Here is a 675,000-nt window from a genome sequence, read left to right on the forward strand (position 1 = left end):
GGTATTAAGTGGGAATGCCATCGCTCAACGGATAAAAGCTACCCTGGGGATAACAGGCTTATCACTCCCAAGAGTTCACATCGACGGAGTGGTTTGGCACCTCGATGTCGGCTCATCGCATCCTGGGGCTGTAGTAGGTCCCAAGGGTTGGGCTGTTCGCCCATTAAAGCGGTACGCGAGCTGGGTTCAGAACGTCGTGAGACAGTTCGGTCCCTATCCGGCGTGGGCGTAGGATATCTGAGAGGAGCTGTCCTTAGTACGAGAGGACCGGGATGGACGGGCCGCTGGTGCATCGGTTAGACTGCCAAGTCTACGGCCGAGTAGCCAAGCCCGGAAGGGATAAACGCTGAAGGCATCTAAGCGTGAAGCCCCCCTTAAGATGAGATATCCCATTCGAAAGAAGTAAACCCCCTTGAAGACGACGAGGTAGATAGGGCAGAGGTGGAAGTGCAGTAATGCATGGAGCTGACTGTTACTAATCGGGTGAGGGCTTGACCAAGAATCGCAGGAAGTAATGAATCTCAAGGAAATGTCAACATGTATGTAGTTTTGAGAGTATATAAAATATACTTGTAGGGGATTGGTCAAATGGTATGATAGGGGTCTCCAAAACCTTTGGTGGGAGTTCGATTCTCTCATCCCCTGTTTTAAGACGCTCGAAAGCCTTGGATTTGTTGGGTTTCGAGCGTTTTCGTTTTTGGGAAACCAAAACCGCTGATTTTAGCTGATGACTTCTACGATTGATTAATGAGCACTATTTAATTGATCGCAGAAATTATCAGTTTTTTGTGCGGAAAATATCTTCCTGATCCAAGCATTCTCTCTATCTCAGCTGATCTGAGAAAAATGGCACTGCTCATCATTCTGTTAAAGGCAGGTTTATCGCTGAATATGGATGATCTGAAGAAAGTAGGAAGACCTGCGGTCATGATGGTCTTTGTACCGTCATCATTTGAGATTATCGGTTATTTACTATTTTTTTTAGCATGGCGCAGGGCGGCAGTGCAGACATCAAAACATTTGCCAACATCCCGGTTTCAATCATTCTGGGAATCATTCTTGGTGCAATCGTAGGCTGCCTGCTGTGTTTATTTTTTGAGACAGCTTATGCGAAGAAACATTATGTAAGAACAGGCATCCTCACAGGCATGACCAGGACGACTAAACGTAAAGAAATCGTAAGAACTGCTCTCGCTTGCATTGCTTACCAGATTACAGACGTAATCAAAGCAATGAGCACCGAATCCGGTATTGATATCTCCGAACTCCGCGTAGACGGCGGCCCAACTAAGAACAAATATCTCATGCAGTTTCAGAGTGATATTGTCCATGTCACTGTTCAGGTTCCTTCCTCCGAGGAACTTTCCGGAATTGGAGTTGCTTATGCAGCAGGAATCGCAGCCGGCATTTATAATAAGAAAGAAGTCCTCAACAAAATGACCCGCACCCGCTTTACTCCACAGATGCAGTCGGACGAATGTGTCCAGAAATATGCAGGCTGGAAAAATGCGGTAGAACAGGTATTGAATAAATAAGAATAACAGTGTTATAATTCATAACAGAATATTGCACGAAGGAGAGCAGATATTACATCTTATATCAGGTGTAGTAGCTGCTCTTTTTGTGTTAATAAAGGGACACTCAGAAATATTTGTATTTTCCGGGCGTCCCCCTTTAATACTTAATTAACCATACACAAATATATTTTTTCAAAAGAAAATAAAAAAGGGATTGACAAACCAAAATAAAGATTGTATAGTATTCCTATCAAATAGATATGAAAACAGGAAAACCAAAAACCTAAACTAAAAAATAAGTTAAGAAGGTGACAAGACATGAAACAAATCCTATGTTTCGGTGATTCCAATACATACGGTTTAATCCCGGGAACTACTAATCAGAGATACGGATGGGGTACCCGCTGGACCAGCATCCTGGATGAAAAAGTAAGAACAAAAGGCTACAGAGTAATCGAAGAAGGTCTCTGCGGAAGGACCACCGTGTTCGACGATCCATTCCGTACAGAAAGAAGAGGAACGGAAATGCTTCCGGCAATCCTTGAAAGTCACAGACCGGTAGACATTATTGTTCTTATGCTTGGCACTAATGACTGTAAAAGCGTATACAGCGCAACCCCGGAAGTGATCGGACAGGGAATTGAACAGCTTCTTGATCAGATCAAGGCTGTAAACCCGGATGCTAAAATATTACTGGTGTCTCCTATCTACCTTGGAGAGAAAATCTGGGAAGAGGATTTTGATCCGGAATTCGATAAGAATTCTATCGAAGTATCATGGAATTTGCCTCGGGTGTATGAGAAAATCGCCAGAAGGAGAAATATTTCGTACCTTCCAGCTTCGGAATTTGCCCGGCCTGGTGAAGCAGATCAGGAGCATCTGGATGCGTTGGGACATAGCAGACTTGCAGATGCAATTTATGAAAAGCTTGCAGGATGACGCCTGAAATGTTATGATAGTTCACAGATGCGCAGATGTAACGCTTTACCTAGGTCAAGCAATAAGCGGCACCGGCGCCCCAACCGTTCATTATAACGGTAAATCATAATAATAGAAGGAGAATAAAGTAACCATGGATTTTGAGTTTATCCGCGAGCAGACACCCCTTTATATTGAGGCAGCGAAGCTTACACTTCACATGGCAGTGATTGGTGTGCTGCTTGCCATTGTGGTTGGGCTTGTCTGCAGCATGATTAAGTATTTCAGGATTCCTGTACTTCGTCAGATCGTGGAATGTTACATTGAACTGTCCAGAAATACACCATTGTTGATCCAGTTGTTCTTCCTGTATTTCGGTCTTCCGAAGATAGGAATCGTACTCAGCTCCGAACAATGTGCGATCTCAGGTCTGGCATTTCTGGGAGGCAGTTACATGGCAGAAGCTTTCCGAAGTGGTCTGGACAATGTTCCACCGATTCAGGTAGAATCCGCATTAAGTCTCGGAATGAGTAATCGTCAGGTATTTACAAACATCATCCTGCCGCAGGCGGTATCCAATTCCATTCCTGCATTCTGCGCCAATGCGATCTTTCTTATTAAAGAGACATCCGTATTCAGCGCAGTAGCACTTGCAGACTTGATGTTTGTGACAAAAGACCTGATCGGAATTTATTACAAAACAGATGAAGCCCTGATGATGCTTGTAATCGCATATCTGATCATACTTTTACCGATCTCGCTGATCTGTTCATTTGTAGAAAGGAGAGTCCGCTATGCAGAATATGGGGATTGAGGTTCTTTTCAAAGGAATCAACTCATTAAGACTCTGGCAGGGCTTGTGGGTAACAATAAGAATTGCACTGATTTCCATGGTATTTTCCATTATCCTTGGATTTCTTCTTGGAATGGTAATGAACATTCCGAATAAAATAATCAAATTTATCTGTCGTATTTACCTTGAGATCGTAAGGATCATGCCGCAGCTGGTACTTTTGTTCCTGGTATATTTCGGAGCAGCCAAGCATCTGGGAATGAACCTTACCGGTGAGACAGCAGCAGTTATCGTATTTACTTTCTGGGGAACAGCAGAGATGGGGGACCTGGTGCGAAGTGCACTGATCTCTATCCCGAAACACCAGTATGACAGTGGATACGGTCTTGGATTAAGCAAATGGCAGGTGTACTTTTATATCATCCTGCCGCAGACCATCCGAAGACTTCTTCCATCCGCAGTTAACCTCCTTACACGAATGATCAAGACTACTTCACTGGTAGCCCTGATCGGTGTCGTAGAGGTATTAAAAGTAGGAAAACAGATCATTGATGCATCCCGATATACAAACCCGACAGCAGCCCTCTGGGTATACGGTGCAGTATTCTGTATGTATTTCATCATATGTTTTCCTTTCTCCAGACTCTCCAGAGTCCTGGAAAAGAAGTTCGCAGACTAATAGAAATGAGGATAAATGAATGGGACAGCCGATTTTAGAAGTAGAGCATTTAAAGAAATCATATGTAAACAATGTTCCTATTCTGGATGATGTTTCCTTCTCCATGCAAAAAGGAGAAGTAGTAGTTATCGTAGGACCTTCCGGATGTGGAAAAAGTACTTTCCTGCGATGTATCAACCGCCTGGAGGGAATTGACAGCGGAGTGCTGAAAATTGATGGCGTAAATTACGAAAATGAAAAAAAGAATATCAGTAAAGTCAGAGAGAAGATTGGAATGGTTTTCCAGAGCTACGATCTTTTTCCGAACATGACAATTTTAAATAATCTTCTTCTGGCACCACTGAAAGTACAGAAGAGAAACAAAGAAGAAGTGAAGAAAGAAGCCGAGCAGCTTCTGGACCGAGTTGGACTTCTGGATAAGAAAGACAACTATCCAAGACAGCTCTCCGGTGGTCAGAAACAGCGGGTTGCCATTGTACGTGCCATGCTGATGCATCCGGAGATCATGCTTCTGGATGAGATCACAGCAGCCCTTGACCCGGAGATGGTAAGAGAAGTACTTCAGGTAGTTCTGGAACTTGCAAAAACAGGAATGACCATGCTGATCGTCACTCACGAAATGGAATTTGCCAGATCTGTAGCAGACCGAGTGATCTTCATGGATAAAGGAAATATCGTAGAAGAGAACACCCCGGAACAGTTCTTCAACAATCCGCAGACTGACAGAGCCAAACAGTTCCTGAACAGTTTCCATTATGAAACAGTTAAAAAGTAATAAAGCTAGTTATATAAAAATTATCATAAAATCAAATTTTTTAAAACATGGAGGAAAAGGACATGAAGAAAAAATTATTAGCAGTTTTATTAGCAACAGGCGTAGCAGCAACAACACTTTTGGGTGGAAGTATTCTTGTAAGTGCAGCAGATGACGGCGGAAACACTGCACAGGCCCGTACTCTTGACGAGATCAAAGAAGACGGAAAGATCAAAATCGGTGTATTCAGCGATAAGAACCCATTCGGATATGTAGATGAAAACGGTGATGTTCAGGGATACGATGTATACTTCGGGAAGAGACTTGCCAAAGACCTCCTTGGAAGTGAAGATGATGTAGAATTTACATATGTAGAAGCAGCAAGCCGTGTAGAATATCTGCAGTCTGCAAAAGTAGACGTAATCCTTGCAAACTTCACAGTAACAGATGACAGAGCAGAGAAAGTAGATTTCGCACTTCCATACATGAAAGTAGCTCTCGGCGTTGTTTCTCCTGACAATGCAGTGATCACAGATGTAAAAGATCTGGAAGGCAAGAAACTGATCGTTGTAAAAGGAACAACAGCAGAAACCTATTTCACAGACAACTATCCGGACATCGAACTTGTAAAATATGATGAATACCAGGAAGCATACGATGCACTTCTTGACGGAAGAGGAGATGCATTCTCCACAGATAACACAGAAGTACTTGCATGGGCACAACAGAATGAAGGATTCTCTGTAGGAATCGAATCCCTCGGTGACATTGACACAATTGCACCAGCAGTACAGAAAGGCAACACAGACCTTCTGAATGCGATTAACGATGAGATTAAATCTCTGGCAGACGAACAGTTCTTCCACAAAGACTTCGAAGAAACTCTGAAACCAGTTTACGGTGATGACATCAATCCGGAAGACCTTGTTGTTGAAGGCGGCGTTGTAGACAGCGAAGATACAGCAACAGAAGATGCAGATGAAGCAGAAACAACAGATGCAGACGCAGCATCCGATGATACAAAAGACGCAGAAACAACAGAAGAACCTGAAGAAACAGAGGCAGCAGACGCTGAATAATACAGGCAATATAATTGATATCTTCTTAAGTATTGATTTATAAACAAAATGAGATGCACTCCACGGGATTTATTCTCTGCGGGGTGCATCTCATTTTTGGCGGTCAGGATGCAGAAACTAATTCATTTAAAGAATGAAACGAATACCCCATCTCTTCCCATTTGCTTAATAGTTCATCCAGAATTTGCGCATTAGTAGAAGAGGTACTATGCAGCAGTACAATAGCCCCCGGATGAATCCGCTTCGTCAGCTTCGCGATAGCTTCCTGCGGATCCGGCTGGTTATCCTGATACCAGTCTACATAAGCAAGACTCCAGAAGAACGTATGATACCCCATTTCCTTAGCCATAGACAGATTCAGAGTACTGTAGATCCCCTGTGGCGGCCGGTAAAATTTCGTCATTTCTTTTCCGGTGATCTCTTTATAAATATCTTCCACACCAGCTAATTCTTTCTGAAAGGATTCCTGCGTAGAAATCTTCGACATATCCGGATGGGTCATCGTATGATTTCCAACAGTATGCCCCTCAGCTTCCATTCGTTTGATCAAATCCTGATTCTCCGAAATAAAATTTCCCACAACGAAAAAAGTAGCCGGAGCCTGATGATTCTTCAATGCATCCAGAATCGCAGATGTATTTCCGTTTTCATATCCGGCATCGAAGGTAAGATAGATTTTCTTTTCCACCGTATTTTCTGCAAAGAAAGCATCATACTGAGACAGTTCTTCAATCGTGGCATTCCCCACGGGACGTTTTCCTTCTTCCTGAAAACTAAGCCCCCAGCTGGAACTCTGGGAAGATGAAGGAACAGAAGCCGGGTTCTGTGTATAGTGTGAAATAATTTTCCCGGCAGCAGCGCCTGCAAAAAAGGCAGCACAGAATAAAAGGGGAAATTTCAGATATCGCAGATATCGTTTCAGAGATATGTAGTTGAGATTCATGGAAACCTCTCGGAAGAGATGATATTGCTATAATATATGAACAGGAAAATAAAAAAATGCAAAATATAAGAGCCATCAGTTTTTCTACTGTGGCTCTTTTAAAATTCTGTATCCAATGGATGATACCTCACTTTCTGTTAAATTATGGATTAAAATTTATTGTCCCATTGGTCTGTACCTTCCTTATGTAATTTCTGAAATAGGGTAAATCGTTAAGTTCTCATCGGACTGTACCTTCTTTGTGTGAATGAAGTGTTACATTTAAAAATAGGGTAAATCGTTAATGTTTCATCGGACTGTACCTTCCTTGTATTAATGGATGTTACATTTAAAAATAAGGTAAATCGTTATATTTTCATTGGACTGTACCTTCCTTTAGATTAGTAGGAACATATAAAACTTAGTTGGATTTAAAACTTTAACTTCTTGGTGGTCCGTACCTGCCTTTCATAAATTATGAATCATGAATGAAAAAACTAATTATTCTGGTGGTCTGTACCTCGCTTCCTTAGATTATAAATAAGAAATTATGTTTTCGGTGGTCTCACTCCTTTTCTTTTTGATTTTCCGTAATCCCTTTTGTTTTATGAACTTACTATAACAGATAATAATCGAATTGTCAAGAATAAAAATAGAAAATTTATAAAAATAATTAAAAGAATAAATAAAATAGATTTAAAATAATAAAATATTCTGAAAATATTAATAAATACAGGAACAGTATATTTCTGAATAGGTGTGGAAAAGCTATTGCTATAAAGCCTGGTACAGGGAAAAAAGAACATTGATCAGGCTATAGCGCGGTATACCACGCGAATTTATGTGTTTAGCATAAATTCTGTGCATCGCGGAGCGTGTTACTGGGCACAGAGTGAACAGTAATAAATTAAAATTAACAGGAGGTTCAAAAATGTTACGTTATCTACCTGTAAGAAGGGTTCACGCAAGACAAGTACTGGATTCCAGAGGAAACCCTACTGTAGAAGTTGAAGTTACAGTGGGCGAAGGTGTGATTGGGATCAATGGATATACAGGAAGGGCAATTGTCCCTTCAGGAGCTTCAACCGGTAAATTTGAAGCAGTGGAATTACGGGATGGAGAAAAAGACTGCTATGTGGGATTAAGTGTTCAGAAGGCAGTAGAAAATGTAAACACAAAACTGGCAGAGGCAATCCTTGGGGAAAACGCCCTGAACCAGACTTTTATCGATAAAAAAATCATAGATACAGATGGTACGGACAATAAAAGCAATGTCGGAGCAAATGCATCGCTGGGAGTATCCATGGCAGTAGCAAGAGCGGCAGCAGCAGCGCTTCGAATCCCTTTATACCAGTATCTGGGCGGATGCCATACCAGACAGATGCCGGTCCCGATGATGAATATTATCAACGGGGGACGTCACGCAGACAACACCGTAGATCTGCAGGAATTCATGATCATGCCGGTAGGTGCAAAGAATATGGAACATGCTATCCGCATGTGCGCAGAAGTATATCAGTTCCTCAAGATTATTCTGAAGCATAGAAATCTGTCAACTGCAGTAGGTGACGAAGGCGGCTTTGCACCAGATCTTTCTGATTCAGAAAGTGTTCTGGAACTGATCATAGAAGCGATAAAAAAAGCAGGCTATGAACCGGAGAAAGACATCTGCATCGCCATTGATGCCGCGGCCAGTGAGCTGTATGATAAAGAAAGAGGCGTATATGTTTTCCCTGGTGAGGGAAAGATGAAGGGGGAAGAAGTTCTCAGAGATGCAGGAGAGATGATCGACTATTACGAGAAACTGATCGAAAAATTCCCGATCGTTTCCATCGAAGACGGTCTTGAAGAAGACGACTGGGAGGGATGGAAGCAGATGACAGAGCGCCTTGGAAAAAGAATCCAGCTTGTAGGCGACGATCTGTTTGTAACGAACATTAAGCGTCTCGCCTGCGGAATCAGGCTGCGGGCAGCCAATGCAATCCTGGTAAAAGTAAACCAGATCGGGACTCTCTCAGAAGCACTGGATGCAGTAGAAATGGCCCAGAAATCCGGATACAGAGCCGTAATCTCCCACAGATCAGGTGAATCCGAAGACTCCTTTATCGCAGACCTCGCAGTAGCCACAGGCGCCGGCCAGATCAAAACCGGAGCCCCCTGCCGCTCAGACCGAAACGCCAAATACAACCAGCTTCTGCGCATTCATGAAGCACTGGGAGAACTGGAAGTGTATGAGAATCCCTTTAAAGATACAGAAAAAACCTGTTAAAAACTCCGAAATGTAGTTGAAATCCACCTCCGGCTATGTTACAATGAAACACAGTTGATTAGGAGGTGTAACGAAGTGAACGTTGTTAAGATCATTCTGGGTATTATTTTCTTAATAGATTGTATTGCGCTTACTGTTGTCGTTCTGATGCAGGAAGGTAAGCAGCAGGGTCTCGGCGCTATTGCAGGTGCGGCAGAGACATACTGGGGCAAGAACAAAGGGCGTTCTATGGAGGGCGGACTTGTGAAAGCTACTACTATTATGGGAGTTTTATTTTTCGTAATTTCTGTAGTATTAAATATGCTGGGTTAAATTAGAATGAAACTGGAAACACTCTTGTCACGTACAAGGGTGTTTTTTATGTCACAGACAAAAAATTTTACCGTACACTTCCAATTATGGCAGATATTGAGTTATGAAAAAGGAGCAACATGAAGAAAAAAGATATAGAACGAAGAAAAAAGTTTATCCTGGAACTGCTGGGAGATCCCATTTATAAACCAATGAGACTCCGCGAAATCGCCACACTTCTGAGACTTTCCAAAGAAGAGAAGCGAGACCTCTACGATGTGCTGGACGAACTTTGTTATGAAGGAAAAGTATCTGTAGACAACAAAGGCAGATACGAAAAGGTCAAAGGAAAATGGAAGAAGAAAAAAGACGACCGTTACTACGATGACCGAAAAGAAGAATACGCAGACCATGGCAAAAAGAAAAAAGACAAATTAAAAGATAAGAACAAAGACAAGACGAAAGAGAAAAGCCGCGGAAGAAACCGCGACAAAGATTTCCGGGATGCGGACAATTATAAGGAAGATTACCTCGAGGGCACTCAGGCAGAGGGTATATTTATCGGACATCCGAAAGGTTTCGGTTTTGTAGAAATCGAAGGACAGGATGAGGACATCTTTATCCCGGAATCTGATACAGGCACAGCTATGCATCAGGACAAAGTACGCATCATTATCCGTGACGGTCAGAAAGAAGGCAAGCGAAAAGAAGGGGTCGTTGTCAAAGTTCTGGAGCGTGGCATGCCGGAGATCGTAGGCACTTACCAGTTAAACCGTGATTTTGGTTTCGTGATCAGTGACAACCCGAAATTTTCCAAAGACATTTTTATCCCGCGCAAAGAAGCAGCAGGAATTAAAAATGGTGACAAAGTAATCGCAGTGATCACAGACTACGGTTCCAAGAATAAGAACCCTGAGGGAAAAATCAAGGAAAACCTTGGAAATATCCGAACTCCGGGCACAGACATTCTGGCAATCGTCAAGAGCTTCGGAATCCCAAACGAATTCCCGGAGAAAGTAATGAAGCAGGCACAGCGTGTTCCGGATCATGTGCTGGATGCAGACAGAGATGGAAGACTGGATCTGAGATATCTGCAGACAGTCACTATCGACGGCGAAGATGCCAAAGACCTGGACGATGCGATTTCCCTGACAAAAGAGGGAGATATTTATCATCTTGGCGTTCATATCGCAGATGTAAGCAACTATGTACAGTACAACAGTGCTCTGGATAAAGAAGCACTGAAACGTGGAACTAGTGTTTATCTGGCAGATCGCGTTGTGCCAATGCTGCCGGAGCGTCTTTCCAATGGAATCTGTTCTCTGAATCAGGGCGAAGACAGACTGGCATTAAGCTGTCTGATGGACATCAATGAAAAAGGTAAAGTAGTTTCCCACCAGATTGCGGAAACAGTGATTAACGTAGATGAACGTATGTGTTATACTGATGTGAAGAACATTCTTGAAGACACAGATGAAGAAGCAAAGAAACGATATGAAGCGCTGATCCCGATGTTCTTTATGATGAAAGAACTGTCCGGAATCTTAAGAAACAGCCGTCACCACAGAGGCTCCATTGACTTTGATTTCCCGGAGAGCAAGATCATCCTCAATGCAGCAGGAAAAGCAATCGATGTAAAGCCGTATGAAGCGAATGTGGCAACCAGAATTATCGAGGATTTCATGCTGATGGCAAATGAAACTGTAGCACAGGAATACTGTACAGAAGAGATTCCATTTGTATATAGAACCCATGATAATCCGGACCCTGAGAAAGTGGAAAGTCTTCTGACACTGCTTCACAACCAGGGGGTAAAAATTCAGAAAGCAAAAGAAGAGATCACACCAAAGGAAATCCAGCAGATCATTGAAAGTATCGAAGGACTTCCAAATGAAGCAATGATCAGCCGTCTGGTACTGCGTTCCATGAAGCAGGCGAAATATACCACAGAATGCAGCGGCCATTTCGGACTGGCAGCGAAATACTACTGCCATTTCACATCCCCGATCAGGCGTTACCCTGACCTGCAGATCCACAGGATCATTAAGGATAACTTACGAGGCAGACTGATGCGTGAGGGCAGAACTGAGCATTATGCGGAAATCCTGGATGAAGTTGCAAGACAGTCCAGTGTATGTGAACGCCGTGCAGATGAGGCAGAGCGTGAATCAGACAAGCTGAAGAAAGCAGAATACATGTCCTATCATCTGGGAGAAGAGTTTGAGGGAATTATCTCCGGTGTTACCGGATGGGGACTCTATGTGGAACTTCCAAATACAGTAGAGGGCTTGGTGCATGTCAACACTTTGCGCGATGACTACTACGTCTTCGACCAGGAAACCTATGAACTCCGCGGTGAGATGACGAAGAAAGTTTACAAACTTGGAGATAAAGTCCGTATCCGCGTGGCGGATGCAGATAAGATGCTCAAGACAGTAGATTTTGAGCTGGTTTCCAATGTCTGGGATGACGAACAGTAAATAACAAGAATGAAATAATAATGGCTTGGAGGATATCATGGCAAAGAAAAAAGGAATGAAGCTGATTGCCAATAATAAAAAGGCATTTCATGACTATTTTATAGAAGATACTTATGAAGCCGGCATTGCCCTTGCAGGAACAGAAGTGAAGTCCCTGCGCATGGGCAAATGCAGCATCAAGGAATCCTTTATCCGTGTAGAGAACGGAGAGGTTTATATCTACGGAATGCATATCAGTCCTTATGAAAAAGGCAATATTTTCAACAAAGACCCGCTGAGGATCCGTAAGCTTCTGCTTCACAGATACGAGATCAACAAAATTGAAGCAAAGCTCAAAGAAAAAGGTTTAACTTTAGTACCTCTGAAAGTATACTTCAAAGACAGTCTGGTAAAAGTAGAGATCGGCATGGCCCGAGGTAAGAAACTCTATGACAAGAGACAGGATATCGCGAAGAAAGATCAGAGAAGAGAGGCAGAGCGCGACTTCAAAGTTAAGAACCTGTACTAACAATATTACCAAATCCTTTCACTTAAAATTGTGAAATGTTATGAAAATTTCGATAGATATTGCAAAAATATTCGAAAATTCCTATAATCATAATTGATAGATAAAAAAATAACAATTCATTTTCAGGCAGATGAGCTGAAAGGAGTGGTGCCCTATGAAAACAATCACGATCAGCAGACAGTATGGAAGCGGTGGAAGACACATTGCAGCTTTGCTTTCAGAAAAAATGGGAGTCCCCTTTTATGACAGCAGGCTTTTACTGAAAGCAGCAGAGAGATACGGAATCAGCCAGGAGATCATTGATGAATTTAAAGGCAAGACCAGTCTTCTCTATGCAATCGGAGTAATGATGTCAGAAGAATCACAGGATAAAGAACATCTGGCGATTCCGGAGAAAATGTTTCATGCGCAGAAAGAAGCAATAAAACGTCTGGCACAGGAAGGCCCATGTGTTTTTGTTGGAAGATGTGCAGATCAGATTCTGAAAGATGATAACCAGCTGCTTCGGGTGTATATTTATGCATCTGATATGAAAGACCGTATTAAACGGATCAAGAAAAATAAGAATCTTTCTCAGAGAGAGGCGCTTGAGAGAATTGCATATAAAGACCGCCAGAGAAGAGGCTATTATAATTTTTATACAGGATGTGAATGGGGAAAAATGGAAAATTACGATATCTGCCTGAATACGTCAGTTATATCAGAGGAAGAGTGTGTAGAACTTCTGATGAAACTTGCGGAATAAAATAAATATGACCAAGAAGAGATGACATTGGACTGCCAGAGTAGCATGGCAGTCCTTTCTGTCTATATAAGAAAAGGTTTTACAAATTATGGGGGAAATTATGAAGAGAGGAAAGAACACATCCGTCAAATGGAAAATGGTAAGCATGATCCTGTTATACTGGGCGCTTCCGTTTGCGCTGATGCTGGCACTTGTGGGGCATATTATGGCAGACCGGCAGGAGAAGACAGGTCTGGAACGTATGGCAGCGCAGCTTGAAATGGATAATCAGAACAGCATCGAACGGATCGACAGTGCCATCAGTGATTCGCGCCAGGCTACATATGACAAAATATTGTACAGTTACTACGATGAATTCCGCAAAGGCAGCGTAAACTTTGATACCGTATACAACAAAGGTCAGTACTACATGGCAAAGCAGTACGGCAAACGAAAAGAAATTTCCAGCAGTGTATTCATGCTGCTGCGTGCGCCAAAAGTGTACAAGATGACAAGCTATAACACACCAGCAGGAGACAGCTACAACCAGCTTAAAACATTCTGGGAAAAAGACTGCGACGATGTTCTGGAATTCGCAAAGGATCTGGACACATCCATCGGCACTTACCAGGCAGATGGCAGGCTTTATCTGGTGAGAAATCTTGTAGATTCTGCTACATACCGTCCATGGGGGGTGCTTGTACACAGAATGAATCTGAATTACTGCTTTGAATCACTTCTGCACTTTTATGATAACGCAAATGTAAAAATTGTGCTGGACGGAAAGAATATCGTTACCCAGGGAAATGCAGAAATCTGGAAAGATGCACCGGAAGCAGAGAAAAAAGGTTCTGCCGTATACACAGTAAAAGATAAGAAAGCATATATCTGCCATAAAGAGGGAACCAACTACGGACTGATGGCATCTACGGTTTCACTGGTAGTTATTCCGGTCATTATCGTATATATTTTCTTACAGAAATATATCATCAAGGGAATGACAGCCGGAGCTGTTAAAGGGTGATAAAAAACAGAAAGCTGAAAAATAAAATATAAGGTATTGCATAAAAAGGAGCATCCGCTGATTACAGGGGGTGTTCCCTTTTGTGTAATAATAAGAAATGGGAAAAACGGGGGATTTTTTATGTATAAAGTGGTTATTATTGATGATGAACCGATCATCGTGGAAGGACTGTCAAGACTTCTGCCATGGGAGCAGTATCACTGCAGAATCGCAGCAACTGTCCATGATCGCAGCGTTGAAAGTAGAATTTTCGGACATGGAGATTAGCATTCTGACAGGTTACCGTGAATTTGACTATTGCCAGAAAGCTATCCGTCTGGGGGTATCCAGATTTCTGCTGAAACCATCCAATATGACGGAGCTGGAAGAAGCATTAAAGGCGATGACCGGGTGCCTGAGAAAAAAAGAAATAACCGGAGAAGAAGCAGCACAGGAAAGTGCTTTGGTTGCCGGCAGTTTCGTTGTGAAGAATGCGCTTCAGTACATAGAAGAACATTACAATGAGAAGATCACGCTGACTCAGGTTGCGGAGAAAACGTATGTAAGTCAGTGGCATCTGAGCAAGCTTCTGAATAAAGAAGAAGGAAAAAATTTTTCAGAGATCCTTAACTGCATCCGTATCCGTCATGCGAAGGAACTTATGAAGGAACCGGCTTACAGACTGGCAGACATTGCAGAGCTGGTAGGTTTTACAGATGTGACACATTTTTCCAGAGTTTTAAAAAAAATGAAGGGATTTCTGCAAATGAATACAGAAATACAAAACTTTGAAAGTCTAAAATTTGTATGAAATCAGAGAGTGTCCGGTTGACAAGTTTTCCAGACTCTGTAATAATAGGAAACTGATATAAGAATAAAAAATAGTTACGGACTGCCGGGCTGCTGGCAGCTTTGGCAGTTCTGAAACATGTGAAATACAGGAATGTAAATAAATGAAACAGATATTCCAGATACAGGAGGGAATATATTATGAAAAAACGTTATTTGATACTTACAGGAATGCTTGTTATGGCTGTAGCAGCTGCGGGCTGCGGAAAGAAACAGGATACGCAGACAGAGACTGTACAGACAAGTCCGACACCTACACCTGAGGCAACGAAGGCACCCGAAGTAGTAAATATGCAGACATCCACAGAGGATGATATTACCAATATTATGGGAGAGAAAACAGACACCGCATCCAAGGTGGTCTTTGTAAACAGCACAGGAGATGACATTGCTGCAATCTATGTCCGTCCTCATGTTTCAGACGATACAGATGATTCCGATGATACCTGGGGAAGTGATCTGGTAAATGGTAAGTTTACACTGAAGGACAAGGACAAAGCACTGTATTATTATAATAAAGATCAGAAGGACAGTGACGGAAAAACAGTTACTTCGTATGACATCCGTGTTACTTATACAGATGAAGAGAAGAATGAATGCTTCTTCAGGGATATTCCGCTGCCTACAGTTTCACAGATCACATTATGTATGGATACATCAGGAGATGATTCCATTCCGTATGCGAAATATCTTCTGGGAAGTACGAAGAAAGAAGTATCAACTCTTAATGATGTGAAGAAGCGTCTGGGTCTGACGGATGACAGCAGTGATTCTTCTGATGACAGCAGCTCGGACAGTGAGACATATGGGACACCGACGCCGGTTCCGGACGACAGCAGTGATGATCAGAATGAAGAACAGGATGATCAGAACGGAGGCGACAACAATGAGGATCCGTCCCCGACAGAGGCACCTGAGGATCCGGATACGCCAAGTGATCCTTCAGATTCTGATGACATGATCTCTACAGCAGAACAGTATATCGGTCAGTCTCTGTCAGCACTGCAGAGTGCATGCGGCGATCCTGAAGGCAGCGATTACGAAGACGATCCTGAAACAGGAAAGATGGGACTGCATTATTACAGCAATTTCACAGTTTCTACAACAGTTGATGAAAATGGCAATGAAATTGTTTCCGGAATATGGTAGAATAGAGTTACAATAACAATAAAATAACTTTAGGAGAAAGCAATATGAAACGAGTATTATTAAAATTAAGCGGTGAAGCTCTCGCCGGAGCAAAAAAGACCGGATTTGACGAGGCAACAGTCATTGAAGTAGCGAAACAGATCCGTACGCTGTCTGAGGAAGGTCTGGAGATCGGTATCGTGATCGGTGGTGGTAACTTCTGGAGAGGACGTACCAGTGAGACCATCGACAGAAATAAAGCAGACCAGATCGGAATGCTTGCTACTGTTATGAACTGTATCTATGTATCTGATATCTGCAGATATCTGGGATTGAAGACTCAGATCCTGACACCGTTCGTATGCGGTGCTTTTACAGGATTGTATTCCAAGGATGCAGCTGAAGAATGCTTCGCACAGGGCAAGATCGTATTCTTCGCAGGCGGAACAGGCCATCCATACTTCTCTACAGATACAGCTACTGTACTTCGTGCAGTGGAGATCGAGGCAGAAGCAATCCTTCTGGCGAAAGCTGTAGACGGAATCTATGACAGTGACCCGAAGGTAAATCCGAATGCTGTAAGATATGACGAGATTTCCATCGAAGAAGTAGTTGCAAAGAAACTGGCTGCCATGGATCTGACAGCATCTATTATGTGCATGGAGCAGAAAATGCCGATGCTGGTATTTGCCCTGGATGAGAAGGACAGCATTGTAAATGCGGCACATGGTAAATTTACAGGCACGAAGGTAACTGTGTAAGCACAGATTATCTGGAAATGATATAAACGGTTATTGCCGGTATACCAACAAGCTGATTTGCTGAATGATCAGTCGGCCGGTACACTGGTAAATGTAAAATAAACGGGAGAGGGAGATTAACCTTATGGATGAAAGAATTCAGAAATATGAAGACAAAATGAAAAAGACACTGGCAAGCCTGGAGAGCGAGCTTGCTACAATCCGTGCAGGACGTGCGAATCCGCATATTCTTGACAAACTTACCGTAGACTATTACGGAGCACCGACACCTCTGCAGCAGGTTGCCAATATTACAGTTCCTGAAGCACGTATGATCCAGATCCAGCCATGGGAATCCAGCCTGATCAAGGGAATCGAGAAAGCAATCCTTGTTTCTGATCTCGGTCTGAATCCAAGCAATGACGGTAAAGTGATCCGTCTTGTTTTTCCGGAACTGACAGAAGAGCGTCGTAAAGAACTGGTAAAAGACGTTAAGAAAAAAGGCGAAGCCGCCAAAGTTGCAGTCCGCAATATCCGTCGTGATGCAAATGATGCATACAAGAAGCTTGCAAAACAGGACGTATCTGAGGATGAGATCAAAGAGCTTGAAGACAAGATCCAGAAGAGCACAGATAAATATATCAAAGAAGTTGATGCGGCAGTAGATGTAAAGAGCAAGGAAATCATGACCGTATAAGGAAACGTAGAAGAGAGCTCCATTATGCGGGCTCTCTTTTAAGCTTGTTTAACCGGACTGTGAAACAGCCATCCGGTTATGAGCAGGCAGTGAAGCGGCAGAAAGAACAAAAAGTGAGGAGAAACCATGAACGTACCGAATCATATTGCGATCATCCTGGATGGCAACGGACGCTGGGCGAAAGCCAAGGGAATGCCCAGAAGCTACGGTCATATGAAGGGCTGCGCCAATCTGGAGACAGTCTGTGACTATATGAAAGAACTTGGAGTGAAATATGTAACTGTGTATGCTTTTTCCACAGAGAACTGGAAACGTTCCAAAGAAGAAGTAGACGGTCTGATGAAACTGTTCCGCAGTTATCTGAAAAAATGTATCAAGCTTGCAGACAAAAATAAAATGCGTGTCCGTGTGATCGGGGAAATCTCTGCATTTGACCAGGATATTCAGGACAGCATTGTGAAACTGGAAGAGTATTCATACAAATACGATGAGATCTATTTTCAGATTGCCTTAAATTACGGAAGCAGGGATGAGATCCTCAGAGGAATCCGGAAGCTGACACAGGATGCTGTGGACGGTAAAGTGAAGCCTGAGGAAATCGATGAGCATACATTTGACAGTTATCTGGATACAGCAGGGATCCCGGATCCGGATCTGATGATCCGTACAAGCGGAGAACTGCGTCTATCCAATTTCCTGTTATGGCAGATGGCATATACAGAATTTTATTTCACAGAAGTGGCGTGGCCTGATTTCAATAAAGCAGAGCTGATCAAGGCCATCGAGAAATATAATCAGAGAGACCGGAGATACGGCGGGGTAAAGGAGGAATAAAAGATGTTTAAGACAAGACTCTTAAGCGGAATCCTGCTGGTGATCATCGCTCTGGCAACGATCATAAGCGGCGGATATGTTTTGTTTTTTACGCTTCTGGCGGTTTCACTGATCGGAATGCGTGAGCTGTATAAGGCTATGAAGGTGCAGGACGAGAAGGCAAATCTTCTGGTATATGCCGGATATGCAGGTGCAGCGATTTATTATGTGGCAGTTCTGCTTGACTTCGGGAGATATGGAACTCTGGCCATCATCTTCGGCCTGGTGCTGATCATGTTTGTCTATGTGTTTACTTATCCTGAATTTGAAGCGAAGCAGGTAATGCCGGCGATGTTCGGAATCGTTTATGTGGCAGTGATGCTGTCCTTTATTTGCCTGACAAGAGCACTTCCGGGAGGAAAATTCCATGTATGGCTGATCTTCTTATGTTCCTGGGGTTGCGATACCTGTGCATACTGCGTGGGAATGCTCATCGGCAAACATAAGATGGCTCCTGTACTCAGTCCGAAGAAATCTGTAGAGGGAGCCGTTGGCGGTGTAGCGGGCGCTGCACTTCTGGGTGTGATCTATGCAGCTGCAACCCAGGGACCGATTCTGAAATATGCAGTGATCTGCGCTGTGGGAGCACTGATCTCCATGGTAGGAGACCTAGCTGCTTCTGCCATCAAGAGAAATCAGGGGATCAAGGATTACGGGAAACTGATACCAGGACATGGAGGAATCCTGGACCGGTTTGACAGTGTGATCTTTACTGCACCGGTGATCTATTTCCTGTCTGTGATAATGATAGAGGTATAAAAGATGAAAAAAATTGCAATTTTGGGATCAACTGGATCCATCGGAACTCAGACACTGGATGTGGTTCGTGCCAATGAGGATCTGGAAGTAGTGGGACTTTCCGCAGGAAGCAATGTGGAGAAGCTGGAAGAGCAGATCAGGGAATTTCGCCCGAAACTGGTGGCAGTCTGGAAGGACGAAGCTGCCAGAGATCTGGCTGTAAGAGTGAAGGATCTGAATGTAAAGATCGTAAGCGGGATGGGAGGACTGATCGAGCTTGCCCGGATGAAAGAGTCTGATATTCTGGTAACTGCCATTGTGGGAATGATCGGTATCCGCCCGACCATGGAAGGAATCCTGGCAGGAAAGGACATTGCCCTCGCAAACAAAGAAACACTGGTAACAGCCGGACATCTTATTATGCCGCTGGCAAAAGAGTGCAGAGTAAACATCCTTCCTGTGGACAGTGAACACAGTGCCATTTTCCAGGCACTTCACGGAGAGAAAAGAGCGGAAGTCCATAAACTGCTTATCACGGCATCCGGCGGTCCTTTCAGAGGAAAGAAAACCAGAGATCTGGAGAAAGTTACCCTGGAGGATACGTTAAAGCATCCGAACTGGGTAATGGGCCAGAAGATCACTGTGGATTCTGCGACTCTGGTAAATAAAGGTCTGGAAGTTATGGAAGCCAGATGGCTCTTCGATGTGGATCTGGATCATATCCAGGTGGTTGTACAGCCTCAGAGCATCATTCATTCTATGGTGGAATTTAAGGACGGTGCAGTGATGGCGCAGCTTGGAACTCCGGATATGCGCCTGCCGATCCAGTATGCACTGTGTTATCCTGAACGTAGATATCTGGCGGGAGACAGACTGGATTTCCATATGTTAAAGCAGATCACTTTCGAGGAACCGGACAGAGAAACATTTAAGGGACTGCCTATGGCAATCGAAGCATCTGCCAGAGGCGGCAGTATGCCGACGGTCTTTAATGCTGCCAATGAGCTGGCTGTACGGAAATTCCTGCAGCGCAAGATTGGATTTCTGGATATTTATGAGATTATCGGGCAGTCTATGAGCAGACATACAGTAACAGAGAATCCGGATCTGGATCAGATCCTGGAGATTGAGAAAGAAACTTATCAATGGATCGAAAGCAGGTGGTAGATTGAAGATCATTATTGCAATTATCATATTCAGTGCAATTATCCTGTTTCATGAACTGGGTCATTTTCTTCTGGCAAAGAAAAACAAGATCGTAGTTACAGAATTTTCCCTGGGAATGGGACCAAGGCTCCTGAGTACAGAGAGAAACGGAACCAGATATTCCCTGAAACTTCTGCCTATCGGCGGTTCCTGTGCAATGCTGGGGGAAGATACGGACGAAGAAGACGAACCGGGGACTTTTAACAGTGCTCCGGTAGGGGGCAGGATCGCAGTGGTGGCTGCAGGACCTGTATTTAATTTCATCATGGCGTTTGTGCTGTCCGTGATCATTGTAGGCATGGTGGGATATGAACCATCTACGGTACTTTCTGTGAAGGAAGGATCAGCAGCGGAAGCGGCAGGCCTGAAAGAGGGAGATGTGATCACCAGTTATCAGGGATATCATGTTGATCTGGGAAAAGACATCTATGTGTATTCCTACATGAATGAACTGAAAGAAGGAGATACTGTCAGGCTTACCGTGAAACGTGACGGAGAGAAGAAGGAGATCTCTTATCAGTCAGATACAAATGTCAGATACCTTCTGGGATGTAATTTCAAAGGAGACGACACTACGGCCATGACAGTGGAATCCGTGATGGAGGGCATGCCTCTGGATGATGCTGGTGTGAAGGAAGGAGATGTGATCACTTCCATCAATGGTGTGAAGATCGGGAATGCCCAGGATTATCAGGATTACATCAAGGAGAACCCTCTGACCGGAGATCCGGTAGAACTGACATACACCAGGGACGGCCTGGAATATCATGCATCCATCACTCCGAAGGAGTACAGGACTGCAGATTCCGGATTTACCTATAATATATACTGCCAGAAGGCCAAAGGACTGGACGTGATCCGCTATGGCGCAGTGGAAGTGAAGTATATGATCCGCACTACGGTTCTCAGCCTGAAAGAACTGTGTACAGGAAAGCTTGGAGTAAAGGATCTGAGCGGTCCGGTAGGTGTGGTGGATGCAATTGGCACCACTTATGAGCAGAGCAAAAGTGAAGGCACAGTCATGCTGTGGATGAACATGCTGAATATGGCAGTTCTGCTGTCTGCGAATCTGGGTGTAATGAACCTTCTGCCATTTCCAGCACTGGATGGAGGAAGACTGGTGTTCCTTGTTGTGGAAGCGGTAAGACGTAAACCGATCAACCGCCAGATTGAAGGTATGGTTCATTTTGCGGGACTGATGCTTTTGATGGTGCTGATGGTAGTGGTCATGTATAATGATATCGTAAGGATTTTTTAAATAAGCATAGTATTATATAGAAAAACACGGTACATTTTGCGAAGAAAGCAAAATGTACCGTGTTTTTTGAATTTTCGTCACAGGGAACCACTGGAATTTTTTGAATTTTTTCTGTATAATGTGAATAAGCGAAATATGGAGGAACTTCATAAGATGAAAAAGAAAAATAATCATATGACAGGGAATTATATTACTGCTATTTTTGTGTTTATCTGTGCCGTAGCAGCCAGCCTGGGTGTTTTCCTTGTCGAAGTGCAGCGTTCTATTGACCAGAATTCCCAGGTGACCATGGCCAATAATGTTTCCAGACAGAGTGACCATATTCTGTCGATCCTGGATATTCATTATGGATTTTTGAATGGCATTGCAGATAAGATGGGAAAATCCGAAGATCTTTTGTCCGATGAGAATATGGACATGCTGGTTTCCATATGTGATAATACGGATTTTGAGCGTACAGCTCTCATCGAGGCTGACGGAACTTCCCATTATGACAACGGTGCGGTGAAAAATGTTGCCGAAAGGCTTTATTTCAAAGAAGCTATAAGAGGAAAGGAAACACTCAGTGATCCGTTGGAGAGCAGTGTGGATCAGGAAACCAGAGTGATTTTGAGTGTTCCGGTCTACCAGAATGGAAAGGTGGTAGCAGTACTAGGTGGTTCTTACAATGTAACTGCATTAAGCCGTATGCTGTTTGATGATATTTTTGACGGTGCAGGTTACAGTCTGATCGTTACAATGGAAGGGGAGATTATCGCCTATGACGGGGAACCGGCTTATCATAAGATTACCTATGGAGATAATTTCTTTGAATTCTATGACAGCAAAACACTTCTGGGAGTAAATGAACTCCAGGACGTGAAAGCGGATTTCGCAGTGGGAAGAGACGGGCTGATCAAAATGAGAAACGGTACAGATACAAGTTCTGACCAGTATCTGTCATATACCAGGCTGGGAATGAATGACTGGATGATCTGCTATGTGATCCCTGTTTCTGCTGCACAGAAGTCCTTTGATTTTATCAAAAGGGACGAAAGCGTATTTATGGGAGTTTTCTGTGTGCTGGTACTGGTTCTGATATTCTATATTATCTACAGGAACCGGAAACAGAACGAGGCATTGCTTAAAAGCGCACAGACAGACGGCCTGACCGGAATTTATAATAAACGGAGTACAGAAGAGAGGATCAATGAGATCCGGGATGAAAATCCAGCAGAAAAGGGGACTTTTGTGATCCTGGATGTGGACAAGTTTAAAGAAGTTAATGACAGATATGGACATATGGCAGGAGATAAGGTGCTGAGTGAATTTGGCAGGATCCTGAAAGCACATTTCAGGGAAGAAGATGTGGTAGGAAGGATTGGCGGAGATGAATTCGTAGTTTACATACGCAGGACAGAGAACAGAGAGATTGCTGATATCCGTATACGGGAACTGATTTCGAAAGTACGGCAGTTCCATTTCCCTGAACTGAAAGGTGGAAATGTGACTATCAGCGTAGGTGTCTGCTTCGCGCCGGAACATGGAACCTGTTATATGGATCTGTACAAAAATGCAGATATTGCTCTGTATGAGACGAAACAGGCAGGAAGAGATGGATACCGCATGTATCAGAAAGAATAATAAGAATGGAATCCTGCAAGCAGGATTCTTTTTTGTATTTGACAGAAATGAAAAAAGGTAACAACCGGGAAGAACGGCGCATATGCTGATGTGAAAGAAGTATTTCGGAGAGCTTGTATGGCTTTTTATAAAGAGATGAGGATGCAGCAGGAAAATGTGGATACAGGCCGTTATCAGGTGACTGTTTTAAACAGGGCGGATAACCGGCCGGTGGAAAATGCCAGAGTCCGGATCTCCTACACAGGGGCGCCGGACAGTGTTCTGGAAGAGGTGGTTACGGATTCTTCGGGAAGAACGCCGGTGATCGAACTGAAGACACCGCCCCTGGAATACAGTATGGAACCGGTGGAGGAGCAGCCTTATGCAGAATATACGGTGCAGATCCAGGCAGAAGGGTTTGAGCCAAAGGAAGTGGCAGGCAGTGAAGTACTTCCGGATGTATTGTCCAGGCAGCCTGCCACTCTGGAAGCAAGTGAACCGGGGGAGAGCTATGAGCGTGTGGTGATCCCACCGCATACATTGTTTTATGAATATCCGCCGAAGATCGAGGAAGCAGAGATCAAGCCTGTAAATGAAACTGGGGAGATCGTTCTGAGCAAGGTAGTGGTACCTGAGTATATCGTAGTACATGACGGCCCTGTCAGGGATTCTTCAGCAGAAAATTATTATGTCCCTTACAGGGATTATATCAAAAATGTGGCAAGCAGCGAAATCTATGCCACCTGGCCTGATGACACAATAAGGGCAAATGTTCTGGCAATCATGTCCTTTACCATGAATCGTGTATATACGGAATGGTACCGGAACAAAGGATATGATTTTACCATCACTTCCTCTACGGCCTATGACCATAAATGGATCTACGGCAGAAATATTTTTGACAGTATTGACCGGATCGTGGATGAATTGTTTGAAAATTATCTTTCCAGACCGGATGTGCGGCAGCCGATCCTGACTCAGTATTGTGACGGGAAACAGGTGCAGTGCAGAAGCCGTGGATGGATGACCCAGTGGGGAAGTAAGACGCTGGGAGATCAGGGATATTCGGCTATTGAGATCCTGAGGGCTTTCTACGGAAATGATATGTATATTAATGTTGCGGAAGCTGTGTCCGGGATTCCGGCTTCCTGGCCGGGATATGACTTAGATACAGGTGCTTCAGGGAGCAAAGTCCTGCAGATCCAGGAACAGCTTAATACCATAGCCGGGGCATATCCTGCAGTTCCTGTTGTGACCGCAGACGGAATCTATGGAGAACAGACGAAAAATTCAGTCCGGGTATTTCAGGGGATTTTCGGACTGGAACAGACCGGGATCGTGGATTATCCTACCTGGTATAAGATTCAGGAAATTTATGTGGCAGTGAGCCGGATCGCAGAATTAAATTAAAGTGTCCTATACAGATGCAGATACAGGGGAACTGACAGGAATTCATAGATGATCAGGATCTGGCCATGACGGGAATACCTTTCACGCAGACTGAGACCTGTATGATGTACCAGAAACAGACGGATAAGAATCTTATATCTGTAATGAATAAAAGCATCGGGTCTGTCAGTGAAGAGGAACAAAATGAAGTGATCCGCCATTATTCGGCTTCTTCGCTGAATATGCTGAAAGAAGCACCTATTGATGAGATTAAACTGGATATGCGTTTCTTAAGTAAGGATGATCCTTACGGAAGAGCGGAGGATATCCTTCATATGATCATTGCCATGGGAAACAGTATGCGTCTTTCTGTATTGGCAGAAGGGGTTGAGACAGAGAAACAGAAGGAAATGCTTCAGAATTTCTGTTGTAATAAAGCACAGGGATATTATTATGCCAAACCAATGAAGGCACAGGATTCTATGCTACAGAGTCCCCCTCTGACCGGAGGGCCTGTAGCAGACGGAATTCGAAATAAAAGCAAAAAAATAAGGCACCATGAATTCACATAGCTCCTCATTTTTCAATGCGGAAGATGGGACTTGAACCCACACGAGCGCAATGCTCACAAGATCCTTAGTCTTGCTCGTCTGCCAGTTCCGACACTTCCGCATATCGCATTTCACGGGATTCTTTATCTTCTCCCTCGCGACAAATGATACTATACCAAAAGTGAAACTTAATGTCAACACCTTTTCGTAAAAAAATAAAAAAAATTTATTTTTTTTTTGAAAAAAAGAGGAATTTGAAATTTTGTGTAGAATATAATTAATAAGAGGTATTTTGTGGTTAACATTTTTGTCAGCCTGTGGAGGTATCGCTTATGAACATCAGGGAAAGCATGGAACAGAGAGAACTGGAGCTATTAAGCCCCTATGCAGCACACAGCCTTCATTCCCGGGGACGGGAGAGGCAGGAAGAGGAATGCGATGTACGTACTGTATATCAGAGGGACAGAGACAGGATCCTTCACAGTAAGGCTTTTCGCAGGATGAAGGATAAGACACAGGTTTTCCTGGCACCCCAGGGGGACCATTACAGGACCCGGCTGACACATACTCTGGAAGTATCGCAGATCGCCAGGACGATTGCGAAGGCACTGCGGCTGAATGAGGACCTTGTGGAGGCGATCGCACTTGGCCATGACCTGGGACATACTCCTTTCGGACATGCCGGTGAGCGAGCACTCAATGAAGTGGATCCGGATGGTTTTGCCCACTATAAACAGAGCGTCCGGGTTGCACAGGTGCTGGAGAAGAACGGGGAAGGCCTGAATCTTACCTGGGAGGTAAGGGACGGGATACTGAATCACCGCACCAGCGGAAATCCTTCCACACTGGAGGGAAAGGTGGTGCGTCTTTCCGATAAGATCGCTTACATCCATCATGATATGGATGATGCCCAGAGAGCCGGGATCATTACAGAGGATGATATTCCCATTACTCTTCGGATGCTTCTGGGATATACTACCAGGGAACGATTAAATACCTTTGTCCATAATATCATAGAGAACAGCTATGAGCAGGACACCATAAAGATGTCAGATGAGATCTTCGAAGCCATGATGACCCTCCGGGCGATCATGTTCGAGCAGGTGTATGAGAATCCTGTCGCCAAGAAGGAAGAGGATAAGGCAGTGAAGATGCTGACAGAATTATACGAATATTATGTGGAACATCCGGAAAGCATGTCTGCGGAGTACAGGGAGATGATCCGAAGGGGAGAGAAGAAAACACGGACTGTGTGCGATTATCTCTCCGGCATGACAGATCAGTATTCCATGGAGAAATTCCGGGAGATATACATACCTAAAGCATGGGAAGTCTATTAGCAGATACCAGAAGAAGGAGGACGAAACATGCGCTATTCAGACGATATCATTGAAGAAGTCAGAATGAAGAATGATATTGTAGACGTTGTATCCCAGTATGTGAAGCTGACGAGAAGAGGAAGCACCTATTTCGGACTGTGTCCTTTCCATAATGAGAAGACGCCGTCCTTTTCGGTGACACCCTCGAAGCAGATGTATTACTGTTTCGGCTGCGGAGCAGGGGGAAATGTTTTTAACTTTGTAATGGAATATGAGAATTATACTTTCGGGGAGGCATTACAGCATCTGGCAGACAGAGCAGGAGTGCAGCTGCCGAAGATCGAGTATTCCAGGGAAGCCAGACAGAAGGCAGAAGAGAGAGCTGCTCTTCTGGAGATCAACAAGCTGGCTGCCAGATACTTTTATTACCAGCTGCGCAGGGAGAGCGGAAAAACAGCTTACGCGTACCTTACAGGCAGAGGGTTAAGTGAGGAGACCATTAAGAAATTCGGTCTGGGCTATTCCGACAAGTTCAGCGATGACCTGTACAAATTCCTGAAATCAAAGAATTACAGCGATATGCTGCTGAGGGATTCCGGACTTTTTAATGTAGATGAACGTCATGGAATGTACGATAAGTTCTGGAACCGTGTGATCTTTCCCATCATGGATGTGAATAACCGTGTGATCGGGTTCGGAGGAAGAGTAATGGGCGACGGGAAACCGAAATACCTGAATTCTCCGGAAACGAAGATCTTCGACAAGAGCCGGAACCTGTACGGACTGAATGTGGCGAGAACAACCAGGAAAAATTATCTGATCCTGTGCGAGGGATACATGGATGTGATCTCCATGCACCAGGCAGGATTTACCAATGCAGTAGCATCATTGGGAACAGCGCTGACATCCGGGCATGCAAGCCTGCTGAAGCGCTATACTCAGGAGGTTCTGCTTCTCTACGACAGCGATGATGCAGGAGTGCGTGCAGCACTTCGTGCTATTCCTATTCTGAGAGAGGCGGGAGTGACATCCAGGGTGGTGAATTTAAGACCTCATAAAGACCCGGATGAATTTATCAAGGCACTGGGTGGTGAGGAATTCGAGAAGCGTCTGGAACAGGCCATGGACAGCTTTATGTTCCGGGTGCATATGGCACAGAGGGAATTTTCCATGAAAGAACCCCAGGGACAGAACCGGTTCTTCGAACGATGTGCGCAGATGCTTCTGGAGCTGAGCGATGAGCTGGAGAGAAATCTTTATATAGAGGCTATTGTAAAAGATTACAGAAACTATGGGATCAGTGTGGAGGATCTGAGAAAAAGGGTGAACACGCTGGCACTGAAAGGAACGCCTGCAGAGCAGAGGGTGCAGCCGAAACAGACCGGCACCCAGCAGAAAAAAAAGGAGAACGCAGGGGAGAAAGCACAGAAACTGATGCTTACCTGGCTGGTAACCTATCCGGGAATCTTTGAAACTGTGGAGAAATATATCCAGCCTGCAGACTTTATCGTGCCCCTGTACAGACAGGTGGCAGAAATGTTGTATGAACAGCATGTGCAGGGAGATGTAAACCCTGCAAGACTTTTGAATTCCTTTATAGACAGTGACGAACAGAGAGAAGTTTCGTCCCTGTTTAATGCAACGATCCACCTGGAAAATGCCCAGGAACAGGATCGTGCATTTGCGGATACGGTACTCAGGATCAAAGAGGAGAGCCTGAAGGATAAAAATAAAAACTGGGATCCCACAGATATGCAGGGGCTTCAGGAGATCGTAAAAGCAAAAAAGGAACTGGAAGATCTCGGAAGAAAGCGGCAGCAGCTGCATATTTCTTTCGAATAAGGATAAAATATAAACACTATATGGAGGTATAGAGCACATATGGAAATGAATATGGGTAAATTCAGTGAGAAACTGGTAGAACTTCTGGAACTTGCCAAGAAGAAAAAGAATGTACTGGAGTATCAGGAGATCAACGATTTCTTTAAGGATCAGCCGCTGGGAGTGGAGCAGATGGAGAAAGTCTTCGACTTCCTGGAAGCCAGCGGAGTAGATGTGCTTAGGATCACAGACAATAATGCAGATGATATGCTTCTGGACGATGGAGATGATATTGACAAGATCGGCGAGGAAGAGGAGATCGAACTTGACAAGATCGACCTTTCCGTACCTGAGGGCGTCAGCATCGAAGATCCGGTCCGTATGTATCTGAAAGAGATCGGTAAAGTTCCGCTTCTTTCTGCAGAAGAAGAAATTGAACTTGCCAAAAGAATGGAGAACGGTGATGAGGCAGCGAAGAAACGTCTGGCAGAAGCCAACCTTCGTCTGGTTGTCAGCATTGCGAAAAGATATGTAGGCCGTGGAATGCTTTTCCTTGACCTGATCCAGGAAGGAAACCTTGGTCTGATCAAAGCTGTAGAGAAATTTGACTACCGCAAGGGATATAAGTTCAGTACCTATGCAACCTGGTGGATCCGTCAGGCTATTACCAGAGCCATCGCAGACCAGGCAAGAACCATCCGTATCCCGGTTCATATGGTTGAGACGATCAACAAGCTGATCCGCGTTTCCCGTCAGTTACTGCAGGAGCTTGGACGTGAACCTACGCCGGAAGAGATTGCAGCAGAGATGGATATGTCTGTGGAACGTGTCCGTGAGATCCTGAAGATTTCCCAAGAACCGGTTTCCCTGGAAACTCCTATCGGTGAAGAGGAAGACAGCCATCTGGGAGATTTCATCCAGGATGACAATGTTCCGGTACCTGCAGATGCAGCAGCATTTACACTTCTTAAGGAACAGCTGGTGGAAGTCCTCAGTACTCTTACAGACAGAGAGCAGAAAGTTCTCAGACTGCGTTTCGGTCTGGATGACGGACGTGCCAGAACACTGGAAGAAGTAGGAAAAGAATTTAATGTAACAAGAGAACGTATCCGTCAGATCGAGGCCAAAGCTCTTCGTAAATTACGTCATCCGAGCCGCAGCCGTAAGCTGAAGGATTACCTGGATTAAGGAGCCTGTTATGCAGCTTTCACTACGTTTGTCTGCAGTGGCAGGCCTGGTAACCAGGGGAAACAGACTGGCAGATGTAGGATGCGATCATGGTTATCTGCCGGTATATCTGTATCAGAAAGGGATCATTCCTCATGGGATCGCCATGGATGTCCGCCCGGGTCCTTTGTCCAGGGCGCAGGAACATATTGCACAGTATGGACTGGAACAGTACATAGAAACCCGGCTCTCCGATGGACTGGAGAAGCTGGAAGCAGGGGAGGCAGATACGCTTGTGATCGCAGGAATGGGCGGCCCTCTTATGGAAAGGATCCTCACAGACGGTGAGGCAGTCCGGGAAAGTTTCCGGGAGATGATCCTGCAGCCGCAGTCTGATATTCCACATTTCCGCAGATTTATAAAGGAGATCGGGTGGAAGATCGTGGAGGAGGAGATGATCCTGGAAGATGGGAAATTCTATCCCATGATGAAGGTCATTCCCGGAGAAAAGGAGCATATTTGTGCAGATACGCCTTATACTTTAAGTGAGTGGTTCGGCAGTATGCTTCTGGAGCGGAAACACCCTGTTCTGAAGGAGTATCTGGAAAGAGAGCTCCGCATCCGCAATGAGATCCTTGATAAATTAAAGAAAGCGCCTGATGCCAAGAAACGGACAGGTGAGATAGAGGAGGAGAAGCAGGCGATCATCGCTGCTTTAAAGGAATATGAAAGCATATGAACTGACCTCCTGGCTGGAGAAGAAGTATCCTGCAGATGCAGCAGAAGACTGGGATAATGTAGGACTTCTCACAGGAGATGATACCAATGAGATCAGCCATGTATTTCTGGCTTTGGATCTGACAGAGGAAACACTGGCTGAAGCCATAGAGGATGGAGCGGATATGATCATTACCCACCATCCCATGATCTTTTCCGGGATCAAGAAGATCAATAATCATAATTTTACAGGGAGAAAGATCATAAAACTGATCCAGAAGGGAATTGTCTATTATGCCATGCATACCAATTATGATGTGCTGGGCATGGCAGATTTAAGTGCAGATTATACGAAGATGCACAATACGACAGTTCTTTCTGTAACTGAAGAGAGAAACGGTGAGGTGCAGGGATTCGGCAGGGTCGGAGACCTTCCGGAAGAGATGACTCTGAGGGCGTATGCGCAGCTGATCAAGAAATCCCTGAAATTAAATGATGTGAAGGTCTATGGTGACCTGGATGCCAAAGTAAAGCGTGCAGCCGTCTGTACAGGATCAGGTAAGAGCATGATCAAAGATGCCATTAAGGCAGGTGCAGATGTGTACGTGACCGGTGATATCGATCATCATACCGGAATCGATACCGTTGCCCAGGGACTGGCACTGATCGACGCCGGACACTATGGAACAGAATATGTTTTTATGGATGCGATGAAGAAAGAACTGGAACAGGCTTTTCCCAAGCTGAAGATTTCCAGTGCAGAAGTAAAGAGCCCGTACACAATTTTGTGATACGGGTTCTTACCATATTGTCGGCATAACAGAAATGGAGGCAGGATTTATGGAACAGAAAATGTATCATGTTACAATAAAGGGAGAGACGAAGGAATATCCGGAAGGAATCCCTTACAGTGAGATTGTGAAAGAATACGAAGGTGCCGGTGATGCGCCGGTGATCCTGGTGCTGGTGGATGGAAGGCTGAGAGAACTGCATAAACGGCTGAAAGGTGACTGTACCATTGAATGCGTGACAACCAGTGATCCGATCGGACATCAGACTTATAAGAGAAGCGCCTGCCTGATCCTTCTGAAGGCCATCTATGATGTGGCAGGGCAGGAGAACATAGATAAGGTAGTGATTCACTATTCAGTGGGAAGCGGGTATTATTTTACAATGAAGGGCGGTACTGAGCTGACACAGGAATTTATTGATCAGGTAAAGAGCCGGATGCATGAGATCGTAGATGCCCGTCTGCCGATTCAGAAGAGAAGCGTCAGCACAGATGATGCCATTGCCATGTTCCATAAATATCATATGTACGATAAGGAACGGCTGTTTTATTACAGAAGAGTATCCAGGGTAAATCTCTACAGTATAGAGAATTTCGAAGATTATTTCTATGGATTTATGGCAAATCATACAGGGTATATTCAGTATTTTGACCTGTTTTTATATGAAGGAGGATTTATCCTTCAGCTGCCGAACCAGGCCGAACCGGATAAAATCCCGGAATTCAGACCCCAGGAAAAGATCTTTCATGTACAGAGGGAATCTCAGGAGTGGGGAGACCGTCTGGATATCTCCACAGTGGGAGAAATGAATGACAAAGTGACCCATGGAGGGATCCAGGATATTCTGCTGATCCAGGAAGCCATGCAGGAGGGCAGGATTTCGGAAATTGCAGCCCAGATCGCAGCTGCCGGAAATAAGAAGTTCGTAATGATCGCAGGTCCGTCTTCTTCTGGAAAGACCACATTTTCCCACAGATTGTCTATCCAGCTGGCTGCACACGGGATGAAACCTCATCCCATCGCAGTAGATAATTATTTCGTGAACAGGGAATTTACCCCTGTGGATGAATTTGGAGAGAAGAATTTCGAATGCCTGGAAGCCATTGATGTGAAACAGTTCAACCAGGATATGTTAGACCTGCTGGATGGAAAGCGCGTGGAGCTTCCTGTCTTTAATTTCAAGACAGGACATAGGGAATATAAGGGCGACTTCCTTCAGCTTGGAAAAGAGGATGTTCTGGTCATCGAGGGAATTCATGGATTGAATGACAAATTAAGCTATGCACTGCCCCAAGAGAGCAAGTTTAAAATCTATATCAGTGCATTGACTCAACTGAATATTGATGAGCATAACCGGATTCCCACTACTGACGGCAGGCTGATCCGCAGGATTGTAAGAGATGCACGTACCAGAGGAACTTCCGCGAAGGAGACCATCGCCAGGTGGCCCTCTGTGCGCAGGGGAGAGGAACAGAATATCTTTCCGTTCCAGGAAGAAGCAGATGTGATGTTTAATTCTGCGCTGATCTATGAACTTGCGTGCCTGAAGGTTTATGCAGAACCGTTGCTGTTCGGAATTGATAAAAATGAGCCGGAATATGCAGAAGCGAAAAGGCTTCTGAAATTCTTTGATTATTTTCTGCCTGTTCCAAGTGAGGCAGTGCCCCATAATTCCATTCTGAGAGAATTTATCGGGGGAAGCTGTTTCAATGTATAAAAGGAATGGCAAAATAGCTTTACAAGTAAAAAAAATCGTGTTAGAATAGCACTTGCGCAACCAGGCCAGGTAATCGCGGCTGAACAGACGAAAGGGTTCAGACGAGGAAAGTCCGGGCTTCGCAGGGCAGGATGCCGGATAACGTCCGGTGGAGGTGACTCCCAGACCAGTGCAACAGAAATAAACCGCCTCACCTGTTGAGGTAAGGGTGGAAAGGTAGTGTAAGAGACTACCGCCGTCCTGGTAACAGGCCGGGCACATGTAAACTCCATTCGAAGCAAGACCGAATAGAAAGCGATACGGCTGCCCGTCGTGCTTTCAGGTGGGTCGCTTGAGCCCTATGGCAACGTAGGGCCTAGACAGATGATTACCCAATGACATAACCCGGCTTATCGGTCTGATTGCGTATAAGAATAAGAAATTGAGATCTCACTGCTGATGTGGAAAATTTGTCTGCGTCAGTCGGTGAGATTTTTTTGCATAGAAAATTATTCTTAACTGCATTACAACTGGGAAATCTGATACAGGCGGATGTTTCAGCAAATAAGATTCCTGTATACGAAAAAATGATAGAATAAAAATAACCGGGAACAACGATGGCTCCCGGTTATGTAAAGATTCATATGAGGTACTGCTGATTATTTATTGCGTTTGCCAGTATATTTCTCTTCACAGTATTTGCATCTGTAAACTTCGTTCTCTTCATCTGCAAGAACAAATACCTGATCAAGACCCTGCTCAATAGAAGTGATGCAGCGGGGATTCTTGCATTTGATCACATTTACAACCTGTTTTGGAAGTTTCAGGTCTTTCTTTGCAACAATTTTCTCATCTTTGATGATGTTTACAGTAATGTTATGGTCAATGAAACCAAGGATATCCAGATCAAGATTCTCAATCGGGCATTCGACCTTGATGATATCTTTCTTTCCCATTTTGTTGCTGCGTGCGTTCTTGATGATCGCAACAGTACAGTCAAGTTTATCAAGCTTCAGATCATGATAGATAGTCATGGCCTTGCCGGCTTTGATATGGTCTAATACATAACCTTCACGAAGTGCGCCAACATTTAACATGGTAATTTTACCTCCAGTAATGTGAGAATCAGGGCCATACGTACATATACACCGTACTGCACCTGTTTGAAATAAGCTGCTCTCGGGTCAGAATCTACTTCTGTTGCGATTTCGTTTACACGTGGAAGTGGATGAAGGATATACATATCATCCTTTGCAAGCTCCAGTTTCTGTTTATCCAGAATATAGAAATCTTTCATGCGGACATAATCTTCCTCATTGAAGAAACGTTCTTTCTGTACACGTGTCATGTACAGGATATCAAGTTCAGGTAAAGCGTCTTCAAGTCTCTCGACTTCCTGGAACTCAACATTGTTCTTCTTCAGGACATCTTCGCGGATGTAACTTGGGATACGAAGTTCTTCCGGTGAGATCAGTATAAACTTCACATTGTTGTAACGTACAAGTGCCTCGATCAGGGAGTGAACGGTACGTCCGAATTTCAGGTCACCGCACAGACCGATAGTAATGTTGTCTAAACGTCCCTTAAGAGAACGAATGGTAAGTAAATCAGTTAATGTCTGGGTAGGATGTTGATGACCACCGTCACCGGCGTTGATAACAGGAATAGAAGAAGCCATAGAAGCTACTAACGGAGCGCCCTCTTTCGGGTGACGCATAGCACAGATATCTGCATAACAGGAAACGACACGAATCGTATCAGCAACACTTTCGCCTTTGGAAGCGGAACTGGAATCAGCTGATGAAAAACCAAGGACTTTACCGCCGAGATTCATCATAGCAGCTTCAAAGCTGAGGCGGGTACGGGTACTTGGTTCGTAGAATAAGGTGGCAAGTCTCTTATCATCGCAGACATGTGCGTATTTATCAGGGTGTTTCTCAATATCACTGGCCAGGTCGAGAAGAGTGTTAAGCTCGTCTACAGACAGGTCAAGTGGACTCATTAAGTGTCTCATTTCATACCTCCATATTTTGTTGGTGCAGGAATTTTCGTAATCCTTCTTAACATCATATAATAATCAGGTATATTTTTCAAGATAGTTTTCCAAGTATTTTTTCAAAAAAAAGTCCGGTTCCGAACCACAGAGGCGCATAGTCAAAACGGATCACGCCCATGAAGTTGAAAGGGGAACTGCTGTAGTCCCAGGGACACATGTGAAAACGGCGCAAAAGGGTTCCACTTAAGAATTCTACGAAAAAAATCCCCACTGTGTAGATACAGCCGCGGATAAATGTGGACACTTTGGAAAGTCTGGCTGAAACAGGACGGATAATTGTGGCACAGCCATAGATGGGAAACATTAAAAGAGAGGTCCGGGCAGTCATGGTAAGTTCACCGGCCAGTATGGAATGGAGCCCTGTCCAGAGGATTTCCAGGCACCATCCTATAAAGCCGCAGATCAGAAAGTTTTTTTTCAAATCAGGATTCCTCCTTTACATAAATTTAACCTGTTTGTAGTATTGCCTGCCTTGAAAAAAACATACGTCTGGGCTATAATGAGCGAAAGCAGAATGTTACTGTAAATGGTAACAAATGAATTACATAAGAAAATATAAGGAGCCAAAAACATGAATTATCAGGAAAGCCGGGAATACATAGACAGAGTTACACGGGAAATTCCCAGTGTACTTGGACTGGATCATATGCGGGAGATGATGAAACGTCTTGGAAATCCCCAGGATGATCTGAAGTATGTCCATGTAGCCGGCACGAATGGCAAAGGATCTGTCATCGCATTTCTCTATTCTGTATTATCAGAAGCAGGATACCGGGTAGGCAGATATGTATCCCCAACTCTTTATTCCTACAGAGGAAGAATGGAGATTTCAGGAAAGAGGATCAGCCGGGACAGCTTTGCCGCATATATGACACAGGTAGCAGATGTGATCGCTGCCATGACAGAGGACGGATATCCTCATCCCACAGCATTTGAGATCGAGACGGCTGTGGCATTTCTGTTTTTCAGAAACGAGAACTGTGATCTCGTACTTCTTGAAGTCGGAATGGGCGGAAATCTGGACGCCACCAACATTATCAAAAACACCATGCTGTCCGTGCTGGTATCCATAAGCATGGATCACATGTCTTTTCTTGGAAATACCCTGGGGGAAATCGCTGAGAAAAAAGCAGGAATCATAAAAGAGAACAGCCACGTTGTCACCTCTCTTCAGAAAAAAGAGGCCATGGACGTAATATGCAGTCAGTGTGAGAAATGCCATGCAGAATGTGTTGTGGCAGACCCGGGTAAGGCACAGGTACTGGCAGAAAGCTGTCTGGGTCAGACGCTTCTGTATGAGGGAGAAAAGTATGAGATCCCCCTGGCAGGTGTCTATCAGAAAGAGAACGCAGTGGTTGCTTTGAATGCCCTGAAAGTGCTGGATACCCTTGGCTTTGCTTCCACACCGGAACAGAAGAAAGCGGGAATGAAGCATACAGTCTGGAATGGAAGATTCACAGTTCTTTGTACAGAGCCCCTTTTCGTAGTGGACGGAGCACATAATCCGGCAGCAGCAGACATGATGGCTGCATCTATTGAACATTATTTCAAAGGGAAACGTCTGATCTATATCATGGGCGTTTTCGGAGATAAGGATTACAGGAGTGTAGTGGCGAAAACAGTACCTTACGCAGACAAGATACTGACCATCCAGACACCGAACAATGAGCGTGCCCTTCCTGCTGCGAAGCTGGCTGAGACAGTGAAGGAATTCCATAAAGATGTCCAGGCCCGGGAATCCATAGAGCAGGCGGTGGAGACTGCCTTCAGACTGGCACATAAGGAGGATGTGATCCTCGCTTTCGGTTCTCTGTCGTTTATCGGAGAGATGACAGACCTGGTGGAGAAAGAGAAGAAACGAGAGGGAAAACAGAAATGATCGATTTACAGGAATGCAGAGATGAGATCGATGTGATCGACAGCGAGATCATACGTCTTTTTGAAAAAAGAATGAAAGTCTGCGAGGATGTTGCAGAATATAAGATCCGTACAGGCAAAAAAGTCCTGGATCCGGAACGTGAGAGGAAGAAACTGGAAGTATTAAGGGAAAAGGCCCACGGCGAGTTCAACCGGCTGGGAGCACAGGAACTGTTTCAGCAGATCATGGCTATCAGCCGTAAGAGACAGTATCAGCTTCTCAATGAGCATGGAGTGGAAGATGATGAGAAACTGGAGATGGTAGATCATCTGCCGCTGGAAAATGTGACCGTGGTGTTCCAGGGAGTAGAGGGAGCGTACAGCTATGCTGCCATGCGGGAATATTTTTCTGATGAGATCAGAAGCTTCCATGTGAAGACCTGGAGAGATGCCATGGAAGAAGTGGCAGAGGGACGTGCAGATTATGCAGTGCTTCCTATCGAGAATTCCACAGCAGGGATCGTGGCAGGAATCTATGATCTGCTGGCAGAGTATGATCTGAGCATTGTAGGAGAGCAGATCATACGTCCGGAGCATGTGCTTCTGGGCATGCCGGATGCTTCCCTGGAAGATATTACCTGCGTATGCTCTCATCCTCAGGCACTGGCACAGTGCGGCAAATATCTGGAAGCCCATCCGGGCTGGAAGACCAGAGAGATGGAAAATACGGCAGGTTCTGCCAAACAGGTCAAAGAAGACGGGGATAAAACCCAGGCAGCCATTGCCAGCAGACAGGCGGGAGAACTTTATGGACTGAGGATCCTGGCAGAGAATATCTGCTACAATGGACAGAATGCCACCCGGTTTATCATTGTAAGCAAGAAGCCGATCTATGTGAAAGATGCCCATAAGATCAGCATTTTCTTCGAACTGCCTCACGAAAGCGGAACCCTTTATAACATGCTTTCCCATATTATTTATAACGGACTGAACATGACGAAGATCGAGTCACGCCCTATTGCGGGACGTACCTGGGAGTACCGGTTCTTCGTGGATTTCGAAGGAAACTTAAAGGACAGTGCTGTGAAGAATGCACTGAGAGGGATCGAGGCGGAAGCGAACAGAATGAGGATCCTGGGAAATTATTAATACGACGGAAAAACCAAATAGAGTAAATTTAGAGGAAGAAATAATAATGGCAAGATTAAATGAATGTATACTTTATCGTAACTTTGAACACGGAGAGATCCTGGAGAAAATGGCAGGCCTGATGAATGCCTGGGAGAAGAAAGATCCGAAGCTTCAGGAAATGGAAGGCGTATTTTTCGAATGTGCCAATGGACTGGTGGAAAATGCAGGGATGTATGGATTTTCTGGAAACCTCTGGCACTGCTACCTTACATTTCTGCTGGTAAACAATGAGAATGCGTTCAGTACAGCCAGTGAGATCAGAGGTGCGGTAGAGGGAAGCATTAACGAACTTGCGTTAAATGATTTCGGTGTATTCAAGGAACTGTATGATTTCGACTTGAGTGTACTGGATGAGGCTTTCGGCATTTCCTGCTGCAGAGTTCTCTGTGATTACACAAACACAGGAAGCAACAGTAAGATGTTTAATTCCCGCATCAGAGACCGTATCTGCGAGATGAGCAAAACTCTGGCAGAAGCCCGGACAGCAGAAGAATTTATGGCAGATATGGTACAGTTCTATAAAGACTTCGGTGTAGGCAAGCTGGGACTTCACAAAGCATTCCGTGTAGGTCATGATGAGAATGATAACGTCGTGATCCAGCCTATCACCAGGATCGCACATGTGAAACTGGAAGACCTGGTAGGATATGAGATCCCGAAACAGAAACTCATCGAGAACACAGAAGCCTTTGTCAGAGGCAAAAAAGCCAACAACTGTCTGTTGTTCGGTGATGCAGGTACAGGTAAATCCTCCAGTATCAAAGGAATCCTGAACAGATATTATGATGAGGGACTTCGTATCATTGAGGTGTACAAGCATCAGTTCCAGGATCTGAATGATGTGATCGCACAGATCAAGAACAGAAACTATAAATTTATTATTTATATGGATGATCTTTCCTTTGAGGAATTTGAAATCGAATATAAGTATCTGAAAGCAGTGATCGAAGGCGGTCTGGAGAAGAAACCGGATAACATTCTGATCTATGCTACAAGTAACCGCAGACATCTGGTAAGAGAGAAATCCAGTGACAAGCTGGAGATCATGGATGATGATGATCTGCATTCCTCTGATACCGTACAGGAGAAACTTTCCTTGGTATACAGATTCGGTGTCCGTATCTATTACGGCGCACCAAGCAAAAAGGAATTCCAGACCATCGTTAAAGAACTGGCACAGAGAAACAAGATTACCATGCCTGAGGAGGAGCTTTTGCTGGAGGCCAATAAATGGGAACTTTCCCACGGCGGCCTGACAGGAAGAACTGCACAGCAGTTCATTGACCATCTTCTGGGAACTGTGGAAAAGTAGCACCTTTTCTCAGAAGAAATAATCCAATCGGAAGGAGAAAACAATATGGCAGTCATGACTTTTGCAGCGATTGACATTGGTTCCTATGAAGTGAGCATGAAGATTTTCGAGCTGTCAAAAAGAATCGGATTTCGGGAGCTGAATGATGTAAGATATAGTCTGGAACTGGGAAAAGGCGCCTATGCCAATAGCAGAATCGACACGGAAATGCTGGATGTTCTCTGTGAGATCCTTAATGATTTCAAGAGACTGATGAAGGATTTCGGTGTAACGGAATACCGTGCCTGCGGTACCAGTGCATTCAGGGAGCTTGCCAATCCGCTGATCACAGTGGAACAGATCCTGCGTAGAACAGGGCTGAAGATCGAGGTTTTAAGCAGTGCAGAGCAGCATTTCCTGGGCTATAAATCGATTGCAGCCATTGAAAAAGGATTCAAGAAAATGATCCAGAAGGGAACTGCCATACTGGATGTAGGCGGCGGAAGCCTACAGGTTTCTCTTTTTGACAAGGATGCCCTGGTGACCACCCAGGGACTGAAAATGGGAAGCCTGCGTATCCGCCAGAGACTTCAGGAGCTGGAGAAATCCACCATCCATTATGATCAGCTTGTGGAGGAATTTATCCGCAATGACCTGACCAATTTCCAGCGTCTGTACCTGAAAGACAGGGATATTAAAAACGTGATCCTTATGGGAGATTTTATTACAGATATGATCTTCCAGGAGGAAATGGAAGATAAGATCATAACCAGGGATGAGTTCATGAAGCGTTATGAAGATACGGTAGGCAAATCTGATCATGTGTTGGCACAGGAGATGGAGATCGATCCGGAATATGCATCTCTGGTTGTGCCTACCATGGTTGTATGCAAAAATTTTATTGATATTTTCAATGCGGAATCCCTCTGGGCACCAGGGGTCTCTCTTCTTGACGGAATTGCCTATGATTATGCGGAGAAAAAGAAATTTATAAAGAGTGTACATAATTTCGAGAATGATATTCTGGTAACTTCCAGAAATATTGCGAAACGTTATTTCAGCAGCAAGAGTCATATTCAGGGTACCATGAACCTGTGTCTGGATATTTTTGACAGCATGAAGAAAGTTCACGGTATGGGATCCAGGGAACGTCTGCTCCTGCAGATCTCGGCATTGCTTCATGACTGCGGCAAATATATCAGTATGGGAAATGTGGCAGAGTGCTCTTACCAGATCATTATGTCCACGGATATTATCGGATTGTCTTCTCTTGAACGCAAGATGATCGCCTCTGCAGTGCGGTATAATACTTCCTCTTTCGGAGACTACGAGGAGCTTCAGATGATGGGGGCAGGCATTGACAGAGAGAGTTATATAAAGATCGCCAAGATGACAGCAATCCTCAGGCTGGCCAATGCCATGGACAGAAGCCATTGCCAGAAGGTAAAGGGGATCAAAACCGTGCTGAAAGACAGGGAACTGCAGATGGTGATGGATTCCACCCAGGATATTTCCCTGGAACTGGGACTTCTGAAGGATAAGGTTGCATTTTTTGAAGAAGTGTTTGGAATCCGTCTTGTACTCAGACGTAAAGGAAGGGCATAGAGGAGGTAGATTATGGAACTGGGAAAATTTGAGAAAAGCGAAAATTTTGTAAACCGTGAACTGAGCTGGCTGAAATTTGATGAGCGTGTACTCAGCGAGGCCAGGGACAAAAATCTGCCTCTTTTTGACAGACTGAAATTCTTAAGCATTACAGCTTCCAACCTGGATGAATTCTTTATGGTGCGTGTGGCTTCCCTGAAAGATCAGGTACACGCAGGATATCATAAGACAGATATCGCGGGAATGACTGCCAAAGAGCAGCTGAAAGAGATCAGTGCCAGAACTCATGAGCTGGTTCATGTTCAGTATAATACCCTGAACCGTTCCCTGCTCCCTGCGCTTGATAAAGTGGGACTTCATCTGGTGGCAGAGCATGAGAATCTGAGTGATGCCCAGAAGACTTTTGTAGACAGATATTTCGAAGATAATGTGTATCCTGTGCTTACACCTATGGCCATGGATTCTTCCAGACCGTTTCCGCTGATCAGAAACAAGACATTGAATATCGGTGCCCTGATCTCCAAGAAAGATAAAAAGGGCAAAGAAGAGCTGATGTTTGCCACTGTACAGGTTCCGTCTGTTCTTCCGAGGGTAGTGCAGATCCCTTCAAAAAAAGCAGAAGACACCACGGTGATCCTTCTGGAGGAGATCATAGAGAGAAATATTGATAAACTGTTTCTCAGTTATGATGTGGTATGTGCCCATCCTTACAGGATCATGCGTAATGCGGATCTGACTATTGACGAGGATGAGGCAGAGGACCTGCTGGTGGAGATCCAGAAGCAGCTGAAGAAACGCCAGTGGGGCGAGGTGATCCGTCTGGAAGTGGAAGATAAGATGGATAAACGTCTGCTGGATATTCTGAAGATGGAATTTGATATCAAAGACGCAGATATTTTTGCCATCAATGGACCTCTGGATCTGACCATGCTGATGAAGGTTTACGGAGCAGAAGGTTTTGATCAGTATAAAACACCACGTTATCAGCCGGCTCCTGTACCTGAATTTCAGAATGATAAAGATATTTTCCAGGTGATCCGTGAGGGAGATGTATTCCTACATCATCCATATATGAGTTTTGACCCTGTGGTAAATTTCGTGCGTCAGGCAGCGAAGGATCCGGAAGTTCTGGCCATCAAGCAGACCCTTTACCGTGTCAGCGGAAATTCTCCCATCATTGCGGCACTGGCACAGGCAGCAGAGAACGGCAAACAGGTTTCCGTACTGGTTGAGCTGAAGGCCCGTTTCGATGAAGAGAATAATATTGTGTGGGCGAAGAAACTGGAAAAAGCAGGCTGTCATGTTATTTACGGTCTGGTAGGTTTAAAGACACACAGTAAGATTACGCTGGTAGTAAGAAAAGAAGAAACAGGAATCCGCCGTTATGTACATCTGGCAACCGGTAACTATAATGATTCCACAGCCAAGCTTTATACAGACTGCGGTATTTTTACCTGCGATGAACGGTTCGGGGAAGATGCGACAGCAGTATTCAATATGCTGTCCGGTTATTCAGAACCGAAATGCTGGAATAAACTGATCGTGGCACCCATCTGGATGAAAAACAGATTTCTGGATATGATCGAAAGAGAAGCAGAGAATGCAAAGAAAGGACTTCCGGCAGGGATCAGGGCGAAGATGAATTCCCTCTGTGATCCGAAAATTATGGCAGCTCTTTATTATGCTTCTTCCTGCGGGGTGCAGGTGGAGCTGCTGGTGCGAGGCATCTGCTGTCTGAAAGCAGGGGTAGCCGGGCTCAGTGAAAATATCCATGTTCGTTCCATAGTAGGAGAATTTCTGGAGCACAGTCGTATTTTCTATTTCGAGAATGGTGGAAATCCGGAAATCTATATGGGAAGTGCTGACTGGATGCCGCGTAACCTGGATCGTCGTGTGGAGATCGTTTTCCCTGTAGAGGATGAAGAAATTAAGAAAGAACTTATCCATATCCTTGATCTGGAATTCAGGGACAATGTCAAGGCACATATCCTGCAGCCGGACGGAACCTATGAGAAACCGGACAGAAGAGGAAAAGCACAGATCAATTCCCAGATGGAATTCTGCATGGAGGCCACAGAGAAGGCTGTCTTTCATAAACATAAAACCCAGGCAGAGAAATCCAGAGTGTTTGTCCCGGCAGAACCGGCAGAGGATATTGAGGAATGATAAAAGGATATGCTCCAGCGCCTTTATAAGGCGCTGTGGGCGGCAGGTTCTGCAGATGAAAAACTGTCAGAATTGCATATAAAGTAGAAAAAATAAAATTTTTTAAAAAAAGTACTTGCATTTTAGAAAAAGATGGTGTATATTAAACAAGTCGACAGCGAAGAGCGAACGACAGAGAAACAGATGGCCAGTTGGTCAAGGGGTTAAGACGTCGCCCTCTCACGGCGAAAACACGGGTTCGATTCCCGTACTGGCTGCTATTAAATAGTGAGAACGAATGAAAAGTGATCAGAACGATGTTCTGGTCATTTTTTTTCGGATAAAACTCACCGGGACATTTTTTGTGAAAATGTGTACTTGAAATAAATTCATATTTCGTATATAATACGGAACAAACGTTCGAAATATAAACTTCGAATTCAGAGGTAAATAACAGTACACAGATTAATTATTATAGAAAGAAAGGAAATGTAACAGACATGGCAAAGAAAAACACCTATGATGCAGGGAGTATCTCTGTCCTGGAAGGCCTGGAGGCAGTTCGTAAGCGTCCCGGAATGTACATCGGAAGTGTTTCACGAAAGGGGCTTAATCATCTGATCTATGAGATCGTAGACAATGCTGTAGATGAACATCTGGCAGGCTACTGCAGTCTGATCCATGTGGTTTTGGAGAAAGACGGTTCCTGTACAGTCACAGATAACGGACGTGGAATTCCGGTAGATATGCATGAGAAAGGAGTATCAGCAGAGCGTCTGGTATTTACCACTCTTCATGCAGGCGGCAAATTCGATAATTCCGCTTATAAGACAAGTGGAGGACTTCATGGAGTAGGTTCTTCTGTTGTAAATGCCCTGTCTACATATCTTGACATTAAGATCAGCCGTGACGGATATGTTCACCATGATCATTATGAACGGGGAATTCCTACCATTGAACTGGAAGAGGGACTTCTGCCGAAATTAAGTAAGACCAGACAGACAGGAACCAGTATTAACTTTCTGCCTGATCCGGAGATCTTTGAGAAGACCAGATTTTCAGCAACAGAGGTAAAGAGCAGGCTTCATGAGACTGCATACCTGAATCCGGAACTGACCATTCACTTCGAGGATAAAAGAGGACAGGAGATTGAAGATATTACCTATCATGAACCGGATGGCATCATCGGATTTATCAAGGATCTGAACCACAGTGCGGAAGTTCTCCATGAGCCGGTTTATCTGAAGGGGGAAGCGGACGGCATTCAGGTGGAAGTGGCATTTCAGTTTACCAATGAGTTCCGTGAGAATGTGCTGGGCTTCTGTAATAACATTTATAATGCAGAGGGCGGTACTCATCTGACCGGATTTAAGACTACATTTACCACAGTGATGAATACTTATGCCAGAGAGATCGGTGTTCTGAAGGATAAAGATCCGAATTTCACAGGTGCAGATATCCGTAACGGAATGACAGCGGTCGTTTCCATTAAGCATCCGGAACCACGATTCGAGGGTCAGACCAAAACGAAGCTGGACAACCAGGATGCATCCCGTGCAACCGGTAAGGTTGTGGGAGAGCAGATGGTACTCTATTTCGACCGAAATCTGGAAACTCTTAAGACAATCCTCTCCTGTGCAGAGAAAGCTGCCAAGATTCGCAAGACAGAAGAGAGAGCCAAGATCAATCTTCTGACCAAACAAAAATATTCCTTTGATTCCAATGGAAAGCTGGCGAACTGCGAGAAGAAAGATCCTTCCCAGTGTGAGATCTTCATCGTAGAGGGAGATTCTGCCGGTGGTTCTGCCAAGACTGCCCGTAACCGTAATTATCAGGCAATCCTGCCGATCAGAGGTAAGATCCTGAACGTAGAGAAAGCAACCATTGATAAAGTACTTGCCAATGCGGAAATCAAGACCATGATCAATGCATTCGGCTGCGGATTCTCTGAAGGGTATGGAAATGACTTTGACATCACGAAACTTCGCTATGATAAGATCGTGATCATGGCAGATGCCGATGTGGATGGAGCACATATTTCCACACTGCTTCTTACATTATTCTACCGTTTCATGCCGGATCTGATCACAGAAGGACATGTGTACATCGCCATGCCGCCGCTGTATAAGGTTATGCCGAAGAAAGGGCAGGAAGAATATCTGTACGATGATAAGGCCCTGGAGAAATACAGACGCTCCCATAAAACAGGAAGTTTTACCCTTCAGAGATATAAAGGTCTGGGTGAAATGGATGCAGAACAGCTCTGGGAGACCACTCTGAATCCGGAAACCAGAATGATGAAGCGTGTGGAGATCGAGGATGCGAGACTTGCATCCAACGTGACAGAAGTTCTGATGGGAAGCGATGTCCCGCCGAGAAAGAAATTTATCTATGAGCATGCACAGGATGCAGAACTGGACATCTGATGTGTAACTGAATGGAGGAATGAAAGAAATGGAAACAAAACAGGAGAATGTAATCCCTACCGACTATGCGGAGGTCATGCAGAAATCCTATATCGATTATGCCATGAGCGTTATTATCTCCAGAGCCCTGCCGGATGTGCGTGACGGATTGAAGCCTGTACAGCGGAGAACCCTGTATGATATGTATGAACTGGGTATCCGCTATGACAGACCATACAGGAAATGTGCCCGTATCGTAGGGGATACCATGGGTAAATATCACCCTCACGGTGACAGTTCGATCTATGAAGCACTTGTAGTAATGGCGCAGGATTTCAAGAAAGGCAGAACACTGGTGGACGGACATGGAAACTTCGGTTCCATCGAGGGTGACGGTGCAGCTGCTATGCGATATACAGAGGCCAGACTGGAGAAACTGACACAGGATGTCTTTCTCGAAGACCTGGATAAGAATGTCGTAGACTTTATGCCGAACTTCGACGAGACAGAGAAGGAACCTGTGGTACTTCCTGTCAGAATCCCCAATCTGCTGGTAAATGGAGCAGATGGTATCGCAGTCGGTATGGCAACCAGCATTCCGCCTCACAATCTGGGTGAAGTGGTAGATGCGGTAAAAGCATATATGAAGAATAACGACATCAGTGTTAAAGGTCTGATGCGCTATCTGAAAGGACCGGACTTCCCCACAGGCGGCCTGGTAGTAAATAAAGATGATCTGCTCAAGATTTATGAGACAGGAACCGGTAAACTCCGTGTCAGAGGTAAAGTGGAGACCGTGAAGCTCAAAGGCGGCAGACAGCAGCTTGTGATTACGGAAATCCCATATACCATGATCGGTGCCAATATTGGAAAATTCCTGAATGATATTGCATCTCTTGTGGAAAACAAGAAGACAACAGATATCGTAGATATTTCCAACCAGTCTTCCAAAGAGGGAATCCGGATTGTTCTGGATCTGAAACGTGATGCAGATGTAGAGAACCTTACAAACATGCTCTATAAGAAGACCAAACTGGAAGATACCTTCGGTGTAAATATGCTGGCAGTTGCAGACGGCAGACCGGAAACTCTCAGTCTGAAACAGGTGATCGAACATCATGTAGATTTCGTATTTGATATTACCACCAGAAAATATACCACACTTCTGAACAAAGAGCAGGAGAAGAAAGAAATCCAGGAAGGTCTTATCAAGGCATGCGATGTGATCGACCTGATCATTGAGATCCTGCGCGGAAGCAAGAGCAGAGAACAGGTAAAAAAATGCCTGGTTGACGGTGCAACAGAAGGAATCAGGTTCAAGAGCAAATCCAGCGAGAAAGCTGCACAGAAACTGCGTTTCTCAGAGAAACAAGCAGCAGCAATCCTGGATATGCGTCTGTATAAGCTGATCGGTCTGGAGATCGAAGCGCTGCAGGCAGATTATGCAGAGACGATGAAGAACATTGCGCGATATGAAGATATCCTGAATAATTATGACTCCATGGCAGAAGTGATCATGAAAGATCTGGACCAGATCAAGAAAGAATATGGAACCAGACGCCGTACAGTGATCGAGAATGCAGAGGAAGTTGTATACGAAGAGAAGAAGATGGAAGAGATGGAAGTTACCTTCCTGATGGACCGCTTCGGATATATGAGGATCATTGACAAGTCTGCATACGAGAGAAACAAAGAAGCTGCCAATGCAGAGAATAAGTATGTATTTAACTGTATGAATACAGATAAGATCTGTATTTTTACAGATAACGGCAAGATGCACAGCATCAAAGTGGCAGATATCCCGCTGGTACGTTTCAGGGACAAGGGAACTCCGGCAGATAATCTGAGCAATTATGACAGCGCCCGGGAGCGGATGTTGTATGTGGCTCCTCTTGCTGCTGTGAAAGAATCTACGTTATTATTTGTAACAGCATCGTCTATGTGCAAACTGGTAGCAGGAGAGGAATTCGATGTGGCGAAGAGGACCATCGCATCCACCAAGCTGACAGAGGGGGATGAACTGATCTTCGTAGGCGCATCTGATGAAATGGAGCAGATCGTCCTTCAGAGTGAAGGAGGATATTTCCTCAGATTCCAGAAACAGGATGTTTCCACTGTGAAAAAGACTTCCATCGGTGTAAGGGGAATGAAACTTGCAGAAGGGGACAGACTTGCCCATGCATATCTTCTGGAATCCAGACAGGAGTACACCATCACACATCATGACAAGCCATATACTCTGAACAAGATAAAACTGGCCAAACGAGACAGTAAGGGAACGAAACCACGCATATAAAATCAGGCCGGAAAAGCTTTCAGGGTGAACAAATCCGGCAAAAACAAGGTTTTTACAGGAAAAGCCTTGCAATTGTAAAGAATTGGTGTTACAATACGGATAAATCAGAACTTGTAAACATGGGAGTGGGCGTAAGCCCACTCTTATTTGTTGCATAGAAAGGTAGGTGGGAAAATGAGCAGACGGGAAGAATATGAAAAGCGCGCAGAAGAACTTCTGGCACCGATCGTAGAGCAGAACGGATTTGAACTGGTAGATGTAGAATATGTCAAAGAGGCAGGAACCTGGTATCTGAGAGGATACATTGATAAAGAGGGCGGGATCACAGTGAATGACTGTGAGACAGTCAGCAGAGCTTTCAGCGACAGACTGGATGAGAATGATTTTATTGAAGACAGTTATATTATGGAGATCAGTTCGCCGGGACTGGACAGACCGCTGAAGAAAGAGAAAGATTTCAAAAGAAACATGGGGAAACCGGTGGAGGTCCGCACCTATCGGCCGATCGAGAAGCAAAAAGAGTTCTGTGGTGTTTTAACCGCATATGATAGTAACAGTGTGACAATCGATGAGGACGGAAACGAGCGCGTTTTTGATAAAAAGGACATTGCCCTGATACGTCCGGCAATAGAGTTTTAGATAAATTCAGGAGGATAAGAAAAAAATGAACAAAGAGTTAATGGAGGCGCTGGATATTCTGGAAAAAGAAAAAAATATCAGCAAAGACACCCTGCTTGAGGCAATTGAACAGTCTTTGATCCAGGCTTGCAAGAACCATTTCGGCAAAGCTGACAATGTACATGTGACCATTAATCCGGAAACATGTGATTTCGCAGTATATGCTGACAGAACCGTTGTAGAATATGTAGAAGATCCTGCAATGGAGATTTCACTGACAGATGCACAGAAGATCACTTCCAGAGCTGAGATCGGTGGAATGGTTCAGGTTCCGGTCCAGTCAAAGGAATTCGGACGTATCGCAACACAGAATGCCAAGAACGTGATCCTGCAGAAGATCCGTGAAGAAGAGCGCAAGGTACTCTTCGATGAATATTACGGCAAAGAGAAAGAAGTAGTGACCGGTATTGTACAGCGTATCATGGGCAAGAATGTAAGCATTAACCTGGGCAAGGCAGATGCTGTCCTCAGCGAAAATGAGCAGGCGAAAGGGGAAACCTTCCAGCCTACTGAGAGGATCAAAGTGTATATCCTGGAAGTTAAGGATACACCGAAAGGTCCGCGTATCCTGGTATCCAGAACCCATCCTGGTCTTGTAAAACGTCTCTTTGAGTCTGAAGTAGCAGAAGTCAAAGACGGAACTGTTGAGATCAAGAGCATTGCCCGTGAGGCTGGTTCCCGTACAAAGATCGCTGTATGGAGCAATGATCCGGACGTAGATCCGGTAGGTGCCTGTGTAGGTATGAACGGAGCGCGTGTCAACGCGGTAGTGGATGAACTCCGCGGAGAGAAGATCGATATCATCAACTGGGATGAGAACCCGGCAATCCTCATTGAGAACGCATTAAGCCCGGCGAAAGTTATCGCAGTTATGGCAGATCCGGATGAGAAGACTGCACTGGTTGTAGTTCCGGATTATCAGCTTTCCCTTGCCATCGGTAAGGAAGGACAGAATGCACGTCTGGCAGCCAGACTGACAGGATTCAAGATCGACATCAAGAGTGAGACCCAGGCAAGAGAGTCCGGTGACTTCTATGACTATGATGAGGAAGAAACTGAAGAAGAAACAGCAGAGGATGCAGCAGAAGAAACTGTAACTGAAGAAGATGCAGCAGCAGAGGAGATTCCGGCTGAGGAAGATCCGACAGAAGTTCAGGAAGCAGAAGAGAATGAAGACGAAGACTAAGATTCCCATGCGCCAGTGTACAGGTTGCAGGGAAATGAAAAGCAAGAAAGAAATGATCAGAGTTTTAAAGACCACAGAAGATGAGATCGTACTTGATACTACCGGTAAGAAGAATGGCAGAGGCGCGTATCTCTGCTTTTCCAGAGACTGCTTGGAAAAAGCGATCAGGAATCATGGTCTTGAGCGCTCACTGAAAACTGCGGTTCCCGATGAAGTATATGAACGACTGAAAAAGGAGCTGGAAGATATTGAAAAATAACAAAGTACTGTCGCTGATAGGGCTGGCTACCAAGGCTGGCAAGACCGTAAGCGGGGAATTTTCCACAGAGAAATCTGTTAAGACCGGAAAAGGACTGCTTGTGATCGTAGCTGAGGATGCCTCCGAGAATACAAAGAAGAAATTTCGGAACATGTGCAGCTTTTATGAAGTTCCGATCTACTTCCTCTCAGATAAAGAGAGTTTAGGCAGAGCAATGGGAAAGGAGTACCGTGCCTGTCTGGCTGTCCAGGATGAGAACTTTGCGAAAGCAATCATGAAGGAGGTATAGCAATTGTCTAAATTGCGGGTACATGAGCTGGCAAAAGAGCTTGGACGACAGAACAAAGAAGTAATCGAGTTTCTGAAATCCAGAGGTGTTGAAGTCAGGAGCCATATGAGTATGGTGGATGAGCCTCTGATTTCGGTGGTAAAGAATAGATTTTCAAATAATAACAGGGGAAAGGAGCATATTGCGAAATTGGATACTCCCAAGACAGAAGAAAAGGTTGTAACAGCAAAATCTGAAGGAGATAAAGCTGAAACACCTAAAAAGAAAAAAAATATTATCCGCGTTTACCATGCACAGAATGCAAGTGACGGAGGAAAAACAACAAGAAAGAAACCGGCAAAAGCCGAAGGCGAGAGAACAGGTGCGCCAAGAAATACAGAAGGAAAATCTTCTGATAACAGAACAGATGGTGAAAGACCAAGAAGAAATAATGGAGACCGTTCCAATGCCGGTAACAGAAGACCGCAGGGAGACGGAAACCGTCAGGGAAGATCCCAGGGCGAAGGCAGAGCTCAGGGCGATGGAAATCGTCAGGGCGGACGCTTCGGCGGTCAGGGAAGATCCCAGGGTGACGGACAGGGACGCCAGGGCGGAAGACCACAGGGCGATGGAAATCGTCAGGGTGGACGTTTCGGTGGCCAGGGAAGATCCCAGGGTGATGGACAGGGACGCCAGGGCGGAAGACCACAGGGCGATGGAAATCGTCAGGGTGGACGTTTCGGCGGCCAGGGAAGATCTCAGGGCGATAACCGTCAGGGAGGCAGACCACAGGGTAATGGTCAGGGTCGTCCGGATGGAAACAGAAGTGAGGGACGCGACGGACGCTTCGGCGGTGGTCAGGGACGTCAGGGACAGCGCCAGAATACCAGAAAGAATGATGATATGGTATTTGCACCGGAACTGACTAAGACTTCCAAAGACAGCAAGAGAGAGCGCGACAGAGAAAACAAGAATAAGAAGAAAGATTTCGATAAGAGCCAGGGCGGCGGACGCAGACCAAATCAGGGTGGATTCAACAAGAATTCCAGAATCCCGAAAGCTCTGCAGAAACCAACTCCACAGCCAAAACAGGAAGAAAAGAAACCTGAGGTTAAAGAAATCACACTTCCGGAGAAGATGACAATCCGTGAACTGGCAGAAGCAATGAAGATGCAGCCGTCAGTGATCGTTAAGAAACTCTTCATGGAAGGTATGATGGTTACTGTAAACCATGAGATCGACTTTGAGAAAGCTCAGGAGATCGCTCTGGATTACGATATCATCGCAGAAAAAGAAGAGAAAGTGGACGTCATCGAAGAACTCCTCAAAGAGGACGAAGAAGACGAGAAAGATATGGTTCCGAGACCACCTGTAGTTTGTGTTATGGGTCATGTCGATCATGGTAAAACATCTCTTCTGGATGCAATCCGTAAGACAAACGTAACACGCGGCGAGGCCGGCGGTATCACACAGCATATCGGTGCTTCTGTAGTAGAGGTTAACGGTCAGAAGATCACATTCCTGGATACACCTGGACATGAAGCTTTTACAGCCATGCGTATGCGTGGTGCAAACTCCACAGATATCGCAGTTTTGGTCGTAGCAGCAGACGATGGTGTAATGCCTCAGACTGTAGAGGCTATCAGCCATGCAAAAGCAGCAGGTGTTGAGATCATCGTTGCCATCAACAAGATTGATAAACCAAGTGCAAATATCGAACGTGTAAAACAGGAACTTTCCGAGTATGAACTCATTCCGGAAGACTGGGGCGGAAGTACAATCTTCGTTCCTGTATCTGCACACACAGGAGAAGGAATCGATACTCTTCTTGAGATGATCCTTCTTACAGCAGAAGTCTGCGAACTCAAAGCAAACCCGAATCGTGAAGCAAGAGGTCTAGTGATCGAGGCGCAGCTTGATAAAGGTAAAGGTCCGGTTGCTACTATCCTTGTTCAGAAAGGTACTCTCCATGTAGGAGACTTCATTGCAGCAGGAGCATGCAGCGGTAAGGTTCGTGCCATGATGGACGACAAGGGACGCAGGATCAAAGAAGCAGGTCCGTCTACTCCTGTAGAGATCCTCGGACTTGGTGATGTTCCGAATGCAGGTGAGATTCTTCTTGCATTTGAGAGCGATAAAGAAGCGAAGAATTTCGCAGGTGCATTTGTATCTGAGAACAAGAACCGTCTTCTTGAGGAAACGAAGGGCAAACTGTCTCTGGATAATCTCTTTGACCAGATTCAGGCAAGTGATCTGAAAGAGCTGCCGATCATCGTCAAAGCAGACGTACAGGGATCCGTAGAAGCCGTAAAACAGAGCTTAACAAAGCTTTCCAACGAAGAAGTAGTTGTAAAAGTAATCCATGGCGGTGTTGGTGCTGTCAATGAATCTGACGTAAGTCTTGCAGCTACATCTAATGCGATTATCATCGGATTTAACGTTCGTCCTGATGCAACAGCAAAACAGCTTGCTGAGCAGGAAGGCGTAGATCTTCGTCTGTACAGAGTCATTTATCAGGCAATCGAAGACGTAGAATCTGCTATGAAGGGTATGCTGGATCCTGTATACGAGGAGAAAGTCATAGGTCATGCAGAAGTACGTCAGCTGTTCAAGGCATCCGGCGTTGGAACGATCGCAGGAAGCTATATCCTGGATGGTGTCTTCCAGAGAAACTGCAAGGTTCGTATTTCCAGAGAAGGCGAGCAGATCTTCGAAGGTGAACTTGCATCCCTGAAGAGATTCAAGGACGATGTTAAGGAAGTTAAGGCAGGATACGAGTGTGGTCTTGTATTTGACGGATTTAACGATGTCAAGGAAGAAGATAAAGTAGAAGCTTATATCATGGTAGAGGTGCCAAGGTAGTCAATGTAAATAAGGGGTGCGCGATTCATGGTGTTACGGACAGCGTGACGCGCACCTTTTTATAAGAGATATAACAACGAAGGTATCATGGTTATATCTGAAATAATAGGAGATTAAAATGAGAAAAAACAGTATTAAGAATACACGGATCAATGGAGAAGTTCAGAAAGAACTCAGTGCCATTATCCGCAATGAGATCAAGGACCCGCGTATTCATCCAATGACATCTGTCATGGCTGTAGAAGTGGCTCCTGATCTGAAAACCTGCAAAGCATACATCAGTGTGCTGGGAGAGAAAGAAGCAAAAGAGGCAACCATCAAAGGTCTCAAGAGTGCAGAAGGCTACATCAGACGCCAGCTTGCGCGCAACTTAAATCTGAGAAACACACCGGAGATCCGTTTCATTCTGGACGAATCTATTGAATACGGCGTAAATATGTCCAAACTGATTGATGACGTTACAAAGAAAGACAACTCCCACAGACAGGCTGAGGAGCAGGAAGAGATTTGAGAGGGTGAATGCATGAAGAATATTGCGGAGATACTGGAAGGAGTAAAAACAATGGGAATCGGCGGACACATCCGTCCGGATGGTGACTGCGTTGGTTCCTGTATGGCATTGTATTTATATGTAAAAACCTATTATCCGGAAATTCAGGTAGATGTTTATCTGGATAATCCGAAACCTGTTTTCGGACATATTGACTGTATGGACGAGATCAAAACAGAACTGGACGGCGACAAAGAGTATGATCTTTTTGTTACCTGTGATGTAAGTGCCAGAGACCGACTTGCTCTTGCAGGTCCGTATTTTGACACTGCAAAGAAAACCGCCTGCATTGATCATCACATCAGCAATCCGGGATTTGCACAGGTCAATCACATCAGAGGCGAAGTAAGCTCTGCATGTGAAGTACTCTATGGATTATTTGATCCTGAGAAAGTGGTCCGTACGATCGCGGTACCGATCTATACAGGAATGGTTCATGATACAGGAGTATTTCAGTATTCCTCAACGTCACCAGAGACTATGCGCATTGCCGGTGAACTGATGAAGACAGGATTCAATTTCAGCAAGATCATTGATGAGTCCTTTTATCAGAAAACTTACGTTCAGAATCAGGTTATGGGACGTGTTCTCGCAGAGAGCATTATTCTTCTGGATGGCAAATGCATTATCGGATATCTCAAGAAAAAAGACATGGACTTCTATGGAGTAGAGGGCAAGGATCTGGATGGCATCGTCAGCCAGCTGCGCCTTACAGAGGGCGTGGAAGTTGCCATGTTCCTGTATGAACTGGAAACACAGTCCTTTAAAGTTTCTCTTCGCTCTAACGGCAAAGTTGATGTGAGCAAGATTGCAGTATACTTTGGCGGCGGTGGTCATATGAGAGCAGCCGGATGTGATCTGCAGGGATCAGTATATGATGTCATCAACAATGTGACAGAACAGATCTGCAAAGAATTTCAGGAGTGCGGTGTCTGATGGACGGCGTAATTGTAATCCGTAAGGAAAAAGATTTTACTTCCCATGATGTGGTTGCGAAGCTGCGCGGGATTCTTCATATGAAGAAGATCGGACATACAGGAACTCTGGATCCGGACGCGGAAGGCGTACTACCGGTGGCTTTGGGAAAAGCAACCCGCCTGGTGGATATGATCACAGATAAAGAGAAAACATACGAAGCAGTGATGCGCCTGGGTGTTGTCACAGATACACAGGATATGAGTGGAACTGTACTTTCACAGGCATCAGAACTTCATGTCACAGAAGAGGAACTGAGAGCAGCGATAGAGTCTTTCGCAGGAGATTATATGCAAGTACCTCCCATGTATTCGGCACTGAAAGTCAACGGAAAGAAGCTCTATGAACTTGCCAGAGAGGGCAAGACCGTGGAGCGCAAACCAAGGCCAGTACATTTCTATGAAATAGAGATCCTTGAGATTAATCTTCCACTGGTACGTTTCTGCGTAACCTGCAGCAAAGGAACCTATATCCGTACTTTATGTCATGATATCGGTGAGAAGCTGGGATGCGGAGCTGCCATGGAGACTCTTCTGCGTACAAAAGTAGGCAGATTTACCCTGGACGATGCCATTACTCTGGCACAGACAGAGGAAGCAGTGAAGAACGGCAAGATAGAAAGCAAGGTTCTTGGCATTGAAGAAATCCTTGCAGAGTATCCGCGTGTATGCTGCACAAAAGAAGGCGACAGGCTTCTGGCAAATGGAAATCCTCTTGTACAGGCGCTGGTTGATGCAGAGGAGAAAGACGGCTGGATTCGTATGTGTAACAGCGAAGGGAGCTTCGTCGGAGTTTACCAGTGGGATGAAAAAAGAGACAGGTATTTTCCTGTAAAGATGTTTTAGGAGACACGATGGAATATTTAAGGATTGAACAAGATTTTCCCAGAATTTCACACAGTGCGGTAACACTTGGGAAGTTTGACGGCATACACCGCGGACATCAGAAACTGGTTGAGAAAATTATTGAGCAGAAACAGGAAGGTGCACAGGCGGTTGTACTTGCACTGGGAACTGCCTCAAGAACAATCCTCACAAAGGAAGAGAGATGCCGTGTTCTGGAAGAAATGGGAGTGGACGTGCTGTTAGAATGCCCGCTCACAGAGAAAATACGGCACATGAAAGCAGAGAATTTTATAAAAGAAATATTGATAGGGGACCTGCAGGCCTCCTATGTGGCAGTTGGAGAGGATTTCCGTTTTGGCTATGAGCGGAAGGGAACTCCTGCCATGCTGAAAGAGTTCGGAAAGAAATATGGATTTCATACGGAAGTCCTACCAAAAGAAATGGACGGACGCCGCAAGATCAGTAGCACATTTGTCAGGGAAGAACTGAACAGAGGGAATATGGAGAAGTTTCATTATCTTATGGGAACAGACTTCTCAGTAGAGGGAATCGTCGAACACGGACGTGGAATGGGACACAAGTATCTGCTCCCGACCACAAACCTGATTCCTCCAGTAGAGAAACTGATGCCGCCAAACGGCGTTTACATCACAGTTTCCCATTTCAAAGACAAAGCCTACCAGGGAATCACCAATGTGGGGCATAAGCCTACAGTGGGCGGTGAGAAATTTATCGGTGTGGAAACATACCTCTTTGACTGCAATGAGGATCTGTATGGAGAATACTGCAAAGTAGATTTCAAAAAATTCCTCAGACCAGAACAGAAGTTCTCTTCGCTGGAAGCATTAAAGGCACAGTTAGAGAGAGATGCCGGTAAGGGAAAAGAATATTTTCGGCAGATTAAATAGTTTCCTGTATTTAATTTTGTTGGAAGTTTGTAAAAAAAGAGGTTTACACGCCAAGGTCAATGTGCTATACTAACCAAGGTGAATTTAGCCCATGTTCAGGGACTGGACACTCCGACCATCTCTTAATATGTGGCGGTCAATCAATAATAATTATAAGAATACAGGAGGAAATCACAATGATTTCAAAAGAAAAGAAAGCAGCAATCATGAAAGAATATGCAAGAACTGAAGGAGATACAGGATCACCGGAAGTACAGGTAGCAGTTCTTACAGCAAGAATTCAGGAACTTACAGAGCATTTACAGAACAACCATAAAGATCATCACTCCAGACGTGGTCTTCTGAAAATGGTAGGTCAGAGACGTGGACTGTTAGCTTACCTGAAGAAAACAGACATCGAAAGATACCGTGCACTGATTGAAAAATTAGGCTTAAGAAAATAATAGCCTTTTAGTATGCGGAAGGGGGCGGATTTCCATCCGTCTCCCTTTTTATGTTATGTGACAGGAGTTATTTCCGAGACTACTGAAAAGATTATTTTAACCGATAAACTTAAAGTAGTTTTTTCAGTTGTTTCGGACTCCTGTTTTATAAGTAATGATTTCATGAAAAGCCCCGAACTATGCAGTTATGCGGGCAGTTTTGCAAAGTAATATAATAACCCCAATATGAAAAAAGGAGAATGAACGTATGTATAAAAGTTATTCCATGGAATTAGCTGGAAGAACCTTAACAGTAGATATCAACCGTGTTGCAAAACAGGCAAACGGTGCTGCATTAATGCATTATGGCGATACTACAGTTTTATCTACAGCAACAGCATCTAAAGAGCCAAGAGAAGGAATCGATTTCTTCCCGTTAAGCGTTGAATATGAAGAGAAAATGTATGCAGTAGGCAAAATCCCTGGAGGATTCAATAAGAGAGAGGGAAAAGCAAGCGAGCATGCAATCCTTACCTCCCGTGTAATCGACAGACCGATGCGTCCTCTGTTCCCGAAGGACTACAGAAATGACGTAACATTAGTAAACATGGTTATGTCTGTTGATCCAGAGTGTAATCCGGAGATCCCGGCTATGCTTGGTTCCTCTATCGCAACCTGCATTTCCGATATCCCGTTTGACGGGCCATGTGCAACTACACAGGTTGGTCTGATTGATGGCGAGTTCATCATTAACCCGACACTGGCACAGAAAGAAGTTTCCGAACTTCAGCTTACAGTAGCTTCCACAAGAGAGAAAGTAATCATGATCGAAGCCGGTGCAAAAGAAGTTCCGGAAGACAAGATGATCGAAGCAATCTACAAAGCTCACGAAGTAAACCAGGAAATCATTAAATTTATCAATAAGATCGTAGAAGAATGCGGAAAACCAAAACACAGCTATGAATCATGCGCTGTTCCGGAAGAACTCTTCGCAGCAATGAAAGAGATCGTACCTCCGGAAGAAATGGAAGTTGCAGTATTCTCTGATGACAAACAGACAAGAGAAGAGAACATTCGCCAGGTAACAGAGAAGCTGAAAGAAGCTTTCGCTGACAATGAAGAATGGCTTGCTGTTCTGGGTGAAGCTGTATATCAGTACCAGAAGAAGACTGTACGTAAGATGATCTTAAAAGACCACAAACGTCCAGACGGTCGTGCCATCACCCAGATCCGTCCTCTGGCAGCAGAGACAGACATCATCCCGAGAGTACATGGTTCTGCTATGTTCACACGTGGACAGACACAGATCTGTACAATTACAACTCTTGCTCCTCTTGCAGAAGCACAGAGACTTGACGGACTTGATGAGTTCGAAACTACAAAGAGATATATGCATCACTATAATTTCCCGTCCTACTCTGTAGGTGAGACAAAACCATCCAGAGGACCGGGACGTCGTGAGATCGGTCATGGCGCACTTGCTGAGAGAGCACTGGTTCCTGTGCTTCCAAGCGAAGAGGAATTCCCATATGCGATCCGTACAGTATCTGAGACATTTGAATCCAATGGTTCTACATCTCAGGCAAGTATCTGCGCATCTACCATGTCTCTGATGGCAGCAGGCGTACCGATCAAGAAACCGGTAGCTGGTATTTCCTGCGGTCTGGTAACAGGCGAGACAGATGATGACTATATCGTTCTGACAGATATCCAGGGACTTGAGGACTTCTTCGGAGATATGGACTTCAAGGTAGCCGGAACACATGACGGTATCACAGCAATCCAGATGGATATCAAGATCCACGGACTGACAAGACCAATCGTAGAAGAAGCAATCAGACGTACAAAAGAAGCAAGAGAATACATCTTGACAGAAGTTATGGAGAAATGCATCGCAGCTCCGCGTAAATCTGTAGGCGAATATGCTCCGAAAATCATCCAGATCCAGATCGACCCGCAGAAGATCGGTGATGTTGTAGGCCAGAGAGGAAAAACCATCAACACGATCATCGAGCGTACCGGCGTTAAGATCGACATCACAGATGAAGGTTCTGTATCTATCTGCGGCATAGACCAGAAGAGCATGGATGAGGCAGCTGACATGGTTAAGATCATTGCAACTGATTTCGAAGCAGGACAGATCTTCACAGGTAAAGTTGTCAGCATCAAAGAGTTTGGTGCATTCATTGAATTTGCACCGGGCAAAGAGGGAATGGTACACATTTCCAAGATCTGTAAAGAAAGAATCAACCGTGTTGAAGATGTTCTCACACTTGGCGACAAAGTTAAGGTTATCTGCCTTGGCAAAGACAAGATGGGAAGAATCAGCTTCAGCATGAAGGATGTACCGGAAGAAGCGTAAGTTATATGAGATATCACAATATTACCAAGGACGATATGCTTAACGGAGACGGGCTCCGTGTAGTACTCTGGGTGGCAGGGTGTAACCACTGTTGCGCAGAGTGCCAGAATCCCGTGACCTGGGATCCCAATGGCGGGCTGCCTTTCAAGGAGGCAGAACGGAAAGAGATTTTTGTGGAACTGGATAAGGACTATGTAAGCGGAATCACTTTTTCAGGTGGAGATCCGCTGCATCCGGCGAATATCACTGAGGTAACAGCCCTTGCGAAAGAGATCAGACAGAAGTATCCGAATAAGACCATCTGGCTTTATACTGGCTTTGAATGGGAAGAGATCTGCCATGAGGAAATCGTGAATTATCTGGATGTATGCGTAGACGGTGAATTTGAGGTGGACAAGAAAGAAATTTCCCTGAAATGGAAAGGTTCCAGCAATCAGAGAGTGATCGATGTTCCCAAAACTCTTCATGAAGGAAAAATTGTATTGCATCAATAAGAAATATACAGGCAATTCAAGTATACTGAGTCAGGTGTACCTGAACTGCCTGTTTTGCTATAAGCAGATCAGGTACAGTTATCTATACTGTAGAAAACAGATAAACTTATACACTATTTTGATATATGAAAAGAAAGGAATAACAGATGAAACGAATCGCGAAATTCCATAAAGTGAGCAAAGAACGCTTCACAGCAGACTGGGTCGATACTTTTGCGCAGTCTAAGGAAGAAGCAGAGAGAGTATATGAAGCTATCCGCTTGCCAAAGAGAGCAACAGCGGGAAGTGCAGGATATGACTTCTTTGCACCGGCAGAATTTACCCTGAAACCAGGTGAGACCGTAAAGATTCCGACTGGAATCCGTGTGGAAATGGATCAGGAGTGGGTGCTGAAATGTTATCCGAGAAGCGGACTTGGATTCAAGTACCGCCTCCAGCTCAACAACACGGTTGGTATCATTGACAGTGATTATTTCTACTCAGACAATGAAGGACACATCTTTGCAAAAATCACAAATGATTCCAACGAAGACAAAACCCTCACAATCCCGGCAGATACAGGATTTATGCAGGGAATTTTTGTAGAGTATGGAATCACGGTAGATGATGATGCTACAGAAATCCGTAATGGTGGATTTGGTAGCACTACTGCGAAATAGTAAGAAAGAGAATGTTCTGACAGAGGCGAATAACTGATAGACTGATAGCTGAGATATAGAAACAGATTTAAGAGCATATTTCACAAAGTTAATTATCGAAACCAGAATCAGAATGTTTAAAAAGTAGAACATAGAGAAGAAACTGAGATTTTCACTTTACGTTCTACTTTTTCTTTGCTATAATATTTTGAGACTCAAAATATTTGTAATTCGTAGAATTTATAAAGATATATTTATCAAAGACAGAAGCAGCTTTAATATAAAATATCAAGTAAAAATAAATTTAGGGAGAAAAAGTCATGATCATCGAACCAAAAGTAAGAGAATATATCTGCACAACCGCACATCCACAGGGATGCGCAGAAAGTGTACGCAATCAGGCATCCTACGCCTGTAAGCAGGGAACCGTAAACGGAACAAAGAAAGCACTGATCATCGGATGTTCCACAGGTTACGGTCTTGCATCCCGCATCTGCGCTCTGGAAAACTGCGGTGCAGACACACTGGGAATCATGTTCGAACGCCAGGCAAACGGAAGAAGAACAGCAACCCCGGGATGGTACAATACAGCAGAATTTCATCGTCTGGCAGCAGAAAAAGGTGCTTATGCCAAGACTATCAATGGAGATGCGTTTTCAAAAGAAATCAAAGTGAAAGCCGTTGAACTGATCAAAAAAGACCTGGGAAAAGTAGATTTAGTAGTTTACAGTCTGGCAGCACCGAGACGTACAGATGCTGACGGTAAGACATGGTCATCCTGTCTGAAAACGACAGACGAAGCTTTCACAGAGAAGAGCCTTGATCTGCGAAATAATGAGATTACAAAAAAGACAGTAGGTCCGGCTACGGAAGAAGAGGTTTTAAGTACAGTGAAAGTTATGGGAGGCGAAGACTGGGCAGACTGGATTGATGCGCTGAAAGCAGCAGATGTACTGACTGAGAACGCAGTCACTGTAGCATATTCCTATATCGGACCGGAGCTTACTTATCCGATCTACTACCACGGAACCATCGGAACTGCCAAACAGCACTTACAGAAAACAATGTCCGAAATCAACCAGGCACACCCGGATGTTCGTGCAGTAATATCAGTAAATAAAGGTCTTGTGACCCAGGCAAGCGCAGCAATCCCGGTTGTACCGCTGTATTTCGCAATCCTCTATAAAGTAATGAAAAAAGCCGGAACCCATGAAAACTGCATCCAACAGATTGCCAGACTCTTTACTAAGAAACTCTACACACCAACAGGATTCCAGACAGATGAGAATGGCTTCATTCGTATGGACGACTATGAACTGACACCGGAGGTTCAGGAAGAAGTAAAGAAATGCTGGAAGGCTGTTACGACAGATACTGTAAATGAATACTGCGACATAGACGGCTACTGGGAAGATTTTTACCATATGTTTGGATTCCACTATGAAGATATCAACTATACGCAGGATGTGGATGCTGACGTAGAAATTGATGGTATAGTAATGTAATAAAAAATTCTCTCTTAACAAACAAGTACGGTTAACACCCGTGCATAAAAGTTAAGAGAGAATTTTTATTTACGATTTATTTAGCCTTATGTACCGGATCTGCCGGATACCCGCTGCGAAGCTTCTGCATTCCACGCTGCAGAGCATCTTTGGAATTCTTCCAGTCGGCATCCTTATTTCTGTAGTCAAACTTATCCGACAGCCATACAAGATCTTCTTCCATACGCTGGAAGTTCTCATCCATCAGTTTAAACATAGCCGGATAAAATTCAGCCTTTTCTTTATCATTCAGATACTTATCCGCACCATCGCACAGAATTCCGAAGTGATGCAGACAGAAGCCTTTACTGCGCAGAATTTTATTCTTAAATTCATTATCCTGCCGATACAGCCAGAAAAAAGTTTCCACATATCGTGCAAAAGTATCCGAAATATTCTGGCAGATAAAACAACTGCAATCTTTAGAAACAACCCAGGCAGCAAGCGTATTTTTGTCTGTGCCTGCATCTGAACGGCGAAAACGCCCTAAAATCGATGACTTTCCGGGTGTGAAAGAATCGAATTGCTTTTTCATTTCTTCGCGAAGCTTATGGTAATGTGTCTGAAGAATCAATGTATTGCCAAGCGTATTTCCGTAATCAAACATTTTCTTCATATGTATTTTGCAGAATCCGGCTTTATCAGTCTGGTCACGAATGTCACTTTCCATATAAGAAGAACTGTTACCAAGCACGAAATTCAGCGAATTCTGTTCCAGTTCACGCTCAATGAAACAAAAGGGGCATTCATCATTGGCATTCACTGCGTCATTAAGTGGGATGGTGTATAATTTTTCTTTCATCTTAATAGAACTCCAATCGTAGCTTTTTCTTCTTATTGTGCACAGAAAATTAGTTAGTGTCAAGAAAAACTATAATATCAGGAAAGCAAGAAGCTCTCAAGGGAAGCATAAGTGGCGAAAGTCCAGCATAATCCAAAGTTTCCCTGATCTTTTACCGGGGATACACGGTTATATTGACGTAAATCATAGAAAGCAGGAAATATTTCGGCAGATGCAAAAGGGGTATCGCCTGTAGTTATAGAGGAAATGATACCGGATGAATCATCTGTATAAGTCGGGTTGAGGATAAATCCATGTTCTTTGAGTTCGCTTGAGGAATAGACTTCACAGGAGATATCCTCTCCGTCTGCGCCGGCAGCAGGAATACTTTCTGCGATATCACCATTGCTAAATGCTTTTATACAGACATTAGTGCCAGGCTGATAGACATTAAAATCTGTCCAGATATTTCCATGATGGCTAATGTAACTTTCGCCATCAGAGGCTGTGGCGAGGGAACTGCTGTCGCCAAGCGGAGCCTCAAAATATGTTTTTGCACCGGCTGTACTCCATAATTTTATAACAACTGCGAAACGTGTTCCACTTTTTAAGGTTATCGGTTTCTTGAGGTTTACTGTGTGATATCCCGCATATTTGCAGATGCCTGATGCAGAAGGAGTGGGAAGTTTTAGCAGTGAATCTTTGCCTTTGAAGGAGGATACGATATAAACTTCATAATTGTAATTGCTATCATAAGTATAAAAGGAGACGGAACCGAGCTGCTCTTTTTTCTTTAATTTCTGATTATTTTCCGGAAAAACATTAGCACAGTACAATTCATCGTTATATCCGAAAGCAGAGGTAGCGCCTAACGGGTCGTACTGGTAAATGCGCTTGTAGGTCTTATCACTGGAAACTTTTCCAAATGCCATGGAAAATTCCTGGATACCGAGAAATCCATCATAATAGGAAATATAGAAATATCCATTGTCTGCAAATTCTGTTCCCCAGCTGTTTTTACAGAGAAATGCACCATTCCCAGCGGGTTCTGTCACAAAATTTTCTTTTGAGTAGTTATCATCCCAACCGATAATGGCGATAGCGTGATTTGTTGCTATGACGGGAGAAGAACCAACTGGCGCTCTGCCTGCGTTATAATCAGCAGGGAGATAATAGGAAAGATCATCGCTGGAATAATATTCTTCAACAGAAACATAAGATGCGGATACTGCCCCATAATTGATGACGGTCTGTTTGATCGCCTGATTATCCAGAGCACTTTTTCGTTCAGGGATAAAAATAATTTCATCTATTTTAAGAGCTGGTGAAAAGGAAACATCAGCTGCTGAACGGAGATTCTTATAGGGTGCCTGCCATTCGTATACAGGACCAGTTCCACGTGTAAGATAGGCGGCAGCCATAGAAAAACTGCCACCTTCATCGTAATTACGGTCAAAACCTGTGGATGAGGAACGATTACTTGTCTGGTAACCCATATGAAATTCTGAAAAATCACTGGCATTTGGGTTATCAGAATATGGATTCAGAGCAACGGATTTGGAATATGGACCATAGTAGTGTTTTCCGTTTATAAGGAGATATGCACGGACTTTATATAATGGACTGCCGGAGTCAAATGTCGCAGATTCGTAATATTCAACGTATTTGCCACTTTCAGGATCGTTTAGTATATCTTCGATTTTATAGTATTTGCTGTTTGAATCATCAGCTCGATAAATGAAATATCCGGTAACATAAGGTAAATATTTCCATTTGACTGTGATACCGATATTCTGTTCGGTGACAGATGTCAGACTGACTTTTGGAATGGATAATTGGCATATGTATCCGGTAGAGCCGTAGTCTCCAAGAGAAATTTTGCTGCCAGTTTTCCGATAGGGACGAACGGCATAATCATAAATTGTTTTTGGAATTGCCATTTCATCTGTATAAGATGTTTCGAAATAATCGAGATCTGCCAGTTTAGTCCATTTGGATGTTCCTTTCTTTCTGCGATAGATCCGATAGCCGTCAGCACCTGTGATATCGTTCCATTTAAGAAGCATAAGTGTATTTTTTTCAGGCTTTTTTACGGTGGGACGTTTGAACTTTGCAGTGCCGCTCAAACCTTTGGTATTATACTTACTGTAGGCTCTTTTACCATTTTGAAATGTGTAAGACTGAACGGTATACAGGTAAGCTTTTTTAATCAGTCCGGTATTATCTGTGTAAGAAGTCTGTGAAGGAGAAACAGTTGCAATAGCCTGCCATGAAGCACCCTGTTTATCTTTTTCTTTTCGTAGAATCCGGTAACCACTGACATTCTTCACTTTTTTCCAGGAGATGGTGACTTTATGTGAGGATTTGATCTTCTTTAACGTTGGCTTGACAGGAGCGATTGGGGTTCCTGATTCAATAGTAACTGTCATATGACAGGTTCCGAGAGTGAATCCGGTATCGCAATTTACAATAGAAAAAGAGGCTTCTGTCATAGTTCCAACAGGATTTAGAAGAGTGAAGAAATTGTCTCCGGATGCATACATCAGCTCGGTGCCAGGTACGAGTATTTCAGAAGGTGACAAGCTCTCATGGAAATTTCCGATTTCGGAAAAAGGAATTTTTCCTGAGGAATCTGCCTTGACTAAACATACACTCTGAGGAAAAAACAGAGAACTTTTCAGGGAAGTACAGCCGTTGGTTTCAATAGTATCCAGAGAATTAAAACGGCAGTCAAGGAATGAAAGATTCGTGAGTCCGGTTACATTTAGGGAAGATAGTTTGTTACCACTTAACTGAATATATTCCAGTCTGGAGTTTGCTGTAAGGTTTAGTGAACGGATTCCTGTGCCTGTACAGGTCAGTTCAATCAATTCAGAATTTTTACTGAGGTCAAGATCGGTAAGCTGCTCAAGATCTGTGCAAGTCAGACTCTTTAATCCTGTAAAGTAAAATAGATCTGTCTGGTACAAAGGAAAGTTTTCGCTGAAGGTAAGAGAAGAAACTTTTTTAAGATATTCACGCGATAACATATGGTCGTCCGTCAGAGGATATAGTTGTTGCATCTGCTGAAACAGGTCGTGTGACTGGAAGTCTTTTTCCTGAAGATATCCAATGTAAATGAGCTGTGTATCATAGTGTTCAATACCTGCGCTGACAAATTTTCGCCGGATTTTTGCGGGAGATGTTTTATTAACAGCTGTCAGCCGGTAAGAGGAATCAATCATGCCGTTTTCCACAACTGTGATGGTTTCCGGATCTGCAAATTGAGAGAGGTCATAGAATTCTTCGGGAGTATGTGCCGTGTTTCCGCCGCAGTTTAATTCTTCGAGAGGACAGTCGTCAAAATTCAGATCAGACAGTTTATTATCAGAACAGTTTAATCTTTTCAGAGATGAAAAACCGGAAAGGTTCAATTCTGTGAGAAGATTGTTCTGGCAATAAATAGTGTCCAGTGATCTGGTGGAAGGCAGCTTTAAGGTCTGTATACTGCTGGAAGAGCAGTCCAGATACTTTAAGTTAGAAAGTCGGCTCATGTTCAGGATATCCAGAGAATTTTTGGAACAGATAAGCTTTTCCAGTGCTGGCATGGAAGACAGGTTTAAGGATGAAAGATTACAGTCGCTGCAATTTAACTCTTTCAGTCCGGAAAAACGTGAAAAATTAAATTCGTTAAGAAAATTGGAAGCGATATTTAATTTTTTAAGAGAAGAAGTTTTTGAAAAACTTATCTCGGTGGAATTTCCAAAAAAATTAGAAGAAGCATCCAGCTCTTTCAATTTTTTACAGGAAGAGAGATTCAATCGAGTCAGATTATTGTAGGAACAGTTCAGGGATTTCAGGGCAGTGTTGGATTTCAGGTCAAGAAAGAGCAGTTGATTATGGGAACAGTCCAGAGTTTTCAGATTGTAAAAATATTCAATACCTTTTAACGAATCGACAGACATAGAAGATATATTGATTTTGGTACATGCTTCGATTTCCTTGACAGAAAGAAGTCCATTATGGTCCGCGTCAACGTTTTCAGAAATCCACTCTCTGAAGACAGGGTCTTCAAATCCGCTGTCGTCGGTGAGTGAAATGGACGAAGCTTTATTTGCGTTTGGAAGAAATTCTGGTTCTGAATCATCTGAAATATCTGAAATATCTGAAATATCTGATATGTTATCAGGATCAGTATCGTTACAGATATCATCAGAGATACTTGCATCGGAGAAGATTTCGTCAGAAACAGTATTATCAGAAACAGTATTATCAGAAACAGTTCCATCAGAAAAATCTTCGCCGGAAATAGCCCATGAAATCTGGGCATCAGAGAAAATCATAAGAAAACTTAAGACGAAGGGTAGAAAGTTTTTCTTTTTAATCATATAGAGACCTCCTTCTCTTGGGACGGTGTAATACCATCCGCTGATAGTAAATGTTACATGATATTAGGGGTTACTTATAGTATATAGATGAAAGAAATGGGAATCTATTAACTATTGGTTAGTAGGTTGTTGAATTTCAGATGAAGTTAAAAGTATATGACTTTAAAAAAATTAGTTTTCTGGCAAGGTTTGATATGGTATGATGTGTACAATAAAAAAATAAATGGTAACTGTTCAGTACCTTCACAGTTACGAGTCAAAATCCATTAAAAATCGCCTTCGGCGATGGGATTTTGACTTGTATGTCTCGGGATAGTAGACTGCTGAATAGTTACAATAAATGTAACTATTTTGGAGTGAGTTGAGACTTGTTTATCAAAATAATTTAAGGGGGATAAAGTAAATGGTAGAATTACAGCTTAATGAGAACTGGCAATTATGCGATATTAAGAAACAGGATTGGGTTCCTGCGCAGGTGCCTGGGGATATCTATTCAGTGCTTCTTAAAGCGGGAAAGATGTCTGATCCATTCTTTGGAGACAACGAATATCAGGCGAAAGCATTGATGGAGGAGAATTACGAATATCGAACTGTATTTACATATGATGAGAAACAGTTTGAGAATTGTCAGGAAGTACTTCTTAGATTTGACGGAATCGATACGATCGCAGATATTTATCTGAATGAATGTTATCTGGGAAAAGCAGATAATATGCACAGAGTCTGGGAATTTCCGGTTGGAGAACTGTTACAGAAAGGCGAGAATACACTTCGGGTTATCATCAGATCACCTTTGAAATTCATGGCAGAGGCTTTTAAAAAGTACAAAAACATCGGAAATGAAGATACAGTAGAGGGATTTATGCATCTTCGTAAAGCGCATTACATGTCTGGATGGGACTGGGGTGCCTGTCTGCCGGATGGCGGTATTTTCCGTCCTGTAACTCTTCTGGGAATCAAGTCAGCCAGACTGGACAGCATATATATCCGTCAGGTACATGAGGATGGAAAAGTACTGCTGATTCCGGAAGTGGATGTAGAGACAGTAGACGAAGAGGAAATTGATACAGACGGAAAAAACAGCGTGGAGATTCCTGATCAGGGCGTGGAAAGTGAAGCGGATGAGGATTTACTGGAATATGAAGTTACAGTAACTGCGCCAGATGGAACGAAAATTGTAAGTAACGGATCTCCGGATGAAATCGTAATCGAGAATCCACAGTTCTGGTGGCCAAACGGTCTGGGAGAGCAGCCATTATATCAGGTTCAGGTAGATCTGAAAGCAGGAGATAAAACCGTCGATACCTGGTGTAAGAAAATCGGACTTCGGACACTGACCATGCACATTGAGAAAGATGAGTGGGGAGAAAGCTTTGCTCACGAAGTGAATGGCCATCAGATTTTTGCAATGGGTGCAGATTATATTCCAGAGGATAATCTGCTGCAGAGAACCTCAAAGGAACGTACCAGAGAATTGCTTCTTCAGTGTAAGAGAGCAAACTTTAACACGATTCGTGTCTGGGGCGGCGGCTATTATCCGGAGGACTGGTTCTTTGATCTTTGTGATGAACTTGGCCTGATGGTATGGCAGGACTTTATGTTTGCCTGCTCGGTCTATGAACTGACACCGGAATTTGAGGCAAATATCCGTCAGGAATTTATTGATAATATCAAAAGAATCCGTCATCATGCGTCACTTGCACTGTGGTGTGGCAATAATGAGATGGAAATGTTTGTAAAGCAGGGTAATTGGGTAACGAAACCTACAGAGGTGAGAGACTATCTGCTGATGTATGAGCGCATTATTCCGGAAGTACTCAGAGAATATGATCCTGATACATTTTACTGGCCGGCAAGCCCGTCATCAGGCGGATCTTTTGATGAGCCGAATGATCCGAATCGTGGAGATGTGCATTACTGGGAGGTATGGCATGGAAATAAGCCATTTGCGGAATATCGCAAATATTTCTTCCGCTATGCTTCTGAATTTGGTTTCCAGTCATTCCCGTCTGTTAAGACACTGGAGACGGTAACTGATGATCCGAGAGAACTGAATCCGTTTTCTTATGTGATGGAGAAACATCAGAGAAACTATGGCGGAAATGGAAAGATTGCCAAGTATATGCAGGCTGCCTATCGTTATCCGGAGAACTTCAGTGCTTTTGTATATGCCTCTCAGCTTCTTCAGGCAGATGGAATCCGCTATGGAGTGGAACATTACCGCAGAAACCGCGGTCGTTGCATGGGTGCAATCTACTGGCAGTTAAATGACTGCTGGCCGGTAATTTCCTGGAGTTCTATTGATTATTACGGACGCTGGAAAGCGCTTCATTATTATGCCAAGAGATTCTTCGCACCGGTGATGATCTCCTGTGAGGAGCAGAGCTGGATGACAGCAGAGGCAGATATGAACCGCCAGCATTTCCAGTTCGAGAAATCCATCCGTCTGAATGTGACCAATGAAACACTGGATGCACATAAGGTACTGGTGAAGTATGCAGTGCGTAGCGCAGATGCGAAGATCCTTCGCCAGGAAGAACAGTGGGTGGAAGTACCGGCACTTTCCAGCAGCTGGCTGGAGAAAGTGGAACTTCCGGAGATTGACTGTTTCAATGAGTATGTGAGCTATGAAGCCTGGGAAAATGACCAGATCATCTCTCAGGGAACGGTGATCTTCTCCTATCCGAAATATTTCCATTATCTGGATCCGAAGCTGGCTGTGAGAGTGGAAGGTGACGAGATCGTGGTTGCGGCAGATGCCTATGCCAAGAGTGTGGAAATCCGAAATGAAACAGAAAATCTGGTGCTGGAAGATAATTACTTTGATATGAACGCCGGAGAACGCAGGGTAAAGATCCTTGACGGAAAACCGGAAGGACTGCAGGTACGCAGTGTGTATGATATCTGATTTTATATCATTTAGTACGAGAAAACAGGCAGAGCCGTATGGAAAAAAAAGGTCCATACGGCTTTTTTGCTGCATATCTGCATCTGTTTATGGGTGATTTCGGCTGTATTTTGAAGATTTTTACCATTTCCTGATAAAAATATGTGGTGTAATTGAGAAAATGATGATAGAATGATTATAAATGATATAACATTTAGGCATACATGGAAGCGGCAGAAGAAAAAGAAGATTCAAAAAAGAACAACGTAAAGCAGACAAAGAGAAAAACAGATAAAAGAAAGGATAAAAGTATGGCTTCAGGCAAGGCGTTTATGTATGAGACAATCTATAATGATCTGCTGGAGGGAATCCGAAATGGAACATATCCGGCAGGCAGCAGGCTTCCGTCTGAGAAAGAACTTGCGGGACAGTACGGAGTGAGCCGGATCACCAGCAAGAAAGCACTGGAACTTCTTGCAGAAAGAGGAATGATCTCCAGAATGCCGGGACGGGGATCTTTCGTTCTGGAAACAGCAGTAAAGCAGACTGCCAGGTACAGCACACCACAGATACCGGAAACAAACGGGCAGACGCAGGAGATTCGCCAGACAGGGAGGACCATTGGCGTGATCCTGGACAGTTTTGACAGTGATTATGTCGCAAACTATCTGCGCAGCATGGAGCGGGAGTGCAGCAGAAGAGGGATCAACATGCTTCTGAAATGTACATACGGAAGCATTGAGGCAGAAAACCAGGCAATCAAAAGCTGCATAGAGATCGGGGCACAGGGACTGATCATTATGTGTGCACAGAATGAAACCTACAATACCACCATCGTTAAGCTGGCATTGGACAAATTCCCGGTAGTCCTCATCGACAGAAAGATGCAGGGGCTTTCTATTCCCTGTATTGCCACGGATAACCACAGGGCATCGAGGGAACTGACAGAGATGCTGATAGAGCGGGGACATAAGCAGCTGGTATTTGTGACCCATGCATCTATGGGAACTTCTTCTATCAAAGACCGATATGAGGGATTTGTAGAAGGAATCATGGAAGATGCCGGAATCAACGGATGCGTTCTGGAAATTCCCGATTATAATCCTACCCCCGGAAATTCCCCTATAGGGGAAGCATCCTATGATGAAGAAGGATTTAAAAAGCTGCTTCTGGAACACAAGGAATATACAGGATATCTGTGTATCGAAGCGAAACTGTGCTATCTGCTGAGAAAGGCAATGAAAGAAACCGGTGTTACCGGGGAAATCGTATCTTTCGATGGAACAGGAGATATGGAGCATGAGAAGGTTATCGCGTATGTAAGGCAGGATGAGCGGGCTATGGGCGTTATGGCTGTGGATATTCTGGAGAAAATTGTTCGTGGAGAGAGCATAAGCGAGGATATCTGCGTCCCTTACAGGGTTATAAAACTAAATGATATATAAATGATATGTGCATTGCTTACAAAAAACAGGGATGATTTATGTCGAAAATATTGAAATGCACATGGAATCCGTATTTTGTGTTGACAAGTTATGGGTTAAATGCTATATTCTATATATCAACAAACGACATACATTGCAATATGACATAAATGATATAACATATTGCAGACATGTATTAAGGAGGAAAAATATGAAACGTAAAATCGCAGCAGTAGCACTTTGCGCAGTTATGGTAAGCTCTATGGTAGCTCCGACAGTTTCCGTAAAAGCAGCAGACAAGGAAAAACTTATTGTAGCATACAAAGACAGCGATAGCACTGGAGCCAAATACATGGAACAGTGGATCAACAGTACTTATGAAAACTGGGCAGATAAAGATAAGGTAGATCTGGAACTTCAGCCAATCGTAGCGAACGACAGCGATTATGCTACTAAAATTCAGGTAGAAATGCAGGATAAAGATACATGCCCTGACATTTTCTTTGAGGATACCTTCCAGCTGAATACAGATGTTGCAGCAGGATATGTAGCAGACATTACAGATAAAGTTAATGCCTGGGATGAATGGGACAGCAGTTTTATCGAAGCATTAAAAGAAGGTACCAAAGGCAGTGATGGACAGACATATGCAGTGCCTGTAAGTACAGATGTTCGTGGATTATGGTACAATAAAGATGTTATGGAAGAAGCTGGTCTTGGAAGAGACTGGCAGCCGGAATCCTGGCAGGATATTCTGGATGCATGCGCAGCAATCAAAGAAAAATGCGGTGATGATGTGGTTCCGATCTGGTTTGCATGCAGTAACACAGAAGCAGAAGCTACAAGCATGAATACATTTGAAATGCTTCTTTATGGAACAGGAGAAACACTGGTAGATGAGTCAACAGGTGTATGGAATGTTTCCGGACAGGGAATCAAAGATGCTCTGGAATTCATCAAAACATGCAAAGACGAAGGATATATTGGAACACTTTCCGAAGTATTTGATGCAAGTGATTGGGAATATGCAAACCAGTATATGTCTACTGCCAAACTTGGTATGTACTTAAACGGAAGCTGGGGATATGCAGATTATCTGGAAGACAGAAGCTATCCGATGCAGGGTTACTCTGATGACACTCTGACGGACGCTCTTGGATTCGCAGAAATGCCGAAACAGAACGGTGACGGATATGTAACAATGTCAGGTGGATGGAGCTGGGCAATCGCAAATAATTCTGACAAACAGGACGAAGCGTTCAGTTTTATCACAGAAATGATGAAATCTGACAACTACATTACATATCTGACAGGAAGCGGAAACCTTGCTACCAAATCAGGTATGGATGCTTACGATGAATATAAATCCAAACTGTATGTAGATGAAGCAACAGCAATGTCTGAAAATGCATTCTTCAGACCACACAATGAAAACTACTCCAAAGTTTCTTCTTACATCTATGAAATGGTAGACACAATCGTAAGGAACGATACAGATATTGAAAGTGCAATGTCTGACTTCAAGAACAGCGTTTGCTCAGTTGTAGGAGAAGACCACGTGGAATAAGACGGAAGAGAGATTTTTGCAAAGAGCTGCGAGATATCAAAATAACTAAAAGGCGGCCGTCAGTGCCGCCTTTTTTAGCAAGGGGAAATTAAAATGGCAAAAGGAAATAAGAAATATTTGTATCTGCTTCCTGCACTGTTGGTAATGGTATTCTTTTTTGTATGGCCGATTATCCTTACAGTGTACTATTCATTCACCAACCTGACATTGACAGGAAGCGCTGCTGCAAATCAGGCATTCGTAGGATTCAGCAACTATAAGAGAATGTTTACAGATTCTGCGGTAGGAAAGAGTATTGTATCCACGATCTTCTTCGTTATCTTTTCTGTAGTAGGACAGACTGTTCTGGGATTTATCATTGCTCTTCTTATGAAAGAGAAGAACAAAACTTTTCGTAAATTAGTGGGTTCCATTGTACTGGCAGGATGGGTTATGCCGGAAATGGTAGCTGCACTCTGTGCTTACACTTTCTATACAGATAAGGGTACTTTAAATGCACTTCTGGGAATAATCGGAATCAACAAGATCTCTTGGCTGTTCTCTTATCCGCTTCTTACGGTTGTACTGGCCAATATCTGGCACGGAACGGCATTTTCCATGATGGTATATCAGTCAGCACTGGATAACGTTTCTGGAGATGTAGAAGAATCTGCGAAGATTGATGGAGCAGGCAGACTTCAGAACCTGTTTTACATTACAATCCCAATCATTAAGGATACTATCCTTACTAATACAATGCTGATTACATTGTCTACACTGGGAACTTTCGGTATGGTTTACTCCATGACGGGAACAACCGTACAGACACTTCCGATCTTTATGTACATCCGTGCATTTAAGAACTATGAGCTTGGATATGGTACAGCGATTTCTATGCTGATTCTTCTGATCGGTATTATTTTCAGTTTGTTCTATATCAGATTACAGAAGAAACAGATGGGAGATTAAATTATGAGAGAAAAACGGGAAAAGGCAGTTGCATATATTATTCTTGTAATACTTGCCATTGTTTTTGCGCTGCCTCTTGCATGGATAATATTTGCATCTTTGGATAAGAATGCATCACTGGCAGCAAGCCTGCCGAATATGACACTTGGAAATTATCGTTCTATTCTGATGAAATCCACAAACCTTCGTTCTTTTGCCAACGGTCTTCTGATCGCACTGGGAACTTCTATCCTGGTAGTTGTTTTTTCCGGACTGGCATCTTATGCACTGTCCAGATATGAGATGAAACATAAAAAGCTGTTCATGCTGACCATTCTTTTTATGAACTCTCTGCCTGTAACTACTATCATGGTACCTGTATTTAAAATTTTTGTAACCGTAGGTCTTTATAACAAGCTGTTCGGTATTGTACTTTTTATGACAGCATCTTCCATGCCGTATGCGATCTGGATGATGAAGAACTTCATGGATTCTGTTCCGGTTTCACTGGAAGAAGCTGCATGGATCGACGGATGCTCCAGATTCCAGGGTATTTTCAAAGTAATCCTGCCTCTGATGCTTCCGGGTGTATGTACAGTTGGTATCTACACATTCTCCGGATGCTGGGGCAACTTCTTTGTTCCGTTCATCCTGCTGTCAGCAAGTGAGAAATATCCGGCTTCTGTAATGCTGTATCAGTTCTTCAGCCAGCATTCTGTAGCTTACGGTGAACTTGCTGCATATTCAGTTATTTATACATTACCATCCATTATCCTTTATGTGATCACTCAGAAATGGATGTCCAAAGGCTTCAGTCTGTCAGGTGCAGATAAAGGCTGATAAAATAAATTAAGAATGGAAGACTAGACATGACAAGCGGATATAAAACAATAGATGCAATGATCGAGACAGTGAAAGAGAAATTCGGAAAAGAACACAAGATTTCCGTAATGTTCGAAAACTGTATTTCCAATACACTGTCCACTACAATTAAGACACTTGACGATGGTTCTGTATTCGTGATCACAGGAGATATTCCGGCTATGTGGCTGAGAGATTCCAGCTGCCAGCTCCGTCCGTTCCTTCTTTTTGCAAAGGAGGAACCGGAAATCCTGAAAATGGTCACAGGACTGATCCGGAAACAGGCAGAGTGTATTCTTACAGATGCCTATGCCAACGCTTTTAATGAAAGTGCCAACGGCAATGGTTTCCAGGATGACCGTACAGAAATGAAACCGGAACTCTGGGAGAGAAAGTATGAGATCGACTCTCTCTGCTATCCACTGCAGCTTTCCTATCTTCTGTGGAAGAATACAGGAAGTACAGAACATTTCACACAAACCTGGCTGAAAGCTGCCAGACGCGTGATCGAAGTATTTAAGACAGAACAGAATCATGAAGAAAATTCTCCATATTATTTCGAACGCAGCAACTGCATTTACACAGACACTCTTTCCAGAGAAGGAAAGGGCGCTCTGGTAAAGAAAAACATCGGCCTTACCTGGTCTGGATTCCGCCCAAGTGATGATGCCTGCATCTACGGCTATTTGATCCCTTCCAATATGCTGGCATCTGTAGTGATGGATAATCTCAGAGAGATTGCCCAGGAGGTATATAAAGATCAGGAACTTGCAAAAGAAGCAAGAGATCTTTCCAAAGAGATCCGCGAGGCAGTGGAAAAATATGCCATTGTAGCCGGAGAAGTGAAAGACTTCTATGCATATGAGGTAGACGGATTCGGACAGTACAATGTAATGGACGATGCCAACCTGCCAAGCCTTCTGTCCATGCCGTACATCGGATACTGTGACAAAGAGAACGAACGTTATCAGAACACAAGGGAAATGGTATTAAGTGAAAGAAATCCATATTATTTCCCGGGCAAGGTACTTACAGGAATCGGAAGCCCGCATACAGATACCCGTTATGTATGGAGTATGTCTTTATGTATGCAGGGAATCACTTCTGATGATAAAGAAGAAAAAGAAGCAATCTTTAAAATGCTGGAGAACAGCGACGGCGGTACCAATCTCATGCATGAATCCATTTTCGCAGATGATGATACCAAATATACAAGACCATGGTTTTCATGGGCCAATTCTGTATTCTGCGAATTTGTAATGGATTATCTGGGATACTCCGTGAAATTACATTAAGTGTCAGCTGGGAGGATAAGACATATGTTTTTAATGAAGGAACGCGTATTTAAACTGATCGATTCCATCAAAGATATGATTTACAGCCAGAAATATCCGGTGAATGAATATCTGATGATCCATTCCGAAAAAGAATCCATTGATATTCCGGAGATTTCCGATGATATGTGGAAAAAGATCGAGTCCAGAGATATCTGGGGTGGAAACGGGGAATATTTTTATTTCAAAACAACTCTGACTATGCCACAGGAATGTGCAGGCAAAAAAGTGACTTATGAGCTGCGCACAGGACGTGAGGGCGAATGGGATGCAGTAAATCCTCAGTTTATGGTGTACATAAACGGGGAGAGAAGAATGGGAATGGATGTGAACCATCGTGAGGTGGTACTGACAGAAAATGCAGTACCGGGTGAGACATTTGAGATTCTTTTGTCCGCATACACAGGTGATAATAACTTCTCCCTTCATCTGGATTCTGAGTTTAAGGTTCTGGAGCCTTCTGTGGAGAAATATTATTATGACCTTCTGGTTCCTTATGAAGTTGCCAGACTTCTCCGGGAAGACAGCCGTGACCGCAGAGTAATCCTTCAGAGTCTGAATGATTCTCTGAATCTGGTAGATTTAAGACAGATTTATTCTCCTGAATTTTTCGAAAGCGTAGAAAAGGCAGATGAATATCTGCAGACAGAATTTTATGAGAAATACTGCGGAAACAGCGACAGTACGGTTTACTGTGTGGGCCATACCCACATTGATGTGGCATGGCTGTGGACACTGCGCACCACTCAGGATAAGGCGGTACGAAGCTTTTCCACAGTGATCGAGCTGATGAAACAGTATCCGGAATACAAGTTTATGTCCAGTCAGCCTCAGCTGTATCTGTATGTAAAAGAGAATGCGCCGGATCTTTATGAAGAGATCAAAAAGAGAGTAGCAGAAGGACGCTGGGAAACAGAGGGCGGAATGTACGTAGAGGCTGACTGTAACTTAAGCTCTGGGGAAGCACTGGTAAGACAGTTCCTTTATGGAATGCGTTTTTTCGAGAAAGAATTCGGGGTAAGAAACAAGATCCTCTGGCTGCCTGATGTATTCGGATATTCTGCTGCACTGCCACAGATTATGGATAAGTGCGGAATCAAATATTTCATGACTACGAAGATCAGCTGGAACGAAGTGAACAAAATGCCGTACGATACTTTCATGTGGGAAGGTATTGACGGAACAGAGATCCTGACACACTTTATTCCAACCAGAGATTACGGTGTAGCTGCGAAGGAAGGCAGTACAGAAACAGAACATTTCACTACGTACAATGGAATCTTGAATGCATCCCAGGTTATGGGTGGATGGCAACGTTACAGCCAGAAAGACTTAAACGACGAAGTGCTGATGTCCTACGGACATGGAGACGGAGGTGGCGGGGTCACCAAGGAAATGCTGGAAATGCAGCGCAGACTTGCCAAAGGAATCCCGGGCAGCCCGAAAACCGTACCGTCCACTTCCCTGGAATTCTTCCAGACTCTGGAGAAAAATGTACAGGGACGCAAAGAACTTCCAAAGTGGGTGGGAGAACTTTATCTGGAATACCACAGAGGAACCTACACCTCTATGGCAAGAAATAAGAAATGGAACCGTCAGGCAGAATTTGCATGCGAGAATACAGAGCTGTTCAATGTAATGGCAAGTCTGGAAACAGGAACTTCCTATCCGGGAAACAGACTATATGAAGTATGGAAAGTTCTCATGAGAAACCAGTTCCATGATATCCTGCCAGGAAGCAGTATCAAACAGGTTTACGAGGATTCCAAAGAAGAATACAGACATATTTTCCAGGAAACAAAAGAGATGTCCGGTGCTGCTTTAAAGGCAATGACAGATGCTGTAGATACAGCCAGAGGAACACTGGTAGTTTACAACCCTACAAGTGAACAGGCTCCTGCACCGGTTTATCTGCCGAAAAACAGTCAATGGGGGGCATTGGAACGTGACGGCAGAGTGATCCAGGTTCAGCATACAGAAGAGGGAGACCTGGCAATTCTGGATGATATCCCGCCCAAGGGTTACTGCACTTATGCAGGTGTAGTAGATGCACCGAAGACAGAAAGCACTATGACGGTTACGGAGCATGGTGCAGAGACGAAATACTTTATTGTAGAATTAAATGAAAAAGGACAGTTCAGCCGTATCTATGACAAGATCCAGAAGAGAGAGATCCTTCCTGAGGGCAAATGCGCCAACGTGATCATGAGCTATGAAGACCGTCCGCATAACTTCGATGCATGGGATATCAACAATTATTATACAGAGAAATCCTGGCCTGTAGATGATGTACAGAGCATCACAGTAACAGAGAACGGGCCTGTACGCGGCTGTATCCGTGTAGAACGTAAATATCTGGATTCCACCATTGTACAGTATCTGTATTTCTATCCGGAACTGTACAGGATCGATATCCGCAATGAGATCGACTGGAAAGAAAAACAGATTCTTCTGCGTGATTATATCCCGGTTGATATCCATGCTGCAGAAGCAACTTATGAGATCCAGTACGGCAATGTAACACGTCCGACCCATTACAATACATCCTGGGATTTCGCAAGATTCGAGGTATGTGCACATAAATGGATCGATATCAGTGAGAACGGCTACGGTATCAGTGTACTCAACAACTGTAAATATGGATGCGATATCCACAACGGAGAGATCGGACTTACCATGCTGAAATCCGCAGTATATCCGAACCCTGATGCAGATAAAGAGCACCACAGCTTCACCTGGTCCATTGCACCTCACGAAGGTGGATGGAGAGAAGGGAATACAGTTGCCAAGGCATATGTACTGAATAATCCATATCAGACAGCAGTGAAAGAAAACGAAGGCGGAAACCTTCCTGCAAGCTATTCCTTCGTTCAGGCAGATAAAGAGAATGTTGTGATCGAGGCTGTTAAGAAAGCAGAAGACAGCGATGCAGTGATCGTTCGTCTGTATGAATGCTACAACAGACGCGGTCAGACTACACTGACCTTCCCACGTCCTGTAAAACGTGCAGTGATCTGCAATATGCTGGAAGAAGAGATAGGAGAAGTTCTGAACGTAAATGGCAGTCAGGTAGAGCTTGAACTGAAACCATATGAAATTGAAACTGTCAAAGTAGAATTCTGAAAAAAGTGTCAGAATCGACACGCAGGGATAAGAAGTAGAAACTATAGAAATGTATAAAAAAAGCCATGTGGATAAAAAAGTCCACATGGCTTTTTTATACCGGCAGAAACGAACCTGCCGGAAGAAGTTCGATATACAAAGGATCAGTCGATGTTCTGCACGGAATCCTTCGCATTCTGCAGTACCGTATCAAATGCGATAGCTGCCTGGTTGTATTCTTCGTCACTTTCGATATTGGCAAGAACCGGATCTCCGGATTCTGTACGTTCGAAAGTATAGAGATAAACTTCTCCATTCTGATTCTGGCCGTTCTCGTCCAGAGGAAGAAGGGCGATATATTCCTTGATTCCTACCGGGAAAATAGTAAGGATGGCGCATTCAACTTCTGTATCATCCTCCATGGTCAGTGTGATGGTACGGTGCTGGTCATCTACCTTGCATCCTCCCCCATTGCTTCCGCATCCGCCGCCGCAGGAAGCACAGTCGCTCGGGTCGCAGCCGCCGTTTGTAAATGGATCACTCATTTTATGTTCCTCATTCTTTCTGATTTTCAGTTTCTGCCCCTGCGTAAGAGCAGGGACCTTTAACAACAATATTGTATCAAAAAGCAGCAGTGAATGCAATTGCCTGGGAAAAAATGTTTATCCCGGTACGAAAACGTGTTATAATAAAAAATATCTATAAAAAAGAAAAATAACAGGAGATCAGTTTTATATGAAGTTAATCTCATGGAATGTAAATGGAATTCGTGCCTGCATCGGCAAGGGCTTTGAAGAAAGTTTCCACGCGCTGGATGCAGATATTTTCTGTCTGCAGGAGACCAAGTGCCAGGGGGGACAGGTGAATCTGGCTCTTCCGGGCTATCACCAGTACTGGAATTATGCCAACAGAAGAGGCTATTCCGGAACAGCAGTATTTACGAAAGAAGAACCGATGTCTGTAACATACGGACTTGGAATAGAAGAACATGACAAAGAAGGCAGGGTCATTACCCTGGAATATGATAAATTTTATCTGGTTACCGTGTATACACCCAATTCCCAGAGTGAGCTGCGCAGGCTGGAATACCGGATGCAGTGGGAGGCAGATTTTCTGGCATATCTTCTGAAACTCCAGGAAAACAAACCTGTGATCTGCTGCGGAGATTTCAATGTGGCACATCAGGAGATCGACCTGAAGAATCCCAAGACCAACCGTAAGAATGCAGGATTTACCGATGAAGAAAGGACCTGCTTTACCAGAATGCTAGAGAGCGGATTTATCGACACATTCCGGTACTTTTATCCGAATCAGGAAGGAATTTACTCCTGGTGGTCCTACCGCTTTAAGGCAAGGGAGAAGAATGCAGGATGGAGGATTGACTATTTTATCACCTCTCCCCAGCTGAAAGACAGACTGAAGGATGCAGCTATCCACACGGACATTATGGGATCAGACCATTGTCCTGTAGAACTGCAGATTGACTTATAAAAATACGGACAAATAATAAGGAGGGAAAAGAGAGATGGCTGACCTCAGGAAAATAAAAAAAAGAGAAGGGATCAGTGCTGGTACCCGGTGCAAACAGGCTGCGAAGAGGAGTGAATTTCGCAGTGGAGGTTCCACAGGGAGTACAGGCGTCTCTGGTTCTCTACAAAAAGAATGCAAGAAAGCCGTCTGTGGAGATCCCTTTTACAGAAAAGGACAGGACTGGGGATATCTGTGCAGTTACCCTGCCGGATTTAAAAACAGAGGACTATCAGTATAATTTTCTTCTGGACGGAAAAGTGTATACAGATCCCTGGGCATACCGCATTTACGGCAGAGAACGATTCGGCGCGGATATGGATACAGATCCCCATAAGATCCGCTGCGGATTTCTGAATGAAGAGGAATATGACTGGGAAGGGGATGAGAACCCGGTGATTCCTTATCATGAGATGCTCCTTTATAAACTCCATGTAAGAGGCTATACAAAAGCGAACCGGAATATTACATCCGGAAAAGGGAATTTTCAGGCGCTGACAGAGATGATCCCATACTGGAAAGAACTGGGAATCAATACCATTGAACTGATGCCTGCCTATGAATTTATGGAAACACAGCCGGCTGTATCAGCTGAAGGAGGGATGGTTTCCGAGAAACGAAGAGAGGGCAGGGTAAATTTCTGGGGATATATGCAGGGGTATTATTTTGCACCGAAGCGGTCTTACTGTGCTACCAGTGAACCGGAGAGGGAATTCAGGGATATGATCAAGGCATTGCATAAGGCGGGGATTGCCTGTGTGATGGAGATGTATTTTCCGGGTGGGACGAATCCGGTGCTGGGGTTGAGGGCACTGCAGTTTTGGAGATTGTATTATCATGTGGATGGGTTTCATGTTATGGGGGACGGTGTTCCCTGGCTTCTTTTGGTACAGGATGCGGTGCTGGCGGATACCAAGCTGATGTTTCAGGGCTTCGATGAAAAAGAAATCAGGAGGAAAAAGCTCCCGGCAGAGAAATGTATAGCGGAATATAACCCGGGATTTCTTCAGGATATGAGACGTTTCCTGAAAAGTGATGAAGATATGGTGGCAGGAGCGTCCTGGAGGATGAGAAGAAATCCGGATAAGTATGCTGTGATCAATTATATGGCATGTCAGGACGGCTTTACCCTGAATGATGCAGTGACTTACAATTATCGTCATAATGAGGCGAATCATGAGAACAATCAGGATGGCAGCAGTTATAACTATTCCTGGAACTGTGGTGTGGAAGGGCCAAGCCGTAAGCAGAATATCCGGCAGATGAGGGACAGGCAGATCCGCAATGCGTTTCTGATGATGCTGTTAAGCCAGGGCGTCCCCATGATCTACGGCGGAGATGAGATCGGCAATTCCCAGGGCGGCAATAACAATGCCTACTGCCAGGACAATGCCACAGGCTGGATCGACTGGAAAGGTTTAAAAAAGAATGAAAAACTTCTGGAATTCGTAAAAGAAGCCATTGCTTTCCGTAAAGACCATCCTGTTCTTCACACTGCGGGAGAAATGCGGGGAGTGGATTATCAGACCAAAGGCCTTCCGGATGTTTCTGTACACGGGGAGCGTGCATGGTACCTTAATGCGGAGAATACATCCAGACTTCTGGGAATTATGTACTGTGGCGCCTATGCACACAGACCAGACGGCAGTGAGGATGATTCTGTTTATATTGCCTGCAATTTCCATTGGGAAACCCGCACTCTGGCACTTCCGGATCTTCCGGGAGGCCGCAGATGGAAAAAAGTCATTGACACCAGTGCTGTGAAAGAAAACGGATTTTTGCATGAAGACAGTGAGACTTATAAAAAGAAACTGGAAATCGCACCACGAACCATCGTAGTGCTTCTGGCAGAACAGGAGGAGAATAAAGATGCAAAAGAAGACAGGAAGGATGCATCCGTGGCTGCACTTAAAAACCATCACCAGACATAAACTTCTGGTGATGCATTACTGTTTTCGCATAGGACTGTATAAACAGGGACTGCTTCATGATCTGTCCAAATATTCACCTGTGGAATTTCTGGTAGGCTGTAAGTACTATCAGGGGGACAGAAGCCCAAATAATGCAGAGAGAGAAGAAACAGGTCTTTCCCTTTCCTGGCTTCACCATAAGGGACGCAACAGGCATCATTACGAATACTGGATCGATTATGTACCGGGAGATGACAGGATCATCAATGGCGTGCCCATGCCCCGGAAATATATTGCGGAGATGGTCATGGACCGGATCAGCGCATCCCGGAATTATCTGGGGGACAAATATGATCAGACCCAGCCGCTGCAGTATTTCCTGAAAGGAAAGGAGAAACTGTGGTTTATCCATCCGGAGACAAGCAGGGAACTGGAGGGACTGCTCCGGATCCTCAATGATCACGGGGAAGAAGTTCTGATCTCCTATATAAAAAATGTCTATCTGAAAGGCAGAAAATACAATAAAAAGAGAAATGTGGAAAAATCTACCTGTACAACATACAGGTAATGTGGTAAAGTATTAAAATATATTTGTAAATCGTGGGAGCAGCGAAGCAGCGGCGCGATCGCAGATATAATATTATTATGAAAAAACAAACAGGAGGAGAAAATTTTGAGTGGAACTACAATGATCATATTGTCTGCATTTGTAGTCTATCTGGTCTTTATGATAGTCATCGGTGTAGTTTATATGAAAAAGACAAACAGCTCAGAGGATTACTTCCTCGGGGGCAGAGGACTGAATGCCTGGGTGGCCGCATTATCAGCACAGGCATCTGATATGAGTGGATGGCTTCTGATGGGACTGCCCGGAGCAATCTATTCCCTGGGAACCGGTCAGATCTGGATCGCAGTAGGACTTTTTATCGGAACAGTACTGAACTGGGTGTGTATCTCACACAGACTTCGTAAATATACCATAGCAGCGAATAACTCTCTGACAATTCCTGCATATTTTGAGAACAGATTTCAGGATAAAAAAAGGATCCTGCTTCTGATCTCATCGATTGTGATCGTCGTCTTCTTTCTGGTGTACACAGCGTCAGCTCTGGCAGCAGGAGGCAAGCTTTTTAACACGGTATTTGGTATTGACTACCATATAGCTCTGGCTATCGGGGCAGCCGTTATTCTGTGTTATACATTCATGGGTGGATTTATGGCAGTCTGTGTAACAGACTTTGTACAGGGAACCCTGATGCTGGTGGGACTGCTCATTGTTCCGCTGGTAGCATATTTCATGTTAAATGGAAATCTTGGAAATCTTCTCACGCAGAGCGGTGCGCCGGGCGGGGCAGCTTTCCTGAATCCCCTGGAGAATGGTGAGAGACCTTATACATTTGTTGAAATCTTTTCCCAGCTTGCATGGGGACTTGGATACTGCGGAATGCCTCATATCCTTACCCGTTTCATGGCTGTAAAGAGCGAAAAAGAATTAAAGAAATCCAGTGTGATCGCCATTGTATGGGATATCCTTTCTCTGACAGCTGCATGCTTTATCGGTATCATCGGACGTGCTTATCTGTACCCGACAGTTCTGGGAACAGAAGGGGCATCTTCAGCAGAGAGTGTATTTATTGAGATGATCAATAAGCTGTTCTCTTCAGACCTGGCGCTTCCGTTCATCGGAGGAATCTTCCTCTGCGGAATCCTGGCAGCTATCATGTCCACGGCTGATTCTCAGCTTCTGGTAACAGCATCTGCTGCATCTGAAGATTTATATCATCAGTTTGTCAAGAAGGATGCAGATTCTAAAGAGATCCTTACAGTTGCCAGAATTACAGTTATTGCAGTTTCCGTAATCGCATTTGTGATCGCATGGAATCCGGACAGCAGTATTATGGGACTGGTATCCAATGCATGGGCAGGTCTTGGCTCTGCATTCGGACCGATCGTGGTAATGTCCCTGTTCTGGAGAAGAACCAACCTGGCAGGTGCAGTTGCAGGAATCGCTTCCGGCGGCCTGACTGTTATTATCTGGGATTACATACCTCTTGTATCCGGACAGACACTTGGAAGCTATACAGGACTCTATTCTCTGGCAGTAGGTTTCGCAGTTAGCCTGGTGATGATCATCATCTTCAGCCTTGCTACCAAAGAACCGTCCAAAGAGATCACAGATGTCTTTGACCAGGTAGCGTCCATGAAATAAGGACTATCCATTTCCGGATGAATTTGTTATAATAGCAGTAGCGCAAAAAAATGCGCTGCTGCTTTTTTTGACGGGTCATACAGGAGGATCTTCCGGACCGGTCATACAGGCAGACAGCGGGGCGGAGGGGGAAATCCGCAGAACTATTACGAAAAGAAGGTGTCTTACATGAAGAAATATGATTATCTGATAGTGGGAGCAGGACTTTTTGGTGCAGTATTTGCACACGAAGCAGCGCAGAAAGGCAAAACATGCCTGGTGATCGACAAGAGAGATCACATTGGCGGAAATATCTACACAGAGGAAATAGAAGGAATTCAGGTTCATCGTTACGGCGCACATATTTTCCACACATCCAGGAAAGAAGTTTGGGATTACGTGAACCAGTTTGCGGAGTTTAATCATTTCGTAAATTCACCCATCGCAGTCTATAAAGATGAACTTTATAACCTGCCTTTTAACATGAATACGTTCCATCAGCTCTGGGGCGTACGCACTCCGGCAGAAGCCAAGGCGAAGATCCAGGGACAGATCGCCAGAATGCATATCACCCATCCGAAGAACCTGGAGGAGCAGGCTCTGGCACTGGTGGGACAGGACGTGTATGAGAAACTTGTAGAAGGATATACCAGGAAACAGTGGGGAAGAGAGTGCAAGGATCTTCCGGCTTTTATCATCAAGAGACTTCCTCTTCGCTATACCTATGATAATAACTATTTCAAAGATCCATGGCAGGGAATCCCGAAAGGCGGTTACACCCGTATTATCAAGAAGCTTCTGGAGGGTGTACAGGTATGCCTGAACACAGACTTTTTTGCCAACAGGGAAGAGCTGACTGCACAGGCAGATAAAGTCCTTTTCACGGGTATGATCGACCAGTTCTATGATTACTGCTACGGTGAACTGGAATACCGTTCCCTGAGATTTGAGACAGAGGTTCTGGAGATGGGCAACTATCAGGGAAATGCAGTAGTGAACTACACAGATTATGAGGTTCCTTACACAAGGATCATCGAACATAAACACTTCGAGTTCGGAACACAGCCGAAGACCGTCATCACCAGAGAATATCCGGCAGCATGGGAGAAGGGCAAAGAACCGTATTACCCGGTAAATGATCCGAAGAACAGCGAACTCTTTGACAAATATGAACGTCGTGCACTGGAGGAAAAGAACGTTCTCTTCGGCGGAAGACTTGGTATGTACCGTTATATGGATATGGATCAGGTGATCGAAGAAGCCCTTGCAATGGCAGAGACAGAGCTTGCATACGAGGAAGCATAAATTCAGAGAAGAAAGGACCCGAAACATTATGGATACACCGATTATCACTCTCTATTACAGAGAGTCTGACCCAATGAAAAGAAAAATGTTTCTCGACCAGTCCATTGCGGCAGGAGAAGAGGAAGAAGCAAATGCCATCCGAAAGGAATTATGGGAGATCCGTTACGGCGGTAAATCCGAAGTACCGGATACCCCGGCAGACGGTTATCTGGCACTGTGGATGGCATTGGAATTTAACAAAAATGCATCCAGCAGACTGTTCGGTGCTAAAAGCGCCCGCAGGGAAATTGTGAAAAATCTTCAGAAAATGAAGATCACAGAGTACCAGGGTAAAAGTGCCCTGCATCAGGAACTTCTTTTCAGGGAATGCTGTCATATGGTAAGAACATACATGGAACTGTGCGAAAAGGATAAAACTTATAATACCACGCTGTGCGGTATTGTTCCTATCAGTGAAAAAAGTGCAAAGAACAAGCTTCACCGTGATATCTATGAGACAGCAATACAGGTTCCTGCAGATGTCAACATGCAGGAGGAACTGGGAATCATCACAAGGGCGGCGAAGACAGCCTACGAGGATTATTTCCCTGGAGAAGGCGGATTATAAAAAGAAATTCCGTAGAAACTAACTGGAGGCAGAAATGAACAAAGACAATTTAACAGCTTATGAGGTTGTAAAGGAGGAGGATCTGACAGATATCCACTCCAAAGGATGGCTTCTGCGTCACAAGAAGACAGGTGCCAGAGTTATGCTGATCGAGAATGACGATGAGAATAAAGTATTTAATATTGCATTCCGTACACCGCCTAAGGACAGTACAGGAGTTGCACATATCCTGGAGCACAGTGTACTGTGTGGCTCCAGGGAATTTCCGCTAAAGGATCCTTTCGTGGAACTGGTAAAGGGATCTCTGAATACGTTTCTGAATGCAATGACCTATCCGGATAAAACCTGCTATCCTGTAGCCAGCTGTAATGACCAGGATTTCCAGAATCTGATGCATGTTTATCTGGATGCAGTCTTCTATCCGAACATTTACAAGAGAGAAGAGATCTTCCGTCAGGAAGGATGGAACTATCATCTGGAGAGTAAAGAAGGTCCTCTGAAATATAATGGTGTAGTATACAATGAGATGAAAGGAGCATTCTCATCACCGGATGAGGTCCTGGAAAGAGAGATCATGAACCATCTTTTCCCGGATACTCCTTATGGATGTGAATCAGGTGGTGATCCGAAGAACATCCCGGATCTTAGCTATGAGAATTTCCTGAATTTCCACAGAACCTTTTATCATCCGTCCAACAGCTATATTTACCTGTATGGAAATATGGATATGGAAGAGAAACTGGCATTTCTGGATGAACATTACCTGTCTGGATTCGATGCGCTGGATGTGGATTCACAGATCAGGGAGCAGGGTGCGTTTGCAGCATGCCAGGATGTAACACTGGAATATCCGGTGGCTGAGAATGAAGGAGAGGAAGACAATACCTATCTTTCCTATAATATGGTAACGGGAAATACCCTGGACAGCCAGAGAAATATGGCTTTCGAAGTACTGGATTATGCACTTTTAAGCGCACCTGGTGCACCTCTGAAACAGGCACTTCTGGATGCAGGCATCGGCAAAGATATCTACGGCGCATACGAAGACGGAATCCTGCAGCCTTATTTCTCAGTGGTAGCCAAAGGCTCCAACCCGGACAAAAAAGAAGAATTTGTTTCCATTATCCGTAAAGTCCTGACAGACATTGCAGAGAATGGGATTGATAAGAAAGCTATCGAAGCAGGAATCAATTATTTCGAATTCCGTTACCGTGAGGCAGATTTCTCCTCCTATCCCAAGGGACTGATGTACAGTCTGGATATTCTGGGAGACTGGCTTTATGAAGAAGATCATCCGTTCTCACAGGTCCAGCAGCTTGAAGTATTTGAACAGCTGAAAAAGGCAGTGAACGAGGGATACTTCGAAAATCTGATCCGCACATATCTGTTGGAGAATCCTCATGGCTGTGTGCTCACACTGGTTCCGAAGAAGGGACTGGCTGCACAGAGGGAGAAAGAACTGGAAGAGAAACTGGAAGCATACAGAAGCAGTCTCTCTGATGCAGAACTGGAAGCTATGGTGCAGAAGACACAGGCACTGGAAGCATATCAGGAAGCAGGAGAAGAACCTGGCGCCCTGGAATGCATCCCTATGCTGAAGAGAAGTGATATCAAAAAAGAAGCAGGTACGCTGAAAAACGAAGAATTATCTGTGGATGACAGCCTGTTTCTGTATCATGATGTATGCACCAACGGAATCGGATATGTGGATATGATGTTCAAAACAGACAGCATCGCACCGGAACAGATCCCTTATCTGGGACTTCTAAAATCTGTTCTGGGTTATGTGGATACGCAGGCGCATACTTACGGGGAACTGTTCAATGAGATCAATGCCAGCACCGGCGGTATCAGCTGCGGCGTGGAGGTCTTTGACCGGGCAGATTCCACGGAAGAGTTTCAGGCACTGTTTTCCATAAGAGGAAAGGCACTGTATCCGAAGCTGGGCTTCCTGTTTAAGATGGCAGAAGAGATCCTGGGAACTTCCAAAGTAGAAGATACCAAGCGTCTCTATGAGATCATTGCAGCTGTGAAATCCCGTGCACAGGCCAGCCTGACAGGTGCAGGACACTCCACTGCAGTATTGAGGGCAACCTCTTATTCCTCACCTATGGCAGCATTCCAGGATGAGATGGCAGGTATCGGATATTACCAGTTCATCGAGAAACTGGAAAAAGATTTTGACCAGCAGAAAGATCTGATTGTTCAGGAACTCCGGAAACTGATGAAGATGATCCTGCGTCCTGAGAACTTTATGATCAGCTATACAGGAGAGAGAGAATCGCTGGAAGAAGTGAAGAAACTGGCTGCGCATATCAGACAGGGACTTAACACAGAACCTGTGGAGAAATCTGAGAAGAAACTGATCTGCACCAGGAAAAACGAAGGATTCAAGACTTCCGGACAGGTTCAGTTCGTGGCACAGACCGGAAACTTTAAGAAAAAAGGCCTGGAATACACAGGTGCACTGGATATCCTGAAAGTAATTTTAAGCTATGATTACCTGTGGATGAATCTTCGCGTAAAAGGCGGCGCATACGGCTGTATGAGCGGCTTTAAGAGAAACGGGGAGAGCTATCTGGTATCTTACAGGGACCCTCATCTGAAACGTACTCTGGAGGTATATCAGGGAGTGGTGGATTATATCCGCAATTTTCAGGCTGATGAGCGTGACATGACCAAATATATCATCGGAACCATCAGCGGCAAAGATGTACCGAAAACACCTCAGATGAAAGGTTCTGTTTCCAAGACTGCATATTTCTGCGGTGTGACAGAGGAGATGCTCCAGAAAGAAAGAAATCAGATCCTCAATGCATCAGTAGAAGATATCCGTGCTCTGGCAGATATTGTAAAAGCTGTGCTTGATGCCGAACAGATCTGTGTAGTAGGCAGTGAGAGCAAGGTAGAGGGAGCTTCTGATATCCTCATGGAAGTGAAATCCCTGATCAACTGTTAAATTGTTACTGTGCACGGAGTGAACAGTAACGTTAAATTTCAACGGGTAAAGCGGATCACAGAAATCCGCTTTACATAAATAAAGCTGCACGGCAGCTGTGAGAATTTTAAAAGGAACAAAATTATGAACGAAAATTTCAAATCCGGATTTGTAGCGATCATTGGAAGACCAAATGTGGGAAAATCCACACTGATGAATCACCTCATTGGACAGAAGATCGCCATCACATCCAAGAAACCTCAGACAACCAGAAACAGGATCCAGACCGTCTATACCTGTGATGAGGGACAGATCGTATTTCTGGACACACCGGGTATCCACAAGGCAAAGAACAAGCTGGGTGAATATATGGTCCAGGTGGCAGAGCGTACCCTGAAAGAGGTAGATGCCATTATGTGGCTGGTAGAACCAAGCACCTTTATCGGTGCAGGAGAGCGACATATTGCAGAGCAGCTTCAGAATATTGGTGTGCCTGTGATCCTGATCATCAATAAGATTGATACTGTTTCCAAAGAGGAGATCCTTCCGGCTATTGATACGTACCGTAAAGTATGTGATTTCGCAGAGATCATTCCATGCTCTGCCCTTCGTGGACAAAACACCCAGGATATCATCGGATGCATCCTGAAATACCTGCCATATGGCCCGATGTTCTATGATGAGGATACAGTAACAGATCAGCCACAGCGTCAGATCGTGGCTGAGATCATCAGGGAAAAAGCACTCCATGCACTGGATGCGGAGATTCCCCATGGTATCGCTGTAGCTATTGACCGTATGAAGACCCGTCCGGGCAAGAACCCTATTGTGGATATTGATGCAACCATCATCTGCGAAAGAGAATCCCATAAAGGGATCATCATCGGCAAACAGGGTGCCATGCTGAAAAAGATCGGCAGCAATGCCAGATACGAGATCGAACGTATGCTGGAGTCCAAGGTAAATCTCAAACTCTGGGTCAAAGTAAAGAAAGACTGGAGAGACAGTGATTTCCTGATCAAAAACTTCGGATACGATAAAAAAGAAATATAATGAGTGATCTGATCACAGTGCAGGGAGTGGTTCTCTCTGCCATGCCTGTTGGTGAGTATGATAAGCGGATTGTGCTGCTTACCAGGGAACGGGGTAAGATCTCAGCCTTCGCCAAAGGGGCCAGACGGCCCAACAGTCCTTTCCTGGCAGCAGCCAATCCCTTTGTATTCGGGACCTTTACTCTGTATGAGGGAAGATCCAGTTATAATCTGAATCAGGTATCCATCACCCATCATTTCGTAGAGCTGGCAGGGAAACAGCCGGGTATCTATTATGGGTATTATTTTCTGGAACTGGCAGATTACTTCGGACAGGAAGGCACAGACGAGAAGGATTCCATGAATCTTTTATATGTAACTGTGAAGGCACTGCTGAATCCCCATATAGATGACAGGCTGGTACGATGTATCTTTGAACTTCGGATGATGGCTGTGCAGGGGCTCTGCCCGTCGCTTTTTAACTGTGTCTGCTGCGGCAGACAGGTACAGGAGGGAGAAGAAGTATTCTTTTCCCAGAGCGCCAATGGTATTCTGGATAAAGAATGCCTGGGACAGGTCAGGGATGCCAGAAGAGTTTCCACTGCTGCCTTATATGCCATGCGGTATATGGTCACTGCAGAACTTGGCAGGCTTTATACCTTCGCTGTGAAGGCGGATGTGCTCTTTGAACTGGAACGTCATATCCACACTTATATCAGCACAAATACAGAAAAAAGGTTCAAAAGCCTGGAAATTCTGGAAATAATGAGCTGAGATGCCTTGCAAAAGAAAAAAGATAACGTTATAATAGCAGTATTCACTGGCAGTAAGTACTGTCGGAAATTGCATAAAAAACGAGGAGAACAGTAATGGAAAAAACAATGGACAAAATTATTGCCCTGGCGAAAGCAAGAGGCTTTGTTTACCCGGGCTCTGAAATCTATGGCGGTCTTGCAAATACATGGGACTACGGTAACCTGGGCGTTGAACTGAAAAATAACGTAAAACGTGCATGGTGGCAGAAATTTATCCAGGAGTCTCCATATAACGTAGGTGTTGACTGTGCGATTCTGATGAACCCGCAGACATGGGTAGCATCCGGACATCTGGGAAGCTTTTCCGATCCGCTGATGGACTGTAAGGAATGTCACGAGCGTTTCCGTGCAGATAAGATCATTGAGGACTTCAGCCAGGAGAACGGCATTGAACTGGAGAGTTCTGTAGACGGATGGTCACAGGAAGAGATGATGAATTTCATCAAAGATCATAATGTACCATGCCCGACCTGCGGCAAACATAACTTCACAGATATCCGTCAGTTCAACCTGATGTTCAAAACATTTCAGGGTGTAACAGAGGATGCCAAGAATACCGTATACTTAAGACCTGAAACAGCACAGGGTATTTTCGTAAACTTCAAGAATGTGCAGAGAACATCCCGTAAGAAAATCCCGTTTGGTATCGGCCAGATCGGTAAATCTTTCCGTAACGAGATCACACCGGGTAACTTTACATTCCGTACCCGTGAGTTCGAGCAGATGGAACTTGAATTCTTCTGCGAGCCGGATACAGACCTTGAGTGGTTTGCATACTGGAAGAGCTTCTGCCTGAACTGGTTACATTCCCTTGGCCTGAAGGACGAAGAAGTTCGTTACCGTGACCATGATGCAGAAGAGCTAAGCTTCTACAGCAAGGCTACTACAGATGTAGAGTTCCTGTTCCCATTCGGATGGGGCGAACTGTGGGGAATCGCTGATAGAACCGATTATGACCTGACACAGCATCAGAACGTATCCGGACAGGATCTGACATACTTCGATGATGAGAAGAAACAGAAATATATTCCATATGTAATCGAGCCGTCACTGGGAGCTGACCGTGTGGTACTTGCATTCCTGTGCAGCGCATATGATGAGGAAGTTCTGGATGCAGAGAAGAATGACGTTCGTACAGTTCTTCATTTCCATCCGGCACTTGCACCTGTGAAAATCGGTGTGCTTCCGCTTTCCAAGAAGCTCAATGAAGGTGCAGAGAAGATCTATCAGCAGTTAAGCAAGAAATACAACTGCGAATATGATGACCGTGGAAACATCGGTAAACGTTACAGAAGACAGGATGAGATCGGTACTCCGTTCTGCGTAACATACGATTTCGAATCTGAGAACGATGGAGCAGTTACTATCCGTGACCGTGACACCATGGAACAGGTTCGTGTGAAGATTGATGAACTGGATGCATATTTCGCAGACAAATTCACATTCTAAATTGATAAAATACAGCAAGGGAGCTGTTCATGGCAATAACCAGGACAGCTCCCTTTTCCTATAATTTCCACTTTATCCATATGAATTTGACAGAATTTTAACTTTTTACTTGTTTAATACTTTAAAATTTTGTATAATGAAAGACAATACAGTTACTGTGCACGGAGTGAACAGTAAGACAACACATGTAACTGTTCGGCATTTTCGCAGCAGACGGCCGGGCAGTTTCAATAAATTTAAAAATTAAATAAAAGGGGGAAATGAGAAATGACAGAAAAGAAAAAGAACGGCGGAGCACTGCTCGGCGCAGCTTTCCTTATGGCTACCTCAGCAATCGGACCTGGATTCCTGACTCAGACATCCACATTCACAGGACAGTATCAGGCGAGTTTTGGTTTTGTAATCCTTGTTTCTGTAATCCTTGCAGCAGTGGCACAGCTGAATATCTGGCGTGTGCTTTGTGTAACAGGGCTTCATGGACAGGAAGTGGCCAACAAACTTCTTCCGGGACTTGGATATCTGGTGTCTGTACTGATTGTATTCGGCGGTCTGGTATTTAACATCGGAAATGTTGGTGGAGGAGCTCTTGGGTTCAATACTTTACTTGGAATTCCAACTAAAGTTGGTTACATACTTGCCGGAGCACTTGCAATTGCAGTATTCCTGTTCAAGAATGCAAAGAATGCCATGGATACCATTACCAAAGTTCTTGGTGCAGCGATGATCATCGTAATTTTTATTGTGATCATTATCGTAAAACCACCGGTAGGAAGTGCCATCAAGAACACATTTGTACCGTCTGAGGGTGTTACAAATCTGATTCCTGCCATCCTGACACTGCTTGGTGGAACAGTTGGCGGATATATCACATTCTCAGGAGCACACCGTCTGATCGATGCAGGTATCACAGGAGAGAAGAACTTAAAAGAAATCAACAAGAGTTCTGTTATGGGTATGCTCATTGCAGCAGTTGTTCGAATCTTCCTTTTCCTTGCAGTTCTCGGCGTTGTTGTAAAAGGTGTGACACTTGATGCTTCCAACCCTGCAGCAGATGCATTCAGACAGGGCGCAGGAGAGATCGGCTACCGTTTCGCCGGACTGGTTCTTCTGTGTGCAGCCATCACATCCATTATCGGAGCTGCCTACACTTCTGTTTCATTCCTGAAAACCTTCAATAAGAAGATTGAAGAGAATGAGAACAAAGTGATCATTGTATTTATTGTAATCTCTACAGCAATTATGTTTATTCTGGGAAATCCGGCAGTTCTGCTGGTACTTGCAGGCGCTGTAAATGGTCTGATCCTTCCGATCACCCTTGCAATCTGCCTCATCGCATCTCAGAAGAAATCTATTATGGGAGAGAACTATCATCATCCAAAGATTCTGCTGATCCTTGGAATCGTAGTAGTTATCCTTACTGCTTACCTTGGCGTAAATACTTTTATTTCCCAGCTTGGTAAGTTACTGTAAGCAAGTAATTAAGAAAAGGCTGCTGTCACCTGACAGCGGCTGGCTTTCAGAAAAGGTGTGATCTTCCAGGTTACACCTTTTTGCGTATTAAAAAAGATAAGGAGTAAAAATATGCCGGAAATCAGAATACTGACAGAAGGAGATTCTTCTGTTCTGGTTGAATTTGGCAAAGAGATCAATCCGGAGATCAACCGGAAGATCACTGCCACTGTACAGCTTATGAGAGAACAGCATATCGAAGGTGTGGTTGATGTCATACCAGCGTTCTGCTCACTGCTGATCAATTATGATCCCCGTGTAATTTCTTTTGATGACCTGAAGACCAGACTGGAAATTCTGGTCAAAATGGATGTCAAAGCAGGGGAAGAAAAAAAGAAAGTTTATGAAATCCCAGTGTGCTATGGTGGAGAATATGGCCCTGACCTTGAGAACATTGCAGAGCATGCAGGATTGTCTGTAGAAGAAGTGATCAAGATCCATTCTTCCAGGGATTATCTGATCTACATGCTTGGATTCCTTCCGGGCTTCTGTTATCTGGGAGGTCTGGACGAGCGGATCCATACACCGAGACTTGCAAATCCAAGGATTAAGATCAGTGCGGGAAGCGTGGGAATCGGTGGTTCCCAGACCGGTATTTATCCTCTGGATTCTCCGGGAGGATGGCAGTTAATGGGTATGACACCTGTTAAGACCTATGATCCTGAGAGAGAAGTACCGATCCTGGTAGAAGCAGGAGATTATATCCGTTTTGTACCAATCGATGAAGAAGAATACAAACGGATCAAAGAATTAGTAGAACGTGGGGAATACCAGTGCATCGTTCACGAAGGAGAGGTGTAAGATGGGAATTCGTATATTAAAGGGCGGCATGATGACAACTGTACAGGATCTGGGAAGAACCGGCTATCAGAGCCAGGGATTCAGCGTGGCTGGTGTTATGGATGTCCGTTCATTTAAAATCGCCAACCTTCTTCTGGATAATCCGGAGAATGAGGCAGTTCTTGAGATTACCCTGATCGGTCCTACTCTTGAATTTACATCAGCTACCATTATTGCTATTACAGGCGGTGATTTCCAGCCGACCATCAACGGGGAGCCTGCACCGATGTACACAGCACTTTATATGAACAAAGGCGATGTGCTGAAGTTCGGAAGTGCCAGAACAGGAAGCAGAGCATATATCGCATTTTCCAGTTATCTGGACATCCCGGTAGTGATGGGAAGCCGCTGTACCAACTTAAAGAGCAAGCTGGGCGGATTCAAGGGCAGAAAACTGCAGGCAGGAGATTATATCGGATTTCGTATTAAGAGACGTTACCTGCCGTTTTTCCTTTCCAGAAAGCTGGATATTGATGAATATGACCAGACAGAAGCAACCTTACGTGTGGTTATGGGACCTCAGAATTCCATGTTCAGCAAGCAGGGAATCGATACATTCCTTCACAGTGAATATACAGTGACCAGCGATTTTGACCGTATGGGATGCAGACTGGAAGGTCCGTTTATTGCGCCAAAGGAAACTTCAGATATTATTTCTGATGGTATTGCATTCGGAGCAATTCAGGTACCGTCACACGGCAAGCCGATCATCCTGCTGGCAGACCGCCAGACAACAGGAGGATATGCGAAGATTGCTACAGTGGCAAGTGTGGATATCCCGAAACTGGTACAGAGAAAGACAGACCACAAGATCCATTTCAAACCGATCACTGTACAGGAAGCACAGAGATTATATCTGGAAGAGATGAAAGAACTGGACGGACTGAGAAAGATCATCCACCAGCCGTGTAAAGAGGTTCTGGACTGCCGTCTGGTTGCCAAGAGACTGCGCAAGCTGTTTGAAGAATAAAGAATCTGCCGGGAAAACAGTAAGCTCCGGAGAACCCAAAATCGTATAAATGAAACAAAAATGGCAAATAAATTTACATGAGTTAGAAGAGAAAGGAGTACTTCATGGATTTAGAGAAGATTGAAGGATTAGTAAAAATTATTGAGGAGTCCTCCCTCAATGAATTCACATACAAGGACAAAGATGTAAAGATCACAATGAGTAAACTGGATCACCCGCCTGTAGTGGCAGCAGGAGTACCGGTAGCAGCACCTGCATCGGCAGCGGTAAACACATCTGTGGAAGCAGCAGAGGAAGAGGATGATACCTTATTTATCACTTCCCCGATCGTAGGAACTTTTTATTCCGCAGCAGCACCGGATGTACCTGCATTTGTAAAAGTAGGAGATCAGGTAAAAGCAGGTCAGACAGTCTGCATCCTGGAAGCCATGAAACTGATGAACGAGATCCAGAGTGATTATGACTGTGAAATCGAGGCAGTATTAGTAAGCAATGAACAGAAAGTAGAATACGGACAGCCGCTGTTTCGTGTAAAGAAACTGTAGGAGACAAAGGAGGCAGTACGATTTGTTTAATAAAATTCTGATTGCCAATCGTGGTGAAATCGCAGTGCGTATCATCCGCGCCTGCAGAAATATGGGAATCCGCAGTGTGGCAGTGTATTCCAAAGAAGATGCAAAGAGCCTTCATGTACAGCTGGCAGACCAGCGTATCTGCATCGGTGAAGGTCCTGCGCGAAACAGTTATCTGAATATGGACCGGATCATCGCGGCAGCCGAGAATATGGGGGCAGATGCCATTCATCCGGGATTCGGATTCCTGTCCGAGAACAGTGACTTCGTCCGCAAGTGTCAGGAAAACGGTATTACGTTTATCGGGCCGGATGCAGATGTGATTGATAAGATGGGAAACAAATCCCATGCAAGAAAGACAATGATGGATGCCGGTGTTCCGGTAGTACCGGGAACCAAAGAGCCTGTCTATGATGCAGAAACAGGTAAGAAACTGGCAGAGGAGATCGGCTATCCGGTTATGATCAAGGCTTCTTCCGGTGGTGGCGGTAAAGGTATGCGTGTAGCTGCCAATGAGGATGAATTTGAGTTTCAGTTTAACATGGCGCAGAGAGAATCTGCCAATGCATTCGGTGATGATACCATGTACATCGAGCGTTTCGTAGAGAATCCCCGTCATGTAGAGATCCAGATCATGGCAGACAGTCATGGAAATGTAGTAGCTCTTGGAGAACGTGACTGTTCTGTACAGAGAAACCATCAGAAACTAATCGAGGAATCCCCGTCCCCGGCTATTGATGATGCAACACGTAAAAAAATGAATGAATATGCAGTTCTTGCTGCGAAAACAGTAGGTTATACCAATGCGGGAACCATTGAGTTTATCGTAGACCCGAAAGGCAATTTCTATTTCATGGAAATGAACACCAGAATTCAGGTAGAGCATGGTGTTACAGAGATGGTAACAGGCACAGACCTGATCATTGAGCAGATCCGTGTGGCAATGGGCGAGGAATTAAGCTTTAAGCAGGAGGATGTCCAGATCAAAGGACATGCCATTGAGTGCCGTATTAATGCAGAGATCCCGGAGAAGAACTTTATGCCAAGTCCTGGCGTGGTACAGCATATGCACCTTCCGGCAGGTAATGGAGTGCGTGTAGATACCGGACTTTATACAGGATATAAGATTCCCTCCGAATACGATTCCATGATCGCGAAAGTTATCGTTCATGCACCGGACAGAGAGGCAGCGCTTCAGAAGATGCGTTCTGCACTGGATGAGATGGTGATCATGGGAGTGGAGACAAACCTGGATTTTCAGTATCAGATCATGAAGAATCCGGTATTCTGTGAGGGAAAAGCAGATACAGGATTTATTGAGAATGTGCTGAAGATTAAGTAAGGAGGTAAGGCAAATGTACACAGTAGACTTAAACAGTGACCTTGGCGAAAGTTTCGGCCGCTATACCATTGGAAATGACGATAAGATCATTCCTCTGATCTCATCTGCAAATGTAGCCTGCGGTTATCACGCAGCTGATCCTGTAGTAATGGGAAAAACCATTGCAATGGCAAAGGAAGCAGATATCCGGGTTGGTGCACATCCTGGATTCCCGGATCTGATGGGATTCGGAAGAAGAAACATGAACGTAACACCTGCAGAGGCCAAAGCATACGTACTCTATCAGTTAGGCGCACTGGATGCATTCTGTAGAGTAAATGGCGTGAAGATGCAGCATGTGAAACCTCACGGCGCACTTTACAACATGGCAGCGAAAGACTATGCACTGTCCACAGCAATCTGTGAAGCAATCAAAGAGTTCGACAGTAATCTCATCGTTCTCGCATTATCCGGTGGACAGCTTGCGAAAGCAGCCCAGGATATGGGACTTCGCACAGCGATGGAAGTATTTGCAGACCGTGGCTATGAAGAGGACGGAACTCTGGTAGACAGACGGAAAGAAGGAGCCATGATCACAGACGAGAACGAAGCGATCGCCCGTGTGATCCGTATGGTAAAAGAGAAGAAAGTTACTGCGGTAACAGGCAAAGACATTCCGATCCAGGCAGATTCCATCTGCGTACACGGAGACGGAGCGAAAGCACTGGCATTCGTAGAGAAGATCAGAGAAGCTTTCGGAAAAGAAGGAATCCAGATCAGCCCACTGGATGAATTTGTAAAATAAGAAACACTGAAATAAAAGCGAAAGCGCCCGGCAGCATGGAGAAATTATAGAAAAAATTATCTTCATGCTGCCGGGCGCTTTTTTTGCTTGATCAGGTAAGAAATTAACTCTGTTGTGAAACAAGAGAATTATAAAAATCCTGGATATCATCTGCATACCCTTCCAACTGCTGTCTGTCAGGAAGGGAGGTCATAACTCCCTGCTGGGTAGTGCTGATCCCTGCTGCGTAAGTAGCGAAGCAGATAGAATAAAGGAGAGGATGATTCTGGCTTAAAGCCACTGCCAGCGCAGAGATGAAACAGTTGGCTGCACCATTGCTGTCAACGGTATTGAATTTGACCGCCGGGATATGGATGGAATAATCCTTGTTTCGCAGATAAGAACCTTTACTTCCCAGGGTTACGATAACATTGGAACAGCCTTTGTGATATAAATATTCTGCCTTTTCCTCATAGGAGTCCTCACCGGGAACCAGATTGTCCAGTTCCCGGGAGTTTGGAATCATGAAGGAAATCTTGGGCAGCAGTTCTTCGGAAAGCCGGAAGATCGGCTTAACGAAAGTCTTCACATTATTTCTGTAACATTCTTTGATGATATAATCAATCAGTTCTTCACTTAATTCCGTAGAAGCTTGTGAGAACGAAACAGCGAGGATACGCCATTGATGATATGGAACACGAATTCGGGATCAAGTGTATTGCAATGCCTGTATTCGACAGAACGAAGAATGTATACGCTGCGATCAGCATCAGCGGACTGGCACAGCATTTTACGGATGAGAACATCGCAGAATGGGCGATACTTCTGAAAAAGTATATTCGTAAAATAGAAAGCAGGCTGTAGAGCCTGAGACAGAGCATAAAAAATCCGTCAGAGTATTGTTTAAATACTCTGACGGATTTTTTGCATGGATTTCAGATCATCAGAAATCCAGTTCTTTCAGATAACGTCCCAGTGCATCCTGCCAGGTTGGAAGAGGAGTGAAGCCATTGGCTGTCAGTTTGCTCTTATCCAGACGGCTGTTGAACGGACGTGCTGCTTTGGAAACACCGTATTCAGCAGTTGTGACAGAGTTAACTGTCATGTTTTCCGGAAGATATTCCGGATGTCCCATGGCAGCTGCCTGACGGAAGATCTCTTTGGTGAAATCATACCAGCTGATGTAACCGCCCTCGTTGGTTGCATGATAGTAACCGTATTTCTCTGTCTCGATCATATCTACCAGCAGTCTTGCCAGGTCATAGGTATAAGTTGGAGTACCGATCTGGTCATTGACTACGGAGAGTGTGTCGTGTGTTTTTCCAAGATTGATCATGGTCTTGATGAAGTTCTTGCCGTTTTTGCCAAATACCCATGCAATACGGACGATAAAGAACTTATCCACTGTGCCGGATACAGCCAGTTCGCCGTCCAGTTTGGTCTGTCCATAGACATTTAACGGCTTGTAATCCTTGCAGTCAGGCTCCCATGGAGTGGTTCCCTGACCGTCGAATACATAGTCAGTGGAGAGATACAGCATCTTGATGTCAAGCCCTTTGCACACATCAGCGATATTCTGGGTTCCGGTAACGTTTACCAGACGAACCTTCGGCTGATTTTCCTCATCTTCTGCAGCATCTACAGCTGTCCATGCTGCACAGTGGATCACTGCGTCCACCTTTGCATCTTTGATGACTTTCTCTACAGAAGCTTTATCTGTGATATCCATCTGTACATAAGGCATTGTGGTAACAGCAGTGCCGTCTGCGATTCCGCTGTAGGAAGGAGCAATGTCACTTCCTACACCTTCATAACCGCGTTTCGCAAGTTCGTTCATAACATCATGTCCAAGCTGACCGCCTACACCTGTTACAAAAACTCTCATAATTTATGCCTCCCCGCGGTGTGCGTACATTTTCTCATAGTAGTTCTGGTATTCACCGGAGATGATAGTTTCCCACCATTCCTTGTTATCCAGATACCATTTGATGGTCTTCTTGATACCATCAGCAAATTTGGTTTCCGGTAACCAGCCAAGTTCATTGTGGATCTTGGTCGGGTCGATGGCATAACGCATATCATGGCCTTTACGGTCTGCTACGTATGTGATCAGGCTTTCCGGTTTGCCAAGTTCCTTGCAGATGATCTTAACGATATCGATATTTGTCATTTCGTTATGTCCGCCTACATTGTAAACTTCGCCGACACGTCCTTTGTGGATGATCAGGTCGATAGCGCGGCAGTGATCTTCTACATAGAGCCAGTCACGGACGTTTTCACCCTTTCCATATACAGGAAGTGGTTTGTCATTTAATGCATTGGCGATCATTAACGGGATCAGTTTCTCCGGGAAATGATATGGGCCGTAGTTGTTGGAGCAGCGGCTGATGGTTACAGGCAGTCCGTAAGTTCTGTGGTAAGCAAGTACCAGAAGGTCTGCAGAAGCCTTGGAAGAGCTGTAAGGGCTGCTTGTGTGGATCGGAGTTTCCTCTGTGAAGAACAGGTCAGGTCTGTCTAATGGCAGATCTCCGTAAACTTCATCAGTGGATACCTGATGGTAACGTTTGATTCCGTATTTACGGCATGCATCCATAAGGACAGCAGTACCGATGATGTTTGTTGTAAGGAATACTTCCGGGTTCTCGATGGAACGGTCTACGTGGCTTTCTGCTGCGAAGTTTACAACCATGTCGGGATGTTCTTCTTCGAAGAGTTTGTAAACTGCCTCACGGTCTGTGATGCTTTCTTTCACGAAACGGAAATTCGGGTTGTCCATAACAGGAGCAAGAGTGGAAAGGTTTCCTGCGTATGTCAGGCAGTCCAGACAGATGATACGATAATCCGGGTATTTTTTTAACATATGAAAAATAAAGTTGCTTCCGATAAATCCGGCACCGCCGGTTACGATAATATTCATGATAGTATAGTTCTCCTTTTGATTTATTGCTGCGTGATTGAAACGATATATGAATGGCGGAATCAGTGGAGCACGTCCAGATATTTGCCGTCCAGTACATCTTTCAGATACTGGCCGTACTGATTCTTCTTTAGTACTTCATAAACTTTCAGTACATCGTCTTTGGTGATCCAGCCGTTGAGATATGCGATCTCTTCCAGGCATCCGATCTTGCGGTGCTGGTGGCTTTCCATGGTTTTTACGAAGTTGGTAGCTTCCACAAGGCTTTCATGTGTACCGGTATCCAGCCATGTGAATCCCTGGCCAAGAAGTTCTACGTTTAACTCGCCTTTTTCCAGATAAATACGGTTCAGATCTGTGATTTCAAGTTCGCCTCTGGCGCTTGGCTTCAGATTTTTGGCATATTCTACCACACGGTTGTCATAGAAATATAAACCTGTTACACAGTAGTTGCTCTTCGGATGTTCCGGTTTCTCTTCGATAGAGATGGCTTTACCGTCGTGGTCGAATTCTACGATACCGAATCTCTCCGGATCATCTACATAGTATCCGAATACAGTAGCGCCTTCGCCGGATTCTGCATTCTGTACAGCAGCCTGAAGTCTCTTCTTCAGTCCATGTCCTGCGAAAATGTTATCACCCAGCACCATGGCAACTGTGTCATTGCCGATGAATTCCTCTCCGATGATAAATGCCTGCGCAAGTCCGTCCGGGCTTGGCTGTACGGCATAGGTAAGATGAACGCCGAATTGATGTCCGTCACCCAGAAGTTCCTCGAAACGAGGGGTATCCTGTGGTGTGGAGATGATTAGGATATCGCGGATGCCTGCATTCATCAGTACAGACATTGGATAGTAGATCATAGGTTTGTCGTAGATCGGCAGAAGCTGTTTGGAAGTTACCATTGTCAGCGGATAAAGGCGTGTGCCGGAACCACCTGCTAAAATAATACCTTTCATGTGTATTCTCCTTTTTCATTTGAATCATTTGTTTTACAGCAATTCATAAGATACTGTCCTGACTGCATTATTTTATGGAACTGCTGCAGGTTTTCATGTATCACTGCGGATGTCTTTTTAATGTGATTGTATTATAAAAGGTGACCTTAGGTCACCTTCAAGCGTTTTTTACAAAAAAATTAAATTTTGGTTATTTTTCACAAAAAAAGATTCCGGCATCCTTGGTAATGTAGAAGCCTCCTCTGGTTTTGCGCGATACGAAAGAGCGGAAATCTTTGTAACGATCCAGGATATACTGGTTCTGATTTCCATGGCAGGAAAGAATATAGGAGATCAGCGGTTCTGCATCCGGTACCAGAAGGGAGTCTTCATAGGATTTCCAGGAAATCTGCCGGAAATAAGGAGAAAGGATCTCATTACCGTTCTCTCTGCCGAACCGTTCATAAAGCCGGTCTGCAGACAGAACGATCCTTTCATCGAAGTCCTGAACCAGCCGGCTGACCTCCTGCATATGCCGGCTGCCATAGGTACTGCAGATAAAATGACCTCCAGGTTTCAGCACACGGCGGATTTCCCTGCATACACCGGGAATGTCCTCGCAGTAAAAAAGCACATGGTTGGCAATGACCAGGTCAAAGGATTCATTCTCATAAGGAATCCGCCCGCAGTCAAACACCCGGAAAGTGAAACGCCGGTCCTCCGGGCCGATGGCACGTCTGGCATCACGAAGCATCCCGGAAGAAAGATCCGAAAGTGTAACAGAGATTTCCGCAGGCAGGAGGGACATATTTTGAGTCCACAAAGCACCGTCCCCACAGCCCAGTTCCAGGATTTTCATGTTTGGGTGGATGTGGCATTGGGTGTATACCCAGGGAAACCAGCCTTGGCGGTTGCTGGAGTAAAGGCTGTGGAGGTTGATCCTGGAGGAAATATTGGACGCGTTCTGATACTGGTTTTTCATGCTCTTTTCCATGCCTGTCAGGTGGATCAGGTTCAGCATCTGATTCCAGTCAATGGCGTGGCGGGAACGGATAGCATCGGTGGTATCCTGGATGGCTTTTTCCACCAGCTGCATCTGTTCGATGCGGTCACGGACCAGTTTCAGCTGGATGTTCAGGGAATTCTCCATAAAGTGATAGTCGGAGTCGTCAATGGTCATTTCCCGGATATCATCCAGGGAAAAGCCCAGGTACTTCAGAAGCAGGATCTGGGAAAGCCTTGCGAAATCTGCATCTGTGTAGAATCGGGCACCGGATTCTGTCACATAGGAGGGGTTGAGGATATTCTGTTTGTCATAATATCGGATGGTCCGCAGGGTCACATGAGCCATCCGCGCGAATTCTCCGGAAGAGTAGTAGCCGTCTTTTTTCATAGGGAAACCTTCTTGTTTGTTTTCGATTCTGCTGCAACGCAGAAACTGTTTCTGAGAAACATTATAGCAGACTGGAGAGTGTTTGAAAAATGCTTTCTGCAAATTGGGGCGTCCGGATTGTTGGAATGGCGTGACACTCCAGGAGGGATTTAGGATTCCTGCTTGTTATTTGCCGGCGGTTGTGTTATGGTAGATACATGCCTGAATGCGCACAGGCATTCACACAAATCACTATCCGGCAGTTCTGCCGTCATTTTTCCCAAATACAATAGTATAGAAGACGATCAAAATGCAGGAACAGGAGGAACCTGATGAAAAAGCTGTTTGATTTTACCTACTGCGGCGATTACAACCGGCAGATCCGCCATCTGGCAAGGATCGTACCGGAGAGGTGGAGCTATTCTGACACAGAAGATTACGGGATCCTGAAAGGATACCTGGAAAATACATTCAAGCGCCTGTACGAAGAGGGGAAAGTCTGGGAAAAGGAAACCTACGCAATCTTTAATACAGGACTCTTTAATCACTATTATCAGCCAATCTATGCATATTTTATTCCCAATCTGGTGCCGGACAGGCAGCCCTGGTTCCTGGACGGATTTTACACCGAATATTACTTATTGAAACAGGGAATTACCGTTCTTCCGGAGAAAGCTTCCTATGTGGATGACCCTTCAGATCTGGTCTTTGACACCAAGATCCCGGTGGTTCCCCAGTATGAGCATATCTTCGGAGATGAGGAAAACGCAGCCAGACTGCCCCGGGAAGTCAGGGACAGCAGCATGCGTCTTCAGCTCTTCGACGGTGCATTGAAGCAGACCAAGAGGATGCTGGAGGCAGATTATAAGACTGCCATTCCTCAGTACTACAATCATTCTATTCAGCTTCTCATCCCGCTGTGCCTGCGAAGCCCGGGAGTCCCGGATCTGGCACTTGCCTGTATGAAGACCCCGGATGGAAGTAAATATCTGGGAAGAACCTGCCTGACCCTTCGGATGGCATACCACAATGCCAGACTTCTGGCAAGGGTGGATAACAGCTGGCTGACCGGATCCTGAGATTTCTTGACAGGGAAAAATGCCTTTGATATACTGTCAGGCAGTAAAGGCAGGGTTGAATATTATGAGAAATAAATCTTTGGATGCAGGGAAGGCAATGGCTGCATTTGGTGTGGTGTTTATCCATGTTTCCTTTCCGGGACAGACCGGGCAGATCATAAAGGCGCTTGCCAGATCAGCAGTTCCGTTTTTCTTCATGGTGTCCGGATATTTCTGCTATTATAATAGAAGAAACACCGACAGAGGAAAACGGATCACAGATAAAATACCGGCGAAAGTGCAGCATATCCTGACACTTCTGGCTTTCGCGGTACTCTTTTATTTCCTGTGGGAAAGTGCGATGCATCTGGTGGAAAAAGAAGCTATAGGACCGTGGCTGCAGGAGATGGTGAAGAAGGAACATCTGAAGGAACTGTTTCGGTATAACAGCACTTCACAGCTTAAACCACACCTGTGGTTTTTGCCGGCACTGATATATTGTTATATTCTGGATTATTTCATCGAGAAACTACATCTGGGAAAACTTGCTTATCTGTCTGTCCCTGTGCTTCTGGGATACTTTTTATGGCGGGCGTACTTTGGCAGGTTCCAGGGTGTTTTTTATCATACTATGGAATACAGGAATTATTTCTTTATGGGAATGCCCTTTTTCCTGACAGGACAGATGATCCATGAGTATGAGAAATTGCTGGACAGGAAGCTGTCCTGGCAGGTGCTGGCAGTGGGTGGGCTTCTGGGAAGCGGGGGCATCATATGGGAATATTTTCAGGCCGGTGCCAGGGAAGTGTATCCGGGAAATGTGCTGCTGGCAGTGTGCCTGTTTCTTCTGTGTATCCTGTATGATACGAAGAGCAGAAGACTTGAGTATCTGGCTGTGCTTGGCAGAGAATTTGCATTTCCGATCTATCTGTTACATCCGTCAGTAGCAGAACTGATGAAAAAGTTGGCAGACTTTCTGGGTATCAGCCGAAACCCGGCATATCTGTGGCTGCGTCCCATTCTGGTCTGTGGCTGCACTATTTTTCTGGTCCGGGCTGTAAGCAGACTCTGGTCATCACAACAGAAATGTGGTATAGTATTCAGGAGACACAATTAACATAAGAAGCAAAGGAGAAAGAATGTCGGATAGGAATCAGGACAAAGAGAAGAGGGAGAAACAGGGAGATCCAGAGCATGATGAGAGCGTGCTGAATCCGGAGAGAAAGGATGAGCTGGATCTGTCGAAGAAGGAACGGCGCCTGATTGAAAAAGAAAAGTTAAAAGGCATGGGAATCGGGAAGAAGCTGGAGTATATCTGGATGTACTATAAGCCGGTAATCTTCGGCGTGATCGCAGCCATAGCTCTTGTTTTCGGAGTAAGAGATTATTACGAAGGCCTGAAAGTCAAGACAGTTCTATCTGTGGCAGTAGTAGACTCCCGGATCGAGGATACAGACAGTACAGCTGAGGAGATCAAGGAACAGCTGGGATATGAAGGAGATAAATACAGCAGAGTTGAGATCAATGTGAACATGACCAGCAATGAAGACGGAGACGGACTGGAATATTATGCACAGATGACTTATGTGACACAGATAGCGGCAGGTACCATGGATATCATGATTATGCCGGAGAAAGTTTACGACACTCTGTATGAAAACAACGACCAGTCTTTCCTGAACCTGAAAGAACTGCTGGGAGAAGAGAGTTTCCAGGCATTCGGAAACCAGACAGATGAGACACATATTTCTGTGACTGACAGTGAACTTGCCACGAAGTTCGGTCTGAGCTATGAACCGATATGTATTGTAGTTCCGGCATCCACGTCAGAAGCCGACAATGCAGCCAAATGGCTGAGTGTCCTTGCAGAGAGGGAGAAATGAACGATAATTTTATGAAAGAGAAACCGGCAGGGCCACTTCTGGCATCTATGGCCCTGCCGATGGTGCTGTCCATGCTTGTGAATTCACTGTACAATATTGTGGACAGCTTTTTTGTGGCCAGAATCAGTGAACAGGCCATGACAGCCCTGTCACTGGTTTATCCGGTACAGAATCTGATCAATGCCATTGCTATTGGATTCGGTGTCGGCATCAATTCCCAGATATCTTTCTATCTGGGTGCAAAGAATATGGCGAATGCAAACAGGGCGACTACCCACGGCATGCTCTTCGGGATCATACATGGTGTGATCATAACGATCCTGAGTATCCCGTTTATGCCTGCATTTCTGGGGATGTTTACAGCAGACCGGACTGTAGTTTCTCTGGGAACCCAGTATTCCACCATCGCCTTTTCATTCTCGGTGGTGATCATGATCAGTCTGTCATTCGAGAAAATTTTCCAGGCAGTGGGAAGAATGAAGATTACCATGATCAGTCTTTTGGTGGGATGTATTTCCAATATTATCCTGGATCCCCTGCTGATCTTCGGAATAGGCTTTTTCCCGAAAATGGGAATCCGGGGTGCAGCACTTGCCACAGGGCTGGGACAGGTATTTACCGTACTGGTTTATCTGGTTGCATACAGGAAATGTCCCATCCCGGTGAAATTCAGCTGGAAATACTGTAAGCTGGAGAAGAATCTGGATCGTAAATTATATATGGTAGGAATTCCGGCAACTTTAAATATTGCCCTGCCATCTGTACTGATCTCATTTCTGAATCAGCTGCTGTCAACCATTTCCGACAGCTATGTGGTAGTGCTTGGAATCTATTATAAGCTTCAGACTTTCCTGTATCTGCCTGCAAGCGGTATCGTACAGGGAATGCGTCCTCTGGTGGGATATAACTACGGCGCAGGGGAGCGAAAGAGAGTACGGAAGATCTTCGGTCTTTCCCTGGGAGTCAATGCGCTGATCATGCTAGTGGGAACTGTGATCTGTTTCGCAGCAGCCACCCCATTGATGGCAATGTTTACCTCCAATCCGGAGACTGTAAGACTTGGATCATCTGCACTGAAGATCATCAGCATCGGCTTTATCCCTTCCGCGCTGTCTGTCACAGCCAGCGGAGCCCTGGAAGGCCTGGGCAAAGGAACCCAGTCACTGGCGATCTCCATGCTGAGATACATCATAGTGATCATTCCGGCTGCCTACATCCTCTGTTTCTTCGCAGGGGCAGGAGCTGTATGGAATGCATTCTGGATCGGGGAGGCAGCTACCGCTGTGTTCGTATTTTTCTATTCCCTTCCGAAAGTGCTGGGAGCGGAATAATTCAGTCTGTTTCCGTACTGTCTTCTTCACCCTGTTCCGTATCGGAACTTCCACCACTTAAGATACTGGTGATCACTTCATCCGGAACACCTGCATCGGAGAGATTACTCAGGATTTCCGTGAAATCCATAGTAGCTGCGTAAGCGGTCATAGCGTCTTCGTCATAAGCACTGTAGGATTCGGTGATGGAAGAAAGATCCGGGATATCCACGGTTTCTCCTGCACCGGAAGTAATGCTGAGAGTTCCCAGGGTACTTCCTCCGCTTGTAACAGAAAGGCTGATGGAACCGGTATCTTTCGTAGAAGCGATATCCATGATCAGTGCGAAATTCTGAAGAGCAGCAGCATCTTCGTTCGCTATATCCTCTGCAAAAGTAATAGTATAGGTTCCATTCAGATTGCCTTCTTTCTCAGAGGCAACATCATAATCTTTCACTTCAATATTTACAACAGGTGAGGAATCCTGGCTGAAAGTATAGGTTCCGTTCAGCTTATCATTCTCAATCTTTCCGCTTCCGGAAAGTTCGAAAGAACTGTCGTCTGCAGTTACAGACAGAAGATAACCGAAATCAGAATCAGTCTTCGGCATCTTCCAGGTCAGGATCGGGGTATCTGTATCACCCTCATGAATTCCCAGTTCACGTCCTGCGATGTCGCCATTTCCGTCAACCCAGATCCTGGTAGAGAGATAAGAATCTGTATCAGAAGTATCCACATCTTTCAGAGAATCCAGCCCTGTATCAATGGCCTTTATGAACTGGTCGTAGAGATCCTCACTGTCAGGAAGGATCTGTGCCCAGTTTGACAGGATTCCCTCCAGTTCCTTGTCTGATTTCGCTTCGGACAGGATGGCATTGGCCATTTTCACACCGTTTTCCAGAGTAATCTGGCCTTCATAGACTGTACAGTCAGCACTTACATCACCGGCAGTGAGAGTATCCTGGCTGCTTTCCCCTTCTGTCACATTGTCGAAGATCAGAGTACCATATTTGTTCAGAAGTTCTTCCAGTACAGAACCCTCCGGCATGGATGCAGAGAGATCGGAAAAAAGTGAAACAGAAGCGTTCAGTCCTGCAGAATAACCTTCCATGAAATCAGAAGAAGCAGTAACTGCACTGTCCAGGTCATCACTCAGATCAGAAGCAGCCTCTTCCAGTGATTTCGCCTGGATCTCAGCGGCTTCTTTCAGGTTTACTTTTATATATTTATCTGAGAGTTCAGGAATCTTCATGAAAATATCCTGTGTTTCAGGATCGAGGTAATATTCGATAGTACAGATCTGGGTGTCGTTTAACAGAACTTTCATCAGGATGCCCTCTTTACCATCCACAAAAGAACTGGTAGTAGAAAGAACCAGGCTATCTGCCCAGGAAATATCATCAGGAACCAGGAATCCCAGCAGAGAACGTCCGGAATCCTCCAGTTTCAGGGAAATATCCGCCTGCGCTCCGGACATCAGGGTTTCACTTGACTTCATGGATTCAGCATAAGCAGAAGTGAATTCAGCCACAGATTTCGCCCAGGCTTCCTTTTCGGCAGCTGAGTAGGAATCGGCACCAAAGGCAGCAGAAGGAACAGCGGCAGCACCAAGAACAGCAGCAGCACACAGGGCAGTTGTTTTACGTAACCATTTTTTTCCTTTCATAAGAACCTCCTTATTATGTTCTGGCATAATTACCATAAATTGAAAGATAGACGGTAAACCAATCTATGTATATTTTATCAGAAAAAAATAAAATATACCAGATATATTTAAGAAAATACTGAAAATTCCGAAGAATCCGGTTACTGTAGATTCTGTACAGTGTGAGAACTGTATGGATGAAATCGTGAAAGAACATAATCACAGATTATAGATGAACTATAGGATATAAATCAAAACTATAAGGATCTATACGAATTCCATATAAGGCTTTTCGTTGACAAGTATTCCCTGACTCGTTATACTAGTATTCATATTGAAACACTATGAAATATAAAGACTGATATACGCTGCCTGGGACAGAGTATTCAGCCACTAAGATAAAAGGGGAATGCCAATATGAAATTTCAGACCAGATTATTACACGGAAAAGCAGTAGATACTTATGCCAATGGAGCCACAGTACCGCCGGTGAGTTTCGCCAATGCATTTGCCTATGAAACCTCTGAACAGCTGGAAAAAGTTTTCCAGAACCGTGCACCGGGATTTGCCTACAGCAGGATTGCCAATCCCACAGTAGATGCTTTTGAGCGAAGAGTGAATGAGCTGGAAGGCGGGATCGGAGGTGTAGCCTGTTCATCCGGAATGTCAGCAGTTACTCTGTCACTGTTAAATATTCTTCAGGCAGGAGATGAGATCATTGCAGGAAGTGCCCTTTTCGGCGGAACCCTGGATCTGCTCCACGATCTGGAAGCCTTCGGGATCAAAGTACATTTCATCCCGAAAGTGGAGAAAGAACTGATAGAGCCTCATCTCACAGAGAATACCAAAGCCGTATTCGGAGAACTTATCGGAAATCCGGCCCTGAACGTAATGGATATCCGGGAAACCGCAGATTTTCTCCATGAAAAAGGAATCCCTCTTATCGTAGACAGCACCACAGCCACTCCTTATCTGGTAAATCCCATCCAGTACGGTGCTGATGTGGTAGTACACTCCACGTCCAAATATATCAACGGAAGCGGCGATGCCATCAGCGGTATCATCATCGACAGCGGAAACTTCAGCTGGAACCCACAACGTTACCCGGGAATGGCAGATTATAAGAAATACGGCAAATTCGCCTATCTGGTGAAACTGCGCAATGGAATCTGGCGAAACATGGGCGGATGCCTGGCCCCTATGAATGCCTACTTAAACATTATCGGAATGGAAACTCTGGGACTTCGCATGGAGCGTGTCTGTAACAACGCATATCAGCTCGCCCAGGCACTGGAGAAACTGGACGGAGTCACCGTCAATTACCCCCTTCTGGAATCTAGCCCATATCATGACCTGGCCCAGACCCAGTTAAACGGCAAAGGCGGCGCTATCCTCACCATCCGCACCGGCTCCAAAGAACGCGCCTATCAGCTCATCAACAAACTGAAATACGTAAAGATAGCCACCAACATCGGCGACGTCCGCACCCTGGTCATCCACCCCGCCTCCACCATCTACATCCACAGCACCCCGGAAGCAATGGCCGAAGCAGGCGTATACGAAGACAGCATACGCATCAGCGTAGGAATCGAAGACATCGAAGACCTGATTGCAGATTTTACGGAAGCGGTGGAAGGGCTGGAATAGAAGAATAACAGTATAATCCAAAGGATAATGCATTATAATAGAATAAAAAATGCCTTGAAAATATAAGAGGTGGATGCTAAGATAAAAGTAAAGCATATTTCTCTTAATTTTCAAGGCATTTTTGCCGTCTGATATTCTTAAATTCATTTCAGAAATTCATGCTTTTATTTCAATTATAATAACAAAGCAGGAGTTCTGAATAGAGTTAAATATAGTACGACATGTTCTTGAACTCCTGCAAAACAGGAGGTATTGCTTATGGCAAAAAGAAAGAACAGACAAGTTACAGTAAAGAGAAAACAGACTGATTCTGGAAAGATTGCAGCTAATCGTAACTATAAAGATACGGTTTTCAGAAAACTCTTTTCGGAGAGGAAAAATCTATTGTCACTGTATAATGCAATTAATAGAACGGCATATACAGATGAAAATGCACTTGAGATTGTTACACTGGAGAGTGCCATCTATATGGGGATGAAAAATGATTTAGCTTTTATGTGAACTTCCAGTAATTTTTCCGCCTAAAGAAAAAAGAACAAAAATAAAATCATAAAAAATCCCGGTTTTCTGCGCTTTTCCATTGCAGACAGCCGGGAAATATAGTACAATTATTTTAGGCGGATAACCGCCTAGAAGGAGGGCGCTATGTATCTGGATTTTTTAGTGAAAGTACCAACTGTAAAAGGCAAGATCACACGAAGAAAAAAGTCAAATGTTGTATATATAGAGTATGAGTATGACCGGGTTTATGATCCATCCCGGAAGTATACTTTTCCCAAAAGAGTAACAATCGGAAAACTGTCAGATACGGATCCGGAACTCATGAAACCGAATCAAAATTTCCTGAAATATTTCCCCGATGCAGAGCTTCCGGAAAGCAAAAACAGGACTTCCAGAAGCAGCTGTCTCAGGGTAGGAACATATTTTGTACTGCGTAAGATCATAGAAGAATGCAGCTTGAACGATATCCTTGGAAAGTATTTTGGATCGCGTGATATGGGGCTGTTTTTAGATCTGGCTGTTTATTCGATCATAGCAGAAAACAATGCAGCGCAGTACTATCCGGATTATACATACAACCATCCACTTTTTACGGAAAAGATGAAACAATACAGCGATTCAACCGTATCAGATTTCCTGAATTCAGTAACAGATGATCAGAGTACAGGATTTCTGAATACATGGAATGAGTCACGGAATTACCGTGAAAAGATTTATATTTCTTATGATTCAACGAATAAAAACTGTCAGGCCGGGGATATAAAAATGGTGGAATTTGGGCATCCGAAAGTAGATATGGGAGAGCCGGTATTTAATTATGCAGTTGCGTATGATACTCATAATCAGGAACCATTATTTTATGAAAAATATCCAGGAAGTCTGAATGATATCTCCCAGCTTCAGTTCATGCTGGATAAAGCATCCGGATATGGTTATAAGAAGATCGGATTCATTCTGGACAGGGGATATTTCAGCTGCGAGAATATACAATATATGGATAAATGTGGGTATAGTTTTGTTATCATGGTGAAAGGGATGTCTGCCCTTGTGAATGAACTGATCCTGGAAAATAAAGGGACATTTGAAAATAAGCGGGTAAACAATATCTATGAATATGGAGTTTACGGAAAGACAATACGGCACAAACTGTATGCAAGTGATAAAAAAGAGCGTTATTTTCATCTGTATCATAGTATTTCCAAAGAAAGCGCAGAACGGATAGAGATTGAAAATCGGATCAACCAGATGACACAGTATCTGAAAAAGTACCAGAATAAGGTAAAGGAATTCGGTCCTGGATTTGAGAAGTATTTTAACCTTCATTATGATGAAAAGAGCCAGGCTTTTATACTACCGGAAGAACGGTGCAGTGTGGTAGAAAGAGAACTGGATCTGGCAGGATATTTTTGTATCGTTACATCGGAAAAGATGAGTGCGAAAGAAGCAATCGAACTGTATAAGAGCAGGGATGTATCGGAGAAACTATTCCGCGGAGACAAATCATATCTGGGAAATAAGAGCATCCGGGTGTATTCAGAAGAATCAGCAGGAGCGAAGATATTTGTTGAATTTGTAGCCATGATAGTGCGCTGCAAGATGTATATAAAACTAAAAGGAGAAATGAAAAAACTGGATAAGAAACTGAACTATATGACTGTACCGGCGGCAATAAAAGAGCTGGAAAAAATAGAAATGGTACGTCAGTTAGACAATATATATCGTCTGGATCATGCAGTAACAGCGAACCAGAAAGTAATATTGAAAGCCTTTGGACTGGATGCGAATAGTATAAAATACTTTGCATCAGAGCTGAGTAAGGAACTGAAAGAAGCAGAATAAGGAAGGAAAATAAAGATGGCAAGAACAAGAAAAACAAGTAAGGAAGCATTGGAAGAAAAAATTAAAAAAGCAGAGGCTGATGTGATCGCAGCGAAGAAAAAGTATGACCAGGCAACAGCAAATCTGAAAGAACTGTTAGATAAGCGGGATGCCATAAGAAAAGAAGAGATCCTGTCAGCAGTTGTAAAAAGTGGGCGGTCATATGAGGAGATCATGAACTTTTTAAATGCAGGATCAGATGGAGAAAAGACGGAAAAATAGAATTATTTTGAAGCACAGATATAGGGACTCTCGATTCAGTCGGAAAAAGACTGGAAGTTCACATGTTGAGTTTTATAAGACATTAGAGTAGTATATTATACTAGGGGTTGATACTTTGAGTAAATATTATTCTATACATGAATTTTCAAAAATTATAGGCGTATCTGCCCAGACATTACGAAATTGGGATGCCAATGGAAAACTTCATCCGCATCATACTACAGTAAGTGGCTATAGATATTATTCTGATGAGCAACTCAACCAGGTAATAAATGTAAAGCCTAAAAACCGCATTACAATTGGATATTGTCGTGTTTCCAGTCATAAACAAAAAGATGATCTGGAACGACAGATTGATAATGTTAAAACATATCTTCTGGCAAAAGGACAGCCGTTTGAGATAATAAGTGATATCGGTTCCGGAATTAATTATAAGAAAAAAGGGCTCCAGAAATTGATCAGGCGAATATCTCAAAATCAGGTTGAAAAGGTTGTTGTTTTGTATAAAGATCGGTTACTGCGATTTGGTTTTGAGTTGATAGAATATATTGCTTCACTTTATAATTGTGAGATTGAGATTATTGATAATACTGAAAAGTCCGAACAGCAGGAACTTGTTGAAGATCTGGTTCAGATAATTACTGTATTCAGTTGCAAATTACAAGGAAAACGGGCAAACAAAGCTAAGAAACTTATCCGAGAATTGATACAGGAGGAAACAGATGGTAAAAGCCATAAAAGTAATGCTGATACCAAATAACGTGCAGAAAACTAAGTTGTTTCAGTACGCCGGTGCTTCAAGATTTGCCTATAACTGGGCTTTGGCAAGGGAAATAGAAAACTATGAAAAAGGCGGAAAATTCATTTCAGATGCAGAATTCAGAAAAGAATTTACAAAGCTTAGACATTCTGATGAATATGCATGGTTATTGAATATTTCAAATAATGTAACAAAACAGGCGATCAAAGATGCCTGTACTGCTTATAAGAACTTTTTCAGGGGTTTGCAGAAATTCCCAAGATTCAAGTCAAAAAAGAGGTCAATGCCGAAGTTCTATCAGGACAACGTTAAGATACGATTTAGTAATACCCACGTTAAATTTGAAGGCTTTTCCTCCAGCAGGAAAGCCAATAAACAAAAAATGAATTGGGTAAGATTTGCAGAACATGGACGAATTCCGACAAATGCTAAATATATGAATCCGCGAATATCCTTTGACGGATTGAACTGGTGGATCAGTGTATGTGTAGAATTTCCTGACTGTAGGGAAATACTTAATGATGACGGAGCCGGTATAGACTTGGGAATCAAAGAACTGGCTGTCTGCTCTGATGGAACTAAGTATAAGAACATCAATAAGAGTCAGAAAATAAAGAAATCAGAAAAACAGAAACGCAGATTACAGCGTAGTATCTCTCGTTCTTACGAGAAAAATAAGAAAGGGGAAAGTTACTGTAAAACAAATAATGTGATCAAAAAGGAAAAACTTTTATTAAAACGAAATCACAGATTAACAAACATCCGTAAAAATTATTTAAATCAGACCATATCGGAGATCGTAGATCGAAAACCAAGATTTATATGTATTGAAGATCTGAATGTCAGCGGAATGATGAAAAACAGACATTTATCCAAAGCAGTTCAGGCACAGGGATTTTTTGGGTTTAGAAAACAGCTTGAATATAAGTGCAGCGATAAAGGAATCCAGCTTATTGTGGCTGATCGGTTTTATCCATCATCAAAGCTTTGTAGCTGTTGTGGAAACATCAAAAAAGATCTGAAGTTATCTGACAGAGTTTATAGATGTGCGTGTGGGAATATGATTGACAGAGATTTCCAGGCATCTATAAATCTCAAGACTTATGGAGAAAAATTTGCAGGCTGACATTGAAACGTTAATGCAAATATGTACGGATACGTTAGTCCGGAATTTACGCCTATGGAGAGTACAAGAACTTGTGAGTAGATTGATATTTATATCATCAAAAGCATACTCGTTGAAGTAGAAATGGAACATAGAAGTTTATAACTTTTTATAAGTTTTCAGTAACGGTGGGAGAAATCTGATGAATGTAATGCCGATACAGGAAGTGATTGACAGAGTAACGGAAATTTGTAAAAAGAACGGTGTGAAGAGATTAGATTTATTTGGTTCTTTTGCTACAGGAACAGCTACGCCTGGATGTAGTGACATTTTCAAACTTGAGGATGAACTTGCGGATATACCGACTCTTCGGAAAATCGATATTTTTGAATTTGAGACAATACATAATGAATTTTTGCTGGAGGATATAAAGAAGTATGGAAAGCAAATATATTAACAGATATAATACTTTCTGCAGAAGTGTGAAAAGCTGGAGTAATACTATAAAGAATAAATTATAAATTAGATATTGCATTTTCACTAAATTTCTATTAAACTGTCTGTATCATCACAAACTACACAACAGATGGACTGGAAATAGGACGTTGTGTAAAAAAGAAATAAAGAAATGAGGAAACGTGTGGAAATGAAAACATCATTAGTTATTATGGCAGCTGGTATTGGATCACGCTTCGGGGGCGGAATCAAGCAGCTGGCTCCTGTAGGCAGAAACGGAGAGATCATCATGGATTATTCCATTCATGATGCCATTGAAGCAGGATTTAATAAGATCATCTTCATCATCCGTAAGGACATTGAGGATGCATTTAAGGAAGCTATCGGTGATCGTATTGAGAAGATTTGTGATAGTCTTGGTGTGGAGATCGCATATGCATATCAGGAACTGGGTAATCTTCCGGAGGGTGTAGAGCTTCCGGCAGACCGTACGAAACCGTGGGGAACCGGTCAGGCTGTTCTGGCATGCAAGGATGTACTTCATGAGCCATTTGCAGTTATCAATGCAGACGACTACTATGGAAAAGAAGCTTTCGTGAAGCTTCATGATTTCCTGGAAGGATACACACCTGAGAAGGCTGATGAATATTGCATGGCAGGTTTCATCCTGAAGAATACCTTAAGTGAGAACGGTGCAGTTACCAGAGGAGTCTGCGAGACCAATGCAGAAGAGTATCTGACTGCAGTTCATGAAACTTCCAATATCGTAAAGACTGCTGATGGTGCAGCAGTAGACAACGATGGCGAGAAGACTGCTATCGATCCAGAGTCTTATGTATCCATGAACATGTGGGGACTGACTCCGGAATTCGTACAGATCCTGGATGATGGTTTCAAAGAGTTCTTTGAAACTATGGGAGACAAGGATGTTTTAAAGGCAGAATATCTGCTTCCAATCTATATTGATGAGCTTCTTCAGGCTGGTAAAGTCAGCGTGAAAGTTCTGGATTCCCATGACAAATGGTTCGGTGTCACTTATAAAGAGGACAAGGACTATGTGGTAGAATCCTTCGGAAAGCTGATTGATGCAGGTGTTTATGCAGAAGATCTTTTTTCAGATCTGAAGAAATAATAAGAGAAAAAGAAAACAGCAGGCTGTCAGACCGGGTAAGAGATACGTGGTCTGGCAGCCTGTTCTGATGTAGGAGATGCTGAGTGATAAAAGAGAAGTTAACGGAAGGGGTAAAAGATCTGATATCTTATCTGGCAGAAAGCGGGATGGATGCAGAGAGTGAGAAAGTCAGAAACCTGATTAAACGGAAGCAGATGCAAACAAATCTGCAGGAATATATTGAGAAACACGAAAAGTGGAATGAGGTCAGCAGCCTGGCTGAGGAAATTGATTTTGAAAAACTGCAGGATTATATGAAAAAGGAATTTCCGGAGAAGATCGACAAGGGATTTTTTGCATTGAAAGAATCCGAAAGAACTTTATGGCGAGAATCGTTGATAGAACAGATCTGTTCCTATATGGAAGTGGAGACAAAAGAAGCCAGGGAGCGGATAAAAAGAATTATTTGTGATTCGTTGGATATTGTTCATGATTTTTACAAAAGAGATATAGAAGAGAAAGATTATATTTTGATGCAGGAGCTTCTGGATGCTTTTGCAGAAAAAACACAAGGAACAGAGAAGGAGGAGAATGTACAGAAGGGTTCCTGTATAAATATAAAATTTCTTACAAATTCAATTCAATGCAGCAGTAATTGTGTTGGACGTGAGAAAGATATTGAGGAACTGGAAAATCTTCTTGAGACAAATGACAGAATACTGTTGTCAGGAATGGGCGGTTCCGGAAAATCGACTCTGGCAGAGAAGCTGTTTGAAAGGGTACGTGATAAATATGAGCATATAGGCTGGATGAATTATACTGGAACAATGAGGGAAAGTATTTTGAAATCATTTCTGCTGTATAAAGAGAAGTGTTCTGAGGAAAGGATAGAGTTGATCGTAGACTGGCTGTGTCAGTATGGAAATAATACGATTCTGTTTATTGACAATGTAAATGCAGATTTTGAAAAGGATGAATGTGTGCAGTTATTAAACGGAAAAGTGAAAATGTTTGTTACTTCAAGAACTATTTCTCTGGAAGGATTTCAAACAGTACAGATTCGCAGTGAGTCATTGACAGAGTGCACAGAAATTTTTAACAGTTATTATAAGGAAAAAAGAACAGAAGAGGAATTAAAAGAATTTCTTTCTTATCTGGATTATAATATTCTGTTGATTGAATTATCAGCGAAGGCTGCAAAGTATGCGGAAATGAGCCTGAATCAGTACATAGCACAGGTATGCGAAAGCGGTATAGACAGTGTACATGACGAAATTTATACGAATTATGATAAAAAAGAGGACAGGATCATAGATCGTATTTTACGTTTGTATAATATGCAGGGACTTCCGGAAGAACAGGTGCGAATTTTACAGAATTTCGCGATTACTCCGGACATTCAGCTTCCATTTTTATACAGAGAGTGGGCAAATCTGAAGAAAAAGGATGTGATCAGGCTGGTCAGACTTGGATGGATCAAGAAGACAGATACCTATTATGAGATGCATCCATTGATTAAGGAGAGTATTCGGAAACAGAGAAAAATTTCTTCGCAGTGTTGTGAAGATATGCTGAAAACTTTTTATGAAGAATCTTTTAGAAATATGTCAGATGAGTTTGAAATTAATTATACCAAAAAATTGATCATGAGAAGTTTCATTGATTATTTTTGGAATGATTATGAAATACGTCTGGAAGATGTTATTCATATGTACGGTATGATGTGTATAGGATTTTCGGAATATGATGAAGCTGTTAAAATTTTAAAGGATTATCAGGAATTACTGATGAAAAATTATCCGGAAGAGAAAGAGATTATCGGAGAGTTTGATCTTTCATTGAGTTTTGTCTATTTTCATGCATACAATTATAAAGAAGCAGAGAAATATTTAAATAAAGTGGACGAGATGGAAGAAAAAGAACACTGGCTGATTTCTGAAGCGAATAAATTTGAATATTACAACTGTCATCTTATGCTGGCGTGTAAAAACAGAGATTTGGATACAGCAGAAGAATGTTTCAAAAGGATATGTGAAAATAAGACAGAAGGATATAAATTTGTAACGGCTGTTGTAAATATGACAAGTGGAATGATCGAAAGCGGATATTGTCAAAAAGCACTATCTTATATGCTGAAGTATCAGGACGAGATAGAGAAGAGACTGAAAAAAAGACCCTCGGAATTGGCTGTCTTCTATAGTAATCTTGCGATTTCATATGTAGGTATTAGGAGATTGGCTGAAGCAAAAAAATATGACAGTAAAGCATTGGAAATACGAAAAAGAGTATTGGGATTTTATAATAGAGATACTGCGATTTCGTATGAGGCAATGGCAGAAAATTATCTGGAAGAGGGAGAATTAGAAAAAGCGTGGGAAAGTGTCAGAAATGCAAAGCAGATATGTGAAAAAATAGGAATTTCAGATGAATGCGAATTGTATCAGAATATTTTGCATACGGAAAATATAATTGGAAAAAAGATGTCATATTATCTTATATAAAGATGGTTTAAATTATTGTACTGAAAATTCGTGGAAGCAGCAAAAGGATATATTTAGTTAAAGTCAGATTTTATTATGAATCTACAGCACTGTGTATGAGATTTGAAAATCTCATACACAGGCCAGGAGCTTCTGCACGATCTCCTGTGCATCGTCGCTTTCCACAGAAGAGTAGTTCATGACATACACATTGGCAGGAGCAGTTTCAGGATCGTGGTAGTGGGCGGAGAGTGGGGACAGGTTAATGCCCTGGGCGCGGGCGGTTTCTATGAGAAGGGTTTCCGGTTTCGTGGTGTGCAGCTTCATGAGAAAATGTACGCCGGCTTCTTCACCGGAGACAGTAACATATTGTGACAGGCGGCTGTCCTTTATAGCGGACAGAAGGGCATCACGTTTGGTGTGATAATAATTTCTCAGCCTGTTGATATGTTTCTCGAAGTATCCTTCCCGGATAAAACCGGCCAGTGTATACTGTTCGAAATTGGACACTGTGCAGGAATAAAAGGAGAGTTTTTTATAAAATTTCTCCAGAAGCTGTCCGGGAAGTACCATGTAGCTGATGCGGACGGTGGAGGAGAGGGTTTTGGTAAAGGTGTTCATATAGATCACTTTATCGGATACATCGATGCTCTGCAGAGTAGGGATAGGCTGCCCGCTTAAACGGAGTTCGCTGTCGTAGTCATCTTCAATAATATAACGGTTTTCGTCTTTGGTTGCCCAGCCCAGGAGTTCATAGCGGCGGCTGACAGGCATGACGATGCCGGTAGGATAATGATGAGAGGGGGAGATATGGAGAATATCTGCTCTCTTTTTTTCCAGTTCAGAGACTTTCACTCCATCACTGTCCATATTTATGTATTCACAGGGAACCTGCCAGCTTTTGTAGATCCGGGGGATTTTGCGGTAGCCCGGGTTTTCTACTGCGTAGGTTTTATCTTTACCGAAAAGCTGGATCAGAAGTCCGTAGAGATATTCCGTTCCGGCACCGATGACGATCTGCTCCGGCAGGACAGTCATACCGCGGAATTCTTTCAGATAGGTGGCGATGGCTTCCCTGAGTGGCAGGATCCCACCGCAGGGAGGATTGGTCATCAGCTGCATCTGGTTGGAATTCAGAACTTCCCGGACAATCTTTGTCCAGATGGTAAAGGGAAATAATTCGGACTGGGTCTGGTTGCTGGCGAAATCGGCCAGATATCCGCTGGTGCCTTCTGTAAGAGGAAGCATTTCCCGGGTAAATTTTTTCTTTTCAATCTCCATGGAGGTTCGGAAATCGGTGACATAGAAGCCTCGTTTGGGGATAGAATAGATATATCCTTCTGCAATTAACTGTTCGTAAGCGTTCTCTACTGTGATCACGCTTATACCCAGATTTTTCGCAAAGGAACGTTTGGAGGGTAGCTTTTCCCCCGGGCGGATATTGGCCTGTAATATGTCGTTTTTTATACATTTATAGAGATATTCATACAGAGGATCTGACCCTGTATTTGTGAAATTATAAGTAATCATTTCTGGTATTTTCTCCAATCTGACCTTACTGAATATATCTGAATTGATGATTTTAACAGGTTCACATTTGCATTATACTCTGTCCATACTGATTCGTACAGAAAAATGTAAATGCAGGAGGAATTTTATTATGGAAAACAGATATGAATTAAACAAACAGCTTGCACAGATGTTAAAAGGTGGTGTTATCATGGATGTTACCACACCGGAACAGGCAAAGATCGCAGAAGCAGCAGGTGCGTGTGCAGTTATGGCGCTGGAACGTATTCCGGCAGATATCCGTGCAGCAGGCGGCGTTTCCAGAATGAGTGATCCGAAGATGATCCAGGGAATCCAGAATGCAGTTTCCATTCCGGTTATGGCGAAATGCAGGATCGGTCATTTCGTAGAGGCACAGGTGCTGGAAGCAATCGAGATCGACTATATCGACGAAAGTGAAGTATTATCTCCTGCAGATGATGTTTACCATATCAATAAAAGAAACTTCAAAGTTCCGTTTGTATGCGGTGCAAAAGACCTTGGAGAGGCGCTGAGAAGAATCAATGAGGGTGCTTCCATGATTCGTACCAAAGGGGAACCTGGAACCGGAGATATCGTACAGGCAGTACGTCATATGCGTAAAATGAACAGCGCGATCGCACAGCTTACAAGCATGAGAGAAGACGAACTCTTTGAAGCTGCAAAACAGTTCCAGGTACCATATGAATTGGTAGAATATGTACATAAAAATGGCAAACTTCCGGTAGTAAACTTCGCAGCAGGCGGTGTTGCAACGCCAGCAGATGCAGCTCTGATGATGCAGCTTGGAGCAGAAGGAGTATTCGTTGGTTCCGGTATCTTTAAATCCGGCAATCCTGCAAAGAGAGCCAATGCCATCGTAAAAGCAGTTACAAACTATACAGACGCGAAGATGATCGCAGAATTATCTGAAGATCTTGGAGAGGCCATGGTTGGTATCAATGAAAGCGAGATCCAGCTTCTGATGGCAGAAAGAGGCAAATAATGACGATCGCAGTTTTAGCAGTGCAGGGCGCCTTTGTCGAACATGAGAAGAAGCTTGAGAAACTGGGGGCATCCTGTATTGAACTCAGAAAAGCAGAAGATCTGGCACAGCATTATGATGGTCTGGTACTTCCGGGAGGAGAAAGTACAGTACAGGGAAAACTCCTGAAAGAACTTGGAATGTACGACACCATCAAATCCCAGATAGAATCAGGAATGCCGGTTCTGGCAACCTGCGCAGGACTGATCCTGCTGGCAGACAATCTCGAAGGCGGAGAAACCGGCCACTTACAGACTATGCCAGTGACCGTGAAGCGCAATGCCTACGGAAGACAGCTCGGCAGCTTCCATATAGAAGCCAGTCTGCAAGGAATCGGAAAAGTCCCGATGACCTTCATCCGTGCCCCGTATGTAGCAGAAGCAGGAGACGGCGGCGTACAGGTACTCGCAACAGTAGAAGACAGAATCGTAGCCGTAAAATATAAAAACCAGCTCGCCCTCGCATTCCACCCGGAACTGGATGAGAATGATGAGATACATAAGGCGTTTCTGGCGATGTGTGAAAATAGGAAACCGTTATAAACGCTCTAGCTGCCAGATGATAAAATTAATAATACATGAGGCAGTCAGAGACAAAAGAAAACCCGGAAATTCAGAAGTTTCCAGTCAAATGGAACTCCATGATTTTCCGGGATTATTTTTTCTGAGAAAAAATTTTCCAGATCTTGAATCCATTTCCGAAATCGTTTCGTTATAAAAGATAGCGGTTAAAAAAATAACAACTATCTCCGGGCGCGTTTTTCGATAAGTCCGAGGATTCCGTACAGGATAATGGCGATGATGCACAGAATGATAATAGACATCAACACCCAGGTAAGCTTAAAGGTCTGGCTGGAATAGATGATCAGATAGCCAAGCCCTTTTCTGGCACCGATAAATTCTCCTATGATAACACCGACCAGACACAGACCAATATTTACTTTCATAACGCTGAGCAGCAGTGGCACAGAAGACGGAAGAATGATCTTCATAAGCTTCTCTTTCTTCCCGCCACCCAGCGTTTCAATAAGCTTCAGTTTCTCCGGGTCTGCTTCGCAAAATCCTGTATACAGATTTAGAATCGAGCCAAAGATAGCAACCGACATACCGCAGACAATGATTGTTCGTTCATTGGCACCAAGCCATACGATAAGCAAAGGTGCCAGCGCAGATTTCGGCAGACTGTTCAGCACCACGAGATAAGGCTCCGTGATTTTCGCAAGCCTGGGACAGGTCCACAGCAGAACTGCCATCCCTGCACCCAGAACCACAACGAACAGGAAACTGATCAGTGTTTCCGTGATCGTCACAGAAAGATGGGGAAAAATAGAACCATCTCTGCACATACTGCAGAAACTTCGCCAGATCATTCCCGGACTGCTGAAAATAAAAGAATCGATCAGCCCGGTTCTGGCAGAGATTTCCCACAGAGCCAGAAAGAGAAGAAGAACAAAGATCCGTAAAAAACTGACGAACTTTTTTTCTCTTTTCTGACGACGGATATACTGTTGTTGATAATATGAAGCTTCAGGCATCATGATTGAGCTCCCTCCAGATAAGATTAAAATAAGATTTAAAGTCAGGGGCATTTCTGGAAGCCATCGGAGTACGGTTTTCCAGATCAAAATGGATGGGCACGATCTTACGAATAATGGCAGGCCGGGGTGAAAGAATGATAACCCGGTCTGCCATGCTGATTGCTTCCGAAATATCATGAGTGACAAGGATTGCAGTCTTTTTCTCCTGACGCAGGATCCTGCCGATGTCATCACTGACACTGAGCCGGGTCTGGTAGTCAAGAGCAGAGAAAGGTTCGTCAAGCAGAAGAAGCTCCGGCTTTAATGCCAGAGTACGGATCAGGGCAGCTCTCTGGCGCATTCCACCGGACAATTCAGACGGATGAGCCTGACGGAATTTGTCCAAACCGTAATCCGAGAGAAGCTGATCTACATAAGCAAGTTTTTCGGCAGTGAGTTCCCTGCGGATCTCCAGACCCAGAAGAACATTTTTATAAATTGTCCGCCACTCCAGCAGATGATCCTTTTGTAACATATATCCGATACGGCAGTCACCGGAAGTCACCGGCGTACCGTCCAGAAGAATCTGTCCCTGTTCCGACCGGATCAGACCGCAGATCAGGTTCAGAAGCGTGGACTTTCCACAGCCTGACGGTCCGACAATAGCGAGAAATTCACCGGGCATCAGCTGAAAGGATATATGAGAAAGGGCAGGGGTTTCCCCTGATAAACTATGATAGGAGAGACTGACATCTGTAATATCCAGCAGTGGTTTCATACAGATACCTCCATATATCAGCAATATTTTCATAATTTATGATATGCAGAAATGTCGGGGTATGATATAATGGATAAACTATAGTATTTTTGTCAGGGCACCCGGACGTACAGGAATCAGGTATAGAAATCGGACAAATGCTGTAAAAACTGTATTTAAGAAAGCGTAAGAAATGAGAACAAAGAAAAAAGCGATATTTAACACTGCCTTTCTGATCCTCGTATTTTCTCTCACTGTATATATGGTCTTTAAGGGAGAGGATCTGGGAGAGATTATTCATACAGTGCGCCAGGCAAACCCGGTCTACCTGCTGAACAGCATCGTCTGCGTAGTGCTGTTCATACTTGGTGAGTCCGTGATCATCTTCTATATGATGGGGACTCTTGGAGCAAAAGTAAAAATGGGACATTGTGCCCTGTATTCCTTTGTAGGGTTCTTTTTTAGCTGTATCACCCCGTCTGCATCCGGCGGACAGCCTATGCAGATTTATTTTATGAAAAAGGACAAACTTCCGATCCCAGTCACTACGCTGGTCCTGATGATCGTTACCATTACTTACAAAGCGGTTCTGGTGGTGATCGGAATTGTGATCTGGCTTTTTGGCAGAGGGTTTCTGGAGGGATACCTGGGCCAGTACATGTGGGTATTTTACCTGGGTGTAGGCCTGAATATTTTCTGCGTCACCTTTATGATGATCCTTGTATTTGCACCGGGCCTGGCGAAATGGATCATGGTAAAAGGTCTGAAGCTTATTGAGCATTTCCGCTTTCTTAAGCCAAAGAAGACCAGACTTGAGAAACTGGAAGCGTCCATGGATCAGTACCATAAGACGGCAGCTTTCTGGGCAAGCCATAAGCTGGTGATCTTGAAAGTATTTCTGATCACTATGGTGCAGAGGATTTTGTTATTTACAGTTACATACTGGGTATACCGTTCGCTGGGATTTCATGGACAATCCATCATAACCCTTACGATCCTGCAGTCTGTCATATCTGTCTCTGTTGATATGCTGCCTTTACCCGGAGGAATGGGAATCAGTGAATCTCTTTATCTGGTGATGTTTGCGCCGATTTTCGGAGAATCATTACTTCCTGCAATGTTACTCAGCAGAGGAATTTCCTATTATGCACAGATGCTCATCAGTGCAGTGATGACCTGTGTGGCATATCTTACAATAGGAAGAAACCAACAAGAAGATTAGGGGAGAGATTATGTTTTTAGGAATTTATGATTATACGGTAGTGTTGACTTATATAAGCCTTGGAATCTCCGTATTTGGAATCACCAGAGCACTGGAAGGGGATTTTCGGATCGCAATTCTCTGTCTGGCACTTTCCGGTTTATGCGACATGTTTGATGGAAAAATTGCCAGAACAAAGAAGAACCGCACAGATGATGAGAAGAGTTTCGGAATTCAGATTGATTCTCTTTGTGATGTGGTTTGTTTCGGAATTTTTCCGGCAATGATCTGTTACTGCCTGGGAGTAAAGTCTCCGGCAGGAGTTGCGGCACTGATCTTTTACAGCATAGCATCTGTTATCCGCCTTGCTTATTTTAATGTCACAGAAGCAAAGAGACAGAATGAGACTTCTGAGAACAGACAGTATTATCAGGGACTGCCGATCACGTCTATGGCGATCATCCTGCCGTTTCTTTATCTGATGAGAAGATATTGCGGACTGCATTTCCTGATCGTGATACATATTGCGGTGATTATTGTGGGACTGCTCTTTATCCTCGATATTAAGGTAAAGAAACCGCAGAATCCGGTACGTGTCCTGCTTGTAGCAGTGGTGGCACTTGCACTTGCGAAGATGTTCCGTTTGATATAAAATATACATAACTGTTTACTGGCCGCTGCGGTTCCTGACAGGAAAAGCAGCGGCCTTTTGCATAACAGGAAAATCTGTGGGAATTAGAATTAAGTTGGATGTTTAGTTCAGGGATAAATTGGGGGATATGCAGATGAAATATATTGACAGAAAAGGAAATGTAACAGTAGAAGAGAATGAACAGGATAAATTCCTGCGTCATCTTTACAATGACCGGGGAGGAAGACTCTGTCTGAGAGTTCTGGTACAGCCCTTTGTGTCAAAGATGGCAGGAGTGTTTTTGAATACAGGTCTTTCTGCCAGGTTTGTGCCGGGATTTGTGGAGAAGAACCGGATCGATCTTGGCGTGTATGAGAAGCAGAAATTTTCTTCCTGGAATGATTTCTTTACCAGAAGGATCAGAGAGGGAGAACGTCCGATAGATGAAAGGAAGAATATTCTGGTCAGTCCATGTGACGGGAAGCTTTCTGTATACAGGATTGGCGAGGGTTCCAGATTTTTTATCAAGGATACGGAATATACAGTGGAGCATCTGCTGAGAAATAAGAAACTGGCAGACAGGTACCTGGGCGGTTATGCCATGGTCTTTCGCCTGACAGTGGACGATTATCATCATTACTGCTATGTGGCAGATGGAGAGAAATCCGTGAATGTGACACTGCCGGGAGTATATCATACAGTGAATCCTGCAGCAAATGAGGTATTTCCCATCTACAGGGAGAATGCCAGAGAATATACTCTTCTGAAAACAAAAGAGTTCGGAACCATTCTTATGATGGAAGTAGGAGCCATGATGGTGGGAAAGATCACCAATCTTTGGCGTGGAAACTGTGGGGTAAAGAAGGGACAGGAGAAAGGCAGATTTGAATTTGGAGGATCTACCATCATTCTGCTTCTCCAGCATGGCAAAGTTCGTCTGGATCATGATCTGCTGGAGAATACAGAAGAAGGGTATGAGACCATCGTGAAGATGGGAGAGCGCATTGGAGAAACTAGGAAACGACAGCATGGAGCCGTTTCTGCAGATGTTTCTCAATGATCAGAAGAAACGTGATGGTAGATATCACAGAACTGATACCGTCACAGACAGGTTCTGCGAAAAAAGCACTCCGGGCACTGAAAAACTGGGGGAGAATCACGGCACTGAGCACAAACAGGCTTTTACGAAATACCGATAATGCAAGTCCTGTCTTCGGACGCTCCAGAGCAGTAAGTCCGTCTACGAAAACATACTGAAAACTTAAAGGAATGATCATCAAAGTATAGGTACGGATGGTCCATACAGAGAAGTTCATATAAGTCTGGTCTGTAGTGAACAGCCGGACAAAGTACTGCGGGACGATCCTGGAGAGAAAGAACATAAGGGTGGTAAAAATCAGCATTACTCCCAGGATATTTTTCTCTGCAGATTTTACCCGCCGGATATCTTTGGCACCATAATTATAGCTTAAAATGGCCTGGGTGCCTCCGCTGATCCCGATCATGGGAGAGGTGATCAGAAGCAGATAGCTCTGTGCAATGGTTGCGCAGGTAATGAACATATCTCCCTGCTCTGCGCCGCCGTATTTCTGAAGGACAGCATTCATGATGATCAGGATCAGGCTGTCAGTGGCAAGGATCAGAAAAGGGGAGAATCCCAGTGCGATGATCCGTTTCATCACCCGGGAACTGTACTGACTAAAGGTGATCCGAACAGGAACCTTTTTCCCTGGATTCTTTCCGAAGAGAAAGAGCATGGCAAATGCACAGGAGAGAAACTGTGAGATCACAGTGGCAATAGCAGCTCCGGCAATGCCCATATGCAGTGCGAAAATAAACACCGGATCCAGAATAATATTGGCAATGGCACCGATAAAAACGGTGGTCATTCCCACCAGAGGGAATCCCTGGCAGTTGATAAAGTAATTAAGCCCTGTAGCCATCAGTGCAAAAAAAGTTCCTGCTGTGTAGATGGTCAGGTAAGTATTGGCATAAGAAAAAGTTGCATCACTTGCCCCGAACAGCATCAGAAGCTGATCTTTCAGAAGAAGGAAACTTACAGTGAGAAGCAGGGAGAAGATGCATAACATGAGAAAAGAGTTCGCCAGAACCTGGCGGGCTTTCTTTTCGCTTTTTTCACCAAGGCGGATTCCCATGGTGATGGAACCTCCGATTCCAACCAGGGTTCCAAAGGAAGTCAGCAGTGTTACCACGGGACCGCAGACACCTGCGCCTGCCAGTGCCAGTGCGCCGTCGCCGAAAATATGTCCGATGTACATACGGTCGATAATGCTGTAGAGAACGTTTACAAACTGAGCGGCCATGGAGGGCAGCGCAAGCTGTAAAACCAGACGTTTCATGGGCGTTGTTCCAAGATCTGTAGTTGTATTCATTTTTTATCCTCGTTCATTATAAAACCTGATGCACGGGACACCAGGTTTTTCTTCTGTTTTATATATAGCAGTAATGGAGGGGGATGTCAAGAGATATAGCGTGTGGACTTGCACTTGGCTGCCGGCTGGGATAGAATAAAGAAAACAAAAAAGGAGAGAAAAATATTGAATGCCCGAAATTACCAGAAAGAACTGGAGAAACTGATAGATCAGATACAAAAAGAAAATAAGGTTCCCCGTCTGTTCCTGCACAGCTGCTGCGCGCCTTGCAGCAGTTATGTGCTGGAATATCTGTCGAAATATTTTAACATTACAGTTTTTTATTATAATCCCAATATTTTTCCGGAAGAAGAATATCGGAAACGGGTACATGAGATCACCCGTCTGGTGGATACCATGGAATTTGTTCATCCTGTGAAACTGATAGAGGGACGCTATGATCCTCAGGAATTTTTCCAGATGGCGAAAGGTCTGGAAGAGGTACCGGAGGGCGGGGAACGCTGCTTTAAATGTTATCGTCTGCGTATGGAAGAAGCAGCCAGACTGGCTGTAGAAGGCGGATATGATTATTTTACCACCACTCTTACTATCAGCCCGCTGAAAAATGCGGCGAAACTTAATGAGATAGGAGAAGAACTGGCAGGAATTTACCACGTTCCTCATCTTCCTTCTGATTTTAAGAAGAAAAACGGGTACAAGCGTTCTATAGAACTGTCGCGGGAATACGACCTGTACCGCCAGAATTACTGTGGATGCGTATATTCCAGAAGAGAAGCGGAAAATCGAAATAAATCTCAGTAAAACTACCTACTTTGCAATCGGACAAAAATATGTTACACTAACACGTAAAAGTAATTATAAAAATAAGAAGAAACGAGGAATAACACTATGGCACAGCTTTGGGGCGGACGTTTCACAAAAGAAACAGACAAACTTGTATATAACTTCAACGCATCCATCTCCTTTGACCAGAAATTCTATGAGCAGGATATCAGAGGCAGTAAAGCACATGTAGCAATGCTTGCCAAACAGAGAATCCTGACACCAGAAGAAAAAGAGCAGATCGAAGCAGGACTCGATGGAATCCTTGCAGACGTGAAATCCGGCAAACTTAAGATCACATCTGAATACGAAGATATCCACAGCTTCGTAGAAGCAAACCTCATCGACAGGATCGGTGATGCAGGTAAGAAGCTTCACACAGGAAGAAGCCGTAACGACCAGGTTGCTCTGGATATGAAACTCTACGTAAGAGATGAGATTGACGAAACAGACGAACTGGTAAAGAAACTTCTGGAAGCCATCCAGAAGATCATGGAAGAGAATGTTCACACATACATGCCGGGATTCACACATCTCCAGAAAGCACAGCCGGTTACTCTGGCTCATCATGTGGGTGCATATTTCGAAATGTTCGTACGTGACAGAAGCAGACTTGCAGATATCCGTAAGAGAATGAACACCTGTCCTCTGGGTGCAGGCGCCCTGGCAGGAACAACTTATCCGCTTGACAGAGAATACACAGCGAAACTTCTCGGTTTCGACGGTCCTACCAGAAACAGCATGGATTCCGTATCAGACAGAGACTACGTGATCGAACTTCTGTCTGCATTTTCCACAATTATGATGCATATGAGCCGTTTCTGTGAAGAGATCATCATGTGGAACTCCAACGAATACCGTTTCGTGGAGATCGACGATGCCTACAGTACAGGCAGCAGTATCATGCCGCAGAAAAAGAACCCGGATATCGCAGAGCTTGTAAGAGGTAAAACAGGCCGTGTATACGGAGCTTTAACCTCTATCCTTACAACCATGAAAGGAATCCCGCTTGCATACAATAAAGACATGCAGGAGGATAAAGAACTTACATTTGACGCCATTGATACTGTAAAAGGCTGTCTGGCTCTCTTTACAGGTATGATCTCTACCATGCAGTTCAACAAACAGAATATGGAAGCAAGCGCAAAGAACGGATTTACCAATGCAACAGATGCTGCAGATTATCTGGTAAATCACGGTGTACCTTTCCGTGATGCACATGGTATCGTAGGACGTCTGGTGCTTACCTGTATTGATAAGGGAATTTCTCTGGATGAACTTCCACTGGAAGAGTACAAAGAGATCAGTCCAGTATTTGAACAGGATATCTACGAAGCCATCAGCATGAAGACCTGTGTGGAGAAACGTATGACCATCGGTGCTCCGGGTCCGGATGTGATGGAGAAAGTGATCGCAGAGAACAGAAAATATCTGGAAGAGAACTAAAAAATGTAAAAAAAGCTTGCATTTTGCTTTAATATGGTATAGTATGTACAAGAACGACAGATGTACGCGAAATAAGGACATTGGATTTGCCCATGTACGCCATCTGCGAATGGAAATAAGCGAGGAGATTTAATTATGAGTGAAAAGCTTAAAGTTGGTATTTTAGGTGCTACAGGTATGGTAGGACAGAGATTTATCTCACTTCTTGAAAATCATCCATGGTTCGAGGTTGTTACTCTGGCCGCAAGCCCAAGAAGCGCAGGAAAGACTTATGAAGAAGCAGTAGGCGGAAGATGGAAAATGGACGCTCCGATGCCGGAATCTGTTAAGAAGATCGTCGTTATGAACGTTAATGAAGTAGAGAAAGTTGCTTCCACAGTTGACTTCGTATTCTCTGCTGTAGATATGTCAAAAGAAGAGATCAAGAAGATCGAAGAAGAATATGCGAAGACAGAAACACCGGTTGTTTCCAACAACAGTGCCCACAGATGGACACCGGACGTACCGATGGTAGTGCCGGAAATCAACCCGGAACACTTCGAGGTAATCGAATCTCAGAAGAAACGTCTTGGAACAACACGCGGATTTATCGCTGTTAAACCGAACTGCTCTATCCAGAGCTACGCTCCTGTATTAACTGCGTGGAAAGAGTTCGAGCCATATGAAGTAGTTGCTACCACATATCAGGCAATCTCCGGAGCAGGTAAAACATTCAAAGACTGGCCGGAAATGGTTGGAAACATCATTCCATACATCGGTGGAGAGGAAGAGAAGAGTGAGAAAGAGCCGTTAAGGATCTGGGGTAAAGTAGAAGATGGTGTGATCAAACCGGCTACAGAACCAGTGATCACATGCCAGTGTATCCGTGTGCCGGTACTGAACGGACATACAGCAGCCGTATTCGTTAAATTCCGTAAAAAACCAACCAAGGAACAGCTGATCAAAGCATTGGTAGAGTTCAAAGGACTTCCACAGGAATTAGAGCTTCCAAGCGCTCCGAAGCAGTTCATCCAGTACCTGGAAGAGGACAACCGTCCACAGGTAACAGAGGATGTAAACTTCGAACACGGCATGGGCGTATCTGTAGGACGTCTTCGTGAAGACACTGTATATGACTGGAAATTCGTAGGACTTTCCCACAACACAGTCAGAGGTGCAGCAGGCGGAGCAGTTCTCTGTGCTGAAACCTTAAAAGCCAAAGGATATATTCAGGCGAAATAATTTATAAAAAATAATGAAAGAGGCGTCGATGTCGGCGTCTCTTTTTGTTGCCATGCATCAGTAGGAAGCTGCCAGTGGCAGGTCTTGTAGGTGCGGCGCAAAACCATAGGGTTATGAAATCCATCTGGCAAAGGATAAGGTTTGCAAAAATATTCCAGGTAGGTTAAAATAGGAACACATCTGATAGAGAGGAAAATGATCATGAAAGAAAAAGTTCTGACAACAGTAGTAACTTTTGGAACTACCACTCAGGCAATCGCCATGGAGCGGGAATGCAAGAAAACCGAGTTTGCAGGCAGACTGATCCCCGTACCAAGAGAAATATCCGCATCCTGCGGTCTTGCATGGAAATGCGGGGAACAGGGGGAAGAAGAAACTACTTCTTATATAAAAGAACAGGATCTGGAATATGAGAAGATTTATCGGATTCTTATATAAAATCTCCGGACTTATCGTATTATCCAATAGGTAACAGAAACCCGGTGTTTTGACGGATAGATGAAACCATGGTACAATTGATTTTGAACATTGAAATTAATCAGGGTGAATAAACTTATGGGAAACGAAACAGATAAAAACAAAGTACGTCTCACACAGTTGGCCAGCGCAGCCGGATGCGGTGCAAAGATCGGTCCGAAAGTTCTGGCACAGGTAGTGGGCAAACTTCCGAAATTTACAGATCCGATGCTTCTGGTAGGCCCGGAGACATCAGACGATGCAGCAGTATACAAGATCAATGATGAACTGGCGATGATCCACACCGTAGACTTCTTCCCGCCGGTAGTAGATGACCCGTACATGTACGGCCAGATCGCAGCAGCCAATGCACTGAGCGATGTCTACGCAATGGGTGGCGTTCCGAAACTGGCATTAAATGTGGTAGCATTTCCGAACTGCCTTGGTCCGGAAGTGCTGGAACAGATCCTGCGTGGCGGAGCAGACAAAGTCATGGAAGCCGGAGCAGTCCTTGCAGGGGGACATACCATCAATGACAAAGAACCGAAATACGGTCTCTGCGTAACAGGTTACGTACATCCGGATAAAATGTGGAAGAACTACGGTGCCGAAGCAGGTGATACTCTTATCCTCACCAAACCGTTGGGATGCGGAATTCTCAACACTGCCATCAAGGCAGAGATGGCAACTCAGGAAGAAATCGGGAGAGTTCAGAAGATCATGGCGAAGCTGAACAAATATGCAGCAGAGATCGCATCCAGATATACGATCCACAGCTGCACAGATGTAACCGGCTTCAGCCTTGCAGGACACAGTCTGGAAATGGCAAGAGGCAGCCATAAGACTCTGGTGATTCAGTCTGAGAAACTTCCGATCATTGAGGGAGTAAAAGAATACGCACAGATGGGCCTGATTCCAGAGGGTGCATACAGAAACCGTGATTTTGCAGGCAGTGAAGTGCGAAGCGGGATCAAAGAACTCTGGATGGAGGATCTGGTATTTGACCCGCAGACATCTGGCGGACTTTTGCTCGCAGTTCCGGCGGAAGAAGCAGATGCTCTCGCCGAAGAGCTTTCTGGCATGGATATCTTTGGCGGCATTATTGGATATGTGACAGAGCCACAGGATAAGGCAGTTGTTTTTGAGTAGTTCAGAATTGAGCAGATAACTACAAAGCTAAAGAAACTAAACTAAAAAATCTTCGGATATAATTGTGCATAATTACAAATCTGTATAAAAAATTCTGGAATTGTTTGACGATTTCAGTTGTTAAACAGTTATCAAAATGATATAATGTTCTCAATAAAATACATTGCGGAGGTGTAGTTATGAATTACGAAGATGTACAGAAAGTGTCAAACGCGGCGAAAGCCAAGAGTAACCTGGTAAACACTAACTTTTTCAAGTACTTTATCCGTGCGGTCATGGCAGGCTTTTTCATTGATATGGCCATGATCTACAGTAATGTAGTTGGAAACGTTTTCTCCAAGACCATGCCTGAATGGGGAAAATTCCTGGGAGCTTTAGTGTTCTCCATCGCAGTTCTTCTGATCAGCTTCGTAGGCGGCGAACTTTTTACCGGAAACAATATGGTAATGGCGTTCGGAGCCTTTGACAAGCAGGTAAGCTGGAAAGAAGCAGGCAAGGTATGGGGCGTAAGCTACCTTGGGAACTTTGTCGGATGTTTCATCATGGCATTGCTTTTTGCATGGGCAGGAGCATCCGGAACTGCGGATTATTTTGCAGGATTTATCGGAAACAAGCTGAGTATTCCACTTGGACAGATGTTTTTCAGAGCAGTGCTCTGTAATTTCTTTGTCTGCCTCGGTGTACTCTGCGGAATGAAATTAAAGAGTGATGCAGGAAGATTTCTGATGATCACCATGTGTATCTCAGGATTCGTTGTAAGTGGATTTGAGCACTGCATCGCAAACATGGGAATCTTTGTTACCGCATATTGCCTGGTACCTGGATTATCCATCGGAGCCATGATCAAAAGCATGGTAGTAGTAACATTAGGAAATATGGTGGGCGGTGCCCTGTTGCTGGCATGGCCGCTCAGAAAGATGAGTGCAGATAAATAATATGTCAAAAGCTTTATACATAGCCGAAAAGCCCAGTGTGGCACAGGAATTCGCGAAAGCTTTGAAGATCAACGGACAAAGACGGGATGGCTACCTGGAATCTCAGGACAGCGTGGTGACCTGGTGTGTAGGACATCTGGTCACCATGAGCTACCCGGAAAAATATGATATCAAATATAAAAGGTGGAGTTTAGATACCCTGCCTTTTTTGCCGCGCGAATTTAAATATGAAGTGATACCCGGCGTTCAGAAGCAGTTCGAGATTGTAAAAGGACTGCTCAATCGAGAGGATGTGGACACGATTTATGTGTGTACCGACTCCGGACGCGAGGGAGAATATATTTACCGCCTGGTCGCACAGATGGCAGGCGTTCATGGAAAAAAAGAAAAGAGAGTCTGGATCGACTCCCAAACAGAAGAAGAAATCATGCGAGGAATCAGAGAGGCAAAGGATCTGTCATCTTATGATAATCTTTCTGCTTCAGCCTATCTTCGGGCGAAAGAAGACTATCTCATGGGAATCAATTTTTCCCGTGTACTGACCCTGCGTTATGGAAACAGTGTGTCGAATTATTTAAATACGAAGTATCAGGCTATTTCCGTAGGACGAGTCATGACCTGTGTACTTGGAATGGTAGTGCGAAGAGAACGCGAGATCCGTGCCTTTGTGAAAACTCCGTTTTACCGTGTGCTCAGCAGCATTGCCCTTGAGGGAGAAAACTTTGAGGGGGAATGGAGAGCTGTGGAAGGCAGCAGATATTTCCAGACTCCTTATCTGTATAAAGAGAACGGATTTAAAGAGAAAGCATATGCAGAGAAACTGATCCAGGAATTATCTGTAAATCAGCCTCTGCAATGTACCGTAGATAAAGTAGAGCGAAAGAAAGAAAATAAGAATCCGCCATTACTGTTTAACCTGGCAGAACTTCAGAATGTCTGTTCCAAGCTGTTCAAGATCAGCCCGGATGAGACATTAAAGATCGTACAGGAACTGTATGAGAAGAAACTGGTCACTTATCCGAGAACAGATGCCCGTGTGTTATCAACTGCGGCAGCAAAGGAGATTTATAAAAATATCTCTGGACTGCGTAATTATGAGCATACAGCAGAGATTGCACAGCACATTATCGAACAGGGCAATTACAAAAATCTGGCGAAGACCCGATATGTCAACGATAAGCAGATCACCGACCACTATGCCATCGTACCAACCGGTCAGGGATTAAATGCATTAAAGAGTGTCTCTCTTACCGCACAGCGCGTATATGAGACCATCGTCAGAAGATTTATATGTATTTTCTATCCGCCTGCCGTATATCAGAAGGTCAGCCTTGTGACAAAGATCCAGAATGAGAGTTTCTTTTCCTCATTTAAAGTACTGCTGGAGGAAGGCTATCTGAAAGTTGCCACAAACTCTTTTGCAAAGCGAAAGGCAGCAGATGCCATGAGTGGTGGAAACAGAACCGGCACAGCAGGAAATACCGGAAACGAAGAAGATGATCCAGACAATGGAAAGAACCGCTCAGACAATTCCTCAGAAGATATGGCATGCGATACCAGACTTCTGGCTGCATTGCAGAACCTGAAAAAAGGTGATATACTTTCTGTGGACAGCCTGAGTATCAAAGAAGGCGAGACATCACCGCCGAAACGCTATAATTCCGGTTCCATGATCCTGGCAATGGAGAATGCCGGACAGCTGATCGAGGACGAAGAACTCCGTGCTCAGATCAAGAGCTGCGGAATCGGCACCAGCGCTACCAGGGCAGAGATCCTTAAGAAGCTGTTTAACATCAAATATCTGGCATTGAACAAGAAAACACAGGTGATCACCCCGACCCTTCTGGGAGAGATGATCTTTGATGTGGTAAACTGTTCCATCAGACAGCTTCTGAACCCGGAACTGACCGCAAGCTGGGAAAAAGGACTCAATTATGTGGCAGAGGGCAGTATTACAGAACAGGAATATATGGACAAGCTGGAGCATTTTGTACGGCTTCGTACCAAACAGGTAGAGGATAGTAACATCCAGCCATACCTGAGACAGTTCTTTGATGCAGCAGCAGTCAACTATAAAGATGCAGCTGCGAAATCCGGAACGAAAACATCAGGCAGAACAACGTCCGGAACAGGCCGGTCACGTACCTACAAGAAACCGATCGCCCAAAAGTAGTATGCATTTATGGAAGAAAAATGTCATCATGGCGAGAGAAGAGAGGAAAATATTATGTTAAAAGATTTTACAATTGCAAATCTTCTGGATCTGAACGAAACAATCGCAAAAGATTTATTCGAAGGAAAAACTTATCCATGGGAAGTGTTACCGGAAATCGGTGATTTCATCCTGAAACTCGGTCAGACCTTAAGTGAAGAAGAATATGATCACCCGTCAGAAGATGTATGGATTGCAAAGAGCGCCAAAGTAGCACCAACAGCCTGCATCAACGGCCCGGTTATTATCGGCAAAGAAGCAGAAGTACGCCACTGCGCATTTATCCGCGGTAAAGCAATCGTAGGAGAGGGTGCAGTAGTAGGAAATTCCACAGAACTGAAAAACGCCGTACTCTTTAACAAAGTGCAGGTTCCACATTACAACTATGTAGGTGATGCAGTCCTTGGCTACAAATCCCACATGGGCGCAGGCTCCATCTGCTCCAACGTAAAATCCGACAAAAAACTGGTAGTGGTAAAAGACGGTGACGAAAAGATCGAAACAGGTCTGAAGAAATTCGGCGCAATGCTGGGCGATAACGTAGAAGTAGGATGCGGTTCCGTATTAAATCCGGGAACTGTTATCGGACGCTGCTGCAACGTTTACCCACTTTCCTCAGTAAGAGGCTGTGTACCGGCAAATCACATCTACAAATCAAGAACAGAAGTTGTAGAGAAACAGTAAATCAGCTGAAAATAGAATTGAAAATAACAGAATAGAAAATGGATATGCCGTCAGTGTTTTGCTGGCGGCTTTTTTCGTATTTTCAAATTTAAATAACTGGTTAAAATATACAAATCATATTGAAAAAAACAAATTCTGTTTATATAATTTGTTTATGAAAAAGAACCGAGCTGGAAATGCTCAGAAAGGAAAAAGAAAAAGTATGAGGAAGAAGAAACTGGCTAAAAAGGTCACGGCAGTTATACTTGCTGCAATCATGAGTCTGCAGAGTACGGCGGCTTATGCAGCAGAATTCGGTGAAATATTTTCATCCGGTGAGGAGAGCAAAGAAGAGGAATCTTTTGACAGCGGAAGTGTGTCAGAAGATACATCTCAGGAGACTGAGGTGGATGAGTTTTCTTCAGGAGAAGAAACGGAGTGGACGGATGGCACGACGGACGACAGTGCCGAAGAGAACACGGAGGGAGATACTGTACAGAAAGCAGCAGTATCAGCAGGAGATTTTACATATGAAGAACTAAATGGAAGTTATATAGGAATCACATCTTATAAAGGAGAAGAAACGGAAGTAGTGATCCCCTCTGAAATAGACGGTTTCACAGTTCAGAAAATTTCAGACCGGGCATTTGCAGGTTCCTCTGTAAAAAAGGTTCAGATCCCGGATACAGTGACTGTGATCGGGAATAGTGCGTTTCGCAATTCTTCGATTGAGTCCATAACTATTCCCAACAGGGTAACTTCTATAGAAAATGCTGCATTCATGGAATGCACTTCTATGACAACTGTGACATTTGGAAATAGTTTAAAAAGCTTAGGAGAATATGTGTTTTATGGATGTACTGGCCTGACAGAACTGCAGCTGCCTGACAGTCTGAAAAGCTATGGGTACCGAACATTTGCGAACTGCAGCAATCTGGAGAAGATTAATTATCCGGTATCTCTCGTCAGTGGAGCAGACAATGCGTTCCAGGATGATACGAAACTGACAGAGATTACAGTGCCGGAAGGGGTAAGTATACTGGCATCGGGAGCGTTCCAGAATGCATCCTGTCTGAAAAAGATTACACTTCCGGCAGGACTTATAAAGATTGGAAATGCTGCGTTTCAGGGTTGCAGCGGTCTGACGGAAATCAGTATTCCGGACAGTGTGACAGAGATTGGAGAATATGCTTTTCATGGCTGTACCGGGATAAAAGAACTGAAACTTCCAGACAACCTGAACAGTTATGGCTATTGTGCATTTGCGGACTGCAGCAATCTGGAGAAGATCAATTATCCGATATCTCTCATCAGCGGAGCAACTGATGCGTTTCGGGATGATGTGAAACTGACAGAGATCGCAGTGCCTGAGGGTGTGGAAACGCTGGCACCGGGAGCATTTCAGAATGCAGGATATCTGAGAAAGATCACTCTTCCGGAAGGGCTTATAAAGGTTGGTAATGCAGCATTTCAAAATTGCAGAAATCTGCGGGAAATCAGTATTCCGGACAGTGTAACAGAGATTGGAGATTACGCATTCTCCGGATGTAATGCTTTGAGAGAGGCAGTATTTCCGCAGACATTGACTACGATTGGACAAAGGGCATTTGCAGACTGTACAGCCCTGGCAAAAATCAGTTATCCTGCAGGAGTTGTTAATGCAGGTTCTGAAATTTTTTCCAATTGCAGCAGCCTGGTACGTGTGGAAATCCCGGAAGGTGTAACAGCTGTTCCTGACCGGATGTTTGAAAATGCGGGATATCTGGAAGAAATTATGCTGCCTTCCACATTACAGACGATTGGAAGTTTTTCATTTGGGGGCTGTCGTTCCCTGGACCGCATTACATTGCCTTCATCTGTGACCAGTGTTGGATACAGGGCATTTCAGAACTGTGAGAATCTGAAGAAGATATGGATCGGGTCAAAGATGACCAGCATGAATGAAAGTTTTTACAATTGTGATAAAAATAGTCTGGTGATCTATGGAGAAAAATCTTCTTATGCAGAAGAATGGGCAAAGAACAATGGATTTTCTTTTATGGCAGGTGCCATAGACCAGGATGATGCAGAACTTCAGGGCTGCGTAAAAGATGAAAAAGGCCGGGGCATCGATAATGTTCTTGTGATGATCTATGATAAAGCAGGACAGAGAACAGAAGGAAAGATTTATACAGATGCGGACGGCAGATGGAAATATGCGAAAGCAGTTCCAGGAAAAAAATACAGGATTTATTTCCAGCATGAATTATATAGGTTTGAGAATTCCTATGTGGAATGTACAGTGGGAAATTCATCACAGACTGTAGATATGACAGGAACCAGAATCTATGAGAATGAAGAAGCAGATGGAGCTGAAAACTTTACATATGATGTGATCGACGGGAATGATATACGGATCACGGCCTATAAGGGAAACGGAAATAAAGTTGTGATCCCGGAAGAGATTGATGGATATATTGTTAAGGAACTTGGAAATTCTGTTTTTGAAAATAATCAGAGCCTGAAAGAAATTGTGCTGCCTTCTGGCATGGAAAAATTAGGAACAGCAGTGTTTAGAAATTGTAAAATGCTTACCACTGTAAGATTCAATGCAGCGCTAAAAGAAATTGGAAATGCGTCTTTCCAGGGATGTACTGCAATGAGCAGAATAGATTTTCCGATACAGTTAAACAGGATTGGAGAATATGCATTTTATGGATGTACCGGTCTGACAGAACTGCAGCTGCCTGACAGTCTGGCCAGTTATGAATACAGGGCATTTGCAGATTGCAGTAATCTGGAGAAGATCAATTATCCTATTTCACTTACCAGCGGGGCATTCGGAGCATTTCAGAATGATACGAAACTGACAGAGATCACAGTACCGGAAGGTGTGAAGACACTGGCGCCGGGAGCGTTCCAGAATGCATCCTGTCTGAAAAAGATCACTCTTCCGGCAGGACTGACGAAGATAGGAAATGCGGCATTTCAGGGTTGCACCGGTCTGACAGAAATAGATATTCCGGACAGTGTGACGGAAATCGGAGAATATGCTTTTCAGGATTGCAGAAAGGTGAAGAAACTGATACTGCCGGATGGCTTGAAACGTTATGGCTATCGTGCATTTTCCGATTGTGAACTTCTGGAAAGTATCAATTACCCGCTGAAACTGGAAGAGGGAGGAGCAAATGCATTCCAGAATGATAAAACACTGTCAGAGATCATAATACCGGATGGTACAGAAATAATTGCAGCTCACGCATTTGATGGAGCGTCCTATCTGCAGAATGTGCAGCTGCCTGGCAGCCTGAAAGAAATAAAAAATGCAGCATTTCAGAACTGTACTGCTCTGCGGCAAATCCATATTCCTGATGGGGTAGTTTCTCTGGGAGAATATGTATTTAATGGCTGTAGTGCGCTAAAAGAAGTGCAGCTGCCAGACAGTGTGACATCTATGGGATATCGTACATTTTCCAATTGTACAGCACTTAAAAAGATTCATTATCCGGCAGGGCTCATTCAGTCCGGATCCAGATGTTTTGAAAACTGTACCAGCCTCAAAAGTATGGAAGTACCCGAAGGGGTAATGGTTCTTCCTGATCGTATATTTGACAGTGCCGCTTATCTTACAGATATCAGTCTTCCTTCTACGTTGACTACTATAGGGCAATTTGCATTTACAGGCTGCAGTGCACTGGAAAGGCTCATCCTGCCGGATTCCGTTACTTCTGTTAAATATCGTGCATTTGAGAACTGCACCAGCCTGACGAAGATATGGATTGGCAGAAATGTAAAAGAAATTTCAGATGGATTCAGAAACTGTGATAAAAACAAGCTGACTATTTACGGAGAAGCAAACACTTATGCTCAGCAGTGGGCAGAGGAAAACGGCTTCAATTTCGTGGCACAGAGGCTGGATTCTGAGGATGCTCTGATCTATGGAAAAGTAACAGATCAGACAGGAAAAGGAGTCGAAAAGGTCTTTATATCTATATATAACAAAGATGAGAGAAAAACAGAAACTCAGATATATACAGACAGTGATGGAAAATGGAACTATAACAAAGCTGTAAAAGGCAGAAATTACAGAATCTATTTCTGGCATGAGGAATACCAGTTCCAGGTTGCCTATATAGACAGTACTGCAGATGGATCTGCTATTAATATTACAGGAACTCCAAATTACGAAAAGGGACAGGAAAATCCGCAGGAAGATTTTGAGTACAGCAAAATAAACGGAAATGATATCCGGATTACGAAATTTAAGGGAACCGGAAGTAAAGTAGTGATTCCTGCACAGATAGAAGGATACACAGTAAAAGAACTTGGAAACTCTGTGTTTGCGAACAATCAGGAGCTGAAAGAGATCATTCTGCCGTCAGAACTGACCACAATAGGTGCGGCAGCTTTTAAAAACTGTACAATTCTTACTACTGTAAGGCTGGGTGCGAATACAGAATATATTGGGAATGAAGCATTCAGAGGATGTACGTCCATGAAAGAAATACAATTACCGATTCAACTGAAAGGAATCGGAGAGTATGCTTTTTATGAATGTACCGGTCTGACAGAGCTACATTTGCCTGACACCCTGAATTACTATAATTATCGTGCATTTGCGAAATGCGCAAATCTGAAGAAAATCAATTATCCGTTATCTCTGAACAGTGGAGCTGATAATGCATTTGAAGAAGACAGAAATCTGACAGAAATAACTGTTCCGGAAGGTGTGGAAACTCTGGCATCTCATGCATTCCACGGTGCATCTTACCTGCAGAAAGTTGCACTTCCGAACAGTCTGCTGGTAATCGGAAATGCAGCATTTGATGGGTGTAGTGGAATTAGTCAGATACAGATTCCGGAGCATGTAACATCTATTGGAGAATATGCCTTCTATGGATGTACCAGCATAAAAGAACTGGCACTTCCGGATGGACTGGAAAGTTATGGATACCGGGCATTTGCTGGATGCGCTGCACTGGAAAAGATCAATTATCCGAAATCCCTGACTTCCGGAGCTGATAATGCATTTCAGGGAGATAAAAATCTGACAGAAATAATTGTTCCAGAAGGAGTGGAAACTCTGGCACCTCATGTATTTCACAGTGCGTCCTGTCTTCAGAATATAAAACTTCCGGACAGTCTGAAAACTATTGGAAATGCAGCATTTGAAGGCTGCAGTGGAATTACACAGATTAATATCCCGGATCAGGTGGCTTCTGTGGGAGAGTATGCATTTGCAGGGTGCACAGGTCTGAAGGAGATGATTCTTCCGGACAGTGTGGAAAATATCGGTTATCGTGCGTTCGCAGACTGTACAGAGCTGACCTCATGCAGTTATCCTATGAATCTTAAAATGGCAGGTAGCGATATTTGGAGCAATAACAGAAAATTGAAAAAGATTGTGATTCCGGAAGGGGTAACGAAGATTCCGGACAGAACTTTCCAGAATGCGTCATACTTAAGATATGTGATTTTGCCGGCTACATTAAAGACTATTGGAACTGCGGCATTTGAAGGATGCAAAGGTCTTCCGGAAATTGAACTGAACAGTGGCCTGACCCAGATCGGAGAATATTCCTTTGCAGACTGTGACGGACTGATCACTGTGAAGATACCGGAAACAGTTACGCAGATCGGCTACCGTGCATTCGCACAATGCAGAAACCTGGTATATGTGTCTGCTCTGGGAAACGGTCTGACAGAGCTGAAAAATCAGGCTTTTGACAGTGACGCTTCTTTGAACCGGATCGATATTCCGGAAAGTACAGTTACAATTGAAGATCATGTATTCGATGGATGCAGCAATGTGGTGATCTATTGTAAAAGCACAGCCTATGCAGCAGAATATGCAATAAAACACAACATTCCTGTATATATTACAGATGGGGACAATAAAGATGGAAAAGTACTGAATACAGAGAAATCCTATTACACTACCAATACCATGGGAAGCAGCGGGTATGTAGATCTGATCGCGTCCTATGAACTGAAAGAAGAGGTAAAAGAAAAGGTATCGAAAATGCAGTTGCAGTTCGTAATACCGTCTGATATGACTCTTCTGGAACAGACTATTATGGTCGGAGGAAAGAGGTGTACAGATTATACTTTCGGAAACAGTATTCTGTCTGTTCCTGTAAAAGAAGCAGCGCAGACAGTAAGATTTTCTTTAAATCCAAGCAAGTCCAGAAATCTGTTTACTCTGGCGAAACTTTCTTATACTTACGAAGGTCAGAAGGGGACGGATTTCATTGACTGTATTGACTCTGATCTGCCGGTAATGACTTTGGAAGCACCATCTGAAATTAATAAAGCAGAATTTGAAGTATCCGGAACCGCACCGGGAAGCAGTAAGGTGAATTTCTACATTGATGGAAAAGCCTGTGGTACTGCATCCAGCTCAAAAGCAGGAAAATACAGCAAAAACCTGAAATTGAGCAATCCGAAGGATGATACTGCCTATAAAATTAAAGTAACTACAGAAACAGAAAGCGGAATCATTGAACAAACAGCGTCTGTTGTATATTCCGAACAAAGTCCTGTTCTGGAAGAACTGAAGCTTTATTACTGGGGACATGATTCCAGTATGAATTATTACAACAGGGTGTTTGATCTGACAGATAAGACACAGCTTCAGAATACCATTACATTTAACCCGAATTACGAATATACATTTACTGTAAAGATGAGTAACAGGGAAAAAATTAATAATCTGTATGTGACAAGTACAAGAAATGGAACTGTTAAATATCTGAAGGCAGAATGGAATAACACAAAAGGCTGTTATGTCACCAGCGGCAAATTTGATGGCAGCAACAGCAGTTATGTACCGGGAACCATTGGTGTGAAATATAATCTGACATATGATGAGATCAAAAATATGAAGGATGAAGATGCCGGACATAAGATTATAAATGATTACAAAAAGCAGCATGATTTTTCAGACGAAAAATTGAAGATCCTGAGTTCTGATGAAAATTCATTAAGCTGTGTGGCAACACTGAAGGATGGAAATCAGATTACCTATGAATATAATGATTTTTCTGCCCGGGAGTTATATGAATATCTGTTGAAGAATGGGTATGTTCAGAATCAGGGCAGAAGTTCTGAAACTGAGGAATTCTCTGCCGGCGGGGACGGAGAAAACTTTTCAGCAGGTGCCGCATTTGACATATCAGATCTTCTGAAAGACATTGCGAAAGAATATACTGTCAATGGTGTCAAATATTATGTCCTCCATACAGAAGATAATCGTACTGACTATCTCACCATTCAGTATGATGGTATCACAGATACTTTCAAGACCTGGGTATTCAAGTCCTCTATCAAAACTATGGCAGAAGACGACCTGGCTTACTATCTGTTCTCTGAATTTGGGGATATGACACCTACAGAATCTGCATCTTCGGTCATTGATTTTGCTTACGATGCAGGTAAAGCAACTTATAAATATATGGGCAAAATGTGGGAACTGGATATGCAGATCCGTCCGGGAATGTCGGAAGCTCAAAAGCAGGCAGTTCAGGATGCAAGAAATCTGGCAACTACAGTCCTTCTGATGCGATATTTTGGAGCATTTTTTGATATGGCGGCAGGTGCGGAAATGTCAACCGGCAATGTTGGTGCCTGGGCCGCATGCTGGGCATTATCCAAATCACTGGGGTATGTGGCAGATCTTCTGGAAGAAAAGGGCTGGGCAGGTGCGAGAGACAGTCTAATTGAAACTTTTATCACTACTCCTTTAACCTGGATCATTGACCCAAGCGGATATGTATATGAGGCAGTGACAGATAACCGCCTGAGCGATGTAACAGCCACGGTCTATTATAAAGATAAGAATGGAAAATCGGTTCTGTGGAATGCACAGGAATATGACCAGAATAATCCTGTCATGACAGATATGGATGGAACTTATTCCTGGGATGTGCCGGAAGGAACCTGGCAGGTTAAATATGAGAAGGAAGGGTATGAAACAGCATACAGTGACTGGATGGAGGTACCGCCGCCACAGACAGAAGTTCATATCAGCATGAGATCAACACAGAAACCGGAAGTTCTCTGGACGGAAACAAAGAAAGATTATGTAACGATCAGATTTACGAAATATATGACACCGGATACGGTAAATACTGTAGTACTGAAAGATGCGCAGGACAAAAATATTTCTTATACATTGGAATATGATACATCACAGACCAGTCTGGATGGAACCGTATATGCGGATGCTTATACTTTCCGGTTTAAAGATAAAACATTGAAAACAGGAGAAGCCTGCAGCATCAATATTCCGGGGACTGTAACAAGCTACAGCCAGATTGCTGTGAAACCTGTGAAATACCAGACACGAAACACCGGAGATATGACATTATCCGTACCGGAAAATATTCAGACCGCGTGTGGTGGAATTACACAATTTGACCTGAAATTGAATGGAGAAGCAGGAAGTGAAGTGGATAACCTGACGCCGGAAATCATGTCTTCTTTTGAAGAATTTCTGCAGATCGTCAGGGTACAGAAGACGGGAACAGGAACCTGGAAGATCGCTGTAAAGGGAATCATGCAGGGCGAAGCAGCTGTGATCGTGAAGATTCCGGGAACTTCACTGCGAAAAGATATTAAAGTGACAATTCAGGATACAGGAGAAGTACATCAGCACTCCTATGGCGGATATAAAACAACCAGACGGCCAACAGTCTTCAAGGCAGGGGAAAAAGTGAAAACCTGCTCTGTATGCGGATATGAAAAAAAGGTTTCCATTGCGAAGCTGAAACCAGTGTTAAAAGTAAATGTATCCTCCATTACATTGAAGACCAGACAGCAGACTTCAGGACTGAAAATTACTATGGCTAAAGGGGATAAAGTAACATCCTGGAAATCTGCCGATACAAAGATAGTAAAAGTTTCCGGCAACGGTAAACTGACTGCCCAGAAGAAAACGGGAACAACAACTGTAACTGTAAAGCTGAAAAGCGGACTGAGCAAAAAGATCAAAGTCAAAGTCCAGAGCAGTACAGTAAAAACCACAAAAATATCCGGCCTGCCGAAGAACATTATCCTGAAAAAGGGAAAGACAACAACGTTAAAACCGGTTCTTACACCATTTACAGCAGGAGAAAAGATTACTTATGTAAGCTCTGATAAAAAGAGAGTATCTGTAAGCAGCAAAGGTGTGGTAAAAGGATTGAGAGCAGGAAAAGCTAAAATTACGGTGAAATCAGGCAAACAGAAAATTACTATAACAGTAACGGTAAAATAGGACGTTTCGCATTGACTTTCACACAATAGTTTAGTAATATGTAATTATATTGATGGAATCTGCAGGCTGTTTTTTGTCAATATGTCTAAATATGAAAAAGAAAGAAGGATGGAATATGAAGAAAACGTTTAAAAAGTTAACCTGCATCATTCTGACTGCGATTATGGTATGCACCACGATGGCATTTACTGTAAGTGCTGCGTCAGGACCGAGTTATTCAAAGAGGCAGACTGTGTATATGACCAGCAAAAACAGTAACAGTAGTTATACCAGCATTTATGTAGGAAACCTTACTTCCTCACAGAAAATATCCAAGAGTTCTGTGAAGTCCAGTAAGAGTGCTGTATTAGCGCCGTATTCTCTGTATAGAAACACATACAGTTATGAAAATCAGTATTTTGAAAGCGGTATGAAAGGAAATAAGGGATCAGGTTACAGCTATTCTATAGAACTCAGGGCAAAGAAAGCTGGCAGCGCCAATATTTCTTTCAAAATTGGAAGTAAAAAATATACTTCTAAAGTTACAGTAAAGGCGTATACGAATCCGATATCAAGTTTGACTGTTACAGGTGTTAAAAATGGAAGCAGCAGCAATCTTGCAGGCAAATTTAAAAATGAAAGTTATTCAGATTTAAAACTGTCCAAAAATGTAAAAAATGCGACCGTTACCTGTAAGGCAGCATCTGGATGGAAAATTAGAAGAATTGGAACTTATGATGCAAATAATAAACTTCAGAGAGGTATTTCTACCAGTGCTCAGGGAGGTGTTTCTGCTCTGTCACTTCATGCAGGAAATCTGACAAAGAATCAGAGAAATGAAATTACTGTTGATCTGGTTAACACAAAGACAGGCGGTTCATTATCCTGTACAATGTACTTATCCTGACAAAAATAAAACGGCCTGTGTAAACATGTGATTTCATCGGGGGACGTCGGCTTGGCCGGTGTCCCCTGTTTCAGTGAAAAAGATAACAACTTTTAGAAGAAGGAAAAAGATATGGAGAATATGAAGAAAAAGCTGACAGCATTCCTGGCAGTAATCTGTTGTATCCTGGCGTGTCTGGCTTTGCCCGGCACAGTAAAGGCTGCCACTTCTGTGAAGCCTGGTACTGTAAAGATGGTAAGTGTGGAAGCAGATGAATGCAGCAATACTATCCGGATAATCTGGAATAAGACAACCAACGCCACAAGCTATGTAGTATATCTCAGGGAAGCCAGCGGCGGCAAATGGCAGAAAGCGGGCTCTATGAAAAGCTCCGAAAGAGGCTGCCAGATCACCTATCAGCCGGGAGTGAATTTCCAGGTTGGAAAAGAATACGCCTGCACAGTCAAAGCATATAACAAAAACTCAAAGAAATACGGAAACTATGATAAAAAAGGAGTCAAATTTACCATCCTTCCGGAAACTGTAAAGATTTCCGGCATATCCATGGACAAAGAGAAAACAGGAGTAAAAATCGCATGGAAAAAGAGCGATAGAAGTGAGATCACCCGTGGAAACTACTGCCATATTTACAGAAAACAGAATGGAAAATGGAAAAAGATCGGCAGTGTGAAAAGTTCTGTTACAACTTATACAGATACAGAATTCGAACCTGGAAAGGTGAATACTTATACAGTCAGAACTTATAACAGCAAGACCAAAACAAGGGGAAATTATGACAAAAACGGAATTTCCATAGACCTGCAGAAAAAGACTCCTGCCATTGTGTATAATAATCCATCCAGGCTTGTTCTGCTGAAAGGAAAAACAACCACTTACTATAAGTCAAACAGCAGTGTAAAATGGTATTCCGGCAATAAGAAAGTGGTACAGGTTACTGCTTCCGGCAAAAATGCTTATAAGCTGAAAGCAGTAAAAGAAGGAACTGCTGTGATCACAATGAAAGTGGGAAATCAGGTACAGACATTTACAGTAATTGTCGCATCCGGCAATGATTATATTAATAAATGGGTGCAGAACATGGCAAGAGATATAAGAATGACCACCAGCAACAAAGAAACACAGCTTCTGCTGGTATCGAGATACTTTGTAGGCGATTTCTCATATGCCAACGTATATGATATGAAAACAGTAATTGCTTCACAGAAAGGAAACTGTTATTCCGCCGGTCAGGTGATGGTGAAAGTTTACCAGGCACTGGGATTTAAAGCAAAACTGCGTTCTGCGATCCACGATAATCCTAAACGCTATCCTCAGAATATGATCATGGGATCTGACCATTATAATGTAGAAGTAGTGGTGAACGGATCAACCTATTATCTGGACGCATCCCCGGAAGCCCATCTGGTATATCTTTCCTCGAAGACTGAGGTGCTGGAAGCCTATACAGATCTCATGGGAAATGGATGGACACGGATACAGTAAATAATTAAGAGTGAGTATTATTATGAAAAGAAAAAGAAAAATTTTATTAAAGAAAAGAAACCTGCTGATAATTCTGTTGTCTGCGCTGCTTTTTTCCTTTGCATTCAGTGCTGCTACCGTCTATGCATTTACACTGGGAACTGCCCGGAAAGCGGCACCCGGGAAATTTGTAGTGGATGGTGATTACTGGACATATCGGTACAAAAAAGACAATACCATTGCCAGAAATGTATATTTAAAGATTGATAACAAATGCTATTATTTCAACAGCAAAGGACACCGCTGGTGCAGCTGGCATACGATTAATGGGAAAAAGTGCTATTTCGGTACCAGATCTCAGGGCTATCTGATCCGCAATTCCGTAATCCGCTATAAAGGTGATATACTTTCTGTGGACAGCCTGAGCATCAAAGAGGGTGAGACATTACCACCGAAGCGTTACAACTCCGGTTCCATGATTCTTGCAATGGAGAATGCAGGACAGCTTATCGAGGACGAGGAACTCCGTGCTCAGATTAAAAGCTGCGGAATCGGAACCAGTGCCACCAGAGCAGAGATTCTTAAGAAACTGTTCAATATCAAATATCTGTCACTGAACAAGAAAACCCAGGTGATCACACCGACTCTTCTGGGAGAGATGATCTTCGATGTGGTAAACTGTTCCATCAGACAGCTTTCTGAACCCGGAACTGACTGCAAGCTGGGAAAAAGGACTGAATTATGTGGCAGAGGGCAGTATTACAGAACAGGAATATATGGACAAGCTGGAGCATTTTGTACGGCTTCGTACCAAACAGGTAGAGGATAGTAACATCCAGCCATACCTGAGACAGTTCTTTGATGCAGCAGCAGTCAACTATAAAGATGCAGCTGCGAAATCCGGAACGAAAACATCAGGCAGAACAACGTCCGGAACAGGCCGGTCACGTACCTACAGAAAGCCGTCTGCTTCAAAGTAGTGTGTATTTGTGACAGATAAAAGAAAACATGTCATCATAGCGAGAGAAAAGAGGAAAATATTATGTTAAAAGATTTTACAATTGCAAACCTTCTGGATCTGAACGAAACAATCGCAAAGGATTTATTTGAAGGAAAAACATATCCATGGGAAGTATTACCGGAGATCGGAGATTTCATTCTGAAACTGGGACAGACCTTAAGTGAAGAAGAATACGACCACCCGTCAGAAGATGTATGGATCGCCAAGAGTGCCAAAGTGGCACCTACAGCCTGCATCAACGGTCCGGTCATCATAGGTAAAGAAGCAGAAGTACGCCACTGTGCATTTATACGCGGAAAAGCAATTATAGGTGAGGGTGCAGTAGTAGGTAATTCTACGGAATTAAAGAATGCGGTACTTTTCAACAAGGTACAGGTTCCGCACTACAATTATGTAGGCGATGCAGTTCTCGGCTACAAATCCCATATGGGTGCAGGTTCCATCTGTTCCAATGTAAAATCTGACAAGAAACTGGTAGTTGTAAAAGACGGTGACGAGAAGATTGAAACAGGCCTGAAGAAATTCGGCGCAATGCTTGGAGATAACGTAGAAGTGGGATGTGGTTCCGTATTAAATCCCGGAACTGTGATCGGACGCTGTTGCAACATTTATCCACTTTCCTCAGTAAGAGGCTGCGTACCTGCAAATCACATTTATAAGTCAAAAACAGAAGTTGTGGAGAAACAGTGAGAATGAAAAAACCGGTAAAGATTATTTTTTCTGTAGTGTTATCTGTTGCAATGGTGCTGTCGCTGGCTCTGACTGCATACGGTGCCTCTTCACTTACTTTTGATTTTACTGTGACAGTGAAAAAGGGAAAGGTATTTGATGAGAATGGCGACTTATATACCGGATGGTATATAAAAAACAGGCACAAATATTATGCAGAGAGCGGCCGGCGTGTCCGAGGTTGGAAAAAAATCGGAAAACAGTATTACTATTTTGCAGCTGACTATGCTATGGCGAAAAACAAAATTGTGGGTTCTAAATCTAAAGGATATTATTATGTAGATAAATCCGGCACCAGAGTTACGTCAAATGAAATAAAGATGGCAGTAGATTTTGTGATGAAGAATTCAAATCCTGCTTCCAGGCAGAGAAATCGTCTGAAGCAATGTTTTAATGCGTTGAGAAAATATCCGTATGTGGGTAAGGGCGATACACCGCCCGGAGCTTCGCAATTGCCGTCCTATGCCCGGTATATGTTTACCAGACAATGTGGAGACTGCTATTATTATGGGATAACTATGGCGTATATTGCCAGAGTACTGGGATATGACAGCAGAGCTGCCATGGGAGCTGTGACCGCCTGGGGCCCGGCTCATCCTCTGTCTCCCCATGGATGGTGTGAAGTGCGTGTTGATTCCGGGTGGAAAATGATAGACTGCAGTATGCAGAACGGGCATCCCGATGCGAACCTGTTTTTTGTGGGAAGAAACAGATATCCATACAGATTAAGATGTGATAAGACATATGCCTTGAATATAAATAATGGAAAAGTCAGTTGGAGATAACAAAAAAGATGCAGTTTTTCTGCATCTTTTTTGCGTTAGAGCATGTTTGGAAAATCATTCCTGCAATCTGCACGCCCCACTTTGCGGTATATTGTCCGAATTCGGTTACCGCAGCCTGCTACAATTGAGGGGAGAGAAGCTTTTGCTGAAGAAGGATTACATATGAAATAAAAGTTTTCTCAGGATTACCAGAATGGTAATGTGCACCGGATAAAACCAGTAAAAAATATATTTCAGAAATTTTCCTTTTACAAATCCACGTTTGCCATTGTACATGTTAATAGACAGAAAGGCAAAACATGCCTTCCATTCATAATAAAGCCAGCAGCTTCCGATGATCGCCTGGGCGGTTTTATCGTTGCGGAACCAGTACATGATCAGCAGGAATACAAATCCCCGCCATCCGTAATCTGCCTTTAGAAACACAGAGACAGTCAGCAGTGCCAGCGCGCAGACAAGCTGCATTTTCTGATTATCCCAAAAGTATTCCAGGGCACAGAATGCCAGGTATCCCAGAAACAGGGTGAAAAATACATTCTGTTTTTCATATCTCCAGGTGTTGGTAAACATGAAGTTCCATGGAATCTCAGAGATACATGCAAATAGAAACAGATTCAGGCCATATTTCTTACGGTTATGTGTATGCAGAAATCCTTCCACTAACAGAAAACAGAAAATTGGAAAAGCGGCCCTGCCGATATCCCGGAAAATCCGATACCAGCTGTAATCCACGCCGCCGAAACTGAAAAGGGTTGCAGTTGTGGCAGGATAATTATACAGGATCATTAAGCCGGTATGGTCAATCAGCATCAGGGTGATAGCAATTAATTTTAAAGCGCTTCCGCTCAGAACCTGAAATTTTGCAGGGAGAAAGGAAGCAGGTAACTTTGTTGTCATAATAGAAATCCTTTCATTAATAGAAATTAGAACTATTTTACCACAAAAAAATCAAAGATAGTTAAAAATTTTACAAATTATGACTGGACGAATCAACACTTTTGTGAGAAAATAACACTAGGTTGTTAGGCATACTCTTCTGAAGTAATTCAGCAGACTTCAGAGATTTACACTATATGGTTCTTTCAGCAGTTCCATATAGTGATGAGTATAACAACATGAAGTTAATCTATACTTGAAAGGAGTTTTACAATGATTTATTCACGCGAAGTAGAAGAAATGTGCCCAGTTGCACAGGGCGTTCATCATGGCGCCGCTCCAATCCCAGAAGAAGCTAAATGGGTACAGGCAAAAGAAGTCAAAGACATTTCCGGTCTTACACACGGTGTTGGCTGGTGTGCACCACAGCAGGGTGCCTGCAAGCTTACATTAAATGTTAAAGAAGGTATCATCCAGGAAGCGCTGGTTGAGACAATCGGATGTTCAGGTATGACTCATTCTGCAGCTATGGCTTCCGAGATTCTTCCGGGACTTACAGTTATGGAGGCACTGAACACTGACTTAGTTTGTGATGCGATTAATACAGCTATGAGAGAACTCTTCCTTCAGATCGTTTATGGACGTACACAGTCTGCATTCTCAGAAGAAGGACTTCCAGTAGGTGCTGGACTTGAAGACCTTGGTAAAGGACTTCGTTCTCAGGTTGGTACAATGTATGGAACTCTGAAAAAAGGACCTCGTTACCTTGAAATGGCAGAAGGTTATGTAACAGGTATTGCTCTTGATGCAGATGATGAGATCATCGGATATCAGTTCGTAAGCCTTGGAAAAATGACTGATTTCATCAAAAAAGGCGATGACCCGAATACTGCATGGGAAAAAGCAAAAGGTCAGTATGGCCGTGTTGCAGACGCTGTTAAAATTATCGACCCAAGAAAAGAATAATTTAGGAGGTAACAGGAAATGGCTTTATTTGAATCATATGAGAGACGAATTGACAAGATCAATTCTGTTTTAAACAGCTATGGCATTGCTTCTATCGAAGAAGCTGAGAAAATCACAAAAGACGCAGGTCTTAATGTATACGATCAGATCAAAGGCATTCAGCCAATCTGTTTCGAGAACGCTTGCTGGGCATACACAGTAGGAGCTGCAATCGCAATCAAAAAAGGATGCAAGAAAGCAGCAGATGCAGCAGCAGCTATCGGTGAAGGACTTCAGGCATTCTGTATTCCTGGATCCGTTGCTGATACACGCAAAGTAGGTCTTGGACATGGTAACCTTGGCAAAATGCTTCTTGAAGAAGAAACAGAGTGCTTCTGCTTCCTGGCTGGACATGAGTCCTTCGCAGCAGCTGAAGGTGCTATCGGTATCGCTGAGAAAGCTAACAAAGTTCGTCAGAAACCATTACGTGTTATCCTGAACGGTCTTGGAAAAGATGCTGCTCAGATCATCTCCCGTATCAACGGCTTTACATATGTAGAGACAGAATACGATCCATATAAGAACGAAGTTAAAGAAGTATTCAGAAAAGCATACTCCGAAGGACTTCGTGCAAAAGTTAACTGCTACGGCGCTAACAGCGTTCCGGAAGGTGTTGCTATCATGTGGAAAGAAGACGTTGACGTTTCTATCACAGGTAACTCCACAAACCCGACACGTTTCCAGCATCCGGTTGCAGGTACATACAAGAAAGAACGTCTTGAAGCAGGTAAGAAATACTTCTCAGTTGCTTCCGGTGGTGGTACAGGACGTACACTTCACCCGGACAACATGGCAGCAGGTCCAGCTTCCTACGGTATGACAGATACATTAGGACGTATGCACTCTGATGCACAGTTCGCCGGTTCTTCTTCTGTACCAGCTCACGTAGAGATGATGGGTCTCATCGGCGCTGGTAACAACCCGATGGTTGGTATGACAGTTGCAGTAGCTGTTTCCATCGAGGAAGCTGCTAAAGCTGGTAAATTCTAATATCAGAATATAGATTTTGATCTTAATAAAGTAAGATTTGTGTCCAGACAGGTTTAATAGCAGACACATTATCAGCTGAAAAAGCTGGTGGTGTGTCTGTTTTTTTGTATTTGGAAATAAAAAAGTCGATTTTCAGATCATCACAGGAGAAGTAAACTCCTGTGGATGATAACTGAAAATCGACTTTTATGTTTGTGATGTGTCTGTTGTGAGTAAAAAGAATGAAATCATTATCCCATGTAAACAGTCACATGATATTCTTTCTTTCCTTCTTCAAATGGAATCAGGCAGCCTTCATATTCTTTGCCGTCTACAACCACTTTCTTAACACCCTTTTGAACGTTATCCGGGTTCTTTACTTCGATGTGGTAAACGGCATCGCGGAATGTTCTGGTAAGTGTGAAATCACCAAATCCTTCCGGGATACATGGATTGATGCAAAGTCCATCGTAGGATGGCTGTACACCCAGGATAGCCTGAGACAGATTCCAGAAAGTCCATGCTGCAGTACCGGTCAGCCAGCTGTTTTTTGCCTGACCATGGAAAACTGCGTCAGCGCCTGCTACCATCTGTGAATATACATATGGCTCCGTACAGTGGATTTCGCTGATATCTTCGATGTAGGACGGGCAGGTCTTCTTGTAAATCTCAAAAGCTCTGTTGCCACGTCCGATCACTGTCTCTGCGATAGAAACCCATGGATTATTGTGACAGAAGATACCTGCGTTCTCTTTATATCCCGGTGGATAGGAGGAGATTTCTCCAAGGTTCAGATAATACTGGGTATAGGCTGGTTGAAGGATCATGATGCCATATTTGGTGTCCAGGCGTTCTTTAACAGAATCAAGAGCTCTTTGGGCAAGACCTTCTTTCACACCGATTCCTGCCATTACACAGAAGCCCTGTGGCTCGATAAAAATCTGACCTTCCTTGCATTCTCTGGAACCAACTTTCTTTGATTCTGCATCATATGCACGTACAAACCATTCTCCGTCCCAGCCGGCATCCAGAACTGCCTGATACATGGCGTTGACTTCTTTTTCGGCTCTGTCTGCAGCTGTGGTGTCACCCATATGACGGCTGATCTCTGCGAATTCTCTGCCATATTTTACAAACATGCCTGCAATAAATACAGACTCTGCAACAGGTCCTTCGGAAGGTCCTGTAGTCTGGAAGGATTCTCCTGGTTCTGTGGAGAAGCAGTTAAGGTTCAGGCAGTCGTTCCAGTCTGCACGTCCGATCAGCGGAAGTTTGTGCGGTCCGAGATGAGTGGCTGTATATTCGAAAGAACGACGCAGATGCTCATACAGAGGTGCAGCTTTTTCTTTCTGGTTATCAAAGTCAACCATCTCATTTAAGATGGAGAAGTCACCTGTCTCTTTCAGGTAAGCGGAAACGGCTGCGATCAGCCATAACGGGTCATCGTTAAATCCGCTTCCGATGTCCAGATTACCCTTCTTGGTAAGCGGCTGATACTGATGATAAGCGCTTCCATCTTCGAACTGAGTAGCTGCGATGTCCAGGATACGTTCTCTTGCGCGTTCCGGGATCAGGTGTACGAAACCAAGAAGATCCTGACAGGAATCACGGAATCCCATTCCACGGCCTGTGCCGGATTCGTAGTAAGAAGCAGAACGTGACATGTTGAAAGTGACCATGCACTGATACTGATTCCAGATGTTGGCCATACGGTTTACGTGTTCGTCATTACTTTCTACATGGTAGCGGGAGAGCAGTTTATTCCAGTAAGCATTCAGTTCTGCGAATGCCGCATCAACCTGCTCGGTTGTCTGGAACTGTTTGAGGATTTTATGTGCGCCGTCTTTGCGAATTACGTTCGGAGCAACAAACTTCTGATCCTGTGGGTTCTCACTGTAACCAAGAACGAAAATAAAGTCCCTGGATTCTCCGGCAGAAAGTGTTATATTAATCTGGTGGCTTGCGATTGGATACCAGCCGCTTGCTATAGAATTTCTTGCTTTATTTTCTTTTACGGCAGCAGGGAAAGCATTTCCGTTATTCATGCCAAGGAAAACATCTCTGCTTGTATCAAAACCATCAACAGGGCTGTTTACGCTGAAGAAACTGTAATGTCTGCGGCGTTCGCGATATTCGGTTTTGTGGTAAATAGTGCTGCCTTCGAGTTCGACTTCTCCGATGCTTAAATTTCTCTGGAAGTTTGTGCTGTCATCAACTGCATTCCAGAGACAGAACTCTACATAAGAGAAAAGAGAAAAGGTTTTCGGAGCATCAGTTGTATTTGTGAGAGTCAGTTTGTTGATCTCGCAGGTTGAGTTAACAGGAACAAAAGCAAGAAGATCAGCTTTTAATCCGTTTTTGGAAGAAAGAAAACGGCTGTAGCCGATTCCGTGATGGCATTCATAAGAATCCAGAGGCGTTTTGGAAGGCATGGAACCTGGATTCCAGATTTCCTCGCCGTCATGGATATAGTAATATTTTCCGTTTGAATCTACCGGGATATTATTGTAGCGGTAACGAGTGATACGAAGAAGTTTGGCATCTTTGTAGAAACTGTATCCGCCACAGGTATTGGAAATCAGTGAGAAGAAATCCTGAGAACCCAGATAGTTGATCCATGGGAGTGGAGTGTCTGGTGTAGTGATGACGTATTCTTTGGCGCTGTCATCGAAATAACCGAATTTCATAAGAAGTCCTCCTGTTTTATAAATAATTTGTAGCAATTATTCTGAATATACAGAAAATAAAGGCACGAAAACGAATAAGTTTAGAATAAAACGTACGGTTATCGTGGCATTACTGCTATTTTTCTTTAGTATAACGGAAGATATTGATAAAATCAACTGCTTTGCAGAAAAATAAATGCCAAAAAATAAGAGTGAAATTTCGTTAAAATGATGAAAAGGATTTGTGATAAAAGGAAAATATGAAGGATAAAAATTGTGCAATCATACAAAAAGTAGCAAAGATGCACAAAAAACGAGGATGAAAGCTTGAAAAATTGTGCGAGTAGTTATATAATAAAAATACGAAAACGTTTACGAAAACTTAAGGAAAGATTGAGGCATACCTATGGTTTCGATGAAAGAAATTGCGAAAAAGTGTAATGTCTCTGTGGCCAGTGTCAGCAAAGCATTGAACGGTTATTCCGATATCAGTGAGGAAACGCGGAAAATGATTCTGAAAACAGCTTCAGAAATGGGATACTTGCCTAATTCTTCGGCAAGAACGCTGAAGACTAAAAGAAGCTATAATATCGGAGTAATGTTTGTTGATGAAGCTGCCAGCGGGCTTACACATGATTATTTTAATCATGTGCTGGAGACCTTTAAGAGGACCGCAGAGGAAAGAGGATACGATATTACATTTACAAGCGGAAAGATTTCCGGACAGAAACTCAGTTATTATGAGCATTGCCGTTACAGAGGAGTGGACGGGGTTGTGATCGCCTGTGTGGATTTCTATGCCGATGAAGTGCAGGAATTGATCCGTTCGGAGATTCCGGTGGTAACCATTGATCATGTGTTTGATGGAAACATTGCGGTTGTTTCCAATAACGGTCAGGGAATGGAAGATCTGGTTACTTATATTTATAATCAGGGACACAGGCGTATTGCGTATATCCACGGGGATAATACATCTGTAACCAGGATACGTCTTACCAGCTTTTACCGGACGCTGCAGAGGATGGGAGTGGAAACTCCTGATGATTATATTAAGGAAAGTCCGTACAGAGATGCGGACAGCGCTGCGAAAGCAACCAGAGAGTTGCTGGATCTGCCGAATCCGCCGACCTGTATCCTTTATCCGGATGATTATGCGGCTATTGGAGGAATCAATGAGATCAGGGAGAGAGGGCTTCGGATTCCGGAGGATATTTCTATTGCTGGATATGATGGAATTACCATTGCGAAAATCCTGGAACCAAAGCTGACAACGCTCTGTCAGGATACAGTTGCAATCGGCAGGATTGCGGCTGAGAAGCTGATTGATCTGATCGAGAATCCGAAGACGACTATGATCGACAAATTTACTGTGGATGGTACGTTATTTAAAGGTGCATCTGTAAAACAGTTATTGCCAGATAGGTAGATGCTGCGCTATACTGACATCAGAGTCAAAAGGGGAATACAAGAAAAATAAGAGCAGGAGTTAAAAACTAAATATGGATTATCAGTCAATAGCGACATTTATTATGGAGATGGCAGGAACCGTGGCGTTTGCAGCTTCCGGAGCAATGGTGGGAGTGGAGCGCAATATGGATATTTTTGGCATCAGTGTTCTGGGAGTAGCAACGGCAGTAGGAGGAGGAATGATCAGAGACATTGTACTGGGAGTTATTCCACCGGCTGTATTCAGAAATCCCGTGTATGCACTGGTATCAGTGCTTACTTCCTGCGTTGTATTTTTTGTCTTTTATTTTAAAAGAGAATTTCTGGAAGGGCACAGAAGAGAGGCTTATGATAAGTTCATGCTGGTAATGGACTCAGTGGGACTTGGGATTTTTACTGTAGTAGGAGTCAATACAGGAATTCGCCAGGGATATATGGACAATGCATTTTTGCTTGTATTTCTGGGAACGATCACAGGAGTAGGAGGTGGTCTCCTGAGAGATATGATGGCCAGTGTGCCGCCGTATATATTTGTAAAGCATATCTATGCCTGTGCATCCATCATCGGGGCGGTTGTGTGCGTATATATGAATCGGTTTGTTGGAAATGTGGAAGCTATGATCGTATCTTCAATCGTGGTAGTGCTGATCCGTTATCTGGCAGCACATTACCACTGGAATCTGCCGAGGCTGTCACCACATGAACGAAAATAAAAAAGAGAATTCCGGAGTCATATTTCTCCGGAATTCTCTTTTTCTGTATATTTTGCCAGAACTTTTTCAGTTTTTATTTTCGATAAGCTGAATCCTTTTTCTGTTGTAGACCAGATGAAGATACATGGCATCCTGTGCGCGGAGAGGATCGTGGGCTGCGATGACATCTGCAATCTCACGATGAGTTTCGATTGTCTCCTTATGCAGTGCCGCTTGCCCAGGCGCTTGTAGAAGGAGGACTTCCATGTGCAGAAGTAACTTTCCGTACAGCGGCAGCAGAAGAGTCTATCCGTCTGATGACTGAAAAATTTCCAGAAATGCTGGTTGGAGCCGGAACTGTACTTACCACAGAACAGGTGGATGCAGCTGTAAAAGCAGGTGCATTTGACAAAATTAAAGAGCTGACAGCAGAAGCCAGAAATCTGGTTGAATCTATCCGAAAATAATCGGTGCCGTTACACATATTCATTTCAAACACACTCTGACAGAAGTGCTTTAATATTTTCCAGATCATCAGCAAAATAAATTCCCTGCTGACGATTTTCTGAGGACAGCCCCATTTTGATCATATGGTCAAGAAGCTGCTTCAGGCTGTCATAATATCCATTCAGATTATACAGAATACAGGGGGCATTAAGGTGTTTTAAGGAAACCATGGACATAACTTCTGTGATTTCCTCCAGAGTACCGGTGCCTCCCGGAAATGCAATAAATGCATCACCAAGTTCAATCATTTTTGCTTTTCTTTCAGCCATATCTTTTGTGACGATCAGTTCTGTGATCTCATCATACTGCAGTTCAGAATCTATAAAAAACTGTGGTTCCACGCCTGTTACTTTTCCTCCGGCATTCAGCACACTTTCTGCTATCTGTCCCATAAGACCGGACTTCGATCCGCCATATATCAGAGAATTTCCACTTTCTCCAATCCATGTACCAAGTTCCCGGACAGTATCTCCAAGTGCCGGATCATTCCCCTCCAAAGCTCCAAGATAAACGGTAATATTCATTGTAATTTCCTTTCTTTTTTTATGTACAGGTAATGGTTTTATATAACTGCCTCAAATAACATTACCATCAGCGGCATTGTAATAATTGAGAACAGTGTAGTCATGACATTGATGGCACTGGCATAGTGTGAATCATTTCCGTATACCTGGCACATCTGGGTTATTGTGGAAGCAGACGGTGTGATGATCGCCAGAAAGACAATAAGCATGATTTTATTTCCGTCTGCAGAGAACATAGCCAGATGGCTGATCTTAATCATTACAAGTGCAAGCAAAGGCACTGCAATCAGACGAAGAAATGATACAAAATATACTCTTTTGTCAGCAAAAATCTGTTTCAGATTCATTCCTGCAAACAGCATACCGGTTACGATCATACTGGCCGGTCCTATCATGCTGCTCACTGAGCCAAGAGTATTATTGATGATCTCCGGCAAATGGAATTTTGCGAAAAAAAGTACAACACCGATAAAAATAGAAATCATGTTAATATTTAACACAATCTTTTTCCAGTCGTAGGAAGATTCCCGGCTGATAATCTTTTTGCAGTGTGTCCACAGAAAGATAAGCTGCACACTCATAAAAACACATCCATATAAAACCCAGTCCTGTCCAAGAATAAAGGTCACAATGGGTACGATCAAATTTCCTGAATTAGAATAATAAACAGAAGCAATTTCCACTTCATTCAGATGCAAAAGCTTTCCGGCTATGGAGATAATGATCAGGAGAAGAACCTGGGTCATGACAGATGCAGCCAGGGCAAGCAGCAATCCCTTTACAGTATCCATCGTGTAATCTACCTGAAAAGCATTGATGATTACACAGGGAATGATCAGATAGAGAATGATTTTGGATAAAACCTTGCTGTCTTCATCTTTTACAAGCCCAACTTTCACAATCAAATATCCCATGAAGATCATAAGAAACAATTGAATGATCTGTTCCATGAGCAGTATGCTGATATTCATAAATATCCACCTCGTATTCTTAAAAATGTCCGTCATCGGGAATATTGTATTTCCCCGATTTCTGATGTCGGAACTCATTATAGAACTTTCCAGGTTACGGTTCAATAGTAATGTGCGAACAGAAACAGCTGCTGACGATATTTTACACACATTTTACAGGAAGCAAACCACAGATTTGATTTTGATGTTTTACAATGTATCAGAAAAGTGAATCTACGGAGGATGAGAGATAATGAAACCGTAAGTTTTTTCATGAACTATGAAACTGTACACAGGAGAGAGAAGTAAAGATGAATGAGAATGTAAAAGTTGTATTTGGCCTGATCGGTGGTCTGGCGTTATTCTTGTTTGGAATGAACAGTATGAGTGATGCCCTGCAGAAAGCTGCCGGAGAAAAAATGAAAAAGATTCTTGGATTTCTGACCAGAAATCCGATTATGGGCGCACTTGCAGGTGCACTTGTAACAGCAGTGCTGCAGAGCAGTTCTGCAACTACAGTTATGGTAATTGGGTTTGTCAGTGCAGGACTTATGAGTCTTCCCCAGGCAATTTCCGTTATTTTTGGTGCAAATATAGGTACCACAATGACTGCACAGTTAATGGCATTTAAGATAAGCAATTATATCTATCCCATTATTTTTATTGGATTTATGCTGAATTTTGTGGGAAAAAAAGAAAAAGTAAAAAATATAGGTATGGTAATTTTTTCCTTTGGCCTTTTATTCGAGGGAATCGAGATTATGGGTGAGGTAATGAAGCCTCTTGCCGGCAGTCCGGTGTTTGTAGATCTGATGGGAAAAGTATCCTCCGTTCCGGTACTTGGAGTTGTACTTGGCGCAGTAATGACCCTAGTCGTACAGAGCAGTTCTGCTACAATCGCAGTTTTGCAGAACTTTGCATCACAGGCAGGACCTGACGGAGTAAGCAGTGTGATCGGACTTACCGGTGCGATTCCTATCCTTCTGGGTGACAATATCGGAACAACCATCACAGCACTTCTTGCATCTATCGGACAGTCAAAGAATGCAAAACGTACCGCAATTGCACACAGTATTTTTAATATCAGCGGAAGCTGTGTGTTTATTTTTCTGATCCCCTGGTTCGCAAAATTTGTCCAGTTTATTTCTCCAAAAGGAAATGAGGTGGATGTAATATCCAGACAGATCGCAAATGCACATACAACCTTTAATATTGTCTGTACATTGGTCTGGTTGCCTCTGATCCCGCTGATGGTAAAGATTGTTACAACAATTATCCGCGGGGACGATAAGGTACAGAAAACTGCTTTTGAACCGAAATATCTGGATATGAAAGTAGTTGAACAGCCTGCAGCAGCTATGGTTCTGGTATCTAAAGAGCTGAACCGTCTGTCTGAGCTTGCAGAATCTCTGTTAACAGGTTTAAAAGTATCCTTAACAGCAGATAAGACTTCGGAAACTTATCTCCATTTTAAAGAAAATCTGGAGATCGTACAGCATTTGCAGGAAAGTGTTTCAGATTATATTACCAGACTGTTTTCCAGCGGAAATCTCACAGAGCAGCAGTCAGAGTATACGGCAGGCTTATTGTTTATCAATAACTGCATCCAGAGAATTGCGGAAAGATGCGTGGATGTTGATAAGATATGCATGGAGATCAGTGACAGTGGAAAAGTCCTGACAAAGGAAGCTTCTGCTGAGATGGAAAATTGTATTGGTGTTACCAGCCAGCTTCTGGATAAGGCAATGGAAGCTGTCCGGCATGGAGACAGTTCTGCTGCAGAGTCTGTGTTCAAAAATAAAAAGAAGATGCAGAAGGCTGAGAAGAAATTCAATAAAGCCCATTTAAACCGTGTGAAAAATAATCTCTGTGATGCATCCATGACAGGATACTTTTCCGGTATTATTTATAATATTGACCGTATGGCAGACAACTGTGTGGGAATCGCAGAAGAGGCCTGCGATAATGTGACATTTATCAGTCTGGATGAAGAAGCAAATAAGACAGTCGCAGAAGGTGGTGCAGTATGAAAAAGAAAAACGGATTCCGGAGATGGCCGCTGATTCTTGCAGTGGTGACTCTGACAGTAGGGATGACAGCCTGCGGCAGTGAAAAGAGTACACTGCCGGATCTTTCATCCATGGGAGAGACAGCAGCTATATTACGAGAGGAAGGTTCAGGAACAAGGGCAGAGTTTGAAACACTTCTGAAATTGCCGGATTCTGACTGGGGAACAGTTGCAGATTCCACAGAAGCAGTTCTGGCAAAAGTGCAGGAAGACAAAAATGCAATAGGATACGTTGCATATAGTTCCGTATCAGATGATATAGAAGAAAAAATACTTCAGGTTGACGGTGTTTTGCCTTCTGAGGAAAGTATAAGTAAAGACAGCTATCCTCTTTGCAGAGATTATTATCTGGCATATGACGGAGAACTGACAGAAGTTGAACGTGATTTCATTACTTATGTAATGACGAAAGGACAGGACATTGTCAAAGATTATTGCGTGCCTGTCAAGAATACGGTGACATTCCTGTCTGATAAATCAAAAGGAACGATCCGGATCGAAGGCTCCACTTCAATGGAAGCAATGATAAATTCTCTGGCTGAGGATTATGAGAAGGAAAATCCAAATGCTGAGATTGAAGTGAAGGCAACGGACTCCTCCAGAGGTCTTACCGCATCTATAAGCGGAAGCTGTGATCTGGCAATGTCTTCCAGGGAATTAAAGGACTACGAGGCAGAGCTCCTGGAAACAAAGTCCATCGGAAGAGATGCAATCGCCATAGTGGTTAATAAAGAAAATCCTGTGGATAATCTTACAGCAAAGCAGATTGCGAAGATTTACAGTGGAGAATGTAAGAAGTGGGCAGATCTTAACTGAGATATATTGAGTGGAGCAGGGGTGTTGCGCTAAGTGATAAGCGCGGTACCCCTGCTTTGTTATTGTTATAAAGTAGCGGCTATGATTTCCTAAAACTGTCAGATGATGTCGGGGATTGACAAATTTCAGAATCTGCATATAATTATCAATGGTAATTAACAAAGATAATTATATAGGAGCGTACAATATGACAACTGAAAAAATCAAGCGAATGCTGGATGCATGCTATCAGGCGAAGCGGATACGGGAATTGCTTCCGCCGCTGCCACAGGGAGTTACCCCGTCTTACATTCAGTATCTGGATAACATTCATGCATTGGAAAAACAGGGAATCCAGGTAAAGATATCGGATATCAGTGATGTAATGAATCTTCCACGTCCCGGTGTTACCAGAACTGTAAAGGAAATGGAAACAAAGGGATATCTCCGGAAAATTTCTTCCCCGGATGACGGACGTGTCACTTATATATCCATTACAGAAGAAGGAAGAAAACTGTCACAGAAATATAATGAGTATTATTTTGGGGAACTGGTTCCCTATCTCAGTGAGATATCCGAAGAGGAAGCTGACTGCATGATCCGGACAATTGAGAAATTTTACCAGATCATGTGTGAGAGGAGGAATCACTATGACAAATGATAGATCTGATTTCACACAGGGAAATATTCTGAAAAAGCTGGTTTCTTTTATGATGCCCATTCTCGGGGCACTGATCCTGCAGGCAGCATATGGTGCAGTTGACCTTCTTGTTGTGGGAAGGTTTGGCTCTACTGCCGGACTTTCTGCAGTTTCTACAGGCAGCCAGGTTTTAAACCTGGTTACTTTTGTGGTTGTACAGTTTGCAATGGGTATTACAGTTCTGATCGCCCGCTATCTGGGAGAAAGAAGACAGGAAAAGATAGGAGCTGTTATCGGCGGCGGTGCAATTGTGTTTACAATGATTTCGGCTGTGCTGTTTGTTATAATGGTAGCTTTTGCACATCCGATTTCTGTGCTGATGCAGGCGCCGGAATCAGCCGTCAGTCTTACATCCAGTTATGTACGTATCTGTGGCGGCGGTATTTTCTTTATTGTAGCTTACAATCTGCTGTCTGCAATTTTTCGTGGACTGGGTGACAGTAAATCGCCGCTTCTGTTTGTGCTGGTGGCATGTATTGTAAATGTGATCGGAGATCTGGTGCTGGTAGCGGGACTTCATATGGATGCAGCCGGAGCTGCTATTGCAACAGTTGCTGCTCAGGCACTTAGCGTGGTATTCGCACTTATCCTGCTTGTTAAAATGAAACTTCCGTTTACGATCACAAAAAAAGACTTCAGGCTGAATGTACAGTGCAAAAGATTTTTTCAGATCGGACTTCCTCTTGCATTGCAGGAATGTCTGACACAGATTTCCTTCCTTGCGCTCTGTGCATTCGTAAATCGTCTGGGACTGGAGGCTTCGTCCGGCTACGGGGTTGCCTGCAAAATCGTTAACTTCGCCATGCTGGTACCAAGTTCGCTGATGCAGTCTATGGCATCCTTTGTATCCCAGAACATAGGAGCGGGCAAGAAAAAACGAGCAAAACAGTCCATGTTTACAGGAATCGGAGTAGGGCTTGCTGTGGGATGTGTGGTATTTATACTGGTTATGTTCAAAGGTGATATGCTGGCTGGTATTTTCTCCACAGATGCAGAAGTTATCAGTAATGCATTTGACTATCTGAAAGGCTTTGCACCAGAAACCATAGTGACAGCAATCCTGTTCAGTATGATTGGCTATTTCAATGGAAATAACAAGACAGTCTGGGTAATGATCCAGGGACTGATCCAGACACTTCTGGTACGTTTGCCACTGGCATATTTTATGAGTATACAGCCAGATGCAAATCTTACCAAGATCGGACTGGCTGCCCCTGTGGCAACAGTAACGGGAATTATCCTGAATGTGGGATTTTATATATACCTGAACCGCACAGAAAATACACCGGGCTGATTCTTTCTGGACATTCTGATAGTGTTATGTCATACTTGAATAAATATTAAAAATGAACAGGAGACATCAGCACAATGTTAGATGAGAGAATATATCAGAATTACATAGGCATTCTGAAAGAAGAAATGATTCCTGCAATGGGATGTACAGAGCCGATCGCACTGGCATATGGAGCAGCCAGAGCACGAGAAGTTCTGGGAAAAGAACCGGAACATATCACTGCAAAATGCAGTGGAAACATTATAAAAAATGTCCGTTGCGTTATCATTCCAAACTCCGGCGGATTGACTGGAATTGAAGCAGGTGTAGTCCTCGGTGCAGTAGCCGGAGACCCATCCCTGAACATGGAAGTTCTTTCGAAGGTAAATGAATCTGGAAGAAAGAGATGTTGTGAACTTCTGGATAAAAAGATATGCAAAGTAGAACTTCTGGACTCCCCGGTAGTCCTGCACTTTATCATAGAAATGCAGGCTGGAGATGACACAGTAAGTCTGGAAATTAAATACGATCATATAAATGTAACCAAAATTGTAAAGAACCAGGAAGTCCTGCTGGATTCAGATCATAAATCCGGTGAAACTCCGGCTGCAGCAGACAGAACTCTGCTCAATCTGGAAGATATTAAAACATTTGCAGATACTGTAGAACTTGATGATGTCAAAGAAATTATAGAAAATCAGATCCGCAGCAATATGGCAATCGCCCATGAAGGAATGACTGGTAAATACGGTCTTGGAATCGGCCGGATCATCCGTGAAACCTACTCCAATGATATGCTCACAAAAATGCGCAGCCTCACAGCCGCAGCTTCCGAAGCCAGAATGGGCGGATGCGATATGCCGGTAGTCATCAACTCAGGCAGCGGAAACCAGGGGATTGCCTGTTCTGTACCACTGATCGTATATGCCAGAGAAATGGAACTTCCGGACTATGTACTTTACCGTGCACTGGTATTTTCTAACCTCTTAACTGTATACCAGAAACAGTACATCGGTAAACTTTCCGCATTTTGTGGTGCGGTATCTGCATCCTGTGCAGCCGGTGCTGGGATTACGTACATGGGCGGTGGCGAACTTTCTGTGATCAAGAAGACCATAGAGAATACGCTTGCCAATATTCCGGGAATCATCTGTGATGGAGCGAAAATATCCTGTGCAGCGAAAATCGCCGCCAGTCTTGACGCTGCATTCCTGGCACATCACCTTGCTATGAATGGTCAGTCCTATGCGCCATACACCGGAATCCTCAAGGAAGAAGCCGGCGAAACCATCAGCTGCGTAGGACAGATTGGCAAAGAAGGAATGAAAGAAACAGATAAAGAAATTCTGCGGATTATGTTGGAAAGTGTATAATTTGCTGGAACAGGTAAAATAATTAATGAGCGGAGGAAATATGTGGCTGTTATTTGCGTTTGGTTCTGCTTTGTTTGCTGGCTTGACTGCCATATTGGCAAAATGTGGAATCAGAAATACAGATTCTAATGTTGCGACAGCATTAAGAACCGGCGTAGTGTTAATCTTTTCATGGCTTATGGTATTTGTGGTCGGGGCGCAAAGCGGAATCAGAGATATTTCAGCAAAAGTTCTGATCCTTCTGATTTTGTCTGGACTGTCAACGGGTATATCCTGGCTATGCTATTTCAAAGCACTGCAGATGGGAGATATCAATAAAGTAACGCCAATTGATAAATCGAGTACAGTGATAACGATGCTGCTGGCATTCATTTTTCTCAGGGAAGAAATAACGTGGCTGAAATTTGTTTCAATGATTCTTATCGGCATTGGTACTTATATGATGATACAGAAAAAGGAAACACAGGAGAAAGCAGAAGATAAGAAATGGCTGCTTTATGCAGTTGGTTCCGCTGTTTTTGCCAGTCTCACATCTATTTTGGGGAAGATTGGAATTCAGGATGTCAATTCAAATCTTGGAACTGCAATCCGAACAGCTGTTGTATTAGTGATGGCGTGGATCGTAGTATTTGTGACCGGAAAGCAGGATACAGTTAAGAATATTGACAGAAAAAGCTGGCTATTCCTTATTCTTTCCGGATTTGCAACAGGCGGTTCCTGGTTATGCTATTACAGAGCACTTCAGACAGGACCGGCCAGTGTGGTAGTTCCCATTGATAAACTGAGTATCCTTGTGACTATTGCATTCTCGTATATTGTATTCCATGAAAAGCTGTCATTGAAATCAGGAGCAGGACTGCTGCTGATTGTTGTTGGAACGCTGGCTTTGTTGATATAAGTAACGCATTGCAACAAGTCAAAATTCTATTGTATTTTCTAATGATTGAAGGCAAGTGGTTTCCCATACAATTTTACACAGATTTTACAGTATCCGAGCCGTAGATTTGATTTAGGGATCGTATAATACACAGGAGAATTGAATTTACGGAGGATACAAAGTAATGGAACAGGAAATCTATATGAATCGGGAACTGTCCTGGCTGAAATTTAATGAAAGAGTGTTGGAAGAGGCAGAAAATGAACATGTTCCTCTTGCAGAACGTTTATCATTTGAGGCAATTTATCAAAGCAATCTTGATGAATTTTTTATGGTAAGAGTGGGATCTCTGCTGGATCAGATGATCTTGTCCGGAGATATAAGAGAAAATAAAACCAATATGACACCTAAGGAACAGATTAATCAGATCCTGAAGGTTGTGCGTAAATTAAATAAGCGTAAAGATGCAGTATATGAGGCGCTGATGGATAAAATAGAGGAAATTGGTGTTACAATGGTAAATTTCCAGCGTCTGAGTATAGAAGAAAGCGCATATCTGGAAGTGTATTTTGATTCAGAGATACTGCCTCTTCTTTCTCCAACGATTGTAGGTAAACGGCAGCCGTTCCCATTCCTTAAAAACCGTGATATTTATGCGGTTTGTGTTCTGCAGACAAAGAGCGGAAAAGAAAAGCTTGGAATTGTTCCGTGCAGCAGAAATGTGTTCCCGGAACTGGTAGAGCTTATGACGAAAAACCGTTTTATGCTTACGGAGGAGCTGATCCTTCATTTTCTGCCAAAGGTTTTTGCAGGATATAAAATATTATCAAAATCACTGATGCGTATTACAAGAAATGCAGATATTGATGCGGATGCACTTTATGATGAAGATTTGGATTACCGTGAGTTTATGGTAGAATTGATCAAGAAGAGAAAGAAGCTTGCCCCTCTTCGTCTGGAGCTTTCAAGAGATATGGATGATACCATAGTAAAGACGCTCTGCAATTATCTTGAACTGGATATGAAACAGGTATTTCGTAGCTTTGCACCGCTGGATCTTTCCTTTGTATATCAGCTTCAGGATCGTCTGCGTACCAGACCTGAGCTGTTTTTTGAAAAAAGAATCCCACAGCCTTCACCGGAATTTGATCTGGAACAGCCAATTCTGCCACAGATCAGAAAAAAAGACAAGCTGTTGTCCTATCCCTTTGAAAGTATGAAACCATTTCTTCGTATGCTTCATGAGGCAGCCAATGACAAATCTGTGATCGGGATTAAAATGACGTTGTACCGTCTGTCCCGCCAGAGCAAGGTAATCGAGGCACTGATCGAGGCTGCTGAAAATGGAAAAGAGGTTCTGGTTGTAATTGAGCTGAAAGCACGTTTTGATGAAGAAAACAATATTGAATGGTCACGAAGACTGGAAGAAGCAGGATGTCGTGTGATTTATGGTCTGGATGGATATAAAGTGCATTCAAAATTATGTTTGATCACACGGAAAACAGAGGATGGAATTGAATATTATACACAGATCGGAACAGGCAATTACAATGAAAAAACAAGCAGACTTTATACGGATTTATCCTATTTAACTGCAAGAGTAGAAATCGGACTTGAGGCAGCAGATGTGTTCCAGACACTGGACAAGGGCGAAACTGTGAAGGAGACAAAGCATCTTCTTGTGGCACCTAATTGTCTGCAGAATAAAGTTCTTGCAATGATCGATGAGGAAATCCATCATGCAAAAGCAGGAGAAGAAGCTTATATCGGGCTGAAGATGAATTCACTTACAGATAAGAAAATCATAGATAAATTGATCTATGCATCAGAATCCGGAGTGAAGATCGATATGGTAATTCGTGGTATTAACTGTCTGATCCCTCAGGTAAAGGGAAAAACAGACAATATCCGCGTGATCAGCATTGTGGGACGTTTCCTTGAGCATTCCAGAATTTATATTTTCGGCTGCGGAGAGCGGAAGAAAATATATATTGCATCTGCTGATTTTATGACCAGAAATACAGTGCGGAGAGTTGAAGTTGCTACACCAATTTATGATCCTGAAATTGCACAGAGACTGGAAGAAATGTATATTACAATGTTAAGCGATAACCAGAAAGCCAGAGTAGAAGATGGAGAGGGTAACTATCATCTGGTGGATGCCCGTGAAGATGCACCATTGAATTCCCAGGAATTTTTCTATGAGACTGCATACAGGAGAGAAAAGTAATCGTTTATTATTGACAGTTTTGGGGTTACATGTTATGATTAAGCAGATTTTGAAAGACGAAGATGCAGAGTAACAGACAGAGTCTTTTCAAAGCAATTGTTTTGGACCACCCGGGAGGGTTAAGGCCATACGGACAGCCGGGTCCACTGCCGATTATGGTAACTTTGGTTACCTTATTGATTGAGTTAGAAGCTCAAATTTTATAAGTAGGTTCCTTTGATAACCGTGATGCGCCGGACGCGCAGACTTGTGAAACGGTCAATAAGAGTAGTAAAAGTATAATTGCTATATAGACTCTGACACGCATGATCCAGAAGTTTTATTTATGATGCTGAAAGAAAGTATTATCGGCTTTTTTATGCTTGTTGATAAAACATATAGATACAGATCAAAACGCAGGTTTGTGGCTGAGTGCCCTACCTGCGTTTTTTTGTTTTGTTCAGTCTGTGGAATTGCTGATTGGGGGTTGAAGCAAAGGAAACTGGAAATGGAGGAATGATGAAAGGAAGTCGTTTTAAATTAAACCAGAATCATGCACCCATACATGAAGCTCTGGAGACTTTCCGACGAATGAGAGTGGTGCCATTTGATGTGCCGGGTCATAAACGCGGAAGAGGTAATCCGGAATTGACAGAATTCCTGGGACAAAAATGTGTAGGTGTGGATGTTAACAGCATGAAACCACTGGACAATCTCTGTCATCCTGTATCTGTAATACGGGAAGCGGAAGAGCTGGCAGCAGATGCTTTTGGGGCAGCACATGCATTTCTGATGGTAGGAGGCACAACAAGTTCTGTTCAGACAATGGTATTGACTGCCTGTAAACGGGGAGATGAGATCATACTGCCCCGTAATGTTCACAGGAGCGTTTTAAATGCCCTTGTTTTGTGCGGTGCGATCCCTGTTTATGTAAATCCGGAAGTGGATCAGAGACTTGGAATCTCTCTTGGAATGCGCAGGGAACAGGTTGAGAAGGCCATAAAAGAGCATCCCAAAGCAGTTGCAGTACTGGTAAATAATCCAACCTATTATGGAATATGCAGTGATTTACGTGCGATTGTTAAGATGGCACATGATGCAGGAATGCTGTGTCTGGCAGATGAAGCCCATGGAACTCATTTTTATTTTGGTGGTGGTCTTCCGGTTTCTGCTATGGCAGCAGGTGCAGACATGGCATCTGTATCCATGCACAAGAGCGGTGGAAGCCTTACACAGTCAAGCCTTCTCCTTACAGGACCGGCTGTACACGCAGGATATGTTCGCCAGATCATTAATCTGACGCAGACAACATCAGGAAGCTATCTTCTGATGTCCAGCCTTGATATTTCAAGAAGAAATCTTGCACAGAGAGGCCGCCAGATTTTTCATCAGGTAGCAGATATGGCAGAATATGCCAGAGAGGAAATTAATGCCATTGGCGGTTATTATGCATTTGGAAAAGAACTGGTCAATGGAAATTCAGTTTTTGATTTTGACATTACGAAATTAAGTGTACATACGCTGGACATCGGACTTGCAGGGATCGAGGTTTATGATATTTTGCGGGATGAATATGATATCCAGATAGAATTCGGTGATATTGGAAACATTCTGGCCTATCTTTCCATTGGTGACCGTGCCCAGGAGGTGGAACGGCTTGTAAGTGCACTTGCTGAAATTCGCAGACGTTTTCAGACAGATGGCTCCGGGCTTTTGAGCCAGGAATATATTGATCCTCAGGTGGTGACCAGTCCACAGGAAGCTTTTTATGCAGATAAATGCAGCCTGCCTCTCCGGGAGACTGAAGGGAAGGTCTGTAGTGAATTTGTAATGTGTTATCCGCCTGGGATCCCCATCCTTGCACCTGGAGAGAGGATTACAGCAGAAATCTTGGATTATATTGAATATGCCAAAGCAAAGGGCTGCAATATGACAGGACCTGAGGATCCGGATATTTTGAAACTGAATGTTCTGGCAGGGAGGTAAAGACAATGGAAATGTGGTTTTCAGAATTTCACACACCGGATGTGAAGCACAGTATCCGGGTAAACCGTCAGCTTTATTCTAAGCAGAGTGATTATCAGAGAATTGATATTTTTGAAACACCTGAATTTGGACGTGTGCTGACTCTGGATGGAAATGTAATGCTCACAGAGAGAGATGAATTTATTTATGATGAGATGATCACCCATGTGCCTATGGCAGTCCACAAAGAAGCAAGGGATATTCTTGTGATCGGTGCAGGAGATGGCGGCGTTGTCCGTGAACTGACCAGATATGACAGAGTCAGACATATCGATCTGGTAGAAATGGATCCTCTGGTTGTGGAAGCCTGTCGCGCATATCTTCCGGAAAATGCATGCAGACTGGATGACAGAAGGGTACATCTTCATTACGAAAATGCGCTGAAATTTATTAGGCGATGTGAGGGAAAATATGATCTTATTATTGTGGATTCTTCGGATCCCTTTGGCCCTTCTGAGGGACTGTTTACCCGTGAATTTTACGGAAACTGTTATAATGCATTAAAAGATGATGGAATTATGGTTAATCAGCAGGGAAGCCCCTTCTATACAGAAGACGCACATGCAATGCAGCGCAGTCATAAGAAAATTGCCAGTACATTCCAGATCAGTCGTGTTTATCAGGCACATATCCCTACATTTGCCGCAGGTTACTGGTTATTTGGATTCGCAAGTAAAAAATATCATCCTGTTGATGATCTGGACCCGGAAGCATGGAATGCATTAAACCTTCGCACACGTTACTATACAACAAGACTCCATAAAGGAGCATTCTATCTTCCGGCATTCCTGGAAGATATGCTGAAGGAAGTGGAGGGATAACTTATGATTCAGTCTAATGTAGAAAACTTTATCGGCTGTGAAAGCAGTTTTGAGGAAGCATCTGTTGTTCTTTATGGTGCTCCCTTTGATTCCACAACAAGCTTTCGTCCAGGTGCCAGGTTTGGCCCATCTGCCATGCGTCATGAGAGCTTCGGACTGGAGACCTACAGTCCGTACCAGGACAGAGACCTTATGGATATCAGAGTATTTGACAGCGGTGATCTGGAGCTTTGTTTCGGAAGCAGTGAAATGGCTCTTTCAGACATTGAAAAGCGGGCAGAGGAAATTTTGAAAGCAGAAAAAATCCCGGTGCTTCTGGGAGGGGAACATCTGGTAACATTAGCAGCGGTACGTGCTGTATTTCATAAATATCCGGATCTTCATATCATTCATTTTGATGCACATGCAGATTTAAGAGACGATTATCTGGGAGCCAGATTAAGTCATGCCTGTGTGCTGCGAAGATGCCATGAGCTTCTGGGAGATAACCGTATCCACCAGTTCTGCATCAGAAGCGGGGAGAGAGCAGAATTTCAGTTTGCTGCGAAGCATACAGATTTTCATCCATTTACTTTTGATGGACTGAAAGAGACAGTCAGAGAACTGAAAGAAAAAAAGGTTCCGGTATATTTTACAATTGATCTGGACTGTCTGGATCCGTCAGCATTTCCGGGAACAGGAACTCCGGAAGCAGGAGGTGTGACCTTCCTGGAACTTCTGGAAGCAATACAGACAGTTTCTCAGACCAATGTGGTAGGTGCAGATGTGAATGAACTGGCACCTATGCTGGATGCAAGTGGTGTTTCCACTGCAACAGCATGTAAGGTACTGCGGGAACTGCTTCTGGCAATTACAAAATAAATCTGAAGGATACAGATAATATAAGCATTATAAAAAACTGTTGAAGAAACGGCTATATATAAGAAAAAAGGAGAAAAAGTTATGAGCAGAGTACTTGTGATCGGCTGCGGAGGAGTAGCCAGTGTAGCAATCCAGAAATGTTGTCAGGCAGATGAGGTATTTACAGAACTGTGCATTGCAAGCCGTACAAAGGAAAAATGTGATGCCCTTGCAGAAAAATTAAGGGGAAAGACAAAGACAGTTCTTACTACAGCCAAGGTTGATGCGGATGATGTGGATCAGCTGATCAAACTGATCAATGATTATAAGCCGGATCTGGTAATGAACATTGCACTTCCCTATCAGGATCTGACGATCATGGATGCATGTCTGGCCTGTGGTGTAAACTATATGGATACCGCAAACTATGAACCGGAAGATACGGATGATCCACAGTGGCGCGCTATTTATGAGAAACGTTGTAAAGAAGAGGGATTTTCCGCTTACTTTGATTATTCCTGGCAGTGGGCATATCGCAAAAAATTTGAGGATGCAGGTCTTACAGCTTTACTTGGCTGTGGGTTTGATCCGGGTGTTACACAGGCATATTGTGCCCATGCATTAAAGCATGAATTTGACCAGATTGATACCATTGATATTCTGGACTGCAATGGCGGAGACCATGGATATGCATTTGCCACAAACTTTAATCCGGAAATCAACCTCCGTGAAGTAAGTGCACCGGGAAGCTACTGGGAAAACGGACACTGGGTGGAAATCCCGCCGATGGCCATTAAGAGAGAATATAAGTTTGACCAGGTGGGAGATAAGGATATGTATCTGCTTCACCATGAGGAAATCGAGTCTCTGGCAAAAACAATTCCGGGTGTAAAACGGATTCGTTTCTTTATGACTTTTGGACAGAGCTATCTGGATCATATGCGTTGTCTGGAGGATGTGGGAATGCTTTCTACAACACCGATCCAGTATAATGGACAGGAAATTGTCCCGATTCAGTTTCTGAAAGCACTGCTTCCGGATCCTGCAAGTCTTGGACCACGTACAAAAGGTAAAACAAATATTGGCTGTATTTTTACAGGCGTAAAGGATGGAAAAGAAAAAACATACTATATTTATAATGTATGTGATCATCAGGAATGCTATCATGAGGTTGGAAGTCAGGCAATCAGTTATACAACAGGTGTTCCGGCAATGTGCGGTGCACTTATGATGCTGACTGGAAAATGGATCAGACCAGGTGTATATACAGTGGAAGAATTTGATCCGGATCCGTTCCTGGAAGCACTTGATAAGTATGGTCTGCCACGCAGTGAAAGCCACGATCCAAAGCTGGTAGACTGATGGAAGGATTGGATAAAAGAGCACCATTTACAGCCACCGGCGGAATTATTCCGCCGGAATTTAGGAATATAAAAACTCCCTGCTATATCCTGGATGAAAAAGCTCTTGTAAAAAACGCAGAACTTCTTGGTAAAGTGGCAAAACGAACAGGATGTAAGATGCTTCTGGCGCAGAAGGCATTCAGTAACTATGACTGTTATGGCTTTTTTGAGCCATATATTGCAGGTACTGAGGCCAGTGGACTGTTTGAGGCAAGGCTGGGCGCAGAAGAAATGCCTGGAAAAGAAGTCCATGTATTCTGTGCCGGTTATCGGGCAGATGAATTTGAAGAACTGCTTCAATATGCAGATCATATTGTGTTTAATTCTCCGTCTCAGCTCCTTCGGTTTGGACTGAGAGCAAAGGAAGCTGGAAAGAGTGTGGGACTTCGGATCAATCCGGAATGTTCTACCCAGGAAGGCCATGAGATTTATGATCCCTGTGCACCGGGAAGCCGTATGGGCACAACAAGAAAGCAGTGGGACGAAGCAATTGGGAAAAATCCGGAGCTTCTGGATCTGCTGGATGGTCTTCATTTTCATACTCTCTGTGAACAGGATTCTGATGATCTGGAGACAACACTTGTTTCTGTAAAGAAGCATTTTGGTGACCTGGCTTCTCAGGTAAAGTGGATCAATTTTGGCGGTGGCCATCATATTACAAAACCAGGATATGATATTGAACGACTGGAACGATGTATTCAGGCGGCAAAGAATGACTGGAATGTGGAAGTTTATCTTGAACCAGGAGAAGCGTGGGCATTAAATGCAGGCTTTCTTCTGACCAGTGTACTGGATGTTCTGAAAAATGGAGAGACACAGATTGTAATTGTAGATGCCAGTGCAGCCTGTCATATGCCGGACGTACTGGAAATGCCTTATCGCCCGCCATTACTTGGTACAGATGAACTGGAAGAAGAGGGAATTACGGTTCGGCTTGGTGGCCCTACCTGTCTGTCAGGAGATGTGATCGGAGATTATAAGTTTAGACAGGTTCCTCAATATGGAGATCTTCTTATGTTTGGAGATATGGCCATTTATACTACCTGTAAGAATAATACATTTAATGGAATGCCGCTGCCGGATATCTGGCTCAGACGTGCTGATAACACCATGTTACGGCTTACAGATTTTGGCTACGCGGACTTTAAGGGAAGACTTGGAAGATAACAATATTATCCTGGAGATTTTTGAACATTAGCAATGAAAAGATCATTTACTGTAAAAATGTAGATGGTCTTTTTTTATATCCTGGGAGAAAAAATGGATTTACTCAAAAAGAAAGTGTCAAAAACACTAACAGTTATTCAGAAATCTATGATACAATGAAACAAGCGAAATGCAGAAATACAAATGAAATTATATTTGATATGTTTCAGAATGCAGATATATTGGAAAAGGAAGAGGCTATGAAAATAGAAAAGAAATTATGGATCACCCTGTTCGTGTTTGGGCTGTTTGCCATCTGTTTTTCAGGTTGGATTTTCAGCCAGAGTACCACCAGGGAAAAAATATTCTGGGATAATACGATCCAGTGCGAAACAAAAGAACTGTCAGAAGGAGAAATCAAATCAGAGAATATTGCGCTGCCTGAAGATTTCGATATCCCCAGATCCATCTTATTTAAAACCACTCACACCATTGCAGAAGTTTGGCTGGATGGAGAAAAAATATATGAATACGGAAATGAACCGGATGCGCCGGGCTTTATGAAGACCCCTGGAAGCTGCTGGCATATTGTGGATATTCCGGGAGACAGCGCAGGCAAAAGTCTGGAGGTCAGAATTATTCCGGTATATGAGGGATATTATGGAAATGAAGTCAGCCTTGTATACGGAACACAAGGCGATTGTATTCTGAAAATTTTAACGGACAGTCTTGGAACTCTGGTGATCAGCTGTGGAATCCTGTTTGCCGCTGTTATCTGCCTGCTTCTTTATTGTGGCGCAGCGCGAAGAAAAAGAAGAGACAAGATAGAAGCAAAAATTGAGATTTTTTTAAACCTTGGATTTTTCTCATTTCTGGTCGCAATATGGACACTGATACAATGTGGTTTTCTGCAGTTTTTGATCCCGGATGGAAGAACCTTATATTTTGTGGAGTATTTTTCACTCTTTCTTTTTCCGGTGCCATTTAATTTTCTGTTATATGATATCTGTAAAAGCAGGTACCACAAAGGTGCATTAATTTTTTCCAGCCTTTATCTTGCAAATATGGCAGTCGATGTTTTACTTCAGTGTACAGGAATGATTGATATGTCCCGGTTACTTTCTGTAACTCATGTTATTATGGTTGCCAATGTGGTTTACACAGTTGCGATCATTCTTTACGAAGCCAGAAAAAAAGGAAATGATGTAGCCAAAAAATTCCAGTATTCTATGTATGTGGCCATGGGATTTGGAATGGCAGAAATGTTTCTTTATTATTTAAGAAGATTTGAACAGACATCCATTCTGCTTTCCACAGGAACCATGCTGTTTATTATTATGCTGATCTGGATTCAGGTTTCTCAATATTACGATCAATATATCCAGAAACAAAAGGTGATCTATCTGCAGAAAATAGCCAATATGGATATGCTCACAGAAGCCATGAACCGAAATGCTTACGAGAATATGGTGAAGTATCTGGATGAAGGTGAAATAAAACTGCGCACTACAGGCGTAGTACTTTTTGATCTGGATAACCTGAAAGTGATCAACGATAATTTTGGGCATGAAAAAGGAGACGAGGCACTGAAACTGTGTTATCAGTGTATCAGTCAGGCATTTCAAAATGTAAAGAACTGTTTTCGAATCGGAGGCGATGAGTTTGCGTATGTATATCACAGTGATGAGAAGGATAGGATTCCGGAACGACTGAAGGCTCTGGAATTGATTTTGAAAAAAGCAGCGGAAACACACAAGCTGGAGTATCCACTTAGCATATCAGCAGGATATGCCTATTATCAGCCTGATGTAGATTTTGACTTTAAAGATATTGTAAGACGAAGCGATACCATGCTGTACCGTCAGAAGCGCAGGAAGAAAATAGCTCGGTCAACTGATCTGGAACATCTGCTTTCCCGTATGGAAAAGCATTCCACAGAGGAGATTACAGATGAGGTAATCCTGCAGGAGAAAAAATATCAGGGAATGCCATTGGATGAGCTTTGCAGCATGATCGATCTTCTGAGTCCGACTACAGATAATTACCCGTATGTGGTTGATTTTCGGACAGATTTTTATTACATAGCAAACCAGGCCCTTGACCGTTTCTGCATTCCGAAAAATGGTTTTCATAATGTAATTTCAAATCATAAAGAATTTGTATATGAATCTGATTATGAAAAACTGAAAGAGGAATTTGATGATCTTCTTAAAACAGACCGCTGTACCCATAGCATGGAGTATCGATGGCTGGATCTGAAAAAAATGCCGGTCTGGATTCATTGCAAAGGTTATTTGGTCCGGGATGATAACATGAAACCTCTTTATATGATCGGCTGTATCAACGAGATCGGAGAGAGACAGAAGGCCGATAATATAAGCGGATTATTGGGAGAAACAGGATTCCGGCAGTATATGGATCAACAGGATACACCTTTGGAAACAGGATATCTGCTTCGTATAGGAATCGATCATTTTAAGGAAATCAATGATAACTTCGGACAGGAGTACGGTGACTTTGTACTTAGAAAAACAGCAGATTGTATTTCCGGCTGCATATCAGAAGCACAGAAAGTGTACAAGCTTGTGGCAGATGAATTTTTGATCATGGATGTTTCTTCTGACGAGGTAAGGGATGCAGAGAAACTTTATAATAAAATGAGAGAGGAAATTGGCAGATTCATTGAAGCTAATGAGTTTAAGGTTATGTATACGGTTTCAGGAGGTATTGTACCATTTGGGACATTAGGAGGAGACCAGTATTCAGAAGCCCTGAAGCTGACGGATTTTGCTTTGAATGAGGCCAAGAAGCTGGGAAGAAACCGCTGTTATATATATAATGAGGAAACTTACAGACGATTTCTCAGGAAGAGGGAGATCACCCAGGAATTGAGAGATGCTGTGAACAATGGATTCCAGGGCTTTACGGCTTTTTATCAGCCTGTATTTGCGGAAGATAAAAAGGTGCCTTATGGAGCAGAAGCTTTAATGCGTTTTACTTCTGAAAAATTCGGAATGGTTTCACCGGCAGAGTTTATTCCGATTCTGGAAGAAACAGGACTTATTATTCCTGCCGGCCGCTGGATGATGAGAGAAGCTATGGGAAAATGCAGTGAGATCAGGAAAGTACTTCCAGAATTCCGGTTGAGTATTAATATTTCCCAGGTGCAGGCATCCAAGTCTGATGTGATCCAGGATATCAGTGCGGAGATGAAAAGAACAGGGCTGCCACTGGGAGCCTTGATCGTGGAATTGACAGAAAGTGATCTTCTGGAACAAAATATTAATGAGAAGCATTTTTTATCAGAACTGCGGCGGATGGGAATCAGTCTTGCACTGGATGATTTTGGAACCGGATATTCGAACTTCCATTATCTCAGCGAGCTGAAACCGGAGATCATTAAGATTGATCGCTCTTTCACTGCCAAAGCAGTAGCAGATGAACAGGAATATTATCTGCTGAATCAGTTCTGTACCATGATCCATAATCTGGATATGAAGATTTGTATTGAAGGCGTGGAAAATGCTCAGGAATGGCTCAAAATCCGAAAGCTGCGCCCGGAATTTACCCAGGGATATTTCTGGGGGAAACCTTGTGGGTATGAAGAGTTTATGAGAAAATTTATAGAAAGAAAATGAGATGAAGAAAAAAATTTGTAAGTTGTCAGCAGTAGTGTTGCTTTTTTTCTCAGGGACTATGGAGATTGGCTGGCGCTTTTTTAACATGGTGGTCTGCTGCAAAAGAGAGGGAAGAAAAAAGGAAAGAAAGAAATGGTTTGAATTATCCCATATCCGGGATAATCACCCCAGAAACGGATATGCAAAGGAATATGAGGAGAGCAGGGCATGGTGCGAGGCACAGAAGATGCAGGACTGCTATATCCGGAGCGTGGATGGATTAAAACTTCATGGATTCTATCTGCCTGCAGAGAATGCAAAGCGGTTTGTTATCTTAAGCCATGGCTACCGGGGCAGCAGATTTGGTTCCCTGTCATTTATGGCAAAATATCTCCACGAGCACCAGTGCAATCTTTTATTTATGGAACAGCGTTGCTGCGGAGAAAGTGAAGGAAAATATATCACCTTTGGAGCAAAAGAGAAATGGGATGTGCAGCGTTGGGCAATTTATGTGTCTGAGCGAAATAAGGAAAAGCTGCCAATCTATCTGTATGGACAGTCTATGGGGGCATCCGCTGTACTGATGGCATCAGGATACTGGCTCCCGTCAGAGGTGAAGGGACTAATCGCTGACTGTGGTTTCCAGTCTATGGAAAGACAGATGCAGGATATGGCTGATAACTGGTTCCATTTGCATTATATCCCTTTGCTTTTAAAGGAAATGGACTGTCTGTGTCATTTTGTGGCAGGATTTCGTATGAAAGATGCAGATACCACAGAAGCAATGAAAAGGAATACAAGACCTGTTCTTTTCATTCATGGAGAGAAGGACACCTATGTATATCCGAACAATTCATTCCAGAACTATATGCTGTGCAAAGCACCAAAGGAGTTGGTCATTGTACCGGGAGCAAGGCATTTGTGCAGTGCCTATGCAGATCCGGAACTGTATCAGCGTACAGTGATGGGATTTTTTGAGAAATATGATGGTAGTAATTCTGAAAAATGATGTGACTGTTTTTCATCGCCAAAGGCGATTACGAATGACAACAATCCCTGACCGGGACTTATCAGATGCGTTTTGTTAAATGCACGATAAGTCCCGGTCAATTTTATGTAAAGTGTTCATTAAGTCCTGAGGGTACTGGTATTTGGGAAAAATCTGTGCTATTTTTTGTCGCGTAATAAAAAAGGAATGATGAACAAGTATGTAATGTTTTTGTACCCGGGAAAAGAGAAAAAACGGGTGATGGAGGTTAAATAAAGTATGACAAACTACTATCCTTTAACAGCAGCACAGAAAATGCACCACAACTGGATCATGGATTACGGTACACAGCAGGTATCCGGTGTCAGTGTTGTGGCATCTGTACAGGCTGAACTGGATTTTGGATTATTAAAAAAATGCATTCAAATGGAGACAGAACGTTCCGGATGCACCAGAATCCGTTTTACGAAGCCTGATAAAGACGGAAATGTACAGCAGTACCTTGTACAGCAGGATCCAAGAGATATCGGATTCAAGGATTTGTCAGGAATGGGAAGCCTTGCAAAAGCAGATGAGCTGATGCAGCAGTGGGCATACGAAACCTTTGATGGTGATGACATTCCCATGTGCGAGTTTACTATGCTGAAACTGCCGGAAGGATATAATGGTTTCTTTGTACATATGGATCACAGACTGATCGATTCCTGTGGTCTGGTAGTAATGATCGGTGATCTGTTTCAGTTATATACCTATTATAAATATGGAACAGCCTATCCGCAGGAACTGGCAGATTTTGAGACAGTCCTGAAAAAAGACCTGGCAAAAGCAGGCAACGAAAAACGTTTTGCAAAAGATAAGAAATTCTGGGATGACCAGCTGGATACGCTGGGCGAGCCTTTGTATTCTGATATTCAGGGACCGTCCGTACTGGAGGAGGCGAGAAAACGTCATGGAAATCCCAAACTTCGTTCTTCTGATATTGAGATGAAGGATCTGTTTGTGGCAGTTAAGGATTATTATCTGGAGCCGGAACCAACTAAAAATCTGATGGATTTCTGTATGAATCATCAGCTCTCCATGACTAATCTTCTTCTGCTTGGCATCCGTACCTATCTGTCAAAGGTAAATAATGGACAGGAAGATATTACTATTCAGAACTTTATATCCAGACGTTCTACTCATGATGAGTGGACTTCCGGGGGAAGCAGAACCATCATGTTCCCATGCAGAACAGTGATCGCACCGGAGACAGATTTCCTTTCTGCTGCTTATGAGATCCAGAATATGCAGAATCGTATCTACATGCACAGCAACTATGATCCGGCACTTATTATGGATGAGATGAGAAAGAGATACAATACACCGGAGCATACAGGATATGAGAGCTGTTATCTGACTTATCAGCCAATGACTGTGAAGGTGGAGAATGAAATGCTTGGAACCATCCGTCAGCATGCAAAATGGTTTGCAAACGGTGCGGCCACCAAGAAGATGTATCTGACCGTATCCCATACAGAAGATGGAGGTATGAACTTCTCCTATCATTACCAGACTGCTCATCTGGAGGAACATGACATGGAACTGCTCTATTATTATATGATGCGTATTCTGTTTAAGGGAATCGCAGAGCCGGATATGAGCATCGGCGAAATTATGGAACTGGTTTAACTAAATCAATATCAGGAGGAAATGCAATGAATCAGGAAATGGAATTTAAAAATATCGTAGCACAGTACAGCAAGGTAGCACCGGAAGAAATGAACAATGAGATGAGATTTCGCGAGGATCTGGGTTTCAGTTCTCTGGATTTTATGTCCTTTTTAGGTGAGCTTGAGGATACCTTTGATCTTGAACTTGATGAGAGCGAAGTGCTGAAGATCACAACTCTCGGTGAAGCCTTAAATCTGCTGGAAGAACTTCAGTAATCTTTTTTGGAACAATTGAACAGTTCAGAAAATAATGGGGGGACAGATATGCTGATCAGAAATATATTAGAAGAAAGTGCACGTAAATTTGATGAAGTAAAAGCAGTAAAATGGCTCAACAAAAAGGAAATCATGGAAAGAAGCTATGGCGAACTGATGGAAAATGTAGGTTTCACCAGAAAAGGTCTTCTTGCAGAAGGCTTTGAGGGCAAACACATTGCACTGATCGGAACCAGTTCAGTAGAGTGGATGGAAAGCTATCTGGGAATCATTACAGGATGTACCACAGCAGTACCGCTGGATGCCGCACTTCCCTGTGAGGATCTGATCGACCTGCTTAACCGTTCTGATTCTGTAGCTCTTTTCTTAAGTCCGAAGCTTAGGCCATATCTGGATGCATTTCTTGGAAACTGCCCGAAACTTCAGAAAGTGTGGATGCTTCAGGAAGAGGTAGAAGATGCACCGGCAAAAGTATATGGTATTGGTGAACTTCGAAATGCGGGAAAGAGCGCATCAGCAGATTCTGTCTGCCCGGATGCAGAGGATATTGCGACCATCATTTTCACTTCCGGAACAACAGGAAAGAGCAAGGGTGTTATGTTGACACAGAACAATCTGGCTTCCAATGTTGAGGCAGTAAAGATCACAGCAGAACCGGGAACTGCCATACTCAGTGTGCTTCCAATCCATCACGCATTCTGCCTGGTTATGGACTGGCTGAAGGGATTCTCTCTGGGTGTAACTCTTTGCATCAATGATTCCCTGCTCCATATGGTAAGGAATATGAGTATTTTCAAACCGGATATTATGCTTATGGTTCCAATGATGATCGAAACTATTTATAAGAGACTGGCTGCTGCTGATCCGTCAATCCCGAAGGCAGTTCTGGCAGAAAAGGTATTCGGCGGAAAACTGCGCATTATCTTTACAGGCGGTGCACATCTGGATCCGTATTATATTGACCGTTTTGCAGAATATGGCGTTGAAGTACTGGAAGGCTATGGAATGTCAGAGTGTTCCCCTGTTATCAGCAATAATACACCGGAAAATCACAAAAAGGGTTCTATTGGAAAACCCCTTGAAAATGCAGAAATCAGATTTGAAAACGGTGAAATCCTGGTAAAGGGAAGCAGCGTTATGAAGGGATATTATCAGATGCCTGATGAGACAGCAGAGACTTTAAAGGATGGATGGCTGCATACAGGTGACAAGGGATATATGGATGAAGACGGTTATCTGTTTATCAATGGACGTGTGAAGAACCTGATCATCCTGTCCAACGGTGAAAATGTATCTCCGGAGGAGATTGAGAATAAGCTGGCGCTGAATCCGCTGGTAGGCGAAGTTATTGTGACAGGTGAGGATAATGGCCTGACTGCCCGTATTTATCCGGAGCAGGCAGTTGTAGAAGCGAAATCATTGGATGCAGAGGCAATTCAAACACAGCTTCAGGCATTTCTGGATGAATATAACAAAAATCAGCCCACTTATCGCCGTATTACAGGACTGGTTGTCCGCAAAAATCCTTTTATCCGCAACACAACAAAGAAAATCAGGAGACAGGATGTCCTGATTGATGAGCCTCTGGAATAAAACAGAGGCTTATATTTTGCGGAAAACACTAGGATAAAAGCGGAAGCATACCGGATAAAAAAATCTCAGACAGAATATCAGCGATCACTTCCGGTGCCAGATTAAAATTATCCCGGCTCCATTTGTGGAGAACGCCGATAGTACTGCCGATGGCGCAGGTGATCACATAGGAAACTTCTTCCTTTGTATGCTTGGCAGGTCTGGAATTAGATGTAGTTTCTGTAACATAATGATGGAGCATAGTTAGCATTTTTTCAAACAGATCATTTCCATGAGGTGTGCTCAAAAGACCGGACAGAAAAGGATTTTCCATAGTGTACCGGCACAGGGTCAGAAAATAGGAACTGCAGATATCCCGGTCATTTTTTGGCTGGAAATTTTCCATCATGGAAAAAACATCATGAATGGTTTTATCCTCAACTGCAGAGATCAGTGAAGGGATGTCCTGATAGTGATTATAAAAAGTACTTCTGGCAATACCAGCTGTTTTAGTGATGTCGGATACAGTAATCCTGTCAGGCTTCTTTTCTTTTACTAATTTGAAAAAAGCACCTAAAATGGCTTCGTCAGCCACAGAATATCTTTCATCGGGAATTATATTTTGCATAGCCGTCTCCTCCCGGGAGTCTGTAAGTAATACGTAAAGTATACCACAAATCTGACCATAAAAAAATATATTTTCATTCTCAGTCAATTCTTTTACTTTCTGCATAATCCCATATCCACAATTATTGCATGGCAATGTATTTGTCAAGCTGGAAGGTATGTGCTATGATTAAATTGACTATGGAATAATGTGTTATCCGGAGAAAAAAATGAAAATATCAGAGGTACGATGGGAGGATTTTTTATGCGCAGAAGAGACAGAGAAGTAACAGATTTTAATGAGATCATACATATACTTGATTCTGGTAAGGTCTTGCACCTTGGGCTGGTGGATCAGGGAAAGCCATACATAGTTCCTATGAACTACGGTTATGTTATGGAAAATGATAAACTTGTATTTTATGTGCACGGTGCTTTGGAAGGCCGTAAGCTTGACATTATCAGAAACAATTCAGACTGCTGTGTTCAGATTGAGTGTGATGTTCAACCATTTTCAGGTAAAGTAGCCTGCCAATATGGGTGTAGTTATTATTCTTTTGATGGATTTGGAACTGCGGAGATTGTGGAATCACCGCAAGAAAAAATTAAGGCCATGAGTGCCTTAATGAAAATACAAACAGGTAAGGATTTTGAGTTTAATGAGCGGCTGGTTTCAATTGTCAGTGTCATCCGGATTGAGTGTGATTATTATACTGCAAAGTACAGACCATTACCGGCAAAGCCAGTAGTATAAATTGGGAATAATTTGTTACTTGGAGGACAAAAAATGACTATTAGAAAAGCAGAAGAAAAAGACATTCTAAGAATAATTGAATTGTTGGGACAGGTATTGCAGATCCATGCAGATATAAGACCTGATATTTTTATTCCCGGTACCACAAAATATACTGTAAGCCAATTGACAGAGCTATTAGAAAAAGAAGAAAAACCCATATATGTAGCAGTGAACGAGGAAGATGTTTGTGTAGGATATGCATTTTGCCAATTACAGGAACAGCCTTTTTCAACTAATATGGTACCGTTTAAGACTCTTTTTATAGATGATCTATGTGTTGATCAGCAGGCACGAGGACAGCATATCGGCGAGAGTTTGTTTGAATATGTAAAAAATGAAGCAAAGCGAATGGGCTGTTATGAAGTGACACTGAACGTATGGGCAGGAAATACTTCAGCGGAAAAATTCTATGAAAAGATGGGTATGAAAACAAAAGAAAGACAGATGGAATATATTTTGGAAAATTGATAGAGTTGCATTGTATATTTGAGAAGTCCATCTTATTAAAACAATGTAAATCAGGCACAAGTTTTGTTTCGGAAACTTGTGCCTGATTTTTACAGTGTTATTTGGAAATTACAGGTGCTTTTGTCCGATATTTTTAGCATTGATATAATTTATGATCATGTTTGCTGCATCGGAAATATCAAGTTTGCCTGTATCAATAGACAGCTGATACTGGCTGGCGTCTTCCCATTCTTTGCCTGTGCAGAATTTGTGGAAAGATGCTCTTTTCTCATCCACTTCCTTTATCAGTTTTGCAGCTTTTTTCTCATTAATACCGTCCCGTTCCATTACACGTTTGATACGGCAGTCTTTATCTGCGTGAAGAAAAACAGTAGTTGCCTCAGGATCATTTGCATAGATCGCTCCTGAACAGCGTCCGATGATTACGGCAGATTTTTGCTGCGTAAGTTCACGTATAAGTTCAAAAGATTTTTCCATCGGATTGCTTTCTCCGTAGCTTACAGCAATGCTGTAGAGCAGGCTGTTTACTGCCTTTTCCTGGAAAAATTCTTTGTTTTCGTCAAGCTTTCCAAGTTTTTTGGCCTCTTCTTCCAGCTTCTTTCTGTCATAGAGTTCCAGTCCAAGTCTGGAAGCCAGTTCTTTTCCTATTTCATGTCCGCCGCTTCCGCACTGTCTTGCTATTGTAATAATCATATCCCATGCCTCCTGTGCAATGATGTCGCATTTTATTTACTGTCAAAGTACTTTTTCGGTTACTGTTCACTGGTAAAATCCCGCGAGGTGTTTTTTGTGAGCGAAGGTCACAGAAAACCCGAGACATACCGCGCGAATTTATGCGATTAGCATAAATTCTGTGCATCGCGAAGCGTGTTGCTGGGAACGGAGTGAACAGTGACCTTTTTCGGAATTATTATACTCAAAAAAAATTGAAATGTATATGCCAAAATCTACTATAAATTGCCTTCACGAATCCTGATATTCTGGTACTTATGGCAAATTGGTCTGACAAATATCTGCTTAATATAAACATTCGACAAATACCTCATATTGAGATATGATGAGAATTGTGGGAGCTGCTTTGCAGCGGAGCAATTCGTAGATATCAAGTGCTTTTACAATATCTGAAAAAGAATATTCTCCTGTCATATAATGTTTTGTAAATCATTTTGCATGGATGTTCGCTGATAATAGGTATTTATGATATCCTGTAAAGTAATCGTATTCATTTTTTCTTCAGCAGTTTTTTGGATTTCATTATAGAATCCCTGCAAAGACAACTGAATATTAATGCCAACGCCGCAATCAGGGTTGGTATGAGTATCTAAATGAAGCAGCGGCTTCTCACCTTCAACTGCTTTATAAATATCCAGCAATGTAATCTGGTCTGCTGGTTTTGAAAGAGAAGGACGGGCATGTCCGGCTACACTGGTCATAAGTCCGGCTTTTTTTAGTTTTAACATAAGCTGGCGTACAAAGCCGGGATTTGTATGGACACTTTCTGCAATTGAGGCGCTGGAGAGAGATTTTTCCTGGTTGATAGCAATCAGAACCATCACATGAACAGTATCACTTAATTTCGTTGAATATTTCATGATAAGAAACTCCTTGTAGTATGATATAATGATTTTGCTTTCACATTTTTGAGACAAAAATATTTCTGGATTGTTAAAAACATCTCAAGTTCTCAACAGTTCTTTCCAATATGTTGAGAAACTGTGCATATTTATTATTTTGATTATTGTAAATAATATAATTACAACTATAATGAAATTTAAAGGAAAAGTCAACACGGGAATGAAACTTACGGAGGATTGTATAATATGCTGATTGTAGACAAATTTATGAAACCACCAAAATCCTTGCATAAACATTGATTATTACATGATGCGATAAAATATTCACAAAGGAGAGCTTATGGAATACAAAAATCAAACAGAAAACCGTGCATTTCAGGAAATGTTGCAGGCAGCAGTAAAACGGCTGCAAAATCGTTCCGGAGAGGATCTTGCTGCAAAAAGTGGAGCTGTTTTTCATAGCAGCCGAAATGTGCTTGAAGTACTGAGTTTTTATGAAACGATTGAAATTCAACTCCCTGAGTTTCGTATTAACTCAAATATGGATGAATGGCATTATCTGATATTGCTGCATTATCTGGATATGGCCGATGGAACAGAAGGCTCACAGAAGCTCATTACTTTTGGTAACCTGAAAGATGGATTGATTCGAGGAACCAAGTTTGACCGGACTGCAGAGCAGAAACTGGAAAAGCTTTTGCAGGATAAAGATCCTGAGAAAATTCAGAAAGCATGTAAAAACCTGGGTGCAGAATTCACAGAGACAAAGGCGGATCTGTGTGCTGTTTTTCCAGTTCTGCCAAGATATCCGGTAACTTTAAAGATATGGTTTGCAGATGAAGAATTTCCTGCATCTGGCAAAATATTTCTTCAGGATCATGCCGATCATTATCTGAGTGTAGAAGATGCGGTAACAGTTGGAGAAATTTTGCTGCAAAAATTATCGGAAGCCTTTTCTTCTCTCTGATCATGAATCAGAAAACTTTCCAGCCCGGATTTGATAAATTTGTCGATTACTGTCTGAATCTGTTTCCAGTCATTACAGTGATTGCGGAGCATCAGTCTGTTGATGGAAAGGCAGCCATTCATTTGAAAATAAAAAACCGATTCTGCCTGTTCAAAGGTCAGGAGGCTGTGTGACATAAGCCAGGTCACATAGCCTTCTTTTGTATTTTCTGCTATTTTTTCCAGAAGAATAGGGGCAATTGCATCATCCAGAAACAGTGCCCTGTATTGTGATTCCATCTGTATTTTCTGACAGAACGGATAGGAACAGCTTTTTTGATTTAGACAGAATAAATGATCTACAGTTGTTAACATATCCTGAGTCATATCATTAAAAATATCTGATAATACATCATAGATATCGTAGTAATGAAGATAAAAAGTGCCACGGTTGATTTCAGCATTTTTGCAGACCTCTGTAACTGTAATTTTCGTAAAACTTTTCTGCTTTAACAATTCTAAGAACGTATCTTTTATGGTTTGTCTGGTATAGCGGGTACGGCGATCTTGTTTTCTCGTTTTTTCTGACATGATATACTCCTGTATTAGTTAGTATCATATGATTTCTCAACAATTTTTCTGATGTGTTGAGTAACCATACAAATCTCACAGACTGATTATTGTAATTTATATAGTAACAACTATAATGAGGTTTAAAGAAAAAGTCAACAGATTGTTCAGAATTTTAGGAGGAAAAACATGGGACATGTAATTGCAGTATCAGGAAAAGGTGGCGTAGGAAAAACAACTCTTTGTGGACTGTTGATCCAGTATTTATGTGAAAGCGGAAAACGTCCGGTCCTGGCGGTGGATGCAGATGCAAATGCAAATTTGAACGAAGTGCTCGGTGTTGAGCCGGAGGTCACACTTGGGGAGCTGAGAGAAGAAATTGAGCGGGCAGGCATAGACCCACGATATCAGATTCCCTCCGGTATGACAAAACAGGCATATCTGGAAATGCGTCTTTCTGATGCGATTGCAGAAGAAGACGATTATGATTTGATGGTAATGGGACGAACCCAGGGACAGGGCTGCTATTGTTTTGTAAATGGCCTTGTGCAGACCCAGGTTCAGAAACTGCAAAGTCATTATCCATATATTGTGGTTGATAACGAAGCAGGTATGGAACATATCAGCAGAGGAATCCTGCCAATGATGGAAGTTGCCATTCTTGTAAGTGACTGTTCCAGAAGAGGTGTTCAGGCAGCCGGACGTATTGCAAAGCTGATGAAGGAGTTAAACTTTAAACCACAGAAAACTGGATTAATCGTGAATCGTGTTCCGGATGGAAAACTGGATGCCGGAACTCTGGAAGAAATCCGAAATCAGGGACTGGAACTGTTAGGGGTTGTACCACATGATGACCAGGTATATCAGTATGACTGTAATGGAAAGCCGATCATACAGCTTCCGAAAGATTCTCCTGTAAGAAGTGCACTGGGAGAAATTATAAAGAAGTTAGGATTGTGAGTTGGGGGATTGAAAGTTTGAAGATTGAGTAAACAGAAATATTATCTGATTTGATATAACTAATTGCAAAGAAAGGAAAATCTTCATGAGAAATCATTGGACAGAAATAGAAAAATATTTAGAAGACCGGAATACGACATTTCTTTTCATGTAAATACAGACAGTGCCGATCTGATTGGAACGGATACCTTTATAAATAATGAGGTTCGCCTTCGGAAAGGCCCCATCTACCAATGCGCGGAATTTGGAGGATTTGGAATCCTGGACGAAATCAATATGGCAAAAAATGATGCGGTTTCTGTACTGCATGCCACACTGGATCATCGGCGCAGAATCGATATTCCAGGATATAACAGGATTTTACTTCATCCGGCAACACGATTTATCGGCACGATGAATTATGGTTACGCAGGCACCAGAGAGTTAAATGAAGCATTGGTTTCAAGGTTTATGGTAATTGATATGCCTGAAATGGATGAGGATAGTGTCCTTTTTGTATTAAGACAACATTTTCCAGATGGGGAAAAAAGTGCACTGAAAGCTTTTGCAGGACTATTTGTAATTCTTGTCAAATTGCAAGGAAATCGCAAGACTTTGGTCATGTGAATTTCCTTGCTTTTCAGTTATAATTATAGATAACAGAAACCTATAGCAGAGCAAAGATATGCAGGGTGTAGATCGGAAGTTAAAATTACTATAGGTAAATACATAGTAATAATGCCCAAAAACAGAAGATACATTTTTAGTAAAAAACGCTTTTGAAATCAAAGTAAAATGGCTTTATAATAAAAATAAGGGCGAGTAGCGTAATGAGTCGGAAAACAACAGTTATGCTGCTTGTTTTTATAAAATGAATTTCAGGAGGAACTGCATATGCATGAGTATGAAATTTTTATTGAGGATATAAATCCGTGTGGAGGAGAACAGTACAGTAAAAAAACTTTGATCGAGGCAGAAGCAGCCAGCCCGGAAGCTTATGTAAAAGAAAATGGAAGATTTCCGATTCTGGAATCCATACGCAACGAGAGTGGAGATGTTGTAATAGTAACAGGAGACAATCAGGGTTCTTTTGTACGTTATACTTTTACGGAATAAGAATGCCGGTCAGCAAGGAGTGGATTTTGTGAAATATGAAATTGGAGACTTTGTCAGCAAACCAGTTATAGGTATCTGTAAAATAGAAAATATTTTATATTTGAATCCGCAGGATGAAAAAAACGATAAGTTATATTATCTGATGAAACCAGTAGAAGATGAAAAGGACAAAATATATGTTCCTGTTTCAAGCTCAGATTCAAGACTGAGATTATGTCTGACAAAAGAAGAAGCCTGGAATCTGATCAAACGAATTCCGGATATCCCGACAGCATGGACAAACAATGAAAAAATGAGGGAACAAAATTATAAAGAAGCAGTAAGAGCAAATAACCCTGAGGCATTAGTTGCCATTATAAAAATGATTTATCAGCGGAAGCAGAAAAGACTTGCACAAGGGAAAAAATGTACTGCTACAGATGCAAGGTATTTCCAGATAGCAGAAAATCTGTTATATATGGAACTGGGAGTTGCACTTGAAAAGCCAAAGCAGGAAATCTGTAAAACGATTATTGATTACATCAATCAAAATAAAATAGATTGATGTGCATTATAAAAAATATTTTGTTTGACTTTAAAAAAAATAGGAAATATAATGATAACGAACGAGTAGCAGATGAGCGTAAATCCAGTTTCATGCTACTCGTTTTTCTTTTGTTAAAATAGAATATTTGCCATGAAAAAGTGTGTAGCCTGTCAGCGTAAGTCCAGCTTATGTGACAGGGTGCGCACTTTTTTGCGCAGAAAAGAGAGGAGTTAAAGTAAAATGGCAGAAAGTAACAAGATGAAGGATATGCCGGTGAATAAGCTGATGATCCAGATGGGAATCCCTATGATCTTATCCATGGCATTGCAGGCGGTCTATAACATTGTAGACAGTGCGTTTGTAGGAAATATGAGAGCGGGCAGTGAAGCTGCATTAAATGCCCTCACTCTGGTATTTCCGGTTCAGATGCTTATGGTAGCGGTAGGAATCGGAACAGGTGTAGGAACCAATGCACTTCTTGCAAGGACACTTGGACAGGGAAACAGGGAAAAGGCTGCAAAGGTAGCAGGAAACAGTCTGTTCCTGGGTGTAATCATTTATGTGGTCTGCTTACTGTTTGGTATCTTTGGGGTGAAAGCATATATTTCATCACAGACAGTTGATGCAGAAGTACTTGAAATGGGAGTCAGCTATCTGCGGATATGCTGTGTGATTTCTTTTGGTATTATTTTCTTTTCTTTATTTGAAAAGCTATTACAGGCAACAGGTCGTTCTCTTTATTCTACAATCGGACAGGTGGTTGGGGCTGTTGTAAATATTATTCTCGATCCGATCATGATCTATGGTATTGGACCTTGTCCTGAAATGGGAGTGAAAGGTGCAGCTTACGCAACTGTAATTGGTCAGGTTGCTTCTGCTGTATTGCTGCTTATTTTTCATATGAAACTGAACAGGGAATTCGGGCATGGACCGAAATACATGAAACCGAATGCTGGTGTTATAAAAGAAATCTATGCAATCGGACTTCCGGCAATTATTGCGCAGGCTCTGATGTCTATTATGGTTTATGTGATGAATCTGATCCTGAAGTTCAATCCATCAGCACAGACAGCCTATGGATTGTTCTATAAAGTCCAGCAGTTTGTTCTCTTCCTTGCTTTTGGTCTGCGAGATGCGATCACTCCGATCATTGCATTTGCTTATGGAATGAGAAGTAAAAAGAGAATTCAGGATGGTATCAAATATGGACTTATTTATACCATTGCATTAATGATTCTGGGAATTGCAATTACGGAGATTTTCCCCGGAGCGTTTGCAATGCTGTTTAATGCAGGACAGTCAAGAGAATATTTTATTGCCGCGATGAGAGTGATTTCAGTGAGTTTCTTGTTTGCCGGAATTAATGTTGCTTATCAGGGAATTTACCAGGCATTGGATGGCGGCCTGGAATCACTGGTGATTTCACTTTTGAGACAGCTGATTATTATCCTGCCACTGGCGGGAATCTTTTCTCTGTTTGTCAGAAATGGTCAGATGGGAGTTTCGTTGATCTGGTGGGCATTTCCAATTACTGAAATAATTTCATGTTTTGTGGGATATGTATTTTTAAAGAAAATCAGAAAAAATAGGGTTGATGTTTTAAACTAGGAGGAATCAGAGATGGCAAAAAGAATTATTACGATCAGCAGGGAATTTGGAAGCGGTGGACGTTTTATCGGAGAAGAAGTGGCAAAGAAACTCGGAATTGCCTATTATGATAAAAATATCATTGGTCAGATTGCAGAAAAGTCCGGCTTATCACCGGAATATATTCAGGAAAATGCGGAATTATCTCCGAAAAAAGGTTTGTTCGCATATGCATTTTCCGGTCGTGATATCACAGGAAAATCTGTGGAGGACATGGTGTATGAGGTACAGAGAAATATTATTTTAGAATTGGCGGAGAAGGAGCCTTGTGTGATCATTGGAAGAAATGCAGACTATATCCTGAAAGACCGGGATGATGTGCTGAATGTATTTATTCATGGGGATATGCCGGAAAAAATAAAGCGTATCACTGGTTTACACAATGTAGAAGAGAAGGAAGCTGTGAAAATGATGGCAGACACAGATAAAAGGCGAAGAACAAATTATAACTTTTACACAGATCAGAACTGGGGAAAAGCCAGCAATTACACACTGTGCCTGAACAGCTCACAGCTTGGATATGACAGATGTGAGATGATAATTATGGAATGCGTGAAATAAAAACAGATTATGTTTTTTATTCAAATTGACTGAGTGGAAGATCCCTTTTTCTATGTAGTGTATCTGTAAAATAAAAGAGGCAGATATAATAAAAAGGAATAAACCAGCTTGTATCATTCAGGTAAGAGTTAAGTGATGGAAGCATTTCAGATAATAATAGTTACTTTGCGCATTTTGTGTTATAATTGAGATTAACAGGAAATGATAAATATCTGCAAAATGAATGTTTATCAGGAACTTACCGGAGGACATTTTAGTTAAGACGTAATAGATTTCGGACTTTGTAAAATGCAAAAGGGAGATCAATGATATGAGAAAAAAAACAGTTCAAAAAAGCAGTACCAAAGGCAATGCAAAAAGTAACACAAAGAGCAATGCAAAAAACAGCGTAAAAAGCAATGTAAGAAACAGTGTAAAAAACAGCCCTCAAAAAGCTGTTAAGACTGTTGCTCCAACAGTAGAGAATGTTTCTGTTAAGCAAGCCGTAATTATTCAGGAGCCATCTGTTGAACAGAATGAACAGAACATTCCAACGAGACAGCCTGATCTGGGACCGCGAAGAAGTGTAGCCTTCATTGGATCAGAATGTTATCCATTTGTTAAGACAGGCGGATTGGGAGATGTAATGTCTGCCCTGCCAAAGAGTCTGGCAAAATTAAACATTGATGTTAAGGTCATTATTCCAAGATACAAATGTATTCCTCAGAAATTTCAGGAAAAGATGGAATACAGGGGTTCCTTTGATATGAATCTCTGCTCTGATGGAAAGCAGTATTATGTGGGAATTATGGAATATCAGGAGGATGGGGTTGTCTATGATTTTATAGATAATGATGAGTTCTTCTCCTGGGGAAATCCATATACGAATCTCATAGATGACATTCCGAAATTCTGTTATTTTGCCAAAGCTGCCCTTGCTGCCCTTAATTATCTGAACTGGACTCCTGATGTAGTACATTGTCATGACTGGCAGGCAGCTTTAGTACCACTTTATCTGAGAACTTGTTTTCAGGATACAGATGTAGGACGTGCAATTTCAGTACTCACAATACATAATCTGAAGTTCCAGGGTATTTATGACAGAAAAAAGATTCAATACTGGTCAGGACTTCCTGATTATGTATTTAATAAGGACTGCATGATCCAGAACTGGCTGGATGCCAATATGTTAAAGGGTGGCATCGCTTACAGCAATAAAGTTACAACTGTAAGTAACACCTATGCCTGGGAGATTCAGACAGAGGAATATGGAGAGGGACTTGCAGAGCATTTAAGATATCACAACAATAAGATTCTGGGAATTGTGAATGGTATTGATACGGATATCTGGAATCCTGCAACTGATAAGCTGTTAGCAGCTGATTACGATGAGAAGTCAGCAATAAAGAATAAAAAGATTAATAAAAAAGCTCTCCAGGAATCTCTGGGGCTGGATGTAGATGAGCATAAGATGGTAATCGGACTTATTTCACGTCTCACCAACCAGAAAGGTCTTGATCTTGTAAATGACGTAATCCCGGGAATTATGGATGAACATACGCAGGTGGTTGTTCTTGGTACTGGTGATTCTCAGTATGAGAATACATTCCGTTATTATGAAAACAAATATAAAGGCAATTTCTGTGCATATATTGCTTACAATGAAAATGTGGCTCACAATATTTATGCAGGATGTGATGCGCTTCTGGTTCCATCAAGATTTGAACCATGTGGACTTACACAGCTTATAGCCATGAGATATGGTGCAGTTCCGATTGTAAGAGAGACCGGAGGACTCAAAGATACGGTTCAGCCTTATAATATGTTTGAAAATACAGGAAACGGTTTTACATTTGACAGATATGAAAGCGGGCTGCTTTATGACGCGATCAACAGAGCAAAGACGCTCTATTTCGAGAACAGGAAATCCTGGGATGATATGGTGATCCGCGATATGAATAAAGATGTCTCCTGGGAAAAGAGTGCAAAACAGTACAAAGATATGTATGTAGGTTTAACGCCAAGAAATTAGAGTAGAGAATTTAGATTCTTTTTAAAAGCGTATATCACATAGCATCAGCATATAATAAAGTTATAATTGTATTTTTGGAATGGATTCTGTAGAATGGAACCAGAAAAGCTGTATGAGAGGGAATAGAGGAATTTTTGAATATATTGTTTTTGAATTACAATCCGATAAAAGGTTGTAACAATACTTAGAGTAATGTATGCTGGACGGGATATAGATAATCAGTTAAATCTCCACACAAAGCAATAAAGGTTGATTCAGTTAAAAATAAAAGACATCAGCATAAATTCGCTGATGTCTTTTATAAATAGTAGTTTATTGTTTATAAATAATTTACTTTGTGTCCTGCAGTGCAAGATAACCTTCTTCGCCTGTACGGATTTTAACAACATTTTCAATATCATATACAAATACTTTACCGTCACCGATCTGGCCTGTATGAAGAACTGCTTTGGCAGTTTCAATAACTTTCTGTACAGGTACGAGACTGACAACAATCTCAATCTTGATCTTAGGAAGAAGATTCATTTCCATCTCAACACCACGATAGTAGGATGGAGCCCCTTTCTGTACACCGCATCCGAGAACGTTCGTGATAGTGATACCTGTAACACCAATCTCGTTCATTGCCTGCATAAATTCATCAAGTTTATTCTGACGAGTGATGATAACAACTTTTGTAAGCTTATGAACGCCTTCTTTCGGAAGTTCAGGAACTGATTCAGCAGGAGCAGAAGGTCTGGCTGTGACAACAGGAGCTTTTATGGAAGTTCCCATAGGAGTCGGAACACCAGCCATTGCGAAACCGTCATAAGCACTTGCAAGACCATGTTCTTTGGAGTCAAGACCTGCAATCTCTTCTTCAGCTGAAACACGAAGTCCGATTGTGTGTTTGATTACCTGGAAGATAATTGTCATAGTAACAACAACCCATGCGATTGTAATGATCATACCTGTGAACTGAACGCCGAATCCGTGGAAGCCGCCTCCTGTAAGGAGTCCTTTCCAGTCTGTGCCTGAACCGTCGGAGAAAAGACCAACTGCAAGGGTACCGAATGCACCGTTTAAACCATGAACACCGACAGCACCGACAGGGTCATCAATTTTCAGAACCTTATCAATAAATTCAATACCAAATACTACGATAAAACCGGAAGCAATACCGATGATTGCTGCGGATGTAGGAGAAACTGTGTCGCATCCTGCTGTAATTGCTACAAGTCCTGCAAGAGAACCATTCAGGGACATGGAAACATCCGGTTTTTTGTAACGTACCCATGTGATGATCATAACAGTTACAGTTGCAACAGCTGCTGTAAGGTTAGTAGTAACGAAGATTTTACCTGCACTTACGATTGCATCGCCTTCCATACTTACTGTGGAAGCACCGTTAAATCCGAACCAACAGAACCAGAGGATAAATACACCTAAAGCACCAACTGTAAGGTTGTGTCCCGGGATAGCTTTTGATTTGCCGTCTTTTGAATACTTGCCGATACGAGGTCCAAGGATGATGGCACCGATCAGAGCTGCCACACCACCTACCATATGTACTGCACAGGAACCAGCGAAATCATGGAAGCCCATCTGGCTGATAAATCCGCCGCCCCAGATCCAGTGTCCAGATACCGGATATACAACAAGACTGATCATAAGGCTGTAAATGCAATAGGAAAGGAACTTGGTACGTTCTGCCATTGCACCGGAAACAATTGTTGCGGATGTTGCACAGAATACTGTCTGGAAGATTAAGAATGCCCAGAAAGGAACTCCGTCAGGAAGCATTCCTGAACCATAGTGTGCTTCTGTGGCAATACCACCGATCTTTCCGATAAATCCATTACCTGCACCAAACATCAGACCGAAGCCGACCAGCCAGAAGACCGGAGTTCCGATACAGAAGTCCATCAGGTTTTTCATAATAATGTTACCTGCGTTTTTGGCTCGTGTGAAGCCTGTTTCTACCATTGCGAATCCGGCCTGCATAAAGAAGACCAGCGCGGCGCCGACCAGCACCCATATTGTGTTTACTGCGGAAAATTCCATAATAATATTCCTCCCTCATAAAAATTTCCTCATATTTTATAAAATGCAAAAAGCGCAATGCCTGGAAATGTAGCCAGTTCATCGCGCTTTTGCGAATATAAAATCCATATTTATAGTGTATTGCATAACTGATGTAATAGAAAAGACATTTCGTATGACTGTATGCAATGCAGTTTAAAATCAAAATTATATGTAAAACAGGGGAACATCAAAATATCGTGTGATTAATGGATGAGGAAATCGATAATGAATTATGAAGTAGAGTTCATAAAGATATTCCCCTGTTATTACCTGTTAATTAAACGGAAAACAGAAGCTTGTCATATGTAGGATATGGAAGCAGTGCATCCGGAATCAGAGTTTCTGCTGCATCTACAGACTTTCTGAGTTCATCCATGTCAGAAAGAACAACTGTCTGGTATGCTTTTGCATTAGCCAGAGGATCTTCTGTAGCAAGTGCTTTGGCAGTATCTGCTTTTAAGGTCTCAAGACCTGTGGAAATCTCATCAGCAAGCTGTGACAGCTCTTTGATCAGTTTTCCTTCAGAAGCTGTGCTGACATCTGAAACAACTGATTTTTTAGCAACAGCAGTAGCTGCAACTTTGTCGATATATGCGAATACAGATGGAAGGAAATCCTTCTGTACCATTTCAACCATAGTATTGGACTCAATGTTAAGAATCTTGGAATAGGATTCCAGCCAGATCTCATAACGGGATTCAATTTCTTCTTTTGTGAAGATATGATATTTGGTAAAGAGTTCAATATTCTTGTCTGCGATCCACTGAGGAAGAGCATCCGGTGTAGATTTCAGGTTGAAGAGACCACGTTTTTCAGCTTCTTCGATCCATTCGTCTGTATAACCGTTTCCATTAAAGATAACACGTTTATGATCAATAATTGTCTTCTTGATCAGTTCGTGGATTGCATCCTCCATCTTGTCTTCCGGTACATCCTTTAACCGCTCTGCAAACTGGTGAACACACTCAGCAACAGCAGTGTTTAAGATAATGTTCGGGTTTGCAACAGAAGCTTCGGAACCAAGCATACGGAATTCGAATTTGTTCCCTGTAAATGCGAATGGTGAAGTACGGTTTCTGTCTGTATTGTCTTTTACGAAATGTGGAAGTACTTTTGCACCGATATCCATCTGGACTGCACGGCTTCCTGCAAAATATTCGTCATTTTCGATAGATTTTAATACTTCTGTCAGTTCATCACCGAGGAATACGGATACAACAGCAGGCGGAGCCTCGTTTGCACCGAGACGGTGATCATTTCCTGCACTTGCTACAGAAATGCGAAGTACATCTGCGTATTCATCAACTGCTTTGATAACAGCTGTCAGGAAAATCAGGAACTGTGTATTTTCAGCAGGTGTTTTTCCCGGATCAAGGATATTTACACCGGTATCTGTAATCATAGACCAGTTGTTGTGTTTACCACTTCCGTTGATTCCCTCAAATGGTTTCTCGTGAAGAAGGCATACAAGTCCGTGCTTGTCGGCAACTTTCTTCATTACTTCCATTGTTAACTGGTTGTGGTCAACCGCAACGTTTGTTGTATCGAATACAGGAGCCAGCTCGTGCTGTGCAGGAGCAACTTCGTTATGTTTTGTTTTGGCAGGAATACCAAGTTTCCAGAGCTCTACATCCAGGTCATGCATATAAGCTGCAACACGAGGTTTCAGAGCACCGAAGTAATGATCTTCCATTTCCTGGCCCTTAGGAGCAGGAGCGCCGATCAGTGTACGTCCGCAGAATACAAGGTCTTTTCTCTGTTTGTATAATTCCTTGTCTACCAGGAAGTATTCCTGTTCAGGACCTACAGTTGTATTTACGTGTTTGATATCTTTATTTCCTATTATATGGAGAAGGTTTGTAGCTTCTTTATCAAGTGTCTGCATGGAACGAAGGAGAGGAGTCTTTTTATCAAGAGCTTCTCCGCTGTAGGAGCAGAATGCTGTAGGAATGTAAAGAGTTCCGTCTTTGATGAATGCCGGTGATGTCGGATCCCATGCTGTATATCCTCTTGCCTCGAATGTGGCACGAAGACCGCCTGACGGGAAACTGGAAGCATCCGGCTCACCTTTTACAAGTTCTTTACCTGAGAAATCCATGATCACCTGACCATCTCCTGTAGGAGAAATGAAGCTGTCATGTTTCTCTGCAGTTACGTTTGTCATTGGCTGGAACCAGTGAGTATAATGAGTGGCGCCGTTCTCGGTAGCCCATTCTTTCATTGCAACAGCAACGGAGTTGGCAACATCAAGTTCAAGGTGTGTACCGTTCTCGATTGTTTTCTTTAATGCTTTGTACATGTCTTTTGGCAGTTTACTTCTCATTACTTTGTCGTTGAAGACCAGGCTGCCATACAGTTCAGGGATATTCTGTGCCATATAGGTATTCTCCTTTCGGTTTGTGATTCCTTTTCAGATGATGAATATGTGTAATGTCGCTGCAGAATAGCTTTGTGACTGCCTGCAGGTTTCGTCTCATAGAAAATTCCTCATCGAAAATTTTCTATAAAACGAAAGTTTTTATAAAACGAAAAAAGCGCTTCGGATACGATCTCTGTGGATCTTTCCAAAGCGCCTTTGCTTTATGTGCTGTACTATAAACGAAATAAAAACAGATGTCAAGCTTTTTTTGAAAAAAATTCAGGAAAAATTTTTGAGATATGAAAAAAAAAGGATAGGTTGACAAATTTATTTCTATTATTATAATTTTAAGGGAATGCATATGAATAAGTCATAAAAATAAGGCAAAAAATACGAAAATCGGAGGAAATCAGATGGCTGGAATAAAAGAAGAGTGCGGCGTATTTGGTATTTATGATCTGGATGGCGGCAATGTGGTTCCGTCCATATATTATGGACTGACTTCTTTGCAGCACAGAGGACAGGAATCCTGCGGACTTGCAGTTTCTGATACCAGGGGAGAACGTGGAAATGTACAGTTTCATAAAGATCTTGGACTTGTAAGTGAGGTACTGAGACAGGATGTTGTACGTAAATATCAGGGAGATATCGGTATTGGCCATGTGCGCTATTCTACAACAGGAGCTTCTGTAGCGGAGAATGCACAGCCCCTTGTTTTATCCTATGTAAAGGGAACACTGGCACTTGCACATAACGGAAATCTGGTAAACACACCTGAACTGAAATGGGAACTGATCCAGAATGGTGCGATCTTTCATACCACTACAGATTCAGAAGTAATCGCGTTCCATATAGCCAGAGAACGTGTACATTCGAAAACTGTAGAAGAAGCAGTGTTAAAAACTGCAAAGAAGATCAAAGGTGCCTATGGTCTGGTAGTCATGAGTCCGAGAAAGCTCATCGCAGTTCGTGATCCTTATGGATTAAAACCGCTGTGTCTGGGAAAAAGGGATAATGCCTATGTGATTGCATCAGAGAGCTGCGCGCTGACTTCTGTAGGCGCTGATTTTGTCCGTGATATCAAGCCGGGTGAGATCCTCACGATTACGAAAGATGGACTGAAATCCAATATGGAACTTGCAACTACGAAGAAAGCTCACTGCGTATTTGAATATATTTATTTTGCACGTCTGGACAGTACCATTGATGGTGTGAAAGTTTATGATGCCAGGATTCGGGGCGGTAAATCCCTGGCCAAATCCTATCCGGTAGATGCAGATCTTGTTACCGGGGTTCCGGAGTCCGGTCTTCCTGCAGCGAAAGGGTATTCAGAAGAGTCAGGGATTCCTTTTGCTTTTGCCTTTTATAAAAACAGTTATATAGGAAGAACCTTTATCAAGCCCACGCAGGAAGAACGAGAGTCAAGTGTACATCTGAAACTGAGTGTTTTGGATTCTGTAGTAAAGGGAAAAAGGATCGTGCTGGTAGATGATTCTATTGTGCGAGGCACAACAATTGCGAATCTGATACATATGCTGAAAGAGGCCGGTGCGAAAGAAGTACATGTACGCATCAGCTCACCGCCATTCCTTCATCCGTGTTACTTCGGAACAGATGTGCCGTCCAATGACCAGCTGATCGCAGCGACTCACAGTGAGGAAGAAATCTGTAAGATGATCGGGGCAGATTCTCTGGGATATATGCAGACAGATTATCTGGAGGGCATGGCAGGAGGACTTCCGCTCTGTAAAGCCTGTTTTGATGGCAATTATCCGATGGAGATTCCTGATTATTCAGAGGCAGAGTTTATGGATATCCTGAAATGTTGACACTTTTCATGAAAAAATGATCAGAATGTCCGCAGATATGGAATCAATCTCAGTGAATGGTAAAACCAATTCAAAACAAATATATATAATATATACAAAATACATCAAAGAAATTACATCAAAAGTATACATTTTTACCTGAAAAGAATCCGAAAAAGCGAAAGATAAGATGAAAAAAATCTTGACAAAACGACAAATGTGGAACATAATGTGAGCATCCGAACAACAATATTGAAGTGGCAGCACAGATGAAGAGACATCATTACTGGTACATTGTTTCGAGAATGATGTACAGGAAACGAAATAAAGAAATGTATTCGTATTTCCAGAAAGGGTGATCATGATGACACAGAGTAAAATTAAATTAAATGCAACAGAAGAGGTTCAGGAATTTGTAAATGCAGCAACGAAATGTGATTTTGATATTGATATATATTATAACAGATTTCTCATTGATGCGAAATCTATCCTCGGTATCCTCAGCATGGATCTGACGAAGGTACTGACTGTAGAATGTCATGGTGAGAGTAAAGAATTTGACCGTACACTGAAGAAATTTGCAGTTGCGTAAATTTTACAGCCGAATAATTATTGCAGAAAAGACGGGCCTGGCAGAGGAAGTTCTACAGACCTGTCTTTTCTTGTATAACAGGAAATTCTGACGGATTTCCTATGGGAATAATGTGATTTGATGAAAAACGGAGAATTTCATTATTGACAAATGAAAAAAAATGTTTTATAGTATAGCATATTTTTAAAAGAAAACACATATTGTTTAGGATATGATGATCTGACAAAGGCGTCGGATGCAGAATATCAGATGGGTCAAGTGCCCTCTGAATTCCGCATCTGGCGCCTTTTTTGTTGTAAACCAAGGATGGTGGAGGAGGAAATCAAAATGGCAGTGAAATATGTATTTGTCACAGGAGGAGTTGTTTCCGGTTTAGGAAAAGGTATCACAGCAGCATCTCTGGGACGTCTTCTTAAAGCAAGAGGCTATCAGGTAACTATGCAGAAGTTTGATCCTTACATTAATATTGATCCGGGAACTATGAACCCGATTCAGCACGGAGAAGTTTTTGTAACAGATGACGGTACAGAGACAGACCTGGATCTGGGACATTATGAGAGATTCATTGATGAGAGTCTTGATAAAAATTCCAACGTGACAACCGGTAAGGTTTACTGGTCTGTTCTTCAGAAAGAACGTCACGGGGATTTCGGCGGGGGTACCGTACAGGTAATTCCTCATATTACAAACGAGATCAAGAGCCGTTTCTACCGCGCCAAATCACCGGAGGAGAACAAGATTGCCATTATCGAAGTGGGAGGAACTGTTGGTGATATTGAAAGCCAGCCGTTTCTGGAAGCAATCCGTCAGTTCCAGCTCAATGTGGGACATGACAATGCAATCCTGATCCATGTAACATTAATTCCTTATTTAAAAGCATCTGAAGAACTGAAAACCAAACCAACTCAGGCAAGCGTAAAGGAACTTCAGGGAATGGGAATCCAGCCGGATGTATTGGTATGCAGAAGTGAACATGAACTGACAGAGGACATTAAAGAAAAAATCGCTTTATTTTGCAACGTACCTGTATCACATGTGCTTCAGAATCTGGATGTGGAATATTTATATGAAGCCCCTCTTGCAATGGAAAGAGAGAAGCTTGCAGATGTAGTTCTTTCCAGCCTGAGATTGGAAAACAGAAAACCGGATTTAAGTGACTGGGAGGAAATGGTAGAAAGTCTGAGAAATCCGAATAAAACAGTAAAAATCGCAATTGTAGGAAAATATACACAGCTTCATGATGCATATCTCAGTGTAGTAGAGGCACTGAAACATGGCGGAATTTCCTGCAGAGCCAAAGTAGAGCTTGAGTGGATCGATTCCGAAGAACTGACAGAGAAGAATCTGGATCAGCAGCTTCACAATGTAGATGGTATCCTGGTTCCGGGTGGTTTCGGAAACAGAGGTACAGAAGGAATGATCCTGGCAGCACAGTATGCAAGAGTACATAAGATTCCATATCTTGGAATCTGTCTGGGAATGCAGATGGCAATTGTAGAATTCGCCCGTCATGTACTTGGATACGAAGATGCAAACAGTATTGAACTGAATCCGGAAACCAAACACCCGGTAATTGCATTAATGCCGGATCAGGAAGATATCGAAGATATTGGAGGTACCTTAAGACTTGGAAGTTATCCATGTATCCTTGCAGAAGGTTCCAAATCTTATGAACTCTTTGGTAAGAAGGAGATTCATGAGCGTCACAGACATCGTTATGAAGTAAACAACGCATTCCGTAAAGAACTTCAGGAGAAGGGAATGAATATCGTAGGAACTTCCCCTGATAACCATATCGTAGAGATGATCGAGATCGCAGGGCATCCGTTCTATGTAGGAACCCAGGCCCATCCGGAATTCAAATCCCGCCCGAATCATGCACATCCTTTATTCAGAGGATTTATTCAGGCGGCTGTGAACTTTAGGCAGAGCGATACGAATGAAGAATAACAGAAAGGATGAGGAGATTATGAAAGAAGTGAGAGAACAGCAGCAAGGTATGTACAGGCCTGAATTTGAGCATGACAACTGTGGTATCGGAGCAGTTGTCAATATCAAAGGCAAGAAAACCCACGATACTGTTGCAAATGCATTAAAGATCGTAGAACATCTGGAACACCGCGCAGGTAAGGATGCAGAAGGCAAAACCGGTGACGGTGTAGGTATTCTTCTCCAGATTTCCCATAAATTTTTCAAGAAAGCCTGTAAGAAAGAGGGATTTGAGATTGGCGATGAGAGAGAATATGGCATCGCACAGTTTTTCTTCCCGCAGCACGAGATCAAACGCGCACAGGCAAAGAAGATGTTTGAGATCATTCTTGAGAAAGAAGGCCTGGAACTTCTTGGATGGCGTCAGGTCCCGGTATTCCCGGAAGTGCTTGGACACAAGGCAAGAGAATGTATGCCATGTATTATGCAGGCATTTATCAAAAAGCCGGAAGATGTGGAAAAAGGTCTTCCATTTGACCGTATGCTCTACATTGCAAGACGTGAGTTTGAACAGAGTAATGATAATACTTATGTAGTTTCCATGAGCAGCCGTACCATCGTTTACAAAGGTATGTTCCTGGTTGGACAGCTTCGTACTTTCTTCGAAGACCTCCAGAGCCCGGATTATGAATCTGCTATCGCTATGGTACACTCCCGTTTCAGTACCAACACAAACCCAAGCTGGGAGAGAGCACATCCGAACCGTTTCATGGTACATAACGGTGAGATCAACACCATCCGCGGCAACGCAGATAAGATGCTTGCAAGAGAAGAGAACATGGAATCTCCATACCTGGAGGGACAGCTTCATAAAGTGCTCCCTGTTGTAAACAGAAATGGTTCCGACTCTGCAATGCTTGATAATACACTGGAATTCCTGGTAATGAGTGGCATGGAGCTGCCTCTTGCAGTGATGATCACAATCCCTGAACCATGGGCAAACAATGATACCATTTCACAGGCAAAGCGTGATTTCTACCAGTACTATGCAACCATGATGGAGCCATGGGACGGACCTGCATCTATCCTCTTCTCAGACGGTGATGTGATGGGAGCTGTCCTTGACAGAAACGGTCTCCGTCCATCCAGATATTATATTACCTCCGATGGTTACATGATCCTTTCCTCAGAAGTAGGTGTTCTGCCAATCCCGGAAGAGAAGATCGTATTAAAAGAGCGTCTTCATCCTGGAAAAATGCTCCTGGTAGATACTGTAAAGGGAAAAGTTATCGATGACAATGAGCTGAAAGAGGGCTACGCAAAAATGCAGCCATACGGTGAATGGCTTGACAGTCATCTGGTACAGTTAAAGGATATCAAGATCCCGAATGAGAGACCGGAAGAGTACACACCAGAGCAGAGAGCGCGTCTGCAGAAAGCATTCGGTTATACTTATGAGCAGTATCGTACTTCCATCAGAAACATGGCATTAAACGGAGCAGAGAGCATCGGAGCCATGGGTGTGGATACCCCACTTGCAGTATTTTCCAAACAGAACAGACCATTATTTGACTATTTCAAACAGCTCTTCGCACAGGTTACTAACCCTCCAATCGATGCGATCCGTGAGGAAATCGTTACCAGCACAAGCGTTTATGTTGGCAAGGACGGAAACTTGCTGGAGCAGAAACCGGAAAACTGTCAGGTATTAAAAATCAACAATCCGATCCTGACAAATACAGATATGATGAAGATCAAGAGCTTCAAACATGAGGGCTTCAAGACAGCTGTTGTTTCTACCTTATATTACAAGAGCACCAAGCTTGAGAGAGCTATTGACCGTCTTTTCGTAGAAGTAGATAAAGCATTTCGTGAGGGTGCAAATATCCTTGTTCTTTCAGACAGAGGAGTAGATGAAAACCATATGCCGATCCCGTCACTTCTGGCAGTATCCGCAGTTCATCAGCACCTTGTAAAAACAAAGAAGAGTACCTCTCTTGCCATCATTCTGGAATCCGGAGAACCGAGAGAAGTACATCATTTCGCAACTTTACTTGGTTATGGTGCAAGCGCTATCAACCCATACCTTGCCCTTGAGACAATCCATGAGCTGATCGACAGCCATATGTTGGACAAAGATTACTATGCAGCAGTAGATGATTACAACCATGCAGTTATCAGCGGAATTGTAAAGATTGCTTCCAAGATGGGTATTTCCACCATTCAGTCCTATCAGGGATCTCAGATTTTTGAGGCAATTGGTATCTCTTCTGATGTGATCGAGAAATACTTTACAGGTACAGTCAGCCGTGTGGGCGGTATCACACTGGAAGACATCGAAGAGAATGTAGAGAAACTTCACTCAGAAGCATTTGACCCGTTAGGACTTCCGACAGACCTAACACTGGACAGCGTTGGTGCACATAAGATGAGAAGCCAGGGAGAGGAACATCGTTACAATCCTCAGACCATCCATCTTCTGCAGCAGTCCACATGGACAGGAAGCTATGATCTGTTCAAACAGTACACAGATCTGGTAGATAAAGAAAACCACGGAAACTTAAGAGGACTTCTGGACTTTAAGTTTGCCGAGACACCGGTTCCGCTTGAAGAAGTAGAAAGTGTAGATGATATCGTAAAACGATTTAAGACAGGTGCCATGTCCTATGGTTCCATTTCACAGGAAGCACATGAGACACTGGCAATCGCCATGAACCACCTCCATGGAAAATCCAATACAGGTGAGGGCGGTGAAAGTGACGAGAGACTGGATTCTGCAGGAAGCAGCGATGACAGATGCTCCGCAATCAAACAGGTTGCCAGCGGACGTTTCGGTGTAACCAGCCGTTATCTTGTATCTGCAAGAGAAATCCAGATCAAGATGGCACAGGGTGCAAAACCTGGTGAAGGCGGACATCTTCCTGCAAAGAAGGTATATCCATGGATTGCCAAAACCCGTCATTCTACACCGGGTGTCAGCCTGATTTCCCCGCCACCGCACCACGATATCTATTCTATCGAGGACCTGGCACAGTTAATCTATGATCTTAAGAATGCAAATAAATATGCAGATATTTCTGTTAAACTGGTATCTGAAGCAGGCGTGGGCACAGTTGCAGCAGGTGTTGCCAAAGCAGGCGCACAGACGATCCTGATCTCCGGTTATGACGGAGGTACAGGTGCAGCTCCAAGAAGTTCTATCCACAATGCAGGACTTCCATGGGAACTGGGACTTGCAGAAACACATCAGACACTGCTTAAAAACGGTCTGAGAAATCGTGTCCGCATTGAGACTGACGGTAAGCTTATGAGTGGCCGTGACGTTGCAATCGCAGCATTGATGGGTGCAGAGGAATTCGGTTTCGCAACAGCTCCTCTTGTAACCATGGGCTGTGTAATGATGCGTGTATGTAACCTGGATACCTGCCCGGTAGGTGTGGCAACACAGAATCCGGAACTCCGCAAGAGATTTAAAGGAAAACCGGAATATGTAGAGAATTTCATGCGCTTTATCGCACAGGAATTAAGAGAGTATATGTCTAAACTGGGATTCCGTACAGTCAGCGAAATGGTTGGACGTACAGATCTTCTGGTTCAGACAGACAATGTACCAGAACCACATCAGGGTAAAGTAGATTTAAGTGCAATCCTGAACAATCCATTTGCAGGCAAAGATCAGAAAGTTACCTTTGACCCGAAGGCTGTATATAATTTCGAACTGGAAAAAACCATGGATGAAAAAGTTCTGGTTAAAAAATGCGCAAATGCAATCAATAAAGGTCAGAAAACAGAGCTTTCTGTAAATCTGACAAACATTGACCGTACATTCGGAACCATCCTTGGTGCAGAGATTACCAGAAAGAATAAAAACGGACTTGCAGATGACACCATCACTGTACACTGCAACGGTGCCGGCGGACAGAGCTTCGGTGCATTTATCCCCAAAGGACTTACACTGGAACTGACCGGTGACAGTAATGACTACTTCGGAAAAGGACTTTCCGGTGGTAAACTGATCCTGAAGGTTCCGGAAAAAGCTGCATACAAAGCAGAAGAGAATATTATTGTAGGTAATGTTGCCCTCTACGGTGCAACCAGTGGTACTGCATTTATCAATGGTGTTGCAGGTGAGCGTTTCGCAGTCCGTAACTCCGGTGCATCCGCAGTTGTAGAAGGTGTAGGAGAGCACGGCTGTGAATATATGACAGGTGGCCGCGTAGTCGTACTTGGTAAGACTGGCAAGAACTTTGCAGCAGGTATGAGCGGCGGTATCGCATATGTACTGGATGTGGATAATGTTCTTTACAAGAATCTGAACAAAGCCATGATTTCCATCGAAAAAGTGGAAAACAAATATGACAAAAAAGAACTTCGCGACCTGATTGAAGCTCATGTAGAAGCAACAGGTTCCAAACTCGGTGCGAAAGTTCTGGCTGACTTTGATTATTATCTGCCGCACTTTAAGAAACTCATTCCGAATGAGTACAAGAAGATGATCACTTTAAGTGCAAAACTGGAAGAAAAAGGTCTGAACAGTCAGCAGGCACAGATGGAAGCGTTCTACGAAAGTATTGGCGCCAAGCATTGAGAGAGGAGAGGAAATCATGGGAAAACCTACGGGATTTTTAGAGTATAAAAGAGAGACGGCAAAGGTTCTGCCGCCAAAGGTCCGCATTGCAAATTTCAAAGAATTCAGGACACCTTTAAATAAAGAAAAACAGAAACTTCAGGGCGCACGCTGCATGGCATGCGGTGTCCCATTCTGCCAGTCAGGTATGATGATTGGCGGTATGGCATCCGGCTGCCCTCTGCATAACCTTGTACCTGAGACAAACGATCTGGTTTATACAGGCAACTGGAAACAGGCATTCTTAAGACTGAGCAAGACACACAGTTTCCCGGAATTTACTTCACGTGTCTGCCCTGCACTCTGCGAAGCAGCCTGCACCTGTAATATAAACGGAGAACCGGTATCCACCAAAGAAAACGAACGTGCGATCATCGAGACAGCCTATGAGAACGGATGGGTAACCCCACAGATCCCGGAAGTACGCACAGGCAAATCTATTGCAGTCATCGGAAGTGGTCCCTCCGGACTGGCAGCAGCTCAGCAGTTAAACAGACGAGGCCACAGCGTAACTGTATTTGAAAGAAAAGACCGTGTAGGCGGACTTCTCCGTTACGGTATTCCTAACATGAAGCTGGACAAAGCTGTTGTTGACAGAAGAATCCATCTTATGGAAGAAGAGGGAGTTAAATTCGTTACAAATGTAAACGTAGGAAAGGACATCAAAGCAGAAGAACTTCTGAAACAGTTCGACCGCGTCATCCTTGCCTGCGGAGCATCCAATCCACGAGACATTAAAGTTCCGGGACGGGATGCAAAAGGAATTTATTTCGCAGTAGATTTCCTGGGACAGGTAACAAAAGCGCTGTTGGACTCTGATTTTGCCAAAGTTCCATATGAACTTGCCAAAGGAAAAAATGTTCTGGTCATCGGTGGTGGTGATACAGGAAATGACTGTGTGGGAACTTCTATCCGTCTGGGTGCCAAATCTGTGATCCAGTTAGAGATGATGCCGAAGCCACCAGTGGAAAGAACACCATCCAATCCATGGCCGCAGTGGCCGAGAGTTCTCAAAACAGACTATGGTCAGGAAGAAGCCATTGCTGTATTCGGACATGATCCACGAGTATACCAGACTACGGTTACCGAGTTTATCAAAGACAAAAACGGAAACGTCTGCCAGGCAAAACTCACGAAATTAAAGAGCGAAAAAGATCCAAAGACAGGACGTATGATGATGGTACCTGTAGAAGGAACAGAAGAAGTCATCCCTGTAGACGTAGTTCTTATCGCAGCCGGTTTCCTTGGCAGTGAGAAATATGTAACAGACGCATTTAAGGTAGCCATCAATGGAAGAACCAATGTAGATACAAAACCAGAGCAGTATCAGACCTCAGTAGACAAAGTCTTCACTGCTGGAGACATGCACAGAGGCCAGTCCCTGGTAGTATGGGCGATCCGTGAAGGCAGAGAAGCTGCGAAAGCGGTAGATGAATCGCTGATGGGATATTCCTATCTGTAAAAATAAGATAAAATATGAGAAAGGTGCTATTGTCTGACGGAAAAGGACGTCAGGAAGTGGCACCTTTGTTTTTTTTGAAGTGATTTTCGGGTGTTTCGGGTATTACAATAATTGTAGTTTAGTTTAAATAAACAAAAATACTTAGTAAACCCAGCGTAGTCCTATCAGCGATTACACGGCGAAGATGTGATTACCACACCGAAAACAAAGAAAAGTAATCGTATGATCAAAATGCTGAAGTTCCTCTGTGAAGAAATGCAGGAATATTTGCAGATGCTTTACGGATTGAAGAAGAAAGACCGAATCTTTACGGTCACAAAGAATATCGTAGAGGTGTATATCTGAATCTGCTTACAAGTGGAAGGTTGAATGATTATTTGGCTGATATAGAAGAACAGGCACAGAAACGCTTTGAAAGGATTGTAGAGCAGATGGCAGAGAGTGAAGGTATTACCGAACAACTTAAAGCAAATGATCAGGTGGCTTGGGTAGGAGAAATGAATAATATTTGGAGTAGAGCAAGAGCGGTTGTGAATGCTGAATTGATTTATAACTAAAAAAGAAGAGATTTTGGATAAATGCTGGACTGTAAACTTTGTTTATAGCTTATTCTTAAGATAAAATAGAGTTGCTTGAAAGGAGTGCATAACATGAAAATAAAAGACGTAGAAGAACGAACAGGTTTATCCCGTTCTAATGTTCGTTTTTATGAAAAGGAAAAACTCATTGAGCCTTCAAGAAACGAAAGTAATGGTTATAGAGATTATTCAGAAAATGATGTGGAAAATATAAAGAAGATTGCATATCTGCGTACATTAGGAATTTCTATTGAGGATATACGAAGCATTATATCTGGAAAAGTAACATTGCAGGAAACGCTTGAGAGGCAGAATGAAATATTAAATAGTCAGATTACTGATTTGAATAAGGCAAAACTCATGTGCGAAAAAATGTTGGGTGAAGAAAGTATTAGTTATGAAAAATTACAGGTAGAACAATATGTAACAGAGTTGCAGGATTATTGGAAAGATAATCAAACTGTTTTCAAACTAGATTCAGTCAGCTTTTTGTATATATGGGGAAGTATGCTTACTTGGATAACGATTACCGTACTATGCTTGATTATTGGGGCGTTGTCTTATTCTAAGCTGCCGACAGAAATTCCGGTACAATGGAGTAAAGGTGTGGCAACATCTTTGGTGAATAAAAATTGGATTTTTATTTGTCCGGTTATCTGCATTATAATCCGTTATTTATTAAAACCTTTTATCTATGCCAAATTACAGATGAACAATTATTATGGAAAAATTATAACAGAGTATTTGACAAATTATATGTGTTTTATTGTATTGTCAGTAGAAATTTTCTCAATACTTTTTACTTTCGGAGTGGTAAAAAGTGTTGTTGTACTTTTATTTGTGAATACGGCAGTCTTTATGGGATTGTTAGTAGTCGGATTGACAAAAATGGATTTGAGAGGAAAAGAAATTTTATGATTCAGATTTCAAATTTAATTAAAAAATATGGTGAAACAGTCGTTTTTTCGAACTTAAACTATACATTTGAAAATACTTGTATTTATGGACTTGTTGGAAGAAATGGAGCTGGAAAGACTACCCTTTTGAATATACTTTCGAATTATGATAAAAATTATACGGGAGTAATTTCTATCGATGGAGAAAAAATGAACAAGGTTGATTATCTTGATATGCCAGTTGCCTATGCAATGGATCAACCCATTTTTTTTAACAACCGTAGCAAGAATTCCCTCACTATAGGTGATGGGATGAATTGCACATTCGAGCATGTCTGCTCAAATTCATAAAAAACCGCAAAAACACTTGTTCTGATACAATAAATATATTATAATAGAAAAAAGAACAATATGCTCTTGAAATTTGGACGGTTGAAATAAGCAATAAGTGAGTGCACATAATGAGTTTAGATAATAATTCTCATTCAGTGTTTTTGTTTGATCATGGTTATGAAATATGGCAGAAAGATGCTGGACGATAAGATGTCAGAGAGAACAAAAGAAATCTTTGAAATATAGCACCTGTTGAAACAATCCATCAGTATATAGAGAGTCAGGGTGAGAAAGATAAACCGAGCAGTAAAAATAAGGATCTATCCAAATAAAGAACAGATAACCCAGATAGAGAAGACGATCGGCTGCAGTCGTTTTCTTTATAACCGGATGCTTGCGGATAAGATCCGTTATTATCAGGAAGAAAAAAAGATGCTGAAAAATACGCCGACCGGATATAAAAAAGAATATCCATGGCTGAAAGAGGTGGATTCTCTTGCGCTGGCGAATGTACAGTTAAATCTGGAAGGGGCTTTCCGGAAATTTTTCCAGGAACCGGGAGTGGGCTTTCCGCATTATAAATCAAAAAAGCACTCGCGGAAATCTTATACAACAAATATGGTAAATGGGAATATCTGTCTGCAGGACAGGTTCCTGAAACTGCCAAAGATGCAGCCGGTAAAAATAAAACTCCACTGTATGATCCCGGAGGAATGGAAGCTGAAATCAGTGACTGTGAGCAGGGAACCATCCGGAAAATATTTTGCCAGCCTGCTGTTCGACTGTGAAAACCAAACAGCGGAGAAAAGACAGGCGGAAAAATTTCTGGGGATTGATTTTGCCATGCATGGAATGTGTGTATTTTCCACCGGTGAAAGGGCCGGATATCCCATGTTTTACCGGAATGCAGAGAAAAAACTTGCCCGGGAACAGAGAAAACTTTCCAGATGTGAAAAGGGCAGCCGTAACTATCAGAAACAGAAGAAAAAGGTTGCTTTATATCACGAAAAGATAAAGAACCAGAGGAAGGATTTCCAGCATAAGCTCAGCCACAGCCTTGCAGAAGACTATGACGCAGTATGTGTGGAGGATCTGAACCTGAGGGGGATAGCCGGAGGCCTGCATTTCGGAAAAGGGATACAGGATAACGGATACGGTCAGTTCCTTTCCATGCTTGGATATAAGCTGGAAGAACGTGGAAAATATCTGATAAAAGTAGACAGATATTTTGCATCCAGTAAGATATGCAGCGTATGCGGACATAAGAAGAAAGAGCTGGCATTATCAGAACGGATATACCTATGCGAATGTGGAAACCGGATGGACCGGGATGTGAATGCAGCGGTCAATATTCTGAAAGAAGGAAAAAGAATATATAAAAAATGTGCATAATAGCACAGAAAAGATCCGTAACCGGATAAAAAAGAACCGCGGGACACGCGGGGATAGCCTGTTTTAGCTTTGCCCTGAAGGGCAATTGAGCAGGAAGCTCCCACTTCAAAATCTGTAAGATTTAAGTGGCGAGAGCATGTCACGTTCTATGTTATGTATGGTAATGGCGATATATACAGGTCATAAAATAATTACTGGTAATAGAAAAGAAAAGGCAAAAAAAGAGAAAGTTACAGATAGGGAGGGATAAATAATGTTGGAAGTAGGAATTAAGGCACCTGATTTTGAGTTGCCCGATCAAAATGGGAAAATACATAGATTATCGGATTATACAGGAAAAAAAGTGATTTTATATTTCTATCCCAAGGATAATACAGCGGGATGCATGAAACAGGCATGTGGTTTTTCCGAGAGATACCCTCAGTTTACCGAAAAAGGTGCAGTTATTCTTGGAATCAGTAAGGATTCTGTATCCTCTCATAAGAGATTTGAGGAAAAATATGGATTGGCATTTACACTTTTAGCAGATTCAGAGCGGAAAGTTATTGAAGCTTATGATGTATGGAAAGAAAAGAAAAATTATGGAAAAGTCTCTATGGGAGTAGTAAGAACCACATATCTTATTGATGAACAGGGGATTATTATAAAGGCAAATGATAAAGTCAAGGCTGCAGATGATCCTGAAAATATGCTTAAGGAATTAGATTAATGAAGATAATATTATCCCCTGCTAAAAAGATGATTACAGATATTGACAGCATAGCACCGGATGCATTGCCTGAATTTATTGAAAAGACGACTGAGATACAGAGTTGGTTGAAAAGTAAGTCAAAAGAAGAATTGAAGACCATCTGGAAATGTAATGACAAAATTACAGAACAGAACTTCAATAGATTTGAAAACATGGATCTTTATCATTTACTTACTCCAGCTGTGTTATCATATGAAGGAATTGCTTTTCAATATATGGCTCCATCCGTGTTTGAGGACAGTCAGTTCGAGTATGTACAAAATCATTTGAGAATAATATCTGCATTTTATGGTGTGTTAAAACCAAGAGATGGTGTGACGCCTTATCGTTTGGAAATGCAGGCGAAGGTTGGAATAGGGGAAACAAAAAATCTGTATGAGTACTGGGGAGATTTATTGTACCGCTCAGTGATTGATAACAGCAGGGTTATAATCAATCTAGCATCAAAAGAATACTCTAAATGTATAGAAAAATATCTGACACAACAGGACAGATATATTACGATTACATTTTGTGAGTTATCAGGAGATAAACTGGTGACAAAAGGTACATATGCTAAGATGGCTCGTGGTGAAATGGTTAGGTTCATGGCTGAAAACAGTATTGAAAATCCCGAGGATATTAAGAAATTTGATAGACTAGGTTATTCATTCCGTTCTGATTTATCATCAGATGTAGAATATGTTTTTGAACGAAAAAAGGATGATTAAATGATTAAAACAAAAAGTAGTCAGTAATGTTAATTTATTATAACAATAAGAATTGTTACTACTATTGATTGATAATAAATTAATATTGATATATAATTATAATTAATAATGAATCCTAATAAGCATGGAATGGATTACACTAAATACAAATCAAGGTATTTATAGAAAACAGTTAATTCCGTGATAGGAACCTATTGCGGATTTCTGCCTCTGTGGTGGAGAATATGTAGAAGAAGTATACGCATACTGCAATCGTCATGGGTTTTGGAAATGCTAAAAACACTTGACATTCGTGCTAAGATTACAAAATAATTCAGATACAACAGTAATATATTTATAAGGAGGAACAAACTAATGAAATATGTATGTGACGTTTGCGGATGGGAATATGATGAAGAGGAAGGTTATCCTGAAGGTGGTATTGCACCAGGAACAAAGTGGGAGGATGTTCCGGAAGATTTTGAATGTCCATTATGTAATGTTGGAAAAGATCAGTTTTCAGAAGTTGAATAGAAGCCTAATCTTGTGTTAAATACGGATGGATAAATAAAAAGGGCGTGTGAAAAAACGAGAGTTTTTTCATGCGTCCTTTTGCTTATGGATGTAATAGTAGTTATATTACATAAAAAAGGATATAGTTCCCCTTACCCCATAAGAATGCTATTATGAAATCCTATGCGGCAGTTGCACCTTTTTTCTGTTTGTTGTGATATTTATAAAGATTGTGTCCGATAGAAACAAGAAATACTTCGAGCAGTACAGATTTTATTCCTCTTCGGACAATTCTTTTGTACCACCGATCGTTTTTCATGATACCAAAAGTACCTTCTGCCTGGATGGATCTGTTCATCCTCAGAAGTGCTCCCTGGATACTTTCGAGATTTTCTATCACTTCCTGATGCATCGCTGTAAGTTCGCGGTTGATCCGAACAGTACGGTTTTTATTTGTCTTTTTACATTGTTCTGCGTATGGACAGCTGGAGCAATCTTCACACTGATACACTTCTTCCTGACGCCCATACTTGTTTCCCTTTACGTTTTTTTGATACTGAAGGTAAAATCTTTTCCCGTTTGGGCAACGCATAATCCCGTCTTTCCCGATTGGAAAATTTACTGCACGAAATGGATCTTCATGATACTTCTTGTCAGTAGTCTCTTTCTTGAACATAGGGAACTTCATATATTTTTTCATTCCATGCTGCTCACAGAAGATGTAATTATTGTAAGAACCATATCCGGCATCTGCCACTGGATATTTCGGATAAAAGCCATATGTCGTATAAAACTTGTTCATCAATGGAATAAAACAATCCATATCTGAGCGATACTGATTTACATCGACAACAGCAATGTACTCATCTGCAACACCGACCTGTATATTATAGGCTGGAAGCAACTGGTCATTTCCCATGTAGTCTTTCTTGATTCGCATAAAAGTGGCCGAATGGTCTGTTTTTGAGTAGCTGTTGCGCTCTTCTCCGCAGATCTTTATTTTTTCTACATATTCTTCCAACTTGGTTGTATACTCCCTGAGTTTTTCATAATGACGCTGCTGCGTAGTTTTACGATGTCCTCTACCATGAACAAATATCGTTTCATCAATCTGCCAGGCTTCAGCATACTGCTCGGCAGCTTCTTTTAAATACTCTGGTGCATACTCACTATTGATACAAAGCTTTATCCCTGTACATGACAGCTCTTCATTGATTTCCTTAAAGAGTTCAGTAATCTTATCAAAGAGCCGGTATCTGGATTTTTCTGTGGCTTTTTTCCACACCCAGGAATATTTATTTGCATTTGCTTCAAACTTGGAACCATCGATGTATAGATGTTGGAGATCCACATGTTCTGTCTCGAAGATTTTTTTGTTTATGTCTCGAAATATTTCTTCAATGGAATCAGCAAGCACCTCATTAATGAAGTAGCCGAAGGTACGATAAGAAGGGGTTTGATGGTCCATAAGATACGTAAAGCGGAGATTGACTTTACACTGATCCTCCAGCTCACGTAACGATATATAGCCATTCGCCATAAATCCAAACAAAACTGTCTTCAGCATACTGACCGGGGCATATCTAAATCTTCCTGTATAATGTTGCGGAATATTTTTCAGATATTTCTCCAGTTCGATTTCTCCCATAAATCTGTCAAAAGTCAGCACTGGATCACAGATGTCCAGATAATCTTGAATTAGCATTGGCAAAACTGCCTGTTTTGGGTTAGAATAAATTATGTTATTAATTTTTTTCACAAGTTAATTATAACAGAAAGAAAGACCTTGAGTTCATTATAAACTCTTGGTCTTTCTTTTTTCAGGACTATTCTTTTTTCACAGCCCCTTTCATTGATTAAGAATTAACGATATCATCAATCTTCTTAAGTTCTTCATCTGAAAAATCAGTATGTCCGATTATCTTGATATTATCAAGAATCTGCTCAGGTTTTGAAGCTCCAATCAGGACACTTGTTACTTTATCATCTTTTAGAATCCAGCTAAGAGCCATCTCGGCAAGCGTCTGTCCTCTTTCCATAGCAATTTCGTTAAGTGCCTGAATCTGGGAAAGCTTTTCTGATGTAAGTGCAGTCTCATTAAGAAATCGTCCGTCAGTGGCAATTCTGCTATCAGCAGGGATACCATTGAGGTAGCGCTTCGTAAGAAGTTCCTGTGCGAGAGGAGAGAAAGCTATGATACCTTTTCCAAGCTCATAGGCAGTGTCCTTAAGCCCGTTATTCTCAATTGTTCTGTCAAAAATAGAATAACGGTTCTGGTTGATTACGAAAGGACATTTCAAATAGGTTAGGATTTCTGTAGCCTTTTTAAGTGTGGGACCATCATAATTTGAAAGACCTACATAAAGGGCTTTTCCACTTCGAACGATAGAGTCAAGAGCACCCATAGTCTCCTCAAGTGGTGTCTCAGGATCCATTCTGTGATGATAGAAGATATCGACATAATCAAGTCCAAGTCGCTTAAGACTCTGGTCCAGGCTTGCAATAAGGTACTTGCGGCTTCCCCAATTGCCATAAGGTCCTTCCCACATATCAAATCCGGCCTTTGTGCTGATGAGCATTTCATCTCGGTATGGATGAAGTTCTTCCCTGAAAAGCTTGCCGAAATTGCGTTCTGCACTGCCATAAGCAGGCCCATAATTATTGGCAAGGTCAAAATGAGTGATTCCATTGTCAAAAGCGGTAAAGCACATCTGCTTCATATTTTCGTAGACACTTGTATCACCAAAATTGTGCCAGAGTCCAAGTGAAACAACAGGCAGCTTCAAGTCACTTTTACCGCAGCGGTTGTAAACTATTGTGTCGTATCTTTTTTGTCTGCAATGTACATGTGTATATACCTCCATGATTATATCTTTCTGCTACACTTAGGATATCATATTTTTTCTTCAATTGCATCCAGCTCTTCATTTCATCCTCTGTTTTCGCTGTATGCGTTACTGTTCACACGATGTGCGACCAGCAACGCATCTCGCCATTTTAAATCGCCTTTGGCGATGGGGCGAGATGCATTCAAGCCAAAACATGCATTCTCCGTGTCAATCAGCGAAGTGATTGACACGGGAGTGAACAGTAACCTGTATGCTACTGCAATTTCTCCAACAATTCCAGATGAAGTTTCTGCACCTTAATCTTTTGTTTTTGTATATTCACTCTTTGAGTGGACTTTCCTCCTTCGATTTTCTTTAAAGCTTTATGCTTCATAAACTCTTCTTTTATATAGTTTTTTCAAAACAACTATAGTAATATAGAGTTATCACAATCTTAGCTTCCTACTATTCAACGGTTCCTTTTCGCCATATCCAGTGGGGTGGGTAAAGATGACCCAATAAGTGAATGTAATTGAAGAAATTAAAAAAAGGACTATTTTTTATGAACAATATAAAAGAAAGAATAAAAATATTTTCAGGGGCGCAGCTTAAATACATTGCTTTTCTATCTATGCTTATCGATCACACAAACAAAGCGTTAATCTATCCGAATTTGGATGGAGGAGCATTGAATCGGTTGAGTGACTTTTTTGATATTTTAGGAAGAATCGCATTTCCAATATTCATCTTCCTTCTCGTGGAAGGCTATTTCCACACAAAAAATAAATGGAAGTATTTAATTACACTTCTTGTATTTGGAGTAATATCAGAAATTCCTTTTGATATGTGTACAACAGCTACATTTTTTGAAGCCAACTGGAACAATATTATGTTTACGTTAGCCTTGGTGCTTGCCATGATCTGGCTGATTGATGTACTCAAGGAAAAGATGGCAGCATTGCCGAAAGCTTTATGGTATTTCGTATCATTTCTCATTGTGACAGTATTGTGCTTTGCTGCAATGAATCTGGGATTAGATTATGAACACCATGCGGTGCTGATTGGATATTTCTATTATATTTTTCATGACCGACAGGCACTTGCGATTCCATTTTCCTATCTTTCCATGTTCAAAGAACCATGGGCTTTGCTTGGATTTGGCCTGACACTTACTTATAATGGAGAACGTGGAAAACAGAATAAGTGGTTTAATTATCTTTTTTATCCAGTACATTTGCTGATTTTAGGAATTATAAGAATGTGTCTTAAGATTTGAATATGAAATTTAAAAAAGGACTTTTCTTTTAAAATGAACGAAAAGTCCTCTTTTTGCGTAGATGACTGTTATTTCACAGCCCCTTTTTATTGCGATATTTTGTGATGATATCACAGAAAATAATCTACCTTTTGTTTATAATGTAGCTAGAAACTAAGGGAGGATTATAAAATGACTGCAATTAATATCAATAAAAATAATTTCCAGAGTGAAGTGATGAATTCTGATAAACCTGTCCTTTTGGATTTTTGGGCGCCTTGGTGTGCTCCTTGTCGTATGGTGGTTCCTATCATAGAGGAGATTGCAGGTGAACGCCCTGATATCAGAGTTGGTAAAATCAATGTGGATGAGCAGCCTGAACTGGCAAGTGAATTTAGTATTATGAGTATCCCAACTTTGGTGGTTATGAAGAATGGGAAGATCGTACAACAGGTTTCAGGTGCGAGACCTAAGAATGCAATTTTAGAAATGCTTTAAGGAGGAGGTGCACTAATGGGATTTTTTGATTTCCTTAAACAGGCGAATATTAATCAAGGGATAGAGGAATATAAAAGGACTGCTGGTGCAGTTCTGCTGGATGTACGTACTCCGCAGGAATATCAGGAAGGGCATATACCAGAAAGTAAAAATGTACCGTTACAACAACTTAACAATGTTGTTTCAGTAGTGAAGAATACAGAAATTCCACTGTTTGTATACTGTTATTCCGGAGTCCGAAGTCGTCAAGCAACAGGGTTGTTGCAACGAATGGGATATTCTAAAGTAAATAATATCGGTGGCATTGCTGCTTATTCAGGAAAGGTGGAAAAATAAGATGAAGGTAATAATCGTAGGAGGTGTAGCCGGAGGAGCTACAGCTGCTGCAAGAATACGAAGACTGGATGAACATGCAGAAATTACTGTGTTTGAAAGATCCGGATACATATCCTATGCGAATTGTGGGCTTCCATATTATATTGGAGACGTGATCACAGATCCGGAAGAACTTACATTACAGACACCAGAGAGTTTTTTTAAACGTTTCCATATCAATATGAAAATTTATCATGAAGTTATCTCCATACATCCGGATCGTAAAACAGTTTCAGTGAAAAATTTGGAGAATGGTGAGATATTTGAAGAAAACTATGATAAGCTGATCCTTTCTCCAGGTGCAAAGCCAACACAGCCGAGACTTCCTGGAGTAGGTATTGATAAGCTTTTTACACTTCGTACAGTAGAAGATACTTTTCTGATAAAGGAATATATTAATAAGAATCATCCAAAATCTGCTGTGTTGGCTGGTGGCGGTTTTATTGGTTTAGAGCTGGCAGAAAATTTGAGGGAGCTTGGCATGGATGTTACGATTGTCCAACGACCTAAGCAGCTGATGAATCCTTTTGATCCGGATATGGCATCCATGATCCATAATGAAATGAGAAAGCATGGAGTAAAACTGGTATTGGGCTATACAGTAGAAGGATTTAAAGAAAAAGACAATGAAGTGGAGGTTCTATTGAAAGATAATCCATCTCTTCAGGCTGATATGGTGGTGCTGGCAATCGGCGTCACACCAGACACAGCACTAGCAAAAAAAGCCGGTCTGGAACTTGGCATCAAGGAAAGTATTGTAGTGAATGACAGAATGGAAACTTCTGTACCGGATATTTATGCTGCAGGTGATGCAGTTCAGGTAAAACATTATGTTACTGGCAATGATGCGTTAATCTCTTTAGCGGGACCTGCCAATAAACAGGGAAGGATCATTGCTGATAATATTTGTGGCGGTGATAATCGTTACTTGGGCAGTCAGGGAAGCTCCGTTATCAAAGTGTTTGATATGACAGCAGCCACTACAGGTATCAATGAAACCAATGCCAAAAAGTCAGGATTAGAGGTAGATACAGTAATTCTTTCTCCTATGAGTCATGCCGGTTACTATCCTGGAGGAAAAGTGATGACCATGAAGGTGGTTTTTGAAAAAAAGACGTATCGTTTGCTTGGTGCTCAGATTATTGGATATGAAGGAGTTGATAAACGTATTGATGTGCTGGCAACAGCAATCCATGCAGGGCTGAAGGCAACCCAGCTGAAAGATTTGGATCTCGCATATGCACCACCTTATTCCTCTGCCAAGGATCCTGTAAATATGGCCGGATTCATGATAGACAATATAGCAAAAGGGACCTTAAAACAATGGCATTTGGAAGATATGGATAAGATTTCTAAAGATAAAAGTGCTGTGTTGCTGGATGTGAGAACGGTAGATGAATTTAGCAGGGGACATATGGATGGATTCAAAAATATTCCTGTAGATGAACTGAGGGAACGGATCAATGAAATTGAGAAAGGAAAGCCTGTGTATCTGATATGCCAGAGTGGTCTGCGCAGTTACATTGCCAGCCGTATTCTGGAAGGAAATGGATATGAAACATACAACTTCTCCGGCGGATTCCGTTTCTATGATGCAGTGGTTAATGACCGTGCGCTGATCGAAAGGACATATGCATGCGGTATGGATTATTAGAAATAAACAAAATATTTTTATAATTTTCTCGTAGCATAAAAAGATCCCCCATTTATTAGAATGACTTCCATAATTCTGATAAATGGAGGATTCTTTAGATGTTATAGAAAAACATTTTTATGATCTTTGTAGTGTTTCCAGTCTTTTCGAATCAAGGATTGTGATTTTTCCGCGGGAGAGTCTGACGAGTCCTTCTCCTTGAAAGTATCGGAGCATTCGAGTGATAACTTCCCTGTGGGAACCAAGATGATTAGCAATCGTCTCATGAGTGATTTTCAGCTCGTTTGTTCCTTCGATAGAGGTCTCTTCTAAAAGAAATGAAGCAACACGCTTATCCAAACTCTTCCACATGATTTGTTCAATCAGCCACATGACATCAGAAAAACGGGTGGCCATTAACTCATTGGTATAGTTTGCGACGGGAGCAGATTCCTTCATAATGTCCTTATAGATTTCAGCAGGGATGATCCAAAGATCAGTATCTTTTTCTGCTTCAATGGTTACTTCAAATTGAATGGAGCGTATGATACATGAGGCGGATAAAAGACACATATCCATATCGAACAGACGGTAAAGTGTAATCTCCCGTCCTTCATCTGAAAGTATGTAGGTTCGAAGCTGCCCGGATTTAACCAGTAATAATCCAGTACAGTCCAGGTTTCCATTGTGAATGATCGTTCCTTTTTTTACAACCTGTGTGATTAAATTGTCTGAAATTAGTTTTTTCTGTGCTGTATTTAAGTCACTCCATAGTGGAAAATAATTTTCAAAGTTCATAACAGTTATCTCCTTTACGAACATAGTATACTTGCTTTTTTAAGATGCGTCAATTCTATAATTGACATATGCCATAAATAAAAATATACTGATTATAGTACATGATTGATGTAAATATGAGGGAGGGAAAAATAATGCAGGGAGATGTCAGTTTTACATTACTGGACCGAATTGAAGAAGTAGAACTGAATATTGTAGATAGACGATGGCAGTCTGCACTGGCATTGGCATTGACTTTGCCAGATATTTGCGGAGAACGCTGTTGGCAGCTCCGGTGTGAATATCTTCATCAAAACAAAGGATTTTTAAACGATGAAAATAATATACACTTTCATCTTGGATTAAACTGTGGAATGTCAGTTTGTCAGCTGGACAGTATCTGAAGAAGAAAGCAAATCTATAACAATGAAAGAAAAACAAAAAATAATTATTAGAACAATTGAGGAGATTCTAAACATCATATATAAATATAAAGGTGATGTATAATAAAAATATGTCTTTTTAGTTATTAGCGGTCAAGGTAAATTCTTATGTAATAATATCACAGAAGAATTTACCTTTTTCAGGTACAATAGAGATAACAAATTTGAAAGGGGAACAAAGCATTGGCAAAAAGAGTGGCAAGTGTCGATAAAAAAAGATGTGTTGCCTGCGGAGTATGCGAAAATACTTGTCCGTTGGCAGCGGTTAAAGTCCATCGTGGGTGCTATGCGGTAGTAGAAGAAACATTGTGTGTAGGATGCGGAAAATGTGCAAAGTCCTGTCCAGTAGGCTGTATTGAAATGAAAGAGAGGGTAACAGTGTGAAGAAAAAGAAGCATTGGTATGATTATTTATGGATATGGGCGATCATTTATTTTGCTCTCGGTTTTTTTAATATTTTGTTCGCTTGGTTTGGGATGATTGATTTCTTGGTGCCGTTAGGAATAGCAATATTCGGTGGAAATAAATTTTTCTGTAATCATTTGTGTGGACGAGGCCAGCTTTTTAGTAAGTTTGGAGGAGATTTAAAATGCTCAAGAAATAAACCAACCCCGCGATGGATGAGTTCAAAATGGTTCCGATATGGCTTTTTGATATTTTTCCTTACAATGTTTGGGAATATGGTATTTCAGACATATTTAGTTGGTGCCGGAGCATCTTCCTTGCGTGAAGCCATCAAACTATTCTGGACATTCCGTGTTCCATGGGGATGGACATACACTGCAGGAACAGTAGCTGATTGGGTGGCACAGTTTAGTTTTGGATTTTATAGTTTGATGCTTACATCGCTGCTGTTAGGGTTGATTGTAATGGTGTTATATAAGCCACGAACCTGGTGTACATTTTGTCCAATGGGAACAATGACGCAAGGCATCTATAAATTAAAAAATAATGAAAATAAGTAATACTATTAGGTGATCTATAAAAGGCATATGTCAAAAACATTATTGACATATGCCTTTTATAGGACTATTATATAAGAAAAGTGAGAAAGGAGCAGTTTATGCCGAGACCAGTAAAGTGCAGAAAAATCTGTCATTTTCCCAATACTTTAGAATTTTTCCCGGCAGATAATACTGAGAAAAAAACACCCATTGTTCTGACGGTAGATGAGTATGAGACAATTCGTCTTTTGGACAAGAAAGGTTATAGTCAGGAGCAGTGTGCAGCATCTATGCAAGTCGCAAGAACAACTGTTCAACGAATTTACGAGATTGCCCGGAAGAAAATAGCAGATGCACTCATTGATGGACATCCGCTTAGAATCGAGGGTGGGGATATAAGAATCTGTGACGGTCAGAACAGCAACTGTAGCTTTGGAGGATGTTACAAACAGGAAATTTACCAAAAATATGCAGCAGAAAAAGGAGAAGGTATCATGAGAATAGCAGTAACATATGAAAATGGACAGATTTTCCAGCACTTTGGACACACAGAGACATTTAAGATTTACGATGTAGAGGAAGGAAAAGTAGTACATTCAGAAGTAGTAGATACGAATGGAAGCGGACATGGTGCATTGGCGGGAGTTCTTAATGCATTGAATGCAGATGTACTGATCTGTGGTGGAATCGGAGGCGGTGCACAGACAGCATTAGCGGCAGCCGGTATTAAGCTTTTCGGAGGAGTTTCCGGAGATGCGGATGAAGCAGTAGAAGCCTTTATTAATGAAACACTGGATTACAATCCGGATGTGAAGTGCTCTCACCATGAGCACAGCCACGGGGAAGGACATACCTGTGGTGAGCACGGATGTGGAAGCCATAGCTGTCATTAAGAAGAATAGTGAAAAATAATAATACGAAAGGATGTGCCAAGGTAATGGAGAAGTTACCGTAGCGCATCCTTTTTTGTTATTTTCATATTGATTATTTCTTACTTGCCGAAAGTAATGAATTGAACGTATAATACTCCCAGCTTTTTGTAACTGTCAAAGACGGGAGTATACTTAATTTATTGAGATGTGTCAATTATATAACTGGCATATGCCGTAAATAGAAATAAAAAGAAGCGTAATAAAGTAAATTGTCTTTTCTGTGATATCATCACGGAAGCAAGATCTTTTATGCGGTATATTAAGTTCAAACAGGAGAAGGGGTTAAAAAATATGACATCAATAAATATAAATAAAGAAAAGTTTGGACAATTAATTAATAAGGAAAAACTGGTTTTGGTTGATTTCTGGGCACCTTGGTGTGGTTATTGCCGTAGAATTGGAGCAGCTTATGAAAAAATAAGTGAAGAATACAGCGATATTCTTATTGCAGGAAAAGTAAATATTGATGAAGAACCACATATTGCAGAAGCTGAAAAGATTGAGATAATTCCTACGCTGGTTTTATATCGAGATGGAAAGGCAATAGATTCTATTGTTGCACCCGAATCAAAAAAAATGATAGAAAACTTTATTAATGAAGCTTTGGAAAAATAAAATAGGAGGACTGTTGTATGAATGAAAATCATGTTTACGATATGATTATCGTGGGAGGAGGACCTGGTGGGTATACATCAGCATTATACGCAGCCAGAGCAGGACTTGAAACAATTGTTTTAGAAAAATTATCTGCAGGTGGCCAGATGTCACTGACATGGCAGATTGATAACTATCCTGGTTTTGAAAATGGAATTGACGGATTTTCATTGGCAGAGAAAATGCAAAAACAGGCGGAAAAATATGGTGCTAAAAGTGAATATGCAGAAGTTTTTAATATGGATTTAGCAGGAAAGCTTAAGAGAGTAGAAACTAGTTCGGGAATTTATATTGGGAAAACAGTAGTGATAGCTACAGGAGCAAATCCAAGAGAACTTGGTCTTGATAAAGAAAAAGAATTGATAGGTCATGGAGTTGCTTATTGTGCCGCCTGTGATGGTATGTTTTATAAAGATAAGATTGTGGTTGTTGTTGGTGGTGGAAATTCTGCTGTATCAGATGCTACTCTTTTAAGTCGAATTGCTAAGAAAGTTATCATTGTTCATCGAAGAGATACATTACGTGCAACAAAAATTTACAATGACCAGCTGATGAAAACTGAAAATATAGAGTTTCGATGGAATAGTACAGTAAAAGAACTGCTTTATGGAGAACGATTGACTGGTGTGCGGTTGAAAGATACAGTTACAGGAGAAGAAAACATTATAGAATGTGACGGCTTGTTTGTGAGCATAGGAAGAAAACCGACAATAGATTTTTTAGATAATCAGATAGAACTGGATAATAAAGGATATATTGTGGCAGGTGAACATACTGAAACAAGTATTCCAGGTGTTTATGCTGTAGGAGATGTCAGAACAAAGTTACTTCGTCAGATAGTAACAGCTGTTGCAGATGGTGCTATGGCAGTACATATGGCAGAAAAATATATAGGGGAAATGTAAAGTGAATTCCGCCTTTATGCATAGGAATTGTTTGGTTAAGTTAAATAATGAAACAGAAAATAGTCATTTTGATAGACCATATTTACTATAAATAATCAGAATTTGAATACTGAACTTTTTATACTGAAATATGTACGATTTCAATAATGACATGAACTTAAGGGAACGTATTGCGGATACTTTGTGAACTTTATCCTGATACAATGATTATGCTGATGAAAGAAGGCATGTATTATTGTTTTCTATATTGATATTAGGACAGAATGTTGTCAGCTATAATGTGCAAAATGAATTACGTTTAGTTAAAAAAGGATTTCCGCTCAGATATTCTTTAAAAGAAAAATTACAATGCAAGTCAGTTATTGGAATGTTCTTGTTGTTACTCCCGATGCTTTGTTATTGGATAGCGTATAAAATTGAATTATTTAGTATTCTCCTTTGGATATGGATGCCGATTCAGAGTATTATAATATATACAGCAAAGAACCGGCTGCAAAGGTTACTATATATACTTCCATTTTATATTTTGTCATTGTTATCTATGAGAGTATGGCAGATGTTTTTTTAACAATAAGATCATTGATTTTCTAAGCAAAACCGCTTATAATTTGAATCGGAACATATTGCTATTATCCACAGTTACGAAGTGCGTGTTATCAATGCCGATAATAAAATGATAACATTAGCCCGTATAGGTAGGATAATATGGATAAATCAAATAATCAAAAGAACTACAAACACGACAGCGAATAATCTCTAAACAAAATTGATTAGTAATTGTCGACGGCAAATAATACTTTTGTTACATTAAATTTGCATATCTAAAATAATTTTTGAACCATTCGGCTCATCCATTTCCCTTTATGATTAAGTACAAAAGACAGTATTTTTGAATTTATATTTTGCGTATTTCTCTTTCGGAGAATACGGGAACCTTTTCAAATTTTGCAGAGAAAAATTGATTGACACCATATACGATACCACATATAATGTAAATAGGAGATATAAGAATGTCAAAATGGGATAAACTGATAACACGTATATGTAATTTATCAAAAGATCTTCGGTTTGATGAATTGCGAAAAGTATTGGAAAGTTATGGATATGATATGCATGTTCCGAGAAGTGGGAGCAGTCATTATACATTTAGAAAATCTGGGTGCATGCCTATTACAATACCAAAACATGAGCCGATAAAGAAAGTATATGTAGAAATGGTAAGGGAAATAGTAGAAAGTGAGGCGAAGAATCATGAAGACGTTGAATGATTATATGTCAATGTCCTATCGTATGGAAGTTGTGGAAGATAAAACCGAAGGAGGATTTGTAGTTTCGTATCCAGATCTCCCTGGTTGCATTACCAGCGGAGAAACAGTGGAAAGTGCAATTTCAAATGCTCTGGATGCAAAAAAAGCATGGCTTGAAGCTGCATTAGAAGAAGGGGTAGAAATCCATGAACCGGATAGCCTTGAAGATTATTCCGGACAGTTTAAGCTGAGAATTCCAAGAAGCCTGCATAGACTACTGGCAGAACATTCTCAGAGAGAGGGAATCAGTATGAATCAGTATTGCGTATATCTTCTTTCGAGGAATGATGCGGTATTCTCAAAATAGCAATTATATGTAAGCAGCAAAGCATGTTATTGAGAGCGGAATGTACAGTAACATGGAAAGAGCTGATGAAAAAATATGCAGTTGACAAAGAACAGGTACATTGTTATAATTGCCTACATGAACAAAGGCGTTCTTTCTATAGAAAAGTAACTGTAGAAAGTGCGCCATTTTTTATATCATTATAAAAAGAATCTATAAAACTTCCAGACAGGACAAAACTGTATCGAAGAATCATTAAGAAAGCAAAAACAGCAGAAACTATGCTGACAAGGAGTGAATGAAAATGGGGAATTATACCAGAGAAGAAATATTACAGATGGCTGAGGAGGAAGACGTGGAATTTATCCGTCTCCAGTTCACAGATATGTTCGGAACGCTGAAAAACATTGCCATAACTGCCCGGGAACTTCCCCGTGCGCTGGATAACCGATGTATTGTAGATGGTTCCTTTATTGCAGGGATCGCAGGAGAATCTGAACCGGATATGTACTTAAGACCGGATCTTGACACTTTTGCAATTCTCCCATGGAGACCACAGCAGGGAAAAGTTGCCAGACTGTTATGCGACATCTATTGTCCGGACGGAACCCCCCATGAGAGAAGTCCGAGATATATCCTGAAGAAAACCGCCCGGGAGGCAAAGAAGGAGGGATACACCTGTCTGGTAGATCCGGAATGTGAATTTTTCCTTTTTCATACAGATGATAACGGAGTTCCGACTACTGTAACACATGAAAAGGCCGGATATCTGGATGTCAGTCCTGTGGATCTGGGTGAAAACGCAAGACGTGATATTGTGTTAAATCTGGAAGACATGGGGATTGAGGTAGAATCTTCTCACCATGAAACTGCTCCTGCACAGCACGAAGTTGATTTCAAATACGGTGAAGTCCGTACGATTGCAGACCGGATCATGTCATTTAAGATGACGGTCCGTACCATTGCCAAACGCCATGGACTTCATGCGACATTTATGCCGAAACCAAGGGCAGAAGTAAACGGCTCCGGAATGCACATTCATTTCTCCTTATTTAAAGATGGAAGAAATGTATTCGTTAATCCGGGAAATCCACAGGAATTAAGCGAAGAAGCTTATTACTTCGTAGGAGGTCTTCTGGCTCACAGCAAAGAGATGGCACTGATCACCAATCCTATCGTAAATTCCTACAAACGTCTGGTTCCGGGCTATGAAGCACCGACAGAACTGACATGGACAAAGAACAACCAGAATTCACTGGTAAGAATTCCGGGATCCAGAGGTATGGAGACAAGGATCGAACTGAGAAGTCCGGATGCAGCAGCAAATCCGTATCTGGTATTTGCAGTATGTCTGGCAGCAGGACTGGATGGAATCAATAAGAAGATTTATCCGACTAAGTCCTCCAGCAGAGAGTTATCCGAAACAGACCAGAAAACAATGAAGATTGAAAATCTTCCGGGAAATTTGAACGAAGCAATTGATTACTTCGAACAGAGTGACTGGATCAAAGAAGTACTTGGAACAGAATTTTGTAAAGAATACGCAGCAGCCAAGAAAAAAGAATGGCTGCGCTATACAAGAGAAATTTCAGCCTGGGAAATCGAGGAATACTTATACAGAATTTAACCGAATCAAACAAGTCTCCTGTAGAAATTGTAAAAAGCAATAAGCAGTGGGTGGGGACTTGTTTGTATCAGGAGGAGCGAAGCTCCTTCTGATAAACTGCGAAGCAGTTATTCGGTTATGAGCAAGTAGCGAAGCGGATTGCGAACATCCGCTTGATCAAAATCAAACAAGTCCCCTGCGGAGGTTGTAAAAAGCAATAAGCAGTGGACGGGAACCCAGGCTGTAACAGAAATAGGAGTGGCAGAGTTATGAGCAGCAGCATTGTGATTGCGTTACCGAAAATTGAAGACGCAAAGAAAATCCGCACAATACTTAACAGACATGGGCTCACAGTAGCTTCTGTCTGCAGCTCTGTCTCTAATGCGCTGGCCAGTATCTCAGAGCTTGACAGTGGTGTCCTGATATGTGGGTATAAGTTGACAGATGCCTATTATAAAGACGCTCTCGATAACCTGCCACAGTATTTTGAAATGTTGCTTCTGGCCTCTCAGCGTATTATAGATGAAGCACCGAATTCCGTCAGCACTGTACAGATGCCGATGAAAGCAAGCGTACTGATAGATACGGTCAATGACATGCTCTATCATCTGGAACGCCGGATCAAAAAAGAAAAGAAGAAACCAAAGCCCAGATCAGAAAAAGAACAGAATTATATCTCGAATGCCAAACGCCTTCTGATGGAAAAAAACCAGATGACAGAAGAGGAAGCATACAGACATATCCAGAAATGCAGTATGGATTCCGGTACTAATATGGTAGAAACTGCACAGATGTTACTCATGCTGATGTATGATGAAATCTGATTTTTCAAACACGTTCTAAATAAAATATCCGAAAATAATAAGGAAAATTTTGTAAAAAATGACGATATTATTTTGACAGAATATGTGGTAATATACAGAATATATTTTTGTTCATATCAAGTTAGAGGCAAAATATATTTTGACCCTAACATCATATTATATATAGAAAGAATACAAACAAACATAAAATAGATAATAACAGGAAGAATGATTACAAAGGCGTAATCAGAGAGTCCAGGGGATAAGTGTCTCCGGATTTTCTGATTACGCCTTTTTGATATTCCAGGGTTTTAAGCCAAAAAGTCGTTGTGCTTGCACGAAAAGCCTTTTGAACTTGAAACCAGTGAAGATATCACAAAGGTTTTCAGAAATGAAGAAATGGAGGATGAGGAAATGGAATTTATGGATGGAACATGGAAAAAAGAAATTAACACCTGGGAGGAGCTCGTAGGTAATAATCTCCTGAACCAGGAAGCCGTAATCGAAGGCGCTGTTCACAGCATCCGTAATATGGGTGATGTGGCATTTATCATTCTTAGAAGAAGGGAAGGCTTATTCCAGACAGTCTATGAAAATGAAATGGCAAATGTTTCCATTCATGAATTGAAGGAAGCAATGACGATCAGGGTGAAAGGAATCCTGCATGAAGAGGAGAGAGCACCGCACGGAAGAGAGCTTCGTATTCGTCATATTGATATTTTATCAACACCGGCAGAGCCACTTCCAATGGCAATCGACAAATGGAAACTGAACACTTCCCTGGAAGCAAAATTAAACTACAGACCGATTTCCCTGAGAAATATTCAGGAGCGTTCCAAATTTAAGATTCAGGAGGCACTGACAAAAGCATTCCGCGATTATCTCTACGGACAGGGATTCACAGAAATCCACACTCCAAAGATCGGAGCAAGAGGAGCAGAGGGTGGAGCAAACCTTTTCAAGTTCAGCTACTTCCACAAACCTGCAGTACTTGCGCAGAGCCCACAGTTCTACAAACAGATGATGGTTGGCGTATTTGACAGAGTATTTGAGACAGGCCCTGTATTCCGAGCTGAGAAACATAATACCAAACGTCACTTAAATGAATACACCAGTCTGGACTTCGAGATGGGATATATTGACAGCTTCGAAGAAATTATGGCAATGGAAACAGGATTCCTCCAGTATGCCATGAACCTTCTGAAAACAGAATATGCAAAAGAAGTACAGATTTTGAAGCTTGAGATCCCGGATGTATCCAAAATCCTGGCAGTCCGTTTCGATGTAGCCAAGGAACTGGTATCACAGAAATATAACCGTAAGATCAGAAATCCATTTGACCTGGAGCCGGAAGAAGAAGCACTGATCGGACAGTATTTCAAAGAAGAATATGGCTCAGATTTCGTATTTGTCACACATTATCCGTCAAAGAAACGTCCATTCTATGCAATGGATGATCCGGAAGACGCAAGATTTACCTTAAGCTTTGACCTGTTATTCAAAGGCCTTGAGATCACAACAGGCGGACAGCGTATCCATGATTACAACATGCTGGTACAGAAAATTGAAGACAGAGGTATGACGCAGGAAGGCATGGAACAGTATCTGGATACCTTCAAACATGGTATGCCGCCTCACGGTGGACTGGGAATCGGTCTGGAACGTCTGACCATGCAGCTTATCGGTGAAGAGAATGTTCGTGAAACCTGTCTCTTCCCGCGAGATATGAACCGTCTGGAACCGTAAATAAGTCGGAAATAAAAGCAATATAGAATGTTACAGGCAGTATATATAAGGAGAAAATCATGGCAAAGATCATAGATGATGAAACAATGGAAAATGTGTGCATCCTGGCCAAGCTTTCCCTCTCAGAAGAAGAAAAGGAAAAAGCAAAAGCTGAAATGCAGAAAATGCTTGATTATGTAGAGAAACTGGATGAACTGGATACATCTGAAGTAGAGCCGATGTCCCATATCTTCCAGGACGAGAACGTATTTCGTGAGGATGTTGTCACAAACGGAGACAACAAAGAAGCAATGCTGGCAAATGCACCGAAAGCAAAAGAAGGACAGTATCAGGTTCCGAAAACCATAGGATAGGAGACAGGACAATGGAGTTGGAAAAATTAACAGCCCTGCAGCTTGGGGAAAAAATAAAACAGCGTCAGGTCAGCGTCCTGGATGGAGTAAAAACTGTTTTTGAACAGATTGAGAAACAGGATTCAGAAGTACACGCTTATCTTGACACATATAAAGAAGAAGCATACAAACGTGCAGAAGAAGTACAAAAAGGCATCGAGGACGGTACTTATACCAGTCCTCTTGCAGGCGTACCGATCGCGATCAAAGATAATATCTGTATTAATGGAAAGAAAACTACCTGTGCATCAAAGATTCTTGAGAATTTTGTGCCTCAGTATAATGCAGAAGTCATTGACCGTCTGGAAAAAGCCGGACTGGTCATTATCGGAAAAACAAACATGGATGAATTTGCCATGGGAAGTACCACAGAGACTTCCGCTTACGGCATCACCAGAAACCCATGGAATCTGGAACACGTACCAGGCGGTTCTTCAGGTGGTTCCTGTGTAGCAGTAGCAGCAGGAGAAACTTATCTGGCACTTGGTTCAGATACAGGCGGATCTATCCGTCAGCCAAGTTCCTACTGTGGTGTAACCGGAATTAAACCAACCTATGGAACAGTATCCCGTTATGGCCTTGTAGCTTATGCATCTTCCCTGGATCAGATCGGACCTGTAGGAAAAGACGTATCTGACTGTGCAGCTCTTCTGGAGATCATCGCAGGACATGATACAAAAGACAGCACATCCATGAAAAGAGAAGACCTTCAGTTCTCCAAAGAACTGACAGGAGATATCAAGGGGATGAAATTCGGAGTTCCTGAAGAATATCTGGCAGAGGGACTTGATCCGGAAGTAAAGGCATCCTTTATGAGCGTTCTCGATACACTGAAAGAACTGGGAGCAGAAGTAGAATTTTTCTCCATCAAGACCATGGAATACATGATTCCGGCTTATTACATTATTGCCAGTGCAGAAGCAAGCTCCAACCTGGAACGTTTCGATGGTGTTAAATACGGTTTCCGTGCAGCAGAATATGATGGTCTTCATGACATGTACAAAAAGACCAGAACAGCAGGTTTCGGTGAGGAAGTAAAACGCCGTATCATGCTTGGTTCCTTCGTGTTAAGCTCCGGTTATTATGATGCATACTATCTGAAGGCACTCCGCACAAAAGCCCTGATCAAGAAAGAATTTGACCAGGCATTTGGCAAATATGATGTGCTCCTTGCACCTGCATCTCCATTTACAGCACCGAAGATCGGTGAAAGCTTAAAAGATCCCCTTGCCATGTATCTTGGAGATATCTACACAGTAGCAGTCAATCTCTGCGGTCTTCCGGGAATTACAGTTCCATGCGGAAAAGACAGCAAAGGTCTCCCAATCGGTATCCAGATGATCGGGGACTGCTTCATGGAAAAGAAAATCCTGCGTGCAGCACACGCCTATGAAACCAGCCGCGGCTCCTTTGCCGTGCCAGGAGAAGGAGGCACCAGATAATGAAACAGTACGAAACAGTCATAGGACTTGAAGTCCATGTAGAACTTGCAACAAAAACAAAAATTTTCTGCGGATGCTCCACTGAATTCGGAGGAGCACCCAATACACATACATGCCCGGTCTGCACAGGTATGCCGGGTTCCCTGCCTGTATTAAATAAGAAAGTAGTAGAGTTTGCCCTGAAAGCAGGTCTTGCAGCAAACTGCCAGATCCATCAGTACTGCAAATTTGACCGTAAGAACTATTTCTATCCGGACAACCCACAGAACTATCAGATTTCTCAGTTATATCTGCCAATCTGTCATGACGGATGGGTAGAGATTGAAACCTCTGCAGGCAAAAAGAAAATCCGCATCCATGAAATGCATATGGAAGAGGATGCAGGTAAACTGATTCATGATGAATGGGAAGACTGCTCCCTGGTAGACTATAACCGAAGCGGTGTTCCACTGATCGAGATCGTATCCGAACCGGATATGAGAAGCTCCGAGGAAGTTATCGCTTATCTGGAAAAGCTCCGTTGTATGATGCAGTATCTGGGTGTATCAGACTGTAAGCTTCAGGAAGGCTCCATGCGTGCAGACGTTAACCTTTCTGTCCGTGAAGTGGGAGCAGAAGAATTCGGTACCAGAACAGAGATGAAGAACCTGAACTCTTTCAAAGCCATTGCCAGAGCAATCGAAGGCGAAAGAGAACGTCAGATCGAACTGATCGAAGAAGGCAAGGCAGTTACACAGGAGACACGCCGCTGGGATGACAACAAAGAATATTCTTACGCCATGCGTTCCAAGGAAGATGCCAAAGACTACAGATATTTCCCTGATCCAGATCTGCCTCCAATCCATATCTCTGATGCATGGATTGAAAAGATCAAAGCAGAACAGCCGGAGCTTCGCGAAGTGAAACAGGCCCGTTATCAGGAAGAGTACGGACTTCCGGCATACGATGCGGGAATCCTTACAGAATCCCGCCATCTTGCAGGTCTTTTTGAAGAAACAGCAGCAATCTACGGAAATGCAAAGAAGACAGCAAACTGGTTTATGGGTGAGGTACTCCGTCTGACGAAAGATAAAGCTATGGATCCGGAACAGGTATCTTTCTCACCGAAGCATCTTGCAGATCTTCTGGTAATGGTAGAAAAATCCGAAGTCAGCCCTCAGAATGCAAAAAAAGTCTTTGAGAAAGTCTTTGAGGAAGACATTGATCCTGTAGCCTACATTGAGGAACATGGTCTGAAGATTGTAGAAGACACAGGACTTCTGGAAGAAACCATCAACAGGATCCTGGATGCTAACCCAGGACCACTTTCAGAACTTCTGGGAGGTAAAGATAAAGTCATGGGCTTCTTTGTAGGTCAGATCATGAAAGAGATGAAAGGCAAGGCAAATCCTGCAAGCGTCCGCGAGACACTAATGAAAGAAGTAGAGAAGCGCAAATAAAATAAATCACCCCGGACATTATGCCCGGGGTAAAAAATGTTACTGTTCACTCTGTTCACAGCAACACGCTTCGCGATGCAAAAAATATGAACCTCCTTGTACAAAGCACAAGGAGTATCGTTTGCTTCGCAAACTTAATTTATGCTAATCGCATAAATTCGCACAGTATGTCTCGGGTTTTCTGTGACCTTCGCTCACAAAAAACACCTCGCGGGATATTACCAGTGAACAGTAATGTTAATATTAAAAATTATGCTCAGAAAACACTTTGAGACTTTACATTATTAAATAATTAAGTATAATAAAACTCGAACAAAATATATTTGCAAAGAAGACACAAATAGAAATGGAAAGGCAAAGCAGCAGCCTGTTGTAGACAGGTATATAAAAACTGCGAAACATGCCAGGGAGGAAATCAAACATGGTAACAGTAAACCACAACTATCTGAAATTACCGGGAAGCTATCTGTTTTCCACAATTGGAAAAAAAGTAAAAGCATATAAAGAAGCCAACCCACAGGCAAACGTGATCTCACTGGGAATCGGTGATGTAACCCAGCCTTTGGCTCCGGCGATCATTGAGGCACTTCATAAATCTGTAGATGAAATGGGTGATGCAGCTACATTTCATGGTTATGCACCTGATCTTGGTTATGAATTCTTAAGATCTGCCATTGCAAAGAATGACTACAAAGACAGAGGCTGTGATATTGAAGCAGACGAAATCTTTGTATCTGACGGTGCAAAGAGCGATTCCGGAAATATCCAGGAAATATTCGGACTGGATAACAAGATTGCAGTGTGCGATCCTGTATACCCAGTATATGTAGATACAAACGTAATGGCAGGCCGTACAGGAGAATACAACAAAGAACGTGGCAACTTTGATAACGTAATCTATATGCCATGTACAGAAGCCAACGGCTTCCTTCCGGAATTCCCTGAAGAAGTACCGGATCTTATCTACCTTTGCTTCCCGAATAACCCAACCGGTGGTGCGATCACCAAACCGCAGCTTCAGGAATGGGTAGACTATGCAAATAAAAACGGTTCTGTAATTATCTATGATGCAGCATACGAAGCATACATCTCCGAAGAAAATGTACCGCACAGCATCTATGAGTGCGAAGGAGCAAGAACCTGCGCCATCGAACTGCGCAGCTTCTCCAAAAATGCAGGTTTCACAGGTGTCCGTCTCGGCTTTACAGTTGTACCAAAGGATCTGGTTCGTGACGGTGTAGATCTCCATAGTCTCTGGGCAAGACGTCATGGCACAAAATTTAATGGTGCGCCATATATCGTACAGCGTGCAGGAGAGGCTGTATACTCTCCAGAAGGAAAAGCACAGCTGAAAGAACAGGTAGGCTACTATATGAGCAACGCCAAAGCCATCTACGAAGGTCTGGCATCAGCAGGCTATTCCGTATCCGGTGGCGTAAACGCTCCGTATATCTGGCTGAAAACACCTGATAAGATGACTTCCTGGGAGTTCTTTGACTATCTCCTTGAAAAAGCCAACATTGTAGGAACTCCGGGCTCAGGATTCGGTGCTCATGGTGAGGGATTCTTCCGCCTCACTGCGTTTGGAACACATGAGAATACACTGGAAGCAATTGAACGAATTAAGAATCTGTAAGCAGCTTCCTGATAGGGACGAGTGGGATTATAATTTCGCAAAATTTAACCGAATCAAGTAAGTCCCCTGCGGAGCAGTTATTTGGTGTAGAGCTGTGTAGCGAAGCGGATGATTTTATCCACTTGACTATGAAAATGAAAAACGGCAGGACGAAAATCCTTGAAAATCAAGGGTTTCGGACCTGTCGTTTCTATTTTATAAAAATATATATGGAATTTGATTACTATTTAACAACCGTAGCAAGAATTCCCTCACCTCTATAGGTGATGGGATGAATTGCACATTCGAGCATGTCTGCTCAAATTCATAAAAAATCGCAAAAACACTTGTTCTGATACAATAAATATATTATAATAGAAAAAAGAACAATATGCTCTTGAAATTTGGACGGTCGAAATAAGCAATAAGTGAGTGTACATAATGAGTTTAGATAATAATTCTCATTCAGTGTTTTTGTTTGATTCTGGTTATGAAATATGGCAGAAAGATGCTGGACGATAAGATGTCAGAGAGAACAAAAGAAATCTTTGAAATATAGCACCTGTTGAAACAATCCATCAGTATATAGAGAGTCAGGGTGAGAAAGATAAACCGGGCAGTAAAAATAAGAATCTATCCAAATAAAGAACAGATAACCCAGATAGAGAAGACAATCGGCTGCAGTCGTTTTCTTTATAACCGGATGCTTGCGGATAAGATCCGTCGTTATCAGGAAGAAAAAAAGATGCTGAAAAATACGCCGGCCGGATATAAAAAAGAATATCCATGGCTGAAAGAGGTAGATTCTCTTGCGCTGGCGAATGTACAGTTAAATCTGGAAGGGGCTTTCCGGAAATTTTTCCGGGAACCGGGAGTGGGATTTCCGCATTATAAATCAAAAAAACATTCGCGGAAATCCTATACAACGAATATGGTAAATGGGAATATCTGTCTGCAGGACCGGTTCCTGAAACTGCCAAAGATGCAGCCGGTAAAAATAAAACTCCACCGTATGATCCCGGAGGGATGGAAGCTGAAATCAGTGACTGTGAGTAGGGAACCGTCCGGAAAATATTTTGCCAGCCTGCTGTTCGACTGTGAAAACCAAACAGCGGAGAAAAGACAGGCGGAAAAATTCCTGGGGATGGATTTTGCCATGCATGGGATGTGTGTATTTTCTACGGGTGAAAGAGCCGGATATCCCATGTTCTACCGGAATGCAGAGAAAAAACTTGCCCGGGAACAGAGAAAACTTTCCAGATGTGAAAAGGGCAGCCGTAACTATCAGAAACAGAAGAAAAAGGTTGCTTTATATCATGAAAAGATAAAGAACCAGAGGAAGGATTTCCAGCATAAGCTCAGCCACAGCCTTGCAGAAGACTATGACGCAGTATGTGTGGAGGATCTGAACCTGAAGGGGATAGCCGGAGGCCTGCATTTCGGAAAAGGGATACAGGATAACGGATACGGTCAGTTCCTTTCCCTGCTTGGATATAAGCTGGAAGAACGTGGAAAATATCTGATAAAAGTAGACAGATATTTTGCATCCAGTAAGATATGCAGCGTATGCGGACATAAGAAGAAAGAGCTGGCATTATCAGAACGGATATACCTATGCGAATGTGGAAACCGGATGGACCGGGATGTGAATGCGGCGATCAATATTCTGAAAGAAGGAAAAAGAATATATAAAAAATGTGCATAATAGCACAGAAAAGATCCGTAACCGGATAAAAAAAGAACCGCGGGACACGCGGGGATAGCCTGTTTTAGCTTTGCCCTGAAGGGCAATTGAGCAGGAAGCTCCCACTTCAAAATCTGTAAGATTTAAGTGGCGAGAGCATGTCACACAAAGGCTGTTTTCATGGTTTGACAGCTATGATATCTATGATGAAGCAGGCAACACTGTTTATGTAGTAAAGGGCCAGTTGTCCTGGGGACATAAACTTGCAATTTATGATGCTTATGGAAATGAAGTAGGAATGGTTGTTCAGAAAGTTCTTACCTTCCTTCCTAAATTTGAAATTTATAAAAACGGCAGTTATATCGGATGCCTAAGCAAAGAATTCTCATTCCTGACACCACATTATAATATTGATTATAATGGATGGCATATTGATGGAACCATTATGGAATGGGATTATAGCATTCTTGATAGAAGCGGTTATTCAATTGCACGGGTTAGTAAAGAATTGTTTCATATGACTGATACATATGTTATTGATGTGCCGGATACAGGAAATGCGTTGGATGCTCTGATGTTTGTACTTGCGATTGATGCAGAAAAATGTTCCAGGAATTAAATAGTTGATTTTGTTGTCAAAGATATTCGGAGATGGGGAGGTAGAATGGGATTATTCAAAAAGAAAATCGTGAAAAAAACATATGACCGAGAACATATGAAACCTGTTATTCGTGCAAGCATTTGTACCGGAGAAGAAGTAGCAGGATTCAAAGATATACGGACTGGAAAAATAGAAGAAATCATGCTGATTAGATCGCCGGAGGACTTAGAAAAATTCAAAGAAATATATGAGATAACAGAGAAAATTGCAAAAGAATATTAGACATTGGATAAGGAGAGGTGTTGTCATGAGAACTATAGGTAATATCCTTTGGTTTATATTTGGAGGATTACTGGGCGGCCTGGCTTGGATTTTGGCAGGATGCATATGGTGTATTACAATTATTGGAATTCCGGTAGGTCTGCAATGTTTTAAATTTGCGACCCTGGCATTCTGGCCGTTTGGAAAAGAAATCGTGTATGGAAATGGCATGTTTTCGTTTTTAGTAAATCTTATATGGATTATATTTTTTGGATGGGAAATGGCACTTGGAAACCTGATAGTTGGTTGTATTTGGTGCATTACGATAGTTGGAATTCCATTTGGAAAACAGTTTTTCAAGATGGCAAGACTCTCTTTCATGCCATTTGGTGCGAGTGTGATAGGGTAGAATTTAAAATTTAAGGAGTCATTTGAGAGAATGATTCAAATATTATTGGAAATCATAAGTTAAAAATCTGTATATTAATTCTTTTGGAGGAATGAAAGTGTTAAATGAAAAAATGTGGGAAGCATTCTCAACAATTGAGAGTACTTTAATACACGTGCTGCCAACAGAATATCAGATGTTCATGTTTGGAGGGAAGATTAAACTTCGCGATATTATCGTACAGATATTTCTTGATTGTTGCGAGTATGCATATCATCAAAAATCGAAAAAGACATCCTTAAGGCGCCATAGGAAGCAGTCTGATGAGGAGATTTTAGGTGGAGATGCAATGAAAGGACGACTTCAAAGAGCGGCAGCTGATATGAATGCGAAGAATGTAACTCTAAGCCATTATGTGAAGGAACATTATGGTTTTGATATAAAGACTCCTGCCTATGAACAGAATCAAAGTGTTAATCGTAATAAAAAACCATACATCATAGATAATGCTGAACTATTAGAACTATTACAGTTAGACGAAATCAGCCTGTTGAAGGTTATTCTAAATCGAAAGTTTCTTTCCCCGAAATTCTATAATGATGATTTTAGGGTATGTGCTGATGAATATGACAGAGCAGTCCAGAAGTTATTAGTTGGAAGGGAAGAAAATAATGAAAAGATGGTTTTGAACACATTTACCGTGTTTACTTTAGAATGGCAGTATTATATTGATTTTATGTATAAGATTACGAGTGCCATGGAAAAGAACAGTATTAGAGAGATACCTGATTTATGGAATCGGCTAACAGCATTTTGTTATCAACCGACAATTAATCCGGCTTTAAATCATTATAGAGAATGGGCATTTCTAAAGGAAATTACAGTCACAAGCCGAGCAGTTCTTATTAGAAATAAGTTTGTGGATGATGTGGCAACTATGGAGCCCGGACAAGAATACGAAATTATTCAGGCATCTTATTTAGAGGCGCTATATCTCATAGTATATTTCCGTGCTGCGCTTATATATAAGGACAAGTCACTCCAAGAATGGTTTTGTAAAGAAACGGACTTAGAGGATTGGGCATCTGTTTGTGCTTTTTATGACATTTCTCAAGAGTATGTACCAGACAAGATTTGGTCCAATAAAAAGATTCGTTATGCGAAAACTGCATATAAAGATATGACCTTCGATTACAAACTGCATAACGGCAAAATATAAAAACAGCTGTTTTTGTTCTGAACAATGAGAATCGATACTCCTAAAATAAAGGTATCATTATTGAAAGGAGATTTTCTCATGAAAGAGCAGAACAAATTATTAGCGTGGGTTAAGGTCCACAAGAAGAAACTGATTATCACTGGGGTAAGTATCACAGCGATAATAGCAATCATTTTTGGATACAGAAACAAAAAATATCTGACGACGTTATGGGTTACATTGCAGGCTACTATAGCAAAAATACCAGAGAGTGAGCCCGTTGTAGCAGAGGAGATAATCGAAGCATCTGAAACTATTGTTGATGTAATTGAGCCTATGAAGCTTATGGTAGTTGATTCTAGCAATATCAATCAGATATCTTTTGAGGTCAGTAAGCACATTCGTAAACTTCAAAAAGGGTGGAAACCTTCCAGTGTAAAGGTTGAGACAGCTGCTGAGAATGGAATACATCTTCTGCAAAACCAGACATGGGTTACTGATTATATGAAAGGCGGTGCAGTGGCATGAGAAGATCAAACGAAGAGAAGAGACTGTTAACCAAACTAGAAAGCGGTATTTTGGATGGGATGGTAGGTGACGAGAAGGTATACCATGGATATAAAGATGTATATTGTGGAAAATACATCAAAAATGGAGAGCCGGTGTCTTATCGTGAAGGTGAGGCTACCCGTTTCTTTAATGGCAAAGAAAATGAAAGAATACCAGGAAAGAGAAATGAAGAACGTTATGATACAGATGATCGAAAACTTGAATTTCTTCAGAGATATGGTTGGCTGATTGATGATCCAGAGGTTAGAGCATATAGTGCTAAATTCAAGTCCAAGAAAAAGTAAAGTCACAAATGAGGATGTTAATTTTGCTGTTAGTAATGTGAACTATCAAGATTTAACTAAGCACATATTAAATGAAAAGGAAAGAACAGTATGAACAGACAGGAAATCAACGAATTTATTGAAAAAATGGAAGAAGTAGGTGATGTTTGGACGGAAGCGCAAGTAAATGATGTGTATGGTGACAGTAGCTTTGAGGATGCATTAGCTGATAGACAATCCAGTCTTGGTCATATGTCCGACATTATAAGTAAAGTTATTAATAAATAATAATAAGAGAAAAATCAATAGTATTTGTAAGGCGTCAGTGGTGGAGTATTTCCAGATAATCGAAGTTCTTGAGGGTTTGGTTTGAGGGGTTATTAGCAGTTGAATATAAATTATAAAAATATATAAGCACATGTTGAGTTTTATAAGATATTAGGGTAGAATATCATTGAAAGGAGTTGATACTTTGAGTAAATATTATTCTATACATGAATTTTCAAAAATTATAGGCGTATCTGCCCAGACATTACGAAATTGGGATGCCAATGGAAAACTTCATCCGCATCATACTACAGTAAGTGGCTATAGATATTATTCTGATGAGCAACTCAACCAGGTAATAAATGTAAAGCCTAAAAAACGCATTACAATTGGATATTGTCGCGTTTCCAGCCATAAACAGAAAGATGATCTGGAACGACAGATTGATAATGTTAAGACATATCTTCTGGCAAAAGGACACCCATTTGAGATAATAAGTGATATCGGTTCCGGGATTAATTATAAGAAAAAAGGACTTCAGGAATTGATCAGGCGAATATCTCAAAATCAGGTTGAAAAGGTTGTTGTTTTATATAAAGACCGGCTATTACGATTTGGTTTTGAGCTGATAGAATATATCGCTTCACTTTATAATTGTGAGATTGAGATTATTGATAATACTGAAAAATCCGAACAGCAGGAACTTGTTGAAGATCTGGTTCAGATAATCACAGTATTCAGTTGTAAATTACAGGGAAAACGAGCGGATAAAGCTAAGAAACTTATCCGTGAACTGCTACAGGAGGAAACAGATGGTAAAAGCCATAAAAGTAATGTTGATACCAAACAATGTACAGAAAACTAAGATGTTTCAGTACGCTGGTGCTTCAAGATTTGCTTATAACTGGGCTTTGGCCAGGGAAATAGAGAACTATGAAAAAGGCGGCGGATTCATTTCAGATGCAGGACTCAGAAAAGAATTTACGAAGCTTAGACATTCTGATGAATATGCATGGTTACTGAATATCTCAAATAATGTAACCAAACAGGCAGTTAAAGATGCCTGTACTGCTTATAAGAACTTTTTCAGGGGTTTGCAAAAGTTCCTAAGATTCAAGTCAAAAAAGAGATCAATGCCGAAGTTCTATCAGGACAACGTTAAGATACGCTTCAGCAATACACACGTTAAATTTGAAGGCTTTTCTTCCAGCAGGAAAGCAAATAAACAAAAAATGAATTGGGTAAGACTTGCAGAACATGGACGTATTCCGACAAATGCTAAATATATGAACCCGAGAATATCCTTTGACGGATTGAACTGGTGGATCAGCGTATGTGTAGAATTTCCTGACTGCAGGGAAACACTTAATGATGACGGAGTCGGCATAGACCTGGGAATCAAAGATCTGGCTGTCTGCTCTGATGGGGCTAAGTATAAGAACATCAATAAGAGTCAGAAAGTAAAGAAATCAGAAAAACAGAAACGCAGATTACAGCGTAGTAGCTCTCGTTCTTACGAGAAAAATAAGAAAGGGGAAAGTTACTGTAAAACAAATAATGTGATCAAAAAGGAAAAACTTTTATTAAAACGAAATCACAGATTAACAAACATCCGTAAAAATTATTTAAATCAGACCATATCGGAGATCGTAGATCGAAAACCAAGATTTATATGTATTGAAGATCTGAATGTCAGCGGAATGATGAAAAACAGACATTTATCCAAAGCAGTTCAGGCACAGGGATTTTTTGGGTTTAGAAAACAGCTTGAATATAAGTGCAGCGATAAAGGAATCCAGCTTATTGTGGCTGATCGGTTTTATCCATCATCAAAGCTTTGTAGCTGTTGTGGAAACATCAAAAAAGATCTGAAGTTATCTGACAGAGTTTATAGATGTGCGTGTGGGAATATGATTGACAGAGATTTCCAGGCATCTATAAATCTCAAGATTTATGGAGAAAAATTTGCAGGCTGACATTGAAACGTTAATGCAAATATGTACGGATACGTTAGTCCGGAATTTACGCCTATGGAGAGTACAAGAACTTGTGAGTAGATTGATATTTATATCATCAAAAGCATACTCGTTGAAGTAGGAATGGAACATAGAAGTTTATAACTTTTTATAAGTTTTCAGTAACGGAATAGCTATGATATACACAGTAAAACGAATTGAGGAAGACCTGGACTTCGGTTGTGAAGAGCGACCGAAAGGCGTGCCAGTCATGGCAAGAGTGACGCTTATGAATTCTTCAGGAGAAGAAATAAGGATAAAAGCAGAGGATGCCATGCTCTATGAATGTAACATCAATGAAGGGGACAAGGTTTGCCTTGATGCAAATAACAAGTTGGAAAAAGTAAAATAAAAATTGTAGAAGAACCAGAGAATATATTTGGATAAAGAAAACCAATGGCTTTGACTGTTATCAGTCTGCATCATTGTTTTTTTTAGTTCTGTTAATTCCTGAACAGTAATGGTTGTTGGAATTTTTGTACAGCCATTTGGTGTAAACTGATAACATTAGAAAAAGAAATCAAAAGCGAGAGATAAAATGGGGAAAGAATACTATATAACTCTTATTTAATAAATATACATTGACAAGTATCTATGCGTATGATAAATTGACACATAGACAAATGTCTATGCGAGGTGGCGAAAATGGAAACAAGAGATATGATACTGATATGTAAAGCATTATCGGATACAAATAGGCTGGAGATTGTTCAGATGCTGTCAGACGGAGAAAAATGCGGATGTAAGATTTTGGATAAATTCAATATCACGCAGCCTACTTTATCACATCATATGAAAATATTGGTCGACTGTGAGCTTGTAAATGATCGTAAGGAAGGTAAGTGGCATCATTATTCTCTGAATAAAAAAGTAATAAGAGAGGCAAGTTCATTTATTGAAGCTTTGGGAAGGTAGGAAATGGAAATGAAAGAAGAATGTATTATATGTAAAGCACCACTTATATATCTTGAAAAAGATGAAATGATGGAGTGCGTGTTATGCCATAAAAAGGAAGTAAGCAAAACCCGATGTGAGCAGGGCCATTATGTATGTAATGAATGCCATACAAAAGGAATGGATGTAATTATAGACATATGTCTTAGTGAAATATCTAAGAATCCGATAGAAATTATAAGAAAAATGATGGAACAGCCATTCTGTCATATGCATGGACCAGAGCATCATGTTATGGTTGGTTCAGCGCTCCTTGCTGCATATAAAAATGCAGGTGGTGAGATTGATTTGCCGGAAGCGCTACTTGAAATGATGAATCGAGGAAAAGCTGTTCCGGGTGGCGTATGTGGATTCTGGGGTGCTTGTGGTGCTGGAATTAGTACAGGAATGTTTATATCAATAATCTCAGGAGCGACTCCACTTAAAAATGAACCTTGGGGGCTTGCTAATAAAATGACTTCCAAGGCACTTGACGCAATCGGGAGCATTGGTGGACCAAGATGTTGTAAAAGAGATTCCTATATAGCCATAATTTCAGCGATAGACTATGTAGCGGAAAATTTCAATGTACAAATGGAAAAGTCAGTTATAAAGTGTATTCATTTTGATAAGAACAACCAATGTATTAAGGAGAGGTGTCCATTTCATGAATAAGAAAAAAGTCGCATTTATCTGTGTTCATAACTCATGCCGTAGTCAGATAGCAGAGGCATTGGGAAAACATCTGGCATCAGATATATTTGAAAGCTATTCGGCCGGAACAGAGACAAAGCCTCAGATTAATCAGGATGCCGTTCGTGTCATGAAAGAGATTTATGGAATAGACATGGAAGCAAATGGTCAGTATAGTAAGCTGATTACTGATATCCCAGATGTTGATATCGCAATATCAATGGGCTGTAATGTGGGATGTCCTTTTATTGGAAGGGCATTTGATGATAACTGGGGAATTGATGATCCAACGGGGAAATCAGACGATGATTTTAAGGCTGTGATACAGCGGATTGAGGAGAATATCTTTGAGTTAAAGAAAAGATTGAGCGAGAACAAATAGAATACCTGCAGAACAAAATGGCAGCTTATCAGCTTTATGACACAGGGTTTACTGTGACAAAGGAAGATAAGCTGCTTTCGTTATCTATCTGCAAGTATTCCAGTAGGATTCCTGTTTTGAGACAAATGTCCGGAAGGTGGGTAACTACTTCCTGTCCTTGCTATTCTCTATCTTTAGCTGTTGAATACAAAAATGATTTAGGAAGTTTAGCCTTTTGGTTGTCGGGATTTTTGCACAGCCATTTGGTGTAAACTGATAATATTAGAAAAAGAAATCAAGGGGGAACTGGCAGATGAAAGGTTATAACACAAGCAACGGATACATGGGATACGTAGAAGGCAAATACATTTTATTTGCCAGTGAACAGGAATATTTCGAGTTTATGCACTACAGGGGTTATATCTATGTTATACTTGAGTTGGTATTAAAGGATTTAGTGAGGACTTGATTGATGCTGTAAAATTAATCTTGAGCCGATGAGAAAGATTTCCGGTCAGGATAAATAAGAATTAGAAATTAAATACAGGAGAAAATAAATGGTAAAGCAAATCGTAAGAGACATTTTCTTTTTAGGCCAGCCATCCAAGCCAGCCACAAAAGCAGATATCCAGATTGGGAAGGATCTGCAGGACACACTGCAGGCGAACCGGGAACGGTGCGTTGGTATGGCTGCAAATATGATTGGTGTAAGGAAGAATATTATCATTGTGAACATGGGATTTATAGATGTTGTTATGTTTAACCCTGTGATTGTTTCAAAGCATGACATGTATGAGACGGAAGAAGGCTGTCTGTCTCTGGATGGTGTTCGTAAGACGACCAGATATCAGGAAATTGAAGTAGAATATTATGACTTCAACTGAAAAAAACAGCGGCAGAAGCTGTCCGGATGGACGGCACAGATCTGTCAACATGAAATTGATCATTTGTCTGGGAAGATCATATAATCGAATGCGGATTGCGACGTGGCCGGTATGTTAAAGAATGTACTGATTGTGGTGGATGATATAGAAAAATCCATAGAGTTTTATAGGGACTTATTTGGACTGCAAGTGATTCTTAAGAATGAAGGTAATGTGATCTTATCGGAGGGACTTGTTTTGCAGGATGCCGACATATGGGGGAAAACATTGAATGAAACTTCTACGCCGTTCAATAACATGATGGAATTGTATTTCGAGGATTTTGATATAGATGGATTGCTTGCGAAATATGAATCTGGTAAGTATTTCGTCCGATATGCTACCGAACTGACAGAACTTGCAGGTGGGCAGAAGCTTGTAAGACTGTATGATCCCAGTGGCAATCTTATTGAGGTTCGCACTCCGTTCAGGTGCAATTAAAGTAGGAGAAAATATGCAGATTTTTGTTGATGCAGATGCCTGTCCGGTAGTTGGTATTGTTGAAAAAGTAGCAAAAGAGCACAGTATTCCGGTAACGTTATTGTGTGATACAAATCATGTGTTGTCTTCTGATTACAGTGAAGTGATCGTAGTTGGAGCCGGAGCAGATGCAGTGGATTATAAACTGATCAGTATTTGTCATAAAGGAGATATTGTTGTATCACAGGATTATGGAGTGGCTGCAATGGCACTTGGAAAGAGCGCATATGCGATTCATCAATCAGGGAAATGGTATACCAATGAGAATATTGATCAGATGCTTATGGAGCGGCATCTGAATAAGAAAGCACGAAGGGCATCCGGAAAGAATCATTTAAAAGGACCAAGAAAACGAATAGCAGAAGATGATGAGCGTTTCAGAGAATCTTTTGAAAAAATGATACATATGGCGATGGATAAGGAGAAATAATTACAAACGAAACACAGGAGAAGGAGGCGTAGAATGATGAAAAAGAAAAGAACCTATATTGCAATCGATCTTAAGTCATTCTATGCATCTGTGGAATGTAAAGAGCGAAATAGAGATCCTTTGACGACTAATCTTGTGGTTGCGGATAAAAGCAGAACAGAAAAAACTATCTGTCTTGCGGTATCTCCAGCATTAAAGTGTTATGGGATACCCGGAAGGGCTCGTTTATTTGAGGTTGTTCAAAAGTAAAAGAAGCCAACAGTGCCCGCAGGTGGAAAGCACCGAACAGAACATTTATTGGTTCTTCTGATGACAGTACAGAATTAAATATCAAAGATCTGCTATATAAACTGTTTGGCGTTAATGCAGAGCTGCTGATCGATCATGCCTGGGGATATGAACCCTGTACCATGAAAATGGTCAAGGCTTACAAACCGGAAGCGAACAGTGTTTGTTCCGGGCAAGTACTTCATTGTCCTTATGACTTTGAAAAAGCAAAATTAGTCGTCAAAGAGATGACGGACCAGATGGTTTTGGATTTGGTGGATAAGAAGCTTGTAACAGACCAGATTGTGTTGACGGTTGGTTATGATATTGAAAATCTGAATAATTCCAATCGAACAGATAAGTGATATTAAATGTGAAGAGTGGTAAATGTAAAAACAGATACTGAAATGCTTTCCAGATATGTAACCGGCCGAAGACAGAGAATGAAACAGTGTATTATAACGTAGATTATATTCACACAGCTATTTATGAAAATAAACAGATTAAATTTCATTATGCGGAATGGACAGTTAAGAAGAAGCTGAAATTGAAAAAGAATGGTGCCTTCTACGTTATCAGTCTTTGGGCGTTGACATGGGATGATGAAAATTACTATTTGGTAGCCTATGATGCATCGGCCGGAATCATCAAGCATTATCGTGTAGATAAAATGCGGGATACTGAGATTCTGGAGTCTGATCGTAAGGGGGAAGAGTCCTTCAAAAAGCTTGTATCGGTAAGCTCACAGTTTTTTGGCTGGCTTACCGGTGTCGGATCCGGGATGAGGATTGTCGGACCGGGATTTTTTGGCGGAACGAAACCATGTTATAAGAAGAATTGTATTTTGAGAGGAGGCTTTTATAAATGTTGAACATTATTTATGGAGATGTGAAAAACAGTATTTATAATACAAATGTTTATTTTAAAAACAGTTATGAACCAGAATGGCTTGATGCAGAACTGGCGAAAAAGATGATTAAAGATATTGATGATTCAGAAGTATTGAGTGGTGAATGCATTAACAGTCCGGTGTTGGGACAGATTCCTCCTGAAAGACTGTCAGGAGGAGTGAAAACATTGTTGCTGATTTTAAATGAACCGGATCGGATTTTTAATGCCTCGACCTGTGGCGATAACTGTGCAAAATGGATATTGGAAATTGGCAGGATTAAAGATGTTACCATTAATCTCAGACATATGATGAGTTTTGGAAAAGACACAAAATTTGAGATAAAAGTCCAAAATGGAGGAGAAACGGTCCATTCAATGAAGGAACTTGTTCCTATAGCAAATAAGTATTTAAATGAAATGAAACAGGAGTAGTGATTATGAAAGGTTCACATAGAATCATTGTAGAATCCAGAAAAGTGAAATATGATTTTGTAATTCATAGGAATATTACAATCATTACTGGTGACAGTGGATCAGGTAAGACTGTTTTAATTGATCTTATACATGATTATGGAAGATATGGTGCGGACAGCGGTGTATTTCTTTCCTGCGACTGCCCCTGTAAAGTGATTGATAGTGAGGATTGGGAAAGAAAGATAGAAGAAACAACAGGAAGCATTATTTTTATTGATGAAGGAAATCGCTTCCTGGTTTCAAAGAAGTTTGCACAGCTTGTGCAGGGATCTGATAATTACTTTGTACTGGCTACAAGAGAAAAGCTTCCGGCATTGCCATATAGTGTAAGTGAAATATATGGATTTCGCAAATCTGGAAAATTTCATGATGCGAAACAGAAATATAATGAGATTTATCATTTGTACGGTGAAATATCAGAGGAAAAGAATATCAATCCGAAACTTGTAATAACAGAGGATTCCAATTCTGGATTTGAATTTTTTAAAGAAATGTCCAGACAGAAGGGTGTGAATTGTTTTTCTGCTGGTGGGAAGTCAAATATCATCAGACAGTTGGAACAGAGACCGAATGAAGAGGGTACAATTTTGGTCATCGTAGATGGAGCTGCATTTGGTTCAGAGATGAAAGATATCAGTGAATGCATTAAAACACAGGGAAACATTGTACTCTATGCACCAGAATCTTTTGAGTGGTTGTTACTTTCAACAAAGGAAATACCGGAAGTAAATGTAGAAACAATACTTCAGAATCCGGAAGAATATATAGACAGTAAAGAGTATGTCAGTTGGGAACGATATTTTACAGATTTATTGATAGAAAGTACCAGTAAGAATTTTATATGGGCATATTCAAAGAAAAGGCTTACAAAGGCGTATTTTGCTCCAAGAATAGTGAATGCGGTAAAAACAATCATGAAATTGGTAGACTGGGAAAAATTATTCTGAAAAGTCAGCAAAAAGCTTTTTATTATCGTATTACGTGACATAAAAATGCCGAAATGAATGATATGCAAAATCCTGCTGATAAGGAGTAATAGATGACAATGGATGTTTCACTTGTAATTGGTGGTTTAAAAGGAATTTTAGAAAATTTATGTGATAATTATTCGGATAGTATTATTGGGAAAGCGGCAAGTACATCACGTGATTATTTGAAAAATAGAAATGTTGACTCTAAAATTAATGAGGTTGCTTCTTGTTTAACAGGATTGAAATGTAAAGATAACACATTATTTTTGAACGATTTGCAAGCGGCATTTTCTAAAGACAATCTGCAGAAGATTTTAAAAGAAATCCGAAAAGATGATGCTTTTGATATGGAAGAAGCATTGAGACAAAAATTAAATGATTTATGTGAGGCATATTATGTTGATAATGCTGATAAGATAATTGATTCATTGGTGCAAATGTTTTTTGAACTTACAGCAATGAATAATCCTGAATTGGAAGGAAGATTATTTTTTAATAGGCTTTCACGTAAGCAAGAAGAATTAAAGACTCTACTAACTACTGGACTATCGGAAATTAAAAATGAATTGAGTTCTATATCTGGAGTTTCTTATGGGTTAAGAAAATCAGATTATGAACGTGTTCATATAGAAAATGGAACAGTGATTGGTGATGACAAGGATTTGTTCACTTGGAACTTAAAATTTTATCAGACGGATGGATTGTTTGGTAGCAATGAAAAACGGAAAGCCGAAGTTATAGGATTAACAAAACATTGGAAGGAAGAACGTGAGTTATATCCGGGATGGTATATTGCCCCAGTAACTAAAAGAGAAATATTAGCGTCATATACCAGAGATGAATCATTATTGTGGAAGACAGCTGACCTGTCTATGCAAGAAAAAATAGATTTTGCATTTGAATTAGTATGGAGACATGAAACAGGATTTATTGTGTTTTCACAAATACTGCAGAACCATATTTTTGAACTGTGGAAAGAGTATAAAGATAAAGGCGACTGGTCAGCTCAGGATAAGAACGAAAAATGGTTTTACATTGGTCAATCACTATTGCGTGAATATAGAGAAGACATGAATTGGAATTCGTGGCAAAAAGTATTCGATGTGATGAAAAAAAGTGCTGCAATAATGGAAACCGGAAATGAAGAACTTGAAATGGAATTCATAGTTCATCTCTTTTATAAAATGCAAATATCTGATGTTCGAGATAAAATACAACAGTTTTCCTGTGAAGATAATAGATATGCATTGCGTTTGAATAAGGTTGGTTTAATGGCAGAATGTGGTCTGCTTGAAAGTGCATATTTAGAATTGAAAACACTCATTGCTGAATTAGAAGAATCCATTGATAGCATGCCAAAAGAAAAAAATAAGGATTTTGTACAATGCGGATCTATTTTATCTGGTGCATACGAACTTTTAGCATTTGTAATTCAAGGACTTCATCCATTTGATAAAAATGAGGAGCTTCATGTAGCATGGAATGGAATAGAAGATTATTCTCGATTTTTTGATTTCGAGAAGGAAAAAAAACAATGGAATAATTATTTGTATAATTACTACTGTAAGCACAAGGAAGAACCTTTTGAGATAAATCGAGAAATAAGAACAATCACATGGGGGAGCAATGGATTTGGAGAAATCTATAGTTTCTATAGAGTATTGGCAAGGATTGCAATGCCGCTGCATCTTGGTATGACAAGACTTCTTCCACATCAGGAAATAGAATTTATTAACGCACTATTTATCAATACTCCGTCATTGGGATTTTTCATGTGTATGAGATCAGGAAATGACAAAGTAGTTAAATCTATTATTTCACGTAAAAATTGTATCAGTGCCGGTTTTGATATTTGTAGAAAATTATTTGATTATGCATTTAAATGTATCGAACAAAATATCGAAAGTATTAGCGTAAATACTGCAAGAGGTAATGCGTATACTCATTTGCTGAATAATGGATTGGAAATACTTAGAAGATTAGTTTCGGTAGCTTCTTTAGTTCAGCAAAAAAAATTATTGACACTGATGTGCAAGTTAATTGATACAGATATTGTGCGTGAATACCGTGTAATGGATAAATGGATTTATCAGATTCTTTGTATCATAGATGAAAATATTAAATCACAGTATTTAAACGAAATATTATTATCTTCAACAAAAAACAGAACACATATAGGTGAGGATAGATCAACCGATCCTTTTGATGTGATTTCTGCCAGTACCCTTGCAAAAAAATACTATGAAAAAGCAAATATAGATTCGACCATTATAGATGATTTGATAAAATGTGCTAGTGAATCGGAAGAAGATTATTGGGCGATTATTCCGCGTTTAAACAAATTAAGAGAATGGTCTCTATTATCAGCTGAACAATTGGCGGATTTACGAGAATTAATTTGGAAAAATGTAAATGAAGACACAGGACTTCCGAATTTTAAGGAATACTACGCCGCCGCCTTTTTGAAGTGGCCAAGTCCAGAAGGAAGAGATGTTAAGACTCTTGTACGAAACTATATTATGGATAATAAGTTTTATGATAATCTGAAATCCAGAGGACTTGAATCAGTTACGATGGGCGAGGCAAGAATATTTGCAGAACTTCAGTGTATGAATTATTTGTGCCCTGATTTATTGGAAATTGCGGATATCGAAATCATCCTTAACAGATTTATTGAGTACTGGGAAATCGGTAGGAGCGGATTTGATAATAATGAGCATAGGGATTTTTATTATGATGAGTTTTATGATAGGTATCAAGCACTGGAGCGTGTAATCGGTAGCTTTTCATTTGAAATAGATCGGATGGATTCTGATTTAGTAGTGAAGTTGCTGAAAATACTTGATGAAATGAGCGAATATGGGATAAATACTTTAGAATCAAGAGCTCTTTTATTTAGCAAAGAAAGAATAGAAGCTGAATTAGGAGAAAACATTATTGATCAATTCTATAGTGATGATAAGAATAAAATAGCAGATGCGACGAATGCTGCTGAACATATTATTTTGAAGTGGCCGGAATTAGATACAGCAAAAGAATTGTTGATCGAGCAAATAAGACTTATAAGATATGGGAAACAGCCTGGATTACAGATGTTTTATATTTCTATACATAATTTGGCATATATGGGGGTGCTTGATTTATCAGATGAAATTCTTATGCCATTAGATAAGGCTTTATTAGAGTGTGCAGAGCATACGGCTTATGAAAAAATAAAGGAATGTACAGAAAAAGAGATAAAATCTACAATAAATCTTCGTTCCGCATGTGCAAGAACTGCTTTTCAAATAGATAAGTGTATTTCGGAAAAACCAGATGCACCGGTATTGAAAGGCATTGAAAAATGGAAGGAAATATGTATTGGAAGATTGTCAAACAATGAATTTGTAGAGGTTAAGAGACAGTGGCTTTTATAGATTAAAGGATTATATGCTAATAGACAAGATTGCTTTATTGTATCTCCGAGACGGAAAGATTCTGAGTTTCAGAAGTAGAGGAAAAGACATATATTACAATCCCGAAGGAAAAGAGAAGACACAGAAACAGATATGCAGATACTGGCGCGATATAGCGATATTGGAAGATACAGTAAAGTTGAAGCACAGGCACATTATCATCAGGAAGGAATCACTATGTGGATAATCTGGTATATGGCTAAGTTTGCTCGTGAGTCTAGATACCAGGAAATAGAAGTGGAGTATTATGATTTTAACTGGAAAAAACAGCGCCAGAAATTGTCAGGATGGACGGTACAGATCTGTTAGCTGAAATTAATCATTTGTCCGGAAAGATTATATAACATGGAAATAGATGTGTTACGGAATTATGTACGATTCTGGACCGAGAATATGGTATCAGTACGGACCGGAAGATGTAAAGCAACATTATAAAGAATATCTGCAAAGTGTGCTTCGAAACTATTAGTTCTGGCAGCAGGAAAAAAATTATTCTGAAAGGTCAGAAAAAACCTTTTCTATTATCGTATTACATGGTATACTGAATACCGAAATGAATGATATGCAAAATAGGATTTTATGCGTCAAGTGTTCGGTGAATGGGGAGTTGTCACTGAAACGAAAAGTGCGTCTTACGGTATATTATCCGCACCCGTTGCAAACAATATAAGAGGATATCTCATATTGTGTTAGGGAATGTTTTCGACATACATTCTATCACAATTGGAGATATCCTTTTTAATTTGGTCAAAAGGATAATCTCCATTTCAAAAATACAAAGGAGGTTATTTTTTAATGGTTGACAAAGTGAAAATTGAGCAGGCAGTCCGTCTGCTTCTGGAAGGTATCGGTGAAGATATCACACGGGAAGGTCTGATCGATACTCCTGACAGGATTGCCCGCATGTGTGAAGAAATTTACGGAGGTCTTGGCCATGAAGCGGACCAGCACCTGTTAAAGCAGTTTCCGGTAGAAAATAATGAAATCGTGCTGGAAAAAGACATCACCTTTTACTCCATGTGTGAGCATCATCTGATGCCTTTTTATGGAAAAGCTCATCTTGCATACATCCCCAACGGCAAAGTTACCGGTTTAAGCAAACTGGCACGTACAGTAGAGGTTTATTCCAGAAGACCACAGATCCAGGAACGGCTTACTGTTCAGATTGCAGATGCTTTGGAGCGTACTCTGGATCCAAAAGGAATTATGGTAATGCTGGAAGCGGAACATACCTGTATGACCATGCGCGGAATAAAAAAACCAGGCAGCAAAACAATCACTACTGTAACCCGTGGTGCGTTTACAGAAGATAAGGAACTGCAGAAAATGTTCCTTTCTATGGTAAAAGGATGAATAACAATTTTTCAGATATGGATCGTGTCAATCAGATCTGGAGACACCCGGTTTATCAGGAACATTATAAAAAAATACAGGAACTTGAAAGTGAACGGATCTTCTGCCGTCATACTCCTGAACATTTTCTGGATGTTGCACGGCTGATGTACATTTATGCACTGGAGGAACATCTGGAGCTGCCTAAAGAGCTTATCTATGCAGCAGCACTTCTTCATGATATCGGACGTGCACAGCAATATCAGTACAACATTCCCCATGATATTGCAGGAGTAGAAATCGCACGGGAAATCCTGACAGATCTGCACTTTACAGAACAGGAAAAAGAACTGATTCTGTCTTCCATTGGACATCACCGAAAAGGAGATTCCTGCAGTACGCTGGCAGCACTTCTTTATAAAGCGGATAAGCAGTCCAGAAATTGTTTTTTATGTTTTGCTGCCTCTGAATGCTATTGGTCTGATGATAAAAAAAATATGAAAATTGAATACTGATCTTCTTCATAAGCACAAAAGAAAGGATGGGCTCTGCTCATGAAAATTGGAAACCGTTTTTTTGATACTAAGAATCATACTTACATAATGGGAATTCTAAATGTTACCCCTGATTCCTTTTCTGACGGCGGCAAATGGAATCATATGGATGAAGCTTTGAAACATACAGAGGCAATGATTGCTGATGGTGCAGATATTATTGATATCGGAGGCGAATCTACACGTCCCGGTCATACTCCTGTCAGTGCTGATAAGGAAGCACAGAGAGTTCTTCCTGTTATTGAAGCGGTCAAAAACCATTTTGACATTCCTGTTTCTGTAGATACTTTTAAGAGCAGTGTTGCTGAAAGCTCTATCCAGGCAGGAGCTGACCTGGTTAACGATATCTGGGGATTAAAATATGATCCGAAAATGGCAGCTGTGATCGCAAAATATGATGTGGCCTGTTGTCTGATGCACAACAAATCTAATACAGAATATCAAAACTTTCTCATTGATATGCTCGCCGAAACACAGGAATGTGTCAATCTTGCAAGACAGGCTGGCATTAAAGATGAAAAAATTATGCTTGATCCGGGAATTGGTTTTGGAAAAACATTTGAAATGAATCTGGAAGCAATGAATCACCTGGAGCTTTTTCAGAATCTGGGATTTCCGGTTCTCCTTGGTACATCCCGCAAATCCATGATTGGACTGGCACTGGATCTTCCTGTAGATCAGCGCATGGAGGGGACTTTGGCTACCAGTGTAATTGGCGTAATGAAGGGATGCTCTTTTGTCCGTGTCCACGATGTTAAAGAAAATAAGCGTGTGATCCAGATGACAGAAGCAATCCTGGGACGCAGATAAATTACTGGCACAAAACAGATGGTAAATATAAATAACATACAGAAAGGATTTGCTGTTATGGATGAGACCAGATTAGACAAAATAGAAATTAAAGAGTTGGAGGTTTTTGCAAACCATGGTGTATATCCCGAGGAAAATGTTCTGGGACAGAAATTTGTTATTTCTGCCACTCTTTTTACCAGAACACGTCTGGCGGGATTAACCGATGAGTTGTCTGCCTCCATAAACTATGGCGAAGTCAGCCATATGATCACTGATTTTACCAGAAAACATACTTATAAACTTCTGGAATCTCTTGCAGAGAATCTTGCAGAAATGCTTCTTTGCTCTCTTTCCGGACTTGAAAAAATCACTCTGAAGATCGAAAAGCCCTGGGCACCGGTTGGTCTTCCTCTGAAAACCGTATCTGTGGAAATTACACGGAAATGGCATACTGCTTACATTGCTTTTGGCTCTAATATGGGTGATAAAAAGATGTATATAGATAATGGGATCCGTGGTCTGGCAGAGACAAAAGGATGCCGTATAGAGGCAATTTCCGATTATCTTATTACAGAACCTTACGGAGTTACTGATCAGGATGAATTTTTAAATGGAGTTCTGAAAATGCGGACACTTCTTACTCCTGGAGAATTGCTTGTGCGACTGCATCAGTTAGAACAGGCGGCAAACAGGGAACGTATCATCCACTGGGGACCAAGGACACTGGATCTGGATATCCTGTTTTATGATCAGGAAATTATTGATATGCCAGATCTTCATATTCCTCATATTGATCTGCACAACCGCGATTTTGTTCTTGTACCAATGAATCAGATTGCTCCGTATCTGCGACATCCTGTGTTAAATCAGACCATTTCGCAGCTTCTGGACAGCCTTCTGAACAAATCTGAAAATACTGCAAAATAAAGTGAACAGTAACCAGTAACGATATTTTGTTGAATGTTCCATTGATATTTACTTTGCCATTTTTTACAAACAGTGCTATGATATATTCAATGGAAATTCTATAAAAGAGAAAACACCTACAGGAGGGCAAAAAATTATGAAAATCAGACGCGAAGAACACATGGCAGGTGGAAATGGTCACGTAATCATCAAAGAAATCCTTGATGCAGAACAGTTGAATGGTAAATGTGGACTGTATGCACAGGTAACCCTGGAGCCGGGATGTTCACTGGGATATCATGAACATCATGGAGAAAGTGAAACCTACTATATTTTACAGGGACAGGGTGAATACAATGACAACGGTACCTATCGTCCGGTAAAAGCCGGAGATATTACATTCACACCGGATAATCATGGACATGCACTTGCAAATACAGGAAATACAGATCTGGTTTTTATGGCTCTGATCATTAAAGACTGATATAAAAGCAGCAGCACATATTTCTTATGGAAATAATGACTGCTGTTTTTATTATCAGGATAGAATGATTATAATAAGAAACAGTATAAATCAGGTATCATTTTCACAATCATTCAAATGGAGAATCAAACTATGTACAGAAAAACAGCAAAGAAGTTACTGAAATTCATAGAGAAAAGCCCCACTGCATTTCAGGCAGTGACGGAGATGACCAAAAGGCTTGACAAAGAAGGCTTTGAAGAATTGAAAGAGGAGGATCACTGGAAGCTTAAAAAAGGCGGAAATTATTATGTGACCAGAAATCATTCTGCGATCATAGCTTTTTCCATTCCGCAGAAGCTTGTGTGGAAGTTTCATATTATGGCAAGCCACAGTGATTCCCCTTCCCTTAAGATTAAGGAGAATCCTGAGATAGAGGTGGAGAATGCTTATATCAAACTGAATGTGGAGCGTTACGGTGGAATGATTCTGTCTCCGTGGTTTGACAGACCTCTGTCAGTGGCAGGAAGGCTGATCGTCCGTCAGGATGGAAAAATCAGAGAGAAGATGGTGACTGTGGACAGAGATCTGCTGGTTATTCCTAATCTTGCCATTCATATGAACAGGGAAGTAAATGACGGATATAAATATAATGTGCAGAAGGATATGCTGCCTCTTTTCAGCGATAAGGAAGGAAAGGGCAGATTTATGGAAACTGTGGCTGAGGCCGCAGATGTAAAGACGGAAGATATTCTGGGACATGATCTGTTTCTTTATGACAGAACTCCGGGTACTCTGTGGGGAGTAAATGAGGAATTTGTCTCTGCACCCAGACTGGATGATCTGCAGTGTGCATTCTCTTCTATGGAGGGATTCCTGCAGGGAAATCGTGAAGAAAGCATTTCTGTACATTGTGTGCTGGATAATGAAGAAGTGGGAAGCAGTACAAGACAGGGGGCTGCCTCCACATTCCTTAAGGATACTCTGATGCGGATCAATATGGGACTGGGACGCACTCAGGAGGAATATTATATGGCACTTGCAGACAGTTTTATGATTTCTGCAGATAATGCCCATGCTCTCCATCCAAACTATACGGATAAGACAGATCCGGTAAACCGTCCGGTGCTGAACGGGGGAATCGTGATCAAGTACAATGCAAACCAGAAATATTGTACAGACGGAGTGTCCGCTGCAATTTTCAAGGATATCTGTGACAGAGCAAAGGTGCCGTACCAGACCTTTGTAAACCGTTCAGATATGGCAGGTGGCTCAACGCTGGGAAATATTTCTAATAATCAGGTTCCTGTGAAAACAGTGGATATTGGTCTGGCACAGCTTGCCATGCATTCTGTATATGAAACAACAGGTGCGAAAGATACAGAGAGCCTGGTTAAGGCAGCGACAGTATTTTTTGCATAGCTTGTCGGCACACTGGAAGATAAACGTAAATATAAAAATCAGGAGATAAGAAAGTGAACAGAAAAGCAGTGTTTTTTGATGCAGACGGAACACTCTGCGATATGGAAAAGGGTGTACCCCAGAGCACAAAGGAGGCATTGAAGAAATTAAGAGAAAACGGTCATGACGCATGGCTTTGCACAGGCAGGAGCAGGGCCTTTGTTTCCTGGTATCTGGAAGAGCTTCCGTTTACCGGTATGATCAGTGCCTGCGGGGCTACCATTGAAAAGGATGGAGAACGTCTTTTTAATAAAGAGATGCCCCCGGAAGTTGCAAAAAAGTCAGTGGAAATCCTGCGCAGATATGGTCTGGTCCCGGTTATGGAAGGTGCAGATTTCATGTATTATGATAAGGATGAATATAATACAGATGTGAACTGGTATACGGATCTGATTACAGAATCTTTAGGACCTAAATGGCGTCCCATCAGGGGAAATGAAGACTGTATGCGCATTAATAAGATTAGTGCAAAGATGATAAAAGGCTGTGATGCAGAAGCTGCCTGCAGGGAACTGAGTGAGTATTATGACATTATCCGTCATGAGAGTGGTTCAGGGATTGCGGGAACCACCATTGAACTTGTCCCAAAGGGCTTTAACAAGGCAGTGGGGATCTCGGCAGTGTGCAGACTCTTTGATATTCCATGGGAGGATACGATCGTGTTTGGAGACAGCAATAATGATCTCGCCATGTTTGAATATGCGGCGGTGAAGGTTGCCATGGGAAATGGTTCGGAGAAAATAAAAGCTCTGGCTGATCATATTACACAGGATATGTTCCATTATGGAATCAGAAACGGACTGGAATATCTGAAGCTGATATAAACATAAAAAGCCTGGGCTCAGATCAGTCCCAGGCTTTTGCATATATAGAGCCAGATTGTCATGGTAAAGGAGCTTAACAGAGTGGTAGTCATAACCACACCGGAAGTAAAATCGCCGTCATACTTCATGTTTTTGGCCATGATATAACAGCTTACAGTAGTGGCAGAACCAAGCATGATAATGATCGCAACCAGCATATCATGGGAAAATCCCAGAAGCACAGCCAGTGGAAGAAATACAGCTTCATATCCCACAAGCTTCAGAAAGGTACATGCGATCAGTGGCTTCGGCCTTGCGAATGCCTTGTCGAATTTCAGTGCACCGCCCATAGCCATCAGGCCAAGAGGAGTAGCGGTTTTTCCAAGATTGTTTACTGCGGTATCCAATATCGTCGGCATGGGCAGATGAAGCAGTGACCATATGGTGCCGGTGAGAATACCCAGGATGATAGGATTGGTCGCAATACCTTTCAGAGTTTTGATCAGTTTTGCGGTATCGAGTTTGCCGTCTCCTGGTGCGAACAGAGACAGAGTTGTAACTGCCATCACATTATAAAGAGGCACACTTCCGATGATCATAAGCGGCGCCATTCCTGCGTTTCCATAAAGATTCTGGATGATCGCAATGCCAAGGATCGCGGCACTGCTGCGGTAGGATGCCTGGATAAATTCACCCTGGATATTGCGTGGTTTCAGTAAATAGGATAAACCTGTGGAAATACCGATACTGATCAATGTTACGAAGAAACAGAATAATACGAATTTTGTGTTCCAGACGCTGGAAAAGTCAGATTTGGCAATATCAAGAAATAGAAGAGCAGGAAGTGCAGCATTAAATACAAATTTATTCAGCCTGCTGACAAACTCATCATCAAAAAGCCCGATCTTCCGGAAAAACAGTCCAAGAAGAAGGGTGAGAAAAATGGGAATAGTGGCATTCAGACAGAAAACCAGATTTTCCATAATAAAAAAATCCTCCTTTAATTAATATAAAGTAGCACAATAATTATAATCCTTTGCCTGTAATTGTCAAACAGGGATTTCTGTGATATTCTAAAATATATTAAATTTTTTGCTGCTGTACCGCAAAGAGGCTGGCAGCAGGTTTCCGGAGGATGTCATGAAATATGGGAAAATACGAATAGAAGACGGATATCTTGTTTTTACCAGACATATGATGCTCAACAGTCTTCCCTGTAAGGATATCGTGTGGGCATATCTGCGAAGAGAAGGAGCGGAGGACAGCGATATCAAACAGGTGAGTGTGAACTATCTGGTGATCATTACAAGAAGAAAGAAAAGATACAAATTTGACATGACAGAACGGGAGGTTCATGAGTGCATAAAACTTCTGCGGGCACTTAATCCTGATATGGCTACAGGATTTCCAAAAGGAAGCAGGATCGTTCTGCAGAGTCTTCCTAATACCAGGGATCTGGGAGCGATTATTACCAGGGACGGACGGCATATCCTTCCAAGGCGTCTGCTGCGAAGCGGAGAACTCTATCATATCTCCAGATTCGATAAAGAGGTACTGGAGGAATCTTATAATCTGAAAAAAGTAATCGATCTGAGGTCAGATCTGGAACGCAGGAAAAAACCGGATATGATCATGGCAGGGGTGGAATATTATCACATCTCTGTTATGGACGAAGCAGTTCCGGGTTTTGCACTGCCGGAGGATATTAAGAGTCTTCTGAAAAGACTGCCGGATGATCCTGAGAAATACATAAAGAAGAAATATGAAGAGGCGTGCAAAGATCAATTCGTGGTCAAACAGTATGCCAGATTCATAGATGTGATCTATCGCAATGAGGCTGGAGCTGTTTTATGGCACTGCGGATCAGGAAAAGACCGTACAGGCCTGGGGACTGCCCTCCTTCTCCTGCTGCTGGGAGCAGAAGAGGAAACAATCATGCAGGATTATATGCGTACTAACGAATATCTGGCAGGAGAACTTCAATATATGCAGCGTCTGGCACAGACCTGGGAAGATATCCCCAGAGGAGCTGACAGAAAACTGGCTGCCCTGTATCAGGTGAAAGAAGAATATCTGGAAACAGCGTTTATGACCATAAAAAAAGAATATGGAACCCAGGAGCGTTTTTTCCGCAATGGACTGTACCTGAAGCCAAAGATGATTAGCGAACTGAAAGATAAATATCTGATCTGAAAAAATGTATAAATATTCATTGAAAAACATAATTGGTTTGACCAAAAATAACATTGACAAAATCGGGATTATTGATATAATGGTAACCATACGAGCTATTTATTATATTAACGTGTTGAAAGAAAGCACGTTGGAAGCAGGTGGATTATGCAGAAGAGAGTATTATCCCTGTTGGTAGATAACACTGCAGGCGTGACCACACGTGTGTCTGGATTGTTCAGCCGTCGTGGTTATAACATCGACAGCATTACCGGAGGTGTGACAGCAGATGAACGCTTTTCCAGAATTACCGTTGTGTGCAGCGGGGATGAACTGATTCTGGAGCAGATCACTCATCAGCTTGCCAAGCTTGTAGATGTAAGGGATATTAAGATTCTTGAACCGGACAACAGTGTCTGCCATGAGCTGCTGATGATCAAGGTCGCAGCCAGACCGGAGCAGAGACAGGGAATCATTTCCATAGCAGATGTATTCCATGCGAAGGTGGCAGATGTGAGCAAGGGTTCACTGATCCTGGAGATGACAGGAAATCACAATAAGCTGGAGGCATTTATTGATCTTATGAGAGGCTATGAGATCCTGGAGATGGCCAGAACAGGTGTGACCGGACTTTCCAGAGGATCCGATGATGTAACGTTCTTATAAGAATGTTACAGCAGGGAAGAATTATTACATATTTATATTATACAGTTTGCTAGGGGGCATCCCTTAACGATAAATTTTTTTACGATTAGTAGGAGGAAAATAAAATGGCTAACAAGATTTTTTATCAGGAAGATTGCAATTTAAGCTTACTGGATGGCAAGAAAATTGCAATTATTGGATACGGAAGCCAGGGACATGCGCATGCTCTGAACTTAAAGGATTCCGGATGTGATGTCATTATCGGTCTGTACGAAGGCAGCAAATCCTGGAAGAGAGCTGAAGAACAGGGCTTTAAGGTATATACAGCAGCAGAAGCAGCTAAACAGGCTGATATCATCATGATTCTTATCAACGATGAATTACAGGCTAAACTTTATAAAGAATCCATCGAACCAAACCTTGAAGAAGGCAACATGTTAATGTTCGCTCATGGTTTCAATATTCACTTCGGATGCATCAAACCACCAAAGAATGTTGACGTTACAATGATCGCTCCTAAAGCACCTGGTCACACAGTAAGAAGTGAATATCAGGCGGGAAAAGGAACACCTTGCCTGATCGCTGTAGAGCAGGATTACACAGGAAAAGCTCAGGATCTTGCACTTGCATATGGTCTTGGAATCGGCGGAGCAAGAGCTGGTCTTCTTGAAACTACATTCCGTGTAGAAACAGAGACAGACCTCTTCGGTGAGCAGGCTGTACTTTGCGGTGGTGTTTGTGCTCTTATGCAGGCTGGTTTCGAAACACTTGTTGAAGCTGGTTATGACCCAAGAAACGCATACTTCGAGTGCATCCATGAAATGAAACTGATCGTAGACCTGATCTATCAGTCAGGATTTGCCGGAATGAGATATTCTATCTCCAACACAGCTGAATACGGCGATTACATCACAGGACCTAAGATCATCACAGAAGATACAAAGAAAGCTATGAAGAAGATCCTTTCTGATATCCAGGATGGTACATTTGCGAAAGACTTCTTACTTGATATGTCTGATGCAGGTGCACAGGTTCACTTCAAAGCTATGAGAAAGAAAGCTGCTGAACATCAGTCTGAAAAAGTTGGCGAAGAAATCCGTAAACTTTACAGCTGGAATGGCGAAGACAAACTTATCAACAACTAATCTGAACAGGATTAAATTAAAATCCCCCGCTGATGGCGGGGGATTTTTTTTGAAGATTCCGTCCTGAAAGAAACTGGAAAACAAAAAAGACGATCAGTTATAATTCGATAAGCTGTCCTTTTTCCACATCGTATTTACAGTGTTTGCCATTTTCTGAAATAAACGGCTGATAGGTATCGGTTCTGTTATCTTTCAGATAAACGATACCGGTAGCGATCATCTCAACTAATGAGAAACGCTCACTGAGACTGGAGATCCATTTGTAGGTTTTGTTTCCGGAGGAATCTGTCATGATCATGTTATAGGCTTTTCCATCTTCAGTTGCTTCCAGGGAGAAGTACACTTTCTCCGCTTTCTCAGGTGCATCGAAAACCTGGCTGGTGATATAGGAAGAGAAGTTGGTCTCTACGAATTCGCGGAAAGATTTCATATTGTAAGTGATCTTGGAAACCTCATCCGTGATCTTATCTCCACGTTCCAGACGTGTTTTGATGATCGTCAGTACTTCTACAGTCCAGTTGATAAAAGAAATACTTTCATAGTTCATGCTCTCCATCAGCTCTGAAATCAGATTCTTAGACAGAACATTAGAGCGCACCGCTTCGTCATAAAGTTCTTTGTTCATAATGTTTTCCCTCTTTTTCTTATTTTGTGATTCCGCACGATTGTGATGTCAGTAATCACCTGGCATCTTTGTAAACATAATTATAAAACTCTATATTGCAAAATGCAATAAAAAGTGGGAATATAGATAATATATTTGTGAAAAACAGATAAAATTTTGATAACCGAAAACAGAAAGGAAGGATAAAATGGAAATAAGAGAAGAATTTATCTCTGGATTTTGCAGAACCTGCAACGGAGGACAGACCGTCTGCTGTGAATATGAGAAAAATGAAGCAGGGGAGTGGAAACTGACATTTATGGACTGTGCACATGAAAGATGTGTAAATACAGTCAGCTGTGAGATATTCAGGGAAGCCAATGAAAAACAGGACTAACAGGCGGGATTAATAAACAGCCCGGAAGTGACTGCACAGGAGAGAGTATAACCGTGCAGAAATCATTTACGGACTGCGTATAAGAGATATTATTTGTTGACATCAATATAGCTGTAAAGCGTATATTTGGAAATTCCGAAGTAGTTTGCCACCTTATCTCCGGATTTGGTAATAAGAAAAGCACCTGCGTCATTGAGAAACTGGATCGCAGTTACTTTATCCTCTTTATTCATAAGGGGAACTGGTTTGCCCACCAAAGCTACAGATTCCTCGATCAGGTGATCCAGAAGGTCATTGACACTGTGTGTGATCTCTTTCGGTTTTTCTTCTTTGTTTTCCGGAGTGATGAGGGCATGCAGGGCAGAATCGATCATGGTAAGTTTCGTGATATCGTAGTTGATTCCGAATACATAGTGCAGAGAACCATCGTCATCTCTTATGTAAGAGGTACTGCATTTGAGAATTTTGCCATCTGAGGTTTTCATCAGGTATCCGGTGTGGTCCTGTGGACCATCCACTTTCTGGTTACGGATGGCATCGAAAACGGCGTTGGAAGGGCCATCTCCTATATCACGGCTTGTAACATGGCCATTAATAATATATACAATAGAATGTTCCGGTTCTGCAGTTTTCAGGTCATGGATCACTACTTCACAGTCTGGCCCGAACTGGGAAGCAATATCAGCAGCAATCTGCTTTAAGACAGTAAGACGTCCCATAAAATTCCTCCTCTCATAATATACGTCTTAAAATAGAACTTTTTTTTATCTTAACATAAAAAGAAAAAAATAGAAAGACGGGAAAACAAAAATTAATATGATAACCTAAAAAATTATGGTTTCTGTGTGAAATAATTGAATGGCAGCAGGAAAGGTGGTATATTTTTTACATACATAAGATGCCAAAAGAAAGGAGTGTCGGGCTGTGAGATATTTATTAAAAAATGGCACAGTTGTATCGGCAGAACAGTCTGTACAGGCAGATGTTCTGATCGAGGGAGAGAAGATCATAGGTGTAGGAAAGGGTCTTGATGAAAATGGTGCGGAAGTGATCGATGTCAGCGGCAAACTTCTTTTCCCGGGATTTATAGACGGTCATACACATTTTGACCTGGAAGTGGCAGGAACTGTTACTGCGGATGATTTCGAAACAGGAACCAGGGCTGCTATTGCGGGAGGAACCACACTGGTGATCGATTATGCGTCTCAGGACAAAGGCGGACATACATTGAAGGAAGGTCTGGAGAAATGGCACAGAAAGGCAGATGGCAAATGCTCCTGTGATTATTCTTTTCATATGTCTGTAGTAGAATGGAATGAAGAAACAGAAAAAGAAATCGAAGATATGATCCGTGAAGGAATCACCAGTTTTAAACTGTATATGACTTATCCGGCCATGATCGTAAATGATTCTGATCTGTATAAGATCATAAAAAAGCTTAACGAATGTGGGTGCTTTGCAGGAGTGCACTGTGAGAATGCAGGAGTGATCGATGCGCTGATCGCGGAAGCGAAGAAGGAAGGAAGAACCGGCCCGGAAAATCATCCGCTGGTAAGACCGGATACCATGGAAGCGGAAGCTGTACACAGACTTCTGGCAATTGCAGGGGAAGCGAAAGCACCGGTTATGATCGTTCATCTGACAAACAGAAAAGCGTTTGAAGAAGTAATGAGAGCGCGGATGAACGGACAGAAGGTATATGCGGAAACCTGTCCTCAGTATCTGCTTCTGGATGACAGTGTTTACTCCAGACCGGATTTCGAAGGGGCGAAATATGTCTGTGCACCTCCGATCCGTAAGAAAGAAGACCAGGATTGCCTGTGGAAGGCTTTGGCAAACGGAGAGATCCAGACGGTTGCCACAGACCAGTGCAGTTTTACCATGGAGCAGAAGAGACTGGGAAAGGATGATTTCACCAAGATTCCGGGAGGTCTGCCGGGAGTTCAGACAAGAGGTACCCTGCTTTATACTTACGGTGTTCGAACAGGAAAGATCACGAAAGAGCAGATGTGCGGACTTCTGAGTGAAAATGCAGCCAGACTCTATGGAGTATATCCCAGAAAAGGTGTGATCCGTCAGGGTAGCGATGCAGATATTGTAGTCTTTGACCCGGAGAAAGAGAGTGTGATCTCTGCGAAAACCCATCTGTACAACACAGACAATAATCCGTATGAGGGATTTGCACTTCATGGAGATATAGAACAGGTATTTCTCCGTGGACAGCAGGTAGTGCAGGATGGCAAAGTAATCCGGGAAAAAACAGGAACCTATATCAAACGCGGAAAAAATCAGTTATACTAGAAAACAGTAAAATAATAAATTTATAAAAGAGAGGAATAACTATGAAACATGAGGTAAATGCATTGGGCAAGCAATGCCCGATCCCGGTCGTAATGACAAAGAAAGTAATTGACGGTGCAGCTATCGGTGACGAGATTACAGTGCTTGTAGATAATGAAACTGCTGTTAAGAATCTCAGCAGACTGGCGAATAAAACGGGCTGTTCCTTTGTATCAGAGAAACTGGAAGAAAAGAAATATCAGGTAAAACTGGAAGTACAGACCCAACAGAAGGGAGAACCTGTAGAAGAAGAGGAATTCGTATGTGACACTCATAAGAAAGTTACAGTTGCAGTGATCTCTTCCAATGTCATGGGAAACGGAGATGACGAGCTGGGGGGCATTCTTATTAAAGGATTCCTGTATGCTCTTTCCCAGATGGAGACTCATCCAGATACCATCCTCTTTTATAATGGAGGGGCGAAACTTACTACAGAAGGATCAGCCAGCTTAGAAGATCTGAAGAAGATGGAAGAAGAAGGAGTGGAAATCCTTACCTGCGGAACCTGTCTGAAACATTATGGACTTATGGATAAGCTCCAGGTGGGAAAAGTTACGGATATGTATACCATTGCAGAACGGATGATGGGGGCAGACAAGATTATCCGCCCGTAGTAAATCTGATACCAGTGTGGAATGATGAGAGGGCAAAAAGAGGGACCTGATAACAAGGTCCCTACAATTTTACAGGTCAATACTGATATTTTGTTCTTTGATATTGTGTTTCTTTGCATAGCCGGTCAGGATCATGGTCAGGGCACCATCTCCTGTTACGTTGCAGGCTGTGCCGAAGCTGTCCTGAAGTGCGAAGATTGTCAGCATAAGGGCAGTACCGGAATCTCCGAATTTCAGGATTCCTGTGATAATACCCAGGGAAGCCATGACGGTTCCTCCTGGAACACCGGGAGCACCGATGGCAAAAACACCAAGAAGAACACAGAATAAAACCATAGTTCCAGGTGCAGGGACAGCTCCGTAAAGAATCTTGGAGATCGTCATGCAGAAGAAAACTTCTGTCAGAACAGAACCACACAGATGAATATTGGCGAACAATGGGATTCCGAACTGTACCATATCCTTACGAAGCGGTTTGGCTTTGCCTGCACACTGCAGTGCAACTGCCAGGGTAGCAGCTGAAGACATGGTTCCTACAGCTGTCAGATAGGCAGGTCCGTAATGTCTGATGACTTCCATAGGATTCACACCGGAATAAACGCCTGCGATCACATACAGAAGGGTCATCCAGATAAAATGTCCTGCCAGTACGATCAGGATAACCTTCAAAAAGACAGGAAGCTGTCTGGTAATGGTTCCTTCATAGGCCAGGGAGCAGAAGGTCAGTCCGATAAACAGTGGAAGGATCGGAATGATCGCTCTTGATACAATGGAAAGCACGATCTTCTGGAATTCTTCCAGAAGGGATGCAGTGAGTTTGGCGCTGGTCCAGGCAGCAGCAAGACCCAGCATGACAGAAAGCACCAGGGCACTCATAACAGGCATGATCTGCGGAATGGAAAGTTCGAAAACCACATCCGGCAAAGTTTTCAGCTTGTCAGCAGTGGAGCTGATGGACAGATGCGGGATCAGCACATATCCGGACAGTGCAGAGAATAAAGCAGCTCCTAGTGAGGAAGCATAGGCAATACAGACTGCCACGCCAAGCATGCGGGAAGCATGGCTTCCAAGTTTGGTGATGGATGGTGCAATAAAGCCAATGATGATCAGCGGCACACAGAAATTGATCAGCTGTCCGAGAATATATTTCAAAGTGACAACAATATTCAAAGCGGCTGTGGTAATGGCAGTCTCGTTTGAGAGATTCAGAAGGAGACCGAATCCGATACCAAGCGCAACGCCTACCAGAAGCTTAAATGGCAGACTGTGGAAAAATTTGTTTTTTTTCATAATAATTCCCCCTTTTATGACGATTATAATATAAATCAGAGAAAACCTCAATGAAATATTGCTGATAGACAAGGAGTTTGGCAAATGTACGAAAAGATTTATCACTTATTAGAAAAAACAGGACGTGTGAAAACTGCTATGGTCATAAGTGGCACACATAAAGGCAGAAAATGTCTGATCGGACAGGATGGCTGCCGCTCTTTTGATGGAACAGAGTCGGAGGATTTCTGGACAGAATATGAGGCAGAGCTTATGAACTGTCAGGACACAATGGTTCTGCATGGCAAAGAAGACATATTTGTAGAAATCTATGCCAAAAATCCTCGGCTGATCATCCTGGGAGGAGGCCATGTTTCCCAGCCTGTAGCCCAGATCTGTAAAATGCTTGGATTTCATATTACAGTTATGGATGACAGAGAGGAATTTGCAACGAGGGAGAGATTTCCGGAGGCAGACTGTCTCATCACAGGCAGTTTCGAAGAATTATCAGAGAGGATCCCGGAATATGAAAATGCGTATTATGTGATCGTGACCAGAGGACACCTGGGAGACAGTACCTGTGCCAGACAGATCTTAAAACGTCCGTATTCTTATCTGGGGATGATCGGCAGCAAAAATAAAGTCAAACTTACCCGTGACAAGCTGCTGAAAGAAGGATACACAGAAAACCAGCTGAATACGGTCCATGCACCTATAGGAATCCCTCTGGGAGGCCAGATGCCTGCTGAGATCGCAGTAAGCATTGCAGCAGAGATCGTCAGGGAAAAAAATAAATATAAGATCTCTTATGTAGATGAAACTGTGGAGCAGGCTGTCAGGGAGAAAAAACAGGGCGTGATGATGACTATTATTTCCAAATCAGGTTCTTCACCGAGAGGAACCGGAAGTAAGATGTTTCTGGATCAGGAAGGCAGGTCATACGGAAGCGTTGGCGGCGGAAATGTGGAATTTCAGGCATTAAAGCACGCACCTGAGGCTGCCAGCACAGAGGTGGTCAGATATAATCTTTCCAATCAGGGAGGAGCAAATCTGGGAATGATCTGCGGAGGTCAGGTAGAAATCTTATTTGAGTGTGTGTAATTTGTGTGCTGTAAGATAAAACTTGCATATTGAGGTAGAATCGTGTATATTAAAGGTTAAGCGAATGTAAAAGCAGAATGGAAAACAGAATAAAATTCCTTCTGTTCTGAAAAAGGAGGATTCTTACTTATGAAAAAATCACTTTGGATGTTTCTGGTGCTGGGTCTTGCATTTGCAGTTCAGGGATGTGGATTTGACCCGACCATAGATTCCAGCGTTATGATCGTAAAAGTTACCCCAACACCGGAGGCAACTCCAACGCCGGAGGTTACCCCAACACCGGAAGCAACTCCAACACCGGAGGTTACCACAGAACAGACAGCCAGTGGAGTCAATGTAGAAGTAAAAGAGGGAACTTACTATGCAGCATCCGAGCTGAATCTTCGTTCTGATGCAAGTGCAGATGCAGATCTGGTTGCAAGTGTGGCATCCGGAACTGAATTAAAGAGTACAGGTGTATGTGACAATGGATGGATCCGTGTGGATTATAACGGACAGACCTGCTATGCAAGCGGTGACTATGTGACAACATCCGCTCCGGCAGGAGATGCTTCAGCAGAAGCAGATACCTCTGCAGAGGAAACAGCTGAATAATTGTAAAGAAAAAGGAAACCCCGTCTGGCAAGCTGGAAAACAGCTGCAGATGGGGTTTTGTGATACAGGTATATTGACAGGACAGGGATTACTGAGGATATACCAGTCTGTCCGGTTTGATATCGTAGAGAACTTCCTTCAGGTATTTATCGGCCAGATATTTGGCCATGTTCAGGTTCATATCCAGATAATTTCCGCAGTCTTTCGCAGAAGCCCCCGGAACCTCTCCTTCGAAATCACGGATAAATTCAAAGGTCTCGATCATAAGAGAAACGATGTCTTTAGATTCATAATCTCCATTTAAAAGAAGATAGTTTCCGGTCCGGCATCCCATAGGTCCCCAGTAAATCATTTTCGGGCCGAATTCTTTATGGTTTCTCAGAAAAGTAGCTGCCAGATGTTCAATGGTGTGAAGTTCTGCTGTATTCATCACAGGTTCTTCATTAGGGGAGGTCATGCGGATATCAAAAGTTGTGATCACGCTGTCTCCGGCTTTGTCCTTACGGGATACATAAACCCCTGGCTGTAATTTGATGTGGTCTATGGTAAAACTTGTAATTTTTTCCAATTGGGATTCCTCACTTTCTTAAGTATCTGCCTGTTATTTTAACAGGTATTTGACTTTATTTCAATAGAATGGTAGATTTGAGGATAACTCTGAACATTCTGTGAAAAGGATTGTTTTTTTATGATTACAGTTTATAATTAAAAGAAGCTGGTACATCGTTTTCGAAATAACTATGTACCAGTAAAAATGTGGAGGTAAGATTTAATGAAAAGAAAAGTTCTGGCAGCACTTTGCGTAACTGCTGTTTCAGCAAGTCTGCTCGCAGGCTGTGGAAGCAATGAAAAGGCAGAGGATACAACTAAGACAGAAGATGTGACTGAGGATAAAGATACCGCAGATCAGGAAAGTGGAAGTACAGAGGATACAGACACATCATCAGATAATGTAGCTACTGAAGAAGAAGCAAAAGAAGCCGGTTTCTCTGACGGTGAGGACAGTACAGAGGATACAGATGCGAAGACTACAGAGGATGAGAAAGAGAATACTTCCAGTGTTCTCCTTGACACATCCAGGGAACTGACAGGCACTCATCATGCAGAAATCGAAGTGAGGGATTATGGAACCATTGATGTGGAACTGGATGCAGATGAAGCCCCGGTTACAGTGACCAACTTCGTGAAGCTTGCACAGGAAGGATTTTATGACGGACTGACTTTCCACCGCATTATTGATGGATTTATGATCCAGGGTGGAGATCCTAACGGTGATGGAACAGGCGGATCCGATGAGAACATCAAGGGAGAATTCAGCAGCAATGGTGTAGAGAATAATATTTCCCATACAAGAGGAACCATCTCCATGGCAAGGGCAACGGATCCTGACAGCGGAAGTTCACAGTTCTTTATCGTTCAGGCAGACAGTACATATCTGGACGGAGATTATGCAGGATTCGGACATGTAACAGACGGTATGGATGTGGTAGATAAGATCAGCCAGGATGCCAAACCTACAGATAATAACGGATCTATTGCAAAAGATCAGCAGCCTGTGATCGAATCCATTAAGATCATTGACTGACAGGGGCATACAATACAGGAACATTTGGGAATAAATAAGAAGTCTGTACTGAAAATCAAGGAGAAGGTTTTCAGTACAGACTTTTTTTGTGCAGCAAAAAAACTGTTGCAGACTCAGTGAAGCCGGATGACCAGAACCGGGATGGGCGGATTGTTGGGACGGTTGTAGTAGTCGCTGCGGATCACCAGATAGTTGTGGGAATCCAGTTTTTTCAGCCAGGTCAAAAGAGCATCCCGTTCTTCAAATCCGGAGTCTCCGCCACTGTAAATACACAGAGAAAGAAGACCTCCCTTTTTCAGAAGAGTGAGAGACTGTTCCAGTGCCTGGATGCTGGTTTCAGAACGGGTAGCCAGGGAATGATCCCCGCCTGGAAGATACCCGAAGTTAAAAACAATACAGCTTACACTGTCAGGCTTTACGTGATCAGCCATATGGGTGTGGGATTCCAGAAACAGGGTGTAATTGGCAGGGGCATTTTCACGGAGAAGCTTCTGACGGGCAGCCTGCAATGCCTGTTCCTGAATATCGAAGGCCAATACCTGACCGTCCGGGCCTGCCAGGCGGGAGAGAAGCAGGGTATCATTGCCATTTCCCATCGTGGCATCGATACAGATGTCTCCTTCTTTTACCTGTTCTTCTATAAATCTGGAACACCATTGTGTGATCTGATAATTTTTCATGATAAATTCTCCTGGATAAAAATATTGGATATGACATCTATAGTTTAATGCTTTTGGACGCAACACTCAACTATAAATATGTTTGTAAATAAAAACAAATCCCATCTTGCAATTATAATGCATGGCAGGTTATAATAAAGCGATATGAATTTTCTGGAAAAGAGGAGAGAAAGATGCTGGAAGGAAAGACAGTATTACTGGGAGTAACAGGCAGTATTGCCGCATATAAGATTGCATATCTGGCAAGTGCACTGAAGAAACGTCATGCAGATGTTCATGTACTGATGACCAGAAATGCCACCAATTTTATTAATCCCATTACATTTGAGAGTCTGACCGGAAACAAGTGTTTGGTGGATACCTTTGACCGGAATTTTCAGTTTCAGGTGGAGCATGTATCTATTGCGAAGAAAGCAGACGTGGTGATGATCGCCCCTGCCAGTGCAAATGTGATCGGCAAGCTGGCGCATGGCATTGCTGATGATATGCTCACTACCACCATCATGGCATGTAAATGTAAGAAATTCATTTCTCCAGCCATGAATACCAATATGTTTGAAAACCCTGTTGTACAGGATAATCTGAAGATCCTGGAGCATTACGGATATGAAGTGATCGCTCCTGCCAGCGGATATCTGGCATGCGGAGATACAGGAGCCGGTAAGATGCCGGAACCGGAAACTCTGCTTGCTTATATTGAGAGAGAGATCGCCTGGGAGAAGGATCTGGCAGGCAAAAAGATCCTGGTTACAGCAGGACCTACACAGGAAGCAATTGATCCTGTGCGTTATATCACCAACCATTCTTCGGGAAAAATGGGCTATGCCATTGCGAAGGTGGCCATGCTTCGTGGAGCAGATGTTACGCTGGTCAGCGGACGTACTGCTATCGAACCGCCTCTTTTCGTAAAAACAGTACCCGTAGTGACTGCCAGGGATATGTATGAGGCAGTTACTTCTGTCAGTGATGAACAGGACGTTATCATCAAGGCAGCAGCAGTAGCTGATTACAGACCTGCCTGCGTAAGCTCTGAGAAAGTAAAAAAGAGCGATGGTCAGATGTCCATGGAACTGGAGAGAACCGATGATATCCTGAAATACCTGGGAGAACATAAAAGACCTGGACAGTTTTTGTGCGGATTTTCCATGGAGACCCAGAATATGCTCAGTAATTCCAGAGCCAAGCTTACAAAGAAGAACCTGGATATGGTGGCAGCTAATAATGTAAAGACAAAAGGTGCCGGATTCCAGGGAGATACCAATGTGCTGACTCTGATTACACAGGACGAGGAAGTGTCACTCCCGCTTATGAGCAAGGAGGATGCAGCCGCGAAGATCCTGGATAAAATTTTTATGTTATACCCCAAATAACCAACACCGTATTGTATCCGAAGAAGGGATGGGGTCCCTCATACGGAACAGTAACAAGGAGGAAAAAATGAAAACAAAAAAATTTACAACCACACAACTTACCATGCTTGGATTAATGGCAGCAATCCTGATGCTTATGGCCTACACACCACTGGGCTATCTGAACATCGGACCTCTGGCAATCTCTTTTAATGTGATCCCTGTTGCGATCAGTGCAGTAGTTCTCGGACCTGTAGGAGGAGCAGTGGCAGGCGCGATCTTCGGACTGACCAGTTTCGGACAGTGTATCGGAATCGGCGGAACCAGTGCAATGGGTGCCATGCTCTTTAGCATCAATCCGGTTCTTGCCTTTCTTCAGAGATTTGTGCCTCGTCTTCTTGATGGTATCTGCCTTGGACTTATTTATAAGGCTATACGTAAGAAGACAAATATGTATGTATCCTGTGCAGTGACCGGATTCTTTTCCGCGTTTCTGAATACATTATTCTTTATGGCAGCCCTGGTAGGACTGTTCGGAAATACAGAATATGTACAGGGACTGATGGGTGGAAGAAATGTGATCATCGGCTGCTGCATGATGGTAGGAATCAATGCTGTATGCGAGATGATCTCTTCTACAGTGATCACTGGTGCAGTGGGAGCGGCACTTTCCAAAGCGCATCTGATTCCAGCAGCACAGAAAACAGACAGCAGTAAAGCAGTAAAAGCGGTTTAAATAGATGGCCGTACACAAAAAGCCAGTGGTCTTTTGTGTACGGCTGTTTCTAAAATTTTCAGACGGATTTGGAGATAAAAGGAATGATATTAGCAATCGACATTGGAAATACCAACATTGTAGTTGGATGTATTGATGATGAGAAAACATATTTTATAGAGCGTCTTTCCACAGTGCGCACGAAAACAGAACTGGAATATGCGGTGGATCTTAAAACAGTACTGGATATTTACCATATTAAGAAAACGGATATTGAAGGGTGTATTATCTCTTCTGTTGTTCCCCAGATTACAGATATTGCCAGACTTGCTGCTGAAAAGATCCTGAAGAAGGAGGTTATGGTGCTGGGTCCGGGAGTGAAAACAGGACTGAACATCATGATGGATAATCCGGGTCAGCTTGGTGCAGATATGGTAGCTGATGCGGTTGCAGGTCTTGCCAGTTACCCGGTTCCTTTTATCGTGATCGATATGGGAACTGCCACTACAGTATCTGTGGTAAATGATAAGAAACAGTATATAGGGGGAATGATCCTTCCAGGTGTGGGAGTGTCTCTGGATGCGCTTACTTCCAGAGCATCACAGCTCAGCGGGATCAGCATTGATGCACCGAAACATATTATCGGCAAGAATACCATCGAATGTATGAAGAGCGGTGTACTCTACAGCAATGCAGCAGCCCTGGATGGAATCGTGGAACGGATTGAAGAGGAACTGGGGCAGAGAACGACTGTCATAGCTACCGGCGGTCTGGCTAAGAAGATCGTATCCCACTGTAAGCGGGAGATCATTCTGGATGAGGATCTTCTTCTGAAAGGCCTGAGGGTCATTTACGAAAAGAACAAATAATAAAAGCAGGAGGTACTGATATGTTTGGACACAAAAAAGAAAAAGATGCCAGTGAACCTGTGATCCTTATGAATGTGGCCGGCAATTATGAGCTGGGACTTGTAAAAAGCATTCTGGAGGAACACCAGATCCCGTGCTTTATGCAGGATCATGCCACAGGGGGATATATGAGACTTTATGCGGCAAGCTCCCTCTATGGTACAGACATTTATGTGTCTCCAGCAGACCTGGACAGGGCCAGAGAACTTACTTCCGTGCTGGATCTGGAGCATCCGGTGGAAATATCTGAGGAGGAGCTTGCACAGGAAGCCCTTGCTGCGGGAAAAGAAGAGGAAGAAGTCTGAACTAGTACATCGTTTCGTAAATAACTATACCAATCGCGTAGGATGCGGATTCGAGTGTGCAGGTCTAAAAACGCAGGCGTAGCGGGCTACGCTGAGGCTTTTAGACCTGTGCAATCGGATTCGCAGACAAGTGAGTGGTATAGTTATTTCGAAAACGATGTACTAGAAAGCAAAGCGAAAATCATCAGGAACCGGTGCTGTGAAAAGCATCGGTTTTTTTGTGACCGGATGGATGAATTCCAGCTGAAAAGAGTGCAGGGGCTGTCTCTGGATCCGGCTGTAATCCTGGTTATACAGATAGTCCCCGGGAAGGGGATGGCCGATATACTTCATGTGAACACGAATCTGGTGGGTACGCCCTGTTTCTAGATGAAGTTCCATAAGTGAATAGCGGGTACCTGTGGCAAGCCGCTCGTAATGAGTGATAGCAGTTTCTCCTGTCAGGTAATTCACTTCCCTGGTGATCACAGAACCTTCCATTCGCGCAATGGGAGCATCTATGGTTCCGGATACGTCAGGAACACCGTCTACAAGTGCAAGATATGTTCTGCGGATCTGTCGCTTTTTCATCTGCACAGAGAGAATGGCAGCACTGAGAGGGTTTTTCGCAAGGATCAATGCTCCGGTGGTATCCCGGTCCAGCCGGTTGATACAGCGGTACACGAAATCTTCTCCTTTTTCTGCGAAATACCAGGCAATCCCATTGGCAAGGGTATTTTCATAATTTCCGGCGGAAGGGTGGACCGGCATTCCGGCAGGCTTATTGATCACAAGGATATCTTCATCTTCATAGAGGATGGACAGCTCCATTTCTGTGCGGATGATATTTTTCCCTGATTCTGTTTCGGGAACTGTGACCATCAGATGATCCCCGGGTTTAAGAACAGAACGTCCGAAGCCGCGGACTCCATTAAGAATGATGGTATTGGGAACATTTTTCATGGAACTTAGTATATGACGGGAAAATCCCTCTCGTTTCAGAAAATCCAGGATTGTAACAGCACCTGTATTTTCGGAAATAAAATATTCAATAATTCTCTGCATGTTGATCTATACACTTTCTTTGTTTTTCTGCAGATTAATGTAGCAGATTTCCCGGAATATCACAAGAAAAAATACAGATTATTCACTTGCATCTCATGAAATTAGGCGTATAATCAAAAAAAGAAATAAAATACTGGTGAGGGAAAATGAAAGAACAGCAACATATTTTTACAAACAAAATGCTCCGGAATCTGCTGGTTCCCGTGATCTTTGAACAGGTATTGAATTCTTTGATGGGAACAGTTGATACCATGATGGTCAGCAATGTAGGATCTGCGGCAATTTCTGCCGTATCTCTGGTGGATTCTATCAATGTGCTGGTGATCCAGGCGTTTTCGGCACTGGCAGCAGGAGGCGCCATCATCTGTTCACAGTACATAGGACAGAAGAACCACGAAATGGCAAATAAATCAGCCAGACAGGTACTGTTTATCATTACTGCCATATCTGTTGCAGTAACTGCGTTATGCCTGGCTTTCCGTATGCCCCTTCTGCAGTTTGTTTTCGGAAAAGTAGAAGCTGATGTTATGAATGCATCCAGGATTTACTTTTTCTATACAGCATTGTCTTTTCCGTTTATTGCTCTTTATGATGCAGGGGCATCTATATTCCGGTCCCAGGGGAATACCAGAGGACCGATGGTAGTTTCGGTGATATCCAATGTACTCAATATCAGCGGAAACGCTGTCCTGATCTGGGTATTTCATATGGGAGTGGCAGGAGCTGCCATTGCGACTCTGGCATCCAGGATCTTCTGTGCAGTGGTTGTACTGTGGCAGCTGAGAATGGACAGACAGCCGATCGTGGTAAGAGATTATTATCAGATACGTCCGGATGGAAAAATGATCACCAGGATCCTTTCTCTGGGAATCCCATCAGGAGTAGAGAACAGCATGTTTCAGCTGGGAAAACTTGCCATCCAGTCTTCTGTATCTACCCTGGGAACGGTGGCGATCGCAGCCCAGGCCATGACCAATATCCTGGAGAACCTTAATGGTGTGGCTGCTATTGGCGTGGGGATCGGACTGATGACTGTGGTAGGCCAGTGCCTTGGAGCAGGCAGGAAGGATGAGGCTGTTTATTATATCAAGAAACTCAGTGTTCTTGCAGAGATCGTTATTATTGCAAGCTGCCTTCTTGTATTTGCCTTGGCCATTCCAATAACAAAACTGGGTGGAATGGAACCGGAAAGTGCCCAAATGTGCTTCCATATGGTGACCTGGATCACAATTGTCAAGCCAATCGTATGGGTAATGGGATTTGTTCCGGCATATGGTTTGAGAGCTGCCGGAGATGTAAAGTTTTCCATGATCACATCCTGTATCACTATGTGGGCGTTCAGATTTTGCCTTTGTGTATATCTTATCCGTTTCCAGGGGTTCGGTCCAATGGCAGTCTGGATCGGAATGTTTACTGACTGGGCCATAAGAGGGATTATTTTTGGAATCCGCTTCCACAGCAGGAAATGGCTTGACCATAAAGTAGTCTGACGGGATCTAAATACATTGACTTTTCTACATCAAGATTATATAATAATTCTCGGAAAATAACCCCAGAAAAGCATTGTATGAACTTTCAGGAGGGATTTTGTTGTACACAGAATCCCTCCTTTTGTGTAATGACATTTTATGTTATAACAAGTGATAAAGGAGCTACCATGAAGAACGGACTGGAAGATTACTATGTGATCCGTGGAAACAAAAAAATGCGATTCGGCTATACAACAGGTTCCTGCGCAGCAGCTGCATGCAGGGGCGCAGCAGAAATACTCTTAAGCGGAAAACGCCGGGAAACTGTACAGCTGATGACCCCGAAAGGGATCCTGCTCACGCTGGAACTGAAAGATATTCAGATAGAACCGGATAAAGTAACTTGTGCCATTCAGAAAGATGCCGGAGATGACCCGGATACGACCAATGGAATCTTGGTTTATGCATCTGTACATAAGAAAAAAGAGCCAGGTATTATCCTTGACAGAGGTATCGGCGTGGGAAGAGTCACCAAAGCGGGACTTTCCCAGAAGATCGGAGAGGCAGCCATCAACCCTGTGCCCAAGGCGATGATCCTGCGGGAAGCTTCGGAGACAGCTGAGAAATATGATTATGAGGGCGGTCTGGAGATTATCATTTCTGTTCCTGAAGGTGTAGAGATTGGAAAGAAAACATTTAACCCCCGTCTGGGAATCGTAGGGGGGATTTCAATCCTGGGAACATCCGGAATCGTGGAACCGATGAGTGAGGCGGCTCTTGTCCAGAGCATTCATGTGGAAATGAAGCAGCATTTTTTGCAGGGAGAGGAATATATTCTGGTCACACCTGGAAACTATGGTGCGGATTACCTGAGAGAACACATGGATCTTCCTTATGAGAAGAACATTAAATGCAGCAACTATGTAGGGGAAACCATAGATATGGCCGTCGATATGGGAATTAAGGGAATTCTTTTTATCGCCCATATCGGGAAATTTGTAAAGGTAGCTGCCGGAATTATGAATACCCATTCACACAGTGCCGACGGCAGGATGGAAATTCTGGCATCCAATGCCATCCGCGCAGGCGCTCCCCTGGAGTGTGCAAAGGAAATTCTGGATGCATCTACCACAGATGAAGCACTGGATATTCTGGAGAGATACCAGATGCGGCAGGGGACAATGAAAGAAATCCTTGACAGGATTCAGTTTTATTTAAACCATAGATCTTATGAGCAGATTCTTCTGGGCGCAGTGATCTTTAACAATACTTGCGGATATCTTGGACAGACTGCAGATGCCGCAGAACTGATAGAGAAGATCGGCGCACAGAATGAAAAAATATCAGGCAGACAACAAATATAATTCACAGGAAATCAACTCACCAAAGGAGGAAAAGAGTATGGTACATTTTGTAGGAGCAGGTCCGGGAGCACCGGATCTTATCACAGTAAGAGGTAAAAAATATCTGGAAGAAGCCGATGTGGTCATTTACGCCGGATCTCTGGTAAATCCCAAACTTCTTGAATATACAAAGGATATCTGCACCATTCATAACAGTGCCAAGATGACCTTGGAAGAAGTGATCCATGTAATTGAGAAAGCAGAAGCAGAGGGGAAAACGACAGTTCGTCTCCACACTGGAGATCCATGTATCTATGGTGCGATCCGTGAGCAGATGGACATTCTGGATGAGAAGAACATTGCCTATGATTACTGTCCGGGAGTCAGTGCATTCTGCGGTGCTGCAAGTGCCCTGAACCTGGAATATACGCTGCCGGATATTTCCCAGAGTGTGATCATCACCCGTATGGAAGGCAGAACTCCGGTTCCTTCCAAAGAGAGCATCCAGTCCTTTGCTGCACATCAGGCAACCATGGTGGTATTCTTAAGTACAGGAATGCTGGAAGAACTGAGCAGACGACTGATCGAGGGCGGTTACACAGAGAATACACCTGCAGCCATCGTATATAAAGCAACCTGGCCGGAGCAGAAGACTTTTGTCTGCACAGTAGGAACCCTTGCAAAGACAGCAGCAGAGAACAATATTACAAAGACAGCCCTGATGATCATTGGAGATACCGTGGCAGCCGGACATTACGACCGCTCAAAACTGTATGATCCGGAATTTACAACAGAATTCCGTGAGGCAACAAAGTCCAAAACTCATCATTCATAAATCAGTCTGGACAGAATTTTGCTGTGGAGAGAGAAAATGAAAATCGCACTTATTTGTTTCAGCCTTACCGGACAGGAAACCGGAGAGAAATTATGTTGTGGCCTGGAGAAAGCAGGTATAACGGCTGTACTTGCTAAAAAAAGTAAATATCTGCCGGATTCTATAAAGGTCAGCACTTCTGCCTGGGCAGGGAAAAAATTTCTTGATTCTGATGCACTGATCTTCATCGGTGCCACCGGGATCGCAGTCCGCAGTATTGCACCGTATGTGGCGTCGAAGAAATCAGATCCTGCGGTACTGGTGATCGATGAGTGCGGACGATTCGTGATCTCGCTTTTATCCGGACATCTGGGAGGTGCCAATGAACTGGCCCTGAAAGCGGCAGAGATCCTGCATGCAGTTCCAGTAGTAACAACAGCTACAGATCTGCATCAACGCTTTGCAGTAGATGTTTTTGCAAAAAAGAATTACTGCAGTATTTTTAATATGAAAGCTGCAAAAGAAGTCTCAGCAGCACTTCTGGCAGGGAAGAATGTAGGATTTTACAGCGAATTTCCTGTAGAGGGAAAGTTACCGGAAGGTCTGGTTTTATGTGATGAATATGGAAAACCTGTCAGGCATGCGCAGGACGATATTCTGAAGGATGAAGAGAGCTTTGGAGGCTGTGGCGATTTATGCAGAAATACAGGCAGCATCATGGCAGATGAAGCAAAGACAGACTGCGGGGTAGCAGTTACTGTGCATACGTCATGCAGACCTTTTCCATCTACCACCCAGGTAGTTCCCAAATGTCTGACACTGGGCATGGGATGCCGCAAGGGCAAGGACGCAGAGGGAATTGCAGAAGCTGCACAGAAAGTTTTGGACAGATCCGGATTATATAAAGAAGCATTTGAACAGATCGCCAGCATTGATCTGAAGAAGGATGAACAGGGGATTTTGTCATTATCAGAAAACTGGCAGATCCCGTTTGTCACATATACAGAAAATGAACTGAAACAGGTGCCGGGAGAATTTACCCCTTCACCTTTTGTAAAGAAGATCACAGGTGTGGACAATGTCTGTGAGAGAAGCGCAGTCCTTGCCAGCGGCAATGGCAGTCTGCTTCAGAAGAAACATGGAGAAAATGGTGTGACTACAGCAGTAGCAGCCAGAGAATGGAGGATACATTTTGAGTAAAATATATGTAATCGGAATCGGCCCGGGAGCTTATGACCAGATGACAGGCAAAGCGATCCGTGCAATGAACGAAAGTGATGCGATCATCGGATATACCGTATATGTTGACCTGGTAAAAGAATACTTCCCGGGAAAAGAATTTATGACTACACCGATGAAGAAAGAAGTAGACCGCTGTGTCCTTGCTTTCGAGGAAGCAAAGAAAGGCAAAACAGTTTCCATGATCTGCAGTGGTGATGCCGGAGTTTACGGTATGGCAGGCCTGATGTATGAGGTGGGGGTCAATTATCCGGAAACAGAACTTGAGATCATCCCGGGTGTAACTGCAGCGACAGGTGGAGCAGCAGTTCTTGGGGCACCGTTGATCCATGATTTCTGCCTGATCAGTTTAAGCGATCTTCTTACCCCTTGGGAAAAGATCGAGACAAGACTTCTGGCGGCAGCACAGGCGGATTTCGTAGTATGTCTGTATAACCCGTCAAGCAAGAAACGTCATGACTATCTGCAGAAAGCCTGTGATCTGATGATGAAATACAAATCACCGGATACCATCTGCGGTACAGTTTCCAATATCGCAAGAGAAGGTGAGGAAGCTCATGTAATGACTTTAAAAGAGCTGAGAGATACACAGGTAGACATGTTTACCACCGTATTTATCGGAAATTCTCAGACAAAAGAACTGAACCACAAGATGGTAACACCGAGAGGATATAAGAATGTATAAAGTTCTTGTTTTTGCAGGAACCACAGAAGGGTATGAAATCTGCCGGTTCCTGGCAGATCATCAGGTACAGACCATGGGATTTGCTGCTACAGAATACGGTGGTAAGTCCCTTACAGAAAATGAATATCTCACCGTACAGACCGGAAGACTGGACGAAGCAGCCATGGAGCAGGTTTTCGCTCAGGAGAAGCCGGAGATGGTGCTGGATGCCACTCACCCTTATGCAGCGGAAGTAACAGGAAATATCCGCACAGCCTGCGAGAAAACACAGACACCTTACAGAAGAGTGCTGCGTGAATCCGGCAGCCATGAGGAGAAAGCTGTTTATGTGGAGAGTGTTCAGGCGGCAGCTCAATATCTGGATCAGACACAGGGAAATGTGCTGCTTACAACAGGAAGTAAGGAACTGGCAGGTTTTACTGGGATGAAAGATTATCAGGAACGCCTCTATGCCAGAGTCCTTTCTTTGCCGAATGTAATGCAGGCCTGCGCAGAGCTTGGATTTGAGGGAAAACATCTCATCGGAATGCAGGGACCTTTTTCCAGAGAATTAAATGCGGCAATGCTGAGGCAGTATCACTGTAAATATCTGGTGACAAAGGATACAGGAAAGGCAGGCGGTTTTCAGGATAAGATTGATGCTGCTCTGGAATGTGATGCAGTTCCTGTGATCATCGGACGTCCTCTGAAAGAAGAGGGGATGTCAGTGAAAGAATGTAAGAGATTTCTGACAGAACAGTTCTTACTGATCCATCAGCCACATATCACACTTCTGGGAATCGGAATGGGAAGCCCTGAAATGCTCACTGTACAGGGAAAGAACAGCCTGGATCAGGCAGATCTTCTGATCGGGGCCAGAAGAATGGTAGATTCTGTGAGGCGTCCTGGGCAGGATGCATTTATAGAATACAGAAGCCAGGAGATCAAAGATTATATTGATTCGCACCCGGAATATAACAATATCGTGATCGTATTGTCCGGAGATGTAGGTTTCTATAGTGGAGCTAAGAAACTTCTGGATGTATTGCAGCAGAACAGATTGGCACAGGGTACAACGCAACCGGAAATTCAGGTTCAGTGCGGGATTTCTTCTGTAGTGTATTTCATGTCAAGGATCGGACTCTCCTGGGATGATGCAAAGATTGTCAGTGCCCATGGCAGGGGATGTAATCTTATTTCGTATATTCGTAATGAGAAGAAAGTATTTGCCATTCTCGGGACTTCAGACGGCGTGGCTGTTCTGGCGAAGAAACTGGTGGAATATGGTATGGGTAATGTGCTTCTCTATGTAGGAGAGAATCTGTCCTATGACAATGAGAAGATTTTTGTAAAGAAAGCAGATGAACTGACAGAATACACCGGAGATCCGTTGTCTGTCATCTGTGCGGTCAATGAAACTTGCGAAAAACGTCTGGAAACTCATGGGATCAGGGACGAAGAATTTATCAGAGGCAAAGCACCGATGACAAAGGAAGAGGTGCGTACCGTGTCTCTTTTCAAACTTCGCCTGACAGAAGATTCCATCTGCTATGATGTAGGAGCAGGAACCGGTTCTCTTTCCATAGAAATGGCACTCCGTGCGCATCAGGGTAAAGTCTGGGCCATTGAGAAGAAAGAGGATGCAGTAGAACTGATCCGCCAGAACAAGGTGAAATTTGCAGCCGACAATCTGGAAATTATCGAGGGACTTGCACCGGAAGCACTCACAGACCTCCCGGCACCAACCCATGCATTTATCGGCGGTTCTTCCGGAAATCTGAAAGAAATCGTAAGACTTCTGATCGAAAAGAATCCGCAGATCCGTATTGTGATCAATTGTATTACACTGGAAACCGTATCCGAAGCACTGGAAACAGCGAAAGAGTTCGGATTTGAAGAAAACGAGATCGTTCAGTTAAGTGCAGCACGTTCAAAGGCAATTGGACGTTATCATATGATGATGGGCGAGAATCCGATCTATATTATTACATTGCAGAATCCTCAGAAATAACTTAAGGAGAATCAGAATGAAGATTCCAAGAATATTGCTTGCAGCAGGAGCCAGCGGCAGCGGGAAGACATTGATTACCTGCGGCCTTCTGCAGGCGCTGGTCAACAGAAAAATGAAAGTGGCTTCTTTTAAATGTGGCCCGGACTACATAGATCCGATGTTTCACTCCAGAGTGATCGGAACGAAATCACGAAATCTGGACACTTTTTTTACAGATGGGGATACAACCAGATATCTTCTGGGTCGAAACGCAGCAGACTGTGATACTGCAGTGATGGAAGGCGTCATGGGCTTCTACGATGGTGTGGGTGGAATCTCCACCAGAGCAAGCGCTTATGATCTGGCAGACACTACGGACACGCCAGTGATCCTGATCGTAAACAGCAGAGGCATGAGCATTTCTCTGGCAGCTTATATCAAAGGCTTTCTGGAGTACAAAAAGAACAGCCATATCAAGGGTGTGATCTTTAACCAGATGTCTCCAATGCTTTATCCACGAATGAAGAAACTGGTGGAAGAGCAGCTTGGCGTCGAAGTCCTGGGATATGTGCCGAAAGTAGAGGACTGTGTGATTGAGAGCCGTCATCTGGGGCTTGTGCTTCCGGAGGAGATTGTGGATCTGAAAGAACGGCTGCAGAAACTGGCCGGAGTGCTGGAAGATACACTGGAGATCGACAGAATTCTCGCACTTGCGGAGAATGCACCGGATCTGAATGTACCGGGATCTCTGTCACAGAAGAATCCTGCATTTGATTTTTGCCTGCCGCAGAAATTACGGATCGGAATGGCGAAGGATGAGGCATTTTGTTTCTATTATGAAGATAATTTTCGCTTACTTCAGGAGATGGGGGCAGAACTGGTAGAATTCTCACCTGTTCATGATGCGCATCTTCCAAAAGATCTGGACGGAATACTGCTCTACGGAGGATATCCGGAATTAAACGGAGAAGCACTGGAACGAAATGAATCCATGAAAACAGAAATTGCACAGGCGATAAACAGTGGTATGCCATGTATGGCAGAGTGTGGCGGCTTCATGTACCTCCATGAACAGATGGAAGACATGGACGGAATCAGCCGCAAGACCTGCGGAGTAATTCCCGGAAAGTGTTTCCGAACTCCGAAACTGACAAGATTTGGATATATAACTCTGACAGCCGGACAGTCGGTATTTGGACAGAAAGCAGAAGAAATCGGAGAGATTCCGGCACATGAATTTCACTATTTTGATTCAGAAAACTGTGGTAATGATTTCCATGCAGCGAAACCCCTCAGTAAACGGGGCTGGGACTGCATTCACAGTACCGACAGTCTTCTGGCAGGATATCCGCATTTATATTATTATGGAAATCCTGGGATTCCGAGAGCATTTCTGCTTAAATGTATGGAATATCATAAAACCGGCAGAATATAAAAAATTTGTTATTGTTCATTCTGTGCAGGCAGCAGAGAGTGAACAGTGACAAAGATTTTATAACAGCATGTATGAAAAGTACATGAGAAGAGGGAGTTTTGTTTAAGTATGATTTATTACAGTATGGCCGCCCTTGGGGCAGGCTTTATCCTTGATCTCATCATAGGAGATCCCAGGTGGCTCTATCATCCGGTCTGCCTGATCGGAAATCTGATAGCATTTCTGGAGAAAATACTTCGGAAGATTTTTCCGAAAACCAATAAAGGCGAACTGGCAGCAGGTATTGTAGAAGTAATCCTTGTCTGCCTGTTCAGCGGCGGGATTCCATATCTGATCCTGCATTTTCTGTACGGAGTTTCTGTATGGGCGGGACTTGTGCTGGAAACTTTCTGGTGCTATCAGCTTCTGGCAACCAAATCTCTGAAAACAGAGAGTATGAAAGTTTATGACAGACTGAAGAACGGTACTCTGGATGAGGCACGTTATGCAGTATCCATGATCGTTGGCCGTGACACACAGTCACTGACAGAAGAGGGAGTGACTAAAGCTGCAGTAGAGACAGTAGCGGAGAATTCCTCTGATGGGATCATAGCGCCGATGTTCTATATGGCTATCGGTGGCGTATGGCTGATGTTCCTTTACAAAGGGATCAATACCATGGATTCCATGTTGGGTTACAAGAATGATAAATATCTCTATTTCGGACGCTGTGCTGCGAAGCTGGATGATGTGGCGAATTTTATTCCTGCCAGAATTTCCGGATGGCTGATGGTTGCGGCAACGGTATTTGTAAAAATGGATACAAAGAATGCTGCTAAGATCTACCTTAGAGACAGAAGAAACCATGCAAGCCCAAATTCTGCACAGACAGAGGCGGCGATGGCAGGCGCGCTGGATGTACAGCTTGCCGGGAATGCTTATTATTTCGGAAAGCTTTATGAGAAGCCGACCATCGGGGATGCGATCCGCCCGGTAGAGGTGGAAGATATCAGACGTTCCAACCGTCTGCTCTATGCAACAGCAATTCTTGGCGTTGTAGTATTTCTGTTGATTGGTATAGGTGTACGTTTTCTTGTTTTATAGGAAATGGAATTATTTCGCAGACGGGCAGTATTTTTTGGCTTTTAAGACAGGGAGATAACAATGACGAAGCATATACATGGCGGCGATGTTTACAAATATAATCATTGCCTGGATTTCTCGGCGAACTGTAATCCGCTGGGAACGCCGCAGAGTGTGAAACAGGCGATCATAGACTGCGTGGATGATCTCGGTGATTATCCACGTGTAGGATGCGGCCCGCTACGGGAGGCGATCGCATCCTATGAACATACTAGGAAGGAATATCTGATCTGCGGAAACGGAGCAGCAGACCTTATTTTTTCCCTTTGCAGAGCGCAGAACCCGAAGAAAGCACTTTTACTGGCGCCGACCTTTGCGGAATATGAACAGGCACTGGTCAGTATGGGATGTGAGATCGCCAGATATTATCTGGAGGAACCGGTGGACTTCTGCGTGAAAGAAAATTATCTGCAGGTTCTGCAAAAGGAAAAACCGGATATTATTTTCCTGTGCAATCCCAATAATCCAACGGGAATTACCATGCACCGGGAACTTCTGGAAGGAATCCTGAGAAGCTGTGCAGAATCCGGGATCTTTATGGTGGTAGATGAATGTTTTCTGGATTTTGTGAAAGAACCGGAGAAACATACACTTAAAGGAAAGCTGGCAGAATATCCCAATCTTTTTCTGCTGAAGGCCTTTACCAAACGTTACGCGATCCCGGGTGTGCGTCTGGGATATGGTTTCTGCTCGGACAGTAAGGTGCTGGAACGGATGGAGGCTGTGACCCAGCCGTGGAATGTGTCTACAGTGGCACAGCAGGCAGGACTTGCAGCACTTAAGGAAACAGAATATGTGGAAAAAGGCAGGCTGCTTATTTTCCGGGAGTCTGTATGGATGAAAGAGAAGATGGCACAGCTTGGACTGAAGGTATATCCGTCGGAGACCAATTACATCTTTTTTCATGGTCCGGCAGATCTGTTTGAAAGATGTGTGCCAAAGGGAATCCTGATCCGGGACTGCAGTAATTATCCGGGACTGGAAAAGGGATATTTCCGTGTTGCAGTGAAACTGCATGAGCAGAATGAGAAACTGATACAGGTACTGAATGAAGTGCTTGGTTAAGCGTACAGTAACCTGTGATACAGGAAAAGAGAGGAAACAAAGAGATGGCAAAAGCGATTATGGTGCAGGGCACAATGTCCAATGCAGGAAAAAGCCTTCTGGCAGCCGGCCTGTGCAGGATTTTTAAACAGGATGGCTACAGAGTGGCACCTTTTAAGTCACAGAACATGGCGCTGAACTCTTTTATCACAGAGGAAGGCCTGGAGATGGGCAGGGCGCAGGTCATGCAGGCAGAAGCGGCAGGAATCAAGCCGTCTGTACTGATGAACCCGATCCTTTTGAAACCTACTAATGATGTGGGTTCTCAGGTGATCGTAAATGGAGAAGTTCTTGGAACCATGAGTGCCAGAGACTATTTTAAGTATAAAAAGAAACTGGTGCCGGACATTATGAAAGCATATAATGCACTGGCAGCAGAGAATGACATTATCGTTATTGAAGGCGCGGGAAGCCCTGCAGAGATCAACCTGAAGACAGAAGATATTGTAAACATGGGAATGGCAAAGATGGCGAAAGCTCCGGTACTTTTGGTGGGAGATATTGACAGAGGCGGCGTCTTCGCACAGCTCATCGGTACGGTGGAGCTTCTGGAGGAAGATGAACGTCAGATGGTGAAAGGACTGATCATCAACAAATTCCGCGGGGATAAGACAATCCTTGATCCAGGTGTGGAGATGCTGGAGGAGAGAGGCCATATTCCGGTAGTGGGAGTAGCTCCTTATCTGGATATCCAGGTGGAAGATGAGGACAGCCTAACTGAACGTTTTGACAGGAAACAGGAAGTGGATCTGATCGATATCGCGGTGATCCGTGTGCCAAGGATTTCCAATTTCACAGATTTTAACCCGTTTGAAAGCATTCCAGGTGTATCTTTACGCTATGTACAGCATGTCAGTGAATTGAAAAATCCGGATATGATCATTCTGCCCGGAACGAAGAATACGATGGAAGATCTTCTCTGGATGAGGGTCAATGGCCTGGAAGCGACAGTACTTAAGGAAGCAGCAAGAGGAAAGATCATCTTCGGAATCTGCGGAGGTTATCAGATGCTGGGAGAAACTTTAAGCGATCCCCACCATGTAGAAGCAGGCGGAACCATCAAAGGAATGGGATTGCTGCCTATGGATACAGTCTTTGCAGAGAATAAGACAAGGACCAGAGTATCCGGGAAATTCCTGGATCTGGATGGAGAACTGGCAGCACTTTCCGGTGCAGAGCTGGAAGGATATGAAATCCATATGGGAGAGACGGTACTGAAAGAGAATGCAGGTCATTGTGTATCCATTGAAGACCATGTGTCAGGAGCTGTGAAAGAGGATGGTGCATATTGTAAAAATGTCTGCGGAACTTATGTGCATGGAGTTTTTGACAGAGAGGATGTGGCAGAAGCCATTGTCCGCGCGCTGGGAGAGAAGAAAGGTCTTGATGTGTCTGAGATGACGGGAGTTGATTTCGCGGCATTTAAAGAAACGCAGTATGATATTCTGGCAGCGGAACTTCGAAAACATCTGGATATGAAGAAAATTTATGACATATTAGAACAGGGGATCTGATACGACAGGATAGACAAATGCACATAATTGTTGTGTGACCATACGAGAAATCAGGGAGTTTGGGAGAGAAAAAATGAAAGTAGAACTTGAAAATGTAAAACCAATGGATATAGAGAAACGCAGTTTTGAGATCATCACCGAAGAGCTTGGTGATACGAAGCTGATTCCGGGAACAGAGCTGATCGTGAAGAGATGCATTCACACCAGTGCAGACTTTGATTATGCGAAGAACCTCTGTTTTTCCGAAGATGCGGTACAGAAAGCCATAGCAGCCATCAAAAATGGTGCCTGCATTGTGACAGATACCCATATGGCAGAATCCGGGATCAACAAGAGAGTACTTTCACGCTATGGTGGAGAAGTATTCTGCTTTATTTCTGACGAAGATGTAGCAGCTACAGCCAAAGCAAATGGAACGACAAGAGCTACTGCCAGCATGGACAAGGCGGCAGCCATGGGAAAGAAGCTGATCTTTGCCATCGGAAATGCTCCTACAGCTCTGGTACGTCTCTATGAACTTATTGAAGATAAAAAACTGGATCCGGAACTGATCATCGGTGTGCCGGTAGGGTTCGTAAATGTAGTGCAGTCCAAGGAACTGATCATGAGTGCGGATGTGCCCTATATTGTAGCCAGAGGAAGAAAAGGCGGCAGCAACATTGCAGCATGTATCTGCAATGCACTGCTTTATATGATCGATAATAACAGAGGTTATTAAAAAGAACGAAATGTGTAATTCAGGTCCCGGAACTGTCTGTGATCTCTTTCAGAAGACTACAGGCAGGTGGGAAATCCTGAACCGGCATGGAAGAACAGGAGAGGATCAGAGTGACTTTTCCAGGTGATTCCTGCAGAAGCTGAAGGCGCAGACCACGAGTCTGTGCTTTTTTTTCTAATTCTTTCCAGGTGAGGGAGGTGGAGAGGGTCAGGGCCAGACTGGTACCGGCGGCTCCGATCTGAAGAGGAACATCCTGTCCGAAAACTTTCTGAACTTCCTGTTTCAGGGATTTCAGTTTTAATGCGTAAAGTCTTTTCAGTCTGCGGGTCTGAGCTGCCAGATGTCCGTCGCGGATAAACTGGCACAGAGCGATCTGCTCGGCTTTGGAAGCGGTCTGGTTATAACGGGAAGCTTTCTGCCTGTAGAGCTTTGCCAGATCAGTGGGCAGTACCATAAAACTGATGCGGATAGAAGGAAGAAGAAGCCTGGAAAATGTTCCCAGATATACCACATTCTGCCCGCCTGCCAGACCGAAAAGGGAAGGAGTAGGTTTCTGAAGATATACGAATTCATTTTCGAAATCATCTTCAATGATCAGGCTGCCATGGGAAGAGGCGTAGTGAACCAGTTCCAGACGCCGGGATACGGGCATGATCTCACCCCATCTGGTCATATGTGCCGGTGAGACATAGATCACATGACAGTTTTTGTCACGGTAGTGGATCTGGAATCCATAGTCATCGAAAACAGAACTTCCCTGGATGAAAGAGGAATTGGGAAAGGAAACAGTCCGACAGCTTTTTAGAAGGGGGCAGAGGATGTGGAGAAGACTCTGGATTCCTGCTCCGATGACAATATCGTCAGCACTGCACAGAACATTTCTCCGTTCCCTGACATAGTCGGCCAGAACCTGACGCAGATCCTCTTCCCCCTGCGGCTCGCCATAAGAAAGAAGACGGTCATCCTGGCGCAGTGCACTTTTTATATAACGCCTCCACAGATCGAACCGAAAGCTTTCCCGGTCCACACCAGAGGATGCGAAGTCATAGCGATAGGAAAAGTCTTGGCGGGGGGTGTCAGAAACAGGGGGATGCTGTCTGGAAGCAATGTCTGTTACATAATAGCCGCTTTGAGCTCTGGAGATGATGTAGCCGTCTGCTGCAAGCTGAAGATAGGCGCTTTCGATGGTAGTGCGGCTGAGTTTCAGTTCCTGGGAACATTTGCGCAGAGAAGGCATTTTGCTTCCGGCAGGCAGCTTCTGAGCGGTGATCAGTTCCCGGTAATAATGATAAACTTCCAGATATAAATGTTCTTTTTTATGTTCTTTATTTAACAGAAGTTCCATAAGATGCCTCCTTGTATTATCATGAGTTTCAGGCTTTACCAGAGCAGTATACTAAAACTGTCCTCTGAAAAAATATAAAAACTGGATATATTCATATACACACTCTGGTGATATATTATTACACGATAAAAAAGAAAGCAAGAGGTAACATTGATTTGAAAAAGATCGCAGTCATTCATGACCTGTCCGGGCTGGGAAAATGTTCTCTGACAGCAGCGATTCCTGTAATTTCCGCCATGGGCGTACAGGCCTGTCCGCTGCCTACTGCAGTGCTGAGTAATCAGACAGGATACGGCTCTTTTTTCTGGGATGATTATACAGACCGCATGGAACAGATCATGAAAGAATGGAAAAAAATGGATTTTCGGCCTGATGGGCTTTATACAGGATTTCTGGCCGGGGATGAACAGGTGGAAGTGATCCTGAAATTTACAGAACTTTTCTGTACAGAGGAAACGCAGATCCTGATCGATCCGGTTATGGGAGACCAGGGAGCAGTTTATAAAACTTACTCATCAGCCTTATGTGAAAAAATGCGTACTCTTGTGAGAAAAGCAGATGTGATCACTCCCAATCTGACAGAAGCTCTTCTTCTTTTATACGGAGAAGAGGAGATGAAAAAAAGAATGAAAAGCTATGCCGGAATGAAGCGGGAACAGATGCTTGAAGAAATCCGGCAGATTGGTAAAACACTGGCAGGAGAATTTGATCTGAATTCCCTTGTGATCACAGGTGTGGATGTGGAAGAGGAAGACGGTATCCTGAAAATGGGAAATCTTGTGGTGGAAAACGGGGAAACCCGGTGGTTCTTTTCCATTAAAGAAGGAGGTAGTTATTCCGGAACAGGAGATTTGTTCGCATCTGTCCTGAGTGCGGGAATGGTAAAGGGAATTTCCATGAAGGTATGTGTGGAGAAAGCTATTGCATTTCTTTCCGGCGGGATCCACGATGCGGTGGTGGAAGGAACAGACCGCAATGATGGGATCTGCTTTGAGAAATATCTTGGTATGCTAACCGATCTGTAAGATTGGGAAATAAAAAGAGGAGGGATTTATTATGTCCGAAATAACATCAGCAAAAGAAAATGCGCAGAGCACAAGTACTGTAAAGAAGATCACGGCCACAGCAGTTATGGCTGCCCTGACTACTTTGATGACAGCCTATATTTTCCATATTCCGGTGGGAGTAAATGGCGGCTATGTTCATCTGGGCGATACCATGATCTATCTTGCAGCAGCATTTCTGCCTCTGCCTTATGCCTGTGCGGCGGGAGCCATCGGAGGAGGACTGGCTGACCTTCTGACAGCACCGGTATGGGCTCCGGCAACTATTATTATCAAAATGCTGATCTGTCTTCCGTTTTCTTCCAAAGGAAAGAAACTGGTGACTAAGAGAAATGTGATCGCATTGTTTCTTGCATTTATGATCTCAGCAACAGGATATTATGTAGCAGAGGGAATCATGTTTGGATTTACTGCTTCTTTCTTTACATCTGTCAGCGGAAGTATCGTACAGTCAGGTGGAAGTGCCATTATGTTTGTGATCATCGGTACTGCACTGGACAAGATCGGATTTAAGACCAATATTGCGAAATAAAAGAGGAACAGAAAATGACAACAGATATCATATACAGATATAAAAATCAGGTATATTTTAATATTACCAACAAATGTCCATGCAGATGCACGTTCTGCATCAGGAATACAGAGGATGCCATCGGTGAGGCGTCCAATCTCTGGTTTGATCATGAACCGAAACTGGAAGAAATTTATAAAGCCATTGATGAGTTTGATTTCACAGATTGTAATGAAGTGGTTTTCTGTGGATACGGAGAGCCGACGATGGCCCTTGAGAACCTGATCGCAGTAAGCAAATATGTCAGGGAAAGATATCCTTTCAGGATCAGACTGAACACAAACGGTCTTTCTGACCTGATCCATAATCGTTCCACAGCAGAAGAGATCTGTAAGGCAGTGGACAGCATTTCCATCAGCCTGAATATGCCGGATGCTGCATCTTACAACGAAATAGTACGTCCTACATATGGGGAAAAATCTTTCGAAGCCATGCTGAAATTTGCCAGGGACTGCAGAAAATATATCTCCGATGTGCGGTTCACAGTGGTAGATGTGATCGGAGAAGAGAAAGTGGAACAGAGTAAAGTTCTGGCTGAGAAAAACGGGATTCCGCTGAGAGTGAGAAAGTATTCACCGTGATCTTCGCATAATCCGGGACTGACAAAAGAATGGGTGAACCACCGACAGGATAAGATTCTGTCGGTGGTTCGTTTTTTTTGGTATGTATCTGTGGCAAGGTTTTTCATTGACATCTGAAGCGGAAATGTTTATGATTAGTTAAGGAAAATTCGTGTATATACACAGGAGATACGAAGGAGAAACGGATTATGGGTATTTCCATGATTGGAATCGATCATAACATGGCGCCTGTAGACATACGCGCTCTTTTTGCGTTTACAAAGAAAAGTGCAGGGGAAGCCATGGAAAAAATAAAAAGTTACAAAGGAATCTACGGATGTGTGATCCTGTCTACATGCAACCGTCTGGAAGTATGGGCCAGTGTGGACGAGGAAGAGGATGTGTGTCTTTATGACTGCGTCTGTCAGCTGAAAGGAATCAGTGATGATTCTTATCGTAATTATTTTGTGGAGAGGAAAGATGAGGAGGCGGTAGAGCATCTGTTCTATCTTACAAGTGGTCTGAAATCTCAGATCATAGGAGAAGATCAGATTCTCACACAGGTAAAAGATGCTCTGAATCTGGCACGGGAGAATTTCGCGGTGGACGGAGTTCTGGAGGTGCTGTTCCGTATGGCGGTCACAGCAGGAAAGAAGATCAAGACAGAGGTGCCTTTTTCCCATGGAAATCCTTCTGTGATCCACCAGGCAATCCAGTTTCTGGGACAGAAGGGATATTCCATGCAGGATAAGACCTGTATGGTCATCGGAAATGGTGAGATGGGGAAAGTGGCTGCCCAGGCACTGCGGGAAGCAGGTGCAGATGTGACAGTGACCATCCGCCAGTACAGAAGCGGAATTGTAAGCATTCCGGCAGGCTGCAAGAGAATCAATTACGGAGAACGAATGGAATATATTCCGGAATGTGATCTGGTAGTAAGTGCTACGGCAAGCCCGAATTTCACATTACGAAGAGAACTGTTTGAGGAGCTGGAGCTTTCAGGAGAACTGATCCTGATCGATCTGGCAGTGCCCAGGGATATTGAACCGTCCATAGGAAGCCTGGAGGGAATTACCCTTTATGATATGGACAGTTTTCGTATTGAGGAGATTCCGGCAGAGCTTCAGGAGAATCTGGAAGCAGCAGGAGCCATTGTCAGAGAGCAGATGGATGAATTTTTTCAGTGGCTGGATGGCAGGGATCTGATCCCGAGGATCCAGGAGATTAAAGAAGAGGCAGTGAATGACCTGAATCTCAGAATTGCGAAAATACTGAAAAAAACCCAAATGGATGAAGAGGACAGAGTAAATCTGGTACAGGCTGTGGATACAGCGGCGGGTAAGGTGGTAAATAAACTGATCTTTGGCCTGCGTGACAGCCTGAATCAGGAAGCGTTCCTTGAATGCGTGGCAGGACTGGAGAAAATATATGAAGAATAAGCCTTTTTTTCCCATGTTTATAGACTTATCAGATAAAAATATTGTTGTGGTAGGAGGCGGAAGCATTGCCACACGCAGAGTAAAAACATTGCTGGCATTTACCAGAAATATTAAGGTGGTGGCACCGAAGGTTACCACGGAAATGATGGAAATGGCGAAAGCGGGTTATGTGAAACTTACCGCCCGCCCTGTGAAACGGTCAGATTTTGCCATGGCATATATGGTGATCGCGGCTACCAATGATAGGAAATTAAATGATGAGATCCACAGGATCTGCAAGCAGGAAGGGATTTACGTAAACGTAGCTAGCGACAGGGATCAGTGTGATTTCTATTTTCCGGGCATTTATATGCAGGATGAGCTGGTAGTGGGGATCACAGCCAGCGGACTGAACCATAAGAAAGCCAGAAGGATCAGGGAAGAGATCCAGAAAGCCCTGGAAAAAGTGGCACAGGAGGATGACGAGGAAGATGACGACTAAAGCAATCATTGGCAGCAGGGAGAGCCAGCTTGCTGTTTTACAGAGTGAGATGGTAAAAGCCTACATAGAACAGCAGAATCCGGGAATGGAAATAGAGATTCTGACCATGAAGACTACCGGGGATATCATTCTGGACCGTACTCTGGACAAGGTAGGGGGCAAGGGCCTTTTTGTAAAAGAATTGGACAGGGCTTTGATGGATGGAAGAAGCAATCTTTCTGTACACAGTCTGAAAGACATGCCGATGGAAGTGCCGGAAGAACTTCCGCTGCTGGCTTTTTCGAAGAGAGAGGATCCGAGAGATGTTCTGGTATTTCCTGAAGGGATGACTGAACTGGATCCGGCGAAACCGCTGGGATGTTCCAGCTTAAGAAGAATCCTGCAGTTAAAGAAATTATATCCTGATATGGAAGTAAAGAGTATTCGCGGAAATCTGCAGACAAGACTGCGTAAGCTGGATGACGGAGAATATTCCGGACTGATCCTGGCTGCAGCAGGGCTGAAACGTCTGGGACTTGAGAAGAGGATCAACCGGTATTTTACACCGGATGAGATGATCCCGGCAGCAGGGCAGGGAATCCTGGCAGTGCAGGGACGTAAGAATCAGGATTACTCTTATCTGGATGGATACTGTGACAGGGATGCATGGATCGCAGGAAGTGCAGAGCGTTCTTATGTGAAATATCTGGATGGAGGATGTTCCTCTCCTGTAGCGGCATTTGCTGAGGTGAACGGGGATGAGATCTTTATCCGCGGGTTATATTACAGTGAAGCAACAGGTAAATGGATCACAGGACAGATAAAAGGCGCTGCTGATAATGGGGCAGAACTTGGTGTCACGCTTGCGAAGCAGCTCAAAGATGACTGTGAGAGGGGAGAATAAAAATGGCAGCAGGTAAAGTTTGGCTGGTTGGTGCAGGACCGGGAGATATCGGGCTCTTTACATTAAAGGGCGAGGCAGTTTTGCAGCAGGCAGATGTAGTGGTATATGACAGCCTGGTGGGTGAGGGAGTACTTGCAAGGATTCCGGAGCATGCCAGACTGATTAATGTAGGAAAGAGAGCAAGTCATCATACCATGGTGCAGGAGGATATCAATAAAGTCCTTCTGGAGGAAGCGCAGAAAGGAAACAAAGTCGTGAGACTTAAAGGCGGTGATCCGTTCCTCTTTGGCAGAGGCGGCGAGGAACTGGAACTTCTTTCCGAGAATGGGATTTCGTATGAGATCGTACCAGGAGTCACATCTCCGATCTCTGTTCCTGCTTATAATGGAATTCCGGTGACACACAGAGATTTCTGTTCTTCCCTGCATATTATTACAGGACATAAACGTGCAGGACAAACATATGACATTGATTTCAGGGCACTGACCCAGACAAAAGGAACGTTGGTGTTTCTGATGGGAATCGCTGCGCTGGAAGATATCTGTAAGGGACTTCTCAATGGAGGCATGGATCCGGAGATGCCGGCAGCAGTGCTTCAGAAAGGAACGACTGCAGGACAGAAGCGTGTGGTTGCAACGGTAAGTACTCTGAATGCAGAAGTGGACAGACAGGGAATTGAGACACCTGCGATTATTGTTGTGGGAAAGGTGTGCTCACTGGCAGATAGATTTGCCTGGTATGAGAAACTTCCGCTGGCAGGCTGGAAAGTACTGGTGACAAGACCAAGACAGCATATTTCCAAGACAGCAGATCTGCTCCGCAAAAAAGGCGCAGAGGTGCTGGAACTGCCGTCTATCTGCACTGTGCCTGTAGAGGATAACAGCAGACTGTATGAGGCATTTGAGAAGCTGGCTGCCTATCAGTGGATCATTTTTACCAGCCCGGTAGGTGTGGAGATCTTTTTTGACGAGATGGACAGAAAAGAGATGGATGTGCGCAGTCTGGGACAGGCAAAGATCGCAGTGATCGGCGAGGGTACGAAGAAGAAACTGAAAGAACATCATCTTCTGGCAGATTTTATGCCGAGTGTGTATGACGGAGAGACTCTGGGAACAGAACTTGCAAAAGAACTGCAGGGAGATGAGAAGATCCTGATTCCCAGGGCAGAAGCCGGAAATAAGAAGCTGACAGAACTGCTGGAACAGACAGGAGCCAAAGTAGATGATATTGCTACTTACACAACCTGCTATGAAAAGAGCAGACTGATCGATGAGAAGAAAGAATTCGAGACAGGCAGTGTGGACTGCGTGGTATTTACCAGTGCTTCTACTGTAAGGGGTTTTGTGGAGGGAACTCCGGGGCTTGATTATACATCTGTAAAGGCGGCATGTATCGGAAAGCAGACGAAAGCTGCTGCAGATGCATACGGAATGCAGACCCGGATGGCGAAAAAAGCAACTATTGAGAGTCTGATCGAATTAGTAGAAGAAATGAAACAGGAAAATTGTTGATAAAATATATTTTATATTTATTGCCTGAAATGAGATTTTGTCTGGCGTTTTGAAGCGATATTTATAAATACAAACAGAATTTATGGAATCGGGCAATAGCAGTAAAAGGAGCGAAAGAAACATGGACTTAATTCAGAGACCAAGAAGATTAAGAGGCAGCGAAAAGTTAAGAAAAATGGTAAGAGAGACAAGAATGGACAAGTCTTCCCTTATCTATCCGTTATTTGTAAAAGAGGGAACAGGGATCGAAGAAGAAATCCCGTCCATGGAAGGGCAGTACCGCTACAGTGTAGACCGCCTTCCATTTGAACTGGAACGTCTGCAGAATGCAGGTGTAAATAACATTATGCTGTTCGGTATCCCGGATCATAAGGATGAAGTAGGAAGTGGAGCATACGATCCCAACGGAATCGTGCAGAAAGCTTTAAGAGAAGCAAAGAAGCAGTTCCCGGATATGTACTATATTACTGATGTATGCATGTGCGAATACACTTCTCATGGTCACTGCGGAGTTCTCTGCGGTCATGATGTAAATAACGATGCCACACTGGAATTACTGGCCAAGACAGCTGTTTCCCATGTAGAGGCAGGTGCGGATATGGTTGCTCCGTCTGATATGATGGACGGACGTGTACGTGCGATCCGTGAAGCACTGGATGCAAACGGACATTATGAAGCGCCAATCATGTCTTATGCTGTAAAATATGCGTCGGCATTCTATGGCCCATTCCGTGATGCTGCAGGTTCTGCGCCGTCTTTTGGCGACAGAAAGAGCTATCAGATGGATTTCCACAACAGAAGAGAGGGCATGAAAGAGGCTCTCACAGATGTGGAAGAAGGAGCGGATATCATCATGGTAAAACCTGCCATGTCTTATCTGGATATGGTTTCCGAAGTTTCCAAGGCTGTAAATGTACCGGTTGCCACCTACAGTGTAAGCGGTGAGTATGCAATGGTAAAAGCTGCTGCAAAGATGGGCTGGATCGAGGAAGAACGTATCATGTGTGAGATGGCAGTCAGCGCTTACCGTGCAGGTGCACAGATTTATCTGACCTATTATGCGAAAGAACTTGCGAAATGTATGGATGAAGGGAGAATCGGCTGATGGGATTATCAGAGGAATTATTTGACAGAGCAGTGAAAGTGATCCCGGGCGGTGTAAACAGCCCGGTACGTGCCTATGGCCCGATCGGTATGGCACCGAGATTTATTGACCACGCAGATGGATGTTATATTTATGATGTTGAAGGAAATGAATATGTAGATTATATTGATTCCTGGGGACCGATGATCCTGGGACATAATTTCCCGGAAGTAAAGAAAAGCGTACTGAAGGCATGTGAAAAGGGTCTGAGTTTTGGCTGTGCTACTGCGATTGAAGTGGAGATGGCTGAGTTTATCTGCGACCATATTCCCCATGTGGACATGGTGCGTATGGTAAATTCCGGTACAGAGGCTGTTATGAGTGCAGTTCGTGTTGCCAGAGGATTTACAGGAAAGAATAAGATCATTAAATTTGCAGGATGTTATCATGGACACAGTGATGCTATGCTGGTAAGTGCAGGTTCCGGTGTAATGACAAGTGGTGTGCCTGACAGTGCAGGTGTGCCGAGAGGATGCACAGAGGATACTATGACAGCTGTTTATAATGATCTGGACAGTGTGCGTGCATTGCTGGAGCAGGCAGATGGCCAGACTGCAGCAGTGATCGTTGAGGCTGTGGGCGCGAATATGGGTGTGGTACCACCGAAGAAGGGATTCCTTGAAGGGCTGAGAAAGCTTTGCGATGAGTATGGGGCGCTTCTAATCTTTGATGAAGTTATCACCGGTTTTCGTCTGGCTTTCGGTGGTGCTGCTGAATATTTCGGAGTGACACCGGATCTGGTTACTTACGGCAAGATCATTGGTGCAGGTATGCCGGTTGGTGCTTATGGTGGAAGAAGAGAGATCATGGAGCTGGTTTCACCGGTTGGCAAGGTTTACCAGGCTGGTACTTTAAGTGGTAATCCGATTGCGATGGCTGCAGGATTTACTCAGTTGAAGTATCTGTATGAGCATCAGGAGATTTATAAAGATCTGGAGAAGAAAGGGGAGAGACTTTACGGCGGTATGGAGAAGATCATGGTCGAGAAAGGTCTTCCTTATCATGTGAACCATGCGGCTTCTCTGGGAAGTCTGTTCTTTACGGAGCAGGAGGTTGTGGATTATACTTCTGCGAAGAGTGCGGATATTAAGGCGTTTTCTGAGTACTTTAAGGGGATGCTGGCACAGGGAATCCATCTGGCGCCGTCTCAGTTTGAGGCGATGTTCCTTTCTGCTGCACATACGGATGAGGTGATTGACAGGACGCTTGAGGCTGTTGGGAATTGTTTCAAATAAGAGTGAGAGAAAGCTGCTGTTTCAGAGATGGAACGGCAGCTTTTTTGGTAAAAGGGACGCCTGAAACAACCTGTTTTTCTTCCAGGCCGGGTTTCGTGAGCTGGAAGTCAGAGAAGTGGGACGTATTTGGGGGAGTGAAAAAAGATGGGGTGTTAGAAATAGGTAACTTTGGTTTTGGAAAAATACATAAAAGTGGTATGTGTTGTATTGTGAGGATTGGCAAAATGTGCTATAATATCGACATCATATGGCAGTGCCGGCCAGATTAAACGGGCAGTAAGACGCAAAGGACAGCAGGAGGCAAGAAGCATTATGAGTAAGAAAAAATATGTAGCCTATGTGGGTTGTTATACACATGGCTCTTCCAGACAGGGTATTCATGTTTATGATGTTGATGTGGAGAAGGGCGTTCTTACAGAACGCAGCAGTGTTGAAGTAAGCAATGCATCCCACATGGCTGTTTCAAAGAATGGTAAGTATCTTTATTCTATCGAGGATGAAGGTGTTGCAGTGTTTGAGCGTGATAAGAATGGTGATCTGTCACGTATCAACAGTGTGAATATTGATGGAATGAGAGGCTGTTTCCTTTCTACAGATGTTGATGGTAAGTATCTTTATGTTGCCGGATACCATGACGGTAAGGTGACCGTTGTACATACTCATAAGGACGGCAGACTTGGAAGTTTGATGGATGGCGTGTTCCATACAGGACTGGGAAGTGTTGCAGAGCGTAACTTCCGTCCACATGTAAACTGTGTCCGTCCCACACCGGATAACAAGTATCTCTGTGCAGTAGATAACGGGATTGACCAGGTGAAGATTTACCGTATTAATAAGCAGCGTGATAAGCTGGAACTTGTGGATATTCTGAGATGTCCGAGAGAAAGTGGTCCGCGTATTATCCGTTTCAGCGATGACGGTAAGTTTGCTTATATTCTTTTTGAACTCAGCAATGAGATCAAGTCATATAAGTATGATGGAACCGGTAAGACTCCGGAGTTTGAACTGATCCAGACCATTGAGACAACTGCGAAGAAGGATGTACATGATACACATAACGCTGCATCCGGACTTTCTCTTGCAAATGACGGCAAACATCTTTTCTGTACAACAGCAGGTGAGGATACAGTTTCTATGTTTGAGCGTGATGAAGAGACTGGTATGCTGACAAGAAAGTTCACACTTCCGATCAGTGGTGAATATCCGAAGGATCTGGTACTTTTACCGGACGATAAGCATCTTGTACTGGCCAATCATGCAAGTAATACACTTACTACATTTACAGTGGATTATGAGAAAAACATTATTGTCATGAATGACAGACCGATCAAGATCACAGAACCGAACAGCATCAGGATCTGGGAAGTTCCGGAAGAATAATAAGCGCAGAATAAAAACCTCCGTCAGGACAAAAAGAAAGTCCTGATGGAGGTTTTTGCGTACAGGCATATGCACCTGTGTATTTTTTGAAGCGGGAATCTGCCTGGCGGTGTTTATTTGTCAGAGAGATAAAAGTCCCGTACTCTGTCCATCCGTGCACTCATGTTGGAGAAGAGGGCATCTGTCAGTGTGATGGCTGCCATGGATTCTACCACAACAACTGCTCTTGGGACAATGACCGGATCGTGGCGGCCGTGGATCTCCAGCGAGATAGATTCTCTGTCTTTGGTTATGGTCTGCTGTGGCTGACTGATGGATGGGGTAGGCTTAATGTGGGCACGGAGAATGATCTCACTGCCATCACTGATGCCGCCCATGATTCCCCCGGCATGGTTGGAGGTTTTGGCTACTGCACCGTCTTTTGCTGTGAATCCATCGTTGTCCTGTGAACCTCTGGAGGATGAAACTGCGATTCCGTCGCCGATTTCTACAGCCTTCACAGCACCTATGGACATTAGAGCCTGTGAAAGCATAGCGTCCAGCTTTCCGAAAACAGGATCTCCCAGACCCGCCGGGACACCGGTGATACGGCATTCTACCACACCGCCTGCGCTGTCCTGTTCTTTCATACATTTCTCCAGATATTCGCCTGCACGGGCTGCTGCATCTGCATCCGGCATATAAAAGGCATTCCGGCTGATCTGTTCCTGGTCAAAAGAAGAGATCTCCACAGGTCCGATAGACCTGGTATAGGTGCAGAAAGAAATATTTAGTTCCTTCAGGATCCGGGCAGCAATGGCACCGGCAGCTACACGGCCGATGGTTTCGCGCCCGGAAGATCTGCCACCTCCACGGTAATCGCGGAATCCGTATTTCTGGTCAAAAGTATAATCTGCATGCCCCGGGCGGTAGGAATATGCGATATTTCCATAATCCCTGGAACGCTGGTCTGTATTTTTTACCATCAGGGAGATGGGAGTGCCGGTAGTTTTCCCCTCGAAGACTCCGGAAAGGATTTCTACGAGATCACCCTCTTTACGGGCCGTGGTATAACGGCTCTGGCCGGGTTTTCTTCTGTCAAGAAAAATCTGGATATCTTCCTCGCAGAGAGGAAGGCCTGCAGGACATCCGTCCACAACAGCTCCAAGTGCCTTGCCGTGGGATTCCCCCCAGGTGGTGACTGTAAATTTATTTCCAAATGATGACTGATTCATAGGTTCTGGTCTGTTCCTTTCTTTCACTTTGTCATAGTATAGCTTTATTATATCTAAGTGTAAAAGTTTTGTAAACCGGAACCATTGGAATTGACAAAAATTCATGTACAAATTATAATGAATGTTGTGTCTTTGGGCATCTTTACAGAAGAATGCCCGATGAGGGGAAATCAGGAGTAGAAGGGAAGTGTGGATCGTGGTAAGGATTTTTAAGACAATTGACAGCTCTATCCATGAGATACAGGAACCACAGGAGGGCTGCTGGATCGCATTGACCAATCCTACAGCAACAGAGATTTTTGAAATTTCAGAGCAGTTCGGGATAGAGGTAGACGATTTACGCGCACCTTTGGATGAAGAAGAACGTTCCCGTATAGAAGTGGAAGATAATTATACGTTGATCCTTGCAGATGTACCTGCGATAGAAGAACGAAATGAAAAGGACTGGTATGTGACCATTCCTCTTGGTATCATTGTCACCCAGAAGATGATCTTTACCGTTTGTCTGGAAGATACTCAGGTTCTGACCAGGTTCATGGAAGGCAGGGTAAGGAACTTCTTTACTTATATGAAAACACGTTTTATCCTGCAGATCCTGTACAGGAATGCCAGTATGTATCTGCGGTATCTGCGTATCATAGATAAGAAAAGTGAACAGATAGAGGAGAAACTTCATTTATCCACCAGGAATCAGGAGCTGATGGAGCTGCTGGAACTGGAGAAGTCACTGGTTTACTTTACAACCTCTCTTCGGTCCAATGAAATGGTTCTGGAGAAGCTGATGAAGGTTGAGAGTATCAAGAAATATCCAGAGGATACAGAACTTCTGGAGGATGTAATCATCGAGAACAAGCAGGCTATCGAGATGGCGAATATTTACAGTGGAATCTTAAGCAGCATGATGGGAACCTTTGCTTCGGTTATTTCCAATAACTTGAATATCGTTATGAAGGTCCTGGCTGTCATCACCATTGTAATGAGTATCCCGACGATCGTATTCAGTGCCTATGGAATGAACGTAAGTGCTGCGGGAATGCCGTTTTCCGGGACGCCCTGGGGATTTCTGATCATTATCATCCTGTCCATTGTGGTAAGTATCATTGCAGCGATATTTCTTTCCAAGAAGAAATTTTTCTAATCTGTTTATGGCAAAGGAGAATTATGAAATTTATTGACAAACTGGAACGAAAATTTGGAAAATATGGAATTGAAAACCTGACGATCTATATCATAGTCAGTTATGTACTGGGATATGCGTTGATGATCCTGAATCCCAGTGTGCTGTCCATGCTCAGCCTGAATGTAACGAAGATCCTGCACGGACAGATCTGGAGACTGATCACCTGGGTTATTTATCCACCGAGCACGTCATCTACTATCTGGTTTGTGATCGCGATCCTGTTTTTTTATTATCCTATCAGTGCATCACTGGAGCGGACATGGGGCTCATTCCGATTTACACTGTATATTTTATCGGGAATCGTATTTACAGTGATTTCCGCATTTATTTTATATTTTCTCACAGGTGGAGTGCTGGATGCCTATTTAAATGGTGCACAGTTCTCTACCTATTATATCAGTCTTTCCATTTTCCTTGCATATGCCCTGACCTATCCGGATATGCAGGTAATGCTTTATTTCGTGATCCCGATCAGGATGAAATGGATGGCTGTTGTGTATGTATTGATTGTAGCTTATGAGATTGTCAGATATTTTATGAATGGTGCATGGTTTATGGCACTTCCGGTGATCGCATCACTGTTGAACTTTATTATCTTTTTCTTTGGAACCCGAAATATGAACCGGTATAATCCGAAAGAGATCCACAGAAGAAATAAGTTTAAGAAAGCGGTAAATCCGGGAAGCAAGACGGTTCCGTTCCGTAATGGCAGTGAGGGTATCACCAAGCATAAATGTGCTGTCTGCGGACGTACGGAGAAGGATGATCCGAACCTGGAATTTCGTTTCTGTTCCAAATGCAACGGAAACTACGAGTACTGCCAGGATCATTTATATACACATATACACAAGAAATAAGAGGAGAATACTTTATCAGGAGGAGAACACGTTATTATGAAGAAAGTACCATTTGTCACACTGGAAAAGCTTCAGGAAATTACTGCACAGTTTCCTACACCTTTTCATCTTTATGATGAAAAAGGAATCCGCGAAAATGCAAAGGCAGTAAAGGAAGCATTCGCATGGAATAAAGGATTTAAGGAATTTTTTGCAGTAAAGGCAACTCCCAATCCATATCTGATCCAGATCCTTCAGGAGTATGGCTGCGGCTGCGACTGTTCATCCATGACAGAGCTGATGATGTCAAAGGCTATCGGTTGCAAAGAGGGAGATATCATGTTTTCCTCCAATGATACACCGGAAGAAGAATTTAAATATGCCAATGAGATCGGCGGTATCATCAATCTGGATGATATTACTCATATTAAAAGTCTGGAGAAGGCTGTAGGATATATTCCGAAAGTGATCAGCTGCCGTTACAATCCGGGCGGGGTATTCAAAATCAGCAATGATATCATGGATAATCCGGGAGATGCCAAATATGGTATGACAACAGAACAGATTTTTGAAGCATTTAAGACTCTTAAAGCAAAAGGTGCTGAAGAATTTGGTATCCATTCTTTTCTTGCAAGTAATACAGTGACAAATGATTATTATCCGATGCTCGCAAAAGAACTGTTTGAACTGGCCGTGAAACTTCAGAAAGAAACAGGTGCTCATGTGAAATTTATCAATCTTTCCGGTGGTGTGGGAATTCCTTACAGACCGGAGCAGACACCGAATGATATCCGTGAGATTGGCGAAGGTGTGCGTAAGGTTTATGAAGAAGTTCTTGTTCCGGCAGGAATGGGAGATGTGGCAATCTACACAGAGATGGGCCGTTTTATGATGGGACCGTATGGCTGTCTGGTTACAAAGGCGATTCATGAGAAACATACACATAAAGAATATATCGGAGTAGATGCCTGCGCAGTAAATCTTATGCGCCCGGCAATGTATGGAGCTTATCATCATATTACAGTTATGGGAAAAGAAGATCAGCCATGTGATCATATGTATGATGTAACAGGTTCTCTCTGTGAGAATAATGATAAATTTGCCATTGACCGTTATTTACCAAAAGTAGATATGGGAGATCTTCTTGTAATCCATGATACAGGTGCACATGGATTTGCAATGGGATACAATTACAATGGAAAGCTGAAATCAGCAGAAATTCTTCTTCATGAAGATGGAAGTTTCGAGATGATTCGAAGAGCAGAGACTCCGAAGGATTATTTTGCGACATTTGACTGTTTTCCTGTTTATGAAAAATTGCTGGAAGATATGAAATAAATAAGTTGCAGGAAAATGCTGGTCTGGCAAATGACAGACCGGCATTTTTTCAGGAGAGGAAGAAACAATGGTAAAATATGAGTATGAACCTGGATTATGTAAACAGCTTCATTACAATGGTCTGTGGAGTGTTCAGTATGAAGGGGTTCCGGGACATCTGAAAAAAGTGAAAATGGTCTGTCCATGTATCAAGGATGGATGTGATGCAGACTGTGAGGTGTTTAAAAATCTCCCGGAAGTGAAGCCAGCAGATCAGGAATGGCATATGAGGGATGAACGATAAGAACGGAGTGCTTATGAAGAAAATTATTAGTTTACAGGATATCAGAAATGCACATAAAAAAGGTATAGCTGTAACTGGCTGGTTGTTTAAAGATGCTAATATAGATAATTTGTATAAACGCTGGGGCCTGGATTTTATTATTTTTGAAAATTATCTTGTGAAAAAGTAGGATATCTGATATTTTTATGATAAAATAAATGAAAGGAGAGCCGGATTTTTCCTGCTCTCCTTTTTAGAAAATTGACTGCCGGCAGCGGGACTTGAACCCGCACGTAGTTGCCCACAACAGATTTTGAGTCTGCCTCGTCTGCCAATTCCGACATGCCGGCACGAAACATATATTATGATAGCATGGATTACAGAAAATGGCAAGAGTTTTTTTATTTTTGAAAAAGGAGAAAAAAAGATATGAAAAGAAAAAGAATTTTTCAGAGGATTTGTGTAGTGTTGTGTTGTCTGCTGTGTATGGCGCAGGTAAATGTGACCTCAGCAGCATCTACACCATTGCAGAGGAATGGGCGTCTTAGTGTAAGGGGGACTAGGCTGGTGAATTCCAATGGAAAAACAGTGATCCTGAAAGGTGTCAGTACGCATGGAATCAACTGGTTTTCACAGTATGTAAATAAATCAGCGTTTAAGTCATTAAGAGATGACTGGGGTGTAAACTGCATCCGGCTTGCTATGTATACTGAGGAATATAATGGTTACTGTTCGGGCGGAAATCAGGCGGAACTGAAAAAGCTGATCGATAAAGGCGTTCGCTATGCCACAGAACTGGGAATGTATGTGATCATAGACTGGCACGTTTTAAATGACCGGACCCCGAAGAAACATCAGAAAGAAGCTATCTCATTTTTTAAATATATGGCAAAAAAATATAAAAATCAGAAAAATATTTTTTATGAGATCTGCAATGAACCTAATGGCGGAACTTCCTGGTCCACAGTAAAAAGTTATGCTGCTGCGGTGATCAAAACAATCAGAACCTATGATAAAAAGAATATTATTCTTGTAGGAACGCCGACATGGTCTCAGGATGTGGACACTGCAGCCAAAAGTCCTGTTAAAGGTTATTCTAATATTATGTATACTTTCCATTTTTATGCCGCAACCCATGGTTCAGAGTATAGAAAAAAGGTACAGGCTGCAATTGACAGGGGACTTCCCGTCTTCGTAAGCGAATTTGGTGTTTCTGAAAGTTCAGGTAATGGACATATCGATAAAACAGAAGCTGATAAATGGATCTCGTTTCTAAGAAAAAATAAGATAAGCTATGTCTGCTGGAGCCTGAGTAATAAAGCGGAAAGCTGTTCGCTGTTAAAAAGCAGCAGTACGCGTACCGGTAATTTTAAGACATCTGATCTGTCTACTGCAGGAAAATGGTACAAAACTGTGAAATAATTGTGATATATAGATTACAGATAAAAGAGAGAGGCCTGTTATTATGCCTTTAATCAAAAAGAGAATGTGGTTACATAGGAGGAAAACACATGTGTGGGTTTGCTGGATTTTACGGGCAGGAAAAGGAAAAAGAAGAAATTTTGCAGAATATGCTCAGAACAATTGTGCATCGGGGGCCTGATAGTGAGGGAAAGTATCTGGACGAGGATATTGCGCTGGGATTTCGAAGACTGAGTATTGTGGATTTGAGTGAACATGGAAATCAGCCTATGTTTAATGAGAACAGAAGCCTGGTACTGGTATACAATGGTGAAATTTATAATTATAGGGAACTGATGCCGGAACTGATTGCAGCAGGACACAGGTTTAAATCTCACACAGATTCGGAAGTGCTTCTTCATGGTTATGAAGAATGGGGAGAGAAACTGCCGGAGAAATTAAGAGGTATGTTTGCATTTATAATCTGGGACAGAAAAAAGAAACAGCTTTTTGGTGCAAGGGATATGTTTGGAATCAAACCTTTTTATTACAGTAAAATGGGGGACACTGTTCTTTTTGCATCTGAAATAAAAGCTATGCTGGAACACCCTGCGTTTCATAAGGAATTAAATGAAGAAGTTTTACGCCTATATCTTACTTTTCAGTTTGTGCCTACAGATGAAACTTTTTTTAAGAATGTATATTGTCTCCCACCTGCACATTATTTTATCTTTGATGGGGAAAATGTCAGAAAAGTCTGCTATCATCCGTTTGATTTCTGCCCGGATGGGTCCGGAAGCCATCAGCATATGCTGGATAAAATGGAAAAAATACTGGAGGAATCTGTGCAGGCGCATCAGACAGGTGATGTGGAGATAGGTTCTTATTTATCCAGCGGTGTAGATTCCAGCTATCTGGCGGTAGAAGGTAAGGTAAAACATACCTATACTGTGGGATTTGAAGGAGAAGGAAGCTCAGAACTGGACGAAGCACACAGCTTTGCAGAAGAAGCAGAAATTCAGAACAGAGGAAAAAAGATTTCAGCAGAAGAATACTGGGGAGCATTGTCTGATATACAGTATTATATGGATGAACCGGTAGCAGATCCGTCAGTTGCAGGACTGTATTTTCTGAGCAGAGAAGCTGCCAGAGATGTAAAAGTTGTGTTTTCAGGAGAGGGCAGTGACGAGTTGTTCGGTGGGTATAATATTTACTGTGAGCCATTACAGTATACTGGATTTGATAAGATTCCTCTGGTGCTGCGCCGCAGACTTGGACAGATTGCAGAAAACTTTCTTCCTCAGGGACTGCCGGGGAGAGGTTTTCTGATTCGCCATGGTAAAACTCTGGAAGAGAGATACCATTGCAATGCGACAAACGTGTTTTCCGAGCGTCAGGCAGATAAACTGTTGAAACGGAAAAACGGACTTCGGATCAGGGATGTTACAGCTCCTTTGTATGCACAGGTAAAAAGTCAGGATCCTGTGACAAAAATGCAGTATACGGATCTCCATTTATGGCTTGTTCATGATATTCTCATGAAAGGGGATAAAATGGGAATGGCTCATTCCGTAGAAGTCAGAGTTCCGTTTCTGGATAAAAATGTATGGGATTTTGCTTCGACACTGCCCTTAAATGAGAAAGTTTCTCCTCCAAAGACAAAAGTGCTTTTCCGTGAAGCTGCACAGAAAAAAGTACGAAAAGACACAGCACAGAAGAAAAAACTGGGATTTCCTGTTCCAATCCGTACATGGATCCGTCAGGAGCCTTATTACAGTATCATAAAGGAACAGTTTTGTTCTGAAAATGCAGACCGTTTTTTCCATACAGAGAAACTTCTGAAAATGCTGGAAAATTATAAAAAGAGAGAATCTTTTAATCCGAAAACAGATGACAGCCGCAGGATATGGACAGTATTTACATTTCTGCTCTGGTATGACCGTTTTTTTGCCGAATCATGAAAACCTAAAAAAATTCCGATAATTCTTAAATGTTTGTGAAATTTGCAAGCCTATTCTTGAAAAACAGACAGATTAGTGTTATGGTACATTCTAACAACAACGAATGGAGGAATTGCTGATGAATCTTGATAATAAAAAGCCGGGCAGAAAACCACTTTATGTATATTATATCATCGTAGCAATGATCATCATCCTTCTGAATGTACTCCTTCTTCCTGCACTTGAAGGAAGAAAGGTCCAGACAACGGACTACAGTACATTTCTGACAGGGGTGGAGAAAGATTATGTAAAAACAGTAGAGATCCAGGAGGATTATATCTATTATGTAGCAGAGAGTGATGGAAAAGAACTCTACTGCAGAACTGTAAAGATGGATGATCCGGATCTGGTAGACCGTCTCCATGATGCAGGAGTGAAATTCGGTGCAGCAGCGCCACAGCAGACATCTATCTGGGTAAGTCTTCTGGCAGGATATGTGTTCCCAATCGTGATCTTCGTCCTTCTTGGCCGCTGGCTGAGTAAGAAGATGATGAGTTCCATGGGCGGCGGCCCTGGCGGAGCAATGTCCTTTGGCAAGAGCAATGCGAAAGTATATGTAAAATCATCTACGGGAATTAAATTTGCAGATGTGGCAGGTGAAGACGAAGCGAAGGATCTTCTGAAAGAGATCGTGGATTATCTTCATAATCCCCAGAAGTACAGAGAAATCGGTGCTTCCATGCCGAAAGGTGCCCTTCTTGTAGGCCCTCCAGGTACAGGTAAAACTCTTCTGGCGAAAGCAGTAGCAGGTGAAGCAGAAGTGCCATTCTTCTCCATCTCAGGTTCAGAATTTGTGGAAATGTTTGTTGGTATGGGTGCTGCCAAGGTAAGAGATTTGTTTAAACAGGCCAATGAGAAAGCACCGTGTATCGTATTTATCGATGAGATCGATACGATCGGTAAGAAACGTGATGGTGCCGGATTCTCCGGTGGTAATGATGAACGTGAGCAGACACTGAATCAGCTGCTTACAGAAATGGACGGTTTCGATGGTTCCAAGGGTGTTGTGATCCTGGCAGCTACAAACAGACCGGATTCTCTGGATCCTGCTCTTTTGCGACCGGGTCGTTTTGACAGAAGAATTCCTGTTGAACTCCCGGATATGAAGGGACGAGAAGAAATCCTGAAGGTTCATGCAAAGAAGATTAAGATCGCAGATTCTGTAAGATTTGATGATATTGCAAAGGCAGCAGCAGGAGCTTCCGGTGCGGAACTTGCCAATATCGTAAATGAAGCTGCTCTTCGTGCAGTACGTGACGGCAGAAAATTTGCCACACAGGCAGACTTTGAAGAGAGCATCGAAGTAGTAATCGCAGGATATCAGAAGAAGAACCGTGTTCTTTCTAACAAGGAGAAACTGATCGTAGCTTATCATGAGATCGGACATGCACTGGTTGCTGCCAAGCAGACAGAGTCAGCACCTGTCCATAAGATCACGATTATCCCACGTACTTCCGGTGCACTGGGATACACTATGCAGGTAGATGACGGGGATCATTACCTGATGACAAAAGATGAGCTTCAGAATAAGATTGCTACTTTTACAGGCGGACGTGCAGCAGAGGAACTGATCTTTCACTCTATAACTACAGGTGCATCCAATGATATCGAGCAGGCTACCAAGCTTGCCAGAGCTATGATCACCAGATATGGTATGAGTGAAGATTTTGATATGGTTGCCATGGAGAATGTGACGAATCAGTACCTGGGTGGAGATTCCAGCTTAAGCTGCTCTTTCGAAACACAGACACTTCTGGATAAGAAGGTTGTGGAACTGGTAAAGAGTGAGCACCAGAAGGCATTACAGATCCTTCAGGACAACATCGGAAAACTTCATGAACTTGCCAAGTTCCTCTATGAACATGAAACAATTACAGGTGAGGAATTCATGAAGATCCTGGAAGCACCTCTTCCGGGTGCAGAGGTACAGGAAACGGTAACTGCAGAAGAATAAATTTCATAGAGATTCATTATTTACGAAAGATAAGCAGCAGGGGAAAATGACCTCTGCTGCTTTTGTCTGTTGTAAAAAAACTCTTCTTCGGTTATAATGGGAACATTGAAGGGTACCGGGTTACTGGAAACGAAAAGAGAACAGTACCCTGTAAGTTTGTGGGAATATGAGAGATATTGGGAAAGAAGGGATGATATGAATTGCCGTACTGCAGAGGGAATGGTGAACAGATATATCAGTCACGATCTTCCGGTAGATGAGATGGAAGAGTTTCTGGATCACATCCAGAACTGTTCTTCCTGCTATGATGAACTGGAAACCTATTTTATTGTACATGAAGCAATGCAGCAGCTCAACGAGGACAGCGGAGAGTCCGTTTTGGATTTCAAAGATCTTCTGAAGCAGGATATCAGGAAATCCAGACGTTATATCTGTAAGAAAAAGCTGTACAGATTCTGTATCGGTGCGATGATATGTCTTCTGATCGTGGCACTGGCCGCTTTCCTGGTTTATGTAATGATGCAGACGGTGCATGTTCTGTGAGATAAGCAATCAGCAGGCAGAAATATAGAAAGATACTGGAGGATATTATGAGCGAAAAATTATTACTGATCGATGGACACAGCATACTGAACAGGGCGTTTTATGGCTTACCGGATCTGACTAATTCCGAAGGAAAGCATACAGGAGCTGTTTATGGATTTCTGAACATTCTTTTCAGGATTCTGGAGGAAGAGAAGCCACAGTATCTGACAGTAGCATTTGACCTTCATGCACCTACATTCAGACATAAGATTTACGATGCATATAAGGGAACACGTAAACCCATGCCGGAGGAACTGCGAGAGCAGGTGCCGCTGATAAAAGAAATGCTTGGTGCCATGAATGTAAATATTGTTACGCTGGAAGGGTATGAGGCGGATGATATTCTGGGAACCCTGGCCAGAAGAAGTGAAGAGAAAGGAATGGATGTCACGATTCTTTCGGGAGACAGGGATTTGCTGCAGCTTGCCACAGATAAAGTCATGATACGTCTTCCGAGAACGGTAAGAGGAAAGACAACCATTGAAGATTTTCACACAGAACAGGTCATTGAGAAATACCAGATGACTCCGCCTCAGATCATAGATCTGAAAGCACTGATGGGAGATAGTTCAGATAATATTCCGGGAATCCCTGGCGTAGGAGAGAAAACTGCCACGAAGATCATCGGACAGTTCGGAACCATCGAGAATGCCCATGATCATCTGGAGGAGATCAAACCTAACAGAGCGAAAGAATCTCTCCGCGATCACTATGATATGGCGCAGCTGAGTAAAACACTGGCAACCATTAACACGGACAGTCCGGTAGAATTTTCTTATGAGCAGGCTGAACTTAAAGATTTTTACACAAAGGAAGCACTTGCTCTGTGCAGACAGCTGGAATTTAAAAATCTTCTGTCACGGTTTGATACAGAAGCAGTACAGGAGGAACAGGAGATCCGGGAATTCTTTGCCTGTGGGGATTTGGCCGGCTGTGAAGCCTTATTTCAGAAAGCAGAAACACAGGAGAGTGCAGGATTTTCTCTGATCACAGAGAACGGACAGGTTTTTGGAGCAGGTCTGGCATTGAACACGGAAGAAATTTATTATATTCCGGTGGAGGGACTGATCACCCAGGCATATCTTTGCACAAAGGCAGGAGAACTTTTTAAGAAAACCAGAGTCTGTGCTTTGGATATCAAGGCAATTCTTAAGTATGTGAAGGTTGAGGACTCAGCCGATATTTTTGATGCAGGAGTAGCAGCTTATCTTTTAAATCCGCTGAAATCTTCCTATACTTATGAGGATATGGCCAAAGAATATCTAAACGGCAGGCTTCTTCCGGCCAGAGAAGAGCTTCTGGGGAAAATGACCTGGGAGAAAGCATGGCAGGAAGGTGCCGAAGGATTGTCAGCAGCTGCATGTTATATGGCATACACGGCTCTGGCATGTTGTGAACCAATGTGTGAGGCACTGAAAAATGCGGATATGTGGAAGGTATATACCCAGATCGAACTCCCCCTTATCTTCACGCTGGATTCCATGGAAAAATGGGGAATCTGTGTAAAAGGTGAGGAACTGAAGAGTTATGGAGAGAAGCTCAATGTCCGTATCGCAGAATTGGAGAAGCTGATCTGGCAGCAGGCTGGAGAAGAATTTAATATTAATTCTCCCAAGCAGATGGGAGTGATCCTTTTTGAAAAAATGGGGATCAAAGGCGGAAAGAAGACCAAGACAGGATATTCCACAGCAGCGGATATTCTGGAGAAACTGGCACCGGAGTATCCTATCATCCGGGATATTCTGGAGTACAGACAGCTTGCCAAACTGAAATCCACTTATGCAGATGGTCTGGCAAATGTGATTGCAGAAGACGGAAGGATCCATTCCACCTTCAACCAGACGATCACAGCCACAGGAAGAATCAGCAGTACAGACCCCAATCTTCAGAACATTCCCGTAAGAATGGAACTTGGACGCCTGATCCGTAAAGTATTTGTACCGGAAGAGGGGTACGTTTTCCTGGATGCGGATTATTCCCAGATTGAACTTCGCGTGCTGGCACATATGTCAGGAGATGAGAAACTGATCCAGGCATACAGGGAAGCACAGGATATTCACAGACTGACTGCATCTCAGGTATTCCATGTTCCATTTGATGAAGTGACAGCGCTGCAGAGAAGAAATGCCAAGGCAGTGAACTTCGGGATCGTATACGGGATCAGCTCTTTCGGACTGAGCCAGGATTTAAGCATTACCCGAAAAGAAGCAGCTGATTATATTGAGAAATATTTTGAAACCTATCCGAAGATCAAGGGATTTCTGGATGGACTGGTAGAACAGGCCAAAGAACACGGGTATGTTTCCACCATGGCTGGCAGACGCAGACCTGTACCGGAACTGAAATCCAGTAATTTTATGCAGCGCTCTTTCGGAGAAAGAGTGGCCATGAATTCGCCCATCCAGGGAACCGCAGCGGATATCATCAAGATTGCCATGAACCGGGTATACAGAAGGCTGAAAGAGGAAGGACTGAAATCCCGTCTGGTACTTCAGGTTCACGATGAACTTCTCATTGAAACATACAAAGAAGAAACAGAAGAAGTTTCCCGTATCTTGGAAGAAGAGATGAAAGGTGCAGCGCATCTTTCCGTAGAACTGGAAGTAGATATGCATCAGGGAAATAACTGGTATGAGGCGAAATAAATGATTACAATAGGAATTACCGGTGGAGTAGGTGCCGGAAAAAGTACAGTGCTTGATTTCCTTGCAGAAAAATATCAGGCATATGTGATGAAAGCGGATGAGATCGGTCATCTGGTAATGGAACCGGGGCAGGAGTGTTATGAACCGGTTATCGCGTTATTTGGAAAACAGATCATAAAAGATGATAAAACTATTGACCGCAGGCAGGTTTCGGATGTAGTATTTTCACATCCGGATATGCTGGAAAGACTAAATGAGATCATACATCCTGCTGTAAAAAGGTATATCCGCAGGCAGCTGGAATTAAAAAGACAGCAGGGACAGAAGATCTGTGTAGTGGAGGCTGCACTTCTTCTGGAAGATCATTATCAGGAATTCTGCGATACCATATGGTATATCCACACAGATCAGGAGATCAGGATCAGAAGACTGATGGAGAACCGGGGATATACCAGGGAGAAATCCATAAGTATCATTGCCAGTCAGGCACCGGAAGAATTTTTCCGGGCAAATGCAGATTATGTGGTGGTAAATAATACCGATCTGAAAGAAACCTGGCAGCAGATAGAGGAAGGAATCAGAAAATATGAGACTTTGTAGCATTGCCAGCGGCAGCAGTGGAAACTGTATTTACGTAGGTTCTGATGACACCCATCTTCTGGTAGATGTGGGCATCAGCGGGAAACGTATGGAACAGGGGCTGAATGAACTGGAACTGACAGGAAAGGATATTGACGGAATTCTGATCACCCACGAGCATTCGGATCATATCAAGGGTCTGGGGGTAGTGGCACGGAAATATCAGATTCCCATTTATACAACAGGTGGAACCGTAGATGCGTTATCCCGGATGAACCTGGGAAAAATGCCGGAAGGGGTCTTTCATGAGATACGGGAAGATGAACCATTTGAGATCAAGGATCTGACGATCAATCCTTTTACTATTTCCCATGATGCGGCACAGCCGGTAGGGTATCGTGTGGAATGCGGAGAACAGTCTGTAGGGATTGCAACAGACCTTGGCAAATATAATGAGTACATAATCAGCAATCTGCAGAATCTGGATGCACTGCTTCTGGAAGCAAATCATGATATCCGTATGCTTCAGGTAGGCAAATATCCCTATTATCTGAAACAGAGGATTCTGGGAGACAGAGGGCATCTTTCCAATGAAAATGCAGGCAGGCTTTTGTGCAGGCTTCTGCATGATAATATGAAAGCTATTTTCCTGGGGCATTTAAGCCGGGAGAATAACTACGAGGAGCTGGCTTATGAAACGGTCTGCTCAGAAGTAACCTTAGGTGACAACCCTTACAAGTCCCGGGACTTTAAGATCCAGGTGGCTAAAAGGGATTGCATATCAGAAGTAATTACAGTGTAGAAAGGACAAAGAACTTATGAAAAAGACAATCATCACAGTAGTAGGAAACGACACCGTAGGTATTATTGCAAAGGTTTGTACTTATCTTGCAGACAACAATGTAAACATTCTTGATATCTCTCAGACCATCGTACAGGGATACTTTAACATGATGATGATCACAGATGCCACCAAATGTGAGAAAGACAATGGAGTTCTTGCAAAAGAGCTGGAAGCCCTTGGTGATGAGATCGGCGTAGTGATTCGATGCCAGCATGAAGACATCTTCAATGTAATGCATAGAATCTGACAGAATGAAGTAAGCCGCAAAACGGATTGCGGATTTCAATTGTTTCGTAAGGCTGAGAAAACATACAAGGGAGAAATTTAAAATGATCAATATTTTTGAGGTAAATGAGACAAATAAAATGATCGAGCACGAGAACCTGGACGTGCGTACTATTACAATGGGAATCAGTCTTCTGGACTGCATCGACAGTGACCTTGAGACATTAAATAAAAAAGTTTATGATAAGATCACAACCTGTGCCAAAGATCTGGTATCTACAGGTGAAGCGATTTCCGCTGAGTATGGGATTCCAATCGTAAATAAGAGAATTTCAGTCACTCCGATCGCACTGATCGGCGGTGCTGCATGTAAGACTACGGAAGATTTTGTAACAATCGCTGAGACACTGGACAGAGCTGCCAAGACTGTCGGTGTGAACTTTATCGGAGGTTATTCTGCACTGGTAAGTAAGGGTATGACCCCGGCAGAGAAACTTCTGATCGAATCGATTCCACAGGCTATGGCGAAGACAGAACGTGTCTGCAGTTCTGTAAATGTTGGTTCTACACGTACTGGCATCAACATGGATGCGGTGAAGCTCATGGGCGAGATCGTTCTGGAAACAGCCGAAGCGACCAAGGATCAGGATTCCCTTGGCTGCGCGAAGCTGGTTGTATTCTGTAATGCACCGGACGATAACCCGTTTATGGCAGGTGCGTTCCATGGTGTGACAGAAGCGGATACCATCATTAACGTAGGTGTCAGCGGACCGGGTGTTGTTAAGACTGCTCTGGAACAGGTAAGAGGAAAAGATTTTGAGACTCTCTGCGAGATGATCAAGCGCACTGCTTTCAAGGTTACACGTGTTGGTCAGCTGGTTGCCCAGGAGGCTTCCAGACGTCTTGGGGTTAAGTTTGGTATCGTGGATCTGTCTCTTGCACCTACACCTGCGATCGGTGATAGTGTTGCAGAGATCCTTGAGGAAATTGGTCTGGAACATGCAGGTGCACCGGGAACAACAGCAGCCCTTGCTCTGTTAAATGACCAGGTTAAGAAGGGTGGAGTTATGGCTTCTGCTGCAGTTGGCGGTTTAAGCGGCGCATTTATTCCGGTCAGTGAGGATCAGGGTATGATCGATGCGGTGAATGCAGGGGCGCTTACCATTGAGAAACTAGAAGCGATGACCTGTGTATGCTCTGTAGGTCTTGATATGATCGCCATTCCTGGAGATACAAAGGCTTCTACAATTGCCGGTATTATTGCAGATGAATCTGCCATTGGTATGGTGAACCAGAAGACTACAGCGGTTCGTCTGATCCCGGTAATTGGTAAGGGTGTTGGTGAAGTGGTTGAGTTTGGTGGACTTTTAGGTTATGCACCGATCATGCCGGTGAATCAGTTCTCCTGTGATGCGTTTGTCCAGCGTGGAGGCAGAATTCCGGCGCCGATCCATAGCTTTAAGAATTAAAAGAAGAGCCAGAAACTTCGGAAATTTGGAGTTTCTGGCTTTTGTTTTGTTCAGGAGGGACGCGGAGCGGAAAATATTTTCCGCTCCGCTGGGATTCGCAGCAAGGCGGGGGAATTTAACCGAATCAAGTAAGTCCCCTGCTTCAATTGCGAAAAGCAATAAGCAGTGGGTGGGGACTTGCTTGTATCAGGAGGAGAGCAAACTCCTTCTGATAAACTGCGGAGCAGTTATTCGGTTATGAGCAAGTAGCGAAGCGGATTGCGAATATCCGCTTGATTTATAAAGATGACAGTATGTTCAGAAGCCTGGTGTTGTCCTCCAGGTTCATGATGCAGAAGCGGATGTATTCTCCGTCGAGGCATTCAAAGGAGGAACAGTCACGGATCATGAGCCCCTGTCGGATGCAGGCGTCGAAGACGTCGTAGGAGGTGAGAACTGGCTTCTGGATCTTCAGGAGAATAAAGTTGGCGTAGGCCGGATAGGTTTTGTAGGTTGGAATTTCCACTAATGCCTGGAGCAGTCGGGTGCGTTCGGAGAGGATGAGTTCTCTGGTGCGGTGGATGTAGTCTTTGTCCTGGAGCATGAGTTCGCCGGCGAGGGCTCCGAGGCTGTTTAAGGACCATGGGACCTGTTTTTCTTTCATTTTTTTGAGAAAGTCGAGGTTTCCTGTGATTCCGTAGCCGAGGCGCATGCCTGGAGCAGCGTAGAATTTGGATACACCACGGAGAACCATAAGGTTGGTAAATTCTTTGGTGAGGGTTACGGCGGTGATCTCGCTGATGTCAGGGGCGAATTCTACATAAGTTTCGTCGATCATTACGAAGATGTTCTTTTCTGCACAGAATGTGAGGAGTTTTTGCAGGTCTTCTCTGGTGATGGCGGAAGAAGTCGGATTGTTTGGGTTGCAGATGATCAGGAAGTCATAGTTTCCTTCCAGAGTCTGGCAGAGATCGTCTACATTGAGAACGAAATTATCTTCTTCTCGGAGATGATAGTATTCCTGGGTGCTGCCGGAGAAGGAGAGTTCTCGGGAGTATTCGGAATAGGTTGGTCCGAGGATCAGGGTGTGTTTCGGGTTTCGTTCCTGGATCAGGAGTGCAATCAGTTCGCTGGAGCCATTTCCCGGGAGAATAAATTCTGCAGGGACATTACAGTACTCTGAGATCGTATTGCGGAGTGTTGTATAATCTCTGTCAGGATAGGAGGACAGGATGTCCAGACGGCTGGCAAGCTGTTGTTTTACATTTTCAGAAAGTCCCAGTGGATTTACGTTGGCACCGAATTTTATGATGTTTTTGGGATCCAGATGATAGACTTCGCATATTTTTTCAATATCGCTTCCGTGAAAGACCATTTTGGTAGTTGGCATATGACATTCCTCGTTTCTGTATAATATTTCTGCTGTTTATTAGCAGTAAGTATTTTCTATCTGGTATTTTAACACAACATAGGATTAATAACCAGCAAGGGAAAGAAAAGATACTTAAGATTCGTTACTGTTCAAGGGTTAGCTGGACTTGAGAAAACCGATGGTGTAGACTGATAACAGTCAAAGCCATCGGTTTTCTTTATCCAAATATTCTGGACACTCTGTCATATATATTTGCCGGATCTTCAAGGCGCATCAAAACAAGCATGCTCATGCATTGGCAGAGATAATCGATGCTTTCGAAACTTCTGAATGTCACGGCCTGCGCCTGTTTCCGCTTATAATTCCTTAGAAGCCTTTCGGCTTCATTATTCGTGGCAGGTACCCGGATATCATGCAGGAACAACAGATGGTTGTGCATGTATTTCTCCATTCTCAGGAATAAATTGTACCCGTCTTTATAATAATCATTTGCCGGAATGTCTTCATATTCTTTCCGGGCAGTTTCCAGTATCTCACGGTATCGTTTTTCGAATCCGGAGACTATTTCCGGATCTGGCCCGTGTGGCTGCCGGCATCCATTTCGGAAGTGGACCATTTCCTGCACCAGTGCATGCATTTTTTTATTCCAGGTACGGTCTGGTTCATTCTCCATGCTGGCTTTCAGATACCGCAGTACATGGGCAAGGCATTCCTGATGATCTGCTCCATAATTATAAAAGGTAATATCATGGTCATGGACAAGGATCCCCTGATAGTCTTCTGTAACCGTACCCTTTACTCCTTCGTGTCCCTTTTTCTCGCGGGCAAAGTACAGGGCTTTTCCGTCCGGGGTTGCACAGACATATACCTGGCAGCTCTTTCCGTTTTCCCTGGCATTTGTACAATCCGTATGCATAACAGGGGAAAGCAGCATATCTGCATAGGCAGACCTGCGTTCAGGCTCAGTTTTTAAAGCAAACTCCCGGTTTAGTCTGCTTATCATGCCTTTGGAAATATTCAGTTTTCCACCCGTCAGGTCGGACAGAAAAGCTCTGCTCTTATCAATGGATGTACAGCAGTCATTGTTCAGAAGGAACAGAAAAGCCCGTATGCTGCCATCATAATTCACATCATCGATAACTCCATCTGGAAATGCTGCATGTGCACGTTCTCCCGTATGACTGTTATAATAAACATCTGCATGATATTCCATTACATTCAGGACCATACGGATACTTACCATCTGCTTTATGATGGTCCTGGCAGTCTTTTTAAAAGCACAGTCTTCGAGCACTTCTTCAGGTGGAGGAAGGAGGATAACTGGCTGCGTAGGCTCCTGCCTTTTCCGGCAGTGCCCTTTGTGGCCAGGCTGCCCGCCTGGTTTTCTGCCTGTTTTTTCCCTGTTGTTTGTGATCTTTTTACGTCGTACTGCTTTTGAAGAAGGAATAGAAGAGTTTTCATAATCGCGGTTGATCTGTGCCCGTAGTTTCAGATTCTTTCCCTGTTCTTCTTCCAGTCTGGATGCCGCTTCATAAAACTGATGTCTGAAAACGGCTGCTTTATCCAGTGCATCATCTCTTTGCTTTTCTGCATTCAGTGCACGGATCTCCATTTTTCGGAGTTCCTGCGCGGACCTTTTTTGTGCCTTTTCAAACTCTCGGAGCATATCCTCCAGTACCTGAAGCCAGTAATTGCGCACACGGATCGTTTCTTTGTGCGCATCTGCAAGTTCTTTTTTCAGCTTCTCAATCTTATGTTCATAAACGTTGTACTCTTTCTGATGAAGTTCTTCTAACTGGATATATCTTTCGCCAGATTCCAGTTCTTTGTTTCTGCGTTGTGCAGCTTTCAGCCGACACATGAGAGTGATATGATCATAAGTATCAGGCATACGTTTTCCTCCGGTACAGTCCTGCTAAACACTGCTGACGATATCTGTGATCTTTGAGATATGATCCTCGAGATATTCGATCAGCTCTTTCTGTTTCTGGATGAATTCCTCCTGGATCTCGATCTGCCTGAGATAGCCGTCAAGAAGTTCATCACGTTTTTTTAGTTCCTGTATAAAATCAATCTCCATAAAAACAACCTCTCTTTCTTGAAAAAAGTATAGCAGAAATGCAGAAAAAAGCGAATTCCCGGAAATGACCCATTGGGCAATCTGACTGTGGATAAATCTCCATTATAAGATTAAAAATGAGCAGATATAAGGCCTCTGTCTGAAAGAATGGATAAGATTCGGTGTATAACTTTTGTGAAAAAGAACAGCAGAAAAAACTATAAACACAGTTTTTTCTGCTGAAGATAATTATCCACAAAATAGAAAAAATAATTTCGTCACTTTTTACAATGACTTATACACACCTTTGAACAGTAACTAAGATTCTAAAAAAGTCTGAAAAAGAAAAATAAATGTCTTGACATATGCACGTTACCGTGATAAAGTAAACACATCGAAACCGAAGAGAAAGAAGAGTAAGCAGTTAAGGATCATTCCAGAGAGCGGCAGCTGGTGGGAAGCCGTATGAAACTGATTGTTGAATGGCCTTTCGAGGGCGGTCCGAAATCTTAATAACCGTGAGAGTAGGCACCGACGGGAACCGAACCCGTTATAAATCAGGAGTGTATGTTTGTACATGAGAAAGTGGACGATTCGTCAATTTGAGTGGTACCGCGATAATAAGATTCTTATTACCGTCTCAAGCAGCAGATAGCTTGTGGCGGATTTTTTATATATAAAGAGAATCTGTTATATAAAAACTGCAAAGCAGAAAAATCTGCTGATCGCAGGAGTGTATCGCAGGAGTTGGCACATCCGGGAAAAAGAGGAATCCGGGGAGTTCTTTCTCACAGACAGTAACAAGGGATTGGCAAACATCCCTGAGACTATAGCAGTTAAAAAATCATGAACTGCTAAATAAGATGTAGAGAGAGGAATAAAGACTATGAAAAAAAGAATGTTAACAATCGCAGCAACAGCAATGGCAACTATGATGATGGCATCACCGGTAATGGCACAGGATTTCAAGATCGGAATCTGCAACTATGTAGATGACGCTTCCCTGAACCAGATCGTAGACAATATCCAGTCCCGTCTGAAAGAGATCGGTGAAGAGAAGGATGTAAATTTCGACGTATCCTATGATAACTGTAATGCAGATGCCAACGTTATGGAACAGATCATTTCTGATTTTCAGGCTGATAATGTAGATTTAATGGTAGGTGTTGCAACACCTGTAGCAATGCGTATGCAGTCCGCAACAGAGGGAACCGATACACCGGTTGTATTCTCCGCAGTATCTGACCCTGTAGGAAGCGGTCTTGTAGAGGACTTAGAGGCACCTGGAGCAAATATCACAGGTACAAGTGATTATCTGGATACTTCTTCTATCATGAAACTGATTCAGGCAGTAAACCCGGACGTAAAGAAGATCGGACTTTTATATGACATCGGACAGGATTCTTCCACAACAGCGATCCAGGAAGCGAAAGATTATCTGGATAAAGAAGGAATCGAATATGTAGAGCGTACCGGTACCACAACAGATGAGGTACAGCTTGCAGCAGATGCACTGGTAGCAGATGGCGTAGATGCGGTATTCACACCAACTGACAACACAATCATGACAGCAGAGCTTTCCATCTATGAGAAATTTATTGATGCAGGTATCCCGCAGTACACAGGAGCTGACTCCTTTGCATTAAACGGTGCATTCGTTGGATACGGTGTTGATTATGCAAACCTTGGACAGAAGACGGCAGACATGATCGCAGACATCCTTATGAATGATGCAGATCCTGCAACAACACCTGTTGAAACTTTTGACAACGGTACTGCAACCGTAAACACAGAAACCTGCGAAGGACTTGGACTTGACTTCGAAACTGTTAAGAAAGACTTCGAACCATTATGCACACAGGTAAATGAGATCGTTACAGCAGAGAGCTTTGACGAGGTAGAAAAATAATATTGTTCAGATTCAACTCCCTTTCCGTCTTGGTTGTAAAAAGCAATGAATATCGGACAGGGACTGAATAAAATATTTTATGAGTATAACGAACAGCAGCAGATATTTTCTGTTGCTGTTCATTGAATGTAATAAAATAAATACAAACTGGAGGAAATTATCGTGACTATTGCGACTATACTCTCTCTTGGAGAGACCGCACTGAAGCTTGGCCTGATCTGTTCGCTGACAGTTCTTGCCCTGTTTCTCAGTTATTCCATGCTGAATGTCTGTGACCTTTCCACTGATGGCTGTTTCACACTGGGAGCGGCAGTGGGAGCGGCAGTGGCAGTCAGCGGACATCCTTTTTTATCAATTTTTGCAGCTATGGCTGCGGGTGTATGCTCGGGCTTTGTGACAGCTATACTTCAGACGAAGCTTGGTGTTGACAGTCTTCTTGCCGGAATTATCGTGAATACCGGTCTTTATTCCGTGAACATTGCAGTAATGGGAGGATCTTCCCTGATCAACATGAACAGAACAGAGACTGTATTTTCCATGATGAAAGAAACATTGAAAAATACACCGCTGAAAGGAAGAGGAGACATTGTCGTTGCCTTTATCGCAGTGGCCATTGTAATTGCTTTTCTCGTATTTTTCTTAAGGACCAGACTTGGTCTGGCAATCAGAGCAACCGGAAATAATGCAGATATGGTAAAATCTTCATCTATTAACCCGGTATTTACTACGATCGTAGGTCTCTGCGTGGCAAACTCCTTTACAGCACTTTCCGGATGTCTGTTATCCCAGTCACAGAAATCTGTAGATATTAATATCGGACAGGGAATGGTTACTATCGCACTTGCTTCCCTGCTGATCGGAGGTACGATTCTTGGCAGAGGCGGAATTTTCGTAAGAGCAGTAGGTATGGTACTTGGATCTTTTATTTTCCGTCTGGTATATACCGTTGCGCTGAGATTTAACATGCCGGCATTTATGCTGAAATTGGTATCTTCTGTGATCGTTGTACTGGCTATTTCAGGTCCGTACCTGAAGAAACAGTGGCCGCAGATTAAGAGAAGAATGACTCACAGGAAGGGAGTACATTGATTTATGCTGAAGATTGAACATATTTCCAAGACTTTTAATCCGGGTACGGTAAACGAGAAGCAGGCGATCAAGGACTTATCCCTGAATCTGGAGAAGGGTGATTTTGCAACGATCATCGGTTCTAACGGTGCAGGTAAATCTACTCTGTTCAATGCAATCTGCGGAGATTTTCTTACAGATTCCGGTGTGATCATGCTGGATGGACAGGACATTACATTTATGCCACAGCATGTACGTGCAAAAACCATCGGCCGTCTGTATCAGGATCCTATGAGAGGAACTGCACCTGGAATGACCATTGAAGAGAACCTGGCACTTGCAGCAGGAAAGGGAGGATGGCTCTCCCATGTGTCCAGACAGGAGAAAGAGCATTTTTATGAAGAACTGAAGCTTCTGGATATCGGACTTGAGAAACGTATGAGTCATCCGGTGGGACTTCTTTCCGGCGGACAGAGACAAGCGCTGACACTTTTGATGGCAACAATGAACCCGCCGAAGCTTTTGCTTCTGGATGAGCATACAGCAGCCCTTGACCCGGGAACAGCAGAGAAAGTGCTGAACCTTACGAAACGGATTGTGGAAGAACATCAGCTTACCTGCCTGATGATCACTCACAATATGCAGTCAGCGCTGGATCTGGGAAACCGTATTCTGATGATGGATTCCGGAAACATTGTGCTGGATATCCATGAAGAAGAGAAAAAAGGCCTGACAGTAGAGGGACTTCTTGACAAGTTCAAAACAGGTGCAGGCAAGATGCTTGACAATGACCGTATTCTTCTTTCGGGAGAGAAAAAATAAAAAGAAAAAGAACCATATGTGAAGAAAACAGCAGAAGCTGGGAACGGATACATATGGTTCTTTTTTTGAATCAGGCAGCTATTCGATCGCATGCAGTGAAATGTCGACTACTGTGGCCGTTACTGTGCCTTCTTAGATGATGACAATTTGTTTCTCATATTCATGAATAAATTTTCTGCCGCTTTTCTGCGCAATAAGGGATCCATACAGATTGGAGGCAAAAGTCGTTTCTTTCAGCAGCTCCTGAGCCTGGCAGTCGAGCAGAGACGGAGCATTAGCAAGTTTGGTGATAACGGGAATGCAGCTGTTTGTTTTGATTTCTTTTAACAGGGAACTGCTTTCTCTGCGAAATCCCAGGACACGGGCATAGGGAACATTATCAGGTACCTGGTGGATGCCGAGGATAATATGAAGCAGTGCGCGCTGGATCCGGGTCTGGGTAAGTTCTTTTGTTTTAAGTACAGATGCAGATTGCAAAAATCCCTGCAGGAGATTCTTTTGATTTACAATTCTCTGTGCAAGATTTTCTGAGACATCCAGAAAAGAGGCAAGTTCAGAAACATTTTTCTGCAGCAGACAATAAGAAAGGATAGAGTTCAGGGCATCTTCTGTAAGAAATTCTCCGGAACTCAGAACTTTTTTGAAAATATCAAAAGCGTCAGAAGGAATCTGGGATGCAAGAATGTCATAACCAGTATGGTCAGAGTATTTGCCGCCGTTTTTATCTGTACCGCAGATAAGTTTGCGGATTGCACAGGCAGATGGGAAATCAGAATCTGGGTCTGTATCAGAAGCTGGATCAAATCTCAGATCTGACAGATTATTAGATGCCAGAGTATCATGATAGCCCATTCCCTCTCGGCGGACAGTGACTGGCCGGATGCTACTGCCCAGACGCAGCAGAGCCTTACAGTACTCAATGCCAAGAATATTATTAGGGGTATTCAGAATCCGGGTAACTTCATTAAAAAGAGGTGTCAGGACTCCGTCAAAATCGTCTCCGCTGAAATTGCGGGGATTTTTGAAATATTCCGTAAGTGCCTGACTTCTGGCAGCAGGAAAGGAGAGTCCCTGGGATAAAAAATTTCTCAGCAGAGTTTTATATTTTTCAGGTTCTTCCACAAGAATTTCTGCTAGTTCTTTCAAGGCGCTGATCTCCCCGGATTCACTTCCGAAGCAGAGCAGATCCACAACCCCAAGTCCATCCAGCAGGGAAACCCCACCCATGGCAAAAGCTTCTGCGCTTGCCGTACATACAGAAACAGGCAGTTCCAGCACAAGGTCTGCCCCACAGCGAAGTGCCATGTCTGCCCGGGCATGTTTGGCGAGAAGTGCAGGGGTACCTCTCTGCACGTAATCCCCGCTCATAGCAATAATGACATAGTCTGCCCCAAGTTTTTCTTTCGTATATTGGATCTGATATTCGTGTCCTCTGTGAAATGGATTATATTCTGCGATAATTCCGGCTGTTCTCATATATTCTGACGGATACTCCTTTCTGAAATCTCATATGACTGTCTTATTTTTACTATATTGCATCTCAAAAAAAACTTTTTTATGTCATATTCTACCATTCAGATGCTTGAAATACAAGGCTTCACGAGTTATAATAAACACAGTGCAGAAAGCTGATGCAGTCGTGAATACTGTGTCAGAGCTGTTATATGAAAGGAGCCATTTTAATCATGGGATTTATTGACACACTCAAAGAAAGAGCAAAAGCAAACGTAAAAACAATCGTACTTCCGGAGACAGAAGATAAAAGAACTCTGGCAGCTACAGAGAAAATCTTAAAAGAAGGAATTGCAAAGGTTATCCTTGTTGGTAACGAAGAAGCTGTTAAAAAGAGTGCAGCTGAAGACGGATATGATATTTCCGGCGCACAGATCGTAGATCCTGCTACATCAGAGAAAACTCAGGGATACATTGACAAGTTAGTAGAATTAAGACAGAAAAAAGGCATGACACCAGAGCAGGCTAAAGATATTCTTCTTAACCAGTATCTGTACTATGGTGTAATGATGGTAAAAATGGGCGATGCAGACGGTATGGTATCCGGTGCATGTCATTCCACAGCTGATACATTAAGACCATGCCTTCAGATTCTGAAGACCAAACCAGGTACTAAACTTGTATCTGCATTCTTCTTAATGGTAGTTCCGAACTGCGAATATGGTGCAAACGGAGCATTTGTATTTGCTGATTCCGGTCTGAACCAGAACCCGAATCCGGAAGAACTTGCAGCAATCGCAGCATCTTCTGCAGAATCTTTCGAGCTTCTCGTTCAGGAGAAACCAGTTGTAGCTATGCTTTCACACTCCACGAAAGGCAGCGCAAAACATGCTGACGTAGATAAAGTCGTAGAAGCTACAAAGATCGCGAAAGAGCAGAATCCAGATCTTGCACTTGACGGAGAATTCCAGCTTGATGCAGCTATCGTTCCAAGCGTAGGCGCATCCAAAGCTCCGGGAAGCGAAGTAGCTGGTAAAGCTAACGTACTTGTATTCCCAGACCTTGATGCAGGTAACATCGGATACAAACTTGTACAGCGTCTTGCAAAAGCAGAAGCTTACGGACCTGTAACTCAGGGTATTGCGAAACCTGTAAACGACCTGTCCCGTGGATGCTCTGCAGACGATATCGTTGGTGTAGTAGCTATCACAGCAGTACAGTGCCAGGCCAGCGACAAATAAGATTTTGTCACATAGTGAATCCGAATCGGATTAAAGATATTTGATTGATTACATAATTAAGGGCATCGGAGGAGAGGTTTCTGATTCTGATGCCTTTGATATCATTACTCATATTTCATGAGAAATAATGAGAAAATATTAATATTATAATATGAAAGGAAAAGCTGACAGAAATTTTTGAAGATTTGTGCCGGAATTGTGGACGATATTCGAAATTTATTGTCGGCAGAATATGAAAATGAACGTATTAGTAATCAACTGTGGAAGTTCATCCCTGAAATATCAGCTGATCAACTCTGATTCAGAAGCAGTTCTTGCAAAAGGTCTCTGCGAGAGAATCGGTATTGACGGAAGATTAGTATACCAGAAAGCTGGCTGCGACAAAGAAATCACAGAAGCAGCTATGCCTACACATAAAGAAGCAATCCAGATGGTACTGGATGCCCTCACAAATGATAAAACAGGCGCAATCGGAAGCCTGAAAGAAGTAAACGCTGTTGGACATCGTGTTGTACATGGTGGTGAGAAATTTGCAAAATCTGTAGTGATCACAGATGAAGTGATCGCAGCAGTAGAAGAGTGCAATGACCTTGCACCACTTCACAACCCTGCAAACCTGATCGGTATCCGTGTATGCTCCGAACTTATGCCAGGTGTACCTCAGGTAGCAGTATTCGATACAGCTTTCCATCAGACAATGCCTGCAAAAGCATATCTCTATGGCCTTCCGATCGAATATTACAAGAACTACAAAGTAAGAAGATATGGTTTCCACGGAACATCCCACAGCTTCGTTTCCAAACGCGCTGTTGAATTTCTTGGCCTTGACAAAGATAACTCCAAAGTTATCGTCTGCCACCTTGGAAACGGTTCTTCCATCAGTGCTGTTGTAAACGGCAAATGTGTAGATACAACAATGGGTCTTACTCCACTTGAAGGTGTTGTTATGGGAACACGTTCCGGTAACATTGACCCGGCTATCATGGAGTTCATCGCTAAGAAAGAGAACCTTGACATCGCTGGTATGATGAATGTTCTCAACAAGAAATCCGGTCTTCTTGGATTATCCGGCGGATTATCCAGTGACTTCCGTGACCTGAACGATGCAGCTCAGAGCGGAAACGAAGATGCAGCTAATGCGATCGATGTTCTCTGCTATGGTATCGCTAAATTCGTTGGCGGATATGTTGCAGCTATGAACGGTGTAGATGCCATCGTATTTACAGCAGGTATCGGTGAGAACGCTATTCCTGTACGTGAGAAAGTTGTAAGCTATCTTGGCTATCTTGGAGTTACACTTGACAAAGAAGCGAACGGAGTTCGTGGAGAAGAAATCGTAATCTCTACACCGGATTCCAAAGTGAAAGTTGCTGTAATTCCTACAAACGAAGAACTTGCAATCTGCAGAGAGACTGTAGCTCTGGTTTAATCTGAAAAAACCAAGATAGTCTGTAGTATTACTGAAATTGAATGAAACAGTAATTGCTGTAATTCGTATAGGTTTTAGAGGTAATTGAAATCAGCAGACAACAGAGTGTCTGTATTATGTCCGAACGAGAGAAATATAGTTGGATAAAACTATATTTATAATAAGAAGAGAAGGGTGCATCTGTCAGGAGCACCCTTCTTTGCGCCCATAGGGCACATTGAAATTACGCAGTAATATTGCTGTCAGATGAGAAAATATCCCGTAAAGGAATATTACTTGACAAAATGTGAAATTTTTCTAATTTATCGTTGACAAAAGCAGAAGCGGTATGTATAATAAAACAAGTGTGGATAGGAGAAAAGTATGCAGATACATTTATCAGATATTTCATCCAGTGAAGGGATGCGTATTCAGAAAACTGTAGAGTTTGGAATGGATGCAATCACCTTTCAGTCAGGAACTTTTCCGGTAATTGCGAAGGAGCCGATAGAGCTTACTATTGTAAATACAGGTGACAGAAATCTTGAGGTTACAGGAACAGGTAAAATTACCGTTGGTATTCCCTGCGACAGATGCCTGGAAGAGGTTTCCGTTGAGATTCCTTTAGAAATCGAGCGAAAACTTGATATGAAGCTTACGGATGAAGACCGTGTGAATGATCTGGATGAGAGTTCTTATCTCACAGGTATGGACCTGGATGTGGACCAGCTGGTCTATCTTGAGGTACTGATGAGCTGGCCCTTGAAGGTTTTATGTAGAGAAGACTGCAAAGGAATCTGTAGCCAGTGTGGGAAAAACCTCAATGACGGTCCTTGTGGATGCGTCGAGGAACCTAAGGATCCCCGTATGGCAGCTATCAGTGATATATTTAGTAAATTTAAGGAGGTGTAACATAATGTCCATCTGTCCGAAGAATAAATCTTCCAAAGCAAGACGCGATAAGAGAAGAGCAAACTGGAAAATGAGCGCTCCGAACCTTGTAAAATGCAGCAAATGTGGAGCTCTTATGATGCCGCACAGAGTATGCAAAGCTTGCGGAAGCTACAACAAAAAGGAAATCATTAAAGTTGAAGACTAATTCTTAATGGTTGCAAAGCATAGCAGGTTGTCCCATTAGCGTGGGGAGCCTGCTTTTTGTATGTCTGAAATGTGTGGCAGATCAGACAGCAGATATCTGAGTAAAAACAAGTGTGAAACGGACGAATATGTCCGTCTGAATATAAAATGGATGAGGAATAGAGAAAATGAGGAAAAAGGAGAAGATCAACCAGATCACAGAAGGTGTGATCTGGAAACAGTTGCTGTTATTTTTCTTTCCGATCGTATTCGGAACGTTTTTTCAGCAGATCTATAACACAGCAGATACCATCGTTGTAGGCCGTTTCGTAGGAAAACAGGCACTTGCAGCAGTTGGAGGTTCTGCCAGTCAGATCGCCAATCTGATCGTTGGCTTTTTTGTAGGGCTTTCCTCAGGGGCGGCAGTTGTGATCTCGCAGTTTTATGGGGCAAAAGATAAGAAGAATCTGAGTAAGGCACTGCATACAGCATTTGCATTCTCCATTGCAGCGGGAATTGTTCTTACTGTAGTGGGGATTTTTCTGACCAGACCTGCATTGCTGCTTATGAAGACACCTGCAGATGTAGTAGAGGACTCTGCAGTGTATCTTCATATTTATTTTGGCGGAATGGTTTTTAATCTGGTTTATAATATGGGAGCAGCCATCCTGCGTGCAGTAGGAGACTCCAAAAGACCACTGTATGTTCTGATCATTACCTGTGTGCTGAACATTATTCTTGATCTGCTGTTTGTGGTTGCGTTTGGCATGGGTGTGACAGGAGTAGCTGTTGCTACAGTTACTTCTCAGGTGATCAGTGCGCTGATCGTAACAGTAATGCTTCTGAAAACCAGAGAGATATATGTGCTGAAGATCAATCAGATCCGTTTTGACAGAAGAATGCTGTTTTCAGTTCTGAGAATCGGTATTCCGGCAGGTCTGGAATCTGTAATGTATAATATTTCCAATATTGTGATACAGGTATTTGTAAATAATCTGGGAACTGACACAGTGGCGGCATGGGGAACTCTTGGGAAAATCGATGCTCTTTTCTGGATGGTGATCAATGCGTTTGCAATTTCCATTACTACCTTTGTGGGACAGAATTTCGGAGCCGGCAAATATCACCGTATGCGAAAGAGTGTGAGTGTCTGCATGGTCATGAGTATGGTCAGTTCTGCGGTGATGATCATTTTGATGTATTCATTTGCTCCCTGGATTTATCGTCTGTTTACCACAGATAGCGCAGTGATCGTCCATGGTGTTCATATGAGTCGTTTTTTGCTGCCGTCCTATTTCATTTATGTAATCATAGGAATTTTGTCCGGGGCACTGAGGGGTACCGGAAAGGTTCTGGTGCCTATGCTCCTTACCTGTGGCGGTGTGTGTTCTTTGAGAATCCTGTGGCTTTTTACAGCCGGACAGATGTATCCGGGAATCAATACGATCATGCTCAGTTATCCGGTTTCATGGAGTATTACGGCGGTGCTGTTTGTTGTATACTATTTCATGAAATTCCCTGGAAAGGAAAAGGCAGAGCACTTCCGGAGACAGAAACAGTAACGCCATTTTTCATGAAAAAATGCAGTTTATCCTATGTCTGTTGATGGAATCAGGAAAATAAGGTAAGCTAAAGACAGATGTCAGACAGGTGACAGACAGGTGACGATTCCTGGTGTCATAGTGATGGAGAATACTATGAGAAAAGAAAAGCGTATATTTTTGATCTTGATGATAGGTATCTGTCTGTCCGGGATGCTTATCATAAAAAAAACGACGGTCATCAGCGGGCAGGAAAATACGGTCAGCCACGTGACTGCGCCCAAAGATATTCCTGCTGTGGCAGTGGAGATAAATAAAAGTAGTGAAGTCATTTGTGATAAGCTGTCAGAGATAACCTATACTGTTTATACAGATTCAGATACCCTGCATATTCCGGTTCTGTGGGATGTTTCTGCTGTCAATATGGAGCTTCCGGGTGTTTATACTGTAAAGGGAACATTGAAACTGCTCCGGGGATATGATCTCGGGGAAATCAATAGTCCGCAGGTGCAGACTACAGTTTCGATTCAGTATCCGGGAAGGCCGGAGATCAATACTTATTACAGGCTGACAGCAGCCGGACTCTATATTTTTCCATGGCTGGAAAGAGAAGATGCAGATTCTATGGAAGCTTATCTGAAAAAGGATAACGGGCAGTGGATGAATCTTACAGAGGAAGGGTTTGCCCTTTGCAGCGAGGATGGTCTGTATGTCTCCAATCAGAGCATGGTTGTGGGAAATACGTATTCGTTGATGGTAGTTTATGGCGATGGACAGAGACAGACCGGTACTCTGCGCTTTCGGTATCAAAAGGATGGCAGTCTTAAAGTATACAGTTACCAGTACAGTCAACTTGGAAATACGGGAAGCCCTGCAAAACGTATTCGTTCTTATAATGCAAAAGATGAGAAATATCTGAGCAGATGTGCTGCCTATGCAGTAGAAACCGGCAGCAGTCTGGAAAAAATAGAAGAAGATCTGAAAGAAAGTGTCAGACTTCGCGTCAGCACTGCTGAGAAATTCGAGAATACAGCAGAAAACCCTGAGATTATTCTGGAGTCTTCCTGGGATATGAGTCAGGCTGATCTTACGAAACAGGGCGTTTGTAAACTCATCGGTACATTTGTGGTGCCGAAAGGATATCAGTTAGCTGAGAATCTGGCACTGCCAAAGGCATATGCCTATCTTTCCGTACAGAAAAGGGGAAATCCGCAGATTGATACTTACAGTATGCCTGTAGTGGATCTGGTAGAGTTTCCGATGCTTATGGCAGATTTTTCAGCAGAAGAACTTCAGAATGTGCAGGTTTATATACGTGAGAATAAAGGGAGTTATCAGAAGCTGGACAGAGAACTGGCGGAAGTAACATCCGGAGGGATACAGCTTTACTGCCGGGAAGTACTGAAAAAAGGAAATAATTACGATATCTGTGCGGTTTATGAAACAGGGAGTACAGGGATTTATTCTTTTCTGTATAATGATGATTTTATTGTGAACGAATACTGGCATGAGAGAAACTTTTCAGACAGAGATGAGAAAAATCTTCCGGCTATTGTGCAGAAGGCCCCGGGGCAGACGGTTACGTCGGTGCCTTCCGTAGAAGGAATGGAATCTCCGGATACTAAAGAGAATTATTATGAAGAAAGTTCCGACGAAACTTCGGATAATAGCAGAAGCTCCGGGCAGAAAACTTCAGCAGGAGAGATAAAAGCAACCGATTCCGGAACAACATCGGATTTTGATGCTGCAGATAGTACGGTAACTGAGCTGAGTACAGATACTATCACGGCAATCAGCGGTCAGAGACTGCTTCTGATGTTACAGCAAAATGGAATCGTCAGATTTGAAAAGCAGGGAATTTCTGTGACGATTCTGCCTGAGACGATAAATACCTGGAAAGTGGCAGCGAATGATGAAATCCAGATGAGAATAGAGAAAACTGCAGAATCTGCTTTTTCCCTGAGAATTTTTGTAAGAGGAGAGGAAGTAACGGAAATTCCGGGAAGTACAGCGGAATTTCAGACTTCTGTATTTGGAGAAATTTCATCTCCGGAGACTGTGACAGTTGCGGATGCACAGGGAAATTTGTGTGCGGTAACCTGGCAGGAAAAACAGAAGATTCTGCGGGTTGAGATAGAGAAGACAGGAGATTATTTCATCTCAGAAGCTTCTGTCAGTGGGCAGGCAGATAAAACAGAGACAGATTTGACAGAAGCTTCAGTATCAGACGCAGATACCGTTGAAAGCGCAGAAGTGATTTCTGATGGGGAAGCGGACAGCACTATGGCAAAAGAGGTAAATGCAGAAGGATTATCAGAAAAACAGAAAATAGAAACCGGAAAAATCTGTGGATTGTTGAGCGTTGTAGCAGTCGGACTGATTTTGCTCCTGATTCTGAGAAAAAAGCGAAATAACATAAGAAACAGATAGAATAAGAATACACCTGTGGACAAAAAGGAGGTGGCAGCAATGAAGAAAAACCGGAAATATTCATTGATACTTGTAGCAGCTGTGTTTGCCTTGTCCATGGGTGTGTTCTTTTTGCTTTACTGCTTTGACAATAAGTATACGGCAAAAGGTGACCGTGCAATACAGGGGATTCTTTATATACAGGAGGATTCTGTACATTATCTGACAGGAGAATGGGAATATTATCCTGATCTGCTGCTGACACCCCGGGAGCTTGAGGAACATAAAGAAGAGTACTACAGCCGTTATATTTCCATAGGAGAATATGGTGGCATGGATCTTGGAGATGAGGATAAATCTCCTTTTGGAAGCGGAACATATCGGCTGACACTGGTGCTTCCTGAGAAGGAAAAACGATATGCAATAGGTCTTGTTGAAGTATTTTCTTCTTATAATCTGTATGTAAACGGAAATCTGATCGGACAGGTGGGAAATCCGGATCCGGAGAATTATAAGGAACAGATACAGAACAGAGTTTTTACATTTGAGGGAAAAGGAACTGTGGAGATGATGATCTCTGTGACAGACTGGCATTCAGTATCCTCCGGCATTCAGTTTGTACCGGTATTTGGCTCTCCTTTGCAGGTGAATCTGATCAGAGGTCTGTCGATTGTGGGTGATGCAGTATATCTGGCGCTTACATTTTTTGTTTTTCTTTTTGCAGTTTATATGTTTGTGCGTACAAAAAAGACGGAGCTTTGCTTTTTTGCCCTGCTTTGCGTCTGTGTTATAGGATATAGTTTCTATCCTGTCCTTCACGCATTTGTCCCTGTAAAAGTGCAGCCCAGTTATGGACTGGAAACTTTATTTTATTATCTGATGTTTGCATGTGTTGTGGCTGTGCAGCAGAAAATCCTTTGTGATGAAGGACGTTTTCCGGAAATTCTGGCAGTTATCCTTGCGGCGGCAGGTGTTTTGATTTTTACGGCAGAATTGTTCTGTTCCGGGATTCAGTCTGCAGGCGGTCTTTATCTGATTTCAGGGATTACGGAAATTATGAAATGGTTTTCGGCAGCTTATCTGATGTTCAGAAGTGTGAAGGATATACAGCAGAAATACAACAGTGTTCTTCTGGTGGGAATTACTGCCTATGCTTCATCTCTGGCAGCAGACAGAATATGGAAAGCCTATGAGCCGATCGTAGGAGGATGGTTTACGGAATTTGGATCTGCAGTGCTTGTTTTCTGTGTGGGTCTGACTTTGTGGATAGAGCTTGCCAATGCCTACAGATTCCAGTTAACCTATGGGGAATACAGCCGTCAGATGGAGCAGAAGATTCTGATGCAGAAACAGCATTACGAAGAGCTTACACAGAAGATGGATGAGATCAGCAAAATGCGCCATGATATGCGTCATCATCTCCGCACAGTCATGGCTTATGCACAGCAGGAAAAATATGAAGAACTGATGAAGTATCTGCAGGAGTATGCTTCTGTTATGACAAAAGAGGAAAAAACAGTCTGTTATTGCAGAAATATGGCAGTAGATGCGGTCATCCATTTCTATGCCGGTGAACTGAAGCAGAGAGGGATTTTGCTTGAACATGATATGATGCTTCCGAAAAATATCAGCATTTCAGATACTGATTTATGCAAGATTTACGGGAATCTTCTGGAGAATGCTGTGGATGCAGTGGCAGAACAGTCGCGGGAAAAGAATCCTTATGTAAAGATCCTTACAAAGATTAAGAATAAAAAACTGCTGATAGAAATTTCCAATACGTACACAAATAAAATACAGAGAAAAGAAGACAGATTTTATTCGACAAAACATGAAGGCTTTGGGATTGGGACTGCATCTGTGTCAGAGGTGGTACAGAAAGCAGGGGGTTATGTGACCTTCTGTACAGAAGATGGTGTATTTAAAGTTAATATTTTCCTGCCTGTAAAAACAGCAGCAGAAGTATAAGGGGTATATCAGGAATACTTATTGTAAGATGATTATTTATCGGAATCTGATGAAAATAAGTATTCCAGATATGCTTTTTTTATGGCATTGGAGCCGCGTTTGCGTACAGTGACAAGTTCCCGGCTGTCCATGAGAAATCCTTCCTCGGTGACCTCCTCGATATGATCCATATTTACGATACAGCCCCTGTAGCAGGAAAGAAAGCATTTCATACCGTCAAGAATCTCCTCAAATTTCTGGAAAGTCATGTAAGAGCGTATGATACCGGCATCTGTTGTATGTACCTGAATGGCATTGCGGTAAGTATCTACATAGAGAATGCTGCGTACAGGAATCTTTACAGGAGTTCGGTCAGAAATCAGTTCGATGTATCTGGAATTCTGTGACTGTCTGAGCTGGATTGTGGAAAGGATACGGCACAATTTTTCCGGATTAAAGGGTTTCAGCAGATAGTAGGATGCCTGGACATCGTAGCTTTCCACAGCATAGGCATCACTGCTTGTAATGAAGATCAGAGCGGCAGTGTCTTTTGCATCGCGCAATTTTCTGGCTGCATCCATACCGGTCATGGTGTCCATGTAAATGTCCATAATGATCAGGTCATAAAAGCCTGGAGAATATTTTGCGAAAAAGGACTCTGCACTGGAATACAGACAGATGTCTGCGGATGTGTTCCGGGATTCATAGTAAGAAGAGACAACAGATTTTATCTGCCGCAGATCTTCTTTTGAATCATCAAGGATTGCAATATTCAAAAAGAGTACCTCCTGATAAACTGCGAAGCAGTTATTTGGTGTAGAGCTGAGTGACAAAGCGGATTGCGAATGTCCGCCTTGCAATATAGTTTGTATTTTAGACTATTTGGAAAGATTATTCAAGGATTACTGTAACCATATTTCATGGAAAATGTCATTTAATCCCATGTATATTGAAAATGATGTCAGAATTTCATATAGTAAGATCATGGAAATTCAGTAAAAAAGACTTACATTTTAAAGAAGGGATGGTAACAACTATGAAGAACTGGAAAAAATTAATGGCAGGTTTCTGTGTGGCGGCTATGTTAGGTTCTGTGGTTGCTCCGGTATGGGCAGCAGATGACGCAGCAGAAGAAGAGGCAGACGGAGATGTTGCGGATGTATCAGAAGCAATGTTGGGTCTGTGGAAGGACAGTGCGGGAGATATTTACGGATTCTATAAAGATAATTCGTTTTTTGGCCAGTGGAAGGATGAAGAACAGGATGTTCTTGGTGTATATGCTCTGAGTTCAGACGGAGAATATACAGCTCTGGTAATGCAGTTCGCAAATGACGACGGCACGTATGATGATGAAAATATGGTAACTTATCTGGTGCAGGCAAATGAGGAAGAGAATCTTCTGGAACTTTATGATCCGGACAGCCTGGACCTGACTGCAACCTTGGAGCCTTATGAGGCAGACGGTGATGAGTCGGATTACAATCAGACTTATCAGGATATGGGTGATATCCTGACAGAGTGTTATTCCGGCGAAACAGAAGCGGGTGAGACTTTTATTTATGCAGCTAATGAGGATGGAACTTTCTGCTCAGTACTTGTGATCGATCAGGATGATAACTATGTAAGCTTTGTTGGTGAAGGTACTTTTGATGAAGAGAATGGTACTGTGACGATTACTGATGAAGTTTCTGAGATGGCACTTACTTTTGGCGTGGCAGTGAATGATGATGATACACTGACACTGGATATGGGTGATCTTGGAAGCGCTACTGTAGAGGAAGCTACGCTGGCGGTTGCTGTGCAGGGACTGAAGTATGCAGTTGAGAATGGAACTGAGATGAACTGATGAATCCTTTTTTATAAAAACAGGGATGAGAATGCTCCTTTCCGGGTGATGCCCGGGGAGGAGTTTTTTCGTGCTTCCGGGAATGGGGATAAGTAATAATTAAAAAGCAGATGGGGGTTTTAGAATACCTGATGAGATGGTATAATGGGAGCGAAAATTACGAGAGAGGTTTAAGTTTATGAATATTCTGAATATAGAGCATGTTTCCAAGGTGTTTGGTGAAAAGGTGGTTCTGGATGATGTTTCCTATGGGGTGCATCAGGGGGATAAGATTGGGATTATCGGGATTAACGGAACCGGGAAGTCTACAATTCTGAAGATCATCGGTGGTCTGGAGGATCCGGATGAAGGGCAGGTAATCACACAGAATGGTCTCAGGATTACGTATCTGCCGCAGATGCCGGAGTTTCCGCAGGGGGCTTCTATCCTGGATTATGTGGCTGAGGGTAAGTGGCAGAAGGACTGGAGCACAGAGAGTGAGGCCAGGAATGTACTGAATAAGCTTGGAATTATGGATCACGAGGAGAAGATTGATCATTTGTCCGGAGGGCAGAAGAAGAGGGTGGCACTGGCCAGGACATTGGTGAATCCCTGTGATGTGCTGCTTCTGGACGAGCCTACCAACCATCTGGACAATGAGATGGTGACCTGGCTGGAGGATTTTCTGAGAAGTTTTAAAGGTGTTGTGATCATGGTTACCCATGACAGATATTTCCTTGACAGGGTTACCAATAAGATTCTGGAGATCTCCCATGGCAGTCTTTATGCTTATGAGGCCAATTACTCGAAGTTTCTGGAGCTGAAGGCAGAGCGTGAGGAGATGGAGCTTGCCAGTGAGAGGAAGCGGCAAAGTGTGCTTCGTATGGAACTGGAATGGGCAAAGCGTGGATGCAGGGCAAGAAGTACCAAGCAACGGGCACGTCTGGAACGTCTGGAGGAGCTGAAGAATGGAAAGGCTCCGGTACGGGATGTGAATGTGGAACTGGATTCTGTTGAGACACGTATGGGAAAGAAGACAATTGAACTTCATCATATCAGCAAGAACTTTGGAGATAAGGTAATCCTGGATGACTTTAATTATATTGTGCTGAGAAATCAGAGACTTGGGATCATTGGCCCGAATGGATGCGGAAAGTCAACTCTGATCAGGATCATCGATGGAATGGTGCAGCCGGATGCCGGTGAGGTAGAAATCGGTGAGACGATCCGCATTGGATATTTTGCACAGGAAGTGCCGGATATGGATACGAATCAGCGTGTGATCGACTATATCCGTGATGTGGCGGAGTATATTCCTACCAGGGATGGAAAGATTTCTGCCAGCATGATGTTGGAACGTTTTTTGTTTGACTCTGCTATGCAGTATGCACCCATTGCCAAGTTATCTGGTGGAGAAAAGAGGCGTCTGTATCTGTTGAAGGTTCTGATGGAGGCACCGAATGTGCTGCTTTTGGATGAGCCAAGTAATGATCTGGATATTCCTACACTGACCATTCTGGAGGATTATCTGGATTCTTTTGCGGGAATTGTGATTGCAGTGTCTCATGACAGGTATTTTCTGGATAATATTGTGGACCGGATTTTTGCTTTTGAAGGGAATGGACATCTGACTCAGTATGAAGGCGGATATACGGATTATACAGAGGCGCTGGCGAGAAAAGGCGGGGCAGTATCGGAAGGACAGACTACTGTTACCGGTGGAGAAAAGAAGAAGTCGGCCCAGGCAGACTGGAAACAGAACCGTCCCCAGAAGCTAAAATTTACCTATAAAGAGCAGAGGGAATTTGAAACTATCGATGATGATATTGCAGCGCTGGAGGAACTGCTGGAGAAGCTGGATAAGGATATGGAGACCAATGCCACCAATTCTGTGAAGCTTCGTGAGATCATGGAGCAGAAGGAGAAGGCACGGGCAGATCTGGATGAGAAGATGGACAGGTGGGTTTATCTGAATGATCTGGCAGAGAGAATTGAGGCACAAAAAAGTGAAAAGTGATTTTTTTCAGATGCTATTGACTTTGCAGATGGTTCTTTAGTATGATACAGATTATGGAAGATTGCAGGAGCTGCTTTGCAGCAGGGCAATTTGCGGATGCCGGGTCAGTGATAGAAAATATCTTTTGATTCTGACATCTGTGAGTGAACAGTAAGTGAACAGGAGATATGAAGATATGGCAGAACAGGTCAGAGTTGTAGTGGACGCAATGGGCGGGGATAATGCCCCGGCAGAACCTGTCAAGGCTGCAGTGGAAGCTGTAACAGAGAGACAGGACATAAAAGTAATTCTTACAGGAAAACAGGAAGTGATAGATAAGGAACTGGCGAAATACTCCGGATATCCGAAGAACCAGATCCAGGTTGTCAATGCATCCCAGGTGATCGAGACAGCAGAACCCCCTGTTTTTGCGATCCGTAAGAAAAAAGATTCATCAATCGTAGTAGGTTTGAATATGGTTAAGAAACAGGAGGCAGATGCCTTTGTTTCATCAGGAAGTACAGGAGCTGTTCTTGTTGGCGGACAGGTACTGGTAGGCAGAAGTAAAGGTGTGGAGAGGCCGCCTCTTGCACCGTTGATCCCTACCACGAAGGGTGTTTCCCTTCTGATCGACTGTGGTGCCAATGTGGATGCACGTCCATCACATCTGGTACAGTTTGCGAAGATGGGTTCTATTTATATGGAGAATGTAGTCGGCATTAAGAATCCAAGAGTTGCCATTGTAAATAACGGGGCGGAAGAGGAGAAGGGAAATGCACTTGTAAAAGAAACTTTCCCCCTTCTGAAAGAATGCAAAAGCATTAATTTCATCGGAAGTATAGAAGCCAGAGATATCCCGGCAGGATATGCGGATGTGGTCGTATGCGAAGCATTTGTGGGAAATGTGATTCTTAAATTATATGAGGGAGTTGGTTCTGCCCTGGTTCAGAAGATCAAAGAAGGAATGATGACCAGCACAAGAAGTAAGATCGGTGCACTTCTGGTAAAGCCTGCACTGAAAGAAACTCTGAAATCCTTTGATGCAACGGAATATGGCGGAGCACCGCTTCTGGGGCTTAAAGGACTTGTGGTAAAGACGCATGGAAGTGCCAAAGCCATTGAAATCAAACATGGTATTTTCCAGTGTGTACAGTTTAAACAGGAGAAGATCAACGAGAAGATCGCAGAGCGTATCCTGGAGGATCAGGAAGTACTGAAGTCCGGAGCAGAATAGAGCAGGACAGGAACAGAAACAGGAAGGAGGGTTGAAGATGGAACTGGAGAAAATAAGAGCTATCATAGCAGAGGTTCTGAATATTGATGCAGATTCGATCACAGAAGACACTACATTTGTAGATGATCTTGGTGCAGACTCTCTTGATATTTTTCAGATTATTATGGGGATTGAAGAGGAGTATGACATTGAGCTGGATAATGAATCTGTCGAACAGATTCAGACAGTCGGTGATGCTGTTGAAGCAATTCGGACAATTAAATAAAAATGTAGCTGTCCGGCAGTCTGAAATTTGACAGGAGCATAATACAGGCGCACTGAGCAGTTGCAAAAAATGATGTCGCAGGGTTGTCAGATGACAGCCCTGCGCATATGGAGAGGGTTAGAGGAATGAATAGAAAGACAGAAGAATTAGAAGAAATCATAGGATATCATTTTAAAAATAAACATTATCTTACACAGGCACTGACACACAGTTCCTATGCAAATGAGAAAAAGCTGGGCAAACTTGGAAGCAACGAGAGACTGGAGTTTCTGGGAGATGCAGTGCTGGAGCTGATCAGCAGCGATTTTCTGTACGCGAGGTTTTCACAGGTGCCGGAAGGAGAACTGACGAAAAAGAGAGCCAGCCTGGTATGCGAGCCAAGCCTTGCTTACTGTGCCAGAGAATTCGGGCTTCCGCAGTTTCTGCTCCTTGGCAGAGGGGAAGATATGACAGGCGGAAGAAACAGGGATTCTATTGTTTCAGATGCAACAGAGGCATTGCTTGGAGCCATTTATCTGGATGGTGGTTTTGCTAGTGCAAAGGAGTTTGTGCTGAATTTTATCCTGAATGATATGGAGCACAAACAGCTCTTTTATGATAGCAAGACCATCTTGCAGGAGATTGTGCAGGAAAATGGTACACAGCCTGTAGAGTATGTTCTGATCGGAGAAGAAGGACCGGATCATAACAAGAACTTTACAGTAGAGGCAAGAGTTAACGGAAAGATCATGGGTCAGGGAAGCGGCCATACCAAGAAAGCCGCGGAACAGGCGGCAGCATATCAGGCCATCCGTACTATCAAAAAATAGACAGGTGAATTATGTATTTAAAGAACATTGAGGTACAGGGCTTTAAATCTTTTGCCCAGAAGATCAATTTCGAATTTCATAATGGAATTACCGGGATTGTAGGCCCTAACGGAAGTGGAAAGAGTAATGTAGGCGATGCAGTACGCTGGGTTCTGGGAGAGCAGAGTGCCAAATCCCTTCGAGGGGGAAATATGCAGGATGTTATTTTTTCCGGGACAGAACTGCGTAAGCCGTTAAGTTTCGCATCCGTAGCCATTACCCTGGATAATTCCGACCATAAGTTGCCGGTAGATTTCAATGAAGTTACAGTAACCAGAAGACTGTACCGTTCCGGTGAAAGTGAATATCTGATCAATGGAAGTGCCTGCAGGTTAAAGGACATCAATGAGATGTTTTATGATACAGGTATTGGTAAAGAGGGATATTCCATTATCGGACAGGGACAGATCGACAGGATCTTAAGCGGCAAGCCGGAGGAGAGAAGAGAGCTTTTCGATGAGGCAGCAGGGATTGTCAAGTTTAAACGAAGAAAGAATGCTACCATAAAGAAACTGGAAGATGAACGCCAGAACCTGGTGCGTGTGACAGACATCCTCTCCGAGCTTACCAGACAGCTGGGACCTTTGGAGAAACAGTCAGAGACTGCAAAGATCTATCTGGCGAAAAGAGAGACTCTCAAGGAACTGGATGTAAACATGTTCCTTCTGGAATATGCAGAAACTGCCAGAAATCTGACAGAGCTGGAAGGCAAGCATAAACTGGCACAGGATCAGCTGGAGGACACCCGGAAATCCTATGATCAGACCAGGGTGGAATATGACCGTCTGGAAAAGGAACTGGAGGAACTTGGCAGCAGGATCGATCACCTGCGGATCGAGAGTCAGGAAAAAGCTCTGCGCAAGCAGCAGCTGGAAGGCCAGATCAGTGTCCTGAATGAACAGATCCTTGCAGGTGTGCAGAATGAGGAACATTATAAAGGCCGTCTGCAGACCATAGAGGAAGAACTTGCAGGACGTAAAGAATCCAGGGAGAAACTGGAAGAAGAAAAGGCTGATCTGAGAAGCCGTTTAAAAGATGTAAAGGACAGACTGCAGTCAGAGGAGAAACATCTGGAAGAGCTCCAGGAAAATATCCAGACCTGCACGCTGGCAGTGGAAGATGGCAAGAATGAGATCATTGAGATCCTGAACAGCCGTGCCAATACCAAGGGAAGAGCGCAGAGATTCGATGCTATGATGGAGCAGACTGAGATTCGTAAGGCGGAGATCAGCCAGAGAATCCTCAGATTAAAGAGTGAGGAAGAAGAGCAGCAGACTGTGCTGAAGAAAGCGCAGGAGCAGTTCGATGCCATCACGGAGATCATCCGTACATCCAATGAAGAGTGTAATCGCCTGAGTCAGGAAACTGACAGGATCCAGAAGAAACTCAAGGAGCAGAACACTCAGCTGGAAGCATACCAGACTGCTTATCACAGAGAAGCTTCCAGGCTGGAATCCCTGCGTAATATTACAGAGCGTTATGACGGCTACGGTAACAGTATCCGCCGGGTAATGGAACAGAAAGAACGGGTTCCGGGAATCCAGGGTGTTGTGGCAGATCTGATCCAGGTAAATAAGGATTATGAAGTAGCCATTGAAACGGCACTTGGAGGCAGCATTCAGAATATTGTAACGGACAATGATCAGACTGCGAAGACACTGATTGAATTTCTGAAGAAAAACCGGTACGGCCGTGCTACTTTTCTGCCTATGAGCAGCATCAGCCCGAGAGGAGATTTTTCCCCGAGGGAGGCGCTGAAGGAGCCGGGAGTGATCGGTGTGGCCAGTGAACTGGTGACCACTGCACCTCAGTATCAGCAGATTGCGAAATTTCTGCTGGGACGTGTGCTGGTAGTAGATCATATTGATCATGCCATTGCCATTGGAAGAAAGTACAGGCACAGCCTGCGAATGGTTACCATAGAGGGGGAATCTTTGAGCCCGGGTGGTTCTATGACAGGTGGTGCATTTAAGAACAGCAGTAACCTTCTGGGAAGAAGAAGAGAGATCGAAGAACTGGAAACCCGTGTCGGGGAACAGAAATCCAGGCTGGAGACCATGCAGAAATCCATGGAAGAGAGCAGGAAGCGCAGGAATATGATCCGTGAAACCATTGCAGAATTCCAGGAAAAGCTCCGCCAGCATTACATAGATCAGAACACTGCGAAGATGAACATTGCCCAGCAGGAGAAAAAGGCAGAAGAGATCCGCAGCGGCTATGACCAGATCAACAGAGACCAGGCTGAAATCAAGCGGCAGGTTCAGGAGATCCGTCTGGATCATGACCGTATTGCACAGGAACTGGAGAGTTCCAAACAGGATGAGCAGGAACTGGAAAGTTTTATCCAGGAGAAACAAAGCGAGCTGGATGAATGGAAGGAAGAGGAAAGCCAGGTAACCAAGGCGTTGGAGGAAATCCGTCTTCAGGCTTCTTCTCTGGAACAGAAAGATCGTTTCGATCAGGAGAACTTAAGCCGACTTCTTTCTGAGACCAGAACTCTGGAATCAGAGAAAGAAGACATATATGAATCCCTGATTCAGAGCAGTCAGGAAATGGAGAAAAAGAAACAGTCTATTGAGGATCTGAGAAAAGAAGCAGAAACCTGCGGTAGTCAGGAAGAGACTGACCATGTACAGCTGGAAAATCTCCAGAAAGAAAGGGAGAAACGAAATTCTTCACATAAAGAGTTTTTTGAAAAAAGGGATCAGCTCTCCGGCCAGATCGGACTTCTGGACAAAGAATGCTTCCGTCTGAAGAGCCAGATGGAGAAACTGGAAGAGAGCAGGGAAGAACGTATTTCCTATATGTGGGAGGAATACGAGATCACTCCGAACAATGCTCTTTCCTACAGAAAAGAAGAACTTACAGATCTGCCGCAGATGAAGAAGCAGGTAGCGCAGATCAAAGACGAGATCCGTAAATTAGGTTCTGTCAATGTAAATGCCATCGAGGATTACAAAGAGCTTCTGGAGCGTCATGAATTCCTGTCCGGCCAGTATAACGACCTGGTTACAGCGGAGAAGACCCTGGAGCAGATCATACAGGAGCTTGACGAGGGAATGAGGCGGCAGTTTACAGAGAAGTTTACAGAGATCCAGAGGGAATTTGACAAGGCTTTCAAAGAACTTTTCGGAGGGGGTAAAGGAACTCTGGAACTTGACGAGGAAGCAGATATCCTGGAAGCAGGGATCAAGATCATTTCTCAGCCTCCGGGCAAAAAGCTCCAGAATATGATGCAGCTTTCCGGTGGTGAGAAAGCACTGACAGCTATTGCACTTCTTTTCGCGATCCAGAACCTGAAACCGTCACCATTCTGTCTATTAGACGAGATCGAGGCAGCGCTGGATGACTCCAATGTTGGACGTTTCGCCGGATATTTACAGAAGTTGACGAAAAACACACAATTTATTATAATAACTCATAGACGTGGAACTATGAACGCCGCAGACCGGCTTTATGGTATTACCATGCAGGAAAAAGGGGTATCTACACTGGTTTCTGTTGACTTAGTAGAGAACCAGCTTACCCAGTAACAGGAGGAGTTTCACATGGCAGAAGAAAAGAAAGGTTTTTTTAAGCGATTAGTCAGTGGACTGACAAAGACCAGAGATAATATCGTAGCCGGATTTGACAGTATTTTCAGTGGATTTTCCAGCATTGATGAAGACTTTTATGAAGAGCTGGAAGAGATTCTGATCATGGGTGATATCGGGATCAATGCAACCACTTCTATTATTGAGAATTTAAAGAAAGAAGTTTCCGAGCGCCATATCAAGCAGCCGATGGAATGTAAGCAGCTTCTGATCGAAGAGATCAAGGATCAGATGCGTGTGGACAGCACAGAGTACGAGTTTGAGAACCGTAAATCCGTAGTTCTTGTGATCGGTGTCAATGGCGTTGGAAAGACTACTTCAGTAGGAAAGCTTGCAGGCAAGTTAAAGGATCAGGGTAAGAAAGTGGTCCTTGCGGCAGCGGATACATTCCGTGCGGCAGCCGGCGAACAGCTGACTGAATGGGCACACCGTGCAGGTGTTGAGATCATCGGCGGACAGGCAGGAGCTGATCCTGCGTCAGTGATTTATGATGCAGTGGCAGCAGCCAAAGCGAGAAATGCGGACGTACTTCTCTGCGATACAGCAGGACGTCTTCATAATAAAAAGAACCTTATGGAAGAACTTCGCAAGATCTACAGAATCCTGGAGCGGGAGTATCCGGATGCATATCTGGAGACACTGGTTGTTCTGGACGGAACTACCGGACAAAATGCCCTCGCACAGGCGAGACAGTTTGCGGAGGTCGCAAATGTCAACGGTATTATCCTTACGAAATTAGACGGAACTGCAAAGGGCGGTATCGCCGTTGCGATCCAGTCTGAACTGGATATACCGGTGAAGTACATTGGCGTAGGAGAGAGTATTGACGATCTTCAGAAATTCGATGCAGATGCTTTTGTAAATGCGTTGTTTGATGTAGACCATAAAGAAAACCCGGACGCTTAAGATTAGACAAAAATGGAGGAAGAACAATGCTTACATTAGAGAGTTTTGAACAGGCATCAGAGATCGTAAAGCAGGTCACACAGGAAACAAAGCTGATCAAGAGCAGCTATTTCAGCGATCTTACAGGAAACAAGGTTTATTTAAAACCTGAGAATATGCAGCGTACAGGTGCATACAAGGTTCGTGGAGCTTATTATAAGATCAGCACTCTTTCCGATGAGGAGAGAAACAAAGGTCTGATCACAGCATCCGCAGGAAATCATGCACAGGGTGTTGCATATGCGGCACATAAATACGGAGTGAAGGCAGTGATCGTTATGCCGACTACTACTCCGTTGATCAAAGTTGAGAGAACCAAGAGCTATGGCGCAGAAGTTATCCTGCACGGTGATGTATATGATGAGGCATGTGCATATGCACTGGAGCTGGCAGAGAAAGAAGGATATACTTTTATCCATCCGTTTGATGATCTTGCAGTTGCTACAGGACAGGGTACCATCGCAATGGAGATCGTTCAGGAACTTCCGCTTGTTGATTATATCCTGGTCCCCATCGGTGGAGGTGGACTTGCAACAGGTGTTTCCACACTTGCGAAACTGCTGAATCCACATATTAAAGTAATCGGTGTGGAACCGGCAGGAGCAGCTTGTATGAAAGCTTCTCTGAAGAAAGGTGAGGTTGTGACTCTTCCTCATGTAAATACAATTGCAGACGGTACTGCTGTACAGACACCTGGTAAGAAGATCTTCCCATATATCCAGAAGAATCTGGACGATATCATTACAATCGAGGATGATGAGCTGATCGTTGCTTTCCTTGATATGGTTGAGAATCACAAGATGATCGTAGAGAACTCAGGTCTTCTGACAGTGGCAGCCCTTCGTCATCTGGATGTAAAAGGTAAGAAAGTTGTTTCTATCTTAAGTGGTGGAAATATGGACGTGATCACCATGTCTTCTGTTGTTCAGCACGGCCTGATCCAGAGAGACAGAATCTTCACAGTATCCGTCCTCATCCCGGACAAGCCGGGTGAACTGGTACGTGTGGCAAGCGTGATCGCGAAGGCTCAGGGTAATGTTATCAAACTGGATCATAACCAGTTTGTAAGTACCAACAGAAATGCGGCAGTGGAACTTAAGATCACACTGGAGGCATTTGGCACAGATCACAAGAATGAGATCGTCAAAGCCCTCGAAGATGCAGGATGCAGACCGAAAGTTATTCGTCCTAGTCTGTAAAATCTGATTGGTTATTATATAGGTAAAAATGGAAAGCTCTGGTGTCCAGTGATTGGATGTCAGGGCTTTTTTGTTTGGGTTTTTAAATCTGGTAATTAAATTTACTTTGTCAAGAGAAAATGCTTGACACCCCGCCCGAAATAGGTTAAGATAGTCAAGGTGATTACAGATGGAGAAGTTTGTAGAACAAGGTTATTTATATGATTTTTATGGAGAACTTCTGACCGAGCGGCAGCAGCAGGTTTATGAGAGCGTGGTGCTGGAGGATTATTCACTGAGCGAGGTTGCAGAGGATCTGGGCATCAGCCGGCAGGGTGTGCATGATATGGTGAAGAGATGCAATAAGACACTGGAGGAGTATGAACAGAAGCTCCATCTTGTAGAGAAATTCCTGAACATACGGGCTCAGGTGCAGCGGATCGGTGTACTTGCCCGGGAATATCATTCCGAGGAAATTGCAAATATTTCCAGTGAGATTTTAGAGGAGTTATGACATATGGCATTTGAGAGCTTGACAGATAAACTGCAGAATGTATTCAAGAAGTTACGTAGTAAGGGACGCCTCACAGAAGAAGATGTAAAGCTTGCCCTGAAAGAAGTAAAGATGGCTCTTCTGGAAGCCGATGTTAACTTCAAGGTCGTAAAGCAGTTTACCAAATCCGTACAGGAGCAGGCAATCGGACAGGACGTGATGAACGGACTGAATCCGGGCCAGATGGTGATCAAAATCGTAAATGACGAACTTGTGAACCTGATGGGAAGCGAGACAACAGAGCTGCCCATGCATCCTGGAAATGAGATCACAGTATATATGATGGCCGGTCTGCAGGGGGCAGGTAAGACCACCACAGTTGCCAAGCTTGCAGGCAAGCTGAAATCCAAAGGAAAGAAACCACTTCTGGTGGCCTGTGACGTTTACCGTCCGGCAGCTATCACACAGCTGCAGGTCAACGGCGAGAAACAGGGCGTAGAAGTCTTTTCCATGGGTGACAAACAGAAGCCGGTAGACATTGCGAAAGCAGCGATCGAGCATGCAAAAGCCAACCAGCAGAATGTAGTCCTGATCGATACAGCAGGACGTCTTCATGTAGATGAGGACATGATGCAGGAACTTGCAGATATAAAAGCAAACATTCAGGTAGATGCCACAGTCCTTGTGGTAGATGCCATGACAGGACAGGATGCTGTAAATGTTGCGAAGACATTTGCAGATAAAGTAGGAATCGACGGTGTGATCCTGACCAAGATGGATGGTGACACCCGAGGCGGTGCAGCCCTTTCCATTAAGGCAGTAACCGGCAAGCCGATTCTTTACGTAGGTATGGGAGAGAAGCTCTCCGATCTGGAACAGTTCTATCCGGATCGTATGGCATCCAGAATCCTGGGAATGGGCGACGTCATGAGTCTGATCGAGAAAGTGGAAGCATCCATTGATAAAGAACAGGCACAGGACATGCAGAAGAAGTTAAAGAAAATGGACTTTGACTTCAACGATTATCTTACCAGCATGGAACAAATGAACAAGATGGGCGGTATCGGAAGTGTCCTGAACATGCTCCCGGGTATGGGCAGCAAGATGAAGGACATCGAAGGTATGATCGATGAGAAAGCACTGGACAGAACGAAATCCATCATTCTTTCCATGACACCTCAGGAGAGATCCAATCCGTCAGTCTTAAACATTTCCAGAAAGAACCGAATTGCCAGAGGCGCAGGAGTAGATATCTCCGAAGTCAACCGTCTGGTGAAACAGTTTGAACAGAGTAAGAAAATGATGAAACAGATGCCGGGTCTTATGGGCGGCAAGACAGGCAAACGGGGTGGAGGATTCAAACTTCCTTTCGGACTGTAGGCCAGAAGAAACTACGAGGTAGCGAAGCGAAACACGCTTTGACATAATAATAACTTAAGAAAATAATATCATTTAAATGGAGGAAAAGAAACAATGGCAGTTAAAATCAGATTAAGAAGAATGGGACAGAAGAAAGCACCTTTTTATAGAATCGTAGTTGCAGATTCCCGCAGCAAACGTGATGGAAGATGTATCGAAGAAATCGGAACATATGATCCAAACCTTGAGCCAAGCGCTGTAACAGTAGATGAAGAAGCTGCTAAGAAATGGCTTGCAGCAGGCGCTCAGCCAACAGACGTTGTTGCTAAAATCCTTAAAAATGCCGGAATCGAAAAATAATCAGATCTACCAGTAAGGTATTTCTGCAGCGTCCAGATGGGACGGGTCAGGGAGGTATGTAATGAAAGAATTAGTGGAAGTAATTGCAAAATCTCTTGTTGAAAATCCGGATGAAGTAGTCGTAACAGAAACAGAAAAGGAAGACGCCATTATTGTAGAACTGAAAGTCGGACCTGCTGACATGGGTAAGGTCATCGGACGCCAGGGACGAATAGCCAAGGCAATCCGCACTGTAGTAAAAGCGGCATCTTCAAAAAGCAGCAAAAAAGTGATTGTAGATATTCTGCAATGAAAATAGGGTCAGGAGCTGTGGTTATCCCCATGGCTCCTGATTTGGGTTTTACATTGATTTTTAGGAATTAAAGATAAAAGGAGTCGGCAGATGGAGGATGTATTAAAAGTTGGCGTGATCACCACCACGCACGGTGTACGGGGAGAAGTAAAGGTTTATCCTACAACAGATGCAGACCGTTTTCTGGATCTGGAATACGTTCTGCTGGACACTGGCAGAGAAAAAAGAAAACTGGAGATCCAGAATGTGAAATATTTCAAGAACCTGGTAATCCTGAAATTCAAGGGTATTGATAATATCAATGATATTGAAATGTACAAACAGAGAGAACTTTGGGTTCCAAGAGAAGAGGCACAGGAGCTTGATGAGGACGAGTATTATATTGCAGATCTGATCGGAATGGATGTGGTACTAGAAGATGGCAGTCATTTCGGAACGCTGAAAGACGTGATGGAAACAGGTGCAAACGATGTATATGTAGTAGAGGATGAAAATGGCAAAGAAGTACTGCTTCCTGCGATCAAAGAATGCATTCTGGACGTGGATGTTGAGAAAAACAGTATGACCATACATCTGATGAAAGGATTAATCTAAATGAATTTTCATGTATTGACTCTGTTTCCGGAAATGATCGAAAATGGCATGAACACCAGCATCACAGGAAGAGCCATTGCCAAAGGACTTCTTACCCTGGAAGCTGTGAACATCCGTGATTTCGCTTTCAATAAACACCAGAAGGTAGACGATTACACCTATGGCGGCGGTGCCGGCATGCTGATGCAGGCAGAACCTGTATATCTTGCATATGAATCCATTGCCAGCCGTACGGCAAAGAAGCCCAGAGTAGTCTATCTTACTCCCCAGGGGCAGGTGTTCAATCAGTCTATGGCAAGAGATATGGCTCAAGAGGAAGATTTGGTATTTCTCTGCGGCCACTACGAAGGAATTGATGAACGTGTTCTGGAGGAAATTGTCACAGATTATGTGTCCATCGGAGATTATGTACTGACAGGCGGTGAACTTCCCGCCATGGTCATGATGGATTCCATTTCCAGAATGGTGCCGGGAGTGCTGAATAATCAGGAATCAGGAGAAACAGAATCCTTTGCCGGGAACCTGTTGGAATATCCCCAGTACAGCAGACCGGAAGAATGGCACAATAAGAAGGTACCGGAAGTATTGATGTCCGGTCACCATGCAAATATAGAGAAATGGCGCAGAGAACAGTCCATTTACCGTACAGCGAAAAGACGCCCGGATCTGCTGAAAAAGGCAGACCTTACCAACAAGGAATGGAACTATGTACGCCAGTTAAAGAAACAATGGAAAGAAGAAGAGGAGCAGACAAAATGAAAACAGCAGATTTTTATTATGATCTTCCCCAGGAGCTCATCGCCCAGGATCCTCTTGAGGACAGAAGTTCATCCAGATTAATGCACCTGTCACTGACAGACGGAAGCATTGAACATCGTCATTTTACAGATATCCTGGACTATCTGGAAGAAGGGGATTGCCTGGTTATCAATGATACGAAGGTAATTCCTGCCCGTTTATACGGACATAAAGAAGAAACAGGAGCATTGATCGAGATCCTGCTTCTGAAGCGAAGAGAGAACGATATCTGGGAATGTCTGGTGAAACCTGGCAAAAAGGCCCGTCCAGGTGCGAAGATCACATTTGGAAACGGTATTCTGAAAGGTGAGATCATAGATGTGGTAGACGAAGGAAACCGCCTGATTCAGTTCCATTATGAAGGAATCTTCGAAGAAATCCTGGATCAGCTGGGCGAGATGCCATTGCCTCCGTATATCACTCATAAACTGAAAGATAAAAACAGATACCAGACTGTTTATGCGAAAAACGAAGGTTCCGCAGCAGCACCTACTGCAGGACTTCATTTCACAAAGGAACTTCTGGAGAAAGTCAAAGAAAAAGGTGTCAATATCGCCCATGTGACACTTCATGTAGGTCTTGGAACTTTCCGGCCTGTCAAGGTGGACGACGTGGAAAGCCACCATATGCATTCTGAATTCTATATCGTAGAAGAGGACCAGGCGAAGCTGATCAATGATACAAAGAAAGCTGGAAAACGTGTGATCTCTGTAGGAACCACAAGCTGCAGGACACTGGAATCTGCCACAGGAGAAGATGGAATCCTTCGCGCAGGAAGCGGATGGACAGAGATCTTTATTTATCCGGGATATCATTTCAAAATGATCGATGGACTGATCACTAATTTCCATCTGCCGGAATCTACACTTCTTATGCTGGTGTCCGCACTGGCTGGCAAAGAAAACATCATGCATGCCTATGAGACTGCTGTACAGGAGAAGTACAGATTTTTCTCTTTCGGCGATGCCATGATCATTATCTGATGAAATAAAAATACCCGGATAAGCTGCTGGAACATTTTGCAAATGTTTCAGGTTTATCCGGGATTTTTTATGTCGTTGAAGGCTTCTTTATTCTTCTGAATCATCTCCGGTGTCAATATTGGAACTGTCATCCGAAGTTTCGCTTCCGGTATCAATATCTGCAGTATCTGCGGAACTACTGTCTGAAGAACTGGTAGCATTATTATAAACTGCTGTAAAAGTAGTTCCCTCTGCAGTCTGAATATCCGCACTTCTTTCATTGATCTTCGCCAGGATTCGGGCTGCTTCGTCTCCCTCAGCCGGAGTTGGCTGATAATTATTATATCCTTCGTAAGCAGCCGAAGAAATGGAACAGGGGATCACATTGGTCACATTATCTGCCTGTACTCCCTCTGAAGTAATGGTAAACGTCTGCTGGTAGATCATAGTGTCCATATCACTTGGAGAACTGTTTCCGCCGAAACAGAAATTTCCCAGACTGTAGATGATATTTTTGCCTTTGTAGGTCTCGATTCCCTGCAGAACATGAGGATGATGTCCACATACCAGATCTGCACCTTCATCGATTGCCAGACGTCCCAGAGTAGTCTGATTACTGTCCGGAACGGTCTCTGTTTCATTTCCCCAGTGGAAGATCACCACGATCAGCTGGGCACCATCGGCTTTTACTTTCGCGATATTATCCTTTAACTGCTGTTCTCGCTCCAGATGATCTTTCAGCTCGTAAATGCCGACCATCCCTACTTTAATCCCTTTCACATCCATAACAGCGGTCTTATCATAACCGAAATGTACGATCCCTGCCGCATCCAGCGCGGTCATGGTATCTTCGTAGCTCTGATCTCCGTAATCATGACTGTGGTTATTGGCTGTATTTACCGCTTCCACAGAACCATCTGTAAGGATGGAGGTAAAAGAAGCAGGTCCCTTAAATGCAAAAGTTTTATCCTCCCTTGCGTCGGATTCGGTCAAAGTTCCCTCGAAATTGGCAATGGTCAGATCATCCTGTGAAAAAATGCTTTTTACATTCTGAAGGAAATAAGCGGAGCCGTAGTTTTCATAATAAGCATTCAGGCTGGTATCATAGTCAAAAGTCTCATCTGTACCCAGAGTACAGTCTCCTACCACACTTAAAGTTAGAGAAACCGGATCCGTGACAACAGCATCTGCAGATTCGGAAGAAGTTTCGCTGTTTACATTCATAGATACCGCGTCCTGAGCAGCGGCCTTTTCGGCTGCTTTGGAATTTCTGTAATTACTGCATCCGCGGATACCCGCCAGGATCAGAATAAACACCAGGATAAAGGCGCCGATCCCGCCTGCAATATACAGCTTCTGCCGTGATTCCTGGTAATACCGTGATTTCTTATACAATTCCCGCTTACGCGTTGCTGCAGAACGGTTGCGGGGATCTTTCTTATGTATTGCCATAAAGTACTCACTTTCTTTATAGTATGAAATGTTCATTCTCTGCAGAAATCCCGGATGATCTTTCCGATTTGCGGATCAATGCAGAAAATATTGTACACACACTAACAAGTATAAAGAGAATTCACAGAATCGTCAACAAATAACTCTTTTCATAAAATAAGATTTTTGTTATAATAATATTTCAAAAGGTTACATAAATATTACAAATAGAGGAAAAGAATATGTTATATATAGGGAATCATACAAGTTCATCCAAGGGTTATGCAGCCATGGGGTGGCAGATGCTGAAAAACGGCGGAAATACCTTTGCTTTTTTTACCCGGAATCCCAGAGGTGGGAAAGCGAAAGAGATTGATCCATCTGATGTAGAGAAGTTTCTGGAGCTTGCCAGGGAGAATGAGTTTGGAAAACTGGTAGCACATGCACCGTATACCATGAATTGCTGTGCAGCCAAAGAGAATCTGAGAGATTTTGCCAGGGAGACCATGTCAGATGATCTGAAACGCATGGAATATACACCGGGAAACTATTACAATTTTCATCCCGGCAGTCATGTAGGTCAGGGAGCAGAAACCGGCATTAAGAAGATCTCAGAGATCCTGAACGAAGTTCTGACGAGAGAACAGAGCACAACGGTACTGCTGGAAACCATGTCAGGAAAGGGCTCTGAGGTAGGACGGAATTTCCAGGAACTGAGGCAGATCATTGACCGGGTAGAATGTAAGGAGAAGCTGGGAATCTGTCTGGATACCTGTCATGTGTGGGATGGCGGCTATGATATTGTGAATGATCTGGATGGCGTGCTGAAAGAATTTGACCAGGTGATCGGCCTGGAACGGTTAAAGGCTATCCATCTAAATGATAGTATGAACGGTCTTGGCAGTCATAAAGACCGTCATGCGCGGATCGGAGAGGGAGAGATTGGTCTGGAAGCCCTGCTTCGCGTGATCAATCATCCGGCAGTCAGGGGAATCCCGTTTATTCTGGAAACGCCCAATGACGATGAGGGATGGGCGAGAGAAATCGCTCTTCTCAGAAATGGTTATAAGGAGAACTAAAAAAGGAGAATCAGAATATGAAAAAATTCAGAATTTTACTGCTTACAGGCATGATTCTGGGAGCTACAGCCTTCGCAGGATGCGGCAAGATGGCAGAAGATGATATTAATAACAAAGAAGTATTTTCCGATGATCTGGAGCCTCTCACAGAGGAAGAACTGGATGCTATGGATGCAGACACTTCAGATGATGATATGGAAGCCATTGACGAACCGTCAGAAGATGATGCACAGGAAGATACACAGGATAGTGCGCAGGATAATAAGAAGAACACAGATAAAAATACTGAAGGTAAAAATACTACAAATAAAAATGTAAATAAGAGCACAACGAAAAACAGCAGCAAATAACGTATATAGAGAAAGAACAGCATAATAAAAACGGAAGACACGGCACATACTGATGCACCGTGGTCTTCCGTTTGCTTATTTAACCAGACTGCGAGTAGTTCTCTGTTTATGAGTAAGCAGCGAAACAGATGATTTTATCCGTTTAAAAATTATGAAAGTACTTCATTTACCAGTTGCTCGCCGTTCATGAATGCTTTCGCATTCTCCATGGTAGTCTCTGCGATATTTGTGAGAGCCTCTCTGGTGAAGAATCCCTGGTGGGAAGTCATGACAACATTCGGGAAAGACAGAAGACGCTGGGTAATGGAGCTTTGCAGGATACGTTCAGACATATCCTCGAATACGAAGTCAGTTTCCTCTTCATAAACATCCAGGCCAACTGCGAAGAATTTGTGGTCACGGATACCGGAGATCAGATCATCTGTCTTGATCAGGCCGCCGCGGGAAGTATTTACAAGGATTACTCCATCTTTCATTTTGGCGATAGTTTCTTCATTGATGATGTGCTGGGTTTCCTCTGTCAGCGGGCAGTGAAGACTGATGAGATCACTGGTTGCCAGAAGCTCATCCAGGGAAACATATTCCAGATAATCCAGGCTTTTATTTGGGAAAAGGTCATAGGCGATCACTCTCATACCGAAGCCTTTGCAGATCTTTGCCATAGCCTGGCCAATCTTACCGGTTCCGATGATACCTGCAGTTTTCTGGTAGAAGTTTACGCCCATCAGACCGCTTAATGCGAAGTTATTCTCGCGGCATTTGATATAAGCTTTATGAGTATGGCGGTTGGCTGTAAGTGCAAGAGCCATTGCATGTTCCGCAACTGCTTCCGGAGAATATCCCGGAACACGGAGAACCTTCATGCCGTATTTGTGAGCTGTTTTCAGGTCTACATTGTTATAACCTGCGCAGCGCATAAGGATCAGTTTGACACCCTGTTCATTCAGCTCTTTGATTACCTGAGTACCCAGATCTGCATTAACGAACGCACAGATTGCCTCATAGCCTCTGGCAAGGGAAGCGGTCTCTTCGTGAATGTTGGCTTCTGTAAATTTGATCTCTATACCCGGATAAGAGGGAAGAAGCTTTTCGAAAAATTCCTCGTCGTAGTTTTTTGTGCCGTAAAATAAAATTTTCATAAAATAATAGCTCCTCTCTGGTAAATTGCATATCAGTATGATATACTCACCGTGAAAATTACAGTTATAAATTATATACTATTTGAGATAAGATGAAAAGAGGATAGTGGATAAAAATTCTCAAGTATCTCAAAAAAAACAAACTGCATGAATCATAAGTATATTGTGTGCGAAGGAGGAGAAAAATATGCAGGAAGTATATGTGAACGGTGAAGAATTTGATAAAGCAGAGGATGTCTGGGAGTATCTGAAGGAAGAACTTGGACTGGAAGCAGGAGATGTCGGTGGCCTTTATGATGCGCTTACAGAATTAAGTGATGATACGAAGATCACCATAGATATGTCACAGGTGGCAGATGATGATCTTCTGGATGCTATGGAACATATGGTTGAGGTGATGGAAGAGGCAGCAGGAGAGAGCGATTATCTGGAAGTTGTCTGTATAGAATAATAGAAACAACAGAAATCCCCCGTAAGATAGTATAGAATATAACTGTCTTATGGGGGATTTTATGCTACAGGAGAGAATCATCCTGCAGCATTTCTGGTCGGTAATGTTTTATTTATCAAGAGAATACAGGTCTTCATAAAATTCAGGATAGGAGATCTTTACGCAGTCTCCGTCTTTGATAGTAAGTGTTCCGTCACAGATGGTTCCTGCCACAGCGAAAGACATGGCGATACGATGATCCAGATAAGAATTGATCTCTGCACCATGAAGGGGTCTGCCGCCATGGATGATCATTCCGTCATCTGTTGGCTGGATATCGGCACCCATACGTTTCAGCCCTTCTGTTACCACAGCGATACGGTCGGATTCTTTTACCTTCAGTTCCTGCGCGTCTTTGATCACAGTAGTTCCTTCTGCGAAAGCCGCCATCACTGCAATCATCGGGATCTCATCGATCAGTGTGGGGATAATCTCGCCCTCAACAGTAGTTCCGTGGAGGCTGCTTGTGCGGATCAGCAGATCTGCAGTAGGCTCCCCTTCTGCGCTGGCGTTAAGTAAAGTGATATCAGCTCCCATAGCCCTGCATACACGAAGCATTCCATCCCTGGTAGGGTTGATGCCTACATTCTTAAGAAGGATCTCACTTCCGGGTGTAAGAAGTCCCGCTGCAATAAAATAAGCAGCAGAAGAAATATCTCCCGGAACTTTGATCTCCCGGCCGTTCAGTACAGGCTCCGGTTCGATGGAAGCGGTTGTACCCTGAGAAGTTACATTTGCACCGAAATAATTCAGCATGATCTCCGTATGATTTCTGGAAAGCACCGGCTCTGTGACTTTGGTGACACCATCTGCATACATACCTGCCAGAAGTACACAGGATTTTACCTGTGCAGAAGCCACCGGTGACTGATAATGTGTGGCATGTAAAGGTTTCCCTGTAATACGTAAAGGTGCACAGCTGTTGTCTTTCAGACTTACGATATCAGCACCCATAGAGAGAAGAGGAGTCATGATTCTCTTCATAGGACGGGACTGGATAGAAGCATCACCGTTTAATTCACTGGTAAAAGACTGCCCGGCCAGGATTCCGGAGATCAGTCTTGTGGTAGTTCCACTGTTTCCCACATCCAGAACTCCGGACGGAGTGCTCAGTCCGTGAAGTCCCTTGCCATGAACCAGAATTTCTGAAGCATTTCTTTCAATATCAATTCCCATTTTCCGGAAACAGGAGATGGTAGAGAGACAGTCTGCTCCCTCCAGAAAATGTGTGATCCTGGTAGTACCCTGTGCAAGAGAGCCAAACATAACTGCACGGTGGGAAATGGACTTGTCCCCCGGTACAGTCAGCTCTCCTGACAGATGTGTCTGCTTTTTTATTTCCATGTTTGATTCCTGCCTGTTCTTAAAGTTATTTAACGCTCGTAAACGATATAATTTCTCTTTCTGAGAAGTGCGGCACCCTTTTCCATAGAGGTGCCATCATAGAATTCAATCTTCAGAACACCTTCCTCGAATTCACGGTTGTGAATGATACCGATATTCTTGATACTGATCTTCTCCATGGCCAGGATCGTTGCGATAGTAGCGATACCACCGGCCTCATCGGCAATGTCCAGATACAGGACATAAGCTTTCTTCAGAAGTCCGTTGTCTACTACATCGATAGAATCACGGTAATCCCTGGAACTTGCAAACATCTGATACAGGCTCTTGGAATCCTTGTTATCCACGAAGCAGCGGATCTGGATCAGGAGGCGGATATAATCGTCCAGTACATTGGAAATATTCTGATTATTTTCCACACAGATCTGCTCCCACATAACAGGAGAAGAAGAGGCAATACGCGTAATATCGCGGAAACCTCCCGCTGCAATAGTTTTCATATATTCCTGGTCACTGTCTAACATGTTGACCAGATTTACCAGCGCAGAAGCGATGATATGAGGCAGATGACTGACTCCGGCAGTGATGAAGTCGTGTTCTTCGCTGGTAAGAACCATAGGGATAGCACCCAGGGAAGAAATCATCTCTGTGAAATCTGTCAGCTTCTCCAGAGGCACCTCGCCGCCGGGAGTGATGATATAGTAGGCATTCTCGATCAGACGGTCACTGGAAGATTCGAAACCGGTCTTCTCAGAACCTGCCATGGGATGACCGCCGATGAAACATGACTCCATTCCCAGACGCTCCACTTCTTTATGGATAATGCCCTTCACACTGCCGACATCTGTGATGATGGTGTCAGGACCGATATTCTCCTTGAAATATTCCAGATATTTCACATTAAATTCAACCGGTGCGCACAGGAAAATATAATCACATTTCTTAAACCGTTCATCCTGTTCTTCACACACTGCGTCGATCATATTGCTGCTGACTGCTGTGGCAAGTGTTTCCCTGTCCCTGTCATAGGCAAGGATATGGTAATCTTCGTGGTATTTCCGGATGGCCCTGGCAATTGATCCGCCAATCAGTCCGAGACCGATAAAACCGATAGTTTTCATAGTGGTTTTTGCATCCTTTCAGTTACTGTAATTTCATAATTTACTATTTTAAAGGATATGATATGAAAAGTCAATTCATAGGAATACTTTTGTACATAAATAATTTAAAGCGGAAAAGCGAAATCCCACTGAAAGGATTTTTTGTAAAATAAGATAAAATACATAGTTAAAAACAAAGGAAAATACTGAAAATATATAAAATGCTCATGAAATTACAAGAAGTTCACAAAAAAAGATGTTAAAATTTCATAAAATACTTGAAAAATATAAAAAAATTTAGTAATATATAACCATATCGTTGCTGCGGACGTTACAGGCAGCATAATAAGTTACTGTGAACGAAGTGAACAGTAGCAATTAACAGACAAACAGGGAGGTACGCAACATGGATGTATTTAGAACTGACCGAATCAGAAATGTAGTCCTTTTAGGTCATGGGGGCGCTGGCAAGACTACACTGGCAGAGGCAATGGCTTACTTATCAGGAATGACTAACCGTCTCGGAAGAGTAGAGGACGGAAATACAGTCAGCGATTATGACAAAGAAGAGATTAAGAGACATTTTTCCATTTCTACCACATTGATCCCGGTACCATGGGATAAGATGAAGATCAATGTGCTGGATACTCCCGGATATTTCGATTTCGTAGGCGAAGTAGAAGAAGCAGTAAGCGCAGCAGATGCAGCGATCATTGTAGTTTCCGGTAAAGCAGGCGTTCAGGTTGGAACACAGAAAGCATGGAATTTATGTGAGAAATATAAACTTCCGAGAATGATCTTCGTTACAGATATGGACGTAGATGATGTCAGCTACCGTAAAGTTGTAGAACAGCTCACAGAACTCTATGGCAAGAGGATCGCACCGCTTCACTTCCCGATCCGTGAAGACGGTAAATTTGTAGGATATGTAAACGTTGTAAAACAGGCTGGACGTAAATACATAGATAAAGGTAAGAAAGAGGAATGCGAGATTCCTGAATACCTGGATGAATATCTGGAGAAATATCATGATATCCTGATGGAATCTGTAGCAGAGACCAGCGAGGAATTCATGGACCGTTATTTCGAGGGAGATACTTTCTCCGTAACAGAGGTTTCCGCAGCACTTGCCATGAACGTACAGGAAGCATCTATCGTACCTGTATGCATGGGTTCACCGATCAATCTTCGCGGTGTATCCAATTTACTGGATGATATCTGCGGATATTTTCCAAGCCCGGACAAACGTGCATGTAACGGAATCGCTCAGAAGACCAACGAGATCTTCGAAGCAAACTATGACTTCACGAAAGTAAAATCCGCATATGTATGGAAAACCATCGCAGACCCGTTCCTGGGCAAATATTCTCTCATTAAAGTATGCTCCGGTGTTATCAAATCCGACGATGCTTTATTAAATGTAGAGAAAGGCGAAGAAGAACGTCTGAATAAATTATATGTACTGGAAGGCTCCAAACCAATCGAAGTTCCTGAACTTCATGCCGGTGATATCGGTGCCATTGCGAAATTAAACAGTGTACAGACAGGTGACAGCCTTGCAACAAAGGCAAACCCGATCGTTTATGCGAAATCTGTAATTTCCACACCTTATACCTGCAAGAGATTCAAAGCAGTAAAGAAAGGTGATGAAGATAAGATTTCCCAGGCACTGGCCAAGATGATGAGTGAAGATAAGACACTCCGCGTAGTAAATGACAGTGCCAACCGTCAGAGCCTTATCTATGGTATCGGCGACCAGCATCTGGATATTGTCGTGAATAAATTAAAAGAACGCTATAAAGTAGACGTAGAACTGAGCAAGCCGAAGGTTCCGTTCCGTGAGACCATCCGTAAGAACTCAGATGTGGAAGGTAAACATAAGAAACAGTCCGGTGGACATGGACAGTACGGACATGTTAAGATGCGCTTCGAGCCATCCGGTGATCTGGAGACACCTTATGTATTCGAGCAGGTTGTAGTAGGCGGTGCAGTTCCGAAGAACTACTTCCCGGCAGTTGAGAAAGGTCTGCAGGAATGCGTATTAAAAGGACCTCTGGCTGCATATCCTGTAGTCGGCGTGAAAGCAACTCTGTATGATGGATCCTATCATCCGGTAGACTCCTCAGAAATGGCATTTAAGATGGCAACCATCCTTGCATTTAAGAAAGGTTTCATGGATGCATCCCCTGTACTCTTAGAGCCGATCGTATCCATGAAAGTAACAGTCCCGGATAAATACACCGGTGATGTTATGGGTGACCTGAACAAGCGTCGTGGTCGTGTTCTTGGCATGACTCCGGATCATCAGGGCAATACCATTATCGAAGCAGATGTACCTCAGCTTGAGATTTACGGATATTCCACAGACCTGCGCTCCATGACAGGCGGAAGCGGAGATTTCTCCTATGAATTCGCACGCTATGAGCAGGCTCCGAACGACATCCAGGCGAAAGAGATCGAAGCAAGAGCAAGCAAGGTGGATAATGTGGAAGAATAATTACAGAAAATTACTGATAGAGCAGTAATTTATGTCAGCGCTATGAATTAAGAAATAATATATCATGAAGCAGGAAGGACAGGACATTTTGCAGAAATGTGGAATGTCCTGTCTCTTTGTCCTGTCATGCAGGAGAGTGCCCAAAAGCAGGGATTTTCCTGGAAAATCCGAAAAAAGTGCCCTTTTTACCGCAAAAACAGCCAATACTGCGAAAGGTTACATTGACAAACCACGGCCATTGAATTAAAATGAATCCTTAGATACAACAAATGTTGGAGGAAGCATAGAAATGAAATACTTGTTTAAAAAGATCGAGCCTAAGTGGCAGGCGAAATGGGAAGAAAGTAAAATCTTCGAAGCCAAAGACAACAGTGATAAACCTAAATTCTATGGCCTTGTAGAGTTTCCATATCCAAGCGGTGCAGGAATGCACGTAGGACATATCAAAGCATATTCCAGTTTGGAAGTTATTTCCAGAAAACGTCGTATGGAGGGATACAATGTACTTTTCCCAATCGGATTTGATGCATTCGGCCTTCCTACAGAGAACTACGCAGTAAAGACAGGAACACATCCACGTATCATCACAGATGAGAATATTAAGAAATTCTCCAACCAGCTGAAGAAAGTAGGATTCTCTTTTGACTGGAATCGTGTGATCGATACAACAGACGAAGACTATTACAAATGGACCCAGTGGATCTTCCTGAAAATGTTTGAGAAAGGTCTCGTATTCAGGGACAGAACTCTGGTAAACTACTGCCCGCACTGTAAAGTAGTCCTTTCCAATGAGGACAGCCAGGGCGGCAAATGTGATATCTGCCACAGCGAAGTTGTTCAGAAGTCCAAAGATGTATGGTACTTAAGAATCACTCAGTATGCAGATAAACTTCTGGAAGGCCTGAAGGATGTAGACTATCCGGAGAACGTAAAACAGCAGCAGATCCACTGGATCGGTAAATCCAAAGGTGCTTTCGTAAACTTCGACGTTGACGGAATCGACGAGAAGCTTGAAATCTATACAACCAGACCGGATACCCTCTTTGGTGTAACTTTCATGGTAATCGCACCGGAGCATCCGATCATTGACAAATATGCAGATAAAGTTACAAACATGGACGAGATCGTCGCATACCGTAACGAATGTGCGAAGAAAACAGAGTTCGAGAGAACACAGCTTGTGAAAGATAAAACAGGTGTGAAGATCCAGGGACTTGAGGGAATCAACCCGGTTAACGGTAAGAAGATCCCGATCTATATTGCTGACTATGTAATGATGGGCTATGGTACAGGTGCCATCATGGCAGTGCCTGCACATGACCAGCGTGACTATGATTTCGCTAAGAAATTCGGCATTGATATCATCGAAGTTATCAAAGGCGGAGACATTTCCAAAGAAGCCTATACAGGTGACGGTGAGATGGTAAACTCTGATTTCCTGAACGGATATACAAAGAAAGCAGACTCTATCGAGCGTATGCTGGAAGAACTGGAGAAGAAAGGTATCGGTAAAGCGGGTGTTCAGTATAAGATGAAAGACTGGGCATTCAACCGTCAGAGATACTGGGGCGAGCCGATCCCGCTGATCCACTGCCCGAATTGCGGTGTTGTAGCAGTTCCGGAGAACGAGCTTCCACTGCGTCTGCCGGATGTGAAAGATTTCGAACCAGGTGAAGACGGACAGTCCCCGCTTGCGAAGATTGATTCCTTCGTAAACTGCACATGCCCGAAATGTGGTGCTGCAGCGAAACGTGAGACAGATACCATGCCTCAGTGGGCAGGATCTTCCTGGTATTTCCTGAGATATACAGATCCGCACAATGCAAACGCACTGGCAGATATGGATAAACTGAAATACTGGATGCCTGTTGACTGGTATAACGGTGGTATGGAGCATGTTACCAGACATATGATTTACTCCAGATTCTGGCATCATTTCCTGTATGACCTGGGTGTAGTAAACACACCGGAACCATATGCGAAACGTTCTATCCAGGGCCTGATCCTTGGACCGGACGGAGATAAGATGAGTAAATCCAAAGGCAACGTAGTAGATCCTCTGGATATCGTAGAAGAATACGGTGCAGATACCCTCCGTACCTATGTACTGTTCATGGGTGACTACGGTGCAGCTACTCCATGGAGCGACAGCTCTGTAAAAGGCTGCAAGAAATTCCTTGACCGTGTTGCAGGTCTCACAGATCTTCTGTCTGAAGAATCTGTTTCCGATGAACTGGAAATGAAACTTCACCGTACTATCAAGAAAGTTTCTTCTGATATCGAAAACCTGAAATTCAACACAGCCATCGCCAGCCTGATGGCACTGCTCAACGAGATCACAGCAGAAGGACACTTAAGCAAAGATGACCTGACAATTTTTATCAAACTGCTCAGCCCGTTCGCACCTCATATCTGTGAGGAAATCTGGGAGTTCATCGGTGGAGAAGGCTTCCTGGCAGTATCCCCATGGCCGGAATACGACGAAGGCAAAACAGTAGCCAAGACTGTAGAGATCGGTGTACAGGTAAACGGTAAAGTAAGAGGAACCATCGTCATCCCGACAGACTGCGAGAAAGAAAAAGCATTCGAGATCGCCAAAGCAGACGAAAGAGTTGCATCCTTCCTGGAAGGAAAGAATCTCGTAAAAGAGATCTATGTACCGAATAAGATTGTGAACTTTGTTGCGAAATAAATATTATTAAATAAATAAGAAGGAACCATATTCCCGGGGGAAGATCAGAAAGTGATCTGGGGGAGGATGGTTCCTTTTTTTGCCAGAGAGGGGGGAAATATACAGGGAAGAAAAATTGCATAAAAATTGCAAAAAAATATCGCAGAGTATGTTACTCTACGAAAATTAAAGCCTCAAAATTTATGAGAATTATACCTCAAACGCCAAAATTATTCAAGTACTACGCCCAAAAACTGTGAAAATTTTATGATTTTCTGGCATTATGCTTAAAAAGGAGCCATATGTGCTTCTTTTTTTATGCCTTATTATTTGCTTATGACGTGAAAATCGACACAAATCGAATTTAATCGCCGTCAAAATTCTAGTCAAATATAAGGAGGAGCACACTCATGCCAAGAACAGGAGAAAATATTTACAAACGTAAGGACGGCCGCTGGGAGGGCCGCTATATTAAAACACATCTGCCATCCGGAAAAACAGTATATGGATATTTATATGCCCGTACTTACCGGGATCTGAAAGAAAAAATGCTCTGTCAGGAGCGGCTTAAAAACAAACCACATCTGTCATCCTCTCCAACATTTCAGACCGTAGCTGAAGAATGGATCACATCCAGACAGCCACATCTAAAAGAATCTTCCATTGTAAAATACCGAAACCTTTTAAATACTTATATCTTCCCGGAAATGGGAAATGAGAAAATACTGTTGCTAAATTATGAGCAGATGGATACCTTCTGCCATCGAATGCTTACATCCGGAGGCAAAAATAATTCCGGGTTATCCCCAAAGACCGTTTCCGATATCTTGTCTCTGATCCGCTGTATCCTGCAGTATGCCAGCGAAAAAGGAAATCCTGCAGGATATAACGGAAAATCCCTTTCAATCCGCCAGGAACCCAAGGATCTGCGGATTCTTTCTCCGACAGAACAAAAAAAACTCTATACTTTTCTATATTCTTCCGAAGACCGCAGAGATGTAGGAATATTGATCAGTATGTTTACAGGACTGCGTATCGGAGAAATTTGCGCCCTGAAATGGCAGGACATCTCTTTCTCAGAAAAGACTCTGTTTGTGCATCAGACCATGCAGCGACTTCAGACAGACGAAAATGAAGAAAAGAAAACAAAAATCCTGATCTCCACTCCAAAGAGTCAATGCTCTATCCGCATCATTCCACTGCCACAGGAATTATGTGAATATTTGCTGCTTCAGCAAAAGCCGGCAGATGCATATTTATTGACAGGAACTGCTTTTCAATACATAGAACCCCGGAATATGCAGAACCGTTTCCGAAAAGTAACAGAACTCTGCGAAATAAAAAATGTAAATTTCCACTGTCTGCGTCATACCTTCGCCACCCGCTGCATAGAGGCAGGATTTGATATTAAAAGTCTCAGTGAGATCCTGGGACATGCAAATGTAAACATTACCATGAACCGCTATGTTCATCCGTCCCTGGAATTAAAACGTGAAAACATGAACCGTTTAACAAATCTATTCGCCGTCAGATAAGCCGTCAAAGCTGTTAGAAACTGTAATAAAAAACAGTATTTAACAGCTTTTTTTCGTAGAGTAACATACTCTACGAAAAAATATGAAACGAAAGAGGGGATTTTCATGTGGCTGCTGTGTGACTGCCAGGGACAGAATACCACAGAACTATTGAATTTCTGCAGAGATAACCTCCCGGAAGACATCCGGACAGGAATCTGCATGCCCACATACGACAGCATGAAGAAATATCAGGGCTCCTGGCATATTGAGGAAAAGACCGTATTTCCGGAATACTTCCTTATAAAAGAAAGCCAGAAAGAAACCCTGCGGAATGCATTTGCCCAATGGCCGTATACAGAAGCCTTTTGCAGCAGCATTGCCGAGACGTCTACTCAGCTGTTACCTGAACAGGAGAAACTCCTGCAGAGCTTTCTGGGAAAAGAAAACCATATGAAAATGTCCGCCGGATACATCAAAGACGGCACCGCATTTATTACACAGGGTCCCCTTCAGGGAAAAGAAAAAATGATCCGAAAGATCGACCGGCACAAACGTCTGGCCAGACTGGAAATCCCCATAGGAGATAAATTCCGGGAAATCCGCGCCGGACTGGAAATTACATCAAAAAGTTAAAAGCCCCGTTTCAATCGGGGGGAGGGGTAAAAAGGAAGAAGGAGAATCACGTATGTACAGAAAGAAAACGAAAGGCTGGTATAAGCACAAAGATTTCATTTTTCTGGATCTTTGCTGTATTGCCCTGGCTTTCCTGCTGGCTGACTGGATCCGCTGCGGAACTATCAGCAACATCTATGAAAATAAAGTCTATCGGAACACCGCAATTTTCATCCTGCTCATGGATCTGGGTGTGTCCGTTCTGTTTGAACTCTATAAGGGAGTACTGAGGAGAGGATATTATCAGGAGTTTCTGGTATGTCTGAAGCATATGTTCATCATTGAACTGGCAGCAGGTCTGTACCTGTTTTCTGTAGATGGCGGGCATAACTTCTCCAGAATTGTACTTTATCTGATGGGAATCCTTTATATGGGTTTTACCTATTTAATGACAATCCTCTGGAAAAAACATCTGATCAAAAAAATGGCAGAGGGTGGAGAACATTCCCTGTACATTATCACTACCAAAGATATAGCGGCAGATGTGATCGGAAATGTAAGAAAAAACAATTACAACCGTTACAACATCAATGGTCTGGTGATCATCGACGAAAATATGACCGGACAGAGCATCAGTGGCATTCCTGTAGTAGCAGACATGCCAAATGCATCCAACTATATCTGTCAGCAGTGGGTAGATGAGGTTCTTATCAATATTGATGAGGAATATCCATATCCCCAGAAACTCATGGACGAACTTCTGGAAATGGGAATGGTCGTTCATCTGAATCTGGCGAAAGTGAAGAGCACACCAGGACAGAAACAGTTGGTGGAAACAGTAGGCGGATACACGGTGCTGACTACTACCATGAACTACGCCACAGACAGTCAGGCTTTAGCAAAAAGAGCCCTGGATATCCTGGGCGGTCTGGTAGGCTGCATCCTGACCGGGATCATCTGCATTTTCGTAGGCCCGGTCATCTACATAAGTTCCCCAGGCCCGATCTTCTTCTCCCAGATAAGAATCGGCCAGAACGGCAAACCATTCAAAATGTACAAATTCCGAAGCATGTACATGGACGCCGAAGAACGCAAAGCCGAACTCATGGCCCAGAACAAAATGAGCGACAGCCGAATGTTCAAACTCGACTTCGACCCCCGCGTCATCGGAAACAAGATCCTGCCCGACGGCCGACACAAAACCGGCGTAGGGGAATTCATCCGAAAAACCTCCCTGGATGAATTCCCCCAGTTCTGGAACGTCCTGAAAGGTGACATGAGCCTGGTAGGAACCAGACCAATTCTCCAGGATGAACTGGAACAGTATGAACTTCATCATAGAGCACGAATTGCTATCAAACCGGGAATCACCGGGATGTGGCAGGTTAGTGGACGGAGTGACATTACGGATTTCGAGGAAGTAGTTAGATTGGATACGGAATATATATCCAATTGGAATTTCGGGTTGGATATAAAGATACTTCTGCAGACGGTGAAGACGGTGCTGAAGAAGGAAGGATCTGTGTGATAAATAGAAAGCTTCGAAAGATTGAAAGAATGGAATAAAGAGTACGAGGAAATTTTTTAGATGAAAAAGCAATTAAAGATTGCCATGATGGGACAGAAACGTGTACCAAGTCGAGAAGGTGGCATAGAGATTGTAATAGAAGAACTGTGTACCAGAATGGTACAGAAAGGAAACCAAGTTACCTGTTATAACAGATCAGGACATCATGTGAGTGGATCACAATATGATGTTGGAAAACAAAATAACTATAGGGGAATACGGCTTAAACAAGTTCCTACTATTGAAAAAAAAGGATTAGCTGCAGTCAGTTCATCTTTTTTTGCTGCGTTATGCTGTGCATTTGGAAAGTATGATGTGGTACATATTCATGCGGAAGGTCCGGCTTTTTTTTCCTGGATTCCGAAAATATGTGGAAAAAAAGTTGTTGTTACTGTCCATGGACTTGATTGGCAGCGTGAAAAATGGAAGTCTGGATTTGGAGCGAAATTTATTCATCAGGGTGAACGTAATGCTGTGAAATATGCAGATGAAATTATTGTATTAAGCAAAGGTGTTAAAGAATATTTTCAAGAAACTTATGGCAGAAATACACGTTTTATCCCTAATGGAGTAAATAAACCGGAAATTAGAGAAGCAGAACTAATTACAGAAAAATATGGGCTTACAAAGGATTCCTACATTTTATTTTTAGGAAGGCTTGTTCCTGAAAAAGGCATCAGATATTTAATAGAAGCTTTCCAAAATGTTGACACGGATAAAAAACTGGTGATTGCAGGAGGATCCAGTGATACAGATGAGTTTTCACAAGAACTGAAAAAATTGGCAGAAGATGATCCGAGAATTATTTTTACAGGATTTGTTCAGGGTCGTATGTTAGAAGAATTATACAGCAATGCATACATATATACGTTGCCGTCAGATTTAGAGGGAATGCCTTTGAGTCTGCTGGAAGCAATGAGTTATGGAAATTGTTGTTTAACATCAGATATAGCAGAATGTACAGAAGTTGTAGAAGATAAGGCTCTGGCCTTCAAAAAATCAGATGTAAAGGACTTGAAAGAAAAACTTCAGAATGCATGTGTTAACAAAGACATTGTTCAGAATATGAAAAATCAGGCAAGAGAATTTATCTGTCAGAAATATGACTGGGACGGAGTTGTGGATAAAACGATGCAGCTTTATTGGAGAAATACATAGTAATTCTTTCAATATATTATATGAGTTGGAATACAGTAAGAATAATGGTGTACAAGGAAAAATCACATGAGAACGTTAATTATCAATAAATTTCTGTACCGAAACGGTGGATCAGAAACGTACATATTTAAGCTGGGCGAAGCATTGCAGCAGCATGGACACGAGGTTCAGTACTTCGGAATGGAACATGAGGGTCGTTGCGTTGGAAACCGGGTCAATGCTTACACAAGTGACATGGACTTCCACGGCGGCAGCAAACTGAGCAAGCTGACCTACCCGATCAAGACCATCTACAGCAAGGAAGCAAGAGTACAGCTGAGAAAAGTTCTGGACGACTTCAAGCCGGATGTCTGTCACCTGAACAATTTTAACTACCAGCTGACACCTTCCATCATTCTGGAAATCGTGAAGTGGCGTAAGGAGATCGGAAGAGATTGTAAAATTATCTTCACGGCACATGACTACCAGCTGGTCTGCCCGAACCATATGCTGAACAATCCGAATACTCACCAGAACTGTGAGAAGTGCCTCGGTGTTCATTTCGTGAACTGCATGAAAGGCAAGTGCATCCACGGTTCCACGGCAAAATCTGCCATCGGCATGATGGAGGCTGAGTTCTGGAAGTGGAAGGGTACCTACGAGTACATTGACACCATGATCTGCTGCTCGGAGTTCATGAAGAGCAAGATGGACAGCAATCCTCTGTTTGCGACGAAGACCGTGGCAATGCACAACTTCATCGATAAGGTGGAGTGGAAAGAGACTCCGAAGAAGGATTACGTCCTCTACTTCGGCCGCTTCTCGGAGGAGAAGGGTATCGGCACGCTCATCAAGGTCTGTAAAGAACTGCCGGATGTGCAGTTCATCTTCGCCGGTACTGGCCCGCTGGAAGAGACAGTAAATGGTATTAAGAACATCAAAAACGTTGGCTTCCAGAAAGGCGAGGCACTGGAGAAGCTGATCCGTGAGGCACGGTTTTCCATTTACCCTTCTGAGTGGTATGAAAACTGCCCGTTCTCCGTAATGGAATCCCAGATGTACGGTACGCCGGTGCTGGGAGCGAATATTGGTGGCATCCCGGAACTGATTCAGGTTGGCAAGACCGGTGAGTTGTTCGAGAGTGGCAATGCCGAAGATCTGAAGAGAAAGATTGAGAAGCTCTGGGGTGATAAGAAGCTGTGTGAAGCATATAGCAAGAACTGCAAGAACATCAGCTTCGATACCATTGATGAGTATTACGAGAAAATTATGAAGGTTTATAGATAAAAAGAGAGATAGAGGTATTAGAAAAATGGCTAACAATAACGAAAAGAAACTGAATGGTACGGTTATCGTCACTTACCGCTGCAATGCTCGTTGCTCCATGTGCAACCGTTATAAGGCACCTTCCAAGCCGGAAGAAGAAATCAGCATTGAAACCATCAAGAAGCTGCCGAAGATGTACTTTACCAACATCACCGGTGGTGAGCCGTTCATCCGTACCGACCTGAAGGATATCGTGCGTGAACTGTACAAGAAGTCTGACCGTATCGTTATTTCCACGAACGGTTTCTTCACAGATCGTATCGTTGATTTGTGTAAGGAGTTCCCGCAGATCGGTATTCGTATCTCTATCGAGGGTCTGGAGCAGACCAACAATGAGATTCGTGGCCTGCAGAACGGCTACCAGCGTGGTTACGGCACACTGAAGAAGTTGCGTGAAATGGGCATGAAGGATGTTGGTTTTGGTATGACCGTTCAGGATAAGAATGCTCCTGACCTGGTTCCGCTGTACAAGATTTCCAACGAGATGGGCATGGAGTTTGCAACCGCTTCCCTGCACAACAGCTTCTATTTCGTTGAGGCCAAGAACATCATCCACGACCGTCCGATGGTCGCAAAGAACTTTGAAAATCTGGTCAACGAACTGCTCCGTAGCAACAGCCCGAAGAAGTGGTTCCGTGCATACTTTAATCACGGTCTGATCAACTACATCTACGGCCAGAAGCGTCTGCTGCCTTGCGACATGAGTTTCGATACCTTCTTCATCGATCCGTATGGCGATGTTATGCCTTGCAATGGCACCAAGGACAAAGAGGTCATGGGCAACCTGAACAACCAGACTTGGGACGAGCTGTGGAATAGCCCGGAAGCAGAGAAAGTTCGTGCAAAGGTTCGTTGCTGCGACCGTGACTGCTGGATGATCGGCAGCGTAAGTCCTGCGATGCACAAGTATATCTGGAAGCCGGCTACCTGGGTTCTGGTTCACAAGTTTAAGGCTCTGTTCACTAAGCATCCGTACAGCATGTACGAGCTGAAAATCTGCCGCGATTATCGTGATGGCAAAGTTACCAAAGAGGATCTGGATAAGTGCAGCACCTGCGACATGAACTGCGTGATCAACAACGGTCTGAGTGAAGCATCCAAGGAACAGCTGAAGCATAAGACTGGCGAGGAAATCGTGGATGCCGATATCGCACAGCAGATGGAGACGAAGTAATGAGTGAAAAGACAGCGGTAAGAACAAGAGAAAAATGGGTTGATGATGTGAAAGTCATTGCCTGTATATTGGTTGTGCTAGGCCATTTCTTTCAGAGTATGACGAAGGCGAGTATTCTGCCTGCAAGTGATCTGTACAAGTGGTTCAACACAACTATTTACTACTTTCATGTGCCGCTGTTCTTTATTTGTAGCGGATACCTGTATCAGAAGTACAGCAAGGTGAACAGTGTTGGTAGCTGGTGCAAGAATGTGACGAAAAAAGCTTTAGCACTCGGCGTACCCTATGCCACTTTTACGACTGCTACATGGGTGCTGAAAAAGGTATTTTCGAGCAGCGTTAACAATCAAATTGGTGGATTGGGAGACACCCTGATATTTCATCCTGCTTCGCCATACTGGTATCTGTACGCATTGTTCTTTATTTTCCTTCTCACACCAACTTTTAAGAGTGTAAAGATGGCTGTAGGAGGCTTAGTTGTAGCAATAGCTATGAAAACCATTGCATTGAGTGTGGGGGGGGGTACGGCGTTTACGCAGTATCAACAGTTCTCTCAAACGAAATCTGGTTTGTGCTCGGTATGAGTATTTGTGCATTTAATGTGCGGTTAAAGGGCAGAAAAGTACATGGAACGATATGCGGATTGTTGTTTATGATTTTGAGTGTGGCGGCGTATAAGGCGGAAATTAGTGGAGGTGTGATTTCTTTTGCAATGGGATTGCTGGCTTGTGTAGCCGTTATCCTGATGGCAGCGGGGTTTGAAGGAGGACTTGGCAGAGGCGTGGATTTTCTTGCAAAATATACGATGCCGATTTTCCTGATGCATACCTTATTTGCAGCACCGCTGAGATCTATCCTGATGAAGATCGGCATTGAAAATGCTGTGATTCATGTAGTACTGGGATTGGGCATCAGTTTTGCAGGCCCCATTATCGCGGCTTGGATTATGAAGAAAACGAAGTGGTTAGAGTTCTTCCTGTATCCAAATAAAATACTTATGAAGGCTAGATCATTATGAATATATAAATCCATATAAAATAATTGATGCAGATTACGACACATGAAAACTGGAGATGGCAGCCGGATAGGAATACATGTGAAATTTAGGCGATTCAAATTATAGGAAAAATTGTGTCAAAAAGCAAATTCGGCAATTGTAAAGGATGTGCTGGATTTTTGTGAAAGTGTGGATTTTAGAAAAGGTGTTAAAGAAGCTCAATTAGATATTATATGTGGAGACCAGCTATGAAAAAGATACTATTTGTTATGCCAGCACTGTACGGTGGTGGAGCGGAAAAAAGTCTTGTGAATTTATTAAATCTTATTGATTATAAAAAGTATGCTGTTGATCTGTTGTTATTTAAACAAGAAGGTCTGTTTTTGACTCAAATTCCCAAGGAGGTACGATTGTTACCGCTTACGGCCTCACTACGGTATGCCTATAAAATTGATATGGGCATGTTTGGTTCTCTTTCGGGGTTTAAAACAGGAATGCTTAGGCTGATGGGTACAGTGGTATGTAAAGTGCTTTATAAGGAAAAGGCAGGACAGCAAAGATGGGTGAAATGTTATAAACACTGCTTACCAAATCTGGAAGGAAATTATGATATTGCTGTTGGATTCTTGGAGGGAGAAGCATCATATTATGTTATAGATAAGGTTAATGCAAAGAAAAAAATACTTTGGATTCATAACGATTTCAATGAAATAAAAAAGAATGAAGATGCAAAGATTTATGAGAATTATTTTCAAAAGGCAGACAGTGTTGTAAGTATTTCTGATAAATGCGTGCAGATATTAAAACAGAATTATCCGGAGTTGACAAATAAATTTTATTGTTTGCCTAATTTAACATCGGGTTCTTTGTTGAAAAAATTGTCGGAAGAATTTGAAGTGCCGGAATATGAAAAAAATAAATTTAATATCTTGTCAATAGGTCGTTTAACAAGACAAAAGGGTTATGATTTTGCAATTGATGCAATGAAAATTCTGAAAAAAAAATATTCAGATATTCATTGGTGGATTATTGGCGCAGGAGAGCTTGAAGAACAACTCAAAAAACAAGTAAAAGATAATGAATTAGAAGAATACATTACATTTTTAGGCTTAAAAGCTAATCCATATCCGTATATCAGGAGTTGCGATTTGTTAGTACAGCCTTCCAGATGGGAAGGAAAATCAGTTGTTTTGGATGAAGCAAAAATATTGGCAAAACCAATACTTGCAACTAATTATTCTACAATTAAGGATCAGTTGAAGGATAAGAAAGAGGGACTGATTACTGACATAAGTCCTAACGCAATAGCAGAAGGAATAGCTAAACTTAGAGAGAATTATCAATTGTATAATTCCATTCAGAGTTATCTTGATAAGCATGAGTATGGAAATGAGAGAGAAGTTGCACAGTATTATAAATTGTTAGGAGAATAAATTTCGCATAGATTTTTAGCGTTGAATTATGAGGGAAAGAAAATGATTTTATATATAACTAAACTTGAGAAAGGAAATATTGGAGCTGATATGCATTACAAAGCACTCTGTGATATTTTTGGGCGAGAAAATATTTTCTTTATCAATTTGAGTCCCACAGAAAAAGAATGCAGGTTGCAGAACTATATTTCATATGGAAAATACAAATCGGTTCTTGATAGAGTGCATCGATGGATGCAGGGAAACATGATGTTTATCAGCAATGATATAATCAGTGAGATTTGTGAACTAATAAATAGCAATGCAATTAAAACTGTTTTTATTGAGGATTCTGTATTTGGAAACTTAGTAAAGAAAATCAAAAAAAGCTGTAAAGAGTGTAAGGTGTTTTCTTTTTACCATGACGTAAAGGCTGATTTATATAAACAATGGATGGACAATGAGCGGACGTTAAAAAGCAAAATAGAATATACGATAGGGATTAAACAAGAGAATATAAATCAAAAATATGCGGATATAAATATTGTTTTTAACGAGAGAGATGCAAAAAAATTCCAGGCATACTATGGAAAACGTCCAGATGTAATTATCCCTCTACCTGCACCGGTTCCAGCTATTTCGGACAATATCATGGATTCTATCGCTGCGAAAGATGATAAGAAACACATTCTGTTTGTTGGAAAGAAATATTATCCGAATTTGGTTGGATTTAAATGGTTTGTCGATAATGTCCTTCCGAGTCTTACTGATAATATTCAGGTAGATGTTGTGGGCAGAGGTTTGGAGGAACTTAGGAACGAGTATTCAGATTCACGTATTAATGTAATTGGTGGAGTAGAAAGTCTTAATCCATATTATGAAAATGCAGATATCGTGATTGCACCACTATTTGATGGCGGTGGAATGAAGTCTAAAACAGTAGAAGCTCTTTCGTTTGGAAAAATATTTGTTGGAACTGAAGAAAGCTTGTTTGGATTCTGGGAAGAAATGAATAGTGATATTAGAGGAAAAACTTGCTATCAGTGTAACACGCCAGAAGAATGGATTCAGACCATTAACAATCTGGCAAATGATGACATTCACAAATTTAATGAAGATGTCTTTGAACTTTTCAAGGCAAAGTTCTCTTATGATGTCGTTAGAGATAAGATGAAAGCTATAATGGAGGAATAATTATTATGAAAGTATTAGTTACGGGTGCAGGTGGAATGGTTGGCTCTCACATGGTAGAGCTGTTGCATGATCAGGGTCATGAAGTATTGGGTACGTACTACAAACCGACAACTGATATTACAGAGCTTGACCCGGATATTCGCATGGAAGAATGCGATGTGCGCTATTATCAGGCAGTTCAGCGTGTGATTTCAGAATTTCAACCGGATCAAATTTACCATCTTGCAGCGCAAAGTTATCCAACAGTTTCTTGGACTCATCCGCAGGCAACAATGGAAACGAACGTAAATGGTACGATTAACGTTTATGAAGCAGTCAAGTTTGTCCGTCAAACTAGGCCTGATTATGATCCAATGGTTGTTGTTGCATGTTCTAGTGCAGAGTATGGCCAGACCTTAAATGAGCTTGAAGATCCGTATGTGAAAGAAACGGCGGAATTAAAGCCTCTGCATCCTTACGGTGTGAGCAAGGTTGGCCAGGATTTGTTGTCTTTTCAGTATTTTATGAACGACCATATTCGTTGTATTCGTGTTAGAATTTTCAATTCTACCGGAACGAGAAAAGTGAATGATGTTACATCTGATTTTACCAAGCGCGCTATTTTGGCAGAACGTTCTGGCGTTTATGAACTGCGTGTAGGTAATCTGGAAACAAGACGTGCCATTATGGATCAGAGAGATCTTGTAAATGGTTTGATGCTTCTTGCAGAAAAAGGTATTCCAGGAGAAGTTTATAATCTGTCTTCGGAACATTGCTACCAGATGAAGGATATTGTAGCAATGATTGAAAAGCAGATTGGACATAAATTTGAGATTAAGGTCGATCCGAAATTGCTTCGTCCTACTGATGAAAGAATTATCATTGGTAATGTTGAAAAACTGAAACGTGATACCGGATGGAGCCAGAAAATTAGCATGGAACAGACAATTGCAGATATGCTGGAATATTGGCGCAAAACCCTGTAAGGAGACAGTAGATGATTATTACAAAAACACCGTTCCGTATGTCTTTTTTTGGCGGCGGAACAGATATGGAAAGTTTTTTTAAAGAGTATGGTGGCGCAGTCATCTCTACAACCTTTGATAAATACTGTTATGTAAATGTGCGTCATTTGCCACGCTTTTTCGATTACAGTACTGAACTTACATACTCAAAATCAGAGCGAGTATCGAATATAGATGATATTCAGCATCCTGCAATTCGTAATGCAATGAAAATGTTGGATATGCATGAGATTCGTCTCACCTATGAGGCGGATCTTCCGGCACGCTCTGGTTTAGGTACTTCAAGTTCCTTTGCAGTTGGAATGTTAAATGCCTTTTATGCTTTGAAAGGTAAGTATGCTGACAAGAAGAAACTGGCGGATGAAGCAATTTATCTGGAACGAAATCTTTGCCAAGAAGCTGGTGGATGGCAAGACCAAATCGCTGCTTCTTTTGGTGGATTCAACCGTATCAATTTTAATGCAGATGGATATGAAGTCCTGCCGGTTATTATTTCGCCGGAGCGAAAGAAGCAGCTCAATCGGAATTTAATGATGTTTTTTACAGGATTTACTCGATTCTCTTCTGATGTGCAGAAAGCAAATGATACAGGAAAACGAGATAAGATTGCTCAGCTGAAGGAAATGCTGGCTCTAGTTGATGATGCAGAGCGTGTTCTGACAGACAAGCATGCAGATCTGGATGATTTTGGTAGAATGCTGGATCACACTTGGAAACTTAAACGCCAAACTGGCTCAGCAGTGTCCACGAATAGTATTGATGAACTCTATGATAAGGGCATGGCTGCTGGCGCACTGGGCGGAAAATTGCTGGGTGCCGGTGGCGGAGGATTCCTTGTATTTTATGTTCAGCCAGAGCGACAGGATGCAGTGCGATGGGCGATGCGCGATTTGATGCATATTCCGTTTGCGTTTGAAGATGGCGGTACGAGGGTGATTCATTATACACCGGAAACCTATGAACCAAAGAACTAATTTTGAGTGAGGAATAAAGAGATGAAAGTAGTAATAATGGCAGGAGGTAAGGGAACGCGTATTTCTTCAGTTGCCAGTGATATCCCGAAGCCTATGATTAAAATTGAAGGGAAACCAGTACTGGAACATGAACTGGAGTGTCTGCGTGACCAGGGGTTTACTGACATTATTATTACGGTGAGTCATCTTGGCAATATTATTATGGACTACTTTGGGGATGGATCTGGTACATCCCCTGTGACGGGAAAACCGTTTGGCGTACATATTGAGTATTATTTTGAAAAAGAACCGCTAGGCAACGCAGGTGCCTTGTTCAAAATTAAAGATAAACTGACATCTGATTTTCTACTTTTAAATGCGGATGCTGTATTTGATGTTGATTTTAATCGCTTTGTTGGGTTCCATCAGAAACATGGCGGAATGGTTACACTTTTTACCCATCCGAATAGTCATCCATATGATAGTGGTTTAATTATTGCGGATAAAAATGGAGCGGTAGAAAAATGGCTTGCAAAAGAAGATGAGCGGCCGCAGTATTACAGAAACCGAGTGAACGCAGGATTGCATGTTATCAGCCCGAAAGTGTTGGAACTGGTTGATATTGATGCAGATTCAATAGGTAAGATCGGTGCAAACGGTAAACCGGTAAAAGTTGATTTGGATCGCCAGTTATTAAAACCATTAGCCGGAACAGGAAAGATGTTCTGTTATGACAGCCCAGAATATGTAAAGGATATGGGCACTCCGGAACGATATTATTCCGTATGCGCGGATTATAAAGAAGGAAGAGTATCCGGGAAAAATCTAAAAAATAAGCAAAAAGCAGTATTTCTTGATAGAGATGGAACTATTAATAAATATGTTGGCTTTCTTCGAAATATAGATGATTTTGAGCTGATTGGTGGCGTAGCTGAGGCAGTTCGTAAAATCAATGAATCTGGCTATCTTGCAATTGTAGTAACGAATCAGCCAGTAATTGCTCGAGGTGAAGTGTCTTTTGAAGAGCTGGAAGAAATTCACAATAAGATGGAGACACTTCTTGGAAAAGAAGGAGCATATTTGGATGCCATTTACTATTGCCCTCATCATCCTCATAAGGGATACGAAGGGGAGAGACCAGAGCTAAAGATTGATTGTACTTGTCGCAAACCGAAGCCTGGTATGCTGTTGAAGGCGGCAGAAGATTTCAATATCGATTTTTCACAGTCGTGGATGGTTGGTGATGGAGAAAACGATATCAAAGCCGGCTACAATGCAGGATGCAGAACAGCTTTGATTGGTCGTGAATCTTATGGTCAGACAGTGACAATATCGACATTAAAAGAGTTTGTAGAACAGTGTCTGAAATAAAAGAAAGGGTATCGAAATGAGTGAGTTGGAAAAAAGATTGATGAAGCATATTGATTTATTAGTGGAACGTTACCCTTCACTTGAATCAGAAAAGAACAGTATTATATCTGCATATCTGCTTTTGGAAGAGTGCTATGTAAATGGTGGAAAGCTGCTTGTGGCAGGTAATGGAGGTTCGGCAGCAGATGCAGAGCATATTGTCGGTGAACTAATGAAAGGCTTTAAAATGCCGAGAAAGCCCAGAGCTGATTTTGCGGAAAAGCTTATGGCAGAAAATCAGGAATTAGGAACTGTCCTGGCAGAGAATTTGCAAGGAGCACTTCCGGCAATTGCTTTGGATGGACACCCGGCATTATCTACGGCATATATGAACGACTGCGAGCCGTTGCTTTGTTTTGCACAGCAGGTTAATGGTTACGGTAAAGCGGGGGATGTGTTTCTTGGCATTTCTACAAGTGGAAACAGTAAAAATGTTTTGTATGCGGCAACGACTGCCCATGCCAAAGGTATGAAGGTCCTTGGTTTGACTGGTGCAAAGAGCAGCAAATTGGAACTGATGAGTGACGTTTGTATCAAAGTACCGCAGACAGAAACTTATATGATTCAGGAACTTCATCTTCCAGTGTATCACTGCTTGTGCTTGATGCTGGAAGATAAGTTTTTCGGTGAGTGCTGATGAAGGAACGGATTGGAGATAAGCAGCCAAGTGTTGCAATTATCATTGTTAATTATAACGGGACTGAGGATACGATAGAGTGTGTAAAGAGCCTGAATAATATAAATTATAATAATTATAGAATATTTGTAGTAGAAAATGGTTCTAGCAAAAAGCCTACGAAAGATCAGTTGGATTATTTGAAAGGACATGCTGCATATATTGAGTCAGATGAAAACTTAGGATTTTCGGGTGGAAATAATATTGGAATCAAAAAGGCAATAGAAAATGAGTTCGACTATGTGCTGTTGCTGAACAATGACACAACAGTTGAACCTGATTTCTTGAGTATTCTTATTGATGTGGCTACTAAAAAGGATAATGCTGGCATTGTGAGTGGAAAAATAGCTTTTTATAGCAAGCCAAGCCATTTGTGGTACGGCGGTGGACATATGGATGAAAAGCTTGGTGGCGGCGCGCATGAAAGATGGAATGACCTGAATCCAGAAGATACAGGTGAAATTCGAGAGGTGACATTTATTACTGGATGTCTGATGCTGATTCCAACCGAGGTAGTGAAAAAAGTCGGATTGCTTTCAGAAGAGTATTTTCTTTATGCAGAAGATACGGATTTTTGCTATAAAGTGCTTGAAGCAGGATATAAACTCTGGTTTTGCGAAAATACCTTGATCTATCATAAAGTAAGTGCATCTACCGGAGCAACCAGTGCAATGACTCAATATTATATGGTGAGAAATATATTGTATTTAACAAAAAAATATAGAACAGATTATCATAAGGTTAATGCAAGATTTACTTATCAAACCATAAAAGATGTTATTCGAGGAAGAAAACAGTTTGCTCCAGTCAGATGTGCATATCGAGATTATCTGAAAGGGACTATGGGAAAATGGGAGATGTAAGAGAAAGTACCAGAAAATTTGCTCTAAAAGTATTAACTAAACTATTTAGAAAACCGTACAATGAATATACAGAAGAGTTTGTCGAACTGAGAGATCAACAGGCAAATGATTATGTAAGAGAGCGCATTCATCAAGCGAAAAGTGGTTTGATGGTTTCTAAATGGGGAACAATAGAACTTGGAAATGTTTGCTCATTACTATCAAATGAACTGCACATTCCTTTAAAGGATATTTGCGAAGGAAAGGTGAACTACGATAGAGAGGGTAGCCTAATGTGGCTTACCAACAATGCCGGCTTTTTTCCAAACTCACTTCCAGAGGGTAAAAGATTTGCACATCTGGCACTTGAGGATGCAAGTGAAATAGATATCCTTGGTTCTTATGTACAGCATGAATATTACGTTCAGAGCTATACAGAAAAAGCAAAAAAAATCAATTTGAATGGTTATTATGCACCGTTTCTTTGGAAGAATCCATGGACAAAAGAGCTTGAAGGAAAAAAGGTATTGGTGATTCACCCCTTTGCTGAGACAATAAAAAAACAGTACGAGAAAAGAGAACTCTTGTTTGAAAATCCAGATATCTTGCCTGAATTTAAAAAATTGACAGTGATTAAAGCAGTTCAAAGTATTGCTGGAAATAGTAGTGAAACAGGGTTCAAGAATTGGTTTGAAGCTCTTGATTTTATGAAAAATCAGATGGATCAGTCAGATTATGAAATTGCATTGATTGGCTGCGGTGCATATGGAATGTCATTAGCTGCACATGCAAAGAGACAGGGAAAAATTGCAGTTCATATGGCTGGTTGGACACAGATGCTTTTTGGTATTTATGGAAATCGTTGGATTGAAGATCAACCAGAATTTAAAAAGTATATTAATGAGTATTGGACTCGTCCTGGTATCGATGAACGGCCTAAAAATGCTGAAAAAGTTGAGGGAGGATGTTACTGGTAGAAATGAATCGAAATAAAGCGTTAGCATTGAATAGTGTGGCTTCTCTGCTTCAGCAGATAGTTGCTCTTATTTGCGGTCTGATTGTACCGCGTTTAATATTATCTACCTTTGGCTCTGCTGCAAATGGAACGGTGGCGTCGATTAGTCAGTTTATCAGCATTACATCCTTGATTCAGGGTGGTGTAACTGGCGCAACAAGAGTTGCTTTCTATGGACCGATAGCAACGGGTGATATGAAAAAGGCCAGTGTAGTATATAAAACGAGTCAATCGTTTTATACAAAGTTTGCATTAGCGCTCACTGGCTATGTTGCAGTTTTGGCTGTGGTATATCCGAAGTTCGTGGAAACGCCGTTCGGTTACATAGACGCTCTTTTGCTAGTTTTAGTTTTGGGAATGAATGCAATCTTTGAAAGCATGTTTGGAATTCCCAGTCAGTTGTTAATGTTTGCAGATCAAAAGGCATATTTCAATACATTCCTTCAGATTTTTTGTACCATTGGAAATGCTTTTGTCAGTGTCATTTTAATCAAACTAGGCTGTTCATTGCTTGTTGTCAAATTTGTAGCAGCATTGATTTTTATCCTAAGACCAATCATCTTGAATGTGTATGTGCGCAGACATTATGCAATTGATACAAGTGTAGAAAAAGATAAGAGTGTCCTTTCACAAAGTAACGCTGCGCTTGCGAAGAGTATTGCGTTTTACGTTCATAGTAGCACTGATAACCTTGTGATCACAGCTTGCCTGAACGTAATGTGGGTGTCAGTGTATTCGGTACATCGGTATGTTGTCAGCAGCATATCGAATCTTGTTGCAGCTATTCTAGGCAATACGGAAGCTCTTTTTGGTCAGATGATTGCAAGAGATGAGCAGGATGCAATTAAGCGTGACGTTCCCATGTATGACCTCATGTCAAAGATGCTGTCTACGGTATTCTTCTTCACATGTATCATCTTAATTACGCCATTTGTAAGTCTTTATACAGGTGGAATTAGTGATATAGATTACTACCAGCCTCTTTTTGCAACACTACTTTGCTTTGCAGAATATGTTTATTGTACTAGTTTGACCTATAATAATATGATTATGGCTGCTGGGCACATCAAACAGACCCAGTGGATCTCTGTAACAGAGGCGATTATCAATATTGTCCTTTCTTTAGTACTCGTGAAATGGATTGGTATTATTGGTGTGGCACTGGGAACATTGATTGCATTTACATTTAACACAGTGGCCAATATTATTTATATGAAAAAATATATTTTTGATATGTCACTCGGTTGGATTATTAAGGTATATTTGGCAAATCTGGTGGCTGGTGTTCTAGCTACATGTTTGTTTGGAAACATTGTAAATGCACATATAACTGGTTTTATATCCTTTTTTATTTGGGCAGCGGTTGTTTTTGCGGGGGTTTGCTTGATAGATGTTGTACTCAATTACTTTTTCTTCAAAAATGAGACAAAATCTGTACTGCTTAAAATAAGTAAAAAATTTGCGAGGTAATAAGAGCCGATAGTGGGAGGACAAACAATGAAAATTCGCAAAAATATAATATGGTGTGTGACGTGGATTGTCCTGCTGCTTCAGTTGGATATTCTTGGAGGAATTATTCCATTTTTTAGCGATTCATTTGCATGGAAGATAGAGATGCTGCTGGTTTTGTTTGACAGCATACTTGCAGTGCTTTCTTTAAGTAAAAATGGAACATTGTCGAGATATAGATTGCTAAATATATATATTATAATATATATATGTTGTTTGATCGGCATCAGTTACTTTACGGTGCGTGAGGGAGTAGCAAGCGTCAACAATACTATTATGTATGCTCAATATTATTTTTCGGCATTTTTAGTATACCCTTTTCTGTATCTTGAGAAAAGGTATGGATCTGAAAAATCTTTTATGGAAAGCTGGCTACCGATTGCTGCATTATCATCGTGTTTTCGAATGCTAAATTGTATAGTTTATGATGCGGCCGGAGTTGCATTTTTTCCGACTCTTATCGCAGCACAGGTGAGAGGCGGACATAGTACAAGTAATTGTGGTGCAATTGATAATGTATTCTTGATTTACTCTTTTTATTTGCTATTAAAATGTGGGAAGGGCTTAACAAAAACAAAAATTAAATATCTGATTTATGTGATTATCGGATTAGTGTATTCAATCCGATTTGTTGGTTCAAGAATTATGATAGTGTCGTTAATTGCTTCTATGGCCATTTTATGGTATGGGAAGCAAGAGCGAGGCGCAAGAAAAATGATTGCTTTTTCAATTGGTGTGATGGCAATTGTGATATTTATGCAGACACCATTTTATGATGATTTGTTACAGACAATACAAGGGGCTTCGTCATCTGCTAATGATATATATGACGGAAATTCTATGTCTGTTAGACTTTATTCGCTTGCATCTCTTGAAAAAAATTGGAATGGAAAACCAATGGGATTTGCTTTTTTTGGTACTGCTGCATTTAAAAGATTCTTTCTTGTTGGTTCGAATGATGACCTTGGATATCTTGGAAATTGGTACACAATGGGGTGGTATTGTGTTCCAATGATTGTACTACTGATTGCTGGCTATCTGTATACGTCCATTCGAAATTTCGCAAAAAACAATATAGAGATGCTATATGCAATACTTATTTATTTACTGACTACGGGTATAAGTCTTAGTTGTTTTGATTTGGCTAGAATTGATGTTATTCCGTTCTTACTGCTAATCCTTCAAACTTGGAGAGAGAATAGAGATGAGCTGGAGGTATTAGAGTATGATGGTTGATACAGAAAAACAGCGAAATCATTATTTTGATTTGTTGAAATATCTGTTATTTATATTGGTGGTTTTAATACATAATCCGCTACCTGGAAATATAGGTGGGGCATTGACGGCGATTGCCCGCAGTGCTGTTCCCGCATATATCGCCATATCCGGCTATTTCAGCAAAAGAGTGGGGAAAAAGTATTTAAAAAAAGGTTTAAATTTTTTGAGAATATTTTTTGTAATGAATCTGATATGGTTTGTAATTTACACATTGATTTCCTATAGCCCATATAGAGAGCTCGCGATGTGGGCAAAACTCGCAGTAAATCCTAAGAATGTATTGGAATGTTTATTGTTTGGAAGTGCTTTTGGAAACGAGTATCTGTGGTATCTTCACGCTATTGGAATGATTTATATCACTGTATATTTTGTGGACAAATTTCAATTGAATAAAGTAATTTATCGGTGCTTTCCATTTCTGATATTGCTTAATTGGATTATGAGTGAGGGAACATTACTTATACTTGGAAAAAGTGTTCAACCATTTTTGTATCGAAATTGGATGATTGAGGGAATTGGATTTTATTATATGGGAAAATGGATGATTGGGCAGGAGTGCAATCGAAGGTTTTCTTATGTGATGTTGGTAGTTGGAAGCGTCATGACGATTGTTGAATACAGTATCTGCGGAAGGGCGGAGTTTTATTTTGGTAACTTACTTATGGTGTATGGGATGCTTGCATTAGGAAAATCTATTTATCTTAAAGATAACATTCTCTCGATGATTGGAAACAAACATAGTTTACATTTATATCTGTATTCTCCGTTTGTTGCATGTGTATTTTCGTTTCTTCAGATGATTCTTTTTCAGACAACCAGACATCAAGAAATTATTACAGTATTAGTTATTGTCGGAACGACTTGGCTTGTTATGCAGGGATGGTTCATAAAGGCAATAGACAAATTTAAAATAGCATAAGAGAGCGAGAACAGAAATGATAAAAAACAAAAGTGACCTGATAGAATATTTGAATGAAGATAAACGGATTCTGAACACCACTCGTAAAAAACCTTCCTTGCATCAGGTGTGTTGGAGATACTTGATTTTACTGCGTAAGGCGGAATACTATACAAATACGGGGGGGGGTACTGAAAAAATGGTATCAGTTTCGGCTTAATGCGTTGAGTATTAAAACGGGAATCTTTATACCAATAAACACGTTTGGCAAAGGTCTTGCATTGCCACATTATGGAACTATTATTGTTAATGGAAGTGCAAGATTTGGAGATTATTGTGTGATTCAAGCGGGCGTTAATGTGTCGGCTAATGTCCACGGAGGCAATTATGTATATTTGGCACCGGGAGCAAAAATCAACGAAAATCTAACAATTGCTGATCATGTGATTGTTGGAAGTAATTGTGTGGTAACACATTCAGTTGAACATGAAGGATGCACATTAGCAGGAGTTCCGGCAAAAAAGATTTCTGATAAAGGATTCTATAGATAAAAGATAACATGAAGGGCGGAGATAGGATGGGTAGGAAAAAGTCAATAAAAGGTATTCAACAGCTTGAAGAGATGTGATTTATAGCGCAATGCCAATAAGTTGAGTGTCTTATTTTCTAGCCAGAATATCAGGAGAAGATGGCTGATTTATACTTAAGTGTTTTTGAGTACTAATTTTGATTTGAATAGTATATGTACTGTAAATTAAAGAGTTGTTTTGTTGTGGAAGAGGAGGGGTAATGGTATGCAAAAAATGAAATGTATTCAAGGCATTCGTGGGGTGGCAATCTCCTTGATTGTCCTGTGGCATTTAAATTCAGTTTTTCCAAACTGCTTGCCTGCATTTGGTGACAGGGGGGTAGAATTCTTTTTTCTTCTTTCTGGCTTATTAATAGGAATGAAATATTATGATCTGGATAGGATGAAGAATATAGGACAAACATTAAAATATGCTGTTGAAAAAGGAAGAAAAACTTACCCACTATATTGTTTGACAATTATACCCATGCTACTTTTCCTTTTGAAAAATTGGAAAGCACATGAAATTGGAACTGCCAAATTTGCGTCAATTATAGGAACAAATTTATTATATCTACAAAGTTGGATTCCATCGGAAGATTATTATTGGGCTTTAAATGGTGTCACATGGTTCTTGTCAGATTTGTTGTTTTGTTATCTGACGATATTTATTTTCTTTTGGATTATAAGAAGAATGGGGTCTAAGTCGACACTTGTAATGCTGTTTTTAATTGAATTCGCATGGGAATTCTTGGTACTGAACTGCTTTCAAAATCAGACTGCATTTTTAACATATATTTTTCCCATATATCGAGCTCTAGATTTTGGAATCGGTGTTAGCCTTGGAGTTTTAAGTAAGTGTAAAGAAAAGAAGAATTTTGACGGGATGTTGGTCTTGTTATTGGCTGTCTACGTGATAATGATGATTGTGTTTAATAAGAAAGTTACGTATTCGATTTATCACATTATAGAAGCATTGCTAGTTTGGACTATTGTAATGGGCAGTGGAAGTATTTCAAAGTATATATTTGAGAATCCACTGTTGGTGAAGTTGGGAAATACTAGCGAGGTGATTTTTTTGACACATCTCCCTGTTATTACATATATGCGAATTGTTTGGGATAAAGTATTCGGTGATCAATATAGAATTGTTGAGTGGCTAGTGATTTTGCTTTGTATTTTCATTACAGCATATGGTGTGAGTTACATTCAGAAAATGATACAAGTAAAAAAACAGTGCAAGTCGTCTATATAGAAGCATGAAACAATTAATGTATTATAAGTGTGTGAACGAGTGCATACAAGATTATGCCGAACTGGATAAGAGAAACATAGGAAGGAGAAAACGTGAAGACTACATTACTTATCATGGCAGCCGGTATCGGTAGCCGTTTCGGAACGGGAATTAAACAGCTGGAGCCGGTGGATGCTTCTAACCATATCATCATGGATTACTCGATTCATGATGCAATCGAAGTCGGATTCAATCATATAGTATTTATCATCCGCAAGGATATCGAGAAAGAGTTCAAAGAGGTTATCGGTGACCGAATCGCCTCCATTTGCTCTTCTAATGACGTAACTGTAGACTATGCTTTCCAGGATATCAATGATATTCCGGGAGAACTTCCGGCAGGCCGTACAAAGCCGTGGGGAACGGGACAGGCCGTGCTTGCAGCTAAAAATGTGATTAATACTCCGTTCATCGTCATCAATGCGGATGATTACTATGGCAAAGAAGGTTTCAAAGCAGTCCATGAGTATCTAGTGAATGGCGGCAAGTCTTGTATGGCTGGCTTTGTGCTGAAGAACACGCTGTCCGATAACGGTGGTGTGACTCGTGGTATTTGCAAGATGGACGAGCAGAACAATCTGACTGAGGTTGTGGAAACAAAGAATATCGTGAAGACTGCAACTGGAGCAGAGGCTGACGGCGTGGCTGTCGATGTTAATTCTCTGGTTTCCATGAATATGTGGGGATTGACTCCTGATTTTCTCACTACGCTGGAAGAGGGCTTCAAAGAGTTCTTTGAGAAAGAAGTACCTAGCAATCCTCTGAAAGCAGAGTATCTGATTCCGATCTTCATCGGTGAACTACTGGAGCAGGGCAAGATGTCTGTGAAGGTCCTGAAAACCAACGACATCTGGTACGGCATGACCTACCATGAGGATGTCGCAGCAGTAAAGGATAGCTTTAAAAAGATGCTGGAGAGCGGTGTGTACAAGGATAATCTGTTTAGTGATCTGTAAACGACGATGAAAGAAACGATTGATTTACTAGGGAAAATCCTCACAAACATCCTGACAGCTCTCTATGAGCCGTTTGGATTCTCGCTCCTGCTTTCCTTTTTGGCTATGTTTTTCTATCTGTATGCGTATGAGCCTACCGCAGCCGGCAAAGGCTGGAAGAACGCCATAGTGACCTGGTATCAGAAATTCAAAGAGAGCGTGTTTTTTCGGAAATTGTTCTTGTTGGCTTTTGTGATTTCCATGATCTTGTTCAGAACGTTACTGAATCGGAATCTGTGGCTGAATCCTTTATCTGATGTCATGGGTGGCTGGGGCATCTGGGAGACCGTGAACGGCGAACAGAAGCTGACAACCGAATGTATTGAGAATGTGATCATGATGGTGCCGTTCTCAGCAGTAGTGATGTGGACATTCGGAGAGAAGATAGGAATCGGCTTGAAGAAGACCCTGTGGTATAGCGGAAAGATAGAATTTATCTTTTCGATAAGCATAGAGATGCTACAATTATTGCTTCGCTTGGGAACATTCCAGCTATCAGACATCTTCTACAACATAGTCGGAGGAGTGCTAGGCGGTTTGATGTACTACGTGGCGATGAATGTGAGAAAGCATCAGTAGTCTGTAAAAGAATCGAATTATGTGGAATATAGGGAGCGGAAGCTCCCGACGCTGCTCTAATAATCACACACCTCTTCGTGGTGAGCAGCAGGCAACGATCTGTGATCGGCAGAGATGTGATAAGGAATAAACGTAGAAAAATAAATAGGTGCTATCATTATGGACGATATTTTGAAACTTGCAAAGGATTATTCGAAAAAACGTCATTTAGACCTTCTGCCGCGTTGTAATAATAATATTTTGGAAAAGCTTGATTATATATATGATGAAAACTGGGAAAATCAAGGCGTACCTTATCCATACGAAATATTAACGTATCTGTTTGATAGCTATTATGTTTTACCTGAGAGACCGGATTTGGCAGCGTTGTTTTGTTGGCAGGCAATTAATCATTCGTATTACGTTCAGCAATTAAGCGATAACAATGTTGGTTTTTGTCAGGACACAAAGGGTATTGAACTTATTTGTGATGCGATTTTAGGTGACTGGAATAATAAATATAAAGCAATTTTAGAGCCTTTCTTGAAAAGAATGCCAGATAAAACATTTCACTATGTAGCATCGTATATGCTTAAAGGGTATGCAATGGAAAAGAAAGGTATAGTAGAAAAATATAGGGCTAGTTCTTATAAAACGTTAAAACGAAAAATTCCATCGCTATTAGATATTTTAGATAACGCGTATGGAAAGTCATACTGTCAGATTTCCAATCCGACACTTGTTAATAATGAAGTAGATCTCGGAATTACTAATGCAAACAAAGGAAAGAGTCGAGCCATAACACATAGTTTTGGAATAAAATTAAAAGCACTCATGCTAGGAGAAGAAGTTGAGATTACATTCTGTGATGTGCAGGGAACAAAGAAAAAATATAAATTCACGGATGAAGAAAGGCTGTCGTTTGTCTTTTTTGGAATTCTCTATGCTTCTCGCTGCAACAATTTCCATGGTAATGTTGCAGCTCGAATGAACAGCATCAATGCAAATAAAGATACATTTAAAATGTATACAGATATGTTTTTGACAGAGTATATTATTCTGGCAATCCATCTGAATAGCCAAGGTGCTCTATCGGATGTGGTATTGAATAAGGTTAAGGAAAATGCTGATTTGATGATATGATAGATATTGCTTGGAGACTTGCTGAGTGATATACTTTAGTTATAATAAATAGAAAGAGGTTTGTGTCCTATGCCCAGAACTAAAGGTAGCAAGAATAAGCCCAAAACTGTGACTGCATATTTTGCAGCGCAGATTGCAGAAAAGCAGTCCGCGAAGGAAGCACTCACAGCCGAGATCGCATCCATCCAGAAATCAATTGAAGAGCAGAAGAACACATTGAAAGAGAAGAAGACTGCTCTGAAGAAAGCCGAAAAAGAAGTAGCATCCATGGAAGCGAAAAAGGCAAAGGCGGATGCTAAGGCCGCTGAAGAAGCTAAGAAGACTGAAGCCGAAGCAGTGCTGAAGAAGCTGCTGGCAAGCGGTGTGAGCGCGGATGAGATTCTCGAAAAACTGAAATAAAACCATAAAAATATAAAACACACATGACCGTGTGGGAAAGGAAATCCATTATGGAAGAAATCGTAAAGTTCTTAAAAGAAGCTGAAACATATTACTTGGCAACGGTCGAAGGCAACCAGCCGAGAGTGCGTCCGTTTGGCACGGCACATATTTTTGAAGGCAAGCTGTACATCCAGACTGGCAAGAAGAAGGATGTTTCCAAGCAGTTGCATGCCAATCCGAAAGTAGAGTTGTGTGCATTCAAAGACGGTGAGTGGATTCGCGTTGCCGGTGAACTGGTAGAGGATGACCGCATTGAGGCGAGAGAATCTATGCTGGATGCTTATCCGGCACTGAAGAAGATGTATGCCGCAGATGATGGAAACACTGAGGTGTTCTACTTCAAGAATGGTGTGGCTACCATTAGTTCTTTCACTCATGAGCCGAAAGTGATCAAGTTTTGATGATATGCCGTGTGGACAAACTGAACTCCAGGAGTTCGCACGGTATATTTTGAAAACTTCCATATAGTTTGTAACGAAAATAAAAGAAGAACAAAATTAAAAGAAATGGAGTGTGAGAAAAAATGAATTTATCAAAAATACATCATATTGCAATCATCGTGTCTGATTACGAAGCCGCAAAGAATTTTTATGTGAACAAGCTGGGATTCTCTGTTATCAGGGAAAACTATCGCCCGGAGCGTAAGGACTGGAAACTGGATCTGCGTGTCAATGAATACACAGAGCTGGAGATTTTTGCAGAGGAAAACCCGCCGAAGCGTGTGAACCGCCCGGAGGCCTGTGGCCTGCGTCACCTTGCATTCTGCGTTGATAGCGTGGAACAGACAGTGAATGAGCTGGCGGAGGTAGGCATTGAATGTGAGCCGATTCGGGTTGACGATTATACCGGAAAGAAGATGACTTTCTTCCATGACCCGGATGGACTGCCGTTGGAGCTACACGAATAAAGGATGGATAAAATGATATTCCGTAAGGCAGAAAAAGAGGATTTTTACAAAATAAGATCTCTGTACTGGACTTTGATTGATCAGGAGCAGGACGACCCGTCATTTCCGCATTGGAAGAAAGGTATCCACCCATCTGATGAGATGATACGGAACAGCATTGAGAGGAAAGAGCTATATGTGCTGGTAGATGGTGGTGAAATCGCAGCGTGTGTCATAGCAGACAATGAAAAGGTCGATGGCTATTCAGATGCGCCGTGGCAGGTTGATTCGGAGGAGGTAATTGTTCTTCATGTTTTGGCAGTTCATCCGGATCATCGTGGAAAAGGACTGGCGCGAAAATTAATAGAGAATGTAATTGAACAGGAAAGAAAGGCTGGCAAGAAGGCGTTGAGGCTTGATGTAATCGAAAATAACACAACTGCCGAAAAGCTGTATCAGAAACTGGGCTTTCGATATATCCAGACCAAGACACTTTATTATGATGTGGTCGGGGAGATGACGTTCAAATTGTATGAACTGGTGCTGTGAGCTATGGGAGAGAAAAGAGCATATAAAGCCAGAAAGCCCGGTGGAGGTCGGAAGAAGCTGAAGCCGGAGTACGATGCCGGGAAGAATCTGCAAGAGCAGATGGAAAGTGCTGTGGCGCTTTATGATTCTGAGATGTCTTTGCAGGCCATCGCCGATGCTCTGAATCTGAATCCTATCAAAGTGAGAAAGCTGCTCATCACAGCCGGTGTGTATGAATCAGAAGTGGCGGAGAAAGTGCAGGACACTTTTGAAGATTACCGAGAAACACAGAACTATAAAGAAGCAATCCTTTCAACCGCAAATATCCTGAATCTTTCCAAAGCCTCCGTTACCTCGTACCTGCCATATAAAAAGGGGGTGTACTTCCCAGGTACAGAAAAGGAGAAAATCAGTGTTGGTGCAGAGAGGCAGCGAAGATACAGAGCCATGAAGCGGTGGAGGACTGATCCGACAGAAGAAAACTTCTGGGGTGTGGTTGTGGCTTATGCCGGTGTGAAATTCAAAACCTACTCTGGGTTGCCATTCTCTTACGAAATTAAAAAAGGTAGGAACGGCGAGTACACGAAAGAGCTGTGGATTGACAGACAGGAGAAGAGTAAAAGTCTGGCGTGGAGTTCGGTGTTGCTGGCACTTGGAAATATTAAAGGAGAAGTAGTAGATCGGCCAAAGGCACTGGGTGATATCCGGGGCATGACTTACATCTACGGAATGTTCTATCGGTTCGGACTGATCGATGTGCCGGATGAGGTAAAGGAGAAGATGGGCCATCCGAAGAACCATAAGAAAAAAAGAAATCTTATTGATGGATCAGAACATATATTATACGACAGATTGAAAAAAGATGAAAAATAGCAAGTTTGCCTGATGGAAAATATTTATCCATCAGGCAAACGTATGTAAACATTTCTATAGTTCTGATTATTCTGCGGATTCTTCAGAAACAGAATCTTTCTTTTTTCTGGATTTGCCAGAAATCATTTTATGACCAGAGTAGATAGCCATAATCATGCAGAGAAGAGAACTGCAAGCAAAATATTTGTGAGCTGATTTCATATTTTTATAGCCGGTATAAAAGGTTCCAATCATGGTTGCCAATGCACCAAGTGACCAATATTTATGTGCTTTCATTTGAATACCTCCTGTGTTTTTCTATAATAATACCTCTTTTTGGAAAGTATGAAAACAGGGAAATTTATAAATTCTGTTCTTTCAGAAGAGTATCAATTAACTTTTTCAAAAGAAATACCAGAAGAATATTGAATAGTATCATTGAAATGAAGGTTAGGTGATGTTAAGATGATAATAAAGAGAGAAGGTGTTACCGATGAATGAAAGAAGTAGTCTTGATTTTGAACAGAAACATGAGGAAGACCTTCAGAGATTACGTGGTTTTCGTCTTTTAGATGATGATTTTATGAGCAAAGTATTTGAAGATCAGAAATGTACGGAGTTTTTGTTACAAATCATATTGAACCGTAATGATCTTAAAGTTATAGCCAATATGCAATAAAGAATTTACAGGGACGTTCTGTACGTTTGGATATTTTGGCTGTAGATAAGCAGGAACAGGTATATAACATCGAAATTCAAAGGGATGATAAGGGAGTAGGGGTAAAAAGAGCCAGATATAATAGCAGTCTGATTGATGCGAATGTAACAGAGCCAGGAGACCAGTATCAGAAATTAAATGAAACGTATGTGTTTTTTATTACAGAAAATGATGTGTTAGGAGTAAATATAAATGGATGGAGAAAAAGCTGAATCGATTTTGAAGAAATATAATCTGGAAGAAAAAGCTGAGAGAGAATTTGCGAAAAAAACCAGAGGTGAGAGGGGAAGAATAAATCTGGTGTTACGATTCCGTATATATTCGGAGTTTTTAACAAAAAAACAAAAGGAATTATATGAACAGCGAGATAAAATTGTAAAGGAAAATCCCAATGAATGTCCCAATTTTCAAACTGAATTGAAAAGAAATTCATATGCGCATCCGGAATGTTCTTTTATAAATGATAGAGTTCCCAAAGATTTTTGCCTGGCTTGTAGTTACTACAAAGAAAATATAAAGGGGATTGATGAAAATATAAAAGAAGTGTCTGATGCTATAAAGACTTATGAAGAAAAAGCTGTAATTGATGACATTATGCGCTAACTCAATAAGTTCTGTTATGTTATATTGTGAATTTCATTCTCATTATTGTCGCTTATTTCAATGGCATTACTTGAGTTGGGTGTTATTACAGAATATGAAGATTCTGATATAGTTAAATATGATGCCATGTAAAATGGCAGAAGTCCTGCCATTTTACAACATCAATATCTGAGATACTTACAGTTTGTTATGGTTGAAATAATCCATCAGTATATAGAGAGTCAGGGTGAGAAAGATAAACCGGGCAGTAAAAATAAGGATCTATCCAAATAAAGAACAGATAACCCAGATAGAGAAGACAATCGGCTGCAGTCGTTTCCTCTATAACAGGATGCTTGCGGATAAGATCCGCTATTATCAGGAAGAAAAAAAGATGCTGAAAAATACGCCGGCCTGATATAAAAAAGAATATCCATGGCTGAAAGAGGTAGATTCTCTTGCGCTGGCGAATGTACAGTTAAATCTGGAAGGGGCTTTCCGGAAATTTTTCCGGGAACCGGGAGTGGGATTTCCGCATTATAAATCGAAAAAACATTGGCGGAAATCCTATACAACGAATATGGTAAATGGGAATATCTGTCTGCAGGACAGGTTCCTGAAACTGCCAAAGATGCAGCCGATAAAAATAAAACTCCACCGTATGATCCCGGAGGGATGGAAGCTGAAATCAGTGACTGTGAGCAGGAAACCGTCCGGAAAATATTTTGTCAGCCTGCTGTTCGACTGTGAAAACCAAAACAGCGGAGAAAAGGCAGGCGGAAAAATTCCTGGGGATTGATTTTGCCATGCATGGGATGTGTGTATTTTCTACCGGTGAAAGAGCAGGATATCCCATGTTTTACCGGAATGCAGAGAAAAAATAGGCGTATCTGCCCAGACATTACGAAATTGGGATGCCAATGGAAAACTTCATCCGCATCATACTACAGTAAGTGGCTATAGATATTATTCTGATGAGCAACTCAACCAGGTAATAAATGTAAAGCCTAAAAAAACGCATTACAATTTTATCCAGGAACTGATACAGGAGGAAACAGATGGTAAAAGCCATAAAAGTAATGCTGATACCAAACAATGTACAGAAAACTAAGATGTTTCAGTACGCAGGTGCTTCAAGATTTGCTTATAACTGGGCTTTGGCCAGGGAAATAGAGAACTATGAAAAAGGCGGCGGATTCATTTCAGATGCAGAACTCAGAAAAGAATTTACGAAGCTTAGACATTCTGATGAATATGTATGGTTACTGAATATCTCAAATAATGTGACCAAACAGGCAGTTAAAGATGCCTGTACTGCTTATAAGAACTTTTTCAGGGGGTTGCAAAAGTTCCCAAGATTCAAGTCAAAAAAGAGATCTATGCCGAAGTTCTATCAGGACAACGTTAAGATACGCTTCAGTAATACACACGTTAAATTTGAAGGATTTTCTCCCAGCAGGAAAGCAAATAAACAAAAAATGAATTGGGTAAGACTTGCAGAACCTGGACGTATTCCGACAAATGTTAAATATATGAACCCGAGAATATCCTTTGACGGATTGAACTGGTGGATCAGCGTATGTGTAGAATTTCCTGACTGCAGGGAAACACTTAATGATGACGGAGTCGGCATAGACCTGGGAATCAAAGATCTGGCTGTCTGCTCTGATGGGACTAAGTATAAGAACATCAATAAGAGTCAGAAAGTAAAGAAATTAGAAAAACAGAAACGCAGATTACAGCGTAGTATCTCTCGTTCTTACGAGAAAAATAAGAAAGGGGAAAGTTACTGTAAAACAAATAATGTAATCAAAAAGGAAAAACTTTTATTAAAACGAGATCACAGATTAACAAATATCCGTAAAAATTATTTGAATCAGACTATATCTGAGATCATAAATCGAAAACCAAGATTTATATGTATTGAAGATCTGAATGTCAGCGGAATGATGAAAAACAGACATTTATCCAAAGCAGTTCAGGCACAGGGATTTTTTTGGTTTAGAAAACAGCTTGAATATAAGTGTAGCGATAAAGGGATCCAGCTTATTGTAGCTGATCGATTTTATCCATCATCAAAGCTTTGCAGCTGTTGTGGAAACATCAAAAAAGATTTGAAATTATCTGACAGAGTTTATAGATGTGCGTGTGGGAATATGATTGACAGAGATTTCCAGGCATCTATAAATCTCAAGACTTATGGAGAAAAATTTGCAAGCTGACACTGAAATGTTAATACAAATATGTACGGATACGTTAGTCCGAAATTTACGCCTATGGAGAGTACAAGAACTTGTGAGTAGATTGATATTTATATCATCAAAAGCATACTTGTTGAAGTAGGAATGGAACATAGAAGTTTATAACTTTTTATAAGTTTTCAGTAACGGAAGCGCAGACACGAAGCGTATAATATTCCAATGAACCGTAAGACATATATTGACTATATGAGGGCATTTGCCATACTGCTTGTCATTGCCGGACATGCAAATGCTTTTAATGATCCGGTGAAAACCTGGATCTATTCATTTCATATGCCGTTGTTTTTCATGATATCAGGTTTGACATTGTCGGAAAAAAAACTGTCATTAAAATTAGTAGAAAAGAAAGTCCGGGTATTGCTGGTTCCATATATAGTCTGGGGATTACTGTATTCATCGTTGACACCCGGAAATGTTGTGAAGATTTGCTATGGAAGTTATCGCTCCATTGCCAGTGCAGGATCATTAACATCATTGTGGTTTTTGCCGACAATGTTTATTGCTTATTTTATTTCACAGATTTTGATAAAAATCAGAAAGAGTGTTTTACGTCTTCTATTTGTTATAGGCGTGTTCTTAGTGGGGTGTTATCTGCCGGAAATAAAAGAGGGGTATCCATGGTGTATCAATATTGGTTTTATAGCGGCCACCTTTATTTTTGCAGGTTATCTGATAAAAGAACTGACAGATAAAAGGTGGAGTTTGGGCATCATGATTGCAGGTACAATGATAGGGGCCGCAGGTACATGGATGTATCATTTGAATTCTGTTAATGTGAAATCCTATATTCTGATGGCTTCAGGGAGAATTGGAAATTCGGCATGGTTTGTTATAAGTTCATTGTGTGGATTTATATTTATTTACTTTTTTTCAAAGATTGTGGAATATTATCTGCCGGGGAACGAAATAATTTCTCACCTTGGACAAAATACAATGACTGTTTTTCTGATCAATAAACCTATATTGCAGATTCTTGAGGATGTATTGAATAGAGTGGCTGTTAAAAATGAGATCAGATTGATTTTGGCTGTGTGTATTACAGCAATTGTGGCTTGTCTGATCAGTAAAGTCATTAATGTTTTCCTTCCTGCTGCAGTTGGAAAAAAAGTGTAGGACATACAAAAAAAGGAACCATCAGGGTTCCTTTTTATATGGCATATTATCTAAAACACTTTTTGCAGGGTTCATATCCTCTGCGTCTGGCTTCGCTGAGAGATGGGATCAATGATAAAATCGAAATACTCTGATAGAGCACAAAACGAAAAATAATATAAGACAGAACGAGATGAGGCATGCATATGGAATTATCTAAATATCTTCTGACAGACATGAAACAGCCGATTTCCTATATACCACAGGGAATTCTGACCGGGGTGGTGGCGGTTATGGTGATGTATTTGGTCTGGAAGAGAAGAAAAGCGGAAAGTGATACGAAGAAACTGGCAGTTTTTTTCATGCTGTTTCTTTATGGGACGGTGCTGGCGGTGCAGACCTTTTTTTCCAGAACTCCAGGGACCAGAAGGTCTGTAGAACTGGGGCTGTTGGGAACCTGGGGAACTACCTGGCAGGCCCATGCATACGTGATCGAGAATGTGATCCTGTTTCTGCCGTTGGGAATCCTGCTTCCTCTGGCGGACAGGAGGTTGGCGCAGTGGAAGAGAATTTTTCTGATCAGTGCAGGTTGTTCAGTAATGATAGAAGTGCTGCAGTATATCACTGCCAGAGGATACAGTCAGTTGGATGATGTAGTGACGAATACGCTGGGAGGATGTCTGGGATATATCATTTATAAAACTCTGATAAGGCTGAAGAGAAAGAAGTGAGCTTATTGCTTACACGCCACTATCCGGGACATACAGCGCGAAGCGTGTTACTGAGAATGTAGGGAACAGTAACGAAGTGAGATTATACGACACCAGCCACTTGCATGGAGCAGTGTGCGTCTTGCATTCCGCCATGCGTTGGAGATACAAGAAGAAATCCCCCGGCCGAAGGCACTGGGGGATTTCTTATATTTATCCTATTTTCTGGGAGTTTAGTCTGATAAAAGTTCCGGATGCAGTGGCCAGGAAAATGAAGGGCAGCTGTTGAGAATTCAGGTGTTCTCAGGCAGCCGTCTGCTGATATGATGGAAAGTTAAGGTAAATATGATTCCTTTTACAACAGAAGAAACAGTAAGCGCCCACCAGATCCCATTCAATCCCATGCCTGCCCAGGTAAGGAGCATTGCAAGAGGGATTCTTGCACCTGTGAGGATAACGCTGATGAGACTGCATAGTCTGGTGCGCCCCAGCCCTGACAGAGCGCCGATGGTCATCAGTTCCACAGACATAAAGGTTTCACTGAATCCGATAATGATCAGATAGTTTACAGCGATAGCCAGAGCCTCTTTTTCATGAAAAAATAATCCGGCAATAGGTCCTGGCAGAAATACAAAAGCTGAGGTGACCAGAAGTCCCCATATAACGAGAATACGGAAGGAAAGACTGTAACCTTTACGGATACGGTCTTTTTTTCGTGCACCGTAATTCTGAGCTACAAATGCATTCAGGGCAGAGGCAAAGCCGTCTGCTGTGTTCCAGGATACAGATTCGATCTGTCCGCCTACGCGCTGAACGGCAATAGCAGCAGCTCCATAGGAAGAGACCATGCGTGTCAGTATCATGGAGATCATACAGTAAATACTGCTCTGTATGGCAGTGGGAAAACCGATTCTGAAAATAGGTTCATAGTATTCTTTCGAAAAACGTGACAGCAGATGCAAATGTTGCAGAATATTGGATTCCAGCCTGGAACAACGGATCCGCAGAACCAGGATCAGGAACACAAGAATCTGCGAGCTTACCGTTGCAATGGCGGCACCTGTAACTTCAAGCCGGGGAAAAGGTCCGATGCCCAGAATCAGCAGTGGATCCAGAAGCATATTTCCGGCAAGGCCGACGAAGTTGGCCAGCAGAGGAGTTCGTGAATCACCCTGAGCTGTGGAAAGACCGGTCAGGGTCAGATTCAAAAAGGGAAAAAGGATCAATCCGCAGGTGATCAGGGTATAGGATCTGGCAGCAGAGTAAGTTTCTGCGTCTGTCAGATGAAAGAAGCCCAGCAGAGGACGGATAAAAAGGATACAGACAGCAGCAAATAAAAGCCCGAACAGAACCGTGATCTGCAGAGAGCAGGCAGCATAGGAGCGAGCCTGTTCATAGTTTTTTCGTCCACAGGACTGGGCCACATTCACCTGTCCGCCCATGCGGGGCAGGGCTGCGATTCCCTGGGAAAGCCAGACATACATGCCGCCTACTCCTACACCTGCCACAGCCTTGGCGCCAAGCAGTCCGATCCATGCCATATCCGTAATGTTATAGGCGGTTCCCAGCATGGAAGAGATCATAATAGGCAGAGCAAGCTCTGCCAGATTTTTCAGGATCGGCCCGGAGGTCAGATCCACATTTTTTGATTTGTTCATTTGTACTTTACCTGTGATTATAGTTATAATACCTTAGTAGTCCACTTGCTGCAGTCCCATACCTGGGACACTACATCCTGGTAGAATTCCGGTTCGTGGCAGATCAGCAGGATACTTCCTTTATATTCGATCAGTGCCTGCTTTAATGCTTCTTTAGCGTCCACATCCAGATGGTTGGTGGGCTCGTCCAGGAGCAGGATGTTTGTTTCTTTATTTACCAGTTTGCACAGGCGGACCTTCGCCTGTTCACCACCACTTAAAACACGGACCTGGCTTTCGATATGTTTGGTAGTCAGTCCACATTTGGCCAGGGCTGAACGTACTTCATACTGGGTGTAAGAAGGGAATTCTGCCCAGATCTCCTCAATACAGGTGGTTTTATTGTCACCTTTTACTTCCTGCTCGAAGTATCCGATCTGCAGATTGTCTCCCAGTTCACGGGAACCTTTCAGGGCAGGTGTCAGTCCCAGGATACTTTTTAAAAGAGTGGTCTTTCCGATTCCATTGGCACCTACCAGTGCAATCTTGTTTCCGCGTTCCATGGTAAGAGAAAGTGGTTTGGAAAGAGGTTCGGTATATCCGATGACCAGATCCTTTGTCTCGAAGATCAGCTTGCCTGGGGTTCTGCCGTATTTGAAATGAAACTCCGGCTTTGGTTTATCGGCGGCAAGTTCGATCACATCCATCTTATCCAGTTTCTTCTGTCTGGACATTGCCATATTTCTGGTGGAAACTCTTGCTTTATTTCTGGCTACGAAATCTTTTAGCTCACTGATTTCCTGCTGCTGGCGGCGGTAAGCAGCTTCCAGCTGAGCTTTTTTTACCTCATAGACTTCCTGGAAGTGGTCATAATCGCCTACATAACGGTTCAGCTCCTGATTTTCCATATGATAGATCAGATTGATGACAGAATTCAGGAACGGAATATCATGGGAGATGAGGATAAATGCATTTTCATAGTCCTGAAGATAGCGCTTCAGCCATTCAATATGTTCTTCGTCCAGATAGTTGGTCGGCTCGTCCAGAAGGAGGATATCAGGCTTTTCCAGAAGCAGTTTGCCAAGTAACACTTTGGTTCTTTGCCCACCGCTTAATTCTGTGACATCCCGTTCCAGCCCGATATCCAGCAGTCCCAGAGCTCTGGCAACTTCCTCCACTTTCGCGTCGATCACGTAGAAATCATGCATGGTAAGGGTATCCTGAATGGTTCCCAGTTCTTCCATCAGAGCATCCATTTCCTCAGGTGAAGCAGTTCCCAGGGAATCGCAGATGGAATTCATTCGTTCTTCCATTTCGAACAGCCAGGAAAAAGCGGATTTCAGTACATCCCGGATGGTCATGCCCTGGGAGAGGACAGAATGCTGGTCCAGGTAACCGATGCGGATATTTTTGGCCCATTCGATCTTGCCTTCATCCGGCATCAGTTTGCCTGTGACAATATTGAAAAATGTGGACTTGCCTTCGCCGTTGGCACCTACCAGTCCGATATGTTCGCCCTTTAAAAGGCGGAAAGATACATCATTAAAAATGGCACGGTCGCCAAATCCATGTGTCAGGTGTTCTACATTTAAAATGCTCATAAATAGTCTCCTCAGATCATTGATTTTATACTTCTGTGACGTTTTTGATGGAGGGTTCTGCCATCAGAGAATAGTTGGTGTAATAGACTACGAATCCGGGCTTGGAACCTGCAGGTTTCTTTACATGTTTTTTCTGGATATAATCGATCTCCACTTTAGGGGCAGTACGGCCTTTGGAATAATAAGCCGCAAGTCCGCCTGCAATCTCGAAGATATGGTCAGGGAGCTCCCCGTCTTTGGATTTCACAACTACATGGGAACCTGCCATTTTTTTTGCGTGGAACCACCAGTCATTGCCAGTGGCGAATTTGAAGGTCAGCTCATCATTCTGGAAGTTATTTTTGCCCACATAGATGTCGTAACCGTCATCAGTGACGTAATGGAAAGGCTTGGATTTCGCCTGCATCTTCTGGCCTTTTTTGCGGTCGTAATGTTTCTTGATGTATCCATACTCCATAAGTTCTTCTTTGATCTGCGCCAGATCACTTTCAGCCAGGGCGATATCCAGGGCATTTGACACAGATTCCAGATGCTCGATCTCACTGCGTGTATCTGCAATCTGTTCCGTGAGCGCTTCCTCCGTACGTTTCAGTTTGCCGTATTTGTCAAAATATTTCTTGGAATTCTCTGCCGGGGTCATGGTCGGATCCAGAGGAATGGTGATTTCCTCATTGGTATAATAATTCAGGGCTTTAAAAGATGTGCAGCCTTCCTCCAGACCATATCCGTAGGTGTTGATCAGCTCGCCGTAAACCTTGTATTTGTCTTTTTTGGCAGTATCTTTCATCTGCTTTTCCTGGAGATTGAGCTTTTTGCGGTTTCGTTCCAGGGCAGTCTGCACGATCCTTCTTAAGTCGGAAGATTTCTGATGGATACGTGTCAGAGTATTTTTCGTTGCATAATAGGTCTCAAGCATTGCGGAAACGCTGTCAAATTTCACAGAGTGATATTCAGGTCCGTACTGCTGGAAAGGAAGGACTCCGTATTCCACAGGTTCTTCCCCGCGGTAAATAATATTGGGTGTGAAATCCCGTTCTTTCACCTGATCCATCAGACGGCAGAACGTATGATAGAGATGGATCTGCGCTGTTTCATCCAGAGACTGGGCTGCATCACTGCCGTCGATGGAAGCGCGGAAACAAACTTCCTCAGCTACAACAGGACTGATACCGGTGAGAGAGGAGTACAGGGCTTTGGAAATATTGCAGGGTTTCCTGCATACGGTATTGATAAAATCCTCATCACTGACAGTCAGAGGATCCAGTTTGTCCTGGGTCTGCGGAATGAAATATTCCCTTCCGGGCAGAACTTCACGGACTGAACTCATATGGGAAGAAACATGCTTGATACTGTCCAGGATCATTCCCTTGTCATCGCAGAAAATAATATTGCTGTGTTTTCCCATCAGTTCCATGATCAGAACTTTCTTGCAGGGATCTCCAAGCTCATTGAGATGTTCCAGCTCGAACTCCACAACTCTTTCAAGTCCTGGCTGTCGGATATCTGCGATCCGGGCACTGCCGATATGTTTACGCAGCAGCATACAAAAATTCGGAGCAGTCAGAGGACTTACTTTATTTTTCTCTGTAAAATAGATCAAAGGCAAAGAAGCGCTGGCACTAAGTAAAAGCCGGCACTGCCCCAGGGCTCCCTTCCCGGTAATCAGAAGTTCATCTGCCTCAGGCTGGGCAATCTTATTAAACCGTCCGCCATCCAAAAATTTATGCAGCTCATCTACCATAGCTGCGATCGTAACACCATCAAAAGCCATAACACACACTCCTAACTTAATCTATCTATAAAAAACATTCTGTTTGCGTCTGCTTCTCATGAATGTGAGTATACCATACAATTCCCTTCCATATCAATGAAAAAATATTTGACGTCCTTTCAATAATGAACTATAATAAATCCGTATGTAAATTTCAAAGTAAAAACGAATCAAACGTGTAATCAAAAATTCAAAGACCCACAAAGAGAGAAGACAATATGATAAAAAGCATGACTGGTTTCGGCCGTGCAGAGGTCGTCACCGACGAAAGAAAGATCACGATCGAACTGAAATCTGTCAACCACAGATATTTAGATCTCAGCATCAAAATGCCCAAGAAACTCAGCTTCCTGGAAGGTGCCATCCGAAACCTGATGAAAACCTATATCCAGCGAGGTAAAGTAGATGTATACATTACCTGCGAAGACTACACCATGAATAATGGGGCACTCAAATATAATAAAGAGCTTGCAGGAGAATACCTCACATATCTCAGACAGATCCAGCAGGATTTCGGTCTGGACTTCGATATTAAAGTAAGCACCCTGTCCAGATATCCGGAAGTTTTTGTGATGGAAGAACAGTCTGTAGATGAAGAAGCTCTCTGGAATTATCTGGAGCCGCCTCTTCGGGAAGCATGTGAGAAATTCGTACAGACCCGTATACAGGAAGGCAGAAATCTGGAGAAAGATCTGGCAGAGAAGCTGGATGGTCTGGAAGAGAAAGTTCTGAAAGTAGAAGAACGGGCTCCGGAAGTAGTAAGTGCATACAGGGCCAAGCTGGAAGCCAAGGTAGCAGAACTTCTGGAAGACACTCAGATTGATGAGAACAGGATCGCATCCGAAGTGATCCTTTATTCCGATAAGATCTGCAATGATGAAGAAACCGTCCGTCTCCACAGCCATATCAAAAATATGAAGAAAATGATCACTACAGAGAAAGACGGCGTAGGACGAAAGCTTGACTTCATGGCGCAGGAAATGAACCGTGAAGCAAACACCATCCTGTCTAAGTCCAATGATCTGGAGACCTCTGATATAGCCATTGATTTAAAGACAGAGATCGAGAAGATCAGGGAACAGATCCAGAACGTAGAATAGAGGAATAAGAAGTGGCGAAGCTCATCAATATTGGTTTTGGAAATGTAGTAAATTCACAGAAGATCGTGGCTGTGGTCAGTCCCGACGCAGCACCTGTCAAACGTATGGTGCAGAGCGTGAAGGGAACCAGGTCATTGATCGACGCAACACAGGGAAGGAAAACGAAGGCTGTTATTGTTACATCGGATGATTATCTGGTGCTCAGTGCACTGCAGCCGGAAACCATTGCCCGCAGGTTTGCGGAAATATATGATTATGAGGATAGGGGAGAGATCCATGAGTAAAGGAATTTTAGTTGTGGTTTCCGGATTTTCAGGAGCAGGGAAAGGCACAGTGATGAAACGCCTTCTGGAAAAGTATGACGATTATGCATTGTCCATTTCCGTAACAACAAGGAATCCACGTCCGGGAGAAGAAGACGGCAGAGAATATTTTTTCCGTAAAAGGGAAGAATTCGAGAAGCTGATCCAGGAAGATGCACTGATCGAATATGCTCAGTACGTAGAGAACTATTACGGTACTCCGCGTTCCTATGTGGAGGAACAGCTTCAGGCAGGCAGAAATGTGATCCTGGAGATTGAGATCCAGGGTGCAATGAAAGTTAAAAAGAAGATTCCGGAAGCTCTGCTGGTATTTGTCACACCGCCTACTGTGGAAGAACTGGAAAGAAGACTGAGAGACAGAGGAACTGAGACAGCACAGGTGATCGCAGACAGACTTGCCAGGGCAGGTGAAGAAGCGAAGGGAATGGATCAGTACGATTACATTCTGGTCAATGACACTGTGGAAGAATGTGTAGATCATCTTCACCAGATCATTGTAAGTGAGCATTCCAGAGCATCACGCAACACAGAATTCATTGCGGACATCCAGCAACAGACCAGAGCATTTCAGAAATAAACAATAGCATTTCAGAAGAACAAATAAAGAAAATATTACCGCAGGAATTACCCATGCGGGCTGAAAGGAGAACATATATGATACATCCGTCTTATACAGAATTAATCGAAGCAATCAACACAAACAATGAGGACGACGATACTACGATGTCCGTAAACAGCCGTTACTCACTGGTACTTGCAACAAGCAAGCGTGCACGTCAGCTCATTGCAGGTGCGAAACCGCTGGTAGAAGGTGCAGCAGGAAAGAAACCTCTTTCCATCGCGATTGATGAACTTTATAAAGGTAAAGTAAAGATCCTTGCACCGGAAGAAGAGATCGAGGAGAAAGCTGCAGCAGTTGAAACTGCAGAAGCTCCTGCAGAGGTGACAGCAGAGGAAACTGTGGAGACAGCAGAAGACACAGCGACAGAAGAAGCATAAAAAGAAAAGCCCGGGATGTGTCTGAAAATTGCACAGATAAATTTTCAGGCACATTCTTTTGTATACAAAATATAGTCCGGGCGGATGGGAATATCCGTCTGAGCATAGGAGAATTTATGAAATTATTGTTCGTATCATTAGGCTGTGATAAGAATCTGGTAGACTCGGAAGAGATGTTGGGCCTTCTCACAGCGAACGGTTTCGAAATCGTAGATGACGAGACCCGGGCAGAGGTGATCGTGGTAAACACCTGCTGCTTCATCAATGATGCCAAAGAGGAAAGTGTCAACACGATCCTTGAGATGGCAGAATATAAAAAAGAGGGAACCTGTAAGGTTCTGATCGTCACAGGTTGCATGGCACAGCGCTATAAGAATGAGATCATCGAAGAAGTGCCGGAAGTAGATGCAGTTCTGGGAACCACTTCTTACGGAGATATCCTGAAAGCCATAAACGAGGCAATGGATGGCAAACATTTCCAGGAATTCAAAGATATTGATTATCTTCCTGAGAAACTGGGTAAACGTGTGCTGACCACCGGCGGACACTTCGGATATCTGAAGATCGCAGAAGGATGTGACAAGCACTGTACCTACTGTATCATTCCCAAACTAAGAGGAAAATTCCGCAGTGTTCCCATGGAACGTCTGGTAGCCCAGGCACAGGAGATGGCAGAAGAGGGTGTAAAGGAGCTGATCCTGGTAGCCCAGGAAACAACAGTTTACGGTACAGATATTTATGGAAAAAAGTCCCTGCATATCCTGTTAAAAGAGTTATGTAAGATCAAAGGGATCCGTTGGATCCGCGTGCTCTACTGCTATCCGGAGGAAATTTATGATGAACTGATCCAGACGATGAAAGAAGAGAAAAAGATCTGTCATTATCTGGATCTCCCAATCCAGCATGCAAGCGACAGGATCCTGAAACGTATGGGAAGAAGAACTACCCAGGCAGAATTGGTTGCCATTGTAAATAAACTCCGTCAGGAGATACCGGATATTGTACTTCGAACTACCCTGATCACAGGTTTCCCAGGAGAAACTCAGGAAGACCACGAAGAGCTGATGGGATTCGTGGATGAGATGGAATTTGACAGACTGGGAGTCTTTACCTATTCACCGGAAGAGGACACTCCGGCAGCAGATATGCCGGATCAGATTCCTGAGGAAGTGAAAGAAGAACGCAGAGATGAGATCATGGAGCTTCAGCAGGAGATTTCCTATGACAAAGGTACAGACCGTATTGGCCAGGAACTGATGGTAATGATCGAGGGCAAGGTCGCTGACGAGAGCGCTTATATTGGAAGAACCTACGGAGATGCACCGAAAGTAGACGGATACATCTTCGTTCAGACAGGAGAACTTCTGATGACAGGAGATTTCGCGAAAGTACGTGTGACCGGTGCACTGGAATATGATTTGATAGGAGAGTTGGCAGATGAATACACCGAATAAACTGACAGTTGCCAGGATGATCCTGGTACCTTTTCTGGTATTATTTATGCTTACAGGATGGGGAGGAGAAGCGAATAAATATATCTCCCTTGCCATCTTTGTAGTAGCCAGCGTCACAGACTGGTTTGACGGTAAGCTTGCCAGGAAATACAATCTTGTAACGAATTTTGGTAAATTTATGGACCCGCTGGCAGACAAACTTCTGGTCTGCTCTGCAATGATCTGTTTCATTGAGCTGGATAAACTTCCGGCATGGATCGTGATCATTATTATCGGCAGAGAATTTATCATCAGCGGATTCCGTCTGATCGCAGCGGAGAACGGCGTTGTAATCGCAGCGAATTACTGGGGTAAATTTAAAACAGCATCTCAGATGGTCATGATCATTCTTCTTCTGGCTGATCTGGGCGGCATTTTTGATACTCTTGCACAGATTTTCATCTGGATCTCACTGGCACTGACTGTGATTTCTCTGATCACCTATATCTGGCAGAACAAGAGTGTACTTTCTATGCAGGACTAAAGAATCTGATCGAAAGAACTTTACTGAAAGGAAGTAAAAAATATGATTACAGAGCTGATATCTGTGGGAACTGAGATTTTACTTGGAAATATTGTAAATACAAACAGTGCATATCTGTCTGAGAAATGTGCACAGCTGGGGCTGGGACTTTATTATCAGACTGTAGTGGGAGATAATCCGGAGAGAATGAAACAGGTCATCCGCACAGCTCTGGATCGTTCTGATGTGATCATCCTTACCGGTGGTCTGGGACCTACAGAAGATGATCTTACGAAAGAAATCACTGCTGAGGTCATGGGATTTGAGCTGGTAGAAGATCTTCATTCCAGAGAGCTGATGGAAGAATACCTGAAACAGTATGAGAAAAATAATCCGCAGCGCCGTATCACAAAGAACAATTACAAACAGGCAATGGTTCCCAAAGGATGCATCGTGCTGGATAACCATAATGGAACAGCTCCTGGGCTGATCATGGAGAAAAAAGGCAAAACCGCCATTCTCCTTCCGGGACCTCCAAATGAAATGAAACCGATGTTTGAAGAGGCGGTTTTTCCGTATCTTCGTAAGAAACAGCCGGAGATCATTTATTCCCAAATGGTGAAGATCAGTGGAATCGGAGAGAGCCAGGTGGCAGAGGAGATCCAGGATCTCATTGAAAAGCAGACCAATCCTACGATCGCACCTTATGCCAAGACCGGTGAGGTACATCTGCGTGTTACTGCGAAAGCGGAGGATGAGAAGAAATGCCGTAAGCTGATCAAGCCTGTAGTAAAGGAACTGAAGAAACGCTTCGGAAGAAATGTATTTGCCACAGAAGAGAGCAAGACCCTGGAAGAAGCGGTGGTAGATCTGCTGAAAGAAAATGAGATGACTCTTTCTCTGGCAGAATCCTGTACAGGTGGTGCGGTAGCTTCCCGTATTGTGGGAGTTTCCGGGGCATCTGAGGTTCTGATGTGCGGTTTCGTCACCTATACGAACCGTGCGAAAAGGAAATGCCTTGGGGTAAAGAAGAGCACCCTGCATACAGAAGGTGCTGTTTCTGTCAAATGTGCCAGAGAGATGGCTAAAGGCGGCTGTAAGGCTGCGAAGACAGATGTATGTCTATCTGTTACTGGTCTGGCAGGCCCAGGCGGTGGAACGGAAGAAATACCGGTAGGCACTGTGTTTATGGGATGCTGCTGTAATGGAAAGACTGTTGTGAAAGAGTTTCATTTCACAGGAAACCGTAGCAGGATCCGTGAGCAGGCTGCAGCTCAGGCGCTGACTCTGATCCGTGACTGTGTGCTGGATCAGACAGAGGAGAATAACAGATAACAATCGGAATATAAAAAGCCGGAAAACATTCAAGACAAAAGTTCCTGTCCGAATGTTTTCCGGCTTTTATGCTGCATGAAATGGTTGGTGTGAATAAAACAGGATCAGCGTATCATTTTCATCAGATTTACTACCCGATCCAGACGTTGTGCCTCTTCCGGGGATTTGCCTGCTTTCAGAACTTCAATGATGGTGGAAATCTCGCTGGGATTGAAATTCAGGCCGCTTTTCCTGCCCTGGGCAGCTGCACCCATAAGAAAAGGCAGCATATCATTGATCCCTTTTGAGCTTCCCTGTGTGGCAAGGTTCTGGAGCATATCAAGTTTGGTTTTGTCCATGCCTGCCAGCTGGGGATTGTTTCTCCAGTCTTCACTCATACGCATCCTCCTTTCTGTCTTCCGGCTGATTCATAAGCTGCAGCATCTGGATCATAGCCATCATATTTACGATCTGGTCCAGCTGTTTTTTGCTGGAACCGTAGCAGAAACTGCGGATATCATTTAACATTTCCATGGGTTCCCGGGAAGGAATACTCATGGCACTGAGCTCCGGAGCACTGGTGCTGCTTCCGAAAAGAGAAATGGTGTTTTTCAGTTCCATTGCTTTTTCATATACGGATAAGATCTGACGGCCGGATGCAGGGAGGTAGGGAATGGCGGCCTTCAGCATCTGCCCGCAGTCAGAACTGACCATTCGATCCAGAGGTGTCTGGGAGATGAAATTTTGTTCCATGGATCTATCCTCTAAAATCTATGTTTTTTATTATCAGAATATGACGGAACAGCAGGGTGTGACATATAATAAATTATAGAATTTTTATGAATGACCAGGAGTAAAAAAATGAAAGAGAATAACGAAAAGCTTGTGATCGAGGGGAATGCTTTTTATGAGATAGATATGGAATGTGTGAGAGAAAAGGAGCAGAAAAAAAGACGGATGCAAAAGCCGGGCAGACAGCAGGAAACTATTTCCGAAAGGCAGAGGAGTTAACCTCTGCCCCGGAAAATGCAGGAACAGGTCAGGATCAGCATCCACATCCGCAGCCGTTATTGCCGCACAGAAGAAGCAGAACGATGATGATCCAGCAGCTGTCACCGCCGCCACAGCCATTGTTGCATCCCCATCCGTTATTGCCGCACAGGCAGAGCAGGATGATGATCCAAAGGATGTTGCAGCAGGAATTGTTTCCCAAGGAAAGGCCGCAGCCGTTATTACCACAGCCACATCCATTGTCACATCCGCAGCTATTGTTGTTACATCCGCATCCATTGTCACATCCACAGTTAGTAGCAGCTAAATCACTCATGTTAAAATCCTCCAGATTTTCTTTACACTCTATCATATGATATGGAGAAAAATGTGTGACAGATCAGGATGGAAAAAACTCTCAGATGAATGAAAGGGTTCGTGGCTGGAATAAGAGTTGACACTAATATGTGCTTCCTGTATAATATATGTAACATTTTTGTAATAAATAAAAGGAAATGGAGAATATTATGAAGAAACAGAGAAAATTTTTGTGGACAGCATTGCTTCTTTTCATGGTTTCCATTTTTGCAATGGGCTGTGTTACCGTATCTGCAGCGACGAAGACAGGATTCGTCACGATAGGGGGCAAGACTTATTACATAAAAGAAGATGGAACCAAGCAGAAAGGCTGGCTGCAGCTCAATGGAAAGAAATACTATTTCAACAAGAGTACGGGCGTACAAGTCAAAGGCTGGGTAAAGGATTCCTCTGGGAAAACCATCCGTTATTTCACAAAAGGCACTGGCTGTATGGTCACCGGATTTGTCTCAGACAGTAAAGGAAATACCCGTTACTTTGACAAGAAGACAGGCCTTCTCACCAGAGGCTGGATGGAGAATGCGAAGGGAGAGAAGTATTATTTCTACAGCGGTTCCGGTATTATGGCCAAAGGCTGGGTGGAAAATAAAAAAGGTCAGAAGCGCTATTTCAGCCAGGCGACAGGTAAGATGTGTGTAAGCTGGGTAAAGAATTCCAAAGGATATTACCGGTATTTTAAACCCTCTACAGGAATTATGTATACAGGTCTTCAGAAAGTGGGAAAGTACTATTACTATTTCTCAAAGACCACAGGTATCCGCTATCAGAAGGGATTCGGTACCGTAGGAAAGAATAAATATTACTTTGATCCGGATACAGGCAGAATGAAGACGGGCTGGCTGACTTATACAGGAAATAAATATTATTTCAAGAGTAATGGTGTCATGATGGTAAGTACTGTCACAGCGATTAACGGAACTTCTTATAAGTTCGATTCCAACGGTGTGGCATCCAAGTTAGATTACAGCTACAAGATTGAAGGAAACTATGTCAAAGTCTATGACTCTAGGAATGCGAAATACTATTATATGGAAAAAGAGTTCCTGGAACATCCGGGAGTAGCAGAAGGCAAGGTATCCGATCTGGAACTGCTGGCTGCTGTATGTGATGCAGAGGCAGGAAATCAGGGACTTGTGGGAATGGAGGCTGTTGCGCTGTGCATATTGAACAGTACCATTGATAAATATAAAGATTTTCCGTCGCAGATCCGCTATGTGATCTATCAGGGCAAACCTACCCAGTATGCAGTAGTTACCAACGGTGCCCTGCTGAAACGACTGAAAGGTACAGGATGGGAAAGCAAGACAGTTGCCCATCAGGCAGCAGAGAAAGCCATGAAGATCTTTGATGATTATGTGAATACAGGCAAGAAGAGAGTCTTAAGAGGATTTACCACAAAGGATTTCAAATATAAATACTTTATGACTCCTGCTGCGTTCTGGTCACAGAATCTGAACTTCAGCAAACTTAATTACGAGATCTACAAAGGACATGTATTCTTTGAAGACTGGATTTCAGGTTGATATTATGAATCCATATATTACGACTATTTTATGCGCTGCAGGTTTTATCCTGATCCTTGCAATTCTGATCCTGCGAAATGAACACCAGAGAAAGAAATATTTCTTAAGGATGATCCGCCGGATTTATGGACAGGTTCCTGACCGCGAGTATGAAGCTGGTGATCTGGAACGAATCTCTCATTATTACCAGAAAATCAAGGGTGATGGTTTTGTTATTGATGACATTACCTGGAATGACCTTGATATGGACAGAATTTATATGCTGCTGAACCAGACTGTCTCTTCGCCAGGAGAAGATGTACTTTATGCAATGCTGAGGAAACCGCTGTTTTCTCAGGAAGAAGTGGAGAAAAGAGAGAAGCTGATCGATTTTTTCAGCACAGATGTACAGAAAAGAGAAAAAATCCAGATGCTTTTATCCACAGTAGGTAAAACCAGGCTGGGCTCTCTGGCAGATACGATCTTCGCCATCAATGATGCACCGAAAGCATCTCTGGGGATCCATCTTGGAATGCTGGCTGCCATGGCTGCCAGTCTGGCGGTCCTGCCCCTTCTTCCGGTGTATGGATTTTTGCTTTTCATTGCACTGGGAATCATAAATATGGTTATTTATCAGGCTGGAAAAGATCATAAGATCATGGAAATTTATCTGGATTCTTTTGGAAGCCTTCTGCGAATGCTTACGGCGGCAGATGAGATGGAAACAGTTTCCTGGCCGGAAGTAAGCGGTCAGATGGAAGCGATACGAAGAGGGAAAAAAGCCTTCACCGGTTTGAGAAAGAGAGCATTTTTTCTTACAGGTGCAAACAGCGGCACAGATGATTTCTTTCAGGCAATTCTGGATTATGTGCGTATGGTATTTCACATAGATATCCTGTTGTATAATTCTGTGCTGAAAGAGGTGCAGGGAAAAACAGATGTGATCATTGAGATGCTTGATGCTATGGGAGAACTGGATGCATGCATCAGCGTTGCGTCATTTCGGGAAATCCTGCCTCTTAGCTGCAGACCGGAGTTCATTTCCGGACAGAAAGGACAGGCTGCAGACAAGGCAGAACTGCAGGTGGAGGATCTTTATCATCCGCTGATTGCGGAACCTGTGGCAAACAGCATGAGAGCTTCAGGAGGAATTCTGGTCACAGGATCCAATGCTTCAGGAAAGTCTACATTTCTGAAAAATATTGCCATCAACACGATTCTGGCGCAGACGGTATGTACCTGTACCTGCAGTAAGTACAGGGCTCCTTTTATGAAAGTCATGACATCTATGGCATTAAGAGATGATCTTTCCGGAGGGGAAAGCTATTTCATGGTAGAGATCCGATCACTGAAAAGAATTCTGGATGAAAGTAAGAAACCCGAGCCTTTGCTGTGCATTATTGATGAAGTGCTCCGCGGTACGAATACCATAGAGCGTATTGCAGCGTCTTCAAGGATTCTTTATAATCTGGCAAAACCTCATGTCCTGCCTTTTGCGGCAACTCATGATATAGAACTTTCCTACATTCTGGAAGGAAGTTACAGTAATTATCATTTCTCTGAAGAAATTACAGACCATGAAGTGGTGTTTAATTACCTGTTGAAAAAAGGCAGGGCAACTACTCGAAATGCAATCCGGCTTCTGGATATGTTGGGGTATGACCCGGAACTTGTGAGGGCTGCAAAAGCAGCAGCAACAGAATTTGAACAGACCGGAATATGGGAACATATCTGTCCGAATGGCTGATATGGTAACTGATACGTTAATACTTTAAGTTGCTAAAAACAGATGGAATGTACCGGAAATTTCTTGACAAATAAAATCTGTGTTTGTATACTTGCAAGTATATGATATGAAAAAGCACAGATGGGAAAGAGTAACATAAGGAAAGCAGACAGAGAGCAGCCGGCAGGTGAGAGGCGCGTGGGGAACTTATGTGAATACCTCCCGGAGCTCTGTACCGAACACTTCTGCACAGGAAGCTAAGTAGGCTGCAGCGGAGCGGCATCCGTTAACATGCTTAAGTAACAGAAGCTGTTTTACGTTACAGTACAGGCAGAATTGTTACTTATAGAGGCGGAGAATGCGAGTTCTCTGTAAATTTAGGTGGTAACGCGGGACCCGGTTCTCGTCCTAAACGGACAGGAACCGGGTTTAGTTATATTACGAGGAGGAAACAAACAATGACAGTTTGGGACGAGCTGAAAGCCCGTGGTCTGATTGCCCAGGTAACAGACGAAGAAGAGATCAAAGAAATGGTAAATAATGGAAAAGCCACATTTTACATTGGCTTTGACCCTACCGCAGACAGCCTTCATGTTGGACATTTCATGGCACTGTGCCTGATGAAACGTCTGCAGATGGCAGGAAACAGACCAATCGCATTATTAGGCGGCGGTACCGGTATGATCGGTGACCCGTCCGGAAGATCTGATATGCGTAAGATGATGACAGTAGAGACTATCCAGCATAACATCGACTGTTTCAAGAAGCAGATGGAGCGTTTTATCGATTTTTCAGACGGTAAGGCGTTAATGGTAAACAATGCAGACTGGCTGATGAACTTAAATTATGTTGAGGTACTCCGTGATGTTGGACCACATTTCTCTGTAAACCGTATGCTCTCCCATGAGTGCTACAAACAGCGTATGGAACGTGGACTGACATTCCTGGAATTCAACTATATGATCATGCAGAGTTATGATTTCTACATGCTGTATCAGAAATATGGCTGTACCATGCAGTTTGGTGGAGATGATCAGTGGGCAAACATGCTGGGCGGTACAGAGCTGATCCGTCGTAAACTTGGTAAAGATGCATACGCAATGACCATTACACTTCTTCTGAACTCCGAAGGCAAGAAGATGGGTAAAACACAGTCAGGTGCTGTATGGCTTGATCCGAACAAGACTTCCCCATTTGATTTCTACCAGTACTGGAGAAATGTAGATGATGCAGATGTTATCAAATGTATGCGTCTCCTCACATTCCTTCCATTAGAAGAAATCGACGAGATGGCGAAATGGGAAGGAAGCCAGTTAAATAAAGCGAAAGAAATCCTTGCATATGAGCTGACAAACCTGGTTCACGGCGAAGAGGAAGCAAAGAAAGCACAGGAAGGTGCCAGAGCACTTTTTGCAGGCGGCGCTGACACTGCACATATGCCGACTACTGAACTTACAGATGAAGACTTTTCAGAAGAAGGAACAATCGACCTGATCTCCATGCTTGTAAAAGCAGGAATGGTTCCGACACGTTCCGAGGGACGCCGTGCAATTGAGCAGGGCGGTGTTTCCATCGACGGTGAGAAGATCACAGATGTGAAATATACAGTTGCCAAAGATGCACTGACAGGTGACGGTGTAGTGCTTAAGAAAGGTAAGAAAAAATTTAACAAAGTTCTTGCCAAATAAGATATAATATAAGAAATGCATGGAATGATCCGGCCGCAGAAAACTGTATGGCGTGTAAACCGGACAGAATATGTATAGAATATATGAAATATAAATATCAGGATATACAGGATATTTTCTGAAGGATCAATGATACAGTCTGTCGGAATAATATCTGTATATCTGATTTCAGGAGGAAAAGGTTATGAAGAAATACGGAGTAAATGAACTTCGTCAGATGTTCCTCGATTTTATGGAAAGCAAAGGACATCTGGTAATGAAAAGCTTTTCCCTGGTACCACAGGGAGATAAGAGTCTTCTGCTGATCAACGCAGGTATGGCTCCGCTGAAACCATATTTTACAGGTGCTGAAATCCCACCGAGAACAAGAGTAAGTACCTGCCAGAAATGTATCCGTACAGGCGATATCGAGAATGTAGGTAAGACTGCACGCCACGGTACATTCTTCGAAATGCTCGGTAACTTCTCATTCGGTGATTACTTCAAAACAGAAGCAATCCACTGGTCATGGGAATTCCTGACAGAAGTAGTAGGACTGGACGCAAACCGTCTTTATCCGTCTGTATATCTGGAAGATGATGAAGCATTCGATATCTGGAATAAAGAGATTGGAATCCCGGCTGAGAGAATCTTCCGTTTCGGAAAAGAAGACAATTTCTGGGAGTACGGCGCTGGCCCATGTGGTCCATGTTCAGAAATCTACTATGATCGTGGAGAGAAATACGGCTGCGGTAAACCTGGCTGTACAGTAGGCTGTGACTGCGACCGTTACATGGAAGTATGGAACAACGTATTTACCCAGTTTGAGAATGACGGTAACGGAAATTATACAACACTGAAACAGAAGAACATTGATACAGGTATGGGTCTGGAACGTCTGGCAGTTGTTGTCCAGGACGTAGACTCTATCTTTGACGTAGACACTATCTGCGCACTGCGTAACTTGGTATGCAAGATTTCCGGAAAAGAATATGAGAAAAACTACAACGATGATGTATCTATCCGACTGATCACAGACCATATCCGCTCTGCAACATTTATGATCTCTGACGGTATCATGCCTACAAACGAAGGCCGTGGATATGTACTTCGCCGTCTGATCCGCCGTGCGGCACGTCACGGACGTCTTCTTGGCATCGAAGGCACTTTCCTTGCTAAATTAAGTGAAGAAGTGATCAACGGTTCCAAAGCAGGATATCCGGAACTGGAAGAGAAGAAAGAATTCATCTTCAAAGTTTTGACAAACGAAGAGAACCAGTTTAACAAGACTATCGACCAGGGTCTTCGTATCCTTGGTGAAATGGAAGATGCAATGACAGCAGCAGGAGAGAAAACACTTTCCGGCGAAAATGCATTCAAATTATATGATACTTACGGATTCCCGATGGATCTTACAAAAGAGATCCTTGAGGAAAAAGGCTATGATATCGATGAAGAAGGCTTCCAGAAATGCATGGAAGAGCAGAGAAACAAAGCTCGTTCTGCACGTGAAGTAACAAACTATATGGGTGCTGACGCAACTGTATATGATGATATCGATGTAAACGTTACAACAGAATTCGTAGGATATGATCATCTTACCTTTGATTCCAAAGTAACTGTTCTTACAACAGAGACAGAGATTGTAAACTCCCTGATGGAAGGACAGAAAGGTACAATTTTCGTGGAGAAGACTCCATTCTATGCAACCATGGGTGGACAGGTCGGTGACACTGGTGTGATCGAAACTGCAAACGGTAAGTTCGTAGTAGAAGATACTATCAAACTCCGTGGCGGTAAATTCGGTCATGTAGGTCATATGGAATCCGGTATGATCTCCACAGGTGAAACTGTTTCCCTGAAAGTAAATGAAGCTGCAAGAAGAGACACTGAGAAGAACCACAGTGCAACACATCTTCTTCAGAAAGCACTAAAGACAGTACTTGGAAGCCATGTAGAACAGAAAGGTTCTCTGGTGACACCGGACAGACTTCGTTTCGACTTTGCTCATTTCCAGGCTATGACAGCAGATGAGATCGCACAGGTAGAAGCACTTGTAAACAAAGAAATCCAGGCCGGCCTTGAAGTCCGTACAGATGTTATGGATGTGGAAGAGGCTAAGAAATCCGGAGCAATGGCTCTGTTCGGAGAGAAATATGATCAGAAGGTACGTGTGGTATCCATGGGTGACTTCTCCAAGGAACTCTGCGGTGGTACTCATGTGGCAAATACAAGCAATATCATGCTGTTCAAGATCGTTTCTGAATCCGGTATCGCAGCAGGTGTGCGCCGTATCGAGGCTCTGACAGGCAACGGAGTTCTGGAATACTATAAGAAACAGGAAGAACTGCTTCACGCAGCAGCAAAAGCTCTGAAAGCAAATCCTGCAGAGATCGTAGAGAAGATCGGACATCTTCAGGGAGAAGTGAAAGCACTCTCTAGCGAGAACGAATCCTTAAAGAGCAAACTGGCTCAGGGCGCTCTGGGAGATGTTATGGATAAAGTGGTAGAAGTCAAAGGTGTGAAACTCCTCGCTGCAAAAGTAGACGGAGTTGACATGAACGGACTTCGTGACCTTGGCGATCAGCTGAAGGGTAAACTTGGTGAAGGTGTTGTCCTCCTGGCAGCAGTAAACGGCGAGAAAGTAAACCTTCTTGCCATGGCTACAGACACAGCACAGAAAGCAGGCGCACACGCAGGTAACCTGATCAAAGCAGTGGCAGCCATCGTAGGCGGTGGCGGCGGCGGACGTCCGAACATGGCTCAGGCCGGCGGAAAGAACCCGGCCAAAGCTCAGGAAGCTGTAGATGCAGCAGCAGGAATCCTTGAAGGTCAGATAAAGTAAAAATTTCTGCAAAATTTAACCAAAAAGATGTTGACGAACCTACCGGCAATGATATATAATATCACTTGTGCAAGAAAAATACCCAGACAGTTGTATTTTAGCACAATCTACAACTGGAGGGAGGTTAGGTGTGAGTCTATGTCAAACGTAATCGTAAAAGAGAACGAGACTTTAGATAGCGCTCTTCGCAGATTCAAGAGAAGCTGCGCAAAGGCAGGAATTCAGCAGGAAATCCGCAAAAGAGAGCATTACGAGAAACCAAGCGTTCGTCGTAAAAAGAAATCTGAAGCCGCAAGAAAACGTAAATATAATTAATTGTGCGCAAAAATCCCTGGCAGTCTGTCAGGGATTTTTATCATAATAAAGCAAAATCAGGGGAAGGAAGTAATCTTGAAAGCAGAAAACAACAAAAGACTGAAAGAAAAGAAAAACTGGATCCTGTTACTGTTAAAGAAAGTGGCCAAGCTTCTCTTTAACCGAATTTTTTATGTGGCAGTAGCCATTTTGGTCCAGTTTGGATGGATTATGATGATGGTAATGCGTCTGGCAACTTATTCCAGATATGTAGATATCCTACTTAAACTGGTTGGAGTTGTGATCGTATTATGGATCCTGAACAAGGAGATTAATCCGTCGTATAAACTGGCGTGGACCATACTGATCCTGGTTCTGCCAATCCTTGGGGTCGTTCTGTATCTGCTGTTTGGACGCTCCAGGATCGCTACGATCATGCAACAGCATTTTGAACAGAGGATTGAGGAGAGCAGGGATTATCTGCAGGATCGGCACGAGACAAGAGAAAGACTGGAAGAGATGGATCTGTCAGCTGCAATCCAGTCCAGATATATATCAGACATTTCCAGATTTCCGGTTCATGAGAATACCACTGCAGAGTATTTCCAGGTAGGAGATGATATGTTTCCGGTCCTTGTCCGTGAGTTGAAACAGGCGAAGAAGTATATTTTTATCGAATATTTCATCATCAACGATGGTGTGATGTGGCAGACAATCCTTCATATATTGGAAAAGAAAGCTGCAGAAGGAGTAGATGTCCGTCTGATTTATGACGGATTTGGATGCCTTACCACACTTCCTCACAAATATTATGAAGAACTCCGTGCCAAAGGAATCTCCTGTCAGGTATTTAACCCGTTCCGTCCACTTCTGAATATCATTCAGAATAACCGTGATCACAGGAAACTTTGTATCATGGATGGCTGGGTAGGATTTACCGGAGGTATCAATCTGGCAGATGAATACATTAATCAGAAAGAGCGTTTCGGACACTGGAAAGATACTGCTGTTATGCTGAAGGGTGAAGCTGTCTGGAATATGACTGCCATGTTCCTTCACATGTGGGCGGTAGTGAGCAGATCCAATGAGAGTATTGATTATGAAGCTTATTTTCCACATAAATATCATGAGGAAGAGTTTGAGAGTGATGGATTTATTCAGCCATTCTGCGATACTCCTCTGGATGAGGAGATTGTAGGTGAGAATGTATATCTGAATATCATTAATAAAGCGAAGAATTATGTATATATCTGCACTCCATATCTGATCATTGATAACGAGATGATGACTGCTCTTTGTCTGGCTGCGAAAAGCGGTGTGGATGTCCGTATTATGACTCCGGGGATTCCAGACAAGAAACTGGTATTTCTTCTGACTCAGTCCTACTACAAACAATTGTTGGAATCAGGAGTGAAAATTTATGAATACCAGCCAGGATTTCTCCATGCGAAATCCTTTGTATGTGATGATGAGATTGGAGTAGTGGGAACCATTAATCTGGATTACCGAAGTCTGTATCTCCATTTCGAAGATGGTGTATGGATTTATAAAAACAGAGTCATACAGGATATTAAAGAAGATTTTGTCCAGACCATGGAATATTGCCGCCCGGTAGAGCTGCAGTTCTGTCTGAACAGAAATATAGGGGTGCGGATGATGCAGAATATTTTCCGCGTATTTGCACCAATGCTGTAAAGATCGCCGCTGTGCGGTCTTTTTTAGATGTCTGACAGGTATATTTTCGTAAAGATACTTTTATAATAGAATAGAATATATCTGCCGGAGTGAAAATATGGCAAAAAAGTGGATTTCATTCATATGTGTATGGATCATGGCATTAACCGTGCTTCTGACACCGTTAACAGTCAGGGCACAGAATGATTCGACAGATGAAACGGGAAATACAGATCTGATCCAGGCGCCGTCTGGTGTACTGATGGAACCGGAGACAGGAACGATTATCTATGAAAAAGATAAAGACACCCGCAGAAGCCCGGCCAGCATCACGAAGATCATGACACTGATCCTGATCTTCGATGCTCTGGAAAAAGGTACCCTGAAACTGGAAGACACAGTTACCACCAGTGCCTATGCCAAATCTATGGGCGGCTCTCAGGTCTTTCTGGAGGAAGGGGAAACTCAGACAGTAGAAACCATGATCAAATGTATTGTGATAGCATCAGGCAATGATGCCAGTGTGGCAATGGCAGAACACATCTGCGGAAGTGAGCAGGAGTTTGTGCGCCATATGAATGAAAGAGCAGCAGGGCTTGGAATGACCAATACGCATTTCGAGGACTGCTGTGGACTGACAGATTCTGCCAATCATTATACAACTGCAGAGGATATTGCCATTATGAGCAGAGAATTGATCACGAAATATCCTAAGATCCTGGAATATTCTTCCATCTGGATGGAAAATATCACCCACGTGACCAGACAGGGATTCAAAGAATTCTGTCTGACCAATACCAATAAACTTCTGCGAAGCTATGAAGGCTGTGTGGGACTGAAAACAGGAAGCACCAGTCTTGCCAAATACTGTCTCAGTGCTGTGGCGAAAAGAAATGGAGTCACCCTCATCGCAGTAGTAATGGCTGCTCCGGACTATAAGGTACGATTTAAAGATGCTGCTACCATGCTTAACTATGGATTTGGAAGATGCAGTATTTACATAGATGAAAAAATGCAGGCACTGCCACAGGTTCCGGTGAAAAAAGGAAAAGAGAAGTCCGTCCCTCTTCTTTATGCGGAACAGTTCAAATATCTCAGCACAGATGGTAATGCCATTTCCAATGTAAAAAGAAAGCTGCGGATCCACCGCGATGTAGATGCACCGGTGAAAAAAGGAGAGCAGGCGGGAGAGATGATTTATTCTGCCAATGGAAAGGAACTTGGAAGAGTAAAGATTCTGTATGGAAAAACAGTATCAAAAGCCACCTACGGCGACTGTCTGAAAGAAATACTGCAGAATCTCTGAATGAACCCAAAAAATTCTGAACCCCGGACACTGATTTATGCCTGAGATATAAATTAGGTTTGCGAAGCAAATGATATTCTCCGAAACCTGCATAAAGAAATTCGGGTATATATTTTTTGACAAAAGTAGCAGATGGGATGTATAATAAATTCTGTATGAATATTTATGGATATTTACATTATCATAAAGTGAAGAGGTACGGGTGTTATGAGGGAAATAAGAACAGAAGATGCGGTAGGACATATTTTATGTCACGATATTACGCAGATCATTAAAGATGTAAAAAAGGGTGTATTGTTTAAAAAGGGACATATTATCAGGGAAGAAGACATTCCGTTACTGCTTTCTGTAGGAAAAGAACATCTGTATGTATGGGAGAAAAAAGAAGGGATCCTCCACGAAAATGAGGGAGCACAGATCCTTTATGAGATTTGTGCAGGAGATTCTGAAATAATCCATGGGTCTGATATCAAAGAAGGCAAGATTGAACTTATTGCAGATATTGACGGTGTTCTGAAGATTCGCAGAGATGCCCTGAACGCTGTGAATTCCCAGGGAGAGATGATGATCGCATCCCGCCACGGGGATTTCCCGGTAAAGAAAGGTGATAAACTTGCAGGAACCAGGATCATTCCTCTGGTGATCGAGAAAGAGAAGATGGATCATGCCCGTGAGGCAGCAGGAAAAGATCCGATTTTCTCTATCCTGCCATATAAAAAGAAAAAAATAGGAATTGTAACCACTGGAAGCGAAGTACAGAAAGGGCTGGTCAAAGATACGTTCACACCTGTACTGAAGGATAAATTTGCACGTTTTCCCTCTGAAGTCATAGGGCAGACCACACCTGGGGACGATAAAGAACAGATCACAGCAGACATTCTGAAATTCATCGAGGACGGTGCAGATGTGGTAGTCTGCAGCGGCGGCATGAGTGTGGATCCTGACGATCGTACCCCGGGAGCCATCAAGGATACCGGAGCACGCATTGTAACTTACGGTGCGCCGGTACTGCCAGGAGCCATGATGCTTGTTTCCTATTATGAAAAAGAAGGCAGAAAGGTGCCGGTACTGGGACTTCCGGGATGTGTCATGTATGCGAAAAATACTATCTTTGATCTGTTTCTCCCGAGGATCATGGCAGATGATGAGATACTGGCTTCCGAAATTACAGTACTGGGAGAGGGCGGCCTGTGTCTGAACTGCGATGTCTGTACCTTCCCGAATTGCGGATTTGGAAAATAGGAGATATATGAAGAAATTCAGAACTGTACATTATACGGTCCATATGGAAAAAATACAGGAGAAAAAAGGACCAAGGTTTGCAGTGCTTGCAGACCTGCACGGCATGGAGTTTGGCCAGGACAATCAGATACTTCTGGATGCCATCGACAGACATCACCCGGATGGAATACTGATAGCAGGAGACATGATCGTCAGATGCAGTGAAGAGACATTTCCTGTGGCACTGCAGCTGCTGAAGAACCTGGCAAAGAAGTATCCGGTGTATTATGGACTGGGGAATCATGAATATAGCCTGTATGCCTCTGACCCGGAGGAAAATCCTCTGACAGAGAAATATCTGGAGTATGAAATCCAGGTAAAAGAAGCAGGTGTGCATATTCTGCATAATGAGCAGAAGAGCTTCCGGATGGGAGAAACATTATACAGGATTTATGGTCTGGAAATTCCCCGGCTTTATTATAAAAAGCCGTTTGCGCCCATGATGAGATCCGATGAAGTGGAACAGCTGATAGGGGACAGGGACGAACAGGCTGTGAGCATACTGCTTGCCCACAACCCCAGATATGGGGACGCATATTTCGGATGGGGTGCAGATCTGATCCTGAGCGGCCATTACCACGGTGGGGTGCTGCGTTTTACCAGGTGCAGAGGAGCGATCTCGCCTCAGTTTGAATTGTTTCCGCGGTACTGCTGTGGAGATTTTCACAAAAAAGGGCAACACATGCTGGTAAGCGGCGGGATCGGGGAGCATACGATTCCAGTAAGGGTCCATAATCCCAGAGAACTGCTCATTGTAGATCTGAAACCGGGATCCGGCAAAAAATCCAGGAAAGAGGAACATACATGGGAATTCCGGTAAAGCTGGAGGTGTTTGAAGGTCCGCTGGATCTGCTCCTTCACCTGATCGAGAAAAATAAAATAGACATTTACGATATCCCTATCGTGGAGATCACAGATCAGTATATGGATTATATCCATGCAATGGAAAGAGAAGATCTGGGGATCATGAGTGAGTTCATGGTCATGGCAGCCACTCTTCTGGATATCAAATGCAGGATGCTTCTTCCAAGAGAAGTAAATGAAGAGGGCGAAGAAGAGGATCCTCGAGCAGAACTGGTGCAGAAACTTCTGGAATATAAAATGTACAAGTTTATGTCCTATGAACTGAAGGATAAAATGGACGAAGCAGCCAATGTGTTCTATAAAAATCCTACTATTCCGAAGGAAGTAGCTCAGTACAGAGAGCCGGTAGATCCTGCACAGCTTCTTGCAGGCCTGACACTGGAGAAACTGAATGCCATCTATAAATCCATTATACGCAGACAGGAAGACAAGCTGGATCCTATCCGAAGTAAATTCGGAACCATTGAGAAAGAAGAGGTCAGTCTTTCTGATAAGATGATCGAGATGAGGGAATTTGCCAGAACGCACAGAAAGTTCAGTTTCCGAGACCTGTTAGAGAGCCAGTGCTCGAAAGTGCAGGTGATCGTTACATTTCTTTCCATACTGGAACTGATGAAAATGGGACACATCCATGTAGAGCAGGATGGACTGTTTGACGATATTTCAATTCAGGTGATCACAGATCCGGATACCTGGAAAAATCTTACGGAATTTGCAGAGGAAGATTAGAGAATGAGGGAAATTTGGTGAAAATAAAGGAAGTAGAAGGAGCGATCGAAGCCATCCTTTTTACAATGGGAGAATCAGTAGAGCTGTCTCGGATCGCCAAGGCAGTAGAGGTGGATCCGAAGACTACAGAGAAAATAATCCACAATATGATGGATCGCTATCAGGAAGAGGGAAGAGGGATTCAGATCATAGAACTGGAGAATTCTTTCCAGATGTGCACGAAAAAGGAATATTATGATTATCTGATCAGGATCGCCATGCACCCACAGAAACCGGCACTTTCAGATGTCATGCTGGAAACACTTTCCATTATTGCGTACAAGCAGCCGGTGACTAAGGCGGAGATCGAGAAGATCCGCGGCGTAAAGTGTGATCATGCCATCAATAAGCTGGTAGAGTATAATCTGGTCCGTGAGCTTGGAAGGCTGGATGCACCGGGACGTCCGATCCTTTTCGGAACTACGGAAGAATTCTTAAGAAGCTTCGGAGTGCAGGATCTGGATGAGCTTCCGGTACCGGATCCGGTACAGATCGAAGACTTTAAGGCAGAGGCAGAAGAGGAAGTCCAGCTGAAGCTGGATGTTTAAAGACAGGAAGGGGAAATGAAAAATGCCAACCACATATGCACATGATTTGTTTGGGAAAGAAGTATATAGAAGACTGCCTGCGGATATGAGGTATGTGATCCGCAGACACGGAGATCTTTACAGGATCGGACTTCATGGACCGGATATTCTGTTTTACTATATGGTGTCCAAGAATCCGGTAACTCAGTTCGGAGTCCGGATGCACCAGGAGAAAGCGAGAACTTTTTTCCAGGAGGGCATGCGTCAGGTCAGAAGGACGAAGGATGAGGCTTTGCTTGCCTATCTGCTTGGTTTTGGCTGTCACTATATGCTGGATTCCGCCTGCCATCCCTATGTAAATAAGATGGCTGATGAGGGAGTGGTTCCTCATATTGTGCTGGAGAAAGAGTTTGACCGTGTGCTTATGGAAGAAACAGGGAAGGATCCGGATCATTACTATCCGGCCTGCGGCATCATCCCGAAGATGTGTTATGCAAAGGTGATCCACAGAGCAATCCCACTGGTACGTACAGTAAATATTTTTATTTCCCTGAAAATGATGAAATTTCTTACCAATCTGATGGTGTGTGATGATCATGGCAAAAAGTGCCGGGTGTTCGGCAGGATCCTGCGTCTGGGAGGCAGATCCATCGGCTCTGTGATCGAACATTTCATGACAGAAAAACCGGTGCCCCAGGCACAGGCGCCTATGCCTGAGCTTGAAAGACTTTATCAGGAAGCGATTCCTGAAACTGTGGAGTATCTGAAAGAACTTTATACACTCAGGGAAGGGAATTTCCGGCTGAGTGCCAGATGGAACAGAACGTATAATGGCTGAATACAGACTTGCATATGAGAAAATCATCCTGCGTCAATATAGCAGATACTTAATTTTCGATGTACTGGTCTGGTGGTATATTCCGGACAGGCGTGCATAGAATTATCTTAAAGGATAACCGGTGTGAAAAGTACCGGGCACGTGAGGTGGAGTATGAAGATCAGACGGTATATTGCCGCTGTCAGTATCCTGACGGCGGTATTTTTGTTTACGCAGACCACCTGTGTTCATGCACAGGAAGAAATACCTCAGATCGTGGATATGGTTCCTGTGTCAAAGGAGCCCGGGCAGCTTTATGCCATGTCTGCTGTGCTGATGGACGGAGATTCCGGTAGGGTGCTCTATGAAAAGGATGGAACGAAGGCCAGGGCAAATGCCAGCACAACGAAAGTACTGACTTGTATTGTGGCACTGGAAAGTGCTCCGGGGGATGATTATGTACAGGTGTCAGAGAAAGCAGCGTCCCAGCCTGAAGTGAAGCTTGGCCTGAAAAAAGGCGAACAGTATCATCTGGAGGATCTTTTATATTCCCTTATGCTGAAAAGCCATAATGATGCAGCGGTTGCCATAGCAGAACACTGTGGCGGCTCTGTGGAAGGTTTTGCCCGGATGCTGGACCGGAAGGCAGAACAGATCGGTTGTAAGGATACGCATTTTATCACACCCAACGGACTGGATGCAGAAGATGAAAATGGAACACACCATACCACTGCCGAGGATCTGGCTTTGATCATGCGCTATGCAATAAAGAATAAAACGTTTCTGCATATTGCCCAGACCAGGGATTATAATTTCTCGGATATTACAGGAAAACGGAACTTCTTCTTGCATAATGCTAATGCACTGCTGGATATGATGGACGGCGTCCTGGCAGGAAAAACAGGATTTACTTCCCAGGCAGGCTACTGCTATGTATGTGCCTGGGAAAAAGACGGAAGGACTTTTATCGTCAGCCTGTTAGGATGCGGCTGGCCCAATCACAAAACCTATAAATGGAGTGATACGAAGGAACTTCTGAAGTACGGGGATGACAATTATTATTATGTAACATACTGGCAGGAACCCCAGACGAATCAGATTCTGGTAGAAGAGGGCGTGGAAAAAGGGCAGGATATAGGAACCAGAATCTATCTGAGAGGAAAATGTACTGTTACCCCGGAAGATAAAGAGAAAAAGATTCTGCTGAAATCCGGTGAAAGTGTGGAGTGCAGGGTGGAAATTCCGGATACAGTACAGGCACCTGTGAGAAAAGGCGATAAACTGGGGAGAATCGCCTATTATCTTAATGGAAAGATGCTATCTGCCTGTCCGGTCTATGCGGAGAAATCTGTGGAAAAGGTCAGCTTTAAATGGTATACGGAAAAGGTTTTCCATGATTTCTTTCATTGACAGGACTGTTTGGGAAAGAAACTCAAGATATGAAAACACCGGGATATTATAAAAGATCCTATGCAATCCATAGAAGTATTCTATTGATTGGGAACTCTGATTTAATGATTTAAAGGGTTGATATACTAAAGAGGGGTTGTTATAATAGAAAGAACAACGTAGCTGTGAAAGGTTGCAGCAGTTACGAAACAGTTTAGAGTCTGTTTGAAAAATCATTCCCGCTTGCAGAAAGCCTTTTTCAAACACGCTCTAGGAAAGACAGAGGAAAAACGATATGAATCAGTTAGAAATACTCAGAGAAAGTCTTGGCCAGTGCGACGAGATCATTCTGGATGCCCTTATCATGAGAAACAGGATTGTAGAGGACATTATGGCATATAAAGAAGCCAACGGACTTCAGATCTTACAGCCGGAGCAGGAAGCCAAACAGAAAGAATGGCTTGAAAACAGAATGGAAGGCAGACGCCATAAAGATGAGGTAACCGATGTATTTGAATGTATCCGTACCAACAGTAAACGTATCCAGGCAAGAAAACTCTTCAACTATAACATTGTACTGATCGGATTTATGGGCGCAGGAAAATCCACAATTTCCGATTTCCTTAAGAATGTATTTGCCATGGATGTGGTAGAGATGGATCAGATCATTGCCCAGAGACAGGGAATGAGTATTTCCGATATCTTCGAGACATACGGTGAGCAGTATTTCCGTGATCTTGAGACAAATCTGCTTATCGAAATGCAGTCACGCAGCAATGTTGTGATCTCCTGCGGCGGTGGTACTCCAATGAGAGAGTGCAATGTAGTAGAGATGAAGAAGAATGGCCGTGTTGTTCTCCTCACAGCAAAACCGGAGACAATCCTTGACCGCGTCAAAAATAACCATGACCGTCCGCTGATCGAGAACAATAAGACTGTTCCATTTATCGCAGATCTGATGGAGAAACGCCGCGCTAAATACGAGGCAGCAGCAGACATTATTATCGAAACAGACGGTAAAAACGAACTGGAGATCTGCGAAGAGCTTGTACACAGACTCCGCACCATGGATGAGAAATAATAATTAAGAAATACAATAACGGGGATTGCTTTACATAGCCTGATGACCGGCTACGGAGAGCAGTCCCTTTTGTTTTGATCGCGGATATCCACTTGCCTGGAGGATATTATATAAGTGAAAATTTTGTGAAATTCCGTACTCTATGGTTGACGACAATAAAAAACTACTATATAATTCCTATCGAAATAATATGATAATAAATAAACTGTAATAATAGAAACATAAAATCTATTGTTACAGTTTTCTTTATGTCATAAGAAAGGACAAACCATGAAACAGGCAAGAATATATATTGATGGAATGACCTGCATAAACTGCCAGATAAGGATAGAAAATGAACTAAAAAAAGAGCCGGCTCTGACAGATATATCTGTAAGCTATGAGGCAGGTGAAGCGTCTTTTTCCTATAATCCGGATCGGATATCTCTGAAGCAGATCACGGATATGATAAATAAAATGGGATATTCTGCATCCTCTGAAAAGCTGTCCTGCAAAAAGAAAATACTACAGTCAATCGCAGAGATTCTGCTGATCGTGGTACTGTTTGGAATATTACAGGATTTCGGGATTCTGAACTATCTTGCACCTGCCTCGCTTGCGGATTCGGGAATGAGTTATGGAATGCTGTTTGTGATCGGACTGCTCACTTCCGTACATTGTATCGCCATGTGTGGAGGCATTAATCTGTCCCAGACATTGCAGAAGGATATATCTGAGGAAATCTCAAGATCCATGTTCAGAAATTCTATTCTTTACAATACAGGACGGGTGGTTTCCTATACTACGGTTGGCGCCATTCTGGGGGCAGTCGGTGGACTGGCTGGATTTGGCACAGATCTGCAGACCTCATCACTGCTCCAGGGAATCCTGAAACTGGCAGCAGGAGCTGTTATGATTGTTATGGGAATTAATATGCTGGGAATTTTCCCGTGGCTTCGAAAGTTCAGAATCCGAGTTTCTCTTTTCAATAATAAAGCGGGAAATAAGAGAAGGACTCCCTTTATTATAGGGCTGTGCAATGGACTTATGCCATGCGGTCCATTACAGTCTGTACAGATCATAGCTCTGGCATCTGGAAATCCTTTGGCAGGTGCATTCTCCATGTTTTGTTTCAGCATTGGCACAGTTCCTCTGATGCTGGGATTTGGCTCTGCGGTAGCTTTTCTTGGAAAACGCTTTACAGGTCTGGTGCTGAAGACGGGTTCAATTTTAATTGTGGTCATGGGGCTTTCAATGATGACACAGGGAACTGCGCTGACAGGTCTGAACTCTCTGCAGGTATCCCGGACAGCAGACGCAGGTTCACAAGAAACAGGAGATACAGCAGTTGAAAAGAACGGAATACAATATGTTTATAGTCAGCTTCAGTCCGGCAAATATCCGGATATCATTGTTAAAGCAGGCGAGCCGGTAGAGTGGGAGATTGAAGCATCAGAAGACAACATCAACGGATGCAATTACAAGATATTCCTGCAGGATTTTGGTCTGGAGCATACTTTTACAGAGGGAAAAAACATAATAAAATTCACACCTGAACAGGCAGGAACTTATACTTATACCTGCTGGATGGGAATGATCACAGGGAAAATTCATGTGGAAAATAATTAATATGAGGAGACAGAAGAATGAAAAAAATAATTGCAGCAGTCATGATAACAGCGATACTGCTCACAGCATTTGCGGGATGCGGAAAAGAAAAAACAGCACAAACTTCTGAAAATACGACAAATGAGGTAACAAAAGTAACTTCTGGCAATGCACTGAGCATTCCGACAGATGAACTGTCTGAAAATGCAGAATTTTACCCGGTAGATGTAGACGGCACAGAAATGGAAGTGATTGCAGTAAAAGATTCCACAGGAACCATACGCACAGCATTCAACACCTGCCAGATATGCTATGATTCCGGCAAAGGATACTATAAACAGGAAGGCGATAAGCTGGTCTGCCAGAACTGTGGAAATTCCTTTACCATGGATCAGGTAGGAGAAATCTCCAGAGGATGCGATCCATGGCCGATCCTGGATGAGAATAAAACAGTGACAGATGAAGAAATAGAAATTTCCTATGATTTTCTGAAAGCCTCCGCTGATATTTTCGCAAACTGGAAAAAGGCATAATCCAGCGAGGGTAATAACATAAACAAAGACCGTTTTCTATATACATGTGCCCATAAAGATACAACGCTGTATATAAAAACGGTCTTGTTGTATTTAGCTTGTCTTATAATCCCATTCCTTCTGTGCCTGTTCGATTACATAATTCTTAAAAGCCTCCACAACAGGCGGATGATAAACATTCTTTAACATTGCCATATAGAAGTTTCTCTGCCAGCTTGGAGATACAAGAGGCAGAATCTTTACATTCAGTGATTGCAGGATAGGAATATTGGGAGCCACACAGATACCAAATCCATTGGAGACAAAGCCTGCAGCAACCTGATCTTCATCAATCTCATAGGCAACATCCGGTTTCTGACCGATGCGCTCAAACAATCCGTCAATAATATGTCTCAGACCACTTCTTTTCTTAAATATGATCTGTTTATAAGGAATAGTATCCTCCAGACAAACCTCCTCTTTTGCTGCCAGCGGATGGTCAGAAGGTACGATCACCACCAGTTCCTGTCTGGCAACAGGTATAAATTCAATCAGTGGTTCATTATCAATCATAGAGCAGAAACCCAGATCATATTTTTTCTCTTTTAAACCATTTAAAATATCAGCTGTTAAAACTTTGTCACAATACAGATTAAAATCAATCTTTTTCGTTGGATTTACCGCGAGAAATCCTCTCATGATCTTCGGGAGAAAGTCAATTCCCAGAGTGCGCAGGAATGCAACATCAATACAGCCCTCTCCCTTACCGGCCAGCTTCAGGCTGTTCACAGAAGAGTCCAGACGGTTCAGCACTTCTTCAACGTCTTTGAGAAAAACCTTTCCATATTTGGTAAGTGTAACATTTCTTCCGTTTTTTTCAAACAGTTTTACGCCCAGTTCTTCCTCGAGAGTGGAGATCGCATAACTCAGCGAAGGCTGGGTGATCGCCAGAATATCAGCGGCTTTTGTGTAATGCTCAATATGAGCCAGCGTAGAAAAGTACCGCAGATGATACAGGTTCATAGAAAAACTCCTTTCTCTGATAAGTATTTTATAAGTGACCATATTTTATGTGCAGGCTTTCTCAGTCCTTTAATGCTTCGGAAAACTATAATTATAGTCACTCTTGCACAAATAATCCGCGCTGTATTTGTCATATACGTAGATTATATCATGATGTATTGAAAAAATCTATGAATTTAAAGGATAGAACTAATTTGTTTTATATTTAACAAAGATATATAATGCTTATATCAAAAAGATACAAAATATTATCAAAATAAATAAAAAAATTATGCGATTTTATGAGGAGGACATAAGATGTCAAAAGAATTTCCAATTACTATCAGTTCCTGGACACTGGGAGATCAGTGCAAATTTGAAGACAGAGTGATCGCTGCAAAGAACGCAGGATACGAAGGAATCGGCCTTCGTGCAGAAACTTATGTAGATGCGTTGAATGAGGGACTTTTTGACAAAGACATTCTTGCTATTCTGGACAAACATGGTATGAAAGTAACAGAGGTTGAGTACATCGTACAGTGGGCAGAAGAGCACAGATCTTACGAACAGAAATACAAAGAACAGCTCTGCTTCCATATGTGTGAATTATTTGACGTAAAACAGATCAACTGCGGTCTGATGGAAAACTATTCTGTAGAATATACTGCTCAGAAATTAAGAGAATTATGCCAGAGAGCAGGAAAATACATCATCGGTGTTGAACCAATGCCATACAGCGGAATCCCGGATATGAAAAAAGGCTGGGCAGTTGTAAAGGCAGCTGACTGCGAGAATGCAAAACTGATCATGGATACCTGGCACTGGGTAAGAGCAAATCAGCCGGTTGACCTTTCTGTGATCGAAGACATCCCTGCAGACAAGATCGTATCCATCCAGATCAACGATGTATGGGAAAGACCATATGCAACAACGATCTTAAGAGACGAATCCATGCATGACCGTCTTGCTCCCGGAACAGGAATCGGATGTACAGCAGCATTCGTTAAGATGGTAAAAGAAAAAGGAATCAAACCAAACGCAATCGGCGTAGAAGTCATCAGCGATGCAATCCTTGCAAAAGGACTTGAATATGCTGCAAACCATACATATGAGAACACAAAGAAAGTGCTTGAAGAAGCATGGCCGGAGGTTCTTCAGTAAAAAGAAAAGGAGAAGGTCACATGAAATTTAATGCAATGTTTCAGCCGATCAATATCGGACCAATGACAGTAAAGAACCGCTTCGTAGTTCCACCAATGGGAAACAACTTTGCAAACACAGACGGAAGCATGAGCGAACAGTCCGCTGCTTATTATAGTGAAAGAGCAAAAGGCGGCTTTGGTTTGATCACAATCGAAGCAACAGTAGTACATAAAGGCGCAAAGGGCGGTCCTCGCAAACCATGTCTTTATGATGACTCCACAATCGAAAGCTTCCGTAAGGTAGTAGATGCCTGTCATGCAGAGGGAGCAAAGGTTTCCGTACAGCTTCAGAATGCAGGTCCTGAAGGAAATGCAAAGAATGCAGGTGCACCGATCGAGGCAGCTACAAGCATTCCGTCAGACTGCGGAAGAGATACACCGAAGGAAGTTACAACTGAAGAAGTTTATGAACTGGTAAAAGGCTATGGCCTCGCAGCAAAGAGAGCCATGGAAGCAGGTGTAGATGCAGTTGAGATCCATATGGCACATGGCTATCTGGTAAGTACCTTCCTTTCCCCAAGAACAAATAAGAGACTGGACGAATTTGGTGGTTCCTTTGAGAACAGAATGCGTTTCTCCCGTCTGATCATTGAAGAAGTAAAGAAGATGACAGAAGGAAAAATCGCAGTTCTTGCAAGAATCAACAGCTGTGATGAAGTACCGGGTGGTCTTGATGTGCATGACAGTGCTGCGATCGCTGCATATCTGGAAGGATGCGGGCTGGATGCAATCCATGTATCCCGTGCCGTTCATATCCGTGATGAATTTATGTGGGCACCGACAGTCACACACGGCGGTTTCTCCGCTTCTCAGGTAGAAGAGATCAAACGTGCCGTATCTATCCCGGTGATCACAGTAGGACGTTATACAGAACCGCAGTTTGCGGAATTAATGGTAAAAGAAGGACGCTGCGATCTGGTTGCATTCGGACGTCAGAGTCTTGCAGATCCTTATATGCCATTAAAAGCACAGGAAGAAAGACTGGAGGATATGATCCCATGTATCGCATGTCTTCAGGGCTGCGTGGCAAACATGTATGCAGGAAAACCTGTATGCTGTCTTGTAAACCCATTCCTTGGACATGAAGCTGAGGGCATCGCTCCTGCAGAAAAAGCTAAGAAGGTAATGGTAATCGGCGGCGGTGTTGCAGGTCTTTGCGCTGCATTTATCGCACAGGAAAAAGGTCATCAGGTAACACTTTATGAAGCAAGTGATAAACTTGGCGGAAACATGCGGCTTGCTGCTTATCCTCCGGGAAAAGGCGACATCACAAACATGATCCGCAGCTATATCGTTCGCTGCCAGAAAGCAGGCGTAACAATCAAGATGAATCAGGAAGTAACTCTGGATCTTATCAAGGAAGAGAAGCCAGACAGCGTAATTGTTGCTTCCGGTTCCAGAACACTGATCCTTCCAATTGAAGGAATCAACAATCCTGCAATCATTCACGGCTCTGATCTCCTTGATGGCAAGAGAGCAGCAGGTAAGAAAGTCCTGGTTGTAGGTGGTGGAATGGTTGGATGCGAAACAGCAGCATTCCTCGGAGAGCAGAACCATGACGTAACAGTGATCGAGTTCAGAGATACTGTAGGTGCAGACGTGATCCACGAACATAGAGTTTACCTGATGAAAGATTTCGAAGATTACGGAATCAAAGAGATCACAGGCGCAAAAGTATGCAAGTTCTATGAAGACGGCGTAGAGTACGAGACAGCAGATGGACAGAGACATGAGTCAAGAGGATATGATTCAGTTATTCTTTCCATGGGATTCAGAAACTACAATCCATTTGGCGAAGAGATCAAAGCAATCGTACCGGATACCTATGTGATTGGCGATGCGATCCGCGCAAGAAGAGCACTTGATGCTACGAAAGAAGCGTATGAAGTAGCTTCTGTATTATAATTGAGAATAACTTTACAAATGAAAAAATATCCAGGTACACACAAAAAGAACGTACCTGGATGCTGACAAAAATATTTCAGGAGGCAAAAAGGAAATGGAACAGAGAATCAAAGGAACAACAGGATTAATGGCACTCATCGGAAGCCCGGTAGGACATTCAGGATCACCGGCAATGTACAACTTCAGCTTCCGTTATCACAACCTTGACTATGCTTACATGGCATTCGACATCAAGGAAGACCAGGTTCCGGCTGCTCTGGATGCAATGCGTCTTTTCAAAATGAGAGGTGCAAACGTAACTATGCCATGCAAGAACGAAGTTGCAAAACATATGGACGAGCTTTCACCAGCTGCAAGAATTATCGGTGCAGTTAACACGATCGTAAACGAAGATGGCAAGCTCATCGGTCACATCACAGATGGTATCGGATTTGTCCGCAACTTAAAAGAGCACGGCGTTGATGTGAAAGGTAAAAAAATGGTAGTTCTCGGTGCCGGCGGAGCTGCAACAGCAATCCAGGTACAGTGCGCATTAGACGGTGCAGAATCCATTTCCATTTTCAATCCGAAGGACTCATTCTTTACACGTGCAGAATCTACAGCAGAGAAGCTGAAAAAAGAAGCACCGGAATGCAAAGTTCAGGTATTTGATCTGGCAGATGAGGCAAAACTGAAAGAAGAAGTAGCAAAAGCAGATATCCTTGTAAATGCAACACTTGCAGGAATGAAGCCTCATGAAGATGTAACTCTGATCAAAGACAAATCCATGTTCCGCCCTGACCTTGTAGTAGCAGATGTTGTTTACAATCCTGCTGAAACGAGAATGGTAAAAGAAGCAAAAGAAGCAGGCTGCAAGCTTGCGATCGGCGGAAAAGGAATGCTGTTATGGCAGGGCGCTGAGTCCTATAAACTTTACACAGGATTGGAAATGCCAACTGATGAATACCAGAAATTCCAGGCAGAAAACGAAAACAAATAATTATCAGAAAGGATTCATGAATCAGGTTTCATGGATCAAGATAAAACATCTTAAATTGTAGGAGATTAAAATGAAACAGAAAACAAACAAAATGCTCATTTTCACCTCTCTTGCAGCATATTTTACCTATTTCATCCATGGAATCGGTGCTTCTATCCTTGGGCAGTACAAACCGGAGTTTGCTGCTGCCTGGGGTGCCAAGACTCTGGCAGATGGTACTCTGGATGTAAGTATGGTAGTATCTGTAATTGCGGCACTTGGACTGGGACGTCTGATTTCCCTTCCTTTCTCCGGTCCTCTGTCTGACAAATATGGACGAAGATTGAGCGGAATTATAGGTGTGCTTTGTTATGTGGCATACTTCTTTGGGATGGCCAATTCCACATCCATGGCAATGGGATATGCATTTGCAGTGATCGGTGGAATCGCAAACTCTTTCCTTGATACTTGTGTAAGCCCGACATGTATGGAAATCTATGTAAACAATCCGTCAGTAGCGAACCTGTTTACAAAGTTCTCCATCTGTCTGAGTCAGTTCCTGCTTCCGTTCCTGATCGGTATCGTAGCATCTGCAAATATGTCATACAAGACAATCTTTATTGTTGCAGGTATTGCGATCTTCATCGACGGAATCCTGATCATGATCCTTCCTTTTCCTAAGAGAGAGAAACCTGCACAAGCAAAAACTGAGAAAAAGAAATCCGGACACAGGATTTCTCCTGCAGCGATCGCAGCAATCCTGATCGGATTTACAAGTTCTTCCACATTCATGCTGTGGCTCAATTGCAACCAGGAGCTTGCACGTTCCTATGGAATGTCAGATCCATCCAAAATCCAGTCTCTGTATGCACTGGGAACCGCAGCTGCAATCCTTGCAACTGCTGCCTTCATTAAGAAAGGCTTAAAAGAGATCAATGTACTGATCATTTATCCGCTGATCTCTACCATTATGCTTGCGCTCTGCTACTTTATCCAAGCTCCGTTTATCTGTCTGGTAGGCGGTTTTGTTATCGGTTATGCAGGCGCCGGTGGTGTACTTCAGCTGGCAGTTTCCACTACAGCAGAGTTCTTCCCTGAGAACAAGGGAACAGCAACCTCTCTGGTAATGATCGCATCCAGTATCGCAAACTACACAATTTTAAGTCTTGCCGGATACATTACCAAAGTAGGCGGAAGCGGCGCACCGAGAATGATCCTGCTTCTGAACATGGCGGTGACTATCTGCGGTATTTTACTTGCACTGTTTGTAAAGAAGAACAGAAATAAGTAAGTTACAGAAACAAATAAGATACAGAAATCCCATGATGTTGAAATCCAATCCAACCGAAGATACGTTTGGACGTTACAAGCTTCAAATTCATTTTCCGGTCGGATTGGATTTCTTTTTCAATCAGATTGTTTAATAATTAACAAAAAAGATAGAAAACACATCAAAAAATATAGAAATAATCTAACAATTCACTGAAAAGGAGAATGTGTATGGCGCATACAAGAACACAAAGAAGAGAAAATGAACTGCCCTACATCCCCTTTGGACCATTTCAGATAAGACTTCCGTTTATTCACTACAAGATAGAATCTGTTGAGTTCATTCAGGGTCTGATCCTGGGCGTAACAGCACTGGCTGCCGTTCCTTATCTGGAACAGTATCTGGGGCTTCCTTATGAACTGGCATGGAGCTGTGTAATTATTGAGACATTTCTTTATCTGCTCCACAGTTTTCTGGGTGATCCGGTCGTACCGGGATGGATCACACCGACACTGCCGTTGACCATTGTATTCCTGGAAGGTTTCCCTATGGGAAAAGAACGAATACAGGCAATGATCGCATTGCAGATGCTGGTAGGTTTTGTATTCATATTTATGGGTATCACAAAGCTCGCTGATAAGTTTGTTCATGCAGTTCCGGATTCTGTCAAGGGCGGTATCCTTCTGGCAGCTCCTGTTACAGTTATGGCCGGACAGCTTGGGGAAGGCGGAAACATGCACAAATATCCGTTGGCGATTGTAGCAGGTGTTGGTCTACTGATCCTGATCAGTTTCTCTGATAAATATCAGGAGAAGAGAAAGACAAACAAATTCCTTGACTTTGTGGCAAGATACGGCAACCTTTTCCCATATCTGATCGCTATGGTAGTGGGACTTCTGGTGGGAGAACTGGATGCTCCGGGACTGGAGATCAGAACTTTTATCAAGATTCCGCAGTTTAAAGAGATCATTGATCAGGTAAGTATCTTCGGTGTGGGAATCCCGCCATTATCCATGTATATTAAAGCATTACCGCTTGCTTTGGTATGCTATGTAATTGCGTTTGGTGATTTTGTTACAACAGAGACTCTGGTAACAGAGGCAAGACAGGCACGTGATGATGAGTATATTGATTTCAATTCCAGCCGTTCCAATCTGGTCAGCGGTCTGAGAAACCTGATCCTTTCTGTCATTGCACCATTCCCGCCACTTTCAGGTCCGTTATGGGTTGGAATGACAGTATCTGTATCCATGCGTTACAAAGAAGGAAAGAAAGCGATGAAATCCCTTCTTGGAGGAATGTCCTCTTTCCGCCTGGCTACCTTCTTAAGTGTTCTGATCATTCCGGTAGTAAGTTTCTTCCGCCCGATCTTCGGTGTTGGATCATCCATTACTCTGATGTTCCAGGCATTTGTATGTGCAAGGATTGGTATGGATTACTGTAAGAGTGACCGGGACAAGATGATCGGAGGTGTAATGGCAGCAGTCCTTGCCACACAGGGAACTGCATGGGCATCTGCATGGGCTTTGGCAGTCGGCTTCGGACTGAACATTTTCCTGTCAAACTGGAGCCCATTTGAGAAGAAAGCGCTAAAATAGTCAAAGAGTTCAAAAGAGAATCTCGTAACCGGAGTTCTTTTTTTGAACTCTTTTCAGAAAATGAAAAGACCAGGAAGAGCGGTACTTCCTGGCCTTTAAACGGAGTAGGTTTTGTCAAAATTTTAAGGAGTATTTGACTAAAATAATATATAATTTGACCGGATCACGGTCAGATTACCTGAAATTATAAGCTGCTGTGAATAATATCCAGCACCTGTTTTAATTCATTCACACCGATCTGTCCAGGAGCGGAAGCCTTGGAAGCAGCGCCGAAAGTGAGAGCTGAGACGAATGTCTCACCTGTCAGACGGCTGACAACGCCTGTTCCTGCCATGGACATAGTAATGATCGGGCGGTCTGCATATTTTTCAGACATTTCCAGAGTAGCAGAAAGCAGTGTAAGAACGTCCTGTTTGCAGGTAGGCATAACTGCAATTTTCGGAATATCTGCGCCGAAATCCTGCATCATGCGGAGGCGTCTGATGATTTCATCCTTCTCCGGAGTCTTAAAGAAATCATGATTGGAAGCAATTACTTTTACACCTGCTTCATGAGCAGCATCGATGATCGTCTTAACGACATCGTCACCTGTAAATGCTTCTACATCGATTAAATCTACATAACCGCTCTGAGCAGCTGCGATATTTAAAGCAGCATAATCGCTTACAGAGATTTCTTTCTCGCCGCCTTCTTTGGAAGTACGGAAAGTAAGAAGAACCGGAATGTCTTTTAAAACATCTCGAAGTGCTTTGGCTGTTTCTAATACCTTTTTTGTAGTAAAGACATCATCGAACCAGTCTACACGCCATTCAACCACATCAACTGGAAGAGTAGTGATCTTTTTTGCTTCTTCAAGAATGTCTGTTGTTTTTTTTCCTACGATCGGAACGCAGATCTTCGGTCTGCCTTCACCGATCACAATATTTCTTACCTGAACTGTGTTCATTTTCTCATCCTCATATTTCTTATATTAAGAATAGCCGAATTGAATTAATATCTGCAGCTAAAACAGACAGCAGGACATGTACACTTTGCGCGGAGTTATATATGGCACATCCCCAGCAGTCTGTAAAAGCGGCCTATATCAAATCCCGGTATCAGAAGACTAAGCCTGATACTGGAATGAGATACCTTTAAAATCAGTCATCATAGGAGATGTGAAGGATCTCTTTCATATGCTCGATCGGCATTGGTTCGCCTGTCCATAATTCGAATGCAGCAGAACCCTGGAATAACATCATTCCAAGACCGTTCATTGTCTTGCAGCCTACTTCTTTCGCCATGGAACGCATCTTTGTTTCCAGTGGAGAGTAAGGCACATCGATAACGATCAGTTCAGGACGGAAATAGGATTTGTCAGGAACAACAGACTGTCCTTCTAATGGTTTCATTCCAACGCCAGTAGCGTTAACGAAAATGAAACTGTCATCCATTTCAGCTTTCAGTTTATCAAGGTCTGCCAGATCATAAAGAACTGCATGGCAGGATGTCTTTGCGTTGATCTTCTCTACTGTGGATACTGCACGATCCCAGAATTCATCCTTGCGGTTGAAGATTGTGATCTCAGCAACACCGTCTAATGCAGCCTGGATCTCGATAGCAGTAGCAGCGCCGCCTGCACCGACGATTGTCATTTTCTTTCCGATCACATCAATATCGTTGTCTTTCAGAGCAGACATAAATCCGATACCATCTGTGATGTGGCCTGTAAGATGACCATTGTCGTTTACGATCGTGTTGACGGCACCGCATAATTCTGCTGCAGGAGAGAGCTCATCCAGATATTTTCCAACCAGAGTTTTGTTCGGCATGGAAACATTGGAACCTCTCATTTTCAGCGTACGGATCGCTTTTACTGCGTCTTCGATTTCATCTGCACCAACCTCGAATGCAAGGTAAGCGTAGTCATACCCAAGTTTTGCAAAAGCCTCATTCTGCATTGCAGGAGAGCTGGAGTGACGGATCGGGTAAGCCATCAGACCGATTAATTCAGTATGTCCGGTAATTCTTTCAGCCATTATAATAGCTCCTTTCGTAATTTGTTGTAAAGTATTTTACTGAAGATATCCCATCAGAGAAAGTGTGTTGAGGATATTTCTTCCTTCCATAGTTCCGTCGATGATTCTTCTTGCACGTTTGCTGTCACCGATATTCAGAATTTCTATATCTTCGGAAGCGAATGCATTTGCCAGTTCTGTATAAAGCTGTCCCTGAGCTCTCATACCAAGACATACAAAGCCATAGTCAAATGGAAGTTCGCGCTCGCCCTGTGCATCTTTTACAAGGAAAGAGCTGTCTTTTACTTCCTGAAGGGCTGTTTTTGTAAGCTGAGCTACATGGTGTTTCTTCATCTGATCTTTCATATCATTCTTTGTAACAGGGTCAAGGTCACGTCCGATCTGATCCATCATCTCTACAATAGAGATTTCAGCATTTCTTGCTGCGAAGAATTCTACAACGTCAAGACCAACAGCACCGCCGCCGACAACAACAACTTTCTTGCCTGTCATATCTTCCGGATAGTCGTTGATATGGTTGATCATTCCAAGGATAGAAGCAACTTTGCCGCCTTCTTTATCGATACGGTCATGAAGACCTTTGATCGGAGGAAGCAGTGGTGCGGAACCAGTGGAGGTTACGATCAGGTTTGGATGGAACTTGCGGATATTTTCCGGTGTTCCTTCTGTATTCTTGAAGATGTAAAGGTTGTCAAGCTGCTCTGCTCTGTGGATCTGGTAGTTCGGGAAGTCAGCCAGACGTTTCTTTGCAGGAATCTTGGAGATGATAGAGGCAAGACCGCCAAGAGTTTCGCCTTTTTCCAAAAGGAAAGTGTTACAGCCTACTTCAGCGGCTGTACAGGCAGCTTCCAGTCCGGCAGTACCACCGCCGATAACTACAACGTTACAGTTTTTATTTACATGCTGTTTCTTATAAACATCGCCTTCAAGTACGGATGGGTTTACAGTACAGCGGATCGGGCGGTTGAAGCCGATTCTGTTTCCGGCACATCCGATATTACAGGAGATACATTTACGAAGATCACATTCTTTGCCTGCAGCAACTTTGTTTACCCATGCAGGTTCTGCGATCAGGCCACGTCCCATACCGATCAGGTCTGCATCGCCGTCTGCAAGAATCTGTTCAGCAACCTTCGGGTCACGGATGTTACCCATGGAGATACATGGCTTGCCGAATTTTTCCTTGACAGCTTTTGGCATGTAGGAACGCCATCCGTCTTTCATGTAGTTTGCATCGATCTGATACTGGATAGAACCATTTAAACCGCAGGAAACGTCGAAGATATCAACTTCGTCCTGTACATATTCAAGGTATTCCAGAGTATCTTCCAGAGTGTTTCCGCCTTCCATCAGTTCGTCTGCACTGAGACGGAGCAGGATCGGGAAGAATGGTCCAACCTGTTTTCTTACTTCTTCGATGACCATACGGCAAAAACGTGTTCTGTTTTCTACAGATCCGCCAAATTCATCAGTACGTTTGTTTGTCAGAGGGGAGAGAAACTGGCTGATCAGATAGGAATGCCCTGCGTGGATTTCTACTGCATCAAAACCTGCTGCCTGAGCTCTCTTGGCTGCTTCTCCGTATTTCTTTACAATATGATGGATCTCTTCTACAGTTAACGGACGCGGGATTTCACCGCCGTCTTTGGAAGGTACATCAGATGCGGAAACCGGCTGCATATTTGTACGGGAAGAAACTGCGGAAGCACCTGCATGGTTGATCTGAATTGCAACACAGGTACCGTATTTGTGAATTTCTTCTGTAAATTTGTACAGACGTGGTAGATAGTTGTCATGGTCAATACGAAGCTGAGTAGTTCCGTTGGAACCCTGCGGAGAATCTACACTTGCGTTCTCTACGATGATCAGACCGGTGCCGCCTTTTGCGCGTTCTTTGTAATAATTGATATGAAGAAAACTCATTTCTCCATTCTGTTCTCCGTAGTTAGTTCCCATAGGCATCATAACAATACGGTTTTTGATAGTCATATTTTTTATTGTAAGTGGTGTGAAAATATGCTGATAATTGCTTTTCATTATGCGTTTCCTCCTGGATTTTTTACTGGATTTCTTTGATATGTTAATTATATAACAAAGCATTCCGTAAATCTAATTGATAATACCTGCTATATAATAAAATTAATCTATTGTTTTTCGAAAAAATCTGGTATGCTTGATATGCTGTTCAGGTCAGAAAATAGAAATATGTTTTATTAAGTGAAAGATGCCGGATAAAACAGGCTTTTTTAACTTTCTGCCATTTTTTTAACAAAAAAGTCAAAAAATTATTGAAATATCCTTCCAAAAAAGGTAGAATTATAATCGGCTAAATTTTTGGGTTAACTTTTAAAAATTCTCATAAAGATGGAGGGCAAACAAGAATGAGTAATGCAACACAAAGCTTAGCAGGCACAAGAATTACTTCTTTGCTTGACGCAAACAGTTTTGTCGAAATCGGTCAGAGCGTAACAGCCAGATCTACAGATTTCAACATCACTGAAAACAAAGCACCATCTGACGGTGTTATCACCGGATATGGCGTAATCGATGACAAACTGGTTTACGTATACAGCCAGGATGCATCTGTATTAAACGGTACTGTTGGTGAAATGCATGCGAAGAAAATTACCAGACTTTATGATCTGGCAATGAAAACAGGTGCACCGGTTATCGGACTGGTTGACTGCGCAGGTATCCGTCTTCAGGAAGCTACAGATGCTCTGGAAGCTTTTGGCGAGATTTATCTGAAACAGACACTGGCTTCCGGCGTTGTTCCGCAGATCACAGCTGTATTCGGAACCTGTGGCGGTGGTATGGCAGTTATTCCTGCTCTTACAGATTTCACATTTGTAGAAGAGAAAAAAGGAAAAATGTTCATCAATACACCAAACGCACTGGAAGGAAATAACAAAGACAAATGCGACACAGCAGCTGCAGCATTCCAGAGTGCTGAAACAGGTGTGATCGATGGTGTTGGTACAGAAGAAGAAATCATTGGCCAGATTCGTTCTTTAGTATCACTTCTTCCTTCTAATAACGAAGATACAGATAACTACACAGAATGCACAGATGATCTGAACCGTGTATGTGCAGATCTTGCGAACTGTGCAGGTGACACAGCAATCGCTCTGTCACAGATTGCTGACAACGGCGTATTTTTTGAGACAAAAGCTGATTTCGCGAAAGACATGGTTACAGGATTTGTCCGCTTAAACGGAGCTACTGTAGGTGCTGTTGCGAACAGAAGTGAAGTATACGATGCTGAAGGCAATAAGACAGAAGAATTTGACGGAACCATCTCTGCAAGAGGTGCAAGAAAAGCAGCTGATTTCGTGAAATTCTGTGATGCTTTTGATATTCCGGTACTGACTCTTACCAATGCAACAGGCTTCAAAGCCACTGTATGCAGTGAGAAGATGATGGCGAAATCTGTCGGAGAACTGGTTGCTGCATTTGCAGACGCTACAGTTCCGAAGGTAAACGTAGTGATCGGTAAGGCTTACGGTACAGCATACGTTGCAATGAACAGCAAATCCATCGGTGCAGATCTTGTATATGCATGGGATAACGCAGAAATCGGTATGATGGATGCTTCCCTCGCTGCAAAGATCATGTATGCAGATGCTGACGCTGCTACATTAAACGAGAAAGCTGCTCAGTACAGAGAACTTCAGAATGGTGTCGCTTCTGCAGCTGAAAGAGGCTATGTTGATACTGTGATCAGCCCGGCTGACACAAGAAAATATGTAATCGGTGCATTTGAAATGCTGTTCACAAAAAGGGAAGATCGTCCGTCTAAGAAACACGGAACGGTCTAAGCGAGGTGAAGCATATGAAGACATTCAAAAAAATAACTTCTGTCTGCATGGCACTTCTCGTAATGGCTGCACTGATCATCGGCAGTACTTCCATGGTATTTGCTGCTGATAAGGTTGATGACTCTGTAAAAAACACACTGGTAAACACCGCTGAGGGTCTTACAGATACCATCATCGGACTGGCAGATGCAGATATTGAGAATTACCTGAATTCAGGAGACGACTTTACTACAAGTGCCATGCAGTCCTGGCAGTCTTCCAAAGATGAACTTGGATCAAAGAAGGACAAAAATGGCGAAACTTCTGTAACTTTAAAGGATGACCAGTACACAGTTACAGTTCCTGTGAAATTCGAGAAAGCAGATGCAAACTTTGTTTATGTATTCGATTCTACAGGAACACCTGTTTCCCTGTCTGTAGACGTACAGTACGGCATGGGAAAAACTCTCCAGAGAGCAGGACTTAACACTCTGATGGGTATTGGAACTGTATTCGTAATGCTGATTTTATTAAGTCTTCTGATCTCTCTGTTCAGATTCATCCCGAATCCTGAAGCAAAGAAAGCAGCAGAAGCCAAAGCAGCTAAGGAAGTAAAAGAAGCAGAAGCAGCTGCAGCAGCTCCAGCAGTACAGGCAGCAGAAGAAAACCTTGCAGATGACGGAGAACTGGTAGCTGTTATCGCAGCAGCAATTGCAGCAGCAGAAGGAACTACAACAGACGGATTCGTAGTTCGTTCCATCCGCAAAGTAAAAAGAAATAGAAGATAATTGAAAGAATCGTTTAGGAGGATTTTAAAATGAAAAGCTATACAATTACAGTAAACGGTACAGCATATGAAGTAACTGTTGAAGAAACAGGAAGCGTATCCGCTCCGGCAGCAGCTCCAGCTGCAGCACCTAAGGCAGCTCCGAAAGCAGCACCAAAAGCAGCAGCTCCTGCAGCAGGCGCAGGTTCAGTGAAAGTAACTGCTTCCGTACCAGGAAAAGTTGTCAAAGTAGCAGCAAGCGTTGGACAGGCAGTAAAGGCCGGAGACAGCGTAGTTATTCTTGAATCCATGAAAATGGAAATCCCTGTAGTAGCTCCTCAGGACGGTACCATTGCAAGCATTGATGTTGCAGAAGGTGCCTCTGTAGAAAACGGAGATACTTTAGCAACAATGAACTAAGACGGGAGGTAGTCAAATGTCTTATGTAACAGAAACATTGTCCAACCTGATTCATCAGACAGCATTCTTTAATCTGACATGGGGCAATTACCTGATGATCGCAGTAGCCTGCGTATTCCTTTACCTTGCTATCAAGAAAGGATTCGAGCCGCTTCTGCTTGTTCCTATCGCATTCGGTATGCTGCTTGTAAATATCTATCCGGACATTATGGCAAATCCGGAAGATATGTCCAATGGTGTAGGTGGACTTCTTCATTATTTCTACATCCTTGATGAGTGGAGTATCTTACCATCCCTGATCTTCATGGGTGTAGGTGCCATGACAGACTTCGGTCCGCTGATCGCCAACCCGATCAGCTTCCTGATGGGTGCAGCAGCACAGCTTGGTATCTATGCAGCTTACTTCCTTGCAATTTTCCTTGGATTCAACGGAAAAGCAGCAGCAGCAATCTCCATCATCGGTGGTGCTGATGGCCCGACTTCCATTTTCCTTGCAGGTAAACTGGGACAGTCTGCACTGATGGGACCGATCGCAGTGGCAGCATATTCCTATATGTCACTGGTTCCGATCATCCAGCCGCCTATCATGAAACTCTGCACAACAGAGAAAGAACGTAAGATCAAAATGGATCAGCTTCGTCCGGTTTCCAAACTGGAGAAGATCCTGTTCCCGATCGTTATCACAATCGTTGTTTGTCTGATCTTGCCTACAACAGCTCCTCTGGTTGGTATGCTCATGCTTGGTAACCTGTTCAGAGAGTGCGGCGTTGTAAAACAGCTGACAGAAACAGCTTCCAATGCCCTGATGTATATCGTAGTTATCCTTCTGGGTACATCTGTAGGTGCTTCCACAAGTGCAGAAGCATTCTTAAATGCAGATACTCTGAAGATCGTAGTTTTAGGTCTTGTTGCATTCGCAATCGGTACATTCGGTGGATGTATGCTTGGTAAACTGCTTTGCAAACTGACTCACGGACGTATCAACCCGCTGATCGGTTCCGCAGGTGTATCCGCAGTACCTATGGCAGCCCGTGTATCCCAGAAAGTGGGTGCAGAGGCAGATCCTACAAACTTCCTTCTGATGCACGCAATGGGTCCGAACGTTGCCGGTGTTATCGGTACAGCCGTAGCAGCCGGAACATTCATGGCTATTTTTGGTGTATAATTGAATCAATCATTTTTCTGCCTTTACCGCAGTATGCGGTAAAAGCGGGAGAATTTCAGGATTTTTACAGAACTATATAAGGAGATATAATAATGGCAGAATTAGAGAAAAAACCTGTTAAAATTGTGGAAACCATTCTCCGTGATGCTCATCAGTCTCAGATCGCAACACGTATGACCACAGAACAGATGCTTCCGATCGTAGATAAACTTGATAAAGTCGGCTATCACGCAGTAGAGTGCTGGGGTGGTGCAACATTCGATGCATCCCTTCGTTTCCTTCACGAAGATCCATGGGAAAGACTTCGTAAATTACGTGATGGCTTCAAGAACACAAAACTTCAGATGCTTTTCCGTGGACAGAACATCCTTGGATACCGTCCATATGCAGACGATGTTGTAGAATATTTCGTACAGAAATCTGCTGCAAACGGAATTGATATCATCCGTATTTTTGACTGCCTCAATGACCTTCGTAACCTTCAGACAGCTGTAAGCGCTGCAAACAAAGAGAAGGCTCATGCACAGGTAGCTCTTTCCTACACATTAGGAGATGCTTACACACTGGAATACTGGACAGACATTGCAAAACGTATCGAAGATATGGGCGCTGATTCCATCTGTATCAAAGATATGGCAGGTCTTCTCCTTCCAAACAAAGCTACAGAGCTTGTTACAGCATTAAAAGAAACAGTTAAGATCCCGATCGATCTTCATACACATTACACATCAGGTGTAGCTTCCATGACTTACTTAAAAGCAGTAGAAGCTGGTGTAGATATCATCGATACAGCAATGTCCCCATTCGCACTGGGTACTTCCCAGCCTGCAACTGAAGTTATGGTTGAGACATTCAAGGGAACACCATATGACACAGGATTCGACCAGAAACTTCTTTCTGAGATCGCTGACTACTTCCGTCCGATCCGTGACGAAGCTCTTGACAGCGGACTGCTCAATCCGAAGAATCTTGGTGTTAACATCAAGACTTTACTGTACCAGGTACCGGGCGGTATGCTCTCCAACCTGACTTCTCAGCTGAAAGAACAGCACGCAGAAGACAAATTCTACGATGTTCTCGAGGAAGTTCCGCGTGTACGTAAAGACCTTGGTGAACCGCCACTTGTTACTCCGTCTTCCCAGATCGTTGGTACACAGGCTGTATTCAACGTACTTATGGGCGAGAGATACAAAATGGTTACAAAAGAAACAAAGGATATCCTGTTAGGAAAATACGGCGCAACTGTAAAACCGTTCAATCCGGAAGTGCAGAAGAAGTGCATCGGCGATGAGAAACCGATCACCTGCCGTCCTGCAGATCTTCTTGACAACGAACTTGAGAAACTTGAGAGCGAAATGGCTCAGTACAAGGAACAGGATGAGGACGTATTAACATACGCACTGTTCCCACAGGTAGCTATGGACTTCTTCAAATACCGTCAGGCTCAGAAAACAAAAGTTGATGAGACAGCAGCAGACAAGAAGAACGGAGCATATCCAGTTTAACCGAATCAAGTAAGTCCCCTGCTTCAATTGCGAAAAGCAATAAGCAGTGGGTGGGGACTTGCTTGTATCAGAAGGAGTGCAAGCTCCTTCTGATAAACTGCGGAGCAGTTATTCGGTTATGAGCAAGTAGCGAAGCGGATTGCGAATATCCGCTTGACTAATTAAATATGTCAAAACGAAAAAAGGAGCTTGCGCATGCAGGCTCCTTTGCGTTATGATAGAGGAATGTAATACTAGGAGGACATTCCATGAGTAAAGTTTTGATCATCGGCGGCGGAGCGGCCGGAATGATGGCGGGAGTTTTCGCAGCCCGGAACCATCATGAAGTTCATATATTAGAGAAAAATGAGAAACTGGGAAAGAAAGTTTTTATTACAGGAAAAGGCAGATGTAACGTAGCCAACGCCTGTGATACAGAAGAACTCTTCCCGGCAGTAATGAGTAATCCAAAGTTTCTCTACAGCGGATTCTATTCATTCGGTCCACAGGACGTTATGGACTTCTTTGAAGAAGCAGGTGTTCCTTTGAAGGTGGAAAGAGGAAACCGCGTCTTCCCACAGTCTGATCATTCCTCAGACATTATCCGTGCCCTGGAGCGCGAACTGAAGAAAGCAGGAGCCAGGGTTCATCTTCATACAGCTGTAAAAAAAGTAGTAAAAGAACGGATCTCTGATCCGGAGACTGGCATAGAGAAAGAAAAAATTACAGGTGTAATTCTGGCAGATGGTACCTTTATGGAAGGCGATGCAGTTATCGTAGCTACCGGCGGTTTTTCTTATCAGAGTACAGGCTCTACAGGAGACGGTTATCGCTTCGCGGAAGAACTGGGGCTGAAAGTTACAGACATCAGCCCATCTCTGGTTCCACTGAAGACGAAAGAAGACTATATTCCGAAACTGCAGGGGCTTTCCCTGAAGAATACGGGACTTACCATAAAGAACGGAAAGAAAGTACTGTACGAAGATTTCGGTGAAATGATGTTCACCCATTTCGGAGTCACAGGCCCTATGGTCCTGTCTGCCAGCGCCCATATCGGCAGCAAGCTGGCGAAAGCTCCCAATGGTGAACTGACCGCATATCTGGATCTGAAACCTGCCCTTACAAGAGAACAGCTGGATGCAAGGATTTTGAGAGAGTTTGAGTCAGGCCAGAATAAACAGTTTAAAAATGTGATAGGAGTACTTTTTCCCTCATCCCTGACCCCGGTAATGTTGGAACTGGGCGGGATCCCTGCAGATAAGAAGATCCATGATATCTCAAGGGAAGAGAGACAGCATTTTATAGATCTGATAAAGGCATTTCCATTTACCATTACAGGAATGGGAGAATTCAAGGAAGCTATTATCACCAAAGGTGGTGTTTCCGTAAAAGAGATCAATCCCGGAACTATGGAATCAAAAAAAATTTCAGGTCTGTATTTCGCAGGGGAAGTGCTGGATCTGGATGCGGTAACAGGCGGCTATAATCTACAGATCGCATGGTCTACCGCTTATCTGGCAGCACAGGCAATCGCCTGAAAACCCGGGACATGGGGAGTTAAGAATCAATAAAAAGCGGAGTGATCCGTAAAATATAATTAAAGATCAGGAGGAACTTCAAATGGGCTGTAATATCGCCATTGACGGACCTGCAGGAGCAGGTAAAAGCACAATTGCAAAGAAAGTAGCGAAAGAATTATCTTTTATCTATGTGGATACAGGAGCCATGTACAGAGCCATGGCGTACTATCTGCTGAGCCAGGGCATCAAAGGAGATGAGCAGGAAGCCATCGCAGAGAAATGTCAGGGAGCAGATATTTCTATTGAATATAAAGACGGTGAGCAGATCGTGATCCTGAACGGAGAGAACGTAAATGGGGTGATCCGTACAGAAGAAGTAGGAAATATGGCTTCTGTAAGTTCTGCAAACCCGAAAGTCAGAGAACATCTTCTGAAACTCCAGAGAACTTTGGCAGCCAGCAATGATGTAGTGATGGACGGAAGAGATATCGGCACAACCATCCTGCCGGATGCAGAAGTAAAGATTTACCTTACAGCAAGTCCTGAAACCAGAGCGAAAAGAAGAGCTCTGGAGTACGAACAGAAAGGGATTGCCTGTGATATAAACCAGATCTGCCAGGATATCGTAGCCCGTGACCTGCGTGATATGAACAGAGAGATCTCTCCTCTTAAACAGGCAGAAGACGCAGTGCTTGTGGATTCTTCAGAAATGGGGATCGATGAAGTGGTAAATGCGATCCTTCATGTTTACAGACAGAAAGTGCAGGCATAAACATGAAGGTGAAGGTAGCAGAGACAGCAGGTTTCTGTTTCGGAGTGCAGAGGGCGATAGACAAAGTATATGAGCTTATCGGAAAGTCGGAGAAACCAATTTTTACACTTGGTCCTATCATTCATAATGAAGAAGTAGTGGAAGACCTGGCGTCAAAGGGTGTACAGGTGATCAGCGAAAAGGATATCGATGCTCCGTCTGAAAAGCTGCGCAGTGGAATTGTGGTGATCCGTTCCCATGGTGTAGGAAAACCAATCTACGATAAACTGAAAGAAAAAGGTATTTCCTATGTAGATGTCACCTGTCCGTTCGTTCTGAAGATACACCGTATCGTAGAGAAAGAAAGCCTCGCCGGAAACCATGTGATCATCATCGGTGATAAAGACCATCCTGAGGTTCAGGGTATCTGCGGGTGGTGCCAGGGTCCCTGTACAGTGATCAGAAATGAGGAAGAAGCAGAGGCCTTTGTACCTCCTGCAGACCAAAAAATTTGTATTGTGTCGCAAACAACATTTAATTACAACAAATTTAAAGATTTAGTTGAAATTCTCCGCAAAAAGAGGTATGATAATAATGTTTTAAATATTCTTAATATTTTAAACACTATTTGTAATGCTACCGAAGAACGGCAGAAAGAAGCAAAAAACATAGCCGGAGAGGTAGACACTATGTTGGTCGTAGGTGGCCGGCACAGTTCCAATACTCAAAAGCTGTTTGAAATATGTAAAAAGGAATGTGGAAATACTTACTATATACAAACACCTGTAGACTTGGATTCTGAAATGTTCCAATGCAGTAGTTATGTAGGTATTACAGCAGGGGCTTCCACCCCAAAGAAAATTATTGAGGAGGTTCAAGAACATGTCAGAATTAAGTTTTGAACAGATGCTGGAAGATTCCGTAAAAACTATCAGAAATGGAGAGATTGTACAGGGTACTGTCATCGATGTAAAAGAAGATGAGATTATTCTGAATATCGGTTATAAAGCAGACGGTATTATCACAAAGAACGAATACTCTAACGATTCAAGCCTTGTACTTACAGATGCTGTTCACGTTGGCGACACAATGGAAGCAAAAGTTCTCAAAGTAAACGATGGTGAAGGTCAGGTTACTCTTACTTATAAGAGACTGGCAGCAGAGAAAGGCAATAAACGTCTTGAAGAAGCATTTGAGAATCAGGAAGTATTAAAAGCTCCTGTAACTCAGGTACTTGACGGCGGACTTTGTGTAAACGTAGACGAAGCAAGAGTATTCATTCCTGCAAGCCTCGTTTCCGACACATATGAGAAAGACCTTTCCAAGTATGCAGATCAGGAAATCGAATTCGTGATCACAGAATTCAACCCAAGAAGACGCCGTATCATCGGTAACCGTAAACAGCTTCTTCTTGCAGAGAAAGCAGAGAAACAGAAAGAATTAATGGAGAAAATCCATGTTGGCGATACAGTTGAAGGAACTGTTAAGAACGTTACAGATTTCGGTGCATTCATCGATTTGGGCGGAGCAGACGGACTTCTTCACATCTCTGAAATGTCCTGGGGCAGAGTAGAGAACCCGAAGAAAGTATTCAACGTTGGTGATAAAGTTAAAGTTCTCATTAAAGAGATCAACGGAGACAAAATCGCACTTTCCCTTAAATTCCCGGAAGAGAATCCATGGCTCACAGCAGCTGAGGATTTCGCTGTAGGAAACGTAGTAAAAGGTAAAGTTGCACGTATGACAGACTTTGGCGCATTCGTAGAACTTGCACCTGGCGTAGATGCACTTCTTCACGTATCCCAGATTTCCAGAGAGCACGTTGCGAAACCAGCAGACGTACTTTCTATCGGACAGGAAATCGAAGCTAAAGTTGTAGACTTCAACGGCGAAGACAAGAAGATCAGCCTGAGCATGAAAGCTCTTGAGGCACCGGCTGCTGAGGAAAGCACTGAAGAATAATTTCTATATATAGTATAGAATCGCGGTGAAATTAAACAACACCATCTTTGTATAATTTAATTTATACAGAGGTGGTGTTTTTTGTTGTTTTTATGAAAAATATTCATATATACCTTTCGAGCAAACTCTATCTATAAAAAGAGAGTAGTTTACGATAAAATAGATTCATGTTATCATATGTCTTAAGATTAAAAAGTTGTTTCCTATTCAACAAGAAAGAGAGAATCACACTATGAGTAATAAAGTAACCGTCTACATAGGAAAAGGCGGGCAGAGAGAAATGGCGGAGGCTTTTGCCAGAAGGACGGGGGCGCCTGTGCTGGAGAGACCGGGGGAGGAGCTGACGGTTGTATTTGATTCGAAAGGGGTGTCCTTGACTGGATATGGGCTGACATATCAGGGGGATTTCGAGAATATGCTTCATAGAGTCACCAATGGAAGGCTTCAGCATGAAATGCTGGTCCGGGCGGCGAAAGCAGAGGGAGAAAATCTGAAAGCCATTGATGCCACTGCCGGTATGGGAGAAGATGCATTTCTTCTGGCAGCATATGGATATGAGGTGACTTTGTATGAACAGAATCCCGTGATTGCTGCTCTGTTAAAGGATGCACTTCGTCGTGCGAAGAAACATATGGTACTGAAAGAGATTGCAGGCAGGATGCAGCTGGTGGAGGGAGACAGTGTAGAATGTCTGTCCAGACTGATGGATCCGGTGGATCTGATTTATCTGGATCCCATGTTTCCTGCCAGGCAAAAATCAGGATTGATCAATAAGAAACTTCAGCTGATCCAGAAACTGGAACCGCCGTGTTCTGCGGAAACGGATCTTTTTGATGCAGCTATAAAAGTGAATCCATCGAAGATCATTGTGAAGCGTCCACTTAAGAGCGTGCATCTGGCAGGGAGAGAGCCTTCTTATATATTGAAGGGGAAGGCGATAAGATATGACTGCTATGTTATATAAGCTAATGATATAGTCAATCCGTCTGATTGTAATAAAATGTGGAAACCCTCTGTACAATTTACAACATGTACAGGGGGTCCATTTGGAAATTTTTAATCCGCTTTCAGGGAAAAATTTATTTTAATGTTTTCAACAAATAAGGAAGTGCATGTTCCAGATATTGTTTCTGTTTCAACGGATCGCTCAGGAAAATATCGGAGCATGCAAACCAGGTGTAGCAGGTATCTTTGGTTGCTGCCTTCCGGTGTTTCTTATCGATTCCGGATCCCAGGACTTTTGGAATGACAGTGTCTTCTTCAGGGAGATAGTAGTAATCTTTGGGATTGGAGTAATATTGCTTCAGTCTGCCGTCGGTTGTTTTGATAATAAATTTTATTTTTTCTTCTTCGCCTGTAAGATAGAACTGTTCATTTCCATTGGAAAATTTCTGTGGAAGTCTGCGTGGGAGGGTTAATTCCAGAATCAGATTTTCATCGTCAAATTCTGCATATGTAACTTCGTATTTCGAATCATAAATGCACAGATATCCCAGCATTTCAAAAATTCTTCCAAGTCCCAGCACGTCTTCCAGGTTGTGTCCGAGAATTTCTTCTGCCATAACGGCATCTCGCTTTTTCAGAAAATCTTTATAAAGCTGAATACATTCTTTTCCATTGTCATAAATTCTGTTTTTGATTCCAAGAAACTCTTCCAGGCATGGCTGTTTCATAGCGGGCAGTTTCAGAAGTGTCTTCAAAGGTTTCAATGTCAGAAACAGATCCAGCGAAATTTTTCCGCTGAAGGGGGAGGGCAGCCCATATTTCTCATATCTGGCCTCCAGATAAGGCTGATCAAACCGTTCTCCGTTGTAAGAAATTAATAAATCGTACTGTTTCAGAAATTGTGAAAAAATTCTCAGAATTGTTTCTTCTTCTTTGTCACTTTCGGCCATCCACTGGTGAAAATACCAAGTTTTATCTTCAATTCCAACTGCTCCGATAAGGTACAATAATGTGGATTTTCGGGACAATCCGGTGGTTTCTATGTCATAAAAAACGGGTGAAAAATTGTATTTTTGGAAGGATTTACCAGTGAAAAATTTAACAGTCTCAAAGTCTGGAAACCCTTGTAAAATGGGCATTTTTTTAACAATCATGTTAAGATTTTTTCCTTTCTTAAATTGTATTTAATTATACACAAGAAATTAAAATTTGGGTAGTGCTTTTTTTCAGAAAATGTTTTATAGTATAACTGTAATTGAAAAAATTATGCAAAAAAGGAAGAAAAGGAATGTGGGATTTATCTGTTTTGGGAATTGATTTTTATCATCTCATTAATTGGTTCATCATATACAGTTTCTTCGGCTGGGTATGGGAGACCTGTTACGTGTCTGTAAAGAGTGGGAAATATGTAAACCGTGGCTTTATCAACGGACCGTTCTGCACCATATACGGATGCGGGGCAGTATCTGTCTACGCAATCCTGAGACCTGTCAGTGGAAATCTGTTGTGGCTGTATGTTGGCGGTGTTGTTGTGGCGACTGCACTGGAATATGTAACTGCAGTATTGATGGAGTCGATTTTTCATACGTCCTGGTGGGATTACAGTGATAATAAGTTTAACTTCCAGGGCCGTATCTGTCTGGGAGCTTCCCTTGGATGGGGCTTCTTTACAGTTCTTCTGTTTAAGGTGCTTCACCCGATTGTAGAGTATATCGTTGCATTATATCCGGTTTTCATCGGGGAGATCGGGGTATGTGTGATAGGAATCGGCTATGTTGTGGACTTTAGTTTCTCAGTAGCAGCAGCTTTCCATATTCACGAGAAACTGCCGATCATCGAGGCAGCTATGGAGCAGGCAAAGGACGAAATGCTTGTCAGGATGCACGAGAAAGTTGCCAGTGTTGGATTTGCCAGGGAAGCTACTCTTGAGAGTGTAAAGGAACGCCTGGAGGATGTAGAAGTTCTTAAGGAAATGGAGCAGAAGCGTGCAGCGATCGCAGCAGAATTCAGTGCAGAACTTCAGAAGAAGAAGGAAGCCATGGCAGCGAAGGTCGGATACAATATGCAGCGTTTCGTAAAAGCATATCCAAACCTGAACCGCGGATATAAATTACATAATCTGAAGAAACTCAGAAACAGAAAAGAAAAATAAGATATCAGAGATCTGTACTTAATATAAGACAAAGGATCTGGATATAGAATGATTTATGAAAAGGCCAATCAAAAAGAGATGGAAAACAAAAATATGTTACTGAGCGCACAAAAGAACAGTAACAATAAAAATACTCTTGAGATGCTTAATATAAAAAGGAGGGAACGAAATGGGAATTTTAACCTTTAAGGGTGGTGTTCATCCTTATGACGGAAAAGAATTATCCAAAAACAGTCCGGTAGTGAAATATCTGCCTAAGGGAGATATGGTATATCCTCTTTCGCAGCACATCGGTGCACCGGCTGCACCGGTAGTTCAGAAAGGAGATCATGTGCTTGCAGGCCAGAAAATCGCAGATGCTGCAGGCTTTGTTTCATCACCGATCCACGCGTCTGTTTCCGGTACGGTAAAGGGAATCGAGCCGCGTCTGACAGCAACAGGATCTATGGTCAATTCCATTATCATTGAAAATGACCAGAAATATGAGAACGTAGAGTACACTCCGGCAAGACTGGAGGATCTTTCAAAAGAAGACATTCTGGCAAGAATTAAAGAAGGTGGAGTTGTGGGAATGGGCGGTGCCGGATTCCCGACACAGATAAAACTTGCTCCGAAGGAACCTGACAAGATCGATCATATTCTTGTAAACGGTGCTGAGTGTGAACCATATCTTACCAGCGACTACAGAAGAATGCTGGATGACTCTGAGAAACTTATCGAGGGCTTACGTGTTATGCTGAAGCTTTTTGACAATGCAAAGGGATATATCTGTATTGAGGATAACAAGCCTGACTGTATTGCAAAGCTGAAAGAAATGGTGAAAGATATTCCGCGTATTGAAGTTGCAGAGCTGATGACCAAGTACCCACAGGGTGGTGAGCGTTTCCTGATCAAGGCTGTTACAGACAGAGAGATCAACTCAACCATGCTTCCGGCAGATGCAGGATGTGTTGTTGATAACGTAGATACTGTAATTGCTGTTTATGAAGCCGTTATCCTTGGAAAACCTGTTATGGATCGTATTGTAACAGTAACAGGACAGGGAATTAAGAATCCGCAGAACTTTGATGTTCTTTCAGGAACAGATATGGCAGAGCTGATCGAAGCTGCCGGCGGACTGACAGACAATGTATCAAAAGTAATTTCCGGTGGTCCTATGATGGGATTCGCTATGTACGATACTCATGTACCATGTATCAAGACAAGTTCCGCCTGTCTCTGTCTGGAGAAGGATGACGTGGCAGACGCAGAGCAGACCGCATGCATTAACTGCGGCAGATGCGTAGGAGTCTGTCCCGGTCATATCATTCCTGCAAGACTTGCAACATTTGCAGAGCATGGTGATATGGAAAGCTTCCAGAAGTTTGACGGTATGGAATGCTGTGAATGCGGCTGCTGCAGTTATATCTGCCCGGCGAAGCGTCCGCTGACCCAGATGATCAAATCTATGCGTAAGATGGTTCTGGCAAGCCGTAAGAAAAAGTAAAAGGGGGACATCATAATGGATCAGATGTTACATGTATCATCCAATCCCCATGTCCGGGATAAGATGACAACAAGCAAAATCATGCAGCTTGTGGCACTGGCGTTGTTGCCGACCACACTGTTTGGAATTTATAATTTTGGCATTCGTGCTTTACTGGTAGTAGTAGTTACTGTTGCTTCCAGTGTATTCTTTGAGTGGATCTATGACAAGCTGATGCACAAGAAGAACACTATTACAGACTTCAGTGCAGTTGTTACAGGTTTATTACTTGCATTAAATATGCCTGCATCAATTCCTCTCTGGATGCCTGTACTTGGCAGTGCATTTGCGATCATCGTTGTAAAACAGCTTTTCGGTGGTCTGGGACAGAACTTTATGAACCCTGCACTTGCAGGAAGATGTTTCCTGATGATCTCTTTCGCAGGAAAGATGACAGATTTCGCAGTAAGTGACAGCTTCAGAGGCGTAGTAGATACTGTTTCCGGTGCAACTCCTCTGGCAGCGCTGAAACAGAATGGATTTACAGACAGTTCTGTATCCGTATTACATATGTTTATCGGTGATATCCAGGGTACAATCGGTGAGACTTCAGCGATCGCAATCCTCATCGGTGCGGCAATCCTTCTGGTTTACAAAGTAATCGACCTTAAGATTCCGCTTACTTATATCGGATCTTTTGCAGTATTTGTAATTCTGTATATGCTTGGAACAGGCAGGGGATTTGATGTGAACTATCTGTTCAGCCACATCTTCGGTGGTGGTCTTATGCTTGGTGCATGGTTCATGGCAACAGACTATGTCACAACACCGATCACACCCAGAGGACAGTATGTATATGGTGTCTGTCTTGGTGTACTGACTGCAATCTTCCGTCTTTTCGGCGGCTCCGCAGAGGGTGTATCCTATGCGATTATTTTCTGCAACCTGTTAGTTCCAATGATCGAACGTGTGACTCGTCACCCGGCATTTGGGAAAGGGGGCAAAAAAGCATGAGTAACAGAATTATCAAAGATACCATCGCCATTACAGTGATCACACTGGTGGCAGGACTTGCCCTTGGTGTAGTCCAGGATATTACAGCTGATCCGATTGCAAAACAGGAAGCACAGGCGAAACAGGACGCTTACAAAGCTGTATTTGCAGATGCTGACAGCTTTGATGTGGTAGATGTAGACGCAGACGCACTGCAGTCTTATCTGGATGAAAACGGATATGCAGCACAGTCTATCGATGAGACCATGCTTGCAAAAGATGCTTCCGGCAATGAACTGGGATATGCATTTACAGTAACCACTTCTGAAGGTTACGGCGGAGATATCCAGTTTGCAATGGGTATCCAGGATGACGGTACTTTAAATGGAATTTCTATTCTTTCCATCGGTGAGACCGCAGGTCTTGGTATGAGAGCAAACACAGATGCATTTAAGGATCAGTTCAAAGATAAGAAAGTAGACAAATTTGAATATACAAAAACAGGTGCCACAGCAGATAATCAGATCGATGCTTTAAGTGGTGCCACAATCACAACGAATGCCATGACAAACGGTGTCAACGCCGGTTTATGTGCATTCCAGTATGAGAAAGGAGGAAACTAGTGATGAAACCAAACACACCTGCAGAACGTTTGTATAACGGAATCATCAAAGAAAATCCTACCTTTGTACTGATGCTTGGTATGTGTCCGACACTGGCCATCACTACATCCGCAACGAATGGTATCGGAATGGGACTTACTACAACCGTAATCCTTGCAGCATCCAACTTAATGATCTCTCTTCTGAGAAACTTTATTCCGGACAGAGTTCGTATGCCGGCATTTATCGTAGTTGTTGCTTCATTCGTAACAGTTGTACAGCTTCTTTTACAGGGATTTATCCCGAGTCTGTATGATGCACTTGGAATTTATATTCCTCTGATCGTAGTTAACTGTATCATCCTTGGCCGTGCGGAGGCTTATGCATCCAAGAATAAACCGATCGCATCCCTGTTCGATGGACTTGGTATGGGCCTTGGATTTACCTTAAGTATTACCTGTATCGGTGCAGTACGTGAGCTGATCGGTGCTGGATCTATTTTCGGACATCAGATCCTTCCTCTGGCAGATGCTGCAGCAGGTAAAGCTGGCTATGAACCGATCACAATCTTTATCCTCGCACCTGGAGCATTCTTTGTTCTGGCAGCGCTTTCTGCATTACAGAATAAATTTAAACTTGGTGCAGCCAAACGTGGTATTGACCCGAGCAATCCCGACTGCGGCGGAAGCTGTGCAGCCTGCGGTAATACCATGTGCAAGGGAAAAAGGGGGTAATGGATTATGAAAGAACTTTTGATCATACTTGTAAGCTCAGCAATCGTAAATAACGTAGTCCTCAGCCAGTTCCTTGGTCTTTGTCCTTTCCTTGGTGTTTCCAAGAGTGTAGAGACAGCAGCCGGCATGGGCGGTGCGATCATCTTCGTTATCACACTGTCATCTTTTGTGACAGGTATTATTTACAACGCTATTTTAGTACCTACAAACCTGACTTATCTGCAGACTATCGTATTCATCCTGCTGATCGCGGCGCTGGTACAGTTTGTAGAGATGTTCCTTAAGAAAACAATGCCTTCTCTGTATCAGGCACTTGGTGTGTATCTTCCTCTGATCACAACAAACTGTGCAGTTCTCGGTGTTGCCCTTACAAACGTACAGAAAGGTTATAACGTACTTCAGGGAACGATCAACGGATTTGCAACAGCAGTCGGCTTTACCATTTCTATCGTGCTGATGGCTGGTATCCGTGAGAAAATCGCATACAATGACATTCCAAAATCCTTCCAGGGATTCCCTACAGTTCTGCTGACAGCTGGACTGATGGCAATTGCCTTCTTCGGATTTTCAGGACTGATTTAAGGAGGGAAATGTTATGAATATAGGAGCAATTATCGCGGCAACTGTACTGGTTGCGGCAGTCGGTCTTTTTATTGGTATTTTCCTCGGAGTAGCTGGTAATAAATTTGCAGTAGAAGTAGATGAGAAGGAAGTTGCTGTTCGTGAAGCACTTCCGGGAAATAACTGCGGTGGCTGTGGTTATCCTGGCTGTGATGGTCTGGCAGCAGCAATCGCTAAAGGTGAGGCACCTGTAAACGGATGTCCTGTAGGCGGTGAGCCTGTAGGAAAAGTGATCGCAGCGATCATGGGACAGGAAGTTGTTGAGACAGCCCGTCAGGTTGCATATGTAAAATGTGCAGGTACCTGCGAGAAAACAAAGGACAACTATGAATATACAGGCGTGGAAGACTGTGAAATGATGGCATTTATTCCTGGCGGCGGAGCGAAAGCCTGTGGATTTGGATGTCTTGGATTCGGAAGCTGCGTAAAGGCCTGTCCATTCGGTGCGATCGAGGTAGTGAATGGTGTAGCTGTGGTTGACAAAGAGGCATGTAAGGCGTGTGGTAAATGCGTTGCGAAATGTCCGAAGCATCTGATCGAACTTGTTCCGTATGAACAGACTACATTCGTACAGTGTAGCTCACATGCGAAAGGTAAAGCCGTTACATCTGCCTGTGAGGTTGGATGTATCGGATGTAAGAAATGCGAGAAGACATGCCCGAATGGGGCGATTACAGTTGATAATTTCTGTGCTCATGTAGATTACAGTAAGTGTACGAACTGCGGGGCTTGTAGAGAAGCTTGTCCTAGACATATTATTCAGTAATTTTGAAGAACTGCTGTGTGGGGTAAAACCTGCATGGCAGTTTTTTGAATGCTGCTGCGCACTGATTTTTTGAAAAAACTCTAGGAAAACGGATGAAACAGGGTGGATTTATTTTGGAGAATTCGAATATATGTTTGCGTTCTGGGGCGGGATGTGTTATGATGATTCAGAAGTAGTGAAGAAAAACCGGAGGTAGTATCATGATCGCATTTGTTCATGGAACGGCAGTAGATATGACCGAGAACTCTGTTATTGTTGAGGCAGGGGGGATCGGATATGATATATATATGACAGGTACGGATCTTTCCAATATTCATATGGGAGAGGAAGTGAAGATCCATACTTATTTTAATGTAAGAGAAGATGCCATGAAATTATATGGCTTCAGATCGAAGGATGATCTGCAAATGTTTAAGCTGCTTCTGGGTGTGAACGGTGTTGGTCCGAAGGCAGCAGTGGGAGTTCTGGCGGGAATTACGGCGGATGAGCTGAGATTTGCAATTCTTTCAGATGATGTGAAGACGTTATCCAAGGCTCCGGGAATCGGAAAGAAGACGGCACAGAAGCTGATTCTTGAACTGAAGGATAAGATGAAGCTGGAGGATGCATTTGAATTAAAACTGGCACATGAGCAGGAGAATGCGGCTGCAGGAATGGGCGATATCTCAGATGGCAGACAGGAAGCAGTGGAAGCACTGGTTGCACTGGGATACAGCAGTACAGATGCACTTCGTGCAGTGCGTAAGGTTACAGATGTGGCGCCAGATGATGTGGAAGGATTACTGAAAGCAGCGTTGAAGAATTTTTGATCAGAGGAATTAGTGTTAAATGGAGAAACGTATTATAACCACAGATGTCACAGAGGAGGATTTTTCCCTGGAAGGAAATCTTCGTCCGCAGACTCTGGATGATTACATTGGTCAGGAGAAGACCAAGAGTACCTTAAAAGTATATATAGAAGCCGCTAAACAGCGTCATGACGCACTGGATCATGTCTTATTTTACGGCCCTCCGGGACTTGGAAAGACCACCCTCTCAGGAATTATTGCCAATGAGATGGGAGTTCATATGAAAGTAACTTCCGGACCTGCTATCGAGAAGCCGGGAGAGATGGCGGCAATCCTGAATAATCTGCAGGAAGGTGACATCCTGTTTGTGGATGAGATCCATCGTCTGAACAGACAGGTGGAAGAGGTTCTTTATCCTGCAATGGAGGATTATGCCATAGATATCATGATCGGTAAGGGCGCATCTGCACGTTCTATTCGCCTGGATCTTCCGAAATTTACGCTTGTGGGAGCCACCACAAGGGCAGGACTTTTATCAGCTCCGCTGAGAGACCGTTTCGGAGTGATGCATCATCTGGAATTTTATAATCAGAAAGAACTTCAGACCATCATCATCCGTTCTGCCCAGGTGCTGGGAGTGGAGATCGATGAGAAAGGGGCAGCAGAGATTGCCAAGAGATCCAGAGGAACTCCGCGACTGGCCAATCGTCTGCTGAAAAGGGTACGTGATTTCGCCCAGGTGAAGTATGATGGCAGAATTACCTATGATGTAGCCTGTTTTGCCCTGAACCTGCTGGAAGTGGATCAGTATGGCCTTGACAAGATCGACAGAAGAATCCTGCAGACACTGATCGTGAATTTCCAGGGAGGACCGGTGGGACTGGAAACCCTTGCAGCGGCCATAGGAGAAGATTCCGGGACACTGGAAGACGTCTATGAGCCTTATCTGCTTCAGAATGGATTTTTGAATCGTACACCAAGGGGAAGAATGGCATCAGCCCTTGCATATGAACACCTTGGATATCCGCAGCCTGAAAAAATGTAAAACTTTTTTAAAAATTCCTATACATTTGAGATACTTTCGAGTATAATAGGGGTAGTGCCCAATGTAAAAACGGCAGAAAGATGAAAATGAATGAGAATTTTTGTTACTGAGAACGATGTGAACAGTGACGGATTTTTACGTAAGAAGTAAGTAAAATACAGGAGGCTCGTACGGATGGCGGTCAAGAATACAGCAAAGGTAATCATCGGAGGAAAGATTATTACGCTGGGAGGTTATGAATCTGAGGAATATTTCCAGAAAGTAGCATCCTATATAAATAAAAAGATAGAAGAATTAAGTGCTATGCCGGGTTACAGCAGACAGCCCATGGAAACCAAGCACACACTGATCAGTTTGAATATTACAGACGATTACTTTAAGGCGCGGAAACAGGCAGAGATTTTTGAACAGGATCTTCAGCAGAAGGATCAGGAGATGTATGATCTGAAACATGAACTGATCTCTCTTCGCATGCAGATTGAGGAGGCCCAGAAGCGCGAGCAGCAGGCAGTGGAACAGAAAAATGTTCTGGAAGGAAAGAACAGAGAACTTGAGAAGCAGATCGATGAGCTTCTGAAATAGAAAAGAGGGGGGATTACTTCGGTGATTTCCCCTTTGCAATTTTACAGGAGGTATGTAGTTGAGAAAGGAAGACATTGAACTTCTGGCACCGGCGGGCTCCTACGAGGGGTTTGAGGCAGCTCTGGGAGCAGGAGCAGATGCGGTGTATGTGGGAGGATCGGCATTCGGCGCCAGGGCCTATGCGAAGAATTTTGAGGAAGAGGAACTGCTTCGCGCGATTGATACTGCCCATGTTTATGGGAAGAAACTTTATCTTACAGTAAACACACTGTTTAAGAACAGAGAACTGACGGAACAGCTGTATGAGTACCTGCTTCCGTATTACAGAGAGGGACTGGATGCGGTGATCGTGCAGGATATGGGAGCTTTCGCAGCGATCCGTGAAATGTTTCCCGGTCTTCACCTTCATGCCAGTACACAGATGACGGTAACAGGACCGGAGGGAATGAAGTTTCTGGAAGAGCAGGGAGCAGCCAGGGTTGTGACTGCCAGGGAACTTTCTCTGGAGGAGATACAGAGAATGCATGAAGCCAGTCCTATTGAAATAGAATCTTTTATACATGGAGCTTTATGTTACAGTTATTCCGGACAGTGTCTGATGAGCAGTATTCTGGGTGGAAGAAGCGGAAACAGAGGCAGATGTGCACAGCCTTGCAGACTTCCGTATGAAACTGCATTGTGTGGGAAACGATATGATGGAAAAAAGGATCTGTGTCCTTTGAGCCTGAAAGATATTTCTACCATTGAGATCCTGCCCCAGATCCTGGATGCGGGAGTGACTTCTCTGAAGATTGAAGGAAGAATGAAACAGCCGGGATATACAGCGGGAGTGACTTCAGTTTATCGTAAATATCTGGATCGTCTATTTGAGAAAGGTGCAGATCATTACAGAGTGGAGGAAAAGGATAAGAAATATCTGTTGGATCTTTTTAACAGGGGCGGTTCCTGCAGAGGTTATTATGAACAGCAGAATGGTCCATCCATGATGGCTTTCACCAATGAAAAGAAAACCGGCGATGTTACAGTCTCTTTAAAAAAGAAAAAAGAGAAAATACAGGGGAATCTGATCCTGTTTCCGGGAAGTCCGGCTATTCTGGATCTGTCCTGCCGGGGAATTCATGCTTCAGGGGTAGCCGGGGAAGTTCAGTATGCACAGAACCAGCCGTTGACTGAGGAACGGGTACGTGTACAGATGGAGAAGCTTGGAAACACTCCTTTTGAGTGGGATCGGCTGGACATTCAGATGGATGAAAATATTTTTATTCCCATGAAGACGCTGAATGAAACCAGACGTCAGGCTCTGGAAGCTCTGGAACAGGAGCTGACAAAGCCGTTTAAACGGGCGGAAGCCCCCCATGTTTCTTTAAAAACAGGTCAGAAAAATAAAAAGAGAACAGAAAATCTGCCAATCTATGTTTCCTGTGAAGACCTGGACACAGCTCGCTCGTTATATAAAAGAGAAGGGATACGTGGAATGTATCTTCCATTTTCAGTCATGGAGAAATGCCTGGAGCAGGGTCTGGAACAGGACCTGGAGATGTACCTGGCTACACCTCATATCATGAGAGGAGAACTTCCCCAGGGATTTCTGGAAACAGCCGGAAAATGGCTGAAACAGGGCATGACAGGATTTCTGGTAAGAAGCCTGGAAGCTTTTGCAGCATTAAAAAGCGCGGGGCTGGCAGACAAATGTGTGCTGGATCACAGCATGTATACCTGGAATGACAGGGCATCTGCATTCTGGGAGGAGCAGAAAGTGATGAGAAATACAGTACCGGTTGAGCTTAATGAGGGTGAGATCCGGCACAGGGATAACAGGCACAGTGAGATGCTGATCTACGGTTATCTGCCACTGATGATATCTGCGCAGTGCGTACACAAAAATCTTTACGGCTGCAATCACAAAGAGGAGTGGGTATCTTTAAAAGACAGGTATGAGAAGGAATTTCCGGCAGTGTGTTACTGCAATCCGTGGAAAATGGAAAATACAGGGAATACGGTTCCCTGCTATAATATCATCTACAACAGTATCCCGTATGGTCTTCTGAAGGAGAAAGAACAGGTAGAAAGGCTTGGACTTCATTCACTGAGGATTTCCTTTACTACAGAGAAAGCGGAGCAGGCAGTGAAGATTTTCGAAGAGTTTAAAGGCGTTTATCTGGATGGAGCGGATCTGCCGAAGAGAGACTATACCAAGGGACATTTTAAAAGAGGAGCCGAGTAAGGCATATGATTAATGTAATTGTAGAATTATCGAAATATGTGATCCTTACCCTGATGGTGATTTATACGTTTCACTGTTTCTATATGGTGAAACAGCAGAGTGAGGAAGAAAGGAATGAATCTCTCAGGCAGCAATTGATGCTGATCTTCTTTATGGATTTTACAGCATTTCTGGTTATTTATCTGAAAACGGACAAGTTCCAGGTGGTGATTTTCTATATAGAGATGATGGCATTTTTCGCAGTGCTTCAGATCGTGTACAGGCTGATGTATAAGAAAGCATCGATCCTGCTGCTGAATAATATGTGCATGCTGCTGAGTGTTGGTTTTATTATGCTGTGCAGACTGGATCCTGCCACAGCTACCAGACAGCTGGTGATCGTAGCAGGGGTGAATGCAGTGGCACTGATTGTGCCGGTTCTGATACGGAAGATGAAATTTCTGAAGGATCTGACATGGATCTATGCAGGAATCGGTATTGTACTGCTGGCAGCAGTACTTGTACTGGCCAGAACAAGTTACGGTGCGAAGCTTTCCCTTATGGGAATTCAGCCGTCTGAAGCGATTAAGATCACGTTCGTATTCTTTATGGCGGCGCTGCTTCGGAGGGGAGCTGATTTCAGAAAGGTGGTACAGGCCACCATTGTAGCGGGACTTCATGTGGGGATTCTGGTGCTTTCCAGGGACCTGGGAAGTGCAGTGATCTTTTTCGTGGCATATCTTGTGATGGTTTATGTAGCATCGAAGAATGTGGGATATCTGGCACTTGGACTGGGCGCCGGAGGCGCTGGATCTGTAGTTGCCTATCATCTGTTTAATCACGTGAGGCAGAGGGTGTCTGCGTGGAAAGACCCCATGGCAGTTTATCAGAATGAAGGATATCAGATCGTTCAGTCACTGTTTGCCATAGGAACCGGCGGATGGTTTGGCATGGGACTCTGCCAGGGATCTCCGGAGAAGATCCCGGTTGTAAAGAATGACTTTATTTTCAGTGCGATCTGTGAGGAACTGGGAGGAATATTTGCGATCTGCCTGATCCTGGTGTGTATGAATTTCTTTTTGATGATCGTGAATATATCCCTGAAGATCAAGAAACCGTTTTATAAACTGATCGCGCTTGGGCTTGGTACAGAATATGCATTTCAGGTATTTCTGACTGTCGGTGGAGCTACGAAGTTTATACCTATGACAGGGGTAACACTCCCACTGGTAAGCTATGGAGGAAGTTCTGTTGCAAGTACTGTACTGATGCTGGCGATCATTCAGGGTCTGTATATTTTGAGAGAAGATGAGGACGAAGAAATTGAGAGACAACGAAGAAAGGAAGCGGCGCAAAGAGCTCAAGAAGCTGCAGAAGCGCAAAACCCGGGATATTACTAAAAAGAAAAGGTCCCGCAACAGGGAATATACGATCGTATCCTGCTTTTTTGTACTGATTTTTGTCAGCATGATAGGGTATCTGATCTATTTTGACCAGGTAAAGAGTGAAGATTTCATTAACAGCCCATATAATACAAGGCAGGACAGTTTTTCGGATCGTGTGGTAAGAGGCAAGATCGTATCATCGGACGGACAGGTGCTTGCACAGACCAATGTGTATGACGATGGAACAGAAGAGAGAACCTATCCGTATTCCAATATATTTGCCCATGTGGTGGGATATGATACCAATGGAAAAAGCGGCCTGGAATCAGAGGCGAACTTCCAGCTTCTGACTTCCCATGAATTTTTCCTGAATCAGCTGAAGAATGAATTTAAAAATCAGAAAAATACAGGAGATACCGTAATAACAACCTTAAATGCGGATCTTCAGACTACAGCGTATAATGCGTTGGGTGACAGAAGAGGAGCTGTGGTTGCGATTGAGCCTTCTACAGGGAAAATGCTGGTGGAGCTGAGTAAACCGGATTTTGATCCGAACACCATTGCAGACAACTGGGATACACTGGTGAACGATGAAAGCAACAGCAGTCTTTTGAATCGTGCAACGAATGGCGCATATCCTCCGGGATCTACTTTTAAAGTTGTGACGGCACTGGATTATTTCCGTACCAAGGGAACACTGGAGGGATTTTCCTATCTATGTGAAGGAAGTATTACGAAGGAAGATCATACGATCCGGTGTTATGGAGGAACGGTGCATGGACAGGAAGATTTCTACAGTGCATTTGCAAATTCCTGCAACAGTGCGTTTGCGGAGATCGGTGATATGCTGGGCGGCAGTTCGCTGAAAGAGACGGCGGAAGATCTGCTGTTTAATAAGAGCCTGCCCCTTACTTCTTATAAGAAGAGTACCTTTACCCTTACCGGAAAGTCTTCTGTAGCCGAGGTAATGCAGACTGCCATCGGACAGGGAAATACCCTTGTTTCTCCGATGCATATGGCATTGATCACAAGTGCTATTGCCAATGGCGGGGAACTGATGAAACCGTATCTGATAGATTCGGTATCCAGCAGTGACGGAGAAACAGTACAAACAACGGAACCTGAGAAATATAAACGCCTTATGACAGTAAATGAGGCGAACCTGCTTGGCAAGCTGATGAAAGGTGTTGTTGAAAACGGAACAGCGTCTGCTCTGAATGGAAGAGGCTATACAGTGGCCGGAAAAACAGGATCTGCAGAATTTGACGAGAATGGTTCCAGCCATTCCTGGTTTATTGGTTATTCCAATGTAGATGATCCGGATCTGGTAGTAGCAGTGATCGTGGAGAATGGCGGTACAGGAAGTGAAGCGGCAGTTCCTATTGCAGGACAGATCTTTGACGCATATTATTACGATAATTAAAACCAGATGGAAATCCTTCGGTGCAGGAGTGAAGCTGCATCGGAGGATTTTATGTTTTTTCGGGTTGCGGGTTTGAAAAAAAAGAGGTATACTATACTCAGTTTATAATACCACGCAAAACAGGAGGGATTGCATTATGATAGAAGCAACGAGCTGTGGCGGTGTGGTAATTCATCGGGGTAAGATTCTTACATTGTATAAATCTTACAGGAACCGTTATGAGGGCTGGGTATTGCCGAAAGGAACAGTGGAAGCAGGCGAGACACATGAGCAGACTGCATTGCGTGAAGTGATGGAAGAAGCAGGTGTAAGGGCGACTATTGTGAAATATATCGGAAAGAGTCAGTACAATTTTACAGTTCCGGAGGACGTGGTTACGAAAGAGGTACACTGGTATCTGATGACTGCGGATAATTATCATAGTAAGCCCCAAAGAGAGGAGTTCTTTGTAGACTCAGGATACTATAAATATCACGAAATCTATCATCTGTTACGTTTCTCCAACGAAAAGCAGATCGTGGAGAAAGCTTATCAGGAGTATCTGGAAATGAGAAGTAGCGGACTCTGGGGAAAACAGCATAAGTATTATTAACGAAAACTGGGCTGTGTTTTTTACGCAGCCCTGTTTAAATTTCTGAAAAACAGGGAATCACTATATCATATACCGGATATAAAGAGAGGACGGATGGGAAATGCTCACATGGCAGGACGGTTACCGCATAGGGGAAGGCGTGAAAAAAGCAGAGAAAGTAAAGAGCCGGCTTGATGCAGGTAAATTTGTTCAGGGTATTTATCTTCTGACACTTTCGGAAAATCCGGCAAATATTATGGATGTGATCCCTGCTGCTATGCTGTTGCAGAAGAGCTTTTACAGGATCTGTCCTCCTATTATCGGAATGGCAGGGGACAAGGAGGAAGCGCTGGAAATGGTGAGATGTCTGGTTGATGAGGTGTACAGGCAGACTGGAACTTTTCAGATCGCAGAATATATAGAATCACAGAAAATATAGAAAACAGGTGAATATATGTTACATATTTTATGGCTGATCATAAAATTCATACTGATCCTGCTGGGAATTGGACTGGGACTGATCCTGCTGGCAGTACTGTTGATTCTGTTCTGCCCGGTGAGATACAGTGCCTGTGGAACGAAGGAACAGGATGACTGGAAACAGATTACAGGGCAGGTGCGTGTCAGCTGGCTGTTTCATGCAGTATCGTTGAGGGCCACATGGAAAGAGGGAAGTCTGGAGAAGGTTTTCTGTCTGTTCGGGATTCCGGTGAGTGAACTGCTGAAGAAGCGAAGACAGAAAAAGGCACATACGTCAGAAAAGAAAAAAGAAACATCCGGCACAGGGAAGACAGAAAAAAAGCGGGACACAGAAAAGAAGCGAAAGGCAGGGAATGTGACAGTTGAATCTGTGCATAAAGAAAAAATAGCAGAACTTCCGAAAGCAGAAGAACATTTAAAACCAAAACCGGAAATCCAGAAACCGATCGCCCAGGAACCTTCGGCGGAAAAAACGGTATCTCAGGAAAAAAAGCAGCGCAGAAATCCTTTTTCATCACTGATTTCACGGATTAAGAAGCTTTTTCATGGAATCCTGGCGAAATTGCGTAATATTCGTTCGACTGTCAGAAAGATTACCGGGAATATCAGCTGGTGGAGAGATTTTCTGGAACATCCCAGAGTAAAAGCTGCGATTTCCCTGGTGTGGAAGAATGCGAAATTTCTGATCAGACATGTTCTGCCGACAAGGGCAAGCGGCGAAATAGCTTTCTCCTGTGAAGACCCTGCGGTAACAGGCAGTATTCTGGCAATACTGGGAATGACGATTCCGTTTCATAAGAACTGTGTGCAGATCACACCTTTATTTCAGGGAGAAAATTATTTCAGGGGAAATATAAGTGTCAGAGGCAGGATCTACGGATTCGTATTTATAAAAGCAGCAATTGTGATCTATTTTAATAAAAATATCAAATATGTTATAAAAAGATGGAAAACCAGGAGGGCATAAGAATGGCAAATGAAAACAATTTCAAAGAAACAGTAAATTCATTATTTAAAGGAATGGACAGCTTTATCTCAGCCAAGACAGTGGTGGGGGATGCCATTCATGTGGGAGACACTATTATTCTTCCGCTGGTAGATGTTTCTTTCGGCGTAGGTGCAGGAGCCTTTTCAGGTGAGAAGAAAGATAACGGCGGCGGTGGTATGGCCGGTAAGATGACACCGTGTGCAGTACTGGTGATTCAGAATGGAAGTACCAAACTTGTCAATGTTAAGAATCAGGATGGACTTACAAAGATTCTGGATATGGTTCCGGATTTTGTAGACCGCTTTACAGCAGGTAAGGGTACAGAAGAGGAAATCTGAAAATATAAGGCATGAAAGGGTATTTCTTCAGGAAGCTTCTGCATAGACTATAGCAAACCAATGAAAAGGCGGAAGCAGATTGGAAAAGCTCATCGGCTTTATGTTATTTTTTATAGGACTTGGGATGGTGATAGGACTTCTGATAGCAGAAAACGTGATCCTGGTTGTGGCAGCCGGGGTTTTTCTGCTGCTGGGCTATCACCTTTTCTGCCATTAATTAAATGTAAAAACGGCAAAAAAATACCCCTGTATCTACAGGGGTATATGTGTTATTATGCTCTTTCTACTTTACCGGATCTTAAGCAAGAAGTACATACGTATGTCTTTCTAGCTCCACCTTCAGCAGTTTTGATTTTAACGGATTTTACGTTAGATTTCCACATTTTATTGGATCTTCTATGTGAATGACTTACATTATTTCCGAAATGAGCAGCTTTTTCACAGATTGCACATTTAGCCATGACAGCACCTCCTTGACGCTTTTTTGTTACTATTTTCTTTTTGAACAGTAACCTTGTATTCAACAGATAACATTGTAACAGATGAATTGTGCTTTTGCAAGCAAAAAAAGGAAAAATGTGAAAAATAATATTTCTTTTTCTGTAAAAAGAGGTTATAATACATTTACAAACAATATAATCAGCATTGGAGGTAACCATATGAATGGACGTATAGATTCCGGATTAGGTCAGATCATAATTGACACAGATGTAATCGCAACCTATGCAGGAAGCGTTGCAGTAGAATGCTTTGGTATCATAGGAATGGCAGCAGTCAGCATGAAGGACGGGTTGGTGAAGCTTCTGGGAAGAAACAGCCTGAAGCATGGAATCAGTGTCAGCATTACAGAGGACAATAAAATCCGCCTGAATTTCCACGTGATCGTGGCATATGGCGTGAATATAAGTACAATTGCGGACAACCTTGTCAGCAATGTAAAATATAAAGTAGAAGCTTTCACAGGAATGGAGATTGATAAGATCGATATTTTTGTAGAGGGCGTAAGAGCAATTGATTAGGATAGAGGAGGAACTTGTGGTGAATAATAAAACCATAGATGCCAGAATACTTTCCAGAATGTTTCTTGCAGGTGCCAAGAATCTGGAAGCGAAGAAAGAATGGATCAACGAACTGAACGTATTTCCGGTACCGGATGGGGATACAGGAACCAACATGACCATGACGATCATGGCTGCAGCGGCAGAAGTAGGATCACTGGGAGAGTCGGATATGGAGACTCTGGCGAAAGCGATTTCTTCCGGTTCTCTGCGCGGTGCAAGAGGAAATTCAGGTGTAATCCTTTCCCAGCTTCTCCGCGGCTTCACCAAGAGTGTGAAAACAAGCAAGGAACTGGATGCAAAAGCAATCGCAGCGGCTATGGAGAAGGGTGTGGAGACTGCCTATAAAGCGGTTATGAAACCGAAAGAAGGAACGATCCTTACGGTAGCCAGAGAAGCAGCAGCGAAGGCTGTGGAACTTGCTGAAACAGCAGAGGATCTGGATACATTCTTCCAGGCAGTGATCACTCATGCAGAGGAAACTCTGGCGAAGACTCCGGAAATGCTTCCTGTTCTGAAAGAAGCAGGAGTCGTGGACTCCGGCGGACAGGGACTTCTGGAAGTGTATCACGGAGCATATGACGGATTCCTTGGAAAAGAGATTGATTATGATCAGTTTGACAAGGCGAAAGGTCCTTTAGTGACGAAGATCGATGCACAGACAGAAGCAGAGATCAAGTTTGGCTATTGTACAGAATTTATCATTCTGCTGGATCATCCAATGTCTGAGGAGACAGAACATGAATTCAAGAAATTCCTGATGTCACTGGGTGACTCTATCGTTCTTGTTGCAGATGAAGAGATCGTAAAAGTACATGTTCATACCAACCACCCTGGACAGGCAATTGAGAAAGCGCTGACATTCGGCGCACTTTCCCGTATGAAGATTGATAATATGCGTGAGGAACACCAGGAGAAACTGATCAAAGATGCTGAGAAACTTGCGAAAGAGCAGGAAGAGAAGGAAGTGGCAGCCCAGCCTCAGAAAGAAGTAGGATTTATCTCTGTTTCTGTAGGAAAAGGACTGACAGAGATCTTTAAGGAACTTGGTGTAGACTATCTTATTGAAGGCGGACAGACTATGAATCCAAGTACGGAAGATATGCTGAATGCCATTGCCAAGGTAAATGCAAAGACTATTTACATTTTCCCGAATAATAAGAATATTATTCTTGCTGCAAATCAGGCAAGAGATCTCACTGAGGATAAGGAGATCGTAGTTGTTCCAACCAAGACGATCCCTCAGGGAATTACAGCCATGATCAGCTATGTACCTGAGAAAAACGGCCAGGAGAATACAGAAGCTATGATCCAGGCGATCGAGAGAGTAAAAACAGGTCAGGTTACTTATGCTGTCCGTGATACCAGAATCGATGATAAAGAGATCCATGAAGGAGACATCATGGGTATTGGAGATAAAGGTATTCTTGCAGTGGGTAAAGACCGCATTGATGTAACGAAAGAGACTATCGCAGAGATGGTAGATGACGAATCTGAGGTGATCAGCATCTATTATGGCGCTGACACAGAAGAGTCAGAGGCAGAAGAACTGGCAGCTGCTATTGAGGAAGCTTATCCTGACTGTGATGTAGAGCTGAATGCAGGTGGACAGCCAATCTACTATTATGTGATTTCTGTAGAATAACATTCAGAAAATCCTGTAAGATCATATGTAAACATAAATGGATAAACGGATATATCCCTGAACGGATGTATCCGTTTATCTTGTATATTCTTAATAAAAAGGAAAATTTATATGTCTGAATCACTTCGCACCCTGAAAGGTGTAGGCGAAAAAACTGAAAAATTATTTGCGAAGATCGGTGTTACAGATGTAGAAGATCTTATTCATTATTACCCCAGAACCTACGATGCCTATGAGGAACCGGTGGAGATCCAGACTCTGGAAGAGGGAACGGTGGCAGCTGTTTCTGTGACGATCATCACAGGGGTTTATGTAAACCATGTAAGAAATCTGCAGGTGATCACAATCACAGCAGCAGATCTTACCGGAAAGCTTCCGGTTACCTGGTTTAATATGCCTTATCTGAAATCTGTATTGAAAAAAGGCAGCACCTTTGTGCTCAGAGGAAGGGTCACACGGAAACAGGGCAGACTTCAGATGGAGCATCCGGAAATTTTTACTCATGGGGCTTATGAGGAAATCCTTCACAGTCTTCAGCCCATCTATGCCCTCACAGCCGGTCTTTCCAATAAGACCATCGTAAAACTTCTGCACCAGGTTCTGGAAGAAAAGAAACTCCGGCCGGAATATCTGGCAGATGAATATAAAGAAAGATACCACCTGGCAGACGGTAATTTCGCCCTGTCTGCCATACATTTTCCGAAAAATATGCAGGAGCTGCTTGCTGCAAGACGACGACTGGTGTTTGATGAGTTTCTGTTGTTTATCCTGGCTGTCCAGATGCTGAAAGAGAAGACAGAAGAAGCGCCGAATGCTTTTCCCATGCGCCCTGTATGGACTACGGAACAGATCATTGAAAATCTGCCCTACGATCTGACGAAAGCACAGATGAATGTCTGGCACGAAATTGAACGGGATTTGAGCGGACGGGCGCTGATGTCCAGGCTGGTGCAGGGAGATGTGGGAAGTGGAAAAACGATCCTGGCTTTCCTGGCAATGATCATGACTGCAGAAAATGGTTATCAGGCAGTCCTGATGGCTCCAACAGAAGTGCTGGCCAGACAGCATTTTCAGGCAATGGAAAAGCTTCTTCAGGAACAGGAGATCAGTTCCTGCCATCCGATCCTTCTTACAGGTTCGGATACAGCGAAGGAGAAACGGGAAAAATATGCGCGGATCGCTTCGAAAGAAGCCAGCATTGTCATAGGAACCCATGCTCTGATCCAGGAGAAAGTTCAGTATAATCAGCTGGGGCTGGTGATCACAGATGAACAGCACAGATTTGGAGTAAAACAGAGAGAAGCCCTTACAACCATGGGAAATCCACCCAATGTTCTGGTCATGAGTGCCACACCGATTCCCAGGACTCTGGCCATCATTTTGTACGGAGATCTGGATATCTCCATTATCGATGAACTTCCGGCCAGACGTCTCCCCATCAAAAACTGTGTAGTGGGAACTTCCTATCGCCCGAAAGCGTATTCTTTCATGGAGAAACAGATCAGACAGGGAAGACAGGTATATGTGATCTGTCCTATGGTAGAAGAAAGTGAAGGAATGGATGGAGAAAATGTCCTGGATTATACCAGAAAACTGCAGGATATTTTTCCATCAGATATTAAGATCTCATTTCTTCATGGGAAGATGAAGCCGAAAGAAAAGAACGCCATCATGGAAGCCTTTGCAGAGGGGGAAATACAGATCCTGGTATCTACCACAGTGGTAGAAGTAGGTGTGAATGTTCCCAATGCCACAGTCATGATGGTGGAAAATGCGGAACGTTTCGGACTGGCACAGCTTCATCAGCTTCGGGGCAGGGTAGGCCGTGGAGAACATCAGTCTTACTGTATTTTCATGCAGGGAAGTGATGCAAAGGAAACTTCCAAGCGTCTGGAAATCCTGAATAAATCCAATGATGGATTTTACATAGCAGGAGAAGATCTGAAACTGCGTGGGCCGGGTGACCTCTTCGGCATACGCCAGAGCGGTCTGCTGGAATTTAAACTGGGCGATATTTATCAGGATGCAGATATTCTAAAAGCAGCCAGTGAAACAGCTGCCCGTATTCTGGAACTGGACAGAGATCTGAGTCTGGAACAGAATGAAATCCTCAGAAAAAAACTGACAGAATATATGAAAGAAGATCTGCAGAATCTGGGACTGTAGAAAGTATAAAGATCAAAAAACAGCACCTGATACAGGCTTCAGAATGAAGAACAATCCGTTTGAATGGGGGAATTTTTTCAGATACACAGGTGAAATATTATTGCAAAATAAAGGAAATCGTAGTATTCTATTTCGGTAACCAAAATATTTTACCTTGTAAGGAGGCTATTATATGGCAACAAAAACAACGGCAAAAAAAGCAGAACCTACTACATCCACTGCGAAGACAACCAAAGTTAAAGAGGCTCCTGCAAAGACTGTAGCTGCGTCAACAGACGAAACTGCAAAGAAGGAGACAGCAGTAAAGGAAGCCGCTGAAACAGTAAAACCGGCAGAAAAGAAAGCCACAGAAACTGAGAAACCGGCTGAGAAGAAAACCGCTGTCAGAAAAACAAGGACAACAAAGAAAACAGCTGAAAAGAAAACTGCCACAACCAGAAGAACAACAAAGAAGGAAGCATCTGCTGAAATCTATGTACAGTTCCTGGGAAGGGAAATATATGCAAAAGATGTACTGGAGAACGTAAAGAAGATCTGGACAGACGAAATGGGTAAAAAAGCAGGTGATCTTAAAGACGTAAAAATATACATCAAACCGGAAGAAAATAAAGCATATTATGTGATCAACGGTGACGTAACAGGTGCTGTTGCATTATAAAAATCTGCTGTATGAAGCTCAGAAGGCCTTCGAAAGGTCATCTGGGCTTTTTTTCTTTTGGGTAAGATCCTGTGAAGATACCGTAACATTTTACCAGTTAATCGGTAGATTTTACCTTGACAGGAAATGGCAGGGATAGTACGATTAAAAAAAGGATCAGAATAGAGAATACTGAAAAAAGCTGCAGACGAAGGCGTTGAGCTTTTTTGCAGATTGAAAGCGAGGAAATGTAAATGGCAAATGATCATGGAGAACAGATCAGAATCGTACAGGAGACAGTGGCAGGCAAAGAAATCACCTTTGCCCATGTAATGGGTGGACCGGCTCCTGTCATATATCAGAAACTTGGACTGAACCCGCAGCTGGATTACAGTTCCTCTGCGATCGGGATCATGAATATGACACCTCCGGAATCCGCAGTGATCGCATCTGATATTGCGGTGAAGAGTGGAAATGTATATCTTGGTTTCGCAGATCGTTTCACCGGAACTCTGATCATCACCGGAGAGATTTCAGATGTAATGTCTGCTATGACTGAGGTGGTAGATTATTTCAGAGATACTCTGGGATATGTAGTATGTAAGATCACTAAGAGATAGGAAGTGTGCAGATGTCCGGAATAACAACGAAGGAGCTTCTCGAGATGGTTTTCCATGAGGACTATGAGAAGCTGAAAGGGAAAAAACTGCGTATGACACGGGTACGGGTCCCTGGAAAAGAAGTCTGCCTGGCACATGTACTTAACCCGTCTCAGGCGTGCATTTATCAGAATCTTGGACTTCATATCGGTGTGCACGAAGGGGAGGATCATACAGGGGATGCGGTAGGCATGATACGGTTTACACCATGGGAGGCAGTAGTTGTAGCTGCTGATGTGGCGATGAAAAGTGCAGATGTGCAGATCGGATTTATGGATCGATTCTGCGGGTCACTGATCCTCACAGGAGGATTGACAGAAGTACAGACAGCAGTGGAAGAAGTTGTAAGATTTTTCAGCGAGGTGCTTGGATTTAAGACCTGCGCTATCCACAGAAGCTGAATGAATAGACAGGTGATGGCAGTATGAAAAAAATTTTTCTCATGGGCAGGAGCGAGTCCGGAAAGACTTCCCTGACCCAGGCACTTAAAGGTGAGAAACTTCATTACGTGAAGACACAGTATACAAATACCGATGATGATACCATCGATTCACCGGGAGAATATGCGGAGTCCAAACATTTCAGTGTAGGACTGGCGTGCTTTTCCTTTGAAGCAGATGTGGTAGCCATCGTTCAGGCGGCAGATGAACCGTTTAATCTTTTCGGCGCAAACTGCCACTCTTTTATTATGCGGCCGCTGATCGGTATTATCACGAAAATCGACTCTCCTTATGCAAATATACCCATGGTGCGCCAGTGGCTGATCAATGCAGGCTGCGAGCGGATTTTTATGATAAATAATGTGACCAGAGAGGGGATTGATGAGCTGCTGGAGTATCTGAGCGATGATCTCGAACCTATGACTCTGGAACAGGCGCAGTTTAAACAGAGTATTGGGCTGAACGAATGGGATCCGCTGCCGGAAGGGGTGGAGTATCCGAAGGAAATTGCTTCTTTTGACAGGTAAAATAAAAAAGTGTCATTTTTTCGTTGCGCACTTCATAAATATCCTGTATAATCTTTTTATCAAGTGCAACATAAGAACAGAAAGTACAAAGACGTACAAATGCAGAAAATCCTGCAGATGTGCGTCTTTTTTGTATATCTGGAAGTTTTACAGTAACTTTCTGGTATAAGATTCCGGTATATGAAAAGCACTTAAAAGAATATCTGAAAGAAGAGGAAAAGGAGGAGGTCTATGTTAAATGCAATTGGAAATGTGATCAATCAGATCGATGGTCTGGTCTGGGGATGGTGGATGATCATTTTGCTGCTGGGAACACATATTTTTATGACAGTACGTACAGGGGTGATCCAGAGGAAAATTGGTACAGCGATCCGTCTGTCTGTAAAGAAGGACGCAGATGCAGAAGGTGAAGTCAGTCAGTTTGGGGCTTTGACCACAGCTCTGGCATCCACTATCGGAACCGGAAATATCATAGGAGTTGGTACTGCTATTGCGTTGGGAGGCCCGGGTGCGGTTCTGTGGTGCTGGCTTACCGGCGTTTTTGGAATCGCTACGAAATACAGCGAATCTTTGATCGCTGTGAAATATCGTGTAAAAACAAAGGACGGACGTATGCAGGGCGGCGCCATGTATGCACTGGAACGAGGCCTGAATATGAGATGGCTGGGACTGATCTTTGCATTTTTTGGCGGATTTGCTTCTTTCGGAATTGGCTGTGCAACCCAGGTGAATGCCATTGCCACTGTCTGTAATGAAAATCTGAACATTCCCCCTGCAGTGATTGGTGTTGCAGTTGCTGTTCTCACTGCTCTGGTAATTTTCGGAGGAATCCGCTCCATTGCAAATGTATGTGAGAAACTGGTTCCTTTTATGGCTGTATTTTATGTGCTGGGCTGTCTGATCATTCTGGGACTTAACTACGACTTTATTATCCCGGCAGTAAAAACGATCTGCAGGCTGGCATTTACTCCAGGGGCAGCAGTCGGGGGACTGACAGGAAGGGGCATTATGATGGCAATGCAGTATGGAATTGCCAGAGGACTTTTTTCCAATGAATCTGGTATGGGTTCCGCACCTATCGCAGCAGCTGCTGCACAGACAAGAAATCCAGTGCGACAGGCTCTGGTTTCCAGCACAGGAACCTTCTGGGATACAGTAGTTGTCTGTCTGATCACAGGACTGGTGCTTGTAACCAGTATTATGAAAAATCCGGCCATTGATATGGGAAATATTACAGACGGCGGCCTGCTTACCACTCTTGCTTTCCAGCAGATCCCAGTGCTTGGACCTGTGATCCTTGTGGTAGGAATTATCTCTTTTGCCTATTCTACAGTACTTGGCTGGGCTTATTACGGAGAACGCTGCGTAGAATATTTCTGCGGAAAAAAAGGCCTGATTCCTTATCGGGTTCTGTACATCGTGGTAGCTGCCATTGCACCGGTTATTTCCCTGAATCTGGTATGGACAGTGGCAGATATCCTGAATGCACTGATGGCGGTTCCCAACCTGATCGCAGTCCTGCTGCTGTCAGACGTGATCGTAAAAGAAACGAAAAAGTACATAAATAATCTGGACGCCAGAGATGAGACGCCTATAGAGGTGGTCGATAAATAAAGATTTGCGACAGGATTCAGGAATGATTGTAAACTTAACAATGAGCATAGGTTGACAGTTGCTTATTTCTGTGTTATAAAAAGAACAGTCATTTTTATATTGATGATAATCTTTTTGGGAAAAGGAGTATAGGATCATGAGTCAGTCTTATGCAAAAAGTCCTGCAGCAGAGCGCAGGTTTACAACGAAAGAAATGGTACTGGTAGGTATGTTCGCGGCAGTTCTTGCTGTTATTTCACAGATATCCCTGCCTATGCCAACAGGAGTGCCTATCACCATTCAGGTATTTGGCGTGGCACTTGTAGGTGCATCCCTTGGATCCAGGCTTGGAACTACTGCAACCTTGGTATATGTTCTTCTGGGAGCTATCGGACTTCCGATCTTTGCCAATTTTTCAGGCGGGGTCAGCAGTATTGTAGGCGTTACAGGAGGATATATCTGGGCATGGCCGATCATGGCCTGGTTGTGCGGAATTCGCCCGAAAACAGAGAATAAAACGAAGAACCTGGTGATTTCTATTATATTTGCATTGATCGGACTGCTGATCGTTGAGACTATCGGTGGCCTGCAGTGGCATTTTGTAGGCGGTTCTATGAGTATTCCTGCAATTGCGGTATATTCCCTGACAGCTTTTATTCCGAAAGATATCATTATCACAGTACTGGCAGTACTGATCGCTGTTCCGATCAGAAAAGGAATCAACAATGCGGGAAATCGTTAAGATCCATGGCATCGGACTGGATAAAGCAGGACGCTGCACCCATTATCATACAGAACTGGATGTGGCAGCACTTCTCTGCGGGAAATGCAGAAAGTATTATGCCTGCTATGAATGCCATGATGAGATGGAAGATCATTCATTTGAAGCAACATCAGAAGCAGAACCCTGGCCGGTTCTGTGCGGATGCTGCCGTAATAAACTGAGCCGGGAAGAATATAAAACAGGCAGCTGCCCTTACTGCCATGCACAGTTTAATCCCGGATGCAGTTTGCATGAGAACATTTATTTTTGCAAATAGAAAAACAGTGCCGCTTTATCACCTGCCACAGGCAGTTTGGCGATAAAGCAACACTGTTTTTATTTGCTTTTTTCAGTCAGAAGACTGTTTCAGATGCAGATTAGTACTGCTGTCCTCCCTGGGAACCACTGGACATCTGTTTTTCCTGGGCTTCGATCATTTTCTTGACCATATATCCACCCACAGAACCATTCTGTTTGGAAGTCAGGTTACCGTTATATCCATCTGTAAGCGGTACGCCCAGCTCATTTGCAACCTCGAATTTGAAACGGTCTAAAGCACCCTTTGCTTCCGGTACAGCTGCCTGGTTAGAAGATTTTGTGTTTGACATATCAATTTCCTCCTTGGTTGTTGTTTTCACTTTTATAATTGTTTCGGTGTTACAATGCTAGTATATGAAAACACAGAAATAATACACTGGAAGTTTACGTATTCAGAGGAATTCTCTGGAAAATATTAATAAATTATGAATTTTGTATATGATTCAACTTTTAATTGCACTCTATTTGTTAATTTGTTATAATGTATTTCAGAATTATGAAAAGTGTGAGAATTTCATAAAATAAGATGTGAGAATCGGAGAGGAGACATTATGAACTTAGGTATTATCGCACATAACAGCAAAAAAGTACTGATTGAAGATTTCTGCATTGCATATAAGAACATACTTGCTAAACATGAGGTCTACGCCACAGGTACGACAGGACGAAGAATTGAGGAAGCGACAAGCCTTCACGTGCATAAATTTCTGGCCGGAAGCATCGGCGGAGACAAGCAGTTCATGGAGATGGTAGAGCGTCAGGATCTGGATATGGTCATTCTGTTCTACAATCCTGTTATGATCGATCCGAAAGAACCGGACATCATGAGCATTGTAAAAAGATGCGATCAGTATAATATTCCTGTAGCTACCAATATTGCTACAGCAGAACTTCTTATTTTAGGACTTGCCAGAGGAGACCTGGATTGGAGACTGAATCTGAAATGAGAGTAATAGCAGGAAAAGCAAGAAGACTGAATTTAAAAACGATTCCGGGCCTGGAAACAAGGCCTACTACGGATCGTATTAAAGAAACTCTGTTTAATATTTTACAGCCTGAACTTCTGGAATGCAGGTTTCTGGATCTCTTTGCAGGAAGCGGCGGGATCGGTATTGAGGCACTGAGCCGAGGGGCTGATCTGGCAGTATTTGTGGAGAAGAATCCGAAAGCTGCCGCCTGCATTAAAGAAAATCTTGCATTTACAAAACTGGCGGAAGGTGGTAAACTGCTGAACATGGACGTGCTGCAGGCACTTCGTTCTCTGGAGGGCAAGGGTGCATTTGATATCATCTTTATGGATCCGCCGTATAATAAAGAACTGGAACGTCAGGTACTGGAATATCTTCAGGACAGTACAGTGGCAGATGAGAATACGCTGATCATAGTAGAAGCAGACCTTGAAACAGACTTCAGTTATGCAGAAGGTCTGGGATATAAGCAGCTCCGTTCAAAAGAATATAAAACAAATAAGCATGTATTTCTGATGCGTGCGTAATTACTATGCACTTGTGCGGAGAAAGTGAGAGAAAAACACATGAAAATAGCAGTTTATCCAGGAAGCTTTGACCCTGCCACTTACGGGCACCTTGATGTGATCAGGAGGGCAGCAGTTTCTTTTGACAAAGTCATCGTGGGCGTTTTGCACAATTCTTCAAAAAGTCCGTTGTTTTCTGTGGAGGAACGTGTTAATATATTAGAAAAGGCGACGAAAGACATCCCGAATGTAGAAGTAAAGGCATTTGAGGGTCTTTCTGTGAATTTTGCCAGAGAAAATAAGGCTCAGGTGATCATCCGCGGGCTGCGTGCTGTTACAGATTTCGAATATGAGCTGCAGATGGCTCAGACGAATCGTGTACTCGCGCCTGATGTGGATACGGTATTTCTGACTACAAGCCTGGAATATGCGTATCTGAGTTCCACTATTATGAAAGAAGTTGCGAACTTCGACGGAGATCTGAGTAAATTTGCACCGAAGGAAATAACTGATGCAGTTATCGAGAAGCTTCATGCGGATAAACAGAGAAAATAAGGAGAGTGTACTATGAGCAGCAGAATTGAACAGATTATCGGTGAAATCGAGGAATATGTAGAGAGCTGTAAATTCCAGCCGTTATCTACTACCAAGATTGTCGTTAATAAAGAAGAGATCGAGGAGCTCTTAAGAGAACTTCGTCTGAAAACTCCTGATGAGATCAAACGTTATCAGAAGATCATCAATAATAAAGATGCCATCCTCGAGGATGCACAGTCCAAGGCAGACGCCCTGATCGCAGATGCACAGGCGAAGGCGCAGGAACTTGTAACACAGCACGAGATCATGCAGAAAGCATATGCACAGGCTAATGACACCATCAATGCAGCGAACAAGCAGGCACAGGAGATCCTTGATTCTGCAACACAGGACGCTAACAGTATCCGTCTCAGCGCTATCACCTATACAGATGATATGATGGCGAACATTGGCAATGTGCTGAACACAACATTAGATGATGCAGGTGTGAAATATAAATCCTTTATTGATGCTCTGCAGAGCTGTGTGGACGTTGTAAATCACAACCGTCAGGAACTTGCTCCGCAGACAGCACAGGCAGCAGCCATCACAGGATCTTATCATGATGATGAAGATAAGAATGTAGAGGATGACCTGTTAGATGATCTTGGAGAGAACTAATTTGTTTTCAACGAAGTAAGAGACAGGCGATCATACCTGTCAGTACAGCGTTGAGGCATTTGGACGTCAGGCAGGGCAGAAGACGCAGGTCTTTGTGCAGGATACTTCTTGTCTGTGCAAGGATGCAGGCACCGCCGGATCCTACAGCAGCTGCAGAAAGGATACAGCAGAATCTGAAGGGAAGGCCGGAGTCAGCGATGAGAGACAGTCCTGTAGTGATTTCCGTGAATCCCAGCAGAACATACCGGGATACAGGAGAGAATGGCCAGTACAGGCTGATGCAGCCTGCAAGTATGGAAAACAGGAGAATATATCCCCCAAGCCGGGTGATAGTTTCGAATCCGTTCATAATAGAGACATCCAGAGCGTTGCCCGATAAGGGAGCGGAAGATGTCTCTTTTTTTTCATCATGTCTGTCTGTATGAGGAACAGAACCTGGCAGGTGGTTTCTGTAAATCAGAAGGCGGAAAATCATCATACAGATGAAATCAGACAGAAACAGGCAGAGGAATAATCTGGAAGCAGGAACTTTGTTCAGCAGACAGATCTGCCCCAGGTATGTAATAATAAAAGAAGGACTGGCATTGTTGCAGAAAGTTGTGAGATATTCCGCTTCCCTGCGGGAAATCTTATGGGATTCATACATGTCAGATGCCAGCTTGGCACCCATGGGATATCCACAGAGCATGCCAAGGAGAAACACATATCCACCGTAAACACTTACGCCCAGCAGGAATTCAAACAGGGGCCTGAAAGGAAGCAGGATTTTTTCGATGCTTCCGGTATGGATCAGGACGCCGGTAAGAATAATAAATGGCAGAAGTGCAGGTATCAGGCTGTTCAGCCACAGTGTCATGCCTGTGCGGGCAGCAGCCAGACCTTCCTGAGGGTGGAGCAGAAGAAATACAAGGAGCAGGAGAGTTCCTGCCGTTAATAAAATCCGTTTCATATACGCCTGAGATTTTTTATTTAATCTTATGGTGTTTATTGAAAATAAATTCATTGCTGTTTACACATAATAATATCCTGTGTCAGGAAAGCGAACAGGGAAAAGGACAGCAGCAACAGGTAATAAAATGCATTTTGGAGGTAATAATATGGCAGTATTAGAGAACTGTGAACCGAAAAGAGTATTTCATTATTTCGAGGAGATCTGCAAGATTCCACACGGTTCAGGAAATACAAAACAGATCAGTGACTATCTGGTACAGTTTGCGAAAGACCACGGACTGAAATACGTTCAGGATGAAATGAACAATGTAGTAATCTATAAGCCGGGAACAAAGGGCTATGAGAATGCACCTACTGTAATCCTGCAGGGACATATGGACATGGTATGTGAGAAGCGTCCGGATGTAGAACATGATTTCACGAAGGATGGCCTGAATCTTTCTGTAGAAGGAGATTATGTATCTGCGAACGGAACCACACTGGGCGGCGATGACGGAATTGCTGTGGCATACGGACTTGCTGTTCTGGAAAGTGATACCATTGCACATCCTCCTCTGGAAGTATTTATCACAGTAGATGAGGAAATCGGTCTTCTGGGTGCTGTAGGATTTGACTGCAGTGTGCTGAAGGGAAGAAGATTCATCAACCTTGATTCCGAAGCAGAAGGAAGTCTCTGGATCAGCTGCGCAGGAGGACTCAGCGGAGTCAGCCACCTTCCTGTAGCCAGAGTGGAAGCCAAAGGACAGAAACTGAATGTAAAGATCGCAGGTCTTATGGGCGGACATTCCGGAGCTGAAATTGATAAAAACCGTGCAAATGCCAACGCTCTTCTGGGAACTTTCCTGTATGGACTGAAGAAAAAAGCAGACTATGAGCTGATCAGCGTGCAGGGTGGACAGAAGGACAATGCGATCACCAGAGAGTCTGTGGCAGAACTTCTGACAGATGCTGAGAATGCAGAAACTGTAAAAGCATATGCTGTTCAGATGCAGGAAGCATGGAGAGAAGAATACGCAGGAACAGATGAAGGGATCACAGTACAGGTGACTGACGAAGGTGAGAAAGAAGTCAGGGTTCTTCATCCAACCAGCAAAGAAAAAGTGGTATTCTACCTGATGAATGTACCTTACGGTATCCGTAAGATGAGTGGAACCATTTCCGGACTGGTAGAGACATCTTCCAATATCGGAATCCTGACTACGTCTGAAGATGAAGTTATGGCAAGCTCCAGCATTCGAAGCTCTGTGGAGACAGCACGTGATGCGCTGTCTGATAAGATCGAATACCTGACAGAATTCCTTGGCGGAGAATATGAGAGACAGGGTGTTTATCCTGCATGGGAATACCGCAAGGAATCACCTCTTCGTGATAAGATGGTAGAGATCTATGAAGAAATGTACGGAGAGAAGCCAAACGTAGTAGCCATTCATGCAGGACTGGAATGCGGTCTGTTCTATAAGAAGATGGACAATCTGGACTGTGTTTCCCTGGGACCGGATATGAAGGATATTCATACATCAGAAGAAGTTCTCAGTATTTCTTCCACAGAACGTGTATGGAAGTATCTGGTAAAAGTTCTCGAAGCATTAAAAGACTGATCCGCAACATAAAAACAAAATTATAAGCAAAATTATAAGCAGGTCTCCTGTTTCTGAAAGAACAGGAAGGCCTGCTTCTTTTTTTGAAACCAATTCTGAAACCGGTTCTAAAACCATTTCACCTCGCATATAGTATTATCAGAATGCCGGGGAGTTTTGGGCTATGCGTAAAAATATTCTGATCCTGTGTGTGATGATTCCCATACTGGTGATAATGACAGATATCCTGATGAAAAGAAGCCAGGTATCCTGCCTGTCCGAAAATACCTGTGAAACAGCAGAATTCAGGGAACAGCATCTGTCGGGGAGGCTTTATGAGGAACTGTCAGGTTCCGGGAATTTCGCAGATGATCTTACAGTGACCATGCTCCACGGGAAATTCTCTCCCGATGAAATATGGACAGATTCTGTCCTGTACAGAAAATACAAACCAACGGAATACTTCCGGCTGAGAAAAGCTTATCAGGCAGTGTGGCTTGATCTGAAATACTTTCCCATAGCGGATAACGGACATTCCGGAGATAAAATAAGTTTCGAAAATACTTACGGAGCGCCCAGGACTTACGGCGGGCGGCGGATTCATGAAGGCTGTGACCTTTTCGGTGAGAAGAAGCAGTCCGGCTATTATCCTGTCCTTTCCATGACAGACGGAACTGTGGAAAAGATCGGATGGCTTCCATTAGGAGGTTACAGGATCGGTATTCGCGCTTCTTACGGCGGGTACTTTTATTATGCACATCTGTCCGGCTATGAGAAGGAATTTAAAGAAGGCGATCCGGTAGAAGCAGGGGAGATCCTGGGATATATGGGGAATACTGGATACGGAGAAGAAGGAACTGCTGCCATGTTTCCGGTACATCTTCACCTGGGAATTTATATTGAAACACCAAACCATAAAGAATTGAGCGTGAACCCATACTGGGTCCTGAAAGCTATTTCTAAAAAAATCAGAAACTGTTCATATTAGCGAGATATTTTTTTAAATCTATGCTATAATAACAAAATGTATGAAATGCAAGGAGCGAGTGAAAATGGAAATACAGTTATGGAGAAGCATTTTATGCCCGTATGAACTGGCTGTGAGAGAGCTGGAAGTGAAATTTAATCATATTATTGAGGAATGTAAAGAAAATGATATATACTGCCCCATCGAACAGGTAGAAGGCAGAGTGAAAAGTGTAAGCAGCATTCTGGAGAAAATGCAGCGCAAACATATCCCCATGGAGCGCATGGAAGAAGAGGTGGAGGATATTGCAGGCGTGCGTATTATCTGCCAGTTTGAAGAAGATATTGAGACAGTTGCTTCTCTGATCCAGAAAAGAAGCGACATGATCATAAAAAGTGAGAAAAATTATCTGAAACATATCAAACAGAGCGGATACAGAAGTTACCATCTGATCATTTATTACACGGTAGATACAGTAAAAGGCCCCAAGAAACTTCAGGCGGAAATCCAGATCCGTACCATGGCCATGAATTTCTGGGCTACCATCGAGCATTCCCTTCAGTACAAATATAAAGGGGATATGCCGGAACATGTAGCAGAGCGTTTGAGTAAAGCCGCAGATGCGATCAATGCCCTTGACAGAGAGATGTCTTCTGTAAGAAATGAGATCATGGATGCACAGAATTCCTCCCAGATGCAGTCCAATCTGGTGAAAGATATCCTGATCAATATCGAGAATCTTTACAAGCTGGCTAACAAGAGGGAGATCATGAAGATCCAGGACGAATTCCTGCGAGTGTTCAGAACCAAAGATCTCCAGCAGCTGGAGCGCTTCCACAGACAGCTTGACATTATCTCAGAGGGTTACCGTGCGCAGGCTGTATATCACCATGTATGACATGCCTTTCATAAGTAATTACATACGAGGAAATATAAATGCAGGATTTTTTACCGGTAAATAAAAAAGAAATGAAAGAGAGGGGATGGGAACAGGCAGACTTTGTCTACGTGATAGGGGATGCCTATGTGGACCATCCTTCCTTTGGTGCGGCCATTATCAGCAGACTGTTGGAAAGCCGCGGATATAAAGTGGGGATCATCAGTCAGCCGGACTGGAGAAAGAAAGAGAGTATACAGGTATTCGGCGAACCCAGGCTGGGATTTCTGGTTACAGCCGGAAATATGGATTCCATGGTCAATCATTACACTGTGTCGAAGAAGCACAGACAGAAGGATTCCTATTCCCCGGGAGGGCAGATGGGACTTCGTCCGGACAGGGCTGCTATTGTATACAGCAACCTGATCCGTCAGACCTATAAACATACTCCCATCATTCTGGGCGGTATTGAGGCAAGCCTCAGACGTATGGCACATTATGACTACTGGGAGAATAAAGTCAAACACAGTATACTGATCGATTCCGGAGCAGACCTGATCTCCTACGGAATGGGAGAACATTCCATTATAGAGATAGCAGAATCCCTGGAGAGCGGGATTCCGGTGGAAGAGATCACCTATATCGCAGGAACTGTTTTCAAGTGTAAAGATCTGGACCGTGTGTACGAGCCCATTGTTCTTCCTTCTTATGAAGAAGTAAAAGAGGACAAAAAGACCTACGCGGACAGCTTTGCCATACAATACCAGAATACGGACCCGTTCAGCGCCAGACCAATGGCGGAATTTTACGGAAGCAGGGGATATGTGGTACAGAATCCTCCGGCACTGCCGCTGTCGCAGGAGGAAATGGATGATGTCTATGCACTTCCCTATACAGAAAGAGTTCATCCCATGTATGAGAAACAGGGCGGGATCCCGGCACTGGAAGAGATTAAATTCAGCCTGACGAGCAACAGAGGATGCTTCGGAGGTTGTAATTTCTGTGCCCTGACATTTCATCAGGGAAGGATCCTGCAGACCAGAAGCCATGAATCCCTGATCGAAGAGGCTGAGCGTATGACAAGGGATCCTGAATTTAAAGGATACATTCACGATGTAGGCGGGCCTACTGCTGATTTCCGTCAGCCATCCTGTCAGAAACAGCTGACCAAGGGAGTATGTAAGAACAGACAGTGCCTTTTCCCGGAACCATGTAAGAACCTGAAGGTGGATCATTCAGACTATGTGACACTGCTTCGCAAACTGCGCCAGATCCCGGGAGTTAAGAAAGTATTTATCCGCTCCGGTGTCCGCTTTGACTATGTGGTGGCAGACAGGGACAAAACATTTCTGAATGAACTTGTGGAACATCATGTCAGCGGCCAGCTCCGTGTGGCACCGGAACATGTATCTGATCAGGTACTGAAATATATGGGGAAACCCTGCCACAGTGTTTATGAAGAGTTTCTGCGGGAGTATGATAAGGCAAATAAAAGGACAGGCAGACAGCAGTATGCAGTGCCCTACTTTATGTCTTCCCATCCGGGCTGTACCATGAAAGAGGCTGTGAAGCTGGCGGAATATGTAAGAGATCTGGGATTTACCCCGGAACAGGTGCAGGATTTTTACCCTACACCATCCACTCTTTCTACCTGTATGTATTATACAGGGATCCATCCCCTCACAGGCGAAAAGGTATATGTGCCCAGAAATCCCCATGAAAAAGCCATCCAGCGTGCACTGATGCAGTACAAGAATCCTGAAAACAGAGAACTGGTCCTGGAAGGGCTGAAGCTTGCAGGGCGTATGGATCTGGTAGGTTACGGGCCGAAATGTCTGATCCGTCCCATCCGTGAGAAACAGGAGAAAAAGAACGGAAATGATCGAAGAAATCAGAACAGGAAAACCATTCGAAATGTACACAAGAAGAACCCTAAAGGAGGGCGCAGATGACAAAAAAGAAGAGAATTCCCAAGGGAGAATGGGGATATTTTAAAAGTGAGAAGAAAAGACGCATGATCATCACGGCAGTATTGTTTGCAGTACCGCTGTTTATCTTTTTTACTTCCTGGATCTATTTTAAGACCAGAATGACCATCTGGACAGTTGTGGCAGTGGTAGGATGTCTTCCGGCATGCAAATCCGCAGTGAGCCTGATCATGATCCTGAAATGCAGACCACTGGATGAGACATTATATAAGAAAATCCGGGAACATCAGGACAGACTTGACATGGCATATGAGATGTATATGACCTTTTATGAAAAAAGTGCTTACATTGATGCAGTGGCAGTCTGCGGAAACACAGTAGCAGCCTACAGCAGCGATCCGAAGATCAATGCAGCCTTTATGGAGGAAAATGCCCAGAAGATCATCCGCAAAAACGGTTATAAAGCAACTGTAAAAATCTTTACAGACCTCCGTCCGTTTCTGGAGCGTCTGGATTCCATGAATGCCCATAAGGAATCTCTGGAAGAAGGAATTAAATTCACTCCGGATGAAAAATACCCGGATCTTTCCAGAAATGAACTGATCCGCCAGACCATACTGGCTATCTGTTTATAAGATCATGACAGAGTCATCGCATAACAGACAGGAGTCACAGTGACGAATGAAAGAATTTATTATAGAAGAAAATGAAGCCGGACAGCGCTTCGACAAATACCTGGCAAAGCTTCTTCGTGAAGCACCCAAGAGCTTTTTCTACAAAATGCTCCGCAAAAAGAACATTACCCTGAACGGAAAAAAAGCTACAGGAAATGAGAAACTTCAAAAGGGGGATGCCGTTAAGCTGTTCCTGAGTGATGAAACCTTCGGGAAGTTTGCAGGAAATACCCAGGTGGAAAGGGCTTACTGTCAGCTGGATATTATTTATGAGGATAAGGATATAGTGGTGATCAACAAACCGGCAGGAATGCTTTCCCAGCCTGCGGACGATGGAACGCCATCTCTGGTAGAATATCTCATTGGATATCTGCTGCAGAAAGGTGATCTGACAGAAGAACAGCTGCAGACATTCCGTCCATCTGTGTGCAACCGTCTGGACCGCAATACCAGCGGCATGGTATGCGCGGGCAAAAGTCTGGCAGGCCTGCAGTTTCTGTCAGAAATTTTTCACGACCGCACCCTTCATAAATATTATCTGTGCCTGGTAAAAGGCAAAATAGAAAAGAAATCCCATATCAAAGGCTGGCTGCACAAGGATCAGAAAACCAACAAAGTGACAGTAAGCCGGGAGAAAATACCGGATTCCCTTGCTATAGAAACAGGCTACCGGCCTCTTGGAAATAACGGCAGGGTCACTTTGCTTGAAGTGGAGCTGCTCACAGGAAGAACCCACCAGATCCGTGCCCATTTAAGCAGTATCGAACATCCCCTGCTGGGAGACGGGAAATACGGAGACAGGGAATTTAACAGGCAGTATACAGGTGAAGGTGTGAAATATCAGCTTCTTCATGCATATAAACTTGTCATTCCCCAGACAGGGCAGACATTCACGGCACCTGTCCCGGAGCTGTTTTATCATATTATCACAGAAGAACATCTGGAGGAGGCATATCATGAAAATCTGGAGAGAAATATGGGATTACGCCAGGATGATCATACTGGTGGTGATCGTTGTGACACTCATTAACAATATTGTGCTGATCAATGCAAAGATTCCCTCAGAGTCTATGGAAAATACCATTATGACCGGCGACCGCATCTTCGGTTACAGGCTTGCTTATGGCCTGAATATAGATCTTTTCGGACATGAGATCAATAAAAAGTTCAAAGATCCTCAGAGATTTGATATCATTATCTTTAAGTATCCGGATGATGAAAGCCAGCTGTTTATCAAACGTATCATCGGGCTTCCCGGGGAAAAAGTTCAGATCACAAACGGTAAAGTCTATATCAATGATTCCGAAACTCCCCTGGATGACAGTTTCGTGGCTGAAGTTCCCAGAGGAAACTTCGGACCCTATGAGGTGCCGGAAGACAGCTATTTCGTAATGGGTGACAACCGCAATCATTCCAGGGATTCCCGCTACTGGAAAACAAGTAATTTCGTAACCTATGACGAGATCGTGGGAAAGGCTGTTGTGCGGTATTATCCATCCATAAAACTGTTAAACAACTATAAAGAGAAAGAACAGTAAAAAACGGGCAAAGGAGGAAACATTTTGGCAACCTGGAATAGCAGAGGCCTGAGAGGTTCAACTCTGGAGGAACTGGTAAACCGGACCAATGAACAATACAGGGAAAAAGGACTGGCACTGATCCAGAAAATTCCCACACCTATCACACCGGTCCGTATGGATAAAAATAACCGTCACATCACACTGGCATATTTTGAACAGAAGAGTACGGTGGATTATATCGGAGCAGTACAGGGGATCCCTGTATGCTTCGATGCAAAAGAATGCTGCACGGATACCTTTCCTCTGGCCAATATTCATTCCCATCAGGTGGAATTTATGGAAGCCTTTGAGAAGCAGGGCGGTGTGGCATTTTTTCTTATTTTTTTCAGCCATGAGAATCTGTTTTATTATCTTACCCTGAGAGAACTGATAACTTTCTGGAAACGAATGGAACAGGGCGGCAGGAAAAGCTTCCGGAGAGAAGAACTTACAGCTGAGTACTATCTTGGCAGGAAAGGCGGCTTTTTAGTTCCGTATCTGGAAGGAATCCAGAAAGATTTAAGCCACAGGGATTGACAATTGTGGAAATACACTTTATAATTTTATCTAGTTTTCCGTATCAGTATGATAATATGGTAGCACGTTAATGGAATAAAGCACGCAACAGAAGATCATATATCCGGAAAGACTGCCGCTGGCAGTTCGTATCACAGATGAGGAGGATTATACAATGCAGCGTATTTTTCATACACCTGAAGGTGTAAGGGACATTTACAATGGCGAATGCAGCCAGAAACGGAAGGTACAGGAGAAGATCCATCGTGTTTTCCATCAGTATGGCTATGAAGATATAGAGACACCGACCTTTGAATATTTTGAGGTTTTCAGCCGTGAGGTAGGAACCATTCCTTCCAGGGAGCTGTATAAATTTTTTGACAGAGAGGGAAATACGCTGGTGTTAAGACCTGACTTTACCCCGTCTGTTTCCAGGGCCTGCGCCACTTATTTTAACCCGGACGAAGAGCCGGTGAGCCTGTGCTATACAGGAAATACCTTTATCAATAACTCTAGTTACAGAGGACGTCTGAAAGAAACCACTCAGATGGGCGTAGAACATATCGGAGATGAATCCGCAGATGCAGATGCAGAACTTCTGGCCATGACTGTGGAGTGTCTTCTGGCAGCAGGACTGACAGAGTTCCAGGTCAGTGTAGGACAGGTGGATTATTTCAAATCCCTGTTAAAAGAAGCTGAACTTGATACAGAAGCAGAAGAGAGACTCCGTACCCTGATCTCCCAGAAGAATTCCTTCGGTGTAGAGGAATTTGTGGAAGAGCAGAAATTAAAAGAAGGAATTGCCAGGGCTTTCGTGGAGATCCCGCAGATGTTTGGATCCGCAGATGTATTAAAGAAGGCCAGAAGCCTTACCAACAATGCACGTGCACTGGAAGCAGTTGCCAGACTGGAAGAGATTTATGAGATCCTGAAGATCTATGGATATGAGAAATATGTTTCTTTTGATTTCGGCATGCTGAGTAAATATCAGTATTACACAGGAATCATTTTCCAGGCATATACTTATGGTACAGGCGAGCCTATGATCAAAGGCGGACGCTATAATGGCCTGATGAAACACTTCGGGAAACCGGCGGCTTCCATCGGTTTTGCCATTGAAGTGGATAACCTTCTTCTTGCGCTGTCCAGCCAGAAACTGCTCTCTGAGAAAGATGAGAAACCGGAAGTGATCCTTTATGAAGCTCAGGAACGTGCAGAGGCTATTGAGAAGGCAAGAAAACTCCGTGCCCAGGGACACAGTGTTTCATTACGTTTGAAGAAGGAGGTCAGATAAGCCATGAGATACCTGACATTTGCACTGACAAAAGGCAGACTTGCAAACAAGACAATGGAGATGTTCGAGAGAGCCGGAATCACCTGCGAAGAGATGAAAGACAAGGATTCCCGTAAGCTCATTTTCGTAAATGAAGAATTAAAGATGAAATTTTTCCTTTCAAAAGGTCCGGATGTTCCTACTTATGTAGAATACGGAGCAGCTGATATCGGAATCGTTGGAAAAGATACCATTCTGGAAGAAGGCCGTAAGCTTTATGAGGTAATGGACCTGGGTTTCGGCAAATGTAAGATGTGCGTCTGCGGACCGGAAAGTGCCAGAGAAGTTCTGGAGAATAACCAGCTTATCCGTGTAGCTACGAAATACCCGAATATTGCGAAGGATTATTTCTACAACAGAAAGCATCAGACTGTAGATATTATTAAATTAAACGGATCTATCGAACTGGCACCTATCGTAGGGCTGTCCGAAGTGATCGTGGATATTGTGGAGACAGGCAGCACACTTCGTGAAAACGGCCTGAGTGTCCTGGAAGAGGTTTGCCCGCTGTCCGCACGTATGGTAGTAAATCAGGTAAGCATGAAGATGGAGAACGAGAGGATCCGCAAGCTTATCGATGACTTAAGAAAAGTTCTGCAGGAGGGAATTTAAAATGCGTAAGGTAACATTAACAAAAGAGTCAACAAAAGATATTCTGGAGAGCCTTCTGAAAAGAAGCCCTAATAATTATGGTAAATTCGAATCCACAGTAGCAGAGATCCTGGCAAAGGTGAAAAGCGAGGGAGATGCAGCCCTCTTTGCATACACAAAGGAATTTGACAAAGCAGAGGTAAACAAAGAGAACATCCGTGTTACAGAAGTTGAGATCCAGGAAGCCTATGACAAGATTGATCCGGCACTTCTGGAAGTGATCCGCAAGGCACTGGTAAACATCCGTAAATACCACGAGAAACAGATCCAGAACAGCTGGTTCACCAGTGAGACAAACGGAACCATGCTTGGACAGAAAGTGACACCATTAAACCGTGTAGGTGTTTATGTACCAGGGGGAAAGGCTGTGTATCCATCCTCTGTATTAATGAATATCGTACCTGCAAAAGTAGCAGGAGTACCGAACATCGTAATGACCACACCTCCTGGAAAGGACGGCAAGATCTGCGCATCCACACTGGTAGCTGCGAAGGAAGCAGGAGCAGATGAGATCTATAAAGTGGGCGGAGCACAGGCTATTGGAGCGCTTGCCTTCGGAACAGAAAGCATCCCGAAAGTAGATAAGATCGTAGGACCGGGAAATATTTTCGTGGCACTTGCCAAGAAAGCAGTTTACGGATATGTAAGCATCGATTCTATTGCAGGCCCAAGTGAGATCCTGGTGCTGGCAGATGAGACAGCTAATCCACATTTCGTAGCTGCAGACCTTCTTTCCCAGGCAGAACATGATGAACTTGCCTGTGCGATCCTGATCACTACCAGCAGAGAATTCGCAGATAAAGTAGACGAAGAAGTGAAGGGTTTTGTGGAAGTACTTTCCAGAAAAGAGATCATCCAGAAATCACTGGATAATTTCGGCTACATCCTGATTGCAGAAGATATGGAGGAAGCCATCGAAGCTGCCAATGAGATTGCTCCGGAACATATGGAGATCGTAACAGCCAATCCGTTCGAGGACATGATGAAAGTGAAGAACGCAGGAGCCATCTTTATCGGAGAATACAGCTCTGAACCGCTGGGCGATTATTTCGCAGGTCCGAACCACGTACTTCCTACCAATGGAACAGCCAAATTCTTCTCTGCTCTTTCTGTAGATGACTTTATTAAGAAATCAAGTATTGTTTATTATTCCAGGGCGGCACTCCGTGATATTCACAAAGATATCATTCAGTTTGCCACATCCGAGCAGCTGACTGCACATGCCAATTCCATTGCAGTACGTTTCGAGGACGAAGATAAAGAGGAGAAATAAGAACCATGGCCAGAGAAGCATCAGTGGAAAGAAATACAAAAGAAACAGAGATCAAATTAAAGATCAATCTGGATGGAACCGGATATTCAGATATCGAGACGGGTGTGGGATTTTTTAACCACATGCTGGATGGATTTACCAGACATGGACTCTTCGACCTCAGTGTGAGAGTACACGGGGATCTGAAGGTGGATGATCATCACACTATCGAAGATACGGGAATTGTTCTGGGAACAGCCCTGAAAGAAGCCATCGGAGATAAAAAAGGTATCAAAAGATACGGAAGCTGCATTCTTCCTATGGATGAATGCCTGGTGTTATGTGCCATTGACCTGTCAGGAAGACCATATTTTGTCTGGGATGCAGAATTTACCACAGACAGGATCGGAGATATGTCCGCAGAGATGGTGAAAGAATTTTTCTATGCAGTTTCCTATTCCTGCGGAATGAATCTTCATATAAAAGTGTTAAGCGGCGGTAACAATCATCATATGGCAGAAGCTATGTTCAAAAGCTTCGCCAAGGCGCTGGATGCAGCCACATCTTTTGACCCGAGGATCACGGATGTGCTTTCCACCAAGGGAAGTCTGGCATGAGTCTGCATCAGATACAACAGATATCTGATATATAAAGAAGGAGAAACATACCTATGAAAAAATTAATGATTCCCTGTCTGTATCTTCAGTCTGAAAAAGCAGTGACAGGATTCGGACAGAGAAATCTCTTTGGCGACGGTGATGTGGAGAAGCTGGCACGTTTTTACAGTGATAACGGGGCAGATGAACTTCTGGTATTTGACTTTTCTGTGGGAGACCGGGAGCATGATGCTGCGATTGGCAGGATCAGGGATATCTGTTATGCCTCCGAGATCCCGGTGATCGGAGCCGGTAATATCAAACGGGCAGAAGATGTAAAGAAACTGATCTATGCAGGCTGTGGGAAAGTTGTGCTGAACTTCTCCAAACAGAGCAATATTGATCTGCTGGAAGAAGTTTCCCTGCGCTTCGGAAAAGAGAAAATGATGGTCAGCATTTCAGCAGCAGAAGAATTTGCAGCACATAAAGAACTGATCGAAACTTGTGCCCAGGGCGTTCTGGCACTGGACACAGTACAGGATTCCATTGCACAGCTGTCTTCCATACCCATCGTTCTTCACACAGATGAGAGCAAGGAGGCAGAACTCGTAAAACTGTTGCAGACAGGTGCTGTAGGCGGTTTAAGCGGCGCATATGTCAGCAATCCGGATACTGCGCTGGTGGAATTTAAGGCACTTCTGAGAGAACAGGGAATACCGGTACAGACCTTCGAGAGCAGTATTGCCTGGTCTGATTTCAAACTGAACAGCGACGGAATGGTTCCGGTGATCGTACAGGATTATAAGACGGATGAAGTTCTGATGCTGGCATATATGAATGAAGAAGCATTTGAAACTACTTTAAAAAGCGGCAAGATGACCTACTGGAGCAGAAGCCGCAATGAACTGTGGACCAAAGGACTTACCTCCGGTCATCTGCAGTATGTGAAATCCCTGACCCTGGACTGCGACAATGACACGATTCTGGCCAGGGTATCCCAGATCGGTGCAGCCTGCCATACAGGAAACCGCACCTGTTTCTTCAAGACTCTGGTAAAAAAAGAATATGATGATACCAATCCTCTGCGTGTATTCCAGGATGTCTACGATGTGATCATGGACAGAAAAGAGAATCCGAAAGAGGGTTCTTATACCAATTACCTTTTCGACAAAGGACTGGACAAGATCCTGAAGAAAGTAGGAGAAGAATGTACGGAGATCGTCATTGCAGCGAAAAATCCGGACAAAGAAGAAGTGAAATATGAGATTTCAGATTTCCTTTATCATATGATGGTACTGATGGCTGAAAAAGGTGTCACCTGGGATGAAATTGTAAAAGAACTTGCAAGAAGGTAAAAAAGGTAACTGCATACAGACTTGACATATGACCATTTTTGTGATAAAAAGATAATATCCGAATTGAATATGTGCAATGGTTATAACGTTAAGGTCGCATTGTAATATTGATGCACAAAAGAGAATCCGGTGTGAATCCGGAACGATACCGTCACTGTGTATGGGAGCTATATTCAGAAACCACTGGGAAACCGGGAAGGGAATGTAGCGATGAACGAAGTCAGGAGAACTGCCTTAATGTGGAATTTCAGGTCTGCGGTTTACAGTACCTATATTCTCATACCGATACATAGCTCTTTTAAAATCACATTCAGGTGATACCGTGTATTATATGGGAAAATAGCAGTCGCAGAAGATGTGGCTGCTTTTTTGCATACATTAGTCCGGAAATATAGATTAAAAGAGGAAAAAGAAATGAAAAGAAAATCCATGTTAGCTTTATTACTGGCAGTGTCCATGACCTGTTCCATGACAGCAGCAACAGGTGCAGTAGCTTACGCTTCTGATGATACAGCTACAGAGGAATCAGCAGACGATGCTGATACAACCGATGATGCAGCTGCAGAAGATACAGATGCAGAAGATACAGCAGATGACGCTGACGCAGCAGACACAGAAGAAGCTTCTGATGATGACCAGAAAGCAGCAGACGAAGTAGCAGCCCTGATCGACAAGATCTATGTTCAGGAAAGAAATGATACAACTGACGAGGACTGCAAGGCTGCAAAAGAAGCATGGGATAAACTGACAGATGCTCAGAAGGAACTGGTTGAAGGTGAAGAAGCAAGCCCTGAATATTTTGGACGTGATACAGGTGATGCTTCCAAAGATGATCCACGTAATCAGGATGAGATCGGTGAGAACGAACTTCTTGTAGTAAGCTTCGGTACATCCTTCAATGACAGCCGTGCAGAGGATATCAAAGGAATCGAAGACAAACTTGCAGAAGCATTTCCGGATTGGTCTGTAAGACGTGCATTTACAGCACAGATCATCATTAATCATGTAGAAGCAAGAGATGATGAAGTAATCGATAATATGCAGCAGGCACTTGACCGTGCAGTAGATAACGGTGTCAAGAACCTGGTTGTACAGCCTACACATCTGATGCATGGTGCTGAATATGATGAGATGGTAGATGCTGTTAACGGATACAAAGATAAATTTGAATCTATAGCAATCGCAGAGCCGATGCTTGGTGAAGTTGGCGATGACGCTACTGTTATCAACGATGACAAGAAAGCAGTTGCACAGGCAATTACAGATACTGCATGCAAGGAAGCTGGATTCGATGATATGAAAGCAGCAGCAGATGCTGGTACAGCATTTGTATTCATGGGACATGGTACATCTCATACAGCTAACGTAACATATGATCAGATGCAGACACAGATGGAAGACCTTGGACTTACAAACGCTTTCATTGGTACTGTAGAAGGTAAGCCGGAAGATACAGCCTGCGAAGAGGTTATCGCGAAAGTAAAAGATGCAGGATTCAAGAATGTAATCCTTCGTCCTCTGATGGTTGTTGCCGGTGACCACGCTAACAACGATATGGCAGGCGATGATGATGATTCCTGGAAGAGCCAGTTCGAAGCATCTGGAGCATTTGACAGTGTTGAATGCCAGATCGAAGGACTTGGAAGAATCGAAGCAGTAGAAGATCTCTATGTAGAACATACACAGGCAGCTATCGATTCCATTGGAACATCTGATGAAGAGACAACAGACGATGCAGAGGCAGAATCTACAGATGATGCTGCAGCTGATGATACTGCAACAGATGATGCTGCAGAAGAAACAACAGACGCTGAATAATTTTTCAGTTAATCAGAATTTCAGACTGCCCGGATACTTTTATAAGTCTCCGGGCAGATATATTTTCAGAAAAAAGGAGAATCTATTATGAAAAAACGTTCCGTTGCCATGATGATGTCAATGCTTGCACTGTCTGCAGCGCTTGTAAGTACAACTCCTGTTATGGCGAAAACAGATGACACAGAGGAAACAACGACAGAGGAGACCACAGAAGAAGCTGAGGATGGAGAAGCAAAATCAGAAGATGCAGCGAAATCCCAGACTCTCGAAGATGGCGTCTATACAGCTGAGTTTGATACAGACAGCAGTATGTTCCATGTAAACGAAGCTATGGATGGTAAAGGAACCCTGACTGTAAAGGATGGAAAAATGACAATCCATGTATCACTGGCATCCAAAAAAATTGTAAATCTTTTTGCAGGAACTGCTGAAGATGCACAGAAAGAGGGCGCAGAATTATTGGAACCAACTTCTGACAAAGTGACATACAGCGATGGGATGTCTGAAGAGGTATATGGCTTTGATATTCCGGTACCTGCCATTGATGAGGAATTTCAGGTAGCACTGATCGGAACAAAGGGCAAATGGTATGATCATAAAGTAAGCGTTAAGAATCCTGTGAAGGAAGAAGACACAGAGGTTTCCGATGATGCAGAGAAAGATACAGAAAAAACAGAAGGCAAAAAAATCGCAGATCTTGGGGTAGAGGACGGAAGTTATACTGCAGAAGTAACACTTACAGGTGGAACAGGCAGAGCAACTGTAGACTCTCCGGCAGCTATTGAGATCAAAGGAGATGAAGCTACTGCAACCATCGTATGGAGCAGCCCATATTATGACTATATGCTGGTCAATGATGAGAAGTATTTACCTGTAAATAAAGACGGCAATTCCACATTTGAAATTCCGATTGCAGAGTTCGATACAGAGATGGAAGTAACAGCAGATACTACAGCTATGAGTCAGCCTCATGCAATTGACTATACCTTAAACTTTGATTCTTCCACTCTGAAGGAAGCAGAGAAGAAAGATGCGAAATAATAAAGCAGTATAATAAAAACAACCTGCCGGTTTTCCGGCAGGTTGTTTTAGGTTATACTGCTTATTTTACTTTGATGGTAATGGTTGCAGTTTTCTTGGAACCGTCAGTAGCTTTGGCTGTGATTTTTACAGTGCCTTTTTTACCTTTGACAGCTGTTACTTTACCCTTGGAATTAACAGTGGCAATCTTTGTATTGCTGGATGTCCAGGTAAGTTTGGTGTTTGCTTTTCCGTTCTGAGTGGAAACTTTAGCTTTTAATGTTGTGCTCTTGCCGGCTTTGATGGTAGTAGTTCCGGAAAGTTTGATGCTCTTTACAGAACCCTTCATGCAGGTAAGAGTTACTTTTCCGTACTTCTTGCTTCCGTCTTTGGCAGTAGCAGTGATAGTTACAGTTTTGCCTCCTGCGTTCTTTTTGAAGGTTACAAGACCCTTGGAGTCAACAGTAGCATATTTGGTATTGCTGGACTTCCATGTTACAGCCTTGTTGGTAGCCTTGGAAGGAGTTACAGTGGCTTTCAGCTGTACTTTCTTGCCTGCTGCTACATTGCGGGAAGGAGTAGCTGAAACAGCAACTTTTGTTACTTTTACAACTGCTTTCTTAACAGTAACGGTACATGTGGCTTCTACATTGCCAGCCTTTGCAGTGATTACTGCTGTACCTTCTTTAACAGCTGTTACAGTACCATTTTCGGATACTTTGGCAACTTTTGCGTTGCTGGAAGACCATTCTACAGCATCAGTGGTATCTGATGGTGCAACGGTTGCTTTCAGTGTAAAGGATTTACCTGGTTTAAGATTTTTCTTAACTGTATTCAGAGTGATCTCTGTAGCAGGAACCTTAACAGTAACAGTACATTCGGCTTTCACATTGCCGGCAGTAGCAGTGATCACAGCTGTACCTTCTTTGATACCTGTTACAGTACCATCTTCGGATACTGTAGCTACAGTTTCGTCACTGGAAGACCATGTTACGGCATCAGTGGTATCAGCAGGAGTAACAGTAGCTGTCAATTTAAATGTTGTGCCTGCATCCAGTGTCTGGCTGTCTGTGTCCAGAGTGATCTCTGTAGCAGGAACCGATACTGGTGTGACGGTAAGAGTGCTGTTTGTTTTACTGATATTGAAGATACGTTCATACCAGGAGTCATTTCTTACAGAGTGGAAAGAAATGACAACATCTTTTTCAAGGTTATCAGATTTGAATCCATCACCGTCCCCGGAGCCTTCTCTTACTACAAGATCTGCCTTGGTATCAGTGATAGGGGTTGTAGTATCAGCCTTTGCTGCATCTTCAGCGGAACCGATGAAAACTTTATCAAAGCTGGTACTGCCCATGGTCAGATGAAGCACTTCTTCATATCCGTTGGAGTTTGGTCCACCAATGGTTTCCAGGGTAGCAGCATTCAGCCTAAACATTTTAACACTGTTTGATACTGTCAGCTCTCTGGTATAATCATAATCGCCGGTAACCAGAGTCTTGGCTTCTGTATCAATGACTGCCTGACGAGGATAGAAAGCTCTTTCCAGAGTTGATTCACCGTTCTCAAATTTGGTGAGATATTTATTGGAAATAGCTACCAGAGGAAGGTAGGTTTCACCATCTGAAACAGGAATGGTAAATGTCCATACACCATTAACTTCTTCACCTTTGATCCAGTTCTCCTGATTGTTTCCGTTGGCAACGGCTTCTTCATAAGTTCCCTTGTACAGATAATGGTAACCCTTTCCGCTTAAAGTGATGGTCAGAGTTGTACCTGTTTCATCTTTTCTGTAAAGTGCAGAAGTAACTTTGAACATTCCTGTGTTGTTGGTAGGTGTCAGCTGGGCTTTAATAACAGTGGCCGGAACTACATGAATATCAGAAGCTACAGCGTCGGGTTCTGTGGTATCTGCCATAGAAGTGGTATCAAACTGAAGTGCATAGATCTTTCTGTCCCATTGTTTCGGTGGCTTTTTCCACGGGTCAGTCAGATTCTTCTCACTGCTGTATGCCACATAGAGTGTATCAGTAAGAGATTTCACTGGAACTGTATACCAGAGTTCTTTGGTGCCGTCGTCCTTGGTGATGGTTGTAGCCTGATACCAGTCGACTTCATGATTATATACTGCCTCGCGGCTGGTCTCCTCATTGTCATCTGCGAAAGCGATGTAATCTCTTACATCCGAAGTGCTCTGCATACGAACCAGATAAGTTCCATCATCCTGCTGGGTAACAACTACGTTTTTAAAAGCATAGATACCAGTGGTTTTGCCACCTACGGTAACATTGATGGAATGAGTGCGGGATTCTGCATCAGCCTGGTCAGAAACATTTTCTTCAGCGGTGTATTCTACCTCACCTGCGCTGAATACGTCTGTATCCGTAGTGGCTGAATCAAAATCTTCTGAAGCAGAAGCCTCTGTTTCGGCAGAAGTTTCCTCTTCCGGTGTATCTGTAAATTCTGCGCTTGCTGTAAAGTCCGGATTCTCCGCAAAAGCCGGAACTGCAGAAGCAATTGGTGTAGCTGCGACTGATGCGCTGAGCAGCAGTGCAAGCAGGATTTTTCTTCTTTGCTTCATATATATTCTCCTTGCCTATTGATATATTCAGACACGTTTCCGCATGTGTCTGTGGATGGGACTGTTCCGCAGAAATTCATACAATCCAATTCTCATGATAGCACTAAAATTGTTAAAAAACAACAAAATATAAGAAAATAATAGTATATATGCTGTATACTGGTAACTGTTCACACACCACTATCCCGCGAGGCGTTTTGGCATGAATATGCCAAATATATGTGGATCATGAAAACCATTCTGCACTATGTTTATTGTGAAGAGATTATAGTGGAATGCTTGCACAGTACAGTGATATTTGCTATAATGTAAAGAAATATAGGAACTTCAGTGCCAGTATTTCTGGGCAAAAGGGAATCAGGTGTAAGTCCTGAACGATCCGGTCACTGTAAGCATAAGAGATGACCATAACAGCCATTGCATAAGATGTGAGAAGGCATGGTCAGGCAGTTAATTTGTAAGTCAGGAAACCTGCTGAAGGATCAGTGAATCGCTTCCGATGAAAGCAGAAATTCACAAAAACGAAACATCCGGCCGTCAGGAAAGAGATGTTTTATTTGTGCGAATAAAGTCTACTCATCTAAAAGGGAGTAGGCTTTTTTGTGAGAAAGTATACTTTTGAGAAAGTACAGTCCTATATTGTAATCTTAATTATAAAAAAGGAGAGAAAAAGTATGCAGGCGAAAAAATTTCTTGCCACTCTGCTCGCAGTGACAATGACCGCAGCGCCCACAGTTCCGTATCCAGTATCCGCGGCAGAAACCGAGGTGCACGGAGAAAATGACAGACAGGTACAGGAAGAAGAACAAAGTACAGAGGAAACTACACAGACAGAAAGCACAGAAGATACAGAACAGGAGATACAGCTGAATGAAGAATTCCTGCAGATCCTGTCAAAAACGGCAGTCTGGGATGGAGATTCTATTCTGATCGATGTTGTATCAGCAAACACAGAATACAATAAACTTTATATCGGCAGCCGTACAGATGAGGAAAAGGATCCGGTGATCGAAGGCGTGCAGGATGAAGAAGGAAATTATCATTACCGTTTCTACATTGATCCTGCAGATCTGGGAAAAAAGGCAGCCTATGTTCCATGCAGCACAGACACCGGCGAATGGTATGATGCAGAAGATCTTTATCTGCAGCTTCCTGAAGAGGCAGAGCAGGAAACAGGGGATGATGTAGGCGATGATATAGAGAATACAGCGGACAACGACGCGCAGGATGCAGAGGACACAGCAGACACAGAAGATACTTCCTCAGATGATGAAGCAGACAGCAGTACCGTAGATGATGAAAACGGAACACTTTCCCCATCACACGGTGATTCCCAGGAGGATTCCATGTGGAAGATCGATGGTCTGGAAGAAGACAGTGATGAGGCAGATGAAGATTTTTACAGGATTGACGGCCTGGAGGAAGACTCTGAAGATGCAGAAGAAACTCAGAATACAGAAGAATCTGAAGATCCAGCAGGACCTCTGGTATCAGCAGCTTTCCAGGCGATGACAGATGGAACCTATCAGGCAGATGATTTCTCCTTTACAGGAGGAACAGGAAAGACGAAGATCACCTGCGAGAATATTATCGTACGGGATGGAATGCTTTATGCAACCATTAAATTCAGCAGCACCAAATTTATCCGTCTGATCGTAGGCGGTGTAGAATATCAGTCGACCAGCAATGAAGGCGGATCTTACTTCGAGATTCCTGTGAAGGTAAATACGGATATGGATATCACTGGCACCACTATTGCCATGGAAGAACCCCATGATATCACTTATACCATACATATTACCAAGGAAGGTTTTGTAAATCCTTCCATTACACCGATGCCGGGTCCAACAGCTACCCCGGTACCTGTAAAAACGCCAACTCCAACGCCCAAGCCAACAGCGACTCCTACCCCGAAGCCTACTCAGACGCCGTCCACTACTGTACCGAAAGACGGAACTTATACAGGATCTGTAGAGCATATATCCGGTACGGCCACTATGTTTAAGATCATTGACTGTAAGATCAAAGTCAAAAAGGGAAAGATCACAGCTACGATCACATTAAGCGGCACAGGCTATGACAAGCTGTTTTTGGGAACAAAGAAAGCAGCCCTGAAAGCAAGTGACAGTAAACTGATCCCATATAAAGTGAATAAAAATGGCCAGTATACCTATGAAGTACCGCTGTCAGGTTTGAATAAAGACATTAAATTGGCAGCACGTTCCCACCGTTATTATGAAGCCGGTGAGAAAGATAAGATGTGGTATGATCATACTCTGAAATTTACGGCAGATACCGGAAATTCAGGAAGTGCAACCCCTACCCCGACTCCAACCCGGACTCCAGCTAAGACACCGACGCCAAGTCCGACTCCAACTCCGTCTTCAGGCGGTGAAAGCGGAACAGGTGGTGGAAGCAATTCCGGAGGCGGAGGCAGCACTGGCGGTAATACCTCAGGTGGAAACAATAATTATTCCTCGAAGACAGACGGCCAGACCAGCCAGGTAGATTCTTCAGCAGGAGGATTAAAGGACGGCGAATACGGTTCCGGAGATTTCTCTTTCTCATGGGAAGGTGGAACAGGAACTCATGGTCTGAATATTACCTGTGACAAGATCAGTGTAGAAAGCGGACAGGCATGGGCATATGTTACATTCAGCAGCAGTAAATGGATTTATCTGAAGGCAAGCGGAAATCAGTATGATCCGGTAGAACAGGGAAGTGATTACACAACCTTCAAGATCCCTGTACAGTTAAATGCCAACAATAAAGTAGTAGGCTGCACCACAGCCATGTCCAAACCATATGAGATCGAATATACTCTCTATTTCGGTATGGATATTCCGGACAGCAGCTCAGGCAGCGGCAGTACTTCTTCTGTCAGTGCAAAATCAGCAGCTGGCACAGACAGTTCCAAGAAAGTAGAAAAAGGGGAAGAAGCCGAAACAGATGCAGGTACTGTATACATGGATGAGAATGCACCGAAGATCACAGGTCTGGAATACCAGAGTTCTCTGAAACTGGAGCATTCTAAATTGTTTAAACTTCATTATTATAATAATGATATGACGGTCCTGGAAATTACTGTGAAAGAGAATGCAGACAAGAAAGCAGGTACAGACAGCACAGCGGATACTGCAGCAGAGACAGAAACTCAGACAGAGACAGCAGCGGACACTGTGAAAACTTCCAGTGGTTCCGGTTCTGAAGAGGGAGAGGAAGGAAGCTCTGCCACAGAACAGGATTATGCGAAACTGTATAAGAATGATACAATCCAGTATCTCCTGGTACCAGAGGACAAAAAGGATCAGATCCCTGCAGGAATCGACAAGTCCATTATCGTAGTCCAGCTTCCGGTGGATAAATCCTATATAGCATCCGACATAGCACTGGAAATGATCGATAAGATCAGTGCAGATAAAAATGTAGCAGCTGTTTCTGCGGCCAAAGATGACTGCAAAGTAGATAATATCAAGAAATCACTGGAAAAGGGAGAAATCATTTCTGCCGGAACTTATGATAAAGTGGATCTGAAGTCTCTGCTGAAAGCAAAGTGCAATCTGGCAGTGATCCCGTCCGATATTTTAAAGGAGGAGAAAACTGATCAGACTTCAGCAGATTCTGATGAGACAGCTATGACAGAGCTGGCAGGTAAATTTGCGATCCTTAAGATCCCGGTGATCATTGACCGCTCAAAAGATGAAGAAGACACCCTTGCGAAATATGAATGGAGCAAAGTATACGGCGCACTTTTCGGATGCGAAAAAGAAGCAGCCAAGCTCTATGAATCCGCAGTAAAAGCACATGACAAAGAATAATACAAGGAGAAAATCATGAGAGAAAAAAAATTACATATGCTGTTTATCCCTCTTCTGGCAGCTTGTATGTTTCTGGCAGCAATTTTCGGCTATACATACAGTGTAAAAGCAGAAGATGAATCCTCTGCTCCGAAGATCGAGGGACTGGAATTTCAGTCAGAAATGGAAAATCAGTTTGCAGAATGTTTCCATATTTATTATTACAATGATGATTATACATTGATCGATGTACCGGGCAGCGGACAGTTCCTTCTGGTTCCGGAAGGAAAGACTGCTCCGGAGGGATTGGATGAAAACATTGTAGTCCTGCAGAAACCGCTGGACAAGATTTACCTGGCAGCTACTTCCTCCATGGCGCTGTTTTCCGCTCTGGATGCCCTGGATCACATTAAATTTTCCTCTCTTCAGGAATCCGGCTGGTATGTAGACACAGCCAAACAGGCGATGGAAAACGGAGATATCGTATTCGCAGGAAAGTACAGTGAACCGGATTATGAACTTCTGGTAAATTCTGAATGTAACCTGGCGATTGAATCAACCATGATCCTCCACACTCCAAAGGTGCAGGATATGATCGAACAGATGGGAATCCCTGTATTTACAGACCGTTCCAGTTATGAAACACATCCTCTCGGAAGAACGGAATGGATCAAGGTTTATGCAGAGATGGTAGATAAGAGAGAGGAAGCGCAGAAGTTCTTTGACGAACAGGCGAAGATCATTACACAGCTGAAGGATTTCAAGAATACAGAGAAAACAGTTGCCTTTTTCTATATGAGTTCTGACGGTTCTGTAGTAGTGAGAAAACCAGATGATTATGTACCGAAGATGATCGAGATCGCAGGTGGACGTTATGTTCCGACCAAGGTAAGTTCGGATGAAGAACTGAAACGTTCCTCCATTCCTATGACAATGGAAGAATTCTACACCCAGGCTATTGATGCAGATTATCTGGTGTATAACGGAACTATCGATGACCCTATCAACAGTGTAGATGAGCTGCTGCAGAAGAGCGAACTTTTCGCAGACTTCAAGGCTGTCAAAGAAGGAAATGTATGGTGTGCGGGCAAATATCTCTATCAGGCTACAGATATTGTAGGAAATATGATCACAGACCTGCATCTTATGCTGACTGGCGGAGATGAAAGCCAGATGACCTTTATGACAAAAATCGACTAAGTACAGGAGAAATTATGACGAAACAACAAACAGGTGGAAGCACCGGAACCTTCCATATGGAGAATTTCCGGAGGCGTTCACGTTATGCAGCAGTTTTTGCGGCACTGGCAGCAGCACTTTTTGCCATCCTGGTGCTGAACATTAATACAGGTACTACGAATATTCCGGTTTCACGTATTCTGAGGATTATTTTCCTGCGGGATGGTGCACAGACAGAATATAATATTATCTGGAAGATCCGAATGCCACGTCTGCTCATGGCAGCGATCCTGGGAGGGGCACTTTCCCTCTCAGGATTTCTGTTGCAGACATTTTTCGAAAATCCTATTGCAGGTCCTTATCTGCTGGGTATTTCATCTGGTGCGAAGATGGTAGTAGCCCTGGCGATGATCTACTTCCTGGAGAAATTTAACAAAGTTTCTTCCTATACACTGGTAATCGCTGCTTTTATCGGATCCCTTATCGCTACAGGATTTATTCTCCTGGTATCCAGACGGATCAAACATATGGCCACTCTGCTGATCGCAGGTACGATGATCGGATATATCTGTTCTGCGATCACGGATTTTGTGATCACTTTCGCGGAGGATTCAGATATTATCAATCTTCACGGATGGTCACAGGGAAGTTTCTCCGGTATGAGCTGGAGCAATGTAAGAGTTGCATCCGTGATCATCGCTGTAGCAGTGATTTTGACCTTTTTGCTTTCCAAACCTATCGGAGCATATCAGCTGGGAGAAGCCTATGCACAGAGCATGGGTGTAAATATCAAAGTATTCCGTGTGACACTGATCCTGCTGTCCAGTATTCTTTCTGCGACTGTCACAGCATTTGCAGGACCGATCTCCTTCGTGGGAATCGCAGTGCCTCACCTGGTAAAGCAGGCGCTGAACACTTCCAGGCCGCTGGTAGTCATACCTGGAACTTTCCTTGGGGGAGCAGTATTCTGTATGCTCAGTGACCTGATCGCACGTACCGCTTTCGCACCGCTGGAACTGAATATCAGTACAGTGACTTCCATCTTCGGTGCACCGGTGGTGATCGCGATGATGCTGAAACGTCAGAAAGGAAAACAGTGATATGGCAGAACAATATATAAATATGGACAATCTGGCGGTAGGCTATAATGGCAAAGCACTGATCCATGATATCTGCATCGGCATTGAAAAAGGAGAGATCGTAACCCTGATCGGCCCAAACGGCGCAGGGAAATCCACCATCCTGAAAAGTATCACCCGCCAGTTAAAGATCATTTCCGGAAATGTGACTATTGCAGAAGAAAACCTGACCAAACTGTCTTTCCGTGATCTTTCTACGAAAATGGCGGTGGTTCTTACCGAACGTATGAAACCGGAGCTTATGACCTGCCATGATATTGTAGCTACCGGACGTTATCCCTATACCGGAAAGCTGGGAATCTTAAGCAGGGAAGACGAGCAGAAAGTAGATGAAGCCATGGAAGCTGTCCATGCCCAGGAATTGGGAGACAGGGATTTCAATGCCATCAGTGACGGACAGCGACAGAGAGTTCTTCTGGCCCGTGCCATCTGCCAGGAACCGGAGATCATTATTCTGGATGAGCCGACCTCATTCCTGGATGTACGTTATAAACTGGAACTGCTTTCCATACTCAGGGATATGGCGAAGAGAAAAGGCATCACTGTGATCATGTCCCTTCATGAGATCGATCTGGCAGAGAAAGTGGCAGACAAGATTATTTGCGTGAAGGGAGATCGCATTGCACATTATGGAAAGCCGGAGACCATTTTCAAAGAAGACGTCATCCGTGATCTCTACGGGATCGACAACGGATATTTCGACCCTGTATTCGGAAGCCTGGAACTTCCCAGACCGGAAGGCAAGCCACGGGTTCTGGTGATATCCTCTGGTGGAACAGGAATTCCGGTCTACAGGGAACTTCAGAAAAAGAACATTCCCTTCGCAGCAGGGATCCTTTATACCAATGACATCGACTATCAGCTTGCACGGCTTCTGGCAGTACGCACGGTAACAGAGAAACCTTTCGAACCGGTGAGCAGCCAGGCTTTGGCAGAGGTGATGGAGCTGGCAGATTCCTGTGAAAAGGTCATTAACGCCGGAGTGACCATCGGAACAGGCAATAAAAAGCTGGAAGAACTTCTGGCAAAGGCATCCAGTCTGGGAAAACTGGAAGCGTACAGAACGGATCCAGATGAAAAATAATACAAAAAAATTGTATTTCCCTCATCAATCTTATATAATTTTGATGAATTATTTCAAATCTATTGCAAATTTCTGTCGGATTATATATACTGTAACAGAATAGACAGGAAATCTAAGTAAGTAAATCTATTGTCTTTAAATCGTCGCTTTGCCGCGTTTAAGGGTATGGATGGACATATTCTAAAACTATAAATTCGCATGAAACATGGCGAAATGGCGAAGCATACCATAAATGGAGGTAAAAAGATCCTATGTGGTATGTTATGCAGGTGCGGACAGGCACCGAGGAAAATATCCGCTGTCAGTGTCAGCGGATCATCAGCAGTGACGTTCTGGAGCGCTGCTTTATCCCTTACTACCAACAAAAGAAACGATTTCGAGGCGAATGGCATATTCAGGAGAGAATCCTCTTTCCTGGGTATGTCTTTTTAATTGCCCGAAATCTGGAAATACTGATCGACAATCTGAAGCAGGTGATCGGCCTGACCAGACTCATAGGCACAGGAGACGAGATTGTCCCTTTGTCCCAGGAGGAAATCGACCTTCTGCTGAGAATGGGAAGTGACAGCCAGCTTGTGGAAATGTCTTCCGGAATCATCGAAAATGACAGAGTACAGGTTCTCTCAGGCCCCCTGAAAGGCATGGAGGGCAGTATCTGCAAGATCGACCGGCATAAGAGAATGGCATATTTGGAAGTAGAGATGTTCGGCCGGACGGTGGAGATGAAAGTCGGTCTGGAGATTGTCTCGAAGAAGGGATAACTCTTACATAAATTCCATAACCTCATAACTGAAAATAAAATATTGAAAAATAACCTGAGATAAGGAAGATCTCTGTTTTCTGCTGTAGTGCCTGAAACAGGGGACTTCCTTTTTATGGTTCCAAAATATATCAAAAAAGAAGGAGAAGGAAAAAGAATATGTATCGAAAAGGCTCACAAGGCTGGATCAAGCATTACGATTTCGTTCTGTTTGATCTGTTTGCATTGCAGTTTGCCTACCTGATCGCATATTTCATCCGCAATGGTGCAGGAAACCCGTATGGAATTCCTCTGTACAGAAACATGGCGGTGGCGATCGAACTGGCTGACATTGCAGTGCTTTTTTTCTTTGAAACATTAAAGAATGTATTGAAAAGAGGATATTACCGGGAGCTGGCAGTCACAGTGAAGCATGTGGTGCTGGTAGAACTGATCGCAGTTTTGTACCTGTTTACCATACAGGCAGGGCAGCAGTTCTCCAGATCTGTGTTATATCTCACAGGAGTTTTCTACGGAATCATCACTTATCTGGTGCGCATTTTATGGAAAACATTTCTGCAGAAAAAGATGCTGGCAGGAGGCAGCAGATCCCTGCTGATCGTAACGACGAAAGACATTGCCTCTACAGTGATCAGGAACATTAAGGAACATAATTTCGAGATGTTCAGCATAGCCGGCCTAGTCATCATAGATGAAGATATGACAGGGGAAAATATCTGCGGCATCCCGGTAGTAGCAGGGGAAAAGACAGCAGCCAACTATGTATGCAGGGAATGGATCGACGAAGTATTTGTCAATGTAAGTCCGGAATATCCCTATCCCCAGAAACTCATAGATCAGTTCATGGAAACCGGTGTCACCGTTCACTTAAACCTTGCCCGGATCTCAGAATCTCTGGGCAGCAAACAGCTGGTGGAGAAAGTGGGAAACTACACAGTTCTCACCACAAGCATGAATTATGCCACTACCAAACAGGTATTTATGAAACGTGTCCTGGATATCTGCGGCGGTCTGGTGGGATGCATTTTTACAGGAATTATTGTTCTGTTCGTAGGACCTGCCATTTACATCAGCTCCCCTGGCCCGATCTTTTTCTCTCAGGAGCGAGTAGGCAAAAACGGTAAGAAATTCAAAATGTACAAATTCCGAAGCATGTACATGGATGCCGAAGAACGAAAAAAAGAACTGATGAAAGAAAACCGCGTCAGCGACGGCATGATGTTCAAGATGGACTTCGATCCCCGTGTCATCGGCAACAAGATCCTGCCCAACGGCGAAAAGAAAACCGGAATCGGCGACTTCATCCGCAAAACCAGCCTGGATGAATTCCCCCAGTTCTTCAATGTCCTGAAAGGCGACATGTCCCTGGTAGGCACCCGCCCGCCCACACTCGACGAATGGGAAAAATACGAACTGCACCACCGCGCCCGTCTCGCCATCAAACCCGGAATCACCGGCATGTGGCAGGTAAGCGGCCGAAGCGAGATTACAGATTTCGAGGAAGTGGTGAAGCTGGATACGGAGTATATTGCGAATTGGGATGTGGGGTTGGATTTTAAGATTTTGTTTAAGACGGTTATGAGTGTTTTGAAAAAGGAAGGGTCGATGTAAGGATTCCATATAAGTAAGATGAATTTCAGGAGGATATAGAATTATGAAAAAGAACTACAAGATTGCTGTTGCTGGAACTGGTTATGTTGGTTTGTCGATTGCCACATTGCTTTCCCAGCACCATCAGGTGACTGCTGTGGATATTATCCCGGAGAAGGTGGACATGATCAACAACCGTAAGTCCCCAATTCAGGATGACTATATCGAAAAATATCTCGCAGAAAAAGAACTGAACCTGACCGCAACTCTGGATGCAAAGGTTGCATACTCTGATGCGGACTTTGTTGTTATAGCGGCTCCTACGAATGTCTACCTCAAACTTTCAGTGGCGGCATGATGGTCTACGGTGGCGTATAAAACTCATGCAAAATCCCCCTACTGCGAGCCTGTTTTATTGCAGAGCAAGGTAGTGACATGACACCTTCATTTTTCTGAAGAATTAGAGGTGGATGTTGAAAGTGTTGAAAAGCCCAAAATCTATTTTTCTGGAAAAGTTTATTGCAGACGAGAGATGGACATGATAACTGCATTTTTCTGGAGAATTAGAGGCAGTGAGGGGTAGATGATTGTTCATGTTGCAACAAGAGGAAGATATGAACTTGTACAGTTTTAACAAAGTGAGTTGGTGTACGGGTTATGACAATAAAGGTCAGCACTTTGAAAAAGGGAGAAGTTCGACTGCGGGTTATGACAATAAGACCTAACACTTTGTTGGTGAGCTGGTATGAAGGTGTCTACCATAAAGTTTCAGTTGAAGCGAAATAAGTGAGTAGCCCATGACAGGTCTACATAAAAGATTCAGTGATGGTCGGAAAAGTGGACTGCAATATGACTGCGGAAGATGACCACTGTGAGAAAAATGATAACTACAGTGCGATAGCTCATCCGGCATGGATGATAAACACACTGTTCTAAATAGATAAAGCCCGCCGGTGTTCTGCATCGGCGGTTAGATATAAAAACTTGTGAGAGGAATATAGCGGAATGTCAAATAAGAAAAAACTTCTGATTTATGCTCATTACTATATTCCAGATACTGCGTCAACGGGGCAGATCCTCCGTGAATTGGCGGAGGGTATGCTGGATAAGTTCGACATAACAGTCATCTGCGTGGTACCGAGTTACTTAGGAACTATCGAAGATAAATATAAGACGCAGAAACATTACGAAGAAGATATTAACGGCGTAAAAGTTTTAAGGATAAGAGTACCGGAGTTTAGCAAGACCAATAAGAAAAGCCGTGTGAAGAACATTGTCTCCTATTTCTTTGGAGCGATGGGTGCGACTTTCAAAGTCGGCAAGATGGACTATGTGTTTTCCATCTCCCAGCCTCCGATTCTCGGCGGTTTGCTGGGCGTCTGGGGGAAATGGATGAAACACGCCAAGTACATTTACAACATTCAAGACTTTAACCCGGAGCAGGTGTTGGCTGTTGGCTATACCAAGAGCAAGATTATCACTGATGCCATGATGTGGTTCGACAAGTTCAGCTGCAAGCGCAGTGACCTTGTAATTACAGTCGGTCGCGATTTGGTGGAAACGGTAGAAAATCGCTTCAAGGGTAAGAAAGTCCCGAAAACCGTTATGATCAACAACTGGATTGATGAAAACGAAATCTATCCGTTGGATGAGAATAACGAGAAGGTTCAGGCTTTTAAGAAGAAATACGGTCTCGATGGCAAGTTTGTCATTATGTACTCTGGCAATATCGGTCTTTACTATGACCTTGAGAATCTGATCAAGGTTGTGGAGAGAATCAAACCGGGAATTAAGACTGCCGATGGCCGAGAGGTCGTATTCGCATTTGTTGGTGCAGGCTCCGTGCTAGACAAGCTGAAGAACTATGTAAAAGAGCATCACATGGACAATGTGACTTTCATTCCGTACCAGGATAAGGCTGACCTGATTTATAGCCTAAATGCCGGGGATGTTCACTGGTGTGTGAACGCAAAAGGCATCAAAGGCGTGAGCTGTCCATCGAAGGCATACGGAATAATGGCCGCTTCGAAGCCCATTTTAGGGGTCTTGGAGTCAGGCTCTGAAGTTCGCTGCTTGATTGAAGATACACATGGCGGTCTTTGCTGTGAGCCGGGTGAGTATGACAAGGTTGAGAAAAACATCCGCTGGTTCATTGATAACGCTGGAAATAGCGAGTTGAAGGCAATGGGAGCCAGAGGTCGCGAGAATCTGGAAAAGAACCTGACCAGAAATGTGTCGGTGAGAAAGTACGCAGAAGAAATTCTGAAGCTGTGAGGTAAAAATGGGAAAGATAGTAAAGTTAATAAAATCATTTCTTCAACGCCGTGGAACGAGAATTAGTCCATTTGCGGTACTACATGATGTTACTTATAACACCACAACAGCAATTAAACCTCTTGCGAAACTAGAACGTTCAAATATAGGAAAATGTACTTATATTGGAACAATGGCCGCTGTATATGACAGTGAGATTGGAAGTTTTTGTTCTATTGCCCGTGAAGCTTATGTGGGGGGGGGGCAAAGCATCCGATTGATTGGGTAACAACGTCGCCGTGTTTTCACCTTAAGGATAATGCTACAGGTGTTTGTTATGCAGAAAATCCATTTGAATGGAAAACAAAAACTTGTGTTGGTAATGATGTCTGGATTGGAGAACGAGCTACGATATTATCTGGTTTAACAATCGGTGATGGAGCTGTGATTGGCGGAGGAAGCGTTGTTACTAAAAATGTTGGTCCGTATGAAATCTGGGCAGGAAATCCAGCTAGATTTATTAAGAAAACGTTTTGCGGATGAAACAATTGAAAAACTGGAGAAGATTCAGTGGTGGAATTTTAACGATTCTGAATTGGAGCAATTAGGCCATCTGGTGATGAATGTAGATAAGTTCTTGGAAAAAGCAGAACGATAAGAAAGGAATTTAATAGAAATGGCTGCAGATATTACAGCGATAATACTTACAAAAAATGAAGAAGTTAATATAGAGGAGTGCATTAAATCTATTATTGCGACAGTTAAAAGAATTGTAGTAATAGATAGTTTCAGCACGGATAAAACAGTTGAAATAGCAAAGAGAATGGGAGCAGAAGTTTACCAGCATCCATTTGAAAACTATGCCAAACAGTATATATATGGTGTGGAAGTTGCTAAGGCTGAAACTGTGTGGACATTAAGAATTGATGCAGACGAACGGTTAACCCCGGATTCAGCAAATGAGTTGGCACAGCTTTGTGATAGTAACATGAAAACCGATGTTACTGGAATTGTTTTGAGGTTTAAAAAGAATTTTTTAGGGAAAGATTTGTATCACGGTGGTGTTTATCCCTGGAAGAAAATGAACTGCTATAAAACAAAGTTCGGCGAAATAGAAGATCGAAATATGGATGAGCACATCGTATTAAGTTCTGGAAAAGTAATCGAAATGAAAAATGATTGCCTGCATTTTGATTTCAAAAATCTTGAATACTTCGTCAATAAGCATAATTGGTATTCGTCTCGTGAGACAGTAGATTATTTTGAAAATCTGGAAAATGCAAAAGCCAAGAGTGAACTAGATGCAAAGTCTTGGTTCAAAATGAATGTGTATTATAAATTGCCGATAGGTTTTAGATCGCATTTATATTATCTATATCGATACTATATAAAACTAGGCTTTTTGGATGGCAAGGAAGGAAAAATATATGCATTCCTTCAGGCATACTGGTACCGGTATTTAGTAGATGCGAAAATTTATGAGTGTAAAAAGATGGGGACTAGATATCAGGGCAAGGGTGCCTTGAAATAAAAGCAAGGAGATAATAGCGTGGCGATAAAAGTAATACACGTTGAAGGCGGACTGGGAAATCAGATGGCATGCTATGCAGTGTATGTGGCAGTCAAGGAAAGCAATCCAAATGATGAGTTTTATATTGATACATATTTATATGATGTCAAAGAAGCACATGCCACAATATCTATGTGGAACGGCTATGAACTTGAGAAAGTTTTTGGAGTGAAAATTCCGGACATTAGAAGTCTCTTCTCAGAGGAGCAGGTGGCAGAGCAAATAGAATATTTGAGAAAAAGTGAGTTCTGGAAGCACAATTGGAATTATACAGAAGCATTTATTGAGATGATGAAAAAATATAATCTCGACTTAAAAAATGCCTTTGGTGAAATAGGTGAATCGTCTTCTGGAATTAAATCTAAAATAAAGAATTTTGTAAAAAGTATTATTACAGAATCAACAGACTCGGCTTTCATATACAAAGGAAAAAGAGTTGCATACGCTTTGTATAAAAAAGTGAGCAAAGATTGTGGCGAGCATTTATATGAAAGAAAAGAAGGAAACTATTTTTATAATATCACATTGGATTTTATGAAAAGTAAGTTTCTTCAAGATAAAGTCGGGGATAAAGTGAGAGCTGGATTACAGTTCAATACCCCAAAGGACGAAGACAATTTGAAATATTTGCAGCTAGTCCAGACAACAGAATCGGTATCGATACACATTCGTAGGTCGGATTATCTGCAATTTAATGAGGATTGCTACAAATTTGGATATTTTCCGAAGTGCATTTCTTATATCAAGACAAAGGTTGTAGCTCCTGTGTTTTTTATTTTCTCTGATGATTTGAAATGGTGTGAAAACAATATTTCAGAAATTGGACTTTCAAGGAACGATAAAGTTTATTTTGTAGGTATCAATAGTGGCGATAGTAGCTTTAGAGATATGCAGATTATGGCAAATTGTAAACATAATATTGCAACTAAAAGTTCCTTTGGATGGTGGGGCAGTTTTTTAAATCCTAATCCAAATAAAATTACGATTACACAGGTTAGTGATTACGTTTCAACCAAACAATTTTAAATAGGAAATATAGAATGGATATTAAAAGAAAAGTATATAATATTTTAATCTTAGGAAAAGAAATACTAGGAGTATTAAGAAATTATATTCCTTTCAAATTTTGGAGAATACAATATCAATCATTCCCTAAGATTCGAGGAAAAGTATTTATCAATAGTTATGGAAACGTAAGATTGGGGAGAGACGTTATGATTAATTCGAACATAGATTCAAGCCAGTTAGGGTTCTTTCCAAAAACAATTTTGCACACAAGTAAAAGTGGAACGATAATTATTGAAGATAATGTAGGAATTTCAAATGCTACATTAAATGCAAGGGATAAGATTCATATAAAAAAGGGTGCAAGATTAGGAGCAGGCGTAAAAATTTATGACAACGATTTTCATGATTTATATCGTGAAAATCGAGAAGATGTGCCTGAAGTTGTACCAGCCAAGGAAGTAATTGTAGGAGAAAATGCCTTTGTAGGAGCGGGATCGATTGTTTTAAAGGGAGTTCATATTGGAAAAAACGCAATTATAGGGGCAGGTTCTGTTGTAACCAAGGATGTACCAGATAATGAAGTGTGGGCCGGAAATCCGGCTAAATATCTTAAAAATAGATAGAGTTTGGTGGGAGGAGGATTAATATGAAAATCGTGCATTGTGAATGCGGCTTGGGTAACCAGATGTGTTACTATGCGCAATATCTTGCTTTACAAAAAAAATATCCACAAGAAAAAGTGTGCCTTGAAACTTTTCTATTTGATGTACCTGGAATAGAAAAGCATATGAAAATGTGGAATGGCTATGAACTTGAAAAAGTGTTTGGAATAAAAGTAAATGATGTGAAAGATGAATTAGAGGAAGAGTACAGTAGCGTAATTAATAAAATTTTGGCTTCGAAATTCTGGGAAATAGGATGGGCTGCTTCTCAAAACGTTATATCTGAAATATTATACAATAACAATTTAATAGGTTTAGATAATGTTAGAAATGTCACATGTAGAAGATCAAAACTAAAAGAGTTTTATGTTGAACATAGGAATACGGTATGGGGATATTTGTTAAGAAATATAGCATGGAATATTTCTGGGAAAAATAACATGAATTCATACACTACATGTGAAGCATTTTCAGATGAAAAACAAGAATTCTTTTTCGATCTTTTTGAAATAATTAGACCAAACTCTGGAATTCAATCAATTAGAAAGGAATTATTGGAAGCTTTTTCATTCCCAAAGTTATGTGGTGAAAAGAATATATCTGTAGCATCTGAGATACAAAACAGTGATTCAGTAAGTATTCATGTTAGGAAATCTGATTGTTATAAATATAATGCAGATTGTTTTAAATTTGGATACTTTAAAAGAAGTGTTGGATATGTAAAACAAAATGTTGCAAATGCACATTTCTACATATTTTCTGATGATCCAGAATGGGTGTTACATAATTTGAAAACACTAGGATTAGATAAAAAAGATGAAATAACTTTTGTTAATTGGAATAGTGGAAAAGATAGCTACATAGATATGCAATTGATGTCAATGTGTAAGCATAACATTTCTACTAATAGTACCTTTGGATTTTGGGCATCTTTTTTAAACAAAAATCCAAATAAAATTACATGTGCACCGAAGGGTAGCTTTGATGTCACAAATTGGTTTTAAGGGGGAACAGTAATATGAAGGTTATGTGGCTGATAAATTTTGCCCTTCCTACAATTGCAAAAGGAACTGCTGTAAATGTAAATGAGGGATGGATATCAGGGATGTTAAATGCACTTGTAGAATTTAATAGCATTCATTTAGCAATATGTTATCCACAGAAAAGAACAAAAGAAGTTCAATATGATACGAATACAAATGTAGAATATATTGGTTATCCACAGAAAGAAAACTCGATAAAATATGATCCTGATCTAAAAAAAGTATTTGGCGACATAATTGATAATGTTGCTCCAGATATCATCCATTTAATGGGGACAGAATTTCCGCATTGCTATTCTATGGTTGAAGCGTGTATGGATAAGAAAATCAGACAAAAATTAGTTGTTTCCATACAAGGATTGGTATCCATATATTCGCAGCACTACCTTAATTCACTTCCAGTGGAAGTTGTGTATGGAAGAACAATTAGAGATTGGTTAAAAAATGAAAACCAAAGTAAAGCTGCGAAGAAGCTAAAATCCAGAGGGGAATATGAAGAAAAGGCTTTATCGTTAATTCCAAATGTAATAGGAAGAACAGATTGGGACAGGGCATGTACGATGCAGATGGCACCAAATGCTCAATACTATCACAACAATGAAGTTTTGCGTAAATCATTTTATGATGGAAAATGGAGTTTTGATAATTGTGAGAAACATAGCATTTTTATTAGTCAAGCAACAACTCCTATAAAAGGACTTCATATTATGCTGAGGGCAATGCCGCTGATTAAGAAAAAGTATCCAGATGTAAAGCTGTATGTTGCGGGTGCTAATATCAGTGCATTTCCCATATATAAAATAAGCTCATACGGAAAATATTTAAAGAAACTTATACAAAATCAAGGTTTATGCGAGAATGTGGTTTTCACTGGTCCGCTCGTTGAAAAGGAGATGAAGAGTAGATTTTTAGCATCTAATGTTTTTGTCAGTTCGTCTGTAATTGAAAATTCGCCAAATTCTGTTGGTGAGGCAATGATATTAGGTGTTCCTTGCATAACCTCTGATGTTGGGGGAGTAAAGAATATGATAAAACATGAAGAAGAGGGATTTATTTATCAGACAGATGCTCCTTATATGATTGCTTATTATGTGGATAAAATCTTTTCAATGAAGGCTGATGCGACGTTAATTGGAGCGAAAGCGAGAGAACATGCGCTACAAACTCACGACCCAATAATTAATGGAAGAGAATTAATTGAAATATATAGGAAAATAAAAAATGAGAATACCGAAGATGATGCGTAGAATAATTGTAGATTATTATGCGAAGAAAAAGAAACAAGAAATTGGTTGCATAAACATACCGATTGACATTCTGAAGAAAAAAATAGGTGTAGGTGTGATGTTAGGTGAAAATGTCACATTTATAGATAGAGATGTAGAAATTAAAGACTACACGTATATAAATAGTGGTTATCTTTATCCTGGAGTAAGAATTGGGAAATACTGCTCAATGGGACACAATGTTTGTATTGGACCTGGGGAACATTACATAAATAGATTATCGACATATCCTATTTGCACACGCGTATTAAAGGAAAAATTGCAGAATGAGTTTCCAAAAGTTAAGCCAACAATATTAAACAATGACATTTGGATTGGTCATGGTGCTGTTATTATGCAAGGAGTCAAAGTGGGAAATGGTGCAATTGTTGCAGCTGGGGCAGTAGTTACTAAAGACGTTCCGGCCTATTCTATAGTTGCAGGAGTCCCCGCCAAAATAATAAAGTATAGATTCAGGGAAGAGTTGATTCAAAAGCTTGATAAGTTTCAATGGTGGGATAAAAATGAAGAATGGATAGCACAACATAAGGAATTGTTTACTAAAAACATTTATGATGACAATTTATTCGAGGAGATAAAATGATTTCAGGGGATATGTTGAGAAAACTGCAGATGACTGAATTGGAAATACTTTTGAAAGTCGACGATATCTGTAGAAAAAATAATATTAAATATTTTTTAGTCGGTGGAACCTTACTTGGAGCAGTAAGGCATCAAGGATTTATACCTTGGGATGATGATCTTGATATAGCGATGCCGAGAGCTGATTATCAAAAATTTGTAGAAATATCCAGTAAGGCATTGGGAAGTCAATATCATTTTCAATGTGTAGAGAATGATGCTGATTATTGGTTATTATTTGGAAAAGTGAGAAAAAATGGGACGGTCTTTGCTGAAAGCAGGTTAAAGAATATACAAACAAATAAAGGTATATTTATAGATGTATTTCCACTAGATGATGGAAATAAGCCGAATGATTTCTTGCAGAAAGTCAGAATTAAGACCGCACGAAAAATCCAGTATGTTATGTATTGCCGAAGAGGGGTAATAGCTGGGGATGTGCCTTTGCAAATTAAAATTTTGACAAAATTATCTAGGGTAATGAGCATTAATAAATGGATGCGTTTAGGGCAGAAAATTGTATCGCACAAAAATAGAAATGCAAAATATTATTTTAATGTGGGGTCAAATTACAACTATAAAAAGCAGACAATATTAAAAGAAAAATATTATCCGTTAAAAGAATTGGAGTTTGAGGGACATAGATTTTTTGTCCCAAATGATTATGATTTTGTTCTGAAACAAATTTTTGGAACGAATTATATGGAATTGCCAGAAAAAGAGAAAAGGGTTAACCATGCACCGGAGTATATATCGTTTTGAATCATACAGAATGGAGGATGCTAAGAAATGAAAATAAGAAAGTCCTCTATAATGATAGTAATTTTATTGTTGATGCTATTTGAAATTTTCCTGTTTCCGGTAAAATTTTACAATTATGCGTCATATATTTTGGCCTTAGTATTATTTATATATGTTATCAAAATTGGCGGCCAGTTTCGCTCTATGTGGTATGTGTTTATGTTTCCGATAGCTATTCTTTTTTCAACATATATCAACTATGGATATGGTAGTAGGATTCTCTTTTTTACAATGATATATGGGTTAATGATTGTAGATGCATTCTACATAATTGCTGACTATATAAAAAAAGAATCATACAGTAGGCTTTTAGATATTTTAAGATCATTCTTTTTAAGCATAATGATTTTGAATGATATGCTTTGCATCTTAGGAATCAAATTTTATGGAACGTATTATTTAATTGGAAGTAAATTTAGAGTTGTATATCTGCACTGTTTGGTGATAGTGCTGTTGTATTCAAAAATTAGAAGACTAAAAAAAGTTAAACTTTCAGGATTGGCTATATATTCAATTATTATTTCTCAAATAGTAGATTGCTCGACTGGAGTTGTTGCAGTTTTAGTGGTTTGGGGAATGTTGATGATAAAAGATATCTTGATAGAGCGAATTAGTGGTGTAAAGTTTATTGCTATTTTATGGGGCGGAATTACATTAATATATGTTTCACTAAATACGGTCTTGCAGATTCCTTCTATTCAATATTTTATAACAAAAATATTGGGTGAGGATAGTTCTTTGACTGGAAGAACGAGAATATATGCCTATTTAACTGAAATAATTTTGAAAAATCCAATTTGGGGATATGGACATCAAAACACTATTGTTGAGAAAATTGTCGGTTTTGGTAATGCTCAGAATGGAACGATTAAGTTTCTTATTGATTATGGAGCAATTGGCTTGTGCGCATTTATTGCGTTAGTAGTTATAACCTTTTATAGACTGGGGAAGACATCTCGAAGTGTTAAAGAAAAAGCATATTCATTTGTTGTGCTAATTACAACACTGTTTATTTGCTCAATTGTTGAAGTGTCGTTTAATGCATATATGTATTTGGCCTTAGCGGTTATTGCAGGACTGTCTATTGCAACTAAGGAGGTTGGCGATGGATAAACATTCAAGAACAGGAAATGCAATGATAAATGCATTGACTGGTTCAGCTATGCAGATTGTAAATGTGGTATTGGGCTTTATAAGCAGAACCATTTTTATTTATTTGCTCAATTCAGATTATTTGGGCGTTAATAGCCTATATACAAATATTTTGACGGTTTTATCTTTTGCCGAACTTGGAATAGGTAGCGCAATTGTTTTTAGCCTTTATAAACCGATTGCCGATAAGGATAAAACAAAAATACAAGCCTTAATGAAATTATATAAAAGAGCTTATTGTTTTATAGGAATTTCTGTGCTGGTAATGGGACTGTGTGTTATTCCTTTTTTACCGTATATCATTAGAGAAAAGCCAGATGTTAAAGAAAATTTGACTTTAGTATATGTACTTTTTTTGATAAATACTTCAGCTTCGTATTTTTGCAGCTACAAAAAAACTCTTATTACAGCTAACCAGAAGGATTATATTGTACAGATATACACAAGAATTTTCCAGTTTGTTCAGATTGTTTTGCAGAGTGTTTTTCTCTTTTTCACGCATCAGTATCTTACATATTTGATAATTTATATAGTGTGCACATTGGGACAAAATATTGCATTATCAATTAAGGCGGATAAAATGTATCCGTTTATAACGGAAAAAAATGATGCTGAACTTAGCGAGAATGAAACAAAGCAAATATTTGCAAATGTAAAAGCATTGTTTGTGTATAAGATTGGATCTGTCGTCCTTAATGGAACAGACAATATTATAATATCTGCAATTATTAATGTTGGAACAGTTGGAATAGCATCAAATTATACGATGCTTATGAATAATGTAACCAATGTTGTGGGGAGTGCAATTACATCTTTAACAGCAAGTGTTGGGAACCTTTCGGTTAAAGGCAGCAAGACACAAATGAGAGATGTCATGCACCAACTTTTATTATTGTGTGTATGGTTATATGGGTTTATAGCTATTGGCTTTTTTGTACTGGCCAATGATTTTGTTGAGTTATGGATTGGCAAAAATTATTTGTTAGAACAATCAGTAGTGTTTGCTATTCTATTCAGTCTATATATCAATGGCGTGCAATATGCTGCTTATACATTTAGAACAACACAGGGGTTATTTGTTCAAAGTCGATGGGTGCCATTAATATCGGCTATAATAAATATTATTTTATCAATATGGTGGGGAAAACTCATTGGATTGACGGGAATATTTATTGCGACAGGCATATCAAGACTATGTACAACTACAATAGTTGATCCGTGGCTTGTCTATAAAAATAATTTTGGAAAGGCACCAGTTGAATATTATATAAAGTATATAATGGAATCCTTGGGCGTAGTAATTAATGGACTTTTTCAAATATGGTTAATAAATAAGATTAGTATAAACGGCTGGTTGGGATTTTTTGTAAAAGGAATTGCTATCTGTATTACAGCTAATTTGATTTTCTTGATTGAATTTGGTTGGACTAAAGATTTTAAAGCATTAGTCCGAAGAGTAATTCCACAGATGAGAAAGAAAAAAGGATGAGAATAATGAAAAAGTATAAAATAGGGTATACGACAGGTGTGTATGATATGTTTCATATTGGACATTTAAACATATTAAAAAGGGCAAAGGAGCAATGCGAATATTTAATAGTAGGAGTAACAACAGATGAGCTTTGTTATGCTAGAAAAAAGAAACTTCCTATTATATGTGAAACCGAACGAATGGCAATCGTTAGGGAATTAAAGTGTGTGGATGAAGTAGTTCCACAAAATGATATGGACAAAGTTGCTGCTGTAAAAAAATACCATGCAGATGCTGTGTTTGTTGGCTCTGATTGGAAAGGAACAGAATCGTGGAACAAATATGAAAAGGAACTGTCTGAAATTGGATGTACGGTAGTATATTTGGATCATACAGATGGAATTTCATCTACAATTCTTAGAGATAGACTTAATAGTGGAGAAAAAGCATTATAAGACATGATGTACGTTCAAGGAAGTACTACAAAACGAAAGCAGAATTCAGAAAATACATAGAAAAGCTGAAATCTTCAAACTAAGAGTATTTTCGGGTTTTGTGAGAAAGGAGCAGCTTATGGATCAAGAACTATTCAATCCACAGTCTTCTTCCGTAAGTTCCTCCCGAATCATTTACACCCCATCAACCTTTGCAAGAACATCCTTGCTCCATCTGCAGGAGGTTGGCTCTTTGCAGGCTGTTCACCCACATGTATCCCAGAGAGAGGATTTGGTGTCGTTTCTTTGCTTTATTGTTTTGTCTGGCGAGGGAGAACTTTCCTACGAGGAGCAGACTTATCAGCTAGGCAAGGGAGACTGCGTGTTCATTGATTGTCGGAAAGCATATAGCCATTCGACTTCTGACAATCTCTGGTCTCTCCAATGGTGCCATTTCTATGCACCGTCCCTTCCGGCTGTATATGAGAAGTACAAAGAGCGAGGCGGTCGGCCTGTGTTCCATCCGGATGACATAGCTTCGTTTACCAGTCTGCTCAGTGACCTCTACAATCTGGCATCATCTTCCGATTATATCCGGGATATGCGAATTAATGAGAAACTGGGGACTTTACTCACTTTACTGATGGAACAGTCCTGGCATCCAGAGAGCGTGACGGTGAGCCGGAAGAGAATGGAACTGGCAGCCGTGAAGGAGTATCTGGACGAACATTATACGGAGAAAATTATGCTGGAAGAGTTGGCAGAAAAGTTCTTTATTAACAAGTTTTATCTGTCCAAAATCTTCAAAGAGACTTACGGAACAACAGTCAATAACTATCTGATCTCAAAGCGGATCACCAGAGCCAAGCAGCTGCTTCGCTTCACAGATATGACTGTGGATGAAGTTGGTGTTGCGGTCGGTATGGGAGATGCAAACTATTTTAGTCGGATGTTCCGAAAAGTAGAGGGAATCAGTCCAAGAGAATATCGGAAACAGTGGTGACATTGAGGCACAGCGAGAAATCGCTGTGCTTTTTTTGAAGTATGCCGGTTAGAACGAAACTATCTGCATCCGTTTTTTCTCCGGGGCGACGTATGCAAAAAATATGACAGAAAAAGCTAAAAGGGGAGGTATCTGGCTATGAAGGACTTATTTTTACATGATTCTCTGGACACCTCCCCTGTTGTTTTTTCAGACCGCATTCTTTACACTCCGACATCTTTTGCAAAGACTGCCCTTTTATACCTGCAGGAGATCGGAAGCCTGCAGGCAAAGAAGCCGCATACTTCCTCCCGCACCCGCCTGTCGTCATACCTGTTTTTCTGTGTTGATTCTGGTTCCGGTGAACTGGAATATCGGGGGAAACGTCATAAGCTGGGGAAGGGGGACTGCGTGTTCATTGACTGTCAGTTGCCGTACTCGCACAGTACGGATACAGACCTATGGTCTCTGTCGTGGATCCATTTTTCCGGTGTGACCATGCAGACTGTTTATCAGAAATATCAGGAGCGCGGAGGACGGCCGGTATTCAAACCGGATAACTTTGCCGGCTTCCAGTCACTTCACCAGTCACTGTTTGATCTTGCAGCTTCAGATGACTATATCCGGGATATGCGGATCAACAGCGGCTTGAATGAACTGCTGGTATTTCTCATGAACGAGTCGTGGCATCCGGCAGAGCATCCGGACCGGGCACGGAAAAAGCAGAACCTGTTGCCGGTCCGGAACTACCTGGAAGTGCACTATACGGAGAAGATCGTGCTGGATGAGCTGGCAGACCGTTTTTTTATCAGCAAGTTCCATCTTTCCCGTGTATTCAAGGAGCAGTTCGGGGTCAGTATCCATGCCTATGTCCGGAACCTCCGTATCACAAAGGCCAAGCAGATGCTGCGCTTTACGGATAAGAAGCTGGAAGATATCGGCTACCGGTGCGGTCTTGGCGCACCGCATTATTTCAGCCGCATCTTCAGGCAGGTCGAGGGCATCACACCGTCGGAGTTCCGTGAGAAGTGGGGCGAGGCAGGGCGCTGAGACAGGAGAAAGAAAAGGGAAAGACACAGAAACCGGCAGGATGGCTGGAAATTCTGAAAAAAGAGGAGAGAAGAAAATATGAAGAGCTTATATTCAATGTTTTTATCCCAGGCATATCAGGACTGCTGGGATGATTATAACCGTTCCGTGAAACTGAAAAATTTCCCCAGATGGGATTATGTGATCCTGACGGCATCCAATGACCAGCAGGCAGAAGGATTCCGCAGGCAGATCGAAGAGCGGAAGGAGTATCTTCCGGCAGGGACAAGGTTTGCAGCGATTCCGGACCGGGATGGCGAGCGTGTGGGTTCCGGCGGTGCGACGCTGGAGGTGTTAAAGTATCTCCATGAGCAGGAGGGAGACTTCCGGAAGCTGCGCGTTCTGGTCATCCATTCCGGTGGTGACAGCAAACGTGTGCCGCAGTATTCCGCACTGGGAAAACTGTTCTCGCCGGTGCCACACCAGCTGCCAGATGGACGCAGCTCTACGCTTTTCGATGAATTCATGATCTGCATGAGTTCGGTCCCGTCCCGGATTCGTGAGGGGATGGTGCTGCTGTCCGGGGATGTGCTGCTTCTGTTTAATCCGCTGCAGATCGACTATAATAATGTCGGTGCGGCGGCAGTCTCCTTTAAGGAGCGTGTGGAAGTCGGAAAGAACCATGGTGTGTATGTGAACGGGGAAGGCGGCAACGTGAAATGCTGCCTTCAGAAGAAGTCAGAGGAGGAACTGCGAAAGGCCGGTGCGGTGAATGAGGCAGGCTGTGTGGACATTGACACCGGTGCGCTGATCTTCAGCACCGCCATGATGGATTCGCTGTATTCCCTGATCGGGACAGAGGAAGGATATGACCGGTATGTCAACGGGACGGTGCGTCTGTCCCTGTATGCGGATTTTCTCTATCCGTTAGCGGAAGATTCTACGCTGGAGCAGTTTTATCTGGAAAAGCCGGAAGGGGAATTCTGTGAGGAGCTGACAGAAGCGAGGGAACAGGTATGGAAGGTGCTTCGTCCTTACCGGATGAAGCTGCTGCGTCTGGCCCCGGCGAAGTTTATCCACTTTGGCACGACAAGGGAGATTCTTGCACTGATGTGCGGCGGCGTGGAGGAGTATGCCAGCCTTGGCTGGAGCAGCCGTGTGGCAAGCAGCATCAGCGGCAGCACAGCCGGGTATAACAGCGTGCTGAGCAGCCGTGCCTCCATTGGGAAGGACTGCTATCTGGAGGTATCCTATGTCCACAGCTGTGCAAAGGTGGGAAACAACTGTGTCCTTTCCTTTGTGGATATCCACGATGAGGTGATCCCGGACGGTGTGGTCCTGCATGGGCTGAAGCAGCGTGACGGGAAATTCGTCGTGCGGATCTTTGGCGTGCAGGATAATCCGAAGGAAAACCGGCTGTTTGGCAGGGATCTGAATGAGGTGGCAGAAAAGCTCGGTACGGATCTCTGGGATGGCGGAAACCATACCCTCTGGACGGCAGAGCTTTATCCGGAGAAGGACACCGTGAGGGAAGCGGTAGCGGCGGCATTGAACCTGTATGCGCTTGTGACCGGGGAAGGCAGGCTGGAGGACTGGAAAGAGAGTCCGCGCAAGTCGCTGTGTTCCGGTTTTAATGCGGCTGACCCGGATGCCATCATCGCATGGAACCGCCGTATGGCAGACCTTGTGCGGATGGATGAACTGGCAAAAGCAATCCGCGGACGGGTACCGGCACAGACGCTTCCGAAGCGTAAGGCACTGACGAAGATCCAGAGACACTGGCTGGAAAAACGCCTTGCAAGGGCAGATTTCAGTGAGAAGCTCCGCCTGCATTATTACCTTGGTGTGGTGCTGGAGGATGAGAACGAGGTGCAGAAGTGCTTTGGAACCATCCAGTCTGAAGTGCTGGAGGCTACGGTGCGCAGTCTCAGCTACAATGAAACGGCACACATCGTGAAGGATACCCATACCGTGGAACTGCCGCTGCGTGTGAACTGGGGCGGCGGATGGAGCGATACCCCTCCGTACTGCAATGAGCATGGCGGTACGGTGCTGAATGCGGCGATCCTGTTGAACAGTGAGAAGCCGGTGGTGGTGAAGCTGGAACGCATCGATGAGCCGAAGGTGGTCTTTGACAGCCGAGATATGGATGTACACGGGGAGTTTGATGAGATCGGTGAGCTGCAGCGCACCGGGGATCCGTTTGATCCCTTTGCCCTGCAGAAGGCATGTCTGCTTGCCTGCGGCATCATCCCGATGGAAGGGCACAGCCTGAAAGAGATACTGGAGCGCCTGGGCGGCGGCTTTGTCATGCATTCAGAAGTGACAAACGTGCCGAAGGGTTCCGGCCTTGGAACCTCATCGATCCTTTCCGCTGCCTGTGTGAAGGCGGTGTTTGAATTCATGGGGATCGGATATACAGAGGAAGATCTGTATTCCCATGTACTGGCCATGGAGCAGATCATGTCTACCGGAGGCGGCTGGCAGGATCAGGTGGGCGGCGTTACACCGGGACTGAAGTACATCACTTCCATGCCGGGGATCGACCAGAAGCTGAAGGTGGTACATGTGGAGATTCCGGAGGAAGCAAAAAAGGAACTGGACGAGCGTTTCTGTCTGATCTACACCGGTCAGCGCAGGCTGGCAAGAAACCTGCTCCGTGACGTGATTGGACGGTATGCCGGCAATGAGCCGGACAGTGTGTTTGCACTGGAGGAGATCCAGAAGGTGGCGACGCTGATGCGTTTTGAACTGGAGCGCGGCAACGTGGATGGCTTTGCGAAGCTGCTGGATTACCACTGGGAGCTGAGTAAGAAGGTGGATGCCGGAAGCAGCAACACGTTGATCGAGCAGATCTTCAGCAGCATCGAGGAGCTGATCGATGGCCGGCTGGTCTGCGGTGCAGGCGGAGGTGGCTTTTTGCAGGTCGTGCTGAAGAAAGGCGTGACGAAGAAGCAGGTGGCAGAGCGTCTGCATGAGGTGTTTATGGACAGCCTTGTGGATGTGGCGGACTGTAAGCTGTTGTGGGAATAGAAGATAACTTGCGTGTTCGAGACAGGTCATGGGACAGGTTGAGATTTTTACAAAAATAGCATGGACACAGTTTTTCAAGTCTGGGTGTCTTGTGACAACACAGGGGGAAACCTTGTGTTGTCTTATAATACATATAGTTTGAAATGAAAATAAAAGGAGACTTATAAAATGAACACAAAGCCAATAATACTCAAAGTCCCGGCATTTGAGGATTTCCGGGGGTATCTGGCTGTGCCATACGACCAATCTATAAATTTCAATGTTCGACAGATCAACCAGGGATACAGCAAAAAAGCGTTCACACTGCGTGGTCTGCATTTTCAGGAAGGGGAACACGCCCAGGCAAAGCTGGTATCCTGTCTGCATGGTTCGATTTTCAATGTAGCAGTTGACCTCCGACCGGGAGAAACCTTCGGTCACGCATACAGTGCGGTGTTGTCGTTTGAAAACCGGAAGCAGATGTATATACCACGAGGTTTTGCGCATGGATACCTGACATTGGAAGATGATACCTTGATGCAGTGGTGCGTGGACAACGATTTCTGCGCAGAAGCCGCAAGAGCCGTGCGGTACGATTCAGACTTTATCTGGGAAAGCGAGAGCTGGCCTGCCGGGGAGTACATTGTTTCGGAGAAAGACAGGAATGCAGAGAAATTTCCATTCTCTATTGCCAAAGATAAGTAATGGTGGTTTAATAAAAATATAGGATGCCATCAAGGTGGCTAGCAACAAGGACGATATTTTGAACAAGGAAGGAGTTTGCTATGAAAATATCAGAACGCTATGCACTGGAGATAGGACAAATTGAAAGTGATATCGAATTGTTAAAGAACCGTCAGATTCGTGAAATACAAGGAGCCGGTCCGTATTCTTCAGTAGATAACCTTGGATTAAGGCTAGAAGATGAATTCAAAAAGCTGATAGCAAAAATTGATGCAGATACAATTAGCGATTTAGAAATCGTGGCAAGGACAGTTAATAATCAAAGATAATTTTTTGAACGGAGAGTTGTTATATGCCCAGAACCAAAGGAAGCAAAAACCGCACAAAAATCGACTTTGATGCCCAGATTGTAAAGCTGCAGAAGGACAAAGCTCTCTTAGAAGAGGGCGTAGCCAAGACCGTCGCTCAGATTGAGGAATTAAAGACGGACATCAAGTCTATGCGTGAATCGCTGAAGCCGCAGAGAGCGGAGATTAAGCAGGTCGAAAAGGAAATCGCCAAACTCGAAGCAAAGAAAGCAAAAGCCGAGCAGAAAGCAGCGGAAGAAGCAAAAAAGGCGGAAGCCGAGGCTGTGGTTAAGAAACTATTGGCCGGTGGCATGAGTGCTGACGAGATCCTTGAAAAGTTGAAGTAATATAGGTGCCGTGTGGACAAACTGAACTCCAGAAGTTCACACGGTTATTTTTAGATGTACTGGTTAGCTGAAACTAATTGCAAAAACAAGTTGCTATGTGCAAAACCTGATGCTAATATCCATCCTAACCGGGGAGCAGAATGTAATTGCTTACGGTTGGAAAGGATGGTAGCGTCATAGAAAAACTGAAAGAAATACTGGAAAAATACTTGGAGGGAGCATCGCCAAAGTACTATCCACCGGTCGAGAATCTGCTGGATTTGATCTACGAGCATTACACGGAGAATAATTCCATAGCACCGCAGACCACCGAGGCCGGCAAGGAGGCCAAGCAAAAAGAGAAAAATCTGGAAACTTGGCTCAGAGGTATAGCTGGAATGGATGTCTTGGTGGATGACTACGGCGGAGATATCCCGCTGTGGGAGAAAATTATGGACAGGCAGGGAAGCGTGTGCTGTGCCTGGGAAAAGACTGCCTTTGAGGAAGGCATGAAAGTCGGGATGCGGCTGATGCTGGAGGCCCTTGACGTATAGTTTGTAACGAAAAATGCCTCACTGTGAAATATGTACACAGTGGGGCAGTCAATCAGTCTTTGTCCTCTGCTCGTATCCGGAGCAGCTCAGTTATTTCGTTCTCCGTTGCCAGACGTACAGCTGGCTTTTCATCGTGTTCCACTGCACCGCAGTCCGGGCAGCGGTCAGGAAGTGACTTGCTTTCAAAGCAGTAATGACAGGCATCGCAGTAGTAGAAGTTCAATCCATCGTCACCTCATTTCCATTGCAATTCTTCAAGGAGTCTTTCAGGAAATCATTGTGGAGTTCAGGAAGAAACGGAAGCTGGTATCCTTTGTCTGCGAGGATGTTTAGCTTGAAATCCACAAAGTGTTTCTCAATAGAGTTCATCCGGGCAATCTCGTCCAGTGTGATCAGCCCGGAGTGTGCGTACTGGAATTCCTGCAAAAGCTCCTGATATTTCATGGCGCGGTAAGCAGAGGCACAGCGGGAAGGCAGATTTGCCTCCAGCTGTTTTAGATCGGCAGTGTATTCATAGTAGCCAATCGGTTCCAGAACAGCATCGTCTGCCAGCAGCAGTTCGGCGGCGAAGGTGTTGGCTCGCCGTTCTGCCTTTGAATTATCCAGACTATAAAAATAGGTGTCCTGGAATGCCTGACCGGAACTGGCGTGTTTCCGGTCAAAGAGGGCGTGTCCCAGCTCATGGGCCATTGCGGATACACGCTGGGCATTCGTACAATTTGTGTTGATGCCGATGTACTCACAGTTCAGAATGACTGTGTAGTAACCGAGCAGGTCGTGGCAATACCGGATGTCTTTGAGCTTTATGGCTCTCCGGGAAATGATTTCTTCCGGATCGCGGGTCTTGTAGCGGCGAACTACAGCATCGGCCATATCAATAGCGCGTGTGTTCAAGGTAGACTCCTTTCCTCTGGAGTAATATCAGTTCTTACCGCAGATATTTTTTGGGAGTAAATTTCTTCGCATCGGCCTTCGCATCGAGGAAAAGTGCTTCCATTTCTTTAATAAAAGCAGCCTGATCTTCTTCGGACAGCTCACCGCCGGCAAACAGGGCAGTGGTCTGTTCTTTTATTTTTTTTGCCTGTGCAACGCCGCGGGAACCATACTTTTTGCGGACATCTGCATAGAAGAGGTCATCGTTCAGCTCTTGCTGGAAGGTTGCCTCATCCATAAAATAATCCGTAGTGACTCCAAGAGCAGCCGCAATCTTCTGGATTGCTTCTACGCTTGGTTCTCGCTGGTTGGATTCAATATAGCGGATCGCACGATCCGACATCGAAGCCCGACGTGCCAGTTCAGCCATACTCATGTGCTGAGCGGTGCGGAGGGCTTTTATTTTATCTCCGTTAGTTGCATCAGGAGCAAGAGTCGCAGCGGCCGTTGCTTTAACATCCTGCGTGTTGAGTAAATCGGTTTCAAAGTTCTTTTCGTCTTTCATGTCATGCCTCCATGTGGGATAATCTGCTGCCTGCTGGAGGGAAAGTTACCAGTTCGACAACAAAAATTTGTAAAGCTACTTGACAAGGAACAACTGTTCCGTTATACTGAGAACAAAGGTTCGGGAACTTCTGTTCCTATAATACAATGAAAAGTTGTAGAAGTCAAGGGGTGATTTGGAAATAATACAGGACAATGAATTTCTTAAACCTGAAATTAAGAAAAATAATTTTCTGAACAAGAAAAAATAGTTGCAAAACACTTGCGATTGTGATAGTATTTAAGACGGAGGTGAGAAAAATGTTTTTCTTTGAACCGGATAACAGTCGGGATGTACATAAAAGAGTAACGGAATCATTGATTTCAGACAGCTTTGTATATACATCTAATATGGAAAATACAAGAGTCCTGCTGGGGAAAGAAACTGAAAAACAGGGTTTGCGTGGAGCGGATCTAGCCGAACTGACAGGGTGGTCTCCATCAAAAACAAGTAAACTTACAGCAGGAAAACAGAAACTTACAGCAGAAGACACTCGAATTTGGGCAAGAGCCCTTGGGTATACACCAGATCCGTTTATAAATGAAGATGCTGACATCAGATTTTATAAATTAGACGCTTATATTCGTAAACCGAGTGATGTTTTGGAAGCATATTTTGATGCCTCTGATGACTCACCGGAGCATACGGCAATTGTTAATTACGAGTTGCCACTGTCGATATTATCTATGCTTGGTGTTAAGCTTTCGGATTATGCCATTAGAGCGAATGCTTCCTATTTTGGCATTGATCCTTATTCTAAGAAAGGATTTGGAAACACAGCAACGAGTATCAGATTTTGGCAGCGTACTACTTCAAGCGGAGAGAATATGACTCCAGAATTCGGACTCTGGATATCTCCAGACAATGACTTCTTTTTATCAGCAGTCTATCTGAATAGGCGAGACGGTGAAGGTGGAATGTCTGCATTGCGGGCAACCTATAAAGACGCTTTGCAGATAGAAGAGAGCGATGCGGAAGCATTTGATAGCTTCGCCAAAGAAAACAAGGACTGGTTTCCACAGTTTTTGAAAAAAGGTGAGATTGTCGCAGTAGGTGCAAGTACAAATAATTTGCCGGGGCCGGGTGACTTGGAAAACGTATTGATTCGGTTGTTTAAACAGTATTGTGCTTTAGTATGGGAAGTAAAAGGCATTGATCTTTTGCCTGAAAAATACAAGCAAAGGGAAGAACTATCGGTCTTTCAACAATATGATATTTTAACTGGAGCGGCAGATTTTCCTGTAGATGTGAAGGAAGAAATTTTGCAGAGAGAAAACTATAAATGTGAAAATGATCCGACACACAAGACGTTTATTGATGCTAATGGAAAACCATATATGGAAACTGCTCCCATTGTTCCATTTTCTGTAGGAGCACAATTTGGCCAAACAATTTTTCAGGCGGAGAATGGGGCTTGCCTGTGTCCAATATGTAGAGCTAAGATGCGATATGGAACGCTTAGTGATCGAGAGGATATGATCTTAAAACTTTTCAGAAAACATCAGAAAGCGCTGCAAGAAAAAGGCATTGAAGTAACTTTAACGCAGGTTTTTACTGCCAATGGGCTGGGACAGTGAGATATTATCCGCTAACCGTGTAAGGAAAGGAGCGTACTGGTAAATGAATACTACGAATAACAATGCTCGCCATGAACATTCACATAGCGATTATGTCAGAACACAGGGGAACTTTGCAAACACAACAAATGACGATGTGATCATTATGAAAAGCATCAGGGAGATTACCAGCCGGGGCAATAATGCCGAGGTAAAACGGCGCAGCGATGGAAGGCTGGCTGTTTATGAAGTGAAAAAGAGTATAACCATCGGATAATTGGATTCGATGAAGGGCTAATAGGAGCCGAGGATTGTGGTTGAAGAACCATGGTCTTCGGCTCCTTTTGTCGTTTCAGGGGGGAAAACATATCGGCATTTTGCACAAATTAACGACTTGCTTCTGAATCTTTTGACAAAATTTGCTAAAAACCATTTACGATTGATACGATATCTGCTATGATAAAAGATACCACAAAGAATAGTGGTGCCATAAATAAGTTGAATAGAAGCAAATTTTATTGTCATAGGAGGTGTACGGAAGGATAATTTGATTTCAGCCTGATTCGCATGGTAGGAGGCATAGCGAATCGGCGAGCGGTGTGAAGAGCACCTTACATAGAGTTGATTTAGATTATTTAATTTCATGATGATAGAACCACAGTTATAAGGTTGGTTCTTATTTCAAAGTCAATGATATGTAGGTCGCAGTGCGCTCGTTTGTGGGTTGAAAGACAGTTATTGTTCTGATACACACGGCTTTTTAAGAACATACAATCTTAAAGGACCGAAAACACATCAGAGAAGCAAGTGTAGCGTTTGGTAAGTGCCAGCGACCTGTTCTCATGTGTTTCGGTCCTTTTTTATTACCTACAAAAGAGGAAGGAGGTGTCTGGCGTGATCGATGTACATAGCGAGGAGTATATCCTTGGGCAGAACATAAAAAAGTATCGAGCGTTGAAAAAATGGACGCAGAGCAAACTAAGCGAAGCTGTAGACATTGATCGCGCCGAGATTTCCAAATATGAGAGTGGCCAAAACGGGGAGATGGGATTTAAGATGCTGAAGCGGTTTGCAAAGGCATTGGATGTTTCAACTGAGCAGCTACTCGATGAGGAGGATGAACCTCCTGAGAAAAATGAGCAGCATATAGAAAAATATGAAAGACTAAATTCAGAAAATCAAAAAATGATAGATAAAATGATGGATGCCTTATTCCTACAACAATCAATGGCATCGTGATCCGTACAGTGAAGATGACTGTGCGGATTTTTTTTGCCATTTTTCAGGCTGTGATGAAATGTGGGAAATTTCCCACATAAGTGTGGGAAGCACACCATCGGAAAAGTTCAGCCATCCTGTTATCATATAATCAGTCCAAGGGACAAGCCCACAGAGTCAAATGAAAGCATCTGTCGGCAAGCCCCGGACAAATAAAAAAATATTGTAAGCCCGATTCTAGAGCAGGCGAAGGATACCATAGCAGAAATTCACAGAACAGCGATTTGTTTGCTGGCTGTGGAGGTGTGCGGTTGGGATTATTCCTGCTGTCTCTGGAATCGGTTTTTTTTGTTTTATACTCCTGCCAGTTAGATCAGTGCCTCATCAGCATCCTGCTTCGGTATCTTTCCCTTTCAGAGTCCGGGGGAAAGGACAAAACAATGATGATGAACATGATGACCGGAGCAGTTGCAATCAATGGTGGCGTTGGTGTGATGGAGATTCGCCAGCCGCAGATGGTGGAGAAAGCGGTACAGGACGCAGGATATATCGCCGCAGATATCGCAGAGAATGCGCATATCACCTTACATGAGTTAAAGGAAAAGATTGACGCAGTGGTGGAAAAGAAGCTGCCGAGTTTCAAGGCACTGATGGAGATGAAACCGATGGCTGTTGCACAGACAACCGTGGATGATGCTTCCCTGACCGTTTACCAGAACGGTTATGCAGTCTACGAGATGGATGACGCACACACGATCATTGCAGTGGACCGCTGTGGTGATTACCGTTATGACTTTACAGATGGTACATATCAGGTAGTGCCGGCTGAGACTTTTGAGGAGACCGAGTGGAGCGTCCGTCTGCTCATGGAAGGGGAACGCCGGATGGAGCACAATCGGAATAACCGTACTGCTGAGACTGAAAATGTGTCCCTGGAATGTGATGGTTCCGACTGGTCGGCAGCCGTCATGGTGGATTTTTTGGATGAGGACAATGCCGAGATGTTGGCAGACCGGGAACTTTGCCGTTTGTATGCAGCCATGAGTAAGCTGACTGAGCGCCAGTCGGAGATCCTTCAGCTTTACTTTTATAAAGGTATGAACCAATACGAGATTGCAGAAGAACTTGGCATCTGCCAGCAGTCGGTTAACCGGATCATGAATCAGGCGGTAAAAAGGCTGAGAAAAAATTTCTAAAAAAGTTTTTAGAAAAGTGTCTGTTAAAAGGCTCAAAAAGATGTTCATAGTGAGAGGGTTACTTCTCAAGTACATGAACAGGAGGTCAGAACTTATGAGTGCAGTAAGTATGAATGAAGCTGCAAAGAAAACTGCCCAGTTAGAAAATGCGAAGGAGGCCCGTCCACCCGGCGGTGCACCGCAGGAAGGACACCTGCCAAGAAAAATCTTCGTCTGCTCACCATACCGCCCTACTTCACAGGACGAGAAGTGCAGAAAAGATGAACTGGAAGCAAACATCCGCAGAGCAAAGATGGCCTGTCGGATTCTTTCCACACTGGGCTTTCTGCCACTGGCACCGCACCTGTATTTCACCCAGTTCTTAAAGGATGAAGAAAAGCAGGAACGAAATACCGGCATTCAGCTTGGAATGCAATGGCTGGAGGAGGCAGATGAACTCTGGGTGTTTGGGAGTACCGTGTCGGAAGGCATGGCTGCTGAAATCAAGAGAGCCCATGAGTTGCAGAAAAAGGTCCGGAATCTCCCGGAGCCGGGGCGTGTGGTTGAACTGCTTTTGAAAAACATTTCAGAACAGTACCATGTGCCGTTGGATGATAAGAAAACAGAAGGGCAGCAGGAAGCTGCAGAAAGTGAGGAAGACAATGGAGAATAAGAACGAGAAGAGCATGACTCTGGAGGAAATGATCGGCGAGATGCTGAAGGACGCCAAGGTGGTAAAGGTTCCGCTTCCTGTCAAGGCAGAGGAAGAAAAGAAAACTCAGAAGCAGGACAAGCCGATGCCGGCACGCCCGCTTGGTGCTCCACTCCTTTCCATTAACATCGAGAACCTGCATCTCCACATGGATGAGCGCATGACCTCTTACAACTACGGCTTCGGTCAGGAGCCGGATGCTGAGGCAGACGACTCGGCAGAGGACATCGACTTCGATGAGATGCTGGATCGCATCCATAAGGAAACCGGTCTGTGTGAGAAGGTCATTCTGGCAGTTCTGAAGGCACAGGCCGATTATCTGGATGACCTGTGGGGGGATGAGGAAGAAAACGGAGAGGAGAAAAACGCATGATGGACGAACTGAATGCCTTGAATGCTCCGAAGAAAGTTGTGGATGGTCTGGTCGAGGTCTTTGACGGTCTGGCACAGATGTTTGCCGGCGTATCCGAGCAGCTGGATATGCTGGCAGAAAATGCAAAGACGGAAGATGAACTGGAGCTTCCGGTGGCAGAACAGCCAGTATTGCCCGTAACAGAAAAGAAAGGCCCGGCAGTTGTGCATCCCCGTAAGAAGCCGGTCAAGAAAACCAAAAAGGTGGAAGAGACGGCTCCTTCGGCCATCGAGGAAGCTGCAGAGGTGCCTGTGGTAGAAGATTCTGGCGAGGCAGAGGAAGCAGTGAACTCCGAGAGTTCAGAAACTGCAGAGGATGAGCATCCGGTGGATGATGCGGATGCGCTGCCGTGGGAAGAAGATACCGGCCAGAAAGAAGCACCGTCCGACAAAACCGCTGGCAAGGATACACCTGCTGCCAAAGATGAAACACAGTCTGCAGTGACGATCACCAAGGACGAGATCACGGCGGTTATTGTCGCCAAGATCAAGAAGAAGCGTGATAACAACGAGAAGATCGGCCAGCTTCTGAAGATTTATGGTGTGACCCAGCTGTCTGACCTGCCTGCAGAGAAGTACGAAGCATTTCTGGCAGATGTCTCCCAGATTTAAGGGAGGTCATCATGCCGGAAGTACATGCAATCCTTTCTGCTTCCAGCTCGAAGAGGTGGCTGAACTGTACGCCATCTGCAAGGCTGGAGCAGAACTTTCCAAATGAATCCTCGGTGTATGCCGAGGAGGGTACTGCCGCCCATGCATTGGGCGAGTACAAGCTGCGGAAATATCTGCATGAACGGGTGAAGCGTCCAACCTCCGAGTATGAGGATGAAGAGATGGAAGCGAACACCGATATCTATGCGGAGTTCATCATTTCCACAGTGGAGCGTATCAAGGAGACCTGTCCGCATCCGCTAGTCATGGTGGAGGAACGGCTGGATTACAGCTACCTCGTTCCGCAGGGATTTGGTACGGGTGACTGCGTGATCATCGCAGACGGGACACTGTATGTCATGGACTACAAGAACGGCAAGGGCGTGTTCGTAAACTGTGACCACAATCCGCAGATGATGCTGTATGCCCTGGGTGCTTACCACGCCTACGGATATCTGTACAGCATCAAAAAGGTATCCATGACCATTATCCAGCCGAGACTGGAAAATATCTCAACGTTTGAATGCAGTGTGGAGGAACTGCTGGACTGGGCGGAAACCTATGTCAGACCGAGGGCAAAGCTGGCCTTTGAAGGAAAAGGCGAGCAGGTTCCCGGAGACTGGTGCCGGTTCTGCCGTGCCAGAACTTCCTGCAAAGCCTGTGCCGATGAAGCAATGGCTCTGGTGAAAGAAGAGTTTCTGGATCTGGATGCCGGTGTGCTGGAGGATGAAACCGAGGAAACGGATGCGACAGCATCCTTTGATCCGGATACCTCCGTGCCGACCTTTAAATCCCCAGCACTGCTTTCCAAGACAGATATTGAGAAGATGCTGCCGACTCTGAACCGTATCGAGTCCTGGATCGAAGCTATCTTTGCCTATGTCAGTTCCGAGGCCATCAATCATGGTGTCAGCTGGGATGGGTATAAGGTGGTCGAGGGCAGGAGCAAGAGACAGTTCCTTGATACGAAATCAGTGGTGGCCGCGGCAGAGAAGGCCGGATACACCGATATTTATAAGACGGAGCTGATTTCCCTGACAGCCTTTGAAAAGCTCATGGGTAAGAAAAAGTTCCAGGAGATTCTGGGAGAGTATGTGGTCAAGCCACCCGGTAAGCTGGCACTTGTCCCGGATTCGGACCCCAGAGAAGCAGTCGATCTGCAGACTGCGGAAGATGAATTTGCTGTCCTCGACTGAGGGCAGCGGCAATACACAAAAACAGATTGATGGAGGATTTTTATTATGGCTAACAAGATTTCCAGTGCAACTAAGGTCGTTATTCCCTGCCGTATCTCTTTTGCAAACATCTTTGAACCGAAGAGCATCAACGGCGGCGAGGCTAAGTATTCCGTTTCCTGCCTGATCCCGAAGGAGGACAAGAAGACCCTGCTGGCGATCCACAAGGCAGTGGAGGCCGCCAAGGAGGATGGCAAGACCCGCAAGTGGGGTGGAAAGATCCCGCCGACCCTGAAACTGCCTCTGCGTGACGGCGACATCGACCGCCCGGACGATGAGAATTACCAGGAGCATTTTTTTGTGAATGCTTCCAGCAAGGATGCTCCGCAGGTCGTAGACCGTCATGTCCAGCCTGTGACAGACCCGATGATGGTCTACTCCGGCTGCTACTGCAACGTCAGCGTGAACTTCTACGCTTTTAACGCCAACGGCAACCGCGGTGTGGCCGCTGGTTTGGGAAACGTACAGTTCGTCAAGGATGGTGATCGTCTGTCCGGCAAGGCATCGGCAGAGTTTGATTTTGACGCGCTGGACGATGAGGATGTTCTGGGTGGCGATGCCGGTGAGGAACTGCCGGATTACCTTCGCTAAGAGAAACACAGATAAGTAACCGTGCCGGGGGATGTCAGGGTGTCCTCCGGCTTTTTACATCGAATAGAGGTGAGATATTTGAAAGAAACGCTGATCGATATTGAGACCTACAGCGAGGTGGACATCGGAAAATGCGGCCTGTACCGCTATGCCACAGATCCCAGCTTTGAGATCCTGCTGGTAGCCTGGGCAACTGATGAAGGGGATGGTTTTGGCAAGACCAGATGTGCAGACCTTGCATCGGGAGAACCGCTCCCGGAAGAGCTACTGGAGGATTTCAAGTCTGGAAATGTGCGCCTGATCGCCCACAATGCTTCCTTTGAGCGGGTCTGTTTTTCCGTGCATCTGCAAAGACATCTGCCGGGACAGTATCTGAAACCCGGAGAGTTCCTGTCGCCAGACAGCTGGATCTGCACGATGGTTATGGCGGCATCACTGACTCTGCCAATGGCTCTGAAGGATGTTGGCACCGTGCTGAAGACCAGCCAGCAGAAAGACAAAGAAGGTGAGCGGCTGATCAGGATGTTTTCCATGCCCTGTAGGCCAACGAAAAGCAATGGGATGCGTACCCGGAATCTTCCGGAGCATTACCCAGCTGACTGGGAGAAGTTTAAGTATTACTGCATTCAGGATGTCAACACCGAGGTGGACATTTACAAGAGGTTGAAGAAATTCCCGATGCCGGAGCAGGAATGGAAGCATTACCGGGTCAATGAGCGCATCAATGACCGGGGCGTAAAGATCGACACGGAGCTGGTGCAGCAGGCCATTGCCTGTGATTTGATGCTCTCGGACGCCATGAGTAAGAAAGCCTACGAACTGACCGGGCTTGAGAACCCCAACTCTGTGTCACAGCTGAAGTCATGGCTGGATGAGCGTGGCATTCCGATGGATACACTTGGCAAAAAGGATGTAGCCCAGATGATCGAGGAACTGGACAAGAACGGAGTGGATGCCGAGGCAATGGATATGCTGAAGCTCCGGCTTCAGATGGCGAAAAGTTCTGTGAAGAAATACCAGGCGGCAGAACGCTGTGTCTGCTCAGATGGCAGAGCCAGAGGACTGTTCCAGTTCTATGGGGCCAGCCGCACGGGTCGGTATTCCGGTCGGAATATCCAGTTACAGAATCTGCCACAGAACCATATTTCCGCGCTGGATGAGGCGAGGGAACTTGTGAAGCTGGGGTGCTTTGATATGGTCGAGACCATCTACGGCAACACCCCGGATGTGCTTTCACAGCTGATCCGAACCATGCTGATCCCCAAAGAGGGCTGTGAGTTTATTGTGGCCGACTTCTCCGCCATCGAAGCCCGTGTGCTTGCATGGGAGGCTGGAGAGGACTGGAGACTGGAAGCCTTTCTGGAAGGAAAGGACATCTACTGTGCCTCTGCCAGCCAGATGTTTCATGTGCCGGTGGTGAAGCACGGCATTAACGGGGAACTTCGGCAGAAAGGAAAGGTGGCAGAGCTGGCCTGCGGTTATGGTGGTTCTTCCGGCGCACTCATCAGCATGGGTGCTCTGCAGATGGGTCTGAAAGAAGAGGAACTGCCGGAGATCATCGATTCCTGGCGGGAAGCCAATCCGAAGATCGTCCAGTATTGGTGGGATGTGGAAAAGGCGGCAACACAGGCGTTCAAGACCGGAAAGAGACAGGAGATCGGCAAGCTGGCATTTGAGTTTTATTCCGGTACGCTCTGGATGCTGCTGCCTTCTGGCAGAAAGCTGGCGTATCTGAAGCCGAGACTGCAGCCGAACCGTTTCGGACGGATGAGTCTGACCTATGAAGGAGTGGGGCAGAACCACAAATGGGCCAGACAGGAAACCTACTCCGGCCGGCTGGTGGAGAATGCGACACAGGCGATTGCCCGTGACATTCTGGCAGAAGCAATGGCTCGGATGGAAGGCTATGGCCTGAATATCGTAGGTCATGTTCACGATGAAGTCATCATCGAAGCACCCAAGGATCGGTACACGGTGGATGAGGTCTGCAAGCTGATGTCCGTTAACCCGGAGTGGTGCAAAGACCTTCCTCTGAATGCTGCCGGATATAAGGGCAGCTACTACTTTAAGGATTAAAGGGGGGAGCGAGATGCCTCACGTTCTAAAAATGAAAGACGGAAAACTCCTGACACCCTTTGGCATCCGGGATCTGCTGGATGCGGTGCAGGACTATGCCGGCGAGGAACTCCGCTGGGAGATCGAAAGCTATATCGATACCAATGTGGGAGACATTGATGACTATGAAAAGGAGTATGACCGCATGGAGCAGGACAATGAACGCCTTGCCGACCATCAGCGGTCAGTCCTCTGCAATATCCGGGACGAAGTGGAGGCTCTGGACACACTCCTGCAGGACACCCGGCTGAACCGCCGACGTATGCAGGGAACTGTCCGAATAATCCAGCAGATGATCAACCGGGAACTGTAAACACGGTGCTCTTGTTACAAGGACACGGACGCATAAATAGGCGTATAAATATACGCCGCAGAAATGAAAGGGAAAACACTATGAAAACAGGAAGAAATTTGCAGGAAGTCCTGGTTGAGCTGAACCGTCAGAATCAGGCAAAGCAGGACTTTATCAGTCCGGCGCAGGGAATGCGCCTCCGGGAGGATGGACAGACTTTTGAGATCAACCATCTTACAACCAGCCAGCAGGAAGTGTTTGGTACGACCTCACTGTTCCACCGCCAGGTTGCATCGGCACTTGGTATCCCGGCAAAATACTATGACCTGATGCAGACACAGAAGCCGGAACTGCTGGCTGAGAATGTGAACAGCTGGTTTGTGGACAAGCCCAGTTCTTACATGGTTCGCTCGATGGATTACGGTGCCGGACAGGTGGCCCGTGCGCTGCTGTCGGAACGCTATCGCCGTATCGACAACATGGAGATCGCCACAGCAGTGTTGCCACTGTTTGCAGGTAACGACCAGTACGAGGTCATGTCCTGTGAGGTGACGGAGAATCGTCTATACCTCAAGGTGGTCAATCACCGTCTGGAGATGGAAGTCCGCAAGGGTGACATTGTCCAGGCTGGTGTGATGATCTCCAACTCTGAGGTCGGTCTGGGAGCTGTGTCCATTCAGCCGCTGGTGTACCGTCTGGTCTGCACCAACGGTATGGTAGTCAATGACATGGGTGAGCGCAGACACCATGTCGGCCGGCAGGCAAAAGCGGTGGAGGACAGCTTCGCACTGTATTCGGATGAGACGATGGAAGCGGAAGATAAGGCGTTTCTTTTGAAGCTGCGTGACACTACGATGGCTGCCATCGATGAGGCTCGCTTTTCTCAGGTGGTCGGCCGTTTGCAGGAATCTATGGAAGTGCCGATCACCGGCAAGGTACAGGATGTGGTGCAGCTGACTGCCCAGAGCTATGGCATCAATGCCGAGGAACAGGAAGGTATCCTCAAGTACCTCATTGAAGGCGGCGACCTTTCTCTGTACGGTCTGTCCAATGCGGTGACCCGCGCATCGCAGGATGTTGTCTCCTATGACCGTGCTACCACATTGGAGGGCATCGGCTGGCAGGTCGCCACGATGGAGCCGCAGCAGTGGAAGCAGATCAATCAGTGAGGTGATGGTATGGAAGATGTCATTCACTGGATTACAGAACACAAAGAGGAACGCTCCCCGAACAGGAAAGTCAGTCACAGCCACCCGGACCCGACTGCCAATGAAGCCATCGGCAATGTGATCAGGGAAGAGCGCAGGAAGAAGCACCAGAAAAGGAAACACCCTAAAAGGGAACACCAGGAAAAGAAGCATCCACGCATCGGTGTCTGGCGGGCTGAGGAGGCGAAGGCAGATGAGGGAGAATGAAGTCGAAAAGCGGTTTGTAGCTGCGGTGAGGGCCGTCGGAGGACAGGCCCTTAAATTTACCAGTCAGAGCATGAACGGTGTGCCGGATCGGTTGGTTCTATTGATCGGTGGCAAGTGTGCGTTTGTGGAGCTGAAAGCTCCGGGCAAGCAGATGCGAATCCTTCAGCGGAAGCGCAGACAGCAGCTGGAGGCACTGGGCTTTCCGGTGTTCTGTGTTGACCGTTTGGAGCAGATCCAGCCTGCGGTGGACGCACTCCTGCACTGGACGCCGGGTGAACCTATCCCACAGGGGATCGGAGTAAAGATCCCGGAGATGCCGGAAGTTACGCTGCCGCAGGGAGATACACAAAGCAAGGAGCCGGAAACACAGGCACAGGATGCCGGGGAGGAGGTGATGCCGCTATGAAGTTCATTCCACACGATTATCAGAGTTACTGCACCGAGTATATTAAAACGCACCCGATTGCAGCCCTTTTTCTGGATATGGGCTTGGGTTAAGGAAAGACCGTTATTACACTCTCTGCTATCAAAGACCTCATGCTGGAGACCTTCGAGGTCAATAAGGTTCTCATCATTGCACCGCTGCGTGTCGCCCGTGACACATGGCCGGCAGAGATCGAAAAGTGGGATCACTTAAAAGGGCTGGACATTTCCGTCATCGTTGGAGATGTTAAGACCCGGATCGCGGCAGTCCACCACCCGGCGATGATCTACATCGTCAACCGGGAGAACATCAAGTGGCTGGTGGAGTATTACGAGAAAAATGGAATGCGCTGGGATTTTGGCATGGTTGTGATCGATGAGCTGTCATCGTTCAAGAACTATCAGTCCCAGCGTTTCAAGTTTCTGCGAAAAGTGCGGCCATTTGTGAAGCGGTGGGTCGGACTGACCGGCACACCATCCTCTAATGGTCTCATGGATCTGTGGGCAGAGATTGGGATTCTGGATGGCGGGGAGCGCCTTGGAAAATTTATCGGCCGCTACCGGGAAGCCTACTTTAAGGCTGGGTCGATGAATCCGGAGACAGGCATCGTGTTCCAGTATGTACCCAGACAGGGAGCAGAGGAGATGATCTACCAGCGGATCTCTGACATCACGATTTCCATGAAGGCTCTGGACTATCTCAATATGCCGGATTGTGTACCTACAAGGTGCGAAGTCGAGATGAATACGCAGGAAAGGGAACTCTACGATATGCTTCGGAAGGATCTTTTGATCCCGCTGAAAGACGGTGACATAGACGCTGCTAATGCTGCATCCCTGACAGGGAAGCTGTTGCAGATGAGCAATGGCGCGGTCTATGACGAGAACGGCAAGGCACGAGTCATCCATGACCACAAGCTGGAAGCTCTCGAAGACCTGATCGAGGCGGCCAACGGACAGCCGGTGCTGGTAGCTTACTGGTTCAAGCATGACCGGGAGCGTATCATCAACCATCTGTCGAAGCTGAAGATCAAAGTCCGGGACATCAAGAGTAGTACCGATATCAAGGATTGGAACGCCGGGAACATCCCGGTCGCACTGATCCACCCTGCATCGGCCGGACATGGTCTGAACATCCAGCAGGGCGGACACATCCTGATCTGGTTCGGGCTGACCTGGTCTTTGGAATTGTATCAGCAGACCAATGCCCGTCTTTGGCGGCAGGGACAGACCCATGTGGTGACCATTCACCACATTATTACGAAGAATACCGTGGACGAGGATGTCATGGCCGCGTTGGAACAGAAAGATATGACACAGGAAAAACTGATCTCAGCAGTCAAGGCGCAGCTGGGGAGATAGGAGAAGATTATGGAAAAGAATACGACCAATTACAAGTTTCTGAATGCAAAGGATCGTGCCACTGAGAGAAAGAACTCTCACAGCGTTCTGGATACCGACCGATATCACTACATGACTGCACCGCATGTGCAGACCAGCAAGCGGAAGCGCGACAGAGATGGATTTTTCACACCGTATGAGATGTTCCATCCGTATAGTGGCACCGGGCTGTTGTGTGCAATCTTCGGGGAAACACCTGCCCGTAAGACCTCCGACTTGCGGGGCACACAGGATATGCTGGCGAAGGAAGCCTATGAGCATGAGATCGAACTGTTCATGTGTCAGGCAAAATCCTACGAGCTTCAGTTCTACAAGCGTTTCTGTGCGGAAGACCGTGCGGAGGAATGCTATGCGAAAGCAGTGGCAGCAGGAAAACACCCGGATGCACCGAAGCTGACAGCGGAGGATACCAGACAGACGATTTTGGATGCGGTTACCTGGCGTTTCGATTGGATTCAGCAGAACAAGAGAAAATGCTATCGCTTTGCTGAGATCCTGATTGACGCGAAGGAACACCGTCTGGTGACAGACAGGGAAGAAGAAGAAAACTTTGTTGACCTGTTTGTGCGGAATGCAGCTCTGATGCCGGAGCCGAACCGCAAACTGATCGACTGCATGTACGAGGCGGCATGGTATTCCATCTATATGTTCAAGTATGGATTGGATAGACAGAAGGTGCCGGCACCATGGTACGACACGAAAGAGCATGATTCAGGAAAGGGCAGGGTGAACGACTGATGGGAATGGCAGCAGACAATTTGGAATGCTACGAGAATCTGGCGAATGCAATCATCCTGCAGGCTGTCAAGGATTACAAAACCGTACTGTTCCGTCTGGAGAACCATCCGAACAACCGGGATGCGCAGTTTGAGAAAAAGAGGCTGGAAGGTTTCTTTCACTCCAACTGGTATAACACGCTGACGGATCTGGATGCCGGCACACTTATTTCGGGTGTGCAGGCAAGAGTGAAGGTCGAAGCTGTGGAGCGTAGAAAGAGGAGGGCAGAAAACCTGCGCCGGAAAGCGGAGTGCGAGATGAAGAAGCTCGTGAAGCTGCTCACGGAAGCCGGTGCCGCTCTGACTCCGGAGAACATCCGGGCGTTAGGTGACATTGCGTGATAAAAATAAACAGACTAGAACAGGAGGTGCAGTATGGCAGACGAGATGGATTATATGGCACAGGCAAAGGAACTGGCTGATTCCTACAGGCTGCTGGTACGCAGGCGGGATATGCTCCGGCAGCAGTACGAGGATTCCCGGTCCTGGTTTTACACTAAGGATGAGATCATCTATAAGCTGTCGCAGGGCGCACATGAGGAATCCGAGCACGTACAGACCAGTGGTACATCGAATCCGGTGGAGCGCACCGTGCTGAACTGTGACAAGGTGCTGGCATCCATGAACCGGGAAGTACAGACCCAGCGCACCGAGCAGTTTCTGGAACCTTACTATGAAGTCTGTGAACAGATTGAACTCTTTGAGATAGGACTTCGCAGTTTGCGCGGACAGACCCGGCTTGTGGCAGAGCAGCTGTTTGTAGATGGGAAGAAGCAGTCGGAGATCACAGGGGCAGAGGGAAAACTGCTAACCCGTCGAAACGTAGTCCGGGAAAAAGAAAATGCTTTGCAGGGAATTGCGGCTGTGATTCGCTGGAGAAGGGAGGGAGCATAATATGCAGGCAGAAGAAATTATGGAGAAGAAAATTGCTTCAGCAATGGAGGTCTGTAAAAAGTACAATCGTATCAAGGCCGATGGAAAAAAGGCAGAGGCGGTATGGAAGTATAATCTGGATATGGCTGCGGATGCCAAATATCCAAAAGAAACCGAAATGTATGAGGAATATGCAGACAAAGCTCTGGCTGGATTCAAGGCTTCGATTAAATGGCTGAAAATAGTAGACAGAGCTATGAGAATGGTTTTGCCTTACGAAGCCGAGCAGGTTTTGATACAGCATTTTGTTGAGGGAAAGCCGCTCAAATCTATTCGTGGAGGACGGAACCAGTATATGTCCAGAACCACAGCAACAAAGTATAAGAAAATCGGAATCCAAAAACTGGCTGATAATATTTCTTCTGTTGAGGCCGACTTGAAGAAGCTGGAGGAGACTCTGGAAAATTCTTTGTGATTTGGACATGATGCGGTCTTAAATGAACGCAGATGAACATTTTTCCAGTTTACCGTACACTGGCTTTTTGCTATACTTTAAACTAGGAAAATAGGAGAAACGAAGGCGTGGAAAGTCCGGGAGCAGAAGATGCTGTCCGGTATTTTTTATGCCTTTTTACATTTTGTGCCGCCTAAAAGTGTGAACTTGGGCGGCCTTTTGCTATCAACATGGAGGTGATATCCTGATGGGACGAAAGAAAAGTAATGCCCGGCCGGTAGAGCGCGGCCGCAAGATCCATGTCAATAAATACATCAACCAGCGTGGAAAAACGAAGCCGCACCGCAGATCAGAGGCGTCCTGCAAGCTGACATCGAAAGAACCTCAGTTTCACGAGATGACAGCTGACCAGTGGCCGGCAACAAAGACACCGAAGCAGTATGAAATCTGGTTTGCAGAATTGGGGAACCATTATGGCACTTCGGTGCAGAGCGGAAACCGTCCGGTGCTGGTCATCAGCAACGATATGGCAAACCGCAATTCTCCGATCATCACGGTGATCCCGATGAGTTCTAAGCTGAAGAAGCTGGAACTGCCGGTACACATTCCAGTCACCTGGAGAGACTGCGAAATGCTCCGGGATGAAGAACTGGAAGAATCAATTCTGCTGGTGGAGCAGATCACGACCATTGACAAGATGGTTCTGTGCAGCCGGCTCTGCCGTGTGACCTCGGCCAAGAAAAAGCAGGAGATCGAAGTTGCTGTTAAAAAGCAGTTTGCGATGCAGGCTTGTACGGGAAGGGAGGCGCAGGCATGATGGACATCAAGAACATTCCGGGCAAGCTGAAAATGACCTGCAGCTTCTGTGTCTGGAAATTTGAAAAGCGCAATGGACAGAAAACGAAGATGCCGTACAACCCGGCAACGGGAGAACGGGCAAAGATCAATGACCTGCGTACATTTTCAGATTTCAAGAATACCCTCGTCACCTATGCGATGGGCGGTTATGACGGTATCGGTATTGCAGTTGGCAACGGAATCGGTGCTTTTGATATCGACCACTGTATCCGGGAGGATGGCACGCTGAACGATACAGCGGATACTGTTCTTTCCATCTTTCCTACGGCTTACGTGGAAAAATCTCCGTCCGGGAAAGGACTGAGAGGTTTCTTCTGTGTGCCGGAAGACTACGTCTATGACAAGACGGTCTACTACATCAACAACCGCAGCAAAGGTCTGGAAGTGTATATGCCCGGTGCGACGAACCGCTTCGTCACCGTAACGGGAGATGTTTACCGCACAGGTGAGATCCCAAACGATGAAACGGCAATGACAACACTGCTGGACACGCTGATGAAGCGAAACAAGCAGGTGCAGCAGACCCATTTCCAGCACCATTCGTATCTGGATGATGAGGCAGTTATCGCACACGCCAATGAAGCCAGCAACAGTGATAAATTCAAAAAACTCTTTGCCGGTGACTGGGAAGATCTCTATGGCAGCCAGTCGGATGCAGATATGGCGTTACTGTCCATTTTGGCATTCTGGTGTGGCTGCGATGAGGAGCAGATGGATCGCATCTTCCGTACATCGGGCTTGATGCGTGATAAGTGGGATCGCAAGCAGGCTGGTTCGACCTACGGTGCGATTTCCATCCGCAATACCGTCAATACCTGTTCGGCTGTCTATATGCCGGTCAATGTGCAGGACATTGTCGATGAGGAATTTTCCAAGCTGGATGAGGATGATTATATCGAGTTTCAGCCGGATCTCACCAAGATCACAGTTACTCTGGAAGAAATGGCTCCGCATACAAATGCCCGGTATGGAAGAAATGAGATCGGTATGGGCAATATGTTTGCGGATTATTTCAAGCAGATCGCCCGGTACAACAGTGAGCGTAAAGGCTGGTATGTCTATGACGGCTCTGTCTGGCGGCCGGACAAAGGAAATCTCAAGGTGTCGGAACTGGCAAAGCTGCTGGCTGATAAGCTGTATGTGTTTGCCCTGACGATCACCGAAGAGGATGCCAGGAAGCGGTTCATCGACCGTGTCCGAAAGCTGCAGCTGCGTAAGAACCGGGAAACGATGATGAAAGATGCCATGTCCGTGTATCCGATCTCCATGCAGGCGTTCGACAGGAACAAGTATTTCTTTAATTGCAAAAATGGAACGCTGGATATGCGGACACTGGAATTCAGGGAGCATCGGCCGGAGGATTATCTCACAATGGAATCCGGTATTACCTATGACCCGGATGCAGACTGCCAACGCTGGCACTCGTTTATCAAGGAAGTCATGTGCGGTGATGCAGATCTGGCAGACTTCCTTCAGCGTTCTTTGGGATACGCCCTGACAGGAGACACCTCGCAGGAGTGTATGTTTATCCTTTACGGTGCCACTTCCCGAAACGGAAAAGGTACTGCAATGGAAACATTCCTGAAGATCATGGGCGACTACGGAAAGACATCAAATCCGGATATGCTGGCAGCTAAATTCCGTGGTGGGAACACAGGCGGACCTTCGGAAGAAGTGGCTCGTCTGGTCGGTTCCAGATTCGTAAATATCTCTGAGCCGGAGAAGAAGATCACATTCAATGCAGCTCTCGTAAAAAGAATGACCGGCAACGATACCATCAACGCCCGATTCCTGAATGAGAACAGCTTTGATTTTGTGCCAGTGTTCAAGATTTTTATCAATACGAACTACCTGCCCAATGTTAATGATATGACCCTGTTCCAATCCGGCCGACTGAAAATCATACCGTTCAACCGTCACTTTGAAGAGGGAGAACAGGACCAGGGGCTGAAGGGGCAGTTTGCGAAGCCGGAGAACCTGTCAGGTATTTTCAACTGGTGCTTGGAAGGGTACAAGAAATATTGCCAGCGAGGTCTGGAACTTCCGCAGGCTGTCACAAAAGCTACGGAAGATTACAAGGATGATTCTGATCGAATCGGACAGTTTATCGAAGCGTGGCTGGAAAAAGATAATGAGGCTGAACTTCGGACCGCTGCAGCATACCAGTTGTACACAAAGTGGTGTGAGGAGAATGGTTATTCTTCGGAAAACCAGAAGAACTTCAAAAATGCCATCGGCGTGCATTTTACAGTGGCTCGAAAACGGCCCAAAGGCGGTGGCGGCCAAACGACGCTGATTCTCGGCTGTAAATTCAAGGAAGTGGAAGAAGGGGCAGAGGATCAGACTGTGCAGGATGCTTACAAGCCCAAAGACAGCCTTCTGTAAACTTTTTTCGTGGATTTCGGGCTGCGTTGTAGCGAGTAGCAGGTTTGTAGCCGAGATTTCATACCCCTTTTTATTATTACTTTCTTTTATAGCTTTCTTATATAAAATTCAGCTACATAGTTGCTACGTGCTACATGAGTTGAAAAGAAGAAAAGCAAATAAGAGAATTTGAGGTCTGCTTTTCATCTGGGTGGCCCGGCTTTTTGAACAGCCTCATTTTGTGAGAGACAGAACGTGGTTCTTTTAACCGAAATATTTAACCGAGACAGAGCAGGCAGTCTTTGTGGGAGCCTATTTGTGGGCATGGGCAAAGGCGGCCTGCTTTGTGATACATGAAAGAGAGGACAGAACATGAGTAAGATTATTACCTGTGAACAGGTCAGCAATGGTCATCCCGATAAGATCTGTGACCAGATCGCAGATGCCATCGTGACCGACATTCTCCAGCATGACAGGAACGCCCGTGTGGCAATCGAGTGTCTGCTGAAAAAGAGCCAGCTTTTTATTGCCGGCGAAGTCACTACCGATTATCGGCCAAACTACAACCAGATCGTTCACGATGTGTTCAACCGCATCGGTGCTGAAAAGCTGGGTTGGAACCTGACCGAGCTTCTCCGCATCGGCATTCTGGTGGACAAGCAGTCGCCGGATATTGCACTGGGTGTGGACAAGGGCGGAGCCGGTGACCAGGGCATCATGTATGGCTACGCCACCAACGAGACGGCAGAGCAGATGCCGATTCCCTACATGGTCGCCACCAAGTTCCTGCAGCTTCTCAAGGCACATCCGTCTAAGATGTTCCGTGCAGATGCCAAGGCGCAGGTCAGCTACGATTACGACACCGGACGCATCACCACATTCCTCTGCTCTGTGCAGCACAGCCCAGATGTGGAGGTCAGCGACTTCCGGCACATCATCGAATCCATGATGGTGCTTGCCGCCTGCGAGTATGGTCTGGACGGTGACTTCACGAAGCTGGTCAATCCGACCGGCCGTTTCGTTCTGGGCGGCAGCTACGCCGACTGTGGTGTGACTGGTCGGAAGCTGGCGTGCGATACCTACGGCGGCATTGGTCGCATGGGTGGCGGTGCTCTGAGCGGTAAAGACCCCACCAAGGTGGATCGCTCCGCAGCATACATGGCGAGGAAGATTGCCAAGGACATCGTGCAGGCGGGCTACGCTGACAAGTGCGAAGTCCAGCTGGCCTACGCCATCGGTGTGGTACAGCCGGTAGGTGTGGCTGTGGAGTGCTTCGGTACTGAGCACCAGTCCCTTGACTTCATCGAAGCCTATGTCCATGACAGCTATGACCTGACCCCACAGGGTATCATCAAGCGGCTGGGACTGCTGGATGTAGATTACAACAAAGTCAGTGCTTACGGTCATTTCGGTAAGGCTGGTCTTCCGTGGGAGGACTGACCTATGCCGTACAGACCAAAGACACCGTGCCATCACCCCGGCTGCCCGGAGCTGGTGGAAGCCGGCCAGCTCTACTGTGAGAAGCACCTGCCTCTCCATCCAGAGGTGACCCGCCCGGCAGCGAAGCGTGGATACAACAGGCGGTGGCAGAAAGCCAGAAAGTCGTATCTGGAAGCTCATCCACTCTGTGTGCAGTGTGCCAAGCAGGGCAAGTACGTCCGGGCAACGGTTGTGGACCATATCATTCCACACCGTGGTGACCAGAAACTTTTCTGGGACCAGAATAACTGGCAGTCGCTCTGCAAAAGCTGCCACGATAAAAAGACGCTGACCGAAGACATCAACCCGCCCTACTCCTACTGACACCCCCGCCGGGGGCCGGGGTCACTTCTCTACGGTGAAGTCACACGGAGACCGGTGCGCCCTTTTCCGTGAAAAACCGCAAAATTCATAGGCCGGGGGTCAGAGGAATAACGGCGCAAAATGAAACAGGAAAATGTACAGGCATCGGAGCTTCGGTTCCGGTGCCATTCTTTTTCCCCGAAATGAACCAAAGTGTGTGAAACCTCTCGTAAACAGGGAGCTTTCGCACATTTTAGCTTGTTCCGGGAGGAGCAGGGGCGAGCGAGAATCGGCCGCCGCAACAACAATCCAACCTGGCGGGGCGGTGCCGATTTCCACTTCGCCGCTTTTCGTATGAATTATGAGATTTTTCTAAGAAACCGCCGAAGAAACGGCGAAAAATGAGAGTGAGGTGAGGGCAGATGGAAGACTACACGGCTGAGATGATCAAGGACATGGCGTTTTCGTTCTGTCCTCAGTGCGGCACGGCAATCATACCAAACCACAAAGGCAGACCACGGAAGTTCTGCTCTCCGGAATGCCGGTCACGGTGGAACAACACCCATCCGAAGCCGGAGAACTGGAAGACCGTGCGGTCGAAGATCTGCCCGGTGTGCGGCAGGGAGTTTTCCTATCGGCATCAGTACGGGTTGGAACGGAAATATTGCAGCCGGGCTTGTGCCAACCGGGGCAGAGGAAAGGAGGCAAAAGATGCAGCCGTTGAGTATTGAACGGGATGTCAGAAGAAATGGCATCCGTATGGATTGTGTTTTTGAAGGAACGGCGTTTGATACTGCCAGGGAGCAGGTGAGGACGCTGCGGCTTTCTGGAACGAAACTTTCTCAGATCGCAGAGCAGACGGGAATGCCTGTGGAACAGGTGATGGATTACTGCCGGGAACTGGGATTGCCGGAAATAGGAAGCTGCCATCTGGTGCCGCCGGGCCGAGTGAAAGAACGCAGATGTCCAGTCTGTGGAAGAATCATCGGGCAGAGTGGAAGAGGTGCGCCGAGAAAATATTGTTCGGATGAGTGCTATGCCGAATATGAACGAAGGAATTATAAACGGGAAAAGGCTGGCAGGGTAGCATTCTGTCAGAACTGTGGCCGTCCGTTTACGGCAATCTGCGAAAGCAGGAGTCAGCGGATGTTCTGCAGCAGAAATTGTTATTTTGAATTTCGATATGGAATGAAGGAGGCGAAGGAGCATGAGTGAAAAGGTGATCGGTGTGTACCCATTGTTCAACACCGGGGGTATTTGTGTACATGCAATCGACTATGCGGAAGATAAGGTCCTGGCATCTGTGAACGGGGAAAACCCGGAATGGTGCGAGATGGCAGAGAAACCGCAGCCAGAAGAAGATGGCAGTGAAATGGAGTCGGGCTTTTTGTTCGGCTCCTTTTTCGTGCCGTTCTCCGGGGTCATACGCATGTGAATCTAAAACGGGAGGGCTTACATGAAAGCGACTGCTGAACTAAAGATGCTGCCGGTGTCCGTACTCAAGCCGGCTGCATACAATCCCCGGAAAAAGTTGAAGCCGGGGGATAAAGAGTACGAGAAAATCAAGAACTCCATCACGGAGTTCGGCTTCGCAGATCCTTTGGTGGTCAATGCAGACATGACGATCATCGGCGGCCATCAGAGACTGACTGTTGCAATGGAACTGGGATACACAGAAGTGCCTTGTGCGGTGGTGGACATCGACAAGACCAGAGAAAAAGCTCTGAACATCGCACTCAACAAGATTACGGGTGCATGGGATGATTCTCTGCTGGCGGATCTTTTGAAGGACATCGAGGATTCCGATTTCGATCTCGGAAAGACGGGTTTTGACCCGCCTGAGATTGAGACTCTGTTCAACAAGGTCCACAGCAAAGAGGTCAAGGAAGATGACTTCGATGTGGAATCCGAGTTGAAGCAGCCATGCTTCTCCAAAGAGGGTGACCTCTGGCATCTGGGAAAGCATATCGTTCTGTGCGGTGATTCTACCAAAGCAGAATGCTACAACACCCTGATGGACGGAACCAAGGCAAATCTGGTCCTTTCCGATCCCCCTTATAACGTGGATGTGGAAGAGACTGCCGGTAAGATCATGAATGACAACATGGGCGATTCGGAATTCTACCAGTTCCTTCTGGCAGCGTTCCAGCAGATGCACGACCATCTTGCAGACGACGGTTCCATCTACATCTTCCATGCAGATACGGAAGGGCTGAACTTTAGAAAGGCATTCAAGGATGCCGGGTTCTACCTGTCCGGGTGCTGTATCTGGAAGAAGAATGCGCTGGTGCTGGGCCGTAGTCCTTACCAGTGGCAGCACGAACCGTGTCTCTACGGCTGGAAGCAGAAGGGGAAGCACCAGTGGTATTCCGACCGGAAGCAGACGACCATATGGGAGTATGACCGGCCGAAGTCCAACAAGGATCATCCGACCATGAAGCCCATCGGCCTGATGAGCTATCCAATCCGCAATTCCACTATGACCAACGGCATCGTCCTCGATCCGTTCCTCGGCAGCGGCTCGACCCTGATCGCCTGTGAGGAGACCGGCCGTGTGTGCCGGGGCATCGAGCTGGACCCGAAGTTCGTGGATGTGATCGTGAAGCGGTACATCGAACACAGCGAAGGTCATTACGATGATGTGTATGTCATCCGGGATGGGCAGAAGCTGAAGTTCGAGGAGGTGGCGACCTTCGAGCCGGAAAGCGAGGATGCCGATGCCTGATGTGAAATGTGTTCTCATTCACGACAACTTCCAGAACTTCAAGTCTTATAACATCCCCAAGGCACAGCTGGTGATCGCAGATATTCCGTACAACATCGGTACAGATTTCTACGCCAGCCGGCCGGACTGGTATGTGGATGGCGATAACAAAAACGGGGAGAGCAGCAAGGCGAGGAAGGCGGCGTTCAATACCGACTTCACCTTCAACATTGCAGAGTATTTCCACTTCTGCAACCGCCTGCTGAAGAAAGAACCCGGCACGGGCGAGAAGGATGCGCCGTGCATGATCGTGTTCTGTGCGTTCCAGCAGATCCCGAAGGTGATCACCGAAGCAGAGAAATACGGCTTCAAGAATTATATCCCTCTGGTGTTCTGCAAGAACTACAGTCCGCAGGTGCTCAAAGCCAACATGAAGATTGTGGGTGCAACAGAGTATGCGCTGGTGCTGTATCGGGGAAAGCTCCCGAAGTTCCGTAATCTCGGTGAGGACGGAAAGCCCCACATGATCTTCAACTGGTTTGACTGGAAGAGGGATGGCAAGGAATATCCGAAGATCCATCCTTCCCAGAAACCGATCTCTGTGCTGAAACGACTGATCGAGACCTTTACAGATGAGGGCGATGTGGTCATTGACCCCTGCGCCGGCAGCGGTTCCACGCTGAGAGCAGCAAGAGAACTGGGGCGCAACAGCTACGGATTTGAAGTGTCCAGAGATTTTTACCGGAAAGCAAATGAGCAGATGCTCGGAGAGGAGGCTTCCGCATGAGCACAGAACAGAATAAGACTTTGACCCTCGGCAGCCTCTTTGATGGCTCCGGGGGGTTTCCGTTAGGCGGTCTTCTGACTGGGCAGATCACTCCGCTGTGGAGCAGCGAGATCGAGCCCTTTGCCATCCGGGTCACGACCAAACGTCTACCACAGGTGAAGCACTACGGAGATGTATCCGTCATCAGCGGCGCAGACCTGCCGCCTGTGGACATCATCACCTTTGGCAGTCCCTGTCAGGATATGTCCATCGCGGGTAAGCGGGACGGTCTGGATGGTTCACGGTCCAGTCTGTTTTACGAAGCAATCCGAATCGTGAAGGAAATGAGGTGTAAGACCAATGGAGAAAAACCAAGATTTATCGTGTGGGAGAATGTGCCAGGGGCCTTCTCCTCAAACAAAGGACAGGACTTCAAAGCAGTCCTCGAAGCCGTCATCGGTGTTAAAGAACCGGCCGCCTCGGTGCCTGCGCCTGAGAAGAAAGGATGGCCCGACGCTGACTACTACGTGGGAGACGGATGGAGCGTCGCATATCGAGTTCTTGATGCACAATGGTGGGGCGTTCCCCAAAGACGAAAACGTATCTACCTTGTCGCAGATTTTGCAGGTCAGAGTGCCCCAGAAATATTATTTAACTCCGAGGGCTTGTCTCGGTATTCTGCGGAGGGCTTCCGTGCGTGGCAAAGAGCTGCCGCCGGTGTTGAAAGCGGCACTGGAGAGGCAGGCTGCAACGGAGCAGGAGGACGGATCTGTCTGAACGACCAGGGCGGAGAGCGGATGGATGTGACAGAGGAAGTGACAGCCACCCTCCGTGCGGAGGCACATCATCCCCCGTGTGTTATGGAAGCAGCTGGTTTCTGTACCGAGCATTCCGCAAATGCCAGAAGCATCGGATATGAAGAGGAGCGGTCACCGACTCTCCGAGCTGGTGTCGTACCGGCCGCCATCGCACTGGAAAATCATCCTGCTGACAGCCGGGTGAAGATTTCCGAGGATGGTAAGGTGCAGACACTGACAAGCCGGTGTGGTACGGGTGGCGGTAATGTCCCGATGGTTATGGATGCTGTTGAAAATTCAGTGGAAAGCCAGGTGAAAGATGTTGAAAACTCCCCGGCGGTCACGTTAAAGATCCGTTCCGGATGTGAAGGTGGCGGAAAGGGAGCCATCTGGCAGGAAGAAAAGTCTGCCACTCTTGGCTGCAACAACGACCAGACACTGTTCGTTCCGAAATGCTATGGTGTCTGCTCAAAAGCCAGCCACTCCATGATGTCCGACAATCCGCACAGCGGTTTTTATGAAGCGGAGACCTCCCGGACACTGGATCGCAGCGGTGGAGACCCGACTTGCAATCAGGGCGGCATCTGTGTGGTAGAGCCGGTCGCCTTTACTCAGAATCAGAGGGATGAAGTCCGGGATCTGGGAGATAAGTCGGCGGCACTGGCAGCAGAGCCGGGGATGAAGCAGCAGACATTCGTGGCACAGCCGGAAGATGTGACAGCTTTCCATGTGAACCAGCGCAATGAGCTGATTGACCTGCATGGCAAGTCCGGGGCTTTGATGGCGACCCGGAGTGATCAGATGCAGACCTTTGTCCTGCAGGGCAACATGATCGGTCGCAAAGATGAGAATGGCCCACAGGGGGATGGTGTCAATGAGGATGTCTGCTTTACACTGGATGCCACTGACCGCCATGCAGTCTGCGCACCGGAGGATGTGTATGCCATGACCACCGGCTCCTATATGCAGGTGGCAAAAGAAGTCGCACCGACTCTGATGGCACGGGATTACAAAGACCCGACCACCATCGCACCGGCACCACATCTGAACGAGGGTGTGGCTGGTACTGTGGCGACCGGGGCACATCCCAGCGGCTTCAATGGGCAGGATGCTTTCAATGACCGTCTGGTCATCGACAACCCGGAGGCACAGTCCACCCCTGTGACCTACACCGTCCGCCGCCTTACACCGACCGAGTGTGCCAGACTGCAGGGCTTCCCGGACTGGTGGTGCAGAGACCTTGGAACGGAGAATCCGACCGAGGAAGAGCTGGCGTTCTGGACAGATGTGTTTGAAACGCACCGCAAGATCGTGACCCATGCCAAGAAGCCGAAGACGGAGAAGCAGATCCGGAAATGGCTGGCTGACCCGTATACGGATTCGGCAGAGTACCGTATCTGGGGTAACGGCATTTGTTTGGCCAACGCATTTTTTGTTCTGGCCGGCATCGCATGGTGTGCAGGTCTGGAAGAATAAAATGGCCCGCTATATTACTAGGTAGAAAGTGACCCGGTGATATGGTGGGCTTACATATCGGGACTATTTACACAAATGAGTTAGCATCTCATTGTGTAAAGGGTCGAACATAAAGATTATTCGGAAATGGACTTGCTATTTGCCCGGTTCAGAGTGATATATGTGCTACCGAAAAAACATCGGGATGCACAAAAACAAAATAACGAAAAAGGAGCGATGAATTATGTTGAAGTTTGAACTAAATGTAGAGGAGCGCAAAACACTGGCAAAGCGGATGGAGGAGCTGACAGGCATCCATCCTTACTATACCAAGGCGCCTCGGTATGCGTATGACATCGGAAATTACACCATTGACCGGGATGGCAACCTGCTGGTGGAGGCGGAAAATGCAGATCTGGAATTGCTGACCACGCTGATGAACGAAGGTCTGATCCGCGGCGGCGAGGATGTGGATGCAGAGACTTTGCAGGGAACTGCAGACGAACAGCCTGCGGTAGACCTTGCCGAGGGTGTCCAGATGATTCCTGCAGTACATCCAAATGAGCAGGAGACCTGTGAAGGGGATTCAGAAGAAGCCGAGGAAGATGGGGAATCCGAAATGGAGAGTGCAGAGCAAATCCCATCGGAAGAAGGTGGGGAGCAGCCTGTGGCAGAGGAAGCAATCCCTCTGGATGCGGATTTTTCTTTCCCGATTAGTCAGCATAACGGCGTATCGCTTCGCAACCTGGTCAATCTGATCTACAGCAGAGGGGAACTCATCAGCAAGGCAACGGACGGCATTTTCCTTGCCGATAAGGGGTTGGTGGATGCCTTGAAGGATGACAGCTGCACTTATGCGGTAGCAAATTTCATTCATGCGCTCAAAGAGTATGAAGAACAGCATGGTGCTTCCTTGGAAGGCTTGACGATCACAGATGAGAAAGTTACCTTTACAGGTTTCCCGACGGCACCGGATTATGACCACCTGACTGCATTCGGACACCTTGCGATTCTGATGAACCAGCAGGCTATCAGCCAGAAGCGGATTCAGGCAAAAGAGGTGAACGATTCCAATGAGAAATACGCTTTGCGAACTTGGCTTCTGCGCCTTGGCATGAATGGCCCGGACTTCAAGCAGACCAGAAAGATCTTGATGGAGAACCTTTCCGGCCATGCGGCTTTCCGCACGGATGAGGAAGCACAGAAGTTCCTTGCAAGGGAAAAGGCAAAACGGGATGCCCTGAAAGCCGCGAAACAGGTGGCACAGGAGGGCAGTGCCTCCGCTGGGGAAACGATTGCATCAGCAGATGCCGAGCCGACACAGCTCGGCTGTGGGGCAGACACGGCGCAGATGCTGGAGGCGGGAGCGTAAGCTCTCAAGCCCCCAGTGGGGGCCGGAAAATATGCGAGACCCTCTTCCATTGTACTGATATTAGCTCTGAAAATGTACATTATCAAGCGGATAAACTGCAGAAATGTACACGATCATTCCTCTCAATATTTGTCGAATATATGTTCTTTTATATTCTTGCTATTATCCGCACCTGACGGTAATATGCACATACCGAAAGGGAAAACAAGGAAAAAACAAAGGAGAACATACCATGAACGATAAAACAAGAGAGCAGATTGAAGCCATGAAGAACCAGACCATCGGAGTTGAGATCGAGATGAACAACATCACCAGAGAAAAGGCGGCAAGAAAGGTCGCTGAGTACTTCGGAACCAGAGCATGGAACGCAGCCGGCGAGTACGGATATTACAGCTGGGCTTGCAAAGACCAGCAGGGCAGGGTTTGGAAATTCCAGAGGGATGTGAGTATCTACGGACCGGACGCAGAAAAATGCGAACTGGTCACCCCGATTCTCACCTACGACGACATCGAACCCCTGCAGGATATCATTCGGTTGCTCCGCAAGGCGGGAGCAAAGAGTGGTCCAAGCCGCGGATGCGGAGTACACATTCACATTGGCAAAGGCGACCACACTGCAAAGACTATCCGAAACTTGGTCAATATCATGGCGGCGCATGAACAACAGATTGGCAGAGCCATCCGCATCGATGCAGCTCGAACCGGACAGTATTGCCAGCTGATCAACCACCGATTTCTTGAACGACTGAACCGTGAGAAGCCGACTACCATGCGCCAGCTGGAAGACATCTGGTACGAAGGCAATGGCTCCAGCTGGGAAAACCGGAATGCCCACTACAATTCAAGCCGTTACCACATGCTGAATTTACATGCCACCTTCACAAAAGGAACCATTGAATTCCGACTTTTCCAATTTGCAGACCCTGCGGATGGCAAGCGCAACGGACTGCACGCCGGCGAAATGAAAGCCTACATTCAGCTTTGCCTTGCGATGAGCCAGCTTGCCAAGATGGTCAGAACGGCAAGCCCAAGACCCCAGCAAACAGATAACGACAAATACGCAATGCGGTGTTGGATGCTCCGGCTGGGATTCATCGGCGAGGAATTTGCAACGGCAAGGGAAATCCTTCTGCGGAATATGGAGGGCAACGCATCCTGGCGGAACAAATAAGCCGGAATGCACGGGCACCTTTCGGGCGGGAAACCGCCCTTGAGGTGGTAGAAGGAGGTGCGATTTTATGAAGAAAAGCACGGTAAAAAATGAAAATGCGCAGATGGGCAGGGCATTCAAGGTGACCATCACTGAAACCTACCAGAGAACCATCACAGTTTACGAATCCGAAATGAAAGAGCCGACCGTCGAGGAAGCCCAGCGTGTGGCAGAGGACTGGTGGCAGGACAGCCAGATTGAGCTGGGAACAGAAGATTTCCAAGGCGTGGAATTTACGGGCAGGGAGGACGGTGGTTTGGATGAATGAACGGTTTGAACTTATCAGCCGGACACCATCGAAGTTCTACCTTGCCTACGGAAGTAACCTCGACATGGAACGGATGGGGCGGAGATGCCCCTACGCAGTGCCAGTCGGTGTGACCGAGATTTACGGCTATCGGCTTTTGTTCAAGAAGAGCAAGACCGGAAGCTACGCAACCATCGAGCAGGATGCCAACGAAAGTGTACCGGCCGTGGTTTGGAAACTCTCAGAATATGATGAACTTTTGCTGGACCGGTACGAGGGCTTCCCACGGTACTACTACAAAAAGCAGTTCCAGCTTCCCATCTGGAACATGAACGGCAACCGCATGAAGAAGCCGAAGACCTGCATGGCCTATGTGATGCACGAGGACAGACAGCTTGGCTGCCCGGACATCGAGTATTTCGACCTGCTGCGTGGCGGTTACAGCGATTGGGAGTTTCCGCTGGACACACTGAAGCGTGGCCTGGCGGCCAGCATTGGAAGAACAGACGCAATTCGGTATCTGAAAAAACTACGTATAGTGTAAAAGTACACGATCACAGGCAGAAAACATTGTGCAGTATATGATGCTCATCGGCCTTGATAAATCAAGGCAAAAGAGTGATATATACCATACCGCCAGACAAGAGCGGAGAAAACCGAAGGGAGAGATTCAAATGAAGAACAAGAAATATTACATCGCCTACGGCAGCAACCTGTCGGTGGAGCAGATGGCATACCGGTGTCCGGATGCAAAAATAGCAGGACAGGCGGTGCTGGCAGGCTGGGAGCTTTTGTTCCGAGGCTGCGCTACCATCGCACCGAACCCGAAGAAGAACACGCCGGTTCTGGTGTGGGAGATCTCGGAAAGGGACGAAGAGAACCTCGACCTCTATGAGGGCTACCCGAACTACTACCGCAAGGAAGACCTGAACATCGAACTGCTCCGGGAAGGGGCAGAGCCGGAGATGGTGACCGCAATGGTCTACATCATGGAGAACGACTTCGGACATCGCGCACCGAGCCGGTATTACTACAAAGTTTTGCATGACGGCTACAAGGCATTCCACTTCCCGATGCACATCCTCGAAGGTGCACTGAAGGAGTGCATGGATAAGGATGCCGCCCAGAAGATGATCGAGGAGGTGCAGGCATGAATTTCGCAGATCAGAAAACAGTCGAACGCCTTCGGGCAGAATTCCCGGTCGGATGCCGGATCGTCCTCGATGAGATGGATGACAGGCAGGCAACGCCCATCGGAACGCAGGGAACCTGCAACGGGGTCGATGATGCCGGAAACATCTTAGTGAGCTGGGATACCGGAAGCCATCTGAACGTTGCTTACGGTGCGGACAGTTGCCACCGTGTGGCTTCGGAAACCGAGGTCAAGGTGTCGCTCGACCGCCTTGGTAAAACGCGACAGACCGGCCCACGTTGCCCCAGGTGCGGAGCAAAGCCCGACTGCTACGACCATCAGCAGCAGGCACTCAGCCGAAGGGCGGACATCCAAATCTGCAACCGCTGCGGAACGGAGGAAGCGTTAGAGGACATTGCATGGGGTGGACAGCAGAAGATGCAGCTTGCAGACTGGGCAATCGTGAAAGGGGGCTGGGTCGAATGAAAGTCCTTCTGATCAAACCGATGGAGCATCCGCATGTGGTGGACATTGAAAACTCCCTGAAAGAGTTCTACCGCATCCTCGACTGCGACTGCATCACAGCCACGTACCCGTGGGAAGCGGATGCCGTGGCACTGGTAACGGACGACAATGGGATGTTCACTGAGAAGCCGTTCAGCCGGTACATTCCGGAGCTGGAGCAGCCCATCAAGGGAAACTTCTTCATCTGCGGATTGGGAGAGGAAGATTTTGCAGAGCTGTCGGAAGACTTCATCCGCAAGTACACGGAACGCTTCTGGGTGCCGGAGGCATTTGTCAGCATGTTCGGACAGATGGCGGTCATCCAGATGGATGACGGAACGAAGCCGGAATAAGATACAACAATCAGAAAAATACCCTCTCGGCCAGAAAAGACCGGGAGGGCTTGGTTTAACAGGAGGAGCCTATGGGACACAGAAAGATGCCTGCGTATGGCGAGAGGGAACACGGCGGCAGATACATTCTGGATGAATACGAATGGTCGAGAAATCACTGCAAGGCGGTGACCATCCGCAGATGGAAAAGGGATCTGAAAAAGAAAGCCAGAGCGCATAACCGCAGGGTGATGCATCAGGCAATGCAGGGCGAAGCCGATTAGACGGAAAATGGGGGCCTCAAAAGAATGAGAACCCCCTTTCAGTTTACTGTATTTTACCTCTATAAAGCAACGATAGCAAGGAGAACCGCCGCCATAATGTACACAAACATCTGGCAGCGGTTTTGTGTATCATACCAAACCAAAACGGGGGATACGAGGCAGAACCCCAGCCTCTGCTGGGGAGCCTCTGGGGATTCCTTAGAAGAAATCCCTCATGCTCATGCCGACCTCGTTCAGCCGTTCCTCCATGCTGTGGTAGTGTCAATCCTCTTCCTCTTCTTCGGCTTCTTCCTCAAGCTCCTCTGGGAAAGGGTCGTGCCGCCATCCGGCTTTCTGGTATTCTTCTTCTCGGATGTCGTTGCGGTCGTAAATGTCCAGCTCGTATTCTTCTTCAAGCTCTGCGATGCGGTTTTCGATTGCGGTTTCAACTTCTGTAATGGTCTTTTTCATGGTTTTTGTCCTCCGTTTTTTGTTTGGTTTTCTTTGCTTTCGTTGTGTGTATAATGCCGCAGAAACACATATATAGCAAGTCAATCAGGGGTCATATATGTACCAAACATGAAGGGGGAAGATCGTTGATAATATGACGTTTTATGGACTTGCTATCACAGGGCAGTGACGGTAATATACAGCTACAAAAAGCAAAGGAGGACAGCAGAATGGCTGATTGGAGAACATGGAAAAAAGGGAGAAAGACAACATGGCACTGGAACGAATTTGATGGAAGCGGAAGCCGGGAAGGAATCATCACCGAGGTTCATGAAGACCATGCGATCATGGAAGCAGACGGCATGCACCTTTGGATCGATGACGACACAGCAGAGATGTTCAGCTAAGAAAACGGGGAGTAAAACCTCCCCGGATAAACACATAAATCCACCAGATCAGGGTGCAGATGATCGTGTACTTTAGCCGCTTGATAGTATCCGGCAGTGACGGTAATATACAGCTACCAAAACGAAAGGGGAACAAAAAACATGACCTACACAAAAATCAACCTTTACCTTGCGAACGGAATCCCGGAGGCACTCAGCAACCTTTGGTACGGAAGCGACAGCACGGTGGTCGAGATCAGGGATGCCGTTGAGGATGCGAAGAACGGCAAGGACCTTCTGAACCGCATTCAGAAGATGAAGCTCCTGCGGAAATTTACCATCGACAGGGAGAACGAAAAGCGCATCTGCTTCAAGGGAACGGACTGCTGGGGCAACGTAAGCTACCTCGAAATCATCCGCTAAAGGCAAGACCGACAGGCGCAAGGGGCTGGAAATGACCAGCCTTTTGCTCGTGTCTGTCTTCCGAAAGCTGGTATGAAAAGCACATAAATATGACAATTACAGGGTTAAAAGATCGTGTGGTTTAGCCGCTTGATAGTGTTCCAAGGTGACGGTAATATACAGTCACCGAAAGGGGAACAGCCCCAAGGGAAACAACAAAAACGGAGGATACGACAATGACGAAGAACGAAGACCGCATCAATAAACTTTTCAAGGAACTGGTACCGGAGACGGGCAAGGCAGACAGCCTCGCAGGGGAGCTGGTAAGGGCGATGAGCCGCATCGCCTACCGCTTTTACAACGATGGTGACATGGTGAACATTGCCTACGGCAAGGAGACCTGCAACCCGGCAGCCCGATTCCTGATTGCAAAGGGAAACGCAGAGGTCAGCAGCCTGACCGCAGGGCTTTGGGAGATCTTCAGCGAGGACGCCTACGAAAAGGTCATGGACATCCTTTGCGGAGCGGTAGCCGACTATGTCGAGCAGAATCCAGACCTTAGAAACCAGCCGACTGAAGATATGTGGGACTTCAAAGATGAGGAAGAAGACCAGGATGACAGCTGGGATGAGGAGGAAGATGACTGGGACGAAGAGGACTACGACGAGGAAGAAGACTACTAAGCCAGAAACACACACGGGGCTTGCCGGAAACGGCAGCCCTTTTCTTCTGCCGTAATACGCACAGTTCCAAGGGAACATATTTGTGTAGTATAGCCGCTTGATAGTGTGTGACATAGACGGTAATATGCACATACCGAAACGGAAAACCAAGAAAAACGGAGGAAACCACCATGAAGAAGAACATCACCAAGGAAGAAGAAAAAGCCCTGCTGGAGATCGCCAAGCGCCTGATGGCATCGGTAGACAGCCGGGGCGACCTCGAAGCCCGCGACAATGACAGCGAGGATTTCATTGAGGTTCCGGTCTGGGGCATCCAGAAAGCAATGGAAGAAGCCTACCTGCTGGGACGGATGAGCAGATAAAGCGACAGCCCCCGACACAGCCCCACACAGGGGCTTGTGCCACGGGTGGCAAAACAATCCGAATAAATCGACAACGCCCCAGACAGGGGCAGATGTGACGGCGTGGACGCACCAGGAGGAGAAGCACATGGAAGAACGGATGATGGATGTCATCGTGGAAATCTACAACCACATGGATGACAGCGATAAGGATGCCTTCACGCTGGAGGATGCCGAGGATATGGTGGAAGACCAGATCAGGATGGATAAGGAAGCCGGACGGGAACCGCTGGCATATGACCCGCAGTTCTTCTACGATACCATTGTGGAACTCATGGAGCAGGACGAAGAGTGATGTACATTCTGCTTGGTATTCCGGGCAGAAGATTGTGTGGTTTAGCCGCTTGCTATCCTTTGCACCTGACGGTAATATGCACATACCGAAAGGGGAAAGCCCCAAGGGAATAACGAAAACACGGAGGAATTCACCATGAAAAAGCATTTGATCGACTTCCCAGAAAACAACATCAGCATCGAGGGCTTCTACGACAGACTCAGACCTTGCTACGACAGCATCATGCAGTTCGGTGACCGGGTTTTGGTTGCCCAGATGAACTGGAATGGCATGCTGGAGGGAGCGGTATACGGCTTTGTGGAAGACCCAGAGGAAGGCTGGTCACCGATTGAGTGCCGGCTGGAGCTTCTGAAGATTTCCGAAGAAACTTACACGGATGCCGGACACGCAATCGAGTGGTGCATCAGGAACGCACACTGAAAAAAGGGCAGAGTTCCTTCGGGAGCTTTTGCTCGTAGTAGTGGATTCTTCCGGTGTGAAAATACACATAAATATGACAAAAAGGTGTGTGTATGATTGTGTAGCATAGCCGCTTGCTATATCCGGACGGTGACGGTAATATACAGTCACAACGAAGGGGAAAGCCCTACGGAAAACAAACACACGGAGGATACAGACCATGACGAACAAAGCAAAAACCTACCTTAAGAACATTCAGGAAGCCGACACCGAGAAGAAGCTGATTGGCATCGAGATCGCCTTCAAGCAGGACATGACCCTCAGCTGCAGCGACCTCGGAAGCCTTTGCAGGGCAGCAGAGGACAAGCGGTACAGCCTGCGGAACAATGAGGAAACGCTGAAGCTGAAGCAGATCCTTTTCTTCCGAACGAAAGCGGAGATGGATGCCTACCACGACATGAGCCGCAAGCCGGAAGACTGGAGGGCAGAGGAAATCGAGCAGCAAAGAAGCCGCTTCTGCAGCGTCTGGCAGGTTATCGAGGAAGCGGAGCTGGTCGATGAGTACGAGGCTTGGAAGGAAGCCAACCCCAACGCCTAACAGCACCCAAAAGGTACACGCCCCGAAAAGGGGCTGTGCCTCGTATCCGATGTGTTTTATATAGATTACAAGGACTTCTTCGGAGGTCCTTTTTCTTTACCCATTTTTGCAGAAGGGAGGAGATGCCAATGGCTACCAGAGGCAGAAAACCAAAGCCCACCGCCATGAAGGAACTGGAAGGCAATCCGGGCAAGCATCCGCTGAATACCAGCGAACCGAAGCCCAACAAGAAAGCACCGGCCTGTCCGAAGTGGCTGGAGCCGGAAGCGAAGAAAGAATGGCGCAGACTTGCCAAACAGATGGAAGCCATCGGCATCCTGACCGAGGTGGATATGGCTGCCTTTGCCGGTTACTGTCAGGCGTATGCCCGATGGAAAGAGGCAGAGGAGTTCATCACCCAGCACGGCACCATCGTCAAGACCCCGTCTGGGTACTGGCAGCAAGTGCCGCAGGTATCTATCGCCCAGACCTATTTGAAGATCATGAATAAGTTCGCAGAGCAGTTCGGTCTGACCCCGTCCTCCCGAAGCCGGATCATTGCTTCGGACGGCGGTCCCGCGGACGCAGCCGATGAGATGGAGAATCTGCTGGGAGGAGGTGGTAGCTGATGGCAGAGTGCAGACCGAAAAACTATCCGAAACTGAAGGACTACAAACCCAGCCGGTTCATGCTTCCGACTTGCCACTACGATGCGGCAAAAGCAGACCGGGCAGTGACCTTTATTGAGAACCTGCGCCATACCAAAGGCAAGTGGGCGGGTAAACGGTTCTGGCTGCTTCCTTGGCAGGAGCAGATCATCCGGGATGTGTTCGGCATCGTGGACGAAAAAGGGAACCGTCAGTTCCGCACGGCTTATGTCGAAATCGGCAAGAAGAACGGCAAATCTGAGCTTGCCGCTGCGGTGGCCTTGTATCTGCTTTTTGCCGATAACGAGCCGTCTGCCGAAGTCTATGGCGCTGCAGCTGACCGCCAGCAGGCATCCATCGTTTTTGATGTTGCCCATCAGATGGTGCAGATGACCCCGGCACTTTTGAAACGGTGCAAGATCATGGCAGCCACCAAGCGAATCGTGAACTACGGGAACGTAGGATTTTATCAAGTCCTGTCTGCCGAAGTAGGCACGAAGCACGGCCTGAACGTGTCAGGTCTTGTTCTGGATGAGGTTCATGCCCAGCCAAACCGAAAACTCTACGATGTCCTTACCAAAGGTTCCGGTGATGCCCGTGAACAGCCTCTGTTCTTTTTAATCACCACGGCCGGCACGGACAAGGAGAGCATCTGTTACGAACTCCACATGAAGGCACTTGACCTGTTGGCCGGACGTAAGATCGACCACACCTTTTACCCCGTGGTCTATGGTCTGACAGATGAAGATGACTGGCACGATGAAGCCAACTGGTATAAAGCCAATCCCTCTCTCGGACAGACCATCCAGATCCAGCGTGTCCGGGATGCGTATCAGGAAGCATTGGATAACCCGGCAGAGGAGAATGTATTCAAGCAGCTTCGTCTGAATATGTGGGTGTCCTCGCTGACGAGATTTATCCCGGAACACATCTACAACCTCGGAAACCAGCCAATCGATATGGAAGCCCTCAAGGGCCGTGACTGCTATGGCGGACTGGACTTGTCCAGTACCGGAGACATCACGGCTTTTGTGCTGATGTTCCCGCCCAGAGTTCCAGAGGAGAAATACATCATGCTTCCGTTCTTCTGGATACCGGAGGACACGATCCCCCAGCGTGTGCGCAGGGCATCCGTTCCGTATGATGTCTGGTATCAGCAGGGCTACCTGATGGCGACCGAGGGAAATGTCATCCACTACGGCTTTATCGAAAAAGTCATCGAGGAGCTGGGCAAGACTTATCACATTCTGGAGATTGCCTTTGACCGATGGGGAGCCGTGCAGATGACCCAGAACCTTGAAGGGATGGGCTTCACGGTAGTTCCTTTCGGACAGGGCTTCAAAGATATGAGCCCGCCTACCAAGGAGTTCTACAAGCTCCTGATGGAAGGCAGGATCATCCACGGCGGCAATCCGGTCATGGCATGGATGGCGGGGAATGTGGTCGTGGATACCGACCCGGCGGGCAACATCAAGCCGACCAAGGCGAAGTCGCCGGAGAAGATCGATGGTATCGTCGCTGCGATCATGGCACTGGACCGTTGCATCCGAAACGAAGGACAGCAGCAGGGAAGCGTCTACGATGAGCGTGACATGATCGTTTTTTGATATGAAGAATATGGAGGAAAACACAATGAAGTATCTGATGAGTGCAGAATGGTGGAAGGCAGCCGGCATCCGTGCTGCAAAGACGATGTTCCAGACCGGCGCGGCTCTGGTTGTGACACAGATGCCCGGCGGCACGGTGGACTGGATGGCGGTCGGTAGTGCAGTGATCGTGGCAGGTGTTGCGTCCCTCGGTACCAGCCTTGCCGGTCTGCCGGAACTGGAAAAGGGGGATAAGGCTTAATGGGATTCTGGGAATGGATGGGGTTTGAGAATCCAAGGGATTCTCCCAAAACAGAACAGCCAAAAGAAGGTCTGCCGAAGGTCACGGATAACGTCCGCGATTCCGGGCAGACCTTTGTGTTTGGCCGCTCCAATGCCGGGGAGCAGGTGGATGAGAAAGCAGCCATGCAGATCCCGACTGTGTATGCCTGTGTCCGTTTGCTGGCAGAGTCCATTGCGGCACTGCCGCTGCATCTCTACCGTGTGACAGACGACAACGGCAACAAGGAAAAGGCACGGGATCATCCACTGTACAAGATCCTGTATCGCCAGCCCAACCCGGAGATGACATCCTTTGTCTTCTGGGAAACACTGATGACCCACCTGCTCCTCTGGGGCAACGCTTACGCACAGATCGTCCGGGATGGCAAGAACACGGTGCTGGGGCTGTATCCGCTTTTGCCGGAAAATGTCGAAGTCGACCGAGATGAGAGTGGCGAGCTCTACTATATCTACCACGCCTACACGGATGAAGTTCCGGGAGAGCAGAACAAAGATCTCTACTTTCGCCGGGACGAGATCTTCCATGTGCCGGGGCTTGGGTTTAATGGTCTGATCGGTTTCTCACCGATCGCCATGATGAAGAACAGCCTCGGTACTTCCATTGCGGTGGATAAGTACGGTTCTTCTTTCTTCAAGAACGGCGCACAGCCCAGTGGTGTGCTGGAACATCCCGGCGTTGTGAAAGACCCGAACCGTATCCGGGATAGCTGGGAAGCGGCTTATGGTGGCGCAGCGAACGCCCATCGTGTGGCAGTGCTGGAAGAGGGCATGGCCTACAAACCGATTTCCCTGCCGCCGGAAGACAGCCAGTTTTTGGAAACGAAGCAGTTTTCCGTGACGGAGATCTGCCGCATCTTCCGTGTGCCTCCGCATCTGGTAGCCGATCTGTCCAGAGCCACATTCTCCAACATTGAATACCAGTCGCTGAACTTCGTGATGCACTCCCTGACTCCGTGGCTTGTCCGCATCGAGCAGGGCATCATCAAAGATCTGCTGTTGGAGGAGGAGCAGGATACCTACTTCCCGAAATTCAATGTGGATGGTTTGCTCCGTGGCGATTACCAGAGCCGGATGAACGGTTATGCGACCGGCATCAGCAACGGCTTCCTTTCTCCGAATGATGTGCATCGTCTGGAGAACATGGACCTCATCCCGGCAGAAGAGGGCGGTGACGACTACTACCTGAACGGCGGCTATGTGAAGCTGAAAGATGCAGGGGTGGCGCAGCAGAATAAAGCTGCCGCAGTCCAGCAGAATCAGCCGAAAGAAACACAGCCCGACCCGGAAGAAGAACCTGACAGCGATAACCGGCTGAGTGAGAGTAAGCCACGGAAAAATGGAAGGAGAACCCGATGAAGAAATTCTGGAACTGGATCAAAAACAGTGATGATACCAGAATCCTCCGGCTGGAAGGTCCCATCGATGAGGAATCATTCTGGGGTGATGAGATCACGCCGCAGATGTTCCGGGATGAGCTGGAATCCGGTGAGGGGGATGTGACCGTCTGGATCAACTCTCCGGGCGGCAATGTGTTCGCCGCTGCCGAGATCTATACCATGCTTAAGGACTACAAGGGCAGCATCACGGTCAAGATCGATGCGATTGCGGCATCTGCTGCATCCGTTGTGGCAATGGCTGGTGATACTGTCCAGATGAGTCCTGTTGCCATGCTGATGATCCATGACCCCAGCACCGTTGCGATGGGCAACACCAAGGACATGGAAAAGGTCATTGAGGTGCTGACCGAGGTCAAGGAGAGCATCATCAATGCCTATGCTGCAAAGAGCGGACTCAGCCACGCCCGCATCGCCAATCTCATGAGCAATGAGACCTGGATGAATGCGAAGAAGGCGGTGGAGCTGGGCTTTGCAGACGAGATCCTCTTTGCAAAGAAAGAGGAGGAGCCGGACAGTGACCCGGCAGACCCGGAGAAACCGGAAGAAGACCCTGACAGTGAACCGGGCGAGGGCGAAGAAAAGAAGCCGTTCCAGAAGGATATGGCAGGGCACCTTTTCTCCAGCCGTCAGATGGATCTAATCGTCCTGAACCGTCTGGGTGTGAAGTCGGAAGATGTGGGCCAGAAACACACTGAGCCGAAGAAACCGCCGGCTGACCCGAAACCGTCCGCAGAGCCGACCCCTCCGGCAGAACCACCTGCTAATTCCGGCCCTGTCCTTGACATGGACGGCAAGACCGAGGATGGCAGTATCCCCTACAATATCCTGATGAAGCAGCTTGAGTGTATGAAGTGATGTGCATTCAGGCTGTTTTTCATATCACCACAAATCAATCTATGGAGGAAAAACACTATGAGTAAGATTCTGGAACTGCGCACCAAGCGCAACACTCTCTGGGAGCAGACCAAGGACTTTCTGGAGAAGAACCGCGGCGAGAACGGTCTGGTAAAGGCTGAGGCCGTGGAGCAGTACAACAAGATGGCACAGGAGGTCAAGGACCTGGGTGCAGAGATCGAGCGTCTGGAGCAGCAGGCACAGATCGAGGCACAGCTGTCCGCACCGACTTCCAGTCCTGTCCACGCTGACCCGAAGAACGGTGCCAAGAAGGATGTCAAGCCGACCGCCACTGCCGAGTATGCCGAGAACTTCTGGAACATGATCCGCAACCGCGGCCATTATGGCGAGGTCCGCAATGCCCTGTCTGTGGGTGAGGACACCGAGGGCGGCTTTACCGTTCCCGATGAGTTCGAGAAGAAGCTGGTGGAAGCACTGGAAGAGAACAACATCTTCCGTGGTATGGCAACGGTCATCCGCACCAGCTCCGGCACCCGCAAGATACCTATCGCAGAGGATACCGGTGAGGCAAGCTGGATCGATGAGGGCGAGGAAATCCCGGAGAGCGATACCACTTTCGGTCAGACCATGCTGTCAGCGTACAAGCTGGGCACTATGATCAAGATCTCTAACGAGCTGCTCAATGATTCTGCTTTCGACCTCGCCACCTATATTGCCCGCCGTTTCGGTGTGCGTATGGGCAACGCAGAGGAGCGCGCCTTTATCACCGGTGACGGTGTGGGCAAGCCTCTGGGTCTGCTGGCGGAAACTGGCGGTGCTAAGGTCGGTGTGACCGCTGGTAAGAAGGATGCCGTTACCTTCGATGAGATCTTCAAGCTCTACTATGCACTGAAGGCTCCGTATCGCAAGAAGGCACAGTTCCTCTGCAACGAAGCCCTGGTGCTGCAGCTGATGACCATCAAGGACAACAACGGCAACTATATCTGGAAGCCGGGTCTGGAGATCGGCAAGCCTGATACCCTGCTGAACCGTCCGCTGAAGACTTCTGCTTTCATGCCGGAGATCAAGGGTGGCAGCAAGGTCATGGCTTTTGGCGATTACAGCTACTACTGGGTGGCTGACCGCCAGAACCGCACCTTCCGCCGTCTGAACGAGCTGTATGCCCGTACTGATCAGGTCGGTTTCCTGACCACCCAGCGTGTGGATGGCAAGCTGATCCTGCCGGAAGCCGTACAGCTTCTGCAGATGGCACCGCAGGGCTAAGAAAGCCAGGAAAGGAGGAGCCGGTTATGGCACTGATCCCACTTTACGAAGCGAAGACCTATCTCCGCGTGGACAGCAGCGATGAGGATGCCCTGATCGGCATCCTTTTATCTTCTGCGGAGCAGATGTGCAAGGACGTGGGCCGTTTATCGGAAGACCAGTGGGAGGCAGTCAACGCCGCTGACTGGGATGCCGAGAACGGGGTACAGCCTACAAGGGAACTGGAAGCCCTGCGCAGCACTTGCCGTGTGGCGATTCTGTATGCACTGGGGTATCTCTATGAGCACCGGGACGAAGCTGACCATAAGCAGCTGATGCTGACGCTTCGCTCTATTCTGTTCGCTGTGAGGGAGGGGGTGTTCTGATGATCGAGAAACTGAATGAGCGGATCACGATCGAGAAAAGCACGGTCGTGACCGATAAGGTCGGAAACCATCGGAACACATGGGAGAAATATTTCACCTGCTTTGCCTACGCTTCGACCTATCAGGCGCAGGAAGAAGAGGGTGAGGTCACAGCCGAACAGAAGAGCGTGGTGTTTACGGTTCGCTGGTGCAGTGAGACCAGAGGATTGACTTCCACTGGTTTCCGCATCCGCTTCCGAGAGCAGCTCTACAATATCGAATCCGTTGACCCGATGAACTATCAGAAGAATATCCTGAAGATTCATTGCAGACTGGAGAGGAGGCAGCTGGATGAGCAGAACCGTCAGCATCGATGAAATGGCAGATGCCATCAATGAGGGCTTGAAAGAATATGCGACCCTTGCCTCCACCGAGGTCAAGAAAGCTGTCCGTAAATCTGCCAAGACCGTCAAGGAGCAGATTCAGTCCGGCGCACCGTCCAGAACCGGGCGGTACAAGGAAAGCTGGGTAGCGACCAAACAGTCGGAATCCAGCCAGAGCCTTCAGATGGTGGTGCATTCCAAGAACCGCTACCAGCTGGCACATCTGCTGGAAAAGGGTCATGCCAAGCGCGGCGGCGGTCGTGTGGCAGGAAGACCCCATATTGCTCCGGCAGAACAGGCCGGTATCGAGCAGCTCCAGTCCCTTATCGAAAAGGCACTGAAGTGAGGAGAAACCAATGACCCACGAAGAAGTAAAAGCTCTGGTGGAGGAAATGGGGCTTCCTTATGCGTATGACCATTTCGCAGAAGGGGAGAGTCCTGATCCACCGTTTATCTGCTTCCTGTATCCGAAAGCCGAGAATTTCGGCGCAGATAACCTTGTGTACCACCATTTCAACCGGCTGGACATCGAGGTGTACACCGATTACAAAGACCCGGATATGGAAGCAAATATTGAAGAAGTCCTGACCGCACACGAACTCTACTATGAGAAAAGTGAGGTCTGGATCGAAACCGAGAAGATGTATGAAGTCCTGTATGAGCTGACTGTGTGATGCTTGTGCAGGATATTTTTATGGGAGGAACACTATGTCGAAGCAAAGCAATAAGGTCAAATTTGGCCTGAAAAACTGCCATTATGCAAAGACAACCTTTGACGAAGATGGCAGTGTCACTTACGCAAAGCCGGTCCGCATCCCCGGTGCAGTCAGTCTTTCTATGGATGCTAATGGCGAGATCGAGCCGTTCTATGCGGACAATATCGCCTACTATGTCGTGAATAACAACTCCGGCTACGAGGGTGATCTGGAGATCGCGCTGATCCCGGAGAGCTTCCTCACGGACATCATGCACGAGGAACTGGATGGCAACGGTGTGCTTGCGGAGAACGCCAATGTGGAACTGGAGCATTTCGCCTTCCTGTTCGAGTTCGATGGCGATCAGCGTCACATCCGTCATGTGCTGTACAACTGTGTGGCAAGCCGTCCGTCCATTGAGGGTGAGACCAATGAGGACAGCAAGGAAGTCAAGACGGACACCCTGAACCTGCAGGCAACCCCTCTGGCAAACGGTTATGTCAAGGCAAAGACCGGTACCAACACCACCGATGATGTCTATAACAAGTGGTACGATGCGGTCTATGAGCCGCAGGCGGAAGCTGTGGACACCGAAGACACCAGTCACACCGAGGAGCCGCAGGGTTAAGTGACCGACACACACCGCAGGGCTTCGGCTCTGCTTACATTACTATAAAGAGGTATACGATTATGAAGAAGATTTTTCCTTTGTTCGCAGTGATCATCGTTCTGGTGCTGGCTGTCTGCTCGTTCCACATCATCCCCACCGGTTACACGGGCGTGAAGACCAGCTTCGGTCAGATCCAGAAAACCACCATTCAGAGCGGCAAGCTTAACTTCTGCATTCCCTTTGTGCAGAGCATCCATAAGGTCAACAACAAGCAGCAGGATAAGCACATCGAAGCACAGGTCTGGGGCGAAGCCTCCGACAAGACCCCTGTGTATGCTGCTGATGTCATCGTGACCTATCAGGTGCTTCCTGAGAAGAGTGCATGGCTCTATGCGAATGTGTCCGATATTAAGAATCTGGTCGGTGATGAGTTGGTGGCATCGGCAATCAAGTCTGCGATGGCTGAACTTGGTCCCAATGAGGTGACCAACCGCACCAAGATCGAGCCTCTGGCACAGCAGAAGCTGGCAGAGTCTCTTGTGCAGAAATACGGCGACGATGTTGTGTTTGTGAACAAGGTCGTCATTAACGACATGAATTTTGAGGATGCCTATAACGAAGCCATCCAACAGAAGTCCATTGCACAGCAGAACGCAGATAAACAGAAGATTGAGAATGAAGCCGCCATTGCCAAGGCAGAAGCGGATAAGCAGGTGGCAATCACAAATGCAGAGGCGGAAGCCCAGAAGACTTCCATTGCCGCAGATGCACAGGCAGAGGCAAACCGCAAACTGGCAGAAAGCCTGTCCGATACGCTGATCGATTACCAGAAGGTTCAGAAGTGGGATGGAAAGCTGCCCACTGTGAGCGGCGGTAATGCACTGGTCAGCATTGACCCGGCAGAGTAAGAAACACGATATACGGCAGGGCTTCGGCTCTGCCAATTTTACATGAAATTTTGGAGGATTACGATTATGGCAGTTACAAAGAAAATTGAGATCGATGGCAAGGAAGTCACCTTTAAGGCAAGTGCCGCTGTGCCTCGCCTGTACCGCATCAAGTTCGGCCGTGACATCTACAAGGATCTGCGCCAGCTGGAAAAGAGCGTGGGAGAGAATGATGAGGATAATTCCAACCTCGACCTGTTCAGTCTGGAAATGTTCGAGGACCTGGCATGGCTGATGGCCCGTCATGCTGACCCCGCGAATGTGCCGGACAGCCCGGAGGAGTTCCTGGACCAGTTCAACACCTTCTCCATCTACCAGATCCTGCCTCAGCTGATCGAACTGTGGGGTCTGAATGTGCAGACCGAGGTAGAATCCAGAAAAAACCTCGCAAAAGTGAGCGGGAAATGACCACCCCGCTCTTTCTGCTGCGCTGTGTACAGCTCGGTATCAGCATCGCCGACCTCGACCTGCTGACCATCGGGTTGGTCAATGATATGTTCACAGAACGGCAGAATGACGACTATCCCTACAAAGAGCTGGCCTCGCAGGAGGATTTCGACCGGTTCTAAAGCAAAAACCAGACGGCCGTGCTTATATTGTGAATGAAATAAGCACAATCGTCTGGCGGTAAGGTATAAAAAATCCCCCAGCCGTGCACAACTGGGGGAGAAAGAAGGTGGCCTAAAGGTCATCTTCCCGGCCTCGGACCTCGCAAGGTTACCGAAACCTGATTGCTGCTGAAAGTATAGCCGATTTAGTAGTGCTAGTCAGGTAGAAAGAAAACTTAGGCAGTCTTTTTAGAATTGCAATAGTCATAGAGATTCAGAAGATAGTCGGGGCTTTCTCTCCAAATTCCGGTATCATAGTCGAAAAGTGTTTCATATACTTTTGAATTTGTGAAGCGTAACAGTGCATCTTCATAGGAAATAGTATCACGCAAAGCGAGTTCTTTGACCGTATCGCGCATGAGACTGACAGCACAGCTTTCTTTCTGCGTATCTGTGAAGTTATAGTTTGACATCTCCATAGCGGTCACTCCTTATATATTCAAGATGATTAACGGCGTCCTGCGTGCGAAAACAGAATTGGTCTTTTAGGCGATTGGGAAGAAGTTTTTCAATAGCTATTTTGTCTGCTTTCGGTGTGCCGGGGATACCAAAGTCAACGCCACCGATATACTGCTGTAAGGTGTGGGCTGTTTGGTCATCTGCAATTTTTCCACCGATGATGTCGATGGTGCCGTATTTTTTCAAAAGTTGTGGGAACAAATCCTTTTTTCGGTTTGCTGCTACAAAATGAAGCCATTCAACAGAGGCCCCTTGGAAACAGTAAGCTAATATGTTGGGATCGTAGTGGAATTTGTAAACAGATATCTGTCCGTCTTCCGGGTTGAAATCTTTTGGAACTGTACCAATACGCATCGCTTTCCTAACCGAAAGTTGAACGTAATTGTACGCTTGCTCGTAGGAAGATGTAAGATAAAAACCTCGGCCAAAATCGAGTCCACCAAAGCAGCGATTCAGGTCAATCGCCGGGATACCAATGTAGCTACCGTGGTACAGAAGCATCCCATCCTGCAATTCGATCATACGGATACACCTCGATTCTTTAACAAGGTTTCAACATCGTGAAGAACACAGGCGTAACCGTTTAGATGAAGGATGTCATAGCATTCAGAAATAAATCCAAGAATGTCGTATTTCTTAAACAGTTCAGCACAGTCGCTGGGAGACATTTTCCACTTGGACTGAGCCATGCGGAAAACCCAGCACTGCATATCGGCAATGTCAATATTATATTCACTCATAGAGCGTACCTCCTTTGAGTACAATTTCTCAATTTAAGTATAGCTCTTTTTCTGCCGCTTAGCAACGACAGAATTGTAAATTTCAGATTATTTTCCGCCTGTCTGCCCTGTGCAGATGGGCTTTTCTTATGCCTGCGAGGAGGTGGTTACACAAATGGCATCCAGAATCCAGGGCATCACCGTTGAGATCGGCGGCGATACCACAAAGCTCTCCAAAGCACTGGAAAGTGTAAACAAGTCAATCAAGGGGACGCAGTCCGGACTGAAGGATGTCAATAAACTCCTGAAACTGGACCCCTCTAATACAGAGCTGGTCGTCCAGAAGCAGAAGATGCTCAAGGATGCCATTGAAGCCACCAAGGAAAAGCTGGCAACTCTGAAAACTGCCGCACAGCAGGCCAATGAGCAGCTTGCCAACGGTGAGATCACCCAGCAGCAGTACGATGCCCTCCAGCGTGAGATCGTGGAGACCGAACAGAATCTGCGATCCTTACAGGATCAGGCGGCGACCACGAATGCGACCCTTGCCAAGATCGATGAAGCCGGAGAAAAGCTCCAGAACATCGGGTCTTCTGTGGAGAATGTCGGTAAGAAGTTCCTGCCGGTGACTGCCGCTGTAACGGGTCTTGGCACTGCCGCAGTGAAGACCGCAGCCGACTTCGATTCCGAGATGAGCAAGGTTTCTGCCATTTCCGGTGCAACAGGGAATGACTTTGACCAGCTTCGTGCGAAAGCCCGTGAGATGGGTGCGAAGACCAAGTTCTCCGCATCTGAGGCAGCTTCGGCAATGGAATATATGGCCATGGCCGGATGGAAAACGGGGGATATGCTAGGCGGTATCGAGGGTATCATGAACCTCGCAGCGGCGTCCGGTGAAGACCTCGCCACGACTTCGGATATCGTCACGGATGCCCTCACAGCTTTTGGTTTGTCTGCTGCGGATTCCGGGCATTTTGCAGATATCCTTGCAGCCGCTTCCTCCAATGCGAATACCAACGTCAGCTTGATGGGCGAGACGTTCAAGTACTGTGCGCCTATCGCCGGTGCGCTTGGGTTCTCGGCAGAGGATACCGCAGAAGCCATCGGTCTGATGGCAAATAGTGGTATCAAGGCTTCGCAGGCTGGTACGTCCCTTCGTACCATCATGAATAACCTTTCCGGTGAAGTGACCTTTGTGGGTAAAAACATCGGAGAGGTCACGATTGCGACCAGCAATGCAGATGGCAGCATGAGAAGCTTGAATGACATCCTTGCGGACTGCCGTGTGGCGTTCTCAGGGCTTTCGGAATCTGAGAAGGCCGCCAACGCAGAGGCACTGGTTGGCAAGAATGCCATGTCCGGCTTCCTTGCCCTGATGAATTCCAGCGAGACGGACATCAACAAACTGCGTGGTGCCATTGAAAACTGCGATGGCGCATCCGAGAGCATGGCAGAGACCATGCAGGACAATTTAAATGGTCAGCTCACCATCCTGAAATCTCAGCTGGAGGAGCTGGCTATTTCTTTTGGCGATATCCTGATGCCCACCATCCGCAAGATCGTATCTGCCGTGCAACAGTTCGTGGACAAGCTCAACAGTATGGATGAAAGTACCAGGGAAACGATCATCAAGATCGGGCTTCTGGCGGCATCCATTGGTCCGCTGCTTATTGTACTGGGTAAGACCATATCGACCGTTGGCACAGCGATGCGGGGATTCAGTTCTCTTGCAAAGGGTGTCCGGCTTCTCATCACCCATGTGGGCAGTGCCAGCGGTGTGTTCAGCAAGCTGGGTGTGGTTCTGGGTGGTCTGTCCGGCCCGGTCGTAGCAGTAGTGGCGGTCATCGGTACGCTGGTGGCGGTTTTTATGAACCTCTGGAACACCAACGAGGAGTTCCGTACTGCCATTACCGGCATCTGGAACGACATTGTTTCCAAGGTGAAAGGCTTCTGTGACCAGCTGACACAGCGGATCAACGGGCTGGGCTTTGATTTTAAGGATGTCACTGAGGTACTGAAAACAGTCTGGGATGGCTTCTGTCAGGTGCTTGCACCGCTGTTTGAGGGCGCATTCCAGAATATTTCTACCATCCTCGGTATCGTTCTGGATACCTTACTGGGTCTGTTTGATGTCTTTTCCAATGTGTTCTCCGGCAACTGGAGCGGTGCATGGGAAGCGGTGAAAGGTATCTTCTCCAGCATCTGGGAAGGTGTGAAGTCTGTATTTTCCACAACGCTCACCGCATTAAAGAGCGCACTGGATGTGTTCCTTGGTCTGTTCGGTACGGACTGGCAGACGGTCTGGGGCAGTATCAAGAGCTTCTTCGAGACCGTGTGGAGTGGAATCAGCAGCTTCTTTTCAAACACAGTTTCTGCTATCCAGAGTGTGGCAACGACTGTGTTCACTGCAGTTTCGAGCTTCTTTACGACTGTCCTTACGAGTATCCAGACGACTTTCAGCACCATCTGGACTGCCATTTCTACAGCAGTTTCTTCCGTGCTGAATACGATCCATACCACAGTGATAACTGTGTGGACGGCAATCTCGACCGCAATCTCTACGGTCATGAACACCATCAGCACCACCATCACTTCGGTGTGGAATGGCATCTACAGCACCATGAAACCTCTGCTGGATGCGTTCAAATATCTGTTTGAGACCATCTGGCAGGCGATCCAGATCCTGATCGGCGCAGTACTGACCGCGATCCAGACGAAGATCACTTCCATCTGGAACGCCATCGTCGCTTTTGTGACTCAGATATTGACTGGATTGCAGACGACTTTCTCTACAGTTTGGTCAGCGATTCAGACAGCTATCTCTACGGTGCTGACAGCAATCCAGACTGCAGTGACGACGGTATGGAATGCCATTGTATCGTTCCTGTCTCCGCTGCTGACTGGCATTCAGACCCGGATGAGCACGGCATGGAATGCGATCAAGACGGTCATTTCGACTGTCCTTTCTGCGATTCGGTCCACGGTTTCTTCTATCTGGACTGCCATCAGCAGCAAGATCTCCGGTGTGGTAAATGGCATCAAATCGGTGGTTTCTTCCGGCTGGAATGCCATGAAATCCACAGTATCGTCCCTCAGTAACAGCATCAAAAGTGCGGCGACCACAGCTTTTAACTCCATGAAATCCGGGATTTCCTCTACGATCTCCGGTATCAAGACCACCATCATGAACGGCTTTAACAGTGCAGTTTCCTTTATCAAGGGTCTGGCTGGACAGGCATTCTCGTGGGGCTCTGACATGATCGGCAACATTGTGTCGGGTATCCAGTCGAGGATTCAGGATGTGGCAAGTGCCGTATCGGGAGTGGCAGACCGTATCCGTTCCTTCCTGCACTTTTCTGTGCCGGACGAAGGGCCGTTGGCAGATATGGAAAGCTGGATGCCGGACTTCATGCAGGGTCTGGCAAACGGCATCACGACCAACACCGGTCTTGTAACTGCGGCGGCAGAAAACCTGTCCACCACGCTGTCTACCTCCATCACCAACTCCATGAGGGGAGTGGAGCAGGCATACAGTAAGAGCTGGGCAACCATCAGCCAGACGGTGAAAACCGGAACGGCAGGTGTAAGTGCCGCGATGAGATCCGCATGGAGTTCCATTACGACCAGTACCGCCAGCACATGGAATACCATCAAGTTCAGTATCCAGAACAGCTTCTCGGCGGTGAAATCCAATGTGATCTCTGCGACAGCAGCAGTGAAAACGTCCATGACCAGTGCATGGAATGCCGTGAAGTCACTGACAACGACTAGCTGGAACGGTATTAAAACGGTCATTACCACAGCGTGGAACGGGATTAAATCCCTTACCACCTCGGCGACCGCTTCTGTAAAATCCTCCATGACCAGCGCATGGAACGCAGTGAAAACTCTGACGAACACCAGCTGGAATGGTATCAAGACGGTCATTACGACGGCGTGGAACAGTATCAAGTCTCTTACGACTTCTTCTGTCACGGCTGTCCGCAGTACGGTCACAAGCGGCTGGAACACACTGAAATCCACCACGACCTCTGCCTTCAACAGCATCAAGTCCACGGTGTCTTCGGCAATGTCCAGCCTGCGCAGCACGGTTTCCTCCGGTGTTGCAAATATCAGGAGCAGTTTTAACTCGCTTGGTTCGATTGCTTCTTCGGCATACCGCTGGGGCGCAGATATCTGTTCCCAGATGGCGGCAGGTGTCCGGGCAGCAGCCAGTTCCGTGATTGCGGCGGCAGAAAATGTCGCAAGCAGGGTCAGAAGTCTGCTGCATTTCTCTGTACCAGATGAAGGACCTCTGTCCGATGCAGATACCTATATGCCCGACTTCATGAAGCTGTTGGCAACTGGTATTAAGAAAAATGTCAAGTCGGTGGTGAAAGCCGTACAGGGGCTTGCCGGGTCTATGAGCAGCAACCTCACAACCCCGGTGGATTCTCTGGGCGACTGGATGGATTCTGTGGTCGGCAGTTTTGCTACCACGATCAAGAGAAGCCAGAGCGGTATCGGAAGTGCGGCAAGGGATGTGGGCAGTGGTATCCAGTCCCAGCTGATGTCCGGGCTTTCCGGGCTGAAGACACAGTTCCAGCAGCTCTGGACAGACTTGCAGGGCATCACCAAAACCGCAGTCGGCGGTATAAGCGATGAAGTGAAGCAGAGTTTTGCGGATATGAAGGATTCCATTGGAGAGCTGAGTTCTCAGACCAGTTCCCTTGGGAATGCGATCCGCAGCCTTGGCGATACCTTCAACTCGGATTTCCTAAAGAGCCTGGGCAACGGCATCAGCAAGGTTGGTGACACAGTCAATACGGTCACGGGTCTTGTGGACAAGCTCGGCTCCATGAAGAACACCATCGGAAATCTCGGAAATACGATGCAGAACCTCGGCAATGTCCTCGGTACAGAGAACGGTGGTGGTCTGCTGTCCAACATCGGAAATTTCCTGTCGAAGATCGGCAGTGCAGATGGCGGACAGATCGTGTCAAAGTTTGGCAATCTGATTTCCGGGCTGACCTCCAAAATGGGTGGTCTGGGAGAGGGAATCTCCGGCATCATCTCGAAGCTGGGAAGCCTTGGTTCCAGCGGTGGGGGAATCCTGTCGAATCTGGGCGGGCTGCTTTCCGGTGTAGTGTCGAAGATCGGCGGCTTAGGCGGCAGTCTTTCCGGTATCGTATCGTCTATCGGTTCTTCGCTGGGTGGTATTGCCGGTACAGTCGGGACAACACTTTCTGGTTTGCTCGGTTCTGTCGGTACGACCGTATCTGGTTTGGCGGCAGGTGCGGGTACTGCTCTTGCAGGCGTAGCAAGCTCCGCAGGTGGTTTCCTCGCATCCGCAGGCACAGCACTTGCTGGTCTGGCGGGCCCTGCAGGTATCGCAGTGGCGGCCGTTGGCGGCATCGGTCTTGGACTGACCGCTCTCTGGAAAAACTGCGATGGATTCCGGGAAGGAGTCACGAATATCTGGAACAAGGTCACTTCGGTATTCTCGAATGGAGTAAACGCCATTAAGAACGGTATTTCCAATGCAGCTTCTGCCATTGGTAACGTGGCATCGTCCATCTGGGGCGGTATCAAGAATGTAGCTTCCTCGGCAGTCAGCTGGGGCAAGGATATCGTTGGCGGTATTGCAGGAGGCATCAAGAAGGGTGTGAGCTGGGTCGGCAATGCGGTCAAGAGTGTGGCAAAGGGCATCCGCTCGTTCCTGCACTTTTCGGTGCCGGACGAGGGTCCGTTGTCTGATGCAGACACCTATATGCCAGACTTCATGAAGCTGCTGACTGGCGGCATCAAGAAAGGCGAGGGTGGACTGATCAGCCAGATCAGGTCGATGGCAGAAAAAGTACAGCAGGGTATGGAGGGCATCAGCTCCTTCAGCCTGCCGGAACTGACCCTGCCGCATTTCGATGGCTCTGGCTGGAACTTCCCGCAGGCGGCTTTAGCCGGAGGCGGTACGACCCGGACGACGAACCTAGGCGGTGTGTATATCACAGTTAACGGTTATAATGCCCGGAACGATGATGAACTGGCACAGACCGTTGCCGATAAGATCAACGGCATGATCCACGAAGATGATTCGGTCTTCAAATAAAGGAGGTAGATGTGTATGGGCTATAACACCCCAAAGCAGACAGTATCACAGTTTCAGCTCAAAGGCAGATACGCCAGACAGTATCTGTCCTTTGCCGGGAAGTCCAGCAAAGACTTCCTTTTATATTTGTCTGGTCCCGGTGTGTATGATTCCCCGGCTGCGGATGTGGAGAGCACCTCCGTACCCGGCAGGAACGGGGACATCATCACCGAGAATGCGAGGACAGGCAGACGCAGATATCAGAACGTGGATATCAAGTATAAGGCATTTTTCTTCAACGGTCTGCCAGCCAAGACAGCAGCGGTCAAGGCGTGGCTGTTATCTCCGATTGGATATCAGAAGTTGCAGGACACCTATGATCCAGATTTCTTCCGGATGGCAGTCTGCAAGGATGCCCTTGCCTTTGATGTCACTGCCCAGAAAGCCGCCGAGATGGGGCTGACATTCAACTGTAAGCCCCAGCGGTGGAGCGTGGATGGGCAGAGGAGCATCCGGCTGGAGAGTAGAGCAACGCTCAAAAATCCTTTTGCTTTCCCAGCACAGCCCATCTTCAAGGTCTACGGAGATTCGGGTGGCGAGCTGTATGTGGGTGAGGAGAAAATCACCATCTACAGCATCAAGGACTACGTGCTGCTCAACTGTGAGACGCACAACGCTTACAACGCTTCCGGCTTCTGCAATGAAACCATCCTTTCGGATGACTTCCCGGAACTGCCGGAGGGAAAGACACAGATCACATGGACAGGCGGTATCACGGCGGTGGAGGTGACTCCTCGCTGGTGGACGCTGTAAGAGGGAGGTGCAGCCAGTGATCCCATGTTTATATGATTCCAGAGAAATGAAATTTGACCATAACGGCATCGGAAAACTGGCAGATGCACAGTCCTGTACCGTGACGGAAAAGAAAAACGGAAGCTATGAGCTGAAGCTCATCTGCCCGGCGGACGGTATCCATGCAGAGATGCTGGAGGAGGGGAATATCATCCTTGCCAAGCCATCTGATACCATGCAGTCTCAGCCGTTCCGCATCTATAAGATCACGACCCCAATCGATGGGAAGTTGGAAGTGCAGGCGCGGCACATTTCCTACCAGCTCAACTTTATCACGGTATCACCATTTTCAGTGACCGGATGTGTCGGGGCAATGCAGGGACTGAAAAGCCATGCGGCTTCGGATTGTCCATTTGAGGTCTGGACAGATGTGGAATCCAGTGCAACCTTTACGCTGGGAGTTCCATCCTCCTTCCGAAACTGCCTTGGAGGTATGGCCGGGTCAGTTCTGGATGTTTTTGGCGGTGAATTCGAGTGGGACCGGTACACGGTCAGGTTCCATAAGGCAAGAGGTGCCGACCATAACGTCCACATCATCTACGGCAAGAATCTGACGGATTTCAGGATGGAAAAATCCATCGAGAACACGATCACTGGTGTGCATCCGTACTGGGTAGACAACGAAACCCAGGCGGTCATGGAGCTGCCGGAGAAGGTGGTGCTGCAAAGCAAACGGTCGATCCCCTACCAGAAGATCACCGTGCTGGACTGTACCAGCAATTTTCAGGAAAAGCCGAGCGAATCGGCACTTCGGGAATACGCACAGAACTATATCGACACCACGGACTTAACGGAGCCGGAAATCGACATCAAGATCGACTTTTTACAGCTCTGGAATACGCCGGGGTATGAGGACATCGTGGAAGCAGAGCGTGTCTCCCTTTGCGATACGGTCCATGTGTATATCTCAAAGCTTGGTATCGAAGTCAGCTCCAAAGTAACCGAAACCGAGTATGACGCGCTGCTGGAACGCTATAACAGCATCACGCTTTCAAACTCCACGGTCAGCAGCCGGAATTCCTCCCTGACAGGTTCGCTCAACAGTATCCGAAATACAGCTGTTATTGCTTACGACACTGCCGTTCGTGCGGAGACTGCAGTTGGGGAACAGGTCGGTGGGATCACCGCCTCTATCATTTATGACGGTGCGCTTTTGGCTGCACTATTTGGCCTTCATTATAAGAATGAGACGGACAGCAAAGGCAATACAATCCGGTATGCTTTTAATGCTGTATCCCTGAAACAGTCAACAGTTGCGTGGAAGAACAGCCCTGCTGGATTATTTGTATCCACAGACGGCGGTAAGACGTGGGGCTACGGATGGGAATCCGATGACACAGCAGTAAAAACAGCAATCCTGTTGGAACAGACCCTTAAGGAGTTAGATGACCGCTATAAGAAAGCTACGGAGCTTTCCGAGGAACTGCTGAAAGAACTGGATGATCGGTATAAGACGGCAACAGCGCTTTCTTCCGAACTCCAAGAGCAGCTGGATCAGCGGTATGAAACTGCAAAGAAGTTATCCAAAGAACTGTCTGAGGAATTGGACAGACGGTATGGAAATGTCACGACACTCTCGGAAGCACTGCAAAAGGAATTGGATGAGAGATACAGCGTGGCAAAGAAGCTGTCGGAAGACGTCGAAAAAGAGCTGGATAAAAAGTATCAGCCGAGTATCCCAGTATCGGAAACCGCACCAGAGGAGCCGGGGAACGATGCATTGTGGGTCGATAAGAAGAATCTGCGGCTGAAGCTGTGGGATGGAGAAAACTGGCGGATTGTTGGATATGAGCCAGAAGACCCAAAAGAACCAGAGAAACCAGTAGAGCCAGAAGAACCGGACAACACCAGGCAGGGAGGAGGCGAAAGCGATGGTAGTAAGGAGGAAACAGATAGTGGAAACACAGACACAGGAAGCACAGGAGATGGCAGCGACAACAGCGAAACCAGTCAGGATCTTTCAGGAGATTGAACTGTCCTTCACGGAAAATCTGATTCCGGTGCAGATTCCGGTCAAACAGTTTGACAATCAGGCACGAAAAGTCAGATGCCGACTATATCAGAATTCGGTGGAATATGTTGTGCAGGAAGGTACCATCGTCAGCTATTCGGGTACAAGGCCAGATGGAGCGGTGTTCCAGTATTCCAGCGAATCCAGACCGGAGCTTGTGTTTGTGGATTCCGGTACGATCATTCTGACCGTCACTTCTTTTATGACGGAAGTGTATGGCCGTTTTCCAATTGACATTTACCTTCTTTCTGATGATGGGGATGTACTGGGAATGTTCAACCTGACCCTGAACGTGGCACGGGCAGCAATCACGAACCGGAAGATTGCAACGCTGACCTATAAGCAGTGCGTGGATGCAACGGTGGCGGGCATTCAGGGATTCTATATTTCCGAGGGTGGATATCTCGTCATGGAGTCGGACGATGAACTGGGTCTGATGAAGGGCTCTTATTCCAGTACGATGGAAAAGGTGGCAGCAGATGTGTATGACAAGATGGTCAACAGCTCCATTGACGGAAACGGCTATCTGAATTTTCAGTCCTGGGATGATCTGGGGCTGGTGTTTTCTTTGGATGAAGAATCACAGCTGGTCGTCCAGTATGGAGAAGAAAAAGAACAATGATGCCGGAAATCCGGTAGGAAGGAGATACAATGGGAGAATTTCTTGGAAAGAGAGTCATTCCCCGGCATGAGGGAGACTGGGACAAGGCGAGAAGTTATGAACCGCTGATGATCGTCCTTGACCCGGAAACGGGGGATGGTTATATCAGCCGGTATGATGTTCCCGCCGGTACGCTGCTCACAAACGAGCATTACTGGGCAAGGTGCAGCCATTTCAATGCTCAGATGCATCGCCTGGAAACAGATGTGGCAGAAGATGTGGAAGGAATGCACACAGACCTTGCTAATACGAAGTCTGCGATGAGTGAGGAACTTTCGCAGACCCATCAGAAAATGGCAGAGGAACTCTCAGAAACAGAGAACCGGATGGGTGAAAAGGTAACTGCTGCAACGTCTGCCATGAAAGACACACAGAGTAGCATGGATGCGGCAGTTGCCCAGATGAATAAACGTCTGGATGCAAATGTGACGGCATCCACGGACAGCAAGGCGGACTATGCCGCAGAACTGGTGGATACCAGAGTGGACAGCGAAGGAACTACCTATCCGAATGCCGGGGAAGCCATCCGCAGCATTACGGCAGGTTTGGCAAGAAAAATTGTTCCGGCAGAAATGGGAACTGCATACCGGAATGAGAATACTGTTCAGAATAGTATGGAAGGTGCAGCTGTTCACTGTCTGGTTCATCATGTTTCTGGCTACACGGGAACCTTTCTTGGCTTCTTCGGTTCCTATGAAGAGTGCAAAGAAAAGTCGTTCCGGGTCGTTATTCTAAGCAACAAGGTGCCGTATGAAGGACAGGCTATCATTACAAATTCTCCGAATGCATGGGGCAGCGACAATGGAAAGGTTGGCTGTGTAGCTCTCGGTGCTGTAAAGCTGAATGAGGAAAATGGCTATCTGGCAGCGTTTGATCTGGATTTTTCCGAAAGCCGCTGGGAAGAATTTGTGACGAAGTACACGGCATCCAGAAAATTCTATTTCTGTATCCGCAGGGAAAAAGCTACTGCACAGGACAGTGAGTTTTATGTGTATGCGTATGAAACAACAGATGTCAAGGATTTTGGCTGGAAATATGTTTCTGAGCATGACTGTCTGCGGATTCTGGAGCAGGAAATCATCAATGCCAGAGCCGGAGAGGCATCCCTACCACAGCTTTTGCGGGCGCACGAGGCAATCCTGAAAGAGGTGACGGACTGTCATACAGATTCTGCAGGTGTGGAATACGACAGCCTAGCTGAGCGTTTGAAACTGATCGATGCAATGGCAGCACCAAGGCTTCCGGTATCCTATTATTTTGGACCGAAGGACAATACGAATGGCGCATTGTCAAAAGGTGTGACAGGAGCAGAGGTGGATGGTCAGAATGTGGTATTCAAGTTTGACCATGCTGCCTATGTGACACAGTATGAAAAGCTCCAATGGTCATCTCTGCATTTTGCTTACTGCATTTCCTATGAGCAGATGATGAAGCTGAAACGGCTGGACCGGCTGTATTTGGAACTGACTCTGGAGGGCATCGGACCGGAAGGAAACAAGGAGCTTGAAGGGGCAGAAGTGAAAGTTCGCTTTTATGTCAACAGTATTGGAAGCTGGGCATCCACGGTCACCCCGATCATTACCACATCCGTTACGGTCGGCTCCCGGATATTTTACCCTCTGGAACAGGAGATAGTGGAAAAAGTCATTGCACTGGGGAAACCGCTGTATATCGTTTTCGCAGGCAGTTTTCTGAATGACAAAATTGTAGAAAATCTGGGACAGATCCAGTTGACAACCTCTATTGTAAACCAGCAGTCCTTCATTGCCCGGTCACGGTTTATAAGCCGTGCAGACCATGCAGAAACAGCGACATTTGCTAACGAAGCCGGAAGTGCTACCCATGCAAAGGAGGCTGAGAGTGCAGAGGAAGCCGGGTATGCCGGAAGCGCCGGGAGTGCAGTCGTTGCAGATAATTTCTTTATGGTGTCGGCAGACGAACTTTTGAATCAAGAGAAGGTACGTTACTCTCTAGGAATGGATACGCTGCAATACCCGGAGAAGTATCCATATGCCTACCGTTTTGGATTCCAGAGTACCGGCAACCGGGCAAGTGCAAAGATCAGTGGTACAGGTTTTGACCAGGTGGTCGAGTTCAGCATCGGTATGAGCAAAGAATCCGATCAGCCGCATAACCAGGGATATGCCAAGCAGCTGAGCGGCATGATGTCCTTTGACGAGATGCTCCGGAAGTTTGAAGAAGGCTACCAGTATTGTTATCTCTGTGAGATCGAGGAATTCGAGAACTGTCCGGAAGGTGTTCAGGGTGGTGCGTATGATAACCGGCTGTTGATTGCCTATTATCTGGATAGCAAGTTCACGAATCCAATCAATGTTTCACCAGTGCTGAAGCGTACCATTTACGGAAACCGAAAGATGTATGTCTGGAAGTTTGCTTTTACGCAGGAAATACTGGAAGCAATCCAAGTACAGAAAGAAGCAGGAACATTCAGTGCCAGCTGGTTTGGCATCTGGAACACCCGGAAGTATTCCGGAGAGGAGCCTGTTGTATGGACTCCGAAATGGTATTGGCAGGATTATGCTTTTGTGGATGACAGTTTTTCCGATGAAGATATGGCAACCTTCTTCCAGAGTAAATACACCTACTGGTGTTCCTATGTGAACCACGGAAAGCTGAAAGAACGCTTTGCAGAGGTGGATGCTTCGTTGGAACAGCTGAAATCCGGCGAGGAGAAGGCAGAAGAAAGACTGAATGGGCAGGAAGCACGAATAAAAAATCTGGAGAAGCCGACGGTGCTGACAGGTATTGTCTGTTGGGGCGATTCTCTTACCGCAGGAGGTGGATGGACGTCCACTCTTCAGAAGCTGTCCGGGATTCCGGTCTACAACGGCGGTACCGGTGGCGAGAATGCCAGAACGATTGCTGCCCGTCAGGGAGCCGATGTGATGCTGGTCAATAATATCACGATCCCGGCCACCTGTGAGCCGGTAACTATCGCTGTGCGAAAAACAGATTCTGGTATTCTGACCGAGGAAGGCTACAAGGTGACACCACTTTTGCAGGGAGGAGCCCATGTCAATCCGGTCAAGATTGGCGAGGTAGAAGGTACACTCCGCTGGACTGGCACGAACTATGCAGATACCAACGGCATCTGGACGTTTACACGTTCTGCCGCTGGCGAAGCAGTCACAATCAAGCGTCCGACTGCGGTCCGTACTGCATTTGACCGGCTGCACAATCAGCCTTCTGAAGTGATGATTCTTTTCATTGGTCAGAATGGTGGCTATGCAGACCTTACAGATCTGATTCGGATGCACCAGCAGATGATCAGCCACTTCAAAGGAAAGGAATATCTGGTGCTGGGCCTTTCGTCTGGAACGGAAAGCCAGCGTGCAGAATATGAAAAGCAGATGAAGCAGGCGTTTGGCAGACGTTTCGTCAGCCTCAGAGAGTATCTGGCGCATCCGGTGTATGACACGGATGGCAAGACGGTCATCAGCTGCTATGGTCTGGACGATGCAGGCCTTGATCCCACGGATGCGGACATCGAGCGTATCAAACAGGGACAGGTTCCGCAGACACTGCTGGCGGATTCCGTTCATTACACAGCTGCAACCAAGACGGTCATCGGAACTATGCTGTATAAAAAGATGATCGAACTTGGAATTTTGGAACAGTAAGAGAAAGGACACTAAAATGAAGAAAAAACGGTATATCGAAAAAATGTTCGGGGGGGGGTAAAACCTGACCGCCATAAGAAAAGAACTCCTCCCTGACCGGGTGACTATCCGAAACTGTTATGAGGACAGCCGGATAAACACCGGCAGGAAGGAGATTTTTTATGGGAACTTTTAAGGGTAAGCGGATCATTCCGAAACACGATGGCGTATGGAATCAGAAAAAGGAATATGAGGAACTGACAATCGTTCTGGACGCGGAAAGTGGGGATGGTTATATTTCCAGAAAGCCAGTCCCGGCAGGTACAGTGCTGTCCGATACGGATTATTGGAGCCTGTGCAGTCATTTCAACGCCCAGATGTACAGACTGGAAACGGATGTTGCAGAAGATGTGGAAGAAATGCACAGGAGTCTTTCAGAAACAGAATCTGCCATGCACAAAGAAATATCCGAAGCAGAGAGCAGGGTGAACACAAAAGTATCTGATGCACAGTCTGCCATGCAGAAAACAGAAGATGCCATGAACACAGCTGTGGAACAGATGAATAAGCGGCTGGATGCAAACGTGACAGCTTCTACAGACGCTAAGGCTGATTATGCGGCAGAACTGGTCGATGTCCGGGTTGGACAGGACGGAACGGTGTATCCCTCCGCAGGAGAGGCAATCCGTGGACAATACAGTCAGGCTGTGGAGAATGGGATCACCGGAGCAAAGCTGGCACTTGCCGGTTCCAATGGTAATCTGGGTGAGGTGTTCCCAAAGGCTGCGATGCCGGCTCTGCTGGGAGCTAAATGTGAAGCAGGAGAATTTCTGGATTACCGGATCACGGGGACTACGGATTACGGTCAGTTCTACCATCGTTTTACCAATATGCTGATGGGCAAATTCCGAAAATATTTGTTCATCTCCAAGATTCGGGAGATTTCCGGCTCCTGCGCCGGTGTGAGCTGCTACCAGTACGATTCCAAAGGTGTAAATCTGAATACTCATGTGACGAAGGCGATAAGAGTTGCCCACGGAAGTGAAATCTATGTAGTATTCTTCGGAGAGATTCTGGAGAATGCATATCGGCTGGACATTTCGCCGTGCGTTGCAAGGAAGGAGGCCGTGGTAGAGTGCGACAGCCGATGCGTTCTGTTGGATGTGACCGGGCAGAGCGATGATGAATTGCAGAAAGTTCTGTCTCTGATCAGCAGCAGTCCGGTTGAAGACAGCATCCTTCAGTATTATGACACATGGGGCATTGCCGGAAAAGTCATGAGCGTTCCGTATGCAGACAGAACCGGCATTTCAGATCAGACACGGGAAATGCTGGGGAATGTAGCATATGGATGCCCTGTCTTTTCTGAAATGATTCCTTTTTCTAGTAAGTTTCAGGAAAAGGATACAACGTATGCGTGGGCAAAGACTGCTGTGACCCGCAGCGAAGACTGGGGCGTGTTCGGCGGAGTACGGCTGAGTGGTCTGGCTGCTGGGAAGTATCTTGTCTTTGGCAGGGTGGAATCCGTAGAAACGGATGACGCACAGCTGGGAGAAGTTTCCATTGGCATCATCGAACCGGGCATTCCAAACTGGGCAAAGCGTGTACCGTGTGGAACACTGAATAAAGCAACGCTTCCGTTTCAAATGAATCTGGTTTACGAATATGCCGGTGGAAAGGATAATCTGAATTTTGCGGTGCAGCTGACGGGTTCCAATTACACTTCCTTTGTTGTGACCATGTGGGTGCTGAACGTGACTGGGCTTTCCGTTGAGGAGATTGAGGCGCTCAGTCACAGCAGTATAACGGAACGAGAGGCATCTGTGCGGAATGCAACGCGCGCTATTCTGGCAGAAAAATCAGAAGTGGCAGTAAAAGCGGATCATGCTGAAAAAGCGGAGACAGCGAAAAAGGCAGATCATGCAGTGGCATCTGATACCGCAGAGAAAGCTGTTGCTGCCGGATATGCGGAACTGTCCGGTAGCTGGAAAGGGAAGAAGGCTCTGGTCATTGGTGACAGCATTACGGCGGCTGGAAAATGGCAGAAGAAGCTGGAAGAATTGCTCGGTATGAATGTTGCTACCCATGCAAAGGGCGGCATCGGAATCCTTCGGATGACGGACGGTGACAACGGTCTGGATGGAACGTACAATGCAGAAACGGATAAGAATGGTGTCCTGCGACCGCTGATGGCCGCTGACGTCGAAGGTGTCAGCCTGATCGTGGTGCTTCCGGCCTATAACGAAAGAGCAACAGCTCTTGGCTCGGTCGGAGACTGTCATCCAGAACAGGAAACCATCTGCGGGCGAATCCAGTATCTTTTGAACCGCATCTATGAAGAACTGGAGGATGCCGGGAATCTGCTCTGTCATGTGCTGGTGGCAACGCCGCATTGTGCGGGCAAATATCCGTATGTGGATGCAGACGGATACGAAGAATATCCGACCGGAACTGGCCAGACAATGGAAAAACTGTCAGATACGATCAAGGCTGTGGCGCAGGCAAATAATGTGGCGGTCTGTGATCTCTGGCATGAGAGCGGGATCAACCGCAGGACATGGAGTGTCTTTGGCGCACAGAAGAATGCTGTGAACGAGCAGTATGCCAAGTATCAGATGGATGCATCCGGCAGGGTGGTTGGAAGTGCACCGCAGCGGTATGTGAACGGACAGTCCTATTACCAAAAGCGGAATGGCAGCATTATTCTGGAAAAATATACGGGATCTTCGCCGTATCCGTTTAATGGCGACCAGCTCCATTGCAGTACGGAGGGCTACGCCAGAATCGGAGAATGTGTGGTAGGATCTGTGATCCGGGCATTCGGAAAATAAATTTCCACTGATTTTCACGCAAAGTGTCTGTTATTTGCTGTGAAACGGTGTTCATTATAGAAGGAGTATTTTTTTCGTAAAGGCGGCAGAGAAACCGCCTGTTTTTTATGCCCCAAAGGGGCTGGAAAGGACAAGATTATGCAGAATGTGATCGATAAGATTGAGTGGATGTTCGCAGGTCTGGGTGGTTTCCTGGGCTGGTTCTTCGGCGGATTTGATGGCTTCCTCTATGCACTGGTGGTGTTTGTGGTCTGCGACTACTTCACCGGAGTGCTGGCAGCAGCCATCAAGCATGAACTTTCTTCTGAAGTTGGCTTTAAGGGGATTGCCAAGAAGGTGTGCATCTTCGTACTGGTTGGCATTGCCAACATCATTGATACGCAGATTCTTCAGAATGGTGCAGCCATCAGAACTGCTGTTGTGTTTTTCTATTTGGCAAATGAAGGTCTGAGCTGCCTCGAAAATGCAGCTGTCATTGGCCTTCCGGTGCCGGATAAGCTGAAGGAGATGCTGGCACAGCTGAAGGAAGAAAAGAGCGACAAGCAGAACAAAGAGTAAGGAAAACGGGGAGAGGTGATGAGCCTCTCCTTCATTAGTAGGAGGAAAGCAATATGAGTAAGAAAGAGTATCCCGCAAAGCTGACAAACGGCTATTATCGTGTGCGTGAAGTCTGGGAAGATGAGGCATCCCAGTTGGGAGCGTATCGTCTGCTGGCGAATGCAAAAGCCAAGTGTGATGAGAACCCTGGCAGCCGTGTGTTCGACAATGACGGCAACGTGATCTATCCGGAAGAGGCTGTACCAGATACTGGTGCAGATGAGAGTGAAGAGAAAGCAGTCGTGGACGATATCCCGGAAGAAAAGCCGGAAACCACAGCCCCTGTGGAAGATACCCCAGCGGAGAAAGAAGCAGAGGCTGAAGTGGATGAGAACGAGTTCCCGACTGCAGAGGAGCTTCCGGCAACCATTGCCTACGGCAAACTCAAGACCCTCATGAATATCCGGGAGATGCCGGACACTGGCGCAGAAGTCGTGACCGTTTACAAAAGGAACACACTGATTGAAATCGTGGAATTCTGTGCGGGCTGGCTGAAAATAAAGTGCCCGGAAGCGGTGAGTGGTCTGGCCTACGTTCTTAACAGTGCGGATACCTATGCCTTCACAGCCAGCAAGATCTATACTGTGGTTCCCGGTGATAATCTCTGGAAGATCGCAGAAAGGGAACTGGGGAGCGGCGGCCGCTGTGCGGATATCCGTGTGCTGAATGGGCTGACTTCCAACGCTATCCGGGTCGGCATGAAACTGCTGATCCCTTAAACGGCGCAATTCGACACATTTTTAGGACTTCAATTTCCTGATGCCGAAAGGTATACTTGGGAAAAGGAGAGTGTTGGAAATGAATGAAAAGCTCATGGCAGAAGATGTGTTAAGACCGTATGGCATTACGCTGTACTATAAGGGATGTGAGTATCTGAGGGATGCAATCGTCCTGCATTGGCATCGGCCGGATCTGAAACCAGGTCAGCTCTTACAGTATGTTGCAGACAGGAAAGGTGTTAAGAAGAGCGGTGTCCTCAGTGCCATTTCCACAATTTCCAGTGTAGCATGGAAAGTGAATGGGATAGGCGGTGAAAAGCCGATGTCAATCATGAAGTTTGTCTGTAGGATATTGGAAGAAGCAGACAGGAATAGAGAATAACCAATAGACCTAAAGGGGACTCGGAGTGATCCGGGTCTCTTTTCTTTTATGGAGGAAATCATTATGGGATATACCAATAGTCCACTCGTTGTTTACACCAAACTCTCCCCGAACCATTCCGGGCAGCGTACCCACAGCATCGACCGTATCACTCCGCATTGCGTGGTTGGTCAGCTTTCTGCAGAAAGCATCTGCGGCTGCTTTATCAGTTCATCTCGGCAGGCAAGCTGCAACTACGGCATCGGTACGGACGGTCGTGTGTCGCTTTGTGTCGAGGAAAAGAACCGCAGCTGGTGTTCGTCCAGCAGGGAAAATGACCAGAGAGCAGTCACCATCGAATGTGCCAGTGACATGAATGAGCCGTATGCCATGAACAGTGCTGTATATGATTCTCTCGTCAAGCTCTGTATCGATATCTGCAAGCGTAACGGGAAGAAGAAGCTCCTGTGGCTGGGTGATAAAAATAAGACACTCAACTATGCTCCGGCGGCAGATGAAATGGTGCTGACCGTTCACCGCTGGTTTGCCAACAAAAGCTGCCCTGGAAACTGGCTGTATGCCCGCATGGGTGATCTGGCCGCAAAGGTGACTGCAGCACTGGGCGGTTCATCCTCATCTGGCATGCAGGCTTCTTCGCTGAAAAATCTCTCGGAAGCAGAAGCTGTGGCAAAGATCGGTCCGCTGTTTACTGCGAACCAGAAAACCACTGGCATTCTTGCTTGCGTGTCAATGGCTCAGTTCATTCTTGAGTCCGGCTACGGTAAATCTGAGCTGGCACAGAATGCTAATAACTGCTTTGGCATGAAGACTTCGCTTTCCGGGAACAGCTGGAGCGGCAGCAGTTGGGATGGCAAGTCTGTCTATACCAAGAAAACACAGGAGCAGAATGACGATGGCTCGATGGTCACGATCACAGCCGACTTCCGAAAGTACAGTTGTGTGGAGGATTCCATTACCGACCATGCCGCATATCTGCTCGGTGCGATGAACGGCAGTAAGAAACGCTATGAAGGTCTGGCCGGCTGCACGGATTACAAGAAAGCGGTACAGCTGATCAAAGATGGTGGTTATGCGACCAGCCACACTTATGTACAGAACCTTTGCAGTATCATCGAGCGTTGGAACCTTACGCAGTATGATGTGGCAAAGGCTTCTGAGGGTACGGTTATCTCCGGCTGGTACCGTGTCCGCAAAAGCTGGCAGAATGCGGCTTCTCAGAAGGGTGCTTTCCATGACCTGACTTACGCAAAGCAGTGTGCGGATGTCAATCCGGGCTATTTCGTTTATGACCCGGCGGGTAAGGCAGTCTACCCGGAAGTTAAGGCAAACTGCCCGTATGCGGTACGCGTTTCAATCAGTGACCTTAATATCCGTAAGGGACCTGGTACGAACTATGCTAAGACCGGGCAGTACACTGGAAAAGGTGTATTTACAATTGTAGAGGAAGCAGACGGTGAGGGAGCAACCCGTTGGGGTCTGCTGAAGGCCTATGCCGGTAAGCGTAATGGCTGGATCAGCCTTGATTTTGCCAAGAAACTGTAAGAGATACGGCTCTGTCTTTTCAGGCAGGGCCTTTACATATTGGATGGTGCAGATAGGACAATAATCGGGTGGATTATTCTCCGTCTTTCTGCACCGAATTTACTTGATAATATCACGCAGTAGAGGGAATATGTGACTGCCCGAAGAGAAAAGCAGATGGGCGGAAAGGAGAGAACAAGATGAGTACAGCAAATGATTTTTTGCAGAAACTGCAGAGCGCAACGGTCAAAAGTACCGTACAGCAGAAACAGAAAAGCCGCCCGAATGCTTCAGCAGCCGAGCTTTCAAAGATGTTGATGGCAGCGACCGGACAGGGCGAATCTGTTCTGCCGGAAACCACATCTGTGACTCAGATGCCTGTGCAGGAAAAGAAATCCCATGAAGCGGTGAAGGAAAAAAGTGGTGCAGCTGACCTATCTGATAAGAAGGCGGCGGCATCTTCTTTTTTGCAGGAAAGCGTTGTGCGCCAAGAGATGTCTACCCAACAAAAAGAGAAAAAGACAAAGTTGCCGTTATCCAAATCCAAGGAAAACGGAGATGCCGGAATTGCTTCCCTGATCCAGAAGGCGCTGGCTGCAAAGGAGAAAATGCAGCAGGCAGTTCCTGTTATGGAACGGGTCGGTGGGCTGAGAAGTGAGTTCGAGGCGGGCTTCCAGCCACAGGCAGAAGCAATGAAAGAAGAAAATGGATTTATTTCCACAGCTTCTTTTCGCAGGACAAAGGAAAAGGAAGGGCATCTGAATGTAGCCGCTTACATTCGAGTTTCCACTGATTCCAGTGACCAGGAAAACTCCTACGAAACGCAGGAACGGTATTTTCATCAGCTGATCGAAAACAATCCAGACTGGAATCCAATCGGGGTTTACTCCGATTATGGAATTTCAGGAACGGTCAAGGATAAGCGTGTTGGATTCAAAAGACTTCTGCGGCACTGCAGGGAAGGGAAAATAGACCGTATTGTATGCAAGTCGATTTCCCGTTTCTCCAGAAATACGGCGGATTTTATGACCGCCCTTAATACTTTGCATGACAACAATGTAACGATCCTTTTTGAGAAAGAAAATCTGGACACAGCTGATCCGACCAGTGATTTTATTCTAACGACACTTGCGGCGATTGCCCAGGAAGAAAGCCGGAGTATTTCCAGAAACATCAATCTTGGAAATAAGATGCGCTATCCGAGAGGTGAGGTAAAGAACATGGTCATATATGGATATCGCTACAATGGAAAGATGGTCACGACAGAAAGTGGATATCAGTATAGGGATATCGAAATTGTGGAAGAAGAAGCAAAAATCGTGCGCCGGATTTTTCAGGAGGTGGCAGAGGGTACTGCCTATACAGATGTTGCCAGAGGTTTGAATTATGACCGGATTCCAGCTCCTGAGACCGTGGCGGTCAAAGCCAGAAAAAAGAACTCAAAGAAAGGACAGCTGAACAGTGATCTGGAAGAAGGATGGACTGGAAGGATTATTTCTCAGATGATACAAAGGGAACGATATACAGGAGCTGTCCTGATCCAGAAAAAATACACCGTGGACTTTCTGAACCATAACATCCAGCGGAATAATGGAGAACTTCCGCAGTATTTGGTGAAGAACCACCATCCGGCGATCATTGACGAAGAACTGTTTGAAACTGTTCAGGAAATCCGCAGAGCCAATGCTGCCAAAAAAGAGAAGGGAGTAAAGAAAGGATCAAAGCCATTCTCAGGAAGGATTTTGTGTGGGGAATGCGGCAGGTTTTTCCGTGTGAGAAATTCAAAAAACTATCCTATCTGGTACTGCCCAACAGCTGAGATTGATAATGGAAAGAGAATCTGCCACTGCGAGAAAATCTATGAAGAGCAGATTGTGAGGGCTTTCCGTAAAGCAATCATTGAACGATTCCGGCTGAGCACACAGCCAATTCATGACAATGTGGGAGTGGCAGATATCATGAGCGGCCGTTACGGAGAGCAGTTTGAAGGTTTTACAAAGGAAGCTGATGACTTTGTTCCACAGATGATCAAAAGACTGGAGAATATCCAGCACACTGATTTTATGGAACGGGACCGTGCTTTTTACAAACGGCAGATTGCCACCCTTCAGATTGGAATGGAAAACAGTGGGAAAAAACTGCGTCTTCTGGAAAGCCAGAACGATGTGATGCAGACCAGACGCGAACTGCTGGGAGATGAGAGCATCGACGAGGCAGTCATTCAGAGCAATGCTGAGAAAATCAGAAGGTTGAAAGAAAAACTTGACCGGGATATGGATGAGAAAAAGCATCTGGAAGAACGGTTGGAGTATCTGGAAGGGTACTGGGAGGATTTGGAGAATGACCACGAGAGAAGAGAACGGGCAATTGAATGGATGAAGGAACTTCCGAAAGGAAGGGATGGCGTGGTGCAGTTTTTGAATGGAGTGACCTCAGATTACTGCAAGGCATTTGTCCTTTCTATTACGGTCCATTCCCCGTTGAACTATACGGTTCACTGGTATGATGATACAAGGACAGAGGTTGTCATGTACAGTAATATAGAAGATTACCGGTATACGGCGTCTTATTTTGACGGACAGGCCATGCGGGATAACTGCTACCGGAAAAAATATGTAAAGAAAGGGTGAGGAAAAATGTCAGAGGTTTTACGATTGATAAAGGAAGCGACGGCTCAAAAGGCTGCCCAGGAAAAGCCGAAGGGGTTAAGGGTGGCAGCTTACTGCAGAGTGTCCACAGATTCAGATGAACAGAAAACGTCCTACCGGACCCAGAAGGCATTCTACACGGATATGATACAGCGGCATCCGGGCTGGACATTCGCAGGAATTTATGCAGATGAGGGAATCACCGGAACAAGCCGCCTGCATAGGGATGAGTTCAACCAGATGCTGGAGGATGCGAGAAATGGGAAAATCGATTTAATAGTCACAAAATCCATATCGAGATTCGCAAGGAATACCGTGGACACCCTCGACTGCGCAAGACAGCTGAAACAGCTGACACCTCCTGTGGGCATCTTTTTTGAAAAGGAAAACATCAACACTCTGGATTCCACCAGTGAGGTGATCCTGACCATTTACTCCGCACTTGCCCAGGAAGAAAGCCATTCCATTTCGGATAACATCCACTGGTCTTATCAGAAGCGGTTCCAGGAAGGGAAGCCGATGGTCCATCTAAGCCGGATGATCGGATATGACAAAGGGGAAAACGGAGAATGGATCATCAATGAAGAGCAGGCGGAACCGGTGCGTTACCTTTTCCGGAGATATGCCTGCGGAGCCGGCCGTGCAACTATCATTAAAGAGATGAACGAGCGAGGCTGGAAAACGGTATCTGGCACGGACTGGAACCCCAGCAGCTTCTCGAATGTGATCCTAAATGAGAAGTATGTGGGCGATTTGGAAATGCAGAAATATGTGACCAGCAATTTTCTTTCCCATAAGGCGGTTCCGAACAGAGGACAGCTTCCAAAGTATTACATCAGGGACCACCACGCACCGATCGTCGACCGGGCAACCTGGTTGATCGTGCAAAGTGAAATGAAACGGAGGCCGCCGCTACTAAGCCGTGATCCTCTCAATATCTGCTATATAAACCTTTCGTGTCCAGCGTGTGGAAAGACACTGATCCACAAGAGGAGAAAGATTGCTGCATACTGGGTGGATGCAGAGTCCATTGAAGATACCAAGGAACGACAGGGACTTGCGATTTATGGCGTTGGGAAGATGCGTTGTTCGGATAAAGACTGCACAGAGGAACTTTATGAGGTTGCTATTGAACAAGGTTTTATGGAAATGCTCTATCGCCTGAAACGGGATTATGAGAAAAACAAAGAGCACTCAGAGCTTGCGGTCAAATACCGTGAATGCCAGAGGGAGCCGGAAGACCATTCGGGACGGATTTTGGAACTCAGGGAACTGCTTCAGAAACTGGAGCAGGAATGTAAACGCCTTATGAAAAAGCAGATGGAAGCACAGAAGCAGATGGCCGAGAGAGAAAGGGTTTACCTGCAGGAGAGCTTACAGGAATCCATTCGGGATGGGAGCATCCAGATGGATAATATCATGGAAGAGATGGATCAACAGCGTGTGGATAGTGTTTACACACCTGTGGCCGGAAGTGCCGAGGCAATGTACAATGAACTGCTGAAGGATATTCTGAAGCGGAAAGAAGAACTGGAAAACGAACTACACATTTTGGAAGAAAGCAGTGAAGGCGGCATCATCCTGAAAAAGAGGTACGAATATTTTCTGGAGGAACTGCTGGCCCTGCCGGAGCAAAACCGCTATGGACAGAAGCTGGCGGTGCATGGTCTGGATGATAAAGAACCGCATTGGACGGAATCGGGTGTGTTCTTGAGTACACCAGATATGCTAACCTTCAGCCGGGAAATGTATGCCGTAAATATTGAATCTGGCAGAGTGGACGGAGATGTGATCCATTACCGGACCATTTACGGAATGGAATTTACTGCTTTCGGAGCCAGAAGGACTATAAAGGACTTCAAGGATTATCGGGTATACGGCAAAGATGGAAAACCAAAGTTTGCGGAAAATGAAGCAGAGATCCTTGGAGAACCGGTTCAGGTAGAGTATAGAAAGCGTCGGAACGGAAAAAAGATATGAAGGAAACGGAGGAGAGCATATGACACAGAAAAAAGTAGAAGTGATACCGGCTACAAAGCGGTCGGTGCATAATGGTGGTCAGCTGAAGGTGCAGAGCAATGTCCGTGTGGCGGCATACTGCCGAGTCTCCACAGGGGATGAAAGCCAGCAGACTTCCTATACCACGCAGAAAGCATTCTACACAAATCTGATCACGAACAAACCCGGATGGAGATTTGCAGGCATTTATGCAGATGAGGCAAAATCAGGAACCAGCAGGGAACACCGTGAGGATTTCAACCGCATGATGGCAGACGCCCTGGATGGAAAGCTGGATTATATCGTGACCAAGTCGATTTCACGATTTGCCAGAAACACGGTGGACACCCTGAATTGTGTCCGCCAGCTTCGGCAGCAGAATCCGCCGGTTGGTGTTTACTTTGAAAAAGAGAATATCGACACGCTGGATGCGACCGGTGAATTGATCTTGACTATTCTTTCCGCACTGGCGCAGGATGAGAGCCGGTCCATTTCGGACAATATCCGCTGGTCGATCCAGAAAAATTTCCAGGCTGGAAAGCCCAAGGTGGATCTGAACCGGATGCTGGGATATGACAAAGGCGCCAACGGCGAGTGGGTGATCAATCCGGAGCAGGCAAAAACGGTTCGTTATATTTTTGAACGGTATGTATGTGGACAGACGGCAAACCGTATTGCAAAGGAGCTGAATGAACTTGGCAGAAAGACGGTGAACAAAAAGAACTGGTCGGCAAGTTCTGTGCTCACAGTTCTTCGAAATGAAAAATATGTGGGTGACATTGAGATGCAGAAGACCATCACAAAGGATTTCCTGACCCACCGGTCCACGATCAACAAAGGTGAAGCACCTCGTTATTATGTAGAAAACCATCATGTTGGTATCATTGACCGCAGCACATGGGACAAGGCTCAGACGATGCTTTATGAAAAGCCCAGCAAGGTTGGAGATTCGGTACCGGCTCAAAAGAAGAAGAGAGGATACACTGGCTCGCCATTTGGAAATCTGGTCTGCGGTGCGGTTCTTGAACATGGAGAAAGAGCCGGAAAAGAATGCGGTGAGGGATTCTTCCGTGTGACCTATACAGGTGTGGCAACTGGGTACACGGATGACCGAAGCCTTGCAGCAACTGGTGGCGATACGGATATCTACCTTGAAAAATACGCATATGCTTATCCCGTGTGGCGGTGCAAACAGAAGATGGGAAAGCGTGAGGGCGAAAAGCCCAGACAGAATGGTACACCGGACCAGAAGCTGTACTGCAGGGAAAAACACGGGAGATTGTCGGATGCCGAGAGAAAAGCAGCCAATGAAAGATGCCCTTCGGAAAGCATCCATGAATGTGCCTTGGAACAGAGCTTTATGGAAATGCTGTACCGTCTGAAACGGGATTATGAAAAAAACCATGAGGCTTCGGAAATAAGCACTCTTTTTCAAAAAGCCTGTGAACAGATGTATCAGCAGATGAAAGGAAACAGCGTATCGGTGGAAAGACTGGAAACGCTGGATGCTCAGATCAAGGAACTGGGAGAAAAACTGCAGGAGACGATCGGCCGTCAGGTTACGGCCATGCGGGATGCGGTGCTGGAGCAGAATTTGGAACTGAATGAATCACTGGCGGAGGGCAACATCACATTGGACGAGATTGACAGTGATATCCGAAATGGGCTGACGGGAAATGATATTGGTACGAGCTTCTACCATGCTGACTATGAAGAAGGGTCTGAAATCGAAGCCTATGCAAGTCTGGCAAAGGATATCCGGCAGCGAATTGAGAGTTTCCGAAAGGAAAAAGAAACGCTGAGCCAGGAACAGGGAGCCCTTACGGTTATGAAGAAGAATTTTGACCTTTTCATTGCCTGCCTGAAAGAACTGCCGGAACAGAATGCCGCCGGTATGCCGCTGAAGGTGAACGGGCTGGATGTGCAGGGCAGCCTGTTTCGGGATGTGGATGGAAAGCCGGTTGATGGTGCGATCGCCAGTTTGAACAGAGGACGATTGAAGATGACGCCGGAGAGGATCGCGGAAGCACCGGACCTGCTCCATTTTGAAAAAGGTATCTACTGCGCTTTTATGAAAAAGGGAACGGTGAAAGGCGACATCGTACTTTATGAAACGAATTTTGGTGTAACGCTGCCCACCTGTGGAAATCAGAGGACACTGACCAGTTTTCTGGGATTTAAGAAATGCAGTCTTGACGGGCTGGTGACTCTGGTTGATGCCCCGTACCGGGTATATGACAACACAGTTCAGTACCGAAGATATCTGAGAAGTAAAGCAAAACGAGAGCAGGCTGTATAAAGGAAAGAATGCCCTGTCGGATGTGTGGAAATGCATACCGGCAGGGCCCTTTTTTGCTTTGTACGGATTTTTTATCGTACATATTGCTATGTGCAGAGTTTTGGTATATGGTGAGGATACAGAAATACACATAGCAGGAGTGATTGACATGAAAAAGTTAACTTGGCTGTCCGTTGAGGATTATGGAACAACAGTGATGGAAATCATTGTGGCAAGTGCAATGAAAGGCTATCTGAGGCGGATGTCAGAGGAAGAAGCTTTGAAAAAGGTGGAGAGTATCATTGAACCAAAGATAATCCAGTTGTTCGGTGAAAGTGGCGCACCGATGCCAGTGCAAAGCCATGTTGATGGGGCAAAGTTCGCTGCGTTCATCGATGAGGCCTTAGCGGATTCGATACGAGAACTGAAAGTGAGGGAAGATGATATGTCCGGAGTCAGTATTGCTGTTTTGCAGAATGTAGAGGGAAAGAGTATGGTGGAGACAATGAGTCCGGAATTCGTGAATTTTATTGGAGATGCATATCGAAGCCTGAAATATACAAATCATTTAGAAAAGCCTTGAAATAAAACTGGAATCGAGTATCCTTAAAATTAGAAAAAATGATATTTAGGGCTTGACGGGGACAAAGTCCCTATGTGCTATACTCGGTTTCAGAAAGGAGGTCGAATGTTATGAGACCAAAAGAAATACAAGAAAAATTAGGCATTGATGCAGAGCGCATAAAACTCTTTAAGCGTGAGAGTATCTTCAAACCAGAACATCCGCCGGTGGGAAACAAGGCAACGGATTATACAGAAGCAGATTTCAAAAATCTGCAGAGGATTGTTGTCCTTACAAAATCTGGCTTAACCTGTGGAGATATAAAAAAACTTCAAGCAGGAGAAATTGATCTTGAACAGGCAATCCGTGAACGGAAGCAGTATATCAATGATGAACTTGAACGAAAGAGGAATGCCTTAGAAATGCTGGATAACCTTCTGGATGACAGCGCAGAATTTGAAACTTTCCAGACGCAGCATTATTGGGACATCATCAGCGAAAAAGAAGCGGCAGGCGAGGAATTTATCGATATCGAGGATATGTATGGGTATCGACCGGTTTCTCTGGAAAGAGCAGTCAAATGTCCTCATTGCGGTCATGAAGAAAATGTTGACCTTGAGGACTTCATGTATGATGAAAGCTCTTACGAAAAAGAAAATGGTATGGGACCGGATCTTGTGTACAGCTTTAATTCTGAAGATTGCTATGAATGTCCAGAATGTGGCCACACATTAAAAATCGAAGGTTGGATTCGGGAATACCCAATGGGAGCGTATGATTCGGAAGATATAAAAGTAGAGGATTGTGGGGGTGATGAAGATGACGAGTGAGGAAAGAGAACTGCTGAAAAGAATGGATGCCGGAGAACTGGACGGCATGGTTGGGGATATGTTTCAGACAGATGGTGGTTCAACTGTCTGGACGATAATTAAAAATGGGATTCCTGTCAGATTTAAGCAGGGACCCGGAGGTAAGTTTTTTAACGGAAAAGAAAATGAACGATACGAGGGAGTTCTTCATACACTTGCAAAATGGATGACTAATGAAGAGCGATTGGACTTTTTGAGAAAATTTGGATGGCTTATCCACGATGCAGCAGTAAATGCTTATAGCGCAAAGTTTAAGCCGAAAAAGTAAGTAAATGACTGCCCGCTGGCGCACTGTGTAGAATCCTACATGGAACGCTGGCGGGCTTCTTTTTTACCCCTGCCCGCATGAACCACAGACAGCACCCCGGAGTGAGCCGAAGTGCAGCTGTGGCTTATGCGGGCCTTTTGTTATGTGGTCAATGAGTTACAAAATCAGATTCCTAAACCATACAAAATCGCTTTCAGTTCCTTTACGGTGCGGGTAAGAATTTCCTGTTCCGTTGTATTGCAGTCCAAAAGCAGACGGTGAATCTCAGAATCTGCAGTAGATGCCGAGTGCGTCAGACTGTCTACGAGAAGGTCATCTGCAGATACATTCAGTGCATTTGCGATATCAACCAGGGTATCCAGGCTGGGACGGTTGATAGCAGTTTCGATAACACTGATGTGTTTACGGGTCATGTTAAGTTGTTCACCGAGCGCCTCCTGTGTGATACCAATTTGTTTGCGGGCATTTGAAATACGCTTGCCCAAGGCTTCATAGTCAATAGCCATGTGTTCCTCCTTATGTTTTCCCGCATAAGGCTGGTACGATTATCCCGCAGAGAAAAATACATAGCAACTGAATATGAGAGATTTTTAAGACCGCAAAATGCCACACCCCTATCTGCTGTGTGGTCTAAGGTCATTTTGCTACCTACTATGTAGCAAAACATGGAACGTGCTACATGATAGGTAGCAGTCAAAATGTCATGCAGCTCTTATAATATAAATGTAGGAAAAGACTGCAAATGAAAGGTAAAGGGAATGACAGGCAAAGAGGAAACAGGAATTATCACATTATATAGTGATGTAGAAGCAACAGCTGTTCGCTGGCTGTGGTATCCGTTCATTGCAGTCGGGAAGATCACATTGCTGCAAGGCGACCCCGGCGACGGAAAGTCTACCATGATGATGAATTTGATTGCAGAATTATCAAAGGGTGGAACTATGCCGGATGGAAAGTCTATTGGAATGCCCCAGAAAGTTATTTACCAGTGTTCGGAAGATGATGCTTCAGACACCATCAAGCCGAGATTGGAAACGTGTGGAGCAGATTGCAGGAATGTGGCTTTTATAAATGAAGAAATGAATAGTGGCTTGACGCTGGATGATGAACGTATCAGAAAGGCGATTATACAATTTCGTCCAAAGTTGGTGGTCATTGACCCGATACAGGCATATCTGGGAAGTGATTCTGACCTTCAGATTGCAGGCAGGGCGAGAAAGCTGATGCAGCGTCTTGGAATGTGGGCATCTGCATATGACTGTGCAGTTGTATTGATTGGTCACCTCAACAAGAAAGAGGGGACAAAAGATCTGTACCGGAGCATTGGTAGTGTGGACGTTGTGGCAGCAGCCAGAAGTGTTCTGCAGATGGAGCATGATCCGGAAAACAAAAATATTCGCATTGTACGACAGATTAAAAACAATCTGGCTCCATCTGATGGAGAGATTCGTTTCTCAATAACGGCCGAGGAGGGTTTTCGATGGCTGGAGTGCAAGATCCCAACTGACCCGGAAGCAGAGTCAGAGCCTCCGAAGTTTGAATCAAAGTCTGAGAAAGCAGCATACCTGATAAAAAAGCTGCTTTCCGAAGGCGATATGAGAGCAAGAGAAATCTATATGCGGATGAGTGACGAAGGCATCAGTCGCAGGACAGCAGAAAATACGAAAAAAGAACTCGGCATCCGAAGTTATCGGAAGATGCGCCAGTGGTTTTGGAGCATAAAGCCGGAAGAATGAGAGGAAGTACATGGGAAACAGTGGAACAGAGTCGGTAGACCGCAAGCAGAAAATCAGAGACAGGTATAAGGGCGTGGATGCTTCTGAATTGGAGGTCATCCCGGCAAAGGCAGTGGAGGGGCTTGGAGAAAGTACCTCTATTCGGCGTGTTGCGGCTTATGTCCGTGTTTCCACTGACAATGACGAGCAGACTTCATCCTATGAACTTCAGAAAAATTACTATACTGAGTACATAAAGGCACAGCCGGGATGGGAGTTCGTTGGAATTTACGATGATGAGGGCATCAGCGGAACTTCGCTGGAACACCGCAAAGGAATGCAGCAGTTGATTGAAGACTGTAAGGCAGGAAAGATAGACTTGGTTCTTACAAAGTCCATCGCCCGTTTTGCCCGAAACATTGTGGACTGCCTTTCGGTTATTGAAACGCTGAAAAATCTTGACCCGCCCGTGGGTGTGAAATTTGAGGCCGACAATATTTATACACTGGACAGCAATGGCCGTATGATCCTGACCATTCTGGCATCTGTGGCTGAAGAGGAATCTCATTCCAAGTCGATTATTATGAACTGGTCTATTGACCGGCGGTTCAGTCGAGGTCTGTTTTTGACGCCGGCATTGTTGGGATATGATCAGGACGAGGATGGAAATCTTGTGGTAAATGAAAGTGAGGCACAGACGGTTAGGGTCATTTATTACCTGTATCTGAATGGCTTTTCCTTTACCGAGATTGCAGAGCTTCTGACCGAGTATGGACGTAAAACCAAGCTGGGAAATACCGAATGGAATCCGGGTACGATAGCTGGCGTCATTGCAAATGAACGTCACTGTGGGGATGTGCTGGCAAGAAAGACTTTCACGCCGAACTTTCTTACACATAAGTCAAAGAAAAATAACAATGACCGGACGCAGTATCGACAGAGGAATCACCATGAGGCGATTGTGTCCAGAAAGGTTTATAATGCAGCTAATCATCTGAGGGCATCTCGCAACTATACAAGAAAAAATAGGCCGTTGCCGGTTCTGAGTGTGGTGGATGATGGTATTCTTCGAGGATATGTACCTTTTGATAAGGACTGGACTGGTTTCTCGGCAGAGGAATACCGGGAGGCTTCTGAAAGTGTAATGCAGGAAGAGCAAGAGAATACCGCAGAGGTCATGAACCGACTGAATCTATCGGGATATGAGGTAGTACGGGCTCAGTATTTTTCTACACTACAGAACCCGGCGATGACAATCTCCAATGGTAAGCTGCGGTTCAATACTTCCTGTTTGAAAAAGTTTGAAGATGTGGAGTATGTGGAACTGCTTCTGAACTCGGTTGACCGCTGTGTTGCGATTCGGCCATGCGAAAAGGGCAATCCGAATGCTATTCACTGGGGAAGGCTGAAAGAGGGCCGCTGGTGTGCAAGCACACTTGGCTGCCGTGGCCTGTCTAAGACACTTTTCGACATTATGGAATGGGAAGAGGGTTTGAAGTATCGTTTCCGGGGGCAGTTTGTGGAACAAGGGGACAATAAGCTGATGCTTTTTGAACTGGATGAGCCGGAGATGATCAAAATAGAGGAAGTCGTTCTGCCACCGAAAGAAGAGGAAGCCGAGGAAAAAACGGTCAAACAGACGATTTACATTTTCCCACCAGAATGGGCGGGAACTTTTGGACAGCCAATCACAAGTATTGCACAGGTTGGCATTTTGCAGCAGGAGCATTATGCAGGAAACTGGGATGTACTCCGGCCGGCAGCAGAAATTAAAGAAATGAATACATTTACCGCAGATGGTCTGAATGCATTGCTCCATGAGGCGGAAGAAATAATGGAAGGATGGACCGACACGAATGAATGAGGAACACACAAGCATTGCCCCATCAGCGGAGCAGGCAGAAAATGAAAGAGATGCACGAGCGGAGGAATTACAGAGTACCTTTTCGTATGATGGATATCAAGTTGTGCGAAAGGAGTTGTTTGCACATCTTCGTGATCCTGCAATCGTAATCCGTAAGGATAGTATCACATTCAACACAGCCTGCATCACAGGTCTGGAGGATGTGGTTTATGTACACGTCATGTTCAATAACGATTTGAAGCGTATTGTTGTGCGTGGGTGCGATGAAAATGACAAGGATGCTCTGCGCTGGTGCATTGCAAAGCCGGATAAGCGTAAGAGCAGGAAGATGAGCTGCAAGCCCTTTGCGGAACTGGTCTATAAAGAAATGGATTGGGATAGTGAATGCAGATATAAGGTGCTGGGGTACAGGATTACCTTTGAGGGGGAAACTCTGTATGTTTTTGACCTGCTTGTGCCAGAGATTTTTCATGATGGGCAGAAGCGAAAGAAAGGAACAGTGGCAGAACAGCCAGCTGATCAGGAGACTAAATCTGTGAATACTCGGAAGGGATTTTACCCGGATGATATTGCAGGTACTTTTGGCGTGCCTGTAGAAGAACATCTAAGAGAATCCGAAGTCCGGCAGATGGATGGCTATGTATCAATGGGAGTTTTGACAGGAAGGACAGTCCCCGATACCGGGCTTGATTAAAAATGATTTTACAATACCAAGGGGGAAGTGCGCCCTTTTTTGGAGGTGAGAAGATTGCAGGAAAAAGAACAGAAATGGTACTCCGGGATGCTGGGAGTGACATTCAATGCGGAGGAAGGACGAATCACCATCTTCCGCAGCACACTGGAGGTACTTGGATGGCCGACACATTACCGATTTCTGTACAACAGGAAGATGGGACAGATTGCAGTACAGGCATGTAAGGCAGAGGATGCCGGGGCGCATCGGGTGACAAGGCTGAATGAAACAAACAGCTGCGAGATTAAATGTGTGGCTTTTTCCAGAATGATTTATCGAGATGCACATTGGAGCATGAAAAGGTCATACAGGCTGGTTGGAAGATTATTCTCCGAACAGAACCTTGTGAGTTTTCCTGTTTCAGATGCGATTCCGATAGAAAACGGAAAAATGCTGGACGAGGCTGTAAGCCCCACAGTTGCCCCACGTCGGGCAGAAGCCAGCCCGTCGCAAAACAATCCCAGTTCGGCAGTAAAAGCCGACAGAGGGGCTGTCTGAGGGGCGTGTGGGCAAGGCGGCAGAGAGACGGGAATTAAGCTGCCAACTTGGTTAGAATCCAGCCTGCTAAGGAAACGCAGCCAGCAGGATAGGAAACGCCGGGGCAGGGAAATAAGTGATTTTTCTCACTTATCTCAATAAAAAAGTGATTATAATCACTTGTATAGAAATGGTAAATAAGTGAGTTTTTCTGTCACCCCATGATAATTACATAAAACGAAATAAGTGAACATAATCACTTATGAACCCAGAAAAGTGAATAAAATCACTTATAAGCGAAAAAGTGAGCTTTTTGAAAATTAAATAGAAAAATGAATCTCTTGGAGCTACTGATCTGATGGTCGGTAGCTCTTTTCTTTTTGCCTAAAAATGAGTGGAAAAACCGAAAATGTACCTACATAAGACGAAAAATGGACATTATACTCCACCATGTTGCTATTTTTCCGGCGAATTAGAGGTGATGAAACTACGACAGCCACACGCAGCACTTCGACCGTTCTAGGCTTCGGTCAGGAGCCGGATGTTGAGGCAGATGATCCGGCGGAGGACATCGACTTCGATGAGATGCTGGAGCGCATCCACAAGGGTCTGTGCGAGAAGGTCATTCTGGCAGTTCTGAAGGCACAGGCAGGTTAAGGCTGGATTCCGTGGGAGGAGTAAGGCAAAAGAAAAAGCCGCCAGTGAAGGCGGCAAAAAATCACTTGTTGATTTGTTCGATGAGATAGTCTAAGTCTGTTGAGTATAGAGGTTTAACACCTTGACTGTACAAATTGAGGTAATGTTGGCATTCATCAACGATTTGTTTGCTGTTTTTCTCGATAATGTCGTGAATCAGTGTTGCGAAGCTGTTCCCCTCCGTGCGGTAACGAACAAGATACTGCTTTGTAACGGGAAACATTTTTATGTAATGTAGTCCGTGACGATTTTTTGGTCTTGTCTGCGGACGAGGAGGCAGAGCAAAGTACTGATCTTTGGGTGCCGATGCGGGAATGTTTGAACGAATGGGAACAGCAAAGTCATAGCAGGCCTCCTTGTATTTTAAACGGACAACTAACACATAAGGTCTGGTTGATTTCTGTAGTACCTCTGAATCGCCGGTGTATTTGAGCAACAGCGCATTATTTATTGTAACGAGTTTCATGACTGGTTTTCCTTCCTAAAAAAGAAGAGCCTGCCTTTCGGCAAGCCCTTCCTACACGTAAGCGATATTCTACGCTTTGCAGCACCCCGTCGCTTGCGGAAGCTAAACATACACGTTCATCATATTCTAGCCGTGATGACCGACAAGCCATTGGCTCACTTATAGTATACTCAATAATTGCCGAAAATGCAACGGGTTCAAAAAATAATTTTTAGGAGTTGATATTATGCCGTACAGACCAAAGACGCCGTGCCATCATCCCGGCTGCCCGGATATGGTGGAACCCGGCCGGCTCTACTGTGAGAAGCACCTGCCTCTCCAGCCAGAAACTACCCGGCCGGCAGCAAAGCGTGGATATAACAGACGTTGGCAGAAAGCACGGAAGTCGTATCTCGAAGCACATCCGCTCTGTGTGCAGTGTGCCAAGCAAGGCAAGTATGTCCGGGCAACAGTGGTGGATCACATCATTCCGCACCGTGGTGACCAGAAACTTTTCTGGGACCAGAACAACTGGCAGTCGCTCTGCAAAAGCTGCCACGATAAAAAGACGCTGACCGAAGACATCAACCCGACCTACACCTACTGAAAAAGCAATGTTCAAAGCTTGGCTGCATGCCAATATTGACGTATACTGAAAGCGGAGGACAATACTATGGTTGATATCAAAGAGTGGAGACAAGAGTACGGTATCACGCAGCAGGCTTTGGCTAAGGCTTCCGGATTGGATGTGCGATGGATTCAAAAGGTGGAAGCTGGAGACATTGACATCAAGAATGTAACAGTGAAGAGATTTACCCTTTTGATGAAAGAAATCAGCAATTTATCGGAGCAGTCGAACGTCCCATGCAAGATGCAGAATCAAGTGGAAACGATAAACGGAACCTATAAAATGGTTTCAAAGCTTTTGAAGGAGGAATTGGCATGAGTGGAGTGGCAACTCTTAGCAATGAGAAAAACTATACCTTTTCTTCCGGACGAAAGCGGAGATGGATGCCTACCACGACATGAGCCGCAATCCGGAGGGATTGGACGGCAGCGGAGATCGAGTAGCAGAGAAGCCGCTTCTGCAGCGTCTGGCAGGTCATCGAGGAAGCGGAGCTGGTCGATGAATACGAGGTCTGGAACAAAGGCAAAGTCGCCGGAGAAGATCGATGGTATCGTCGCTGCGATCATGGCACTGGACCGTTGCATCCGAAATGAAGGGCAGCAGAGAAGCGTCTATGACGAACGTGACATGATCGTTTTCTAATCGACAAAATATTTGTTTTTGCACCTCTTGACTTTTCTTTCTTTCTCTCTTACAATGAGAAAGAAAGAAGAAAGAAACGAGAAAGAAAGGAGCAGAAGATGTTAGCATTCGAGAACCAGAATATCGAATTTAAGCAAGAGTATGTCCCTGACATCCGAAAAGAGGTGATGGGATTTGCAAATGCAGAGGGCGGCACGGTTTATGTTGGTGTCAGAAAAGATGGATCAGTTTTAGGTATCGGCGATCCTGATGGGGTAATGCTCCAAATCGTAAATTCTTTGAAAGACTCCCTGGCACCAGACATAATGCCGTTTGTTAGAGTCAACACAGTTGAAATAGAAGAGAAGCAAGTTATCGAAATTGATGTGACAACCGGAACGAATCGACCGTACTATCTCCGTGAAAAAGGTTTGAAACCTGGCGGTGTGTATGTAAGAAAAGGAAGTTCTACACAGCCAATGACTGAGGAAGGAATCCGGGAGATGATTCTCCAAAACAGCGGCAGGTCTTTTGAACTGTGTAGAAGTATGAAGCAGGAATTGACGTTCTATACTCTCCAAACAGAGATGCAGAGAAGGTCGATTGAAATCGGGCCATCGCAAATGCGAACTCTCAAACTGATCGGTGAAGATGGCCTGTATACAAATCTTGCGCTGTTGCTATCGGATCAGTGTGAGACAACAACGAAAGTTGCTCTCTTTCAAGGAACGGACAAAGAACTATTCCGAGATAGAAAGGAGTTCACAGGATCTATTTTGAAGCAGCTTGAAGATGTATATCAGTTTATTGATTTAGTCAACAAAACGAAAGCAACATTTTCGGGGCTGGATCGAACTGATTGGAGAGATTATCCGGAGGAAGCTGTAAGAGAGGCTTTGTTGAACAGCATCGTTCATCGCGATTACTTTTTTAGTGGAAGCAATCTGGTCAATGTCTATGAGGACAGAATTGAATTTGTTTCTCTTGGAGGTCTTGTATCTGGTTTGGAGCTGAAATCCATTTTTCTTGGCGTTTCACAATCGAGAAATCCAAATCTTGCGGCTGTTTTCTACCGCATGAGATTGATTGAGAGCTACGGCACAGGAATCGGAAAAATCGAACGTGCGTATAAAACTTGTCCATTTCAACCGGAGTTTGAAACGGCAAAAGGAGTTTTCCGTGTGACACTTCCGAATAGGAATGAGGAACAAAACAATGAAGTGCAAGTGTCGGATAATGCGGATGAGGATATTTCGCTGAATGAGCAGAAGCAACTTATTGTTCAATATGCACAGGAAAATGGCAGCATCACAAGAAAAGAAGTAGAGGATTTGATTGGCGCAGGAACAACGAAGGCATTCCGACTGCTTAAAGAACTTTGCGAAGCAGGAAAACTTGAGCAAAAAGGAAACGGAAGGCTGAGTACCTACGTTACCAAATATGATATGGACGTCTTCTGATGGAAAATTGTAAAATTTAGCACCAAATAAGATGTTGAATTTGGCACAGCTAAGCGGTATAATAAAGACAGAAACCAAGAAAGGGGGCTTTATTATGCCGAACATCAAACCGATTTCTGATTTGAGAAATTATGCGACTGTTCTCGAAACCGTTCAGGTTGGAAAGCCTTTATATCTGACTAAAAATGGGCGTGGCTGTTATACAGTCATGAACATTGATGAGCAGGAAGAGCAGAGAGAAAAGGCGGAAAAGTATGATCGGATGCAGGCACAGCTTCGCCTGATGTGTGAGCTGGCTGAGGGCAGAAGATCAGGAGAGGAAGAAGGCTGGATTTCTTCAGAAGATGTAAGAAACCATTTCAGAGCCCGTGCGAATGCAAAGTAAAATCGGCTATTCTCCGAGAGCATTAAAGGACCTTGATGAGATATGGGATTATATCGAGTTTGAACTCTGTAATCCAAGTGCTGCTCAGAATACCGTAGATGGCATCATGGATAAGGTAGATGGAATTGCATCTTTTCCTGAGTCTGGTGCAAAGCTGGTATTTGAAAACGGACTTGATAGTGGGTACCGCTATGTTGTGTTCAAGAATTATCTTGCCTTTTACCGCTTAAGATCAAACAATGTAGTTTATGTTGACCGTGTGATTTACGGCGGCAGAGATTACATGAGAATCCTTTTCCCAGGACTATAATTTAACAGTGAACCCCGTTGGAGAAATCTGACGGGGTATTTTTATTCTGTGGTCGGCAGTTTTGCCACCACGATCAAGGGAAGCCAGAGAGGTATCGGTAGTGCTGTAAAAAAGAATTGGAATATATAAGATGGGAAAGTATAGATCTCTTTTGCGCTTACGAAGCATCGTTTTCATAAATTTGTGTCATTGGATTTATGAATGATGTTTTGCATCCGCATGGCATCCAATACAGAGGCACTTGTGGACAAAAAACGCGAAAAGAGTAGAAATATGTCGATACATAATGAATGAATTTTCAGATACATAGTAGTACAATAGAAAAAGAAGTGAAATATAAATAGTAAAACTAAGGATGAAGATAATATGTCAAAGTATGGCGTTGAACATGAAGGGAAACAGTATGAGGTTGATATAGTTCGCACGGACAGAAAGAATAAGTGGAGTGTTGTTACGGATTTCATATCTGGCAGAGGGAAAAATGTAAAGAGAGAATCATTGCAGAGAGAACTGCAAGAAACAGTAAAAAATTTTGAAGATGTGTATGCAGAGAACATATCTTATTTGATTCAATCCAGGGAAGGAATGTATATTGTTTATCTGGATATAGAAGATGATCTGGACTGGTCGATTACTGATGAGGGAGAAAAAATCCTTGATGGAGAGAAGTTCTGGAAGTTGATGGCGATTGTGAATTCCATGCAGAATAGACCATGTGTGATTCAGCTTGATAAAAAGAAGAAACGACAGTATAACTGCCTTTTGGGAACTGCACTTATTTTAGCAATTGAGAGGCGTGAGGAAGAGTTTGAGAAATGCATTAAAGAAGCAGAAAAATATATAGAGGAACGGGAATATGAAATTACACGAAAATGGAATGCGGAAATCTGCTGTGTGACATTTATTGTCATTTTACTTTTATATAGTTTGGGTCGTGGAATACTGAATAATGACAGTCAGATAAATTGCCTGAATTTTTTGTGGTATGGAGCGATAGGGGTTTTGTTTTCGGTATTGCAACATAATGCTTATATAAATGCGTCATGTACAGCTGGAAAGACACTGCTTATATGTGAAGTTATTTCTAAATATATAGTGGGAATGATTTCATCATTTATTGTTATATATGCTTTTAAAACAGGGATATTTATGACGGGATTTGTAGCTGAAAAACATGAAAAGGAATTTATGCTGCTTTTGGGAATTGTGGCTGGATTCAGTGAACGACTGGCACCGTCTTTAATTGGAAAAATAGAAGGAAAGGAAGGAACAACAGATGAGAAAGAAAATACTGATAATCTCTAATCCAGGAGCAAAGGAAGAGGGTAATTATTGTGCAGGTGTACATAAGGATGTAGAAAACTATAAAAAGTTTTTTATGTCTCCTGATGGTGGGAGCTGGTATCCGAATGAGATAGAATGTATGGAACAACCGTTTAAACCAATGGTGAAGATGAAATTGCGTGAGATGGAAAATCTGGATTTTTCAATTATAATTTTTACAGGACATGGATATTCAGAAGGTGAGGATACATATATCGAACTAAGGCCATCCAATAACTTATCTAATAATATGCGTGTGGATGAGTTAAGACAGCCGGATCAAAAGCGAATTATAATCGTAGACTGCTGTAGAGAAAGGCTGAAACCAACCTCTGAAATAAACGAAGCATATCTGGAACATATTGAGAAGTCATTTTCAATGCGCAGGGATACGAGAACGATTTATGAGAAGCTTATCAGAAGACTGGATGTTATGAATATAGTTATGTATGCCTGTGACTGGGATGAGACTTCAGGGGATGATAGTAGAAAAGGTGGATATTATACATCATCTTTATTAAAAGTATGTTCTGAGTTTATTGAGAGATGTAAGGGGGAGCCCAAATCCTGGTATTTACCTGCGCCAAAGGCACACGAAATGTCTAAACCGTATGTAAAGAGACTGAAGTCAGATCAGAATCCGCAAATTGAGAAACCGCGGAGTGGAGAATATTTGCCGTTGGCGATTTTTAGGGGAAGCGAAGATTTGTAATAATTGGTTTGAAAATTTATAATTTTACGGGAGATGATTTCCAAATTATGCAAAAGAGATACCAGATTTTTATAAGCTCGGCGTATAAGGATTTGAGTGAATAGCGTCAAAAAGTTATGTAAGATTGAGAATCTGCTGACATATTGTGATTGTATTTGCAGAAAAGATAAGATAAAATATTACTGAAGAGGCGTTGAAGTGTTGAAGCGTATATGCGTTTGAAGAAAAATCTGGCTACTTCAGTCAAATAATAGTGCTCATGTAATTCTGCATGAGCATTATTTTTAATAATATATAATATAATAAAAACATAATGAATAAACATTAATTTTTGACGATAAAATAAACATGCAATTATAATCAAACAGTAGTACAATATATAACAAAGACTATATCTGGGAGAAAATATAGAAAATGCTGAATCTGAAAAATTTTATAAAACAGGAAATAAAAAATCCATATACAGTAAACTGGAAATTATATATAAGTATTTTAGTTGTATCGGGAGCAGGGATATTATTCAGCTGTTTGTATGAAGGATGCATGGATGATAAGATCATGAGTGTGATCAGTAATCTTGCATTGGGATGTTTCGCATCAGCTGCGGTTGCTTTATGGATTGAAATTGCGAATGTGAGGGAAAAGAATAAAAAGGCGGGGATTGTATATCAATCTATATATTCTGATCTTATGTATCATATAGGAGATTATGTGTCTTGTTGGGCGAGACTATGTGTGGTAGCTTACAAGGATATTGATTACCATAAAGAAAAGCATACATGGAGAGAGTGGTATGAACTGACCAGAAAGCGATTTTATGAATGTGATGAACAAAGGCAGAAGCAGCTTATGGACTTTTTTGTAGATCAATTAGCATACTCTGTAAAAGAGACAAAGAAGTCCGTAGAGAAAATATTGGAACAGAGATATATTCTGGAAATAAATGATGTGTTTAACCACAAAATGCAAACAATTCTGGAAGATTACAGATTCGAATTCTGGGCGGCAGAACTGGATTTAGACAGACAGAAGGAAAAAAAGGATATTGAAGATTTCTGGAGGGATTTTGATGCGATATCCGGAGACATCCAGAATTATATCCGTAATTGGGCAGATATTCGTTATTATAATTATTATAGATTTATGCCGAATAAATTTGGAAATGATACAAGTGAAATTCTGGATGCGATTAAGCGAAGTAATGTAGATTAATGAAGTAAATCCCCCAAATCCCACCTTGCCATATCCAATAATTCTGCTATAATAAAAAAGATAATAAACAGCACATACACTACAAAAGTGGAAGCCTTAAATCGTCGCTTTGTCGCGTTTGGGGAGAGAAGCGGACATACAGGAGAGGGTCATTTCGCCTGAAACATGGCGAAATGGGCTTTTGTACGCTTTTTCGGGAAAATGACAGATAAGTAGAGAACATCAGATAAGAAAAGCATCGAGCTGAATGGAAGATTCAGCCCGGTGTTTTTTTGTTGCAGAAAATTGCGATAAATGCCAATCATACCAGGCGTGCCTGTTTATAAGAACAATGTCCATAAAAGGAAGGAGCATTTATGAATAATTTAACATCACTTTTTTTGTCCCAGTCTTATAAAGATACCTGGGATGATTATAATCGTTCACTGACATCGGAGACATTTCCGCAGTGGGATTATATTATTCTGACTGCTTCTGATGAGAATCAGGCAGCAGGGTACAGAAGTCAGATTGAATCAAGAAAGGATTTTCTGCCGTCCGGAACACATTTCGCAGTGATACCGGATGAGGGAAATGTCCGGGTAGGATCAGGCGGAGCTACCTTGTCCGTGCTGAGATACATTCAGAAAAGAGAGACAGAACGCAGGAGAGTGCAGGAGGGATCACAGGCAGAGGATGAAGTTTTTGATGGACTGAGGATCCTGGTGATCCATTCCGGAGGGGACAGCAAGCGTGTGCCTGCCTATTCTGCGCTGGGCAAGCTGTTCAGTCCTGTACCGCACAAACTGCCAAATGGCAGATCGTCTACTCTGTTTGATGAGTTTCTTATCGCTATGTCTTCCGTTCCCTCCAGGATCCGTGAAGGTATGCTTTTACTTTCAGGGGATGTGCTGCTGCTGTTTAATCCGCTGCAGATTGATTTTTCCGGCAGAGGGGCAGCAGCGATTTCTTTTAAAGAAAACGTGGAAACCGGTAAGAACCACGGCGTATTTTTAAACAGTGAAGATGGAAATGTAAAGAAGTTTCTTCATAAGCAGACGGTAGAAACTCTCCGACAGGCCGGAGCAGTGAATGTCAATGACTGTGTGGATATTGATACAGGTGCGGTAATTTTTTCCGCAGAAGTTCTGAAGGCGCTGTATTTGCTGATTTCTACAGAAGAGAAATATTTCAGGTATGTAAATGACAGGGTGCGTTTGTCTTTATATGGGGATTTTCTTTATCCTCTGGCAGAGGATTCTACCCTGGAGACGTTTTTCCAGGAGAAACCGGAAGGAGAATTCTGCCCGGAACTGACCGAAGCGAGAAAGGCTGTCTGGGAAGCTCTGCGCCCATACCGTATGAAGTTACTTCGTCTGGCACCTGCGAAATTTATTCATTTCGGAACCACCAGGGAGATCCTGAAGCTGATGAACGGCGGTGTGGAGGATTATAAAGAACTGGAATGGAGCAGGAAGGTCAACAGCAGTATTACAGGACAGACAGCAGGATATAACAGTGTACTCTCGGACAGAGCCGTGGTGGGAGAGGGCTGCTATCTGGAAGATTCCTTTGTACATAGCAGGGCTGTTGTGGGAAATGGAGTAATTCTTTCGTATCTGGACATTCATGATGAAGTGATCCCGGATCATGTAGTGCTCCATGGACTGAAGCAGAAGAACGGCAAGTTCGTATGCAGGATTTACGGAGTACAGGACAATCCCAAGGAATCTGTGCTGTTTGGCATGGATCTGGAAAAAAGAGCCGGGGAACTTGGAATCAGCGAGGATGAGCTCTGGGGAAAGAGAGAGCATACCTTATGGCAGGCAGAACTGTATCCGGAATGTGACGGAATTCAGGCAGCAGTGAAGGCGTCCCTGAATCTGTATGAGATTTTCCATAATGGCGGTGATCTGGCGAGCTGGAGAAAGGAAAACAGAAAGTCTCTTTGTTCCGGTTTTCATGATGCAGATGCATCTGCCATCATTGCGTGGAATAAAAGAATGCAGGAACTGGTGCAGATGGATGAGATAGCTAAAGATATCCGTCAGGGAAAACCTGTCCGGGAGGTTACAGACCTGGAGCCTTTGACTAAGATACAGAGAGAATGGATGGAGAAACGTTTGAACAGAGCTGATTTCTCTGAGGCAGTCCGGCTGAATTATTATGTGGGAAGTGCCCTGGGAAGCAGAGAGGGAGATAAATATATCGAAGACAGCTTCCGTACGATCTCTGAACAGATCCTGGCATCAGCCATGAAAAATCTCCAGTATAATGAGAATTGCAGGATCGTCTGTGAAGAACATACCGTGAAACTTCCTCTGCGAGTAAACTGGGGCGGAGGCTGGAGTGATACGCCGCCTATCTGCTGCGAGACAGGTGGTACAGTGCTGAATGCGGCCATCAGCCTGAACGGGGAACTTCCGGTAGAGGTGACACTGGTAAAGATCCCTGAGAAGAAAATCGTTTTCGACAGCAGGGATATGGATGTACATGGAGAATTTGATACCATTGAACCGTTACAGAGAACCGGCGATCCTTATGATTCTTTTGCCCTGCAGAAAGCGTGTCTTCTGGCATGCGGGATCCTTCCGGCGCAGGGAGGAGATCTGTCAGAGATTCTGGAACGTCTGGGAGGCGGCTTCGAGATGCATTCAGAGGTGACCAATGTGCCGAAGGGAAGCGGACTTGGTACATCGTCAATCCTTTCCGCAGCCTGCGTAAAAGCAGTATTTGAGTTTATGGGAATCTCTTATTCTGAGGCAGATCTTTATGCCCATGTGCTGGTGATGGAGCAGATCATGTCTACCGGCGGCGGATGGCAGGATCAGGTAGGCGGTGTGACAAACGGGATCAAATATATCACCAGCACACCGGGACTGAATCAGCAGATCAAGGTGCAGCATATTGAGCTTAAGCCGGAGACCAGACAGGAACTTAATGAACGTTTCTGCCTGATCTACACAGGACAGCGGCGTCTGGCGCGAAACCTGCTCCGTGATGTAGTTGGACGGTATGTGGGAAATGAGCCGGACAGCTTGTTTGCGTTAAATGAGATCCAGAAGGTGGCTGCCCTGATGCGTTTTGAGCTGGAGAGAGGAAATATTGATGAATTCGCCCGGCTTCTGAATTATCACTGGGAACTGAGCCAGAAGGTAGATGCAGGAAGCACTAATACGCTGATCGACCAGATCTTTTTGTCCATAGAGGATCTGATCGATGCGAAAATGGTCTGCGGCGCAGGCGGCGGAGGATTTCTGCAGGTGATACTGAAGAAAGGTATGTCCAGAAATCAGGTGCACAGCAGATTAAAAGAAGTATTTCAGGATAATCCGGTAGACGTCTGGGAGTGTGAGATCATATAGAAATGCAGAATCATACAGAAGAATTATTTGCCGGCAGTGCTCCGGCAGTAGTTACCTCTGAACGTGTGCTGTATACTCCTTCTGGGTTCGCTCGTACTTCCCTGGGATATCTGCAGGAGATCGGGACTCTGAAAGTGCATAGGCCCCATACAGCGGGAAGAAAAAATCTTACTTCTTTTCTGTTTTTCACTGTGACAGAAGGCTGCGGGGAACTGACTTATGAGGGAAAAACCTATGTTTTGAAAAAGGGCGACTGCATTTTTATTGACTGTAGGAAGGAATACATCCAAAGCACCGGCAGGCAGCTGTGGAGTCTGGCCTGGATCCATTTTTATGGACCCAATATGACAGCAATATATGATAAATATCTGGAACGGGGTGGAAGAGTTGTCTTTCATCCCGTTTACATTTCTGAATATCTTGCCCTGCATCAGAGGATTTTTGCCCTGGCGAAATCCGACGATCATATCAGGGATATGAAGATCAACAGTGAACTTGACCAGCTTCTGGTACTGTTGATGAGTGAATCCTGGAACCCGAAAAAGGTAAAGGGTACGAATCTGAAGAAACAGAATGTTCTGCCTATCAAGGAATATCTGGATGTGCATTATCAGGAAAAAATTTCCCTTGATTTCCTGGCAGAACATTTTTTTATCAGTAAATATTATTTGACCCGGGTGTTTAAGGAGCAGTTTGGCACCAGTATTAACAGTTACCTGATGAACAGAAGAGTGACAAGGGCAAAGTTTATGCTGCGCTTTTCCGGGGAAAAGATCGAAGCCATCGGCTACACCTGCGGGCTGGGGGCACCTCATTATTTCAGCCGTATTTTCAAACAGATGGAAGGGATCAGTCCTTCGGAGTACAGGGAGAGATGGCGGCAGGAGAGCAATAATGTGTAAGCAGACTGCAAGATTCTGAATTCAAAGGGAGGAGCAGTTTCTTTAAAATAAACCCAGAAAAATCAACAAAAGAAATTTTATAAAGAAAGATGAGGTTTATTTATATGTCGAAAACTGCTCTTATCACAGGTATCACTGGACAGGATGGTTCTTATCTGGCAGAGCTTCTTCTGGATAAAGGATATGAGGTACACGGGATTGTGCGCCGTTCTTCAGCACCGAATACATCAAGGATCGATCATCTGCTGGATCGTATTACTCTTCATGATGGAGATCTGTCGGATTCTTCTTCCCTGATCCGTATTATCGGTCTGGTACAGCCGGATGAGATCTATAATCTGGCAGCTCAGTCACATGTACAGGTTTCCTTTGATGTACCGGAGTACTCCGGGGACGTGGATGCACTGGGTGTCCTTCGTATTCTGGAAGCCTGCCGTATTCTGGGACTGACGAAGAAGACCAGGATCTATCAGGCATCTACTTCTGAGTTATATGGAAAAGTAGAAGAAGTTCCACAGCGGGAAACTACCCCGTTTCATCCTTACAGTCCTTATGCTATTGCCAAGCAGTATGGTTTCTGGATGGTGAAGGAATACAGGGAAGCGTATGGGATGTTTGCTGTAAATGGTATTTTATTTAACCATGAGTCTGAACGAAGAGGAGAGAATTTCGTTACCCGTAAGATCACACGTGCTGCAGGAAGGATCGCAGAGGGACTTCAGGATCACCTGGAGCTTGGAAATATGGATTCTCTTCGTGACTGGGGTTATGCGAAAGACTATGTAGAGTGTATGTGGATGATCCTTCAGCATGAAACTCCGGAAGATTTTGTAATTGCCACAGGTGAGCAGCATACAGTACGGGATTTCACAGAGAAGGCTTTCGCAGCCAACGGCATCACACTTCGCTGGGAAGGAACAGGCCTGGAGGAAAAGGGATATGATGCACAGACTGGCAAAATGCTGGTGTGCGTAAATCCTGCATGGTTTCGTCCGACAGATGTGGACAATCTCTGGGGTGACCCGACCAAGGCGAAAACAGTGCTGGGATGGAATCCACAGAAAACTACATATGAGGAACTGGTAGAGATCATGGCAAAGCATGACCGGGAACTGGCGAAAAGAGAAAAAGCTGTGAAAGGAGTGCATTGATCATGATGGAAAAGAACGCGAAAATTTATGTGGCAGGACACCGTGGAATGGTAGGTTCTGCAATCGTAAGGGAACTGGAAAGACAGGGATATACAAACATTGTAACATGTACCCATAAAGAACTGGACCTCTGCCGGCAGGATGCTGTGGAAGCATTTTTTGAAGAAGAGAAGCCGGAATATGTTTTCCTGGCAGCTGCGAAGGTGGGCGGCATTGTGGCCAACCAGAATGCACTGGCTGATTTTATGTATGACAATATGATCCTTGAAATGAATGTGATCCATTCTGCATGGAAAAACGGCTGCAAAAAGCTGGAATTCCTGGGGTCTTCCTGCATTTATCCACGCATGGCACCCCAGCCCATGAAAGAGAGCTGTCTTTTGACTTCTGAGCTGGAAAAGACAAATGAAGCCTATGCATTGGCAAAAATTTCAGGATTGAAGTACTGTGAGTTTCTGAACAGACAGTATGGTACAGATTATATTTCTGTGATGCCAACTAATCTGTATGGCCCGAATGATAATTATCATCCTACACACAGTCATGTATTGCCGGCACTGATCAGACGTTTCCATGAAGCGAAGGTAAATGGTCTGTCTGAGGTTACCTGCTGGGGAGATGGCTCACCTCTTCGTGAATTTCTGTATGTAGATGATCTGGCAAATCTTTGCGTATTTCTGATGAATCATTATTCCGGAAATGAAACAGTCAATGCAGGTACAGGTAAGGAACTGACGATCAAAGAGCTGACAGAGCTGGTTGCGAAGGTGATCGGATATGAGGGAGAGATCAAATGGGATCCTTCCAAACCCAATGGTACGCCGAGAAAGCTTCTGGATGTTTCCAAGGCAGAGCAGCTTGGATGGAAATATAAGACGGAACTGGAAGAGGGAATCCGCCTGTCCTATGAAGATTTCCTGAACAATCCAATGCGTGCGGAACGGTAGGCGCCTATGAACATTGTATTATTGTCCGGAGGTTCAGGCCAGCGTCTGTGGCCACTTTCCAATGAGATCCGTTCGAAACAGTTTATCAAGATCTTTCACAGGCAGGATGGAATGCTGGAGTCCATGGTACAGAGAGTTTACCGGCAGATCCGTACAGTAGATCCGGGCGCTGAGATTACAGTGGCAACTTCCAGATCTCAGGTGTCTGCGCTGCACAATCAGCTGGGAGAGAATATCGGGATCAGCGTGGAACCCTGCAGGCGTGATACATTTCCGGCTATTGCCCTGGCGGCGTCTTATCTGCATGATATAAGAGGAGTAAGCCGTAAGGAAGCTATTGTGGTATGTCCGGTGGATCCTTATGTGGAGGTGGATTATTTCAGGGCGCTGGAAGAACTGGGAAATTATGCAGCGCAAAGCGAGGCCAATCTGGTGCTTATGGGAATCGAACCTACCTATCCCAGTGAGAAATATGGTTACATTATCCCTGAGGAAGCGGACCAGGTGAGCAAAGTTTCTGTGTTTAAAGAGAAGCCGGATCAGAGAACAGCAGAAAAATATATTTCACAGGGTGCACTCTGGAATGGAGGAGTGTTTGCTTTTAAACTGGATTATGTATTGAAGCGTGCCCATGAACTGATTGATTTTACAGATTATGAGGATCTGTACAGGAAATATGATTCCCTGAAGAAGATCAGCTTCGATTATGCAGTGGTAGAACATGAACCTTATATAGAAGTGATGCGTTTCAGTGGTATGTGGAAGGATCTGGGAACCTGGAATACTTTGACAGAAGCCATGGACAGTCAGATCGTGGGAGAAGCATTATATAATGAAACCTGCGAAAATCTTCATGTGATCAATGAACTGAATGTTCCGGTTCTCTGTATGGGGCTGAAGAATATCGTAGTTTCTGCCAGTCCGGAGGGGATTTTAGTTTCTGACAAACAGCAGTCCAGCTATATCAAACCGTTTGTAAATACGCTGGATAATAAAGTCATGTTTGCAGAGAAATCCTGGGGAAGCTTCCGGGTGCTGGATGTGGGAGATGACAGCTTGACCATAAAGGTAACCCTGAATCCCGGCCACAGCATGAACTATCACAGTCATGAGCACAGAGATGAGATCTGGAATGTGATCTCCGGGCATGGGAGGACAGTTGTGGATGAACGGGAACAGTCTGTGAAGGCCGGAGATGTGATCTGCATGAAGGCAGGATGCCGGCATACAGTGATCGCAGATACAGAACTTCAGATGATCGAAGTGCAGCTGGGACAGGATATCACAGTGCATGATAAGAAGAAATATGAACTGGAAATAAAATGATAAGAAGAGAAATGACAGCGCAGTATTCGGGAAATTATAGGGATTTCCGGGTACTGCGCTGTCTTACTGTAATAGATATTTTTCAGAAAGATCCGGCAGTTGAATTCCACACCAGATTTTGTATGAAAGAGAAATATAACAGAATTGAAAGTATTTTCAAATAAACAGAGAATACTGGATCAGGTGATTTCCTTGCTATAAAATGCATACCATGGTACAATGGGACACGATAAAAAATAAGGGAGGATTTGACAATGTGTGGAATTGTTGGATATACCGGTAATCATCAGGCAGCGCCTGTTCTTTTATATGGACTTTCGAAACTGGAATACAGAGGGTATGATTCAGCGGGACTGGCAGTCCGTGACGGTGACGGAGAAACAGATATTATTAAGGCGAAGGGCAGACTGAAAGTTCTTGCAGATAAGACCAATGATGGAGAATCTGTTCCTGGAACCTGTGGAATCGGTCATACCAGATGGGCGACTCATGGAGAACCGTCCGAACTGAATGCACATCCTCATATGAGTGATGATGGGAATGTGGTTGCTGTTCATAACGGCATTATTGAAAACTACCAGGAACTGAAGGAGAAGCTGATCCGTAAGGGATATACATTTTATTCATCTACAGATACAGAGGTGGCAGTGAAACTGGTGGACTATTATTATAAGAAGTATCTGGGCACTCCGGTAGATGCCATCAACCATGCCATAGTACGTATTCGCGGTTCCTATGCACTGGCGATCATGTTTAAGGATTATCCGGGAGAAATCTATGTGGCACGTAAAGACAGCCCGATGATCCTGGGAGTAGAGGATGGAGAATCCTATATTGCATCGGATGTTCCGGCAATCCTGAAATATACCAGAAATGTTTATTATATCGGAAACCTGGAAATGGCCCGTGTGAGAAAGGGAGAGATCACTTTCTATAACCTGGATGGAGATGAAATCCAGAAAGAAGCCAAGACGATCGAATGGGATGCAGAGGCTGCTGAGAAAGCAGGATTTGAGCATTTTATGATCAAAGAGATCCATGAACAGCCGAAAGCTGTAAAGGATACGCTGAATTCCGTGATCAGAGAAGGTGCGATTGACCTGTCAGATGTTGGGCTTACAGATGAAGACATCAGGGATATCAGCCAGATTTATATTGTTGCCTGTGGTTCTGCGTATCATGTAGGCATGGCAGCACAGTATGTATTTGAAGATCTGGCAAGAATTCCGGTGCGTGTAGAGCTGGCATCAGAATTCCGTTACAGAAATCCGATCCTGGATCCTAAAGGACTGGTGATCATTGTAAGTCAGTCCGGCGAGACCGCGGACAGTCTGGCTGCATTAAGAGAGTCTAAGGAAAAGGGACTTCGCACACTGGGAATTGTTAATGTGGTAGGTTCCTCTATTGCAAGAGAGGCAGACAATGTATTCTATACTCTGGCAGGTCCGGAAATCTCCGTAGCTACCACGAAGGCATACAGTACCCAGCTGGTAGCTACCTATGTGCTGGCAATACAGTTTGCCAAAGTAAAAGGAACAATCTCCGAAGAAAAATATGAGGAGCTGATCAGAGAACTGCAGATCCTTCCGGACAAGATCAGAAAGATCATAGAGGATGATAAAGAAAGGATTCAGTGGTTTGCAGCGAAACAGGCCAATGCCAGAGATGCGTTCTTCATAGGAAGGGGAATTGACTATGCCATCAGTATGGAAGGCAGCCTGAAGATGAAGGAAGTCAGCTATGTGCATACAGAAGCATATGCTGCCGGAGAACTGAAACATGGAACCATTTCCCTGATTGAGGATGGAACTCTGGTGATCGGTGTGCTGACCCAGGATCATCTGTATGAGAAAACCGTCTCTAATCTGGTAGAATGCAAGAGCCGTGGGGCATATCTTATGGGACTGACCACATTTGGACACTATAATATAGAAGATACAGCTGATTTCACAGTCTATATTCCGAAGACAGATCCTCATTTCACCACTTCGCTGGCAGTGGTCCCGCTGCAGCTGCTGGGATACTATGTCAGTGTAGCCAAGGGCCTGGATGTAGATAAACCGCGAAATCTGGCGAAAAGTGTTACAGTTGAATAACAGTGAAAAAACAGGCAGGTATGGAAAACCTGCCTGTTTTTGTTTATAACTGAATACCAGGATAAAAAAGCTTTAGAGCGTGTTTGGCAAGTAAGTAATCTTGTAGAATTATCGGGAAAATTGCCATAAATTGAAGGGGAATATCTTGACAATTGTATATAAAAATGTTTTAATCTTAAAGATGGTATGTTAACATAGCTGTCTGAACGAGAAATTCAGCTATGTATAAAGCATAACAAAGGAGGAGTGATAGAATATGTCCAGAGAAGGTATTTATGACATACATTGTCACATAGTACCAGGAGTGGATGATGGTTCAGCTAATTATGAAGAAACAAAGAAGCTGTTGCGTATGGAATATGATCAGGGAGTTCGGAATATCATTGCAACTCCTCATTTCCGGTTTCGAATGTTCGAGACACCTTTGAGTAAGGTCAGAGAACAGTTTAAACTTGTACAGCAGGCGGCAGCAGAAATCGGTGATGATTTTAATATTTATCTTGGATGTGAATTTCATGCCAATATGGAGATGGTTCGGATGCTGCGGGAAGGAGAGATTACTTCGATGGCAGGTTCCAGATACGTTCTGGCAGAATTTGGAGGAAGCTCAGAGGCGTCTTACATAAAGGAACGTCTGTACAGTCTGCTGGCCAGCGGTTATAAACCAATAGCTGCACATATTGAGAGATATGAGGCAACCCGCTCTGATATTGACTTCGTAGAAGAACTGGTAGATATGGGTGCTTATATGCAGATCAACGCAGACAGTATCATAGGTAAAGAAGGATTCGGAACCAAAAGATACTGTAAAAAGCTAATGAAATATGACCTGGTGCATTTTGTAGGGTCAGACTGTCACAATCTGACAAGCCGTGTATCCAGAATCGGTGAAGCTTACAATTACGTATCAAAAAAAATGGATGAAGCATATGCTGACCATTTATTTATAGAAAATCCCCGGAAGATTCTGGCGGATGCGAAAAAAAGGAAGGAAAGATAGAGCAAAATGGAACAACAGAATTTGCAAAACAATGACGAAATTGAAATCGATGTACTGGAGTTATTCCACGTTCTGCTGGACAAGATCTGGGTGATCATTCTTGCCGGTGCAGTGGCTGCTCTTGCGGTTGTTGCAGCAACGATTTTATTCATCACCCCACAGTATCAGTCAACAACCAAAATGTATGTGCTGAGCAAACAGGACAGTAATACTCTGACCAGCCAGGATATGCAGACCAGTTTGTCACTGACGAAAGACTATGCAGAACTGATCAAAAGCCGTACAGTTACAGAAGGAGTTATCACCCAGCTGAATCTTGATATGACACATGAGCAGCTTTTAAGCAAAATGACAGTAGATTCTGCAACAGATACCCGAATCCTTTCAATTTCCGTACGTGATGCAGATCCATATGTGGCATGTGAGATTGCCAATGCGATCCGTGATGTGGCAGCAAACCATATTAAGAATGTAATGGATATTGATGCTGTAAATGTGGTAGAAACTGCCAATATTCCGGAAAACAAGATCAGCCCAAGTGTTAAAAAGAATGGTATGGTAGGAGGCATTGCCGGAGTTGCCATTGCAATAGCGATCATTCTGATCACTTATCTGTCTAATGATACGATCAAGACTCAGGAAGATGTAGAACGATATCTTGGATTAAGTACACTGGGAACGATCCCTATGTCTGAAGCAGATCGCAAAAATAAGAACAAGAAGAAACATAAGAAGCAAAAAAGGAGTAAAGGAAGAAGGTAAATCATGAAAGAAGTCAATATATATCGTCCGGAACTGGATTACAGTGCCAATGAATCTTATAAATCTTTGCGTACGAATCTCCTTTTCTGCGGAGAAGAGAAAAAGGTAATTGCAGTCACGAGTTGTACCCCTAATGAGGGAAAGAGTACAGTTTCTCTGAATCTTGCCCTGTCTCTGGCTGATTCCGGGAAAAAGGTACTGATGATCGATGCGGACCTTCGTAAATCCGTGCTCGTGGGAAGAACAGAAGTAGATGGTGAGGTAAAGGGATTGTCACATCTGCTGTCTCATCAGGAAACCATTGAAAATGTTATTTATTCCACGAATATTCCGAGATTTCATATTATTTATGCCGGAAAGATACCGCCGAACCCTGCCGAACTTCTTGGAGGGGAATACTTTAAACGCGTCCTGACAGCTGTTAAGAAAGTATACGACTATGTGATCGTAGATACTCCGCCGCTGGGAAGTGTAATTGACAGTGCCGTTATTGCCGATGAATGTGATGGTTCTATTATGGTTATGGAGTCAGGAGCAATCAGCTACCGGTTTGCACAGGAAGTAAAGGAACAGCTGTCGAAATGCAACTGCCCGATCCTGGGAGTGATCCTGAATAAAGTAGACATGAGTAAACAGGGACATTATGGACATTATTATGGTAAATACGGTAAATATTACGGTAAATACGGTAAATACGGAAAAGAGAATGAAAAAACTCAGTAAGGAGCAGCTGTTATGGCAAAGAAATGGATTGTAATTATGCTTGTAGCCTGTATTGGACTGGGAGGAGGTCTGGTGTATATCAGACAGGAGTCAGACAGTCAGGCACCGGAGATCAAGTGTACTGATCAGGCAGAAAATGAATATGATCCGTCCATGAGCGATACGGATCTTCTGAAAGGTATGATGGCAACAGATGATAAAGATGGTGATGTTACCTCATCTCTTACTGTAGAATCTGTTTATGAAGTTGATGATTCCAATGTTGTTGTAACATATGTAGCTAAGGACAGCGCTAACAATATTGCGAAGTTTAAACGTGATATGCAGGTGAATCCTGATGAAATGAAAAAGAATACCAATTCACAGAAAACTTCTGACAATGAAGATGGAACTGCTCAGGCAGAGCCAACATCTGTGCCGGTCGAAGATGTGGAGACAGGAGAAGCGCCTTCAGATGCTCAGACTCAGACAGAAGAAGAGAATCTGACACCGACACCTGAACTGACACCAGCTGCATCTGATGAGGCGGCAGCAGCTGCTAAGCAGCAGGAAAGTGCAGCAGATGCCATGCCTGCACAGAATCCAAAGGTATATCTTACAGATTATTATGTGAAAGTACCGGTAGGTACTTCTCTGAATCTGCTTTCTTATGTAAAAGAAATTAAAGATGACAAAGATGATACTTATGAACTGTGGCGCAGGGTACAGATTAATGGTGAGGTGAATACGGCAGCAGCAGGTACATACACATGTACGTTCTGCGTAGTTGATACAGATGGAAATGCATCTAATAATGCAGAACTTACAGTAGTAGTTGAATAAAGATTCATGGATAAGATCCTGAAAGGGTAAAAGATGAGAGTAAAATCAAAGAAACAGGACAGACTGCCAGGAATTATTATTTCTGTGATCATGTTTGTTCTTGAACTTGCATTTATGGTGCTGCTTTTTTATACGAAACTTATTTCAGTAAAGTATATTGGCATTATTGCAGTAGTGCTGCTGATCATGCTGTTGCTCATATATGTGCTGGTAAGAAAAATAAGAAAGAACGTGCGGTTTGCTATTGGTGTTGTACTTGCTATAATAGTTGCGTCGGTTCTTGGAATAGGCAGCTTTTATATTTATAAGACTGTTTCAGCACTGGGGAATATTACCGGTGTGAATAAAGAAACAACTGAAGTAAATGTATATGTAAAACAGGATGATGCAGCACAGAGTCTGTCAGATGCGTCTTCCTATACATTTGGTATTATGGGAGAACTGGACAGGGATAATACAGACAGTGCGCTGGATCAGATTTACAACCAAATCGGAAATGATATACAGATCAATGAGTACGATGGTCTGACCTCACTGGCAGACAGTCTGAATAATGGCACCTGCGGAGCAATTGTGTTGAACAGGGCATATCTGGATGTGCTGGATGAGATGGACAATTACAGTTCATTTTCTTCTCAGATACGTCAGATCGCATCGCTCCAGGTAGAATCTCTGGTACAGAGAAAAGATGCGTCTGCTCAGAACAGCACAGAAACATCAGACAGCAGTGCACAGTCATCAGACCAGAAAACTGCAAATGAAGATGGAGTAACCGATGAGGTTTATACTGTTTACGTAAGCGGAATTGATACAAGAGGGGCAATGACTTCTTCAAGCCGCAGTGACGTTAACATTATTCTTACGATCAATGCCAGAACCAAGCAGATCCTGATGATATCCACACCAAGAGATTATTTTGTACCGTTATCTATTTCCAATGGTGTGCCGGATAAATTAACTCATGCAGGTATTTATGGAGTTAATGTCAGCATGGATACTCTGGATATGCTGTATGACATCAATATTAATTATTATTTCCGTCTGAATTTCGGCGGATTTATCAAGATTATTGATGCTCTGGGCGGTATTACCCTAAATTCTGATTACGATTTTGATTCACAAAATGAAACAGGATATCATTTTAACAAAGGCGAGAATCACGTAAACGGAGAACAGGCACTGGTGTTCAGCCGTGAACGTTATGCGTTTAAAGAAGGGGACCGTCAGAGAGGACGTAACCAGATGGCAGTAATTCAGGGAGTTGTAGATAAAGTAACACAGCCGTCTTTCCTGAAAAATTATCTGTCAGTTATGGACAGCCTGGACGGATGCTTCGAAACCAATATTCCATATGATCTGATCGCTTCTCTGGTTCGTAAGCAGCTGGATGAAGGTGGCAGCTGGCAGGTATTATCCTACAGTGTAAATGGAACAGGAGATACTCAGAAGCCATATTCCATGAGTGCGAAAGCTTATGTCATGGTTCCGGACCAGACAACTGTGGATAAAGCAAAAGTATTAATGAAGAAAGTCAGAGAAGGATTCCAGTTATCTGACGCAGACGTTGCCCGTTAGGGCAGCGTCTTTTTTCTTTAGAGACAAAAGCTCCTGAGGTTGCCGATGCATTTAAGCAGGTCAATGAAGGAAAAATGGACAATTATTGATCCGATCAGTATTGATAAAGAAAACAAAATTATCAAAGTTGCGTTAGAAGATCACTGCTACTTCTCAATTATTTCTGATGAAGTAAAAACAGCTGAATAAGAGTAAATGAAAAAGGCGATGCATTCACACAGAATGCCCACCTTTTTTCTTTGCATTCTTCTCTTTCCACGCCTGTATGAATTCCAGCTGTTCCTGGTCGGAGATCTCCTGTGAGGCGGCGTCGTTGCCGGCGGCTGCACAGCAGAGCAGGATGAAACCCTGCAGTAAAAAGAAGATAAGGATCATCAATGCGATCATATAGGTTTACCTCCCTGTTGAAACGATAGTTCCAGTATGTACAGATCAGAAACACTTTATACAGTTTATGTGAAAAAATACCGGGAGATAACAAAAGATGAAGAACCCGAATAAATTAGAGTAAGAACTTGCTGCTTTTTATCCGGAGGTTTTATGGGAAATTTGTCTGATGCAGAATATACAGGGAAGGGGATCGGTGTCTGTGTTATGGATACAGGCCTGTTTCCTCATATAGACTTTGCAGGGCGGATCTGGGTATTCCGGGATTTCGTGAGAGGGCAGAAACAGCCTTATGATGACAATTCCCACGGTACCCATGTGTGCGGCATTATAGGAGGAGACGGAACAGCATCGAGGGGACGGATCAGGGGAATTGCACCGGGATGCGGATTTATTGCCCTGAAAGTGCTGGATGGGCTTGGAAACGGCAGAAAAGAGGATGTACTGCAGGCTATTGAATGGATATTGAAAAACAGAAAAAAATACGGGATCCGGATTGTTAACATTTCGGTGGGAACAACCTGCAGGACGAAAATGGACCACAAAATCCTGATAGACGGGGTAGAAAAATTATGGGATCAGGGACTGGTGGTAGTAGCAGCAGCGGGAAATCAGGGTCCCAGGCCGGGAAGTGTTACGGCACCGGGAAGCAGCCGTAAGATCATTACCGTAGGATCCAGTGATCTGCTCACAGGCAGATCGGCTATTTCCGGAAGGGGTCCTACGTTTGAATGTGTATGTAAACCTGACCTGGTGGCACCGGGCAGCAAAATACGTGCCTGCGCCCCTGGAGTGGACTTTCCTTATGGGGTCAAAAGCGGCACATCTATGTCTACACCGCTGGTTTCCGGTGCAGCAGCACTGATGCTGGAAAAAAATCCAGCCCTTACAAATCTGGAAATAAAGATGAAGCTGAAAGAAAGCGCCAGGGATATGGGACTGCCCAAGAATCTTCAGGGCTGGGGGGAACTGGATCTGGAGCGTTTTATGAAACTGTGAAAAAATTATCACTTTAATGTGCAAAAGCATTGACGAACCAGAGGATTTCAGATACAATAATATTCAAATGAGCCAATAGCCAAAGAGGAGGACATATATGAAAAAAATTCAGATGCAGACACCACTTGTGGAAATGGACGGAGATGAGATGACCAGAATCCTCTGGAAGATCATTAAAGAGGAACTTCTTCTTCCATATATTGATTTGAACACAGAGTATTATGACCTTGGCCTGGAATACAGAAATGAGACCGATGACCAGGTAACTGTTGATGCAGCAGAGGCTACAAAGAAATACGGGGTAGCTGTTAAATGTGCCACTATTACACCGAATAAGGCAAGAATGGAAGAGTATACCCTAAAGAAAATGTACAAGAGCCCGAATGGTACGATCCGTGCGATCCTGGACGGTACTGTATTCCGTGCTCCTATCGTGGTAAAAGGAATCGAACCATGTGTCAAAAACTGGAAAAAGCCTATCACCATTGCCCGTCATGCATACGGCGATGTGTATAAGAATACAGAGATGTATATCGACGGACCAGGGGATGCCTATCTCTTATTTAAGGGCGAGAACGGAGAAGAAAAGAAAGAACTGATCCATCATTATGACAGTGCCGGGGTTCTTCAGGGAATGCATAATCTGGATGATTCTATTTCCAGTTTCGCAAGATGCTGCTTTAATTATGCACTGGATACGAAGCAGAGCATTTGGTTTGGCGGTAAAGATACTATTTCCAAGATTTATGACGGACGCTTTAAAGAAATTTTTGCAACAATCTATGAAAATGAATTCAAAGAAAAATTTGAAGCAGCAGGAATTGAGTATTTCTACAGCCTGATCGACGATATTGTGGCCCGTGTGATGAAAGCAGAAGGGGGATTTATCTGGGCATGTAAGAATTATGACGGAGATGTTATGAGTGATATGGTTTCCTCTGCATTTGGTTCTCTGGCTATGATGACTTCTGTGCTGGTATCACCCCAGGGTTATTATGAATATGAGGCAGCTCATGGAACGGTACAGAGACATTACTATCGTCATCTGAAAGGTGAGGAGACATCCACAAACTCTGTTGCGACGATCTTCGCATGGACAGGTGCTCTCAGAAAACGTGGAGAACTGGACGGAAACAGGGAACTGATGGAATTCGCAGATAAGCTTGAGAAAGCAACATTAAGTACCATTGAAGAGGGAAAGATGACCAAGGATCTGGCACTGATCACCACTTTGAAGGATGTAACCGTGTTAAACAGTGAGCAGTTTATCCTGGCTATCAGAGAGAAACTGGATACACTGCTGTAAGTTGTTTGGACAGACATTTCACTAATAAAATAAAAAAGTAAAAAGAAAAAATGGGAAGAACCTGCATATTATGCAAGTTCTTCCCATTTTTCATACAAAGTTTCCAGTTCTTCTATAACAGCAGCTTTTTCTTTGCTGAGTTTGGCACATTCAGCAACATTGGTGCAGATATCAGGAAGAACCATGGTCTCATCAATTTCTTTGTCCCTGGTTTCCAGTTCTTCGATGCGGGCTTCGATTTTTTTTAATTCATTTTCCCGTTTACGCTGACGGGCCTGTTCCTCTTTCTGCTGCTGCCAGGACAGCTTATTATCAGATGCCTGCTTTGCCTCTGCCACAGCCTGGGCTGCTGCCGGAGCATATTTCTCTGTAAGTTCTTCTTTCTTCTCCAGGTAATAATCATAGTCACCTATGTAATTTACAATGGCCTGGTTGGTCAGATCCAGAATACGGGTTGCGGTCTGATTGATGAAGTAACGGTCATGGGAAACATACAATACAGTGCCTGTATAGCTGTTCAGGGCTTCTTCCAGGATTTCTTTGGAAGCGATATCCAGGTGGTTGGTAGGCTCATCCAGAATCAGGAAGTTGGCTTCCGAAAGCATCAGCTTCGCCAGTGATACGCGGCCTCGTTCACCACCGGACAATGCAGAGATCAGTTTGAAGACGTCGTCGCCTGTAAACAGGAAAGCTGCCAGCATGTTTCGGATTTCAGTTTCTGTAAGAGTAGGATAGGTATCGGCAATTTCCTGGAAAATGGTCTTTTCCATGTGCAGGACGTGATGTTCCTGGTCATAATAACCGATCTGTACTTTGGAACCAAGGGAAAATCTGCCGGAGTCTGCATTTATCAGACCATTGATGATCTTCAGCATAGTGGTTTTTCCGGTACCGTTATTTCCAATCAGCGCTACCCGTTCACCACGTTTGATCTCGAAAGAAATATTGGAGAAAAGGGTCTGTCCCGGGAAAGATTTGGAAAGTTCTTCTACATTAAGAACATCATTTCCGCTGACGTATCTGGGCTCTAAGGAGATACGCATCTGATTCTGGATCTCCTGGGGCTTCTCAATACGCTGGATCTTATCCAGCATTTTTTCACGGCTCTCAGCACGTTTGATGGATTTCTCACGGTTAAAGGATTTCAGCTTGGTAATTACGGCTTCCTGATGTTTGATCTCCCGCTGCTGATTCAGGTAAGCCTTGTACTGGGCATCACGAAGCTGGGCTTTTTTCAAGGCATAGGCAGAATAATTGCCGCTGTACATGCGCATGGTACCGGTCTCGATCTCCACGACTTTTGTTACAACTTTGTCCAGAAAATAACGATCGTGGGAAACGATAAATACAGCTCCCGGGTAGTTGAGCAGATAGGTTTCAAGCCAGGAAATACTCTCCATGTCCAGATGGTTGGTAGGCTCATCCAGGAGAAGGATATCCGGGCTGGAAAGCAAAAGTTTGCCCAGCGCTACACGGGTTTTCTGGCCGCCGGAAAGAGTTTCGATCTGGCGTGGAAAATCTTCTTCTGTGAAGCCGAGGCCTTTTAATACTCCCATAATCTCACTTTTATAAGCATATCCGTTTTCCAGTTCAAACTGATGGCTGAGTCTGGTGTAGGTATTCATCAGGCTGTCCAGAGCCTCGCCTGTGGCTGATTTCATTTCCTGTTCCATGCTGCGCAGACGATTCTCCATGTCGATGATGTGCTGCTTGGTGGAGATCAGCTCCTCGTAGATAGTATGGTGGCCGTGGATATCCTGATACTGGGCAAGATACCCGATATTTTTATCTTTGGCGAGTACCACATTGCCGGAATCAGGGGAAAGCTCGTGCATGATAATACGGAGCAGGGTAGTTTTACCGGCTCCGTTATTGCCGATGAGTGCGGCTTTTTCTCTGTCTTCTATATGGAAACTGGCATCCTGAAGGATCACCTTTTCGCCAAAGGATTTGCAGATGTTCTGACATGATAAGATCATACAAATTCCTCCGATATAGTAATTATTTTTCTTGAAATATTGCGAACCGCATACCATTATAACGGAATCCGGAGGCTTTTAAAAGCATAAATCGAAAATTCATAAAAAATATATGCAGGAATTGTTTAAAAGGTACAAAATCAATTTGACAATAAAATAACATTTCGGTATAATTGACATAGATAAATAAGGAGGGAAAATTTGTGGAAGCTAAGGAGATTTCAAAAGCGGTCATCAAACGTCTGCCTCGCTATTACCGTTATCTTGGTGAATTGATGGAAGAGAATGTAGAGAGAATTTCTTCCAATGATCTCAGTAAGAAAATGCATGTGACAGCTTCCCAGATTCGTCAGGATTTAAATAATTTCGGCGGTTTTGGTCAGCAGGGTTATGGTTATAATGTACGTTATTTATATACGGAAATCGGTAAGATACTGGGTCTGGACACAGTGCATCCTATGATTATCCTGGGTGCGGGTAATTTGGGACAGGCACTGGCGAATTATGTAGATTTTGAGAAACGGGGATTTAAACTGGTTGGTATTTTTGATGTAAATCCTGTACTGGAAGGAATTGCAGTACGCGGGATTGAGGTTCAGATGCTCAGTGACCTGCCTTTGTTTCTGAAGGAGAATGAGGTAGAAATTGCGGTGCTCACTCTTCCGAAGAACAAAGCAAAGGAAATGGCGAAGATCCTCATTGAAAACGGTATTAAAGCAATCTGGAATTTCGCACATATTGATTTGGATGCACCAGAGGACGTTATGGTAGAGAATGTACATCTGTCTGAGAGCCTTATGACCTTGTCCTACAATCTCAGCGAGTATCGAAAAGAGCATGAAGCTATGGAATAATTGGTGCTGAGAACGAAGTGAACAGTAACACAATGACAGCGAAGAAGCTGTGATCTTATCCGATCACAGCTTTTCTTTTGGTGAAAAAGGGTGTATACTTACATATAAATTGGGGTTTATGCAATGAGAGGTGAGAAAATGAGGGAGATCGTAACTGCCTGTGAAATGAAAGCACTGGATCGAAATACCATCGAAACAGCAGGAATCCCGTCACTGGTGCTGATGGAAAGAGCTGCATTAAAGACTGCAGAAGAGCTCAGAAAGCGGCTGAAAAATGGAAGCAGGGAAAGAATCCTGGTAGTTTGCGGAAGCGGAAATAATGGTGGAGACGGGCTGGCAATTGCCAGGCTTCTGCATCTGGCCGGGATAGAAACCTGTTTTTATCTGGCGGGAAAAGAAGAGCGGATGACAGAAGAAACGAAATGTCAGTTAAAGGCAGCCAGATACTATGGTGTTTTACAGGAGCATAACTTAAGAACTGATGAATATACTACTATAGTAGATGCCATCTTCGGGGTTGGGTTGGCCCGTCCTGTGGAAGGCAGCTATGCCCGGCTGATCCGGGAACTGAACGAGGCAGATGCATTTAAAGTGGCTGTAGATATTCCCTCCGGTGTCAATGCAGATACCGGATTTGAGATGGGAACTGCATTTCGGGCAGATCTTACGGTAACCTTTGCATTCCGGAAAAGAGGTTTATGTTTTTATCCGGGACGTATGCTGGGAGGAGAGATCATTACTGCAGATATCGGAATCTATCCGGAGCCGAAACAGAAACTGCAGGTACATTATCTGGGAAAAGAGGATCTGTCTTTGATGCCGCCCAGACTGCCTTATGGAAATAAGGGGACTTTTGGCAAGGTCCTTCTGGTAGTGGGATCACCGGAGATGTGCGGCGCTGCTTATTTAAGTGCTGCAGCGGCATTTAAATGTTCGGCGGGAATGGTGAAGATCCAGACTGTGGAGGAGAATCGAATCTCTCTGCAGACTTTGCTCCCGGAGGCGATGGTATCCTGCGAGTTTAATGAAGAGCAGAACAGACAGATGCTGAACTGGTGTGATGTTCTGGTGATCGGTCCCGGACTTGGAGTATCCGGCCGGAGCAGAGAACGCGCACAGTGGTTTTTATCCCATGCAGCAGAATGCGGCAGACCGGTGATCCTGGATGCAGACGGCCTGAATCTTCTCTCAGTCCATGATGAATGGAAGAAATATCTGGGTGAGAATGTGATCCTGACTCCTCATATCGGGGAAATGAGCCGCCTGAATAAAACAATGATCAGTGATATCCAGGATGCATTGATGGAAACCGCATATGAATATGCAAAAGAAACAGGTACTGTCTGTGTTCTGAAGGATGCCTGTACAGTAACTGCCGGGCCTTCAGGGGAAACCTATCTGAACCTGTCCGGGAATGCCGGGCTTGCCACTGCAGGAAGCGGCGATGTGTTAAGCGGTGTGCTGGCGGGAGTGCTTTGCATGTATCTCTCAGCAGAGAAAAAGATTCCTCCGGTACAGCTTGCAGCGCTGGGAGTTTTTGTTCACGGACTTGCAGGAGACAGGGCAGCAGAAGTATGTGGAAAAAGAGGAATGACCGCAAGGGACATTATCCGGTTTTTACCGGAAATACTGAGAATAAAGGACGACATGGATGATGGAAAAATGTAACAGAGTGAAAGCAGTGATTTCCTTGGATGCAGTGGAACATAATTTCCACGAGATGAGAAAGAACATTGCGCAGGATACAAAAATGATCGCGGTAGTCAAAGCGAATGCCTATGGACATGGGGCTGTTCAGATCGCTCATCTGATCCAGAATTATGATTATATATGGGGATTTGCCACAGCTACTGCAGAAGAGGCACTTGCTCTTCGAAAAGCAGGTGTGATGAAACCGATCCTGATCCTGGGAATTGTGTTTGATGAATATTATCCGGAGCTTGTGAGAAATCATATACGTCCTGCAGTCTGCGAATATGAGGAAGCCAGAAAGCTTTCCGCAGAGGCTGTCAGTCAGGGAGAAACAGTACATATTCACATCGCACTGGATACGGGAATGACCAGGATTGGTTTTGCGGATATACCGGAGAGCGTGGAAGAGATCAGAAAGATCGCTGCACTTCCGAATCTGGAGATTGAGGGAATGTTTACTCATTTTGCAAGGGCTGATGAATACGACAGAAGTCCTGCCATGGTGCAGCTGGAACGATATCAGGAATTTTCCGGACGTGTGGCAGAAGCGGGAGTGGAGATCCCTTTACATCACTGTTCCAACAGTGCAGGGATCATTCGTGTGCCTGAAGCGAATCTGAGCATTGTCCGGGCGGGAATTACCATCTATGGTATTTATCCGTCTGCCCAGGTTGAGACAGATATCGTAAGGCTGGATCCGGTAATGGAGCTGAAGAGCCATGTAACTTATGTGAAAGACGTGGAACCTGGAACTGCCATCAGCTACGGCGGTACTTTCGCAGCAGACAGGAAACTTCGTGTTGCAACTGTTCCGGTAGGATATGCAGATGGTTATCCGAGACAGCTTTCCAATAAGGGATGGGTACTGATCCATGGACAGAAAGCACCGATCCTGGGAAGAATCTGTATGGACCAGTTTATGGTGGATGTGACAGATATTCCGGATGTGTGCAAGGGAGATGAGGTTACCCTGATCGGAAGAGACGGGGATGAGTTTATCAGTATGGATGAGATGGGAGAACTTTCCGGGCGTTTCTCTTATGAGTTTGCCTGTGATATCAGCACCAGGGTTCCGCGGATCTATATAAAAGACGGCAGAGAAACCGAAGAGTACAGCTAAAAACAGCAATATTTTAACCACGCATGTATACACAAGAAAAAGATGGAAATACTTATCTTAAAACAAGGCGGATACAGCCTGAAAAGAATCGGAGTGTGAATTGTGTGGTAATTAAAAGAGGGGATATATTTTATGCAGATCTCCGTCCTGTGGTAGGGAGTGAACAGGGCGGGATCCGCCCGGTACTGATCATACAGAATAATGTGGGCAACAGACACAGCCCCACTGTGATCTGTGCAGCGATTACTTCAAAGATGAATAAGGCGAAGCTGCCGACACATATTGAGATCGATGCGGGAATCTATGGCATTGAGAAAGATTCTGTGATCCTGTTAGAACAGCTTCGTACCATTGATAAAAGAAGGCTGAAAGATAAAGTATGTCACCTGGATGATGTAATGCTGGATAAGGTCAACCATGCCCTTGAGATCAGCCTGGAGCTGACTTTTTGACCTTGACGGATAATGGATAAAGTGATATATTTTACCAGTAACTACGCGTTTTCATTACAAAGGAGACTGATTGATACAAATGGAAGATGGCAGTAGTATGCCCCTCTGGGGCCTGTTGATTTTACTGTTATTGTTGTGGCTCAATGGAATTTTTTATGGATTTTCCGCGGCAGTAAGGAATATAAGCGAGAGTGATACACAGAAACGGGCGGATGAAGGAGATGAGAATGCGAAGAAGCTTCTTGCCCTGATCGATAAGCCGGCGCAGTTTGTCAATGCGATCCCGCTGATCGTCATGGCGTCCGGAATCTGTTTTGGTACTTTTCTGGTACCATGGGTGGTGGATGCTTTTCATCCATACATAAAACATACGCCTGCACTGGTTCTGGTTCTTGCGGTGGGTGTGATCCTTCTTGCAGGTCTTGGAATCCTTACTTTCCGCAGGGTAGGTACCTATCATCCGGAAAAATACGCTTACAGATATCTGAAACTGGTGAATTTCTGGGTAATGGTGCTCAATCCGGTTACCGTGTTTATTACATGGATCGCCAGGCTTGCAGCGGTTCCTTTCGGGGTGGAGATCGACCGTAAGGAAACGGCAGTGACGGAAGAGGAGATCATTTCTATTGTAGATGAGGCTCATGAACAGGGCGTTATCGAGGAAAATGAGGCTGAGATGATCCAGAATATCATTTCCTTTAATGAGACAGAGGCTCATGATATCATGACACACAGGAAGAATGTGGTGGCTTTTGATGAAGAGGTTCTGCTAAAAAATATGATCGATACCATGCTGGAGGAGGGAAATTCCCGCTATCCGGTATACGAGGAAAATATTGACAATATAAAGGGAATCGTGCATTATAAGGATGCACTGAAATTCATGACGCAGAATCCATGGGCGAAATTCAAGCCTCTGAAAGAGCTTCCCGGGATCATCCGAGAGGCTGCGCTGATCCCTGAAACAAGAGGAATCGGGGATCTTTTCCATACTATGCAGGCGAAGAAGATCCACATGGCTGTGGTGGTAGATGAATATGGACAGACAGCAGGGATCGTTACAATGGAAGATATTCTGGAAGAGATCGTAGGAGATATCCTTGATGAATATGATGAGGATGAGATCACGATCCGTGCCCAGAAGGATAACAGCCTGATCATTGACGGACTGGCTTATCTGGAAGACGTAGCAGAGAAACTGGATGTGGATTTCGGCGATGTGGAGTTTGAAACTCTGAACGGATATCTGACCAGTATTCTGGGACATATTCCGACGAAAAAGGACATTGATACTACAATTAAAGCAAACGGATACTGCTTCACCATTCTTTCTATTGGCAACAAGACCATCGGAAAGGTGAGAGCAGAGAAGGATAAAAATAATAAGTAATTATAAACAAAAGGAGAAAGAAAGATGTCAGGACATTCAAAATTTGCGAACATTAAGCATAAGAAAGAGAAAAACGATGCTAAAAAGGGTAAGATCTTTACAGTGATCGGACGTGAGCTGGTTATGGCTGTTAAAGCCGGCGGTCCGGACCCGAACAATAACAGCAAACTTCGTGATGTAATTGCAAAAGCAAAAGCAAACAACATGCCGAATGATACTATTGAGCGTGGTATCAAGAAAGCGGCAGGTGCTGATTCTGCTGATAACTATGAAAAGGCTGTATACGAAGGATACGGACCAAACGGTGTTGCCATCATCGTTGAAACTCTGACAGATAACAAAAACCGTACTGCTGGTAATGTACGTAATGCATTTACAAAGGGTAACGGAAGCATCGGAACACAGGGATGTGTATCCTACATGTTCGATCAGAAAGGCCAGATCATCATTGATAAAGAAGAATGTGAGATGGATGCAGACGAGCTGATGATGCTTGCCCTGGATGCAGGAGCAGAGGACTTCAATGAAGAAGAGGACAGCTATGAAGTACTTACAGCACCGGATGATTTCAGTGCAGTACGTGAGGAAATTGAGAAATCCGGCGCACCGATCGCAGAAGCACAGGTTGCCATGATCCCTCAGACATATGTAGACCTTACAGACGAGCAGGCTCTTAAGGATCTTCAGAGAACACTGGATCTCCTCGATGAGGACGACGACGTGACTGACGTCTGGACGAACTGGAACGAATGATCTTCAGGGAAAGAGTGCTGATATAGAAATCATAGGGACAAGGACTGTTTTGCCCGGAGCGGACGGTTCCTGTCCTTTTTTGCTTTTTGTTGTTTTTTGTGTATTTTATGGCGAAAATGCATTGACAGAAATTACATTTTTGTGATGTAATAAAATGAATATAATGTATTGAAGTGATAGATCTATCACAAAGGAGGACACAAACATGAAAATTTCAGTTGTAGGCAGTATCAATATGGATCAGACTGTGACAGCAGACAGAATTCCTCTTAAAGGAGAAACTCTTCACGGAGATTCTCTGAGCTATATCCCGGGAGGAAAAGGTGCGAACCAGGCAGTGGCAATGGCGAGATTGGGAGCAGATGTGGAAATGTTCGGATGCGTGGGGGATGACGCACATGGACAGGAGCTGATCGATAATCTTGCGAAGAACGGGGTCAAAACAGGAAATATCCGTAAACTTTCAGGAGTACCTACAGGACTGGCGATCATCACAGTAGGTGAGAATGATAATACGATCATTGTAGTTGCAGGTGCCAATGGCAAGGTTGACTGTGAGTATGTTGATAGCATTAAAGAAGAACTGCTGAAATCAGATTATGTGGTTCTGCAGCATGAGATTCCGGCAGAAACTGTAGAATACGTAGTAAATATCTGCCATGAAAATGGAATTAAAGTTGTATTAAATCCAGCTCCTGCAAGAGAAGTAAAGAAAGAAGTTTTGGAGAAGATCACCTGGCTGACACCAAATGAACATGAAGCTAAGATCTTATTCGGTGCAGATACAAACACAGAGGACTTACTGAAAACATATCCTGAGAAACTTGTGATCACACTGGGATCTGATGGTGTGGCAGCAGCAAAGAAAGATGGAACAATCGTTCATGTACCGGTTCGTCCTGCAAAAGTTGCAGATACAACAGGAGCCGGAGATACATTAAACGGTGCATTTTGTACCATGCTTGCAGAGAATGCTGATCTGGAGAGTGCGCTTCGTTTCGCAAATACAGCAGCAAGTCTTTCCACAGAGAAGTTTGGAGCACAGACAGGAATGCCGACACGTGAAGAAGTGGAAGCAGAATTAAAGAAATAATATGCATATATTTTTATAAACGAAACATAATACCTCCAGGAGCAAAATCTTGGAGGTGTTTTTTATGGGTGAGACAGAAAAAGAACAGAAATTAAAACAGGAAGATACACAGAATGAACAGATCAAAGAAATGGGACAGGTGGTTCTGGACAGTAATTCCAGAAAGCATAAAGTGGAACTTCTGACAATTATCGGAGAAGTGGAAGGGCATGAATCTGCACCGTCTCATTCCAAGACAACGAAATATGAACATGTTCTGCCGAAACTTGCGATCATTGAGGATGATGAAGAAATTGAAGGTCTGTTGATCCTGCTGAATACAGTTGGGGGAGATGTGGAAGCGGGACTCGCTATTGCAGAGATGATCGCATCATTGAGTATTCCAACTGTCTCATTGGTTCTGGGGGGCGGACATTCTATCGGCGTTCCTATGGCGGTTTCGGCAGATTATTCTTTCGTAGTGCCCAGTGCGACTATGGTGATCCATCCGGTACGATCCAGCGGAATGTTTATCGGAGTTGCCCAGACATACAGGAATATGGAAAAGATCCAGGATCGGATCACCACATTTATCTCAGAACATTCCAGGGCATCCCAGCAGCGTCTGGAAGAACTGATGCTGGATACCACACAACTTGTGAAAGACGTGGGGACTATGCTTGAGGGAAAAGATGCGGTAAAAGAAGGCCTGATTGATGAAGTTGGCGGAATTAAAGAAGCACTGGCAAAGTTGTACGAACTGATAGAAAAAAATGAGAATGGAAGGAACAGTAAAAAACAGATCAGCTGATAAAAATAATCAATGAAAGTGATTATCTGACTAAGACATCTGTCCGTAAAGCGGATACAGAATATTGTAATAAATTGGAAAAGTTGGTTCAGGTAAACGCAAAAAACTTGTACATGTTTAAAAACAACCCTTGCCATATGTCATATTTTGGCGTATTATTATTAGAGGTTTATTATTTGCGAGGAGGAAAACCATGTATAAGATTTTAAAAGCTGAGACACTGGCAGCTAAGATCCATCTTATGGTTGTACACGCACCGCGTGTTGCAAGCCATTGCCAGCCAGGACAATTTATCATTGTAAAGATGGACGAGAAGGGCGAGAGAATCCCGCTTACTATCTGTGACTATAATCGTGAAGAGGGAACAATTACCATTGTATTCCAGGAAGTTGGTGCATCTACTATTAAGATGTCTGAATTAAAAGCTGGAGATTCTTTCCGCGATTTCGTAGGACCTCTTGGATGTCCATCCGAATTCGTTCATGAAGATATCGAAGAATTAAAGAAGAAGAAACTGGTATTCGTTGCCGGCGGTGTTGGTACAGCACCTGTTTATCCACAGGTTAAATGGCTGCACGAGCACGGAATCACAGCAGACGTAATCCTTGGTTCCAAGACAAAGGATATGGTAATCCTTGAGAAAGAACTTGCTTCCGTTTCCAATCTGTATGTAACAACAGATGACGGGTCTTACGGACGTTCCGGTATGGTTACCAAGACTCTTGAAGATCTTGTAACAAACGAAGGCAAACATTATGATGTCTGTGTAGCGATCGGACCGATGATCATGATGAAATTCGTCTGTCTTCTGACTAAGAAACTTGGCATTCATACAATTGTCAGCATGAACCCGATCATGGTTGACGGAACCGGTATGTGCGGAGCATGCCGTCTTCAGGTTGGCGATGAGATCAAATTTGCCTGCGTAGACGGACCGGAATTCGACGGACATCTCGTTGATTTCGATCAGGCTATGAAGAGAAGCCAGATGTACAAGACCGAAGAAGGCCGTGCATTACTGAAGCTTCAGGAAGGCGATACCCACCACGGTGGATGCGGACAGTGCGGAGGTGACAAGTAATGGCAGATGCAAAGATGTTAAAGAAAGTTCCTGTAAGAGAACAGGACCCGAAGGTACGTGCAACAAATTTTGAAGAAGTTTGTCTTGGATACAATCAGGATGAAGCAATGGAAGAAGCACAGAGATGCTTAGGCTGCAAGAAACCGAAATGTGTAGAAGGCTGCCCGGTATCCATCAATATTCCTGGATTTATTGAACAGATTAAAGAAGGCAAGATTGAAGAAGCATACAAAGTGATCGGATTATCTTCCGCACTTCCGGCTATCTGCGGACGTGTATGTCCTCAGGAGTCCCAGTGTGAAGGTAAATGTGTTCGCGGAATCAAAGGGGAAGCCGTTTCTATCGGTAAACTGGAGAGATTTGTTGCTGACTATGCTCTGGAACATGATATCAAACCTGCAGGAGCAGAAGTTAAGAACGGACATAAAGTTGCAGTGATCGGTTCAGGCCCATCCGGACTTACCTGCGCAGGTGACCTTGCGAAAGCAGGATATGATGTAACTGTATTCGAAGCTCTTCATGAACTCGGCGGTGTTCTTGTTTATGGTATTCCGGAATTCCGTCTTCCGAAACAGAAAGTTGTTAAGAAAGAGATCGAAAAGGTTAAAGAATTAGGTGTTAAATTCGAGACTAACGTAGTTATCGGTAAATCCACAACTATCGATCAGCTGATCGAAGACGAAGGATTTGAGGCTGTATTTATTGGATCCGGTGCTGGACTTCCAATGTTCATGGGTATCCCGGGTGAGAATGCAAGCGGCGTATTCTCTGCTAACGAATACCTTACAAGAAGCAATCTGATGAAAGCTTTCGATGATTCTTACGATACACCGATCGCAGCTGGCAAGAAAGTTGCAGTTGTAGGTGGCGGTAACGTTGCTATGGACGCAGCAAGAACAGCTTTAAGACTTGGTGCTGAAGTACATATCGTATACAGAAGAAGTGAAGCAGAGCTTCCTGCAAGAGCAGAAGAAGTTCATCATGCGAAAGAAGAAGGAATCATCTTTGATCTTCTTACAAACCCGAAGGAAATCCTTGTTGATGAGAACGGTCATGTAAAAGGTATGAAGGTTATCAAGATGGAACTTGGCGAGCCGGATGCTTCCGGAAGACGTCGCCCGGTTGAGATTCAAGGATCCGAGTATGACATGGATGTAGATACAGTTATCATGTCTCTTGGTACTTCTCCGAACCCGCTGATCTCTTCTACAACAAAAGGTCTTGAGATCAATAGGAGAAGATGCATCGTTGCTGAAGAAGAAACAGGTAAGACATCCAAAGACGGCGTATATGCCGGCGGTGATGCTGTTACAGGTGCAGCTACTGTTATCCTTGCTATGGGTGCAGGTAAAGCTGGTGCCAGAGGTATCGATGAATATCTGAAAAATAAATAAAACTGATAAAAAGTTATATCCCTCCCGTTTATAGAAATGGGAGGGATTTTTTTGCCTTTGCCTGTCTGACAGATCTGGTTTCGCGGTTGTAAACCAGATTTAATTGTGCTATAATAACCCAGATAGTATACAGGAAAAGGAATCTGACTTATGATAGTATTATATTTGATCTTGCTGGCTGTGTTCCAGGCAGTTACAGAGTTTATCCCGGTAAGCAGTTTCGGACACTTATGTGTGGCGGAACAGCTTTTCGGAATCGGACATGACACAGGACTTCTGATAGAGGCAATGCTTCATCTGGGAACTGCGGCAGCCATTATATTTCTGTTTAAAAAAGATCTGAAACAGATCGGTATTGAACTGCTCCAGATGTTTCTGGATGTGATCGGAAATATAAATCTTTTTATTCACAATAAGAAAACAGGAAAACATTTGAATTATGCCAGGATTGTTACGGGTACCTACCGTAAATTTGCGGCCCTGCTTGTAATTTCTATGATCCCTACTGTATGTCTGGGACTTGTATCCTCCAGACTGGCAGTGCTGGCTGCTGATTCTTCCTTTTTTCCGGGAATTGGTTTTCTGATCACAGGGGTACTTCTTCTGGTCACTGACCTGAACAGATCAGGAGGAACGAAAGGACCGAGAGAGGCTTCTTACGATACTGCGATGTGGATCGGAATCTGTCAGGGACTTGCAGTATTTCCTGGAATTTCCAGGATGGCCTTTACTATATGTGCAGCGCTTTTGTGCGGATACAGCCGTAAATTTGCAGTGCGATTTTCTGTATTTATGAGTCTTCCTGCGATCGTAGGGGCTTTTTTTACTGAGGTGAAATATTTCGGAGCTTCGGAGATGACTATAGGCCTGGGATTCGCTTCTGTATTTGCAATGGTCATTGCAGGGTTTGTGGGATGCTTCGTGATCCGGTCTATGCTGCAGATGACACAGAAGACGAAACTGCGTAATTTCGCATATTATTCTTTTGTAGCCGGTGCAGTGACTCTGGCTGTGAATTTTGTATTGTAAGGGGATGCATGCCTGGGAAATGACAGGGTGCATGAAAACAGGAGGGGAGACTTAAAATGGCAGCATCGAAAAGCAGAAATACCAAAAGTGCGAAGAGGAAAAGAAAAACCAGGGATGCGCAGGATTGGAGTATTCAGCAGGAAACAGGGAGATTTCAGACAGAAATCATTATCTTTGTGCTTCTGGCAGCCTGTATTATTTTATTTGCAAGCAATCTGGGACTGGGTGGATTCGTAGGAAGTGCGATCAGCAATTTCGGATTTGGGCTGTTTGGGCTGATGGCGTATATTTTTCCGATTCTTTTTTTTATGGGATCAGCATTTCTACTTATCAATAAGACCAACAGATTGGCATATAAGAAGATAGCGGCAGTAATAGTGATGTTTATTTTCATGTGTGGGGCTGCACAGCTTCTTACAGATGGCTATATATCCAGTACAACACTGGGGGATTATTTTGCCCTGAGTGCAGATTATAAAAGTGGCGGTGGACTGATCGGAGGCGCGATCTGCATTTCAATCACATCTGCGTTTGGAACAGTAGGGGGATATGTGATCATTATCCTTGCTTTTGTAGTATGCATGATCATAATCACACAGCGTTCCCTGCTGGATTTCGTCACAATGATCGTAATAAAGATCATTGATCTGGTTAAAAATGGCCGTGCCCGTTATCAGGAGGGACAGCCGGAGCGCAGACTTAGAAAAGAAGCCAGAGCACAGCAGAGACAGCAGTTAAGAGAGGAACGCAGAGAAGAACGGATCCGCAAGCTGGAAGCAGAACTTGCCGAGGATGAGAAGGAACTTTTGGCAGGGGATGATGATTTTCTGCTGGATCCGCAGGAAGCCAGAAAGATGAAAGGTGGATTTCTGGAAGGAACCAAGCTCACCGGCTACGGAGAGAAAGAAGCACCGAAGAAAAGAAAGAAAACAGAGAAGAAACAGCGAAGAGCTGAAAAAGAAACAGCAGATACACAGGTAACAGAGGAACAGGAGACAGCAGCTTCCCAGCCGCCTGCCATGGATTTTGAGATCCATCGGGCTGAGCAGATCCAGCCGGAGGCAGAAGTGGAACCTGAGATTCAGGAAGAGACAGATATTCCGGAGGAAGTGCCCCCTTTTCAGCAGGAGAAGGCACCGCGGCAGCCTTCGAAGAATCCGAAATCTTCTGAAGCAGAGATCAAAAACGGAATTGTAAATATCCAGCACGAGATCAGCCAGCAGGAGATAGCCGTAAAAAAAGAATATAAATTTCCTACGTTAAATCTTCTGAAAAAAGGAAGTGGGAAGTCCCAGGGAGATTCTGATGCGCATCTGAGAAAGACGGCACAGAAACTGCAGGAGGTTTTACATAATTTCGGAGTAAATGTAACAGTTACCAATGTAAGCTGCGGCCCTACGGTTACCCGTTATGAGCTTCAGCCGGAAATGGGAGTGAAGGTCAGCAAGATCGTAGGCCTGGCTGATGATATCAAACTGAATCTGGCTACTCCGGATATCAGGATCGAGGCACCGATCCCGGGCAAGGCTGCTGTGGGAATCGAAGTTCCGAATAAGGAAAACAGTACAGTTATGCTTCGGGATCTGCTCCAGTCTGAAGAATTCCAGAAGGCGAAATCGAAGCTTTCTTTTGCTGTGGGAAAAGATATTGCAGGTAAAACAGTGGTGGCAGATATTGCGAAAATGCCTCACCTTTTGATCGCAGGAGCCACGGGTTCCGGTAAATCCGTATGTATCAATACACTGATCATCAGTATTCTGTATAAGGCGAAACCGGAAGAAGTAAAACTGATCATGATCGATCCGAAGGTGGTAGAACTCAGTGTCTATAATGGAATTCCTCATCTGTTCATTCCTGTAGTTACAGAACCAAAGAAGGCAGCTGGTGCTCTGAACTGGGCAGTTACGGAGATGACAAACCGTTATAATACATTTGCAGAATACGGTGTGCGTAATCTGGGAGAGTATAATAAAAAGATCGAAACCATGCATGTGGCAGAGGGAGAGGAGCCACCTCAGAAACTGCCGCAGATCGTGATCATTGTAGATGAGCTTGCAGATCTGATGATGGTTGCACCTGGAGAAGTGGAGGATGCGATCTGCCGTCTGGCACAGCTTGCCCGGGCAGCAGGCATTCATTTGATCATTGCCACACAGCGTCCGTCTGTAAATGTTATCACAGGCCTGATCAAGGCCAATATGCCGTCCAGGATTGCTTTTTCCGTATCTTCGGGAGTGGATTCCCGTACCATCCTGGATATGAACGGTGCAGAAAAGCTTCTGGGAAAAGGAGACATGCTTTTCTATCCACAGGGTTATCAGAAACCTGCCAGACTGCAGGGAGCTTTTGTTTCAGATGAGGAAGTCAGCGATGTTGTGGAATTTCTGGCAGATAAAAATCCAGGGGTTCAGTATAATGCACAGATTGAACAGCAGGTAAATACTCCGTTGTCAGCAGCCGGTGGATCAGGAGAAGACAGGGATGTACATTTCGAAGAAGCAGGTAAATTTATCATAGAGAAAGAAAAAGCATCTATCGGAATGCTTCAGAGAATGTTCAAGATCGGATTTAACAGAGCTGCCAGGATCATGGATCAGCTCTGTGATGCAGGGGTTGTAGGACCGGAAGAAGGTACGAAACCAAGGAAAGTTCTTATGTCCATGGAGGAATTCCAGAATTATCTGGAAAACAATTAAGTAACAAAGCGGAGTCTGAAATCTGCTTGATTCTGAAAAGATATCAGAGAGGGCGGTTTATGAAATGTCCTAAATGTCACAAAGAAGTAGAAAAAGGTTCTTTGTATTGCCCCCATTGTCTTGCGGAGATCCCGTGGGTCAGGGAGTTCGATTCTGTAGAAACACAGATGAAGAAACAGCAGCAGAGAAAGCCCGTAAAAGAGAAAAAGAAAACAGGATTCAGGCTGAGAAAACCTGGAAAAAAACAGATCATCCTGCTGCTTATAGCAGCAGCGGTCATTCTGGGTGCATTCTGTTACAGACAGCTTCATACATTTTCGGCATTGTACTCTTATGCCCAGAGACAGTTTGAACAGGAGAATTATGCCTCTGCCATAGAAGCTGTGAATGATGCACTGGAACAGAAACCGGACAATGAAGCAGCGAATATCCTGTTGTCGCAGATCATGGAGAAACAGGAAGATCTGGAGTCTGCCATTCTCATTTTAAAGCCTCTTCTGGGTAATGAAGAGACAGGACCGGATGTATACAGGGCTCTGGTCCGAATGATGATAGAGAATGGTCAGATCCGGGAGGCAGAAGATCTTCTGAAGGACTGCAGCAGGGAGATCCGTCGGGCATGTGGAGAATATATCTGTGAACCGCCGACAGTGAAACTTTCCCCGGGAACCTATACGTCTGTCCAGAGTCTGGAGATGGAGTCAGATGACGGGGAGATCTATTACACGATGGATGGGACGATTCCCACAGAGAAAAGCCAGAAATATACAGAACCGATCACTCTTCAGGAGGGAACTGTAGAAGTTAAGGCTGTGTGCATCAATGAATATGGTGTCATGAGTAAGGTGGCAGGGGGAACCTATGTGATCAATCTTCAGATTCCCAAGGCACCGAAAGTATCTCCGAAATCGGGAGATTATGAAAAGAAGACCAAGATTAAAGTAACAATACCGGATGGCTGTACTGCGTACTATGCTTTTGATTCCATGCCGGATGTGAACAGCACTGTCTATGAAAGGCCGATTTCCATGCCGGAGGGATACCATGTTCTTAATGTAATCCTTGTGACGGACAGCGGGAAGGTCAGCAAGGCTACAACCAGAGAGTATTATCTGCAGTATTAGGTACGGTCATGGAAACTGTGCCGAAAATACAAAAAAGGCCAGTGCATGCAGCTGACAGAAAATGTAAAAAACAGAAACGAAAAGGTATAAAGTATATGGAAATTCGTATTCTTACAGTTGGAAAGATCAAAGAAAAATATTTAAGTGACGGAATCGCGGAATATGCCAAGCGCCTTGGCAGATACTGTAAACTGAGTTTTTTTCAGGTTCCGGATGAGAAAACACCGGACAAGGCATCTGATGCTTTGAACATACAGATTAAAGATACAGAAGGCGATCGTCTTATGAAATATATCCGTGATCAGGATTATGTGATCGCACTTGCAATCGATGGAAAAATGCTGGATTCAGTAGAACTTTCCGAGAAGATTGAGAAATTGGGCGTGTCAGGAATCAGCTCTGTTGCATTTGTGATAGGAGGGTCTCTTGGACTGAGTGAGAAAGTACTGCAGAGAGCGGATTATAAACTCAGTTTTTCGAAGATGACATTTCCTCATCAGCTGATGCAGATGATCCTGCTGGAGCAGATATACAGAAGCTACCGGATCATGAATCATGAGCCATACCATAAGTAGAGGATGACCGGACAGAGGAGAAAACAATATGAATATAGAGAAATTTGAAGAATTTATATCCCAGTATCCAATTTATGAATATCGTCTGCTGGATACAAAAGGGATAGGAATCGAACAGCGTGTCCGGACGATCTGTCGGGAGGAATGCCAGAGATATGATTCCACCTGGGCCTGTCCTCCGGCAGTAGGAACATTGGAAGAATGTGAAAAAAAGATCAGATCCTATCCTCAGGCTATATTTTTTTCCAGTGTTGCAGAAGTCTCGGATATTATGAATATGGAAGAAATGCTGTCCACCAGACATGCACATGAGGAGCTTACCACAAAGGTAGGGCAGTATCTGCAATCTGAAGGCTATGAAATCTATATCCTCTCTACAGAGTCCTGTGATATCTGTGAGAAATGTGCTTACAAGGAAGGCAAGCCATGCAGATTTCCGGACAGAATGCATCCCTGTCTGGAAAGCCATGGAGTAGTAGTAAATGAGATCGTAGAACGGGAATCCATGGAATACAATCTGGGAGGCAACACGATCCTGTGGTTTTCCATGGTTCTGTTCCGTTCCTGAGACATACATAAGAATCCCCCGGCATAAACTGTTAGAAAAGCCGGAGGGATTTTTTTATGAAAAAAAACAGACCATGGAAGGAACAGATGGTATCTGCACTGGAACTTCCGGCAGATCTGGCATACAGTGAACCCATTGTGACCCTTACAGGGACAACAGAGGCACTGATCGAGAATTATAAATGTATTCTGGTATATACAGAATCAGAGATCGTGATTTTGACTCTTCGGGGAAAGGTAAGTATTTGCGGGAAAAATCTGGAGATCCTGTGGTATACCCCACAGGAAATGAAGATAACAGGAACGATTTCTTCTGTTTTTCCGCAGAAACTGTCGGGATAGAAATATGGGAAAAATCTTTCGCTGTTTATCCGGAAGTGTTACCATTCTGGTGAGGGGAAATCAGCTGGAACGTTTTTTAAATCTGTGCAGAAGCAGAAATATTTCCATGGAGCATATTAGACGGAAGGAAGGGCAGATCACTGCCAGAATAAAGATCCGGGATTTTTTCCGCCTGCGGCCGGTCAGGAATAAAACAGGCGTACATATACAGGTCACTGAGAAACAGGGAATGCCCTTCTTTTTTTTACGAAGCAAAAAAAGGAAGGCTTTTTTTGCAGGCTTTTCACTTGGACTTGTATTGCTGTTTTTCCTGTCAGGGAGGATCTGGAACATTCATATTCAGGGAAATGTTCAGAACAGTAAACCGGAGATCCTGGAATTTCTGGAAAAGCAGGGAGTCAGTCATGGAATGGCGAAAGCATCTGTAAGCTGTAGTGAGATCGCAGCAGCAGTACGAAAACAGTTTCCGGAAATCACCTGGGTTTCTGCCAGAATAGAAGGAACCAGGCTGATTCTGGAGATTCAGGAAGGGATTTCAGAGAAACGGGAAGTTCAGGAAGAAACTCCCTGCGATCTGATCGCCAATCAGGACGGAACGATCGTGAAGATGATCGTCCGTTCAGGAGTTCCGGTAAAAAAACCGGGAGATACCTGTAAAAAAGGAGAAGTGCTGGTATCGGGGGAAGTCCATATCATGAATGATGAGCAGGAGATCCAGCGGTATGAATATGTTCATTCAGATGCAGATATTTATATTTCCAGGAAGATTTCATATTATAAAGAAATTCCGCTGAAAAACAAAACTCTGAAAAAGACCGGAGAGGAGAGCAGTGGCTGGTATGTAAAAGTGGGAAAGTGGTATCTGGAAATCTTTGGACATAAAGGTGATGACTGGCGGAAGTATTCTGAGGAACTCCCTCTTTATCTTACAGAAAATTTCAGGCTGCCTTTGGCACTGGGAAAAGTGAAACAGATAAAATACCGACAGACAGCAGGAGTTTATACAGAAAGAGAAGCAGAGGATCTTGCTGTTTCACAGCTTCAGGATTATGAGAGAGAACTGATGGAAAAAGAAAAACAGATCCTGGAAAATCATGTCCGCATTTCTGTATCAAAAACCGCCTGTACTGCCCGCGGAACCCTTCTGGTCGCAGAAAAAACAGGGAAGGAAGCATCAACTTCAAACTTTTTGTTTAAAAACTGATAAAGAGGTGTTACAATATAAAAATCTGATAGAATTATAAACGGAAAGGACATACAGGATGGCAGGCAGTATAATTGAATTGCACACAGAGGTTCCTGCTGACCAGGAGGCAAATGTATTCGGTCAGTTTGATGAACATCTGAAGCTGATAGAGAGAACTTTGAATGTCACTGTGATATCACGGGATGGCATTTTGAAAATAATGGGAAATGAGCAGAGCGCGGTTTCTGCGAAAAAACTTATCGAAGAACTGGTAGTTCTGGCGAAACGGGGCAATATCATCACGAAGCAGAATGTAAATTATGCTCTTTCCCTTGCAATGGAACAACAAAATGAAGTACTGACAGAGATTGATAAAGACTTTATCTGTAATACCATACAGGGAAGACCTATCAAGCCCAAGACACTGGGTCAGAAAGAGTATGTAGAGCAGATCCGTAAGAAAATGATCGTATTTGGTGTGGGACCGGCAGGTACAGGTAAAACATATCTGGCAATGGCGATGGCAGTTACTGCATTCAGAAATGAAGAAGTAAGCAGGATCATTCTTACACGTCCGGCCATTGAAGCAGGGGAGAAACTGGGCTTCCTTCCAGGTGATCTTCAGAGCAAGGTAGATCCCTACCTTCGCCCTCTTTATGATGCGCTTTACCAGATCATGGGTGCTGACAGTTTCGCAAAAAATATGGAACGCGGCCTGATTGAGGTGGCACCTCTTGCCTATATGCGCGGGCGTACTCTGGATAATGCATTTATTATTCTGGATGAAGCCCAGAATACCACACCTGCACAGATGAAAATGTTTCTGACGCGTATCGGATTCGGTTCAAAGGTGATCATTACCGGAGATGCTTCCCAGAAGGATCTTCCCCGTGATGCGGTATCCGGTCTGGATGTAGCCATGAAGGTACTGAAGAAGATCGATGATATTGGTTTCTGTCAGCTTACCAGCAAGGACGTTGTCCGCCACCCGCTGGTTCAGCAGATTGTTCAGGCATATGATGCATATGAGAAAAAACAGAAACCGGAAAGACCTGCCAGAAGGAGAAACGGAGGGAACGACAGATGACCATACAGATAGATTATGAAACGGAGAGAGAGCTGGGGATCGACTATGAAGCTCTTGTAAAGAAAGTGGCAGAGCATGTGCTGGATATGGAAGAATGTCCCTATGAAGCACAGGTAAATCTGGTTCTGACAGATAATGAAGAGATCAAAAGAGTGAACACGGAATTCAGAAATATAGAAAGAGCTACAGATGTTCTTTCATTTCCCATGATTCCTTTTGAGAGTCCTGCAGATTACGGGATCGTGGAAGAGGACGAGTCTTATTTTGACCTGGATACAGGGGAACTGCTGCTGGGAGATATTATGATTTCAGTGGATAAGGTATTTGCCCAGGCTGAAGAATACGGACACAGCATAACCAGAGAATTCTGTTTCCTGGTTGCACACAGCATGCTTCACCTGCTGGGATACGATCATATGACACCTGAGGAAGCGGCAGTGATGGAGGCAAAACAGGCCAGGGCACTGGATGAGCTTGGAATCACACGGTGATTGTGGCAGGAATTTTGCAGAAAAAAATATATATGGAGTACCAGAAAAATGAATTACCGGGAAAGACTTAAGAATAAAAAACGAATTGTGATCAAGATCGGTTCTTCTTCCCTGACTCATCCGGAGACAGGAAGACTGAACCTGCGTAAACTGGAAGTGTTAGCAAGAGAACTCTGTGACCTGCGCAACCAGGGAAAGGATGTTGTGCTGGTTTCTTCAGGTGCTATCGCGACGGGAGTTGCGGCACTTGGAATGAAGGAAAAGCCTACAGAACTTAAAGGGAAACAGGCATGTGCGGCAGTGGGACAGGCCAGACTGATGATGATCTATCAGAAACTTTTTTCTGAATACAATCAGCCGTCTGCGCAGATACTGATGACCAAGAATACAATGGTAAATAACATTAACCGCAAGAATGCGCAGAATACATTTAATGAACTGCTGAGCCTGGGAGTTATCCCTATTGTAAATGAGAATGACTCTATTTCCACCTATGAGCTTCAGAACCTGGAGAAATTCGGAGATAATGATACCTTGTCTGCAGTAGTAGCTGCCCTTGTACAGGCAGATCTGCTGATCCTTTTATCAGATATTGACGGACTTTTCACAGACGATCCAAACACAAATCCGTCTGCGAAATTCATTGATGTGGTTGAGAGCCTGGATGATGAGCTGCTGAACATGGGAAAAGGCACTTCCGGAAGCAAAGTCGGAACAGGCGGAATGGCCACGAAGCTGACCGCGGCACAGATCTCATCTGCTGCAGGTGTAGATATGGTGATCGCAAACGGAGCAGATTTCCATGTGATCCATAAGATCACAGAGGGACGTAATTACGGAACGCTGTTTGTGAGCCAGTCCAAAGAGGAAGTATATCTGATTGATATTATTGATAAATTATTATAAAAATTACAGGAGGGAATACCATGGAAGCCGAAAAGATCGATCGTATTAATGTACTTGCACATAAAGCGAAGAGTGTAGGACTTACAGAAGAAGAGAAGAAAGAGCGGGAACTGCTTCGTAAGGAATATCTTGCATCTGTACGCATGAACCTGCGTTCTCAGCTGGATAACATTGATGTGAAAATGGACGATGGAACGATCGTTAATCTGGGAGAAAAATATGGACTCAAAAAAAGACATTAGAAAAAAGATTTTCGCGGAAAGAAAACTTCGCACTGATGAGCAGATAAGGTCGATGAGCCTTACCATCACAGAGAGAGTAATTGCCCTTCCTGCATTTAAGAATGCCAGCCGCATTCTAGTATATGCAGATTACAACCATGAGGTTGTGACAGAGTATCTTATTAAGGAAGCATGGAAAGCCGGCAAAGAAGTAGCAGTTCCGAAAGTCGCGGGAAAAGATATGGTGTTCTATAAGCTGACAGATTTTTCCCAGCTGGAACCGGGTTACTTTGGAATTCCCGAGCCGGCATCGGGAGAGATCGTTGACTGGCCGCAGGCACTGATGATCATGCCAGGGGTGGCTTTTGACAGAAACAATCACAGAGTCGGATATGGTGGTGGATTTTATGATCGCTATCTGGAGAAACATCCACAGATGGAGAGAGTTGCCATCGCGTTTTCTTTTCAGATGTTACCGGAGGTTCCCACAGAGCCTACAGATATCTGCCCGCAGATCATCGTAACAGAAAAGGAAACATGCTATCTTGCATAACTGACGGAAAGGAGACCGGGACATGAATGAAATGCTGAACCACCTTGGCGTGAATGCGAAGGCGGCTGAAACAGAAATGAGAAATCTTTCCACTGATAAGAAGAATGAGGTACTTCTTGCAGTGGCTGACAGACTGGTGAAGGATACACAGACACTGATCCGTGCCAATGCAGTGGATGTGGAAGAGGGGAAACGTAACCAGATGCCGGAAGGACTGATCGATCGGCTTCTCCTGACAGAGAGCAGAATCGAGGGAATGGCAGAAGGATTACGGCAGGTTGCTGCTCTGGATGATCCCATCGGGGAAGTTACCGGAATGAAAAAACGTCCTAACGGATTGCTGATCGGACAGAAGCGGGTACCGTTGGGCGTGATCGGGATCATTTACGAAGCAAGGCCAAATGTAACAGCAGATGCATTTGCGTTATGCTTTAAAACCGGCAATGTTGTGATCTTAAAGGGCGGCAGTGATGCCATTCATTCCAATGAGGCCATTGTAAACAGCATCCGTGCAACTCTGAAAGAACAGAGGGTGACAGAGGATGCCATCCAGCTTATTTCTGATACTTCCAGAGAGACTGCTGCTGAGTTTATGAAGATGAACCAGTATGTGGATGTGCTGATACCCCGGGGAGGCAGAGGACTGATCAAGGCAGTAGTAGAGCAGAGCACCATTCCTGTTATTGAGACAGGTACAGGAAACTGTCATACATATGTGGATGAAACAGCAGACCTGCAGATGGCGGCAGATATTATCATCAATGCCAAGACCCAGCGGGTAGGCGTGTGTAATGCCTGCGAATCGGTTCTGGTCCATGAGAAAGTAAAAGATGCGTTTCTGCCGGTTCTGGCTAAGAGACTTCAGGAGAAACATGTGGAGATCCGTGCAGACCAGGCAGCTTATGAACTTATTCCCGGTGCTGTACACGCCACTGAGGAGGACTGGGGAAAGGAATATCTGGATTATATACTCTCTGTAAAAGTGGTATCTTCTGTGGAGGAGGCTATTGCACATATCAATAAATATAATACCAGACATTCTGAAGCAATCATCACCAATAATTATACCAATGCCCAGAAGTTCCTGGATGAGGTAGATGCAGCGGCGGTTTATGTGAATGCTTCTACCAGATTTACAGACGGATTTGAATTCGGATTCGGGGCAGAGATCGGGATCAGCACCCAGAAGCTCCATGCCAGAGGACCTATGGGACTTCTGGCCCTGACAACGACAAAATATATCATTTACGGAAACGGGCAAATTCGTCCGTAAATTTGATTTTTTTGAAAAGGTATGTTATACTTTCTTCAGTTTTAGTTTTTAGAATATAACTCATTCACGGGAGGAAATAAAATAATGAGAAGAAAACAGCTTTTTGCATTAATGATGGCTGGTGCTTTATCCGTGGGCATGGCACCGACAGCCTCATTTGCAGCAGAGAATGAAGTGGCTGCAGCCAGTGAAGAGACAGGCGGAGAGTTTGATGCATCTGAGACAGCAGACGAGACACCGTCTGATGAGACACCTGCGGATACAACAGATGAAACCCCGGCAGATGAAATTCCTGCAGATACAGACGAACCAGCAGCAGACCCTACGGAAACCCCGGCAGATGAAACTCCTGCAGATACAGACGAACCGGCAGCAGATCCTACAGAAACTCCTGCAGAGCCAACTGAGACTCCGGAAGAAGAGCCTGCAGCAGCTCAGAGTGAGGGGGAGGGAACCATCGCTATCGGAGAGACTGCATATACTTCTTTAAAAGAAGCATTTGCAAATGCTCCGGACAGCACAGCTGACCAGAATCCGGTTTATATTAAAATAGCCGGTACGATCGAAATTGATGAAACGATCGATGTACCTGCAAATAAAAACATCATGGTTGTAGCAGCGGCAGAAAATACAATTATTAAGCGTGCAGATGGATTTAAAGCCAACATATTTACAGTATCCGGCGGTACCTTACAGATTGCAGGGGGAACAGTGACAGATACAGATGGAACAGCGATTGCCACAGGAACTCTTACAGTTGATGGTGCAGGAGAGGATGTGGAAGGTTCTCTTATTGAAGTGAACAGCGGCGTGTTTGGATTATCTGACGGCGTAACACTTACCAACAATGAAACTTCTGCTGACGGCGGCGCGATCAGAAACATGGCAGATGGTGAAGTTTATCTGATGGGAGGCACGATCACCGGCAATACTGCAGCTTCCGGTGCAGGTGTGTACAGTGAAGGAACTGTTTATTTAAAAGGAACTGTAAAAGTCTCCGAAAACATGGTAAAAGATTCCTTTAATGTAGCAAGTAATGTTCTGCTGGCAGAATCCGGCGTGATCAAAGTAAACGGTGTGGTTTCCGATTCATCCGTAGGAGTAAGTGTGAAAACTCCGAAAGCTGATGTCAAGGTAGTTGAACTTCTGGACGGCGTAGAAGATGTGAAGTTGGCTGATGTTCTGCCACAGTTTACATATGAAGGTGATGAGAAGTTCAAGCTGAGTGAGACAGGTACACTGATCAGTGCAGCTGAACCGACAGAAAAACCAGACCCAACCGAGAAACCGGAACCCACTGAGAAACCAACGAAAGCGAAGGTTACCGGTGTGGAGATGAAATGGACTGGACACAATAAAGTAAGAATTAAATTCCGTTCCAATATCAAAGGTATTTATTCAGTTGACTGGGTAAAAAGAGGAGCGAAGGCCCCTGAGATCACAATATCCGGTACAGCTATTGATGCAGATACTGTTACAACTGTAACGGTTGAAGATCTTCCGGAATATGATGTTGACATTTATGTTACAGTGATCAGTGAGAAGGATAATAACAATTATCATTCCTGCAAGTTCCAGCCGATAGCATCTGATCGTCCACCTGCATCTAATACTCCAACCCCGACTGTAACGCCAACTTCAGCACCGCATAATGTTGCCAAGGTAGAGGACAGTACGATCCAGGGATTTGAGAAAGCACTGGTATTCTATCCGAATACTTTCTATGAATTCAGTGCAAAGGGTGCTGGTACAGATAATACCAATCCTGTAGAGGGAGATGTAAGATGGGTTCCTGTATACTGGAGCATGTCTTCCAATCCTGACAGCGGTGACCGACACACTGTATGGAAAATTGGTGCCCAGAAGGGTATTTATACAGAGAAAGAGAAGACATATCCAATCTATGTATTCTTCCAGAAACAGGTTTACAGCGGAAGCGAGTGGGTATCTCAGGACGGTGTGATTGAATCCAAACAGTTTTCCTTCAAGGCAGCACCTCTTACCAATGTAAGCGGAACACCGGTTCCGGGTGGTTCAGATGGCACAGACGGTACAGGCGGAGATGCAAATGGTACAAGTGTAGACGACAGTTATCTTACACCTACCACCTATGCAGGTGAAGCAAACGGAACAGCCAGAAGTGCCGTATCTACAGGTGACGAATCACCAATCGGTACAATGATGGCTCTGGCGGCAGCATCAATCCTTGCCGGTGGATATGTTCTTGTCAGAAGACGTAAAAAAGAAATGTAAGAGTTTTTAACAATAGAATCATAATGGATTACGAAAGAGACAGACCGAAAGTGGTCTGTCTTTTTTTGGGCAGGAGGGGAAGAGCATGACAGTGAAAGAAACCTGTACATATGAGAAAGTATATCTGGCATTGTGGGAGACAGGACAGAGATATGGGAAATTTGCGCAGTTTCGGGTGATCGGCAGGAGTCATGATGACAGGATGATTCCCATGCTGGAGATTGGAAAAGGGGATATCTGCATTTTCTGTGTCAGCGGTATCGGAGGGAAAGACGGTATAATGCCGGAATATCTACTTCATATGGCAGCAGAATACTGTCAGGCCTACGAATGTGGATGGGTGATGGATGAGAATTACGAAGTGAGAAAGCTTCTGGACAGAGTCAGGATCTGTCTGATCCCTGTTCTGAATCCGGATGGATATGAGATCGCAGCCTGTGGCTACAATGTGATCAGGAATCCTATTTACAGACAGATGCTGAAAATGCAGAACCGGCCTGTGGAGGAATTTAACTGTAATGCACGAGGGGTAGAACTGGGAAGAAATTTTCCTACCAATTATTATCAAAGAAGAAGGATCAATCAGGAACCTGCCAGTGAAAATGAAACGAAAGCGCTGATCAGTATTTTTCAGGAATATAAAAGTGCAGGGCTTCTGACATTTGGGTTTTCCAGGGGAAGAATCATTTACTGCAGACAGGAGAAAGGCTTTGCCTATAATCAGAGGAATTACAGACTGGCTAGATATCTGCAGAAATGCAGCGGATATCGTCTGGAACGGGGAGCTTTTCATGAGGTGCAGAAAAAACGGGAGGATCCTGATATGGGGGCCCTGGAGCAGTTTTATGCAGAAGTGATCCGGCAGCCGTCTCTGGCCATCGAGATACCGGACCTTCCTGCAGGAAATGAAAAGGAAATCCGGCTTCTTCCACTGGAATATATTTATTCCCTGAATTAATGTGAGATCAGAGTTTTCTTTTGTTTGACATCCGGCTGTAAATTCTGTATGATAGAAAGAGCGCTGTTACTGTACACAGAACAGATAGTAACAAAGAAGATCAATAGAATGAAAAGAAGCAGAAATAACAGAATGTAAGTGAGAAAGACGAGGAAATAAAGAGTGAGCAATACACAGGAGAGTAAAGTACAGTTAGAATATATCAGTAAATGTACAGATCTGGTTAAGGAGAAATATGACAGACAGCCTTGCTTCTTTATCCAGAATGCAGGATGTCAGATGAATTCTCTGCAGACAGATACAGTAGCCGGAATCGTGAAACGAATGGGCTATAAAGAAGTGGAGAAAGAAGAAAACGCAGATGTGGTAATCTATAATACATGTACAGTCAGAGAGAATGCCAATCTGAAGATTTACGGACACCTTGGACATTTAAAGAGCATTAAGAGACATAAACCAGATATGAAGATCGTACTTTTCGGCTGCATGATGCAGGAACCGGAAGTGATCGAGAAGATCCATAAGGATTATTCTTTCGTGGATCTGGTATTCGGAACTCATAATTTCCATAAGTTCCCGGAACTTTTTTACAGAAGCTTAAATACAGAAGGACAGATCATTGACGTATGGAAAGAATCCGACGAGATCGTAGAGGGAATGCCTTCTGACCGTAAATATTCCTTTAAAACAGGTGTAAATATTATGTTTGGCTGCAATAATTTCTGCAGTTATTGTATCGTACCTTATGTAAGAGGAAGGGAAAAGAGCCGCGAACCGGAAGATATTATTGAAGAGATTAAAGGACTGGTTGCAGATGGCGTAACAGAAATTATGCTTCTGGGACAGAATGTAAATTCTTACGGTAAGACATTGGAACACCCAGTTACCTTTGCCCGGCTGTTACAGAGAGTAGAAGAGATTGAAGGGCTGAAGAGAATCCGCTTTATGACTTCCCATCCGAAGGATCTGTCTGATGAGCTTATTGAGACCATGGCGAAAAGTAAGAAAGTCTGCCACCATCTGCACCTGCCAATGCAGTCCGGAAGCAGCCGTATTTTAAAAATCATGAACCGCCGTTATGATAAGGAAAAATATCTGGAACTTGTGGAGAAAATCCGTAAAGCAGTACCGGATATTTCTCTGACAACAGATATTATCGTAGGATTTCCCGGTGAAACAGAAGAGGATTTCCAGGATACTCTGGATGTGGTAGAGAAGAGCTGCTTTGACACAGCGTTTACCTTTATCTATTCCAAGAGAAGCGGAACACCTGCAGCGAAAATGGAAAATCAGGTTCCGGAGGATGTGGTAAAGGATCGTTTTGACCGTCTTCTTTCCCTGGTTCAGGAGAAAGGACGGGAAGCTTCTTCACGCTTTGAGGGAACTGTACAGGAGATTCTGGTGGAAGAAGAGAGCAAGGAAAAGGGTATTTTTACAGGAAGAACGCAGTACAACCTTCTGGTGCATTTCCCGGGATGCCAGGATATGCTGGGCAAATACGTAAAAGTAAAGCTAGATACCTGTAAGGGATTCTATTATATGGGAACTCTGGCAGAAGAATAAATAAGATCAAGAGCGGGCCTGTGTTGCGGTTGAACCGGAATACAGGCTTTTTGACCAAAATACGAAAGGATGAGGATTTTGAAACAGAATAAATATGAGATAGATATGTGTAATGGAAGTATTATGGATAAGCTGATCTCCTTTTCCTTACCATTGATGCTGTCTGGTATTTTGCAGCTGATGTTCAATGCGGTAGATATTATTGTTGTAGGGCGGTTCAGCGGAAGTGTGGCGCTTGCTGCGGTAGGTTCCACGACTGCACTGATCAACGTGTTTACCAATCTGTTTATCGGGATTTCTCTTGGGGCGAATGTTCTTGCAGCACGATTCTTTGCAGCAGGTAAGGAAAAAGAGATGTCAGAAACTGTTCATACAGCGATCACTCTTGCACTGATCAGTGGCGTGATCATGGCATTTGTGGGACTGATTTTTTCCAGGGGAGCACTGGAACTGATGGATACCCCTGAGGATGTGATCGGGCAGTCTACACTGTATATGAAGATATATTTCCTGGGGATGCCGTTCTTTATGCTGTACAATTATGGAGCTGCGATCCTGAGAGCTGTGGGAGATACCAAGCGTCCGTTGATCTTCCTGATCATTTCGGGTGTTGTGAATGCAGGGCTGAATATGATCCTTGTGATCGTATTTCATCTGGATGTAGAAGGTGTTGCCATTGCAACTGTAATCTCACAGCTGATTTCCTGCGTCCTTGTACTGCGGTGTCTGTATAGGTCACAGACCAGCTATCAGCTTCGTTTCTCGAAACTGAAGATCAATACAGCTTATCTGAAACAGATTTTTCAGGTGGGCATTCCGGCGGGTATCCAGAGTACGGTGATCAATTTCTCAAATGCGCTGCTGCAGTCTTCGGTCAATTCTTTTGGTTCTATTGCAATGGCCGGATATACGGCAGCCAACAATATTTTTGGATTCCTGTATATGTCTGTGAACTCTGTGACACAGGCGTGTATGAGCTTTACCAGCCAGAATTACGGTGTGCGCAAGTATAAGCGTATGGATAAGGTTTTGATCGACTGTATTATCATCTCTGTGGTTACGGCGCTGACCCTTGGATGCAGCGCATACTTCTTTGGATCTGAGATCCTTAAGATTTATACGAAGGATTCTGAGGTAATCCAGTGCGGAATGGAGATTATGGCGTATACCACGGTACCGTATTTCTTATGCGGAATCATGGATCTGTTTCCGGGAGCGCTGCGTGGAATGGGGCATTCCGCTGTGCCTATGATCTTATCTGTAATAGGCACGGTAGGAACCAGAATTGTATGGATCTTCGGAATTTTCCCAAATCACAGATCTCTGTCTGTGCTGTTTATTTCCTATCCTGGATCCTGGATCCTGACCATTGTCATGCAGGTGATTTGTTTCTATTTTGTCAGACGAAAAGTACATAAAAGTGCATAAAGCATAGTTTTCGGAGCTTTTGCAGAAAATAATGTTGTCAAAACATAGTGAGACAACGGACTTTTCTGCAGGGGCTCTTTTTTGCAAAACTTTTTATATATGGTATTGACAAATACCCCATAAGGGTATATAGTGCCTATTGTAAGGATACCCCATTAGGGTATTGTGACAGGAGGTATTTATATGGCTGATACACAGGAAAAGAAAGCCTGTCCCTGTTGTGGGAAACATACAGACCGTTCCGAAAAGGAACGCAGGAAACTGATCAACCGTCTCAAACGTGTGGAGGGACAGATCCGTGGAATTATTGGTATGCTTGAGAACGATGCGTACTGTAATGATATCCTGATCCAGTCGGCAGCAGTCAATGCGGCAGTGAATGCATTTAATAAGGAACTGCTTGCAAATCACATCCGCACCTGCGTAGCCCGAGATATCCGTGAGGGTAAGGACGAGACGATCGATGAGCTGGTTACAACTTTACAGAAACTTATGAAGTAAAGTGGTCGAAAGAGAAAGAAAGTACATCATCTCGCAAGTATCAACATTAATTGTATGCAGAGTGCGGATTCAGATGTACGAATTTTGAGGAGGAATGAGAATGGAACAATACAACGTAACCGGAATGAGCTGTGCAGCCTGCAGTGCCAGAGTTGAGAAGGCTGTATCCAAGGTTCCGGGTGTGACATCCTGTTCCGTCAGTCTGTTGACGAACTCTATGGGAGTAGAGGGAACTGCAAGCTCCGACGAGATCATCAGGGCAGTACAGGATGCCGGATACGGAGCATCCTTAAAAGGTGCTTCAGGGCAGCAGATGTCTGCTTCTGTGGCAGAGGAAGCACTGGAGGATCACGAAACACCTGTATTAAAGAGAAGACTGATCGCATCCATCGGCTTTCTGCTGGTGCTGATGTATTTCTCCATGGGTCATATGATGTGGGGATGGCCGCTGCCTGCATGGTTCGATGGCAACCATGTTGCTATGGGACTGGTACAGCTCCTGCTTGCAGGAATTATAATGGTCATCAACCAGAAATTCTTTATCAGCGGATTTAAGAGCCTGTGGCATCGTGCACCAAACATGGATACACTGGTAGCACTTGGCTCTATGGCATCCTTTGTATGGAGTGTCTATGCGCTCTTTGCCATGACAAGAGCACAGGTGGACGGCGATTCAGCGGCAGTAATGAACTATATGATGGAGTTCTACTTTGAGTCCGCAGCCATGATCCTGACCCTGATCACAGTAGGAAAAATGTTGGAAGCACGTTCCAAAGGAAAGACTACAGACGCGCTGAAAGGTCTTATGAAACTGGCCTCGAAAACTGCGGTTGTTGTCCGTGACGGCCAGGAAGCCACAGTGCCGATTGAACAGGTACGAAAAGGAGATATTTTCGTAGTTCGCCCTGGTGAGAATATTCCGGTGGATGGCGTGATTCTTGAGGGAAACAGTGCAGTCAATGAGTCAGCACTTACAGGAGAGAGTATTCCGGTAGATAAGAATCCGGGAGATGCAGTCTCCGCTGCAACAGTAAACCAGTCCGGATTTATCAGATGCGAGGCAACCCGTGTAGGAGAAGATACCACGCTTTCACAGATCATTAAGATGGTCAGTGATGCAGCAGCTACCAAAGCACCGATCGCAAAAATCGCAGACCGTGTTTCCGGAGTTTTTGTTCCGGCAGTTATCAGCATCGCCATTGTAACAACCGTCATCTGGCTACTTGTGGGCAGACCATTCGGTTTCGCACTGGCAAGAGGTATTTCTGTTTTGGTTATCAGCTGCCCGTGTGCACTTGGACTTGCCACACCGGTTGCGATCATGGTCGGAAACGGAATGGGAGCCAAGAATGGAATCTTGTTTAAGACAGCTGTTTCTTTGGAAGAAGCAGGGAAGATCCAGATTGTTGCACTTGATAAGACTGGAACGATCACAAAGGGTGAGCCGCAGGTAACAGACCTGGTTCCGGCAGAGGGAATTTCAGAGAAAGAACTCCTGACCTATGCATATGCACTTGAGAAGAAAAGTGAACACCCTCTGGCAAAAGCAATCCTTGCAAGAGCAGAGGAGCAGCAGATCACAATACAGGAGGTTTCTGATTTCCAGGCACTCCCGGGAAATGGTCTTCGTGCAGTTTTAAATAATGAAGTCCTGACAGGTGGAAGTATGAAGTTTATCAGCAATCAGGTATCTATAACACCGGAACTGATCTTAGAGGCTGAGAAGCTTGCAGGAGAGGGAAAAACACCGCTTCTTTTTACAAAGAACGGAAAGTTGATCGGTATGATCGCAGTAGCAGATGTTATGAAAGAGGACAGCCCGAGAGCAGTAAAAGAACTGCAGAATATGGGAATCCGTGTGGTTATGCTGACCGGTGATAATGAGCGTACTGCAAAAGCAATCGGTGCGCAGGCAGGCGTGGATGAAGTCATTGCAGGCGTACTTCCGGACGGCAAGGAAAGCGTGATCCGTTCTCTGAAAGAAAAAGGAAAAGTTGCCATGGTAGGTGACGGCATCAATGATGCACCGGCACTGACAAGAGCAGACATCGGAATCGCCATTGGTGCAGGAACAGACGTTGCCATTGATGCGGCAGATGTGGTACTGATGAAAAGCCAGTTAAGCGATGTTCCGGCAGCAATCCGTCTCAGCCGTGCAACACTGAGGAATATCCATGAGAACCTTTTCTGGGCGTTCTTTTACAATGTGATCGGTATTCCGCTTGCAGCTGGTGTATGGATCCCGATTTTCGGATGGACATTGAATCCGATGTTTGGTGCAGCGGCAATGAGCCTTTCCAGTTTCTGCGTAGTAACCAATGCACTGAGACTGAACCTGTTCAAAGTACATGATGCATCTAAAGACAAAAAAATCAAACAGAATACGGCAGAACTTCATGTGACAGCAGATACAGAAAACAAAAACATGACAAATGAGGATGCAGACTGCTGCAGTACAGAAATTCATGATCGCAAAGATCAGGAAAATATAAAAGTAAACAAGGAGAACAACGGTATGACAACAATCACAGTAAATGTAACCGGAATGATGTGCGGACACTGCGAAGCACATGTAAACAAAGCAATTAAAGAAGCATTTGGAGTAGAAGATGTAGTTTCTTCCCATGAAAAAGGAACCACTGTGATCCAGGCACCACAGAAACTGGATGAGGATAAGATCCGCGAAGTGATCAAAGAAGCCGGATATGAAGTAACAGGCATCACACAGGAATAATAGTATCAGCAAAATAGTTAAAACTGCTCAGATCTGAGCAACATAAAACACCTGAAAATTACTGAAATGTATCTTTTGAAAAACAGTAAATTTTCGGGTGTTTATAAGCCGGCAGCGAAGCAGATGTTTTTATCTGGCTGACTTAAGTATTTCTTTAGTTATCTGTGGATGTAGGCTTCATCTACATGTTCGATTCTCAGTACACCGATTTTTATCCATTAGCCTCCTATTGAGAATATGTTTCATAAATGTTACTATTTTGGTTGTTAACCCATAATAGCATCAACAAAAAAACAGCTCTGAACTTTTTGATGAAGTTTCAGAGCTGTTTTTGGCTGCTTTAATTTATTGAAATCTATTGAACTGTAGTTTTCAAATATGATACAATCAGAATAATTGTTAAGAAAACAGATATGAAAGGAAACAGTTATGGAAAATCAGTATCAGACACCGCACAAAAGACGTGTCCGTTATAAAGGAAAATATCCAAAGAAATTTGAAGAGAAATACAAGGAACTTCAGCCTGAGAAATATAAAGACACGATTGAACATGTAATCCAGAAAGGTAATACCCCTGCAGGAATGCACATTTCCATTATGGTAAAAGAAATTATCGATTTTCTCAACATTCAGCCAGGCGAGATAGGATTTGATGCTACATTGGGTTATGGTGGACATACAAAAGCAATGCTGCAGTGTCTGAACGGCAAAGGTCATATCTATGCCACAGACGTAGATCCTGAGGAATCTGATAAGACTAAGAAACGTCTGGCAGAGCAGGGATTTGGTGAAGATATGCTGACAGTGAAACTTCAGAATTTCTGCACCATCGATGAAATTGCGAAAGAAGTAGGAGGATTCGATTTTATCCTTGCAGACCTTGGAGTTTCTTCCATGCAGATTGACAACCCCAAGAGAGGATTTTCATTCAAAGTAGACGGCCCTCTGGATCTCCGCCTGAATCAGGAAGCAGGAATCAGTGCGGCAGAGAGACTGGATACCATATCAAGAGATGAACTTGCGGGAATGCTCTACGAGAATTCTGATGAGCCGTACTGTGAAGAACTTGCCAAAGCGATCACTGACGAAATTCGCAGAGGAAATCGTATTGATACAACAACAAAACTGCGCCAGGTCATCGAGAAAACATTGGATTTCCTGCCGGAAAAAGAAAAGAAAGATACCATCAAGAAAACCTGCCAGAGAACATTCCAGGCACTTCGCATTGATGTAAACCGTGAGTTTGAAGTATTATATGAATTTATGGAAAAACTTCCAGATGCCCTGCGCCCGGGTGGACGTGTAGCAATTCTTACGTTCCATTCCGGTGAGGACAAACTTGTAAAGAAAGCTCTCAAAGAGGGATACAAAGCAGGAATCTATTCTGATTACGCCAAAGATGTGATCCGCCCATCTGCACAGGAGTGTGCACAGAACGGAAGAGCCCGTTCTACGAAGATGCGCTGGGCAGTAAAAGCAGACTGATATGGAACGCTTGATCTTTCATATAGATGTAAACAGCGCTTTCCTTTCCTGGGAAGCGGTGCGGAGAGTGAGACAGGGTCTGCCTGATCTGAGAGAGATTCCGGCCTGTATCGGCGGAGATCCGAAGAAGCGTACAGGCATTGTAGTTGCGAAATCAATTCCTGCAAAGAAATACGGGATACAAACTGGCGAACCCATGGCAATGGCTCTCAGAAAGTGTCCGAATCTGACGGTTATTCCCGGTGATTTTGCACTTTTTGACCGATGTTCCAAAGCATTTAAGAAAATCTGTGCTTCTTATGCGCCGGTGATGGAGTCTTTTTCCATAGATGAAGTTTTTCTGGATATGACGGGTACATCCCTGATTTATCCGGATCCTGTTGCAACGGCACATGAAATCAAAGATAAGATATACGGAGATCTTGGTTTTACTGTAAATGTTGGAATCTCTACCAATAAGCTACTGGCGAAGATGGCCTCGGATTTCGAGAAGCCCAATAAAGTACATACCTTATTTCCAGACGAAATTCCGGTAAAAATGTGGCCGCTTCCAGTAAGAGAACTCTTGTTTCTCGGAAAAGTATCAGAAAAAA

Annotated in this window: 633 protein-coding genes, 4 tRNA genes, 1 rRNA gene, 1 other RNA gene, 12 pseudogenes, 3 riboswitches and 2 other annotated features (2 of these 656 cut by a window edge); of the genes and pseudogenes, 571 read left to right on the plus strand and 80 right to left on the minus strand. The window is 43.9% G+C overall.

Translation table 11 applies throughout. The features are described 5' to 3' along the window. The 9 genes and pseudogenes from R8695_RS04715 to R8695_RS04755 form a co-directional block, all read left to right on the plus strand. Positions 1-499 (plus strand): 23S ribosomal RNA (locus R8695_RS04715) (it extends 2,385 nt beyond the left edge of the window). Between the two features lie 75 nt (positions 500-574). Continuing rightward, positions 575-645: transfer RNA gene (locus R8695_RS04720), tRNA-Trp, on the plus strand. A 156-nt stretch (positions 646-801) separates the two neighbouring features. Further along, positions 802-975, plus strand: a pseudogene (locus tag R8695_RS17855) (cation:proton antiporter); the annotation flags it as partial. Between the two features lie 11 nt (positions 976-986). Further along, positions 987-1,535, plus strand: a complete 549-nt coding sequence (locus tag R8695_RS04730; RefSeq protein ID WP_154779673.1) for an FGGY-family carbohydrate kinase — start codon at positions 987-989, stop codon at positions 1,533-1,535. A gap of 300 nt (positions 1,536-1,835) precedes the next feature. Then, positions 1,836-2,456: a GDSL-type esterase/lipase family protein gene (locus R8695_RS04735; RefSeq protein WP_154779674.1), complete on the plus strand. Its 621-nt coding sequence runs from the start codon at positions 1,836-1,838 to the stop codon at positions 2,454-2,456. Positions 2,457-2,589: 133 nt separating this feature from the next. Beyond that, positions 2,590-3,249, plus strand: coding sequence for an amino acid ABC transporter permease (locus tag R8695_RS04740; RefSeq protein WP_118508518.1), 660 nt, complete (start codon positions 2,590-2,592; stop codon positions 3,247-3,249). Continuing rightward, positions 3,230-3,907, plus strand: a complete 678-nt coding sequence (locus R8695_RS04745) for an amino acid ABC transporter permease (protein ID WP_118508519.1) — start codon at positions 3,230-3,232, stop codon at positions 3,905-3,907. Before R8695_RS04740 ends, R8695_RS04745 begins: the two co-directional genes overlap by 20 nt. Positions 3,908-3,926: 19 nt before the next feature. Further along, entirely contained in the window at positions 3,927-4,682 is a 756-nt protein-coding gene (locus R8695_RS04750; RefSeq protein ID WP_118508520.1) for an amino acid ABC transporter ATP-binding protein, read from the plus strand. A 62-nt stretch (positions 4,683-4,744) separates the two neighbouring features. Continuing rightward, entirely contained in the window at positions 4,745-5,740 is a 996-nt protein-coding gene (locus R8695_RS04755; RefSeq protein WP_118508521.1) for a cysteine ABC transporter substrate-binding protein, read from the plus strand. Positions 5,741-5,843: 103 nt separating this feature from the next. Here R8695_RS04755 and R8695_RS04760 read toward each other — a convergent pair whose 3' ends face one another. Then, complete coding sequence (locus R8695_RS04760; protein ID WP_118508522.1) at positions 5,844-6,683, minus strand: polysaccharide deacetylase family protein; 840 nt, start codon at positions 6,681-6,683, stop codon at positions 5,844-5,846. A gap of 910 nt (positions 6,684-7,593) precedes the next feature. Between R8695_RS04760 and eno the strand changes: the two genes are divergently transcribed. The 18 genes from eno to R8695_RS04850 all read left to right on the plus strand — a co-directional run bounded on the left by eno (position 7,594) and on the right by R8695_RS04850 (position 24,989). Beyond that, positions 7,594-8,931: a phosphopyruvate hydratase gene (gene eno, locus R8695_RS04765; RefSeq protein ID WP_118508523.1), complete on the plus strand. Its 1,338-nt coding sequence runs from the start codon at positions 7,594-7,596 to the stop codon at positions 8,929-8,931. A gap of 75 nt (positions 8,932-9,006) precedes the next feature. Next, positions 9,007-9,243: a preprotein translocase subunit SecG gene (gene secG / locus R8695_RS04770; protein WP_118508524.1), complete on the plus strand. Its 237-nt coding sequence runs from the start codon at positions 9,007-9,009 to the stop codon at positions 9,241-9,243. Between the two features lie 119 nt (positions 9,244-9,362). Next, positions 9,363-11,702 carry a ribonuclease R gene (gene rnr / locus R8695_RS04775; RefSeq protein ID WP_118508525.1) on the plus strand — a complete coding sequence of 780 codons (2,340 nt, stop codon included), beginning with the start codon at positions 9,363-9,365 and terminating at the stop codon, positions 11,700-11,702. A gap of 37 nt (positions 11,703-11,739) precedes the next feature. Continuing rightward, a complete protein-coding gene (gene smpB / locus R8695_RS04780) occupies positions 11,740-12,210 on the plus strand; it encodes an SsrA-binding protein SmpB (protein ID WP_025580321.1) in 471 nt (156 codons plus the stop codon). A gap of 154 nt (positions 12,211-12,364) precedes the next feature. After that, a complete protein-coding gene (locus R8695_RS04785) occupies positions 12,365-12,955 on the plus strand; it encodes a cytidylate kinase-like family protein (protein ID WP_118508526.1) in 591 nt (196 codons plus the stop codon). Positions 12,956-13,055: 100 nt separating this feature from the next. Then, on the plus strand, positions 13,056-13,958 hold the full coding sequence (locus R8695_RS04790; RefSeq protein ID WP_243139455.1) for a hypothetical protein: 903 nt from the start codon (positions 13,056-13,058) through the stop codon (positions 13,956-13,958). A 120-nt stretch (positions 13,959-14,078) separates the two neighbouring features. After that, a complete protein-coding gene (locus R8695_RS04795) occupies positions 14,079-14,225 on the plus strand; it encodes a response regulator (protein ID WP_308418803.1) in 147 nt (48 codons plus the stop codon). After that, entirely contained in the window at positions 14,215-14,748 is a 534-nt protein-coding gene (locus tag R8695_RS04800; protein ID WP_317676230.1) for a response regulator transcription factor, read from the plus strand. Before R8695_RS04795 ends, R8695_RS04800 begins: the two co-directional genes overlap by 11 nt. A gap of 179 nt (positions 14,749-14,927) precedes the next feature. After that, positions 14,928-15,935, plus strand: coding sequence for a hypothetical protein (locus R8695_RS04805; protein WP_154779676.1), 1,008 nt, complete (start codon positions 14,928-14,930; stop codon positions 15,933-15,935). A gap of 44 nt (positions 15,936-15,979) precedes the next feature. Continuing rightward, on the plus strand, positions 15,980-16,675 hold the full coding sequence (pyrH, locus tag R8695_RS04810; protein ID WP_118508529.1) for a UMP kinase: 696 nt from the start codon (positions 15,980-15,982) through the stop codon (positions 16,673-16,675). 124 nt (positions 16,676-16,799) lie between these two features. Beyond that, positions 16,800-17,351 carry a ribosome recycling factor gene (gene frr / locus R8695_RS04815; RefSeq protein WP_118508530.1) on the plus strand — a complete coding sequence of 184 codons (552 nt, stop codon included), beginning with the start codon at positions 16,800-16,802 and terminating at the stop codon, positions 17,349-17,351. A 126-nt stretch (positions 17,352-17,477) separates the two neighbouring features. Further along, positions 17,478-18,185: an isoprenyl transferase gene (locus tag R8695_RS04820; protein WP_154779677.1), complete on the plus strand. Its 708-nt coding sequence runs from the start codon at positions 17,478-17,480 to the stop codon at positions 18,183-18,185. 3 nt (positions 18,186-18,188) lie between these two features. Continuing rightward, positions 18,189-18,983, plus strand: a complete 795-nt coding sequence (locus R8695_RS04825; protein ID WP_154779678.1) for a phosphatidate cytidylyltransferase — start codon at positions 18,189-18,191, stop codon at positions 18,981-18,983. 3 nt (positions 18,984-18,986) lie between these two features. Then, on the plus strand, positions 18,987-20,129 hold the full coding sequence (dxr, locus tag R8695_RS04830; RefSeq protein ID WP_154779679.1) for a 1-deoxy-D-xylulose-5-phosphate reductoisomerase: 1,143 nt from the start codon (positions 18,987-18,989) through the stop codon (positions 20,127-20,129). Position 20,130: 1 nt separating this feature from the next. After that, positions 20,131-21,426 carry an RIP metalloprotease RseP gene (gene rseP, locus R8695_RS04835; RefSeq protein WP_154779680.1) on the plus strand — a complete coding sequence of 432 codons (1,296 nt, stop codon included), beginning with the start codon at positions 20,131-20,133 and terminating at the stop codon, positions 21,424-21,426. A gap of 153 nt (positions 21,427-21,579) precedes the next feature. Then, on the plus strand, positions 21,580-23,049 hold the full coding sequence (locus R8695_RS04840; RefSeq protein WP_154779681.1) for a sensor domain-containing diguanylate cyclase: 1,470 nt from the start codon (positions 21,580-21,582) through the stop codon (positions 23,047-23,049). Positions 23,050-23,166: 117 nt separating this feature from the next. Next, the gene (locus tag R8695_RS04845) at positions 23,167-24,438 is read left to right on the plus strand and encodes a peptidoglycan-binding protein (RefSeq protein WP_154779682.1); all 1,272 of its coding nucleotides are present in this window, start codon (positions 23,167-23,169) and stop codon (positions 24,436-24,438) included. 101 nt (positions 24,439-24,539) lie between these two features. Continuing rightward, positions 24,540-24,989 (plus strand): EAL domain-containing protein, encoded by a 450-nt coding sequence (locus R8695_RS04850; protein WP_317676231.1) that lies wholly within the window; start codon positions 24,540-24,542, stop codon positions 24,987-24,989. 15 nt (positions 24,990-25,004) lie between these two features. On the opposite strand, the gene R8695_RS04855 is transcribed toward R8695_RS04850, so the two are convergent. After that, a tRNA-Leu gene (locus tag R8695_RS04855) sits at positions 25,005-25,089 on the minus strand. A 211-nt stretch (positions 25,090-25,300) separates the two neighbouring features. Here R8695_RS04855 and R8695_RS04860 point away from each other — a divergent pair. From R8695_RS04860 to rnpB, 7 genes are all read left to right on the plus strand, one after another. Further along, positions 25,301-26,308: a deoxyguanosinetriphosphate triphosphohydrolase gene (locus R8695_RS04860; protein WP_118508538.1), complete on the plus strand. Its 1,008-nt coding sequence runs from the start codon at positions 25,301-25,303 to the stop codon at positions 26,306-26,308. 27 nt (positions 26,309-26,335) lie between these two features. Then, the gene (gene dnaG / locus R8695_RS04865; protein ID WP_118508539.1) at positions 26,336-28,129 is read left to right on the plus strand and encodes a DNA primase; all 1,794 of its coding nucleotides are present in this window, start codon (positions 26,336-26,338) and stop codon (positions 28,127-28,129) included. A 39-nt stretch (positions 28,130-28,168) separates the two neighbouring features. After that, entirely contained in the window at positions 28,169-29,296 is a 1,128-nt protein-coding gene (rpoD, locus tag R8695_RS04870; RefSeq protein WP_118508540.1) for an RNA polymerase sigma factor RpoD, read from the plus strand. 10 nt (positions 29,297-29,306) lie between these two features. Next, positions 29,307-30,014, plus strand: a complete 708-nt coding sequence (locus R8695_RS04875; RefSeq protein WP_154779684.1) for a tRNA (adenine(22)-N(1))-methyltransferase — start codon at positions 29,307-29,309, stop codon at positions 30,012-30,014. Continuing rightward, entirely contained in the window at positions 30,001-30,783 is a 783-nt protein-coding gene (locus R8695_RS04880) for a Nif3-like dinuclear metal center hexameric protein (RefSeq protein WP_154779685.1), read from the plus strand. The genes R8695_RS04875 and R8695_RS04880 overlap by 14 nt, the downstream gene beginning before the upstream one ends. 49 nt (positions 30,784-30,832) lie before the next feature. Continuing rightward, entirely contained in the window at positions 30,833-32,500 is a 1,668-nt protein-coding gene (locus R8695_RS04885) for a nucleoside kinase (protein WP_154779686.1), read from the plus strand. 57 nt (positions 32,501-32,557) lie between these two features. Beyond that, an RNA gene (gene rnpB, locus R8695_RS04890) (RNase P RNA component class A) lies at positions 32,558-32,908 on the plus strand. Positions 32,909-33,138: 230 nt separating this feature from the next. On the opposite strand, the gene R8695_RS04895 is transcribed toward rnpB, so the two are convergent. From R8695_RS04895 to R8695_RS04905, 3 genes are all read right to left on the minus strand, one after another. After that, entirely contained in the window at positions 33,139-33,576 is a 438-nt protein-coding gene (locus tag R8695_RS04895) for an aspartate carbamoyltransferase regulatory subunit (protein ID WP_118508544.1), read from the minus strand. Continuing rightward, positions 33,570-34,493: an aspartate carbamoyltransferase gene (pyrB, locus tag R8695_RS04900; RefSeq protein ID WP_118508545.1), complete on the minus strand. Its 924-nt coding sequence runs from the start codon at positions 34,491-34,493 to the stop codon at positions 33,570-33,572. Before pyrB ends, R8695_RS04895 begins: the two co-directional genes overlap by 7 nt. Positions 34,494-34,569: 76 nt before the next feature. Further along, entirely contained in the window at positions 34,570-34,956 is a 387-nt protein-coding gene (locus R8695_RS04905; protein ID WP_154779687.1) for a putative ABC transporter permease, read from the minus strand. A gap of 150 nt (positions 34,957-35,106) precedes the next feature. Here R8695_RS04905 and R8695_RS04910 point away from each other — a divergent pair, with 150 nt between their 5' ends. The 22 genes from R8695_RS04910 (at position 35,107) to fabV (ending at position 61,277) form a co-directional block, all read left to right on the plus strand. After that, positions 35,107-36,414 (plus strand): bifunctional folylpolyglutamate synthase/dihydrofolate synthase, encoded by a 1,308-nt coding sequence (locus tag R8695_RS04910; RefSeq protein WP_154779688.1) that lies wholly within the window; start codon positions 35,107-35,109, stop codon positions 36,412-36,414. Further along, positions 36,411-37,541, plus strand: a complete 1,131-nt coding sequence (pheA, locus tag R8695_RS04915) for a prephenate dehydratase (RefSeq protein ID WP_154779689.1) — start codon at positions 36,411-36,413, stop codon at positions 37,539-37,541. Before R8695_RS04910 ends, pheA begins: the two co-directional genes overlap by 4 nt. Before the next feature lie 46 nt (positions 37,542-37,587). Continuing rightward, positions 37,588-38,895 (plus strand): ATP-binding protein, encoded by a 1,308-nt coding sequence (locus R8695_RS04920; RefSeq protein ID WP_118508549.1) that lies wholly within the window; start codon positions 37,588-37,590, stop codon positions 38,893-38,895. Positions 38,896-38,940: 45 nt separating this feature from the next. Beyond that, positions 38,941-40,479 (plus strand): Ppx/GppA phosphatase family protein, encoded by a 1,539-nt coding sequence (locus R8695_RS04925; protein WP_154779690.1) that lies wholly within the window; start codon positions 38,941-38,943, stop codon positions 40,477-40,479. Between the two features lie 12 nt (positions 40,480-40,491). After that, positions 40,492-42,645 carry an RNA degradosome polyphosphate kinase gene (locus tag R8695_RS04930; protein WP_154779691.1) on the plus strand — a complete coding sequence of 718 codons (2,154 nt, stop codon included), beginning with the start codon at positions 40,492-40,494 and terminating at the stop codon, positions 42,643-42,645. A gap of 185 nt (positions 42,646-42,830) precedes the next feature. Beyond that, a tRNA-Glu gene (locus R8695_RS04935) sits at positions 42,831-42,902 on the plus strand. Positions 42,903-43,124: 222 nt separating this feature from the next. Then, on the plus strand, positions 43,125-45,050 hold the full coding sequence (locus tag R8695_RS04940; protein ID WP_154779692.1) for a DNA gyrase/topoisomerase IV subunit B: 1,926 nt from the start codon (positions 43,125-43,127) through the stop codon (positions 45,048-45,050). A gap of 28 nt (positions 45,051-45,078) precedes the next feature. Then, the gene (locus R8695_RS04945) at positions 45,079-47,325 is read left to right on the plus strand and encodes a DNA gyrase/topoisomerase IV subunit A (protein ID WP_118508553.1); all 2,247 of its coding nucleotides are present in this window, start codon (positions 45,079-45,081) and stop codon (positions 47,323-47,325) included. Positions 47,326-47,499: 174 nt separating this feature from the next. After that, positions 47,500-47,964 (plus strand): ribosome maturation factor RimP, encoded by a 465-nt coding sequence (locus R8695_RS04950; protein ID WP_118508554.1) that lies wholly within the window; start codon positions 47,500-47,502, stop codon positions 47,962-47,964. Between the two features lie 25 nt (positions 47,965-47,989). After that, positions 47,990-49,189 (plus strand): transcription termination factor NusA, encoded by a 1,200-nt coding sequence (gene nusA, locus R8695_RS04955; protein WP_154779693.1) that lies wholly within the window; start codon positions 47,990-47,992, stop codon positions 49,187-49,189. Further along, a complete protein-coding gene (gene rnpM, locus R8695_RS04960) occupies positions 49,173-49,448 on the plus strand; it encodes an RNase P modulator RnpM (RefSeq protein WP_154779694.1) in 276 nt (91 codons plus the stop codon). The genes nusA and rnpM overlap by 17 nt, the downstream gene beginning before the upstream one ends. Further along, positions 49,438-49,737, plus strand: coding sequence for a L7Ae/L30e/S12e/Gadd45 family ribosomal protein (locus R8695_RS04965; RefSeq protein ID WP_118508557.1), 300 nt, complete (start codon positions 49,438-49,440; stop codon positions 49,735-49,737). The genes rnpM and R8695_RS04965 overlap by 11 nt, the downstream gene beginning before the upstream one ends. Positions 49,738-49,740: 3 nt before the next feature. Continuing rightward, positions 49,741-52,578 carry a translation initiation factor IF-2 gene (infB, locus tag R8695_RS04970; RefSeq protein WP_154779695.1) on the plus strand — a complete coding sequence of 946 codons (2,838 nt, stop codon included), beginning with the start codon at positions 49,741-49,743 and terminating at the stop codon, positions 52,576-52,578. 118 nt (positions 52,579-52,696) lie between these two features. Continuing rightward, complete coding sequence (gene rbfA / locus R8695_RS04975; RefSeq protein ID WP_154779696.1) at positions 52,697-53,089, plus strand: 30S ribosome-binding factor RbfA; 393 nt, start codon at positions 52,697-52,699, stop codon at positions 53,087-53,089. Between the two features lie 12 nt (positions 53,090-53,101). Next, complete coding sequence (locus R8695_RS04980) at positions 53,102-54,064, plus strand: DHH family phosphoesterase (RefSeq protein WP_118508560.1); 963 nt, start codon at positions 53,102-53,104, stop codon at positions 54,062-54,064. Further along, positions 54,061-54,948, plus strand: coding sequence for a tRNA pseudouridine(55) synthase TruB (gene truB / locus R8695_RS04985; RefSeq protein ID WP_334296259.1), 888 nt, complete (start codon positions 54,061-54,063; stop codon positions 54,946-54,948). Before R8695_RS04980 ends, truB begins: the two co-directional genes overlap by 4 nt. 8 nt (positions 54,949-54,956) lie before the next feature. Next, a complete protein-coding gene (locus R8695_RS04990) occupies positions 54,957-55,856 on the plus strand; it encodes a bifunctional riboflavin kinase/FAD synthetase (protein WP_118508562.1) in 900 nt (299 codons plus the stop codon). A gap of 176 nt (positions 55,857-56,032) precedes the next feature. Next, positions 56,033-56,299, plus strand: coding sequence for a 30S ribosomal protein S15 (gene rpsO, locus R8695_RS04995; protein WP_154779698.1), 267 nt, complete (start codon positions 56,033-56,035; stop codon positions 56,297-56,299). 247 nt (positions 56,300-56,546) lie between these two features. Next, positions 56,547-58,640 (plus strand): polyribonucleotide nucleotidyltransferase, encoded by a 2,094-nt coding sequence (locus tag R8695_RS05000; RefSeq protein ID WP_118508563.1) that lies wholly within the window; start codon positions 56,547-56,549, stop codon positions 58,638-58,640. A 5-nt stretch (positions 58,641-58,645) separates the two neighbouring features. Continuing rightward, positions 58,646-59,134, plus strand: a complete 489-nt coding sequence (gene nrdG / locus R8695_RS05005; RefSeq protein WP_118508564.1) for an anaerobic ribonucleoside-triphosphate reductase activating protein — start codon at positions 58,646-58,648, stop codon at positions 59,132-59,134. A 146-nt stretch (positions 59,135-59,280) separates the two neighbouring features. Then, a complete protein-coding gene (locus R8695_RS05010) occupies positions 59,281-59,793 on the plus strand; it encodes a dCTP deaminase/dUTPase family protein (protein ID WP_118508565.1) in 513 nt (170 codons plus the stop codon). 299 nt (positions 59,794-60,092) lie between these two features. After that, entirely contained in the window at positions 60,093-61,277 is a 1,185-nt protein-coding gene (gene fabV / locus R8695_RS05015) for an enoyl-ACP reductase FabV (protein WP_154779699.1), read from the plus strand. 76 nt (positions 61,278-61,353) lie between these two features. On the opposite strand, the gene R8695_RS05020 is transcribed toward fabV, so the two are convergent. Then, positions 61,354-62,118 carry a DUF6062 family protein gene (locus R8695_RS05020; protein WP_154779700.1) on the minus strand — a complete coding sequence of 255 codons (765 nt, stop codon included), beginning with the start codon at positions 62,116-62,118 and terminating at the stop codon, positions 61,354-61,356. Positions 62,119-62,195: 77 nt separating this feature from the next. Further along, positions 62,196-66,464 (minus strand): lectin like domain-containing protein, encoded by a 4,269-nt coding sequence (locus R8695_RS05025; RefSeq protein ID WP_154779701.1) that lies wholly within the window; start codon positions 66,462-66,464, stop codon positions 62,196-62,198. 403 nt (positions 66,465-66,867) lie between these two features. Between R8695_RS05025 and R8695_RS05030 the strand changes: the two genes are divergently transcribed. From R8695_RS05030 to R8695_RS05060, 7 genes are all read left to right on the plus strand, one after another. Next, the gene (locus R8695_RS05030; RefSeq protein WP_154779702.1) at positions 66,868-69,372 is read left to right on the plus strand and encodes a beta-mannosidase; all 2,505 of its coding nucleotides are present in this window, start codon (positions 66,868-66,870) and stop codon (positions 69,370-69,372) included. Positions 69,373-69,662: 290 nt separating this feature from the next. After that, positions 69,663-70,796 carry a GntR family transcriptional regulator gene (locus R8695_RS05035; RefSeq protein ID WP_167515441.1) on the plus strand — a complete coding sequence of 378 codons (1,134 nt, stop codon included), beginning with the start codon at positions 69,663-69,665 and terminating at the stop codon, positions 70,794-70,796. A 190-nt stretch (positions 70,797-70,986) separates the two neighbouring features. Continuing rightward, on the plus strand, positions 70,987-72,342 hold the full coding sequence (locus tag R8695_RS05040) for an extracellular solute-binding protein (protein WP_167515442.1): 1,356 nt from the start codon (positions 70,987-70,989) through the stop codon (positions 72,340-72,342). A gap of 93 nt (positions 72,343-72,435) precedes the next feature. Further along, positions 72,436-73,290, plus strand: a complete 855-nt coding sequence (locus R8695_RS05045; protein ID WP_154779704.1) for a carbohydrate ABC transporter permease — start codon at positions 72,436-72,438, stop codon at positions 73,288-73,290. A 3-nt stretch (positions 73,291-73,293) separates the two neighbouring features. Further along, a complete protein-coding gene (locus tag R8695_RS05050; RefSeq protein WP_118508572.1) occupies positions 73,294-74,109 on the plus strand; it encodes a carbohydrate ABC transporter permease in 816 nt (271 codons plus the stop codon). A gap of 29 nt (positions 74,110-74,138) precedes the next feature. Next, positions 74,139-75,425, plus strand: a complete 1,287-nt coding sequence (locus tag R8695_RS05055; RefSeq protein WP_154779705.1) for a glycoside hydrolase family 125 protein — start codon at positions 74,139-74,141, stop codon at positions 75,423-75,425. Positions 75,426-75,449: 24 nt separating this feature from the next. Further along, positions 75,450-78,587 (plus strand): alpha-mannosidase, encoded by a 3,138-nt coding sequence (locus R8695_RS05060; RefSeq protein ID WP_154779706.1) that lies wholly within the window; start codon positions 75,450-75,452, stop codon positions 78,585-78,587. Positions 78,588-78,730: 143 nt separating this feature from the next. Here R8695_RS05060 and R8695_RS05065 read toward each other — a convergent pair whose 3' ends face one another. Then, on the minus strand, positions 78,731-79,111 hold the full coding sequence (locus R8695_RS05065) for a DUF1292 domain-containing protein (protein WP_118508575.1): 381 nt from the start codon (positions 79,109-79,111) through the stop codon (positions 78,731-78,733). Between the two features lie 190 nt (positions 79,112-79,301). Here R8695_RS05065 and R8695_RS05070 point away from each other — a divergent pair, with 190 nt between their 5' ends. From R8695_RS05070 to R8695_RS05145, 16 genes are all read left to right on the plus strand, one after another. After that, positions 79,302-80,057, plus strand: a complete 756-nt coding sequence (locus tag R8695_RS05070) for an exodeoxyribonuclease III (protein ID WP_154779707.1) — start codon at positions 79,302-79,304, stop codon at positions 80,055-80,057. A 74-nt stretch (positions 80,058-80,131) separates the two neighbouring features. Beyond that, positions 80,132-82,024: an alpha amylase C-terminal domain-containing protein gene (locus R8695_RS05075; RefSeq protein ID WP_167829740.1), complete on the plus strand. Its 1,893-nt coding sequence runs from the start codon at positions 80,132-80,134 to the stop codon at positions 82,022-82,024. Then, positions 81,984-82,571, plus strand: a complete 588-nt coding sequence (locus R8695_RS05080) for a DUF5662 family protein (RefSeq protein ID WP_118508690.1) — start codon at positions 81,984-81,986, stop codon at positions 82,569-82,571. The genes R8695_RS05075 and R8695_RS05080 overlap by 41 nt, the downstream gene beginning before the upstream one ends. A 105-nt stretch (positions 82,572-82,676) precedes the next feature. After that, positions 82,677-84,212, plus strand: coding sequence for a sodium/proline symporter PutP (putP, locus tag R8695_RS05085; protein WP_243139456.1), 1,536 nt, complete (start codon positions 82,677-82,679; stop codon positions 84,210-84,212). A 168-nt stretch (positions 84,213-84,380) separates the two neighbouring features. After that, a complete protein-coding gene (gene glf, locus R8695_RS05090) occupies positions 84,381-85,496 on the plus strand; it encodes a UDP-galactopyranose mutase (protein WP_118508578.1) in 1,116 nt (371 codons plus the stop codon). 28 nt (positions 85,497-85,524) lie between these two features. Continuing rightward, positions 85,525-86,103 carry a DUF6553 family protein gene (locus tag R8695_RS05095; protein ID WP_154779708.1) on the plus strand — a complete coding sequence of 193 codons (579 nt, stop codon included), beginning with the start codon at positions 85,525-85,527 and terminating at the stop codon, positions 86,101-86,103. 34 nt (positions 86,104-86,137) lie between these two features. After that, positions 86,138-89,062: an insulinase family protein gene (locus R8695_RS05100; protein WP_154779709.1), complete on the plus strand. Its 2,925-nt coding sequence runs from the start codon at positions 86,138-86,140 to the stop codon at positions 89,060-89,062. A gap of 123 nt (positions 89,063-89,185) precedes the next feature. Beyond that, on the plus strand, positions 89,186-90,094 hold the full coding sequence (era, locus tag R8695_RS05105; protein ID WP_118508580.1) for a GTPase Era: 909 nt from the start codon (positions 89,186-89,188) through the stop codon (positions 90,092-90,094). Further along, positions 90,094-90,846: a DNA repair protein RecO gene (recO, locus tag R8695_RS05110; protein ID WP_154779710.1), complete on the plus strand. Its 753-nt coding sequence runs from the start codon at positions 90,094-90,096 to the stop codon at positions 90,844-90,846. The genes era and recO overlap by 1 nt, the downstream gene beginning before the upstream one ends. A gap of 95 nt (positions 90,847-90,941) precedes the next feature. Further along, positions 90,942-92,336 (plus strand): glycine--tRNA ligase, encoded by a 1,395-nt coding sequence (locus tag R8695_RS05115; protein ID WP_118508582.1) that lies wholly within the window; start codon positions 90,942-90,944, stop codon positions 92,334-92,336. Positions 92,337-92,603: 267 nt separating this feature from the next. Beyond that, positions 92,604-93,806, plus strand: coding sequence for an NRAMP family divalent metal transporter (locus tag R8695_RS05120; RefSeq protein WP_154779711.1), 1,203 nt, complete (start codon positions 92,604-92,606; stop codon positions 93,804-93,806). A 111-nt stretch (positions 93,807-93,917) separates the two neighbouring features. Continuing rightward, a complete protein-coding gene (pxpB, locus tag R8695_RS05125; RefSeq protein ID WP_118508584.1) occupies positions 93,918-94,646 on the plus strand; it encodes a 5-oxoprolinase subunit PxpB in 729 nt (242 codons plus the stop codon). A gap of 1 nt (position 94,647) precedes the next feature. Next, positions 94,648-95,655, plus strand: a complete 1,008-nt coding sequence (locus R8695_RS05130; RefSeq protein ID WP_118508585.1) for a 5-oxoprolinase subunit C family protein — start codon at positions 94,648-94,650, stop codon at positions 95,653-95,655. 104 nt (positions 95,656-95,759) lie between these two features. Beyond that, the gene (gene accB, locus R8695_RS05135; protein WP_118508586.1) at positions 95,760-96,200 is read left to right on the plus strand and encodes an acetyl-CoA carboxylase biotin carboxyl carrier protein; all 441 of its coding nucleotides are present in this window, start codon (positions 95,760-95,762) and stop codon (positions 96,198-96,200) included. Between the two features lie 22 nt (positions 96,201-96,222). Further along, complete coding sequence (gene accC / locus R8695_RS05140) at positions 96,223-97,569, plus strand: acetyl-CoA carboxylase biotin carboxylase subunit (RefSeq protein WP_154779712.1); 1,347 nt, start codon at positions 96,223-96,225, stop codon at positions 97,567-97,569. A gap of 13 nt (positions 97,570-97,582) precedes the next feature. Continuing rightward, the gene (locus R8695_RS05145) at positions 97,583-98,353 is read left to right on the plus strand and encodes a LamB/YcsF family protein (RefSeq protein WP_154779713.1); all 771 of its coding nucleotides are present in this window, start codon (positions 97,583-97,585) and stop codon (positions 98,351-98,353) included. A gap of 103 nt (positions 98,354-98,456) precedes the next feature. On the opposite strand, the gene R8695_RS05150 is transcribed toward R8695_RS05145, so the two are convergent. After that, complete coding sequence (locus R8695_RS05150; RefSeq protein ID WP_154779714.1) at positions 98,457-98,921, minus strand: PfkB family carbohydrate kinase; 465 nt, start codon at positions 98,919-98,921, stop codon at positions 98,457-98,459. Between the two features lie 65 nt (positions 98,922-98,986). Here R8695_RS05150 and R8695_RS05155 point away from each other — a divergent pair, with 65 nt between their 5' ends. Then, positions 98,987-99,196: an IclR family transcriptional regulator domain-containing protein gene (locus R8695_RS05155; protein WP_308418806.1), complete on the plus strand. Its 210-nt coding sequence runs from the start codon at positions 98,987-98,989 to the stop codon at positions 99,194-99,196. A gap of 79 nt (positions 99,197-99,275) precedes the next feature. Here R8695_RS05155 and rfbD read toward each other — a convergent pair whose 3' ends face one another. The 4 genes from rfbD to R8695_RS05175 all read right to left on the minus strand — a co-directional run bounded on the left by rfbD (position 99,276) and on the right by R8695_RS05175 (position 103,580). Next, positions 99,276-100,217 (minus strand): dTDP-4-dehydrorhamnose reductase, encoded by a 942-nt coding sequence (gene rfbD / locus R8695_RS05160; RefSeq protein WP_118508596.1) that lies wholly within the window; start codon positions 100,215-100,217, stop codon positions 99,276-99,278. Positions 100,218-100,220: 3 nt separating this feature from the next. Next, positions 100,221-101,249, minus strand: a complete 1,029-nt coding sequence (rfbB, locus tag R8695_RS05165) for a dTDP-glucose 4,6-dehydratase (protein ID WP_118508597.1) — start codon at positions 101,247-101,249, stop codon at positions 100,221-100,223. Between the two features lie 62 nt (positions 101,250-101,311). After that, a complete protein-coding gene (rfbA, locus tag R8695_RS05170; RefSeq protein ID WP_118508598.1) occupies positions 101,312-102,208 on the minus strand; it encodes a glucose-1-phosphate thymidylyltransferase RfbA in 897 nt (298 codons plus the stop codon). Between the two features lie 190 nt (positions 102,209-102,398). Continuing rightward, positions 102,399-103,580, minus strand: coding sequence for a MerR family transcriptional regulator (locus tag R8695_RS05175; RefSeq protein ID WP_154779715.1), 1,182 nt, complete (start codon positions 103,578-103,580; stop codon positions 102,399-102,401). Positions 103,581-103,891: 311 nt separating this feature from the next. On the opposite strand from R8695_RS05175, the gene R8695_RS05180 reads away from it, so the two are divergent. From R8695_RS05180 to R8695_RS05195, 4 genes are all read left to right on the plus strand, one after another. Next, on the plus strand, positions 103,892-104,638 hold the full coding sequence (locus R8695_RS05180; protein WP_154779716.1) for a DUF3825 domain-containing protein: 747 nt from the start codon (positions 103,892-103,894) through the stop codon (positions 104,636-104,638). A gap of 64 nt (positions 104,639-104,702) precedes the next feature. Next, a complete protein-coding gene (locus R8695_RS05185; RefSeq protein WP_167515443.1) occupies positions 104,703-105,734 on the plus strand; it encodes an acyltransferase in 1,032 nt (343 codons plus the stop codon). A gap of 22 nt (positions 105,735-105,756) precedes the next feature. Continuing rightward, positions 105,757-106,500: a hypothetical protein gene (locus tag R8695_RS05190; protein ID WP_154779718.1), complete on the plus strand. Its 744-nt coding sequence runs from the start codon at positions 105,757-105,759 to the stop codon at positions 106,498-106,500. Next, positions 106,497-107,831 carry an MATE family efflux transporter gene (locus R8695_RS05195; protein WP_118508602.1) on the plus strand — a complete coding sequence of 445 codons (1,335 nt, stop codon included), beginning with the start codon at positions 106,497-106,499 and terminating at the stop codon, positions 107,829-107,831. Before R8695_RS05190 ends, R8695_RS05195 begins: the two co-directional genes overlap by 4 nt. Position 107,832: 1 nt before the next feature. On the opposite strand, the gene R8695_RS05200 is transcribed toward R8695_RS05195, so the two are convergent. Then, a complete protein-coding gene (locus R8695_RS05200) occupies positions 107,833-109,476 on the minus strand; it encodes a hypothetical protein (RefSeq protein ID WP_154779719.1) in 1,644 nt (547 codons plus the stop codon). A 396-nt stretch (positions 109,477-109,872) separates the two neighbouring features. Here R8695_RS05200 and R8695_RS05205 point away from each other — a divergent pair, with 396 nt between their 5' ends. The 9 genes from R8695_RS05205 (at position 109,873) to R8695_RS05245 (ending at position 119,636) form a co-directional block, all read left to right on the plus strand. Continuing rightward, positions 109,873-111,102, plus strand: a complete 1,230-nt coding sequence (locus tag R8695_RS05205) for an O-acetylhomoserine aminocarboxypropyltransferase/cysteine synthase family protein (protein ID WP_154779720.1) — start codon at positions 109,873-109,875, stop codon at positions 111,100-111,102. Between the two features lie 258 nt (positions 111,103-111,360). Beyond that, a complete protein-coding gene (locus R8695_RS05210; protein WP_330584998.1) occupies positions 111,361-111,603 on the plus strand; it encodes a hypothetical protein in 243 nt (80 codons plus the stop codon). A 144-nt stretch (positions 111,604-111,747) separates the two neighbouring features. Then, the gene (locus tag R8695_RS05215) at positions 111,748-113,442 is read left to right on the plus strand and encodes an IS1634 family transposase (RefSeq protein ID WP_154779721.1); all 1,695 of its coding nucleotides are present in this window, start codon (positions 111,748-111,750) and stop codon (positions 113,440-113,442) included. Positions 113,443-113,457: 15 nt separating this feature from the next. Beyond that, positions 113,458-113,703, plus strand: coding sequence for a hypothetical protein (locus tag R8695_RS05220; RefSeq protein ID WP_118508624.1), 246 nt, complete (start codon positions 113,458-113,460; stop codon positions 113,701-113,703). Between the two features lie 115 nt (positions 113,704-113,818). Further along, a complete protein-coding gene (locus tag R8695_RS05225; protein ID WP_154779722.1) occupies positions 113,819-114,463 on the plus strand; it encodes an IS607 family transposase in 645 nt (214 codons plus the stop codon). Next, the gene (locus R8695_RS05230; RefSeq protein WP_154779723.1) at positions 114,426-115,589 is read left to right on the plus strand and encodes an RNA-guided endonuclease InsQ/TnpB family protein; all 1,164 of its coding nucleotides are present in this window, start codon (positions 114,426-114,428) and stop codon (positions 115,587-115,589) included. The genes R8695_RS05225 and R8695_RS05230 overlap by 38 nt, the downstream gene beginning before the upstream one ends. Positions 115,590-115,770: 181 nt before the next feature. Continuing rightward, complete coding sequence (locus R8695_RS05235; protein WP_154779724.1) at positions 115,771-116,025, plus strand: nucleotidyltransferase family protein; 255 nt, start codon at positions 115,771-115,773, stop codon at positions 116,023-116,025. A 189-nt stretch (positions 116,026-116,214) separates the two neighbouring features. Further along, positions 116,215-117,156, plus strand: a complete 942-nt coding sequence (locus R8695_RS05240; RefSeq protein WP_154779725.1) for a nucleotidyltransferase family protein — start codon at positions 116,215-116,217, stop codon at positions 117,154-117,156. A gap of 83 nt (positions 117,157-117,239) precedes the next feature. After that, the gene (locus tag R8695_RS05245) at positions 117,240-119,636 is read left to right on the plus strand and encodes a tetratricopeptide repeat protein (RefSeq protein WP_154779726.1); all 2,397 of its coding nucleotides are present in this window, start codon (positions 117,240-117,242) and stop codon (positions 119,634-119,636) included. 111 nt (positions 119,637-119,747) lie between these two features. Here R8695_RS05245 and pdxR (R8695_RS05250) read toward each other — a convergent pair whose 3' ends face one another. After that, positions 119,748-121,145, minus strand: coding sequence for a MocR-like pyridoxine biosynthesis transcription factor PdxR (gene pdxR, locus R8695_RS05250; protein ID WP_154779727.1), 1,398 nt, complete (start codon positions 121,143-121,145; stop codon positions 119,748-119,750). A 130-nt stretch (positions 121,146-121,275) separates the two neighbouring features. Here pdxR (R8695_RS05250) and pdxS point away from each other — a divergent pair, with 130 nt between their 5' ends. Together pdxS and pdxT are read left to right on the plus strand one after the other, a co-directional pair. Next, positions 121,276-122,148: a pyridoxal 5'-phosphate synthase lyase subunit PdxS gene (gene pdxS, locus R8695_RS05255; protein WP_154779728.1), complete on the plus strand. Its 873-nt coding sequence runs from the start codon at positions 121,276-121,278 to the stop codon at positions 122,146-122,148. Continuing rightward, the gene (pdxT, locus tag R8695_RS05260; protein ID WP_154779729.1) at positions 122,148-122,729 is read left to right on the plus strand and encodes a pyridoxal 5'-phosphate synthase glutaminase subunit PdxT; all 582 of its coding nucleotides are present in this window, start codon (positions 122,148-122,150) and stop codon (positions 122,727-122,729) included. The genes pdxS and pdxT overlap by 1 nt, the downstream gene beginning before the upstream one ends. Positions 122,730-122,929: 200 nt before the next feature. Here pdxT and R8695_RS05265 read toward each other — a convergent pair whose 3' ends face one another. Continuing rightward, positions 122,930-123,721 (minus strand): ABC transporter permease, encoded by a 792-nt coding sequence (locus tag R8695_RS05265; protein ID WP_416385736.1) that lies wholly within the window; start codon positions 123,719-123,721, stop codon positions 122,930-122,932. Further along, positions 123,714-124,481, minus strand: coding sequence for an ABC transporter ATP-binding protein (locus R8695_RS05270; protein WP_154779731.1), 768 nt, complete (start codon positions 124,479-124,481; stop codon positions 123,714-123,716). The genes R8695_RS05265 and R8695_RS05270 overlap by 8 nt, the downstream gene beginning before the upstream one ends. A 172-nt stretch (positions 124,482-124,653) precedes the next feature. On the opposite strand from R8695_RS05270, the gene R8695_RS05275 reads away from it, so the two are divergent. From R8695_RS05275 to R8695_RS05285, 3 genes are all read left to right on the plus strand, one after another. Next, positions 124,654-125,682, plus strand: a complete 1,029-nt coding sequence (locus R8695_RS05275) for a lysylphosphatidylglycerol synthase transmembrane domain-containing protein (RefSeq protein WP_118508635.1) — start codon at positions 124,654-124,656, stop codon at positions 125,680-125,682. 10 nt (positions 125,683-125,692) lie between these two features. Next, positions 125,693-126,313 (plus strand): CDP-alcohol phosphatidyltransferase family protein, encoded by a 621-nt coding sequence (locus tag R8695_RS05280; RefSeq protein ID WP_154779732.1) that lies wholly within the window; start codon positions 125,693-125,695, stop codon positions 126,311-126,313. 133 nt (positions 126,314-126,446) lie between these two features. Further along, entirely contained in the window at positions 126,447-127,352 is a 906-nt protein-coding gene (locus R8695_RS05285; RefSeq protein WP_154779733.1) for a phosphatidylserine decarboxylase, read from the plus strand. On the opposite strand, the gene R8695_RS05290 is transcribed toward R8695_RS05285, so the two are convergent. Next, the gene (locus R8695_RS05290; protein WP_154779734.1) at positions 127,306-128,685 is read right to left on the minus strand and encodes an MATE family efflux transporter; all 1,380 of its coding nucleotides are present in this window, start codon (positions 128,683-128,685) and stop codon (positions 127,306-127,308) included. The two genes, R8695_RS05285 and R8695_RS05290, sit on opposite strands and share 47 nt — an antisense overlap. A 162-nt stretch (positions 128,686-128,847) precedes the next feature. On the opposite strand from R8695_RS05290, the gene R8695_RS05295 reads away from it, so the two are divergent. From R8695_RS05295 to R8695_RS05360, 14 genes and pseudogenes are all read left to right on the plus strand, one after another. After that, the gene (locus R8695_RS05295) at positions 128,848-129,486 is read left to right on the plus strand and encodes an epoxyqueuosine reductase QueH (RefSeq protein WP_465220655.1); all 639 of its coding nucleotides are present in this window, start codon (positions 128,848-128,850) and stop codon (positions 129,484-129,486) included. 87 nt (positions 129,487-129,573) lie between these two features. After that, positions 129,574-130,953: an argininosuccinate lyase gene (gene argH / locus R8695_RS05300; protein WP_154779735.1), complete on the plus strand. Its 1,380-nt coding sequence runs from the start codon at positions 129,574-129,576 to the stop codon at positions 130,951-130,953. A 135-nt stretch (positions 130,954-131,088) separates the two neighbouring features. Beyond that, a complete protein-coding gene (gene asd / locus R8695_RS05305; RefSeq protein WP_154779736.1) occupies positions 131,089-132,174 on the plus strand; it encodes an aspartate-semialdehyde dehydrogenase in 1,086 nt (361 codons plus the stop codon). A gap of 201 nt (positions 132,175-132,375) precedes the next feature. Beyond that, positions 132,376-132,612: a putative Se/S carrier protein gene (locus tag R8695_RS05310; protein ID WP_154779737.1), complete on the plus strand. Its 237-nt coding sequence runs from the start codon at positions 132,376-132,378 to the stop codon at positions 132,610-132,612. Between the two features lie 117 nt (positions 132,613-132,729). Next, entirely contained in the window at positions 132,730-133,779 is a 1,050-nt protein-coding gene (gene selD, locus R8695_RS05315) for a selenide, water dikinase SelD (RefSeq protein ID WP_154779738.1), read from the plus strand. Positions 133,780-133,958: 179 nt separating this feature from the next. Further along, positions 133,959-134,714: a formate/nitrite transporter family protein gene (locus R8695_RS05320; RefSeq protein WP_118508643.1), complete on the plus strand. Its 756-nt coding sequence runs from the start codon at positions 133,959-133,961 to the stop codon at positions 134,712-134,714. Position 134,715: 1 nt separating this feature from the next. Beyond that, positions 134,716-136,887: a DNA topoisomerase gene (locus tag R8695_RS05325; protein ID WP_154779739.1), complete on the plus strand. Its 2,172-nt coding sequence runs from the start codon at positions 134,716-134,718 to the stop codon at positions 136,885-136,887. A gap of 54 nt (positions 136,888-136,941) precedes the next feature. Continuing rightward, on the plus strand, positions 136,942-137,610 hold the full coding sequence (locus tag R8695_RS05330) for an LbetaH domain-containing protein (RefSeq protein WP_118508644.1): 669 nt from the start codon (positions 136,942-136,944) through the stop codon (positions 137,608-137,610). A gap of 202 nt (positions 137,611-137,812) precedes the next feature. Further along, positions 137,813-146,824 (plus strand): leucine-rich repeat protein, encoded by a 9,012-nt coding sequence (locus tag R8695_RS05335; protein ID WP_167515444.1) that lies wholly within the window; start codon positions 137,813-137,815, stop codon positions 146,822-146,824. 115 nt (positions 146,825-146,939) lie between these two features. Further along, positions 146,940-147,710, plus strand: coding sequence for a hypothetical protein (locus R8695_RS05340; protein ID WP_154779741.1), 771 nt, complete (start codon positions 146,940-146,942; stop codon positions 147,708-147,710). A 111-nt stretch (positions 147,711-147,821) separates the two neighbouring features. Continuing rightward, positions 147,822-149,192 carry a fibronectin type III domain-containing protein gene (locus R8695_RS05345; protein ID WP_154779742.1) on the plus strand — a complete coding sequence of 457 codons (1,371 nt, stop codon included), beginning with the start codon at positions 147,822-147,824 and terminating at the stop codon, positions 149,190-149,192. Positions 149,193-149,565: 373 nt separating this feature from the next. Next, a pseudogene (locus R8695_RS17650) lies at positions 149,566-150,151 on the plus strand (DNA topoisomerase); the annotation flags it as partial. Positions 150,152-150,213: 62 nt separating this feature from the next. Beyond that, positions 150,214-150,882 carry an LbetaH domain-containing protein gene (locus R8695_RS05355; protein WP_118508648.1) on the plus strand — a complete coding sequence of 223 codons (669 nt, stop codon included), beginning with the start codon at positions 150,214-150,216 and terminating at the stop codon, positions 150,880-150,882. 2 nt (positions 150,883-150,884) lie between these two features. Further along, positions 150,885-151,706 (plus strand): transglutaminase domain-containing protein, encoded by an 822-nt coding sequence (locus tag R8695_RS05360; protein ID WP_154779743.1) that lies wholly within the window; start codon positions 150,885-150,887, stop codon positions 151,704-151,706. On the opposite strand, the gene R8695_RS17860 is transcribed toward R8695_RS05360, so the two are convergent. Both R8695_RS17860 and R8695_RS05365 read right to left on the minus strand, forming a co-directional pair. Beyond that, positions 151,693-151,779, minus strand: a complete 87-nt coding sequence (locus R8695_RS17860) for a hypothetical protein (protein WP_416385737.1) — start codon at positions 151,777-151,779, stop codon at positions 151,693-151,695. The genes R8695_RS05360 and R8695_RS17860 overlap by 14 nt on opposite strands. Positions 151,780-151,862: 83 nt before the next feature. Further along, complete coding sequence (locus R8695_RS05365) at positions 151,863-152,603, minus strand: TraX family protein (protein ID WP_154779744.1); 741 nt, start codon at positions 152,601-152,603, stop codon at positions 151,863-151,865. A gap of 252 nt (positions 152,604-152,855) precedes the next feature. Between R8695_RS05365 and R8695_RS05370 the strand changes: the two genes are divergently transcribed. Next, positions 152,856-153,548 carry an iron-sulfur cluster assembly scaffold protein gene (locus R8695_RS05370; protein WP_008707498.1) on the plus strand — a complete coding sequence of 231 codons (693 nt, stop codon included), beginning with the start codon at positions 152,856-152,858 and terminating at the stop codon, positions 153,546-153,548. Between the two features lie 18 nt (positions 153,549-153,566). Beyond that, entirely contained in the window at positions 153,567-154,577 is a 1,011-nt protein-coding gene (locus tag R8695_RS05375) for a GGGtGRT protein (protein WP_008707497.1), read from the plus strand. A gap of 230 nt (positions 154,578-154,807) precedes the next feature. Here R8695_RS05375 and R8695_RS05380 read toward each other — a convergent pair whose 3' ends face one another. Further along, the gene (locus R8695_RS05380) at positions 154,808-157,243 is read right to left on the minus strand and encodes a glycoside hydrolase family 94 protein (protein ID WP_118508651.1); all 2,436 of its coding nucleotides are present in this window, start codon (positions 157,241-157,243) and stop codon (positions 154,808-154,810) included. Between the two features lie 385 nt (positions 157,244-157,628). On the opposite strand from R8695_RS05380, the gene R8695_RS05385 reads away from it, so the two are divergent. Both R8695_RS05385 and R8695_RS05390 read left to right on the plus strand, forming a co-directional pair. Next, complete coding sequence (locus tag R8695_RS05385; RefSeq protein ID WP_118508652.1) at positions 157,629-158,648, plus strand: LacI family DNA-binding transcriptional regulator; 1,020 nt, start codon at positions 157,629-157,631, stop codon at positions 158,646-158,648. A gap of 73 nt (positions 158,649-158,721) precedes the next feature. After that, the gene (locus R8695_RS05390; RefSeq protein WP_118508653.1) at positions 158,722-159,381 is read left to right on the plus strand and encodes a trimeric intracellular cation channel family protein; all 660 of its coding nucleotides are present in this window, start codon (positions 158,722-158,724) and stop codon (positions 159,379-159,381) included. A 66-nt stretch (positions 159,382-159,447) separates the two neighbouring features. Here R8695_RS05390 and R8695_RS17655 read toward each other — a convergent pair whose 3' ends face one another. Continuing rightward, positions 159,448-159,627, minus strand: a complete 180-nt coding sequence (locus R8695_RS17655) for an FCD domain-containing protein (protein ID WP_334296257.1) — start codon at positions 159,625-159,627, stop codon at positions 159,448-159,450. Here R8695_RS17655 and R8695_RS05400 point away from each other — a divergent pair. Continuing rightward, a complete protein-coding gene (locus R8695_RS05400; RefSeq protein ID WP_243139457.1) occupies positions 159,573-159,827 on the plus strand; it encodes a beta/alpha barrel domain-containing protein in 255 nt (84 codons plus the stop codon). The two genes, R8695_RS17655 and R8695_RS05400, sit on opposite strands and share 55 nt — an antisense overlap. 24 nt (positions 159,828-159,851) lie before the next feature. Here R8695_RS05400 and R8695_RS05405 read toward each other — a convergent pair whose 3' ends face one another. Then, positions 159,852-160,391 (minus strand): LOG family protein, encoded by a 540-nt coding sequence (locus R8695_RS05405; protein ID WP_118508654.1) that lies wholly within the window; start codon positions 160,389-160,391, stop codon positions 159,852-159,854. Positions 160,392-160,429: 38 nt separating this feature from the next. Further along, the gene (locus tag R8695_RS05410) at positions 160,430-161,362 is read right to left on the minus strand and encodes an AEC family transporter (protein ID WP_154779745.1); all 933 of its coding nucleotides are present in this window, start codon (positions 161,360-161,362) and stop codon (positions 160,430-160,432) included. A 290-nt stretch (positions 161,363-161,652) separates the two neighbouring features. Between R8695_RS05410 and R8695_RS05415 the strand changes: the two genes are divergently transcribed. From R8695_RS05415 to R8695_RS05495, 17 genes are all read left to right on the plus strand, one after another. Then, positions 161,653-163,371 (plus strand): Na/Pi cotransporter family protein, encoded by a 1,719-nt coding sequence (locus tag R8695_RS05415; RefSeq protein ID WP_154779746.1) that lies wholly within the window; start codon positions 161,653-161,655, stop codon positions 163,369-163,371. Beyond that, the gene (locus R8695_RS05420; RefSeq protein WP_154779747.1) at positions 163,368-164,225 is read left to right on the plus strand and encodes a substrate-binding domain-containing protein; all 858 of its coding nucleotides are present in this window, start codon (positions 163,368-163,370) and stop codon (positions 164,223-164,225) included. The genes R8695_RS05415 and R8695_RS05420 overlap by 4 nt, the downstream gene beginning before the upstream one ends. Positions 164,226-164,412: 187 nt before the next feature. Then, positions 164,413-164,865, plus strand: coding sequence for a MarR family winged helix-turn-helix transcriptional regulator (locus tag R8695_RS05425; protein WP_008706749.1), 453 nt, complete (start codon positions 164,413-164,415; stop codon positions 164,863-164,865). Next, positions 164,855-166,198: an MATE family efflux transporter gene (locus R8695_RS05430; protein WP_118508658.1), complete on the plus strand. Its 1,344-nt coding sequence runs from the start codon at positions 164,855-164,857 to the stop codon at positions 166,196-166,198. The genes R8695_RS05425 and R8695_RS05430 overlap by 11 nt, the downstream gene beginning before the upstream one ends. 74 nt (positions 166,199-166,272) lie before the next feature. Next, positions 166,273-167,550: an L-cysteine desulfidase family protein gene (locus tag R8695_RS05435; RefSeq protein WP_019162641.1), complete on the plus strand. Its 1,278-nt coding sequence runs from the start codon at positions 166,273-166,275 to the stop codon at positions 167,548-167,550. 40 nt (positions 167,551-167,590) lie between these two features. Next, positions 167,591-168,448 carry an EamA family transporter gene (locus R8695_RS05440; RefSeq protein ID WP_118508699.1) on the plus strand — a complete coding sequence of 286 codons (858 nt, stop codon included), beginning with the start codon at positions 167,591-167,593 and terminating at the stop codon, positions 168,446-168,448. Positions 168,449-168,611: 163 nt separating this feature from the next. Continuing rightward, positions 168,612-170,657, plus strand: coding sequence for a polyphosphate kinase 1 (ppk1, locus tag R8695_RS05445; RefSeq protein ID WP_154779748.1), 2,046 nt, complete (start codon positions 168,612-168,614; stop codon positions 170,655-170,657). 495 nt (positions 170,658-171,152) lie between these two features. Then, positions 171,153-172,622, plus strand: a complete 1,470-nt coding sequence (locus tag R8695_RS05450; RefSeq protein WP_154779749.1) for an aminotransferase class I/II-fold pyridoxal phosphate-dependent enzyme — start codon at positions 171,153-171,155, stop codon at positions 172,620-172,622. 5 nt (positions 172,623-172,627) lie between these two features. Then, positions 172,628-173,482: a polyamine aminopropyltransferase gene (gene speE, locus R8695_RS05455; RefSeq protein ID WP_019162638.1), complete on the plus strand. Its 855-nt coding sequence runs from the start codon at positions 172,628-172,630 to the stop codon at positions 173,480-173,482. 3 nt (positions 173,483-173,485) lie between these two features. Further along, positions 173,486-174,343 carry an agmatinase gene (gene speB / locus R8695_RS05460; RefSeq protein WP_154779750.1) on the plus strand — a complete coding sequence of 286 codons (858 nt, stop codon included), beginning with the start codon at positions 173,486-173,488 and terminating at the stop codon, positions 174,341-174,343. Positions 174,344-174,424: 81 nt separating this feature from the next. Next, positions 174,425-175,684, plus strand: coding sequence for a saccharopine dehydrogenase family protein (locus R8695_RS05465; protein ID WP_154779751.1), 1,260 nt, complete (start codon positions 174,425-174,427; stop codon positions 175,682-175,684). Next, positions 175,684-176,892, plus strand: coding sequence for a carboxynorspermidine decarboxylase (locus R8695_RS05470; protein ID WP_154779752.1), 1,209 nt, complete (start codon positions 175,684-175,686; stop codon positions 176,890-176,892). Before R8695_RS05465 ends, R8695_RS05470 begins: the two co-directional genes overlap by 1 nt. Positions 176,893-177,131: 239 nt before the next feature. After that, positions 177,132-180,509, plus strand: coding sequence for a bifunctional diguanylate cyclase/phosphodiesterase (locus R8695_RS05475; RefSeq protein WP_154779753.1), 3,378 nt, complete (start codon positions 177,132-177,134; stop codon positions 180,507-180,509). Between the two features lies 1 nt (position 180,510). Continuing rightward, entirely contained in the window at positions 180,511-181,497 is a 987-nt protein-coding gene (locus R8695_RS05480; RefSeq protein ID WP_154779754.1) for an alpha/beta hydrolase, read from the plus strand. A gap of 258 nt (positions 181,498-181,755) precedes the next feature. Further along, positions 181,756-183,144, plus strand: coding sequence for a condensation domain-containing protein (locus R8695_RS05485; protein ID WP_154779755.1), 1,389 nt, complete (start codon positions 181,756-181,758; stop codon positions 183,142-183,144). Positions 183,145-183,170: 26 nt separating this feature from the next. Beyond that, positions 183,171-183,401, plus strand: coding sequence for an acyl carrier protein (locus R8695_RS05490; RefSeq protein WP_008706731.1), 231 nt, complete (start codon positions 183,171-183,173; stop codon positions 183,399-183,401). A 48-nt stretch (positions 183,402-183,449) separates the two neighbouring features. Continuing rightward, positions 183,450-184,994 carry an AMP-binding protein gene (locus tag R8695_RS05495; protein WP_118508665.1) on the plus strand — a complete coding sequence of 515 codons (1,545 nt, stop codon included), beginning with the start codon at positions 183,450-183,452 and terminating at the stop codon, positions 184,992-184,994. Positions 184,995-185,022: 28 nt separating this feature from the next. On the opposite strand, the gene R8695_RS05500 is transcribed toward R8695_RS05495, so the two are convergent. Further along, complete coding sequence (locus tag R8695_RS05500) at positions 185,023-185,601, minus strand: TetR/AcrR family transcriptional regulator (RefSeq protein WP_154779756.1); 579 nt, start codon at positions 185,599-185,601, stop codon at positions 185,023-185,025. Between the two features lie 243 nt (positions 185,602-185,844). On the opposite strand from R8695_RS05500, the gene R8695_RS05505 reads away from it, so the two are divergent. Continuing rightward, positions 185,845-186,333, plus strand: coding sequence for a pyridoxamine 5'-phosphate oxidase family protein (locus R8695_RS05505; RefSeq protein ID WP_154779757.1), 489 nt, complete (start codon positions 185,845-185,847; stop codon positions 186,331-186,333). Between the two features lie 33 nt (positions 186,334-186,366). Next, entirely contained in the window at positions 186,367-186,843 is a 477-nt protein-coding gene (locus R8695_RS05510; RefSeq protein WP_154779758.1) for a GNAT family N-acetyltransferase, read from the plus strand. 108 nt (positions 186,844-186,951) lie between these two features. Here R8695_RS05510 and R8695_RS05515 read toward each other — a convergent pair whose 3' ends face one another. Together R8695_RS05515 and R8695_RS05520 are read right to left on the minus strand one after the other, a co-directional pair. Next, the gene (locus tag R8695_RS05515; protein ID WP_154779759.1) at positions 186,952-187,536 is read right to left on the minus strand and encodes a cytidylate kinase-like family protein; all 585 of its coding nucleotides are present in this window, start codon (positions 187,534-187,536) and stop codon (positions 186,952-186,954) included. 449 nt (positions 187,537-187,985) lie between these two features. Continuing rightward, entirely contained in the window at positions 187,986-188,435 is a 450-nt protein-coding gene (locus R8695_RS05520) for an Rrf2 family transcriptional regulator (RefSeq protein WP_119235046.1), read from the minus strand. A gap of 322 nt (positions 188,436-188,757) precedes the next feature. Here R8695_RS05520 and R8695_RS05525 point away from each other — a divergent pair, with 322 nt between their 5' ends. Beyond that, complete coding sequence (locus R8695_RS05525; protein WP_154779760.1) at positions 188,758-189,384, plus strand: DUF3786 domain-containing protein; 627 nt, start codon at positions 188,758-188,760, stop codon at positions 189,382-189,384. On the opposite strand, the gene R8695_RS05530 is transcribed toward R8695_RS05525, so the two are convergent. Further along, a complete protein-coding gene (locus R8695_RS05530) occupies positions 189,306-189,953 on the minus strand; it encodes a TetR/AcrR family transcriptional regulator (protein WP_154779761.1) in 648 nt (215 codons plus the stop codon). The genes R8695_RS05525 and R8695_RS05530 overlap by 79 nt on opposite strands. Before the next feature lie 168 nt (positions 189,954-190,121). Between R8695_RS05530 and R8695_RS05535 the strand changes: the two genes are divergently transcribed. From R8695_RS05535 to R8695_RS05565, 7 genes and pseudogenes are all read left to right on the plus strand, one after another. Continuing rightward, positions 190,122-190,892, plus strand: coding sequence for an ATP-binding protein (locus R8695_RS05535; RefSeq protein WP_118508672.1), 771 nt, complete (start codon positions 190,122-190,124; stop codon positions 190,890-190,892). Positions 190,893-191,006: 114 nt separating this feature from the next. Beyond that, positions 191,007-191,459, plus strand: a pseudogene (locus R8695_RS05540) (AAA family ATPase); the annotation flags it as partial. A gap of 306 nt (positions 191,460-191,765) precedes the next feature. Further along, the gene (locus tag R8695_RS05545) at positions 191,766-191,987 is read left to right on the plus strand and encodes a hypothetical protein (protein WP_118508673.1); all 222 of its coding nucleotides are present in this window, start codon (positions 191,766-191,768) and stop codon (positions 191,985-191,987) included. A gap of 28 nt (positions 191,988-192,015) precedes the next feature. Beyond that, positions 192,016-192,531 carry a CarD family transcriptional regulator gene (locus R8695_RS05550; protein WP_167515445.1) on the plus strand — a complete coding sequence of 172 codons (516 nt, stop codon included), beginning with the start codon at positions 192,016-192,018 and terminating at the stop codon, positions 192,529-192,531. A gap of 222 nt (positions 192,532-192,753) precedes the next feature. Further along, a complete protein-coding gene (locus tag R8695_RS05555) occupies positions 192,754-194,121 on the plus strand; it encodes an MATE family efflux transporter (protein WP_118508675.1) in 1,368 nt (455 codons plus the stop codon). Positions 194,122-194,133: 12 nt separating this feature from the next. Then, positions 194,134-194,721: a cytidylate kinase-like family protein gene (locus R8695_RS05560; RefSeq protein WP_154779763.1), complete on the plus strand. Its 588-nt coding sequence runs from the start codon at positions 194,134-194,136 to the stop codon at positions 194,719-194,721. 310 nt (positions 194,722-195,031) lie between these two features. Beyond that, entirely contained in the window at positions 195,032-196,732 is a 1,701-nt protein-coding gene (locus tag R8695_RS05565) for a glycogen synthase (protein ID WP_154779764.1), read from the plus strand. A 330-nt stretch (positions 196,733-197,062) separates the two neighbouring features. Here the strand turns inward: R8695_RS05565 and R8695_RS05570 are convergent, their stop codons facing one another. Further along, the gene (locus tag R8695_RS05570) at positions 197,063-198,775 is read right to left on the minus strand and encodes an ammonium transporter (protein ID WP_154779765.1); all 1,713 of its coding nucleotides are present in this window, start codon (positions 198,773-198,775) and stop codon (positions 197,063-197,065) included. Positions 198,776-199,073: 298 nt separating this feature from the next. Further along, entirely contained in the window at positions 199,074-201,173 is a 2,100-nt protein-coding gene (locus R8695_RS05575; protein WP_118508683.1) for a glutamine synthetase III family protein, read from the minus strand. Between the two features lie 395 nt (positions 201,174-201,568). Here R8695_RS05575 and purF point away from each other — a divergent pair, with 395 nt between their 5' ends. From purF to R8695_RS05650, 15 genes and pseudogenes are all read left to right on the plus strand, one after another. Beyond that, on the plus strand, positions 201,569-202,984 hold the full coding sequence (gene purF / locus R8695_RS05580) for an amidophosphoribosyltransferase (RefSeq protein ID WP_118508684.1): 1,416 nt from the start codon (positions 201,569-201,571) through the stop codon (positions 202,982-202,984). Positions 202,985-203,327: 343 nt separating this feature from the next. Beyond that, entirely contained in the window at positions 203,328-203,555 is a 228-nt protein-coding gene (locus tag R8695_RS05585) for an HPr family phosphocarrier protein (protein ID WP_118508703.1), read from the plus strand. Between the two features lie 327 nt (positions 203,556-203,882). Then, on the plus strand, positions 203,883-205,505 hold the full coding sequence (locus R8695_RS05590) for a CTP synthase (protein WP_118508685.1): 1,623 nt from the start codon (positions 203,883-203,885) through the stop codon (positions 205,503-205,505). A 19-nt stretch (positions 205,506-205,524) separates the two neighbouring features. Beyond that, positions 205,525-210,072 (plus strand): glutamate synthase large subunit, encoded by a 4,548-nt coding sequence (gene gltB, locus R8695_RS05595; RefSeq protein WP_154779843.1) that lies wholly within the window; start codon positions 205,525-205,527, stop codon positions 210,070-210,072. Between the two features lie 16 nt (positions 210,073-210,088). Continuing rightward, positions 210,089-211,573, plus strand: a complete 1,485-nt coding sequence (locus R8695_RS05600; RefSeq protein WP_118331589.1) for a glutamate synthase subunit beta — start codon at positions 210,089-210,091, stop codon at positions 211,571-211,573. A 159-nt stretch (positions 211,574-211,732) separates the two neighbouring features. Continuing rightward, positions 211,733-211,897 (plus strand): annotated as a pseudogene (locus R8695_RS05605) (site-specific integrase); the annotation flags it as partial. A gap of 53 nt (positions 211,898-211,950) precedes the next feature. Next, a complete protein-coding gene (locus R8695_RS05610; protein ID WP_330584717.1) occupies positions 211,951-212,130 on the plus strand; it encodes a TnpV protein in 180 nt (59 codons plus the stop codon). A 93-nt stretch (positions 212,131-212,223) separates the two neighbouring features. Beyond that, entirely contained in the window at positions 212,224-213,069 is an 846-nt protein-coding gene (locus R8695_RS05615; RefSeq protein ID WP_118331591.1) for a MerR family transcriptional regulator, read from the plus strand. Continuing rightward, positions 213,066-213,398: an ATP-binding cassette domain-containing protein gene (locus R8695_RS05620; RefSeq protein WP_154779767.1), complete on the plus strand. Its 333-nt coding sequence runs from the start codon at positions 213,066-213,068 to the stop codon at positions 213,396-213,398. The genes R8695_RS05615 and R8695_RS05620 overlap by 4 nt, the downstream gene beginning before the upstream one ends. A gap of 267 nt (positions 213,399-213,665) precedes the next feature. Next, positions 213,666-214,772, plus strand: coding sequence for an RNA-guided endonuclease TnpB family protein (locus R8695_RS05625; protein ID WP_331669662.1), 1,107 nt, complete (start codon positions 213,666-213,668; stop codon positions 214,770-214,772). A 157-nt stretch (positions 214,773-214,929) separates the two neighbouring features. After that, complete coding sequence (locus R8695_RS17660; protein WP_431190444.1) at positions 214,930-215,022, plus strand: DUF6219 family protein; 93 nt, start codon at positions 214,930-214,932, stop codon at positions 215,020-215,022. A gap of 3 nt (positions 215,023-215,025) precedes the next feature. Then, positions 215,026-215,481, plus strand: coding sequence for a peroxiredoxin (locus R8695_RS05635; protein ID WP_118512489.1), 456 nt, complete (start codon positions 215,026-215,028; stop codon positions 215,479-215,481). Beyond that, on the plus strand, positions 215,481-216,233 hold the full coding sequence (gene yaaA / locus R8695_RS05640) for a peroxide stress protein YaaA (protein WP_118512487.1): 753 nt from the start codon (positions 215,481-215,483) through the stop codon (positions 216,231-216,233). The genes R8695_RS05635 and yaaA overlap by 1 nt, the downstream gene beginning before the upstream one ends. Before the next feature lie 124 nt (positions 216,234-216,357). Beyond that, positions 216,358-216,510, plus strand: a pseudogene (locus R8695_RS17665) (desulfoferrodoxin family protein); the annotation flags it as partial. Between the two features lie 77 nt (positions 216,511-216,587). After that, positions 216,588-216,746 (plus strand): rubredoxin, encoded by a 159-nt coding sequence (locus R8695_RS05650; protein WP_005339874.1) that lies wholly within the window; start codon positions 216,588-216,590, stop codon positions 216,744-216,746. A gap of 160 nt (positions 216,747-216,906) precedes the next feature. On the opposite strand, the gene R8695_RS05655 is transcribed toward R8695_RS05650, so the two are convergent. Next, positions 216,907-218,430 (minus strand): transposase, encoded by a 1,524-nt coding sequence (locus R8695_RS05655; protein ID WP_118512485.1) that lies wholly within the window; start codon positions 218,428-218,430, stop codon positions 216,907-216,909. A 151-nt stretch (positions 218,431-218,581) separates the two neighbouring features. Then, positions 218,582-219,573: pseudogene (locus R8695_RS05660) on the minus strand (aldo/keto reductase). Between the two features lie 542 nt (positions 219,574-220,115). Here R8695_RS05660 and R8695_RS05665 point away from each other — a divergent pair. The 4 genes from R8695_RS05665 to R8695_RS05680 all read left to right on the plus strand — a co-directional run bounded on the left by R8695_RS05665 (position 220,116) and on the right by R8695_RS05680 (position 223,335). Further along, positions 220,116-220,829 (plus strand): TraX family protein, encoded by a 714-nt coding sequence (locus R8695_RS05665; protein ID WP_117675050.1) that lies wholly within the window; start codon positions 220,116-220,118, stop codon positions 220,827-220,829. A gap of 171 nt (positions 220,830-221,000) precedes the next feature. After that, the gene (trxA, locus tag R8695_RS05670) at positions 221,001-221,306 is read left to right on the plus strand and encodes a thioredoxin (RefSeq protein ID WP_117854274.1); all 306 of its coding nucleotides are present in this window, start codon (positions 221,001-221,003) and stop codon (positions 221,304-221,306) included. 15 nt (positions 221,307-221,321) lie between these two features. Beyond that, positions 221,322-221,642, plus strand: a complete 321-nt coding sequence (locus tag R8695_RS05675; protein ID WP_118331629.1) for a rhodanese-like domain-containing protein — start codon at positions 221,322-221,324, stop codon at positions 221,640-221,642. 1 nt (position 221,643) lies between these two features. Continuing rightward, complete coding sequence (locus R8695_RS05680; protein ID WP_154781050.1) at positions 221,644-223,335, plus strand: FAD-dependent oxidoreductase; 1,692 nt, start codon at positions 221,644-221,646, stop codon at positions 223,333-223,335. 117 nt (positions 223,336-223,452) lie between these two features. Here the strand turns inward: R8695_RS05680 and R8695_RS05685 are convergent, their stop codons facing one another. Next, positions 223,453-224,112, minus strand: a complete 660-nt coding sequence (locus R8695_RS05685; RefSeq protein ID WP_243139605.1) for a Crp/Fnr family transcriptional regulator — start codon at positions 224,110-224,112, stop codon at positions 223,453-223,455. 134 nt (positions 224,113-224,246) lie between these two features. On the opposite strand from R8695_RS05685, the gene R8695_RS05690 reads away from it, so the two are divergent. From R8695_RS05690 to R8695_RS05915, 46 genes and pseudogenes are all read left to right on the plus strand, one after another. Next, entirely contained in the window at positions 224,247-224,495 is a 249-nt protein-coding gene (locus tag R8695_RS05690) for a hypothetical protein (RefSeq protein WP_243139606.1), read from the plus strand. A gap of 222 nt (positions 224,496-224,717) precedes the next feature. Continuing rightward, a complete protein-coding gene (locus R8695_RS05695; protein ID WP_118331703.1) occupies positions 224,718-224,918 on the plus strand; it encodes a 4Fe-4S binding protein in 201 nt (66 codons plus the stop codon). Then, entirely contained in the window at positions 224,915-225,499 is a 585-nt protein-coding gene (locus tag R8695_RS05700; protein WP_118512457.1) for a 4Fe-4S binding protein, read from the plus strand. Before R8695_RS05695 ends, R8695_RS05700 begins: the two co-directional genes overlap by 4 nt. 98 nt (positions 225,500-225,597) lie before the next feature. Continuing rightward, a complete protein-coding gene (locus R8695_RS05705) occupies positions 225,598-226,371 on the plus strand; it encodes a NifB/NifX family molybdenum-iron cluster-binding protein (protein ID WP_118512455.1) in 774 nt (257 codons plus the stop codon). 330 nt (positions 226,372-226,701) lie between these two features. Beyond that, positions 226,702-227,025, plus strand: a complete 324-nt coding sequence (locus R8695_RS05710) for a thioredoxin family protein (RefSeq protein WP_182437480.1) — start codon at positions 226,702-226,704, stop codon at positions 227,023-227,025. 17 nt (positions 227,026-227,042) lie between these two features. Then, the gene (gene trxB / locus R8695_RS05715; RefSeq protein ID WP_118512451.1) at positions 227,043-227,969 is read left to right on the plus strand and encodes a thioredoxin-disulfide reductase; all 927 of its coding nucleotides are present in this window, start codon (positions 227,043-227,045) and stop codon (positions 227,967-227,969) included. Positions 227,970-228,979: 1,010 nt separating this feature from the next. After that, entirely contained in the window at positions 228,980-229,237 is a 258-nt protein-coding gene (locus R8695_RS05720) for a type II toxin-antitoxin system HicA family toxin (RefSeq protein WP_118512449.1), read from the plus strand. Beyond that, entirely contained in the window at positions 229,221-229,583 is a 363-nt protein-coding gene (locus R8695_RS05725; RefSeq protein ID WP_118512447.1) for a type II toxin-antitoxin system HicB family antitoxin, read from the plus strand. The genes R8695_RS05720 and R8695_RS05725 overlap by 17 nt, the downstream gene beginning before the upstream one ends. A gap of 283 nt (positions 229,584-229,866) precedes the next feature. Next, positions 229,867-231,189, plus strand: coding sequence for a glutamine synthetase family protein (locus tag R8695_RS05730; protein ID WP_008704905.1), 1,323 nt, complete (start codon positions 229,867-229,869; stop codon positions 231,187-231,189). Positions 231,190-231,437: 248 nt separating this feature from the next. Continuing rightward, positions 231,438-231,992 (plus strand): ANTAR domain-containing response regulator, encoded by a 555-nt coding sequence (locus R8695_RS05735; protein ID WP_118573040.1) that lies wholly within the window; start codon positions 231,438-231,440, stop codon positions 231,990-231,992. 393 nt (positions 231,993-232,385) lie between these two features. After that, on the plus strand, positions 232,386-233,717 hold the full coding sequence (aspS, locus tag R8695_RS05740; protein ID WP_154781052.1) for an aspartate--tRNA(Asn) ligase: 1,332 nt from the start codon (positions 232,386-232,388) through the stop codon (positions 233,715-233,717). Positions 233,718-233,776: 59 nt separating this feature from the next. Further along, the gene (gene gatC, locus R8695_RS05745) at positions 233,777-234,070 is read left to right on the plus strand and encodes an Asp-tRNA(Asn)/Glu-tRNA(Gln) amidotransferase subunit GatC (RefSeq protein ID WP_008704901.1); all 294 of its coding nucleotides are present in this window, start codon (positions 233,777-233,779) and stop codon (positions 234,068-234,070) included. An 11-nt stretch (positions 234,071-234,081) separates the two neighbouring features. After that, the gene (gatA, locus tag R8695_RS05750; RefSeq protein ID WP_154781053.1) at positions 234,082-235,551 is read left to right on the plus strand and encodes an Asp-tRNA(Asn)/Glu-tRNA(Gln) amidotransferase subunit GatA; all 1,470 of its coding nucleotides are present in this window, start codon (positions 234,082-234,084) and stop codon (positions 235,549-235,551) included. After that, positions 235,548-236,990, plus strand: a complete 1,443-nt coding sequence (gene gatB / locus R8695_RS05755; protein ID WP_026650061.1) for an Asp-tRNA(Asn)/Glu-tRNA(Gln) amidotransferase subunit GatB — start codon at positions 235,548-235,550, stop codon at positions 236,988-236,990. Before gatA ends, gatB begins: the two co-directional genes overlap by 4 nt. A gap of 421 nt (positions 236,991-237,411) precedes the next feature. After that, positions 237,412-238,626, plus strand: coding sequence for an LL-diaminopimelate aminotransferase (locus R8695_RS05760; protein ID WP_022381182.1), 1,215 nt, complete (start codon positions 237,412-237,414; stop codon positions 238,624-238,626). Positions 238,627-239,203: 577 nt separating this feature from the next. Beyond that, entirely contained in the window at positions 239,204-240,310 is a 1,107-nt protein-coding gene (locus R8695_RS05765) for an RNA-guided endonuclease TnpB family protein (protein ID WP_331669663.1), read from the plus strand. Between the two features lie 85 nt (positions 240,311-240,395). Continuing rightward, positions 240,396-240,908: an LURP-one-related/scramblase family protein gene (locus R8695_RS05770; protein WP_167829792.1), complete on the plus strand. Its 513-nt coding sequence runs from the start codon at positions 240,396-240,398 to the stop codon at positions 240,906-240,908. A 45-nt stretch (positions 240,909-240,953) separates the two neighbouring features. Continuing rightward, the gene (locus tag R8695_RS05775; protein ID WP_118512505.1) at positions 240,954-241,172 is read left to right on the plus strand and encodes an aspartate dehydrogenase; all 219 of its coding nucleotides are present in this window, start codon (positions 240,954-240,956) and stop codon (positions 241,170-241,172) included. A 25-nt stretch (positions 241,173-241,197) separates the two neighbouring features. After that, positions 241,198-241,560, plus strand: coding sequence for a YccF domain-containing protein (locus tag R8695_RS05780; RefSeq protein WP_118512504.1), 363 nt, complete (start codon positions 241,198-241,200; stop codon positions 241,558-241,560). A gap of 97 nt (positions 241,561-241,657) precedes the next feature. Next, positions 241,658-242,758, plus strand: a complete 1,101-nt coding sequence (locus R8695_RS05785) for a hypothetical protein (RefSeq protein ID WP_118512502.1) — start codon at positions 241,658-241,660, stop codon at positions 242,756-242,758. Positions 242,759-242,836: 78 nt separating this feature from the next. Next, complete coding sequence (locus R8695_RS05790; protein ID WP_118512499.1) at positions 242,837-243,265, plus strand: hypothetical protein; 429 nt, start codon at positions 242,837-242,839, stop codon at positions 243,263-243,265. Further along, positions 243,262-243,591 (plus strand): hypothetical protein, encoded by a 330-nt coding sequence (locus R8695_RS05795; RefSeq protein WP_118512497.1) that lies wholly within the window; start codon positions 243,262-243,264, stop codon positions 243,589-243,591. The genes R8695_RS05790 and R8695_RS05795 overlap by 4 nt, the downstream gene beginning before the upstream one ends. Positions 243,592-243,681: 90 nt before the next feature. Then, positions 243,682-243,858, plus strand: coding sequence for a hypothetical protein (locus R8695_RS05800; RefSeq protein ID WP_154781072.1), 177 nt, complete (start codon positions 243,682-243,684; stop codon positions 243,856-243,858). Between the two features lie 184 nt (positions 243,859-244,042). Next, positions 244,043-244,702 carry an IS607 family transposase gene (locus R8695_RS05805; RefSeq protein ID WP_154781073.1) on the plus strand — a complete coding sequence of 220 codons (660 nt, stop codon included), beginning with the start codon at positions 244,043-244,045 and terminating at the stop codon, positions 244,700-244,702. Next, the gene (locus R8695_RS05810; RefSeq protein WP_317676239.1) at positions 244,650-245,813 is read left to right on the plus strand and encodes an RNA-guided endonuclease InsQ/TnpB family protein; all 1,164 of its coding nucleotides are present in this window, start codon (positions 244,650-244,652) and stop codon (positions 245,811-245,813) included. Before R8695_RS05805 ends, R8695_RS05810 begins: the two co-directional genes overlap by 53 nt. Before the next feature lie 175 nt (positions 245,814-245,988). After that, positions 245,989-246,204, plus strand: a complete 216-nt coding sequence (locus R8695_RS05815; protein ID WP_118509514.1) for a hypothetical protein — start codon at positions 245,989-245,991, stop codon at positions 246,202-246,204. 293 nt (positions 246,205-246,497) lie between these two features. Beyond that, on the plus strand, positions 246,498-246,767 hold the full coding sequence (locus tag R8695_RS05820; protein WP_118509515.1) for an ArsR/SmtB family transcription factor: 270 nt from the start codon (positions 246,498-246,500) through the stop codon (positions 246,765-246,767). A gap of 3 nt (positions 246,768-246,770) precedes the next feature. Further along, a complete protein-coding gene (locus R8695_RS05825) occupies positions 246,771-247,460 on the plus strand; it encodes a DUF5714 domain-containing protein (protein WP_330585306.1) in 690 nt (229 codons plus the stop codon). Next, positions 247,453-247,860 (plus strand): arsenate reductase ArsC, encoded by a 408-nt coding sequence (locus R8695_RS05830; RefSeq protein WP_118509516.1) that lies wholly within the window; start codon positions 247,453-247,455, stop codon positions 247,858-247,860. Before R8695_RS05825 ends, R8695_RS05830 begins: the two co-directional genes overlap by 8 nt. A 292-nt stretch (positions 247,861-248,152) precedes the next feature. After that, positions 248,153-248,308, plus strand: a complete 156-nt coding sequence (locus tag R8695_RS05835) for a hypothetical protein (protein ID WP_167343404.1) — start codon at positions 248,153-248,155, stop codon at positions 248,306-248,308. Between the two features lie 88 nt (positions 248,309-248,396). After that, positions 248,397-248,807: pseudogene (locus R8695_RS05840) on the plus strand (peptide deformylase). A 27-nt stretch (positions 248,808-248,834) separates the two neighbouring features. Beyond that, positions 248,835-249,203: a VOC family protein gene (locus R8695_RS05845; protein WP_020993716.1), complete on the plus strand. Its 369-nt coding sequence runs from the start codon at positions 248,835-248,837 to the stop codon at positions 249,201-249,203. Between the two features lie 13 nt (positions 249,204-249,216). Beyond that, on the plus strand, positions 249,217-249,672 hold the full coding sequence (locus tag R8695_RS05850) for a YaiI/YqxD family protein (RefSeq protein ID WP_118509517.1): 456 nt from the start codon (positions 249,217-249,219) through the stop codon (positions 249,670-249,672). 36 nt (positions 249,673-249,708) lie between these two features. Next, positions 249,709-250,292, plus strand: a pseudogene (locus R8695_RS17670) (Y-family DNA polymerase); the annotation flags it as partial. Positions 250,293-250,390: 98 nt separating this feature from the next. Beyond that, positions 250,391-250,810: a WYL domain-containing protein gene (locus R8695_RS05860; RefSeq protein ID WP_308418880.1), complete on the plus strand. Its 420-nt coding sequence runs from the start codon at positions 250,391-250,393 to the stop codon at positions 250,808-250,810. Next, a complete protein-coding gene (locus tag R8695_RS05865; RefSeq protein WP_008704863.1) occupies positions 250,804-251,262 on the plus strand; it encodes a DUF4869 domain-containing protein in 459 nt (152 codons plus the stop codon). The genes R8695_RS05860 and R8695_RS05865 overlap by 7 nt, the downstream gene beginning before the upstream one ends. Positions 251,263-251,267: 5 nt before the next feature. Then, a complete protein-coding gene (locus R8695_RS05870; protein ID WP_118509519.1) occupies positions 251,268-252,251 on the plus strand; it encodes an ATP-binding protein in 984 nt (327 codons plus the stop codon). Between the two features lie 92 nt (positions 252,252-252,343). Beyond that, the gene (locus R8695_RS05875; RefSeq protein ID WP_154780959.1) at positions 252,344-255,691 is read left to right on the plus strand and encodes a hypothetical protein; all 3,348 of its coding nucleotides are present in this window, start codon (positions 252,344-252,346) and stop codon (positions 255,689-255,691) included. Between the two features lie 249 nt (positions 255,692-255,940). Beyond that, positions 255,941-256,074, plus strand: a pseudogene (locus tag R8695_RS17675) (peptide deformylase); the annotation flags it as partial. Between the two features lie 219 nt (positions 256,075-256,293). Continuing rightward, a riboswitch (THF riboswitch) is annotated at positions 256,294-256,390 on the plus strand. A 135-nt stretch (positions 256,391-256,525) separates the two neighbouring features. After that, positions 256,526-257,083 carry a GTP cyclohydrolase I FolE gene (gene folE, locus R8695_RS05885; RefSeq protein WP_008704861.1) on the plus strand — a complete coding sequence of 186 codons (558 nt, stop codon included), beginning with the start codon at positions 256,526-256,528 and terminating at the stop codon, positions 257,081-257,083. After that, the gene (locus R8695_RS05890; RefSeq protein WP_243139598.1) at positions 257,080-257,577 is read left to right on the plus strand and encodes an HD domain-containing protein; all 498 of its coding nucleotides are present in this window, start codon (positions 257,080-257,082) and stop codon (positions 257,575-257,577) included. Before folE ends, R8695_RS05890 begins: the two co-directional genes overlap by 4 nt. Positions 257,578-257,616: 39 nt before the next feature. After that, the gene (folP, locus tag R8695_RS05895) at positions 257,617-258,426 is read left to right on the plus strand and encodes a dihydropteroate synthase (RefSeq protein WP_118509523.1); all 810 of its coding nucleotides are present in this window, start codon (positions 257,617-257,619) and stop codon (positions 258,424-258,426) included. Between the two features lie 57 nt (positions 258,427-258,483). Beyond that, positions 258,484-259,335 (plus strand): 2-amino-4-hydroxy-6-hydroxymethyldihydropteridine diphosphokinase, encoded by an 852-nt coding sequence (gene folK / locus R8695_RS05900; protein WP_008704856.1) that lies wholly within the window; start codon positions 258,484-258,486, stop codon positions 259,333-259,335. Between the two features lie 136 nt (positions 259,336-259,471). After that, entirely contained in the window at positions 259,472-259,798 is a 327-nt protein-coding gene (locus tag R8695_RS05905) for a cupin domain-containing protein (protein WP_008704853.1), read from the plus strand. A gap of 132 nt (positions 259,799-259,930) precedes the next feature. Then, positions 259,931-261,199 (plus strand): M18 family aminopeptidase, encoded by a 1,269-nt coding sequence (locus R8695_RS05910; protein WP_154780960.1) that lies wholly within the window; start codon positions 259,931-259,933, stop codon positions 261,197-261,199. 53 nt (positions 261,200-261,252) lie between these two features. Continuing rightward, positions 261,253-262,062: an HAD family hydrolase gene (locus tag R8695_RS05915; RefSeq protein ID WP_167829785.1), complete on the plus strand. Its 810-nt coding sequence runs from the start codon at positions 261,253-261,255 to the stop codon at positions 262,060-262,062. 17 nt (positions 262,063-262,079) lie between these two features. Here the strand turns inward: R8695_RS05915 and R8695_RS05920 are convergent, their stop codons facing one another. Then, positions 262,080-263,024: an AEC family transporter gene (locus tag R8695_RS05920; RefSeq protein WP_154780961.1), complete on the minus strand. Its 945-nt coding sequence runs from the start codon at positions 263,022-263,024 to the stop codon at positions 262,080-262,082. 157 nt (positions 263,025-263,181) lie between these two features. Between R8695_RS05920 and R8695_RS05925 the strand changes: the two genes are divergently transcribed. The 3 genes from R8695_RS05925 (at position 263,182) to ilvC (ending at position 266,003) form a co-directional block, all read left to right on the plus strand. Then, positions 263,182-264,234, plus strand: a complete 1,053-nt coding sequence (locus tag R8695_RS05925) for a tyrosine-protein phosphatase (protein ID WP_118509527.1) — start codon at positions 263,182-263,184, stop codon at positions 264,232-264,234. A 147-nt stretch (positions 264,235-264,381) separates the two neighbouring features. Further along, the gene (gene ilvN / locus R8695_RS05930) at positions 264,382-264,879 is read left to right on the plus strand and encodes an acetolactate synthase small subunit (RefSeq protein WP_118509528.1); all 498 of its coding nucleotides are present in this window, start codon (positions 264,382-264,384) and stop codon (positions 264,877-264,879) included. A gap of 104 nt (positions 264,880-264,983) precedes the next feature. Next, entirely contained in the window at positions 264,984-266,003 is a 1,020-nt protein-coding gene (ilvC, locus tag R8695_RS05935) for a ketol-acid reductoisomerase (protein ID WP_118509529.1), read from the plus strand. A 97-nt stretch (positions 266,004-266,100) separates the two neighbouring features. On the opposite strand, the gene R8695_RS05940 is transcribed toward ilvC, so the two are convergent. Then, the gene (locus tag R8695_RS05940; protein ID WP_118509530.1) at positions 266,101-266,628 is read right to left on the minus strand and encodes a hypothetical protein; all 528 of its coding nucleotides are present in this window, start codon (positions 266,626-266,628) and stop codon (positions 266,101-266,103) included. A 187-nt stretch (positions 266,629-266,815) separates the two neighbouring features. Here R8695_RS05940 and R8695_RS05945 point away from each other — a divergent pair, with 187 nt between their 5' ends. Then, positions 266,816-267,004, plus strand: coding sequence for a hypothetical protein (locus tag R8695_RS05945; RefSeq protein WP_118509531.1), 189 nt, complete (start codon positions 266,816-266,818; stop codon positions 267,002-267,004). Positions 267,005-267,093: 89 nt separating this feature from the next. On the opposite strand, the gene R8695_RS05950 is transcribed toward R8695_RS05945, so the two are convergent. Beyond that, on the minus strand, positions 267,094-267,723 hold the full coding sequence (locus R8695_RS05950; protein ID WP_118509532.1) for a helix-turn-helix transcriptional regulator: 630 nt from the start codon (positions 267,721-267,723) through the stop codon (positions 267,094-267,096). Positions 267,724-267,928: 205 nt separating this feature from the next. Between R8695_RS05950 and hydA the strand changes: the two genes are divergently transcribed. Together hydA and yedF are read left to right on the plus strand one after the other, a co-directional pair. Further along, on the plus strand, positions 267,929-269,305 hold the full coding sequence (gene hydA / locus R8695_RS05955) for a dihydropyrimidinase (protein ID WP_118509533.1): 1,377 nt from the start codon (positions 267,929-267,931) through the stop codon (positions 269,303-269,305). Between the two features lie 41 nt (positions 269,306-269,346). Next, positions 269,347-269,958 carry a sulfurtransferase-like selenium metabolism protein YedF gene (gene yedF, locus R8695_RS05960; RefSeq protein WP_118509534.1) on the plus strand — a complete coding sequence of 204 codons (612 nt, stop codon included), beginning with the start codon at positions 269,347-269,349 and terminating at the stop codon, positions 269,956-269,958. A gap of 69 nt (positions 269,959-270,027) precedes the next feature. Here the strand turns inward: yedF and R8695_RS05965 are convergent, their stop codons facing one another. Then, positions 270,028-271,248 (minus strand): dicarboxylate/amino acid:cation symporter, encoded by a 1,221-nt coding sequence (locus R8695_RS05965; RefSeq protein WP_118509535.1) that lies wholly within the window; start codon positions 271,246-271,248, stop codon positions 270,028-270,030. A gap of 84 nt (positions 271,249-271,332) precedes the next feature. On the opposite strand from R8695_RS05965, the gene R8695_RS05970 reads away from it, so the two are divergent. Next, complete coding sequence (locus tag R8695_RS05970; protein ID WP_118509536.1) at positions 271,333-272,328, plus strand: XdhC family protein; 996 nt, start codon at positions 271,333-271,335, stop codon at positions 272,326-272,328. Between the two features lie 129 nt (positions 272,329-272,457). Continuing rightward, positions 272,458-272,922, plus strand: coding sequence for an SH3 domain-containing protein (locus tag R8695_RS05975; protein ID WP_118509537.1), 465 nt, complete (start codon positions 272,458-272,460; stop codon positions 272,920-272,922). A gap of 88 nt (positions 272,923-273,010) precedes the next feature. Here the strand turns inward: R8695_RS05975 and R8695_RS05980 are convergent, their stop codons facing one another. Then, positions 273,011-273,490: an S-ribosylhomocysteine lyase gene (locus R8695_RS05980; RefSeq protein ID WP_118509538.1), complete on the minus strand. Its 480-nt coding sequence runs from the start codon at positions 273,488-273,490 to the stop codon at positions 273,011-273,013. Between the two features lie 204 nt (positions 273,491-273,694). On the opposite strand from R8695_RS05980, the gene R8695_RS05985 reads away from it, so the two are divergent. Further along, complete coding sequence (locus R8695_RS05985; protein WP_118509539.1) at positions 273,695-274,507, plus strand: peptidylprolyl isomerase; 813 nt, start codon at positions 273,695-273,697, stop codon at positions 274,505-274,507. Between the two features lie 113 nt (positions 274,508-274,620). On the opposite strand, the gene mnmM is transcribed toward R8695_RS05985, so the two are convergent. Then, positions 274,621-275,187, minus strand: coding sequence for a tRNA 5-(aminomethyl)-2-thiouridylate-methyltransferase MnmM (gene mnmM / locus R8695_RS05990; protein ID WP_118509540.1), 567 nt, complete (start codon positions 275,185-275,187; stop codon positions 274,621-274,623). Between the two features lie 173 nt (positions 275,188-275,360). On the opposite strand from mnmM, the gene coaBC reads away from it, so the two are divergent. The 4 genes from coaBC to R8695_RS06010 all read left to right on the plus strand — a co-directional run bounded on the left by coaBC (position 275,361) and on the right by R8695_RS06010 (position 278,464). Continuing rightward, on the plus strand, positions 275,361-276,557 hold the full coding sequence (gene coaBC, locus R8695_RS05995) for a bifunctional phosphopantothenoylcysteine decarboxylase/phosphopantothenate--cysteine ligase CoaBC (RefSeq protein ID WP_118509541.1): 1,197 nt from the start codon (positions 275,361-275,363) through the stop codon (positions 276,555-276,557). A gap of 67 nt (positions 276,558-276,624) precedes the next feature. Next, on the plus strand, positions 276,625-277,272 hold the full coding sequence (locus tag R8695_RS06000) for an ECF transporter S component (protein ID WP_118509542.1): 648 nt from the start codon (positions 276,625-276,627) through the stop codon (positions 277,270-277,272). 83 nt (positions 277,273-277,355) lie between these two features. Next, entirely contained in the window at positions 277,356-278,120 is a 765-nt protein-coding gene (locus R8695_RS06005; RefSeq protein WP_118509543.1) for a type III pantothenate kinase, read from the plus strand. 20 nt (positions 278,121-278,140) lie between these two features. Next, a complete protein-coding gene (locus R8695_RS06010) occupies positions 278,141-278,464 on the plus strand; it encodes a putative signal transducing protein (protein ID WP_154780962.1) in 324 nt (107 codons plus the stop codon). Between the two features lie 162 nt (positions 278,465-278,626). Here R8695_RS06010 and R8695_RS06015 read toward each other — a convergent pair whose 3' ends face one another. After that, complete coding sequence (locus R8695_RS06015) at positions 278,627-279,508, minus strand: RluA family pseudouridine synthase (RefSeq protein WP_118509545.1); 882 nt, start codon at positions 279,506-279,508, stop codon at positions 278,627-278,629. Positions 279,509-279,654: 146 nt separating this feature from the next. On the opposite strand from R8695_RS06015, the gene R8695_RS06020 reads away from it, so the two are divergent. The 11 genes from R8695_RS06020 to R8695_RS06070 all read left to right on the plus strand — a co-directional run bounded on the left by R8695_RS06020 (position 279,655) and on the right by R8695_RS06070 (position 292,920). After that, entirely contained in the window at positions 279,655-280,998 is a 1,344-nt protein-coding gene (locus R8695_RS06020) for an MATE family efflux transporter (RefSeq protein ID WP_154780963.1), read from the plus strand. A gap of 167 nt (positions 280,999-281,165) precedes the next feature. Next, positions 281,166-282,341: a cobalt-precorrin-5B (C(1))-methyltransferase CbiD gene (gene cbiD / locus R8695_RS06025; RefSeq protein ID WP_154780964.1), complete on the plus strand. Its 1,176-nt coding sequence runs from the start codon at positions 281,166-281,168 to the stop codon at positions 282,339-282,341. A 37-nt stretch (positions 282,342-282,378) separates the two neighbouring features. Further along, a complete protein-coding gene (gene cobM, locus R8695_RS06030; RefSeq protein WP_118509640.1) occupies positions 282,379-283,155 on the plus strand; it encodes a precorrin-4 C(11)-methyltransferase in 777 nt (258 codons plus the stop codon). Positions 283,156-283,191: 36 nt separating this feature from the next. After that, positions 283,192-284,334 (plus strand): cobalt-precorrin 5A hydrolase, encoded by a 1,143-nt coding sequence (locus R8695_RS06035; RefSeq protein WP_154780965.1) that lies wholly within the window; start codon positions 283,192-283,194, stop codon positions 284,332-284,334. After that, positions 284,327-285,058 (plus strand): precorrin-3B C(17)-methyltransferase, encoded by a 732-nt coding sequence (gene cobJ / locus R8695_RS06040; protein ID WP_118509549.1) that lies wholly within the window; start codon positions 284,327-284,329, stop codon positions 285,056-285,058. The genes R8695_RS06035 and cobJ overlap by 8 nt, the downstream gene beginning before the upstream one ends. Then, positions 285,051-287,048 carry a precorrin-6A reductase gene (gene cobK, locus R8695_RS06045; RefSeq protein WP_154780966.1) on the plus strand — a complete coding sequence of 666 codons (1,998 nt, stop codon included), beginning with the start codon at positions 285,051-285,053 and terminating at the stop codon, positions 287,046-287,048. The genes cobJ and cobK overlap by 8 nt, the downstream gene beginning before the upstream one ends. A gap of 16 nt (positions 287,049-287,064) precedes the next feature. Then, entirely contained in the window at positions 287,065-288,462 is a 1,398-nt protein-coding gene (locus R8695_RS06050; RefSeq protein WP_118509551.1) for a cobyrinate a,c-diamide synthase, read from the plus strand. Between the two features lie 108 nt (positions 288,463-288,570). Further along, a complete protein-coding gene (gene cbiB, locus R8695_RS06055) occupies positions 288,571-289,545 on the plus strand; it encodes an adenosylcobinamide-phosphate synthase CbiB (protein ID WP_154780967.1) in 975 nt (324 codons plus the stop codon). Positions 289,546-289,605: 60 nt separating this feature from the next. Beyond that, on the plus strand, positions 289,606-290,649 hold the full coding sequence (locus tag R8695_RS06060; protein WP_118509553.1) for a pyridoxal phosphate-dependent aminotransferase: 1,044 nt from the start codon (positions 289,606-289,608) through the stop codon (positions 290,647-290,649). A 44-nt stretch (positions 290,650-290,693) separates the two neighbouring features. Further along, positions 290,694-292,202: a cobyric acid synthase gene (locus R8695_RS06065; RefSeq protein WP_154780968.1), complete on the plus strand. Its 1,509-nt coding sequence runs from the start codon at positions 290,694-290,696 to the stop codon at positions 292,200-292,202. A gap of 73 nt (positions 292,203-292,275) precedes the next feature. Beyond that, positions 292,276-292,920 carry a precorrin-8X methylmutase gene (locus R8695_RS06070; protein ID WP_118509555.1) on the plus strand — a complete coding sequence of 215 codons (645 nt, stop codon included), beginning with the start codon at positions 292,276-292,278 and terminating at the stop codon, positions 292,918-292,920. Between the two features lie 19 nt (positions 292,921-292,939). Here the strand turns inward: R8695_RS06070 and pdxR (R8695_RS06075) are convergent, their stop codons facing one another. Then, the gene (gene pdxR / locus R8695_RS06075; RefSeq protein ID WP_118509556.1) at positions 292,940-294,265 is read right to left on the minus strand and encodes a MocR-like pyridoxine biosynthesis transcription factor PdxR; all 1,326 of its coding nucleotides are present in this window, start codon (positions 294,263-294,265) and stop codon (positions 292,940-292,942) included. Positions 294,266-294,420: 155 nt separating this feature from the next. Between pdxR (R8695_RS06075) and R8695_RS06080 the strand changes: the two genes are divergently transcribed. The 10 genes from R8695_RS06080 to R8695_RS06125 all read left to right on the plus strand — a co-directional run bounded on the left by R8695_RS06080 (position 294,421) and on the right by R8695_RS06125 (position 304,533). Then, complete coding sequence (locus tag R8695_RS06080; RefSeq protein WP_154780969.1) at positions 294,421-295,290, plus strand: pyridoxamine kinase; 870 nt, start codon at positions 294,421-294,423, stop codon at positions 295,288-295,290. Positions 295,291-295,321: 31 nt separating this feature from the next. Continuing rightward, positions 295,322-295,861, plus strand: a complete 540-nt coding sequence (locus tag R8695_RS06085; RefSeq protein WP_154780970.1) for a TIGR04002 family protein — start codon at positions 295,322-295,324, stop codon at positions 295,859-295,861. A gap of 14 nt (positions 295,862-295,875) precedes the next feature. After that, positions 295,876-296,481, plus strand: coding sequence for a TIGR04100 family radical SAM protein (locus R8695_RS06090; protein WP_154780971.1), 606 nt, complete (start codon positions 295,876-295,878; stop codon positions 296,479-296,481). 188 nt (positions 296,482-296,669) lie between these two features. After that, positions 296,670-297,899, plus strand: a complete 1,230-nt coding sequence (gene hemA / locus R8695_RS06095) for a glutamyl-tRNA reductase (RefSeq protein WP_118509560.1) — start codon at positions 296,670-296,672, stop codon at positions 297,897-297,899. Further along, positions 297,889-298,380, plus strand: coding sequence for a precorrin-2 dehydrogenase/sirohydrochlorin ferrochelatase family protein (locus R8695_RS06100; RefSeq protein WP_118509561.1), 492 nt, complete (start codon positions 297,889-297,891; stop codon positions 298,378-298,380). Before hemA ends, R8695_RS06100 begins: the two co-directional genes overlap by 11 nt. Further along, positions 298,370-299,263, plus strand: a complete 894-nt coding sequence (gene hemC, locus R8695_RS06105) for a hydroxymethylbilane synthase (RefSeq protein WP_154780972.1) — start codon at positions 298,370-298,372, stop codon at positions 299,261-299,263. Before R8695_RS06100 ends, hemC begins: the two co-directional genes overlap by 11 nt. 2 nt (positions 299,264-299,265) lie before the next feature. Beyond that, complete coding sequence (cobA, locus tag R8695_RS06110) at positions 299,266-300,774, plus strand: uroporphyrinogen-III C-methyltransferase (protein ID WP_154780973.1); 1,509 nt, start codon at positions 299,266-299,268, stop codon at positions 300,772-300,774. A gap of 121 nt (positions 300,775-300,895) precedes the next feature. Beyond that, positions 300,896-301,879 (plus strand): porphobilinogen synthase, encoded by a 984-nt coding sequence (gene hemB, locus R8695_RS06115; protein WP_118509564.1) that lies wholly within the window; start codon positions 300,896-300,898, stop codon positions 301,877-301,879. Next, positions 301,879-303,153: a glutamate-1-semialdehyde 2,1-aminomutase gene (hemL, locus tag R8695_RS06120; RefSeq protein ID WP_118509565.1), complete on the plus strand. Its 1,275-nt coding sequence runs from the start codon at positions 301,879-301,881 to the stop codon at positions 303,151-303,153. Before hemB ends, hemL begins: the two co-directional genes overlap by 1 nt. 312 nt (positions 303,154-303,465) lie before the next feature. Further along, a complete protein-coding gene (locus R8695_RS06125) occupies positions 303,466-304,533 on the plus strand; it encodes a lactonase family protein (protein ID WP_118509566.1) in 1,068 nt (355 codons plus the stop codon). 113 nt (positions 304,534-304,646) lie between these two features. Here R8695_RS06125 and aroC read toward each other — a convergent pair whose 3' ends face one another. Next, a complete protein-coding gene (gene aroC / locus R8695_RS06130) occupies positions 304,647-305,747 on the minus strand; it encodes a chorismate synthase (RefSeq protein WP_118509567.1) in 1,101 nt (366 codons plus the stop codon). Between the two features lie 196 nt (positions 305,748-305,943). On the opposite strand from aroC, the gene R8695_RS06135 reads away from it, so the two are divergent. From R8695_RS06135 to R8695_RS06155, 5 genes are all read left to right on the plus strand, one after another. Then, positions 305,944-306,885, plus strand: a complete 942-nt coding sequence (locus tag R8695_RS06135) for a magnesium transporter CorA family protein (RefSeq protein ID WP_118509641.1) — start codon at positions 305,944-305,946, stop codon at positions 306,883-306,885. A gap of 23 nt (positions 306,886-306,908) precedes the next feature. Then, positions 306,909-307,784 carry a hypothetical protein gene (locus tag R8695_RS06140; protein ID WP_154780974.1) on the plus strand — a complete coding sequence of 292 codons (876 nt, stop codon included), beginning with the start codon at positions 306,909-306,911 and terminating at the stop codon, positions 307,782-307,784. 36 nt (positions 307,785-307,820) lie between these two features. Next, a complete protein-coding gene (locus R8695_RS06145) occupies positions 307,821-309,101 on the plus strand; it encodes a diaminopimelate decarboxylase (protein WP_118509569.1) in 1,281 nt (426 codons plus the stop codon). Between the two features lie 67 nt (positions 309,102-309,168). Next, positions 309,169-309,384 carry a hypothetical protein gene (locus R8695_RS06150; RefSeq protein ID WP_118509570.1) on the plus strand — a complete coding sequence of 72 codons (216 nt, stop codon included), beginning with the start codon at positions 309,169-309,171 and terminating at the stop codon, positions 309,382-309,384. Positions 309,385-309,397: 13 nt separating this feature from the next. Further along, on the plus strand, positions 309,398-309,553 hold the full coding sequence (locus tag R8695_RS06155; RefSeq protein WP_154780975.1) for a hypothetical protein: 156 nt from the start codon (positions 309,398-309,400) through the stop codon (positions 309,551-309,553). A 76-nt stretch (positions 309,554-309,629) separates the two neighbouring features. Here the strand turns inward: R8695_RS06155 and R8695_RS06160 are convergent. Beyond that, positions 309,630-309,713: transfer RNA gene (locus R8695_RS06160), tRNA-Leu, on the minus strand. Between the two features lie 79 nt (positions 309,714-309,792). Here R8695_RS06160 and R8695_RS06165 point away from each other — a divergent pair. The 9 genes from R8695_RS06165 (at position 309,793) to R8695_RS06205 (ending at position 321,065) form a co-directional block, all read left to right on the plus strand. Further along, on the plus strand, positions 309,793-310,785 hold the full coding sequence (locus tag R8695_RS06165; protein WP_118509571.1) for a glycoside hydrolase family 5 protein: 993 nt from the start codon (positions 309,793-309,795) through the stop codon (positions 310,783-310,785). Between the two features lie 89 nt (positions 310,786-310,874). Continuing rightward, complete coding sequence (gene asnB, locus R8695_RS06170; RefSeq protein ID WP_118509572.1) at positions 310,875-312,725, plus strand: asparagine synthase (glutamine-hydrolyzing); 1,851 nt, start codon at positions 310,875-310,877, stop codon at positions 312,723-312,725. Positions 312,726-312,843: 118 nt separating this feature from the next. Further along, the gene (gene ftsH / locus R8695_RS06175; protein ID WP_154780976.1) at positions 312,844-314,718 is read left to right on the plus strand and encodes an ATP-dependent zinc metalloprotease FtsH; all 1,875 of its coding nucleotides are present in this window, start codon (positions 312,844-312,846) and stop codon (positions 314,716-314,718) included. Between the two features lie 195 nt (positions 314,719-314,913). Next, positions 314,914-315,261 (plus strand): anti-sigma factor family protein, encoded by a 348-nt coding sequence (locus R8695_RS06180; protein ID WP_118509574.1) that lies wholly within the window; start codon positions 314,914-314,916, stop codon positions 315,259-315,261. Positions 315,262-315,308: 47 nt separating this feature from the next. Continuing rightward, the gene (gene polA, locus R8695_RS06185) at positions 315,309-317,948 is read left to right on the plus strand and encodes a DNA polymerase I (RefSeq protein WP_118509575.1); all 2,640 of its coding nucleotides are present in this window, start codon (positions 315,309-315,311) and stop codon (positions 317,946-317,948) included. Continuing rightward, positions 317,949-318,548 carry a dephospho-CoA kinase gene (gene coaE, locus R8695_RS06190; RefSeq protein WP_118509576.1) on the plus strand — a complete coding sequence of 200 codons (600 nt, stop codon included), beginning with the start codon at positions 317,949-317,951 and terminating at the stop codon, positions 318,546-318,548. Then, entirely contained in the window at positions 318,535-319,329 is a 795-nt protein-coding gene (locus R8695_RS06195) for an MBL fold metallo-hydrolase (RefSeq protein WP_118509577.1), read from the plus strand. Before coaE ends, R8695_RS06195 begins: the two co-directional genes overlap by 14 nt. Positions 319,330-319,345: 16 nt before the next feature. Continuing rightward, positions 319,346-319,618, plus strand: a complete 273-nt coding sequence (locus tag R8695_RS06200) for an ACT domain-containing protein (protein WP_118509578.1) — start codon at positions 319,346-319,348, stop codon at positions 319,616-319,618. A gap of 82 nt (positions 319,619-319,700) precedes the next feature. Next, on the plus strand, positions 319,701-321,065 hold the full coding sequence (locus R8695_RS06205; RefSeq protein WP_118509579.1) for a PFL family protein: 1,365 nt from the start codon (positions 319,701-319,703) through the stop codon (positions 321,063-321,065). A gap of 277 nt (positions 321,066-321,342) precedes the next feature. On the opposite strand, the gene R8695_RS06210 is transcribed toward R8695_RS06205, so the two are convergent. The 3 genes from R8695_RS06210 to R8695_RS06220 form a co-directional block, all read right to left on the minus strand. Continuing rightward, entirely contained in the window at positions 321,343-322,434 is a 1,092-nt protein-coding gene (locus R8695_RS06210) for a pyridoxal phosphate-dependent aminotransferase (RefSeq protein ID WP_118509580.1), read from the minus strand. A gap of 199 nt (positions 322,435-322,633) precedes the next feature. After that, on the minus strand, positions 322,634-324,307 hold the full coding sequence (locus R8695_RS06215) for an IS66 family transposase (protein ID WP_195979764.1): 1,674 nt from the start codon (positions 324,305-324,307) through the stop codon (positions 322,634-322,636). Between the two features lie 24 nt (positions 324,308-324,331). Then, entirely contained in the window at positions 324,332-324,496 is a 165-nt protein-coding gene (locus tag R8695_RS06220; RefSeq protein ID WP_167515506.1) for a hypothetical protein, read from the minus strand. Between the two features lie 373 nt (positions 324,497-324,869). After that, positions 324,870-325,121 (plus strand) — a binding site (T-box leader). 240 nt (positions 325,122-325,361) lie between these two features. On the opposite strand from R8695_RS06220, the gene R8695_RS06225 reads away from it, so the two are divergent. The 3 genes from R8695_RS06225 to R8695_RS06235 all read left to right on the plus strand — a co-directional run bounded on the left by R8695_RS06225 (position 325,362) and on the right by R8695_RS06235 (position 328,274). Further along, positions 325,362-326,384 carry an ABC transporter substrate-binding protein gene (locus R8695_RS06225; protein ID WP_118509581.1) on the plus strand — a complete coding sequence of 341 codons (1,023 nt, stop codon included), beginning with the start codon at positions 325,362-325,364 and terminating at the stop codon, positions 326,382-326,384. Positions 326,385-326,546: 162 nt separating this feature from the next. After that, positions 326,547-327,473: an ABC transporter permease gene (locus R8695_RS06230; protein ID WP_308418811.1), complete on the plus strand. Its 927-nt coding sequence runs from the start codon at positions 326,547-326,549 to the stop codon at positions 327,471-327,473. 3 nt (positions 327,474-327,476) lie between these two features. Then, positions 327,477-328,274, plus strand: coding sequence for an ABC transporter ATP-binding protein (locus tag R8695_RS06235; RefSeq protein WP_118509582.1), 798 nt, complete (start codon positions 327,477-327,479; stop codon positions 328,272-328,274). Positions 328,275-328,406: 132 nt separating this feature from the next. On the opposite strand, the gene R8695_RS06240 is transcribed toward R8695_RS06235, so the two are convergent. Continuing rightward, positions 328,407-329,750 (minus strand): tRNA(Met) cytidine acetate ligase, encoded by a 1,344-nt coding sequence (locus R8695_RS06240; RefSeq protein ID WP_154780063.1) that lies wholly within the window; start codon positions 329,748-329,750, stop codon positions 328,407-328,409. 209 nt (positions 329,751-329,959) lie between these two features. On the opposite strand from R8695_RS06240, the gene pta reads away from it, so the two are divergent. The 7 genes from pta to R8695_RS06275 all read left to right on the plus strand — a co-directional run bounded on the left by pta (position 329,960) and on the right by R8695_RS06275 (position 339,370). Then, positions 329,960-330,967 (plus strand): phosphate acetyltransferase, encoded by a 1,008-nt coding sequence (gene pta / locus R8695_RS06245; RefSeq protein ID WP_118509584.1) that lies wholly within the window; start codon positions 329,960-329,962, stop codon positions 330,965-330,967. 238 nt (positions 330,968-331,205) lie between these two features. Beyond that, positions 331,206-332,396 carry an acetate/propionate family kinase gene (locus tag R8695_RS06250; RefSeq protein WP_118509585.1) on the plus strand — a complete coding sequence of 397 codons (1,191 nt, stop codon included), beginning with the start codon at positions 331,206-331,208 and terminating at the stop codon, positions 332,394-332,396. A gap of 363 nt (positions 332,397-332,759) precedes the next feature. Beyond that, complete coding sequence (locus tag R8695_RS06255; RefSeq protein ID WP_118509586.1) at positions 332,760-333,287, plus strand: YceD family protein; 528 nt, start codon at positions 332,760-332,762, stop codon at positions 333,285-333,287. Positions 333,288-333,291: 4 nt separating this feature from the next. Continuing rightward, positions 333,292-333,474, plus strand: coding sequence for a 50S ribosomal protein L32 (gene rpmF / locus R8695_RS06260; protein ID WP_118509587.1), 183 nt, complete (start codon positions 333,292-333,294; stop codon positions 333,472-333,474). A gap of 166 nt (positions 333,475-333,640) precedes the next feature. After that, a complete protein-coding gene (locus R8695_RS06265; RefSeq protein WP_118509588.1) occupies positions 333,641-335,014 on the plus strand; it encodes an MATE family efflux transporter in 1,374 nt (457 codons plus the stop codon). Between the two features lie 135 nt (positions 335,015-335,149). Further along, positions 335,150-337,423, plus strand: coding sequence for a hypothetical protein (locus R8695_RS06270; RefSeq protein ID WP_154780062.1), 2,274 nt, complete (start codon positions 335,150-335,152; stop codon positions 337,421-337,423). A gap of 39 nt (positions 337,424-337,462) precedes the next feature. Further along, the gene (locus R8695_RS06275) at positions 337,463-339,370 is read left to right on the plus strand and encodes a sensor histidine kinase (protein ID WP_154780061.1); all 1,908 of its coding nucleotides are present in this window, start codon (positions 337,463-337,465) and stop codon (positions 339,368-339,370) included. A gap of 32 nt (positions 339,371-339,402) precedes the next feature. Here R8695_RS06275 and R8695_RS06280 read toward each other — a convergent pair whose 3' ends face one another. Then, entirely contained in the window at positions 339,403-340,125 is a 723-nt protein-coding gene (locus R8695_RS06280) for a LytR/AlgR family response regulator transcription factor (RefSeq protein WP_154780060.1), read from the minus strand. A 260-nt stretch (positions 340,126-340,385) separates the two neighbouring features. On the opposite strand from R8695_RS06280, the gene R8695_RS06285 reads away from it, so the two are divergent. The 15 genes from R8695_RS06285 (at position 340,386) to queA (ending at position 356,112) form a co-directional block, all read left to right on the plus strand. Further along, entirely contained in the window at positions 340,386-341,195 is an 810-nt protein-coding gene (locus R8695_RS06285; protein WP_154780059.1) for a hypothetical protein, read from the plus strand. Positions 341,196-341,373: 178 nt separating this feature from the next. After that, entirely contained in the window at positions 341,374-343,191 is a 1,818-nt protein-coding gene (locus tag R8695_RS06290) for an ABC-F family ATP-binding cassette domain-containing protein (protein ID WP_154780058.1), read from the plus strand. A 175-nt stretch (positions 343,192-343,366) separates the two neighbouring features. Beyond that, the gene (plsX, locus tag R8695_RS06295) at positions 343,367-344,404 is read left to right on the plus strand and encodes a phosphate acyltransferase PlsX (protein WP_154780057.1); all 1,038 of its coding nucleotides are present in this window, start codon (positions 343,367-343,369) and stop codon (positions 344,402-344,404) included. A gap of 37 nt (positions 344,405-344,441) precedes the next feature. Continuing rightward, a complete protein-coding gene (gene acpP, locus R8695_RS06300) occupies positions 344,442-344,669 on the plus strand; it encodes an acyl carrier protein (protein ID WP_118509595.1) in 228 nt (75 codons plus the stop codon). Between the two features lie 125 nt (positions 344,670-344,794). Further along, the gene (gene rnc, locus R8695_RS06305) at positions 344,795-345,478 is read left to right on the plus strand and encodes a ribonuclease III (protein ID WP_154780056.1); all 684 of its coding nucleotides are present in this window, start codon (positions 344,795-344,797) and stop codon (positions 345,476-345,478) included. Positions 345,479-345,489: 11 nt separating this feature from the next. Next, positions 345,490-349,050, plus strand: a complete 3,561-nt coding sequence (gene smc, locus R8695_RS06310) for a chromosome segregation protein SMC (protein WP_154780055.1) — start codon at positions 345,490-345,492, stop codon at positions 349,048-349,050. A 15-nt stretch (positions 349,051-349,065) separates the two neighbouring features. Next, on the plus strand, positions 349,066-350,016 hold the full coding sequence (gene ftsY / locus R8695_RS06315) for a signal recognition particle-docking protein FtsY (protein WP_118509598.1): 951 nt from the start codon (positions 349,066-349,068) through the stop codon (positions 350,014-350,016). Positions 350,017-350,042: 26 nt separating this feature from the next. Further along, the gene (gene ilvA / locus R8695_RS06320; RefSeq protein ID WP_154780054.1) at positions 350,043-351,254 is read left to right on the plus strand and encodes a threonine ammonia-lyase; all 1,212 of its coding nucleotides are present in this window, start codon (positions 350,043-350,045) and stop codon (positions 351,252-351,254) included. 169 nt (positions 351,255-351,423) lie between these two features. Continuing rightward, positions 351,424-351,747: a YlxM family DNA-binding protein gene (gene ylxM, locus R8695_RS06325; RefSeq protein ID WP_118509600.1), complete on the plus strand. Its 324-nt coding sequence runs from the start codon at positions 351,424-351,426 to the stop codon at positions 351,745-351,747. A gap of 3 nt (positions 351,748-351,750) precedes the next feature. Next, a complete protein-coding gene (gene ffh, locus R8695_RS06330) occupies positions 351,751-353,106 on the plus strand; it encodes a signal recognition particle protein (RefSeq protein ID WP_118509601.1) in 1,356 nt (451 codons plus the stop codon). Between the two features lie 93 nt (positions 353,107-353,199). Next, positions 353,200-353,445, plus strand: a complete 246-nt coding sequence (gene rpsP, locus R8695_RS06335) for a 30S ribosomal protein S16 (RefSeq protein ID WP_118509602.1) — start codon at positions 353,200-353,202, stop codon at positions 353,443-353,445. Positions 353,446-353,506: 61 nt separating this feature from the next. After that, a complete protein-coding gene (locus tag R8695_RS06340; RefSeq protein ID WP_008704683.1) occupies positions 353,507-353,737 on the plus strand; it encodes a KH domain-containing protein in 231 nt (76 codons plus the stop codon). A gap of 90 nt (positions 353,738-353,827) precedes the next feature. Further along, the gene (rimM, locus tag R8695_RS06345; protein ID WP_154780053.1) at positions 353,828-354,331 is read left to right on the plus strand and encodes a ribosome maturation factor RimM; all 504 of its coding nucleotides are present in this window, start codon (positions 353,828-353,830) and stop codon (positions 354,329-354,331) included. Next, positions 354,332-355,090, plus strand: a complete 759-nt coding sequence (gene trmD, locus R8695_RS06350) for a tRNA (guanosine(37)-N1)-methyltransferase TrmD (protein WP_154780052.1) — start codon at positions 354,332-354,334, stop codon at positions 355,088-355,090. It abuts the gene before it with no gap. Beyond that, entirely contained in the window at positions 355,087-356,112 is a 1,026-nt protein-coding gene (gene queA / locus R8695_RS06355; RefSeq protein WP_118509605.1) for a tRNA preQ1(34) S-adenosylmethionine ribosyltransferase-isomerase QueA, read from the plus strand. Before trmD ends, queA begins: the two co-directional genes overlap by 4 nt. An 87-nt stretch (positions 356,113-356,199) precedes the next feature. Here queA and R8695_RS06360 read toward each other — a convergent pair whose 3' ends face one another. Further along, positions 356,200-357,543 (minus strand): CapA family protein, encoded by a 1,344-nt coding sequence (locus R8695_RS06360; RefSeq protein ID WP_154780051.1) that lies wholly within the window; start codon positions 357,541-357,543, stop codon positions 356,200-356,202. A 221-nt stretch (positions 357,544-357,764) separates the two neighbouring features. On the opposite strand from R8695_RS06360, the gene R8695_RS06365 reads away from it, so the two are divergent. Further along, positions 357,765-358,601, plus strand: a complete 837-nt coding sequence (locus tag R8695_RS06365; protein WP_118509607.1) for a deoxyribonuclease IV — start codon at positions 357,765-357,767, stop codon at positions 358,599-358,601. Positions 358,602-358,618: 17 nt separating this feature from the next. Beyond that, complete coding sequence (locus R8695_RS06370; RefSeq protein WP_118509608.1) at positions 358,619-358,951, plus strand: hypothetical protein; 333 nt, start codon at positions 358,619-358,621, stop codon at positions 358,949-358,951. Positions 358,952-359,100: 149 nt separating this feature from the next. On the opposite strand, the gene R8695_RS06375 is transcribed toward R8695_RS06370, so the two are convergent. Next, positions 359,101-360,090 carry a 2-hydroxyacid dehydrogenase gene (locus R8695_RS06375; RefSeq protein WP_118509609.1) on the minus strand — a complete coding sequence of 330 codons (990 nt, stop codon included), beginning with the start codon at positions 360,088-360,090 and terminating at the stop codon, positions 359,101-359,103. 187 nt (positions 360,091-360,277) lie between these two features. Here R8695_RS06375 and R8695_RS06380 point away from each other — a divergent pair, with 187 nt between their 5' ends. Continuing rightward, complete coding sequence (locus R8695_RS06380) at positions 360,278-360,541, plus strand: barstar family protein (RefSeq protein WP_118509610.1); 264 nt, start codon at positions 360,278-360,280, stop codon at positions 360,539-360,541. 108 nt (positions 360,542-360,649) lie between these two features. Here R8695_RS06380 and aroA read toward each other — a convergent pair whose 3' ends face one another. Together aroA and R8695_RS06390 are read right to left on the minus strand one after the other, a co-directional pair. Further along, complete coding sequence (aroA, locus tag R8695_RS06385) at positions 360,650-361,924, minus strand: 3-phosphoshikimate 1-carboxyvinyltransferase (protein ID WP_154780050.1); 1,275 nt, start codon at positions 361,922-361,924, stop codon at positions 360,650-360,652. Positions 361,925-361,953: 29 nt separating this feature from the next. Then, entirely contained in the window at positions 361,954-363,045 is a 1,092-nt protein-coding gene (locus R8695_RS06390) for a prephenate dehydrogenase (RefSeq protein WP_118509612.1), read from the minus strand. Between the two features lie 385 nt (positions 363,046-363,430). Here R8695_RS06390 and R8695_RS06395 point away from each other — a divergent pair, with 385 nt between their 5' ends. The 31 genes from R8695_RS06395 (at position 363,431) to R8695_RS06545 (ending at position 395,999) form a co-directional block, all read left to right on the plus strand. Beyond that, the gene (locus R8695_RS06395; protein WP_154780049.1) at positions 363,431-365,521 is read left to right on the plus strand and encodes an elongation factor G; all 2,091 of its coding nucleotides are present in this window, start codon (positions 363,431-363,433) and stop codon (positions 365,519-365,521) included. Between the two features lie 289 nt (positions 365,522-365,810). Then, a complete protein-coding gene (gene leuS / locus R8695_RS06400) occupies positions 365,811-368,213 on the plus strand; it encodes a leucine--tRNA ligase (protein ID WP_154780048.1) in 2,403 nt (800 codons plus the stop codon). Positions 368,214-368,602: 389 nt separating this feature from the next. After that, the gene (locus R8695_RS06405) at positions 368,603-369,727 is read left to right on the plus strand and encodes a tyrosine-type recombinase/integrase (protein WP_154780047.1); all 1,125 of its coding nucleotides are present in this window, start codon (positions 368,603-368,605) and stop codon (positions 369,725-369,727) included. A gap of 105 nt (positions 369,728-369,832) precedes the next feature. Then, a complete protein-coding gene (locus tag R8695_RS06410; protein ID WP_154780046.1) occupies positions 369,833-370,342 on the plus strand; it encodes a hypothetical protein in 510 nt (169 codons plus the stop codon). A gap of 52 nt (positions 370,343-370,394) precedes the next feature. Beyond that, entirely contained in the window at positions 370,395-371,849 is a 1,455-nt protein-coding gene (locus tag R8695_RS06415) for a sugar transferase (protein WP_154780045.1), read from the plus strand. A 60-nt stretch (positions 371,850-371,909) separates the two neighbouring features. Then, complete coding sequence (locus tag R8695_RS06420) at positions 371,910-373,046, plus strand: glycosyltransferase family 4 protein (RefSeq protein ID WP_154780044.1); 1,137 nt, start codon at positions 371,910-371,912, stop codon at positions 373,044-373,046. A 66-nt stretch (positions 373,047-373,112) separates the two neighbouring features. Then, positions 373,113-374,312, plus strand: coding sequence for a glycosyltransferase (locus R8695_RS06425; protein WP_154780043.1), 1,200 nt, complete (start codon positions 373,113-373,115; stop codon positions 374,310-374,312). A gap of 25 nt (positions 374,313-374,337) precedes the next feature. Further along, the gene (locus tag R8695_RS06430; RefSeq protein ID WP_055247114.1) at positions 374,338-375,525 is read left to right on the plus strand and encodes a radical SAM protein; all 1,188 of its coding nucleotides are present in this window, start codon (positions 374,338-374,340) and stop codon (positions 375,523-375,525) included. Then, positions 375,525-376,109, plus strand: a complete 585-nt coding sequence (locus R8695_RS06435; RefSeq protein ID WP_154780042.1) for an acyltransferase family protein — start codon at positions 375,525-375,527, stop codon at positions 376,107-376,109. Before R8695_RS06430 ends, R8695_RS06435 begins: the two co-directional genes overlap by 1 nt. Then, positions 376,106-376,543 (plus strand): hypothetical protein, encoded by a 438-nt coding sequence (locus R8695_RS06440; RefSeq protein ID WP_154780041.1) that lies wholly within the window; start codon positions 376,106-376,108, stop codon positions 376,541-376,543. The genes R8695_RS06435 and R8695_RS06440 overlap by 4 nt, the downstream gene beginning before the upstream one ends. A gap of 227 nt (positions 376,544-376,770) precedes the next feature. After that, a complete protein-coding gene (locus R8695_RS06445) occupies positions 376,771-377,955 on the plus strand; it encodes a glycosyltransferase (protein ID WP_167515461.1) in 1,185 nt (394 codons plus the stop codon). Positions 377,956-377,997: 42 nt separating this feature from the next. Beyond that, positions 377,998-379,128, plus strand: coding sequence for a glycosyltransferase family 4 protein (locus R8695_RS06450; protein ID WP_154780039.1), 1,131 nt, complete (start codon positions 377,998-378,000; stop codon positions 379,126-379,128). A 5-nt stretch (positions 379,129-379,133) separates the two neighbouring features. Further along, the gene (locus R8695_RS06455; RefSeq protein ID WP_154780038.1) at positions 379,134-380,093 is read left to right on the plus strand and encodes a GDP-mannose 4,6-dehydratase; all 960 of its coding nucleotides are present in this window, start codon (positions 379,134-379,136) and stop codon (positions 380,091-380,093) included. 11 nt (positions 380,094-380,104) lie between these two features. Further along, the gene (locus R8695_RS06460; RefSeq protein ID WP_154780037.1) at positions 380,105-381,106 is read left to right on the plus strand and encodes a GHMP family kinase ATP-binding protein; all 1,002 of its coding nucleotides are present in this window, start codon (positions 380,105-380,107) and stop codon (positions 381,104-381,106) included. A 21-nt stretch (positions 381,107-381,127) separates the two neighbouring features. Next, on the plus strand, positions 381,128-382,456 hold the full coding sequence (gene gmhB / locus R8695_RS06465) for a D-glycero-beta-D-manno-heptose 1,7-bisphosphate 7-phosphatase (RefSeq protein ID WP_154780036.1): 1,329 nt from the start codon (positions 381,128-381,130) through the stop codon (positions 382,454-382,456). A 16-nt stretch (positions 382,457-382,472) separates the two neighbouring features. After that, positions 382,473-383,132 (plus strand): D-sedoheptulose-7-phosphate isomerase, encoded by a 660-nt coding sequence (locus tag R8695_RS06470; protein WP_154780035.1) that lies wholly within the window; start codon positions 382,473-382,475, stop codon positions 383,130-383,132. Then, positions 383,132-384,034, plus strand: coding sequence for a glycosyltransferase family 2 protein (locus R8695_RS06475; protein WP_154780034.1), 903 nt, complete (start codon positions 383,132-383,134; stop codon positions 384,032-384,034). The genes R8695_RS06470 and R8695_RS06475 overlap by 1 nt, the downstream gene beginning before the upstream one ends. Next, the gene (locus R8695_RS06480; RefSeq protein WP_154780033.1) at positions 384,022-384,990 is read left to right on the plus strand and encodes a hypothetical protein; all 969 of its coding nucleotides are present in this window, start codon (positions 384,022-384,024) and stop codon (positions 384,988-384,990) included. The genes R8695_RS06475 and R8695_RS06480 overlap by 13 nt, the downstream gene beginning before the upstream one ends. Next, entirely contained in the window at positions 384,978-386,498 is a 1,521-nt protein-coding gene (locus tag R8695_RS06485) for a polysaccharide biosynthesis protein (protein WP_154780032.1), read from the plus strand. The genes R8695_RS06480 and R8695_RS06485 overlap by 13 nt, the downstream gene beginning before the upstream one ends. A 27-nt stretch (positions 386,499-386,525) precedes the next feature. Beyond that, entirely contained in the window at positions 386,526-387,773 is a 1,248-nt protein-coding gene (locus tag R8695_RS06490) for a hypothetical protein (protein WP_154780031.1), read from the plus strand. After that, entirely contained in the window at positions 387,763-388,734 is a 972-nt protein-coding gene (locus tag R8695_RS06495; RefSeq protein ID WP_154780030.1) for an acyltransferase family protein, read from the plus strand. Before R8695_RS06490 ends, R8695_RS06495 begins: the two co-directional genes overlap by 11 nt. Before the next feature lie 203 nt (positions 388,735-388,937). Continuing rightward, a complete protein-coding gene (locus R8695_RS06500; RefSeq protein WP_154780029.1) occupies positions 388,938-389,264 on the plus strand; it encodes a serine O-acetyltransferase in 327 nt (108 codons plus the stop codon). A gap of 243 nt (positions 389,265-389,507) precedes the next feature. Then, positions 389,508-390,536: an acyltransferase family protein gene (locus R8695_RS06505; RefSeq protein ID WP_154780028.1), complete on the plus strand. Its 1,029-nt coding sequence runs from the start codon at positions 389,508-389,510 to the stop codon at positions 390,534-390,536. A gap of 92 nt (positions 390,537-390,628) precedes the next feature. Then, positions 390,629-391,531 (plus strand): sugar phosphate nucleotidyltransferase, encoded by a 903-nt coding sequence (locus R8695_RS06510; protein WP_167829747.1) that lies wholly within the window; start codon positions 390,629-390,631, stop codon positions 391,529-391,531. Between the two features lie 6 nt (positions 391,532-391,537). Continuing rightward, positions 391,538-392,149 carry a VanZ family protein gene (locus tag R8695_RS06515; RefSeq protein WP_154780027.1) on the plus strand — a complete coding sequence of 204 codons (612 nt, stop codon included), beginning with the start codon at positions 391,538-391,540 and terminating at the stop codon, positions 392,147-392,149. A 159-nt stretch (positions 392,150-392,308) separates the two neighbouring features. Next, on the plus strand, positions 392,309-393,271 hold the full coding sequence (locus R8695_RS06520) for a hypothetical protein (RefSeq protein ID WP_154780026.1): 963 nt from the start codon (positions 392,309-392,311) through the stop codon (positions 393,269-393,271). 69 nt (positions 393,272-393,340) lie between these two features. Beyond that, complete coding sequence (locus R8695_RS06525; protein WP_154780025.1) at positions 393,341-393,670, plus strand: hypothetical protein; 330 nt, start codon at positions 393,341-393,343, stop codon at positions 393,668-393,670. Positions 393,671-393,720: 50 nt separating this feature from the next. Beyond that, positions 393,721-394,113, plus strand: a complete 393-nt coding sequence (locus R8695_RS06530; protein WP_154780024.1) for a pyridoxamine 5'-phosphate oxidase family protein — start codon at positions 393,721-393,723, stop codon at positions 394,111-394,113. 122 nt (positions 394,114-394,235) lie between these two features. Further along, complete coding sequence (gene gloA2 / locus R8695_RS06535; RefSeq protein WP_154780023.1) at positions 394,236-394,619, plus strand: SMU1112c/YaeR family gloxylase I-like metalloprotein; 384 nt, start codon at positions 394,236-394,238, stop codon at positions 394,617-394,619. A gap of 3 nt (positions 394,620-394,622) precedes the next feature. Further along, positions 394,623-395,147, plus strand: a complete 525-nt coding sequence (locus R8695_RS06540; protein WP_118509635.1) for a GNAT family N-acetyltransferase — start codon at positions 394,623-394,625, stop codon at positions 395,145-395,147. A 3-nt stretch (positions 395,148-395,150) separates the two neighbouring features. Further along, positions 395,151-395,999: a hypothetical protein gene (locus R8695_RS06545; protein WP_243139476.1), complete on the plus strand. Its 849-nt coding sequence runs from the start codon at positions 395,151-395,153 to the stop codon at positions 395,997-395,999. 66 nt (positions 396,000-396,065) lie between these two features. Here the strand turns inward: R8695_RS06545 and R8695_RS06550 are convergent, their stop codons facing one another. Beyond that, positions 396,066-396,275 carry a DUF6219 family protein gene (locus R8695_RS06550; protein ID WP_154780022.1) on the minus strand — a complete coding sequence of 70 codons (210 nt, stop codon included), beginning with the start codon at positions 396,273-396,275 and terminating at the stop codon, positions 396,066-396,068. A gap of 196 nt (positions 396,276-396,471) precedes the next feature. Here R8695_RS06550 and R8695_RS17680 point away from each other — a divergent pair. The 8 genes and pseudogenes from R8695_RS17680 to R8695_RS06590 form a co-directional block, all read left to right on the plus strand. After that, positions 396,472-396,878: pseudogene (locus R8695_RS17680) on the plus strand (PD-(D/E)XK nuclease family transposase); the annotation flags it as partial. A gap of 10 nt (positions 396,879-396,888) precedes the next feature. Then, positions 396,889-397,299 (plus strand): hypothetical protein, encoded by a 411-nt coding sequence (locus tag R8695_RS06560; protein WP_118509637.1) that lies wholly within the window; start codon positions 396,889-396,891, stop codon positions 397,297-397,299. Between the two features lie 226 nt (positions 397,300-397,525). Next, a complete protein-coding gene (locus R8695_RS06565) occupies positions 397,526-397,696 on the plus strand; it encodes a helix-turn-helix domain-containing protein (protein ID WP_154780021.1) in 171 nt (56 codons plus the stop codon). A gap of 105 nt (positions 397,697-397,801) precedes the next feature. Then, complete coding sequence (locus tag R8695_RS06570) at positions 397,802-398,077, plus strand: hypothetical protein (protein ID WP_154780020.1); 276 nt, start codon at positions 397,802-397,804, stop codon at positions 398,075-398,077. A gap of 48 nt (positions 398,078-398,125) precedes the next feature. Further along, a pseudogene (locus R8695_RS17685) lies at positions 398,126-398,386 on the plus strand (helix-turn-helix domain-containing protein); the annotation flags it as partial. Beyond that, entirely contained in the window at positions 398,337-399,500 is a 1,164-nt protein-coding gene (locus R8695_RS06580) for an RNA-guided endonuclease InsQ/TnpB family protein (protein ID WP_154780019.1), read from the plus strand. The pseudogene R8695_RS17685 and the gene R8695_RS06580, both read left to right, overlap by 50 nt. Before the next feature lie 198 nt (positions 399,501-399,698). Further along, positions 399,699-400,652, plus strand: a complete 954-nt coding sequence (locus R8695_RS06585; protein WP_154780018.1) for an acyltransferase family protein — start codon at positions 399,699-399,701, stop codon at positions 400,650-400,652. Positions 400,653-400,837: 185 nt separating this feature from the next. Further along, positions 400,838-401,362 carry a VanZ family protein gene (locus tag R8695_RS06590; RefSeq protein WP_167515459.1) on the plus strand — a complete coding sequence of 175 codons (525 nt, stop codon included), beginning with the start codon at positions 400,838-400,840 and terminating at the stop codon, positions 401,360-401,362. A gap of 272 nt (positions 401,363-401,634) precedes the next feature. On the opposite strand, the gene R8695_RS06595 is transcribed toward R8695_RS06590, so the two are convergent. Genes R8695_RS06595 through R8695_RS06605 form a run of 3 tightly spaced genes read right to left on the minus strand, consistent with a single transcriptional unit; the run spans position 401,635 to position 406,350 of the window. After that, positions 401,635-402,999, minus strand: coding sequence for an MATE family efflux transporter (locus tag R8695_RS06595; protein ID WP_154780016.1), 1,365 nt, complete (start codon positions 402,997-402,999; stop codon positions 401,635-401,637). Between the two features lie 23 nt (positions 403,000-403,022). Next, the gene (locus tag R8695_RS06600; RefSeq protein WP_154780015.1) at positions 403,023-404,579 is read right to left on the minus strand and encodes an ABC-F family ATP-binding cassette domain-containing protein; all 1,557 of its coding nucleotides are present in this window, start codon (positions 404,577-404,579) and stop codon (positions 403,023-403,025) included. A 25-nt stretch (positions 404,580-404,604) separates the two neighbouring features. Beyond that, the gene (locus R8695_RS06605; RefSeq protein ID WP_154780014.1) at positions 404,605-406,350 is read right to left on the minus strand and encodes an Rqc2 family fibronectin-binding protein; all 1,746 of its coding nucleotides are present in this window, start codon (positions 406,348-406,350) and stop codon (positions 404,605-404,607) included. 218 nt (positions 406,351-406,568) lie between these two features. On the opposite strand from R8695_RS06605, the gene R8695_RS06610 reads away from it, so the two are divergent. The 7 genes from R8695_RS06610 (at position 406,569) to R8695_RS06640 (ending at position 412,063) form a co-directional block, all read left to right on the plus strand. Further along, entirely contained in the window at positions 406,569-407,450 is an 882-nt protein-coding gene (locus R8695_RS06610; protein ID WP_118509060.1) for a YicC/YloC family endoribonuclease, read from the plus strand. Positions 407,451-407,461: 11 nt separating this feature from the next. Beyond that, positions 407,462-407,734, plus strand: coding sequence for a DUF370 domain-containing protein (locus R8695_RS06615; RefSeq protein ID WP_118509059.1), 273 nt, complete (start codon positions 407,462-407,464; stop codon positions 407,732-407,734). Further along, positions 407,727-408,350, plus strand: a complete 624-nt coding sequence (gmk, locus tag R8695_RS06620; RefSeq protein WP_154780013.1) for a guanylate kinase — start codon at positions 407,727-407,729, stop codon at positions 408,348-408,350. Before R8695_RS06615 ends, gmk begins: the two co-directional genes overlap by 8 nt. A gap of 77 nt (positions 408,351-408,427) precedes the next feature. Next, positions 408,428-408,772 (plus strand): DNA-directed RNA polymerase subunit omega, encoded by a 345-nt coding sequence (gene rpoZ, locus R8695_RS06625; RefSeq protein WP_118509057.1) that lies wholly within the window; start codon positions 408,428-408,430, stop codon positions 408,770-408,772. Positions 408,773-408,888: 116 nt separating this feature from the next. Continuing rightward, entirely contained in the window at positions 408,889-410,226 is a 1,338-nt protein-coding gene (gene rimO, locus R8695_RS06630) for a 30S ribosomal protein S12 methylthiotransferase RimO (protein WP_118509056.1), read from the plus strand. Then, entirely contained in the window at positions 410,210-410,749 is a 540-nt protein-coding gene (pgsA, locus tag R8695_RS06635; protein WP_118509055.1) for a CDP-diacylglycerol--glycerol-3-phosphate 3-phosphatidyltransferase, read from the plus strand. The genes rimO and pgsA overlap by 17 nt, the downstream gene beginning before the upstream one ends. Positions 410,750-410,791: 42 nt before the next feature. Beyond that, positions 410,792-412,063 carry a competence/damage-inducible protein A gene (locus R8695_RS06640; RefSeq protein WP_118509054.1) on the plus strand — a complete coding sequence of 424 codons (1,272 nt, stop codon included), beginning with the start codon at positions 410,792-410,794 and terminating at the stop codon, positions 412,061-412,063. A 104-nt stretch (positions 412,064-412,167) separates the two neighbouring features. Here R8695_RS06640 and R8695_RS06645 read toward each other — a convergent pair whose 3' ends face one another. Beyond that, positions 412,168-412,440, minus strand: a complete 273-nt coding sequence (locus R8695_RS06645) for a hypothetical protein (protein WP_118509053.1) — start codon at positions 412,438-412,440, stop codon at positions 412,168-412,170. Next, a complete protein-coding gene (locus tag R8695_RS06650; protein ID WP_118509052.1) occupies positions 412,433-412,795 on the minus strand; it encodes a hypothetical protein in 363 nt (120 codons plus the stop codon). Before R8695_RS06650 ends, R8695_RS06645 begins: the two co-directional genes overlap by 8 nt. A gap of 108 nt (positions 412,796-412,903) precedes the next feature. Between R8695_RS06650 and R8695_RS06655 the strand changes: the two genes are divergently transcribed. Beyond that, positions 412,904-413,053 (plus strand): hypothetical protein, encoded by a 150-nt coding sequence (locus R8695_RS06655; protein WP_154780012.1) that lies wholly within the window; start codon positions 412,904-412,906, stop codon positions 413,051-413,053. A gap of 34 nt (positions 413,054-413,087) precedes the next feature. On the opposite strand, the gene R8695_RS06660 is transcribed toward R8695_RS06655, so the two are convergent. Then, positions 413,088-413,369 (minus strand): hypothetical protein, encoded by a 282-nt coding sequence (locus tag R8695_RS06660; RefSeq protein ID WP_118509051.1) that lies wholly within the window; start codon positions 413,367-413,369, stop codon positions 413,088-413,090. A 190-nt stretch (positions 413,370-413,559) separates the two neighbouring features. Between R8695_RS06660 and R8695_RS06665 the strand changes: the two genes are divergently transcribed. The 16 genes from R8695_RS06665 (at position 413,560) to R8695_RS06740 (ending at position 433,271) form a co-directional block, all read left to right on the plus strand. Next, positions 413,560-414,933 carry a cell wall hydrolase gene (locus R8695_RS06665; protein WP_243139475.1) on the plus strand — a complete coding sequence of 458 codons (1,374 nt, stop codon included), beginning with the start codon at positions 413,560-413,562 and terminating at the stop codon, positions 414,931-414,933. Beyond that, positions 414,911-416,659 (plus strand): MutS-related protein, encoded by a 1,749-nt coding sequence (locus tag R8695_RS06670; RefSeq protein WP_243139474.1) that lies wholly within the window; start codon positions 414,911-414,913, stop codon positions 416,657-416,659. Before R8695_RS06665 ends, R8695_RS06670 begins: the two co-directional genes overlap by 23 nt. 108 nt (positions 416,660-416,767) lie before the next feature. Continuing rightward, positions 416,768-417,052, plus strand: a binding site (T-box leader). Between the two features lie 44 nt (positions 417,053-417,096). Further along, positions 417,097-418,326 carry a tyrosine--tRNA ligase gene (gene tyrS / locus R8695_RS06675; RefSeq protein ID WP_118509050.1) on the plus strand — a complete coding sequence of 410 codons (1,230 nt, stop codon included), beginning with the start codon at positions 417,097-417,099 and terminating at the stop codon, positions 418,324-418,326. Positions 418,327-418,510: 184 nt separating this feature from the next. After that, positions 418,511-421,150 carry an alanine--tRNA ligase gene (gene alaS / locus R8695_RS06680; RefSeq protein WP_154780011.1) on the plus strand — a complete coding sequence of 880 codons (2,640 nt, stop codon included), beginning with the start codon at positions 418,511-418,513 and terminating at the stop codon, positions 421,148-421,150. Between the two features lie 138 nt (positions 421,151-421,288). Continuing rightward, entirely contained in the window at positions 421,289-421,465 is a 177-nt protein-coding gene (gene rpsU / locus R8695_RS06685; RefSeq protein WP_004222305.1) for a 30S ribosomal protein S21, read from the plus strand. 75 nt (positions 421,466-421,540) lie between these two features. Further along, positions 421,541-423,139 (plus strand): cardiolipin synthase, encoded by a 1,599-nt coding sequence (gene cls, locus R8695_RS06690; protein ID WP_243139473.1) that lies wholly within the window; start codon positions 421,541-421,543, stop codon positions 423,137-423,139. A gap of 97 nt (positions 423,140-423,236) precedes the next feature. Continuing rightward, the gene (locus R8695_RS06695) at positions 423,237-424,424 is read left to right on the plus strand and encodes a D-alanyl-D-alanine carboxypeptidase family protein (protein WP_154780010.1); all 1,188 of its coding nucleotides are present in this window, start codon (positions 423,237-423,239) and stop codon (positions 424,422-424,424) included. A 207-nt stretch (positions 424,425-424,631) separates the two neighbouring features. Continuing rightward, on the plus strand, positions 424,632-425,666 hold the full coding sequence (locus tag R8695_RS06700) for a molybdopterin-binding protein (RefSeq protein WP_154780009.1): 1,035 nt from the start codon (positions 424,632-424,634) through the stop codon (positions 425,664-425,666). Positions 425,667-425,673: 7 nt separating this feature from the next. Beyond that, entirely contained in the window at positions 425,674-426,525 is an 852-nt protein-coding gene (locus R8695_RS06705) for a metallophosphoesterase (RefSeq protein WP_154780008.1), read from the plus strand. Then, a complete protein-coding gene (locus tag R8695_RS06710; RefSeq protein WP_118509045.1) occupies positions 426,510-427,298 on the plus strand; it encodes a segregation and condensation protein A in 789 nt (262 codons plus the stop codon). The genes R8695_RS06705 and R8695_RS06710 overlap by 16 nt, the downstream gene beginning before the upstream one ends. Positions 427,299-427,315: 17 nt before the next feature. Further along, positions 427,316-427,885, plus strand: a complete 570-nt coding sequence (gene scpB, locus R8695_RS06715) for an SMC-Scp complex subunit ScpB (RefSeq protein ID WP_118509044.1) — start codon at positions 427,316-427,318, stop codon at positions 427,883-427,885. A gap of 22 nt (positions 427,886-427,907) precedes the next feature. Continuing rightward, positions 427,908-428,702 (plus strand): zinc dependent phospholipase C family protein, encoded by a 795-nt coding sequence (locus tag R8695_RS06720; RefSeq protein WP_154780006.1) that lies wholly within the window; start codon positions 427,908-427,910, stop codon positions 428,700-428,702. 153 nt (positions 428,703-428,855) lie between these two features. Next, entirely contained in the window at positions 428,856-430,091 is a 1,236-nt protein-coding gene (locus R8695_RS06725) for a D-alanyl-D-alanine carboxypeptidase family protein (protein ID WP_154780005.1), read from the plus strand. 274 nt (positions 430,092-430,365) lie between these two features. Then, on the plus strand, positions 430,366-431,151 hold the full coding sequence (locus R8695_RS06730) for a shikimate kinase (RefSeq protein WP_154780004.1): 786 nt from the start codon (positions 430,366-430,368) through the stop codon (positions 431,149-431,151). 270 nt (positions 431,152-431,421) lie between these two features. Beyond that, complete coding sequence (locus R8695_RS06735; RefSeq protein ID WP_154780003.1) at positions 431,422-432,759, plus strand: urease accessory protein UreH domain-containing protein; 1,338 nt, start codon at positions 431,422-431,424, stop codon at positions 432,757-432,759. Positions 432,760-432,776: 17 nt separating this feature from the next. After that, a complete protein-coding gene (locus R8695_RS06740) occupies positions 432,777-433,271 on the plus strand; it encodes a DUF2318 domain-containing protein (protein WP_154780002.1) in 495 nt (164 codons plus the stop codon). Positions 433,272-433,364: 93 nt separating this feature from the next. Here R8695_RS06740 and R8695_RS06745 read toward each other — a convergent pair whose 3' ends face one another. Then, positions 433,365-434,273, minus strand: coding sequence for a LysR family transcriptional regulator (locus R8695_RS06745; protein WP_154780001.1), 909 nt, complete (start codon positions 434,271-434,273; stop codon positions 433,365-433,367). 297 nt (positions 434,274-434,570) lie between these two features. Here R8695_RS06745 and R8695_RS06750 point away from each other — a divergent pair, with 297 nt between their 5' ends. From R8695_RS06750 to R8695_RS06770, 5 genes are all read left to right on the plus strand, one after another. Further along, on the plus strand, positions 434,571-435,413 hold the full coding sequence (locus R8695_RS06750) for a sugar phosphate isomerase/epimerase family protein (protein WP_022381137.1): 843 nt from the start codon (positions 434,571-434,573) through the stop codon (positions 435,411-435,413). Between the two features lie 20 nt (positions 435,414-435,433). Next, positions 435,434-437,359: an oxidoreductase gene (locus R8695_RS06755; protein WP_154780000.1), complete on the plus strand. Its 1,926-nt coding sequence runs from the start codon at positions 435,434-435,436 to the stop codon at positions 437,357-437,359. 94 nt (positions 437,360-437,453) lie between these two features. Then, positions 437,454-438,338, plus strand: coding sequence for a shikimate dehydrogenase (gene aroE, locus R8695_RS06760; protein ID WP_154779999.1), 885 nt, complete (start codon positions 437,454-437,456; stop codon positions 438,336-438,338). A gap of 70 nt (positions 438,339-438,408) precedes the next feature. After that, positions 438,409-439,608 carry an MFS transporter gene (locus R8695_RS06765; RefSeq protein WP_154779998.1) on the plus strand — a complete coding sequence of 400 codons (1,200 nt, stop codon included), beginning with the start codon at positions 438,409-438,411 and terminating at the stop codon, positions 439,606-439,608. 209 nt (positions 439,609-439,817) lie between these two features. Continuing rightward, complete coding sequence (locus R8695_RS06770; RefSeq protein ID WP_154779997.1) at positions 439,818-441,185, plus strand: SulP family inorganic anion transporter; 1,368 nt, start codon at positions 439,818-439,820, stop codon at positions 441,183-441,185. Positions 441,186-441,369: 184 nt separating this feature from the next. On the opposite strand, the gene aroD is transcribed toward R8695_RS06770, so the two are convergent. The 3 genes from aroD to R8695_RS06785 form a co-directional block, all read right to left on the minus strand. Further along, positions 441,370-442,131 (minus strand): type I 3-dehydroquinate dehydratase, encoded by a 762-nt coding sequence (aroD, locus tag R8695_RS06775; protein ID WP_154779996.1) that lies wholly within the window; start codon positions 442,129-442,131, stop codon positions 441,370-441,372. Between the two features lie 193 nt (positions 442,132-442,324). Beyond that, entirely contained in the window at positions 442,325-443,203 is an 879-nt protein-coding gene (locus tag R8695_RS06780; protein WP_118509034.1) for a shikimate dehydrogenase, read from the minus strand. A 36-nt stretch (positions 443,204-443,239) separates the two neighbouring features. Next, on the minus strand, positions 443,240-445,240 hold the full coding sequence (locus tag R8695_RS06785) for an oxidoreductase (protein ID WP_154779995.1): 2,001 nt from the start codon (positions 445,238-445,240) through the stop codon (positions 443,240-443,242). Positions 445,241-445,584: 344 nt separating this feature from the next. Between R8695_RS06785 and R8695_RS06790 the strand changes: the two genes are divergently transcribed. The 10 genes from R8695_RS06790 to R8695_RS06835 all read left to right on the plus strand — a co-directional run bounded on the left by R8695_RS06790 (position 445,585) and on the right by R8695_RS06835 (position 456,032). Beyond that, the gene (locus R8695_RS06790; protein WP_118509032.1) at positions 445,585-447,021 is read left to right on the plus strand and encodes an acyl-CoA carboxylase subunit beta; all 1,437 of its coding nucleotides are present in this window, start codon (positions 445,585-445,587) and stop codon (positions 447,019-447,021) included. Between the two features lie 14 nt (positions 447,022-447,035). Next, entirely contained in the window at positions 447,036-447,788 is a 753-nt protein-coding gene (locus R8695_RS06795) for an OadG family transporter subunit (RefSeq protein ID WP_167515458.1), read from the plus strand. A gap of 29 nt (positions 447,789-447,817) precedes the next feature. Then, the gene (locus R8695_RS06800) at positions 447,818-448,186 is read left to right on the plus strand and encodes a biotin/lipoyl-binding carrier protein (protein ID WP_118509031.1); all 369 of its coding nucleotides are present in this window, start codon (positions 447,818-447,820) and stop codon (positions 448,184-448,186) included. Between the two features lie 16 nt (positions 448,187-448,202). Next, the gene (locus tag R8695_RS06805) at positions 448,203-449,351 is read left to right on the plus strand and encodes a sodium ion-translocating decarboxylase subunit beta (protein ID WP_119233584.1); all 1,149 of its coding nucleotides are present in this window, start codon (positions 448,203-448,205) and stop codon (positions 449,349-449,351) included. A gap of 92 nt (positions 449,352-449,443) precedes the next feature. Next, a complete protein-coding gene (locus tag R8695_RS06810; RefSeq protein ID WP_118509030.1) occupies positions 449,444-450,856 on the plus strand; it encodes an oxaloacetate decarboxylase subunit alpha in 1,413 nt (470 codons plus the stop codon). Between the two features lie 248 nt (positions 450,857-451,104). Next, positions 451,105-452,373 (plus strand): BaiN/RdsA family NAD(P)/FAD-dependent oxidoreductase, encoded by a 1,269-nt coding sequence (locus R8695_RS06815; RefSeq protein ID WP_154779994.1) that lies wholly within the window; start codon positions 451,105-451,107, stop codon positions 452,371-452,373. An 82-nt stretch (positions 452,374-452,455) separates the two neighbouring features. Next, positions 452,456-453,127 carry a (d)CMP kinase gene (cmk, locus tag R8695_RS06820; RefSeq protein ID WP_154779993.1) on the plus strand — a complete coding sequence of 224 codons (672 nt, stop codon included), beginning with the start codon at positions 452,456-452,458 and terminating at the stop codon, positions 453,125-453,127. Between the two features lie 2 nt (positions 453,128-453,129). After that, positions 453,130-454,008 (plus strand): 4-hydroxy-3-methylbut-2-enyl diphosphate reductase, encoded by an 879-nt coding sequence (gene ispH, locus R8695_RS06825; RefSeq protein WP_154779992.1) that lies wholly within the window; start codon positions 453,130-453,132, stop codon positions 454,006-454,008. Beyond that, positions 453,989-455,068 carry a 30S ribosomal protein S1 gene (rpsA, locus tag R8695_RS06830; RefSeq protein ID WP_118509026.1) on the plus strand — a complete coding sequence of 360 codons (1,080 nt, stop codon included), beginning with the start codon at positions 453,989-453,991 and terminating at the stop codon, positions 455,066-455,068. Before ispH ends, rpsA begins: the two co-directional genes overlap by 20 nt. A 232-nt stretch (positions 455,069-455,300) precedes the next feature. Next, positions 455,301-456,032, plus strand: a complete 732-nt coding sequence (locus R8695_RS06835; protein WP_154779991.1) for a class I SAM-dependent methyltransferase — start codon at positions 455,301-455,303, stop codon at positions 456,030-456,032. 115 nt (positions 456,033-456,147) lie between these two features. Here R8695_RS06835 and R8695_RS06840 read toward each other — a convergent pair whose 3' ends face one another. Beyond that, entirely contained in the window at positions 456,148-457,167 is a 1,020-nt protein-coding gene (locus tag R8695_RS06840; RefSeq protein WP_154779990.1) for a ribonuclease H-like domain-containing protein, read from the minus strand. 134 nt (positions 457,168-457,301) lie between these two features. Here R8695_RS06840 and R8695_RS06845 point away from each other — a divergent pair, with 134 nt between their 5' ends. The 18 genes from R8695_RS06845 to R8695_RS06930 all read left to right on the plus strand — a co-directional run bounded on the left by R8695_RS06845 (position 457,302) and on the right by R8695_RS06930 (position 473,366). Next, positions 457,302-458,165 (plus strand): putative ABC transporter permease, encoded by an 864-nt coding sequence (locus R8695_RS06845; protein WP_118509023.1) that lies wholly within the window; start codon positions 457,302-457,304, stop codon positions 458,163-458,165. Positions 458,166-458,334: 169 nt separating this feature from the next. Beyond that, a complete protein-coding gene (gene rsxC, locus R8695_RS06850; protein ID WP_154779989.1) occupies positions 458,335-459,651 on the plus strand; it encodes an electron transport complex subunit RsxC in 1,317 nt (438 codons plus the stop codon). Positions 459,652-459,666: 15 nt separating this feature from the next. Then, positions 459,667-460,644 carry an RnfABCDGE type electron transport complex subunit D gene (locus R8695_RS06855; protein WP_154779988.1) on the plus strand — a complete coding sequence of 326 codons (978 nt, stop codon included), beginning with the start codon at positions 459,667-459,669 and terminating at the stop codon, positions 460,642-460,644. After that, a complete protein-coding gene (locus R8695_RS06860) occupies positions 460,641-461,246 on the plus strand; it encodes an RnfABCDGE type electron transport complex subunit G (protein ID WP_154779987.1) in 606 nt (201 codons plus the stop codon). The genes R8695_RS06855 and R8695_RS06860 overlap by 4 nt, the downstream gene beginning before the upstream one ends. Before the next feature lie 2 nt (positions 461,247-461,248). Then, a complete protein-coding gene (gene rsxE, locus R8695_RS06865; RefSeq protein WP_154780073.1) occupies positions 461,249-461,959 on the plus strand; it encodes an electron transport complex subunit RsxE in 711 nt (236 codons plus the stop codon). 6 nt (positions 461,960-461,965) lie between these two features. Continuing rightward, positions 461,966-462,541, plus strand: coding sequence for an electron transport complex subunit RsxA (gene rsxA / locus R8695_RS06870; RefSeq protein WP_118509018.1), 576 nt, complete (start codon positions 461,966-461,968; stop codon positions 462,539-462,541). 13 nt (positions 462,542-462,554) lie between these two features. Then, complete coding sequence (locus R8695_RS06875; RefSeq protein ID WP_154779986.1) at positions 462,555-463,346, plus strand: RnfABCDGE type electron transport complex subunit B; 792 nt, start codon at positions 462,555-462,557, stop codon at positions 463,344-463,346. Between the two features lie 200 nt (positions 463,347-463,546). Beyond that, positions 463,547-464,155 (plus strand): Holliday junction branch migration protein RuvA, encoded by a 609-nt coding sequence (gene ruvA / locus R8695_RS06880; RefSeq protein WP_118509016.1) that lies wholly within the window; start codon positions 463,547-463,549, stop codon positions 464,153-464,155. A 19-nt stretch (positions 464,156-464,174) separates the two neighbouring features. Beyond that, a complete protein-coding gene (gene ruvB, locus R8695_RS06885; RefSeq protein WP_118509015.1) occupies positions 464,175-465,179 on the plus strand; it encodes a Holliday junction branch migration DNA helicase RuvB in 1,005 nt (334 codons plus the stop codon). Positions 465,180-465,353: 174 nt separating this feature from the next. After that, on the plus strand, positions 465,354-465,761 hold the full coding sequence (locus tag R8695_RS06890; RefSeq protein WP_118509014.1) for a cell division protein ZapA: 408 nt from the start codon (positions 465,354-465,356) through the stop codon (positions 465,759-465,761). A 58-nt stretch (positions 465,762-465,819) separates the two neighbouring features. Further along, positions 465,820-467,985 (plus strand): peptidase U32 family protein, encoded by a 2,166-nt coding sequence (locus tag R8695_RS06895; RefSeq protein WP_154779985.1) that lies wholly within the window; start codon positions 465,820-465,822, stop codon positions 467,983-467,985. A gap of 5 nt (positions 467,986-467,990) precedes the next feature. Then, positions 467,991-469,364: an FtsW/RodA/SpoVE family cell cycle protein gene (locus R8695_RS06900; RefSeq protein WP_118509012.1), complete on the plus strand. Its 1,374-nt coding sequence runs from the start codon at positions 467,991-467,993 to the stop codon at positions 469,362-469,364. Next, a complete protein-coding gene (locus R8695_RS06905) occupies positions 469,273-470,772 on the plus strand; it encodes a peptidoglycan D,D-transpeptidase FtsI family protein (RefSeq protein ID WP_154779984.1) in 1,500 nt (499 codons plus the stop codon). The genes R8695_RS06900 and R8695_RS06905 overlap by 92 nt, the downstream gene beginning before the upstream one ends. A gap of 136 nt (positions 470,773-470,908) precedes the next feature. After that, positions 470,909-471,364 carry an NUDIX hydrolase gene (locus R8695_RS06910; protein ID WP_118509010.1) on the plus strand — a complete coding sequence of 152 codons (456 nt, stop codon included), beginning with the start codon at positions 470,909-470,911 and terminating at the stop codon, positions 471,362-471,364. Positions 471,365-471,464: 100 nt separating this feature from the next. Further along, a complete protein-coding gene (locus R8695_RS06915) occupies positions 471,465-471,782 on the plus strand; it encodes a hypothetical protein (protein WP_118509009.1) in 318 nt (105 codons plus the stop codon). 15 nt (positions 471,783-471,797) lie between these two features. Then, positions 471,798-472,790 (plus strand): DUF2953 domain-containing protein, encoded by a 993-nt coding sequence (locus R8695_RS06920; RefSeq protein WP_154779983.1) that lies wholly within the window; start codon positions 471,798-471,800, stop codon positions 472,788-472,790. A 2-nt stretch (positions 472,791-472,792) separates the two neighbouring features. After that, a complete protein-coding gene (locus tag R8695_RS06925; protein ID WP_118509007.1) occupies positions 472,793-473,149 on the plus strand; it encodes a GerW family sporulation protein in 357 nt (118 codons plus the stop codon). Between the two features lie 79 nt (positions 473,150-473,228). After that, complete coding sequence (locus R8695_RS06930; RefSeq protein ID WP_167515457.1) at positions 473,229-473,366, plus strand: hypothetical protein; 138 nt, start codon at positions 473,229-473,231, stop codon at positions 473,364-473,366. Positions 473,367-473,421: 55 nt separating this feature from the next. On the opposite strand, the gene rpmB is transcribed toward R8695_RS06930, so the two are convergent. After that, positions 473,422-473,610 (minus strand): 50S ribosomal protein L28, encoded by a 189-nt coding sequence (gene rpmB / locus R8695_RS06935; protein WP_019161496.1) that lies wholly within the window; start codon positions 473,608-473,610, stop codon positions 473,422-473,424. A 198-nt stretch (positions 473,611-473,808) separates the two neighbouring features. Between rpmB and R8695_RS06940 the strand changes: the two genes are divergently transcribed. From R8695_RS06940 to R8695_RS06985, 10 genes are all read left to right on the plus strand, one after another. After that, the gene (locus R8695_RS06940) at positions 473,809-474,168 is read left to right on the plus strand and encodes an Asp23/Gls24 family envelope stress response protein (protein WP_118509075.1); all 360 of its coding nucleotides are present in this window, start codon (positions 473,809-473,811) and stop codon (positions 474,166-474,168) included. A gap of 58 nt (positions 474,169-474,226) precedes the next feature. Then, on the plus strand, positions 474,227-475,852 hold the full coding sequence (locus R8695_RS06945) for a DAK2 domain-containing protein (protein WP_154780072.1): 1,626 nt from the start codon (positions 474,227-474,229) through the stop codon (positions 475,850-475,852). A gap of 111 nt (positions 475,853-475,963) precedes the next feature. Further along, positions 475,964-478,018 carry an ATP-dependent DNA helicase RecG gene (recG, locus tag R8695_RS06950; RefSeq protein WP_154779982.1) on the plus strand — a complete coding sequence of 685 codons (2,055 nt, stop codon included), beginning with the start codon at positions 475,964-475,966 and terminating at the stop codon, positions 478,016-478,018. 172 nt (positions 478,019-478,190) lie between these two features. Next, the gene (locus R8695_RS06955) at positions 478,191-478,676 is read left to right on the plus strand and encodes a DUF6465 family protein (RefSeq protein WP_118509004.1); all 486 of its coding nucleotides are present in this window, start codon (positions 478,191-478,193) and stop codon (positions 478,674-478,676) included. A 233-nt stretch (positions 478,677-478,909) separates the two neighbouring features. After that, positions 478,910-479,275 (plus strand): BMC domain-containing protein, encoded by a 366-nt coding sequence (locus R8695_RS06960; protein WP_118509003.1) that lies wholly within the window; start codon positions 478,910-478,912, stop codon positions 479,273-479,275. 11 nt (positions 479,276-479,286) lie between these two features. Continuing rightward, on the plus strand, positions 479,287-479,715 hold the full coding sequence (locus R8695_RS06965; RefSeq protein WP_118509002.1) for a BMC domain-containing protein: 429 nt from the start codon (positions 479,287-479,289) through the stop codon (positions 479,713-479,715). 23 nt (positions 479,716-479,738) lie between these two features. Further along, complete coding sequence (locus R8695_RS06970; protein WP_154779981.1) at positions 479,739-480,281, plus strand: EutP/PduV family microcompartment system protein; 543 nt, start codon at positions 479,739-479,741, stop codon at positions 480,279-480,281. Between the two features lie 231 nt (positions 480,282-480,512). After that, entirely contained in the window at positions 480,513-481,895 is a 1,383-nt protein-coding gene (locus R8695_RS06975) for an alanine/glycine:cation symporter family protein (protein ID WP_118509000.1), read from the plus strand. A gap of 136 nt (positions 481,896-482,031) precedes the next feature. Next, positions 482,032-482,616: a biotin transporter BioY gene (locus R8695_RS06980; protein ID WP_118508999.1), complete on the plus strand. Its 585-nt coding sequence runs from the start codon at positions 482,032-482,034 to the stop codon at positions 482,614-482,616. Beyond that, entirely contained in the window at positions 482,600-482,914 is a 315-nt protein-coding gene (locus R8695_RS06985; protein ID WP_118508998.1) for a CHY zinc finger protein, read from the plus strand. Before R8695_RS06980 ends, R8695_RS06985 begins: the two co-directional genes overlap by 17 nt. 100 nt (positions 482,915-483,014) lie before the next feature. Here the strand turns inward: R8695_RS06985 and R8695_RS06990 are convergent, their stop codons facing one another. Next, on the minus strand, positions 483,015-483,245 hold the full coding sequence (locus tag R8695_RS06990; protein WP_154779980.1) for an alpha/beta-type small acid-soluble spore protein: 231 nt from the start codon (positions 483,243-483,245) through the stop codon (positions 483,015-483,017). Between the two features lie 261 nt (positions 483,246-483,506). On the opposite strand from R8695_RS06990, the gene R8695_RS06995 reads away from it, so the two are divergent. The 4 genes from R8695_RS06995 to R8695_RS07010 are packed head-to-tail and all read left to right on the plus strand — an operon-like array spanning position 483,507 to position 485,626. Further along, positions 483,507-483,902 (plus strand): methylglyoxal synthase, encoded by a 396-nt coding sequence (locus R8695_RS06995; RefSeq protein ID WP_019161792.1) that lies wholly within the window; start codon positions 483,507-483,509, stop codon positions 483,900-483,902. Beyond that, positions 483,899-484,450 (plus strand): 16S rRNA (guanine(966)-N(2))-methyltransferase RsmD, encoded by a 552-nt coding sequence (gene rsmD / locus R8695_RS07000; protein WP_118509074.1) that lies wholly within the window; start codon positions 483,899-483,901, stop codon positions 484,448-484,450. The genes R8695_RS06995 and rsmD overlap by 4 nt, the downstream gene beginning before the upstream one ends. 39 nt (positions 484,451-484,489) lie before the next feature. After that, the gene (gene coaD, locus R8695_RS07005) at positions 484,490-484,984 is read left to right on the plus strand and encodes a pantetheine-phosphate adenylyltransferase (protein ID WP_118508996.1); all 495 of its coding nucleotides are present in this window, start codon (positions 484,490-484,492) and stop codon (positions 484,982-484,984) included. A 12-nt stretch (positions 484,985-484,996) separates the two neighbouring features. After that, positions 484,997-485,626 (plus strand): ATPase, encoded by a 630-nt coding sequence (locus tag R8695_RS07010; protein ID WP_118508995.1) that lies wholly within the window; start codon positions 484,997-484,999, stop codon positions 485,624-485,626. Between the two features lie 7 nt (positions 485,627-485,633). Here the strand turns inward: R8695_RS07010 and R8695_RS07015 are convergent, their stop codons facing one another. After that, the gene (locus tag R8695_RS07015) at positions 485,634-486,575 is read right to left on the minus strand and encodes a hypothetical protein (protein ID WP_154779979.1); all 942 of its coding nucleotides are present in this window, start codon (positions 486,573-486,575) and stop codon (positions 485,634-485,636) included. 148 nt (positions 486,576-486,723) lie between these two features. Between R8695_RS07015 and R8695_RS07020 the strand changes: the two genes are divergently transcribed. The 15 genes from R8695_RS07020 to R8695_RS07090 all read left to right on the plus strand — a co-directional run bounded on the left by R8695_RS07020 (position 486,724) and on the right by R8695_RS07090 (position 502,721). After that, positions 486,724-488,175: an aminoacyl-histidine dipeptidase gene (locus R8695_RS07020; RefSeq protein WP_118508993.1), complete on the plus strand. Its 1,452-nt coding sequence runs from the start codon at positions 486,724-486,726 to the stop codon at positions 488,173-488,175. Positions 488,176-488,338: 163 nt separating this feature from the next. After that, a complete protein-coding gene (locus tag R8695_RS07025; protein WP_167515456.1) occupies positions 488,339-489,142 on the plus strand; it encodes a M23 family metallopeptidase in 804 nt (267 codons plus the stop codon). A 64-nt stretch (positions 489,143-489,206) separates the two neighbouring features. Beyond that, entirely contained in the window at positions 489,207-490,019 is an 813-nt protein-coding gene (locus R8695_RS07030; RefSeq protein WP_154779978.1) for a GTP pyrophosphokinase, read from the plus strand. A 38-nt stretch (positions 490,020-490,057) separates the two neighbouring features. Beyond that, positions 490,058-491,950 carry a YgiQ family radical SAM protein gene (locus R8695_RS07035; protein WP_154779977.1) on the plus strand — a complete coding sequence of 631 codons (1,893 nt, stop codon included), beginning with the start codon at positions 490,058-490,060 and terminating at the stop codon, positions 491,948-491,950. After that, complete coding sequence (locus R8695_RS07040; protein ID WP_154779976.1) at positions 491,947-492,561, plus strand: hypothetical protein; 615 nt, start codon at positions 491,947-491,949, stop codon at positions 492,559-492,561. Before R8695_RS07035 ends, R8695_RS07040 begins: the two co-directional genes overlap by 4 nt. A gap of 46 nt (positions 492,562-492,607) precedes the next feature. Continuing rightward, a complete protein-coding gene (locus R8695_RS07045) occupies positions 492,608-493,630 on the plus strand; it encodes an RluA family pseudouridine synthase (RefSeq protein WP_154779975.1) in 1,023 nt (340 codons plus the stop codon). After that, positions 493,557-494,138 carry a signal peptidase I gene (gene lepB / locus R8695_RS07050; RefSeq protein ID WP_154779974.1) on the plus strand — a complete coding sequence of 194 codons (582 nt, stop codon included), beginning with the start codon at positions 493,557-493,559 and terminating at the stop codon, positions 494,136-494,138. The genes R8695_RS07045 and lepB overlap by 74 nt, the downstream gene beginning before the upstream one ends. Positions 494,139-494,162: 24 nt before the next feature. Then, on the plus strand, positions 494,163-494,696 hold the full coding sequence (locus tag R8695_RS07055; RefSeq protein ID WP_118508987.1) for a Holliday junction resolvase RecU: 534 nt from the start codon (positions 494,163-494,165) through the stop codon (positions 494,694-494,696). Positions 494,697-494,850: 154 nt separating this feature from the next. Beyond that, on the plus strand, positions 494,851-495,969 hold the full coding sequence (hisZ, locus tag R8695_RS07060) for an ATP phosphoribosyltransferase regulatory subunit (RefSeq protein ID WP_118508986.1): 1,119 nt from the start codon (positions 494,851-494,853) through the stop codon (positions 495,967-495,969). 3 nt (positions 495,970-495,972) lie between these two features. Then, on the plus strand, positions 495,973-496,620 hold the full coding sequence (gene hisG, locus R8695_RS07065; protein WP_118508985.1) for an ATP phosphoribosyltransferase: 648 nt from the start codon (positions 495,973-495,975) through the stop codon (positions 496,618-496,620). A gap of 1 nt (position 496,621) precedes the next feature. Beyond that, the gene (hisD, locus tag R8695_RS07070; protein ID WP_118508984.1) at positions 496,622-497,932 is read left to right on the plus strand and encodes a histidinol dehydrogenase; all 1,311 of its coding nucleotides are present in this window, start codon (positions 496,622-496,624) and stop codon (positions 497,930-497,932) included. A 5-nt stretch (positions 497,933-497,937) separates the two neighbouring features. Continuing rightward, positions 497,938-498,528 carry an imidazoleglycerol-phosphate dehydratase HisB gene (hisB, locus tag R8695_RS07075; protein ID WP_118508983.1) on the plus strand — a complete coding sequence of 197 codons (591 nt, stop codon included), beginning with the start codon at positions 497,938-497,940 and terminating at the stop codon, positions 498,526-498,528. A gap of 53 nt (positions 498,529-498,581) precedes the next feature. Continuing rightward, positions 498,582-499,862 (plus strand): bifunctional phosphoribosyl-AMP cyclohydrolase/phosphoribosyl-ATP diphosphatase HisIE, encoded by a 1,281-nt coding sequence (gene hisIE / locus R8695_RS07080; RefSeq protein ID WP_154779973.1) that lies wholly within the window; start codon positions 498,582-498,584, stop codon positions 499,860-499,862. Between the two features lie 74 nt (positions 499,863-499,936). Next, positions 499,937-500,113: riboswitch (cobalamin riboswitch) on the plus strand. A 163-nt stretch (positions 500,114-500,276) separates the two neighbouring features. Then, positions 500,277-501,680: a sirohydrochlorin cobaltochelatase gene (locus R8695_RS07085; protein ID WP_118508981.1), complete on the plus strand. Its 1,404-nt coding sequence runs from the start codon at positions 500,277-500,279 to the stop codon at positions 501,678-501,680. An 87-nt stretch (positions 501,681-501,767) separates the two neighbouring features. Next, positions 501,768-502,721 carry a hypothetical protein gene (locus R8695_RS07090; protein WP_118508980.1) on the plus strand — a complete coding sequence of 318 codons (954 nt, stop codon included), beginning with the start codon at positions 501,768-501,770 and terminating at the stop codon, positions 502,719-502,721. Between the two features lie 61 nt (positions 502,722-502,782). Here R8695_RS07090 and R8695_RS07095 read toward each other — a convergent pair whose 3' ends face one another. Then, entirely contained in the window at positions 502,783-505,281 is a 2,499-nt protein-coding gene (locus tag R8695_RS07095; protein WP_154779972.1) for an Ig-like domain-containing protein, read from the minus strand. Positions 505,282-505,592: 311 nt separating this feature from the next. Then, positions 505,593-505,774: riboswitch (cobalamin riboswitch) on the plus strand. A 181-nt stretch (positions 505,775-505,955) separates the two neighbouring features. Here R8695_RS07095 and R8695_RS07100 point away from each other — a divergent pair. Together R8695_RS07100 and R8695_RS07105 are read left to right on the plus strand one after the other, a co-directional pair. Further along, a complete protein-coding gene (locus R8695_RS07100; RefSeq protein ID WP_154779971.1) occupies positions 505,956-509,099 on the plus strand; it encodes a TroA family protein in 3,144 nt (1,047 codons plus the stop codon). 15 nt (positions 509,100-509,114) lie between these two features. After that, positions 509,115-510,278 carry an ABC transporter substrate-binding protein gene (locus tag R8695_RS07105; protein WP_118508978.1) on the plus strand — a complete coding sequence of 388 codons (1,164 nt, stop codon included), beginning with the start codon at positions 509,115-509,117 and terminating at the stop codon, positions 510,276-510,278. Positions 510,279-510,290: 12 nt separating this feature from the next. On the opposite strand, the gene R8695_RS17865 is transcribed toward R8695_RS07105, so the two are convergent. After that, on the minus strand, positions 510,291-510,371 hold the full coding sequence (locus R8695_RS17865; protein ID WP_416385738.1) for a hypothetical protein: 81 nt from the start codon (positions 510,369-510,371) through the stop codon (positions 510,291-510,293). On the opposite strand from R8695_RS17865, the gene R8695_RS07110 reads away from it, so the two are divergent. From R8695_RS07110 to R8695_RS07230, 26 genes are all read left to right on the plus strand, one after another. Next, the gene (locus R8695_RS07110) at positions 510,335-511,357 is read left to right on the plus strand and encodes a FecCD family ABC transporter permease (protein WP_195978285.1); all 1,023 of its coding nucleotides are present in this window, start codon (positions 510,335-510,337) and stop codon (positions 511,355-511,357) included. The genes R8695_RS17865 and R8695_RS07110 overlap by 37 nt on opposite strands. Position 511,358: 1 nt before the next feature. Beyond that, positions 511,359-512,480 (plus strand): ABC transporter ATP-binding protein, encoded by a 1,122-nt coding sequence (locus R8695_RS07115; RefSeq protein ID WP_154779969.1) that lies wholly within the window; start codon positions 511,359-511,361, stop codon positions 512,478-512,480. A gap of 251 nt (positions 512,481-512,731) precedes the next feature. Continuing rightward, a complete protein-coding gene (gene loaP, locus R8695_RS07120) occupies positions 512,732-513,241 on the plus strand; it encodes an antiterminator LoaP (protein WP_154779968.1) in 510 nt (169 codons plus the stop codon). 158 nt (positions 513,242-513,399) lie between these two features. Continuing rightward, positions 513,400-514,851, plus strand: coding sequence for a sugar transferase (locus tag R8695_RS07125; protein WP_154779967.1), 1,452 nt, complete (start codon positions 513,400-513,402; stop codon positions 514,849-514,851). Between the two features lie 43 nt (positions 514,852-514,894). Next, on the plus strand, positions 514,895-515,188 hold the full coding sequence (locus R8695_RS07130; RefSeq protein WP_154779966.1) for a 3-hydroxyacyl-CoA dehydrogenase NAD-binding domain-containing protein: 294 nt from the start codon (positions 514,895-514,897) through the stop codon (positions 515,186-515,188). A gap of 647 nt (positions 515,189-515,835) precedes the next feature. Then, complete coding sequence (locus R8695_RS07135; RefSeq protein ID WP_154779965.1) at positions 515,836-517,104, plus strand: glycosyltransferase family 4 protein; 1,269 nt, start codon at positions 515,836-515,838, stop codon at positions 517,102-517,104. A 7-nt stretch (positions 517,105-517,111) separates the two neighbouring features. After that, on the plus strand, positions 517,112-517,372 hold the full coding sequence (locus R8695_RS07140; protein ID WP_317676249.1) for an LbetaH domain-containing protein: 261 nt from the start codon (positions 517,112-517,114) through the stop codon (positions 517,370-517,372). Continuing rightward, the gene (locus tag R8695_RS07145) at positions 517,360-517,626 is read left to right on the plus strand and encodes a DapH/DapD/GlmU-related protein (RefSeq protein ID WP_416387474.1); all 267 of its coding nucleotides are present in this window, start codon (positions 517,360-517,362) and stop codon (positions 517,624-517,626) included. The genes R8695_RS07140 and R8695_RS07145 overlap by 13 nt, the downstream gene beginning before the upstream one ends. Continuing rightward, positions 517,532-517,741, plus strand: coding sequence for a hypothetical protein (locus tag R8695_RS17870; RefSeq protein ID WP_416387473.1), 210 nt, complete (start codon positions 517,532-517,534; stop codon positions 517,739-517,741). Before R8695_RS07145 ends, R8695_RS17870 begins: the two co-directional genes overlap by 95 nt. An 18-nt stretch (positions 517,742-517,759) precedes the next feature. After that, complete coding sequence (locus tag R8695_RS07150; protein ID WP_154779963.1) at positions 517,760-518,614, plus strand: glycosyltransferase family 2 protein; 855 nt, start codon at positions 517,760-517,762, stop codon at positions 518,612-518,614. A gap of 18 nt (positions 518,615-518,632) precedes the next feature. Continuing rightward, positions 518,633-519,679 (plus strand): alpha-1,2-fucosyltransferase, encoded by a 1,047-nt coding sequence (locus R8695_RS07155; RefSeq protein ID WP_154779962.1) that lies wholly within the window; start codon positions 518,633-518,635, stop codon positions 519,677-519,679. A gap of 14 nt (positions 519,680-519,693) precedes the next feature. Beyond that, positions 519,694-520,284: an acyltransferase gene (locus R8695_RS07160; protein WP_154779961.1), complete on the plus strand. Its 591-nt coding sequence runs from the start codon at positions 519,694-519,696 to the stop codon at positions 520,282-520,284. A 23-nt stretch (positions 520,285-520,307) separates the two neighbouring features. Further along, positions 520,308-521,327, plus strand: coding sequence for an alpha-1,2-fucosyltransferase (locus R8695_RS07165; RefSeq protein WP_154779960.1), 1,020 nt, complete (start codon positions 520,308-520,310; stop codon positions 521,325-521,327). Positions 521,328-521,341: 14 nt separating this feature from the next. Beyond that, positions 521,342-522,613, plus strand: coding sequence for a glycosyltransferase family 4 protein (locus R8695_RS07170; protein ID WP_154779959.1), 1,272 nt, complete (start codon positions 521,342-521,344; stop codon positions 522,611-522,613). After that, positions 522,588-523,235 (plus strand): CatB-related O-acetyltransferase, encoded by a 648-nt coding sequence (locus R8695_RS07175; protein WP_154779958.1) that lies wholly within the window; start codon positions 522,588-522,590, stop codon positions 523,233-523,235. Before R8695_RS07170 ends, R8695_RS07175 begins: the two co-directional genes overlap by 26 nt. Continuing rightward, complete coding sequence (locus tag R8695_RS07180; protein ID WP_154779957.1) at positions 523,232-524,035, plus strand: LicD family protein; 804 nt, start codon at positions 523,232-523,234, stop codon at positions 524,033-524,035. Before R8695_RS07175 ends, R8695_RS07180 begins: the two co-directional genes overlap by 4 nt. Positions 524,036-524,062: 27 nt before the next feature. Further along, entirely contained in the window at positions 524,063-525,187 is a 1,125-nt protein-coding gene (locus R8695_RS07185; protein WP_154779956.1) for an O-antigen ligase family protein, read from the plus strand. Beyond that, positions 525,180-526,715, plus strand: coding sequence for a lipopolysaccharide biosynthesis protein (locus tag R8695_RS07190; RefSeq protein WP_154779955.1), 1,536 nt, complete (start codon positions 525,180-525,182; stop codon positions 526,713-526,715). Before R8695_RS07185 ends, R8695_RS07190 begins: the two co-directional genes overlap by 8 nt. Positions 526,716-526,720: 5 nt before the next feature. Then, the gene (locus R8695_RS07195) at positions 526,721-527,152 is read left to right on the plus strand and encodes an FAD synthase family protein (protein ID WP_154779954.1); all 432 of its coding nucleotides are present in this window, start codon (positions 526,721-526,723) and stop codon (positions 527,150-527,152) included. Positions 527,153-527,270: 118 nt separating this feature from the next. Continuing rightward, entirely contained in the window at positions 527,271-528,134 is an 864-nt protein-coding gene (locus tag R8695_RS07200) for an AraC family transcriptional regulator (protein ID WP_154779953.1), read from the plus strand. A gap of 138 nt (positions 528,135-528,272) precedes the next feature. After that, positions 528,273-529,163, plus strand: coding sequence for a helix-turn-helix domain-containing protein (locus R8695_RS07205; RefSeq protein WP_154779952.1), 891 nt, complete (start codon positions 528,273-528,275; stop codon positions 529,161-529,163). A gap of 78 nt (positions 529,164-529,241) precedes the next feature. Beyond that, on the plus strand, positions 529,242-532,175 hold the full coding sequence (locus tag R8695_RS07210) for a fucose pyrophosphorylase domain-containing protein (RefSeq protein WP_154779951.1): 2,934 nt from the start codon (positions 529,242-529,244) through the stop codon (positions 532,173-532,175). A 168-nt stretch (positions 532,176-532,343) separates the two neighbouring features. Further along, a complete protein-coding gene (locus tag R8695_RS07215; RefSeq protein ID WP_154779950.1) occupies positions 532,344-532,859 on the plus strand; it encodes a dTDP-4-dehydrorhamnose 3,5-epimerase family protein in 516 nt (171 codons plus the stop codon). An 80-nt stretch (positions 532,860-532,939) separates the two neighbouring features. Continuing rightward, positions 532,940-533,167 carry a hypothetical protein gene (locus tag R8695_RS07220; protein WP_118578332.1) on the plus strand — a complete coding sequence of 76 codons (228 nt, stop codon included), beginning with the start codon at positions 532,940-532,942 and terminating at the stop codon, positions 533,165-533,167. Between the two features lie 23 nt (positions 533,168-533,190). Further along, complete coding sequence (locus R8695_RS07225) at positions 533,191-533,532, plus strand: hypothetical protein (RefSeq protein ID WP_154779949.1); 342 nt, start codon at positions 533,191-533,193, stop codon at positions 533,530-533,532. A 146-nt stretch (positions 533,533-533,678) separates the two neighbouring features. Then, complete coding sequence (locus R8695_RS07230; RefSeq protein WP_118578330.1) at positions 533,679-534,065, plus strand: hypothetical protein; 387 nt, start codon at positions 533,679-533,681, stop codon at positions 534,063-534,065. Between the two features lie 52 nt (positions 534,066-534,117). On the opposite strand, the gene R8695_RS07235 is transcribed toward R8695_RS07230, so the two are convergent. From R8695_RS07235 to R8695_RS07245, 3 genes are read right to left on the minus strand one after another with little or no spacing between them, the layout of a single operon-like run. Beyond that, on the minus strand, positions 534,118-534,288 hold the full coding sequence (locus R8695_RS07235) for a hypothetical protein (RefSeq protein WP_167515455.1): 171 nt from the start codon (positions 534,286-534,288) through the stop codon (positions 534,118-534,120). After that, on the minus strand, positions 534,285-534,959 hold the full coding sequence (locus tag R8695_RS07240) for an ImmA/IrrE family metallo-endopeptidase (RefSeq protein WP_154779948.1): 675 nt from the start codon (positions 534,957-534,959) through the stop codon (positions 534,285-534,287). Before R8695_RS07240 ends, R8695_RS07235 begins: the two co-directional genes overlap by 4 nt. A gap of 34 nt (positions 534,960-534,993) precedes the next feature. Next, positions 534,994-535,503, minus strand: a complete 510-nt coding sequence (locus R8695_RS07245; protein ID WP_154779947.1) for a helix-turn-helix domain-containing protein — start codon at positions 535,501-535,503, stop codon at positions 534,994-534,996. A 299-nt stretch (positions 535,504-535,802) separates the two neighbouring features. Between R8695_RS07245 and R8695_RS07250 the strand changes: the two genes are divergently transcribed. From R8695_RS07250 to R8695_RS07430, 37 genes and pseudogenes are all read left to right on the plus strand, one after another. Further along, positions 535,803-537,119, plus strand: coding sequence for a helix-turn-helix domain-containing protein (locus R8695_RS07250; RefSeq protein ID WP_154779946.1), 1,317 nt, complete (start codon positions 535,803-535,805; stop codon positions 537,117-537,119). Positions 537,120-537,162: 43 nt separating this feature from the next. Next, entirely contained in the window at positions 537,163-537,375 is a 213-nt protein-coding gene (locus tag R8695_RS07255; protein ID WP_154779945.1) for a hypothetical protein, read from the plus strand. Positions 537,376-537,992: 617 nt separating this feature from the next. Next, positions 537,993-538,337 carry a helix-turn-helix domain-containing protein gene (locus tag R8695_RS07260; RefSeq protein ID WP_167515454.1) on the plus strand — a complete coding sequence of 115 codons (345 nt, stop codon included), beginning with the start codon at positions 537,993-537,995 and terminating at the stop codon, positions 538,335-538,337. Between the two features lie 419 nt (positions 538,338-538,756). Then, on the plus strand, positions 538,757-539,512 hold the full coding sequence (locus R8695_RS07265) for a sigma-70 family RNA polymerase sigma factor (RefSeq protein ID WP_154779943.1): 756 nt from the start codon (positions 538,757-538,759) through the stop codon (positions 539,510-539,512). A gap of 94 nt (positions 539,513-539,606) precedes the next feature. Continuing rightward, positions 539,607-540,164 carry a DUF7768 domain-containing protein gene (locus tag R8695_RS07270; protein ID WP_154779942.1) on the plus strand — a complete coding sequence of 186 codons (558 nt, stop codon included), beginning with the start codon at positions 539,607-539,609 and terminating at the stop codon, positions 540,162-540,164. Next, positions 540,154-540,576, plus strand: a complete 423-nt coding sequence (locus R8695_RS07275; protein WP_154779941.1) for a hypothetical protein — start codon at positions 540,154-540,156, stop codon at positions 540,574-540,576. The genes R8695_RS07270 and R8695_RS07275 overlap by 11 nt, the downstream gene beginning before the upstream one ends. Beyond that, entirely contained in the window at positions 540,573-541,226 is a 654-nt protein-coding gene (locus tag R8695_RS07280) for a hypothetical protein (RefSeq protein WP_154779940.1), read from the plus strand. The genes R8695_RS07275 and R8695_RS07280 overlap by 4 nt, the downstream gene beginning before the upstream one ends. A gap of 11 nt (positions 541,227-541,237) precedes the next feature. Continuing rightward, a complete protein-coding gene (locus tag R8695_RS07285) occupies positions 541,238-542,461 on the plus strand; it encodes a DUF2800 domain-containing protein (protein ID WP_154779939.1) in 1,224 nt (407 codons plus the stop codon). Positions 542,462-542,506: 45 nt separating this feature from the next. Continuing rightward, positions 542,507-543,091: a DUF2815 family protein gene (locus R8695_RS07290; protein WP_154779938.1), complete on the plus strand. Its 585-nt coding sequence runs from the start codon at positions 542,507-542,509 to the stop codon at positions 543,089-543,091. 69 nt (positions 543,092-543,160) lie between these two features. After that, positions 543,161-545,167, plus strand: a complete 2,007-nt coding sequence (locus R8695_RS07295) for a DNA polymerase (RefSeq protein ID WP_308418810.1) — start codon at positions 543,161-543,163, stop codon at positions 545,165-545,167. A gap of 13 nt (positions 545,168-545,180) precedes the next feature. Then, positions 545,181-545,519, plus strand: coding sequence for a hypothetical protein (locus R8695_RS07300; RefSeq protein ID WP_154779936.1), 339 nt, complete (start codon positions 545,181-545,183; stop codon positions 545,517-545,519). 80 nt (positions 545,520-545,599) lie between these two features. After that, positions 545,600-546,667, plus strand: coding sequence for a DUF932 domain-containing protein (locus R8695_RS07305; protein WP_154779935.1), 1,068 nt, complete (start codon positions 545,600-545,602; stop codon positions 546,665-546,667). A 9-nt stretch (positions 546,668-546,676) separates the two neighbouring features. Continuing rightward, entirely contained in the window at positions 546,677-546,913 is a 237-nt protein-coding gene (locus R8695_RS07310) for a hypothetical protein (RefSeq protein WP_154779934.1), read from the plus strand. Then, positions 546,900-547,319 carry a VRR-NUC domain-containing protein gene (locus tag R8695_RS07315; protein WP_308418809.1) on the plus strand — a complete coding sequence of 140 codons (420 nt, stop codon included), beginning with the start codon at positions 546,900-546,902 and terminating at the stop codon, positions 547,317-547,319. The genes R8695_RS07310 and R8695_RS07315 overlap by 14 nt, the downstream gene beginning before the upstream one ends. Then, positions 547,316-548,698: pseudogene (locus R8695_RS07320) on the plus strand (SNF2-related protein). Before R8695_RS07315 ends, R8695_RS07320 begins: the two are co-directional and overlap by 4 nt. Positions 548,699-548,707: 9 nt before the next feature. Continuing rightward, complete coding sequence (locus tag R8695_RS07325; protein WP_154779933.1) at positions 548,708-549,475, plus strand: hypothetical protein; 768 nt, start codon at positions 548,708-548,710, stop codon at positions 549,473-549,475. Continuing rightward, positions 549,475-549,855, plus strand: coding sequence for a hypothetical protein (locus R8695_RS07330; RefSeq protein WP_154779932.1), 381 nt, complete (start codon positions 549,475-549,477; stop codon positions 549,853-549,855). Before R8695_RS07325 ends, R8695_RS07330 begins: the two co-directional genes overlap by 1 nt. 33 nt (positions 549,856-549,888) lie before the next feature. Next, positions 549,889-550,407 (plus strand): hypothetical protein, encoded by a 519-nt coding sequence (locus R8695_RS07335; protein ID WP_154779931.1) that lies wholly within the window; start codon positions 549,889-549,891, stop codon positions 550,405-550,407. A gap of 1 nt (position 550,408) precedes the next feature. After that, positions 550,409-550,861, plus strand: a complete 453-nt coding sequence (locus R8695_RS07340; protein ID WP_154779930.1) for a hypothetical protein — start codon at positions 550,409-550,411, stop codon at positions 550,859-550,861. 226 nt (positions 550,862-551,087) lie between these two features. Further along, entirely contained in the window at positions 551,088-551,657 is a 570-nt protein-coding gene (locus tag R8695_RS07345) for a type II toxin-antitoxin system PemK/MazF family toxin (RefSeq protein WP_154779929.1), read from the plus strand. Continuing rightward, a complete protein-coding gene (locus R8695_RS07350) occupies positions 551,654-554,083 on the plus strand; it encodes a phage/plasmid primase, P4 family (RefSeq protein WP_154779928.1) in 2,430 nt (809 codons plus the stop codon). Before R8695_RS07345 ends, R8695_RS07350 begins: the two co-directional genes overlap by 4 nt. A gap of 351 nt (positions 554,084-554,434) precedes the next feature. Next, positions 554,435-555,502, plus strand: coding sequence for a methionine adenosyltransferase (gene metK, locus R8695_RS07355; protein ID WP_154779927.1), 1,068 nt, complete (start codon positions 554,435-554,437; stop codon positions 555,500-555,502). Between the two features lie 3 nt (positions 555,503-555,505). Then, positions 555,506-555,865 carry an HNH endonuclease gene (locus tag R8695_RS07360; RefSeq protein WP_154779926.1) on the plus strand — a complete coding sequence of 120 codons (360 nt, stop codon included), beginning with the start codon at positions 555,506-555,508 and terminating at the stop codon, positions 555,863-555,865. Between the two features lie 401 nt (positions 555,866-556,266). Continuing rightward, positions 556,267-556,575 (plus strand): DUF2256 domain-containing protein, encoded by a 309-nt coding sequence (locus R8695_RS07365; protein ID WP_154779925.1) that lies wholly within the window; start codon positions 556,267-556,269, stop codon positions 556,573-556,575. Further along, positions 556,556-557,059 carry a hypothetical protein gene (locus R8695_RS07370; RefSeq protein ID WP_154779924.1) on the plus strand — a complete coding sequence of 168 codons (504 nt, stop codon included), beginning with the start codon at positions 556,556-556,558 and terminating at the stop codon, positions 557,057-557,059. The genes R8695_RS07365 and R8695_RS07370 overlap by 20 nt, the downstream gene beginning before the upstream one ends. Further along, positions 557,052-557,279 (plus strand): hypothetical protein, encoded by a 228-nt coding sequence (locus tag R8695_RS07375; RefSeq protein ID WP_154779923.1) that lies wholly within the window; start codon positions 557,052-557,054, stop codon positions 557,277-557,279. The genes R8695_RS07370 and R8695_RS07375 overlap by 8 nt, the downstream gene beginning before the upstream one ends. A gap of 21 nt (positions 557,280-557,300) precedes the next feature. After that, complete coding sequence (locus tag R8695_RS07380; RefSeq protein ID WP_154779922.1) at positions 557,301-558,569, plus strand: site-specific DNA-methyltransferase; 1,269 nt, start codon at positions 557,301-557,303, stop codon at positions 558,567-558,569. Next, positions 558,562-559,335 (plus strand): DNA-methyltransferase, encoded by a 774-nt coding sequence (locus R8695_RS07385; protein WP_154779921.1) that lies wholly within the window; start codon positions 558,562-558,564, stop codon positions 559,333-559,335. Before R8695_RS07380 ends, R8695_RS07385 begins: the two co-directional genes overlap by 8 nt. Beyond that, positions 559,332-561,587 (plus strand): DNA cytosine methyltransferase, encoded by a 2,256-nt coding sequence (locus R8695_RS07390; RefSeq protein WP_154779920.1) that lies wholly within the window; start codon positions 559,332-559,334, stop codon positions 561,585-561,587. Before R8695_RS07385 ends, R8695_RS07390 begins: the two co-directional genes overlap by 4 nt. Positions 561,588-561,810: 223 nt before the next feature. Continuing rightward, positions 561,811-562,938, plus strand: coding sequence for a hypothetical protein (locus tag R8695_RS07395; RefSeq protein WP_154779919.1), 1,128 nt, complete (start codon positions 561,811-561,813; stop codon positions 562,936-562,938). Between the two features lie 232 nt (positions 562,939-563,170). Beyond that, positions 563,171-564,109 (plus strand): amidoligase family protein, encoded by a 939-nt coding sequence (locus R8695_RS07400; protein WP_154779918.1) that lies wholly within the window; start codon positions 563,171-563,173, stop codon positions 564,107-564,109. Between the two features lie 67 nt (positions 564,110-564,176). Continuing rightward, positions 564,177-564,416, plus strand: a complete 240-nt coding sequence (locus tag R8695_RS07405; protein ID WP_154779917.1) for a DpnD/PcfM family protein — start codon at positions 564,177-564,179, stop codon at positions 564,414-564,416. Continuing rightward, positions 564,409-564,939, plus strand: coding sequence for a gamma-glutamylcyclotransferase family protein (locus R8695_RS07410; protein WP_154779916.1), 531 nt, complete (start codon positions 564,409-564,411; stop codon positions 564,937-564,939). The genes R8695_RS07405 and R8695_RS07410 overlap by 8 nt, the downstream gene beginning before the upstream one ends. A gap of 130 nt (positions 564,940-565,069) precedes the next feature. Next, positions 565,070-565,549 (plus strand): gamma-glutamylcyclotransferase family protein, encoded by a 480-nt coding sequence (locus tag R8695_RS07415; RefSeq protein ID WP_154779915.1) that lies wholly within the window; start codon positions 565,070-565,072, stop codon positions 565,547-565,549. Continuing rightward, positions 565,546-566,013, plus strand: a complete 468-nt coding sequence (locus tag R8695_RS07420) for a DUF4314 domain-containing protein (protein WP_154779914.1) — start codon at positions 565,546-565,548, stop codon at positions 566,011-566,013. The genes R8695_RS07415 and R8695_RS07420 overlap by 4 nt, the downstream gene beginning before the upstream one ends. Then, on the plus strand, positions 565,947-566,384 hold the full coding sequence (locus R8695_RS07425; RefSeq protein WP_154779913.1) for a DUF3846 domain-containing protein: 438 nt from the start codon (positions 565,947-565,949) through the stop codon (positions 566,382-566,384). The genes R8695_RS07420 and R8695_RS07425 overlap by 67 nt, the downstream gene beginning before the upstream one ends. A 71-nt stretch (positions 566,385-566,455) precedes the next feature. Continuing rightward, entirely contained in the window at positions 566,456-566,647 is a 192-nt protein-coding gene (locus tag R8695_RS07430) for a hypothetical protein (RefSeq protein WP_107000231.1), read from the plus strand. A gap of 261 nt (positions 566,648-566,908) precedes the next feature. Here R8695_RS07430 and R8695_RS07435 read toward each other — a convergent pair whose 3' ends face one another. After that, positions 566,909-567,097, minus strand: coding sequence for a hypothetical protein (locus R8695_RS07435; protein WP_154779912.1), 189 nt, complete (start codon positions 567,095-567,097; stop codon positions 566,909-566,911). A gap of 209 nt (positions 567,098-567,306) precedes the next feature. On the opposite strand from R8695_RS07435, the gene R8695_RS07440 reads away from it, so the two are divergent. From R8695_RS07440 to R8695_RS07540, 21 genes are all read left to right on the plus strand, one after another. Beyond that, the gene (locus R8695_RS07440; RefSeq protein ID WP_154779911.1) at positions 567,307-567,483 is read left to right on the plus strand and encodes a hypothetical protein; all 177 of its coding nucleotides are present in this window, start codon (positions 567,307-567,309) and stop codon (positions 567,481-567,483) included. A 141-nt stretch (positions 567,484-567,624) separates the two neighbouring features. Beyond that, complete coding sequence (locus R8695_RS07445; RefSeq protein WP_154779910.1) at positions 567,625-567,885, plus strand: hypothetical protein; 261 nt, start codon at positions 567,625-567,627, stop codon at positions 567,883-567,885. A 215-nt stretch (positions 567,886-568,100) separates the two neighbouring features. After that, a complete protein-coding gene (locus R8695_RS07450) occupies positions 568,101-568,547 on the plus strand; it encodes a hypothetical protein (protein WP_154779909.1) in 447 nt (148 codons plus the stop codon). Between the two features lie 170 nt (positions 568,548-568,717). After that, complete coding sequence (locus R8695_RS07455; RefSeq protein WP_154779908.1) at positions 568,718-568,909, plus strand: DUF6900 domain-containing protein; 192 nt, start codon at positions 568,718-568,720, stop codon at positions 568,907-568,909. 127 nt (positions 568,910-569,036) lie between these two features. Then, positions 569,037-569,243: a hypothetical protein gene (locus R8695_RS07460; RefSeq protein ID WP_154779907.1), complete on the plus strand. Its 207-nt coding sequence runs from the start codon at positions 569,037-569,039 to the stop codon at positions 569,241-569,243. Positions 569,244-569,378: 135 nt separating this feature from the next. Further along, a complete protein-coding gene (locus tag R8695_RS07465) occupies positions 569,379-569,663 on the plus strand; it encodes an Nmad4 family putative nucleotide modification protein (RefSeq protein ID WP_317676252.1) in 285 nt (94 codons plus the stop codon). 199 nt (positions 569,664-569,862) lie between these two features. After that, entirely contained in the window at positions 569,863-570,240 is a 378-nt protein-coding gene (locus tag R8695_RS07470) for a hypothetical protein (protein WP_154779905.1), read from the plus strand. A gap of 128 nt (positions 570,241-570,368) precedes the next feature. Then, on the plus strand, positions 570,369-570,848 hold the full coding sequence (locus R8695_RS07475; RefSeq protein WP_107000223.1) for a phage terminase small subunit P27 family: 480 nt from the start codon (positions 570,369-570,371) through the stop codon (positions 570,846-570,848). A 59-nt stretch (positions 570,849-570,907) separates the two neighbouring features. Continuing rightward, positions 570,908-572,473, plus strand: a complete 1,566-nt coding sequence (locus R8695_RS07480; RefSeq protein WP_154780070.1) for a terminase large subunit — start codon at positions 570,908-570,910, stop codon at positions 572,471-572,473. Position 572,474: 1 nt separating this feature from the next. Then, complete coding sequence (locus R8695_RS07485; RefSeq protein WP_243139472.1) at positions 572,475-572,714, plus strand: holin; 240 nt, start codon at positions 572,475-572,477, stop codon at positions 572,712-572,714. Beyond that, positions 572,714-574,111: a phage portal protein gene (locus R8695_RS07490; protein WP_205730793.1), complete on the plus strand. Its 1,398-nt coding sequence runs from the start codon at positions 572,714-572,716 to the stop codon at positions 574,109-574,111. Before R8695_RS07485 ends, R8695_RS07490 begins: the two co-directional genes overlap by 1 nt. Beyond that, a complete protein-coding gene (locus R8695_RS07495; RefSeq protein ID WP_154779904.1) occupies positions 574,108-575,007 on the plus strand; it encodes a head maturation protease, ClpP-related in 900 nt (299 codons plus the stop codon). The genes R8695_RS07490 and R8695_RS07495 overlap by 4 nt, the downstream gene beginning before the upstream one ends. Before the next feature lie 57 nt (positions 575,008-575,064). Next, entirely contained in the window at positions 575,065-576,270 is a 1,206-nt protein-coding gene (locus R8695_RS07500) for a phage major capsid protein (protein WP_154779903.1), read from the plus strand. A 26-nt stretch (positions 576,271-576,296) separates the two neighbouring features. Further along, on the plus strand, positions 576,297-576,635 hold the full coding sequence (locus R8695_RS07505; RefSeq protein WP_154779902.1) for a head-tail connector protein: 339 nt from the start codon (positions 576,297-576,299) through the stop codon (positions 576,633-576,635). Beyond that, the gene (locus R8695_RS07510) at positions 576,635-576,991 is read left to right on the plus strand and encodes a phage head closure protein (protein ID WP_154779901.1); all 357 of its coding nucleotides are present in this window, start codon (positions 576,635-576,637) and stop codon (positions 576,989-576,991) included. The genes R8695_RS07505 and R8695_RS07510 overlap by 1 nt, the downstream gene beginning before the upstream one ends. Further along, positions 576,966-577,343, plus strand: coding sequence for an HK97 gp10 family phage protein (locus R8695_RS07515; protein ID WP_154779900.1), 378 nt, complete (start codon positions 576,966-576,968; stop codon positions 577,341-577,343). Before R8695_RS07510 ends, R8695_RS07515 begins: the two co-directional genes overlap by 26 nt. A gap of 10 nt (positions 577,344-577,353) precedes the next feature. After that, on the plus strand, positions 577,354-577,671 hold the full coding sequence (locus R8695_RS07520; protein ID WP_118578283.1) for a hypothetical protein: 318 nt from the start codon (positions 577,354-577,356) through the stop codon (positions 577,669-577,671). A 34-nt stretch (positions 577,672-577,705) separates the two neighbouring features. Continuing rightward, on the plus strand, positions 577,706-578,320 hold the full coding sequence (locus tag R8695_RS07525) for a major tail protein (protein ID WP_154779899.1): 615 nt from the start codon (positions 577,706-577,708) through the stop codon (positions 578,318-578,320). 62 nt (positions 578,321-578,382) lie between these two features. After that, a complete protein-coding gene (locus R8695_RS07530; protein WP_154779898.1) occupies positions 578,383-579,210 on the plus strand; it encodes an SPFH domain-containing protein in 828 nt (275 codons plus the stop codon). Positions 579,211-579,276: 66 nt separating this feature from the next. Further along, positions 579,277-579,657, plus strand: a complete 381-nt coding sequence (locus tag R8695_RS07535; RefSeq protein ID WP_107000213.1) for a hypothetical protein — start codon at positions 579,277-579,279, stop codon at positions 579,655-579,657. Beyond that, entirely contained in the window at positions 579,654-579,818 is a 165-nt protein-coding gene (locus R8695_RS07540; protein WP_167515453.1) for a hypothetical protein, read from the plus strand. The genes R8695_RS07535 and R8695_RS07540 overlap by 4 nt, the downstream gene beginning before the upstream one ends. A gap of 215 nt (positions 579,819-580,033) precedes the next feature. On the opposite strand, the gene R8695_RS07545 is transcribed toward R8695_RS07540, so the two are convergent. The 3 genes from R8695_RS07545 to R8695_RS07555 are packed head-to-tail and all read right to left on the minus strand — an operon-like array spanning position 580,034 to position 581,056. After that, entirely contained in the window at positions 580,034-580,276 is a 243-nt protein-coding gene (locus R8695_RS07545) for a hypothetical protein (protein ID WP_118491909.1), read from the minus strand. Next, positions 580,257-580,838: a DUF3990 domain-containing protein gene (locus R8695_RS07550; protein ID WP_118651176.1), complete on the minus strand. Its 582-nt coding sequence runs from the start codon at positions 580,836-580,838 to the stop codon at positions 580,257-580,259. The genes R8695_RS07545 and R8695_RS07550 overlap by 20 nt, the downstream gene beginning before the upstream one ends. Beyond that, positions 580,835-581,056 carry a DUF3791 domain-containing protein gene (locus R8695_RS07555; RefSeq protein WP_118651174.1) on the minus strand — a complete coding sequence of 74 codons (222 nt, stop codon included), beginning with the start codon at positions 581,054-581,056 and terminating at the stop codon, positions 580,835-580,837. Before R8695_RS07555 ends, R8695_RS07550 begins: the two co-directional genes overlap by 4 nt. A 154-nt stretch (positions 581,057-581,210) precedes the next feature. Between R8695_RS07555 and R8695_RS07560 the strand changes: the two genes are divergently transcribed. The 16 genes from R8695_RS07560 to R8695_RS07635 all read left to right on the plus strand — a co-directional run bounded on the left by R8695_RS07560 (position 581,211) and on the right by R8695_RS07635 (position 608,916). Continuing rightward, entirely contained in the window at positions 581,211-587,120 is a 5,910-nt protein-coding gene (locus R8695_RS07560) for a phage tail tape measure protein (protein WP_154779897.1), read from the plus strand. A 15-nt stretch (positions 587,121-587,135) separates the two neighbouring features. Continuing rightward, a complete protein-coding gene (locus tag R8695_RS07565) occupies positions 587,136-587,912 on the plus strand; it encodes a hypothetical protein (RefSeq protein ID WP_154779896.1) in 777 nt (258 codons plus the stop codon). A gap of 16 nt (positions 587,913-587,928) precedes the next feature. Continuing rightward, positions 587,929-589,923, plus strand: coding sequence for a phage tail spike protein (locus tag R8695_RS07570; RefSeq protein WP_154779895.1), 1,995 nt, complete (start codon positions 587,929-587,931; stop codon positions 589,921-589,923). Next, entirely contained in the window at positions 589,847-590,584 is a 738-nt protein-coding gene (locus R8695_RS07575; RefSeq protein ID WP_154779894.1) for a hypothetical protein, read from the plus strand. The genes R8695_RS07570 and R8695_RS07575 overlap by 77 nt, the downstream gene beginning before the upstream one ends. 29 nt (positions 590,585-590,613) lie before the next feature. After that, positions 590,614-594,264, plus strand: coding sequence for a hypothetical protein (locus tag R8695_RS07580; RefSeq protein WP_154779893.1), 3,651 nt, complete (start codon positions 590,614-590,616; stop codon positions 594,262-594,264). Positions 594,265-594,425: 161 nt separating this feature from the next. Then, entirely contained in the window at positions 594,426-597,074 is a 2,649-nt protein-coding gene (locus tag R8695_RS07585) for a hypothetical protein (protein ID WP_154779892.1), read from the plus strand. A gap of 138 nt (positions 597,075-597,212) precedes the next feature. Continuing rightward, the gene (locus tag R8695_RS07590) at positions 597,213-597,632 is read left to right on the plus strand and encodes a phage holin family protein (RefSeq protein ID WP_154779891.1); all 420 of its coding nucleotides are present in this window, start codon (positions 597,213-597,215) and stop codon (positions 597,630-597,632) included. A 53-nt stretch (positions 597,633-597,685) separates the two neighbouring features. Further along, entirely contained in the window at positions 597,686-598,390 is a 705-nt protein-coding gene (locus tag R8695_RS07595) for a LysM peptidoglycan-binding domain-containing protein (RefSeq protein ID WP_243139471.1), read from the plus strand. Positions 598,391-598,469: 79 nt separating this feature from the next. Continuing rightward, a complete protein-coding gene (locus tag R8695_RS07600) occupies positions 598,470-598,772 on the plus strand; it encodes a sporulation initiation factor Spo0A C-terminal domain-containing protein (protein WP_167515452.1) in 303 nt (100 codons plus the stop codon). Between the two features lie 63 nt (positions 598,773-598,835). Further along, entirely contained in the window at positions 598,836-600,314 is a 1,479-nt protein-coding gene (locus R8695_RS07605) for a glucosaminidase domain-containing protein (RefSeq protein WP_154779889.1), read from the plus strand. Positions 600,315-600,493: 179 nt separating this feature from the next. Continuing rightward, complete coding sequence (locus tag R8695_RS07610; RefSeq protein WP_154779888.1) at positions 600,494-602,923, plus strand: recombinase family protein; 2,430 nt, start codon at positions 600,494-600,496, stop codon at positions 602,921-602,923. A 24-nt stretch (positions 602,924-602,947) separates the two neighbouring features. Continuing rightward, a complete protein-coding gene (locus tag R8695_RS07615; RefSeq protein WP_167515451.1) occupies positions 602,948-604,921 on the plus strand; it encodes a recombinase family protein in 1,974 nt (657 codons plus the stop codon). A 19-nt stretch (positions 604,922-604,940) separates the two neighbouring features. Next, on the plus strand, positions 604,941-607,238 hold the full coding sequence (locus tag R8695_RS07620; RefSeq protein WP_154779886.1) for a recombinase family protein: 2,298 nt from the start codon (positions 604,941-604,943) through the stop codon (positions 607,236-607,238). A gap of 148 nt (positions 607,239-607,386) precedes the next feature. Beyond that, positions 607,387-607,800 carry a hypothetical protein gene (locus R8695_RS07625; protein WP_154779885.1) on the plus strand — a complete coding sequence of 138 codons (414 nt, stop codon included), beginning with the start codon at positions 607,387-607,389 and terminating at the stop codon, positions 607,798-607,800. Between the two features lie 110 nt (positions 607,801-607,910). Further along, positions 607,911-608,609, plus strand: a complete 699-nt coding sequence (locus tag R8695_RS07630) for a MerR family transcriptional regulator (protein WP_154779884.1) — start codon at positions 607,911-607,913, stop codon at positions 608,607-608,609. Further along, positions 608,599-608,916: a hypothetical protein gene (locus R8695_RS07635; RefSeq protein WP_154779883.1), complete on the plus strand. Its 318-nt coding sequence runs from the start codon at positions 608,599-608,601 to the stop codon at positions 608,914-608,916. Before R8695_RS07630 ends, R8695_RS07635 begins: the two co-directional genes overlap by 11 nt. A 164-nt stretch (positions 608,917-609,080) precedes the next feature. On the opposite strand, the gene R8695_RS07640 is transcribed toward R8695_RS07635, so the two are convergent. Further along, on the minus strand, positions 609,081-609,422 hold the full coding sequence (locus tag R8695_RS07640) for a helix-turn-helix domain-containing protein (RefSeq protein WP_118578260.1): 342 nt from the start codon (positions 609,420-609,422) through the stop codon (positions 609,081-609,083). 252 nt (positions 609,423-609,674) lie between these two features. Between R8695_RS07640 and R8695_RS07645 the strand changes: the two genes are divergently transcribed. The 5 genes from R8695_RS07645 (at position 609,675) to R8695_RS07665 (ending at position 614,362) form a co-directional block, all read left to right on the plus strand. Further along, positions 609,675-610,652: an AAA family ATPase gene (locus R8695_RS07645; RefSeq protein ID WP_154779882.1), complete on the plus strand. Its 978-nt coding sequence runs from the start codon at positions 609,675-609,677 to the stop codon at positions 610,650-610,652. A 10-nt stretch (positions 610,653-610,662) separates the two neighbouring features. Beyond that, positions 610,663-612,495, plus strand: coding sequence for a recombinase family protein (locus tag R8695_RS07650; RefSeq protein WP_154779881.1), 1,833 nt, complete (start codon positions 610,663-610,665; stop codon positions 612,493-612,495). Continuing rightward, entirely contained in the window at positions 612,488-613,189 is a 702-nt protein-coding gene (locus R8695_RS07655; protein WP_154779880.1) for a hypothetical protein, read from the plus strand. Before R8695_RS07650 ends, R8695_RS07655 begins: the two co-directional genes overlap by 8 nt. A 54-nt stretch (positions 613,190-613,243) precedes the next feature. Beyond that, positions 613,244-613,726: a hypothetical protein gene (locus R8695_RS07660; protein WP_154779879.1), complete on the plus strand. Its 483-nt coding sequence runs from the start codon at positions 613,244-613,246 to the stop codon at positions 613,724-613,726. A gap of 429 nt (positions 613,727-614,155) precedes the next feature. Continuing rightward, positions 614,156-614,362, plus strand: a complete 207-nt coding sequence (locus R8695_RS07665) for a hypothetical protein (RefSeq protein ID WP_154779878.1) — start codon at positions 614,156-614,158, stop codon at positions 614,360-614,362. 61 nt (positions 614,363-614,423) lie between these two features. Here R8695_RS07665 and R8695_RS07670 read toward each other — a convergent pair whose 3' ends face one another. After that, positions 614,424-614,867 (minus strand): hypothetical protein, encoded by a 444-nt coding sequence (locus R8695_RS07670; RefSeq protein WP_154779877.1) that lies wholly within the window; start codon positions 614,865-614,867, stop codon positions 614,424-614,426. A 226-nt stretch (positions 614,868-615,093) separates the two neighbouring features. Here R8695_RS07670 and R8695_RS07675 point away from each other — a divergent pair, with 226 nt between their 5' ends. The 21 genes from R8695_RS07675 to R8695_RS07775 all read left to right on the plus strand — a co-directional run bounded on the left by R8695_RS07675 (position 615,094) and on the right by R8695_RS07775 (position 636,334). After that, complete coding sequence (locus tag R8695_RS07675; protein WP_154779876.1) at positions 615,094-615,453, plus strand: HNH endonuclease; 360 nt, start codon at positions 615,094-615,096, stop codon at positions 615,451-615,453. Between the two features lie 66 nt (positions 615,454-615,519). After that, entirely contained in the window at positions 615,520-615,792 is a 273-nt protein-coding gene (locus R8695_RS07680; RefSeq protein ID WP_154779875.1) for a helix-turn-helix domain-containing protein, read from the plus strand. Between the two features lie 180 nt (positions 615,793-615,972). Continuing rightward, a complete protein-coding gene (locus R8695_RS07685) occupies positions 615,973-616,116 on the plus strand; it encodes a hypothetical protein (RefSeq protein ID WP_167515450.1) in 144 nt (47 codons plus the stop codon). Positions 616,117-616,214: 98 nt separating this feature from the next. Beyond that, positions 616,215-617,555: an RNA-binding domain-containing protein gene (locus R8695_RS07690; RefSeq protein ID WP_154779874.1), complete on the plus strand. Its 1,341-nt coding sequence runs from the start codon at positions 616,215-616,217 to the stop codon at positions 617,553-617,555. 94 nt (positions 617,556-617,649) lie between these two features. Then, positions 617,650-617,940, plus strand: a complete 291-nt coding sequence (locus tag R8695_RS07695; RefSeq protein WP_021905957.1) for a type II toxin-antitoxin system Phd/YefM family antitoxin — start codon at positions 617,650-617,652, stop codon at positions 617,938-617,940. Further along, positions 617,930-618,250 (plus strand): type II toxin-antitoxin system RelE/ParE family toxin, encoded by a 321-nt coding sequence (locus tag R8695_RS07700; RefSeq protein WP_154779873.1) that lies wholly within the window; start codon positions 617,930-617,932, stop codon positions 618,248-618,250. The genes R8695_RS07695 and R8695_RS07700 overlap by 11 nt, the downstream gene beginning before the upstream one ends. Positions 618,251-618,616: 366 nt before the next feature. Then, on the plus strand, positions 618,617-619,555 hold the full coding sequence (locus R8695_RS07705; RefSeq protein WP_154779872.1) for a hypothetical protein: 939 nt from the start codon (positions 618,617-618,619) through the stop codon (positions 619,553-619,555). Continuing rightward, positions 619,527-620,285, plus strand: coding sequence for a caspase family protein (locus R8695_RS07710; protein WP_154779871.1), 759 nt, complete (start codon positions 619,527-619,529; stop codon positions 620,283-620,285). The genes R8695_RS07705 and R8695_RS07710 overlap by 29 nt, the downstream gene beginning before the upstream one ends. 414 nt (positions 620,286-620,699) lie before the next feature. Next, on the plus strand, positions 620,700-621,497 hold the full coding sequence (locus tag R8695_RS07715; protein WP_154779870.1) for a hypothetical protein: 798 nt from the start codon (positions 620,700-620,702) through the stop codon (positions 621,495-621,497). Between the two features lie 356 nt (positions 621,498-621,853). Continuing rightward, positions 621,854-624,841 carry a fucose pyrophosphorylase domain-containing protein gene (locus tag R8695_RS07720; RefSeq protein ID WP_154779869.1) on the plus strand — a complete coding sequence of 996 codons (2,988 nt, stop codon included), beginning with the start codon at positions 621,854-621,856 and terminating at the stop codon, positions 624,839-624,841. 2 nt (positions 624,842-624,843) lie between these two features. After that, positions 624,844-625,743, plus strand: coding sequence for an AraC family transcriptional regulator (locus R8695_RS07725; RefSeq protein ID WP_154779868.1), 900 nt, complete (start codon positions 624,844-624,846; stop codon positions 625,741-625,743). A 104-nt stretch (positions 625,744-625,847) separates the two neighbouring features. Further along, positions 625,848-626,894: a GDP-mannose 4,6-dehydratase gene (gmd, locus tag R8695_RS07730; protein WP_118508930.1), complete on the plus strand. Its 1,047-nt coding sequence runs from the start codon at positions 625,848-625,850 to the stop codon at positions 626,892-626,894. Positions 626,895-626,899: 5 nt separating this feature from the next. Continuing rightward, a complete protein-coding gene (locus tag R8695_RS07735; protein ID WP_334296260.1) occupies positions 626,900-627,841 on the plus strand; it encodes a GDP-L-fucose synthase family protein in 942 nt (313 codons plus the stop codon). A gap of 6 nt (positions 627,842-627,847) precedes the next feature. Continuing rightward, positions 627,848-629,167: a sugar phosphate nucleotidyltransferase gene (locus R8695_RS07740; protein ID WP_154779866.1), complete on the plus strand. Its 1,320-nt coding sequence runs from the start codon at positions 627,848-627,850 to the stop codon at positions 629,165-629,167. A gap of 254 nt (positions 629,168-629,421) precedes the next feature. Next, positions 629,422-631,263 carry a glutamine--fructose-6-phosphate transaminase (isomerizing) gene (gene glmS, locus R8695_RS07745; protein WP_154779865.1) on the plus strand — a complete coding sequence of 614 codons (1,842 nt, stop codon included), beginning with the start codon at positions 629,422-629,424 and terminating at the stop codon, positions 631,261-631,263. Positions 631,264-631,519: 256 nt separating this feature from the next. Beyond that, positions 631,520-632,263 (plus strand): CpsB/CapC family capsule biosynthesis tyrosine phosphatase, encoded by a 744-nt coding sequence (locus tag R8695_RS07750; RefSeq protein WP_118508926.1) that lies wholly within the window; start codon positions 631,520-631,522, stop codon positions 632,261-632,263. A 6-nt stretch (positions 632,264-632,269) separates the two neighbouring features. Then, positions 632,270-633,025 (plus strand): YveK family protein, encoded by a 756-nt coding sequence (locus R8695_RS07755; RefSeq protein ID WP_154779864.1) that lies wholly within the window; start codon positions 632,270-632,272, stop codon positions 633,023-633,025. Between the two features lie 3 nt (positions 633,026-633,028). Continuing rightward, positions 633,029-633,748 carry a polysaccharide biosynthesis tyrosine autokinase gene (locus R8695_RS07760; protein WP_154779863.1) on the plus strand — a complete coding sequence of 240 codons (720 nt, stop codon included), beginning with the start codon at positions 633,029-633,031 and terminating at the stop codon, positions 633,746-633,748. A 12-nt stretch (positions 633,749-633,760) separates the two neighbouring features. Next, positions 633,761-634,570, plus strand: coding sequence for an immunoglobulin-like domain-containing protein (locus R8695_RS07765; protein WP_154779862.1), 810 nt, complete (start codon positions 633,761-633,763; stop codon positions 634,568-634,570). A 33-nt stretch (positions 634,571-634,603) separates the two neighbouring features. After that, a complete protein-coding gene (locus R8695_RS07770; protein ID WP_154779861.1) occupies positions 634,604-636,145 on the plus strand; it encodes an LCP family protein in 1,542 nt (513 codons plus the stop codon). Positions 636,146-636,208: 63 nt separating this feature from the next. Next, the gene (locus R8695_RS07775; RefSeq protein ID WP_279238195.1) at positions 636,209-636,334 is read left to right on the plus strand and encodes a hypothetical protein; all 126 of its coding nucleotides are present in this window, start codon (positions 636,209-636,211) and stop codon (positions 636,332-636,334) included. 24 nt (positions 636,335-636,358) lie between these two features. Here R8695_RS07775 and R8695_RS07780 read toward each other — a convergent pair whose 3' ends face one another. Continuing rightward, on the minus strand, positions 636,359-636,532 hold the full coding sequence (locus tag R8695_RS07780; RefSeq protein WP_167515449.1) for a hypothetical protein: 174 nt from the start codon (positions 636,530-636,532) through the stop codon (positions 636,359-636,361). Positions 636,533-636,685: 153 nt separating this feature from the next. Here R8695_RS07780 and R8695_RS07785 point away from each other — a divergent pair, with 153 nt between their 5' ends. Both R8695_RS07785 and R8695_RS07790 read left to right on the plus strand, forming a co-directional pair. Then, positions 636,686-637,531 (plus strand): S8 family peptidase, encoded by an 846-nt coding sequence (locus tag R8695_RS07785; protein WP_118508920.1) that lies wholly within the window; start codon positions 636,686-636,688, stop codon positions 637,529-637,531. Positions 637,532-637,628: 97 nt separating this feature from the next. Beyond that, positions 637,629-638,837 (plus strand): NADP-dependent isocitrate dehydrogenase, encoded by a 1,209-nt coding sequence (locus R8695_RS07790; protein WP_118508919.1) that lies wholly within the window; start codon positions 637,629-637,631, stop codon positions 638,835-638,837. A 68-nt stretch (positions 638,838-638,905) separates the two neighbouring features. Here R8695_RS07790 and abc-f read toward each other — a convergent pair whose 3' ends face one another. Beyond that, positions 638,906-640,816, minus strand: a complete 1,911-nt coding sequence (gene abc-f / locus R8695_RS07795; protein ID WP_154779860.1) for a ribosomal protection-like ABC-F family protein — start codon at positions 640,814-640,816, stop codon at positions 638,906-638,908. Between the two features lie 203 nt (positions 640,817-641,019). Between abc-f and R8695_RS07800 the strand changes: the two genes are divergently transcribed. From R8695_RS07800 to R8695_RS07950, 31 genes are all read left to right on the plus strand, one after another. Further along, complete coding sequence (locus R8695_RS07800; RefSeq protein WP_118508917.1) at positions 641,020-641,670, plus strand: redox-sensing transcriptional repressor Rex; 651 nt, start codon at positions 641,020-641,022, stop codon at positions 641,668-641,670. A 123-nt stretch (positions 641,671-641,793) separates the two neighbouring features. Next, positions 641,794-643,338, plus strand: a complete 1,545-nt coding sequence (locus R8695_RS07805) for an NAD(P)H-hydrate dehydratase (protein WP_243139470.1) — start codon at positions 641,794-641,796, stop codon at positions 643,336-643,338. Further along, entirely contained in the window at positions 643,325-644,482 is a 1,158-nt protein-coding gene (gene alr / locus R8695_RS07810; protein WP_118509068.1) for an alanine racemase, read from the plus strand. Before R8695_RS07805 ends, alr begins: the two co-directional genes overlap by 14 nt. Before the next feature lie 104 nt (positions 644,483-644,586). Next, entirely contained in the window at positions 644,587-644,934 is a 348-nt protein-coding gene (locus R8695_RS07815; RefSeq protein WP_118509067.1) for a type II toxin-antitoxin system PemK/MazF family toxin, read from the plus strand. Positions 644,935-645,013: 79 nt separating this feature from the next. Beyond that, a complete protein-coding gene (locus R8695_RS07820; RefSeq protein WP_154779859.1) occupies positions 645,014-646,324 on the plus strand; it encodes a hemolysin family protein in 1,311 nt (436 codons plus the stop codon). A gap of 24 nt (positions 646,325-646,348) precedes the next feature. Continuing rightward, the gene (locus tag R8695_RS07825) at positions 646,349-647,077 is read left to right on the plus strand and encodes a YebC/PmpR family DNA-binding transcriptional regulator (protein WP_055057467.1); all 729 of its coding nucleotides are present in this window, start codon (positions 646,349-646,351) and stop codon (positions 647,075-647,077) included. A gap of 205 nt (positions 647,078-647,282) precedes the next feature. Beyond that, a complete protein-coding gene (rbsK, locus tag R8695_RS07830; RefSeq protein ID WP_118508914.1) occupies positions 647,283-648,170 on the plus strand; it encodes a ribokinase in 888 nt (295 codons plus the stop codon). Positions 648,171-648,234: 64 nt separating this feature from the next. Beyond that, positions 648,235-648,960, plus strand: coding sequence for a ClpP family protease (locus R8695_RS07835; RefSeq protein ID WP_118508913.1), 726 nt, complete (start codon positions 648,235-648,237; stop codon positions 648,958-648,960). A 193-nt stretch (positions 648,961-649,153) separates the two neighbouring features. Further along, on the plus strand, positions 649,154-650,041 hold the full coding sequence (locus R8695_RS07840) for a sulfide/dihydroorotate dehydrogenase-like FAD/NAD-binding protein (RefSeq protein ID WP_118508912.1): 888 nt from the start codon (positions 649,154-649,156) through the stop codon (positions 650,039-650,041). After that, positions 650,041-651,435: an NADPH-dependent glutamate synthase gene (gene gltA, locus R8695_RS07845; protein WP_118508911.1), complete on the plus strand. Its 1,395-nt coding sequence runs from the start codon at positions 650,041-650,043 to the stop codon at positions 651,433-651,435. The genes R8695_RS07840 and gltA overlap by 1 nt, the downstream gene beginning before the upstream one ends. Before the next feature lie 150 nt (positions 651,436-651,585). Continuing rightward, on the plus strand, positions 651,586-652,464 hold the full coding sequence (locus R8695_RS07850) for an undecaprenyl-diphosphate phosphatase (RefSeq protein WP_118508910.1): 879 nt from the start codon (positions 651,586-651,588) through the stop codon (positions 652,462-652,464). A 56-nt stretch (positions 652,465-652,520) separates the two neighbouring features. Then, positions 652,521-655,160 (plus strand): FtsK/SpoIIIE family DNA translocase, encoded by a 2,640-nt coding sequence (locus R8695_RS07855; protein WP_154779858.1) that lies wholly within the window; start codon positions 652,521-652,523, stop codon positions 655,158-655,160. 59 nt (positions 655,161-655,219) lie between these two features. Continuing rightward, positions 655,220-656,284 carry a chitobiase/beta-hexosaminidase C-terminal domain-containing protein gene (locus R8695_RS07860; RefSeq protein WP_154779857.1) on the plus strand — a complete coding sequence of 355 codons (1,065 nt, stop codon included), beginning with the start codon at positions 655,220-655,222 and terminating at the stop codon, positions 656,282-656,284. A 95-nt stretch (positions 656,285-656,379) separates the two neighbouring features. Next, positions 656,380-656,859 carry a 23S rRNA (pseudouridine(1915)-N(3))-methyltransferase RlmH gene (rlmH, locus tag R8695_RS07865; protein ID WP_118509066.1) on the plus strand — a complete coding sequence of 160 codons (480 nt, stop codon included), beginning with the start codon at positions 656,380-656,382 and terminating at the stop codon, positions 656,857-656,859. 28 nt (positions 656,860-656,887) lie between these two features. Further along, positions 656,888-657,427, plus strand: a complete 540-nt coding sequence (locus R8695_RS07870) for a DUF2284 domain-containing protein (protein ID WP_118508907.1) — start codon at positions 656,888-656,890, stop codon at positions 657,425-657,427. Between the two features lie 56 nt (positions 657,428-657,483). Continuing rightward, the gene (locus R8695_RS07875; protein ID WP_118508906.1) at positions 657,484-657,768 is read left to right on the plus strand and encodes a YabP/YqfC family sporulation protein; all 285 of its coding nucleotides are present in this window, start codon (positions 657,484-657,486) and stop codon (positions 657,766-657,768) included. Positions 657,769-657,772: 4 nt separating this feature from the next. Further along, a complete protein-coding gene (locus R8695_RS07880; RefSeq protein ID WP_118508905.1) occupies positions 657,773-658,972 on the plus strand; it encodes a sporulation protein YqfD in 1,200 nt (399 codons plus the stop codon). 58 nt (positions 658,973-659,030) lie between these two features. Next, on the plus strand, positions 659,031-660,041 hold the full coding sequence (locus R8695_RS07885; protein WP_118508904.1) for a PhoH family protein: 1,011 nt from the start codon (positions 659,031-659,033) through the stop codon (positions 660,039-660,041). After that, entirely contained in the window at positions 660,038-660,532 is a 495-nt protein-coding gene (gene ybeY, locus R8695_RS07890; RefSeq protein WP_118508903.1) for an rRNA maturation RNase YbeY, read from the plus strand. The genes R8695_RS07885 and ybeY overlap by 4 nt, the downstream gene beginning before the upstream one ends. A 48-nt stretch (positions 660,533-660,580) precedes the next feature. After that, entirely contained in the window at positions 660,581-661,438 is an 858-nt protein-coding gene (gene proB, locus R8695_RS07895) for a glutamate 5-kinase (protein ID WP_154779856.1), read from the plus strand. Positions 661,439-661,458: 20 nt separating this feature from the next. Then, entirely contained in the window at positions 661,459-661,680 is a 222-nt protein-coding gene (locus R8695_RS07900) for a DUF896 domain-containing protein (RefSeq protein WP_118508901.1), read from the plus strand. Next, the gene (locus R8695_RS07905) at positions 661,658-662,212 is read left to right on the plus strand and encodes a 5-formyltetrahydrofolate cyclo-ligase (RefSeq protein WP_154779855.1); all 555 of its coding nucleotides are present in this window, start codon (positions 661,658-661,660) and stop codon (positions 662,210-662,212) included. The genes R8695_RS07900 and R8695_RS07905 overlap by 23 nt, the downstream gene beginning before the upstream one ends. 22 nt (positions 662,213-662,234) lie before the next feature. Beyond that, on the plus strand, positions 662,235-663,485 hold the full coding sequence (locus R8695_RS07910; RefSeq protein ID WP_118508899.1) for a glutamate-5-semialdehyde dehydrogenase: 1,251 nt from the start codon (positions 662,235-662,237) through the stop codon (positions 663,483-663,485). Between the two features lie 84 nt (positions 663,486-663,569). Then, on the plus strand, positions 663,570-665,738 hold the full coding sequence (locus R8695_RS07915; protein ID WP_154779854.1) for an LPXTG cell wall anchor domain-containing protein: 2,169 nt from the start codon (positions 663,570-663,572) through the stop codon (positions 665,736-665,738). An 85-nt stretch (positions 665,739-665,823) separates the two neighbouring features. Beyond that, positions 665,824-666,696, plus strand: coding sequence for a M14 family zinc carboxypeptidase (locus R8695_RS07920; RefSeq protein ID WP_118508897.1), 873 nt, complete (start codon positions 665,824-665,826; stop codon positions 666,694-666,696). A gap of 162 nt (positions 666,697-666,858) precedes the next feature. After that, positions 666,859-668,259 (plus strand): tRNA (N6-isopentenyl adenosine(37)-C2)-methylthiotransferase MiaB, encoded by a 1,401-nt coding sequence (gene miaB, locus R8695_RS07925; protein ID WP_167829746.1) that lies wholly within the window; start codon positions 666,859-666,861, stop codon positions 668,257-668,259. Between the two features lie 69 nt (positions 668,260-668,328). Further along, the gene (locus R8695_RS07930) at positions 668,329-669,687 is read left to right on the plus strand and encodes an MATE family efflux transporter (protein WP_154779853.1); all 1,359 of its coding nucleotides are present in this window, start codon (positions 668,329-668,331) and stop codon (positions 669,685-669,687) included. 183 nt (positions 669,688-669,870) lie between these two features. Next, complete coding sequence (locus R8695_RS07935; RefSeq protein WP_118508894.1) at positions 669,871-670,188, plus strand: metal-sensing transcriptional repressor; 318 nt, start codon at positions 669,871-669,873, stop codon at positions 670,186-670,188. 100 nt (positions 670,189-670,288) lie between these two features. Next, positions 670,289-672,922: a heavy metal translocating P-type ATPase gene (locus tag R8695_RS07940; RefSeq protein WP_154779852.1), complete on the plus strand. Its 2,634-nt coding sequence runs from the start codon at positions 670,289-670,291 to the stop codon at positions 672,920-672,922. A 429-nt stretch (positions 672,923-673,351) separates the two neighbouring features. Next, a complete protein-coding gene (gene rsmH, locus R8695_RS07945) occupies positions 673,352-674,407 on the plus strand; it encodes a 16S rRNA (cytosine(1402)-N(4))-methyltransferase RsmH (protein ID WP_118508892.1) in 1,056 nt (351 codons plus the stop codon). A gap of 1 nt (position 674,408) precedes the next feature. Further along, on the plus strand, positions 674,409-675,000 hold the start of the coding sequence (locus R8695_RS07950) for a DNA polymerase Y family protein (protein ID WP_154779851.1). 671 nt of this gene lie beyond the right edge of the window; the window shows 592 of its 1,263 coding nt (coding positions 1-592); its start codon is at positions 674,409-674,411; its stop codon lies beyond the right edge, outside the window.

Origin of the sequence: Blautia luti (assembly GCF_033096465.1) — a bacterium.
Taxonomy (GTDB): domain Bacteria; phylum Bacillota; class Clostridia; order Lachnospirales; family Lachnospiraceae; genus Blautia_A; species Blautia_A luti.

Excerpts from the sequence above, each read along its gene's own strand:
- ffh (WP_118509601.1), top strand. The coding sequence starts at position 351,751 with ATGGCATTTGAGAGCTTGACAGATAAACTGCAGAATGTATTCAAGAAG.
- R8695_RS07675 (WP_154779876.1), top strand. The coding sequence starts at position 615,094 with ATGCCGTACAGACCAAAGACGCCGTGCCATCATCCCGGCTGCCCGGAT.
- R8695_RS04875 (WP_154779684.1), top strand. The coding sequence starts at position 29,307 with ATGCAGCTTTCACTACGTTTGTCTGCAGTGGCAGGCCTGGTAACCAGG.
- R8695_RS06505 (WP_154780028.1), top strand. The coding sequence starts at position 389,508 with ATGCAAAAAATGAAATGTATTCAAGGCATTCGTGGGGTGGCAATCTCC.
- R8695_RS07605 (WP_154779889.1), top strand. The coding sequence starts at position 598,836 with ATGGGATATACCAATAGTCCACTCGTTGTTTACACCAAACTCTCCCCG.
- gmd (WP_118508930.1), top strand. The coding sequence starts at position 625,848 with ATGTCGAAAACTGCTCTTATCACAGGTATCACTGGACAGGATGGTTCT.
- R8695_RS07225 (WP_154779949.1), top strand. The coding sequence starts at position 533,191 with ATGCCCAGAACCAAAGGAAGCAAAAACCGCACAAAAATCGACTTTGAT.
- R8695_RS05440 (WP_118508699.1), top strand. The coding sequence starts at position 167,591 with ATGTGGCTGTTATTTGCGTTTGGTTCTGCTTTGTTTGCTGGCTTGACT.
- R8695_RS04845 (WP_154779682.1), top strand. The coding sequence starts at position 23,167 with ATGGCTTTTTATAAAGAGATGAGGATGCAGCAGGAAAATGTGGATACA.
- R8695_RS06000 (WP_118509542.1), top strand. The coding sequence starts at position 276,625 with ATGAAAACAAAAAAATTTACAACCACACAACTTACCATGCTTGGATTA.
- R8695_RS07900 (WP_118508901.1), top strand. The coding sequence starts at position 661,459 with ATGGAAGCCGAAAAGATCGATCGTATTAATGTACTTGCACATAAAGCG.
- R8695_RS04990 (WP_118508562.1), top strand. The coding sequence starts at position 54,957 with ATGGAATATTTAAGGATTGAACAAGATTTTCCCAGAATTTCACACAGT.
- R8695_RS06920 (WP_154779983.1), top strand. The coding sequence starts at position 471,798 with ATGTTACATATTTTATGGCTGATCATAAAATTCATACTGATCCTGCTG.
- alaS (WP_154780011.1), top strand. The coding sequence starts at position 418,511 with ATGAAGAAATACGGAGTAAATGAACTTCGTCAGATGTTCCTCGATTTT.
- aspS (WP_154781052.1), top strand. The coding sequence starts at position 232,386 with ATGGAATTTATGGATGGAACATGGAAAAAAGAAATTAACACCTGGGAG.
- R8695_RS05035 (WP_167515441.1), top strand. The coding sequence starts at position 69,663 with ATGGCTTCAGGCAAGGCGTTTATGTATGAGACAATCTATAATGATCTG.
- leuS (WP_154780048.1), top strand. The coding sequence starts at position 365,811 with ATGAAATACTTGTTTAAAAAGATCGAGCCTAAGTGGCAGGCGAAATGG.
- gltA (WP_118508911.1), top strand. The coding sequence starts at position 650,041 with ATGGCAGATGCAAAGATGTTAAAGAAAGTTCCTGTAAGAGAACAGGAC.
- R8695_RS05890 (WP_243139598.1), top strand. The coding sequence starts at position 257,080 with ATGAATAACAATTTTTCAGATATGGATCGTGTCAATCAGATCTGGAGA.
- R8695_RS05705 (WP_118512455.1), top strand. The coding sequence starts at position 225,598 with ATGCCGAGACCAGTAAAGTGCAGAAAAATCTGTCATTTTCCCAATACT.
- R8695_RS07395 (WP_154779919.1), top strand. The coding sequence starts at position 561,811 with ATGTTGAAGTTTGAACTAAATGTAGAGGAGCGCAAAACACTGGCAAAG.
- R8695_RS05435 (WP_019162641.1), top strand. The coding sequence starts at position 166,273 with ATGTTAGATGAGAGAATATATCAGAATTACATAGGCATTCTGAAAGAA.
- R8695_RS07140 (WP_317676249.1), top strand. The coding sequence starts at position 517,112 with ATGGGAAAGATAGTAAAGTTAATAAAATCATTTCTTCAACGCCGTGGA.
- plsX (WP_154780057.1), top strand. The coding sequence starts at position 343,367 with ATGGCAGAACAGGTCAGAGTTGTAGTGGACGCAATGGGCGGGGATAAT.
- folP (WP_118509523.1), top strand. The coding sequence starts at position 257,617 with ATGAAAATTGGAAACCGTTTTTTTGATACTAAGAATCATACTTACATA.
- rimM (WP_154780053.1), top strand. The coding sequence starts at position 353,828 with ATGGAGGATGTATTAAAAGTTGGCGTGATCACCACCACGCACGGTGTA.
- rnc (WP_154780056.1), top strand. The coding sequence starts at position 344,795 with ATGAATAGAAAGACAGAAGAATTAGAAGAAATCATAGGATATCATTTT.
- R8695_RS06710 (WP_118509045.1), top strand. The coding sequence starts at position 426,510 with ATGGGAATTCCGGTAAAGCTGGAGGTGTTTGAAGGTCCGCTGGATCTG.
- R8695_RS07805 (WP_243139470.1), top strand. The coding sequence starts at position 641,794 with ATGAGAGGTGAGAAAATGAGGGAGATCGTAACTGCCTGTGAAATGAAA.
- R8695_RS06520 (WP_154780026.1), top strand. The coding sequence starts at position 392,309 with ATGGACGATATTTTGAAACTTGCAAAGGATTATTCGAAAAAACGTCAT.
- R8695_RS06060 (WP_118509553.1), top strand. The coding sequence starts at position 289,606 with ATGACGAAGCATATACATGGCGGCGATGTTTACAAATATAATCATTGC.
- R8695_RS05825 (WP_330585306.1), top strand. The coding sequence starts at position 246,771 with ATGGAAATGAAAGAAGAATGTATTATATGTAAAGCACCACTTATATAT.
- R8695_RS05690 (WP_243139606.1), top strand. The coding sequence starts at position 224,247 with ATGCAGGGAGATGTCAGTTTTACATTACTGGACCGAATTGAAGAAGTA.
- rnpM (WP_154779694.1), top strand. The coding sequence starts at position 49,173 with ATGAAGACGAAGACTAAGATTCCCATGCGCCAGTGTACAGGTTGCAGG.
- ybeY (WP_118508903.1), top strand. The coding sequence starts at position 660,038 with ATGACCATACAGATAGATTATGAAACGGAGAGAGAGCTGGGGATCGAC.
- R8695_RS06410 (WP_154780046.1), top strand. The coding sequence starts at position 369,833 with ATGTGGCTGCTGTGTGACTGCCAGGGACAGAATACCACAGAACTATTG.
- hemL (WP_118509565.1), top strand. The coding sequence starts at position 301,879 with ATGGGATTATCAGAGGAATTATTTGACAGAGCAGTGAAAGTGATCCCG.
- R8695_RS06365 (WP_118509607.1), top strand. The coding sequence starts at position 357,765 with ATGTTATATATAGGGAATCATACAAGTTCATCCAAGGGTTATGCAGCC.
- R8695_RS05365 (WP_154779744.1), bottom strand. The coding sequence starts at position 152,603 with ATGACAACAAAGTTACCTGCTTCCTTTCTCCCTGCAAAATTTCAGGTT.
- R8695_RS07505 (WP_154779902.1), top strand. The coding sequence starts at position 576,297 with ATGGCACTGATCCCACTTTACGAAGCGAAGACCTATCTCCGCGTGGAC.
- R8695_RS06980 (WP_118508999.1), top strand. The coding sequence starts at position 482,032 with ATGAGTCAGTCTTATGCAAAAAGTCCTGCAGCAGAGCGCAGGTTTACA.
- R8695_RS06140 (WP_154780974.1), top strand. The coding sequence starts at position 306,909 with ATGAAATTTATTGACAAACTGGAACGAAAATTTGGAAAATATGGAATT.
- R8695_RS07560 (WP_154779897.1), top strand. The coding sequence starts at position 581,211 with ATGGCATCCAGAATCCAGGGCATCACCGTTGAGATCGGCGGCGATACC.
- R8695_RS07910 (WP_118508899.1), top strand. The coding sequence starts at position 662,235 with ATGAATGAAATGCTGAACCACCTTGGCGTGAATGCGAAGGCGGCTGAA.
- R8695_RS07405 (WP_154779917.1), top strand. The coding sequence starts at position 564,177 with ATGAAGAAAAGCACGGTAAAAAATGAAAATGCGCAGATGGGCAGGGCA.
- R8695_RS05030 (WP_154779702.1), top strand. The coding sequence starts at position 66,868 with ATGGTAGAATTACAGCTTAATGAGAACTGGCAATTATGCGATATTAAG.
- R8695_RS06255 (WP_118509586.1), top strand. The coding sequence starts at position 332,760 with ATGCAGATACATTTATCAGATATTTCATCCAGTGAAGGGATGCGTATT.
- R8695_RS07175 (WP_154779958.1), top strand. The coding sequence starts at position 522,588 with ATGAGAATACCGAAGATGATGCGTAGAATAATTGTAGATTATTATGCG.
- R8695_RS07170 (WP_154779959.1), top strand. The coding sequence starts at position 521,342 with ATGAAGGTTATGTGGCTGATAAATTTTGCCCTTCCTACAATTGCAAAA.
- R8695_RS05145 (WP_154779713.1), top strand. The coding sequence starts at position 97,583 with ATGTACACAGTAGACTTAAACAGTGACCTTGGCGAAAGTTTCGGCCGC.
- R8695_RS07020 (WP_118508993.1), top strand. The coding sequence starts at position 486,724 with ATGGCAGTATTAGAGAACTGTGAACCGAAAAGAGTATTTCATTATTTC.
- rnr (WP_118508525.1), top strand. The coding sequence starts at position 9,363 with ATGAAGAAAAAAGATATAGAACGAAGAAAAAAGTTTATCCTGGAACTG.
- R8695_RS05020 (WP_154779700.1), bottom strand. The coding sequence starts at position 62,118 with ATGAAAGAAAAATTATACACCATCCCACTTAATGACGCAGTGAATGCC.
- ylxM (WP_118509600.1), top strand. The coding sequence starts at position 351,424 with ATGGAGAAGTTTGTAGAACAAGGTTATTTATATGATTTTTATGGAGAA.
- R8695_RS05325 (WP_154779739.1), top strand. The coding sequence starts at position 134,716 with ATGTCAAAAGCTTTATACATAGCCGAAAAGCCCAGTGTGGCACAGGAA.
- R8695_RS07305 (WP_154779935.1), top strand. The coding sequence starts at position 545,600 with ATGAAAACAGGAAGAAATTTGCAGGAAGTCCTGGTTGAGCTGAACCGT.
- smpB (WP_025580321.1), top strand. The coding sequence starts at position 11,740 with ATGGCAAAGAAAAAAGGAATGAAGCTGATTGCCAATAATAAAAAGGCA.
- R8695_RS07340 (WP_154779930.1), top strand. The coding sequence starts at position 550,409 with ATGCAGGCAGAAGAAATTATGGAGAAGAAAATTGCTTCAGCAATGGAG.
- pdxR (WP_118509556.1), bottom strand. The coding sequence starts at position 294,265 with ATGGAACTTCTGTTAAATAAAGAACATAAAAAAGAACATTTATATCTG.
- cobA (WP_154780973.1), top strand. The coding sequence starts at position 299,266 with ATGGCAGCAGGTAAAGTTTGGCTGGTTGGTGCAGGACCGGGAGATATC.
- R8695_RS06590 (WP_167515459.1), top strand. The coding sequence starts at position 400,838 with ATGGAATTATCTAAATATCTTCTGACAGACATGAAACAGCCGATTTCC.
- rlmH (WP_118509066.1), top strand. The coding sequence starts at position 656,380 with ATGGAAATTCGTATTCTTACAGTTGGAAAGATCAAAGAAAAATATTTA.
- R8695_RS06420 (WP_154780044.1), top strand. The coding sequence starts at position 371,910 with ATGAAAAAGCAATTAAAGATTGCCATGATGGGACAGAAACGTGTACCA.
- aroA (WP_154780050.1), bottom strand. The coding sequence starts at position 361,924 with ATGGAAATAAAAAAGCAGACACATCTGTCAGGAGAGCTGACTGTACCG.
- R8695_RS06360 (WP_154780051.1), bottom strand. The coding sequence starts at position 357,543 with ATGGCAATACATAAGAAAGATCCCCGCAACCGTTCTGCAGCAACGCGT.
- R8695_RS07780 (WP_167515449.1), bottom strand. The coding sequence starts at position 636,532 with ATGATCGCATTGATGATCCTTATCTTCTTTTTACTGCAGGGTTTCATC.
- R8695_RS07725 (WP_154779868.1), top strand. The coding sequence starts at position 624,844 with ATGCAGAATCATACAGAAGAATTATTTGCCGGCAGTGCTCCGGCAGTA.
- R8695_RS07190 (WP_154779955.1), top strand. The coding sequence starts at position 525,180 with ATGGATAAACATTCAAGAACAGGAAATGCAATGATAAATGCATTGACT.
- R8695_RS05065 (WP_118508575.1), bottom strand. The coding sequence starts at position 79,111 with ATGAGTGATCCATTTACAAACGGCGGCTGCGACCCGAGCGACTGTGCT.
- recO (WP_154779710.1), top strand. The coding sequence starts at position 90,094 with ATGAGTGATCTGATCACAGTGCAGGGAGTGGTTCTCTCTGCCATGCCT.
- hisD (WP_118508984.1), top strand. The coding sequence starts at position 496,622 with ATGCGTAAGGTAACATTAACAAAAGAGTCAACAAAAGATATTCTGGAG.
- R8695_RS07695 (WP_021905957.1), top strand. The coding sequence starts at position 617,650 with ATGCCGAACATCAAACCGATTTCTGATTTGAGAAATTATGCGACTGTT.
- lepB (WP_154779974.1), top strand. The coding sequence starts at position 493,557 with ATGAAAATCTGGAGAGAAATATGGGATTACGCCAGGATGATCATACTG.
- R8695_RS05635 (WP_118512489.1), top strand. The coding sequence starts at position 215,026 with ATGTTGGAAGTAGGAATTAAGGCACCTGATTTTGAGTTGCCCGATCAA.
- asd (WP_154779736.1), top strand. The coding sequence starts at position 131,089 with ATGAGTGAAAAGCTTAAAGTTGGTATTTTAGGTGCTACAGGTATGGTA.
- gmhB (WP_154780036.1), top strand. The coding sequence starts at position 381,128 with ATGAAAGTAGTAATAATGGCAGGAGGTAAGGGAACGCGTATTTCTTCA.
- R8695_RS07330 (WP_154779932.1), top strand. The coding sequence starts at position 549,475 with ATGGGAATGGCAGCAGACAATTTGGAATGCTACGAGAATCTGGCGAAT.
- R8695_RS07025 (WP_167515456.1), top strand. The coding sequence starts at position 488,339 with ATGCGTAAAAATATTCTGATCCTGTGTGTGATGATTCCCATACTGGTG.
- R8695_RS05115 (WP_118508582.1), top strand. The coding sequence starts at position 90,942 with ATGGAAAAAACAATGGACAAAATTATTGCCCTGGCGAAAGCAAGAGGC.
- R8695_RS07030 (WP_154779978.1), top strand. The coding sequence starts at position 489,207 with ATGGAAATACAGTTATGGAGAAGCATTTTATGCCCGTATGAACTGGCT.
- coaE (WP_118509576.1), top strand. The coding sequence starts at position 317,949 with ATGATTACAATAGGAATTACCGGTGGAGTAGGTGCCGGAAAAAGTACA.
- R8695_RS07245 (WP_154779947.1), bottom strand. The coding sequence starts at position 535,503 with ATGAAAGACGAAAAGAACTTTGAAACCGATTTACTCAACACGCAGGAT.
- R8695_RS05710 (WP_182437480.1), top strand. The coding sequence starts at position 226,702 with ATGACATCAATAAATATAAATAAAGAAAAGTTTGGACAATTAATTAAT.
- R8695_RS06700 (WP_154780009.1), top strand. The coding sequence starts at position 424,632 with ATGAGGGAAATAAGAACAGAAGATGCGGTAGGACATATTTTATGTCAC.
- R8695_RS07525 (WP_154779899.1), top strand. The coding sequence starts at position 577,706 with ATGTCGAAGCAAAGCAATAAGGTCAAATTTGGCCTGAAAAACTGCCAT.
- R8695_RS05120 (WP_154779711.1), top strand. The coding sequence starts at position 92,604 with ATGACAGAAAAGAAAAAGAACGGCGGAGCACTGCTCGGCGCAGCTTTC.
- folK (WP_008704856.1), top strand. The coding sequence starts at position 258,484 with ATGGATGAGACCAGATTAGACAAAATAGAAATTAAAGAGTTGGAGGTT.
- rbfA (WP_154779696.1), top strand. The coding sequence starts at position 52,697 with ATGAGAAAAAACAGTATTAAGAATACACGGATCAATGGAGAAGTTCAG.
- R8695_RS04950 (WP_118508554.1), top strand. The coding sequence starts at position 47,500 with ATGAGCAGACGGGAAGAATATGAAAAGCGCGCAGAAGAACTTCTGGCA.
- R8695_RS06540 (WP_118509635.1), top strand. The coding sequence starts at position 394,623 with ATGGATAAAATGATATTCCGTAAGGCAGAAAAAGAGGATTTTTACAAA.
- R8695_RS06860 (WP_154779987.1), top strand. The coding sequence starts at position 460,641 with ATGAGTAACAGAATTATCAAAGATACCATCGCCATTACAGTGATCACA.
- mnmM (WP_118509540.1), bottom strand. The coding sequence starts at position 275,187 with ATGAAAAATTATCAGATCACACAATGGTGTTCCAGATTTATAGAAGAA.
- R8695_RS04860 (WP_118508538.1), top strand. The coding sequence starts at position 25,301 with ATGAACATCAGGGAAAGCATGGAACAGAGAGAACTGGAGCTATTAAGC.
- R8695_RS06155 (WP_154780975.1), top strand. The coding sequence starts at position 309,398 with ATGAAGAAAATTATTAGTTTACAGGATATCAGAAATGCACATAAAAAA.
- R8695_RS06475 (WP_154780034.1), top strand. The coding sequence starts at position 383,132 with ATGAAGGAACGGATTGGAGATAAGCAGCCAAGTGTTGCAATTATCATT.
- trmD (WP_154780052.1), top strand. The coding sequence starts at position 354,332 with ATGAATTTTCATGTATTGACTCTGTTTCCGGAAATGATCGAAAATGGC.
- aroC (WP_118509567.1), bottom strand. The coding sequence starts at position 305,747 with ATGAATCAGTCATCATTTGGAAATAAATTTACAGTCACCACCTGGGGG.
- R8695_RS05485 (WP_154779755.1), top strand. The coding sequence starts at position 181,756 with ATGACAAACTACTATCCTTTAACAGCAGCACAGAAAATGCACCACAAC.
- R8695_RS06125 (WP_118509566.1), top strand. The coding sequence starts at position 303,466 with ATGAGTAAGAAAAAATATGTAGCCTATGTGGGTTGTTATACACATGGC.
- R8695_RS05360 (WP_154779743.1), top strand. The coding sequence starts at position 150,885 with ATGAAAAAACCGGTAAAGATTATTTTTTCTGTAGTGTTATCTGTTGCA.
- R8695_RS05685 (WP_243139605.1), bottom strand. The coding sequence starts at position 224,112 with ATGAACTTTGAAAATTATTTTCCACTATGGAGTGACTTAAATACAGCA.
- era (WP_118508580.1), top strand. The coding sequence starts at position 89,186 with ATGAACGAAAATTTCAAATCCGGATTTGTAGCGATCATTGGAAGACCA.
- R8695_RS05510 (WP_154779758.1), top strand. The coding sequence starts at position 186,367 with ATGACTATTAGAAAAGCAGAAGAAAAAGACATTCTAAGAATAATTGAA.
- R8695_RS07430 (WP_107000231.1), top strand. The coding sequence starts at position 566,456 with ATGGGACACAGAAAGATGCCTGCGTATGGCGAGAGGGAACACGGCGGC.
- R8695_RS05470 (WP_154779752.1), top strand. The coding sequence starts at position 175,684 with ATGGAAGGATTGGATAAAAGAGCACCATTTACAGCCACCGGCGGAATT.
- R8695_RS07315 (WP_308418809.1), top strand. The coding sequence starts at position 546,900 with ATGAGGGAGAATGAAGTCGAAAAGCGGTTTGTAGCTGCGGTGAGGGCC.
- R8695_RS07690 (WP_154779874.1), top strand. The coding sequence starts at position 616,215 with ATGTTAGCATTCGAGAACCAGAATATCGAATTTAAGCAAGAGTATGTC.
- R8695_RS05390 (WP_118508653.1), top strand. The coding sequence starts at position 158,722 with ATGGATTATCAGTCAATAGCGACATTTATTATGGAGATGGCAGGAACC.
- R8695_RS06375 (WP_118509609.1), bottom strand. The coding sequence starts at position 360,090 with ATGAAAATTTTATTTTACGGCACAAAAAACTACGACGAGGAATTTTTC.
- R8695_RS07135 (WP_154779965.1), top strand. The coding sequence starts at position 515,836 with ATGTCAAATAAGAAAAAACTTCTGATTTATGCTCATTACTATATTCCA.
- R8695_RS06090 (WP_154780971.1), top strand. The coding sequence starts at position 295,876 with ATGACAACAGATATCATATACAGATATAAAAATCAGGTATATTTTAAT.
- R8695_RS07765 (WP_154779862.1), top strand. The coding sequence starts at position 633,761 with ATGGCAAAGAAATGGATTGTAATTATGCTTGTAGCCTGTATTGGACTG.
- R8695_RS06725 (WP_154780005.1), top strand. The coding sequence starts at position 428,856 with ATGAAGATCAGACGGTATATTGCCGCTGTCAGTATCCTGACGGCGGTA.
- proB (WP_154779856.1), top strand. The coding sequence starts at position 660,581 with ATGAATTACCGGGAAAGACTTAAGAATAAAAAACGAATTGTGATCAAG.
- R8695_RS07130 (WP_154779966.1), top strand. The coding sequence starts at position 514,895 with ATGAAAAAGAACTACAAGATTGCTGTTGCTGGAACTGGTTATGTTGGT.
- R8695_RS07670 (WP_154779877.1), bottom strand. The coding sequence starts at position 614,867 with ATGAAACTCGTTACAATAAATAATGCGCTGTTGCTCAAATACACCGGC.
- R8695_RS04805 (WP_154779676.1), top strand. The coding sequence starts at position 14,928 with ATGAAAAAACGTTATTTGATACTTACAGGAATGCTTGTTATGGCTGTA.
- R8695_RS07370 (WP_154779924.1), top strand. The coding sequence starts at position 556,556 with ATGCAGCCGTTGAGTATTGAACGGGATGTCAGAAGAAATGGCATCCGT.
- hisZ (WP_118508986.1), top strand. The coding sequence starts at position 494,851 with ATGCAGCGTATTTTTCATACACCTGAAGGTGTAAGGGACATTTACAAT.
- R8695_RS07540 (WP_167515453.1), top strand. The coding sequence starts at position 579,654 with ATGACCACCCCGCTCTTTCTGCTGCGCTGTGTACAGCTCGGTATCAGC.
- R8695_RS05185 (WP_167515443.1), top strand. The coding sequence starts at position 104,703 with ATGAGAAATAAATCTTTGGATGCAGGGAAGGCAATGGCTGCATTTGGT.
- R8695_RS07565 (WP_154779896.1), top strand. The coding sequence starts at position 587,136 with ATGGGCTATAACACCCCAAAGCAGACAGTATCACAGTTTCAGCTCAAA.
- R8695_RS06545 (WP_243139476.1), top strand. The coding sequence starts at position 395,151 with ATGGGAGAGAAAAGAGCATATAAAGCCAGAAAGCCCGGTGGAGGTCGG.
- R8695_RS07770 (WP_154779861.1), top strand. The coding sequence starts at position 634,604 with ATGAGAGTAAAATCAAAGAAACAGGACAGACTGCCAGGAATTATTATT.
- R8695_RS05570 (WP_154779765.1), bottom strand. The coding sequence starts at position 198,775 with ATGGAATTTTCCGCAGTAAACACAATATGGGTGCTGGTCGGCGCCGCG.
- R8695_RS06390 (WP_118509612.1), bottom strand. The coding sequence starts at position 363,045 with ATGAAAACTATCGGTTTTATCGGTCTCGGACTGATTGGCGGATCAATT.
- ruvA (WP_118509016.1), top strand. The coding sequence starts at position 463,547 with ATGATCGCATTTGTTCATGGAACGGCAGTAGATATGACCGAGAACTCT.
- R8695_RS06845 (WP_118509023.1), top strand. The coding sequence starts at position 457,302 with ATGTGGGATTTATCTGTTTTGGGAATTGATTTTTATCATCTCATTAAT.
- R8695_RS05655 (WP_118512485.1), bottom strand. The coding sequence starts at position 218,430 with ATGCTAATTCAAGATTATCTGGACATCTGTGATCCAGTGCTGACTTTT.
- R8695_RS07645 (WP_154779882.1), top strand. The coding sequence starts at position 609,675 with ATGACAGGCAAAGAGGAAACAGGAATTATCACATTATATAGTGATGTA.
- R8695_RS07415 (WP_154779915.1), top strand. The coding sequence starts at position 565,070 with ATGAAGAACAAGAAATATTACATCGCCTACGGCAGCAACCTGTCGGTG.
- R8695_RS05600 (WP_118331589.1), top strand. The coding sequence starts at position 210,089 with ATGGGAAAACCTACGGGATTTTTAGAGTATAAAAGAGAGACGGCAAAG.
- R8695_RS06035 (WP_154780965.1), top strand. The coding sequence starts at position 283,192 with ATGAAAATCGCACTTATTTGTTTCAGCCTTACCGGACAGGAAACCGGA.
- R8695_RS07620 (WP_154779886.1), top strand. The coding sequence starts at position 604,941 with ATGACACAGAAAAAAGTAGAAGTGATACCGGCTACAAAGCGGTCGGTG.
- rsmH (WP_118508892.1), top strand. The coding sequence starts at position 673,352 with ATGGAAAATCAGTATCAGACACCGCACAAAAGACGTGTCCGTTATAAA.
- R8695_RS06265 (WP_118509588.1), top strand. The coding sequence starts at position 333,641 with ATGAGGAAAAAGGAGAAGATCAACCAGATCACAGAAGGTGTGATCTGG.
- R8695_RS07090 (WP_118508980.1), top strand. The coding sequence starts at position 501,768 with ATGAAAAAACGTTCCGTTGCCATGATGATGTCAATGCTTGCACTGTCT.
- dxr (WP_154779679.1), top strand. The coding sequence starts at position 18,987 with ATGAAAAAAATTGCAATTTTGGGATCAACTGGATCCATCGGAACTCAG.
- R8695_RS05815 (WP_118509514.1), top strand. The coding sequence starts at position 245,989 with ATGATATACACAGTAAAACGAATTGAGGAAGACCTGGACTTCGGTTGT.
- R8695_RS07040 (WP_154779976.1), top strand. The coding sequence starts at position 491,947 with ATGACAAAAAAGAAGAGAATTCCCAAGGGAGAATGGGGATATTTTAAA.
- R8695_RS07870 (WP_118508907.1), top strand. The coding sequence starts at position 656,888 with ATGAATATAGAGAAATTTGAAGAATTTATATCCCAGTATCCAATTTAT.
- R8695_RS07930 (WP_154779853.1), top strand. The coding sequence starts at position 668,329 with ATGAGGATTTTGAAACAGAATAAATATGAGATAGATATGTGTAATGGA.
- R8695_RS07545 (WP_118491909.1), bottom strand. The coding sequence starts at position 580,276 with ATGGAGATGTCAAACTATAACTTCACAGATACGCAGAAAGAAAGCTGT.
- R8695_RS05415 (WP_154779746.1), top strand. The coding sequence starts at position 161,653 with ATGAATGAGAATGTAAAAGTTGTATTTGGCCTGATCGGTGGTCTGGCG.
- R8695_RS07470 (WP_154779905.1), top strand. The coding sequence starts at position 569,863 with ATGACGAACAAAGCAAAAACCTACCTTAAGAACATTCAGGAAGCCGAC.
- R8695_RS07640 (WP_118578260.1), bottom strand. The coding sequence starts at position 609,422 with ATGGCTATTGACTATGAAGCCTTGGGCAAGCGTATTTCAAATGCCCGC.
- R8695_RS06395 (WP_154780049.1), top strand. The coding sequence starts at position 363,431 with ATGGATGTATTTAGAACTGACCGAATCAGAAATGTAGTCCTTTTAGGT.
- R8695_RS05475 (WP_154779753.1), top strand. The coding sequence starts at position 177,132 with ATGAAAATAGAAAAGAAATTATGGATCACCCTGTTCGTGTTTGGGCTG.
- recG (WP_154779982.1), top strand. The coding sequence starts at position 475,964 with ATGTCTGAATCACTTCGCACCCTGAAAGGTGTAGGCGAAAAAACTGAA.
- R8695_RS05720 (WP_118512449.1), top strand. The coding sequence starts at position 228,980 with ATGTCAAAATGGGATAAACTGATAACACGTATATGTAATTTATCAAAA.
- R8695_RS06450 (WP_154780039.1), top strand. The coding sequence starts at position 377,998 with ATGATTTTATATATAACTAAACTTGAGAAAGGAAATATTGGAGCTGAT.
- selD (WP_154779738.1), top strand. The coding sequence starts at position 132,730 with ATGGGAAACGAAACAGATAAAAACAAAGTACGTCTCACACAGTTGGCC.
- R8695_RS06695 (WP_154780010.1), top strand. The coding sequence starts at position 423,237 with ATGGCAAAAAAGTGGATTTCATTCATATGTGTATGGATCATGGCATTA.
- R8695_RS07380 (WP_154779922.1), top strand. The coding sequence starts at position 557,301 with ATGAAAGCGACTGCTGAACTAAAGATGCTGCCGGTGTCCGTACTCAAG.
- R8695_RS06210 (WP_118509580.1), bottom strand. The coding sequence starts at position 322,434 with ATGCCAACTACCAAAATGGTCTTTCACGGAAGCGATATTGAAAAAATA.
- R8695_RS06610 (WP_118509060.1), top strand. The coding sequence starts at position 406,569 with ATGATAAAAAGCATGACTGGTTTCGGCCGTGCAGAGGTCGTCACCGAC.
- folE (WP_008704861.1), top strand. The coding sequence starts at position 256,526 with ATGGTTGACAAAGTGAAAATTGAGCAGGCAGTCCGTCTGCTTCTGGAA.
- R8695_RS06585 (WP_154780018.1), top strand. The coding sequence starts at position 399,699 with ATGAACCGTAAGACATATATTGACTATATGAGGGCATTTGCCATACTG.
- nrdG (WP_118508564.1), top strand. The coding sequence starts at position 58,646 with ATGAGATATCACAATATTACCAAGGACGATATGCTTAACGGAGACGGG.
- R8695_RS05370 (WP_008707498.1), top strand. The coding sequence starts at position 152,856 with ATGATTTATTCACGCGAAGTAGAAGAAATGTGCCCAGTTGCACAGGGC.
- R8695_RS04940 (WP_154779692.1), top strand. The coding sequence starts at position 43,125 with ATGGCAAAGAAAAACACCTATGATGCAGGGAGTATCTCTGTCCTGGAA.
- R8695_RS05380 (WP_118508651.1), bottom strand. The coding sequence starts at position 157,243 with ATGAAATTCGGTTATTTCGATGACAGCGCCAAAGAATACGTCATCACT.
- pyrB (WP_118508545.1), bottom strand. The coding sequence starts at position 34,493 with ATGAGACACTTAATGAGTCCACTTGACCTGTCTGTAGACGAGCTTAAC.
- R8695_RS05735 (WP_118573040.1), top strand. The coding sequence starts at position 231,438 with ATGAGCAGCAGCATTGTGATTGCGTTACCGAAAATTGAAGACGCAAAG.
- R8695_RS06955 (WP_118509004.1), top strand. The coding sequence starts at position 478,191 with ATGGCAACAAAAACAACGGCAAAAAAAGCAGAACCTACTACATCCACT.
- R8695_RS05375 (WP_008707497.1), top strand. The coding sequence starts at position 153,567 with ATGGCTTTATTTGAATCATATGAGAGACGAATTGACAAGATCAATTCT.
- R8695_RS05760 (WP_022381182.1), top strand. The coding sequence starts at position 237,412 with ATGGTAACAGTAAACCACAACTATCTGAAATTACCGGGAAGCTATCTG.
- R8695_RS07515 (WP_154779900.1), top strand. The coding sequence starts at position 576,966 with ATGAGCAGAACCGTCAGCATCGATGAAATGGCAGATGCCATCAATGAG.
- R8695_RS07550 (WP_118651176.1), bottom strand. The coding sequence starts at position 580,838 with ATGATCGAATTGCAGGATGGGATGCTTCTGTACCACGGTAGCTACATT.
- R8695_RS07285 (WP_154779939.1), top strand. The coding sequence starts at position 541,238 with ATGCCGGAAGTACATGCAATCCTTTCTGCTTCCAGCTCGAAGAGGTGG.
- R8695_RS05795 (WP_118512497.1), top strand. The coding sequence starts at position 243,262 with ATGAGAAGATCAAACGAAGAGAAGAGACTGTTAACCAAACTAGAAAGC.
- hisIE (WP_154779973.1), top strand. The coding sequence starts at position 498,582 with ATGAAAAAATTAATGATTCCCTGTCTGTATCTTCAGTCTGAAAAAGCA.
- R8695_RS06815 (WP_154779994.1), top strand. The coding sequence starts at position 451,105 with ATGAGTAAAGTTTTGATCATCGGCGGCGGAGCGGCCGGAATGATGGCG.
- R8695_RS07500 (WP_154779903.1), top strand. The coding sequence starts at position 575,065 with ATGAGTAAGATTCTGGAACTGCGCACCAAGCGCAACACTCTCTGGGAG.
- R8695_RS06580 (WP_154780019.1), top strand. The coding sequence starts at position 398,337 with ATGGTAAAAGCCATAAAAGTAATGCTGATACCAAACAATGTACAGAAA.
- R8695_RS07585 (WP_154779892.1), top strand. The coding sequence starts at position 594,426 with ATGGGAACTTTTAAGGGTAAGCGGATCATTCCGAAACACGATGGCGTA.
- R8695_RS05240 (WP_154779725.1), top strand. The coding sequence starts at position 116,215 with ATGAAAACATCATTAGTTATTATGGCAGCTGGTATTGGATCACGCTTC.
- R8695_RS07250 (WP_154779946.1), top strand. The coding sequence starts at position 535,803 with ATGTTTTTCTTTGAACCGGATAACAGTCGGGATGTACATAAAAGAGTA.
- R8695_RS05505 (WP_154779757.1), top strand. The coding sequence starts at position 185,845 with ATGCGCAGAAGAGACAGAGAAGTAACAGATTTTAATGAGATCATACAT.
- R8695_RS06755 (WP_154780000.1), top strand. The coding sequence starts at position 435,434 with ATGAAATTTAATGCAATGTTTCAGCCGATCAATATCGGACCAATGACA.
- R8695_RS04755 (WP_118508521.1), top strand. The coding sequence starts at position 4,745 with ATGAAGAAAAAATTATTAGCAGTTTTATTAGCAACAGGCGTAGCAGCA.
- R8695_RS07160 (WP_154779961.1), top strand. The coding sequence starts at position 519,694 with ATGGATATTAAAAGAAAAGTATATAATATTTTAATCTTAGGAAAAGAA.
- gloA2 (WP_154780023.1), top strand. The coding sequence starts at position 394,236 with ATGAATTTATCAAAAATACATCATATTGCAATCATCGTGTCTGATTAC.
- R8695_RS05000 (WP_118508563.1), top strand. The coding sequence starts at position 56,547 with ATGTATAAAAGTTATTCCATGGAATTAGCTGGAAGAACCTTAACAGTA.
- R8695_RS07755 (WP_154779864.1), top strand. The coding sequence starts at position 632,270 with ATGGAACAACAGAATTTGCAAAACAATGACGAAATTGAAATCGATGTA.
- R8695_RS06855 (WP_154779988.1), top strand. The coding sequence starts at position 459,667 with ATGGATCAGATGTTACATGTATCATCCAATCCCCATGTCCGGGATAAG.
- R8695_RS07440 (WP_154779911.1), top strand. The coding sequence starts at position 567,307 with ATGGCTGATTGGAGAACATGGAAAAAAGGGAGAAAGACAACATGGCAC.
- R8695_RS07385 (WP_154779921.1), top strand. The coding sequence starts at position 558,562 with ATGCCTGATGTGAAATGTGTTCTCATTCACGACAACTTCCAGAACTTC.
- R8695_RS06455 (WP_154780038.1), top strand. The coding sequence starts at position 379,134 with ATGAAAGTATTAGTTACGGGTGCAGGTGGAATGGTTGGCTCTCACATG.
- R8695_RS06275 (WP_154780061.1), top strand. The coding sequence starts at position 337,463 with ATGAAGAAAAACCGGAAATATTCATTGATACTTGTAGCAGCTGTGTTT.
- R8695_RS05530 (WP_154779761.1), bottom strand. The coding sequence starts at position 189,953 with ATGTCAGAAAAAACGAGAAAACAAGATCGCCGTACCCGCTATACCAGA.
- R8695_RS07460 (WP_154779907.1), top strand. The coding sequence starts at position 569,037 with ATGGAAGAACGGATGATGGATGTCATCGTGGAAATCTACAACCACATG.
- R8695_RS05480 (WP_154779754.1), top strand. The coding sequence starts at position 180,511 with ATGAAGAAAAAAATTTGTAAGTTGTCAGCAGTAGTGTTGCTTTTTTTC.
- R8695_RS07510 (WP_154779901.1), top strand. The coding sequence starts at position 576,635 with ATGATCGAGAAACTGAATGAGCGGATCACGATCGAGAAAAGCACGGTC.
- R8695_RS06070 (WP_118509555.1), top strand. The coding sequence starts at position 292,276 with ATGAAAGTAGAACTTGAAAATGTAAAACCAATGGATATAGAGAAACGC.
- rimO (WP_118509056.1), top strand. The coding sequence starts at position 408,889 with ATGAAATTATTGTTCGTATCATTAGGCTGTGATAAGAATCTGGTAGAC.
- R8695_RS06460 (WP_154780037.1), top strand. The coding sequence starts at position 380,105 with ATGATTATTACAAAAACACCGTTCCGTATGTCTTTTTTTGGCGGCGGA.
- R8695_RS05800 (WP_154781072.1), top strand. The coding sequence starts at position 243,682 with ATGAACAGACAGGAAATCAACGAATTTATTGAAAAAATGGAAGAAGTA.
- speB (WP_154779750.1), top strand. The coding sequence starts at position 173,486 with ATGATTCAGTCTAATGTAGAAAACTTTATCGGCTGTGAAAGCAGTTTT.
- rsxE (WP_154780073.1), top strand. The coding sequence starts at position 461,249 with ATGAAACCAAACACACCTGCAGAACGTTTGTATAACGGAATCATCAAA.
- R8695_RS07180 (WP_154779957.1), top strand. The coding sequence starts at position 523,232 with ATGATTTCAGGGGATATGTTGAGAAAACTGCAGATGACTGAATTGGAA.
- R8695_RS04930 (WP_154779691.1), top strand. The coding sequence starts at position 40,492 with ATGGAACTGGGAAAATTTGAGAAAAGCGAAAATTTTGTAAACCGTGAA.
- coaBC (WP_118509541.1), top strand. The coding sequence starts at position 275,361 with ATGCTGGAAGGAAAGACAGTATTACTGGGAGTAACAGGCAGTATTGCC.
- R8695_RS04895 (WP_118508544.1), bottom strand. The coding sequence starts at position 33,576 with ATGTTAAATGTTGGCGCACTTCGTGAAGGTTATGTATTAGACCATATC.
- R8695_RS07100 (WP_154779971.1), top strand. The coding sequence starts at position 505,956 with ATGCAGGCGAAAAAATTTCTTGCCACTCTGCTCGCAGTGACAATGACC.
- ruvB (WP_118509015.1), top strand. The coding sequence starts at position 464,175 with ATGGAGAAACGTATTATAACCACAGATGTCACAGAGGAGGATTTTTCC.
- R8695_RS06435 (WP_154780042.1), top strand. The coding sequence starts at position 375,525 with ATGAGTGAAAAGACAGCGGTAAGAACAAGAGAAAAATGGGTTGATGAT.
- R8695_RS06795 (WP_167515458.1), top strand. The coding sequence starts at position 447,036 with ATGAAGACATTCAAAAAAATAACTTCTGTCTGCATGGCACTTCTCGTA.
- R8695_RS05025 (WP_154779701.1), bottom strand. The coding sequence starts at position 66,464 with ATGATTAAAAAGAAAAACTTTCTACCCTTCGTCTTAAGTTTTCTTATG.
- R8695_RS06430 (WP_055247114.1), top strand. The coding sequence starts at position 374,338 with ATGGCTAACAATAACGAAAAGAAACTGAATGGTACGGTTATCGTCACT.
- R8695_RS07085 (WP_118508981.1), top strand. The coding sequence starts at position 500,277 with ATGAAAAGAAAATCCATGTTAGCTTTATTACTGGCAGTGTCCATGACC.
- R8695_RS04840 (WP_154779681.1), top strand. The coding sequence starts at position 21,580 with ATGAAAAAGAAAAATAATCATATGACAGGGAATTATATTACTGCTATT.
- R8695_RS05175 (WP_154779715.1), bottom strand. The coding sequence starts at position 103,580 with ATGAAAAAAGACGGCTACTACTCTTCCGGAGAATTCGCGCGGATGGCT.
- R8695_RS06270 (WP_154780062.1), top strand. The coding sequence starts at position 335,150 with ATGAGAAAAGAAAAGCGTATATTTTTGATCTTGATGATAGGTATCTGT.
- R8695_RS06735 (WP_154780003.1), top strand. The coding sequence starts at position 431,422 with ATGAAACAGGCAAGAATATATATTGATGGAATGACCTGCATAAACTGC.
- R8695_RS05615 (WP_118331591.1), top strand. The coding sequence starts at position 212,224 with ATGAAAATAAAAGACGTAGAAGAACGAACAGGTTTATCCCGTTCTAAT.
- acpP (WP_118509595.1), top strand. The coding sequence starts at position 344,442 with ATGGAACTGGAGAAAATAAGAGCTATCATAGCAGAGGTTCTGAATATT.
- R8695_RS05820 (WP_118509515.1), top strand. The coding sequence starts at position 246,498 with ATGGAAACAAGAGATATGATACTGATATGTAAAGCATTATCGGATACA.
- R8695_RS06550 (WP_154780022.1), bottom strand. The coding sequence starts at position 396,275 with ATGAAAGCACATAAATATTGGTCACTTGGTGCATTGGCAACCATGATT.
- R8695_RS06995 (WP_019161792.1), top strand. The coding sequence starts at position 483,507 with ATGAACTTAGGTATTATCGCACATAACAGCAAAAAAGTACTGATTGAA.
- R8695_RS07750 (WP_118508926.1), top strand. The coding sequence starts at position 631,520 with ATGTCCAGAGAAGGTATTTATGACATACATTGTCACATAGTACCAGGA.
- R8695_RS06835 (WP_154779991.1), top strand. The coding sequence starts at position 455,301 with ATGAGTAATAAAGTAACCGTCTACATAGGAAAAGGCGGGCAGAGAGAA.
- R8695_RS05850 (WP_118509517.1), top strand. The coding sequence starts at position 249,217 with ATGCAGATTTTTGTTGATGCAGATGCCTGTCCGGTAGTTGGTATTGTT.
- R8695_RS07220 (WP_118578332.1), top strand. The coding sequence starts at position 532,940 with ATGAAAATATCAGAACGCTATGCACTGGAGATAGGACAAATTGAAAGT.
- cobM (WP_118509640.1), top strand. The coding sequence starts at position 282,379 with ATGGTACATTTTGTAGGAGCAGGTCCGGGAGCACCGGATCTTATCACA.
- R8695_RS07425 (WP_154779913.1), top strand. The coding sequence starts at position 565,947 with ATGGGGTGGACAGCAGAAGATGCAGCTTGCAGACTGGGCAATCGTGAA.
- abc-f (WP_154779860.1), bottom strand. The coding sequence starts at position 640,816 with ATGATCTTATCATGTCAGAACATCTGCAAATCCTTTGGCGAAAAGGTG.
- R8695_RS06285 (WP_154780059.1), top strand. The coding sequence starts at position 340,386 with ATGAAGAACTGGAAAAAATTAATGGCAGGTTTCTGTGTGGCGGCTATG.
- rbsK (WP_118508914.1), top strand. The coding sequence starts at position 647,283 with ATGAAAATTTCAGTTGTAGGCAGTATCAATATGGATCAGACTGTGACA.
- R8695_RS05425 (WP_008706749.1), top strand. The coding sequence starts at position 164,413 with ATGACAACTGAAAAAATCAAGCGAATGCTGGATGCATGCTATCAGGCG.
- R8695_RS07450 (WP_154779909.1), top strand. The coding sequence starts at position 568,101 with ATGACGAAGAACGAAGACCGCATCAATAAACTTTTCAAGGAACTGGTA.
- R8695_RS05405 (WP_118508654.1), bottom strand. The coding sequence starts at position 160,391 with ATGAATATTACCGTTTATCTTGGAGCTTTGGAGGGGAATGATCCGGCA.
- R8695_RS04745 (WP_118508519.1), top strand. The coding sequence starts at position 3,230 with ATGCAGAATATGGGGATTGAGGTTCTTTTCAAAGGAATCAACTCATTA.
- R8695_RS05210 (WP_330584998.1), top strand. The coding sequence starts at position 111,361 with ATGGCAAAAAGAAAGAACAGACAAGTTACAGTAAAGAGAAAACAGACT.
- cbiB (WP_154780967.1), top strand. The coding sequence starts at position 288,571 with ATGATTTATTACAGTATGGCCGCCCTTGGGGCAGGCTTTATCCTTGAT.
- R8695_RS05780 (WP_118512504.1), top strand. The coding sequence starts at position 241,198 with ATGAGAACTATAGGTAATATCCTTTGGTTTATATTTGGAGGATTACTG.
- alr (WP_118509068.1), top strand. The coding sequence starts at position 643,325 with ATGGAAAAATGTAACAGAGTGAAAGCAGTGATTTCCTTGGATGCAGTG.
- R8695_RS07710 (WP_154779871.1), top strand. The coding sequence starts at position 619,527 with ATGAGAAAGAAAATACTGATAATCTCTAATCCAGGAGCAAAGGAAGAG.
- R8695_RS06655 (WP_154780012.1), top strand. The coding sequence starts at position 412,904 with ATGAAAGAGAATAACGAAAAGCTTGTGATCGAGGGGAATGCTTTTTAT.
- R8695_RS05200 (WP_154779719.1), bottom strand. The coding sequence starts at position 109,476 with ATGAAAGGAAAAAAATGGTTACGTAAAACAACTGCCCTGTGTGCTGCT.
- R8695_RS07310 (WP_154779934.1), top strand. The coding sequence starts at position 546,677 with ATGGAAGATGTCATTCACTGGATTACAGAACACAAAGAGGAACGCTCC.
- R8695_RS07635 (WP_154779883.1), top strand. The coding sequence starts at position 608,599 with ATGACGAGTGAGGAAAGAGAACTGCTGAAAAGAATGGATGCCGGAGAA.
- ftsY (WP_118509598.1), top strand. The coding sequence starts at position 349,066 with ATGGCAGAAGAAAAGAAAGGTTTTTTTAAGCGATTAGTCAGTGGACTG.
- R8695_RS06235 (WP_118509582.1), top strand. The coding sequence starts at position 327,477 with ATGCTGAAGATTGAACATATTTCCAAGACTTTTAATCCGGGTACGGTA.
- R8695_RS05790 (WP_118512499.1), top strand. The coding sequence starts at position 242,837 with ATGAAAGAGCAGAACAAATTATTAGCGTGGGTTAAGGTCCACAAGAAG.
- R8695_RS06145 (WP_118509569.1), top strand. The coding sequence starts at position 307,821 with ATGAAGAAAGTACCATTTGTCACACTGGAAAAGCTTCAGGAAATTACT.
- R8695_RS05275 (WP_118508635.1), top strand. The coding sequence starts at position 124,654 with ATGAGAACAAAGAAAAAAGCGATATTTAACACTGCCTTTCTGATCCTC.
- R8695_RS04850 (WP_317676231.1), top strand. The coding sequence starts at position 24,540 with ATGATGTACCAGAAACAGACGGATAAGAATCTTATATCTGTAATGAAT.
- glmS (WP_154779865.1), top strand. The coding sequence starts at position 629,422 with ATGTGTGGAATTGTTGGATATACCGGTAATCATCAGGCAGCGCCTGTT.
- R8695_RS05545 (WP_118508673.1), top strand. The coding sequence starts at position 191,766 with ATGCATGAGTATGAAATTTTTATTGAGGATATAAATCCGTGTGGAGGA.
- R8695_RS07905 (WP_154779855.1), top strand. The coding sequence starts at position 661,658 with ATGGACTCAAAAAAAGACATTAGAAAAAAGATTTTCGCGGAAAGAAAA.
- coaD (WP_118508996.1), top strand. The coding sequence starts at position 484,490 with ATGAAAATAGCAGTTTATCCAGGAAGCTTTGACCCTGCCACTTACGGG.
- R8695_RS07850 (WP_118508910.1), top strand. The coding sequence starts at position 651,586 with ATGATAGTATTATATTTGATCTTGCTGGCTGTGTTCCAGGCAGTTACA.
- R8695_RS05585 (WP_118508703.1), top strand. The coding sequence starts at position 203,328 with ATGACACAGAGTAAAATTAAATTAAATGCAACAGAAGAGGTTCAGGAA.
- rfbA (WP_118508598.1), bottom strand. The coding sequence starts at position 102,208 with ATGAAAGGTATTATTTTAGCAGGTGGTTCCGGCACACGCCTTTATCCG.
- R8695_RS04760 (WP_118508522.1), bottom strand. The coding sequence starts at position 6,683 with ATGAATCTCAACTACATATCTCTGAAACGATATCTGCGATATCTGAAA.
- R8695_RS06945 (WP_154780072.1), top strand. The coding sequence starts at position 474,227 with ATGTTTCTTGCAGGTGCCAAGAATCTGGAAGCGAAGAAAGAATGGATC.
- R8695_RS05355 (WP_118508648.1), top strand. The coding sequence starts at position 150,214 with ATGTTAAAAGATTTTACAATTGCAAACCTTCTGGATCTGAACGAAACA.
- R8695_RS07915 (WP_154779854.1), top strand. The coding sequence starts at position 663,570 with ATGAGAAGAAAACAGCTTTTTGCATTAATGATGGCTGGTGCTTTATCC.
- R8695_RS07105 (WP_118508978.1), top strand. The coding sequence starts at position 509,115 with ATGAGAGAAAAAAAATTACATATGCTGTTTATCCCTCTTCTGGCAGCT.
- R8695_RS05910 (WP_154780960.1), top strand. The coding sequence starts at position 259,931 with ATGTACAGAAAAACAGCAAAGAAGTTACTGAAATTCATAGAGAAAAGC.
- fabV (WP_154779699.1), top strand. The coding sequence starts at position 60,093 with ATGATCATCGAACCAAAAGTAAGAGAATATATCTGCACAACCGCACAT.
- R8695_RS04790 (WP_243139455.1), top strand. The coding sequence starts at position 13,056 with ATGAAGAGAGGAAAGAACACATCCGTCAAATGGAAAATGGTAAGCATG.
- R8695_RS04730 (WP_154779673.1), top strand. The coding sequence starts at position 987 with ATGGCGCAGGGCGGCAGTGCAGACATCAAAACATTTGCCAACATCCCG.
- R8695_RS05520 (WP_119235046.1), bottom strand. The coding sequence starts at position 188,435 with ATGAAATATTCAACGAAATTAAGTGATACTGTTCATGTGATGGTTCTG.
- loaP (WP_154779968.1), top strand. The coding sequence starts at position 512,732 with ATGTGGTATGTTATGCAGGTGCGGACAGGCACCGAGGAAAATATCCGC.
- cobK (WP_154780966.1), top strand. The coding sequence starts at position 285,051 with ATGTATAAAGTTCTTGTTTTTGCAGGAACCACAGAAGGGTATGAAATC.
- R8695_RS06220 (WP_167515506.1), bottom strand. The coding sequence starts at position 324,496 with ATGGAGATTGATTTTATACAGGAACTAAAAAAACGTGATGAACTTCTT.
- R8695_RS05040 (WP_167515442.1), top strand. The coding sequence starts at position 70,987 with ATGAAACGTAAAATCGCAGCAGTAGCACTTTGCGCAGTTATGGTAAGC.
- R8695_RS06730 (WP_154780004.1), top strand. The coding sequence starts at position 430,366 with ATGAATCAGTTAGAAATACTCAGAGAAAGTCTTGGCCAGTGCGACGAG.
- R8695_RS05310 (WP_154779737.1), top strand. The coding sequence starts at position 132,376 with ATGAAAGAAAAAGTTCTGACAACAGTAGTAACTTTTGGAACTACCACT.
- R8695_RS05230 (WP_154779723.1), top strand. The coding sequence starts at position 114,426 with ATGGTAAAAGCCATAAAAGTAATGCTGATACCAAATAACGTGCAGAAA.
- R8695_RS05810 (WP_317676239.1), top strand. The coding sequence starts at position 244,650 with ATGGTAAAAGCCATAAAAGTAATGTTGATACCAAACAATGTACAGAAA.
- R8695_RS07610 (WP_154779888.1), top strand. The coding sequence starts at position 600,494 with ATGAGTACAGCAAATGATTTTTTGCAGAAACTGCAGAGCGCAACGGTC.
- rpmF (WP_118509587.1), top strand. The coding sequence starts at position 333,292 with ATGTCCATCTGTCCGAAGAATAAATCTTCCAAAGCAAGACGCGATAAG.
- R8695_RS06595 (WP_154780016.1), bottom strand. The coding sequence starts at position 402,999 with ATGAACAAATCAAAAAATGTGGATCTGACCTCCGGGCCGATCCTGAAA.
- R8695_RS06985 (WP_118508998.1), top strand. The coding sequence starts at position 482,600 with ATGCGGGAAATCGTTAAGATCCATGGCATCGGACTGGATAAAGCAGGA.
- R8695_RS07630 (WP_154779884.1), top strand. The coding sequence starts at position 607,911 with ATGAGACCAAAAGAAATACAAGAAAAATTAGGCATTGATGCAGAGCGC.
- R8695_RS05060 (WP_154779706.1), top strand. The coding sequence starts at position 75,450 with ATGTTTTTAATGAAGGAACGCGTATTTAAACTGATCGATTCCATCAAA.
- R8695_RS06380 (WP_118509610.1), top strand. The coding sequence starts at position 360,278 with ATGCAGGAAGTATATGTGAACGGTGAAGAATTTGATAAAGCAGAGGAT.
- rpsU (WP_004222305.1), top strand. The coding sequence starts at position 421,289 with ATGTCAAACGTAATCGTAAAAGAGAACGAGACTTTAGATAGCGCTCTT.
- R8695_RS05335 (WP_167515444.1), top strand. The coding sequence starts at position 137,813 with ATGAGGAAGAAGAAACTGGCTAAAAAGGTCACGGCAGTTATACTTGCT.
- R8695_RS07530 (WP_154779898.1), top strand. The coding sequence starts at position 578,383 with ATGAAGAAGATTTTTCCTTTGTTCGCAGTGATCATCGTTCTGGTGCTG.
- R8695_RS06890 (WP_118509014.1), top strand. The coding sequence starts at position 465,354 with ATGGCGGTCAAGAATACAGCAAAGGTAATCATCGGAGGAAAGATTATT.
- R8695_RS06810 (WP_118509030.1), top strand. The coding sequence starts at position 449,444 with ATGGCAGAATTAGAGAAAAAACCTGTTAAAATTGTGGAAACCATTCTC.
- R8695_RS05875 (WP_154780959.1), top strand. The coding sequence starts at position 252,344 with ATGACAATGGATGTTTCACTTGTAATTGGTGGTTTAAAAGGAATTTTA.
- R8695_RS05285 (WP_154779733.1), top strand. The coding sequence starts at position 126,447 with ATGAAATATATTGACAGAAAAGGAAATGTAACAGTAGAAGAGAATGAA.
- R8695_RS06215 (WP_195979764.1), bottom strand. The coding sequence starts at position 324,307 with ATGCCTGATACTTATGATCATATCACTCTCATGTGTCGGCTGAAAGCT.
- R8695_RS06370 (WP_118509608.1), top strand. The coding sequence starts at position 358,619 with ATGAAAAAATTCAGAATTTTACTGCTTACAGGCATGATTCTGGGAGCT.
- R8695_RS05920 (WP_154780961.1), bottom strand. The coding sequence starts at position 263,024 with ATGGAAAATCTGGTTTTCTGTCTGAATGCCACTATTCCCATTTTTCTC.
- R8695_RS05050 (WP_118508572.1), top strand. The coding sequence starts at position 73,294 with ATGAGAGAAAAACGGGAAAAGGCAGTTGCATATATTATTCTTGTAATA.
- R8695_RS05775 (WP_118512505.1), top strand. The coding sequence starts at position 240,954 with ATGGGATTATTCAAAAAGAAAATCGTGAAAAAAACATATGACCGAGAA.
- pta (WP_118509584.1), top strand. The coding sequence starts at position 329,960 with ATGGGATTTATTGACACACTCAAAGAAAGAGCAAAAGCAAACGTAAAA.
- R8695_RS07600 (WP_167515452.1), top strand. The coding sequence starts at position 598,470 with ATGAATGAAAAGCTCATGGCAGAAGATGTGTTAAGACCGTATGGCATT.
- cbiD (WP_154780964.1), top strand. The coding sequence starts at position 281,166 with ATGAAGAACGGACTGGAAGATTACTATGTGATCCGTGGAAACAAAAAA.
- R8695_RS06445 (WP_167515461.1), top strand. The coding sequence starts at position 376,771 with ATGAAAAAGATACTATTTGTTATGCCAGCACTGTACGGTGGTGGAGCG.
- gmk (WP_154780013.1), top strand. The coding sequence starts at position 407,727 with ATGAGTAAAGGAATTTTAGTTGTGGTTTCCGGATTTTCAGGAGCAGGG.
- R8695_RS06640 (WP_118509054.1), top strand. The coding sequence starts at position 410,792 with ATGATTACAGAGCTGATATCTGTGGGAACTGAGATTTTACTTGGAAAT.
- R8695_RS05340 (WP_154779741.1), top strand. The coding sequence starts at position 146,940 with ATGAAGAAAACGTTTAAAAAGTTAACCTGCATCATTCTGACTGCGATT.
- gltB (WP_154779843.1), top strand. The coding sequence starts at position 205,525 with ATGAAAGAAGTGAGAGAACAGCAGCAAGGTATGTACAGGCCTGAATTT.
- R8695_RS06180 (WP_118509574.1), top strand. The coding sequence starts at position 314,914 with ATGAATTGCCGTACTGCAGAGGGAATGGTGAACAGATATATCAGTCAC.
- R8695_RS05130 (WP_118508585.1), top strand. The coding sequence starts at position 94,648 with ATGGGAATTCGTATATTAAAGGGCGGCATGATGACAACTGTACAGGAT.
- R8695_RS07700 (WP_154779873.1), top strand. The coding sequence starts at position 617,930 with ATGCAAAGTAAAATCGGCTATTCTCCGAGAGCATTAAAGGACCTTGAT.
- R8695_RS06405 (WP_154780047.1), top strand. The coding sequence starts at position 368,603 with ATGCCAAGAACAGGAGAAAATATTTACAAACGTAAGGACGGCCGCTGG.
- R8695_RS07290 (WP_154779938.1), top strand. The coding sequence starts at position 542,507 with ATGGCTAACAAGATTTCCAGTGCAACTAAGGTCGTTATTCCCTGCCGT.
- R8695_RS06425 (WP_154780043.1), top strand. The coding sequence starts at position 373,113 with ATGAGAACGTTAATTATCAATAAATTTCTGTACCGAAACGGTGGATCA.
- aroE (WP_154779999.1), top strand. The coding sequence starts at position 437,454 with ATGGAACAGAGAATCAAAGGAACAACAGGATTAATGGCACTCATCGGA.
- R8695_RS07420 (WP_154779914.1), top strand. The coding sequence starts at position 565,546 with ATGAATTTCGCAGATCAGAAAACAGTCGAACGCCTTCGGGCAGAATTC.
- R8695_RS05180 (WP_154779716.1), top strand. The coding sequence starts at position 103,892 with ATGAAAAAGCTGTTTGATTTTACCTACTGCGGCGATTACAACCGGCAG.
- R8695_RS06790 (WP_118509032.1), top strand. The coding sequence starts at position 445,585 with ATGAGTAATGCAACACAAAGCTTAGCAGGCACAAGAATTACTTCTTTG.
- R8695_RS05195 (WP_118508602.1), top strand. The coding sequence starts at position 106,497 with ATGAACGATAATTTTATGAAAGAGAAACCGGCAGGGCCACTTCTGGCA.
- rfbD (WP_118508596.1), bottom strand. The coding sequence starts at position 100,217 with ATGAGAGTTTTTGTAACAGGTGTAGGCGGTCAGCTTGGACATGATGTT.
- R8695_RS05450 (WP_154779749.1), top strand. The coding sequence starts at position 171,153 with ATGATGAAAGGAAGTCGTTTTAAATTAAACCAGAATCATGCACCCATA.
- R8695_RS07885 (WP_118508904.1), top strand. The coding sequence starts at position 659,031 with ATGGCAGGCAGTATAATTGAATTGCACACAGAGGTTCCTGCTGACCAG.
- R8695_RS07785 (WP_118508920.1), top strand. The coding sequence starts at position 636,686 with ATGGGAAATTTGTCTGATGCAGAATATACAGGGAAGGGGATCGGTGTC.
- nusA (WP_154779693.1), top strand. The coding sequence starts at position 47,990 with ATGAACAAAGAGTTAATGGAGGCGCTGGATATTCTGGAAAAAGAAAAA.
- R8695_RS06740 (WP_154780002.1), top strand. The coding sequence starts at position 432,777 with ATGAAAAAAATAATTGCAGCAGTCATGATAACAGCGATACTGCTCACA.
- R8695_RS07045 (WP_154779975.1), top strand. The coding sequence starts at position 492,608 with ATGAAAGAATTTATTATAGAAGAAAATGAAGCCGGACAGCGCTTCGAC.
- R8695_RS05430 (WP_118508658.1), top strand. The coding sequence starts at position 164,855 with ATGACAAATGATAGATCTGATTTCACACAGGGAAATATTCTGAAAAAG.
- R8695_RS07475 (WP_107000223.1), top strand. The coding sequence starts at position 570,369 with ATGGCTACCAGAGGCAGAAAACCAAAGCCCACCGCCATGAAGGAACTG.
- R8695_RS06150 (WP_118509570.1), top strand. The coding sequence starts at position 309,169 with ATGGTAAAATATGAGTATGAACCTGGATTATGTAAACAGCTTCATTAC.
- R8695_RS07435 (WP_154779912.1), bottom strand. The coding sequence starts at position 567,097 with ATGAAAAAGACCATTACAGAAGTTGAAACCGCAATCGAAAACCGCATC.
- R8695_RS07115 (WP_154779969.1), top strand. The coding sequence starts at position 511,359 with ATGGCAGAACAATATATAAATATGGACAATCTGGCGGTAGGCTATAAT.
- R8695_RS07855 (WP_154779858.1), top strand. The coding sequence starts at position 652,521 with ATGGCAGCATCGAAAAGCAGAAATACCAAAAGTGCGAAGAGGAAAAGA.
- argH (WP_154779735.1), top strand. The coding sequence starts at position 129,574 with ATGGCACAGCTTTGGGGCGGACGTTTCACAAAAGAAACAGACAAACTT.
- R8695_RS07555 (WP_118651174.1), bottom strand. The coding sequence starts at position 581,056 with ATGAGTGAATATAATATTGACATTGCCGATATGCAGTGCTGGGTTTTC.
- glf (WP_118508578.1), top strand. The coding sequence starts at position 84,381 with ATGAAGAAATATGATTATCTGATAGTGGGAGCAGGACTTTTTGGTGCA.
- pxpB (WP_118508584.1), top strand. The coding sequence starts at position 93,918 with ATGCCGGAAATCAGAATACTGACAGAAGGAGATTCTTCTGTTCTGGTT.
- R8695_RS07740 (WP_154779866.1), top strand. The coding sequence starts at position 627,848 with ATGAACATTGTATTATTGTCCGGAGGTTCAGGCCAGCGTCTGTGGCCA.
- rpoZ (WP_118509057.1), top strand. The coding sequence starts at position 408,428 with ATGATACATCCGTCTTATACAGAATTAATCGAAGCAATCAACACAAAC.
- ispH (WP_154779992.1), top strand. The coding sequence starts at position 453,130 with ATGAAGGTGAAGGTAGCAGAGACAGCAGGTTTCTGTTTCGGAGTGCAG.
- R8695_RS07625 (WP_154779885.1), top strand. The coding sequence starts at position 607,387 with ATGAAAAAGTTAACTTGGCTGTCCGTTGAGGATTATGGAACAACAGTG.
- R8695_RS06605 (WP_154780014.1), bottom strand. The coding sequence starts at position 406,350 with ATGGCTTTTGATGGTGTTACGATCGCAGCTATGGTAGATGAGCTGCAT.
- R8695_RS07680 (WP_154779875.1), top strand. The coding sequence starts at position 615,520 with ATGGTTGATATCAAAGAGTGGAGACAAGAGTACGGTATCACGCAGCAG.
- R8695_RS07665 (WP_154779878.1), top strand. The coding sequence starts at position 614,156 with ATGTTGCTATTTTTCCGGCGAATTAGAGGTGATGAAACTACGACAGCC.
- cmk (WP_154779993.1), top strand. The coding sequence starts at position 452,456 with ATGGGCTGTAATATCGCCATTGACGGACCTGCAGGAGCAGGTAAAAGC.
- R8695_RS07150 (WP_154779963.1), top strand. The coding sequence starts at position 517,760 with ATGGCTGCAGATATTACAGCGATAATACTTACAAAAAATGAAGAAGTT.
- R8695_RS06965 (WP_118509002.1), top strand. The coding sequence starts at position 479,287 with ATGTCCGGAATAACAACGAAGGAGCTTCTCGAGATGGTTTTCCATGAG.
- R8695_RS05495 (WP_118508665.1), top strand. The coding sequence starts at position 183,450 with ATGCTGATCAGAAATATATTAGAAGAAAGTGCACGTAAATTTGATGAA.
- R8695_RS04825 (WP_154779678.1), top strand. The coding sequence starts at position 18,189 with ATGTTTAAGACAAGACTCTTAAGCGGAATCCTGCTGGTGATCATCGCT.
- R8695_RS06770 (WP_154779997.1), top strand. The coding sequence starts at position 439,818 with ATGGCGCATACAAGAACACAAAGAAGAGAAAATGAACTGCCCTACATC.
- R8695_RS05465 (WP_154779751.1), top strand. The coding sequence starts at position 174,425 with ATGAGCAGAGTACTTGTGATCGGCTGCGGAGGAGTAGCCAGTGTAGCA.
- R8695_RS07775 (WP_279238195.1), top strand. The coding sequence starts at position 636,209 with ATGAAGGAAAAATGGACAATTATTGATCCGATCAGTATTGATAAAGAA.
- R8695_RS04925 (WP_154779690.1), top strand. The coding sequence starts at position 38,941 with ATGGCAGTCATGACTTTTGCAGCGATTGACATTGGTTCCTATGAAGTG.
- R8695_RS06910 (WP_118509010.1), top strand. The coding sequence starts at position 470,909 with ATGATAGAAGCAACGAGCTGTGGCGGTGTGGTAATTCATCGGGGTAAG.
- speE (WP_019162638.1), top strand. The coding sequence starts at position 172,628 with ATGGAAATGTGGTTTTCAGAATTTCACACACCGGATGTGAAGCACAGT.
- R8695_RS06645 (WP_118509053.1), bottom strand. The coding sequence starts at position 412,440 with ATGAGTGAAGACTGGAGAAACAATCCCCAGCTGGCAGGCATGGACAAA.
- rpsO (WP_154779698.1), top strand. The coding sequence starts at position 56,033 with ATGATTTCAAAAGAAAAGAAAGCAGCAATCATGAAAGAATATGCAAGA.
- R8695_RS07165 (WP_154779960.1), top strand. The coding sequence starts at position 520,308 with ATGAAAATCGTGCATTGTGAATGCGGCTTGGGTAACCAGATGTGTTAC.
- rsxC (WP_154779989.1), top strand. The coding sequence starts at position 458,335 with ATGGGAATTTTAACCTTTAAGGGTGGTGTTCATCCTTATGACGGAAAA.
- R8695_RS07760 (WP_154779863.1), top strand. The coding sequence starts at position 633,029 with ATGAAAGAAGTCAATATATATCGTCCGGAACTGGATTACAGTGCCAAT.
- rpsA (WP_118509026.1), top strand. The coding sequence starts at position 453,989 with ATGTCAGAATTAAGTTTTGAACAGATGCTGGAAGATTCCGTAAAAACT.
- R8695_RS07110 (WP_195978285.1), top strand. The coding sequence starts at position 510,335 with ATGGAGAATTTCCGGAGGCGTTCACGTTATGCAGCAGTTTTTGCGGCA.
- R8695_RS05280 (WP_154779732.1), top strand. The coding sequence starts at position 125,693 with ATGTTTTTAGGAATTTATGATTATACGGTAGTGTTGACTTATATAAGC.
- pheA (WP_154779689.1), top strand. The coding sequence starts at position 36,411 with ATGATCGATTTACAGGAATGCAGAGATGAGATCGATGTGATCGACAGC.
- R8695_RS07275 (WP_154779941.1), top strand. The coding sequence starts at position 540,154 with ATGGAGAATAAGAACGAGAAGAGCATGACTCTGGAGGAAATGATCGGC.
- tyrS (WP_118509050.1), top strand. The coding sequence starts at position 417,097 with ATGACAGTTTGGGACGAGCTGAAAGCCCGTGGTCTGATTGCCCAGGTA.
- R8695_RS07820 (WP_154779859.1), top strand. The coding sequence starts at position 645,014 with ATGGAAGATGGCAGTAGTATGCCCCTCTGGGGCCTGTTGATTTTACTG.
- R8695_RS06020 (WP_154780963.1), top strand. The coding sequence starts at position 279,655 with ATGAAAGAACAGCAACATATTTTTACAAACAAAATGCTCCGGAATCTG.
- R8695_RS07445 (WP_154779910.1), top strand. The coding sequence starts at position 567,625 with ATGACCTACACAAAAATCAACCTTTACCTTGCGAACGGAATCCCGGAG.
- R8695_RS07580 (WP_154779893.1), top strand. The coding sequence starts at position 590,614 with ATGGGAGAATTTCTTGGAAAGAGAGTCATTCCCCGGCATGAGGGAGAC.
- R8695_RS05070 (WP_154779707.1), top strand. The coding sequence starts at position 79,302 with ATGAAGTTAATCTCATGGAATGTAAATGGAATTCGTGCCTGCATCGGC.
- R8695_RS07125 (WP_154779967.1), top strand. The coding sequence starts at position 513,400 with ATGTATCGAAAAGGCTCACAAGGCTGGATCAAGCATTACGATTTCGTT.
- eno (WP_118508523.1), top strand. The coding sequence starts at position 7,594 with ATGTTACGTTATCTACCTGTAAGAAGGGTTCACGCAAGACAAGTACTG.
- R8695_RS07215 (WP_154779950.1), top strand. The coding sequence starts at position 532,344 with ATGAACACAAAGCCAATAATACTCAAAGTCCCGGCATTTGAGGATTTC.
- R8695_RS05950 (WP_118509532.1), bottom strand. The coding sequence starts at position 267,723 with ATGGGACGTCTTACTGTCTTAAAGCAGATTGCTGCTGATATTGCTTCC.
- R8695_RS05235 (WP_154779724.1), top strand. The coding sequence starts at position 115,771 with ATGAATGTAATGCCGATACAGGAAGTGATTGACAGAGTAACGGAAATT.
- R8695_RS04800 (WP_317676230.1), top strand. The coding sequence starts at position 14,215 with ATGGAGATTAGCATTCTGACAGGTTACCGTGAATTTGACTATTGCCAG.
- yaaA (WP_118512487.1), top strand. The coding sequence starts at position 215,481 with ATGAAGATAATATTATCCCCTGCTAAAAAGATGATTACAGATATTGAC.
- rpoD (WP_118508540.1), top strand. The coding sequence starts at position 28,169 with ATGGAAATGAATATGGGTAAATTCAGTGAGAAACTGGTAGAACTTCTG.
- R8695_RS07365 (WP_154779925.1), top strand. The coding sequence starts at position 556,267 with ATGGAAGACTACACGGCTGAGATGATCAAGGACATGGCGTTTTCGTTC.
- ppk1 (WP_154779748.1), top strand. The coding sequence starts at position 168,612 with ATGGAACAGGAAATCTATATGAATCGGGAACTGTCCTGGCTGAAATTT.
- R8695_RS07490 (WP_205730793.1), top strand. The coding sequence starts at position 572,714 with ATGGGATTCTGGGAATGGATGGGGTTTGAGAATCCAAGGGATTCTCCC.
- R8695_RS06200 (WP_118509578.1), top strand. The coding sequence starts at position 319,346 with ATGAAAAAGACAATCATCACAGTAGTAGGAAACGACACCGTAGGTATT.
- R8695_RS07265 (WP_154779943.1), top strand. The coding sequence starts at position 538,757 with ATGATGATGAACATGATGACCGGAGCAGTTGCAATCAATGGTGGCGTT.
- R8695_RS06010 (WP_154780962.1), top strand. The coding sequence starts at position 278,141 with ATGTTTGGACACAAAAAAGAAAAAGATGCCAGTGAACCTGTGATCCTT.
- R8695_RS07495 (WP_154779904.1), top strand. The coding sequence starts at position 574,108 with ATGAAGAAATTCTGGAACTGGATCAAAAACAGTGATGATACCAGAATC.
- rfbB (WP_118508597.1), bottom strand. The coding sequence starts at position 101,249 with ATGAATATTATCGTAACCGGCGGTGCCGGATTTATCGGAAGCAACTTT.
- R8695_RS07520 (WP_118578283.1), top strand. The coding sequence starts at position 577,354 with ATGACCCACGAAGAAGTAAAAGCTCTGGTGGAGGAAATGGGGCTTCCT.
- hisB (WP_118508983.1), top strand. The coding sequence starts at position 497,938 with ATGGCCAGAGAAGCATCAGTGGAAAGAAATACAAAAGAAACAGAGATC.
- R8695_RS05730 (WP_008704905.1), top strand. The coding sequence starts at position 229,867 with ATGGGGAATTATACCAGAGAAGAAATATTACAGATGGCTGAGGAGGAA.
- rpsP (WP_118509602.1), top strand. The coding sequence starts at position 353,200 with ATGGCAGTTAAAATCAGATTAAGAAGAATGGGACAGAAGAAAGCACCT.
- R8695_RS06495 (WP_154780030.1), top strand. The coding sequence starts at position 387,763 with ATGATGGTTGATACAGAAAAACAGCGAAATCATTATTTTGATTTGTTG.
- R8695_RS05270 (WP_154779731.1), bottom strand. The coding sequence starts at position 124,481 with ATGAAACCACTGCTGGATATTACAGATGTCAGTCTCTCCTATCATAGT.
- R8695_RS06665 (WP_243139475.1), top strand. The coding sequence starts at position 413,560 with ATGAAGAAACAGAGAAAATTTTTGTGGACAGCATTGCTTCTTTTCATG.
- R8695_RS07715 (WP_154779870.1), top strand. The coding sequence starts at position 620,700 with ATGCTGAATCTGAAAAATTTTATAAAACAGGAAATAAAAAATCCATAT.
- R8695_RS06290 (WP_154780058.1), top strand. The coding sequence starts at position 341,374 with ATGAATATTCTGAATATAGAGCATGTTTCCAAGGTGTTTGGTGAAAAG.
- rsmD (WP_118509074.1), top strand. The coding sequence starts at position 483,899 with ATGAGAGTAATAGCAGGAAAAGCAAGAAGACTGAATTTAAAAACGATT.
- R8695_RS05515 (WP_154779759.1), bottom strand. The coding sequence starts at position 187,536 with ATGATTATTACAATAGCAAGACAGTGCGGAAGCGGCGGACATGAAATA.
- smc (WP_154780055.1), top strand. The coding sequence starts at position 345,490 with ATGTATTTAAAGAACATTGAGGTACAGGGCTTTAAATCTTTTGCCCAG.
- R8695_RS06975 (WP_118509000.1), top strand. The coding sequence starts at position 480,513 with ATGTTAAATGCAATTGGAAATGTGATCAATCAGATCGATGGTCTGGTC.
- R8695_RS06415 (WP_154780045.1), top strand. The coding sequence starts at position 370,395 with ATGTACAGAAAGAAAACGAAAGGCTGGTATAAGCACAAAGATTTCATT.
- R8695_RS07015 (WP_154779979.1), bottom strand. The coding sequence starts at position 486,575 with ATGAAACGGATTTTATTAACGGCAGGAACTCTCCTGCTCCTTGTATTT.
- R8695_RS06100 (WP_118509561.1), top strand. The coding sequence starts at position 297,889 with ATGAAGAATAAGCCTTTTTTTCCCATGTTTATAGACTTATCAGATAAA.
- pyrH (WP_118508529.1), top strand. The coding sequence starts at position 15,980 with ATGAAACGAGTATTATTAAAATTAAGCGGTGAAGCTCTCGCCGGAGCA.
- R8695_RS05835 (WP_167343404.1), top strand. The coding sequence starts at position 248,153 with ATGAAAGGTTATAACACAAGCAACGGATACATGGGATACGTAGAAGGC.
- R8695_RS06745 (WP_154780001.1), bottom strand. The coding sequence starts at position 434,273 with ATGAACCTGTATCATCTGCGGTACTTTTCTACGCTGGCTCATATTGAG.
- R8695_RS17655 (WP_334296257.1), bottom strand. The coding sequence starts at position 159,627 with ATGGAAGTCCTCCTTCTACAAGCGCCTGGGCAAGCGGCACTGCATAAG.
- R8695_RS05555 (WP_118508675.1), top strand. The coding sequence starts at position 192,754 with ATGGCAGAAAGTAACAAGATGAAGGATATGCCGGTGAATAAGCTGATG.
- R8695_RS07935 (WP_118508894.1), top strand. The coding sequence starts at position 669,871 with ATGGCTGATACACAGGAAAAGAAAGCCTGTCCCTGTTGTGGGAAACAT.
- R8695_RS06515 (WP_154780027.1), top strand. The coding sequence starts at position 391,538 with ATGAAAGAAACGATTGATTTACTAGGGAAAATCCTCACAAACATCCTG.
- R8695_RS07940 (WP_154779852.1), top strand. The coding sequence starts at position 670,289 with ATGGAACAATACAACGTAACCGGAATGAGCTGTGCAGCCTGCAGTGCC.
- R8695_RS06205 (WP_118509579.1), top strand. The coding sequence starts at position 319,701 with ATGATCAATATTTTTGAGGTAAATGAGACAAATAAAATGATCGAGCAC.
- R8695_RS06720 (WP_154780006.1), top strand. The coding sequence starts at position 427,908 with ATGCCAACCACATATGCACATGATTTGTTTGGGAAAGAAGTATATAGA.
- R8695_RS05870 (WP_118509519.1), top strand. The coding sequence starts at position 251,268 with ATGAAAGGTTCACATAGAATCATTGTAGAATCCAGAAAAGTGAAATAT.
- R8695_RS06785 (WP_154779995.1), bottom strand. The coding sequence starts at position 445,240 with ATGAAAAGCAATTATCAGCATATTTTCACACCACTTACAATAAAAAAT.
- R8695_RS06970 (WP_154779981.1), top strand. The coding sequence starts at position 479,739 with ATGAAAAAAATTTTTCTCATGGGCAGGAGCGAGTCCGGAAAGACTTCC.
- R8695_RS07535 (WP_107000213.1), top strand. The coding sequence starts at position 579,277 with ATGGCAGTTACAAAGAAAATTGAGATCGATGGCAAGGAAGTCACCTTT.
- R8695_RS06905 (WP_154779984.1), top strand. The coding sequence starts at position 469,273 with ATGAGGACGAAGAAATTGAGAGACAACGAAGAAAGGAAGCGGCGCAAA.
- R8695_RS06780 (WP_118509034.1), bottom strand. The coding sequence starts at position 443,203 with ATGGCTGAAAGAATTACCGGACATACTGAATTAATCGGTCTGATGGCT.
- R8695_RS06240 (WP_154780063.1), bottom strand. The coding sequence starts at position 329,750 with ATGAGAACAGCCGGAATTATCGCAGAATATAATCCATTTCACAGAGGA.
- R8695_RS05045 (WP_154779704.1), top strand. The coding sequence starts at position 72,436 with ATGGCAAAAGGAAATAAGAAATATTTGTATCTGCTTCCTGCACTGTTG.
- accB (WP_118508586.1), top strand. The coding sequence starts at position 95,760 with ATGGATTTAGAGAAGATTGAAGGATTAGTAAAAATTATTGAGGAGTCC.
- R8695_RS07400 (WP_154779918.1), top strand. The coding sequence starts at position 563,171 with ATGAACGATAAAACAAGAGAGCAGATTGAAGCCATGAAGAACCAGACC.
- hemA (WP_118509560.1), top strand. The coding sequence starts at position 296,670 with ATGGGTATTTCCATGATTGGAATCGATCATAACATGGCGCCTGTAGAC.
- ilvC (WP_118509529.1), top strand. The coding sequence starts at position 264,984 with ATGGCTAACAAGATTTTTTATCAGGAAGATTGCAATTTAAGCTTACTG.
- R8695_RS05100 (WP_154779709.1), top strand. The coding sequence starts at position 86,138 with ATGAACAAAGACAATTTAACAGCTTATGAGGTTGTAAAGGAGGAGGAT.
- R8695_RS06530 (WP_154780024.1), top strand. The coding sequence starts at position 393,721 with ATGGAAGAAATCGTAAAGTTCTTAAAAGAAGCTGAAACATATTACTTG.
- R8695_RS07270 (WP_154779942.1), top strand. The coding sequence starts at position 539,607 with ATGAGTGCAGTAAGTATGAATGAAGCTGCAAAGAAAACTGCCCAGTTA.
- R8695_RS06525 (WP_154780025.1), top strand. The coding sequence starts at position 393,341 with ATGCCCAGAACTAAAGGTAGCAAGAATAAGCCCAAAACTGTGACTGCA.
- R8695_RS06225 (WP_118509581.1), top strand. The coding sequence starts at position 325,362 with ATGAAAAAAAGAATGTTAACAATCGCAGCAACAGCAATGGCAACTATG.
- R8695_RS05385 (WP_118508652.1), top strand. The coding sequence starts at position 157,629 with ATGGTTTCGATGAAAGAAATTGCGAAAAAGTGTAATGTCTCTGTGGCC.
- frr (WP_118508530.1), top strand. The coding sequence starts at position 16,800 with ATGGATGAAAGAATTCAGAAATATGAAGACAAAATGAAAAAGACACTG.
- R8695_RS06990 (WP_154779980.1), bottom strand. The coding sequence starts at position 483,245 with ATGTCAAACACAAAATCTTCTAACCAGGCAGCTGTACCGGAAGCAAAG.
- R8695_RS05410 (WP_154779745.1), bottom strand. The coding sequence starts at position 161,362 with ATGAATATCAGCATACTGCTCATGGAACAGATCATTCAATTGTTTCTT.
- R8695_RS05650 (WP_005339874.1), top strand. The coding sequence starts at position 216,588 with ATGAAATATGTATGTGACGTTTGCGGATGGGAATATGATGAAGAGGAA.
- R8695_RS07410 (WP_154779916.1), top strand. The coding sequence starts at position 564,409 with ATGAATGAACGGTTTGAACTTATCAGCCGGACACCATCGAAGTTCTAC.
- R8695_RS06660 (WP_118509051.1), bottom strand. The coding sequence starts at position 413,369 with ATGAGTGATTTAGCTGCTACTAACTGTGGATGTGACAATGGATGCGGA.
- R8695_RS06915 (WP_118509009.1), top strand. The coding sequence starts at position 471,465 with ATGCTCACATGGCAGGACGGTTACCGCATAGGGGAAGGCGTGAAAAAA.
- R8695_RS05190 (WP_154779718.1), top strand. The coding sequence starts at position 105,757 with ATGTCGGATAGGAATCAGGACAAAGAGAAGAGGGAGAAACAGGGAGAT.
- R8695_RS07010 (WP_118508995.1), top strand. The coding sequence starts at position 484,997 with ATGAGCAGCAGAATTGAACAGATTATCGGTGAAATCGAGGAATATGTA.
- R8695_RS07825 (WP_055057467.1), top strand. The coding sequence starts at position 646,349 with ATGTCAGGACATTCAAAATTTGCGAACATTAAGCATAAGAAAGAGAAA.
- R8695_RS04885 (WP_154779686.1), top strand. The coding sequence starts at position 30,833 with ATGGAACAGAAAATGTATCATGTTACAATAAAGGGAGAGACGAAGGAA.
- R8695_RS07095 (WP_154779972.1), bottom strand. The coding sequence starts at position 505,281 with ATGAAGCAAAGAAGAAAAATCCTGCTTGCACTGCTGCTCAGCGCATCA.
- R8695_RS07200 (WP_154779953.1), top strand. The coding sequence starts at position 527,271 with ATGGATCAAGAACTATTCAATCCACAGTCTTCTTCCGTAAGTTCCTCC.
- metK (WP_154779927.1), top strand. The coding sequence starts at position 554,435 with ATGAGTAAGATTATTACCTGTGAACAGGTCAGCAATGGTCATCCCGAT.
- R8695_RS05290 (WP_154779734.1), bottom strand. The coding sequence starts at position 128,685 with ATGAATACAACTACAGATCTTGGAACAACGCCCATGAAACGTCTGGTT.
- R8695_RS06490 (WP_154780031.1), top strand. The coding sequence starts at position 386,526 with ATGAAAATTCGCAAAAATATAATATGGTGTGTGACGTGGATTGTCCTG.
- R8695_RS05535 (WP_118508672.1), top strand. The coding sequence starts at position 190,122 with ATGGGACATGTAATTGCAGTATCAGGAAAAGGTGGCGTAGGAAAAACA.
- R8695_RS06485 (WP_154780032.1), top strand. The coding sequence starts at position 384,978 with ATGTTACTGGTAGAAATGAATCGAAATAAAGCGTTAGCATTGAATAGT.
- R8695_RS07360 (WP_154779926.1), top strand. The coding sequence starts at position 555,506 with ATGCCGTACAGACCAAAGACACCGTGCCATCACCCCGGCTGCCCGGAG.
- R8695_RS04750 (WP_118508520.1), top strand. The coding sequence starts at position 3,927 with ATGGGACAGCCGATTTTAGAAGTAGAGCATTTAAAGAAATCATATGTA.
- R8695_RS07875 (WP_118508906.1), top strand. The coding sequence starts at position 657,484 with ATGAAAAAAAACAGACCATGGAAGGAACAGATGGTATCTGCACTGGAA.
- R8695_RS07705 (WP_154779872.1), top strand. The coding sequence starts at position 618,617 with ATGTCAAAGTATGGCGTTGAACATGAAGGGAAACAGTATGAGGTTGAT.
- ilvN (WP_118509528.1), top strand. The coding sequence starts at position 264,382 with ATGCAGAAGAGAGTATTATCCCTGTTGGTAGATAACACTGCAGGCGTG.
- R8695_RS05420 (WP_154779747.1), top strand. The coding sequence starts at position 163,368 with ATGAAAAAGAAAAACGGATTCCGGAGATGGCCGCTGATTCTTGCAGTG.
- R8695_RS04735 (WP_154779674.1), top strand. The coding sequence starts at position 1,836 with ATGAAACAAATCCTATGTTTCGGTGATTCCAATACATACGGTTTAATC.
- R8695_RS05575 (WP_118508683.1), bottom strand. The coding sequence starts at position 201,173 with ATGGCACAGAATATCCCTGAACTGTATGGCAGCCTGGTCTTCAACGAC.
- R8695_RS04795 (WP_308418803.1), top strand. The coding sequence starts at position 14,079 with ATGTATAAAGTGGTTATTATTGATGATGAACCGATCATCGTGGAAGGA.
- R8695_RS05985 (WP_118509539.1), top strand. The coding sequence starts at position 273,695 with ATGAAAAGAAAAGTTCTGGCAGCACTTTGCGTAACTGCTGTTTCAGCA.
- R8695_RS05925 (WP_118509527.1), top strand. The coding sequence starts at position 263,182 with ATGAAATATGGGAAAATACGAATAGAAGACGGATATCTTGTTTTTACC.
- R8695_RS06840 (WP_154779990.1), bottom strand. The coding sequence starts at position 457,167 with ATGATTGTTAAAAAAATGCCCATTTTACAAGGGTTTCCAGACTTTGAG.
- R8695_RS04945 (WP_118508553.1), top strand. The coding sequence starts at position 45,079 with ATGGAAACAAAACAGGAGAATGTAATCCCTACCGACTATGCGGAGGTC.
- R8695_RS07350 (WP_154779928.1), top strand. The coding sequence starts at position 551,654 with ATGATGGACATCAAGAACATTCCGGGCAAGCTGAAAATGACCTGCAGC.
- R8695_RS07790 (WP_118508919.1), top strand. The coding sequence starts at position 637,629 with ATGAAAAAAATTCAGATGCAGACACCACTTGTGGAAATGGACGGAGAT.
- R8695_RS06940 (WP_118509075.1), top strand. The coding sequence starts at position 473,809 with ATGAATGGACGTATAGATTCCGGATTAGGTCAGATCATAATTGACACA.
- rpmB (WP_019161496.1), bottom strand. The coding sequence starts at position 473,610 with ATGGCTAAATGTGCAATCTGTGAAAAAGCTGCTCATTTCGGAAATAAT.
- hemB (WP_118509564.1), top strand. The coding sequence starts at position 300,896 with ATGGACTTAATTCAGAGACCAAGAAGATTAAGAGGCAGCGAAAAGTTA.
- R8695_RS07650 (WP_154779881.1), top strand. The coding sequence starts at position 610,663 with ATGGGAAACAGTGGAACAGAGTCGGTAGACCGCAAGCAGAAAATCAGA.
- R8695_RS07590 (WP_154779891.1), top strand. The coding sequence starts at position 597,213 with ATGCAGAATGTGATCGATAAGATTGAGTGGATGTTCGCAGGTCTGGGT.
- R8695_RS05725 (WP_118512447.1), top strand. The coding sequence starts at position 229,221 with ATGAAGACGTTGAATGATTATATGTCAATGTCCTATCGTATGGAAGTT.
- R8695_RS06805 (WP_119233584.1), top strand. The coding sequence starts at position 448,203 with ATGTCTTATGTAACAGAAACATTGTCCAACCTGATTCATCAGACAGCA.
- R8695_RS04820 (WP_154779677.1), top strand. The coding sequence starts at position 17,478 with ATGAACGTACCGAATCATATTGCGATCATCCTGGATGGCAACGGACGC.
- trxA (WP_117854274.1), top strand. The coding sequence starts at position 221,001 with ATGACTGCAATTAATATCAATAAAAATAATTTCCAGAGTGAAGTGATG.
- R8695_RS06340 (WP_008704683.1), top strand. The coding sequence starts at position 353,507 with ATGAAAGAATTAGTGGAAGTAATTGCAAAATCTCTTGTTGAAAATCCG.
- R8695_RS07480 (WP_154780070.1), top strand. The coding sequence starts at position 570,908 with ATGCTTCCGACTTGCCACTACGATGCGGCAAAAGCAGACCGGGCAGTG.
- R8695_RS05945 (WP_118509531.1), top strand. The coding sequence starts at position 266,816 with ATGGAAATAAGAGAAGAATTTATCTCTGGATTTTGCAGAACCTGCAAC.
- R8695_RS05080 (WP_118508690.1), top strand. The coding sequence starts at position 81,984 with ATGCATCCGTGGCTGCACTTAAAAACCATCACCAGACATAAACTTCTG.
- R8695_RS07860 (WP_154779857.1), top strand. The coding sequence starts at position 655,220 with ATGAAATGTCCTAAATGTCACAAAGAAGTAGAAAAAGGTTCTTTGTAT.
- R8695_RS05095 (WP_154779708.1), top strand. The coding sequence starts at position 85,525 with ATGGATACACCGATTATCACTCTCTATTACAGAGAGTCTGACCCAATG.
- R8695_RS06050 (WP_118509551.1), top strand. The coding sequence starts at position 287,065 with ATGAAGATTCCAAGAATATTGCTTGCAGCAGGAGCCAGCGGCAGCGGG.
- R8695_RS05265 (WP_416385736.1), bottom strand. The coding sequence starts at position 123,721 with ATGCCTGAAGCTTCATATTATCAACAACAGTATATCCGTCGTCAGAAA.
- R8695_RS07840 (WP_118508912.1), top strand. The coding sequence starts at position 649,154 with ATGTATAAGATTTTAAAAGCTGAGACACTGGCAGCTAAGATCCATCTT.
- R8695_RS05330 (WP_118508644.1), top strand. The coding sequence starts at position 136,942 with ATGTTAAAAGATTTTACAATTGCAAATCTTCTGGATCTGAACGAAACA.
- R8695_RS05965 (WP_118509535.1), bottom strand. The coding sequence starts at position 271,248 with ATGAAAAAAAACAAATTTTTCCACAGTCTGCCATTTAAGCTTCTGGTA.
- aroD (WP_154779996.1), bottom strand. The coding sequence starts at position 442,131 with ATGAACACAGTTCAGGTAAGAAATATTGTGATCGGTGAAGGCAGACCG.
- R8695_RS04910 (WP_154779688.1), top strand. The coding sequence starts at position 35,107 with ATGAATTATCAGGAAAGCCGGGAATACATAGACAGAGTTACACGGGAA.
- R8695_RS05205 (WP_154779720.1), top strand. The coding sequence starts at position 109,873 with ATGAAATTTCAGACCAGATTATTACACGGAAAAGCAGTAGATACTTAT.
- R8695_RS04880 (WP_154779685.1), top strand. The coding sequence starts at position 30,001 with ATGAAAGCATATGAACTGACCTCCTGGCTGGAGAAGAAGTATCCTGCA.
- R8695_RS05055 (WP_154779705.1), top strand. The coding sequence starts at position 74,139 with ATGACAAGCGGATATAAAACAATAGATGCAATGATCGAGACAGTGAAA.
- pdxT (WP_154779729.1), top strand. The coding sequence starts at position 122,148 with ATGACGATCGCAGTTTTAGCAGTGCAGGGCGCCTTTGTCGAACATGAG.
- R8695_RS06480 (WP_154780033.1), top strand. The coding sequence starts at position 384,022 with ATGGGAGATGTAAGAGAAAGTACCAGAAAATTTGCTCTAAAAGTATTA.
- R8695_RS07735 (WP_334296260.1), top strand. The coding sequence starts at position 626,900 with ATGGAAAAGAACGCGAAAATTTATGTGGCAGGACACCGTGGAATGGTA.
- R8695_RS05565 (WP_154779764.1), top strand. The coding sequence starts at position 195,032 with ATGAGAAAAAAAACAGTTCAAAAAAGCAGTACCAAAGGCAATGCAAAA.
- R8695_RS07880 (WP_118508905.1), top strand. The coding sequence starts at position 657,773 with ATGGGAAAAATCTTTCGCTGTTTATCCGGAAGTGTTACCATTCTGGTG.
- gatA (WP_154781053.1), top strand. The coding sequence starts at position 234,082 with ATGGAGTTGGAAAAATTAACAGCCCTGCAGCTTGGGGAAAAAATAAAA.
- R8695_RS17660 (WP_431190444.1), top strand. The coding sequence starts at position 214,930 with ATGGTAATGGCGATATATACAGGTCATAAAATAATTACTGGTAATAGA.
- R8695_RS06085 (WP_154780970.1), top strand. The coding sequence starts at position 295,322 with ATGTCCGAAATAACATCAGCAAAAGAAAATGCGCAGAGCACAAGTACT.
- R8695_RS05320 (WP_118508643.1), top strand. The coding sequence starts at position 133,959 with ATGAATTACGAAGATGTACAGAAAGTGTCAAACGCGGCGAAAGCCAAG.
- R8695_RS05220 (WP_118508624.1), top strand. The coding sequence starts at position 113,458 with ATGGCAAGAACAAGAAAAACAAGTAAGGAAGCATTGGAAGAAAAAATT.
- R8695_RS06195 (WP_118509577.1), top strand. The coding sequence starts at position 318,535 with ATGAGACTTTGTAGCATTGCCAGCGGCAGCAGTGGAAACTGTATTTAC.
- R8695_RS06440 (WP_154780041.1), top strand. The coding sequence starts at position 376,106 with ATGAGTATTTGTGCATTTAATGTGCGGTTAAAGGGCAGAAAAGTACAT.
- R8695_RS07210 (WP_154779951.1), top strand. The coding sequence starts at position 529,242 with ATGAAGAGCTTATATTCAATGTTTTTATCCCAGGCATATCAGGACTGC.
- R8695_RS05940 (WP_118509530.1), bottom strand. The coding sequence starts at position 266,628 with ATGAACAAAGAACTTTATGACGAAGCGGTGCGCTCTAATGTTCTGTCT.
- R8695_RS06875 (WP_154779986.1), top strand. The coding sequence starts at position 462,555 with ATGAATATAGGAGCAATTATCGCGGCAACTGTACTGGTTGCGGCAGTC.
- R8695_RS05215 (WP_154779721.1), top strand. The coding sequence starts at position 111,748 with ATGTATCTGGATTTTTTAGTGAAAGTACCAACTGTAAAAGGCAAGATC.
- R8695_RS04980 (WP_118508560.1), top strand. The coding sequence starts at position 53,102 with ATGAAGAATATTGCGGAGATACTGGAAGGAGTAAAAACAATGGGAATC.
- R8695_RS06750 (WP_022381137.1), top strand. The coding sequence starts at position 434,571 with ATGTCAAAAGAATTTCCAATTACTATCAGTTCCTGGACACTGGGAGAT.
- R8695_RS05590 (WP_118508685.1), top strand. The coding sequence starts at position 203,883 with ATGGCAGTGAAATATGTATTTGTCACAGGAGGAGTTGTTTCCGGTTTA.
- R8695_RS06005 (WP_118509543.1), top strand. The coding sequence starts at position 277,356 with ATGATATTAGCAATCGACATTGGAAATACCAACATTGTAGTTGGATGT.
- R8695_RS06600 (WP_154780015.1), bottom strand. The coding sequence starts at position 404,579 with ATGAGCATTTTAAATGTAGAACACCTGACACATGGATTTGGCGACCGT.
- R8695_RS07390 (WP_154779920.1), top strand. The coding sequence starts at position 559,332 with ATGAGCACAGAACAGAATAAGACTTTGACCCTCGGCAGCCTCTTTGAT.
- R8695_RS07375 (WP_154779923.1), top strand. The coding sequence starts at position 557,052 with ATGAGTGAAAAGGTGATCGGTGTGTACCCATTGTTCAACACCGGGGGT.
- R8695_RS05525 (WP_154779760.1), top strand. The coding sequence starts at position 188,758 with ATGGAATACAAAAATCAAACAGAAAACCGTGCATTTCAGGAAATGTTG.
- R8695_RS06650 (WP_118509052.1), bottom strand. The coding sequence starts at position 412,795 with ATGGAACAAAATTTCATCTCCCAGACACCTCTGGATCGAATGGTCAGT.
- R8695_RS07195 (WP_154779954.1), top strand. The coding sequence starts at position 526,721 with ATGAAAAAGTATAAAATAGGGTATACGACAGGTGTGTATGATATGTTT.
- R8695_RS06015 (WP_118509545.1), bottom strand. The coding sequence starts at position 279,508 with ATGCAGAGAATTATTGAATATTTTATTTCCGAAAATACAGGTGCTGTT.
- R8695_RS07465 (WP_317676252.1), top strand. The coding sequence starts at position 569,379 with ATGAAAAAGCATTTGATCGACTTCCCAGAAAACAACATCAGCATCGAG.
- R8695_RS06800 (WP_118509031.1), top strand. The coding sequence starts at position 447,818 with ATGAAAAGCTATACAATTACAGTAAACGGTACAGCATATGAAGTAACT.
- R8695_RS05620 (WP_154779767.1), top strand. The coding sequence starts at position 213,066 with ATGATTCAGATTTCAAATTTAATTAAAAAATATGGTGAAACAGTCGTT.
- R8695_RS07920 (WP_118508897.1), top strand. The coding sequence starts at position 665,824 with ATGACAGTGAAAGAAACCTGTACATATGAGAAAGTATATCTGGCATTG.
- R8695_RS05845 (WP_020993716.1), top strand. The coding sequence starts at position 248,835 with ATGTTAAAGAATGTACTGATTGTGGTGGATGATATAGAAAAATCCATA.
- R8695_RS06560 (WP_118509637.1), top strand. The coding sequence starts at position 396,889 with ATGGATGGAGAAAAAGCTGAATCGATTTTGAAGAAATATAATCTGGAA.
- R8695_RS05975 (WP_118509537.1), top strand. The coding sequence starts at position 272,458 with ATGAAAAAATCACTTTGGATGTTTCTGGTGCTGGGTCTTGCATTTGCA.
- R8695_RS06765 (WP_154779998.1), top strand. The coding sequence starts at position 438,409 with ATGAAACAGAAAACAAACAAAATGCTCATTTTCACCTCTCTTGCAGCA.
- R8695_RS05675 (WP_118331629.1), top strand. The coding sequence starts at position 221,322 with ATGGGATTTTTTGATTTCCTTAAACAGGCGAATATTAATCAAGGGATA.
- yedF (WP_118509534.1), top strand. The coding sequence starts at position 269,347 with ATGAAACATGAGGTAAATGCATTGGGCAAGCAATGCCCGATCCCGGTC.
- R8695_RS06960 (WP_118509003.1), top strand. The coding sequence starts at position 478,910 with ATGGCAAATGATCATGGAGAACAGATCAGAATCGTACAGGAGACAGTG.
- R8695_RS05830 (WP_118509516.1), top strand. The coding sequence starts at position 247,453 with ATGAATAAGAAAAAAGTCGCATTTATCTGTGTTCATAACTCATGCCGT.
- R8695_RS05345 (WP_154779742.1), top strand. The coding sequence starts at position 147,822 with ATGGAGAATATGAAGAAAAAGCTGACAGCATTCCTGGCAGTAATCTGT.
- R8695_RS07325 (WP_154779933.1), top strand. The coding sequence starts at position 548,708 with ATGGAAAAGAATACGACCAATTACAAGTTTCTGAATGCAAAGGATCGT.
- R8695_RS06925 (WP_118509007.1), top strand. The coding sequence starts at position 472,793 with ATGGCAAATGAAAACAATTTCAAAGAAACAGTAAATTCATTATTTAAA.
- R8695_RS05010 (WP_118508565.1), top strand. The coding sequence starts at position 59,281 with ATGAAACGAATCGCGAAATTCCATAAAGTGAGCAAAGAACGCTTCACA.
- R8695_RS07185 (WP_154779956.1), top strand. The coding sequence starts at position 524,063 with ATGAAAATAAGAAAGTCCTCTATAATGATAGTAATTTTATTGTTGATG.
- pgsA (WP_118509055.1), top strand. The coding sequence starts at position 410,210 with ATGAATACACCGAATAAACTGACAGTTGCCAGGATGATCCTGGTACCT.
- R8695_RS07455 (WP_154779908.1), top strand. The coding sequence starts at position 568,718 with ATGAAGAAGAACATCACCAAGGAAGAAGAAAAAGCCCTGCTGGAGATC.
- R8695_RS04740 (WP_118508518.1), top strand. The coding sequence starts at position 2,590 with ATGGATTTTGAGTTTATCCGCGAGCAGACACCCCTTTATATTGAGGCA.
- R8695_RS07720 (WP_154779869.1), top strand. The coding sequence starts at position 621,854 with ATGAATAATTTAACATCACTTTTTTTGTCCCAGTCTTATAAAGATACC.
- R8695_RS07335 (WP_154779931.1), top strand. The coding sequence starts at position 549,889 with ATGGCAGACGAGATGGATTATATGGCACAGGCAAAGGAACTGGCTGAT.
- R8695_RS07035 (WP_154779977.1), top strand. The coding sequence starts at position 490,058 with ATGCAGGATTTTTTACCGGTAAATAAAAAAGAAATGAAAGAGAGGGGA.
- R8695_RS04785 (WP_118508526.1), top strand. The coding sequence starts at position 12,365 with ATGAAAACAATCACGATCAGCAGACAGTATGGAAGCGGTGGAAGACAC.
- R8695_RS05665 (WP_117675050.1), top strand. The coding sequence starts at position 220,116 with ATGAACAATATAAAAGAAAGAATAAAAATATTTTCAGGGGCGCAGCTT.
- R8695_RS07300 (WP_154779936.1), top strand. The coding sequence starts at position 545,181 with ATGCCTCACGTTCTAAAAATGAAAGACGGAAAACTCCTGACACCCTTT.
- R8695_RS07485 (WP_243139472.1), top strand. The coding sequence starts at position 572,475 with ATGAAGAATATGGAGGAAAACACAATGAAGTATCTGATGAGTGCAGAA.
- R8695_RS05680 (WP_154781050.1), top strand. The coding sequence starts at position 221,644 with ATGAAGGTAATAATCGTAGGAGGTGTAGCCGGAGGAGCTACAGCTGCT.
- trxB (WP_118512451.1), top strand. The coding sequence starts at position 227,043 with ATGAATGAAAATCATGTTTACGATATGATTATCGTGGGAGGAGGACCT.
- rsxA (WP_118509018.1), top strand. The coding sequence starts at position 461,966 with ATGAAAGAACTTTTGATCATACTTGTAAGCTCAGCAATCGTAAATAAC.
- polA (WP_118509575.1), top strand. The coding sequence starts at position 315,309 with ATGAGCGAAAAATTATTACTGATCGATGGACACAGCATACTGAACAGG.
- R8695_RS05500 (WP_154779756.1), bottom strand. The coding sequence starts at position 185,601 with ATGCAAAATATAATTCCCGATGAAAGATATTCTGTGGCTGACGAAGCC.
- pdxS (WP_154779728.1), top strand. The coding sequence starts at position 121,276 with ATGGAAAACAGATATGAATTAAACAAACAGCTTGCACAGATGTTAAAA.
- queA (WP_118509605.1), top strand. The coding sequence starts at position 355,087 with ATGAAAACAGCAGATTTTTATTATGATCTTCCCCAGGAGCTCATCGCC.
- R8695_RS04920 (WP_118508549.1), top strand. The coding sequence starts at position 37,588 with ATGGCAAGATTAAATGAATGTATACTTTATCGTAACTTTGAACACGGA.
- R8695_RS07345 (WP_154779929.1), top strand. The coding sequence starts at position 551,088 with ATGGGACGAAAGAAAAGTAATGCCCGGCCGGTAGAGCGCGGCCGCAAG.
- R8695_RS07255 (WP_154779945.1), top strand. The coding sequence starts at position 537,163 with ATGAATACTACGAATAACAATGCTCGCCATGAACATTCACATAGCGAT.
- R8695_RS07205 (WP_154779952.1), top strand. The coding sequence starts at position 528,273 with ATGAAGGACTTATTTTTACATGATTCTCTGGACACCTCCCCTGTTGTT.
- ftsH (WP_154780976.1), top strand. The coding sequence starts at position 312,844 with ATGAATCTTGATAATAAAAAGCCGGGCAGAAAACCACTTTATGTATAT.
- R8695_RS05490 (WP_008706731.1), top strand. The coding sequence starts at position 183,171 with ATGAATCAGGAAATGGAATTTAAAAATATCGTAGCACAGTACAGCAAG.
- R8695_RS06900 (WP_118509012.1), top strand. The coding sequence starts at position 467,991 with ATGATTAATGTAATTGTAGAATTATCGAAATATGTGATCCTTACCCTG.
- R8695_RS05865 (WP_008704863.1), top strand. The coding sequence starts at position 250,804 with ATGTTGAACATTATTTATGGAGATGTGAAAAACAGTATTTATAATACA.
- asnB (WP_118509572.1), top strand. The coding sequence starts at position 310,875 with ATGTGTGGGTTTGCTGGATTTTACGGGCAGGAAAAGGAAAAAGAAGAA.
- pdxR (WP_154779727.1), bottom strand. The coding sequence starts at position 121,145 with ATGATTACTTATAATTTCACAAATACAGGGTCAGATCCTCTGTATGAA.
- R8695_RS06165 (WP_118509571.1), top strand. The coding sequence starts at position 309,793 with ATGAAAAGAAAAAGAATTTTTCAGAGGATTTGTGTAGTGTTGTGTTGT.
- hisG (WP_118508985.1), top strand. The coding sequence starts at position 495,973 with ATGAGATACCTGACATTTGCACTGACAAAAGGCAGACTTGCAAACAAG.
- ilvA (WP_154780054.1), top strand. The coding sequence starts at position 350,043 with ATGCTTACATTAGAGAGTTTTGAACAGGCATCAGAGATCGTAAAGCAG.
- R8695_RS06705 (WP_154780008.1), top strand. The coding sequence starts at position 425,674 with ATGAAGAAATTCAGAACTGTACATTATACGGTCCATATGGAAAAAATA.
- R8695_RS07655 (WP_154779880.1), top strand. The coding sequence starts at position 612,488 with ATGAATGAGGAACACACAAGCATTGCCCCATCAGCGGAGCAGGCAGAA.
- R8695_RS06470 (WP_154780035.1), top strand. The coding sequence starts at position 382,473 with ATGAGTGAGTTGGAAAAAAGATTGATGAAGCATATTGATTTATTAGTG.
- R8695_RS07595 (WP_243139471.1), top strand. The coding sequence starts at position 597,686 with ATGAGTAAGAAAGAGTATCCCGCAAAGCTGACAAACGGCTATTATCGT.
- dnaG (WP_118508539.1), top strand. The coding sequence starts at position 26,336 with ATGCGCTATTCAGACGATATCATTGAAGAAGTCAGAATGAAGAATGAT.
- R8695_RS06065 (WP_154780968.1), top strand. The coding sequence starts at position 290,694 with ATGGCAAAAGCGATTATGGTGCAGGGCACAATGTCCAATGCAGGAAAA.
- purF (WP_118508684.1), top strand. The coding sequence starts at position 201,569 with ATGGCTGGAATAAAAGAAGAGTGCGGCGTATTTGGTATTTATGATCTG.
- R8695_RS07280 (WP_154779940.1), top strand. The coding sequence starts at position 540,573 with ATGATGGACGAACTGAATGCCTTGAATGCTCCGAAGAAAGTTGTGGAT.
- R8695_RS07835 (WP_118508913.1), top strand. The coding sequence starts at position 648,235 with ATGGGTGAGACAGAAAAAGAACAGAAATTAAAACAGGAAGATACACAG.
- R8695_RS05905 (WP_008704853.1), top strand. The coding sequence starts at position 259,472 with ATGAAAATCAGACGCGAAGAACACATGGCAGGTGGAAATGGTCACGTA.
- gatC (WP_008704901.1), top strand. The coding sequence starts at position 233,777 with ATGGCAAAGATCATAGATGATGAAACAATGGAAAATGTGTGCATCCTG.
- R8695_RS05560 (WP_154779763.1), top strand. The coding sequence starts at position 194,134 with ATGGCAAAAAGAATTATTACGATCAGCAGGGAATTTGGAAGCGGTGGA.
- hemC (WP_154780972.1), top strand. The coding sequence starts at position 298,370 with ATGACGACTAAAGCAATCATTGGCAGCAGGGAGAGCCAGCTTGCTGTT.
- R8695_RS07685 (WP_167515450.1), top strand. The coding sequence starts at position 615,973 with ATGAATACGAGGTCTGGAACAAAGGCAAAGTCGCCGGAGAAGATCGAT.
- R8695_RS05970 (WP_118509536.1), top strand. The coding sequence starts at position 271,333 with ATGTACGAAAAGATTTATCACTTATTAGAAAAAACAGGACGTGTGAAA.
- R8695_RS06250 (WP_118509585.1), top strand. The coding sequence starts at position 331,206 with ATGAACGTATTAGTAATCAACTGTGGAAGTTCATCCCTGAAATATCAG.